This is a genomic window from Idiomarina loihiensis, assembly GCF_024584785.1.
Classification (GTDB): Bacteria; Pseudomonadota; Gammaproteobacteria; order Enterobacterales; family Alteromonadaceae; genus Pseudidiomarina; species Pseudidiomarina fusca.
Genome location: NZ_CP074112.1, coordinates 2,130,474 through 2,900,277 on the forward strand (window position 1 = coordinate 2,130,474; position 769,804 = coordinate 2,900,277).

General features: G+C 47.7%; 720 protein-coding genes, 5 tRNA genes, 3 rRNA genes, 14 pseudogenes, 1 CRISPR repeat array and 2 riboswitches (1 of these 745 running past the window's edge). Of the genes and pseudogenes, 390 read left to right on the plus strand and 352 right to left on the minus strand.

Annotated elements, in window-relative coordinates; translation table 11 throughout:
* The 6 genes in view from KGF88_RS10160 to ubiA are tightly spaced (at most 12 nt apart) and all read left to right on the plus strand, a layout consistent with a single transcriptional unit that may run on beyond the window.
* A protein-coding gene (locus tag KGF88_RS10160) for a glycine C-acetyltransferase (protein ID WP_110076644.1) crosses the window boundary here: on the plus strand, window positions 1-479 show its final stretch. Its footprint begins 715 nt before the window's first position; 479 of the gene's 1,194 nt are visible here — the last part of the coding sequence; the start codon falls outside the window, past its left edge; its stop codon occupies window positions 477-479.
* Window positions 480-491: 12 nt separating this feature from the next.
* Entirely contained in the window at window positions 492-1,517 is a 1,026-nt protein-coding gene (gene tdh / locus KGF88_RS10165; protein WP_153827027.1) for an L-threonine 3-dehydrogenase, read from the plus strand.
* A gap of 7 nt (window positions 1,518-1,524) precedes the next feature.
* Window positions 1,525-1,848, plus strand: coding sequence for a thiosulfate sulfurtransferase GlpE (glpE, locus tag KGF88_RS10170; RefSeq protein ID WP_110076646.1), 324 nt, complete (start codon window positions 1,525-1,527; stop codon window positions 1,846-1,848).
* On the plus strand, window positions 1,849-2,688 hold the full coding sequence (locus KGF88_RS10175; RefSeq protein WP_153827028.1) for a rhomboid family intramembrane serine protease: 840 nt from the start codon (window positions 1,849-1,851) through the stop codon (window positions 2,686-2,688).
* 9 nt (window positions 2,689-2,697) lie between these two features.
* Window positions 2,698-3,318, plus strand: a complete 621-nt coding sequence (locus tag KGF88_RS10180) for a chorismate--pyruvate lyase family protein (protein WP_110076648.1) — start codon at window positions 2,698-2,700, stop codon at window positions 3,316-3,318.
* Between the two features lies 1 nt (window position 3,319).
* On the plus strand, window positions 3,320-4,183 hold the full coding sequence (gene ubiA / locus KGF88_RS10185) for a 4-hydroxybenzoate octaprenyltransferase (RefSeq protein ID WP_375152913.1): 864 nt from the start codon (window positions 3,320-3,322) through the stop codon (window positions 4,181-4,183).
* 59 nt (window positions 4,184-4,242) lie between these two features.
* On the opposite strand, the gene plsB is transcribed toward ubiA, so the two are convergent.
* Complete coding sequence (gene plsB, locus KGF88_RS10190) at window positions 4,243-6,705, minus strand: glycerol-3-phosphate 1-O-acyltransferase PlsB (RefSeq protein WP_153827029.1); 2,463 nt, start codon at window positions 6,703-6,705, stop codon at window positions 4,243-4,245.
* 145 nt (window positions 6,706-6,850) lie between these two features.
* Between plsB and lexA the strand changes: the two genes are divergently transcribed.
* The 6 genes from lexA to KGF88_RS10220 all read left to right on the plus strand — a co-directional run bounded on the left by lexA (window position 6,851) and on the right by KGF88_RS10220 (window position 12,403).
* A complete protein-coding gene (lexA, locus tag KGF88_RS10195) occupies window positions 6,851-7,468 on the plus strand; it encodes a transcriptional repressor LexA (RefSeq protein WP_153827030.1) in 618 nt (205 codons plus the stop codon).
* A complete protein-coding gene (locus tag KGF88_RS10200; RefSeq protein WP_153827031.1) occupies window positions 7,465-7,893 on the plus strand; it encodes a hypothetical protein in 429 nt (142 codons plus the stop codon). The genes lexA and KGF88_RS10200 overlap by 4 nt, the downstream gene beginning before the upstream one ends.
* Before the next feature lie 311 nt (window positions 7,894-8,204).
* On the plus strand, window positions 8,205-9,314 hold the full coding sequence (gene coxB / locus KGF88_RS10205) for a cytochrome c oxidase subunit II (protein WP_257119985.1): 1,110 nt from the start codon (window positions 8,205-8,207) through the stop codon (window positions 9,312-9,314).
* 12 nt (window positions 9,315-9,326) lie between these two features.
* On the plus strand, window positions 9,327-10,913 hold the full coding sequence (gene ctaD, locus KGF88_RS10210; RefSeq protein ID WP_153827032.1) for a cytochrome c oxidase subunit I: 1,587 nt from the start codon (window positions 9,327-9,329) through the stop codon (window positions 10,911-10,913).
* Between the two features lie 2 nt (window positions 10,914-10,915).
* Window positions 10,916-11,512, plus strand: a complete 597-nt coding sequence (locus KGF88_RS10215) for a cytochrome c oxidase assembly protein (RefSeq protein ID WP_110076654.1) — start codon at window positions 10,916-10,918, stop codon at window positions 11,510-11,512.
* A 9-nt stretch (window positions 11,513-11,521) separates the two neighbouring features.
* Window positions 11,522-12,403, plus strand: coding sequence for a cytochrome c oxidase subunit 3 (locus tag KGF88_RS10220; RefSeq protein WP_153827033.1), 882 nt, complete (start codon window positions 11,522-11,524; stop codon window positions 12,401-12,403).
* A gap of 27 nt (window positions 12,404-12,430) precedes the next feature.
* On the opposite strand, the gene KGF88_RS10225 is transcribed toward KGF88_RS10220, so the two are convergent.
* Complete coding sequence (locus KGF88_RS10225; RefSeq protein ID WP_110076656.1) at window positions 12,431-12,646, minus strand: DUF2909 domain-containing protein; 216 nt, start codon at window positions 12,644-12,646, stop codon at window positions 12,431-12,433.
* A 26-nt stretch (window positions 12,647-12,672) separates the two neighbouring features.
* On the opposite strand from KGF88_RS10225, the gene KGF88_RS10230 reads away from it, so the two are divergent.
* The 5 genes from KGF88_RS10230 to KGF88_RS10250 are packed head-to-tail and all read left to right on the plus strand — an operon-like array spanning window position 12,673 to window position 16,553.
* The gene (locus tag KGF88_RS10230; RefSeq protein WP_153827034.1) at window positions 12,673-13,422 is read left to right on the plus strand and encodes an SURF1 family protein; all 750 of its coding nucleotides are present in this window, start codon (window positions 12,673-12,675) and stop codon (window positions 13,420-13,422) included.
* Window positions 13,419-13,961 (plus strand): hypothetical protein, encoded by a 543-nt coding sequence (locus KGF88_RS10235; RefSeq protein ID WP_153827035.1) that lies wholly within the window; start codon window positions 13,419-13,421, stop codon window positions 13,959-13,961. Before KGF88_RS10230 ends, KGF88_RS10235 begins: the two co-directional genes overlap by 4 nt.
* Window positions 13,962-13,965: 4 nt before the next feature.
* Window positions 13,966-14,940 carry a COX15/CtaA family protein gene (locus KGF88_RS10240; RefSeq protein ID WP_153827036.1) on the plus strand — a complete coding sequence of 325 codons (975 nt, stop codon included), beginning with the start codon at window positions 13,966-13,968 and terminating at the stop codon, window positions 14,938-14,940.
* 29 nt (window positions 14,941-14,969) lie between these two features.
* Window positions 14,970-15,911: a heme o synthase gene (gene cyoE / locus KGF88_RS10245; RefSeq protein WP_110076660.1), complete on the plus strand. Its 942-nt coding sequence runs from the start codon at window positions 14,970-14,972 to the stop codon at window positions 15,909-15,911.
* A 24-nt stretch (window positions 15,912-15,935) separates the two neighbouring features.
* The gene (locus KGF88_RS10250; RefSeq protein ID WP_153827037.1) at window positions 15,936-16,553 is read left to right on the plus strand and encodes an SCO family protein; all 618 of its coding nucleotides are present in this window, start codon (window positions 15,936-15,938) and stop codon (window positions 16,551-16,553) included.
* 22 nt (window positions 16,554-16,575) lie between these two features.
* Here KGF88_RS10250 and KGF88_RS10255 read toward each other — a convergent pair whose 3' ends face one another.
* Window positions 16,576-17,643, minus strand: a complete 1,068-nt coding sequence (locus KGF88_RS10255) for a polysaccharide deacetylase family protein (protein WP_162014604.1) — start codon at window positions 17,641-17,643, stop codon at window positions 16,576-16,578.
* Between KGF88_RS10255 and KGF88_RS10260 the strand changes: the two genes are divergently transcribed.
* Window positions 17,627-18,985 (plus strand): MATE family efflux transporter, encoded by a 1,359-nt coding sequence (locus KGF88_RS10260; RefSeq protein ID WP_153827039.1) that lies wholly within the window; start codon window positions 17,627-17,629, stop codon window positions 18,983-18,985. The genes KGF88_RS10255 and KGF88_RS10260 overlap by 17 nt on opposite strands.
* 376 nt (window positions 18,986-19,361) lie before the next feature.
* Here the strand turns inward: KGF88_RS10260 and KGF88_RS10270 are convergent, their stop codons facing one another.
* Window positions 19,362-20,552: an RNA-guided endonuclease InsQ/TnpB family protein gene (locus tag KGF88_RS10270; protein WP_257119925.1), complete on the minus strand. Its 1,191-nt coding sequence runs from the start codon at window positions 20,550-20,552 to the stop codon at window positions 19,362-19,364.
* A 43-nt stretch (window positions 20,553-20,595) separates the two neighbouring features.
* On the opposite strand from KGF88_RS10270, the gene tnpA reads away from it, so the two are divergent.
* On the plus strand, window positions 20,596-21,024 hold the full coding sequence (gene tnpA, locus KGF88_RS10275; RefSeq protein WP_257119926.1) for an IS200/IS605 family transposase: 429 nt from the start codon (window positions 20,596-20,598) through the stop codon (window positions 21,022-21,024).
* A 153-nt stretch (window positions 21,025-21,177) separates the two neighbouring features.
* Here the strand turns inward: tnpA and nfuA are convergent, their stop codons facing one another.
* The gene (nfuA, locus tag KGF88_RS10280) at window positions 21,178-21,756 is read right to left on the minus strand and encodes a Fe-S biogenesis protein NfuA (protein WP_110076761.1); all 579 of its coding nucleotides are present in this window, start codon (window positions 21,754-21,756) and stop codon (window positions 21,178-21,180) included.
* 198 nt (window positions 21,757-21,954) lie between these two features.
* Here nfuA and KGF88_RS10285 point away from each other — a divergent pair, with 198 nt between their 5' ends.
* Window positions 21,955-24,579: a M14 family zinc carboxypeptidase gene (locus KGF88_RS10285; protein ID WP_153827070.1), complete on the plus strand. Its 2,625-nt coding sequence runs from the start codon at window positions 21,955-21,957 to the stop codon at window positions 24,577-24,579.
* Window positions 24,580-24,595: 16 nt separating this feature from the next.
* Here KGF88_RS10285 and KGF88_RS10290 read toward each other — a convergent pair whose 3' ends face one another.
* Window positions 24,596-25,096 carry a ComF family protein gene (locus KGF88_RS10290; protein WP_162014608.1) on the minus strand — a complete coding sequence of 167 codons (501 nt, stop codon included), beginning with the start codon at window positions 25,094-25,096 and terminating at the stop codon, window positions 24,596-24,598.
* A gap of 203 nt (window positions 25,097-25,299) precedes the next feature.
* Here KGF88_RS10290 and bioH point away from each other — a divergent pair, with 203 nt between their 5' ends.
* On the plus strand, window positions 25,300-26,097 hold the full coding sequence (gene bioH / locus KGF88_RS10295) for a pimeloyl-ACP methyl ester esterase BioH (protein ID WP_153827069.1): 798 nt from the start codon (window positions 25,300-25,302) through the stop codon (window positions 26,095-26,097).
* Here the strand turns inward: bioH and mutM are convergent.
* Complete coding sequence (mutM, locus tag KGF88_RS10300) at window positions 26,094-26,909, minus strand: bifunctional DNA-formamidopyrimidine glycosylase/DNA-(apurinic or apyrimidinic site) lyase (protein ID WP_153827068.1); 816 nt, start codon at window positions 26,907-26,909, stop codon at window positions 26,094-26,096. The two genes, bioH and mutM, sit on opposite strands and share 4 nt — an antisense overlap.
* Window positions 26,910-27,020: 111 nt before the next feature.
* On the opposite strand from mutM, the gene KGF88_RS10305 reads away from it, so the two are divergent.
* The gene (locus tag KGF88_RS10305) at window positions 27,021-27,674 is read left to right on the plus strand and encodes a 2OG-Fe(II) oxygenase (RefSeq protein ID WP_153827067.1); all 654 of its coding nucleotides are present in this window, start codon (window positions 27,021-27,023) and stop codon (window positions 27,672-27,674) included.
* 76 nt (window positions 27,675-27,750) lie between these two features.
* On the opposite strand, the gene rpmG is transcribed toward KGF88_RS10305, so the two are convergent.
* The 3 genes from rpmG to radC form a co-directional block, all read right to left on the minus strand.
* Window positions 27,751-27,906, minus strand: coding sequence for a 50S ribosomal protein L33 (rpmG, locus tag KGF88_RS10310; RefSeq protein ID WP_092857736.1), 156 nt, complete (start codon window positions 27,904-27,906; stop codon window positions 27,751-27,753).
* A gap of 11 nt (window positions 27,907-27,917) precedes the next feature.
* Window positions 27,918-28,154, minus strand: coding sequence for a 50S ribosomal protein L28 (gene rpmB, locus KGF88_RS10315; RefSeq protein WP_110076755.1), 237 nt, complete (start codon window positions 28,152-28,154; stop codon window positions 27,918-27,920).
* Between the two features lie 156 nt (window positions 28,155-28,310).
* Window positions 28,311-28,988 (minus strand): RadC family protein, encoded by a 678-nt coding sequence (gene radC / locus KGF88_RS10320; protein ID WP_110076754.1) that lies wholly within the window; start codon window positions 28,986-28,988, stop codon window positions 28,311-28,313.
* 258 nt (window positions 28,989-29,246) lie between these two features.
* On the opposite strand from radC, the gene coaBC reads away from it, so the two are divergent.
* The 3 genes from coaBC to slmA are packed head-to-tail and all read left to right on the plus strand — an operon-like array spanning window position 29,247 to window position 31,653.
* Window positions 29,247-30,539, plus strand: coding sequence for a bifunctional phosphopantothenoylcysteine decarboxylase/phosphopantothenate--cysteine ligase CoaBC (gene coaBC / locus KGF88_RS10325; protein WP_153827066.1), 1,293 nt, complete (start codon window positions 29,247-29,249; stop codon window positions 30,537-30,539).
* 21 nt (window positions 30,540-30,560) lie between these two features.
* The gene (gene dut / locus KGF88_RS10330) at window positions 30,561-31,016 is read left to right on the plus strand and encodes a dUTP diphosphatase (RefSeq protein ID WP_153827065.1); all 456 of its coding nucleotides are present in this window, start codon (window positions 30,561-30,563) and stop codon (window positions 31,014-31,016) included.
* 52 nt (window positions 31,017-31,068) lie between these two features.
* Window positions 31,069-31,653, plus strand: a complete 585-nt coding sequence (gene slmA / locus KGF88_RS10335; protein WP_162014607.1) for a nucleoid occlusion factor SlmA — start codon at window positions 31,069-31,071, stop codon at window positions 31,651-31,653.
* Window positions 31,654-31,721: 68 nt separating this feature from the next.
* On the opposite strand, the gene gpsA is transcribed toward slmA, so the two are convergent.
* The 3 genes from gpsA to KGF88_RS10350 are packed head-to-tail and all read right to left on the minus strand — an operon-like array spanning window position 31,722 to window position 33,730.
* On the minus strand, window positions 31,722-32,756 hold the full coding sequence (gene gpsA, locus KGF88_RS10340) for an NAD(P)H-dependent glycerol-3-phosphate dehydrogenase (protein WP_153827064.1): 1,035 nt from the start codon (window positions 32,754-32,756) through the stop codon (window positions 31,722-31,724).
* A gap of 17 nt (window positions 32,757-32,773) precedes the next feature.
* On the minus strand, window positions 32,774-33,271 hold the full coding sequence (gene secB / locus KGF88_RS10345; RefSeq protein WP_110076749.1) for a protein-export chaperone SecB: 498 nt from the start codon (window positions 33,269-33,271) through the stop codon (window positions 32,774-32,776).
* A gap of 30 nt (window positions 33,272-33,301) precedes the next feature.
* Window positions 33,302-33,730 (minus strand): rhodanese-like domain-containing protein, encoded by a 429-nt coding sequence (locus KGF88_RS10350; RefSeq protein WP_110076748.1) that lies wholly within the window; start codon window positions 33,728-33,730, stop codon window positions 33,302-33,304.
* 168 nt (window positions 33,731-33,898) lie between these two features.
* Between KGF88_RS10350 and gpmI the strand changes: the two genes are divergently transcribed.
* From gpmI to KGF88_RS10365, 3 genes are read left to right on the plus strand one after another with little or no spacing between them, the layout of a single operon-like run.
* Window positions 33,899-35,440 carry a 2,3-bisphosphoglycerate-independent phosphoglycerate mutase gene (gene gpmI / locus KGF88_RS10355; RefSeq protein ID WP_153827063.1) on the plus strand — a complete coding sequence of 514 codons (1,542 nt, stop codon included), beginning with the start codon at window positions 33,899-33,901 and terminating at the stop codon, window positions 35,438-35,440.
* Entirely contained in the window at window positions 35,440-36,585 is a 1,146-nt protein-coding gene (locus KGF88_RS10360; RefSeq protein ID WP_153827062.1) for a murein hydrolase activator EnvC family protein, read from the plus strand. Before gpmI ends, KGF88_RS10360 begins: the two co-directional genes overlap by 1 nt.
* Window positions 36,586-37,356, plus strand: coding sequence for a divergent polysaccharide deacetylase family protein (locus KGF88_RS10365; RefSeq protein ID WP_153827061.1), 771 nt, complete (start codon window positions 36,586-36,588; stop codon window positions 37,354-37,356). It abuts the gene before it with no gap.
* Here the strand turns inward: KGF88_RS10365 and rpoH are convergent.
* The 4 genes from rpoH to ftsY all read right to left on the minus strand — a co-directional run bounded on the left by rpoH (window position 37,353) and on the right by ftsY (window position 41,353).
* Complete coding sequence (rpoH, locus tag KGF88_RS10370) at window positions 37,353-38,219, minus strand: RNA polymerase sigma factor RpoH (protein ID WP_110076744.1); 867 nt, start codon at window positions 38,217-38,219, stop codon at window positions 37,353-37,355. The two genes, KGF88_RS10365 and rpoH, sit on opposite strands and share 4 nt — an antisense overlap.
* A 156-nt stretch (window positions 38,220-38,375) precedes the next feature.
* Window positions 38,376-39,356 (minus strand): permease-like cell division protein FtsX, encoded by a 981-nt coding sequence (gene ftsX / locus KGF88_RS10375; RefSeq protein ID WP_153827060.1) that lies wholly within the window; start codon window positions 39,354-39,356, stop codon window positions 38,376-38,378.
* 3 nt (window positions 39,357-39,359) lie between these two features.
* A complete protein-coding gene (gene ftsE / locus KGF88_RS10380; protein WP_153827059.1) occupies window positions 39,360-40,031 on the minus strand; it encodes a cell division ATP-binding protein FtsE in 672 nt (223 codons plus the stop codon).
* Window positions 40,028-41,353: a signal recognition particle-docking protein FtsY gene (gene ftsY / locus KGF88_RS10385; protein ID WP_153827058.1), complete on the minus strand. Its 1,326-nt coding sequence runs from the start codon at window positions 41,351-41,353 to the stop codon at window positions 40,028-40,030. Before ftsY ends, ftsE begins: the two co-directional genes overlap by 4 nt.
* 86 nt (window positions 41,354-41,439) lie before the next feature.
* On the opposite strand from ftsY, the gene rsmD reads away from it, so the two are divergent.
* Together rsmD and KGF88_RS10395 are read left to right on the plus strand one after the other, a co-directional pair.
* Window positions 41,440-42,090 (plus strand): 16S rRNA (guanine(966)-N(2))-methyltransferase RsmD, encoded by a 651-nt coding sequence (rsmD, locus tag KGF88_RS10390; protein WP_153827057.1) that lies wholly within the window; start codon window positions 41,440-41,442, stop codon window positions 42,088-42,090.
* Window positions 42,091-42,111: 21 nt separating this feature from the next.
* Window positions 42,112-42,390, plus strand: coding sequence for a DUF1145 domain-containing protein (locus KGF88_RS10395; protein WP_153827056.1), 279 nt, complete (start codon window positions 42,112-42,114; stop codon window positions 42,388-42,390).
* 5 nt (window positions 42,391-42,395) lie between these two features.
* Here KGF88_RS10395 and KGF88_RS10400 read toward each other — a convergent pair whose 3' ends face one another.
* Window positions 42,396-43,010 (minus strand): YjaG family protein, encoded by a 615-nt coding sequence (locus tag KGF88_RS10400; RefSeq protein ID WP_153827055.1) that lies wholly within the window; start codon window positions 43,008-43,010, stop codon window positions 42,396-42,398.
* 35 nt (window positions 43,011-43,045) lie between these two features.
* Here KGF88_RS10400 and KGF88_RS10405 point away from each other — a divergent pair, with 35 nt between their 5' ends.
* Window positions 43,046-44,032: a threonine ammonia-lyase gene (locus tag KGF88_RS10405; RefSeq protein ID WP_153827054.1), complete on the plus strand. Its 987-nt coding sequence runs from the start codon at window positions 43,046-43,048 to the stop codon at window positions 44,030-44,032.
* Here KGF88_RS10405 and KGF88_RS10410 read toward each other — a convergent pair.
* The 4 genes from KGF88_RS10410 to KGF88_RS10425 form a co-directional block, all read right to left on the minus strand.
* Window positions 43,969-44,388 carry a VOC family protein gene (locus KGF88_RS10410; protein ID WP_153827053.1) on the minus strand — a complete coding sequence of 140 codons (420 nt, stop codon included), beginning with the start codon at window positions 44,386-44,388 and terminating at the stop codon, window positions 43,969-43,971. The genes KGF88_RS10405 and KGF88_RS10410 overlap by 64 nt on opposite strands.
* 36 nt (window positions 44,389-44,424) lie before the next feature.
* A complete protein-coding gene (locus KGF88_RS10415; protein WP_110076735.1) occupies window positions 44,425-44,634 on the minus strand; it encodes a hypothetical protein in 210 nt (69 codons plus the stop codon).
* Between the two features lie 89 nt (window positions 44,635-44,723).
* Window positions 44,724-45,887, minus strand: a complete 1,164-nt coding sequence (locus tag KGF88_RS10420) for a cystathionine gamma-synthase (RefSeq protein WP_110076734.1) — start codon at window positions 45,885-45,887, stop codon at window positions 44,724-44,726.
* A gap of 2 nt (window positions 45,888-45,889) precedes the next feature.
* Window positions 45,890-46,861, minus strand: a complete 972-nt coding sequence (locus tag KGF88_RS10425; RefSeq protein WP_110076733.1) for a PLP-dependent cysteine synthase family protein — start codon at window positions 46,859-46,861, stop codon at window positions 45,890-45,892.
* Window positions 46,862-46,987: 126 nt separating this feature from the next.
* On the opposite strand from KGF88_RS10425, the gene KGF88_RS10430 reads away from it, so the two are divergent.
* On the plus strand, window positions 46,988-47,653 hold the full coding sequence (locus tag KGF88_RS10430; protein WP_110076732.1) for a hypothetical protein: 666 nt from the start codon (window positions 46,988-46,990) through the stop codon (window positions 47,651-47,653).
* A 4-nt stretch (window positions 47,654-47,657) separates the two neighbouring features.
* Complete coding sequence (ltaE, locus tag KGF88_RS10435) at window positions 47,658-48,680, plus strand: low-specificity L-threonine aldolase (RefSeq protein ID WP_153827052.1); 1,023 nt, start codon at window positions 47,658-47,660, stop codon at window positions 48,678-48,680.
* Here ltaE and KGF88_RS10440 read toward each other — a convergent pair.
* The 3 genes from KGF88_RS10440 to KGF88_RS10450 form a co-directional block, all read right to left on the minus strand.
* Complete coding sequence (locus KGF88_RS10440; RefSeq protein WP_162014609.1) at window positions 48,666-50,192, minus strand: YifB family Mg chelatase-like AAA ATPase; 1,527 nt, start codon at window positions 50,190-50,192, stop codon at window positions 48,666-48,668. The genes ltaE and KGF88_RS10440 overlap by 15 nt on opposite strands.
* 119 nt (window positions 50,193-50,311) lie before the next feature.
* Complete coding sequence (locus tag KGF88_RS10445) at window positions 50,312-51,052, minus strand: ferredoxin--NADP reductase (RefSeq protein ID WP_153827050.1); 741 nt, start codon at window positions 51,050-51,052, stop codon at window positions 50,312-50,314.
* Between the two features lie 6 nt (window positions 51,053-51,058).
* Window positions 51,059-51,298 (minus strand): accessory factor UbiK family protein, encoded by a 240-nt coding sequence (locus KGF88_RS10450; RefSeq protein ID WP_110076729.1) that lies wholly within the window; start codon window positions 51,296-51,298, stop codon window positions 51,059-51,061.
* Between the two features lie 134 nt (window positions 51,299-51,432).
* Between KGF88_RS10450 and rep the strand changes: the two genes are divergently transcribed.
* Window positions 51,433-53,445 carry a DNA helicase Rep gene (rep, locus tag KGF88_RS10455; RefSeq protein WP_194928201.1) on the plus strand — a complete coding sequence of 671 codons (2,013 nt, stop codon included), beginning with the start codon at window positions 51,433-51,435 and terminating at the stop codon, window positions 53,443-53,445.
* Here the strand turns inward: rep and KGF88_RS10460 are convergent.
* Together KGF88_RS10460 and KGF88_RS10465 are read right to left on the minus strand one after the other, a co-directional pair.
* The gene (locus KGF88_RS10460; RefSeq protein WP_228759553.1) at window positions 53,442-56,072 is read right to left on the minus strand and encodes a sensor domain-containing phosphodiesterase; all 2,631 of its coding nucleotides are present in this window, start codon (window positions 56,070-56,072) and stop codon (window positions 53,442-53,444) included. The genes rep and KGF88_RS10460 overlap by 4 nt on opposite strands.
* 185 nt (window positions 56,073-56,257) lie before the next feature.
* Window positions 56,258-56,635, minus strand: coding sequence for a c-type cytochrome (locus KGF88_RS10465; RefSeq protein WP_228759556.1), 378 nt, complete (start codon window positions 56,633-56,635; stop codon window positions 56,258-56,260).
* A 140-nt stretch (window positions 56,636-56,775) separates the two neighbouring features.
* Here KGF88_RS10465 and dinB point away from each other — a divergent pair, with 140 nt between their 5' ends.
* On the plus strand, window positions 56,776-57,858 hold the full coding sequence (gene dinB / locus KGF88_RS10470; protein WP_153827049.1) for a DNA polymerase IV: 1,083 nt from the start codon (window positions 56,776-56,778) through the stop codon (window positions 57,856-57,858).
* A 10-nt stretch (window positions 57,859-57,868) separates the two neighbouring features.
* Here dinB and KGF88_RS10475 read toward each other — a convergent pair whose 3' ends face one another.
* Window positions 57,869-58,738: a prephenate dehydratase gene (locus tag KGF88_RS10475; protein WP_153827048.1), complete on the minus strand. Its 870-nt coding sequence runs from the start codon at window positions 58,736-58,738 to the stop codon at window positions 57,869-57,871.
* A gap of 155 nt (window positions 58,739-58,893) precedes the next feature.
* Here KGF88_RS10475 and KGF88_RS10480 point away from each other — a divergent pair, with 155 nt between their 5' ends.
* Both KGF88_RS10480 and alr read left to right on the plus strand, forming a co-directional pair.
* On the plus strand, window positions 58,894-60,267 hold the full coding sequence (locus tag KGF88_RS10480; RefSeq protein ID WP_153827047.1) for a Na+/H+ antiporter NhaC family protein: 1,374 nt from the start codon (window positions 58,894-58,896) through the stop codon (window positions 60,265-60,267).
* Window positions 60,268-60,318: 51 nt separating this feature from the next.
* Window positions 60,319-61,422, plus strand: coding sequence for an alanine racemase (gene alr / locus KGF88_RS10485; protein WP_153827046.1), 1,104 nt, complete (start codon window positions 60,319-60,321; stop codon window positions 61,420-61,422).
* On the opposite strand, the gene KGF88_RS10490 is transcribed toward alr, so the two are convergent.
* On the minus strand, window positions 61,423-63,495 hold the full coding sequence (locus KGF88_RS10490) for a S9 family peptidase (protein WP_110076723.1): 2,073 nt from the start codon (window positions 63,493-63,495) through the stop codon (window positions 61,423-61,425).
* Window positions 63,496-63,721: 226 nt separating this feature from the next.
* Between KGF88_RS10490 and KGF88_RS10495 the strand changes: the two genes are divergently transcribed.
* Window positions 63,722-65,116 (plus strand): cytochrome ubiquinol oxidase subunit I, encoded by a 1,395-nt coding sequence (locus KGF88_RS10495; protein ID WP_153827045.1) that lies wholly within the window; start codon window positions 63,722-63,724, stop codon window positions 65,114-65,116.
* Window positions 65,117-65,119: 3 nt separating this feature from the next.
* Window positions 65,120-66,121, plus strand: coding sequence for a cytochrome d ubiquinol oxidase subunit II (gene cydB / locus KGF88_RS10500; RefSeq protein WP_153827044.1), 1,002 nt, complete (start codon window positions 65,120-65,122; stop codon window positions 66,119-66,121).
* 102 nt (window positions 66,122-66,223) lie between these two features.
* On the opposite strand, the gene KGF88_RS10505 is transcribed toward cydB, so the two are convergent.
* Both KGF88_RS10505 and KGF88_RS10510 read right to left on the minus strand, forming a co-directional pair.
* A complete protein-coding gene (locus tag KGF88_RS10505) occupies window positions 66,224-66,727 on the minus strand; it encodes a TIGR00645 family protein (RefSeq protein WP_153827043.1) in 504 nt (167 codons plus the stop codon).
* A 108-nt stretch (window positions 66,728-66,835) separates the two neighbouring features.
* A complete protein-coding gene (locus KGF88_RS10510) occupies window positions 66,836-67,267 on the minus strand; it encodes a YqaA family protein (protein ID WP_110076762.1) in 432 nt (143 codons plus the stop codon).
* Window positions 67,268-67,411: 144 nt separating this feature from the next.
* Here KGF88_RS10510 and KGF88_RS10515 point away from each other — a divergent pair.
* A tRNA-Arg gene (locus tag KGF88_RS10515) sits at window positions 67,412-67,488 on the plus strand.
* 177 nt (window positions 67,489-67,665) lie between these two features.
* On the plus strand, window positions 67,666-70,557 hold the full coding sequence (locus KGF88_RS10520) for a UvrD-helicase domain-containing protein (RefSeq protein ID WP_257119927.1): 2,892 nt from the start codon (window positions 67,666-67,668) through the stop codon (window positions 70,555-70,557).
* 70 nt (window positions 70,558-70,627) lie between these two features.
* On the opposite strand, the gene KGF88_RS10525 is transcribed toward KGF88_RS10520, so the two are convergent.
* The 4 genes and pseudogenes from KGF88_RS10525 to KGF88_RS10540 all read right to left on the minus strand — a co-directional run.
* Window positions 70,628-70,996, minus strand: a complete 369-nt coding sequence (locus KGF88_RS10525) for a hypothetical protein (protein WP_153827042.1) — start codon at window positions 70,994-70,996, stop codon at window positions 70,628-70,630.
* Between the two features lie 97 nt (window positions 70,997-71,093).
* Window positions 71,094-71,381, minus strand: a pseudogene (locus KGF88_RS10530) (transposase); the annotation flags it as partial.
* A gap of 28 nt (window positions 71,382-71,409) precedes the next feature.
* Window positions 71,410-72,560, minus strand: a pseudogene (locus KGF88_RS10535) (IS3 family transposase).
* Window positions 72,561-72,621: 61 nt separating this feature from the next.
* A pseudogene (locus KGF88_RS10540) lies at window positions 72,622-72,948 on the minus strand (transposase); the annotation flags it as partial.
* A gap of 179 nt (window positions 72,949-73,127) precedes the next feature.
* Here KGF88_RS10540 and KGF88_RS10545 point away from each other — a divergent pair.
* From KGF88_RS10545 to bcsG, 3 genes are read left to right on the plus strand one after another with little or no spacing between them, the layout of a single operon-like run.
* Window positions 73,128-74,675 carry a BcsE family c-di-GMP-binding protein gene (locus KGF88_RS10545; protein ID WP_153827246.1) on the plus strand — a complete coding sequence of 516 codons (1,548 nt, stop codon included), beginning with the start codon at window positions 73,128-73,130 and terminating at the stop codon, window positions 74,673-74,675.
* A 1-nt stretch (window position 74,676) separates the two neighbouring features.
* On the plus strand, window positions 74,677-74,826 hold the full coding sequence (locus KGF88_RS10550; protein WP_153827245.1) for a hypothetical protein: 150 nt from the start codon (window positions 74,677-74,679) through the stop codon (window positions 74,824-74,826).
* Window positions 74,827-74,848: 22 nt separating this feature from the next.
* Window positions 74,849-76,456: a cellulose biosynthesis protein BcsG gene (bcsG, locus tag KGF88_RS10555; RefSeq protein ID WP_153827244.1), complete on the plus strand. Its 1,608-nt coding sequence runs from the start codon at window positions 74,849-74,851 to the stop codon at window positions 76,454-76,456.
* Window positions 76,457-76,549: 93 nt separating this feature from the next.
* On the opposite strand, the gene KGF88_RS10560 is transcribed toward bcsG, so the two are convergent.
* The 10 genes and pseudogenes from KGF88_RS10560 to KGF88_RS10605 form a co-directional block, all read right to left on the minus strand.
* Window positions 76,550-76,735 (minus strand): hypothetical protein, encoded by a 186-nt coding sequence (locus KGF88_RS10560; RefSeq protein ID WP_153827243.1) that lies wholly within the window; start codon window positions 76,733-76,735, stop codon window positions 76,550-76,552.
* A gap of 330 nt (window positions 76,736-77,065) precedes the next feature.
* The gene (locus tag KGF88_RS10565; protein WP_162014624.1) at window positions 77,066-79,453 is read right to left on the minus strand and encodes a cellulose synthase subunit BcsC-related outer membrane protein; all 2,388 of its coding nucleotides are present in this window, start codon (window positions 79,451-79,453) and stop codon (window positions 77,066-77,068) included.
* Window positions 79,440-80,630, minus strand: coding sequence for a cellulose synthase complex periplasmic endoglucanase BcsZ (gene bcsZ / locus KGF88_RS10570; protein WP_153827241.1), 1,191 nt, complete (start codon window positions 80,628-80,630; stop codon window positions 79,440-79,442). The genes KGF88_RS10565 and bcsZ overlap by 14 nt, the downstream gene beginning before the upstream one ends.
* Window positions 80,631-80,642: 12 nt before the next feature.
* Window positions 80,643-82,874 (minus strand): cellulose biosynthesis cyclic di-GMP-binding regulatory protein BcsB, encoded by a 2,232-nt coding sequence (gene bcsB, locus KGF88_RS10575; protein WP_153827240.1) that lies wholly within the window; start codon window positions 82,872-82,874, stop codon window positions 80,643-80,645.
* Complete coding sequence (bcsA, locus tag KGF88_RS10580) at window positions 82,871-85,432, minus strand: UDP-forming cellulose synthase catalytic subunit (protein ID WP_153827239.1); 2,562 nt, start codon at window positions 85,430-85,432, stop codon at window positions 82,871-82,873. The genes bcsB and bcsA overlap by 4 nt, the downstream gene beginning before the upstream one ends.
* Window positions 85,432-86,145 (minus strand): cellulose synthase operon protein YhjQ/BcsQ, encoded by a 714-nt coding sequence (locus KGF88_RS10585; protein WP_162014623.1) that lies wholly within the window; start codon window positions 86,143-86,145, stop codon window positions 85,432-85,434. The genes bcsA and KGF88_RS10585 overlap by 1 nt, the downstream gene beginning before the upstream one ends.
* 448 nt (window positions 86,146-86,593) lie before the next feature.
* A complete protein-coding gene (locus KGF88_RS10590; protein ID WP_153827237.1) occupies window positions 86,594-87,205 on the minus strand; it encodes a putative adenosine monophosphate-protein transferase Fic in 612 nt (203 codons plus the stop codon).
* Window positions 87,195-87,347: a hypothetical protein gene (locus KGF88_RS10595; RefSeq protein ID WP_162014622.1), complete on the minus strand. Its 153-nt coding sequence runs from the start codon at window positions 87,345-87,347 to the stop codon at window positions 87,195-87,197. Before KGF88_RS10595 ends, KGF88_RS10590 begins: the two co-directional genes overlap by 11 nt.
* A gap of 529 nt (window positions 87,348-87,876) precedes the next feature.
* Window positions 87,877-88,763, minus strand: a pseudogene (locus KGF88_RS10600) (HindVP family restriction endonuclease).
* An 80-nt stretch (window positions 88,764-88,843) separates the two neighbouring features.
* Window positions 88,844-89,029, minus strand: a complete 186-nt coding sequence (locus KGF88_RS10605) for a hypothetical protein (RefSeq protein ID WP_110076837.1) — start codon at window positions 89,027-89,029, stop codon at window positions 88,844-88,846.
* 211 nt (window positions 89,030-89,240) lie between these two features.
* On the opposite strand from KGF88_RS10605, the gene KGF88_RS10610 reads away from it, so the two are divergent.
* The 5 genes and pseudogenes from KGF88_RS10610 to KGF88_RS10630 all read left to right on the plus strand — a co-directional run bounded on the left by KGF88_RS10610 (window position 89,241) and on the right by KGF88_RS10630 (window position 96,133).
* On the plus strand, window positions 89,241-90,491 hold the full coding sequence (locus tag KGF88_RS10610; RefSeq protein WP_153827234.1) for a TolC family protein: 1,251 nt from the start codon (window positions 89,241-89,243) through the stop codon (window positions 90,489-90,491).
* Window positions 90,492-90,494: 3 nt separating this feature from the next.
* A complete protein-coding gene (locus KGF88_RS10615) occupies window positions 90,495-91,640 on the plus strand; it encodes an efflux RND transporter periplasmic adaptor subunit (protein WP_153827233.1) in 1,146 nt (381 codons plus the stop codon).
* An 11-nt stretch (window positions 91,641-91,651) separates the two neighbouring features.
* Window positions 91,652-94,849, plus strand: a complete 3,198-nt coding sequence (locus KGF88_RS10620; protein ID WP_153827232.1) for an efflux RND transporter permease subunit — start codon at window positions 91,652-91,654, stop codon at window positions 94,847-94,849.
* 62 nt (window positions 94,850-94,911) lie between these two features.
* Entirely contained in the window at window positions 94,912-95,799 is an 888-nt protein-coding gene (locus tag KGF88_RS10625; protein WP_153827231.1) for a cation diffusion facilitator family transporter, read from the plus strand.
* Between the two features lie 2 nt (window positions 95,800-95,801).
* Window positions 95,802-96,133: pseudogene (locus KGF88_RS10630) on the plus strand (YnfA family protein).
* Between the two features lie 51 nt (window positions 96,134-96,184).
* Here KGF88_RS10630 and merR read toward each other — a convergent pair.
* Entirely contained in the window at window positions 96,185-96,628 is a 444-nt protein-coding gene (gene merR, locus KGF88_RS10635; protein ID WP_153827230.1) for an Hg(II)-responsive transcriptional regulator, read from the minus strand.
* Window positions 96,629-96,745: 117 nt separating this feature from the next.
* On the opposite strand from merR, the gene KGF88_RS10640 reads away from it, so the two are divergent.
* A protein-coding gene (locus tag KGF88_RS10640) for an IS3 family transposase (RefSeq protein WP_257119928.1) occupies window positions 96,746-97,896 on the plus strand; the annotation gives its coding sequence in 2 pieces (ribosomal slippage) (window positions 96,746-96,989 and window positions 96,989-97,896; 1,152 coding nt in all).
* Between the two features lie 442 nt (window positions 97,897-98,338).
* Here KGF88_RS10640 and KGF88_RS10645 read toward each other — a convergent pair.
* From KGF88_RS10645 to KGF88_RS10660, 4 genes are all read right to left on the minus strand, one after another.
* The gene (locus KGF88_RS10645; protein WP_153827328.1) at window positions 98,339-99,727 is read right to left on the minus strand and encodes an RHS repeat domain-containing protein; all 1,389 of its coding nucleotides are present in this window, start codon (window positions 99,725-99,727) and stop codon (window positions 98,339-98,341) included.
* Between the two features lie 51 nt (window positions 99,728-99,778).
* Window positions 99,779-100,096 carry a hypothetical protein gene (locus KGF88_RS10650; protein ID WP_153827329.1) on the minus strand — a complete coding sequence of 106 codons (318 nt, stop codon included), beginning with the start codon at window positions 100,094-100,096 and terminating at the stop codon, window positions 99,779-99,781.
* Window positions 100,065-100,214: a hypothetical protein gene (locus KGF88_RS10655; protein ID WP_162014643.1), complete on the minus strand. Its 150-nt coding sequence runs from the start codon at window positions 100,212-100,214 to the stop codon at window positions 100,065-100,067. The genes KGF88_RS10650 and KGF88_RS10655 overlap by 32 nt, the downstream gene beginning before the upstream one ends.
* A gap of 1,081 nt (window positions 100,215-101,295) precedes the next feature.
* On the minus strand, window positions 101,296-101,469 hold the full coding sequence (locus KGF88_RS10660; RefSeq protein ID WP_153827330.1) for a hypothetical protein: 174 nt from the start codon (window positions 101,467-101,469) through the stop codon (window positions 101,296-101,298).
* On the opposite strand from KGF88_RS10660, the gene KGF88_RS10665 reads away from it, so the two are divergent.
* Genes KGF88_RS10665 through KGF88_RS10675 form a run of 3 tightly spaced genes read left to right on the plus strand, consistent with a single transcriptional unit; the run spans window position 101,468 to window position 107,088 of the window.
* Window positions 101,468-102,715, plus strand: coding sequence for a TolC family protein (locus tag KGF88_RS10665; RefSeq protein WP_153827331.1), 1,248 nt, complete (start codon window positions 101,468-101,470; stop codon window positions 102,713-102,715). The genes KGF88_RS10660 and KGF88_RS10665 overlap by 2 nt on opposite strands.
* Window positions 102,712-103,938 (plus strand): efflux RND transporter periplasmic adaptor subunit, encoded by a 1,227-nt coding sequence (locus KGF88_RS10670; protein ID WP_153827332.1) that lies wholly within the window; start codon window positions 102,712-102,714, stop codon window positions 103,936-103,938. Before KGF88_RS10665 ends, KGF88_RS10670 begins: the two co-directional genes overlap by 4 nt.
* Before the next feature lie 12 nt (window positions 103,939-103,950).
* Window positions 103,951-107,088 (plus strand): efflux RND transporter permease subunit, encoded by a 3,138-nt coding sequence (locus tag KGF88_RS10675; RefSeq protein WP_153827333.1) that lies wholly within the window; start codon window positions 103,951-103,953, stop codon window positions 107,086-107,088.
* A 93-nt stretch (window positions 107,089-107,181) separates the two neighbouring features.
* On the opposite strand, the gene KGF88_RS10680 is transcribed toward KGF88_RS10675, so the two are convergent.
* On the minus strand, window positions 107,182-108,120 hold the full coding sequence (locus KGF88_RS10680) for a bile acid:sodium symporter family protein (protein ID WP_110076961.1): 939 nt from the start codon (window positions 108,118-108,120) through the stop codon (window positions 107,182-107,184).
* Between the two features lie 742 nt (window positions 108,121-108,862).
* Here KGF88_RS10680 and KGF88_RS10685 point away from each other — a divergent pair.
* The gene (locus tag KGF88_RS10685; RefSeq protein WP_257119929.1) at window positions 108,863-110,068 is read left to right on the plus strand and encodes an IS256 family transposase; all 1,206 of its coding nucleotides are present in this window, start codon (window positions 108,863-108,865) and stop codon (window positions 110,066-110,068) included.
* A 296-nt stretch (window positions 110,069-110,364) separates the two neighbouring features.
* Here the strand turns inward: KGF88_RS10685 and KGF88_RS10690 are convergent, their stop codons facing one another.
* Window positions 110,365-110,670, minus strand: a complete 306-nt coding sequence (locus tag KGF88_RS10690) for a hypothetical protein (protein ID WP_153827390.1) — start codon at window positions 110,668-110,670, stop codon at window positions 110,365-110,367.
* A gap of 153 nt (window positions 110,671-110,823) precedes the next feature.
* Between KGF88_RS10690 and KGF88_RS10695 the strand changes: the two genes are divergently transcribed.
* The 4 genes from KGF88_RS10695 (at window position 110,824) to KGF88_RS10710 (ending at window position 113,331) form a co-directional block, all read left to right on the plus strand.
* Window positions 110,824-111,348: a hypothetical protein gene (locus KGF88_RS10695; RefSeq protein WP_153827391.1), complete on the plus strand. Its 525-nt coding sequence runs from the start codon at window positions 110,824-110,826 to the stop codon at window positions 111,346-111,348.
* Window positions 111,341-111,700: a hypothetical protein gene (locus KGF88_RS10700; RefSeq protein WP_153827392.1), complete on the plus strand. Its 360-nt coding sequence runs from the start codon at window positions 111,341-111,343 to the stop codon at window positions 111,698-111,700. Before KGF88_RS10695 ends, KGF88_RS10700 begins: the two co-directional genes overlap by 8 nt.
* A gap of 1 nt (window position 111,701) precedes the next feature.
* On the plus strand, window positions 111,702-112,379 hold the full coding sequence (locus KGF88_RS10705; protein ID WP_153827393.1) for a hypothetical protein: 678 nt from the start codon (window positions 111,702-111,704) through the stop codon (window positions 112,377-112,379).
* Between the two features lie 67 nt (window positions 112,380-112,446).
* Entirely contained in the window at window positions 112,447-113,331 is an 885-nt protein-coding gene (locus KGF88_RS10710; RefSeq protein WP_153827394.1) for a viperin family antiviral radical SAM protein, read from the plus strand.
* A 308-nt stretch (window positions 113,332-113,639) separates the two neighbouring features.
* Here KGF88_RS10710 and KGF88_RS10715 read toward each other — a convergent pair whose 3' ends face one another.
* The 3 genes and pseudogenes from KGF88_RS10715 to KGF88_RS10725 all read right to left on the minus strand — a co-directional run bounded on the left by KGF88_RS10715 (window position 113,640) and on the right by KGF88_RS10725 (window position 116,229).
* The gene (locus KGF88_RS10715) at window positions 113,640-114,317 is read right to left on the minus strand and encodes a hypothetical protein (RefSeq protein WP_153827395.1); all 678 of its coding nucleotides are present in this window, start codon (window positions 114,315-114,317) and stop codon (window positions 113,640-113,642) included.
* 51 nt (window positions 114,318-114,368) lie between these two features.
* The gene (locus tag KGF88_RS10720) at window positions 114,369-114,761 is read right to left on the minus strand and encodes a hypothetical protein (protein WP_153827396.1); all 393 of its coding nucleotides are present in this window, start codon (window positions 114,759-114,761) and stop codon (window positions 114,369-114,371) included.
* Window positions 114,762-114,817: 56 nt separating this feature from the next.
* Window positions 114,818-114,935: riboswitch (SAM-I-IV-variant riboswitch) on the minus strand.
* A 144-nt stretch (window positions 114,936-115,079) separates the two neighbouring features.
* Window positions 115,080-116,229 (minus strand): annotated as a pseudogene (locus KGF88_RS10725) (IS3 family transposase).
* 407 nt (window positions 116,230-116,636) lie between these two features.
* Between KGF88_RS10725 and KGF88_RS13940 the strand changes: the two are divergent.
* Window positions 116,637-116,909 carry a TonB C-terminal domain-containing protein gene (locus KGF88_RS13940; protein WP_162014657.1) on the plus strand — a complete coding sequence of 91 codons (273 nt, stop codon included), beginning with the start codon at window positions 116,637-116,639 and terminating at the stop codon, window positions 116,907-116,909.
* A gap of 17 nt (window positions 116,910-116,926) precedes the next feature.
* Here the strand turns inward: KGF88_RS13940 and KGF88_RS10730 are convergent, their stop codons facing one another.
* The 3 genes and pseudogenes from KGF88_RS10730 to KGF88_RS10740 form a co-directional block, all read right to left on the minus strand.
* A complete protein-coding gene (locus KGF88_RS10730) occupies window positions 116,927-117,208 on the minus strand; it encodes a hypothetical protein (RefSeq protein ID WP_092836208.1) in 282 nt (93 codons plus the stop codon).
* Window positions 117,209-117,359: 151 nt separating this feature from the next.
* Window positions 117,360-118,091, minus strand: coding sequence for a hypothetical protein (locus KGF88_RS10735; protein ID WP_153827408.1), 732 nt, complete (start codon window positions 118,089-118,091; stop codon window positions 117,360-117,362).
* Between the two features lie 13 nt (window positions 118,092-118,104).
* A pseudogene (locus KGF88_RS10740) lies at window positions 118,105-118,839 on the minus strand (replicative DNA helicase); the annotation flags it as partial.
* Window positions 118,840-118,899: 60 nt separating this feature from the next.
* On the opposite strand from KGF88_RS10740, the gene KGF88_RS10745 reads away from it, so the two are divergent.
* On the plus strand, window positions 118,900-120,105 hold the full coding sequence (locus tag KGF88_RS10745) for an IS256 family transposase (RefSeq protein WP_257119929.1): 1,206 nt from the start codon (window positions 118,900-118,902) through the stop codon (window positions 120,103-120,105).
* 30 nt (window positions 120,106-120,135) lie between these two features.
* Here KGF88_RS10745 and KGF88_RS10750 read toward each other — a convergent pair whose 3' ends face one another.
* Window positions 120,136-120,726, minus strand: coding sequence for a DnaB-like helicase N-terminal domain-containing protein (locus tag KGF88_RS10750; RefSeq protein ID WP_153827417.1), 591 nt, complete (start codon window positions 120,724-120,726; stop codon window positions 120,136-120,138).
* 264 nt (window positions 120,727-120,990) lie between these two features.
* Complete coding sequence (locus KGF88_RS10755) at window positions 120,991-121,209, minus strand: hypothetical protein (protein WP_153827418.1); 219 nt, start codon at window positions 121,207-121,209, stop codon at window positions 120,991-120,993.
* A gap of 622 nt (window positions 121,210-121,831) precedes the next feature.
* Between KGF88_RS10755 and KGF88_RS10760 the strand changes: the two genes are divergently transcribed.
* Window positions 121,832-124,723, plus strand: a complete 2,892-nt coding sequence (locus KGF88_RS10760) for a UvrD-helicase domain-containing protein (RefSeq protein WP_257119930.1) — start codon at window positions 121,832-121,834, stop codon at window positions 124,721-124,723.
* A gap of 260 nt (window positions 124,724-124,983) precedes the next feature.
* Here the strand turns inward: KGF88_RS10760 and KGF88_RS10765 are convergent, their stop codons facing one another.
* The 4 genes from KGF88_RS10765 to KGF88_RS10780 all read right to left on the minus strand — a co-directional run bounded on the left by KGF88_RS10765 (window position 124,984) and on the right by KGF88_RS10780 (window position 127,141).
* Window positions 124,984-125,259 carry a hypothetical protein gene (locus tag KGF88_RS10765; RefSeq protein WP_153827373.1) on the minus strand — a complete coding sequence of 92 codons (276 nt, stop codon included), beginning with the start codon at window positions 125,257-125,259 and terminating at the stop codon, window positions 124,984-124,986.
* Window positions 125,252-125,425 carry a hypothetical protein gene (locus KGF88_RS10770; RefSeq protein WP_153827374.1) on the minus strand — a complete coding sequence of 58 codons (174 nt, stop codon included), beginning with the start codon at window positions 125,423-125,425 and terminating at the stop codon, window positions 125,252-125,254. Before KGF88_RS10770 ends, KGF88_RS10765 begins: the two co-directional genes overlap by 8 nt.
* Before the next feature lie 192 nt (window positions 125,426-125,617).
* Window positions 125,618-126,607 (minus strand): RHS repeat-associated core domain-containing protein, encoded by a 990-nt coding sequence (locus KGF88_RS10775; RefSeq protein WP_153827375.1) that lies wholly within the window; start codon window positions 126,605-126,607, stop codon window positions 125,618-125,620.
* 15 nt (window positions 126,608-126,622) lie between these two features.
* Window positions 126,623-127,141 carry a hypothetical protein gene (locus KGF88_RS10780; protein ID WP_153827376.1) on the minus strand — a complete coding sequence of 173 codons (519 nt, stop codon included), beginning with the start codon at window positions 127,139-127,141 and terminating at the stop codon, window positions 126,623-126,625.
* Window positions 127,142-127,265: 124 nt separating this feature from the next.
* Between KGF88_RS10780 and KGF88_RS10785 the strand changes: the two genes are divergently transcribed.
* Entirely contained in the window at window positions 127,266-127,886 is a 621-nt protein-coding gene (locus KGF88_RS10785) for a DUF6088 family protein (protein ID WP_153827377.1), read from the plus strand.
* Entirely contained in the window at window positions 127,886-128,944 is a 1,059-nt protein-coding gene (locus tag KGF88_RS10790; protein ID WP_153827378.1) for a nucleotidyl transferase AbiEii/AbiGii toxin family protein, read from the plus strand. Before KGF88_RS10785 ends, KGF88_RS10790 begins: the two co-directional genes overlap by 1 nt.
* 441 nt (window positions 128,945-129,385) lie before the next feature.
* On the opposite strand, the gene KGF88_RS10795 is transcribed toward KGF88_RS10790, so the two are convergent.
* The 4 genes from KGF88_RS10795 to KGF88_RS10805 form a co-directional block, all read right to left on the minus strand.
* Window positions 129,386-130,690, minus strand: coding sequence for a type II toxin-antitoxin system HipA family toxin (locus tag KGF88_RS10795; RefSeq protein WP_257119931.1), 1,305 nt, complete (start codon window positions 130,688-130,690; stop codon window positions 129,386-129,388).
* On the minus strand, window positions 130,690-130,932 hold the full coding sequence (locus tag KGF88_RS13945; protein WP_153827263.1) for a helix-turn-helix domain-containing protein: 243 nt from the start codon (window positions 130,930-130,932) through the stop codon (window positions 130,690-130,692). Before KGF88_RS13945 ends, KGF88_RS10795 begins: the two co-directional genes overlap by 1 nt.
* A 169-nt stretch (window positions 130,933-131,101) precedes the next feature.
* Complete coding sequence (locus KGF88_RS10800) at window positions 131,102-131,362, minus strand: hypothetical protein (RefSeq protein ID WP_153827264.1); 261 nt, start codon at window positions 131,360-131,362, stop codon at window positions 131,102-131,104.
* A gap of 186 nt (window positions 131,363-131,548) precedes the next feature.
* Window positions 131,549-132,319, minus strand: a complete 771-nt coding sequence (locus tag KGF88_RS10805) for a type IV toxin-antitoxin system AbiEi family antitoxin (RefSeq protein WP_153827265.1) — start codon at window positions 132,317-132,319, stop codon at window positions 131,549-131,551.
* A 592-nt stretch (window positions 132,320-132,911) separates the two neighbouring features.
* Between KGF88_RS10805 and KGF88_RS10810 the strand changes: the two genes are divergently transcribed.
* From KGF88_RS10810 to KGF88_RS10830, 5 genes are all read left to right on the plus strand, one after another.
* Window positions 132,912-133,532, plus strand: coding sequence for a DUF6088 family protein (locus tag KGF88_RS10810; RefSeq protein WP_153827266.1), 621 nt, complete (start codon window positions 132,912-132,914; stop codon window positions 133,530-133,532).
* Entirely contained in the window at window positions 133,532-134,590 is a 1,059-nt protein-coding gene (locus KGF88_RS10815; RefSeq protein WP_153827267.1) for a nucleotidyl transferase AbiEii/AbiGii toxin family protein, read from the plus strand. Before KGF88_RS10810 ends, KGF88_RS10815 begins: the two co-directional genes overlap by 1 nt.
* A 58-nt stretch (window positions 134,591-134,648) precedes the next feature.
* Window positions 134,649-135,920 carry a hypothetical protein gene (locus tag KGF88_RS10820; RefSeq protein WP_153827268.1) on the plus strand — a complete coding sequence of 424 codons (1,272 nt, stop codon included), beginning with the start codon at window positions 134,649-134,651 and terminating at the stop codon, window positions 135,918-135,920.
* Between the two features lie 320 nt (window positions 135,921-136,240).
* Complete coding sequence (locus tag KGF88_RS10825) at window positions 136,241-136,684, plus strand: hypothetical protein (protein ID WP_128353157.1); 444 nt, start codon at window positions 136,241-136,243, stop codon at window positions 136,682-136,684.
* Window positions 136,685-136,997: 313 nt separating this feature from the next.
* On the plus strand, window positions 136,998-138,167 hold the full coding sequence (locus KGF88_RS10830) for a serine hydrolase domain-containing protein (RefSeq protein WP_153827269.1): 1,170 nt from the start codon (window positions 136,998-137,000) through the stop codon (window positions 138,165-138,167).
* Between the two features lie 227 nt (window positions 138,168-138,394).
* On the opposite strand, the gene KGF88_RS10835 is transcribed toward KGF88_RS10830, so the two are convergent.
* Both KGF88_RS10835 and KGF88_RS10840 read right to left on the minus strand, forming a co-directional pair.
* Window positions 138,395-139,330, minus strand: coding sequence for an alpha/beta hydrolase family protein (locus KGF88_RS10835; protein WP_228759582.1), 936 nt, complete (start codon window positions 139,328-139,330; stop codon window positions 138,395-138,397).
* Between the two features lie 547 nt (window positions 139,331-139,877).
* Window positions 139,878-140,036, minus strand: coding sequence for a hypothetical protein (locus KGF88_RS10840; protein WP_153827270.1), 159 nt, complete (start codon window positions 140,034-140,036; stop codon window positions 139,878-139,880).
* A gap of 208 nt (window positions 140,037-140,244) precedes the next feature.
* Between KGF88_RS10840 and KGF88_RS10845 the strand changes: the two genes are divergently transcribed.
* Window positions 140,245-140,904 carry an epoxyqueuosine reductase QueH gene (locus KGF88_RS10845; protein ID WP_153827271.1) on the plus strand — a complete coding sequence of 220 codons (660 nt, stop codon included), beginning with the start codon at window positions 140,245-140,247 and terminating at the stop codon, window positions 140,902-140,904.
* Here KGF88_RS10845 and KGF88_RS10850 read toward each other — a convergent pair.
* Window positions 140,880-141,074, minus strand: a complete 195-nt coding sequence (locus KGF88_RS10850) for a hypothetical protein (RefSeq protein ID WP_202912528.1) — start codon at window positions 141,072-141,074, stop codon at window positions 140,880-140,882. The genes KGF88_RS10845 and KGF88_RS10850 overlap by 25 nt on opposite strands.
* 59 nt (window positions 141,075-141,133) lie before the next feature.
* On the opposite strand from KGF88_RS10850, the gene ggt reads away from it, so the two are divergent.
* The 3 genes from ggt (at window position 141,134) to KGF88_RS10865 (ending at window position 145,044) form a co-directional block, all read left to right on the plus strand.
* Complete coding sequence (gene ggt, locus KGF88_RS10855) at window positions 141,134-142,837, plus strand: gamma-glutamyltransferase (protein ID WP_153827272.1); 1,704 nt, start codon at window positions 141,134-141,136, stop codon at window positions 142,835-142,837.
* Window positions 142,838-143,004: 167 nt separating this feature from the next.
* Entirely contained in the window at window positions 143,005-143,430 is a 426-nt protein-coding gene (locus KGF88_RS10860; protein ID WP_153827273.1) for a 6-phosphogluconolactonase, read from the plus strand.
* 93 nt (window positions 143,431-143,523) lie between these two features.
* The gene (locus KGF88_RS10865; RefSeq protein WP_153827274.1) at window positions 143,524-145,044 is read left to right on the plus strand and encodes a catalase; all 1,521 of its coding nucleotides are present in this window, start codon (window positions 143,524-143,526) and stop codon (window positions 145,042-145,044) included.
* Window positions 145,045-145,098: 54 nt separating this feature from the next.
* Here KGF88_RS10865 and KGF88_RS10870 read toward each other — a convergent pair whose 3' ends face one another.
* The 5 genes from KGF88_RS10870 to KGF88_RS13950 all read right to left on the minus strand — a co-directional run bounded on the left by KGF88_RS10870 (window position 145,099) and on the right by KGF88_RS13950 (window position 148,710).
* A complete protein-coding gene (locus tag KGF88_RS10870) occupies window positions 145,099-145,701 on the minus strand; it encodes a nitroreductase family protein (RefSeq protein WP_153827275.1) in 603 nt (200 codons plus the stop codon).
* A gap of 431 nt (window positions 145,702-146,132) precedes the next feature.
* Window positions 146,133-146,537 (minus strand): Fic family protein, encoded by a 405-nt coding sequence (locus tag KGF88_RS10875; protein WP_228759583.1) that lies wholly within the window; start codon window positions 146,535-146,537, stop codon window positions 146,133-146,135.
* Between the two features lie 46 nt (window positions 146,538-146,583).
* Window positions 146,584-146,736, minus strand: a complete 153-nt coding sequence (locus tag KGF88_RS10880) for a hypothetical protein (RefSeq protein ID WP_162014633.1) — start codon at window positions 146,734-146,736, stop codon at window positions 146,584-146,586.
* Between the two features lie 427 nt (window positions 146,737-147,163).
* A complete protein-coding gene (locus KGF88_RS10885) occupies window positions 147,164-148,468 on the minus strand; it encodes a type II toxin-antitoxin system HipA family toxin (RefSeq protein WP_257119932.1) in 1,305 nt (434 codons plus the stop codon).
* Window positions 148,468-148,710 carry a helix-turn-helix domain-containing protein gene (locus KGF88_RS13950; protein ID WP_153827263.1) on the minus strand — a complete coding sequence of 81 codons (243 nt, stop codon included), beginning with the start codon at window positions 148,708-148,710 and terminating at the stop codon, window positions 148,468-148,470. The genes KGF88_RS10885 and KGF88_RS13950 overlap by 1 nt, the downstream gene beginning before the upstream one ends.
* 481 nt (window positions 148,711-149,191) lie before the next feature.
* Between KGF88_RS13950 and KGF88_RS10890 the strand changes: the two genes are divergently transcribed.
* The 3 genes from KGF88_RS10890 to KGF88_RS10900 all read left to right on the plus strand — a co-directional run bounded on the left by KGF88_RS10890 (window position 149,192) and on the right by KGF88_RS10900 (window position 151,814).
* Window positions 149,192-149,875, plus strand: coding sequence for a hypothetical protein (locus KGF88_RS10890; RefSeq protein WP_153827289.1), 684 nt, complete (start codon window positions 149,192-149,194; stop codon window positions 149,873-149,875).
* A gap of 347 nt (window positions 149,876-150,222) precedes the next feature.
* A complete protein-coding gene (locus KGF88_RS10895; RefSeq protein WP_162014518.1) occupies window positions 150,223-150,738 on the plus strand; it encodes a hypothetical protein in 516 nt (171 codons plus the stop codon).
* A gap of 311 nt (window positions 150,739-151,049) precedes the next feature.
* Window positions 151,050-151,814: an HNH endonuclease family protein gene (locus KGF88_RS10900; RefSeq protein WP_153827287.1), complete on the plus strand. Its 765-nt coding sequence runs from the start codon at window positions 151,050-151,052 to the stop codon at window positions 151,812-151,814.
* Between the two features lie 237 nt (window positions 151,815-152,051).
* Here the strand turns inward: KGF88_RS10900 and KGF88_RS10905 are convergent, their stop codons facing one another.
* Both KGF88_RS10905 and KGF88_RS10910 read right to left on the minus strand, forming a co-directional pair.
* The gene (locus tag KGF88_RS10905; protein WP_110076876.1) at window positions 152,052-152,648 is read right to left on the minus strand and encodes a response regulator transcription factor; all 597 of its coding nucleotides are present in this window, start codon (window positions 152,646-152,648) and stop codon (window positions 152,052-152,054) included.
* Entirely contained in the window at window positions 152,645-153,760 is a 1,116-nt protein-coding gene (locus tag KGF88_RS10910; RefSeq protein WP_228759584.1) for a sensor histidine kinase, read from the minus strand. Before KGF88_RS10910 ends, KGF88_RS10905 begins: the two co-directional genes overlap by 4 nt.
* A gap of 152 nt (window positions 153,761-153,912) precedes the next feature.
* Here KGF88_RS10910 and KGF88_RS10915 point away from each other — a divergent pair, with 152 nt between their 5' ends.
* The 3 genes from KGF88_RS10915 to KGF88_RS10925 are packed head-to-tail and all read left to right on the plus strand — an operon-like array spanning window position 153,913 to window position 156,648.
* Complete coding sequence (locus KGF88_RS10915) at window positions 153,913-154,638, plus strand: ABC transporter ATP-binding protein (protein WP_153827286.1); 726 nt, start codon at window positions 153,913-153,915, stop codon at window positions 154,636-154,638.
* Window positions 154,631-155,368 carry an ABC transporter permease gene (locus tag KGF88_RS10920; protein WP_153827285.1) on the plus strand — a complete coding sequence of 246 codons (738 nt, stop codon included), beginning with the start codon at window positions 154,631-154,633 and terminating at the stop codon, window positions 155,366-155,368. Before KGF88_RS10915 ends, KGF88_RS10920 begins: the two co-directional genes overlap by 8 nt.
* A 20-nt stretch (window positions 155,369-155,388) precedes the next feature.
* Entirely contained in the window at window positions 155,389-156,648 is a 1,260-nt protein-coding gene (locus KGF88_RS10925; RefSeq protein WP_153827284.1) for an amidohydrolase family protein, read from the plus strand.
* A gap of 26 nt (window positions 156,649-156,674) precedes the next feature.
* A CRISPR array of direct repeats spans window positions 156,675-157,802; the repeat unit is 28 nt; unit sequence GAAACACCCCCACGAGCGTGGGGAAGAC.
* A gap of 47 nt (window positions 157,803-157,849) precedes the next feature.
* Here the strand turns inward: KGF88_RS10925 and cas2e are convergent.
* From cas2e to KGF88_RS10975, 10 genes are all read right to left on the minus strand, one after another.
* Complete coding sequence (gene cas2e / locus KGF88_RS10930) at window positions 157,850-158,089, minus strand: type I-E CRISPR-associated endoribonuclease Cas2e (protein ID WP_153827283.1); 240 nt, start codon at window positions 158,087-158,089, stop codon at window positions 157,850-157,852.
* 25 nt (window positions 158,090-158,114) lie between these two features.
* Window positions 158,115-158,990, minus strand: a complete 876-nt coding sequence (gene cas1e, locus KGF88_RS10935; RefSeq protein WP_153827282.1) for a type I-E CRISPR-associated endonuclease Cas1e — start codon at window positions 158,988-158,990, stop codon at window positions 158,115-158,117.
* Window positions 158,991-158,992: 2 nt separating this feature from the next.
* Window positions 158,993-159,703 (minus strand): type I-E CRISPR-associated protein Cas5/CasD, encoded by a 711-nt coding sequence (gene cas5e / locus KGF88_RS10940; RefSeq protein WP_153827281.1) that lies wholly within the window; start codon window positions 159,701-159,703, stop codon window positions 158,993-158,995.
* Between the two features lie 8 nt (window positions 159,704-159,711).
* Window positions 159,712-160,740, minus strand: coding sequence for a type I-E CRISPR-associated protein Cas7/Cse4/CasC (gene cas7e, locus KGF88_RS10945; RefSeq protein WP_153827280.1), 1,029 nt, complete (start codon window positions 160,738-160,740; stop codon window positions 159,712-159,714).
* 33 nt (window positions 160,741-160,773) lie between these two features.
* A complete protein-coding gene (gene cas6e / locus KGF88_RS10950) occupies window positions 160,774-161,418 on the minus strand; it encodes a type I-E CRISPR-associated protein Cas6/Cse3/CasE (RefSeq protein ID WP_153827279.1) in 645 nt (214 codons plus the stop codon).
* Entirely contained in the window at window positions 161,415-161,969 is a 555-nt protein-coding gene (casB, locus tag KGF88_RS10955) for a type I-E CRISPR-associated protein Cse2/CasB (RefSeq protein WP_153827278.1), read from the minus strand. The genes cas6e and casB overlap by 4 nt, the downstream gene beginning before the upstream one ends.
* A 4-nt stretch (window positions 161,970-161,973) precedes the next feature.
* Window positions 161,974-163,470, minus strand: a complete 1,497-nt coding sequence (gene casA, locus KGF88_RS10960) for a type I-E CRISPR-associated protein Cse1/CasA (protein ID WP_153827277.1) — start codon at window positions 163,468-163,470, stop codon at window positions 161,974-161,976.
* 2 nt (window positions 163,471-163,472) lie between these two features.
* Window positions 163,473-166,040: a CRISPR-associated helicase Cas3' gene (gene cas3, locus KGF88_RS10965; protein ID WP_202912500.1), complete on the minus strand. Its 2,568-nt coding sequence runs from the start codon at window positions 166,038-166,040 to the stop codon at window positions 163,473-163,475.
* Between the two features lie 509 nt (window positions 166,041-166,549).
* On the minus strand, window positions 166,550-167,347 hold the full coding sequence (locus KGF88_RS10970; RefSeq protein ID WP_228759508.1) for an SDR family NAD(P)-dependent oxidoreductase: 798 nt from the start codon (window positions 167,345-167,347) through the stop codon (window positions 166,550-166,552).
* 41 nt (window positions 167,348-167,388) lie between these two features.
* The gene (locus tag KGF88_RS10975) at window positions 167,389-168,216 is read right to left on the minus strand and encodes a DODA-type extradiol aromatic ring-opening family dioxygenase (RefSeq protein WP_257119933.1); all 828 of its coding nucleotides are present in this window, start codon (window positions 168,214-168,216) and stop codon (window positions 167,389-167,391) included.
* A gap of 133 nt (window positions 168,217-168,349) precedes the next feature.
* On the opposite strand from KGF88_RS10975, the gene KGF88_RS10980 reads away from it, so the two are divergent.
* Complete coding sequence (locus tag KGF88_RS10980; protein WP_238387065.1) at window positions 168,350-169,240, plus strand: LysR family transcriptional regulator; 891 nt, start codon at window positions 168,350-168,352, stop codon at window positions 169,238-169,240.
* Between the two features lie 254 nt (window positions 169,241-169,494).
* Complete coding sequence (locus tag KGF88_RS10985; protein WP_228759507.1) at window positions 169,495-170,889, plus strand: amidohydrolase family protein; 1,395 nt, start codon at window positions 169,495-169,497, stop codon at window positions 170,887-170,889.
* A gap of 62 nt (window positions 170,890-170,951) precedes the next feature.
* Here KGF88_RS10985 and KGF88_RS10990 read toward each other — a convergent pair whose 3' ends face one another.
* Window positions 170,952-172,040 carry an NADH:flavin oxidoreductase/NADH oxidase gene (locus KGF88_RS10990; RefSeq protein WP_153826596.1) on the minus strand — a complete coding sequence of 363 codons (1,089 nt, stop codon included), beginning with the start codon at window positions 172,038-172,040 and terminating at the stop codon, window positions 170,952-170,954.
* 215 nt (window positions 172,041-172,255) lie between these two features.
* Here KGF88_RS10990 and KGF88_RS10995 point away from each other — a divergent pair, with 215 nt between their 5' ends.
* Window positions 172,256-172,993 carry an endonuclease/exonuclease/phosphatase family protein gene (locus tag KGF88_RS10995; RefSeq protein WP_228759506.1) on the plus strand — a complete coding sequence of 246 codons (738 nt, stop codon included), beginning with the start codon at window positions 172,256-172,258 and terminating at the stop codon, window positions 172,991-172,993.
* Between the two features lie 25 nt (window positions 172,994-173,018).
* Window positions 173,019-174,425: an amidase gene (locus tag KGF88_RS11000; protein WP_153826594.1), complete on the plus strand. Its 1,407-nt coding sequence runs from the start codon at window positions 173,019-173,021 to the stop codon at window positions 174,423-174,425.
* Between the two features lie 26 nt (window positions 174,426-174,451).
* Here KGF88_RS11000 and KGF88_RS11005 read toward each other — a convergent pair whose 3' ends face one another.
* Window positions 174,452-175,138 carry a hypothetical protein gene (locus KGF88_RS11005; protein WP_153826593.1) on the minus strand — a complete coding sequence of 229 codons (687 nt, stop codon included), beginning with the start codon at window positions 175,136-175,138 and terminating at the stop codon, window positions 174,452-174,454.
* A 180-nt stretch (window positions 175,139-175,318) separates the two neighbouring features.
* Here KGF88_RS11005 and KGF88_RS11010 point away from each other — a divergent pair, with 180 nt between their 5' ends.
* Window positions 175,319-176,368 carry a lipoyl protein ligase domain-containing protein gene (locus KGF88_RS11010; protein WP_153826592.1) on the plus strand — a complete coding sequence of 350 codons (1,050 nt, stop codon included), beginning with the start codon at window positions 175,319-175,321 and terminating at the stop codon, window positions 176,366-176,368.
* Here KGF88_RS11010 and KGF88_RS11015 read toward each other — a convergent pair.
* Together KGF88_RS11015 and KGF88_RS11020 are read right to left on the minus strand one after the other, a co-directional pair.
* Window positions 176,365-178,686, minus strand: coding sequence for a DUF2309 domain-containing protein (locus KGF88_RS11015; RefSeq protein ID WP_153826591.1), 2,322 nt, complete (start codon window positions 178,684-178,686; stop codon window positions 176,365-176,367). The genes KGF88_RS11010 and KGF88_RS11015 overlap by 4 nt on opposite strands.
* Before the next feature lies 1 nt (window position 178,687).
* Entirely contained in the window at window positions 178,688-180,112 is a 1,425-nt protein-coding gene (locus KGF88_RS11020; RefSeq protein WP_153826590.1) for an NADH-quinone oxidoreductase subunit L, read from the minus strand.
* A 167-nt stretch (window positions 180,113-180,279) separates the two neighbouring features.
* Here KGF88_RS11020 and KGF88_RS11025 point away from each other — a divergent pair, with 167 nt between their 5' ends.
* Window positions 180,280-181,170 carry a LysR family transcriptional regulator gene (locus tag KGF88_RS11025; RefSeq protein ID WP_110076890.1) on the plus strand — a complete coding sequence of 297 codons (891 nt, stop codon included), beginning with the start codon at window positions 180,280-180,282 and terminating at the stop codon, window positions 181,168-181,170.
* 142 nt (window positions 181,171-181,312) lie between these two features.
* Here KGF88_RS11025 and KGF88_RS11030 read toward each other — a convergent pair whose 3' ends face one another.
* The 7 genes from KGF88_RS11030 to KGF88_RS11060 form a co-directional block, all read right to left on the minus strand.
* Window positions 181,313-182,290, minus strand: coding sequence for a sensor domain-containing diguanylate cyclase (locus tag KGF88_RS11030; RefSeq protein WP_162014516.1), 978 nt, complete (start codon window positions 182,288-182,290; stop codon window positions 181,313-181,315).
* Between the two features lie 8 nt (window positions 182,291-182,298).
* Entirely contained in the window at window positions 182,299-183,123 is an 825-nt protein-coding gene (locus KGF88_RS11035) for an alpha/beta fold hydrolase (RefSeq protein WP_162014515.1), read from the minus strand.
* A 101-nt stretch (window positions 183,124-183,224) separates the two neighbouring features.
* Window positions 183,225-184,550: an NAD(P)/FAD-dependent oxidoreductase gene (locus KGF88_RS11040; protein ID WP_274380140.1), complete on the minus strand. Its 1,326-nt coding sequence runs from the start codon at window positions 184,548-184,550 to the stop codon at window positions 183,225-183,227.
* 50 nt (window positions 184,551-184,600) lie between these two features.
* The gene (locus KGF88_RS11045; protein WP_110075644.1) at window positions 184,601-185,212 is read right to left on the minus strand and encodes an SAM-dependent methyltransferase; all 612 of its coding nucleotides are present in this window, start codon (window positions 185,210-185,212) and stop codon (window positions 184,601-184,603) included.
* Window positions 185,209-185,901, minus strand: coding sequence for a cupin domain-containing protein (locus KGF88_RS11050; protein ID WP_153826587.1), 693 nt, complete (start codon window positions 185,899-185,901; stop codon window positions 185,209-185,211). Before KGF88_RS11050 ends, KGF88_RS11045 begins: the two co-directional genes overlap by 4 nt.
* A 72-nt stretch (window positions 185,902-185,973) precedes the next feature.
* Window positions 185,974-187,149, minus strand: a complete 1,176-nt coding sequence (locus KGF88_RS11055; protein WP_153826586.1) for an ABC transporter permease — start codon at window positions 187,147-187,149, stop codon at window positions 185,974-185,976.
* Window positions 187,146-188,060 carry an ABC transporter ATP-binding protein gene (locus KGF88_RS11060; protein ID WP_110075647.1) on the minus strand — a complete coding sequence of 305 codons (915 nt, stop codon included), beginning with the start codon at window positions 188,058-188,060 and terminating at the stop codon, window positions 187,146-187,148. The genes KGF88_RS11055 and KGF88_RS11060 overlap by 4 nt, the downstream gene beginning before the upstream one ends.
* Window positions 188,061-188,375: 315 nt before the next feature.
* Here KGF88_RS11060 and KGF88_RS11065 point away from each other — a divergent pair, with 315 nt between their 5' ends.
* The 3 genes from KGF88_RS11065 to KGF88_RS11075 all read left to right on the plus strand — a co-directional run bounded on the left by KGF88_RS11065 (window position 188,376) and on the right by KGF88_RS11075 (window position 192,502).
* A complete protein-coding gene (locus tag KGF88_RS11065; RefSeq protein ID WP_110075648.1) occupies window positions 188,376-190,364 on the plus strand; it encodes an oleate hydratase in 1,989 nt (662 codons plus the stop codon).
* Window positions 190,365-190,603: 239 nt separating this feature from the next.
* The gene (locus KGF88_RS11070; RefSeq protein WP_114981777.1) at window positions 190,604-191,809 is read left to right on the plus strand and encodes an IS256 family transposase; all 1,206 of its coding nucleotides are present in this window, start codon (window positions 190,604-190,606) and stop codon (window positions 191,807-191,809) included.
* A 48-nt stretch (window positions 191,810-191,857) separates the two neighbouring features.
* Window positions 191,858-192,502 carry a glutathione peroxidase gene (locus KGF88_RS11075; protein WP_153826585.1) on the plus strand — a complete coding sequence of 215 codons (645 nt, stop codon included), beginning with the start codon at window positions 191,858-191,860 and terminating at the stop codon, window positions 192,500-192,502.
* Window positions 192,503-192,581: 79 nt separating this feature from the next.
* On the opposite strand, the gene KGF88_RS11080 is transcribed toward KGF88_RS11075, so the two are convergent.
* A complete protein-coding gene (locus tag KGF88_RS11080; protein ID WP_153826584.1) occupies window positions 192,582-194,120 on the minus strand; it encodes a leucyl aminopeptidase family protein in 1,539 nt (512 codons plus the stop codon).
* 158 nt (window positions 194,121-194,278) lie between these two features.
* On the opposite strand from KGF88_RS11080, the gene KGF88_RS11085 reads away from it, so the two are divergent.
* Both KGF88_RS11085 and KGF88_RS11090 read left to right on the plus strand, forming a co-directional pair.
* The gene (locus KGF88_RS11085) at window positions 194,279-195,439 is read left to right on the plus strand and encodes an alanine racemase (RefSeq protein WP_110075652.1); all 1,161 of its coding nucleotides are present in this window, start codon (window positions 194,279-194,281) and stop codon (window positions 195,437-195,439) included.
* An 85-nt stretch (window positions 195,440-195,524) separates the two neighbouring features.
* Window positions 195,525-197,135: a serine hydrolase gene (locus tag KGF88_RS11090; RefSeq protein WP_228759505.1), complete on the plus strand. Its 1,611-nt coding sequence runs from the start codon at window positions 195,525-195,527 to the stop codon at window positions 197,133-197,135.
* Between the two features lie 8 nt (window positions 197,136-197,143).
* On the opposite strand, the gene KGF88_RS11095 is transcribed toward KGF88_RS11090, so the two are convergent.
* Window positions 197,144-198,448: a sensor domain-containing diguanylate cyclase gene (locus KGF88_RS11095; protein ID WP_162014514.1), complete on the minus strand. Its 1,305-nt coding sequence runs from the start codon at window positions 198,446-198,448 to the stop codon at window positions 197,144-197,146.
* 206 nt (window positions 198,449-198,654) lie between these two features.
* Between KGF88_RS11095 and KGF88_RS11100 the strand changes: the two genes are divergently transcribed.
* Window positions 198,655-199,665, plus strand: a complete 1,011-nt coding sequence (locus KGF88_RS11100; RefSeq protein ID WP_153826582.1) for a cytochrome-c peroxidase — start codon at window positions 198,655-198,657, stop codon at window positions 199,663-199,665.
* 65 nt (window positions 199,666-199,730) lie between these two features.
* On the opposite strand, the gene KGF88_RS11105 is transcribed toward KGF88_RS11100, so the two are convergent.
* Window positions 199,731-202,160 (minus strand): S9 family peptidase, encoded by a 2,430-nt coding sequence (locus KGF88_RS11105; RefSeq protein WP_153826581.1) that lies wholly within the window; start codon window positions 202,158-202,160, stop codon window positions 199,731-199,733.
* A 234-nt stretch (window positions 202,161-202,394) separates the two neighbouring features.
* Here KGF88_RS11105 and KGF88_RS11110 point away from each other — a divergent pair, with 234 nt between their 5' ends.
* Window positions 202,395-202,826, plus strand: a complete 432-nt coding sequence (locus KGF88_RS11110; RefSeq protein WP_162034528.1) for an META domain-containing protein — start codon at window positions 202,395-202,397, stop codon at window positions 202,824-202,826.
* Between the two features lie 25 nt (window positions 202,827-202,851).
* On the opposite strand, the gene KGF88_RS11115 is transcribed toward KGF88_RS11110, so the two are convergent.
* Entirely contained in the window at window positions 202,852-203,484 is a 633-nt protein-coding gene (locus KGF88_RS11115; RefSeq protein WP_110075656.1) for a peroxiredoxin, read from the minus strand.
* A 377-nt stretch (window positions 203,485-203,861) separates the two neighbouring features.
* Here KGF88_RS11115 and KGF88_RS11120 point away from each other — a divergent pair, with 377 nt between their 5' ends.
* The 4 genes from KGF88_RS11120 to KGF88_RS11135 are packed head-to-tail and all read left to right on the plus strand — an operon-like array spanning window position 203,862 to window position 206,218.
* Window positions 203,862-204,833 (plus strand): CsgG/HfaB family protein, encoded by a 972-nt coding sequence (locus tag KGF88_RS11120; RefSeq protein WP_110075657.1) that lies wholly within the window; start codon window positions 203,862-203,864, stop codon window positions 204,831-204,833.
* Window positions 204,833-205,156, plus strand: a complete 324-nt coding sequence (locus tag KGF88_RS11125) for a hypothetical protein (RefSeq protein ID WP_153826579.1) — start codon at window positions 204,833-204,835, stop codon at window positions 205,154-205,156. The genes KGF88_RS11120 and KGF88_RS11125 overlap by 1 nt, the downstream gene beginning before the upstream one ends.
* Before the next feature lie 22 nt (window positions 205,157-205,178).
* Complete coding sequence (locus KGF88_RS11130) at window positions 205,179-205,532, plus strand: DUF4810 domain-containing protein (RefSeq protein WP_153826578.1); 354 nt, start codon at window positions 205,179-205,181, stop codon at window positions 205,530-205,532.
* A gap of 2 nt (window positions 205,533-205,534) precedes the next feature.
* Entirely contained in the window at window positions 205,535-206,218 is a 684-nt protein-coding gene (locus KGF88_RS11135) for a DUF799 domain-containing protein (protein WP_153826577.1), read from the plus strand.
* Here KGF88_RS11135 and KGF88_RS11140 read toward each other — a convergent pair.
* The 9 genes from KGF88_RS11140 to KGF88_RS11180 form a co-directional block, all read right to left on the minus strand.
* Window positions 206,208-206,882 (minus strand): 4'-phosphopantetheinyl transferase family protein, encoded by a 675-nt coding sequence (locus KGF88_RS11140; protein ID WP_153826576.1) that lies wholly within the window; start codon window positions 206,880-206,882, stop codon window positions 206,208-206,210. The two genes, KGF88_RS11135 and KGF88_RS11140, sit on opposite strands and share 11 nt — an antisense overlap.
* On the minus strand, window positions 206,848-208,443 hold the full coding sequence (locus KGF88_RS11145; RefSeq protein ID WP_110075662.1) for an ABC-F family ATPase: 1,596 nt from the start codon (window positions 208,441-208,443) through the stop codon (window positions 206,848-206,850). Before KGF88_RS11145 ends, KGF88_RS11140 begins: the two co-directional genes overlap by 35 nt.
* A 149-nt stretch (window positions 208,444-208,592) precedes the next feature.
* Window positions 208,593-209,522: a YeiH family protein gene (locus KGF88_RS11150; RefSeq protein WP_153826575.1), complete on the minus strand. Its 930-nt coding sequence runs from the start codon at window positions 209,520-209,522 to the stop codon at window positions 208,593-208,595.
* The gene (locus tag KGF88_RS11155) at window positions 209,522-209,752 is read right to left on the minus strand and encodes a DUF2798 domain-containing protein (RefSeq protein WP_153826574.1); all 231 of its coding nucleotides are present in this window, start codon (window positions 209,750-209,752) and stop codon (window positions 209,522-209,524) included. The genes KGF88_RS11150 and KGF88_RS11155 overlap by 1 nt, the downstream gene beginning before the upstream one ends.
* A 40-nt stretch (window positions 209,753-209,792) precedes the next feature.
* Entirely contained in the window at window positions 209,793-210,662 is an 870-nt protein-coding gene (locus tag KGF88_RS11160) for an MBL fold metallo-hydrolase (protein ID WP_110075665.1), read from the minus strand.
* Between the two features lie 156 nt (window positions 210,663-210,818).
* Entirely contained in the window at window positions 210,819-211,529 is a 711-nt protein-coding gene (locus KGF88_RS11165; RefSeq protein WP_110075666.1) for an OmpW/AlkL family protein, read from the minus strand.
* A 66-nt stretch (window positions 211,530-211,595) separates the two neighbouring features.
* Complete coding sequence (locus KGF88_RS11170; protein WP_110075667.1) at window positions 211,596-212,180, minus strand: Tll0287-like domain-containing protein; 585 nt, start codon at window positions 212,178-212,180, stop codon at window positions 211,596-211,598.
* Between the two features lie 4 nt (window positions 212,181-212,184).
* Window positions 212,185-212,724, minus strand: a complete 540-nt coding sequence (locus tag KGF88_RS11175) for a response regulator transcription factor (RefSeq protein ID WP_257119934.1) — start codon at window positions 212,722-212,724, stop codon at window positions 212,185-212,187.
* Complete coding sequence (locus KGF88_RS11180) at window positions 212,717-213,793, minus strand: HAMP domain-containing histidine kinase (protein ID WP_110075668.1); 1,077 nt, start codon at window positions 213,791-213,793, stop codon at window positions 212,717-212,719. Before KGF88_RS11180 ends, KGF88_RS11175 begins: the two co-directional genes overlap by 8 nt.
* Before the next feature lie 149 nt (window positions 213,794-213,942).
* On the opposite strand from KGF88_RS11180, the gene KGF88_RS11185 reads away from it, so the two are divergent.
* Window positions 213,943-215,976, plus strand: a complete 2,034-nt coding sequence (locus KGF88_RS11185) for a TonB-dependent copper receptor (RefSeq protein WP_153826573.1) — start codon at window positions 213,943-213,945, stop codon at window positions 215,974-215,976.
* A gap of 48 nt (window positions 215,977-216,024) precedes the next feature.
* Window positions 216,025-216,744 (plus strand): YebC/PmpR family DNA-binding transcriptional regulator, encoded by a 720-nt coding sequence (locus KGF88_RS11190; RefSeq protein ID WP_153826572.1) that lies wholly within the window; start codon window positions 216,025-216,027, stop codon window positions 216,742-216,744.
* 98 nt (window positions 216,745-216,842) lie between these two features.
* Here the strand turns inward: KGF88_RS11190 and KGF88_RS11195 are convergent, their stop codons facing one another.
* Window positions 216,843-218,936, minus strand: coding sequence for a S9 family peptidase (locus tag KGF88_RS11195; protein WP_153826611.1), 2,094 nt, complete (start codon window positions 218,934-218,936; stop codon window positions 216,843-216,845).
* Window positions 218,937-219,252: 316 nt separating this feature from the next.
* Here KGF88_RS11195 and KGF88_RS11200 point away from each other — a divergent pair, with 316 nt between their 5' ends.
* Window positions 219,253-221,301 (plus strand): GGDEF domain-containing protein, encoded by a 2,049-nt coding sequence (locus tag KGF88_RS11200; RefSeq protein ID WP_153826571.1) that lies wholly within the window; start codon window positions 219,253-219,255, stop codon window positions 221,299-221,301.
* Window positions 221,302-221,389: 88 nt separating this feature from the next.
* On the opposite strand, the gene KGF88_RS11205 is transcribed toward KGF88_RS11200, so the two are convergent.
* Window positions 221,390-223,537: a prolyl oligopeptidase family serine peptidase gene (locus KGF88_RS11205; protein ID WP_153826570.1), complete on the minus strand. Its 2,148-nt coding sequence runs from the start codon at window positions 223,535-223,537 to the stop codon at window positions 221,390-221,392.
* 29 nt (window positions 223,538-223,566) lie between these two features.
* Entirely contained in the window at window positions 223,567-224,136 is a 570-nt protein-coding gene (locus KGF88_RS11210; RefSeq protein ID WP_110075673.1) for a glutathione S-transferase family protein, read from the minus strand.
* A 54-nt stretch (window positions 224,137-224,190) separates the two neighbouring features.
* Between KGF88_RS11210 and KGF88_RS11215 the strand changes: the two genes are divergently transcribed.
* Both KGF88_RS11215 and KGF88_RS11220 read left to right on the plus strand, forming a co-directional pair.
* Window positions 224,191-224,802 carry a DUF502 domain-containing protein gene (locus tag KGF88_RS11215; RefSeq protein WP_110075790.1) on the plus strand — a complete coding sequence of 204 codons (612 nt, stop codon included), beginning with the start codon at window positions 224,191-224,193 and terminating at the stop codon, window positions 224,800-224,802.
* Window positions 224,803-224,807: 5 nt separating this feature from the next.
* On the plus strand, window positions 224,808-225,467 hold the full coding sequence (locus KGF88_RS11220; RefSeq protein WP_153826569.1) for an alpha/beta hydrolase: 660 nt from the start codon (window positions 224,808-224,810) through the stop codon (window positions 225,465-225,467).
* On the opposite strand, the gene KGF88_RS11225 is transcribed toward KGF88_RS11220, so the two are convergent.
* The 4 genes from KGF88_RS11225 to KGF88_RS11240 are packed head-to-tail and all read right to left on the minus strand — an operon-like array spanning window position 225,464 to window position 228,417.
* On the minus strand, window positions 225,464-226,552 hold the full coding sequence (locus tag KGF88_RS11225; RefSeq protein WP_110075675.1) for a 5-(carboxyamino)imidazole ribonucleotide synthase: 1,089 nt from the start codon (window positions 226,550-226,552) through the stop codon (window positions 225,464-225,466). The two genes, KGF88_RS11220 and KGF88_RS11225, sit on opposite strands and share 4 nt — an antisense overlap.
* Window positions 226,549-227,040: a 5-(carboxyamino)imidazole ribonucleotide mutase gene (gene purE / locus KGF88_RS11230; protein ID WP_110075676.1), complete on the minus strand. Its 492-nt coding sequence runs from the start codon at window positions 227,038-227,040 to the stop codon at window positions 226,549-226,551. Before purE ends, KGF88_RS11225 begins: the two co-directional genes overlap by 4 nt.
* A gap of 59 nt (window positions 227,041-227,099) precedes the next feature.
* Complete coding sequence (locus KGF88_RS11235) at window positions 227,100-228,122, minus strand: sensor domain-containing diguanylate cyclase (RefSeq protein ID WP_153826568.1); 1,023 nt, start codon at window positions 228,120-228,122, stop codon at window positions 227,100-227,102.
* A complete protein-coding gene (locus KGF88_RS11240) occupies window positions 228,109-228,417 on the minus strand; it encodes a hypothetical protein (RefSeq protein ID WP_153826567.1) in 309 nt (102 codons plus the stop codon). Before KGF88_RS11240 ends, KGF88_RS11235 begins: the two co-directional genes overlap by 14 nt.
* A gap of 136 nt (window positions 228,418-228,553) precedes the next feature.
* On the opposite strand from KGF88_RS11240, the gene KGF88_RS11245 reads away from it, so the two are divergent.
* A complete protein-coding gene (locus KGF88_RS11245) occupies window positions 228,554-229,102 on the plus strand; it encodes a hydrolase (protein WP_153826566.1) in 549 nt (182 codons plus the stop codon).
* A 213-nt stretch (window positions 229,103-229,315) separates the two neighbouring features.
* Window positions 229,316-229,522 carry a cold-shock protein gene (locus KGF88_RS11250; protein ID WP_034733468.1) on the plus strand — a complete coding sequence of 69 codons (207 nt, stop codon included), beginning with the start codon at window positions 229,316-229,318 and terminating at the stop codon, window positions 229,520-229,522.
* 121 nt (window positions 229,523-229,643) lie between these two features.
* Here KGF88_RS11250 and cysE read toward each other — a convergent pair whose 3' ends face one another.
* On the minus strand, window positions 229,644-230,438 hold the full coding sequence (gene cysE / locus KGF88_RS11255) for a serine O-acetyltransferase (protein WP_153826565.1): 795 nt from the start codon (window positions 230,436-230,438) through the stop codon (window positions 229,644-229,646).
* Between the two features lie 206 nt (window positions 230,439-230,644).
* On the opposite strand from cysE, the gene KGF88_RS11260 reads away from it, so the two are divergent.
* Window positions 230,645-231,919, plus strand: a complete 1,275-nt coding sequence (locus KGF88_RS11260) for a metal-dependent hydrolase family protein (protein ID WP_153826564.1) — start codon at window positions 230,645-230,647, stop codon at window positions 231,917-231,919.
* A gap of 30 nt (window positions 231,920-231,949) precedes the next feature.
* Here the strand turns inward: KGF88_RS11260 and KGF88_RS11265 are convergent, their stop codons facing one another.
* The 3 genes from KGF88_RS11265 to KGF88_RS11275 form a co-directional block, all read right to left on the minus strand.
* The gene (locus KGF88_RS11265; protein WP_238387590.1) at window positions 231,950-232,432 is read right to left on the minus strand and encodes a DUF2489 domain-containing protein; all 483 of its coding nucleotides are present in this window, start codon (window positions 232,430-232,432) and stop codon (window positions 231,950-231,952) included.
* Window positions 232,419-232,877 (minus strand): Der GTPase-activating protein YihI, encoded by a 459-nt coding sequence (gene yihI / locus KGF88_RS11270; protein ID WP_153826563.1) that lies wholly within the window; start codon window positions 232,875-232,877, stop codon window positions 232,419-232,421. Before yihI ends, KGF88_RS11265 begins: the two co-directional genes overlap by 14 nt.
* A 582-nt stretch (window positions 232,878-233,459) precedes the next feature.
* Window positions 233,460-234,086, minus strand: coding sequence for a c-type cytochrome (locus tag KGF88_RS11275; RefSeq protein WP_153826562.1), 627 nt, complete (start codon window positions 234,084-234,086; stop codon window positions 233,460-233,462).
* A 112-nt stretch (window positions 234,087-234,198) separates the two neighbouring features.
* Here KGF88_RS11275 and yihA point away from each other — a divergent pair, with 112 nt between their 5' ends.
* Window positions 234,199-234,870: a ribosome biogenesis GTP-binding protein YihA/YsxC gene (gene yihA, locus KGF88_RS11280; protein WP_110075684.1), complete on the plus strand. Its 672-nt coding sequence runs from the start codon at window positions 234,199-234,201 to the stop codon at window positions 234,868-234,870.
* Window positions 234,863-235,771: a DMT family transporter gene (locus KGF88_RS11285; protein WP_153826561.1), complete on the plus strand. Its 909-nt coding sequence runs from the start codon at window positions 234,863-234,865 to the stop codon at window positions 235,769-235,771. The genes yihA and KGF88_RS11285 overlap by 8 nt, the downstream gene beginning before the upstream one ends.
* A 226-nt stretch (window positions 235,772-235,997) precedes the next feature.
* Here KGF88_RS11285 and polA read toward each other — a convergent pair whose 3' ends face one another.
* Complete coding sequence (gene polA / locus KGF88_RS11290) at window positions 235,998-238,778, minus strand: DNA polymerase I (protein WP_153826560.1); 2,781 nt, start codon at window positions 238,776-238,778, stop codon at window positions 235,998-236,000.
* Window positions 238,779-239,382: 604 nt separating this feature from the next.
* Here polA and KGF88_RS11295 point away from each other — a divergent pair.
* Window positions 239,383-239,661 (plus strand): hypothetical protein, encoded by a 279-nt coding sequence (locus KGF88_RS11295; protein WP_153826559.1) that lies wholly within the window; start codon window positions 239,383-239,385, stop codon window positions 239,659-239,661.
* 5 nt (window positions 239,662-239,666) lie between these two features.
* Here KGF88_RS11295 and aroE read toward each other — a convergent pair whose 3' ends face one another.
* Complete coding sequence (aroE, locus tag KGF88_RS11300; RefSeq protein ID WP_153826558.1) at window positions 239,667-240,512, minus strand: shikimate dehydrogenase; 846 nt, start codon at window positions 240,510-240,512, stop codon at window positions 239,667-239,669.
* Between aroE and KGF88_RS11305 the strand changes: the two genes are divergently transcribed.
* Window positions 240,511-240,927, plus strand: a complete 417-nt coding sequence (locus KGF88_RS11305; RefSeq protein WP_153826557.1) for a group II truncated hemoglobin — start codon at window positions 240,511-240,513, stop codon at window positions 240,925-240,927. The genes aroE and KGF88_RS11305 overlap by 2 nt on opposite strands.
* Here the strand turns inward: KGF88_RS11305 and hemF are convergent.
* Genes hemF through KGF88_RS11335 form a run of 6 tightly spaced genes read right to left on the minus strand, consistent with a single transcriptional unit; the run spans window position 240,924 to window position 245,555 of the window.
* Entirely contained in the window at window positions 240,924-241,841 is a 918-nt protein-coding gene (gene hemF, locus KGF88_RS11310; protein ID WP_153826556.1) for an oxygen-dependent coproporphyrinogen oxidase, read from the minus strand. The genes KGF88_RS11305 and hemF overlap by 4 nt on opposite strands.
* 2 nt (window positions 241,842-241,843) lie before the next feature.
* Window positions 241,844-242,407 carry an L-threonylcarbamoyladenylate synthase gene (locus KGF88_RS11315; protein ID WP_110075691.1) on the minus strand — a complete coding sequence of 188 codons (564 nt, stop codon included), beginning with the start codon at window positions 242,405-242,407 and terminating at the stop codon, window positions 241,844-241,846.
* Window positions 242,408-242,437: 30 nt separating this feature from the next.
* The gene (locus KGF88_RS11320; protein WP_110075692.1) at window positions 242,438-242,833 is read right to left on the minus strand and encodes a DNA topoisomerase family protein; all 396 of its coding nucleotides are present in this window, start codon (window positions 242,831-242,833) and stop codon (window positions 242,438-242,440) included.
* Complete coding sequence (locus KGF88_RS11325) at window positions 242,834-243,307, minus strand: DUF494 family protein (protein WP_110075693.1); 474 nt, start codon at window positions 243,305-243,307, stop codon at window positions 242,834-242,836.
* A gap of 2 nt (window positions 243,308-243,309) precedes the next feature.
* Window positions 243,310-244,362, minus strand: coding sequence for a DNA-processing protein DprA (gene dprA / locus KGF88_RS11330; protein WP_153826555.1), 1,053 nt, complete (start codon window positions 244,360-244,362; stop codon window positions 243,310-243,312).
* A gap of 50 nt (window positions 244,363-244,412) precedes the next feature.
* Entirely contained in the window at window positions 244,413-245,555 is a 1,143-nt protein-coding gene (locus KGF88_RS11335; protein WP_162014513.1) for a LysM peptidoglycan-binding domain-containing protein, read from the minus strand.
* 81 nt (window positions 245,556-245,636) lie between these two features.
* Between KGF88_RS11335 and def the strand changes: the two genes are divergently transcribed.
* From def to trkA, 4 genes are read left to right on the plus strand one after another with little or no spacing between them, the layout of a single operon-like run.
* Entirely contained in the window at window positions 245,637-246,143 is a 507-nt protein-coding gene (def, locus tag KGF88_RS11340; RefSeq protein ID WP_110075696.1) for a peptide deformylase, read from the plus strand.
* Window positions 246,133-247,116, plus strand: a complete 984-nt coding sequence (gene fmt / locus KGF88_RS11345; protein WP_162014512.1) for a methionyl-tRNA formyltransferase — start codon at window positions 246,133-246,135, stop codon at window positions 247,114-247,116. The genes def and fmt overlap by 11 nt, the downstream gene beginning before the upstream one ends.
* Window positions 247,109-248,410 carry a 16S rRNA (cytosine(967)-C(5))-methyltransferase RsmB gene (rsmB, locus tag KGF88_RS11350; RefSeq protein ID WP_153826553.1) on the plus strand — a complete coding sequence of 434 codons (1,302 nt, stop codon included), beginning with the start codon at window positions 247,109-247,111 and terminating at the stop codon, window positions 248,408-248,410. The genes fmt and rsmB overlap by 8 nt, the downstream gene beginning before the upstream one ends.
* Complete coding sequence (gene trkA / locus KGF88_RS11355; protein ID WP_110075699.1) at window positions 248,407-249,783, plus strand: Trk system potassium transporter TrkA; 1,377 nt, start codon at window positions 248,407-248,409, stop codon at window positions 249,781-249,783. Before rsmB ends, trkA begins: the two co-directional genes overlap by 4 nt.
* Before the next feature lie 21 nt (window positions 249,784-249,804).
* Here trkA and KGF88_RS11360 read toward each other — a convergent pair whose 3' ends face one another.
* The 3 genes from KGF88_RS11360 to KGF88_RS11370 are packed head-to-tail and all read right to left on the minus strand — an operon-like array spanning window position 249,805 to window position 253,940.
* On the minus strand, window positions 249,805-251,256 hold the full coding sequence (locus KGF88_RS11360; RefSeq protein WP_162014511.1) for a TrkH family potassium uptake protein: 1,452 nt from the start codon (window positions 251,254-251,256) through the stop codon (window positions 249,805-249,807).
* Window positions 251,256-251,879: a YigZ family protein gene (locus KGF88_RS11365; RefSeq protein WP_153826552.1), complete on the minus strand. Its 624-nt coding sequence runs from the start codon at window positions 251,877-251,879 to the stop codon at window positions 251,256-251,258. The genes KGF88_RS11360 and KGF88_RS11365 overlap by 1 nt, the downstream gene beginning before the upstream one ends.
* A 30-nt stretch (window positions 251,880-251,909) precedes the next feature.
* A complete protein-coding gene (locus KGF88_RS11370; protein ID WP_153826551.1) occupies window positions 251,910-253,940 on the minus strand; it encodes a transglycosylase SLT domain-containing protein in 2,031 nt (676 codons plus the stop codon).
* A 126-nt stretch (window positions 253,941-254,066) separates the two neighbouring features.
* Between KGF88_RS11370 and fadB the strand changes: the two genes are divergently transcribed.
* Window positions 254,067-256,208: a fatty acid oxidation complex subunit alpha FadB gene (fadB, locus tag KGF88_RS11375; RefSeq protein WP_153826550.1), complete on the plus strand. Its 2,142-nt coding sequence runs from the start codon at window positions 254,067-254,069 to the stop codon at window positions 256,206-256,208.
* Between the two features lie 30 nt (window positions 256,209-256,238).
* Window positions 256,239-257,405 (plus strand): acetyl-CoA C-acyltransferase FadA, encoded by a 1,167-nt coding sequence (gene fadA, locus KGF88_RS11380; protein ID WP_110075704.1) that lies wholly within the window; start codon window positions 256,239-256,241, stop codon window positions 257,403-257,405.
* 51 nt (window positions 257,406-257,456) lie between these two features.
* On the opposite strand, the gene tusA is transcribed toward fadA, so the two are convergent.
* Genes tusA through KGF88_RS11395 form a run of 3 tightly spaced genes read right to left on the minus strand, consistent with a single transcriptional unit; the run spans window position 257,457 to window position 258,788 of the window.
* Entirely contained in the window at window positions 257,457-257,696 is a 240-nt protein-coding gene (tusA, locus tag KGF88_RS11385) for a sulfurtransferase TusA (RefSeq protein ID WP_153826549.1), read from the minus strand.
* A gap of 5 nt (window positions 257,697-257,701) precedes the next feature.
* Complete coding sequence (locus tag KGF88_RS11390; protein WP_110075706.1) at window positions 257,702-258,181, minus strand: GNAT family N-acetyltransferase; 480 nt, start codon at window positions 258,179-258,181, stop codon at window positions 257,702-257,704.
* Between the two features lie 7 nt (window positions 258,182-258,188).
* Window positions 258,189-258,788, minus strand: coding sequence for a DNA-3-methyladenine glycosylase I (locus KGF88_RS11395; RefSeq protein WP_153826548.1), 600 nt, complete (start codon window positions 258,786-258,788; stop codon window positions 258,189-258,191).
* Between the two features lie 93 nt (window positions 258,789-258,881).
* Between KGF88_RS11395 and glyQ the strand changes: the two genes are divergently transcribed.
* Both glyQ and glyS read left to right on the plus strand, forming a co-directional pair.
* On the plus strand, window positions 258,882-259,790 hold the full coding sequence (gene glyQ, locus KGF88_RS11400) for a glycine--tRNA ligase subunit alpha (protein WP_110075708.1): 909 nt from the start codon (window positions 258,882-258,884) through the stop codon (window positions 259,788-259,790).
* A 3-nt stretch (window positions 259,791-259,793) separates the two neighbouring features.
* Window positions 259,794-261,860 carry a glycine--tRNA ligase subunit beta gene (glyS, locus tag KGF88_RS11405; RefSeq protein WP_162014510.1) on the plus strand — a complete coding sequence of 689 codons (2,067 nt, stop codon included), beginning with the start codon at window positions 259,794-259,796 and terminating at the stop codon, window positions 261,858-261,860.
* 118 nt (window positions 261,861-261,978) lie between these two features.
* Here glyS and gyrB read toward each other — a convergent pair whose 3' ends face one another.
* The 4 genes from gyrB to dnaA are packed head-to-tail and all read right to left on the minus strand — an operon-like array spanning window position 261,979 to window position 268,050.
* Entirely contained in the window at window positions 261,979-264,399 is a 2,421-nt protein-coding gene (gene gyrB, locus KGF88_RS11410; RefSeq protein ID WP_153826547.1) for a DNA topoisomerase (ATP-hydrolyzing) subunit B, read from the minus strand.
* Between the two features lie 11 nt (window positions 264,400-264,410).
* A complete protein-coding gene (gene recF, locus KGF88_RS11415; RefSeq protein ID WP_153826546.1) occupies window positions 264,411-265,493 on the minus strand; it encodes a DNA replication/repair protein RecF in 1,083 nt (360 codons plus the stop codon).
* Between the two features lie 19 nt (window positions 265,494-265,512).
* Window positions 265,513-266,613, minus strand: a complete 1,101-nt coding sequence (gene dnaN / locus KGF88_RS11420) for a DNA polymerase III subunit beta (RefSeq protein WP_153826545.1) — start codon at window positions 266,611-266,613, stop codon at window positions 265,513-265,515.
* A gap of 45 nt (window positions 266,614-266,658) precedes the next feature.
* On the minus strand, window positions 266,659-268,050 hold the full coding sequence (dnaA, locus tag KGF88_RS11425; RefSeq protein ID WP_257119935.1) for a chromosomal replication initiator protein DnaA: 1,392 nt from the start codon (window positions 268,048-268,050) through the stop codon (window positions 266,659-266,661).
* 300 nt (window positions 268,051-268,350) lie between these two features.
* On the opposite strand from dnaA, the gene rpmH reads away from it, so the two are divergent.
* The 5 genes from rpmH to mnmE are packed head-to-tail and all read left to right on the plus strand — an operon-like array spanning window position 268,351 to window position 272,149.
* A complete protein-coding gene (rpmH, locus tag KGF88_RS11430) occupies window positions 268,351-268,485 on the plus strand; it encodes a 50S ribosomal protein L34 (protein ID WP_110075714.1) in 135 nt (44 codons plus the stop codon).
* On the plus strand, window positions 268,486-268,878 hold the full coding sequence (rnpA, locus tag KGF88_RS11435) for a ribonuclease P protein component (RefSeq protein WP_110075715.1): 393 nt from the start codon (window positions 268,486-268,488) through the stop codon (window positions 268,876-268,878).
* The gene (yidD, locus tag KGF88_RS11440; RefSeq protein WP_110075716.1) at window positions 268,815-269,099 is read left to right on the plus strand and encodes a membrane protein insertion efficiency factor YidD; all 285 of its coding nucleotides are present in this window, start codon (window positions 268,815-268,817) and stop codon (window positions 269,097-269,099) included. Before rnpA ends, yidD begins: the two co-directional genes overlap by 64 nt.
* Before the next feature lie 2 nt (window positions 269,100-269,101).
* Complete coding sequence (gene yidC / locus KGF88_RS11445; RefSeq protein ID WP_153826543.1) at window positions 269,102-270,772, plus strand: membrane protein insertase YidC; 1,671 nt, start codon at window positions 269,102-269,104, stop codon at window positions 270,770-270,772.
* Window positions 270,773-270,775: 3 nt separating this feature from the next.
* Window positions 270,776-272,149, plus strand: coding sequence for a tRNA uridine-5-carboxymethylaminomethyl(34) synthesis GTPase MnmE (gene mnmE, locus KGF88_RS11450; protein WP_153826542.1), 1,374 nt, complete (start codon window positions 270,776-270,778; stop codon window positions 272,147-272,149).
* Window positions 272,150-272,171: 22 nt separating this feature from the next.
* On the opposite strand, the gene KGF88_RS11455 is transcribed toward mnmE, so the two are convergent.
* Window positions 272,172-272,891: a flagellin gene (locus KGF88_RS11455; protein ID WP_153826541.1), complete on the minus strand. Its 720-nt coding sequence runs from the start codon at window positions 272,889-272,891 to the stop codon at window positions 272,172-272,174.
* A gap of 5 nt (window positions 272,892-272,896) precedes the next feature.
* Complete coding sequence (locus KGF88_RS11460; RefSeq protein WP_162014509.1) at window positions 272,897-274,639, minus strand: hypothetical protein; 1,743 nt, start codon at window positions 274,637-274,639, stop codon at window positions 272,897-272,899.
* Between the two features lie 233 nt (window positions 274,640-274,872).
* On the opposite strand from KGF88_RS11460, the gene KGF88_RS11465 reads away from it, so the two are divergent.
* The gene (locus tag KGF88_RS11465; RefSeq protein ID WP_153826539.1) at window positions 274,873-276,021 is read left to right on the plus strand and encodes a dicarboxylate/amino acid:cation symporter; all 1,149 of its coding nucleotides are present in this window, start codon (window positions 274,873-274,875) and stop codon (window positions 276,019-276,021) included.
* Between the two features lie 85 nt (window positions 276,022-276,106).
* Here KGF88_RS11465 and KGF88_RS11470 read toward each other — a convergent pair whose 3' ends face one another.
* From KGF88_RS11470 to KGF88_RS11550, 17 genes are all read right to left on the minus strand, one after another.
* Complete coding sequence (locus KGF88_RS11470; protein ID WP_110075721.1) at window positions 276,107-276,733, minus strand: OmpA family protein; 627 nt, start codon at window positions 276,731-276,733, stop codon at window positions 276,107-276,109.
* A 123-nt stretch (window positions 276,734-276,856) separates the two neighbouring features.
* Window positions 276,857-277,354 carry a DUF4199 domain-containing protein gene (locus tag KGF88_RS11475; RefSeq protein ID WP_153826538.1) on the minus strand — a complete coding sequence of 166 codons (498 nt, stop codon included), beginning with the start codon at window positions 277,352-277,354 and terminating at the stop codon, window positions 276,857-276,859.
* Between the two features lie 63 nt (window positions 277,355-277,417).
* Window positions 277,418-278,122, minus strand: a complete 705-nt coding sequence (locus tag KGF88_RS11480) for an RNA polymerase sigma factor FliA (protein WP_153826537.1) — start codon at window positions 278,120-278,122, stop codon at window positions 277,418-277,420.
* A gap of 29 nt (window positions 278,123-278,151) precedes the next feature.
* Window positions 278,152-278,652 (minus strand): hypothetical protein, encoded by a 501-nt coding sequence (locus KGF88_RS11485; RefSeq protein WP_153826536.1) that lies wholly within the window; start codon window positions 278,650-278,652, stop codon window positions 278,152-278,154.
* Between the two features lie 9 nt (window positions 278,653-278,661).
* Entirely contained in the window at window positions 278,662-280,806 is a 2,145-nt protein-coding gene (gene flhF / locus KGF88_RS11490) for a flagellar biosynthesis protein FlhF (protein ID WP_153826535.1), read from the minus strand.
* A complete protein-coding gene (flhA, locus tag KGF88_RS11495) occupies window positions 280,803-282,884 on the minus strand; it encodes a flagellar biosynthesis protein FlhA (RefSeq protein ID WP_153826534.1) in 2,082 nt (693 codons plus the stop codon). Before flhA ends, flhF begins: the two co-directional genes overlap by 4 nt.
* Window positions 282,881-284,023, minus strand: a complete 1,143-nt coding sequence (flhB, locus tag KGF88_RS11500) for a flagellar biosynthesis protein FlhB (protein ID WP_153826533.1) — start codon at window positions 284,021-284,023, stop codon at window positions 282,881-282,883. The genes flhA and flhB overlap by 4 nt, the downstream gene beginning before the upstream one ends.
* Before the next feature lie 100 nt (window positions 284,024-284,123).
* Entirely contained in the window at window positions 284,124-285,071 is a 948-nt protein-coding gene (motB, locus tag KGF88_RS11505; RefSeq protein WP_153826532.1) for a flagellar motor protein MotB, read from the minus strand.
* Window positions 285,071-285,937 carry a flagellar motor stator protein MotA gene (gene motA / locus KGF88_RS11510; RefSeq protein ID WP_162014508.1) on the minus strand — a complete coding sequence of 289 codons (867 nt, stop codon included), beginning with the start codon at window positions 285,935-285,937 and terminating at the stop codon, window positions 285,071-285,073. The genes motB and motA overlap by 1 nt, the downstream gene beginning before the upstream one ends.
* A gap of 56 nt (window positions 285,938-285,993) precedes the next feature.
* Complete coding sequence (gene flhC / locus KGF88_RS11515; protein ID WP_162014507.1) at window positions 285,994-286,539, minus strand: flagellar transcriptional regulator FlhC; 546 nt, start codon at window positions 286,537-286,539, stop codon at window positions 285,994-285,996.
* 9 nt (window positions 286,540-286,548) lie between these two features.
* Complete coding sequence (locus KGF88_RS11520; protein WP_153826531.1) at window positions 286,549-286,848, minus strand: flagellar transcriptional regulator FlhD; 300 nt, start codon at window positions 286,846-286,848, stop codon at window positions 286,549-286,551.
* Window positions 286,849-286,974: 126 nt separating this feature from the next.
* Window positions 286,975-287,268 (minus strand): EscU/YscU/HrcU family type III secretion system export apparatus switch protein, encoded by a 294-nt coding sequence (locus tag KGF88_RS11525; RefSeq protein WP_153826530.1) that lies wholly within the window; start codon window positions 287,266-287,268, stop codon window positions 286,975-286,977.
* Window positions 287,258-288,064, minus strand: coding sequence for a flagellar hook-length control protein FliK (locus KGF88_RS11530; protein ID WP_153826529.1), 807 nt, complete (start codon window positions 288,062-288,064; stop codon window positions 287,258-287,260). The genes KGF88_RS11525 and KGF88_RS11530 overlap by 11 nt, the downstream gene beginning before the upstream one ends.
* On the minus strand, window positions 288,061-288,363 hold the full coding sequence (locus KGF88_RS11535; RefSeq protein ID WP_162014506.1) for a flagellar protein FliT: 303 nt from the start codon (window positions 288,361-288,363) through the stop codon (window positions 288,061-288,063). Before KGF88_RS11535 ends, KGF88_RS11530 begins: the two co-directional genes overlap by 4 nt.
* A gap of 62 nt (window positions 288,364-288,425) precedes the next feature.
* Window positions 288,426-288,824, minus strand: a complete 399-nt coding sequence (gene fliS / locus KGF88_RS11540; RefSeq protein WP_194928196.1) for a flagellar export chaperone FliS — start codon at window positions 288,822-288,824, stop codon at window positions 288,426-288,428.
* 15 nt (window positions 288,825-288,839) lie between these two features.
* Entirely contained in the window at window positions 288,840-290,213 is a 1,374-nt protein-coding gene (gene fliD / locus KGF88_RS11545) for a flagellar filament capping protein FliD (protein WP_153826528.1), read from the minus strand.
* A gap of 116 nt (window positions 290,214-290,329) precedes the next feature.
* Window positions 290,330-292,036, minus strand: coding sequence for an HD domain-containing phosphohydrolase (locus tag KGF88_RS11550; RefSeq protein WP_153826527.1), 1,707 nt, complete (start codon window positions 292,034-292,036; stop codon window positions 290,330-290,332).
* Between the two features lie 206 nt (window positions 292,037-292,242).
* Here KGF88_RS11550 and KGF88_RS11555 point away from each other — a divergent pair, with 206 nt between their 5' ends.
* From KGF88_RS11555 to KGF88_RS11570, 4 genes are all read left to right on the plus strand, one after another.
* Window positions 292,243-293,355: a FliC/FljB family flagellin gene (locus tag KGF88_RS11555; protein WP_153826526.1), complete on the plus strand. Its 1,113-nt coding sequence runs from the start codon at window positions 292,243-292,245 to the stop codon at window positions 293,353-293,355.
* A 160-nt stretch (window positions 293,356-293,515) separates the two neighbouring features.
* Window positions 293,516-294,598, plus strand: a complete 1,083-nt coding sequence (locus KGF88_RS11560; RefSeq protein ID WP_153826525.1) for a FliC/FljB family flagellin — start codon at window positions 293,516-293,518, stop codon at window positions 294,596-294,598.
* 87 nt (window positions 294,599-294,685) lie between these two features.
* Window positions 294,686-295,036 carry a hypothetical protein gene (locus KGF88_RS11565; protein WP_153826524.1) on the plus strand — a complete coding sequence of 117 codons (351 nt, stop codon included), beginning with the start codon at window positions 294,686-294,688 and terminating at the stop codon, window positions 295,034-295,036.
* Window positions 295,037-295,113: 77 nt separating this feature from the next.
* Entirely contained in the window at window positions 295,114-295,461 is a 348-nt protein-coding gene (locus KGF88_RS11570; protein WP_110075740.1) for a flagellar protein FlaG, read from the plus strand.
* A gap of 31 nt (window positions 295,462-295,492) precedes the next feature.
* Here the strand turns inward: KGF88_RS11570 and fliE are convergent, their stop codons facing one another.
* Complete coding sequence (fliE, locus tag KGF88_RS11575) at window positions 295,493-295,840, minus strand: flagellar hook-basal body complex protein FliE (RefSeq protein ID WP_110075741.1); 348 nt, start codon at window positions 295,838-295,840, stop codon at window positions 295,493-295,495.
* Window positions 295,841-296,046: 206 nt separating this feature from the next.
* Here fliE and fliF point away from each other — a divergent pair, with 206 nt between their 5' ends.
* From fliF to fliR, 13 genes are read left to right on the plus strand one after another with little or no spacing between them, the layout of a single operon-like run.
* Window positions 296,047-297,801, plus strand: coding sequence for a flagellar basal-body MS-ring/collar protein FliF (gene fliF, locus KGF88_RS11580; protein ID WP_153826523.1), 1,755 nt, complete (start codon window positions 296,047-296,049; stop codon window positions 297,799-297,801).
* Window positions 297,788-298,834: a flagellar motor switch protein FliG gene (gene fliG, locus KGF88_RS11585; protein WP_153826522.1), complete on the plus strand. Its 1,047-nt coding sequence runs from the start codon at window positions 297,788-297,790 to the stop codon at window positions 298,832-298,834. The genes fliF and fliG overlap by 14 nt, the downstream gene beginning before the upstream one ends.
* Window positions 298,821-299,561 carry a flagellar assembly protein FliH gene (gene fliH / locus KGF88_RS11590; protein ID WP_153826521.1) on the plus strand — a complete coding sequence of 247 codons (741 nt, stop codon included), beginning with the start codon at window positions 298,821-298,823 and terminating at the stop codon, window positions 299,559-299,561. Before fliG ends, fliH begins: the two co-directional genes overlap by 14 nt.
* The gene (fliI, locus tag KGF88_RS11595) at window positions 299,554-300,912 is read left to right on the plus strand and encodes a flagellar protein export ATPase FliI (protein ID WP_153826520.1); all 1,359 of its coding nucleotides are present in this window, start codon (window positions 299,554-299,556) and stop codon (window positions 300,910-300,912) included. Before fliH ends, fliI begins: the two co-directional genes overlap by 8 nt.
* On the plus strand, window positions 300,912-301,361 hold the full coding sequence (gene fliJ, locus KGF88_RS11600; protein ID WP_153826519.1) for a flagellar export protein FliJ: 450 nt from the start codon (window positions 300,912-300,914) through the stop codon (window positions 301,359-301,361). Before fliI ends, fliJ begins: the two co-directional genes overlap by 1 nt.
* Before the next feature lie 10 nt (window positions 301,362-301,371).
* Window positions 301,372-302,664, plus strand: a complete 1,293-nt coding sequence (locus KGF88_RS11605; protein ID WP_153826518.1) for a flagellar hook-length control protein FliK — start codon at window positions 301,372-301,374, stop codon at window positions 302,662-302,664.
* Between the two features lie 36 nt (window positions 302,665-302,700).
* Window positions 302,701-303,192: a flagellar basal body-associated FliL family protein gene (locus KGF88_RS11610; protein ID WP_162014505.1), complete on the plus strand. Its 492-nt coding sequence runs from the start codon at window positions 302,701-302,703 to the stop codon at window positions 303,190-303,192.
* A 9-nt stretch (window positions 303,193-303,201) separates the two neighbouring features.
* Window positions 303,202-304,317: a flagellar motor switch protein FliM gene (gene fliM / locus KGF88_RS11615; protein WP_153826516.1), complete on the plus strand. Its 1,116-nt coding sequence runs from the start codon at window positions 303,202-303,204 to the stop codon at window positions 304,315-304,317.
* The gene (fliN, locus tag KGF88_RS11620; protein ID WP_110075750.1) at window positions 304,307-304,708 is read left to right on the plus strand and encodes a flagellar motor switch protein FliN; all 402 of its coding nucleotides are present in this window, start codon (window positions 304,307-304,309) and stop codon (window positions 304,706-304,708) included. The genes fliM and fliN overlap by 11 nt, the downstream gene beginning before the upstream one ends.
* A gap of 4 nt (window positions 304,709-304,712) precedes the next feature.
* Window positions 304,713-305,081, plus strand: a complete 369-nt coding sequence (gene fliO, locus KGF88_RS11625) for a flagellar biosynthetic protein FliO (protein ID WP_153826515.1) — start codon at window positions 304,713-304,715, stop codon at window positions 305,079-305,081.
* Window positions 305,081-305,824: a flagellar type III secretion system pore protein FliP gene (gene fliP / locus KGF88_RS11630; protein WP_110075752.1), complete on the plus strand. Its 744-nt coding sequence runs from the start codon at window positions 305,081-305,083 to the stop codon at window positions 305,822-305,824. Before fliO ends, fliP begins: the two co-directional genes overlap by 1 nt.
* Window positions 305,825-305,833: 9 nt before the next feature.
* A complete protein-coding gene (gene fliQ / locus KGF88_RS11635; protein WP_110075753.1) occupies window positions 305,834-306,103 on the plus strand; it encodes a flagellar biosynthesis protein FliQ in 270 nt (89 codons plus the stop codon).
* 8 nt (window positions 306,104-306,111) lie between these two features.
* Window positions 306,112-306,897 carry a flagellar biosynthetic protein FliR gene (gene fliR / locus KGF88_RS11640; protein ID WP_153826514.1) on the plus strand — a complete coding sequence of 262 codons (786 nt, stop codon included), beginning with the start codon at window positions 306,112-306,114 and terminating at the stop codon, window positions 306,895-306,897.
* A 41-nt stretch (window positions 306,898-306,938) separates the two neighbouring features.
* On the opposite strand, the gene flgL is transcribed toward fliR, so the two are convergent.
* The 11 genes from flgL to flgB are packed head-to-tail and all read right to left on the minus strand — an operon-like array spanning window position 306,939 to window position 316,206.
* Window positions 306,939-308,135, minus strand: a complete 1,197-nt coding sequence (gene flgL / locus KGF88_RS11645) for a flagellar hook-associated protein FlgL (protein WP_153826513.1) — start codon at window positions 308,133-308,135, stop codon at window positions 306,939-306,941.
* 17 nt (window positions 308,136-308,152) lie between these two features.
* Window positions 308,153-309,760: a flagellar hook-associated protein FlgK gene (flgK, locus tag KGF88_RS11650; protein WP_153826512.1), complete on the minus strand. Its 1,608-nt coding sequence runs from the start codon at window positions 309,758-309,760 to the stop codon at window positions 308,153-308,155.
* A gap of 57 nt (window positions 309,761-309,817) precedes the next feature.
* Window positions 309,818-310,138 carry a rod-binding protein gene (locus KGF88_RS11655; protein WP_110075757.1) on the minus strand — a complete coding sequence of 107 codons (321 nt, stop codon included), beginning with the start codon at window positions 310,136-310,138 and terminating at the stop codon, window positions 309,818-309,820.
* Complete coding sequence (locus tag KGF88_RS11660; protein WP_324186768.1) at window positions 310,138-311,241, minus strand: flagellar basal body P-ring protein FlgI; 1,104 nt, start codon at window positions 311,239-311,241, stop codon at window positions 310,138-310,140. Before KGF88_RS11660 ends, KGF88_RS11655 begins: the two co-directional genes overlap by 1 nt.
* 26 nt (window positions 311,242-311,267) lie before the next feature.
* Window positions 311,268-311,951, minus strand: coding sequence for a flagellar basal body L-ring protein FlgH (locus KGF88_RS11665; protein ID WP_153826604.1), 684 nt, complete (start codon window positions 311,949-311,951; stop codon window positions 311,268-311,270).
* A 12-nt stretch (window positions 311,952-311,963) separates the two neighbouring features.
* The gene (gene flgG, locus KGF88_RS11670) at window positions 311,964-312,746 is read right to left on the minus strand and encodes a flagellar basal-body rod protein FlgG (protein ID WP_110075759.1); all 783 of its coding nucleotides are present in this window, start codon (window positions 312,744-312,746) and stop codon (window positions 311,964-311,966) included.
* A gap of 14 nt (window positions 312,747-312,760) precedes the next feature.
* Window positions 312,761-313,504, minus strand: a complete 744-nt coding sequence (locus KGF88_RS11675) for a flagellar basal body rod protein FlgF (RefSeq protein WP_153826511.1) — start codon at window positions 313,502-313,504, stop codon at window positions 312,761-312,763.
* Window positions 313,505-313,510: 6 nt separating this feature from the next.
* Window positions 313,511-314,695 (minus strand): flagellar hook protein FlgE, encoded by a 1,185-nt coding sequence (gene flgE, locus KGF88_RS11680; protein WP_153826510.1) that lies wholly within the window; start codon window positions 314,693-314,695, stop codon window positions 313,511-313,513.
* 11 nt (window positions 314,696-314,706) lie between these two features.
* Complete coding sequence (locus tag KGF88_RS11685; RefSeq protein WP_153826509.1) at window positions 314,707-315,381, minus strand: flagellar hook assembly protein FlgD; 675 nt, start codon at window positions 315,379-315,381, stop codon at window positions 314,707-314,709.
* On the minus strand, window positions 315,381-315,785 hold the full coding sequence (flgC, locus tag KGF88_RS11690; protein ID WP_110075763.1) for a flagellar basal body rod protein FlgC: 405 nt from the start codon (window positions 315,783-315,785) through the stop codon (window positions 315,381-315,383). The genes KGF88_RS11685 and flgC overlap by 1 nt, the downstream gene beginning before the upstream one ends.
* Before the next feature lie 13 nt (window positions 315,786-315,798).
* Window positions 315,799-316,206: a flagellar basal body rod protein FlgB gene (gene flgB, locus KGF88_RS11695; RefSeq protein ID WP_153826508.1), complete on the minus strand. Its 408-nt coding sequence runs from the start codon at window positions 316,204-316,206 to the stop codon at window positions 315,799-315,801.
* Window positions 316,207-316,359: 153 nt separating this feature from the next.
* Here flgB and flgA point away from each other — a divergent pair, with 153 nt between their 5' ends.
* The 3 genes from flgA to flgN all read left to right on the plus strand — a co-directional run bounded on the left by flgA (window position 316,360) and on the right by flgN (window position 317,920).
* The gene (gene flgA, locus KGF88_RS11700; RefSeq protein ID WP_228759510.1) at window positions 316,360-317,121 is read left to right on the plus strand and encodes a flagellar basal body P-ring formation chaperone FlgA; all 762 of its coding nucleotides are present in this window, start codon (window positions 316,360-316,362) and stop codon (window positions 317,119-317,121) included.
* 66 nt (window positions 317,122-317,187) lie between these two features.
* Window positions 317,188-317,457 (plus strand): flagellar biosynthesis anti-sigma factor FlgM, encoded by a 270-nt coding sequence (flgM, locus tag KGF88_RS11705; RefSeq protein WP_162014504.1) that lies wholly within the window; start codon window positions 317,188-317,190, stop codon window positions 317,455-317,457.
* A 7-nt stretch (window positions 317,458-317,464) separates the two neighbouring features.
* Entirely contained in the window at window positions 317,465-317,920 is a 456-nt protein-coding gene (gene flgN / locus KGF88_RS11710; protein WP_110075767.1) for a flagellar protein FlgN, read from the plus strand.
* Here flgN and KGF88_RS11715 read toward each other — a convergent pair.
* Genes KGF88_RS11715 through KGF88_RS11735 form a run of 5 tightly spaced genes read right to left on the minus strand, consistent with a single transcriptional unit; the run spans window position 317,917 to window position 323,336 of the window.
* On the minus strand, window positions 317,917-318,744 hold the full coding sequence (locus tag KGF88_RS11715) for a S1/P1 nuclease (RefSeq protein WP_162014503.1): 828 nt from the start codon (window positions 318,742-318,744) through the stop codon (window positions 317,917-317,919). The two genes, flgN and KGF88_RS11715, sit on opposite strands and share 4 nt — an antisense overlap.
* A 19-nt stretch (window positions 318,745-318,763) precedes the next feature.
* Entirely contained in the window at window positions 318,764-319,882 is a 1,119-nt protein-coding gene (locus tag KGF88_RS11720; protein ID WP_153826505.1) for a PQQ-dependent sugar dehydrogenase, read from the minus strand.
* A complete protein-coding gene (locus KGF88_RS11725; protein ID WP_162014502.1) occupies window positions 319,879-320,337 on the minus strand; it encodes a hypothetical protein in 459 nt (152 codons plus the stop codon). Before KGF88_RS11725 ends, KGF88_RS11720 begins: the two co-directional genes overlap by 4 nt.
* A 21-nt stretch (window positions 320,338-320,358) precedes the next feature.
* The gene (locus KGF88_RS11730; RefSeq protein WP_194928195.1) at window positions 320,359-320,886 is read right to left on the minus strand and encodes a DUF6702 family protein; all 528 of its coding nucleotides are present in this window, start codon (window positions 320,884-320,886) and stop codon (window positions 320,359-320,361) included.
* On the minus strand, window positions 320,886-323,336 hold the full coding sequence (locus tag KGF88_RS11735) for a M1 family metallopeptidase (RefSeq protein WP_153826504.1): 2,451 nt from the start codon (window positions 323,334-323,336) through the stop codon (window positions 320,886-320,888). Before KGF88_RS11735 ends, KGF88_RS11730 begins: the two co-directional genes overlap by 1 nt.
* Before the next feature lie 230 nt (window positions 323,337-323,566).
* On the opposite strand from KGF88_RS11735, the gene KGF88_RS11740 reads away from it, so the two are divergent.
* From KGF88_RS11740 to glmS, 17 genes are all read left to right on the plus strand, one after another.
* Window positions 323,567-324,970: a sensor domain-containing diguanylate cyclase gene (locus KGF88_RS11740; RefSeq protein ID WP_162014501.1), complete on the plus strand. Its 1,404-nt coding sequence runs from the start codon at window positions 323,567-323,569 to the stop codon at window positions 324,968-324,970.
* Between the two features lie 52 nt (window positions 324,971-325,022).
* Window positions 325,023-325,478 carry a flavodoxin domain-containing protein gene (locus tag KGF88_RS11745; protein ID WP_153826502.1) on the plus strand — a complete coding sequence of 152 codons (456 nt, stop codon included), beginning with the start codon at window positions 325,023-325,025 and terminating at the stop codon, window positions 325,476-325,478.
* A gap of 447 nt (window positions 325,479-325,925) precedes the next feature.
* Complete coding sequence (mnmG, locus tag KGF88_RS11750) at window positions 325,926-327,836, plus strand: tRNA uridine-5-carboxymethylaminomethyl(34) synthesis enzyme MnmG (protein WP_153826501.1); 1,911 nt, start codon at window positions 325,926-325,928, stop codon at window positions 327,834-327,836.
* A gap of 8 nt (window positions 327,837-327,844) precedes the next feature.
* Complete coding sequence (gene rsmG / locus KGF88_RS11755; RefSeq protein ID WP_153826500.1) at window positions 327,845-328,465, plus strand: 16S rRNA (guanine(527)-N(7))-methyltransferase RsmG; 621 nt, start codon at window positions 327,845-327,847, stop codon at window positions 328,463-328,465.
* A gap of 5 nt (window positions 328,466-328,470) precedes the next feature.
* Window positions 328,471-329,268, plus strand: coding sequence for a ParA family protein (locus KGF88_RS11760; protein WP_110075776.1), 798 nt, complete (start codon window positions 328,471-328,473; stop codon window positions 329,266-329,268).
* 20 nt (window positions 329,269-329,288) lie between these two features.
* Window positions 329,289-330,194: a ParB/RepB/Spo0J family partition protein gene (locus KGF88_RS11765; RefSeq protein ID WP_153826499.1), complete on the plus strand. Its 906-nt coding sequence runs from the start codon at window positions 329,289-329,291 to the stop codon at window positions 330,192-330,194.
* A gap of 73 nt (window positions 330,195-330,267) precedes the next feature.
* Complete coding sequence (locus tag KGF88_RS11770; RefSeq protein WP_153826498.1) at window positions 330,268-330,663, plus strand: ATP synthase subunit I; 396 nt, start codon at window positions 330,268-330,270, stop codon at window positions 330,661-330,663.
* Window positions 330,664-330,680: 17 nt separating this feature from the next.
* Window positions 330,681-331,538 (plus strand): F0F1 ATP synthase subunit A, encoded by an 858-nt coding sequence (gene atpB / locus KGF88_RS11775; protein WP_153826497.1) that lies wholly within the window; start codon window positions 330,681-330,683, stop codon window positions 331,536-331,538.
* A 55-nt stretch (window positions 331,539-331,593) separates the two neighbouring features.
* Complete coding sequence (atpE, locus tag KGF88_RS11780; RefSeq protein ID WP_034733567.1) at window positions 331,594-331,827, plus strand: F0F1 ATP synthase subunit C; 234 nt, start codon at window positions 331,594-331,596, stop codon at window positions 331,825-331,827.
* A 45-nt stretch (window positions 331,828-331,872) separates the two neighbouring features.
* Window positions 331,873-332,343: a F0F1 ATP synthase subunit B gene (gene atpF / locus KGF88_RS11785; RefSeq protein WP_110075779.1), complete on the plus strand. Its 471-nt coding sequence runs from the start codon at window positions 331,873-331,875 to the stop codon at window positions 332,341-332,343.
* 18 nt (window positions 332,344-332,361) lie between these two features.
* Window positions 332,362-332,895, plus strand: a complete 534-nt coding sequence (gene atpH, locus KGF88_RS11790; RefSeq protein WP_110075780.1) for a F0F1 ATP synthase subunit delta — start codon at window positions 332,362-332,364, stop codon at window positions 332,893-332,895.
* A gap of 14 nt (window positions 332,896-332,909) precedes the next feature.
* Complete coding sequence (gene atpA, locus KGF88_RS11795) at window positions 332,910-334,451, plus strand: F0F1 ATP synthase subunit alpha (protein ID WP_110075781.1); 1,542 nt, start codon at window positions 332,910-332,912, stop codon at window positions 334,449-334,451.
* Between the two features lie 57 nt (window positions 334,452-334,508).
* Entirely contained in the window at window positions 334,509-335,375 is an 867-nt protein-coding gene (gene atpG, locus KGF88_RS11800) for a F0F1 ATP synthase subunit gamma (RefSeq protein ID WP_153826496.1), read from the plus strand.
* 39 nt (window positions 335,376-335,414) lie between these two features.
* A complete protein-coding gene (gene atpD, locus KGF88_RS11805) occupies window positions 335,415-336,800 on the plus strand; it encodes a F0F1 ATP synthase subunit beta (RefSeq protein ID WP_110075783.1) in 1,386 nt (461 codons plus the stop codon).
* A gap of 17 nt (window positions 336,801-336,817) precedes the next feature.
* Complete coding sequence (locus tag KGF88_RS11810) at window positions 336,818-337,234, plus strand: F0F1 ATP synthase subunit epsilon (RefSeq protein WP_110075784.1); 417 nt, start codon at window positions 336,818-336,820, stop codon at window positions 337,232-337,234.
* A gap of 133 nt (window positions 337,235-337,367) precedes the next feature.
* Window positions 337,368-338,732, plus strand: coding sequence for a bifunctional UDP-N-acetylglucosamine diphosphorylase/glucosamine-1-phosphate N-acetyltransferase GlmU (gene glmU, locus KGF88_RS11815; protein ID WP_110075785.1), 1,365 nt, complete (start codon window positions 337,368-337,370; stop codon window positions 338,730-338,732).
* A 5-nt stretch (window positions 338,733-338,737) separates the two neighbouring features.
* On the plus strand, window positions 338,738-340,570 hold the full coding sequence (gene glmS / locus KGF88_RS11820; RefSeq protein ID WP_153826495.1) for a glutamine--fructose-6-phosphate transaminase (isomerizing): 1,833 nt from the start codon (window positions 338,738-338,740) through the stop codon (window positions 340,568-340,570).
* A 10-nt stretch (window positions 340,571-340,580) separates the two neighbouring features.
* Here glmS and KGF88_RS11825 read toward each other — a convergent pair whose 3' ends face one another.
* Window positions 340,581-341,285, minus strand: a complete 705-nt coding sequence (locus tag KGF88_RS11825) for a tyrosine-type recombinase/integrase (RefSeq protein WP_153826599.1) — start codon at window positions 341,283-341,285, stop codon at window positions 340,581-340,583.
* A gap of 310 nt (window positions 341,286-341,595) precedes the next feature.
* On the opposite strand from KGF88_RS11825, the gene KGF88_RS11830 reads away from it, so the two are divergent.
* From KGF88_RS11830 to KGF88_RS11940, 23 genes are all read left to right on the plus strand, one after another.
* Window positions 341,596-341,967, plus strand: coding sequence for a hypothetical protein (locus tag KGF88_RS11830; protein WP_153827397.1), 372 nt, complete (start codon window positions 341,596-341,598; stop codon window positions 341,965-341,967).
* 109 nt (window positions 341,968-342,076) lie between these two features.
* Window positions 342,077-342,499, plus strand: a complete 423-nt coding sequence (locus KGF88_RS11835) for a hypothetical protein (protein WP_153827398.1) — start codon at window positions 342,077-342,079, stop codon at window positions 342,497-342,499.
* A gap of 113 nt (window positions 342,500-342,612) precedes the next feature.
* Window positions 342,613-342,843: a hypothetical protein gene (locus KGF88_RS11840; protein WP_153827399.1), complete on the plus strand. Its 231-nt coding sequence runs from the start codon at window positions 342,613-342,615 to the stop codon at window positions 342,841-342,843.
* A 731-nt stretch (window positions 342,844-343,574) separates the two neighbouring features.
* On the plus strand, window positions 343,575-343,955 hold the full coding sequence (locus tag KGF88_RS11845; RefSeq protein ID WP_153827400.1) for a hypothetical protein: 381 nt from the start codon (window positions 343,575-343,577) through the stop codon (window positions 343,953-343,955).
* An 82-nt stretch (window positions 343,956-344,037) separates the two neighbouring features.
* Window positions 344,038-344,370, plus strand: a complete 333-nt coding sequence (locus KGF88_RS11850; RefSeq protein ID WP_110077040.1) for a hypothetical protein — start codon at window positions 344,038-344,040, stop codon at window positions 344,368-344,370.
* Window positions 344,371-344,454: 84 nt separating this feature from the next.
* Complete coding sequence (locus KGF88_RS11855) at window positions 344,455-344,769, plus strand: hypothetical protein (protein WP_153827401.1); 315 nt, start codon at window positions 344,455-344,457, stop codon at window positions 344,767-344,769.
* Window positions 344,770-344,882: 113 nt separating this feature from the next.
* Window positions 344,883-345,317: a hypothetical protein gene (locus KGF88_RS11860; protein ID WP_110077047.1), complete on the plus strand. Its 435-nt coding sequence runs from the start codon at window positions 344,883-344,885 to the stop codon at window positions 345,315-345,317.
* An 84-nt stretch (window positions 345,318-345,401) separates the two neighbouring features.
* Window positions 345,402-345,878: a hypothetical protein gene (locus tag KGF88_RS11865; protein WP_092842131.1), complete on the plus strand. Its 477-nt coding sequence runs from the start codon at window positions 345,402-345,404 to the stop codon at window positions 345,876-345,878.
* A gap of 66 nt (window positions 345,879-345,944) precedes the next feature.
* The gene (locus KGF88_RS11870) at window positions 345,945-346,319 is read left to right on the plus strand and encodes a metal-binding protein (protein WP_219968266.1); all 375 of its coding nucleotides are present in this window, start codon (window positions 345,945-345,947) and stop codon (window positions 346,317-346,319) included.
* Window positions 346,320-346,420: 101 nt separating this feature from the next.
* Entirely contained in the window at window positions 346,421-346,687 is a 267-nt protein-coding gene (locus KGF88_RS11875; protein WP_153827422.1) for a hypothetical protein, read from the plus strand.
* 92 nt (window positions 346,688-346,779) lie between these two features.
* Window positions 346,780-347,193: a hypothetical protein gene (locus KGF88_RS11880; protein ID WP_153827421.1), complete on the plus strand. Its 414-nt coding sequence runs from the start codon at window positions 346,780-346,782 to the stop codon at window positions 347,191-347,193.
* A gap of 113 nt (window positions 347,194-347,306) precedes the next feature.
* Entirely contained in the window at window positions 347,307-347,615 is a 309-nt protein-coding gene (locus KGF88_RS11885; RefSeq protein ID WP_153827420.1) for a hypothetical protein, read from the plus strand.
* A gap of 91 nt (window positions 347,616-347,706) precedes the next feature.
* Window positions 347,707-348,201 carry a rod shape-determining protein gene (locus KGF88_RS11890; protein ID WP_228759599.1) on the plus strand — a complete coding sequence of 165 codons (495 nt, stop codon included), beginning with the start codon at window positions 347,707-347,709 and terminating at the stop codon, window positions 348,199-348,201.
* 111 nt (window positions 348,202-348,312) lie between these two features.
* On the plus strand, window positions 348,313-348,783 hold the full coding sequence (locus KGF88_RS11895; protein ID WP_238387597.1) for a hypothetical protein: 471 nt from the start codon (window positions 348,313-348,315) through the stop codon (window positions 348,781-348,783).
* A gap of 24 nt (window positions 348,784-348,807) precedes the next feature.
* Window positions 348,808-349,044 carry a hypothetical protein gene (locus tag KGF88_RS11900; RefSeq protein WP_153827412.1) on the plus strand — a complete coding sequence of 79 codons (237 nt, stop codon included), beginning with the start codon at window positions 348,808-348,810 and terminating at the stop codon, window positions 349,042-349,044.
* 115 nt (window positions 349,045-349,159) lie between these two features.
* Window positions 349,160-349,906 carry a CPBP family intramembrane glutamic endopeptidase gene (locus KGF88_RS11905; protein WP_153827413.1) on the plus strand — a complete coding sequence of 249 codons (747 nt, stop codon included), beginning with the start codon at window positions 349,160-349,162 and terminating at the stop codon, window positions 349,904-349,906.
* A 370-nt stretch (window positions 349,907-350,276) separates the two neighbouring features.
* Window positions 350,277-350,945: a hypothetical protein gene (locus KGF88_RS11910; protein WP_257119936.1), complete on the plus strand. Its 669-nt coding sequence runs from the start codon at window positions 350,277-350,279 to the stop codon at window positions 350,943-350,945.
* A gap of 146 nt (window positions 350,946-351,091) precedes the next feature.
* Window positions 351,092-351,364: a CopG family ribbon-helix-helix protein gene (locus KGF88_RS11915; protein WP_054640921.1), complete on the plus strand. Its 273-nt coding sequence runs from the start codon at window positions 351,092-351,094 to the stop codon at window positions 351,362-351,364.
* A complete protein-coding gene (locus KGF88_RS11920) occupies window positions 351,361-351,651 on the plus strand; it encodes a type II toxin-antitoxin system RelE/ParE family toxin (protein WP_162014619.1) in 291 nt (96 codons plus the stop codon). Before KGF88_RS11915 ends, KGF88_RS11920 begins: the two co-directional genes overlap by 4 nt.
* 27 nt (window positions 351,652-351,678) lie before the next feature.
* Complete coding sequence (locus tag KGF88_RS11925; protein WP_110076827.1) at window positions 351,679-351,930, plus strand: hypothetical protein; 252 nt, start codon at window positions 351,679-351,681, stop codon at window positions 351,928-351,930.
* Window positions 351,931-352,004: 74 nt separating this feature from the next.
* A complete protein-coding gene (locus tag KGF88_RS11930; RefSeq protein ID WP_153827165.1) occupies window positions 352,005-353,270 on the plus strand; it encodes an APC family permease in 1,266 nt (421 codons plus the stop codon).
* The gene (locus KGF88_RS11935; RefSeq protein ID WP_153827166.1) at window positions 353,267-354,202 is read left to right on the plus strand and encodes a cation diffusion facilitator family transporter; all 936 of its coding nucleotides are present in this window, start codon (window positions 353,267-353,269) and stop codon (window positions 354,200-354,202) included. Before KGF88_RS11930 ends, KGF88_RS11935 begins: the two co-directional genes overlap by 4 nt.
* 24 nt (window positions 354,203-354,226) lie before the next feature.
* Window positions 354,227-354,985, plus strand: coding sequence for an SDR family NAD(P)-dependent oxidoreductase (locus KGF88_RS11940; protein ID WP_110076824.1), 759 nt, complete (start codon window positions 354,227-354,229; stop codon window positions 354,983-354,985).
* Window positions 354,986-355,070: 85 nt separating this feature from the next.
* On the opposite strand, the gene KGF88_RS11945 is transcribed toward KGF88_RS11940, so the two are convergent.
* Together KGF88_RS11945 and KGF88_RS11950 are read right to left on the minus strand one after the other, a co-directional pair.
* Complete coding sequence (locus tag KGF88_RS11945; RefSeq protein WP_153827167.1) at window positions 355,071-356,426, minus strand: permease prefix domain 1-containing protein; 1,356 nt, start codon at window positions 356,424-356,426, stop codon at window positions 355,071-355,073.
* Window positions 356,407-356,754 carry a PadR family transcriptional regulator gene (locus KGF88_RS11950; RefSeq protein WP_153827168.1) on the minus strand — a complete coding sequence of 116 codons (348 nt, stop codon included), beginning with the start codon at window positions 356,752-356,754 and terminating at the stop codon, window positions 356,407-356,409. Before KGF88_RS11950 ends, KGF88_RS11945 begins: the two co-directional genes overlap by 20 nt.
* A 150-nt stretch (window positions 356,755-356,904) precedes the next feature.
* Between KGF88_RS11950 and KGF88_RS11955 the strand changes: the two genes are divergently transcribed.
* Window positions 356,905-357,150, plus strand: coding sequence for a GlsB/YeaQ/YmgE family stress response membrane protein (locus tag KGF88_RS11955; RefSeq protein ID WP_153827169.1), 246 nt, complete (start codon window positions 356,905-356,907; stop codon window positions 357,148-357,150).
* Between the two features lie 71 nt (window positions 357,151-357,221).
* Here KGF88_RS11955 and yghU read toward each other — a convergent pair whose 3' ends face one another.
* Both yghU and KGF88_RS11965 read right to left on the minus strand, forming a co-directional pair.
* The gene (yghU, locus tag KGF88_RS11960) at window positions 357,222-358,085 is read right to left on the minus strand and encodes a glutathione-dependent disulfide-bond oxidoreductase (protein WP_110076820.1); all 864 of its coding nucleotides are present in this window, start codon (window positions 358,083-358,085) and stop codon (window positions 357,222-357,224) included.
* A 58-nt stretch (window positions 358,086-358,143) separates the two neighbouring features.
* A complete protein-coding gene (locus KGF88_RS11965; protein WP_110076819.1) occupies window positions 358,144-358,554 on the minus strand; it encodes a BON domain-containing protein in 411 nt (136 codons plus the stop codon).
* Window positions 358,555-358,722: 168 nt separating this feature from the next.
* Here KGF88_RS11965 and KGF88_RS11970 point away from each other — a divergent pair, with 168 nt between their 5' ends.
* The 7 genes from KGF88_RS11970 (at window position 358,723) to KGF88_RS12000 (ending at window position 366,744) form a co-directional block, all read left to right on the plus strand.
* A complete protein-coding gene (locus tag KGF88_RS11970; protein ID WP_162014620.1) occupies window positions 358,723-359,181 on the plus strand; it encodes a YccF domain-containing protein in 459 nt (152 codons plus the stop codon).
* A 40-nt stretch (window positions 359,182-359,221) separates the two neighbouring features.
* Window positions 359,222-360,259, plus strand: a complete 1,038-nt coding sequence (locus KGF88_RS11975) for a saccharopine dehydrogenase family protein (RefSeq protein ID WP_153827170.1) — start codon at window positions 359,222-359,224, stop codon at window positions 360,257-360,259.
* A 53-nt stretch (window positions 360,260-360,312) separates the two neighbouring features.
* A complete protein-coding gene (locus KGF88_RS11980; RefSeq protein WP_162014621.1) occupies window positions 360,313-361,251 on the plus strand; it encodes a phospholipase A in 939 nt (312 codons plus the stop codon).
* Window positions 361,252-361,262: 11 nt separating this feature from the next.
* The gene (locus tag KGF88_RS11985) at window positions 361,263-362,342 is read left to right on the plus strand and encodes an HlyD family secretion protein (protein WP_153827172.1); all 1,080 of its coding nucleotides are present in this window, start codon (window positions 361,263-361,265) and stop codon (window positions 362,340-362,342) included.
* A complete protein-coding gene (gene rbbA / locus KGF88_RS11990) occupies window positions 362,342-365,092 on the plus strand; it encodes a ribosome-associated ATPase/putative transporter RbbA (RefSeq protein WP_153827173.1) in 2,751 nt (916 codons plus the stop codon). Before KGF88_RS11985 ends, rbbA begins: the two co-directional genes overlap by 1 nt.
* A 1-nt stretch (window position 365,093) precedes the next feature.
* Window positions 365,094-366,206 carry an ABC transporter permease gene (locus tag KGF88_RS11995; RefSeq protein WP_153827174.1) on the plus strand — a complete coding sequence of 371 codons (1,113 nt, stop codon included), beginning with the start codon at window positions 365,094-365,096 and terminating at the stop codon, window positions 366,204-366,206.
* A 61-nt stretch (window positions 366,207-366,267) separates the two neighbouring features.
* Window positions 366,268-366,744, plus strand: coding sequence for a hotdog fold domain-containing protein (locus tag KGF88_RS12000; RefSeq protein ID WP_153827175.1), 477 nt, complete (start codon window positions 366,268-366,270; stop codon window positions 366,742-366,744).
* Here the strand turns inward: KGF88_RS12000 and KGF88_RS12005 are convergent, their stop codons facing one another.
* The 3 genes from KGF88_RS12005 to KGF88_RS12015 form a co-directional block, all read right to left on the minus strand.
* Window positions 366,745-367,326 (minus strand): gamma-glutamylcyclotransferase, encoded by a 582-nt coding sequence (locus KGF88_RS12005; protein WP_153827176.1) that lies wholly within the window; start codon window positions 367,324-367,326, stop codon window positions 366,745-366,747.
* A 202-nt stretch (window positions 367,327-367,528) separates the two neighbouring features.
* Window positions 367,529-369,034, minus strand: a complete 1,506-nt coding sequence (locus KGF88_RS12010; RefSeq protein ID WP_153827177.1) for a PH domain-containing protein — start codon at window positions 369,032-369,034, stop codon at window positions 367,529-367,531.
* Entirely contained in the window at window positions 369,027-369,533 is a 507-nt protein-coding gene (locus tag KGF88_RS12015; protein ID WP_153827178.1) for a PH domain-containing protein, read from the minus strand. Before KGF88_RS12015 ends, KGF88_RS12010 begins: the two co-directional genes overlap by 8 nt.
* 77 nt (window positions 369,534-369,610) lie before the next feature.
* Between KGF88_RS12015 and KGF88_RS12020 the strand changes: the two genes are divergently transcribed.
* Window positions 369,611-370,291, plus strand: a complete 681-nt coding sequence (locus KGF88_RS12020) for a type 1 glutamine amidotransferase domain-containing protein (protein ID WP_082388970.1) — start codon at window positions 369,611-369,613, stop codon at window positions 370,289-370,291.
* A gap of 91 nt (window positions 370,292-370,382) precedes the next feature.
* On the opposite strand, the gene KGF88_RS12025 is transcribed toward KGF88_RS12020, so the two are convergent.
* Both KGF88_RS12025 and KGF88_RS12030 read right to left on the minus strand, forming a co-directional pair.
* Complete coding sequence (locus KGF88_RS12025; RefSeq protein ID WP_153827179.1) at window positions 370,383-372,371, minus strand: TonB-dependent receptor family protein; 1,989 nt, start codon at window positions 372,369-372,371, stop codon at window positions 370,383-370,385.
* Between the two features lie 3 nt (window positions 372,372-372,374).
* Complete coding sequence (locus KGF88_RS12030) at window positions 372,375-373,511, minus strand: PQQ-dependent sugar dehydrogenase (protein ID WP_153827180.1); 1,137 nt, start codon at window positions 373,509-373,511, stop codon at window positions 372,375-372,377.
* A gap of 266 nt (window positions 373,512-373,777) precedes the next feature.
* On the opposite strand from KGF88_RS12030, the gene KGF88_RS12035 reads away from it, so the two are divergent.
* Window positions 373,778-374,203 carry a hypothetical protein gene (locus KGF88_RS12035; RefSeq protein WP_194928204.1) on the plus strand — a complete coding sequence of 142 codons (426 nt, stop codon included), beginning with the start codon at window positions 373,778-373,780 and terminating at the stop codon, window positions 374,201-374,203.
* A 28-nt stretch (window positions 374,204-374,231) separates the two neighbouring features.
* On the opposite strand, the gene KGF88_RS12040 is transcribed toward KGF88_RS12035, so the two are convergent.
* On the minus strand, window positions 374,232-375,146 hold the full coding sequence (locus KGF88_RS12040; protein WP_153827181.1) for a hydrogen peroxide-inducible genes activator: 915 nt from the start codon (window positions 375,144-375,146) through the stop codon (window positions 374,232-374,234).
* Between the two features lie 186 nt (window positions 375,147-375,332).
* On the opposite strand from KGF88_RS12040, the gene KGF88_RS12045 reads away from it, so the two are divergent.
* From KGF88_RS12045 to KGF88_RS12065, 5 genes are all read left to right on the plus strand, one after another.
* Window positions 375,333-375,884, plus strand: a complete 552-nt coding sequence (locus KGF88_RS12045; RefSeq protein WP_153827182.1) for a peroxiredoxin — start codon at window positions 375,333-375,335, stop codon at window positions 375,882-375,884.
* Between the two features lie 79 nt (window positions 375,885-375,963).
* Window positions 375,964-376,491: a carboxymuconolactone decarboxylase family protein gene (locus tag KGF88_RS12050; protein ID WP_153827183.1), complete on the plus strand. Its 528-nt coding sequence runs from the start codon at window positions 375,964-375,966 to the stop codon at window positions 376,489-376,491.
* A gap of 316 nt (window positions 376,492-376,807) precedes the next feature.
* Entirely contained in the window at window positions 376,808-378,241 is a 1,434-nt protein-coding gene (ccoG, locus tag KGF88_RS12055; protein ID WP_110076803.1) for a cytochrome c oxidase accessory protein CcoG, read from the plus strand.
* Window positions 378,201-379,241, plus strand: coding sequence for a serine/threonine protein kinase (locus tag KGF88_RS12060; RefSeq protein WP_228759574.1), 1,041 nt, complete (start codon window positions 378,201-378,203; stop codon window positions 379,239-379,241). The genes ccoG and KGF88_RS12060 overlap by 41 nt, the downstream gene beginning before the upstream one ends.
* Before the next feature lie 33 nt (window positions 379,242-379,274).
* Window positions 379,275-379,883, plus strand: coding sequence for a thiol:disulfide interchange protein DsbA/DsbL (locus tag KGF88_RS12065; RefSeq protein WP_110076801.1), 609 nt, complete (start codon window positions 379,275-379,277; stop codon window positions 379,881-379,883).
* A 5-nt stretch (window positions 379,884-379,888) separates the two neighbouring features.
* On the opposite strand, the gene KGF88_RS12070 is transcribed toward KGF88_RS12065, so the two are convergent.
* Window positions 379,889-380,800, minus strand: coding sequence for an acyltransferase (locus KGF88_RS12070; RefSeq protein WP_153827184.1), 912 nt, complete (start codon window positions 380,798-380,800; stop codon window positions 379,889-379,891).
* Between the two features lie 117 nt (window positions 380,801-380,917).
* Between KGF88_RS12070 and KGF88_RS12075 the strand changes: the two genes are divergently transcribed.
* From KGF88_RS12075 to KGF88_RS12085, 3 genes are read left to right on the plus strand one after another with little or no spacing between them, the layout of a single operon-like run.
* Window positions 380,918-381,646, plus strand: coding sequence for a hypothetical protein (locus KGF88_RS12075; protein WP_153827185.1), 729 nt, complete (start codon window positions 380,918-380,920; stop codon window positions 381,644-381,646).
* A 7-nt stretch (window positions 381,647-381,653) separates the two neighbouring features.
* Window positions 381,654-383,090 carry a Y-family DNA polymerase gene (locus KGF88_RS12080; RefSeq protein WP_153827186.1) on the plus strand — a complete coding sequence of 479 codons (1,437 nt, stop codon included), beginning with the start codon at window positions 381,654-381,656 and terminating at the stop codon, window positions 383,088-383,090.
* Entirely contained in the window at window positions 383,074-386,181 is a 3,108-nt protein-coding gene (locus KGF88_RS12085; protein ID WP_153827187.1) for an error-prone DNA polymerase, read from the plus strand. Before KGF88_RS12080 ends, KGF88_RS12085 begins: the two co-directional genes overlap by 17 nt.
* Here KGF88_RS12085 and KGF88_RS12090 read toward each other — a convergent pair.
* On the minus strand, window positions 386,178-386,729 hold the full coding sequence (locus KGF88_RS12090; protein WP_110076796.1) for a gamma carbonic anhydrase family protein: 552 nt from the start codon (window positions 386,727-386,729) through the stop codon (window positions 386,178-386,180). The two genes, KGF88_RS12085 and KGF88_RS12090, sit on opposite strands and share 4 nt — an antisense overlap.
* A gap of 74 nt (window positions 386,730-386,803) precedes the next feature.
* Between KGF88_RS12090 and KGF88_RS12095 the strand changes: the two genes are divergently transcribed.
* The 8 genes from KGF88_RS12095 to KGF88_RS12130 all read left to right on the plus strand — a co-directional run bounded on the left by KGF88_RS12095 (window position 386,804) and on the right by KGF88_RS12130 (window position 393,918).
* The gene (locus KGF88_RS12095) at window positions 386,804-387,178 is read left to right on the plus strand and encodes a hypothetical protein (RefSeq protein ID WP_153827188.1); all 375 of its coding nucleotides are present in this window, start codon (window positions 386,804-386,806) and stop codon (window positions 387,176-387,178) included.
* Window positions 387,179-387,256: 78 nt separating this feature from the next.
* Window positions 387,257-388,802, plus strand: a 16S ribosomal RNA gene (locus KGF88_RS12100).
* Window positions 388,803-388,872: 70 nt separating this feature from the next.
* Window positions 388,873-388,949, plus strand: a tRNA-Ile gene (locus KGF88_RS12105).
* A 180-nt stretch (window positions 388,950-389,129) separates the two neighbouring features.
* Window positions 389,130-389,205 (plus strand) — tRNA-Ala (locus tag KGF88_RS12110).
* Window positions 389,206-389,474: 269 nt separating this feature from the next.
* Window positions 389,475-392,355: ribosomal RNA gene (locus tag KGF88_RS12115) — 23S ribosomal RNA — on the plus strand.
* Window positions 392,356-392,474: 119 nt separating this feature from the next.
* Window positions 392,475-392,589: ribosomal RNA gene (gene rrf / locus KGF88_RS12120) — 5S ribosomal RNA — on the plus strand.
* The 16S, 23S and 5S rRNA genes sit together here with 2 tRNA genes alongside, the layout of an rRNA operon.
* Before the next feature lie 188 nt (window positions 392,590-392,777).
* The gene (locus tag KGF88_RS12125; RefSeq protein WP_153826313.1) at window positions 392,778-393,323 is read left to right on the plus strand and encodes a cytochrome b; all 546 of its coding nucleotides are present in this window, start codon (window positions 392,778-392,780) and stop codon (window positions 393,321-393,323) included.
* 19 nt (window positions 393,324-393,342) lie between these two features.
* Entirely contained in the window at window positions 393,343-393,918 is a 576-nt protein-coding gene (locus tag KGF88_RS12130) for a YceI family protein (protein WP_110076484.1), read from the plus strand.
* 58 nt (window positions 393,919-393,976) lie between these two features.
* Here the strand turns inward: KGF88_RS12130 and KGF88_RS12135 are convergent, their stop codons facing one another.
* The 5 genes from KGF88_RS12135 to cyaY are packed head-to-tail and all read right to left on the minus strand — an operon-like array spanning window position 393,977 to window position 398,352.
* Window positions 393,977-395,134 (minus strand): heme biosynthesis HemY N-terminal domain-containing protein, encoded by a 1,158-nt coding sequence (locus KGF88_RS12135; RefSeq protein ID WP_153826312.1) that lies wholly within the window; start codon window positions 395,132-395,134, stop codon window positions 393,977-393,979.
* On the minus strand, window positions 395,131-396,282 hold the full coding sequence (locus KGF88_RS12140) for a uroporphyrinogen-III C-methyltransferase (RefSeq protein WP_153826311.1): 1,152 nt from the start codon (window positions 396,280-396,282) through the stop codon (window positions 395,131-395,133). The genes KGF88_RS12135 and KGF88_RS12140 overlap by 4 nt, the downstream gene beginning before the upstream one ends.
* Window positions 396,279-397,070 carry a uroporphyrinogen-III synthase gene (locus KGF88_RS12145; protein WP_153826310.1) on the minus strand — a complete coding sequence of 264 codons (792 nt, stop codon included), beginning with the start codon at window positions 397,068-397,070 and terminating at the stop codon, window positions 396,279-396,281. The genes KGF88_RS12140 and KGF88_RS12145 overlap by 4 nt, the downstream gene beginning before the upstream one ends.
* Window positions 397,067-398,008, minus strand: coding sequence for a hydroxymethylbilane synthase (hemC, locus tag KGF88_RS12150; RefSeq protein ID WP_153826309.1), 942 nt, complete (start codon window positions 398,006-398,008; stop codon window positions 397,067-397,069). The genes KGF88_RS12145 and hemC overlap by 4 nt, the downstream gene beginning before the upstream one ends.
* 20 nt (window positions 398,009-398,028) lie before the next feature.
* A complete protein-coding gene (cyaY, locus tag KGF88_RS12155) occupies window positions 398,029-398,352 on the minus strand; it encodes an iron donor protein CyaY (protein WP_110076479.1) in 324 nt (107 codons plus the stop codon).
* A 108-nt stretch (window positions 398,353-398,460) separates the two neighbouring features.
* On the opposite strand from cyaY, the gene lptM reads away from it, so the two are divergent.
* From lptM to uvrD, 7 genes are all read left to right on the plus strand, one after another.
* Window positions 398,461-398,595 (plus strand): LPS translocon maturation chaperone LptM, encoded by a 135-nt coding sequence (gene lptM / locus KGF88_RS13955; protein ID WP_418055313.1) that lies wholly within the window; start codon window positions 398,461-398,463, stop codon window positions 398,593-398,595.
* Window positions 398,592-399,842 carry a diaminopimelate decarboxylase gene (lysA, locus tag KGF88_RS12160; RefSeq protein ID WP_153826308.1) on the plus strand — a complete coding sequence of 417 codons (1,251 nt, stop codon included), beginning with the start codon at window positions 398,592-398,594 and terminating at the stop codon, window positions 399,840-399,842. Before lptM ends, lysA begins: the two co-directional genes overlap by 4 nt.
* Complete coding sequence (gene dapF / locus KGF88_RS12165; protein WP_110076477.1) at window positions 399,839-400,660, plus strand: diaminopimelate epimerase; 822 nt, start codon at window positions 399,839-399,841, stop codon at window positions 400,658-400,660. The genes lysA and dapF overlap by 4 nt, the downstream gene beginning before the upstream one ends.
* Window positions 400,657-401,361 (plus strand): DUF484 family protein, encoded by a 705-nt coding sequence (locus KGF88_RS12170; RefSeq protein WP_110076476.1) that lies wholly within the window; start codon window positions 400,657-400,659, stop codon window positions 401,359-401,361. Before dapF ends, KGF88_RS12170 begins: the two co-directional genes overlap by 4 nt.
* Window positions 401,361-402,260 carry a tyrosine recombinase XerC gene (locus KGF88_RS12175; RefSeq protein WP_110076475.1) on the plus strand — a complete coding sequence of 300 codons (900 nt, stop codon included), beginning with the start codon at window positions 401,361-401,363 and terminating at the stop codon, window positions 402,258-402,260. Before KGF88_RS12170 ends, KGF88_RS12175 begins: the two co-directional genes overlap by 1 nt.
* A gap of 22 nt (window positions 402,261-402,282) precedes the next feature.
* Complete coding sequence (locus KGF88_RS12180; protein WP_153826307.1) at window positions 402,283-402,999, plus strand: HAD-IA family hydrolase; 717 nt, start codon at window positions 402,283-402,285, stop codon at window positions 402,997-402,999.
* A gap of 104 nt (window positions 403,000-403,103) precedes the next feature.
* Window positions 403,104-405,302: a DNA helicase II gene (uvrD, locus tag KGF88_RS12185; RefSeq protein WP_153826306.1), complete on the plus strand. Its 2,199-nt coding sequence runs from the start codon at window positions 403,104-403,106 to the stop codon at window positions 405,300-405,302.
* Here the strand turns inward: uvrD and rarD are convergent.
* Entirely contained in the window at window positions 405,278-406,177 is a 900-nt protein-coding gene (rarD, locus tag KGF88_RS12190; RefSeq protein ID WP_153826305.1) for an EamA family transporter RarD, read from the minus strand. The two genes, uvrD and rarD, sit on opposite strands and share 25 nt — an antisense overlap.
* A 141-nt stretch (window positions 406,178-406,318) precedes the next feature.
* On the opposite strand from rarD, the gene recQ reads away from it, so the two are divergent.
* Entirely contained in the window at window positions 406,319-408,136 is a 1,818-nt protein-coding gene (gene recQ, locus KGF88_RS12195) for a DNA helicase RecQ (RefSeq protein ID WP_228759483.1), read from the plus strand.
* On the opposite strand, the gene KGF88_RS12200 is transcribed toward recQ, so the two are convergent.
* Window positions 408,137-408,763 (minus strand): LysE family translocator, encoded by a 627-nt coding sequence (locus KGF88_RS12200; RefSeq protein ID WP_153826304.1) that lies wholly within the window; start codon window positions 408,761-408,763, stop codon window positions 408,137-408,139.
* A 184-nt stretch (window positions 408,764-408,947) separates the two neighbouring features.
* Here KGF88_RS12200 and KGF88_RS12205 point away from each other — a divergent pair, with 184 nt between their 5' ends.
* Together KGF88_RS12205 and KGF88_RS12210 are read left to right on the plus strand one after the other, a co-directional pair.
* Window positions 408,948-409,931 (plus strand): hypothetical protein, encoded by a 984-nt coding sequence (locus KGF88_RS12205; protein ID WP_153826303.1) that lies wholly within the window; start codon window positions 408,948-408,950, stop codon window positions 409,929-409,931.
* A 45-nt stretch (window positions 409,932-409,976) separates the two neighbouring features.
* Window positions 409,977-410,792: a mechanosensitive ion channel family protein gene (locus KGF88_RS12210; protein WP_153826302.1), complete on the plus strand. Its 816-nt coding sequence runs from the start codon at window positions 409,977-409,979 to the stop codon at window positions 410,790-410,792.
* Here the strand turns inward: KGF88_RS12210 and KGF88_RS12215 are convergent.
* From KGF88_RS12215 to KGF88_RS12225, 3 genes are read right to left on the minus strand one after another with little or no spacing between them, the layout of a single operon-like run.
* Window positions 410,752-411,789 (minus strand): malonyl CoA-ACP transacylase, encoded by a 1,038-nt coding sequence (locus KGF88_RS12215; RefSeq protein ID WP_153826301.1) that lies wholly within the window; start codon window positions 411,787-411,789, stop codon window positions 410,752-410,754. The two genes, KGF88_RS12210 and KGF88_RS12215, sit on opposite strands and share 41 nt — an antisense overlap.
* Window positions 411,782-414,004, minus strand: a complete 2,223-nt coding sequence (locus KGF88_RS12220) for a thiamine pyrophosphate-dependent enzyme (protein WP_228759482.1) — start codon at window positions 414,002-414,004, stop codon at window positions 411,782-411,784. Before KGF88_RS12220 ends, KGF88_RS12215 begins: the two co-directional genes overlap by 8 nt.
* A 43-nt stretch (window positions 414,005-414,047) precedes the next feature.
* Window positions 414,048-415,223: an acyl-CoA dehydrogenase gene (locus tag KGF88_RS12225; protein WP_153826300.1), complete on the minus strand. Its 1,176-nt coding sequence runs from the start codon at window positions 415,221-415,223 to the stop codon at window positions 414,048-414,050.
* Window positions 415,224-415,413: 190 nt separating this feature from the next.
* Between KGF88_RS12225 and KGF88_RS12230 the strand changes: the two genes are divergently transcribed.
* A complete protein-coding gene (locus KGF88_RS12230; protein ID WP_110076465.1) occupies window positions 415,414-416,262 on the plus strand; it encodes a LysR family transcriptional regulator in 849 nt (282 codons plus the stop codon).
* Window positions 416,263-416,323: 61 nt separating this feature from the next.
* Here KGF88_RS12230 and KGF88_RS12235 read toward each other — a convergent pair whose 3' ends face one another.
* The 3 genes from KGF88_RS12235 to narL form a co-directional block, all read right to left on the minus strand.
* Window positions 416,324-416,518 (minus strand): YfhL family 4Fe-4S dicluster ferredoxin, encoded by a 195-nt coding sequence (locus KGF88_RS12235; protein ID WP_153826299.1) that lies wholly within the window; start codon window positions 416,516-416,518, stop codon window positions 416,324-416,326.
* The gene (yegQ, locus tag KGF88_RS12240) at window positions 416,502-417,845 is read right to left on the minus strand and encodes a tRNA 5-hydroxyuridine modification protein YegQ (protein WP_153826321.1); all 1,344 of its coding nucleotides are present in this window, start codon (window positions 417,843-417,845) and stop codon (window positions 416,502-416,504) included. Before yegQ ends, KGF88_RS12235 begins: the two co-directional genes overlap by 17 nt.
* 161 nt (window positions 417,846-418,006) lie before the next feature.
* A complete protein-coding gene (gene narL / locus KGF88_RS12245; RefSeq protein ID WP_153826298.1) occupies window positions 418,007-418,651 on the minus strand; it encodes a two-component system response regulator NarL in 645 nt (214 codons plus the stop codon).
* Window positions 418,652-418,864: 213 nt separating this feature from the next.
* On the opposite strand from narL, the gene KGF88_RS12250 reads away from it, so the two are divergent.
* Window positions 418,865-420,223 carry an MFS transporter gene (locus KGF88_RS12250; protein WP_153826297.1) on the plus strand — a complete coding sequence of 453 codons (1,359 nt, stop codon included), beginning with the start codon at window positions 418,865-418,867 and terminating at the stop codon, window positions 420,221-420,223.
* On the opposite strand, the gene KGF88_RS12255 is transcribed toward KGF88_RS12250, so the two are convergent.
* Both KGF88_RS12255 and KGF88_RS12260 read right to left on the minus strand, forming a co-directional pair.
* Complete coding sequence (locus KGF88_RS12255; RefSeq protein ID WP_153826320.1) at window positions 420,220-422,019, minus strand: ATP-binding protein; 1,800 nt, start codon at window positions 422,017-422,019, stop codon at window positions 420,220-420,222. The two genes, KGF88_RS12250 and KGF88_RS12255, sit on opposite strands and share 4 nt — an antisense overlap.
* Window positions 422,020-422,165: 146 nt before the next feature.
* Window positions 422,166-424,430, minus strand: coding sequence for a nitric-oxide reductase large subunit (locus KGF88_RS12260; RefSeq protein WP_153826296.1), 2,265 nt, complete (start codon window positions 424,428-424,430; stop codon window positions 422,166-422,168).
* A 361-nt stretch (window positions 424,431-424,791) separates the two neighbouring features.
* On the opposite strand from KGF88_RS12260, the gene nrdG reads away from it, so the two are divergent.
* Window positions 424,792-425,244 (plus strand): anaerobic ribonucleoside-triphosphate reductase activating protein, encoded by a 453-nt coding sequence (gene nrdG, locus KGF88_RS12265; RefSeq protein ID WP_153826295.1) that lies wholly within the window; start codon window positions 424,792-424,794, stop codon window positions 425,242-425,244.
* 16 nt (window positions 425,245-425,260) lie between these two features.
* Complete coding sequence (gene nrdD, locus KGF88_RS12270) at window positions 425,261-427,078, plus strand: anaerobic ribonucleoside-triphosphate reductase (protein WP_153826294.1); 1,818 nt, start codon at window positions 425,261-425,263, stop codon at window positions 427,076-427,078.
* 77 nt (window positions 427,079-427,155) lie between these two features.
* On the opposite strand, the gene hemN is transcribed toward nrdD, so the two are convergent.
* Both hemN and ubiT read right to left on the minus strand, forming a co-directional pair.
* Window positions 427,156-428,535 carry an oxygen-independent coproporphyrinogen III oxidase gene (gene hemN, locus KGF88_RS12275; RefSeq protein WP_153826293.1) on the minus strand — a complete coding sequence of 460 codons (1,380 nt, stop codon included), beginning with the start codon at window positions 428,533-428,535 and terminating at the stop codon, window positions 427,156-427,158.
* Window positions 428,536-428,593: 58 nt separating this feature from the next.
* A complete protein-coding gene (ubiT, locus tag KGF88_RS12280) occupies window positions 428,594-429,124 on the minus strand; it encodes a ubiquinone anaerobic biosynthesis accessory factor UbiT (RefSeq protein ID WP_153826292.1) in 531 nt (176 codons plus the stop codon).
* Window positions 429,125-429,211: 87 nt separating this feature from the next.
* On the opposite strand from ubiT, the gene ubiU reads away from it, so the two are divergent.
* Genes ubiU through KGF88_RS12295 form a run of 3 tightly spaced genes read left to right on the plus strand, consistent with a single transcriptional unit; the run spans window position 429,212 to window position 432,324 of the window.
* Window positions 429,212-430,207: a ubiquinone anaerobic biosynthesis protein UbiU gene (ubiU, locus tag KGF88_RS12285; protein ID WP_110076454.1), complete on the plus strand. Its 996-nt coding sequence runs from the start codon at window positions 429,212-429,214 to the stop codon at window positions 430,205-430,207.
* A 2-nt stretch (window positions 430,208-430,209) separates the two neighbouring features.
* On the plus strand, window positions 430,210-431,085 hold the full coding sequence (locus tag KGF88_RS12290; RefSeq protein ID WP_153826291.1) for a U32 family peptidase: 876 nt from the start codon (window positions 430,210-430,212) through the stop codon (window positions 431,083-431,085).
* Between the two features lie 33 nt (window positions 431,086-431,118).
* Entirely contained in the window at window positions 431,119-432,324 is a 1,206-nt protein-coding gene (locus tag KGF88_RS12295) for an NnrS family protein (protein ID WP_153826290.1), read from the plus strand.
* On the opposite strand, the gene KGF88_RS12300 is transcribed toward KGF88_RS12295, so the two are convergent.
* Both KGF88_RS12300 and norR read right to left on the minus strand, forming a co-directional pair.
* A complete protein-coding gene (locus tag KGF88_RS12300; RefSeq protein WP_110076452.1) occupies window positions 432,321-432,716 on the minus strand; it encodes a YbaN family protein in 396 nt (131 codons plus the stop codon). The two genes, KGF88_RS12295 and KGF88_RS12300, sit on opposite strands and share 4 nt — an antisense overlap.
* Window positions 432,717-432,750: 34 nt before the next feature.
* A complete protein-coding gene (gene norR, locus KGF88_RS12305; protein WP_153826289.1) occupies window positions 432,751-434,301 on the minus strand; it encodes a nitric oxide reductase transcriptional regulator NorR in 1,551 nt (516 codons plus the stop codon).
* A gap of 173 nt (window positions 434,302-434,474) precedes the next feature.
* On the opposite strand from norR, the gene KGF88_RS12310 reads away from it, so the two are divergent.
* Window positions 434,475-435,017 carry a hemerythrin domain-containing protein gene (locus KGF88_RS12310; protein ID WP_110076450.1) on the plus strand — a complete coding sequence of 181 codons (543 nt, stop codon included), beginning with the start codon at window positions 434,475-434,477 and terminating at the stop codon, window positions 435,015-435,017.
* A gap of 12 nt (window positions 435,018-435,029) precedes the next feature.
* On the opposite strand, the gene fnr is transcribed toward KGF88_RS12310, so the two are convergent.
* Window positions 435,030-435,734: a fumarate/nitrate reduction transcriptional regulator Fnr gene (fnr, locus tag KGF88_RS12315; protein ID WP_153826288.1), complete on the minus strand. Its 705-nt coding sequence runs from the start codon at window positions 435,732-435,734 to the stop codon at window positions 435,030-435,032.
* A gap of 181 nt (window positions 435,735-435,915) precedes the next feature.
* Between fnr and KGF88_RS12320 the strand changes: the two genes are divergently transcribed.
* The 5 genes from KGF88_RS12320 (at window position 435,916) to KGF88_RS12340 (ending at window position 440,418) form a co-directional block, all read left to right on the plus strand.
* Window positions 435,916-436,485 (plus strand): TMEM165/GDT1 family protein, encoded by a 570-nt coding sequence (locus KGF88_RS12320; protein ID WP_162014560.1) that lies wholly within the window; start codon window positions 435,916-435,918, stop codon window positions 436,483-436,485.
* A gap of 91 nt (window positions 436,486-436,576) precedes the next feature.
* Entirely contained in the window at window positions 436,577-436,960 is a 384-nt protein-coding gene (locus KGF88_RS12325) for a hypothetical protein (RefSeq protein WP_153826287.1), read from the plus strand.
* 108 nt (window positions 436,961-437,068) lie between these two features.
* Window positions 437,069-439,144: a protein-disulfide reductase DsbD family protein gene (locus KGF88_RS12330; protein WP_153826286.1), complete on the plus strand. Its 2,076-nt coding sequence runs from the start codon at window positions 437,069-437,071 to the stop codon at window positions 439,142-439,144.
* Window positions 439,144-439,668 carry a protein disulfide oxidoreductase gene (locus KGF88_RS12335; RefSeq protein WP_153826285.1) on the plus strand — a complete coding sequence of 175 codons (525 nt, stop codon included), beginning with the start codon at window positions 439,144-439,146 and terminating at the stop codon, window positions 439,666-439,668. Before KGF88_RS12330 ends, KGF88_RS12335 begins: the two co-directional genes overlap by 1 nt.
* Window positions 439,669-439,680: 12 nt before the next feature.
* Entirely contained in the window at window positions 439,681-440,418 is a 738-nt protein-coding gene (locus tag KGF88_RS12340) for a thioredoxin domain-containing protein (RefSeq protein WP_110076444.1), read from the plus strand.
* A 110-nt stretch (window positions 440,419-440,528) separates the two neighbouring features.
* Here the strand turns inward: KGF88_RS12340 and KGF88_RS12345 are convergent, their stop codons facing one another.
* Entirely contained in the window at window positions 440,529-441,095 is a 567-nt protein-coding gene (locus tag KGF88_RS12345; RefSeq protein ID WP_153826284.1) for a hypothetical protein, read from the minus strand.
* A 566-nt stretch (window positions 441,096-441,661) separates the two neighbouring features.
* Between KGF88_RS12345 and KGF88_RS12350 the strand changes: the two are divergent.
* Window positions 441,662-442,681: pseudogene (locus KGF88_RS12350) on the plus strand (peroxidase family protein); the annotation flags it as partial.
* A 53-nt stretch (window positions 442,682-442,734) separates the two neighbouring features.
* Here KGF88_RS12350 and KGF88_RS12355 read toward each other — a convergent pair.
* Window positions 442,735-443,391, minus strand: a complete 657-nt coding sequence (locus tag KGF88_RS12355; RefSeq protein ID WP_092593868.1) for a hypothetical protein — start codon at window positions 443,389-443,391, stop codon at window positions 442,735-442,737.
* Between the two features lie 63 nt (window positions 443,392-443,454).
* A complete protein-coding gene (locus KGF88_RS12360; protein WP_092593869.1) occupies window positions 443,455-443,952 on the minus strand; it encodes an RNA polymerase sigma factor in 498 nt (165 codons plus the stop codon).
* Between the two features lie 216 nt (window positions 443,953-444,168).
* Between KGF88_RS12360 and KGF88_RS12365 the strand changes: the two genes are divergently transcribed.
* A protein-coding gene (locus tag KGF88_RS12365) for an IS3 family transposase (protein ID WP_153826282.1) occupies window positions 444,169-445,324 on the plus strand; the annotation gives its coding sequence in 2 pieces (ribosomal slippage) (window positions 444,169-444,422 and window positions 444,421-445,324; 1,158 coding nt in all).
* A gap of 7 nt (window positions 445,325-445,331) precedes the next feature.
* Here KGF88_RS12365 and KGF88_RS12370 read toward each other — a convergent pair.
* The 13 genes from KGF88_RS12370 to pilM form a co-directional block, all read right to left on the minus strand.
* Window positions 445,332-445,979: a TnsA endonuclease N-terminal domain-containing protein gene (locus KGF88_RS12370; RefSeq protein WP_202912509.1), complete on the minus strand. Its 648-nt coding sequence runs from the start codon at window positions 445,977-445,979 to the stop codon at window positions 445,332-445,334.
* 1,283 nt (window positions 445,980-447,262) lie between these two features.
* Window positions 447,263-448,471: an NAD(P)/FAD-dependent oxidoreductase gene (locus KGF88_RS12375; protein ID WP_153826281.1), complete on the minus strand. Its 1,209-nt coding sequence runs from the start codon at window positions 448,469-448,471 to the stop codon at window positions 447,263-447,265.
* Between the two features lie 9 nt (window positions 448,472-448,480).
* Window positions 448,481-448,966, minus strand: a complete 486-nt coding sequence (locus tag KGF88_RS12380; RefSeq protein ID WP_153826280.1) for a peroxiredoxin — start codon at window positions 448,964-448,966, stop codon at window positions 448,481-448,483.
* Window positions 448,950-449,723, minus strand: coding sequence for a class I SAM-dependent methyltransferase (locus KGF88_RS12385; RefSeq protein WP_153826279.1), 774 nt, complete (start codon window positions 449,721-449,723; stop codon window positions 448,950-448,952). Before KGF88_RS12385 ends, KGF88_RS12380 begins: the two co-directional genes overlap by 17 nt.
* The gene (locus KGF88_RS12390) at window positions 449,720-450,172 is read right to left on the minus strand and encodes a GNAT family N-acetyltransferase (protein WP_153826278.1); all 453 of its coding nucleotides are present in this window, start codon (window positions 450,170-450,172) and stop codon (window positions 449,720-449,722) included. The genes KGF88_RS12385 and KGF88_RS12390 overlap by 4 nt, the downstream gene beginning before the upstream one ends.
* A gap of 2 nt (window positions 450,173-450,174) precedes the next feature.
* Window positions 450,175-451,038 carry a Dam family site-specific DNA-(adenine-N6)-methyltransferase gene (locus KGF88_RS12395; RefSeq protein ID WP_153826277.1) on the minus strand — a complete coding sequence of 288 codons (864 nt, stop codon included), beginning with the start codon at window positions 451,036-451,038 and terminating at the stop codon, window positions 450,175-450,177.
* Window positions 451,031-452,140: a 3-dehydroquinate synthase gene (aroB, locus tag KGF88_RS12400; protein WP_162014561.1), complete on the minus strand. Its 1,110-nt coding sequence runs from the start codon at window positions 452,138-452,140 to the stop codon at window positions 451,031-451,033. The genes KGF88_RS12395 and aroB overlap by 8 nt, the downstream gene beginning before the upstream one ends.
* A 26-nt stretch (window positions 452,141-452,166) precedes the next feature.
* A complete protein-coding gene (aroK, locus tag KGF88_RS12405) occupies window positions 452,167-452,685 on the minus strand; it encodes a shikimate kinase AroK (RefSeq protein WP_110076438.1) in 519 nt (172 codons plus the stop codon).
* 123 nt (window positions 452,686-452,808) lie between these two features.
* The gene (gene pilQ / locus KGF88_RS12410) at window positions 452,809-454,902 is read right to left on the minus strand and encodes a type IV pilus secretin PilQ (protein WP_228759481.1); all 2,094 of its coding nucleotides are present in this window, start codon (window positions 454,900-454,902) and stop codon (window positions 452,809-452,811) included.
* 6 nt (window positions 454,903-454,908) lie between these two features.
* Window positions 454,909-455,460: a pilus assembly protein PilP gene (locus KGF88_RS12415; RefSeq protein WP_153826275.1), complete on the minus strand. Its 552-nt coding sequence runs from the start codon at window positions 455,458-455,460 to the stop codon at window positions 454,909-454,911.
* The gene (locus KGF88_RS12420) at window positions 455,457-456,053 is read right to left on the minus strand and encodes a type 4a pilus biogenesis protein PilO (RefSeq protein ID WP_110076436.1); all 597 of its coding nucleotides are present in this window, start codon (window positions 456,051-456,053) and stop codon (window positions 455,457-455,459) included. Before KGF88_RS12420 ends, KGF88_RS12415 begins: the two co-directional genes overlap by 4 nt.
* Window positions 456,050-456,649 (minus strand): PilN domain-containing protein, encoded by a 600-nt coding sequence (locus KGF88_RS12425; protein ID WP_153826274.1) that lies wholly within the window; start codon window positions 456,647-456,649, stop codon window positions 456,050-456,052. The genes KGF88_RS12420 and KGF88_RS12425 overlap by 4 nt, the downstream gene beginning before the upstream one ends.
* Window positions 456,637-457,704 (minus strand): type IV pilus biogenesis protein PilM, encoded by a 1,068-nt coding sequence (gene pilM / locus KGF88_RS12430; RefSeq protein ID WP_153826273.1) that lies wholly within the window; start codon window positions 457,702-457,704, stop codon window positions 456,637-456,639. Before pilM ends, KGF88_RS12425 begins: the two co-directional genes overlap by 13 nt.
* 214 nt (window positions 457,705-457,918) lie before the next feature.
* Here pilM and KGF88_RS12435 point away from each other — a divergent pair, with 214 nt between their 5' ends.
* Window positions 457,919-460,378 (plus strand): penicillin-binding protein 1A, encoded by a 2,460-nt coding sequence (locus KGF88_RS12435; protein ID WP_228759480.1) that lies wholly within the window; start codon window positions 457,919-457,921, stop codon window positions 460,376-460,378.
* A gap of 80 nt (window positions 460,379-460,458) precedes the next feature.
* Here KGF88_RS12435 and metL read toward each other — a convergent pair whose 3' ends face one another.
* Complete coding sequence (gene metL, locus KGF88_RS12440) at window positions 460,459-462,903, minus strand: bifunctional aspartate kinase/homoserine dehydrogenase II (protein ID WP_153826272.1); 2,445 nt, start codon at window positions 462,901-462,903, stop codon at window positions 460,459-460,461.
* A 322-nt stretch (window positions 462,904-463,225) separates the two neighbouring features.
* Between metL and metJ the strand changes: the two genes are divergently transcribed.
* Entirely contained in the window at window positions 463,226-463,558 is a 333-nt protein-coding gene (gene metJ / locus KGF88_RS12445) for a met regulon transcriptional regulator MetJ (protein ID WP_153826271.1), read from the plus strand.
* A 93-nt stretch (window positions 463,559-463,651) separates the two neighbouring features.
* On the opposite strand, the gene argH is transcribed toward metJ, so the two are convergent.
* From argH to rpmE, 7 genes are all read right to left on the minus strand, one after another.
* Window positions 463,652-465,496 carry an argininosuccinate lyase gene (gene argH, locus KGF88_RS12450; protein ID WP_153826270.1) on the minus strand — a complete coding sequence of 615 codons (1,845 nt, stop codon included), beginning with the start codon at window positions 465,494-465,496 and terminating at the stop codon, window positions 463,652-463,654.
* Window positions 465,493-466,731 (minus strand): argininosuccinate synthase, encoded by a 1,239-nt coding sequence (locus tag KGF88_RS12455; protein ID WP_153826269.1) that lies wholly within the window; start codon window positions 466,729-466,731, stop codon window positions 465,493-465,495. The genes argH and KGF88_RS12455 overlap by 4 nt, the downstream gene beginning before the upstream one ends.
* A gap of 2 nt (window positions 466,732-466,733) precedes the next feature.
* A complete protein-coding gene (argF, locus tag KGF88_RS12460) occupies window positions 466,734-467,642 on the minus strand; it encodes an ornithine carbamoyltransferase (RefSeq protein ID WP_110076429.1) in 909 nt (302 codons plus the stop codon).
* Between the two features lie 38 nt (window positions 467,643-467,680).
* Entirely contained in the window at window positions 467,681-468,448 is a 768-nt protein-coding gene (argB, locus tag KGF88_RS12465) for an acetylglutamate kinase (protein WP_153826268.1), read from the minus strand.
* Window positions 468,445-469,464, minus strand: coding sequence for an N-acetyl-gamma-glutamyl-phosphate reductase (gene argC / locus KGF88_RS12470; RefSeq protein ID WP_153826267.1), 1,020 nt, complete (start codon window positions 469,462-469,464; stop codon window positions 468,445-468,447). Before argC ends, argB begins: the two co-directional genes overlap by 4 nt.
* A gap of 87 nt (window positions 469,465-469,551) precedes the next feature.
* On the minus strand, window positions 469,552-470,796 hold the full coding sequence (locus KGF88_RS12475) for a malic enzyme-like NAD(P)-binding protein (protein WP_110076426.1): 1,245 nt from the start codon (window positions 470,794-470,796) through the stop codon (window positions 469,552-469,554).
* Window positions 470,797-471,165: 369 nt separating this feature from the next.
* Window positions 471,166-471,381 carry a 50S ribosomal protein L31 gene (gene rpmE, locus KGF88_RS12480; RefSeq protein WP_110076968.1) on the minus strand — a complete coding sequence of 72 codons (216 nt, stop codon included), beginning with the start codon at window positions 471,379-471,381 and terminating at the stop codon, window positions 471,166-471,168.
* Window positions 471,382-471,574: 193 nt separating this feature from the next.
* Here rpmE and priA point away from each other — a divergent pair, with 193 nt between their 5' ends.
* The 7 genes from priA to KGF88_RS12515 all read left to right on the plus strand — a co-directional run bounded on the left by priA (window position 471,575) and on the right by KGF88_RS12515 (window position 479,766).
* A complete protein-coding gene (gene priA, locus KGF88_RS12485) occupies window positions 471,575-473,746 on the plus strand; it encodes a primosomal protein N' (RefSeq protein WP_153826266.1) in 2,172 nt (723 codons plus the stop codon).
* Between the two features lie 81 nt (window positions 473,747-473,827).
* A complete protein-coding gene (gene argS / locus KGF88_RS12490; RefSeq protein WP_153826265.1) occupies window positions 473,828-475,570 on the plus strand; it encodes an arginine--tRNA ligase in 1,743 nt (580 codons plus the stop codon).
* A 2-nt stretch (window positions 475,571-475,572) separates the two neighbouring features.
* Window positions 475,573-476,136, plus strand: a complete 564-nt coding sequence (locus tag KGF88_RS12495; RefSeq protein ID WP_153826264.1) for an SPOR domain-containing protein — start codon at window positions 475,573-475,575, stop codon at window positions 476,134-476,136.
* Window positions 476,137-476,200: 64 nt separating this feature from the next.
* Window positions 476,201-476,737 carry an ATP-dependent protease subunit HslV gene (gene hslV, locus KGF88_RS12500; RefSeq protein WP_110076971.1) on the plus strand — a complete coding sequence of 179 codons (537 nt, stop codon included), beginning with the start codon at window positions 476,201-476,203 and terminating at the stop codon, window positions 476,735-476,737.
* Window positions 476,730-478,067, plus strand: a complete 1,338-nt coding sequence (hslU, locus tag KGF88_RS12505) for an HslU--HslV peptidase ATPase subunit (protein WP_110076972.1) — start codon at window positions 476,730-476,732, stop codon at window positions 478,065-478,067. Before hslV ends, hslU begins: the two co-directional genes overlap by 8 nt.
* 133 nt (window positions 478,068-478,200) lie before the next feature.
* The gene (gene rraA, locus KGF88_RS12510; protein WP_110076973.1) at window positions 478,201-478,686 is read left to right on the plus strand and encodes a ribonuclease E activity regulator RraA; all 486 of its coding nucleotides are present in this window, start codon (window positions 478,201-478,203) and stop codon (window positions 478,684-478,686) included.
* 3 nt (window positions 478,687-478,689) lie between these two features.
* Window positions 478,690-479,766: a formimidoylglutamase gene (locus KGF88_RS12515; RefSeq protein WP_153826263.1), complete on the plus strand. Its 1,077-nt coding sequence runs from the start codon at window positions 478,690-478,692 to the stop codon at window positions 479,764-479,766.
* On the opposite strand, the gene hutI is transcribed toward KGF88_RS12515, so the two are convergent.
* Window positions 479,705-480,910, minus strand: a complete 1,206-nt coding sequence (gene hutI / locus KGF88_RS12520) for an imidazolonepropionase (RefSeq protein ID WP_153826317.1) — start codon at window positions 480,908-480,910, stop codon at window positions 479,705-479,707. The two genes, KGF88_RS12515 and hutI, sit on opposite strands and share 62 nt — an antisense overlap.
* A gap of 97 nt (window positions 480,911-481,007) precedes the next feature.
* On the opposite strand from hutI, the gene hutC reads away from it, so the two are divergent.
* From hutC to hutH, 3 genes are read left to right on the plus strand one after another with little or no spacing between them, the layout of a single operon-like run.
* Entirely contained in the window at window positions 481,008-481,709 is a 702-nt protein-coding gene (hutC, locus tag KGF88_RS12525; protein ID WP_153826262.1) for a histidine utilization repressor, read from the plus strand.
* A 17-nt stretch (window positions 481,710-481,726) separates the two neighbouring features.
* Window positions 481,727-483,406, plus strand: coding sequence for a urocanate hydratase (gene hutU, locus KGF88_RS12530; protein ID WP_153826261.1), 1,680 nt, complete (start codon window positions 481,727-481,729; stop codon window positions 483,404-483,406).
* A gap of 14 nt (window positions 483,407-483,420) precedes the next feature.
* Window positions 483,421-484,959, plus strand: a complete 1,539-nt coding sequence (gene hutH, locus KGF88_RS12535) for a histidine ammonia-lyase (RefSeq protein ID WP_153826316.1) — start codon at window positions 483,421-483,423, stop codon at window positions 484,957-484,959.
* Here the strand turns inward: hutH and KGF88_RS12540 are convergent.
* Genes KGF88_RS12540 through KGF88_RS12555 form a run of 4 tightly spaced genes read right to left on the minus strand, consistent with a single transcriptional unit; the run spans window position 484,956 to window position 487,502 of the window.
* Window positions 484,956-485,204 carry a TraR/DksA family transcriptional regulator gene (locus KGF88_RS12540; RefSeq protein WP_110076977.1) on the minus strand — a complete coding sequence of 83 codons (249 nt, stop codon included), beginning with the start codon at window positions 485,202-485,204 and terminating at the stop codon, window positions 484,956-484,958. The genes hutH and KGF88_RS12540 overlap by 4 nt on opposite strands.
* A gap of 13 nt (window positions 485,205-485,217) precedes the next feature.
* Window positions 485,218-486,120 (minus strand): bifunctional GNAT family N-acetyltransferase/hotdog fold thioesterase, encoded by a 903-nt coding sequence (locus KGF88_RS12545; protein ID WP_153826260.1) that lies wholly within the window; start codon window positions 486,118-486,120, stop codon window positions 485,218-485,220.
* An 18-nt stretch (window positions 486,121-486,138) separates the two neighbouring features.
* The gene (gene dtd / locus KGF88_RS12550; protein WP_153826259.1) at window positions 486,139-486,591 is read right to left on the minus strand and encodes a D-aminoacyl-tRNA deacylase; all 453 of its coding nucleotides are present in this window, start codon (window positions 486,589-486,591) and stop codon (window positions 486,139-486,141) included.
* Complete coding sequence (locus tag KGF88_RS12555; protein ID WP_110076980.1) at window positions 486,588-487,502, minus strand: virulence factor BrkB family protein; 915 nt, start codon at window positions 487,500-487,502, stop codon at window positions 486,588-486,590. The genes dtd and KGF88_RS12555 overlap by 4 nt, the downstream gene beginning before the upstream one ends.
* 95 nt (window positions 487,503-487,597) lie before the next feature.
* Between KGF88_RS12555 and KGF88_RS12560 the strand changes: the two genes are divergently transcribed.
* The 3 genes from KGF88_RS12560 (at window position 487,598) to KGF88_RS12570 (ending at window position 489,576) form a co-directional block, all read left to right on the plus strand.
* A complete protein-coding gene (locus KGF88_RS12560; RefSeq protein ID WP_110076981.1) occupies window positions 487,598-488,314 on the plus strand; it encodes an SDR family NAD(P)-dependent oxidoreductase in 717 nt (238 codons plus the stop codon).
* Window positions 488,315-488,410: 96 nt separating this feature from the next.
* On the plus strand, window positions 488,411-489,067 hold the full coding sequence (locus KGF88_RS12565; RefSeq protein ID WP_110076982.1) for a DUF2959 domain-containing protein: 657 nt from the start codon (window positions 488,411-488,413) through the stop codon (window positions 489,065-489,067).
* The gene (locus tag KGF88_RS12570; protein WP_153826258.1) at window positions 489,064-489,576 is read left to right on the plus strand and encodes an NADPH-dependent FMN reductase; all 513 of its coding nucleotides are present in this window, start codon (window positions 489,064-489,066) and stop codon (window positions 489,574-489,576) included. Before KGF88_RS12565 ends, KGF88_RS12570 begins: the two co-directional genes overlap by 4 nt.
* A 12-nt stretch (window positions 489,577-489,588) precedes the next feature.
* Here the strand turns inward: KGF88_RS12570 and KGF88_RS12575 are convergent, their stop codons facing one another.
* Window positions 489,589-490,203, minus strand: a complete 615-nt coding sequence (locus KGF88_RS12575) for a TetR family transcriptional regulator (RefSeq protein ID WP_162014559.1) — start codon at window positions 490,201-490,203, stop codon at window positions 489,589-489,591.
* Window positions 490,204-490,432: 229 nt separating this feature from the next.
* Here KGF88_RS12575 and KGF88_RS12580 point away from each other — a divergent pair, with 229 nt between their 5' ends.
* The 3 genes from KGF88_RS12580 (at window position 490,433) to KGF88_RS12590 (ending at window position 492,029) form a co-directional block, all read left to right on the plus strand.
* Window positions 490,433-490,714, plus strand: a complete 282-nt coding sequence (locus KGF88_RS12580; RefSeq protein WP_153826257.1) for a DUF3081 domain-containing protein — start codon at window positions 490,433-490,435, stop codon at window positions 490,712-490,714.
* A gap of 16 nt (window positions 490,715-490,730) precedes the next feature.
* Complete coding sequence (trhA, locus tag KGF88_RS12585; RefSeq protein WP_110076986.1) at window positions 490,731-491,393, plus strand: PAQR family membrane homeostasis protein TrhA; 663 nt, start codon at window positions 490,731-490,733, stop codon at window positions 491,391-491,393.
* A 231-nt stretch (window positions 491,394-491,624) separates the two neighbouring features.
* Complete coding sequence (locus KGF88_RS12590; protein ID WP_153826256.1) at window positions 491,625-492,029, plus strand: GreA/GreB family elongation factor; 405 nt, start codon at window positions 491,625-491,627, stop codon at window positions 492,027-492,029.
* Window positions 492,030-492,185: 156 nt separating this feature from the next.
* On the opposite strand, the gene typA is transcribed toward KGF88_RS12590, so the two are convergent.
* The 3 genes from typA to KGF88_RS12605 all read right to left on the minus strand — a co-directional run bounded on the left by typA (window position 492,186) and on the right by KGF88_RS12605 (window position 497,642).
* A complete protein-coding gene (gene typA / locus KGF88_RS12595) occupies window positions 492,186-494,015 on the minus strand; it encodes a translational GTPase TypA (RefSeq protein ID WP_153826255.1) in 1,830 nt (609 codons plus the stop codon).
* 143 nt (window positions 494,016-494,158) lie between these two features.
* Window positions 494,159-495,184, minus strand: coding sequence for a CNNM domain-containing protein (locus tag KGF88_RS12600; protein WP_110077093.1), 1,026 nt, complete (start codon window positions 495,182-495,184; stop codon window positions 494,159-494,161).
* Between the two features lie 100 nt (window positions 495,185-495,284).
* The gene (locus KGF88_RS12605) at window positions 495,285-497,642 is read right to left on the minus strand and encodes a TonB-dependent receptor domain-containing protein (RefSeq protein WP_228759479.1); all 2,358 of its coding nucleotides are present in this window, start codon (window positions 497,640-497,642) and stop codon (window positions 495,285-495,287) included.
* Window positions 497,643-497,797: 155 nt separating this feature from the next.
* On the opposite strand from KGF88_RS12605, the gene KGF88_RS12610 reads away from it, so the two are divergent.
* From KGF88_RS12610 to KGF88_RS12660, 11 genes are all read left to right on the plus strand, one after another.
* Window positions 497,798-498,976 carry a PepSY-associated TM helix domain-containing protein gene (locus KGF88_RS12610; protein WP_153826254.1) on the plus strand — a complete coding sequence of 393 codons (1,179 nt, stop codon included), beginning with the start codon at window positions 497,798-497,800 and terminating at the stop codon, window positions 498,974-498,976.
* 63 nt (window positions 498,977-499,039) lie between these two features.
* Window positions 499,040-499,846 (plus strand): DUF4198 domain-containing protein, encoded by an 807-nt coding sequence (locus KGF88_RS12615; RefSeq protein ID WP_153826253.1) that lies wholly within the window; start codon window positions 499,040-499,042, stop codon window positions 499,844-499,846.
* Between the two features lie 82 nt (window positions 499,847-499,928).
* Entirely contained in the window at window positions 499,929-500,894 is a 966-nt protein-coding gene (locus KGF88_RS12620) for an efflux RND transporter periplasmic adaptor subunit (protein ID WP_162014558.1), read from the plus strand.
* Window positions 500,887-504,009 carry an efflux RND transporter permease subunit gene (locus KGF88_RS12625; RefSeq protein WP_153826251.1) on the plus strand — a complete coding sequence of 1,041 codons (3,123 nt, stop codon included), beginning with the start codon at window positions 500,887-500,889 and terminating at the stop codon, window positions 504,007-504,009. Before KGF88_RS12620 ends, KGF88_RS12625 begins: the two co-directional genes overlap by 8 nt.
* A gap of 307 nt (window positions 504,010-504,316) precedes the next feature.
* The gene (gene glnA / locus KGF88_RS12630) at window positions 504,317-505,729 is read left to right on the plus strand and encodes a glutamate--ammonia ligase (RefSeq protein WP_194928191.1); all 1,413 of its coding nucleotides are present in this window, start codon (window positions 504,317-504,319) and stop codon (window positions 505,727-505,729) included.
* A 30-nt stretch (window positions 505,730-505,759) separates the two neighbouring features.
* On the plus strand, window positions 505,760-506,344 hold the full coding sequence (locus KGF88_RS12635) for a DUF4124 domain-containing protein (RefSeq protein ID WP_153826250.1): 585 nt from the start codon (window positions 505,760-505,762) through the stop codon (window positions 506,342-506,344).
* Entirely contained in the window at window positions 506,331-507,416 is a 1,086-nt protein-coding gene (gene glnL, locus KGF88_RS12640; protein WP_153826249.1) for a nitrogen regulation protein NR(II), read from the plus strand. The genes KGF88_RS12635 and glnL overlap by 14 nt, the downstream gene beginning before the upstream one ends.
* Window positions 507,413-508,855 carry a nitrogen regulation protein NR(I) gene (ntrC, locus tag KGF88_RS12645; protein WP_153826248.1) on the plus strand — a complete coding sequence of 481 codons (1,443 nt, stop codon included), beginning with the start codon at window positions 507,413-507,415 and terminating at the stop codon, window positions 508,853-508,855. Before glnL ends, ntrC begins: the two co-directional genes overlap by 4 nt.
* Window positions 508,856-508,940: 85 nt before the next feature.
* Window positions 508,941-509,618, plus strand: a complete 678-nt coding sequence (locus KGF88_RS12650; protein WP_110075621.1) for a response regulator transcription factor — start codon at window positions 508,941-508,943, stop codon at window positions 509,616-509,618.
* A 12-nt stretch (window positions 509,619-509,630) separates the two neighbouring features.
* Window positions 509,631-511,013, plus strand: a complete 1,383-nt coding sequence (locus KGF88_RS12655) for a sensor histidine kinase (protein ID WP_110075620.1) — start codon at window positions 509,631-509,633, stop codon at window positions 511,011-511,013.
* 36 nt (window positions 511,014-511,049) lie between these two features.
* Complete coding sequence (locus tag KGF88_RS12660) at window positions 511,050-512,045, plus strand: alpha/beta fold hydrolase (RefSeq protein ID WP_153826247.1); 996 nt, start codon at window positions 511,050-511,052, stop codon at window positions 512,043-512,045.
* Here KGF88_RS12660 and KGF88_RS12665 read toward each other — a convergent pair.
* From KGF88_RS12665 to KGF88_RS12675, 3 genes are read right to left on the minus strand one after another with little or no spacing between them, the layout of a single operon-like run.
* Complete coding sequence (locus tag KGF88_RS12665) at window positions 512,042-512,935, minus strand: cation diffusion facilitator family transporter (RefSeq protein ID WP_153826246.1); 894 nt, start codon at window positions 512,933-512,935, stop codon at window positions 512,042-512,044. The genes KGF88_RS12660 and KGF88_RS12665 overlap by 4 nt on opposite strands.
* An 8-nt stretch (window positions 512,936-512,943) precedes the next feature.
* Window positions 512,944-513,408, minus strand: a complete 465-nt coding sequence (locus KGF88_RS12670) for a tRNA (cytidine(34)-2'-O)-methyltransferase (protein ID WP_153826245.1) — start codon at window positions 513,406-513,408, stop codon at window positions 512,944-512,946.
* A gap of 38 nt (window positions 513,409-513,446) precedes the next feature.
* Window positions 513,447-514,943, minus strand: a complete 1,497-nt coding sequence (locus tag KGF88_RS12675) for a hypothetical protein (RefSeq protein ID WP_153826244.1) — start codon at window positions 514,941-514,943, stop codon at window positions 513,447-513,449.
* 137 nt (window positions 514,944-515,080) lie between these two features.
* Between KGF88_RS12675 and KGF88_RS12680 the strand changes: the two genes are divergently transcribed.
* On the plus strand, window positions 515,081-516,772 hold the full coding sequence (locus KGF88_RS12680) for a cyanophycinase (RefSeq protein WP_153826243.1): 1,692 nt from the start codon (window positions 515,081-515,083) through the stop codon (window positions 516,770-516,772).
* Window positions 516,773-516,869: 97 nt separating this feature from the next.
* Here KGF88_RS12680 and pyrE read toward each other — a convergent pair whose 3' ends face one another.
* A complete protein-coding gene (pyrE, locus tag KGF88_RS12685) occupies window positions 516,870-517,514 on the minus strand; it encodes an orotate phosphoribosyltransferase (RefSeq protein WP_110075614.1) in 645 nt (214 codons plus the stop codon).
* Window positions 517,515-517,578: 64 nt separating this feature from the next.
* Entirely contained in the window at window positions 517,579-518,292 is a 714-nt protein-coding gene (rph, locus tag KGF88_RS12690; RefSeq protein ID WP_153826242.1) for a ribonuclease PH, read from the minus strand.
* A gap of 117 nt (window positions 518,293-518,409) precedes the next feature.
* On the opposite strand from rph, the gene KGF88_RS12695 reads away from it, so the two are divergent.
* Window positions 518,410-519,273 (plus strand): YicC/YloC family endoribonuclease, encoded by an 864-nt coding sequence (locus KGF88_RS12695; RefSeq protein ID WP_153826241.1) that lies wholly within the window; start codon window positions 518,410-518,412, stop codon window positions 519,271-519,273.
* Window positions 519,274-519,433: 160 nt separating this feature from the next.
* On the opposite strand, the gene KGF88_RS12700 is transcribed toward KGF88_RS12695, so the two are convergent.
* The gene (locus tag KGF88_RS12700; protein ID WP_153826240.1) at window positions 519,434-519,961 is read right to left on the minus strand and encodes a DUF4411 family protein; all 528 of its coding nucleotides are present in this window, start codon (window positions 519,959-519,961) and stop codon (window positions 519,434-519,436) included.
* Window positions 519,958-521,112 carry an XRE family transcriptional regulator gene (locus KGF88_RS12705; RefSeq protein ID WP_153826239.1) on the minus strand — a complete coding sequence of 385 codons (1,155 nt, stop codon included), beginning with the start codon at window positions 521,110-521,112 and terminating at the stop codon, window positions 519,958-519,960. Before KGF88_RS12705 ends, KGF88_RS12700 begins: the two co-directional genes overlap by 4 nt.
* A 358-nt stretch (window positions 521,113-521,470) precedes the next feature.
* Here KGF88_RS12705 and drt2 point away from each other — a divergent pair, with 358 nt between their 5' ends.
* The gene (gene drt2, locus KGF88_RS12710) at window positions 521,471-522,736 is read left to right on the plus strand and encodes an antiviral reverse transcriptase Drt2 (RefSeq protein WP_153826238.1); all 1,266 of its coding nucleotides are present in this window, start codon (window positions 521,471-521,473) and stop codon (window positions 522,734-522,736) included.
* A 58-nt stretch (window positions 522,737-522,794) separates the two neighbouring features.
* Here drt2 and KGF88_RS12715 read toward each other — a convergent pair whose 3' ends face one another.
* Complete coding sequence (locus tag KGF88_RS12715; RefSeq protein ID WP_153826237.1) at window positions 522,795-523,469, minus strand: DNA-methyltransferase; 675 nt, start codon at window positions 523,467-523,469, stop codon at window positions 522,795-522,797.
* A gap of 456 nt (window positions 523,470-523,925) precedes the next feature.
* Between KGF88_RS12715 and KGF88_RS12720 the strand changes: the two genes are divergently transcribed.
* The 7 genes from KGF88_RS12720 to KGF88_RS12750 all read left to right on the plus strand — a co-directional run bounded on the left by KGF88_RS12720 (window position 523,926) and on the right by KGF88_RS12750 (window position 530,564).
* Window positions 523,926-524,060: a hypothetical protein gene (locus tag KGF88_RS12720; protein ID WP_257119937.1), complete on the plus strand. Its 135-nt coding sequence runs from the start codon at window positions 523,926-523,928 to the stop codon at window positions 524,058-524,060.
* A 126-nt stretch (window positions 524,061-524,186) separates the two neighbouring features.
* The gene (locus KGF88_RS12725) at window positions 524,187-524,387 is read left to right on the plus strand and encodes a helix-turn-helix transcriptional regulator (RefSeq protein WP_153826236.1); all 201 of its coding nucleotides are present in this window, start codon (window positions 524,187-524,189) and stop codon (window positions 524,385-524,387) included.
* Between the two features lie 151 nt (window positions 524,388-524,538).
* Complete coding sequence (locus KGF88_RS12730) at window positions 524,539-526,500, plus strand: ATP-dependent nuclease (RefSeq protein ID WP_153826235.1); 1,962 nt, start codon at window positions 524,539-524,541, stop codon at window positions 526,498-526,500.
* On the plus strand, window positions 526,497-528,356 hold the full coding sequence (locus tag KGF88_RS12735; RefSeq protein ID WP_153826234.1) for a UvrD-helicase domain-containing protein: 1,860 nt from the start codon (window positions 526,497-526,499) through the stop codon (window positions 528,354-528,356). Before KGF88_RS12730 ends, KGF88_RS12735 begins: the two co-directional genes overlap by 4 nt.
* Window positions 528,357-528,744: 388 nt before the next feature.
* On the plus strand, window positions 528,745-528,930 hold the full coding sequence (locus KGF88_RS12740) for a hypothetical protein (protein ID WP_153826233.1): 186 nt from the start codon (window positions 528,745-528,747) through the stop codon (window positions 528,928-528,930).
* A complete protein-coding gene (locus KGF88_RS12745; RefSeq protein ID WP_228759478.1) occupies window positions 528,878-529,795 on the plus strand; it encodes a DNA methyltransferase in 918 nt (305 codons plus the stop codon). The genes KGF88_RS12740 and KGF88_RS12745 overlap by 53 nt, the downstream gene beginning before the upstream one ends.
* 4 nt (window positions 529,796-529,799) lie before the next feature.
* The gene (locus KGF88_RS12750; protein WP_153826231.1) at window positions 529,800-530,564 is read left to right on the plus strand and encodes a DNA-methyltransferase; all 765 of its coding nucleotides are present in this window, start codon (window positions 529,800-529,802) and stop codon (window positions 530,562-530,564) included.
* A 4-nt stretch (window positions 530,565-530,568) separates the two neighbouring features.
* Here KGF88_RS12750 and KGF88_RS12755 read toward each other — a convergent pair whose 3' ends face one another.
* Complete coding sequence (locus KGF88_RS12755) at window positions 530,569-531,576, minus strand: 4Fe-4S binding protein (RefSeq protein WP_153826230.1); 1,008 nt, start codon at window positions 531,574-531,576, stop codon at window positions 530,569-530,571.
* Window positions 531,569-532,453: a hypothetical protein gene (locus KGF88_RS12760; protein ID WP_153826229.1), complete on the minus strand. Its 885-nt coding sequence runs from the start codon at window positions 532,451-532,453 to the stop codon at window positions 531,569-531,571. Before KGF88_RS12760 ends, KGF88_RS12755 begins: the two co-directional genes overlap by 8 nt.
* Before the next feature lie 162 nt (window positions 532,454-532,615).
* On the opposite strand from KGF88_RS12760, the gene KGF88_RS12765 reads away from it, so the two are divergent.
* Window positions 532,616-533,691, plus strand: a protein-coding gene (locus KGF88_RS12765) for an IS3 family transposase (RefSeq protein ID WP_425365160.1) whose coding sequence is annotated in 2 segments (ribosomal slippage) — window positions 532,616-532,865 and window positions 532,865-533,691 — 1,077 coding nt in all. Because the reading frame shifts where the segments join, the coding sequence is not laid out codon by codon here.
* Between the two features lie 5 nt (window positions 533,692-533,696).
* Here KGF88_RS12765 and KGF88_RS12770 read toward each other — a convergent pair.
* Window positions 533,697-534,434, minus strand: a complete 738-nt coding sequence (locus KGF88_RS12770; protein ID WP_153827315.1) for a hypothetical protein — start codon at window positions 534,432-534,434, stop codon at window positions 533,697-533,699.
* Window positions 534,435-534,813: 379 nt separating this feature from the next.
* Here KGF88_RS12770 and KGF88_RS12775 point away from each other — a divergent pair, with 379 nt between their 5' ends.
* Window positions 534,814-535,212: a hypothetical protein gene (locus tag KGF88_RS12775; protein ID WP_153827316.1), complete on the plus strand. Its 399-nt coding sequence runs from the start codon at window positions 534,814-534,816 to the stop codon at window positions 535,210-535,212.
* Window positions 535,213-535,451: 239 nt separating this feature from the next.
* Window positions 535,452-537,008 (plus strand): Fic family protein, encoded by a 1,557-nt coding sequence (locus KGF88_RS12780; RefSeq protein ID WP_162014641.1) that lies wholly within the window; start codon window positions 535,452-535,454, stop codon window positions 537,006-537,008.
* 60 nt (window positions 537,009-537,068) lie between these two features.
* On the opposite strand, the gene KGF88_RS12785 is transcribed toward KGF88_RS12780, so the two are convergent.
* The 5 genes from KGF88_RS12785 to KGF88_RS12805 form a co-directional block, all read right to left on the minus strand.
* On the minus strand, window positions 537,069-537,197 hold the full coding sequence (locus KGF88_RS12785) for a hypothetical protein (RefSeq protein WP_257119939.1): 129 nt from the start codon (window positions 537,195-537,197) through the stop codon (window positions 537,069-537,071).
* On the minus strand, window positions 537,181-537,453 hold the full coding sequence (locus tag KGF88_RS12790; protein ID WP_153827319.1) for a helix-turn-helix domain-containing protein: 273 nt from the start codon (window positions 537,451-537,453) through the stop codon (window positions 537,181-537,183). Before KGF88_RS12790 ends, KGF88_RS12785 begins: the two co-directional genes overlap by 17 nt.
* A gap of 201 nt (window positions 537,454-537,654) precedes the next feature.
* Entirely contained in the window at window positions 537,655-539,004 is a 1,350-nt protein-coding gene (locus KGF88_RS12795) for a type II toxin-antitoxin system HipA family toxin (protein WP_153827320.1), read from the minus strand.
* Window positions 538,994-539,284, minus strand: a complete 291-nt coding sequence (locus KGF88_RS12800; protein ID WP_075274496.1) for a helix-turn-helix domain-containing protein — start codon at window positions 539,282-539,284, stop codon at window positions 538,994-538,996. Before KGF88_RS12800 ends, KGF88_RS12795 begins: the two co-directional genes overlap by 11 nt.
* Before the next feature lie 206 nt (window positions 539,285-539,490).
* The gene (locus KGF88_RS12805; protein ID WP_153827321.1) at window positions 539,491-540,384 is read right to left on the minus strand and encodes a putative RNA methyltransferase; all 894 of its coding nucleotides are present in this window, start codon (window positions 540,382-540,384) and stop codon (window positions 539,491-539,493) included.
* A 157-nt stretch (window positions 540,385-540,541) separates the two neighbouring features.
* Here KGF88_RS12805 and KGF88_RS12810 point away from each other — a divergent pair, with 157 nt between their 5' ends.
* The gene (locus KGF88_RS12810) at window positions 540,542-541,282 is read left to right on the plus strand and encodes a GOLPH3/VPS74 family protein (protein ID WP_153827322.1); all 741 of its coding nucleotides are present in this window, start codon (window positions 540,542-540,544) and stop codon (window positions 541,280-541,282) included.
* Window positions 541,283-541,354: 72 nt separating this feature from the next.
* Entirely contained in the window at window positions 541,355-541,837 is a 483-nt protein-coding gene (locus KGF88_RS12815; protein WP_153827323.1) for a GGDEF domain-containing protein, read from the plus strand.
* Here KGF88_RS12815 and KGF88_RS12820 read toward each other — a convergent pair.
* Together KGF88_RS12820 and KGF88_RS12825 are read right to left on the minus strand one after the other, a co-directional pair.
* Window positions 541,824-543,077: a type II toxin-antitoxin system HipA family toxin gene (locus tag KGF88_RS12820; protein WP_153827324.1), complete on the minus strand. Its 1,254-nt coding sequence runs from the start codon at window positions 543,075-543,077 to the stop codon at window positions 541,824-541,826. The two genes, KGF88_RS12815 and KGF88_RS12820, sit on opposite strands and share 14 nt — an antisense overlap.
* Entirely contained in the window at window positions 543,074-543,379 is a 306-nt protein-coding gene (locus KGF88_RS12825) for a transcriptional regulator (protein WP_110075600.1), read from the minus strand. Before KGF88_RS12825 ends, KGF88_RS12820 begins: the two co-directional genes overlap by 4 nt.
* A 155-nt stretch (window positions 543,380-543,534) precedes the next feature.
* On the opposite strand from KGF88_RS12825, the gene KGF88_RS12830 reads away from it, so the two are divergent.
* Window positions 543,535-544,116: an SOS response-associated peptidase gene (locus KGF88_RS12830; RefSeq protein ID WP_153827325.1), complete on the plus strand. Its 582-nt coding sequence runs from the start codon at window positions 543,535-543,537 to the stop codon at window positions 544,114-544,116.
* Here the strand turns inward: KGF88_RS12830 and KGF88_RS12835 are convergent.
* Together KGF88_RS12835 and KGF88_RS12840 are read right to left on the minus strand one after the other, a co-directional pair.
* Entirely contained in the window at window positions 544,113-544,388 is a 276-nt protein-coding gene (locus KGF88_RS12835) for a helix-turn-helix domain-containing protein (protein WP_110075591.1), read from the minus strand. The two genes, KGF88_RS12830 and KGF88_RS12835, sit on opposite strands and share 4 nt — an antisense overlap.
* Window positions 544,385-544,708, minus strand: coding sequence for a type II toxin-antitoxin system RelE/ParE family toxin (locus KGF88_RS12840; protein WP_153827326.1), 324 nt, complete (start codon window positions 544,706-544,708; stop codon window positions 544,385-544,387). Before KGF88_RS12840 ends, KGF88_RS12835 begins: the two co-directional genes overlap by 4 nt.
* 261 nt (window positions 544,709-544,969) lie before the next feature.
* On the opposite strand from KGF88_RS12840, the gene KGF88_RS12845 reads away from it, so the two are divergent.
* Window positions 544,970-546,112 carry an RNA-guided endonuclease TnpB family protein gene (locus KGF88_RS12845; RefSeq protein ID WP_110077114.1) on the plus strand — a complete coding sequence of 381 codons (1,143 nt, stop codon included), beginning with the start codon at window positions 544,970-544,972 and terminating at the stop codon, window positions 546,110-546,112.
* A gap of 64 nt (window positions 546,113-546,176) precedes the next feature.
* Here KGF88_RS12845 and KGF88_RS12850 read toward each other — a convergent pair whose 3' ends face one another.
* On the minus strand, window positions 546,177-546,953 hold the full coding sequence (locus KGF88_RS12850) for an SDR family oxidoreductase (RefSeq protein ID WP_153827300.1): 777 nt from the start codon (window positions 546,951-546,953) through the stop codon (window positions 546,177-546,179).
* A 113-nt stretch (window positions 546,954-547,066) separates the two neighbouring features.
* On the opposite strand from KGF88_RS12850, the gene abiEi reads away from it, so the two are divergent.
* The 7 genes from abiEi (at window position 547,067) to KGF88_RS12885 (ending at window position 558,920) form a co-directional block, all read left to right on the plus strand.
* Window positions 547,067-547,615: a type IV toxin-antitoxin system AbiEi family antitoxin gene (abiEi, locus tag KGF88_RS12855; RefSeq protein ID WP_153827299.1), complete on the plus strand. Its 549-nt coding sequence runs from the start codon at window positions 547,067-547,069 to the stop codon at window positions 547,613-547,615.
* 41 nt (window positions 547,616-547,656) lie between these two features.
* The gene (locus KGF88_RS12860) at window positions 547,657-549,450 is read left to right on the plus strand and encodes a HEAT repeat domain-containing protein (protein ID WP_153827298.1); all 1,794 of its coding nucleotides are present in this window, start codon (window positions 547,657-547,659) and stop codon (window positions 549,448-549,450) included.
* A gap of 302 nt (window positions 549,451-549,752) precedes the next feature.
* Window positions 549,753-551,336 (plus strand): DNA cytosine methyltransferase, encoded by a 1,584-nt coding sequence (locus KGF88_RS12865; RefSeq protein ID WP_153827297.1) that lies wholly within the window; start codon window positions 549,753-549,755, stop codon window positions 551,334-551,336.
* Window positions 551,337-551,483: 147 nt separating this feature from the next.
* The gene (locus tag KGF88_RS12870) at window positions 551,484-552,989 is read left to right on the plus strand and encodes an ATP-binding protein (RefSeq protein WP_162014638.1); all 1,506 of its coding nucleotides are present in this window, start codon (window positions 551,484-551,486) and stop codon (window positions 552,987-552,989) included.
* Complete coding sequence (locus KGF88_RS12875) at window positions 552,982-556,107, plus strand: Z1 domain-containing protein (protein ID WP_153827295.1); 3,126 nt, start codon at window positions 552,982-552,984, stop codon at window positions 556,105-556,107. The genes KGF88_RS12870 and KGF88_RS12875 overlap by 8 nt, the downstream gene beginning before the upstream one ends.
* Window positions 556,107-557,066 carry a PD-(D/E)XK motif protein gene (locus tag KGF88_RS12880; protein ID WP_162014637.1) on the plus strand — a complete coding sequence of 320 codons (960 nt, stop codon included), beginning with the start codon at window positions 556,107-556,109 and terminating at the stop codon, window positions 557,064-557,066. The genes KGF88_RS12875 and KGF88_RS12880 overlap by 1 nt, the downstream gene beginning before the upstream one ends.
* Complete coding sequence (locus KGF88_RS12885) at window positions 557,067-558,920, plus strand: AIPR family protein (protein ID WP_153827293.1); 1,854 nt, start codon at window positions 557,067-557,069, stop codon at window positions 558,918-558,920.
* A gap of 100 nt (window positions 558,921-559,020) precedes the next feature.
* Here KGF88_RS12885 and KGF88_RS12890 read toward each other — a convergent pair whose 3' ends face one another.
* The 5 genes from KGF88_RS12890 to KGF88_RS12910 form a co-directional block, all read right to left on the minus strand.
* Window positions 559,021-559,494: an HNH endonuclease domain-containing protein gene (locus KGF88_RS12890; RefSeq protein WP_153827292.1), complete on the minus strand. Its 474-nt coding sequence runs from the start codon at window positions 559,492-559,494 to the stop codon at window positions 559,021-559,023.
* A 44-nt stretch (window positions 559,495-559,538) separates the two neighbouring features.
* On the minus strand, window positions 559,539-560,282 hold the full coding sequence (gene istB / locus KGF88_RS12895) for an IS21-like element helper ATPase IstB (protein ID WP_110077105.1): 744 nt from the start codon (window positions 560,280-560,282) through the stop codon (window positions 559,539-559,541).
* A complete protein-coding gene (istA, locus tag KGF88_RS12900; RefSeq protein WP_257119941.1) occupies window positions 560,279-561,778 on the minus strand; it encodes an IS21 family transposase in 1,500 nt (499 codons plus the stop codon). The genes istB and istA overlap by 4 nt, the downstream gene beginning before the upstream one ends.
* 127 nt (window positions 561,779-561,905) lie before the next feature.
* Entirely contained in the window at window positions 561,906-563,129 is a 1,224-nt protein-coding gene (locus KGF88_RS12905) for a class I SAM-dependent methyltransferase (protein ID WP_153827346.1), read from the minus strand.
* Between the two features lie 54 nt (window positions 563,130-563,183).
* Window positions 563,184-563,603 (minus strand): secondary thiamine-phosphate synthase enzyme YjbQ, encoded by a 420-nt coding sequence (locus tag KGF88_RS12910; protein ID WP_153827347.1) that lies wholly within the window; start codon window positions 563,601-563,603, stop codon window positions 563,184-563,186.
* 260 nt (window positions 563,604-563,863) lie between these two features.
* On the opposite strand from KGF88_RS12910, the gene KGF88_RS12915 reads away from it, so the two are divergent.
* The 3 genes from KGF88_RS12915 (at window position 563,864) to KGF88_RS12925 (ending at window position 566,932) form a co-directional block, all read left to right on the plus strand.
* Window positions 563,864-564,316, plus strand: coding sequence for a helix-turn-helix domain-containing protein (locus KGF88_RS12915; protein ID WP_153827348.1), 453 nt, complete (start codon window positions 563,864-563,866; stop codon window positions 564,314-564,316).
* On the plus strand, window positions 564,316-564,888 hold the full coding sequence (locus KGF88_RS12920; RefSeq protein WP_153827349.1) for a PIN domain-containing protein: 573 nt from the start codon (window positions 564,316-564,318) through the stop codon (window positions 564,886-564,888). Before KGF88_RS12915 ends, KGF88_RS12920 begins: the two co-directional genes overlap by 1 nt.
* Before the next feature lie 190 nt (window positions 564,889-565,078).
* The gene (locus tag KGF88_RS12925) at window positions 565,079-566,932 is read left to right on the plus strand and encodes a DUF885 domain-containing protein (RefSeq protein WP_153827350.1); all 1,854 of its coding nucleotides are present in this window, start codon (window positions 565,079-565,081) and stop codon (window positions 566,930-566,932) included.
* Window positions 566,933-566,941: 9 nt separating this feature from the next.
* On the opposite strand, the gene KGF88_RS12930 is transcribed toward KGF88_RS12925, so the two are convergent.
* Together KGF88_RS12930 and KGF88_RS12935 are read right to left on the minus strand one after the other, a co-directional pair.
* A complete protein-coding gene (locus KGF88_RS12930; RefSeq protein ID WP_153827351.1) occupies window positions 566,942-568,276 on the minus strand; it encodes a HipA domain-containing protein in 1,335 nt (444 codons plus the stop codon).
* On the minus strand, window positions 568,263-568,490 hold the full coding sequence (locus tag KGF88_RS12935) for a helix-turn-helix domain-containing protein (RefSeq protein ID WP_162014647.1): 228 nt from the start codon (window positions 568,488-568,490) through the stop codon (window positions 568,263-568,265). Before KGF88_RS12935 ends, KGF88_RS12930 begins: the two co-directional genes overlap by 14 nt.
* 292 nt (window positions 568,491-568,782) lie before the next feature.
* Between KGF88_RS12935 and KGF88_RS12940 the strand changes: the two genes are divergently transcribed.
* The 4 genes and pseudogenes from KGF88_RS12940 to KGF88_RS12955 form a co-directional block, all read left to right on the plus strand.
* A complete protein-coding gene (locus KGF88_RS12940) occupies window positions 568,783-569,073 on the plus strand; it encodes a helix-turn-helix domain-containing protein (RefSeq protein WP_153827353.1) in 291 nt (96 codons plus the stop codon).
* On the plus strand, window positions 569,063-570,283 hold the full coding sequence (locus KGF88_RS12945; protein WP_153827354.1) for a type II toxin-antitoxin system HipA family toxin: 1,221 nt from the start codon (window positions 569,063-569,065) through the stop codon (window positions 570,281-570,283). Before KGF88_RS12940 ends, KGF88_RS12945 begins: the two co-directional genes overlap by 11 nt.
* A gap of 24 nt (window positions 570,284-570,307) precedes the next feature.
* On the plus strand, window positions 570,308-570,754 hold the full coding sequence (locus KGF88_RS12950; protein ID WP_153827355.1) for a YaiI/YqxD family protein: 447 nt from the start codon (window positions 570,308-570,310) through the stop codon (window positions 570,752-570,754).
* A gap of 1 nt (window position 570,755) precedes the next feature.
* Window positions 570,756-571,403 (plus strand): annotated as a pseudogene (locus KGF88_RS12955) (AAA family ATPase); the annotation flags it as partial.
* On the opposite strand, the pseudogene KGF88_RS12960 reads toward KGF88_RS12955, so the two are convergent.
* The 9 genes and pseudogenes from KGF88_RS12960 to KGF88_RS13000 all read right to left on the minus strand — a co-directional run.
* Window positions 571,404-572,062: pseudogene (locus KGF88_RS12960) on the minus strand (ISL3 family transposase); the annotation flags it as partial.
* 11 nt (window positions 572,063-572,073) lie between these two features.
* Window positions 572,074-572,175, minus strand: a pseudogene (locus KGF88_RS12965) (cation transporter); the annotation flags it as partial.
* Entirely contained in the window at window positions 572,153-572,518 is a 366-nt protein-coding gene (locus KGF88_RS12970; RefSeq protein ID WP_228759594.1) for a hypothetical protein, read from the minus strand. The pseudogene KGF88_RS12965 and the gene KGF88_RS12970, both read right to left, overlap by 23 nt.
* A gap of 125 nt (window positions 572,519-572,643) precedes the next feature.
* Window positions 572,644-575,754 carry an efflux RND transporter permease subunit gene (locus KGF88_RS12975; RefSeq protein WP_153827371.1) on the minus strand — a complete coding sequence of 1,037 codons (3,111 nt, stop codon included), beginning with the start codon at window positions 575,752-575,754 and terminating at the stop codon, window positions 572,644-572,646.
* Between the two features lie 60 nt (window positions 575,755-575,814).
* Entirely contained in the window at window positions 575,815-576,750 is a 936-nt protein-coding gene (locus KGF88_RS12980; protein WP_153827370.1) for an efflux RND transporter periplasmic adaptor subunit, read from the minus strand.
* 14 nt (window positions 576,751-576,764) lie between these two features.
* A complete protein-coding gene (locus KGF88_RS12985) occupies window positions 576,765-578,084 on the minus strand; it encodes a TolC family protein (RefSeq protein WP_153827369.1) in 1,320 nt (439 codons plus the stop codon).
* A gap of 454 nt (window positions 578,085-578,538) precedes the next feature.
* Window positions 578,539-579,156, minus strand: a complete 618-nt coding sequence (locus tag KGF88_RS12990) for a cation transporter (protein ID WP_015065928.1) — start codon at window positions 579,154-579,156, stop codon at window positions 578,539-578,541.
* Between the two features lie 67 nt (window positions 579,157-579,223).
* Window positions 579,224-579,385: pseudogene (locus KGF88_RS12995) on the minus strand (signal peptidase II); the annotation flags it as partial.
* A gap of 3 nt (window positions 579,386-579,388) precedes the next feature.
* Window positions 579,389-580,285 (minus strand): cation transporter, encoded by an 897-nt coding sequence (locus KGF88_RS13000; RefSeq protein ID WP_257119942.1) that lies wholly within the window; start codon window positions 580,283-580,285, stop codon window positions 579,389-579,391.
* Window positions 580,286-580,380: 95 nt separating this feature from the next.
* Here KGF88_RS13000 and cadR point away from each other — a divergent pair, with 95 nt between their 5' ends.
* Window positions 580,381-580,788 carry a Cd(II)/Pb(II)-responsive transcriptional regulator gene (cadR, locus tag KGF88_RS13005; protein ID WP_004364961.1) on the plus strand — a complete coding sequence of 136 codons (408 nt, stop codon included), beginning with the start codon at window positions 580,381-580,383 and terminating at the stop codon, window positions 580,786-580,788.
* A 134-nt stretch (window positions 580,789-580,922) separates the two neighbouring features.
* On the opposite strand, the gene KGF88_RS13010 is transcribed toward cadR, so the two are convergent.
* The 3 genes from KGF88_RS13010 to KGF88_RS13020 are packed head-to-tail and all read right to left on the minus strand — an operon-like array spanning window position 580,923 to window position 582,206.
* On the minus strand, window positions 580,923-581,381 hold the full coding sequence (locus KGF88_RS13010) for a VOC family protein (RefSeq protein WP_228759547.1): 459 nt from the start codon (window positions 581,379-581,381) through the stop codon (window positions 580,923-580,925).
* An 11-nt stretch (window positions 581,382-581,392) separates the two neighbouring features.
* The gene (locus KGF88_RS13015; RefSeq protein ID WP_153826949.1) at window positions 581,393-581,599 is read right to left on the minus strand and encodes a helix-turn-helix domain-containing protein; all 207 of its coding nucleotides are present in this window, start codon (window positions 581,597-581,599) and stop codon (window positions 581,393-581,395) included.
* Window position 581,600: 1 nt separating this feature from the next.
* A complete protein-coding gene (locus tag KGF88_RS13020) occupies window positions 581,601-582,206 on the minus strand; it encodes a hypothetical protein (protein WP_153826948.1) in 606 nt (201 codons plus the stop codon).
* A gap of 196 nt (window positions 582,207-582,402) precedes the next feature.
* Between KGF88_RS13020 and KGF88_RS13025 the strand changes: the two genes are divergently transcribed.
* Window positions 582,403-582,945: a DUF805 domain-containing protein gene (locus KGF88_RS13025; protein WP_202912512.1), complete on the plus strand. Its 543-nt coding sequence runs from the start codon at window positions 582,403-582,405 to the stop codon at window positions 582,943-582,945.
* 3 nt (window positions 582,946-582,948) lie between these two features.
* Here KGF88_RS13025 and KGF88_RS13030 read toward each other — a convergent pair whose 3' ends face one another.
* From KGF88_RS13030 to KGF88_RS13040, 3 genes are all read right to left on the minus strand, one after another.
* Window positions 582,949-583,227, minus strand: a complete 279-nt coding sequence (locus tag KGF88_RS13030) for a peptidylprolyl isomerase (protein WP_153826947.1) — start codon at window positions 583,225-583,227, stop codon at window positions 582,949-582,951.
* Window positions 583,228-583,238: 11 nt separating this feature from the next.
* Window positions 583,239-584,660 (minus strand): M28 family peptidase, encoded by a 1,422-nt coding sequence (locus KGF88_RS13035; protein WP_228759546.1) that lies wholly within the window; start codon window positions 584,658-584,660, stop codon window positions 583,239-583,241.
* A gap of 174 nt (window positions 584,661-584,834) precedes the next feature.
* Window positions 584,835-586,355 (minus strand): phospholipase D family protein, encoded by a 1,521-nt coding sequence (locus KGF88_RS13040; protein ID WP_162014566.1) that lies wholly within the window; start codon window positions 586,353-586,355, stop codon window positions 584,835-584,837.
* A 158-nt stretch (window positions 586,356-586,513) separates the two neighbouring features.
* On the opposite strand from KGF88_RS13040, the gene KGF88_RS13045 reads away from it, so the two are divergent.
* On the plus strand, window positions 586,514-588,040 hold the full coding sequence (locus tag KGF88_RS13045) for an acetyl-CoA hydrolase/transferase family protein (RefSeq protein ID WP_110075578.1): 1,527 nt from the start codon (window positions 586,514-586,516) through the stop codon (window positions 588,038-588,040).
* A 20-nt stretch (window positions 588,041-588,060) separates the two neighbouring features.
* Here the strand turns inward: KGF88_RS13045 and KGF88_RS13050 are convergent, their stop codons facing one another.
* Together KGF88_RS13050 and KGF88_RS13055 are read right to left on the minus strand one after the other, a co-directional pair.
* Window positions 588,061-589,266, minus strand: a complete 1,206-nt coding sequence (locus KGF88_RS13050; protein ID WP_153826946.1) for a M56 family metallopeptidase — start codon at window positions 589,264-589,266, stop codon at window positions 588,061-588,063.
* Entirely contained in the window at window positions 589,260-589,652 is a 393-nt protein-coding gene (locus KGF88_RS13055) for a BlaI/MecI/CopY family transcriptional regulator (protein WP_153826945.1), read from the minus strand. The genes KGF88_RS13050 and KGF88_RS13055 overlap by 7 nt, the downstream gene beginning before the upstream one ends.
* Window positions 589,653-589,868: 216 nt before the next feature.
* Between KGF88_RS13055 and KGF88_RS13060 the strand changes: the two genes are divergently transcribed.
* The 3 genes from KGF88_RS13060 to KGF88_RS13070 are packed head-to-tail and all read left to right on the plus strand — an operon-like array spanning window position 589,869 to window position 592,518.
* Window positions 589,869-590,645: a hypothetical protein gene (locus KGF88_RS13060; protein WP_153826944.1), complete on the plus strand. Its 777-nt coding sequence runs from the start codon at window positions 589,869-589,871 to the stop codon at window positions 590,643-590,645.
* Between the two features lie 27 nt (window positions 590,646-590,672).
* Window positions 590,673-591,773 carry a sensor histidine kinase gene (locus tag KGF88_RS13065; RefSeq protein ID WP_153826943.1) on the plus strand — a complete coding sequence of 367 codons (1,101 nt, stop codon included), beginning with the start codon at window positions 590,673-590,675 and terminating at the stop codon, window positions 591,771-591,773.
* Between the two features lies 1 nt (window position 591,774).
* Window positions 591,775-592,518 carry a LytR/AlgR family response regulator transcription factor gene (locus tag KGF88_RS13070; RefSeq protein ID WP_153826942.1) on the plus strand — a complete coding sequence of 248 codons (744 nt, stop codon included), beginning with the start codon at window positions 591,775-591,777 and terminating at the stop codon, window positions 592,516-592,518.
* An 8-nt stretch (window positions 592,519-592,526) separates the two neighbouring features.
* Here KGF88_RS13070 and KGF88_RS13075 read toward each other — a convergent pair whose 3' ends face one another.
* A complete protein-coding gene (locus KGF88_RS13075; protein ID WP_153826941.1) occupies window positions 592,527-594,143 on the minus strand; it encodes a diguanylate cyclase domain-containing protein in 1,617 nt (538 codons plus the stop codon).
* Window positions 594,140-594,937: a GNAT family N-acetyltransferase gene (locus tag KGF88_RS13080; RefSeq protein WP_202912513.1), complete on the minus strand. Its 798-nt coding sequence runs from the start codon at window positions 594,935-594,937 to the stop codon at window positions 594,140-594,142. The genes KGF88_RS13075 and KGF88_RS13080 overlap by 4 nt, the downstream gene beginning before the upstream one ends.
* Before the next feature lie 236 nt (window positions 594,938-595,173).
* Here KGF88_RS13080 and KGF88_RS13085 point away from each other — a divergent pair, with 236 nt between their 5' ends.
* The 4 genes from KGF88_RS13085 (at window position 595,174) to KGF88_RS13100 (ending at window position 601,353) form a co-directional block, all read left to right on the plus strand.
* Window positions 595,174-596,469 carry an ectonucleotide pyrophosphatase/phosphodiesterase gene (locus tag KGF88_RS13085; RefSeq protein ID WP_228759545.1) on the plus strand — a complete coding sequence of 432 codons (1,296 nt, stop codon included), beginning with the start codon at window positions 595,174-595,176 and terminating at the stop codon, window positions 596,467-596,469.
* Between the two features lie 63 nt (window positions 596,470-596,532).
* Window positions 596,533-597,681, plus strand: coding sequence for a GGDEF domain-containing protein (locus tag KGF88_RS13090; RefSeq protein ID WP_153826940.1), 1,149 nt, complete (start codon window positions 596,533-596,535; stop codon window positions 597,679-597,681).
* An 83-nt stretch (window positions 597,682-597,764) separates the two neighbouring features.
* The gene (ppk1, locus tag KGF88_RS13095) at window positions 597,765-599,837 is read left to right on the plus strand and encodes a polyphosphate kinase 1 (RefSeq protein WP_110075571.1); all 2,073 of its coding nucleotides are present in this window, start codon (window positions 597,765-597,767) and stop codon (window positions 599,835-599,837) included.
* Window positions 599,830-601,353: an exopolyphosphatase gene (locus tag KGF88_RS13100; protein WP_153826939.1), complete on the plus strand. Its 1,524-nt coding sequence runs from the start codon at window positions 599,830-599,832 to the stop codon at window positions 601,351-601,353. The genes ppk1 and KGF88_RS13100 overlap by 8 nt, the downstream gene beginning before the upstream one ends.
* 5 nt (window positions 601,354-601,358) lie before the next feature.
* On the opposite strand, the gene upp is transcribed toward KGF88_RS13100, so the two are convergent.
* A complete protein-coding gene (gene upp, locus KGF88_RS13105) occupies window positions 601,359-601,988 on the minus strand; it encodes a uracil phosphoribosyltransferase (RefSeq protein ID WP_110075569.1) in 630 nt (209 codons plus the stop codon).
* Window positions 601,989-602,102: 114 nt separating this feature from the next.
* Here upp and KGF88_RS13110 point away from each other — a divergent pair, with 114 nt between their 5' ends.
* The 3 genes from KGF88_RS13110 to katG all read left to right on the plus strand — a co-directional run bounded on the left by KGF88_RS13110 (window position 602,103) and on the right by katG (window position 606,840).
* Complete coding sequence (locus KGF88_RS13110; protein ID WP_153826938.1) at window positions 602,103-602,561, plus strand: c-type cytochrome; 459 nt, start codon at window positions 602,103-602,105, stop codon at window positions 602,559-602,561.
* A gap of 114 nt (window positions 602,562-602,675) precedes the next feature.
* A complete protein-coding gene (locus KGF88_RS13115) occupies window positions 602,676-604,451 on the plus strand; it encodes a sensor domain-containing diguanylate cyclase (protein ID WP_162034532.1) in 1,776 nt (591 codons plus the stop codon).
* 163 nt (window positions 604,452-604,614) lie between these two features.
* On the plus strand, window positions 604,615-606,840 hold the full coding sequence (gene katG / locus KGF88_RS13120; RefSeq protein WP_153826936.1) for a catalase/peroxidase HPI: 2,226 nt from the start codon (window positions 604,615-604,617) through the stop codon (window positions 606,838-606,840).
* A gap of 112 nt (window positions 606,841-606,952) precedes the next feature.
* Here the strand turns inward: katG and KGF88_RS13125 are convergent, their stop codons facing one another.
* Together KGF88_RS13125 and KGF88_RS13130 are read right to left on the minus strand one after the other, a co-directional pair.
* Window positions 606,953-607,960 (minus strand): c-type cytochrome, encoded by a 1,008-nt coding sequence (locus KGF88_RS13125; RefSeq protein WP_153826935.1) that lies wholly within the window; start codon window positions 607,958-607,960, stop codon window positions 606,953-606,955.
* A gap of 14 nt (window positions 607,961-607,974) precedes the next feature.
* Window positions 607,975-608,628, minus strand: a complete 654-nt coding sequence (locus tag KGF88_RS13130) for a c-type cytochrome (RefSeq protein WP_110075564.1) — start codon at window positions 608,626-608,628, stop codon at window positions 607,975-607,977.
* A gap of 176 nt (window positions 608,629-608,804) precedes the next feature.
* On the opposite strand from KGF88_RS13130, the gene KGF88_RS13135 reads away from it, so the two are divergent.
* A complete protein-coding gene (locus KGF88_RS13135; protein ID WP_153826934.1) occupies window positions 608,805-609,833 on the plus strand; it encodes a hypothetical protein in 1,029 nt (342 codons plus the stop codon).
* Between the two features lie 7 nt (window positions 609,834-609,840).
* Here KGF88_RS13135 and KGF88_RS13140 read toward each other — a convergent pair whose 3' ends face one another.
* The 3 genes from KGF88_RS13140 to KGF88_RS13150 are packed head-to-tail and all read right to left on the minus strand — an operon-like array spanning window position 609,841 to window position 611,061.
* The gene (locus KGF88_RS13140; RefSeq protein ID WP_153826933.1) at window positions 609,841-610,425 is read right to left on the minus strand and encodes a hypothetical protein; all 585 of its coding nucleotides are present in this window, start codon (window positions 610,423-610,425) and stop codon (window positions 609,841-609,843) included.
* A 40-nt stretch (window positions 610,426-610,465) separates the two neighbouring features.
* Window positions 610,466-610,789 (minus strand): GGDEF domain-containing protein, encoded by a 324-nt coding sequence (locus KGF88_RS13145; RefSeq protein ID WP_153826932.1) that lies wholly within the window; start codon window positions 610,787-610,789, stop codon window positions 610,466-610,468.
* A 5-nt stretch (window positions 610,790-610,794) separates the two neighbouring features.
* Window positions 610,795-611,061 (minus strand): protoglobin domain-containing protein, encoded by a 267-nt coding sequence (locus tag KGF88_RS13150; protein ID WP_153826931.1) that lies wholly within the window; start codon window positions 611,059-611,061, stop codon window positions 610,795-610,797.
* Window positions 611,062-611,209: 148 nt separating this feature from the next.
* On the opposite strand from KGF88_RS13150, the gene KGF88_RS13155 reads away from it, so the two are divergent.
* From KGF88_RS13155 to KGF88_RS13165, 3 genes are read left to right on the plus strand one after another with little or no spacing between them, the layout of a single operon-like run.
* Window positions 611,210-611,827: a glutathione S-transferase family protein gene (locus KGF88_RS13155; protein WP_153826930.1), complete on the plus strand. Its 618-nt coding sequence runs from the start codon at window positions 611,210-611,212 to the stop codon at window positions 611,825-611,827.
* A gap of 3 nt (window positions 611,828-611,830) precedes the next feature.
* Window positions 611,831-613,339, plus strand: coding sequence for a flavin-containing monooxygenase (locus KGF88_RS13160; RefSeq protein ID WP_153826929.1), 1,509 nt, complete (start codon window positions 611,831-611,833; stop codon window positions 613,337-613,339).
* On the plus strand, window positions 613,336-614,280 hold the full coding sequence (locus tag KGF88_RS13165) for an alpha/beta fold hydrolase (RefSeq protein WP_153826928.1): 945 nt from the start codon (window positions 613,336-613,338) through the stop codon (window positions 614,278-614,280). The genes KGF88_RS13160 and KGF88_RS13165 overlap by 4 nt, the downstream gene beginning before the upstream one ends.
* A gap of 1 nt (window position 614,281) precedes the next feature.
* On the opposite strand, the gene KGF88_RS13170 is transcribed toward KGF88_RS13165, so the two are convergent.
* The 3 genes from KGF88_RS13170 to KGF88_RS13180 are packed head-to-tail and all read right to left on the minus strand — an operon-like array spanning window position 614,282 to window position 615,731.
* Complete coding sequence (locus KGF88_RS13170) at window positions 614,282-614,635, minus strand: DUF6694 family lipoprotein (protein ID WP_110075557.1); 354 nt, start codon at window positions 614,633-614,635, stop codon at window positions 614,282-614,284.
* Window positions 614,636-614,664: 29 nt separating this feature from the next.
* On the minus strand, window positions 614,665-615,255 hold the full coding sequence (locus tag KGF88_RS13175) for a TIGR00730 family Rossman fold protein (RefSeq protein WP_153826927.1): 591 nt from the start codon (window positions 615,253-615,255) through the stop codon (window positions 614,665-614,667).
* Window positions 615,252-615,731 carry an EVE domain-containing protein gene (locus KGF88_RS13180; RefSeq protein WP_162014567.1) on the minus strand — a complete coding sequence of 160 codons (480 nt, stop codon included), beginning with the start codon at window positions 615,729-615,731 and terminating at the stop codon, window positions 615,252-615,254. The genes KGF88_RS13175 and KGF88_RS13180 overlap by 4 nt, the downstream gene beginning before the upstream one ends.
* A gap of 129 nt (window positions 615,732-615,860) precedes the next feature.
* Here KGF88_RS13180 and KGF88_RS13185 point away from each other — a divergent pair, with 129 nt between their 5' ends.
* Both KGF88_RS13185 and KGF88_RS13190 read left to right on the plus strand, forming a co-directional pair.
* Window positions 615,861-616,499: a biliverdin-producing heme oxygenase gene (locus tag KGF88_RS13185; RefSeq protein WP_162014568.1), complete on the plus strand. Its 639-nt coding sequence runs from the start codon at window positions 615,861-615,863 to the stop codon at window positions 616,497-616,499.
* 32 nt (window positions 616,500-616,531) lie between these two features.
* Entirely contained in the window at window positions 616,532-619,189 is a 2,658-nt protein-coding gene (locus tag KGF88_RS13190; RefSeq protein ID WP_153826925.1) for an EAL domain-containing protein, read from the plus strand.
* Here the strand turns inward: KGF88_RS13190 and KGF88_RS13195 are convergent.
* The 4 genes from KGF88_RS13195 to KGF88_RS13210 are packed head-to-tail and all read right to left on the minus strand — an operon-like array spanning window position 619,175 to window position 621,770.
* Window positions 619,175-620,464 (minus strand): anti-phage deoxyguanosine triphosphatase, encoded by a 1,290-nt coding sequence (locus KGF88_RS13195; protein ID WP_153826924.1) that lies wholly within the window; start codon window positions 620,462-620,464, stop codon window positions 619,175-619,177. The genes KGF88_RS13190 and KGF88_RS13195 overlap by 15 nt on opposite strands.
* The gene (locus KGF88_RS13200) at window positions 620,461-621,165 is read right to left on the minus strand and encodes a class I SAM-dependent methyltransferase (protein WP_238387081.1); all 705 of its coding nucleotides are present in this window, start codon (window positions 621,163-621,165) and stop codon (window positions 620,461-620,463) included. Before KGF88_RS13200 ends, KGF88_RS13195 begins: the two co-directional genes overlap by 4 nt.
* Before the next feature lie 7 nt (window positions 621,166-621,172).
* Window positions 621,173-621,292, minus strand: a complete 120-nt coding sequence (locus tag KGF88_RS13205) for a diguanylate cyclase domain-containing protein (RefSeq protein ID WP_162014569.1) — start codon at window positions 621,290-621,292, stop codon at window positions 621,173-621,175.
* Window positions 621,285-621,770, minus strand: a complete 486-nt coding sequence (locus KGF88_RS13210) for a YajQ family cyclic di-GMP-binding protein (RefSeq protein WP_153826923.1) — start codon at window positions 621,768-621,770, stop codon at window positions 621,285-621,287. Before KGF88_RS13210 ends, KGF88_RS13205 begins: the two co-directional genes overlap by 8 nt.
* A gap of 171 nt (window positions 621,771-621,941) precedes the next feature.
* On the opposite strand from KGF88_RS13210, the gene KGF88_RS13215 reads away from it, so the two are divergent.
* From KGF88_RS13215 to KGF88_RS13240, 6 genes are all read left to right on the plus strand, one after another.
* Window positions 621,942-626,528, plus strand: a complete 4,587-nt coding sequence (locus KGF88_RS13215) for an EAL domain-containing protein (RefSeq protein ID WP_153826922.1) — start codon at window positions 621,942-621,944, stop codon at window positions 626,526-626,528.
* Entirely contained in the window at window positions 626,529-627,974 is a 1,446-nt protein-coding gene (locus tag KGF88_RS13220; protein WP_153826921.1) for a GAF domain-containing protein, read from the plus strand.
* 98 nt (window positions 627,975-628,072) lie between these two features.
* A complete protein-coding gene (locus KGF88_RS13225) occupies window positions 628,073-629,002 on the plus strand; it encodes an alpha/beta fold hydrolase (protein WP_153826920.1) in 930 nt (309 codons plus the stop codon).
* On the plus strand, window positions 628,996-630,063 hold the full coding sequence (locus KGF88_RS13230; protein WP_153826919.1) for a hypothetical protein: 1,068 nt from the start codon (window positions 628,996-628,998) through the stop codon (window positions 630,061-630,063). Before KGF88_RS13225 ends, KGF88_RS13230 begins: the two co-directional genes overlap by 7 nt.
* A gap of 83 nt (window positions 630,064-630,146) precedes the next feature.
* Entirely contained in the window at window positions 630,147-631,430 is a 1,284-nt protein-coding gene (locus KGF88_RS13235) for an O-acetylhomoserine aminocarboxypropyltransferase/cysteine synthase family protein (RefSeq protein ID WP_153826918.1), read from the plus strand.
* A 75-nt stretch (window positions 631,431-631,505) separates the two neighbouring features.
* Window positions 631,506-632,483 carry an alpha/beta fold hydrolase gene (locus tag KGF88_RS13240; RefSeq protein ID WP_153826917.1) on the plus strand — a complete coding sequence of 326 codons (978 nt, stop codon included), beginning with the start codon at window positions 631,506-631,508 and terminating at the stop codon, window positions 632,481-632,483.
* A gap of 8 nt (window positions 632,484-632,491) precedes the next feature.
* On the opposite strand, the gene KGF88_RS13245 is transcribed toward KGF88_RS13240, so the two are convergent.
* From KGF88_RS13245 to KGF88_RS13255, 3 genes are all read right to left on the minus strand, one after another.
* Entirely contained in the window at window positions 632,492-633,856 is a 1,365-nt protein-coding gene (locus KGF88_RS13245) for a DASH family cryptochrome (protein ID WP_153826916.1), read from the minus strand.
* A gap of 39 nt (window positions 633,857-633,895) precedes the next feature.
* Window positions 633,896-635,002, minus strand: coding sequence for an NADH:flavin oxidoreductase (locus KGF88_RS13250; RefSeq protein ID WP_153826915.1), 1,107 nt, complete (start codon window positions 635,000-635,002; stop codon window positions 633,896-633,898).
* A 74-nt stretch (window positions 635,003-635,076) separates the two neighbouring features.
* A complete protein-coding gene (locus KGF88_RS13255; protein WP_153826914.1) occupies window positions 635,077-635,904 on the minus strand; it encodes a MipA/OmpV family protein in 828 nt (275 codons plus the stop codon).
* A gap of 187 nt (window positions 635,905-636,091) precedes the next feature.
* Here KGF88_RS13255 and KGF88_RS13260 point away from each other — a divergent pair, with 187 nt between their 5' ends.
* Complete coding sequence (locus KGF88_RS13260; protein ID WP_153826913.1) at window positions 636,092-637,330, plus strand: NRAMP family divalent metal transporter; 1,239 nt, start codon at window positions 636,092-636,094, stop codon at window positions 637,328-637,330.
* Window positions 637,331-637,459: 129 nt separating this feature from the next.
* Complete coding sequence (locus KGF88_RS13265) at window positions 637,460-640,630, plus strand: amidohydrolase family protein (protein WP_153826912.1); 3,171 nt, start codon at window positions 637,460-637,462, stop codon at window positions 640,628-640,630.
* A 68-nt stretch (window positions 640,631-640,698) separates the two neighbouring features.
* On the opposite strand, the gene KGF88_RS13270 is transcribed toward KGF88_RS13265, so the two are convergent.
* Window positions 640,699-642,351, minus strand: coding sequence for a M48 family metallopeptidase (locus KGF88_RS13270; RefSeq protein WP_153826911.1), 1,653 nt, complete (start codon window positions 642,349-642,351; stop codon window positions 640,699-640,701).
* Window positions 642,352-642,382: 31 nt separating this feature from the next.
* Window positions 642,383-642,973 carry a LemA family protein gene (locus KGF88_RS13275; protein ID WP_110075536.1) on the minus strand — a complete coding sequence of 197 codons (591 nt, stop codon included), beginning with the start codon at window positions 642,971-642,973 and terminating at the stop codon, window positions 642,383-642,385.
* A 130-nt stretch (window positions 642,974-643,103) separates the two neighbouring features.
* Between KGF88_RS13275 and gmk the strand changes: the two genes are divergently transcribed.
* From gmk to KGF88_RS13295, 4 genes are read left to right on the plus strand one after another with little or no spacing between them, the layout of a single operon-like run.
* The gene (gmk, locus tag KGF88_RS13280; protein WP_110075535.1) at window positions 643,104-643,748 is read left to right on the plus strand and encodes a guanylate kinase; all 645 of its coding nucleotides are present in this window, start codon (window positions 643,104-643,106) and stop codon (window positions 643,746-643,748) included.
* A gap of 44 nt (window positions 643,749-643,792) precedes the next feature.
* Window positions 643,793-644,068, plus strand: coding sequence for a DNA-directed RNA polymerase subunit omega (gene rpoZ / locus KGF88_RS13285; protein ID WP_110075534.1), 276 nt, complete (start codon window positions 643,793-643,795; stop codon window positions 644,066-644,068).
* Window positions 644,069-644,073: 5 nt separating this feature from the next.
* Window positions 644,074-646,188 (plus strand): bifunctional GTP diphosphokinase/guanosine-3',5'-bis pyrophosphate 3'-pyrophosphohydrolase, encoded by a 2,115-nt coding sequence (gene spoT / locus KGF88_RS13290; RefSeq protein WP_162014570.1) that lies wholly within the window; start codon window positions 644,074-644,076, stop codon window positions 646,186-646,188.
* A gap of 56 nt (window positions 646,189-646,244) precedes the next feature.
* On the plus strand, window positions 646,245-646,637 hold the full coding sequence (locus KGF88_RS13295) for a RidA family protein (protein WP_153826910.1): 393 nt from the start codon (window positions 646,245-646,247) through the stop codon (window positions 646,635-646,637).
* Here the strand turns inward: KGF88_RS13295 and KGF88_RS13300 are convergent.
* Window positions 646,634-647,962: a Na+/H+ antiporter NhaC family protein gene (locus tag KGF88_RS13300; protein ID WP_153826909.1), complete on the minus strand. Its 1,329-nt coding sequence runs from the start codon at window positions 647,960-647,962 to the stop codon at window positions 646,634-646,636. The two genes, KGF88_RS13295 and KGF88_RS13300, sit on opposite strands and share 4 nt — an antisense overlap.
* A gap of 130 nt (window positions 647,963-648,092) precedes the next feature.
* Between KGF88_RS13300 and KGF88_RS13305 the strand changes: the two genes are divergently transcribed.
* Both KGF88_RS13305 and KGF88_RS13310 read left to right on the plus strand, forming a co-directional pair.
* The gene (locus KGF88_RS13305) at window positions 648,093-649,616 is read left to right on the plus strand and encodes a bifunctional GNAT family N-acetyltransferase/carbon-nitrogen hydrolase family protein (RefSeq protein WP_110075530.1); all 1,524 of its coding nucleotides are present in this window, start codon (window positions 648,093-648,095) and stop codon (window positions 649,614-649,616) included.
* 38 nt (window positions 649,617-649,654) lie between these two features.
* Entirely contained in the window at window positions 649,655-651,307 is a 1,653-nt protein-coding gene (locus KGF88_RS13310; RefSeq protein ID WP_162014571.1) for a fatty acid--CoA ligase, read from the plus strand.
* 85 nt (window positions 651,308-651,392) lie between these two features.
* Here the strand turns inward: KGF88_RS13310 and KGF88_RS13315 are convergent, their stop codons facing one another.
* Window positions 651,393-652,685 (minus strand): amidohydrolase, encoded by a 1,293-nt coding sequence (locus KGF88_RS13315; RefSeq protein WP_202912515.1) that lies wholly within the window; start codon window positions 652,683-652,685, stop codon window positions 651,393-651,395.
* Between the two features lie 28 nt (window positions 652,686-652,713).
* Entirely contained in the window at window positions 652,714-653,370 is a 657-nt protein-coding gene (locus KGF88_RS13320; RefSeq protein ID WP_153826906.1) for a TIGR01621 family pseudouridine synthase, read from the minus strand.
* A gap of 110 nt (window positions 653,371-653,480) precedes the next feature.
* Here KGF88_RS13320 and trmH point away from each other — a divergent pair, with 110 nt between their 5' ends.
* The 12 genes from trmH to hemB are packed head-to-tail and all read left to right on the plus strand — an operon-like array spanning window position 653,481 to window position 664,840.
* Window positions 653,481-654,167: a tRNA (guanosine(18)-2'-O)-methyltransferase TrmH gene (trmH, locus tag KGF88_RS13325; RefSeq protein ID WP_153826905.1), complete on the plus strand. Its 687-nt coding sequence runs from the start codon at window positions 653,481-653,483 to the stop codon at window positions 654,165-654,167.
* Entirely contained in the window at window positions 654,164-656,245 is a 2,082-nt protein-coding gene (recG, locus tag KGF88_RS13330; protein ID WP_153826904.1) for an ATP-dependent DNA helicase RecG, read from the plus strand. The genes trmH and recG overlap by 4 nt, the downstream gene beginning before the upstream one ends.
* Window positions 656,246-656,288: 43 nt before the next feature.
* The gene (gene ubiE / locus KGF88_RS13335; protein WP_153826903.1) at window positions 656,289-657,044 is read left to right on the plus strand and encodes a bifunctional demethylmenaquinone methyltransferase/2-methoxy-6-polyprenyl-1,4-benzoquinol methylase UbiE; all 756 of its coding nucleotides are present in this window, start codon (window positions 656,289-656,291) and stop codon (window positions 657,042-657,044) included.
* Window positions 657,044-657,640, plus strand: coding sequence for a ubiquinone biosynthesis accessory factor UbiJ (locus tag KGF88_RS13340; RefSeq protein WP_153826902.1), 597 nt, complete (start codon window positions 657,044-657,046; stop codon window positions 657,638-657,640). Before ubiE ends, KGF88_RS13340 begins: the two co-directional genes overlap by 1 nt.
* A 47-nt stretch (window positions 657,641-657,687) precedes the next feature.
* Window positions 657,688-659,295 (plus strand): ubiquinone biosynthesis regulatory protein kinase UbiB, encoded by a 1,608-nt coding sequence (ubiB, locus tag KGF88_RS13345; RefSeq protein ID WP_153826951.1) that lies wholly within the window; start codon window positions 657,688-657,690, stop codon window positions 659,293-659,295.
* Window positions 659,296-659,312: 17 nt separating this feature from the next.
* Window positions 659,313-659,537, plus strand: a complete 225-nt coding sequence (tatA, locus tag KGF88_RS13350) for a Sec-independent protein translocase subunit TatA (RefSeq protein ID WP_110075522.1) — start codon at window positions 659,313-659,315, stop codon at window positions 659,535-659,537.
* 3 nt (window positions 659,538-659,540) lie between these two features.
* The gene (gene tatB / locus KGF88_RS13355; protein WP_110075521.1) at window positions 659,541-659,888 is read left to right on the plus strand and encodes a Sec-independent protein translocase protein TatB; all 348 of its coding nucleotides are present in this window, start codon (window positions 659,541-659,543) and stop codon (window positions 659,886-659,888) included.
* On the plus strand, window positions 659,881-660,645 hold the full coding sequence (tatC, locus tag KGF88_RS13360) for a twin-arginine translocase subunit TatC (RefSeq protein ID WP_153826901.1): 765 nt from the start codon (window positions 659,881-659,883) through the stop codon (window positions 660,643-660,645). Before tatB ends, tatC begins: the two co-directional genes overlap by 8 nt.
* Before the next feature lie 2 nt (window positions 660,646-660,647).
* Window positions 660,648-661,199, plus strand: coding sequence for a hypothetical protein (locus tag KGF88_RS13365; RefSeq protein ID WP_153826900.1), 552 nt, complete (start codon window positions 660,648-660,650; stop codon window positions 661,197-661,199).
* Between the two features lie 8 nt (window positions 661,200-661,207).
* A complete protein-coding gene (locus KGF88_RS13370; RefSeq protein ID WP_153826899.1) occupies window positions 661,208-661,996 on the plus strand; it encodes a TatD family hydrolase in 789 nt (262 codons plus the stop codon).
* A 7-nt stretch (window positions 661,997-662,003) separates the two neighbouring features.
* The gene (locus tag KGF88_RS13375) at window positions 662,004-663,809 is read left to right on the plus strand and encodes a sensor domain-containing diguanylate cyclase (protein WP_153826898.1); all 1,806 of its coding nucleotides are present in this window, start codon (window positions 662,004-662,006) and stop codon (window positions 663,807-663,809) included.
* Window positions 663,810-663,835: 26 nt separating this feature from the next.
* On the plus strand, window positions 663,836-664,840 hold the full coding sequence (gene hemB / locus KGF88_RS13380) for a porphobilinogen synthase (protein WP_153826897.1): 1,005 nt from the start codon (window positions 663,836-663,838) through the stop codon (window positions 664,838-664,840).
* Between the two features lies 1 nt (window position 664,841).
* Here hemB and KGF88_RS13385 read toward each other — a convergent pair whose 3' ends face one another.
* Window positions 664,842-665,774, minus strand: a complete 933-nt coding sequence (locus KGF88_RS13385; protein WP_153826896.1) for a Ppx/GppA family phosphatase — start codon at window positions 665,772-665,774, stop codon at window positions 664,842-664,844.
* 6 nt (window positions 665,775-665,780) lie between these two features.
* On the minus strand, window positions 665,781-667,052 hold the full coding sequence (rhlB, locus tag KGF88_RS13390; RefSeq protein WP_153826895.1) for an ATP-dependent RNA helicase RhlB: 1,272 nt from the start codon (window positions 667,050-667,052) through the stop codon (window positions 665,781-665,783).
* Between the two features lie 88 nt (window positions 667,053-667,140).
* On the opposite strand from rhlB, the gene trxA reads away from it, so the two are divergent.
* Both trxA and rho read left to right on the plus strand, forming a co-directional pair.
* Complete coding sequence (gene trxA / locus KGF88_RS13395; protein WP_110075513.1) at window positions 667,141-667,467, plus strand: thioredoxin TrxA; 327 nt, start codon at window positions 667,141-667,143, stop codon at window positions 667,465-667,467.
* A gap of 228 nt (window positions 667,468-667,695) precedes the next feature.
* The gene (gene rho, locus KGF88_RS13400; protein WP_110075512.1) at window positions 667,696-668,961 is read left to right on the plus strand and encodes a transcription termination factor Rho; all 1,266 of its coding nucleotides are present in this window, start codon (window positions 667,696-667,698) and stop codon (window positions 668,959-668,961) included.
* 50 nt (window positions 668,962-669,011) lie between these two features.
* On the opposite strand, the gene KGF88_RS13405 is transcribed toward rho, so the two are convergent.
* Entirely contained in the window at window positions 669,012-669,992 is a 981-nt protein-coding gene (locus tag KGF88_RS13405) for an endonuclease/exonuclease/phosphatase family protein (RefSeq protein ID WP_110075511.1), read from the minus strand.
* 121 nt (window positions 669,993-670,113) lie between these two features.
* On the opposite strand from KGF88_RS13405, the gene ubiD reads away from it, so the two are divergent.
* The 6 genes from ubiD (at window position 670,114) to KGF88_RS13435 (ending at window position 677,417) form a co-directional block, all read left to right on the plus strand.
* Window positions 670,114-671,592, plus strand: a complete 1,479-nt coding sequence (gene ubiD, locus KGF88_RS13410) for a 4-hydroxy-3-polyprenylbenzoate decarboxylase (protein WP_110075631.1) — start codon at window positions 670,114-670,116, stop codon at window positions 671,590-671,592.
* Between the two features lie 31 nt (window positions 671,593-671,623).
* Window positions 671,624-672,328 carry an NAD(P)H-flavin reductase gene (gene fre, locus KGF88_RS13415; protein ID WP_110075510.1) on the plus strand — a complete coding sequence of 235 codons (705 nt, stop codon included), beginning with the start codon at window positions 671,624-671,626 and terminating at the stop codon, window positions 672,326-672,328.
* Window positions 672,329-672,349: 21 nt separating this feature from the next.
* A riboswitch (TPP riboswitch) is annotated at window positions 672,350-672,460 on the plus strand.
* A gap of 55 nt (window positions 672,461-672,515) precedes the next feature.
* The gene (locus tag KGF88_RS13420; protein ID WP_110075509.1) at window positions 672,516-674,666 is read left to right on the plus strand and encodes a TonB-dependent receptor; all 2,151 of its coding nucleotides are present in this window, start codon (window positions 672,516-672,518) and stop codon (window positions 674,664-674,666) included.
* A 9-nt stretch (window positions 674,667-674,675) separates the two neighbouring features.
* A complete protein-coding gene (gene pnuC / locus KGF88_RS13425) occupies window positions 674,676-675,242 on the plus strand; it encodes a nicotinamide riboside transporter PnuC (protein ID WP_110075508.1) in 567 nt (188 codons plus the stop codon).
* Window positions 675,224-676,003, plus strand: coding sequence for a phosphotransferase (locus KGF88_RS13430; protein ID WP_162014573.1), 780 nt, complete (start codon window positions 675,224-675,226; stop codon window positions 676,001-676,003). Before pnuC ends, KGF88_RS13430 begins: the two co-directional genes overlap by 19 nt.
* A 58-nt stretch (window positions 676,004-676,061) precedes the next feature.
* Window positions 676,062-677,417: an MFS transporter gene (locus KGF88_RS13435; RefSeq protein ID WP_153826892.1), complete on the plus strand. Its 1,356-nt coding sequence runs from the start codon at window positions 676,062-676,064 to the stop codon at window positions 677,415-677,417.
* A 96-nt stretch (window positions 677,418-677,513) separates the two neighbouring features.
* On the opposite strand, the gene KGF88_RS13440 is transcribed toward KGF88_RS13435, so the two are convergent.
* From KGF88_RS13440 to KGF88_RS13455, 4 genes are all read right to left on the minus strand, one after another.
* A complete protein-coding gene (locus tag KGF88_RS13440) occupies window positions 677,514-677,711 on the minus strand; it encodes a DUF3185 family protein (RefSeq protein ID WP_110075505.1) in 198 nt (65 codons plus the stop codon).
* 158 nt (window positions 677,712-677,869) lie between these two features.
* Window positions 677,870-678,343, minus strand: coding sequence for a Dps family protein (locus KGF88_RS13445; protein ID WP_153826891.1), 474 nt, complete (start codon window positions 678,341-678,343; stop codon window positions 677,870-677,872).
* Between the two features lie 89 nt (window positions 678,344-678,432).
* On the minus strand, window positions 678,433-679,362 hold the full coding sequence (locus KGF88_RS13450; protein ID WP_153826890.1) for a rhodanese-related sulfurtransferase: 930 nt from the start codon (window positions 679,360-679,362) through the stop codon (window positions 678,433-678,435).
* A gap of 72 nt (window positions 679,363-679,434) precedes the next feature.
* Window positions 679,435-679,944, minus strand: a complete 510-nt coding sequence (locus tag KGF88_RS13455; protein WP_153826889.1) for a tyrosine-protein phosphatase — start codon at window positions 679,942-679,944, stop codon at window positions 679,435-679,437.
* Window positions 679,945-680,118: 174 nt separating this feature from the next.
* Here KGF88_RS13455 and recC point away from each other — a divergent pair, with 174 nt between their 5' ends.
* The 5 genes from recC to KGF88_RS13480 all read left to right on the plus strand — a co-directional run bounded on the left by recC (window position 680,119) and on the right by KGF88_RS13480 (window position 692,258).
* On the plus strand, window positions 680,119-683,550 hold the full coding sequence (recC, locus tag KGF88_RS13460; RefSeq protein ID WP_153826888.1) for an exodeoxyribonuclease V subunit gamma: 3,432 nt from the start codon (window positions 680,119-680,121) through the stop codon (window positions 683,548-683,550).
* A complete protein-coding gene (gene recB, locus KGF88_RS13465) occupies window positions 683,547-687,242 on the plus strand; it encodes an exodeoxyribonuclease V subunit beta (RefSeq protein WP_162014574.1) in 3,696 nt (1,231 codons plus the stop codon). The genes recC and recB overlap by 4 nt, the downstream gene beginning before the upstream one ends.
* Window positions 687,232-689,217: an exodeoxyribonuclease V subunit alpha gene (recD, locus tag KGF88_RS13470; RefSeq protein WP_153826886.1), complete on the plus strand. Its 1,986-nt coding sequence runs from the start codon at window positions 687,232-687,234 to the stop codon at window positions 689,215-689,217. Before recB ends, recD begins: the two co-directional genes overlap by 11 nt.
* Window positions 689,218-689,219: 2 nt before the next feature.
* Complete coding sequence (arfB, locus tag KGF88_RS13475) at window positions 689,220-689,639, plus strand: alternative ribosome rescue aminoacyl-tRNA hydrolase ArfB (protein ID WP_110075498.1); 420 nt, start codon at window positions 689,220-689,222, stop codon at window positions 689,637-689,639.
* 129 nt (window positions 689,640-689,768) lie between these two features.
* Window positions 689,769-692,258 (plus strand): penicillin acylase family protein, encoded by a 2,490-nt coding sequence (locus KGF88_RS13480; protein WP_153826885.1) that lies wholly within the window; start codon window positions 689,769-689,771, stop codon window positions 692,256-692,258.
* 14 nt (window positions 692,259-692,272) lie between these two features.
* On the opposite strand, the gene KGF88_RS13485 is transcribed toward KGF88_RS13480, so the two are convergent.
* Window positions 692,273-693,163: a MaoC/PaaZ C-terminal domain-containing protein gene (locus tag KGF88_RS13485; protein ID WP_153826884.1), complete on the minus strand. Its 891-nt coding sequence runs from the start codon at window positions 693,161-693,163 to the stop codon at window positions 692,273-692,275.
* A 282-nt stretch (window positions 693,164-693,445) separates the two neighbouring features.
* Between KGF88_RS13485 and KGF88_RS13490 the strand changes: the two genes are divergently transcribed.
* A complete protein-coding gene (locus tag KGF88_RS13490; protein ID WP_228759543.1) occupies window positions 693,446-694,543 on the plus strand; it encodes an NAD(P)/FAD-dependent oxidoreductase in 1,098 nt (365 codons plus the stop codon).
* Window positions 694,544-694,554: 11 nt separating this feature from the next.
* Here the strand turns inward: KGF88_RS13490 and KGF88_RS13495 are convergent, their stop codons facing one another.
* The gene (locus KGF88_RS13495) at window positions 694,555-694,839 is read right to left on the minus strand and encodes a hypothetical protein (RefSeq protein ID WP_110075495.1); all 285 of its coding nucleotides are present in this window, start codon (window positions 694,837-694,839) and stop codon (window positions 694,555-694,557) included.
* A gap of 215 nt (window positions 694,840-695,054) precedes the next feature.
* Between KGF88_RS13495 and KGF88_RS13500 the strand changes: the two genes are divergently transcribed.
* Window positions 695,055-695,573, plus strand: a complete 519-nt coding sequence (locus KGF88_RS13500; protein ID WP_162014575.1) for a WYL domain-containing protein — start codon at window positions 695,055-695,057, stop codon at window positions 695,571-695,573.
* A 6-nt stretch (window positions 695,574-695,579) separates the two neighbouring features.
* On the opposite strand, the gene KGF88_RS13505 is transcribed toward KGF88_RS13500, so the two are convergent.
* The 3 genes from KGF88_RS13505 to KGF88_RS13515 form a co-directional block, all read right to left on the minus strand.
* Window positions 695,580-696,068 (minus strand): methylated-DNA--[protein]-cysteine S-methyltransferase, encoded by a 489-nt coding sequence (locus KGF88_RS13505; RefSeq protein WP_153826882.1) that lies wholly within the window; start codon window positions 696,066-696,068, stop codon window positions 695,580-695,582.
* 18 nt (window positions 696,069-696,086) lie between these two features.
* Window positions 696,087-697,097 (minus strand): hypothetical protein, encoded by a 1,011-nt coding sequence (locus tag KGF88_RS13510; RefSeq protein ID WP_153826881.1) that lies wholly within the window; start codon window positions 697,095-697,097, stop codon window positions 696,087-696,089.
* A gap of 67 nt (window positions 697,098-697,164) precedes the next feature.
* The gene (locus KGF88_RS13515; RefSeq protein ID WP_153826880.1) at window positions 697,165-698,844 is read right to left on the minus strand and encodes an NAD-dependent malic enzyme; all 1,680 of its coding nucleotides are present in this window, start codon (window positions 698,842-698,844) and stop codon (window positions 697,165-697,167) included.
* Between the two features lie 70 nt (window positions 698,845-698,914).
* Between KGF88_RS13515 and KGF88_RS13520 the strand changes: the two genes are divergently transcribed.
* Window positions 698,915-699,358, plus strand: coding sequence for an OsmC family protein (locus KGF88_RS13520; RefSeq protein WP_153826879.1), 444 nt, complete (start codon window positions 698,915-698,917; stop codon window positions 699,356-699,358).
* Between the two features lie 19 nt (window positions 699,359-699,377).
* Here KGF88_RS13520 and KGF88_RS13525 read toward each other — a convergent pair whose 3' ends face one another.
* Together KGF88_RS13525 and KGF88_RS13530 are read right to left on the minus strand one after the other, a co-directional pair.
* The gene (locus KGF88_RS13525; protein WP_162014576.1) at window positions 699,378-700,073 is read right to left on the minus strand and encodes a 2OG-Fe(II) oxygenase; all 696 of its coding nucleotides are present in this window, start codon (window positions 700,071-700,073) and stop codon (window positions 699,378-699,380) included.
* A 109-nt stretch (window positions 700,074-700,182) separates the two neighbouring features.
* The gene (locus tag KGF88_RS13530) at window positions 700,183-700,650 is read right to left on the minus strand and encodes a DUF488 domain-containing protein (RefSeq protein ID WP_153826877.1); all 468 of its coding nucleotides are present in this window, start codon (window positions 700,648-700,650) and stop codon (window positions 700,183-700,185) included.
* Between the two features lie 74 nt (window positions 700,651-700,724).
* Here KGF88_RS13530 and KGF88_RS13535 point away from each other — a divergent pair, with 74 nt between their 5' ends.
* A complete protein-coding gene (locus KGF88_RS13535; RefSeq protein WP_153826876.1) occupies window positions 700,725-703,256 on the plus strand; it encodes an ExeM/NucH family extracellular endonuclease in 2,532 nt (843 codons plus the stop codon).
* A gap of 88 nt (window positions 703,257-703,344) precedes the next feature.
* On the opposite strand, the gene rnk is transcribed toward KGF88_RS13535, so the two are convergent.
* Window positions 703,345-703,737 (minus strand): nucleoside diphosphate kinase regulator, encoded by a 393-nt coding sequence (rnk, locus tag KGF88_RS13540; RefSeq protein ID WP_110075486.1) that lies wholly within the window; start codon window positions 703,735-703,737, stop codon window positions 703,345-703,347.
* Between the two features lie 499 nt (window positions 703,738-704,236).
* On the opposite strand from rnk, the gene KGF88_RS13545 reads away from it, so the two are divergent.
* Both KGF88_RS13545 and KGF88_RS13550 read left to right on the plus strand, forming a co-directional pair.
* Window positions 704,237-706,393 carry a S46 family peptidase gene (locus KGF88_RS13545; protein WP_153826875.1) on the plus strand — a complete coding sequence of 719 codons (2,157 nt, stop codon included), beginning with the start codon at window positions 704,237-704,239 and terminating at the stop codon, window positions 706,391-706,393.
* A gap of 137 nt (window positions 706,394-706,530) precedes the next feature.
* A pseudogene (locus KGF88_RS13550) lies at window positions 706,531-707,854 on the plus strand (IS4 family transposase).
* Between the two features lie 46 nt (window positions 707,855-707,900).
* On the opposite strand, the gene KGF88_RS13555 reads toward KGF88_RS13550, so the two are convergent.
* Entirely contained in the window at window positions 707,901-709,496 is a 1,596-nt protein-coding gene (locus tag KGF88_RS13555) for a serine hydrolase domain-containing protein (protein ID WP_153827076.1), read from the minus strand.
* Between the two features lie 110 nt (window positions 709,497-709,606).
* Between KGF88_RS13555 and KGF88_RS13560 the strand changes: the two genes are divergently transcribed.
* Window positions 709,607-710,278, plus strand: a complete 672-nt coding sequence (locus KGF88_RS13560; protein WP_153827077.1) for a DNA-3-methyladenine glycosylase I — start codon at window positions 709,607-709,609, stop codon at window positions 710,276-710,278.
* 51 nt (window positions 710,279-710,329) lie between these two features.
* Here KGF88_RS13560 and gorA read toward each other — a convergent pair whose 3' ends face one another.
* Complete coding sequence (gorA, locus tag KGF88_RS13565) at window positions 710,330-711,685, minus strand: glutathione-disulfide reductase (RefSeq protein ID WP_110075482.1); 1,356 nt, start codon at window positions 711,683-711,685, stop codon at window positions 710,330-710,332.
* Window positions 711,686-711,816: 131 nt separating this feature from the next.
* On the opposite strand from gorA, the gene KGF88_RS13570 reads away from it, so the two are divergent.
* On the plus strand, window positions 711,817-712,560 hold the full coding sequence (locus KGF88_RS13570) for a M48 family metallopeptidase (RefSeq protein ID WP_153827078.1): 744 nt from the start codon (window positions 711,817-711,819) through the stop codon (window positions 712,558-712,560).
* A 7-nt stretch (window positions 712,561-712,567) separates the two neighbouring features.
* Here KGF88_RS13570 and KGF88_RS13575 read toward each other — a convergent pair whose 3' ends face one another.
* Window positions 712,568-714,868, minus strand: a complete 2,301-nt coding sequence (locus tag KGF88_RS13575; protein WP_153827079.1) for a S9 family peptidase — start codon at window positions 714,866-714,868, stop codon at window positions 712,568-712,570.
* A gap of 114 nt (window positions 714,869-714,982) precedes the next feature.
* Between KGF88_RS13575 and prlC the strand changes: the two genes are divergently transcribed.
* Window positions 714,983-717,061 carry an oligopeptidase A gene (gene prlC / locus KGF88_RS13580; RefSeq protein WP_153827080.1) on the plus strand — a complete coding sequence of 693 codons (2,079 nt, stop codon included), beginning with the start codon at window positions 714,983-714,985 and terminating at the stop codon, window positions 717,059-717,061.
* 58 nt (window positions 717,062-717,119) lie between these two features.
* Here prlC and KGF88_RS13585 read toward each other — a convergent pair whose 3' ends face one another.
* Both KGF88_RS13585 and KGF88_RS13590 read right to left on the minus strand, forming a co-directional pair.
* The gene (locus KGF88_RS13585; RefSeq protein WP_153827081.1) at window positions 717,120-717,338 is read right to left on the minus strand and encodes a DUF2970 domain-containing protein; all 219 of its coding nucleotides are present in this window, start codon (window positions 717,336-717,338) and stop codon (window positions 717,120-717,122) included.
* A gap of 19 nt (window positions 717,339-717,357) precedes the next feature.
* Entirely contained in the window at window positions 717,358-717,657 is a 300-nt protein-coding gene (locus KGF88_RS13590) for a hypothetical protein (protein ID WP_153827082.1), read from the minus strand.
* Between the two features lie 202 nt (window positions 717,658-717,859).
* On the opposite strand from KGF88_RS13590, the gene rpe reads away from it, so the two are divergent.
* The 8 genes from rpe to KGF88_RS13630 all read left to right on the plus strand — a co-directional run bounded on the left by rpe (window position 717,860) and on the right by KGF88_RS13630 (window position 725,415).
* Complete coding sequence (rpe, locus tag KGF88_RS13595) at window positions 717,860-718,528, plus strand: ribulose-phosphate 3-epimerase (protein ID WP_153827083.1); 669 nt, start codon at window positions 717,860-717,862, stop codon at window positions 718,526-718,528.
* 27 nt (window positions 718,529-718,555) lie between these two features.
* A complete protein-coding gene (gene trpS / locus KGF88_RS13600) occupies window positions 718,556-719,560 on the plus strand; it encodes a tryptophan--tRNA ligase (protein ID WP_110075475.1) in 1,005 nt (334 codons plus the stop codon).
* Between the two features lie 29 nt (window positions 719,561-719,589).
* On the plus strand, window positions 719,590-720,201 hold the full coding sequence (locus tag KGF88_RS13605; RefSeq protein ID WP_110075474.1) for an anthranilate synthase component II: 612 nt from the start codon (window positions 719,590-719,592) through the stop codon (window positions 720,199-720,201).
* A gap of 181 nt (window positions 720,202-720,382) precedes the next feature.
* Window positions 720,383-721,597: an aspartate aminotransferase family protein gene (locus tag KGF88_RS13610; RefSeq protein WP_153827085.1), complete on the plus strand. Its 1,215-nt coding sequence runs from the start codon at window positions 720,383-720,385 to the stop codon at window positions 721,595-721,597.
* 18 nt (window positions 721,598-721,615) lie between these two features.
* On the plus strand, window positions 721,616-722,641 hold the full coding sequence (gene astA, locus KGF88_RS13615) for an arginine N-succinyltransferase (protein ID WP_153827086.1): 1,026 nt from the start codon (window positions 721,616-721,618) through the stop codon (window positions 722,639-722,641).
* Window positions 722,641-724,110 carry a succinylglutamate-semialdehyde dehydrogenase gene (astD, locus tag KGF88_RS13620; protein ID WP_153827087.1) on the plus strand — a complete coding sequence of 490 codons (1,470 nt, stop codon included), beginning with the start codon at window positions 722,641-722,643 and terminating at the stop codon, window positions 724,108-724,110. The genes astA and astD overlap by 1 nt, the downstream gene beginning before the upstream one ends.
* A gap of 48 nt (window positions 724,111-724,158) precedes the next feature.
* Window positions 724,159-724,560 (plus strand): OsmC family protein, encoded by a 402-nt coding sequence (locus KGF88_RS13625; protein ID WP_153827104.1) that lies wholly within the window; start codon window positions 724,159-724,161, stop codon window positions 724,558-724,560.
* Between the two features lie 3 nt (window positions 724,561-724,563).
* Entirely contained in the window at window positions 724,564-725,415 is an 852-nt protein-coding gene (locus KGF88_RS13630; protein ID WP_153827088.1) for a 23S rRNA (adenine(2030)-N(6))-methyltransferase RlmJ, read from the plus strand.
* Here the strand turns inward: KGF88_RS13630 and KGF88_RS13635 are convergent.
* The gene (locus tag KGF88_RS13635; RefSeq protein WP_153827089.1) at window positions 725,408-726,298 is read right to left on the minus strand and encodes a phosphoribulokinase; all 891 of its coding nucleotides are present in this window, start codon (window positions 726,296-726,298) and stop codon (window positions 725,408-725,410) included. The genes KGF88_RS13630 and KGF88_RS13635 overlap by 8 nt on opposite strands.
* Before the next feature lie 86 nt (window positions 726,299-726,384).
* Window positions 726,385-726,618 carry a SlyX family protein gene (locus tag KGF88_RS13640; RefSeq protein ID WP_153827090.1) on the minus strand — a complete coding sequence of 78 codons (234 nt, stop codon included), beginning with the start codon at window positions 726,616-726,618 and terminating at the stop codon, window positions 726,385-726,387.
* An 86-nt stretch (window positions 726,619-726,704) separates the two neighbouring features.
* Here KGF88_RS13640 and KGF88_RS13645 point away from each other — a divergent pair, with 86 nt between their 5' ends.
* A complete protein-coding gene (locus KGF88_RS13645; RefSeq protein WP_153827091.1) occupies window positions 726,705-727,499 on the plus strand; it encodes an FKBP-type peptidyl-prolyl cis-trans isomerase in 795 nt (264 codons plus the stop codon).
* A 26-nt stretch (window positions 727,500-727,525) separates the two neighbouring features.
* Here the strand turns inward: KGF88_RS13645 and rsd are convergent, their stop codons facing one another.
* On the minus strand, window positions 727,526-727,996 hold the full coding sequence (gene rsd, locus KGF88_RS13650) for a sigma D regulator (RefSeq protein ID WP_153827092.1): 471 nt from the start codon (window positions 727,994-727,996) through the stop codon (window positions 727,526-727,528).
* Window positions 727,997-728,084: 88 nt separating this feature from the next.
* Here rsd and nudC point away from each other — a divergent pair, with 88 nt between their 5' ends.
* From nudC to KGF88_RS13670, 4 genes are all read left to right on the plus strand, one after another.
* Window positions 728,085-728,903, plus strand: coding sequence for an NAD(+) diphosphatase (gene nudC, locus KGF88_RS13655; protein WP_153827093.1), 819 nt, complete (start codon window positions 728,085-728,087; stop codon window positions 728,901-728,903).
* 61 nt (window positions 728,904-728,964) lie between these two features.
* Entirely contained in the window at window positions 728,965-730,029 is a 1,065-nt protein-coding gene (hemE, locus tag KGF88_RS13660) for a uroporphyrinogen decarboxylase (protein WP_153827094.1), read from the plus strand.
* A gap of 108 nt (window positions 730,030-730,137) precedes the next feature.
* Window positions 730,138-731,193, plus strand: a complete 1,056-nt coding sequence (locus tag KGF88_RS13665) for an efflux RND transporter periplasmic adaptor subunit (protein WP_110075464.1) — start codon at window positions 730,138-730,140, stop codon at window positions 731,191-731,193.
* 3 nt (window positions 731,194-731,196) lie between these two features.
* Window positions 731,197-734,298: an efflux RND transporter permease subunit gene (locus tag KGF88_RS13670; protein WP_153827095.1), complete on the plus strand. Its 3,102-nt coding sequence runs from the start codon at window positions 731,197-731,199 to the stop codon at window positions 734,296-734,298.
* Window positions 734,299-734,326: 28 nt separating this feature from the next.
* On the opposite strand, the gene KGF88_RS13675 is transcribed toward KGF88_RS13670, so the two are convergent.
* The 3 genes from KGF88_RS13675 to rsgA are packed head-to-tail and all read right to left on the minus strand — an operon-like array spanning window position 734,327 to window position 737,033.
* Window positions 734,327-735,055: a glycerophosphodiester phosphodiesterase gene (locus KGF88_RS13675; RefSeq protein ID WP_153827096.1), complete on the minus strand. Its 729-nt coding sequence runs from the start codon at window positions 735,053-735,055 to the stop codon at window positions 734,327-734,329.
* 41 nt (window positions 735,056-735,096) lie between these two features.
* Complete coding sequence (asd, locus tag KGF88_RS13680; protein WP_416380906.1) at window positions 735,097-735,966, minus strand: archaetidylserine decarboxylase; 870 nt, start codon at window positions 735,964-735,966, stop codon at window positions 735,097-735,099.
* Entirely contained in the window at window positions 735,963-737,033 is a 1,071-nt protein-coding gene (rsgA, locus tag KGF88_RS13685) for a small ribosomal subunit biogenesis GTPase RsgA (protein ID WP_153827097.1), read from the minus strand. Before rsgA ends, asd begins: the two co-directional genes overlap by 4 nt.
* A 94-nt stretch (window positions 737,034-737,127) precedes the next feature.
* On the opposite strand from rsgA, the gene orn reads away from it, so the two are divergent.
* The 6 genes from orn to arsJ all read left to right on the plus strand — a co-directional run bounded on the left by orn (window position 737,128) and on the right by arsJ (window position 741,089).
* Window positions 737,128-737,676: an oligoribonuclease gene (gene orn / locus KGF88_RS13690; RefSeq protein WP_110075459.1), complete on the plus strand. Its 549-nt coding sequence runs from the start codon at window positions 737,128-737,130 to the stop codon at window positions 737,674-737,676.
* A 131-nt stretch (window positions 737,677-737,807) separates the two neighbouring features.
* A tRNA-Gly gene (locus tag KGF88_RS13695) sits at window positions 737,808-737,883 on the plus strand.
* Between the two features lie 12 nt (window positions 737,884-737,895).
* Window positions 737,896-737,971: transfer RNA gene (locus tag KGF88_RS13700), tRNA-Gly, on the plus strand.
* Window positions 737,972-738,132: 161 nt separating this feature from the next.
* Window positions 738,133-738,885 (plus strand): metalloregulator ArsR/SmtB family transcription factor, encoded by a 753-nt coding sequence (locus KGF88_RS13705; protein ID WP_153827098.1) that lies wholly within the window; start codon window positions 738,133-738,135, stop codon window positions 738,883-738,885.
* Window positions 738,882-739,877 (plus strand): ArsJ-associated glyceraldehyde-3-phosphate dehydrogenase, encoded by a 996-nt coding sequence (locus KGF88_RS13710; protein WP_110075457.1) that lies wholly within the window; start codon window positions 738,882-738,884, stop codon window positions 739,875-739,877. Before KGF88_RS13705 ends, KGF88_RS13710 begins: the two co-directional genes overlap by 4 nt.
* Complete coding sequence (gene arsJ, locus KGF88_RS13715; RefSeq protein WP_153827099.1) at window positions 739,878-741,089, plus strand: organoarsenical effux MFS transporter ArsJ; 1,212 nt, start codon at window positions 739,878-739,880, stop codon at window positions 741,087-741,089.
* On the opposite strand, the gene KGF88_RS13720 is transcribed toward arsJ, so the two are convergent.
* Together KGF88_RS13720 and KGF88_RS13725 are read right to left on the minus strand one after the other, a co-directional pair.
* On the minus strand, window positions 741,072-741,551 hold the full coding sequence (locus KGF88_RS13720) for a hypothetical protein (RefSeq protein WP_153827100.1): 480 nt from the start codon (window positions 741,549-741,551) through the stop codon (window positions 741,072-741,074). The genes arsJ and KGF88_RS13720 overlap by 18 nt on opposite strands.
* Window positions 741,551-741,922, minus strand: a complete 372-nt coding sequence (locus tag KGF88_RS13725; protein ID WP_153827101.1) for a DUF423 domain-containing protein — start codon at window positions 741,920-741,922, stop codon at window positions 741,551-741,553. Before KGF88_RS13725 ends, KGF88_RS13720 begins: the two co-directional genes overlap by 1 nt.
* A gap of 46 nt (window positions 741,923-741,968) precedes the next feature.
* On the opposite strand from KGF88_RS13725, the gene KGF88_RS13730 reads away from it, so the two are divergent.
* The 5 genes and pseudogenes from KGF88_RS13730 to KGF88_RS13750 all read left to right on the plus strand — a co-directional run bounded on the left by KGF88_RS13730 (window position 741,969) and on the right by KGF88_RS13750 (window position 749,685).
* Complete coding sequence (locus KGF88_RS13730; RefSeq protein WP_153827102.1) at window positions 741,969-743,252, plus strand: acetyl-CoA hydrolase/transferase family protein; 1,284 nt, start codon at window positions 741,969-741,971, stop codon at window positions 743,250-743,252.
* A gap of 221 nt (window positions 743,253-743,473) precedes the next feature.
* A complete protein-coding gene (locus tag KGF88_RS13735) occupies window positions 743,474-745,570 on the plus strand; it encodes a cytochrome D1 domain-containing protein (RefSeq protein WP_110075452.1) in 2,097 nt (698 codons plus the stop codon).
* A 2-nt stretch (window positions 745,571-745,572) separates the two neighbouring features.
* Window positions 745,573-747,747 (plus strand): TonB-dependent receptor domain-containing protein, encoded by a 2,175-nt coding sequence (locus tag KGF88_RS13740; protein ID WP_153827103.1) that lies wholly within the window; start codon window positions 745,573-745,575, stop codon window positions 747,745-747,747.
* A 127-nt stretch (window positions 747,748-747,874) separates the two neighbouring features.
* Complete coding sequence (gene maoP, locus KGF88_RS13745; protein ID WP_110075450.1) at window positions 747,875-748,240, plus strand: DUF413 domain-containing protein; 366 nt, start codon at window positions 747,875-747,877, stop codon at window positions 748,238-748,240.
* Between the two features lie 120 nt (window positions 748,241-748,360).
* Window positions 748,361-749,685 (plus strand): annotated as a pseudogene (locus KGF88_RS13750) (IS4 family transposase).
* Between the two features lie 43 nt (window positions 749,686-749,728).
* Here KGF88_RS13750 and purD read toward each other — a convergent pair.
* The 11 genes from purD to cutA form a co-directional block, all read right to left on the minus strand.
* The gene (purD, locus tag KGF88_RS13755) at window positions 749,729-751,018 is read right to left on the minus strand and encodes a phosphoribosylamine--glycine ligase (protein WP_153827248.1); all 1,290 of its coding nucleotides are present in this window, start codon (window positions 751,016-751,018) and stop codon (window positions 749,729-749,731) included.
* Between the two features lie 11 nt (window positions 751,019-751,029).
* Window positions 751,030-751,878: a class I SAM-dependent methyltransferase gene (locus KGF88_RS13760; protein ID WP_153827249.1), complete on the minus strand. Its 849-nt coding sequence runs from the start codon at window positions 751,876-751,878 to the stop codon at window positions 751,030-751,032.
* 88 nt (window positions 751,879-751,966) lie between these two features.
* Complete coding sequence (gene purH / locus KGF88_RS13765; RefSeq protein ID WP_153827250.1) at window positions 751,967-753,535, minus strand: bifunctional phosphoribosylaminoimidazolecarboxamide formyltransferase/IMP cyclohydrolase; 1,569 nt, start codon at window positions 753,533-753,535, stop codon at window positions 751,967-751,969.
* A gap of 160 nt (window positions 753,536-753,695) precedes the next feature.
* Window positions 753,696-753,989, minus strand: a complete 294-nt coding sequence (gene fis, locus KGF88_RS13770; protein WP_110077004.1) for a DNA-binding transcriptional regulator Fis — start codon at window positions 753,987-753,989, stop codon at window positions 753,696-753,698.
* A 17-nt stretch (window positions 753,990-754,006) separates the two neighbouring features.
* On the minus strand, window positions 754,007-754,972 hold the full coding sequence (gene dusB / locus KGF88_RS13775) for a tRNA dihydrouridine synthase DusB (RefSeq protein ID WP_110077003.1): 966 nt from the start codon (window positions 754,970-754,972) through the stop codon (window positions 754,007-754,009).
* 124 nt (window positions 754,973-755,096) lie between these two features.
* Window positions 755,097-755,978, minus strand: a complete 882-nt coding sequence (gene prmA / locus KGF88_RS13780) for a 50S ribosomal protein L11 methyltransferase (RefSeq protein ID WP_153827251.1) — start codon at window positions 755,976-755,978, stop codon at window positions 755,097-755,099.
* A gap of 5 nt (window positions 755,979-755,983) precedes the next feature.
* The gene (accC, locus tag KGF88_RS13785; protein WP_153827252.1) at window positions 755,984-757,333 is read right to left on the minus strand and encodes an acetyl-CoA carboxylase biotin carboxylase subunit; all 1,350 of its coding nucleotides are present in this window, start codon (window positions 757,331-757,333) and stop codon (window positions 755,984-755,986) included.
* Between the two features lie 23 nt (window positions 757,334-757,356).
* The gene (gene accB, locus KGF88_RS13790; RefSeq protein ID WP_153827253.1) at window positions 757,357-757,812 is read right to left on the minus strand and encodes an acetyl-CoA carboxylase biotin carboxyl carrier protein; all 456 of its coding nucleotides are present in this window, start codon (window positions 757,810-757,812) and stop codon (window positions 757,357-757,359) included.
* 24 nt (window positions 757,813-757,836) lie between these two features.
* Entirely contained in the window at window positions 757,837-758,304 is a 468-nt protein-coding gene (aroQ, locus tag KGF88_RS13795; RefSeq protein WP_153827254.1) for a type II 3-dehydroquinate dehydratase, read from the minus strand.
* 156 nt (window positions 758,305-758,460) lie between these two features.
* Window positions 758,461-760,257, minus strand: coding sequence for a protein-disulfide reductase DsbD (locus KGF88_RS13800; protein WP_153827255.1), 1,797 nt, complete (start codon window positions 760,255-760,257; stop codon window positions 758,461-758,463).
* Entirely contained in the window at window positions 760,254-760,583 is a 330-nt protein-coding gene (cutA, locus tag KGF88_RS13805) for a divalent-cation tolerance protein CutA (protein WP_153827256.1), read from the minus strand. The genes KGF88_RS13800 and cutA overlap by 4 nt, the downstream gene beginning before the upstream one ends.
* 195 nt (window positions 760,584-760,778) lie before the next feature.
* Between cutA and KGF88_RS13810 the strand changes: the two genes are divergently transcribed.
* From KGF88_RS13810 to KGF88_RS13820, 3 genes are all read left to right on the plus strand, one after another.
* Window positions 760,779-761,072, plus strand: coding sequence for a co-chaperone GroES (locus tag KGF88_RS13810; protein WP_110076996.1), 294 nt, complete (start codon window positions 760,779-760,781; stop codon window positions 761,070-761,072).
* Window positions 761,073-761,084: 12 nt separating this feature from the next.
* Complete coding sequence (groL, locus tag KGF88_RS13815) at window positions 761,085-762,719, plus strand: chaperonin GroEL (protein ID WP_110076995.1); 1,635 nt, start codon at window positions 761,085-761,087, stop codon at window positions 762,717-762,719.
* Window positions 762,720-762,872: 153 nt separating this feature from the next.
* Complete coding sequence (locus KGF88_RS13820; RefSeq protein ID WP_162014628.1) at window positions 762,873-763,382, plus strand: DUF3016 domain-containing protein; 510 nt, start codon at window positions 762,873-762,875, stop codon at window positions 763,380-763,382.
* Between the two features lie 32 nt (window positions 763,383-763,414).
* Here the strand turns inward: KGF88_RS13820 and epmB are convergent, their stop codons facing one another.
* The gene (gene epmB, locus KGF88_RS13825; RefSeq protein WP_257119945.1) at window positions 763,415-764,413 is read right to left on the minus strand and encodes an EF-P beta-lysylation protein EpmB; all 999 of its coding nucleotides are present in this window, start codon (window positions 764,411-764,413) and stop codon (window positions 763,415-763,417) included.
* Window positions 764,414-764,523: 110 nt separating this feature from the next.
* Here epmB and efp point away from each other — a divergent pair, with 110 nt between their 5' ends.
* The 3 genes from efp (at window position 764,524) to KGF88_RS13840 (ending at window position 766,527) form a co-directional block, all read left to right on the plus strand.
* Window positions 764,524-765,093: an elongation factor P gene (gene efp / locus KGF88_RS13830; protein WP_110076993.1), complete on the plus strand. Its 570-nt coding sequence runs from the start codon at window positions 764,524-764,526 to the stop codon at window positions 765,091-765,093.
* An 18-nt stretch (window positions 765,094-765,111) separates the two neighbouring features.
* A complete protein-coding gene (epmA, locus tag KGF88_RS13835; RefSeq protein WP_162014629.1) occupies window positions 765,112-766,083 on the plus strand; it encodes an EF-P lysine aminoacylase EpmA in 972 nt (323 codons plus the stop codon).
* 63 nt (window positions 766,084-766,146) lie between these two features.
* Window positions 766,147-766,527 carry a MerC domain-containing protein gene (locus tag KGF88_RS13840; RefSeq protein WP_110076991.1) on the plus strand — a complete coding sequence of 127 codons (381 nt, stop codon included), beginning with the start codon at window positions 766,147-766,149 and terminating at the stop codon, window positions 766,525-766,527.
* Window position 766,528: 1 nt separating this feature from the next.
* Here KGF88_RS13840 and trmA read toward each other — a convergent pair whose 3' ends face one another.
* A complete protein-coding gene (gene trmA, locus KGF88_RS13845; protein WP_153827258.1) occupies window positions 766,529-767,632 on the minus strand; it encodes a tRNA (uridine(54)-C5)-methyltransferase TrmA in 1,104 nt (367 codons plus the stop codon).
* A gap of 199 nt (window positions 767,633-767,831) precedes the next feature.
* Here trmA and KGF88_RS13850 point away from each other — a divergent pair, with 199 nt between their 5' ends.
* Window positions 767,832-769,535, plus strand: coding sequence for a S8 family serine peptidase (locus tag KGF88_RS13850; protein ID WP_228759581.1), 1,704 nt, complete (start codon window positions 767,832-767,834; stop codon window positions 769,533-769,535).
* Window positions 769,536-769,804: the final 269 nt, after the last annotated feature.

Genomic DNA, 769,804 nt, shown 5'->3' on the forward strand with positions numbered 1-769,804 from the left:
CCGGCACCCTCGGTAAAGCATTGGGTGGCGCTTCAGGTGGTTACACCTCAGGTAAAAAGCCAGTGATTGATTGGTTGCGTCAGCGCTCGCGTCCTTATCTGTTCTCCAACTCAGTGGCACCTGCGATTGTGCAAGCCTCTATCCGCGTACTTGAGATGCTTGAGCAAGGCCATGAGCGACGCCAGAAACTTTGGGATAATGCTAACTACTTCCGTGAGCAAATGACTGCCGCTGGCTTTACTTTAAGCGGTGCAGATCATGCCATTATTCCAGTGATGATTGGTGATGCGCGCCTGGCCTCAGAAATGGCTGACCGGATGCTTAAAGAAGGTATCTATGTGGTCGGTTTCTCATTCCCTGTGGTGCCGCGTGGTAAAGCTCGTATTCGTACGCAAATGAATGCTGCCCATAGTCGTGAGCAGCTTGACCGTGCTATTGATGCCTTTACCCGTATTGGTAAAGACCTCGGAATTATTTAAGGAGTGTTGCCCATGAAAGCGCTCGCTAAATTACATGCAGAACCCGGCATTTGGATGACCGAGGTTGAACAACCTGAATACGGTTACAACGATCTCCTTATTCGGATCAAGAAAACCGCTATTTGCGGTACTGACGTACACATTTACAAATGGGACGAGTGGTCACAAAAAACCATTCCAGTACCTATGGTGGTTGGCCATGAATACGTTGGTGTCGTTGAAGCCATGGGTGATGGCGTGCGTGGTTTTACCAAAGGTGACCGCGTATCGGGCGAAGGCCATATCACCTGTGGCTACTGCCGTAACTGCCGTGCCGGGCGTCGGCATTTATGCCGCAATACCGTAGGCGTTGGCGTTAACCGTTCGGGTGCTTTTGCTGAATACTTGGTGATTCCAGCCGAGAATGCCTTTAAATTACCCGACGATATCAGCGATGATTTAGCGGCTATCTTCGACCCTTTTGGTAATGCTGTCCACACCGCACTTGCTTTTGATTTAGTCGGCGAAGACGTGCTTATTACTGGAGCAGGCCCCATTGGTATTATGGCCGCGGCCGTTGCCCGCCATGTTGGGGCTCGCCACGTGGTGATCACCGATGTCAACCAGTACCGGTTAGATCTAGCGAAGCAAATGGGCGCAACTCGTGCCGTTGACGTCAGCAAAGAAAATTTGCGCGATGTGATGCAAGAACTAGGCATGAAAGAAGGCTTTGACGTAGGTCTTGAAATGTCAGGGGTGCCTTCGGCATTTTCACAAATGCTAGAAACCATGAACCATGGTGGCAAAATCGCCATGCTCGGGATCCCACCACAAAGCGTTGCTATCGATTGGAACCAAGTCATTTTCAAAGGCTTAGTTATTAAAGGCATTTACGGCCGCGAAATGTTTGAAACCTGGTACAAAATGGCCAGCTTACTGCAATCAGGGCTAGATTTATCACCTATTCTAACCCATAGTTTGCCGGTTGCTGACTTCCAGCAAGGTTTTGATATCATGACTTCAGGTCAATCCGGTAAAGTCATTTTAGATTGGAGTTAAGCTTACTATGGCAGAATTTACGCGTATCAACTGTGCTACCGCGCACCAACTATGGCAGCAGGGCAACACGGCATTCGCCGATATTCGCGATGCGCGTTCATTCGCCATGGGCCATATCCCAGGGGCTGTGCATTTAACCGATGCCAGCCTCAATGAGTTTTTGCAGCAGTTAGATGACGAGCAACAGGTGGTCGTGGTTTGTTACCATGGTAACAGTAGTCAAGGTGCCGCCCAGTATTTGGCTGGCCAAGGCATTGAGCTCGTCAGTAGCCTTGATGGTGGCATGACGGCGTGGGGCCAACAATATCCTGAGGCTATGGAGCGCGGTTAAATGCAAAAGCTGATGAGTACTGAAGATGCTGAGTTAATGGCCAAAACCTACCGGTTCTTAAGCCAGCGCGGCGTTCCAGTCACCGTCAGCGAACATGGTAGCCAGTTAGAGTTATGGCTTACCGTGGCGAGTTACAGTGCGCATGCGAAGGCGCTGTTGCAAGAGCTCAAGCACCATCCCGAGTTACTCGATCAAGCCGAACCGGCGCACACGCCTGCGTCCGCAAGCAGTCATGCCACCCCTAGTTTGCTCAAGCAACTGTTGCAACAAAGTGGTTGGTTTACTGCGGGGTATGCACTGTTAGTAGTGCTGGTCTTTGCAGGGCTACAACTCGATGCGCTGCAAGAGCCGATATTATACGCCTTGCTCTATAATCCCGATTCGTTTGAGCAACTACCATGGGCTCAACCTTGGCGCTTGTTAACCCCGGCTTTGTTGCACTTTAGTGCCATGCATATTTTGTTTAATGTGTTTTGGTGGTGGTATTTAGGCGGCCGTTTTGAGCGCTATTATGGCTCAAAATGGCTGATTTTAACCTACGTTTGCGTAGCGCTGGTCTCTAACACTGCACAGTTTATGGTAAGTGGCCCGTATTTTGGCGGTTTATCGGGTGTGGTTTATGGTCTTTTTGGCCTAGCCGTGGTGGTTGCATGGAATCGTCCTCGCCACCCGCTCTTTCTACCCCGTGGATTAATCATCTTTATGTTGGCTTGGCTGCTGTTAGGCTACACCGACTTACTTTGGGTGAATGTTGCTAACACCGCCCACACCGCAGGTTTAGTCAGTGGCTTAGTGGTTGGTGCACTGATCCAGTGGCTAAGCCGTTTCAGCACCAAATAAGGTTTTAATATGGGGTTTTTACTTCCCAATGGGGTTAACTTTCCGGTGATTGGGGTGGCGCAACAAGCGAACTGGTGCAAGGCCGAGGCCCAACACCTAAGCCAGCATGCTGAGCTCGATAGTTGGTTACAAGACCCGCAATCCCTTACCGCCAAACTCAAACAGCATAGCAGTGATTTTCAGGTTATCGTTATCGGCCAGCAACCAGGTATCATTCGTGCCGATGAAGCCACTTGGCTGGGCACCCATCTAACCGGCGAACATGCGATTATCCGTGAGGTGCTGTTGTGCTGCGATGGCCAGCCTTGGGTGTTTGCGCGTAGTGTTTTTCCTGCCAGCGCCATGGATACCAAGCAGTTACAACTAGGCCAGCTTGGCGATAAACCCTTAGGGGCGCATCTGTTTGCCCAACCGGATCTGCAGCGCAGCGCGATTGAGGTCTGCTGCTTTGCCGATAACTCGGTAGTCAGTGACCTCAATCAACAACTCGGTTTTGCTCGCCAACAGTTATGGGGACGCCGCAGTTGCTTTACTGCAGCACAACAACAAGTGCTGGTAGCAGAAGTGTTTATTGGCGCTTCCATACCAGCTCAGTTGGCGTTATCTGCTAGTTCATCAAGGGGAAGTTAACATGACCAACATGCGTTCGTTGGCGCGGGCAAGCTGGCAGCTGATGCGTGCTGACCGCCCCATTGGCACCCTATTGTTAGGTTGGCCTACGTTAATCGCTTTGTTCATTGCTGGTAACGGAAACCCTCCGTTAAAAGTGGTGGTGTTATTTATGCTGGGTGTGTTTGTGATGCGTTCGGCTGGCTGTGTCATTAATGATTACGCTGATCGCCACATAGATGCTCATGTCACTCGTACTAAACAACGACCGCTAGCAACGGGGGCTATCAAGCCTTGGCAGGCGCTCGTTTTGTTTGTTGGCTTGTTACTCATTGCCCTACTGATAGTTTTGCAATTTAATTTAGCGACTATTTTACTAAGTATCGCTGCTGTTGCCGTAGCTACTCTCTATCCCTTCTGTAAACGTTTTACCCAGCTGCCCCAAGTAGTGCTGGGCATTGCCTTCAGTTTTGGCGTGCTGATGCCCTTTACCGCGTTGGAGCAAGGCTTACCCTTGGTGGCTTGGCTGCTGTTTTTCGCCAATATCGCTTGGACGGTTGCCTACGATACCGAGTACGCCATGGCGGACAGACCTGATGATTTAAAGATTGGGGTGAAATCTACAGCTATTTTGTTTGCTGGCTTTGATAAGCTGGCGATTTTTAGCCTGCAAGTGATTACCCTGCTGCTACTACTGTGGCTAGGCATTGAACTAGCTTATGGATTAGCCTATTGGCTGGGGTTAAGTATCGTGGCAATACTGTTTTTATGGCAGCAAAAGATGATTTGGTGGCGCGAGCCTGATGCCTGTTTTAAGGCCTTTTTACACAACAATCATGTAGGCTGGATCCTTACGCTGGCGGTCGCGCTCGAGTACTGGTTTTAAGTTTTTAGGTTCAAGCTAAGCTAGCGCAAGCCCGGTCTGCACCGAGCTTGCGCATTTTTTTACTCGCTGGTGGAGGTATCCGCCTGCATCAACAGTTGTTGCACCGATTGCCTAATGGTTTGCAGCACAGTAGGTTCTAACAACACATCGATTGCATCACTGAACAAGCCTACCCGCGCATCAGCCAACAACATGCCGTCGGTATTAACGCTGATGTAACCCTCACGCTTAATGGTCGCAACCAAGGTTGTCAGTACTTTTCGATCAAAGAACTCTGGCGCATTAACCCCATGAATGGCACTCAAACGTTCCGCCAGCGTCACTGCATGCTGCTCTAAATCGCTACGACTTATTGGCTGCGCTTGCTGTAATAGCTCCAACACAATAGCATAGCGCTGCAAGGTTTCACTGGCGCTGCGGGCCAAGAGTACCAATTGGAAATAACGCTGCGAATCACGTGCAGGTACGCCATAAACACAGTCTTGCTCGTTGGTTAACAAACCAATCTGTACGTAATGTTCTAATAATGCGGCTACCCAAAGCTCGATATCTTGTTCTGGATGACTCAAAAAGAGTTCATCGCGCAATAGGGGCTGCAGTTGTTTTATTAAGGCCTGCAAGCCCGCGATACCAAACTTTTTATGCCCCATCGCATAGGCGGCCACGATTGCAGGCACGATCACCATGTGGATGATATTATTACGGTAATAGGTCATGGCGATGGCCGTGGTACCGTCTAGCCGAATCAATTCCCCCATGGTATCGGCTTCTACCACAAACTTATCGTGTCGTTTCGCAAGTTCCCACAATTCAGCACCCGTTTGGTCTGGAATATAGGCATCCTTACTGTAAGGCACATGGCGCAAAATATCTGTGTATAAGTCCAGTTGGCCAATCAGTTCTTCACGAGTTAACGCATGGTGCTCAGAGCTGAGAATGGCTAGCGCCGACAAGTTAATGCTATTCAACGCCGCCGCATTATTGATTCGACACATGATTTCATCAGCCAACACATTTACGGTTGGGGTTAACCATTGGGGCCGCGATGGCTCCTCGGCACCCAACGTAATAGATTCACGCCAGTTCGGCTGCAATTTATCTAAGGTATCACCAAGGTTAATAGGGTCGCCAAAGGAGACATAGCCTTGGCCAAAATTACGTAAATGACGCAAACTACTCAGCACCTGCCATACGGATTCTTTCTCTTTGGACTTACCTTTAAGCTCTTTTAAGTAAGTACCCACTTCCATGACATGCTCGTATCCTAAGTACACAGGCACCAAGGATATCGGGCGCTGTTGCCCACGTAACATGCCTTGAATGGTCATCGCAACCATACCTGTTTTAGGGTGTAACAAACGTCCGGTTCTGCTGCGTCCACCCTCGGTAAAATATTCTACTGGGTAACCCTTTTGGAACAGGCGGTTTAAGTATTCACGAAACACCGTCGAGTAGAGTTTGTTGCCTTTGAAGCTACGGCGGATAAAAAAAGCACCGCCCCGACGGAAAATAGGACCCGCCGGGAAAAAGTCTAAGTTCACCCCCGCAGCAATGTGCGGCGGTACTAAACCTTCTTTATAAATAACATAACTTAACAGCAGATAATCCATGTGCGAGCGGTGACACGGCACATAGATCACCTCATGCCCGGCTTGCGCTAGCTCGCGAATACGCTCGCCGCCATCCACATGGATCCCGTTATAAATACGACTCCAACACCAGGTCATAAAGCGGTCTAAAAGACGCACTAAGGTATCGTTATAGTTAGCAGCTATTTCATGCAAGTATTTTTCAGCAGTCTTACGCGCTTGTGCTTCGGTTTGCTTTTTGCTCTTCGCCTCATCAGCGATGGCTTGGCGTAACGCTGGCGTATCCAGGAGGTCTTGAATCACCACCGCCCGTTCCGTCATCTTCGGCCCTGCAACTGCGTGGCGCATCCGGACAAAATGCACTCGTGCCACCCGCGCCAGCTTATGCGCTAGATGCTTGGTACTACCGCGCTGTTCGGCCATCTCTTGCAATTGCACCGGCCGACTGCCACGCACCAGAATATGCCGACCCGAGAACAGCACCAGCCAAAATTTACGCCAATGTCCTGGGTTATCCACATCTGCAATCATGGTGCGCCCCTGCCGTCGCTCCTGACCGGCTTGGCGCCCCCAAAATAAGCCCACTGGCACCAAGGAAACCGCCAAGCTTCGATCCTGTTGATGGGCATTAAGCAACTGTTCGAAATCTTTAATCGCCTGTTGGGCACTATGCTGGTCGGTCTGATCTAAATACATGACCCGCGCATACTCGTTACCGTTTAACAATAACGGCTGGGTAGGGTCAGGTAAGCCCGCTGCACGCAACGCTCGTTGGGCCACCAATAAGTCGGCATTGGACACACTGCGCATCACATACACCACGTGGTCGCTGCCCTTTAGCCCTTGTACCGACTCATCAACAATAATCTCAAAGCGTGTTAACCAACGCACTGGCCAGTGCAACAGGCTGCGCCAAAAGCCTTTTAGACTCATGAACCTTCCTCGACAAAATGAAACCCTTAAAGAATATCATTGTTGTTTGAATTTGTCTGATAGAAAAAAATTGCACAAAAAAGTTGCGATTCCAAAACACCTGTATATACTCACAGTATTACTGTATAGATAAACAGGTAAACATATGCGTCCATTAACCCCTCGTCAGCAGCAAATTCTGACTTTAATCAAAGACAATATCGATGCCACTGGTATGCCACCCACCCGTGCTGAGATAGCTGAGCGTTTAGGTTTTCGTTCCGCTAATTCAGCCGAGGAGCATTTAAAAGCACTAGCCAAAAAAGGCGTGATTAAGATGATGCCTGGCATGTCTCGAGGTATCCAGTTAATGGAGGCAGAAGACGAAGCTCCAAGCGGTTTACCACTGATTGGTCAAGTAGCCGCAGGTGAACCTATTTTGGCGCAGGAGCACGTTGAGAGTCACGTTCAGGTTGACCAAAACCTGTTTCACCCGGCGGCTGATTTCCTGTTACGCGTTAACGGTATGAGCATGAAAGATATCGGTATTCTCGATGGCGACTTACTAGCTGTTCACAAAACTCAAGAAGCTCGTAATGGCCAAATAGTGGTTGCTCGCGTTGAAGATGAGGTGACGGTAAAACGCTTTGAACGACGCGGCAATGTTATTTTCCTACATCCCGAAAACGATGAGTTCGCCCCGATTAAAGTCGATTTAACCTCACAGTTTTTCACGATTGAAGGGTTAGCTGTAGGCGTGATTCGCAATGGAGCATGGTTATGAGAAACAAATTTTATCACCACGATATGTTATCAGCAGTCCACGAAGTAACACCTGATACTTGGGCTAGTGAGCTTGAAACAACTGCAACAAGTTCATCCTTAGAGGCCTTGTTGCCGCGTTTACATGCCCTCTCATTGCGTTCTCACCAATGGGTGACCGTTATCGGTGCGACAAAAGATGTCGTAGAAAAATTGGTTGCAGCCGGGATCAGTCGTACCCGCATTCGATGGGTCTGCGGACGCAATCAAGACGAGCGCGAATGGGCAACTGAACAAGCCCTACTCGCAGGCACTAGCAGCATTGTTTTAAGCTGGTTAGGTGAATTAGCACCGCGTACTCAGCAACGTTTAAAAATGGCAAGTAAAGTTAGCCATACCCACAGTTTCATCTTTGATGAACAACCTTCACGTACCCCACTCCACTAAATCTGCCGTGAAGGATTTGATAGGGCTGCCGTGATGGCAGCCCTTTTTTTATCCTTAAATGAAAAAAATCTTAACTTTTGCGGTGGCAATTTGTGCAGAAGGTGGTATTTTGATCAGGCATTAACTGCTAACACAATAAATAAAAACAAATATTGATACACAACAACAAAGGGTTAGTGGGGAAAGCGATTTTCGAAGGAAATGCTGTTCCTTTTTCTACTCACCTCTTTGTTCTTCAGGCAAGCACTTCGGTGTAATCGCGGTTACCGCGTCGGAAGAATGAGAGGAGCTGTCGCGTGAGAACGAGACTCATCACTAGCTTACTTGCGAGCATTCCATTTGCTGCAAGCGCACAATCGTCGCAATTAAACTTAACTCAAGGCGTTACTGAGATAAGTAATCGCGTCTATGACTTACACATGACCATTTTTTATATCTGTTGTGTGATAGGTCTCTTAGTTTTTGGGGCCATGTTTTGGTCCATGATAGCCCACCGCAAAAAGCAGGGGGTTAAACCAGCCACTTTCCATGAAAACGTGAAAGTTGAGATTGCTTGGACGGTCATCCCCTTCTTAATTTTGATAGGTATGGCTATTCCAGCAACGTCAACACTCATTGCTATGGAAGACACCAGTGAATCTGACGTCACCGTGTTAGTTACTGGTTCGCAATGGAAGTGGCACTACAAATATTTTGACCACGACGTTGAGTTCTTCAGCCTCCTAGCTACTCAACAAGAGCAAATCAATAACCGCCTTGATAAAGGCGAGAATTACTTGCTTGAAGTTGACCGGCCATTAGTTATTCCTACAGGTAAAAAAGTCCGCTTTCTCATCACCTCAGATGACGTTATCCATTCTTGGTGGGTACCTGACTTTGCGGTGAAAAAGGACGCGAACCCCGGCTTTATTAATGAAGCTTGGACCAAAGTAGATGAACCCGGTATTTACCGTGGCCAATGTGCTGAGCTTTGCGGCAAAGACCATGGCTTCATGCCGGTGGTTGTTATTGCTAAGGAACCGGCCGAATACGATGCTTGGATTACCGAGCAGGAGCAAATCGCTAAGCAAGCCAAAGCTGAGGAACAACGCTTATTGGCCATGTCGATGACCGAAGCCGAGCTTATGCAACTTGGCGAAAGCGTGTACTTAGGTAACTGCGCTGCTTGTCACCAACCTAATGGCCAAGGTATTCCTGGGGTGTTCCCAAGCTTAGTCGGCACCGATATGGTACTCAACGATTTACCCGCACACATTGATATTGTGGTGAATGGTAAGAACGGCACCGCCATGCAAGCCTTTGGTAACCAGCTAAGCCTTCGTGAGTTGGCTGCGGTCATCACCTACGAGCGTAATGCTTGGGGCAACAGCACTGGCGATTTAGTACAAGCCGCCGATGTTAACGAATATAAGAATAATTAAGGAGACCCGGCTATGAGCACAGTTGTTGGCGAGATGGATCACCAAGATCATCACCACCACGCGCCGTCGGGAATTACCCGTTGGCTATTTACCACCAATCATAAAGACATAGGCTCTATGTATTTATGGTTCAGTTTTATTATGTTTTTAGTAGGCGGCTCGATGGCGATGGTTATTCGCGCCGAGTTATTCCAACCTGGATTGCAGTTAGTCGATCCGCACTTCTTTAATCAGATGACCACAGTACACGGCTTGACCATGGTATTTGGCGCGGTTATGCCGGCCTTTACCGGATTAGCAAACTGGATGATTCCGATGATGATTGGTGCGCCAGATATGGCGTTACCACGAATGAATAACTGGAGTTTCTGGATCCTACCCTTTGCGTTCGCTATTTTGCTAGCCTCGTTATTTATGGAAGGCGGCGGCCCTGCCTTTGGTTGGACCTTCTATGCTCCCCTTTCCACCACTTACAGTAGCGATTCAACGGCTTTGTTTGTGTTCTCTGTGCACATCATGGGTATTTCATCCATCATGGGCGCCATCAACGTGATAGTAACCATCATGAACATGCGTGCACCCGGGATGAATTACATGAAGATGCCGCTGTTTGTCTGGACTTGGCTCATCACTGCTTTCCTGTTGATAGCTGTGATGCCCGTGCTCGCAGGAGCGGTGACCATGGTGTTGACGGATAAATACTTTGGTACCAGCTTCTTTGACGCTGCCGGGGGCGGCGACCCGGTCATGTTCCAGCACATTTTCTGGTTCTTCGGGCATCCAGAAGTTTACATCATGATTTTACCGTCATTCGGTATTATTTCGGCGATTATCCCAGCATTTTCACGTAAGCCGCTGTTTGGTTACTCGTCCATGGTGTACGCCACCGGAGCTATCGCCATACTCAGTTTCTTGGTCTGGGCGCATCATATGTTCACCACCGGTATGCCGGTAGCAGCCGAAATGTTCTTTATGTATGCAACCATGCTGATCTCGGTGCCTACTGGGGTGAAAGTATTTAACTGGGTTGCCACCATGTGGCGCGGTTCGATCACTTTTGAAACCCCGATGTTATTTGCTTTAGCCTTTGTGATTCTGTTCACCATTGGCGGCTTCTCGGGCTTAATGCTGGCTATTACCCCGGTCGACTTTCAATACCACGACACTTATTTTGTAGTGGCTCACTTCCATTATGTTTTAGTGAGTGGTGCGATTTTCTCCATCATGGCAGCGGCTTACTATTGGCTACCTAAATGGACTGGCCACATGTACGACGAGAAGCTCGGGCGCTTGCATTTCTGGTGCTCGTTGATCTCAGTTAACGTGCTGTTCTTCCCCATGCACTTTGCTGGCTTGGCTGGTATGCCGCGGCGTATCCCTGACTACTCACTACAATTTGCTGATATTAACCAAATTGTCAGTATCGGTGGCTTTGCGTTTGGCCTCTCCCAGTTGATTTTCTTATGGGTGGTGATTAAGTGTGTTAAAGGTGGCGAGAAGGCCCCTGCCAAACCTTGGGAAGGAGCCGAAGGGTTGGAATGGACAGTGCCTTCACCAGCGCCTTATCACACCTTTGAGACCCCACCTGAGGTGAAGTAATCATGCAAAAACCCGAACCAACAGTCACCAAAGTACCCCGTGCAGACAATGCACGGGTAGTACGCAAACTGCTGTTTATTGTCGTAGGTATGTTTGGGTTTGGTTTTGCATTAGTGCCCCTGTACGACGTTTTTTGTGACATTACCGGTTTTAACGGTCGCACCAAGAACGAACAAGCAATGGCGAATACCCGCAGTGTGGACACCTCACGAACCGTGAATGTGCAATTTCTAACGCGGGTAAACAAAGGGATGCCATGGGGCTTTGAAGCCGAAGTGAAATCGGTACGGGTGCACCCTGGCGAAACCAAAGTGGTGAACTTTTTAGCGCATAACCTCACTGGTAATAATATGGTGGCGCAGGCGATTCCGTCAGTAGCCCCTGGTGAGGCCGGTTTGTACTTAAATAAAACCGAATGTTTTTGCTTTAACCAGCAGCCATTAGCTGCTGGTGCAGAAACCGTTATGCCGATGCAGTTTTACCTAGACCCTGATATTCCAGATCATATTCACACCTTAACTTTGTCATACACCATGTACGATATGACAGCCCATGCAACGCCTGATGTGCTGGCGAGCATTGAGCAACCAGCAGACTGAGGAAGAGTTATGGCAACACAACACGAAAAATATTATGTCCCAGCTTCCAGCCCTTGGCCTATCGTTGGCGCAATTGGGCTAGGATTAATAGCCTTTGGCGCTGGCCATACCGTCATCGATATGAAAAACGAAACGGTTGATGGCTGGGGTAGAAATGTACTTTGGGGCGGCATCGCCGTCATGCTAATCATGTTATTTGGTTGGTTCCGCGACCAAATTAACGAATCTATGGGCGGTTTATACAGTCCACAGCTGGGCCACTCCTACCGTCAAGGCATGAGCTGGTTTATCTTTTCTGAGATTATGTTCTTTGCGGCTTTCTTTGGTGCTCTTTTCTACGCGCGCGTCATTGCCGTGGAGTGGTTAGGCGGCGCCAGCAACAATGCCATGACCAACGAAGTGCTATGGCCTGGCTTTGAGGCTATGTGGCCGCTCACGGAAACTCCGGGGGGCACCACCACACAAGCTATGGGCTGGATGGGTTTACCTTTGTACAACACCATTATTTTGGTGATTTCTAGCTTTACCTGTCATTTTGCCCATGTTGGCTTAGAAAAGAATAACCGCAAGCAACTCACGTTGTTCTTGGGGATTACCATCGTCTTGGGCTGTATCTTCTTGTATTTACAAGGTGCCGAATATGTTCACGCCTACCGAGATCTTGGATTAACTTTATCCTCTGGAGTTTACGGAAATACCTTCTATATGCTGACGGGCTTCCACGGCATGCACGTTACTCTGGGTACCATCATGTTAATCGTGATGTTTTTCCGAGTTCTGAAAGGTCACTTTACCCCAGATAACCATTTTGCATTCCAAGCGACCAGTTGGTACTGGCACTTTGTGGATGTGGTCTGGGTGTGCTTGTTTATCTTTGTTTATGTCATTTAAAGCAAGTTACCGTACTGGGCCATGTGCCTAGTACGGTCTTGGGTTTGGTGCTAATACACCAGACCCCAGTAATACCACAATAATCACTAGGGCAATCGCCGAGAATAACACGCGACGCCCCAAATAGTGCGTCATTGGTGGTTTGGTAGGGTCGTTTCTGAGCATGGCTAACAAAGCCCGCATGAGGTTTACGACCATAAATAACATGAGTAGTACCAGAATGATTTTTGCAGCTATAACCATTATTTTTGCTCCAGTGGCGCACGCTTATGCGTAAGTCGATGTGGCTTGGCATGGGCTTAACTGTGCTAGCAATTGCACTTTTGGTCAAGCTAGGATTTTGGCAGCTGCAACGTGCCGCAGAAAAACAACAGCTGTTTGACCAATTTCAACAAGGTGAAGCTCAACAGCAAACTCCAGTGCCACTGCAATCTATCGCGCAACTTCAAGATTTCGCACAGTATCAACCCGTTACTATTAGTGGCCGCTTTTTGCCCGCGCCCATTTTGCTGTTGGATAATCAGGTATGGCAAGGTCAGGTGGGCTACCAAGTGATTGGCTTATTTGAACCTACTACCGCAGCTCGTTTGATCGGCGTTAGTGTAGGCTGGGTAGCGGCGGGCAGTGATCGCAGTCAACTACCAACATTGAGCTTACCAACCCAACCCATGAATATCAGCGGACTGGTTTATACGCCCAGCCTTGGCGGATTTCGTTTATCTGAGCAGGTGGTTACTGAGGCAGCAACAAACGCCGCTCAAACCGAGCTGATCCGTATTCAACGCTTCGACCCAACCGCACTGACAAACCTGCTCAGTCTCCCCTTAGCCGATCGGCAGCTATTATTAGCAGAAAGCGAAGCCTGGGGCTGGCCACGTGCTTGGCAACCTCAAGTAATGTCGCCCGCCAAACATCAAGCTTATGCATTGCAGTGGTTTTCACTAGCATTAGCTTGCTTGATTGTGTTTACTATAGCTGCACGTTCCAATAAAAAGAAAAATAATAAGGAATGCCCATGAGTACTGTTAAAAAATCCAGAGCCACCTTAATAGGCGTTGCACTTGCCTTTCTTATTCCGGTGATTGGCGCCAAATTGGTACTAGACCAAAACTGGTATCAAGGGGCGGTTACCAATAAAGGCACCATGCTAGTGCCGCCCATCGAACTGAACCAACTGAACCAGCGCTTGCCAGCAGGATGGCGGGTAGCCCTACGCACCGAGCAAGATTGCGGTGCCGGTTGCCAACAGGGTTTGTATGCCATTAATCAGCTCGATATCGCCTTGGGCAAAGAGACTGAACGAGTTACCCCAATCATGATCAGCGCCCAAGCGCCGAGCATCGATTTACAACAAACACCATTAGTGCAGGCTGTGGTCGACAGTCAGTTAGCGGCAGCTGTTGCCAGCATCCCAGATCAGCACTTGTTTATCATCGATCCCTTGGGAAATATCGTCCTTTATTACCCAACGCATGCCGATGAATCAGCCATGCGCACCGAGGCTAAGAACATCCTGGCCGATTTGCGTACCTTGTTAAAACTTTCAAAGATAGGGTGATAGCATGCGGGCCTTAGTTAAATTTAGCTTATTGCTGACCTTAGTGGTGATTGTACTAGGTGCCTACACGCGTCTTACTGATGCGGGTTTGGGCTGCCCTGATTGGCCTGGCTGTTACGGTGAATTAACGGTCCCCAAAAGTGCAGAGCAGGCTGCCATAGCCTTTCCTGATGCACCGTTAGAAACTCAAAAAGCTTGGAACGAAATGATTCACCGGTATGCCGCTGGCAGCTTGGGTTTATTTATTCTAGCAATAGCCATCAGTGCCTTGGTTCGCGTTCGTAAACATCCAGAACAACCGGTTAAACTGCCGTTGCTACTGCTCGCCCTGGTCATATTTCAGGCAGCACTGGGGATGTGGACAGTTACCATGAATTTGCAGCCGTTGATTGTTATGGGGCATTTATTAGGCGGCTTTAGCACCCTTAGCTTGCTCTATTTGTTGCACCTAAGGTTACAACGTATCCATATGCCTATGGGCGATGCTGGCATGCGCAAACTCGCCGGATTAGCCGCGTTAGCCTTGCTTGTGGTCATCGCCCAAATCGCACTTGGTGGCTGGGTTGCCGCTAACTATGCGGCACTCGCTTGTACCGACCTGCCGTTCTGCGAAGGCAACTGGACCGAGCGCTTAGACGTAGCCGGAGCTTTTAGTATTCCAGAAGCGCAAACCTATCAATATGGCGCTCATGACTATGCTGAACGCATGACCATGCATGTAGCTCACCGGCTTGGTGCCTATGTGACAACGGTAGTAGTGGCACTGCTGTTGTGGCTTGGTTTTGCTAAAGCCCAATCCAAAGTGATGCGACGTGCGCTAACCTGGGTGGCCGTTGCCTTAGTGGTGCAATTAGCACTAGGCTTTAGTAATGTTATTTTTATGCTACCGTTAAAGGTAGCCGTAGCGCATAACTTAGTAGGAGCCTTGTTGCTTCTTAGCTTAGTTGGGCTAAATTATAAAATTGCTCGCAACGCATAAAACAACAATAAGCGAGTAAGGAGAACCAGATGGCAGAACATGCAAGTATCAAAGGCGCCAGCCAAGACTTGGCAGCAACCTATAAAAAATCTAGCTCATGGCGTGATTACCTTACGTTAACCAAACCCAACGTAGTGCTCTTGCTGCTACTCACGGCCTTGGTAGGCATGGCCTTAGCCACACCAACTTGGGTTGCTTGGCAGGTGCTGGTGCCGGCACTGGTCGGTATTGGCTTAATGTCGGCTTCAGCGGCAGCGGTAAATCATTTGGTGGACCGTCACATCGATGCTCGGATGGCGCGTACGTTACGACGGCCACTACCCTCTGGCGCCCTATCCCCCAAACGCGTGCTAACCTTTGCTGCGGTGATTGGGGTGTTAGGATTTGTGGTGTTAGCCGTTTGGGTCAACATGCTCACCGCATGGCTGACGCTAGCTAGCTTAGTTGGTTACGCTTTTATCTATACCATGTATTTAAAACGGGCTACGCCACAAAACATCGTCATCGGCGGCCTTGCCGGAGCAGCGCCTCCGCTATTGGGCTGGACCGCAGTCACCAATGAGATCCATCCCTTTGCCATTTTGTTGGTGATGATTGTCTTTACCTGGACCCCACCGCATTTTTGGGCGTTAGCCGTGCATCGAGCCAAGGATTACGCCAAAGCTGAAATTCCGATGCTGCCTGTGACCCATGGTATTGAATTCACCAAAACCTGCATCCTGCTGTACACCATTTTATTAGGTGTGGTCTGCTTGTTACCCTATTTAGTAGGAATGTCTGGGGTGATTTACCTGATTGGCTCCACAGTCTTGAGTCTTTGGTTTTTGGTGTATGCGTGGAAACTCAAATTTGCTCCGCAACAGCATACTGCCTTTAGCATGTTTAAGTTTTCTATTTGGCATTTAATGATTTTGTTTGTGCTGTTGTTGGTAGACCACTACTTGGTATTACCTCCTATGAGTTCGTTTTAATTTTCAGCGATAGGACAAGATAAAATGCAAAGATTAGTGGCAACGGCAGTGGCTTTAGTAGCCTTGGTCGCGGGGTTGGTGATTTACAATAGTTTGCCACAAGCGCAACCCCAAGCCTTAGTGTACGAACCAGCACGACAACTACAGCCATTTACGCTACAGGGCAGCGATGGTAGTCAAGTAACGAACGAGCGTCTGCAAGGACAGTGGACGCTGTTGTTTACGGGCTACACTTTTTGTCCAGATATTTGCCCCACCACCATGGCTGACTTGCGCCAGATCATGCCTAGCCTGCAACAGCATACGGATACCCCGGTAAAGGTTTGGATGATTTCAGTGGACCCACAGCGCGACGATGTCGAACGCATTGCGGCTTATACGGAGTTTTTTGGCCCGGAGTTTTTTGGGGTTCGCGCTGAACATCCGCAACTGTATCCGTTTGTGAACAACCTTGGTTTGATGTATTCCATCCCCGATGAGGGTGCCATGGATTATCTGGTGAATCACAGTGCGGCTATTATTCTGGTGAATCCAGCCGGTCATTTACAGGCGATATTTAAAGCGGAGCACACCATGGGCGAGATACCCACGGTGAATATGCAGCAATTAGCCGCAGACTTTGCCATCATTGCTGATAATTAATACCTTTTGATGCTGGTTTTGCTTAATCAGGCCAGCGTCCATTTTTATCGGCCCGAGCAAAGGGCTGCGAATACCAGTAAAACCGCTGCGGCTGACTCTTACTAGCAACAGTACAATTCACCCGTGATCGTCCTATTGGTAACGGTTGGCTGAGTTCCACGGTAAAGGTGTTTCCCTGCCAACTAGGCCGCAAAGTCGAGCTACCCGCAAAACAATTCATTTGGGCCGGATTAAAATCATCGGTATGGTCTAAGGTCACACTAAAGCTTGGCGTGCTTTGGTCATGCTTTAATACCATAGAAGCCGGGGTGATCTGAGTTACCGGTAAGGCTAAACTATTGATTTTAGTTGCTAGAGTGCGCAAGTCCGCATACTGAGCAGAGGCAGGAAAACGTGGAATCGCAGCACTGTTGCTGAACCTGTTCCAAGCGCCTGAATGTTGGGCAAAGGCTACAAAGCCAGCTTCTTCGACAATAGCTTCAACGGCGGGGTCGTATTCACCATAAGGATAAGCAAGCAATTTGGGCTGTGCACCTAAGGCTTCATCGATCTCTTGCTGAGCGTCTAAGATATCTGCTCGAATACGCTGCTGCCATTGGCTTTCAGATTCATCGGTACGGCGCCAGGTAAGATGATCATGTGAGTTGGTGTGGTTTGCAATGGTAGCGCCGTATTGCTGTAGCTCCCGTAATTGTTGCCAATTCATGTATAAATTAGGAGCCTCGCGCATTAAGCGCGGGTTCACAAAAACAGTAAAAGGTACTTGGTATTTTTTAAACACCGGCAAGCCATTTTGGTAAACGTTCTTCCAGCCATCATCGATGGTCAACACTGCGAGTTTAGCCGTAGCAGGGGTTGGTTGCTGCAACAGCTGCAACGCATCAGTAATCGAGACGATGTCAAAATCATGCTCTTGTAACCACTCAATATGCTGAGCTAGTTCGTCCGCTGTTACTGAGGTTACCCGCGGTGTATCATCACCAATATGATGATACTGTAGCACCGCAATACTGGCGGACGATTTAGCCAGCACCGGCTCGCTGCAACCTAATAAGCCTAACCAACATAAACAGATGATTAACACACGCATAGATAAACTCCTCGGCATTGCATGGTTGAACAAGTATCGAGCTGATCATCGAGCGATTTTTGCGATTGCTCTACCCATGATCCTTTCAAATATTGCTGCGCCACTTTTAGGTTTAGTAGATACGGCCATTATCGGGCACTTAGACCACAATATCTACCTTGGTGCCGTTGCGTTGGGTGCGATGGTGGTCAGCTTTACTTACTTACTCGCTATTTTTTTGCGTATGAGCACCACCGCTGAAGCAGCTCACGCCTTTGGTGCTGGTGACGAACAAGCGATTCGCCAACTCCTTATTCATGCATTACTTATTTGTATAGGGCTGGGGGTTGTCTTACTTAGCGCTGCGCCTTGGTTGGTCAAGCTAGCTTGGTGGTTGATTCAGCCCAGTGCCGACTTAGCCGAGTTAGCTGGGCAGTATATTCAAATTCGGCTGCTAGCCGCACCTGCTGCACTGATTAATCTCGCAGTACTCGGGATACTGCTCGGGCAACAGCGCAGCAAACAAGCGATGAGTCTGATTATTTTAATGAACCTAGTTAACCTTGCGGCTGATGTGGTGCTGGTTATTGGTTTGCAGCTTAATGTCATCGGCGCTGCTTGGGCCAGTGTGATAGCAGAAAGCACGGTAGCTATGGTCGGTCTGGTGTGGCTACGCCAGTGGCTAATATTACCCAGCAAATGGCGGATCGAGCCCGCCAAGTTAAAGCAATTTGTGCACATGAATGGCGACATTTTTGTGCGCAGCTTACTGCTGCAGTTGTGTATGGCTACCATGACCGGCTATGCGGCTAAATTTGGCACTGTGGTGGTGGCCGCTAATGCCGTATTAATGCAGTTTTTAATGCTCATCTCGCTAGGCTTAGATGGTATTGCTTATGCCGTTGAAGCCCTAGTGGGAGCCGCCCGCGGCCGCAAGGATAGGCAGCAAATAAGGCATTGGATGAAACTCACCTTAACTTGGTCGGCACTGTTTGCCCTGGTTTATTGTTTGGCTTTTGCCCTGACCGGTAACTGGATTATCACCCAAATCACCCACCTACCCGATGTGATAACTACCGCACAAACCTATTTACCTTGGTTAATTGCGTTACCGCTACTGGCGCATTGGAGTTATTACTACGACGGGGTCTTTGTTGGGTTAGGGCTAACCCGTGGCATGCGCAACAGTATGGCTATCAGTGCGTTAGGGGTGTTTTTACCAGCGGTGCTAGTAAGCCAATGGCTCTTAGCAAAAAGTAACGCCAACCACGGACTGTGGTTGGCGTTATCCTTATTTCTATTAGCTCGTGGAATAACTCAAGCGTACTTATTGCACCGCTATAAAATCATCCATCAAGATTAACTGTGGTAACAAACCACCACCATCAGCATCTACTGCTACTGCGGTGTATACGCCACCACCTACTAAGCTCAGTGATACCGGACCAATAGCTGCGTCTTTGGTACCTGTTGGGTTAAGGTGACCACATAATCGCCCGGAGTTAAGGCTACATAGCCGGTTGATGCCAGGCTGGCAGAATCAAAAGGTACCGCAGTAAAGACTGGGTCTGCAGCGCTAATATCATCGCTTGCAGTAACGTAGATATCTACCGGACCAGCACTTGGTGAAGCATGTACGATTTGTACTTGAGCTGCAGTCGCAATGCTGCGTGCTAAATCGTCAAGTGACTGCTCCCCGCCCTAAGCGCTAAAGCGCCACGGGCGAGGCTTCCAACTTCTCAGGCAGCAACTGGTACGTGACCAGATTGACGCTTGCCTCCATTGGCAGAAACCGACAGTCCTGCGGCCTTTAATTTTAAAATACCTTGCGCCTTGATATTTAAGGCTGCATTGATGTCCCGATCACGCTGTGTTGAGCAGGATGGACACTGCCAGTCACGCACGTTCAGTGACAAGTATTCCAGCTTGTGTCCACAGCAAGAGCAGGTTTTTGAGCTGGCAAACCATTGATCAATTTTAACCAGATGCTTGCCTTGCTCTTTGGCCTTGTATTCCAGCTTTTGGAGCAAGCCTGACCAACTCGCATCGGCAATGTGCTTGGACAATTTCCTGTTCTTCAGCATGTTTTTGACTTTCAGTGTCTCGACAATTACCGCTTGGTTTTCGTCAATAACGTGTCGAGACAGCTTGTGCTGAAAATCAGCACGAGCATTCGCCAGGCGCTGATGCGCCTTAGCGAGTTTAAGTCGGGCTTTTGCACGACCTTTGCTGCCTTTTTTGCAGCGTAATAAGGCTTTTTGTTTACGGCGCAGATTGGCACTGGCTTTCTTCAAAAAGCGTGGATTCGGTTTTTTCGTGCCGTTTGAATCTATGGCAATATGTGTTAAACCCATATCCAATCCGAGAACTTGAACAGCATTCAGGCTTTGAATGGGCGCAGGAGCTTCTTGCCCATCTTCATGCAGTAGCGAGGCATAGTATTTACCTGTCACGGTGCGGGACAGGGTGATGCTTTTCAGTTTTCCTTCAACCTTGCGATGAATACGCGCTTTAATGGGCTGCTTTAACTTCGGCACTTTAATCCAGTCATCACCACAATCAACGCTCATGCAATGATAGCTGGACTGCCTGCCGTGCTTGCGCTTGAACTTGGGATAACGAGAAGGCAGTTTGGGATCAAAGAAATGTTGAAAGGCTTTATCCAGATTGATACATGCCTGCTGGAGTGCAATCGAATCAAAATCTTTGAGCCAGTGATACTTGCGAGATTTCTTCGCAACAGCCAACAGCGGCTTGAGGTCTTTTTTGGCCTTCAATTTCAGACCGTGACGCTTGTACTGGCTGCTAATGATGTGCAAAGCCTTGTTATACGCAAAGCGCACAGCACCGAACTGGCGGTTTAAAAATTCCGCCTGCTCAGGTGTGGGATAAATGCGTACTTTCGTGGCCTTTAACATTTCAGCGCTCATTGATATAATTCATTCATTATAAGCTATTAAGGTCATATTTCAAGTGAGTGTGCATCATAAAGAATTGCTATCAGATTACCTTAGAAAACGTCACAGCGTCACCAAGCTGGTTGTTCATCTGGTCTTTACCACCAAGTACCGACGAAAACTGTTCGATGGCTTTATGATTGAGCAGCTGCGTGAAGCATTTGAGTCTGCTTGCGAGAAACTGGAATGTAACCTGCTGGAAATGGACGGTGAAGAAGATCATGTTCATCTGTTGATGGCCTACCCACCGAAACTGGCGATCAGCGTTATGGTGAACAACCTGAAATCGGTTTCATCTCGCCGGATACGTAGACTCAATACCCACGTACCCCGGCAAAGCAAGAGCGCAGCGCTCTGGTCGCGCTCCTATTTTGCCTGTAGCGCAGGTGGTGCAACGATTGAAACGCTGAAAGAATATGTACAAAGTCAGGCCACACCTGACTAGAAACGCTTCGCGTTTCCCGCTTATATCCCCGCCCGATTGGGCGAGGGTTTACGCGGGTTTTGCTAATTACGCAGGAAATTTCAGGATAGGATCACATTTCTTTCATCTAATTGTTCAAAAAGAACGCAAAGATAAGGTAAAGACCCGTTTTTCTTAGTAGTACGAGTGTTCACCCGCTTGGTGCTCGGTCGCATCTTTCACGCCGGTAAGTTCACCAGGAAAACGTTGCAGCAGTTCTTTTTCAATGCCTTCTTTTAAAGTGACATCAACCATACTGCAGCCATTGCAACCGCCGCCAAACTGCAACACGGCAATGCCGTCGTCGGTTATTTGGCTGACTGCCACTTTACCGCCATGGTTAGCCAACTGTGGGTTAACTTCAGATTGAATCACATACTCAACGCGCTCAATCAGAGGCGCATCGTCAGAAACTTTCTTGGCTTTCGCATTCGGTGCTTTTAGGGTCAGTTGCGAGCCTAAATCTTGCTCTTCAAAATCAATCACGGCATCGGTTAAGAAAGGCGCACTACCTGAGTCAACCACCGCATCAAAACCGCTAAATGGTAATACTTCGTCGTCAGCTTCTACCGAGTCTGGTGGGCAATAAGATACGCCACATTCTGCTGAAGGCGTGCCCGGGTTAACAACAAATACGCGGATATTGGTGTTATCCGGTTGCTCAGCAAGCAGTTTACGAAAATGAGCTTGTGCGCTTTCGGTAATACGAATCATGGGCAAATCACCTCAATACTTTTGAATTACTCGTCGTTGGTAGGTAGCTATAAGCTAGTCGCTACCAAGCTATACTTGACTAAATTAGTAGGGTATATCTTATCGCAATTTTTGGGCATTGCATAGTAACCACTGTGGGCATTCGGTTAAGAGTTTGCTAGTTTACAAGACTACTTTTGGTTTCAGCAGGAAAATTTCATGCAACGTTTGCTTACTCTATGTGTGCTTTGCTTTATTGCAGTAGCTAGTTTTGCTAGCAATGCTACCAGCTTAGATGATTATCTTCCCGACGATGTAACTTACAACCCTGATATTCCAACGCCACAGCAGGTACTCGGCTACGAAGTGGGCGAATGGCACGTAAGGCCTGAACAGTTGGTTCGTTACATGGAAATTCTTGCGGAAAAGTCCGATCGGTTCAGCCTTGAAGTCACAGGGTATACCCATGAGCGACGCCCACTTTTATTATTAACTGTGACCGCCCCAGAAAACCACAGCAATATTGAGCAGTTACGTGATCAACACCTCGCCTTGGCTGATCCTAAACGCAAAGGTAACCCGGATACTGCACCGTTAGTCCTCTACATGGGCTACAGCATTCATGGTGATGAACCTAGCGGCAGTAACTCAGCCTTGCTGTATGCCTATTATTTGGCCGCAGCTGAAGGCGAGAAAATCGAGCGCGTGTTAAAAGATACCATTATCTTGCTTGACCCTGCCTACAACCCTGATGGCTTAGCTCGTTTTGCACAGTGGGCTAATCAGCATAAAAGCATCAACTTAGTCAGCGATACTCAACATCGTGAGCACGTGCAGCCTACGCCTCGTGGCCGAGTTAACCACTATTGGTTTGACTTAAACCGCGATTGGTTGTTGTTACAGCATCCTGAGTCACGCGCTCGTATTGCCAATTTCCAAAAATGGAAGCCTAACGTCCTTACCGATTTTCATGAGATGGGCACAGATAGCACCTTTTTCTTCCAGCCGGGTATTCCATCACGAAAAAACCCGAATACGCCAGACGAAAACGTACGTCTAACCCAAACTCTGGCGGAGGGTCATGCGGCGGCACTGGATGAACAAGGCCGGTTATATTTTACTGAAGAAGCCTTTGATGATTTCTATGTTGGGAAAGGTTCAACTTATCCTGATGTGCAAGGTGCTATCGGTATCCTTTTTGAGCAGGCTTCTAGCCGTGGTCATGCCCAAGACTCTATTAATGGCTTATTAGAGTTTCCTTTTACCATTCAAAACCAATTTACCACGTCGTTAACCAGCATGTATGGCGCTCACGCCAATAAGAAGTGGTTCTTGGATTATCAACAACGTTTTTACGATGACTCGATGGCGGCAGCTAAAAAAGCTGACTTTAACGGCTATGTGGTAGGTGATGAAACCGACCCCGCGCGGCTACACGAGATGCTTAACATTTTGCGTCAGCACGGCGTTCAGAGTTATGTATTAACCGATGATCTAAAACTAAACGGGGTCACTTACCAAGCAGATCATGCTGCTTACATCCCGCTAGAACAACCTCAGTATTTATTGATTCGTGCGATGTTCATGAATCAGAAGAGCTTTAAAGACAATACTTTCTATGATGTTTCGGCATGGACCCTACCCCATGCGTTTAACCTGAACTGGGCAACCTACGATGGTCGCCGCATCAAAATTGCCGACCAAGCGTGGCAACCCACCACCACCCCTAACCATGACTTGGCTGCTGATGCCTACGCTTATGCGTTTGAATGGCACCATTATTTTGCCCCGAAAACTCTGAACCGGTTATTGCAAGCGGGCATTCATGTGCGTCAAGCAAACCAAGCTTTTACTGCATCGACTAGCGCGGGCGATTATAACTTCACGGCTGGTACCGTGGTGGTGACTAAAGCCTATCAGCAACAAGATTGGGCTGAAGTACAACAGCAGCTTGCCGCCATTACCGCAGAAACCGGCGTAACAGTGCATGCCATCAGCTCGGGTTTAACCCGGCGCGGTATTGACCTTGGTAGCCGTAATTTGGCACCGGTGAAACCTATCCAAGTGATGATGCTAGTAGGTAACGATGCCAACATGTACGAAGGCGGCGAAGCTTGGTATTACCTCGATCGCCATGTTGGTGTACCACTTTCGATGGTTGATACGGACCGTTTTGGTGGCGTTGATTTAAGCCGCTATACGCACATTTTAATGGTCGACGGTCGTTATTCTAACCTGTCTAAGCGAGACGCAGAGCGACTGCAGCAATGGGTGCGCGACGGCGGTGTGGTAATTGGCCAACAAAACGGTGCACGTTGGTTAAGTCAGCATGATATTTTGGCGGCCGAATTTGTGAATTCAGATGAGTTTTCGAAGAAGTTTCCAACCGCGGGACTCACTTTTGCCGACCAAGATCATTTTTACGGTCAGCGCCGCGTAGCCGGAGCTATCTTTGAACTTGAATTAGATGCTACCCATCCGCTTACGTTTGGCTATCCTCGCGCTACCTTGCCGGTCTTTAAAGACAGCTTAAATGCGATGGTGGTGCCTGAGCAGCCGTTTGTTACCGTGGCAACATACCGTGCTAACGATCCACTGTTAGCCGGTTTTGCCGCCTCTCAGAACCGTGAAGTATTGGCAGGTAAAGCAGCAATCATCGCCCATCGTCACGGTCGTGGCCGCGTTATTGCCTTTACCGATGACATTAACTTCCGTGCCTTCTTCTGGGGCACCGCTAAGTTACTCAGTAATGCTATCTTCTTAGCAGATCAGGTCACTCCTAGCCTGAGCGACGAAGAAAATGCTGCCGAGGCTGCCGCTGAAGCGGCTGAAAGTGCTCACTAAGCACCTCTCTTAGCAGTTATTCATTGAGCGGTGGATGAGGTTCAGCAAAAGCGAACGTCCATGCATCCACCGCTTTGGCGCCGCGCTGCTCAATTGCAGCTGCGGCCGCCGATATTGATGCGCCCGTAGTCAGCACATCATCCACCACCGCGACCGTGAGCCCGGTCATATTACCAGTGCAATACAGACTGCGCTGCATACTATCCCAACGTTGTGAGGCACTGCTATGATGTTGTTGGGTACCGGTATCGTAGAGTCGTCGTAAACCACCACTAATGATCGGCAACTGCAACTGTTCAGCGACCGCCCGCGCCAGCAATCCGGCTTGATTATAACCACGCTTAACCCAACGCGAATAACTCATCGGCATCGCCATAATCGCATCTGGCCGGGGCTTATCCTGATAGCAATGCAGTACCTGGGCCACCATCAAGGGTGCTAGCACCTGAGCTAACTCGGGACAACTGTGGAATTTAAAACGATGCACGAGTGAGCGCGTATCTGCTTGCCAGCTCATCGCCGCATACCAGTATCGCCCTTGCGCTCGTTCGGGTTGCTGACAACGCCATTTTAGGCAGCTCGGCGGTAATCGCGGTAGGTCATACAAACACACCAAACAGAGTCCGCCACCTGTTCGACCAGTTAAAGATTGATTACAGAGCCAGCAATAACCTAACATAGAGGTCCTTTTTCAAGTGGTTTAAGGTAGCAAGGACACTCATGGTAGACTCAGTTTGGCACGCCGTCAGGGGCACAGGGACGGATATTGTGGTACTCCATGGCTGGGGTTTGAATGCGAACATATGGACGCCAATTGTCGCTGATTTAGCCAAATTAGGCCGTGTCCATCGCCTAGACCTACCCGGCTATGGCGAGTCACCTTGGCCTGCGGACCGCGAACTGACGTTTGCTAATCTGTGTGAACTCACCTTAGCAGCCTTGCCTTCACGCTGTCATTTAATCGGCTGGTCTCTTGGCGGCTTAGTAGCAACCCAGATCGCATTGCAAGCTCCAGAACGCCTGCATAGCCTAACCACCGTAGCTTCATCGCCTTATTTTCCTGCAACACCTGAATGGCCAGGTATCGAACCGCATATCTTGCATACCTTTGCGAAACAACTGAGCAAAGATTTCAAACGTACGGTGGAACGCTTCCTGGCGCTCCAGTCGTTAGGCGCGCCGCACGCCAAAGAAGATATTAAACAGATTAAAGCATGGCTATTTGCCAAACCGATGGCGACCCCTGCGGTGCTCGATGCCGGTTTAGATATGCTGGCCAGTGTGGATTTGCGCCCGCAGTTGGCACAACTGGCGGTACCTTTATTGCGGGTGTATGGCAAACTAGATGCGTTAGTGCCGGCCGCAGTAGCTGACCACGTGAGCCAGCTCCTGCCAAGCACTGCGAGCGCACAGCATCAGTATCTGGCGCCACGCTGTAGTCATGCGCCTTTCATCAGCGACCCGAACGGCTTTATGGCCGCCCTACAACCCTTTTTGCAGCAATACGCGCCCAGTTAACGCTGACATTGTGGGCAATACACGGTACTACGCTGGCCTAAGCGGATTTCTTTCAAGGTGCTCTTGCACTGCATGCAAGCTTTACCGCCGCGCCCGTACACCATCAGTTCTTGCTTGAAGTAACCAGGCTGACCATCGGCTTGAGTGAAATCTTGCAAGGTAGTGCCGCCTTGTTCAATGGCTCTAGCAAGGGTTTCTTTAATAATGGGCACCAGTCGCTGATAACGTGCTTTACTGACTTTACCAGCGGCACGTTTAGGATGAATTCCCGCTTTAAACAAAGACTCATTGGCGTAGATGTTCCCTACCCCAACCACCACATGATTATCCATAATGAAAGTTTTAATGGCTTGCTGACGACCACGCGAGGCGTTGAACAGATAATCTAGCGTAAAGGCATCGGTTAAGGGTTCTGGCCCCAGCTCGCGCAGTAAGGGGTGGTCGGCACTAGGATGAGTTGCGCTATACAACCAACAACCGAAGCGCCGGGGGTCGTTAAAACGTAAGCAAAGGCCGGATCCTAGCACCAGATCAATATGGTCATGCTTAACAACCAGACTATCTGCGGGTACCACCCGCAAAGCTCCGGACATCCCCAAGTGCACAATCAGGTAGCCCTTCGTGGTGCTAATAATCAGGTATTTGGCGCGCCGCTCAACACCTTCGATGGTAGCCCCAGCAACTGTCTCTAAAGAAGCTGGAACCGGCCAGCGTAAGCGTCGATCACGGACAATCACCTGGGTAATCTGTTGGCCTGTAAGATGGGGGCTGATACCTAGACGACTAACTTCAACTTCGGGTAATTCTGGCATGACTAGACCTCATCAAAAAATACCGCGCAGCTTGTGTTTATAGCTACGCTATTTTATATTCCCGCTCTTGTTCTACACCACATATTTGCAGTATGTTGAGGCATGCACCACATGACCGCCGAAATTAGTTTAAGCGAACAACAATTTCGTACTCAAGCTATTGATTATGATCAGCTTGCTGCGCACGGGTATGTTATTGTACCGCAGTATCTAGCTGCGCCTTACTGCCTGCAATTGTACCAGTATGCCCAACAATTGAGTAGCAACTGCTGGCAACAGGCCGGCATCGGTCGAGCTGATCAGTACACCACCAATACGGCCGTGCGCCAGGATAAGATCCGCTGGTTACAACGGGAATTTGAGCTTGAACAAGCTTATTTAACCATGATGGATAACTTACGCTTAGAGGTAAATCGCGAACTCTTTATGGGTTTATTTGATTACGAGTGCCATCTTGCTCACTATCCGCCTGGCGCTTTTTATCGCAAACACCTAGATGCTTTTAAAGGTCGCAGCAATCGCATCTTAACCAGCGTGTTCTACTTAAATCCAGATTGGCAAGACGCCGATGGTGGGCAACTCATTATTTATGGTAAACGTGGTGAGGTGCTCGAGACGGTGCTCCCCGAAGCGGGCAAATTGGTGCTGTTTTTAAGCGATGTGTTTGTGCATGAAGTGCTTGCCGGGCAACGCGACCGTTATAGCATTACCGGCTGGTATCGGCATAATAATAGTATCAATGGTGTTATTGATCCTACCCGCTAACCCAGTGCTTGAGCTCACTAAATAGCGCCCATAAAAAAACCCAGCTAGGCTGGGTTTTTTTATGCTCAGAAGAAGCTTACTTAATTTTAGCTTCTTTGAAAACCACGTGCTTACGAACCACTGGATCGTATTTTTTGATTTCCATTTTTTCTGGCATGTTGCGCTTGTTCTTGTCGGTAGTGTAGAAATAACCAGTACCGGCAGAAGAAACTAAACGAATCTTATCACGCATGGTTTATCTCCTTACACAGCTTCGCCACGAGCGCGCAAATCTGCGAGCACCGCGTCGATACCATTTTTATCAACAATACGCATACCTTTGGTAGAGATACGCAATTTAACCCAACGCTTTTCTGATTCTACCCAGAAGCGGTGTGATTGCAGGTTCGGCAGGAAACGACGCTTGGTCGCATTGCGCGCGTGAGAACGGTTATTACCGGTAACCGGACGCTTTCCTGTAACTTGACATACTCGTGACATTCTATTTACTCCAAAATTGCTTCAAGCTCGCCTGTCGCCCATCGCGGCCTTGCCTTGAATCCGAGGGCGCATTTTATACAGCAAATTGGCCCGGCAATCAAGTGATCGCAGATATTTTTTGATCTTTCTGATCCTATAAACGGCGGCGCTACTTTACTACAACAACCCTCGTTCAGCAAATGAAACTGGTGATCCAGCACCAATTATAAAGTGATCGAGTAGCGCGACGTCGATCATCGCTAGGGCTCGCTTCAAGCGCTCAGTGACGCGCTGGTCGGCTTGGCTAGGTTCAGCCACCCCTGACGGATGATTGTGCGCTAGTATAACCGCTGCCGCATTACATTGCAGTACTAACTTAACCACCTCACGCGGATAAACTGGAGCCGCATTGATGGTACCCTGAAATAATTCCACGTATTTTAACAGCCGGTGCTGACTATCAAGTAGCAGCACCACAAACACTTCGCGTTCTTGATGACGCAACTGTGCGGTAAGATAGTCACGCACCATGGAGGGTTGGGTAAAGCCATCGTCACGCCGTAATTGCCACGCTAAATAGCGCCGTGAAATTTCCATCACCACTTGCAATTGCATTACCCGGGCCGGGCCAATCCCTGTCTGCTGCAGGAGGCTCTCGGCGGGCGCCGCGAGTAAACCGCCAATACCCTCGTAATGGCTCAACAGGTCGCGTGAGTAGGTCACTACATCTTTACCCTTCACTCCGGTGCCGAGCAAGATGGCCAATAATTCAGCATCGGTTAAGGTGGCGACTCCTAGTTCAGCCATTTTTTCGCGCGGGCGCTCAGCGACTGGCCAATCTTTTACGGTGGGCATGGTTACTTTCCTTGTTTACTCAGATGTGTCAGAGCGCCTAATGTAGCTAATTTTGACCGACGATCGGCCGCCATTGGTTACCAACCCAAAGCCAGAAGGTCTGATATTCATGCGCCAAGGCGCTAGACTAAGGGCTTGCGAAGCTGGCGTGCGTACTTACCTAAGCTAGATTGCGTGATTGAAAAGTACCACGTCAGATATCGCCTAAAGCTATCCCAATGTGCTAAGGTAAAGACCTTGTAAAGGTAAGGACTTACTATGACTTATAGCCCCGAGCAACCGCTAGCCAACCGCAACATACTGGTGGGTGTAAGCGGTGGTATTGCCGCTTATAAAATTCCCGAATTGGTGCGTCGTCTGCGTGATTACGGCGCCTCTGTGCGCGTGGTGATGACCCAAGGTGCCCAAGCCTTTATCACGCCACTAACGCTCCAAGCGGTATCGGGACATCCGGTGCATCATGACTTGCTTGACCCTGCGGCCGAAGCTGCCATGGGCCATATAGAATTGGCTAAATGGGCTGATTTAGTGCTGCTAGCGCCTGCGAGTGCAAATATGCTGGCAAGACTTGCTAACGGCAGCGCTGATGACTTACTTAGCACCCTGTGCTTAGCTACTGCCGCTCCTATCTGGGTGGCACCTGCCATGAACCAGCAGATGTGGGCAGCACCAGCAGTACAAGCCAACTTGCAACGGATTCAGCAGTACGGCATGCAGCTGATAGAACCTAATAGCGGTGCTCAAGCTTGCGGTGATATTGGTAGTGGGCGTATGCCAGAACCGCTAGAGCTGCGAGAGCTGGTAGTACGGGCGTTAGCAGCGGATAAACAATCTGTGGCTGCTCTTCTGGCGAATCAACACTTGGTGATTACCGCAGGTCCCACCCGCGAGGCCATCGACCCGGTACGCTATTTGTCTAACCATAGCTCGGGTAAAATGGGGTTCGCTTTAGCTACAGCGGCGCAACAACTAGGCGCTACTGTGACTTTAATTGCCGGCCCTTGTCAGCTCCCCACTCCAGCAGGCGTGACGCGCATCGATGTGACTAGTGCTGAGGACATGTTAGCGGCAGTGTTAGCAGCGGTTCCCTCAGCCGACATTTTTATTGGGTGTGCAGCAGTCGCTGATTATCGTCCGGCCACCGTCGCTAGCCATAAAATGAAAAAGACCGCGGAGCAAGATGAGTTAGCTCTAACCCTAATTAAAAACCCTGATATTTTAGCTACGGTAAGTAACTTAACCAAACCACCTTTTACTATTGGCTTCGCCGCTGAAACCAATGACGTTGCCCGGTATGCCCAAAGTAAATTGGTACGAAAGAAACTCGCGATGATCGCCGCTAACGATGTTAGTAGCAGCGCTATCGGCTTTAACAGCGACGTCAATGCCATGACACTCTACTGGCACGACCAACAAGGGCAACTCAAGCACTTAGATCTGCCGGTGGCAGATAAACTGAGTATTGCTACCCAGTTGTTACAGCATGCCGTTAAACTAAAAAATAGCCATGACTTTTCTTATCAAAGTGGCGCAGATTCAGCAACCTCTTAAGTTTAGAACCAGGAACCCAGCATGACTGCTATCGACCTTAAAATTCTTGACCCTAAAATTGGCCAAAGCATCCCCTTGCCAACTTACGCAACCCCAGGTTCAGCCGGCCTAGATTTGCGTGCTTGTCTTGACCAACCACTTACGGTGGAGCCAGGCGAGACCCATCTGGTAGGAACGGGGCTAGCGATTCATATCGCCGACCCTAACCTTGCCGCTACCCTGCTGCCACGTTCTGGATTGGGACATAAACATGGCTTGGTGCTAGGTAATTTAGTGGGTTTAATCGATTCAGATTATCAAGGTGAACTGAAAGTGTCGGTTTGGAACCGCAGCACTAATGCTTATACCATTGAGCCTGGCGAGCGCATTGCGCAGATGGTTATCGTGCCGGTGGTGCAAGTACAATTTAATCTCGTTGAAGATTTTTCTGAGTCCGACAGAGGCGCCGGTGGCTTCGGTCATTCGGGTACCCGCTAAGCCGTGCTAAATAGGCTCTGCTACTAAGAATCATAACCAAGGAAGCAACCACGTGACCGCAAAACAGAATCGTAAACAGGATATTTTAGCCGCTCTCGCCGCCATGTTAGAAACCAGCCCGGGCCAACGCATCACCACAGCCCGTTTGGCTGCTGAAGTGGGTGTCTCTGAGGCCGCTTTATACCGTCATTTCGCCTCGAAAGCGAAAATGTTTGAAGGTTTGATTGATTTTACTGAAGATGCCATTTTGTCGCGCATCAACCAGATCTTAGAAAATGAAAAAGACACGTTAGCGCGCTGTGAAATGATGGTGCGGCTAGTGCTTACTTTTGTTGAGCGTAACCCTGGCATCACGCGGGTGATTACCGGAGATGCCCTACTCGGTGAGCACGAACGTTTACGAGATCGAGTGACTGGCATTTTTGATAAGCTAGAAGCTAACTTCAAACAGGTCTTACGGGAGCGTCGATTACGTGAGAAAGTGGTCGCTGGGCTAGATGAAGGGATGCTCGCCAATCTACTTATGGCTTATACCGATGGTAAAATCGCGCAGTTTGTGCGGTCAGGGTTTACCCATAAACCAACCACTCATTTTGAGCAGCAGTGGCAAACCATTGCGGAACAATTGCTACGCTAGTCAGGCAACTAGCACCAGAAGCATGAGCAGCTTAGACTGGTCTGCTTCTGGTCATATCAATGCATCGCTTAATTGTTCTCACTGGCTGTATCAGTCGCCACCGATTCAGACGTCCGAGCGCGGCTTAGCAAGTTGATTGCAGCTTGCTGTGGCGTGGTATCTCCGTACAGAACATCATACAACTGCTCACAAATCGGCATTTCTACACCATGGCGTCGTGCTAGGGTCACCACTTCGCGCGTGTTGCGATAGCCTTCCACCGCTTGGCCGATTTCAGCCATAGCTTGGTCAACGGATTTACCTTGGCCTAAGGCCAAACCAAAACGCCGATTACGTGATTGGTTGTCGGTACAAGTTAGAATTAAGTCGCCTAATCCTGCCATGCCAGTAAAGGTTTCTGGTTTAGCACCAAGCTTTAATCCTAATCGGGTGAGCTCAGCCAAGCCGCGTGTAATGAGGGCAGTGCGAGCATTAGCGCCAAAACCCACACCATCCGCCATCCCCGCACCAATAGCGATCACATTTTTAACGGCGCCACCTAACTGCACGCCAATAAAGTCGTCGTTGGTATAAACGCGAAAACTGCGATCGCAGTGCAGCAGTTCAGACAGATCTTCAACAAATTGCGGATCCGTAGAAGACATCGAGATAGCGGTAGGTAAACCTTTAGCCATTTCCATCGCAAAGGTTGGGCCAGAAAGCACCGCTAAGGCGTGCTCGTCACCCAAAATATCTTCTGCAACTTCAAATAATAACCGGCCTGTTTCGGGCTCTAAACCTTTGGTCGCCCAAGCCACTCGGGCATCAGGCAATAATTGCGGTGCAATATCTTGTAGTACTTGCTTAAAGCCACTACTTGGCACTACCACCACAATATTATGGCATGCAGCTACTGCTTCAGCTAAGTCTGCAGTAACTTGGAGATTATCAGGTAAGGTAATGCCTGGCAGATAGCGTTTGTTCTCGCGCTCAGCAGCCATTGCTGCAACTTGCTCGGCATCGCGACCCCATAAACAGGTCGCCGTACCCTTACGGGCAAAACAAAGTGCTAGGGCGGTTCCATAAGAACCGGCTCCTAGCACTGTTACTTGTGCATTACGCATTCGTTTTGCAATCTAACTTATTGCTGAGTAGCTTCGGCAGCTTCTTGCTGCTGACGCTGGATATGCTGAGCAAATACCGCGTCGAAGTTAACTGGCGCTAAGTTCAATTGTGGGAAGGTTGCGCGGCTAACTAAGCTAGACAAGGTCTCGCGTGCGTATGGGAACAAGATATTCGGGCAGAACGCGCCTAATAAGTGTGCACGTTGACCATCTTCGAGTGAATCAGCGATGGTGAAAATACCTGCTTGGTGAACTTCAGCCAAGAACGCTACTTCGCCATTTACTTTGTTGGTTGCAGTAATTTTCAACACAACTTCGTAGGTGTTGTCTTCTAACTTAGTGTTATTCACATTTAAGTCTAAGCTCAACTCTGGCTTCCACTCTTGACGGAAAACTGCCGGCGAGTTTGGCGCTTCAAACGAAACATCTTTGACATAGACGCGTTGAATTTGGAATGCTTGTTGTTGTGGTGCGTCGTCCTGTGCGGCGCCATTTACTTGCTGTTCATCAGCCATTGTTCTACTTCCTATTGCTTGATCAAACGATTATTTTTTTACCAGTGGGAAACTGGCGCCCTGCCAGGCAGAAATTCCACCTTGGAGTATTGCAACCTGTTCAAACCCAGCTTTAGCTAACGTAGCTGCAGCCCCTTTTGCGGTCATTCCCGTTGCGCATACCACCACGATGGGGGCAGATTTGAATTTCTCAAGTGGTGCCAGTTCATTTTTCCGGATTTTATCGGCAGTTAAATGCAGAGAATCCTGAATGTGCCCTTTACGGTACTCATCCACCGAGCGAATATCAACATACACCCCATCATTTCTATTAATTAATAAGGTTGCTTGCTGCGGGGTCAAACTTTTTATTTTGGAAGTTGCGGCTTGAACATAAGTAACCACAATGGCAATTAAAAGAATAACCCAAAGCAGACTCATAAATAGGTGGTCTGCAGCGAAGGCAAGGATTTGCTCCATGGTGAACGTAACTCCAGTTGAAAAACAAGCCACAGAGTATACCTACTGATTTGCCCGTTGCCAGTAAAATTTGGTGTTAATGAATGTCTAGAAAGGGTGCGGAGCAAGCTAAAATCGCATAAAATAGATTCAATTTGATGAATTTACTAAAAAACCACCGAGGATGTTATGGGTAAAGCGCATACACCATTGGCGTTAATTATTTTAGACGGTTGGGGCCATCGTGAGGCAGTTGCCGATAATGCGATAGCGGCAGCACATACTCCGACTATGGATGCCCTGTGGCAACAATGCCCACATACATTGATTGACGGCTCAGGGATGGCAGTAGGCCTACCCGACGGGCAAATGGGTAACTCTGAGGTGGGCCATGTGAACCTTGGTGCAGGCCGTGTGGTGTATCAAGACTTTACCCGCATCAGCAAAGCTATCAGCGATGGCGATTTCTTTGCTAATCCTGCTTTAACTGAGGCGGTAGACAAGGCGGTGCGGGCCGACCAAGCGGTTCACATCATGGGGCTGTTATCACCAGGTGGCGTGCATAGTCACGAATACCATCTGTTAGCCATGGTTGAACTAGCCGCCCAGCGCGGGGCACAAAAAATTTATGTGCATGGATTTCTAGACGGTCGTGACACCCCACCACGTTCTGCCAAAGCTTCTCTGGAGCGCTTTGATGCCTTGTTTAGTCAGCTTGGCGTGGGGCGATTTGCAAGTCTTTGCGGACGCTACTTTGCGATGGACCGAGATAAGCGCTGGGACCGAGTCGCGCAAGCTTGGGATTTAATCGTCCATGGCAAGGCTTCTTATCAAGCAGATAGTGCCTTAGTAGCACTTGCTGATGCCTACGAACGTGACGAAAATGACGAGTTTGTCCAAGCCACCCGGATTGGCGATAAAGCGCCGATGCAAGAGGGTGATGCAGTGATCTTCATGAACTTCCGCGCCGACCGCGCGCGTCAACTGAGCCACGCCTTTTTAGATCAAGACTTTACTGGATTTGACCGTGGTCAGCGGCCCCAGTTAGGAGCCTTTGTTATGCTTACAGAATATGCAGCAGAGCTGAATGGCCCCGTTGCCTATCCGCCTGAGTCTCTGCATAACGTTTTAGGCGAATGGCTCGCCAAGCATGACTACACCCAGTTGCGTATTTCTGAAACCGAAAAGTATGCGCATGTCACCTTTTTCTTCAGTGGCGGACGGGAACAAGAGTTTGCTGGGGAACAGCGAGTGTTGATCCCATCTCCCAATGTAGCAACCTACGATTTGCAGCCAGAGATGAATTCCGAGCTACTCACTGATGAGTTGGTTGCCGCTATTCGCGCCGGCCAACATGACGTGATTATCTGTAACTACCCGAACGGGGACATGGTCGGTCATACGGGCAATTTTGCCGCAGCGGTACAGGCTTGTGAAGCTGTCGATCGTTGTATTGCGCGGGTGGTTGAAGCGCTACGCGAGGTTGGCGGTGAGTGTCTAATTACCGCAGATCACGGCAATGCTGAGCAAATGCAAGACCACCATACCGGCCAATCACACACTGCCCACACCAGTGAGCTGGTGCCGTTTATTTATGTGGGTCGTGATGCCACAGCTCGTGCCGGTGGCACCTTGTCTGATGTAGCTCCTACGATGCTGCATTTATTAGGGCTACCAACTCCGCCAGAAATGACGGGCAAACCCATTGTTACCTTAACTCAAAGCAGCTAATGGTAGCTACTTGGGGTCGCTGGCTGGCGCTGACATTCTGGCTCTTAAGTAGTGCTGCGACCGCAGCGCAGACGGACAGCCAAGCAGAGCAAGCTGCAACTGAAGCCCAGTTGCAGCAAATTGCGACTGAGCTTAAGCGCCGGCAGCAAGCCTTAGACCAACGCTCTGAACAACTCAGCTTAACTGAGCGCGAACTACAACAGTTAGAACGGCAAATAGCCAGTATTGCTAACGAACTTAACCATACCGCCACCGAGCTAGCGGCGACTGTCGCTCGTATCAAGGATTTACAGCAACAGCAGCAGCAACTAGAACAGCAACAGCAACAACAGCTGGCGCTTTTGGCTGAACAAATTGATACCGCCTATCGGTTAGGCAAACACGATTATTTAAAGCTGTTATTGCAACAACAAGAGCCCAGCAAAATTGAGCGGGTGCTGGGCTACTATCGCTACTTTAATGAAGCTCGGATGCAGCAATTAGAGCAGCTGCAAGCTACCTATGCGCAACTAGAACAAGTACGGGCCGACGTTGATGAGCAACAAGCTAAGCAGCAACAGCAATTGGCTGAGCAGCGCCAGCAACAAGGCGTGTTGCAGCAACAACAGCAGCAACAACAACAACTTATCGCACGCTTAAATCGCGAGCAACAAGCGGATCAGCAAGCCATTAGCCAACTCCGCCAGAACCAAGAAGCCTTAGAGCAGGTGTTGGCGGCAATCATCGCAGCAATGCGCAATGAGCCGCAATTAAATGGATTGGCCGAGCTCAAGCGACAGTTACAGTGGCCTGCCGAAGGCAAAGTGCAACGAGTGTTTGGTACGGCGCGAAGTGGCGGCTTACAGTGGAAAGGCGTGATCATTGATGCAGCCGATGGCACCCCTGTTACGGCTATCGCTGATGGCCGCGTCTTATTTGCCAATTGGCTGCGAGGCTACGGCCTATTACTGGTACTCGACCATGGCGATGGTTATATGAGCCTGTATGGCCACAACCAAACCATTTTACCCGCCGAGGGTGACATAGTGCGCCGTAATGAAACCATCGCCTTAGTGGGACAAAGCGGTGGCCGCGAGAGCCCAGCCTTGTATTTTGAAATCCGAGTTAAAGGCGACGCTGTTAACCCTACCCAGTGGTGTCGCTAAATGTCGCGCCCGTTGCTAGGGGGTGCTTGCCTGTTAATCTTGAGCTTGATCGCAAGCATCGCCTTAGCCCAGTATCCTCAGCCGCTAACCCAGCCATTCAGCGAAGCGCCAACGCCAGTCAAGATTGCTCTCGTGATTGACGATGTGGGCCACCACCTTCGCCATCAAGAGTTTCTCGACTTAGCTATACCTATTACCTTAGCTATCTTACCAGGCTCGCCGCATGCCACTAAACTAGCGACCACTGCGCATCAGGCTGGTCATCAGGTGATGCTGCACCTACCGATGCAAGCTCAAGGACAGCAGACCGCCACAGAAGCTGGCATGCTAAGCGCGAGCGACTCGTTAGCACATATTGAACTCTTGCTTGATTATGCATTGCAGCAGGTGCCCCATGCACAAGGGGTAAACAATCATCAAGGCAGCTATTTAACCGAACAAAAGCAAAGTATGGCGTGGTTGATGCAAGCCTTAAAGCAGCGTCAGCTGTATTTTTTAGATAGCCGCACTAGCGCAGCTACCGTGGCGGAACAACAGGCCCTTGCTCATGGAGTACCCACCATAAGGCGGCATGTATTCCTTGATAATCAATTGCAGCAGGTGGCGTTAGAACAAGCTTGGCAGGGGCTCCTAGAGCTGGCCCAACAGCAGTCGCAGGCGGTGGTGATTGCGCACCCTCACCCAGAAACATTGGCCTTTCTAAAAGCAAAGATTCCGCTGTTACCAACGGAATCTTTTCAGTTTGTGTACGTTTCTGAGCTCTTAAATTAAGCCATCGCTAAACGCAATTTCTTCATTGCATTCACTTCTAACTGGCGTACTCGCTCGGCTGACACTTGATATTTTTCTGCCAGCTCTTGTAGGGTCGTTTTATTCTCTTCATCTAACCAACGCGCCCTAACAATATCTTGGCTACGCTCATCCAGAGTATTAATTGCCGATAATAAACGCTGCTGAGTATGAGACTCCCACTGCTCTTGCTCAACTTCTTCAGCGAGGTCTGAGCGCTTATCTTCTAGATATTGAGCCGGTGAGTAATTGCTACCTTCGCGCGCATCATCATCGTCTGAGCTCAACTCAAAGGCTTGGTCATGGGCACTCATTCGAGCTTCCATTTCCAATACTTCAGAAGTACTAACACCTAAAGTTTCAGCTACCGTATTTACTTCATCTTGAGTAAACCAACCCAAACGCTTTTTCATTTTGCGCAGGTTGAAGAACAATTTACGTTGTGCTTTGGTGGTAGCGATTTTGACCAAACGCCAGTTCTTCAGCACGTACTCATGGATTTCAGCTTTAATCCAATGCACCGCGAAAGATACCAAGCGTACCCCCACGGTCGGGTCAAACCGGCGTACAGCTTTCATCAAGCCAATGTTGCCTTCTTGAATTAAATCGGCCTGAGGCAAGCCATAACCTGAGTAGCTGCGGGCCACATGTACGACAAAGCGCAGGTGCGACATGATGAGCTGACGTGCAGCCTCTAAATCGTCCTGTTCTTGTAGGCGCTCCGCCAACTCGCGTTCTTCTTCTGCTGACAGCATAGGAATGCGATTCACTGACGAAATATACGCCTCTAAGCTACCGCTCGATTGCGGTACCGTTAATGCCATACTCGTAATTTCAGTGCTCATGCAACAACATCCTCTTTAAATTTGGGTGCCTGTACTAAGTTCTGCAGGCACCTACTCAGACTCTTTTTAAGCCTGAAAGTTCCCTCATTCTAGCAAAAACGACGCTGCTGACAATGGTTGTGAGATCTTTAACTCAGGTTTAACTTAAGGGCTAAGCTAGGTCATTTCAATGGTTCGTACATGTTTTCTTACAGCAAGGTACGATCCAAGCAGCCCCAACCCAATTGCCACTAACCATAACACCATCATTTCACTAAAGTTTAAGCCTTCAATACGAAATTGGCTTTGATACAGTTCACTGACGTGAGCAACGGTACCGCTGATCCACCAAATGATCAACGCCGTTGCTACCCAAGCAATCACGCCACCCACCAGGCCATACCAAATGCCCGTATACAAAAAAGGCCGTTGAATATAGGCATCGGTAGCACCCACCAATTTCATCACCATGATTTCATCGCGTTTGCTATTGATATTCAAACGGATGGTATTGCCTACGATTAACACCACCGCCACACATAACAACAAAGCTAACGCTGATAAGCCATGGCGTATCACCGCTAAAATAGCCTCCAGCCTCGTCAGCCAATCTAAATCTAAGCGCGCTTCAGCTACTTCACGCTCTTGTTGTAACTGGCTAAGCAATTGCCGCGCTGCAGCCGCACTGCGCTGAGCCGCTACCGGGGTAACGATAAGCACATCCGGCAAAGGGTTCTGTTGCAATGCTGCCAGCGCATCACCAAAGCCCGACTGTTCTTTAAACTCGCTCAAAGCTTGTTGTTTATCAATCCAACGTACAGATTCTATGGCACTAGACAAGCTCAAACGCTTATGCACAGTGTCTACTTCTTGCTGGGTTAAGTCTTTGCGCAAAAACAGCGTGATTTCTGCGGCATTTTGCCAATCAGCACCCAAGCTTTCCGTATTTTTAACCACCACGTATAGCGTTGCTGGTAGCGTTAAACTTAACCCTAGCACCGCCATCGTCATCATGCTAGCCAACGGATAACGTAATAACTCGCCAAGACTCGCCAAGGCTTGTTGCACATTGTGCACCCAAAACATGACAAAACGTTGAAGCTTTGAAATATTGACTTGGCTTGCCCCTTGTTGGCGTGATCGGAATAATAAACTCATGGCTTAATTCTCCTGCAAGCCATCGTTGATCATACGCCCATCACGCAAGGTTAGGGTGCGGTAGCGTAACCGCGCAATCAGGCCTAAATCGTGCGTTGCAATTAATACGGAGACCCCCACCCGATTAAATTCTTCAAATAACCGAATAATATCCATAGATAGCTTAGGATCTAAGTTGCCGGTAGGCTCGTCCGCCAACAATAACGGCGGCTTATTGACCACGGCACGAGCTATCCCAACGCGCTGCTGCTCACCGCCCGATAGCATATAAGGATAGTGCCGAACTTTGTCCAACAGACCTACTTTCTCCAGTGCTGCGTGCACCCGTTTTTTCGCTTCGGCCATACTGTAGCCTTCAATGAGTAAGGGCAGTGCGACATTGTCTAACACGGTTTTATCCATCAGCAGGCGGTGGTCTTGAAAAATCATTCCAATATCACGCCGCACATAAGGTACTTGCCGTGCCGAGATCCGTTTTAAATCGTGGCCATTAATGAGCACACGGCCAGCACTTGGACGCTCAAGGATACTTATTAATTTGAGCAAGGTACTTTTACCTGCCCCCGAATGACCCGTTAGAAACGCCATTTCACCTGGCTCCAGATGAAAGCTCACGTTGTTTAATGCCTGAAAGCCACCAGGGTAAGTTTTGCTTACTTGCTCAAATTTAATCATGCGTTATCACTGTGGGTTAACTCGCGCTGAAACAGCGCTGCAACAAACTCGTCCGCGACAAACGGGCGTAAATCGTCAATACCTTCGCCTACCCCAATATAACGAATAGGAATGTTAAATTGGTCGGCGATAGCAAAAATAACCCCACCTTTGGCGGTGCCATCAAGCTTAGTTAAAGTGATTCCAGAAACCCCCACAGCTTCAGTGAAAAGCTTGGCTTGGCTGATGGCATTTTGCCCTGTGCCAGCATCTAGCGTCAGCATCACTTCATGCGGTGCGGTTTCGTCTAGCTTGCGCATCACCCGTACCACTTTCTTCAGTTCTTCCATCAAATGGGCTTTATTTTGCAAACGCCCGGCCGTGTCGGCAATCAAGACATCAACCCCGCGCGCTTTGGCCGCTTCTACCGCATCAAAAATCACGCTAGCACTATCAGCGCCCGTATGCTGCGCAATAACAGGGATATCGTTACGCTCACCCCACACTTGCAATTGCTCGACCGCTGCAGCCCTAAAGGTATCGCCAGCAGCTAGCATCACCGATTTGCCTTGGCGTTTAAATTGCTGGGCTAACTTACCAATAGTGGTGGTTTTACCTACTCCGTTCACACCTACCATCAAGATCACAAAAGGGCCATCTTGATTCACTTGTAACTGTTGTTCAACGGGCTTGAGGATCTCGGTTAAATCCTGTTGCAACAGGTCATACAAGGCATTGGCATCTTTCAACTGATGGCGGTTCGCATGCTGCGTTAAACGGTCGACAATACGCTGCGTGGTGGGAACCCCAATATCAGCCGTAAGCAACTGCGTTTCTAATTCCTCAAACAGCTCATCATCTATTTTTTTGTCTTTGAACAAGCCCCACAAGCCATCGCCAATAGCACTTGATGTTTTTTTGAGGCCTTGGGTCAGGCGAGCCCATAAACCTTGTTTGGCCGGTTTAGCTGCCTTCTTAGCGGCTACCTCTGCAGTGACTTGGGCGCACACTTCGGCCGCATCAGGTGCTGCTACCGCCGCCACTGTTGCCGGCTCGGCTGGTTCGGCTGGCTCAACTGACTCAACTGGCTCAACTGGCTCAACTGGTTCAACTGGTTCAACTGGTTCGGCGCTTTCGGCTGGTTCTGTACTTTCGGTTGGTTCTGTGCTTTCGGCTAGTTCGCCAGCCTCCGCTATCGTGGCTTGGTCACTCACTGAATCACTGTTCGAATCTATGCTTGGATCAGTGGCAGAATCAGTGGTTGCTGGAGTTGAGGTTACCTCGGATGCCTCTTTGGGCTTGTCTTTTTTACGAAAAAACGAAAATAACGATCCTTTGGCCATGCTTGCTTTACCTTTGGAAGTTCTGTGCTGCTCGGTTACAATGCCCAACAGTTTACCATGTCAAACCCTAGAAGGCGTACTTTAGCATGCCAAACCGCTCAAACAAGCAGAAAAAAACCAGCCACAAAGGTGCTGGCGAACTCCGCCTTATTGGTGGTTTTTTGCGTGGCCGCAAATTAAGCATCGCTGATTTACCAGGGCTACGACCAACCACCGATAGAATTCGCGAAACCCTATTCAACTGGCTGCAGTTTGAGCTGGCCCAACAACGCGTGCTCGACGCCTTTGCTGGCAGCGGAGCGCTAGGTTTCGAGGCGCTCTCACGGGGGGCTGCGAGCGTGATCCTGTTAGAGCGCAATAAGCAAGCCGCGACCTTATTGCAACAACATGCAAAGGTACTCAACCAAGCCATGCAGGCCAGAGACCTAGCAGAGCCTTGTCAGGCCGAGGCACTAGCAACGGATGCTTTAACCTATTTAGCGCAACCAGCGCCGCAGCAGTTTGATGTGGTCTTTATCGACCCGCCGTTTCAACAAGGCCTTGCTGATAAATGCATTGCGGCACTTGAGCAGCAGCAATGGCTAGCACCAGACAGTTGGGTGTATGTGGAAACAGAGGCGAATTGGATTGCGCAAGTGCCAGCTCATTGGCATTTGTATCGAGAGAAGCGAGCTGGCCAAGTCGCCTTTCGCTTATATCAAGTAACTAGCACCAACGTGACTCCGATACCAGAGTAACAGTTAATTAGGATAACAATAATGAGTATGGCAGTTTGGGCGGGACGTTTATTATTTGCTTTGGTATGGGCCGCGATGCTAGCCAATTTGGTCTGGCCGTTTCCTGGTAAAGGCTTTGCGCTTTTTCTCATCTTAATGATGGTACTGATTGCGGTGCATTTGTTGCAATTACTGATGTTTGTCACCGTCTACAAAGAGCATATTTTGTGGCGACGAGGTGACTATTGGCAAATAGTCATTTTTGGCATTATTGGTTGGCTTGCCATTGTCCAATCACAACCGCAACGCCAACCAAAGTAGAGTCGTTAATCAGCTAAGCTAACCCCAATATTGGAGACGCCTTCGTCTGCTACCATTTGGCGCACCTGTTGCACCAGTGCCTGACTTGGTTGAGGCTGGCTGGCGGCAAGGGTCTCCAAAAAGTTTAACATGGCTTGTTGCACTTCAACTTCGTACACCGCCAACTCATGCTCGCGCAATAGTTTGCGGCGCTGCTCGGCAGACATCTCAGCACCTTCGGTTAGCTCAAGGAATTTCGCTACGCCAGCTTGAGATACTTTTGCGACGCTAACGAAATCAGCGCTGTTGTTATCCATCAGTCCTTGCAATAAAGTACTGATTGCGGTGCAAGCATCCATCGCCGGATAAACACCAAGCATATCGTGGCCATGTTCGCTAGGCGTCTCGTCATCGACTTTCTCTTGCCAGCGAGCAAAGTTCACTTTAACTTTCTTAGGTTGCCAGACCCATTCCCAACAGGCATTAAGTGCACCTTGCAAGGGTTTTGGATCACCAAAGCCGGTGACCTGATGAAAGAGTTCATAGTTAGGTAGCATGCGCTGACTCAAATAGAGCGCCAGCAGCGTTTGATAAGGCATAGGTAGCGCACGAATGCGCTCAAAAGTATTGAGTACCGCCATAATGTCCTCATATTTATTTAGTCACAGGAGTATACATGCATTTATCACTAAACACCGAATACTCTGAGGTTGTTGCAGCAGCAAAACGACTGGCGGGGCGCACTCGGCGTACCAATGTCATCGTCAATCAGCAGCTTAATGACGCCTTAGGTGCTACCTTGATGCTCAAATGTGAACATACTCAGCACACGGGGGCGTTTAAATTTCGAGGCGCTTGTAATGCCCTTTTGCAGCTTACCCCAGCGCAACGTCAAGCGGGGGTGTATACGGTTTCGTCAGGTAATCATGGTGCGGCTTTAGCTGCTGCTGGGCAACAGCTGGGGATTGCGGTAACCGTAGGAGTCGCTACCAATGCCTCACCGATAAAACGCGCGAACATGCAGCGCTATGGCGCCGAATTGATCGATATAGAGCCTGGCATGGCTGCCCGTGAAGCTTTTGTCGCAGCTCGCGAACCTAGTGGTGGCATCTTTGTGCCACCCTACGACCATCCTCACATTCTGCAAGGCCAAGGCACGGCGGCGCTAGAATTATTACAAGAGTATCCAGAGTTAGAGGTGTTACTCGCCCCGCTTGGTGGCGGCGGTCTGTTAAGCGGGACTGCGATCGTGGGTAAGCAGCACCAAGTAGCCAACGTGTATGGGATTGAACCTGAATTAGCTGCCGATGGCTATGCCAGTTTTAAAACCGGTGTGTTGCAACCAGCAATGCCACCGTTGAGCATTTGTGATGGCTTGCTCACCCGCGTCGGAGAGCATACCTTTGCCCGTATTAAAGCGTGGGTAGATAAGATTTTACTGGTGAATGATGACCAAGTGCTGCAAGCCCAAGCACTGGTATGGGAGCACACCCAACAATGGATAGAGCCGTCGTCAGCAACAGTTATCGCAGCCATAACGCGCTACCCTGAACTATTTCAGGGTAAACGTGTTGGAGTGATTATTAGTGGTGGTAATTGTCAGCGAGCAAATAACAGATCTAAGTCTTGGAAGGCCTTAAACTCAAGTGCATTGCCACAGTAATCGTAAAAGAACATGGTGGCTTGTTCGCCCGGCTGGCCGGCGAAGCGAATATGTGGTTCTATCACAAACTTGATGCCTGCCGCGGTCACTTGCTCAGCTAATTGCTGCCATTGCGGCATAGTTAGCACCACGCCAAAGTGAGGTACCGGAACCTCATGCCCATCAACCGGATTATGGTGAGCCACGCCGGCACGCTCGGGTGCTAAATGAGTCACTAATTGGTGCCCAAAGAAATCCCAGTCAACCCATTGTGCTGCGCTGCGACCTTCAGCTAAGCCCAATACGTTACCGTAAAAGGCTCGCGCTTGCTCAATAGAGCTTACTGGAATAGCCAAATGAAAAGGTTGTAACTGCATTGACCCTACTGCCTCGTGGCTCGTTAATCGTCTTAATTAATGTTTAATCGGCATGGCTGCGGCTGGCTTGTGCCAGAGTCGGTAGCCGACTGCCAACATAAGCACCAACCAATTCACTGGCGGTACTAACCCTAAAGTTAGTACCGCTAAGGTATTCCACAACGGCTGGCGATAGTGCTGCCCTACCAATCCATAAAACAACAACGCCGCAAGTAAACCCTGCAATAAAAACAGGCTAATAGGCATAGATGTTCCTTAATGTCTCGTTATTATTGTGGAAATAAGCCTACCTTATCTTCATTGAATTGTAAAAGATGTTTAAATTTTCTGACATATTAAGCGCTTAGAGCACGATCTAAATCTGCAATAAGATCTTCAACGTCTTCAATCCCCACTGAAATCCTTACAAAGTTGTCAAGAATGCCCAACTTGGCACGATTTTCGGCAGGAATAGATGCATGGGTCATGATCGCCGGATGCTCAATCAAGCTCTCCACTCCGCCCAAGCTTTCCGCTAGAGCGAAAATTTCTACAGCTTCTAAAAAGCGGCGTGCTTTATCGAGGTCGCCTTTCAATAAAATAGAAATCATGCCGCCAAAGCCGGTCATTTGTTGCTTAGCGAGCTGGTGTTGCGGGTGACTTGGTAAGCCCGGGTAAATGACTTTTTCTACTTGCGGATGCTGATCTAACCATTGTGCAATCTTCAGTGCAGCAGCATTATGGTGCTGCATACGCAACGCCAGAGTTTTCACCCCGCGCAATGCTAGATAACTGTCGAATGGCCCGGCAATAGCACCTACAGCATTTTGTAAAAAGGTCATTTGCTCAGCTATCTCGGCGTTATCGCCAACCACCGCAATACCACCAACCATATCTGAGTGACCATTCAAATATTTAGTAGCCGAGTGCATCACCACGTCTGCGCCGAGCTCTAACGGACGTTGATTAAAAGGTGTCGCAAAGGTGTTGTCCACCACAACCCAAATATTATGCTGCTTTGCTAGCTTGCACACGGCGGCAATATCAACCAACTTCAACATCGGATTACTTGGCGTTTCAATCCAAATCATCTTGGTACTGCCAGTAATAGCGGCAGCGACTGCTGCTAGATCGGTTAAATCGACGTACGAGAAGTTCAGCCCTGCTGAACGTCCACGAACCTTATCAAATAGACGGAAGGTACCGCCGTACAAGTCGTCCATCGCGATCACATGGTCCCCGCTGTTCAGCAGTTCCATGATGGTTGAGGTTGCGGCCATCCCTGAAGCGAACGCATAACCATGCTGGCCGCCCTCAAGATTCGCTACCGCGCGCTCCCAAGCAAAACGTGTTGGGTTGTGCGAGCGTGAATACTCAAACCCTTTGTGTACACCGGGGCTCTCTTGAATATACGTAGAGCTGGTAAAAATAGGCGGCATGACCGCGCCAGTCGCCGGTTCAGGTGCTTGTCCGCCATGAATAGCACGAGTTGCAAATTTTAGTGTCTTTTGGTCAGCCATTATTACTTCTCCAGCAGGCCTTTCTCGGCCATCCAATCGTCATTGTAGAGTTTTGATAAATAGCGATTACCAGTGTCACAAGCCAAGGTAACCACACGTTTAGGACTGGTTTGCTCACGGCAATAGCGGAGCGCGGCAGCAATCAAAGTACCGCTTGATGACCCTACCATCACGCCTTCTTTCACCAACAGCTCACGGGCCGTATGAAAGGCTTCTTTGTCACTGATAGCATAAGCTTTGTTAGCTAAGTTGATCTGACAAATATCTGGCACGAAATCTTCTCCTATGCCCTCTACTAACCAACTACCTGCAGTTACTTCTTCATTGCGATTAATCAAAGGTTCTAAAATAGAGCCCTCTGGGTCAGCGAGAACCAAATCAACCTGTGGGTTTTGTTCGCGTAAATAGCTACCAATACCGGATAGCGTTCCGCCTGAACCTACGCCGCACACAAAGGCATCCAGCTGGCCTTGCATCTGTTGCCAAATTTCAGGTCCGGTCGTGCGATAATGAGCTGCCACGTTGGCTGGGTTAGTAAATTGATTCACATAGAACCAACCATGTTCAGCAGCCAAGCGCTCAGCCATATCTTGGTAGTATTCAGGGTGGCCTTTACCCACGTCTGAACGAGTACGAATCACTTCAGCACCCATGGCTTTTAAGTTATTCACTTTTTCTGCCGACATTTTGTCTGGCATCACAATTTTTAGCGGGTAGCCTTTACTGGCAGCAACCAAGGCTAAGCCTAAACCGGTATTGCCTGCGGTAGCTTCAATAATCGTCATTCCAGGGCGTAATTTGCCCTGTTGTTCAGCGGCTTCAATCATGCTTACCGCAATACGGTCTTTAATCGAGCCACCTGGATTCAGCAGTTCTAATTTCAAATACAACTCACAGGGGCCGGTATCAATATTACTAACTTTGACCATCGGCGTGTTGCCAATCATTTCTAAAACGTTCTGATAAACATGCATATGAATGAATTCCGCTACTAGGTTCGCTTAAAATATAATGGCATTATCGCACGGTGCAGTGTTCCATAGCAAAAGCCGGTGTGGCAGAGTAATAGCACCTGAGCTACATAACAATAAAGGATAATCATGGCTAATCAACCGCAACCTCAGTATCAGCAAGTTAGGCGTACATTGTTAACCCGAGCGAAACCAGCTTGGTACCTTAGCACCATTGCTGCCAGTGGCTTGCTGTTAAGTGCCTGCGGCCAACCAACAGCCTCGGTCGAAAGCCCTCAACAACAGTTCATGGCGGCTTTTAAACCTTATTGCGGACAAGCCTTCAGCGCCACTATCGTGGCCGATAATCAGCCGAGCCCAGCCTGGGATCATCCGTTAGTGGTGCATATTCGCGATTGTGAAGCTAATACCATTCGGATGCCGTTGCATGTTGGTGACGATCGTTCACGTACATGGGTACTAACCAGACAACAAACTCAACAACAAGAAGTTATTGATTTTCAACATTATCATTTGCATGAAGATGGTAGCGCCGATGCCGTCTCACCATACGGTGGCCAAACTGTACAAGCTGGCAGCGCTAGTAAGCAGGCATTTCCTGTCGATGAGGCCAGTAAAGCTTTGTTTGTCGCGAATGGATTGGATGTGTCTACCACCAATACTTGGACGTTTGAGTTTGTTGACGCCAATACCCTAAGCTATCAATTGAGCCGGCCGGGTCGTTTATTTGAAGTTCACATTGATCTCAGTCAACCCATACCAGTACCGCCACCAGCTTGGGGTTATCAGGAGTAGAGCCATGCTAGATTTACGGAGCGATACGGTCACCAAACCAACAGCGGCCATGCGTGCCGCAATGGCAGCAGCGCCCGTTGGCGATGATGTTTTTGGGGATGATCCTACCATCAATGCATTGCAACAACGCATTGCCAAATTGGCTGGTAAAGAAGCCGCGCTCATTGCTAGTAGTGGTACCCAAACCAATTTATTAGCTCTCCTCAGTCACTGTCAACGTGGCGATGAGTACTTAGTTGGTCAGGAATATCACACCTATCGCTATGAAGCTGGTGGCGCCGCAGTGCTAGGTGGCATCGTACCGCAGCCGTTTGAATTGGAAGCGGATGGTACGCTTAACTTAACTCAAGTCGAAAAACGAATTAAGCCCGATGACCCGCATTTTCCAATCACTCGCTTACTATCTTTGGAGAATACTCATACGGGTAAAGTGATTAGCCAAGACTTTATGCTCAAGGCACGTAAACTTTGCAATAAACATGGCCTTAAGCTGCATTTAGATGGCGCCCGCATTTTTAACGCCTGTGTAGCTAATAAACAATCACTGGCCACCCTTGTTGAACCCTTCGATAGTGTCTCTATCTGTTTTTCTAAAGGGCTAGGCACGCCCATTGGCTCCGTCTTGGTAGGTTCGCACAAACTCATCGAACGTGCCCGGCGCTGGCGCAAAATGCTCGGTGGCGGCATGCGCCAAGCTGGGATCGTAGCGGCCGCAATGGATTATGCCCTTGACCATCATCTTGAGCGGCTTGCCGACGATCATCGACATGCACAGCAACTACACGACGGATTAATGCAGTTAAGCCAGAACGGCGCTGCTATTACCGTAGAGCCAGCGCAAACTAACATGGTTTACCTCAACTACAACAGCACCGACGACGCGCAGAAAGTGAGTACACACTTACGTGAGCAGGGCATTATTGTTGGAGCAGGCCAACGGCTGCGACTAGTCACTCATTTAGATATCAGCAGCCAGGATATTGAACGCGTGATCATTGCTTTTGATCAGGCCTTAAAGTTGTTGTAATTGTTGAAGTAACCGGTCTAAAGCCCGATAACTTAAACTTTCGGCAAGATGGCTACGCTGAATCTCCGAAGCTTGTGCAGCGTCGGCAATGGTTCGCGCTAACCGCAAGGTGCGGTGATAGGCCCGATGGGATAGCTGCAAGCGCTCGATGGCTTGCACCAAAAACTGATGATCCGCATCACTCAAGCAGCAATGCTCTGCCAGTTGACTCGGTTTAAGCTCAACATTTAAACAGCCTTGTCGCGCCAGTTGTACCTCGCGTGCGCTGGCCACTTGCTGGCGCCAAAGCGCAGTTAGCGGTGGCTGAGCAACCTCACGCTGGGCGAGCACCTCCGGCTGTCGCGGCACATCCACTTGCATATCGATGCGATCAAGCAAGGGGCCAGAAAGCTTGCCAAGATAGCGCATGATTTGCTCTGGGCTCGAGCGCGCACTTGCCAAGGTGCCATCAAATTGTCCGCACGGTGATGGATTAAGAGCACAAACCAGTTGAAACTTTGCTGGAAACTGCGCTTGGTAACCCGCCCGGCTTATGGTGACGTGACCTGACTCCAAGGGTTCGCGCAGTGAATCTAACACATGACGCTGAAATTCTGGCAACTCATCTAAAAACAAAATTGAGCGATGAGCTAGAGAAATTTCACCTGGCCGTGGTGGCGAACCTCCGCCCACCAGTGCTGCTGCTGAACAGGAATGGTGCGGCGCTCGAACACAGCGTTGCTGCCAATGTTGGGGCTGCTCCGTTGCGTTTGAAATACTCCGTACTGCGGCTACTTCTAAGCCTTCTTGTTCAGCCAAATGAGGCAAGAGCCCCAGCAGGCGTTGGGCGAGCATGGTTTTGCCAGTGCCCGGGGGGCCTACAAAAAGTAAGTGATGACCTCCCATGGCCGCCAACAATAGCGCCCGCTTCGCTTGCTCTTGTCCAATGACATCGGCAACATCGCCAAAGGGTTCCAAATCGACATGGGGCTCTTGATACTTGATATAAGGAAGCCCATGCGGGCCCTGCAAATGGCTCACCACATCGCGCAGGCTGATGGCCGCAACACACTGTTGTTGCTTTAAGATGCTGGCTTCGGGGGCATTATCAAGGGGAATAACAGCTTCTCGGCCCTCATCTCGACAGGCCAATACCGCCGGCAAAATACCTAATACCGAACGTAAATCACCGTTAAGCGTTAACTCACCAAAAAATTCACGGCTTTCAACTTTTGCCGACGACAACTGCTTATCGGCCACTAATATGCCGATAGCTATAGCAAGATCATAGCGCGCACCGTGCTTAGGTAAATCTGCTGGAGCCAAATTGATGGTGATTTTTTTTGCTTTGGGGAATAAATACCCGCTGGCCATAATCGCTGATCTAACCCGATCCTTGGCTTCGCGCACACCAGCCTGAGGTAAACCGACCATGTTGAAACCTGGCAGACCGGCCGCTAGGCAAACTTCTACCGTAACTAAAGGGGCGTCCATACCATACAAGGCGCGCGTATAGACTTGCGCTAAACTGATTGAGCTCATAACCACTCCGTGGTGAAAAGACCTCAGTTTAGCGCGGTAAGAAGCACTTGTTGCTATCGCAATAGCGGATTGCGGCTGCGGATTTTACGCAACCTTGCTCGGCAAATGACTTACCAGTAATGCTCCATGGTGACATTACCAGGCTTGCGCCGGAGGTTTTTCGGTAACCCGAGATCTGCGAGCACTTGTTTGGCATCACGAATCATGTCCGGATTACCACAAAGCATAACTTGTGCACTGGTATCTAACTGGTCTGCTAGCGCAGCTTGCAAAGCTCCTGATTCAATCAAAGCCGGCACCCGACCCGACAAAGCCCCGGTAACCTGCTCACGACTCACTATCGGCTGATAGCTGAATTGTTGTGGATACTGCTGTAACCACTGTTGCGCTAGGTTCTGATAGGCTAAATCGCTGGCATAACGCACCGCATGAACTAGATGAATCCGTTTGAACCGTTGCCAAGGCTCTGCCGTACCTAGCATCGAAAAATACGGCCCCACCCCGGTACCGGTCGCAATGAGCCACAAGCTCTCACCATCCGGCACTTCGTTCAGGGTAAAAAAGCCACTTGGTGGCTGTGATACTTCAATTCTTTGCCCTGCCTGTAAGCCATGTAATAACGGCGATAACAAGCCATCTTGAATACGGTTGACCAAAAACTCTAATTCATCTGCGGTGGGCGCGTTAACCAATGAATACGCGCGTTGTACCCGTTGCCCGTCTACTTCTATACCCAGACGCACAAATTGCCCCGCAATAAAATCAAACTTAGGAGTACGCACCTTTAAGGTGAATAAATCTTGATTCCAGGCGTAGTTTTCAACTACTTCGCCCGTTAGCCATTGTGCCATGATGATTTACTCTGGTTTTTGCATTGCTGCTAAATCACGCTCTAACTGCTCTACCCGCTGCCGTAGACGCAATAATAACTGCTGCTGCACATCTAATTCTTCACGCGTAACCACATCTAATTTGCCTAACTGCTGCTGCAAAATAGTTTTTACGCGCTGCTCAAAACTACCCGCTAAATCTTTGATCCCTGCAGGAATGCTGTCATTAATCTGGCGGGCTATGTCTTCTATTTTTTTCGCATCCATAACAACCCCTTATCTTTATCTGGTGGTGGCTGACATCATTAACGTTTAGCTTAGCAAGAAGTTGCGGTAAAATCTGCTTTTCATACGCTTTACCCAGCTTTTGTCACCTCCAACAAGAAGGTTGTTTATTCGTCATGCTGTTGAACCCTCGTCAACAAGAGGCCGTGCGGGCCATTACTGGACCGGTACTGGTTTTAGCTGGCGCAGGTAGTGGCAAAACACGAGTCATTACAGAAAAAATTGCCCATTTAATTACTCGATGTGGTTACCCTGCGAAACATATTGCGGCGGTGACCTTTACCAATAAAGCAGCCAAAGAAATGAAAGAGCGGGTTGGGCAAACTCTCGGTCGTGAGTATACCCGTGGATTAACGGTTTCTACTTTTCACACCTTGGGCTTAACGATTATCAAAAAAGAAGTTACTCAGCTCAACATGAAAGCGGGCTTCTCTTTATTTGATGATCAAGACAGCTTGGCACTCTTAAATGCCTTAACTGAACCTGAATTAGATGGAGACAAAGAGCTCCTGAAACGCTTACAACACAAGATTGGGCAATGGAAAAATGCCATGCTCCTGCCCGATCAGGCACTAGCCCAAGCGCAAACCGATGATGATAAGTTATTTGCTGAGTTTTATCGGCGCTATCAACAAAATATGAGAGCCTGCAACGCACTCGACTTTGACGATCTGATTTTACTGCCAACGCTCTTGCTGCGCACTAACGAGGCGGTTCGTCAGCGCTGGCAGCAGAAGTTTCAGTACCTTTTGGTTGATGAGTATCAAGATACCAATACCAGTCAGTACGAGCTCGTTCGGTTACTGGTGGGGGATCAAGCAAACTTTACGGTAGTAGGTGACGACGATCAGTCGATTTATTCTTGGCGTGGGGCCCAGCCCCAAAACTTGGCTTTGTTACAGCGTGATTTTCCGCAGTTGCAGGTGATTAAACTCGAGCAGAATTATCGTTCCCATGGGCGGATTCTAAAAGCGGCGAATATTCTTATCGAGAATAACCCCCACGTTTTTGAAAAGAAGCTCTTCTCAGAAATGGAATACGGAGTGCCACTGCGGGTTATCTATGGGCGCAATGAAGAACATGAAGCTGAACGAGTGATCGCAGAAATTGTGCGTCGACGCTTTCTAGAGCGTACTCCTTATTCGCAATTCGCCTTGCTTTATCGGGGCAATCATCAAGCACGGATTTTCGAGAAAGCTTTGATTGCCAACCGAATTCCCTATCGTATGACTGGCGGCCAAAGCTTTTTTGCGCGGGCCGAAATCAAAGACATGATGGCCTATCTAAGGCTATTAGTTAATCCAACCGATGATACCGCCTTTATTCGCATCATTAACTGCCCCAAACGTGGCATCGGTCCGAATACCGTGGAGCGGATCGGCGAGTTAGCGCACGAGCTGCATACAGGGCTCCTTGAGGCAGCAAACCATCAAGCACTCAAAACTCGTTTGGGCGCACGCGAGTTTCAGTCGGTGCAATATTTTTGTCAGCTGATACAACGCTGTGCTCGACGTTGCGACCATCAACCAGAGGCTGCATCGGCCTTGTTTGATTTGCTTAAAACGATAGGCTACGAAGAGTGGCTTTACGAAACCAGCCCGAGTGTCAGTGCCGCTGAAATGCGCTGGAAAAACATCAATGAGTTGATGCGGTGGGTGTCAGATATGCTAAAGGGTGATGCTGAACACGAGCCACTTAGCCTTGCCGATACGGTAGCTAAATTGTGTTTACGAGACATGATGTCACGCCAAGAAGAAGCCGAACAAGGCGATCAAGTACAGTTGATGACTTTGCATGCATCCAAAGGCTTGGAGTTCCCGCATGTATTTATGGTAGGCATGGAAGAAGGTTTACTCCCACATCAATCCAGTATTGATGAAAACATGGTGGAAGAAGAACGCCGGCTTGCCTACGTAGGCATTACTCGAGCACAGCAGTCTCTTACCTTTACCATGGCGAAAGAACGTCGACAATATGGTGATACCCTACGCCCTGAGCCTAGTAGATTTTTATTTGAACTCCCCCAAGATGATTTAGAGTGGGAAGAGCAAACCATAGCCACAGAAGCTCAGCAAGAGCAAACACGGTTATCAGGGATCGCACTACTGCGTAAAGCTATGGAAGATTAAGCTCGCGTTGCCGACTTCCTGGTCGGCTGGGCATTGAATGGTGACTTTACTTGCTGGGGCTCTCCAAACAATTGGCCTTGCCCGATATTCACGCCATTATGGATAAGCGCCTGTAATTGATCGTGATTATCAACGCCCGCTGCGGCAATTTCGATGGCTAGATCGCGGCATAGATGCACCACATTTCGTACCATCACTTGTGCTCTTTGGCTGGTCGCAATGTCCGCCACAAAGCGCGGGTCTAACTTCACATGGGTAAAGGGATAATTCAAAATAAATTGCAGTGCTCCTGCACTACGGCCAAACTCGTTCAGCGCCAAACCTACCCCGAGCTCAGCTAACTGACGCAAACAGCTCAGCTGGCGTTTGGAGTTATCATTAAGCTCAGTCTCACTAAACTCTAGGATCAACGACTCTGGCGCAACTCCAGAGTTAGTGATGATATCAATTAATACCTTCACATCTGCCAGTTTATAAAGATGCTTACTAGACAGGCCCACATAGATAGGTAACGGCTGATCTTCAGCCTGTAAAATAGCGCAACAGCGTTTCAGCATCCAATGATCAAGCGCCAACGTCATCCCGGTTTTGTCAGCTACTGCATTAAAGCGATCTGCCGGAAGCAAGCTATCATCGCGTTGCCACCTTAGTTGCAATTCACGGGCAACTTCTGTGTTATCGCGCAGATCGGCTAAGGTAAACTGTTGTAATACAAAATCTTGGTCAAATTGAGCATGCCGCAATTCGGTTTCGCGATGCAACGAGGCCACCAAATCCTGGTGAATACTTTCATCAAAGACCACATAGCGACCGCGGCCCATACTTTTTGCTTGATACATGGCAGCATCAGCATCGCGCAGTAAACGCTCTGCCGAATCATTGCGCGATTTACACTCGGCGATACCCACGCTGGCACCCGAATAATGTTCGCTCTCACCAAAGACAAACGGCAATCGCATTTTTTCAATAATGCGCGATGCAACATCTCTAGCATCGTCAATATGGCGAATCATATCTAGTAAAATAACAAACTCATCGCCACCTAATCGTGCCACTGTGTCATTATCGCGAATGCACTCACCAATCCGACGACTCGCTTCAAGCAAGAACTCATCACCCGCCGAATGGCCTAGCGTGTCATTAATATTTTTGAAGCGGTCTAAATCAACAAACAGCACCGCAAAATTATGGTGCGGGAAGCGCTTTTTATGCTTCAGCGTTTGCTGTAACCGCTCAGTAAACATGGAGCGATTCGGTAAGCCCGTTAACGCATCATGGTGCGCGTCATAGAATAGTTTTTCTTCTACTTTTTTACGGCGCTCAATTTCGCTAACCAGCTCTTCTGTACGCTCCGCTACCTTACGCTCAAGATAGGCATTAACGCGTTTAACTTCATCGGCATTCCGACGGCGCTCGATGGCTACCGCAACATGTTGTGATACGAAGTTAAGAAGCTCTAAATCGTCCTGCTTATAGGTGATGTCATTCACGTAGGTTTGCACGGATAACACCCCAATCACTTCGTCTTCAACCACCAAAGGCGAGCCCAACCACTGCGTTGGATGAGTACCGTAATAGCTTACCGCATCTTCCACTTCACCTGCCTGCACCAGCTGTTGATACTTGGCTCGGTCAATGAATACCGGTTGCGCATGACGGATAACATACTCGGTCATGCCTTTAGCTAACTTACGTTCGCGTTGTAAATTGCCATCATAGGCATCAACACTGTAGGGAAACTCCAGCACACCTCGGTCTTGATTAATCAGAGCAACAAAGAAGTTATCGTTATTGATGAGCATCCCTATCTGTCGATAAAGCTGTTCATAGAAGGTTTGCATGGACTCAGAGGTGTTGGTAATTTCCGAAATCGCAAACAACACGGAGGTTAATTTTTCAGCTCGCTCGCGGACACTAATTTCATTAATCAGATCATCATTAATCTGCCGTAATTTTGCGGTTTGACGAGCAATTTCTGCCTGCATGTATTCACGCTGACGAACTCTATCTAAAGCATTTACAATGTGTTGCGAAACGAATAACAATAACTCTTGGTCTTGCTCTGTGTAGCGAATCTGCTCAGAGTAACTCTGCACCACCATGGCACCAACCACTTGACCATTTGAGCGCAAAGGCACCCCTAACCAGTCTACTGGAGGTGACCCTAAGTCGCGAATTTCACCTCGCTCTTTTAACCGTCCAAAGACCTCAATATCATACAAAAATGGCTTACCCGTACGCATCACATAACCGGTTAAGCCTTGCCCTAGCACCTCAGCCGGAATCACTTGCTCAAGGGCCGGAAAATCATCATATTCATCCACAAAATAGACAAACTGAACCGTGTCTTTAGCTTGGTCATACAAACAAATGTAAAAGTTTCGAGCATCCATCAGCTCGCCAATAATGGCGTGCACCGATGCATAGAAATCTTGCATGTTTTGTACAGAAGAGGCTAATTCAGAGATTTTAAACAGTGCTTTTTGCACCACTTCAGATTGGCGATATTTAAGTGCTAGTTTTTGCAGACGTGCAACAGCCTTACGCAGGCGCGTAATTTCTTTGCTTTCGGTGTTCTGCACTGCTGAAGTTTGAGCTTCAGGCTGCATCCCTGTTGACGTAGGCATAAGCTAGCTGTTTCGTTTTGTTTAATTGTTGTTTTTGTTTTATTTATTGTTTTAAAACTAACCAACCTCAAAGTATATATTTACATTGCTAAATTACAAAGAGATTTATAAAAAAAAGCTCAAATTATAGACACAAAAAAAACCGCCGAAGCGGTTTTTTCTATTCATGTTATGAATGCTAACTATTAAATTTCAGCAATCATAAAATCGATAGCAGCTTGGATTTCTTCATCGCTACAGTCGTTACAGGTACCTTTAGGTGGCATCGCATTGATACCTTCAATAGCATGCTTCAGCACTGTATCCATGCCTTGAGCTAAGCGTGGCTCCCAATCGGCTGCATTGTTTAATTTAGGAGCACCTAACACCCCAGAGGTATGACAAGCAACACAGAACTTGCTGTAAACTGCTTCACCAGAACGCGCGCCACCAGAACTTGCAGCTGCGGCTGGAGCAGCTCCAGCTACCCGTACTTGCGCTACCGGTGCAATGCGCTCTTTAATATCTGCGGTACTTTGTTGTGGTACTACAGCAGCACTTGCACCACCTACGACAAATGCCATTGCGGCAACCATTAAACGGCTAGATTTAAAAATAGATAATACGTTCACAGTAAACTCCTGATTGAGCTAATGAGCTTGCACGCTCGGTTTGTTGTTGCGATTATAGCCAGATTCCACTCAAGGTTAAATACTTCCGTGCAATGTCAACCAATCCTAGCTTAGATACGCGTAAAATTGCCCTTTTGGATCTGGATGCTTTCTTTGCCAGTGCTGAACTCTTGCGCCAACCACAACTGCGCGATAAGCCTTTTGCGGTGGGTGGTGGCGGTGATCGCGGAGTGGTTGCTACTGCTAATTATTTAGCGCGGCAATATGGCGTGCGCAGTGCAATGGCCGGCAGCCAGGCTCGACGATTATGCCCACAACTTATCTTCGTCCGCCCCGATCATGCATACTATCGCGCTATGTCCAATCAAGTTTTCGAGGTGCTACAACAGTATACCGAGACGATTGAACCTGCTTCTATCGACGAATTCTATTTAGATCTTACCCACAACAAGCACTATCAAGGGAGTGCCAGCTTAACGGTTAGTGCTATTCGAGAGCAACTACGAGCGCTAGGTTTAACCGCATCGGCGGGCATTTCTAATCAAAAGATGGTAGCTAAAATAGCTAGCGAAGAAAACAAGCCTGATGGTCAGTATTTAGTAACCCCAGAGCAAGTGAGCGCTTATCTTGCGCAATTAGATCTAAAGCGAATCCCCGGAATTGGACCGAAAAGTTTACAAAAATTGCATTACGCTGGCTTATTTTTAGGTAAAGATGTCCAACAAGCTGAGTTAACCAGTTTACAACGCATTTTAGGCGAAAAGGCAGGCTGGTTAGTTTATCAACGTTGTTTAGGTAACGACCCAAGAGCTGTGATTACCGAGCGTGTGCGCAAAAGTGTTGGAGTGGAAGAAACCCTAAGCCAAGATGCCACGAGCCTACGCCAACTCGAACAGTTCCTTGAACAAGTGCTACTGCCGCAATTGCAGAAGCGGATGAAAGTAAGTAACTGGCAGCAAGCCTTCATTAAAAGCCAGACGATTAAGTTAAAGTTTTCAGATTTTCAACAAACAACCGTATCCCGAACGGCTAACTTAGCGTCACCCAGCTTATTTTATCAACTGCTACGAGATGCCTGGGATAGGCGCCAGCAACGGCAAGTCCGGCTCATTGGCATCAGCGTGGCGCTACCCGACCCTGATGATGCCCTGCAATTGGAATTGGAGCTGGAGTAAGCGACTGCGACTAGGAGCTAAACTCATAGCTGCCTAACTGAATCACCTGGTTACGCAACTCAATCGCACTTAACGCAGCCTGTACGCGTGGATGCTGCAAGTGCCCTTCAAACTCGATAAAAAAGTGGTAGTGCCCGAAGCGCTGCCCGGTTGGTCGCGACACCAACGCCAATAGGTTAATTTGATGAACCGCAAAAGCTTGTAAATGCTCGAGTAAGAGCCCCGGATGGTCTGCGTCATCGACAATAACTATCGAAGATTTATAGCGGATCGAATGATCCGGTGCGGCTAAAGGCTGTGGCTGCTGTACCGCCACAAATCGAGTGACATTGTGGGCGTAATCTGTCACATCATGTTCCACCCAAGCCCAGTCCGCTGCGCTAGTATTAGGCTCGACCGCTGCCAACAGGTGCTCTGGAATGATTGCTGCCGCCGCCTGGGTTGTTGCTTGCAACTGCGCCAACGCTGCGGTATTGCTGGCGGTAGAAATCACCTCAATATCATGTTGCGATAACCAATCGCTGCATTGTCCTTGGGCAACAAACTGCGCGAAAATAACGTTCGGCTGTGGGTGATTTGCAACTACCGAAAAGCGCACCGGAATAGCCACCTCAGCAATAATTTGCAAAGGCTGCTTTAGAAAGCTATCAACGACTGGTGAAACAATCCCCTCAACGATATTTTCTAACGGCACTACCGCAATCCCCGCCTGCTCAGGGATGGCCTGCAGCGTTCGGGAAAGAGAGCTGTAGAAACTTATCGTAGGCGGCGCCTTGGTAAATTGCGGTAGGCGCAATACCTCACGCGCAGCTAACTCTGAGAACGTACCTGAAGGACCCAAAGTTGCGAGAAAAGTGGCTGAACTGCTAGTGGCTGGCACGAGATGCTTTACATCCTTTAACGATATCTTTGTATGAGTTGCAGTGAGATTAACTTACACGCTTTTATTCACAGATAAAAGTTACAGATTGTATTGAATTAGCATCTAGGTATTGGCAGTATGGCTGCTGACTTTATCGCTCAAGGCAGATGCGTATGGATTGGCTCACATTGCTACCCCCCTTGGTAGCCATTATCGTGGTTTTTTGGCGCAAAGAAGTGATTGTTGCGCTACTCCTTGGCATTTTTACCTCAGAATTATTATTACTTTTACACCATCAACAGCCACTTTGGAGCGCTGGTGCTGCCATGCTAGAGCGTATCATTGCCGTCTTTAGTTCGGCCGGTAACACTCGTATTCTCATTTTTAGTTTGCTGGTAGGTGCGCTGCTTGCCTATGTGCGTGAGTCTGGTGGCGTGACTGCCATGGTCAATAGTTTACTCAAACGTGGTTTTGGCAAAACGAAGCGCAGTGCCAGCTTAATGACCGTTTTTACCGGAGTTTTTATATTTATTGAATCCAACCTTAGTGTGCTCACTGCGGGTATATTATCTCGCGGCTTATTTGAGAAGCTAGGCATGAGTAGAGCGCGATTGGCCTATTTGATTGATAGTACCAGCGCTCCCATCTGTATTTTGATTCTGCTTAATGGCTGGGGTGCCTACGTGCTCGGTATGTTAGAACAACAGCAACTGCCGGGGTCTTCGGTTGCCACCCTCTGGGCGACCATTCCATTCAACTTTTACGCACTCATTACCTTAGCTCTGGTGTTTTATACTGCCATTAGTGGCAAAGTACATGGCGCATTAGCTAAACATGAACAACAACCCCAGCCACCGCAAGATATCCAGCCGCAGGCCCCAAGCAACAGCAAGGCGCGTTACATGCTGGTACCTTTAACCGTCATGGTCGTGGGAATGATCGCATTTATGGTGATTACGGGCGACGGTAATCTAACCGCTGGTGATGGCTCAAAATCAGTGCTTTATGCTACAGCGTTAGCCTGTTTGGTCGCCTACTTGATGCTCTTGGTCAGCCGTCGTAACAGCCATCAGCAATTAGTGACGATTGGCTTTAAAGGCATGAGCGAATTATTACCGCTGGTAACTATCGTTTTGTTATCATTAGCGCTTGGTGCTAGCGTCCGTGAACTTGGCACAGGAACTTTTTTGGCCGGGTTAGTCGGTGACTATCTACCGTTGGTACTGATAGCCCCGATGCTATTTATTGCTGGTGCCCTGATTAGCTTTACCACCGGCACCTCGTGGGGCACTTTTGCTATTCTAATCCCGATTGCGGCACCCTTAATAATAGCACTAGATTTGCCAGCTCCCCTACTTTTGGCCGCGGTGCTTGGCGGAGGGGTTTTCGGTGACCATTGCTCACCCATTTCAGATACCACAGCTGTATCTGCGCTGGCGTCAGGCAGCGATTTGCTTGACCATGTTCGCACCCAGTTACCTTATGCACTGGTTGCTGGTGGGCTTACGGTAATTTTATATACAGTGGCAAGCTGGCTGATGCTTTAAGCTCGCCAGCTGATTTGTTTTTGCTACCAACTATTTGGATAATCATCAAACATGACACACGGTTTGCACTTTCGCTCTACTCGCGCCGAAATATCACGCCAAGCGCTTACCCACAATGTGCAACTCATCAAAGAAAAGTTGGGCAATAATTACCTTATCGGCGTAGTTAAGGCTGACGCTTATGGACACGGGATGATCAGCACGGCACAGGCTATAGCAGCTAACGTTGATGCTTACGCAGTGGCTTACATTGACGAAGCTCTAGCCTTACGCGAAGCTGGCTTAACCCAGCCCATTGTATTACTCGAAGGCTGTTTCAGCGCTGCCGAGCTTCCTATCTGTGCACATTACAATTTACTCCCGGTGATTCATCAGCAACACCAACTCGATGCCGTGCTCACTACACGCTTGGCTCGTCCTGTTGGGGTCTGGCTAAAGGCTGATACAGGATTACACCGATTAGGCTGGCGTCCAGAGCAATTACCCGCCGTTTATCAACAACTCGATCAGTCTACGCAAGTTGCTTCTATCACGCTGATGTCGCACCTAGCGATTGGAGATACACGCCATCAATTCACCCAACAACAGCTAGAGGCCTTTACTGATCTTTGTGCCCAAACCAAGCCCTCAGCTCAGATGAGTGTCATCAATAGTCCAGCATTATTAAGTGCCACTAAGGATATCAGCAATGGTTATGCTCATTGGGTTCGCAGCGGTATTGCCATGTACGGTGTCGCTCCTATTTTAGAAGGAGTTGAACTCCCTCCATTGCAACCGGTGATGCGCCTTCTCGCTCCGATCATCGCCTTACGTGATATTCCTCAGGGCGATACGGTCGGTTACGGTGGTACTTGGCGAGCAACGCGTCCGAGTAAAATTGCAACCGTTGCCATCGGCTATGCTGATGGTTACCCACGCAGTGCAGCCAACGGCACTCCAGTTTGGCTTCACGGTAAACAGGTGCCCTTAGCCGGTACTGTATCTATGGATATGATTACGCTTGATGTAACCGACCTAGAGCAGGTCGCCATTGGCGATGAGGTTGAGCTGTGGGGGCCTAATCTAAGTGTGAATATCGTTGCGGAACACGCCAACACCATCAGTTACGATTTGTTTACTGGGGTTAGTCAACGTGTTCCTAGACTCGAAGTTTAATTACTCGGCTGGCGTGGGCTTCTGATACAACTTAAACCACGCTAGCGTATGTTCAATTTTTGCGATCATATTCGATGGTCTTGCGCTGACCGAATGAGAGGCGTCTGGCACCCTCACCATCACCGTATCTACCTTGCGCAATTGCAATGCTTGATAATATTGCTCTATTTCAGACATCGGCACTCGACGGTCGTTTTCACCGCTAAAGAGCAATACTGGGGTTGTTACATTTTCAACCAACGAAAGTGGTGAGCGCTGCCAGTAGTGATCCACATCTTGCCATGGCAATGCCGGAAATTGATTCGCAATCTGACCCAAGTAGCTATCTGCCGTAAGCGTTTTGCTGATCCAGTTAATGACCGGGTTGGTTGCAGCGGCAGCGTTAAAACGATCGGTTAACCCCACCGCATAGGTGGTTGCGATACCACCAGCAGAGCCACCAGCAATGAATAAATTATTACCGTCAACAAAGCCTTTTGCTAACAGCGCATCGATACCCGACATGTGGTCTGCAAAGTCACGTTCTGACGCATAGTAACCGTCAAGCTTTAACGCATGTTCAGCACCGTAACTGGTGCTACCCCGATAGTTGTTGTAGAAGACTACGTAGCCAGCCGCAGCATAGCGCTGATGTTCAGCTGCAAACATGGGGCTGTAGGCTAAATGCGGGCCACCATGAATTTCTAGCAATAGTGGGTACTTTTTATTGGGGTCAAAATTGGGTGGAGTGATATACCAACCATGAATCTCCGTGTCGTCAAAACTCGATTTGTAAGTGATCTCGTGCACTTCTCCAAGTGTTTTATGCGCAAGTAAATCTTCATTGAGCTTGGTTAATTGGCGCGCCTTCGTGCTAGTTACCGAGTCTAACAAAGCAACATCTGCTGGTCGGTATGAACTAGCTCGCGTATAGACGACCTGCCCCGTATTAGTAGCAATAGAATAACTACCGCTGGTGTAAGGTCGCGAAATATATTCACCGCCAACATCACTGACCCCCTCGGTTAACCGCCCATTTAATCTTACTTGCCCCAACTTAACGAGGCCGCGGTCGGTAAATTGAATGGCCAACGCACTATTATTAATCCATTGTGGGTTTTCTACCGAGCGGTCCCAGTCCGCTAACAACGCCTGCTGCTGATTCTTACCTAAATCTAAAACTTGGAGTCGATTATGATGATAAGCAATGGGTTCGTTTCCTCGATGCAAGAACGCCAACAGCTTGCCATTCGGTGACAAGGTTGGAGCAAACTCACGTCCAGGCAACGTAGTTAACTGGCTCAGCTCCTTATCTTTCACTCTTACTTGCCATAAATCAGCTTCTGCCACTTGATATTCCCAATCGGTAGAACGGTTCGCTGAAAAAATAAGGTGGCTATTATCTGCACTCCAAACTAGGGGGCCCGAATGGCTGTAAGGACCTTCCGTTAGCTGGCGTGCATGCCCTCCTTCAGCTGGAACAACAAAAACTTGACTGTATTGATTGGCCAAAATGCCGGCACCATCGCGCTGATAATAAGTTCTCTCCACGATGGTAGGCGCTTTTGCCCAGTTTGCAGAAGCGGGCTGTTGCGGGCGGTAAACCGAGCGAGCAAACTCCGATTTAGGCGCATCAACGTTCATCATAAAAGCTAGCCAGCGTCCATCATGAGACCAGCTCAACTGACTTGGACTCTGGTCTACCGCAGTCACAACTGACATAGTTTTCTGCGCTACATAATAGACATGAATCTGATTACGGCCTTCATGACTGGTGGTAAAAGCCAAGCGTTTACCATCCGGCGACCAGGTAGGATTCGCATAACCATGAGCCATGGTTAGCAATGGAGTATGCTCGCCACTTTGGGTATTGATCAACCACAAGTGGCGCTTGCTATTATCCTTAATCATGTCAAAGCTGTTACGGCTATAGATTACCCACTTCCCGTCAGGAGAAATTTGGGGACCTGCTGCATGCTCAAGTGCAAAGATATCTTCTGGCATGAAGGTTTCAACTGCTGGCTCTGCACTTACAACTGCGACATTTAGTAGCACCGCCAGCGGTCCGCTCCAGCGTAATAAGCTCTTAATCATGACATTCTCCAAACTAAACGTTTTGTTTTTATTAGTAATTAATGTACCCCTTTCTTTATCAAGAACCTAGTCTTTGGCCTACTTTTTGTATGGCTGGCATTAGAAATAGTCCTAGTAAATCCAGGTTTTTTATTTCGCATATGCCTAAATTAATACTATACTCATCTTGTTGTAACACCATGTGAGTAGCGTTTGACTCAACAGAAAACATAACGAGGTCAAGAACATGCTAGAAAGTTGGTTCTCGCAAGCTGATGCAGTCTTATTAGCTCGCTTTCAGTTTGCCTTTACAGTGGCATTCCACATCATATTCCCCGCCTTTACGATTGGTCTTGCAAGTTTTCTTGCCGTGCTAGAAGGGCTTTACCTTAAAACTCGCAATCCGGTCTACCAGAAGCTCTTTCGATATTGGGTGAAGATCTTTGCCGTAGCCTTCGGTATGGGCGTGGTTTCTGGCATTGTGATGAGCTATCAATTTGGTACCAACTGGGCCGTATTCTCAGATAAAGCAGGACCAGTTATTGGCCCACTCATGGGCTACGAGGTACTCACCGCTTTCTTCCTTGAAGCTGGGTTTTTAGGGGTGATGCTATTTGGCATGAACAAAGTAGGAGAGCGGCTGCACTTTTTTGCCACCTTGATGGTAGCCGTTGGAACTGCCATTAGCGCATTCTGGATTTTGTCAGTAAACAGCTGGATGCAAACACCTGCTGGATTTGCTATGAATGAACAAGGCCAATTTATTGTTACAAGTTGGTTTGAAGCTATTTTTAATCCTTCATTTCCATACCGTTTAGCGCACATGTTACTTGCCGCCTATTTAACCACAGCCTTTGTGGTAGGCGCAGTTGGTGCTTGGCACTTACTCAAAGATAGTACCTCGGCCAGCGCTAGAAAAATGTTCTCGATGGCTATGTGGATGGCATTAATTGTGGCACCACTACAAGTGTTTGTTGGCGACTTGCACGGCCTTAATACGCAAGAGCACCAACCGGCCAAAGTAGCCGCTATGGAAGGCCACTTTGAAACCCAAAGTAACGCCCCTCTGTACCTGTTTGGACTTCCTAATCAGACCACAGCTGAAGTGGATTACGCGGTAAAAATACCGGGCCTAGCTAGCCTCATATTACAGCACGATATTAATGCTGAAGTTACCGGTTTGGACCAATTCCCTCGAGACGAGTGGCCACCAGTAGCAATCGTGTTTTGGGCCTTTAGAATCATGGTCGGCATCGGTGTGTTAATGATGCTTATCGGTCTCTGGTCTGGGTTCCAGCGTCTACGTGGCGGCCTTTACCAGAGCAAAATGCTGCATCGTAGTGCTGTCTTGATGGGGCCACTAGGGTTTGTAGCTGTTATTGCCGGCTGGGTTGTCACCGAAGTAGGCCGACAACCTTGGGTCATTCAAGGCCTCTTAAGAACATCTGAGGCTGTCTCTCCTGTCGATGCGGTTGGAGTCGGCGCTAGCTTGCTAGCTTTTATTATCGTGTACTTTTTAGTCTTCGGTGCTGGTACCGTTTATATCTTAAGAAAGATGGCCGGCGATCCCGAGCATACCCACATACCTGATTATGCTCGTATCCCAATGGCTGCAGAACGTCTCTACCACGAGGAGAAATAAGCAATGGATTACGCATTAATTTGGGCTGCACTTATCTCGATCGCGGTATTCGCATATGTAGCTCTTGATGGTTTTGATTTGGGTATTGGGCTCTTGTTTCCATGGTTTACAAACGAGCAACATCGTGACCGTATGGTCAATACTGTTGCGCCGGTATGGGATGGCAATGAAACTTGGCTGGTCCTTGGTGGTGGTGGCCTACTCGCGGTTTTCCCGCTGGCTTATTCGGTGCTGTTACCAGCTCTTTACATGCCCGTTATTGCCATGCTCCTAGGCTTGATTTTTCGTGGCGTTGCCTTTGAGTTTAGATTTAAGAGCCGCAATAACAAACATTGGTGGGACCGCTCTTTTATGCTTGGGTCCGCAGTTGCTGCGTTTAGCCAAGGAGTGATGTTAGGCGCCATGCTACAAGGTATTGATGTCACCGATCGAGCCTACTCAGGCGGATGGTTTGACTGGCTAAGCCCATTTACTATTTTTGCAGGCATTGCGGTATGTATTGGCTATATGCTGCTTGGCGCCACTTGGTTAATTATGAAAACCGATGGCCAATTACAAGGCCGAAGTTTTTCATTAGCTCGTAACTTATCGTTACTCATGATTCTTGCAATAGCAGCCGCAAGTATTTATCTGGTATCAACTTATGGGCAAGTCGCTGATAGATGGTTAACGTGGCCGACCTCCGCTGGTTTGTGGTTGTTACCTTTTGCCTTAGCTATAGTCGGCGGCGGACTCCTAACAGCACTTAACAAGAAACGTGAGGGAGCTCCATACCTCTGGGCTTTAGGAGTATTTTTAATTGCTTTTATTGGTTTTGCGGTGAGCATCTTCCCTTATCTTATCCCCTTTGAAATCACCTTATGGGAAGCCGCAGGACCAGATAATAGCCTATCGTTCCTGCTCGTAGGCGCAGTCATTCTAATTCCTATTATTTTTGCCTACACTGGTTATACCTATTGGGTATTCAGAGGAAAAACCAGTGAGGATTCTGGATATCATGAATAAACCACCAACTAAGTTACGACAGTGGCTCTGGTTTATTGGTCTTTGGGCTGCCGGGGTGATCACTATCACCCTGGTAGGCCTTCTGATTAGAGCGGCAATTCTTTAATCGGAGTTTTTCTCTTTTCGAGTTAATCTATCTAAATAACCCATGGCAAAAGCAGAGCCAACAAAAGTTAAGTGCATCAACACGTACCACTTGATGGTTGGCTCATCCATGTTTTGCGCGTTCATAAACACTTTCAATAAATGAATAGAGGAAATAGCAACAATAGATGCAGCTACTTTATTCTTTAAACCACCTGAATCAATTTTTCCTAACCAAGCTAACTTCTCAGTGTCGTTATTAATATTGAGTGTCGAAACGAAGTTTTCGTAACCACTCAACATCACCATCACTAACAATCCTCCAACCAATGCAATATCGATTAAGGTTAGCGTTAACAAAATAAGGTCAACTTCTTTGATCGTTAGAATGTCTGGAAAAACATGTATAAGCTCCTGAAAGAACTTAATCCCCAGCAGCAACACCGCCAAGCTCAAACCAAGATAAATAGGTGCCAGCAACCAACGTAAGCTATACATTAAATTTTCTAAAAAACGTTCCATGAATATCTCAGAAAGTAAGGGTTCAACAAGAGGAACATCATACCAAGGTTAGCATTCACCGCTAAATTTTTTTTAATCTACCGATGACCTCGACCATCAAGACTGCCGTTAGACCAGCTGAAGCCAAGTATAATTCAAGCCAATAATCAAAACGTAACGCGCTCCTTTACCCAGACTTACAAGCAATAAAAACCAACCGAAACGTAGCCTAAGCATTCCCGCAAACATAGTTAATGGATCGCCCAAAATAGGTAGCCAAGACAATAATAAACTCCACTTACCATAGCGATTAAACCAAGCCTGACCCTGTGCTAGACGAATTTTACTCACCGGAAACCAGCGCTGGTTTTGCCAATGAAGAAAATACCTGCCTAAGCTGTAATTCACACAAGACCCAAGTACATTCCCTAAAGTAGCGACTGCCCACAGTGTTCCGATCGAGTCTGTCTGATTGAGCAAAAGCATCAGAAGCACTTCTGACGAACCAGGCAATAAGGTAGCTGATAGAAATGCTGAGATAAAAAGACTCAAGAACACAATCCACAACCCTCCTTGTACAAAATTCAAACAGGCGAACACGAAAATCTATCATTGCAACTAGTTTACCTGTTACGTTACTGGACATGGGAGTAATAATTCCCTAAAATCCACGCTCGCTGTTTTACCAACAGTACATTCCAATACGCACCCGTAGCTCAGCTGGATAGAGCGCTGCCCTCCGGAGGCAGAGGTCACAGGTTCGACTCCTGTCGGGTGCGCCATTTCTTATAAGGTCTTTACTGATAGTAAACACTAACAAATGTTTCTATGGGACCAAATTGGGACCAATTTATTAGCCCTGATGCGAACCAGGAGCCGCCCCTCCTCTCCCCAACGTGCAAAATTAGCGGTATAGTTACCCACAACGGATGTAAGACATCGCCTACAGCGGGACAATCGTGGCAAGCAACAACGTGGAACAGATAAAGACAATAGAACTGCATCCCAACTGGGTTGGCAAGTTGTTCGGCGACTATACGCAGCTGACCATAGACGCAGACAGCTTTTACATTGAAGAGCGTAATTGCAAGCAAACGTTACTTGGCACCTTCGATGAGCTGGCTACACTACCGACCACCGAAAAAGGACTATTCTGGTCAAGCCTAACCATTACCTTGGTGCCGAATAAACGCTACATTTTTAGCTTTATCACCAACGCAGCACTGACAAACGCGCTGCCAAAAATTCAGCAGCTGTGTTTACCGGCTCTGCAGCAGCGCATATACACAACCTACCAGCAGTTTCAGCAAAACGCGATAAAGCAGTATTTAAGAGACTCCACTATTCCAGCGCTCGAAACTCAACTAAACCATTTGCTGCCACTGGCGAAGGTAACTCAGTTCGAAGCAACAACGCGCCAGCAACTGCAGTTCATGCTTGGCCAAACACCAATTAGTGAACACGCAGATAACTTACGCGAAACGTACGAGAAACGCACATTAGCAACATACCAAAGTTTTTACGACAAGGCCGAAGCCAACCCGCTAACGCACAGTCAACGCTTGGCGGTTATTCGCAACAATGATTTCAACCTCGTACTCGCCGCCGCCGGTACAGGGAAAACCTCTGTGATGGTGGCAAAAGCACTTGATCTCATCGTTAACCACGGCGTGAAACCCCATGAAATTTTGGTGTTAGCTTATAACCGTGCCGCCGCGAACGAGCTGCAAGAGCGCTTCAACAAACGTGCCAAAGCTATAGGCACCGAAACAGAAAACGAAAGCAACACCCCAAGCATCGCCACCTTCCACGCCCTCGGCCGAGCCATACTTAAGCAAGCCAACCACACAGTGCACTTATCCAAATTTACCGATGACCCGAAAAAGCTCAATCAGTGGGTCACGCAATGGCTAATTAACCAACTGAGGGAACTCCTCACCGTACTCGAAAAGCTATTCTCGTTAGTGTTCAAACCGGTAAACCCGTTTGATTTCGAAACCCAAGAAGACTACGAAAATTACGTACGCGACAACGAATACCGCACGCTCAACGGCGAATTAGTAAAAGGCTACCAAGAGCTGATCATAGCCAACTGGCTATGCCGAAATGGCATCGAATACCAGTACGAATCGCCATACAAAAGCAAGCGCCGCATAGCCGAAGGTGTTGATTACAAACCAGATTTTTACTTAACCGAGGCTGATATCTATCTTGAGCATTTTGGCGTCGACAGGCACGGCAAAACCCGGCCCGATATCGACCGCCAAAAATACAATCAAGAAATGGAGTTGAAGCGCAACTTGCACCGCGAATGCGGCACCAAGCTAATAGAGACGTATCATTACGACTGGGTGGAGGGGAAACTTGAGCAGCGGCTCGAGCAGCTGATGCGCGAAAACAACGTAAAACTTCAACCACTAACCGACGATGAGCTGCTCGAAAAACTCAACAACAGCGATCTTATTTCGACCTTAGCCGAGGTGTTATACAAATCGCTGCAGGCCATTCGCACCGAGCAACTCGACGACGAAGGCATCAGTGCGCGTCTAGCCCAGCTCGATAACCAACACGCCAATTGGTGCGCAGCTTTTCTCACGCGCTTGCACGAGTCATACCAACAAGCGCTGCGCGAAGAAAATGCTATCGACTTCGACGACATGATTTTGCAAGCGCAAGCCGTCGTCCAGCAAAACCAATTCAAGCCCAAATGGCGACACATTTTGGTCGACGAATTTCAGGACATTTCCGCCGCTCGACTAGGCCTCGTCAAAACACTCATCAAACACGGGCCGAACCCAACCATGACGGCGGTTGGCGACGACTGGCAGTCTATTTACCGGTTCTCGGGCGGCAAGCTCGAAATCACCACCCGCTTTGGCGAGTACCTAGGCACGCATAGCCTAACCAAACTCGACAAAACCTTTCGCTACAACAACAGCATAGCCGACACCGCTGGCAACTTTGTGATGGAAAACCCTGAGCAATACAAAAAGCAGGTCGAAACCCATACCAAAGTGAGCAGCCCGCAAGTTTACTTGCTAGATTCCCTCATCGCTGACAAGCCCGATCCGGCCGGCAAAGTGGCCAAAATCATAGCTGCCATTCGCGAGCACGCGCCCGACGACAGCATTGCCATCATTTGTCGCTACAATTATTTACTCAACGACGTACGCGAGAACCTAAAGCACGACGCAGAGCTGCAAGACGGCCAGCTGAAGAACATCAACTACTGGACCTTTCACAAATCCAAAGGCCTCGAAGCCGACCACTGTATTTTAGTGGGATTTTTTCAGGGCAAAGTCGGATTTCCGAACGAAAACAAAGGCCACTACATTGTCGAAGCCCTATTGCCGACGCTCGATTCATTTAAACACTCCGAAGAGCGTCGACTATTTTACGTCGGCCTAACGCGCGCCCGTAAAAAGAGCTACCTCGTCGCCGACCCGCATGGTATGTCAGCGTTCATTAAAGAAATACTGACACCCAAATACGATATCGCAATTTCTTCAGAGCGTTTTCGGGAGAAGTTTCAGGAAATATTCAAGTGTCCGAAATGCACCAACGGCTATCTGAAACGCCACCAAGGCCAATATGGCGCATTCTACCGCTGCACCACCGGCAACGGCTGCTCGGTACGCCCGCGAGTTTGCAGCGCGTGCGGCTCACCCACCATCGACCACTGGTTCCATAGCATCTGTAACAACCCCGACTGCCGCGGCGAAACGCCAATTTGCGATAAGTGCGGCCGCCCCATGAAACAGCGCGAAGGCCGCTACGGAAAATTCTGGGGCTGCACCGGCTACGGCATTAAAGACGACCAATGCCGACACACCCGCAAATGGCTGCCTTGAAGATAGGGGTGCAGACCCTGGTCTGGACCAGGGTCTGGAGCGAAGATGATAAACCTTAAACGTTTGTACACTAATCGCATGATTGAGTTTGAAGACCTTGCTCGCGATTAAGTTTTTGTGTTGCCTCGCAAGCCGACCTTGATTGCTTACCTGCACACTCGCTATTGAATCTATCGACCATTGTTTCGTATTTCATTACATTTGTATTGTAAGCGCTTACTTCGCTTTCGCTATAGCTATTAACTATAGTGACGTCTAGTTTTTGGGCTAACCAGTTAGCTTCATTAAATAACTTTACGCACTCTTCCATTTTTTTATCAGATATAACCGAAACAGAGCCTATAGTGCGCTGGCTAGGTGGCATTTTATATTCCTGTTGAGTAACGCCACTGACTGAGGAGAGGAGAAGGCTAAATAAAAGAGTAGTTGTAAGAGTCATCCTGCCCACCTTAAATAAATATTTGCCAGTTAGAAATATAGTAAAGACTTGAATCGTGAGAGTGTAAAAGATTTTGTGTAAATGGCTGGTTTCACTGTTAAATCCGATCCTGATATATAATCTCGAACTGTGCCATCGCTGGCTTCCAGTTGCGTATGGGCATAGTCAACTTTTTTGAAGCCTGATGCAAGGCCAAGTACAGCACCTTCATGACGGCTTCGTCGTTAGGGAACGACCGGCGAGTTTTGGTGATTTTGCGCAGTGACGCATTCAGCGACTCAATGGCATTGGTGGTATAAATGGCCTTGCGTATCTCAACTGGGGAGTCGAAGAACACACTTAAGCGCTCCCAGTTTGCCCGCCATGAGCGACTGATGGTGGGATGATCCGTACCACTAAAAGTGGACACTTTGCTAAGCACTATTTTTTAATTCAAAGTTCTCTGGGCTGAGATAGCCAATAGCACTATGCCTTCTTGTCTTGTTGTAATCAACTTCGATGTACTCAAAGACTGCTCGGCGCATATTTTCTCGATCCATGATGGGCTCGTCCTGCAAGGCTTCGACCTTTAATGAGTGAAAGAAGCTTTCGGCACAGGCATTATCCCAACAATTTCCTTTTCGGCTCATACTCTGAGTAAGTCTATGTTTTTTAATTAAATCTCGATAATCGTTTGAACAATATTGACTACCTCGGTCGCTGTGAACAATGATCCCTTCGGGAAAGCCTCTGCGAAATAAAGCCATTTTCAGAGCATCACACACCAACGTTGCGGTCATTCGGTTACTCATCGACCAGCCAACAACCGAGCGTGAATATAAATCGATGATTACCGCTAGGTACAGCCAGCCCTCACTAGTGAATAAATACGTGATATCGCCAACCCACTTTTGATTCGGAGCTCTTGCCGTAAAATCTTGCTCCAGCAAGTTTGGCGCCACAGGCTGATTGTGCTTACTGTCCGTGGTGACCTTAAATTTACGTGCAGCCTTAGGTACAAGGCCCTGGCGTATCATACTATTGCGAATAGTTTTGATGTCGGGTGTTATGTCGAGCTCTGCCAAATCCACTTGGATACGCCGAGCGCCGCTGCGCTCTTTCGAGTCAATAAATGCCTGCTTAATCGCCTCGTCTCGCTAAATTTGACGCTGCTCTCGAGGACTGACTGTCTGACCATGTTTCCGCCAGGCATAATACCCACTACGCGATACGTTGAGCACGTTCACCATCCGCTTTAAGGTGAATTGATGCTGGTGCTCAAGAATAAACTCAAATCTGGCTATTTTTGGTTCTTCGCGAAGTAGGTAGCCGCCTTTTTTAATATGGCTAGGTCCTCTGCCTGTTCAGCTAATTGACGTTTTAATCGAGCAATTTCAGCGGCTTGCTCTGCTTCTCTGGCGCTCGTGCTAGATTTTTTTTGCGCCGCAGTCCGCCAACTGTACAGCTGGGATTCGTAGACTTTCAGTTCTCTAGCCGCCGCTGCAACGCCTATTCTTTCAGCTAATTTCAGGGCTTCTGCTTTAAATTCTTGTGTGTGGACTTTGCGTGTTTTATTTGCTTTCATGATTCACCTCGTTAAGTGATTTTACTCACTTAGCTCGGTATCCAAAAGTACTGGTACGGATCATTTCTGCTAATGCCAGCTTCAGCGCTTTCTCAGAGCGTAACCCTCGCTCTAAACTACTTGGATAAAAATCCGTGTCGCGGGTTTGCGGTATACTTAAATCGAGCATCCCGAATCGGCTCTGTAGCGACTTTTTCTTATAACCGTTGGTGTAACCTTGGCGCTCTTCTGAACGCTCCCAGGGGCCTGCTCCAAGGTGCCGCTCTCGCTCTAACCGCATGGCTTCATTGAGTAAAATACTGATCGCTTCGGCTGTACCGTCCAAGCCTTGTTCAATCAATAATTCCAAAACATCGCCAATCGATCTATCCTGTATATCGCAGGTCATTGTGGTTCCTCTTTCAATTTACTTTGGTCGGTAAATCAAAAGGATAAACTTTGACCTGCACCTTTTCCAGCTCAGGCGAAATTACAGAAAGAATGATGCACTAACAATTTTTATTAGTTGTTTTTATTTATTTTCGTTTGCTATCATACTAAAAATTATAGATAAAAGACAAACTCGTAATGCTCACGCTGACGAAGCTGGTAAACCATAATGACGACTTCTTACCACCTTTAAACTCAGGTCAGGTACATGCCTTTAGTGCGACAACACACGAGCCTCTCGTTAACATCGTCGCAGTATTGCAACAACAAGCTTCCGTCATCTATCTGTGCGCTGCGGAGGTTAGTGAGCGCGAGCGCCTTTTTGCTCCTTCCGAACCTGTTGCGCAAGCCGAAGTTAAGCTCCGAAAGCGGTTTAACAGCGCTGACTTTTATAGCGGTCTCGATGCGCTGACTGCAGGGCACAAAGTTGTTGTAATGCATTTAAGTACTGAGCCTAGTACCCTCAATGACTTCTTACTAAACGGCGCACAGCTTGTAACCCTAGAGGAATGGGCAGCGAGCGAAGCTAAAATTATTTGTTTGTGCTTTTCCGGTGACTTAACTTCAACATCACTGGAGCAGCAATTAACGCAGCTAGAAAGCCGTTTTCAAAGTTTTAGTAGCTTTTCCCTTGCCCCAAATGGGTTTTGGCTCGAGGTAAACTATTGGTTTCATCGCGGCAAAGTCCGCCAAGACAAATTTCGTATTGTTGCAGGTAGTGAGCACGAATGGACGCTGGACTCAACCAACCCAATGGATGAAGACCACGCTAAGTTGCGATTGGAACAGGCTCCTATTTTTTATCTAAGCAGTGCAGTTACCGGACAAGAGATTGCCCCCGTGGAATGGCAACAACTCCGCTCCGAGCAAGCTGTTTCAACTGCACTCGAGCGTAACAGTGACGACGCAATATTATTGTCCTATTATCGGGGGCAGGATATCGTCACGTTAATGAAAACAATCTTTCAGTTGCGCAGCTATTTTGGCCGCTACCTGCGGATTTATGTGCGCGAATTAGATCAGTCCATCCGTCACACGGATGAACAGCTATTGTTGCAGGCGGGAGCCACTCTAATACTGCCAATCAATTTACGCTTTAGCCAAGTCGTGTCATTGATAGAAAGCTCTGTTGGCTGGCGTTTCTCGCGCTCTTTACCACATAGTTTTGCCGCTTTGCAGGAACAGTTTGTACCCAAAGTTCTGCAGGGCTACACCCCACTCTCCTCATTTGTCCAGCATGTGCGCAGATTAGCTCGTTTAGCCAGTGAACAAAACATTGACTATAGCTTGGTCTTAGGTAAACCGGCACGAGGGTTAAAAGTAGTCGATGTTGTGCAACGCTTTCATCATCGCCGCGGAGGCGACCTGATAAGTAGTGGTGAACGTCTCGTTCCCATTTTTTTATTTGGTTGTCGAGCACAAGACGTCACACACACTTTGGAGTTTTTATTTGGCGCGCCACTCGCTAATGTTTTCGTAAATGATCAACGCATACATACGTTACAGAGTCTCGAGAGTAAGCTTGATGACCTTGAAGCGAGTCACAACAACCTCGATCTAACGGATGCCTTAGTTCAGGCAGAACATACCGAGGAGCGTGCTGACGAAGACTTGTACCGTCGCGTGTTCCCACGGGGGTTCTCGCCACTACATAAGGTAACACCACCTTCAGAGTCGGAGTCGTAACATGCCAGAGTCTCAAGTGATTCAAATTGTGCTCGCGACTTTTGCACTTGGCTTTATTGCCGGCTTGTTGAGCCTCAAGCTCATTAGAATATTCTTAAAACGGGTGCGGCGCCTAACCGCACGATATCGTTATTTTCGCAAACTCAACTAAACCTGATTAATAGAGGATATCAATGGCCGAGCCGAGCCTTTATTGGCGTCATCGAGAAGAATTACTAAACCGTCCCCTTTTTATGTGGCCGGGTCTTAGCGCTTGGGCGTTTTACTTTATCGCCAAGGTAATTCTCTCGTTTCTTGGTTACCTAAATATAGGCATTTGGGACAACCTAGCGATGATGATGCTGTTGGTTTTACCCATGCGAACAACAGCGCTTAAGTGGTTACGCCAGCTCGTAGCCATTCCCGTAGCTATTGGCCTGCTCTATCACGAAAGTTCGTTGCCACCTTTTAGTAGCGTGATTGATCAATGGTCCTCAATTTCGGGTTTCAGCCTTGCCTATATATGGGAATTAGTGACGCGCTCGATAAAGCTTGAGTTCATTATTATTCTTTTGATCGCATGGATCGGCTTTATTTACTTGCAAAACATTATTCGTATGACGGTCGTTGCCTTCGTTGCTGTACTTGCTGCTGCTGGCATGCAACAGCCCAGCGAAAGTGAATTACCAACGCTGCAACCGGCACTAGATATGACTGCAGTAAATACGCCTGACGCTATACAGTTTAACTCTCCAGGTGAAAAGTTAACGGCGTTTTACGAAGAGCAACAAGATTTAATGCTAACGCCAAATCGCCAAACAGCGGCTGATTTTGATATTTTACTCATCAATATCTGCTCCATGGCTTGGCAAGATCTTCAAAGTGCTAATTTACAGTCACATCCGTTAATTTCTAATGCTCATATACTGTTGCGCAATTACAACAGTGCTAGCTCTTATTCGGGCCCGTCTGCCTTACGCTTATTGCGCGCAAGCTGTGGCCATCGCCCGCATCAACAACTGTTTACAAACAGCCCTCAATGTCTTGTTAGTCAGCAACTTGCGAAGCTAGGCTTCACACCCGAAGTCCTCCTCAACCACACCGGTGAGTACGATGACTTTAAAGGTTTGCTACAGCAATTTGGCGGAATGCCTGAGCCCACGTTAAACGCAAGCGCCCCGGTAAGCATGACGGGCTTTGATGGGAGCCTAATTAAATCGGACGGCACCATCCTTAATAATTGGTTATCAGCGAGTTCTGACACCACTACACGCTTCACGTTTTATAACACCTTAACGTTACATGACGGCAACCGTGTTCCCGGATTTAACGGCAACAGTCTCGAAAGTTACGCATTACGCACAGCCAATTTACTCGATGAGATTTATCAATTACAAGAAGCTATTAAAGCCTCGGGGCGTCGTGTATTGCTCATTGTAGCTCCCGAACACGGTGCCAATTTGCAGGGAGATGCGTTACAACTTCCCGGCTTACGTGAAATACCAACCCCGCCTGTGACCCACGTTCCGGTCATGATATCCCTATTTGGCGAAGGGTTTGAAGCTCCCCAAGAACAACTGGTTGTCGAGCGAAAAACTGGCCCGACAGCTATCACCAGTGCGATATTTTCGGTTCATGAACAGCAACCGTTTTCCAATGCTTCGTTCTCGCTAAACAAGGTCGCAGAGCAATTGCCATCTACAGAGTGGGTTGCCGAGAACAAAGATATTAAAGTCATTGATTATAAAGATAGATTTTGGCTCAAAGTCAAAGAGCGTAATTGGTTGCCCTACAAGGAATAGAGGCTTCCGTTAACGACGAAAAAACCCCGAGGGCAAGCGCGGCCACACGGGGTTACGGGAGATTGTCGAGCGACGGAGTGTTAAGCTTCAGACTTAACCGTCAGTGGTTGAGACGTTGATTTGCATACCACTGGCTTGTGACATCAATGCGCTATTCACATTCGCAGTGATAGCTGAGTCACTGATGTGGTCACCAGTTTGCTCCATACCCTGCTGCTGCGTGGTTTCCGGATCTTGCAAAGTGGTCGCAAAATCGGCTGCTTGCTTCCCTGTAGTCATAGCACTAACCTCCATGTTGATGCTCCAAGTCTAGCCCATAGCTACGCAGCCTGCGCTGCTGCTAGAATGACGCATTGTCGCTTTTCTACCTCATGAAACATACCTGCATCCTATCCACCGCAATCAAACGCACGTGCATTTAATTTGACGCAAACCTGAATTAACTTAGCAATTGCGTACTCTCTCGTACGCAGACGTTACCGATTAGCCAGATGATGAAAAGATGTCGGTCACCTGAAGCAAACGTGGTGCAACATTTTCAAATCGTGTCAAAAATAATGCGGAAAATGTCCATTGCCATGCTTTTTTGCTCCTAAAACCAATTCTATTTTAGTCCCACCATGGCTGGCTCACATAGCGTTGAGGCGGGTATGGTGGTCGATTAGGTGCGCGACGTGAACCTCCAAAGTCGTAGCGCAAGTACAGCGTAAAGTTGTTCGGATCGTAGAACTCGGAACGCTCCAGCAACGCAGCTACACCGATATACCAATGGTTCGTAACTTGGTATTCAAGCGTTGCACTCAGACTTCTGCCAAAGCCACCGCCTTCACCTCCTTCAAACACAGGCGTGATGCCTGTCTGCTCGGTCAGCGCAAGAGCTTCCTCTTGAAGCTCAGGATGTGCCGGGAAAAAGTCTGCGGCGTGTAAGCGCGACTCGGATTGCCCGAACGATGCGCGCACGTGGTAAGAAAAACGACCAAGACGACCATAGATACTCAGCGGTATACTTAGCGAGAAATAGTTTTTGGGGCTGTAATAGCCGCCTTGCCCATAGGTGGTCTGACTTTGATCGTTATCAAATCCCCAAGTCAGTGCGGTAAGGCCACTGTCAAAGGCTAATGCTTCAGTGTCATAAAAGGTCTTATAAACACCCGTATAAGCATACCAGCGCTGGTTCGATTTCACATTAGAGCCAGCATAGCGACTCACGCCCAAATTAGACCACCAGCCCCACCCGGTGCCTTGATCCCAATTAAAGCTGCCCCCCAATGTGGTTTCGACCACGGGTCCCCACTCCCGTGCTGAGAATGGATCTTCGGCTCCAGCAAAGTTGATGAAAGCAGAGGTCAGCACACGACGCTCAACTTCGGCGCCCCAACCAAACTCACCGATATCACCGTCGTAGCCGAGAGAGCCAACCCATTTTGACTCACTGAACCCGATCGGGGATCTGCCAAGGTCGGCGTGCCAGTTTTGCCATTCGACACCTATGCCAACAGCTACACCACTGTCTTTGGCCTCAGGCCACAGCCCCGTTGGGCAGCTATCGTCACACAAAAGTCCGGTTCCAAAGCGCGGTCGCCAGTAGCTGTCGCTCAAATCCGCCGCTCCGGCGTTGACCTTAGTCGGCTCGATTTGTACAAACCAACGGTTTTCTTGCTCACTGCCAAAGCTTGAGCTGTAGCGTAGCATCCACGTCTTCGCTTCCAGTGAGCTGATGCCTGGCGTGCTATCACGATCAGCTAGGTTATACCCGAGCCAGAGGTAACGTTCCGCATTGCTATTCTGGCGTTGCGGCTGTTCGCTCGATTCCTCAGCCGCAGCCAATACCGCCTCCGCCGCAGCAACTACTTCCGCTTCAGCTTGCGCTGCCCTTGCGGTTAAACGCTCGAACAAAGCCACTACACCGTCGCCTTTGTCTTCGGCAAGCACCTGGCGAGCAAGCACTAATGCTTCATCCTCACGGTCAAGTTTTTCCAAAATCAAAGCATAGGCAAAGCGCGCATCGGTGGACTTATTTTCTGCAATCAATTGCTGCATTTCTAGTTCAGCTTTGCCAGGCTGTCCCGCTTCTATAGCAGCCACCGCACTATCAAATGCGGCCCATGGATCAGGTAGTACCGGAGCTTCGGGTTCGGGCGTTACCTGCGGTTGTGCATCGCCGGTCACTTGCTGCTCTGGCACCACTTCATTCTGGCGTGCCAGGAGAAGTTTTCGATACCGTGCAATCTCACTATGTTTAGGGTAATAGCCGGCAAGATGATTAACTTCTCTTAGCGTTGCGGCATCAGGTGTTAAACTAGGAAACGCGCGCAGCCAGAGACTTAAAGCTTGTTCACCATAGAACGGGTTTAGACTCAAATCGGTCAATCGGGCTAAAACCTCAGGCTCGACCGCATCAATCGCCACTTGATGGCCGATAATCGCCAGTTCAAGCTCTGCTGCTTCAGGGTACCACGATCGCAGTTGGCGCAGGCCGCCGATGGCTTGCTCGCGACTCTGGGCATTGCCAATGACATCCCAGTATAAAATCGCCGTACTGAGGGTTATCGGGGGCTCGGGATAAAGAGCACGTAATAGCCGCTGCGCTTCGTCGTAGCGACCAGCAAAATAGTACAACTCCACTTGCGCTAGTGTTTGCTGTTGCTCAGCCGACAACTGCATTCTTTCTGCGACTCGGCGCGTCGCAATATGATTAGGTGCTTGCCGCTGTAACCTTTGCCATAAGCTCTGCACGTCCCCAATACGCTCCTCTGCAAGTGCACCATAAATAGCCAACTCTAGTAAGTGGGGATGCTCGGGGGCAACACGCATCAGTTGCGCCATGACCTCTTCAAGTTGCACGTTTTGCTTGCGATGATTCCAAAGTTGTAGTCGCTCTTCGACAAGGCTGCGTGAACGCTCAAATAGGCGTTGATCCACCAGCTCAACTTGGCTAACAGGCTGCGTGTTCTGCCAAACCATCAGCGCGAGGGTAATCGATTTACTCAATAACATGCACACACTCCGGATTGCTCCAATCCGTTTGTAGGTTGCCGAAAGCATCAAAGTTCAAGCAACCTTGGTCCGCGCCTACGCCGTAGAGCAGGAGCATGGTGTCATAATAATTGTCGGCATAGGCTGCTGGATTCATCGCTACGATACGTTGCCGCTCAGCAGTTGCTAGCTGCGGCGCAAGTTGGCCGAGTAGCGGTAAAACTGCTGCCGAAAACCCTATTGGCCCCTGCTCCGAATAACTTCCGGTCAGCCAATCAGTATGCAGCGCCATACTTCCCAAATCTTCAATTGCAGTCGGCACGCCATAAAACGACGAGAGCTGAGCCTTAACGTTAGCGTCATGTTTAGCCGCCAATGCCCACCAGTAATACGCGCGAATAGCGTCGTAATCAGCCTCAGCTTGCTGCGTATCCGCAAGCTCACCACTGTTTTTGAGAACAATCCAGTCACTGGCAAACCCATGCTGGTGATAATTTAATAACGCGATTGCGCCGTCATACACCTGTTGCCACTCGGCATGTCCTAACTCTGTGGCAAAGTTCTTCAATAGCGGCAACGCGTAATAACTTAGGTTTAGCTTTAGGGTCTCTGCTGCGCCATCTACAAAACCATAGTAACCAGGCAGCAGCCAGCGGTGGGAGCCAACGATTTGAACTTCACGTTCTAAGATGAGCCAGGCTAAACGCTCGCCTAAGGCTTGATAACGAGGCGCTTGCCATAGTTTGCCGGCCTGCAGAAGTGCGTAAGCAAGAATAACATCGGCGTCACTTGCCGAATTATCATCGAGAACTCGCCACTGTCCGTCATCAGCTTCTCCCCACAGCCATGCGGGTAGATGGGTGGTTAAATCCCCCTGAGCCAAATTATTCTCGGTCCATTCAAGTAGCTTTGCAAACAGCGCTTCATCATTTGCCACAAGCGCAAATAACATCGCGTAGCTTTGCCCTTCAGAGGTACTGATGCGGCGCGAATCACTGTAATCAATAACTCGCCCTTGATTATCGACAAACTTTTCGACCAGCCGCTGATAATGGCTCTGAAATACCAATGCATCAGCTTTTGATGGCATCGCCACCTTTTGTGGTACCTGTTGTGCTGGGCTGTTATCCTCAGCCTTACCACAACCGACAAGTAACCAAGCCCAAGCTATTGCTAGCGAATATTGCACTATTTTCATTGCAGCCGACTCCTATTGACGAACTCTGACCTTGGCGACAAACAATCGGTAGAGTGCAATAACAAGAACTAGCAATGCCAATAAGGCCAACACAGTTACCAACACAGGGTATTTAGCTAAGTGGTACATCAAACGATTCCACCAACTTAGATTACCAACATAGTAGTCGCTCTGAGGCTCAAATGAACTAACCCGCGCAGGTGTCAGCACGGCCAAGAAGCCTGTCATTTGATTCGACAGTATGTCACTTGTTAACGCTTCTCGATAACGACTCAGATAGCTATCGGTCGTCGAAGTCACGGCAACAACCGAGCGCTGCTCTGCAAATGGCGATTGGAAACCCACGACCGCTGCGCTTGGACCACTGTTTCTAAGCGCTAATTGAGGGCTATATAACAACTGCTCACGACCCGTCAAACGTTGTCTTTCAACCTGACGATCAAGTTGTGCTGTGCCATAAGTTTGTAGAAAGCTTTGCAAACTATCGCTGCCGAGTAACAATATATCCTTCTCGGTGGTATCAGGTAAATCATCAGCGCTGATAAGCTGCAATTGGGTCGCTGGATACCCAGTGGCACCACTCAATTTTGCCAGCGTCATAAGTAGGGTTACATACAATTCGCTACTAAGGCGCTCCGGTACAACCACCAGCGACTGTGATAAGTCATCCCATCGGGTAAATGGATAGCCCGTCTTCATAAACAACTGCACATCAGGTAGCGCGACGTAATTATCGTAACCACGCAAATCAATAGTCGAATTACCATCGATAACCCCTTGCGAGTTCAATAACGGCGGCGTACTACAAACGTCACTCACATTGCCAAAATCGAACCGGAATTCCATGCTGTTGACAGCGCCTAAGCGAAACGAAGGCAAGGTCACATTATCTTCCTCAGGGAGGAGCGAACCCGATAAAATCGGAATGCGCAAACGCTCTTCGGTATTTTCGCTGCCGCTATCGTTCAAGTCGAAAGCTTTAACAAACTCGTTGTTTATGCTCACTAACATGCGACTTTCATCTTCCGTTAACGGTGGCGTGTAACGAAAGCGCAAATCCAATGGAATGCCATTACGTTGCCAAATAAACAAGTCCGGTGGTAGACGCAGTTCTACGTTCACTGGTGCCGTGTTACGCGCAGAGCGCTGCAGCTCGCTTGGGTGATCAACAAGCTCACTTATCTGCACGGGTCTTTGCGTTGACACCCAACGGGGTGCTTGATAAGCCTCGCGCGGCTCGATAGGCTGTGGATTTACGACCACCCTATCGCCACTCATGGTCTGATTGCTCAACACAAAAGTACTCACCGTGGCACGTAGTTGTTGTTCATCGGGAGCTGCGATCAGAAGCAACTTATAAGCCGGATAAGCGGGATTAGGAATCACCCTGATCGTGGGTGCATCCACTTTTTCTAAATTATGGAATGGGCGCGGTCGCTGCGCATTCGTTAACGTCATAATGGCATGATCTCGCGGCCACTGCTGACGCCATTCATGATCTTGCAGAAGACTACCAATCGCTGGCTCAACGTCGAAGTGCTCGACAGTTACAGCACGCCAATCGGCCGCCTGACCAAAATAACTTGCGAGCACCGCATGCGCTTCGGCTGTCGCTAAGTTTGGCACCCCGAAACTGACAAAGTTTAGGTTCACTGCGCTAAAGTCATTGCGGTCAAACCAAGGCTCTGGGAAATAGGACAACTCGTTTGCCACGCGAAGCTGCTGGTAATCGAGCGTTAGCGTACTGTCGTCTAAAAATTCAATCCACGCTGCGGGCGATGCCAAAGTACATTGCCCATTAAAAACCTCGCTGATTAACTCTAGGCGTAATTGGTTGTAGCTAGTGAATAACCGCGGGTCGATGTTAAAGCTGCGTTGCTGAACCGTATTCGCCATACTTTTTTGCAGTGGCACAGTGCCAATAACTTCTTGATTCATGCTGACGCGGAGTTGACTTACGGTATCGACCATCGCCGGCGAGATCATGAAAGCCAGATCCAGCTCAGCTCCCTCAACCACACGATCATAGCGACCGCCGAAGCCAATAGTCATCTCTGGACGCAAACCATCAATGCGCAGTTGCTGTGCGTTCGCTGCCGCGTTAAGTGAATAATCCTCTTGCCAGCGTGGCAGTAGTTGCCACTCTTCAAGCTCATCAACAGATGTTGCTTGTTGAGCTTGTACGGGACTGCCCCCGACAATCAATGTCAGCAGTAACAATGGCAAAGTCCAAGACATATTCATCCTTCGTTCCTCGTTATGGGTGAGCGCGGCAATAGACTTCGAAAAATACGCCACCCTTTACCTAATAAATTCGCTACTGACCTCATCCGCGGGGCCATATGTAAAAACAGATGTTGATACCCTTTAATACCGATACCAACAACTTCTCGTAAACTTTGAATCGGTCTGTCGACACTATCTTCCGGGCGCCAACCTAACCACGCATCGGCTCGAGCAAAGGTTGCCCGTAAAAACGCTCGCTCTTGCTCATAGGAGTCAAACAGCACTCTGGTCCCCACACTTTGTCCGCGCCGCGATTTGATATGAAGCTTTACAGCGGTTTGTTGAGAACCGTCGTGCAGGATAAGGTGAACGATTTCGCCTTCGCGTAGCAACAGTCCCTTGGGCAACTCTAACCCCACCCCGGCATGAGAGAAGTCGGTCATGGTAACTTGATACATGCGCTCTTCATTATCAACGATGGTGACCGCTTGTTTTACGTTAATACGGTGCGCCTGTCTTACTTGCTTGGCCTCTTCAGCCACAGCCACAGCGCCGCCCAATAAAATGAGGTTGTAAATCACCCAAAAGAGATTCAAAACAACCGTCAAATACTCATCTTTCGGTCCGTCGTAAAGGCGCCAAACGCCAAAACCAAAACAAAGGAAGCTGAGACTGATTAAAGTGATATAGGGCCAAGATATTCGCCAATCAAAAAAAGAGCGTTCGGTAACACCGCCTTTTTGCGTAACATTAAACTTGCCATGCTTGGGCGAAATTAAGGCGACGGTTGTGGGGCGTAATATGTACCAAGCTAAAACGGTTTCATACATTTCAGCCCAAAAGGAGTGACGAAACTTTCCATGTGACCGAGAATTAGCTAAATTCGCGTGAACGAGGTGCGGGATCGCATAAATCGCAATCATAATCGCCGGCGCAAATACGATGTAACTATGCAAAAGTAGAAATGCTAAGGGCGCGAGTAAGAATATGACACGTGGAATACCATTTAAAAAATACAACATAGCATTGGCATAACACAGTCGCTGGCCCCAGTTGAGCCCTTTGCCTGTCAGCGGATTATCCAGTCTAAATATCTGTGCCATACCACGCGCCCAACGTATACGCTGACCGATATGCGCCGATAGACTCTCAGTCGCCAACCCTGCCGCCAATGGTATATTCAAGTACGCTGAGTTGTAGCCAAGGCGATGTAACTTTAATGCCGTGTGCGCATCTTCAGTCACAGTCTCGACAGCAATACCACCAACCTCTTCCAGTGGTCCACGTTTAATGACCGCACATGAACCGCAAAAGAACGAAGCATTCCACATGTCATTGCCATCTTGAATAAGCCCGTAAAACAATTCTCCTTCGTTTGGATTCTTGCGGAAGACACGTAAGTTTTTCTCAAACGGATCGGCTGAATAAAAGTGATGCGGCGTTTGCACTAACGCCAGCTTTTCGTCGCGTAAAAACCAACCCATTGTTAGTTGCAAAAAGCCACGCGTCGGAATGTGATCACAGTCAAATATCGCTATGTAATCACCTTTAGAAAAACGCAACGCGTGATTTAAGTTACCCGCTTTTGCGTGACTGTTGTCAGGCCGAGTTAAGTAGGTTACGTCAATGTCATGGCAGAAATCTCGAATTTCATCACGCTTACCATCATCCAGCACATAGACCTTTAACTTCTCTTGCGGCCAATCAATAACTTGCGCCGCCAAAATTGTATGGCGAACGACTGATAATGGCTCATTGTAAGTTGGTATAAACACATCAACGCTCGGCCAACGGCTTAGGTCACTCGGTAACGGTGCAACTTTTCGCTGCAACGGCCACGCTGACTGAATATACCCCAATGTCAGAATGGTCCAGGCGTATACCTCTGCGCTCAGCAAGATAAGTCCGAATATCATGTCGGCGGTGACATCCCAGTTGATGGTTTGCGTGACGCGCCAAAACAAGTAACGTGTACTTACTAATATCGACAAAGTCACCATCAACAATAACGGTATGCGGCCACGAATATTACGTACCCACAACGCGACCGCCCAGAAACATAAAAGCAAGATCCCTTGCGAAGTGGCCTCCATCGGCAGACCGATAATAATTAATGCCGTTACACTTGCAATAATGGTCAACAAAATTCGAAATGGCAGATTCCAACGGGTGGTTTCACTTTGCGCTCGTTGCTGAAAAAATCGTTCAAACCAAAGGGTGGCCCAACGTAAGGGATGTCGCAGGGTTGAGCGTAAGCCTTGTTGGGTTAATTCTACCGGTGTTGCGACAGACCAACCTTGTTGCTGACGTTGTTGCCGCTCTTGCCGTGTTTTTCCAACCACAAGCCACATTGCTTGTAGAACAACTCGGACTACGTCTAAGGGGCCAAGTTGATCCCAACGCACATGCGGAAACCAAAAACGCAAACTACGACGCTCGTTTGTTGCCGAGGCAGATGTCGTTGTAGCACTTACTTGCAGGAACACGACCTCTAAATAAAGGATCACTAGATTCATGCCAGCACGCAGACTGGACTGTCTGCGCCTGAGCTCGCGCCACTGCTGACGAATTAACATTACAATTCTGACTCCGCTGCTTCTTGCAGCCAATGTGCGAGCTCAGCAATATCGGTATTACCTTGTGCTCCCAAGGTATATTCATAAAGAAGCTGTTGCGTTGCTAACGCTTCTGGAATGTGTTGGTCACGATTAATGTAAAGCGGCAACAGCCAATCCGGATCGAGTTCGGCCCGACAGAGATCAAAGATGTCGCGCGGCAATTCAAGGTGAGGGGCTACTTTATTCATAATCGCACGATAGCGAAGCTGTATTGGCCGAGATTCAAACCTTTGCCAACGTTTCAAATTCATATAGCAGCGCGGCTCTGGCTCCAAAACCAGAAGACATGAAGTTTCCTTGGGCAAGTCGATGCTTGGCGCAAAACTGAAGCCTGTGGGTAAGTTAATTAACAGCCAATCAACCTTATACTCTTGCAATTCCTGCAACTGTTGCAAAAGCCGATCAAAACGCTTCTGCTGCTGTTCAGCAGGTTGTTGGTCTTTGTCGACGCCAAAGGGCGCAACGATAACGCCTGACGCAGCTAAAAATGTTTGCTGCAAGTCCATGTCGTCACCGAGCGGCTGCCCGAAGTGTGCGGCAAGATGATTTTGCGCACAACAATCAACAACAGCGACGTGCGCGTCGCCGCTTCGCAGGGCTGCCGCAAGGTTCGCAACTAAAGTCGTTGCACCAGCGCCGCCAACTAGACTCTCCAAGGCAAGTAGCTTCATCCTATTCCTCGCTGACACTGCTGTTAACAGACTCGCCGGTACTGAACAGACGCCACTTTTTGCGAATTGCTTCGACACGTTGCGTCGCAACAGTCTCAACAAATGGTTGCTCATACGAAGGGACAAAGCGGTGCAGATTGCGGATGTCCAGAGCAGTCGTTCTTGCACCTTGTTTAGTTGAACTCAAAACAGCCCTCACTGAAAGTCTAACTTATTGATTACATTTATATATGACCAATATAGCTAGTGTTAATTTTTAGATAAAGCAACAATTTGTCTGTAATTTCCAGTTTACCCTCTGATTTCACCTATTCAGCTCCATCCATGGTCAGGTACTTTTTACCAGAGCTCCATTCGTCCGATATCTCCATAATCACCGCTGTGACTAATCTGAGGCAAGAGGCCTTGTAATCCCCCCAAAAATAGGAGTAGTTATGCGTAGAAAGTGCTAGTACTGATTGAACTCTGCTCTTGTCTTCATGGCGCTCGAAAAAATATCGACAAGTGGCTGAAGATCGAGATTCACACCAGAAACATTGGCATAGACCCACTCTTCCTGCGATATTTCAGGCCACAATACATCATAACCAAGTGCAAATAGCATTTCTTCAAAAAAGAATCGTTGCGCACGCCCATTACCTTCCCGAAATGGATGTAATAAATTAATCTCGCAGTATAAATCAGCCACATCACGCACGAAAACTTCAGGTGTTTTTGCATATTTTAGCAAAGGAATTTGGCGAAATAATCTATCAGCCTCAGTTTTTATTCTTGACGCCGTGCAGAATCGAGTTGCGCCTTTTGAAATATCAATTGTTCGTAACTCGCCAGCCCAATCGTATACATCCTGAAATAAATGCAGATGTAAACGCTGCAGATGCTCGAGTGTGAACTCTTGAATGTCTAATGTCGTGGATGTGTAGGATTTATAACGTAGGGTAGTAAATTCTATTTCGGCAGCGGCTAGAGTTTCCTCATCGCGGATATTGAGCTTGTTAACCAAAACATCGGCGTCCGGATAACAATACGGGTCTTTACCAACGCCGTACTTATCTCGCATATTTACGTTTTAAAGATGCGATAGACTGCTTTTCAGAAGACTCTTTCATTTTAAGGCCTTCATACCCAAGACTGGTTTTGAAGTTCTCAATATTTGGAACAAAGCGCTCTTGTTTATCTGGGCTGTTTTTTGTGCGTTTCATTATCATGTACCCTTATGATGAGTCGCATAAATTATAACCTATGCCACTCGTCTAAGCCATGTCCAATACGGTGGAATTTTTTCCACCTAAAAACTCAGGTTTTTTCGAAGGTTCAGAATTTTTTGTCGCGAGGCAAAGGTCAAAATTTGAAATTTTGGAGTCGGTTTTCTGTGACCAAATTTGTCATTAAACGGTGTCAAAAGTGTCGATTTCGACGCTAAACAAAAAGTCAAAACACCGTTTAATCCCTTGCTACGCCTAGCTTTAACGATTTACCACCGAACCCGTGACTGCCCTCCGGAGGCAGAGGTCACAGGTTCGACTCCTGTCGGGTGCGCCATAATTCTATAGCCTGACATTGATAGCAAGTACTAACTTTGAGGCTTTTGTGCCGATTCTGTGCCAAAATTGTGACTTGTTAAGGTTTTGCCTCCAAGTTTCATGACCTTCGCACAACATTCTTGCTCTTAATCGATTTAGGAAGCAAATTCTGTCGTTTTCTCTTAAGCATAAACAACAATATTCAATTTTAAGCATCGTCTTTAAATAATTCCTGTGCTGTATAATACAAGCTTTGATCAAAACGACGTTCTGGACTTAACTCTTTGTGCCCGCCATTCATAATCACATTTGTGATGCTAGATAATTTCATAATTGGATTATAACGTCGAGGATGATTCATAAATCTACGAGTCATTTTACCATTCAGAGCAAATTCTTTGTCAGTCTGCAGGTTGAAAGCCATTTGAGTATAAATATTATGAATATTTACCTTATCTGTTTGTGTTAGTTCGTAAAGAATCCTTGCAAGCCTTAGCGTTGATCTATAAAGCCTTGTAACTTTCCCCACATCTCGCTCTCTTGATGCGCAATCAATAAAGGTACGGCAAATAGCAAAGTCGCTCCAAACAAAAATATCATATGCATTACCCTTATCAATAATCGGTGACTTACCCAATGTCTTCCATATTGGATGTAATAAAAAAGGTTTTTGGTAGTCTTTAAACTCTGTAAATATTTTATTTAAACACCCAATGATTTCCTCCCTTTTACTCAACATTTCAACAGTATTATCCCAATGTTGAATTGTCGAACAGGTAGGCTCTAAGATTTCCTTTAGTCTCGCTCTAAATGGTTTTATCGAATCAAAAATACCTAGCGCGGCGTAAGAAGTACTTGCAGGTCTAATCACCAACTCGGTACCCCAGTCAGACTCTCTGTCGTTTGCAGTGGTATCGTCCGGAATAACTGTAAGCTTAACTTCCAAGGCTCGAATTTTGACTCGAATAAAAAACTCAATTCATTATTTGCCACATCGGTACCAAATATAAAATCAAAACCTTCTTCTCGCGCTTCTACCTGAAGCTCTTGATTCGTGCATAGGTATACAGCAGAAGTATTTGTGTGAATCGCCACTAGTTGAAAACTATTTTTAATTAATGTACCCTTAAGCTGCTTATTTAGAACTGTAGGTAATGATGCTTAGACTCGGATTTTTAATACTGGTGCTTGTTGCTGTTCTGACTCAAATCAGTCAGGCGGTTGCTGATGTGCATCAATCTCACCAGTCCTCTTCTGAGCAACACCTCAATTTTGAGCATGACGAATCCCACATCGATAAGCGCAATCTCCCTAAAAGTGGAGAAATCAGCTTTGACTACCATCACTGCTGTCACTGCCATGGCTCATTTCATTTATATGCCATGGAGACTGAAAAAACTCTCGCGTTACCACGAATGGGCACAATACGTCCTGGGTATACTGAGTTTTACACTAACCCTCTATCATCTCCGCTGTTCCGGCCTCCCATCTCCTCATAACTGCCTAATAAGCTGCTATAGCAGCGCAAAAAAATCATTATTTTACGCAGTAATATGACTGAGGAGTCTATCTATGGGTCCGTTTTCGACACATAGCAAACGCTTGTTTATTGCCGTAAGTCTGGCAATAAGTTCAAGCTACGCCAATGCACAGCAGTTGCCCGAGCAATGGCAAAAAACTGTGCAGCAACACCCCAGTGTTGAAGCCGCTCAACAGCAGGCTGAAGCGCTGATCCAACAGGGCAAACAATTAAATCAGCCTTTGTACAACCCTAGCTTATCGTCACGCTTAGAGCGTGAGGGTGGCATCAATAATTACGCTGTTGGTCTAAGCCAAACGCTGGACTGGAGCACTCGCAATGAAGCAAGAGCCAGTCAGAGTGACGCCATGACGGCTATGGCAGTGAGTATTTATCGCCAGTCGGCGACATCGCATGCTAAAACTCTGTTGAATGCCTATGTGCAATGGCTGGATGCAAAACAGCGTTACGCACTGGCGGAGCAGCAAGAGAAAATCGTTAAACAGGCGATAAACTTGGTTGCCGAACGACGTAAAGCCGGTGACTTAGGTGCCGTCGACGAACAACTGACGGTACTCGCACTAAGTCGGCAACTGCAACAAACGGCAGCGGCTTATCAACAGCTGCAATCCGCTGAAGCAGAGTTAAACGCTCTGCTAACCACGATTGACGTCGCTCAACTCTCCGTGAATGAGGAGCTATTTAACGTTGAACCTGCGTTAACGGCTCGCTGGCAACAACATCCGGCGTTAAAAGCTGCTTACCTGCAATGGCAATTAAAGCGCGCCGATGTCGACTGGAAACGCTCGTTAACCACCGCCAACCCAACCATAGGCGTCGAAGCGGGCGAGAACGATAACGAAACAGTGGTTGGCTTATCATTCAGCATTCCACTACAGATTCGCAATAACTACAGCGATGCAGTACGCGCAGCCAATAGCGAAGCTGTTGCTGAAGAAAAACGTTTGATTGCACTAAGGCAACAATGGCAAGCAGCACTGAAATCATCTCTTAACAATTATCGCTTTGTGAAAAAACAGTGGCAAAGCTGGCAAAAAGACTTTCAATCTCGGCAGGATGAGTCGATGCAGGTGATTGAACAGTCCTGGCTCGCCGGTGACCTATCCACCACAGACTACCTCACCGCTGTGCAACAGCAGCTCGATAGCCAATTTGCAGGGATAGCGCTGCAAACACAATATCGGTTGGCCGCCATTGAATGGTTGTACCGTTCGGGCGAACTCAGTAAAGCGCTGACGTTATCGCCGTTAAGCCAGCAAACAAACGCAGAGATTGGAGAGTAAACGATGTCAGTAAAACCTTTATACGCAGCAATAGCACTTGCGCTGAGCTTTTCGGTTATGGCGCAGGATGAACACGGACACGACGAAAAAGAAGATACCCACAAGGAAGAAGGCAAACACGAGCAAGGTGAACATAAGGAAAGCTCAGGCGTGGAGCTATCCAGCAAGCAGCTATCCATGGCAGATATCACCACGCGAACCTTGCAAACTCAAGTCATTGAATATCCGGTTTATGCCCCGGGCGAGGTGGTTGCTAACGACTTTAACAGCTATATCGTGAGTCCGCGCATCGATTCGACCGTACTCAAACGTTTTGTCAGTATTGGCGATCACGTCGAAAAAGGTGAGCCACTGGCAACCCTCTTCAGCGCCACTATGGCAGAGGCGCAAAGTCAGTATTTGGTCGCACTTAACGAATGGCAACGCGTGCAGTCACTAGGTGAGTCAACGGTAGGTGAAAAACGCTTTGTCGAAGCGAGAAATGCCTTTAGCTCAGCGCAAGCGCAACTCAACGCATTTGGTATGTCAGCCAGTGACATTAAGCGTTTAAGTAAAGCTGACTACCCTATCGGCGAATACCAACTGACCTCAGAACTTGACGGGATTGTGGTTAGCGATAACTTCAAGCAGGGCCAGCAAGTTAATGCCGGTAATCACCTGGTTGAAGTGCTGCAAGAAGAAACCTTGTGGGTTAATGCTCGTCTACCAGGCTCAGCTGACCTTAATGTGCAGTTTGGTGATCCTGTTACAGTGAGTGTCGACAATCAGCGCTTTACGGCAAAAGTCATTCAAGAAGGCCACACAATAGACCATAAAACCCGCACCCGAACGGTACGACTTGCGGTCAATAACGAAAAGGACCAATTACACCCCGGTTTATTTGCGGATGTTTATTTCTCAGTCAAGTCGGATGGCCCGGTGCTTGCAGTTAAGGACTCAGCCTTGATGCGGGCGCCTGATGGTGACTGGCAGATATTCATTGAGCACGAACCCGGAAAATTTGAACCGAAGAAAGTCGAATTGGTTGCTGAAAAAGGTCCGTGGAAAGTCATTAGAGGCGTTAAGGAAGGCACAGAATATGTAGACAACGGCGCGTTTTTCGTTCGCTCTCAAATCGCTAAAGGCGGTTTTGACCCACATAACCACTAACAGGAGGTTTTATGTTTCAGCGCATTATTCAGTTTGCTGTCGCTAATCGCCTGTTATTGGTATTGGCTTTATTCAGCATCAGCATTGCGTCATTTTTTGTTATTCCCAAACTTAATCTGGATGCCTTCCCCGATGTTACCAACGTTCAGGTAACGGTAAATACGGAGGCCCCCGGGTTAGCAGCGACCGAAGTCGAGCAGTTGATTACCTATCCGATAGAGTCGGTGATGTATGCCCTGCCCGACGTCAAAGAAGTTCGGTCAATCTCAAAAACAGGTTTATCGGGCATTACGGTAGTATTTGACGAGAGTGTCGATATCTACTTTGCCCGGCAACTGGTGTTTGAACGACTGCAGGCGGCAAAGGAATTAATACCCGAAGGCGTAGGTACACCCGAAATGGGTCCTAACTCTTCCGGCCTCGGCCAGGTTTATCAGTATCTGCTACTTGCCGAACCGGGCTCCGGTGTCAGCAGTATGGAGCTACGCAGTCTAAACGACTATGTGGTTAAACTGCTATTGATGCCCGTTGAGGGAATTACCGAAGTCTTGTCCTTTGGCGGCGAAGTTAAACAGTATCAGGTTAATCTTAACCCCGCTAAGCTGTTGTCTTACGACCTTACCCAGCAAGACGTCATGAGCGCGGTCAACAAGAATAACGGTAACGTTGGTGGTTGGTATATGCCCCGCGGTCAGGAGCAGTTGGTTATTCGCGGCACCGGCTGGCTGGATAGCGGTAAAAAAGGCCTGCAACAAATACGACAAATACCGCTCAAAACAGTTGACGGCGTTTCCGTAACACTGGGCCAGGTTGCCGAAGTCGAAATCGGCAGTGAAATTCGCCAGGGGGCGGTCTCAATGTCGCGTAAAGTCGACAGCGAGGTCAACCAGCTGGGCGAAGTGGTGTCGGGTATTGTGCTCAAACGCATGGGCTCGAATACCAAAGCCACCATCGACGGTATTAAAAAGCGCATTCCGCTTATTCAGCAAGCATTACCCGAGGGTGTCACCTTTGAGCCGTATTATGATCAGGCCGACTTAATACAAAAAGCCGTATCTACGGTCGCGTATTCACTGCTCATTGCCTTTGTGTTTATTATCGCAGTATTAGCACTGTTTTTGCTCAACATACGCGCTACTTTTTTAGTGTTACTGTCCATTCCCGTTTCTATCGCCATTGCCCTAATGGTAATGTCCGCGATGGGCATGTCGGCTAACCTGATGTCGCTGGGCGGGATAGCTGTTGCCATTGGTATGCTGGTCGACGGCTCCGTGGTGATGGTTGAAAACATCTTTAAGCACTTAAGTCGTCCGGATAGTGAACATCATGGCGACGCCGAGCAACGCACAGAGCACCGCGACCCGGATCCTCAGGCAGCCAAACTCGACAGTCATGGTATCAAGCTGCGAGTTAAGGAAGCGGCTAACGAAGTGGCTCGACCGGTATTCTTTGCCGCCATGATCATCTTGGTGGTCTTTATGCCACTGTTTAGTTTTCAGGGTGTTGAAGCTAAATTATTTGAACCCATGGCTATCAGCATTATGTTGGCCATTATCTCCGCGGTTTTTGTGGCCATTATGGTTGTCCCGGCATTAGCCAGTTACTTTTTCAGTCGGGGTATTAAGCCTCGTGAAAATAAACTGCTTAAACCACTAGATAATGGTTATAAAAGACTATTGTCGGTCGCTTTACGCAGTAAAAAGGCCGTTATTACCCTGGCCGGTTTGCTGTTTGTCGGCGCTTTGGTGTTAGTGCCTCGTCTCGGCACGGAGTTCGCTCCCGAACTGGAAGAAGGCACGATTAATATTCGCGTGACATTAGCCCCCTCCTCTAACCTTGAAACGGCCTTAGAGGTGGCTCCGAAGCTTGAAAAAATCCTGATGTCGTTCCCGGAAACCACCTACGCACTCAGCCGCATTGGACGAGCCGAAGTGGGCGGTGATCCAGAGCCTATCAGCAACATCGAGATATATGTGGGCCTTAAGCCGCAATCCGAATGGACAACGGCATCCGATCGCTACGCCTTACAAGAAAAAATGGAGGCAAAACTCGATGCTCACCCAGGCTTGTTGTTTAATTTTTCACAACCTATCGCAACACGGGTTGATGAACTGCTCTCAGGTGTAAAATCGCAGCTAGCCATCAAACTATTTGGACCCGAGCTTGACGTGTTGGCCCGTAAAGGCCAGGAAATAGAAAGTGCCGTCAAGCAAGTTGACGGGGCGGTTGCAGTAGCGATGGAGCAAATAAAAGGTGAATCACAACTCGTGGTTTCGCCGAAACGCCAACAACTCTCACGCTACGGCTTAAATGTCTCCGATGTACTGAGCGTTGTCGACAATGGCTTGGGTGGCGCTTCGGCAGGCCAGATCATTCGCGGTAATGAGCGCTATGATATTTACGTGCGGTTGGCCAAGCAATTCCGCGATACGCCGGAGTCTATTCGCTCGTTACGCTTGTTAACTCCCTCAGGGGCCTGGGTAACCTTAGGCGAAGTCGCCAGCGTTGCAATTGAATCAGGACCACCGCAAATCCGTCGTGATGATGTACAGCGTCGCGTTGTGATTCAATCGAACGTTCAGGGTCGTGACATGGGTAGCGTGGTTGCCGATATTCGGAAGGCGATTGACGAGAAGGTGGATTTACCAACCGGTTACTCAGTCGACATTGGTGGCCAGTTCGAAAGTCAACAAAGAGCACAGAAGCGCTTGTCCATTGTCGTTCCCATATCGTTGGCACTCATCGCCCTGCTGCTTTATTTTGCTTTCGGCACCATGGGTCAAGCCATGCTGATTTTGGTGAATGTACCGTTAGCAGTCATCGGTGGTATTGTGGCACTCTATGTGTCAGGACAGTACTTATCGGTGCCCAGCGCGGTTGGTTTTATCACGCTTTTTGGTGTGGCGGTACTAAACGGTGTGGTTCTGGTCGAAAGTATAAACCAGAGAATAACCGATGGGCATGCGGTTAATGATGCCGTGTTTGATGGCGCATGGTCGCGACTCCGTCCGGTATTGATGACAGCTATAACCTCAGCGTTAGGGCTCATCCCGATGCTGTTTGCAACCGGTGCAGGGGCTGAAATCCAACGCCCACTGGCTACCGTCATTGTCGGTGGTTTGGTATCAGCCACTCTGCTGACACTGGTTATCTTACCCGTGCTCTATCCTTGGTTTTCGAAACAAAAGGTTAATGATTTGAGTCGTTAGGGTTCAATAGCACTTAAAGGGGCGGTTATTGCCGCCCCTTCTACTACAAAAAGGAACGTATTATGGGGCATCACCATAACCATGATCACTCAAAGGACATGCCGTCCAAACGCCTGGGGTGGGCATTTGTTCTTAACTTTGTTTTCACAATTATCGAGTTTATTGGTGGCTTTCTTACCAACAGTACCGCCATTTTAGCCGATGCCGTTCATGATCTTGGCGATAGCTTGTCGTTAGGTCTCGCTTGGATACTAAATAAACTTGGCAAAAAACAGGCTAACCAACACTTTACCTACGGTTATAAAAGACTGAATCTTGCCGGTGCATTTATTAATGCCGTTGTGTTAATCGCAGGCTCTGCCTGGGTACTTGTGGAAGCAATTCCCAGACTCTGGAACCCTCAGATGCCCGTCGCTGATGGCATGATTGCTTTAGCCGTCGTTGGCATTACAGTTAATGGATTTGCTGCTTACAAATTGTCAGAGGGCAAAACGTTAAACGAACGCGTTATTAACTGGCACTTGCTGGAGGATGTTTTCGGCTGGGTTGCTGTACTTATCGTTGGTATTGTTTTGCTGTTCGTAGACTGGCCGATTCTCGACCCTATATTGTCGATTGGCTTTACTCTATTTATTTTAGTGAATGTACTACGCAACCTGTGGGCAACACTGAAACTCTTCATACAGGCCACGCCAGACAAAAAAACCTACAAACAAGTCGCGGACGCTTTACTGGAGCTACCTCATGTCGCTGACCTACACCATCTGCATTTTTGGTCACTAGATGGCGAGGAGCATGTATTAACCGTTCATTTGGTGTTATCTAAAAACCTTGATATTGAGGCCCGTAGCGATTTAAAACAGCGCATCGATGACGTCCTTGCGCCCTATGCTTTAAGCCATACAACGGTAGAACTAGAAGATCCTGATGAAGCCTGTAGGGACAACTGATAATGAGTGCATTATTTTTAATGAAAACACTGGGCTTATTTATTGCCACCGCAATTGCTGAAATTATCGGATGCTATTTACCCTACCTATGGCTCAAAGAGGGCCATTCGGTTTGGTTGCTCATTCCGGCGGCAGTGAGCTTAGCCTTATTTGCTTACTTATTAACACTTCATCCAGCGGAAAGCGGGTGGGTCTACGCAGCTTATGGTGGTATTTACGTGTTAACTGCCATAAGCTGCGAATTATCGATAAATCGCCTTTATCCAGCTTCGACTTGATTGGGGCGGCGTTTGTGCTAACCGGTATGGGGATTCTTGTGTATGGCTGGCGTTAGCTATAAAGCAATTCAGTTAAAGAACTACGCTCAAAAGTTTTACTACACAGACTAACGCACCTTATGTTTGTCCGTGGTAGCGTCCTCAACCCCGTCATTAAGCGACGCCATCAGTGGACAATAGACATCTCCGTGTCCGGAGCTGCATTTTTGCACCAGCTCATTCAACGCTCGTTCAACTTGCTGTAAGCGCGATATCTTTCGACGAACACTGGTGAGCTTTTGCTCTCCAAGCTCCCGTGCTTCATCGCAATGAGCGCCATCTTGCAGAGTTAATAGCTCACCAATTTCATCCAGACTAAATCCGAGCCATTGAGACGCGCGAATAAAATGAAGCCGAGCAAGCGCTTGTTCGTCGTAATGTCGGATCCCCCCATACGGCTTCTCCGGCTCGCTCATTAGCCCTCGGCGCTGATAATAGCGCACCGTTTCCACGCCCACGCCGGCTGTTTTGGCCAGCGTGCCAATTGTCATTACGTTGCGTTTTTTTAACATAGCTATTGCTTCCGTAGTGAGGTACGGGTCTAAGATTAACACATTAAAGCAAAATGATCCGTACCAGTACTTTTGGACACCGAGCTAAGTGAGTAAAATCACTTAACGAGGTGAATCATGAAAGCAAATAAAACACGCAAAGTCCACACACAAGAATTTAAAGCAGAAGCCCTGAAATTAGCTGAAAGAATAGGCGTTGCAGCGGCGGCTAGAGAACTGAAAGTCTACGAATCCCAGCTGTACAGTTGGCGGACTGCGGCGCAAAAAAAATCTAGCACGAGCGCCAGAGAAGCAGAGCAAGCCGCTGAAATTACTCGATTAAAACGTCAATTAGCTGAACAGGCAGAGGAACTAGCCATATTAAAAAAGGCGGCTACCTACTTCGCGAAGAACCAAAAATAGCCAGATTTGAGTTTATTCTTGAGCACCAGCATCAATTCAGCTTAAAGCGGATGGTGAACGTGCTCAACGTATCGCGTAGTGGGTATTATGCCTGGCGGAAACATGGTCAGACAGTCAATCCTCGAGAGCAGCGTCAAATTGAGCGAGACGAGGCGATTAAGCAGGCATTTATTGACTCGAAAGAGCGCAGCGGCGCTCGGCGTATCCAAGTGGATTTGGCAGAGCTCGACATGACACCCGACATCAAAACTATTCGCAATAGTATGATACGCCAGGACCTTGTACCTAAGGCTGCACGTAAATTTAAGGTCACCACGGACAGTAAGCACAATCAGCCTGTGGCGCCAAACTTGCTGGAGCAAGATTTTACAGCAAGTACTCCGAATCAAAAGTGGGTTGGCGATATCACGTATTTATTCACTGGTGAGGGCTGGCTGTACCTAGCGGTAATCATCGATTTATATTCACGCTCGGTTGTTGGCTGGTCGATGAGTAACCGAATGACCGCAACGTTGGTGTGTGATGGTCTGAAAATGGCTTTATCTCGCAGAGGCTTTCCCGAAGGGATCATTGTTCACAGCGACCGAGGTAGTCAATATTGTTCAAACGATTATCGAGATTTAATTAAAAAACATAGACTTACTCAGAGTATGAGCCGAAAAGGAAATTGTTGGGATAATGCCTGTGCCGAAAGCTTCTTTCACTCATTAAAGGTCGAAGCCTTGCAGGACGAGCCCATCATGGATCGAGAAAATATGCGCCGAGCAGTCTTTGAGTACATCGAAGTTGATTACAACAAGACAAGAAGGCATAGTGCTATTGGCTATCTCAGCCCAGAGAACTTTGAATTAAAAAATAGTGCTTAGCAAAGTGTCCACTTTTAGTGGTACGGATCACTTTTTGAGGGGGCACTAATGTTGATGCTATTTAGTAAGGAAGTAAATAGCAAGCTGAAGTAAATTAATCACTCTTGGATATGAGCTCGATGATCCAAGGTAGTAGCCATTCGATATCATCACTACGGTCAACTTTTGGCCACGGCGCGAGCAGGTTCATCAAGTAGTCAACTGGCTGTAGATTATAGCCATGAGCGCTCCAAACAAGTTACAAAACACTGCCAGTCAAAGTCTAGTTTTGCAGCACAGTGTTAGGTGTAACGCTCTTGGTAGTAACAAGCGCTTGCTTTGACTTCGCCTCGCTGGTTCAAAATTACAGTAATAATAGTTCTAATGGGCGAGGCGGATTGTTTTCCGCCTCGCTTCTAATTGCTAGCTCATAAAGATAAATTTACTCTTCCGGTCTGGTAACCTAAAATCCTCGAGGGTTACCGGCATGCGCAGGTGCCGTAATCATATGATTGACGAAGTCCCTGACGCTAAGCTCAGTACCACACCTACAAGGGCTTTCCCCTTGCGCAAGCATTATAGGCCCAGTAACAATCATTTCGCCAGCCCCGGTTGGGTTATCAGATGTACATATTTTATCGTAAAAGCCTCTCTCGCTGTTCGCTGTTGGACAAACACAAGGAGCTGGGGCTTTCTTCATCGTAGCGAATGCATAAAGCGCCTCCCCCATTGCCATAATTTGGTCATGTCGATAACCGAGATCACGAAGTTCGCGGTATTGCTGATTATTTGGATTTATCGTTCTAACTACTCTTTGACGGGTTCCATCAGGATCAATCTGTATAATCGGATCGCTTTCAACATAAACATACGTATTCATCCCGCCGCTCAACCCAATCGGATCTGACTGAATATAGCGCCCCGTGCTTGGGTCGTAATCACGATGCCAGTTCTGCCATGTGCCGCTCTCGCTGTCCCAGTACTGACCTGGGAAGCCGATATTCAGTGCACCAATGCTAGAGCTCACAATACTGCGGTCAAAGCTTTGCAAATCGGCCTCCCAAACTACCGCTTTCGTGTCATCGGTCACTTTGTGCGGGCGACCTAAGTGGTCGTTGTGCACAAAGTACAATTCATCATTATAAACAAGCGCAACCAACTCGCCTTCAAGCCAAATATAGCTTTTCACATGTGGCCCGTTCTTGGTTTCGCTCAGTAGTTCGCCGCTCTGGCCATACAAAAAGTGCCAGTCGGTCGTGGTTGAGCTCTTCGCGACCCGTTGCCCGTTAGTGTCATACCAGTTTTCGTAGTAAAACCCTGATGAGCGTGTCAGCCGGCGTACGCGATTATCACCGCCATAGGTCCAAGTGTGGGTCTCTTTTTGCAGCTGATTACCTGCATTGTCATAACTCCATATCGATGCATAGCTACCACTGGCTCCGACACGGTGCCCGGTCAGTTGGTTGCTGTCGGCATCGACTCTATAGTACTCATTGTTAAATCGTGTGCGATTGCCGTTGGCATCGTAATTGTAGACTTCTAGCGAGTTGCCATTGCGCTTACGCTGCGTCAAGCGCGAACGATTATCGTAGGTAAAACTCTCGAGCTCTGAGCCTAACACATCTTCAATGCTGACGATGTTGCCAGCGCTGTTATACGCCAACTTAGCTTGTGAGATGTAAGGCGCTTGAAAGTAAAAGTTCTGATATTCAGTGGTCAATGGCGCCCAACCGCCGCCCACGTAGGATGACTTCAACTCATAACCGCTCGTATACTGCCGAAACGCGCTCAGGTCATTACCATAGGTGCCGTAACGCAACGGTCCAAAGGCTTCATGATTGAGCATCGTCATTACCGGCTCTCGGACGCCGTTTATCGTCACATAAACCGCTGACGGGCGCCCTTATTTCACAACCATACCGTCATATTCGTAGTCCACCAAGATACCCGATGGATAGCTGATTTCAATCACACGTCCTTCATCATCGTACACCCATTGTGTGGTATAGCTAGCACCTAAAATGCTTCGCGTCATGCTCGCCAGTTGACCTGCTGCGGTATAGTCATAGTCTGTGGAGCCCGCGCGGTCGGTGGTACGACACAGCTTACCCACGCCATAGCTACAGTTATCGTAGCTGAATGTTTCGTTGACATCGCCAGAGCTGCGTTGCGTCACACGCCCGATACCATCATAACTGAGTGTGGTACTCGTCCCGTTCATCCTGGTTTTCTGAAGATGGCGTATCACCAGCGCCTCCCCCCGAACCACCGCCACCACCACCGAGCTGATAATCCTGGTCGCCGCCTATACCCGGCCATCCGCCATCTAGATTTGCCATGTCATAACATGCTTGTCATGCAACAAGAACAGTTTCGTACCTTGGCGTGCCATTTGGGAGTGTTCCGTTCGGCCTCGATACCTCTGTATATGTGGTCCAACAGATTTCCTGAGAAGCCTGCGCATGTAATGTGAAAGGAGTGATGAAAATACTGAAAGCTATTAGGCTTCGAATCGCTAGTTTCATGAGGCAACGTCCATGCAAGTTAACATAAAGTAACTCGACCGTATCACAATTGAAACAACATACCAACATTTTGGTATTCGATTATTCTCGGTGTTGCATGAACGTCAGTGTGCATGCTGATAAACATGGAATTTTTTCCACCTCAAAACTCAGGTTTTAGGTCGATGATTGAGATTTTTTGTCGCAAGGCAGAGGTCAAAAATCGTCGGTTTTGGGGATGGTGCTCTGTGACCAATTTTGTTGTTAAATGGTCTCAAAAGGACGAGTATTTTTTAGAAAGGGAAGGCAGCAACACCGTTTAAGCCCATACCACGCCTAGCTTTAACGATTTACCACCGAACCCGTGACCGCCCTCCGGAGGCAGAGGTCACAGGTTCGACTCCTGTCGGGTGCGCCATATCTGCAGGAGCTTCACGGTTTGTGAACACTAACACAAAAATTTTTGTGCCAAATCTGTGCCAAATTTATTCCTGCTTATAATATTGTCGCCCTTCAGCGCCGCTGATGCAGGCGATTTCCAGCCACTTTTTACTTTTGTTGAGACCAGTATTTAAGTGTAATAAGTCCAACACACCTTTCTAAGACGGTTGAATTCGATAAAAGAGAAAAAGCCGGTGATTGAGCCCATGAGATACATGTGGTAGCCTCTTTCTTATTTTGAAATGGTTTTTTCATCTGCAGGTTGTTCGTTTGCCAAAAATTATTTGGTCGTTGATCGTAGTCATTTTACTTCACAGTTTTTTTACCTGTGCGGTTGCCGCTGGGCATGTGGAGGATAGTAATCACACTTTCGATTATGCCTATCAACATCATACGCACAATGATCACGAGACGAAGTCACCCGACAACCTCGATCCAAACCACGAACATCAATTTCACGCACACATAAGCTGTATCACTGGTTATTCAATCTGTGCTGCGGCAACACCATGTCCGAATCTTGCAATCCCACATCGATTACTTCCTTTCGATAGTAACGACCATCAACCACCAACCCCACCACCAAATGCCTAAACTTCACGTCTAAAATTTGTGCATTAGCACGCCATTTTACTGTGGAGATAATCATGAAATTACTTTATTTCGTGATTGCTGTACTTGTGGGGTTACTTGCAACCTCATATTCAGCAATCGCAAATGAGTTATCATTGCGAGAGGCATTTGAGAACGTCTTGCGAGATAACCCAATCTTAAAGAAGTACCCGTATCAGCAACGTATGGCTGAAGCTGAAAAACTGCAGGCATCGCTGCGTCCAAATCCAGTTATCGGGTTCGAACTGGAGGATTTTGCTGGTAATGGTGAAAGCCAAGGATTCGACAGCGCTCAAGCAACATTGTCGTTCAGTCAGCTTATTGAGCTTGGTGGAAAACGCGAGCAACGAGTTGAGTATGCGAACGCGCGACAACGTCAGCGGGCCGCTGAGTTTAATTACGAAAAGATCGAAATCCTAGCGGAGACGGCTTATCGTTTTTACGAAGTTGTTCGGTTGCAGCAGTTGGCCGAGTGGAATAGCCATCAGCAGCAACGGCTCGATAGTGCAATGCAAATAGTCAAGGAGCGGGTCCGGTCCGGAGCTGTGCCACCATCGGAAGCAACTAAAGTTTCATTGCAACAACGCCAAGTAAGCATCCAATCCGAAGAGATTATTGGAAAGCTTGACCAAGCACGAGCGAACTTAAGTGCAATGTGGGCAGCACAGCCGAACTTTACAGGTGTAGTCGGTAACTTTGATCAATCTTTTGATATTCCTTCACAAACTGAAGTTGAACAAGCGGTCAATCAAGCGCCAGAGTTTCTTCGTTTACTGGATTCAGAACGGTTACTCGCGGCAAAAGTTGATGCTGTGAAGGCAGATGCTTCTGCCGATCTCAATGTTGGAGTGGGTGTTCGTTACAACAATCAGCTAAATGACACTGGTCTTGTTCTCCAGGCGTCGATGCCTCTTCAACTTTCGAACCCAAATCAGGGAACTCTTGAGGCTACTAAAGCTGAGCGTACGTTAGTTTTTGAACAGCAGCGTTTAATTCGAGACCAGTTGCGCGTTCGTGCTCGATCGCTGTTGGGTCGCATACAAACAAATTATCGCTACTTAAAGAGCATTCAAGCAGATTTATTGCCCCTCGCTGAGCAACTAGTCGATGAAACCACCGATGGCTATCGCCGAGGTATACATAGTCTTTTAGTTGTTCTTGATGCGCAAGATGAACTAGCACAGCTTGAGTATCAAACCCTTGAGCGCCGAAGCGCTATCCATCAAGACATTCTTGAGCTTGAGCGAATGACGGGTCAATCATTTTTGGAATCTAAATTATGAATTTTATAAAAGCAATTTTTACATTGATCGTTCTATGCGTAGCGCTAAGCCTATCAGCATTGAGTAATGCTTCAACTGAGCATGGCCATACGGAGACAGAGACCAAGGGGCCAAATGGTGGAATCCTATTAAGCGACGGTGATTTATCAGTCGAGATAACGATTTACGAAACAGGAATTCCCCCGGAAATGAGAGTCTACACCTACCTAAACGGAGAAATCGCAGCACCAAAGGATGTGGAGCTCTCGGTGACTTTGCATCGGCTTGGCGACGTCAATGACAACTTGAGCTTCACGCCAGAGAATAATTATCTGGTCAGTAATGAGGTGGTCACTGAGCCACATTCTTACGAGGTCTCGGTTGCTGTTAGTACGAAAGACCATCGTGCTACATGGCATTATGAAAGCTTTGAGGGAAGAACAACCTTGTCTGACCGCATCATTCGAAAGGCAGATATTTTGGTTGAGCGTGCGAGCCCGCAGACACTTGAGCTCAAAGAGCGCTTGTTTGGGGTTATTGCTCCAGTAACAGAAAAAATCATCTCAATTACTCCGACTTATAAAGGGAAGGTAACTGATGTTGAGGTTTCCATTGGCGACCAAGTTTCAGCTGGCCAGACGCTTGCGAAAATTATCAACGCTGCAAGTGGTGTCAGTTACGATGTTGTTAGCCCTATTAAGGGAGAGATTACCGAAAAGTTTGTATCTGTCGGTGAAGTGGTTAACGAGCAAACACTTTTCGAGATTGGTGACTTATCCTCGGTTTGGGTTGAGCTCTCAGCGTTCCCTGAAAACATCGAGAAACTTCAAGTCGGACAAACAGCGGAGGTTTACGACTTGCATCAACACGAGCGCGTTCGTGGAGAAGTGATCTACATTGCGCCGGTGATGACCGGTGGACACATAGCTCGAGCGCGAGTGCTTATTGATAACTCTGCAGGTCATTGGCGGCCGGGAATGCACGTAAAATCTGACGTGAAAACGCGTGAACGCGCTGTGCCTCTGGCTGTGCAAGTTGATGCAATTCAGTCTTTTCGGGACATGCCTGTGGTGTTTGCGCAGTACGGAAACACTTTTGAAGTTCGCATGATAGAACTTGGCGAGAGTGATGGAGAATATACCGAAGTTACTGGCGGTCTAGCTCCGGATACTCCTTATGTGATCGGAAACAGCTACATACTCAAAGCCGATGTTCTCAAAGACGGCGCGAGCCATGACCACTAGGAGGGCGAACTTATGATTGATTTACTGATTCGTTTCGCCGTTCAACGTCGATGGTTGATCATGGCGGCAACTATATTGATAGCAGGTGTTGGCGTTTTTAGTGCGCTTAAACTGCCAATTGATGCGGTACCGGATATTACCAATGTGCAGGTGCAAATCAACACAGAAGCCTCCGGCTATTCTCCGCTAGAAACAGAGCAGCGTATTACTTATCTGGTTGAAAACGCGATGGCGGGTATACCAGACCTCAACTACACCCGCTCAATATCTCGATACGGCTTATCGCAAGTTACCGTTGTGTTTGAGGAAGGAACCGATATCTATTGGGCCCGCCAGCAAATCAACGAACGCTTGCAGATGGTCAGAGGTGAACTGCCTGTAGGCGTTGAGCCAGCGCTCGGGCCAATAGCAAGCGGTTTAGGTGAGATCTTTACATACATCGTCAGCGCCGATGCTGATGCGCGAGATGAGAATGGTCAACCCTACACAGCAGAATCGCTTCGTACCTTGCAAGACTGGGTAATCCGTCCTCAATTGGTCAAAGTTCCGGGTGTGACCGAAATCAATACTGTTGGTGGCTATGAGCGCGAGTACCAAGTCTCTCCGCACCCCGGAAAGTTGCTCGCTTATAAAATCTCGGTAGACGATGTTTTTCGAGCATTGCAGCTCAACAATACCAACGCTGGTGCGGGCTATATTGAGCGTAACGGCGAACAATGGCTAGTTCGCTCTCCCGGTCAACTACAATCCTTAGTGGATATTCGTAATGTGGTTGTTACCAAACGTGATGACGCACCAGTGAGGGTGAAAGATGTTGCGGATGTGTCGTTTGGTGAAGAGCTACGAACAGGAGCTGCTACGGCTGACGGTGAGGAGGTGGTGCTTGGGACCGCAATGATGTTGATTGGCGAGAACAGTCGTATTGTGTCTGAAGCGGTTGCTAAGCGTCTGGAGGAGGTGCAGCTCAGCTTACCCGATGGTGTAACGGTCGAGTCCGTTTATAATCGTACAACTCTGGTTGAGAAAACCATTGCGACCGTCGAAAAGAACCTGTTCGAAGGAGCAGTTCTTGTTATTGTGGTGCTGTTTCTTTTGCTTGGAAATGTCAAAGCTGCACTCATTACGGCACTGGTTATTCCATTGAGCATGTTATTCGCTATCACGGGTATGGCGGCTAATCGTGTGTCCGGTAACTTAATGAGTCTAGGTGCAATAGATTTCGGCATTATCGTCGATGGCGCCGTCATTGTTGTCGAAAATGCCTTACGTCGGCTCGGATCAGCACAACAAAGGCTAGGGCGTTTATTGACGACCAAAGAGCGCTTACAGGAAGTGTTTGAGAGCACACGTGAAGTGTTTAATCCTGCGGTATTTGGTGTGTTGATCATTATGTTGGTTTACTTACCAATATTTGCACTTAGTGGCGTTGAGGGAAAAATGTTTCATCCTATGGCATTCACCGTTGTGTTTGCATTGCTGGGTGCGCTTATTTTTTCTATGACGTTTGTACCAGCCGCGCTTGCGATTTTCGTGAAAGGCAAAGTTTCACATGGTGAAAATCGTCTTATGCGCGGGGCTAGACGACTTTATGAGCCGCTTTTGAATACGTCTCTGAAACGACCCATTGTGATTGTCTTGGTCGGTTTGAGTCTGTTTATGGGATCAATCTATCAAGCCTCGAAAATGGGAACAGAATTCCTGCCACAATTGGATGAAGGCGACTTAGCGCTGCACGCATTGCGTATTCCCGGTACGGGCCTCCAACAATCGGTCGATATGCAATTGCAACTTGAGGAAGTGATTGCTGAATTCGACGAAGTAAAACGGGTATTTTCAAAAATCGGAACCCCCGATGTTGCGACTGATCCCATGCCCCCGAGTGTTGCAGATACGTTTGTTATTCTGAAGCCAAAGAGTGAATGGGCGGATGCAGAAAAAACAAAAGATGAGTTTGTTGCTGAGTTGAGGGAAGCTGTCGAGCAAATACCCGGTAACAAATATGAGTTCACGCAACCCATCGAGATGCGGTTTAATGAGCTGATCGCGGGTGTTCGTGCAGATGTCGCTGTGCGTATCTACGGTGACGACCTCGACCAGTTGAAAGCGCTCGGTGATGAGGCTGTAGAGATCATTGCTGGCGTTGACGGTGCGGCAGATGTTCGAGCAGAACAAATGACCGGCTTACCAACATTGTCAGTGACACCGCAACGTGATCATCTCGCGCTACTTGGATTATCCGTTCAGGACGTTCAACGTGCAGTTCAAAGCGCTGTCGGCGGTTTAGTTGCCGGAACAATTTATGAAGGAGATAAACGGTTTCGGTTGATGGTTCGTCTGGATGAATCTTGGCGCACAGATATCGAAGCGTTAAGGCAGCTGCCTGTTACCGTGCCCCAAGCGAGCAACCCGGAGCTTCAGTACGTCCCATTGGGGGAAATCGCAGACGTTGAACTGACGGTTGGGCCCAATCAGATCAACCGGGAAAGTGGTAAACGCAATGTCATTGTAAGCGCCAATGTTGTCGATCGTGATTTGGGGTCATTTGTTGAGGACATTCGGCAACAGTTACAAAGCGATATATCACTACCAACTGGATATTGGATCGATTATGGCGGCACGTTTGAGCAACTTCAATCAGCGTCTCAGCGTTTAGCAATCGTGGTACCGTTGACGTTATTACTTATCTTTGGACTGTTGTACAGCGCATTCAACTCACTGACAAATGCCTTAATTATATTCACCGGTGTGCCGCTCGCGCTCACAGGCGGTATTTTGGCTCTCTCATTACGCGGTATGCCTCTGTCAATCTCTGCGGCTGTTGGATTTATTGCGTTGTCTGGAGTTGCCGTGTTAAACGGTGTGGTGATGTTATCGTTCATTCAACAGTTACGAGATGAGGGCAAAGCTATCATTGAGGCTGTGTACGAGGGTGCTCGTCAACGATTGAGGCCTGTGCTTATGACGGCACTAGTGGCGAGCTTTGGGTTCATCCCAATGGCGTTTAACACAGGCACGGGCGCTGAGGTTCAACGGCCTTTAGCAACGGTTGTCATTGGCGGAATTGTTTCGTCGACATTGTTGACGCTGGTTGTTCTGCCGGCGCTTTACCTGCTGATAAGCAGACTCAGAATAAGATCGTCTCATTCGTAATCTTGCTGTTTTGGAAGTTGGGTCGAAAGATCCAACTTCCATTCAAATACCCCCGAGCCATCATTACTAATGGCGAAGATACACCTATCGTTTTCAATCGTTTATTTTGGTCATGTCGCGAGCGAGAAGTTTAGCGACAATAGGTGAAGTAATCATTTGAATGACGGCAAAAAATGCAGCGGGAATTGCAATTTCAGGGGGAAGCCCAGATGCAGCAACAAAAGCAGCGGCAATGCTAAACTCCTTTTTACTGACTGTAAAAAGATAAGTGATCATTTCTTGTCGGTCATTGGTAAACAACCGGGACGTCATACCAACCAAATAGCCCATTAGATTAAGGCATAATGCTGCTCCGCCGATCACAAACGCATACCAGCCGTAACCAATGATAGTTTCAGCATTCGGCCCTACAACAGCGAGCAGTATCAAAAGATAGATCACCGAGCCGACACCTGCATAAGTTGAGTCATGTCGTGCAAAGAAGCTCGAAAAACGCGTGCGTAAACTAACACCGACGACCGTTGGAACAAGAACGACCAACATCAACTCAAGAATAATCGTGGCTAAGGGAACGGTTAGCTGAATGCCTGTTAACCATAAAAATAAGAAGGGAACGATGAATGGCGACAGCGCAGTATTGACTGCGTTAAAGACGGCCGCTAAAGCAACATTGCCTCGAGCCATCAGCACTAATAATGGCGAAGAGACATCTGTTGGCAGCGTGCCGAGTAGGGCTTGGCCTGCCGATAACGAGCCGCTGCCGAAGAAAAGTCTTCCGGTCAGCCATCCTGCAATCGACATGGGTCCATAAACGAGACCCAACGCCCACAATTGCCGTGATGGTTTACGTAGCACCATTCGTACATCGTGCGCATCAAAGGTTAAACTGATGACCAGCATTAACAAAGCCAGTAGTAGTCCGATAGAGCTTTCAAAGAAGCGTCCCGTTTCGGGCAGAAGTAATCCTAGCGCTGCGACACTGATGACAAACCAGACAAGGTTGGATTCAATAAAAGAGAAAAAGCGAGAGATATGTAAATCCTTTTTACTTGGCGGACAATTATGCTTTGTTTAGCGCGCTTATTCTGTTGCCAGAATTATACGTCAATTTGATTTGGCTGCCATGCTTACCACATAAATATAAGACACAAACTCCTGCGCGAACGGCCGCATTTGTCTGGCTAATTATCCTTTTTTCCATACCCTCTTGTGCCAAGTTTTGCAGGGTTTGGAGATAAAACGCTAAAACTTCTGGCTAAATGGCCTCGTTAAAATGCTCCTGAGCCCCCTACAGGACGGGGCCTGCACGGTTAGCACCTCCTCTCACCATTTAATGTCAGCCAGTCGCTATTTACTCCGGAGGCAGAGGTCACAGGTTCGACTCCTGTCGGGTGCGCCATTTTTAATGGATTGCAGCGCACCTTCGTGTCCTTATAGTGCCGATAACTCAAAAAGTCCCACAGTTAGTCCCACACTTTTGTCATTTTCGCTGATTTGTCTTGGTGCTGTCGTTTTGTCTTTTTATGGTGCCCTGGGACATGGATTTGTCGTTTGGGACAGGACAACGATGGCTTTAGTAAAACCACAATATTTATAGGATTCGTAGTTTTATCCTGAGCCCAACTGCTTAATACTCTAATAATTCAACCTAAGATGTTAGGTAAAAAGCAGATATAAGAACAGTAGAAAGATACCACCCACTATCATCTTGAACGAGAGTGTAAAAATATCTGTGTAAATGGCATTCTTAACAATATCGAAGAAGGATATCAGAATGCCAATATCAGACAAACTCATCGACCAGCTGCTGGACGGCTGTGATTCCCCAGAAGACATCTTAGGCGAAGCCGGCCTACTCAAACAGCTTACCAAGAAGGTGGCAGAGCGGGTGCTAGAGGCTGAAATGGAAGCTCATTTAGGCTACGCACCAAATGTCTCAGCCGGCAACAACAGCGGCAACTCTCGTAATGGTAAAACCAAGAAAACTGTTCGTAGCATCAATGGCGATGTCGAACTAGATATTCCTCGTGACCGTAACGGTAGTTTTGAGCCCAAGTTAGTTCGCAAAGGCGAACGCCAGCTGAATGGATTTGATGAGCGCATCATAGCATTGTATGCGCGTGGCATGACTACTCGTGACATTCAAGCATACCTTGAAGAAGCCTATGGTGTTGAAGTCTCGCCGACGTTCATTTCTCAGGTGACCAACGCCGTCATGGACGAGGTCAAGGCCTGGCAGCATCGTCCGTTGGCAAAGCTGTACCCAGTTGTTTACCTTGATTGTCTAGTCGTTCGCAGCCGTGATTCTGGTGTTGTACAGAATAAGTCAGTGTACCTAGCGCTTGGCATCAACACTGACGGTGAAAAAGAGCTGCTCGGGCTGTGGATGGCTCAAACTGAAGGCGCTAAATTCTGGCTATCGGTAATGAACGAGCTGAAAAACCGTGGTGTAGACGATATCTTCATTGCCTGCTGCGATGGCCTTAAAGGCTTCCCTGAAGCCATTGAGGCGGTTTACCCGAAGACTCAAGTGCAACTGTGCATTGTGCACCAAATTCGCCACTCTCTGCGGTACGTAAACTGGAAACAGCGCAAGACTATTGCCGCTGATTTAAAACTCATTTATGGCGCGGCTACTCGCGCTGAAGCCGAGCAGGCACTAGAAAATTTCGCCTCGACATGGGACTCTGAGCATCCCACCATCAGTCGCTCATGGCGGGCAAACTGGGAGCGCTTAAGTGTGTTCTTCGACTACCCAGTTGAGATACGCAAGGCCATTTATACCACCAATGCCATTGAGTCGCTGAATGCGTCACTGCGCAAAATCACCAAAACTCGCCGGTCGTTCCCTAACGACGAAGCCGTCATGAAGGTGCTGTACTTGGCCTTGCATCAGGCTTCAAAAAAGTGGACTATGCCCATACGCAACTGGAAGCCAGCGATGGCACAGTTCGAGATTATATATCAGGATCGGATTTAACAGTGAAACCAGCCATTTACACAAAATCTTTTACAGTCTCTCTTGAACACCGCGGGTGATACGTATTGTGTCGCCCATGCCTCAGCTTTGGCGAAAAACATATCAGCACCTTTCTCGCCCACCGTCACCCACATACAAGCTTGACAGTGCCCTTTATAGTAAAGCTTCTCAGCTGGCTTGTTACAGCTTTTGCATTTTTTTACTGCCATGTACATTTTCCTTTTTATTACATGCAAAATTCATTCATCAAAACGCTATGAACTTGATTTTATTATCTTGATGTTAGCTTGTTTGAATCATGCAATTTCATCATCGGAATATTTTCCTTCTTTTATGAACGAGAAACACTCTCTTATCGTTAGTGCGCACGGCACTACGTGTTCTGGGTGAGTTTTCACGCCCTCCTTAACAGCTTCAGAATGAGCGCAATGAACGTAGCGTTGCTCTGGGTGTAACACATAATTGAAAATACGAGAATAAACACACTCAATGTTCGATTCCACTTGATCTCGAAAAAGCGACACTAAAGCTTGGCATGCTCTTAAATGCACTTCCTCTGGGGTAAGCTTCGCCGTATTCATAATTCCCTGCTGCTTATCCATTGTTCTCTTGCCTAAAATCCATGGTCAAATAGCAACATTACCATTGCAGTCGCGGGCTCAACTCAATATAGTCGGCATTTACTTAATAACTTACACATCGAAAATAGAAAAAGCGAGCCGGCGCTCATAAGGAATTTAGCAAAGGGATTTCACTTGAATAAAACTAATTACACCATGACTTGGGACGAGCTTCTCAGCACTGGCTTACACTGGCTCTTTAAAGCGTCATTTTTCATTATCTCTTCTGCCCTTTTCGCCATCGCACTTTGGGGGCTTCCGGCTACGGTTTTTCCTAACGACGCAGGTTGGCATGACCTGAGCAACATGGAGATTTTGTTCCTAACAGGGTTTACGCTTCTTTCAGCACGCTACATCGTAAAAGTGAGAAAACACTCTGCTAAAGTTGGCAACGCCATTTACCGATACTTCACTGCAATTGGCATTCATACGTTTGTATTCATTAGCTCTGAACTCCTCTTTGGCTCACTGAGCTCTTACAACAATCAACTATTGATGAACAATAAGCAGGATTACTGGAACTTAGCTTACAATGCATCTCTGTTGCTCTTAATATTTGCCATCGCACCAAAGGGTAAGCTCAAGTTTTCACAAGCTGTTTCAGCTACTTCGCCTCCAGAAAAAGTCACACTCAGGGAAGAAAAGCAGGATCATGTTTAAAAACCTAATACCCACACTAATTGTACTCATTAGCCTCATGCCGATAGCGGCCGATGCAAAAGGTAGTTTTGAGAACCCAGATGCTGAATTTTTAATCGGTGCCTGCCAGGCAGTCACTGAAATTTATAACGCACATAATGAGAAGCGATTCCTTGCAAGCCAAACCACGTCTCTTGCTGATGCAATGCGCGCCGGTTATTGCTTAGGTGTGATGAAACAGTATCAGTGCCGGCGGCTGGGGAAATATTCTCTTTTCGAATCGGCGCGAAGAATTGCCATTTTAGACGACGAAAGTTCGGATAATAGACACACCTCGATTGATAGAATCCTGCAGCAAGGTGTTTGCCGATAGCATGCGTTATAAAATTCCAGAGCTTTTACGGAAAGTATTTAATATCTCATCAGCTGAAGACAGCAAGATACTCAAAGACAAAGCAATGTCTTTTGTTCGTAACGGTCTCGTTCAAGCCGAAGCTGAGCAAGGTATACACAGGAAGCAGTGGTTCATTACTAGTACATCTGGTGAAGTTACGCTTTACAATGCTCTTTTGCTGAATGCATTCTTTCCCGATCCTAAGCGTGTGAAGTCTATCTTCGATGATGTAAAAGTGAGGGAAGAAAGCGCGGAAATAGTTCGTAGCTTAATTTTGGATAAGCAGGCTCTTGTTGGCGTGGCGCTTTTGAGTTCTAAGTCTCAGCTTTTAATAGGCTGCTTAAATGATATCGAAACGTTCGACTTAAGACATAAAACGCTTCCCAACCCCTTTCAAACTCTTCCGCAGCTTGCGCTTGGTAGTAATATAGGTTTGTTACAAGCCTTACTGGCGCAGACCGCATCTTTGGATGTTCATGATTCGTTACTGTCTGCTTATCTTCGTCAGGACTGGGTTGAAGCAATGAGTCATTGCGCACGGATTAAAGAGCTTCATGCCCAGAGTGAGACCTACCGTGAGCTCATTGAGTCAGTGGAACGCGGCTATCAAGAAGCTTACGAGTTTGACCAGCTGATAAGTCTTTTCAAAAATCAATAAAAAGTCTTTTTAGTGCACTGCACTAATAAATCATCTCTCCCGCGACTTAAATTAACGGAGAGAAATAATGACTATTCGCACTCAAGAACTTGTTATCAATTTTCATATGACCGAGGCATGCAATTTTCGGTGTGCATACTGCTACGCTAAATGGAATGACGAGCCTAGTAGTAAAGAGCTTTATGGCCATTCAGGACAGGTAGACGCGTTACTCAATTCACTTGCCGACTACTTTTTCAATTCTAACCCTATTCGAGAGCAACTCGGCTATCAGCGCGTTCGTATTAATTTCGCCGGTGGCGAACCAATGATGCTGGGTAAATACTTTACTAGGGCATTAGTAAAAGCAAAGGCGCTCGGATTTCAAACATCGGTCATCACCAACGGGCACTTTCTCAATGATAAGATGATGCGCGAGGTCGCACCAAGCCTTGATATACTGGGCATCAGTTTCGATACAGCCGATGAATTGATTGCGCAATCTATTGGGCGCACCGATCGCCATAAGCGTTGGTTAAGCCCGAGGCAGCTGCTTGAACTATGCCATTCATACCGGCACCTCAATCCACTAGGTAAGCTAAAGCTAAACACCGTCGTCAACCCGTTCAATTTTCGCGAAGACCTGTCAGCACTAATCAACCAAATTCAGCCTGATAAATGGAAGCTACTTCGTGTATTACCGGTTCACGACACGTCTCAAGTCGTTACTGATACACAATACCAAGCCTACGTAGATCGCCACCTGCGAAGCTATCCAAGGCTGATCATTGAGGATAATGATGATATGTGGCAGTCCTATTTAATGATAAACCCACAAGGCCAGTTTTATCAAAATGTAAACCCGACCAGTGGGCACCTACAGAGCAAACCGATTTTACAAGTGGGTGTTCAAGAGGCGCTAAGTGAGATTCCTTTCGATGTGCGCGCATTCGCAAGTCGTTATAGCGCGTAAGGAGTCGTCATGAAGAATCACAGATACTCAAATAATGATCAGATCACCAAGCTGGTTAAGTTGCTGATAAGGCAAGGGTACGTCTATCAACGAGGAAAAAAGCATGGAAAGATCGTGTCGCCCAACGGGAAAAGACGTATATCGATACCGAGCACCCCTAGTGATTGGCGAGCACCAAGACAGTTTAAAGCAGAAGTACTAAGGAACTTTAAATATCGCCGATAAATCGCAGTTTATATTGCGTTGCGGACAGCAACTTAAATGATAAGAGGTGGGAAGGTTCCCACCTCGCTATTCAGCTCTGCGGATTAACTTGGCGGTGACTGAATTCGCCCCATCAACCGTACCTTCCAATCATCAAGCACGCAATAGGCTTCACCGAATATCGTCTCATACACCGTTTTAGCCAGCAGCGGCGCACCTCTCTCGATAAGCTCACCAACGCGCTCTGCTGGGCGACCGATATATTCATACTTCGTCATGTGATTTGCTGCGCTTTCGGCCGCTTTCCATATACCTAGAAATACTGTTGATACGAAACTGGCGTAGGGAGCTGGGAGCGTAATCCACATTCGGGAGCCATTATCGCGATAAGCTAGCTCCCCTTCTTCGATATGCACCTTTGCTCCGGTCCATAGTTGCTTACCAAGCGCTTTGGGTGGCTCATCCATTATCAGGTATCGGTTACATTGCTTCGCGTAACTGATGATAGTTTGTTGAACTGAATCCAATGCATCGAGTTCCGCTAGCAGCTCTTGTCGAGGTGCTAATAAATCACTCGGGATATCGAGCGATTGATTCTGCAACAACTTATGACGGATGCGTATTGCTAGTGATTCAGCAGCTTGCTGATTGTTGAACCCTAAATATTGCAGCATATCGTTGAGACGCACTAGGTTTCCCGTTAGCGCTATATCCTTATGATCTACATTAAGATTAGCTGTACTTGCGACTTGCTCACTGATATGAGCCCATATACTTTTCATAGCAGCACTTCCTTCTCATAGTTCTGTTGATATAGGTTTTTCAGTCGGACTTTATTTGTCTTTGATCTGCAGTACCGCATTAGTACCCGACACGCGGGCATAACCGGCTGCTGAATTCGGTCGCTCTCCTTCTGCTGAGGAAATATAGCGACCTTCAGTGTCATAGATAGCCACTGGCTGTTTATCGATAATGAGAAGGTAATGCTTTATTGGCCCCAAAATGCCGTGAATTCCATTTCTATCATTGATAATGGCGTTAGCGATGTAGGGCTCTCCGTTACCGGCTGTTAACGGCTGATAATACTCAGTCATGTCGAGCACATGTAAACGGTAGGCACCGACCATGCCAGCAAAGGTGATCTGCCGAGGTCGACTATTGATAAAAACGCGCTCTAAATATGCCTTCGGGGCATTCTCAGGGGTATAGTTGTGAGGATGGCTCATATTCTCGTCTCCGTTATTTGCGATTGATGATGGTGCAAATAAGGAGAGCAACACACTATGCGTCTGATGGTTCCTGATCTCGTTTCGTCAGGCACATCCCAAGTCGTTACTTGGTGGCCACCTTACCCAGACTGGCAGGTTGGCGAGAGCGTTGCTCTTCTCTTAATGCAAATCACACTATATCAAATGGCCGCCTAGAAGTCTATTTTTAACCCTTTAAACTCCTAGGCGACATCAATTCTTCTTGCCTAATCCAAAAACGGTTACTTAAGCAACCGTTTCAAAACCTGATCCGTACCACTAAAAGTGGACACTTTGCTAAGCACTATTTTTTAATTCAAAGTTCTCTGGCTGAGATAGCCAATAGCACTATGCCTTCTTGTCTTGTTGTAATCAACTTCGATGTACTCAAAGACTGCTCGGCGCATATTTTCTCGATCCATGATGGGCTCGTCCTGCAAGGCTTCGACCTTTAATGAGTGAAAGAAGCTTTCGGCACAGGCATTATCCCAACAATTTCCTTTTCGGCTCATACTCTGAGTAAGTCTATGTTTTTTTAATTAAATCTCGATAATCGTTTGAACAATATTGACTACCTCGGTCGCTGTGAACAATGATCCCTTCGGGAAAACCTCTGCGAAATAAAGCCATTTTCAGAGCATCACACACCAACGTTGCGGTCATTCGGTTACTCATCGACCAGCCAACAACCGAGCGTGAATATAGATCGATGATTACCGCTAGGTACAGCCAGCCCTCACTAGTGAATAAATACGTGATATCGCCAACCCACTTTTGATTCGGAGCACTTGCCGTAAAATCTTGCTCCAGCAAGTTTGGCGCCACAGGCTGATTGTGCTTACTGTCCGTGGTGACCTTAAATTTACGTGCAGCCTTAGGTACAAGGCCCTGGCGTATCATACTATTGCGAATAGTTTTGATGTCGGGTGTCATGTCGAGCTCTGCCAAATCCACTTGGATACGCCGAGCGCCGCTGCGCTCTTTCGAGTCAATAAATGCCTGCTTAATCGCCTCGTCTCGCTCAATTTGACGCTGCTCTCGAGGATTGACTGTCTGACCATGTTTCCGCCAGGCATAATACCCACTACGCGATACGTTGAGCACGTTCACCATCCGCTTTAAGCTGAATTGATGCTGGTGCTCAAGAATAAACTCAAATCTGGCTATTTTTGGTTCTTCGCGAAGTAGGTAGCCGCCTTTTTTAATATGGCCAGGTCCTCTGCCTGTTCAGCTAATTGACGTTTTAATCGAGCCATTTCAGCGGCTTGCTCTGCTTCTCTGGCGCTCGTGTTAGATTTTTTTACGCCGCAGTCCGCCAACTGTACAGCTGGGATTCGTAGACTTTTAGTTCTCTAGCCGCCGCTGCAACGCCTATTCTTTCAGCTAATTTCAGGGCTTCTGCTTTAAATTCTTGTGTGTGGACTTTGCGTGTTTTATTTGCTTTCATGATTCACCTCGTTAAGTGATTTTACTCACTTAGCTCGGTGTCCAAAAGTACTGGTACGGATCACATTGTCTTATATGGAATCTACTGCCTATCGCCCTACCACATAGGTCGCGGTAGTAACGCAGCACGGTGGATTTACACAGCTTTGTCGGCGTTCGGCTTAGTGTTGTTTCTGGGGTTGGGTTTCGCAAATATGCCGCCGCCAGATGTGATTGCCTCGATTATCTGCACCCCGCTTACAATATTCGCAATTGTGCGGTTGTTTCAGGAGAGATCTAAGGATTGGTTTGAAGAGCAGGGATCGAATTGATATGCGGAGTCTACTCATAGGGCTATCAGCCATAACCTTGTTATTCTCAGCAGTCGCTACAAGCGCGGAGACTCGACGTACTAATCATTACTCTCCAATGAGCGAATATACAGCCAGTATATTTAAGGCCGTAAAGCAATACCTACCTTCGGAATCCGAAGCGAGGCAGGGTGTGAGCTGCAAAGTATCATTTCGACAAAACCGCTCAGGCTATATTCAAGAGATTAAAGTTATTGAATGTAGCGACGGAACTACCAGTAACTTACTTATTCAAGCGCTAGCCAAGGCATCACCGATGCCACAGCCAACAAGGCCTGGAGATTTCCAAGAAGAGGTTACGATTGTTTACTCACCTCAGCAGCTCCCCTAAATTAATTTTGAAGCAACTTAAATGCACTTGAATTCAATTTCAGTTGACCCCAGCCGTGCAGGAGCCGCGGCCACTACAGTTTCTTCTACAATTTCAAGCTTCAAGCCCTTGGATTCACAAAACGCGTTAGCTTCTTTATACACTTCAGCTTTATTCTCTAGGCTAATCCCGAGCCCCGGAGAGCCGTCCTTCTTACCGATGTAATAGAGGTTCTCGCCGAGTGATATAACCCCTGTGCTGGCACATGCAGAGGCTATTAATGAAATGGTTAATACTATGGTCAGGTGCAAGAATTTCATATTTTACGTTCCTTTGCGATTACTCTATCCACTATGCGGCCTTTTGTAACTACCCCGTAAAATAATACAGCCCACTCGTAGAGTGTCTTGTGATCTTGACAGAGTCGGGAAAAATCAGGCCTTACCGGTTTTTTATCGAGTAGTTACATTTTTATCTTCCAACCCGCAATAATTCGCGGATACGCTCGCCGAAAGCTTGGATCGTTATATTTCTCTTTAACCCTCTAGGACTGGTCATAAATGGAATAACAACTACAAGTGTGTCGTCGTCATTCCGCAACCATCGTAAAGCCTGGCCGTCGATTAACTCTAGCTTAAACTCACTATTAACTTCAGCGTACGCTCGTTTAAAATCGTCGGCGAAAGTGACTCCAGCACAAATAATTAGCTGCGGCTTAGCTTTTGCTGCGTAAGACCTCAGTTTGGGAAATCTATGAATGCGGCACCAATCCATATAGCCTTGCTTCGTCTCAATGCCAGTTACCTGCGCTATCGAATCTAGCCAGTGATGATGGTTAACATTACGAAATCCGACAGGATATAAATTAGTTTTGAAATATCCTTGGCTACCTACACAGAAAGGCCTTTTGGTTTCAGCGAAAACTTTGTAATCCGCAACGATTCCTCCCTGCACCGCACTTAATAGTTTCATCTTCTGCTGGTTATACTTGAATTTTAGATTGTGAGCCCAGTCGTTATAGCCATCCGGCGGTGAGGATACATTTTTATTGAATTCCTCGAGCAGTGAAGAGGCGCTATGCCCACCTCCCCACTCTATACCTGATACCCAAATAGCTTGACTAGACGGAGCTCCAATATCGCCGCCGTCCATTCCAGAAAAGCCCAATGCCCACTTTTCGAAATCTTGATTTATGTTACTCATTCTTCCTTCTTCCTTATTCCTTGTTGTCAAAACGAGAAATACTGCCATTGAATATCAGTTCTATGGTTGCCAACGGACCGTTACGTTGTTTACCGATAATCAATTCCGATACATTCGGATTAGTAGTCTCTTCATAGTAATACCCATCTCTATAAACAAATGCAATGATATCCGCATCTTGTTCAATTGAACCCGATTCGCGCAAATCTGAGTTGATAGGCCGTTTGTCTTGGCGCAGCTCTAACGTTCGATTTAATTGTGACAATGCAACAACTGGAACATCTCACTCTTTAGCTAGCGCTTTTAAAGAACGAGAAATTTCAGCAATTTCTTGAGTGCGATTATCACTTTTTGACGGTACTCTCATTAATTGAAGGTAATCAATCATGATGTGTGATAGACCACCATGCTTTTTAGATACTCGACGAGCTCGAGAGCGAATCTCCGTTGGGGTTAAATCGCTACTATCATCAATATAAAGTTGCGCCCGTTGGTGAATTATTGTTGCACTGCTTTCGACTCTTTCTCGCTCAGTGAGAGTGAGTTGTCCATTTTGGATTTTCACAAGCTCAACACGAGAAATAGAAGCAAGCATTCTCATTATGAGTTTTTCGGAAGGCATTTCCAGACTAAACACTAAGGCGGGACGTCTATTATTTAAAGCAATGAACTCAACCATATTCATGGCTAAAGTTGTTTTCCCCATAGATGGACGCGCAGCCAAAATAATTAACTGCCCACCCCGCAGGAGAGTGTAAAAATATCTGTGTAAATGGCATTCTTAACAATATCGAAGAAGGATATCAGAATGCCAATATCAGACAAACTCATCGACCAGCTGCTGGACGGCTGTGATTCCCCAGAAGACATCTTAGGCGAAGCCGGCCTACTCAAACAGCTTACCAAGAAGGTGGCAGAGCGGGTGCTAGAGGCTGAAATGGAAGCTCATTTAGGCTACGCACCAAATGTCTCAGCCGGCAACAACAGCGGCAACTCTCGTAATGGTAAAACCAAGAAAACTGTTCGTAGCATCAATGGCGATGTCGAACTAGATATTCCTCGTGACCGTAACGGTAGTTTTGAGCCCAAGTTAGTTCGCAAAGGCGAACGCCAGCTGAATGGATTTGATGAGCGCATCATAGCATTGTATGCGCGTGGCATGACTACTCGTGACATTCAAGCATACCTTGAAGAAGCCTATGGTGTTGAAGTCTCGCCGACGTTCATTTCTCAGGTGACCAACGCCGTCATGGACGAGGTCAAGGCCTGGCAGCATCGTCCGTTGGCAAAGCTGTACCCAGTTGTTTACCTTGATTGTCTAGTCGTTCGCAGCCGTGATTCTGGTGTTGTACAGAATAAGTCAGTGTACCTAGCGCTTGGCATCAACACTGACGGTGAAAAAGAGCTGCTCGGGCTGTGGATGGCTCAAACTGAAGGCGCTAAATTCTGGCTATCGGTAATGAACGAGCTGAAAAACCGTGGTGTAGACGATATCTTCATTGCCTGCTGCGATGGCCTTAAAGGCTTCCCTGAAGCCATTGAGGCGGTTTACCCGAAGACTCAAGTGCAACTGTGCATTGTGCACCAAATTCGCCACTCTCTGCGGTACGTAAACTGGAAACAGCGCAAGACTATTGCCGCTGATTTAAAACTCATTTATGGCGCGGCTACTCGCGCTGAAGCCGAGCAGGCACTAGAAAATTTCGCCTCGACATGGGACTCTGAGCATCCCACCATCAGTCGCTCATGGCGGGCAAACTGGGAGCGCTTAAGTGTGTTCTTCGACTACCCAGTTGAGATACGCAAGGCCATTTATACCACCAATGCCATTGAGTCGCTGAATGCGTCACTGCGCAAAATCACCAAAACTCGCCGGTCGTTCCCTAACGACGAAGCCGTCATGAAGGTGCTGTACTTGGCCTTGCATCAGGCTTCAAAAAAGTGGACTATGCCCATACGCAACTGGAAGCCAGCGATGGCACAGTTCGAGATTATATATCAGGATCGGATTTAACAGTGAAACCAGCCATTTACACAAAATCTTTTACAGTCTCCCCCGCAGCCCTGAAGTTACTGTGTCAAAATCTTTATACCCAGTACGTAAACCAACAACACCATCGCTATTAGGGATCGAACTAACCTCTTCAATACGAGCAATTGTTTGTTTAAGTATTTGATGCGTATCTTGAAGACGGTCGGTCGTCTCTTGATGTTTCAACCGAGATAGTTGCACTTCACTTTCATCAAGTAACGTTTCAATATTTCCAGTTGAATCACGAGCCGCTTTCTCAATTGAACTCGCTACCGCAATCAATCGACGCCGAATTGCGCAGTCAAGAACGCGTTGAATATGATTATCAATAGATGATGAACTGGCAGCTAACTTTATTAGCTCATCTAAATAAGCAATCGCAACTTGTGTCTTTGTCCGTTCTAACGATTCTGAAAGTGTAACTATGTCTATAGTTTTTGATTGTGCGAAAAGTTCAGACATACCCTTAGCAATTTTTCTATGCTCTGCTGAGTAAAAATCATTATGCGAGAGCTTTTCCGCTACTTTCTCCATCGCCTCCGGTTGCCGTAACACCGTACTCAAAACCATTTGTTCAGCGTAATTATCTTGTGGCGTTTTCATATCATCTTTCCCCGATTTGTTGGTGAAAGACAACAGGCTTTTGGACGCCACAACGTTCGCTAAAAATGAAAAAAATCAAAACCACCTAGAAACAAGTGCAAATCACATATTAAACAGTCACTTAAAAATCTTTGTGGCTTTTGAGATTCCCTAAAACACGGCCAACTGAATACTAAATCGTCGCGGCTTCAATCATGGCCAGTGATTACTTAATAAGTAGTTAAGGCTACTTTTTAAAAAAAGCTCAACCAATTGGTTGTAACCTCAGGCAAAGATTACATACAGCACTAGCAGGAAAATACTACCAAACACTACTCTAAACACAGTCGGAGACACGTATTTTTTCGCCCATTCTTCAAGCTTGTCAAAGGTATAATCCGCTATACCCTGGCCAAAGGATGTCGCTCCGCAGGCTTTACAATTTCCATATTTATCGAGCTGTTGTTTTTTCTTTTTACAGTTTCTGCATGTCCCCACTGTCATTCGCCATCTCCTTTGGGCTGGTTCAAGAAATCAAATTGTCTATAAATCGATCTGAGCTTAATACTAAGTTATAATTTTGTGAACTCCCAACCAACTATAATCATTAAAAACTACTTTTCCCCCTCAGGTAAAGCTTACAATCCCTCTCAGAAACTTTCAGAATCGCTCAAAAATGGTGGAATTTTTTCCACCTAAAAACTCAGGTTTTTTCGAAGGTTCAGAATTTTTTGTCGCGAGGCAAAGGTCAAAATTTGAAATTTCGAAGTCGGTATTCTGTGACCAATTTTGTCATTAAACGGTCTCAAAAGTGTCGATTTTGACGCTAAACAAAAAGTCAGAACACCGTTTAATCCCTTGCCAGACCTAGCTTTAACGATTTACCACCGAACCCGTGACCGCCCTCCGGAGGCAGAGGTCACAGGTTCGACTCCTGTCGGGTGCGCCATTTCTTATAAGGTCTTTACTGATAGTAAACACTAACAAATGTTTCTATGGGACCAAATTGGGACCAATTTATTAGCCCTGATGCGAACCAGGAGCCGCCCCTCCTCTCCCCAACGTGCAAAATTAGCTGTATAGTTACCCACAACGGATGTAAGACATCGCCTACAGCGGGACAATCGTGGCAAGCAACAACGTGGAACAGAGAAAGACAATAGAACTGCATCCCAACTGGGTTGGCAAGTTGTTCGGCGACTATACGCAGCTGACCATAGACGCAGACAGCTTTTACATTGAAGAGCGTAATTGCAAGCAAACGTTACTTGGCACCTTCGATGAGCTGGCTACACTACCGACCACCGAAAAAGGACTATTCTGGTCAAGCCTAACCATTACCTTGGTGCCGAATAAACGCTACATTTTTAGCTTTATCACCAACGCAGCACTGACAAACGCGCTGCCAAAAATTCAGAAGCTGTGTTTACCGGCTCTGCAGCAGCGCATATACACAACCTACCAGCAGTTTCAGCAAAACGCGATAAAGCAGTATTTAAGAGACTCCACTATTCCAGCGCTCGAAACTCAACTAAACCATTTGCTGCCACTGGCGAAGGTAACTCAGTTCGAAGCAACAACGCGCCAGCAACTGCAGTTCATGCTTGGCCAAACACCAATTAGTGAACACGCAGATAACTTACGCGAAACGTACGAGAAACGCACATTAGCAACATACCAAAGTTTTTACGACAAGGCCGAAGCCAACCCGCTAACGCACAGTCAACGCTTGGCGGTTATTCGCAACAATGATTTCAACCTCGTACTCGCCGCCGCCGGTACAGGGAAAACCTCTGTGATGGTGGCAAAAGCACTTGATCTCATCGTTAACCACGGCGTGAAACCCCATGAAATTTTGGTGTTAGCTTATAACCGTGCCGCCGCGAACGAGCTGCAAGAGCGCTTCAACAAACGTGCCAAAGCTATAGGCACCGAAACAGAAAACGAAAGCAACACCCCAAGCATCGCCACCTTCCACGCCCTCGGCCGAGCCATACTTAAGCAAGCCAACCACACAGTGCACTTATCCAAATTTACCGATGACCCGAAAAAGCTCAATCAGTGGGTCACGCAATGGCTAATTAACCAACTGAGGGAACTCCTCACCGTACTCGAAAAGCTATTCTCTTTAGTGTTCAAACCGGTAAACCCGTTTGATTTCGAAGCCCAAGAAGACTACGAAAATTACGTACGCGACAACGAATACCGCACGCTCAACGGCGAACTAGTAAAAGGCTACCAAGAGCTGATCATAGCCAACTGGCTATGCCGAAATGGCATCGAATACCAGTACGAAGCGCCATACAAAAGCAAGCGACGCATAGCCGAAGGTGTTGATTACAAACCAGATTTTTACTTAACCGAGGCTGATATCTATCTTGAGCATTTTGGCGTCGACAGGCACGGCAAAACCCGGCCCGATATCGACCGCCAAAAATACAATCAAGAAATGGAGTTGAAGCGCAACTTGCACCGCGAATGCGGCACCAAGCTAATAGAGACGCATCATTACGACTGGGTGGAGGGGAAGCTAGAGCAGCGGCTCGAACAGCTGATGCGCGAAAACAACGTGAAACTTCAACCACTAACGAACGATGAGCTGCTCGAAAAACTTAATAATAGCGATCTTATTTCGACCTTAGCCGAAGTGCTATACAAATCGCTGCAGGCCATTCGCACCGAGCAACTCAACAGCGACGGCATCAGCGCACGCCTAGCCCAGCTCGATAACCAACACGCCAATTGGTGCGCAGCTTTTCTCACGCGCTTACACCAGTCATATCAAGAGGCCTTGCGCGAAGAAAATGCCATCGATTTCGACGACATGATTTTGCAAGCGCAAGCGGTTATTCAGCAACAGCGTTTTAAGCCCAAATGGCGACACATTCTGGTCGACGAGTTTCAGGATATTTCTGCCGCTCGACTAGGCCTCGTCAAAACACTCATCAAACACGGGCCGAACCCAACCATGACGGCGGTTGGCGACGACTGGCAGTCTATTTACCGGTTCTCGGGCGGCAAGCTCGAAATCACCACCCGCTTTGGCGAGTACCTAGGCACGCATAGCCTAACAAAACTCGACAAAACCTTTCGCTACAACAACAGCATAGCCGACACCGCTGGCAACTTTGTGATGGAAAACCCTGAGCAATACAAAAAGCAGGTCGAAACCCATACCAAAGTGAGCAACCCACAAGTTTACTTGCTAGACACCCTCATCGCTGGCAAGCCCGATCCGGCCGGCAAAGTCGCCAAAATTATTCAAGCCATTCGCGAACACGCCCCCGAAGACAGCATTGCCATCATTTGTCGCTACAATTATTTACTCAACGACGTACGCGAGAACCTAAAACACGACGCAGAGCTGCAAGACGGCCAGCTGAAGAACATCAACTACTGGACCTTTCACAAATCCAAAGGCCTCGAAGCCGACCACTGTATTTTGGTGGGATTTTTTCAGGGCAAAGTCGGATTTCCGAACGAAAACAAAGGCCATTACATTGTCGAAACCTTACTGCCGACCCTCGATTCATTTAAACACTCCGAAGAGCGCCGACTATTTTACGTCGGCCTAACGCGCGCTCGTAAAAAGAGCTATCTCGTCGCCGACCCGCATGGCATGTCAGCGTTCATTAAAGAAATACTGACACCCAAATACGATATCGCAATTTCTTCAGAGCGTTTTCGGGAGAAGTTTCAGGAAATATTCAAGTGTCCGAAATGCACCAACGGCTATCTGAAACGCCACCAAGGCCAATATGGCGCATTCTACCGCTGCACCACCGGCAACGGCTGCTCGGTACGCCCGCGAGTTTGCAGCGCGTGCGGCTCACCCACCATCGACCACTGGTTCCATAGCATCTGCAACAACCCCGACTGCCGCGGCGAAACGCCAATTTGCGATAAGTGCGGCCGCCCCATGAAACAGCGCGAAGGCCGCTACGGAAAATTTTGGGGTTGCACCGGCTACGGTATCAAAGACGACCAATGCCGACACACCCGCAAATGGCTGCCTTGAAGATAGGGGTGCAGCCCCTGGTCTGGACCAGGGGCTGGAGCGAAGATGATAAACCTTAAACGTTTGTGCACTAATCGCATGATTGAGTTTGAAGTGCCCGCCCTGCTGGTAAGCACTGATCACCTCTGCCGGAATCCAGTGACCAGACTGCTGGCGATTTCTTTCAAAACAGCTCAGCTCAAACATTCAGCATTAGCAACAAAATCCCCATCAGCAACATCTGAGTTTTGTGGTGCGAGGCAGGGCTTTGGATTCAAAAGCTATTTACTTTTATCATCTGATTTCTTCGGAACAACACCACCAATAGCCAAATATAAAAAAGCCAAACTAAACCCAACTGTCTTAGCCAAATTTATATAAAAAGATCTTGGGGATTCAACCAAGGTGTATTGAATTCCTCGCCTAATGATATATTCGTTGGAGTAGTCTATATAAGCTTCTTTAGCAAAATATACGGCCAACAGTCCCATTACTATTTTAATAGGCCAAGCCATGTATTTATTTAGCTCAATTTTTACTAATTTAATTTCATTCATTGATATCTTCTTTAATTACTTCAGAAATTTCATGCTGGCCAGCCTCACTAACTGCTTTAATTGCTCCTTGGATTTGTTTCGACTCTCCAGCCAATCCACTGGCTATTTTTGCAATCGTACCTACTGACTTTGCTCCAGTAACCGTGGCTACAGATTCAACTAACAAATCTTTACCTGGAGTGTCTGATAGAGCAGCTTCTACAAACCCGCTAACACCGCCAACAATCGCTAGTGGTACGGCAATTTGAGGTTGCCCTAGAAGCCCTGCACCAACAGCCCCTAAAGTTGTTGCATTAGAGAGGTCACCGGCCCCCGTCCTAACTGCACCTTTTGCAGCTTGTAATCCATCTGCGATATCTTATGGTGCTTGAGTATTGGCATTGTCTACATTCGTGTAACCAAACATTTGTGCAATCATGTTACCAGTAGGCTCTTTACCATCCGGATCAACATACTTATACGGATTATTATTGGCATAAACATAGCGGTTAAACATCATCGGGTTGCTGGCGGTAAAGCCTACCGGATCATTGCTGTAAAACCGCCCAATAATTGGGTCATAGTATCGTGCCTGCATATAAGTTAACTGTAAGTCGTTATCTTCGACATGGCCTGTATAACCTGGCTCATCCGACAGAGTGCGCGGATCCGCATATTTTGCTACGAGCTGGCTGCCTAAGTAGTAATAGTCGGTATAACCATTACTTTCATAGGTACTCATCAATACTCCAGCGCTGTTATACAGACTATAGGTTTTTGCGCCGTTTTTGTTCTTGACGATTCTGCGGCCATGGCCGTCATATACATAGCTGTTTGTGCCGGAGCTGGCTAATCGGTTTGCTCGGTTAAAAGTGAAAGTACGTAACCCGTTACTCGCAACATTGAAGCGGCTGTCATAACTAAAGCTTTGATTTAGGCTTCCGCTGATACTCGCCAAACGATTATTGGTATCATAATTGTAAATAATATCCTGTGTACCGAGCGTCTTGCGGGTGATATTGCCTACCGTATCGTAATTAAAGCTACCGCTTCCCCAAAACCCGTTCGCAGTTTTAAGACGCCCTAAGCCATCGTATGTCATATTGGTGACGCTGTTCGCCGGCGTCACAGAGTCCAATATCGCAGTGAGGTTACTGTTATCATCGTAGCTGTATTGCTGGGACAACATATCGCTGGTTTTTCTGACACGTCTTAGCTCTGGTCGCTGTTGCGCATCCAAGGTTTGATTAAACGTCAGCGTATTGCCATAGTTAAAACTTTTCAGTTGGCCATTTGGGTAGTACTCAGCGTTAGTCGCATAGCTGCCACTACTAAGCGCTCGACCTAACGCATTAACAGTAAAAGTCACACTCCTGCCAGATGGCTAACTCAAGGACGTCAACTGTCCCAACGCATTATATCCAGGGTCCAATACAAAGGTCAGGTTATCGACAGTCAGTAATTCTTTTTCTATCAGACCAAGCGAATTGTATTGATACTCCCACGCGGTACTTCCTGACGTTAGATTACTCAGGTTACCCTGTGCATCAAAGGTATAAAGGCTATTGCCGCTGCTATCCGGATAGGTGATTTGTCTGATATTGCCAATGCTGTCATAGCTAAACTGGGTCTTTTCACTCGCTAGCACACTGGTGGTGGCACAGGCGTTTATAGCACCTGATGCGCCCTTAGCCTCCCAAATCACATCACCAACGCTGTTGTAATCATATGCCGTTGAGCCGACATCAGGGCGATAGAGACGACAAAGCCGTTGATTGGCATTGTAGTAACGATTCTCTGTAATACCACCTTGAACAACACTTGCAATCCGGTCAAACAGATTGTAGTTAATCGTCGTAGTAACACTTTCAGTGTTGACTTTTTTAGAGGTATTTACAACCACCGCCTCATCCTTACCAAAAACTGGTTACCTTAATCAAGTAATCCTGACATCAGTGGCCGTGTACAACATGTATTTAAAGGTGTATAATTAATCAACATATAAATTCATAGTCAGGATTTTTCCAATGTCAATCACCGCACAAGTTGAGTCTCGGATTGCTCGCATGAGAAAAGGTGTTCCTTTTTCCATAGAGGGATTTTATGAGCTAGGTACGGAAAGTGCCGTTCAGAAAGCTTTTAGCCGATTGGCGAAGTCAGGCGAGATTGTGCGTGTGTCAAAAGGCTTTTACGTTCGTCCTAAGTCAATCGAAAGCTTACCGGGGGCGAAGGTAATGCCCAGCCCAGAAGAAGTCGCAAAAGCTTGGGCGAGAAATTACGGGTACAAACTTGTTTCGAATGGCTTTGAAGCGGCGTATCGCATTGGGCTGCAAACTCAGGCTCCTGCCCGAACCATTTATTGGACGAACGGCCCATCGCGTGAATTTAAGGTAGGAAATTCAATCGTTGAAGTGAAGCACGTCGCATCGAATAAGCTTAAGTGGCTGAACCAGCCTGAAGGCATGATTCTTCGGGGTCTTTCGGTGATGGAGCCAGAACATTTCAAGCCAGAGCAGTTACGCAAGGTATTTAAGCGATTATCGTTGACAGGAAGTGAGAAGGAGCGTGTTCTCAGCAACCTCAAGCATTCTACGCTGAATTCGCAATGGCGCCAAAAGCTAGCGCAAGTTGAGAGTGCGACAGTGTGATGGACATATTTGATTACTATAGAACTGAAGCGAAACGAGCGGAACTAAAATTAATCCTCGACTATGCTGCACAGAACTCCGCAAGAGGTTTGGCCGCTAATTTTTTGGAGAAAGATATTTGGGTAACCGAAATTTTGCGGTTGCTATACGAAGAGGATTTATTAGATAGCCATGATGTGGCGTTCAAAGGTGGAACAGCCCTGAGTAAGTGCTATAGCACCATTGAGCGATTCTCTGAGGATATTGATTTATCGATTCATTGGGCTGATTTAGCAGAATCAGGTGATGAAGCTGCGGTGTGGGAGCTGACAACACGGAATCCCAGTCAGCAACGTAAATTTAGACGAGAGCAGAGAGAGCGTTTAGAAGGTTGGACCAACGAATTTGTTCAAAGGTTGAATGGCAGACTTTCAGATTATGGCATTGAGGGGCTGAACGCTGAAATTGAAGAAGGCTCTGGTGGTGAGAAAATCGACGTTCACTTCCCACATGTGGCATTCCAGGATGATTCTTATCAGTTAGAGCATGTACTGCTCGAATTTGGAGGTCGTAACCGGGGTCGGCCGACGGTTTCTAAACCGGTAACGACTTACCTGTCAGAAATAGATGCGGTTGCAGAGTCCCATACGTTACCGAAAGCCGCGGTGGAAGCTTACCACCCGGATTACATTATTTGGGAAAAGCTGACCGCACTCCATCAATTCTGCACGCAAGAGAACTCGCCTGATACGGTGCGGTTATCCAGACATTGGTATGATGTAGACTGTATTCTGCAAAATCTCTATGAAGGTTCGTACCAAAACATGGAAGCACTACAGGACGTGGTAGCGATGAAGTCGGCAAGGTGGGCTACTCGAGGCGTTTCCTTTGAAGTCATTCTTTCCGGTGAGTTGGTGTTAATTCCAACGGGGCGGCTGCTCGAAGATATCAAAAAAGATTACGACCAGTCTGTAAGCGGTGGAATGTTCTTCAGTACCCCTGATAGCTTTGCTGACATTATTGAGCGTTTAGCCGAACATCAAGACCTAATTAATCGCTTTTTGAACGAACGGCGTTAATTTCGATATTTGGAATAAAGCGATCTCGTTTGTTGGCATTATTAAATTATAGGCTAATCTACACACCTAAAGTCCGGTTAAAAGGTGGAATTTTTTCCACCTAAAAACTCAGGATTTTTCGGATGTTCAGAATTTTTTGTCGCGAGGCAAAGGTCAAAAATTGAAATTTCCACGTCGGTATTCTGTGACCAGTTTTGTCATTAAACGGTCTCAAAAGTGTCTATTTCGACGCCAAACAAAAAGCCACAACACCGTTTAAACCCTTGCCACGCCTAGCTTTAACGATTTACCACCGAACCCGTGACCGCCCTCCGGAGGCAGAGGTCACAGGTTCGACTCCTGTCGGGTGCGCCATTGTAACTACCCCGTAAAATAATACAGCTCACTCGTAGAGTGCTGTTTAACCTAAAGGTTTGAATCGCGACTAGTTTTCTAGACAGTTCATACCGTAAAACGCTCAAGCGCCTTCAATGTACCTTTGCGAATAGCTTCGGCGCTCTGCTCTGCGCGGATACTTATCGAGGCAGCTTCCTCTGATGCAATATCGAGACACGCTTCTAACTTGGCTGTGATGTTCTCAATTGTCGAATCCATGCGGTCTGGATCATAGCCAACACTCTTTGCGTGCGTTCTCCAGTGCCGAGGAAAAATCGTATGCCAATGATAATGCCGATTCTTACCATTCACGGCCATCGCCATTTTTATTTTTTTCGGATGTAAGTTGCCTACTTGCGCGAATCCATACGCTGATAATACGTCATACAAGGGGGTCAGCCGATATCCTTTGGGGGTCAGTGCCAGACTAAAGTTCTTTGCATGCCCGTCTATAGCAGCGAAAAGCCAATACAGTAGCTGCGCTGACATAAATGTATCCTGATCACGAACCGAAGCCGTAGATGTGGATAAAATATTCATGATCTCTTTAGCGCTTGGGCCACCATGCTCCTCATATTTTGAACCGCCTGCCACAGCAAGCGCTTGGCCGAAATCTTCTTGTGGTAGGCGATAAATCTTGTTCCCGATGACCTTTCTATCAAAGCGTTCAATAATCAAAACATCTTCACCATTGAAGCTGTCTATTTTTGTATGGGCTACCGGCAATCCAAGTGCCTGAACAACACGCATACAAAACCTTTCGTTTTCAACGCTACTCGATAAATCAGGTTCACCTGGGCGAGTTATGATTCGCGGTTTCAATATGTGCGTTGTTGGTGTTTGGCCTACAGGGATACCCCACTGTCCTTGCCAAAAAGTCAGCGCCGTTTTCTCTTGAGCGCCGGCAAGTGAAAAACGAAATGCATTCTCATGCTGCATACCGAGGGTTTTGCCGGTTCGAGAATCTGCTATGAGTTGGCCGATTTGTTCTTCATTCAACGGGATTATTTCAACGTCAGGAACCGGCTCGGGCTCCGGACTGGCAGCGAAGGTTAATGCGCCAATACAATCTTTGCCGACCGTTTGGAGCAAATCAAAAGGTTTTGTACTTTTAGCCCCAAGCCTATCCACAATCGTTTTACGAACATCCGGACTGTCGGGCAACAAATTATCAAAGTAAGCGTTTAGAGCTTCGCCGGAATATTCCTGCTCAGTTAATGGTATGGATATGGAGATTGCCCGTGCAAACTTGCATTGTAGCCAACTATCTGAATATCGAAAACTCAAGTTATTCAGCCGCGATGTCAACGTGCCAACGAACTGATCATTCATGTGGCAATAGAGTGTATTCTCATGTTTGCGTCGACCCATTACCAAATAACCTCGTTGTTATTTGAGGTGCTTTGTTCCACAGCGTCTGCGTTTAGCTGAATTCTGAGCGCTGCAAAAATTCGCAGCAAAGTTGATGTGTGCATTTCTCCGGTACGTTCAATCGAAGACACGCTTCGCTGCGAAAGATCGGTTAACCTTGCGAGTTCCTTTTGTGTGTAGCCCTGCTTCTTTCGGTGCGACTTAATAAGTGTCGCTAAGTCGGCTGGGCGCTGAATGATCATGAGTAAACCTCATCGATGTAGTCGGGTTCATAAATAGGCACAGATGAAGTGTAGTACATAAACCTATAAACATGAAGTAAACATCATAAATTTAACCTTATGATGTTTACTTCATTAATTAGTCCTCTGTAGTCGCCCCGAAAAATCGGAGCCGTCATAAATAGAATTCTCAACTCGCCAACAAAGCCGATAGCTTTTCCAGCTGCAGCTTATAAAACTTTGGGCTCTCTTTTTTAAATTTTGCTAAATTCATCAACTTCCACTTTACCGATGGAAATTGATGATAATCATAAACAGACCAGTTCGGCTCTAATTGATTAAAACTAAGCCGAAATTGCTTGTCCGCCTCGCTCAAACTCCGACGTATCGTATCTATCAACTTGAACCCTGTTGCTTCAAAATCAGCATAACTAAATACAACATTGCTCATGCCTTCAAACTGGTTTTTAAAAGCTGCCCTTTAGTCACGTAAGTTGGGGGCAAGCATTTCATGTGTTGGTCGATTGCTACTAATCAGCGCGAATAACAAGCCCCGTTTGATTTCATCGGTAAACCTCTTTCGCGATTTCCGGCAACACATCGAGTAGCAATTTCACCTGTTTTCTGTAAGCTTCATTCATTCCATTGACTCCAGTTCCTTTGGTACAGTGATTTGGTATTTCGGGATGTAAACACCGCTCGCTACTATCGCACGCTTACCCGAGCCTAGGTTTACACTGCTTAAATCAAGATATTGCATCCAGTCGTGATTTGCTTTCTCGGCCAGATAAAGAAATAAGCGTTTCACTTTTATTGAGTTACAGGCTTCTAATAACTTTTGTACAGATGCGGGCCGCAAGTTATTGAGGCCCTCCATAAGCTCATAAGCTTCCAGTAACGATTGTGATTTGGGTGCAAGATACAGACACTCCATGATGGCTCGCGCTGGCTCTGATACTTTAACCGTGAACTGTTTATGCGGTATTTTGGTTAAACCGATTTCCGCCGGCAGAAAGTTGGATAACGTGTACTTGACGTTCACGCTCCAGTCTTGTTTTTTAAACCACAAAGGCACATGCTCGCCGTGAACGCCAAATAGCTGCACGTGCTTTGGGGCAAGCTCTAAATAATGCGCTTTCCCTTGCAACCCTAGGGCAGTCCTCCCGCCAGGATGTAACGATAAGCCGAGCTGAGTTTGCATGGCGTACACCCCACCGAGATAATCCACGTGGTCGCCATAGCGTATTAATGCTCCCGCCCCGATGCTCTCAAACCACTGGCTTTTTTTATAGCGTTGCTGCAAGTCGAGGCTGTAGCCATTTTCAACAAGCCAAGATGAACAGAGCACGACGCCCAATGGTTGGGAGCTCAGCAGCCGGTTTAATTTTGATGATATATCCGAACTCATGGTACCAACCTGTTAATAATTTCAAACTACAGGTTAGTTTATATTTTCAATTATGTCAGTACTAATGGTGCTAATTTTTATAAAATTCCAAACCCAAAAGTCTATCGAGGATTTAGATAAATTATCATTCCACTAAAGAAGACTGGTGCTCCACATCTGAATAATCAGAGATACGCCCCCCCCCCACGAGCGTGGGGAAGACTCGTGACTTGCTTCTTCAGAGCGGCTCGCTTCGGAAACACCCCCACGAGCGTGGGTGTAGTCACCCCGAAAAATCGACGCAATTATAAGTGGGAAGTTGAATAATAGCGAAAAGATGCAGGATATGACCCAAATATTTTTACTTCATCCAACGGCCTTTCATGTCGATAAAACACGAAATAATCGACAAACAATCCTGTTGCGTCGATAGACTCGACATAGGTAAAAGTACGCATCTCGAGTCTTTAGAAGTATTTACAGCCACCGTCTTACCCTTACCCAAATAATTGGTTAGGTGGATCAAACAATCCTGACATCAATGACCATGTACATTGGGCAATTAAAGGTGTATATTTAATCAACACAGCATTTCATAGTCAGGATTATCTCAATGTCTATCACCGCACAAATTGAGTCTCGGATTGCTCGCATGAGAAAAGGGGTTCCTTTTTCCATAGAGGGATTTTATGAGCTAGGTACGGAAAGTGCCGTTCAGAAAGCTTTTAGCCGACTGGCGAAGTCAGGCGAGATTGTGCGTGTGTCAAAAGGCTTTTACGTTCGTCCTAAATCGATTGAGAGCTTACCGGGCGTGAAAATAATGCCCAGCCCGGAAGAGGTAGCAAAAGCCTGGGCGCGAAGTCATGGATATAAGCTTGTTTCGCATGGCTTTGAAGCGGCTTACCGACTGGGGCTGCAAACTCAATCTCCGGCTCGAACCATGTATTGGACGAATGGCCCTTCGCGTGAATTCAAAGTCGGAAACTCAGTGGTTCAGGTGAAACACGTCGCGTCCAGCAAGCTTAAGTGGCTGAACCAACCTGAAGGACTGATTCTTCGAAGCCTTTCGGTGATGGAGCCAGAGCATTTTAAGCCAGAGCAATTCCGTAAGGTATTTAATCGGCTGTCGTTGACGGAAAGTGAGAAGAAGCGAGTTCTTAAGAATCTCAAGCATTCCACATTGAGCTCTCAGTGGCGCCATAAACTCATGCAAGTTGAGAGTGCGACAGTGTGATGGGCATATTTGACTATTATAAGACCGACGCTAAACGAGCCGAGTTAAAATCAATCCTCGACTATGCTGCCCAGAACTCCGCCAGAGGTTTGGGTGCTAATTTCTTAGAGAAAGACATTTGGGTAACCGAAATTTTGCGGTTGCTTTACGAAGAAGATTTATTAGATGGCCATGACGTGGCGTTCAAAGGTGGAACGGCTCTTAGTAAGTGTTATAGCACCATCGAGCGATTCTCTGAGGATATTGATTTATCGATTCATTGGGCTGACTTAGCAGAATCAGATGATGAAGCGGCTGCGTGGGCGCAAACAACCAAAAGCCGTAATCAACGAGATAAGTTTAGGCGTGCTCAGGGTAAGCGATTAGAAGCCTGGGCTAACGATTTCGTTCAGAGATTGAATAAGCGGCTCTCAGGTTATGGCATTGAGGGCCTGAGCGCCGAAATAGAAGATGGCTCTGGTGGTGAGAAAATCGACATTCACTTCCCACATGTGGCATTTCAGGATGGCTCGTACCAACTGGAGCATGTACTGCTCGAATTTGGCGGCCGAAACCGGGGCCGGCCGACGGTTTCTAAACCGGTAACGACTTACCTGTCAGAAATAGATGAGGTTTCAAAGGCACACACCTTACCGAAAGCCGCAGTGGAGGCTTACCACCCGGATTACATTATTTGGGAAAAGCTGACCGCACTTCATCAATTCTGCACACAAGAGAACGCGCCTGATACGGTGCGGTTGTCCAGGCATTGGTACGACGTAGACTGCATTTTGAGAAACCTCGAGGAAGGCACATACCAAAGCGCCGAAGCACTGGAGAACGTTGTCGCGATGAAGTCCGCCAGGTGGGCGACTCGAGGTGTTTCTTTTGAAGACATTCTTTCCGGTGAATTGGTGTTAATCCCGCCCGACGGCTTGCTTAAAGAAATCAAAAGAGATTACGACCAGTCCGTAAGCGGTGGAATGTTCTTCAGTGCCCCTGATAGCTTTGCTGACATTATTGAGCGGCTGGCCGAACAGCAAGGGCAAATTAATGGCTTTCTGAAAGGGCTTAGGTAGCGCATGAGTGAGGTGGGTTCACAAGACATATGGATGCTAATCCAAGTAGAGGGTGATAATGAAACTCCGTAAGGATCTAGGGTTCTATGTTCCAGCCTTTTTTATGATACAGGTTGATGTCGATAAGCCGATTGATGAGATTATAGGCACTGAAAATGAGAGAGTTTTGGCTCATGAGCTGATTCATTTTTTACAGGATGTAAGCACTACATACGGACTGATCAATATTTCAAAATGTGTCGATGTGATCAAGTCCCAAAACCATGCACTAAGACAAAGTAGCCAGCCTGCTCGATTGCCACTAGTTAGTAGCGAACTCAGTGATACGGTAATGGCTAATAACGATCTATTTTCGTTATATGTCGGAGATGATGCAGAAAAGCTCAAAGAATTTCCTGAGAGTTGTACCGTTGTAGATGTAATTGAGGAAGAGATGGATGTAGAGCTCGTGCCTTACCCAGTAAAATATATCTATATAAAATATAAGAGCCCGGCTATAAGTACAACTGAGGACTTCCATTTTGGAGCAATGGCTATTTATGAAAGCATGGCAAACTTAATTGAAAGTCAAATATACGGCGATGAGAAAAGGAGAAGAAATTTCCCATATGATGCTGCATTGATGATAGCCGAGTACTTATGCCCCAGTATTTCTCACAATAAGCTTGCGGTTTCTGAGTTGTGCGAAGCTTCATTGATGTATTACAACCCTGCTGAGATATTTGTCAGTTGTTTGAAAAAAATTCATGACCTTGGATTAGTGTTTGAAAGTCCCAATGAATACTACCTATATATGGTGAACAATTTTACCTTGGAAGAAGAGCCGGTTCATCTCGAACACATAAAAGCATCTGAATTAGCAGAGTCCCAGTTAGATGACCTATTCACTGTTTCACCCTTGAAGGAAGAGAAATGGGCTAGCGGTATGGTCGCGAGGGCGAGAGAAATAAGAAATAGTAATATATCAATATCTGCCAAACTGTGGGGTTCAGATAAAAATAAGTCTAGGCAGTCGTTAATGGGCTTCATTAAAAGCATTGGAATGCCAATAGTTTTTAATCGAAACTTTGAATCTTGGTTAAGGGACTCAGAGGAATCGCTTTATACTCCTCTGATGTATGCTGCTATTTTCTCATTCCAAGAAATAGTTCAGGGTAAACAACAGGGTTGTATATTAAGTTCCCATTGTGCGAACGAAAACTCCGGTTGTACACCAGATCACAACTGTGAATCTGCACCTTGGCTACGGTTAGCCCAAGGTAAATCTTGCTATTTTTCGAATATATGGAAAATGTGGGGGCTTGAGAATGTACAGATTTTCCGCTCGTAAAACCTTTATAGCATGTTGTGAGATTTGTTTTTAGTTTTGCCCAAAACCATGCACAAAAGCAAGCGTTGCTACAACTGGTTGGTATTGCCTGTTAGCTGCGATCATTCTGTTCGTGATGCTAAAAATTCACATGATCGGTCAAGCTTTTTTGCTTCATGTAAAAACTGATATTGCTGACAAGAATAACTCGCTACTCAATGGGCTCGGTTGGTGTTGGGGGATCGGAGGCTTCACTACATTTGTGTGGGGGTTGGTTCAATTGATTCGGGCTGCTTCCATTGTTATCAACAACTAATGGTGTTAGGTCTCTACTTTAGGTAATGAGCAACTATCAAGAGTTATATAGAATAGCCCAGGATTTGGCCGCCAGCACGGATGGCTTTCTGGATATAAAGGGTCCTGGTGCGGGCAATCATGCTACGAATAAATTTATTTCTGCACTCGGCAAGTCAGCCAATGAACAATTCAAAGAAGATTTTAGTGAAAAGAATATATGTGGCTCGAATTCACTCGCTGTGGATTTTTACTTTCCTAAAGATGGAGTCATTGTAGAGGTCGCGCTAGGACTTAGAAACCCAAACACCGAATATGAAAAAGATATTTTGAAAGCAATAATGGCTAAAGAGCTTGGGAACGAGGTGCGTAAATTAGTATTTATAACCAAGCCTGGCGGTATCAAGAAGTGTAATCAGCCAGGAAGAAAAGCAGTTAAGGACTGGCTCCTTAGTAGCAATCAGATTGAAATAGAAGTATTGGAGCTGTGATACCTAACATCTAATTCACTTCGCATCTTCGGTGTCAGATGCGCTAAACCACAGCAGTTATTTATCACGTTAATGCGCGTTTCCAGCTCGTTAGGCTAAGTTCTCCTAGCCCACCTTCGGTTTAATGATTTCATAATATACGCCACTTATCGGCGTATATTTCCTGAATTCGGGAACAGCAAATAAAATGGTGTGATAACAAGATCCTTGAAAATTTCAGATCGAATAGGTAAGTTTATTATTCGTCAGGTGCTGGCTATTCATCAGGCCTTGAATTATTTGGTTTTTAATCCACAGCGAGTAAGTGAAAGTTTTGAAAAAATATCGTGTAGGGTTTCAGCGGCAAATAAAGCTAATGGTTGCCATTACATTGAGTATGACTTTTTCAGTAACCTTTGCACAGACAACAGATACTAAAATAGCAAAAGAACTGCAAGCTATCGTGTCTGAAGAACATGCAGACAGTGGCTTAGTCTCTCTGGGAGCGGCAATTTCCAAAAATCGAGTACATCTGGCGACGGCGGTATACGGTGAAAGAGAAACCAAAAGCGGTGTACCTGTATCAATCGATGACAAATGGCATATTGGCTCCGTCACTAAATCAATGACTGCCACCATGATAGCCCGACTGGTGGAAAGAGGCGTGTTGCAATGGGATACCACAGTTGGTGACATCCTCACTGACAGCAGGGTAAGACCTCAATGGCGAGACGCCACTTTGTCGCAGCTGCTCACTCACACTGGTGGAGCTGAAACTGATTTTCCCTGGCGGATCCAGTCGCTGTACCCAAAAGAAGGGACAGAGCGCGACGCGCTACGCAAAGAAGAAGTCCTGAAAATACTAGAGAAAAAGCCCGATTATAAGCCGGGCACTGATTTCGAATATTCCAATGTTGGCTATACAATTGCTGCTGTATTGGCCACCACCAAAACCGGGAAAACCTGGGAAGATCTCATTCGTGAAGAGGTGTTTCAACCGCTGGAGTTGTCGAGCGGTGGATTCGGTCCACCTGTCGATGTAAACGAAACGATGGAACAACCACGAGGTCATAAAATCACCTGGTTTAGCGGCCCGAAAGCGGTAACCACCGACACTGATAACTCTCCTATCATGGGACCTGCTGGTATGATTCACATGTCGCTCAAAGACTTATCTGCCTATGCGAATGAACATCTTTTGGGCAGTCAGGGTAAAAGCGAGCTGTTGAGTGCCCAAACCTATCAACGACTCCACGAACCCGGTATGGAAGACTATGCCTATGGTTGGATTTTGGCGTTGGATGATTCCTGGGCGAATGAGCACAAAGTGTTATATCACAACGGCTCTAACCGCTTTTGGTTTGCACTGTTAGTGATTATTCCGGAGTTGCAAATCTCTATAGCCGTCACAACCAATTACGGCGATTTAAAGCCCGCCAGAAAAAGTGCCTGGAATATCGTTAAACATATGACCGTTTTTTTAATGGAAAACCCCGATATCTAATCATCGATCTCCTCTCTTTTTACACGGGACGTATCAGCGCCCAGCTGTCGGCCCGCTGTAGCAAAAGGCTTCCGTCCTTTTCCCATTCAACCCTTTAGTCTTTGCCATTAAGTCCTTCTGGCACTAGATTCATAGCTAGTGTCTTTGACGGAAATGAGTTTGATGGAATTACTTTGAGAAACCATTAGCATGAGTTTGTGCATGTTAGTGGTGGGTTATGGTTTGAATTATTTTGCTTTCAAGAAAGGTATTGCCGACGACGATGATTTGGTCTTGACTGCAGCGGCGGCGTATTCAATTTGTTCTCGTAACCGGGATGCTCCGCTTGAGTCTCGAAAACCATGATCAAGCCCCGGCATCATTTTCAACGTGACGTTTTTTGCTCCACCGGCAATAATTTTTTTAACCTCTTGCCGGGTTCGCTCGGGGTCCACACTTTCATCATCTGCCGATTGCATCACGAGCACAGGCGCGTCAATTTCTCTCAGTGGTTGCAACAAGTCTCGTGCCAAAGCATCTTTCCAGAACGCATAACCGTGACCACTAACTTCAATCGGAAACGGCTCATTACTCTCCTTAACTTGCTTTACGAATTGCCGGAAGCCGTTCAGAACTTCATCAAGCTGCTCCGTGGGAACGGTCTGTTGGATGCTAAATTCCACGTCATGTTGAAAGCTGGATGAGCCTGAATTTAACGCGAGCACTGCATGCAAGTTCGGGGTTTGTGCAGCGACACCTATGGCAATGGAGCCACCTTCGCTGCCTCCTGCCAGGGTAATCTCACGATAGGAAGGTCTCAAAGCCTCAATTAGTTGAACACCATCTTTAATTCGTTGAGCCATCGTATCGTGTTTAAGGTAGTCGGCGGGGCAGTCATCCCGTTCGCCGGAAGCGTAAGCTAAGCTGTCGTCGATACCGTATTTCTCTATGGTTAGTAGCGCCGAATCTGTATCGAATGCTTCCCATATCGTATTGACCGATTTCATATGGCGGACACTGTTACAGTCAGAACCTTGGAATATAACCAACAAGTTTTCGGCTTCAGCATTATCCAAATAATAACGGATTTCAGTTCCATCCTCGCGGTAGTACCGCTCATTAGCGGCGGCTGCAGGAGCGTTTAAAAACGTTAAAACGACGAGCAGTAAATAGGCTTTCATCATGTCATAACTTGTATCTTTTGAATTCAGTTAGTGGCGAGCGGACAATAAAAGTTCCCACACGAGTGCCTAGAGGGGGCCATGCGGTCTAAATGTAAGTTAGTTTTAATTGCCTTCGATAATTATTATATCACATCGAACCAGGTACTTTCTGTAGGGTTAAAGGAGGCTTAAATCAGTATCTGGGCCGGTAAAGTTGGGTGTTTTTCTAGCTAAATGTCCATTTTGGCATAGTAAAATGTGGCAAGTTTTGCAGCGTTTTGATTTGTTACGTGGGGTAATAGGCTTGCTATCTGGCTAAATGGCCTCGTTAAAATCGCTCTGCAGGCCACGTCATACCTAATAGCACCGGTTTTTGGAGTTTACCCCGGTTTAATCCTGTTTCGTGGGGGTACCCTCCGGAGGCAGAGGTCACAGGTTCGACTCCTGTCGGGTGCGCCATTTTTAATGGCCTGTAGCGCACCCTCGTCTTACTTGAGAACCATGCCGCCTTCTATGCTGAATTAGCGCGCTTTAGCAGTTTATGCGACGAAATTCTAAGTCTAGTTCACTACCCACCGTTGAATAACCACGAAGATGAGGAGATTTCACCATCGCGACCTGCTGTTCTTGCGTTAGCGGCAGCGCGAAAAATTGCTTGGCCACCTTGATGCCATTGTGCCAGCTTTAATACTGGTAACGGCAAGCTGGTATTGCTGAATGGGGTCATAACTCGCCTCGATAAATAAACTATTGATGGGCTTATTTTAAAGGAAGCAGCACTGGCTCGAAGGAGTATATTACGATTTTATATAACCATTAGTTATAAGGAGTGGCTGACGCAAATACTACCGATGATATTTCGAGTTAGCAGATGACTTGCTATAATTGCGGGTTACCGTGGTGGTGAAGCGTAACGAAAGAGTTTAGGTAGCCGTATGTCAAAGTTAGAAAGTATTGTATTAGAAGCGCCCACAGAATCAAACAAGGTTTTGTTGCACTCTTGCTGTGCGCCTTGTGCCGGTGATGTGATGCAGCGCATGGTGGATGCTGGAATCGATATTACGGTGTTTTTCTATAACCCAAACATTCACCCTGAGAAAGAATACTTAATTCGCAAAGAAGAGAATATTCGGTTTGCCGAAAAACTCAGGATCCCCTTTATTGATGCCGACTATGACACCAAAAACTGGTTCGAGCGAGTAAAAGGTTTAGAGTGGGAGCCGGAGCGTGGCGAACGTTGCACGGTGTGCTTCGATATGCGTTTTGAGCGTACGGCATTGTATGCTCACGAGCATGGCTTTGACGCTATTACCAGCTGTTTAGGTATTTCCCGTTGGAAAAATATGGAGCAGATTAATGAGTGCGGAGTTCGAGCAGTATCGCGTTATCCCGACGTGACCTACTGGACTTTCAATTGGCGTAAGCAGGGCGGTTCTCAACGTATGGTCGAATTGGCCAAGCGCGAACGTTTTTACCAACAAGAGTATTGCGGCTGCATCTACTCACTGCGTGATACCAATCGCTGGCGCGTAAAAAATAACCGTCCACGTATCGAAATTGGTGTTCAATTTTACGGCATGGACGGTACCGAATAAAATAATGGGCTTAGTGCATTTAAAGATTGATTGACAACAGGTGGTACCCCGGGCGTTTCAACGGCATAATGACTACCACCAGTAATTTGCTTAACTTCAGCGACCACATCAGCGACCACATCCACATCTTTTCCGTTGAGAGCATGGGTTGCCCCAAGCTCTTTGGTCATAGGTTACTAAAGCCCACGCCATTACCGCTCATTTTTACATTCATTGCTAGGAGACTCTTATGTGGTATCGGACTATCGCAAGTGTTATCGCTTTTGTCAGTGTCGCTGGTTGTACAACAGCAGACGCCCCAACGGCGCCCGCTAACACAGCTGCAGTAGCTGTGCAGCACGTTGGTGCAGTAGCTTCACCAGATACTTATGGTGCTATGGTCGCTGAGCAAATCCTTGCTCGCGGCGGTAATGCGGTGGATGCAGCTATCGCTACTGCATTTACCCTAGCCGTTACTTACCCTGAAGCCGGTAACATTGGCGGTGGTGGGTTCATGACAATTTGGTATGACAGCCAGCCGTATTATCTCGATTATCGTGAAACTGCACCCTTGGCTGCGCACCGCGACATGTACCTGGATGAAGCTGGTGAGGTAATTCCAGATATGAGCCTTGTTGGGGTAAAAGCCAGCGGCGTCCCTGGTACCGTTATGGGCATGTGGGAAGCTCATCAAAAATTCAGTCAATTGCCATGGCACGAGTTGCTCCAGCCGGCCATTTATTATGCTGAAAATGGCTTCGAGGTTTCCGATAAACAAGCAATTTATCGTTCGAATTTGTTTGAAAAACTTGCCGCAACAACAAATTTTATGGATTACTTTGGCACCATGCAGGCGGGCACTGTGTTAGTGCAAGAAGAACTTGCAGCCACGTTAAAGCGCATTGCTGAGCATGGACCTGCAGATTTTTATAGCGGCCAAACTGCTGAATTGTTGGTGGCTCAAATGGAGCGAGATGGTGGCTTAATCACCCAAGAAGACTTAACCAGTTATCGCGCGAAATGGCGCACGCCGTTGGTCATTGATTGGCACGATTATCAGCTCGTCACTGCACCCTTACCAAGTTCTGGCGGGATTGCATTAGCGCAACTACTTGGCTTGAAAGAGCGGTTAGCTGAGCATTTTGAGGGGGTGGAACATAATAGCCCGCAATACGTACACCTCATTGCTGAAATTGAAAAGCGGGTGTTTGCCGACCGCGCAGATTATCTCGGAGACCCCGAATTTGTTGATGTACCTCAAGCCCAGCTATTGGCCGATAGTTATTTAGACCGTCGCGCAGCAGAAATTAATCCGCATGCCATTTCGGTAACCGAGAACGTTAAACCCGGGTTAGAAAGCTATAACACCACGCATTTTTCAATTCTTGATCAATACGGTAATGCCGTGTCCAATACCTATACCCTTAATCTAAGCTATGGCAATGGCGTGGTGGTAGAAGGTGCGGGCTTCTTATTGAACAATGAAATGGACGATTTTTCGGCCAAACCAGGTATGCCCAATGCCTTTGGCGTAGTGGGCAGTGATGCTAATGCCATTGAGCCTGGCAAGCGGATGCTGTCGTCCATGTCGCCGTCTATTTTAGTTAAGGACGATAACGTTGCGATGGTCATTGGTACCCCGGGCGGTTCAACAATTTTCACATCGATTTTCCAAGTCATTAATAACGTTTATGACTTTGGTATGTCGCTGCAAGAGGCGGTATCGGCACCACGCTTCCATCACCAATTACTGCCTCAAGATCAGATCACCATGGAGCCTTATGGACAGCTCAGTGAAGCAACCCAAGCACAGTTACAGGAATGGGGCTATCACTTAGTAACTCAAGGGTGGAATTTGGGAGATATTCAGGCCATTCAAGTGGTGGATGGCGAAGTACAAGCTGTGGCCGACCCCCGCGGACGTGGTGTCGCGAAGGTCTTCCACAAGCCATAGTAAAACATTACTTGAACGGGTCCGGACGTGGTGTGTCTGGGCCTGCTTGCCATCTATGCCCAATTGAGGTTTTTAAGTTATCGGTACCGCCGAAAATACCTTCATCATGCTAAAATCACTTAACATAACCCTATTTTGTGAGTATACGTGATGCACATATCATATCCTTGATAATTATTAACAAACCAATTGCCACCCCTGCCACCTCGCTCGGGGGAGTAGATACCCAGTTACTTGGGATTGGCAGCAACGGACATATCGGATTCAATGAACCTGGAACCCCCTTTGATAGTGTGACTCACGTGGTCGAGCTTGCGCCTAAGACGCGACGCGATAACGCGCGTTTTTTTGACCATGTCGACGATGTGCCTACCCATGCCATTACTATGGGGATTGCTGAAATTCTTGCGGCTAAGGAAATTTTCATAGTGGCGACTGGGCGCCATAAAGCCGAAATCATGGCACGCCTATATAGCAGTGCTATTGATGAGCAGTTGCCAGCTTCGGCACTGAAGCAGCACGCTCATTTGCGTATTTTGGTCGATGCCGAGGCAGCAGAACTTTTACCGACGCACATCAAGCAAGTCTTGTAATTGAGGCGGAATTCCTACTAATTATCACAATAATGTGCTAATTCTTAACGATGCAGTTGTTGCATTGTAACCTCAACATGAAGGAGTCATGGAATGAGTGATAAAAAGTGTCCATTTGATCCTACGCCGTTAACTACCAATGCGGGTGCTCCGGTTCCGGATAACCAAAATAGCTTAACGGCTGGGCAGCGTGGTCCGTTATTAACGCAGGATCTATGGTTGAATGAAAAGTTGGCCAACTTCGTTCGCGAAGTTATTCCAGAGCGTCGGATGCACGCTAAAGGCTCGGGTGCATTTGGCACTTTTACGGTCACCAATGACATCACCAAGTACACTTGCGCAAAAATTTTTAGTGAAGTGGGCAATAAAACGGAGATGTTTGTTCGCTTTAGTACTGTCGCAGGAGAACGCGGGGCAGCAGATGCCGAGCGTGATATTCGTGGCTTCGCGATGAAGTTTTACACCGAAGAAGGGAACTGGGATTTGGTCGGGAACAACACCCCAGTGTTCTTTTTGCGCGACCCGTTAAAGTTTCCTGATTTAAACAAAGCAGTGAAGCGTGACCCACGTACTAACTTGCGTTCCGCAACCAATAACTGGGATTTCTGGACCTTGCTACCTGAGTCTTTCCACCAGGTAACTATTGTTATGAGTGACCGCGGTATTCCAGCTTCCTACCGTCACATGCATGGCTTTGGTTCGCACACCTACAGCTTCTGGAACGAGCAGGGCGAACGCTACTGGGTGAAATTCCACCTGCGTACGCAGCAAGGTATTAAAAACCTGACCGACGCAGATGCAGCAGCGGTAGTTGCGCAAGACCGTGAAAGTCATCAGCGTGATTTGTACGAAGCCATTGAGCGGGATGACTTCCCGAAATGGAAGATGTACGTACAAGTTATGCCTGAGCAAGATGCGGAAAAAGTGCCTTATCATCCGTTTGACCTTACCAAAGTGTGGCCCAAAGGGGATTATCCACTGATTGAAGTCGGTGAGTTCGAGCTTAATCGTAACCCTGAGAACTACTTCGCTGATGTGGAGCAGGCAGCGTTCGCACCGAGTAACGTAGTACGTGGTATTGGTGTGTCACCGGATAAAATGCTGCAAGCGCGTCTGGTCAACTATGCTGACGCACAACGTTATCGGGTTGGGGTTAACCATTATCAAATCCCGGTTAACCAAGCGCAGTGCCCAGTTCATAGTAACGCGCGTGATGGCCAAGGGCGAGTGGATCAAAACTATGGTGGGCGTCCGCATTATGAGCCGAACAGCTTTGCGCAATGGCAGGAACAACCGAAGTACCATGAGCCACCATTACGGATTAACGGCGATGGAGCACGGTATAACTTCCGTAAAGACGACGATGACTACTTCAGTCAACCACGCGCCTTGTTTAATTTAATGAGCGATGCACAAAAACAAGCGCTCTTTCAGAACACTGCGGCAGCAATGGGTGATGCGGAGAATTTCATCAAGTATCGTCATATTCGCTTGTGTCATCATTGTCACCCTGACTATGCCGAAGGGGTTGCCAATGCATTAGGATTAACGGTTGCCGATGCGCTACAAGCACGCGACACTGATCCGGCCAAGCATTTGGAAAGCTGCTTCTAAGAAAAACCCCCCTGTAGCTATGGGCTACTGGGGGTTGTGCGCTGTGATAAATGCTTAAGAAAAAATCAGGAAACGTTCATCATCGTTCATGAATTCTTTGGTGCCAAACTCGCCTTCATTTGAACCGAAAGGCATTTGTGCGCGTAAGACCCATGACGCTGGGATACTCCATTCTTTTGCGGCTGCTTCATCGACGACTGGGTTGTAGTGTTGCAAGCTCGCACCAACATTTGCTTCTGCTAATGCAGTCCACACCGCGAACTGTGCGATAGCAGTTGAATGTTCAGACCAAACTGGAAAGTTATCTGCGTAAAGTGGGAATTGCTCTTGTAAGCCTTTGACCACGTTTTGGTCTTCGTAGAACAGCACCGTACCCACACCCGCTGCAAATGATTTCAATTTATTTTCGGTCGCACTAAATGCCTCAGCTGGCACCAATGGGCGCAACGCTTCTTTGGTCAATTCCCAAAACTTGTCACTTTGCTCACCGAACAGAATCACCGCACGTGAGCTTTGTGAGTTGAATGAAGAAGGCGCTTGACGAACCGCTTCTTTAATCAATTGTGTTAATTGCTCTTGGCTAAGTTCAACGTTCTTGCCTAAAACATATTGGCTTCTACGCTTCGTAAATAACTTAATGGCTGAATTATCAATCATGTAAAACCCCTTTTCGTAATACATCGCCTGCGTGGCTGATGCTTCTTTAGTATTGCTTAGGATCTTAAAGCAATTACGAAAATGGTACTAGATAGTAAATTATCAACCCAACGTTCCATTTTTGGGATGCCTGAAAAGTACCGCTAATACCGTGACAAATTCTGTGTCTTTTTTGTTTACTGAGTGTTTATGCGTATTATAGTATCATATGTTTATATTATTGTTATCTTTGAGAGGAGTTACTTATTCTATAGCATGATTTTAGTTATGGTTGGATAGGCCGTTAATGCACAACTCTTCTGAGTTAACCAAATTGCTAATAGCATTAGATTAAAATATACCCATCGGGCTCGTTATTATCGCGCAAGATTTAACCATTGCACACGTCAATGACATTAAATGTGCGAAACCTGACTTTGTTGTGTAAGCTGTCACTCATAAAGTCTATTTGTAATCCCCCCAAAATAGGAGTAGTTATGCGTAGAAAGTGCTAGTACTGATTGAACTCTGCTCTTGTCTTCATGGCGCACGAAAACTTCAGGTGTTTTTGCATGTTTTAGCAAAGGAATTTGGCGAAATAATCTATCAGCCTCAGCTTTTATTCTTGACGCCGTGCAGAATCGAGTTGCGCCTTTTGAAATATCAATTGTTCGTAACTCGCCAGCCCAATCGTATACATCCTGAAATAAATGCAGATGTAAACGCTGCAGATGCTCGAGTGTGAACTCTTGAATGTCTAATATCGTGGATGTGTAGGATTTATAACGTAGGGTAGTAAATTCTATTTCGGCAGCGGCTAGAGTTTCCTCATCGCGAATATTGAGCTTGTTAACCAAAACATCCGCGTCTGGGTAACAATACGGATCTTGCCCAACGCCTTACTTATCTCGCATACTTACGTTTTAAAGATGCGATAGACTGCTTTTCAGAAGACTCTTTCATTTTAAGGCCTTCATACCCAAGACTGGTTTTGAAGTTCTCCATATTTGGAACAAAGCGCTCTTGTTTATCTGGGCTGTTTTTTGTGCGTTTCATTATCATGTACCCTTATGATGAGTCGCATAAATTATAACCTATGCCACTCGTCTAAGCCATGTCCAATACGGTGGAATTTTTTCCACCTAAAAACTCAGGTTTTTTCGAAGGTTCAGAATTTTTTGTCGCGAGGCAAAGGTCAAAAATTGAAATTTCCACGTCGGTATTCTGTGACCAAATTTGTCATTAATTGGTCTTTAAAGTATCGATTTCGACGCCAAACAGAAAGTCAAAACACCGCTTAAGCCCTTACCACGTCTAGCTTTAACGATTTACGACAGTATCGGTGACTGCCCTCCGGAGGCAGAGGTCGCAGGTTCGACTCCTGCCGGGTGCGCCATTGTAACTACCCCGTAAAATAATACAGCTCACTCGTAGAGTGCTGTTTAACCTAAAGGTTTGAATCGCGACTAGTTTTCTAGACAGTTCATACCGTAAAACGCTCAAGCGCCTTCAATGTACCTTTGCGAATAGCTTCCGCGCTTTGCTCTGCGCGGATACTTATCGAGGCAGCTTCCTCAGATGCAATATCGAGACACGCTTCTAACTTGGCTGTGATGTTCTCAATTGTCGAATCCATGCGGTCTGGATCATAGCCAACACTCTTTGCGTGAGTTCTCCAGTGCCGAGGAAAAATCGTATGCCAATGATAATGCCGATTCTTACCATTCACGGCCATCGCCATTTTTATTTTTTTCGGATGTAAGTTGCCTACTTGCGCGAATCCATACGCTGATAATACGTCATACAAGGGGGTCAGCCGATATCCTTTGGGGGTCAGTGCCAGACTAAAGTTCTTTGCATGCCCGTCTATAGCAGCGAAAAGCCAATACAGTAGCTGCGCTGACATAAATGTATCCTGATCACGAACCGAAGCCGTAGATGTAGATAAAATATTCATGATCTCTTTAGCGCTTGGGCCACCATGCTCCTCATATTTTGAACCGCCTGCCACAGCAAGCGCTTGGCAGAAATCTTCTTGTGGTAGGCGATAAATCTTGTTCCCGATGACCTTTCTATCAAAGCGTTCAATAATCAAAACATCTTCACCATTGAAGCTGTCAATTTTTGTATGGGCTACCGGCAATCCAAGTGCCTGAACAACACGCATACAAAACCATTCGTTTTCAACGCTGCTCGATAAATCAGGTTCACCTGGGCGAGTTATGATTCGCGGTTTCAATATGTGCGTTGTTGGTGTTTGGCCTACAGGGATACCCCACTGTCCTTGCCAAAAAGTCAGCGCCGTTTTCTCTTGAGCGCCGGCAAGTGAAAAACGAAATGCATTCTCATGCTGCATACCGAGGGTTTTGCCGGTTCGAGAATCTGCTATGAGTTGGCCGATTTGTTCTTCATTCAACGGGATTATTTCAACGTCAGGAACCGGCTCGGGCTCCGGACTGGCAGCAAAGGTTAATGCGCCAATACAGTCTTTGCCAACCGTTTGGAGCAAATCAAAAGGTTTTGTACTTTTAGCCCCAAGCCTATCCACAATCGTTTTACGAACATCCGGACTGTCGGGCAACAAATTATCAAAGTAAGCGTTTAGAGCTTCGCCGGAATATTCCTGCTCAGTTAATGGTATGGATATGGAGATTGCCCGTGCAAACTTGCATTGTAGCCAACTATCTGAATATCGAAAACTCAAGTTATTCAGCCGCGATGTCAACGTGCCAACGAACTGATCATTCATGTGGCAATAGAGTGTATTCTCATGTTTGCGTCGGCCCATTACCAAATAACCTCGTTGTTATTTGAGGTGCTTTGTTCCACAGCGTCTGCGTTTAGCTGAATTCTGAGCGCTGCAAAAATTCGCAGCAAAGTTGATGTGTGCATTTCTCCGGTACGTTCAATCGAAGACACGCTTCGCTGCGAAAGATCGGTTAACCTTGCGAGTTCCTTTTGTGTGTAGCCCTGCTTCTTTCGGTGCGACTTAATAAGTGTCGCCAAGTCGGCTGGGCGCTGAATGATCATGAGTAAACCTCATCGATGTAGTCGGGTTCATAAATAGGCACAGAAGAAGTGTAGTACATAAACCTATAAAAATGAAGTAAACATCATAAATTTAACCTTATGATGTTTACTTCATTAATTAGTCCTCCTGTTCCTTCCGGCCTAAAACCAAGTCAAAAAGGTGGAATTTTTTCCACCCCAAAACTCAGGATTCTTCGGGGAGTTAAAATTTTTTGTCGCGAGGCAGAGGTCACAGGTTCGACTCCTGTCGGGGGCGCCATCAAAGAATTTCAGAGCCGTCTGTCCGATAATACCGTTAATTAGCCGCCACCACTGAGGTACTTAAGATTAGAACTTGTTATTTTAAGGAGCTAGTTAGCGACAGAGAGCAGCTATAGGTTCCCTTAGCGTTAACAAAACCCGATAATTTGCCACTGTAAACACTTGGGCCCAACATAATTCCCAAGCTCTTGAGCCTCAGCTGCAGCAAATAGAAGCACATTTGCCAAATGAACTTGGCCCTGCGCAGCGCCTAATGGAATGTACTGAAAAAGCCGTGGCCCTCGAGCCAACTAATATGAAGTACCAACTAGCCGCGCTGAACTACTACTTGAATGCACCTTCTATTGTAGGCGGCGGCGAGACCAAGGCTCGGGCCAAGGCCGCTGATATAGCAACGCTCGACAACCTTCAAGGTACACTTGCGCAATTACGTGTAGTGAACGTTTTCGACGCTAACAATTATACCGCTGCATTAACCCAGGCCATGACAAAACACCCGAATGAACCCCGACTCAAACTTCGTTTGGGGCTACAAAAGCAAGCAGAGGGAGATTATGCAGGCGCTCACACCTTATTCAAACAAGCCGCTATGTTACAGGCAACCAGCGCACTCTCGGAGCATCCAGAAATTCGTGCAGCACAACTAAACGCTCGCTATCAAGTGGCTAGAAATGCAGTGTTTAGCGGCATTGATGTGCAGGATGGAATTCAAAGTATGGAAGCATACATTCTTGCATTCGACAACGACTTAGAACTTCCAGAGCTTGCTTGGGCGCATGCTCGCATGGCTCAGCTCATGAAATTGGACAACAACGAAGCGGGTGTTGAAACACATCGCCAACTTGCACAGCAGCTTGGTCAGGAGAACGACAAAGCACTGTATGAATTGCTCGACCGCCTTTAAATGCGCATTCAGAATTGCCGCAGGGCCAAGGAAAAGAGAGTATTTCAATTTGCGCTGTGATTCAGGGTCATTAAAAAATAGGTACTAGATGCTTGATTTGTATTGCATTGGTATTCGGTGGTGTAGGTATCTCCGTCTCGCTCATGAACCACCGAAATAGCATCATTGACTGACGTTCAAGCAATTGCCACTGATAAAGGTTGCAAGAATATGAGCCAACCAATTGATTTAATGCATTTAATCTTCGAGTTGTCATTTGATGCAATTTGTAATTTGCATGAATTACGACTAGATTTTTATTGTGGAGTTATACTTTCACCATAAAAATTAAAAGGAATTTCAGTAAAGTGATTCAATATATTCATGAATTTGCATTATCAACTAAAAACCATCGAGTGCGTTTGAACCCGTCAGATGTGTTCAAATTAGGTACTTATGTATCATTCTTTGTGGTTTCATCTATAGTCTTTTCCGGTTCTACTTATGCCAAAGCAGTTTGCAGTACTCAAGTGATAGAGGAAGAAGGCTCCCCGACTCTCAGTCCTGGGCTGATTGATGCAATGTATGAAGCAATTAGCACTAACACGTTCGATCTTGACGAACCTTATACTGTAATAAGTAAGAAACATTTCTGTACGGGTTTAGGTAAGTCTAATATAGGATCCGAAAGTGCTTTTGACACGTTTAACAATGTTCCAAATCCTGACCCAACACCGAAAGAAGGTGATAGGCAAACAGTCACACAGACTAGAGCCGATGGAACTAGGACGTGGAGTTATACTTATATAAATGGAGTTTGGGTATTGACTGGATACAAATACACTCCTACGCCTGATGCTGATAGTCTGCCAGACGAGCCATAGTGCATAGCTTTGACCGATATGCTTACTGCAACAATAATCCTTATAAGTACAAATATCGGGAAAAGCCTGAGTTTTGAGGTGGAAGATTTTCCACATGAAAATTGCCCGAGGTTGTCTCCTCTAAAATGCCAATTTCAACGAGCTGTTTGTTGAGCGTTTAGGGCAACGTCCTCTTCTTTAGAATCTCTCCAGTACTGCTTGCATACACGTTTCTTAGCGTATGCAAGACTTCAAGTGGCTACTCAACGTTACACTCAATGTAAGAAATGGCTTACACTGCGGGTATTTAATGCCGCACGTGAGAATACGACATGCACTACAGCGCTTTGCAATCGACTTACACTGGACCTGTACTCAAATCGGCCATCATCTCTTTCATTTCATGTTGCTTAATAATCTTCTCAGGTGAATTGCTTGCCGAACCAGTCAAAATGAGCACCAGCAAAATTTGTCATGACAGCTCGAGTGAATATTATTCACGAACGAAAAACTTCACCGCTTTCGAAACAATCGAAGCTTGCTTAACCGCTGGTGGAAAGCTCCCCAAAGGAAGTCACAACCACAACAAGAATGGAGTTACTAAACCTGCAAATTCTATAACATCACAAAGTTACTCAAGGAGCGCTTTCGCGCACTGGACAGATGACGATGGTGATTGCTTAAACACTCGTCACGAGCTTTTACAAGACTTATCAACTGGACCAGTGACAATGTCAGAAAATGGATGTCGGGTGCTTCGTGGACGTTGGAACGACCCATACTCGGGGAACGTACTTTTTGACTCATCGAAGATGGATATTGACCACCTTGTGCCACTGGCGTGGGCTTGGGAACATGGTGCGGATAAGTGGACAGATGCAGAACGAAAAAACTTCGCGAACGACCCCGTCAATCTCTTTGCAGTTACAGCTAGTCTTAATCGGAGTAAAGGCGCAAAAGGCCCTCGCGATTGGTTGCCTCCAAATAAAGAGTTTCGTTGTCAGTACGTTACTCGATATCTGCGTGTAATGCTCAAGTATGATTTTAATGAATCAGCTCGCGACAACATTCGTGAGCTTCGGAAGCGCGTCTGCTAGATGCGTATCTAGCGCTCGAGTCAACCTGCAGCCGTGTATGCGGCACGAAGCCAAGCCTTAACCTCGTCGTCTACTTGGGCAGCATCGGTGAGCTTCACGATGTAATGACACATTTTCCCACTACCCTGTGGCTCCAAACGCGGCGTATTATAGCCATGAAACAGGCTAGCAAATGCTCGTACCAGAAATTTGCCGCACTAACTAAGCGTTGGTCGTTTTGTTTCATGGTTGTTATCGTCATAACCAGCCCTGTTGATGAGCGAAGCGTGCGGCCTCGACGCGATTATTTGCGTGTAATTTACTTATCGCCTCGGAGAGATAGTTGCGGGCAGTTCCCTCTGCAATAAACAATGCTTCTGCAATAGCTTGTGTGCTCATTCCCTGTCCTGCAAGGCGCAGTGCCTTGCGTTCTTTCTCCGTTAGTGGGTCCTGTTGGCCGAGTGCTTGCAGCAGTAATTCATTGCTTATTACTCGCGCTCCCGCACAGACCTTGTGAAGTGAATCAATGAGTGTAGCAATCGGAGCATCTTTGAGTAAGAAGCCGCTCACTCCAGCATCAACGGCACGTTTGATATAACCCGCGCGATTAAACGTCGTAATAATGACGGTTTTGAGTGCTGGCTGATGCTGCTGTACCCACTGCAGAAGCTCAAGCCCAGAAAGATGAGGCATTTCGATGTCGGTCAAGAGTATGTCGTAGTGCTCCTGTTGCAGTTGTTGCTGCGCTGCTGCACCGTCGACCGCCTCATCAACCTCGTAGTCTGCCTCTAAACGAAGCAAGCTAGCTAACGCGGTGCGCACCATCGTTTGGTCTTCGGCAAGCAAAATTTTCATGTCGTTGCTCCGGTTACTTTGAGTATTTCATGCTTCGGCAACTGCAGGGCGACGGCACAGCCCCGTGCGGTGAAAACTTCGACGGAGCCGCCCAGCTCTTGTATTCGTTGTTGTACTCCCAACAGACCGTTACCTCTTTGAACTTCTGCATGATTACCGTCGTCGCTTACTTGCACCCGATAGACGTCGGCACTTTCGTCAAAATGAATAGTGCAGAGCTGGCCTGAGCTATGACGAATCACATTTGTAACTAATTCGGTTATGGCGAGCACTAGGGCTGTTTCACGCGCTGCATCAAACAGCGGTGGCTTACCTAAGATATCGGTGCGAAAACCGGCATCCTGTAAGCGCTGTTCTAGCCGCTTCAGTTCAAGCGCTAGTCCACGATGTTTATAACCTGACACGCTTTGCCGCACTTGCGACAAGCTAATACGAGCTATTTCGCTGAGCTCCTGTAGCTGTTGCGCAGCGGCATCGTATTGCTGTTTACCAAGTTGCGCTTTGGCTAAATCAGATTTCAATACAATACTCGAAAGTGTATGCCCCAAGATATCGTGTAAGTCGCGGGCGATGCGCTCGCGCTCAACACTCGTTGCGAGGCGTTCGATTTCTTCGGCACTGCGGCGTTCTGCGGCGGCGTGGCGTTGCCGCAAGCGTTCAACTCGGCCAAAGATCGCAACGGTTACCACAATAACGGTACCGTAATGGAAAAACAGATCCCAATGCGTACCCACACCCCACTGAAATACTGCGAGGGTAGCGATGACACCAAGCACGGCGGTTAAGGCATAGGGCCAACGATAGGCAAAGCCCACAAAAAAGCCGACGTAGCTGAATAAGGCAACGGAGCCGGGGTTCCAAGGCGTTACCACACAGGCAATAGCGAACATACCCAGAATCGGCCAAAGCATGCGTTGGTAAGGCAAATAGAAGCAATAAAAGTACAGAGCGACAAATACCAACATGGCGAGCGAAAGCAACACGATTTCGCTGACCGTATAGGGGAATAGCACCATCGGTAGGATGTAAAAACCTAAGTTAAATAGATAGACCCAAGCATGTTTCGCTTCTTCGTTAGAGGCCTTTTGTTTGGTTTTTTCGTTGATCATCATCTGCTTCTTTGGCTCGAAGTTACCTCATTATGGCCATTGCTAGCCCATTCGGCTAGTGACATTTGTCACCTTCAATTGCTGACAAAAACGACTGTCGCGCGAACTCCTGTCTCCCTAAACTTGGCTCTAACATTATTTACTGGAGATCGCCCATGGCAGTCGCACACTTATCTATTCACGGCTTAAGCAAAAGCTATGGCCAGCATCGCGCGCTTTGCGATGTAAACCTCACCGCCTATAGCGGCGAGGTTCTTGCAATACTTGGCAAAAATGGTGCAGGTAAAACGTCACTCATCAATAGCGTGCTTGGCATCCACTCCTATCAAGCAGAGCAACTTGAATTATTTGGTCAACCCATATTGAACCAACATCGTTCGTTAGCAGTACGACAGCGCTTAGGCGTTATGATGCAACTCGGTACACTGGCAGCCAATCTAACTGTCTACGAGCAGTTGGACCTGTTTTGTAGCTATTACCAAAACGGTTTTCAGGTTGGTGAGCTCATAAACAAATTGAATCTTAGCAGTATCGCCAAGCAACGCTTTGGCAAACTTTCTGGCGGCCAGCGCCAGCAAGTCCTTTTCGCCCTCGCCGTGGCTGGTAAGCCCCACTTACTGTTTCTGGATGAACCGACGGTGGGCATGGATGTCGAGGCGCGTCATGCGCTCTGGCAGCATATTCAAGACTACCGCTCTGCGGGCACGGCTATTGTACTGACCACCCACTACATCGAGGAAGCCGAGCGCTTGGCCGACCGTGTTGCGATGTTGCGAGAGGGAAGAGTCATCGCTGCAGGCACTTTGTCCGAGGTGATCGCTGATCATGGTTCACTCGAGCAAGCCTACCTAGTCAACATGCAGGAGCAGCGCTATGTTTAATGCGAATTTATACGTTAAAGAAGCTGGCTATGATTTACTAAGTCTATGGCGTACACCCGCGTTCTTTTTGCCGGCTATTTTATTTCCAGTCACTTTTTATATCTTTTTTGGTATCGTTTTTAATTTTAGCTCAGGCAGTAGCAAGTACATGCTCGTTTCTTATGCCTGTTTCGGTATGATGGGGCCGGCTATGTTCAACTATGCGACCGCAGTCGCCAGTGACCGCGCCCATGGCTGGCTTACGTTGAAGCGCGTTGCGCCTATGCCCTTTAACGCTTACGTAGCAGCTAAGTATGTCAGTAGCTTGGTCTTCGCCTTGTGCATTGCCTTAATCCTATTTGTCACCGGTGGCTTATTCGCGGGAGTTGAACTCTATACCTGGCAATGGTTAGCGCTGTTGCTGGTATTGCTAATCGGTACCCTTCCCTTTGCCCTTATCGGCTTATTGCTGGGCCTATGCTTGTCCGACAAAAGCGCTCCCGCTGTGGTCAACTTGGTTTATTTACCTATGGCCTTCTTATCCGGCTTGTGGGTGCCCATTCAATTCTTACCGGAAGCCGTGCAATACATCGCCTATGGCCTGCCCGCTTACCACTATGCGCAGTTGGCACATGCTGTGATTGGCACGAGTCAGGGCCATAGCATTTGGCTGCACTTGGCTGCACTTGTCGGCTTTTCCCTGTTACTTGTTCTGCTTGTACGCTGGCGTTATCAGCGCCTTTCGCACTAATTTGAATGAGCCTGTTACCTATGAAAAAGATACTTCTATTACTTGCCGCTGTTGTTGCTGTACTGGCTATCGTATTGAATTTACCAACTCCGAAAACTGCTGACGTGGCGAACGACAACAGCTTCGTGATCGGTCCGGTGAAGATTTTTGACGGCGAAAAATGGCGCGCTGAAAAATTCGTGGTTGTGCATGAAGGCTGGATCACTGAGCTCTCGATGCAACGACCTGACCTTGACTTACCCTACCGTGAAACCCAAGGCCAAGTGCTGATGCCCGGCTTAATCGACGCACATGTGCACGTCTGGGGCGATGCCCTGAAGCAAAGTCTGAACTTTGGCGTGACCACCGTGATCGATATGTTCGGTGACCCTAGCTTTTTGCAGCAGCATAAAGCGGCACGAGCGGAAACCCGACAAGCTAAACATGCTGATATCTTTGGTGCTGGCTACTTAGTCACTGCACCTAACGGCCATGGCACGCAATACGGTATTCCCGTACCGACTTTAAGTGAACCTTCCGCAGCCCCCAAAGCTGTTGCAAAACGTCTCGACAGTGGCTCTGATTTTATCAAAATCGTCTACACCCATGCTGGTGCCGCTTATCAACATGCGCCGTCAATTTCGTATACGGAACTGGAAGCCACCATTAAGGCAGCCCATCAAGCGCAGCATCTAGCGGTAGTGCATGTTGCCGATCACGCTTCAGCGATGGACGCAGTCAAAGCGGGTGCAGACGGCCTGGTGCATGGTTTCTTTGACCGCCCCGCGAACGATGAGCTGGTGCAACTGATGCGCAGCAACGGGACTTTTATCATCCCAACCATGGCGCTGTATGAGGGTATGCTGCGAGGTGAGTTAAACGAAACGCTGTTAACCGCAGAAAACCTCAAGCTTCCAGCGAGCGCACAGACCAGCCTCAATCAGTCATTTGGCAATACTGCTTTTCCTGCACACTTTTATGAAAATCTACTACTCACCACCGAGCGTCTCTATCAAGCAGGAGTGCCGATTTTAGCTGGCAGCGACGCACCGAATCCAGGTACCGCTCACGGTTGGTCATTGCTCGCTGAACTGGAAATGTTGCAGCGTGTTGGCTTACCACTCGAATCAGTGATGCACGCAGCAACCGCCGCGCCAGCAAAGGCCTTTGCGCTGCCTCATCAAGGGCGCATTGCCGTGGGTATGAAAGCTGACCTACTCCTAGTTGATACCAGTGCTACAACGAACTTGCCGGCACTATTCCATCCACTAGCGATTTGGAAGAATGGCTTTGCACTCTGAAACAACAGTGGCCAAGATTAGTTGGCTACTCCCCCCCACGAGCGTGGGGAAGACATTCCATTTCACGGACTTTTAGGCGCTCATTCGGAAACACCCCCACGAGCGTGGGGAAGACAAAACGCCAGTATTCGACATTGACGGGGTTCTGGAAACACCCCCACGAGCGTGGGGAAGACGATGTGAAGCGTGGTATGACTGCGATCCACAAGGAAACACCCCCACGAGCGTGGGGAAGACGGCGACAGGTTCTAAGTTCTCAACTCCCGCAAAGAAACACCCCCACGAGCGTGGGGAAGACTTAAGGTGTCTTTTTTAAAACCTGATAAACCTGGAAACACCCCCACGAGCGTGGGGAAGACATCAAGATCAGGGGTTAATCGTATGGTTCTAGTGAAACACCCCCACGAGCGTGGGGAAGACGAGCCGATGAGCCAAGACCGCTTAGAGAAGTTAGAAACACCCCCACGAGCGTGGGGAAGACGTGTACGTCGTACAGAGTAACCACAATAGCGCGGAAACACCCCCACGAGCGTGGGGAAGACCACAGGATAAAACCCTACCTTTACTCGCTTGCAGAAACACCCCCACGAGCGTGGGGAAGACGATGTATAATGCGCCCATCTTCTTTTACTCGAAGAAACACCCCCACGAGCGTGGGGAAGACCCAGGCAGCAGCTGCCGCGCCTGCCCAATCGATAGAAACACCCCCACGAGCGTGGGGAAGACCGAGTTACCAGATTATCGCATCGCTAAGCGACGGAAACACCCCCACGAGCGTGGGGAAGACAACACTGATTTTGTCGTGAAAGGTGGTGCGTTGGAAACACCCCCACGAGCGTGGGGAAGACCTGCCTTTCGTCATGACTGACGGGCTTTACGGAGAAACACCCCCACGAGCGTGGGGAAGACTGACGCGCGGTAAGCAGCCACGTCGTGTTAAGAGAAACACCCCCACGAGCGTGGGGAAGACACGATGAGTTTTGCAACACCATACGGTACTTTAGAAACACCCCCACGAGCGTGGGGAAGACTCAGTTATTATATACAGAGGTGTTTCATGAATAGAAACACCCCCACGAGCGTGGGGAAGACCATGGCTGCTGCGGAAGCTGTAACGAGTGATGCGGAAACACCCCCACGAGCGTGGGGAAGACACCAACATATTGTGAAAGAACCAATCCCAAAACACAACACTTTGCCTTTATGGTTGTTTTAGGGTTTCAATAACTAGTTGTAATCCGCTGATCTCAATCAATGACTTACGAGTTGGCCCAATAGTATAAACTTCATAACCAGGGGGGCCTGGTAGCGAGCGAAATATGACTACACCAGCCTCTGGCGGACAATGCTTGTAAAGATAATCGACGACTGTTTTGGCTACCGAGTCTTTGATACCTGACACGAATACATTTGCTCGTGGTTCGACAAACCAAAGTTTCATTCGGCCTCTTACCGCTGGGGGTAAATCATTTGCGAAAACCACGAGCACGGCTCACTCCTAGCATATCTGGAACATCTACAGCTAACTTGGCAAGTAAATCCATTTCAATCACACGATTTCTAAAGCTTTCCGATACTTTATGCTTGTTATAGCGCCCGGCCATTTCTCGGGTTAGGCTAAAGGCCAAATCAATACACAAGTGCTCTTTATACAAGTCGGCAAGGTCATAGATAAAAGGTAAAGGGCTGCCTGAATGAATAAAGCCAATGTGAGGCGAATAACCCATACTGTGCACTGCTGAGCATAAAATGCCGTATAAAGCAGCATTGGCAGAAGTTAAAACTTGATTGGTAACATCACTCGTTTCAAATTTCCCCGGCACAAATTTCCGCCCTTTCCACCCCACTTGATATTCCTCAGCTTTGGATTGATATAGGGCTCTGACTCTATGCCCTTCCATCCCCATCATTTCTTTCAAGTTTTTACCATCAAGATCTGCCGTGGGAAAGCGACGAGCAAACATTCGCCTGGCTACTTCTAATGATTTTTGTGGATGACTAGCTATTTCTATTTGTTGTTTGAGATTTCGAGTATCTGCGGTTGGCAAAAACCCTGCCGCGTAGAACAATAAGCTATCTTCACCAACCCAACAAACGGAACAATTTGCTGCTGTGGCAGTTTTTACAGCATCATGCGTAATGCTAGTGCCAGGCCCCAGCAGCAATGTATTGAGCGTTGCAACAGGTAACGGTACAACATTATTCTCCGCATCAATCCATTTAATGCTGCTGTCGTCAATTTCTAGCCTCCCCCTCTCCAAATATAAAAACGGATATTTATCCTTCACTTGAGGTAAGGAGTCTCTAGTAACTTTTACGAACAAACGCTGACCGGTCGCCATACTCAATCGACCGGTAACACAGTGACACGCCGGTCTCTGTAAAGCTTCTGTTGCCCAAACTGAAGTGGGACGTCGTTAAGAGTAAACACGTTTCCCTCGTGTTCACCTTGTAACACCTTAAAGCTAGGTAGTCGTCCCTTCATTTCTGCCAATTGCGTTGCTTGTTCCATCGCCTGAGCTGAATCAGCATGAATACCTTGCGCAATAAATTCTGTAGGCACGCAATTTTTGCGCCCTAAATACAGATCCCATACTGGATTCTGCAAAGCGGACTCTAACTCCTTCAGTTTTGCTGTTGGCCCCTGCAATGCAACGGCAAAAGCCATATCTTGCAAATAATAACGATAGGTCATTTTAGTACCACCACCTACCGCTTTCTTGCCTTCACTTGTTTTTGGAATCAGGAGGTTCTGCCATGGATCTTTGTCGTCATAGCCACTGCCAACCATCTGAAAATCTCTCAGTAATGGTTGGCGAACCATGGGCTGACCACGGCGATCAGAGAGCACAAATGCTTGCACCTGCATATCGCAGTCAGCCCATTCTTTTAACCATTCCGTTTGCTTTCCCCCTGCTCCCAACGCACAGCAAAGCAAACCAAACACGCCCGATTTAGTCGGGAAGTCAAGGCTATCTCGTCGTCCAAACTTCGAGTCATGTCCCCATGACTGTAGCGGTGCTTCCAGCCATAACAACAAATAAGGATTATTCATACATCACCTCAGCTAACGTGGCTTTGTAATGATTCCACTAGCGCATCTATACTGAAGTTCTCGTCTTCTCCCCAGTCATAAGAAGCCTGTTTACCAAAAAGTGAGCCGGAAAGTTTCTCTTTCTTATCGAGATAGCCTTTCAGTTCATTGACACTTGCTTTTAAAAAACCGCCATCGCTCGCTTTAACAGCTGTTTCAAAAGGCACTTGCAAGCGTTGACCTTTTCGCACCATGACCCGAGCAAATTCCCAAGGACTAGCACCCGATTGTGTTGTTTGTCGCGCATTTGGCACCGCAATGAATAAAGCCTTCGTGAACGCTTCGATGGCATTTTTCAAATCATCGGGTCCCATGGTTTGGGCAAGCTGCCCGAGATCAAGGCTAATGTAGCGATAGTAAGTTGCAGAATTAAACTCTAAGCTACCCATGTGCGCTGAACCTGGCTCATCCTGCAGATCATCTAACGCAGTAAAAAACTCAACTTCATTGCTTACCTTATGAGTCGAAATAGCGTGCGAAAACGAGGCTGCTGCTTCCACATTCATATCTGCTGCTTTGGCAACCATGCGCCCAAAAAGCGCGATATCCAATGCGTCTACAGCAGGATTCAAAGTCTGCTTAGCTAATTTGGCTAACTCCTTGTCTTTAAGTTTACTCTCATCAAACTCTTTTTCTTTTGCATAATTAGCAAACGCTGTAGCTTCGGTTTCACTAATGAATAAGAGTGTGTCATCAACAAGTTGCGCTGCAATTTTCGCCCCGCATGCCTCTGCTTGCTGCTCCGATGCGCCAGCAGTACGACATGCTTCTACAAACATTTGCTCAGCTTTTTTCGTGCGAACCCCGAGTTTCACCCCAAATTCTTGCATCGCTAAGCGTACTTGGCGCTTCCAACATTGCGAACTAACCCGCGCTCGTGGTACGCCGCCAACAATGGCTGACTTAGGGGCTCCAACGTCATCTCGGTTCAAGCATGTAACAGGAAAAGATTGTAAAATGTGATACTCAATACGGGTATTTGTATATGGATTAATCATATTAATCTTCCTTAATGTTTAATTAAAATCAAATCAATCAAATGGGTTCTCTAAAACGGGAACGACTTGCAGCAAACCACAACCGAAAGCTCGCGCACGTCCAATGCCTTGTTGAAAACTCTTAGTAAATGCAGCTCTATCTGTGACAGTTAAAAGTCCCTGAATATGAGCCTGCCCAATAGTTACTTGGCGTTGATGTTTATCTTTAAATTGAAGTACCTCAACCTTATCAACCTGCAGCGCCTGTATTGCGACGTCGAAGCCCCAACTACCTTGAGCTCGTTCGGCAAACCATTTCGCGATATCATCTCTACCTTTCACAGCCAATAATTTCCGGCTCTCATTATCACGGCGCGTTGGATTAACAATGACTTTAAAGCGATAGTTTTTATGGAGTAAATAATCCTCGGATATGGATCTGCTTTGAACTTCTCCATATTTACCTTCAACCTTTTCCATCGGTTCACGATTTGCAAGCATCAAGATTTTTCGGCCGTGAATATCGCCGCCATTATCCGCATAAAGAATTCCGCTTGAGTTACTTTTGTGCTTTTGTTCTTCGTTACGCACATCCTCAAAAAGGCTGTACACTACGCGGTGAAGCGAGTAGGGATCGGTAATACGCAGTGCCTTCATTGCGCGGCGATCGAGATGTAGAACGCTGGCTATCATCGTCATACGGAGGCCTCTTCTTTCTGCATGTCAACGGCTTGACCATAGAACTCTTGTGCCCATTGGGTTTTAACGCGTTGCCCTGACTCAAATCCGAAGAAACGTAACTGCTTCAAAAGCCGAACATAATCTAGTGGTTGGCCAATTTTGCTATCAATAAGGGTGAAAAGTGGGCGCAAAATACGACAAACTTCGGTCAAGTCACTACACGCTAATAAGCGACGTAGTCTTGCTTTTGCTTGGTTACTTTCCCTACCATCTTCATAACAAGAAGCTAGTGCTCTTCCTAACGTTAGATTGCCGTTTCGCTCGCTCTTAGATTTCGCAATAGCTGCAGCTATTGCTACGAATGGTTTGCGTTCATAATCTTTCTCTAAGTCAACGCCAAACCAGCCCAGTAACTCCCAAGACTGATATTCTGTTGCCGGGTTATCTGCTCTGCGAAGCCTTGCTGCTTGACCTTTATCATAGAGGCAACGTTCAATCACTGTTTCGACAAATCGCTGTTCTCGACTTTTCTCTTTATCCGACTGCACAGGCAATTGATTACTTTCCATATTTCTAGCCCTCTTGATTCAAATATTTGCTTGTGTTTGGGCGACATTTAGCCCAAGCGTCCATTTGTCTCGCTGTTTCTCGCGGACAGAACTTGTCATAAGCTTGGTGAACATAGCCCGCAAATCTATGGCGAAGCTTGATACGCTCGGCGGCTGCTTCTTCGGTTTGATCACATTGATTCACCAAGCTCTGAAAATCTCGCTCACAGAGCTGCCAAAACAGCTGCGTTGCTTGTGGCGCTATCTTGCCTCCGTCAACAGTTTGTTCTTTAAAAAAGCCTTGTACTCGTCCATATAAATTCTTGGCCAAAGCGTCTAACGCATCCATCTCATGTTTAAGTTGCCGAAACCAACCTTGACCAATAGCCTCGCCATGCAACCAAACTTGGGACTCAACAAAATCGTCGCTCCCAGACGCATATTGTTCACCAGCATTACTACTGACCCGCAAACCTCCGGACCAAATTGCAAAACTTTGAACAACATCCCGGGCTCTGTTTAACCCACTGCGTATTTGCCAGCTTTGAAAGCCCGCACTGTCTCCTTGGTCAAAAAAGCTCAATAAAGCGGAAAGTTCACGCCATGGTCGTTTTTCTGGATCGACCCAAAGTGCCTTCGGTTCTTTTCCGGAGTTATTTATTGCCATACTGGGGTCAACGACCCCCTCCTTGTATCCTGCATGGGCAATTCCCTCGGAATAATGCAAGCCTTCATCTGTGAGGTAGCAGAATCGACTTAGTGGAATTAAACGTCCCATTAAGGAAGCTTTCAGTTCTTGTGCTTTCTCACAATTCTCACCGCTAGGCATTTCCTCCCACGGAGCTATTCCAACCCCTTCTGGATATATATTCATTTTCTCAAGCTGGCTCGATGTTAATAGATTTAGCCACAATGTATTCTGAAGGTCGCTCGCATACAGAAAACTATGTAGGAGGCCCATATGTGCAACGGAAGGCCCGGGTTTGCCCGTTGCTGGTTTACCCTTATCGTTTGTTTTCCCACTATAGGCTGGTGTCAAAACGACACTGTTATCTGTCTTCTTGCCGGAAAGGGCAAAACCCATCAGGGTCAAAAGTAGAAGCGCTTTGTCTCCATCGTCGAGATCTCGTTGTCGCTGGACTTCACTCAATACTGTTGTATTTCCGGTTGAAACTTCAGGCAAAACCGCGCCAAAAGGCTGAATTTTGGCCGCCCTAATTGCTGGCATTTGCAAAAAGGGAGCATCGCCGTACAAGTAAAATCGGCCATGCCACTTTTCTAAATACGCGACACAATGCTCTGCCAAGCCCTTTGCACCAATAGCTTTCCACTCAACTTCATCTTTGGGCGTGGCTGCAGCCTGAGCAACAGCAAGAAGCAGCTTTAGCAAAGCGATCTTCTGCACTGGATTTCCGCCTAACGAGCGATAATCAGAGTTAGTAAAAATTTGCCTAAGGCTGACTCGGCCATAATCGGCAACCGGTATCCAAGGCTCATCAACTAAATTAAAACGGTTTTCCATCGCTATAGTTCCTGGTTTTTGATAACTCGGTAGCCGAGATCATCTCGGTATTCCAGTCGGTAATTATCGTGTACTTGAGTATTTTCAATGCCTCGCAACCAATCACTGTCATCGACAATAGCGACGTTTAAAATACTCTCATCTTTATCGTTCCAGTCGGGATTCCCCAAATAGAAACAGTGCTGCAGCCCGAAACGCTTTAGAACATCGGCAGGTACTGATTTAGGTTTATCGCTCGGAGGAACATGAACAATGTGCTGCATAATAATAGCTGTACGTTTGCGCCATTCGGCTTTTTCTAGTTTGTGCCTATGCAGCGGCAGCTCTAATTGACTACCGTCTAAAAATGTTAGTAGTGCCCGCTCAGCGTCTCTAGAGATACCTTTGAGAATTAACACTTCGAAGCTGTCTATTTCGCTGTATCGGGTCTGAGCTTGACTCTCTGGCAACGTGTTACCATCTTCTGCCAAACCAATTCTCGCAAGTTGCTGTAAATCCCTTCTTCCTTTTCTGTACCGATTACCATGCTCCAGCTCATAGAGCCATCGCTCCATACTTCCCTGTTCTACCCTGTCTGAATATGTTTCTTCTATTAAATGACGAATATCAATGGGTAAATTAATTTTTCTACGGTCGGTCCAAACTTCTAAGCTCCGACATAAAACATACGGGTTATAGACATAAGCACTTGAGCCGAAATGTTTCTCTGGATTTTCAAACGCTTCCGCTAGTTTTGGCGCCAAAAACCAAGCTTCTGGCTTTGCATGATTAGAGCGAGGTGTTTGAGAGTGGCGCCATAATCGACCCAAGCGCTGCAACAACATGTCCGTCGGTGCAAATCGGGAAACCATAAAGTCGGCATCAATATCGAGTGACTGCTCTAGAACTTGTGTGCCGACGAGAATACGCCCCTTTTTACTTCGTTGGCTCCATCCTGATTTCCCATATAAATTAACCCACTGCTCCTCAATTCTCTGCCGGTCATTCACTGTAAAGCGCGAATGCAGCAATCCAGTGGAAATTCCAAGTTCTGCGGCACGAGCTGCTAAATCAAGATACCGTTGCTGAGCTTCTCTTACAGTATTTTCTATCCACAGTACCTGCTGACCTTGTTCAGCGCGCAGAAGCGCTTCTTCAAGCGTAGCGTTTTCGTCTGCGGTTAAGTTGATTTGATATGCTTTGTGGTTATTTGATGGAACACTCACTTCCCTTAGCGCCTCATCATCCCTGTTTTTACTCGAAGTGATTAGTGGATATTCCAACGAGGAACAAGGACGCTTAAGAAGCTTTTGGCGTCTCTCTTTGTTCAGTGTTGCGCTTAGGATAATAACTGTGCATTCAAGCTTACGAAGCAATTCGATAAGGGAATCCATTAGCGTGCTCGTGTAAGCATCGTACGTATGAACTTCATCGAGAATGACTACTTTACCAGCCAATCCGAACGCTCGTACAAAACCATGTTTGACATTCATTGCTGCCATTAATGCTTGGTCAATAGTTCCAACTGCGAAAGGCGCAAGTAGACCTCGCTTGCTTTTGTTGAACCAAGCTCCTCCGGGCCGGCCTTCTTCACCTATGTCTTTTTCGAACAGCCAGGCATTTGCATGCAACAGTAACGAACGATGACTGCAATCGTCTGCTAAGACCTCCTCTAAAAAGCTCTCAAAGCGTTCGTAAATTTTATTTGAAGTCAACTGAGTGGGTAGTGCGAAATAAATACCTGAACACTTCCCCTTCTGCAGTATTTGATAAGCTGCAAATAAAGCTGCTTCAGTTTTACCTAACCCCATTGGAGCTTCTAGAACATAAACGCCTGGGGCCGTTACCTCTTTTATTAAAATTGACTGGGCGTCATGCGGAGAAAATCCAAAAACCTCTTCAAAACTTAATCCTGCGCGGTAAGTAACGGGCACAAAGCCAGCGTCATCTACCGCCATCTCAATTTTATCTTTCCACGAAGCTCTAGGGTCTTCAAAATGAAAACCAGATCCAATCCAGTCTGATACTGACGTTAACCCGGCAAGCAAACGAGCTTGCGCGATGGTCACTTCTTCTGGCCATGACTCACCAAGTGCTTCTTTCAATGAAACAACTAACTTATCTCTCTCAGCTTGCCAAACCTCACCACCGAAAACTTCGTCCGTTGCTCGAAGCCCAGAAATGGACGGTGAAAATCCGTGATGTTGACCAAGAATCTCCGGTATGTGACATGGTGCATTCAAATATTTAGCCGCTAACTGACTAACGCCGGCATGACCATTCCACGTTCTCTCCAACTGAAAATTCACGTTCGGTAATAATTCACCGCCAGCAGCGACCATAATTTTATTGTAAAAAGTAGGGCTTACCTTACCAATATCATGTGTGGCTGCGGTAAACGCAGAGCCTACAGGAAAAAGGTGGGCAACTGGAGAACGACGAATTAACTCCTTCGCTACCTCCCCAACAATCCGGCAATGGTTTTCTACACTTCTACCAACACCCTTCTGACCATTGTTATCAAAGGTTTTAGCGGGTATTTTTTGATATGGGATTGAAGCTATTTCCTTATTTTTACGAGGCCGAAACACTATAATTTCCCTATTTCATGTTGATATTTCAAATTCCAGCAAACAAATACAACATGACTCAAATTTCCATCGCTCAAGCCAACGAAAACAAGTCAAATGTTAACACTTTTTTATCATTAGTATGTTTAGCACGCATAGATGATTAATGTAAAGCATCCAGCCGACAGTTAGTGTCGCGGCTTGAAAATTAATTGGAAAAGGCTATTTGAACTCTAGGGTGTCCCCTCCTTCACGTAACCGGCAGCGAGTTACTCGTGAGGGAGGGCTTCGAATTCAAAAAAATAAGATTTACTACGTTTTATCACTACGAAACAATGAGGCTGATACCGCAAAACCTATAGTATCATCAGTGACAACTTGACCCAGAGTGTTCCCCACCCCCAAACTTAGCTAGTCCCTTTTGCGTATAACTCAGCGCTTTTCTCTGCGCTTTAATAAGTACCGCCAAGTCGGCTGCGCGCTGAGTGAGCATGAGTAAACCTCATAAATATATTCTCACGAACGGAGCTTCAGGTAATGCTTTCCACAATGCCACCTTCAACACGCAAGGCGGAACCTGTGGTGGCACTGGCCTGGGGAGAGGCGGCATAGACACAGATGCTAGCAACTTCTTCCGGTTCGGCAAAACGCCTTAGCAGCGTGGACGGCCGGTTTTCATCCAAAAACAAGGCCTCCATTGCTTCCGGGGATACTCCCCGCTCAGCCGCTAGGTCAGCCATCATGGCCTTGGCTCCTTCAGTACGAGTCGGACCAGGCAGGATGCTATTCACGGTCACACCGGTACCAGCAAGAACCTTCGCTAATCCTCGGGAGAGGCCCTGGAGCGCCGCCTTGCTCACCCCATAGTGCACCATCTCGGATGGAATATTTATCGCCGATTCACTCGAAATGAACTGGATGCGGCCCCAGCCGCGAGTCTTCATGCCGCTGGCATAATGCCGAGCGAGTCGTACACCGCTCATCACGTTTACCTGGAAAATTTCTTCCCAAGCGGCATCGTCGATATCGAAGAATGGAACGCCGCCATAAATACCTAGATTATTGACTAAAATATCTACTTCTGGCACCTGTGCAATGATGGTCTGACAACCTTCTGCGGTGCTTGGGTCGGCGATAATACCCTTGGCATCATCACGGCCGCTGGTGCTAGCTATCTGAGTCAAGGCTTTATCCACTTTGGCTCGGTCGCGGCCCACGATGGTCACTAAGGCTCCCGCCTGAGCCATCCCTTGAGCAATAGCCAAGCCAATACCAGCGGTAGATCCGGTGATCAACGCATGTTTGCCTGTTAATTCAATCTTCATCATTCTGTTCCTCTAGCCATTGATTGTTGAGAAGCCCACGCCACTCAACCAAATTGAAACGCCGATAATTGAGTTTCCATCACTCGTTCTGAATAAATTTTCTTGCCGGGCTCGTCGTCCGCTGCACCCGCTGCAAGCAGCAATGGGATTAGGTGTTCCTCGTTTCCGCGCGGATGACAATCGAGAGCGTAAGGTGCCTGAAACCATTGCTTCAATCGTTGATAACGAACTTTGGAGTCACCTTCTACAGTGTCCGTCAGCCAATCATCGAACACCTCGGAAAGCGGCGTAAACCGCCTGTCGCCGTAACCACGCATATTGTGAAAGCTCATGCCACTACCGAGAATCAGCACACCTTCATCACGTAATGGCGCCAAAGCTTTGCCTGCCAGCAGGTGTGCCTCGGGATCTAAGTCTTGCCGTAAAGAAAGCTGAACCACAGGAATGTCTGCCTCGGGGAACATCACTTTGAGTGGAATAAACATACCGTGGTCAAACCCACGCACGGAATCCTCGAGGGTGTACTGTTGTGCCCCACTCAGTAGACGACTCACGCGATGCGCCAACTCAGGTGCTCCCGGAGCTGGATAGGTCAATTCATAGGTGTGGTCCGGAAAACCGAAATAGTCATAAATCAGATGAGGCTGGCTGCCGGCGGTCACACGAAACTCTGGAGTACGCCAGTGAGCGGATATCATCAGGATGGCCGTCGGCTTTTCTGGCAAACATCCACTGATATTTCGGAGGAATTCGGCCATACCGTCCCACGTATTGCGGGGATTCCAGTCCATAAAAAAGCAGGGACCGGCGCCATGGGGAATAAAAAAAACTGGTTGTTTTCTAGGCACTTTTGACTGCATAGACATCGACATACCTCCAAAGGCTTGAATAGTTCAGATATCACAATGAACAGGTTATACTGATACCGAGAAAAGGAGAATAGACTTAAACAAGGAGCTATTTTAACTATAAGTAGGAAATAAAATGCTGGACCGATACACAAGCATGCAGGTGTTCATTCAGGCAGTTTCCAAAGGTAGTCTGTCTGCTGCAGGCCGAGAACTCAACATGTCGCCAGCAATGGCCACAAAACATGTGGATTCTTTGGAAACTAGACTCGGCACCAAATTGCTTCATCGCACGACTCGACAGTTGTCACTAACAGATGCCGGACGGCAATACCTACAGGCCTGTCAGCGCATTCTTCAAGATATTGAAGAAGCCGAGTCCGAGGTATCTTCGCAGCAGCACCAAGCCATGGGTCGATTACGTTTAAATGCACCGCTATCCTTTGGCACACGCTTCATAGCACCATTAATACCCGAATTTACCCAGCGTTATCCTCTGGTAGAGGTGGATCTTGGCCTGAGCGACACCCAACAGGATCTGCTGAAAGAGAACTGGGATCTGATTATTCGCATCGGACATCTCGCTGACAGCAATCTCAAAGCTCGCCGTCTCGGTAATTGCCCGATGCGACTTTGTGCCTCTCCTGAGTATTTGAAAAAACACGGAAAGCCTAACCGTGTAGCTGAGCTCTCAAGCCATAATTGCCTGAGCTACAACCTCTCCTCAGCACAAAGCGGCGGCACCTGGGCATTCGGCCAAGATGGCCAAATTCAAGTGCCCGTAACAGGCAACCTCATGTGTAACAATGGCGACGCACTTCTTGCTGCCGCCGTTAAGGGCCAAGGAATCATATATCAACCCAATTTTATCGTGTCGGAGGCATTGGCCAGTGGTGCTCTGGTTGCTTTAGAATTGAATCACCCCCCATTGGATCTCGGCGGCTTGCATGTATTGTTCGCGCCAGATCGTCGATTACCACTCAAAGTAAGAGCGATGATCGACTATTTGGTTGAGGTTTTTGCAACCTCGCCATGTAGATCGTCGTAAGTTTTAACCTTACTTACCAAGGCTCGTAAATGCTCGTACCAGAAATTTACAGACTGCTGTAAAGCGTTGCGTCCCAAAGTTATTTCGCAAATGCATCGGCGTTCGGCATCACACTTAATTTTTCTTCAAGATGTACTGCGCGTTGGTAGTTTTGTTTCATGGTTGTTATAGTCATAACCAGCCCTTTTGATGTGCGAGGCGTGCGGCCTCGACGCGATTAATCATACCCTGCGCTAGGCAACTGAGAGTACATCATGAACACAATGGTTCGCTTCATCACACTTGTTACCCTACTAACCTTTATCGCAGCGTGCGAGCCGGCTCAACCGCCCGCACCAGAAACGTCACATCAATCACCGAAGAACTTTGCGTTTACAAATGTTGCTGTGGTGAACATTGCGCGTAACTTGGGTGAGATTGCCGAAGCTCAAACAGTTTTGGTGGTAGGCGATCGCATTACCACGGTTGGAGCAACCTCTGCCGTTACAGTTCCCAGCGGCTTTGTAGAAATTGACGGTACCAACCAGTTTTTGATGGCTGGCTTAACCGAGATGCACGGCCATGTGCCGCCGGCATCAAGCTTTGGCCAACTGCCAGAGCGCTATCTAGATGATGTACTATTTATGTATGTTGCCAACGGTATTACCACGGTGCGGGGCATGCTCGGCTACCCCCATCAGTTACAATTGAAACAGGACATTACAGAAGGTAAGCGGACAGGTCCAACACTTTATCTGGCCGGGCCAAGCTTTAACGGCAACAGCATTGAATCACCAGAAAAGGCCACTCAACGCGTTATTGAACAACGTGATCAAGGCTGGGATTTACTTAAAGTCCATCCAGGGCTGACGCTTAGCGAATATCAAGCAATGGCAAAAACTGCGCGTGACGCAAACATCGACTTTGCTGGTCATGTACCGAAAGACGTGGGTCTTGAAGTGGCATTAACAGAAGGCCAACGTACCATTGACCACTTAGACGGCTACTTGGAAGCCATCGACGCTTTAAATCGGCCTGCTAGTAAATACGAACTGGATTACCTCGTTGACTTAACCCTGCGTCACGGTGCCGCGGTGGTGCCAACCCAGGCATTGTGGGCTACGATTATTGGTGCCAGTGACATAGAGCAGCTGCGCCAGTACAAAGAAATTGACTATGTACCTGAAGCAGTGCGAGCCGGCTGGTTTAATTACTTAGAAGAGCCAAGTTTAGGGTACTTCAACGCCGAAGCGGCCGCCATTCAACAAGACAATCGCCAGCGGCTAATTAGAGCCCTATTTGACGGTGGCGTACCCATTATTTTTGGCACCGATGCGCCCCAATTATTCAGTGTTCCGGGCTTCTCAGCCTTACGTGAAATTGCAGTATTACACGACGCCGGAATTCCGCTGGCTGGAATTTTACACAGCGCAACCGTCGCAGCTGGGGAGTATTTTGCCGATAAAGATTTATTCGGTCGCGTTGCAGAAGGTCACCGTGCTGATTTGGTGTTGTTACAGCAAAATCCGCTGGAAGACCCTGCAGCGCTCGCCGGACGCTCTGGTGTCATGGTGGCCGGCCAGTGGCTTGATAGAGCAACCATCGATAATCAGTTAGAAGCCATTCGAGCTGCAGGCATGCGCAAATCAGCAAACTTCAAGCCCGAGTAGACCCCATAAAACGTACCCGGGAGTACGTTTTACTGGGTTTAAGTTGGCTAAGGTTGCCAGCATCAGTAGCGTTCTAGCCAATGTGCATAAGGGGCTGGCAACACCCATGATGGTTTCTCCACACGCAGTGTTTTAGCTGCTTCATATGGCCAATGCGGATTAGCTAAATGGGCACGTCCTATCATCACTAAGTCTAACTGACCTTGGGCAACTGTATGCTCGGCCAGTTGCGGAGCATCAATTCCCCAGGCCGAGGCAACTGGGATGGCTGCCGCATGCCGAATACGTTCTGCGATAGGAGCCATGAAGCCGGGTCCCCAAGGAATAGATGCGGTTGGGGTAGAAAAGCTGATACTAACGTTCAAGAAATCCAAGCCTTCGGCTTTCAATAGGTTGGTCAGTGCGATAGCTTCTTCAAGTTGCTGTTCATCGTTGCCGTCAAATTCAATCACGCCTAAACGTGCGGTGAGCGGTAAATTATCTGGCCAAACTTGCTTCACAGCTCGCACAGTTTCTACCAAAAAGCGTGCACGGTTTTCGAACGAACCGCCATAGTTGTCGTCACGCTGATTGGCGTGAGGCGACAAAAAGCTTTGTCCTAGATAGCCATGGGCAAAGTGTAGTTCTAACCACTGAAAACCAATATCACGGGCTCTTTCGGCTGCAGCGACAAAGTCGTGTTGTACCCGTTGGATGTCTTCGAGGGTCATTGCCTTAGGCATCCGAGGTAGGTTAGCACCAAATGGAATAGCAGAAGGCGACAGGGTTTGCCAGCCTTTGGCATCTGCTTCGGCGATATGATCGTCACCATCCCAAGGACGATTTGCACTGGCCTTACGCCCAGCATGCCCAAGTTGAATACCTGGTACTGCGCCAGCGGCTTGAATAGCTTCGACAATAGGTACAAACGCTTGTGCCTGCTCATCATTCCAAAGCCCGGTACAATTTGGCGTGATCCGACCTTCTGGTGAGACAGCGGTTGCTTCTACGATGATTAGACCTGCACCACCACGGGCCAAGCTGGCGTAATGGTTAAGATGCCAATCATTGGGTACACCTTGTTCTGCCATGTATTGGCACATTGGTGGAACTGCAATACGATTACGTAGTGTTACGTCTTTTAATTGAAAAGGCTGAAAAAGTGCAGACATGTAAAGTGTTCCTTATTGGTTTATTAATGCCATGGGTTGCATTATTTTACCCTTCTTTGCCAGCGCCGTTGTTGAATAAAAGCTATCGTGGCAATCGGTTTTTACAGCTTAGTTAGTATCCAACTAAGATAGAAACAAGCCGAACCAAAATGACTAGAAGAAGGTCTACTAGAAGGTGGTACGATGTGCCAAGACAGAACCTTCGGAGATCCCGTTTGCTTAAACCTAAAGTTTTGGTTCCTGAGCAGTTCCTTCACGAACAACCTATTCGTCATGGCGAAGAGTTTGGCGTGTTGTGTTGGAATACGCAGAAACTCACAGATACACCCGAGTTTCAGCGCACTCTTACGCGCCTTTTAGCGCAGTTTCCTTGCCTATTTTTACTACTACAAGAAGCCAAGCTTAGCTCTAAAACCAATTGGCTCTTACCGCATTGGTCTTACGCTGTCGCACCAAATATGCAAATGCGGCGTTCTACTTATGGTGTGCTCACAGCCAGTCAGTATGCGTTTACCGAAGCACAAGCTCGATTAAGTAGAAAGCGCGAGGGCATGTTCGCTACCCACAAAAGCTACATGCTTTCTTATCACACACTAGCAGAAGGCGGTGCGCTGTTAGTGGTAAATATCCATGCGATTAACTTTGTGCGCACACAGCAATTTTCACAAGAAATTGAGCTGATTAAGAACGAGATTTTAGATCACAAAGGGCCGCTTATTGTTGCTGGCGATTTTAATGTTTGGAGCCGCCAACGCCGCCTTCGTTTATTGCGCTTCTGTCGAAGTATCGGCCTCAAGCACGCCATTATGGCCGATCCTCATCATATTAAAACCTATCGACAACACCCGTTGGATTTTATTTTCTACCGTAATTTGTCATTGCAGCAGGCAGCGGCACTTGATACCAGTACAGTATCTGACCATAATCCGCTCTATGCTCGTTTTAAACTATAGCGGCAACTCACAGTAAAAGGCATCGATGAACTATTTATCAGCAACGACCATAGCGAATGCGATTCAAGCGGGCGACTTAACGTCTACCGCGATTACTGAGCACTATTTAACTCGTATTGCGCAACATAATCCAAAGCTGAATGCCTTCATAGATACCTATCGCAACCAAGCGTTGGCGCAAGCGAAACAGCGCGATGACAACGCCAACCGTCTAGGTCCGCTGCATGGCGTTCCCATTTCTATTAAAGAGTGCTTTTTGTATAAGGGCACTGCAACGACGCTCAATTATCCGCCGTTGAAGAATTACCAAGGTTCGCAGACGTCCCCCTTGGTTCAACGCTTGCTTGATGCCGGAGCCGTCATCCTCGGCAAAACCAATGTGCCGCAATTACTTGCTGATAGCCAAACCTTTGGGCCGCTATACCCGACCGCGAATAATCCCTTTGACATCACCCGAACTCCGGGTGGTAGTACGGGTGGTGGTGCCGCAGCGTTAGCAGCTGATCTATGTGCTCTTGAACTGGGCAGTGACATCGGCGGCTCCATTCGCAATCCTTCGGCCTACTGTGGCTTATTCGGATTAAAGCCTACCGAGAACGGTCACAGTCATGATGGCCATGTCCCCCCTTTACCCGAACATAAGCTTGGGTTTAGTGTGATGAATTGTACGGGGCCACTCGCCCGCGCCCCTGAAGACTTAGAGCTGGCGTTTAGAGTACTGTACCCACAACAGCAGCTCCAACTTGAAAGTAAGCCCTTGAGCGGATACACCTTTGGTTACTTTGACACCTTGCATGGCTTAACCGCAGGCCAGTCGGTGCAGTTGGGTTTAGACCAATTAAAACAGTTAATCACCACTCAAGGAGCCACGCTTAAACCCGTTACCATAGATAACCAATTGGCTGCACAAGCGATGGAGTTGTGGGCAGAGTTATTCGGCTTTTCTATTGCCCAAAATTTACCCTGGCTGATTCGTAAAATTTTCTACATGAAGTTTCGTCCTACCCTCAAAGATAGCTCATTGACGCTCATTCCCGCGCTAAAACGTGGTTTAAGCCTAGACTTCAAACATTTGAGCAGAGCGCTGTATCGACGCCGTGAGGTGATTGCAGAACTCAACCGAAGTTTTGCGGCTTGTGATGCGGTTCTCAGCCCCACCGCCTTAGGCCCAGCATTTCAGCATAATCATCAGCATCAACGCATAGCTTTAGATGGAGAGCAAATACCTTACATGGATTATTGTTTCCCTTTTGTAGCCTTATATAACTTAAGCGGTCAGCCGGTACTTACCGTCCCCAGCGGATGTGACGAGCTAGGGTTACCAATTGGTATTTCTATCAGCGCCCCTCATCATCATGAAGGGCGCTTACTACATATCGGTCACCTACTGGCTCAAAACGGAGTGAGATTTAGTCCTCCTGAACTTGTTTAGAGCCAGAAAGGTAGGAGCTAAAGGGATTACATTCCTGGTAATTGCATCGGCTTTGCTGGCAGCTCAAAGTAACTTGCGGGCGGCGTGGTGGCAGAGCTCTTGGTAATTACAAACTCACTGCCTTGCCGCAACACACCATAACCTTGGTCTAGAATCTGCTTTTCCATTTTAGTCACGCTGGGCGGTAATTGACGACCGCTAGCCGTAATCATCAATTTAGTCATGGCATTCATCGCTCGAGCTAGCGCAACGATATGATCTTCTTGGCTAAGAACCATGGTGCTGGTTTGCTTTTGTCCCTGTCCATCAACATAAGTCATGGTGAAAACCTCACCACTAATGCCTGCCACCATCTCAGATTTGCCCGTATTACTTAATTCGAGCACATCCTGAATTTCTTCATCCCAAACGCTTTCCTGATCAAGCATCTTATTCATTGAGGCTATTGCTGCGGTTAAGTCAAAAACCATCGTCTGACCACCTTGCTGCATTACGGTGTACATTTTGTTATCACGCATGATCATGTAGCCGTCATCGGAGTCAGAAGTGATTCGTAACTTATCTGTGCCTGAATATTCTATCTTTATCCGCTCACCATCGTCTATCATGACTGCACTACCACCTTGTGCAGCCACGGCATAGACCGGGGCCAAGAAAACGGTAAATAGCCCAAGCGTTAATAGAGCGGTGAAAAATCTGTATGGTTGCATCATGCTTCTCCCTAATGTGTTGCTATCCTCTTTCATCTTAAATTTTAGACCTTATTGAGGGTTCTGCCAGTAATAACCACATGCGATTCAATAAGGCGGGTTAGAGCAAAGATTCGAGCCGCTAAAAATGCTAAGCTCAGGGCAACTTACACATCGTTGGATACGAATAGCAGAGGTGGCATCATGCACGGAGAATTTAAAGTTCCTGGCGGTAAGCTAGTAGTGGCAGATATTGAAACTAATCAAGAGGTTATTACCTCAGCTAGTATTTCTGGCGATTTCTTTTTGGAGCCTGATACGGCACTAGAGCATATTAACCAAGCGTTGGTGGGCCTATCCATTGATGCTAGCCATGCCATTATTAGTAAGGCCATTACCGCTGCCCTAGCGGACGATGTGGTGATGTTTGGCTTCTCTGCTGAGGCAGTAGCTACGGCGGTACGTCGCGCTTTAGGCAAAGCCAGCAGCTGGTTTGACCATGACTTTGCTGTGATTCCACCTGTCACCTTACCAGCGATACAACATGCGGCGCTAGATGAAGTGCTTGCGACCTCTGTTGCACAAGGTACGCGCGGACCAACCCTCAGGTTTTGGGATTGGGATGATTCAGTTGTGGTTATTGGCTGTTTTCAATCGGTTAGAAATGAAGTAGACATGGACGCAGCCAAGGCTGCTAATATCAATGTTGTTAGGCGCATTACTGGTGGCGGCGCCATGTTTATGGAGCCAGGTAACTGTATTACTTATTCGTTAACCGTGCCTAGTTCTTTGGTAGATGGCATGAGTATTGAAAGATCCTATCAATTTCTTGATACTTGGGTGTTAGCTGCACTAGCTGAAGTGGGAATTAAGGCGCACTACGTGCCATTAAACGATATAGCCTCAACCCAAGGTAAAATTGGGGGTGCTGCACAAAAACGTTTTTCTAATGGGGTGATTGTGCATCACGCCACTCTCGCCTATGACATTGACGCCGATAAGATGCTCAAAGTACTCCGTACTGGGCGCGAAAAGCTCTCTGACAAGGGCACCAAAAGTGCTAACAAGCGGGTCGACCCCATGCGCAGTCAAACCGGTTTACCGCGAGCCCAGATTATCGACGCCTTTATGGAGCAGTTTACCCAGCTTTATCAAACCCATACTGACAATTACAGCGCGGCAGAGTTAGCGACATCAGCACAGCTTGTTGCTAATAAATTTCGCTCTGACCAATGGCTCTATAAGGTGATTTAGGTTTTAGGTACCGCTACCCACCCGGTAGCGGTGCGTTGTTGCAACGTTGCTGTTGATGGTTGCCACTGCCATAGCCACAGCCATTCGTTGTCAACCAGTTGTTTGACGACCGGTTGCGCAGCTATCACCTGATCAATTGCGACCGTATCTGCTGCAATCACAACGGTAAGTCGCAACGGCTCATGGTACCAATCTTGTCCGTCATGTACAGATTGGCGTGCTAAGCCAATACGCAGATCTCCCCCATTCCCCTCAAAGACACCCAACCCATCAGCTACAACATTGTGCAGTAGCTTATTACCACTGCCAAACTGCTGCGGTGCCACCGTTGACGCGTAATATTGCATATTGATCCAATGAGCCACCACCATAGGTGCCGTTAACAACTGGGTTAATAGGCTTTGGTCTTGATCGTGCTCGGCGACATACTCGTGTAAAAAAACACGACCATCAAAGTTCAAGCTGCGAGTAACACTGCGCGGTGCAAAAATAATGGCCGCATTACGCGCGAGGCCCCATTCTGGACGAACTTCTGCCCAGCTTCCTGCCCGTTGTTGTAACAATTGCTGGGAGGAGATTGTGGCAGCCTGCTGCCCCAATAATCGCTGGGCTTGTTCTTGTTGCGCTTGGGTATTTGCAGCTGCTATCCAGGTAGCCACATCTTGAGGGACATCTGCACTTAAAAGCTGTAGCTGCTGTAATGTGGTGTTATGAAGCGCTGCAATAAAGCGTGTCTGAGAGGGAATGCTGATCTGATGGTGTTCATTTAATAGCTGCCGTACTGAAGGCTCATTAAGGATTTGCGCCAGCACTTGCGCATTAACTGCGCCAGACTGACCGCCACAAGCGCCGCACTCCAAACTAGCAGCATGTGGATTATTATGAGTTGATGCTGTGTGGCCTATCAGCAACACTGACTCGGCAAAAGCTTCGGTGAGGCTCATACCCGTTAGCACTTGCGCAGCAACTTGAGCTAACTCACGGTTACTGACCGGTTGTTGATGACGAGTGATCAGCCACGGCCCAGTATTCACCAAACTTGCCGCGATACGCTGTTGGGGCTGGTAGGTTAAGGTTTTCTTAAGTAATTTAGCAATCTTTGCTAAGCCACTCATTTCAACCCAACCATAAGCCCCTGCAGGGCTCTCGTGAGCACGGTGCCAACTGGCGGAACGCCAGATTTTACTCACCTGCTCACTCGTTTCATGATGACCGGATAACTGCACCTGCCACTGAGGTGCCAGTAAAGCCGGCAGTTGGGGCTTGCTCAATTCTGCGCTTACTTGATATTCAACCGGTAACCCAAAAAAGCCGGCAAAACCTATGGTCTGAATCCCCTCATGCTGCGCCTCTAGCGCTCTGCGCATAGGTTCAGAGCGAACGTCTATACAGCATACAGCTTGCAGCTTTGGCGGTTTACCCAGCTTGTTCTCGGATTGCTTTGTCGATGACGTCATCAATTGGGTAGTTAACTGCTGCTGATAGTGCTGCTCGCGTTTTGATTGCTGTTGCCACAGCGGTTGTAACTGTATAGCGACCTGTTGCTTACGCTCTAAATAATGACTCCAGGTTAGCTTGAATTGTTGCTGTAGTGCCTCATCGGAGCTTTGCCAGCAAACGAGGTCCCAGCCCAAGCGAATCGCTAGTAGCTGATTAAGCTCGTCATTAAAATCCGGCTGCTGGGTTAACTCTCGTTGCCAACGCCTTTGAGCAAAAATACTCGCCCAACCATACAGATCATGCAGCAGTACCTGCAGATAGATTGGCCATTGTGCTGCTGTTAGTGGAAGCTGATGTAAGGCTATTTGGTAAAGTTCGAAAATATCCTCTGGCAAGTTCTCTAGGTGCTGCTGTATGTTTTTATGATTCAACAACAATGCGATGCCGCGGTCTTGCCGCACCACCTTCAGCCATTGTTTAAACATACGTTGATTGATGTCATGGTGCTGTCCCACTTGCGCAGGATAATTGACCCATAACGCACAGAATTGGCTCATTTGTTGCTGAATTTCAGTTAACCACGGCAAGGTACGGAGCTTACGTTGAGCCTGTGTCGCATCGTAAGATGCCGCCACGCTGCCATGAAACCGCCCTTCAGCCAACAACCCTTCAGCTCCTTTTACAAGCGGTATGTTAAACCATGCTAGTTGCTCTGCCGCAACTTCGTGAATTGATTCGGTACGCTGTTGCCACCAAGGATTAACAGCAATACTACGGTCTAGCGGCCATGTCGGAGCAACCGTAGCTGTTGCTTGTTGTATCCAATTTGCCAAGCGGATCACGTCTTGTTCCTGTTCAGAAAGGGTGTTTGTTAACATACTAACGGGGAGCTCCGGTGGTTGCAGAAGATGCACGTAAAGGCCAAAGCGTTAGGGTGAGGCGAGTAGCCCATTCGTCGAGGTACAAGCCTGCATTTAACATGATAAAAAGTTTACTGCTATGAGCTGCTTGGGGTCGGTATAACAACCATAGGTAAACTCCCGTAATAGCGATTAAGACACTAGATACCCACAAATCAAGCCCAACGATAAGCGGAGCCTCAACAAACTCTAGATGCAGCTTTAATAACCACAGTGCCGCGCCATAGCAACTCAGCCAAATCATGGCGATAGCCATTGCTGGAATAAAGTCAGCCCACGCAAAGCGTTCAAAATAGCTCGCTAGCCATAAGCTCAGCGCTAAACTCACCGCCAACCAAGGCGCGACATACGTAAGCAAATCCAACTCAATAACTGTGATCAGTACTAAGCTGCAAACACTAACTAAGGTAACAAGAACCGCGCTAAACGGCGGTAACGCTAGCCCTACAAAGCGCTGCCGCTCGCGCAACTCCACTGCACTACCTGAACTTAAAAAGGCATAGGCCTTATAGCAAGAATGTGCCAGTAAATGCAGGGCGGCCAAGGTGTAGTAACCTAAACTTATTTCAACCAACATCAGCGCCATTTGCGCCACAGTAGACCAAGCCAAGCGAACTTTGATGCTAATCCGGGTCATGGTGACTACCGCTGCGACTAACATGCTCAATCCAGCAACTAGGGCCAATAGCCAGCGCGCTAGAGGAGCATCGCTAAGTACTGGCGCAAATTGTAGCAACAAAAATCCGCCTAGATTAATAATGCCGGCATGCAGTATGGCTGAGACTGCGGTTGGTGCTTCAACCACCTGTAATAGCCAACCATGTACAGGAAGTTGCGCGCATTTAAGTAAGGCAACCAGTACCAGCAGTACCGCAGCTACCTGTTGATTCACCAAGGATCCGTGCTCGGTTAATTGACTGATATGGGTGGTACCCGTGTGATACCACAGCCAAATGAGCGCAGCCCCCAGCAATAACTCTGCGATACGCGCAAAGATAAATTTTTTATGGGCTGCTAGTTGTGCTCGAGGTCGCTGAGGATAAAATAATAGGAGCTGGTGCAAACTTAAGCTCACGGTCACCCAAGCCAACCAAAATAGCAGATAATGATCCGCTAACGCCGTGGTCAGAATGGATACCAACACCAACACCAACCAGCGATGAAACCGGTGTTCTTCTTGCTCACCACGCACTTGAACCGCGGCGAAACGCAACACAACCCAACCGATAAAGCAGATCATTGCGGCAAATCCAGTGCTCAGGGTTGTTAACGCAAAACCAAAGGCTTTAACCTCTGTCCAACCCGTGTTACCTATGAGCAAACTGGTGATCAGAAAGCAACCACATAGCAGAGCAATCGTAGCGGTACTAATGCGCCAGCGCATATGGCCTCCAAAAGTTATCCATTGATGTTGAGATTAGTGCAAGTGGCGGCATTGTGCGTGATTCAAATACATTATAAAAATACATATATTTTATTTATTCGTTCGCTAAAATAGAACGATAGGTTTATCGTGACTCTTTCTTTAAGACAAACTCAGGAATAACTCCCATGGCACGACTTAACTACCATCACCTTTACTATTTTTGGCGGGTAGCTAAGCAGGGCAACCTCACCGCAACCGCTTCACAACTGGCACTATCTCAATCGGCTTTATCTGCTCAAATTAGCCAGTTAGAACATACCATTGGCCAACCTCTGTTCAATCGTGTCGGTCGTTCTCTGGTGCTTACCGAATTAGGCCGTACGGTGCTGAATTATGCTGAGGATATTTATCAGCGCGGCGAAGAGTTGCAACAATTACTCAGCCAAGGAACACCTACCGTGCCTAGTTTAAAGATTGGGGTGCTATCCAGTATGTCACGCAACTTTGTCGATGCTTTTATCAAGCCTTTAACCCAAGGCTTAGATGTTCACTTTCAGCTCATTGCGCGACCGCAGTCCGAGCTAGAACAGTTATTGGCACACCATCAACTTGACGTGATTCTTACTAACCGAGAGCTTGCTAGTGGTGATGATGTGGGGTGGCAATCTCAGCTGTTAGCGCGCCAAGCCTTGAGTGTTATTGCCCCTAGTCGCCTTGCCCATTTGCCAGCGGAAGTAGACGCTAGTTATCAACAACAGCGATGGGTGGTACCAGGTGCAGCATCGCCCCTGCGTGCTGCATTTGAGTTTTTCTGCACCCAGCATCAATTGCGCCCCGAAATTATCGCAGAAGCTGACGACATGGCCATGTTGCGGTTGCTCGCTCGCGACAGTGGCGCCCTCGCTGTCATGCCTGCAGTAGTTGTGCGCGATGAGTTGCAAAGCGGACTCTTAGTCAAACGCTTTGACCTGCCCAATGCTTTTGAAAACTTTTATGCGGTGACGCTAACTCGTAAATACCAACACCCGAGGCTAGCCGAACTGCTGCAAGCATCGTACTTTGGCACATTGCGCTGATAGCTAGTGCCCAAAGCACTAAGGTAAGTGGAATGTAGAATAGACCCGCACCCGCTGGTCCTTTTCAAGATCAGCAAGCTGTTGAATTAACTCTCCGTTTCGCACATGCACCTCTAAGGCGTTGTTATCAATACTCTAGTTCTTAATTCTCAGCAGAAACTTCAACGCGGTTACGGCCCTTATGCTTCGCCTCATAAAGAGCTCGATCAGCACGTTGCAAGACCGCTACTAAATCATCCTCTACAAGCATACTGGTCACCCCAATACTCATGGTGACCTGACCATGAGCCCAACCAGTCTGTTCAACCAGTTCGCGAATGCGCTGTGCGGCTTGTTCAGCTTCAGCCAAACTTGCCCCGCTTACAATCAATGCAAACTCTTCACCACCAATGCGGGCAACCGTATCGATAGCACGCGTCTGCTCGGCTAAGACTTGTCCCATCCGCCGTAACACAACATCGCCCTCAGCATGCCCAAAATTATCGTTTATCGATTTAAAATGATCGATATCCATCACCAGCAACGCAGCACTGGCATAGCCACGTTTTACCTTTTCCAACTCAAGCTCTAATTGCTGCTCAAAGGTGCGTCGATTTGCCAGTTGGGTTAATGAGTCTGTGGTTGCTAAACGTTCTAACTGTTTATTTAGTTCAGTTAATTGCTGATGTTTGTGTTCTAGTTCAGCCCGCGCACGCTCTAATTCTGCCACCACCAGTTGCTTCTCTCGTAGCGCACGCTCAGCTTCCTTTTTTGCTGCTACTAGCTGGTCTTCAAAGATAAAGCGCCGGTGAATCGGCAGTAACACCATAACAAAGCCATTGTTCGCTGCGGGTAATTTGACGGCGTTCACTAATACTGGCAATTCATTATTTTGTTTATCTTTTAAACGAAGGTACATCTCTTCAACGGTACCTTGATGCTGCATCAGCTGAAAAACATGCGTCAAAAAAAACAGTTTCCCAGCACCCGAGAACAGCTTATCAATCGACTGCCCCATTAGCTCATTTACTTGGTAGGCAAGTAACTCTAATAAAGGCTGGTTGATATCTACTATTTGGCGCTCGGCGTTGATTGCCAATAATCCTACTGGCACCTGTTGTGGATTAAAAAAATCAGACACAGTACTTGTCATCTCAAGAGGCACTCAATGATCTTATCGCGCACTAATTGCGGTGAACTAACATGGGGATAGTGGCCACTGCAGCCGATTTTTGCAGTATCGCAATGGGGAATTCTAGCTGCCATATAATCAATCACAGCAGTAGGTACAATCACATCAACGTCGCAATATAAGATACTCACGGGCACGGTAATTTGTGGTAGTAGTGAACGGTTGTCACTCAAAAAAACCAATTCAGCAAAGCGTCTTGAGATTGCTGGATCGGCGTTAGCAAAACTCTGTCGCAATTGCTCACTCAATTCTGGTCGGTGACTATTTTTCATCACAATCGGCGCCAAATAGCCAGCCCATTCAAAATGATTACGCTCCATTAAACTCAATAGCTCGTTAATCTCATCTAACTTGAAGCCGCCCTGATAATTATCAGTATCCAAATAGCGCGGAGAAGGCCCAATCGCAATAATCTGGCGAAATAAGTCAGGTCGCTTGATGGATGCGAGCATGCCTATCATGCCACCAACGGAATGCCCGACATAATGAATAGGGCCGCACTCAAGCGCTTCAATGACTGCAATAAGATCGTTGACATAGCCGGTGAAACTTGAATAGGTTTCAGCATCATAATAACTAAAGTCAGAACGACCGCAGCCGCAAAAATCAAAGGTAACGGGGGCTATTGATGAAGGTAATTCGGCCAACAGCGGGGTCCAAATAAGCTGATCGCAACCAAAGCCATGCCCGAAGAGCACCCTGGTGGGTACCGAGTCATTAGGGTTTACCTGCTGGACATGTTGGGTAACGCAGTAACGTGACAGTATCTGATTAGCGGGCATTGGCAATCTCTTGTCGATAACTTTATGTTTAAACATAGAGTTTTATGAGCGAGATTGCCAGTTTAACCTGTACTAGCTGAGTAGCAAGCACTCAACCCTGATTAATGTAGCTTCAAGCGCGGCCGCAACCGTCGGCTTAAGCCCTTGATCAGCATAAATAAGAAGGTTTTAAAATAGCCATGTACCGCCACTTGATGCATACGATACAAACTCTTGTACATAATACGCGCCAACCAGCCCTCAACTTTCATGGCACCCTTGGTTAAGTTCCCCATCAGACTACCAACTGCGGTGTAGCTTGATAACGACACCAATGAACCATGATCTTTGTAAACAAAAGTACGCAAGGGTTTATGCTTTTGCTTTGCAACAATATTGGTATAGGCGGTGGCCGCCATCTGATGCGCAGACTGAGCTCGTGGTGGAACCCTAGACCCATCAGCTTGGGTAAATGCTGCACAATCACCTATCACAAACACATCGTCATTGGTGCTGGCTTGCAAGGTCGGCTTAACCACGATCTGATTGGCTCGATTGGTTTCAAAACCTGGTAATTTAGCTAGAAAATCGGGGGCCTTTACACCAGCAGCCCATACTTTAATACTAGCTTCGATGAGTTCGCCTGAGTTAGTTATCAAGCCTTGTTCTGTTACTTCAACCACTTGCGTATTATCACAAATACGCACGCCTAATTTTTCTAGCTCTTGTTGCGCAGCTGCAGCAATACGCTCCGGTAGCGCGGGTAAAATACGTGGCCCGGCTTCAACCAAGGTGATTTGCAGTTTATTTAACTCAAAGTCAGCAAACCCATACGACCTAATCAGTTCTGCTGATTTAAATAGCTCAGCAGAAAGCTCGACTCCGGTCGCTCCACCGCCCACGATGGCTACTTTTAAAGGACGTGGATAGCGCTCAGCTTGCAGCGATAAGAATTTATTCATGAGGCGATGGTGAAAACGCACCGCTTGTTTGACACTATCTAGGAAGTAACAATGCTGACCGGCACCTTTAGTACCGAAATCATTGGTGACGGAGCCAATGGCTAATACCAGTGTGCTATATGGCAGCTCACGGGCAGCAACGATTTGCTGTCCTTGATCATCAGTAATAGCAGCGAGTTTAATTAAACGTGCGGTTGTATCGATATCATTCAATTCACCTGGTAAGAAGTTAAAACCAGCGTGAGCAGCCTGAACCCGATAATCGACACCATCAATGTCTGCATCAAGGGCGCCCGCTGCTACTTCATGAAGTAGCGGTTTCCAGACATGGGTTAGATTGCGGTCGATTAAAGTGACCGAAATCTTTTTATTATTACGGTACTTCTTGCCAAGTTTGGTGGCTAACTCGAGGCCGCCGGCACCACCACCGACGATAATAATATGCTGGGTATCCATGAGAGCTAATAAGGCTAGGAACAAGTGCATAAATTATACGCCTGTTACTAGCCCAATATAAGCGCTTTTATTGCCTTATGTTAAGCAGGTTTAAAAGCAATAAACTGACACACCGCACCAGCACCTGTGTGGCCAGTTCCTTCATGTAGCGAACGTACTAGCTCCTGGCTATGGGTAACCTCAAAGCTTTGAAAAGCTTCATAAAACTCTGCTGCTGTTAGCATAAGGTCTGCACTTGGTGGGCCGCCTGTACCCCGCCCTAGCTGAGCAGGAGTGTAACATTCGGCCAGAAACCAACCGCCGGGCTTGAGAGTTTTTGCTATCTGCTCGTACAAGAAAGGACGATGGGCACGGGGTAAATGACAAAAAATCATGACGACACCATCATATGCCTGTTCTGGAAGCTCTGTTTTACTCAAGTCAGCCCACTCAGTGGTAATGGTAACCTGCTCAGCTTGCGCCAAGCGCTGCGCTTTCTGCAAACCAACTTGTGAAATATCTAAAGCCGTTGCATGAGCACCTAACTTAGCTAAATAGACACTGTTACGCCCCTCACCATCGGCTAAGCAAAGGATGTTAGCTGGCTGTTTTCCATGCTCCAATAGGCTTGCGGCATGGTCTCGTAAAAAGTCATTCGGTTCGGTACCGTAGTGATAATCTTCTTTACTGTAACGTTCATCCCACTGATTCATTCTAACAACCTCATTGCTGTAACTTTTGCTGACTCATCAGCTAAGGGTAAATGGCCCGTTTTAACTAAGATGATGGTTTCTTGCTCAACAAAAGGCGTGTGTTGGCTCATGTGCGGGCTACGCAGCCAGCAGCCCGCTGGATAGCGACCATGTTCATCCATAAACTCTCCGGTTAATACGAAAATTTCTTCACCACCAAAGTGACGATGAGGTTTAAACACCTCTCCCGCTGGCCATTTGACTAAAGCTGTGTGCTGCGTGGCAAAACTATGTAGTGGCATCACCTTTAAGCCGCCTTGCCCTGGCAACCATTGCCCAGTTTGGGTTTGAATTCGCACGGAGGCGAGATCGGCAGGATCAAATTGATGGAGTTTTACCAATAAAGTACAGCCCTGCTCGCTGTAGGGTGCATGAGCGGACCCTGGCGGATTACGAATGTAGGTACCAGCTGGGTAATCTCCGTTTTCATCTGAGAAGACACCCTCAAGCACCAGAATTTCTTCACCTAATGGGTGTTGATGAGTATTGAAACGCGCCCCAGCAGCATATCTTACAATGCTGCTGGCTCGCCCTCGTTCAGCTTCTTCGCGTTCTAGTAATTTCCGTTCCACCCCTGCGGCTGGACTTGGTTGCCAAGCCTGTGCATGGGTATCAATCACCACGCGTTGCGAAAAATCCATGTGTAACATAACCAATAACTACCTTATACCGGTTGCGATGTTTGCGGTAGCTTCAATATACCCTGCAACGGCGGTTTAAGATCAGCGGCCGATAAGCGCTCGACCCATGGATCGCCACGATGGTTCTTTGCCGTACATGGTAATGCCTAACGTAAATAATCTTACTGCTGCTGAACGAATAATATAGGTGGTTAAGAACAACACCACTAAACTACCGCTCCATTCCCACCAAGCAACACCGCCATCAGCGACACGAATAGGCATCACCGCAAAGCTCGTTAACGGAAACCAACTTAAGATTTGTGCCAATAACCCTTGCGGGGTATCCATCACACCAAAGCCCGCACCAACGAACAACGCAGGAATCAGCATCATGGCGCTACGCCCTGAATGATTAGGATCATCAATAGTAGCGGCAAAACCTGCCATCATCGCATTAATCATAGCTAAGCCTAGCAGAGCAAATAACGTCGTAGCGACAAACAACTGCCAGCTCACTTCTGGATACGTCATCGCATCGCCAGCCACCACACTCATCACTAACACCACCAACACAATCAAGATTAAAATTGTGGCCATGCTTTTCAAACAGTGCAGCGTAATACCAAGAATCTTGCCATCCATCCATTGGCTCGGGGTAATTAAGGTGAGCAACTGTTCAGTAACACGCTGTTGTTTTTCTTGCGTAATGGCCGTCATCATCAGACCAAAACTACCAAATACAGCAACCATGATGCTTACCAGAATTAGCGTGGGTAAGGCTTTATTGGCAGAGCTTCGCGCCCGATCTTGGTTTTGCACTGCCACCACAAAACTTGGCGGTTGATTTAAAAAGGCGATCTGCTCCTCATTCAAAGCGAGGTCATTGAGCTTCTGCTGTTGCAAATAACTACTTATGGCCTGACTCATACGGTCTTGCCAACCAGCGTTACTTAATACTGCCAACTCAGCGAGGTAACCTTGCTCGGCATCAGCGGTTATTGTCAGTACCCCAGCATAAGTTGTTCCCAGCTCTGTCATAGCTTTACTGGTGTTCGAGGCCGGCACCCAAGTAATGTTCTCTAGTTCTGGCATGGTCAGAGGCGCCACGACTGCAACTTGATGGGTCTCTTCTAAGGCAACTTTAAGTTGTCCCCAACCTATTGAAATAGCGAACAGCACTCCCATCAATACTAATGAAAAAACCTCTTGCTTCCATTTAAAGAAGCGCCGAAATTCAAATCCGCCAATGCGTAAGATATGTTGCCATCGATTCATGCTTGCACCGCCTGAAGATAAAGTTCGTGAAGGTTTTGTTGCTGCGGACTAAATTGTTTTACTGGCGCCAGCTGTTGCAGTTGCTGTAGTAAGTCTGCAGCAACCAGCTGCTCGGTACAAACCAAGCGATAGCTGTATTCATCCACTTGAGTTACTTGGGTCACACCTACCAAAGCTTGTAATTGAGGGATAGTGACCGGCTGGGTAAATGCGACCTCTAGACTATGTTGCTGCTGTAATTGCTTACGCACTTCTGCCAAGCTGCCTTGAGCGATCACTCGGCCTTTGTTCATCAGGACTAATTTATCGGCCATGCGCTCTACCAAAGCCATTTGGTGTGCGCTAAGAATCACAGTACAGCCCTGCCGTTTGAGTTCGTCTAATACGGTTAACACAAATTCTTGGTTAACCGGATCCAAACCCGAAAAGGGCTCATCCAGTACAACCAATTTGGGGTGATGCAACAAGGTAGCGATTAATTGTACCTTCTGCTGATTTCCCTTCGATAACTGACGCATGGGCTCTTTGGCCCGCTCAGTTAAACTGAATCTTGCTAACCAGTGATCAATGTTTGCTGCCGCGGTAGCTTTAGGAAGCCCGCGTAAGCTTGCTATATACCGCAAGTTATCAAGCAAGGTGCGATCTTGATACAGCCCTCGATCCTCTGGTAAATAGCCAAAATCGCTGGTTTGTAATTGAGCTGCTTGCCCGCGATTAGCATCGCTGAAGTAGTGAATGCTACCACTATCTGGCCGGGTTAATCCCACCATCATTCGTACTAAAGATGATTTGCCGGCCCCGTTGGGCCCAAGTAACGCGAGAATTTCGCCTCCAACTGCGGTTAAGCTGACTGCATCAACCGCTCGCACGGTTGCATAGTCTTTAACCACTTGTTCCACTTTAATTTGCATGTAACAGGTCCTTGCTTTGGTGAGCAACTTATTTTTATAAGAATGATGGGTTGTCATCAGTAAAGTACAATTATTCCATATTGCTGCAATGCTGCTATCAATAAAGCTGATTAAACTGTGTGCAAATGTTTCTAAAGTCATTAAAACTCAACGTGGTAAAAAGAAGAGTGGTAATGACTATAACTGCTAGCAAAATTATTCGCATTAATTTACTAAGATGGCGATTCAACTATACTAAAAGTGCCGTTCGCAATACCACTAAGGGTGTCAGCGAGAACAGCAAGTATTTCTATTCAGTAAAGGAAGGAATCCGTAATGGCTAAAAAGACAATTGCGAAATTTGATATCTCGGCAACCGCACCAGAGGGTTTTGAACATGAGCCTGACGCAACAGGCGGTTTTTGGTGCCATAAACCGCTTAACACTTTGCCACCGGGGGATTTTATATCGCCCTATTCGCGTCATAAAACCTTACCAACTCCAGGAGTCGAAAAGCGTAAAGCGTGGATAATTGGTGGTGGTGTCGGGGGGCTTGCCGCGGCATTTTATTTAATTCGCGATGGTCATATGCCCGCCGAAAATATCACTATTTTAGAAGAAATGAGTGTAGAAGGCGGCTCTATGGATGGTGCGGGTAACCCTGAAGACGGTTACATCATTCGCGGTGGTCGTGAAATGAACTGGAACTACGACACCCTCTGGGATCTATTCCAGGACATTCCCTCCCTTGAACTTCCCGAAGAGTATTCTGTTCTCGATGAATACCGAATGATAAACGACAACGACCCAAATTACTCTAAGGCCCGTTTAATTAACAAGTCCGGCGAGATCCTTGACTCAGAAGACATGGGGCTGAGTAAATCTCAGCAATGGGAACTTATCCGCTTAATGCTGAAACGCAAGGAAGAGTTAGACGACACAAGCATTGAGGAATATTTCAGTGAAGGCTTTTTACAAAGCAACTTCTGGTTTTTATTCCGTACTATGTTTGCTTTTAAAAACTGCCACAGCCTGTTGGAAACCAAGCTCTATTTGCATCGTTTTCTGGACTCAATTGACGGCTTTGGTGACATGTCTGTTCTGCTTTTCCCTAAATACAATCAGTACGACACCTTTATAAAGCCACTGACCAATTTTCTGCGTGAAAAAGGAGTGAAATTTACCTTTGAAGCCAGAGTAGATGACCTTGATATGAGCTTTACCGGAGACAACAAGACGGTAACCGGAATTCAGGCCGTTGTTAAAGGTGAAGAGCAATATATTGAAGTTGGCAAGAATGATTTAGTGTTCGCCCTCACCGGATCAATGACTGAACAGACGGCTTATGCCGGTATGGATGATGCCCCGGAGATTAACTGTGAAAGGCATGACCCGGGTAGCGAAAGTGGCTGGAACTTATGGAAGAACCTCGCCAAGAAATCTCCTGTTTTCGGTAAGCCAGAAAAATTTTATGGTGACGTAGACAAGTCTATATGGGAGTCGGCCACCCTTACCTGCAAGCCCTCCCCCCTTGTCGATAAACTGAAAACCTTATCAGTAAACGACCCATACTCCGGTCGAACCGTAACCGGCGGCATAGTGACTTTTACTGACTCCAACTGGCTGTTAAGTGTTACCTGTAATCGCCAACCTCACTTCCCCGACCAACCAGACGATACCTTAGTTTTGTGGGTTTATGGTCTATTGATGGATAAGCAAGGCAACCGTATTAACAAAACTATGCCGGAATGTACCGGCAAAGAAATTCTGACCGAGCTTTGCCATCATCTGGGTATTGAAGACCAGTTAGATGAGGTTATAGCCAACACCAAAATACGCATTGCGCTTATGCCTTACATTACCGCCCAGTTTATGCCCAGAGCAGCAGGCGACAGACCCAGAGTAGTGCCTGACGGCTGCACCAATTTAGGCCTAGTGGGGCAATTTGTAGAAACTCGCAATGACATAATATTCACCATGGAAGCCTCCATTCGCACCGCCCGTATTGGTGTGTATAAGCTGCTGAATATTCCCAAACAGGTGCCGGATATAAGCCCCACCCAATACGATATTCGCAACATTATAAAAGGTGCCAGAGCGCTCAATAGCAATAAGCCTTTTATTGGCGAGCGTATGTTGCATCGCTTACTCGACAAAACCTACTTTGCCCACATACTGCCGCCGCTGCCCGAACCGGAGGAGAAAAAGCAAACGCACTTTGAAGAAGAGCTAAGGGAACTGCTGGGTAAAGGCGGTGACTTAATACATAAATTTTCAAGCTGGGTTAACTCGCTGAGGGAGAATTTTTCGAGCAAAGATAAATAGCGGGTTAGGTTTTGTTTTTTGCACAAAAAAGCCGCTCGAATGAGCGGCTTCTTATATGGAATTGGTGGAGCTGTTTATAAAAGCCTTTTGTAAACAACCGATCGATCAGGAATACAAAAGGTTTAAGGAATGCGAGCGATAACTTTTATTTCAAAGTCAAAACCGGCTAACCAAGTCTCACGCAGTAGTGTTCAGAACACTGTGTCATTTCGTTAAACTAAACAAAAAAGAGATGACATATGACCAAAACCAATTTCGACATGGATGCCGCTTTAAAGCAGTTGCGTGAAGGCAAAGACCTCACCGGCAAAGACGGCATCCTGACACCGCTTATCAAACAACTCACCGAAGCCGCGATGCAGGCTGAGCTTGAAGAGCATCTCAGTGATAAAGAGCAATCTAACCGCAAGAACGGTTCGACGTCAAAAACAGTCAAGAGTCCTGCCGGCAGCTTTGAATTAGATACGCCCCGCGACAGAGCCGGCTCGTTTGAGCCGCAACTGGTTAAAAAACATCAGACGCATTTAACCGATGAGCTGGAGCGTAAAATTATTGCATTGTTTTCGCTTGGAACCAGCTATCAAGACATTCGCATGCACATTGAAGATCTGTACGGCATTCATGTCTCAAACGGCACCATTAATACCGTCACGGATAAGCTTCTGCCGGAGCTTCAGGCATGGCGTGAACGGCCTTTAGAAGCGGTTTACCCCATTGTATGGCTCGATGCCATTCACTATAAAATCAAAGAGAATGGGCGTTTTATCAGCAAAGCTGTTTATACCATTCTTGGCCTCAATATTGACGGTAAAAAAGAGCTTCTGGGGCTTTATTTATCCGAGTCAGAAGGCGCTCATCACTGGCTAAGTGTGTTGACCGATCTACATAATCGAGGCGTTCAGGATATTCTGATTGCCTGCGTAGACGGCTTAAAAGGCTTTCCCGAAGCCATAGAAAGCATCTACCCGAAAACCGAGGTGCAACACTGCATCATCCATCAAATTCGCAACTCGATGAAGTACGTTGCCAGCAAAAATCAGAAAGCCTTCATGGCCGATTTGAAATGCGTGTATAAAGCCGCGACACTATCCGCTGCCGAGAGCGCGTTGGATGATTTAGAAGCCAAATGGGGGGATAAGTATCCCATCGTTATTCAATCCTGGCGCAATAAATGGGCGACACTCTCAGCGTATTTTAAATACCCCGACTATGTTCGGACCGTTATCTACACAACCAATGCCGTTGAGGCGGTACACCGCCAGTTCAGAAAACTGACCAAAACCAAAGGCGGTTTTAGCAATGAGAGCAGCTTGCTTAAGCTACTGTACGCGGGTATGTTAAAAGCAACTGAGCGCTGGTCACATCCGGTGCAGAACTGGAACCTGACATTGTCTCAGCTAACCATCCACTTTGAAGGTCGACTGGATGGCCACATAGATTTATGAAAATTTGGCTGACACAGAATATTGAACACTCTCTTGGAGTTACAGGTTATGGCAATTCGTCTAAAAACAGCAGTAAAAGGGGTATCTCTTGCCATTGCAGGAGCTGTCGTGGGTGCCGTGGTGTTATTTGCGCTACCGGGCGAGCCAGCCAAACACATCATTCCTAGTGCTCAAGCAAGTGACCAGTTTAGTACAGGGAGTGACGGCTGCTTAGCTGTGTTTAACCATGAGCTGCGTGGTTTACATAGCAAGAACTCTCACGACTTGTGTGAGTTAACGAAAGATAAAGTGGTGATGGTGGTTAACACCGCCAGCAAGTGCGGTTACACCGGCCAGTTTGAAGGTCTTGAAGCCCTATATCAGCGCTACAAAGACGAGGATTTTGTGATCCTTGGCTTTCCGTCAGATAGCTTTATGCAAGAACATAATGACGAGGCTGAAACTGCCGATGTCTGTTTTGTGAATTTTGGCGTTACTTTCCCTATGATGGCTACAACCCCGGTACGCGGTAGTGATGCTAACCCGGTGTTTCAAGCCTTAAGTGCTGCCGCACAGCAAAGCCCACAATGGAATTTTCATAAGTACATCGTGGCCGCTGATGGCAGCCAAGTATCAAGTTTTGTGAGCAAGGTAACACCTACCGATACGAGTATCACAGACGTGATTGATAGCTATCTAGATGCGCAAAAATAGCTTACGCAACATACCTAACAGCGTCTTGGTTTAACAGGACGATAAAAAAAGCCACTACTTTTCAGTAGTGGCTTTCAGATTATTCAGCTATATCGGCGTAGATTTTTACCCACTCAGTCAGTAGGCGCACACCGTAACCATTCCCGCCAGCAGGGTGGATGCCATTCGCACTCGTGCTATACGCATTTCCTGCCATATCAATGTGAATAAATGGGGTATCTTTAGCAAAGTGTTGTAAAAATACTGCACCCGCCTGAGCACCCGGTGAACCGACGTTGGCAATATCAGCTAGGTTACTTTTAATGATCCCTGGATATGGCCCTAGGGGTAATTGCCAGACCAATTCTGCGGTTGCTTCACCGGCTTGTTGCATACTACGCAAAACATCGTCTTGCTCCGTAAATACAGCTGAATAAGCTGTGCCTAAAGCGCCCACTTTCGAGCCGGTTAAAGTAGCAATATCCGCAATGACGCGAGGTTTGAACTTATCACGCGCATACCAGATACCATCAGCCAAAATAAGTCGACCTTCGGCATCGGTGTTAGCAACTTCAATCCGAGTACCATCACCTGCGGTAACCACATCACCCGGTAACAGCGCTGATCCTGAGATTAAGTTATGCGATAACGGCACCACTGCTACAACGTTTACTGGAGCTTTCTGGCCCGCTAACGCCATCACCGCACCAATCACTGCGCCGCCGCCCGCTTTATCGGTTTGCATCCGTAAAATAGATGCTGATGACGTTTTTAAGTTATAGCCACCCGTATCAAACGTATTCCCTTTACCCACCAAGGCAATAGGTGCATCTTTGCTGCCCTGCCATTGTAGAGCCAGCAGATAAGCCTTATGCTCACTCCCTTTGCTTACGCCGTAAAGAGCTCCCATGCCGGCTCGTTCAACTTGACGAGGATTAAGCACCGTCACCTTAATTCCTAACGGCTTAACCGCTTTTTCCACCATCTCAGCGATGGCCTGTGGATAACCATCTCCGCCAGGCAAGTTGATGATGTCACGAGCCATGAATACGCCGCCAGCGATAGCCGCATAGTCAGCGTAATGGTCTGCTACGGACGGGACTTGGTTTACCGCCCATTGCACGTGTCTAACTTCGGTTTTTGCAGGATCGCTTTTATAGCGATCAAAACGGTAATCTCGCAGATCCATGCCATGTGCGATAGCGGCAACTAAGTTGGCATTGTTGAGCAACCGAGCATCCACGCTCACGGCATGCTTTGCATCAGCGGTTTCAGGTAAATAGCTCCATAAGGCGGCTCCAAGCTTCTCGGCGGCAACGCGGTTAAAGCTCTCGCTATCACCCACTCCAGCAACTAGTAAACGCTCGCTGGCTAAACCAACCGGTGCAAGTATCTCAACGATTTGCTGTGGGGCTCCGGTAAAATCTTTAGCTGCTAATGCAGCACTAACCATGGCTTGCGTATCCGCACTCCAGCCTGTCACCTGTGCCGTTTGATTGGCGCCAACCAGTAACACTGACACTTTGGCATCAGCCTTGGTTTGCGCAGTAAACTGATGTTTGATGGCAGCAGGACTGGCCTGAGCTACCACGCTTATAACCATTGCACTCATCAGCGCAAGACTTTTTAACCACTTCATGATACATCCTCTTAAGGTAGACATGATTGTCATTCTACTCAGTGCAGCTAATTACTTAACTCGGTTCGGGTAAATCGTCTAATTCATGCGACAAGACTGGGTTTATTAGTTGCAGCAGAATGGTTAGTCTGACCAATCGAATCCAAAGGAGAAAATTCATGACTGCCAGTGACGCTTGGTTAACCCAACTTACCACGCCATTGTTGCTTATAGATGAGCGCAAGTTAAACCGTAATGTGCGGCGCTTGCAGCAGCGTATGGCAGCGTTAGGTTGCGCATTGCGGCCACATTTAAAGACACTAAGGTCGTTGCCCGCAGCTGAGCGAGTGATCGCTAACCCACAGGCTCCTATCACGGTATCGACTTTAGCTGAAGCAGAAGCCTTTGTTCATGCCGGATATACAGATGTCCTCTATGCGGTTGGTATTACTCCGCTCAAATTAACCCGAATTGCCAATTTAATTCAGCAGGGTGCTAAGGTACATATTCTGTTAGATACCCTAGCACAAGCAACTGCGGTGTATCACTACTCACAGCAGCATCAAGTTGATTTTTCAGTCTTTATTGAAATTGACTGCGATGACCACCGCGGTGGTTTGAGCCCTGAAGATCCGGCGCTCATCGCCTTGGCGAACTACCTAGTTGCCTATCCGGTTAATCGACATGGCCCAGCAATCACGGGGCTTATGACCCACGCAGGCGGCTCCTACGACACTGATTCGGTTAGCGCCATTAAACAGGTTGCTGAAGCTGAATGCCAAGCAGTACGCACAGCTGCTACTAAACTTGCCGCAGTTGGTATCGAACCACTCATGTTGAGTGTAGGCTCTACTCCTACCGCACATTTCGTTGACGACCTCACTGGTATCACTGAGGTTCGCGCAGGGGTATACACCACCTTTGACTTAGTGATGCAGCAACTTGGAGTATGTGCGCTAGACGACATAGCGATGAGCGTTGTTACTGCAGTGATTGGTTACAATCCTGAAAAAAACTGGCTTTTAATCGATGCGGGATGGATGGCTCTCTCGCGCGATCTAGGCGCAACTCGTAACGCACAAGAGCCATCTTATGGACTAGTTTGTGATATTGCAGGCCAGCCCTTAGCTGCGGATCAACCCATTGTGGTTAATGGAGTTAACCAAGAGCATGGGGTGATTGCACTGCCGGCGGCTATCCGTTGTGAGCAATTTGACATAGGTCAGTTGCTGCGTATTTTGCCTAACCATGCCTGTGCCACAGCTGCCATGCATACCCACTATCATGTCATCACTGAAACACAAGCGCATGAGGTTTGGCCACGCATTCTTGGATGGTAATGGCTGGGGTTGGTCAGAGCTGGGGTTGTTAAAAACAGCTTTGGCTGATAATAAACTTTTTTGATAATGAGATAGGATGATTTTAATGAAGCAAATGTCTGTTGTTAAACTATCCCAACAACTGAAGCCAACGGTTTTAGCGTTGGCACTCCTTATGATGCCGAGCCTGAGCAGTTATGCCCAAGCTACCGATACACTTGTGAACACCGCTGTTGAGGCAGAAAAGCCAGCTTTAGCCGAACATATTAGAGCATCCGCTGCCGCTAGCTTACCTGCGTTTAACGTACCTGGTATGGCGGTAGTCGCGGTGCATCAAGGCAAAGTAGTGCTAGCTGAGGGTTTTGGCATTCGCGACCTAGAATCTCAGCTGCCTGTTACCAAAGAGACCTTGTTTGGGGTTGCCTCACACACTAAAGCCTTTACCGCTGCCGCTATGGCAACCCTAGTTGATCAAGGCAAAGTGAGTTGGGATGATCCTGTAGTAAAACATCTTCCCGAATTTAAGTTGGCTGATGCTCAGTTAAGTGCGCAGCTAACGCTACGTGATTTGCTGAGCCATCGCACCGGCTTAGGTTTAGGTGCTGGAGATTTGATGATTTGGCCAAATACCGATAAAACCACGGCCGATCTACTGGCGGGATTGGCTCATGTCCCTATCGCCCACGGCTTGCGTGAACGCTTTGACTACAACAACCTGATGTTTATTGTTGCCGGCGAAGTTATAGCTCGTGTTAGCGGAATGAGTTACGCCGACTACCTTGCAGAAACATTCTTCAACCCGCTAAACATGAATAACACTCACGTTGGGTTTTCAACGATTCCAGCCACTAACAAAAACTTTGCGGTGGGCACGATTGAAGCACAAGGGCAGCTCCATCGCTTTGCGCTAGATTATTTAGAAGACTTTGGCGCAGCCGGTGCGATTGCCAGCAATGCTGAGGACTTTGCGCAGTGGCTGCTAACCCTTCTCAATCATGGTGTTAGCCCCACCGGCGAACAGCTGATAAGCGAGCGCAGCTTTCAAGCCATGTGGCAAGTAACCACACCTCTTGGGGTACCACCAGCAGCTGCTGCTCAGGGCACCCACTTTCGTGGCTACGGACTCGGTTGGTTTGTCAAAAATTACCACGGAGTGAAGCATGTATCTCACAGTGGCGGTATTTTGGGCATGCTCTCACTAACCACTCTTATTCCTGAACATGATTTTGCTATCACTGTTATCAGTAATCAGCAAGCTTTCGGCGCTTTAACAGCCGTCACTGAAGAAGCACTGGAGCTCATTCTCGATTTACCTGATAAAGACTGGCTGGCTAGTGAACAAGCTAAATACGACGATATGATCCAAGCTAAAGCCGAATTTACCTTGCCGGCACCGAGTAGGACACGTGCGGCCTTAGACCTAGCCTCGTATAGCGGCACTTATCGGGATGCTTGGTACGGTGACGTCAACATTAGTGTTAACGACGATCAATTAGCCATTAGTTTTGCGCACACCCCCATGTTGCAGGGCCAGTTAGAACATTATAGCGGTGATACTTTTGTGATTCGTTGGCATGAACCCTTGCTAGAAGCCGATGCCTTTATTGATTTTAGTGTAAACCGGGAGCAACAGGTTACTGGCGCGAGTTTAGAAGCGGTTGCTGATTTTACTGATTTCAGCTTTGATTTTCATAACCTAAGGTTAATAAAGCAATAGTAATGGCGTTAGTCTAATAGGTCGCAGACCATTTGGTCGCGACCTTGCCGTTTAGCACGGTACATCAGTTGATCAACTGCCTGCAAGATTTCGTCTCTAGTGACATCTTTCGCGGCAATCTGCACCACTCCAAAACTGGCGGTAACTGCGACAGGTTCAATTTGTTGCGGCGGACACAACTGCAGACGATGCACACAGTCCTGTAGCTGCTTAGCTACTGTAGTAGCTGCTGCTAAATCGGTTTCTGGAAGCAGGATAGCGAACTCTTCACCACCCAAGCGTGCCAGCGTATCTACATCACGCAAACGCTGCTGCATAGCCGCCGCACACCCCACAAGGACATCATCACCGAAGCTATGCCCATAGGTATCGTTAAGTTGCTTGAAATAATCTAAATCATACATAACAACACTAAAGACACGGCCGTGACGCTGGTAGCGGGTTAACTCTTGCTGTAGCGTCTCCATAAAGTAACGATGATTGTAGACTCCTGTTAACGCATCTGTGCGCGCAAGCTGGAGCAATTCTTGTTGCATTTCTTTGGCTTCGGTAATGTCTCTAACAGTACCTATTATTTGCTCAGAGCCATCAGGTTGTCGTTTTATTTCACCACGTTCATGTACCCAAATAATGCGTCCATTGGGGCAACAAACCCGATGCTCAACATCATACTCACCCGTTTCTTCTGCATGTTTTAGGGCTTGTTGCTCAAGATCACGATCAGCCTCGTGGATCATCGCCATGAAGCTTGAAATAGTAGGTTGGAAACTCTGTTGGTCGAGACCGAACATCTCATAAATATTGGCGGACCATTCCAAGCGATTCTGTTGTGGATAAGATACCCAATGACCGATCCGTGCAATCCGCTGCGCCTCGCTCAATAAACGTCGGCTCTGCGCTGCCTCTTGCGCTTGCAATTGCTGCTGATGAACATTGGTGATAGCACCAGCTAAGGCGACGACCAAACCTGCGCGCTCAATTTTCTTAGTGCTATCTTCCACCCACACATACTCATCGGCATGGCTGCGCAGCCGATAACGACGCGTCAATTGATGCTGATTGGTGTCCGCAGCAAAGTCTTTAAATAGGGCGTAGTTGAATTGACGGTCTTCTGGATGCTGCATGGTCATCCAATCAGCCATACTATTTATCCCAGAAAACTCGATATGTAAGGCTTCTGCGACATTTGGTGACAGATATTGCAACGCGAATGGCGGCTCAGCATCAAGCCGATAAATAACAGCAGGGCTAGACGCTAACGTTTCATTTAATAACGCAGTAAGCTCTGGATTAAATAAAAAGCGACTGGGCATAAGCACCTTCCTGGCAGCTGTCATTATCGATTAACTAACATCGCTATTTTACTTGTTTTACCGCCTATGTCACAAAAACATCCATCAAATCCTTATAAACTTTAGTGGTATTGTGGCTAGCCAAAATGTTATTTTAGATTATACTAAAATATATGGTAAGCAAACGTGATCGTCAAACACTAACATAACAGCATATGAGGTTGATTATGAATAAGTTTTTAGCCATTAGCAGCACCGCATTAGCGCTGATGACTGCGCTCTTCCAAGCGACACCAACCTTTGCCGATGCTCGCAATGAGCCGGTCAAAGTGATCGAGCCTTTTGTCTCTGAAAATCCAGCCAAAGTTGAGCTGGGTAAACAGTTGTTTTTTGACCCTCGTTTGTCTATGTCAGGCATCATATCTTGTAATACCTGCCACAATTTATCTTATAGCGGTACGGATAACCTAAAAACATCCATTGGCCATAAATGGCAGGCTGGTCCAGTTAACTCACCGACGGTATTTAACTCTAGCCTGCAAATTGCTCAGTTCTGGGATGGCCGTGCGCTTGACTTAAAAGAGCAAGCAGCAGGCCCCATTGCCGCCAATGTTGAGATGGCCATGCCTCACACGCTAGCAGTGAATGTCATCGCATCCATTCCCGGCTACCGTGAACAGATCAAACGAGTTTACCAAAGTGAACAGGTCACACTAGACCAGATTACTGACGCTATTGCAGAGTTCGAGAAAACACTAGTAACCCCAAATGCGCCGTTTGATAAATGGCTACGAGGTGAAGATGATGCTATTACTGAGCAGCAACTTGCCGGCTATCAATTGTTCAAACAAGCGGGTTGCGTAGCTTGCCATTACGGTGAGGCTTTAGGTGGTAAATCTTTTATGAAAATGGGTTTAGTAGCTCCCTACCAATCAGATTCACCATCGCAAGGACGGTTTGATGTGACCGGCAAAGAAATGGACCGATTTATGTTTAAAGTCCCCACTTTACGCAATGTGGCCTTAACTTATCCCTATTTTCATGACGGTGCAGCTGAAACCCTCGAAGAAGCCACTCAAATTATGGGACAGCTACAACTTAATCGTAACTTCACTGAAGCCGAGTTAGCTAGTTTAGTTGCTTTTATGGAATCGCTGACTGGTGAGCGTCCAGCTATGGAGCTTCCGTTATTACCTGCATCTGGACCTGATACACCACGCCCAAGACCCTTTGAATAACAGCTAGTTATCAGGTGTACCTAATAAAAAAGCCCAGCATGGTTGCTGGGCTTTTGGTTTGCGTTCTACTCACCCTTAAGGTGTTCATCTAACCAACGAGTTTGCTCCCATAGCATGTGTAATACTGACTCGCGAGCTCGGTAACCATGTGATTCATGAGGTAACATCACCAATCGTGCGGTGCCACCAAGCCCCTTGATGGCTTGATACAGACGCTCCGACTGCATCGGGAAGGTACCTGAGTTGTTGTCGTTGATACCATGAATCATTAACAAAGGTTCGTTAATTTTATCGGCATGGAAGAACGGTGACATGCGAATGTATAAGTCAGCATCATCCCACACGGTGCGCTCTTCGCGCTGAAAGCCAAAGGGTGTCAGGCTACGGTTATAAGCGCCGCTGCGAGCAATACCTGTCTTAAACAGATCACTATGCGCAAGCATGTTAGCAGTCATAAAGGCACCGTAAGAGTGGCCACCTAATGCGACTCGCTCTGGGTCAGTCACACCTAGTTTGGCACCAGCATCAATCGCGGCTTTACCGTTCATTACCAACTGCTCAATAAAGGTATCATTTGGTTGGGCATCGCCCTCACCCACAATAGGCATAGTCGCAGCATCTAGTACGGCATAACCTTGGGTTGCCAAGTACTGAGGAGACCAATAGCTAATGCGAACAAACTCATAAGGTGATCCTGAAATTTGTGCTGCTGCTGCTGAGCTCTTGTATTCACGCGGGTAGGCCCAAACAATGGTTGGTAGCGGGCCATCACGATCTTTATCGTAGCCAGCCGGTAAATACAATTCAGCCGACATCGGTAAACCATCGTCACGCGTATAGGTAATTTGCTCGCGGGTAATGCCTAAAGTATGCGGCATCGGATGCGGTGTTTCAGTTAACGCCGTGAGCTTATTATCATCAATATCTCGAATAAAGAAATCGGCAGGATCGTTCACCCCTTCTCGCTGTGTTAAGAAGGTCATGGCTTCGGCATCGATCAGTTCTCGAGGGGCTTCATAATAAGGCGCCTCACTGCGCCATAAGCGCTCACTGGTTTTATCCATCAGATTATAACTGTCTATGAAAGGCCGATCGCCTTCATCCGATGCTCCACTACCACGCAATAATAAATTGCCGTCCTTCAGGTACAGTAGGGTTCGTCCCTCGTCTGTTTGCACTGTGAACGGAGCGCCTGGATCGTTATAGCGGTCTTCCCATGAACGCTCCCATACCAGCTCGGTGCCGCGCTTACCTGACGCATCCACTAACCAAAGTTTCTCGTCACGGTCTGCCCACCAGCGCTCCCAAATGAGAAGATGCTCGTTATCTGCAGCAAGCAAGCCACTGAAACGCTTACTCAAATCGGCTAATTTTTGCGGCTGGCCCTTAAATGGAGCAGCTAACTGGAACACTTGGTCGCGCACTTCAGTAGCAACTGCCGGGTCACCTTGGTCTGCGGCTTCAGCCCAAACCAAGGTGGCATCCGCATCATTACGCCAACTAATCGAGCGACGTCCCCGCACTACGGCATCGAACGCAATCGGTAAGTTATCAGCTAACCCCTGCTCAACCACTTGATAAACTAACTTACCCGTAGGTGACCAGACTTCCGTAGTTTCAGGAAAACGATAATGAGGGACTGCGTAAGAATAAGGACGCTTAAGCTGGCTTACCAAAAGATAGTCATCACTTGGAGCCACACTCAGGCCATTGTAAACCGCAGGTTCACCGATGACACGCTCTTTACCTTTCACATTAAACAGCTTGATTTGGCTCGTAAAATAATAGTCAAACAAGTCTTCATCATGTTTGTTTTGCAACAAATCTTGGTAGGTGCGCCCAGGTGCTGTACGGCCTTTGCTTTCAGTGATCACCGGCCCGGTAGGGACAACTTTTGCAGCAGGTTTGGTTAACCCGTCAACCACCGTATAAGTGTACACACCGGAGCTATCGTGCAACCACGCCAAGCGCGCGCCCCAAACCGCATTGAGTGCGGTTTTTGACCAGCGTTTTGCTTTGGCCTTGGCAACATCCACCAACCATAACTCCACGTGCTTTTCTGTCTGCTGTGCCAAGGCTATGTAGCGGCCATTAGGCGCCCAGCTTACCGCTAACGCCTTCAGATCAGCAGGCAGCCCTTGAATGGATTGATTGTTACCGGTAGCTACATCAACCAGCTTTAACTCACTGATATATCGCGCTTGGCTGACCGTATAGTTGGCCGGGTTAATACGACGACCAGCCAACTTCAATTGGTCTGCAGCCATATCATAAATATCAGGTAAGGCAGGATAACCGGTCACCAACAGTAAGGAGCCATCTGGGCTTAAGCTAGCCCCAGGTGATGGCGCTGCATCAACAATATCGATGATGTCTTGGGCTGGTTGTTGGTAGTTAATTTTAACCGGATTAGCTGCTGCCATCGGAGCGGAAAGTGCGAGTACGCCTGCGGCTAAAACGCTTGCACAAGCCGATAAGGGAAAACCTTTGATCATAGCCTTTACCTTGTTGATAGTTAGAGTAGATAGCTTCTAAGCTAACACAGCCGCTAAATTTCTCCAGCCAATCATCCCGTGGCAAGCGATATACATGCCTAAAAAAGAGATGAATGCAGAATCCTTTACGTAAAGCTTGCCAAAATGACTTATTTTGCTACATAAAAAGAGGAGGTGTTTGGCTATACTGATCTTCTTGTTGTGCTCATTCTTTTGTTACCTATGAGGTCCGCTATGCAGTCCGTCAAATCCGTTGTTAGCCGTCTAGGCTTAATTATAAGCGCCACGTTATTCATCAGTGCCTGCGCAGAGCCAAGCAGCGCCAACCTGCAGCAAGCATGGCAGCTACAAGGGAGCGCGTTAGAACAGCCACCTACCATTGAGTTTAATCAGAAAACAGAAGTGTTTGGATCGACTGGCTGCAATCGTTTCCACGGTACCTATACTGTTGGAAAAAACGGCAGCGAACTTAGTTTTAGTCCGATAGCAGTTACCAAAATGATGTGCGCTCCAGATCAAATGGAAGCGGAACAAGCATTCTTGGAGGCTTTAAACCAAGTACAAAGTTTCAAAATTGAGGCTGATACGCTGCATTTCTTGGGGCGCAATACAACGGCTTCGCCATTGATGAGTTTTACTGTAGTCACAAAAAAGCAGCTCGATTGAGCTGCTTTTTCACTTAAATAAGCGCTTACTTGTTAACGCTGGTAAAGCGTAAGTAAGGCTTCACTGTTTTAAACCCTTGTGGGAACTTCTTCTCGGCATCTTCCATCGATACACTGGGTGGAATGATAACATCACCGCCTACTTGCCAATCAGCTGGGCAAGCCACGCCAAATTGATCACCTGTTTGCAAGGCATCAATCACACGAAGAATTTCGGTGAAGTTACGGCCAACGCCCATTGGGTAAGTCATGGTTAAGCGAATTTTATGGTTCGGGTCAATGATAAACACTGAACGTACCGCTGCGGTTTCGCTCTCACCTGGGTGAATCATGTCGTACAACTCAGCGATTTTCTTATCTTTATCTGCAACGATAGGAAATTCCAAGGTGGTATTCTGAGTTTCGTTAACGTCTTTAATCCAGCCTAAATGCTCTTCTACGGTATCAGTCGATAAACCTAAAGGTTTGACGTTACGCTGAGCAAACTCGCCAGCTAACTGTGCCGTACGACCCATTTCAGTAGTACAAACTGGAGTGTAATCAGCTGGATGGCTGAAGAAAAACACCCAAGAACCTTGCGACCAATCGTGGAAGTTAATCTTGCCTTGAGTGGTTTCAATTTCAAAATTTGGGGCGATATCGCCAATACGTAATCCCATCATATTCTCCTAGTTTACTTTGCTTGTTTAGGTTGTGGCAGCCAACTGCTTGAGATGTCGACCAGAATGACAAGCATCTATGCAATCGGCTGTATTTCGTAACTTTCTAAAATATAGTCAATCCATTCGAAAATGGCCAGTTTTGTAAATCGATTAGTGCCATCTATTTTATCGAATTAGTAAGCTTATGCTTAGACAGCTTTGCGCTAACATATGTTCCATTAACTCAAAGCCTTTGTATTAACACTGAATGATTCAGCGTTAGCATGACCAAATGATGACACTTGTTTACAATTTTGTTGTTTAATCCATGCGTTATTGTTAGCCCGTGTGATATTCTACGGAGGTTTGTAGAACAATAATCAACAAGGTCCTCCATGAACAAAGCACATCTTTTAGTACCAGCTATGGCGGCTTTAGCCCTAGCTGGCTGCGCTAGTCAAGCGCCGCAACCCACACCAACCAAACCGCCAGTCAATCAGCAACAACAGCTGGCGGCACAGGCGCAGCAACAGGCTGAACAGCCCATTGAGTTGGGCCTTAAGCGGAAGCTGGCTGTAGGTAGATTAACCAATGAAACTAACTACGGACGCAGCCTTCTGCGCGAAGCCAGTAGTGGTCAGCATGACCAAAAAATATCCGATATGTTTACTCAGGCCATCGCCAATACCAATCGATTTTTAGTGTTTGAACGCCCCGATCTCAATGCGGTAACAGCAGAACAGCAACTTACTGGGCAAGCCAATAACTTAGTGGGCGTAGATACCTTAGTTATCGGCTCACTCACCGAATTTGGTCGCTCAACTACCGGTGAACGCGGCTTTTTATCGAGTAGTTCGAAGCAGGAGGCGACTGCTACCGTAGACTTACGTTTGGTCGACACCAATACGGGCCAAGTGATTGCCTCGGTATCAGGAAGCGGAAACTCAGCCTTAGAGCAATCTCGCACCATGGGTTTTGGCTCGGTTGCTGGCTACGATGGCAGCTTAAATGACCGAGCTATTGGTGCTGCCGTTAATGCTGCGGTAGAGAAAATGCTGGAATTGATTCTAGCCAAACCATGGTCTGCTGATGTATTGGCGAGCGAAGACCAACTGGTGTTTATTAGCGGCGGCGAAAAACAAGGGGTTAAGCCGGGTATGGTGTTTGATGTGCTAACCAAAGGTAAGGTAGTGCGCTCACCCACTACCGGTGGCAATATCACCTTGCCAGGTAAAAAAGTGGCTGAACTTACCATTCAAAGTTTGTTTGGCAATACAGATTTAGATCAAGGCGCAGCAGGTACTATTACCTCTGGCAGCATTACGGATCTGGAACTTTCAACCCTCGAAGTAAGAGAGCAACAATAATGAAGAATCTCAGCTTAGCCCTAACCGCAACCCTGTTGGCGTTAACCTTAGCTGTTGGTTGTGCCAAACAACCGACTCGTACCACCACCATTGCCGATACGGCTCCGCAGGTAAGCTTTAAAGTTGCAGATGCTGCGGGCTTAGAATTGGTTGTTGACGGCGTCAGCTATGGTGACCTTGCCCAATACACCTATCCAGAGCGGGCAGTTCAATTGGTGCCTGGGCAGCATTTGATTATTGTGCGCCAAGGGGAGCAAGTGATCTACCAAGAATCACGTTACTTTAGCGAAGCAACACAAAGCACCATAACCATCAACGAATAGTACCTAACGAGAACTGGCATCCATGAAATTAAAACTGCTTTGGGTTGTTTTAGGCAGCCTGCTGACATCCGCCTGTGTCACCAATAATAATCTTTACCAATGGGGCAATTACGAAGAAGCGCTTTTTGTTTATTATCATGAACCTGAAGTTAAAGAAGAGATTCTGATTGATTACTTAGAATTTATTGAAACTGCCCAGCAAAAGCCTAAGCCCGTTGCTCCGGGTCTGTTTGCTGAAGCTGGTACCTTTTTACTGGAGCAAGGTAAACGAGCTGAGGCGATTAAGTTTTATCAACTAGAACATGACACGTGGCCTGAGAGTCAGCTGTTTATGGCCGCCCTGATTCGTAACCTGCAAACTCAACAAGGACAATAATCATGACATTACTCCAACGTGTTAGCATGCTTGTTACTGTTCTTGTGTTGGGGGCTTGTGCGAGTGCTCCAGATACCACGCATCTCGAGCCATTGCATCAGGCTAAACTGCAATCGATTTTAGTGGTGCCAGTAAATAACAACACCATTGATGTGCAGGCACCAACCTCGGCGTTAGCAACCTTACCCTTTATGCTCGCCGAGAAAGGCTATTACACTTATCCGGTCAATACCGTAAAAATGTTACTTGAAGCGGAAGGCTATTACGAAGCGGCTGAAGTACATGCTGCGCCAGCTGATAATCTAGCCGGATTGTTTGGCGCTGATGCGATTTTGTATGTCACCATTCACGAATGGACAGCCCAATACATGGTGCTTGCGACACATACAAAAATCGACTTTGAGTATCGTTTGGTCAATGCTCAAGGGCAGTTATTATGGCAAGCACGCAAAGAGTTGGTTTATGCACCGCAGCAACAAAATAGCTCCGGTAATCCCTTGGCGGATTTAGTGGCGATGGCTATCACTGCGGCTATCGAACGAGCTGCTCCTAATTACCTGCCATTAACCCGAACTGCCAACGGCCAAGTCTTTTATGGCGTAGAAACGGGATTACCACCTGGGCCTTACCATCCCAAATATGCTGAGTATTACCAAAAATTAGAGCAACCCAAGGCTACTCAGTAAGCTGGTTGAAATCTACCAGTCGCAGTTTTTCAGCGGGTAAGTCAGGATGATAAATAGCCAACTGAAAAACTGCTACCTGGTGCCAAGTAGCAGCTGCTTGATAAACGTCAAAAGGCTGCTGCAAGGTGCGCATGAGTAACCCTTGCTGATATTTAGTCACGGCTTCAGCTAAGGTCCAACGCCGACTAAATTCAGAGGTACTGACGGTAGCTGATAACCCGGCCAAAAAGCCATCCGCAAAACGTTTCAATAATAACGGTAGCTGTTTAGGCGCTCGGCTGCGTTCAATATCCACCCCCATGGCATGGCTAGCACTGACGCCAACCAAGGCCGCACCCTCAGTGTGACTAATGGAGCAGTGCCAACGCTGGCCTTGCACCATGAGTTCCGGCGCGCCATTACTAGCACGTACAATCACAATATCCTGATTAGACACTTGAGGCTTGAGCTGTGTTACCGCAGCACGAATTAATGCCCGGCCTGCCAGAAATTGCTGCTGACGTTGTGGTGCGGCGTATTGAGCGGCTTGCTGCAGTTCATGAACAGATAGCCCATGTAGCTGTTGGTCAGCGCACAGCACGGCAGCTAGGTCCGTGCTGTACACTGCTAATAGTTGTGGTAGCTGAGGCTTAGCCCTGCTGCATTTGTTGGCGGAGGTAATCATCGTAAGTACCAGAGAAATCACGCATGCCTTGGTCGGTTAATTCAATAATGCGAGATGCTAACGATGACACGAATTCGCGGTCATGGCTAACAAAAATCAACGTACCATCGTAATGTTCTAAGGCCAAGTTTAATGCCTCGATAGACTCCATATCTAAGTGGTTGGTAGGTTCATCCATGATCAAAATATTAGGCCGCTGCATCATCAATTTACCGAAGATCATACGCCCCTTTTCACCACCCGATAAAATGGTCACCGGCTTTTTAATATCATCCTGAGAGAACAGCATCCGCCCCAACACACTGCGTACAGCTTGCTCATCATGGTGCGGCTGCATCCATTGGCTCATCCATTCAAACACGGTAACTTTATCTTTAAACCAATCGGCATGGTCTTGGGCATAGTAACCAATATTGACATTTTCAGACCATTTGATGATGCCGCTATCGGGCGTATGTTGCCCCACTAAGCACTTCAATAACGTCGTTTTACCGATACCGTTTGCACCCAGAATTGCGACCTTCTCACCCACTTCGATCATGGCGGTGAGATTTTTAAGCACCTGCAACTCGTCAAAGGACTTACTTAAGCCTTCTATTTCAAGGGCTAATCGGTACAGCTTCTTCTCTTGCTCGAACCTAATATACGGACTGATTCGGCTTGAAGCTTTCACTTCTGCTAACTGAATCTTCTCAATTTGTTTAGCTCGAGAGGTTGCTTGTTTTGCCTTAGAAGCATTTGCTGAAAAACGACTCACAAACTGTTGTAGTTCTGCGATCTTCTCTTTCTTTTTAGCATTTTCGTTCAGCAGCTGCTCACGCGCTTGGGTGGCCGCAAACATATACTGGTCGTAATTACCTGGATACACACGCAATTCGCCGTAATCAATGTCCGCCATATGAGTACAAACACTATTCAAAAAATGACGGTCGTGCGAGATGATGATCATGGTAGCTTGGCGGTCATTCAGTACCGTTTCTAGCCAGCGAATGGTGTTAATGTCTAAGTTGTTGGTCGGTTCGTCTAACAACATAATATCAGGGTCAGAAAACAGCACCTGCGCCAATAACACCCGCAGCTTTAGGCCCGGAGCTATGTCACTCATTAAGCCATAATGCGCTTCAAGTGGTATCCCTACTCCTAGCAACAACTCACCTGCTCTTGATTCAGCGGTATAGCCATCAAGCTCGGCGAACTCGGTTTCTAAGTCGGCTACCCGCATGCCATCATCTTCGCTCATTTCCGGTAAGCTATAAATACGGTCGCGTTCAGCCTTGATTTGCCAAAGCTCGGCATGACCCATTATCACCGTATCAATAACCGTGTATTGCTCGTAGGCAAACTGATCTTGGCGTAACTTACCTACGCGTAAGTTCGGTTCTATGGACACGTTGCCCGCAGACGGCTCTTGCTCACCACTAAGAATGCGCATAAAGGTAGATTTACCGCAGCCGTTAGCGCCAATCAAGCCGTAGCGATTACCTTCACCGAACTTAACAGAAATGTTTTCAAAAAGAGGTTTTGCACCAAATTGCATGGTGATGTTTGCAGCAGAGATCACGATAGTACACCCGAACAAAAATTAGGCGCGTAATCTACGTGGTTTCGCGCCAAATTACAAAGGAAGTTTCATTAAAACGCGATAATCATAGGCCAACATCGCGTTAACCCCATGGAGAATTAACTTAAGGTAAATGAAGTTGGCTTCTATTAACTCGCTAGTAACAACCAGGCTAAAGAACCAGCGCCAATCAACAACCACAGCAACACGGCTAATAACAGGGCTGCTCCGCCAGCGGCTTTGAGCTTAGCCCAACTCATGCTAGCTCCAATCAAGAACAAACAAACCACGAGAAGTTGTTTACCGCCATGAAAGAGGAGGTCATAAGCAGGAGTAAATTGCGGCCAAACATAATGCACTAACATGGCCAGCACATAGCCTACAATAAACCATAGCAAACTTACCTTAACCCGCCCGGCGTTCGGCTGCATCCGCTGATACCACCATGCTGATAACAGCGCTAGCGGCACAATCCACAGAGCTCGTGCTAACTTAAGGGTGGTGGCGACCTGCAGAGCCTCATTGCCATAGGCCTGCGCAGCCCCTACTACCGACGAAGTATCATGAATAGCAATGGCAGCCCAAACGCCAAAGGTATGCTGGTCTAAATTAAGGGCATGGCCGATAAGCGGAAACACCACCAAGGCCACCGCATTCAGCGTAAAAACTGTGGCCATAGCTAACGCCAGTTGGTCGGCTTTAGCATGAATGGCAGGCCCAATAGCGGCAATTGCACTACCGCCACAAATAGCTGTACCAGAGCCAATTAAATAACTGGTGGTGGGGTGAACTCGAAAGGCCCTACCAAGCAACCAAGCTGCGACTAACGTCAATACAATTGAGGCAACAATCAGCCCCAAATAGCTCCCCGTTAAGCTAACGGCCGCTTGTAACTGCACGCCAAACCCCATAGCGACAATGGCTATCCCGAGTAATTGCTTAACCCAGCTGGTTATTGCTACAGGGCCTGGGTGTAATCCCAGTGCAGTTGCAACAAACCCCATAACTAGCGCAACGGGTGCACTCATCCATGGGGTTAAACAGCTCAATAACAGTAACCAAAAAATGGCAACTTGCATTATTCAACGATCAACTTGGTCAAGCGTTTTACAATCGGCAATAAAATTAATAATATCGGAAACGCCACCAACCAAGAAATAAGCCAAGCCTGTGACCATAACTGCATAAAATTATCAGGCATCCCTACCGCTCGAATAGTGCTTACCAAGGACACAATAAAGGTCATTAAAATGGACAATATCAGCGGCATGACTTTGGTTTCATACTTAGCTGGTAACTTCTTGGCCATGAATGTTCTCCGTTAATAAACTAGGATGCCCCTACTCTTGTTACAACTGGTCAATGGGTAGTTTTAAGTACACTTTGCCATTGTCATCAGCTGGGGGCATTTTACCGGCGCGAATATTCACCTGAATAGAAGGTAAAATCAACCGTGGCATCTCTAACGTTGCATCGCGTTCTTCACGCATTTTCACAAACTCTGCTTCGCTCACGCCATCATGCACGTGTTTACTATGTTTGCGCTGATCAGCCACTGTGGTGCGATACTCGTGGCCACGCCCTGCTGGTGGGTAATCATGACAAATATAAATATCCGTCGTTTCTGGCAACGCTAGTAGCTTTTTGATGGAGCGATACAAAGTCGTGGCGCTACCACCTGGGAAATCACAACGAGCTGTACCCACATCTGGCATAAACAGGGTATCGCCAACAAAGGCCATTTGCTCATCGACAATGTATGCTAGGTCTGCTGGAGTGTGTCCTGGAGTGTGCATAACCCGCAGTTGCATGCTACCTACTTGAAACTGCTCGCCATCGGTAAATAAATGATCAAACTGGGCACCGTTGGGTAAAAACTCTTTTTCAAGATTAAAGATCTCTTTAAAAATCGTTTGCACTTGTTTGATATGCTCACCGATACCTATCTTGCCACCTACGTTTTGCTTGATAAACGGGGCTGCTGACAAATGGTCGGCGTGCGCATGGGTTTCTAAGATCCACTCTACCGACAAGGCGTTTTGCTTAATGTAATCAACCATGCGCTGCGCGCCATTGGTTTTAGTGCGGCCAGATTTATAATCAAAATCAAGTACAGGGTCGATAACCGCTGCAGCTTTTTCATCGGTGCGGTGGATAACGTAGCTAAAAGTTTCGCTATCGTCGTCTAAAAAAGGTTCAACATGAATTCTAGTGCTCATCGTAGGGCTCCTGTCGTATTCAGCTAAAATGGCCTTGTTAACTATAATACGAACTCATTCGTATTTCGGTTTATTCTAAAATACATGATTTTTCACCAACTGCAACCATAAAAAAAGGCGACCGAAGCCGCCTTTGTATCGATAAGTTTCCATCGCTTAGAAACGATAGCGAATACCAGCCATCGCTACATACGGGTCGATATCTACGTTAACACGCTGCGCGGTTGCGTTGTTAATACGAACATCGGCATCGGTGTCAATATCCATTTTACTGACCATGAAGTGTAAGCCCCAATTGTCACTAATTGCAACGTTAACACCCGCTTGCAAGGCATAGCCCCAGCTGTCTTTAAGAGCTAGAGTAACGCTATCTGACGCGGTGACTGCACCTAGACCAGTTAACGCACCTACCAACTCAGATGATGCTTGCTCATCAAAGAAAGTAGTGTAGTTCACGCCAAAACCAACGAACGGGTCAATCGCATCATTTGCAAGATCAAAATGATATTGAGCTAACAATGTAGGTGGCAAGTGCTTTACTTTACCTACTTTTAAACCAGCTAAAGCTCCGGTTGCATACACATCATGGCTAAATGGTGTTGCCGCAACTAATTCTAAGGTCCAGTTGGTGTTTAACTTATAGTCAAAAGTTAAACCTAGCTGAGTATTGGTATTGACGTTTACCCCGGTCGTGCCTGCGGGCAAGCCTGCTAAGCTTTCGACAACATTTAATGAGCTGCTGCTATCGTCAGGCATAACACTGATCGCACCAACATTAACGCTGAAATTGTCAGCGTTGAATTCTGCCATTGCTGGAGTTGCTAAAAGGCCTAAAACGACACTGGCTGCGATTGCTGATTTTTTCATACTGCACTCCTTGGTTGATATACCCTAAATTTTATAAGGTTATTGGTGCGCAGATGTTGATCAGGATCAATTTTTTGCGTCAAGCCACTGTACTAAAAAGGCGCCGCGCAAATCACCTACGGCAAAGCCGGTAGCTTGATCTGCGGGATACTTCGCTTGTACTGCTTGCGCAATTTCTGGCTTAATTGAGCCCCCATGACAAGCAGCACATTGCGGTTGCATTACAATCGCTTTCATATAGTACTGGTTGCCGTCACTTGATGAAAACATCAGTTCTGGTGCTGTTTCGCCTTGGTTCATCCGCGCTTGAAAGTACTCTAGCACAGCGCGCTGTTCGGCGGTGGGGGCATTGTTGGTATTGCGTACCCTCAAAGCGGTACGCGAAACTACCGCCTTTGTATCGCCTTGATTCGCAGCATTAACGGCTGCAGCGATGGCTGGTGCTTGTTCATTGCATACTTGGATACCATGCACCGGGCCTTGTTCTTGCATGGCCTTCATGAGCGTAGCACTTAGTTGGCTTCCGAGTGCCTTACTCATGGCACGCGATTGCTCTAAGCGCTGTTGCTCATCTGCGCTACTGGTTTGCGCAAAACTCGTTAACGACAAGGCTGCTAACACACTAGCAGCGATTATTTTAATGGCTTTCATACTGTTACTCCTTAAGGGGTGAATACTTACCTAATTTGCGTTGTAGCGTACGCCGGTGCATCCCTAAAGCTCTGGCCGTTGCGGAAATATTACCGTCGTATTCTTGCAGGGTGCGTTGAATGTGCTCCCACTCTAACTGGGCGGGGCTGAGGTGATGTTCAGCCAGCTCTGGCAGTTCATCCACATGCGAGCTCTCTGCATGTTCTAAACTTTGCAACAACGTCTGGGTTTGAATCGGTTTTGCTAAATAGTCTGTAGCGCCAGCTTTGATAGCAGCAACCGAGGTTGCAATACTGGCATAGCCTGTCAACACTACTAGGTGCTTAGGTTTAAATCGTTGCTGCAATGGTTTTATCAGTTCTAGGCCATTGGCATGGCCAAATTTTAGGTCCAATAGGATGTTGGCAATTGGCGACACTGTGATCTGCTTCAATTCATCTTCGCTGGCCGCCGTCATCACCTCGTAGCCATAGCGCTGCATACGCGCAGCCAGGGTTTGTAATAACGTAATATCATCATCAATAATCAAGAGTCGTTCAGTCACTGTAAGGCTCCGTCGGTAAACGTATTTCAGCCACCACTTGAATCAGGTTCTCTGCACTACTAATGAGTTCGCGGCGCCAGCTGACTCGGCCTTGAAACCTTTCAATGGTGGAATAACTAAGCAAGGTGCCTGCGCCTGCACCGCGGCTGCTGGGTAACAGCTGCTGGCCTAACTGAGGGGCCGGTGGTAATTCATCAGCGCTGCCGGTGTTGCTGATAGTTAATACCCAATCGTTACCATCTAAGGCTGCTAGCACCTCAATCGCTAGCGGATGCGCTAACGGCTCGGGCTCGAGTTGCTGTTGCGTTGCTTGCGCGGCATCGGCTGCGTTGTGCAATAAACTCAATAAGGCGGGTAATAAGGTTCGATCAGCACGCACAGCAACGGGCTGTTGTACTTGATCGTGCCAATTAGCGTGAATATCAGGTCGTGCGATAAGCAAAGCATCTTGGAGTTGCTGCAGTAACTGATGCACCTCAAACGGCATCAGCCGATGGGTACGAACATCTTCAGCAACTTGGCGCCAATCTAACAGTAAATTATGAATACGTTTGACTTGTTGTTCCGCTAATTGCAAATCTGCATCGTTGGGATATTGCTGGCGAGCGTCTTCTAATAAGAACTGGATGGTTTGAATAGGGCTGGCTACCTCATGACTAAACTGAGCTGCGGCCGTACCTATCGATACCAACTGTTCATCACGATGTTGGCGTTGTTGCAATGAGCGAATCGCTTGTTGTTGGCGCACAATACGCACTCGCAGCCAATGTAACGTCACTCCCAGCAGCAGCGCAGCAAAAACTTGGCCATAAACCATTGCCCGATAATGGGTATCCATCTGATGATGAGTGGGTAGCTCGGCTTGCAGCTGCCACAGCTGCCCTGCGATGCCTAATCCCATCACCAGCCAGGCCAGCCGGAACGGCAGTAGTAGCATAGCTGCGGCCATTGGCACCAAGGCTAGCACCGCATAGGGGTTAGCCGCAGCACCATGCTGCCAAATCACTACACTTGCCGTTAATGTAATAAGGAGTAGCAATAAGGCTACGATGCTATCTCGTTTCGTCACTATCACCCACCTCTTTTTAGATACCTCTTAAGTATGCATGCAAATGGCAATAAATCCAGCTGCGACACTTTGCCACATCGGTATAATTTTCAATAGGTTGATAATAGCGCACACTATGACACAGACCATTGTTGGGTGAGGTATTTACCATGTTCGCAAAATCAGCTCTCGCATTATTTATGGCCACTTTAGCAACTGCAGCTATAGCCAATGAGCCAACTCAGGACGAAACCGACAAAGACCTAGAGCGTATTATTATTACTGGGGTAAAGCCGCTCAACAGTATTGAATTAGCAAAAGATACTAAAGCGCCACAGCAACCGATACCGGCACATGATGGTGCTGATTATTTGAAGTCGATTCCGGGCTTTTCAATTATTCGTAAAGGTGGCACCAGTGGTGACCCCGTGTTCCGCGGTGCGGCTGGCTCCAGACTAACCATCGCTGGTGATGACCAAATGATCTTGGGTGGTTGTAGTGGTCGGATGGACCCTCCTACTGCCTACATTAACCCACAGAATTTTGACCGCATTCGAATCATCAAAGGCCCTCAGAGCCTGCTGTATGGACCCGCCTCTGCCACCGTGTTGTTCGAACGCGAAAATTATCAGTTTGATGCAACCCAAAGCCCCGGCCAAGTAAGCTTGATTGGCGCCGCTTACGGTCGCCGTGAATTTAATGCCGACTACGGTATCGGCAACGAGCTCGGCTTTATGCGTTTAAGCGCCACCCACAGTGAGGCTGATGCTTATGAGGATGGTAATGGGGTGGCTGTGAATAGTGCCTACGAGCGCTGGGGTACCGATTTACAGTTGGGCTGGACCCCGTCTGCCGATACGCTACTGATGGTAACCTTGGGCAATAGTGGTGCAGAAGCTGCCTATGCTGACCGGGCGATGGATGGTTCAGTTTTTGACCGCGACAGTGCCAGCTTGCGTTGGCGCCAAGCGTATCTCACCGATTGGTTAGCTGAGTTTGATGCACAAGTCTATTACGGCTATGTCGACCACGTGATGGATAACTACAGTTTACGAGACTTTCGGCCAACTGCCATGATGCCGAACCCAGCGGCGCGTAACCCCGACCGATACACTCGCGGTGGCCGTTTAGTTGCCACCATCGATAGCGAGTTTTGGTCTGCGTTAAAGGTCGGGTTAGACCATCAATATCATGAGCACCGCGAGCGCGTTAGCATGAACCAACCGCTGATGCCCTATGAAGAAAAACCAAGAATTGCAGATGCCATTTTTGAGCAAACAGGGTTTTTTGCGGAAGCTAGCTATGCCCTGACAGACCGCACCTTGCTGTTATCGGGAGTACGCTTTGATCAATGGCAAGCCCTTGACCAACGTCAGCAACTAGGCACTATGATGAGCCCAGTTGTGAACCCTACTGCCAATGCCGAGCGCGATGCTGATTTAGTGAGTGCGTTTATGCGTGCAGAAACTAAAGTTGGCGACCATCAATGGTTTGTCGGAGTTGGCAGAGCCGAACGTTTCCCTGATTTCTGGGAGATCATTGGCAACAAAACCCGTAGTGAAGCTTCTTTGTCCTCGTTTTTCTTAGACACTGAAGTTAACCATCAATTGGATGTTGGCTACCATCTGCGTCAGCACAACCTTGAATTCATGGCCTCGTTGTTCTATAGCCGTGTTGATAACTACATTCTGATTGAAAATGGCCAACACATGGCAGCTGATTTAGCCCGCTCCATCAAAGCAGAGAGTTTTGGTGGTGAGCTGCTAGCCAACTATCGTTGGTCTGATAACCTATTACTTGATGCTTCGGTGGCCTACACTCATGGTAGTAACTTAACCGACCATCTTGCGTTAGCCCAACAGCCACCGTTAGAGCTTAAGTTTGGAGCCGAATATCAGTTGCAAGATTGGACCTTTGCCGGCTTATGGCGGGTGGTTGATAATCAACATCGCGTCGCCATTGGGCAAGGTAATATTGTTGGCAACGACTTCAAAGCAACTGCCGGTTTTGGCACCTTAGCCATCAACGCCCATTGGTCGGTAAATAAGCAATTGAAGCTAAGTTTTGGCATTGATAACCTGTTGGATAAAGCTTATGCGGAACATCTAAGCAGTGCTGGAGCCATGGTTGCAGGCTTTGAGCAGATAACTCAAGTTAACGAACCCGGACGAATCTGGTGGTTTAAACTGGATTATCACCTGTAACTCAGTTTAAAATTGCGCCTTTCTAAAAAAACAATAGCGAGAGCAATTATGGGTCGTGCCTATCAAAACCGCAAAGAGTCGATGGCCAAGACTGCTGCGGCAAAAAGCAAAGTTTACAGTAAATATGGCCGCCAAATTTACGTTGTAGCAAAGCAAGGTGGGATTGATCCAAGCGGTAACTTGCAGTTGCGCAGCTTAATTGACAGCGCCAAGAAAGACCAAGTGCCAGCCCACGTTATTGAAAAGGCCATTGATAAAGCAAAAGGTGGTGCGGGCGAAGACTATGCGCCAGCCATTTATGAAGGTTTTGGCCCTGGCAACTGCATGGTGATGGTGGAGTGTTTAACGGATAACCCTAACCGTACCATCGGTGAAGTGCGTAACTGCTTTACCAAAACTAAATGTAAGTTAGGGGCTCCGGGCAGTGTGGCGCACATGTTTGACCATTGCGCTATTTTACGCTTTGCTGGCGAAGATGAAGATGCCGTACTTGAAGCCTTAATGATGGCTGATGTCGATGTGACTGATGTTGAGGCTGAAGGCGGTTTTATCACCGTATTTGCGCCTCATACAGAGTCGTACAAAGCTAAGCAAGCCTTATTGGATGCGTTTCCTGATCTGGACTTTGAAGTTGACGAAATTCAGTATCTGCCGCAAGTAAGCACTACGCTTAGCAGTGACGACGATATTGCGTTGATGGAAAAGTTTTTAGACATGCTGAATGACTGTGATGATGTGCAGAACATTTATCACAACGCAGAGTTTTAAGATAACTGCTAACCCCCTTAGCATAGAAAATAAAAAAGCCAGTAAGTTAGTACTTACTGGCTTTTTCTTATTGAAGTTATCGCAGGTTTAAATCGAGTCTACTTGGCTTCAAGCAAATTCAAGATAAAAGCATACTCTTCCGCAATTTCTTTCATTCGCGCAAACCGACCTGAACTACCGCCATGTCCAGCAGTCATGTTGGTTTTGAACATCAGCGGGTTAGCATCGGTTTTGTGTTCCCGTAATTTAGCGACCCATTTAGCTGGCTCAAAATATTGCACCTGCGAGTCGTGTAAACCGGTTGTAACCAAGATCGCTGGGTAGTCCTGGGCACTCACTTGATCGTATGGAGAATACGACAACATATAATCGTAGTAAGCTTTTTGCTTAGGATTACCCCACTCATCAAACTCGTTGGTGGTTAACGGAATGGTTTCATCCAGCATGGTGGTGACCACGTCCACAAAAGGTACGTGTGCCATCAGCCCGCGGTAATGTTGTGGAGCCATGTTGGCTACAGCACCCATCAACAAGCCACCAGCGCTACCGCCCATCGCAAACACTTTATCTGGATGCGCATAGCCCGCCGCCACGAGGTGCTCGGTAACATCAATAAAGTCAGTAAATGTATTGATCTTATTAAGAAGTTTACCGTCTTCATACCACTGCCGCCCCATTTCTTGGCCACCACGAATATGGGCTATTGCATAAACAAAACCGCGATCTACTAAGCTAAACACCGTCGAGCGAAAATACGGATCTGAGCTAGAACCATAAGAGCCGTAGGCATACTGATAGAGCGGCGCGGTACCATCTTTGCTAAAGCCTTTTTTGTACAACAAGGTGACTGGCACCATGGTGCCATCATCAGCTTTAGCCCAAGTGCGCTCAGTGCTATACAAACTCGCGTTGTAGTTAGGTACTTCCGTTTGCTTGAGCTGTTGTTGTTCACCACTACTCATATCATATGCGTAAATAGTCGCTGGCGTGGTCAACGAGCTGTAGGTGTAACGCAGGGTATCGGTAGCTTGCTCGACATTACGCTCAAACGACATCACGTAGGCTTGCTCATCAGCTGCTACTACTTGCGCGGCGGCTGGGTCTTGCCAAGGCACAATGCGAATTCGACGCAAACCGTTACTGCGCTCGTTAAGCGCCAGATAATCGGTAAACACCTCATAATCTTGGATAAAGACGTCATCACTTGGCGCAATCAATGGTTGCCAGTTAGCTTTATCACCAATGTCAGCATGACTCACTTGCATCATTTGGTAATTCGGAGCATCCATATCGGTGCGAATGATCCAGCGCCCATCAATATGGTCAGCACTGTATTTCAGATGGCGCTCACGTGGTGCAAACAAAGTAAATTCAGCATTAGGTGTGTCCGCATCTAAGATATGCAACTCACTCGATACCGTCTGGGACAGGCTGATGGTAATGTACTCACCATCTTTGGTATTACTAACGTACATGTAGAAGGTGTTATCGGTTTCTTCATAAACCAATTCTGCTTGTGCCGCAGGTTGACCTAATTTGTGCTTCAATACCCGAGTTGATAGTAACGTCTGCGGATCGTTTTCAATCACAAACAAGGTTTCGTTGTCTTTAGCCCAAGCTATAGCGGAAGATAAGCCTTGTAGCCGGTCAGGGAGGTCTTCACCGGTGGTTAAATCACGAATACGTAGCTCGTATTGACGACGACCGGTTGGATCCACCATGTAGGCTAACAATTGCTGATTTGGGCTCACCTGCATATTGCTTACTTGCATGAACGCTTGCCCTTGGGCTAACTCGTTCACATCCAGCATCACTTCAGGCTCAGCATCAGCAACACGCAAATCGCGACGCTGGTAAATAGGATACTCTTTACCTGCTTCGTATACCGTTGAATATTCATAGTCGCCTTTCACATAAGGCAATGAGCTATCGTCTTGTTTGATACGACCGATGATTTCTTGTTCAACCGTGGCGGTTAAATCAGCATAGCTACTGCGATAAGCATCGTAATAAGCATTTTCTGCCTCTAAATGAGCGATCATAGCCGGCGCCTTGCGCTCATCATCACGCAACCAATAATATGGATCATTACGGTCGCCATGAGGTGATTTAACCAAGTACGGGATCTTCTCAGCGACAGGCGGTGTCGCTTTTAATTCTGTCGCCGCATCATTGCTGCAACCAAAAATCATCAGTGTTGATAACGCTAAGCCACTGATTATAAATTTATTTCTTAAAGCCATGTGTGATTCCTTCAAGGTAAACACGAAACTGTAAAGATATATTTTCACTGCAGCACTATAACTTGAATTGGCTGACAGGCAAATTTTCATTGTTTCGATATGTAACCATTTGTATCTTTGTGGTATAACAAACGGCTTGATTACAAACAATTAACACTACAGCATATAAGCGGTCATAGCGGTTATTCAACGCATTTGTCTGTCACTGGCCCAACCAGTGCGATAAGGTGCTCTTAATAACCCAAGAAGAACAGCGGGAGAATTCATGGTTCGGTACATTCATGCGGCTACTTTGAGCATGCTTTTATTGGTGGCATTGACCTTTGCCAATATGAGTTATGCAGACATGCTTCCGCCGACGGATGCTGCAATAGAAGAAGAGCTCGAAGGTCTCTTAAATGAGTCTGATTATGAGGCCTCGCTGGTTCGTTTACTTGAGCTGCATGAGAGCACCAGCGAGCAAACGCCGGTCATGACTCGCATTCGACTGCTTGGTTACATCGCCTCTAATCATCATTACAATAAACGGCCCGAGCAGGCGCAAGACTATTTACAACAAATGAAAGCACTTGCGCAGCGCAGCGGCCTACCCGATGCCTTAGCTGAAACTGGTGGCACCGAAATCTATATTTTACTGTTAGATAATAAAGTTTCTGAGGCGTTAGCGATTCTTAATGACGCGTTAGTGCCAGTTGAACAAGCAACCATGCCTCGAGTTAAGTATTTTGTGCATAATCTTGCTGCTTATGTGTATTCAGCTCGTAGCCAATTCGCAGCAGCGCTCGAGCATCTTATCTATGCCCTAGATGCCATTAGCGGCACCAATACTGAGCGCACTATATTGCGCCAAGCTAGTCTCAAGTTGCGCATCGCCAACATTTATAATCAGCAGAAGAGCTATGACCTTGCGCTAGAGCAATTGGATGACCTTGAGGTTCGTACGGCAGAGCTTCCTAATGCAAAAGCCTATTTGGTAGAAGTCACCTTCCAGCGTGGCGTCATCGAAACAGCCCGCGAAAATTATGATGCAGCCTTAGCTCATTACGCCCAAGTAAAAAAACTTATAGCTGACGACACCGATTATCAGAGCACTTATTTAACGGTGCTTAATAATATTGGTGATATCGATATGAAGGTGCGTGACTTTGCCGGAGCGCGCCAAGCTTTCGACGAAGCCTATGCTATCGCTAACTTAAATAACGATGAGTTTAACGAAACCATCATTCGTTTTAACTTAGGTTTTATTGAAGTTTACGAAGGCGACTATGCTAACGGTCTGAGTAAGATGCTTGAGATTGTCCAACTAGCACGAGCTGAATGGGCGCCCGTAGACACTGAAGTCTTACTTGGTGAGTATGCTGAAGCCCTTGGAATTGCCGGCAACTATCAAGAAAAGGCTGCTATCCTGCTCGAGCAACGAGAGCTACGCGACCAAATTTATAAAGCGGAGCAACAGAAAAGCGTTGCCGAGTTACAGAATTTGTACGATAGCAAAGATAAAGCTCAGCAAATTTTGCTACTAGAGCAAAAAAACGAGTTGAACCAGCAGCTCATTCAGAACCAAGAGCAAAAACGTACGATTCTTCTACTTCTCGTAGTGGTGGCACTGTTTGGCGCAGTCTTAGTCTTTATGTTGTACCGCTCAGCGCGTCGCTCTAACCAAGAACTTAAAGTGGCGAACGTAAAACTAGCTGAACAATCTATTCGTGATCCTCTTACCGGGCTGTTAAACCGCCGAGCCTTACAAAATAAGTTAAACGACCAGCATGATGCGCACGGTGATGCGATGATTTTGCTCGATATCGATCACTTTAAACGCATCAACGACAATCTTGGCCATGCCGTGGGTGACGATGTGTTACTTGAGGTTTCAAAGCGCTTATTAGAGGTTTCGCGAGATTCCGATCTGGTGGTACGTTGGGGTGGTGAAGAGTTCTTAATTTATCTTAGCAGCACCGAGCAGAAGCGCTTACCAGCCCTCACCGCAAGATTACTGGCAGCCATTAGCGAAAAGCCGATCCAGTCTGGTGATAAAGAGCTGCATGTTACCGCGACAGCTGGCTTTATCTGTTATCCATTTGCGGATTTAAACGAGAAACAAATGGACTGGGAAGACACCTTACAACTTGCCGATATGGTGCTCTACGCCGGTAAAGTGCACGGCCGGAATCAAGCTTGGGGTGTGATGGCGTTAAATGTACCTTTTGCTGAGGCACAGCCGCTCTTAGAAACCGACCTGCCAGCGGCAATCGACCAAGGCATGTTGAGTGTTGAAGTGGTACATGGCCCTAAAGTTCCTAGCTATAAAGCCTAGTATTGATTAGCACCCAAACCAGTTATTACACGTACTAAAAAGCCCTTGCTGGATAAACCAACAAGGGCTTTTTTCATGCACTTATGGATTACTCTTTAATCCCCATGTTCCACAGGGTAAAGCCGTAAATATCAGCATATTGCTCAATGGTTTTTGATACCGGAGTACCAGCACCATGACCGGCATTGGTCTCAATCCGAATGAGCTGAGGATTGCTACCACCGGCTTTAGCTTGAAGCTCTGCGGCAAACTTAAAGGAGTGCGCAGGTACGACGCGGTCATCGTGGTCGCCCGTAGTGACCAAGGTGGCTGGATATTCCACACCAGACTTGACGTTATGCACTGGCGAATAGCCATAAAGATACTCAAACATCTCTTTGCTGTCTTCTGCAGTGCCGTAGTCATAAGCCCAACCAGCGCCAGCGGTAAAGGTATGATAGCGCAGCATATCTAGTACCCCAACGGCTGGTAAAGCAACTTGCATAAGTTCTGGGCGCTGAGTCATCACCGCACCTACTAACAAGCCACCATTAGAGCCACCACGAATCGCCAAGCGCTCACTTGAGGTAAAGTCTTCAGCAATTAAATACTCGGCCGCAGCAATAAAGTCATCAAACACATTCTGCTTTTGTAACTGGGTACCGGCATCATGCCATGCTTTACCGTACTCACCGCCACCACGTAAGTTAGCTACGGCATACACACCACCAAGCTCTAACCACATGGCATTCGCCATACTAAATGAAGGCGTGAGACTGACGTTGAAGCCACCGTAACCATAGAGAATGGTCGGGTTGCTGCCATCGAGCTCTAAGCCCTTTTTATGAGTGATGATCATAGGTACCTTGGTACCATCTTTTGAGGTGTAAAAAACCTGTTTTGATTCATAATCATCGCTATTAAACGCGGTTTGTGGCTGTTCATACACCTCAGATTCACCTGCATCCGGCTCGTAAGCATAGATGGTGCTTGGTGTGCTGTAGTTGGTGAATGAATAGTACAACGTTTCTTCATCACGCTTACCAGAGAAGCCACCGACACTCCCTACCCCTGGTAACGCAACTTCACGTACTTTATTACCGTCGTAATCGTATTGCTGTACTTGGGCAATCGCGTCCACCATGTATTCAGCAAAGATGTAACCAGCACCCGTTGAGGCACTTAACACATAATCAGTTTCGGCAATAAAATCTTGCCAGTTAGCTGGTTGCGGCGCACTGGCGTCAACCGTCACGATTTTTTGATTGGGCGCATTGCGATTAGTAACCAGATACAGCTTGCTACCTACGTTATCTAATAAACCAGTATCGCTATCCGTGTCACCCACGATCGTCACTAACTCGCTCTCTGGTTTGGTTAAATCTTTAATAAACAACTTGTTACCAGATGTAGATACCGATGCACTAATCAGCAAATAGTTGTCATCTTCCGTGACATAGCCACCCACATAACGGTGTTTTTCAGCTTCAGTACCGCCAAAAATCACGGCATCGTCAGCTTGTGCAGTACCTAGTTTATGATAATACAGTTTATGCTGGTCGGTTTTCGCTGATAATTCAGACCCTTCCGGCTTATCGTAACTCGAGTAATAGAAGCCTTCGTTGCCATACCAAGAAATACCGCTGAACTTCACGTCGACCAGCACAGGTTCAAGCTGTTCTTTGGTTTCGACATCAATCACAATGATTTTACGCCAGTCACTGCCGCCCTCAGAGATCGCATAAGCAGCAATCGAACCATCTTTTGAGAAGCTCAAGCTAGCCAAGCTGGTGGTGCCATCTTCACTGAAGGTATTGGGATCAAGAAAGACTTCCGTGTTCCCTTCTGCATCGGTACGGTAAACCACGTATTGGTTTTGTAATCCATCGTTTTTGTAGAAATAGGTGTAGTTACCCTCTTTAAAAGGTGAGCCTACTTTTTCATAGTTCCACAGCTCAGTTAAGCGGTCTTTGATCTTCGCTCGTAATGGGATTTCATTTAGGTAAGCGAACGTTACTTCGTTTTGAGCTTTCACCCAAGCTTCAGTTTCTGCGCTACGATCGTCTTCTAACCAACGGTATGGGTCAGCTACGCTCGTACCAAAATAGGTATCAGTGACGTTGCCTCGAACCGTAGTTGGATAAGTGATAGACGACGGTACGGATGTCTGCATGGAAGCCTCCGTTGAGGTCTCTTCTGGTTGCGGCGAGCAAGCACTTAAGAGTGCCAAGCTAGCCACCGCGGCGATATATTTCATAGATCAATAACTCCCTTCGATTGTTATTATTAGCTCAGCGCTGGGTGTGTGTTAGCAAACCAAGGCTGACCATTTAGTGCCAATAGAAATTGTTGTAAATTCGGATAATGCAAAATATCTATTTGCTGCCGAAATTGGGCCCAGCTCAAATAGCAAGCCAACCGTAACAACCCATCTGATAATTGCTCTGGCTGTTCTGGTAGGCTCCACGTGCGTTGATTCAACAACGCTAAAATGGCCTCAATACGCTGCTGCTGACGCTGCAAGTAGGCACTATGCTCAGCTGTTAAGCCATCTCGTTCAAGCAAAAAGAGATTAATGGTAGTGTCTAATGCGGTGTTCACCATGCAAAACAGGTCATAGTCCGCTGCATCTTGGCAAAAAGCTTGTCCAGCCTGCTCACGTAGGTAACGAACAATAGAGGCAGAGTCGTAAAAGGTCTGCTCATTATGTTGTAAAAAGGGCACCCGATACGTAGGTGAATGCTGACCACTTGCTTGTTGATCGGTCATAATAAATTGGTACGGTTGCTGCTGTAATGCCAACACAATGCGGCAATGCCGTACATAGGGTGAGGTATAACTGCCAAATAACTTCATAATCGCCCTCAAAAGACGTTAAGCTATAGAAACATGTCGCTAGAGATTATCACAATGAAAACCGCCATACAGTATTTACTCAAAGGCTTGGCTATTTTGTTGCCGCTGGTGGTAACAATCGCTTTAGCTCATTGGTTATTGGTGACCATCGAAACCTGGTTAAGCCCGATCTGGAAAGCCTTGCTTGGGGATAAGTATTATTTGCCCGGGCTGGCTTTTGTCAGCTTTTTGGTGTTGGCCGCAGCGGTCGGCTTTAGCTCGCAATGGACAGCACTGAATAAGCTCTGGCAGTTGCCAGGAAATATTATGGAGCGGATGCCATTACTTCGCAGTATTTATGGCACCATCAATGATGTTTTTGATCTGATGTCGGGCAAAAGTTTCTCCGACGAGTCGGTGGTGCTGGTGCATTTGCCGGGCGGCGATATTCGTTTGATTGGCATCGTCACCAAAAAGAGTGGAATTAAAGGCGACCGCCTGTCAGAGACTTTAGATGATGACCACATTGCAGTGTTTCTCCCCATGAGCTACAACGTGGGCGGGTACATGATCATGGTACCGCGTAGCGCCGTGACCCCCTTGGACATGTCGGCAGCTGACGCCATGCAATTAACTATCAGCGGCGGTTTAGGTAAAAACCGCAGCAACAACAAATCTGGAGAATAACTCATATGTCGTATTTAGCTTGCGAGCAAATTGAACCTCAGCAGCCCGCAACTCATGCCATCATTTGGTTACATGGCCTTGGTGCCGACGGTCATGATTTTGTGCCCTTGGTGCCTCACCTGCAGTTACCTGCGGGGGTGCATGCGCGCTTTATCTTCCCCCATGCTCCGCACCTGCCAGTAACCATTAATGGCGGCATGCGTATGCCCGCTTGGTACGATATTCTGAGTATGAGTATTGAGCGTGAGGTCGATGAACAGCAATTGCGTGAATCCGCAGCGCAGGTACAGGCACTGATTGAACGTGAGCTAGAACGCGGAATTAAACCTGATCACATTGTTCTTGCAGGCTTCTCTCAAGGCGGTGCGGTAGTTTACGAAGCAGCTCTCAGTTATCCCAAGCGCCTCGCCGGGTTGCTGGTGCTATCAAGTTACTTAGCGACACATCAAAGCATTCAACCACACAGCGCTAATGCTGATCTGCCCATTTTAGTGCAACATGGCAGCCAAGATCCGGTCGTCGCTGAAGCTCTTGGTAGACATGCCCAGCAATGGCTGGCTGAGCATAACTATCAAGTGCAATATCAGACGTTTCAGATGCAACACCAGGTGTGTCCAGAACAGATAGCCGCCATTAGCAAATGGCTGCAGCAGGTCTTGGCTTAATCAGCCAAGACCTGCAACTTATGCGCCCATTGGCTCACCCATTGCTGGGCCGTATCACGATTGGCTGTACGAATATTGACATGACCAACCTTACGGCCCGGGCGAGCTTCTTTGTTGTACCAATGACAATCGGTATCGGCATGGTGCCACAATCCAGCTGGAATTTGTTCGGCACCAATCACGTTTAACATCAGCGTGGGCGTTAATCTTAATAACGGCAATGGCATGCCAGTTAGCGCCCGAATATGCAGGTCAAATTGGCTACTATTGGCGCCGGTCATGGTCCAATGACCCGAATTGTGTACGCGCGGGGCAATCTCGTTTACCAACAACTTAGTTTGTTGCTGTTCTTCCACCACAAAAAATTCAATCGCAAGCACACCGACATAATTTAACGCATCTGTAAGACGTTTAAAGCATGCCTCAGCTTGCTGCTGCAATGCATCTGACACAGGGTCTATCGCACCTAAGCTATAACTTAAAATACCGCGCTCATGAACATTGGTAATCAGTGGATAGCAACAAATACTACCATCCTTACTGCGCGCTCCTACCAGCGATACTTCGCGCTCAAACGCTATCATTTGTTCAGCGATACCGGGCGCTTGGCCGGCAGCAGCAGCTACTTCTGCTACCTCATCAGCCACCCCAAAACGCCACTGCCCTTTACCGTCATAGCCGCCACGAGCTGCTTTAAGAACCAACGGCTGTTCCGCCTGCTGGAGGATCTTGGTTAGCTCATCGGCGTTGTGGTAAGTTTGCCACGGAGAGGTTGGCACTTGGCAATCATCAAATAATTTCTTCTCGGCGCGGCGATCGGTAAGGCTCTTAATGCGCGCGGGGTCCATCAAAAATTTATCATGCGCTGCAGCGATGATATCCGCCGGAATATCCTCGTGTTCCCAGCTAACCACGTCCGCCCAAGCAATAGCTTCGGCTAAGCTCATGCTCAAGTCTAGTTGTGCACTCAAAGGTTTAACGGTGTTACTACGGGTACTAAAAAGTAGACACTCATGGCCATGGCTAATCCCGCTTGCGCCAAGCATCTGACCTAGCTGGCCGTCACCGATAAACAGAATTTTCATGCATCTAACTCCAGCTTAGACCCTTGTAATACTTGCTCACGCTGGTGGGCTCTAAAAGCCTGAACCTTAGCGCGTACGGTGGGATCAAACGAACCGATAACCTGAGCCGCCAACAAACCAGCGTTTGCGGCACCGGCGTCACCAATCGCAAGAGTACCTACGGCTACACCTTTTGGCATTTGCACAATAGATAGCAAGCTGTCTAAACCCTTAAGTTGTTTGCTCGGAACTGGCACACCAAAGACCGGAATAGCAGTGAATGCGGCTAACATTCCTGGCAGATGCGCAGCGCCGCCGGCGCCAGCAATCACCACGGGCACCCCATCTTGTTCAGCTTGCTGCATCGTGGTTTGCAGTAAATCGGGAGTACGGTGGGCAGAGACCACTTGCGCTTGCCAAGCAACGCCTAAGTCTTCCAACATTTTTGCTGCGTTCTTCATTACGGGCCAATCTGATTTCGACCCCATTAAGATTAATACCGGTGCCATGCTAGCTGCTCCTGTTTTAAAGGAGCGAATTGTAGCCATGCTGTGCGCTCGGTGCAAATTTATTGCGCAATTCTAAGCCGATCTCGACCTTGGCTCTTCGCTGTATCCATAGCATCGTCGGCCTTTTCTAACAGTTGCTCCCAGCTTTCGCCGGGACGCCATTGAGTGACCCCAGCGCTGGCCGTTACCCGTGCCATCATGCTTTTGATAGCAAAAGGTTCATGGCGTAAATTATCCAGTACACAGCCACTGTACTGCGCGGCCTCCCGTAAACTGGCATTAGGAAAAATCACAATAAACTCTGCGCCATTGCCGCGAATAAAAATATCATCTGGACGACAGCAGGCGCGAATACGGCGAGCCGTATCTTGCAATACCGCATCGCCAAACATATAGCCGAATTTATCGTTGACCGCTTTAAAGGCATCTAAGTCTATTAACATCAAACACAAAGAGTGCTGACGCTGCTCAGCTTGTTGTAGGTGGTGTTGCAGTAATTCATCTAAATATTCGCGTTTGTAAAAACCAGTGAGAGGGTCTGAGGTGGTCGCCTTAATCAGATTACGCTGCATGTTCAGCATCATCACTAAAAAGGTTGCGCCAACCGCAATTAGAACCAACATGGAGAGACCGATGCGCCACGCGTAGTCGAACGGTAAAAACTGATACATTGCCGCGGCAAAAAGCGCGTACACCAGCATAATGACCAGAATGAAGATGGTTTTATCGAACATAAAAAAGACCATCGCCAATACCGGGTACATCCAGTACACCGCCATCATGCCGGCACTTTTCATGCTAAAACTAACCAATGCGCCTAGCGCACAAACAAACACGAAGTTAATCCACTGTGGGGCCAAGTGCTGTTGATATCTCCACCAGGTCACCACAAAGGCACCGCCCACCAAAAGTAATACCAATGCTTGCCACCAAGCCTTGTCCATGGCTGCTAAGACCGCTAGCATGAGCAATATTGCTCCTACGCCAAAGTAGATGGTGCGCATCGCAACTAAGCGAAAACGCTGCCAGACGTTCGTTGGCATGATTGCAGCGGTAGGCATAAAGGAGCTAAATTCGGTCATGGGTTGGCATTCCTGTCGGCACTTGACTCACTTGATTACGACCCTGTTTCTTGGCTTCAAGTAAAGCAGTATCTGCTTGATTAATCCATTGGCTCCAAGTCATTTCTGCTGCCAATTCTGCCACCGCCGCGGCAATAGCTCCGGCCACTAGAATCATCAAAGTTTGCCACCAGTGCCCCATCCAGCCTTGCACTGCAGCCAACAACAGGGTGGTGCCCGCAATAAACCAGACGATATTGCCGGTTACCTTGTTTCTAAACTCTTGCAGCACCGCATCAGCGGAAATCGGTTGCATCTGGACCGCATCCTTGTGATGTTCTTGTTTAAATTAAACTAACAACTTACTATGGTTTCTATCAAACTATAACTAACCTCTATTAAACGCAATAGCTTTTGGCTGACTTGTATTACCTCTAGAAAAGGAAGATGACATGTTACTTCGTGCTGAAGATACAGTTGTACTTATCATTGATGTACAGCAGAAACTCGCTCCGGTGATTCACCAAAGCGATAAAGTAGTGGCAAGAGTGCGCTGGTTAGGTGAAATTGCTAACGAGCTCAATGTTCCGATTCTGGTCACTGAGCAATATCCTAAAGGGTTAGGCATCAGTGTTGACGAGTTGGCTGGGGTGATTGAAAACGCCCAGGTTATCGAGAAAATGCATTTTAGTGCCATGCAAGAACCTAATTTTACCTCTGCTTTAGCCGACATGGATCGCAATCAAGTGGTGTTGATGGGGATGGAAACCCATGTCTGTATTCTACAAACCGCCATCGACCTCATTAGTACCGGCAAGCAAGTGTATGTGGTGGAAGATGCCGTGAGTTCTCGCCGCGATAGCGACAAACAAGCCGCTCTGCATCGTTTACGCCAAGCCGGTGCCATCATCATCACGTCGGAGATGGCTGCTTACGAATGGCTACACCGTTCCGGCACAGATACTTTCCGCCATATTACTAAAAACTGGATTAGGGGCTAAGTTGGCGGTTAAGCAATCAACAAGCGTTAATAAATCTTTAATTGACTCTTTAGGTGATCAGCGTATACTGGCGGTCGCTAGAAAAAATTCGGCTGTCTAATTGTGGCCTGTTACGAAGTCTATTGCTGTACCTCGTTTTGTAAGTCCCAAGTAATACACGTATTTTTATTAGCATTACCCTAGATTTTCACATGCAATACGAGGAATCACGGCATGTCTACAGTAACTGGTAAAGTAAAATTCTTTAACGAAGCTAAAGGTTTCGGTTTCATCGAGCAAGAGCAAGGCGCAGACGTATTCGTACATTTCAGCGCTATTCAGTCTGACGGTTTCAAAACCTTAGCTGAAGGTCAAACTGTTCAGTTCACTATCGCTCAAGGTCCTAAAGGCCCACAAGCTGAAAACGTAGTACCTATGTAAGACGTTGCCTTAGCAACGCATTTAGCGAAACGCATTCTAAAAAGCCGCTCAATGAGCGGCTTTTTTTCGTCTAAAGACCCATATTCAAAGGCGCCGATCCAAAGGTGCCGATCCAGAGATGTTAGTGCTGTTCGCGCTTGCGCTGCTCTGCAGCTGCTTTTTCAGCATCAATAAAATCTTCATCGTCCAGTTGCACTTGGGGTATTTCTTCGCAGACATTACCACCTAGCTTGTTTACTGCGCAGCATAAGTCACTAACCTTCTGGTCCAGTACATGCACATGGTCGAGCATGCGACCAATGGCGGTTGCTACTGGGTCCGGATTATCCGCTGAGATGGCGTAGGCATCAAAGCCGTATTGCTTAGCCATTTGTTCGCGCCGCTTGGTGACTTCAGCATTGACTGGTGAGCCTGCTACTCGCGCCGGAATGCCGACGACGGTATTTTCAGCTGGTACATCTTTTACGACCACCGCATTTGAGCCAATCCGCGCATTTTTACCAATGGTGATAGGCCCTAAGACTTTGGCCCCTGCCCCAATCACCACCCCATCGGCTAGCGTTGGATGGCGTTTGCCTTGGTTCCAACTGGTACCGCCCAAGGTAACCCCATGATAAATGGTCACATCGTCACCAATCTCAGCGGTTTCACCAATCACCACACCCATACCGTGATCAATAAAGAAACGGCGCCCAATGCGTGCACCTGGGTGGATTTCAACGCCGGTAAGCCAGCGCGCTAAGGTAGAAATAAAACGCGCTAACCAATAGCAACGCCATCCCCACAATTTGTGCGCCATACGGTGCCACCAAATAGCGTGTAAGCCTGGATAGGTCGTCAGAACTTCAAAACTGTTGCGTGCCGCAGGGTCGCGAGCGAAAACACTGCGAATATCTTCTCGAATACGCTTAAACATAGGGTTGTGGCCAGTAAGAATTAAACGACGGCTAGTATAACAAAAGTTGCTCTTTAGCGTTACCTTAAGCAAGTGCTTTTGTGGGACTGTTGTCTAACATTTGACCTAACCCCCAAGACAGCGCTATGGTGAAAGTCAGCCGCCGCTCAGGCAGCACTGGCGCACCTATTGCTCCAGCAGAACAACAATAACAGCGAGACTACAGCATGCGTACATTACTATCAGCTTCAATCCTTTTAGCTCTATCAGGCAGCGCCTACGCGGACACCCTGGTCTATGCGGGGACCTTAATAGACGGCACCCAAAATAAACCACAGCAACAAATGACTATTGTTATTGATGAGGGCCGTATCATTGGCATCGAACAAGGCTACAAACCCGCTACCGCTGGCGATCTCGTCATCGACCGTAAAGACAGTACTGTTATGCCGGGATTTATTGATATGCACACTCACCTTACCTCGCAGTTGGGTCCTGGCAGTTACATGAATAAGTTCACCAAAAGCGCGGCGGATGTCACACTAGATGCAGTGAGCTATGCCGAGAAGACGCTGTTAGCAGGTTTCACCACAGTGCGCGAGCTAGGTGACTCCTACAATGCCAGTATCGCCTTAAGAGATGCTATTCAGGCTGGTAAGGTGCGAGGTCCTCGTATCTATTCAGCGGGTAAATCCATTGCGACCACAGGCGGCCATGCAGACCCCACCAATGGTGCCAAAGAAGGCTTATATGAACAACCAACCCCAGCGGATGGTGTCGTTGATGGCCCCTATGACGCACGGAAAGCGGTCAGAGCTCGCTATCAAGATGGTGCGGATCTGATCAAACTAACCGTAACCGGTGGTGTCTTGAGTGTTGCAAAAAGTGGCCACAATCCACAGTTCATGATGGATGAACTGCGCGAAATTGTAACAACTGCCAAAGACTACGGCATGAAAGTCACCGTCCACGCCCATGGTAAAGAAGGCATGTTACGCGCCATTGAGGCCGGGGTAGACTCTATTGAGCATGGCACCTACATGGATAAAGAAGTGATGCGTGCGATGAAGAAGAATAACGTCTATTATGTGCCAACCATCACCGCCGGACGTTCGGTAGCAGACCGCGCCAAGATAGACGGTTATTTTCCCGAGTTAGTGCGACCTAAAGCTGCCGAGATTGGCCCTAAGATTCAAAACACCTTTGCTGAAGCCTATAAATACGGTGTCAAAATAGCTTTTGGTACCGATGCGGGGGTTTATGACCACGGCGAGAACTATCGTGAGTTTCAGTACATGGTTGAGGCTGGCATGCCACCTCTTGAGGCCATTCGCGCTGCTACGGCTGAAGCTGCTACCCTACTCGGAGTAAGTGACATTGGCACCCTTAAAGCGGGCAATAAGGCCGATGTGGTTGCTGTCCCAGGTAATCCACTTGAAGATATCAGCTTGATGAGTGAGATCAATTTGGTTATCAAAGACGGGCAGGTCTATAAGCAATAACGTGTTTGGCAAACTGCAGGACTTTGCTAGTTAAGCAAAGTCCTTCAGTAACTGGCGTACATCATTCAAAATCTGCTGCTCTAGCTCCACTTCATAGCCTTCACGCTCGCGATCCATTTTACGGATCTCTCGCTTTGGATACTGTTTGCGGGCGTCATGAGTAGGCATGTGCTTAATCCGTTCATACATATCATGCAACGCTGGATAACGCTCAGCATACTTTGCCGTATTGGATTCGACCCGCAAATCAAGCAGCACCACTAATCGTAGTGCCCCCTCAGAATGCGGACATTGCCCCTGCTCCATGGCCTTGGCGATGGTCACAATGCTTTCTAGCAGGCGCTCATTACGTCCCGCTAGGGCTTCATCGCGACGCTGATCCAACTGACGCCGCTGAAGCTTGACTTGCGCAATCAAACGTCCAGCATAAAAAGCTAAGCCGGCAATGATCAGAACCCCAGCAACAAGTATTAGCCAACCCCACCAGGGCATGTTTGCATCAATCATCATCATCCTCATCGTCGTTTAGATCTAAGCCCAATAGCTCTGCTAGTTGCTCAAAGCGCGTGGTACGTTCATCTACATAACGAGATTCAGCTACAGATAGTTCATCGCCTTCATCTAAACGGTCCAATAGATCCTGCAACCGCTCATCATTTTCTATGGCTGCGAGTTCCGCCATAGCTGCTTTACGGTCAAAACTTGGTACTACGGGTGCCACTGCATCTGCGGCCATAAGGGTGATGGGTTTTTTACTACCTAACCGTGGATCATGGACATTAGCCTGAGCCGTTGCCTGAGCTTTACTGGCTGGTGCAACGTTGAATCTACTCCCAGGTTTACGACCTTTGCCAGCGTGCGCGCCTGAGGCATCGGGTTTGCTCTTTTCCCACTCGGGAATAACGCGTTTTGAAGGGGCTAATGGCCCTGTTTTGCGGGTTTTTTTACGGCGTGTCATATAGTGCCATTCCAACTGTGGAAGTGAATAAACTGGCTACTAGTTTACCTTATCTTGGCGACAATAAAAAAGGCGATGTTGCCATCGCCTGATTTATTCTCATCTTTCCACACAGCGCACGTGCGATTTTCGAGAACGGTTGTCACTATCTTCCTTGTTTTTAATTATAACGTCCCTGAGCTTTTTATTATTATTGTTATTATGTTAAGCGCATTAACCGAGCTCTGTTATTTTTATTGTGCTTGGTTAAAAGGCGGCCTCCTGGCCGTGTTGTTATTCCCTGGATTATTATTCTTTTCTACTTGAACCTTTTTGGGTCATTCTTGCCTTAATTAATAACCCGCTTGATTCTCGCTACGCCACTAATCACGTGGGCTTGCTTGATTTCAATGGCATTCAGACTACTGATTCACAAAATTTAATCAATGACTTTTATGTTATAAGAAAGGCATTTCATATAACCATAATTGACAAATCGTTATTTTACGCGGGTTTAACAGTCATTTGGATGCAACAAAAAAATAAAAAGGGCAGCTATCAAGCTGCCCTTTTTGCTCATATTTTGTGCGTTACCCGCTAGGCTTAGTACAAGCCTTGGATGTATTGAGACAAAATTTCAATATCTTTATCGGTCAGTTTACTGGCAACGTCACGCATCATATTGTTCATATCGTTGGCACGTTCACCGCTGCGGAACAATTCTAACTGTTGTTTCATATAAGCCGCATGCTGACCAGAAATATCTGGGAAATTAGCTAAACCCATGCCGTCGCCACGCGGACCATGACAAGCTGCACAAGCTGCAATACCACGAGTTTCATCACCAGCGATAAATAGCTTTTTACCGGCAGCAATGACATCTTCAGGTGCTTCGCCACCGCTCATGTCTTTACCAGCATAGAAAGCCGCCAAGTCAGCCATGTCTTGCTCACTTAACATCATTACTTGGCCCTGCATGATTGCGTTAGCACGGCCTTGCGAGCCGCCGGTTTCAGCAGCTAGCTTATAATCTTTTAATTGTTTAAACAGGTACCCTTCATGCTGACCCGCAATTTTCGGGTACATATCCGATGGAGCATTACCATCAGGTCCGTGACATGCGGCACATACGGCGGCTTTTTGTTGACCTGCTTCGGCATTACCAGTAGCCGCCATGGCAAACCCGGTCAAACCAACGTAGAGGCCTACGAACAATGCAATTTTTTTCATGATCGATATCTCTGCTCTGGATGTTGTAACAGACGCTATTTTACACAAAAGTTGTAAGGATTAAACGCCTAATCATGCTAGTATACGCTTTCTATTGAGGTCTGGCACGTCTATGAGCACCATATTAAACTTTCAACCAACAAAATTTATCACCAGCGCAGCCGATATTCGACAATTACCTGATGACTCAGGGGTCGAGATTGCTTTTGCTGGGCGTTCTAATGCCGGTAAATCTAGCGCATTAAACACTATCACACGGCAGAAGGCGCTGGCTCGCACCAGTAAGACTCCTGGCCGCACCCAACTAATCAACGTATTTGAGGTACTTCCGGGTAAGCGTCTTATTGACCTACCTGGTTATGGATACGCAAAAGTACCGATTGCGATCAAAGAAAAATGGCAACAAGCGCTAAGCGAGTATTTACAAAAGCGTCGCTCGCTCAAAGGCCTCGTATTATTGATGGATATCCGTCACCCCTACCGTGATGTCGATCAAGAATTATTGCATTGGGCCACCGAGAGCGAAATCCCGGTGCTGGTGCTGCTTACCAAAGCGGACAAGCTTAAACCAGGAGCCCGTAAGTCAACCTTATTACAGGCACGCGAGGCCGCTATGGTGTTTGGTGGTGACATCACCATTGAAATGTTCTCATCGCTGAATCGCTTAGGCCTGCCAGCAGTTGAGGCAAAACTGAGTGACTGGTTAAATCAGCCCGTCGTTGACGAAGCTGTAGAGCTTGATGACAGCTTGGACACGGAGTCAGTATCACCGGATCATGAATAGCACACAGTCTCCTGAGGTACCGCCATTAAAGGCTTGGTTGCTGCTGTTACTTTTGGCCCTGATTTGGGGCAGCTCGTTTTTGTTGATCAAAAAAGGGTTGCTCACTTTTAGTCCAGATCAGTTGGCTGCGTTGCGAATTGCCTCAGCTGGCTTGGTACTGCTTCCGCTCATAGTGAAGCGAGTGCATAATGTGCAGCGTCATCATTGGCCCAAGCTCATAAGTGTTGGCTTGGTTGGTAGTTTTATTCCAGCCTTTCTATTCGCCTTCGCTCAAACTCAGTTACCCAGCGGCGTTACCGGCGTCCTCAATACCTTTACTCCGCTTGCGACCCTTGTGATAGGGGTCTTTATTTTCAAGCAAGTAGCAAAGCCGCAACAATGGTTAGGTATTGCTATAGGTTTAGTAGGTACGACGCTACTCGTAACTGCAGGAGAAGCCGGAGCGTTTGCGTTTAATCAGTATGGATTACTGATTCTTGCTGCCACCGTGTGTTACGGCCTCAATTTAAACCTCATCAAACACCATATTCCTGATCTTAGTGCGCTAACCATTACTGGCGTGTCGTTATTTCTAGTAGCGCCACCAGCCTTGTTGTATCTGCTGTTTGCCACGCCATTCATCGCCCAAGTGAGCGATTTTGAGAGCGTTCAGCTATCCTTGGCGGCGGTATTAGTGCTGGGTATTGTAGGTACGGCAGCAGCTCTGGTTATCTTTAACACAGTCGTGAAATTAACCGACACCACCTTTACTAGTTCAGTCACCTACCTGATTCCGATTGTTGCCCTCATTTTAGGCGTACTTGATGGTGAGCCGTTCTTAATGGCCCATGGGTTTGGTATGGCTGCTATTTTATTCGGTGTTTGGATTGCCAATCGCCGGTCGCGTAAAAAGCCGCTTTAACCTCGCTTAGAAAAGAAAAAGCCCGGCACAAGGCCGGGCAAAAGTCATACTACAATCCAGGGAGAGAACATCTCTGAAAGGTTAATCAAACGACACTTAAAAACTCGTTTAATGCGCCTTTCACTAATTCAGACTGGCTAAATTTTGATAAGTTCCAAAAACCTGAATTTTTTTTGCATAATTTGCCAATAAGTTCATAACCATTTGTTTTTAAATACTTTAAAAATTAATGCGCTTCATCCCAGTTGTCGCCTACCCCAGCTTCGGCAATCAATGGCACTTGTAGTTCCGCGGCTTGCTCCATCACTGCTACCAGCTTAGCTTGATAGTCTGCGACCTTGTCGGTTTTTACTTCAAAGACCAATTCATCATGTACTTGCATGATCATTCGAACATCGTCAGTCGTCGCTTCTGTCTCGATAAAATCAGCCACCGCTATCATCGCACGCTTAATAATATCCGCAGCAGAGCCCTGCATTGGGGCGTTGATCGCGGCTCGCTCAGCGGCCTTTCTACGCATCGCATTTTGAGCTTTGATTTCTGGCAAGTGCAGTCTACGTCCGTAGATAGTTTTCACGTAACCATCTCGTTTGGCTTGTTCGCGGGTTTCTTCCATGTACCGCAGCACTCCAGGAAAACGGTCAAAATACTTATCCATGTACAGCTGAGCTTCATGACGCGGAATATCCAGTTGACGGGCTAAACCAAACGCCGACATGCCGTAGATCAAGCCAAAGTTAACTGCTTTGGCGCGACGCCGCTGTTCGCTAGTGACAGCATCTAAGGCGACACCGAAAACTTCTGCGGCTGTGGCTTTATGAATATCCCGACCTTTAGAAAACGCCTCAACCAAAGCTGGGTCTTGCGATAAATGAGCCATAATACGCAGCTCAATTTGACTGTAGTCGATAGCCATAATGGAGTAACCCGCAGGCGCGGTAAAAGCTTTACGAACTCTCCGCCCGGCTTCATTTCGAATAGGAATATTCTGCAAATTAGGGTCACTTGAACTCAAACGACCGGTGGCAGTTACCGCCTGATGGTAAGAAGTATGAATACGTCCGGTACGGGGATTCACCATCTTAGGTAGCTTGTCCGTGTAGGTTGATTTCAGCTTACTTAGGCCACGGTGGCGTAGAATGATATCTGGTAGCGGATAATCTAAGGCTAGTTCTTGCAGCACGTCTTCAGCGGTCGAGGGGGCACCCTTGGGCGTCTTTTTCTGCACTGGAATTTGCAGTTTCTCAAACAAGATCGTCTGGAGTTGCTTGGTCGAGCTTAAGTTAAATGTCTCGCCTGCAATCTCGTAAGCTTGAGCTTCTAGCTGCTGTAATTCTTTCGCTATCTCATGACTTTGTAGCGCTAACTGCTGAGCATCGATTTGCACGCCTTGTTGCTCAATAGCCACAAGGATTGGCACGAGTGGCAGTTCGATGGTTTCTAACACCGACTTAAGCTCGGTCACATCAGCAACTTGGGGCCACAACTGTTGATGCAAGCGCAAGGTGACATCGGCATCTTCAGCGGCATAAGGTGCGGCTTGTTCTAAAGCAATTTGATTAAAAGTGAGCTGTTTGGCACCTTTGCCAGCAATCTCTTCAAACGAGATAGACTTATGACCAAGAAACTGCAAGCTTAGGCTGTCCATATCATGGCGCGATGCCACACTGTTCAAGACGTAACTATTGAGCATGGTATCGTTCTTGATACCCGCTAATTTAATCCCGTAGCGGCGTAGAATATGGCTGTCATATTTCAGGTTTTGGCCAATCTTTTGGGGCTTTGTGTCTTCTAACAAAGGTTTAAACAAAGCTAAGACTTCGGCCCGATCAAGCTGATCTGGGGCCCCAGGGTAATCATGAGCAAGCGGAATATAGCAAACCTCCGTTGCCGAAGTCGCAAAAGACATGCCCACCAGTTCGGCTTCCATATAATTCAGACTGGTCGTTTCAGTATCAACCGCAAAATAGTCGGCCTGCTGTAATTTCTCCAACCACTGCTGCAACTGGGGCATGCTAGTGATGAGCTGATATTGGTCCGGTTGGAATGGCGCTCCTGCTGTTGGTGCAGCAGCGGCCGCAGCCGGAGTTGCAGCCAATCCGAGCGCTTGGTCCGTGCTAGCACCTTCAGCTAGGACCTCAGCTAACCAGCGTTTAAATTCATACCTTTGATACAAGCTTACCAACTGCTCCTGATCGGCCGGCTTGATCGCTAGTTGATCTGGAGTAAAATCTAGGGCTACATCAAGCTTAATGGTAGCTAATTCGCGCGAGAGCTTAAGAATATCGCAATGCTCACGCAGCTTGTCGGGCATGGTCTTTGCCCCACGAAAACTTAGTTGTGCTAGCGCATCAGGGTCGGCCAGCATCGCATCGATCGAACCCATGCCAGTTAACATGGCTAAGGCGGTTTTTTCACCTACTTTAGGTAGCCCCGGAATATTATCTGAGCTATCACCCATCAAGGCCAAATAATCGATGATTTGTTCAGGTTCAACCCCGTATTTAGCAACGACACCGGCTTGGTCTAATAAGGTATCCGTCATGGTATTAATCAACATGACATGGTCATTCACCAATTGCGCCATGTCTTTGTCACCGGTACTGATCAAGGTAAAACGCCCCTCCTCGCCGGCTTGACGAGCAAGGGTACCAATCACGTCATCAGCTTCTACACTATCAATGCATAACAAGGGTAATCCCAATGCCCGTACTATGTCGTGTAACGGCTGAATCTGCTGACGTAGGTCATCAGGCATAGGTGGCCGATTAGCCTTGTACTCAGCATACATATCATTTCGGAATGTGGGGCCTTTGGCGTCAAAAACAACGGCCATATGCGATGGCTGATATTTCTTCAATAAACTGCGAAGCATATTAACGACACCATAAATGGCTCCAGTTGGCTCCCCTGCTGCGGTGGTAATATGCGGTGGCGCATAATATGCGCGAAATAAATAAGATGAGCCATCAACTAATATGAATGGATTCTTTGGAACTTCAGCCATGATGTGTCTCTACTTGAGCTTCGTTGCTTTAGGGTGCATAGGTGTTATGCCAGTCGTGTTGCTAGGATGCCACAGGCGCCGTTAAGACGCCAGAATGATACCTTAGCTCAACTTGAATACAAATGTGGACAACCTGTGCATAAGTCTGTGTGCAACGACCTATCGCACCAGCTAAAGGTAATCAACCTCTGGTGTGTATTTTTGAATCAAGGGCTTTTAAAACAAGGGGTTACGAACTAGAAATCCCCATAACTGCGTTTTATTTTTATTTTTCTTTCAGTTGTGGAAACTGATTTAAAGCTACAGCCAAATGGGCGCTAAGCTTATGCGGTTTTTTGCTAACCGGTCTGAAAGACTACCATAAAGAAAATGGAATACCAGCCTAATTTTTGATCTTTTTAGATCATTTTTTAACCTTGCTGATTTCCTTATAAATTTAAAAGGAATCAACATTTGCTTAGTTTTCGTATATACTCACTGTCATAGTTCGGCGATATCTGATCTATACTATTGTTTTAAGATGACAGTGGCCAAAGCTGATCAACCTATCATCCATAGGTTATACTTGCGCCAAACTTGGGTAACTAGCTACGCACGTGGTGTTATGGAAACTGAATCAATGAAACTCAGCACAGAAGAACTTCGGCAACTTGAAGATTTTGAGCGCCGACGTATTGCATTGAATCAGTCAGAGTGGTGGGAACGCCTCTCGATGGACCAGAAATTTGGTGTCTACCAGTTACAGAAGTTTGGCTATGACCTCGCCTTTATTCGCAACACCGAGGCAGGTCCGCTTGCTGTGGTTAGGCGCGGCAGTGAGTTTGCGACCGTAAACCATGAAGGTGATGTCGATTTAAGCCCCAATATTGTGTTGCGTGACTAATCCTATCATTGTTGCAATTGTTGCTGTAAGCGCTGATGTACCAGCCTAGTATCAAGTTCTATCCCCTGATGCCATAACTGAAACGCCAGGCCCGCCTGCTCAATCAACATCCCTAGCCCATCAAAGGTGCGTGGTGCTCCTGCTTTCTGTGCTTGCCGGCGAAAAGGCGTGAGCAGACTAGGATTTGAGCTATAACTCATATCATAACAAGCCGTTGCCTGGGCAAATATCGCGGGCGCTAAGGCCAGTTGATCACCATGAATACCAGCACTCGTCGCATTGATTAACAGATAGGGTTGCTGTAAGGGTTCTAGCTGGTTCTCCAGTTCAGCTAAGCTAGCAACACTAAGGCGCGCATGCTCAAGGCCTTCCACGCATTGCTGAGCCTTACTAAGTGTTCGATTAGCTAACACTAAGTTAGCCGCGCCAGCATCTAGCAAAGGCTGTAAGCAGCCACGGCTTGCTCCCCCCGCACCGATCAGCACGATAGTTAACTGGGTCAGATCAAACCCTAAGCGCTGTAAGTCACGCACCAATCCGTAGCCATCCGTGTTATCTCCCAATAATTGGCCGTGTCCGAGTGCAACTATGGTATTCACCGAGCCAGCACTGGCCGCTCGAGCTGTAACATGGGTCACCAACTGATAGGCTTGTTGTTTGAACGGTGACGTTACATTGGCTCCTGCGCCGCCACTGCGAAAAAATGCCGCAACAGCTCGTGAGAACTGTGCCGGAGATGTTAAACTGCGCGAATAGTTGAGGCTTACTTGCGCTTGTTCAGCAAATAATTGATGGATTTGTGGCGATAGGCTTTGTGCAATTGGATTTCCAAATACGGTAAAAAGCGCCATGTTTAATTTTCTCCGTTCGCAAAAGAAAGCAGCCCCAGATAGTAGTTTCTATCATCAGCTTGGCGGTGAACACGCCGTACGAGCTATGGCTGAGCGTTTTTACGATATCATGGAAACAGACCCACGCGCAGCTGAACTGTTGGCCATGCATCCACAACCCCTCACCCAAATTCGGCAGAAATTTTTCGAGTTTCTTAGTGGTTGGCTGGGTGGCCCGGCACTCTTCGAAGAAAAATATGGGCATCCTCGGCTACGGGCACGGCACCTGCCTTTTCGCATAGACGAAGCCATGCGCGATCAATGGTTGATGTGTATGTATCAAGTTTTAGATGAGCAAGTGCAAGATGATTTACTGAAGATGCAGCTAAAAAGTCGTTACACGGCACTGGCTCATCACATGATAAATACCGATTAAAGTTCGGCGAGCCAATCGCGCGGCCTAAGGTAATCCTCATAGAGCCGAGCTTCAGGTGAGCCTGGTTCTGGTTGATAACCATACTCCCAACGCACTAACGGTGGCATCGACATTAAGATAGATTCGGTTCTGCCGCCGGTTTGCAAGCCAAACAAAGTACCTCTATCCCAGACTAAATTGAACTCAACATAGCGGCCACGACGGTAGAGCTGAAATTGCCGCTCGCGCTCGCCATAAGGCATGTCTTTACGGCGGGAGATAATCGGCAAATAGGCCGCTAAATAGGCATCGCCAACGGCTCGCATGATGGCAAAGCTCTCATCAAATCCTCGCTCGTTCAAATCATCAAAAAACAAACCACCAACGCCGCGTGTTTCGCCACGGTGCTTCAAATAAAAATACTCATCACACCATTGTTTATAGGCTGGGTATAAATCATTACCAAAGGGCTGCAAGGCCTCATATGCAACTTGATGCCAATGCTTAATATCTTCATCGTTGGCGTAAAACGGAGTTAGGTCAAACCCGCCTCCAAACCACCATACCGGTTCTGCATCCGCTTTTTCGGCAATAAAAAAGCGCACGTTAGCATGGCTGGTAGGTACGTAGGGATTACGCGGGTGCATCACTAAACTCACCCCACAGGCATTAAAGTTACGACCGGCTAATTCAGGTCGATGCGCCGTAGCAGATGCTGGCATTTGTTCGCCATACACATGCGAAAAACCCACCCCGCCTTGTTCTAATACGGCACCATCACGTAACACCCGCGAGCGCCCACCACCGCCACCAGGGCGTTGCCAAGCATCCTCGGTGAATTGCCCGCTTCCATCTGCCTGTTCCAATGCTTCGGTGATCTGGTCTTGAAGATTGGTTAAATAGGCTTTTACTTGCTCTAACATCGAATCTGGCATGATTAATCTCGTATTACCTGCTGGGTTAAAGGGTCGATGATACGTGACGGCTTACTTGCTCCGCCCACATCCGCAGGCATCACCCACGCCACTCCCTCACCAAACTCTGCTGTTACTTGCGCAGCTGTGGTTAAGGCTGGCTGCCCGGAGCGATTGGCGCTGGTCGAAACGATTGCTGAGCCGAGTGCCTTACATAACTGCCGCGCTGGTTCATGTGCGGTTACACGTACCGCAATTTGATTATGGTCGCCACGCAGCCATTCTGGGACATTAGCGGCTGCCGGCAATAATAGAGTGACGGCACCTGGCCAGTTTGAGAACACCGCAAACCGCTTATCCTGTGGAATCGCAAGATCATCAACATAGGGCACCAACTGACTGTAATCGGCAGCCAAAAGAATCAAGCCTTTACTTTCAGGGCGCTGTTTTAAGGCAAGTACAGCGCGCACTGCACTTTCATTACGAGGATCACAACCTAACCCAAATACGGCTTCAGTAGGATAAGCCAACACCTGCCCAGCTTGAAACGCTTGCTTGGCTGCTAGCCATTGTTCACTGTCTAACATGTTCTTTCTCGCTAACGCTAAAACTGCGGATTATTTTACTGGAGATTTGTAGTCGCAGGTATCTTTTGCGCAAATTAGGCGCTCACCCGCACTGGTTTTTTTGCGTAATAACAACCCGTAACCACAACTCGGGCAAATTTCTGCCACCGGCGGTAACTTCACGGAATAACGACATGAGGGGTATTGATCGCAAGCATAAAAGGAATGACCGAAGCGGCTAGTTTTTTGTACCATCTTACCTTGCTGGCATTCAGGACAGCGGGCATCGGTACCGGGATCGAAATCTGCGGCAGTCATGTAATCACAAGCGGGATAACCACTACAACCAACAAAAAGGCCGTAGCGGCCTTTTTTGAGTTGTAAATCTCGCTGACACTTGGGGCAAGGAACTCCGAGTGCTTGGGGCTCTAGAAAGTTGTCACTCATTTAATGCAATAAACCATCTGGCTCTTCAAACAACAAACCTTCCATTTGATTATAGGCATCTTCATGGCCGGGCACGTTGAACAACACCATCAACACCACCCACTTTAAATCATCTAGAGTGAACTCTTTTGCATCGAGCTCCATCACTCTATCGATGACCATTTCTCGGGTAGCAAAATCCAACACCCCAAGATTTTCTAGGTACATGATAAAGCCGCGGCTGGCGCAATCAATTCGAGCTACTTCTTCTGCTGTGTAAGCCCGCGTCGATTTGCTTTGACTACGATTCAGACCCGCCTTCAGATCGCTTTCTTGCAGATCAGCTAAGCGCTCTAACCATGCTAAAGCTTTCTGAATTTCTTGCCGATGAAATCCCGCCCGAGTTAACTCATCGGTTAACTCATCATGATTCACGACTACTTCCATATCAGAATGAATGTAGTTTTCGAATAAATACATGAGGATATCAAACATGGTTAGCGCCTCCCCACTTTTATGTAGCCGCCGGCAACAGAAGTCACTCTCCCTTCTAATTCAAGCAATACCAGTTGCTCTGATACAATCGCAACTGGAAGTTTGCTGCGCGCTACTATGGTATCTATTGAAGTGACCTCATTGCCCACATTAGCCAACAATTGCGTGTTTGCCAAGCTCGGTTGCGAATTAATTTCGTCCTCTGCTGAAGTAGATGGGGGCAAACTTGGTAAATTCAATTCTTGCCGCACATCATTAATCGACATCGCTAACCCTGCACCTTGTTGCAATAACATCAGACAGCCCCCCATTCCTTGGTCCCAAATGCTTCCGGGCACGGCAAAGAGGCTACGATTTTGCTCAAGGGCTTGTTTTGCTGTATTCAGCGAACCGCTCCGTGGTTTGGCTTCTACCACCAACACCAACTGAGCTAAGGCGACGATAATACGGTTGCGACGGATAAAATGATCGCGCTTACTTGGTACTCCGGGCGCGAACTCTGAAACGAGTAAGCCCGCTTGCGCGATCTGTTGTTGTAGTTGCCGATTTCGGGCTGGGTAGTAAACGTCTGGCCCACCCGCTAGTACCGCAATGGTGCGGCCAGTCGCCAACGCACCACGATGGGCGGCGGCATCTATCCCCATGGCGAGCCCACTAATAATCACTACCTGACTACTCGCTAAACCACGGGCAAAATAATCCGCTGTATGTTGCCCGGTAGGGCTAGCATTGCGGCTACCGACAATAGCAACAGCGCAGCACTGCAACAGCGCCACATCTCCATGACAAAACAACACTAATGGGGGCTGACTTACATAGCGTAGAGCTTCAGGATAGGAGGCGTCAAAATAACTCACAACCTGGGTTTGCGGTAATTCAAGCCAACGCTCTAACCTGGCCACGTGCGCCGCTTCAATGACCACGTCAGCTGCGTGCGGTGACCTCTGCGCCAGCTCGATGGCGTTAGTAAATGAGCTGGCTTTGCGACATTCTCGTCGGAGCTTACCGTTGCCAAAAGCGAGTAATAAAATACCGCGATGATCCTGTGCCATCATTGCTTTGCATCCTTGCAATTGAAATTGTAAAAAAGCGAGCTAAGCCCAGCTTAGCGCTGCATTGCAGCCACCTGCATGGGTAAAAAGGTAGCCCCAACCCGCAACCATTCTGGTGCCCTCAACACAATGGCAAAGCTGCTATGCTCCTGCACTTGCAAGACCATCAGCTCAGCGGTTTGTTGCAGCGGCAATTCAGCGGTGGTTCGCCACAGCGATGAAATAGCGTGGCTGGGTTTATAAGGGTTCACTAAACTGATAGATTCGCCATCGACAAACACCCGAGTACCCGCGCGTACGGCACGATACATTTGTCCGGTAGTAACACCTTCTGCTCGGCCTTGGTCTAACACCACCAAATCAAACTTACCTTGCTCACGGCGCTCATTTAAAGACCCGATAATATGCCCCATAGGGACGGCTCCATTACTAGGAACTATCAGCTCGGGTAGCTCGGTAGGCGTTAGCGGCAGGAGCACATCGCCGCGGCGAATTTCGCGTTGTAACTTACTAACCTCCCCTTGCCAGTAGCCATCTTGCGCATGGGTAATTTGGACGTTGGCTACTAAGCGTAACAGTTGCCCCTGGGCTAACTCTGCGACCGGGGTGAAGATAGCATATTCTTGCTGCTCAAGTTGTCCAGCAGCAGCATCGATAAAGACTGGCGCTAAGCCGTTCACTCGGGGGGCACCGCGATTGTCGCCGACAATCACCGGTAGCTGAGCCAAGTGTTCAGCACTTACCAAGCGATGTTCCGTAAGTAATGGTTCTAACATATCGCGCGCAAAGGTTGGAATCGGCTGTCGTTTTGCTTGTACTGTACCCTCAGGTAAGAGGGTCCGCTGCGGTTTGCGAGTAAGCTGAGGTCGCCCATCTACCCATACCAAATACAATTTGTCGCCTGGGTAAATGAGATGTGGATTGGCGATGTCAGTATTTATCCGCCATAACTCGGGCCATAGCCATGGATCATCAAGAAAGAGTGCTGAGATATCCCATAAGGTATCGCCTTTTTTCACCACGTATTCGGTTGGTGCGCCTTGCTTAATTTGCACCAGCGTCCCCCGACTTTCAGCCCCCACAGCGGGCTGTGGTAGCGGTTGTGAATCAACCAGCGGTGCAGAAGCTAACGCAGAATGGCAACTAAGGCTGAAAAAGCCGATAGCCGCAATCGTACAATAATGCTTCTTAGTCATGGGGAGCTCCATTGTAAAACCGTGTGTTTAACCTCAAATTACGTTAAAATTAGCCAATATGAAACAAGCGAATGACAGGTTATGACTAAATTAACAATTTTAAAATATCCCGACGAGCGTTTACGCACTGTCGCACAGCCTATTGCGCAGGTAGATGATGCCCTGCGTGCTGACATCGACAACATGTTTGAAACCATGTACGAATCTGAAGGCGTTGGCCTAGCTGCTACTCAGGTGAATATTCACCGCCGTTTGTTTGTGGCCGACTGCAGCCCAGATCAGAACGAACCCCTCGTCTTCATTAACCCTGAGATTACAGCACAAGAAGGCCATTTTACCAATCAAGAAGGCTGTTTATCCTTTCCTGGAGTCTACGCCAATGTTGAGCGTGCCGGCAAAGTAACAGTGCAAGCGTTGGATAAAAACGGTGAATCTTTCAGTCTTACCGCTGAAGGCTTGCTAGCCATTTGCATTCAGCACGAGATTGACCATCTTGATGGTAAATTGTTTGTCGATTATCTATCGCCGTTAAAACGTGATCGCATTCGCAAAAAATTAGAGAAAGAAGCTCGTTTATATGGCCAATAAGCTGCGCGTAGTTTTTGCTGGTACGCCAGATTTTGCAGCGCAACATCTGGCGGCATTACTTAAGGATGACACCATCGAGGTGGTGGCTGTCTACACTCAGCCAGATCGCCCGGCTGGGCGTGGTAAGAAATTACATGCCAGCGCCGTCAAAGAGTTAGCGCTAGCGCATCAACTGACGATTGAGCAGCCGCAATCTTTTAAATCAGAATCAGCAAAACAAACCTTAGCAGATTATCAGGCCGATGTGATGGTGGTGGTTGCCTATGGCATCATCTTGCCCCAAGCTGTGCTTGATTTACCACGCTATGGCTGCATCAATGTGCACGGTTCCTTGTTGCCTCGTTGGCGTGGTGCAGCACCTATTCAGCGGGCCCTATGGGCTGGCGATAGCGAAACTGGCGTTGCTATCATGTTGATGGAGGCGGGTCTTGATACCGGCCCGGTATTACTCGAACGACGGTTACCGATCCGTCCAAGCGATACTTCCGCGTCCTTGTATGCCAAGCTGGCCGAGTTAGGGCCGCCGGCGTTGTTAGATACCCTACACCAACTCACTGACCTGCTGCCACAAGCCCAGGTTCAAGATGCGCAATTAGCCACTTACGCCACCAAGTTAAGTAAAGAAGAAGCTCAGTTGGACTGGCAGCAACCCGCCGCAGTACTAGAGCGTTGGGTGCGCGCCTTTAATCCGTGGCCCATCTGTTGGCTGCTTGCCAGTAACAACGAAGTGGTAAAAGTTTACCATGCCACCGTGGTACCCTTTGAGCAATCAGAATCTATTGCACCTGGCACCGTGATCAGCGCAGATAAACAGGGTATCGTGATTAGCACGAGTCAACAGGCCTTGTGCCTCCAAACGTTGCAGCCATCCGGCAAAAAACCTATGCCTGCAGCAGATTTCCTTAACGGTCGCAGTGATTGGTTTCAACTAGGGAGTCGATTAGCAGCTCCGCATAAGGTATCCCATGACTGAGCTTCGTCCTGGTGCAGCAAGCCGCGCCGCGGCAGCCCAAGCTGTGTTTCAAGTGCTTGAGCACCAACGCTCGTTAAGCACTGCGTTGCCGGTGGCAGCGAGTAAACTTTCTGCGCGCGATCGTGGCATGGCTCAAGCTCTCGCATACGGTGTTTTGCGGCATCTACCGCAGCTTAACTTTATGCTAAGTAAGCTGCTTACCAAGCCTCTCAAAGGTGAATTACTAATCTTAAACTCACTATTGTTAGTGGGCGCTTACCAACTTGTCTACATGGGCGCAGCCTCGCATGCCGCGGTATCCGCCACCGTTGATGCAGCCATTACTTTAGGTCGTAATCGGCAAAAAGGCTTAGTAAACGGTGTCTTGCGTAACCTGCAACGGCAACAGTCTGAGTTACTAGAACAAATTGCCGCCCGCGCCGAGTTAGCCCATGGCCATCCTCGCTGGCTGGCTGAACTTATTCAACATGCTTACCCACAACACGCAGAAGCTATTTTAGCGGCGAATAATCAGCAAGCGCCCATGTGGCTTCGTGTCAACCAACAGCATCACACACGCGAGCAGTATCTGGCATTATTAGCTGACGCTGGCTTAGCGGCAGCCTCTGATAGCCCACTAGCTTCGGCAATTCGCCTAGAGCAGCCGGTAGATGTGCAGCAGCTACCAGGCTTTGCACAAGGCTGGGTTTCGGTACAAGATGTTGCTGCGCAGCATGCAGCTAGCCTGTTACAACCTCAACCCCATGAACGCATTCTAGATTGCTGTGCAGCTCCTGGTGGTAAAACTGCTCACCTATTAGAGACAGCTCCTACGGCCGCGGTCTTGGCATTAGATGCCGATGCCCAACGCTTGCAACGGGTGCATGACAATTTGGCGCGTTTACAATTAACAGCCGTTGTGAAACAAGGTGATGCTACTAGTGCCGACTGGTGGGATGGTCAACTGTTTGACCGGATTTTACTTGATGCCCCCTGCTCTGCCACGGGCGTGATTCGTCGTCATCCTGATATCAAATGGCTACGCCGCGCGAATGACATTAGCGCCCTAGCTGAATTACAGGCAAGGATTCTTGATAACCTCTGGCCAATGTTAAAGCCAGGCGGTACCCTAGTTTATGCAACCTGCTCAGTGTTACCTGCAGAAAACAAACAACAAATAGCAGCATTTTTGACGCGCCATGCGGATGCCAAACAAATAGCTATAGGGCCTGGTACCGAGCTTGATTGGCAGTGGCTTCCGGGTGAGCAACATGGCGATGGTTTCTATTATGCAAAACTGGAAAAACGCACATGAAAATAATCATCCTCGGTGGCGGTCAAGTAGGCGGTACACTAGCAGAAAACCTAGTGGGCGAAGACAATGATATTACCGTGGTTGACTCAGATATTGGGCGTTTAAATTATTTATCAGAATTGCATGATATTCGCACCATAGAGGGCTATGCTTCGCATCCTCGGACGCTACGCCAAGCCGGCTGCGAAGATGCTGACATGCTGATTGCGGTAACGCCAAGCGATGAAACCAACATGCTGGCATGTCAGATTGCCTACACCCTTTACAAGACTCCCAAACGCATCGCGCGCATTCGCTCAGAAGAATACAGCGATTACAAAGATAAGCTTTTTCATAAAGACGACATCCCTGTTGATCACCTCATTTCACCCGAACAAGAAGTGACCGACTACATCAAGCTGCTGGTGGATTACCCTGGCGCTTTGCAGGTGATGGAGTTTGCTGGCGGGCGCGCCAGCCTCGTCGCAGTACGAGCCTATTACGGTGGCAAGTTAGTTGGCCATGCTATTTCTACTTTGAAAGACCATATGCCTAATGTCGAAACCCGAGTCGCGGCAATTTTCCGGCAAGGGCAAGCCATCAAGCCGATGGGAACAACCATCATTGAAGCCGGCGACGAAGTTTTCTTTATTGCCGATACCAGGTATGTCCGCATGGTTATGGAAGAAATGCAGAAGCTTGAGCATCAGTATCGCCGCGTCATGATTGCCGGAGGCGGTAACATAGGTGCGGGATTGGCGCGCCGTCTGGAAGAGAATCACCATGTAAAACTCATTGAACGCAACCGAGATCGTGCCCTCATGCTCAATGAAAGCCTGCAAAACACCACCATTCTTGAAGGTGATGCATCAGATCAACGGCTACTGATTGAAGAGCATATTGAAGATATGGACGTGTTTATTGCGGTTACCAATGATGACGAAGCTAATATCATGTCCGCCATGCTTGCAAAGAAAATGGGCGCGAAAAAAACCATGGTGTTAATTCAGCGCCAGGCCTACGTCGATCTGGTGCAAGATAACGTCATAGACATTGCGATATCTCCGCAACGAGCGACTATTTCGGCACTACTATCACTGATTCGTAAAGGTGATATTGTTAATGCCTATTCACTGCGTAAAGGTGCAGCTGAGGCTATTGAGGCGATCGCTCATGGCGACGAAAACACCTCTAAAGTTATCGGTAAAACCATCAGCGAAATTAAGCTGCCTCCGGGCACCACCATAGGTGCTGTCGTGCGCGGCAATGAAGTGCTTATTGCTCACGACGACACTGTCTTACAAGCCGATGACCACGTTATTTTGTTCTTGGTAGATAAAAAGTACATTCGCGAAGTGGAACGCTTATTCCAACCTAGTGCGTTATTCTTTTAGGGCCTAGTTCAGGCCCTATTGCTAGCTGCGCCAGAATGTTGGGGTGAGTAACACTAAGATGGTAAAAACCTCTAAGCGCCCAAATAACATGGCAATCACCAATAGCCACTTGGCCGCGTCCGGGATGTCAGCGTAATTAGCTGCCACCTCACCTAAACCTGGCCCTAAGTTATTCAAACAGGCTGCGGTAGCCGAAAAGGCTGTCACATCATCTAAACCCGTTGCCAGCAAGCCGAGCATGATGACCACAAAAACCAAGGCGTAGGCGGCAAAGAAACCCCACACTGCCTCAACCACTCGTTGCGGCATAATGCGCTTACCTAGTTTAACGGAATAGACCCCAGCTGGATGTACTAAGCGGTTGAGTTCACGCACCCCTTGCCGAAACAGCAACATCACCCGCACCACTTTTAAACCACCCGCTGTTGAGCTGGCGCAGCCACCGATAAAGCTGGCAAAGATAAGCAAAATAGGTAAAAACAACGGCCAAGATGAAAAGTCTGTGGTCGCAAAGCCGGCTGTGGTGCTAATTGAAACTGCCTGGAACATCGCTTGATTAAAGGCCTCTTCGGTCGACGAAAACAGGTCGTGTACCAGCACCGTAAGAAAGACCAGAATAATTAACGCAACCTGAATCAACACGAACGCCCGTGCTTCAGGGTCACGGAAATACCCAGTAATTGAACGCCCTGTTATGGCCGCATAATGCACCGCAAAATTTATCGATGAAATGATCAAAAACACCACACAAATGGTGTTAATGGTGGCACTGTCAAAGTAGCCCATGCTGGCATCGTAGGTACTGAAGCCACCTACCGCAATGGTTGAAAACGCATGGCCAATAGCATCAAACCAGCCCATACCCGCAAGCTTATAGGCAATAGCACAAGCGGCGGTTAAAGCCACATAGATGTACCAAAGATGTTTCGCAGTATCGGCAATTCTAGGGGTCATTTTGGCATCTTTAAGGGGCCCCGGAATTTCCGCTCGATACAGCTGCATACCCCCGATACCAAGCATCGGTAAAATTGCCACCGCCAAAACGATAATCCCCATCCCGCCTAACCACTGCAACTGCTGACGGTAAAACAAAATACTGTGGGGCAAGTGTTCAATGCCGGTCAAAATGGTAGCGCCCGTGGTCGTTAAACCAGAGAAAGACTCGAAGGCAGCATCGGTAATACTCAATGGAACTTCGGCGGTGAACCACAAGGGCAAAATACCCACGGCCCCTAACACCGTCCAAAACAGGACGGTTAGCAGAAACCCGTCTCGAACTTTAAGATCAGAACGCTCGTGACGGTTCGGATACCAGACGCAAAAGCCAACCACTAAGCTCACCACAAAAGCCAGTAAAAAGGCTACTCCACCACCATCTTGATAGATTAACGCAACTACGCCTGGGGGCACCAAGGTAATGCTGAACAAACAAATAAGTAGCCCTAAAATTCTGAGAATGCCGCGAAAGCGCACTAGCCTGCCTCTTTTAGAATAATTAACTCAAGTTGACCTTGAGTTGAGTTTTTTAATTGGGTTGCAAGCTCTGTTGCTGATGCGGCAACCACTGCTAGCCTTAATCGTACCGTATCCGTGAATTCTTGTTCGATAATATCTGCCTGATAACGCTGCAATAAATGCTGTACAACACTTTGATGCTGGTAATCGTAGTTTAAACGGGCTGATTTGCGTAGTATTTTTTCTGCTGTTGGTAAAACTTTCATGAGCTCGGCGATAGCTTGGCTGTATGCGCGTTGCAAGCCTCCGGTTCCGAGTTTCACCCCACCGAAATATCTCACCACCACCACAGAAATTTCTCCTACCCCACTAGTTTGCAATACTTGAAACATAGGTTTACCGGCGGTACCACTGGGTTCACCGTCATCACTCATCGCATAAGCTTGACTGTTATTGGGCGCACCCCATAAAGCCGCCGTACAGTAATGACTTGCTTGCGGCCACTGTTGTTTACACCAAGCCAGATGCGCAGCCACCTCAGCGGCACTACTAGCGAGCTGTGCATGAGCAATAAACCGACTGTTTTTAATGACCAGCTCATGGGTCATGGGCTGCGCCGGAATTAAATAGTTTGCACTCATGATTTATTTGAACACACCTTGTAGTTCAGATTAATCGCCACTGTTAGCGGAGGTTGTCGGCAACTTACCAATGCGCATAGGTACGACCTGCTGAAATAGTTCTGGTTGCTGTTCACCTTGACGCAAAGCTCGATAAATCTGCTGGTAAGCCAGTACATTCTTCACGTAGTTTCGTGTTTCTGCATATGGAATCGTCTCAATCCAGCGATCTGCAGCTAGCGGTTGCGCCGGAATCCAATCATAAACCCGATAGATGCCCGCATTATAGGCTGCCGTTGCCAATAACCAATTACCTTCTAGCCGTTGTTGTAAATGAGATAAATAGCGAGTACCTAATCGAATATTGGTTTCAACATGAAATAAATCGCGATGGTTTAATGGCTTATCCTCCATTAAACGAGCGGTACTGGGTAATAGTTGCATCAATCCATAAGCACCTGCGTGCGAACGCGCATCATGACGAAACGCGCTTTCACGCCGTGACACCGCCAACGCCCAGTTCACATCAATCTGCGCAGCGTGAGCAAACTTTTGATGTTGCTCTAAATAGGCCTCGGGAAAACGCTGTGCCACGGCATCAAATTCTCCCGCTTGGCCGAGCGTATATATCGCTTGATCATGCCATCCCCACTCACTTGCCAAAGCTGCTAGTTGCAACTGTTGCGCAGGGGTCACCATATTCACCATATAAAACCATTCGCGCCGTGCATCTAGATGCCGATCTAAAGCTCGTAATTCGTAGGCCCGCTGCACCCCATCAAGCTGCCATAGTGCTTGGCGCTGCTGTTCTGATAATTGCAACGGCTGACGCTGCAGGTTAAGTGGCACATCTAGTTTGGCGGCAGCGAGAAACCCGTAATAACTGCGTGATTGCGCCAACTCACGCCACAATGGTGCCGAGACCCCGGGCTGTCCTAAACTTTCTAGCGAGCGCGCAAACCAATATTGCCACTGATCGGACTCTCGTTCGGTATCGGGCAAGCGCGGCATAAATTCAATGATTTGCTGCCAAGCACCTCGCCGTACCCAATCGGCCAACTGCCATTGCCGCGTGGTGTCATTATGCTCGTTAGGTGCTAGTCGCGCTAGCCAAGTTTCCGCTTGCGGATGGTTTTTCACACTCAGTGCGGTGGCAAACGTCTGATTTAGGCTAAGCTGCTGCTCGGCGGTCCAGACAATGTGAGATGGTAGCTTGGCTAAAGTAGCCAAGGCTAAATCGGGATCGCGCCAGATAAGGCGACGTAATCCATAACTTAAGATTTGCGCTTCGTGTTCAGGATAGGCTTGAGTCAGTGCGCTGAAACGCGTGACATATGATGGGTTAACCCGTACCCGCCGATAATGCTCAGCCAAGTACTGCATAGGTTCAGGCAACAATCGGCCGAGATAAGGTAACAACGTGTGTTGTCCTCCCTCAGCAGCTAGTACCACCCGCTCCCAGATTAATTCTGGGGTGCGTAACCCGGCCTCGGCCCAAGCCGCTAAAATGGTGTCGCAAGCTTTGGGTAACGATGAGCCATTGCGCCACACGGTATCGACTTGACGTAGCACCTGCAACCGATTCACATCCGCTTGGTCAGCTGTGTGCTGCTCTGTAGGCAATAGTGCCAGCTGAGCTTCAATCAAGAAACATTGATGAGTTTGCGAGCCTGGCGCTTTAAAATCACGAACAAAGCGCTGATAGTCACCCTGTCGCATCAAGTAATCTAACCAAGGCTGTCGTGCTTGCCAATCCAACGGACTCTGTTGATACCGGTCAAAGAAACTCAGTACGTAGTCCTCATTGGCGATATAGCCAATTTGCCCAATTCGATCAAGCTCGAGATAGGGTAACAAAGGATACCCTTCTAGTTGCTGTACCAACTGTTGATATTCTTTGATGCGCCGACGCTTGACTGCAACTTCAGCTTGCTTGAACAGTTCGCGCTGCTGCTCACGCACACTTTCGTCAACCACACTGGCACTGGGCGGCGCCGCCAAGGCTATTGGAGCTATCAGCAAGGCGCCAGCCAGCACACCAGCTTTGATAGAGTTCTTTGATGTTATCTGAGCTTTCCACATACTTTCAAACGCTCGTTTAAAAAATGATTGAAAATTTAACCTATTCGGGCCAAACTCTAGAGCGACTATAAGAACCACTTTAACCCAAAGCTATCTGAGAATCAGTAACCGCTGAAGGAGAATTTTATGATTTATCAGGGTGACAATATTCGGGTTGAGTTTGTTGAAGACGGAATTGCAGAGTTACAATTTGCTGCAGCCGGCTCAGTTAACAAGTTCGACCAGAAGACCTTGGAAGAATTCAGTCAAGCACTTACGCAACTAGCCAGTACTGATGGATTGCGTGGCGTGATTGTAACTAGCAGTAAATCTACTTTTATCGTTGGCGCCGATATTACTGAGTTTTTAACGCTCTTCGCTGATGTAGAACAAACCAAAGTGTGGGTAGCGAAAGCTTCTCGTGTGTTTGATCAGCTTGAAGACCTGCCGGTACCAACCGTTGCCGCAGTAACAGGCTTTGCCTTAGGCGGCGGCTGCGAGGCAGCCCTAGCCTGTGATTATCGTGTGGTAGATACCACAGCTACTATCGGTTTACCTGAAGTAAAACTGGGCCTCATCCCAGGGTTTGGTGGCACCATGCGTTTGCCACGGATTATTGGTCCGGACAATGCCCTCGAGCTGATCACCACCGGTAAGAACAATCGTCCTGAAGATGCCTTGAAAATTGGCTTGGTAGATTCAGTTGTTGCCCCAGAGAAATTACGTGAAGCTGCCCTAACCATGGCGAAAGCTGCTGCAGCGGGTGAATTGAACTGGCAACAAAAACGTCAGCCAAAACTCGAAGCCCTCAAGGCTAACGATGTTGAATTAACTATGACTTTGGTGACCGCCAAAGGTATGGTCGCAGCCCAGGCCGGCAAACACTATCCAGCGCCTCATGCTGCGATTCGCGCGATTGAAGAAGGCGCTCGTCATACCCGTGAAGAAGCCTTAAATGCTGAAAACCGAGCCTTTGTTAGCTTAACTCAAACCGACGCTTGTAAAGCACAAGTAGGTATTTTCCTAGCCGACCAATTGGTCAAGGGTAAAGCCAAGAAAGCTGCGAAGCAGGCAACTAAAGAAATCAAACGAGCAGCGGTATTAGGTGCTGGAATTATGGGCGGTGGTATTGCCTATCAATCTGCCTATAAAGGCGTTCCGGTAGTGATGAAAGACATCCGCCAAGATGCGCTTGATTTAGGTATGCGCGAAGCCAGTAAAATCCTCGGCAAGTTAGTTGAGCGCGGCCGTTTAGACCATAAAAAAATGGCAGCGGTGCTCTCCTCTATCACCCCAAGCTTGCTTGATGAAAGTGTGAAGGGCGTCGACATCGTCGTTGAAGCCGTGGTTGAGAACCCAGATGTGAAAGGTAAGGTTCTTGCCCAAATGGAGTCTGTGGTAGATGCCGATACCATTTTAGTATCGAACACCTCGACCATTTCTATCGACCGTTTGGCTAAAAATCTGAAAGACCCATCGCGCTTCTGCGGCATGCACTTCTTTAACCCAGTGCACAAAATGCCGTTAGTTGAAGTGATTCGTGGCGAGCACACCTCTGATGAAACCGTAGCTGCAGTTGTTGCCTATGCCGCGCGCATGGGTAAAACCGCCATCGTGGTCAATGATTGCCCTGGCTTCTTAGTGAATCGAGTACTGTTCCCATACTTAGCAGGCTTTGCCGGCATGGTCGATGAAGGCGTTGATTTCGCTGGTATCGACAAAGTTATGGAGCGCCAATTCGGCTGGCCGATGGGCCCTGCCTACTTAAGTGATGTCGTAGGTATTGATACCGCTGATCATTGTACGCTCGTGATGGCGGATGGCTTCCCTAGCCGCATGCCACGCGATGCCAGCAGCGCCATTGCAAAACTAGCTGCGGCTGAGCGATTTGGTCAGAAGAATGGTAAAGGCTTCTATAACTATGGCGTCGACAAAAAAGGTCGCCCGAGTAAAGAACAAGCCCCTGAGGTTTACGAACTGCTGAATATTGGTGACAAGCAACTGAGCGCCGACGACATCATTGGTCGTTGTATGGTACCTATGGTGAACGAATGCGTACGCTGCCTTGAAGAAGGCATTGTAGCTTCGGCCGCAGAGTGCGACATGGCATTGCTCTATGGCCTAGGCTTCCCTCCTTTCCGTGGCGGCCCGTTCCGTTATTTAGAAACGGTAGGTTTAGAGAACTTCATTGCCTTAGCTGATAAATATGCTCACTTAGGTGAAATGTATCAAGTAACCGATGGCCTGCGCGAAATGGCCAAGTCAGGTAAATCTTATCTGGCCGGTTAATCATTAGCGCAGAGCTAACGGAGGAATTGTATGAAAGACGTAGTGATTGTCGATTGTATTCGCACCCCAATGGGTCGATCCAAAGGCGGAGTGTTTCGCAACGTACGCGCAGAAGATTTGTCTGCGCATCTGATGAAAGGTTTGTTAGAACGTAACCCACAAGTGGATGTTAATGAATTAGAAGACATCTATTGGGGCTGCGTACAGCAAACCTTAGAGCAAGGGTTTAACATCGCCCGAAATGCCGCCCTGATTGCCGGCATTCCGCACCATGTGTCTGCGGTTACGGTAAACCGGCTCTGTGGCTCTTCAATGCAGGCCATCCATGACGCGGCACGAGCTATTATGCATGGTGATGGTGAGATCTTTATCGCCGGTGGTGTTGAACATATGGGCCACGTTCCTATGACCCACGGCATTGATTTTCATCCAGGCATGAATAAATCTGTGGCTCGGGCTTCTGGTAGCATGGGAATGACTGCAGAGTTGTTAGCGCGTAAGTTTGAAATCGACCGCGCCGCACAAGACGCTTTTGGCGCTCGCTCTCATGCCCGCGCTCATGCTGCGACGATTGAAGGCCGCTTCGCTAACGAAATCCTGCCGATTGAAGGGCATGATGCCGAAGGCATTCTGCGTTTGATTAAAGATGACGAAGTGATTCGTCCAGAAACCACTGTAGAAGGCCTTGCTGCGTTACGTCCAGTGTTCGACCCAGCTAACGGCACGGTAACAGCAGGTACGTCATCAGCACTATCTGATGGTGCTGCTGCCTGTTTAATCATGTCAGCCGATAAAGCGAAAGCCCTCGGCCTGACCCCGCGCGTGCGCATTCGTGCGATGGCGGTTGCAGGTTGCGATCCTTCGATTATGGGTTATGGTCCAGTTCCAGCCACGCAAAAAGCTCTGAAACGAGCTGGTTTAAGCGTTCAGGATATTGACTTGTGGGAGCTGAATGAAGCTTTCGCAGCGCAATCACTGCCCGTACTGAAAGGTCTAGGTTTGTTAGACGTGATGGATGAAAAAGTGAACCTGAATGGCGGCGCTATTGCGCTAGGCCATCCATTAGGCTGCTCTGGGGCACGTATTTCTACTACCCTAATCAACCTGATGGAAAGTAAAGATGCGACTCTTGGCGTGGCAACCATGTGTATTGGTTTAGGCCAAGGCATTGCCACTGTATACGAGCGTCTTAACTAACCTAGGTTAAGATCGAAAAGCCGCTGCAAGGCCATCTTGCAGCGGCTTTTTTTATGCTTTTTTAATCAGGTAACGGTACGGTAAGGTATCGGTTTGGGCAGCCACCAACTCATGGTCCATAAAGCGACAAAAATTGGGTATGTCGCGGGTAGTTGCTGGATCGTCGGCGATAATCTCGAGGACATCGCCAACGTTGAGTTTACGGATTTGCAACCGCACCATCATCACCGGCTCAGGACAACGTAAACCTAGAGCATCGAGCGTCGCGGTCGGCGTTATTGCATCACTCATGATGGCTACAGATACTTTTGCCAGAACTCGGCTTTGCCCATGGCGTCATCAAGCTGATAGGGCTTAAAGCCAAACTTCTCATAGGCGATTTTAGCGGGTTCATTACCCTGCAGCACTTCTAAGGTGAGCTTGCAGCAACCACGAAACTGCGCCAACGTTTCGACTTCTTGTAATAAGCGTTTGGCAATGCCCTGACCACGACAAGCTTTAATCACAGCAATGTCATGAATGTTCATCACCGGCTTGGCGGCAAAGGTTGAAAACCCTTCAACACAGTTAGCTAATCCAACTGGCTCATCATCCTGAAATGCCAACAGCGAGAACACATGGTCGCGCTTAGCCATCTCGTCGATTAAGGTTGCTTTCGTTTCTTCTGGTAGCGCCTCGCCACCCCCCATAGGATCTTGCGCATAATCATCTAGCATATCTAACACCGCCTGGCGGTGTTTCGGGTTGCTGTAATCAGCGAGCACGATTTCTAACATGGTTCACTCATTTGGTTAAGGTAAATTCTCGCATTAGCTGACACGTGGGCTGATAACAATGACAATCAACGAGATGGTCATTCACCATACCAACGGCTTGCATAAAAGCGTAACAAATTGTGGTGCCAACAAAGCTAAAACCTGCTTTTTTAAGCGCCTTGGCCATAGTATCAGAAATTTCATCGCGGGTAGGAATATCTCCCCCGGTTCTAGCGAAGATCCGTGGCTGTCCGTCGCTAAATTGCCACAAAAATTCATTGAATGCTTGGCCACTATCACGTAATTGAATATACGCTCGAGCATTTTTGAAGATAGCCTCTATCTTTAAACGATTGCGGATAATTCCTGCATTGTGCATGAGCTCCTGTTGATAACTTGCTGGCATGCTAACAATTTCATCTGGGTCAAAGTTGGCGAAGGCTTGCCGGTAATGAGCTTGCTTGCGCAGCACCGTAAGCCAACTTAAGCCTGCTTGCTGACCATCTAGACAGAGCTTTTCAAACAGCTCTTGGCTATCGCCAACGGGGCGGCCCCAGACATTATCATGGTAGGCAACGTAATCAGCTGCAGTACCGCACCAACTACAACGTTGAATTGTTTCAGTCATTTCGCATGGTATCCTGTATGCAGTCCTGTAACCAAAGCACAACACAGGGTATAATTTACGCTAATTCGTCACAAAAAACAGTACGAGAATCGCATGGCTAGCTACGATGTAAAAACCTTTCAAGGGCTTATTCTTGCCCTTCAAGATTACTGGGCCCAACAGGGCTGCGCGGTGGTTCAACCGTTAGATATGGAAGTAGGTGCGGGTACCTTTCATCCGATGACCTTTTTACGCTCGGTCGGCCCCGAGCCGGCTAGCTTTGCCTACGTGCAACCTTGTCGGCGCCCTACCGATGGACGTTACGGTGAAAACCCTAACCGTTTGCAACACTATTATCAATTTCAAGTGTTGATGAAGCCCTCACCAAGTAATCTACAAGAACTGTACTTGGGTTCGCTACAGATGCTTGGTTTTGATCCGCTAGTGCACGATATCCGCTTTGTTGAAGACAACTGGGAATCACCCACACTCGGTGCGTGGGGGCTTGGCTGGGAAGTTTGGCTTAATGGTATGGAAGTGACTCAATTTACCTACTTCCAGCAAGTTGGTGGACTAGAGTGTAAGCCAGTTGCTGGTGAAATCACCTACGGGCTTGAGCGCTTAGCTATGTACATCCAAGGGGTGGATAGCATCTACGATTTGGTTTGGACCGATGGCCCACGCGGTAAAATTTTCTATCGTGATGTGTTTCATCAAAACGAAGTTGAGCAGTCAACTTATAACTTTGAGCATGCTGATGTTAACGTGCTATTCGCACGGTTTGAGGCCTGTGAAAAAGAATGCCAGCACTTGTTAGAACACAATTTGCCCTTACCAGCCTATGAACAAGTGATGCGTGCCTCGCATGCGTTTAACCTACTCGACGCCCGCCACGCGATTTCGGTAACCGAACGCCAGCGTTATATTCTGCGGGTAAGGACAATGGCCAAAGGCTGTGCTGAAGCCTATTATGCAGCGCGCGAAGCGCTTGGGTTTCCACTAGCAAACCAACCAGGAGCATAAGCTGTGCAACGGGATATTTTATTAGTAGAAATTGGTACTGAAGAGTTGCCACCAAAGGCGCTTAAGGGTTTAAGCGACGCCTTTACCGATGCTCTTGCTGGGTTACTTAGCGAACATGACTTTAGCTTTTCTACAGTCACCGGCTTCGCTTCAGCTCGTCGGTTAGCTGTACAGGTTCATGAATTAACCGCCACTCAAGCAGATAAAGTAGTCGAAAAGCGTGGCCCTGCGATAAATGTCGCCTTTGATGAACAAGGCCAGCCTACTAAGGCCGCCGAAGGCTGGGCGCGAGGCAATGGTATAAGCGTCGCAGAAGCTGAACGTTTAGTGACTGATAAAGGTGAATGGTTACTCTATAAGGCAGCGGTAAAAGGCCAACCACTGGCTGATGTATTGCCAGAATTGGTACGCCAAGCCTTGAAGAAGCTTCCTATCCCTAAGCCGATGCGCTGGGGCGCCGGCAGCGCTCAATTTATTCGCCCGGTACATACAGTTACCATGCTCTATGGGAATGAATTGATAGCTGGTGACGTATTAGGTGTAGCAAGCAGTAATCACTTATTGGGCCATCGTTTTCATTGCCCACAAGGTACGAGCCTAAGCTACGCTGGTGACTACGAACAAGCCCTTGAACAAGCCTGGGTTATTGCTGATTTTGCTAAACGTCGGCAACGTATCGTAGAAGCTATTGCTACGCTAGCTGCAGAGCTTGGTGGCGAAGTTATCCAAGATGACGACCTAATCGATGAAGTGACAGCTTTGGTTGAGTGGCCAGTAGCGCTCTCTGCACAGTTCGACGAAAAATTCCTAGCGGTACCGAAAGAGCCATTGATTGTGACCATGAAGGACGATCAGCGCTACTTCCCGTTACACGATAAAGAGGGGCATTTATTGCCTGCCTTTATCTTTATCACCAATATCGAAAGCAAAGACCCGCAGCAGATTATTTTAGGTAACGAGAAGGTGGTGCGTCCACGCTTAGCCGATGCTCAGTTCTTTTTTGAGACTGACAAAAAAGTGAGTCTGCACAGCCGCGTCTACGGCCTTGCCAATATTCTGTTCCAAAAAGAACTTGGTTCAGTGAAAGATAAATCAGAGCGGATTGCAACAGTAGCTGAGCAGATCGCAAAGCTGTTAGGAGCCGACGCGGCTGTAGCCGCACGTGCCGGCTTGCTGTGTAAGGCAGACCTTGGCACTCAGATGGTGCTAGAATTCCCTGAAACCCAAGGGGTGATGGGAATGCATTATGCCCGTCACGACAACGAAGCTGAGGGTGTTCCAGAAGCGATTTTTGAGCATTATCTGCCCCGCTTTGCCGGCGATATGCTACCTGCTTCAACTGCAGGCGCCGCTGTTGCGCTTGCCGATAAGCTAGATACGTTAGTAGGTATTTTTGGTATTGGCCAGATCCCGAAAGGCGACCGTGACCCCTTCGCCTTGCGTCGTAGTGCTATCGGCCTGCTGCGTATTTTGGTTGAGAAGAAACTAATGCTAGATTTGGTCACCCTGATCGATATCGCAGCTGATAGCTTTGCTGGTTTACTATCTAATACCGACGTGAAGAACGATGTGCTTGAGTTTTTGATGGGCCGCTTCCGCGCCTTCTATCAAGATCAAGGGATAGCGGTGGACGTCATTCAGGCCGTGTTAGCTCGCCGCCCTACCTTGCCGCTAGACTTTGATCAGCGTGTTCATGCAGTCAGTGCCTTCCGCTCGCTTCCAGCAGCTGATGCGCTAGCCGCAGCGAATAAACGCGTCAGCAACATTCTAGCTAAAGTAGAAGGTGATATCCCTGATCAGGTTGATGAGCAGCTCCTAACAGAAGCAGCTGAGCAGCAATTGGCGCAAGCGATGAAAGCGGCAGCACAGGCTGCCACAGTGGCATTGAGTAACAACGACTACAGCTTAGCATTGAATGAACTCGCTGCTTTGCAGCAACCGGTAGATAACTTCTTTGAAGAAGTTATGGTAAACGCCGAAGATGCAAACATTCGGGCTAATCGACAAGCCTTGTTGAATCAGCTACGCGAACTGTTTCTTCAAATTGCGGATATCTCCGTTTTAAACTAAACTAGGCGCATAAAGAATTAAGTTACTTGATAACTGGCTTGATTCTTTTGTTTCCAAAATAAAAAGGGAGCGTTGTATAACGCTCCCTTTTTTCATGCCTATTTGACTCAGTTAAAGACTACACGTCTAAGTTTGCTACCTGCAGTGCATTGGTTTCAATAAATGCACGACGTGGCTCAACATCATCACCCATGAGTGTGGTAAATAACTGATCGGCCGCAATAGCATCCTCGATAGTTACCCGCAACATGCGTCGCGTTTCTGGGTCCATGGTAGTTTCCCACAATTGCTCCGGGTTCATCTCACCAAGACCTTTGTAACGCTGGATGTAGATACCGCGCTTAGACTCCGCAATTAACCACTCAACCGCATCAACAAAGTTATCTACTGGCTTTTCTTTTTCACCGCGACGAACAAAACCACCCGGCTCTACTAATCCATTGATCTTCTCACCAATGGAAACAAGTTGGTCGTAATCGCGTGACATCAAGAACTCGTAAGTTAATGGGTATTCAGTATCAATACCGTGCATGCGTACGATAACAACTGGCAAGAAAACGCCCCGCTCTTCATCTTGCTTAACGCTAACTTTATAGGTAGCAGAGTTGATTTCTCGTGTTGTTAAGTCAGCTTCGAGTGTTGCCGCCCAGCTTTGCATATCTTCTTGATTTTTCAGCAATTGCTCCGTTAATCGTGGAGCATAAAGTAAACGCTGCAAGAAGGTTTCTGGCAACCGACGAGATAACCGTAACTTAATGCTGTTTTGTACCAACTGATAGTCATTCACCAGCGTCTCTAGATGTGCACCACTAATGCCAGGTGCGTCTTTAGTGACATGCAGTGAGGCGCCATCAAGTGCAAGACTGGTAAGATACTGAATCAGACCTGGATCATCTTTAATGTACGTCTCTTGCTTACCCTTTTTCACTTTATAAAGTGGTGGTTGGGCGATGTACATGTAACCACGCTCGATAAGCTCGGGCATTTGACGGTAGAAGAACGTTAGCAATAACGTCCGAATGTGAGAACCGTCAACGTCAGCATCCGTCATGATGATGATACGGTGATAACGGGTCTTATCTGGATTGTATTCGTCACGTCCAATACCACAACCAAGCGCGGTAATTAAGGTAGCTACTTCTTGTGAGGATAGCATCTTATCAAAACGTGCTTTTTCAACGTTTAGGATTTTACCCTTCAAAGGAAGAATGGCTTGGTTCTTACGGTTACGGCCCTGCTTAGCTGAGCCACCCGCAGAGTCACCCTCCACAATATAAAGTTCAGAAAGTGCTGGGTCTTTCTCTTGGCAGTCTGCTAGCTTACCTGGTAAACCTGCCAGATCTAATGCACCTTTACGGCGAGTCATTTCACGTGCTTTACGCGCTGCTTCACGAGCTCGTGCCGCATCAATGATTTTACCTACGATGATTTTGGCGTCGTTTGGCTGCTCCAACAGATAATCTGCAAGGCGCTCATTCATCGCCTGTTCAACTGCCGTTTTCACCTCAGATGAAACTAATTTGTCTTTGGTCTGTGACGAGAACTTAGGATCTGGAACCTTAACGGACACCACAGCTGTTAAGCCTTCACGAGCGTCGTCACCGGTAGCGTTGGTTTTGAACTTCTTGTGCAGTCCTTCTTTTTCCATGTAGCTATTTAAGGTTCGCGTTAATGCAGCACGGAAACCAGCTAAGTGGGTACCACCATCACGTTGTGGAATGTTGTTGGTATAGCAGTAGATGTTCTCCTGGAAGGAATCATTCCATTGCATCGATACTTCTACAGTAATACCGTCTTCACGCTCTTGGGTGAAGTTAAATACGTTCTGATGAATTGGAGTTTTGCTTTTATTCAAATAAGCAACAAATGCAGCAATACCGCCTTCGTATTTAAAATGGTCACGGCGTTCATTCCGCTCATCTTGCAGAATAATAGATACGCCCGAGTTTAAGAAAGATAGCTCACGTAAGCGCTTAGCTAATATATCGTAATGGAATTCGATATCCGTAAAGATTGTCGAGCTTGGCCAAAAGCGAATCTCAGTACCCGTCTTATCAGTATCACCTACTTCTTTCATAGGCTCTACTGGCTCACCTAGTTTATAGGTTTGCTCATAAACATGGCCTTGGCGCTTGATGGTCAAACGTAACGTATCTGACAGTGCGTTTACTACAGATACACCAACACCATGCAAGCCACCCGACACTTTATATGAGTTATCATCGAATTTACCACCGGCGTGTAAGACGGTCATGATAACTTGTGCGGCAGAGACACCCTCTTCCGGGTGAATATCGACTGGAATACCCCGACCATCATCTCTTACAGAGACCGAACCATCAGAGTGAATCGTCACAAGAATATCTTTGCAGTATCCCGCTAAGGCTTCATCAATGGAGTTGTCGACGACTTCAAATACCATATGATGTAAGCCGGTGCCGTCATCAGTGTCACCAATGTACATGCCCGGGCGTTTGCGAACTGCATCTAGTCCTTTTAGGACTTTAATACTGGACGAATCGTAATTGTTTTCTGCCATAACTAGCTTCTCTATTGTTCCTTAACGGTTCCATGTTCCACGTGGAACATTTTAGTATCAGGACTTTTTAATAGGTCGTGAATATCACGTCCATCAATCGCAGATACAAAAACCTGTGAGTTGGATGCAACCAGTGCACCGCAAAATTTTGCTTGGCTCTCAGTATCTAACTCAGCGGTAATATCATCCACTAAATAGATACATTGAATACCGGTTCGTTGATGAAGATAGTCTCCTTGTACTAACTTCAAGGCTGCTACTAACAGCTTCAACTGGCCACGCGATAGAATGTTTTTTACATCCTCGCCGTTAGCCGTCATACGCATCTCGGCTTTATGTGGCCCTACTGTTGAGTGACCATATCGAATATCTTGCTCTTGATGCTTTACCAATGCGTCAGCGAGACTTAGTTCTTTATCCCAACCAGACCTCAAAGAAAAATTGAAATCATAACTGGGCAAAAACTCTTTTAGTCTTTCAGACAACACTGGGATAAACGCTTCTAAATAAGCATGGCGAAAACTATGCACCTGCTCGCCATAGTGAGCAAACTGCTTATCCCAGTATTCTCTTTCCCTTTCAAACCGCTTCATTTTAAGCAAACTATTACGTTGCTTAAGGACCTTGCTGAAGTTTATCCAGTCTGGGTAAAACGAATGTTCCACGTGGAACACTCCCCAATCGATAAACTGACGTCGTAACTTAGGCCCACCTAAAATCAGTTCAACACTCTCTGGTGTCATTAACTGCACAGGCACCATTCGCGCTAGTGCAGAAAATTTCTTTTCGCGCTGCTGGTCGATTTTCAGTTGAACATCGCCTTGCATGGTGCGCTGAAAACCCACTTGATGCAATGTGCCTGTCTGTTCGACCACCTTAGCAAACACCACGAACTGGTCTTGCTCATTTCGAATTAACTGCTTGTAGGTACCGTGTCGAAAGGAGCGCCCAAAACCTAAGCAATAAATCGATTCTAACAAGCTTGTCTTACCGCTACCGTTTTGACCGGAAATGATATTAATGGTCTTTCCTGGCTTTATCTTCGCGCTTTCAAAATTTCTAAACTGCGATATAGCTAACGTATCTAAATACATAACAAGCTTGCTATGCGCCTTAGAGGCGCATAGGCATAACTACATACAACGACGAATCATCATCGTTGTCTTCAACCAAACCACTGGCATCAGGACCTGAAAGCGTTAACTTAACCTGGTTACCCTGGATGGTGTTCAATACGTCAATTAAATAACTGACATTGAAACCGATCTCCAGACTAGCACCTTGGTAATCGACTTCGATCACTTCCTCAGCCGTTTCTTGTTCAGGGTTGTTCGCAGTTAAGCACATCTCGCCGACACTCAAATTAACCCGAACACCTCGATACTTTTCATTAGACAAGATCGACGCTCGTGAACAGGCTTGCTTAAGTGTATCGCGGTCGGCGACCACAACTTTATCACCGCCACTTGGTAGCACGCGACGATAATCTGGGAAACGCCCATCAACGAGTTTACTGGTAAAACCAATGCCGTTCGTTTCAACACGAATATGATTGTTGCCAATCAAGACTTTCACTTCAGTATCAACGTCATCTAGTAGACGCAATAACTCTGTGACACCCTTTCGCGGCACTATAACTTGGCGCGCTGCCAAATTAGGTTGACCAATGGAGCAACTGCTCATCGCTAGGCGGTGACCGTCTGTTGCAACAGTACGCAACGTATTTGCATCCGTCTCAAACAGCATACCGTTCAAATAATACCGAACATCTTGGTTAGCCATCGAGAAGCTCGTGCGTTCCATCAAGTCTTTCAAGGTAGACTGACTCGTCACTAACTGAATATCGCTATCCCAGTCATCGATGTTAGGGAAGTCTTCAGCCGGCAAGGTTGCTAAGGTAAACTTACTACGACCCGAGCGAATCATCGCTTTATCAGCTGATGCGCTAAACTGAACGAGCGCACCTTCTGGTAGACTTCGGACAATATCGACCAGCTTCTTGGCTGGCACTGTCACTTGCCCCGCTTCACCATCATCAATGGCACAAGACGACACCAGCTCTACTTCAAGATCCGTACCGGTCAAACGAATGCCATCAGGCTGAACTTGAATCAGCACATTAGACAAAATTGGAATTGTATGACGGCGTTCTACCGCGCCACTTACAACCTGAAGTGGCTTGAGAAAAGCATCGCGATTGATGGAAAATTTCATCCCCACATTCCCCTGTTGTGTTTATCCCAAACGCTGCGGTACCAATTATGCCGACAACGTACGGATTAAGTTTCTGTAGTCTTCTTTTATATCATTCTGCGTGTCTTTTAGTGATTTAATTTTTCGACACGCGTGTAAAACTGTTGTGTGATCTCGCCCACCAAAGGCATCGCCAATTTCTGGCAAACTATGGTTGGTTAATTCTTTCGCCAGCGCCATGGCCATCTGCCGTGGCCGCGTTACTGAACGGCTACGTCGCTTCGAGAGCAAATCCGCAATTTTGACGTGATAATACTCTGCCACAGTTTTCTGGATATTATCTATGGTTACCAACTTTTCTTGCGCCGCAATCAAGTCGCGTAAGGCCTCACGAACAAAATCTATGGTTATCTGACGGCCCGTTAAATTCACGTTAGCCGCTAACCGGTTGAGTGCTCCTTCTAATTCCCGCACGTTTGAACGTAAACGTTTAGCGATAAAAAATGCAACTTCATGAGGTAAGGTAATGCCTCGTTCTTGTGCTTTACGGATAAGAATCGCCACCCGCGTTTCTAATTCCGGCGGCTCAATCGCTATCGTTAGGCCCCACCCAAAACGTGAGCGCAATCGGTCTTCTACCCCTTCAATTTCTTTCGGGTAAAGATCGCTGGTCATGATGATTTGCTGATTACCTTCAAGTAACGCATTGAAAGTATGAAAGAATTCCTCTTGAGACCCTTTCTTGTTGGCAAAGAAGTGAATGTCATCAATCATCAATGCATCAACGGAGCGATAATAACGTTTAAATTCATCGATGGTGCTGTTTCGAATCGCATTAACCATATCCTGCACAAATCGCTCAGCCCGCATATAAAACACCTTAGCGTCTTTCTTATGCGCCATGATGCCGTTACCCACCGCATGCAATAAGTGAGTTTTACCTAAACCCGTACCGCCATAAATAAATAGCGGGTTGTAAACACCACCGGGATTTTCGGCAACTTGTTGTGCTGCAGCTAGAGCTAATTGGTTTGATTTACCTTCAACGAAATTATCAAAGGTATACTCCGGCACAATATTGCACTCAAATGCAGGCGCTGGCGTACTTTCAGTGGTCCATGGTGTATGCCGCATCGCAGGCTTGCGAGCTGGAGCAGCTTGCGGGGTGGGTGCTACCGGGGCTGCTGACGGAGCCGCCGCTTGCTGAATACTGCCTACCGTAAAAGCAACGTGTGGTGCCTTGCCCTCTTGCTCTGCTGCTAACTCGCCTAGGTAATCATTGATGAGGTTTAGATACTTATCTTTAACCCAATCCACCACATACATATTAGGTGCATACAAGGTTAAGGTGTCATCTGCTATTTCTGCCTGAAGGGGACGGATCCAGGTATTGAAGTGCTGCGCTGTTAATTCGCTTTGTAATCGTTCCGCACATTGTTGCCAAAGCGATTTATTCACACCTGACTCCATTATTTTGCTTTTATAGTTATGGTCTAGATTTGACTGCCCACGGATCATCTCGATCCTCTGTATTTATTGGTTGTTCAGTCACCGAATAATGAATTTGATTGTACTGAAAAGCCCCGCAGATCGCTAGCGTTTGCGGTAAAATAACTAGGCACTTGTCGCATCTTTATCCACAATCAGAATCATTCTCAACTCAGGTTTGTGGATAGCTTTTTACGTTGACTTTGATCCTTTTAACCGTTAGAATTCGCGCTCTAAATTTTTAGGTAACTCGAATACGGAATTAACGTCATGAAAAGAACATTTCAACCAAGCGTATTGAAGCGCAAGCGCACTCACGGTTTCCGTGCTCGTATGGCAACGAAAAATGGCCGCCAAGTTTTGGCTCGCCGTCGTGCCAAAGGCCGTAAAGTTCTGACTGCTTAATTGAAGCAGAACTATCATTACGGGCGGGAGTTACGACTACTAACTCCCGCGCACTTCCAAACTGTATTTAACTCCCCTCCGGTGAAAGCCGTTACGGCTGAGCTTACCGTGCTCGCTGTTCCCAATTATTCTGATCATCCACGCCTTGGCGTTACTATCTCCAAGAAAAAAGCAAAGCGTGCAGTTGATCGAAATCGCATTAAACGCAAGATTCGCGAGAATTTTCGGCTAAAACAGCATAAAATACCGGCATTCGATATTATCGTTATAGCGAAAAACGGTGTCGTAGACCTTTCAAGCGAAGACCTACAACAACGTCTGGATTATTTATGGCGAACTTTAAGCAAGCGTTGCGAGCAATACCTATCGGCTTTATCAGACTCTACCAGCTGATAATTAGTCCGTTAATCGGCCCCAGATGTCGATTTACCCCAACCTGTTCACAGTACGCCATAGAAGCTATCCAAAACCATGGTATGATGCGTGGCTTCTGGCTTGCCAGTAAACGCATTATAAAATGCCATCCGGGCCATCCCGGTGGATTCGACCCGGTGCCAGGAACTGAACCTGTACCGGACCAAGAACATCAAAGTAAAACAGAGACGAAGCACTAATTATGAATTCGCCACGTTCTATCTTGTTTATTGCTTTTTTGGTTGTGAGTTTTTTTCTCTACCAAAATTGGCTGATTGATACCGCTCCCGGCACTGAGAAAATTGCCGGTACTGAACAAACTCAATCACTAGATTCTGGAATTCCAGAAGCCCGTACTGACACAGGCGTAACTAGCAGCAGTGTACCTAATGCGACTAACGCAGATATGCCAGCTACTGCAAACGCACAACGCAGCCAGTGGGTGACCGTAACAACAGATGTTCTTGATATTCGCATCGATACCCTAGGTGGTGATGTGGTCAACGCACAACTCTTGAAGTTTGCTCGTACCCAAGACTCTACCGAACGTTTTGAGTTGCTCCACGCAGAAGCCAATAACCTCTATATTGCTCAATCTGGTTTAGTGGGTACTGATGGCACCGACTCCGCCGCTGGCCGCCCGACGTTCCACGTGGAACAGACCTCTTTTGAAATGCAAGGCGATGAGTTACGGGTTCCTCTTCATTTAACCCTAGAAGATGGCTCAAGCTTAACTAAAACCTTCGTCTTTACCGCTGGTTCGTATGCCGTTGACGTGATTTACAGCATCCGTAACGCTGGCACCGAGCACAAGCAAATGCAGTATTATGCTCAGCTCAAGCAGGTGATCACTGAAGGTTCTGGCAATATGATGATGCCAACCTATCGCGGTGGTGCTTACTCTTGGGATGAAGATCGCTACGAAAAATATGCCTTTGATGATATGCGTGACCAACGCTTGAATCGCTCAACCGAAAAAGGTTGGATTGCGATGTTAGAGCATTATTTTGTGTCTGCTTGGATTCCTCGTGCTGAAGGCACCAAAACATTGTTTTCTCGAGTTATTGGTGGTGACCAGGCCATCATGGGCATGATGTACCCAACCACGGTGGTTGCTCCAGGTGCCACTGCCGAAATCAAATCAACTTTGTTTATGGGTCCTAAAGACCAAGACGCTATGGAGTTGGTTGCAGAAGACCTTAACCTCACCGTAGATTATGGCTTCTTATGGTGGCTAGCTCAGCCCATCTTTAAGTTACTGCAGTTCTTGCAAAGCTTCTTGATTAACTGGGGCTTGTCTATCATCGCCGTCACCGTGGTGATTAAGCTGGTGCTCTATCCGCTAACCAAAGCACAATACGTGTCTATGGCTAAAATGCGCATGATTCAGCCCAAAATGCAGGCATTACGTGAGCGCTACGGCGACGACCGTCAAAAAATGTCGCAAGCCATGATGAAGATGTACAAAGAAGAGAAAGTAAATCCTCTCGGTGGTTGTTTGCCGATGTTACTGCAACTCCCAATCTTCTTAGCCTTGTATTGGGTTCTGTTGGAAAGCGTTGAATTACGCCATGCACCGTTGTTCCTGTGGATTTCAGATCTTTCTGCAAAAGACCCGTTCTTTATTCTACCGATTTTGATGGGTGCATCTATGTTCTTTATGCAGCGGTTACAACCAACCCCTGCTACGGATCCGATGCAGCAAAAACTACTGCAGTTTATGCCATTGATTTTCACTGTCTTCTTCCTGTGGTTCCCATCAGGCTTAGTTCTGTACTGGTTAAGCAGCAACTTGATCACTATTGGTCAGATGCAGTGGATTTACCGCGGCCTTGAGAAGAAAGGCATGATGGAACGTAAGAAGAAGAAATAATTCATGAGCTTTCATTTGGCTAACGACACCATTGTTGCTCAGGCCACGCCCCCAGGGCGTGGCGGTGTTGGTATCGTTCGCGTGAGCGGACCCGCTGCACGTGTGGTGGCTGAACGTCTCCTGGGTCACTGCCCGGTAGCACGTAAAGCTGAATACCTGCCATTTAAAGATTTATCCGGCAATCTCCTTGATGAGGGGATTGCCCTATTCTTTCAAGGTCCTCATTCTTTTACCGGCGAAGATGTGCTGGAGTTGCAAGGCCATGGCGGTCCGATCCTGATCGACATGATCATTAAGGCCATTCTAGACTTTCCAGATGTTCGCCCCGCTCGCCCCGGCGAATTCAGCGAGCGCGCGTTCCTAAACGATAAGTTAGATTTAACTCAAGCCGAAGCTATTGCTGATTTGATTGATACCACCTCAGAACAAGCTGCCAAAGCGGCTTTACAGAGCTTACAGGGCGGTTTCTCGCATGAAATTGATCAGCTCGTTGACCAAGTTATTCACTTGCGTATGTACGTCGAAGCTGCCATTGATTTTCCTGAAGAAGAAATTGATTTTTTAAGCGACGGCAAAGTTTCTGGCGATTTAGAAGCCATCATTGACCGGCTCCAACAAGTGATGGTGCAAGCCAAGCAAGGCTCTTTGTTACGCGAAGGCATGAAGGTGGTGATTGCAGGTCGCCCCAACGCCGGCAAATCGTCGCTCTTGAATGCTTTGGCGGGGCGTGAATCTGCCATAGTGACAGCCATCGCTGGCACCACCCGCGACGTTTTACGCGAACATATTCAAATTGACGGCATGCCACTTCATATCATCGACACCGCTGGCTTACGCGAAAGCCCTGATGAAGTTGAGCAAATTGGCATTGCCCGAGCCTGGGACGAAATACGCGGCGCTGACCGCGTCCTGTTTATGGTTGATGCTACCGAAACAAACGCTGTACATCCTGCTGACATTTGGCCGGAGTTTTTCGCTCAATTACCTGACGACTTACCTTACACAGTAATTCGCAACAAAGTAGACCTCAACCAAGAACCGGTAGCTTTAGAGGATATTGGTGGTATTCCAGTGCTCCATCTTTCGGCTAAAACTGGGCATGGCGTTGAATTGCTGCGTCAGCACCTTAAACACTGTGTGGGCTATCAAGCTACCAGTGAAGGTAGTTTTATGGCTCGAAGACGCCATTTAGACGCCTTAGAACGCGCCCGTGACCACCTGCTGATAGGGCAAGAACAGTTAGAACTAAATTTAGCGGGCGAGTTGCTCGCTGAAGAGTTACGTCTAACCCAGCAGCATCTGAATGAAATCACTGGCGAATTCACCTCTGATGACCTACTAGGCAAAATTTTTAGTAGTTTCTGTATCGGGAAATAAAACGACCATCTACCGCCAGTACTTAGCTATTCAACAAGGCCAAAACCGTTTCAGGAACAGCGTTGGCTTGGGCTAATACGCTTTGTGCGGCTTGGTTGATTATCTGTGCTTTGGCTAATCGAGAAGTTTCCAACGCATAATTTGCATCCATAATCCTACTTTTGGCAGCACTTAGATTGGTTACCATCCCTGCATTATGATCAATAGCTGCACTCAACCGGTTTTCCATCGCCCCCAAGTAACTGCGTTTGGCATCAACCATACCAATAGCTCTATCCAAAGCTGCTAATGGGTTGGGTGGCTGACGCAAACGGAAGTCTTCACCCATTTCGCGAATATTCAATTGAGTATGCGCCACCCCATCATCGACAAAGCCATCGGCATCGGTGATGGCTGTAACACTATAATTAACACCCGCTGAGACATTACTTGGATAGTAAAAAACCACCTCACTGCCACCATTTTTAGTCCGTATTACAACCTCTCCGGTACTATCTAAGTCGACCAAAGTCGCTGTTTTATAGCCGCTAAAGTCAGTACTTGAACTCGGTAGTTGAAAAAAGTAATTACCATCGTCACTTTGCCGCAACACATCCGTATAGGTTTGTCCTTCAAGATCGGTATAATTCACGCTTACATTGCGGGTATCGATAAGGATTTCAGAATAACCAGATACACGGTCCTGCTGCTGAGCTGTTGTACCTAAAACCAGAGGAGTAGTTTGGGTTGCATCCGCTCGCACTGCGCTCAGTTGCTGTTGCCCATCAAACTCGAGGTCAACATTCGCGTTAAAGTAGGCCTGCTACCATCGGCTTGCTCGCCACGAATCACCCATTGCCCCAACCCATCATTTCGTTGCACGAGAGTGAGGTTTGATAATCCGGAAAAGTCTGCACCACTAAATTCTACGTTCGCAAATGCAGTAAAATCCGTAGCGGGTGTCGCCCAGCTTGAAACGCTCGCTGCGCTGGCCAAATCAACACCAGTAAAGCTTTGGCTAGCCGCCGTCAACGCTAAGTCGTACTCTTCACTTATATTACTCAACGCGTAATAGCTATTATCTGCTGCTTGCAGATACAAATCGCCGCTAGCTGTGTCTTCTACAAGAACAGCCCCAGGATAATTGATGATCACTTCATCAACCGCGGTTAAGGCGTAGTCATTACCAGCAAAATTAAAGCTATCACTCACTGCAACAAAGGTCTCCGACCCAGTCAGGGTGGTGGCGCTTGCTACTGCATCCAGGCGCAAACGATCGGTTTGTTCAATAGCGGCTACGCGTTGATAACGCATGTCACTCCCGCTACCACTTTGAATATAGAACTCGCTGGTGCTATCTGCTTGCACTAATGCCGCAGAGGGTAACGAGTTACCACTATCGCTCACAAAACTAACGTTTGCGGCTGCAGCTAGGTTGTAATCGATACCAGCAATAGTAAAGTCATTTTCAACCGCCGTGTAGCTCCCCATTTCCGGATTCGATGGAGCATAACTGCTTTGTGCCGGATACACTTTATAGGTGTAGGGATTACCATCGATGTCATACCCCGTCGCCCAGTCTTCTTCGTATTGCAGCAAGGTATTGGCCTCACGGTAACTCAAACTATCATCGGCGTTGCGAGACTCAATGTAAAAGGTGCCATCCGCTTCTAGCAGACGCTCATTAGGGTTAAGCGCTGGCAAATCGTTACTTCCTGCATTCAGCGAAGGGTTAAATAAGTCATAAGCTGGCGTGATGGTCACCGAGCTAGTATCCGTGGCGGTAGTATGGGTCGCCGCAACATTTAACCGGACAACCCCCTCAGCACCGTCACTAGCGTAATAGCCCACACTTGGATTGTAGAACAGCGGCAGATTCACCCCATCTGCGCTCAGCGTTGTAGCTGCATCATACAAGCCAATGTGCTGAGCTACACCGGTTAACTGATTGCGCTCAGTAATGGTTGTTGGTGGACCAGCGATGTTAAATCCGGCCAAGCCTAGCGCATCAGTAGAGAACCCTGGGCCGGTCAGATCAAGCTGCAGCGTTTGTTGGTCGTTAGCCCCCACTTGCATGCTGATTCTGTTTGCACCGCCGTTAAGGAGCTTTAATCCGTTGAAGTTGGTCTTTTCGGCGAGGCGGTCGATTTCTTTTAAATGCTGATTAATTTCTGCCTGAACCGTATCTTTGTCTTGTTTATTTAAGTTATCACTTAAACCTTGCACACTGAGCTCACGAACTCGTTGCAGGCGCTCATTGATACTATCAAGCACACCATGGGCTGTTTGACTCAACGAAATGGCATCTTGAGCATTACGAGACGCTTGCTGTAAACCGCGCGTTTGACTACTAAAGCGATTAGCTATCGCAGCACCGGCAGCATCATCTTTGGTATGGTTAATTCTTAGCCCCGACGACAGTCGTTCAAGAGCGACTGCCACCGTTGATTTCGCTTGCCATAAATGGACTTGACCTTTCTGCGAAAGAATATTGGTATTAATTATCGACATACCTGTCCTTGCCATATTCCATAGGTAAAAGTAGGAACTCAATGATGCTATACAGAAGTTATCGGATAGCCGGCGACATTCTTTAATCTCTATGCGCCAGTTCATGACGCGACATCAATCGCAAGGCCCTAGCTGCTGAACTAAAACTTTTCCCCCTTAGTGACTTTATTTGCGATAATGCAACGGCATAAATAAGTCATCACGACACATTTTTATAATAACGAGAGAACATCATGGGTCTTATAATCAAACTCATCCTAGGGATTGTTGCAGGTACACTTATTGGCCTCTACACCCCCGATTGGATGACACAGCTGCTACTAACCTTCAAAGCAATTTTTGGTCAGCTGTTATTTTTTACCATTCCGCTGCTCATCCTGTTTTTTATCACAAGCGGTATCGCTGGATTACCAAAAAATTCTGGAAAACTACTCGGACGCACCCTTGGTATCGCCTATTTATCCACAATCATCGCCGGTATTGTCGCCTATTTTGTGGCCAGTATTGTGGTGCCTTTCTTAACGACTGCCGCTAAGAGTGCTAAACAAACAGACGCTAACGCGCTGGAACCATTTCTTACCTTAGATATGCCCCCCGTATTTGGGGTTATGACAGCATTGGTCCTGGCTTTTATATTTGGGTTAGGGATTGCAAGCACCAAGGCTGAAAACTTAAAGCAAATAAGTGACCAGGGTCGTGACATCATCGAGTTACTATTAGGCAAGGTGATCATTCCTTTATTGCCGATCTATATTGCTGGCGTATTCGCAGAAATGGCCGCTGCCGGCACTGTTTTCGCCACTCTCAAAACCTTTGGTATCATCTTGCTGCTAGCAGTTGCACTGCACTGGGTTTATATCACCGCGATTTATACCCTTGCCGCGCTGAAATCAGGGCGTAATCCTTTTGCGCTTATCAAAAACATGTTGCCAGCCTACTTTACTGCGCTTGGTACCATGTCTAGCGCTGCGACTATTCCGGTCACCTTGCAGAGCGTGAAAAACAATAAGGTTAATGATGACGTGGCCAACTTCGCCGTGCCTTTGTGCGCGACGGTGCATTTGGCAGGTTCAACAATCACCATTGTTAGCTGTACTCTTGCGGTAATGTATTTACATAGCGCACTCGCTATTCCGTCATTTCTTACCATACTGCCATTCATTTTGATGCTAGGCGTGGTGATGTTGGCTGCGCCAGGAGTACCAGGAGGTGCCGTGATGTCGGCGGTTGGTTTGCTGGGATCTATGCTGGGTTTTGGCGAGACCGCCATTGCACTTATGATTGCCCTTTATATGGCCCAAGATAGCTTCGGCACTGCCTGTAATGTTACTGGCGATGGTGCGATTGCGCTGCTAGTCGATTCGTCACGGCAGCAAGCATAATTAATTGGTTTTATAAATAAAAACCCGCCTTTATAAGGCGGGTTTTTTGATGGTTAATAACTAGCGTTGCCAATGCGCTTAAGCGCTAAGCTTGATTTGGCACTATTCGTAACTCGACGCGACGGTTTAACTGCCGCCCAGACTGAGTATTGTTATCTGCAACTGGCATGGTTTCACCATACCCAACTGTCGTAACTCGGCGACTATCCACTGCTTGGCCTACTAAATGATTACGTACAGCATTTGCACGGTTCACACTGAGGGTTTGATTATATTCGGCAGCCCCGGTGCTATCCGTGTGACCTTCCACAATCATGGTGGTTTTGTTGTATTTATTCAACACCTTAGCAACATCATTAAGAACCGGATAAAAACCTTCGCTGACCACCGTGCTATCGGTAGCAAAGGTTATGGCGCTAGGTAATTGTAGGCGAATATTGTCACCATCACGGATAACTTCAACACCGCTACCTGCTAGCTCTTGGCGAAACTCCTCTTCTTGCTGGTCCATATAGTTACCTATCGCGCCACCGGCGATAGCGCCTACGACAGCACCCCATGCATACCGACTTTTATCATGGTCGCCCGTGCCTTTACCTAATACGGCACCTGCTACAGCGCCGATTGCTGCGCCTTTTTGCGCGTTGGTCATATTGGCACAACCGGTAGCCACTAGGGACGACATGGCTACCACTAACATAAGCTTTTTCATACAAGGTTCCTTTTAATGCTGATTCAAAACCAAACATAGCTTACTAGCTTTCTTTACAATGAAAGTAGCACATGCATCCTGACAATAAAGCTTTCTTTGCGTGTTCTTTACCCTCAACCAAGCTTACTTAGTAGCTGGGGATTGCGGCGTTCTACGAACAAAAAATGCCACCACCAACGAGGTGAGAACCCCCATCACAAAGGCCCCAAGCACGGCTTGCAACATGTAGCTTTGCAATGAGAAATATTGGGCCGCAGCCGTGGCCTCCATGAGTCCGTTCTGCACCGCATAGTCTGCCATATTAGTGAAGAAATGCGGACTAATCAGGGTATGGATAACCCATTGCGATAGTGGCGTTAATAAGGCGACAAAAACACTGATTAATAGGCCGCATTTAAATGCTTGCCCCCAACTAATCAAGCCTCCAAAAACACGATCTCGCTTATCCCGTAGCGCCAGCACATAGATGGTTATTGCTACAATCGCGAACACATTAGTATAAATCGCATGTTCTTCTATACGTGTGCTATGCAATCCGAACAATCGCTCGATCAGCATCCACACCCACATCGCTAGAGTAAAGATAACGGCCCAGCGCAATTCTAGTTTGATAGCATTCATAGGGTTGTCCTTGTTTTATTATAGTTCTTATTGCGATAACAACTTCAAGAGGTATAGCAGAAACTAGTTATATTGCCCAATTCGCGCGCGAATACGTTTAATCGCTTGGCTATGCAATTGACTCACTCGAGATTCGGTGACATCAAGCACCGCACCAATTTCTTTAAGATTTAGTTCTTCTTGGTAGTAAAGCGTCATCACCAACTGCTCACGCTCGGGTAAGGCTTCTATAGCCTGCAGCAAGAGTCCTTTGAGTTCGGCATCACCAAAGAGATTCTCGGGCTGGCTGGCTGGATTTTCCGCAGACTCGGTGTGAGAGCTATCCTCCAACATATCGTCGTAAGACATGATAAGCCCGTTATTGGTATCCAATAACAGCTGTTGATAATCGCTCAAAGACATATCTAAGGCTGCTGCAATTTCGCGCTCTTCGGGGCTGCGACCCAACTGCTGTTCTAGCTTGCGTATCGTCTGTTCAAGTTCGCGTCCGCTGCGGCGCACACTGCGCGGCAACCAATCGCGACTCCGCAGCTCATCAATCATGGCGCCACGAATACGTTGATGGGCATAGGTTGAAAACGCCACACCTGCCTCAGCATCAAAACGCTCGACACAACTTAACAGGCCTTCAACGCCAGCTTGGATAAGATCGTCCACATCGATACTCGCCGGCAACCGCACCTTCAAGCTAAAGGCTTGTTTGCGCACCAGCGGATAGTATTGCTCTATCAAGCTCTGTTTGTTGATTTTTCCTGCAGCCGTATACATGCGTTAGGGTCCTGTTTTATTGCACCAAATTAAGACGACAAGACTAATAATTCAATATTAAAGTAGCGTTTGGCGACATCTTGTAAGTTAGCCAGTAAACCTCGCCGCGCCAAGCTTGCTTGGTGTAATGCAAGAATTTGCTTCGGTGCACCCGCCTGGTGCATGGCTTTCAAGGCTCGATATGCCCGTGCGAAACTATCCAAATCATCATTGACCCAGAGCGCCCAGCGTTGGTAAGTACCCACCAACCTAGTCATCTCAGGATAATCTGATGCAACTGGTATCACCCGCCATTGGCTTGCATCACCCACCCATTTTTTACCAGCCGCAGCCCAGCGTTGAAATACCTCTAATGCCGCTAAGGCATGTTGCTCATGCAAACTAGGCAAGCCGAGCACCACCACTTGCTGCCCGTTGAATTGTGACTCATTCGATGGACTCACCTGTTCACTCACCGCTTGCTGCTGGTCTTGCGATTGGTCTTGCCGCTGCGCAGCCCACTGGCGCAAACTTGCTGCTTGATCACTCATACTACTGCGTTATGCTCCTGCTTGTCGCCCTGCTGCCACCAACGCTTGGTGAGCCTGTAGAACTCGCAACATACCAGGCACTAATTTATCCCCCTGCACGCGTCCTCGCTTACCGGTTAAGCTAAGTAACTCACCGCGTAAATGGGCCGCTTCAGGGTGCTGACTGTACTCTAACTGCAAAGCGGCGGCGGCCAGAGTTCCAGCCAACAGTAACTGCAATGGTTGCCCGGCCTCACGCATGGTAGTCTTCAACTCGTGCCATGCCAACCTGGTCAAACGGCTGTACTCTTCGCTTTGCAGCATTGCTTTAACCCGAACTACGAGTTGCTCCGCACTACATCTGCTATCAAGCATCCAATAACGACGCTGCACGGGGTTTTTACCACTGCCGCCATGTAATTCACCATAAACTACCTGATAAGGAGCATCTGCTTGATGACTGTCTGCGGCAGCAATGCGCAACTCTAACCGGCGCATTTCGCCACGATACAGGAGGTTCTGTTTGGTTAGCGGAATAGCATGCTTCTTAACCAAATCAACGGCTGCAAGCTCAGCCCCTTGAAAGCTTAATTTGTGGTTTAGATTTAAACTCACCAACCAACCGGTTCCATGTTCGATAAATATCTCTAACAGGGTGGTCGCGGGTAAATAATCAAATAACTGCACCGGTGCCAACTGATAGTCCGGTTGCAACTCATCAGCTTGCTGCAATACCGCCGGTAATTGTGGCGCACCGTCGGCGTTTAGGGCCAAATGGGGCGTGCGATGCTGCCAACCTTGCAAGGGTTGTGGTGCCGCCCAACGCAACAGCGGAGGAGCCGCTGCAGCAGTGCTAGCGTTTTCCGTAAAGGCCATAGCTTGTAGAGGACTGGGCCATTGCTGGGTGCGCCAAGCTTGCTCAAATTCGGTAAACCCTGCCAGTTGTGCTCGTAGCGCTTGAATACTCGACTGAATCACCGAGCCTTGACTGATCACTTGGTTAGCCGCCAAACCGGTAGCCAAAGGTTGCTCCCACTCGGCTTGGGCCAGCACTGATTCATTCACCTCGTTCGCTAAACTCTGACTGATCAGCGCGGCAATATCTGGTGCCTGAATATCTTCTGGCACGCGTTGCCCGACCGAACACGATTGAATGGTCAGCTTATGCCGAATAACCGTATCTAACACGCCACCAAGTAGCGCTGACTCGTCTAGTTTGGTAAGCACACAGTCTCTTACTGGTAATCCACTTTCGGTACCTAAACGCTGATAAATAGAAGCTACTTCGGCTAGGGTTTCAGGTTGCGACGCGGCATTTAACAGCAATACCACGCGCGTAGAATCTTTGTAATCATCAGCACCTAGAGCCGCGATTTTCTGGGCTAAACGCTGGTCTCTTTGACTCATGCCGACCGTATCCACTAACACCAAACGCTTGCCCTGCATTTTTTCCTGCAAGCTGTTCATGGTGTCGCCTTCGGCCAAGGCATGCATCTCTACATTAAGGAGCTCAGCATAAATAGCCAGTTGTTGTTGAGCCCCAATCCGATAACTATCCGTTGTTACTAACAACAGGCTATCGTGGCCATGGCGCATCACGTAGTGAGCTGCCAACTTAGCTGTGGTGGTGGTTTTTCCCACCCCGGTCGGGCCTACTAACGCAAGCACCCCTTGGTGCTCAAGTAAGTCCCAAGTTCCAGCATGATGGCTTATGCGTGCACCTAATTGCTGCTCAAGCCATTCTTGTGCTGCGGTTAACTGCTTGGCGGAATGATTTAAATGCACCGGTAGCAATGCTACTAATTGGCGGGCTAGCTCATCGCTATAGCCGCCCGCTCGCATCTTGCGATACAGCTTACGTTTATTGTCGTCGGGTACTTTTAGCCCTTGCTGTTGGTGCAACATCGCCCGCATGTCCTGCACGTCGCTTAACAGCTGCTGTGCCACTTGTGAAAAGTCGCTACCGGCAATAACACCCGAGGTGGCCTGATGCCCGTTCGTTGACGGAGCTGTAGTGTCACTTAACTGCAACAGTTCTGCTTCAGCAATGGCAAAAATCTCTGCCCCTTGTGCCGTTTTGCGGGATAACACAATCACCGCATCATCGCCCAACGCATCACGTACTTGTCGCATTGCATCTTTATGGCTGGCCGCTAAAAAGCGCCGAATACTCATGCCCTTTCTCCGATTACGGTCACTACTTGTATACTACGATCGTCTGGAATTTCAGCCTGCGATAATACTACCAAATCACGTAGCTGACGGCGCAAAAAGTGAGACAACAGTGGCCGTAAATTAGGTGCTACCACTAATACCGGTGGTAGACCCATAGCCTCAGCTTTGTGCATGGCCTGCTCGGTTTGTTGTTGTAACGTCATCGCTAAGCTAGGTTCAATTGAGCTATTTTGCTGCAAAGCTTGGCTTAACATGGTTTCTAGCTGCATGTCTAAGCCCATTACTTGCAGATTACGCTCACCGCCAAACCATTTTTGCGTGATATTTCGCCCTAAAGCTATACGCACTCGGGCCGTTAATTCATGCACATCAGACTGTTGTCCTTCAAACTCTGCCAGTGTATCAAAGATCGAGCGTAAATCGCGGATAGATACGTCTTCTTCTAGCAAGTATTGCAGCACCCGCTGTAGGGTCGTTACGGTCACGCACTTAGGAATAACGTCGTCAACTAACGCCTTATTCTCTTCGCCCAGTTTATCTACCAACTGCTGCACCTCTTGGCGACCGAGTAAATCTGCCGAATAGCGCTGTAACAGATGGTTTAAATGAGTTGCCACTACGGTACTTGCATCAACCACCGTGTAGCCAAAGATTTGTGCATGCTCACGTTGATCCGCTTGAATCCAATGGGCCGGCAAACCAAACGCAGGGTCAGTGGTTTCTATCCCTTCTATCGCGCCAGTTACTTGGCCCGGATTAATCGCCAGCCAACGATCCGGGTAAATCTCCGCACGACCAATCTCACCGCCTTTCAGGGTAATGGTATAGGTGTTTGGTTTGAGCTCTAAATTATCGCGAATATGAACCACAGGTGGTAGAAAGCCCACTTCTTGGGCAAACTTCTTACGCACACTTTTTATTCGTCCTAGCAGTTCACCTTGCTGATTATCATCCACCAGTGCTATCAATCGATGGCCAACTTCCATGCCCAAAGTATCCACTAACTGCACATCTTGCCAACTAGCTTCAGGGCTACTGAAGGTGGGTGCAGGAGCTGCTTCGGTGGCGCTGGCTGCGGCTTGCTGTTGCTGCTGCTTTTGCTGTAAATACCAAGCAAATCCGCCCAACATGGCGGTGAACAACAAGAAGATAAAGTTTGGCATGCCTGGCACTAAACCAAGCAAACCAATCACCCCGGCCGCCAAATACAACACCTTAGGGCTGACAAAGAGTTGCTTTATAAGCTGCTGGCCAACATCTTGCTCGGTGTTGACCCTAGATACAGTTACCCCGGCTGCGGTTGAGATAATCAGCGCAGGAATCTGTGCCACCAAGCCGTCTCCGATGGTCAGCAACACATAAGTATGGGCTGCGTCACCGGCACTCATATTGTGCTGCATAACCCCAATTAATAAGCCGCCGATAATGTTCACTACCATGATCACAATACCGGCTACAGCATCACCACGAACAAACTTACTGGCACCGTCCATCGACCCGTAAAACTCGGCCTCTTGAGCAACTTCTTGGCGGCGTCGACGAGCTTCTTCTTCACCAATCAGGCCGGCGTTAAGATCGGCGTCAATCGCCATTTGCTTGCCGGGCATAGCGTCTAACGTGAACCTAGCTCCAACTTCAGCAATACGTCCGGCACCCTTGGTAATCACCATAAAGTTAATAATGACCAAAATGGCAAAGACCACTAGGCCAACCGCAAAATTACCGCCTACCAAGAATTCACCAAAGGCTTCAATCACCTTGCCTGCCGCGTCACCTCCGTTATGCCCCTCCATCAACACCACTCGGGTTGAGGCCACGTTCAAGCTCAGACGCAATAGCGTGGTAAACAGCAATACAGCAGGAAATGCAGCAAATTCAAGAGGCTTTTCGGTGAACATACTCACCAATAACACCATCAAGCTGAGCGCAATGTTAAAGGTAAACAAAAAGTCCAAGGCAAAGGGCGGCAATGGCAATACCATCATCGCCAAAATCATCAAAATTAGAACCGGGCCTACCAGCACTTGCAGCCGTGCAGTGGTCAAGCTACCCGCGAGGGCTTGATAGCTTAATTTCATGATGCGGGTACCTCATAATCTGCAGGAACAACAATGTTTTCAGGCGTTGGCGGCACAGCGACGGTGCCTTGCTCTGCGCGTTTTAACTGGAACGCCCAAGCTAAAACCTCGGCCACAGCGGTATAGAGAGCGGCAGGGATCTCATGCCCTAAATCAACGTGAGTATACAATGCTCGCGCCAAGGGTGCAGCCTCTAAGCGGGGGATCTGGTGTTCATCACCTAACTCTCGAATACGCTGAGCCACCAAATCTGTCCCTTTCGCAATCACTCTGGGGGCACCCATGGCACCATCTTGATACGACAAAGCCACGGCATAGTGAGTTGGGTTAGTAATAATCACGTCGGCTTTTGGCACCTCACTCATCATTCGGCGCCGGGCCATAGCTTGTTGCTGCTGTCTAATCTTACCTTTAACGTGCGGGTCACCCTCTGTTTCCTTGTTTTCTCGTTTTACTTCTTCTTTGCTCATCCGCAATTTTTTTGTATGGGTGAATAATTGATAGGGCACGTCAAACAGCACCACCACTATTAGAGTTAGAATCATCAAGAGGCAGGCGAGCGCAGCAAGTTTCATGGCCTCAAACAAAGCACTCTTAACGTTTAGTGACATCAGCGCCAAAAAAGTATCGCGGTGTTGCCATAAAAACAGCATCAATACGCCGCCCACCAAGATCGACTTCGCCAAAGCTTTACCTAATTCTGCCAACGCCTGGCTCGAGAACGTGCGCTTAAGTCCTTTTAGTGGGTTAAGCTTTTCAAATTTCGGCTGCAAAGATTTAGCCGACACCACCCAACCACCTAATAGCGCCGGAGCAATCAAGGCCAACAGCAGCATCACGGCAAACAAAGGCAACAGCGCCAGCAGTGCTGATTGGCCCAACTCTAGAACATTTTGCAGCATAGGCCCGGCTTCAGACACTTGTAGGCGTTCAAACAGAAAAGCTTGCTCCATCACCCTACCCAAGTTTTGATAAAGGGTTTCGCTTACGGCCCAAAGTACGCCAACGCCGCCAAACAGTATGACAAATGTCGTTAAATCACGCGATCGTGCAACCTGACCTTCTTCCCGCGATTTTTCAATTCGCCTGGCCGTGGGGTCTTCTGTTTTTTCCTGATCGCTGGTTTGTTCTTCTGCCATCGCTGCTGCTACGCAATAAAAACTTAGAGTTAGGGATATTGCGCTCTAGTATGCCGCAGTTGAGGCGGTTTGAAGGACTGAATAACGGGGTTAGAACCCTTTATTTCGAGGACTGTTTGGTGCTTGGTGGATCGCTAACACGAGGGTCGACCACTGACGGGTCTATAGCTTCAGGGTCAGCAATGGGAGCTGGTTCAGCTTGCTGATCTTGAGGGAAAAATCCTTGGCGCTTAATAAAAGCTGCCGATTCTGGCGTATGCACCACTATAGTAATGCGTCTATTACGCGGATCAGCCGGGTCGGTACCGTCTAAGGGAATCCGGTCCGCCGCTCCCATCACCAGTAACAACTGGTCCGAGTTAAACCCGCCTTGCAGCAAAGCTTTGCGCGACTCGTTGGCGCGATCGGCTGACAATTCCCAATTACTGTAACCTCGCTCACCACCGGCATAAGGTAAGCTATCGGTATGGCCAGCAATGGTTATTTCATTGGGTAACTCATTTAATAAGGGGGCTAACGTCTCTAATAGGCGCTGCATGTAGGGTGCTATCGTGTCACTACCGATCTCAAACATGGGTTTGGTCTCGGTGTCTAACATCATGATGCGTAAGCCTTCGCGAGTCACGTCAAAACGTAACTGTGCTTTGAGTGCACGCAGAACGGGGTCGCGATCTATCTCAGCCTCTACCCGTTGCCGTAAGTTATTGAATTGTCGGCGCGTAAAGGCTGGCCGCGTCTCACGACGCAGATCGATACGAGCCTGCTCGCCAGCGCTATGAGAGGGGTCATCACCACCTCCTTTGATAGCACTGGTACTGGCCGACGCTCGGTCACCACCAGCCATAGCTACTAACAAGGGTGTGCGAAAATACTCAGAAATACTTTGCTTCTGCTTTTCCGACGACATCGACAAAATCCACATCACCAAAAACAACGCCATCAACGCCGTCATAAAGTCCGCCAGCGCAATCTTCCAACTGCCGCCGTGGTGTTTCTTTATGATTTTCTTGCGCCGAATAATAATCGGTCGTTGTTGCTGGTCATTCATCACGAAGCGTCCGATTTTGCTCCACGTACATAGTCTTCAAGCTCGTTGAAGCTAGGACGCTCTTCCGAGAACAACGCCTTACGGCCAAATTCAACCGCCAATTGCGGTGCATAGCCATGCATACTGGCAAGGAGAGTCACTCGAATCACCTGGAGGGTTTTCGACATTTCTTGCACTTGCCGTTCAACGCGACTGGCAAGCGGATTGATAAAGCCGTAACCCAATAAAATACCGAGGAAAGTTCCGACCAATGCATGAGCAATCATGTTACCCATAACATCCGGCGGTACATCGGCAGTACTTAATGCCCGCACTACCCCGAGCACAGCTGCAACGATACCAAAAGCCGGCATGGCGTCACCTACTTTGCTCAAGGCATCCGCTGGGATTTCTCCTTCGGCTTCAAAGGTTTCTATCTCGTGCAGCATCAACTCATCTAGTTCTTGTGGGTTCATGTTGCCACTAATCATGAGGCGTAGATAATCTGAGATGAAGTTCAGCATCATCTCATCTTCTAGCACATCAGGATGTTCGCTGAAAATGGCACTTTCGGTAGGATTTTCAATATCGCGCTCTACCGCCAACATCCCGTCTCGGCGCATTTTATTGAGTAATTTATAAATCACTGCCAGTAATTCAAGGTAGGTTTCGTTGGTGTATTTGGTCGAGGGCTTAACTCGCTTAGCCATCTTTAAGGTAGCTTTTATAGCCTTGCCATTATTTGCCGCAATAAAGGCTCCAAGCCCAGCACCACCAATGATGACAAACTCCAACGGCTGGAACAAAGGCCCTAACGAACCACCAGCCAAGGCATAACCACCAAATACCGAAGCAATAACAATGATAAACCCTAGAGGAACGAGCACGGCCTAATCCTTCTCTTTTTTACTATAAGAATTTTATCGGCCACAACAGGCGAAACTTAAGCAGGTTTTGTTGCTTTTGGAGATTTATTTTTCAACGGTTTACCGGCTCGGGAGGGGGGTGCGCAAACACCACATACGTAGTCTTTATCTGGGGTATGAGCATGATTAACGAATTTTAGCCCACAACAGTTGCAGCTAGACAACTGAAACATGTCGCTTTCAAAAAACCGAATGAGTGTCCAAGCGCGGGTGAGCGCCAACACATCTTCTTCATTGCATAACCGAATATGTTCTTGATAGAGCTTGTAGGCCTTGATAAAAGCTTGCATCCGCTCTAATTTTTGTTGCTCGCGCAAACGCAGGTAAATGTTGTAGAAAAAAGATGCATGTACGTTCGGTTGCCACGTCATAAACCAGTCCGTAGAAAAGGGCAACATACCTTTTGCTGGTGATTTACCTGCGACTTCTTTATACAAGCGAACCAAGCGACCACGGTTAAGACTAACTTCTGATTCAAGCACTTGCAATCTGGCACCCAGCTCTATCAACTCGATGGCGAGTTGCACTTGGTTCAGTTCATCAAGTAACTTGGTAGAGCTCACAAGCTATCCTTATACCGATGCCATCAACATCGCTAAATGAGTTTGTTGCATGCCGGTGTCGCGTTTATTACCAAGCACCGCTTGTAACTGTTCTACTGGACCCAAACTTGGTTTAAGTAGACTGTGTGGCTGGCGTGCAAGCAAGGTGAGTTCTTTGGCCGACAAGCCTTCAATAAGATCAGCAAGATCCTCGTCAATTTTAAGACGAAACATAGCAGTATCGCGATCTTCTGCAATTAACTTTTGCACCAGCATCAAGTAACTTAAATTAAGTTCTTGTAGCTCAGCGATAATTCTATTTTCAGACATGTACTACAGTCCCAGATCCATTAATCCATACAATTAATGGGATCTTTAACAAATATTAACAGTGCAAGTCAAGATTTCGGCATAATTAAAACGGTTAAGCACTCATAGCCACATGTTGCCACGTTGTTATTTTGGTTCGTTTTTTGAGCTGTTTTGAGCATCAATCTCTAAACCTTTCGCCCATATTAACAACTCAGCCACAATGACCCACATCGTTTGGGGTACATAGGTATCGAGTTCCAGTTGCGACAACAAATCCACCAACTCCGGCGAATCATGCACAAACACCCCATGCTCATTTGCCAGTGCGATCATCTCTTCCGCCACTAGCCCCTGCCCCTTAGCAATCACCTTGGGCGCAGGTTCAAATTCTTGATATCTTAGCGCTACTGCTTTCTTGTTTGGTTTATCATGATTCATTGGCTAGCACCCCTACAGCAATGGGATCGACCTGCAATCCTGTCATTTGCCTTAAGCGTTGGGCTAACATATCTACCTGAGACCGTACCAGCTGCACTTGAGAATCTGTGCATTGTACCTGCATCGTGAGATGTTGATCACCTAGCCTAAGTTTGGCTCGCAATACTCCAAGCACTGGTAAACTCAATTTTATCTCACTAGTCCAAGCTGCGGCTTCGGGCTCATCTCCCTGTTGTCGCCGTTGCTCATCACGCCAACGTTGCACTAGAGGATTAACCTCGGGTTGCACCAACCATTGCAGCGTGGCTTGAGGCCATAACTCGGTTTCAATACGCAACATGCCGCTATTAAGTAGGTCGATTTGCTGCCCTAAAATAGATTGAATAGTACTGGGAGTGCGATTTTGCGGCTGTTGTTGCAGCAAGTTTATTGGCGCTTTTTGTGCAGCCCAGCGGGCTAATAACGTCTCGTAGAATACGCCAGAATCTTTCACTAATGTCTGTAATTTGCTAACTAATGCAGCGACATTCAAGTTAGTCGCTTGAGCTGGGAATAATTGCCCCGCAGTTTGGATAAAGGCTGATTGCGAACCACGTGGTGGGAGTTGCTGCTGCCAGCTGTCTATTAGCTGTAATAAGCGCGCTACTTGCTGACCCGCTTGGCTAAATTCAGTGGTGGTTGCGGCGGCTTGAATGGGGGCAACTGGTAAAGGATGTCTGGGCAGAGCTGCCACCGGGCTGCGCTGCTTGGCAACCTGGTGGACTAACGTATCGAGAAGAGGTGTGATGCTGCTCAATTGCGATAACTATGCTCTAGTTTTTGTTTTTTATTCATACTGCGCAAGGTTTGCTCAAGCATGGTTCGCCGTGCAACCAAGCGTTCGCGAATCTCGCGGTCTTGATCCATGATAGTGCTTAGCAACTGCAATTTATCGAGCTTTTGCTGGTCACTCAACTCAACTTCTGCTTCAGCAACGCTCAACCGTTCCACTTCTTCAACGTATTGTAGCTCAGCTTTAATTAAGCTATCCCAGTCTTCGTTACGCACACTAGCTAACATCTGGTTTGAGTGCTCGAGTAAAGTGTAATACGACATAATAACCTCCGTCGCAGAGAGAGCATAGGTGCGGGCAACTCGCTCAGATGCTGACACTGCGATCATGCTCCTTCAACCTGTGGCTGAATTTCTTTCCAAGCAGCACCAATTTGCTCCAACAACGCTGCAGCTTCGTCTAGTTTCGCTACATCATTGTGCAAATTAGCTTTCAGTAGCAACTCAGCCACGTAGGTATAAAGGGCCTCTAAGCGTTCAGCTAAGTCACCACCTTGTTCTTTATCTACGGCAGCCAACAAACCTTGGTTCACAATATCCAACGCCTTGCTAATTGACTGAGCTTTAGCAGCTATGTTCTTTTGCGCAATGTGTGCTTTCGCGCCTTTAATGGCTTGAATAGCCCCATCAAATAATAAACTAATCAGTTTGTGCGGGCTCGCTGAAAGAACATGGCTTTCAATTCCTACTCGACCGTAAGCGGCCGCTCCACGCATACCGTACATAGGTAGTTACTCCTGCTACTTCTTATTGCCTAGCTGCGCATTTAAAGCATCAAACTGCTGCATTAAATACGAACTAGTAGAATTCATATTAGCGATCATGCTGTCTAGCTGACCAAACTGCACTCGATACCGCTCTATTGTTCGAGCGATGCTGACTTCTTCTCGTGCATAACGTTCTTCAAGACGTTCTATCGCACTCTTCATACCTTCGGTACCCAGCGCTATCGGACCATTTTCGTCCAATAACTGAGTGACCGTATTACCAGCTTTAGCGACGAAGCCATTCGCCTCGTCAGTACCAACGTTTTCGGTACCCGTGAAGAAGTTACTTAATTGCGTTAGTTGTGTACTGGTTAGCTCTTTCAGCTTATCTGTGTCTAGTTCTAACGAACCATTGAGCTGTCTGCTGATACCGATCTCGCTTAAGGTATTAAGCCCCTCGCCATCTACAGCTTCAGAAAAAATGCTACGCAAGCGCGTTTCTACGGTGCGCAAACCACTATCACCCAACAACCGGCCAGCGGTCTGAGTTTCAGCGTTGTATTTGCTTAAGTCTTTGATGGTGCTTTGTAAGCTGTTATAACTTTTCACAAAGTTCTCAACAGCACCCGTGATAGCCGCTTCATCTCGGGTGACATTAACCGTGGCAGTCTGCCCTTCTTGTTCAAGAGTAAGGGTTATGCCCTGCAACGCATCGGTCACTTGGTTTGATTGGCTACTAATGCCAATCCCGTTCACGATTAAACTGGCATTGGTACCGGCTTGAATCGAGCCAGCATCAACTGCTAGCTCATCACCAAAGCCATTAAAGGTTAGTGAACTTACGGCAGCATCTACGCCGGTTTTACTCGAGGTCAAAGCTAGACGGAAGGGTGCGTTAGGGTCGCCGTCATTAATGATCGAGGCGGTGACATCACCTTGCTGAGCATTAATAGCATCCCGAATACCTTCTAACGAACTCGCACCGGCTTCGATATCTATACTATGACTGGTGCCATCACCGAGATTAAAGCTAAAAGTTCCAGCCCCTAAATCACGACTTTTATCGTCTACTCCAAGGGTTGCACTGCTGTACGCCCGCGCTAGGGTATTCACTTGAACGTTATACGAACCTGGTACCGCACTTGCGCTAGCTGCTGCCTGCAAACCTTCGCCAGTTACTGAGCTACTAACGGCTTGAAAGGTCTCTGGTTTACCAAGGTTGGTTAAGGCATTTTGAAACGCCGATAACGAACCTTCTAGACGACCATAGGCAGAAATGCGCGCCTGATAGCTAGCGCGTTGTTGCACTAACGGCTCTAAGCGCTGACGTTCAGCTGATTCTAGCTGCGTCAGTAAGCCATTTAGATCTAACCCGGAACCAATTCCGAGTGCTGCAATAGATGCCATATCAATACGTCCTATTTAACTGCTAATCAGTTTGCCTGATGCGAATCAATTCAAAACCGATAATAGCCGCTGTTATGCGCTGTATTTCATGTTTATCGGCTGTTATTTAAACAACTTTAGGTCTCTGGAACTAAAACATCTCTAATTCGTCCGAGCTCGGCCAATGCAGCGCCAGCAATCACAGTTCCCAGCTTTTCATCCGGAGCATACTTATGCGGGGACACTCGTACTTTCGCTACTCGTTTTTGCCTATCTAGCCCAACCACCCAGGCAAAGACGCCTTTCTCAAAACGTAATAAAGAACCTATGGGTAGCACGCCAAAGTGCGTAACATATTTTTTTAACCAACTTTCATCGAACTGATCTACCAAGGGTTGCATAAGCTTAGCCGCAACCGCTGCCGGTTTAGCCGGTCGGTCTGGACGCGAGCGCTGTAATGCATCCATACTGTCTACGACCGCCGCGATACGCGCTAATTGTCCCAACTGGTCGGCCTTTAACCCCAACGGATAACCCGAACCATCAAGGCGTTCATTGATTTGCGCAATCACGTTATCGCGAACCACCGGCGCTAACCACTTTACGCCACCCATTTTATCCAATAGCGCATCCACGTGGGTGTGCATTTCTTCGTACATTTCTGTACTTAAAGTCGTTGCTCGCCAAATATCTTGTGGCAATAAGCCTTTCCCAAGATCATGTACCATGGCTGAAGCCGCCACCGCTTTGCGCAATTCACGCGGTACTTTCTGACTGCCTAACATATCAGCCATTCGCAACGCCACAGCTAAACCGTGTCGCACCCACCGCGATTCGCGATGAATACAGTGCACTGAAAATAGCGCTTCTTCGCGGTCATCATCTAACATATCCAGTAATCGATCGGCATGCAGCGACAATTGTTGTGAGCTCACCGCTTCACCTTGGCGCATCACCACCATCTGACTATCTAAATAACCAGCGATACGAGCCAGGCGCCGCGCCATAGGAGTCGCATATTGATGCTTATGCCGGCGCCCTAAGCGGTCATCATCTTCATCGCGAATTCGAAACAGCTCTGATTCGTTGCGACTATCCCCATTACTGGCACTACGGCTAGCTTCGCGTTCAATCTCCCGCACATAGTTCCAGACCTCGCGCTCTTGCGCCTTACTGGGGTTTTCAAACTCAAAACCCACCGCCATAACCTGACGGTCGTTGTCGTTCTTAATATGGCGAACCCTAGCAGTCACCTCAAACGAGGTGCCGTTAGGAAAATGCAGTGCAATTTCCGTAGCAATATCCGGCAATACCCGCGATACACCATCTTGCATAAAAAATTCAGCCAAACATCCTGTCGCGGATAAATCACGTAAATCACCTTGCAGCTCTACTAACTCTTCTTTGTCGTTATCGGCACTGCGCACCAGCACCCCAACGTGCATCCCTAACCTTAAACTGGCGCGAAAGCTCGCACGACGTTGTTGTACATGAATTTCTTTGGGCCAATCTACATAAGCTAACAAGCGCCCTTCTACTGAAGAAAAATCACGAACCGCCAAGGGGTTTGAGCGAACTAGGCCGCCTGGTGTATAGCCTGAAAGGATAAACTTACCCCCACGACGTAAACTAGGTGCAACATCACGAATGGCGGTAAGATCAAATAACAAATAATCTTCTTCTAGCTGCTCAACTATCACCAACGGATGACTTTTCTCACCCGGTCCCAGTAGGGTTAGGTTTGCTACCCCCGGTTGGCTCAAAGCATCGTAATAGGTGGCGAGCTCTACCACACTATTAACGGGAGTAAACTCGTTGTCGGCTGTTACCGGCGCTTCGTTCACGCAAAATTCCTTGTGTCACTAAATTTAACTTCGCTGATGTTGATATCGGCATAAGAGCTTAGATCTTTAGCGTACTCTGGGGCTTCGCTTAGCCTATCCACAAATAATCAAAGGAAAATTTCTAAAGTTATTTTTTTTGCTTCCGATAACAAGAATAACGGCAGGCCGATTGGGTTGCCTAATTTGGAAACAGAAGGAATATACCTATGTCAGTTATCAATACAAACATCACCTCGATGATTGGCCAACAGAACCTGTCTAAATCACAGTCTGCTTTGGCTACCTCTATGGAGCGTTTGTCTTCAGGCCTGCGTATCAACAGCGCTAAAGATGACGCCGCCGGTCAAGCCATTGCAAACCGTATGACCGCACAAATCACTGGTTTGTCTCAAGCACAGCGTAACGCGAACGACGGTATCTCTGTCGCGCAAACCGCTGAAGGTGCTTTGAACCAAGTGAACGACAACTTACAGCGTATTCGTGAATTGAGCGTTCAGGCGCAAAACGATACCAACTCGCAAGACGACTTAGATTCAATCCAAGCTGAAATTAACCAACGCTTGAGCGAAATCGACCGTATCTCTTCTGAAACTAGTTTCAACGGCGTGAAAGTATTGGCTTCTGACCAAGCTCTTTCTATCCAAGTTGGCGCTAACGACGGTGAAAAAATCGACGTTAACTTGCAGGAAATTACTGCAGCAACATTGAACATGGATACTTTCAATGTGAACGGCGTTGATGCCGCTGATTTAACTACTTACGCTAATGGCGACGTAGTTGATGGAACCGGTGATTCAATCTTGCTTGCCAACGTTACTCTGACTGATGGCGGCGCAGGCACTGCGTTTACAGCTGCCACCTTGGAGCAAGATTCCCAAGGCCAGTGGTATGTTGCTGGTCAAGATGCCGACGGCAACGATGCTTACATTGCTGTTGATGAAGCGACTGCTTTCGCAATTACTGATGGCGCCGGCGGTGGTGCAAACGATGGTCTAATGACTGTCAACTTCAACTCTGACACTGCAACCATCCTTGCAGAGCGCTCAGCTGCTCCATTAGCGTCTATCGACTCAGCTTTAAGCGACGTTGACACCTTACGTTCTGACCTCGGTGCTATCCAAAACCGTTTCGAGTCTGCAATCACTAACTTGCAAACCAACGAAACGAACTTGGCAGCAGCGCGTTCACGTATCGAAGACGCTGACTACGCAGTAGAAGTTGCGAACATGACTCGTTCACAAATTCTTCAGCAGGCTGGCACTTCGGTTCTTGCGCAAGCAAACCAGGTTCCACAAGGCGTATTGTCACTGTTGGGTTAATACCGACAGGGCTAATCCCCTTAGTAATGATGAAAGGCACCTTCCGGTGCCTTTTTTATTTTTAGAAATTTTTCTAAAGCTTTTCTAATAGCGACCGATAACTAGATACAACGGCAGGCCAACGTAGGCAGCCTATTTTGGAAACAGAAGGAATAAGACTATGTCAGTTATCAATACAAACATCACTTCGATGATTGGTCAGCAAAACCTTCAGAAGTCGCAATCAGCATTAGCAACTTCTATGGAGCGTTTGTCTTCAGGCCTGCGTATCAACAGCGCTAAAGACGACGCAGCCGGCCAAGCCATTGCAAACCGTATGACCGCTCAAATTACCGGTCTTTCACAAGCACAGCGTAACGCTAACGACGGTATCTCTGTCGCGCAAACAGCTGAAGGTGCTTTGAACCAGGTCAACGACAACTTACAGCGTATTCGTGAATTGAGCGTTCAAGCGCAAAACGATACCAACTCGCAAGATGACTTGAACTCAATCCAAGCTGAAATCACTCAGCGTTTGAGCGAAATCGACCGTATCTCTAAAGAAACTAGCTTCAACGGCGTGAAAGTATTGGCGTCTGACCAAGAGCTTTCAATTCAAGTTGGTGCCAACGACGGCGAGAAAATCGACGTTAACTTGCAAGAAATCACTGCTGCAACTCTAAGCATGGATACCTTCAATGTGAATGGCGTTGATGCTGGTTCATTAAGTGCTGCTGTGGACACAACCGCATTCGGCGCAGCTGCAGCGGGAACAATCTCATATGAGGATGCAGATGGAAACGCAGTTACTCCGACGGGCGCTACTGTAAAAGAAATTCAAGATGCAGACGGCAACGGCACTGGCTCCTTTGTTGTAGAATTTACTAATGCCGATGCAGAGACTGCTTATTACACAGTTACGGCATCTGAATTAGCGACTAACGATGCTACATTAACACTTGATACTGCAAACGAATACGGTGCATTATCGACTTCTCCATTAGCGTCTATCGACTCTGCATTGAGTGAAGTTGACACTTTGCGTTCTGACCTCGGTGCTATCCAAAACCGTTTCGAGTCTGCAATCACTAACTTGCAAACCAACGAAACCAACTTGGCTGCTGCACGTTCACGTATCGAAGATGCTGACTACGCTGTAGAAGTTGCGAACATGACTCGTTCACAAATCTTGCAACAGGCTGGTACCTCAGTATTGGCGCAAGCAAACCAAGTACCTCAATCAGTGTTATCACTGTTGGGCTAATCGCTCTGAGTTGTTTGAAAAAGGCGCCGATTGGCGCCTTTTTTATTAGTAGAGGCAGTATATGATGCTCACTTTTAAGGCGAATTTATGGCGTGGTCGGCGACAACCATTACTTCAGTCAACCTAATCAATGACGTGATTCCGAAGCTGAAGACGGTGGAGTTTATTTTACAAGGTAAGCTGCAACAGGCTATTGATCATGGTCCTAGCGCTGAGAACCGGACTAAATATCAGTTACTGCAACAAGAATTTGAGTTAGAGCTATTGATGATTCAAATGAATTTAGAGCATTTACTTCATCGCTATACTCAAGATTTACAGCCTACGGCTGGTCGGCTTGATAACAAAGTTTTAGATCTAGACGATAACGAGCGTGTGGCAATCACTGCGGTCTATCAATTGTATGAACGTGTTTGTGCGATCACGACCAAACTTTAGTTGCTTCGTTAAATTGTTTAAAGTTTCAGCAATGATTGCCGATATATCGTTATAACCTCATTGTTTGGAGAACTGTTATGGCGTCGCCTATTAATGAAGCCGGTTTAAATTGGCCGGTAACATCGGCAGCTGCCGAGCAACAACGGCTTGATCGGGTACTACAGCAATTGCCTGCGGTACGCCAAAGTGAAGCTCAAAAGGAACTGAAAAAAGACGAATTGGTGAAACCTATTCAACAAATCAACGAAGTGATGAACAATTACGGCATTCATTTTGAAATGAATGATGATGCTGGTCGAGTGGTGGTTAAAGTGATTAGCCGCGATTCCGGTGAGGTGATTCGGCAAATCCCATCAGAAGAAGTGATTCGCATTGCCCAGCATCTGCATGAAATGTCTGGCTTGCTGGTCCGCGAGCAAGCCTAGCAGGTCACCATGACGACGCCATGCAGGTGTTCTACACCTGCATGTTCATGATTTCTTTGTAAGCGCTTACTAATTTGTTTCGTACTTGTACACCCATCTCAAAAGCCAGCCCGGCTTTTTGTTTATCCACCATCACTTGGTTTAGAGACACGTTCGGGTCACCTAACTGAAAGGCTTTGGTGTTGGCTGCGGCAGTTTGTTGCAGACTATTAATTCGTTCCAGGGATTGTTTTAATTCAGTGGCAAAACCACCCTGTGGTACTGCGCTGTTTGCAGCGCCTATTGCGTTGGCTGCCATCGAGCTCGCTGAAGGAGCTGCTGTTTCGGCTTTAAGCGCTTGCATTTGTTGCAATGCGGTTTGAATTGCGGGTACGCTCATCATTGTCCTTGGTGCTAGTTAGGCCATTTTTATGCATGCCACTATACCCAGTTGAATCGCTAGTGAAGCAAACAATAAGCCTTAAAAAAGTGCCTTTATTGCCCCTTTGAGTTGCCACTACCTGCGCATAATGTGCACTAGATAAATCCGTCTACCCTAGACGACATTTCCGTCATTTGATTAACCGAATTGAGACCCAAGGCCCCATGGAAGCATCTGCAACAGTGACCCAAGCCGGTACCGCTAGTAATAGCCCAGACTGGCTGGCCAAGTTAAAACAAACCGGTATGGTGCCATTATTGATTGGCGGAGCTGCATTCATCGGCTTGGTTTTTGCCCTAGTGATGTGGGCTAGTGCGCCTGAATATCGCGTGCTTTATAGCAATTTAAGCGAAGCTGATGGTGGCCGTATTGTGACTCAACTGGACACCATGCAAGTGCCCTATCAGCTAAACGGCAATGGGACTATTTTGGTGCCTAGTAACGATGTGCATAAGCTGCGTTTACAAATGGCTGAGCAAGGTTTACCGCAAGGGGGCAATGCTGGTTTCTCACTCATGGACAACCAAGCCTTTGGGATCAGTCAGTTTGCCGAGCAAGTTAATTTTCAGCGTGCCTTAGAAGGCGAACTAGCCAGCTCCATGGAATCTCTCGGCCCTGTACTCAAAGCACGAGTGCATTTAGCCATGGCTAAAGCCTCCGTGTTTGTCCGTGAACGTGAGCCAGCCAAAGCCTCGGTTATTCTTACCTTGCATCCTGGCCGCAAGCTTGGCGATGGACAGGTACAAGCGATTATCCACATGGTTTCAAGCAGTGTTCCCGAGTTAGCACCGGAACAGGTTACTGTGGTGGACCAATACGGCTCCTTATTGTCGAACAGCAATCAAGAAGACGCTCAAATCGGTTCTAAATTAGAGTACATCCATCAGTTAGAGCGCTCCTATCAAGAACGTATCGAAAATATTTTGAGCCCGATCCTTGGCCGCGATAATATCCAAGCCCAAGTTGTTGCTGAAGTCGATTTTGCCAAGCGTGAAGCGACCGCCGAGCGTTATAGCCCCAATCAAACGCCCGAAACTGCGGCTATCCGTAGTATTCAACGCAATCTCAGTATGCAGGGCAATGGCCAGGGCGCTAGCGGCGTTCCCGGAGCATTGAGCAATACGCCTCCTGGTGTAGCTGCATCACCGATCGAGTCGATCACCAATGCCGATGAAGCCACGGCTGCCGACAACACCAATCCACAACAAATTCAGCAAGATCAAGTGGTTAATTACGAAGTTGACCGTACCGTTGAACACGTTGACCACCAGCGCGGCCAACTGCAACGACTAAGCGTGGCCGTGGTTATCAATCATCGCAGTGTGTTAGACGAAGAAGGCGTGCCGCAATTAGTTCCACGCAGTGAAGAAGAGCTTGATTACATTAATCGGCTGGTACGCCAGGCTATGGGCTTTTCAGAAGTCCGTGGCGATCAGCTCGAAGTGGTGAATAGCGTGTTTGTACGACAACGCACCACCGACGAACAGCTGCCTTGGTACGAGCAACCGTCAATGGTTGATTTTATCAAGCAGCTAGCTCGGTACGTTGTTGCTGGTATCGGCGTGTTATTACTGTATTTGCTGATTCTACGGCCGTTGTTAAAACGCTATACACCAGCTCCTACAGTAACTGAGCCCGTTGAAACTCGTGACCGTCTACGCGCAGTGGTCGGCGACGATGATGATGCCGTTGCTGCAAATGGCAGCAGTCGCAGTCGTCGAGCGGGCGGCGGTTACGCTGATGACGATGAGCTTGAAGTGGATGACAATACCCCTAGCGATCCTTTCCATTGGCCGAAACAGCAACGTAATGCTAGCTATATTCAAGCCTTAGCGAAGGCGAAAGAAGCAGCACAAAGTAACCCACGCCAAGTAGCTCGTATTTTACAAAATTGGATGAACGAAGATGACCACGTCTAACCCAACGAGCACGACGCCGGCTAACAATGGCGTCAAAGCAGGCAAAGAAACCACCGGGCTACGGCGGGCTGCTTTGCTGCTATTGATGATTGAAGAAGAATCTGCTGCAGAAGTCTTTAAACATTTCGCGCCTAACCAAATACAAAAAATCAGTAAGGAAATGACGCGCCTTGATGACGTATCCCATACCGAAATCAAAGCCGCGTTGGAGCTTTTCCATCAGCATCTAGCTGACACCCCATCGCTAGATAAATACGACGATTACGTACGCTCTGTATTAACTAAGGCGCTTGGTACCGACCGTGCCAACTCACTGATTGAAGACGTGCTTGAGCACAAAGTAGGTGGCATTGGTATTGACGCATTAAACATGATGGACGTACCAGAAGTTGCTGAAATGATTAAAGATGAGCATCCGCAAATCATTGCCACCATCTTAATCCACCTGGATCGTGCCCAAGCGGCAAAAGTACTAGAATTATTTGATGAGCGCCTACGCAACGACGTGGTGCTGCGAGTTGCCACCTTTACCGGGGTGCAGCCAGCGGCTTTACAAGAGCTGACCGAGGTGCTTGGCGGTATGTTAGATGGCCAATCGCTCAAGCGCAGCAAAATGGGCGGAGTGCGAACGGCTGCAGAGATACTCAACTTACTTTCTGCAGGCCAAGAAGATACTGCATTGGAAAATATTCGCGCCTACAACGACGAGTTGGCACAAAAGATTGTCGACGAAATGTTCTTGTTCGAAAACTTATTGGACTTGGACGACCGCAGTATCCAAGTACTCTTGCGTCAGGTAGAAACCTCATCGTTGGTGATTGCTCTCAAGGGCGCACCCGACGAATTGGTGGAGAAATTCCTACGCAATATGTCCCAGCGTGCGGCACAGCTTATTCGTGAAGAAATGGAGACTCGTGGACCGATCCGAGTATCGCAAGTGGAAGGCGAACAAAAAGCTATTCTGCAGGTGGTTCGTCGCTTGGCCGATGCTGGTGAAATTGTCTTGAGTAGCGGTGACGATGCCTACGTTTAAGCCTTTTTTTACTGAACCAAGCTCTACCAATAGCAACTCTGAGCAAGAGTGGCAAAGCTGGAACATGCGTTCGTTAAATCAGCCGGCGCCGTCCAAACCACCAACACCCGCCGACAATGCTCAGGTTAAAACGGCCGAGTTTGCCCAGCAAAGCGAACTTAAGAAGTTACAAGAGCAAGCGCGTACCGAGGCCGCTGAACAAGGCCATGTCGAGGGGCATAAGGCAGGTTACGACGCAGGTTACGACGCAGGTTACGCTGAGGGCCTAGCGGCGGGTAAAGCGGCCGCAGAAGAAGCCGCAAAAGCCGAACTAGCACAAGCTTTAGCGCCATTAGCAGACTTATTAAAAAGTGCCGACAGCGCTATCAATAGCATGAGCGAGCAGTTAGCTGATAGCTTACTGCAATTGGCCATGACGGTAGGAAAACAACTTGCCGGTGAAGCCTTGGCGGCGAATCCTGAGCAAATCATTGCGCTTATCCGCGATATCATTCATGAAGACCCGCTGCTGGGTGAGCGTCCCACGCTAGTTCTGCATCCACAAGATCTGGCGCTCGTGGAACAGCATATGCAAGATGAGCTCGCCAGTTTACGCTGGAAATTAAGAACCGATGAGCGATTAGAGCGCGGCGGCTGTAAGTTACTCACCTCTCAAGGTGAATTAGACGCAACCATCGAAACCCGCTGGCAACGTATGCTACAGCAAGTACGAGGGCGGCATGCCTAATTCGGCCCGCCTATTGCCCCTCTGGCAACAAACGCTTACCAGCGTGCAGCAGCAGCTTAACGAACAGCCGCGATGGTTTATGTGCGGCCGCTTGGTGCGGGCCACCGGCATGGTACTTGAGGCTGTGGGCTTACGAGTGCCGGTTGGCAGCCATTGCTGTATTGAAGCCAATGCCAACAGCATTACTGCTGAAGTGGTTGGTTTTGCAGGTGATATTACTTATTTAATGCCACTCAACAACGTGCAAGGATTAGTGCCAGGCGCACGCGTGGTGCCTTTTACCGACAACGACCAAAGCGGTCAGCGCTTTCCTCTGGGCCCTGCGTTATTAGGACGGGTGTTAGATGGTTTAGGGCGGCCTTTAGATAATCGGCCATTGCCTAAACACACAGAATTTGGCGGCCTTACTAGTGCTCCTATCAACCCCATGCAACGTGCCCCTATCGATACTCCTATCGATGTTGGTATTCGTGCTATCAATGGCTTACTGACCGTTGGTCGCGGCCAACGCATGGGCCTATTTGCCGGCTCTGGTGTGGGTAAATCTGTTTTGCTTGGCATGATGGCGCGCTTTACCAAAGCCGACGTGATTGTGGTGGGTTTAATTGGTGAGCGTGGTCGTGAGGTCCAAGAGTTTATTGATCATATTCTTGGGCCACAAGGGATGGCCAGGTCCGTGGTGGTAGCTGCACCCGCAGATTCATCGCCGTTACAACGCCTTCAAGGCGCTACCTATGCTACCCGCTTAGCCGAAGACTTTCGCGATCGCGGCCAACATGTGTTGTTGATTATGGATTCTCTTACTCGATATGCCATGGCGCAACGTGAAATCGCCTTAGCTATTGGCGAGCCCCCAGCTACTAAAGGGTATCCACCAAGTGTCTTCGCTAAATTACCTAGCTTAGTTGAACGCGCCGGTAATGGTACCCGTGGTGGCGGCTCTATCACTGCATTTTATACGGTGTTAACTGAAGGCGATGACCAACAAGATCCGATCGCTGATAGCACCCGCGCCATTCTCGATGGCCACATTGTTTTATCACGTGAATTAGCTGAGAGTGGACACTACCCGGCCATTGATATTGAGGCCTCTATCAGTCGCGTTATGCCTAGCATTACCGCGCCTAATCAGTTGCAAAGTGCGCAACGCTTGAAAAAACTATTCTCGGTCTATCAACGCAATCGCGATCTTATTAGTGTGGGTGCTTACAGCCCGGGCCACGACCCCCTCTTAGATCAGGCGGTGCAAAAACAACCGCAAATCGAGCGCTTCTTACAACAGCAAATGCACGAACAAGCACCTTTTGAGGCCGCTTTTAAAGGCTTAACCTCGCTAGTAGGAGGGGCATAATGAATTCTACCGCATTGTCTTTGTTAACCGAGCGTGCTGAACAAGCTCGGACCGAGGCAGCTGTGTTGCTCGCCTCTGAGCGGCAGAACAAAGTAAAGATTTCGCAGCAGTTACAGGTGTTGCAGCAATATCGCAATGAATATGCGGCACAGTTGCAACAGCAATTGCAGGCGGGCTTGCCAAGCGTGATGGTAACCACTTACCGGCGTTTTTTAAGTAGTTTAGATCAAGCCATCACGCAGGCTCAGCAAGCGTTGGTACAACAGCAACAAAAAGTAGCTCACAGTACCAAGCATTGGCAGCAGCAACAGCAGCAGTTGCAGTCTTATCAAACCCTAGCACAACGGCAGCAGGATAAGGCGCAGCAACAACAAAATAAACGCGAGCAAAAGCTGGCTGACGAACTATCCATCGCGATGTACGTACGTCAGCAACAGGCGCTTAAATAAGGGAACGGCCATGGTACAAATATCTTCGGTTATCGCAGCAGTGCCTGTTAGCCCTCGTACTACCGGCACTAAAGATGCCAGTGGTACTGAGCTAGGCAGCACTGGCGCCGACAGTGGTTTTGCTGGGCTTTTCGCTGCTTTACAGTTGCCGGCCCAAACTGCCACCAGCAAGAACCCAGATCTAACGCAACAGGTGGCCCGCTCTGGCAGCCAATTACCGCAATTTTCAGCGCCGGCCTTTCTGGCAAACCTTGGTGTTGCAGCTGACCTGGCAACGGGGAATCCATCAGGTGCACCTGCTGCGACTCTGTTCGCGCAGACCCTGGCTGCGAACGAAGGCGGGACCGCTGCGCTAGCACTCGCCTCTGCGGCTGCTCACACTAACTCATTATCGCCAGCGGTTCTGGTTGGTACCCAACAGGCTACGAATATCGCAGCAAGCCATGTTGCAAATCATGTCGCAAGCAAGACTGCCAAACCTAATCAGGTGTCGGGAGCTTTAACAGCTGCTAGCGCGACTGCGAGTGATTTAGCAGGGGCTAAGCCAACACTATCAGCACCCCTCTCCGCAACCCATGCGGCAGCCACAACCGAAGCGCCCCATTCTAGCGTTGCTAACTCTGTGGCAGCAGCGTTAGCTAGCCAAAGCAATCAAGCACTAGCACCTGCGGATAACGCCTCACCACAACTGGCTACGGGCACACTTGCCAGCACTGCGGCTCCTGCGGCAGCAGGCTCGACCCTGACAGCACCTGCTATTCAAGTGATGTTAACCGATGCGAGTAACTTATCGAGCGCAAGCACCAGCAGTGCCCAGCTAACTGCATCGGTAGGTTCTCAAGCTTGGGCTAACCAGTTAAGCCAATCAATGGTGCAGATGGTGATGCACAACGGCCAACAGATGACGCTAAAGCTTCATCCCGCAGAGCTTGGTCCGCTACAGATGCAACTGCAATTGGATGAACGCAATCAAGCACAGCTGGCCATCCTCACTCACAGCGGTGCTGTGCGTGCAGCGTTAGAGCAAGCCTTGCCACAGCTACGAGATACTTTGGCAAATCAGGGAATTCAGTTACAGGGCTCGCAAGTAAGCGAGCAATCTAACCACGCTAGTACCGCACAGCAATTTGCTGGTTCCGGCCAGTCTGCAGCTGGCTTTGCGCAACAAGATCGTGACCAGGGGCGAAATAACTCGCAAATTAACCCTGCAGAAATCGCCACTGCGGCCGAAAATACTGACAGAGAAGCAAATTCTCGGCATACTGCTGCGTCTGCTTCAGGCGCAGTTGATACTTACGCCTAAGCAAGCAGCTAATGGATGATAGAAAAGGTAGATAACATGGCGCGAAAAAATGACGCTCAGTCGGCTACGGCGGGACAGAGCTCTCCAATCATGATGGTCTTGCAAGTGCTCCTCATTGGGGTAATGGCGCTTAATACGTATTTGCTTTGGGATACTCGAAACATCGCCGCAACGGCTTCTGTCGCCGGAGGGCATGTAGAACCAGAAGCAATCGAGCCAGTATTTTTAAATATTGCGCCGTTTACGGTGAACTTAGCCAGCGATCAGTATGGTCCGCGCTTGCTCTATGCCGGATTAACGCTAGAGTTACCTAGTGAGAAAATGAAAGAATTGCTCACTAAAAACATGCCGCAAGTACGCAACCGCTTACTGGTCTTATTATCAGGTCAGCAAGCAGAACAGATTGCTAAATCTGAAGGCAAAAAAACCCTGGCTAGCAACATAGCCAAGGCTTTGAGCGAGCCTTACTCGGGCGATGAAGAAATTCTCATCAACGATGTTTTGTTCACAGAATTTATTGTTCAATAAGAAGAAGTTATGAGTAGCGGACACCACCTGTCACAAGAAGAGCTTGATGCTCTTATCAGTGCTATAGAACCAGAAGCGGAAGTTGCCGACGAGATCGGCTCTACCGCTACTGACCATGTGTCCGCAAGTACCGCTAAAAGTGCGCAGCCGCAGCGCAAGAAGGTCAAGCAGCAGCCTTTCGACCCGGGGTCACAGGCTCGTATTGTGCGCGAGCGCTTGCATACCTTAGAAGTTATCAATGAGCGTTTTGCCCGGCAATTTCGCATGAACTTGTTTAACTTGTTGCGCCGTAACGCAGATATCACGGTGGATTCTGTGCGCTATCAGCGCTTCAGTGATTTTGCTGATGCGACCCCGTCACCGGCTAACCTCAATATCATCTCGATGAAACCGCTGCGCGGCAGTGCCTTGGTGGTGTTTCCCCATGCCTTGGTAAGTATTATTGTCGAAAACTTGTTTGGTGGTGATGGTCGGTTTATGACGCGCAACGAAGCGCGAGAATTTACCGCCACCGAACAGCGAATCATCAATCGAGTCTTGAATTTAGCTATCGACGCCTATCAAGAATCGTGGCGTGCTGTGCATCCGTTAGAAATCAGCTTCATTCGCTCAGAAGTACAACCTAAGTTCGCCGCCATCACCAGTTCACCCAGCGAAATTGTGGTGACCACGACGTTCCGTTTAGAAGTCGGGCATTTAGAAAGCACCTTTAAAATCTGTATGCCGTATGCCATGGTCGAGCCACTGCGCGACAAGCTAAGTAACCTTCGCGCGGACATTGGTGGTAATTCAAACGACAAAGCTTGGCGCCAACGCATCACTCATGAACTACAATCGTCTAGTGTTGAAGTCATCGCCGACTTTGTCGAAATTCCCTTGCGCTTACCCCAAGTAATGTCATTGAAGCCAGGCGATATTTTACCCATTGAGCTACCGGCCACTGTGATGGCTACGGTTAACTCATTGCCTATCATGGAATGTGAATTTGGTACCATTGATGAACATAGAGCGCTGAAAGTGAAGCAAATGCTAGATAATCACCGCTTCCCTCAATCTATTCTGCGAGATAGCCGCAAAGGTGTATTCACACCACTGCGCGCCAAGGAGTCATCTGATGACGAATAAAGACGATTCGTTTAACAACGAACAAGACCCATGGGCTGATGCCCTAGACGAAGAGCAAGCCAGTGCGGCGAGTGATAATGCCGGCGTATTTAAACCACTGGATAGTAGTGCAGCTGCCAGTTCAGCCATGAACGAGCTCGACATCATTATGGATATTCCAGTCAAGCTAAGCGTAGAGCTTGGGCGCACCCGGATCACCATCAAACAGTTGCTAGAATTAGCCCAAGGCTCAGTGGTAGAGCTAGATGGTCTTGCTGGCGAACCGATGGATATTCTGATCAACGGCTACTTAATCGCACAAGGCGAAGTGGTCGTGTTAGACGATAAATACGGTATCCGAATTACCGAAATCGTCACGCCGTCTGAGCGCGTGCAAAAATTGAATCGTTAAGCGTATGCAAAGTACCGACGCACCCGAATTAGCCACCGGTATGGCCCTCTTAGGCCAGGTAACCCTGATTTTGTTATTTATTATTGCGGTGATCTTGGTGTGTGCTTGGGTGTTTCGTAAGCTGTCAGGTAAAAGTGTTGGCCAACCAGGCTTAATGCAGGTGGTTGGTAGTTTGGCTATCGGTCAACGCGAACGTGTTGTCATTGTCGCTGTAAAAGACACTTGGTTGGTGCTTGGTGTTACCAACAACGGCATCAATAAATTACACGAAATGCCAGCGCAGGCTCTTCCTGCAACTCAACTAAGCAGCTTTGCCGCTCGTTTTCAGGCTGCCAATTCTCGCGTTGCTAACCCCACCAAGGATAACGACTGATGCGTTGGTGGGTGTTCTTAGTTGTTGCATTAGGTAGCCTGTTACTGCCGCTCGACGCCATTGCGCAGAGCATCCCAGGGGTAACTACTAGCCCAACTGAAGATGGCGGCCAACAATGGTCGCTGTCGCTGCAAACCTTACTGTTTTTAACTAGCCTTACTTTTTTACCCGCCGTACTCTTAATGATGACCTGTTTTGTGCGGCTTATTATCGTATTTGGCTTGCTGCGTACGGCGATGGGTACGCAATCAGCACCGCCTAACCAAGTGCTGCTGGGGTTAGCATTGTTTTTAACCTTTTTTATTATGCAGCCGGTGTTCAGCCAAATTTACGAACTTGCATGGCTCCCCTTTAGCCAAGATGCTATCGGATTTGAGCAATTTATCGAGTTAGCTGGCGGCCCATTACGTGAGTTTATGCTCGCACAAACGCGCGAGCCGGATTTAGCGTTATTTGCGAACTTGGCGAATGTCGGGCCCTTAGAAAGTCCTCAAGACGTGCCTTTTCACGTACTGGTGCCGAGCTTTATTACCAGCGAACTAAAAACTGCTTTTCAAATTGGTTTTACTATTTTCATTCCCTTTTTAATCATCGATTTAGTGGTTGCCAGTGTACTGATGGCCCTAGGTATGATGATGGTCCCGCCGGCGACCATTTCGTTGCCGTTTAAGCTAATGCTGTTTGTGTTGGTTGACGGCTGGCAACTACTGATTGGCAGTTTAGCCAACAGTTTTTACCTGTAGGAGCCGGCGATGACCCCAGAAACAGTCATGACCATTGCCTACCAAGCGATGCTGGTGTGTCTCTATCTAGCGGGCCCGCTGCTGCTTACAGCGTTGCTTTTAGGTTTGTTGATCAGCTTGTTTCAAGCGGCCACCCAAATCAACGAAATGACCCTATCTTTTATCCCCAAAATACTTGGTGTATTAGCTGTTTTGATTATGATCGGGCCCTACTTATTGCAGTTGATTATTGATTTTACCACGCGCCTCTTCACTAATATTCCTATCATGATTCAATAGGGTCGGTCATGATTACCGTCTCTTTTGCGCAGTTACAAGAATGGATTAGCCTGTTTTTATGGCCATTTTGCCGTTTTACTGGGTTTTTATTGATAGCCCCTATCTTCAGTCATTCAAGCCTGCCCAACCGAGTTAAACTTGGTTTAGCGCTGATTTTCACAGTGATTATTAGCCCAGTACTACCACCGCTACCAGCCGTGCCGCTGTTCTCGTGGGCCAGCTTTGGTATCATCATCGAACAGCTGATTATTGGCGTCGCCATAGGTTTAGTGATGCAAGTTGTATTTGCCGTGGTGCAGGCCGCAGGTGAATACATTGGCTTACAAATGGGGTTAGCGTTCGCGACCTTTTTCTCGCCCGATAGCGGCGCCAATACCATGATCTTATCGCGCGTCTTCTATACCTTTGCCATCTTGATGTTCCTAGCCCTAGACGGCCACTTATTGATGCTAGAAGTTCTCGCTCGCTCTTTTACTTTGTTACCAGTCGGAACCTTGGGCATGAACGCTGATGCCTTTTTGCTGATTGCCCAGTTTGGCATGGTCATCTTTAGTTCTGGTATTTTACTGGCTTTACCGGTGTTCGGCGCACTGCTTATTGTTAACCTTACCTTAGGTATATTGAATCGTTCTGCGCCACAGCTTACCGTATTTTCGGTGGGCTTTCCGATGTCGTTGACCTTGGGTTTGGTGTTATTAACGGTATTGATGACTGAGCTTGGCGGGTATTTACGGCGGCTATTTGAGCAGGGGTTTGCCATGCTAGAGCAGGTACTCACCAGCATGGCGTTATAAGCTATTGAGTTTGGCTTGGAGTTTGCTCCTTGTTTAACAACTTACAGGAAGTTAAACAGGCTCATTCCTTTCATATCAACAAAGGCTTTTTGCGCGGCCTGTAAACCCACCATCCGCACGCTGTACTGACTAGCCGCCTCGACATAATCTAAATCAACCAGTTGCGATAATGCTTGTTCGTAAGCCAGTTCCCGATTACCAGCAATAGCATCTAACGCATCCAATTCATTTAAGCTCGCACCCACCTCTGCACGGGTAGTAAGCACGTTGTCTAGGCCATTATCAAACTCGCGCATCACGGTACGCAGGGTATTAGCTCGGATAGCTTTACTGGAGGCATCCGTAGCGGGAGCATCTAACACGGCCATGGCTTTCTCGAAGGTGCGGAAAATATTGGTATTATTTTCAGCTCCTCGAGCCACACGCAAGCTATCGCCCGCAGCTGGTTGGCCTTTTAACTCAATCGCCACGCCGGCTAAAGAAACCGTCATAGGATCGGTGTAATCTTCCCAAGCACCGCCATTAACACGGTATTGCATGGCGCCGCCATTGTCGGCAAATTCAATGTCAAAAGCGTCCCCAAAACCCGCCGCATCAACGTCGGTAATGGCGATATTGCCAAATTCTAATGTCCCTTGGTTTGTAAGCGGGGCATCAGCAAGGTAGTTAGCACTGCTATGCACACGATCAAAAATATCAGCCCCGATGTGACCCACATCAACCAGTCTATCGCCATCTATTTTTTGTTGTCTAACTTGGTCGTTACCTACGTATTGCACGGCTCCATCAGCGCCAGCAGCAAAAGCTGGGCTATCGTCTTGGTACCCGGCGAACAAGTAGCGGCCATTGCCATCACGGGTATTAGCCAACCCTAACAAGGACTGATAAGCCCCCTCTAATTCGCTCGCAATAGAAGCCCTGTCGGCATCCGACATGGTATCGCTAGAGGCTTGAATCAGCAGCTCTTTAGCGCGGCTATACACATCACTGACGCTGTTCAAAACGCTCTCTTCTTGCGATAGCGCGTTGCGCACGCCAATTCGAGCTTGGTCATACTGACCACTTACCGCTTTAGATTGCTGAATATTAATGGCTTGGGTCATGGCTTGCGGGTCATCAGAAATATTGACTATTCGCTTACCACTGGCAATTTGCTGCGAGATCTTCAGAAACTCAGTTTGCTGCCGATTCATCGAGGTATTGCTCTGGTTGTACATGGTCATGGTACTAATACGCATCTACTTGCTCCCAACCCTTAACGTAACGACAAAATGGTATCGAGAATGGTTGAACCGGTCTCGATGACTTTTGCGTTAGCCTGATAATATTGTTGATAACGAATCAAATTAGCGGCTTCTTCATCTAGGTTGACCCCAGACTCAGATTGCTGCAGCGCATAAAGTTGCTCGGTTAGGCCTTGCTGGGCCGCCATGTTAGCTTGTACCACATTGATCTGGTTACCCAAGGTGCTCACCATGCTGCCGTAGGCTTGATTAAAGGTGCCTTTACCTTCCACCAACAGCTGATTCTGTAGCTCTTGTAAGGCTAAGCTATTGCTATTATCGCCACTGGCATTCGACTGGGCTGCTGCAAACTGTGAGCCATCTTCAAGCTCCAGCTCGAAATTCTTCGCTTGGTTTACCAGCGGCCGTACTTTAAAGCGATCACCTTCGGCTACTGCGCCCCCAGCAAAACTCACCTCCACGCCCGCAAAAGATAACGTATTAGTAGCAGCATCAAAGGTTGCTGGCACGGTTTTACCGTTATCTAGACGAGTAACTTGATAACCATCTGGTCCTAATTGCACAGCAAAATCTGTGGCTAACAGTGCCGTTGCATCGGTAATTGTTGTGGTGGCGGTAGCATCGCCAGTGTTAGCGCTATGACTGTAGGTAAGCGGGCTGCCCATACTAAACATCGCTTGGCCCGGGTCCTGATTTAAATCCACCCCTTGTTGATGCTGCTCGTTCATTGCTGAGGCAAACACCGCAACCATCTGGCCTAGCTGATTACGAAGGGTATCGAGGCTTTCTGAGCGAAATTCCAGTAACCCACCCAGCGAGCCGCGGCTAAATACGTTTTCTCGTAACTGAATAGGCTGCCCTGTAGCATTGGTATAAACAATCGCTAACCGGGTAGGATCTGCTTGGTCCGTTTGCGCCTCAAGCTCATAGGTTTTATCGCCGGCTACTAACGGTAGGCCATTACTCATTGAGACACTGTAAGAGCCTGAAGACTGCTCATACACGCGCACGTCCATTTTTTGGCTAAGCTCATGCACCAACTGATCGCGTTGGTTTAAGAGACTATTGGGAGCCTCGGTACCACCGCTGCGAGCCAACAAAATTTCTTTATTGAGGCTAGCAATTTGAGTATTGAGTGAATTGATGCTGTTCACCTCGTAGGTGATCTCATTGCCAATGTTGCGCTCAATGTCGTTTAAATAATTATCAAAGGAGCGGAATTGTGCGGTTAAGGTGCCGGCGGTACCCATAACACCCGCACGAGCGGCTGGATCTGCTGGGTTACTATTCACCTGGCCAATAGCTTTAAAGAACTCTTGCATGGCCGGAGCCAAGCCTGCGCGTTCGTCCGATAGCAAATTATCAATCTGCTTAACTTGAGTGTGATAGGCTTCAAAGGATGCTAATGAGCCACTTGCGGCATTGAGTCGAGTTGCCACAAACTGGTTAAACTGGCGTTCAACCCCATTCACTAAAACTCCAGCTGCGCGGTTTTCGCTTAACTGGACTAACTCACGATTGTAACCGGGCGTACCCACATTACTGATGTTACCGCTGGTGGCAAACAATCCACTTTGAGCAGCTCGAAGACCGCTTAAGCCAATGGCAAAAATACTCATAATTGCTCCCTTTACTGATGCCTATTGTATCGGCAGCAGCGGCATAAACTTAAGTGCTTAGCGTGGCTTTTGCTGAAGTTGCTGTAATAACTGCTCAGCTAAACCAATCCCTTTACCTGCGGCCATCTCGCTCGCTAGTTGCTGATCAAACATATCGGTATAAGTACGCATGGCGTTACTATTAAACAGCTCTGACTCGCCGCCCGCTTGCCGCATCGATTTCATCATCTGTTGAATAAATAAGGCTTCAAACTGCTGCGCAGCCTCGGTAGCCGCTTGCTCTGGGCGATGCCTACTGGCCGTTTTTAATGAGTCTAACGATTGCACATCCATGGCCACGCCACGGGTTAACTGGCTTATTGCGTTACTATCAGCCATTAAATAATCTCCAATTCAGCCCGTAATGCACCAGAGCTTTTGAGCGCTTGCAGAATCGCCATTAAATCACTAGGAGTTGCGCCCAAGCTATTTAACGCCTGCACTACTTGCATAAGATTTGTGCCTTCAACCACTTGCAGTGCACCACCTTCTTGGCTAATCGCTATATCTGCACCTTCGGTAACCACGGTATCACCACCACTAAGCGCTGGCGGTTGGCTCACCTGACTACGCTGGGCAATGGTCACGGTTAAATTGCCATGGGCTACCGCTGCTTGACGAAGTGTTACCGGGCCACTCAAGACCACCGAGCCTGTACGTGAATTAAACACCACTTTGGCATCACTTGGGCCAGCATAGACATCAATGTTTTCAATGCGCGCCATAAAGCGCACGCGGTCGGTTGTATCAGCAGGGCTCTCTAAGCGAATGGTGCCCCCATCAATGGCCTGTGCTACTGGGTAACCAAAGTCACTATTGATGGTATCTACCATGTTCAACGCGGTGGTAAAGTCTGCCTGCTTTAAATTAAGCTGTAGACTGCGCGGGGTACGATCCAAATCCAGTGCGACGCTACGCTCTACGGTAGCACCGGCGCTAATACGACCACCGGCTTGTTGATTGATTTGCGCTGACGAGCCTTGTGCTTCAGCACTGGCGCCATTGATTAGCAGATTGCCTTGGGCTAACGCATAAACTTGCCCGTCTGCACCCTTCAAGGGGGTCATCAACAAGGTGCCACCGCGCAAACTACGGGCATTACCAATGGAGCTCACCACCACATCAAGTTGTTGCCCGGGGCGTGCAAAAGCTGGCAAGGTCGCGGTCACCATTACTGCTGCAACGTTGCGTAGTTGCATATTGGTGCCCGGTGGAATAGTAACGCCTAACTGAGCTAGCATGTTCGTCATACTCTGGCCAGTAAACGGCGCTTGCATGGTTTGGTCACCTGAACCATCAAGCCCTACAACGAGACCATATCCCACCAAACTGTTGGTGCGAACGCCGGCAAAATCAGCAAGATCTTTAATGCGCTCGGCGTGCACGGTTGGCATCAAGAGTGCCAGTGCTACTAAAGCTACCCAAAACTGTCGCATCTTCATTCTTCTATCCTGCTTATATGCTGCTGTTAAAACGGCGCAATATAATTAAAAAAGCGTTGTAGCCAGCCCATTTGCTGCGCTTCGGTGATATAACCATCACCTAAATATTCCAATCGCGCTTCTGCGACAGCCGTAGAAGTAACGCTGTTTTGTCCACTAATACTGCGTGGATTCACAATCCCAGAAAAACGGATGTACTCGGTGCCTTGGTTAATTGCGAGCTGCTTTTCGCCACGCACTCGTAAATTACCATTGGTTAATACTTGCGTAACTTGTACGGTAATAATGCCAGAAAATTGATTACTGGCACTGGAGCCGCCAGACCCAGCAAAATCATTGGCACTACCAACGGTGAAACCATATTCAGCTAACTGTTCTAAAGCTTCCGGTAAACCTTCTAAATCCAACCCCATATTGCTGCTTCGAGAAGCCTGCGAGGATGAGTTTTTAGTAGCACTCACTTGTTCTTCTAGCACTATGGTAATCACATCACCAACTCGGCGGGGACGCTGATCTTCAAACAGAGGAACATAGCCCTGTTGCGCTTGAAAGATCGAGCCATTCGCTTCTGCTTGGGCATACTCGGGAATATGAATAGGCTGATAAGGCTCAACAACTTTGGGTTCAGGTGGCGATGAACTGCAAGCCGCCAGGCCTAAAAATCCCACAGTTGCCATAGCTCTGATTGCCAGCTTACCAGCGCGCATCATGGTGCTCATTCCTTACAGTTGACCTAAACGCGCCAGCATTTCGTCGCTCGTAGAAATGGCGCGACTATTAATTTCATAGGCTCGCTGGGTTTGAATCATATTGACCATTTCTTCTACGACGTTAACGTTAGATGCTTCAACAAAGCCTTGATACAAGGTACCAGCCCCATTAAAACCTGGTAGTGCTTCGTTTGGAGCGCCAGACGCTTGAGTTTCCACGTAAAGGTTACCACCACGAGCCTCTAACCCGGCGTCGTTCATAAACATGGCCAGAGAAATTTGACCTACCTGCACGCTTTGGGTGTTACCCGGCTGAGTGACCGTAACAATACCGTCTTGACCAATAGTGACGCTCAAGGCGTTCGCTGGTAGAAAAATTGCTGGCTCTAATGGAAATCCATTGGCCGTAACCATTTGCCCATCTTGGTTGATCTGAAAGCTACCGTCTCGGGTGTAGGCAATACTGCCATCGGGCATCAACACTTGAAAATAGCCTTTGCCACTGATGGCCAGGTCGCGCGAGTTCTCGGTGTTGTTTAGGCTACCTTGGGTGTGTAGGCGCTCGGTGGCAACGGTTCGCACCCCGGTACCCACCTGCAACCCCGACGGTAATTCGTCTTGAGCGTTGTTCATCGCACCTGGTTGGCGCATATTTTGATAAAGCAAATCTTCAAAGACTGCCCGCGAGCGTTTAAAACCAGCAGTATTCACGTTAGCTAGGTTGTTGGTGATAACGTCTAACTGTTGTTGCTGGGCGGTTAAACCGGTTTTTGCCGTCCATAATGATTTAATCATTGCGATTCTCCTAACTAACCTTTCACCGACAACAAGCTGTTTGCCTGCTGAGCTGTTTCGTCTGCAGTCTTTATCACGCTCATATTAAGCTCGTAGCGACGTTGGGTATCAATCATGGCCACCATGGCTTCGATGGTATTGACGTTGCTACCCTCTAGCGCGCCGCTGACAACTTGGGCGGTTTCATCACGTTCTAAAGCGCCGCCATTGGGGCTTCTAAACCAACCATCAGCGCTACGTTCTAGCTGTTGCGGTTGATCCACCCGCACTAACTTTAAACGATCTAGCGGCACCAACTCATTGGCATCACCCCCTAGGCCAATCCCACTCAAAGTACCGTCATTGCCAATACTTAGCTGGGTGCCCAAAGGCACTAGAATAGGACCACCATCACCTAATACCGGCATGCCGTTCACCAGCAACTGGCCGTCAGCATCTACCTGCAAGTCACCTCGTTTGGTATAAGCTTCGCCTGTTGGGGTTTGTACCGCTAGCCAGTTGGCTTGATCTAAAGCTACGTCTAAGTCACGTTCGGTGGTTTGAATGGCACCAGCACGGGTATCAAACAAGCCCGTCGTAGTGACCGCAGCGACGCGAGTATCCAACGGACCCGGGCCTTGCACAGGCACGGCCCTAGCCGCAGCCAGCTGCGCACGAAAACCGGTGGTCGAAGCATTACTTAAATTATGCGTTACTACCGATTGCTCTTCGAGCGTCTGCCGGGCGCCGTTCATGGCGGTATATAAAATGGCGTCCATGGTTTATTACTTCAGCTGCATGGTGGTTTGTAGTGCTTCGTCTTGCGACTTAATGCTCTGAGCGTTGGCTTGATAGTTACGCTGAGCAATAATCATAGCAACGAGCTCTTGGGTTAAGTCTACGTTAGAGGCTTCTACGGCACCGGCCATAATGCCACCAAACTGGCCTTCTCCTGGAACTGACACAATCGGCACGCCTGATTTTTGCGTTTCAATCCACGCGTTATTACCAATAGATTGAAGGCCTTCTAAACTTTGGAAGTTAGCTAAGGCAATGGTACCCAAAACTACTTGTTGTTCGTTCGAGTAGGTACCAACAACGTCACCATTTTCGCTTACTGCTACTTGCATCAAGGTCCCTGACTGGTAGCCATCTTGCTCAATCGCGGTAAGCTCAAATTGGTTTGCAAACTGGGTGGTACCAGTCACATCCAACGCAATCGACATATCAGCCGCACCCTCACCTGGGGTAAAAGTAAAGGCATCCATATCGGTTTGAGTAACCAACAGGCCATTGGCATCAAAATCTAGTACACCAGTTTCTGGCGCTAATTCACCATCGCGTGACATCCGTACTTGCCATTGGTTATCGGCCACCTTGGTAAAGTACATCATGCTCTGATGCGGGTTACCTAACGAATCGTAAAGGGTTACCGAGTTTGCATAGCTGTAAGTATCAGGGTTGTTCATATCAAAAGGCGTGGTAGCCGGATCGATAATGGTCGTTGAGGTATCCAAGTTAAACGTGGCTTCAATACCGGTCGAAGCATTCGCTGCTAGACCAGACGCTGGCACCTGCAATACTTGCGGTTGACCACCAAAGCCTATGCCATCTGGATACCCCGTTAAGCGTGCGCCCTGCGCATTCACAATGTAGCCGTTTTTATCGATAGAAAGCTGACCATTGCGCGAATATTGAATCTGACCTTGCTGCTCGAAGCGGAAAAAGCCTTTCCCAGTGATAGCTAAGTCCATAGTACGGTTGGTAGTTTCAATGTTACCGTCGCTAAAATCCTGAAACACACCGGCAATACGAGTACCTAAACCAACTTCTGCGTTGGCATAAATATCGGCAAATTGAGCTCGAGAGCTTTTAAAACCAACGATTTGTGAGTTAGCAATGTTGTTACTAATCACATCAAGGTTAGTAGCAGCAGCGCGTAAACCAGATAAAGCTTGAGAAAAACCCATGATAGAGCTCCTTAAATAATTTGCCGAACGTCTTCAAGACGCACCGGTTCTAAAATTCCGCCTAAATCTAACCGTGGCCCATCTTGACCCATGGTTACAGCAATCACTTGAGCATAATTAAAGCGTTGAGAGGTTACTGCTTGATCACCATTGGTGGCTTCAACAGTAAAATTATAAGATCCGGCGGGCGCCTGATTGCCATCATCCATCACCCCATCCCATGAGAATGATTGTGGCCCACTGCCTACAGCGCCCACGTCCATTCGCTTCACTAACATACCGCTAGCATTATAAATATTTACCGTGACACTCTCAGCCGGTGCGCTTAGCTCAAGACCAAAAGGAGTCACATCACCCACTTCGCCACCCACCAACAAACGGTCGCCAGGCACCAGCACAGCACGACCAATCAGGGCCGACGCTTGCATGTTTTTTGCGGCTTCCATTTGCCCGTTGATGTTTTGCATGGTGTCATTTAAGGACTCGATACCACTGACGGTGTTGATCTGCGCCAATTGCGAGGTCATTTCATTGTTTTCCATCGGGTTCAATGGATCTTGGTTACGCAGCTGTGTAACCAACAAAGTCATGAAGTTATCGCGCATCTCTTGGCTATTCGAAGCCACCTGTGCGTTCTGGGTAGTTTGATTAACCTGGTTTAATACTGCGTTATTGATGGTGTTCATTAGCCTTTACCAATCGTTAGGGTACGCATTAACAAATCTTTACTGGTGTTCATTACTTCAACGTTGGCTTGATAAGAACGCGACGCTGAAATCATATTCACCATTTCTGCAACAGGATCGACATTGGGCATGGTGACATACCCTTGCTCATCCGCTAACGGGTGCCCTGGTTGATACTCTCGTCGAGCTGGCGCGGTAGATTCAACCACTTGTTGCACCTTTACGCCGCCCACCCCGTTGGCTTGCAACTGCTGTTCAAAAATAACTTGTTTCGCCCGATAGGGTTCACCATCAGGACCAGCCACACTGTTAGCATTAGCCATATTACTAGCGGCGACATTCATGCGCTGGGATTGCGCCGAGAGAGCCGAACCAGAAATATCCAGAATTGAAAAATTAGCCATCCGTTAAGCTCCGTTATTGTTCCGGTTGCATGGCTTTACGCAAGCCTGTGATACGATCATCTAAAAATTGGATATCTGCTTGATAACGTAACGAGTTATCTAAAAACTGAGCGCGCTCCATTTCCATATCCACAGTATTGCCATCAAGGCGCGATTGCGCAGGAACGCGATACTGCATAGCTACTGGAGCTTGATGAGCATTGCTTAAGCTCAAATGGCCGCTATGGGTTTTTGCTAGCGGCACTGGGCCCGTTTGACTAGCTGTGGCCCGTTTTAGGGCCGTAGCAAAGTTAAAGTCTTGCGCTTTATAATTGGGAGTGTCAGCATTAGCGATATTACTGGCTAAGGTTTCTTGGCGCTGCTGCCGTAAGGCCAACGCTTGTTGCTGAAACTGTAATGCACTCGTTAACTTGTCGATCATCAAAGAGACCCTCCTTTACACCAAGCAGATTACTGCGCTTTAGGGCAAGCCAAAGCGATGAATAAGCGCTTTTTTTAACGCCAATTCTAACCATCTCAAAGCATGCTTATGGCTATAATCTAGGCAGCTGTTATCCATCATCACCTTGTGAGTATGCTTATTTTATTGCGTGCGATAGTTTTTCTTGGGGCCACTCTCTGGCTTGCTTACGTACCCTCGAGTCAGGCCACCAGTCTGACCGAGTCTTTGTTGCCGCCAATCATTCAACAAGCTATTGCGACCTTGGTTCGTGAAGAACTGCCGCTGGGTAGCTCCGAGCACCACATCAGCATCCTTAGTTCAAACGCTAGTTTAGCCAGCCTCAGTGCTTGCGATAGCAGCTATCATGACCAGCCTCTGGCGCAATTTACTCGTGTGCCAGAGCGATTGACGGGTCGGGTGATGGTAAAAATCATGTGCAGTAATTCAAGCGCTGAAAGTGCGCCCACTGCCATCCAGCAATTTGTGCAACTTCAGGTTGAGGTTATCGGTAGCTATTGGGTGACAAAAGCAGAGCTTGCCACAGGAAGTCCCTTACAATCAGAGCATATTGACGTAGTCACTGGGCCGCTGCAGCGCTTACCGCGCCATGCGGTATTAGGCCAATTACAAGATCATCCCCAACTGCTAGGGCAAACACTGCGGCGCAGCTTAAGTAAAGGGTCTATTATTCAAGAAAATTTACTGCAAGCCACTCAAGTAATTCGCTTTGGTGACGACATTATCATCACCGCAGAAGGTCCCGGCTTTGTAATTACTCGTAGCGGTAAAGCCATGGATACTGCCGCAGTAGGTGACAGAATTAGAGTAAAATTAGATAATCAACGCATCATACAAGTGTTAGTAACAGGTAAAGGTACGGCAAAAGCACTATAATAGGTTAAAGAATTACCAGCAGATGCCGATAAACCATGTAGTGCATGATAAAACGAGGGAATAGCCGTGAAAGTTAACGGATTTCAATCACTGAACAACTTAACTCAAACTGAGTCTAGTCGTTCACAAGCAACCACAAAGAAAGCTGATACCGCAGCGCCTGCGGCTCATGCTGATGTGGTGACCCATTTAAGTTCGGCAGCGCAAGATGCCAGCCAAGACATTGATATGGCCCGCGTTGAAGAGCTTCGTCAAGCCATTCGCGATGGTAGCCTCTCGATGAATGCTGACAAGATCGCTGAAGGCTTACTAAAAAGCCTGACAGACGAGGTTTAATTAAGGTATGAGTTTGCGCCAACACTTAACGCAACAACAGCAGCGCCTGCAAGATCTTCTCTCGTTATTGGAGCAGGAGCAGCGTGAGTTAAGTTCTGGCACTATCAACGGTGAACAGTTGCAAGTATTGGCACAACAGAAACAAGAACTGCAACAGCAGCTTGAACAAGCAGAAACTCAGCGCCGTAAAGCTCAACAAAAACTGGGCTACAGTAATGATGCTGCTGGCGCTAAAGCAGCGGCAGCAGCGGCTGGTTGTGCTGAGGTTTGGCAACAACTGCTAGCTACAACCCAGCGGGTTGCCCAATTAAACCAACTCAACGGTGAATTAATTCAGCACCGCTTGCATCACAATCAGCACATGCTGAATATTTTGCAAGATGCCGCCGGCACCAGCGGTTCACTTTATGGTGCAGACGGCAATCAATTCAAAACCCCATCTAGAATTAACTCTAAAGCTTAAAACGAATCGCTATAAAGTTCGTCCAATACGGCCGCTAAACGCTGTGCTCCTTGTTGCATGCGTTGTTCTAGCACGGGTCCCCATTGGTCGGTATAACTCTGGCCTAGTTTCTGTTCAGCACGATAGTTTGAATAGATACGACGAGTAATTGCTGCCGACTCATTCGCCCACGCCAACGTTTGCTCAGCATCGATAGCCGCTGGTTTTAAAGGGCTTAAGCCGCGCAGCAGCTCACTTGCTTTAGCTTTACTATCACTACCACCGCGTTGCATCAACATTTGGGTATCCCACAACCGATGTAAATTGGTTGCTTCATCAAAGTAGGACAAGCGTGCTCTGTTACCCCCGAGATCATCGGCAAAACTCACGTGCATAGGCTGATGTAAATCACCAATAAAGTGCGCTAAAAAAGCCAAGGCAATCCAATCTGTGCGATCGTGTTTAAGCACATCATAATGATGTTGAATCGCTGATAAAATACATCCGTTAGCAGCGCAGTCTGCAGCCGTTACCTTGGCACTTCCACGAGCAAAATTCACATAATGATGCGGCTTAGCCCAGTCCCAGCGTTTGTCACTTTTTATGTTGTCGGCCCAATTACACATACTGGCGAAGTCTTCGTAATCAGGATGCTGATCCGCAAAGGACTGCAACACTTGTTGTGTTTTCGGCGAGCTCAAATCAAATGCTAGTTGGCAAAAAGCATCATGCCCAATACCTCCGTAACTGTGCGCTGGGCTGCTTACTAAACTGACGAAACCTAGGCTTAATGACAGAATTAATGCCGCACTGAGGTGTTTTAACTGGTAATAAACAGACTGCATATATAACCTCATCTTTCTGTTATTGCTGAATATCTAAATCTAACGACCACAATTCACCTTCGGTACTGTCCGTTAGCACCAGCACACGACCATCTTTGGCAACCATTACCGCGCGTAAGCGCTGTTGTTGTGCTACTAGATATTCAGCTACGAGATGCCATTTGCCATCCACTAAACGCAAACGCTGTAACCTCTTCCCAGCTAAATGGCTTACAAGTAAATCACCCTGATACAGGGCTAAACCAGCCGGAGCTAACGATGGTGTCCATTGATAAAGCGGTGCCTTTACCCCAGGTAAATCATTATAAGGGCTCACTAAAGCACCGGTATAGTCTTTACCAAAAGTGGTCATAGGCCAACCATAGTTGCCACCCTTTACAATATCATTAATTTCATCACCACCTTTAGGGCCATGTTCGTGCTGCCACACTTTATTGCGCTCGGCATCAAACACTAAACCTTGCACGTTTCTATGACCATAACTATAAACTTCGGGAGCTTGTGTGTGGGTAAAGGGATTATCCTCCGGCACTTTGCCGTCACGCCGAATTCGCACAATCTTACCCAAGTGGTTTTGTAAATTTTGCGCTTGTTCTCGATACACAAAGCCATCCCCCAAAGCCACCAACAAGCTACCATCACCAAGCCAAGTCATGCGGGCCCCAAAATGGGCGGCACCTTCTTTTTTTGGTAGCGCAGTAAAAATATTCTGTAATGCTGATAATGCATAACCAGCGGCATTCGGTGGTGATAATTTGGCTTTAACTACGCAGGTATTATTCGCTTGCTCAGTACCACAAGAATAACTCAGCACCAGCTCTCGCGATTGCTCAAAATCAGGGGTAAGCAGCACTTCAAACAGACCAGCTTGAGCGGTGGCGTACAAATCAGGCAAGTCTAAGGGAATGTGCATGCGCTGCCCTTGGGGATTTAAATACACTAAGTTACCCGGGCGCTCAGTTACTAACCATCCACCTTCCGGTAACTCTGCCATCGACCAAGGATAGTGTAACCCTTTTGCTAGCACCTTAGGTGTGACCTGCACTTGTGGTGCTTGTGGTTCTTGCTGTGACGCCGCCGCTGCCGCCGACAGAACCATACTTAGGCTTACTAATAAAGCTTGTAGCAATCTACTCATGGCAATTCCTCCAATAATTCTTGCGGCCGAGGATGCCATAACCTATCAAAAATCCAGCCACCAAAGGCACCACAGCTACTCATTAAGATAAATCCTAGCAAGGTTCTATTAGCTGCGATTAAGGTGGGCATAGGGGCTAAACTATCGATGAGGGTAAAAGCGACAGCTAAGCCAACGCCTCCGGCTAGAATAAACCACCAACGTTCAGCCACTTTTAGTTTAACGCTAAGCCAATATGCCACCATAAAAGCAATGGCAAAGGTAGGAATAAAGATTAACGCAATGATAGGACCAAAATGCAGTAAATCATGGCTAATTGCATGCATCCGCACAGTCAAATCAATAGGTACGGATAACGCCACTAACGCTGCTAAATTAAATTGAGTTTGAATGACAGTGGCAACTATAGCCGCCCCGATAACTGCCAATGCAAAAGCTATCATGATGCGTGCCATAGCTGCCTCCAAGCAGGTTAACTAGTTTAATTGAACAGCTTGCCAATCACTTTCGGCAGTAAAAATGACACTTTTTACTGCCCCTAAACCTTCCACATTGACAAGATTCTGTTGGTCTGGCCATAAATCATGCAAGGCTTTATGTTTAATCTGTAATTGCGTTAAATCAGCTGGGATCGGAGTTTCTTGGTACACCCAAAAATTAACGCCTTGAACTTCGTGTCCCACCCGCACTAAGGGTAACTGCTGTTGATGATGATCCGCTAATGCAAAGGCTTGCATCACATAATCTGCGAATTGCTGACGAGTTGTCTCTCGCTGATGAATGTCCGCTTTACGATCAAACAAATCACGTACGGCATGTTCGGCATCATGCAAAATAAACCGATGCATAATTTCAATATTGCCAGTGCGTTCGTTAAACAGCACTGTAGTACTGGCTATTTTTAGTTGGTGAGCACTAACTTTAGTGCTCACCGCCATAATAGCTAAACTTAGAATAAAAACGCTAGTTACCGCTAGCAACCAACGTAAGATCACGAATGGCATTAATCCTGCTCTTCTTCATTAGCTTCTTTGGTTTTTAGTTTGGTTTTAGCATCTTGCATGATATCGCGAGAAATATGATCCTGACCACGAGTTGCTTTAAACGCTTCAATACGTGAAGGAATAATCTTACGCGGATAATAGTTGTTCTCGATATCTACGTCTGCTGTTTCCCAATTTGGGTCGACCGCAAATTCTAAAACTTCTTTATCAGTAACTATCAGTTTGCTTACTGATTTAGCATTTCGCCGCCAAATTTCAGCAGGGATGTACATGCTGTCTTGGCTACCGTCAGTGTACGTCCACTGCAGTAAAATAGGCATCACCAAACCACCTAGATTATTGAAATCTAGTACATAATAGTTCTTATCTTCAGCAATGGCACGGTCAAAGGTCTTACGCTCCCAAGGCTCAAGTTTTTCTAAGAAACTCTGATAGGCATTACGTTGTTTATTGGTGACGGTGAAGCGATCATTCTCATCATGAAAATCACGCACATCTGGATTCAGTTCTACCCATGTTTTGCGACCTTCAGCCTGATTACGTTGCACAAACAGCGAGGTTGGCTTATCGGTCTCTTCTTGACGACGACGCTCCCAATCAATATCTGGGTCTTGGGTATCAAGACGTAACTTGTAAACCCGATCTAGCGCAATATCAACATGGTCGGTTGAGTAGAACCAACCGCGCCAGAACCAATCAAGATCAACCCCTGAGGCTTCTTCCATGGTACGGAAAAAATCTGCTGGCGTAGGTCGTTTGAAAGCCCAACGCTGTGCATATTCTTTAAAGGCAAAATCAAACAACTCACGCCCTAAGATCACTTCTCTTAGAATATTCAATGCTGCGGCTGGCTTGGTGTAAGCATTAGGCCCTAAATTAAGAACACTATCAGACTGGGTCATGATTGGAACTTGATTGGTTGATTTCATGTAATCAACGATTGAACGCGGTTCAACGCCCCATGGAATGGTCGGGTCCCACTCACGTCCGGCAACCCCATCCAAAAAGCTGTTTAAACCTTCATCCATCCAGGTCCATTGACGTTCATCCGAATTCACAATCATTGGAAAGTAAATATGACCAATTTCATGAATGACCACGCCAATCAAGAATCGTTTTTCTGACAAAGAATAAGTACGGCTTCCATCATCCTGTAAAATAGTACGCGGACCATTAAAGGTGATCATCGGATATTCCATACCACCGACGGGGCCATTCACTGACTGTGCGGTTGGATACGGGTAATCAAAAGAAAAGCGAGAGTAGACTTCCATGGTATGAATAACCGACTCGGTCGAATATTTTTCCCACAACTCGCCGCCCTCTTTTGGATAAAAGGACATCGCCATAACTTCTGGTTGAACGTTACCGCCTTGCTGATAGCCTTTGGCGTCCCAAATAAACTTACGCGATGATGCCCAAGCAAAGTCGCGCACGTTTTCTGCTTCAAAACGCCAAACTTTCCGCTTGTCCGTTCCTTCTTTCTCGTTTTCCAAGGCTTCTTCTGGGGTTACTACAAAGACCGGACGTTTTGCTTTGCGCGATTGCTCTAAACGCTCGCGTTGGGTTTTGGTGAGCACCTCACGATCATTTTTCAACACCCCTGTAGCCGACACGATATGGTCTGCTGGGACATCTATAGTTACTTCAAAATCACCAAATTCTTGGGTGAATTCACCTCGTCCTAAAAATTCTTTATTGGTCCATGCTTCATAGTCAGTAAAAGCAGCTACGCGCGGATACCACTGCGCAAGTAAGAAAATATCGTTGCCACCTTCGCGCGCATCATCAGGAAAATGCTCATAGCCCGAGCGTCCGCCTACGGTGTCGCTATCGATGATGTTGAAACCAAAATCTATGGCCAACGACGTTTTATCGCCGGCTTTAAGTGGCTGCGGTAAATCTATCCGCATATTGGTACCAACCACCACAAAATCCAGTGCTTTGCCACGACCATCCGCAACTTTGTTAATGGCAAAACCTAACTCGTTGTCGGTCATAAACTGTTGCCGACGTAGTTGGTTCAAGCTGATTCGAGCAGGGCGATCCACGCCACCCAAACTAGGATCCGGCTTACTATTAAAGGTAGCTGTTAACTCCGCCATCGAATCATTTTTAAAGATATTCTGATCCAGCTGAATCCAAATGTATTTGAGGGTGTAGGGAGAATTATTAAAATAAGTGATGGTTTCAGCAGCATCTATGCGACGCTTTTCTTCATCTAAGCGCACTTTAATTGAATAATTGGCCTGTTGTTGCCAATACTGCTCACCCGGTTCACCGGCTGCACTGCGATAAACGTTTGGTGTTGGTAACACTTCATCGAGTTGGCGAAACTTATCTTCAAATGTGCCTTTGGTTTGTTGAATTGCCGAACTGTAAGCAGCAGTACTAAATAATTGCGTCGCCGCTAAAGCCAGCGCAGAACACCAATACAGAGTAGATTTCATTATTATTATCTCGTTAGCTGGGTCGTCGTATAAAAGAAGAAATAAGTACGTACGAATGTATCAACAAATGGCACCCTGCACCATTAACTTGAGCGTAAAAAATCGCCGTTCATCGAAGCTATTTAGTAATCCCGCTAAAATTCCACTCAATAATGCTTGCAACCTCAAGCCAGCTAGGTTTAATTAGTTATAAATAATAATAAAAACACTCAGCAGATTAGGGCGTCAGTTTGAATCTAAAACAGCAAGTAGTCGTCTTCGCATCTTGGGTAGCACTGTTCTACGGTGCCGCCATCATGTCCTATACACAATATATTAGTCTCTATTATCTGCCTGCTGGGGTTTCCACAGCCGCGTTTTTTGTGTTTGGTAAACGTATTTTCCCTGCCGTTTTTTGCGCTATTTTCTTCGTATCTCTAGATCTAAATGGGCTCTTGCAGGGGCGTTTTGACCCTCATCAGTTAGCTACAGCTACCTTGTTCGCCATGGTGCACACGGGCGCCTATGCTTTCGCTGGTTTAAGTGCGCAGTTCATTAGTAAACACGTGTTCACAAATAGTTTGCCAGCTAAAAATAGCATGATTCTAATATGCTACACGCTCGCCGCTTCAATAGCTGCTACCGGAGCCTTATTGATTTGGGAATTGGTCACCTTACGATCAGACGTGCCCTTTATTGAAGCTTGGCTACCGTTTTGGATTGGAGATGCCGTTGGAGTTGTAGTTATCACCCCGTTATTTGCTGTGTTATTTAGACGCCTTTTACCCAAACAACGAATAGCATGGCTGGATGTTTATTTTGAACATGATCACCTATTGAACAATCAATGGGGGCCGTTCGTTTTTAAATTGGCCGCATTGTTGATAACAGTGATAACAGTTTTATTGCTAGATAACGCGATTGCTCATCCATCTATTGGTATGCTTATTTTCTTTGTGGCTATTCCACAATTTTGGATAGCATTTACGGAACAAACCATTCGAACAATTTTTAGTCTGATTTTGCTCACCGTGGTTATTTCTTCTGGATACAACTTTTTGGCTCTCGACAATAATGCCATCATTTACCAAATAGCTATCTACTTTGTGGCTGTAACCTGTTATTTAGGCACCGCAGTGCCTGCTCTACACCAACGTAACCAGGATTTAGAGCAGGATGGTATTTACAACAAACAAACCGGTCTCTACTCCGCTAACTATTTTGAGCAAGCGGCTAACTTACTAATTGCTAACCGTAAACCAACACAAGAATTGAGTATCGCTGTGATTGATATTGATCAACTGCAGCAAATTAATACTGAATGCGGCTTTTCTACGGGCGATACCGTCATCAGCCAAGTAGCTACAGCGTTGCAACAACACTTACCTCATCACTGCTTAGTTGCCCATTCACATGGGGACATTTATTGGGTCTTGTTGCCCTCGACATCGGTTAGTAATGCAGTTGAAATTTTAGACAAAATTCGACGGAACATGCCCTTTGTAAAAGATGAACATGTCACCTTACGAATTAAGCTAAATATTGGGGTAACTAGCCTTCACTTGAGTGAGACGACCAGCGCCGCATTAAACCGTGCATTCATTGCGTTAGAGCAAGCAAAAGCCAGCGGACGTGATAAAGTATGCGTTAATTAATGCAATAATTAATGTAGCAACACATCTAGCACGCACAGAAGGGCCTTTTAGCATGTCATTCCCTACCGTTCATATTCTCGTAGCCACAACCTCTGGTAATACTGAATACCTTGCTGACGAAGTCGCAGCCCTATTGGAACAACAAGGGCTGACTAGCGTGATGCATTATGAACCAAGCTACTCTGAATTAATCGCTGAAGTGACCGAGCAAAGCATCTGGTTATGTTGCGTGGCAAGCCATGGTGCCGGTGAATATGGTGACAGCATGCTTGATTTTTCCGAGCAACTAAGCCAGCAAAAACCCAACTTAAGCCCTCTCAAATATGCCGTTATTGCTGTGGGTGACAGTTGTTACGATACCTATTGCCAGGCAGGTAAAGATTGCGATGCTATGCTGCAACTTTTAGGCGCAAAAAAGCTTTTAGATCGCTTAGAAATAGATATGTCATGCGATGATCCGATTGAAAAATCATCAACATGGCTACCTTATTTTATCCAAGCCCTGTGATCAAACCATGTATAACCTAGCTTGAACCCTGTACATACGCACTGTATTAACCTGTGAATAAGATCGCTTGTGGATAACTAGCCCGGTTATACACACCTTGATCACCTAAAGGATCATGATCTAATCACACCCTAACCGATCGTTGTGATCCTTACCAAACCTAGCTTAGCTTCAGTTATCCACAAACATTGCTGAACTAGTAGTAATAGTAATAAAAAAGATCAAAACAAAAGATCTAAAGATATTCTTAGATCCTTAACGCGATCGAGACTAAAATATAGACGTTCCGATCAAGCCAAATAACAGGTACAATACTCGGCTACATTTTTGTGAACTAAGCTTTTAAAGCCAAGACGCGATAACATCTGATGATCCTCACAAGGATCATGGGTTTGCCCAACTTTTTTGGTGTTACACGACATCTGTTTATCTAGGATTTATCAATCTATGCCAACACAGCCAACAAGCAATTCTTACCATCAACATTATGACGTGATTGTCATAGGTGGCGGCCATGCAGGTACTGAAGCAGCCTTAGCGGCTGCACGAATGGGCTGCAATACTTTATTGCTTACCCATAACATCGAAACCTTAGGGCAAATGTCATGTAATCCTGCGATTGGCGGTATTGGTAAAGGTCACTTAGTTAAAGAGATTGATGCCCTAGGCGGTGCCATGGCTATGGCAGCTGATAAAGCTGGTATTCAATTCCGTACCTTAAACTCATCGAAAGGGCCAGCAGTTCGCGCCACTAGAGCTCAGGCAGACCGACAGCTATACCGAGCTGCTATCCGAACGATTCTAGAAAACCAACCTAATTTAAATTTATTCCAACAAGGTTGTGATGATCTGATCGTTGAAAACGATCGGGTTGTTGGTGTTGTAACCCAGATGGGCTTAAAGTTTTCGGCAACCACAGTTGTACTTACGGTAGGTACTTTTTTAGGTGGCCAAATCCATATAGGTTTACAAAATTATCAAGGTGGACGAGCTGGCGATCCTCCAGCAAATGCATTGGCAAAACGCTTACGTGAGCTGCCATTGCGAGTAGATCGCTTAAAAACCGGAACACCTCCAAGAATTGATGCAAAGAGTATCGATTTTTCAGTGATGCAAGAACAACCGGGTGATACCCCAACTCCTGTTTTTTCATTTATGGGATCACAAGCAGATCACCCACAACAAATTTCTTGCTACATTACCCACACCAATGAACAAACTCATGAGATTATCCATGGTGGCTTAGATCGTTCCCCCATGTACTCTGGTATCATTGAAGGCGTTGGTCCGCGTTATTGTCCGTCTATCGAAGACAAAGTTATGCGCTTTAGTGATAAAAACTCACACCAGATCTTTGTTGAGCCAGAGGGTTTAACCACCCATGAAGTGTACCCCAATGGTATTTCAACTAGTTTACCTTTTGATGTGCAAGTAGCCTTAGTACGCTCCATCAAAGGTTTTGAAAATGCTCACATTACTCGTCCAGGCTATGCCATAGAGTATGATTATTTTGATCCTCGCGATTTAAAACAAACCTTAGAAACCAAACATCTACAAGGCTTATTTTTTGCCGGACAAATTAATGGAACGACCGGATATGAAGAAGCTGGTGCACAAGGCTTAGTAGCAGGCTTAAATGCTGCATTACAAGTGCAAGGAAAAGACGGTTGGGCTCCTCGCCGTGATCAAGCTTACATGGGAGTATTGATTGATGATCTCAGTACGCTCGGCACCAAAGAACCCTATCGGATGTTTACGTCACGCGCCGAATATAGATTGTTATTGCGCGAAGACAACGCAGATATGCGCTTAACTGAAAAAGGCCGCGAGCTAGGTTTAGTTGACGATGCAAGATGGGCTGCGTTTAACGACAAAATGGAAGCCATTGCACAAGAGCAACAACGTCTACGTAGTACTTGGATCCATAAAGATCATCCAGCAGTTGCTGCGGTTAATGAATTAGTTAAAACGCCGATAACTCGAGAAGTGAATGGCGAAGAATTATTACGTCGCCCTGAAATTAGTTATCAAGATCTCGTCAAAATTAATGCTTTAGGACCAGGTTTAGCCGACGAAAAAGCTGCTGAACAAGTAGAAATTCAAACGAAATATGCTGGTTACATAGCGCGTCAGCAAGACGAGATTAGCAAACAGCAACGTCATGAAAATACTCAGTTACCGGCTCATTTTGATTATGCCAGTATCAAGGGTTTATCCAATGAAGTGATTGCTAAGCTGAATCAACATCAACCAGAAACCGTTGGTAAAGCTGCTCGAATATCTGGCATTACTCCAGCAGCAATCTCAATGTTGTTGGTGCATTTGAAGAAACTTGGCCTATTGCGAAAGAGTGCTTAATAAAATCCATGTTAAATAGACTACAATCATTATTGGCTCAGGCCGAGCTTGATCTTTCTCTAGATAAACAAGTTCAACTTATTCAATTGGTTGAACAATTAAATAAATGGAATAAAGCCTACAATTTAACGTCGGTTCGTGATCCCATCCAAATGGTGAGTCGCCACATTGTGGATAGCCTTGTGGTGTTACCACATCTTCAAGGGCAACGCTTTATTGATGTCGGAACTGGGCCTGGATTGCCTGGCTTACCTTTAGCCATTGCTTGTCCAGAACGTGATTTTGTTCTGTTAGATAGCTTAGGCAAAAGGATTCGTTTTATCCGCCAAGTTAGCCATCAGTTAGGCCTTAAGAATGTAACAGCTGTGCAAAGTAGAGTTGAAGATTATCAACCTGAACTAAAATTTGATGGCGTGATAAGTAGAGCCTTTGCCTCGCTTAATGATATGCTGAATTGGTGTGAGCATTTACCTAAGCCTGATGGCCGGTATTTTGCTCTAAAAGGGCAATACCCAACTGCTGAATTGGCTGACTTGCCAGCGCAGTTTGAGGTTGAACAAGTGATTCGATTACAGGTTCCAGAGGCCGATGGCGAACGCCATGTGGTGATTATAAAAACGAGAGGATAACCCCTGTGGGCAGAATTATTGCGATTGCTAATCAAAAAGGCGGCGTTGGTAAAACCACCACTGCTGTTAATTTGGCAGCATCGATGGCAGCAACCCGCCGTAAAGTATTGCTGATAGATCTTGATCCTCAGGGCAATGCAACCATGGGTAGTGGTATCGACAAATACGATGTTGAAAACACCGCCTATGAACTATTGGTTGAGCAGAAACCAGCCGAACAAGTGATTATTAAAGAAACTAACGGTAAATATCACCTCATTGCGGCTAACTCTGATACCACGGCTGCTGATATTAAATTAATGGAAGAATTTGCGCGCGAGCAGCGCTTGGCTAATGCCTTAAAACCAGTGGTTGATAATTACGATTTTATCTTCATCGATTGTCCACCATCGCTCAGTATGTTGACCGTAAACGCCATGGCCGCCGCTGATTCAGTGTTAGTGCCGATGCAATGCGAATATTTTGCTCTTGAAGGCTTAACGGCGTTAATGGATACCATTGAACGATTAGCTGAAGCTGTTAATCCAAGGTTGATTATTGAAGGTATTTTGCGAACCATGTACGACCCTCGTAATCGTTTAGCTAATGATGTGTCAGAGCAACTGAAAAATCATTTTGGTGACAAGGTTTATCGAACCGTTATTCCACGAAATGTTCGCTTAGCTGAAGCTCCTAGTTTTGGCTCACCAGCCATGTATTACGATAAATCATCAGCCGGAGCTAAAGCCTATTTAGCCCTGGCCGGAGAGTTAATTCGTCGCGCCGAACAACAAAAAAAAGCCGAAGCAGCGGCTGAAGCTTAAGCTAAAGGAAACGACGCTTTATGTCTGCCAAAAAAAGAGGATTGGGGCGCGGTTTAGATGCCCTACTTACAACCAGTAAAACGGCTCGTGAAAAAGAACATCAGGTTCCTGATGAGATAGTTCAAGACTATCGCCAAGGCGAACTGCAAAAGTTACCGATAGAATGGTTACAGCCGGGCAAATATCAACCACGCAAAGATATGACTCCTGAGGCCCTTGAAGATCTCGCTGCTTCAATTAAAGCCCAGGGTGTAATTCAGCCCATTGTTGTGCGCGAAATAGCGCCAGAAAAATATGAAATTATCGCAGGTGAGCGACGTTGGCGTGCAAGCCAGCTGGCACGCCTAGACGAAGTACCTTGTTTGATTAAAAACGTCCCTGATGAAGCGGCTGTAGCTATTGCGTTAATTGAGAATATTCAACGTGAAGACCTCAATGCCATGGAAGAAGCGACCGCCTTACAACGCCTACTAACGGAATTTCAATTAACTCATCAAGAAGTTGCCGATGCGGTAGGTAAATCCCGAGCAACTGTAACTAACTTGCTGCGTTTGAATAATTTACAATCCGAAACTAAAACGCTACTAGAGCGCGGTGACATTGAATTAGGTCATGCCAAGCTGTTACTTGCTTTAGAGGGTGATGCGCAAACAGACATTGCTCGGTTAATTGCAGCAAAAGGCATGACGGTGCGTGAAGCTGAAAAACTGGTTCGCCAAGCTCTAGAACCAGCCAAGCCAAGCCCAGCAAAACCGCAGCCTGATGCTGATATTCAACGTCTAGAGAAGCGCTTAAGTGAACGCTTAGGCGCCGCTGTCGCAATCAGTCACGGCCGTAAAGGCAAGGGTAAAGTTGTAATTAATTACAGCAGTTTAGATGAATTAGATGGCATTCTTATGCAATTTCAATTGAATGAGGATGGCTAACCATCCCATTTCATTTGCATTTGAACGTTAAATCTTTATACTATCGCGGGCTTTCAACCGAGGGTTTTAGCCCGTGAATAGAACGTTAACAGGCCAAGGGAAACAACTCGCAGCGAGGTTAATTCGCGCCCAAGCTGGAGCTATATTTTTGCTCGCTTGTGTCTTTTCTTTGGTGCAGCCGCATTTTGGCTATATGTATTTTTGGGGTGTTGTGGGTGGCGGTATCGCCGTCATTATTCCTACGGCACTGTTTGCATGGCGAGCCTTTGCTGAAGGTGGAGCGCGAGCTGCGCAAACTGTAGTGAGTAATTTTTTTGCCGGCGAAGCATTAAAAATTTTCTTCGCAGTAGCCTTATTGGTTGTATTGCTGGTATTTACTTCGCTCCCGCTTAGTGCGGTTGTTAGCGGCTATATTACCGCCTTAGCAGTGCAATGGCTGGCACCAATTTTGTTTTTAAAATCAACTTAAAATTGTGGGAAACTAAGATGGCTGCAGAAGAGTTAACGCTCCAAAGTCATATTCAGCACCACTTAACTAACGCCAAAATGTGCTCTACCGAAAATGGTATAGCCTTTAATAAAGCGTGTAGTGAAGCTGGCTTCTGGACATGGCATATTGACACCTTAGCTTGGTCTATCGGACTAGGTATCTTGTTCTTAATGATCTTCCGTAGTGCTGCAAAGAAAGCAGATACTGGCGTGCCCGGCAAGCTGCAGTGCTTTATTGAGATGATTGTTGAATTCGTTGGTAACAACGTACGCGACACTTTCCACGGTAAAAGTAAACTTATCGCTCCTCTAGCGTTAACCATTTTCGTGTGGGTTTTCCTCATGAACTTAATGGACTTAATTCCGGTTGACTTTTTGCCTGCTTTTGCTGGTTTTGTGGGCGAGCAAGCCTTCGGTGTGGATTCGCACGATGTGTACATGAAAATCGTACCAACCACCGATATCAACATGACCGCAGCATTAGCCATTGGTGTGTTCTTACTCATGATTGGCTACGGTATTCGTATGAAAGGTATCGTTGGCTTCATCAAAGAACTTACCTTACACCCGTTTAGCTCAAGTAATATGGTCGTTCAGGTGCTACTGATTCCGTTTAACCTATTGCTTGAAACGATTGCTTTGGTGGCCAAGCCGTTCTCGTTGGCACTGCGTTTGTTCGGTAACTTATATGCCGGCGAGCTAATCTTTATCCTGATTGGAGCGATTGGTCTGGCGCAATTACCATTGCACTTTGTGTGGGCGGTATTCCACATTCTTGTAATTGTGTTGCAGGCCTTCGTATTTATGATGCTGACTATTGTTTACTTAAGCATGGCCAGCTCAGAGAGCCACTAAGATTTTGTATTAACTTTTATTTTTTAACTTAACCTTTGAAATATCGGAGAAAACAATGGAACTAATGTTAGGTCTTAAATATATCGCTGTAGCTTTACTGATCGGTTTCGGTGCAATCGGTACCGCAGTAGGTTTCGGTAACATGGGTGGTAAATTCTTGGAAGCGTGTGCACGTCAACCAGAACTAGCTCCTTCTCTGCAAGTTAAAATGTTCATCTTAGCAGGTTTGATCGATGCGGTAGCCATGATTGGCGTAGGTATCGCAATGGTACTGTTGTTCGTACTGTAAGGTCTATTGATACCAATTCGAACAACTGAACTAAGGGGGTAGGTCGTGAGCTTAAACATGACCCTTATCGGCGAACTGATTGCCTTTATCGTCTTCGTACTATTCTGTATGAAGTTCGTATGGCCACCGCTGAATAATGCGATTGAAGCCCGTCAGAAGAAAATAGCCGATGGTCTGGCTGCCGGTGAACGTGCAGAAAAAGACCTGGAATTAGCGCAAGCTAAAATTGCTGACGAGTTAAAAGAAGCGAAAGCACAGGCGGCTGAAATCATTGCCCAAGCGAAGAAACGCGCTGAGCAATCGGTTGAAGAAGGCAAACAACGCGGCGAAGCCGAGCGCGAAACTATTATCGCTGCTGGTCACGCTGAAGTTGAAGCTGAACGCAATCGCTTACGCGAAGAACTGCGCAAGCAAGTAGCTGTATTAGCTGTTGCTGGTGCTAGCAAAATCATCGAGCGTGAAATTGATAAAGACGCTCACAGTGACATTGTTGAAAAACTGGTCGCTGAACTCTAACCAAAGGGGTTTGTGCAAATGTCAGAATTGACTACGGTTGCTCGCCCCTATGCAAAAGCAGCTTTTGATTTTGCAGTAGAGAACGGCGCGATTGAAAATTGGCACAGTATGATTGCTTTTGCTGCTGCGGTAGCAAAAGACTCGGCTATGGCCACATTTTTGAGTAGCGCCGAAACGCTAGATAAGAAAACTGAAGTATTCATTAATGTATGTGGCGAACAATTGGATGAAAAAGGCCAGAATTTTGTTCGTTTAATGGCTGAAAATAGCCGTTTGAATGCTTTACCTGCTGTACTTGCCCTATTTGGTGAGTTACGCGCTGAACATGAGAAAGAAGTCACGGTAGATGTTACCTCCGCCGTAGCACTCTCACAGCAGCAACAGGACAATCTAGCGAAAACGTTAGAGCAACGTTTTTCACGCAAAGTTAAGCTGAATTGCACTGTCGATGAGGCTATTGTCAGTGGCTTATACATTAAAGCTGGTGACACAGTAATCGACGGCACGGTGCGCGGCAAGTTAGAACGACTTGCACACGCACTGCAATCCTAATTGGGGACTTGAGCATGCAACTGAATTCAAATGAAATCGCAGAGCTGATCAAAAAACGAATTGAACAGTTCGAAGTGGTCAGTGAAGCTCGTAACGAAGGTACCATCGTTTCTGTAACCGACGGTATCATCCGCATTCACGGCCTTGCAGACTGTATGCAAGGTGAGATGATTGAGCTTCCTGGCAATCGTTACGCTATCGCTTTGAACCTTGAGCGCGACTCTGTCGGTGCCGTGGTTATGGGTCCTTATGCGGACCTTCAAGAAGGCGTGAAAGTTAAATCAACAGGCCGTATCTTAGAAGTTCCTGTTGGTCGTGCATTACTTGGCCGTGTAGTGAACACCCTAGGTGCTCCTATTGACGGTAAAGGCCCGATCGACGCGGATGGCTTTGAGCCGGTAGAAAAAATTGCTCCTGGTGTAATCGAGCGTCAATCGGTAGATCAACCTGTACAAACAGGTTATAAGTCAATCGATGCTATGATTCCAGTAGGCCGTGGTCAGCGTGAGTTGATCATCGGTGACCGTCAGACAGGTAAAACTGCATTAGCTATCGACGCTATCATTAACCAGAAAAACTCTGGTATTAAGTGTGTGTACGTAGCTATCGGTCAGAAAGCTTCTACTATTGCTTCAGTAGTGCGTAAATTAGAAGAGCACGGTGCCTTAGAAAACACCATCGTGGTAGCTGCATCTGCTTCTGAATCAGCAGCATTGCAATACCTAGCAGCCTACTCAGGTTGTACTATGGGTGAATACTTCCGTGATCGTGGTGAAGACGCGTTAATCGTTTATGATGATTTGTCTAAGCAAGCTGTTGCTTATCGTCAAATCTCATTGTTGTTACGTCGTCCGCCAGGTCGTGAAGCTTACCCAGGTGACGTGTTCTATCTTCACTCACGTTTGCTTGAGCGTGCAGCGCGTGTTAACGCTGACTACGTTGAAAAGTACACCAATGGTGAAGTGAAAGGTCAAACCGGTTCATTAACGGCGCTGCCTATTATCGAAACCCAAGCGGGTGACGTATCAGCGTTCGTACCAACTAACGTGATTTCAATTACCGATGGTCAGATCTTCTTAGAAACTGACTTGTTTAACGCGGGTATTCGTCCTGCAGTTAACGCTGGTATCTCGGTATCTCGTGTAGGTGGTGCAGCGCAAACCAAGATCATTAAGAAACTTGGTGGTGGTATCCGTTTAGCGTTAGCGCAGTATCGTGAATTAGCAGCGTTTGCTCAGTTCGCTTCAGACTTAGACGAAGCAACTCGCGCGCAGTTAGAACACGGTCAGCGTGTTACTGAACTGATGAAACAGAACCAATATGAGCCAATGAGCGTGGCTGACATGGCAGTGTCTATCTTCTCTGCAGAAAAGGGTTACCTTAAAGATGTAGAGCAAGACAAAATCCTCGACTTCGAAAGTGCGCTGATTGCGTACATGCGTAGCGAGCACGCTGAGCTGATGGCGGATATTGACAAAACTGGCAACTATAACGACGACATCGAAGCTAAGCTGCACGAAGGTTTAAAAACCTTCAAGAAAACGCAGTCTTGGTAAGCGGAACGTGGCTACAATTTTTGTAGCCACAAGTCGTTGAGTTAACAGGAGAATATCATGGCCGGCGGTAAAGAGATAAAAACCAAGATCGGGAGTATTAACAATACTCAGAAGATCACCAGTGCAATGGAGATGGTTGCTGCGTCCAAAATGAAAAAGGCGCAGGAACGTATGGCTTCAAGCCGTCCGTATGCGGACAGCATTCGCAAGGTGATCGGCCATGTTGCCCATGCAAACCTAGAATACAAGCATCCGTATCTAGAAGATCGTGATGTGAAACGGGTTGGCTACATCGTCATTTCTACCGACCGTGGCTTGTGCGGTGGTTTAAACACAAACGAATTTAAAGCGGTTGTGAAACATGCCCAAGCGCAAAAAGAAAGCGGCGTAGAAGTAGACTTTGCAGCCATTGGCAACAAGGCTACGGGTTTCTTTAAACGCTTTGGAGGCCGTTTACTGGCACAAACATCGGGCCTAGGCGATAAGCCAAGCGTGAATGATGTGTTAGGGACTGTACAAGTGATGCTAGATGCCTTTGATGAAGGCAAATTAGATCGCTTGTTCGTGGTGTACAACAAGTTTGTTAACACCATGAAGCAAGAGCCAACGATAGCGCAATTGCTACCGTTGCCAAAAGCTGAGTCTCGTGATGAGGTTCAATCAGGTAGCTGGGACTATCTGTATGAACCTGATCCACAACCCATTTTAGAGTTGCTGATTCGTCGCTACGTAGAAGCAACCGTGTATCAAGGTGTGGTGGATAACATTGCCAGTGAACAGGCAGCGCGGATGGTGGCTATGAAAGCCGCTACCGACAACGCCGAAGACCTCATCGATCAGCTGCAATTGGTGTATAACAAAGCACGCCAAGCAGCGATTACGCAGGAAATTTCGGAAATTGTATCGGGCGCCGAAGCGGTTTAAGGCGAAGCTTGCAAGAATTTTAGAGTTAGAGGAAATGTCATGAGTCAAGGTAAGGTCGTGCAAATTATTGGCGCGGTTGTGGATATCGAATTTCCACAAACAGACGTGCCAAAGGTATACGACGCGCTGAAGGTGACCGACGGTGACCTCAAGGGTTTGACCTTGGAAGTTCAGCAGCAGTTAGGCGGTGGTATCGTGCGTACAATCGCACTTGGTACTACTGACGGTCTGCGTCGTGGAATTACCGTAGAAAATAGCGGCGAGCCAATCATGGTACCAGTGGGTAAACAAACCCTAGGTCGTATCATGAACGTATTGGGTGAGCCAATTGATGAAGCGGGTGAAATCGGTGAAGAAGAGCGTATGTCTATTCACCGTGCTGCACCTTCGTACGAAGAACAGTCAAGTGCTACTGAACTGTTAGAGACCGGCATCAAGGTTATCGACTTGATTTGTCCGTTCGCTAAGGGTGGTAAAGTTGGTCTGTTCGGTGGTGCGGGTGTAGGTAAAACCGTAAACATGATGGAACTTATCCGTAACATCGCTATCGAGCACAGTGGTTACTCAGTATTCGCTGGTGTAGGTGAGCGTACTCGTGAAGGTAACGACTTCTATCATGAGATGAAAGACTCAAACGTACTCGACAAAGTTGCACTGGTTTATGGCCAGATGAACGAGCCTCCAGGTAACCGTTTACGCGTAGCGTTAACAGGTTTGACCATGGCAGAGAAGTTCCGTGACGAAGGTCGTGACGTTCTGTTTTTCGTAGATAACATCTACCGTTATACCCTTGCTGGTACCGAAGTATCTGCATTGTTAGGTCGGATGCCATCTGCGGTAGGTTATCAGCCAACTCTTGCCGAAGAGATGGGTGTACTACAAGAACGTATTACTTCAACCAAAACTGGTTCAATCACGTCGATTCAGGCCGTTTACGTACCTGCGGATGACTTAACTGACCCATCACCAGCCACTACCTTTGCTCACTTAGATGCAACCGTAGTATTGTCTCGTGATATCGCGTCACTGGGTATTTACCCAGCGGTTGATCCATTGGATTCAACGTCACGTCAGTTGGACCCATTGGTTATCGGTAAAGAGCATTATGAGACTGCGCGTGGCGTTCAGTCAGTATTGCAGCGTTACAAAGAGCTGAAAGATATCATCGCAATCTTAGGTATGGACGAATTGTCTGAAGAAGACAAGATGACCGTATCTCGGGCGCGTAAAATTCAGCGCTTCTTATCGCAGCCATTCTTCGTAGCAGAAGTATTTACTGGCTCACCAGGTAAGTATGTGTCTTTGAAAGACACCATCGCTGGCTTTAAAGGCATCTTAAACGGTGATTACGACGACCTACCAGAACAAGCGTTCTACATGGTTGGTAGCATCGAAGAAGCAGTCGAAAAAGCCAAAAAAATGTAATAAACCGGGAGGTTTAAATGGCAGCTAAAACTGTACAGCTTGACGTGGTCAGCGCCGAAGAACGTTTGTTCTCTGGCGCCGTAGAGACCTTGCAAGTGACCGGTAGCGAAGGTGAGCTAGGTATTTATCCTGGTCACGCCCCTTTATTAACGACGATTAAACCAGGTATGGTTCGCGTAGTTAAAGAAGGTGGCGAAGAAGAAATCATCTACGTAGCCGGTGGTGTGCTAGAAGTGCAGCCTCACAACGTCTCGGTACTTGCTGACTCGGCAGTTCGTGGTGAAGAGCTTGATGAACAGCAAGCCCTTGATGCGAAGAAACGTGCTGAAGAAGCAATTGCAGATTCTGCCTCTGATTTAAGTTATGCAGAAGCAGCAGCTGAATTAGCTCGAGCGTTGGCACAACTGCAGATTATTCGCAAAATTCGCAAGTAATCAGCGCGCCTGCAATCTAAAGAAAATGAAAAGACCCGTAAATTTCGGTTTGCGGGTCTTTTTTTCGTCTGTTAATTTGTTGTAAACAGCTTTAAAATAGCTGCAGGCTTATAAAATAGAAACGGAAGGATTCATGTCTCTGAATGTGGTAGTTCTAGCAGCAGGTAAAGGCACCCGGATGCGCTCAGCGTTACCGAAGGTGTTACATCCCATCGCCCATAAACCCATGGTTCAGCATGTGATTGATACTGCGCATACCTTAGCGCCTACACATGTGCAGGTTATCTATGGCCATGGTGGCGATGTACTTAAGGAAAGGCTAGCCGGACAATCGTTAAATTTTGTTGAACAAGCGCAACAGCTAGGTACTGGTCATGCCGTGCAGCAGGTCGTGCCTTATGTGGCTGACGACGAAACTGTACTTATTTTGTATGGTGATGTACCGCTAACGCGCACAGAAACTCTGCAAGGCTTGTTGGATGCTGCGGCAACGACGGAGTTAGCGCTGCTCACCGTGACCCTACCCGACCCCACCGGCTATGGACGTATCATGCGTGATGCCAGTGGCGCGGTAGTAGGTATTGTTGAGCAAAAAGATGCCAGCCCAGAGCAGCTGGCTATTACTGAAGTAAACACCGGTATGATGGCGGTAAAAGGAGCAGCGTTAAAACGCTGGCTCGGCAATTTATCCAATGATAACGCCCAAGGTGAATACTATTTGACGGATATTGTCGCCATGGCCGCCGCAGAAGGCGTAGTGATTACCACGGCACAACCGCAAGCCATTAGCGAAGTGGAAGGTGCCAATAATCGGGTGCAGTTAGCCGGGCTAGAGCGTGCCTATCAAGCTCGCCAGGCTGAGCAACTGATGCTTAACGGTGCCACCTTAATGGATCCGGCCCGGGTTGATGTTCGCGGCGAGGTTATCATCGCGAATGATGTGGTGGTTGATGTTAACGTTATTTTTGAAGGCCGGGTTGAACTTGGCGAAGGCGTGGTTATCGAAAGCAACTGTGTGCTGCGTGATTGTAAGATAGGCGCAGGTTCTCGGGTAAAAGCGAACAGCCTGATTGAAGAAGCCGTACTTGCAGAAAATTGTGCTGTAGGCCCTTTTGCCCGTTTACGACCAGGTGCTGAGTTGGCTGAGGGCGCACAGGTAGGTAACTTTGTTGAGATTAAAAAGACTCGCATGGGGCAAGGCTCTAAAGCGAGCCATCTTACCTATTTAGGTGATGCAGAAATTGGCGCTGGAGTGAATATTGGCGCAGGCACTATTACTTGTAATTATGACGGTGTAAACAAACATCTGACAGAAATAGACGATGGTGCGTTTATTGGTTCAAATAGTTCGTTAGTGGCTCCGGTACGAATTGGTAAGCATGCTACCGTAGGTGCAGGCTCTACCGTAACGAAAAATATCGATGATCATGAGCTAGGTGTGGCCCGTGGTCAGCAACGGAACATCAGTGGCTGGCAACGCCCTGTAAAAAAAGGATAAGGACAATGTGCGGAATTGTTGGTGCAACCTCAGAGCGCCGTATTAGTGAAATCTTGATTGAAGGCCTAAAGCGGCTTGAATACCGTGGTTACGATTCGGCTGGTTTAGCCGTATTGAGCGAAGACGGACGCCTACAAAGTGTGCGTCGGACTGGTAAAGTCCAGGCACTCAAAGATGCGGTTGGCGAGCAACCGTTAGCCGGTACTGCTGGTATCGCTCACACGCGTTGGGCTACTCATGGTGGTGTCACAGAGGCAAACGCACATCCTCATATTTCTGAAGACTGTATTGCCGTAGTGCACAACGGTATTATCGAGAATCACGATAAATTGCGTGAGCAGTTAAAAGGATTGGGCTACACCTTTGCGTCTGATACTGACACCGAGGTGATTTGTCATTTGGTTCATCACGAGCGTAAAACTCATGCGGACTTATTCACTGCTGTACAAGCCGCAATCAAACAGCTTGAAGGGGCTTACGGCACTGTCATCATGGACTGTCGCGATCCTGGCAGACTTATTGTCGCGCGCTCAGGTAGCCCCTTGGTGATTGGGCTTGGTATTGGCGAAAACTTTGTCGCATCAGACCAATTGGCTTTGTTACCAGTAACCCGCAAGTTCATGTACCTTGAAGAAGGCGACATGGCAGATATTACGCGTACCGAGGTGAAGGTTTATGGCGCTGACGGTAACCGCGTTGAGCGTGATATTCACGAGTCTGACGGCAACTACGATGCTGGTGGAAAAGGCGATTATCGCCACTTTATGCTCAAAGAAATTCATGAACAGCCAAGTTCGGTGCGTAATGCTTTAGAGGGCAGAATTGTTGATGGCAAGATTGCTGAAGATGTTTTTGGTCATGGTTCATTAGAACTTTTAAAAGATATTCAGCATGTACAAATTGTGGCCTGTGGTACATCTTATCATGCAGGAATGGTAGCTCGCTATTGGCTAGAATCGATGGCTGGAGTTTCTTGTAACGTTGAAATCGCCTCAGAATTCCGTTACCGCACCTCTCATGTTCATCCAAATAGCTTATTAGTCACTATTTCACAGTCAGGTGAAACGGCTGACACCTTAGCGGCGCTACGTTTAAGTAAGGAGCTTGGTTACAAGGGCAGCTTAACTATATGTAACGTTTCTACCTCGTCAATGGTGCGTGAATCAGATTTAGCCTACATGACTCGTGCGGGTACGGAAATTGGCGTGGCATCAACGAAAGCTTTCACCACGCAGTTAGTTGGCTTGCTGATGTTAACTTTGGCTATTGGTCAGTACCGCGGCATGAACGAAGAGCAGCAAGCGGCCGTAATTAAGTCATTGAAAACATTACCGTCGAAGCTTGAAGAAGCCTTGCTGTTAAGTGATGCCATTGAAGCCTTAGCGCCAGAGTTCGCCGATAAATTCCATAGCTTGTTCTTAGGCCGTGGCACCCAATACCCCATTGCCATGGAAGGTGCGTTGAAGTTGAAAGAGATTTCATACATTCACGCTGAAGCCTACGCCGCTGGCGAACTGAAACACGGGCCTTTAGCACTGATTGACGCCGACATGCCGGTTATTGTGGTCGCGCCAAACGATGAGCTGTTAGAGAAGCTGAAATCAAACGTGGAAGAAGTACGCGCCCGTGGCGGAATCATGTATGTGTTTGCTGACAAAGACGCACACTTTAAAGGTGACGACAGCATGCGCGTGATCAACGTGACGCACTGTGATGAGCTGATTGCGCCAATTGTGTACACAGTACCGTTGCAACTACTCTCCTACTTCGTTGCCATTATTAAAGGCACCGACGTAGACCAGCCGCGCAACTTGGCTAAATCGGTAACGGTGGAGTAATTCCACCGTTTTACTGGTTGCTGATAAGCCTATCAAGTGGGCTAGCTGTGCCCGCATAATGTTGACCAATGACGTGTGTATAAATTTGAGTTGTACTCACGTCGTTGTGCCCTAGTAGGTCTTGCACTGTTCTAATGTCGCATCCCGCTTGTAATAAGTGGGTGGCAAACGAATGTCGAAACGTATGACAATTCACCTTTTTAAATATTTTCGCTGCCTTCACAGCAGGTTGTAGCGCCTTGCGAACCACGCTGTCATGCAAATGATGACGGCAAAGAACCCCAGAATATGGGTGCTTACATAGGCTCGTTGCCGGAAAGACAAACATCCATCCCGGTTGTTTATAAGCATTTGGATATTTTCTATCGAGCGCATTAACCATCGATGGGCCAAGTCCATTCTTGTTATCCTCGATCTGAACAGTTAAAGCCGTTTGAATGGCTTGTTGTAATGGTTCAATGAGTCTTTGGCTGAGAAGGGTTTGCCGATCTTTCCTGCCTTTACCGTCACGAATCGTAAGTGCAGCATGGCGCTCATTCGCCAACCAACTTAAAAAGGCCTTCACCTCTTCCGCTCCCATATCAATAGGATGTCGTTTTTTATGAAAATAGATAAACTGCCGTATCCAACCTAAATAAGATTTCTCAGTTTTTAAGCTATAGCCACGTAATCGCATATCAGCGCGAAGTTTTTCAATAAAAGGGCTCGCCATCATTAACATCCATGATTTTTGATAATCGTGAGTTAAGCATAATCGATCAATCGGCACGCTTCACGGTTCAAAGTCGCACACTTAAAGCTTGCATGTAGGATAAATATGTCCTATTTTCAATTACATAATTTAAACAAAAATAGTGTTACCAGGCGTAGTCGAACAGCAAAGTGTGCGTGCTTACTTTGCTGACAGTAAAAGGCGACTTTTTAGATGGTTTTTGTATTGTTTTTGATGAGTTACCAATTTAAACGAACGATTACGACATGTGCCAGCACACTACACAAATGTTATAAGCCATAGGAAACCACATTTGGCGATTCTATTTTTTACCGTATTTATTGCTACGTTTTGCTGGCTAGAGCTTCTTTATTTAGCTCTAAATCGCTTTGGAAAGGTAGCTACCGTAGGAGTCTCGGTACTGGGTGTTACTGCGGGTTTTTTGTACTCATATTATGGTGTAACAGATTACACAAGAGACACTAAAGCCGTCCCATTAGTGGTGTTCAGTATACTGGCCTATCTAATACCAGCAATCGTGTTGTATTTTATCGCTTTGTTTACAAAACATTTTAGTGTAAGTAGTAGGCATGCATGGGCAGCAGTTATTGGTTTTATTAACTGTTTTGTTTGGCCTTTCTTTGCCCTTGCACTTGGCTGTTACTCAGAGTTGGATTGCATTTAATGGCTTATAACAAATTGCTTAATTTCGTTCCGGCCACAAAAAGCGTGGCCTCCACTGGACTGCCTACGCTGCGCTGCGGCAGCCAATTAGCAAAGCGTTAGGCATTTCCATGAACGAAAAGATTAGTTTAGATAGCAAATACCTTGTTGAAATTCGTCTTGGGGAAAACCATGAGAAGGTTCATGCTGCTTGGCAAGACGATACTAATGAAGGTTTTCTGATTTGTTATGACATTAATTTATTATTTGATGATCAAACTATATTCTTGGTCAAACCATGTGAAATTGGGATTGCTGGTCGGTATCCCGGGATGGCGTTGTCATTGGAAAAAATTGAGTCAGTAAATTGTCAGTCGCCGTTCAATGCTTCGTGCCTTCCGATGAAAGTTGATGAAGTAATTCAAACAGATTACTTGGGTGAGGGCGCTGTAAATGAAATTATCCTTGTTCTAGTGAATAAATGCAGAATTATAATCAGGCATGTCTTTCCCCCCATGACAATGGGTGTAAAACTGGAGCAAAAAAATGCCTAACAAACCGCTTAAATTCGTTCCGGCCACAAAAAGCGTGGCCTCCACTGGACTGCCTACGCTGCGCTGCGGCAGCCAATTAGCAAGGCGTTATGTGGGGGCGCTGAGTAACGAGCATGGATAAATATTCCAAGATCGAAAAGTATGTTGTAGCGAGTGATGTTTGCAGCCGGGATGGAATCGGAATAGAGGTTTATTCTGGCAACAATATGCTTCTGGAAGTCTTTCGAGATGACACTAAAAAGACTAGAGAGGTGACTCTTTACAAAAAGGAGCTTGATCTTGAGCTCGTAGAGCAAGCAGTTGCACTATTCAAAAAGGAAATCCCGTGGGAATTTCAAGAATAACATCAGCTTACAAGTCGCCACATAACAAGGCCCAGCAGTTCGCAGCCTGCGGCTGCCGGACTCGCTACGCTCGCCGCTGTGGGCGGCGTTAGGCGGCAAGGACCGTTCAATGATTGTCCGCGAAATATTAGACTTCTTGTATACCTACGTACTCACTGCATGGTACTTCTACGCTGCACTGGTCGTTATAGTTCTAGCCATTGCTGTTCTGACGAGGCGTACTAAGCCGTCAATTGCGTCAAGCATTCCCGTTCTCGGAGATCATGTTAGTACTGTTCCATTCTTTATTGCAGATATCTGGCAAGGCCTCGCAAAAGGCCATGGCTTAGTGGCCCTGCATCAAGAAGCTATCAGACTTGAGGTCCAAATCGTTGACTCATTAACCGGACTAATAAAATTTAGGCATCAGATTGTGGAAGTTCCAATCAGAGATGTCGCATCGATTGCCATTAGATCCTACTTGTTTGGAACCTACACACTGCTTTGGTTGCAGGGAACGAGGATGGATACTTTCCAAAGCTTTCCAAGGTTGCGTGGCGGGCGATGCAGACTGCGAATCGCGCGTCGCGACCGACAGAACTGCGCAGCCTTCGTAGAGCACTTCGCAACCGTCAAGGCGTCTGGGCAAGTGGTGGCTGCCGCCTAACAATTCGTTCAAGCCGAACTTGTTTGGCTCTGCTACACAAGTCGGCTTAACTCGAGCGTTAGCACCACAACCCAAAGGAGAGAGAATGGACACTTTTAAAGCATCAGTACAATACAATGACATGAAAGGTAGCGCAGCGGCCGACCGCGCGGATAAAGAGAATGCAGCAAAGTGGCTAAAAGACAATGACTTGATCAGCGACGAAGAGTTCGTTGTGGGCGTCAAGATGTGGGCTGGAGAGAATCATGGCATCCATGATGATCCAGTTTACGTCACGTTTTTCGTGACCGACCTGCAAGGTCACCCTGATCTTCCTTCTTTGCTTGCTGCTAGCGGTGATGTGATAGAAGCAAGGCGTGTACGCGTGGATATGAACCTCGTTGACTTCTTCGGTCTGTTCAAGCGACTGGAAGTTACTTTATCGAATGGCGGCATGCTAGAAGGAAAGTCCTACCCGTATGAATAGGCAGTGTGCTAACAAACGCGTTAAATGCGACACTCGTACCTCGCGCGCTTTACGCGGGCGTTATGCATTCGAAGGGTATTTGATGAAATTTCTGTTATTGATTGCTTTACTCTTATCAAGCGTGGTGGCTAGGGCTGAAAATTTGTGTCCCGTTAACGAGGATGTTGCGCCAGATATGCGTATAGCTGAGTCTGATCTTACGAAGGAACGTGCGGAGAAGGCTGTCGAAAAAGTGCAGGGCATAGTTTCAGGGGCGGACTCAAAATATGAATGGATTACCGTTCCAAATTCATTAAAGATAATTGAAGGGTATATATTGAAGCGCGACGCTCTTAATGCAGAAGGGGTAATGGCTCAATATCACAAATCTCAGTTTTGTGAGTTTATGAAAACTCAGGCGTGGTGGTACGACTAAATGCATAACCAAGCCATAAAATACGCTCCCTGCGGTCGCCGGACGCTCGTTCCTCGCGCCGTTTATTGCGGGCGTTAGGTTCACATGAAACAGATAGCTCTAATTTTTGTACTAGCTTTTATTAGCAATCCTGTCAGCGCAAGCGAGCCAGACGAACTTTTTGGCTCGCTTACTGGCTTGTATTGGTGCATAAACAAAGAATTACCAACAGAGTTTGAGCAAATTAATAAAGGTCTGGGCTTTCAACTTCCACCAAATGCAAACCAAGCTAGTTATGAAAAGTGGCTGCTTAAGGTTAAATTGGTAACTGAAAACGATGGGGTTGTTGTGGTTCACCAGTCAGACAGCAAAATAGAATATTCAAAAGTAAAGTGCGAGTCGGTGGGCCTCAGCGACTGAACCTAACAAACCAAGTAAGCGGGACAATAACACGTGGGCTCCCGTCACTTCGTTCCGTATTTTAGCCCACGTGTTATTGCCCCTTCTTGGGGCGTTAGGAGCAAGGAGCAGCATTGAAACCTGAGATTTCTTTAGAAAAAGTATGGTTTGATGATGATCTGATCGAATTGAAAATTTCTGTCTGTAATGGTAAATCGATATTTACTAATAAAGTTTATGTTGGCAGTCATCAAATTTTAGAGTTGGTAAACGCACTTAATGTCTTTAAAAACCATTATTACGGTGGTTTAAAAGACATATTGCTGGGTCAGTTTGGTCGTGAATACGCCAACGGTGCTTTTTCTGCGAGGCTTCACTTTCCTAAGCCGGGGGCTTTGTACATAGCAACTCATCAGCAATCTGAATACTTTGAGTTCAAGGGACAGGAAGAGGCAAGCGAGGCGAAAATGTACTTAAAAACCGAGCCAGCCCTTTTAGATAACTTTATTCAGGAGCTAAAGGGGTTAAGCAATGGCATTAGTGATGTTGCAACGCTCGTTTGCACCTAACAATCCGCGTCATTCGGGGCCTGCGGCCCCTGCGACGCTCACACGTTCGCGCGCATGCGCGGGGCGTTATAAGGCATCAATCGAGTGAGAGCATACGAACTAGAAAAAGAAATTTGGTCAGAGGTAGACTTCAACTTGATGGGTTGGCATGACGCATCTATATGGTCAATGGTCTCCGATGCAAAACAATACGAATATTTATTAGACCTAGATTACATATTCAAATGGGTTCACCCGGAGGAGAATGAGACATACTTTAAATTTTGGGTCGCTCCGGTGACAATGGTTTTTGAAAATGCTTTTGATGTAAAAATTGACATTGAGTCACAGCAAGGCTTAATTGAAGTGGCGGATTTATACATGGAAAACCCCGAGCTAACACCCAATGGGAAATTCACGTCTCATACCTATCGCTTTGAGTGCCAAGAGGGTGAAATATCTCTTAAAGCAACTGGTTTTAAAATGTATGTGCGGCAAAAACCAAAACTTATTCAAGGTCAAAGCTTTGAATTACAAGAGCGTGGCGGTGTTAATTTCGGACGAGCGTGGAATGCCTTATAACAAGTCAATCAACTACGCGCCTTCGGCGCCGGATGCGCTAAAGCGCACCGGTTATTGAAGCGTTAAATGCCAAGGGAAGCTATGTGCAATTGCAAAGAACAACCCGCTTTAATTGATATCAGCAACAATCACTCTGATTTCAAATCAAAGCTAAACCAACTGGATGTTGGTAATTGGGTTTTGTTAATGCAATGTCCCGATTGCAAGCAACTCTACAAAGTCGATGAGTGGGATAAATATCAAACCTGCTATGCAGTAAAAATACCCTCATCCGAAAACTGGGAAGCATTTGATAGTGAGTCACTCATAAAAGATAAAATTGTTCAAAATCACGGCGGTCTTACCAACGAATCATGCATGTGGTCAGGCTGTGACATCAAGCAAGTAAAAGGTAGTGCTTACTGTGTTAACCATCTCTATTCTGGTGGAGCTCGTGCGTAAGCATTTAACAGGGCAAGGCAAAATCGCCCTGCGGGCTGGACGCGCTAACGCGCGCCTTTGCTTGCGGCGTTAGTTGCTAAGTGTATTCTGAGAGCTCCGTAGTGAAAAAAAGATTAGGCCTTGTTTTAATTGAAGTGCCGCTGATTGCCTCGATTATCATCAGGTTATTCGCTGGCGTTGTGGCTTATTACTACATTGGGAATGTCATTGAGGCAATTCAAAGTGAAGAGGTGGTTAGACGGGGCAATATTTACACTATGTTTGACAACCCGTCTTCGTACTTTATTCGGTTGTCACTTTATTCTCTGTGTGCTTTTGCTGGTTTCTGGTATGCAACTCTTGGTACAAAAGTAAAAAATGGCAACTAACAAGCGCCATCAAAAACGCGCCCGTTGGGCGCTCGACTCGCAACAAGTTGCTCGCGTTTGTGGCGGGCGTTATACGTTTTCGGAGTACTGAGTTGAAGCAACTTTCAATTAAGCCAAATTACTTGGTTAAAACCGATAATATTGGATTTCTATTTCCGGTTGTCTGGTCTTCAATCGCTCTAATTTGGGGCGTACTGTTCCACGAAGTGTCAGGTGCAATTTTCATATCAATAATGTCATTATTCTTTGTATGGTTAACTTACAAGCTGACTTCGTTCGTTTTAAGCTTTCAGCAGCATAGTGGTATCGTATCGAATGGGCATTATGATCAGGCTATTAAGTTTTTATGGTTTGTATCAGCGTTCGGTTTTCTTGTGTCTATAGCAAATGCCGTACTTTTTCAGCCAGAAAAACATATGTATTACCAAGCCGTATTTTCAATAGTCAGTTTTGGGTTTGCACTAGCCTCGGCGCGAAAATGGGGCTGTCACTATGTGGCTAAATGATATTTTAGCTAAAGCACGTATAACAAGGCGCAGCACTCGCGGCCTGCGGCCGCTGGGATGCCAACCGCTGCGCGGTCGTCACCCGTGTGCTTTGCGTTAGGCAGGTCAGTGCTATGGCATGGTTAGGAAGAAATGCAGTTTTTCTGATTAGCGGTTTCATCTTACTGCCAGCTGCTACATATGCACTATTAATGTGGTTAGCTTTTGGTTATGGTTTTGCTCGTGAACAATCCATATATGCAGTTTTAGTAGCACCGTTAATTTTGTCTTATTTTGCCGTATATATTTTATCTATTCGGTTTGCACTTAAACGGCTGAAGTTGTGCGGTAGTTACGGGTACTGGGATGTGTTGCCTGTTGTCTATTTTACAGCCCTATTTTTGTTTTTTTTCAGCGGTGGCTTGGGTTTTGATATCGCCTAACAATCGCCATCAAAAACGCGCCCTTTGGGCGCTCGACTCGCAACAAGTTGCTCGCGTTTGTTGCGGGCGTTAAGTGGCTTGGAGGCCGCATTTGATATTCGAATTCATTAGAAGCCTGTTTTCCTTCGACCTGCTGGTTGAGTTGAGTGAAAATAAAATCACAATGCAAAAATTTTCAACCGGGCAATTTATTGAAATTGAACCTTGGATATCGCTAGAAGGCGGGAAGGGAAAAGAAAAGATTAAGGCTATTGGTCGAGAAGCTAAATCGTTATCGGGGCCAACTATTCAGACAACGAACCCTTTTTCACACACTAGAAGTTTTATCGGAAATTTCACGCTGGCTGAAAAGATATTGCAGCATGGTATTTTTACTTTGAATAGCTCAAAGTTAAGAGCCGCGCCGAGAGTAATCATGCATCAACTAGAAAAAACTGATGGTGGGCTAAGCGATATAGAGGAGCGAGTCTTACGTGAACTTGCAAGTGGTATGGGAGCAAGGGAAGTTTTGATCCATACTGGCAGTAAAATCAATGTACGCGCACAGAGCTATGATGATATTAAAGCTAAAATCAAAGCCACTTAACAAGTTGCTTAATTTCGTTCCGGCCACAAAAAGCGTGGCCTCCACTGGACTGCCTACGCTGCGCTGCGGTAGCCAATTAGCAAGGCGTTAGGCGAACAAGGAGTGTTTTTTTTGATTCTTAGGTTTTTAATGATTCTCGCTGCGGCATTTTTCATGTCAGCGTGTACCACAGGAAAGCTCTATTACACCGAGCAATCTGGTAATCGTATTTTGGGTTGCGATGTGGAATTCGTTGGCCTTCCCAGCGTAGACAAATTTGCTGTCGAATATGCGTTAAGTCTTTGCGCTAAAAGTGTCGTCCATAAAGGTCATCAACTGGATGGCAATCAGCAATATCTCGTAAACCTAGACACATCAATTCCTGAGGCGCCATGTGGTCATGCTTGGAACCACGATCTAGCAAAAGCTAAATTTACAGAAGGCTTACTATCAAAGAAGCAATATGGTTATATTGTTGCTCACATAGATCTGGGGCTTGCGGTTGTAAATGAGTGTTCACCTAACAATGCGCAACACTCGCTCCCGTTGGTCGCTGGGACGCCAACCCGCTGCGCAGCTCGTCGCCCGTGTGCTTTGCGTTAGGTGTTTCTCAGGTTTGGAGTTCAAATGGGATTTAAGTTTTGGTTCGTTAGAGCATTAAAAGTATTTCTTGGAGTAGCAGCCTTACTTTTTATAGTTGAGTTGCTTAAACAGCACTCAGTTCAAGAAGCATTAATTTTTGCTTGTACTTGGTCATTGATTACAACAGCAGCGTTTATATGTTCAAGACTATATCAATCACGTAAAGGTGTAGAGTGTGCTTTGTGCAATGATATTCCAGACAAAAGTGATAAAAACACCTAACAAGAATTTAAAGCGGGACTGCTAACAGTTTGCTCGGTTTCGCTACGCTACACATTTTAGCAAACAATTAACAGCCCCTTAAATGGGCGTTAGAAATCATTATAGGTAGGTGTCAATGTTAGAGTTTTTTTTATCTGTTTCTGTCCATCTGGGATTTATTTCTCTTCTCCTTTTAATTCTAGCGAAAATGAAAAGAGTAACCATAAAACCAAAGTGGGCAGCCCTCTCTTTGGCGCTATTTTTGACTTATTTTGTTGTCCTTTTAACGGGTGGTGAAATAATTCCGGTCAATAAAATTATTCCTGATTTAAATTGGAATTGGGGTGGGAAAATCGCTGGAATTTTTCTATCGTTAGTAGTTTTATTTTTATTGATACGCTTTAATCGTGATTTTAAAGCTGCTGATGTAGGGTTTACTCTAAAGCAAAAAACAGGTTCATGTAAGCCTGCTTTTATTGCTACTATTTTATTTATATTATTACACCTAATACTTTCTGCTTTTTTAGGTGATGGTCCAGACTATGATGTTGAAGAATTATTATATCAAGCATTAATGCCTGGGCTAGACGAAGAACTTATGTTTAGAGGTCTTCTTTTATATACCTTCTCGTTCGCAATTATTTCTACTCGTTTTAATATACTTGGTGCACAAATCAATGTGGCAGGTTTGTTATTAGTTTTATTATTTGGCTTAGTCCACGGGATAATGTATAGCAGTGGTGAGTGGTATTTTTCTTTATTTACTGTGCTGCTTACAGGCTCTTATGGTTTTATTTTATTGTGGTTAAGAGAAAGAACAGGGAGTTTGATTTTTCCCATAATAGCCCATAATTTAGTTAATTTTTCAGGTCAGTTTGTTTGATTTCTAAAAATTAATATGCGGTTCTTTGGGTCCGCATCATTTAACTGTTAGGTGCTTATGCAAATGCTCTACAAAGTAAGGCTTATGTTTGAGTGGGGTGGTGGCTGCATATGGTGTGGCAATGATGCTGCACTCGAAAGATTTGATTTGGACCTATCGAAGAAAATTTATCGCTATCAGCGGGAACGCTTCAAGAACTCAACAAATTATCTACTTGGCACGACAAAGCGCTTAATTGGGATTATCCGCCTGACCCAAGTCCTTGGAGTCAGGCGGAATTTAAAGAGTTTGAGGCGGTCGCACTGTCCATGCACGCAAAATTGCAAGCAGAGCTTGGGCCGGGTTTCGAGGTAATTTATGAGTCAGTTCCGTGAATCAGCACCTAACAATCGCAGGCACAGCGACGATTTTTTCGTTGCGGCTTCGCCTTCACTACAAAACCGCGCGTGCTGCGGGCGTTATGCAAAAAGGACTCGATGTGGTTAAGAAGGTAGTTTTGATTTTTGTCGTTGTTCTAATACCTGCACTGGCTTGGTCGTATGCAAAGCCGATTAGGTTGCTTTTACCTAATTTAAATGGGATGCAATGTAACGGCGCAATTTGCGTCGAGGACCCCAAGAAAATAGATAAAGCAGCTGACCTGTATGAGTCCGCCGTAGCAAATCTAGCTGCTGTACGCATTTCTCTCAGCGCGAGCCCCAACTTCATTTACTGCTCTACTGCAGAGTGCTATGAGTCATTCGGAGGAGGCAGTGAGCGGGCCATTTCATATCCTTTTCTTGGTACGGTAATAGCTCCCGAGTCTTGGCAAAGTTACATCACTCAGCATGAATTGATTCATTGGTTTCAGTTTTCCGAAATTGGGGCAGTTTCGACCATGATGAAACCGAACTGGTTTAGAGAAGGCATGGCGTATGTGTACAGTGGCGCGCCGGAATCAGATATTCCTGAGCATTACCTACCCATGATGGCAAAATACAGAGACTGGCACTCAGGTAAATCTTGGTCTGAAGTAATTCATCAAGCAGGAGATCTCTGACATGTATAACCAAGCCATTAAGTTCACACACTTCGTGCGCCTGACCTCGTTTCACTCGGCCGCTTATGGCGGTCGTAAAATTTTTTGCCTAACCTCGCAGACTATGCTGTAATACGTTGTAGTCACTAGGTATGAGGGGCATAGTCATGAGCGTCACCACAGTTCGCCTTCAAGCAGAAGTTGAACAGCATCTGGAAGCAATCGCCAGCAGGCTACACCGTAGCAAAGGCTGGGTAATTAACCAGGCATTGTCGGAATACATAGAAAAGCAGCAGCTTGAGCAAGAGCGGTGGAAACAAACGTTAGAGGCAATGGAGTCTGCTGCCCAAGGCAAGGTTGTTGATGCCAGCGAGGTCCACAGTTGGCTTAATAGCTGGGGAACCGAAAACGAGCAAGATGCGCCGAGATCAGGTAAGTGAAGCTGGTTTACACGGACGAAGCCATTGATGATTTGAAACGCCTCAGGGAGTTCATTGCGGTGCACAGCCCGTCGTCGGCAGTCAGGATTGCCGCCGAACTGGTTGGCAAAGTCGAATTACTTCCAGACTTCCCCAAAATGGGCGCACCAGTTGAAATGGCACCGGTGCCTGACTCTGTTCGAGATATGGTTTTCGGAAAATACGTCGTTCGATATTCAGTTCATGCCAGTGCCATCATTATTCTCCGAGTGTGGCATGGTCTTAAGGGTGAACACAAAAACATATAAGTTAATCATTTAATCATTGGAGTAGTGATGCTTAAAAAATTACTGCAGCATGTGGGTGCGTTTGTAATAGTTATGCTAGCTTTTGCAATGCTCAGTTTACCGGCAATTGGCTTTACGTATTTACTGGCCTGGCTGCTAAGTTTCCTGTTTGATATCAATTTCGACAGTGCGATCACTCACGGTGTGCTCTTGGTACTAGCGGCTATTTGGACATTAGCTACCATCAATAGCAAAGAGGGCAGCGAAGAACTCTCCAACATGTTAACGTTGAAGCGTTAACAGATCAGCTGTCATAAAAACGTCATGTCGCACTGTTAGGTTGGCTGATTATCACAAATGAGATAAGTGAAACGATGACACAACAGTTAGTACGTGAAACGACGTTAGGCGGGGCCATTATTCTCGGGCTTGGCTCAATTTTGGGTACTGGAGCGTATGTGAGTGTCGGCTTGAGCGCTGAATTAGCTGGGCCAAATCTAGTTATTGCCATTATTCTGGCTGCATTTACGGCGTTATTTAATGGCCTAAGCTCGGCTCAATTAGCCGCGGTACATCCAGTAAGTGGTGGCACCTATGAGTATGGCTATAAGTTTCTTAACCCCACCGCAGGCTTAACCGCGGGCACCTTATTTGTGCTCGCAAAAAGCGCATCAGCCGCTACCGCAGCACTTGCTGTTGCATGGTATTTGCATGGCTATCTCAATACACTTGTAAACACCCCAGCTTGGACAATTCATGGGATTGCAGCGGGATTATTGTTGCTTTTTACTAGCTTTGTACTCAGTGGGGTACGCCGTACCAATGGGCTCAATGCTATTCTCGTAACCCTTAGCCTGATTGGTTTAGTGGTGTTTATTGTTGCTGCATACAGTGAACCTAGCCCACCATTGATTTTTACCGAAGCATCGTTACAGCAATACGATAATGGTGTGTTTTTTGCTGCTGCGCTGATGTTTGTAGCTTTTACCGGGTATGGCCGTATTGCTACTATGGGCGAAGAAGTGATGAACCCACGCCAGACTATTCCCAAAGCCATTGTGCTCACGTTGGCTATCATTAGTCTGTTGTACATAGCCGTCGGCCTAGCTATTTTGCATGTTAGCGGTGCCGAGAGTTTTGCTCAGAGTAACTTTAATATAGCCCAATTAGTGGAGCATTCGACCTGGCATGGAGTGATCGTGCTAGGCGGTATTGTAGCCATGTGTGGCGTTATTCTAAATCTAGTACTTGGCGTATCGCGGGTCGTCTTGGCTATGGGCCGCCGTGGCGATTTACCTCGCAGCCTTGCTCGTCTCGATAGCCAACAAAAATCAGCACCAGCTGCAACCTGGTTAACCTTTGCCGTGATGGCTTTGATTGCTCTCGTCGGCGGTATTGAAGCTGCATGGACATTGAGTGCTTTTACGGTCTTGGTCTATTATGGGTTAACTAATCTAGCTGCGCTTAAGATTCCGCAAGCACAGCGTTTTGTGCCTAAATGGGTGTCTTTTTTGGGCTTAATCGCTTGTCTTGGTTTGGCTGTTTTTATTCCCTGGCCTACCATTGTTCTAGGCACTTTTTTAGTGTTATGTGTTATCGTTTTAAAACGAATAACATCCATAACTAACGGTAGTCCATGAGCCATCACCATCATGATCACAGTAAAGATCTTTCTTCCGAACGGCTAGGCTGGGCCTTCGTTCTCAATTTCTGTTTTACTATCATCGAGTTTATTGGTGGGATATTAACCAATAGTACTGCGATTTTAGCTGATGCGGTACATGATTTAGGTGATAGCTTAGCCTTAGCGTTAGCTTGGGTACTCAATAAATTGGGGCGCAAGCAGGCTAATCCGCAATACACCTATGGCTACCGTCGGCTCAGCTTGGCGGGTGCTTTCATCAATGCGCTGGTGCTGATTGCTGGGTCTGTGTGGGTGCTCACCGAAGCTATTCCACGTCTGTGGGATCCGCAAATGCCTGTTACCGAGGGCATGATTGGCTTAGCGATTTTAGGCATAGCGGTGAATGGCTTTGCCGCTTATAAGTTATCAGCGGGCAAAACCTTAAATGAACGCGTGATTAATTGGCACCTACTAGAAGATGTTTTGGGTTGGGTTGCGGTACTGATTGTTGCCGTCGTATTGATGTTTGTTGAATGGCCTATTCTCGATCCATTGTTATCAGTAGCTTTTACGATTTTTATTTTAGTTAATGTAGTTCGTAACCTATTTCAGACGGCACGGCTGTTTTTTCAGGCCGCGCCAGACCAAAATACGATAAGCTCTGTTGAGCAACAACTGCGCCAGCTGGAGCAAGTAGAGGATGTGCATCATTTACATTTTTGGTCGTTAGATGGTGAGCATCATGTTTTAACTGCACATGTGGTCGTAGCTGTCGACTTAGATATAGCGCAGCGGCGCTTATTCAAACGACAAATTGATGCTGTACTGATGCCATTTGCATTGAGTCATACAACCATTGAATTAGAGTTTCCTGGTGAATTATGCCGTGACAACGAGTACCACGAGCATGAACACGAACACGAGCATCATCACCACCATTCACATTAAACCCAGTAGGTTTAGGAGGTAGGTATGTCGACGTCATTTCAAGGTAAAGTTGCTTTGGTTACCGGTGCCGGTTCAGGCTTAGGTGAAGCTATTGCTAAAGCCTTAGCGAGTAAAGGCGCGAAGGTGGTACTAACAGATATCAACCTAGCAGCAGCAGAACGAGTTACTAAGGCTATTCAGCAAGCCGGTGGTGATGCTACTGCTTTTCAGCAAGACACAGCAAAAGCCGAAGCTGCAGAGCAAGCGGTTAAGTTTGCCGAAGCCACTTACGGCGCATTACATTATGCCGTTAACAATGCGGGTATTGGTGGTGCTCAAGCGCCAGCGGGTGAGACCGATTTGGCTGAATGGCAGCGGGTGATTGATATCAATTTAAACGGTGTGCTGTATGGCATGAGATATCAAATACCTGCCATGCTTAAGGCTGGGGCTGAACACTGCGCTATTGTTAATATGGCATCTATCCATGGCATGGTGGCAGCACTTGGAAATGGTGCTTATACCGCCGCTAAACATGGGGTGGTGGGACTCACGAAAAACGCCGCAGCTGAATACGGCCCACAAGGCTTACGCATTAATTGTGTGGGCCCTGCCTACATAGACACACCATTATTAGAGAGTTTACCGCAAGAGTTACGCGATCAATTGGTGAGCCGGCACCCGCTAGGGCGTTTAGGCCGAGCCGATGAAGTTGCTCCGTTGGTATGCTTTTTATTGTCGTCTGAGGCATCTTTCATGACCGGTGGTTATTACTTGGTTGATGGTGGCTACACCAGTATTTAATGCTGTTAGCAACGGTCAGTCGTTACCGGTTAGAGTAACGACTGGCTATGCTAAGCGGGTCAACAAGACCCATGTTGTTGAGAAATTAAGCAAATCTAAATGCCAGCGGTAATAAAAAGACGACGACCGCCGCCCAAGCTACATAAAAGGGTATCAGTTTAATTTGCCACTGCTCCAACTGAACAAATCCTACTCGTGCTCGAATAAACAAGAAGTAATACCAGGCATAGCCGGCTAAACTAGTTAGCAACAATAAGTTTGCCCCTAAAACGGCGATTCTATTGGGAGTCAGACCGAGCTCTAAAATGCGGCCACCTATTGCCAAGAGGGCCAGAAGGTCAACACACAATGCTGTCGCAACTAGCAGCAATTGCAAATAATCAAAGAGACTAGGGCCTTGTGCAGGCGCTTTTGAACTGACACTGTAGAGCACTAATCCAAGTACCAGAATCAGCATCATATTTAACCCTAACAGTACATCTCGTTCTAAATTGAAGCCTTTGCCGGTGACGAGCATCACCATTAAAAAGACACTTAACAGCAGCGTAAACAAAGGAGTAAAGATCCGAGCAAGCACCGGTGCCATCGTCTCTATCGCCCCTTGTTTTGCGCCTACTAGATAGCCTACGATGACCACCGCGCCCATAGCTCCACAAGGAATGATCCATTGACTGGCGAACCATTCCACATCAATGTCAATAAACGAGAAGATACCTATGGTAAATGCTGTTAAAACGGCTCCGCCTAACGCAACAAGCACAAAATAAATAAAGTATTCGCCCGAGAAGCGGATAAAATCCATCTGCTTGGCATCCGAACGCCACCAGTTTCCGCTGTAGGTGACACCTACCATAAACCACAACAACAGTGGCAAATGCAGCATGGCCAAGACAGCCGTATCACCACCAGGTTGCCACGGCATAGCATTCATATAGATAGCCGCAAACAGGGTACAACTACCGACAAACAGCCAGCCCCGTTGCCCCAGCTGCCGTTCAATAACCCAATAGGCTGCTAACATGGGCAAGCAAAACAATGAAATATTATAGGCAAAAAACCATTCATGAGATGCCATGGATACCCCAAATAAAAGGGGAGCTTTAATGGCTATGGCTGCTACCAGCGCTAACAGCAATACCGTCAGTAGAGAAGCCGAACTAGTCGCAGGGCTAAAGACAAGATTTCGCCATAATCGGCCCGCATGGACCTCCGCAAATTCATGCGAAATAGCTGCGATTTGACCGAGCCGTTTGGTGGCGACTAAAAAGGCTTCGTCGGCTGCTAAACCGGCACCGATGAGTGCGTCGATTTCATCGCGTAAATGGCTTTCTAATTCATCCGCATCTTCTTCTTGAATGGCCGATTGGCGTAATAAATAGCGTCGCCATTCAGCAATATTTTGGGTCAGAACAAGATGGTCATCAGGCGGGTTGGAAGTCATAAGGATTATTCCATAATGTGTTAAGGGCGTTGTTGATCAGCTGCCATTGTTGGCGCTGTTCAAGAATGGCTTGTTTGCCAAGGTCAGTAATGGCGTAGTATTTACGTTTTCTGCCGCTGTCAGCTAAGCGCCACCGGGCTACCAGGTAACCTTGTTTTTCTAACCGATGTAATAAGGGGTACATCATGCCGTCAGTCCAAGTGAGAATGCCGCCAGATAGCTCTTCAACGCGCTTAACGATTTCATAGCCGTAAGTTTCACCTTCAGCAATCACGCCTAACACAATAGGAGTGGATGATGCCGCCATCAGATCTTTGGATAAGTTCATAAGCAACCTAATGAGTAAAAGTAAATGTTTATACCTAGAACCTCTAGGTATAAATTCTATACCTAGATCTGTTATGTATGCAAGAACTATCATTTACTGCTAGGTTTATGTATTAGTACTTATTGATAAATCAGAAGAAAGGAGCGTGCTATGGGCTTTTTATGGTTTTTATTGGTAGGCATTATTGCCGGTTGGCTAGCAGGTACCTTAATCAAAGGAGGCGGTTTTGGGTTGTTAGGCAATATGGTGATAGGTATTATTGGTGCCATGATTGGCGGCTTTTTGTTCAACGCACTTGGTGTTGCTAGTGGCGGTGGCATCATTTGGAGTATTGTGGTGGCAACAGTCGGGGCGGTGGTGTTGCTGATTATTGTGCGTGCCCTTAAAAAGGCTTAGTTAGGTTAAGCGGGTCACCCTAGCTAGGCTTCTTTTCGAGCTGTGCTAGGGCGACGTTTTGCTGCAACTCGTTAGGTTGTTAGCTTATCTTGCGTGCGCAGCTCAAAATCGCTGGCATCGTGGCGTTCATGCAACTGCTTATGCAATTCTCCCCACGTTTTGTTGACGATACGACCGCGCTGCACTGCTGGGCGTTGTGCGATTTGTTCAGCCCAGCGTAAAACATGTTGATAGGTATGAGCTTCTATAAACTCTGCAGCATCATAAACTTGGTTGGTGACTAAGGCACCATACCAAGGCCAAATAGCCATATCGGCGATACTATATTCAGCGCCCGCCACATAGGGATGCAAGGCCAATTGCTTATCTAAAACATCAAGCTGCCGCTTTACTTCCATCGTGTAGCGATTGATCGGGTATTCAAATTTTTCTGGTGCGTAGGCATAAAAATGCCCAAAACCGCCACCTAGAATAGGTGCGCTAGCCATTTGCCAAAACAACCAGTTAAGCGTTTCCGTTCGTGCAGCGGGTTGTTTAGGTAAGAAAGCATCAAACTTTTCAGCAAGATACAATAAAATCGAACCACTCTCGAAAACTCGTGTGGGTGGTGTGGTCGAGGTATCTAAAAGTGCTGGGATTTTTGAGTTTGGATTCACCTCGACAAAGCCACTGCTGAACTGTTCACCTTCAAGAATTTGAATCAAATGAGCATCGTATTCGGCGGCTTGAATGCCCTGCTCAATTAATTCTTCCAGCATAATAGTGACTTTCACGCCGTTGGGTGTAGCTAGCGAGTAAAGCTGTAGGGGATGCTTACCACGAGGCAGCTCAGCTTGGTGAGTGGCGCCGGCCTGAGGGCGATTAATACTAGCAAACTTGCCACCGCTTGCTTGATCCCATTGCCACACTTTAGGTGGTGTATAAGATTGGGTCATACCATACTCCTTGTTATGCAGAGAATGGTTAGTTTAACGCAAAGCGGTGGCGTTTGGACTACTCTACCTCAATATCATTTTCTACCGATTTCACACCTTCAATGCCCTCAGCCAATTGTTCGGCTAAATCGGCTTCGGCATCGGTTTTTACCACACCACTTAGGACCACGTGGCCGTTAATGGTTTCTACATTGATTTGACCAGCGTTTAATTGGTCCGCTTCAAATAAGGCAGTTTTAACCCGAGCGGTAATTGCACTGTCACTTAAAAAGTCGCCGGCGCGCTCTGAGGCATCTTTAGCGTAGTCGGCAGCATCATTGACTGCTTGCTTAGTAGCCTCGGTCGCTTGCTCTAAACTCGATCGTGCTTTATCGCGAGTTTCTTCTTGCTGCTGCTCAGAACAAGCAGCTAAACCACCTGTAGTTAACATAGCTACAATCACAAGAGTTGCTGTTGTTGGTGCTTTCATGATCAACCTCCATTAAGGTGATGAGTTAATGCAAATAAACGAAAAAATAGCATATACTGGTACTAAGCTTAGTAGAGCTTGATGGTATTTCTAGGTGGTTTACAAAGCTTTTGCGCTTTACATTAAGAAAAGATGGTTAAAGTTTGTTAAGAATGGGAGCTATGCAGGGTGCGCACTATTGGTAATGTTTTGTGGTTTTTGTTGGGCGGGATCCTCATGGGATTAGGCTGGCTATTAGCCGGTGTTATCGCATTTATTACGATTGTTGGGATTCCGTGGGCGCGTTCTTGCTTTGTGATTGGAGTGTTTGCTTTCTTCCCCTTTGGTAAAGAAGCTATCAGCCGTAACGAACTGACTTTGAGAGAAGATTTAGGAACAGGGCCATTAGGATGCCTAGGTAATATTGTTTGGTTTGTACTGTTTGGTTGGTGGCTGGCGCTGGGGCATTTAATATCGGCCGCGGCTCTTATTTTAACTATTATTGGTATCCCTTTTGCGATTCAACATATTAAGTTGGCGGCCCTAGCGTTATCCCCAGTAGGAAAAACCGTGGTCACCATTGAAGAAGCCAGTGCCGCTCGGCAGTTTAATGCCAGTGAAAAAATCTCGAAAATGGGCAATAAATAACAGCTTAATTAACTATGCTCGCTAATAATAAGAAGGATTTATGATGCAGTGGATGATTTATGGAGCTAACGGCTACACCGGTACTCTCATTGCGGAGCAGGCCGTCGCGCGAGGCTTGCAGCCTATCTTAGCAGGTCGTAATCAGGCAGCGATAGAAGCCTTAGGTGAGCGCTTAGAATTACCGGTTCGAGTGGTAGATTTAGCTGACCAAGCGGCGTTGCACCAGGCCTTGGCCGAAGTTGATTTAGTCCTGCATTGTGCGGGGCCGTTTGAGCTCACCGCCGAACCTATGATTGAAGCCTGCCTAGCAACTCGTACTCATTATTTGGATATTACGGGTGAGTTGGCTGTGTTTGAATATGCCCATCAACAACATCAACGGGCGCAAGCTGCAGGGATTGTACTCTGCCCAGGCGTTGGCTTTGATGTGATTCCGACCGATTGTCTAGCGGCACGGTTGCAGCAGCAATTACCTGATGCCACTCATTTAACTTTGGGGTTTGATTCGGCTTCACGGATGAGTCGTGGTACCGCAAAGACAAGCGTCCGGCGTTTAGGTGAAGGTGGTGCGATTCGCCAGCAAGGCGAGATAAAGACGGTTCCGTTGGCTTATAAAACACGGGACATAGATTTTGGTGGTGGTTCTAAATTAGCCATGACGATTCCTTGGGGCGATGTAGCGACCGCTTTTTACAGCACCGGTATTGGTAACGTTGAGGTATTCATACCCGCGTCACCTAACCTAGTTAAAAGATTAAAACGATTGAATCGATGGCGTTGGCTATTGCGATTAAATTGGGTTAAAAACTGGTTAGCGAAGAAAATAGATACACAACCCGCAGGCCCAGATCAGCAGCAATTAGAGCAAGCGCACACCTATGTTTGGGGTGAAGCGACGAATCGTGCAGGCGATCGGGTAGAATTGAAATTAACCGTAATGAATGGCTATAAGCTGACCAGCTTAGGTGCGCTGGATGTAGCGCAACAGGTTTTAATGCAAGCGCCAGAAGGTGGTTATTATACCCCTTCTAAGTTGCTTGGACCCGAGCTGGTTGACCGCTATTTAGTGACATCATGACGATTGAATCATAACGGAGATAAAGCATGTGTTGGTCACCATTGACACCCCTAATGAAAGTTACTATAACGGCGGTCATCGCAGGATTATTTACGTCTGCAACGCTAGCACAGGATGTTGATAACAGCTCAGAGCAACAACAAGGCAAAGATCCTGCGTTTGCGGTGACGGATGTTATTGGCACTTATTGGGAGCTTAGCGAAGAGCAAAAGCGAGGGATTTTTCAGCTACGTACTTACGAGCCAAATTTTATTCTGCCCGTGATCCATAGTTCGGATATCAATGAGCAACCTGTGTCTCCTACTCGAGGTCCCGCTAGTACCTTAGATAGCTACAAGCCGAATGAAGCTAAGATCCAGATCTCATTGCGTACGAAGCTACTTGAAGACGTGATTTTACCGGGCGCTGATTTGTGGGTGTCTTACACACAGACCTCGCTATGGCAGGTGTGGGATGGTGATAATTCATCTCCCTTCCGCAGCACGGATTACAACCCTGATGTGTTTGCTGTTGTGCCTATTCCAGAAAACCTTGATGTGTTGCCGGGTAAGGCGCGCATCCGCTTTGCTAAAGTAGGTTTTGCACACGAATCTAATGGACAAACGAAACCGGATTCGCGCAGTTGGAATTACTTTCACTTTGGTGGAATGATTGAGTACGGTGATTTATCGTGGGAAACCACCTGGAAGCAACGAGTGAATGAAACCGGTGATGACGATGATAATCCAGACCTTATCCGCTACCGTGGAAACTTTGAGAACCGCTTGTTATGGCGGGACTCGTTAAACACCTACAGCGTTACTCGCGTTACTCGAGAGTTATCTTGGGATAAAGGGTCGTGGCAAGTTGACTTTACCCACCCGCTTAACTCAAGTAAGCCCGACGGGTTACGTTTTTACATTCAATTCTTCTCCGGTTACGGTGAAACCTTATTGGATTACAACCACCGCCAAAACCGCATTGGAATAGGGTTTTTGTTGTTAAACATTTAAAAGGATGAGACATGAAGAACTCGACTAAATGGCTGTTGCGCTTGGTAATAATCGCCGCTATTGGCTGGTTCGGTTTTACCTACGTACAGTCGTTGGTATCGGCGCCACCTGAACATATCTCGAGTGGTAATGGACGCATCGAGGCCGTTGAAATTAATGTAGCAGCAAAAACGCCAGGCCGAATTACGGCTATTAAGGTACAAGAGGGCCAAATGGTGGCGGCTGGAGACGAGCTGGCGTTGATGGATACCGCCTCGCTTCAGGCGCAGTTGCACCAAGCCCAAGCGCAACTGCGACAAAGCCAGAGCCAAGTCGTTGCCGCTCAAAGTGAGGTTACTTTACGCGAGTCGGAGCAAGTTGCCGCGCAAGCGGTATTGGCTCAGCGGGTGGCGGAATTGGAGTTGGCGCAAGCGCGTTATCAACGAACCCAGCAGTTGGCCCAACAAGGCTCCATGTCGGCGCAAGATTTAGATAATGCTAAGGCGGCCTTGGTTGGGGCTGAAGCCGCTATTGCTGCTACCAAGGCGCAAGTTGCTGCCGCTGCGTCAGCCATCACGGCTGCGCAAACTCATGTCGCTGGTGCCGAAGCTGCAGTTCAAGCAATGCAAGCGACGGTCGAGCGTATCCAAGTTGAGTTAGATGATAGCTTGTTACTAGCACCACGAGCAGGGCGAGTGCAATTTATTGTCGCCCGCGAAGGCGAAGTTGTGGGCGCTGGAGGTCGAGTGCTTAATTTGCTGGATTTAAAAGAGGTCTATATGACTTTCTTTTTACCCACTGCCGTGGTCGGTAAGCTGGCGATTGGGAGTGAAGCTCGTATTCTGCTCGATGCTGCCCCCAATTATGTGATTCCCGCTACTATTTCATTTATTTCAGACGAAGCACAATTCACCCCGAAAACGGTAGAAACTGCATTGGAGCGCGAAAAACTGATGTTTCGGGTACGGGCTCAGGTGTCGCCTGCACTGCTTGAGCGCTACATCGACCAAGTAAAAACCGGTCTACCAGGGGTGGCCTATGTTCGCACCGATAGCTCTCAGCCGTGGCCCGCGCGATTACAGTTAGCGGCACCGCAAGCAAAGGGTGAGTAATGATGAACACAACGGCAGTGATTCAAGCCGCTGCGGTTTGTCACTGTTATGGTGCTACGCAGATACTTACGGATATTGAGCTCGCCATTCCTGCGGGGGTGACGGTAGGCTTGATTGGCCCTGATGGGGTGGGTAAATCAACCTTGCTGTCTTTAATTGCTGGCGCGAGAAAGTTACAGCAAGGTCAGCTTACGGTGTTGCAAGAAGATGTTCGGTCGAGCCGTGCGCGGACGCGTTTGTATCATCGGATTGCGTATATGCCGCAAGGTTTAGGTAAAAATCTTTACCCAACTTTGTCTGTCTATGAGAATGTAGAATTCTTTGCTGATTTATTTGGCTTAAGCAAACATATCCGTAAACCACGTATCATGCAGCTGTTGCAAGCGACTGGGTTGGCCGTTTTCGCCGATCGTCCAGCGGCAAAATTATCCGGCGGCATGAAACAAAAGCTAGGACTTTGTTGCGCGCTGATTCATGATCCTGATTGCCTCATTTTAGACGAACCCACCACCGGAATTGATCCCTTGTCGCGGCGACAATTCTGGCAACTTATCGCGCGCATTAAAGCACAACAGCCGGCGATGACAGTGGTTGTTGCTACTGCTTACATGGAGGAAGCCGCGGTCTTTGATTGGCTGATTGCTATGCATGATGGCCGTATTTTAACCCAATGTAGTCCCGCTGAATTATTGCAACAAACCCAATCAGAACACTTAGAGCAAGCCTTTGTAAGGTTGCTGCCGGATCACGCCGATTATCAACCATTCGTGTTGACGCCACGAGAGCATGACAGCGCTGCTACCGTGGCTATTGAAGCGCGTCATTTGACCATGAAATTTGGTGATTTCACGGCGGTAAAAGACGTTAATCTAACCGTCTATAAGGGTGAGATCTTCGGCTTTTTAGGTTCGAACGGTTGTGGCAAAACCACCACCATGAAGATGCTTACCGGCTTACTACAAGCCAGTGCAGGAGAGGCCTTCTTATTTGGTGCCCCAGCTGAAAAAAGCTCGGTGGCTATGCGAAAGCGTGTGGGCTATATGACCCAACAGTTTTCGTTGTTTGGTGAGCTGACAGTAACACAAAACTTAGCCTTACATGGACGCCTATTCGGGTTGCATGGTGCTGAATTAAAGGCGCGTATTAACACCATGGCGGAACAGTTTGCGTTAGGTGAAGTACTTGATGAGTTGCCTGATAGCTTGCCATTGGGTGAGCGCCAGCGCTTAAGTTTAGCCGTGGCTATGATTCATCAGCCCGAGCTCTTGATCTTAGATGAGCCGACCTCGGGCGTAGATCCCATTGCGCGCGATATTTTCTGGCGCATCATGATGCAATTAGCCCGCGAGCAGCAAGTGACTATTTTTATTTCCACCCATTTTATGAATGAGGCCGAGCGCTGCGACCGAATTTCTTTGATGCATGCAGGTGAAGTCTTAGTGAGCGATACTCCGGCAGCAATTACCGCCAGTAAACAGGCTGATTCGTTAGATGATGCCTTTGTGGCTTACTTGCAAGATGCCATCGCCGCGCAGCAGCGTACTACCGGTGCTACGCAACCGTCGCAAGCTGCAGAATTAGAGGTATCAACTAGACCAACTAGTAACACGGCAAAACAGCCATTAATATTTAGTTGGCAGCGTCTCTGGAGCTATTTGAGGCGCGAGAGTATCGAGTTGATTCGAGACCCCATCCGGTTAGTTATGGCCACGTTAGGCAGCGTCATTCTCATGGCGGTATTGGGTTATGGCCTTAACATGGATATCGAAGATTTATCTTTTGCGGTGTTAGATCAAGACCAAACTAGTTTGAGCCGTGACTATGTAGCTAGTTTAAGTGGTAGTAGGTATTTCGATGAGCGTCCTCCTCTGAGCAGTTACACAGAGTTAGATGCCCGTATGCGTAGTGGTGAGTTAAGTTTGGCGCTAGAAATACCAGCTGGATTTGCGCGTGATTTGCATCGTGGGCAAGGGGTTGAAATAGGTGCTTGGATAGACGGCTCACTGCCAATGCGCGGTGAAAATGTGCAAGGCTACGTGCAGGGTATTCATGCGCATTGGTTACAAGAGCAGGCACGTTTGCAGGGTTTAGATGGGTTGCAAGGCTTAGCTCAGATTGAGTCTCGATTTCGTTATAACCCTGATGTGAAAAGTCTACCAGCCATGATGCCAGCGGTGATTCCACTGCTGTTACTGATGTTTCCGGCTATTTTGACGTCGCTGGCGGTGGTGCGAGAAAAAGAGTTGGGCTCGATGCTAAATTTTTATGTGACGCCAACCACCAAGCTCGAATTTTTGTTAGGTAAGCAACTGCCCTATGTCGCTATTGGCATGCTTAATTTCGTTATTTTGATGGTGCTGGCTGTTTATTTGTTTGATGTGCCTATTACCGGGAGTTTGACCGCTCTGACGCTGGCTTCGTTACTGTATGTGATTATTGCCACCACGTTTGGCTTGATCATGTCGGCTTTTGTAAAAAGTCAGATAGCTGCGCTATTTGGCACCACCTTAGCCACGATTTTACCGGCTGCACAATTTTCTGGTTTGATTACCCCAGTGCCCTCACTGGAGGGCGGCGCGCGCTGGTTAGGCGAGGTGTTTCCAACCACCTATCATATTATTGTCACCCGCGGGGTCTTCTCAAAAGGATTAAGTTTAGCGGACGCCGGCTCGGCACTGTGGCCATTAGCCGTTAGTATTCCGATTTTATTGGGCATCGGTGTGTGGTTATTGAATAAGCAGGAGCGCTAACATGCAAATGAAGAATATCCTGCATTTGGGATTGAAAGAATTACGCGCCATAGCCAGAGATCCCATTTTATTGCTGATTATTGTCATGGCCTTTACCTTATCGGTTTATACCGCAGCTTCAGCTATGCCAGAAACACTACACAATACGCCGATTGGTGTGATAGATGATGATCGATCACAGCTTTCTAGCCGCATTGTCCAGGTGTTTGATGAACCCTATTTCATGCCACCAGAGGCGGTTGATAGTCACCAAGCCGATCGGCTCATGGACGAAGGACGTTTTACCTTCATCGTGCACATACCTAGTGGCTTTCAGCGTGATGTCTTAGCGGGTAACCAACCGGCTCTTCAAGTCTTAGTAGATGCCACTCGAATGAGCCAAGCTTTTACCGGTAACGGCTACATTCAGGCCATGATTCAACAAGAACTGCAAGACTTTGCACAAACGGATACTCAAGTTCCAGTGCAGTTAAGCATGCGTTCGCGATTTAACCCGGAACTCAATCGCAGTTGGTTTTCTGCCATCAATGAGGTGATATCTCAGATCACCATGTTGTCGATTATTCTGACCGGAGCTGCGCTCTTACGTGAACGCGAACATGGAACCGTTGAGCATTTGCTAGTGATGCCGATTACTCCGTTCGAGATCATGGCTGCCAAAGTTTGGTCAATGGCATTGATTGTGTTGGTGGCGGCTAGTTTATCGCTACTCGTGGTGGTTGAAGGAGCGTTACAGATACCACTAGCGGGTTCAGTCAGCTGGTTTATTATCGCTATGGCTTTTCATTTGTTTGCTACAACCTCACTAGGTATCTTCCTGGCCTCGTTTGCGCGTACTATGCCGCAGTTTGGGTTGTTGCTGATTCTAGTTATTTTACCGATGCAGATCCTTTCTGGTGGCATGACCCCGCGCGAGAGTATGCCGCAAGTGATTAGCTGGATCATGAGTGCGGCGCCAACCACCCATTTTATTGAATTAGGCCAAGCTATTTTATTTCGTGGGGCTGGGTTTGCTCATATTTGGCCGCAATTAGTGGCCCTCATTGTGATAGGATTAGCCTTCTTTATGATCGCTCTAGCCCGCTTTAGAAAGGCGCTGGCAAGTATGGCGTAATGACAACAGTTAGCTCGTCGTACCCTGATAAGAATAAATGTAACAAGAACGGAACCTGCGCATGTCTGATAACTATTTACTGAAACTATACCATCAGTGTCTAAAGTACCCTTTTGGTCGCACGATTTTCTCGCGGATGTTTGCGCGCAAAGCACCTTACTTTGCCACCATAAAACCAACCATCACCGAGCTCAAACCTAATTATTGTGAGTTAAGGTTCAAAAAACGTAAGGCAGTGCAAAACCACATTGGTACTGTGCATGCAATTGCTTTGTGTAATGGTCTAGAAATGGCAATGGGGGCACTAGCTGAAGCCTCTATACCCAAACACCTAAGGTGGATTCCTAAAGGCATGACGGTGCAATATACCGCCAAAGCCGATAGTGATATCCGCATTATTGCCGAATGCTCTGCTGCTAGTTGGCAAGCGGGCGATAGTGCTATTTGTGTACGCGGGTTGCGAGCTGATGGTCAGGTAGTGATAGAAGGTACCATCACCATTTATATTTCTGAAAAACCACCACAGAAGTCATCATAACTAAGTAGAATGACGCTGTCGCAGTGCGAGTAATTCGCGCTCAATCGCAAACACATGAGAGTCATGGTCATCAAGATCTCGCAAGGCTTGTGCCAATAACAGTAAATATTCGTCATTGGGGCCACTAGGCCCTGCTGACTGTGCAATATGCCGAGCTATTTCCTGCTCACTAGCGGGGCCTAAATAAGCGTCATTATCAGGCCCTGCAACATAGACTAATCCGTTTACCGTGCCGCTACCGTCTAACCATTCAAATTCAGTGAAGAAGCGTAAGTAGCCATTTTTTTCACGATGGTCTAAATGCTCAAAAACTGCTGGCGTAACTTGGTACGCCATACCACTACAATGGGCATTGTCGGCTTGAATTAGCGTAGCAACTCGGCCTGGAGCTGTTGGAGTGCCTCGATGGTCGTGAGAGCCTTGCCAAAACCGCCGCTGCCAGCCATGGATGCGCGCTGGGCGTCGTTGCAAATAGCTAAAGTCAGCTTTATAAATAAGTGAGCCATAGCCGAACAGCCAAACTGAATCGAGATGATCGAGCGGTTGCTGGGCCTGATTTATTGCAACAGTGTTATGTGACATGGGCGAATCGTTTACCAAGTGATGAGCGTTAACTAACTCGTTTATAATTTTTCCAGCATTGCGGCGGCGCCTGTGGTGCGTATTTTCGCAGCTTAGGCTGTCGCAAATTCCAAGGTTACCTCTTTGGTTACCCTGAGCCGCTTGCCAGTTGGCAACAAAAACTGCAGCAAAGTACCACCCTATAGTTGCGTAGAACGGCGGCTTACATCCAACGCTGCTGATTTTGTCCTACTTGCTGTATCCATTGCTGTTGTAGCTGTAATGCCGACGCCAGCGACTGATACTTGATAACTTCAGCACCCGCAGCAGTGTGCACAATGATGTGCGCAAACCCAAGCATTCTTAACCAAGGCGACTGGTACACATCCAGTTGCTGAATTTTATAATAGGGATACCAGTTTTCGGTCCGTCCCAGCACGCCGTGCTTGACGGCTAACCAAGTGCTGTCATAACTGAAGCCATAATTACGCCAGCGAAATACCACATAGGTTTGCATTAATCCCCATAGTAAGACGGCAATTAAGAAGCTGCTTGTGAGGCTCAGTTCGATCGCAAAATATCCGATCAAACAGGTTATAGGGGCTAACCAAGCAACCCAAAAGGTAGGGCTTAATAACGCTAAAGCACTGATGGATTGCCAATGAACTTGATTGGCATTGGTGAGGTTTAGCTGCTGCCTAAGTTCATGTAAGAGTTCGGGGTTAACGACCGGCAGAATAAAGGCACTCGACCCAGCGGTATGCTGTGCCATGGCCGGTTGTAACTGACTTACCCGTACGCGAAAGCGTTTGAGTAGGCGCGCGCGTATATTTTGCTTGATCTGCACTCGTTGTAGTTTGGGATACCTGAAACTCACAGTACGGATACTAAAAAGGCCACTACGAGCCTGATAACGGTCTCCATTAATGCTGACAGCTAGATCATAATAAGTGATAACGGTTACCGCTATGGCAAGCACAAACAATAGGCTTAACACCGCAAGCACTAACCCGACATTTAACCACAGGCTACTTTCAATAAATCCGATATTTGCTTCTAGCCAGGGCACCATTTGCTCTTGTAGCCAATCGGTTTGCGACAGTGGATAACTTAACAGCGCCAGTAGCACAAAGATTTTATTGTCGATGACGCCGGCTTTAATGATTTCAGCTAAATTGAACTGAGTTTGCCATTGAGGTTCTTCTGCCGTTGCAGCTTGTGTCGCCTCGGTGGTGGCGCCAGGCTCGGATTCTACAGCGGGCGCGGTAGCCAGCATGAGCTGCCGCAACTGCTGTGCTTGCTGCATGGGTAAACCAGGGATCTCTACTTCTTTGCCCGCAGAGCCGGCGCTATCGACTTTTAAAATGGTGAGGTTAAAGGGGCGAAAGTACCAAGTTTGTTCGAGTTCGGCTTGTTGAATGCGCTCATATTTCAAGGTTAGGCTTTTTTTACCAAGGACGCCGGTTCGTAAATGCACCGCATCATTGCTTAGCGCAAATAAAAAGAAACGATGATTGAGCAAGGCGCTGATAAAAATATAAACCAAATAACTACCACCGAGTGCGTAAGGCACCCAAGCACTGTCGGTGACAAAGATAACTGCTAGCGCAGGCAGAAAATTCGTAAAGTTCTTGATGAACAACTTAATTTCTTTGGCGATAAAAAAGCCAAGGGTTAACCATGGTGTGCGCTGCCACTTAAGTTGTGGCTGGGTTGACTGCTCAGACATGCTCTTCAGTTTCCGTGGCTACTGGGCTAGATTCGGTTGCAATGGCATCAACCAAAGCGGCTTTCATAGCTTCTGCTGTGGCTAGTTTGAGCCCGGGAATACTCAGATCGGCACCACCGCTACCGGCCGTATATAAGGTTAAATGTGCTAAGCCCAACGTGCGCTCAATCAGTCCTTGTCGCACTTCAACATGCTGTATGCGATTAAGCGGCACCGCCCGAGTTAAACGCCACAAGGCGCCGCGGCGTAGATACATGGATGCATCTGTACGCGCGTAAGCGGTAAACTGAAAGCGTCGAGAGCTCCAAAAAAGCCCCAAAAAAAGTGTGATGACAGCCCAAGGAATCGCCAGCCATAGCGCATTGGGCAGCCATGAGGTATTAGGGACCCATAGATAAAAAACTGCGCCAACAATGGCGAGTAAGCCCATATCTAGTATGACAGCTATTTGTAAACTGGTTTTATAGGCCGGCTCAACCGGCTGCCAAGTAATACTCATCTAATCCATTCCTTACTTGAAAAAGTAATAGGTAACACCCATACCTATATTACATTCAATGAAAACCGGAGTTCGGCATGAAAATTCTAATGGTACTAACGTCACACGAACAACTAGGTGACAGTGGCCACAAAACTGGCTTTTGGGCAGAAGAGTTTGCCGCCCCCTACTATGCTTTTAAAGACGCTGGCGCTGAGGTTGTGCTAGCTAGCCCCAACGGAGGCCAACCTCCGATCGATCCTAATAGTCAGCAAGCTGCAGCTCAAACCAATGAGACTGTACGCTTGTTTGAAGATGAAGCAGCTCTGGAGCAACTCGCTAATACGCTTCAACTTAGTCAAGTAACAGCCGATGGTTTTGATGCTATCTTTTACCCCGGTGGCCATGGTCCGTTATGGGATTTAAGCGAAGATCCGCTATCCATTGGCCTGATTCAACAATTCTGGGAGCAGGATAAGCCAGTAGCAGCGGTATGTCATGCCCCTGCTGTTCTTGTTCATGCCAAAACTCCAGCCGGAAAGCCGCTCGTAGCCGGCCGCAAGGTGAGTGCTTTTACTAACAGCGAAGAAGCTGCAGTGGGCTTAACCGACGTTGTTCCCTTCTTATTAGAAGACAAGCTACAAGAGCTGGGCGCGCACTATCAAAAAGTAGACGACTGGAAGCCACTGGCAGTGGTTGATGGTAACCTTATTACCGGGCAAAACCCTGCTAGCTCAGCGGCAGTTGCACGAGCTCTATTGCAGCAGCTAAAGCACTAAAACCTGTCTTGCTAAGTGGTGCAAGAGTGACAGATTGAGTAGAAATTAAAACTGCAAATTTGTAACAAAAAAAGCCAACCGCAAGGTTGGCTTACCAACGGTGAGTCAGATTGATGCCTAACTGTAGCTCGCGCTCGGTACCTGGTTCAAAGGCTCGACCATTACCTTGATTAACTACGACCGAGCCCACATAAGTGCGGTTAGTGAGGTTATGCACTTTAAGCCAAGGCTCAAGTTGCCACTGCTGCCATGCCCACTGAGCCTGCCAACCTAAGTGCCAAAGGGTATGACTTGGGGCAATCACATCGTTGGTATCGGTTGCGGCAATATCGCCACGGTATTCGGTGACTAGGCTTATTTGCTGGTACGGATTGAGCTGCCAGTTCCATTGACTAAACAATTGTCGTTCGGCGACTCCGGGTAGGCGCGCACCATTGGCATAATTTGCACTTAGCCAAGTTAATGCAGAGCGCCAAGATAAAGCGTCGGTTAGCGCCCAATAACTTTCTAACTCGACCCCTTCACGCTCGGTTAAACCGGCGTTGGTATAAGTGGTGCGCCCATCGATACTTTGGTCAACTACGATTTCATCAGTGGTATCAATCACAAACCCGGTTAGCTGCAAACGTAAGCTTTGGCTTTGCCACTTCAAGCCAAGTTCCCATTGCTGATTAAAAGCTGGGCCTAACTGAGTATTTAAACCGGTTTCATTATTGCTGTAAGCTAACTCAGTTAGCGTAGCCGTCTCAAACCCACGACCACGGGCAATAAACACATCTAACTGGTCGCTCAGTTGATAGCTGGCGCCTAAGTTCCAACTCCATGCATGTTGCTGTTGCTCGCCACTATCATCGGGATTGCCAGCCACGATAAAGTAATCATTCACACGAAAGCTCATGTCACTGTAGCGTAAGCCAGCTTGCAGGGTGAGCTCAGGTTGAGGTTGCCAGCGAGTTAAGCTGTAGAGGCCTTGCTGAGTCACTTCACCCAGTTCATTGCGGCGTAATTCTCCGCGCTCGCCAAAGTTGTTCTCATAGCCAAAACGACGATCGTTTTGCTCTGCTACATGCAAACCCAACGTTGTGGTAACCGGTTGCGCCAGCTGCCATTGATAATCATAGCTAGCATCTAAGCCGGTAAAATCCCGACGCAAATCGATGACAGCACCCGATCCGCGTATATCATCGCCAGGAAATGGCAAATATTGCTCAATACTCCGCCAGCCCCGCCAGGTACTTACATTCCAGCCAGCTTGGCTACGCAGAGTTACCGATAGCTGTTGATGATGAATCCGTTTGCGCGTATTAAAACGCTCGGCACCGGCAAAGGTTTGTTGAGGATCTTGCTGCCACGCGCTTGGGGTAAGTGAGCCAGGGTCTTGTAGTAGCGGCGCATTATTGTCATCCGCACGAACAATCAATTCGATACTGTCGGTGAGGTTGTGATACCAACGTAAAGCATACTGGTCGCGCTCTGCTTTATTGTGCGCGCGAGGGCCATCGGTGCGAAATCTAGCACCCACGAGTTTTAATGCGTTAGTGTCGTTAACCCATTCACCGGTAACTACTTGGCGTTGCGTATTATTTGCTGCGCCAGAGGCGGCAAGACTGACAGATGAAGACTCTGGACGCGTACTAAACCACTGGATGATACCACCGGCACTATTACCATAAATAGTGGCAAGGGGGCCCCGCAAAACCTGCACATTAGCAGGCTCATCGAGCAGAATGCTGGAGGTTTGTGCTTGGCCATCGGGCATACTTAGCGGAATCCCGTCAAGCTGCAGCACCACCCCACGCACTCCAAAAGCTGAGCGCGCACCAAAACCGCGTAAGGTAATCCGCGAATCTTGAGCGTAGTTGCCACGTGAATCAGCTTGGACTCCGGCTAGGCCTTGTAATAGCTCCGCCGCATCCACTCGCAAGCCAGATAGTTGCTGTGTAACCTCTAGATTAGAGGTGGCAGCGGCTGTCTGTTGCGCACTTTGCGGAGCGGCTGGATTAACGACAATAACTTCATCTACAGTAACGCTAGCCGAAGCTAGCGTTATCAAAGGTAGTAAGTAACCACTTACAAACATGAATTACTTCGCTGGTTTGATTTGGATTAACTGACCATTACGATCATCGGTAAGCAAATAAATATAGCCATCCGGACCTTGTTCAATGTCTCGTATACGCTGCTCAATGGCATCTTCAAATAAGGTTTCTTCGTGCATGACACGATTGCCGTGCAGGTCAAGTCGAGCCACTTGTGAGCCTTTCAATGCAGCCACGAGCAGATCGTTCTTCCATGCTGGGAATTGGTCGCCGGTATAAAAAATCATATTAGACACGGCAATGGACGGCACCCAGTAATAGTGTGGCTGCTCAGTACCAGCTACATGGGTCTTATCGCTGATGATGCTACCATCGTAATCAACACCATAGGTGGCCTCTGGCCAGCCATAGTTTTTGCCCGGCTGGGGGATGTTGATTTCGTCACCACCTTTGGGGCCATGTTCCGCCGTCCACAATTCACCTGTTTCGGGATGAAAGGCGGCACCTTGAACATTGCGGTGACCATAAGACCAAATTTCAGGCAGAGCATGGGCTTGGTCAACGAAAGGGTTATCGCTAGGGACTGAGCCATCGGGCTTGATGCGAACCACTTTACCATGATGATTATCCAAGGTTTGTGCATCGGCCATAGCGGAATAGCGGTCGCCCAGAGTGATAAATAAATGTCCATCAGGAGCAAAGACTAAGCGCGAGCCAAAATGCGCACCGCTTTTGTATTTTGGCGCACCTCTAAAAATAACTTCAACTTGGGTTAAACCATTATCACCAAGCTTGCCGCGGGCTACCGCCGTGCTATTACCCTCGCCCCCATCGGGGTCGGCTTCAGAGTAACTTAGATACACCCAGTTGTTGCTGTTAAAGTTGGGATCGATCGCAACATCGAGCAGGCCACCTTGGCTACGAGCAACAACTTCAGGAACCCCAGCTAAAGGCTTACTGACGATCCCATCGAGGTTTACTCGTCGCAGTTGGCCGCCCTTTTCGGTAACTAGCAAGTCACCACTTGGTAAAAAAGCCATACCCCAAGGGTTTGCTAAGGAGTTAGTGAGACTGGTTATTTCTACTTGATGGCGTTCGGTAGCAACGGATTCTGCATGGCTAGCGGTACTGGTTACGACTAGTGCGCCAGCGATGGTTACGGCGAGCAATGTGCGAAACATAGGGTGCTCCTTGTTGAATAATAAATTTTTGGTCTCAATGTAAATATCGTTTAAAGCCAAATTTGGATTGCTTTGAGTTAGCTATACTTTGTAAAGAGTACGGTAAAGAACATTAACTACAAAATTAACTACAAAAGAATAGCGTCGTCATTTATCCAGTTACTAGTTGCTACATAGCTTAGATAACACATTTGTTGGCGACCAGCTAAACTAATACAGGTTTGTCAGAGTATCGGATATTGGATAAAAGCACCAAGGAGAAAATAATGAATCTATTAAAAAGCAAAACGGTTAAAGCCGCGGCTCTAATTGCTGCAACCTTACACTTAAGTGCCTGTGGAACCATTCTTTATCCGGAACGCAAAGGCCAAGTTAGCGGTCAAATTGACGCTGGCGTGGCGGCGTTAAATGGTATCGGGCTATTGTTTTTCTTAGTCCCGGGCGTAATAGCTTTTGCCGTGGATTTCTCGAACGGTACTATTTATTTGCCAAATTCAGCTGCTGCTAGCGGTGAGGATGATGTGCGTATTGTTCATGCGGGAAAAGATTTAACTGCCGATCAGTTACAACAGTTAATTTCAGCAGAAGTAGGGCAACCTGTTGATTTATCGCAAGCGCAAATTCGGTCTGAGAAAGCCGCTACGCAAGCTGCTATCCATATGCGTCTAAATGAACTAACGGTAGCTCCGTAACTTAGCTACCGTTAGCCAGCCAGGGCCGTTAGTTAAGTAGCGGCTCTGGTAATAAGCTCGCAATACACTCGGCTAAGCGCCGAAACGTCTGCCGCCGGTTTGTGGTAGGTCGATAAATGAGGCCTATATCACGAGAAGCTTGCTGTCCGACTGGGGTAAGCGCTACTAAGTCCGTACCATTCAAAATCCCTCTATCGATAGCCATTTGCGGTATGAAAGTGGCGCCTAAACCAGCGTCGGCCATTTGCACCAAACTGTGCAAGCTGGTCGCGGTAAACGGATTAATTTTGCTTGAATCGGCTAACTCACACGCTGCCACCGCATGACCGGTTAAACAATGCTCTTTTTCTAACAAGAATATGGAGTTGTCAGGTAAACGATTATATTGCACCGGCTCTTGTAAATTTTCAGCCAGCGATTTGTGCATGACTAATTTAAATGGGTCACGACCAAGCAAATAACTTTGATTACCCTGAACATCAAATGGCAAAGCTAGCACCAACACGTCTAATTCACCATTGCGCAGCAAGTTGAGTAAGCTGCTCGTGGTATCTTCACGAATGTTCAACTGTAAATTAGGGTATTCACGCTGCAGCTTCTTGGTTAAATCACCCAGCAAGAAGGGGGCAATGGTTGGAATACAGCCCAATCTTAGTGGGCCTTCCATGGTTTTGCCTTGGCTTTGCGCAAAATATAACAACTCTTCGGTTGAGGTGAGGATGTTTCGAGCTTGTTTAACGACCTCTTCCCCCATTCCGGTAAACAGAAATGATTTGTGGTCGCGCTCTATGAGTTGGCAGCCTAGTTGTTCTTCTAAATTCTGAATACCACTACTTAAAGTGGACTGGCTGACATTGCAGGCTTGTGCGGCGCGATTAAAGTTCTGATGTTCATGTAGCGCTAACAGGTAACTTAGATTTTTTAAGCTGGGCAACTTACTCATATCACTCTTACCTTTTCTGACTAGAAAGTATTGCGGAATAGTTCAATTAGTATTTTCGATTATGATAATCCGTTTTATTCGTTTTAACAAATTTAGTTAACCGCCTATTATAGTCTCCGAGCTGAGGCAAGCAGCCTCGTGAAAAGTTAATAACTTTATTTAACTCAGTCTGACAAGGAGACATGTATGTTAACAGTAGGCGATAAATTACCAGAATTTGAAGTGGTTGGTGTTAAACCTGGTTTCAACATGCCAGAAGAAAATGGCGTTAGCGCATTCGAAACCATTAATAACAGCAGCTTTGAAGGTAAATGGAAAATCATTTTCTTCTATCCAAAAGATTTCACGTTTGTGTGCCCAACTGAAATCGTTGAGTTCGCAAAATTAAACGAAGAGTTTGCTGACCGTGATGCAGTGGTTCTTGGTGGTAGCACTGACAACGAATTCGTGAAATTAGCATGGCGTCGTGAACACCCAGATCTTAAGAGCTTGAACCAGTGGTCATTTGCAGACAACGGCGTTAAGTCTTTAGTAGATGGTTTAGGCGTTCGTGACCAAGTAGAAAACGTAGCTTTACGTGCAACTTTCGTAGTTGACCCACACGGTGTCATTCAGCACGTATCAGTGAACAACTTGAACGTTGGTCGTAACCCAACAGAAGTACTACGTATTTTAGACGGTTTGCAAACCGACGAATTGTGTCCATGTAACCGTGCTGTTGGCGGTGACACCCTGTAAGACAACGTTACTTTCCCCACATTGAGTGACGTTCTAGGTGCCGCTTTAAGCGGCACCGTTTTTAAGCGGAGGAATTTTTATGAGCATTGCAGATTACAAACAAGGCTTGGGCGAGCACGGTAAAGATACCAAACTGAACTTGTCGAATATTTTCGGCAATGTGGATACTTCGGGTATGACCGCGACCCAGTTTTACGGAACTGCTTTATCTTTAGTTTATGCTATCGGTGATGAAGAGCTTATCGCTGCGGTTAAAACTGAAGCAGAAGGCAAAGTTGAAGATAACGTGGATGGCGCAGCGAAACTTGCGGCAACCCTGATGGCGATGAATAACATCTATTATCGCTTTTTACATTTATGCAGCGATAAGCAATTCGCCAAAATGCCGGCTGGCTTGCGCATGAATGGTATGGCTAACCCTGGCGTCGATAAAGCTGATTTTGAGTTGTACTCATTAGCTGTATCAGCCTTAAACGGTTGTGGTATGTGTATTGACTCGCACGTTGGCGTATTGTTAAAGCACAATATTTCAGCGCAAGCGATTCAGAACTCGATCAAAATGGCGGCGGTTCTGAACGCGGCAGCAACGGCTAAACGCATTGCCTAAGTTTGTTCGTCTGATGTCATATTCTCGTCACATGCACTCTTTATAGTGCCTGCAACTTCCCTGAGATCTGGTTGTTCTCTTTATACCCGGCCCCCAAGCCGGGTTTTTTTTGTCCGTAATTCAAGGATTATTGGTGGTTTATTGCGCTGGCCGCTAGACTGTATTTGGCATTATTGATTCAGATCAAAGAATAATAGAACTAATCATTCGGGTTATTTTTTATCTAGCTAAAGTATGGGCTGAAGCCGTGCAAAATGAGTCAATAGGCGTATAATCGCTGAGGAATTAGGCCACTAGCTGAGGGCGTCGTACGGTTATGGAACAAAAAGTTAAAGTGTTGGCTGCAAATCAAGTGAAAATTGAGCGGCCCGATCCAAATAAGCGCAGTAATGATTATTCTCCGCGTAATCGTATTTATGTGCGTGACGTGAAAGGCACCCTGGAATGGTTTCGCCGTGGCTTTGGTTTTATCTTATTAGCTATGTTTGCCCTAATTCCTTGGCTGCAATGGAACGGTGAGCAAGCCGTCTTACTTGATATCGCTGAACAGCGCTTTCGTATTTTTGGCTTAACCTTGTGGCCGCAAGATTTAACCATTTTGGCTTGGATAGCGATTGTTTCAGCTTTCGCACTCTTCTTTGTGACAACGCTTTATGGTCGGGTGTGGTGTGGCTTTATGTGCCCACAAACCACCTGGACTTTTATCTTTATGTGGTTTGAAAAGAAATTTGAGGGCTCACGCAATCAGCGGATGAGTTTAGATAAGCGGCCTTGGGATTTTGACAAGCTATGGCGCAAAACAGCAAAGCACGTATCTTGGGTGATAGTCGCCTTGCTGACGGCGATGATTTTTGTCGGATACTTTACCGATATTCGCTCGTTATTTACTAGTTTTTGGACTTTTGACGCGGGTTTTTGGGCCACCTTCAGCGTGATCTTTTTCGCTTTTTGTACCTACGGTAACGCAGGTTGGATGCGCGAAATCATGTGCACGCACATGTGTCCATATGCACGTTTTCAGTCAGCCATGTTTGATAAAGATACGGTTACTGTGTCTTACGATACCAATCGCGGCGAACCACGTGGTGGCCGGTCACGTAAAAAAGACCCTAAAGAGCTGGGGTTAGGCGACTGTATTGATTGCTATATGTGCGTTCAGGTTTGTCCAACCGGAATTGATATTCGTAATGGCTTACAGTACGAATGCATAAACTGCGGTGCCTGTGTCGATGCCTGTAACGATGTCATGGATAAAATGAATTATCCGCGCGGCTTGATTAGGTTTACTACCGAGCGCAATCTGCAAGGCGGTAGAACTCACAAACTACGTTTCAAAAGCGTCGGTTACTTTTTAGTGATGCTGGTGATGTCTGGCTTGTTGGTCTGGGATATTGCGACCCGAGTACCGCTAGAAGTTAACGTGATTCGCGATCGTAATCAGCTCTACACCTATAACATGGATGGTTGGGTACAAAACGTATTTACGCTGAAAGTTCTGAACAAATCCCAGTTAGCTGATGACTTTGTGATTACCGTAGAGGGTTACGATAATGCCAAACTCATGGGACAAACGGAGCTATCTATTGGTGGCGGTGATGTAGCTACGGTGCCGTTAACCTTAGCCATAGATCCTGCTGACTTACCTCCTCGCGGTAATGCGCCACAAGCTAGAGTTGAAATAAACTTTGTGGTGCAGAACAAACAAGGAGATGTGGTACAACGCCACGTTGCAACCTTCTTATATGATTGATGATGGTCAGCAAGACTTTAGCTTTACAGGGCTTAACCCAGATGTAATTGCAAACGGATTAGCGCAAGTTGGCGTTAATCCGCAATCTGGTTTATTGGCACTTAATAGTTATGAAAATCGAGTCTATCAATACCTTGCTGATGACAATCAGCGTTATGTAGCCAAGTTTTATCGTCCAGCCCGTTGGAGCGATGCACAAATTTTAGAAGAGCATGCATTTTGTGCTGAACTAGCCGCAGCTGAAGTGCCAGCAGTGGCGCCGCTGGTTCTCGCAGGGCAAACCTTGCATACCTATCAAGGTTATCGATTTGCAGTGTTTCCGAGTGTCGGTGGGCGAGCTGTAGAGCCAGGAGATCTTGGCCAGCTAGAGCGTATCGGTCGACAAATAGGACGCCTGCATGCGGTGGCGCAGCAAGGTCAGTTCCAGCATCGGCCTACTCTTAGTTTTCAAGAGTTTGTCACCGACTCTATGACCACACTGCAAGCCACAGAATTACTCCCACGTAATTTACAACCCGCATTTTGGGCTATTATCGAACCCCTCGTGGACTATTTGCGTACAGTTAAATGGGATTCTTTTACCACCCAACGATTGCATGGTGATTGCCATTTAGGCAATATGTTGCTGCGTGACGAGCAGTTAACCTTTGTTGATTTTGATGATGCGCGCTCCGGTGTGGCCGTGCAAGATTTGTGGATGATGTTAGCGGGCGACGACCGCTACGAGCGTACCTTGCAACTGCAAGCCTTAGTGGATGGTTACGAAGAGTTCTGTGAGTTTGACAAAAATCAAACGCAATTGATTGAACCCTTACGCAGTTTTCGCATCATACATTACATGGCGTGGTTAGCTCGACGCTGGAATGACGAAGCATTTCGACGAGCGTTTCCGTGGTTTGCTGAACAGCGATATTGGGAGCAGCAAATTCTGACCTTAAAAGAACAATTTGCTGCAGTGCAAGAAGAGCCGATTGATTTAGAACCAAACTTTAATCGATAATTTAATCTTTAGAACAAGTTAGGATGTTTACCCATGAAGAAGTTAATGTTTGCCGTATTGGCATTGTTCATGTTACCAGCTGCTGCACAGCAGTTTGAACAAGATGTACATTATGAAGTGATTGCTGAACAGGCAACAGATACCCCACAGGTTCATGAGTTCTTCTCTTTCTACTGTGTGCATTGTTATCGTTTTGAAGGTGTGGCAGAGGCTTTAGCCGAAGCTTACCCAGAGCAATTTAAAAAATCTCATGTATCTTTTATTAATTATCAAGGCATGGGCTTAGATATGTCGCGTGCCTACATTGTTGCGCGTCAGTTCAATAAAGAGAAAGAAATTAGCAAAGCGATTTTCTCGCGTAACTTTGCCCAGCGTAAAATGATTGGTTCAAAAGAAGATTTGCATGCCATATTTGAAGCCAATGGTATTTCTGCAAGCGATTTAGATAAAGCGATGAACAGTTTCTCTGTACGTGGTATGGCGAATAAAATGGACCGCGATGCGCAAAACCTTCAGGTAAACGCTACCCCAACGTTTATCGTGAATGGTAAGTATCGTTTAAAAACTGAAGGTTTCAGAGACAGCAACGACTTTGTTGGTGATTTTGTTAAAGCCGTTGGTTACTTATTAGAGCAGCGTTAAATCAATCACTTTGACGGCTTCGCCAGGCGCTGGCGAATGCCGTCAATAATTTTATCTTTGTGTTGCCAGCGCTGATTTAACCATTCTTGAAAATGCGTTTTATACGCCTCGTCTTGAAAATAATCCCCAATTAAATCATCAGTTACCGGTAATGTCTCAACGTGTACATAAACATCACGTAATTGCCCGGTAAGCAGCTCCCATACTGCCGGGCGCTTGTCGTTTGGATAAACGATGGTGATATCTAAAATCGCATCAAACTGCTGCCCCATAATTTGTAGTGTAAAGGCAGTACCACCAGCTTTGGGTGGTAATAAGTGCTGATAAGGGCTGTGCTTGCGTGCATGCTTATCGGCAGTGAAACGAGTGCCTTCACAAAAGTTAATCACGGTAGTAGGAATATGCCGAAATTTTTCACACTTACGCTGTGTGGTTTCAATGTCCTTGCCTTTTAATTTAGGATTTTTAGCAACTTGCTCGCGAGAGTAGCGTTTCATAAAAGGCATATCTAGCGTCCAGCAGCCTAATCCGACGACGGGTACCCAAAAGAGTTGCTGTTTTAGAAAAAACCGTGGCATGGGCATATTGCGACAGGCTAAATGCATCAACACCAGAATATCAACCCAGCTACGATGATTGGCGATAATCATGTACCACCTATCACGGTGTAGTAGGCTATCGCCTTCGATATGCCAACGCATAGGTTGGGTGAGCCGAAACAGTGCGGACATGGCATAACCCCAGACCCTAAATAATGCATTAGCTGCTACTGAGATACTGCGCTGAACTACGGGAATAGGTAGCAATAACTTGGGTAAGCCAATAATGATAATAGCTAGACCAATTAAGGCTGTTGTAATAAGTGCGAAGGTGAAGTTAAGAACGAGCCGAAAAGGCAGCAGCAAAACAGTCAGCATAAGGTATCCCAATTATTATTTTTAATGCGTCTATGATACGCAAAAGTAAAGCGCTTGCCAGAAGAACAAATATAGCCTAAATTATACTGTATATATGTACAGTATTCGAGGTGATTTATGGCAACATCTGCAGCTGTTGAAGAATTGCTTCGCAGAGGCTTGCTTTGGCAAGGCCAGGCAATGCCCGAGCAGCAACAACAACAAGTCGTTGCGAGTGGCTGGCGCGAGCTAAATCAGTATTTAGCAGGAGGCTGGCCGGTCGGGAGTGTGAACGAATTGCAGCTCAGTCAGAGGTTTTCCGGCGAGCTAGCCTTGCTCTTACCGTTGATCAAGCAACAGGAGAGCACGACGGTGTGGCTTAATCCGCCAGCATTACCTTATGCGGCAGGATTAGACTATCAGCAGTTAGATTTACGTAACCAGTTGGTGATTCAAGAAGCTGATGCAAAATTAGCGGTTTGGGCGTTAGAGCAAGCGATTAAGCATCCAGCGGTGGGGCTTGTTTTGGCTTGGTGTGATGAATTAACGGCGGTACAAGTAAGGCGGCTACAAGCCGCAGCTGAAGCGGCACAAAACCTAGTGTTTATTCTTACCACCAGCAGCACTACAGAAGCACGTTCTTATGTTACTAGGGTGCAGTTACATGGGGTTAAGGTTAAATCGGTGGCAGCGCCAACCCACCTTCACGCCAGTAACGAGCGTTCTACCTCAGTAAGTTATGTCCCCATATTGCAGTTTGCTTTACGCAAGCGCCGCTCCGGTTGGCCGCTAGCCGATTTAGAATGTGCTATCCCCGATTATCTACCTAGGTGGCGTCAACGCTCAGGCCGAAGACTAACAGCTTAGGTGATGTATGAATAAGTGGGTGTATGTGCACTTTCCGCACCTATTATTAGATTATCAATTAGCGCTGCAACCACCTGAGTTGACAGACGCACCACAGATTTTGGTGACTAGTCAGCAGGGGCAACGGCTTGTTCATCAAGCCACAGCGGCGGCTTTACAGCAAGGCGTTCGGTTACAGATGGCTGAAGTGCTAGCCAGCACTTTAGTCACCCATTTACAGATACGGGATTATCACCAACAACAAGAACAACGCGTGTTACAGCAATTAGCGCAATTAGTTTATCAAGACGTTGCTCAGTTGGTGTTAGTACCACCCCAAGGGTTGTTGTGTGAGGTAGCTAGTTTGGTACGCCTGCATGGGGGGTATCCAAACCTGATTAGCTATTTACAGCAGCGGCTACAACAATGGCCACTACGCTATCAGTTAAGTTGTGGCTATAGTCCGTTAAGTGCTCGTCTATTAGCGCAGGCGCAGCAAGGAGTGATAAATGAAAACCCTGCGGTTATTCAGCAGGCTTTAGCGGAGTTACCTATTACTGCCTGTGGCTTCACACCAAGTCAGCAGCAGCGCTTGCAAGAAGTAGGCATGCAAAGGCTTGGCCAGCTCATGCAGGTACCTAGAGCTGAGTTAGGTCGCCGGTTCGGCAAGGCGCTCGTGTTATATATGGCGGAGTTACAAGGTGAATTGCCATCACCACAACACTACTATCAGCCACCGCTATCGTTTCAGCAGTACCTAGATTTACTAACAGAAATTCCTAGTTGGCCGCAGTTGTTATTCCCATTAAAACGGCTGTTGCAACAAGCGGAAGCTTTTTTACAGGGGCATCAACAAAGTACTCGGATGCTGCTAATCAAGGCCCATCATCGTCATGGCCAACCAACTCAGGTCCGAGTGGCGTTTGCGCATCCGGTCTGGCAACAACAAGATCTACTTCAGCTAAGCCAGCTTCATTTAGAACGCCAGCAATTGGTTCAGCCGGTATTGGGGCTAACAGTCGTGATCCAGCAAACCGAGCCCAGAGTTGCTAGTAACCAAGCACTCTTAACCGAAACTAAGCAATCCGAAACAAACATAGATAGCCTGGTGAGTTTATTGCAGGCTCGTTTAGGTACCGACAAAGTGCATCGGATAACCTTGCATCAGCACTGGCTACCAGAGCAACGAGGGCAATTACAAGCTTGGCAACGAGCGCAAGCAGTGCAAGCCGCTGGTCAGCACAGTTCGTTGCGAGTTAAGCGACCGTTGTGGTTACTGCCTGAGCCACAGCCGATTCAAGTACAAGATTGGGATCTGCATTGGGGACCGGAGCATTTAGCTACGGGCTGGTGGCTATCCGAGCCGGTACAGCGTGATTACTTTATTGGGGTGGACAAAAACCAGCGCCAAGCATGGTTGTTCAAAGATCAGCAAGGGTGGTATTTACATGGTTGGTTCAGTTAAGCCTGTCGCGCTGCATTGTTTAAGTAATTACAGCTTCTTACGTGGAGCCTCGCATCCGCATGAATTAATTGAGCAGGCTTACCAATTGGGTTATCAAGCCATCGCCATCACGGACGAATGTTCATTAGCGGGAATTGTGCGCGCTTATGTGGCGGCTCGTGAGTACCCTATTCAGTTATTGGTAGGAAGTGAGTTTCGGCTTGATGACGTGGGTACTTTGATTGTTTTGGTACGAAATAAGCAGGGTTACGCGCAGTTGTGTGAGCTCATCACGCTAGCCCGTAGTCGTTGTAAAAAAGGTTCTTATTTATTGCAGTTAGATGACTTTAAACAGCGTCTGAGTGACTGCGAGATACTGTGGCGGCCGCTTACATCATTAGGGCTGACCCCTGCACTTCTAGCGCTAGCCCAGCGTTTACGTGGTTTGTTTGGCCAGCGGCTGTGGTTAGCCTACGGGCGCCATTACCAAGCGGATGATGCAGAACAATATAGTTTGTATCAGTCGTTGCAACAAAACACCGGGATCAAGGTCGCAGCCGCATGTCAGGTTACTTATCATCAGGCAAGCCGCCAACCCTTGGCCGATGTTTTAGTCGCGATACATGAACAGCAGCCGTTAGATTGTTGTTTAGCACAAATAAAATCGAATCAAGATTATGGACTACGAACCGCCGCAGAGTTGCAGCAATGCTATCCAGCCGAATGGTTAGCAACAGCAGCAGAGGTGGCAAAACAATGTCACTTTTGTTTAAGTGAATTGCAGTACCAATATCCGGCTGAACTGGTGCCCGCAGGAATGAACGCGACAGAGTACTTGCGTCAGTTAACCTATGCTGGGGCAGCACAGCGTTTTCCTCAAGGATTAAAAGCAGACGTTAAGGCAAAATTAGAGAAAGAATTGCAGCTTATTGCTCAGCTTAAGTATGAGTATTTCTTTTTAACCATTCACGACATTGTGCAATTTGCTCAGCAGCAAGACATTTTGTATCAAGGCCGTGGCTCTGCGGCAAACTCTGTTGTTTGTTATTGCCTGCAGATCACTGCGGTAAACCCGGATCAAATAGATGTACTCTTTGAGCGCTTTATTTCGGCAGAACGAGACGAGCCACCAGATATTGATGTTGATTTTGAACACCAGCGCCGTGAAGAAGTCATTCAATACATTTATCGTAAGTATGGTCGGCATCGGGCCGCGTTAGCTGCAACCGTGATTCGCTATCGTTTGCGCAGTGCCCTGCGTGACGTCGGTAAAGCGTTAGGCTATCCGGAGCAAGAATTACGCCACTATCTACAACAAATAGATAAGCGTGATACAGAATGTGATTGGCAGCAACAATTATCGGCCAAGGTACCTGGGCTCTTAGAAACCCAACGAGGCCGTTGGCTATTAACCTTGACGGAAGCCATTAAAGGTTTTCCAAGGCACTTATCGCAGCATGTCGGTGGTTTTGTTATTGCTGCGACTAACCTCAATCAATTGGTCCCCGTCGAAAATGCGAGCATGCCAGAGCGTACGGTTATTCAATGGGATAAAGACGATATCGAAGCGCTACGGCTCATAAAAGTAGATATCTTGGCATTAGGTATGCTCAGTGCTCTACAAAAAATGTTTAAGTTGGTACGCGAGCATTATCATCAAGATTACCATCTTGCGAATATTCCCCCTGCCGACCAGCAGGTATTCAAAATGTTGCAACAGGCCGATTCTGTAGGAGTGTTTCAAATAGAATCACGCGCACAAATGAATATGTTGCCGCGTTTAAAGCCCCATTGTTTTTATGATTTAGTGGTGCAGATTGCGATTGTACGGCCCGGGCCTATTCAGGGTGATATGGTCCATCCTTATTTACGCCGTCGAGCCGGGCAAGAGGCAGTAACTTATCCCAGCGCTGCAGTTAAGCAGGTTTTAGCTCGTACGCTAGGGGTGCCTATTTTTCAGGAGCAGGTGATTAAACTCGCCATGGTTGCCGCTGGCTTTAGTGGCGGTGAGGCCGATCAGCTACGTCGCGCTATGGCGAACTGGAAAAGTAACGGCGAATTGCAGCAGTTCGAACATAAGCTTATTCGTGGCATGCTGGCGCGCGGTTATAGTGACGAGTTTGCGCAACGTATTTTTGCCCAGATTTGTGGGTTTGGTGAATATGGCTTTCCAGAATCTCACTCAGCCAGTTTTGCTAACCTAGCTTATGCGTCGGCTTGGTTAAAGTATCATTATCCCCTAACCTTTTATTGTGCGCTTTTAAATAGTCTGCCTATGGGGTTCTATTCGGCCGATCAACTAATTCAAGATGCTCGTCGCCATCAGTTGGTAGTACTGCCTGCTAATATTCAACAGAGCCACTGGCATCACCAGCTCGTTCCTTTACAGCAAGGTTATGGCTTACAACTGGGATTACGATTAGTGAAAGGGTTAGCTGCTGACGAAATCAAGCAACTGATTGAGCAGCGTCCGCGCAGTGGTTTTCGTAACTTACAACAGTTGCGAGACCTAGGCTTATCTGCGACCACTTTACAACGTCTCGCTGCTGCAGATGTGCTGGGCAGCCTAGCCGGTAATCGTTACCAGAGCCAATGGCAGAGTTTGGCCCACCAAGCCGAGCAACTGCCCTTGTTTGCGCACCAGCAGACTGCCGAAGCAACACCTGATTATTTACCCAAACCAAGCGAATTTGCCGATATTGCGGGTGATTACCAAACAACAGGGGTGTCTTTACGGCGTCATCCACTAGCTCTACTTCGTGAGCAAGGTTGGCTGCGCCATAGTAAGTCGGCGCAATCGTTGCAGCTTTGTCGCCATAAGCAACTGGTTACGGTCACGGGGTTAGTGACTTGTCGACAGCGTCCAGGTAGTGCCGGTGGGGTTACTTTTATTACGTTGGAAGATGAAACCGGTATGGCGAACGTGGTTATCTGGGCGCGAGTTGCGAAAGCCTATCGCAAAGCATTTCTTACCAGTCAGCTATTAACAGTAAAAGGCATCTTAGAGCGAGAAGGAGAAGTCATACATATCATAGCGGGTGAACTTATTGATAGCTCTGAGCAATTAGCCCGTCTTGGAATGCAGGCTAATCGCTCACGAGACTTCCATTAACTTATTTGTTGCACATGAAGCAGATAATCTTCTTTTAATTGCACATAGTTATTTGCAGACTGCGGTAAAAAGTTTCGTTCTGCCTGAGATAGAGGACGGGCCTCTTTTACCGGGCTGCCTACATATAAGTAGCCACTCTTGAGCGTTTTACCTGGTGGAACCAAGCTGCCGGCCCCAATAATCACGTCATCTTCTACTACCGCACCATCCATGATCACCGCCGACATCCCAATTAAGACGCGATTACCTATGCTACAGCCATGCAACATCACATGATGTCCTACTGTAACGTCATCTCCGATTAATAACGGATGCCCATCCGGGTTGCCTTCACTAATTCTACTAACATGAAGCACCGAGTTATCCTGAACATTGGTACGCGCACCAATTCGGACGAAGTTCACATCACCACGAATAGCAACTAAGGGCCATACACTACTATGTTCACCTAGCTGTACGTCGCCCACAATAACGGCGCTTTGATCGACATAAACATGTTCACCTAATTGTGGCTCAATACCACGATAACTACGAATATCTCCGCTCATGAGTCTCTACTCCCTAATTTGTTATATTTTTGATCTTGCTAAAGTCGTACCTAAAAAGATAGCAGAAAGCGTCAATGCTGGCGAATCGAACAGTTTTTGCTGATTTAAAACGCGCTTCGCTTACAAAACCAGCAGTCAGTAAAAAAACACTTAAAAAGTTGAAAAAGGCGCTTGACCTTGCCAGTAAAATCTCTAAAATGCGCCCCACGCTTGAGGCAGACAACGAAGTCGCCAAAAGCACAAGTTTTGAGTCAGAAAAAAGTTTGCCGAAAGGCTTGACTCAAAACTCCAAGGCTGTAGAATACGCCGCCTTGCTTGCTGAAACGCAAGCCGCTTCGAAAGCGAAGCGAACGCTCTTTAACAATATACCAAGCCAAGCAAACTGTGTGGGCACTTACCGGATTCAGGCAGAGAAGCATCTTCGGATGCAACAAAGGTCATTAACTTGACCACCTGACTGATTGGAAAAGTGCTTAACAAATTAGATTTTATTAAGTCATTGATTCAATGGGTCGATTAAACACTTTAAATTGAAGAGTTTGATCATGGCTCAGATTGAACGCTGGCGGCAGGCCTAACACATGCAAGTCGAGCGGCAGCGGGGAGTAGCTTGCTACTTTGCCGGCGAGCGGCGGACGGGTGAGTAATGCTTGGGAACTTGCCTTTAGGAGGGGGATAACCACGGGAAACTGTGGCTAATACCGCATAATGTCTACGGACCAAAGCAGGGGATCTTCGGACCTTGCACCTAGAGATAGGCCCAAGTGAGATTAGCTAGTTGGTGGGGTAAAGGCCCACCAAGGCGACGATCTCTAGCTGTTCTGAGAGGATGATCAGCCACACTGGGACTGAGACACGGCCCAGACTCCTACGGGAGGCAGCAGTGGGGAATATTGCACAATGGGGGGAAACCCTGATGCAGCCATGCCGCGTGTGTGAAGAAGGCCTTCGGGTTGTAAAGCACTTTCAGTGGTGAGGAAGGCTTGTAGATTAATACTCTACAAGATTGACGTTAGCCACAGAAGAAGCACCGGCTAACTCCGTGCCAGCAGCCGCGGTAATACGGAGGGTGCAAGCGTTAATCGGAATTACTGGGCGTAAAGCGTACGTAGGCGGCTTGTTAAGCAAGATGTGAAATCCCCGGGCTCAACCTGGGAATGGCATTTTGAACTGGCAGGCTCGAGTTCTGAAGAGGGTGGTAGAATTTCCAGTGTAGCGGTGAAATGCGTAGATATTGGAAGGAATACCGGTGGCGAAGGCGGCCACCTTGGTCAGAAACTGACGCTGAGGTACGAAAGCGTGGGGAGCAAACAGGATTAGATACCCTGGTAGTCCACGCCGTAAACGATGTCAACTAGTTGTTCGTGTCATAAACGATGTGAGTAACGCAGCTAACGCACTAAGTTGACCGCCTGGGGAGTACGGCCGCAAGGTTAAAACTCAAATGAATTGACGGGGGCCCGCACAAGCGGTGGAGCATGTGGTTTAATTCGATGCAACGCGAAGAACCTTACCATCCCTTGACATCCAGTGAATCATCTAGAGATAGAAGAGTGCCTTCGGGAACACTGAGACAGGTGCTGCATGGCTGTCGTCAGCTCGTGTTGTGAGATGTTGGGTTAAGTCCCGCAACGAGCGCAACCCTTATCCTCAGTTGCCAGCACGTCATGGTGGGAACTCTGTGGAGACTGCCGGTGATAAACCGGAGGAAGGTGGGGACGACGTCAAGTCATCATGGCCCTTACGGGATGGGCTACACACGTGCTACAATGGCGCGTACAATGGGAAGCAAGCTAGCGATAGTAAGCGGATCTCAAAAAGCGCGTCGTAGTCCGGATCGGAGTCTGCAACTCGACTCCGTGAAGTCGGAATCGCTAGTAATCGTGGATCAGAATGCCACGGTGAATACGTTCCCGGGCCTTGTACACACCGCCCGTCACACCATGGGAGTGGGCTGCACCAGAAGTAGATAGCTTAACCTTCGGGAGGGCGTTTACCACGGTGTGGTTCATGACTGGGGTGAAGTCGTAACAAGGTAGCCGTAGGGGAACCTGCGGCTGGATCACCTCCTTATGAAAAAGCCTTGAAGAAGTTAAGTGCTCACACAGATTGCCTGGTTTGGTAGATGTAACGGATAGAAACTGGGTCTGTAGCTCAGCTGGTTAGAGCGCACCCCTGATAAGGGTGAGGTCGGTAGTTCAAGTCTACTCAGACCCACCACTTCTGCGGTTATGCTGCGTTGGAAAGCCACTCACATACTGATGTATGCTTCGTGCCTTCCCGCCTTGCCTAACCTTGAAGTTAGCCTTATCGGTTTGTTGGTTTGGTTATTGTGTTTGGTTTGTTGTTTTTACGAATAACGACGAACGAATAACGAACAACGACAGGCCTACGGCCTGTGGGGCCATAGCTCAGCTGGGAGAGCGCCTGCCTTGCACGCAGGAGGTCAGCGGTTCGATCCCGCTTGGCTCCACCATTTCTTAGTCATCGAACAGCGAAGCGTACGAACAGCGCAGCGCACGACTAACGAATCACGTTTCTATCCAAAGTTAGCGATAAACATTCTCACGAGAATCTTTATCAGTAACTTCATGTTACACCGCTCTTTAACAATATGAACAAGCTGATTGTAATAAAGTAATGAAATGCCACTCTACTTGAATCCAAAAATGGTAGAGGCGTATCGAACTTGTGTACAGCAAAGAAACAGCCCATAGAGCTCGAATAAACATTTTCGGGTTGTATGGTTAAGTGACTAAGCGTAGACGGTGGATGCCTAGGCAGTTGGAGGCGATGAAGGACGTACTAACTTGCGATAAGCCATGATGAGGCAGTAAGAGCCGCTTGAGTCATGGATTTCCGAATGGGGAAACCCAGTGTGCATGCACACTATCTTGCACTGAATCCATAGGTGTAAGAAGCGAACCCGGAGAACTGAAACATCTAAGTACCCGGAGGAAAAGAAATCAACCGAGATTTCCCTAGTAGCGGCGAGCGAACGGGAATTAGCCCTTAAGCAATCATGGTTCTAGTGGAATGAGTTGGAAAGCTCAACGATACAGGGTGATAGTCCCGTACACGAAGGAAACATGAAGGTGAAAACGAGTAGGTCGGGACACGTGTTATCTTGACTGAATATGGGGGGACCATCCTCCAAGGCTAAATACTCCCAACTGACCGATAGTGAACCAGTACCGTGAGGGAAAGGCGAAAAGAACCCCGGCGAGGGGAGTGAAATAGAACCTGAAACCGTCTACGTACAAGCAGTAGGAGCACCTTCGTGGTGTGACTGCGTACCTTTTGTATAATGGGTCAGCGACTTATATTTTGTAGCAAGGTTAACCGAATAGGGGAGCCGTAGGGAAACCGAGTCTTAACTGGGCGCTTAGTTGCAAGGTATAGACCCGAAACCGGGCGATCTAGCCATGGGCAGGTTGAAGATTGAGTAACATCAATTGGAGGACCGAACTCACTAATGTTGAAAAATTAGGAGATGACCTGTGGCTCGGAGTGAAAGGCTAATCAAGCCCGGAGATAGCTGGTTCTCCCCGAAAGCTATTTAGGTAGCGCCTCGGACGAATACCACTGGGGGTAGAGCACTGTTTGGGCTAGGGGGTCATCCCGACTTACCAACCCCATGCAAACTCCGAATACCAGTGAGTACTATCCGGGAGACACACGGCGGGTGCTAACGTCCGTCGTGAAGAGGGAAACAACCCAGACCGCCAGCTAAGGTCCCCAAGTCATGGCTAAGTGGGAAACGATGTGGGAAGGCTTAGACAGCTAGGAGGTTGGCTTAGAAGCAGCCATCCTTTAAAGAAAGCGTAATAGCTCACTAGTCGAGTCGGCCTGCGCGGAAGATGTAACGGGGCTAAGCCATGCACCGAAGCTGCGGCAGCAAACTTGTTTGCTGGGTAGGGGAGCGTTCTGTAAGCCGTTGAAGGTGTGTTGAGAAGCATGCTGGAGGTATCAGAAGTGCGAATGCTGACATGAGTAACGATAATGGGGGTGAAAAACCCCCACGCCGGAAGACCAAGGTTTCCTATCCCATGTTAATCAGGGTAGGGTAAGTCGGCCCCTAAGGCGAGGCCGAAAGGCGTAGTCGATGGGAAACGGGTTAATATTCCCGTACCGACATGAACTGCGATGGGGGGACGGAGAAGGCTAGGCAAGCCGGGTGTTGGTTATCCCGGTGAAAGTATGTAGGTTGGTGGTTTAGGAAAATCCGGACCGCTAAGACTGAGATACGAGACGAGCATCTACGGATGCGAAGTTGTTGATGCCATGCTTCCAGGAAAAGCCTCTAAGCTTCAGGTTCATGTTGACCGTACCCCAAACCGACACAGGTGGTCAGGTAGAGAATACTAAGGCGCTTGAGAGAACTCGGGTGAAGGAACTAGGCAAAATAGTACCGTAACTTCGGGAGAAGGTACGCCAGAGCTGGTGAAGTCCACACGGACGGAGCCGGAGCTGGCCGCAGTGACCAGGTGGCTGGGACTGTTTATTAAAAACACAGCACTCTGCAAAATCGAAAGATGACGTATAGGGTGTGACACCTGCCCGGTGCCGGAAGGTTAATTGATGGGGTTAGCGTAAGCGAAGCTCTTGATCGAAGCCCCGTAAACGGCGGCCGTAACTATAACGGTCCTAAGGTAGCGAAATTCCTTGTCGGGTAAGTTCCGACCTGCACGAATGGTGTAACCATGGCCACGCTGTCTCCACCCGAGACTCAGTGAAATTGAAATCGCCGTGAAGATGCGGTGTACCCGCGGCTAGACGGAAAGACCCCGTGAACCTTTACTACAGCTTGGCACTGAACATTGAACCTCCATGTGTAGGATAGGTGGGAGGCTATGAAGCGTTGGCGCTAGTTGACGTGGAGCCATCCTTGAAATACCACCCTTGTATGTTTGATGTTCTAACTTAGCCCCATTATCTGGGGTGAGGACAGTGCCTGGTGGGTAGTTTGACTGGGGCGGTCTCCTCCCAAAGAGTAACGGAGGAGCACGAAGGTTGGCTAAGTACGGTCGGACATCGTACGGTTAGTGTAATGGCACAAGCCAGCTTAACTGCGAGACAGACACGTCGAGCAGGTGCGAAAGCAGGTCATAGTGATCCGGTGGTTCTGAATGGAAGGGCCATCGCTCAACGGATAAAAGGTACTCCGGGGATAACAGGCTGATACCGCCCAAGAGTTCATATCGACGGCGGTGTTTGGCACCTCGATGTCGGCTCATCACATCCTGGGGCTGTAGTCGGTCCCAAGGGTATGGCTGTTCGCCATTTAAAGTGGTACGCGAGCTGGGTTTAGAACGTCGTGAGACAGTTCGGTCCCTATCTGCCGTGGGCGTTTGAGAGTTGAGAGGGGTTGCTCCTAGTACGAGAGGACCGGAGTGAACGAACCGCTGGTGTTCGGGTTGTCATGCCAATGGCACTGCCCGGTAGCTACGTTCGGAATCGATAACCGCTGAAAGCATCTAAGCGGGAAGCGAGCCTCAAGATAAGCTCTCACTGACATGTAATTGTCCTAAAGGGTCGTTGGAGACTACAACGTTGATAGGCGGGGTGTGGAAGCGTAGTAATGCGTTGAGCTAACCCGTACTAATTGCCCGTGAGGCTTAACCATACAACACCGAAGGTGTTTAGGGCTGTAGCCAAGACATAAGTTCGAGCTTCTACTAGGCTCAACTAGAGTGGTGCATTACTGGCACGACAATCAGCGAATTCATATTGTACAAGTTTACGCCTGGCGGCAATAGCGAAGTGGAACCACCTGATCCATTCCGAACTCAGAAGTGAAACGCTTCCGCGCCGATGGTAGTGTAGGGTCTCCCTATGCGAGAGTAGGTCACCGCCAGGCACCAAATACGAACAACCCCTAGCAGCTATGCTAGGGGTTTTTTCGTTGCGCGCTCGAAAAGATCGCGAACGGCTGCCGGCTCCCCATCACGCAAACCTTTCTAAAAAATAGAATCAAACAGTCTATAATTGCCGATATTTATTTCAATAAATGAGACTAAAATAACAGATGTAACTTGGAGACTGACTATGCTCAAGAACTCAAAACGTAGCTACGGCTGGGTGGCAATTATCATGCATTGGTTAACAGCTATGATGGTTTTTGCCTTATTCGGCTTAGGCTATTGGATGTTAACACTGGGCTACTACGATGCCTGGTATCGATTAGGCCCATGGTGGCATAAATCATTTGGCATGACGTTGTTATTGCTCACCATCGTTAGGCTGATCTGGAAACTTACGCAACCAAGACCCACAGCTATTGGCAAGACGTTTGAGCAAGTAGGTGCCAAGTTAGGGCACGCACTGATTTATGCATTGTTGTTTATCACCATGATCAGTGGTTACCTCATTTCAACGGCGGATGGGCGTGGAATCTCGGTGTTTGATTGGTTTGAAGTACCAGCCTTGATCACCTCCATTCCGCAGCAAGAAGACATCGCTGGACAGGTGCACTGGTATGCCGCACTGAGTCTTGTGATTATAGCGATTGGACATGGTCTAGCAGGCTTAAGGCATCACTTTATTCACAAAGATGAAACCCTAAAGCGCATGCTGCGACCATTAAAAGATTAATTAATAACGGAGATTTATCATGAAAAAACTTTTGTTAGCCACGATTATGTCAGCTACTTTTTTAGCAGCAGCTCCGGTGCAAGCCGAAGACTATGTGATTGATACGGACGGTGCTCATGCATTCGTACAATTTAAGGTTAGCCACTTAGGCTACAGCTGGTTGCTCGGTCGGTTCAACGATTTTGAAGGAACCTTCAGTTACGACGAGGCCAACCCTAGTGCAGCCAAAGTTAATGTAACTATTGACGTGGCAAGCTTAGACAGTAATCACGCCGAGCGTGACAAGCATTTACGCAGCGCTGACTTCTTTAACGTTGGTAAATACCCGCAAGCTAAGTTTGAGTCAACGAGCTACACTGCTAATGGCGACGGTACCGGTGTTTTGAAGGGTAACTTTACTTTGCACGGTACCACTAAACCCATTTCAATTGATGTGACAGAAATTGGCGCTGGGCAAGACCCTTGGGGTGGATTCCGTCGCGGGTTTGAAGGGGCGGTGACAATTACTCCAGCGGATTTTGGTATGGACTATGATTTGGGTCCAGCATCTGAAACCGTAGAAATCTATTTGTCGATTGAAGGTATTCGTAAGTAATAGCAATGATAAAAAAGGGCAGTAATAACTGCCCTTTCATTCAATTATGGTGCGTTTATCACGAGTACTGTAGCCCTTCGCGATAGGCACGTAAAGCAGCGTTGGTATCGCCTAAGGCATCATAGGTTTGAGCCAGATCGAACCATACTCGCTGCGATGGTGCTAATTCAGTAGCTTTACGCAATGCCCGTTGTGCTAACGAGTAGTCTTTGCTGAGGTAGGCCATCTGACCTAAAGCTTGCAACAGCAGCGCGTCATTGGGATGTTGTTTTAATTGCTGTTGTAACCATTCCCGTAATTCTGTGCCGGCAACCAATAACTGACGCTGCAGTAAGTCCGCTAATTCTAACTGTCCACGTTTTAACCCACGAGCAGCTATTTTATCGGCAGCAGTGCTTTGTTCGAGCTTAATCAGTGTCTGTAAGTAAGCCGTCCTGATCGCTGTGGTGGCACGTTGTTCTTTGCTTAAGCTTTGCCAATATTGGCGTAATGAAGGTAAGCTTAACTTCGCTGCGGCTAGCATCAAGGCTAAGTATGTTTGCTCAGTAAGCTCCGCTAATTCGGTAGCGCTGAACAAATTTAATTGTGCTGCAGTTGGCAATAAATCAGAAATTTCACGGTACTTATGTAAGTTGCGGTAACTCAAAATCGCTAACTTAACGAGCTGCGGGTGATGAGGATACTGCTTCAATAAACCGGCTAGCTCGGTTATTCGACTACTTGCATTAGCAGGATCTGCCCGTAAAGAAAATAACATCTCCGCTAAGCGAAAATCATCGGTACGGCCAGTCTTATTGAGCCAGTCTTGGGCTTGTTTTAAATCACCTAATTGGGCTGCGATGTATGCTGCTAATAAGGCATCTTGCTGATCTTTGCCAAGCTGATAACAACGATTGATGTTGCGTGAAGCTAGCACATAGTCGCCTTGTAGCAGTGCTTCAAGGGCGTCAGTATAGGCGTCACCAGCTTTGGCTTCACGGCGTCTACCAAACCAACTCATACCCCAGCTGGTACCGCGAATGACCCGGCGAATGCCAGCTAAAAGTAGCCGTAGCACTAAAATCAATAAGGTTAGGATAATAACGGCCGCAACGATACTGGTCTCGATGGTCCATTGACCCAAGCTGATCAGAATGTAACCGGTGTTGCCTGACCACAGAGGGCCTATCAATAACCCTGCAATCAATAAAATAATCAGCGTTAGCGCAAACCTCATAACTCCTCCTCAGCGGTTTGCCCTACGGCATATTGCTCAGCTAATCGGGAAAGGAGAGCAACAGCAGGTAACTGAGCTGGTAGCTCAGGCTGCAATTTGGCTTCTTGTAAGGTCATCAATTGCTCGAGGATAGGCTCAATGTCGGCATTATCGCTGATCTCGGTGATAGTTGTGAGTTGCTCGATTGCAGTGGCTAGGGCCTGCTCAAAAACCTGCTGCGAGCCGCTCAGAGCAGCCTGCTGGGCTAGTTGCAGCTGCAGTAACACGCGCTCTTTGCTGGCGGTAAAATAGGTATCGGCAATTAAAGGCTGCACCGGGGTATCACGACGTTGCACCCGAATTAACTTATCCATAAGTGCCGTGAAACTTTGTTTAAAGCGTTGCCAGCCACTGGCAGTGGCATCGTTCCCAGAATTGCTAACACCAGCTGTAGGCTGCTGATACCAGTGACTATGCTGTAGTTGATTGCGTAAACTTCCTAGCGTGAGCGTGATGCTTTCGCTTTGTTGCGCTGGCAGTGAGCTTAAGCGCAAAATATCATCTGCTAAGGCTTGACGAACCGCTTGATGAGCGGGATTACTCAATGCTCGCAGGTGCGAATCGGCGAGCTTTAATAACTCAACTGCAGCAGCAATATCTTGTTCTATCCACAACTTACTTGCGGCGCGTTCCGCTAGCGCCCGTGCTTCAAAAATTCGCCAGCTTGATTGCTGAGTGATATCCAGTTGCGCTAGTTCGGCTTGCACAGAACGAACGGCCATTTGGTTACTTTCTAAGAGGTCGGCTTGTTCGTTAAGAACTCGTTGTAGCCCGCGATTGGATTGTTGGATCTGCTCGTCAACAGTGGCTTTAAAGGTATCATTTTGGGATTTTAGATCTTGCTGTAACTGGCTAAACTGTTGCTCTAGTGTGGAATATTGGCGAGTTAACTCATGCAATTGCTGTGCTTGTTTAAGCACGACCACCTGATAACCATACCAGAGTGCAGCTCCTGCGGCTGCAAGCACCAGCACTGCGACCAACCAGCCCATACCACCGCGCCGCGGCTTACTCGTAGGTGTGGTGGTCTCGGTAGGGTTATCGATATCGGTAGGACTATCAATTTCAGCTACCGCATCGGTATCCTTGGTTGATTTGGTTGGCGTCATAGAATGGTATCCTGTTGGTTCTTAATGGCTTTTACCCAAGCCTGAGTGAGAGCAAAGGGAGTAGCGCTATCAGCAACTACACATGCTCGTTGGTAGGTAGTAGGTAGCATGCGTGCTAACCGCTCACTAGCGACAACCCAATAACATTGGGCTAACCAAGTTGATGCAGAGCTGGGCATCGCAGTAAGAAAATAATCGAGCTGCTCGGCACTGGTGACCATAATGCCCTGTACCTGAGTTTGCCACTGGGTAATAAGCTGCGGTTTAATAGCTACGGGAGTGCGTTGATAAACTTCCAAATAGTGTACGTCGGCACCTCGTGCGCGTAAGGTCTCCGCAAAGACCTCGCGGCCACCATGTCCGCGTACTAGCAACCAGCGTTGGCCAGCCACCTGCTGTAGCTCCGGCAACTCTAGTAAAGCATCACTATTGTGTTGCCGCCATGGACAAGTAACAGGTCGGCCAACGGTTGCTGCAATAGCTGCGGCACTAGTAGGGCCAACGGCAAACCAGCGAGCCATCGGCACCGGGACATCGGCAGCCCATGCTTGTTTTTGTTCTGCAAAATAGCGGGCAGCATTTACGCTAACCATCAACCCGGCATCCCAAGGTTCAGCCAATAGTTGCACGTAACTGCTGTTGGGGTCGTCATAGCTACTAATTTTCACCATGCTAAAGCATTCTGTCTGCAAGTCGCCTAGCTCGAGCTGTTTAGCTTGTTGCTGTAAGCGCATTTGCACAGGTTTAGACTGCTCGTCAGGGCGTAAAATAAGTAGCTTATGATTCATGAATGTAGCTCGTTCTCAGCGTAGACATCTTTCAGGATGACATCAGCACCGCGGGATAACAAATATTCCGCTAATTCAATGCCTAATTGCTCGGCATCATCACGCAGACCGCGAATGTCGCCTTCAATGATCTCGCTACCATCAGGACGCCCCACCAAACCACGTAAATGCAGTTCGTCGCCATGCAACTCAGCATAGGCACCGATAGGTACTTGGCAACCACCTTGTAGGCGTCGATTCATCGCCCGTTCAGCTAATACGCAACTACGTGTGTCAGGGCAGGTTAAGGGCGCTAAGAGTTCTTTGGTACGAGCATCATCACTACGGCATTCAATGCCTAACACGCCTTGGCCATTAGCGGGTAAACAGGTTTCTGCCGGAATTCGCTGGCTAATACGATGTTGTAGCTCCAGCCGGATAAGCCCTGATGCGGCTAAAATAATGGCATCAAATTGGCCTTCATCAAGTTTGTTCAAGCGGGTCTGCACATTGCCACGTAAGTCTTTGACAACCAAGTGAGGAAACTGTGCCAATACTTGGCATTTGCGGCGCAAGCTGCAGGTGCCGACCACGGCTCCTTCAGGAAGCTGATCAAGGCTTGCATAGGTATTTGAGACAAAGGCATCTCGCGGATCTTCGCGCTCACAAATACCAAAGAGCTCAAGCCCTGGTGGAAACTCCACCGGTAAATCCTTCATAGAATGCACAGCTAAATCGGCATGGCCCTCTAACATTGCCACTTCAAGTTCTTTGACGAAGAGGCCTTTACCACCAATTTTGGCCAGCGGTGTATCTAAAATCACATCACCGCGGGTGCTCATAGGTAATAACTCAACCGTGAGCCCTTCGTGCAGGGCCTCTAAACGTGCTTTAATGTGTTCTGCTTGCCACATCGCCAGCATGCTTTTACGTGTAGCAATACGTAGTGTCTCACTCATCCTTTATCCCCACATCCTGATTAGCTTAATGGAGCTAGTGTCACGTCAGTTTCAGCTTGCTTGCTGGCTGCTTCACTCAATAATTGCCACAATTCAGCACCCGTCCGGTTATCAATCCAGACACCATCACGATACTCAAAATGATGACCATTAAATTTGGTTGCAACCCACAACTGCTGTAGGGGTGGCTGCTTATTAATCACCATTTTCGTGTTATTAGGAAACGTCAGCTCCAGAATATCTCCGCCCGATTCAGTATCTATGTCTACGTGGCAGGCTTCAACAGCCTCTTCAATAGCTAAAATAGTAGCTTCTGCTAATTCATGATAGTCGTGCTCTTGCATGTCCACTCCTAATAATGACATTTGTGCGTCTCAATGCGATGATAGACACCATACGATTTATGACCCAAATAAAGTAGGTACAGTTTACCGATGTTTAATCTGAAAGTAATGCGTCTGATCATTGTAGCAGGATCGCTGACGTTGGTCGCCTGCGGACAAAAAGGTCCGCTTGAACTACCGCCACCGGCTGAGCCTAATCAAACACCAGTAACCACAGCTTTGCTACAGGATAAAAGCCAATGAGTTTTGATTACCTGCAGCAGCAATTACATGCGGAACAGTGTCCGCTCAATGAGCTGGCTGAACGTTTTGGTACGCCATTGTTTGTTTATTCCAAAGCTCAGTTGCTGGCTAATTGGCAGCAATTCGCTAAGGTCTGGCCGGCACCTCACCGACTCTGTTATGCGGTTAAGGCTAACAGCAACTTGGCTATTCTTAATCAACTGGCCAAACTGGGCGCAGGTTTTGACATAGTCTCAGGTGGTGAGCTCGCGCGCGTATTGGCTGCAGGTGGACGCGCTGATAGCGTCGTTTTTTCTGGCGTCGCAAAAACGCGGGCAGAAATGCGCTATGCTCTAGAGCAAGGCATCTACTGTTTTAACGTGGAATCGGCGGCAGAATTAGAACGTTTGAATGATGTCGCCGCGGCGCTGGATAAGGTGGCTCCGGTCAGTCTGAGGATTAATCCGGACGTGGATGCGCAAACTCATCCTTATATATCAACGGGGCTAAAAACCAATAAGTTTGGTATTGCCATGACGGATGCGGTCGCCTTGGCACGGCATGCGGCAAGCTTAAAGAATCTTGATTTAAAAGGCTTGGATTGTCATATCGGCTCGCAAATTTTAAAAGCCAGTCCATTTCTTGATGCCGCTGACATCATGCTCGATTTAATTCGCCAGTTACGTAGCGAAGGCATTCATATTCGGCACTTAGATATGGGCGGCGGTATGGGCATATCCTACAACCATGAACAGCCGATGGATGTAAGTGATTACTTACTTAAGTTGCAGCAAAAAGCTCAAGATGTGACCGATTTGACACTGATGTTAGAGCCAGGTCGAGCGATTGTTGGTAACGCTGGCGTTATGCTAACTCGGGTTGAATTTAATAAACCAGGTTTGGATAAGAATTTCTTATTGGTTGATGCAGGGATGAATGATTTACTCCGCCCCGCGCTGTATCAGGCCTATCATGACATCATCCCGGTTCGCCAAAGTGATGCTGAACCCAGTATCGTGGATGTGGTTGGGCCGGTTTGTGAGACCGGTGATTTTCTTGGCCACGCTCGTCATATTGCCGCAGTTGAGGGGGATGTCTTAGCTGTCTTAAATGCTGGTGCTTATGGCTTTACTATGAGCTCCAATTACAACTCTCGTCCGCGTGCAGCTGAAGTGCTGGTGGATGGTGATCGTGCCCATTTAATTCGTGCGCGCGAGCCTTTAGAGCAGCTATGGCAGGGCGAACAGCTGGTGGAGGAGTCACGATGAATTTCTCCAAAATGCATGGTTTGGGTAATGATTTTATGGTGATTGATAATGTCACCCAGAATATTTATATCAACCCAGAAAATATCAGACATTGGGCCGATAGACACCGCGGTGTGGGTTTTGACCAAATGCTCTTAGTTGAGCCACCGTACGATCCGGATTTAGATTTTCATTACCGAATTTTTAATGCCGATGGAACTGAAGTATCCCAATGCGGTAATGGCGCTCGTTGTTTTGCGCTGTTTGTAAAAATGAAAGGATTGAGCCACAAAAACCATCTGAAAGTAAGCACCAAAGCCGGCCGCATGGTCTTGCATCATGAGCGTGATGGGCGTATCACCGTAGAGATGGGCTTACCACAATTTGCGCCAGCTGAGGTTCCCTTTAAAGCGAATAAAGAAGAGCTAACCTACATTTTACGCGAGCAAGACCAAACGATTTTGTGTGGGGTGATGGGCATAGGTAACCCGCACGCAGTTATTGAGGTGGATAACGTACAAACCGCCCCGGTAGCAACGCTTGGTCAGGCGCTGGCAACCCATGAGCGCTTTCCAGAAGGTGTGAATGTGGGCTTTATGCAGATAATCGCTCGTGATCGTGTGCGTTTGCGCGTGTTTGAGCGCGGCGTTGGCGAAACTCAAGCTTGTGGCAGTGGTGCTTGTGCCGCCGCCGTGATTGGTATGCGTCAAGGCAAATTAGATGAACAGGTTACAGTTGAGTTACCAGGTGGTAGCCTCTCAATTCGCTGGCAGTCAGGTCAAACCGTACGCATGACGGGCCCCGCGGAACATATTTATGATGGATATTTAAAGCTATGACAGGTGAGTTAATCAAGGATCCGAAAACATTAGTGGATGATACGCTGATCGCTGAATATTTGGCTGAAAATCCAGATTTTTTTGAGCGTCATCCGCAGTTGCTGCAGCACATGCGGCTACGCCATGAGCAACAAGGTACCGTAAGCCTGGTTGAGCGTCAGCAACAAGTATTGCGGCAGCGAGTTGGTCAGCTGGAAGATGATATTACCGAATTGATGATCACGGCTAAACGCAATGAGCAACTCTTTAATATCTACAGCGAGCTGTATATTGCTTTACTCGATTGTCACAGCTTGGCCGATATCATGAATTGTCTACAGGCTACCTTTGCCGAGCAGCTCAACATGCCGGCAGTGAGCTTGAAATTCTTCGCCAGCCCACTGCCCCTACCAGAGCAATTCACTTTTATTGCTGACACTCACAAACAGTTACTAAGTAAGCGTTTTAATGACACTAACTTGTACTTAGGTCGCCTCACTGAAAGTGAGCAACGGTTGCTGTTTCCTGAGCAAGCCATTGCTTCAGTGGCGCTACTGCTCTTGGGTGAACAAGGCGAATTAGGCATGCTGGCTATAGGCAATCAAGATGCCAGCCATTTTCAGCCAACCATGGATGCGGTGTTGATTAATCAATTACGCCATTTATTGAGTAAATTGCTGCCGCCTTTACTACAGCACCAAACGCAACCGGGCCAGGAATAATGCAACTCAGTGCGCTCAAACATCGGTTTATTCATCACTTAGCCGGCGAGCGCGGATTAGCTCAACATACGCTCAATAGTTACGACCGCATTTTGGTGGAAGACCTCAATAGTTTGGCTGAGCAACGGATTGAGCAAGCACAACAACTGCAATTACCAGTATTAGAGCGGTTATTCATTAGCTGGCGTCGCCGAGGGCTTGGTGATGCATCGCTAGCTTTACGGTTAGCCGCGTGGCGTACTTTTTGTGATTATTTGCTTCGCGAAGGTGAACTACAGGATAACCCGGCCAAACAACTGAAAGCTCCTCGTGCGGCCAAGCGACTGCCAAAGAACCTTGATATCGACAGCATTAGTCAGTTATTGCAACTACCACAAAATGAGCCTTTGGCGCTGCGTGATGCTGCCATTATGGAACTGCTGTACTCCAGTGGCATTCGTTTAGCTGAGTTGGTGGCACTAGATGTTGATGCCATTAATCCGCGCCATCGTGAGCTGCGGGTCTTTGGTAAAGGGAGTAAAACTCGGATTGTGCCTTACGGACGCTGCGCCGCAGCTGCACTTGAGCGCTGGTTGCCGGTACGGACACAGTGGCTGCAAGGCAACTTAACTGAGCTTGCTCTGTTTGTTACCCAGCGGCAAACACGAATGAGCCCGCGGACAGTGCAGCAGCGCTTGAACTATTGGGGCGAACAGCAAGGACTAAAAGGCTCATTGCATCCGCATAAGCTGCGTCATTCGTTTGCGTCGCATATGTTAGAATCAAGTGGTGACTTACGTGCTGTGCAAGAATTACTAGGGCACGCAAACTTAAGTACAACTCAGGTTTATACCCATTTGGATTTTCAGCATTTAGCCAAGGTCTATGACGGAGCCCACCCGCGCGCCCGCAAAAAGTAGTCCTTCAAGTAAGGAATAAATAATGCAGTTTTATCGACGACTGTTACCTGTTGCAGCAGTTAGTTTTGATCTGGATGATACCCTCTATAACAACGTGCCAGTGATGCAACGCGCCGAGCAAGCCGTTCGAGATTATGTGGTACGTGAATTCCCTCAAACAGCTACCTGGCAGCCGCACGACTGGGCTCAATTACGCCAACAAATCATGCAACGCGATGTTCGTTTAGCCAGCGATATGACCCAACTTAGACTAACTGCTCTAGCCGCGGGGCTGGCGCACTTTGGCGTGCCAAGTGCAGAAGCAGAAGCGGGTGCTACTGCAGCGATGGCCGAGTTTATGCGGTATCGTAATTTGGTTGAAATTGATCCCCAAGTACATCAGTTACTGGCACAATTGAGTGCCAAGTTACCCGTAATTGCGATAAGCAATGGTAACGTGAATGTGACAGAGATCGGCCTAGCTCCTTATTTTCAATTGATACTACAACCCAATGCAGAGCTACGCGGAAAACCATTTACCGATATGTTTGAGGCCGCCGCTAGACGGTTTCCAGAACGACATCCGCAGCAGTGGTTGCACGTTGGTGATAGCCCCTACGCCGATGTTTTAGGGGCGCACCGAGCGGGTTGGCAAAGTGCCTGGTTTACCGGTGGGCTTGGTCAAGCTGAGCATTTGCGAGTGCTGCCAACGCTTGCTTATCAGCGCCTTGAAGACCTAGCGCAGCATTTATTAAAGTAAGTTGCTTCGCTAAATAACTGGTTGCATATACAGTATTAGAAAACTAAACTGCCGCAAGCGCCAGTAATTTTCATTTTAATAGATACCTAAGCTCGGATAACTTTATGACTCAGCACCCTTTACTCGCCCAACTTAATGACAAGCAACAACAAGCAGTAGCTGCGCATGAGCGGCACATGCTAGTTCTTGCTGGCGCGGGGAGCGGTAAAACCCGGGTGCTGGTACACCGAATCGCTTGGTTGCTGCAAGAGCAGCGGGTATCGCCCCATAGCATCATGGCCGTTACTTTCACCAATAAAGCAGCCGCAGAAATGCGTGGACGGATTGAGCAGATTTTAGGTAATTCTGTACGCACTATGTGGATCGGAACCTTCCACGGGCTAGCTCATCGTCTTTTACGCGCTCACTTTATGGACGCTAAGCTGCCGCAAAATTTCCAGATCCTTGATAGCGATGACCAGCAACGATTGCTTAAACGTATCATTAAAAATAAAAACTTAGATGAAAAACGTTGGCCAGCTAAACAAGCCCAGTGGTTTATTAATGCCAAGAAGGACGAAGGATTACGTCCGCATCATTTGGATGGCTTTGATTTTAATGAGCGCACCTTTAAAGAGATCTATGAAGAATATCAAATAGCTTGTGACCGTGCGGGGCTGGTGGATTTTGCCGAGCTATTACTGCGAGCACATGAACTGCTGCGCGACAACGCCATTGTTCGGGAGCACTATCAGCGCCGCTTTCGACATATTTTAGTGGACGAGTTTCAAGACACTAACTCGATTCAATACGCATGGATAAAGTTACTCTCAGGGGTTAGTAACAGCGCTGAAGCTACCAATTATGTCACCATTGTCGGCGATGATGATCAGTCTATTTATGGCTGGCGGGGTGCCAAAGTAGAAAATATTCAGCAGTTTTTGCGGGACTATCCAAATGTACTAACCATCCGCTTAGAACAAAACTACCGTTCGTCCAATAATATTCTCCAGGCTGCCAACCAAGTGATTGCCAACAATAACGATCGCTTAGGTAAAGAATTATGGACCGAAGACGGAAGTGGTGATGCGATTGATCTTTATGCCGCTTTTAATGAGATGGACGAAGCACGCTATGTTGCCGGACAAATCGAGCAGTGGCATGAACAAGGCCATGCCCTGCAAGATGTCGCGATTTTGTATCGTAGTAATGCGCAATCACGGGTAATTGAAGAAGCTTTATTGCATGCGCGTATTCCCTACCGAATTTATGGCGGCTTGCGATTCTTTGATAGACAAGAAGTCAAAGATGCGCTGGCTTATTTGCGGCTGTTAGCCAGTCGCAACGATGATGCGGCACTAGAGCGCGTGATCAACACTCCCACGCGAGGTATCGGCGATAGAACCCTGGCCATTATTCGTGATGGGGCCCGAGCTCGTGGAACCACCATGTGGGATGCGGCCAAGCAATTGGTGCAGGAGAAGATTCTCAGTGGTCGCGCCGGTAATGCCGTACAAGCGTTTTTAGATTTAATCGACCGATTGGAAGACGATGTCAGTGACTTTCCGTTAGGACGACAGGTCGATACTATTATCAAAAGCTCCGGTTTGATGGCGATGTATCAAGCTGAGAAAGGTGAAAAAGCTGAAACGCGGGTCGAAAACTTAAAAGAGTTAGTGAATGCCTGCGATAATTTCCATGCTTTTGATGAGCAAAACAACGATGAAAATATGACGCCGCTGAATAGCTTTTTGGCTCATGCAGCCCTTGAATCAGGTGATGAGCAAGCGGAAGAACATCAAGATGCAGTGCAATTAATGACCCTGCATAGCGCTAAGGGCTTAGAGTTTCCGTTGGTGTTTATGGTGGGTGTAGAAGAAGGCCTATTTCCATCGCAGCAGTCTTTGGATGAAAGCGGACGATTAGCTGAAGAGCGTCGGCTTATGTACGTTGGCATGACCCGCGCGATGCAAAAATTAGTGATTAGCTATGCTGAACAGCGACGTATTTATGGGCAAGAGTTCTTTCATAAAGTAAGCCGTTTTGTGGGTGAGATGCCTCCCGAAACCCTCCACCATGTTCGCTTACAAAGCCGAACTCAGCATCACAGCCCTGCACTTGGCCGCTTTCATAGTGGCGCCAGCCATGAGACCTTTGAGCAAACGGGCTATGAGCTAGGGCAGCGCGTACGACATCCTAAATTTGGTGAGGGTACCGTGCTTAATTACGAAGGCGTAGGAGCCCAAAGCCGCATTCAAATTAACTTTGATGGCGTAGGCTCCAAGTGGTTAATGACTGCCTATGCTCGTTTAGAGCGGTGTTGATGTACCAGTGAGTCAAAACTATACAGCGCCAGTGCAGCCCAAATAATGCCAAAGGTGACCAGTTTATCTGACGCTAACGGCTCGTGATAAACCCAGACAGCGAGAATAAACATCAGGCTTGGCCCTATGTATTGAAAAAAGCCTAAAGTGGAATAGCGGATCCGCTGTGCTGCTGCCGTAAAACAGAGCAGCGGCGCGGTAGTTACCACTCCTGCCGCTACCAGCAGACTGTTGATTTGCCAGCTATTGTCGAGCATGTTCACGTTATCTGATTGAGCGAAAAAGAGCATATAAACCAGTACGATAGGTAACAAGATCACAGTCTCTAGCCACAGCCCAGTAATAGAATCTATCGGAAGGCGCTTACGAATAGCACCGTAAATAGCAAAACTACTCGCTAAGATAAGAGCTACCCAAGGTACCGAACCAAACGATACCACTTGAATAAACACCCCAGTAAAAGCTAACCCTATCGCTACCAGCTGTAAACGCCGCATCCGTTCGGCAAAAAACGCCATGCCGATAGCCACATTAAGCAATGGGTTAATGTAATAACCTAAGCTGGCATCTAAAATGTGGTCGTTGTTGATCGCCCAGATAAAAAGAAACCAATTACCGCCCAGTAAAAAGGTCGCAACAGTAAGACGCAACATGTGCTTGCGATTCTGTAACACGGGTTTGAGCCGGCCACCACGACGCAAGAGCAGAATAAGCGCTAACACCAGAACAAATGACCAAATAATACGATGGCTAACAATTTCTATCGCCGGCACACTCTCGAGGGCTTTGAAGTAAACCGGTGCAATGCCCCACATGGTATAAGCAGCAATAGCAAATAGTACGCCCAGGCGGCTACGTTGGGTGGTCTCAGTCATTATGGTCGGATCTCACATTCGTGCGATTTTTAATCAGATGGTGGCGGAATATCACGGAAAAAGGCCTGTGCCGGTAGTGTTCAGCGACAGGGATGCATACAATAGAGCTATCGTTCATTGCCGTCAATTGGGGCCTTTATTTTGTCATCTTCTACGCTGTCACAACTTCTTGCCGAAGTGTTTGGTTACACCAAATTTCGCGAGGGCCAAGCGCAAGTGATGCAGGCGGTGCAAGAGGGTCATGATGCTTTAGTGCTGATGCCCACTGGGGGCGGTAAATCGCTGTGTTATCAATTGCCAGCGCTGGCTGCGGAAGGGTTGACGGTTGTTATTTCGCCGTTAATTTCACTGATGCAAGACCAAGTTGAGGCCCTTCACGCAATGGGTGTGGCGGCAGCCGCGTTGAATAACAGCCTCACCCCTGAGCAAAATGCAGAGATTTATCAACAGCTACAGCAGCAACGGATCAAGCTTTTATATGTAAGCCCTGAGCGCGTGATGCAGCCCTTTTTTATTAAACGGTTGCAAGAATGGCAGGTCGCCTTTGTAGCCATCGACGAGGCTCATTGTATCTCCCAGTGGGGTCATGATTTCCGTCCTGAGTATGGTCAGTTGGGGCAATTAAGAGAAGCTCTACCACAAGTGCCATTTATGGCACTTACAGCCACCGCCGATGCCGCCACCGAGGCAGACATCATTTCGCGCCTTCGGTTAAACCAGCCGGAAGTGTACAAAGGCTCGTTTGACCGCCCTAACATTCGCTACTTAGTGGAAGAAAAATTCAAGCCGTTCAAGCAGGTACGCGACTATATTGCACAGCAAAAAGGCGCTTCAGGCATTGTTTACTGTGGCAGCCGCAAAAAAGTAGAAGAGCTAGCTGAGATGTTGCAGCGAGACGGTTTGCGTGCAGCAGGCTATCACGCTCGCATGGACCATGATGAACGCGAACGGGTGCTACGTGGGTTTGTGCGTGACGACATTGATGTGGTTGTGGCAACCGTAGCTTTCGGTATGGGTATCAATAAACCCAACGTGCGGTTTGTCGTGCACTTTGACATACCGCGCAGTGTCGAGGGTTATTATCAAGAAACCGGACGAGCCGGACGTGATGGCTTACCCGCTGAAGCGATGCTGTTGTATGCACCAAGTGATGCGGGCTGGATTCGCTCAGTGATTAACGATCATCCGGATGAAGATCGTAAGCGGGTAGAGACTCATAAATTCCTCGCCATGCAAGCCATGGCCGAAGCACAAACTTGTCGGCGCTTGGTGCTGCTAAATTACTTTAACGAATACCGTGATAAGCCCTGCAATAACTGTGATATTTGTTTAGATCCACCACGTCAATACGATGGGACAGTGGACGCACAAAAGGTACTTTCGTGTGTTTATCGAGTGCAGCAAAGCTTTGGTTCTACTCATGTCATCGACGTACTGCGCGGAAGCAAGTCACAGCGGTTGATGGATCTTGGGCATGATAAGCTCTCTACCTACGGCATAGGTGCCGAGCATAGCCAAGAATACTGGCAAGCTATTATTCGACAACTCGTGCATCGAGGTTTATTAGTCCAGAACGTGCAACAGTATGGCGTGCTACAACTCACTGAAGCTGCACGTCCCGTTTTACGTGGTGAAATTGCCCTACAATTAGCTGAACCAAGAATCAACTTGGCCACGAGTAAGCCACGAGTGGCTGATAGAGGCGATTATGACAAAGTCTTGTTCCGACGCTTACGCGCACTTCGTAAAACGATTGCTGATACCGAAGGGTTGGCACCTTATATGGTCTTTAATGATAATAGCTTGGTCGAAATGGCGATAGAATACCCCACGACGGCTGGCGCTATGCTCAACATAAGTGGGGTGGGTCATAAGAAGCTAGAGCGCTATGGCGATGAGTTTATTGCTGCCATTACCGCCTATCTAGATGCTGATGATGAACCTATCAGTCGCTTTTAGTTAGGCGGCTGGCGCCATATAAAAATGCCACAACTCTAATATCACAGGCACCACAGAAAGCACTAAGATAAGCGCCATAGTGATATTGAACAGACGTTGCATCAGCGGGTTGGTCAGCACTTTACGTAAGAGCGAACCAAAGACCAGCCAAATACCCACGCAGGGAAACGCCATCAATAAAAACGCCAAAGTAATAGCTAATACTTCCATGAACGGAGAGCCTTGTACCGTAGTAAAGGCTGCAACGGCACCGGTGGCCATCACCCAAGCTTTCGCATTAACCCATTGAAACAACACAGCCTGCCAAAAACTGAAAGGTTTTTTCTCACCACGTTTGATAGCTTGTGGCTCGGCACTAGCAATATGCCAAGCTAACCAAATGAGATAAAGCACGCCTAGCACTTTAATCAATTGGTGCAGATTAGGGAACTTATCAAAAATCACCCCAAAGCCAAGCCCAACTAAGAGCACCATCAATGGGAAGCCAAAACAAATGCCAAGAAAGTGCGGCATACTGGCTTTAATGCCATAGTTCATGCCCGAAGACATGATCATCACATTATTTGGGCCGGGAGTGATGGTTGTAGAAAAGGCAAAAAATAAGACGGCGATGAAAATTTCAAACATAGTCCGAGTGCAATCTAGTCATGGATGATGCTGTCATTTAATAGTAGTTTGCCAATAAAGCCAAGATCCCAAGCACTAATTTAGACTATTCTTGCTGCACGAGCGTCATCCTCTCACGTGAGCTTGACGACAACCGCATGCGAGGTACTATAAAGTTGAGCCCTCATGATGAACAAGGACCCAAATGAGCCAGGACAATCATTGGCAGATTATTAAGCTTGCTGAATTTGAGCGACCAAGTGCTCCAGCAAGCACACGGATTGAGCAACTGGTGCAGCACTTGCGCAATCTTTTTCCTAGCTCAGAGCAAGGTACAGAAGAATCTGAGGCAAAAGACTTTCCTGGCTACCGTGATTTTGACTTAGCTCCGGCCGCTGATGCGCTAGATGAGGCGTGGCAAGAATGGTTGGCTAGTGACGGCACTGGGGTGAAGTTTTTGGTGAGCCCACCTTTTAGTGGCACCGCGGCAATTAGTCGAGCGTGGGCAGAACGTCACCAGTTACCTGTTTTACAAGCGCCGGAGGCTGAACTCTTTGCCGGTGTTGATATCGAGGCCTGGTGGCAACCGCAAGCAGCACCCGTGTGGGTGATTGATCATTTGGCTGATTATTGGCAGCGACAAACCAATGGCTTAGCTTTTATTCGTGCCCTGCTACCTAAGTTAATGCGCGGCGAGTTAGGTAAGGGAATCGTCGTGTGTGATAGCTGGAGCTTTGCCTTTCTACAGCGTGCTTGGCCAGTACATTTGCCACAGGTGTATTGTTTTTCAGCCGCAACAGAAGCGTTGCTGCAGCAAGTAGGTATTCAGGCACCGAGTAAACAACTGCGCGCATTGGCAGCACGAGCCATGGGAAACGTTGGGTTAGCACTAGCCTTATGGGCCGTGACACAAGATGATGCTAAAGATTTACCAGCGATGCCAGCTGATTGCGGTGATGCCAGTGCTTTTGTTCTATATGCACTGCTTCTTCACAACGGTCTGAGTGGTGCAGCCTTACAAAGCGTCCTTCCTACGTTGGCGGCAGACCAGCTGGATGTTCAACTACTGCAATTACAGCAAGCTGATCTGGTCGAGTGCAATCAAGGTAAGTGGGAAGTTACTGTTTATGGTTATTTAGCCGCGCGTGACTTTCTTAACAGTCGTGGTTATTTCATGGATGCGTTTTAAATGCAAACGAGCATCCGCAATGGGTCAAACAGGATAATCTAATTCATGGAAACCGATAAAATACTGGGGCTCTTTAAAACAGTAACGAGTGCCGCTGTGATAGAGATTGCGATAGTGATCACTGTCGCAGTAGCTATTATTTGGCTGAGCCAGCGCCTCTTACCTTGGTTAGCAGACCATTTACATGGTAAGCAGCGGCTGTTTGTTTTAGCTATGATCCCAACCCTTCGGGTGGTGGTTTTCATCTTAGCGGCCTTGTGGATAGTGCCGATGGTAATTGAAACCACCGTACAAAACATGGTGGCGATATTAGGCGCAGCTGGGCTCGCCATAGGGTTTGCACTTAAAGATTACGTGAGTAGCTTAATTGCCGGTATTGTCGCAGTTTATGAATTACCTTATCGTCCGGGCGACTGGATTGAGGTTGACGGCACTTACGGTGAAGTAAAACACATTGGTATGCGTGCGGTAGAGATGGTGACGCCAGATGATACCGTGGTGTTTGTGCCTCATTTAAAATTATGGAATAGCCTAATCCATAACGCTAACAATGGCGGGCCCAGCCTGATGGTGGTCACCGATTTTTATTTAGCCGCTAATCATGATGCGCATCAGGTTAAACAGCTGCTTGAAGATGTCGCTCTGACCAGTCCTTATGTGCAACTGAAGCAACCGATTGTGGTGATCATTCTTGAGAAGCCGTGGGGCACGCACTACCGTTTAAAAGCTTATCCGATAGATCCGCGGCAGCAATTTCAGTTCATGACAGATTTAACGGCGCGAGGCAAAGCTTGCCTACGCGCGTTAAATATTGAGTTTGCTAACCTGTCACCAGAGCACGCTGTTCAGGTAACCCCATAGATAACAAGTAGGGCAATGGCACCTGTTGGCGTGCGCTAAACTCGGCTTTGCTGTCTAGACCTTGCCAGTTAATTTCGATGAGTGCTTGCGCCACAGCACCACCAAGCCCTGCGCCTGGGCCTAACAGGATAAAGTGGTCAGGGGCAAATTCTTTCGCGGCCGTTTGTATCGCTTTGCTAAAATCGTAGGTTTCGGTGACTTGGTGCCCCAGTGTGTATTGCTGTAATGCCGCTTGATGAGTTACATGGGCAGGCCAGATCTGGCCGCGACCATCAATCAAGGGCGTTTGTGGAGCATGAAAAGCCGCTGCTGGCCATTCAGCTAAAGCTTGTTGCGATGCCTGTTGCATAAAATGGGTATGAAATGCGGCGTGGCCTGGTAAGAGCATAGGAAAGCGCTCATCTAATCGAGGTAAAGCCGCCATAGCAGCACTGCAAGCAGCCTCGGAACCAGCTAACACGGCATAGCCGCCGTACTTTATCGACATTTTTAAATCACCGGCAAAACGCTCTAACTGCTGCGCTACTGCTGCTTGCTTGGCGGCACAAGGTCGCCACGGCTCATCGACGACAGGATAAATAAATTGCGCCCCAGCACCGCCAGCAGTTAACTGCGCCATGCGAGTTACTAAGCGTGTGCTGGTATTTATGTTCCAGCTTTCGGCGCAGGCCATGGCGGTGTACCAGCCCATTGAATTACCGGTGATAGCCACAACGTCAAACTGCTCGGTGTTAAGTGCTTGATAGTCTAAATAGCCACCGGCATAAATCAGTGCCGCCGCATGCTCCGGGCGCTGATGAAGCGAGCTTTTAAACAACGGCGCTTGGTCTAATTCGCTGACAGTTGCTAGATTGAGGTCGGTGCGGGTGTGATCGATTTGCGCCAAGGTAGGTTGCAGAGCTGCAGGTAAGGCGCTGCTAATAGAGCCAAGCTCTGGCTTGTTGTAGGTACCGCGGCCAGGGCAAACAACCACTGCCGTTTTGCGAGAGTTAGTCATGATGTTGCTCCAGCAAAGCTAAGGCTTGAGTCACGATATCGGTGCACGAAGGTAAGACGGTATAGGCTGCTGCACCTAATGGGATAAAGCTGTCAGCAGCGTTAAGGCGCTGGATATGAAAGTATCCTGGCTGATGTTCGTGCAGGGCTGTGAATAACTCTTCGCTTAATGACCCGCGACTACGACATTCATCCACAATCAGCACCTTTTTGCAGCCCGCTAGTGCAGCTATGATTTTATCTACGTGCAGAGGCACCAAGCACCTTAGATCAAGAACCCGAACCGAGTGCCCTGCTGCGGCTAGCTTGGCTTCAGCTTGACGGCTTAGATAGTAGCCGTTGCCGTAAGAAATAATAGCCAACTCGAGACCGTCTCCAAACACGGCTGGCTCGCCTAACTCTGGCACAGGTTGCTGCAGGTCTGGATAATCACTTAGCCAGCCGTTATCACCCACTTGATGTAGATCGCGAGTCATATACAGAGCAATAGGTTCGAGCATGATCACCACTCGCTGTTCACGAGCTGCAAGTTGCACCGCTTGTCGCATCAATAATGCGCCATCACGACCATGACTCGGGCACAGCAAGATGATCCCTGGTATATCCCGAAACACCGCGAACGAATTGTCATTATGAAAATGACCACCAAAACCGCGTTGATAAGCTAAGCCAGCAATTCGGATCACCATGGGGTTGGTATACTGACCACTGGAGAAGAAAGATAAGGTTGCGGCCTCGCCTCTAATTTGATCTTCAGCATTATGCACATAAGCCAAAAATTGAATTTCTGGCATCGCAATAAAGCCTTGTTGCGCCATACCTATGGCCAACCCGAGAATACTTTGTTCATCAAGCACGGTGTTAAGGACGCGATTGGGGCCAAAAGCTTCCATCAAATGCTGAGTGACGTGGTAAACACCGCCTTTTTTAGCGATATCTTCACCGCACATCACGATATTAGAGTATTGCGCCATTAAATCATGTAACGCCCAATTGATGTGCTTAGCTAAATGCTGGGGCTTGCCGACATTGTGCTTGTCCCACTGAAATAGCGCTTGGCGTTGTTCGGCTGGCGCTGGTTTTGGCAGCGCTTGCGACCGTGCTGGAGGCACGATGCTGGCCATCACTTCAGCGGCAGAATTGAGTTTAGGCCGTTGGCTTGCTTGCACCGCAATACGTGCAATACGTTGTTGCTGCGTTTGAATAAATGCACCGAGTTGATGCGGATCGAGTAATCCTCGACTAAGTATCGCGGCACAGCTATGCAGTAACGGGTCTCGTTCATTGTCTAGCGCAATTTCTTGCTTACTGCGATAAGCAACTTCGGCATCTGCGCCCGCATGCCCAAACAAGCGTACCGTGCGTAAATGCAAGATGGCAGGTTTGCGCTTATTGCGTACGTAATCGGCCGCGGCCTGAGCCACCAAATAGGTTTCGGCAAGGTTGCTGCCATCAGCACTGAAATACTTAAGGGCTGGGCGCTGACTTAACTGTTGCTGAATCCATCCTCTGGGAGTGTGGGTGGAAATCCCCAAGCCATTGTCCTCACAGACCAGTAGCAGAGGCATCGGAATTTGTTGATAAGCGGCCCAACTGGCTGAATTGATCGCACCTAAAGCGGTGGAATGATTTGCTGAGGCATCCCCAAAACTGCAAACCGCGATAGCATCATGAGGCCAAGTGCCTTGGTGCGCTAACCGTTTACTCAAGCCTAATGCAAAAGCGGTACCCATCGCCTTTGGCACATGCGATGCGATGGTACTTGTTTGCGGTGGTACGTTGAGATGCAAACTGCCAAGCACTTTATGACGACCGCCAGCAATAGGTTCATCAGCGGCTGCGGCAAAGCTGAGTAGCATGTCGTACAACGGAGTGGAGCCCGGTGCTTGCTTGGCGCGCTGAATAAAAAACGCACCGCTACGATAATGTAAAAAGGCCGGGTCGGTAACCCGCAAAGCTTTCGCAACGGCAGCATTGCCTTCGTGGCCGGCGCTACCAATGGTATAGAAGCTCTGGCCGGCAGCTTGCATTAAGCGAGACTGTAAATCTAATAAACGACTACTAAGCTGCGAATCAAATAAATCATACAGCTCGGCGTCACTCAACACACCACCAGCGGCGTGCGCCTGTGGCAGTTGGCCCTGCTCAATGCGCTGCAACAGTTCCGAGAGCCAGGGGTGCATAGCAGCCCGTGGCATGGTCTCTGAGGTCGACATGCAATTCTCCTACGCGTTACTATGGCTAGCTTGAATGAGTTGGTTAAGCGAACGCTTGTAACCCAGTTTGGGCGCGGCCAAGAATTAACGCATGCACATCGTGCGTACCTTCGTAGGTATTAACAGCTTCTAAGTTCATCACGTGACGAATCACATGGTATTCATCAGCAATACCATTGCCGCCATGCATATCACGAGCAACCCGGGCAATATCTAATGCCTTGCCACAAGAGTTACGCTTGATGAGCGAGATAGTTTCTGGCGGAAGCTGATCTAAATCCATCAAACGGCCAGCTTGCAGGCAGGACAACAGACCAATGCTAATCTCAGTTTGCATATCGGCCAGTTTTTTCTGAATCAGTTGGGTAGCTGCAAGTGGACGATTAAACTGATGCCGGTCTAGGGTGTATTGGCGCGCTGCGTGCCAACAGAATTCAGCGGCACCTAAACTCCCCCATGCAATCCCATAGCGAGCTTTGTTGAGACACCCGAAAGGCCCTTTGAGGCCGCTTACATTTGGTAGTAAGGCATCTTCGCCAACCTCCACATCATCCATCACAATTTCACCAGTGATGGAGGCGCGCAGTGAGAATTTACCTTCTATTTTGGGTGCAGAAAGGCCTTTCATACCTTTTTCTAAAACAAAGCCGCGAATCTCACCATCTAACTTGGCCCACACCACAAACACATCTGCGATAGGGGAGTTCGTGATCCACATCTTGCTGCCTTTAAGCACATAACCGCCATCAATTTTCTTGGCAGTAGTGCGCATGCTAGCAGGATCTGAACCCGCGTCTGGCTCAGTTAAACCAAAACAACCGACCCACTCTCCACTGGCGAGCTTGGGTAAGTACTTCATTCGTTGTTGTTCGGTACCGTAAGCATAAATCGGGTGCATGACCAAACTTGATTGTACGCTCATCGCGCTACGATAGCCGCTATCGACGCGTTCTACTTCGCGGGCAATAAGACCATAACAAACGTAGTTAACTTCAGCGCAACCGTACTTTTCTGGCAAAGTAGCACCGAGCAAACCTAACTCGCCTAGTTCGTTCATAATCTCGCGGTCAAACCGTTCTTCGCGATTAGCTGTCAGTACCCGCGGCATAAGGCGCTCTTGACAATATTGGTGAGCAGTATCGCGAATCATGCGTTCTTCTTCAGTCAGCATGCTAGAAAATTGAAACGGGTCTTGCCAGTCAAAAGGAAAACGTGCCATGGAGAATCCTCTGTATTAATGCAAATTGGATAATAGCTATTAGATATTGGATATTAGAGCTGTGCTATCAATCAATAGCTCATGTTTAATAGCTAATATCGCTCTTGTTCTTATTTCATAGGCTTCACTTTACTCCGGTTTGCTGTAAAGTTAAATCATATAAAATCTACATCAGGTATAGTTAATAACTATGGATTTGCGCCAACTCAATTATTTTGTGGCTGTCTATGAAAATGGCAGTATTAGCGCCGCTGCGCGGGTTTGTAATGTGGCTCAGCCGAGTCTCTCAAAAGCCTTACAACAACTAGAGGATGAACTAGGCGTTGCGTTATTTGCGCGGCAATCACGAGGTGTCACCCCCACTGAGGATGGTGAGCGTTTATATGGTCATGCCGGGCGTATGCTTAGTCAGATGCAATCTTTGCGTGCGTCTTTTCGGCAAAGCGTGAAGCGCGTTCAGTTTCGTTTAGGCTTAATTCGCGCGCTTGGGGTAGAACGAATGAGCCAGCTATTAAGAGAGTTCAGTGCCGGGGTTGAGGGTTTAGAGTTGCATCTTGTTGAACCAGAAGACGAAGGGGATGCTCGTATTATCACACCCAAAATGCTGAAAGCGGGCGAGCAATTTCTACCCATTTGGACTGATAACTTTTTGGTGGCGTTACCTGCCGGACACCCGCTGGGGTTAAAAAGCTCCTTAGATTTGGCTGATTTTGATCAACTGGCACTCATTAAGCGCACCCCATGCGATGCGTGGTCACAGTTGTATCCAGAGTTGATAAGAAATGGCATCCAACCGGATATTCGAGCAGACATTCACACCATTGAATATGCATTAGGATTGGTTTCTGCAGGTGTTGGAGTAGCACTAGTGCCAGATTTTGAGGCGTTACGTGAACGTCAGGATGTGATTTTACGACCGCTGCAAGGTTTAACATTACAGCGCACTATTGGTTTAGCTTATCCACGCTCTAAATCAGGACAACCGGCTTTAGAATGGCTGCGCACTTTATGCCAGCAACGCAGTCACGACCTACAATAAGCACCAACCAAGATAAAATGGCAACCGAGAGGTTGCCATTTTGACCGGTGCTAGAGCCAGGCTAATTAGGCACCAGCACCATGCATTCTATGGGGCAGACTGGAATGCAGGCTGGCTCATCATAAAAGCCTTCGCATTCAGTACATTTTTCAACATCAACCACATAATGTTCTGGGCCCATAGCGATGGCTTCGTTAGGGCACTCGGGTACACACATGTCACAGTTAATGCAGTCACTTTCAATGAGCACCGGCATCTTTAACCTCCACATTGAGATCAACAACAGGAATCGTCTGCTGGGGTTTAACCGCAGCAACTTTGATAAGCATCGCAAATGGAGCATCTGCTTCGCTTAACGCACATGGCAAATCAATCGTAACTTGACGACCGGCACCCGCGGCGCGAACCAAATCAATGCCCTGATTATCTTGCATGCTGGACAAGGTAAATTGGATATTGCCAGAAGGCTTCATCAAGATGATAGTGTCGCCCAACGCAAATGCATTTTTCACCTCGACATAAGCTTGGGTGCCACTACTACGGATAATCTCACCCACTAATAGCTGCTCACCTAAGCTATGACTGGTGTCGTAATTTTGGGTATCACTGGGTACATGGCGGCGTAAAAAGCCTTCGGTAAAGCCGCGGTTGGCCATGCCATCTAGCTCGTTAAGTAACGCCCGGTTAAAAGGCTTACCAGCAACAGCATCATCGATAGCTTGGCGATAAATTTGTGCAGTACGAGCTACATAATAAGGCGACTTGGTACGGCCTTCGATTTTCAACGAATGCACTCCCATGTGGGTGAGTGCCTCGACATGCTCGATACCCCGTAAATCTTTTGAATTCATAATGTAGGTGCCGTGAATATCCTCATCCATCAGCATGTATTCGCCCGGGCGCTGGGGCTCAGTTAATAATACCGGCTTATCAATCGGATTAAACTGACCAACGGCATCTTCTTCAGCATCATGCACTTGGTAGGGCCAGCGACACGAGTTGGTGCAAGCACCTTGATTAGGGTCTCGTTTATTGAAATAGCCCGACAGCAAGCAACGGCCGGAATAGGCCATACACAATGCGCCGTGCACAAAAACTTCAATTTCCATCTCGGGGCAGCGCTGCCTAATTTCGGCAATTTCGCGTACTTCGAGTTCACGAGACAGAATGACCCGTTCAATGCCTTGTTGTTGCCAGAATTTAACCGCCGCCCAGTTGACGGTATTGGCTTGTACACTTAGGTGTAATGCTTGGTGCGGGTAATGCTCTCTTAGCAGCATCACGATGCCAGGGTCTGAAACGATCAAAGCATCCGGCTGTAACGCCACCACTGGCGCCATGTCTTCTACAAATCGGGTAAGCTTAGCGTTATGAGGAGCAATGTTGACTACCACATAGAACTTCTTGTTTAGGGCGTGTGCTTCAGCAATACCGAGCGCAAGGTTAGCGAGATCGAACTCGTTATTACGCACGCGTAGACTGTATCTTGGTTGGCCGGCATAAACGGCATCGGCACCATAGGCAAAGGCGAGACGCATGGCTTTTAGGCTGCCAGCGGGCGAAAGAAGTTCAGGGCTTGTCATGATGGTCATTGCTCTTACTACAAGGTACATGGCATCTAAGCGAGAGCTTAGATGGGTTATTAAGAGGCTACGGTGCGCAGCCGCTCATGTTACAAATAAAACCCCAGACAAAACTTGATCGGCATCAATCTTTGCTGGAGTTTGCTCAGGTTCTAACTAGCTTAAGCGTCGTGGTTTACCATCCACACTGCCGCTTCTACCCGCGACCGTAAACCTAGCTTTTTCAGCAAGTGCTTCACGTGTACTTTAACGGTACCGTCAGAAATATCTAACTCACGAGCAATCACCTTGTTGCTCATGCCTTTAGCGATGAGTTTTAAAATTTCTTGTTCGCGATTGGTGAGGCTATCGTACTTGCTCGCAGAAGGTGCTGAGGGACGTCGCAAGGCGGTTGCTAAAACTTCGGTAATAGACTCACTAAGCACCATTTTGCCTTCAATAGCGCGTTGAATTTGTTCTAATAATAACTCCGGGTCCATATCTTTTAATAGGTAGCCATCGGCCCCGTTAGTTATCGCCGTAACGACATCTTCATCGGCATCAGACACGGTGAGCATGACGATCCGCGAGGTCACCCCGTTGTCGCGCATCCGCTTAAGGGTTTCTAATCCATCCATACCTTGCATGTTCAAATCAAGGATAATCAAATCCGGATCAATTTCTTCGGCTAACTCTAGTGCTTCTGCACCGCTGCTACATTCAGCTACAACCTCTAAGCCGTCTTCAAGCGAAATCAGTTGTTTGAGCCCTTTACGCAAAAGTGGGTGATCGTCCACAAGCATAATGCTAGCTGGAGTATCAGACATGAGTTGCTCCTTTAATGTCTTATGATGATAAGCGTCAATATTTTATAGGGGGTATTTTTGCACAATGTAGCCCCGTTAGCCAAAGCTTAGCACCTTATTAACCCTTTGGGGGTAGTTTTAACTGCCTCTTTTGCATTGCTATTTATCCCCCTCGCTAAATTGTTTATTTGGCGGTGCTCACGCATAGTTACTAGCATAGCTGAGGAGTAACATGTGAACACCATTCGACTTTCGCCAACCATCGACAAACTCACCGCAATCAATCTGATTGTGGGGATGACCTTGTGGCTAAGTTGGAGTGTCTTGGTGGTGCAGCTCCATGCAGTAACGGTTCATTTGAGCTATGCACAGCTATACAGTTTGCTGGCAGCAGCCGGGAGCGGTGCTTGTGTGTTTCAGTTTGTTTTTTTATGGCTGGGTGAGCGCAGTATGCATAAGCGCTTTATTCAAGTAGGTTCAGTACTGTTATTGATACCGGCAATTGGACTTACGTGGCAGCTAAGTGTGGAGGAGATTGCGATTGAGCAACTGTATGTGTTGGCCTTTCTTTCTGGCTTAGGTGGCGCCCAATTTATTGCCTTACAACCTGCTGCAGGTGCACGGATTGAGAAGAGCTCACTTGGCTGGGTGCTAGCGGTTAACGCAGGGATCGGTGGGGTCGGGATTGTGTTGGCACAAACCCTACTACCGTTGCTTAGCGGTATCAACTGGCTAGGTGATTGGGCGGCTTCTCCTTGGTTAACTCATCAAACAAGTGGTGATATTGTCGGGGTGTTACCGCCGAGTACGCCCCTATGGCTTGCCAACACGGGCTGGTTATTGGTGGTGGCAGTGATTGCAACAAGCCTGTATTCGTTAGGGCAGCGCTGTGCTCGAGGAGCTCAGGCTATGCCTAGCCCCTCAGGGCATCCCCCCAGCGCTGAGCCTGTTGTTACCAACACCCAACCGCCGATGCTAGGGCGCATTCTAAAGAACCGCCACACTTGGTTGATGACTTTATTCTACGTGATGGCCTTTGGTTCCTTTATTGGCTTTGCGATGACACTACCCTTAAGCCTTGAAACCTTTAGTGCTAACTACACACCAAGTGCCCTAACGTATGCTTGGATTGGGCCACTCTTAGGAGTGCTGGCCCGACCTTTTGGTGGCTGGCTGGCTGACCAGTACGGTGGCGCCAAAGTCTTGGTGGTGTGTGCTTTAGTGATGGCTATGGCTTGCTTGAGTGCCGCTTACATGACCGCAGCAGCCCTGCAAAGTAGGGTTCCTGAAGAGTGGTTCTTACCCTACCTGCTGGTCTTTTTGGTGATTTTTATTGCGGCCGGAACAGCTAGTAGTGCGGTCTTTAAAACTGCCAGTGTGGTGCTGCCATTAGAGCAGTTACCATTAGCATTGCGTTGGCTTACAGCCGTGGCAACTGCTGGCGCTATCTACATACCAGCCCTGTGGTATATCAATGTGAGCCAAGCCCATGGCGCCAATACGCTGGTGGCCTTTGCACTTTTTTACGTGCTGTGTGCGGCACTAGTTAGCTGGGTGTATCTGCGCCGGCGTAGCGAGTTTTATAACCCTTAAACAGTCGCTTCACGCTCTAACAGGTACTGCGGCACAAAACTAAAATAGACTCCTGTGCCACCTTCAGAACGGCGTTTTATTTCAATGGTGCCACCTAGATGACGGCTACGCTCTTGCATGATAGCAAGCCCGTAATGATTCATTTTTTCGGCCTGATCGGGAATACCTACACCATTATCTTCAATGCTTAATTCAATTCGCTGATCGTGCTGGCTTAGCTGTACCACCACATCTGTGCCTTGGCTGTGGTGAATGGCGTTCTGACAGGCTTCACGAATAATTTGCAGCAAATGAATTTCTTCATGCGGTACCAAGGGCGTATTCTCTAACTGATAGTTCAGCCTGAAGGACAGATCAGACTGCTCACTAAATTGATTGATAGTTGTTTGCAGGGCGTGCAACAGCCCCGCACCATCTACTTTGAGGCGGAAAGTGGTAAGCAATTCGCGTAACTGCCGATAAGCGGCATTAAGCCCTTGTTTAAGCTCTTCTGCAACATCATCAATCACTTCTTTATTATCTTTCTCAATGGCTTTGTTGAGTCGTGTTACCTGAATTTTCAAATAAGATAAAGCTTGCGCAAGAGAGTCGTGCAGCTCACGCGCAATCACTGTACGCTCTTGAATAAGAGCTAGGCGCCGTACTTGCTCTTCTTCTTGTTTCAGGCTTAGGGCAATGGCCAGTTGGTCGGCAACTGACTGTAGCAACTGTTGTTGCCAATCGTTGAGTTGCTCGCTAAGGCTACAACGAGCTACCAAGACCCCGTAATTTTGTTGTTCGCGCTCAATACTAAAGCGATAAATGCGCTGGTTGTTCTGGATACTCACTCCGGCCCCAGCATTCACACACTGGCTACAATCAACCCCTTCGCAAGGATCTTCTGGGGCGCCAATAGGCTGCACCTGTAAATAGGGTTTATTGCCTGCCTCGGTAATTAAGCAAAGCTCGAGGTCTTCAACCTCAGAGGCGCGCTTTAACCCTTCAACAATGGTGGTAAAGTCGTGATAACCAGGTGAATGCTCGATGATCATTCGCGCGGTGTCGTACAAAAACTGCAAGCGCACATTGCTTTGAGAAATGGCTCGGGTTTGTTCATCGACGCGTTTTTCAAGATTGCCATACATGTAACCCACAGCTTCGTTCATTTTATTCAAGGTGCCCGAGAGCACACCTAGCTCATCACGCATGGGATGATTCACACGGGCGGTAAAGTCGCCCTGACCAATTCTTTTGGCGGCGAGAGTTAAAACCTCTAATGGGTACTTAACGCGGGTGCGTAACCAATAGAAAATAACCAGCGCTAAACCAATGCTAGAAAACAACGAGAGCACCTGAATTAATCGAATGGAACGTATGCGCTGCTCGGCATCTTGTTGAATGGCGGTAACAAAGCGATTAATTTGGTCTATTTGCGGCAAAATCTGTTGTTGTAAATTAGCACTGGTGACCACGCCATCGGCTATTTGCTGCTGGAATTGCTGCCAACTGGTTCGAGTTTGCGTATATAAGGTTGCTAAATCAGACTCACTATGGCTAAAACGGTTAAAGACTTGATGATGCCAACTTTGTTCAAATTCGGCTTGCATGGCTGCTGCTGCAGCACTATCAGCATCATGTAATTGATGCCAGCTGTATTGATACGCTTGGTAGCGCAGTGAGCCTGCAATATTTATGGCTAAGGCATCTTGATCTGCTTTTTCTGAGAGCCAATACGAAGCCAACAGCGTGACTACGGTAAGCGCCACCATAAAACTCAAAGCAAAACCAATGCGTGTCACAATAGATGAATTAGGCATAGACAATTAGGAGTCAAACTCTTGGGTTGATTTAAACAGATGCGTTAGTGTACCTCGGATAGCAACTGAACAACAATCAACCGTAAAAAAAGCGGCAGCACCTAAGTGCCACCGCCTTTAACTTCACCTTTAATTTCAGGCTGTGATTAAGCTATATGCTGTTGTTCACGTGAGCTTTTATCAAACCACAAGCCATACACCACTTGCCAGCTGATAGCAAAAGCACCGACGATAAAGACCACGTCGCCAACAGTGCGCACCCAACGTAGACCCTCTAGCAACGGTTGTTGCATAAAGGCTTCGCTACGTGCATACCATAAACCTTCAGACGCTGATGCATAGAACTGGATGAAGCCAACTGGCAGCAAGCTAGTAAATAGCATCATGCCAAGGCCAATGTTCATCCACCAGAATGCAGTGGTCATCAGTTTATCGTTAAATTGCAGGTTTGGACGAATGTAGCGCAAGATGAGTAAGACAAAACCTAGCGCTAAGAAGCCATACACCCCAAACAAGGCCGCGTGAGCGTGAGTTGGTGTGGTGTTCAAACCTTGAATATAGTACAGCGAGATAGGTGGGTTAATCATGAAACCTAACACGCCAGCACCTAACATGTTCCAGAAGGCTACCGCAACAAAGCACATGAGTGGCCATTTAATGCGTTGCATCCACTCAGCTTTGCGTTGCAAGCTCCAGTTTTCCCAAGCTTCGTAGCCCAAGACAATCAAGGGAACGACTTCTAGCGCAGAGAAAGTTGCACCAACGGCCATCACGGGAGTGGTGGTACCGGCAAAGTACAAGTGGTGGAAAGTACCAGGTACGCCGCCAAGCATAAACAACGATGCTGACGCTAAGGTGGCCGTAGTAGCCATTTTTCTAGAAACCAAGCCCATGCTATGGAAAATAAAGGCTAGGGCAGCGGTGGCAAATACTTCAAAGAAGCCTTCTACCCACAAGTGCACGATCCACCAGCGCCAGTATTCCATCACTGATAAGTGAGTACGTTCGCCATAGAAGAAGCCAGCACCGTAGAACAGGCCAATAGCAACAACAGATGCGGTGAGTAGTGCTAATAAGTTCTTGTCACCTGGTTGACGTAGAGCGTGGAAGACACCGCGCATCATCAACACTAACCAGAACACGATACCTAAGAACTTACCAATCTGCCATGCACGACCGAGGTCGACGTATTCATAACCTTGGTGACCCCACCAGAAGCTTAAGTGCTCAGGCATAATTTGAGCAATAGAGAGGAAGTTACCAATAAAGGTACCAGCAACCACTACAACTAACGCCCAAAATAGTAGGTCGACTCCTAGTTTTTGATACTTAGGATCTTTACCACCATTAATGATAGGTGCTAAGAATAAGCCAGCAGCTAAGAAGCCAGTAGCAATCCAGAACATGGCCGCTTGTAAGTGCCAAGTACGCACTAGCGAGTAGGGCAACCACTCAGACACGTTAATACCATAGAATTCTTGACCTTCTACAGTGTAGTGAGCAGTAAAGCCACCTAACAATACTTGTAAAGCAAACAACGCCACGACGATAAAGCAATATTTACCTAGTGCTTTTTGTGATGGTGTAAGTTTGAAGGTAGTGATTGGATCTTGCTTAGGAATCTCAATTTCTTCTTCATCGTGGTCGCGCAAGAAAGCCCAACCCCAAATCAAAGCACCGATACCAGCAATCAGTAAAATCACACTAATAATAGACCAAATGATATTCTCAGCACTTGGCTTATTATCAATAAGCGGCTCATGCGGCCAGTTATTGGTGTAGGTGACATTGCTATCAGGGCGTTCAGTAGCGGCTGACCAAGCAGTCCAGAAAAAGAACTCAGTCATACGCTCGCGTCGCTCAAGGCTCGGCAAGGTGTTCTCTTTCATTGCATAGCTTTCGCGTGTGCTTTGTAGCTCAGGAGCATCGCTGAATAAGCGAATATAATAATCCGCTACGTCATTGATGGCTGCTACTCGAGTCTCACTTAGTAGCACCGTATCAGTTGCAGCATCGTAGGTGTTGGTACGATATTCCTGTTTTAACGCAAATTGCAGAGCATTTTGCTCAGCTGGGCTCAAGCTATCGTAGCTCATGCCGTAATCACGTTGCGCTACAATTTCTAACCAAGCTACGAGCTCACGGTGTAACCAGTCTGCAGTCCAATCGGGTGCTTGATAAGCACCATGGCCCCAGATCGAGCCTAATTGCATACCACCGATGGATTGCCAAGCGGTTTGACCATCGAGAATACTCTCTTCAGTCATTAACACTTGTCCCGATTCCGTCACGTACTGCGCTGGAATAGGCGGTGCTTCGCGGTATACCTCTTTACCAAAATAACCCAAGATACCAAAGGTAATCGCTAGGATGCCGATGAGTATCCACCAAAGTTTCTTATAACCGGCCATATGGCACCTCCGGTTGTTGTTGTTGATTCATGCGAGAGTCTCCCTTTATTGCATTTCGCACGCATTCATAGATGAGTACCCTTTCCTTACAGCAAGTCTCGTGCCAACTTTTATCCATCTGATTTTATTGGTTTTTATTTGTTTTTGGGGTAGATATAACCGCACTTTTTGAGGGTGCTAGTAACCCGTAGGGTTATTTTTACCCACCAGCATGTTTTGGCTAGCTTGGCCAAGCGGCGTTCAGAGTTTTTCAGGCTGCTTATTTATTGATCCGGATCAACACAATATCTAGGTGATCGTCTAGGCTTTAACACAATATATAGATGCAAATAAGCAATCAAGCACAATATGTGGGGTTTTAATGCGCTACTGTTCAGAGCAAATAGCCTTTCAGGAGGTGCCCGGCGAAGTCTCGTTGGCTTATACCATCACCGGCTGCCCTGTGGGTTGTAAAGGCTGTCATAGCGTTGATAGCTGGCCCGCTCATAGCGGAGTGGAATTAACCCCAGAGTATTTTACGAAGCGGCTGCAGCAATATCGGGGCCTCATCACCTGCGTGTTGTTTTTAGGGGGTGAATGGTACCCAGAGCAATTACTGCACTTACTTAAATTAGCTCGTGAGCAGGGGCTAGAAACCTGTCTGTATACCGGTTATGAGCAGGTGCTGCCTGCACTCCGCGAACAGCTCACCTATTTAAAAACGGGCCCTTGGATAGCTGAGCTTGGTGGCCTAGATAGTCCAAACACAAATCAGAAGTTTATTGATTTACGCAATCAACAACTACTAAACGTGCGCTTTTTAAGCACTGATTAAAACAAGGAGCATACCTATGTTGCGCTTATACCCCGATCAAGTAGACGCCAAAGTTGACTTTATTCAGCAATATCTCCATGCCGAAAATGCCGCTGATGGCTCAAAAATGGATGCTAATGCGAACGTGACGCAAAAGAATATTGCGACGCTAGAGTCAGAAATCATGAAGGACTTTTTTGTTCAAGTGAACCGCAAGCAAGTCAGCAATAAAATTGCAGAGTTGTTTGGGCAGCCGTTGGCGCAGGAGTATATTCGTCAAATAGAAGACCATGAGATTTATGTGCATGATGAAACTAGTTTAAAGCCTTACTGTGTGTCGGTTACCATGTATCCGTTTTTACGTGATGGGCTCACTAAGTTGGGCGGCGAATCAAGAGCACCAAAACACCTAGAAAGCTTTTGTGGCACTTTCGTGAACTTCGTCTTTGCGGTGAGCTCACAGTTTGCCGGGGCCGTCGCCACCGTCGAATTTTTAGCTTACTTTGATTATTTTGCTCGTAAAGATTACGGTGATAACTACCTAGAAACACATCGCCATCAGATTGAAAACCACTTACAGCACGTCGTGTATGCCCTTAATCAGCCCGCGGCAGCGCGCGGTTATCAAAGTGTCTTCTGGAATATCTCAGTCTATGACCAGCATTATTTTGAAAGTATGTTTGGTGACTTTGTCTTTCCCGCCGATTTCAGCAAATCATCATGGCAATCGGTGAGCCAGCTTCAGGACTTTTTCTTACATTGGTTTAATGAAGAACGGAAGAAAACCATACTCACTTTCCCGGTCGTTACCGTGGCTATGCTGACCGAAAATGGTCAGTGCAAAGATCAGCAATTTGCTCAGCATATTGCCCATGAATTATCTGCCGGTAACTCATTCTTCGTGTATCTGTCACCCAATGCCGATTCGTTAGCTTCTTGCTGTCGTTTACGCTCTGAAATTAGTGATAATACCTTTTCTTACACCCTCGGTGCTGGTGGCGTCGCGACCGGATCCATTAATGTGATCACCATTAATATGAATCGGTTAGTGCAAGATGGACGCGACTTGGGTGAGGAAATTGAGAAAATTCAAAAATACCAAGTGGCCTATCGGCGGCTCATGGAAGATTACCAAGCAGCCGGTTTACTCACGGTTTACGATGCAGGCTTTATTACCCTGGATAAACAGTTTTTAACTATTGGTATCAATGGCATGGTAGAGGCGGCAGAGTCGCAGGGTTTAACGGCCAGCAATAATCCTGAGTACATTGAATTTGTGCAGCGCCACTTAAAGGTTATTTACGATGCTAATAAAAAAGCCAAACAAGAATATGGCTATATGTTTAATACCGAGTTTGTGCCGGCAGAAAACCTTGGTGTCAAAAATGCGAAGTGGGACCGCGCCGATGGCTATGTTGTGCCGCGTGATTGCTACAACTCCTACTTTTACGTGGTAGAGGATGAACAAACCAATGCAATTGACAAGTTCACCTTACATGGTCATGAATTAATAGAGTTTTTAGATGGTGGCTCGGCTCTACATCTTAACCTAGATGAAAAACTTAACGAGGATGGCTATTTATCACTGTTAAATATTGCTGCTAAAACTGGCTGCAATTATTTCTGTATCAATGTGAAGATTACCATTTGTAATGACTGTGAACATATCGATAAGCGCACCCTGCATAACTGCTCAAGTTGCGGCTCTGACGATATTGATTATGGTACGCGGGTGATTGGCTATTTAAAACGAGTGTCGGCATTTAGTGCTGGGCGTCGGCAAGAACATGCCGCCCGCCATTATCATCGCCAGCCGCAGCGGGCGGTAGAGGCGGCAACATCCCAAGCTGGCTAGCTTGGGATGGTCAGGCCAGCACAAATGATGCTGCCATAGCTAGACTATGGCAGCACCTATCGAGAGCCTCTTCTTAGTTAAACGACTTTAGAGTAGCGTGGAGCCGTAGCTGCATCGTCTAAGTAGGCGTCAAAGCAGGCACAAATACTCCGTACCCATAAGCGACCCAATTCAGTAACACGTAATTGCGAGTCATCAATGGTCACCAGCCCATCCTCAATAAAGGGGGCTAATTTCTGTTTAGCATTGGCAAAGTAAGTCCAAAAATCAGTCAACTGCCAAACCTGTGCAAACGCAGCAATATCCAATTCAAAGTGGCAGATAACTTGCGAAATAAGTGCGGCGCGCAAGCGGTCATCTGCGTTCAGTTCAAATCCTTTAATAACCGGTAGGCGTTGTGCCTTCAGGTGCTTGTAATAGTCAGGTAGTTCTTTGCTGTTTTGCCAAAGCACCCCATCAATTTGGCTAATGGAAGAAGCTCCAATCCCCAACAAAGCATCCTGGCCGCTGGTGGTGTAGCCCTGGAAGTTACGCTGTAAGCGCCCTTGTTGCTGAGCAATAGCAAGTTCATCAGTTGTTTTAGCAAAGTGGTCCATACCAATAAACTGATAACCGGCAGCGTTAAAACGAGTAATCCCAAGCTGCAATAGTTCTAACTTAATCGATGGCTTAGGTAAGCTCTCAGTTGGGATTTTTGCTTGACCAGCAAAACGTGCCGGCAAATGAGCGTAGCTAAATAACGATACCCGGTCGGGAGCCAAGGCAATCACTTGATCAATTGAGGCTTTAAAGGTTTCTGGACGCTGGTAAGGTAAACCGTAGATTAGGTCTAGGTTGATCGACTTAAAGCCCAATTCTTTGGACAGCTCTACTTGATGTCGGATGAGATCGGTATCTTGGACACGGTTAATCGCAATCTGTACTTTTTCGTCAAAGTCTTGCACCCCATAGCTTACACGATTAAAACCGAGCGCTCGTAAATGCCGTAATTTTTCATCACTACAGCTGCGCGGATCGATTTCGATACTCCACTCAGCATCGTCAGTGAAACTGAAGTGTTGATGTAGCAAATCATCTAAGCGTGACAATTGTTGCTCGGTTAAAAAGGTTGGGGTACCACCGCCCATATGCACAGACTCAAACTTACGAGCCCCTAACAACTTGGCGTACAGCGCCATTTCTTCGGCTAAGTAATCAAGATAGATATCGGCTTTGTGCTGATGCCGAGTAATCACCTTATTGCAGCCGCAGTAGTAACAAAGCTTGTGACAGAAAGGTAAATGAATATAGAGGCTTAACTTTTCTGGCGCATCAGCCAGGGTGCGCTCTAAAGTACCGATCGGAAACTTATCATGCAGCGCCAAGGCGGTCGGATACGAGGTATAACGCGGACCGTTAATGTTGTATTTATCAATGAGCTCTTGGCTCCAGGTGATATTTGCTACTGATGCGTTCATGCGTTACCCCTTGGTGACACCTTGGTTAAATTCTGTCGCTCATAATACTTGATGCAGATCAGAATTTTGATACGCCTGAAGGGGTATAAGCTTGCTGCTGCAAAATACGCTCGGCTAAGGCCTGATTAAACCTAAAAATAGGCTTGGGCAGGCGTTGATTCAACTCAATGGTGTCCAATAAGTTCTTCACTTCAAGCCCTAATTCAGTATCGCCTGTGATCAATAACTTGCGTCGGAAGAACAAGGTATCCGGGTCTACTTTGCCACTTAGCATCAGCAATAAATACTCACTATTGCCGCGCATGGTAACGTCTGCTTGCGGGCCGTCAAAAGTTACTTGTAGGCGTGGTCGTAGGCCTTGGTTGGCGAGGGATACGCTGAACTTTAAGGCTAAGTCTGGCACCTCAATAAGAACCCATCGCTGGCGCAAGAAAGCAAATTTATCGGCCACCAGTTCATCGTTGAGAACATGGTTAAGAGCTTGCGCGAATAGGCGTTGAGTTACCCCACGCGGGGCTACTTGCAATAAGGATTTAGAAAGGTGTGGGCCCCACTGATAGGCCAGATCTACTACTTTAGGGATAACCATTTATTACCTCGATTAATCAGCCCAGAAAAATTTAACCCGATTATAATACTCATTACCAATGCATGTTTATGGACGGGATCAATAATTATGGAATTACTCTGCCCCGCCGGCAGTATGCCAGCCTTGAAAGCAGCCATTGAAAATGGTGCAGATGCGGTATATGTAGGTTTAAAAGATGAAACTAACGCACGTCATTTTGCTGGTTTAAATCTTGACCAAGCAGGTTTAACTGAAGCCGTTCGGTTTGCGCATAGCCATGGCAAGAAGTTGCATGTTGCCATTAATACCTTTGCGCATGCAGATAGCTGGGAAAACTGGCGGAAAGCGGTTGATATGGCGGTTAAGTGCGGCGCTGATGTGCTCATTTTGGCGGATATTGCGGTGCTAGCTTACGCAGCGGAGCGCTATCCCCAGGTTGAATTACACCTTTCGGTACAAGCCTCAGCCACCAATGCGGCCGCAATAGAGTTTTATCAACAGTTTCATGTGAAGCGCGTGGTGCTGCCGCGCGTGCTCTCGATGAACCAAGTACGTACCCTAGCGCGCACCACCGATGTTGACCTCGAAGTTTTTGCCTTTGGTAGCCTGTGCATTATGGCCGAAGGGCGCTGTTATTTAAGCTCGTACATGACAGGCGAATCACCGAACACCGCAGGAGCTTGTTCACCGGCAAAATACGTACGCTGGGATGAACACGAAGATGGCTCGTTAGAGTCACGGCTGAACAATATTCTGATTGATACCTTTGCCCCCAATGAAACTGCAGGTTATCCAACGTTATGTAAAGGACGTTTCACCGTCGGTGAAGACACCTATCACGCCTTAGAAGAACCAACCAGCTTGAATACGTTAAGCTTGTTACCGGAGCTGCATAAAGAGGGCATTGTGAGTTTAAAAATCGAAGGTCGGCAACGCAGCCCGGCTTATGTCGCCCAATTAACGCGGGTGTGGCGTCAGGCTATAGACAAAGTGCTAGCAGATCCTGCTAATTTTGCCGTGCAGCCCGACTGGAATACGACTCTCGCAGGTTTATCTGAAGGCAGCCAAACCACTTTGGGTGCCTACCACCGGAAATGGAAGTAATCATGAAATTTTCTCTAGGAGCAATTCAATACTATTGGCCGCAGCAAGTGGTAAAAAACTTCTATCGGCAAGCCGCAGAATCTGCCGTTGATATTGTTTATTTAGGCGAGACGGTCTGTAGTAAAAGGCGTGAACTGAAGTTTGCTGATTGGCTGCAAGTCGCTCATGAATTACGCGAGGCGGGCAAACAGGTGGTGCTGTCTACCATGACCCTGTTAGAAGCACCATCCGAGCTACGAGAGCTACGCAAGTATTGTGATAATGGTGAGTTTTTAGTGGAAGCCAACGACGTGGGCGCCATTCGACTACTGCAAGATAACCAACTACCCTTTGTCGCAGGAGCCGCTATCAACTGTTACAACCAACACACGCTGCGGCAATTAATGACGATGGGGATGAGCCGTTGGGTGATGCCGGTTGAATTATCTCGTGACTGGTTGCAGAAATTACTGCAACAGCCGATGGTAAAAGATGTGCGCGATTGCTTAGAAGTTGAAGTGTTTAGCTTTGGGCACATGCCTTTGGCCTGGTCGGGTCGCTGTTTTACGGCGCGCTCAGAAAACCGTGCCAAAGACCAATGCGAACTCTGTTGCATTAAATACCCAGAGGGGCGTCGTGTGGATAGCCAAGAAGGTCAGCAAGTATTTGTTCTAAATGGTATCCAAACGCAATCAGGAACTCGTTATAACCTAGTAAATCAGTTACCTAGCATGCAAGGCTTAGTTGACATAGTGCGTTTAAGTCCGCAGTTAGAAGACACCTTTACTTGGTTGGAAAAATTTCGGCAGAACCAGCATGGCGAACAGCGCCAAGCCCTCGAACCGAACGATAGTAACGGCTATTGGATGGCATTAGCTGGGTTAGTGCAAACAGCATAATTAGGGTTGCTAGCAACCATATAGGAAGACAGCATGATTCAAATTACTGACTTACAAATTGAGCAAAAAATGTGGCCGTTATTGCGGCAAGCTTTTCGGCCGATGTTTTTATTGGGGGCGAGCTTTAGTGCCTTGGCCATCACCTTGTGGCTGCTGGTATTAGCTCAGGTCATCGAGCTGCCCGTGTATGGGCAAACCTTATTCTGGCACAGTCATGAAATGATCTTTGGTTTTGTGGCGGCCATCATCGTGGGCTTTTTGCTGACCGCCGTACAGAATTGGACTGGCTTACGCGCTACCCACGGACGGGCCCTTGGCATCCTCACTGCGGTATGGGTGTTGGGTCGGTTAGGGCTTTTAGTTGGGGCTTGGCTACCTTGGTGGCTGGTAGCTGCGGTTGATCTATTATTTTTACCGTTAGCGGCAATTTTATTGGCTGTGCCCTTAATTGCGGTGAAGCAGCAGCGAAACCTATTCTTCGTGCCCGTGCTTTTCTTGTTAACCTTGTGCAATGCGCTCATGCACTTCGGGCTGCAGACCGGACAATACGAAATTCAACAATTAGGTAGCCAAAATGCGGTGTGGTTGGTCACTTTACTGATGGCCATCGTAGGTGGTCGGGTACTCCCTATGTTCACCGCCAACGGAACTATGACACCAAAAGCCGAACCCATCGTCTGGTTAGACCGCATCGGGTTAGGTAGTTTGTGGTTGATTTTTGTGCTGAATATTACCAATTTCAGCGCCATGGTACCGGCCTTGGTGATGGCTCTACTCTTCGCGACAAGTGCTTTAGCTTTAGCTATTCGCTGCGCCCGCTGGCGTATCTGGATCACCTGGAAAGTACCGTTACTGTGGTCGCTACATGTAGCTTACTGGTTTATTCCAATTGGCTTAGCGCTATATGCGCTGCGCTATGCGGGCTTTCCTATCACCAACAGCTTGGCGTTACATGCATTAACTGCTGGCGCTATGGGTAATATGATTTTAGCGATGATTGCACGGGTCTCTCTGGGCCATAGTGGTCGTGCCCTACAACCCAAACCCATCATTAGCGCAGCCTTTATGTTAGTGATAGTAGCTGCGGTGGTTCGCGTATTTGTGCAAGGCTTATGGCCAGAGTTATCCGTGTATTGGTATGCCCTAAGTGCGTTTGCTTGGGTGTTGGCCTATGGCATTTATGTACTGGTGTACTTTCCTATTCTTACCACGCCACGTCCAGATGGACGTCCAGGTTAAGAATCGGAGCCTGAATCAGGTGGCTGTTGCTCTGGGCGCAGCCACATCCATACTGCAACGGTGGCCATAATGCCAATAACTAAGCCTTTTAACCATAAAGGTGCTGGGCTAAATGCCAACATGATTGCGCTCCCGGACATCATCACCGATGCAATCACTTTGGGCCTACGCTTAATGACACCGTAGCGGCGCCAGGCAATGATTTGCGGGCCATAGGTTGGATGCGCCAATAGCTTGGCTTCTAATACCGGCCAGCCCTTGCCGCCGGCCCATGCGGCCACCAGCAGAAAAGGTACCGTTGGCATGATGGGCAACAATAAACCAATGATACCCAGCGCTAGCGTAATAATAGCTAGCGTCCGCCACAATAAAATCCGCAGCACAACCGTCATAGAGCTCCTTGCATGGCTTGGTAGTGGGCAGCTGCTATTTTAAGCCCAGCCGCTGCGCCAATTTGTGTAAGTTGCTTGCATCTATCTCTAGTATACGGGCCGCTTGGGTCCATTTGTAGTCCGCTTGCTCTAAAGCCTGCTCAATAAGCTGACGCTGCACCGCATTGAGGGTATCTTTCAAGTTCATGGTGGGAAACGCCTTGCGCTGGTTGCTCTGCAATATATCCGTGACTTGCACGCTGGCGGTGGCTGCACCAGGTAAATCCAGCAAACCAATATCGATACTAACAATATCTTCTCGTGCCGCACCTATGCTAAGCGCCTTAATCGCCGCCCGGCTGATGGTATGCTCAAGTTCGCGCACGTTGCCAGGCCAATCATAAGCCAATAAGGCATGCTCTGCCGCTTGGGTGAGGCGTAACGCTCGTACCCCAAGGCGAGCTCGGTTAAGCTCTAAGAAGTGACCGGCTAACACAGGAATATCATCGCTACGCTCACGCAGCGGTGGAATAGGTAACGGGTACACGGATAAGCGATGGTAGAGATCAGCACGAAAATCACCAGATTTTATTTGCTGCTTCAAGTCGCGATTAGTTGCCGCCACAACTCGGACATTGACGGTATGGCTACGATCGCTTCCTAAGCGTTGAATCTCGCCATTCTGCAATACTCGTAGTAACTTGGCCTGAATTGCTGGTGGCAGCTCACCTACTTCATCTAAGAAGATGGTGCCGCCATCAGCGCTATCAAACCGACCGGCCCGCTCGCTGGTTGCCCCAGAGAAGGCCCCTTTGGTATGGCCGAAGAGCTCACTCTCGGCCAGAGCCTCAGGTAACGCTGCACAATTCACATACACTAAGGGCTGCTGCGCTCGTTGTGACTGGCGATGTAACTGTCGTGCAAATAACTCTTTACCCACGCCGGTTTCACCCAGCAGTAATACCGGAAGATCTGAGCCGGCCACAACACTCAATTCTTGCATCACATTGAGCAATGGAGCACTACGCCCGATGATTTCGTAACTAGCGGAAGCCTCGCCACTAAGCGAGTATTCTTGATCGCGCCGTTGATTACGTAGGGCTCTGACGCTTTGCTCAATTTGCCCCATGCGAATCGCCGCTTCAACCAGCAAGCTTGCTCGTTGCAGTGCATGCATGGCAGCCGTATCAAAGGTTCCTGGGGTGAGGGCATCTAGGGTCAGAACCCCCCAGCATTTGCCTTCAACATGTAATGAGATCCCCATACAATCGTGTACTGCCAAATGGCCATCGGGGCTATCTTCTATAAGCCCGTCATAGGGGTCTGCGAGGTGGCTATCTGGCTCAAATCGAACCGCTTCGCGACTCGCCATAATGGTGGCTAGGCGCGGATGCTGATGCACAATAAAACGGCGCCCTAAGGCCTCCCGTGCTAAACCGATACTAGCAATGGGCTTAAGCATTTGCTGCTCTAATTTAAGCAGCACCACGGCACCACAATGAAAGTGTTGGCGTAGTGTTTTGACGACTTTCTCTAGCCGTACTACGGCAGGCTGTTCGGTCACTAAATCGGCGATCAGAGTTTCAAGTAAGGTGACATCTTGCATGGTAGATTTAACCCTTAAAGTCCTTTTTGACCCAAATAAATATGGGTTTAATTTACCATTGCAGGGAAAAACTCGATATAAATCAAAGTAGGTAGTTTTGGCATCTATTTTGCAATATCAACAGGTATTGCTGGTCCATTTTGGCCGCTTTTATCTCAAAATTAGGAGTTATTATGTCAACACCATCTACCATTCATGCAGAAGCTTTAGCCGTGTTTCAAGCCATGCCTAGCAAGCATTTAATTGATTATATTGTTGAGAATTTTCACGATAAGCATCGCGCACAGCTGCCGGAGTTAATTAACTTAGCGCGCAAAATAGAAGACGTACATAATGATCATGAAGCCTGTCCAGCAGGCTTGGCAGAATTGCTGCAAAGCATGTACCAAGAGCTAGAAAGCCACATGATGAAAGAAGAGCAAATTTTGTTTCCGATGTTAGCTGGTGGGATCTATCCAAGCGGACCTATCGCGGTGATGGAAGAAGAGCACGACCAGCACGAGCAAATGTTAGCCGAATTATTAGAGTTGACCCATCAAAACCAAGCTCCACGCGGCGCATGTGGAAGCTGGATCATGCTTTATGAGGGGTTAAATGAGTTAGTGAAAGACTTGCAGCTGCACATCGATATTGAAAATAGCATTCTTTTTAAGCAAGCAGATAAACCAGCCAGCAGTGGCCATGGTAATGGTCACTGCTGTGGTGGTTGCCAATAAGTGCTGCGTCAGTTAGTGAGCTAGCTCGCGCAAGCGGGCTGGCTCGATGATGTTAACTAGCTTGTTCTGCACATCAATCACACCTTCGCCTTGCAGTGCCGATAAAATACGGCTAATGGTTTCTACCGAGAGGCCTAAGTAGTTACCGATATCAGCGCGAGTCATGGTTAAGCGAAACGAAGTGCTAGATAATCCGCGCGCTTTAAAGCGATCGGACAAGGTGACTAAGAAGTGCGCTAAACGTTGATGGGCTGAGCGGTTGTTCAACGTGCCGAGTAGTTGTTTGCTGGAGAATATCTCGCTACTCATTAAACGCATCATTTGTTTGCGCAGGGATGGCATCTCAATCACTAGCTCATCCAGTGACACAATAGGCACTTCGCACAACATGGTGGTTTCTAGCGCTTGTGAGTAACTGCGGTGTTGACCTTCAGCTAAAGCATCAAAACCGACGAGGTCGCCAGGCAAATGGAAATCAATGATTTGCTCTACGCCATTATCGTCGATGGTGTAAGACTTTAGTGAACCGCTACGCACGGCATATAAATATTTGAGCGGCGCACCGGCATTAACTAACACGTCACGTTTATGCAGAGGCTTATGACGCTGAATAATAGTGTCTAGCCGATTCATACCCTCTTGATCTAATTGGTACGGTAAACATAGCGCTGCCATGCTGCAATTTTGACAATGTATGTGAGAAGTCAGATTAGCCATAATGATTTCCTGATTTAGATCAACATCCCTAACGAATAACTGCAGTATACGCCCAACGCCTGAAAAGTAACCTTGTGCCGATGGAGTACCTCCAATATGCCTAAGAGGGGGTAGTTGGTAGGGTTTGTGGGGTTTGCCCGATACTGTTAAAATGCGCGTCCAAACCAGCAGGAGCACCTAAGTGGATGCATTTATAACTTCAACCGTGACCGTCGCTTTAGCCGAAATAGGTGATAAAACGCAATTACTAAGCCTGTTCTTGGCGGCGCGTTACCGCCACAAAACAGCGATTATCATGGGGATATTAGTGGCGACTCTGCTCAATCATTTAGCGTCCGCTTGGCTGGGTTCATGGTTAGTGGATGTCATCCCAGCAACACTCGCCACCTATGTGGTCGCAGGTTCTTTTATAGCCGTTGGCCTGTGGGTACTGATACCCGATAAAGCAGATGATGACGAACACGAAAACGTGCGTAAATACGGCGCTTTTATCGCCACCACAGTGCTGTTTTTTATTGCTGAAATAGGTGACAAGACCCAAGTAGCTACGGTTATCCTGGGAGCTCAATACACCAGTGTATTGTGGGTTACATTAGGAACAACCTTAGGGATGATGCTTGCCAATGTTCCGATCGTGCTACTCGGACAACGGTTGATGCAAAAACTACCTCTGAATGCAGCTCGTTATATTGCGGCGACCTTGTTCGTGGTGCTAGGTATTGCTACTGCGCTAAGTCAACTCTTGGCTTAAACGTTCTAAGCCACTTTGGCGCTGGCTAAAACTTGGCCGCGCGTTGAAAACTTGCTAGTATCGGCAACAGCTAAATTAAAGAGATAACCTGATGCTTAACTGGACTGAACAACAACGCGCACGTGGCTGCCTATGGGCCGTCATGCTGGTGTTGTGTCTGTGTTTGGCGAAACAAAGTAGTTGGATTCAAGGCTGTCCATTACAACAGCAGGCGCTACCGCAGGCTAGCCTGGTGGCAACTAGCGCCACCAGCGACGCCGCTAGTGCCCTAGCTAGCGAGAGTGATTGTAGTGCCAGTGAGCAACTATTGCAGCAGGCATTACAGCAATTATTTGACCAACTGAGTGTCGGCCTATTATTAGTCGTTGCTCTGCTTTTCTCCAGCCGGCTAGGCACCACCGCGGTAACTTTGACAGTGCCACCGCCGCGGTGGCGATATCGGCCACATCTGCACTTTTGTGTGTTTCGAGAATAACCTCACTGAGTTGTCTGTAGCTGCTTGATGCAGCAAGCGAGGGGTACGACTGTTCTGTTCGAATCGGTTCAAGTAGGTACTCAGTCATAGGTTAGTTGAGATGTATAGATGAAACACATAATCCCCTTTATTTTATTGTTCATGTTGATGAGTTCTGCATGGGCACAGGATTCTACTGACTGGATAACCAGCTCAGAGCATCCGCACGTTCAAATCAAGTTAGATTTAGTGACCGCGCAAGCCGATCAGCAACAGTTGCAAGCCTTGCTAAAGGTTCGCTTAGAGAGCCCTTGGAAGACCTATTGGCGGGCGCCCGGAGAGGGCGGCATTCCCCCTACCGCAGAGTGGCAAACCAAGAGTAATATCAGTAGGGTGCAGTGGCAGTGGCCTGCTCCACAACGTTATCAAGTGCAAGGGATTGAAACGGTAGGCTATCAGGGCACGGTTGCCTTTCCGCTAACGTTGACGATAGAAAACTGGCAGCAGCCAGCGCGACTACAAGGTGTGGTGACCATGTCTAGCTGCACTAACATCTGCGTGTTAACGGATTTCCCCGTTGATATCAGCTTCAATCCGGCCCAACTGGCCGCATCTGAGCAGCGGGTGTTTGAATTGCAGAAGGCACTAAGCCAAGTGCCTCGGCTAGACCATCCCGCGGTGGTCTTGGAGCGGGCAGAATGGTCAGCCAGTCAACAGCAGTTGCAACTTGAGCTTACCCACCCACAGGGCTGGCAACAGCCGGATGTCTTGGTTGATAGCTTGGCCACGGAATTGGCAGATATGACGGTGGCACCACCACGCTTGGATATCGATGGTCAGCGGTTACTGGCTACCTTCAACATTAGCCATTGGTTAGGTGCTGCCGAGGTGGCTAGTTATCCCATTCAAATTACTGTGTTAGATGAGGCGCTAGCGGCTGAACTATCCACAACGGCGCAGGCCGTGGCGCAAGTCACTCATGCACCAGCGGTATCTAGTAGTCTTGGTTTGATGTTTGCTTTTGCGCTGCTTGGCGGGCTTATTTTAAATATCATGCCATGTGTCCTACCTGTGCTGGGGATGAAGTTGCAAAGCGTGTTGTTGATACCGCGAGAGAGAGGGCTTATTCGGCGTCAGTTCTTAGCATCGGCATTAGGTATTGTGCTGTCTTTTTGGTTGTTGGCACTGTTTATCTGGGGCCTAAAAACGAGTGGTAGCGCGCTAGGCTGGGGTATTCAATTCCAAAGCCCGTGGTTCATTGGCTTTATGGTGCTAGTCACTGGTTTATTTACGTTCAACTTGGCTGGCCTATTTGAATTTCGATTACCTAGTAGCTGGCAAACTTGGGCTGCCCAACGTGGTGATAATTCGTACCTAGGGCATGTTGTCCAAGGCATGTTCGCGACCTTATTAGCAACGCCTTGTTCGGCCCCCTTTTTAGGAACCGCAGTAAGTTTTGCCATGGCCGCCTCTAATCTACAACTCTGGTTTATTTTCACTGGTTTAGGACTTGGCATGGCATCGCCTTGGTTATTGGTTGCAGCGCTACCATCTTTGGCTAAGTTGCTACCTAAACCGGGCCGTTGGATGCAGATCACAAAAGTGATTTTTAGTCTGATGTTGGCGGCCACCACCCTGTGGCTATTCACTTTACTCAATAATCATTTAACTGCTGCGATGGTCTGGCTCTTAGCGTTAAGTTGGTTAGTAGTAGCCGCGCTACTGGTGATTAGAACTTACGGCAAACAAGGACTGTTGATTGCCGTGGCCAGTAGCTTGTTAGTGGTAGCTGCGGTAGCCGTCACCGCTAGTCTTACCAGCGCTAAATGGGCTAGTGGCCCGCGCCCCGATCACGTTTGGGTAGGCTTAAATGAAGCGGAGATCAGCCGGGCCGTGGCCCAAGGTCAAGTGGTGTTTGTCGATATTACCGCTGATTGGTGTATTACCTGCAAGGCCAACAAAATAGGGGTGCTATTACAGCAGCCCGTATATCAATTGTTGCAAGACCCACAGGTGGTGACCATGCAAGGTGACTGGAGCCAAGCCAATGACCAAGTCACTCAGTATTTACGCAAATATCAGCGTTATGGGGTGCCCTTTAATCGGGTTTATGGTCCAAATGCCCCTGCGGGCATCGATCTACCTGTGATTCTAACGGCCGAGGCTGTTAGTGCCGCAATCGACCAAGCCGCGGGGAGAGAATAATGTCGCAGCCAAAGCAATCCAGCAAATGGCTCAAGCTGCTCAAAAATATTGCCGCCATGGTGGTGATGTTTATGCTGATTAGTACGGCTGTAGATGCGTGGCGAGGCCGTAATCTCGATCCGCAAGCGGTGCCGCTGATGACCTATACCGATCTACAAGGAACGACAGAAGATTGGTTGGAACGCAGTTACAGTGAACCTGTCATTGTGTATTTTTGGGCCACTTGGTGTCCGGTGTGTACGTACGTAACGCCAACGGTGAATTGGATGGCAGCCGATTATCCGGTGGTCACGGTAGCGTTACGTTCGGGGTCTGATGCCAAGGTTGCGCATTATTTGGAGCAACAAAATTACCAACTCATTACGGTGAACGATCCACTGGGACAAGTGGGGCAGCAGTGGCAAATAACGGCTACCCCTACTGTCGCCATCGTTCATGAAGGCGAAATTGTTTCTTATACCACTGGTATCACCACGCCAACTGGCTTATGGTGGCGGCGCTGGTGGGCAAGTTTTTCTGGTTAATTGGAGAGTAGTATGACGTTCAAATCTTTGTTTTTCGGCACCCTGATGGCCCTCGGCTTAGCTACCTTGGGCGCTACTGCACAAGCACAGCAGGCCAATCAACAAGCACAACAACTTGAACAGTTAGTCGGTTTGTTAAAGCAGCATCCCGAAGTGATTGGTGACGTGCTAAATAGTGTTGAGCGTTACATTGAGGGCAAAGAAGCCAGCCGTAATGCTCAAGCTAAATATGAAAGCTGGTTATACGACAACGACAAGGTGCAACCTTGGTATGGCGCAGCCGATCCCAAACTGACCGTGCTGGTTTATACCGATTACGATTGCCCTTATTGCAAACGCATCGAGCCTCATTTACAGCGGTTAGTGGAAGAGTTTGATGGGGTTAAGGTGATTAATATTGTGGTGCCGTTACGCCAGCAACAAACAGAGGGTAGTAACGTTAACCCCTCTGAGTTCGCCATGAATGTGTGGCAGCATCAACCTGAGCAATACCCTGAAGTAGCCAAGCTGCTTTACGCTAAAAACGGCTTACACACAGCTCAATCGATAGAGCATGTGGCCCGCTTAACAGGAACACGCGGACAACTCAATAATCCCCAAGTTGCTCGTCGTAACTTGATGGAAAACTACAAAGCTTTTAGCGATTTTGGCTATCGCGGCACCCCAACCATTGTGGTGGGCAGCGCAGTGATTCCTGGCTTTGTGGAATACGACCAATTACAAGCCTTAGTGCAAGAGATGCTGGATTAAAACGCTCGTGATTTTAGATGTGAACTAACAATAAAGTTTGTACACTAATTGCGGGGCTAATTTTACGAAAATCTACAATCACATTGAAATTTATGGTGTTTTCGTGATTGTCAGGTCACGCTATCAATAAAGTCTTTATGACATTTTTTTCGAAAATCAGCGGTATTGAACTCGGTTGGGCAAAACAAATCAAAGTATGTGACAAAGTATTTTTTGTCTTTTCGTAAATCTCCAGTCCAGTTTATTTCCGTGGTAGTTCTCTTTAACACATAGGAAAACAGTCGATCATTTAGGAGCTTGACCAAATTCTCGCACACAGAGCCTATTTCCTGGATTGCTGCAAAATTAACATCGATAGGCTTCTCTAGAAAAGTGTTGTGCTCATCTAAGCCAAGCTCTATAGCATTCTTAGACCCTAGCAGACCGGCTCTATGTACAACACAATGCCGTAAATGACCAACAATATTGTAATCAGCGAGTGCTTCATTAATCTCAGAGTCTTTTTGGAGAGCGATTTGAATTCCTAAAAATTCCTTAAACGCATCTTTAATGTTTTTCGGGTTGTGAAAAGAAACGCTTTCTAGAAGCGCTTCAGGAAGGAGTTCTTGTGAATGGAAAACTGCGGCGCCATATGAAAGCGGGCGTCCGTAACTGCTGCGTCTAGATAGATTGTCCACTAGAAGCAATCTACGAATTATTGCTCGGCAATAACTTTCAACTGATGATACGAACCCTAAAATAACCAAGCTGGTTAATTGTCTCCATTCATCCGACTCGTCTTGAGCGAGATGCCGATACTCGGAATTGCCGTCGTCCCTCAAGCCACACCCCAAAAGGCGAACATTATTTCGAAAGCTTAGGTTAAACCTACTTATTGGTGGGACGTCAGACTCTTGATATGCAGATGTGAGATTGCAAAATAAATGATAATAAAGCGAAATAGATGATAATGGAGATACCCCATTAGATTACTTAAACTAACTATCTAACTTCTGTACTAAATAAATTGAACTAGCTCGGTCGCCGCATCACGCTGCTGGTTCAGAGGGCGTTCTTCGGTTATATATCCTCGCGAATGCTCCAAGATGAGATTGATGGGTCATTTAATGGAAGTTTTGTGGATGCCTTTGCTCTATTCTTTGGGGGAGGGTCAGGGATAACTTAGGCGTCAAATATACGACTGTGACAAAACAACCAGTTTCTTTCAGTTCTCTGCTCTCTAGGCCTTTAAAAATAAGGCTTGATTAGAGCGTCGTTCTATAACAACCCGGAATACTTCGCCGACGTGTTCGCTCGTGCCTGGTTTAAACTAACGCACCGCGATTTAGGTCCGAAAAGCCGTTATTTGGGCCCGGACGTGCCGAGCGAAGATTTACTCTGGCAGGATCCTATTCCAACGGTTGATTACACGCTGTCTGACGGTGAAATCAGTGAATTGAAAGCCAAGATTCTGGCAACCAATTTAACGGTAGCGGAACTGATTGCAACGGCATGGGACAGCGCACGTACTTTCCGTGGTTCAGATAATCGCGGTGGTGCCAACGGTGGACGAATTCGTTTAGCCCCACAGAAAGACTGGGAAGGCAACGAGCCAGCCCGCTTACAGAAAGTACTTAACGTACTGGAAGGTATTCAAAGCGGTTTAGCGAAAAAAATAAGCTTAGCGGACTTAATTGTCCTTGGTGGCACCGCTGCGGTTGAAAAAGCCGCGAAAGACGGTGGCGTGCAAATTACTCTGCCCTTCACTCCGGGTCGGGGTGATGCAACTGCCGAGCAAACCGACATCGAGGGCTTTGAACCACTAGAGCCTGTGCATGATGCGTTCCGTAACTACTTAAAGCATGACTTTAAGTCGAAGCCGGAAGAGTTGATGCTGGATAAAGCACAGTTGATGGGCTTAACAGCAGCAGAAATGACCGTGCTCTTAGGTGGTATGCGGACTCTGGGTGTGAACTATGGTGGCAGCAAACATGGGGTCTTCACCGACCGTGTGGGCACGCTGTCGAATGACTTCTTCGTGCACTTAGTCGACATGGGCTACCAGTGGAAACCAACCGGCAAGAACTCGTATGAAATTGTCGAGCGTAACACCGGTAACGTCCGCTTCACCGCAACCCGCGTTGACTTGGTCTTTGGTTCAAACTCTATCTTGCGCGCCTACGCTGAAGTGTATGCTCAGGATGATAGCAAAGAGAAGTTTGTGAAAGACTTTGCCAAGGTCTGGGCGAAGATGATGAACGCTGACCGGTTTGATATTAAGTAACCACGGTTTGGTTCATCGAAGCCGCCGGAGCATTGTTTGCTCCAGCGGCTTTTTTAATCCTCTTCAAAGCGTTGCAACTCGCTTAGTTGCAACTGTGCTTTGCGCAAACTGGAACCGGTGACGGAATCTTCCATATAGCGAGCTAGTTTTGGCCGTTTGCTGCTGCGTGACCAGCGGTGAAACAACGCCGTGCTAAGCAACCCGATGGCGCCCACTGCTATACCTGACCAGACTGTCCAGGGCGTATGGGCATACAAATCAACGCCCGTGAGACCTATCAGCACCATCAGCACGGGTACCCACATAAACCACCAGGGCAGACCGGCGATCATGCCGCTTATCACGTAGTAACGACGCACCTGCGCCAATTGCTTTTGAATGGCGAGTACGGGAGCCGCGTAATCGACTGACCGGAGTTTGCCCAACACCACCCCGGCGGTAATGATCACGATGACACCATAAGCATGCACCACAATGCCGGCAATCATAGTCGCAACAGGCTTTGCCGAGGTGTTCCACAACAGAACGGCCAGCAGAATAAAAACTATCCCAAATAGCATCTGCAGGCATTGGCCCATAATCAAAGGCCACAAACTGCTGCGTACCTTGTCGAGCCGTTGGTCGCGCAATAACTGCCAGGTTAAGCGATTTTCTCGCTCGAAGCGCTTATCGATAGCTTGCCAGGCCGCTTTTAGTTCATGAGTTTCCATGGTGATGTCCTTTGCTTAATTTGTTACTTACTTTGTTACTTCATTTGCCGCTTAAGTGCATGTTCACAGCTCATCGTGTAAGCGCTGTTTCAGCCGACCAATCTTGGTCGAAACATTGCTTTCCGTAATACCCAGAATGTCAGCAATTTCCCGCTGCGAATGCTCTTCCAGATAGAGCAACAGTAAGGCTTTGTCCAAAGCTGTCTGGCGCTCAATAAAGTTATGTAATAGCAGGCGGTGATGGGTCATCTCAGATGTTTGCTCAGCCGTTTGCGGATCTGCAACCAGGTGATGCTCTTCGCTCATTGACACCAGGTTCCGTCGATGCGGCGACTGGTTGCGCAAATAGCTAATGGCGACATTTAATGCAATGCGATACATCCAGGTCGAAAAAGTGCGAGTCGGGTCAAAGTCAGGCCATGCGCGCCATAACTGAGTCGCCATTTCCTGCAGCAGATCAGCTCGGTCATCCGGCTGCCAGCAGTATGTATTGGCGACTTTGAACAAAATACCGCGATGTGACTCGAGTAATTGCTCAAACGCTTCCGTGTTTTGGATCATTGGCTCTGCTCTGTCATTCATCGTTGATCGGCTCTGGTTCGTGTTACTTGCGACAGTGATTCGCTGATTTAATACTTATCTCACACTGTGAGTAAAATTTTTATTCAAACGAGTTATGAATGTCACAAAAGCTTAAATGAACTGTCAACGGCAGTGAATCGCCACTGATTTGCTAGACACCTCGTAGCCATAGATAATGGCATACAAGAGGTGCTTATGACCAACAAACGATACCCCGACGAATTTAAAATCGAAGCAGTCCGCCAGATCACCGACCGAGGTCACTCGGTAGCTGATGTTTCCAAGCGGCTCGATGTTTCAACTCACAGCCTTTATGCCTGGGTTAAGAAATTTGGCCCGGATGCCGAGGCAAACAAGAGCCGTAATGAGGAACAGGCCGAGCTGAAGCGACTACGCAAAGAGCTCCAACGCGTCACAGAAGAGCGTGACATTTTAAAAAAAGCCGCGCGTACTTCGCGAAGCAGTCCGACTAAGGTACGCCTTTATCAAAGAGCACAAGGACTGCTGGCCAGTACGAAAGCTGTGCCGACTTCTGGAAGTGAACCCTAGTGGGTTTTATGCGTGGCTCAAAAATCCCCGCTCAAAGCGCCAGAAGCGTGATACGCGTCAGGCTGGCCTGATCAAGCAATTCTGGCTCGAATCAGGTGGTGTATATGGCTATCGAAAAATATACAGCGATATGCGTGAGTACGGCGAAAACATTGGCGTCAATCGCGTTCATCGACTGATGAAGCTTAGCAAAATTAAGGCTCAGGTCGGTTACAATAAACCACGTCATCGCGGCGGTAGTGTTCATGTCGTCTCGCCGAACAGACTTAATCGTCAGTTCAGCACGGATAAACCAGACCAAGCTTGGGTGACTGATGTCACGTATATCAAAACTCACGAAGGCTGGCTTTATCTCGCGGTAGTAGTCGACCTATTCTCACGTCGCGTGGTTGGCTGGTCGATGCAACAGCGAATGACCAAAGAGTTGGTGCTTGATGCGCTACTCATGGCGGTATGGCGGAGAAATCCCCAACAAACCGTTACCGTTCACTCGGATCAAGGAAGTCAGTGCACGAGTCACGACTGGAGTACATTCCTTAAAAGCCATAATTTAGAAGGAAGCATGAGCCGTCGCGGAAACTGTCACGACAATGCGGTTGCTGAAAGCTTTTTCCAACTTCTAAAGCGTGAGCGTATTAAACGAAGGGTGTATTCAAATCGAGATGATGCACGTCGCGATATTTTTGATTACATCGAAATGTTTTACAACGTGAAACGCCGACATGGTTTTAACGATCAGCTTTCACCAGTAGAGTATGAAAAACGATTTAAAAACGAGGCTACTGAGTGTCTAGTGAACTAGTGGCGATTCAAAGCTCACTTATGAGAAATGTCCCAGTCTTAATTTCTGATAATGTCAACTCTGCGATACCAATATCAACTCTATTGTTTCGCCGCAAAGGTGCCGTAATCCATTGAATGTTTTGCGATATGATTTGGTTTTCCGCTGTCTTCGTGAAAATATGAAAGGGAACGCCAAGCAATTGCCACCAAGTGCGTTCGATTTCTAATTTTTCAGCACTTCTTAAGTTACTTAATTGATTCGATGGTTTGGCGCTAACAGCTTCATACCATACTTTTTCGCCGTCAGAGCAAGTAAGGAGAAAGTCAGTAGTCATTACTGAGAGCGACTTCGTCCTAGGTATAACCGGATGTTTAAGTCCAAGGGTCTTCGATATACGAACACTTAAGTCTATTGGTAGGAGAGGGAATTGTTCCCGAATATCGATAACTTGATCACAAAATTCAGCAATGTAGAAAAAGCAACTTTCGTGCTCCGAGAGCATATGATGGTCGCGTTTAGATTTAAGCCCCAAAATTTTTGCACTATTACCTACCGATGGCACATCCTGAACTCGCACCCAAGGCTTATAATCATGCTCGCGACCTAGGCCATACTTGTTTTTTAAAGCACGCCTGAAGTCATCAAGAGTTTCTAATTTTCGCTGTCGGCTCATCTTCGTATCTCCGTTCCTCATTATCAGTATAGTTGCTCGCTGCACTTTTTGAGCTGCAATACAATTGCATGTCCTCCGCTAAATCTCTCATGTGATGATAAGCGCCAGTTCCGAGGGTAGCTGACCTGTCGCACTTTAGTTGACTTTTAGCTTCCGAGATTATCTTTTTGTTAGCATCCTCTATATCGACTAAGAGATTGATTAGTATGAAGTCACACCCGGTAAAATCGGATTTAAACTTTGAATGCTCACTGGATTCCTTCAAGACTGAGCCTACTCGGTAGGAAGCAGGGCAACGTATAGCGCATTTGTCACAGTTTAAGGATTTGCTTTTATAGCAATCAGATTTTGAGGAGCTCTCATTCCCACTCGTACTAAGCTTCTTGAGCGGTTCTAACTCTGCAAAGAGGTGGGTTTTTAGTCTGTCAAACTGCTCATGCTCGAGACTCATAATTAGCCGATTCCACCTAGGTAGAACTTCATATTCATAGTTGAGTCGACGCAATAGTTTAATGGAGCATCTCGCTAGCTTTTTGTAATCAATGACTTCGGTGTAACCAGATGGAAAAACTTGCAGATCCCACAATAGCTTCTCAGCTATAAGGCTAGCACACGGGGCAAACAAATAATTGGACGGGAATTTATGTTCAAAAACCTTATTATTATCAGAATGAACGATGAACTCTTCACCAACTGGCCGAGCAGCAAGTAAATCTTTCAAAGCTCGAAAGGTTTTATTTCTAGCCTTAGGAAGGAATACCTTGAGTGTGCATTTATGGGTGACGCACTCAGTCAGAAACGGCCAGCTTTCTTCAAAGTATCCAAACCCGAAATTAACCAATTGTTCTTCCAAGCATTTTTTACAGAATTTGATCGGTATGTAAGTGGTTCGTAGATATGCTTTTCGAATTAATTTAAGTGATCTGTAAATTTCGTCCACTTTTTCTAGGTTAATAGAAAAGCGATTGGTACGAAGCGATTCCTTGATCATCCGGAATAAGCGGGTCGGTGGGACTCGATTCATATGTTCAGCCGATAAATGAGGAACTGTTATGACTGGATTCCAAGAATTTCTTTTCGAGCTAACTACATTTTCAGTATCATCAATACCGTAAAGAATCTGCAACCTTAGAAAGTAGCCGTGTAGAGATTCACGAGGTGCTGGATAAAAAGGAGAGTGAAAGAGAGCACTATCACTGGATAATGAATGATAATACAAAATAGTGTACACACTTTATTGTTATTTTGTATGTTAGTGTACAAACTTGATTGTCAGTTTACATTTAGAGGTGCTGAGAGCAGGCGTAGGCACTGCTCCACGCCCACTGAAAATTATAGCCACCAAGCCAGCCAGTAACATCCATCACTTCACCAATAAAATACAACTGAGGCTGGATGGTACTTTGCATCGTCTTAGAGCTGATTTCTTTAGTATCAACACCGCCGAGGGTCACTTCGGCGGTGCGGTAGCCTTCGGTGCCGTTGGGCTTAAGACGCCAAGCTTGAATGTCCTCGGCGACTTTTTGTAGCAGCTGATTATTGCAATCAGCGATGTTCTTGTCAGGCCACCCTTGGCTCTGAGCTAGCACTTGTACCAAGCGTTTGGGCAGCCATTCTTGCAAAGCGCTGCGTAGTCCCAACTTTGGGCGTTGTTGACGCAGTTGCTGTAACTGCTGCAACAACTCAAATCTAGGCAGTAGATTAATATCGATAACTTCACCAGCTTGCCAGTAGCTGGATAGCTGCAGCATTGCCGGACCAGATAAACCACGATGGGTAAACAGCATAGCTTCAGTGAAGCTGGCGCTCGTTCTAGCATCGGCTGCCGTACTAGCAATCACATCAACCGCTAACCCAGAAAGCTCCGCATACTGTTGTTTATCGGTGTCATGCAGAGTAAAAGGTACTAAGCCAGCGCGTACGGGCAATATGGTATGCCCGAATTGCTCGGCTAGTTGGTAACCGAAAGGCGTTGCACCAAGTTTTGGCATAGATAAGCCGCCGCAGGCAACAACCAGAGCAGTACTAGTTAACTGGCCTTGTGAGGTGGTTAACTCATACTTCTGCTGGTGGTATTCAACTGCAGTTATGTCGGTGCGTAATTGTACTTTGGCGCCATACTGCTTACATTCTTTGAGCAGCATAGAGACAATGTCTTTGGCGCTTACATCACAGAACAACTGGCCTAAGGTTTTTTCATGATAAGCGATACCATGGCGCTCAACCAGAGCAATAAAGTCCCATGGGGTGTATTGCTTTAATGCAGATTTACAAAAATGAGGGTTATCCGAGAGGTAGTTTTCAGCACTCGCAAACATGTTGGTGAAGTTGCAACGTCCACCACCAGAAATGAGAATCTTTTTACCAGCTTGTTTAGCATGGTCCAGCACTATCACGCTTTTGCCTCGGGCTGCTGCGTGTGCAGCACAGTGTAAACCGGCGGCACCCGCCCCAATGATAATCACGTCATAATGCTGAACTGCTTCACTCATGGACTAGGGTTACTCGCCTGTTAAAGCTGCTAGCACGTGCTCAGCACTGCTTACACCAAAGGTTTTTTCATCTTCCACAAAGAGGTGGGTGACAACACCATCTTCAATCACCATAGCGTAGCGTTCCGCGCGCAAGCCGCCAAACGAGCCTGTTGCTTTAGTCAGCCCTAGTTGTTGATGGTAAGAACCATCACCATCAGCTAACAATTGCACTTTGTCATTCACATTGAGGGCCTTACCCCAAGCGCGCATCACAAAAGCATCGTTTACGGCCACGCAGGTAATAGTCTGCACCCCTGCTTGTTGCAGTGCAGCAGCATGCTCAACAAAACCTGGCAGGTGTTTCTCTGAACAGGTAGGAGTAAAGGCGCCAGGTACTGCAAAGAGGATATGACGGCCTTGGGCAAACATTTCTGCTGGATTAAACTGCTGAAGGCCAACATCACCTAAAGCGGTTAAGGTACCAGCGGGAATACGGTCATTGACTTGAATCATGAGATTGCTCCGTTAAGTAAATATCGAATCGATGTTTTTTGCTTATTACTTGGCTCTGAGGTGGTTGTTGATCCAGAAAATCAGCGTGCTGTGGACGCTTAACGACCACCCGATACTGCGCCTTGGCGCGCGCATCTGCTAGCAGCTGGTCGGCATCATGGTCGGCCCCAACTAACTGCTGAAACATTTGCATGTCCTTTTTTACGGCTGCGCGTTGTTTTCGATCGCTTTTCGGGTACATGGGGTCTAAATAAACCACCTCGATAGACCCTTGATAACTGTCGTCATACCATTGTAACCGTGCGGCCAAGTTAGCATCGCTGTGCTGCAGCCGCTGTAATCCGTCCAACAGTAAGGCTGCTACCACTGGGTTGCGTTCGCGCAGTAAGACAGTAGCCCCCAGCTGAGCAAGCACCAAGGCATCGCGACCTAAGCCAGCAGTACCATCTAGGATAGTTGCTGATTTATATTTAGCCAGGCCACAGGCGCGGCCGATCGCTTCATCTTTAAGGCTCGCCTTGGCCGCCCGAAAGGCTGCTTTACCCTGACTAAAATCAACCACCAGCGGCAACATCTTAGGCGCAGCAAGCCAGCGAAGTTGTAGCTGGGTAGGGGTAAGTTCAAGCACAAATTCATACTGGTCTAAATTAGCGTTCGTAGCGCTAAGCACTTGCAGTTGGCAGCGTTGGGCTAACCTTTGTGCATAGTCATGATCTGCCCCAGTCAGCACCAGAATGGGTACCTCGGCAGCATTCATACGGCGCGCTCCATATCCACATGAGGGATGTCATCCTCAAGATATTCGGCACTGGTCTCAATAAAGCCTAAGCTTTGATAAAAGTCGCGTAGATATACTTGCGCACCGATTTGAATAGGCTGAGTCTTAGCATGTTGTTGGCAAATCGTGATTGCACGCTGCATCAACTCACGACCCAACCCACGGCCACGAGCATGGTTAGTTGTTAATAGTCGTCCAATGCGTGATGGCGTGTGCGCATCACCAATAAAAATACGAGCGTAGGCGCACAGCTCAGCTTGCGCCGAGGACGCATCCCATGCGACCAAATGCAGAGCCTGCGGGTCTTTCCCATCAGCGTCTAAGTAGGGACAGGTTTGTTCAACCACAAACACCTCTTGGCGCACTTTCAAGATGGTATACAGCTCACTGGTGCTGAGCTGAGGAAAGGATTTTAGCTGCCAGTTCATCGTTATCTGCTTCTCACTCGCCGAGTTAAAGGAATGACATTGGCGCGCTCAGGTTGAGTGTAGAGCGCCAGAATCTCTGCAACCTTGCCACGACTATCGCCTTTGGGGCTAATAAAGCGTGCTACTTGTAAGCTTTGAATATCCGCATCTTGGTACAGCAATCGTGTTAGTTCCGTATCGTGATTACTGATCAGCACCGGGATGCCGCGTTTATGTGCGGTATGAGCAGCCCGACGAGCTAACTCATGCTGGTGCTCGAGGTTAAAGCCACCGCTAGCATAACTGGTGAAGTTAGCGGTAGTGCTGAGCGGTGCATAAGGAGGATCGCAATACACCACATCGCCTTTACGGGCACGACGAAACACCTGCTCAAAACTCATACAGGTAAAGACGGCTTGCTGGGCTTTTTCTGCAAAAAATTCTAATTCTGCTTGTGGGAAATAAGGCCGGCTGTAACGTCCAAACGGCACATTGAAGTGCCCTGATAAGTTGTAACGGCACAAACCATTGTAGCCATGGCGATTCAGATACAAGAATAACAGCGCACGCTGATATAAGTCGCTACATTGATTGAATTGCTCTCGTAGTGAGTAATAGGCATCAGCGGTATTATTTCTCAGAGTAAACAAGCGCGCAGCATCATCAATAAAACGTCGCGGCCGGCGTTTGACGATCTTAAACAGGTTGATTAAATCTGGGTTAACATCGTTAAGAATATATCTGTCGTAATTAGTGTTCAGGAACACCGAACCGGCGCCGACGAAAGGCTCAATTAACTTGTTGCCCTCAGGCAGGAGCGCTGTAATAGGTTCAATAAGACCATATTTGCCCCCAGCCCATTTCAAAAACGCACGTTTCTTAAGCATCAGCCGATCCTAACATCAGTTTGCTGAAGGGCTGTGAACTGCTACAAGCGTTGATTGCTGTCGCAATCACTTGCCAATCACTTAAGCCAATTATTTGAGCTTGGCCAATGGCGGTAGGGAGAATAAATCGAATCACTCCTGCTTTTACTTTTTTATCGCGTTGCATGTAATCTTGCCATTGCTGCAACGTTAGTTGAGGAGCTTCAACCGGTAACCCCAGTTGCTGCAAGAGTTGCCGAATTCGATGCAGATCTGTGCTGGCTAGTTGGCCGGTTTGTTCCATCAAGGTGGCCGCAATCACCATTCCTGCGGCGACCGCCTCACCGTGGCGCCAATGTTGATAATCGGCTGCTTCGATGGCGTGCCCAAACGTATGCCCTAAATTGAGTAAGGCGCGCTGATGCTGTTCAGTTTCATCCGCTGCGACAATGGCGGCTTTAATACTGCAACTTACCTTGATTGCTTGAGTTATTGCGCTGGTATCCCGTGCGCATAGAGCGCCGGCTTGCTGCTCCAGCCACGTGAAAAAATCAGCATCGGCGATAATGCCGTACTTAACTACTTCAGCAAGGCCACAAGTGTAATCACGAGCACTGAGTGTCTGCAGGCAGTCGGTATCGATTAACACCCCATGGGGCTGGTGAAAGGCGCCAATGAGGTTTTTACCAAGCTGATGATTAATAGCCGTTTTACCTCCTACCGACGAATCCACTTGCGCCAGCAGGGTGGTTGGAATTTGATAGAAGGTCACGCCCCGCTGATAGGTTGCTGCAACAAAGCCGGCCAAATCGCCAACCACACCGCCACCTAAGGCAATAATGGCACAGTCACGCGCAAAATTATGGCTAATTAGGGTATCCATGATGGCTTGATAGTTAGGTAAGCTTTTTTCGGCTTCGCCATCACCAATTTCATGCACCACCACCTGATGTGCCGCCAGCGACTGTTTTACTTGGGCTAAATAGAGCGGTGCTACCAGGGTGTTGGTAATGATTAAAATCTGCTGAGGAAGATTTGGAAACAGCGGACTGCGTTGCAACAGGCCGGGTCCAATCTCGATCGGATAACTACGCTCACCCAGACCAACGGTGATTTGTTGTATGGGTGTCTGCATGAGCGTCTCCGAATTTATACGTTGATGTGTTCGATAATTTGGTCAATCACTGTCTTTGCATTTTGTTCGTCTGTACGAACAATAACATCAGCAATCTCTTCGTATAAAGGATTACGGATTTCAGCCAAGTTTTCTAGTACTTCGCGAGGATTTTCTGCATCCGCAATCAGAGGGCGTCGTTTATCACGTTGGGTTCTTGCTAACTGCTTATCGATGGTGGTTTGTAAATAGACCACCACGCCTCGCGCAGAAAGGCGATTACGGCTCTCTTTGCTTAGAATCGATCCGCCACCAGTAGCTAACACAATGCCAGTGTTTTCGGTGAGCTCTTCAATGACTTTTTCTTCACGCGCACGAAATCCGTCTTCGCCTTCTAATTCAAACACCCACGCAATATCAGCACCGGTACGGCGCTCAATTTCAGTATCAGAATCGAAAAATTCAAGATGGAGTTGGCGTGCTAATTGTCGCCCGATGGTACTTTTACCAGCCCCCATAGGGCCCACTAAGAAAATATTACGTTTTTCAGCCATTAGATGCTTTACTTCACTTGTTTAACTAGCTGTGACTCACGGAATCCGGAGTGTCTCAAGACCTTCCTTTACCCAACCAAAAAGATGCGCGATTATCGCAAGTCACAGCCATTTAAGCAAGGTTTACGGATTATTGGTCACAATTCGTGGCGTGACAAAAATTAATAATTCACGCTTTTCGTTCACTTGGTTTTCCGTTCTAAACAATACCCCAACGTAAGGGATGTCACCAAGCAAGGGTACTTTGGAAATATCATTAAGAATTTGCTGTTGGTAAATACCACCAAGCACAATGGTTTCGCCATTCTCTACTAGAACTTGAGTGCCAATTTCTTGGGTATCGATTGAAACCGCAGGCCCAGTAGGGGTGGTTACGGTTTCGCCACGGGTATTTTGGGTGATCACCAAATCAAGAATCACGCGATTATCAGGGGTGATTTGTGGGGTTACTCGCAGCCCCAGCACGGCCTTCTTAAATTGCACCGACGTTGCCCCAGAAGAGGCACTTTCTACGTATGGAATTTCAGTACCTTGCTCAATGTAAGCGGCTTTTTGGTTTGCGGTAGTAATGCGAGGACTCGCAATAATCTCACCTTTGTTCTCTCGTTCTAACGCAGAAAGCTCCAGATCAAGTAACCGGCCGTCGGCTAATTTAGCGACTTGAAAACCTATGGTTGCAGCGGGGCTACTTACCGGCAGGTTGACATTAAAATCACCAGTAATAGAGGTGCCTGAGCCCCAGGGTAGTGGCAAACTAGTATCCACACTAGGCTCAGTAATACCCCAGCGGATCCCCAGTTCATCGCTAATGTTGTCGCGTACAGTCACCATGCGGCTTTCGATAATCACTTGTTTTACTGGAATGTCTAAGACCTCAACCATGGCTTTAACGCTGTCGATCTGCTGCTGGGTATCGCGCACCAAGAGCGTGTTGGTACGCTCATCGACTGTCACCGCTCCTCGCGAGGACAGTAAATCAGAACTATCGGTGCGCAAAATAGCCGCGATCTCTGCAGCTTTAGCGTAATTAACCTGAATATAGGAGCTGGTTAATGGCGCTAGTTCGGCCATCCGTTGATTGGCTTCTAACTGCTGCTCTTCTCGCTGCGCTAACTCAACGGCTGGTGCCACAATCAGAATATTGCCATCAATGCGTTTATCTAAGCCTTTAACGCGCAGAATCGTTTCTAACGCTCGCTCCCAAGGAACATTGTCTAAACGCAGGGTGATATTACCGGTGACAGACTCGCTCGCCACCAAGTTGAGCTGGTTTTCTTCTGCCAAAATTTGTAAGAGCTGGCGTACCGGCACGTCTTGAAAGTTTAACGAAATGGGTTTTTGATTTTTATCTAGCGCTGCTTGCTTAGGCTCGGTGCGCTCGGCAAAGGTGAGGCGCAGATAACCATCCAACTGCTCCAGTTGATGTCTAAAATCGCTCTTGCCGGCAATTTTTAAGCGCGCATGACGGCCTTCTTGAAAGGTTTCAACGTAGCCTATGGGGGTATCAAACTTACTAACATCAAGCACGTATAATAGGTCGTCAGGTAACTTAGTATTAAACAGGGTAAGCTCAAGCTGCTGCTTGCTAGCATCGAGCTCGTGTTCAATTTCAGCGCCCTTAAAAGCGATGCTGAGCTGGCCAGTAGCACCACTTAAACCAAAGTAATTGATGGAGGTGACTGTGCTATTGCTAGCGTTTTGCGTAGCGATATAGGCGGCACTGGCGGTACGTAACTCAGGGTCGCGAGCTGGCGGCTGTGGTGACGGAGCTGGCTCTGCTGGGGCTGAGCGTGGGGCCGGCTGAGCAGGAGTCGTTGCAGCGACAGCATCAGGGGCTTTCTTACTCGCCACAAAGACTAAGACCATCACTTCGCCCATGCGACTCATCAGGTGTTCCAGCGGCTTGGTGGTGCTAACCCGCAACAACACATCGTCGCGTTGCTGCTCTACTTCAACCTGATCTAATAGTGGGTGCTCACCTACGTTCAACAGCCCAGCAAGAGCGGCTGCTGAGGTGCCACGCAATAAGAATTCATGCACTAACGGATTGCTATGACGTCGCACCACAGGGGCATCTACGCGTTCGCTAAAATGCGCCTCCAAGTTGAACCGCTCCGGGCCTAAGCCGATTTTTTCAACGCGGATCAGGTCGTTAGCATAAAGAGTGGCGGGTAGTAATAGCGCCAAATAACAGACCGTGCGAATTAAGTGCTTCATGTTTTTTTAATTCCTTTGCGAATTCAGCAAGGTTAACGAAACATCGCGTCGCTGCCAACAGCCGTCGCCGGTAGCTATCCACTCGCGAATTGCAATTGCTTGAGGTGAGATGGTTAATACCTCACCCATATTTAAACCAAGGTACTGGCCTTGGGTTACTCGATACAGCCGGCCTTCGTTTGAAACCACCAGCGCCGTAAGCCCACTAGCGCCGGTACGTAAGGTGCCGGTAAAGGTTAATTGGTCTAGCGCAACCGCCTCCAGCGCACCCTTTGCCCGATTTAGATTAGGTTGTGGGCAACTGCCGGCGCCGCTTTGAATTGCCTGCGCTTGCACCGGCGTCGGTTGAAAAGGATTGCGGGCGGATTGGCCCAAATAGCCCATGCGCGCTAACTCTGGTAGCTCTGGGGCAGGACTAATGCCGGGCTGGGCACGCTGTTGCACGCCCTGCTTGAATTGCTCTAAATCACTCAAACTCACTGGGGCACACCCAATCAGCAGGGCACAAGCGACACTAACAAAACTGAGGCCTAGACCACGAGGTAGCAGACTTATCATGGTTCTGCCCTCAGGGTTTGCTGCTGATAGGTCTCAGCGGTCACAATTAAGCGAATGGAACTGCTGCCGTCTTGCAGTTGCATGGTGAAATTCTTAACACTAATGATGCGGTCTAGGCTGGCAATTTGCCCAACAAACTCACCAATCTGATGATACTCACCTTTGAGCTCAAACCGCATCGGCAGGGCAGTATAAAACTCGCGTGGTTGGGGCGGTAGCCACTCAATACGATCAAATTTAAGCCCACTGCGAGTGCCAATCAAGGTGATATCGTCCAATAACTTAGGTGTTTCATCGTTGTTGGGCAGCATTTGCAGCAGTACTTCTAAGTTTTCATTCAACGTATCTAATTGCTTACGATACAGCGGCAAATTAATGGCTTCGTTGAATTTGCTCTCGAAGTCTTGGCGCAATTGTGCCTCTTTGGTTTGCTCGCGCTGATAGGCTTTTAACTCGTCAGCTAATACAAAGTGATAGCTAAGACCTAGTACGATAACCGCTAGTAGCACCAGAACCGCCACTCGAAAGGGTCGCGGCCAAAATGGTAATTCATTGATATCAAGTTCACGAAGGCTATCTAAGTTAACACTCATGGCTTGCCTCCGGTATCACCGGTAGCCAAGGCTGTGGGCACAATATTAATGGTTAAGCTAAAAGCATCGTAGCCCAAGCCATCAGCATCAGGAATGCTGCGGTCGTTAGCGCTGGCGGCCACCACGTTACGTAGCTCGGGTTGAGCAAACGTAGGAGAATCTTTCAGCGCTCGTAAAAACTCAGCAACCCGGTTATTCGAGCTACTACGGCCGTTAATGGTTAGGGTTAACTCGCGTTTTTCTACCGAGTGCAAATACACCCCATCAGGAGTGCGCTGAGTTAATTCATTAAATAAGGTAATCGCTGTGTTACGGTCTTCGTGTAAGGCTTGAATTAGTTTCATTCTATTCAAGACTTCATCTTTTTTCTTATTAATATTACGGATTTCAGCGATTTGACTATCCAGCACCAAAATTTCTGATTGCAGAAATTGATTCCGACGCTGTTGATAGTTCTTGTAATCATTAATTAAAAAGTAGGCCACCGCAAAAATGAGAGCAGCGCTACCTAAGGCTAAAGCAGCGTGTATCCCAAATCGAGTTTTGGCTCGTTGCTTGACCGTTTCGCGCCACGGTAGCAGGTTTATATGTGCCATGGTGCGTAACTCCGTAAGGCTAGCCCCAAGGCTTCAACAAAGCGAGGGCCGTGTGCATGCAAATGGCTCAACTTATCGGGCAAGGGGAAATGCTCAAAAGGATTAAGTACATGCACAGGAAAGGAAACCTGCGCTGCAATCATATCTTGTAGAACTGGAATCATAGCCCCGGTATTAATCAAAAATAGCGCCGCAAAGCCGCGTTCAACCGCGTTACTTTGGTACATTTGGATGCCTCGAGATACTTGGCTGCCTAAATCATTGAGCATGTCATCCAAGATATAATCGGGGTATTGCTCATGTTCACCGCTACGTAATTTGGCCAAAACTTCGCCATGTTTGTTGTAATCGCCTTCGGTAAGGGCATTGAGTAAGGGCTGTAAACCACCGGCTTGAAAGCGGTTGCTAACTACTTCGCCATCAACCACTACGACCAATTGCATTGCCGAGACGGCAATGTCGACCACCACGTATGGTAAATTACTGGCAGCCACGTCTGGATAAAGATGGGGTAACACATGATTACAGGTGCGTGCTACCGCATGGTTATCCACATCCATGACCGCTACTTTATAGCCGCCAGCTTCGATGGCTTGGCTGCGAGTACTCACACTTGAGGCTCGAGCCGCCATCAACATGACGCGTTGCTGCCCAGGTAGCGAAGGATGTTCTCCTAGACTTTCGTAATCGTAAACATGGTCTATGGCCGTATCAACGGATAATAGGTCAGGGTCTGATTCGATTTTTTCGCCAATAGCTTCGTCATCCAGCTCAATATCCATCGCTATAATACGCTGCATGGCTTGATTACCGGATATCGCAGCCACCGCAACACGCGCATGGCCCATGCGTTTGCGTAGCTGGGCAATCATTTTGCCGAGCTTGTCTATATCGACAATCTCATCACCATCCATGATCTGTTTGGCCAGCGTCACCTCGGCCACATGCTCAATGCTGTAGCTGTTATCGGTAGGCATGATCTCGACACCACGAACGGCCTCTGCTGAGATATCAATACCTAGCCCCGGTTTCTTACCAAAGCCAAATAAACCCATGGAACTCCCCTAACTGGAATAGGAATAGTATAGCGCACGTGTTATTAAAATTGTTCTATGCGAATGATCATATTAAGCGCAAATGTAATGATCATGCAAAGCACTTTGCAAATTCTAAATAATCGTTCTGTTTATTCTGGTATCTTTCTATAATATGTAGAACTTATACGCAACCCGCGAATCAACAGATGACACGGATACAAGGGGCGACTTTTTGAAGATTTTGAAGTGGTTTTTATGGATAACGATCACTACGGTGGTGCTAGGTGCGCTCACCGTAGCCGGCTTATATTTATTTTTAAAGGATGATTTACCAAGCGTTGCTGAGCTTAAGCAGGTGCAATTACAAACTCCCATGCAGGTCTATTCTGCCGATGGTGAGCTGATTGCGCAGTTTGGCGAGATACGCCGTATTCCTTTGCAATTAGACGAAATTCCGAAACCATTAATACAAGCTTTTCTGGCAACTGAAGATCAGCGCTTTTATGAGCATTTTGGCATCGACCCCATAGGTGTGGCTCGGGCCTTCTTTTTATTGGTCACCACAGGTGAAATTCAGGGCGGTGGCTCGACCATCACCCAACAATTAGCGCGTAACTTTTATCTCAGCTTTGAACAAACCTGGTCGCGTAAAGTAAAAGAAGCTTTTATTTCGTTACGGATGGAAAAAGAGCTCAGCAAAGATGAAATTCTTGAGCTTTATTTGAATAAAATCACCTTTGGCCATCGTGCTCACGGCGTGGGTGCGGCAGCCCAAGTGTATTATGGTAAAGATGTCAAAGACCTGACTTTGGCGCAGATGGCTATGATAGCTGGTCTCCCGAAAGCGCCTTCGACCATGAACCCTATCAGTAACCCTGAGCGCGCTGAACAGCGACGGGCGGTGGTATTAGGCCGGATGCTGGCAGAAGGCTTCATTACCGATAGTCAGTATCGGCAAGCCTTAGCTGAGCCCATTGCGACTAAGCTGCATGGTGCTGAAGTAACCATGGATGCGCCTTATTTAGCTGAAATGGTGCGTGCTGAAATGGTTAATCGTTACGGCGAAGAGATGGCTTATACCAGCGGCTTTAAGGTTTATATTACCGCCAATGCCAAGCAGCAGCGTGCGGCTCAGCAGGCTGTTCGACTGAACTTGCACGGCTATGATGAGCGCCATGGTTATCGTGGGCCAGAGCAAGTGCTGTGGCCAGCCGACGCCGAGCCCTGGACCGCAGAAGCTATTAATAAGCATCTACAAACCCAAGAAAATATTGGCTTAACAGAACCCGCAGTAGTGATCGAAGTGGCTGAGCAACAAGCCACGGTGCAATTAAGTCATGGTCGCCTTGGTCGTCTAGCATGGTCCGCCCTAGCATGGGCAAGACCCTACCTGCATGCCGATCGGCAAGGGCCTGCACCGCAACAAGCGGCGGATGTGCTTAAAGTCGGCGAGCAAGTACGAGTAAGACAAACAGAACAAGGCTGGCGCTTAGCGCAAATTCCTGAGCCGAGCGCTGCTATTATTGCGCTGCGCCCCCAAGACGGCGGCATTGCTGCTGCCGTTGGTGGTTATAGTTTTAGCGTGAGTCAATATAACCGAGCAATTCAAGCCAAGCGTCAGGCCGGCTCTAACATCAAGCCCTTTATTTATTCTGCGGCATTAGAAAATGGCTTTACCTTAGCTACGCTCGTGAATGATGCCCCGATTAACCAATGGAATCCAGGCAGTGGTATTGCTTGGCGACCACGTAATTCACCGGATGTGTATGAAGGTCCGATTCGAGTTCGGCAAGGTTTAGCTAAATCGAAGAACGTCGTTTCGGTACGTTTATTGCGTGCGCTAGGAGTAGACACCACGGTTGAATATCTAACTCGATTTGGTTTTGCCATCGATGAACTACCGCGTAACGAATCATTATCGTTGGGTTCAGCTTCGATGACGCCGTTAGAAGTTGCACGCGGTTATGCGGTATTTGCGAACGGGGGCTATCTGGTGAATCCTTATTTTATTGAGCGGATTGAAAATAGCCAAGGCGAGATCCTTTATTCGGCCCGCCCAGCAGTAGCCTGTGTGCTTTGTGAAAGCGGTGAGCGTGAGGTGTTACCTGCCCCGCAGGTGATTACCGAGCAAAATGCCTTCTTGATTACGCAAGGGCTGCAATCAGCAGTGTGGGGTGGCGGTAGCTGGCAGCATCGTACTGGCTGGAACGGCACCGCTTGGCGAGTACAGCAATCTAAGCCCCTGATTAACAGAGCTGGCCGTAACGTCGTGGGTAAAACAGGTACCACCAACGATGTGAAAGACACTTGGTTCTCAGGCTACGTCAGTGGTTTGGTAACAGCTGCATGGGTAGGCTTTGATAATCTAGAGCGGGCTTTGGGCAGCACCACCATGAATGAGAATCTAAGTAGTGCGGAGCAGCCCATTAGCGGCACAGAGGCTGGGGCAAAGACGGCCCTGCCGATGTGGATAGACTTTATGGAAGTGGCGGTGCAAGATGTTCCGGTGGAGCCTTTTATTGTGCCACCAGGTTTAGTCTCGGCGCGTATCGATTTGGCGACAGGTAAACTCAGCCGTGCCAATGATTACACCTCCAGATTTGAATATTTCTTGCCGGGCACAGCGCCCACTGAGTATGCCAAGGGCGAGACTAATCGTGACATCTTTGCTGAAGATGACTCGATTTTCTAGTGAGCCTCAGCTCACGTCATAAGACCAAAAAAAGCTGGTAGGGCATAGGCACTACCAGCTTTTTTGTGGCCATTGCTAGCTTATCGCTGGCTAATCAAGCGACTTAACAGTTGATTCAAATCAGATTGCACACCACCGGCGGTTACTTCTTTACCGGCGCCTGGGCCACTAATAACTAGCGGCATCTCGTGGTACCAATCGGTATAAATCACAAAAATATTTTCGCCCGGAATGAGGTTGGCCAGCATATCGCCTTCCGGAATATACTCAATGCCTACACGAGCCCGCACGCTGTCGTCATCTTGTACTGCAAAGCTAGCCAACAAGCGCGGTACCTTGCCGGTTTTTTGTGCATCAAGATAAAGGTCATGCATGCCAGCATCAAGTTCAGGTAAGCGCTGCATAAACTCATCTAAGGAAATATCAGCCAAGCTTTCTGGTAACAGACTGTCGACATCAATGTCTTGCCAGTCTAGGCGCAAGCCGATTTCACGAGCCAAAATCAACATCTTACGAATGATATCTTGGCAGGATAAATCTTCGCGTGGATCGGGTTCGCTCAAGCCTCGAACTTTGGCTTCGCGCACCAAATCGCTGAAATTTACTTCAGCGTTAAAGTTCTCAAACAACCAACTCATGGTACCTGAGAAGATACCCGAAATACTTCGAATGGTATCACCCGAGTTACGCAAATCATTCAGCGCGTAATTTAATGGTAAGCCAGCACCGACGGTGGTGTTGTAGTACCATTCACGTTCGTACTCGCGCTGAATGGTGCGAATTTCGTTGTATTGCGATTCGCCTGACGCACCCGCGCGCTTATTGGCACTGATAATGTGCAAACCGTTAGCAAAAAAGCTCGGATACAGTTGTGCTACCGCAATAGCATCGGTTAAATCCAGCATCACCAATTCATCATAAGGCGCATTTGGTAATTCGGGTATCAACTGACTCATCTCGTACGGACGCGCAAATTGATCAAATTGCTGCTCCCAATCATTGAGATCCAGACCGTTGTAATCTAACCACATTTGTTTGGAGTTCAGGATCCCGATGATGCGGACGTCCATTTGCTCGTTGATACGTTCACGCAAGCGTCGATAAAGCGCTAACCAAGCGCTACCAATGTTGCCACGGCCTACCACCAACACGCCAAGACTGCGGCGATAGTTAAATAATTGGCTGTGAATACGATTGAGTAAGCGGTTATCCAGCTTTTGCTCCAAAATAGCAATCACTGCATTGTTATCTGGCGAAAACGCCAAACGCCGCAGGTTCTGTGCGCTTAACTCGGTTTTAAAGGTGCTGTACTGGGCCGTCTCTTGAATCCGATTACCTACCAAGGCAATCATCGAGTAGCCTTCCATCTGCACCACATGATCCGCTTTATCTACCTCAAGTAACCACTGCTGTAAAAAGTCGAGATGGTTTTGGTGATAGGCATAGTAGGCATGATGTTGTGCTACTTCGTTCCAGCTAATAAGCGGAGTCAGTTCTAAATTTTCAAATTTATCAATCAGCTGGGCATCGCTTAAATCAACTCTAAACAACACCACGTCGGCTAGCGACGTTAACACCTTGCCTTTAGCTTCGGTATCTTCGTATAAGCCGATACGAGTTTGCTGATTCTCTACCTTCAAACTAGAGCGTACCGCAATCACCATGCGTTCGCGGTTAACCGGCTGGAAGGTACGCGGGTGTAACACCGGGCTACCTAACCGTGCCAGTTCTTCAGCTTCTTGCCAATCTAGAATAGGTAGGCTCACCACCCGCTCTACTTTACGCGGATCCGCTGAGTACACCCCAGCCACATCCTTCCAGATAGTGACCTGCTTAGAATCTATTAAGCTACCAACGAGGGTGGCAGAATAGTCACTGCCGTTACGACCTAAAATTAAGGAACGCCCACTAGGGTCGGCACAAATAAAGCCGGTCACAATAAATCTTGTACCCGGGTGAGGTGCAATGCGGTTGAGCAAGCCAGCACGAGATACGGGCACCTGAATCAGTGGCTCGGGCGCATCTTCAGCTACCAAGAACGTACGGGCATCAATGTAATCGGCGGTGACCCCTTGCTGTTGCAATAGGGCTGCTAATAAACGGGCACTCCATAACTCGCCGTAGGACAGCAATTCAGGCTTATGGGTAATTACTTCTTGGTCGTTTAACCACCCGTACCAGCGCTTAAAATCTTGTTGCGATAGGTCTAGTACGCGTTGTTGGTGGTCACCGTTAAGCAACTCGTTGATCAGCCCTTGCTGATATTTTTCGAGTTGTTTCAGCAGCACTTCGGCAACGCCACGGTCATCCGCTTTGGCATCAATAATGGCAAGAATACGGTTGGTGGTATCGCCCGCAGCAGACACTACGACCAAATCGCTAGCACCGGCGTATTCGCTAACAATGCGAGCGACGCGACGATAACAGTAGGCATCGGCCAAACTGCTGCCACCAAATTTGTGAACCTGAACTTGCTCGGCCACGGTTTGAATTTGCTCGGGGGTAACTTTAACCTCAACCGTCATGATGCGTGTGCGTTCTCCTGTGTGCAGCGGTCTGCTGATAATGAATGAACAATAATTATAGGGGGTAGCCCCCATTCAATAAAGCGCGCGATGCATAAAGTTGGTGACCTTAGCATGTGCTTACGTGAGTTTTACTGTGCAAGATTAAAACGAACAGATAAAGAAGTATAGACCGCTATACGTATAAAGTTGACTGATTTAATATCCACAGTACAATTCACCACAAGCTTTAAGGTTTTTAACTTTTTATTTTGCTGAGTTTGCTGACTGTCATTAGCAGTTGCAGTCAGCCCAGCCAATGAACAGGGTGTATAGGTGCGGTATGGAATGGGATGGTGAGTATATTTACCCGTATGTGGAACACGGTAGAAAGAGCGAGCACGTAAAAAAAATTACGGTGTCTATTCCTACCAAGGTACTCAAGGTGCTAACCGATGAGCGAACTCGTCGTCAGGTCAAGAACTTACGTCATGCCACCAACAGTGAGCTACTGTGCGAAGCTTTTTTGCATGCTTTCACTGGGCAACCGCTGCCTACCGATGATGATTTACGCAAAGATAATCCACATAAAATTCCTGCCGAAGTGCGGGCTGAATTAGAACGGCGTAACCTACCTATTCCGGAAGTAGAAGATCTGTACGACGACGAAGATTAACGAGGGTTAATTTGTAGCACAGCGACCAAGCAATAACCCGTGGCAGCAGCACTACTTCTACTACGGGTCACTTGCAGGGGCGGTTAAGTCTGGTTATTTCAATAAATACTCAAGCGCGGTCTCGTCACAGTTCTCTTTACGAGGACAGATGTCGCAGTCCTTCACCACTTTTTCTGGTAACGCATCTTTCACCGTCAGCTTAAAGTTCAACTTGCCAAAGAACTCAGGTACACGGGTTAGCACTATGGTCCGTTTAATCCCAAGCTCACGTGCCTTCCAGAGTAACCAAGCGACCAATTCTGCTCCCAGCCCCTTACCTTGCGCTTGTGGAAATAATCCTAAGCTACGAATTTCGGCCAAGCCAGTGGTGTAGACGTAAAGTGCTGCGCAGCCTACCACTTCATCATTCATTTCTGCTACGGCAAAGCTCTGAATCGCTTGCAATACATCCGCTTTGTCACGAGGTAAGTTTTCACCTTGCTCAGCCCAGTAGGCGATCAATTCACAAATCTTGTCGGCGTCTGCTAAACGAGCTTGGCGCACATGTTTACTTGCCGCTTCGGCCGCATGTAACCAGTCTTCGGCGTGCTTGATAGCTAGTTTAACGGCGCTTGGGCCGGTGCCACCCAGAGCCTGCCGCTTATGCAAACCGTATTGGCTATCAAGAACCTGATAGACATCGGCTTGCAACTGCGGACACACTTGTTGCATGGCGGCTAAATCGAGCTGCTCGAGTGCTACGCCAGCTTGCTGAGCCAAGAGCACTAAGCTACCGGTAAGGTGATGAGCATCCCGAAACGGAATCCCTTGCGCCACCATGTAATCAGCCAATTCAGTCGCATTGCTGTAGCCCAACAAAGCTTGCTGGGCGGCATGGTCTTGATTCACCGATAACTCAGGTAAGGCGAACGCGAGCATGGCCAGACAATGCTGATAGGTCTGTAGGGCATCAAACAGGCCTTCTTTATCTTCTTGCATGTCTTTGTTGTAGGCTAATGGCAAGCCTTTTAAGGTGATGAACAACGCTTGTAAATGGCCCAGAACTCGCCCTGTTTTGCCCCTTAACAACTCAAACAAATCTGGGTTCTTCTTCTGTGGCATTAACGATGAGCCGCTGCTGATACGGTCGCTCATGGCAAAGCAGCCACTTTCGCCAGAACAATAGAAGATGACATCTTCGGCCAGACGCGATAAATGCATCATCCCGGTGCTAGCGATATGCAGCAAATCTAGGGCGAAATCTCGGTCCGACACACCATCTAAGCTATTTTCGCATGCTTGACGAAAGCCTAGCTCGTGCGCCAATGCCTGCCTATCAATGGCGGCAGTTGTCCCTGCTAAGGCACCACTGCCGAGCGGACAGACATCCATCCGCTTGGCGGCATCGCGTAGCCGGCTAACATCGCGTTGTAGCATCTGTACGTAGGCCATCGCCCAGTGCCCAGCTACTACCGGCTGGGCTCGTTGCAAGTGGGTGTAGCCCGGTAATAAGCTGGTTTGATAGCGTTTAGCAAATTCGAGCAAAGCCTGCACAGCGGCTAAGTTTTCGCGAATGAGTTGCTGGGTAAACTGTTTACACAACAAGCGTAAATCAGTCGCCACTAAATCATTTCTGCTACGGCCGGTGTGAAGCTTCTTCGCGGTATCGCCAATCCGCTTGATCAGCTCGCCTTCCACCCAGCTATGAATGTCTTCAGCCTGGCTTTGCAAGGGCAACTGAGGATCAACCGTTACCGCCTGCGCTAATTCCGCCAAGGCTTGGTCCAGCTGTTGTTGTTCGGCAGAGCTAATCAGCTCTGCACTCAATAAGGCCTCAGCCCACGCCCGAGAAGCCTGGATATCAAATGGTGCCAGTACATAATCAAACCGCAGCGAGTCATTAAACTGCTTGAATTCATCGGCACTGGCTTGGCTAAAACGCCCGCCCCATAAACTCATGGTTGCTCCTTGTCGGCAGCTTCAGCTGCGGCAGTTTGATGTAAACAACGAATACGACTAGCTAAGCTGTACAAACGAATAAAGCCTTCGGCATGTTTTTGGTTGTAAACAGTATCCTCGTCAAACGTAGCAAAAGCATTGGAGTACAAGCTGTTGGGTGAACGTTTTTGCGTGACGCTCACGGTACCCTTGTAGAGTTTGACCACCACATCACCGGTTAAAGGCTTCGCAATTTGTTCTGCCGCAGCTAACATCACATCTTTGAGTGGAGTAAACCAGCGGCCATCGTACATAAGTTGCGCAAACTCGTTGCCCAAACGAATCCGATAATCTTGCGTGGTACGATCTAGAACTAAGCTTTCAAGGCCTTGCAGGGCTGCATATAAAACCGTGCCAGCAGGAGTTTCATAACAGCCGCGTGACTTCATCCCAACCAACCGGTTTTCTACCATGTCTAAGCGGCCAATACCGTGGGCTCCAGCAATTTTATTGAGTTGCTCAATTGCCGCTACTGCCGCAATCGGTTGCTCATTAATCGCAGTGAGGCTGCCAGCAGTAAAGCTTAACTGTAAATATTCTGGTTGCTCCGGCGCTTGCTCTGGGGCGACAGTCCAAGTCCATACTTGCGCTGATGGCTCGTTCCACGGGTCTTCTAATTCACCGCCTTCGGTAGAGATGTGCCATAAGTTAGCATCACGACTGTAAATTTTAGTCGCTGAAGCCGCACACGGAATATTGCGCTCAGCAAGATAGGCTAAGAGATCTGGCCGCGACCGCATGCTCCACTCGCGCCAAGGCGCAATCACGGTAAGATCAGGAGCAAGAGCGGCAAAAGCGGATTCAAAGCGTACTTGGTCATTACCTTTGCCGGTACAGCCATGAGCCAGTGCGTCGGCACCTACTTGGCGCGCTACCGCGACTTGTGCAGCAGCAATAATCGGCCGAGCGAGCGCAGTGCCTAATAAGTATTGGCCTTCGTATAAGGCTCCCGTTTTCAGCGTCGGGTAAATAACCTCTTGAGCAAACTGCTCTTTTAAATCAACAATGTGACAGCTGCTGGCGCCAGAAGCGATAGCTTTTGCTTCAACGCCTTCTAGCTCATCTTCACCTTGGCCCACATCGGCCACAAACGCTACCACTTCACAGTCGTAGTTCTCTTTTAACCAAGGCACAATGGCAGAAGTATCAAGACCACCAGAGTAGGCCAAAACAACTTTTTTAACAGATGCAGTCATGATTAAGCTCCAGCAAATAATTCAACAAGAATGGCGTTTTGTGCAAACAAACGATTTTCCGCTTGGTGTAGCACCAAGCTCTGTGGCCCATCGATAACCTCAGCCGTAACCTCACGACCGCGATAGGCAGGCAAGCAATGCATAAAGAAGCGCGCTCCTAGTTGTTTCATCAGCGCGCTATTAACTTGGTAGCTAGCAAAGTCATGCATCACCTCGTTACTATCGCGCTGCTGCCCCATCGAGAACCAAGTATCGGTATAAATAGCATCGGTTTGTTGCAGCTCCGTGATCTGGGTATGCAAGCTGATCTGGCTGCCCGTGGTTTGTGCCTGCTGTTGCGCTAAGGCCACCAAGGCTGGGTTTGGTTGATAATCAGCGGGGGTTACAATTTGCAAGTTCATCCCGGTAGCGGCAGCGCCAGCCATCAATGCTTGGCAGACGTTATTGCCATCGCCAATGTAGGTTAGAGTAAGGTCTGCTAGCTCGCCAGCATGCTCCTTTAAGGTAAGCAGATCCGCTAATGCCTGACAGGGATGGCACTCATCACTAAGAGCATTCACCACGGGTTTATCAGATGCGGCGGCAAGTTCGACCAAGGTCGCCTGAGCGTAAACCCGTGCTACGATAGCATCGTGCCAAAGAGCCAAATTAGCGCCAACATCACTGGCCGGCTCGCGTACTCCCATCAATTGCGCAGCATCAAGGTAGATGCTGTGGCCACCTAACCGATGAATACCTGCGGCAAAGCTGGCGCGGGTGCGTAATGACGGCTTTTCAAACAACAACGCAATACTTTTGCCTTGTAGGGTTTGCTGCCAAGCGCTCGGACGCTGTTTGATGGTCTGCGCCAATTCCAATAAATGAGTGACCTGTGCGCTGCTTAAATCGCGCATAGCTAATAAATCATGCATAGTAAATTCCAGTAAGTAATCAGATGGATAGCGTCGGCTTAATATCTAACGCGGGTTCCGGCGGCTTCACCCTTAGCCAAACGGGTGAGCGCGTTGGCATCTTGCCAGCCGGCCACCGCGATGCTTCGTCGCGAGGCGTGTGCAGCTTGCAATGCTGCTTGTAGTTTCACCACCATCCCGTCTTTGATGACACCACTGGCAATCAGGTCAGGAGCTTGGTCGGCGTGAATGGTATCGATGAGTTGACCGTGCTGATCAAGAATGCCAGGCACGTCGGTCAGTAAAATAAGATCCGCATGTAGCACTTGGGCAATCGCTGCAGCAGCAAGGTCGGCATTCACGTTTAGCCGCTCGCCCGCTGCACTCACCCCAATGGAGCTCACAATGGGTAAATAATTTTGTTCAATCAGACTTTCTAGCAGTTGCGCTGAGCCCGGGCTAGGAATTCCAACCGCGCCCCGGCTGGTGTCTTGGCTGCACTGTACGGTGCCGCCAGCGGCTAGGGTTAAACCTACCGCAAGCAATTGATGTTGCTGCGCTACTGCGCACAATTGGGTATTGATATCACCGGCTAAGACTCCCGCCACAATCGGCATGTGGGCGACAGGCGTGATCCGTTGCCCATCTACTTTGTGGCTGCTCTGGCCAAGCTGTTGTAATAAGCTTTGTACTTGGTCGCCGCCGCCGTGAACCAGCACCAACGGCCGCAGTGCCGCAAGCCGTGTAACTGTGCTGAACAATTGCTGCAAGCAGTCGTTATCAGTGACCACGCGGCCGCCTAATTTGATCACGAGTGGCACGCTCATATCACAGCTCCAGCATGCAGTAAGCCACACTCAGTGGGTAAGCCAATGTATTGATTAGCTAATTGTACAGCTTGTGCAGCGGCTCCTTTTTGTAAGTTATCCAGAGCAACGGACACCACCAGTTGGCTACCTATCACAGTAACGTGCACATCCACATAAGGCGTGCCGACTACTTGAGCCAGCTTGGGTGGGGTTTGGCAAATTCGTACTAGAGGCTGGTCGGCATAGGCCTGATGGAAGGCTTGCTGCACTTGATGTGCGCTTACGCCGGCGGCTAACTGGGCGTACACAGTCGCTAGAATACCCCGTTTGAACGAGCCTAAATGCGGCACGAATAGAAGCTCGCAGCCCAACGTTTGGGCCATTTCAGCTTGGTGGCGGTGAGTACCAATAGCATAGGCTTGCAAGCTAACTTCACAGAAGCTGGTATGAGCTTGAGCTGCGCGTCCTGCACCTGAAACGCCACTAACAGCATTTACAATAGGAGCACTATCTGGCTTGAGCATGGCCCGCACTGGCATCAGTGCAGTTGCTGCCGCGGTAGGATAGCAGCCAGGCACGGCGATAAGCGGCTCGTCACCTTGTAAGTCAACCCATTCGGCTAAGCCATAAGGAACTGGCTGCGCTAAGTGCGGCTGTTTAAAGCCATAGGCCGCTTGATGCTGCTTAGCATCTTGTAACCGAAAAGCGCCAGATAAATCAAACACAGTCATGCCTGCCCTGATTAACAACGGCGCAAGTTCGGCACTGGCTTGATGAGGGAGCGCTAAAAAAGCAACCCGAACTTGCTGGGCGACAGCGCCTAACAAGTTGGGATGCCAAGGTTGCAGAATCAGGTCACAGCGTCCGGCTAGTTGCGGATACAAAGCAGCGATAGGTTCTGCGGGACGTGCGCTAGAGGTAAACCCGTAGGCAACGTTAAATTGCGGGTGATTATGCAGCAGCCATACCAGTTCAACACCGCTATAGCCGCTGGCCCCAAATACAGCACAAGGAATTAATTTACTCTGGTTCATCCACAATCATACGTTACGCAGTTAACAATGGCGTAAGTATAGTGAATAAAAATTCATTAAACAAGCATAAATATATTGCTTGTTGAATTATTCCTGCATGTAATTTTTCGGTAGTTTAATCCGTGCAGCGCCTGACGCTATGGCGGCTTCTGCAACGGCTTTAGAAACCCGTGTGCGTAACCGCGGGTCGAGCGGTTTGGGGATGATGTAATCTGGCCCAAACTCAAGTTTATCAACCCCTGCAGCTTCAAGAACCGCAGTTGGCACAGGCTCTTTGGCTAATTGGCGAATGGCTTCGACAGCGGCTAGCTTCATCTCGTCATTGATAGCTCGCGCACGCACATCTAAAGCGCCCCTAAAAATGAACGGAAAACAGAGTACGTTATTCACTTGGTTTGGATAATCTGAACGCCCAGTTGCCATGATCAGATCATCACGCACAGCAACAGCTAACTCAGGTTTGATTTCAGGATCTGGATTAGAACAAGCAAAGACAATAGGCTTAGCGGCCATCAATTTTAACGCATCGGGCGGTAACAGATTCGGACCCGATACCCCAACAAAGACGTCGGCCTCGGTAATCACTTCAGCTAACGTACGTTTATCGGTGTTGTTGGCGAACAGGGCTTTGTACTCGTTTAAATCTTCACGGCGCGTATGAATCACGCCTTTTGAATCGAGCATATAGATATGCTCACGTTGCGCGCCGCATTTGATCAGCAACTCCATACAGGCAATAGCAGCGGCGCCAGCACCTAGACACACGATTTGTGCTTTACGTAATTCTTTGCCCTGAATTTCTAACGCATTGAGCAAACCTGCTGCGGTTACGATAGCGGTGCCATGCTGATCATCATGGAAAATTGGCACATCACAACGTTCAATTAAGGCTTGTTCGATTTCAAAGCATTCTGGAGCCTTGATATCTTCGAGGTTTACCCCACCAAAACTGTCAGCAATATTGGCAACGGTATTGATAAAGTCTTGGGTGGTACGGTGGGTGACTTCAATATCAATCGAGTCTAACCCAGCAAAACGCTTGAATAATAGAGCCTTACCTTCCATTACGGGCTTAGATGCCATCGGCCCCAAGTTACCTAATCCGAGAATAGCGGTACCATTTGAGATAACAGCGACCATGTTGCCTTTAGCTGTGTATTTGTAAACATCATCAGGGTTTTCAGCGATAGCACGCACAGGTTCTGCAACGCCGGGACTATAGGCTAGCGCTAAATCTTTACTGGTTGCGGCTGGTTTTGTGAGTTCAATACTGATTTTACCTGGCGTTGGATACGCATGATAATCCAAAGCCTGTTTACGAAAGTCGGTCATGGTTGTTATGCACCTTGGGCTATCGCCAATTTAACAGGGATTATAAAGAATATAACGATGATGAATAATTGACGGGTTAGATGCAATGATTTTTTCAACATGTCATACCTCATAACAAGTTCAGTTAGGCGGTTGAGCGGGCGATATTGAATAACCAAGAGCAGCGATGGCTGGGTCGATATAAGGTGAGATTAAACTATTCGTGACGAGGCAAACAGCGGGATGATACAACAGGTAGAAAATGCAGGTGCTTAAATTAGCACCATATCAATATCCTTATAAAACAATGGCTAAAGCCTGTGTTTCAAACAAAAAAGGCGCCTTTCGGCGCCTTTTCTGCAAATCTCGCTAGAAGAGCTTGAAAACAGCTTACTTCTTGCCGCCCAACACGCTGAAACGCTTGTTGAACTTCTCAATACGACCACCGGTATCCATGATACGTTGCTTACCAGTGTAGAACGGGTGACACTCTGAACATACGTCTAAGTGCAACTCGCCGCCTTTGGTTGAGTTGGTGGTGAACGAGTGGCCACATGCACAAGTTACTTTCATTGCGCTGTAATTAGGGTGAATACCTTCTTTCATGGGGGTTACCTCAGTTAGGCTGCATCGCCACCCGATCTGCTGCCGAGCACCATGCAAATTCATCAATACACAATACGATGGATTATTATCCAATCGCTCAAAATTAGGGCGCGAATTGTAACGGATGTTTGGCGCTTAGTAAAGTAGCCGATAAAGCTTTAACCCGAGGCCTGCGCTCAGGTAAACTGGAACTATGACTCAGGTAATTCAAGTTGCGCTGCCGGTACCCTTGCTGCGCCTATTCGACTATGACTGTAGCACCTTGCCAGCGCGAGGGGCGCGGGTACGGGTGCCGTTTGGTAAGCGCGTGATGGTCGGAATTTGTATTGGTGCCGCAGAGCAGCCGCAGCCCTACCAGCGCAAAGCCGTGCTCGAGGTGCTTGACGAGCAATCCTTGTGGCCTGAGCACCTGTGGCAGATGCTGACCTTTGCCGCTGATTACTATCAGCATCCACTCGGCGATGTATTGCAACATGCCTTGCCTGCTTTACTGCGCCAAGGTGAAGGTGCCTCTTATCAAGCAACCACCCTCTACCAAGTGACTAACGCTGGAGCCGCACAAGAGTTAGCACCATTGCAGCGCGCTCCACAGCAGCAACGATTGTTGGCTACCCTGCAGCAGCGTGCATTGTTAGCACGGGATATTCGCATCGAAGAGTTTTCAGCGAGTGCCCTCAAAGCCCTACAAAGCAAAGGTTGGGTTGAGGCTGTAACCCATGTGCCTGCAGCCGATACCCAGTGGGGCTTTAAGATCGCTGCCGAGCCATTACAGTTAAACCCAGAGCAAGCCCTTGCGGTGGCGGCTATTGCTGCAGCAACGCAGCCACGCCCCTATCTGCTTGAAGGTATTACCGGCAGTGGTAAAACCGAAGTGTACCTGCAAGCGATGGCGCAAGTGTTGCGAGAGGGTAAACAAGTGCTGATGCTGGTGCCTGAGATTGGCCTAACACCACAAACCTTACGGCGTTTTCAACAACGTTTTGACGTCCCTGTGGTGATGTTGCATTCAGCGCTGACTGACCGTGAGCGTTTGGATGCTTGGTTAGATGCGCGCGCGGGTAGTGCTGCCATCATCATTGGTACCCGGTCAGCTATTTTCACGCCCTGCGCCAACCTAGGTATGATCCTCGTGGATGAAGAGCATGATAACTCGCTAAAGCAGCAAGATGGCTTTCGTTATCATGCCCGCGACCTTGCCGTGGTGCGCGCTCAATTAGAGCAGGTGCCGGTGATTCTAGGTTCAGCGACTCCCTCGTTCGAAACTCTCAATAATGCCTTACAGGGGCGTTACGGCTATTTACAACTAACCGAGCGAGCTGGCTTGGCTAAACCGGCCAAGCACGTCGTCATCGACATGAAGAATCAGCCACTTAAAGCTGGTTTATCCAAGCCTTTGATTAGCCTTATTGAGCAACAACTAGCTGCAGGACAACAGGTCTTAATGTTTTTGAATCGGCGCGGTTATGCACCGGCACTGCTTTGTCATGAATGCGGTTGGCTGGCGCAATGTCGCCGCTGTGACGCCTATTACACTGTCCATCAAGGGGATAAGCAGCTGCACTGCCATCATTGCGGGGCCACGCAACGCTTACCGCAGCAATGCCATGACTGTGGTTCAACACAATTAGTGGGCCGCGGCGTTGGCACCGAACAATTGGAACAAACGCTCACTGAGTTGTTCCCAGCGTATCCAGTACTGCGCATTGATCGTGACAGTACTCGCCATAAGGGCAGTTTAGCAAAGTACTTAGAGGATGCGCGCGCTAATAAGTATCAGATTTTAGTGGGCACCCAAATGCTAGCCAAAGGACATCATTTTCCTGAAGTAACCTTGGTTGCTTTGCTAGATGTTGATGCCGCTTTATACAGTGCCGATTATCGTGCAGCCGAACGCCTAGGCCAACTCTATACCCAGGTAGCAGGTCGGGCCGGGCGGGCTAGTAAACAAGGCTTAGTGGTGCTGCAAACCCATCATCCGGAGCACGAGCTCGTGCAAGACTTGGTCAATAATGGCTACGGGCATTTTGCGCGGACGGCGCTGCATGAGCGTCAGCTTACCCAGTTGCCGCCATTTTCCTATCAAGCATTGTTTCGGGCAGAAGCTCAGCATGCGACTGCAGCCGTCGCGGCACTGGAATTTATTGCCAGCTACTTTAACGAGATTGCTGACATCAGTGTGTTAGGGCCATTACCAGCGTTACTGGAACGCCGAGCAGGTCGCCACCGGTTTCAATTATTGCTGCAATTTCAACAGCGTGGGCTTCGTGCGCAAGTGCTGCGTCATGTTTTGCCTCAATTAGAGCAGCGCGCCGAACTGCGCAAAGTGCGCTGGTCGTTAGATGTCGACCCACAAGACTTCACCTAGCGGTTTTTTTTCTGCCCCCAACAGCGTAAAATGCGGCAAGATATTTTTTGCTTTTCACTCTTTGTTTTTAAGGCCATATCAATGAAAGAACAGTTGGAACAAATTCTTGCCACCGCGATTGCTGATTTACAGCAACAGGGCGTGCTACCAGCCGATGTGCAACCACGCATTCTGCTCGACCGCCCCCGCGATAAAAGCCATGGCGATTTTGCCACCAACTTAGCTCTGACCTTGGCCAAGCCGGCGGGAATGAACCCGCGCGCCCTAGCCGAGGCGTTGATAGCAGCCTTACCTAAGGTTGATTGGTTAGCTCAAGCGGATATCGCAGGGCCAGGATTTATCAATTTCACCCTGAGCCAACAGCAGCTGATTGATCAATTGGAGCACGCTTTAGCCAGCGCAACTACGGGGATTCAAGCGGCCCCGGCGGCAAAAACCATCGTGATTGATTACTCATCGCCTAACCTCGCCAAAGAAATGCACGTTGGCCATTTGCGTTCAGCGATTATCGGTGACGCTGTGGCGCGGGTACAAGAATTGCTGGGCCACAAGGTGGTACGACAGAATCATGTGGGCGACTGGGGTACCCAGTTCGGGATGCTATTAGCGCACATGGAAGAACTAGGTGATGCTGAGTTAGACATGCAGCTTAGTAATCTAGAGACCTTTTATAAGGCGGCCAAGAAACGTTTTGATGACAGCCCTGAATTTGCTAACCGCGCGCGCGAGCTGGTGGTTGCGCTGCAATCGGGTGAGGCGCGCTGCCGTCAGTTATGGCAACAGTTTATCGATGTGTCGTTAAGCCACTGCCAAGAAGTTTACGACCGTTTAGGCGTGGCCCTTACACGAGCTGATGTGATGGCGGAGAGTGCTTACAATGATGATCTGCCGCAAGTCATTGAAGATTTAAAAGCACAAGGTCTGTTAGTAGAAGACCAAGGTGCACAATGTGTCTTCCTAGACGAATTTAAGAACAAAGATGGTGAAGCGCTACCGGTTATCGTACAAAAATCGGGTGGCGGCTACTTGTATGCAACCACCGATTTGGCAGCAGTACGCTACCGCCAGAATGTGTTGCATGGCGACCATTTGATGTACTTTGTTGACCAACGCCAAGGCTTACACTTTCAGCAGATCTTTACCCTAGCGAAAAAAGCCGGCTTTGCCCGGGCTGATTTGCAAATGGACCACTACGGATTTGGTACCGTGATGGGTAAAGATGGGCGCCCGTATAAGAGTCGTGACGGTGGTGTCACCAAGTTAGCAGATTTGCTTGATGAGGCAGAAAAACGCGCGCTAGAACTGGTGCAGCAGAAAAATTCAGATTTAACTGCCGCCGAGCAAGAGCACGTAGCTAAAGTGGTCGGTATCAGCTCAGTGAAATACGCGGACTTATCAAAGAATCGCACCAGCGATTACATTTTTGATTGGGACACCATGCTTAGCTTTGAAGGCAATACTGCGCCTTATCTGCTGTATGCTTACACGCGGGTGGTCAGTATTTTTAACAAGGCCCAGATCAATCCGGCAGAAGTGAGTGGCGAGTTTGTCTTAAATGATGAGCGTGAACTGGAGTTAGCCAACTTATTAGTTCGTTTTAACGAAGTGGTGCAGCAAGTTGCAGATAAAGCCATGCCACACTTCTTATGTGGCTATCTGTTTGAGTTGGCGGGTAAATTCTCAAGTTTCTATGAAGCCTGTCCGATTTTACAGCAAGACGACCAAGCGCTGCGTCAAAGTCGCTTGAAGTTAGCCGCTTTAACTGCCAAAACGTTACGCCAAGGGTTGCAGTTATTGGGTATTCATACACTTGAGAAGATGTAAGCATGGATTACGCCAATCGTAAGCGTCCACCCAAACGGCCACCGGTAAAGAAAAAGCCAGCCGCCAAAAAGGCCTCAGCTCAACGCGCTGTGCCTTGGCGCATAGTGGTGTTAGCTCTGGTACTGGTTGGCTTGTTCGTGTGGGGTTTGGTTACTATCGCTGGTAAACGCCATCAGCAACCAGCGGTCAGTCAGTCACAGCCCGAGCCTGTGCCAGCGACGGTGCCACAATCCATCAATGAACTGCCAGAGTTACCGCAAGAGCGCTGGGAGTATATTGACGAGCTAGAAAACCAAGAAGTGATTGTGGATGTGCCAGAACGTGAGGTGGGCCCACCGAAAGTGATGCAATGCGGTTCGTTTCGGCAATTGGCCGATGCAGAGCGCTTGCGTGCGCAAATTGCGATGGCCGGCTTAGAGTCGCAAGTCCGTACTACCGAAGGTCAAACTGGCACCTGGCATCGAGTGATTCTAGGGCCTTACGCAACAAAACGCGAAGCCGAAGCCGAGCGCCACAAGCTAGAACGTGCCCGCATTCACAATTGCATGATTTGGAATTGGGAATAACCTACCTATTGAATTTCACAAATTCGTCCTCATAACTGGTTCATAGCAACCAAGAGGACGAATTGTGACTACTATCGTATCTGTCCGCCGCGGTGACAAAGTTGTCATCGGTGGCGATGGCCAAGTTTCACTTGGCAACACCGTAATGAAAGGCAATGCACGCAAAGTAAGACGGCTATACAACGGTCAAGTATTGGCTGGGTTTGCTGGCGGTACTGCGGATGCTTTCACCCTATTTGAACGGTTTGAAAAGAAACTTGAGGTGCATCAGGGCAACCTCATGCGCGCTGCTGTTGAGCTTGCCAAAGATTGGCGTACCGACCGTGCTCTACGCCGACTCGAGGCGCTGTTGGCCGTGGCTGACAAGCATACGTCACTGATCATCACTGGTAATGGTGATGTAGTGCAACCCGAGCATGATCTCATTGCGATTGGTTCAGGCGGGCCGTTTGCCCAGTCAGCAGCCACAGCACTACTTGAAAACACCGATTTAAGCGCGCGGGAGATTGTTGAGAAAGCGCTCACTATCGCAGGTGATATCTGTGTCTTTACTAATAGTTTCCAAACCATCGAAGAGCAGGAGTCGGTAGCCAATGTCTGATATGACCCCACGTGAAATTGTTGACGAACTTAACCGTCATATTATTGGCCAAGACAATGCCAAAAAAGCAGTCGCAGTAGCGCTACGTAACAGATGGCGACGGATGCAGTTAAGTGATGAATTGCGTCCTGAAGTGACCCCAAAGAATATTTTGATGATAGGGCCAACCGGGGTGGGCAAAACTGAAATCGCACGGCGGTTAGCTAAGTTAGCCAATGCTCCTTTTATCAAAGTAGAAGCCACTAAATTCACTGAAGTTGGCTATGTTGGTAAAGAAGTGGAGTCTATCATTCGCGATCTTACTGATACAGCAGTGAAGCAAACGCGTGAACAGATGATGCAAAAAGTACGTTTCCGAGCTGAAGAAGCCGCTGAAGAACGTATTCTCGACGCGCTATTGCCACCCGCTAAAAAGACCGGTTGGGCTGACGAAGCCGAGCCAGAGCGTGATAGCAGTAATACTCGCCAAGTATTCCGCAAAAAACTGCGCGAAGGTCAGCTTGATGATAAAGAAATTGAGATTGAGTTAAGCGCGCCGCAAATGGGCGTAGAAATTATGGCGCCACCAGGAATGGAAGAAATGACCTCGCAATTGCAGAGCATGTTCCAAAACCTAGGTAGCGGCAAAGCAAAACCGAAGAAGCTGAAGATCAAAGACGCCTTCAAGCACCTGATTGAAGAAGAAGCGGCGAAAATGCTAAACCCTGAAGAAATCAAGGAGCAGGCGCTGCAGTCGGTTGAGCAAAATGGCATTGTGTTCTTAGACGAAGTGGACAAGATCTGTAAGCGCGGTGATGTCTCGGGCCCAGATGTAAGTCGCGAAGGCGTACAACGCGATTTGCTTCCACTCGTAGAAGGCACCACAGTATCAACCAAGCACGGCATGGTAAAAACCGACCATATCTTGTTCATTGCTTCAGGTGCCTTTCAGATGTCTAAGCCATCAGATCTGATTCCTGAGCTGCAAGGTCGGTTACCTATTCGAGTTGAGCTTAATGCGCTAACCAGCGGTGACTTTGTGCGCATTCTGACCGAGCCGAATGCCTCTTTAACTACCCAGTACAAGGCTTTGATGGCAACCGAAGGGGTAGATATTGAATTTACCGCAGATGGGATTGCGCGGATTGCTGAAACAGCGTTTCATGTGAACGAAACCACGGAAAATATTGGGGCGCGTCGTTTGCACACAGTGCTGGAGCGTTTGATGGAAGAAATATCTTTTAAAGCCAGTGACTTACATGGGCAGAGAATTGAAATTGATGCTGCCTATGTCGAGCAACATGTGGGCCAATTAGCACAAGACGAAGACTTAAGTCGCTTTATTCTGTAAGCGCTTGAGCTAACGCAGTAAAGCCTTGCTTTTGCCTAGGCCGTTTACCCGCTATACTGTGCAAAGTTAACGCATCGGTGCCTACCTGCAAGCCCGCAGGTAGGTTGCCAGCACAGAGAGTAGGGGAATGGCCATGGAATACAATACTTCAGAACTTTGCGATTTATATCCGGACATGATTGATGTGGTCGAGCCCATGTTTATTCATTATGGCGGGCGCATCAGTTTTGGTGGTCAGTTAGTCACCATCAAGTGCTTTGAAGATAAAGGCGTGATTGAAGAAGTCGTACAGCAGCAAGGCACTGGCAAAGTACTTTTAATTGATGGCGGCGGTTCTAATCGACGTGCATTGATTGATATTGCTATCGCTGAATTAGCCTTTGATAACGACTGGGAAGGTATTGTTTGCTATGGCGCAGTGCGCGATGTTGAAGCTCTAGACGAGCTTGATATGGGCATTATGGCAGTCGCTTCTATTCCGGTTGGAGCCATCAGTGAAGGCGTTGGTGAAGTGGACGCAGCAGTGAACTTTGGTGGGGTAACCTTCTTACCTGAAGACCATCTTTATGCTGATAGTACCGGCGTGATTATTTCTCCAGAACCTCTCGATATCGAATAACCTATGTTGTTTGAAGCCCTACCCACCGCTACTTGGTTTACCCCTCGTAGCGGTGAAACTCGCTTGGGCCAAGCGCTCACTTGGTTACCACCTGTTGCTGATATCCCTGCTTATAACAAGGCCCTCGCCCATGCTTGGCAGCAAGGCCAAAGAATCGCGATTATTGGCGTGCCTGAAGGTATTGGCCCGCGTGCCAACTTAGGCCGAGGGGGTGCTGAACATGGCTTTCATGCCGCCTTAAAAAGCTGGCTCAATTTACAAGCTAACGCCCACCTAGTAACGGATCAGATACTGATGCTAGGCGCTTTAGCTTGTGATGATTTACAGCAACAAGCGAACCAGCTTGAGGTAACGGAGCCGTCACAATTGGCCCAATTAAGGCAGCTGTGTGCCGAGCTTGATAGTCGCCTAAGCGCTGTGTTGACGCCGCTCTTTAGCCAAGGTTTTCGGGTGATTTTAATCGGTGGCGGACACAATAATGCCTATCCGTTATTACAATCATTAGCCACTGCCAAAGCTAGCCCTGTTGCCGCCATCAATTTAGATCCCCATGCTGATTTTCGTGCTTTAGAAGGGCGCCATAGCGGTAATGGTTTTTCTTATGCACATGCGGCTGGGGTGTTACAACACTACCATGTGATGGGGCTACACCTAGCTAAGAACAATGCCGCCAGCCTGCAAGCATTAACTGCTGCTGGGTTTAGCTACAGCAGTATTCAAGCCATTTACCAACAGGGCTGGCAACCTTTGTGGTCAGCGCAACTAGCGCAGCAAGCGCAGGGGCAACTGCCGTTAGGCATAGAAGTGGATATTGATGCGATTCAAGGTGCGCCTGCAAGTGCGATTAATTATTTAGGCGTGAGTGCGGCGCAGGCCTGTCAGTTTGTCGCACAATTGGCGCAGTTACCCCATGCCGCATACCTGCATTTAGCGGAAGCCGCACCCAGCTTACACCCCGCCGGACAGGCTGTGGGAGACATGGTGTGCGGGCAACTACTCAGCGAATTAATGCTGGCTTTTATCGGCGTTGACCTTGATGCCAGCAACCACGCAACTGCTGCAGGCCAAACTGATAGCTAAGTGTGGCTGGGTCGGCACAGTCCCACCAGCATAGATCAGCCCGCATTCCAACTTTTAATTGACCGCGGTCGTGAAGCCCCAGTGCTTGTGCGGCCGCCACCGTTACTCCACGTAAACACTCTTCTGGGGTTAGCCGAAACAATGTCGCGCCCATCTGCAACATCAATAACAAACTAAAAATAGGCGAAGTGCCTGGGTTGGCATCCGTTGCTAAGGCAATAGGTACCTGGTACTCACGCAACAATGCTAATGGCGGTAATTGTTGTTCCCGCAAAAAGTAATAAGCTCCGGGTAACAACACCGCAACGGTATTACTCGCCGCCATGGCCGCGACGCCAGCCTCGTCGAGATATTCGAGGTGGTCACAAGATAACGCCTGATAACGCGCGGCTAATTGGCTCCCTGCTTGGTTACTGAGTTGCTCTGCATGTAATTTAACCGGCAGATTTAGCGCTTTGGCTGCAGCAAACACGCGCTCAGTTTGAACCGTGGTAAAGCCCACCTTCTCACAAAAAGCATCCACTGCGTCGGCTAATCCCTCGGCTGCTATTTGCGGTAGAATCTGCTCTACAATGAGGTCGATGTATGCATCAGGCTGCTGTTGATATTCAGGTGGTAAGGCATGGGCCGCGAGCAAAGTGGTCACCACCGACACTGGATTGTTATCGGCTAAGGCTCTAGCGGCTAATAGCTGTTTCCGCTCATGCTCATAGCTGAGGCCATAGCCAGACTTGATCTCGATGGTAGTAACGCCTTCACGCATCAACGCCTCTAAGCGTGGTTGGCTCAGCGCGATTATTTGCTCAAGGCTTGCCGCTCGAGTGGCGGCAACGGTAGCTGCAATACCGCCGCCTTGAGCAGCGATATCAGCGTAGCTAGCGCCATGCAAACGCTGGGCAAACTCATTAGCGCGCGAGCCTGCCCAAACTAAATGAGTATGGCAGTCAATCAGGCCGGGGGTAACCAAGCCGCCGCCACCGTCAAGCAATTCTACTTGGCTTAGGTCAGGGCCTCCTTCGGCATGACTGAGATGCTCACCAGCATACTGAATTCCGCTAGCGTTAAACACAATCAGGCCTTGTTCAATAAGACCGTAGCCATCGCCTTGCATGGTGGCTAAACGGACATTGTGGATGGCTTGCAGGGTGGAAGCTGACATGAATTTTCCCTTTGCTACTTGTATATACAATTAAGCTTGCCTACACTCTAGCACAATTTAATAAATCTTAAAGTGTAGAGGCATGGCAAAGTTCTCGGTTATTAAACAACATCTGTATCAAAAAATAGCCTCTGGAGAGTGGCCTGAAAATCATCCGGTAAGCTCAGAAAATGCCTTAGCACAGCAATTTAACGTGAGTCGCATGACCGCGCGGCGTGCCCTGCAAGAACTGGCGGATGAGGGCTTGGTGTTGCGCAACAAAGGCTCTGGTACCTATGTGGCGCCGCTAAAGTCGCAAACATCCTTTATGGCTATACGCAATATTGCCGATGAAATTGCCAATCGCGGCCACCAGCATCAAGCTATTGTGCACACACTTAAAGCTCAACCGGCTAGCCCGCAAGTCGCGGAGTTTCTGCAAGTACCGGTAGCCAGCAAAGTCTTTTTCTCGGTCATCACTCATCTAGAAGACGGGGTGCCGGTGCAGGTAGAAGAGCGTTACGTGAACCCTTCCATGGCCACGCACTACCTCAAACAAGATTTTACCAAGCTCACCCCGCATGAATATTTGAGTGCGGAATCACCGCTAACCGAAGCTAGCCACCAAATTGAAGCGGTTAGCCCTAGTGCACAATTGTGTGAATGGTTGCGCTTAAGCAAGCCAGAGCCGTGCCTACGGATTATTCGCCGTACCTGGAGTCATGCCGGTATTGTTACTTATGCCGTGCTAACCCATCCAGGTTCGCGTTTTGTGCTAGGCGGCCATTTAACCTTTAAATCTTAGTAAGCAAAGGAGCTACGATGAGTTTCACCCGATTAGATAGCAGTCGCCAGATTCGTGCAGACCGCGGTAGTCAGCTCACTACAGCAAACTGGCAGATTGAAGCTGCCAAACGGATGCTGATGAATAATCTCGACCCAGAAGTGGCAGAACATCCGCAAGCGCTCGTGGTGTATGGCGGTATTGGCCGCGCCGCGCGCAGCTGGGAAGCCTACGATAAAATCGTTGAAGTATTAGAACGCTTGCAGCCCCATCAAACTTTATTGGTTCAATCGGGTAAGCCAGTGGGAGTATTCACGACTCATGAAGATGCGCCGCGAGTCCTGATTGCCAACTCAAATTTAGTACCTCAGTGGGCCACTTGGGAGCACTTTAACGAATTAGATCAGCAAGGCTTGATGATGTACGGTCAAATGACCGCAGGGTCTTGGATCTACATCGGCTCGCAAGGCATTGTTCAAGGTACTTACGAAACCTTTGTGGCCGTTGCGCGCCAGCATTTTGGCGGCGAAACTCGTGGCCGTTGGATCCTTACCGGCGGGCTTGGCGGTATGGGTGGAGCGCAGCCGCTGGCGGCAACCATGGCGGGCTACAGTATGCTGGCTGTTGAAGTGGACGAAACTCGAATTGATTTTCGCTTGCGCACGCGCTACCTGGACTACAAAGCCGAAAGCCTAGATCAAGCACTACAACTGCTAGAGCAAGCACGAGCCAAGGGCGAAGCTATTTCGGTTGGCCTGCTTGGCAATGCCGCCGATGTTTATGCGGAGCTGGTAGCCCGTGGGGTTACTCCCGATGTGGTGACAGACCAAACTTCAGCACACGATCCTTTGCATGGCTATGTCCCACAAGGTTGGAGTTTAGCTGACTATCAGCTACAACAGCAGCAAGCCCCAGCCGCCACCGTAGCTGCCGCGAAACAGTCGATGGCGGTACAAGTACAAGCCATGTTAACGCTGCAACAGCGAGGCGCGGCAACCCTTGATTATGGCAATAATATTCGGCAGATGGCAAAGGATGTGGGGGTAGCCAATGCCTTTGATTTTCCTGGCTTTGTGCCAGCTTATATTCGTCCTTTGTTTTGCCAAGGGATAGGCCCATTCCGTTGGGTCGCGTTATCTGGTGACCCTGAAGATATCTATAAAACGGACGCCAAGGTGAAAGAGCTGATCCCAGACGATAAGCACTTACATAATTGGTTAGATATGGCGCGTGAACGTATTGCCTTCCAAGGCTTGCCGGCTCGTATTTGCTGGATTGGCCTAAAAGACCGTGCGCGCATTGCAAAAGCTTTCAATCAGATGGTAAGAACCGGCGAGTTGAAAGCGCCGATTGTGATTGGCCGTGACCATCTAGATTCTGGCTCTGTGGCCAGCCCTAACCGCGAAACCGAAAGCATGTTAGACGGCTCCGATGCAGTGTCAGATTGGCCGTTGTTAAACGCCTTGTTAAATACCGCAGGTGGCGCAACTTGGGTTAGCCTACATCATGGCGGCGGGGTTGGTATGGGTTACTCCCAACATGCCGGCGTGGTGATTGTTGCTGATGGTAGTGATGCTGCTGAGCAACGCTTAGGCCGAGTGCTATGGAACGATCCTGGCACTGGCGTGATGCGTCATGCCGATGCTGGCTACGAAATTGCACAAGAGTGCGCCCGTGAGCAAGGCTTAGATTTACCTATGGTGGAGCAATCCAAATGACAGCAATGACGAAGATGCCAAGTTTTGAATTACAGCCAGGTGCACTGGGTTTAGAGCAACTGCGCGACTGGTGGCAGCAGCCACAGCAATTGAGTTTGACGAGCGCAGCTTATGAAGCAATTGCTAAGTCACAACAAACCGTAGCTGCGGTGCTGGCCGCCGGCAAAGTGGTCTATGGCATTAATACCGGCTTTGGCTTGCTGGCAAACACTCGTATCCCACCCGAAAAATTAGAAGATCTGCAGCGCCGTATTGTGTTATCCCATGCTGCAGGTACTCAAGAGCTGATGAGTGATACCGTTGTCCGCTTGATGTTGTTACTCAAAATCAACTCGCTCAGCCGTGGCTATTCTGGCGTCCGCCAAGAGGTTATTGATGCGTTGGTTGATTTACTTAATCATCAAGTGTACCCCTGCGTACCCAGCAAAGGCTCAGTAGGTGCGTCGGGTGATTTAGCCCCGCTGGCGCATCTGGTGTTGCCACTACTAGGTGAAGGCCAAGTTCGCATCAATGGCGAGATCTACGATGCGGTTACCGGTTTAGCTAAAGTAGGGTTGCAGCCGCTCGGCCGCTTAGCACCCAAAGAGGGCTTAGCGCTACTTAATGGTACCCAAGCGTCCACGGCTTTGGCGTTGCATGGTTTATTCCAAATCGAGCGGGTATTTGATGCAGCCTTGGTCACTGGAGCTATGTCAGTAGAGGCTGCCATGGGCTCGCGTTCACCCTTTGATGCACGAATTCATGCGGTGCGTGGTCAACCCGGCCAAATCGCTGTCGCAGCGAGCTTCCGGCAGCTCTTGGGTGATACGTCAGAGATTGGTAGTAACCATGCGGATTGCGAAAAAGTTCAAGATCCTTATTCGTTGCGATGCCAACCACAGGTGATGGGTGCGGTCTTTGATCAGCTGCAACATGCCAGCGCTATTTTGGTGCGCGAAGCTAATGGTGTAACCGATAACCCGCTGGTATTTTTTGATAATGGCGACATTATTTCAGGAGGCAACTTCCATGCCGAACCAGTGGCAATGGCAGCTGATATCTTAGCGATTGCGGCCAGTGAGATTGGTGCCTTATCGGAACGCCGTAGTGCACTTTTAATCGACCACCATCTAAGTAACTTGCCACCTTTCTTAGTGAATGACGGTGGGGTTAACTCGGGCTTTATGCTGGCGCAGGTGACTGCAGCTGCTCTTGCTTCAGAGAATAAAACCCTAGCGCATCCGGCATCGGTTGATAGCCTGCCGACCTCGGCAAACCAAGAAGATCATGTGTCTATGGCTACCTTTGCCGCACGAAGATTGTCAGATATTGCAGCTAACGTGCGTGATATTGTGGCTATTGAGCTATTAGAAGCGGCTCAAGGGTTAGATTTTAGACGCCCGTTAAAAGCTGCTAATGCAGTAGAACAGGCGCATGCCATGGTAAGGTCAAAGGTAGGTTTTTATGATCAAGATCGTTACTTTTCGCCTGATATCGCTGCTATTTCACAGCTTATCAAGCAAGGTGAGTTATCTTCATTAATAACCACCGGGGCATTACTTGAGGACGCTTAAGCGTCCTCTTCTTCATCTTTAAGCGCTTGGCAGTCAACACACAGAGCAACGTCTGGTTTGGCTGCTAGCCGCGCTGCTGAAATTTCGTCACCGCACTCAATACAATAGCCATATTCGCCACTACGCATACGTTGCAGTGCAGCTTGTGCGCTTTCAGCGTTACGGCTGTTGGGTTGCTCGTTGACCACGGTTTCTAACTTACTACGGATGCGTAACAACTGCTGGGCGGTTAATGATTCACTCATGTTTACGTCCTTTTTATTTTTTCTTCGCTAAAACAACAAACTGGCCAGTAAATTCTGCGACCGGTTTATCGCCATCGTAAATTTGCGACTTAAGCGTTACGCGTGCGTTTTGCCCCTGGCTAAGGCTGCTTAAATCCCCGGTAAAACTTGATAAGCGAGCCAGCGCTCTAGGTTCTTTACTCACCGGTTTGTGATAGCTGATCTGCCCATCGGCTAACACAATGGCTCCGGCTAACTCTCTTTCGCGCAATTGTAAATGCAGTAAGCCCCAGCATGTCAAGGTTGCGAGTGAATAAATACTGCCGGCAAACATAGTGCCATGCACATTAATATTGCGCGACAAGATGGCAGCCGTCTCAAATTCGCGCCCCGTATACTGAGTAATACGTATGCCCATGGTATCCGTGATAGGAATTTCTTGATGCCAGGTTTGTTGTAGATCTTGGCACCAACTAGGACGATAAATAATGCGGTTAAACTCGGTAAAGGTTTTGCGCAACTGGTGCTCGGCTTGCGGGTTTTTCACGGTATCGCCTTCTTCTACCACCTCGTAGCCGCATTTAATGTAAAAACCGAGGGTATTATCACGTGAGTTAATCACAACATGCTTGGCACCTTCAGCACGAGCTACCTTTTCTAGTTCATGCACGATAGCTACGCCATGGCCTTCGCCCCGGTGCTCAGGAGCCGAGGCCATAAACCTGATTTGTCCCTCGTCAGGGCTATTAAAATGTAAACGGCCAATAGCAATGGCTTCGCCGGCACTGTTCACCACCGTACGATGTTGACCTACACCATCATATTCATCTTGTTCAGAGCCGCGTGGACGTTGAAAAGGCTCGCGCAATACCCGCCAGCGCAGATAATAATAACTTTCCCATTGTTCTGGCGTAGACGGCGTAATTACTCGATACATAAATGTTTTTATCCTTTACTAAGTCTTTGCTGCGGGTACCTGCAGTAAGAAAGTCACGGGGCCATCGTTCACCAGGCTAACTTGCATGTCGGCACCAAACTGACCGGTTTGGCAGAAGATACCAAGCTTAGTTAACTCTGCAACAAAGGCCTCATAAAGAGGCTCTGCTTGAGCCGGAGCTGCCGCAGTAGAGAAACTTGGCCGTCGGCCAGAATCAGTATCGGCTGCCAAGGTAAACTGCGACACCACTAACGCTTGGCCACGGGCATCGATTAAACCCACATTCATTTTGTCATCGGCATCGGCAAAGACGCGATAGTGAGCCACTTTGTTCGCTAACTTGTGCGCATCAGCTAGGGTATCGCTGGTGGCTACCCCGAGCAAGATCAGTAAGCCCTGTTCTATCGCACCAACCTTAACATCAGCCACACTCACGCTAGCTTGGCGCACTCGTTGAATTAAAGCTTTCATTCAGACCCCTGATCTCCAGTGTTAGAGGTTGCTGCTGCAGCGGGATCGGCCTCAGGAGGTGCCGCTGGGGTAGTGAACTCTTCAATACTTGCGGTTAATTCGGCACCCAGCAACACAATATTCCATGACACGAAAATCCACAGTAACAAAATTGGGATAGCAGCCAAAGCCCCATAAATGGCTTCGTAACTAGGGAACGCAGTGATATAGGCCGCAAAGCCTCTTTTGCTGACTTCGAATAAGATGGCAGCTAGCAGCGCCCCCCAAAAGGCATGTCGCACGCGTACGATACGGTTTGGCATCATCACGTACAGCAGTAAAAAAGCAACCAGCGAGGTGACAATCGGCACTGCGCTGAGGAGCGTGGTACGAATTCCTGATACGTAATCTTCAGCAAATGCTGTCAAAGATATCAGATAAGAGCTCACGGCCATCCCCGAACCCATCAGAATAGGGCCCAAGGTTAAAATCATCCAGTACACAGCTAACGCAACCACAATGCGTCGGCGTTGATGATTACGCCAAATACGGTTCATGGTGGCATCAATAGTGCTGATAAGATTTACCGCCACCACAATCACAAAAACCACCCCAATGGTGGTCATCTTAGAAACATTACCAACAAAGGTATTTAAGTACTCGCTAATGACTTCGCTAGAAGTGGGCAGCAAATTGGCGAATAAAAAGGCTTCTAGCTGTTCACGTAACTCTTCAAACATAGGAAAAGCCGAGAAAATCGAAAACATCACCACCATCATCGGCACCAACGCCAACATGCTAACAAAGGTTAAGTGGCCGGCAATAATGGTGACGCGGTCGTCTAAACAGCGCTTACCAAAATACAACAAAAACCGCCCCGCGTAGCGCAGCCGTTCTAACCCTTGTTGTTGCCAAGATGACAGCTCGGTCATGGTGATTCCTTGAGTTAATCTGACTATTTAGTAGGGCGTTATAATCCCAAACCCTAGTGCTTGCGTAAAGACTATATCAAGATAGAGGAGCAAGTATGCGGATAATTATAGGTGCAAATGGTGGTTTAGGTCGTGCGTTGGTGGATTATTACAGCCAAGCTGAACCTGTGATTGCTGTTTCTCGAACAGCGCCGCCGGTATCCTTGGCCGCTGAGGTGACTTGGGTACAAGTCGCAGGTTACCAGCCAGAGCATTTAGCGCCGCTGTTTGAAGTCTTAACGGAGCAGTTGGCCGCCGGTCAGGTCGTGAGTGGGGTGCTTAGCGCTATTGGGTTATTACACACCGATAGTTATCAGCCAGAAAAGCGTTTAGCGGATCTTAATCTGGCGCAGTTACAACATCAATATCAGGTGAATGCCATATTGCCGCTATTGCTGTTACAGCAATTAGTGCCTTACTTACCTCGGCAGCAACCATGCAGCTTTGTGCAATTGAGCGCCAAGGTTGGCAGTATCACTGATAACCATTTGGGAGGCTGGTACAGTTATCGAGCCAGTAAAGCGGCCCTAAACATGTTGCTTAAAACCGCCGCGATAGAGTTACGACGTACACATAAACAGCTCACCATCGCAGCGATTCATCCGGGTACCACGGATACCGAACTTTCTAAACCCTTCCAAGCCCGACTCACGCCAGATAAGCTCTACTCTGCGCAACTATCGGCACAACGTATTGCAGCTGTCATCGCACAACTCGATCCGCAGCACAGCGGTGCGCTTTGGCATTGGGACGGTACCTTACTACCTTTTTAGATGGTGGCTATGATAGTTTGTTGGTTAGTTTCTTTATTAAACAACAGCCTTGCAGGTATACTGTGGTGATTACACCACAGCAAATAAGGAGATGTTATGCGAGTTCTGCTGCAGATTGCCAGTGTTGCCTTAGGCGCAGTACTGTTAACGGGCTGCCAAAGTGCTTACTACGGCGCCATGGAAAAAGTCGGCATTCATAAGCGCGATATTCTCGTGGATAGAGTGGACGATGCTCGTGAAGCGCAAGGCGATGCCCAGCAAGAATTTAAATCAGCGTTAGAACAACTTGATGCGTTGTTGAACATTGACGGTGGTGAGCTAGAGCAGCGCTACAATGCGTTAAATGATGATTATGAAGCCAGTAAAGCGGCGGCCGAGCGGGTTAACGATCGCATTGAAGCCATTCATGATGTCGCCGAAGCACTGTTTGACGAATGGCAAGATGAACTTGCGATGTACTCTAATGACGCCATGCGTCGCCAAAGCGAGCGCTCACTTCGTGATACCGAACGGCGGTACAAAAGTCTGTTAGCAAGTATGGAGCGGGCCGCGGCAACCATGGACCCCGTGTTAGCTAAACTGCAGGACAACGTTCTATTTTTAAAGCATAACCTCAATGCGTCGGCGGTAGATGCCATTCGCGGCGAGTATCGTAGTTTAGAAACGGATATAGCTGTGTTGATCAAAGAAATGGAAGCGGCAATAGCGGAATCTGACGCCTTTATTAAAGCCATGCAAGAGGGACAATCATGAGTTTACTTATCATTGCCGGCAGCAGCCGCGTAGATTCTATTAATGCCGTGCTGCAGCAACGAATTGCGGCAGTCGCAACGGCTGCGGGCGAGGCCTGCCACCTGTATGCTGCCGCCGATTTAGATGCACCTTTGTATCAAGGCGACTACGAGCAAGAAAATGGAGTACCGTCAAATATTCAGAAGCTAGCGACAGCTATCAACGACGTCACCAAAGTGATTATTGTATCGCCTGAATACAATAGTTCGATTCCGCCTTTATTAAAAAATGCGATTGATTGGTCGACCCGGCTACCACAGAATCCGTGGCAGGGTAAAACCGTGTTACTAGCTGGCGCTGCGCCAGGTCGCTTAGGCTGTATGCGGGTATTGACCCATTTAAATACAGTGATGAGTGCTGTACAAAGTTGGGTTGCACCCATGTTTCTTAGCTGCGCTAATGCCAGCGCAGAAAGCCTAGCTGAGTTTGACCAAGCAGCTATTGAGAGCTTTATTGCGCAAGGTGGCTAATTTTAAGCCGAGTTAAGCCTGCAAGCCCTTGAAGTAACATTCAATGGCTTGTTTGGCGGTACTGTTTAAATCAAACAAGCTTTTATCGAGTAGCCAGTTGTACATCAGCCCATCAACCAAGCTGAATAATCCCAACACAATCGCTTGAGAATTAAGATCGGCACCAATAAGGCCTTTCTTTTTTGCTTCATCAAGCAAAATACAAGACTCTTCAATGCAAGCGTTACGACCGCCTAGATGGCGTAAATGAATCGGTAAGGCATCGTCCACGTATTCGCATTTGTGCAGCAAGATATTGATTAGCGCCTGCATGTGCGGATCGTGCTCAACCTGATGAATAATATGAAGGCAGCGCGCTTTTAGAATAGCTAGTGGATTATCCTGATGAGCTTGGACAATTTCTTCTAGCATTTCATCGACAGGTAATTTAACCCGATCCATCAATGCATTGATAAGATCCAGTTTGTTTTGAAAGTGATGATAAATAGCGCCGCGTGTTACCCCAGCGGCTTCGGCAACTTGCATCATCGAGGTATTAGCTACCCCGTTACTACTAAATACTCGCTCAGCGGCATCTAATAACTCAGTGCGGGTTGTTAATGCATCAGCTTTTGTACGGCGTACCACAATTCACCTCAATTGAATAAACCATGGACGATTATAAACTATTTTATACAAACATGCATGTATGTATGTATAAATGCAAAACTTGCAAGATAAGATCTTAATCCCCATAGCTTAACTATAGAGTTAAAGTATAGAGTTAAAGTATAGAGTCAAAGACAAAAAATAGTCATTGTTGAACCGCAAGTGCTATGCTCAAACGTAGCCTAATAAGTTTTAACAGGGGGTTGCCATGAAGAATGAGATTGATCAACGCTTAGTATTAGATGCTTACGAGACAATTCATCAATACGGTAAAGCCGAACAAGGTAAGCATACCTTAGAGGGTATTTCGGCCTATACCGACCACGATGGCTATACCGTCTTTTTAGAGGGACATGGCGTACGTATGACGCTTGAGTTCCACAATAAATATCATTTGGATTATGAAAATGAACGCCAGTATGAAATGTTCATGCGGGCACTAGAAAATATTAGCCAAGGCCATTACGAGCCCAAACGCACCGAAACTTAACCCAGAGTAGGATGGCATGACCAAGATAAAGCACAAAGCCTATAGTGTGGCTGAAGAAGTCGCCCATGCGTTAACCCATGGTGCTGGCGCCATAGCAGCCATTGTCGGATTAGTGCTGATGCTGGCTTGGGCCAGTACTTATGGTGACACTTTTCATGTGGTCAGTGCGGCTATTTATGGCGGAAGTTTGATTTTATTGTATTCGGCCTCGACGCTTTATCATGCATTTCCGTGGCCGCGAATTAAGGCCTTCTTCCAGCATCTTGATCATGCCGCCATTTATGTGCTGATCGCCGGCACCTACACCCCGTTCGCCTTGGTGAACTTACGTGGCGCGTGGGGTTGGACGCTGCTAGCGGTGGTGTGGAGCATTGCTATCTTCGGCGTGGTTATTGAGCTTGCGCTTAAAGAACGCAAAAAATGGCTTTCGCTAAGCCTCTACTTAGGGCTAGGTTGGATGGCCATTTTGGTGATAAAACCCATGCTAGATAACGTAGCCGCCGGAGGTTTATGGTTATTATTAGGCGGTGGCCTAGCCTATACCTTTGGCGTGATTTTTTATGTCTGGAAGTCACTGCCATTTCATCACGCCATATGGCATCTCTTTGTTTTAGCCGGCAGTGTGCTGCACTTCTTATCCGTCTTTTATTATGTTTTGCCGCAACCGAATATGATTTAAGTTATGGTGGCTTGCCTTTCCTAAATGAAAGGGCTATGGTTGCGCCTAAGCAAAGAGGGTAACCAGTTTTATTATGTTTAAGTACGATTATTCAATTCTAAGTACCGCACTCACCTTTCCAAATTAAGCCGATTGCAGTTTAAGCAATCGGCGTATCTTGTTTTATCCAAAGCAACTAGCCATGTAGCTAATTAATGATTTTTCGTGTTTTAGTTCGGTAGGAGTAAAGCCGTGCTTGCGCGTATTTGGGGTTATTGTAACTCCGCCGCTTGTTTACATCAGTCATGGTTTCAATGTCAGCAATTTAGGGTACTACAAGACCCTTTATTACTTGCCGATCTCTATCAACGCTTAGAACTCAGCGACCGTCCTGCATCAAAAATGAATGCACGGGTGGTGATAGGTTCGCGGGTAACCGTGCGTCAATTAAATGCCAATGATAAACAAGTTTTTCATCTGACAATTGTCGAGCCAAGTAGCGCTAACTTACAGCGACATAAGATCTCTTATCTTTCGCCGATGGGGTTAGCGCTACTTTCTTTGCCGTTAGGCGCTACTTTTTATTTGTCTGATAGGGCCAGTGAAAGTCACTGGTGTGTTGTTGCCATCAACTCAGCAGGAGATCATCATGAGTAAAGAAAAGCAGAAGAAAAAGCCGCAAAAAACGTTGAAAGAAAAACGTAGAGAAAAGAAGAACAAAGCGGACTAACCGGTACCATTAGGATAACCGAAAAAAAAGCCAGTCAGAACCTTCTGACTGGCTTTTTTAATCAAGCTGTTGTGACTAATCAATTAGCTACGGCTAGCTCGTTTACGCTCGTTCTCAGTAAGCAAGCGCTTACGAACACGAATTGATTTTGGTGTGATTTCTACCAATTCATCGTCATCAATAAACTCAAGAGCTTGCTCTAATGACATCCGAATAGGTGGCGTTAGTAACAAGGCATCATCAGTACCAGCTGCACGGATGTTGGTTAATTGCTTACCTTTCAGACAGTTTACGGTTAGGTCGTTAGACCGGCTATGAATACCAATCACCATACCTTCGTAAACTTCTTCCGCGTGGCCAAGCATTAACCGGCCGCGTTCTTGTAGGTTAAACAAGGCGTAGGCTAGGGCTTTACCTTGGGCGTTAGAAATCAAGACGCCGTTGATGCGCTGGCCAATGTTGCCGCCTTTAAACGGACCATAGTGATCAAAGCTATGGTAAAGCAAACCGGTGCCTGAGGTTAAGGTCATAAACTCAGTCTGGAAGCCAATCAAACCACGGCTAGGTACAACGAAGTCGATACGAATACGGCCTTTACCATCTGGGGTCATGTTGGTCATTTCAGCTTTACGCAAGCCAAGTTTTTCCATCACTGAACCCTGGTGTTGCTCTTCAATATCCACGGTCAGGTTTTCAAACGGTTCTTCTTTCACGCCGTCTACTTCGCGCATGATAACTTCAGGGCGAGATACCGCCAGCTCGAAGCCTTCGCGACGCATATTTTCAATAAGTACGCCTAAGTGCAACTCACCACGGCCAGACACCCGGAAGCGGTCTGGGTTGTCAGTTTCTTCTACGCGTAAGGCAACGTTGTGCTTAAGCTCTTGTTGCAGGCGCTCAAGAATTTGACGAGAAGTAACATACTTACCTTCTTTACCAGCAAACGGAGAGGTGTTTACTTGGAACGTCATGGTTACTGTTGGCTCATCTACAGTTAATGCAGGCAGAGCTTCTACTGAGCCAGCCGCACATACGGTGTCAGAGATTTTTAATTCGCCTAAGCCAGTAATAGCAACGATGTCGCCGGCACTCGCTTTATCGGTTTCGATACGGTCTAAGCCCAAATAACCAAAGACTTGGCCAACTTTACCGTTACGAGTAGAACCATCAGCGCCAACCACAGTTACCTGCTGGCCAACTTTCAATGAACCACGTTTAATCCGGCCAATACCGATAATGCCCACGTAGCTTGAGTAATCAAGCTGTGAAATTTGCATTTGCAATGGACCATCACGATCCGCATCGGGCGGAGATACTTTGTCTAGAATGGTTTCAAACAACGCGGTCATGTTGTCAGTCACCACGTTATAATCGTGGGTTGCCCAACCGTTTAATGCAGAAGCATAAACGACTGGAAAATCTAGTTGCTCATCGGTAGCACCTAGGTTGTCAAACAGATCAAAAATTTGGTCGATAACCCAATCAGGACGAGCGCCCGGACGGTCGATTTTGTTTACAACAACAATCGGCTTCAAGCCATGCGCAAAAGCTTTTTGCGTAACGAAGCGGGTTTGTGGCATAGGTCCGTCAACGGCATCAACCACCAACAACACTGAATCGGCCATCGACAATACCCGCTCAACTTCACCACCAAAATCGGCGTGTCCAGGGGTATCAAGAATGTTGATACGGTAGTCTTGATAATTTACCGCTGTATTTTTCGCCAAAATGGTAATGCCACGTTCTTTCTCAAGATCGTTGGAGTCCATCACCCGTTCTTCAGCGCCACCGCGGCTTTCTAAAGTGCCGGAGCTTTGAAGAAGTTTGTCAACAAGGGTGGTTTTGCCGTGGTCAACGTGCGCAATAATTGCAATATTGCGCAGCTTGGAAAGTTCAGTTGCTTGAATTGTCATTGATAAAGCCTGTAAAAACGCGAGGATAGGACCCCAAAATGGCCACGCCGCGAGAATGTCACGAGTGGTTAAAATAGCGGCGTATTATACGCATACAGCTAACACTACGCTAGTTTTTTTACAGGCTTGTGGCAGCTAAAGACTTAATTTACGCTGTTATTGTCGTGTTTGAGGCGCTTACCCCAGCGTTGCTGGGCATAGCGACGAAGGCTCGGAACCGTATCAGTTTCGTCCATAATAGGCTGGCCGAGGATGGTTTCAATGATATCTTCTAGTGTCACTAAGCCCATCCAAGTGCCATGCTCATCGTACACCAATGCCATATGTTGACGCTGCTGAATGAGTCTTGCCATCAGTTTTTCAACGTTCACCATCTCGCTAACAATTTCGGCTTCGCGGGCTAATTCAGCAATGTTTTGCGAGGTGTCTGACTCCAGTGCTTCATTGCGTAAGATAATGCCATGAGGTACTTCGTCTGCATCAATAATCGGAAAGCGCGAATAGGGCATAGATTTTACCCGATACAAAAAGTCACTGACGGTTTCGTCTGGGCGCACGGATTCGCACACCGTACGTGGTGTCATCACATCCCGCACACGAATGGTGTGCAGGTCCAGAATATTACTGATCACTCGACGCTCATCGGTATCGATGATTTTTTGCTCTTCACCCAAGGTCGCCAGCGCCTTAATTTCTGAGCGCACATCAACATCTTCTTCTCCACCAATACGTTTGGTGACTTGATCGGATAGCCAAATGAAAGGCTTCAAGATGAGGATCATCAGATTCAGGATGCCAGGCAATAAAGGAGCTAGCTGACGCCAGAATTTGGCACCGATAGTTTTAGGGAGGATTTCTGAGAGCACCAAAATTAAGACGGTCATGACTGCTGAGGCAATCGCTAAATAACCATCGCCAAACACCACACCAACTTGTGCACCTACGCCCGCTGCACCTGCAGTATGGGCTACGGTATTGAGGGTAAGAATAGCCGCAAGGGGGCGGTCAATATTATCTTTGAGCGCTTGTAGTTTGCCATGCAATACCGGTTGTTCTGCCTTAAGTTGCGCCACGTAACTTGGCGTGATAGAGAGCAAGGCAGCTTCAAGAATGGAGCATAAAAAAGAAATACCAACGGCAATAAAAGCAAACAGAATCAGCAGGAACATGGGTTTCACATAAGTTAAATAAGACAAGCGATTGTGGCACAACTGTAAGCACAAAAAAAGGGGCCGCAGCCCCTCTTCGCAAGTACTTAAACGCTGGTTATTAGAAGCTGTAGCTGGCTGAGAACCAGAAGCTGCGGGCGCGTTCAGCCGTGTTGTAATCGGGCGAACATAAGTACTCAACTTCATTGTCGGCTAGCAAACAGCTGCGGCTAGACAAGTCGGTATCAAGCAAGTTGTTGATTCTGGCCCGTAAAGTCCATGATTCAGAGAGCTCGTAGTTAGCCCCTAAATGCAACAGTTCGTAAGCTTTGTAATATTCCTCAACGGTTTCAGGGCCGGCCGGGCCGGTCACGTTGGCGGTACCACGGAAGCGTTCACCACGTACTTCGGCACGTAAATCAAAGCTCAGTGCATCGGTTAGGGCGTAACTTAGCGTAGCATTGGCCATGTGCTCAGGCGTATTGACCAAGGGTAAACCTTTGTCAGCGCCGCTGCGCACTTCACTGTGAGTGTAGGTGTAGTTACCGCGTACGCTTAAAGCATCGGTAATATCGTATTCAGCATACACCTCAGCACCTTTGGTGACCGCTTTGTCAACGTTGGCATATTGAGTAAAGTAGTCGTAGCCAAGGTCCGCCCAACCCTCACCAATGTCTACACAATACTGACCTGGCTGTGCGATCTCACAGTTAGGGGCACTGTCTTGACGAATGATTTTGTCGTCAAACTCGTTGTAGAACACGGTGAGGTTGGCGGTAAAGTCGTATGCGTTATCAAAATACACGGCCGCTTCGTAGTTCACGCTCGTTTCTGGTTGCAGGTTAGGGCTACCCACCAAAGGAATGGTACCTTGGCGACCAAAGCCAGTGATGCCAGGGAAGAGATCATTGGGTTTAGGTGCTTTATAGCCGGTGCTGATCCCGCCTTTAACGGTCCAGTCTGGGTTAATGCTGTAGTTTAAGTAAACGCGCGGACTCCACTGTCCAGAGAAGATATTGTGATGATCGTAACGAGCGCCGGTCGTTAAGGTCAGCGAGTTGGTTGCATCAAAACTGTTCTCTGCAAAAATAGCCCATTGGCGATGGTCTTGAGTGGTTCCTGCGCGATAATCACTACCGTAAAAACCAAACACCCCGTCTTCCATGGAGACATCAAGGTATTGCACCCCAGTCACCAGCTTATTGCGGGCGAAGCTCATCTCAAAAGTCGAATCAAAAATCCAGTTGGTCAGTTTTAGTGGTCGATTAGGGCGAGGTAAGTATTCGCTCTCAATCACCGCGCGAATATCATCAGTCAGTACCGGTCGGCTCACGCCTTGGTCTGCGACTGCTTGGTCCCACAGCTGTTGAAACGCAGCACGTTCTGCCAAAGACAGCGGTAAGCTACGGCCTAAGTTCTCGCTGATACTATGGGTGATGCTATTGCGCCATACGCCAGCATCAAAGGTACCAATATGAGAGAGCACAGCTTGCTCACGTTGCACCCGCTGGTAAGGCGCATAACCAACCCGGGGCTCAACTAAACCGTTGCCGCCAGCTCGCCACATGTTCTCGGCAGAATCAAGCGTACCCACTTGGCTTTGAGTGTTATCGTAGCGCTGTTTAGCTAAATCGTAACTAAGCGCAAAGCGCTGCTTTTCAGTCAGGTTATAGTCTAAAGTAGCACCGTAGTTCCAAGACTTACCGCCGACAATCTTGCGGTCGCCAAAGCTGCCTGAATCGGTCCAAGTGCTGCCATCGGGCAACGGCAGTTCAGTCACGTAGCCCGGTTCACTAGGCTCGCGCCAATAACCACTGCCGCGTAAGGCAAGGCTCAAGGCCTCGTTAATAGGACCGGTAAGGTAAAAATCAACTTTTTGGTCATTGCCGTATTGGTCATCTTCTTGCAAGGTACCAGCTACCGACACATCACCGTGCCAGGCATCCAGGGTGCGGCGAGTAATAATATTCACTACCCCACCAATGGCATCGGTACCATACAAAGTAGACATAGGCCCGCGTACCACTTCAATGCGTTCAATAGCTGCCAACGGCGGCATGTACATATACTGACTGTTACCGAAGTTGTTAGGCCCAATATCACCGGTATCATTTTGGCGACGGCCATCAATCAACACTAAGGTGTATTCAGCGGGTAAGCCGCGCATGGTGATACTTAAGTTACCGTTCTTATCCTGTCCAGAACCTACATCAATACCTTCTATATCACGCAAGGCATCGGCTAAGCCCGAATAGGGTTTGGTTGCCAAATCTTCGCGAGTTACCACGGTTACACTCGCTGGTGCATCAATAACCTTGGTTTCGTAGCCCGCAGCAGTAACCACGATCCGCTCTACGCGGTCTTTTGCATCAGCGTCTGGAACCGGTTCGCCAGCAGCCATAGCTGGCGCTTGGATAGTGGTGAATACCAGTGATGCAATCATTAAAGCAAGCGGTGTAGGACGAGTCCGAAGTGACATAAAACAACCTTTTAATGAAAATTAATGAATCCGATGTTGCAAATGATAATAACTCTCATTTATCATGTAAACAGTTAAATGATAATAATTCTCAAAAACATTGACCAAGTCGGTTTTTGCTTTGAGAGCTCAACTAGGTAGAACGGATTCGAAGAATGTGCCCAATCACTTCATCAACAAGTCAATCGCCTAAATCCAAGCGCCGTCATGCTGCACAGGATAAACCCACGCGCCGCAAATCAGGCTGGCGCGATCTGAAAGCTTGGCATTGGGTTAGTTCAGCCGCCTGCTTAGTTGCGACACTTTTGTTCGCGCTTACGGGCATCACCTTAAACCATGCGCATCAGCTAGAAGCCTCGCCCTCTACAACAGTGATAGAGCAGCAGCTGCCCACGGCTGTGGTACAGGCAATGCAAGCCCGCCAGCAGCAATTACTCGAAGGGTCTTACAGCGCGGAAGGGCCTCTACCAGCGGTGTTCAGAGGTTGGTACTTAAGTTCGCAGCAGCAATCCTTGCCTGCTGAAAAAGCCGCCCAGTGGGACGAGTTTGAGGCCTATTTTGGCTTACCTCGGGCCGGTGGTGATCTCTGGTTTCGAGTCGATTTAGAGACCGGCATGTTTTACCAAGAAAGCATTGATCGAGGCTGGATTGCCTATTTCAACGATTTACACAAGGGCCGCAATACCGGCTGGGGATGGATAACTATGTTAGATATTTTAGCGGTCGTGATGCTGGTGTTTTCAGTAAGCGGTTTATTGTTATTAAAGCGCTATGCCAAAGGTCGTAAATCTACTTGGTGGTGGGTAGCTCTGGGCGTGGTTGTTCCTTGGTTAGCCTTGTTGGTACCAGCCCATGCAGCAGAAGCCGCTTCGCCCAAGCAGATGCTATTGCACGTAGAGATCCCGCAGCTAGATGTGGCTGAATATCATCGACCTTATGTTGCTATCTGGTTAGCCGATGCGAAACATCAACGGGTGGCTGACCTCGCTGTTTGGTATGACGGCAAACTAGCAAACAAAGAGGGCGAAAAATGGCTCAAGGATATGCGTCAATGGTGGCGCCGCAGTGGCCGCATGGCCACCATGCCGATTGATGGAGTTACTGGAGCAACCCGCCGCCCGGGCAGCCATAACCTTAATTTAAGCCAATTTTTACCGCAGTTAGCCGAGTTACCGCCAGGTGAGTATCGGTTGAATATTGAAGCCGCGCGTGAGGTTGGTGGTCGTGAACATCTACAACTGCCTATCACCCTGCCATTGCAGGCACCGGTGAGCGCTCAAGTGCAAGGTCAACACGAGCTCGGCCTGATTAAGTTAAGCGTAACAGCACAATAATCACGCGAATCTGAATGTGAACACTTACTATCTTTGATTGAAATAGAACGAAAGGAAACTAGCATGCGTTATATTATTTTATTCGGGGCCCTCGCCCTAAGTTTTTCGGCCGAGGCGCATCGCGCTTGGATCAAACCTGATGCCACGGTGATTTCTAAAGAAAATGCTTGGGTTACCTTTGAGGCGGCAGTTTCTAACGAAATATTTGCTCGTGACCATGTGGCGTTCCGCCTGAATGGGGTTGTGGCATTAGCACCCAACGGTCAGCCGCTAGAGTTACAGAATGCCCATACGGGTAAATTGCGCTCCGTTTTTGATTTGCAGCTTACCGAAAATGGCACCTATAAAGTTGTTACCGCATCGCAAAACCTGCAAGCCCGCTGGGTAGATGCCAACGGTGAACGTCAATTCTGGCCAGGTCGTGGGGTTACGCCTAAGCCGGGTGATTTTGAGCGTGAAGTGCCAAAACAAGCGCAAGATTTAACCATTACTGAATACTCGCGTCGGATTGAAACTTTTGTGACCAACGGAGCCCCGAGCGATACGGTGTTGGCGCCAACTAACCAGGGCTTTGAAGTGGTTCCAGTAACTCATCCAAACGATTTGTACGCTGGCGAAACCGCAGACTTTAAAGTGCTGTTTGATGGCAAGCCTGTAGCTGGTGCTGAAGTTACTGTTATTCGTGAAGGCATGCGCTACCGTGCGCAGCAAGAAGAGCAAACAGTGACCAGTAATGGTGCCGGCGAATTCTCAGTAACTTGGACCGAGGCCGGCCAGTATTTTATGGAAGCTGAGTATCAAGACGACCAAGGTAAGGCCCCAGCAACTCAACGTAGAGGCAGTTACGGCGCGGTTTTCGAGGTTCTTTAGAAAAAAGCGAAATAAATCATCCCAAGTTGCTAGAATATGCTCTATAATTTTTTCTATAGAGATTTCTAGCAAGGGGATGAAGATGATTTTAAATCGTAGTTTAGTCGGCCTGATGTTCAGCGCCGCACTCGTTTTAGTCACCAGCAGTGGCATGGCTCACGCCACCGATTACACCGTAAAGCAAGCATCTATTGCTGAATACATTCATTTGCAAGGGGTGGTTGAGTCAACCAACAGCGCGACCGTATCAGCGCAAGTTTCTGGCCGTATTGAAGCCGTTAACGTGGATGTTGGTGACCAGGTTGAAGCGGGTGCCACCATAGTCACCATCACCTCCGTTGATCAATATCAAGCTGTGGCTCAGGCCCAAGCCCAAGTAGCGGCAGCACGAGCAACCCTAGTGGCTGAGCAGCAGGAATTTGATCGAGTCACTAAATTAGTGGCGCAAAAGTTAGTGCCCGATGCCGAACTCGATCGGGCTAAAGCGCGCTTAGACAACGCTAATGCCCAGTTAAAAGCGGCGCAAGCAGCAGCCAAGCGCGCCCAAGAGCAACTGTCTTATACCGCAGTCAAAGCTCCTTACAGCGGTGTCGTGAGTGAGCGTTTAGTAGAGCCAGGTGAGTTAGTGCAGCCAGGCACCCCGTTGATGTCGGGCTTTGATCCGGCCGAATTACGAGTGCATGTTGATATTCCTGCGCTGTTTGCAACGGCGGTTGAGCAATTCAAATGGGCTGAAGTAGCCGGCTTAAAACCCGTAGCACAGCGTCTATTTCCCACGATTCATAGTGCCTCCAGTACCGTGCGATTACGGTTAAATTTGCCTGCAGACGGTAATCTATTGCCCGGTCAGTGGTTACCGGTGGTCGTGCAAGTGGGTGAGCACGAGGGCCTTCTAGTACCACAGCAAGCGGTGTTGCAACGTGGTGAACTGACCATGGTGCGAATGCAAGATAATAGCTGGCGTGCGGTTCGCTTAGGCCTCACTCAAAATGGTCAAGTAGAAGTGGTCAGCGGGCTAAAAGCTGGCGAGGTTATTCGTTATGAGTAATAAACCACTAGGGATTGCAGGTAAGTTTGCAGCCTGGGGTGAGCGCTCCCAACTAACCCCGCTGTTGGCGCTGTTTGGCTTAATTCTGGGGATTATGGCGGCGATGATCACGCCGCGCGAAGAAGAGCCCCAAATTGATGTGACCATGGCTGATATCATGATCGCCTTTCCTGGTGCCGATGTGAGTCAAGTTGAACAGCAACTGACCACACCGTTAGAGCGTCATTTTGCCCGCATGCAGGGTATTGAACATATTTTCTCGGTGTCACAGCCTGGCCAAGCCTTAGTGACGGTGCAGTTTGAAGTTGGCATCGCGCGCGACACGGCATTGGTGCAATTGTTTGATACGTTAGCCGGTTGGCAGCAACAGCATCCGCAGTTTACGCAACCGCTTGTGAAAGCTCGAGGCATTGATGATGTACCAATTTTAGGGCTAACCCTAACCGGCGCAGACTTAGAGCTGAAGGATGTAGCTGATAGTTTGATTGAGCCGCTGCAAAACGTCGCCGGGGTGCGAGACATCAGTATTATTGGTGCCGAGCCCGAGCAAATAAATGTCACCTTAGATAACACCGCCCTCACTCGTGTTGGTTTGGATTTTAATGCGGTTAGCCAAGCGCTAGCTAGCCAAAACCAAAGTGGGCAAGCGGGGTATCGATTACAGGGCAATCAGTACATCCCAGTGCAAGTAGGTGGGTTTATTGAAAGTGCTGAGGCGCTGAGCAATCTGATTGTAGCCAATGTTGATGGTAAGCCAGTGCGCTTGCATCAAGTGGCGGAAATATCAACCCAAGCAGAAGTACCGTCACAGTACGTGTGGTCGCGGCAAAAGGGGGGTGAGCTTGCACCAGCAATAACCTTAGCCATTACCAAAAAGGCAGGCGAAAACGCCGTGGTGGTAGCCGAGCAAGTACTCGCTCGTTTAGCTACCATGCAGCAGCAATTGTTGCCTGAACAATTGCAGGTAGAAGTCACTCGCAATTACGGCCAAACTGCAGACGATAAAGCTTCTAAACTTATCCAGAAACTGATCTTTGCGACCATCTCGGTGGTGGCTTTAGTGCTGCTCACACTTGGTAAACGTGAGGCCGTGGTGGTGGGCAGTGCGGTGGTCTTAACCCTAGCCATGACCTTATTTGCATCGTGGGCGTGGGGCTTCACCTTAAACCGCGTGTCGCTGTTTGCCCTGATCTTCTCGATTGGTATTTTGGTGGATGACGCCATCGTGGTGGTAGAAAATATTCACCGCCATCTAGGGCTAGGTAAGTCACTTAAAACATCCATTCCTGCTGCTGTGGACGAAGTAGGTGGGCCAACGATATTGGCAACCTTCACGGTGATTGCCGCGCTCTTACCTATGGCCTTTGTTAGTGGCTTAATGGGCCCATACATGAGCCCCATTCCTATCAATGCATCTTTGGGAATGTTGCTGTCGCTACTGATTGCGTTAACCGTTACCCCTTGGCTGGCGCGCCACTTACTCAAAGATGAGCATCATCAAGAGCAGCAAAGTGATAAATTGCATCGTTTCTTTCATAAGCTGATGCTACCGCTGCTAACTCATCGCAAACGTCGCTACCTGATGGGCTTTGGCCTCATTGGCCTGATTGTGGCGATGCTCGGTCTTGCGGTGGTGCAAGCAGTGGTAATGAAAATGCTCCCGTTTGACAACAAAAGTGAAATTAAGCTGGTGTTGGATATGCCCGAAGGCAGCACCTTAGAGCAGACCAACGCGGTGCTGGTGGAACTAGCGCAGACGCTTGATAGCGTGGACGAAGTAGCCGCGACGCAGATTTATGCGGGTACCGCATCACCGATAGGCTTTAATGGTTTAGTGCGGCAGTACTATTTGCGCCAAGGCGCTAACATGGGCGATGTGCAAGTCACTCTGAAAGAGCTTGGTGAGCGAGAGCGGGCAAGCCATGAGTTGGCCTTAGCGATTCGCCCGTTACTGACCCCTATTGCCGAAGCTGTTGGCGCGTCATTGAAAATCGTTGAAGTGCCGCCGGGGCCACCGGTGATGGCACCCATTGTTGCAGAAATTTACGGCCCAAGTGCACAGGCTCGGGCTGATGCCGCTCAGTTAACCTTGGCACAACTGCAGCAAACCGAAGGTGTGGTGGATATTGATAGCACCTTGGTGAGCGATAGTTTAGAAGAAGTTTGGCAGGTTAACCGCGAGCGTGCGGCGCAATTAGGAGTGACGGCTGAACAAGTGGTACGGGTATTGCAAACGGCCTTGGCAGGGATGGATGTCACTTATTTAGCCATTCCCCATCAAACCCAACCGGTAGCAGTAAAAGTACGGTTACCAAACACTTGGCAAGGTCAGTTAAGCCAGCTGCAAAATGTCACTGTGCTATCACAAACCAGTGGCCAGGCGATTCCGGTGGCGGAGCTTATCGACCGAGTTCAGCGCCCTTATGCCCAGCCGATTTACCACAAAGACCTACGTCCGGTGGTTTATGTGACGGCAGATATGGCGGGTGATTTGGATAGTCCTTTATACGGTTTGTTTGCCGCAGCTGGTGACATTGAGTTGCCACAAACCTACATCAGCCAACCTGATGTGTGGAATACGGCTGCACTAAAATGGGATGGAGAGTGGCAAATCACCTACGAGACCTTCCGTGATATGGGAGCTGCCTATGCCGTCGGTTTGTTGTTGATTTACTTGCTGGTTGTGGGGCACTTTGGCAGCTACGCGGTACCGCTGGTAATCATGGCTCCGATCCCGCTCACCCTGATAGGGATTATGCCAGGGCATGCGTTACTGGGAGCACAGTTTACCGCAACCTCGATGATCGGGATGATTGCGTTGGCTGGCATCATTGTGCGCAACTCCATTCTCTTGGTGGATTTTGTCCGCGAAGAAGTGGCGGCTGGCAAGGATTTGAACGAGGCAGTGATAGAAGCTGCAGCGGTGCGAGCTAAGCCGATTGTATTAACGGCACTAGCGGCCATGTTGGGGGCGTTCTTCATTCTGGATGACCCGATTTTCAGTGGTTTAGCAGTGAGTTTGATCTTCGGTATCGCAGTATCAACAGCATTAACCTTGGTGGTTATTCCGCTGCTGTACGCGTCGTTATTGCGACGCAAGGCTAAGCATCTTTAATTGTTCAACCTTGTTCGTTACTGATTGATTGCGATAGGGCTCCGTGGGTGGGGCCCTTTTTTTGTGCATTTTACCGGTTGCACTATCGCGATGCACTATCACAATGCACGCAAATGCACTATCATGGTGCAAGCGGTGAGTAAAAGCACCTCCTAATATCGTTAGCATAATTATTAGTTATTGATTTAATTGGTATTTAAATAGTTGGCACGGGGTTTGCTTTAGTTTTGTGCAAACGCAGTGCAGAAAGTTTCAGTGCACGCTATACTCATTGTTCATTTTGACGATTGCGATCGCGGAGGATCACATGTCTACACCACAAGACGTTATGGCTTTTATTGAAGAAAACGAAGTTAAATTTGTAGATTTGCGCTTTACCGATACCAAAGGTAAAGAGCAGCACGTGACCATTCCAGTGTCGCAAATTAACGAAGAGTTCTTTGAAGAAGGCAAAATGTTTGACGGCTCGTCGATTGGCGGCTGGAAAGGTATTAACGAATCAGACATGGTACTGATGCCAGATTGCAGTACCGTAGTATTAGACCCGTTTACTGACGAAGTCACCATGAACGTGGTTTGTGATATCCTCGAGCCAGACACCATGCAAGGTTACGATCGTGACCCACGCTCTATCGCTCGTCGCGCTGAAGAATACTTACAAAGCATGAACATCGGTGACACCGCGTTCTTTGGTCCAGAGCCAGAGTTCTTCTTGTTCAACGATGTACGTTTTCATACTGACATGAGCGGCAGCTTCTACAAAATTGAAGCCGACGAAGCAAAATGGAACTCAGGTAAAGAATTCAAAGACGGCAACTTAGCGCACCGTCCTGGCGTAAAAGGCGGTTACTTCCCTGTGCCTCCGGTAGACTCAGCGCACGACATCCGCAGCACCATGAGTACGGTGATGGAAGACATGGGCTTAGTGGTTGAAGCGCATCACCACGAGGTTGCTACTGCTGGCCAGAACGAAGTTGCCACCCGTTTTAACACATTGGTTAAAAAAGCTGACGAGATTCAAACCTACAAGTATGTGGTCCACAACGTGGCCCATTCTTACGGTATGACCGCAACCTTTATGCCGAAGCCGATTGTTGGCGATAACGGTTCAGGTATGCACGTTCACATGTCGATTAGCAAAGATGGTAAAAACCTGTTTGCTGGCGACCAGTACGGCGGTTTGAGCGAAATGGCGTTGTATTACATCGGCGGTATCATCAAGCACGCACGTGCCTTGAACGCTTTCTGTAACCCAACCACCAACTCATACAAGCGGTTAGTCCCTGGTTACGAAGCACCGGTCATGTTGGCCTACTCAGCACGTAACCGTTCTGCCTCTATTCGTATCCCAGTGGTTGCTAGTGCAAAAGCACGTCGTATCGAAGTTCGCTTCCCAGACCCAGCCGCTAACCCATACTTATGTTTTGCGGCACTCTTAATGGCTGGTTTAGACGGTATTAAAAACAAGATTCATCCTGGCGATGCTATGGATAAAGACTTGTACGACTTACCACCAGAAGAAGCGAAAGAAATTCCAACCGTGTGTCATTCATTAGAAATGGCCCTAGAAGCGTTGGATAAAGATCGCGAGTTCTTAACCGCTGGTGGCGTGATGACGGACGACATGATTGATGCATACATTAAGCTGAAGCACAAAGAAGTGATGACGCTGAAAATGACCACTCACCCAATCGAGTTCGACCTTTACTACAGCGTCTAATTCAGCTGAGGTTTGAACCTAGGAGGACCGATGCTTATTAGCCGCCTCATGGTTGTGATAATGCTGGCCGTTGCAGTTTCAACTGCAGCGGCACAGCAAGTTTACAAACGGCAAAATGCTGATGGCTCGGTCACATATTCGGATCAACCCTTACCCCAAGCTGAAGTGATTAACTTACAGCCGGTGCCAGTCACCGAATTCACCACGCACTCCCCGGTTACTACCCAAACTCAAACTGCCATGTCAACGGTTACTGATGCCGCAGCGCCCACGGCCCAGATCATTGCGCCCGCGCAACAAGCCGCGGTGCGTGCCAACGATGGTTCAGTTGCGGTGCGGTGGCAAACCACACCCAACCCACTACCCGATGGCTATCAGTTACAATTGCGAGTTGATCAGCGCATTGCTTGGCAGGGTTCCAGCCAAACCGAACTGACCCTAACCGATATCGACCGCGGCGAGCGGCGCTTGCAACTGCGGGTGCTTGATGCCGAAGGTAACGAAGTATCGCGCTCAGATACTATTGTGGTGTATGTGCTGCGGGCTAATATCAACAGCCCAGCCTTGGCGACCGGAGCAACTAGCGGTGATGGTGGTGGCAATGACGGCAACTAACGCTGATTGCACCACTGTGGTGCAACCTAGTTTAGATCAGCTCTTAACCGCGGTGGTGCAACTCGATACCGATTATTGTATTGCCTACATGAACACCGCGGCCGAGGCGCTTCTTGATGGCAGTCGTAATCGGCTGCAACAGCAGGATTTTTTTAGTCTGTTTAGCTACAGCAGCATCGACCCCAACACCCTCAAGCAAGCGCTCAATGACGACCAATCGGTATCCGACAGCGACGTGACCTTAGTTTTTCATGACGGCCAACGCATCACGGTCGAGCTAGTTGCGCAGCCACTGAAACTAGAGCAGCAGCGCATTGGCGTATTGCTTGAGCTGCGGCAAATGGACCAAATTAGGCGCATTAATCAAGAAACCGTACAACAGCAGCAACTACTGGCAGCGCAAAGCATGGTGCGCGGCATGGCCCATGAAATCAAAAACCCGTTAGGTGGCTTACGTGGCGCTGCGCAGTTGCTGGCAAGCGAACTTGATGATGCCGAATTACAAGAGTATACCGATTTAATCATTAACCAAGCCGATCGTCTCAGCACCTTGGTTAATCGCATGTTAGGGTCAAATCAGTTGCCCCAACCAGAGCCCAGCAACATCCATGCGGTGCTCGAGCGGGTGCTGCAAGTGGCCCGTTTAGCTGGTGCCGAACAGATTCGTTGGCAACGAGATTACGACCCAAGTTTGCCTGAGTTAACCATGGCCGCAGACCAGATTGAACAAGCGTTACTCAATATTGTCATGAACGCATGTGAAGCGCTGGCGCCAGAAGCTGGTGGCGAGATTGTGCTACGAACCCGCATCACCCACCAACAAACCTTGTATGGTAAGCGCTACCGGCAATGTGCGGTGATCGTGATTCAAGATAACGGCCCGGGTATTGCCGAAGCACTCCGCGATACCCTGTTTTATCCTATGGTAAGTGGGCGAGCCGGCGGTACTGGCTTGGGCTTAGCGATAGCGCAGAATATCGTGCACCAACATAGTGGCAAGATTGAGTTGCAATCGCGCCCAGGGCACACCGAATTTACCCTTTATCTACCCTATGTAGAAACCTTAACATGAACAACCTAAGCAGCAACGAAGCAAACCGCAGCAGCAATGCGGACATTTGGATTCTGGATGATGACAGCTCCATTCGCTGGGTATTAGAGCGGGCGCTCGCCCGGGCGGGTTTAAGCTGTCGCAGTTTTGCCGATGCCAGCAGTGTGTATCAGGCCTTGGCACAGCAAGCGCCCAGCAGCCAGCCGCGGGTGCTGTTAAGTGACATTCGGATGCCCGGTGATGATGGCTTAGCGGTACTAGAGCATATGCGTCATCATTATCCGGAGCTAGCCGTAATCGTGATGACTGCCCATTCTGATTTACAATCAGCGGTGAGTGCGTTTCAGGGTGGTGCCTTTGAATACCTTGCCAAACCCTTTGATTTAAACGACGTGGTGCAAACGGTGAGTCGCGCCTTACAAAGAGAGCGCAGCCAAGCTCCCACTCCAGCTACCGCGGTTGAACCTAGCAGCGGGCTGCGTGGTTTGATTGGCTCAGCACCAGCGATGCAAGATGTGTTTCGGGCCATTGGGCGGCTCTCTCATTCTAGCGTGACGGTACTGATCAATGGTGCATCGGGCACTGGTAAAGAACTGGTCGCCCGAGCGCTACATGACAATAGCCCGCGCGCGCACAAACCCTTTATTGCGCTCAACATGGCGGCGATTCCTGCTGACTTGATAGAAGCTGAACTGTTTGGGCACGAAAAAGGTGCTTTTACCGGGGCCAGCAATGCCCGCCAAGGCCGTTTTGCGCAAGCGCATGGCGGCACACTCTTTTTAGATGAAATTGGTGATATGCCGTTAGCGGTGCAGACGCGCTTGTTACGTGTGCTCGCCGAAGGCCAGTTTTATCCCATCGGTAGCTATGAACCTGTTACTGTTGATGTGCGTATCATCGCAGCCACCCATCAGAATCTCGAACAACGAGTCAAAGACGGGTTGTTTCGGGAAGATTTGCTGCATCGGCTCAACGTGATCCGACTAACTTTGCCTACTTTAGCTGAACGGCGTAGCGACATTCCGCAATTGGTGGAACATTTTCTGCAGCAAGCAGCGCAAGAACTCGGTGGTCAACCCAAGCGTATCAGTGCGGCTGCCATGGCAGTGTTACAGCAAGCGCCTTGGCCCGGCAACGTACGCCAACTCGAGAACAGCTGCCGCTGGCTAACCGTAATGGCCCCCGCCGCCGTGGTCGAAGTAAGCGATCTGCCCCCTGAGTTGCAAGCCGAAAGACATTCGGCCCCAGCTACGGAGCTGGGTCTGCAAGTGGTTCTTCAGACGGAGTTGAAGCGGCGCATCGCGGCCGGCGAGCAAGATATTTTGGCACCTTTGTGCAAAGAAGTGGAACAACTGGCGTTGGAGCTTGCCTTAGAACATACTCAAGGACACAAGCAAAACGCCGCGAAAATCCTGGGTTGGGGGCGCAATACCTTAGCGCGCAAACTTAACGAAGCGTAAAGTTAAGGTAAACCCTGTGTAAAGCAACGAGCTTTCTTTACATAATTAAGAAAACTATACTTCTAGAAAACTCAGGAACAACACCATGACCAAGTTATTGTTAGTAGATGATGATGCCGAATTAAGCAGTATGCTGGAGCAGATTCTGACCAAAGAAGGCTATCAATTAACCTTAGCCGCCGATGGTGAGACGGGTTTAGAGCGTGCCCTTAGCGGCTCTTATCATCTCATTCTGTTAGATGTGATGCTGCCTGGTATTAACGGTTTTCAGTTATTACAGCGCTTACGCCAGCAGCAACGCAGCACCCCAGTGTTGATGCTAACCGCGCGTGGTGATGATGATGACCGCGTACAAGGCCTTGAGCTAGGTGCTGACGACTACCTGCCTAAACCTTTTAACCCGCGCGAGTTAGTTGCAAGAGTGAAAGCCTTGTTGCGACGCACTCCAAATACGACAGTGGTGCCTGAGCCTATTCATTATGCGGGCTTTTGGGTTGACCCTCAGCAAAACGAAGTGCGCTGCGATGAAGCTAAGCTAGAACTGACCCCCACTGAGTTTGATATTTTACGAACCTTAGTGCAGGGACAAGGCCAAGTTGTGAGCAAAGATCAGTTATCAGTAGCTGCGTTGGGACGTCAACTTGCGCCATTTGATCGCAGCCTTGATGTGCATATCAGCAACATCCGTAAAAAAATTGAGCTTAACCCCGAGCGCATTCAAACCGTGCGTGGCCGCGGTTACCGCCTACTGCAACTGGCCTAAGCTAGGGACAGCATGGCTATTCGCTGGTATCAATCGCTTACCTTAAGACTATTGCTGTTGTTCTGGCTACTGCTCTTTGCGGTAGCCACCAGCGGTTATCTATTAGCGCTATGGTATGCCAAACCAGCCCAGCCAGAACCCTTACAAGACAGTATTAAAACTGCCTTGGCGCCGCTGTTATCCGATCAAGTAACCTTCAGCTCACTATCGCCAGGGCGTTTAGTAGCAGCCCAGTACCGAGTGGCAGCGGCTGTCACTTCCGAGGCCGGGCCCAACCGCCTGCAGCTAGAGCCTAATTTAGCCAGTACCCATTACGAAGTGCTGCTAAGCCAGTTAGCCGCCGACCAGCCCGAACAATTACGGCTCGCCAATGGCTTATTGATCGGCCCTTTTAGTTTAGGCGAACAAAAGATTCTGTTGATTCGACCGCTGAGTGCAACCGAGCAAGCAGAGCAACAAGCCGACGCCCAGCAATCAGAGCAAGCACAAACTCTAACCTTGGTGTTTGGCAGTTTGCTCATCGCCGTCTTGCTTGGCTTTTGGTTGGTGCAGCCGCTGAAGCGGCTCACCTTTGCTACCAAGGAAATTGCCGAAGGTGCAGAGCGACTGCATCTAAAAAAGCTCCCTAAACGTTCCGATGAGTTGGGCGAACTAGCTCGCTCATTAGAGTCTGCCGCACACGATCTTACCGTGTCACGAAACGCCCAACGGCGTTTATTGAGTGATGTCTCGCACGAACTGCGCTCACCACTGGCGCGAATGCAAGTAGCCTTGATGCTGAGCCAAGACGATGATAACCCTGATAGCAACCCGCACTTAAGCCAGATGGCTCGAGATGTGGATCGCTTAGGCACCATCATTGAGCGAATTTTATCTTTATCGCGCCTAGAAAACGGCTTAGTACCGCTACAGCGTGAACAACTTGATGTCGGCGAACTCATGCGCGTACTCGCGGCTGATTTGGCTTACGTAGATGCCAGCTACGGCGAGCGGGTGACGGTACTAGATGGTGATTGGCCGATTACTGCTAGCGATGACGAACTGTTGCGCCTAGTGATAGAAAACTTAGTGCGTAATGCGCTGCAATATACCGACCATGGTATTGAGATCAGTTGCGAGCTTGGCGATAGCGAGTGCTTTATCTTGGTGCGTGACCACGGTGATGGCGTGCCAGAAGAGCAACTAGCGCAGCTGTTCGAACCTTTCTATCGTGGTGACCCATCGCGCCATCATAAAGCTGGCGTTGGGCTAGGCATGGCGTTAAGCTTAAGGGCAGCAAATGTGTTAGGCGGCTCGGTGAGCGCGCGCAATCATCCTGACGGTGGCTTAGAAGTGACAGTAACACTACCCTTAGTGAGCGAGGATGAAACCGCAGCACAAGCACCATCTGCCTAAGTTGAGGCCCAATAGTTAACCAGCGGTAACCATGCAATGACGCAGCAATCTGTGCCAGCCGATAATGATCCTCAATGGCTGCGCTTTTATCTACAAACCATCACTCCCTTTTGGCAGCAGCAAGTACAAACCCTGCAGTTAGTGCGCCCTGATAAGGTTAACTTAACCTGGTATTTGCATCAGCCGGAGCAAGCCAAAGCCTTGGTGCTGATTAGCCCAGGGCGAGTAGAAGCGGGCTTAAAATATCAAGAATTAGTCTGGTGGCTAGCCCAACAAGACTACGCCGTGGCCGTGTTAGATCACCGTGGCCAAGGTTTCTCAGATAGGTTAAGTAATAATCCTCACCATGGCCATATCGACCAATTTGAAGATTTTGTCACCGACCTTGAAGCCGTTGCTGCTGCCGCCACCGAACTGTGTCCGCAGTTGCCACAATACCTGCTGGCTCACTCCATGGGCGGCGCTATTGCCAGTTTGATGCTAGCTCGTGGCAACCATAAGATTGAGAAAGCCGTGTTTTCAGCGCCTATGTTGGGGCTAGATACCGGCCGTACGCCCAAGTGGCTGGCGCAAACCATTGCAGTATCAGGCGCTTTGTTGAATCGATGGGTACAGCCGCGCAAGCCTTGGTACTTTATTGGGATGGAAGATTACCGCACGGTGCCCTTTGACGAAAACGAACTCACGCATAGCGAAGCTCGTTATCAGATGTTCCGTGACTTGTACGATCAGCATCCGCAAGTACAACTAGGCGGGCCTACATTTAATTGGGTAGCACAGGCCTTTGCGGCTGTGCGCGCAGCTCAGCAACAAGCAGCGCAAATCAGTATTCCGATCTTAATGTTGCAAGCTGGGGCTGACACCATTGTCGATAACCAAGGCCAACGACAGTTTGTGCAGCAACTACCGCATGCGGCTAGCCGCATCGAAGTGATAAAGGGAGCTCGGCATGAATTATTCATCGAAGCAGACCCGTATCGGCAACAAGCGCTAACGCACATTCAAGCTTGGTTTAACCAAGCGCATCCCTAAAAAGGCGTGTCGTCGTTATCTGGTACCACCGATTGTGGATCCATGTGCACAATCACATCGGTAGGCGGAAACAGCGCCGCTACTTGGCGTTCAACCGTATCAGCAATGTGATGAGCTTGACGAATCGACAAATGATCATCTAATTCTATATGGCATTGTACAAAACGAACTTGGCCGGCTTCGCGAGTGCGTAAATCGTGCACGCCCAACACCCCCGGTACCGCTTTAATGGTGGCTAAAATCTGCTGCTTCTCAGCTTCTGGTAGTTCTCTATCCATCAAGCTTTGAAACGCATCCCAGCCGATGCGCACCGCGCCATAGGCCAAGAAAATAGCAATCCCGATAGCAAACACACTATCCGCCCAGCCCATGCCATAGGCATTGAACAGGAGCGCAACAATAACTGCGGTATTTAAGGCTAAATCAGAGGTAAAGTGCAACGAATCAGCAGCAATGGCTTTAGATTGTGTTTTTGCCACCACAATGCGCTGCAAGATCACCAAGGCCAAGGTGGCGACAATAGCAAATAGCGACACATAGATACCAATCTGGTGTTGTTGCACCGGTGAGCCTTGCACCCATTGCTGAATACTATGCACAAACAACAACAGCGCGGAGCCCGTGATGAGCGCCGACTGCACTAACGCGGCTAGCGATTCAGCTTTACCATGGCCAAAGCGGTGCTCGTTATCGGCTGGCTGAATAGCATAACGAACGGCGAAAAAGGTGAACAGGCTGGCTAAGCTATCTAGCATGGAATCCGTCAGCGAGGCCAACATACTCGATGAGTCTGTCATCAGCCAAGCACCGGCTTTAACCACAATCAACAACAGTGCCACCGACACCGATGCCCGCGTTGCTAGTTTTACCCAAAAGCCATAATCACGCATTGCGTTACCTATTGTCCTTGTGCGAAACCCTGCTGACGCCAAGCTTCGTAGCTCACCAGCGCCGCCGTGTTAGATAAATTGAGTGAGCGGTTGTTGGGCATCATGGGAACTCGCAAACGTTGGGCTGGTGCAATTTGCTCCATCACCTCAGGCGCTAAGCCACTGGTCTCGGAACCAAACAGCAGCACATCGTCGGGCTGATAAGCTACCTCGGTATAACCTACAGTACCTTTGGTGGTAATCGCATAAAGGGTACGCTCACCCATAGCCTGCTTAAACGCTGCAAAATCAGGATAGCGCTCAACCCGGCTTAAATCGTGATAATCCAACCCTGCTCGGCGTAGTTTCTTCTCTTCAAAGTCAAAACCCAGCGGCTCAATTAAGTGCAACATACAGCCATTGTTCGCACATAAACGGATAATATTACCGGTGTTGGCTGCCATCACCGGGTTAAACAAAGCAATATGAAACATGCAAATGAACTCTCTTTACTCATTAGCAGCGGATGCTACTAACGATCTTTGTTAGTATCTAACTGGGCGTGCTCAAGTTCCGGCTCAGAGTAAAATTGACGAATCTCGCCCGAGCTCACCAATTTTCTAAATTCGGTATCAAACCAATCCCGCAGCAAGCGCCCGCGAGGGGTGTTGTGAAATAACACATGAATAGGGTCAGCCTCACGAAGTTTCAACTCATGGTAAGGCGTAGTTATCCAATCGGGCTGGTTGGCCCTGAAGGTGACCACTGCACCAACGCGTCCTTTGTCTAACATCACAAAGCAATCCAGCGAGTTGCTGCCATGATAAAAGGATGTACCGGTCGGAAAATAATGCTCGTAATGGTACCCGGCAACAAAACATACGGGCCGCTTCAACGCCCCCTGCATGGCCGCGGTGATGCTGTGTTGATTGAGGGCAAACACATATAAATCCATGTCGTAATCAACATGCAAGCGAGAACTGACAGCATCCACACGAACCTGCTCGATATTGCTACCAATGAGCATATCGAAGCGCTGATCTTGCAGCCCCAATACCGCGCGCTGAAAGCTGCTGGTATGTAAATCAAGTTCGTCTGCGACGGGTTCAAAAACGTGCCGAATGACATCCCAATAACGGCCTGACCCATCCACCGAGGTGCGCGTTCGCCATAACCCGGCAGCGGCTGACACTAACTGAAAATGGGGCGGCTGGTTAAACTCTTGTAGCGGCTCGATAATCACTTGATGGTCATTAAAAATTTGCGTGATACGACCGTTATCGTGCATCTCGTCAAGGGTGCTATCGAGCTTGGCCAGCAAGGCTTCATGCTGCTTGTGTAGGTAGTGATAACCAACGATGTATTTGAGTGGCACAATCACCAAATGTTTTTGCTGATAGTAACCCAATTGACGCGCTTCAAAATCGTTGATGAGCAGCGCCCGAACGCGATTATTACTAAACATCAAGTGCAACTGGTGCAGGTCTTGAGCCTGTACTGTCGGGCCCTTAAAGGACTCCTGTTTGAGTAGTTGCACCGGCCCTTGTTGACCATTGATGTAGGCTAGGTTTTCGACATCTTGCAAATTACACACGCCGCAATAACGACGATCGGCAACCAGCACTAATTGAAAACCAAACAACGGAAAGCTGCTGCGGCGTAAATTCGGATAGTTTTCGTCTAAATCAGGCAAGCGCCCTAGCTCGCCGGCAATTCGGCCGTTGTTGGCTTCAACTAAACTGCGCGTACGCGGCATCTCGACGTACTCAACTTGTACGTTATGCTGGGCATAAGCTTCTTGCATAATCTCTTGCAGCGCATGGCTTAGGGGGCCAGGCTCGGGCGCACGAAATACCAAGGTCTGAGAAGGCGTTGAGGCGGCTACATTTGCTGTCGCCTGGGCCGCTTGGGCCGCGGGTAGGGCTAATGTCAACAGCAAGCTAACTAGGAGCGCAGCAACCAGCAGGCAGCTAGCGCGCTGCCAAGCAGAGCCAACAGTGTGTGTGGTTGTGATTGTGGCAAACCCCATCAGCAACACCTATCCAGCCATGAAAAATTAAACCTTCCGCAGTATATCAGGTCAAAATGCCAATAACAGCTAAACTTAATTGACTGTAAGCGCCTAACTCGTTAGCTTGGGCGCCATTCAATGGTGGGAGTAGACGTATGAAACCAAATGTGTGGTCGTGGCTAGCAGCCATCGGCATCAGTGTGAGTGCCGGCTTGCCAGGCAGCAGCTTAGCGCAACAAACAGGCCCCGAATACCAGCTCTTTTTAGCGGGCGACGAACTTGCGCTCTGTAGCAGCATGGCTTGGCAGCATTGCGATGATACCAACTGGATTGATAACAGCAGCATGCGTACGGATCGCTACCTCAACCTCACGGATAAGTACGTGAAACCGCTGTTGGCCGACGAACGCTGGCCGCAACATCGACGCGAAACCCGTGATGATGTAGCTGATGCCATTGTCATTATTCGCAACCGACTCAACGAAGACATCGTGCCAGAGCGGGTCTTTTTAGAAGAGTTTACGCGGCGCGCCACCCGTTATTTGTACGACAATTTGTCCGAGCGCGAATGGAACCTAGTGGTTGATCACTTAGAGATGCCGGTACCGCAAGGTAAAACTGATACCGCACGCTTGGATGAGCTGGTATTGCCTGCCAAACGCGACATTCTTGAGGCGTTTATTCGCCAAGCAAGCCTGGTGAAACAAGCACAATCCAAAGACGACAAAGTACCTACCATAGTGATTGCCGCGGTTGGGGCGCGAGACCCCTTTACCGCCGTCGAACCTTTCTTGAGTGGATTTGCCCAAGCCGGCGCTAACGTACAGTGGCTTCCCCTAGATGCAGCAGTGAATACCGCGCAGCGCACCAAACAATGTAACGAGCTAGAAGCCCTGCGCGAAACCGAACTCGGTACTTGGCATCGGGCTCGCGTGCATGCTGATAAACATCGTCAGCAGCTAGAGTTTTGTAACAGCCCCTTAGCTGGCATCAAAATGATTGACCAAGCCGACGGCTTATTTATTGTGGGTAACGACCCGAGCCTAGTGCGGGCCGCATTATTAAACCCGCTTAGTCAGCCAACCGACATCATGACGTCCATTTATCTAAAAATGAAAGCGAACCGATTAGTAGTGGGCGCAACCAGCGATGCCATGAACGCACTCACGGCGCGCGCCATGGTGGCCAGCGGCACCAGTGCTGAAGCCTTGCGAAGTGGAGCCATTGCTGGCGAAGCTCCTCCTTTTGCCTGCAACAAAGACGACAGCTGTCCACGCAACATGAATCAATATAGCGTCAGCTATCACCCTTTAGGCGGAGTAGGTTTGTTCGAGTTTGCTAGCTTAGACGGACAATTCTCCGATTTAGGCCGGCATGGGCGCTTACTAAGCGTTGCGGCCACCACCGCCACGCCGCTTGCCGTGGGCATCGATGCGCGCACAGCATTAGCCGTGAACGTTCATAGCGGCGCCTTTACCGTGCTTGGTGAGCGCGGCGTATTCTTTGCTCCAGCCCCGCAACAAGTGGAGCATTCAGTCGTATCGGCGTTTCACTACCTGACCGCAGGTGCCAGCGGACAGTTTGTTGACCACGATATTAGCAACGTGACCTTTGCCAAACGCGATAATGTGGTGCAAGAAGACCCCACCACACGTTTCTTGAACAAACGCGGTGCGGTAGACTCCTTACGATTGATTTGCCAACAACGCGACCAGTTTAATCTGATCGAAAACGAATTTCGCTTGATGGTGATTGCCGATGATGCCACACAGCGACAGAAATCTGGCGGCGAATGCCAAGTGATGAATGCCCGCATGGGTATATCGTGGCAGCCAGAGAAGTTTTAACCAACACAGGGTTGCAGAGAAATGAAAAAAGCTGGTGGACTTATTCAAGCCACCAGCTTTTTTATTGCTAGATTAGAACTACTTTCAGGTGGACTGGTTAAGCCACACCATACTGCGCACGATAAGCTTTTACTGCAGGCAAAAACGCAGCTAAATCGGGGTTGTCTTGAACGTAAGCAATGACATCGTTTAACTTCACAATGCTAATCACCTGCGCTTGATAATCGCGCTCAACTTCTTGAATGGCGCTCAGCTCACCTTGGCCTTTTTCTTGCCTGTCTAAGGCAATCAACACCCCAGCCAGCTCTGCGCCATTGGCTTCAACAATCGCCATAGATTCACGAATAGCGGTGCCAGCGGTAATCACATCGTCGACTAACATCACTCGCCCAGTAAGAGCGGAACCCACTAAGTTACCGCCTTCGCCGTGATCTTTTTTCTCTTTGCGGTTAAAGCAGTAAGGCACGTCTTTTTGATAGGTGTCATACAAGGCAATAGCTGCTGCAGTCGCAATAGGAATGCCTTTGTAAGCAGGGCCAAACAGCAGATCATAATCGACCCCACTGTCTTGCAATGCCGCCGCATAAAAACGCCCTAAGCGTGCCAAATCAGAGCCTTTATTAAACAGTCCAGCATTAAAGAAATACGGACTAGTACGCCCCGACTTCAGCGTAAACTCACCAAACTTTAAAACACCACGTGCAATGGCAAATTCAATAAAATCTTTTTGATACTGTTTCATATGAGAGCCGTTATTCGTTATTCGTTGTTCGTTGTTCGTGCGCGCTTCGCACTGTTCGTGTTGTTTACGCCAATGCTTGTTTTTGTAAATCCATCAGTTCGCGGATGGCGTGTTTGGCGAGGTCTAGCATAGCGTTCATCTCTTCGCTCGAGAACGGTTCGCCCTCAGCGGTGCCCTGAATTTCAATAAATTTACCAGCTTCAGTCATCACCACGTTCATGTCGGTTTCAGCTTTTGAGTCCTCTGGATAGTCTAAATCAGCTACCGGATTACCTTCGTACATCCCCACAGAAACCGCAGCAACCAAACCCTTCAGCGGATTAGTCTTAACCAAACCATCTTTACGCATCCAGTTCAAAGCATCTACCAACGCCACGCAAGCACCGGTAATCGACGCTGTACGCGTACCACCATCAGCCTGCAGCACATCACAGTCGATGGTAATGGTGTTCTCACCCAACGCCGTCATATCCACACAAGCCCGCAACGAGCGGCCAATCAAACGCTGAATCTCTACCGTGCGACCACCTTGCTTGCCACGCGCCGCCTCACGGTCCATGCGCGTGTGCGTTGACCGCGGCAACATACCGTATTCAGCCGTGACCCAACCTTGCCCCTTACCCTTTAAAAAGCGCGGTACATTGCGGTCCACACTAGCGGTGCACAACACCTTAGTGTCACCAAACTCAATCAGCACCGAACCTTCGGCATGGCGAGTAAAATTCCGGGTAATAGTTACCGGGCGAATCTGTTGGGCTGTACGACCACTTGGACGCATGTTGAATTCCTCTGCTGCGCAAAAATAATGGCGGCGATTATATCAGATATGGATGTGAAATTCCGTTGCTTTGCGAGAGGTGCTAAACTATCCGTATTACAAACCTAAGGAATACCAATGATTCAATCAATGACCGGCTATGCGCGCCATGAACTCAAAGCAGAGTGGGGCACCGCCACCTGGGAAATGCGCTCAGTAAACCAACGCTTTTTAGAAACTTATTTTCGGTTACCAGAGCAAATTCGTTCATTAGAAAACAGCCTGCGCGATCGCTTACGCAAGCAGCTACAGCGCGGCAAAGTAGAGTGTAATTTGCGCCTACACATTGAGCAAAAAGCCGAAGGCGGGTTAAGCCTCAACGAAGAACTAGCACGTAGCGTTATTTCTTCTGCAAATTGGGTCGCCAACCAAAGCTCAAGCGCGCAACTTAACCCGCTAGACGTACTACGTTGGCCGGGCGTAGTCGCTCAGCAAGAAGAAGATATGGATGCCATTCAAGCTGACGTACTAGGTGCGTTTGATGCCTGTTTGAGCGAATTCATTGATAACCGTGGCAGCGAAGGCAAAGCCCTCGAGCGCATGATTGAAGAGCGCCTTGAAGGGATATCTACCCAAGTTACATTTGTGCGCGGCCGTATGCCAGAAGTACTGCAGTGGCAACGAGACAAGCTGCTAGCGCGCTTTGAAGAGGCCCGCGTAGAACTCGACCCAACCCGCCTTGAAGCCGAAATGGTGATGCTAGCGCAAAAAGTGGACGTCGCCGAAGAGCTAGACCGCCTAAATGCCCACGTTGTTGAAACCCGCAAAATTCTGCGCAAAGGTGGCGCTTGCGGCCGCCGCTTAGATTTCATGATGCAAGAGTTCAATCGCGAAGCGAACACTCTGGGCTCCAAGTCAATTAACGCTGACATTACGGCAGCTGCGGTAGAGTTGAAGGTGTTGATTGAGCAGATGCGCGAGCAGATCCAAAACATCGAGTAACCCGTGAACGTAGCCGTCGTTCCACGACAAGTGGCGCTGCGCGATGCTATACCCACCACACCCTCAATATCCACCATTGAGGGTGTACCCCATACCCTTCCAAAATTTTTGTGTTCAGATACAGCAGAAAAGTTACATAAATACGAGCTGGGTTAGTGTTTTAGTAGTGAGCTTGTTTATCAGCCTCAGTTCCTAAAACTAATTGAGCGAAAGTCAGCTCAAGTAAGTCGAAAATATCTGTACACTCAACGTCAAATACGCGCGAAATGTTGGGGATTTTTACCTTGGTGCTGTTATTTGGAACCATAACTTCGTGCGTAACGATGACCGCTCCAATAGTTCTAGCTACAGCAATAAGCCAAGGATCCGCACCAGAGAGAAAACGAGCTATCTCTCCTTGTGAATAAATAGAATGCTGCACAACATGGTTTGCAATTTCAGCATAGGCTTGCTGAATTTGAATATCTTTAGACCCGTGAAAAAAATGCTTATTAGTTATCGACCAGTTATGTAAGTCATCTGGGGTTGGTGTTGTTTTAGTTAATTCCGAATATACATGGTCGATACTGCGAATATCAGCCTGTTCATGCTTCTGAACAAGCCAGGTCCAGAATCCAGGGACTACGTTCATCCTGTAGTGGAAATTCTTTGCTTGTATAAATGAATTAGCATCCAGCAAATAAATCAAAAACTAAGTTCCTTCTTTGCAAAATCCTTTAACTTGCTTGGATGAACACCAATAAGGTGATGTGCATCTCTCAACAGCATACGACCGCTCAAGGCCTCGCTTGCAACTGCGGTCGCAAGCTTCTTACTATAGCGCATATTGATTAACCGGTTGAAAGGCGGTCCACCTTCTTTATCTTTTCGCTTTTCTTTTTCGTTTTTAAATGCGTCAAGAATTTTGCCGTAGTGACCCCAGTACTGTTGTTCGCTGATGAGCCTGTTTTCTAGAGCTCGACGGGCAATAACCCACTGGCTGACGTGAAAATGGGACTCTAGCTGTGGAAGATTTACGCGCCAATCTTCTAGTTCAACATCCCATAAACTTAAGAATTCGTCGGATGGTACGAGAAATTCAGCCGCCACGCGATTACAAAACTTCTCAAATCTATTTTCGTTTCGATGACTTAGGTCGGATACACCAGACTCATTAATAAGAAGGTGTACGAATTCATGCAGTAATGTAAAAATTTGTGCCTGAGGCGTATCCGTTGCATTTATGAAAATTACCGGAGCGTGATCATCAGCTATGGCAAAGCCTCTAAATTCATCACGATCTAAACTTCGGTGGGTATTGTTTCCTACAACACTGTTGCGCATAACTAAGGCGCCAAGTACCTCGATGTTAGTTATTAACTCGTTGAAGTAATCGTGAAACTGTCTGGGGCGTTGTGCAATAGAACTACCAAGCAAGTTTTTAATTGTAGCGGTGGCTAACTCAAAGTCGTCGACGGATACACATCCTATCCAGTTTAGTCTTGGTAGGTCTTGCTCACGATAGAAATCCTTATACCAAGCAAGGCGTTCAAAGGTACTTCGTATTGTATCTTTCAAATCCAAACTAAATTTACCAATCGGATGATTACCGATTGTCCGAAGATCGGGAATGGGTAACTCCTCCCGCGGAGGCTCATGTAAAAACAAATACCCAAACGGAACGTAGGTTTTGTCGGCAAACTTTTGAGCTTGCCGGAAAGTCGGCTTGGAGTCGCCCGTCTCCCAAGCTTCAACTTGTTCTTGTTTGATCTTTAATTTTTCTGCCAATTTAGACACAGTAAACCCTGCCCGTTTACGAGCCCACGCTAGGATGCTTGGATTTACTAGTGTTTCAACCATTTTTATACCTTGGGTACTTTATTTTTTAGTAGTTACGCGCAAATTGCATTAATCGCATTGCGGCGATATTATCACAATGCTTCGTCTGTAGAGTCGAAGGTGTATCACAAGCTGTCAAGTAGCAATTGGAACCAGCAACCATAACTGGTGACCACATGCCTTGAGCAGCCGCACATAACGATTAGCTGAAACATGCCGATAGTTCCCTGTGACGCAATGATATTATACATCATATGTGACATATGAGTGGCCCGGCGCACAAGCGCTATGTATACGTAACAACTACGTTTGTTAAGCCCAAGACGGTAGCGGATGGCCACAGTCTTAGCCGTTTTGGGTTTTGCAAAGGGATTTTTGCATGGCAACGGATGATTCGACCTGGTTTAAAAGACGAGGTTACCTCCACTTTGATGCGCCGCTCGGCGTCGCTAAAGCAACTAAGTTAGTTAGAAATACTAAGGCAGTCTCAAAGCACGCTTTTTACCCGCTGCTTCGTTACGAAGTCATCTCGAAAAAACTCAAACGTAATGCAGATGGTAAGTTAAAACCGGAACCAAAAGTTCGGCCTATTTCTTATGCTGCGCATGCGGATTCTCAGATATATTCTTTTTATGCTAATCAACTAGCTGAAGCCTATGAGAGAAAGTTAGCTAGCTTGGGGATATCAGAATGTGTTTTGGCATTCAGAAAACTCCGTAAATCCAATATCGAATTTGCGCGTGACGCATTCAGTGAAATAAGTAGTATGGGCCGTTGCTCGGCGGTAGCAATTGATATTTCCAAATTCTTTGACACCATAAACCATCAACACCTGAAAAGATCGTGGTGCGATGTAATTGGTAGAGGTAAGCTTCCCAACGACCATTACGCAGTGTTTAAATCGCTCACGAAATTTTCATTTTGTAACCGAGACGCGGTTTATAAAACCTTTCAAATATCATCAAATAATCCGTGGAATGGACGACAAAGGATCTGTGAGCCCGCTGAATTTAGAAAGCGAGTGCGTGATTCTGGTTTAATTACGACGAATAAAGACATTTTTGGAATACCTCAAGGCACGCCACTAAGCGCGTTATTGTCGAACATTTACATGATAGATTTTGACCGGCAAATGAAAGCCTTAGCTAAAGAGTGCGGGGGCAGCTATCGTAGGTACTGTGACGATATGCTTTTTATCGTTAAGCGTGGATGCGAAGCGCGTGTGGAGTCACAAGCTGATTCTGAGCTTACTAAGTTAGGGGTGGTCATAAACCCCAAGAAAACCGAAATAAGACACTTTTGGCGATATGGCGGGGTTCAAACGGCCAATGCACCTCTTCAATATTTAGGGTTTACATTTGATGGGCAGAGAATTTTGTTGCGCTCAGCAGCATTGGCGAAGTTTTCGGGCCGAATGAATAAAGCGATTCGACTAGTATCAAGAGCACTCGAAAATCAATTAGACGAAGGCGAGGATGTTCGTCTTCGGAAAAAGAAGCTTTATGAGCGTTACAGTCATCTCGGTCATCGTAATTTCATTCGCTACGGGCTACGAGCTGCCGATAAGATGCATTCGAAAGCCATAAAACGTCAGCTCAAGCCACTTTGGGGGAAGCTAAATAAGAAGCTTGATAATCTCAGCTGATTTTTGACTGTCAAACGTTTTTAAGTTTCTATAGTAAGTGTGAATCGCTATTTCGAAATTATTTTATTGTTATGGCGTTACTCATTTGACGTTTTTCTAGATACTCATGTGCGTCATTCGCAATATCATTTCCTAAAGCTGCACGGCCCAGATTTGTGGCTGCGATTATAGAAGAGCCTGAACCGAAGAACGGGTCGCATACTACTTCACCAAGTTGGGTACTTTGAGTAATCAGCTTTTCAATTAAATTTACCGGTTTCTCTGTTGGGTAGCCTCGCCAGACACGCTTCTCTTCGAGGACATCAGGCATGCCTAAATCATTAAGCTTTCGCTTTCCCTTTTCGAAGAAAAGGATGAATTCATATCGGGCGCGATAATGGTAGCCCATCCCAATTGCCTGCTTATCCCACACCAAGGGCTTCCAAAATCTAAAGCCTGCGGCTTCAGCTATTGGCTTGATGACGAACATCGTTTCTTGGTCGCAAAATAAATAAAAATGACGGTTATTTTTAAGGACTCGATATATTTCACTGACTAGTTCAGGAAAACGTTCGTTTGGGAAAATACGAAACCAATTATTGCTTGAGCTTTTACTATGGCTTAAGCGAGTAGTTGTGCCTACAGCTCTATGTTTTTCTAGAGATTCATAAGGAGGATCTGTGATGACAAGATCAATTGATTCAGAGGGCAGTTTTCGGAGCCAATCGACGGCATCTTGTCTAAATAGATTCATCTAATTCCTTAAATTTGATCGCATGTTTTCGCTTGACTTAGATCTGCTACTTTATCACTCCTGCAGCATGTACAATAGCTCTGGGCACCTTCTGGATGTGAGGGTGATGAACGTTGGGCGGTAGTACCAAACTTGTCAGGGTATCGATAGAATACATGCATTTGGCCGTTTGCTCGAGAACAGTTAGGACAAGATTTCCATGTATCGTTTTGCTTGTACTGGCTCAGTTTTAGAAGTTTATCGCAGTGTTTACATTTCATAGTGATTTCCTTATTCGTTTTACATGGCCACCACAATATATTTATAAAATGACACCTGATCAAATTATAAGCAGGCAGGTGCAGAATGCTGTTGTTCAAGCTAAATCCTCTTGCGATAACCCGCTAGGTTGAGAGCAAACGAGAGAAAAAGACGTTTGACGTAGAAAACTATCTTTGCGATTTAAACACACCCGCCATGATGACACGCATTCGTGATGACGTGATAGCAATCAGCAAGAACTACCTGATCAACCCATTACACGGCTTTGAACGGCCCAAGCCGCCCGGATCAACTTTAGAAGAGTTAGTAGAGCAAGACCGTCAGGCGTAATTCCGAGAATGGGCGCACCAGCAATACAGTCGTGAGGTTAACTACGGACGCAAGTAAACAGTGACGGACACATAATTAATTACAGGCCTGCGCCATCGTATGACGAACTAAAACAGGAGAAACGTCATGCTATTAATTAGATTGCCACAAGTAAAGGACATGACAGGCCTTGGCCGCTCATCGGTTTATAAGTTGATGTCGGAAGGTAGGTTCCCCAAAGCGGTTACGCTGATTGGGCGAGCAAGCGCCTGGGTGGAGAGTGAAGTGGTTGAGTGGATTGAAGCGCGGGTTGCTGAACGGGATTCAGGGTTACCCTCGGACAACTAAGTTGAAATATCCCCAGACTCTGCTTATTGTGATACTAACCTAAGCCTTTGATGTCCGTATCGAGTTGCCATTGCTCAAAATGGTATTACTACGAGGTAGGCTGGACTTTTAATCGACACTTATCGGTAACACTCTCAAAAGGCTTCTAGGGATGAAAATTGAGAAGGTAAGACTGCAGAACTTTCGGTGTTTTGGACATCAGGTTGTTGAGCTTAATTTTGAAAAAGTACTGACTACGCTTGTTGGCGGCAACGGTTCCGGAAAAACGGCACTGTTACAAGCAGTATCACGGTTGTTTGGTACATCGCCAGCGCAGCGAGCAATACAGCGTCGAGACTTTCATATACCTGCTGACCGACAGGAACTTCTGTCTGGTGACAGCCTGTATATTGAAGCGATACTTACGTTTCCTGAACTTGCAGAACAAACCGGTTCTCCTCTTGATGCGGTCCCAGAATTCTTCAATCAGATGGCCGCATCAGCGCAGGGCGAGCCGCTCAAAGCTCGAATAAGACTACAAGCAATTTGGACCGATGATGGCACTCCAGAGGGAGCAATTGAAGAGGACCTTCGCTGGATACGAGCCTTGGATGATAATTTTGAGTGGGATGATTGTTCTAGAGTCCAAGCAGTAGAGCGCTCGTCTATTCAGCTCATCTATTTACCAGCCAATCGCGATGCGACAACACAGGTGACCGCTCTTCTGAAAGGACGTTTATGGCAGGCTGCAAAATGGTCGACGGCATTTAGAGGCGCAAGTTCTGAAAATGCTAGTCAGATCCAAACCGATTTCGAGCAAGAAGTTCCGTTAATAGTTCTGTTAAGGCGTTTATCACAACGATGGCAACAGGTGCACGAAGCCGATACCGATAGCCAACCTCGTTTAAGGTTGATTGAAAATCGTTTTGAAGAGCTTGTTCGAAAAGCCGAATTTACCTTTGCGCCTGATCAAGAAGGTCAGGAGCGAAGGTTATCCGAACTGAGTGACGGTCAACGTTCTCTTTTCCATATCGCTCTTACCGCAGCGACGCTTGAAACCGAGCGGGAAGCTTTCACTTTGCCCGCTGAGGACAGTTCATTTGAGCATGATAAGTTACATCGTGTTCATCTAACGATTTTAGCTATTGAGGAACCTGAAAACAGCCTTTCACCGTTCTTTTTGTCCCGTATTATCGCCCAAGCTAGAGAAATCGGCGGCTTGCCATCTGCACAACTGCTTATATCCAGTCATTCTCCGGCAATTATGAGTCGCATAGAGCCAGAAGAAGTCAGGTACATTCGTATGGATCTTGGAACAAAAAGCTCATCGATACGACAATTGACCTTACCAGGATTCGCAGATGAGGCTGGTGTTTACGTTAGACTAGCGGTTAAGGCTTACCCCGAACTCTATTTTGCGCGATTTGTAATCTTGGGGGAGGGTGATTCGGAGCGCGTCGTTATTCCCAGAATAGCAGAAGAGATGGGCGTGCCGCTTGATCCATCATTCGTTCCTGTTGTGCCACTCGGAGGGCGGTTCGTAGCACATTTCTGGCGGCTGCTTAATGACCTTGAGATTCCACATGCTACATTGCTAGATCTTGATTTGGGGCGTAGGCATGGTGGTGCCAAAGTAATGAGCGATTGCATTCAAAATCTGGCTAATGTGGGCAATGATTTTGGAAATCGCAATTTAATTAATGTTGCTACGGTCACTGACCAGCAAATTTACAATGAAGGAATACAGGGGGATTGGTGCAGAGCGTTTGGAGATGAAGGCATTTTCTTTTCATATCCTCTCGATCTCGACTTTTCCATGTTACGTGCATTCCCAACTGCCTATCAGGTTACCAACCCAGGGGGGCACGGACCTCAGAGTAGTGCCTCGGCTATTCAGAACAAAAAGGTTAGCACACTAAAGTCAGGTGGTAATCTTGCCTTGTATAGCGAGGAATATGATGATGCATTTAAATGGTACCCTTATCTCTTTCTGAGCCGTAGTAAGCCTGAAACTCATTTGGCGGCATTTTCCCGTATTCCAACTGGTACTTTGGCTACCTCCGCCCCCACTGAGCTCAGAGCTCTTATTCAATATGTTAAGGATAAGCTCCGTCTGCCAGGAGTAGATCAATGACTCGCGTAAGCACGGAGGATTGGGTCCCCCAGGGCGTTGGGGGTCTGGAAAACCGAGCATGGGAAGCTTTACGACAGAATGACATCAGCGTCCTCGTTACCGCTGGCGCTGGTGCTGGGAAAACCGAGTTTTTAGCACAAAAGGCGACTTATCTTCTTCAAACAGGAATTTGTCCGGCCCCCAAACGTATTCTAGCAATTAGCTTTAAAAAGGATTCAGCACGGAACCTTACAGAGCGGGTTGCTAAACGTTGCCCTAAAGGCCAGGTACGGCGTTTTGATTCAATGACTTTTGATGCTTTTACCAAAGGACTTCTGGATCGGTTCCGTCCTGCGCTACCGGAGCCGTTCAATGCACCAGGCTCCTATCAGATCGTTACTCCGTTTCGTAGAAATTATGAGGATTTTATCGAGCGTCATAGCTATCACAGAGTGAGCGCTCAGCAACTAGAAAGCGCAATACCTCTGGCAGACCTACCAATTGATATCTCAAGTGGTTCGGAAATAAATCGTGCATTAACAGATTACTGGCAAGAACAACTTTTCGGGGAAGGTGAGATATCGCTGTCCTTCCCGATGATCAACAGGCTCGTAAAGCTGCTGTTGCAAGAAAACGCATATATCCGCCGAGCCTTACATGCAACCTATCCCATAGTCTTTCTTGATGAATACCAAGATACAACTTATGCTCAGTACGACATGCTGCTAACGGCATTTGATGGTAGCGATTCTGTTTTCACAGCCGTTGGCGATGATAAGCAGCGTATTATGGGGTGGGCAGGAGCCATGAACGATGCTTTCGATCAGTTTGAAAACGATTTTGACGCTAGGCGTATTACCTTACTTTCTAACTGGCGGTCACACGAGGACTTAGTCCGTATTCAGCATGAGATAGCCCGACGGATAGATGGCAATGTGGAAGAGGTGCAGGCACAAGGGACCCGCGAGATCGAAGGAGATATTTCTGCAATCTGGCAATTTCGGAGCAAAGATGACGAGAAAAATTATCTCGCTGAATGGGTAAGCCGTGAGGTGCAGTTAGGGCGTGTCGAACCGCATGATGTTGCGATTCTTGTCAGAATGCGAGCAGATCAGGTGGAAGGTGAGATAACCCCTGATTTTGCAGCCCGAGGCCTTCGGATCAGAAACGCCGCGCGGTCAGTCGGTGAAATTCAAATTCAGGATCTTTTAGGAGAAGAGCTGACAGCTATATTCATTCCTTTGCTTCGCTTGGGAGCAACGGGCCGAAGCCCAGATAATTGGGAGGTTGCTCAGCAGAACTATATATTTCTGGAGGCGACGGACCCTGATAATGATATCACTCAGCAGCGATTACTGGTTAAGCTTGAAGGGTTCGTTCGTCGCTTAAGAGTAGAGCTAGAACGTCGCCAACCTGAACCTAATTCGGCTGAAGCGATTGCAGGAATGCTGCTTGCCTTTATCGGTTCTGCCACGCTAAGGCAATCCTTTCCAGCATATCAGCGAGAAAGAGATTTTGAGAGAGTTTGGAGTGGTTTTGTGGCACTTTTGAAAGAATGTGCAGAACACAGTGGTAGCTGGTCGGAAGTTTTGGATGAGTTTGAAGGTATTGGTCAAGTTGCTCTGATGACCGTTCATAAAAGCAAAGGTCTTGAGTTCCATACCATGATATTTTACGGCCTTGACAGTCAGACTTGGTGGAGTCTCACGCCGCAACGAGGTGAAGAACTAAACACCTTTTTCGTCGCCTTTACTAGAGCAAAGCAACGTGCATTTTTCTCCCAGTGCGTGGAGCGAGGGCGCTCTATCGGCTGGATACAGCAATTACTAGCTCTTGCAAGGGTGGAAACGATAGATGGCACGACTATACTTAACTAGTTGTTGTAACGCTGGAAACCGCTCATTTTTGACCATTTTAGTATTTCAAACTAGGGTAAGTACATAACCTGAACGGCGCATCTTTTAAAATAAATAAAGTCAAGCAACTGCTCAAACTGCTCTCTTTTCTTTCGCCGCGCTTTAATTGGGTAAATACATGAAAAGTGAAAAGATGCTTTGAATGAGTTAGCCAAGCATCTAAAAACGTCACAGCACAAAAATCAAACTGGATTTGATGTGCTTTCACGTTAAAGTCCCTAGTGCTCATATACTCACCGACTAAATTAACCACCCTGGTAGCACAATTTAGGCCATCTAATTTAATTCAAGGGTAGATTATTTTTTATTAATTATGTAACGTATGTAACATAAGTGATGGAGCTAGCTAATGAGTATTGGTAAAAGCGGTAGAATAGTTTTAGAGATAGACCCGGAGTTAAAAAGAGAGTTATACGGGAAAATCACAGCCGAAGGAGTGAGCCTCAAGGAGTGGTTTATTGCTTCCGCAAAGGAGTATTTAAATGGCAAACAGCCTGAAAAAACTATTTGCACGGGAAGAGAGTCTGATGACTAAAGAAGTAAAAGTAGTGAAAGAAGAGACCAAAAAGGGCAAATATGACCCTCGAAATAAGCTAAACGATTTAACTTCTAGTGAATGGATTCCAGAAACAATCTCAGTTTGGAATCAGAAGGGTTTGGGTAAAAATCACCCAGATGTAAAAATTGAAAAACAGCATCCGGCCCCATTTTCGTTTACAGATGTTGCTCGGCTCATTAAATTCTTCTCGAAAAAGGGGCAAACTGTGCTCGATCCTTTTTTGGGAATAGGCTCTACCTTAAAGGCTTGCGCTTTGGAAGGGCGTCATGGAGTTGGTTTTGAACTTAGTGAGAAGTATGCTGAGTTGTCCAGAGAACGACTAAAAATAGAAGTTTCTAGCGAAAGTGATAATTACCCGGAGCAATTGGTAATGCAAGGAGATGCTAGGGTGCTCGCCGATGAACTTGAAGAGAACTCTATCGATTTTCTAGTCACTAGCCCTCCATATTGGAACATACTACACAAGGTTGACCATAAAGCAAAACAAGAGCGCCAAAGTAAAGAGCTTGATACAAAATATAGTGATAACTTAAAAGACCTTGGAAATATTGACGATTACGACGAATTCTTAAATGAGTTAACGGGTATATTTGAAAAATGTCGGCGGGCTTTAAAGCCTGGCAAATATATGGCGATTATAGTGAGTGATTTCAGGGACAAGTCCAAGTATGTAATGTTTCATTCAGACTTGGCTTCAAAGTTGGAGACTATCGGGCTTGAGATGCGAGGGTTAAAGGTTCTTTATCAACGCCACAAACGGATATTCCCATATGGCTATCCCTATGCGTATGTTCCAAACATTCATAACCAATTTATCTTGATTTTACAGAATAAGAAGTGATGCCATGAATAAAATTTTTAATGAAGATTGTATCGAGGGCATGACTAAGCTGGACGACTGTTCTGTTGACTTAATCATCGCAGACCCACCTTACAATTTGAACAAGAATTTTGGTCAGTGGGATGAGGCTAAGAATAAAGATAACTGGCTTCCATGGTCAAAACTGTGGCTAGACCAATGCAAAAGAGTACTAAAACCTGATGGTAATATTTTTGTTTATGGGATACACCATCATCTCTGCTGGCTGCAATGCTACATGTATGAACTTGAGTTAAAATATCGGCGGCAAATCATTTGGTATTATGAAAATGGGTTTTCTGGTTACAAGAACACTCTACAGGCACATTACGAACCGCTACTTTGGTTTTCAAAGTCTGATGAGTATACCTACAACCAAATTCGCGAACCCTACAAAAGCGCTGATAGGCTTAGGCATAAGGTGACTAAAAACGGTAAGGTTTGGACACCACACCCTGATGGACGATTGGCGGGTGACGTATGGCAATTTCCTACTTTGGCGGGGCGCAGATTTAAAGATGAAAAGGTTGCTCACCCAACTCAAAAACCGCTTTCGATTTCTCGAAGAATAGTGGAGCACTTTTCTGATGAAGGCGACACCGTATTGGTTCCTTTCGTGGGAAGCGGCTCGGAGTGTGTAGCGGCAAAGGAGCTCGGTAGAGAGTATATCGGCTTCGAGTTAAACCCGGATTACATAAAAATTGCAAAAACGCGGTTGGATAACGCTCAAAGCCAAAGAGAACTTGTATAAACTCTCACTTTTCAGGTTCGAGGAGATCACAGGGAGAAGGCAGGTTAATTGCTCGACCTAACATATTCTCGACGGCTCCCCTAGCTGACATATTGTTGTGGTCCAAGAAGAAATCTTCTAGGGGAATTTTTCTTTCGTTCCAGACTGCAACGAGAACAGCGGCTAACGGGACAACCGCAATCCTTAGGCCAGTGACCTCGTAAATGTCATGCAATAACTCCCAGAATTCAGTTCTTCTATTGGGCATAGAGGGAACGACAATCATTCCGATGACATTGTGTTTACTGATATCGTATCGCGAACAGAATACAGCAACATCATCGAGAATATCTCTCGGAGCATCTAGGTTTGTAGCCTTTTCTATTTCACATAAGACGTACTTCTTCTTATATATCCCTATCGCATCCATCCTCAGGTTCACATCCCCTTGCCTGCTTAACACATTCTCAATTCCACTGATTTGCATAGCTTTGGATACAAGGTTATTCAGTGTTCTGTAAGGAGATTCAGATCGCTCTATCCGCGAAAAAATAGTTTGAAAGAGCTCCTTGTTCTCGTTGATGTATTGGTTGTTTTCATTATGGGAAGCCTGGTCTGCTAGGCTATATTTGGTATCTGATGTTTCAATTGAATTATCATTGTAGGTAATTGAGATACCAGTCTCGTTCAAGCTAATCGCCTGCACAGGACAACGTGCAATACACATTCCGCACGATATACACGAATCTTTATCGATTTCGAGATGTCCATGCTCATTCGGGGCAATGGCATCGGTTGGACAAAGTTTAATCTTTTGAGAGCTGATTAAATCATCGAAAATTCCAGTAGGTACTGGGATTTTCATACAGTATGTTTCTTCACAATTGACACAAGAAATTGGAAGTTCCTCTTGTGTATTGAATGTTAAGACCCTTATTCCGTGAGATAAGGTTGTGACAGACGAAACATCTTCTTGAATTTTGAACCTATAAAGCTTCAAGTTAACTGAACGTTGATAAAAAAGTCTAGTCATTGATTATTCCCGTTTTCCTTGATAGTTCGTCGAAGCCAAGCTTATGATTATTTCTTAAACACTTAATGGCAATTTTCAAAAGGTAGTCGATACCAATTACCGCAACATCAATTTCAAAAACTTTCTTGAAGTCAGCTATCAACTGAGTTACTTCCGCGCGGTTAGCTGGAAGATTAAATCCGACAGCTAAAGAAGAGGAATGTCTCTTATTTTTTATGGACTTTCGTGATTGAAGTATTATCTTATTCTCTACGGCTTGCCTTATTGCTTTCACCGATATGTTCAGTTCTTCAGTTGGAGACTTGATCTCTATAGGAAGAGAATCGTCATGTGCCTTAATTACAGCATCCCACCTTCTTGAATTGACGCCGTGAGGTGATATCTCACAATTTAAGCCGAGTACCGAAAATATATCGCCGATAAGGGGGTAAAACTTGTCTTTACTGTAAATAGAGTACTTAGATTTCAACTTGGATATTATTTCCGATTCGCTATAGGCTTCTAAAAGAGGCTCAATATCTTTGACAAACTTGTTTTCTACATACTTCTCACTTACCGTATATTCAGCTTCATTTAAAGCTAAGTAAGCAGCGTCGTAGCTTTTTTTTTCGTAAGTAATCGACGGGGAATAAATGGATTCCCTCTTTGATACGGGTGGTTGCGTTTGAAAAATCTCTCTCAATTCATCCGGTGCTAAAGCCTGATATGGAGAGAATAGAATATTTTTCCCGACCACTTCCTTGGTTATTTGCTCCCATTTAGACTTCTCTTGCTGAATGTCTGTGATGTCGAAACCAGCGATTTCTAATAGCTCGTAAAATGCAGATTTAGCGATTGGATGTTTGCTATCGCTAGGTAAAATTTTATAGTCTGCCAACCGAAAGTCTGTTTTTGAGTTCAAGGCCTCTATGATTTCTTTTCCGGTTTCCGTTATTCGGTAAGTGTGTGTAGGTTTTTGGTAAAACTTTTGTAACTACCCCGTAAAATAATACAGCTCGCTCGTAGAATTTCTTTTAAACTAAAGCAAAGGAGTTTTACGATGAGCAAACGCATGACTGAAAGCCAAATTGTGGCGATTTTAAAAGAAGCCGAAGCCGGGATGCCGGTGAAAGATATTTGCCGTAAGTACGGCATCGGTAATTCAACGTTTTACAAATGGCGCGAAAAATACGGTGGTATGGAAGCGTCTGATGTGCGCCGCTTAAAAGAACTGGAAGAAGAAAACCGCCGGCTTAAGCAGATGTATGCTGAGCTGAGCCTCAAGTCACAAATGCAAGAAGACATAATAAAAAAGCTCTAGCACCTGTGGCAGAACGGAAAATCTGGGCACGCGAGTTGCAGGTGCAGTATAACGCGAGCGTTGTAAAGTGCTGTGATGTAGTTGGCATTAGCCGTACCGCTTACTATTACGAGCCAAAATTGAACGATGATGACGAAATCATTGATGCCTTGAATGCTTTAATCGACAAGCACCATCGGTGGGGGTTCCCGAAGTGCTTTAAACGCCTTCGAAAGCTAGGCCATCGATGGAACCACAAGCGTGTTTATCGCGTTTATACTGAGCTAAAACTGAACCTGCGACGCAAAGGCAAAAAGCGATTACCCAACCGCAACCCAGAGCCATTGGCTGCACCGAATGCATTGGGTAAGTCCTGGTCAATGGACTTTATGAGTGACAGCTTGCACAACAAAGTCAGGTTTCGCACATTTAATGTCATTGATGACTTTAATCGCGAAGTTTTAGGTATCGATATTGCGACCAGCATGCCGTCGTTGCGCGTCATACGCTATCTTGACCAACTTGCTGAGTGGCATGGTTACCCTGAGAAAATTCGGGTTGATAATGGCAGCGAATTCACCTCGGAAGTGTTTGTAAATTGGGCAAAAGCACATGACATTATGATTGATTACATTAAACCTGGTTGCCCATACCAGAACGCCTACATTGAACGATTTAACCGAACTTATCGCGATGATGTACTCGATTGCTACATCTTCAACAACCTGAACGAAGTGAAGCAAATAACCGAAGATTGGATTGAGCTATACAACAACGAACGACCGCACGATTCACTCAATGACATGACGCCATTTGAGTACCGAAATGCGGCATAAATACTCTACGAGATGACTGTGTTAGAAATGGGGTATTTACACTTTTTATCTCTGCATGGTTGCGCCCAGTTAAGCCATTTTAATGCCCCTAAGGGAAATCGTGTATAGTTTTCAGCCGTAGCTTTCTTAATTCCTCTACTCTTTAATGCTTCACTAAGCGCTTTTTTGAAATCGTTTGGTTTTTGTCTAAATCCTCGAATTAGCTCGACTTTGTTCTTCCATTCAATTTTGTCACGGTCGTGCAACATGGATAGAGGGCCCAAAATCATTTCATCTCGAGAGAGGACACCATCTAACTCATTCATGAATTTGATTATTGATGCAAAAGGCCTAATTGAGTAGTCACCGGAAACTTCAATTAATTCATTGGGGAACTCTATTCCTAAGAAGCACATTTCGACAAGTGGCTTTTCGTCAACCGCGGAAGCAACATGATCGCCCAGCTGTGTAAACGTAAAGTTCAGAGCACTACCATGGCTTTGCATCCATCCTAAAAAGCGATATATCTCAGCAAACATCTTGCACTGGTTGTAAGACTTGTCTCTTGATAAATCTTTATTTGAGCCTTTTAAAAGGGCCCGAATACCAGTTGCACCTGATGAGCTTATCAAGCCATTTGAGACCAGTATTTCCTGCATATCGAATAGGCCAAATGCCTCATCGCGATCAATATTCTCGTATAACACATTAAAGCAATTTATTATGGTATCGACGGCTGACGATGGATTTGGAAACCTATGCATAGCTAATCCTTTGGTTGGTCTTGTTGTTCCTACAAATATATTGGCATAGTTGATTTGGCCACCAGCTTAGTACGATCATAATAGCAGCATAGCAAAATTAAGTAACAAGAGTTTATTGTTGAATTATTTGATATTCTAAATTTCATCGTCATCGACGAAGTGGTGGTTAAAGTGGTGGGTAATTAGTTTTTTTAAGAGAGTTTTATTTTTAAGCACATGAAAGGTAAAATAAATTTAATTTAGATCTATAATAAGATCCAAAACATCGAGTAACCTGGCGTTTATTCCGCAAGGTAAGCCGGGTGGCGCATTGCAGATGCAGCTTGCTTGCAAACGCAGTTTTGGACGCAAGTAGTCAGTGACAATATTGTGAGTACTTATGGACGAATTTCTGATTGGCTCCTTTAAACATGCTTGGCCATATTATCTGTTAGCGTTTGCGGTGGCCGAATTACTTCTTTTCTTAAAGCAAAGGAAAGGGTTATTTTCAGAGATTATTGTGGCTTTTGTTATCTGTATTGCGCTGACCATTCTGGCGCAATATCAAAGTCACAGTTCTTGGGCGGCCGAAAGTAGACCTGTATTGCTCGCCTTGGCTAATTTCTTGAGCATACTTATGCCACTAATTATCTTTGTTGCGGCAAACCAATTTTTGGTCAAAATTCGGCACGCTGTTCAGCAACATGCCACGCTTTTAGTTGTGACCTTCATAACAATGTTTGTTTGGCCCTTAGGAGCTTTGTACGTTACGTGCGCCACTGGGTTAGATTGTTTATGAAAAGCACTCATAGCAAGGCGACCAAGCGGACGTGTGAACTCGTAATTAAACTAGGATGTGTTGATTCGTAAGTTAAATAATAAATCTGTAAGCGCAGTATCTTAACTGTAAGTCTGATCGTTTATTTGTAATTAAAAAATCTAAAATGTAATAACTTTTCTGGTAAACTAGCTGTCATATACGTATACATAAACGTTGACTAAAGATAAGACCTTTTTGGCAAGAAATAAAGGACTGCTATGAAACCAGTTGGATATGCTTACCTCAACCTGCATTACGATTTACGTCTACCGAAGCTCGGGGTGGAGGTTTATCAGGATCCAAATGTGGAAAAGGAACAGTTGATCCAATATGGTGGTAGCAAGCGCAAGGTCATTCCTGGCCACCTGAAGTACGATGATAACCCTTACTCGCAGATGCATGCGGCAATAAAAAACCAAGGCATCAGACTGCATTTCTTTGCAGCAATTTATAAAAAAATTAATGTGACTGAATTTACTGCGTTTATTTTAGATAAACCGACAAGTCAATATAACCGAGTGCTCTGGTTTCTTTACGAATGGCTAACTGGGCAAAAGCTTGATATCCCGGACTTAAAGTCGTCGAATTATATAAAGTTATTTGAGGACGAGTTCTACTACACCCTGAGAAATGGGCAGAAAGATAAAAGAACACGGGTTATTAATAACGCGCTAGGTACACCTGACTTTTGTCCGACGATCCGAAAAACAACTGAGATAAGTCAGCTTGGTGAGGCTGACGTTTATAAAACTGCATTTGCGAGAATGCAGCGCATCGGAGAGCAGCTATCAGTTGACGTGATTGGGCGATCAGTGAATTACCTTTATACAAAAGAAACAAAATCATCGACGGAGATAGAAAGAGAAAAGCCAAATCGACAGCGCATGCAAAGATTCCTGAATGCGATAAAAAATGTTGGCTTGTATGAGTTGAACAAGCATTCGCTCATCAAGGTTCAGAACCAAATTGTGGATGAGAAATTTAAAGCGGTCGATTACCGTGAATCGGAAATTTATGTCGGTACAACGATTCAAAGATTTGGGAATCGAGATGAAGATGTTCATTACGTTGGTGCTAAACAAGAGCACGTAGCAAGTATGATGAATGGTCTAATCAAGCTACATGAAAACTTGATGATCGATGGCTCAGTTCCCCCATTATTCCACGCAACGTTGATCTCATTCGGTGAAGTTTATATTCACCCATTTGACGATGGAAATGGTCGCATTCATCGCTATCTGATTCATGACGTCATGAAGCATCGAGAACCAGAGCATAAGTTTATTATTCCGATATCTGCTGCGATCTTAAAAAACCAACAAAAATACGATCAGGTTCTTGAAACCATTTCGGTACCAATAATGGCGATGTTGGATTACGAATTCGACAATTCCAATAGAATCGTAATCAATAATGATATTGATTACATGTATCGCTTTCCGGACTACACCGAGCATGTAAAGTTTGTATATGAGATGATGGATACAGCCATCTCCGATGATCTACTAAAAGAAGTATGCTTACTTACCGTGTTCGACTGTTTGAAAAAATTTATCAACGAAAATGCGGACTTGCCGAACAATAAAATCGATATGGTTTTGTCGATTATTATTCAAAACGGTGGTGAAGTTTCGAAGCGCAAACGTGAGCAATTAGAAGCTCTATTAGAAGGCCAGATTCTCAATGAACTAGAGGGGCTGGCGACCCGCCTAATCGAAGAAATTAAGGATAAATTTGAAATTGATGTTGTTGCGGTGATGAACGAAGAGATTTAAGTGCAAATAAACAGCACAGCAAGTCTTTGAACCGCCTCAATGAATTATACGCGTCGGTTCTCATGTTAGCGTAGCGGTTTGCTTGGCAGTATCTAACACCAATTTTTCTGGCAGCATGGCTTTAGCCGCTAAGTGTGACAGCTCATCGAGCGTAAAATCACTGAATTTCTTGCTACGACTCACCTTCATCGCTGATCCCTTGGCTGCTTCGAATGATTGACTTGATGGCAGGAATGGACTTTTTAGGCGCAACCAGTAGCTCTAGGTCGAGAACACGGGCAAGTGCAATCAAACTGGACATTCTTAAATCAACGCCGCCAGACTCGATTTTCGAAATATGACTTTGCGGCACCCCCGAACGCGCGCTTAACTCTCTTTGGCTAAACCCCTTGCGTACCCGAGCTTCTCGAAGACTTTCTAGTATCTGCTCTGTTACATAGCTCATTTCGATATGCCTTAATGCATCAATTAGGAATAATTATATACAAAAACACATCACCGTAATCCCACAAACACAAGATTGAATAGCTCGCTTACAAAATACCACACCCAGCTTTAAGCTAAATCAACCTATTTACTGTTTGGCTTCTCGATTGAAATCCAACGCTGGTAGGCCTTGCCATCGCTTGAAAAGCTTGTTTTACTTTCATTGAAAAAGCGCTGCATTTTCCTGTTTGCGCTGATCCAATGTCTTAGCAATCGCAGACATTGTTGTTTTACTGATCCCTTGCTGCTGTGCCAGATACGTAAATTGGCTGATGGCTTCTGCGACTTCTTCAATGACTTGCCTTGCATCATTCCAATTCGCAAAGCCAGCACTGGTAGCAAGTTTTTGCATCACCTTAAGCGGTGGCGCTTTGCCATAACCTCCGAACGCAGTGGCGTGTTCGTTGAATGGATGTGGGCTGTAGGTAACATCGTAAAAAGGTGCAGGATTCCATTGACCGTCATCCGCTTGCAAAAACGCCCAGTTTTTACTGTGGTCGTCTTGGTTAGACGACAGCAGGTTAAAAACGGCACGGCGAAATTGCAGTTGTCCAGCAGCGGGGGATTTACACAACTGACGGCTGGCTTTGATCAAGTCAATATAATCTAAACTTGGTGTTCGAAAGTCTGCATCCAGCAGCCCGCAAGCGCTGTGCATATGTAGGCGACCTGAACTGCGATTACCGCTTAAACTGGCCTGTTCAGTGACATAATCAAAACGCTTAAGCGCCAACCAAGCAGACGCACCGCTTGTAGGTGGTGCTTCAATGAGTTGCCATTGCGGCGGTTGACACTTAGCAACTTCTGCCATTTGTAAATAAACCGCCTCACACAAACCTTCTTCATGGCCAAGTGCGAGATTTTTAGAGGTAAACTTAATCAGCCAAGCCTCATCTCCAGGCTGAGCGAAGGTTCGACAATGCTGAGTTTCCCCAGCAGGCATATAAATTTGTGCCTTAGGTCTTGCCCCACCCGAACTACCTCCGGCGACTAATGCGGCCAATACCTGTTGCGTATGCCCATCTAACTCATCGTGATTGTCGTCTATATAATCTGACATTGAAGCATCGAACAGCGTTTGCGCTGCTAAGCCTAACGTCGCTAAATCAATATCCGCGTGCGTGGTGGCCGAAAACTCAGACACCGGAGAAAAAGACAATGCTCCCATGCCTTTATCACCGGCAAAGGCTAACCTATCCATCGCCGTTAATTGATTAGGCAGGATGCCCTTTTGCCGGAAAATACGATCTTGTAACAGCATGCCCCAGCCATCGGGTAAACAATCTCCAAATACGCCATGTACACCTTGGTGCGGCGCTTTAGGAGCGACTTGAACTTGCGCGTTCGCATGCAAGGTAAAAGGTGATAAGTTGCCAAACTGCTGCAAATAGCTGTCTGCATACTGGAAAAAAACGCCTTGCCGATTCTGCGCCAAGACCCCTACTGCAACCTGCTCACCTGAACTTAAGGTGCGAGTCACGGCGAGTTTTTGAATGGGTTTAAAACTCATCTTTTAGCACCTCATCAATACTAGAGGGCATAGTGACCCGTTCTTTGCTAGGTTGTGTGAGTTGATAGAGCCTCTCTAGCGAGTCGAGGGTCTGCCATAGCAACAGCAATTGGCGAAATGAAATTTGCCCGGTCAGCTCAAATTTCTTAATGGTGGCCGCAGGTACACAGCTTCGCTCAGCAAGCGCCGCTCGTGACAGCTTTGCCTGCTTTCGTAACTCACGTAAATAAGCCGCATAGGCTTGGCTTACATCGGTATCATCAAGTAAGGTAAATTTCATCCGCAACGCCCATTGGATACAGTCACATCCATTATAGCTTAATAAAACCGGAAGTGGATATTATTGTATCCATAAAATAGGTATAACGACGCCCGAAACGACTTCAATGCACATAAGGCACACGCAAAATTTGCCGTAGTTAACGTGGGGGGGGCGCCTCCGAGGAGTCTAAATCCATTTCAGTTAATCTTTGGCTGTTACCAACGCTAATCGGCTGATACAAAAGTGCGGATCCAGACATCAACCGTCACGTTTATGTGTGCGAGCGCAGCGGCGCGGGCGCGGCCTTCGCTGCTGGCGCGATACAGATGCGGTGTCATGGTGAGCAGCTGCTGAATGTGTTCCGGCTGGGTAAGGCTAATTGTAAACGTCAGGCGCTGTTGGTCAGTCAATTGCCAGGTATCGGCAGGCACAGGCAGTTGTTCGGGTTTGCTATGTACCTGTGGATAAATGATCTGTTTGAGTTCTAGCAAATGATGATTCGCGGGGTCGACCATGATTAAGCGGCCGTTTGGTTTCAGCACTCGGCGAAACTCGTGCGCCACCGGAAAGCCAAACACGCAGAGTAGGGTGTCGAGGCTGGCGGTTGGCAATGGAATATGATTGTTTGAAGCCACTAGCCACGTAACGCGAGGCGCTTGCTTGGCTGCTGCTTGAACCGCCCATTTGGAGATATCTAAAGCCGCGCATATGAGCTGTTGCTGGCGCTGTTCGGCTTGGGCCAACAACTCACGTAAGTAATACCCTTCACCGCAGCCGGCATCTAGTAGCGTCTGTGGCTCACCCCCCTGATCTAGCGCCACTTCGGCGAGCTTTGCCGCCAATGGCTGATAGTAGCCAGCGCGCAGAAACTCAGCCCGAGCCTGTACCATGGCTTTGCTGTCGCCAGGGTCTTTCGAGCGCTTATTCTGCACCGGCAACAAATTCACATAGCCCTGCTTAGCCACATCAAAAGTATGACCGCGGGCGCATCGCCAAGAAGGACTTGCGGACCCAGCTCCGGAGCTGGGTCCGCAAGTTCCTCCAAGCAGCAGTGGCTGCTGGCACAGGGGGCAGCTTAGGGTTTGCAATGGGCTACATGAATGTGAGGTTGAGGACATAAGACGGTCGGGGCTCGTTAGCGGTAACTCAATAAGGGCTATTAGAACCAATCCGGCTTGCAGAAACAAGTCGATACACTCTTATCCTACGGCTAAGTTGAGCAATCTGCCGTTAACCACTATGCTGAATTCACAAAACAATAAAAACGAGATGACCATGCAGACTCACAATCAAACTCATAATTCTAATCAGTTACAAGTCAAACTCTATGAAGCATTAGTGCTGTTAGCACTTCACGATGAGAAGGGCACTACCGAGGGCTGGTACATTGAGTACACCGTTGCTGCGGCAGTATTGGCTGAGCTGTTAATGATGAATCGCGTGAAAGTAAATGCTGATAACAAGAATAAGCTTGAGGTGATTGATGCCGCTCCCACGGGTGATTTAGTGATGGATGAAGTGCTGCATAAAATCGCTACCAAGAAACGTCCTGATACCATGCAGAACTGGGTGATGGCCATTGGCCATATTCCCAAATTGAAGCATAAAGTAGCCGAGCAATTGGTGGTTGATGGCATCATCAAAAGCGAAGAAAAGAAGGTATTGTGGGTGTTTACCCAGAAAGTTTACCCAGAAGTGAACCCCGAGCCAGAACGTCATTTACGCCATGAGATGCGCCGTTTGATTCTCGATAAACCACTAGAAATTGATGCGAAAGTAGCGATTTTAGTGGCTCTTGCTAAAAGTGCGTACTTACTTAAAGAAGTCTTCAGTAAGGATGAACTCAAAACCCATAAAGAGCGCATCGATAAAATTGCAAAGGGCGAAGAGCTAGGTCAGATCACCAGCGAGGTGGTGGATGCAGTGCAAGCAGCCGTGATGGTGGCGGTGATGTTGCCAGCCATGATGGCCGCAACAACCGCGGCCACAAGTTCATCCAGTTCCAGCGGGTGTTAACCCGTCGGGGCGGAGCATGGTAGTTTAGATAAGAACCGATATAAAAGTGCTGACCGTTATTGGGCGGTCATAATGCCGGTGTTCGCCGCGGATGGTTCAGTAAAATACATCATGAATCAACCGTCGGATATTACGCAGTTGGTGCAGCTTCGAGATAGAAACTTTTCCTCGTTACTAGGTGTAGATGTGATCGGTAAACCCCTTATCGATGCCATTCCGAAAGTAGAAGAGCAGGGAATCGTGGCACTGCTTGACGGAGATGAGTTTTTACTGATTCTTGAGAATGCCGACCGTGAGCAGGCCCAAGTGATAGCTCAGCGCGTCAGCCACGCTATTGCTGATATTGCGTTTTATTGGGATGGTAACCGTTACAGCATTACCGCAAGTATCGGTATTTCTCGCTTTGGTACCAGTGTAGGTAAACGCTTTAACGATGGCCTTAGCCGCTTAGTAGATACCGATGGCACGGTCGTTCCGCCGGGTGCATTCATTATGGGCAGGGCTATGGCATTCATCGGCCCGCGCCGCTTTAAACCTAACATTAACCAACATTGAACGCCGGTTGTTTCAACAGCTGTTCTGCACGGCTAATACCTAAGCGCTTGGCCACCTGTTGCCACGCGCCAACAGCGGTTAGAACGTCATCGTAAATGGCTTGAGCTTGGGTACGCTCAAGTCGGAAAAAATCAATCACTTCAAATGCCAAGTTGTAATCGAGTGCATTTGAGGTGTCAGTAATGTTTAAATGTAACCCAGTTTTGCCAACTATCGGGTTCAAATCGTATGCTGGTGATAATTTCCAGCCTTTTTCGGTTAACAAAAAGCCGTGATTCCGTAAATGATCATCGGTGTTTGAAATGGCGATATTAAATACAATTCGACGCCATAGTTGTGCAAGGTCAGCTTCAGTTTGTGAGCCGTTGTTAGTTAAGAACTCAGCTAATTCTAAATAGCTCGCCCCTTCAGATTGCTCACCATCGTAATATTGCAATTGCGTCATGGCAGACGTGAAATGAAGCCTATCTGCGCCCACGCGATCAAAGCGTTTGGTTAAAAACGTATGATGATGCGATGAGTATTTCTCAATTTTGCACGGGAACATGTCTACGCCGGCGCTCAGGGCTAACTCGTAACAAAGCAGCTCCCAGGCAGCTACATCATGGTCGTCATTTGAGTTGGGAAATTTGGCAATCCATAAATGATTATGTTCGTCACGAACACAGGCTTTAGGCCGTGCGCCGCCTAACGATGACCCCGGGGCTATAAGCATTTTCAGCCATCGGTAATAGTCATCGCTATCAATATTTTCGTCATGCTCAAGCTGCAAAGCTGCGTATTCAAGCTCACGCAGCGAGGTTACTGGTGGCGCAGCGAAATCTGCGTGGTCATCTAAAAATGCATCAGATTCTGATGTTTTAAATCGTAAACCACCCATACGGTATGAGTCGTGAACACCTAGTAAATAATCGATCTCAGTCATTCGGTCGGTAGCACGCAGGCCTTTTCTAAACTCAATAGCTGCGCGACGCTGCATCAAAATACGGCCCCACCTGTCGGGTGACGAGTCAAAAAACGCACGAAAATTATGGTTTGCGTCGTCATTAAAAAACTCGCCGCTATGCAAGCTCAACTGCGGATCAATTTGCAAACAGTACGGTGACGTTAGAAACGCGCGATCATAAGCAAAACTAAATATACCGCCCCGGCTGGTGTCAGAAAATCGTAGCTCGCCAACGCGAAGTGGCGATTGAATGGGTAACCACGAGGCATACACGTCCACATTGCGACGGCTCATTGTGAACCCTCAAGTAACTTAATGTTTTGTAACTTAATGCCTACTTCATCGTGCGCGGCCAATTTGGCGAAGTTGTCTTCCATGCCAAGTACGGCCATAACTTTTAGGTATGAGCCTATAGCCACACCGGGGTCTCCGGCAAAAATTTTATTCACAGTTTTATAATCAAACCCGGTTCTGTCGCATATAAGTTTTTTGGTAAATCCGCGGCGTTTCGTCGCCAACAATAAATCCTCGCCGAATATTGCTAATATTCGTCGTTGTTTGGGAAATAAAACTTTGTGTAAGTCGCGCTTTGCCATAAATACCTAGGACTATTATCCTGTTTTCTGTGTATTAAGTGGAATATAGTCCTATAATTGTAGCTATTCAAGTCGAAATCTCGTAATTTATTTGGATATTATTCCTAATGTTAGGTTGAAAATTGGAATATAGTCCTATTTTAGGTGGGTAAACCATGTGTGGAAGACTTAATGTAGTCAGTGATCCGTTATGCCAGCTAGTAACCGAGCAGCTGGGCTTTAAGTTTGACACGCCAACCAATCATGATCTGCGGCCAACGCAAATGGTGGCTGCAATTACCACGCCCATCAACCACAATGGCTTGCAGCAACTGAATACCCAGTGGGGAATACAGCCGCAGTGGGCGAAACGCATTATTATTAACGCCCAAGCCGAAAGCGTGGCAATCAAGCCGACGTTTAAGCGCTCATTCAAAGAGTTTCGGTGTGTGGTACCGTGCAGCGGTTGGTATGAGTGGCAGCAAGAAGAGGGGCAACCCCGAAAAACCAAATACCTATTTGCTGAAGCCCATAACCAGCCACTTTACATGGCTGGCATTTACTTTCCGCACCTAGAGCATCAAGCACAGCTCGTTACCCTAACCACCGCTCCCACCGAGCAATGCGCACAATACCATCACCGCATGCCGCTGCTTATTCGCCCCAGCGAAGTAGAATTTTGGCTAAATAGCGAGGCCGAAGCGCTGGCACCGCTGTTGCAGGCGCCGGCGGATATTGAGTTGGTTATTTCTACTTAGCTTTTGTGTGCCATCAACGAAAGCTCAAAGCCGCAAGCTTGTGCATATTTCACTAACGTGGCCCAACTCGGGTTGGTATTACCCCGCTCAAGCCTGCTGATATTGCTTTTACTTGTGTGCATTCTCTTGGCTAATTGCTCCTGGGTAAGGCCTGCCTGCGCACGCATGTTTAACAGCTGATGTATAAGATTGAACTCATCTTCAAGATTGTCGTACTCGGCTTTTACTTCTGGGTTTTTAAGAGCCTGTTTTTTTAGCTGTTCTAAGTTCATGATGTTTTTACCTCCGCTAGCCTTTTACGAGCAATCTCAATTTCATTTTGCGGTATTTTCTGTGTTTTCTTTACAAATACGCTAAGTACGCAGATCCGTTCTCCATCTAAGTAGCAGAACAGCCCTCGAGCAATACCCTCTTGAGCCTTAGCTCGTAATTCGAATAGTCCATTGCCTATGGATTTTGTATGCGGCGGGCCTAAGTTAGGACCGTGCGTTTCCATAAGCTCTAAAAGCCGAATCATTCTCGCCTGAATTTTAGGCGGAAGACTTAATAAACCTTCTTCCACACCGCTATAAAACGTGATCGTCCATGACATATAAACAACCTCCTTGTTATCATTTATGATAACCTCGATAGTTAAAATTGTCTAATTTATAAGCTTGTAGGACATGTCATTTGATGTGGGTGGGAAATAGCAATAAATGAATATAAGGATTGATAACTTAGCAATTTCGCCGTAAACCCTCGCCCAATCGGGCGGGGATATAAGGCGATTGAGGCGAAGCCTCAACTTCTTCCTTGACAAGCAAAGCCATATCAGGAGAATACTGGTTATTTATACAGTGGTATAATTTAAATGTTAAGGGCGACAAAAGTACGCATTTACCCAACCCAAGACCAGGCTGAGTTTTTAATAGCTCAGTTTGGCGCTGTGCGTTTCGCGTACAACAAGGCTCTGCATTTAAAGTCTCATATGTATCGCAAGCACAGGGTTACGCTGAACCCCAAAAAAGACATAAAACCGCTGCTTGCAGTTGCTAAGAAATCACGAAAATACCACTGGTTGAAACAATATGATTCAATCGCCTTACAGCAGGCGGTTATCAATCTGCATCAAGCCTTTGACAACTTCTTCAACCCGAAGTTAAAAGCCAAATTTCCGCAATTTAAACGCAAGCACGGCAAACAGTCGAGCTATCACTGTGTGGGTGTAAAAGTGCTGGATGGGGCTGTTAAGTTGCCCAAGATGCAGCCTGTAAAGGCAAATATCCATCGTGAAATTTCGGGAGCAGTTAAAAGCATTACAGTGAGCCTGAGTAAAACTGGCAAATTCTACGCCTCTATCCTTGTGGATGATGGAGTTAAAGCGCCTGCATTACTTCACACTATAAGCAAGGTTACAGGTGTTGATTTGGGGCTGTCTCACTTCACCATCGAATCAAACGGCAGAAAGACTGCCAACCCTCGATTTGTAAAACGCGCTGAGAAAAATCTCAGACGTAAGCAGCGTCAGTTGTCTCGTAAGGCTAAAGGGAGCGCCAACCGAGCAAAGGCTCGTTTGTTGGTTGCTAAATGCCACGAAAAAGCAGCAAACGCTCGTGCCGACTTTCAACACAAACTCTCTCGAACTCTCGTTGACGAAAACCAAGCGGTGATAGTTGAGACATTGAAATCGGCCAATATGATGAAAAACCGTAAACTGGCAAAACACATAGCCGATGCCTCATGGTATAGCTTTGTCAACAAACTGGAGTACAAACTGAAAGAGCAAGGCAAATACCTAGTCAAGCTCGACCAGTGGTACGCCAGCTCTAAGACTTGCCATTGTTGCGGTCATAAAATGGAAGTAATGCCCTTATCGGTTCGCTCATGGGATTGTCCCTCATGCGGAACGATGGGTATAGATCGCGACTTAAATGCCGCCTTCAATATCCGTGATAAAGGCATTCTGGAATTAAAGGCGGCTGGACGGTCGTCTCTGCTTATGGAAGCTGCGTAAGCCTCGATACTATCGAGCAACGGCTAATGAAGTAAGAAGCATCGCCCGATAGGGCGGTGAGAAGTCACCCCGCAATCCACTTGTTACTTAGCCGCAACAGCCAAGTGGGGGTTAGCTTGCTTGCAAACATCATGAGTTTGGTTTGTAGACCTACCGGCCAATGCACGCGGTTACCTCGATAATGCGCCATGCGCCATACGGTCAGTGCAATATCGGCCGGTGTTAGGCGTACGCCCAAGCGCCGAATACTCTTTGCATTCATATCGGTGACCATGTTGGTTTGCACGAACAGGGGCATCACATCCATCACTTGAATACCGGCATGTTCCCACTCTATGCTTAGCGCTTCGGTCAGCCCGCGTACGGCAAACTTGCTGGTTGAATAAACCGCCAACGAAGGCTGGCCATAAATGGCACTGGCCGAACTCATGTTGATCACCCGCGAGCCTTTAGCCAAATACGGCCGCGCCAAATAGCAGCCGGCTACCACACCCTGTACATTTATCTGAATAAGCCGTTGCTGAGCCTCTAAACTCTGCTCCGCTAGCGGGCCAGAAACCAGAATGCCAGCATTGTTAAAAAGCACCGTCAGGTTGCCGCCAGTATGCTCGGTAAATTCAGCCAAAGCCGCTCGCCAGCTATCGTTATTCGTCACATCTAACTGGCCCGTTATCAATAACTTGCTACACCCCATCGCCGTGGCGGCGTTAGCTAAGCTCTCTAATCCTTGCGCATCGATATCAAAAGCGCCCACCTGCCAGCCACCAATTAAAAACCGCAGCGCCGTGGCTTTGCCAATACCGGCCGCCGCGCCGGTGATGAAAATAGAAGGTTGGTGCATCGTTAATATTCCAGTCGAATAGGTAAGCCTTAATGTAACACTATATTGCCACAACAACACATCAGGTCTACACTAATGATAATAAAAGTTACTATTAGTGTGAACGAATTGAGATGAAGCAACTCGACGCCATTCGAAAATTATCTGATTTCGACAAACAAGGTCGTTACGTTTACGCACTGTCGGATCTCAGAAAAATTTTTCATGAAGACACTGAAGCAAATTTGCGAGCTGGTATTAAACGGCTAATTAAAGACGGCATTTTGGTGCGGGCGAGTAATGGTGTTTTTGTCTACATGCCTGCGCGTTCAAAGGGCAGCAGCACGCTAGAACTGGTGGCGCGTACTATTCGACGCGGTGAATACAACTATGTCAGCCTTGAGTCCGCGTTGTCAGAATACGGGGCTATTTCACAAATTCCAATTGATCGGTTAACGGTAATGACCACTGGCCGTTCAGGTGAATTTAAAACGCCCTTTGGCACTATCGAATTTACCCATACCAAGCGCAACGTTATTGATATTTTGGATAATTCCGTGGAAGTTGGTCGTCCGCTTCGGCTCGCCACGCAGGCTGCCGCCTATCGTGACTTAAAACAAGTTGGCCGCAATCTGCATTTAGTTGATACCGAAGTTAAAGTGGCATGGCATATAAGTGAATGAATAAGTTAATGACTAAATGAGTTAGTTAACCAAGGGAACCTATGAAACGAGCACTGTTTGTCATTCTATTAGGCCTAGCCGCGCCAATGTCGCACGCGCTCGACCAAGTCAGCCCTTGCACCACCGTTGAGGCCTGCATTGCGCTGATACCTGAAAAAGACGTACCGAGTTACAGCAACGGCGAAGCCGATGAAGCCGTCAAAGCCCAGTTGCGTGCCTTTGGCCGCGACGCCCTAGAGCCCTTAGCCAAGCTTTCTGCGCACCCCAACAGCAACAAACGCCAGCTAGCCGACACCCTTATTGCAGACATAAAAGACATACGCCAAAGCGACTTTGAGCTGGTGCGCCAGGTTATTCAGAACAACGTAAAATTAGATGGCAGTGGCGGCTGGGCATACCGGTTGCTAGGCCGTATGGGCGGTGATCAAGCCGCTGAATTTTTGGTGAGTGAGCTTGTACGCGAAGGAAAAGGCGGCAACCAAATTGTGTTTGCGCTAGCCAAGATTGGCGCGCCGGCCATACCGCATTTGCTTAACGCTATGGCCTGTAAAAATAACTGTACCCCAGAAAGTTACGCGGGCTTTCAAGAAGTGTTTGATGACCTGCATCAGCTTGAAATATCGGATCAGCCAAGTGCGCTTGCGCTTCTTGCGTTGGCAAAAAACAACGACATTGACCCAGACATGCGTAAGCTAGCATTGGGGTGGGTAGGCTACATAACCGCCGAAAGCGCGCCCCTTGAAGCCGAGTTAATACGCATGGTAAAAGCCAACCCCGAGCTGAGTGAGCACGTACTCACCTCGCTAAAAGTACTGAAAAGCCCCTATGCGGCGGACTTGTTAGTGGCCAAACTAGCCCAAGGCGAGGGCCTGTACCGCGAGTGGATACTGCGTGACATTGGCCACCTTGGCCATACCGCCAAGCACGTGGGCGCCGAGGTTGAGCACTACCTAAATGCAGAAGACTGGAACACCCGTGCCGCCGCAGCCCGAGCACTCGGCTTTATTGGTTATGAAAAGGCCGCGCCACGGCTACAAACGATGCTGCTCAACGAGCAAGACTGGCTGCAAGTGCACGCCGCCTTGCAAGCCTTGCATTGGTTGCAGTACAGGCCAGCACTAGACGACATTGAACATGTTGCAACCAGCCACTGGTATGCTTTGGTACGTGACTTTGCCGCAGTGACCGCACAACGACTGCGCGCAGATCAATCGCCATTAGAAAAAGACGCTCAGCATTATTATTCACACCGCGCCCGCAATTGTAGTGCCGATCAATTTGCCATCATGGCAGAACCCGAGCAGATAAAAATTTATGACCGTGAATTTAACGGCCTAAACCAATTTAGTTACAAACACCCTTGGTGCGCTGACAAAGAGGCCGCCGAAGCCGATGAATACCTGACAGAGTTTTGCGCTTCGCCCGAAAGCATGGTGCAGCCAAATGTTGCTGCCAAAGTTGGCGACAGCTGGTTAACCGGCACCAACAACGGCGAGTGGGGCGGCGAAATGATGGCGTTTTACAAAGACGGCGCGCACGAACTTATACTTCACGAAAACATTGAAGACATATACAGCTACGGCTCTACCGCCTATGCCACCACGGGGCTGGCGCATTTAGGCATGAACAACGGTATTCTGTACCGCGCCACCGAAATAGCCAAAGGCTTCGCCGTAGAGCCCATTTACCGCCTGCCCGGCGCGCCCATGACCTCATGGAAGATAAACCCCCAGGAAATATTGATTAACACCTATTCTGGCCCCGTTATTTTTAACCCGGCCACTGGGCTGCGCACGCCGGATGGGTGTGAGGTTCGAACTAATGTGGAAAGTTAATACGATTTAATGGAGGCGCAAATGGCGCTACTGGCGCTGCGGCCTTGCCGACGGCTCCGCCGTTTCGGTGAACATTTACGAAAAAGCACCGGGTAAATCGGCACTTTCGATTGAGCACTCGAAGCTTGAAAGCGACGCGCAAGTTGAGCATTGGCGGGTGTGGTGGAAAGGGGTGGGGGGTGAAGGAGCTTTGATAGAACAAGTAATTTACAACGCGATAAATTAAAGCCTATGAGCACAGCGAATAATTAATTAAGATAGGCAGAACATAGTCTCACTAAATTTATAAATAAGAGCCAAAAATGGAATTTCCAGTCATAGATCTGTTTGCAGGGCCGGGCGGCCTTGGCGAGGGATTTAGCTCTCTAAATAATGGGCAATTAAAATTTAAAATAATAGCCTCGGCGGAAAAGGACCAGTATGCCCACGAAACCTTAAAATTAAGAGCCTATTTTAGGCGTCTTAAAAGCGACTTTCCTCAGTACCTATCTGATTATTACGATTTTGTTAACGGGAATTCAGATTTACCATGGACTGAACGTACTCGCGACATCTGGCAGGATGCCGTGTCTGAAGCGCTATTAGTAGAGTTGGGGACCGAAGAGGGAAATGCGAGATTAAACGCTGTAATTGAGGACCGTCTAAAGGATTTTCCTAAGGATATGCCGGCAGTACTAATTGGTGGGCCGCCTTGCCAAGCGTACTCATTAGCTGGGCGAGCGAAAAATATGAATGATGCTCGCTACGATCCATTGAAGGATACGCGAAACTTTCTTTATCGTGAGTATTTAAAGGTACTTCAATCCCATAGCCCAGCTGTCTTTGTTATGGAGAATGTAAAAGGCATCTTGTCGTCAAAAATAAATAATCAATTTATTTTTCACCAGATACTGCAAGACCTTTCTGAGCCAACTAAAGCTCTATTTAATAAAAAAGATGGCCACCGGTACGTAATTTGCTCATTAGTAACCGATGTGCACTTTAAAGCTGGAGATGATCCCAGTTCAATTGATTCAAGATCTTTTATTATTAAGTCAGAAGATTATGGAATTCCTCAGTGCCGCCATCGAGTGATTTTATTGGGTATACGAGAAGACTATTATCGAGATGATATTCCCTTACTTGAGAAAACAGAAATTCGGACAGTCGGATCGGTCATTAATGAGCTACCTCGTCTTCGGAGTAAGTTTTCAAAAATCGACGATAGCGCAGAAGTTTGGTCGAGGTTAATTTCTGAGAGCATTCGAGCAATCGCAGAACGGCTACGCAGTAAAAAGCGAAAAGCAGATTCCGAGTTAATCAAAAATCTTACTAAAGTTTCTAAAAGCCTTCCAAAGGAAGTATTAAAGACTGGAGGCCTTAGGGTTCCTGAGGTGGAGCATAATTTTGCAGTATCCAAAATAGAATTATTGGAAGGCTGGTATAAAGACAATAATTTAAAAGTTGTACTTAATCATGAATCTCGAGGACATATCCTCAAAGATATTGTGCGCTACACCTATGCTGCGTGCTTTGCGATGACTAACGAGCGCTCTCCTCGAGGACATGGAGATTATGACCACGTAGGTTTAGCTCCAAGTCATAAAAATTGGCAATCGGGTAAATTTGTCGATCGTTTTAAAGTACAAGAAAGTGAAAAGCCAGCATCCACAATAACCAGCCATATCTCGAAAGACGGCCACTATTTTATTCATTACGATCCGACACAAGCTCGAAGCTTGACGGTACGCGAAGCTGCAAGAATACAAACATTTCCAGACAATTATTTTTTCCAAGGACCAAGAACCCAGCAATATCATCAAGTTGGAAATGCGGTGCCGCCACTCTTAGCTAATAAAATCGCTATCGTTGTAGAGCATATTTTGCTTAATGCTCACATGGCATAGATATTTAGAGAAATTTTTGAAATTAGTGATTGTTTGATCATTTACTATATATTTTACAAAGCGCTGTCTTTTGTTGTACAACATAGCAGACGATGTTATAAAAATATTTCTTTTGCTTAGCGAGGGAGTGTTGAATTGAGACGTTTCTTGACTGTTGACGCAACACCAAAACCAGATTTTTTAATTAAGTCCTTAGCTGAGCAGGGATATAGTCTCAAAGCAGCTATAGCTGATTTAATTGATAATTCAATTGCAGCAAAGTCGTCGGCAATAGAGGTTTTGGTTGATACGGAGTCCGAACCATTTTGCTTATTTATTGCTGATAACGGTAGTGGAATGTCGCGAGGTCAGCTAGAAGCAAATATGCAGTTTCCTAGCTCCAATCCAGAAATATCACGTTACGAATCTGATTTAGGCCGATTTGGCTTAGGACTGAAAACTGCTTCTTTCTCTCAGACTAGGAAGTTCACCGTCATGTCTCGTACAGACACTGATGACGAATTTTACGGGCTAACTTGGGATGTGGAATACCTCAAAAAGACAGGGAAATGGGAAATAATTGTAAATTCAAAGGAGGATGTTGAAAGTCTCAAAAGCAAATATGATGAACTATCCAAAGCGTTTAATAAGAGGATGAAAGATTTTATACCGAGAACGATTGTAATATGGTCAGGGCTTTATAAATTCGAAGACTACCTATCGACATCCAATAGAAAATCAGCCTTGCAAAGAGAGATAGTTGAACAAGCAAGTGAACATCTAAGTATTATTTTCCATCGATTTTTAGAGCGGGACAACGACCCGCTAATGATTCGCATAAATAATATGCTGATTGAGCCTTTTAACCCTTTTCCTGAAGATAATAAAAGCTTGAGAAAGCTTGAATTTAAGAAAAAGTCATTTGGTGGTGACTCAATAAAAATGGAAGGTTTTATTCTGCCTGCCTCCAGTATAAAAGAGGCTCGCACAACTAGAACTAAGTGGACAACCGAAAACAAAAGCTTATCAGATATGGAGGGCATCTATATCTATCGTTCTGATCGACTAATCACCTATGGAGGCTGGAATGGATTGATTCGTAAAGCCCCCAGGTTGCAGTTGGCACGTTTGCGTGTTGACATAGGAAATCAAGCCGACCACCTGCTACATCTTAATGTCGCAAAATCTAAAGTTATAATTCCACACGAACTTTCTCAAGCCTTCAAAAAGTATATATCAGAACTTACTGAAGAGGCTGAAAAAGAATTCTTTAATCGAGGGATAAGTCGATTTGTCACCAGTGATTCAAATAAAGAAGAGACAATTTTAAGAAAAGTCGCATCTAACAAAGGGCCTCTATTAGAGATTAATAGAAAATTTCCCATTTTGAGTAGTCTTTTGTCATCGCTTGATGTAAATCAGCAAAGCCAGATGAGTTTGATAATTAGAATGGTAAATACACAAATAAATAAAATTAGAGCGACTCATCAAGATGTAGATTTTTTCGAATTAAAGGAAGTTGACGGCAAGGGTTTGCTGGAGATATTTGAGTCGTTGAGAAAACAGGGGTTCACCAATGATTTTATTCGGAGAAACTTGATTCAAGAACTTGGAATAAATTCAGAAAGCATCCCGCCAGAAATTGCCAACGAGTTGGAGATAAATAATGGATAGCTACAGGCTTAGATATCAAGATGCTATTAAGGATAAGCTAAAGATTTATCTCGAGAAGGGTAGTTTTGAATCATTAGTAGAAATAAATTCTTCGGTTTACCAAGAAATAAGAGATAGTATAAAAGCAGGTGCTGAATTTCTTGGGTGGCCGGAATTAGATGAGGCAACATTTAAATCATTTTACGAGGTAGTTCGAAAGGAAGTTCAAGCGAATCATGTTACTACAATATTGCCACTGCACATACTGTCAAAGACAAAAAAAACTTGGCTTAATGAAAAGGTTTTTGGCGATATTAAATGGAATTATACGGATCGGTATCTTGAATATCTAAGAAGTAATGGTCGAGCAGATTCAGTCGTTAATGAGATAGAAAATTCGAGCTTGAAAATATTAGGCCGATTAGGAAATCCAAGTTCAAGTAAGCCATTCTTTATAAAAGGGTTGGTTGATGGTGATGTTCAGTCCGGAAAAACAGGGAATTTTAATGCCGTTATTAATCGAAGTTTAGATGCGGGATATAAGCTAGTTATTGTTTTATCCGGTATTATGGATGATCTGCGAGATCAGACACAAGGGCGAATTGATTTGGATGTTGTGGGGGATGGTATTGGTGTAGGAGAAAGATCTAGGTTCGGTCACCAAGGTAATAGTAACGTAGCTCAGGTAGTTTCAATTACATCAACAGATTCCGATTTCTCTCGACCGTTGGCTGACGCAAACTTTTCGTTAAACCACACTAATATCATGGTGTGTAAGAAAAATGTAAGTATTTTGAGAAATATTCTTTTGTGGTTATATGATAATTTGATTCCCAACGAGTCTCATCACAAAATACCATTATTGATAATTGATGACGAAGCAGATAATGCATCTCTTAATAATGAAGGCCATAAAGGTGAGAAATACGCGTCGACAATAAATGGTTATATTCGCGCTATATTAGGTCTTTTTCATAAGAAATCTTACCTCGGATATACGGCTACACCTTTTGCCAATGTCATACAGGACAGAAATGGGCCAAGCGCCGAGAAATGGGACGTTTTAGATAAAGCTAAAGGTCGTAATCTGCAATTTGACCTTGTAAATAATCTTTTTCCAGATGACTTTATCATTCTATTGGATGCTTCCAGTAATTATATTGGGCCGCATTCGATTTTTGACTCATTCCAAAATAATGAAAAGCTGCCTGTGGTGTTCGAGGTCAATGATTATATTCCTAATTTTCCAACTCGTGTTTACAATAATGAAGGTAATGTAATTGGCGTAGAACGATTTGACACAAAATCTGATTGGGATGAAAGAGTTGGATCGCATAAGGCTTATCTTGATTTCGCGAACTACTCTGAATATCGAAGCTCAACAAGGGCTGCGAAAGCTATCGATGATTTCCCAAAAGAGCTCCCACAAAGCATTATCGATGCAATGTTGTGCTTTATTATTGGTATAGCAGTACGGGAAACCAGACGTATCGACATGGTCCAAAGCAATTTGTACCAACCACATAATACTATGCTTATCCACGTCTCACGCTATACATCATGGCAAAACCGAACAGCACATTTAATAAAGAGCCATTATAAAAAAATCATTGAAGGTTTAAAGTTAGACAAACCTAATGCGCCGAATTCAATATATAAGAAGTTCGAAAAGGTTTGGGTAGATTATTGTGATTACATCATAGGATCCATAGACCATTATTTACCTACAGATTATCAAGATAAGTTTATGCGCCCCGTATCTTTTGAGACGATAGTCCCCTTGCTCGAAAACGCCGCATCAAACATCGAAATATTGGCGCTAAATAGCTCGACGGGAGAAAAGATCAAGTACGAGAAATCATCCCCTAGAAAAATAATCGCTATTGGTGGTAACAGGCTATCACGGGGTTTTACTCTTGAGGGGCTGACTATTAGCTATTTTGTAAGGACAACGAACTATTCCGATTCATTGTTACAAATGGGTCGATGGTTCGGGTATCGTCCAGGATATCTAGATTGCTGTAAACTTTTTACGTCAAATGATCTAATTAGGAATTACAATTCTACAACTTGGTGTATTGATGAGCTTAAAGATGAGTTTAGAAGTATGGAGCAGAAAGGCGCTAACCCTCGACAGTTTGAGATAAGAGTCCGAACGCATCCAGGCGTTTTGAAAATAACTCGCCCGTCTATTCTAAAAAATTCAACGACCGTTAAGTGGTCATTTCAAGACTCTCTGGTAATGACGACTGAATTCAACGTGAATAAGAAAAAAATAAATTCAGTGTGGGAGCATTTTAGAGATGGAATAGCGCCTTTGTTTCAGGAAAGCTACATAAATGGATCTATGCTAGTCGCGGAAGCGAATACTCACCAATTGTTAGATATTCTAAATGGTAGTACCAACTTTGAAGCGTCAAGGTTAGAGCTCATAAAGCAATATATTGAAAAGGCAAACAAAAAGAACTTATTAACTAACTGGACGTTAGCGGTAAAGCTTACAGGATCGGCGACCGAAGATGCTGGCTTGGGCAAAATTAAACCGGAGCAGAGTAATTTACCTGAAGAAGTCACGCTTGCGGTTAGAAGAGGACCAAAACAAGCCCGAGGAAATCATTTTTATCGTGATTTTCTAGAACTAGAAATATTTCGAGCCGGCGGGGCCTCAAGAAATATTATGAGCAGTGGCTCAGATATGAGAGCCGCTTTGGACAATGATGTTGCGTTGAGAGCTGAGGAAAAGTTTCGTGTAAGAAAAGGTGATGAACTGCGTCTTAAAAATCCTGAACTCAGTGATAACGAAATTGTTGAATTGGTAAAGAAGACCACCATACCTGAAAGAGTCTACCGTGAGTGTTTGCCGGCGTCGCAAGGAGTATTGGTAATATACTTATTTGATCCAATGTACACGTTCAATCAGACGCGAGGTGATGAAAATGAAGAAATTGCAGAGTTACTTTCGAAAAGACAACAAAATTTAAATCAACCGCTTGTAGGCATGGCTATAGGATTTCCGCCGATAGAACGACAGTTAGATCCCTGCGGGACATACGTAAAGGGTGATTATGAATTAGAAACTGCCGATGAGGATATCGATGATGCGGCTGGTGAGTTTGTACCATTCGATTCGGAGTCATAATGAATTTAAAAGCAAAATGGACGACTCTTATTGAGCAAGCAAAATCTTCGGGCTTAAATACATTACGTTTTGAATCTGACGGTCCTTTGGAGTTGTTCTTAGGGATTGATAGCGATAAAAATCGTTTGGTTATGATTCAGGTTCCAGCAGAGTACGACCCAAAAATTAAATTATTGAAAAATGAAAACATCGAATTAATCTTTATTAAAGATTCTAGTTGCTTGATAATTAGGGTTTTTGATAGTGACTATAACGCGATATTTGATGACTTAATTTCATCATTGCTAAACTCTATCGATGAATCTGATAATGCAGTAAATGCAGCAGATAAGTTTCTTTTGACTTATTTTAAGTGGAATTCATTTTTCTCAAAATATCCCAAGAAAATATTGGGCTTCCAGAAGATTCTAGGTCTTTGGGGGGAGTTAGTATATTTGTATCGATTGTTAGATGAGTCCACTAATCAAAACGGAATTAACTCAGTTTTATCCGGATGGGTTGGGCCGATGGGTGCCGCGCACGATTTCGAATTCGACAAACACGCTTATGAAGTAAAAGCCAAATTAAAAAATTCAAATCTCATAAGGATCTCGAGTGAATTTCAATTAGAATCTGTGGATAATAAAGACATAAAACTAGTTGTTATTTCCGGTGAGCGTAGTGATGACGGTGATACAATAGAAGATATGGTGACGAAGTGTCAGGAACTAATTACTTTAAAGGGCGGGGACTTCAGCCTCTTTCTTAGTAGCATTCTAGAGGCTGGTTTAAATTTGGTTACGATTGAATCGTGTGTTGATGTGAAAATTCGCTTAGTATCGATAGATATTTATGATTGTTCGGCATCGGAATTCCCCAAATTCACTCCTACAAATCTACCTATTGGGATTTCAAGTGTAAGATATAATTTAGACTGCGGTGAAATAGAAATATATAAGATTTTCTCGGAGACCTTCTAAATGGATCTTAATTCAACATTTTCTACAAAGCAGGATTTAATTGACGCAAGTTTGGATAGTGATGGATTTGTCCAGCAGAGTTTACTTCTTGACGAAATTTTGCCGTTATTATTAGAGACGAAGGTTGTAGATTCTGAAGATATAAATCATACATATTATTTGTCTTCGGATAATAAAGCCAAAATTAATGGATATACAGTAAATGGGACGGGTGAAAGACTACAGATTTTTATTGTAGACGATGACTGGCTTTTGGTCGATGCTCAAGAGTCAACAGTATCGCAACGATCTGCTTATGAAGAACAATTTAAACGCGCGGAACGGTTTATTAGTAATGCTTTGCAGGGAAGTTTATCGGACGTTCAAGAGTCTGACCCAGTGAAACCTTTAGTAAGTAGACTTTCAAGTGTTGATGGCATTGAGAGCTTTGATGTTATCGAGTTCTTTTTAGTAACACTTACATCAACAGTCTCTTTCAAGGGGAAGTCAGTTGAGCTTCGCTCAATTCACTTTCAGGACGAGGTAAAAAATTATAGTTACACAAACCAGCAAGGACTTAAGTCTCGGAAGGAAATTCTTTTTATTCGCCGAGTTATAGATCTTAATTACTTAGCAAATGTGATCGCTTCTCAAGGGCGTGCGGAACCATTGGTCGTTAGATTCAAAGACGTCATAGGAAACAATATTAAGGTCATTAAAGCCGCTGAGGGAGGAGATTTTGAGTCCTACTTATGTGTATTGGATGCTAATATTCTAGTTGATTTATATAAACGATACTCAAGCCAGTTGTTGGAAAAGAACGTGCGTTCATTTCTACAATTTAAGGGCGTAAATAAGGGAATAAGGCAAACTATAAGAGACGAACCTGAGAAATTCATCGCATATAATAATGGTCTTACAATAACCGCGACATCAGCTAGTTGTGTATACCATAAGAAAGAACTATATCTTGAAAGTTTGGTGGACTTTCAAATCGTAAATGGGGGGCAGACTACAGCTTCAATATACTTTTCAAATAAAGAAGGTATTGATGTTAGCAAAGTAAAAGTTATGGCGAAGATCAATGTCGCTAAGAGCACTAGGTCTGATGATCTCGAAGATCTTATTTCCAAGATAAGCGAATATTCTAACTCGCAATCGAAAGTATCTAAAGTAGACCTTAGATCTCGAAATAAAAAGCTGATAAAGCTTAAGTCACTGAGTGATACGGTCATGACCCCCTCGGGGAAACGATGGTTTTTTGAGAGAGCAAAAGGGGATTTCAATACGCAGGTTCGTAAGGCTCCCAACTCGAATAGGTTAAAATCCGAATTCCCTCCGGAACGGCGTTTCACCAAAGAACTCATGGCCAAATATTATTGTGCATGGGGTGATGCACCTTATATGGTGAAGAAGGGAGGAGAAAAGGTCTTTAGGACCTTTATAGAGAATTTAGATCCCGAGGTGGGTCCTGATGTAGAAGTAGATCGATCTTTCTACGAGGAGCTCGTAGCTAGAATTATAATTTTTCGTACAATGGAAAAAATTTATGGGCAGGGGAAAGGTGCGATAGGCCAGCTTCGTTCAGCTGCGGTACCATATGCGATGTCAGCTATTTTTAATTGGAATATCAGTAATAATAACCGCTTTTCATTGCAAAGAATTTGGAGAGAAGAGCAAATCGGTGAACAACAGAAGGAGTATTTTAAGAGTTTGCTCCAGCTGATAAATGATTTGATAAAAAGGTATTCACTTAGTGATGACTTTGGTGAGTATTCCAAGAAGCAGGAGTTGTGGGAATCTATAAAATCTTCGCAAGAACTAAAGGATTTTATGAGTAATGCTTATACTTCAAAAATGTTAGACTTTTCATAGTTGATTTCACGGAAAAGAATGACGCTCTTAGGAATCGCCGAATCTTACTTAAAATTAATTAAGTATCTACCGGACAATTGGCGCTGATTTGAAGCGTTCACTACCAATCCCGCAACTGCTGTATCTGCTTAATCCGGTCACGCTGCACGGTCAGCGCTTCAAATACATCGTTGTAGTTAGTGTTGTTGGGCGTTAAATCGGGCAACGCAAAATTTGCCTGAGTAAAGAACTCACGCTGGTTGCTGTCCCATGCTTGCTGCCACCATTCCAAAATATAAGCGCGTGACTGCGTCAACCTCTGTCGTGTAGGTAACTTGTCCGACTTATTTTCGTTGATTTTTTTCTGGGTCGGTAACAAGTTCCACAAGTCGTTATTGGGCCAGCGAGCAAACGGAAAAGCATGATCAACCGCGTAAGCGTTCTTATTTAACGAACGGCCGCTCCAGCAGCAATCGACATCAGCCAATGCATCAACACGTTCACGAACCCTGCGGGTTGATCGCTCTGGGTTCTCCCATTGCAGTGCATTAAAATAGTCTAATTTAGTGTATGCGCTAGGGTTGTCAATGGCCATTAAAATTGATCCACTTTTGGCCAATAAAATTGACCCACCTGCGATCAGGTTTTGCTAACTTTCTCCTTCAGTCGATAGCTTTCTCCTCCGAGCATAAATATGTGTGAGTGATGGATGATGCGGTCGATGATCGGTACCGCAACATTGTCATCATGGAAGAACTCACCCCAACTGGTAAAATCTTTGTTCGTTGTTAAGATGATAGACCGATATTCGTACAAGCTATTGATTAGCTGGAATAAGTTGTAACGCGACTGACGCGACATGGGTAAGTAGCCCAACTCATCAATGATGATGAGATCGTATTTACTTAGCTGTGTGAGCCGCTTTTTGAGCTCTCCCTTCATTTCGGCAAGCTCAAGTTCCTCTACCAGCGTCAATGCGTTTCTGAACAAAACTTTATATCCAGCTTGGATTGCTTCATGACCGATCCCAATGGCCAAGTGGGTCTTGCCCACGCCCGGCGGGCCAATAAAGATCACATTTTGGCGCTCATCAATAAAGCTAAAGTCGAGTAACCCATTGATTTGGCGCTTGGTTACCGTGGTTTGGTGACGGTAGTCGAACAAGTCGAGACGTTTTTCATTTGGGAACTGTGCCTGTTTGTAGTGGCGTTTTATTCGGTTCACGTTGCGTTGGGTGATTTCATGTGACACTAACGATTCAGCGAAGCTTAAGTAGGATTCTTCATTGGCTTCAGCCGTGGCCACCAGAGTGGCCAACTGGCTCGCTGCTGCACCTAACCGTAAGCTACGAAGCTGCTTAGCGATATTGTCTAACTGGTTCATGATAGGCTCCGTTGCGCGTTAACGTGGCTAATACGGCGGTACATGCTTAAATCGATAGTCACGGGGCTATCCTCCTCGTCATCGGCCATGCGTCCGCGCTGCTCGGCACTGAACCATGCATCGATATGCTCACGCATCTTGCTCGCCGTTAACTCTTCTCGCTCAAGCAAGTGGGCTGTAAGTGCCGTGGGTAACTCACCGTAGTGCTTTAATACATCCAGAGCACCGCGCAGTTGGTCTTTATAGAACCGAGGCATGGTTGCTTTGAGCTGTGCCGCAATAGCGCGACCAACATCGATACCTAGACGCTCGTTGAGGTACGCTTCAAGCGCTTCTACCGCCTGCGTTTTGTCGCGGTAATGGTCGCGGTTTTTGATAATAAGGCCTTTATCAAGACTGACCGTATGTTGGCCAATAAGCTCACCGGTGGCAGGGTCGAGTAAGAGTAATTGACCATTGGCTTCACTGACACCAACTCGGCTTTGTTGCCATTCCATAGGCACCGAGTACTTGTTCGAGGCCCAAGAGATCAGCCCCGTTTTATCAACCTTGCGCGTTTGCATGGGCGTGTTGTCTAAGCTGGCCATAGCTACATGATAGTGGTTCATGTGTGACCGCTCTGAGCGGTCATAATGGCGCTGCGGCTGCTCTTTGGTGGTGCCGTGTACTCGAATGTTGGCTACTTCATTTAGCCAATCAAGCGTGTAAGCGCGGAGCTCTGTTTCACTGCGGAATGACTCACCATACAGACAGTCCTGTTTGACGTACTTAACTGCTGCTTCAACCTTGCCTTTGCTCTCCGGATCAAAACCCTCGCAAGCATGAATATGGAATGATGCCGCCGTGGCGTACTGCGCAAAGCGTTGATTGAGTTTGAGCTCGCGATATTCTTCGCTCAAGACCACCAACTTAGTTTGGTCATAAACACATTCTTCGGTCACGCCGCCGAAGTAGCGAAACGCTTCGTCGTGCATCTCAATAAAGCGCTGTGTATTCAGCGGTTGCAGCGAAAGGCCTACGTACATGAGGCGGCTGTATGAGAGCACAAACGCAACAAAGTAAACGGTGTGTGGCTTACCATTGATGAGCACACCACGAAGCTCACCAGGGTCAACCTGACACTGCACACCGGGAACAGTTTCGATGATGGGTTCATAATAACGATACTGCCCGACAGCAACCTCAGCTTTTAAGTTTTGCACGTAACGGCGCATGCTGCGTTCGGATATGGGCAGCTTGCCCACCTTGCGACATAATCGGCGCATGAGCTTCACTGCGGACAACTTGGGGTAGTCTTTAAGCTGGTTGATCAGATAATCGCGATAGCCATCAAGCCACTTTTCACGCGAGGTATCTTCCATCATCACGCAGATACCTTGCGCGTCCATTGCTAAGTATTTTTTCACTGTGTTGCGCGAGATGTTCAACTCTCGGCTAATGGCACGGATCGAGAGTCCTTGTCCGTTGTCGTACATCGATTTTATTTTGTGTATCACTGTCCACTCCTTCAATGTGCCGCCCCCGCTTTATTAGTTGAACGGGAAACGGTACAGAAAAATGTGGCCGAAGCCACGAAAAGTGGATCAAAATTAATGGCCGAAAGTGGGTCAGTTTAGTTGGCCATTAACAAGGGTGCTCGCGGTTATAACCTTCCATCAAACTAACCCATTCATTAACTAATGCTGGCTCTATCCAGACGCTGTAGTTCGTTAGCACATCCCAAATGGAGCGCGGCACATAAAAAGTCCCGAGTGACTTTAAGAATTCAAAATCGAGTATCAAACTATGTTTCGGCGCCTGACTTCGGTTCAGTTCAACCTGAAATATCTCGTCTTTGGTGCCGGGTAATGTGATGTATTTAGCCGGCATGTTTTTAATTGTCGATGCGATATCTTTTAAAGTGCGATAGACGCTTGTTGCTTCGTCACTATCAAAAATGCAACGGCCGATATAAAAGTCATTGGGGCTGTAGTTTGTGAGTGTTTCCCAACCGTTGGCTTTAACGAACCCCAACTTTCCGCTGCCACCTTGGTGCATAGAAAATGTGTCGACTAATGGTTTGTATAGCTTTAACCAATACAGGGATACTAATCCCATAGGCAAAGCAATGTGGCTTTGTGTGCGCTCGAGTACTGCTCCAGGATGGCCTTCGGCAATCCTTAATAGGGTGCGTAAGAGAGCGACTTTGTAGGTGGACGACTTACTATCATTAATGACGATGTTTCTGATTAACGGGAAGGCCCCCGTTCCATCATCCGGCAACGTCAACAGCACGGTTTCCCAGGCGACATCCTGCCGACCAAGCTGGTCATCACGGGCATTCAGAAGTCGAAAACTTAAGCCTTGCTGTTGTGCATATTGTTTCAGTTCATCAGCTGATACCGGGTGCATGGTACGGGTATCGGGGCTAGCTCCATGCCGCAACGAAATCACCATGTTGCCATTGGGCTTGAGTAGCGAGCTTAGTTTACGAAAGGCGCGCTGGCGCGAAGACGGAGCGATATGCATCCATACCGCGCTCAGTAAAATGAGGTCGAATTTCGTTGCGTGGCGTTGCACATGCTTCAGTTCAGGCAAACTATCGTTGATCCAGTGTACCGAAGGATTGGGATGATACTGCTGGGCGCGTTCGCGAATGCCATCTGCTGGCTCGACTGCATAAACAGTGAGGCCACGATCAGCGAGATAACGCGCATCACGGCCTGAACCGGCACCAACATCTAGCACTAAGCCATCAGTTGGAATGAGATCAAGCCAGTCGCGGTGTACTTGCTCAAAATCAAGGCTGTCATATTGGTCGGCAAGCTGTTCAGCGTTGCGGGTGTAATAGTGAATTGTATCGTCCATAAGTACGCAATAACTTACCCTGTTGTGCGAATAGAACCACTATAAACCTAGTTGCTAAAAACTCAAACTAACCACCAATCGCCGCGCCCCACCATGGTCACGGTGTTCGCAAAGGTACACCCCTTGCCAAACGCCCATGTTCAGCCGCCCGTTAGTTACAGGAATAGTCACCGAGCTACCTAGCAAGCTGGCCTTCAAGTGAGCGGGCATGTCGTCAGGGCCTTCGAAAGTGTGCCGGTAGTAGGGTGCGTTTTCGGGCACCATTTCGTTGAAGTGGCTTTCAAAGTCTTGGCGCACCGAGGGGTCGGCGTTTTCGTTAATGGTGAGCGAGGCCGAGGTGTGCTGAATAAACACGTGCAAAATGCCGGCATCCACGGTGCCTAACTCAAATAACGCACGCTCAATGTCGTCGGTTATTAAATGAAATCCGCGTGGCTTTGGCGCAATGGTTATGGTGGTTTGTTTTACCGGCATAGCAACCTAAGCCACAGAAAAAACGGCACCCACGAAAACCAATGCAGCTTGAACAGCTGCTCAACCTGTTCACCCGAAGATAATGACTCGTCTATGTACGCCATACTATTCCCTTTGGTTAATGTTGTACGTTGCTGTCAGCTTACTGCTTTTGCTGAATAGATGGAATATACCGTACATTTCGAATATTTCGAAAAACTTGACATGTTTCGAATATTGCGAATAATGGAGTTGTAATTAGACGTTATGGAGCTTCACTTATGAATACTTATGAACAACTACCGACTGCGCAGGAATCTGCACTAGCGAAATTGTGTAGCCAAGAACTTGCTGCGGTGATCGAAACGAAGTTAGATGTTCAGTCTTTGTCATTAAGCTCTCCAGATGGCCAGCTAAAGCAAGTTGAGATCCCGGTGAGTGCGCTTCGCTTAATGGTGAATTTACTGACTGAGCTAGGCGAAGGCAATACCGTGAAATTAGTGCCCATACATGCTGAACTGACAACACAAGAGGCTGCAGATTTACTGAATGTGTCTCGTCCAACAGTAATTAAGTTATTGGATGATGGAACTGTACCATTTCATCGAGTTGGTAACCGAAGAAAAGTGCGCTTTAACGACATAAGACAGTATCAAAACCAACTAGAACAGAAGCGACTGAAAGCTCTCAATGAATTGTCGAAGATGGATCAAGAGTTAGGGTTAGGCTACTGATGAGCTCAAGCTATACGGTTATCTTTGATGCTTGCGTATTGTATCCGGCACCGCTGAGAAGTCTGCTGATGTATTTGGCGCTCAGCGGTGAGTTCAGGGCTCGTTGGACGAATGATATTCATGACGAATGGATTAGAAATGTATTAGCGAATCGACCAGACTTAACGCGCGAGCAATTGGAGAATGTGCGAAATTTAATGGACAAGCACGTACCTGGGGCAATTGTGCAAAATTATCATCCGCTTATCTCGTCAATATCTTTACCCGATGAAGATGATCGTCATGTGGTTGCTGCAGCAATACAAACCCGAGCGGAGGCAATTGTGACGTTTAATTTAAAAGACTTCCCCGATAATCAACTTAGTCAATATAATCTTAAGGCTATTCATCCGGATGATTTTATAACAGATTTGATGGAGCTAAACATCGTAGCTGTTATTCAAGCTGTTAGACATCATCGTGCAAGTTTGAAAAATCCGCCGTTTACCGCCACTCAGTATCTTGATTGTTTGTTGAAGCAGAAATTACCAGAAGCCGTTTCACGGCTAAGTGAATTTAAAGCGCTATTTTGAATAAACTAAAATAGTAAACACTTACCAACATGTAACTTTTCTGCTGCAACTGAACACAAAAATTTTTCACACCCCCCACACACATAAATCCCCAGAAAAGCGCCATCCACACCAACCGCGCAGCAGCAAATGGATCTAAAAGCCTATACAGTGCTAATCTAAAGCCCACATAACAATAAGGAGAACACCCATGGCGAACACCAAAACTCATGTAGCTCTAGCTATTGCGCTGGCGCTTGGCACCGCAGCTTGCTCAGAAGCTCCGGCACCTAGCGAGCAGTCACAGCAAGCCGCTACCCAGCAAGTGACTGCAGCTGAGCGTCAAGCGGAGTCAGAAAAGGCCAACCAGCTGTTTGAAGATATCTTTAAGCAGGCGGTTATGCGTAGCCCTATGTATCAGTCGTACTTGGGGATAAAAGATGACCAAGACCAGTGGGACGATATCTCTGATGCTAAGGCCGACGAAGAGCTGGCGATTGCAAAAGAGAACTTAGCTAAGGTTGAGGCTCTAGATGAGGCCAAGCTAGACGAGCAGACCTATTTAAGCTGGCAGCTGATGAAGCAAGATCTTGAGGAGCAAATCGCAGATTACCAATGGCGTCATTACAATTACCCGGTAAACCAAATGTTTGGTCTGCATTCTAGTGTGGTGTCTTTGCTAATTAACCAGCATCGTATTAGTGAAGTAGAAGATGCTGAAGACTATATTGCTCGTTTGAATGGCTTGCCTGAACTCTTCGTGCAGTTGCAAGAGAACTTAAAGTTGCGTGCTGAAAAAGGCATTATGGCGCCGAAATTCGTGTATCCGTACGTGATTAGCGACAGCCAAAACATCATTCAAGGTGCGCCTTTTGATGACGGCGAGCCAAGTGTGTTGTTAGAAGACTTCACCAATAAGATAAGTGATTTGGACATTGATCAAGCCCAGTACGATGCCTTGGTTGGTGCGGCTGAGCAGGCGCTGACACAAGCAGTGAAACCCGCTTATGAAGGCTTGATTAGCGCGGTAGAAGAACTTGCGCAGCAGGCTGACACCAAAGACGGCGCGTGGAAGTTCCCAGACGGCGAAGCTTTTTACAATAACGCCCTGAAACGTACCACAACCACGGATTTAACCGCCGACGAGATTCACGAGATTGGGTTAAGCGAAGTGAAGCGTATTCATGATGAAATGCGTGTGATCATGCAGCAAGTTGGCTTTGAGGGCACCTTGCAAGAGTTCTTTGTGCATATGCGCAACAACCAAGATTTTATTTATCCTGATACTGCCGAAGGCCGTCAACGCTATTTAGCGGAAGCTACTGCGCTTATCGACACCATGCGTGAGTTTTTAGACGAGCTGTTTATCACCAAGCCTAAAGCTGACATGATTGTTAAAGCGGTAGAACCGTTCCGTGAAAAGTCAGCCGGTAAAGCGTTTTATCAGCAGCCTTCTATGGACGGCACCCGCCCGGGTGTGTATTACGCCAACTTGTACGATATGGCCTCGATGCCAACCTACCAAATGGAAGCGCTGGCGTACCATGAAGGTATTCCTGGCCACCACATGCAAATTGCGATTCAGCAAGAACTTGAAGGTATTCCGTCGTTCCGTAAATTCGGTCGCTACACGGCTTACAGCGAAGGCTGGGGCTTGTATACCGAGATGCTGCCAAAAGAATACGGTTTTTATAAAGACCCGTACTCAGACTTTGGTCGTTTAGCTATGGAGCTATGGCGCGCGGTACGTTTGGTGGTTGATACTGGTATTCATGCGAAGCAATGGACTCGCGAAGAGGGTATCGATTTTTACGTAAGCAACACACCAAACGCTGAAGCCGATGCACGTAAAATGGTTGAGCGCCACATTGTGATGCCTGGCCAAGCCACGGCGTACAAAATTGGTATGCTGAAAATTGTTGAGTTACGTGAAAAAGCGCGCACCGCCCTTGGCGACAAGTTTGATATTCGTGAATTCCACGATGTTGTACTTGCCAACGGCCCGGTCCCGCTGAACGTGCTGGAGCAGTTTGTTGACGTCTATATTGCCGACAAACAGGGCTAGCAAACAGGCTTAAAAAGCACTCCGCCGTACTTCCGTGAGCAAGCTATATTGTTCGCGGAAGTAACGGCAACGCAGCTGAACAAGTTGCGCCAAGGCGCGTAGCTGCTCATATTGCGCTACGGTGATCTTGGTATCGGTTAGGTCTAGTTGCATGGCTTCGCGCTCAACGTTATCGACTATTTGTTCAAGTCGACGCTGTAGCAAATCAAATTTAATGCCTGCTTCATCAGCAAAGCTCAGCAAGTCAAACGCGGTAACCTGGTCAATATCGAAATTATCTCCAATGGCCATGGCTAGGTGTGTATCGAGTTGTTGCTGCTGCTTACTTTGCGACATAGCTTCATAAACCACGGAAACCAGATCATAAAACGGGCTAAGCGTAAGCGCGCCACTGCGGCTAACAAAGAAACTAACGTTTTTGCCGTGCGCATCGCTGTTACCAATAACTAAGTTAAATAGTACCCAGTCAAGCAATTGCTCTGCCGTATGCGCGGGTACACTGGTTTGCTTAGCAAGCTGAAATAATTTGGTTAGGCTAACGCCGTCACGAATGTGTTTAACATCACGACCGCTACCAAAGTTTTGTTCATACTTGAATTCTGGCGGTAGATTCAACGCTTGGCAGGCATCAATAATATGGCGTTTGTCTACTTGCCCCTTGCTACGGCGGCGGTCAAAACGTTGCACCTCAAGCGCATGATAAGAACCCAGTTTAAGTAGCTTTACTGGCGCAACCGTTAGGCCAACTTGGTACGCTAAACGCATGCAGAAAAACTCATTGAGCACCAAGGTTGGGTGCTTGGCCGACGCAAACTTCAGAATATGTGTGCTGGCATAGTGGCCACTTGCCAGAAAAAGCTCGTGAGTGTCATTCACGTACACGTTGAGTTTACGCTGTACGCCCGCAACCGATAATCGGTATTTTCCGTCCCATAACGTCATGTCAGCGTTATGGGCTAGTCGCTCAGTGAGTTCGCATTCTGTGACTTTACGTAGCGGGTTCGTGCCGGACTCAGGTGGTTGCTCACCAAATGTTAAAACACCCACGGTGTCGTGGCCAATGGCGGATAATATGCCGTAAACGTTGCGTCGAGATAAATGTTGAGAGGCTATCAGGCTTTCAAAGGCCGGGCCTTCAGGGAATAAGTTTCGCAAAAAGTTAATGACGTTGGCAGTAGCAATTTGCTCGCCGTTTAAGGGTAGGTGCGGCGATACTGCGAAACCTTGCTGCTGCCACGATGGGGTGTATACCCAACTGCATTGTTGAGGGCCATGAAATTTTAGCTCGGCCACGTGATGGGTTTTGGCGTACACGTTTATGGTTGGCGTATTAGAACCAGTCATTGCTCACCTCGGCTACCTCGGTCGTGTCGCTGACGGTGAGTTGAATACCAAGTGCATCAAGCACCTTTAATAAGGTTTCAACGCGCACGCTTTCTAAGCCTTTTTCAACATTGTTATACGCTTGTTTTGACAACTGACATAAGCTGGCCGCATCTTCTAAGGTTATGCCAAGCATGGTGCGTTTATGGCGCACCAATGCTCCAATTGTGGCCATGTTGTTAGCCCGAGAAAGGTCTGGTTTTGGTGTGATAGTAATACTGCGGGCCATATAATCCTTCCATACTAGGATAATAATCGGTTTGAGACTTAGGTAAATCATAAGTCCTATATAAATAGGAATATAGTATGAACTATCGATAAATCAAGTTTATTCCTATTAACTTAGGATATTATTGGGGTATGGTGTTTTAATGTGTAAAATATGACGATTTAATTGCTAATTCGCCATATTTTGCTATTCTTGATGCATGTTTCTTACATAGGGGTTGCCTGCTAAGGCTAAACACATGCAATCAGTTGACGACTTTCATGCCACACTTGGCGAATTAATTAAACGCCAGCGGGCACTCACCATGCCGCAGCGCGACTTTGCATTGCGTGTTGGTTGCAGCCAGCGCACGCTGACACGCATTGAGCAAGGCCAGCCGGTTAACTCCGAAACGTTGTTTAACGCGCTAGCGGTGTTAGGGCTATTGGATGACTTTATTGCGCTAGCAGACAACAAGCTTCGTGCTGCCAAGCATTTACCCGAGCGCAAGCGCCAGACAGACAGCGAGGCATTCGATAATGACTTCTAGCGCTTATGTGTTTATTGAAGGCCTGGCCGAGCAGCCGGTCATTTGTGGGCGTTTTGAGCTGGACAGCCAAGCCAAACACGGCCGTTTTGTATATGGGCGTTCTTATTTAGAACGTGCAGACGCCTTCGCATTAGACCCCGTACACCTGCCGCTAACCGACACCATTCAGCATTGTCACGTCAATAATGGCCTGTTTGGTGTGCTTGCCGATGCTGGCGCTGATGCCTGGGGGCGCAAGCTCATTCTGCAGCTACACCAAACCAAGCCGCAAAACGAACTTGAGTTTCTTATTGCTGGCGCTGCTATGGGCGTTGGTGCGTTAACCTTTAGTTTGTCGCGCGAGAAAACGAAAGCGAAGCATTCGCGCAATGCCATCAATGATCTCGAGCTATTACTACAAGGCAAAAACTCGATATTAGCCGCCGAAACTGTTTCTGACGAAGTAAAGCAAGCTTTTGTATACGGCTCATCAATGGGCGGCGCGCGACCAAAAACACTGCTAACCCACAATGGGCAGGAATACTTGGTTAAATTCAACAAGCCCGACGACTTATATAATGTAGCCCGTGTTGAACATGCAACCATGCGCATGCTTGCCGAGTTAGACGGCGTGCGTGTAGCCGAAACTGAGGTATTACAAGGCATTGGTGCTAGCGAAGATGTCTTGTTAGTTAAGCGCTTCGACCGTGCCGAGCAACGTGTTAGCCACCATTTTATAAGCGCAAATAGCTTGCTGCTGGAAGGCGCGGTGAGTGAGCGTAGCTTAGCGGCAGGCTATAGTTACGGGCAGCTGGCTGAATTGCTTCGCTTGCATAGCGCGGTGGCCACTGATGCCCACGAGCTGTTTATGCGAATGGCGTTCAACGTGTTTATTGGTAATACCGACGATCATGCGCGCAATCATGCTTGGTTGCGGCCTATTGCCGCTGGGCGGCACGAGCCGGCATGGCAATTAGCGCCGGCGTACGACGTACTGCCCATTAGCGCTTCTAAGCTGCATGGGCTTGGTATAGGTGGCTTGGGGCGGCATGGGTCGATAGAAAATTTGCTTTCGCAAGCTAGTCGGTTTGGTTTGCAAGAGTTCAAGGCCAAAGCTATTGTCAACCAAGTGCGTGAGCTAGTTACGCAGTGGCCGCAGTATATGGCGCGCTTTGGTGTGGGAGATGGCGACATAGAGCGCTTGCGTAAGATTATTCCAACTGTGGCTTAATGGCTCAGGATTAAGAGGTTGTACATGAAAATATGGGTGGACGCCGATGCGTGTCCGACGGTTATTAAAGACATTTTGTACCGAGCGGCCGAGCGCAAGCAGATTGAGCTGATACTCGTAGCAAACCAAATGCTACGTGTGCCGCCGTCAAAATGGATAAAAACCAAGCAGGTTGAGTCTGGTTTTGATGTGGCTGATGACTTTATTGCGCAAAGCTGTGAGGCCGGCGACATTGTTATTACCGCCGATATTCCACTAGCGGCAGACGTGATCAAAAAAGGCGGCCAGGCGCTTAGCCCACGTGGCGAGTTGTTTACCACCGCCAACATTGGCAGTCGGTTGAACATGCGTGACTTTATGGACACCATGCGCAGTAGCGGCGAACACACCGGCGGGCCACCGCCCCTGCATCAGCGTGATCGTATGGCCTTTGCCAACGAGCTGGACAAGCTGCTAGCGCGCGTTCGCTAATGTCTATTTGCTGCAGCAACTTTTTGGTCAAACCTTTGCAAATGTGCTGCGCATCGACTTTCTTGAGTCGCCAGCTATGGCTGAGGCGTTTGCAGGTTCATTAACACCCACTGACGTTTTGACGAACATCGAATTATTAGCGGGCAAGCCATTCAACCCAAAAACCGATTTACTTATTTTAGATGAAATTGGCGAATGCCAACGGGCGGTGACGTCGCTTAAGTATTTTGCCGAACAAGCACCGCATATGTACGTGGTGTCTAGTGGCTCGAACATTGGTTTACTGAATAGTTTTCCGGTTGGGAAAGTTGAGCATTACTATCTGCGGCCGTTATCATTTCGAGAGTTTCTTGCTGCCGGCAATGAGCCCGCCTTGGTCAAAGCTTATGACGCACAGATGAACAATCCAGCTGCGCATACACAGCTGTTTGATAAACTAACCGACTATTACTTTACCGGCGGCATGCCCGAGGCTGTTAGTACTTGGTATGCCAATTCCCAGCGTAGTATTTTAGAACGTATTGAAGCTGTAACTAAGGTGCAACGCGACCTTATTTCTGGTTATCAGCGTGATTTTGGCAAATACTCAGGTAAAACGGATGCGAGCTTAATTGAAGCTGTGTTTAATGCGGTACCGGCGCAGCTATCCTCAGATGGTTGATAGATCGACTCCGTAGTTGAGTTCCTCTGCGAAGTCCGGCAGTCCGTAACCGATGGTTTTCTTGTAGAAAGGAGAGACCTTCGCAGTCGGTGCCTTCTTCTTGTGCTTCGTGGTGTAGAGCATTCGTGCCCGCATCACCTCGAAGGAGTAACCGCGCCCTTCACGGTTATTGTCCTTGGCCCTTCGGGATGGTGGCTATCCACTCGTCCAGGGCGGCTTCTGCCTGGAGCCGTGTGGTGGCGCACCACATGGAACTTATCGACCACGATACGGGCCTGAGGCAGCACAGCCTTGACCGCTGCCCGGTAGGGGTTCCACATGTCCATGCTGACGATCTCGACCTTCTGCCGGTCTTTCAGCTTCATCAGGTAGTTGGTCACCACGTCCTGGCGGCGGGTGGCCAGCAGGTCGAGCAGGGTTCGCTCCTCAATGTTGGTCAGAATGCAGCGGTAGCGCTTGTTCAGGTATAGCTCGTCAATGCCCAGGATGCGGGGCGTCTCGAAGCGGTGCCAGCGCCCCAGGAACTCGGCGCGGGCGTTGAAGATGTCGCGCACCGTCTTCTCGTCCAGGCCGGTCTGTGCCGCCACAAAGGTGTAGGGGTGGTTGAAGGATTCCTTCTCCACGTACTCATGCAGCCGCAGTGTCAGTCAGATCCATCCGGCTCGGCATAAACACTGACCCATCTCCCTGGCGCCTCGGAGGAGGCCTGTATATCGGTATCCGCTGCGGACGTTGCATCACCGCCACAGGATTTGCTCATGATACGACTCCACTTGAACAATGTTGTGGTACGGTAATCCCCCCATTTGAATTTGAGACAACAAAGTTACAGCAATTCCGCAGGCGCCAATCAAAGAGCCGAGAAGCTGAAATGGAATTGAAGGAACAAATAGTAGGGGCGCACGTCCTAAGTAACCAAAAAGAACTAGACCAAATGCAAAGCAAAACGTAACCACGAATATAGCCCCTGGTACAATTTCTATTAATGGTGCGTTTATAGATGCTGCTCTTATACCAAAATCACCATTTCTCTTATATTGAACAAAGCTTCTACCGAGGACGGCTAGCGCCAAAAAACTACTAATTAAAATAAGCGAAACCATATCTATCCTTATCGTACATGACGTTAAGAATATGATTGTAAAGTCTATACTTAATAAAGAGTCAATAGGTACCTAAAAATCGTTCAGGTAAAACTTGGGCATTTACGAATAAATGCCCAAGAACACTACTGATCCCCTTTACTATGCACGAGTCGATAGAGTACAGGCAGCACTACCAGTGTTAGCAAGGTTGACGATATTATCCCGCCGATGACCACCGTGGCCAAAGGCCGTTGCACCTCTGCACCTATGCCCGTATTGAGCGCCATGGGCACAAATCCAAGGCTTGCCACTAGTGCTGTCATTAATACCGGACGCAAACGAATAAGTGCCCCTTCAACAATGCTATTCACTAATTCTCCGGTTTCTAGCAAACGTTGCTTGATGAAGGACAGCATTACCAATCCGTTTAATACGGCAATCCCAGACAACGCGATAAATCCTACCGACGCGGATATGGATAAAGGCATATCCCTTAACCAAAGAGACATTACACCGCCTGTTAATGCCAAAGGGATACCTGTGAAGATAATCAACGCATCGCGTATAGAACCAAACGCAATTACCAGCATTGTCAAAATCACAAACAACGTAACCGGTACCACAATCGTCAATCGTTGACTCGCACTTTCGAGCTGCTCAAAGGTTCCACCATAGTCGAGCCAATAACCAGCAGGTAAATCTACTTCATCATTAATTCTCGCCTGAGCTTCTTCAACAAAAGTGCCAATATCTCTGTCACGCACATTTGCTGTGACAACAATACTACGTTTGCCATTCTCCCGGCTTATTTGGCTAGGTACTTCTTTAAATGCAAGTGTGGCTAATTCGCTTATTGGTACATGCTCACCAGAGGGCGTGACTATGGGAACGCTCTCAAGCTGAGTGAGTTCATTTCGAATGTCGTCGGCATATCGCACGACAATTTCAAAGCGTCTGTCGCCTTCAAAAATCATTCCAGCGGTTTTTCCACCTGTCGCAGCATTGAGCCATAACTGCAAGTCGGCTATATCCAAACCAAAGCGTGCCAATTGATTAGGCTTTGGTGTGACGGTGAAGATTGGAATGCCTTCTACCTGCTCAAGCCTCGCGTCATCAGCCCCTTCAATCGTTGAAATAACGGACAAAATGTCAGAAGCAGATGCAAAGAGGGTATCTAAGTCATCCCCAAATAGTTTTATGCCCAAATCTGCCCTTACCCCACTGATCAATTCATTAAACCGCATTTGAATAGGTTGGGTAAATTCATAATTATTGCCGGGCAAGGTAAACAAGTCCTCTTCAAACGTTTCGACTAGCTCGGCTTTAGTCATTGATGGATCGGGCCATTGTTCCCTAGGCTTCAAAATAACAAACGTATCAGTAATGTTGGGCGGCATAGGATCGGTAGCGACCTCACCCGTACCCGTGCGACCGAATACCGTCTGAACTTGCTCATACTGCATAAGTTTCGCTTCAAGAGTTTTTTGCATTTCAACTGCTTGTTCTACCCCAGTCCCAGGGATGCGTATCGCTTGTACTAAGATATCACCTTCATTGAGCTGGGGAATAAACTCGGAGCCTAATTTACTGCCCATCCATAAACTGCCGACAACCAAAGCACTCGCTGCTACTACCACTAGCCATCTAAAACGCAGCGCTCCGGTTAAAATAGGACGATAGACTGCCTTTGCACCTTTAATAATTGGGCTTTCTTTTTCGCTAATTTTACCTCTCATGAAAATTGCTATCGCCGCAGGCACTACGGTAAAACAAAATACCATTGCGGCAAGCAAAGCCATTATCACGGTCGCTGCCATGGGGTGGAACATTTTACCTTCGACGCCAGTGAGCGTGAACAAGGGGATATAAACAATGGTAATGATCAATACACCAAACAAACTGGGACGTATGACTTCATTAGTGGCTTCATATACAACATTCAGCCTTTCTTTGAGCGGTAGAGTAGCGCCGTTTTGTTTCTGGGATTCGGATAATCGTCTGATACAGTTTTCAACAATGATAACTGCGCCATCGACAATCAAGCCAAAATCCAGTGCGCCTAAACTCATCAAGTTAGCAGACACATCTGTTTTGACCATGCCCGATATCGTGGCAAGCATTGCCAAGGGTATTACAGCGGCGGTAATAAGTGCAGCTCGCACATTCCCAAGCAAAACGAATAGCACAACGATGACAAGTAAAGCGCCCTCGACGAGGTTTTTCTGCACTGTGTCGATGGTTTTGTCAACGAGGCTTGTCCTATCGTAAACCGCTTCAAGGATAACGCCCTCGGGTAAGCTTGTTTTAATGGTTTCGAGCTTACTGTCCACAGCTTTGGCGACCGTACGAGAGTTTTCTCCCACTAACATCATTGTCGTGCCAATCACTGTTTCTTGGCCATTTAACGTGCCGGCTCCAGAGCGCAGCTCTTTACCGAGGTTGATTTGGGCGATGTCTTGAATTTTTACCGGTACGCCATCAATGATCTTAACAACCACTTGGCCGATATCGTCGATGCCCCTCAGTTGGGCTTCCGATCTGATCAGTACTTGTTGCCCATTTTGTTCTACAAAACCAGCGCCTTGATTCGCATTGTTGCGTTCTAGCGCACTGAGAAGGTCACCTGTACTTATCCCAAAGTTTATCATTGCGACTGGATTAGGATTCACATGATATTGCTTTTCAAATCCGCCTATCGCATAAACCTCGGTCACCCCCTCAACAAGCGACAATTGGGGCTTAATTACCCAATCATGGATCTCCCTTAATGCCATAGCATCATAGGGTTGACCGTTGTCCTGTCGCGCCTGAGGCTCAGCACTTAACGAGTACATGTAAATTTCACCCAAGCCTGTGGAGATAGGGCCCATTTCAGGGGTTAACCCTGTTGGCAATTGCGCCGCGATGGCGGTGAGACGCTCGTTGACGAGATTTCGTGCGAAATATAAATCAGTGCCCTCTTTAAACACGACTGTGACTTGCGACAAACCATAGCGTGATATCGAGCGGGTATACGATAAATTAGGCAAACCGGCCAGCGAGGTTTCAACTATAAAAGTTATGCGTTGTTCAGTCTCCAAAGGCGAGTAACCTGGGGTTGCGGTATTTATCTGCACTTGCACGTTGGTGATATCAGGCACAGCATCAATCGGCAATTGTTTGTAACTGTACATACCAAAAAAGGCGACAAACAAGGCGAACAACATCATGACACCACGGCGCTCAATGGATAGACGGAGTATTGGTGCAATCATGCTCTCACCTCACCGTTTTTATGGACTTGGCTTTGCTTTTGACAATAAATGCGCAGGTAATTAGTCATCATCGCCCGCCTCCATTTTTAATAAATCAGCTTTTAGTAGATAGCTATTTTCTACAACGACTTGCTGGCCTATTTGAACGCCCTTCACAATCTCTACTAAACGGTTGTCCGTGTTCCCAAGCTTTACTTGGCGGGGGTAAAATCGCTCCCCTTCTTTGACAAAAACAATGGTTTGCCCATCTAACTCTTGTATTGAACTTTTGGGGAGAGCCAGATTGACTTCTTGGAACCCAATCTGAATATAACCCTCTACCATAGCGCCTAAAGGCCAATAACCACTGCCATTATCAACGTTCACAAACGCGATAGAATAAGGTTTGTCATCAGGTGAGGACGTAATGTGGCTTATACTTGATTGTTGCTGCAATTCCTCAAGCCTTAAAGTGACTTCCATATCAGCGGCAATACGAGTACGTTGTTTGGGGAAAATAGCCAATTGAGCAATTGCGCGAGAGTAATTAGCAACAGAAAGCAGTACTTGACCGTTGGTGAGCTCACCATCATTGGCGTGTCTAGCTATGATTTTTCCAGACATCGGTGAGGTGATTGAGTATTGATTTAAACTCTCGTTTGACTCAATGATTGCCAGTGTGTCACCTTTTTCTACTTTATCTCCAATATTCACCATGATACGTTTTACAACACCGTCGAAGCGGGCACGAATATGACTCAGTGACGCAGGATCATGAACTATCCGCCCAAAGGTTCTGGTTGTGAGCGATAATGTTCCTGATGCGGCCGATGCAGTCACGATATCGTGTTCAAGCATCCGTTCTTGAGATAACACTACGTACTCGGGTCTTTCTTCGGCTTCCTCATCGTCATCATCAGCCAGGGCGACAGAAGCAAACAGTAAAGTAACTAGCATGACTAACATGCCAAGCAAGTCACGTGCGCTAGTAACTAATGTAGATTGTGATTTATTCATTATTTTTTCTCTATTCATTGTGATGATTGAGCAGACGTCGAGGGAGAGTCAGAAAACACGGGAATTCCCGTAAGTGCCTCTAGATCTGCGCTTCGAAGGTGAACTAAGCCTGCGGCTTTTATCATAGTTCGTTGCATATCTATGAGTTGCTGTTGCGTTGTCACCCACTCTATGTAGTTGTAGCGACCACTTTCATAGCCATCCCGCGCCAATTTCAATGCAGATTCCAATGTTGGGACGACATTGTCTTGAAGGGTCGTAACAGTGAGCAAGGCTTGGTCTTTTGCGCTAATGACTTGATTTAATTGGCGAGTGAGTTCACGAATTTTCGCTTGTTTTTGATAGTCTATACTGTCAAGCAATGCGCGCTGTTGTTCGTATTCACCTAGATTCCGCGGCGTGGTATTTAACGGCACCGAAATACTGGCGACTAACGCTGTGTCATCAATTCCCTGCATTCTTCGGATACCGGCTTCCCACGCAATGTCGAACTGCTGACTGGCCTGAACCACTCTCAATCTGGCCTCTTGTACCCGATAGTTATCAGCATAAAGCAGAACGTGTGGATTGCTTTGAAGCTGTGAAAGCATATGTTCAAGTGATAGTGAATTTGGAAACGATAACAGTGTCCCTTCAACTTCCGCAAACGCAGCGTTAGTGTCACCCCACATGATGGCCAGGTCGCGTTTATACTCATTGAGTTTTTGTTCACTTATCAATAACGACAAACGCGCCTGCGACAACGCTGACTCTGCACGTTTTTTCTCAAGTGGTGAAGAAGCCCCCGCTTCAACCCGTGTAGAGACTGTCTGAAGCATTGTGCGAGCCAGCATTTCAGCTCGTTGCTCAGTCTTGTGCAACGCTTGTTGGACAATGACATTGATATATCGTCGAGTTGTTTCACCCAAGATGTCCAGCGTACGAATGCGCCGTTGTGTAAGCAGTTGTGCTTTTTTTGAACTCACCACATTCATTCGGCCGCTGACTTTATCTCCAAGCTCGATGACCGACGATAAGGTCAGTGTCAATTCGGCATCTTTGATACCAGACACTTCGCCTGTTCCCAACACATTTTCAACTTCAACCCCAACAGACATTTCAGGTCGTAAGCTGGCCATTTTTGATTCACCATCCAAAGCCGAAGATTTAAATTCGAACACAACTAAATCTGGGTTGTTTGATAATGTGCGTTTGAGCGCATTTTCAAGCGTGATTGAAGAATTTTGCGCATTGGCAGATTGAACAGATATGCTCATGGTTACCAGTGCAGCAGATATCAATTTCAGATACGCTGAGCTAGCTTTTTTTATGCCCAATGGGCGTGAAGAACTCATAAAAGAACCTTTTGTTCATAAGATAACGACATACATGGAAAGCACCCATGCAAACATATAGGAGGGAATGGATTAATGTTGAGGTGGGCGCAAAAGGCCTTCGACTAGGCCGTCAGTGACGTTGCGGGAATAACTGTATTGATTGGTATATAACGGTTTAGATACGTCATTTATTGGGTGTTGTGCCAGAAACTTAATCTGTCCACATTGACACAGCACACAATGGAAACACTTAGGCTCTTCACTCGACGTATTATCACCAGCATTTACATTTTTTTCGGGAACATCATAAGTGCCTATCGACTTTGATTGTTCAGGGACTGACGATACCTCCGCAGGGTAGTCATCGCATTGAGCGGCGAACGAAAAGCCCGATTGACACATGAGCAAAGTAATAAGTAGCCATGCCAACCTACGCAGTTTTGATGTGCAATTAAAAATTGGCATTTTCTTATCAACTTTGCGCATTAAGTGCTCGCTGTCTTTCATTTCCAGCATCTTCGAGGATCATTTTTGCCCCGCGCAACACAACGCACGAAACTATCACACCGATAACCAGATCAGGCCATCGAGAATCGAGCCAAAACACCAAAACGCCAGCAAAGATAACACCTAAGTTGGCAATCACATCGTTGGCTGAAAATATCCAGCTTGCCCGCATATGCACTTCTTCATTTCTTTGTTTGCGTATGATCACAAGACAAATGACATTAGCAACCAGTGCAACTGCCCCCATAGCCATCATTAGTCCCGATACAGGTTCGCTACCGTAAATTGACCGTCTTACAATATCAATGATAATCAACACACCCAGTGCCATCTGAAAAAAGCCGCTAATTCTAGCCGCATTGGCTTTGTGCAATAGCGATTTACCAATAGCATAAAGGGCAACACCATAGACAACTGCGTCGGCGAGCATATCAAGTGAATCGGCTATTAATGCGGTTGAATCAGCAAGCAACCCGATCCCCATTTCTATAACAAACATTGTCGCGTTTATTCCCAAAAGCCAATACAAAACCTGTCGTTGAGACTGGTCTTTTATTTCAACTTCGCACCCACATCCGCTCATTACCAACACCTGTAGATTTTCGTTTAGTGTAACGCTATCAGGCGTCTACTGTATCGGGGGCTTGCCAGTTCCATAGGTGCACCCAGTTAAAGAACGGGGTCACCGAAACATACTCGCCATAGGCCATTGATTGCTGCACCAGCCACTTTACAACCTGATCAGACGCTGCCAGCAGGCCCGATATGGACAATAGGGCATACGGCGAGAGCTTTTTGCCAATAATGAGCATTATTTAACCCTTCAACGCCAAAATGCGTCTGGCACCGTTAATTACAATGCCCCCCGCGATGGTGCCGATAATCAGATCCGGATAATTGGAACCGGTCCACGCGACCAGGGCGCCGGCGGTGATGACCCCCAGGTTGATCACCACGTCGTTGGCCGAGAATATCCAGCTTGCCTTCATGTGCGCCCCGCCTTCCCGATGTTTGGATATGAGCAGCAGACAACTGGTATTGGCAATCAATGCGACGAATGCGATAGCCATCATCACCAGCGATTCAGGCTCACTACCGAATACAAAGCGTCTCACCACCTCTACGAGCACGCCCACAGCCAAGATCAGTTGCAGTACACCAGCAAGATGCGCGGCACGTACCTGCATTTTCACGCTATGTCCAACCGCATAAAGGGCAAGCCCGTACACCGCCGCATCGGCAAAATTGTCCAGGGATTCTCCAATCAGGCCGGTGGACTGGGCGATCAGACCGGCAGTCATTTCCACCACGAACAGAAGTGCATTGATGCCGAGCAACCAGCGCAGGGTCCCGGATTCTTGCTTAGCAGAAGCTGCCGAAAACTCGGCGGCCTTGATGGTCTCCGGATTTGCAGCGACGGTTTCCTGAAGCGAGGCGCCTAGCCCCAAGGTCTTCAGTTTCGAGGTGACGGGCTCGACCTCGCCGTCATGCACGACCTTCAGCCGGCGGTTCGACAAGTCGAAGGACAGCGCCCGAATCTCCTCAAAGCCGTTCAGGGCTAGGCGAATCATTCGTTCTTCTGATGGACAGTCCATCTTCGGCACGGCATAAACACTGACCCATCTCCCTGGCGCCTCGGAGGAGGCCTGTATATCGGTATCCGCTGCGGACGTTGCATCAGCGCCACAGGCGCCACCACAGGATTTGCTCATGATACGACTCCACTTGAACAATGTTGTGGTACCATTTTAAACTATAAAGCTACTATAAGGTCAATAGAGTGAAGAATCCGTTGGGGAGGAGGCTGATGCGCATTGGTCAGTTGGCGCAGTTGGTAGGGGTCGAAACACAGACGATCCGCTTCTATGAACAGCAGGGCTTGTTGCCGCCGCCTGATCGGCAGGACAACGGTTACCGTGTCTATACCGAGAAGCATGGTGAGGGGCTGGCCTTCATCCGTCGCTGCAGAATCCTGGGCCTGTCACTGGCTGAGATTCACGAACTACAGAGCTATCAGGACGACCCTCATCAGCCTTGTACCGCCGTCAACGCCTTGCTCGATGATCACATCTCTCATGTGCGGTCGCAGATAACCGCTCTGCAAGCGCTTGAGAAACAACTCGTTTCACTGAGAGCGAGTTGCAACGATGACCGGGAAGTTGAGGCGTGTGGGGTTCTTGCTGGAATTAGCGAAGGAAACATGCACCAGCAGTAGGTGAAGCATCAACCAGATAATCCGATGAGATGCCGGTCTGTCTCACTCTCATGCAAAGGTAAGATCAACCATTTAATCCGCTTACCCCCGCTTTTTAGGTGAAGAATAGGGCGACGAATAGGGCGACGAATAGTTTATTGGTTTGTGGCCTGCTCGGGCGTCATTTCCTGCCATAACTGAATGGGGTTGCCTTCAGGGTCCGCTAAGCGAGCAAATCTGCCGTTGGGGTAAGTTTCCGGGTCAACTTTAACGTCAATGCCGGCAGCTTGCAGTTGATCAACCATGGCGTCTAAGTCGCGCACTCGAAAGTTAAACATAAATTGCTGATCGTCGGCACCAAAATATTTGGTTTTGCTATTAAACACACCAAACACTGTGTTGCCACCAGCCTGCACCCATGGCTGTTCTTCGTAGGTTTTAGGCGTTTGTTTTACGCCTAAGTGGTCTTCATACCACTTGGCCAATTCGGCAGGGTTTTCCGCTTTGAAAAATACTCCACCAAAGCCTAATACGGCTTCGCGCTCAGCTGCGGCTGCGGTGGTTAACATGCCCGCAGCTAGCGCTGCAGTGATGGCTTTATTGAGTTTGCTCATGGTTCGTCCTTTTATTGCTCAAGATACACCAGAATATCACCAGGCTGGCAGTTAAGCTCACGACAAATAGCTTCTAATGTGGTGAATCGAATAGCTTTTACCTTGCCTGTTTTCAGCAGCGACAAATTAGTCATGGACACACCAACGCGCTCAGATAGTTCGGTAAGCGACATTTTGTTTTTGGCTAATTCAACATCTAAGTTAATTTGAATGGCCATATTAAACTACTTCGACAGCGTGTTCGTCGGTTAAAAAATGATAAGCCAATAGTAACATCAGCGCCGGAAACAAAACGATGTTAACCACGGCAAGTACAAGCGTTAATTGCAGTACTGCGGCAATAAGCATGCCAACCGCAAATAGTTTGAGCGTGGTGGGTAGCGCAATAAAACGCGCAAGCATAGCTGAGCACATGCCAATAAGTGCAAAACAATAGAGAAATAAAAACACAATGCCAGCAACTAAGGTTACGTCAATGATGGTTTCCGTTATGCTGGGAAATAAGCCCAAACCAAGCAAAATATCAACGGCAACTGTGCTATGAAATAGGGCAACAAAAAACGCCATGGCCAACAGCATATTGGCAATCAACCCGCCGCCAATTTGGTCACGAAAGTACTTACTAAGGCTGAAATACACGTAAATTTCGAGTGCGCCGATGGCCACAAATAAAATATCCCAACCACTCAGTTCAAGAAAATCAGCGCGGAAGGCCATTTCAGCGTTATCGATAATAAATCCGAAAGTGGCTATCCAATAAATTGGAAACAATACCGCGAGGGTTATAGCGGCAATGCCGGCGAGTTTGTATTTGGTGTTATCCATGGTTTATCTCCAAATTGATGTGTTTATAAAATAGACGCGAAATAAACGTTTTGCAATAAATATTTTATGATAAACATAAATTAAATGACTTTTGATTTATACAAAACCAGCCGCCACCTTGTGTGCCGTAAAGATGCCGTAGTTAATTTCATTGAATGTGGTAACTTGTGGCTAACTATTTTGTGGAATACGCATCATGAACATTAATTCAAACCGATTAAAGCAATTACGTGCCGAGCGTAATTGGTCGCAAGAACAACTCAGCGAAATGTGCGGTGTTAACCTGCGTACTATTCAGCGCATAGAAACACGCGGTACTGCTTCGTTAGAAACCGCTAAAGCCTTGGCCGCAGTGTTTGAAGTGTCGGTTGATGAGTTGGCCGGTAGCGATAGTGCCCCTGTAAAAAATGCTGTGCTGCAAAGCGTTTGGGAGAGTTTGCAGAATTTTGATGACTTTAGTGGCCGCGCAACACGTTATGAGTTTTGGTGGTTCTTTGTGCTTTTTGTGTTGGTGCTGGGTTTAGTGGAGTTCATTCATCCGGTTTTAATGAGCATGGTGGCTATTGTATTGTTGTTGCCGTTTTTAGCCGTATCTACGCGCCGTCTGCGCGATGCAGGGCAGAGCCCTTGGTGGCAACTGATGATGTTGGTGCCTTTTGGGATACTAATCGTCATGTATTACTGGGCCATGCCGCGACCAGAACAGCCGCCAGCTACCGAACGGCCCTCTGGTCAGTAGTTTTTAACTTCTCGACAGCGTTTTTATCAAGTGCCAACCAAATTTGGTTCTAATCGGGCCATGCACTTCTAGGGTGGGCTTGCCGAACACCACTTTATCGAATTCTGGCACCATTTGGCCGCGCCCAAACTCACCTAAGTCACCGCCTTTTTTGCTGGAGGGGCAAAGTGAGTGCTTACGTGCAAGGTCAGCGAATTTCTTGCCGCTGGCCAATTGCTGCTTTAGTTTTTCCGCTTCTTCACGGGTTTTTACTAAAATATGCAGAGCATGTGCGCGTGCCATAGCTTGGTTCCTTAGTTATCGCGACCTACACGGAAGGCGCCCGCCGGGCCAGGATAGACGACTGGGCTTTCATAGCCATCTGCGCTGATACTAGCAACACCAAAAAAGTAATTATCAATCACCACGTTGTCTAAGGTGAATTGAGTAACATCGCCTACATAGCGACTAAATTGCCACTGTGGCTGATCGGTATAGCGCCAGTAAATTTTGTAGCCGGCAGCGCCTGGTACCTTGTCCCAACTGAGGCTGGTGCTTGGTTGCACAGCACCGGCAATAGCAACATTAGCTGGCGGTGCTGGGGCCCATGCCATGCTTGCTAATGATACCGCATTTAGCGCGGTCAGTTTAGCGGCGTAGTCAAAATCGACTCCGTCTAGGGTATCGCCAAATTTTATGCCATTTTCAGTGCGGAGGTCTTGATGCTGACGATTGTAGTTTTCGTTGGTTTCCATAATGCGCACACCCGGAAAACCTAAATCGTTAAACGGGCGATGATGGCCGCCGCGGCCAAAGCGGTCTAATCGATACACTACCATGGTGTCTAAGTTTGGAATGTAGCGATCAGCGATTTGGTCGATGTAGCGCGCCACGTTGCGGGTAGGTGAATCAACCTCGCCACCGGTAAAGCGGCGACGGTTAGCCTCGTTGGGCTGTTCATCCATGCGCGTACCTTCAGCAAATATACGGGCGGTGGTGTTATCTATCACACCGTTAATGCCCTCGATGTTGCCAATCATGTCGTTGTTTAATACGGCTTCGATAAACCAGCCATCGGCGAGGGCTTGCTCAGCCATAATCCGGCCACCAAATAAGCCTTGTTCTTCGCCAGCTAAAGCAGCGTAAACGATACTGCCGTTAAATTGGTACTTGCTCAGTACTCGGGCTGCTTCGAGGGTACCAGCTACGCCTGAGGCGTTATCGTTGGCACCTGGGGCATCTGAGGTGTAGTCCATCACATCGCTGACGCGTGAGTCGATATCGCCCGACATGATCACGTACCGGTTAGGATCGCTGGTACCACGTTGCACAGCGATGACGCTGACTACTTCAACAGGGTCCGGAATACGCGGTTCACCGCTGATCACACGGCTTTGAAAGTAGACCTCAAGACAACCGCCACAGTCTGCGGAGATGCGTTCAAACTCGGCTTTTATCCAACGTCGGGCAGCGCCAATACCACGGGTGTCTGATGCAGTTTCAGAAAGGGTGTGGCGGGTGCCAAAGCTGACTAGTTTGGTGATATCACGTTCAATATTGTCAGCGTTTATGTGGGCGGCAATATCATGTAACTTTTGCTGTTCGGCAGCTTCGGGCTGCTGTTGCTCTGGCGCTGCAATCGCGCCGACACTGAACGCCAAGCTGCCACTGCTTAGGGCAAGAGCTAAAGCTGGTAGCCATTTGCGCTTGGTTGGGGTACGCATAGATGTGTTCATAAGAGTCCCTGGCTGTTGTATTAGTTTATCTTACCGTGCTTCTAATGTGCCTAGTTGTCTAACTCTTGCGCTAGCAAAATACGCTCAATAACGGGTTAGATGCGACAATATACGATAAATAGTATAGGAGCGTTCACTCTGTTTGGATAGGCTCGATTCTTTAGTTGTTCGCCCCTATAGCAGCCAATCAATCGGCAACAAGCCAAAAAAGCCGGCGGCAAAGCGCTGAAACCAACTGGTTTGGGGTTCTTGATCATGTCTGATGTTGCCTTCAGGACGTCGTTCTAACCAGTACATGTGGCCATCTTCGTCTAGCAGCACTTGATAACTACTGTAGGGTACGTTATTGGTAAATATTTCAGCGAGTTGTGTCGCTAGATGCTGGTTATCAATAATAAATCCAAGCTCAGTATTCAACCTAGCCGAACGCGGATCAAAATTAAATGACCCAACAAAAATACGGTACTGATCTACGGCAAACGTTTTGGCATGCAAACTGGAAGCTGAACTAGAAAATGCGCCGGTTATAGTGGGATCAGAGCTGCCATTACTGGGGCGCATTTCAAACAGTTGAATACCAGCTTCTAATAAAGCGCGTCGCCGTTTGGCGTAACCTGAATGAACAATCGCCACATCGGTGGTGGCAAAGGCATTGGTGAGTACTTTTACTTCTACACCCTGTGCGGCGATGGTGGCAAGTGCATCTACGCCAGTTGCAGTAGGCACAAAATAGGGTGATACCAAGAGGAGTTGCTGTTCAGGCGAACCTATGGCGCGGGTGAGGGCGTCGGTTATAAGTTCTTCAGGCGATGCCGTACCTAGCCCTTTGTTGGGGCTATCACTAATCATGGCGACGTTAGCCCATTGCCAGCGCTTGGCTTGAATAAGCTTGTCTAGGCTAACCTGCTGCGGTGTCACTAAGTCTGCCAAGTCGTTATTAGGAAGGCCTTGTCGCGGGTTATTGGCCGATGGGTGGAGGAGTTCGTAGGGGTAAGCTGAATCGCTATTCCAATACTCATCAAAATCGTCTGAAACAGCGTTAACAACTGGACCCATGGCGAGTACATCAAGGTCGGCAAAGTAAAAACCGTCCGTGCGGTCAAAATAGTCATTGCCGATGTTGCGGCCACCGACAATGGTGGCCAAGTTATCAACAGTAAATGATTTATTGTGCATGCGCCGATTGGCTCGCGAAAAATCAAACATAAAGCCAAGAGCACGTGAAAAACGCGGAATAAACGGGTTGAATAAGCGCACCTGAATATTAGGGTGTTGATTGAGGTAGGCAAACCAGGCATCTGCGTCACGCGAATGTAAATCGTCCATCAGCAAGCGCACCCGTACCCCACGCTCAGCTGCAGCATAGATGGCCTCGAGTAATTGTTGGCCTGAGCTATCGTTGCGCCAAATATAGTATTGCAGATCAAGACTCACGTCTGCTTGCGCAGTTAGCAGTAAGCGGGTTGCGAGTGCTTGTTCTGCATCGGCTAACATCACCACGGCACTTTGTTGCGAAGAGTTTGTGGCTAAGTGCTCCTCTAGTACAGGAAGAATGCGTTGCCCCAAACGACTATGCTGAGTTTGTGCCAAGTTGAAAGCGTAGCTGGCTTCGCGCTGAGTTAGATCAGGTAAACCTGTGCATGCTGCACAGCAGAACAATAATAGTGATAACAAAAATACTCGAAACATGGTCATGGTGATTGCCTTAGTTACCACGGTGCGCGGTGTTAGACTTTAGTCTTAGGCCAACCTAAACCCCTACAATAAGGCGTAGAATAGCGCGCTTTGAATACCTGCATAGCCATTAATTAGCAAAGAATGCAGTCTTGTGAGTTAACAATACAGGTACAACTATGTCTACAGAATCTAGAATTTTATGTCCAGCGTTACAACAACGGGTGACTACTGCTGAAGCCGCTGCGGCCATGATCCCTGCAGGAGCCAACGTTGGGATGAGTGGCTTTACTGGCGCTGGCTATCCCAAAGCCGTACCAGGTGCCCTCGCTGAGCGAATTAAAGCGCATAATGCAGCTGGTGGTAAGCCCTTTCGCATTAATGTGTTAACCGGAGCTTCAACGGCGCCTGAATTAGATGGCAAGCTGGCAGAAGTAGATGGTATCGAAATGCGTTTGCCGTTTCAAAGCGATCCTATTTGTCGCGAACGCATCAATAATGGCACCATGAATTATGCTGACTATCACCTTTCTGAAGTAGCTCAATACGCTTGGTCAGGTTTTTTTGGCAAGATGGATATCGCCATTATTGAAGTGGTAGGTATTCGCGAAGATGGCTCTCTGATCCCCTCGTCGTCGCTGGGCAACAACAAAACCTGGATTGAGCAAGCTGATAAAATCATTCTTGAGGTTAACCATAAGCAAAACGCACGCATGGAAGGCATGCATGATGTTTATTATGGTGCGGCGTTACCGCCTAACCGTAAGCCGATTATGTTGACTGAACCGGGCCAGCGCATTGGCGAGCTTTATTTACGCTGTCCGATTGAGAAGGTGGTGGCGGTTGTTGAGACGAATGCTGCCGATCGTAACACGCCATTTAAAAAGCCAGATGACGCGTCGCGTAAGATTGCCGAACATATTCTCGAGTTTTTTGACCGTGAAATTAAACTGGGTCGTTTGCCAAAAGGCCTGTTGCCGTTGCAATCAGGCGTGGGCAACATCCCAAATGCGGTCTTGGAGGCGCTTGATAGTGGTCCTTATAAAAATCTAACGGCATACACCGAAGTCATTCAAGACGGCATGTTAAAAATGTTGAAGTCGGGCACCTTAGCCATGGCATCGGCTACGGCTTTTTCATTAAGCCCTGAAGGCATTGAAGAGTTTGATAAAGATATCGAATTTTATCGCCAAAAAATTCTGCTGCGCTCACAAGATATTAGTAACCATCCTGAAGTGGCACGGCGCTTAGGGGTTATTGCTACCAACGGTATGATCGAAGCGGATATCTATGGCAACGTGAACTCAACCCACGTAATGGGCACGCGCATGATGAACGGTATTGGTGGCTCAGGGGACTTTGCCCGAAATGGCTATTTGTCGATCTTTATGTCGCCATCTACCGCGAAAGACGGCAAAATTTCGTCAATTGTGCCAATGGTGTCGCATGTCGATCATACGGAGCACGATGTTAAAATTATCGTCACTGAGCAAGGCTTGGCTGACTTACGTGGGTTAGCTCCGCGTCAACGGGCCTTGGCTATCATCAATAACTGTGCCCACCCTGATTTTAAAGAGCAGTTATTAGATTACTTTGAGCGGGCTTGTGCGAGTGGCCGTGGCATGCACACACCGCACTTGCTGAATGAGGCGTTAAGCTGGCACGAGCGCTTCGAGCAAATAGGTACCATGAAGCCTAACGCCTAGGCTAGCTGAATGACATGCGCTTAGGGTAAGCGCATGTCAATTCGTAGTTGCAGAGGTTGGTCGGTTTTGCCAGGAACATACCGCCAGCGCTGTAATGCGGCGATAACATTATCATCAAACACGCCCTCTGGTTGTGACTTCAGCACTTTAATATCCACCGGCTTGCCGTCGTTTCCAATCCGAAATTCTACCTCAACATAGCCTTCAATCCCCTCGGCTGCTGCCGCTTCGGGGTAGCGAGGATTAATACGGACAATCGGTGTGATGGTTTCTGCAGCCGCAGCTTGGGTTGGTGTGGAAATAGCTGGCGTATGCCAGAGCATACTTGCACTAACCATTCCCACGGCAGCAAGCACTAGGGGGAACTTTCGTAAGGGGTGGTGCTGCTGTAGTGTTTGAATGCGTTCTTTCATGAGATTAAATCTCCCTTGTTGATAACCGTAATGAGTACTGCAAGGGTTCACGACAGGGCCACCCCAAGCTCGGTTAGTACTGGTTTTGAGTAAAGCATGGGCATAGCCAACCCCATGCTGCGGTGAGGTGCGATGCTGACTAAGCACATCAGCATCACAGGCTAATTCTTGATCGGCACGAAAGCGCTGATAACCAAGCCAAGCCAATGGATTAAACCACTGCACGCTGAGCAACAACCAAGCGATCAGATTGGCTTGCGTGTCATGACGCCGCCAATGAGTCAGCTCATGCCTAAGTATTAATCGTTGCTCGAGAGTGCTGTAGCGTTTATTAAAATCCGTGGGTAATAGCAAGGTTGGACGCCACCAACCAAATACGCCGGGGCTTGTTCCGGGCGCAGTAGTGGCCACAGTAAGGCCCAATCGGTTCTGCTTGGGTAGCTGCTGTAAGCGCCATTGCCCCAAGCCAATAAGGCTCAGCATAAGAGCTACGCCTAGCAGCCAAACGCCACTAATTAATGGCATCCAAGCATCCTTCTTACTAACTAGCTCAGTAGGGGTAGCCCAAAGGGCGGTATAGCTTTGTAGGGCCTGTGCAGCGGTACTCAAACCAAGCTTTTGTAAAACCCAGTAGAGGCTTTCGCCAAGCCAAGGGCCAGCAACAATAGCTAGGTAACTGATAGGCACCAAAGCCCAAAGTAGATACAAGGAACGTGGCCCCAAGTGACGCAACAGATGCTGATGGCCCGTGGTGAAAATAACGCCCAGTGCTGAGGTGCAAAGGGTTATAAGCAGAACACTGGAGGTTAGCATGACGAGTCCTCTTGTTGCTCCCACTCAGCAATAATGGCCTTTAGTTGGGCGACATCCTGATCGCTAAGCTGACCCTGTTGCGCAAAACCGGCAACTAACCCAGCGACACTACCGGCAAACAAATTATTAATGAGCTTTGAACCGGCTCGCTGTTGATAATCTTGCTGCGCAAGGATGGGGCTGTAGCGATAGGCGCGGCCGTCTTTTTCAAAGCTCAATGCGCCTTTTTTTACTAGGCGGTTAAGTAACGTTTTTATGGTTTTCTCATGCCAATCTTCTTGTTGTTGCACCTGCAGCACTATATCAGCAGATAGTAACGGGGCTTGTTGCCACAATACATTCAAAATAACGAGCTCGGCATTAGAGATTTCTACGGGTTCAGTCATCACTGTTATCCTCAATTACAAATGTAATCTTTGATTTAAGATTACACCTGTAATCAAAAAGATCAAGGGATTATTTTCATTCTTTAACTGGGGGATTAGGTTGGATTCCTTAGTTCGTCAGCATTATTCCTTAGCTGGTGAGATGTTGCTGGCGGGTTGAAGGTAGGGGCGTTAATACTTGCCCTCAACAGCACAACAACTCACAAGGAATCAATCATGAACACACAAACTCAAGTCAAAATTTTTGGTCTCGTTAGCTTGGTTAGTTTGGCTTTGTCGGCAACTTTAGGTGCACAGCAGTTGCTTCAGCAACCAGCAGAACCTGCGACAACGGCGCATTTTAAAACCCTTTCGGTAGAGCGTTTGAATGTAGTAGAAGCGGACGGAACCGTTAAGCTTTTGCTGACCAATACTGAGCGCTTTCCGGTAACCGAAGAAGTGAACGGACGTATTCTTAACGAAGATCGTAAAAAACGAGCAGGTATGTTGTTCTTTAACGAAGAAGGCATGGAGGCTGGTGGCTTTATTTTTGATGGCAGCCGTAACGAGCAGGGTCATAGTGCGGGCATGTCGTTAACTTTTGATAAGTACGATGGCGACCAAGTGATGCAATTATTAACGGTAGATGAGCAGCGTGGTGAGCGCCGTATCGTGCGCTCAGGATTAGCTTTTAACGACCGTCCCGAGTTAGAGACACAACAACAGGTGCGTGACATTCAGCGTGAACTGGCGCAAATAGAAGACCGTCAATTACGCCGACAAAAATACATGGAATATCAACAGCAAGGTTATTTAGGCGGCGCTACACGAGTACTGCTAGGAAAAACGAGCCAAGCAAATAACGGTTTATTCTTATTTGCCAGCGATGGGTCACCGCGCGCTATGTTTTATGTAGACGAGCAGGACGAAGTGCAGTTACAGTTCTTTAATGCCGCAGGTGAAATTACTCATTCGTGGACGGCTGGCGCTGCCACCGAGCAGGCACCGCAATAGGCTTTCTGACAGATAAGGGCCGACCCTATGCTAAGACGTTGGTGTCAATTTTTACAAATAGACCGCACCTTTTTGGTGCTGGTCTTTTTGTTGTGTTATTTGCTGGTGATTTATAACCGTGTAAGCAGCGGGATGCTGTCTTGGTATACTTTTACCCCAGAAGGCCCGGTAGCTGAATTCATTGCTGCGCTGATTATTTTTAGTTTGGTGCGGATGAGTCTGCAGCGTTTCAGTTTGGCCCCGGATGGTGTTACTCACCAGCTACAGCCGGTGGCACCGCCATCGGTCGCAACCTATGCGATGGCTGCGGCAAGCACAGTGGTGCTTTATTTGTTGTTTTATAACGGATTGGGGCTAGCCATAGCCGCTCTATTTGGCAATATTGATCGTAACTTCTCGCAACTGCAAGTGCTGCAAGGTAACCTGCAAGCCTTCATCAATGTGATACTTTTTGGTGGCTTGTACTTGGCCTATACCCACAGCCGTAGCCTGAATCAATATCGAACGGCATTACGCGAGGCGCAACAGCAGCACGAGCAACAGCTGGCTCAGGCCCATATTCGGCAGCTTAAAGCGCAGCTTAATCCACATTTTGTGTTCAATTCATTGAATACCTTAGATGAGTTGATGGTGCTTGATGTTGAACGTGCCAGCGGCTTTTTACATGATTTTGCTGATATCTATCGCCAAGCTTTACAGCATACCGGTGATGCCTTGGTACCCTTAGCCCAAGAGATTGAGTTTGGTCGGAAATATTTTGCGCTTATGCAAGCAAGATTAGGCCCTCATTATCAGTTGGAGTGGCATGTTGATGACGAGCAAGTTGAGGGATTATGTTTACCCCCTTTTAGCTTACAAATCTTGCTAGAAAATGCTTTAGTTCACAACCAAGCCAATGTGGATAACCCTTTAGTTATTCATGTGTATTTGCAGAATAACGAACTCATTGTGGATAACATGATTCAAGCTCATTGCACACCTAAGCAACAGCATAATGGTACCGCATTGGCAAACCTCTCTCAGCAGTGTCTCCATATGTGCGGCTACCCAGTGCAGGTTGTGGCGGGGCCCGAACGCTTCAGTGTGAGGGTGCCTCTAGTTAGCCAGTCTCAACCACAGGTTAGCTAGCATGATTAACGCCGTGATTATTGAAGATGAACCATTAGCTCGCAGCAAACTAAAACGTTTGTTAAACCAATTAGATGCGTCTATTCGGGTGGTGCGTGAGCTTGATAGTGTGGCTCAGGTTCGCCAGTGGCTCACCGAACAAGCGTCACAAGATAAGGTGCAGGTGATTTTTTCGGATATTCAGTTAAACGATGGCAATGTGTTTGAGGTGTATCAGCAGCAGCCGCAGCCTTGTCCGATTATTTTCATAACTGCCTACGACGATTTTTTGCTGCAAGCGTTTGAAAGTCAGGGTATAGCCTACCTGCTTAAACCGTACAACAGTCAGAAACTAGAGCAAGCCTGGGCAAAATTTTGTGCTCTTAGCGTGCCTAAACCTAAAGCTGTGAATGCCACCGCTGGCGCTTTATATAAGCAGCATCGGCTTGCGATCAAGCATCATCAACAGGTGTATTTTCTTGATATAGGGGAGATTACTCACGTTCAAGCTGATGGCGGCTTAGTGATGGCTTTTGACCGTGAAGCGAAACGTCATTTTTTATCGTTCAGCTCACTGCAAGCGGCTGAACAAGCTTTGGCTGATTATCCATTTTTTCGGATTAATCGTAGCGAGTTAGTGCAACGTGAGCACGTACAAAGCCTACAAAGGTATTGTAAAAACACGCTAACTATCACGCTAACTTGTGGCGCTCAGCTAAAAACCAGCCAGAGTCGCACCGCCGCCTTTAAAGAATGGCTTCGTTAAGTGGCAGACTAAGTCGAAATCTCATGAACAAAGATCGTATTTTTGCCCGCTCGTTTGGCTTGATACATAGCATTATCCGCTTCTGCTAAGATGATTTTAGCTGAGTTGATACCACTTTCGCCCGACGGTAGAAAAATAATACCGATGCTGGCGGAAACTTGTAGTTGTTGTTCTTTATACGGGATTGGCTCATTGACGAGGGCCAGCAAACGTTGTGCTAACTGCAGACATTCTTCCTGATTACTTAAAGCGCTTATTAGAAGAACAAACTCATCTCCGCCAATTCGAGCTACCGTGTCATGGCTGCGTAAGGCTTTGGTTAATTTGTGCGATATTTCGGTAAGTAGGTAGTCACCAGCGGCATGGCCAAAATTATCATTAATAGCTTTAAATCCATCGAGATCTAAGTATAAACAGGCTGCTAACGTGTCACTCTGACGTTGTCGCTTGATCAGGAAGTTTAGTGCGTCCAACAGTGCTGCTCGATTAGCTAAACCAGTGAGTGAATCTTGATATGCTGCCCGTTTTAGCTTGTCTTTGTGTTGTTGTGAACGCAGCGCTTTACTGATTGCGATATACAAAAGTAATTCGATGATAAAAAAGCCTACGATACCAAAGCTTATATTAAGCCAATGAGAACGCTGCAAGGCAGCCACCTGGCCATCAATGTTTTTCCACAGTAAGATTGCTCCTACAGGCTCTAAACCAGGTTGTTGTTCACCTAAGTAATCGCGCAACGGAAAAGAAGTTACAGCAAAGTGATTTCCGTTTAGTTGAATGGCCTCTACTGCAATTTCTGGCAACGGTTGGGCGAAAGTAATCGCAGCTAGAATTTCTTTTACTTCAGAGCGGCTACTGGCCTCGATAAAGCAAGCACAACTTCGGTTGGCTTCAGAAAAGTGACTCGCAATAGCCTCAGGCCACATGTTTTGCTCTACATGAGCAGGTGTCAACAAAGCTGCGGCACCAATATCTAAGCTGTTATCAAGCATGTCTAAAATGATATCAAACGAGGTGCCTACTTCCAGCGCGCCAACATAGGTGGTATTGGCGTTGTCATCGTCTTTTAAGAAAACTGGAACAACCCCTCGAATACCCGAATACACACGGCCAGTTTCAAAACCAGAGCGAGAGTTCTTAAATTGGTGGGTGTCGACTACGGTGTGACGTACGGCTGTCAAATCATCGCCAAACTTTTCCCGCTTGTGTACGCGTAAGAAGCTAATGTCGCCTGGCTCTATATGATAATGCAGTTGTCGAGCTGAAAATTCCTTTTGTACCTCGCTCCAAGCCGATGCAACTTCTTGGTAAAGCTGTTGACGATACTGATTAATTTGAGCATCAGTTACCGGCTCACCACGACGTTGTGCAGCGATGGCTTGTTGGCCCTGATAAAAAAGCTGGGTTGTGGTGGGCTCGTTTGCTATGAAAGTTGCGATCGCCAACATGGTTTGTTCTTGCTGCTCGATGGCTAGTTCATAGCTCGATTTCATATGCTCTGCATCAGTCACCAGTGCGCTTTCAAAACTGGCATGCTCTAAGCGTACATTCATCAGCACATAAACAATATCAAGCAGCAGTATCACTGCACTCAGTAACACAAAGAGTTTGTTTTTTTGCTTCATGCAGTTTCCAAAAGCGGCATCGCCATCAAGATATCGCGCTGAGGATCGTTGCCTAGTTGAAATAGGTGTTCGCCCACTTCAGTGAAGCCTAGTTTGCGGTAAAAAGCGATGGCACGTGGGTTATGCTCCCACACGCCTAGCCACACCACGTCGTGCCCGCGTTGGTTTAGTTTGGCTAAAGCTGTTTGCATTAAATCTTGTGCTACGCCTTTGCCATGCCAAGGTTTATCTACGTACAAGCGTTGAATTTCAGCTGCTGACTTAGCTGTTACACAGGCAGGGGTTTGGCCCCAGCGCAATTGCGCAAAGCCGACTATTTGAGCGTCAATAATAGCGAGCAAGGTTAATCGGTTGGGATCATTGATTTCATCACGCTGAATAGCTTCGCTGTATTGGCTGGCGCAATGCTGATCCATATCAGCAGCGCTATTATCGGCGGCGAAAGTATCGCGAAAAGTTCGCTCGGCCAGTTCGGCTAAGCGTTTGGCATCGTACTCAGTGGCGGTACGCAGGTGAGCACGTGATTTGCTGCCAAGAGCTTGACCATCAGCGGAGCGAGTAAAACGCTTATCTGAACCTTCTTCGTGTTCCATAAGTACCAACGTTAAGTAAATTTTTGTGGGTAACGATAACACCACGCCAAAAGCACTAAGTGCGGCGCCCAAAATAAAGCCTTGATGGCCAATACTATCGCTAGCGAAGGTTGCTGCCAACACTAAATGCCCACAAATCAGCAGGCAGATCCCTAAAATCATGGCGCTTTTTAATAACTTTACCTGGGTGCTGTTTTGCATGGGTACGAGCTTATTGTTGCTGCGAGATAGGTAGATAATAAACATAAATAATTAGGGGTAAAAGGCAAATTCGGCTTATCCCTGATTTTATTAGGGGTAATTGTCTGAAATGACCTTATGGGCAACTTGTTTGAGCTCTGCCGTTCATTTTATGCGCCTAATTAGCATTTAACTGTCATAAAGCTGTGCTATTTTCGCCTGTGGATAAGATTCATTTGATGTTTGAGGAAAAGCTCTTGAAAAAATTTATGCGACCATTGCTGTCATTGCAAACTAGCGTGCTGATGCTGCTGGTTACTCTCGCCGGCTGCGCTCAAAGTGGCACCACAGGGGCGCGCGGGCCAACGGCAGCGGATGACTCGCTATCCGAACAAACCGTGGTGCTGATCTCGATTGATGGCTTTCGGCATGATTACATTGAGCTGCATGGTGCCAACAATATCGCTAAGATAGCTGAGCAAGGTGTGCGTAGCGATGGTCTAATACCTGTTTATCCTTCTAAAACCTTTCCAAATCATTTATCGATTGTGACCGGCCAATATCCCTCTAAGCACGGCATTGTGGATAATAATTTTTACGATACCGAGCGCAAGCAGCGCTACAAAATGGGTGATGGCGCCAAGGATAGTAGTTGGTTAACCACCTTGCCAATTTGGAACCTAGCAGAGTTTCAGGGAGTAAAGGCAGCGTCTTATTTTTGGCCGGAGTCTGAAGCCAGAATCAATGGTCGCACCCCCAGTTACTATGTTAACTACAGTACACCTGCGCCCAATCAGCAGCGGATTGACCAAATCATTGCTTGGTTAAAGCTGCCTGCTGAGGCGCGTCCGCGGTTTGTTACTGGGTACTTTTCTATTGTCGACACCATGGGGCACCAGTTTGGGCCTGAATCCATTCAAGTGAAGAAATCCGTGCAATACATCGACAAGCTGATTGGTGAGTTATGGCTGCGTTTGCAAACTGAAGTTGAGGTACCGGTCAATCTAATTCTGGTGTCCGACCATGGGATGTCTGATATTAAAGCCGAGCGCATGATAGACGTCGGCCAATTACCTGTGGATAGTGACTTGTTTGAAACGCAAAATGCGCAAACTCGGTTTATGATTTATGCCAACGATGACACTACAGCGGCCCAAGTAGATGAATTGAAAGCGCAGCTTGAACAGTTGACCCACTTGGGTTTTTGGATTGAATCTGAGGCAACGTTAGCCGAGCTGGGGGTAACCGCAGGGCCGCGCAAGCCAAGTATTGTGTTAGCGACGCAAGCGCCGGTAACTTTTACCTCGCGGCCGCCCGAGCGACGTGCTGATGGCGGCACTCATGGGTTTCATTCTAACCGCGAAATGGATGGCTTATTTGTTGCCGCGGGGCCGGCACTCGCTAGTGGGGTTACCTTGCCGCGCTTCAGTAATATTCATGTTTATCCATTTATGGCGCAACTCCTTGGGTTAGAGCTGATGTCACCTATTGATGGTAAGGCTGACGTGTTAGCGCCGATTGTAACTCTAACGCAAAAAAATCAATCGCAATGATTGCGCAATCAGGGCACATGCAGTAAAGATATGAGTTAAGAAGAATAACAATAAGACTTGGCGATGAATTTTTGGCGTAAGTATCATAGTGACATCGATAGTAATGACCCGCGTTACAATCAGCTGACGCTGATCTATGCCATTGCATTGTTGATGGTGTTTTATTTTGGCGCGATTGGCTTACTCAACATCACCTTGTTTGATGCTGCCTATGTTGCTGTTTATGATTTTATTGGGTTCGTCATTGCCACTAGCATTTTCCTCTACGTGTATCGAGGCGGCAACCTTGCTGTAGCAGGTTGGGCCTTGGTACTCACGCTAATCACCATCCTGCTGGCGTTTATTGATTTATCTGAAGCAGAAAACTATTCCTTGGTTTGGGTGACTATTTTACCCCCCATCAGCTTTTTCTTATTGGGCTCGCGAGCTGCAACTATCCTTACTGGGCTGGTGTTCATTTATTGTGGTTGGTATCTGTACCAATTACTGCAAATTGGAGTGCCAGGATATTTAAGTTTAGGTGCTTTATTTAACTTTGCTGAGGTTGGGCTGGCGCATATTTTACTGTTTCGTTTTTACGAGCGTTCTCGTCAACGCACTTACGACAAATTACGCAAACTATCGATTACAGACCGGCTAACAGGCGTTTATAACCGTCTGCATTTAGATAATAACCTTAAGCAGATGGTGGCGCTGGCGCATCGCACTCAACAGCCTGTGTCAGTATTGCTGTTGGATGTTGATCACTTTAAAAACATTAATGATAGCCACGGGCACTTAATGGGCGATGCGGTGTTAGTGCACTTGGCTAGCTTGTTGAAAAATCTGTCGCGCAACACGGATTTGCTGGGGCGCTGGGGTGGTGAAGAGTTTCTACTGCTGTGTCCGAATACCGAGGCAAGCGCCGCGCTTCATTTGGCCCAGCGCATTATTAAGGCGTTGCAGAAAGAACATACTTACAGGGGCGCTAACCAACAGCAGGTAACCGTTGCGGTTACCGCCAGTATCGGGGTGGCGACCTATCATCCACAACAACCTTTTGTAGTACCAGCAGCTATTTCAGAACAAGCGGCGACATCCTCAATTCCTACAGATAATTACACCGTGGTTACGCCAGAGGTGGCTGTGGCTATCAGTGAAAAGCTGTTATACATCGCTGACAAGCATCTTTATCAAGCCAAAGAAGCTGGCAGAAATAGAGCCATTGGCTAAGCTTTCATAACTGTCATAAAACTGTCATTAAGGCGCTAGGCTTATCGAGTACAGTAAACGTCTGCCGTAGTCAGGGAGTGGTTATGAAGTTTTTTGCGCAAGAGTTGAGTTGGTTAGCCTTTAATGAACGGGTACTGCAAGAGGCTGCAGACCAAAGCGTCCCAGTGGTAGAGCGGATGCGTTTTTTAGGAATATTCTCAAACAACATGGACGAATTCTTTCGGGTGCGCGTTGCTGATGTGCGCCGGCGAATTTTCTTGGCTCAGAATACCGCTGAACACAGTGAGTCCGAGCAATTAATGGCGGAGATTCAGCAGCAGGTGTTAGCCCTGCAGGATAAGTTTGAGGTGATCTACAAAGATGTGCTGAAAGCGCTGCTGCGCAAAAACATTCGGGTTATCGATGAACAGCAAACCACCACCGAAGAGCGCACCTGGCTGACCACCTTCTTTCGAGAAAAAATTAAGCGCTACATAGTGCCGCTGCTGATTAGTCCAGCTACTGATTTAGTGAAAGCAATCAACGAAGAAGCCACCTATTTATGTGTTGAGGTAGTGCAAGGCGATATTATCCGTTACGCTGCACTCGAAGTGCCCACCGATGAATTCCCACGCTTTATAAAACTGCCGTTTAAACATGCCAAGCGACAAAAACGAGTGATTCTACTCGATAACGTGATTTGCCTCTGCATGCATGAGCTGTTTCAAGGCATAGTGCCGTTTGATTCGCTCCGCGCTTTTTCGTTTAAGTTAACCCGTGATGCCGAGTACCGGTTACCTCACGACATTGAACAAAGTGTGCTGGAGCAAATGGAAGAAGGCATTCGGCAGCGGTTTGAAGCCGAGCCAGTGCGGTTGGTCTATGACGCTGCTATGCCTCGTAATATGTTGTTCTTTTTACACGATAAACTGGAGCTAACGAGTCATGACTCATTAGTGCCGGGTGGCCGTTATCGTAACACTCGCGATTTTGTCAGTTTTCCTAATGTGGGGCATAAGTCGCTCGTGAACCCCGCTTGGCAACCGTTAGAACATCCGCTGTTTACCAAGCATAACAGTGTGTTTGATGCGATGGCCGAGCAAGATATCCTGCTGTATTACCCTTACCATAAGTTCGCTCATTTGACAGAATTGGTTCGCCAAGCAGCTTACGATCCATTGGTACAAAGCATCCAGATTTGTATTTATCGCGTGGCTAAGTTATCGCGTATCGTGCATTCGTTGGTAGAGGCGGTTAATAACGGCAAGAAAGTGACCGTGATGGTAGAGCTGCAAGCCCGCTTTGATGAAGAAGCCAATATTGAATGGGCCAAACTCATGACCCAAGAGGGCATTCGGGTTATTTTCGGTATCCAAGGTTTAAAAGTGCACTCTAAGCTGCTGCTAATAAAACGCCGAACCGAGCCCGGTAGCGATAGCACGCAACTTTTTGCTCATATTGGTACCGGCAACTTTAATGAAAAAACTGCGCAGAGCTATACCGACTTTAGCTTATTCACCGCAGATAAAGGCATTTGCTCTGATATCGAGCAGGTTTTTCAGTACTTAGAAGCCCCTTATAAACGTTTTGATTTTGACCATATTTTGGTATCGCCAGTTAATCTTAGAGAGACTTTAGAAGAGCTGATTGACACCGAAATTGCTCATGCTCAGCAAGGACAGCGTGCAGAAATTATGGTGAAGGTGAATAACTTGGTCGACCCCGGCATCATTAAAAGACTGGTTGCAGCCGCGCAAGCAGGGGTGCGAGTGCGTGCGATTGTGCGCGGTATGTGTGGCTTAAAAGTCCCAGCGGATTTAAGTAAGCGATTAGAAATTATCAGTATTGTGGATCGTTTTTTAGAACATCCAAGGGTTTACTGGTTTTATCATGGTGGCAAAGAGCAGGTGTTTATCTCCTCAGCAGATTTAATGACGCGCAATTTAGATCGCCGCGTAGAAGTTGCTTGTCCCATTTACAACAGCCAATTACAGTTGCAAATCAAGCACATTTTAGAGCTGCAGTGGCAAGATAACACCAAAGCCCGCATCATTGACGCTGAGCAGAAGAACCAGTATCGCAAGCGCGGTAATCGCAAAAAGATCCGCTCACAATTAGCTGTGTACGATTATCTGAAAGCAGAAATGAAACGTATGCTGGAGGCACCTCATGACTGATGTTCACAGTCCTCAAACCCAGCTAGCGGATGGATTAAATTATTTTGCCGCGCTAGATTTAGGCTCGAATAGCTTTCATCTGGTGACCACTCGGGTTATCGATCAGCATGTGCAGCCGCTGCTTAAGTTCAAGCAAAAGGTTCGTTTAGCAAGTGGCCTGAGCAAAACCAATAAGCTCAGTGAAGAGGCAATACAGCGAGGTTTGGCAGCGTTACAGTTATGTGCCCAGCGCTTACAAGGTTTTGCTACCGAGCAAGTGTATGTGGTGGCAACTCACACGTTGCGTGAAGCCAAGAATGCCGATGTCTTTCTGGCGCGGGCGGCAGAAATTTTCCCATTCCCTATTCATATTATTTCGGGCCATGAAGAAGCTCGGCTGATTTATCGTGGGGTAGCGCAAACCAGCTCTTACCAAGGGCGCCGGCTGGTGATTGATATCGGTGGCGGCAGTACTGAAATCATTGCTGGAGAAGAGTTTGAGCCGAAAATACTAGCCTCTCGGTCAATGGGGTGCGTGAGCTTTACCGAGCGTTTCTTTAAAGATGGCAAGCTCAGCGAAAAGCGATTTAAAAAGGCTTTGATTGCGGCGCGTAGCGAGCTTGAGCCGGTGGCGGCGGGCTTACGCAAGTTCAATGCGGTTGAAGTGATCGGCACCTCTGGCACCATCAAGGCTATTGCGCAATGGGTGCAGCTACGCGATCAAAGCGCTCCGGATGTGATTACCCGTACCGCCCTGCAGCGCTGTGTGGAGCAGTTATTAACCCATACCAATATCAGTAGTTTTAACGAAGCGGCAATCGATGCAGATCGGCATGGGGTGATAGCAGCGGGGTTAGCGGTGCTGGTAGCCGTGATGGATGAGTTGGAGCTAACAAGCTTAACCTGCCACGATGCAGCCTTACGCGAGGGAGTGTTATACGAGCTGGCGGAACGGGTGATTGGTCATCGTGATGTGCGGCAGCGCACCATTGATGGTATGGCAGCGCGCTACCAAGTGGACGAATTACAGGCCCAGCGAGTAGCTGAAACCGCGGTTTATTTATTGCGCCAAGTGGCGAAGCCATGGCAGTTGCAACAACCAGCTTGGCGACAACGGTTGCAATGGGCGGCGCGCGTGCATGAAGTGGGCTTACAAATTAATGCTAGCAGTTTACAAAGCCACTCAGGCTACATCATTGAGCATGCGGATATGCCGGGTTTTAGCAAAGAAGAACAAGCCTTTTTGGCTGCCTTGGTACGAAACTACCGGAAGAAGCTGCAATTAGAGCGTTTACCGCAACTGTATCTTTTTGAGCAGCGTGATTTGTGGCGCATGATCGTGCTACTGCGACTAGCTGTGTTGTTTAATACGGACCGCCAGTCGTCGTTATTGTTGAAGAAAATTCAGGTGCGCCAAGATACTTTGTTGCTTACTCTAACCAAAGAGGGTAGTGCTAATCCGATGCTGCTTAACGACTTGGCGTTAGAGGCTAAGCAGCAGGCAAAATTAGGGATTAATCTGCGCGTGCACGGCTAGCTGACTTAGCGGGTGCCAAATATCTTATCGCCAGCATCGCCTAAGCCAGGAATGATGTAGCCATGTTCGTTCAAATGAGAATCGAGTGCAGCCGTATAAATGTGCACATCTGGGTGCGCTGCTAGCACTTTCTCCACGCCTTCTGGGGCGGCGACTAGCACCAGCACTCGAATACTTTCGCAACCATGTTGTTTCAGCATGTTCAAGGTGGCAATCATACTGCCGCCGGTGGCCAGCATGGGGTCGATAACAAGAGCAATACGCTGATCAATGTCACCCACAAACTTTTCGAAATAGGGCACTGGCTCGAGGGTTTCTTCGTTACGATATAGTCCAACCACGCTTACTTTAGCGCTTGGAACCAGTCCTAACACTCCATCAAGCATACCGATACCAGCACGTAGAATAGGCACCACGGTCACTTTTTTGCCTTTAATTTGTTGCACCTCAATGGTGTCGCCGCTCCAACTTGTAATGGCGTGAGGTTCTAATTCAAAATCACTGGTAGCTTCGTAGGTGAGCAAATTACCTAACTCGTTGGAAAGTTCACGGAAGCTTTTGGTAGAAATACCAGCTTCACGCATAAGGCCCAGTTTGTGCTGTACTAACGGATGATTGATCACATGTAATGGCATAATGCGTTCTCTTGCGGCGATGAATTGTTTTCATTATAGGCGTATAAGTGTAATAATTTTTTGCTTGGAAGCCTATAAAAAGTAATTTTTCTGGAAAGTTAAAGGAGTGGTACGATGGCAGGCTATTGGCAACGCGTTGCTGCTGTGGCTATGATTTTGGGGTGGAGCATGGTGAGCGCAGGGTGTGCTCAAACCGAAACCGTAGCAGCACCGGTTGCGGAATCAGCGTTACCTGCTAAGTTTCTAACAGACCCAGAATTATTCGCGCCAGGGGCGAAGGTTTTTAAGTACCGCTGTGCGGCTTGCCACTCCATGGATGCTACTAAAAGTCAGTTTTTTGGTCCTCATTTAGATGGCTTAATTCAGCGTAAAATAGCCAGCACGCCGGGCTATACCTTTACGGAAGAGGTGCAGCAATTGTCGACAGTTTGGACAACGCCGGTACTGCTGGAATGGTTAGCACGACCACAACAGATGGTGGCTAATATGTGTATGCCTTTTACGGGCTTACCGAAACAAGCGGACCGCGAAGCTTTATTGGCGTATATTTATCAAGCATCTGAGGCTAAATAAGTTCATTTGAGCAGCTGGTCTTGCCGGTTGTCGTAAACAATAATAAAAAGATGGTAAAGGATGACAACAATAGCGCATTGCCGGAGCACCTCTCGGTGTGGTCGGTTTCAAACCATGGTCTGTGCCGCGGCCGTTTTTTTAGGTAAATTAATCGGTTGGTTGGCACTGGCCGTGTTGCCCATGTTACTGTTTGCCGCCACGGCCACGGCCACCGCTGCTGGGCAGGTTCAACCTGAGCCCACCATAGAAGCAGCAAGTCCGCCGTTAGTTAAGTTACCCGAGACTATCAAGCAGCCGTTGGCACTGGATCGTTTCACCATCAGTTATTGGGTGGATAGCAGCGGTCAAGCCAGTTTTGCTGAGGCCCGTGAGCAAAGCTACAACAACTCACCCAATCGCGTTAGTCTTGGTACGAGTGCTAAATCAACCTGGGTAAGGTTTCAGGTGGTTAACCCTGCAAGTGCCGAGCGCGACGTGTTTTTGCAATTTCCTCATGCTTATCACAATAAATCTTTAGGCTTTTATGAGACCGATGGCAAACGTTTATTGCGCAAGGCCGTGATTGATTTAAATGCGCCTGAGGATAATCCCTATCTCTATAAAGGGGCGGGGGTTTTCTCTTTTCAGCTAGCCCCAGGCGAGCAGAAAACCCTGTATGTGCATAGCGTGTCTTATTCTCACCAATGGTTTGAGTTGCAGTTACTGGATGCGTTTCATAGTAAACAAGCGTTGGTTAGCAGTTATACCGATAGCGCGCTGATTGTGGGTATTCTGATTGCACTGGTGATCTACAACTTGTTGTTGTATTTCTTTGCCAGCAAACGAGAAAACATTTTTTACTCGTTGTATTTGGTGTCAGCAGCGATTTGGATTGCGTTGTCGTACGGGCTCTTGTCTGGGGTGTTTGAAGTGTACGGCGACACGGCGTTGCAATTCCATACCAGCCTGATGGCGTTTCCGATTTTTCTGATATTGTTTATGACAGAAATTTTTAAAACGAAACTCCATCACCCCACTGAGCATAAGTTCTTGCAAGCCATGCTGGCGCTGTTAGTGGTGGCATTTGTTTGGTCGCTGTTCGATATTCAGGCGGCATTGCAGCCGGCCAGTAGTTTAGCGGCACTGATGATGGTGGTGACCCTGTCGGTGGGTATTTCGTTGTGGTTAAAAGGCGAAGTGCTGGCGCGATATTTTCTTATTGGACACGGCTTTTTTGTGTTCTTTAACGCTTTGGCGGTGCTCTACTACAAAGGCATGCTCGGCTTTCATTATGTAACCAGCCACGGTGTTGGTATTGGCATTATGCTTGAGGCGCTGATGTTGGCCTTTATCATTGCTTATCGGATGAAGCTGTTAGAAGACATGAAGGCGGTGCAAGAAGAGCTGAAATTACAAGCAGCCACGGATCCGTTAACGCGTTTGTACAATCGGCGCTTCTTTTATGCAGAGGCTGACTACCTATTGCAACGGGCACAAAGCGAGCATTATCCGGTGTCTATTTTGACGTTAGATATTGACCGTTTTAAGCAAGTTAACGATACCTTTGGGCATGCGATTGGCGACCGGATTTTGCAAGAGCTGGCGGATATTTTAAAAGGCAGCGTGCGCGAGTCCGATATAGTGGCACGGTTTGGCGGTGAAGAATTCGTCATCTTGTTGAATAAATGTGATTTTAGGGCAGCGTCTAAGCTGGCTGAACAAATCCGTGTTGCAGTCACCAAGCATGCCATTGAGTTAAGTGCCAGTGAGACCATGAGCTTTACGATAAGCATCGGATTAACTGAGGTTTTATTAGGCAAAGAGCAAATTGATGATGCTATTCATCGGGCTGATTTAGCGCTTTATAGCGCTAAAAAAGCAGGCCGCAATCGAGTAGAGGCGCGGGTTTGAGCCTACCCATAAGGCAAAATCGATTAATCTAATCTGTTTTTACCATATCTCACTTTCTGAAATTGTAACTATAGTTATATCCATTCTGTGCGACCTAGTTAGCAGTTGTTGGCTAGGCCGCGCACAGTTGTGTACTTAACCTACAACGAAAGGGTGTAACATCATGATGAAAAAAGTCCTTCCAGTTGTTTCTGCGCTAGCAGTTGCCGTGTCCATGGGCATGGCTTCTTATTCTGCAGCAGCGCAAGAAGCACAAGATAAAATGTTCTGGTGGCCAGACCAACTCGACCTTACGCCATTACGTGACCACGACGTGTCTTCTAACCCTATGGGTGAAGACTTTGACTATATTGAAGAGTTCAAAAAAGTAGATATCGCAGCAGTTAAAAAAGATATCGAAGAGCTAATGACGTCGTCACAAGATTGGTGGCCAGCTGACTACGGTCATTACGGTCCTTTCTTTATTCGGATGGCATGGCACGGTGCTGGTACCTACCGGGTGAACGATGGCCGTGGTGGTGCAGGTGGCGGTCAACAGCGTTTTGAACCTCTCAACAGCTGGCCAGACAACGTGAGCTTAGATAAAGCTCGCCGTTTGCTGTGGCCAATCAAGCAAAAGTACGGCTCAAGCATCTCTTGGGCAGACCTCATGGTTTTAACCGGTAACGTTGCGTTAGAGTCGATGGGCTTTAAAACCTATGGCTTTGCTGGTGGCCGTGAAGATGAGTGGGAGCCAGATAACGTCTACTGGGGCCCAGAAAAACAATGGTTAGAAGATAAACGTTACAGCGGCGACCGTGAACTAGAGCGGCCGTTAGCAGCGGTACAAATGGGCTTGATTTATGTGAACCCAGAAGGTCCAAATGGTAATCCTGATCCTTTATTGGCGGCAAAAGATATTCGCGAAACTTTTGCGCGGATGGCCATGAACGATGAAGAAACCGTGGCTTTGATTGCTGGTGGCCACACCTTTGGTAAAGCCCACGGTGCGCACAAGCCAGATGAGTGTTTAGGGGCAGAACCTGCCGCCGCGCCAGTAGAAGAACAAGGCTTAGGTTGGAAGAACAAATGTGGTAAAGGCCACTCTGAAGACACCATCACTTCTGGTTTAGAAGGTGCTTGGTCGGTTAATCCGATTGCATGGACCACCCAGTACTTGGATAACCTGTTTGGTTTTGAGTGGGAACAAACGCGTAGCCCAGCTGGCGCTATTCAGTGGATTCCTAAAGATGGCCAAGCGGCAAACTTGGTGCCAGATGCGCACATTCCTGGTAAGCGTCACGCACCTATTATGTTCACCACCGATTTGTCGTTAAAAGTGGATCCAGAGTATCGCAAAATTGCGAAACGCTTCCATGAAGATCCGGAAGAGTTTGAGTTAGCCTTTGCTAAAGCTTGGTTTAAATTAACGCATCGCGACATGGGTCCTCGTGCACGTTACATCGTGGATACGTCACCAGATACTCCATTACTGTGGCAAGATCCGGTACCAGCAGTAGATCACGAGTTAATCAACGAGCGAGACATTGCTAACTTAAAAGGCAAAATCTTAGATTCAGGGTTAACTGTATCTGAGTTGGTGCGTACTGCTTGGGCTTCTGCTTCTAGCTTCCGTGGCACTGACATGCGTGGTGGTGCTAATGGTGCTCGCTTGCGCTTAGCGCCACAGGCTAACTGGGAAGTAAACAACCCACAAGAGCTGAAAAAAGTGCTAGCTACTTTAGAAAAGGTACAGCGTGACTTTAACAAGTCGTTACCCAAAGGTAAGCGCGTATCTATGGCTGATACCATTGTTTTAGGTGGTGCAGCAGCTATCGAAAAAGCAGCACAAGAAGCAGGTTTTGAGGTTACTTTACCTTTTGTGCCTGGCCGTACTGACGCAACTGCAGAAATGACTGAGGTTGCTTCGTTTGAGTTCTTGAAGCCAACAGCTGATGGCTTCCGTAACTACTACGACAAAGCTAGCCGGATGTCGCCTGCTGAGATGTTAGTGGACCGTGCTGATTTATTGACCTTAACGGTACCTGAGTTAACGGTATTAGTAGGTGGTATGCGTGCACTTGATGCTAATTATCAAGGGCTTGATCATGGTGTGTTTACCGACCGTCCTGGCCAGTTAACTAACGACTTCTTCGTTAACTTACTTGATATGGGTACCGAATGGGCACCAGCTAAGCAAGAAGGCGTTTACGAAGGTCGTGACCGTAAGTCTGGCGAAGTGAAGTGGACTGCAACACCTGTTGACTTAATCTTTGGCTCTAACTCTGAGTTACGAGCGATTGCTGAAGTGTATGCCTTTAATGGCTCTGAGCAGAAGTTTGTTGAAGACTTCGTAGCTGCTTGGACTAAAGTGATGCAGTTGGATCGTTTTGATTTGCACCAGCAATAAGCAAGTAATCTGCGTGATTGCTTAATAAAAAAGGGGGCTTGTTTAAGAGCCCCCTTTGTTTTTGTGTACGTTGTTTTTGTGTACGCTGCTAGCAGCAAGTTAGCGCTAGCCGTTACTCGTCACCAAAAGTACGTGGTTTTAACACCTCAGGTTTGAGAAACGGCTTCTCACCGGTGTTGTCATGTTGCCCAAGTACTTTGCCGTTTAACTCAGTGCCGTACAGAGTTGCTTTGTGAAAGTTAAGATACTTTTGTCGAGTTTCTTTGGCATCACCGGTATAGCGAGGGTCCTGAGGACGTTCTTGCCCATTAATAAAGTAGGCGACATCCCAGGCTTCTTTGTCGCTTAATCGCCCTGGTTGGCCTAATGGCATATTATTTTGAATAAAAGATGCTGCGGTAAAAATACGCGTCATGCCCGCACCCCAGTTGTAGGAACCATCGCCCCATAACGGTGGGAATACCACCTCGCCATCTACCTTTTTGCCTTCGCCATTAGGACCGTGGCAGACCGCACAGTTATTAGCATAAACAGCTGCACCTTGGCCAAAGCTGACATCTTTTGGTATGTCTTTGCCGAGTGAGCTAAAACCACGGCCGCCGATGTTGCGGTCATATACTTTGGCGCCTTTCGCCATGTACTGATGATAAGCCGCTAACGCCAGCATGGTGTCGCTACCGTACTCGGGTGCGGTACCATTCATCGAAAATGAAAAACAGCCAGCAATCCGTTCTTCTAACGAGTTAACGTGGCCATTTTTGCCTCTGAAATCCGGCAATGTGGTGGCCGCAGGCCATACTGGACCAGACCAGGCCATGCGGCCCTCACCCATGTGGCACGATTTACAGTTCATGTCATTAAACACGTACTTGCCGCGCAATTGTTGTGTGTTCATGAAGAGATCGCGGCCTTTAAGCACCACTTTCTTGAGTTCTGGGTGCAGCTCGCTGTCATTCTCAATATCGGCCAAGGTTGGTGCTTGGTGATCGTATTGCCCTGGCTTCATGCTGGGTAGTTTAACTTGGCTCATATCGTTATTTTGCATCGCGATGGCAGCCACCGAGAGGCTTGCAGTAAATAGCGCCGCAAGGCTTAAAGTAATAGCATTGAGTAATTTCATGGTGCTGGCTCTCCTTACTGCTGTGGCGCGGCTGGTTGGCTCGCCAAATAAGCAGCAACGGCATCAATTTGTTCCGGGCTTAGCCGTTTAGCGATGGCCTCCATTAATTGCACCGGATCTGATTGACGTTGCCCTTGTTGCCAAGCTTGTAGTTGTTGCTTCAAGTAACTGGCGTGCTGCCCTGCAATGCCAGGAAAGTTACCATCTACGCCCTGATTGTTGGGGCCATGGCAGCTGGCGCAAGGAGGTAAATAATTATCCCAATCACCTTGTAGCGCGAGTTTTTTACCCAATTCTAATTGGGCTTGAGAAGCCGTTGCAGCAGCAGGTGCTGCTACCGGTAACGTAGCAAAGTAGGCCGCTAAATCTGCCAGTTGTTGCTGATTAAAGTTATCAATGTTCATGGTCATAGCAGGGTTAACGCGTTTACCTTGTTGGAATGCTACCATTTGGCGCAGGGCATAATCGGCATCTAAGCCAGCAATGCGTGGAAAGGTGCCAGCGGCCATCCCTTCGCCATTGGCACCATGACAAGCTGCACAGGGTGCTCCACTACCATCTCCCTGAGTGGCCAAAGCTTGACCATTGGCGGCATCGCCCTTCGCATAGGCTGGCGCCTGCATTAAGCCTGCACACACCCAAGCGGCAAATAATACTTTGATCTTCATCAGTACATCCTTTGTTGGTTGAGCTATTAACCTTCGAACTTTAGCTCATTCTAATATAAAATACCTACTAAATGTAAGGTTTTGTGGTTGATCGTTTGTTGATACAGGTCATTGCTTGGCCCGGTATCAGTTATTACGACTAACGTGGTCAAAAACCCCCGTAGGAAGGAGACGTCATGATGACATTGGGTGAAATGAATCAATTGGGTAGGGCCGTTGCTGTTGCTGCAGCACTTTTGCTGGCTCCAGCAGCGATGGCGGCTGAAACGTCGCCGACCAAAATTTCGGGGCAGGTGTTTGCTAACTTCAGCAATCTGCAGATAGATGATCAACGCAACGATAATGAAGGTTGGCAACCGGATCTGAAGCGCTTTTATATCGACGTAGAACACTCGTTCAATGCGGATTGGATGCTAAAGGTGACAACTGATGTGCAGTGGCAACGCCAGCAAGACCCTACCGATGTTTGGTTTCGTCACGCCTATGTGCAGCGCAATTGGGACAACGGCTATTACTTAAAGCTTGGTGTCGCTGAATTGCCTTGGATAGATTACGTGGCTCGTAGGGTCGGTTATCGCTACATAGACCCAAGTATTAACCCCAAAAATCAGTTTGCTGGGCCAACCGACTTAGGCGTCCATGTTGGCCAAAAAGGTGATCACTTTTCTTATGGTGTGGCCATGGTGACTGGGGCTGGTTTTAAGAAGCCTAAAGTAGCCGACCAAGTGGATATCGAGGCGGCGGCTATTTGGCATGTTACGCCAACCTTTGATTTAGCCATGGGCTGGTACGAAGGGGCGCGGGCGTTAGACAAAGGCAGTAATATTGATAAGTTGCATAACGCACAACGCTGGAATATGGCTTTAAGCTACATGAAAAAAGGCATGCGGGCAGGTGTTGAGTACGTCTATAACGATAACTGGAAGCAAGTCACATCCGCTACCGAAGATGCCAGTGATGGCTGGAGTGCATGGGCAAGTTATTCTTTTAGTGCCAAACACTCAGCGTTTGTGCGCTACGATATCACTCATCCCAGTCGCCGGCTGAAACCGGAATTGGAGCAAGACTATTTGCAACTAGGGGTAGATTGGAAAGTGATGCCGTCACTAACCCTAGCCCTTGTTGCCAAGCAAAGTGATATTGCTGATGTGATTATCGACCGTACTCAGAACGAAGTCGGGGTGTGGGCGATGTGGAACTGGTAACTAGCACCTAGCCAATTTGCTGTATCGTGCCGGCTTCTACACGATACAGCCCTGAGCTGGTATCCACGTAGATCTTTTGTTGATGAAACAAACTTAAAAACACATGAAACTCATTTGGATAAGCAGAAGCTGAATGGCTAGCAAATAATGAGCCAGTCTGGGTGAGTGGCACATCTAAACAACCCCGCGATGACAAGCTGGAATCGTATTCACCATTGGCTTTTTGAATCAATTTAAGGTGTCGTCCAAACACCACTGTGTCGGCATCGTCACTGAACTTGATGGCATACCAATAGGTGCTGCCATTGGTATCATCGGCTACCCCTAACTCAGTGTAATTGCCGGCACAGTAGAGCGGCCGCAACTCAGCAAAAACCTCGCGCTGTTGACTACTGAACTCTAATTTGTGTGCGCCGCTGGTGTGAGCTTGATAGAGCAAATGGCCTAATCGCTCAACTTCGCGTAGCAGTTCGCGCTTAGTGTCAGCGCTTGGTGCAACCTCAGCTTGATGGGTGCTTTGACAGCCCGCTACCATCAACCAGCTAACTAGGCACAGGCTTAGTAATAATGGCTTACGTAAAGCTAGGTTCATAGAATTACCTCATCAAGCGTTATCGGTTTTCAGCGGTGCTTTATTGTGCTAACTCTAGACGGTTTCGACCCTGTTGTTTGGCACGATACAAAGCTTGGTCAGCTGCTTTAAGTAGCAATTGATAATCGGGATGGCCAGCAAAAGCTGCTAATCCCATACTTACGGTTACCTTAAGCTGCTGCTCGTTGGGTAATAAGAATACTTCTTTTTCTATGACTTTGCGGACCTTTTCGGCCACATTTTGCGCACTATTTACATCCGCATCGACAATCACCAGCAAAAACTCTTCACCACCCATCCTAAACACAAAGTCACCACTGCGACTGTTGTTCATCAAAAGAGTGCTTACTTGTTGCAGTACCATATCACCTACTTCGTGGCCATAATTGTCGTTTGGCTGCCAAATAAGTTATGTAACCAGCTCTGTAAGGAACTATGTAGTTTGTTTTTGACCTGCTGATGCGATAGAAATACTGCCGCCTCGGTATCCGTAAGCAGGCCACTATAGAAAGCGTCGGCGAGGGCTTGGCGGTGCGTTTCAACTAGCTCTAAGGTAGTTTGTAACAGCGAACTTGGGGCATGTTCAATTTGCTCATGCCATTCTTGAATAACTTGCTGATTGATAACTCTATGCACGGCTCTATTCCAACATCGATAGAATGAAAATGGCGTTTAAAAAGAAGGTTATAGTACCAAAGTTAAGCTAATTAGTCTGGTACAAAACCACAAACAATGTAATGCTATGTAGCAGCTTAAAAAAGCCACAAATAAGAGGAACTAACAGATGAAATTATATGAAACAGCAACGGCTCCAAATCCGCGTCGCGTACGCATGTTTATGGCCGAAAAAGGTCTTTTAGAGCAGGTTGAATGCATTGAAATTGATTTAGCTAAAGGCGAGAACCTGACTCCTGAATTTGTGGCTCGTAACCCGATGAAAAAAGTACCTGTGTTAGAACTTGATGATGGTACTTGTTTGGCTGAAACCATGGCGATTTGTCGTTATGTTGAAGAAGCCCACCCTGAAACACTACCGCTGTTAGGAACTAGCCCAAAACAAAAAGCATTGATTGAGCAATGGCTACGCTGGATTGATTTCTATTTTATGATGCCAGTGGGCATGTGCTTTCAACATACTTCCGGTTACTTCAAAGATCGGATGACGTGTTTCCCGGAATATGGCCAAGATTGCCATGGTAAAGCGCAAGAATTTATGGCGTTTTTGGATCAGCATTTAGCCACACATGATTATTTGGTAGGAGATGAGTTTAGCGCTGCTGATATCAATGCTTTTGCGACCTTAGCGTTCGCTCGTGTGGTTAAACTACGCGCAGATAGTAGTCTGCCGAATCTCAGTGCTTGGTACGAGCGGATAGCAGCTCGCCCCTCAGCAAAAGTCTAACCGATGACGGCAGGTAGCTCAGTCGCTAAGCCCATTAGCGTTGCCATCATCGGGACTGGTTTTGGCGGCCAAAGTGCCGCCATTCAGTTGCTCAAACGTGGTCAGCAAGATTTTGTGATGCTGGAACGGCGTTCATTCATGGGCGGCACTTGGTGCCAGAATAGTTATCCAGGCGCGCAAGTAGATGTGCAGTCGCCACTCTATTCGTTGGCGAGTGAGCCTTGTGTGTGGTCGCAAATGTTTGCGAAACAGCCCGAGCTGGCTGCCTACACCGAGCAAGTGATTGAGAAGTACCAACTGCGAGATAAAACTCAATTAGAAAGCCAAGTAACTGAGTTGCGCTGGCTAGCAGAACAGCAATGCTGGCAGCTGACCATAGCGAATAAGCCGGCGGTGTATGCGCGCTCAGTGATTTGCGCGCAAGGGCCACTAAGTAATGCGGTTATTCCTGACTTTAAAGGGCGTGAGCGCTTTCAAGGGGTGAGTTTTCATACCAACCAGTGGCGTCATGACGTGCCTTATCAAGGAAAGCGTGTCGCCGTGATTGGCTCGGGTGCTAGCGCGGCCCAAGTTATTCCTAGTATTGCCAATGAGGTTGCGCAGTTGCATGTGTTTCAGCGTTCACCACACTGGGTGATGCCCCGCCCAGATCGAGTTTTTGGACCCGTAGCACGGCGTCTACTCGCCACTAAGTTGGGTTATCAAACTCTGCGCAAAGCTATTTATTGGGGGCTTGAGTGGCGGGTTTTAGCGTTTAAGTATTCCCATTCACTGATTAAGTTCTTTGCCCAGCGTAAAGCACTTAAACATCTACGTTCACAAGTACAAGATGCCGAACTGCGGGCAAAATTGACGCCAGATTACACCATCGGTTGTAAACGTATTATTGTGTCAAATACGCTGTACCCGGCGTTACAACTGCCGCAGGTGAGTTTGCATGACAAGCACGATGCGATAGCCGAAATCAACGAGCGCGGTATCGTTACCCAGCAGGGGCAGCAGATTGACCTAGACCTGATTGTCTATTCAACCGGCTTTGATGCCACCGATGGGGCGATTGGTTTTGAGGTTATTGGGCGTGATGGCAAATCGTTGCAGCAGGCTTGGCAACCTTTTCCGCATGCCTATTTAGGTACCTGTTTGCCGCAATTCCCCAATTTGTACTTGGTGACCGGGCCCAATACAGGTATTGGTCATACGTCCGCGATTTTTGTGATTGAGTCACAGCTAAAGTACATCATGAGCTGTTTAGATCACCTGCGCCAACAACAGGCCACGGCCATTGAAGTAAAAGCAGATGCTGAGCAACATTATACCAGTATGATTCATCGCGAAATGAAGAAAACTGTGTGGCACAGCGGTGGCTGTAACAGTTGGTACAAGAGCAAAAGTGGGCATGTGATCGCCATGTTCCCTGGCTTTAGTTTTACCTTCAGGTGGATGGCCAGCCATTTTAAACCGCAACATCATCAGTTGCTTTATTCGGCCACAACATCGGAGCTATCCTCATGAAAAAAATCATTCCTGCGCTGATTCTCTTGTTGGGCGTGACTTGGCTTGCCACCCAAAGTCCAAGCGTTGGTTTGTGGGTGTATGACCAAACGGCCAAATTAGAAGCTCAGTGGTATGGCTTTAGCAAACGCACGGTGAAGCTAGATGAATTAGAGTTAGTGCTGTATGAGCGTCAAGCCGAGGTAGCTGCTGGCGAGCAAGCGCCGACGCTGGTGTTGTTGCATGGCTACACGGCCTCAAAAGAACTATGGCTGCGGTTTGCTAATCATCTAGACGCAGGCTATCGGGTACTGATACCTGATCTGGCCGGCCATGGTGAAACCGGATACCAACCCGAATGGTCTTATCGCGCCACGGCCCAGGCCGATCGTATCGCAGCACTATTGCAAGCGTTGCAGATAGACCAAGCAATTGTTGCCGGAAACTCGATGGGGGGCATGATTGCCGCTCATTTTGCGTTGCAATACCCAGCTCAAACTCAGGCTTTAATTGTGCTGGACCCTGCCGGTATCACGCCACCGCAACTTAGTGAAACCGAGGCTTTGTTTGCGGCCGGGCAATCGCCTTTTGAGATCGCTAATATTGACCAATTTATGCGGTTTTATCACCTGACTATGGCACAACCGCCGTTTGCACCCGAATTTGTACTGCGAGGTGTGGCAGAGCGTTATATTGAGCGCCGAGGTGCCTACGCACATATTGCGCAGGACTTCAGATTGCATGATAGTTTAGATGAGCGGTTGCCGCAGATTTCGGCACCCACTTTGATTATTTGGGGCGAACGCGATCGTATTCTGAGCGCGAGTGCTGCGCCTTTGTGGCAGCAGGGAATTGCCGCGAGTGAGTTATTGCTATTACCAGAAATTGGGCACATGCCGATGGTTGAACAACCGGCGATAACCGCCGCGCAAGTTGAAGCATTTTTAGCGCGGCGGCTCTAGTTTAATGACTTAATTGTTCGCGATATTTTTTCGCCATATCGCTTACTTGCTTCGCAGTTTTGCCGTCTAGCTCAGCCAGCACTTCTGCTTGCACTTCGTCTGGCGAGGCGTTGCCGCTACTCGACATTTTCACTAACTGAGCACTAACCACAATATTGCTCAGGTCCGCTTGAAACTGGCGTTTTTCTGCCGCTGTCATAGGTGCCGTTACTTCTTTTAATGAAGCTTCATAGGCTTGCTCAGACGATGTATCTAGGCGAGCAGCTGACGAGCCACCTAAGGATAAGCCGTCGCCGCAACCGATCAAACTAAGTGCAAGTAGGCCAGCAGTGAGTAATTTTACTAGGTTTGTCATAGGACTTCCTTGTTGTCTATTTAGATAAGTTAAAGTTCTGATTTAGTAAGCCATTTAGTTACTGTAGGCGCCTCATAGGCATGCATTTGGGCAATCAGATCCGGTGCATTGCTATCATTTAACAGCAATTGCCGATGCACATCTTTAACAAAGCCTTGCGATACAGTGTTATCTAAAAAGGTTAGTAGGGCGGTGAAATAACCGTCCACATTCAAAAGAGCGCACGGTTTTTGGTGAAAGCCAAGTTGTGCCCAAGTGACGACCTCAAAAATTTCTTCAAGTGTGCCCATGCCGCCTGGCATCGCAATAAAGCCATCAGCAAGTTCGGCCATCATAGCTTTGCGATCGTGCATGGATGTCACCACATGCAGTTGGGTTAGACCATGGTGAGCAACCTCTTTGTCGACCAGCGCTTGTGGCATAATGCCTATCACTTCACCGCCTTGCGCCAATACGCGGTCGGCAAGTTGTCCCATTTGCCCTACTTTGGCGCCGCCGTAGACCAATCGAATACCTTGCTCAACTAAGGTATCAGCAAGTTCGATGGTAGCGTCAGTGTACACTGGCGAAAAGCCAGGATTAGAACCACAATAAACGCAAATGGTTGAAAGCTTAGTCATACGTCATCTTCCTTGTGGCGATTAGCGCGTTGATTGAGCGCTTCGCGTTGTTCAGAGCTAATAGGAACCACACTAAGGCGATTACCCTTGGCCACTAACGGGTGATCAGTAAAGGCCGGCATGGTTTTAATGGCGGCTAAGGGAATCACCTCAGTAAACCGTCTTATGTACTGTAAATCAACTGCCACCCAGCGTGGCTTATCAGGCTGACTTTTGCTATCAAAATACGTTGAAGCAGAATCAAATTGCGTTGGATCTGGGTAGGCGGCACGCACCACACGTACCAGACCAGCAACACCAATCTTGGCACAGCTGGAGTGGTAGATAAATACTTCATCACCTATGTGCATGTCTTGCATAAAGTTGCGGGCTTGATAATTACGCACACCATCCCAGCGGATCACCGCTGCTGGCGTTTTGGCAAAATCATCAATGCTGCATTCGTCTGGTTCGGTTTTCATTAACCAATACTGCACGGGATAATCCTTGTTTGAACTTACTAGGTATCTTTATCGGTCACTCACTATAGCTAATAATTTATTGGCAGAATAGCCTGTTTCTGTCATGCTACTTTCATAAACAGGATGAATTTTGTACGCCAAACAATGACATCTTTACTTGAGCAACTACGCGCAGCCACTGCTGCACTTCATAGCCACTTAGACCGACACACCATGATGTCGGAGTTGATGAGTGCGGATTTAACCGAAGCGCGCTATCGGCAGATACTGCAGCACATGTACCCTGCTCATCAGCAGTTAGAAGCGGCGGTGCAGCAGGGCGTGCAGGAGTTGCGATTGGGCTATCCCTTGCAAGCCCGATTGGCTTGGCTTGATGATGATTTAATAAAACTGCAATGTGACATTCCTACAATGGCGGCCGTGAAGAATATGACGAACCAGGCTGAGCTCGCGCATTCAGAGACTATGGCACCCGTAGCCATCGGCTCGCTGCCAGCATTGGTTGGTTGGCTGTATGTTCTAGAAGGATCTCGTCTAGGGGCGGCAGTGATTGCCAAGCGTCTGCAACGCCAATTACCTAACTCACCTTGTAGTTTTTTTTCGCGTTCGATTGCGCCGCAGGCGTGGTCGCAATTTTTGCTGTTTGCACAACAGGTTGCTGCTGCTGATTCCGATGATGTGATTGATGCAGCGCAACAAGCATTTACCAGCTATATTGAGCAGCTAAAGGCGCCATTAGGCGCACCCTTAACATCAGCCAAGAGCGCCGAGTATGCAAACTAGCTTGAACCTTACTAAATAAGCCATTGACTGTAATGATAGCCATTGAAAACAACCTATTATTGTTCATTTTTATCTTACTCATAGTCACTATGGCTACGGGTGCTGGCGCCTTGTGGTTTTGGTTGCGAGCACGTTATCAACAACGGTTGTTGAAGCAGTGGGTACAGGCCAACTACGATACTTTGAGCAGTATTGCTACGGACCAACCGCTGGAGCAAAAACTATCGCGAATTTGTGCTCTGCTAGAATCACAAATTCCGTTTAGTTTCGCTTCGGTGATGGTAGCAAATGAGCAGCGCACCAGTTTAAGTGCGGTGGCGACTGCGCGGCTGCCTAAATCTTTGTTTGATGGCTTGCAAATGTTACCTATTGCTAACGGTGTGGGCGCCTGTGGCACGGCCGCCGCGCAAGGGCGTCCGGTGGTGGTTGCCAAGATGCATGAAGACACTCGATTTGAAGCCTTTATGCCATTAATAAAGCAGTTTAAGCTGAGCTCAGCTTGGTCCTTTCCAGTGTATACCGCGCAGCAGCAGCTCTTAGGTACTCTTGCGGTCTACTCCGAGCGCGAGCGGTTACCTAATCAGCAACAACGCGCCATCATTGAACGTAGCTGTGAGCTATTAGCCCTTGTGATGCAACAGCATCATGAACGCTTGGCGCGCGAACGCAGCGAGCAGCGGGCGAATTCATTGTTTGCCTACAACCCAGAGGCAGTGTTTACGTTAGATTTAGAGGGGCGTTTTACTAGTTTAAACGCCGCTGGTGAAGCCTTGGTGCAAGCTTCTGAGCGCGAAATATTGGGCCAGCGCTACGATGTGGTGGTACTTGAAGAAGACAAACAACGTACTCAGGAACATTTTCTCGCAGCTGTGGCGGGGCAGCCGCAGCGCTATGAGATCCGCATTTTAAATAGTGCGGGCCAGCTACGTACCCTCAATATTACCAACATGCCGATGAAGGTGAATCATCAGGTTGTGGGCGTGCATGGGATTGCAAAAGATGTAACCCAGCAACGCGACGATGAAGAGCGCTTGGTGTTGTTCCGCCGTTGCTTAGAATCAAGCACTGATGGCATTGTGATCAGTGATGCACGTAAACCGGGTTATCCCTTAATCTATGTCAATCCAGCGTTTACTCAAATTACCGGTTATTCAGAAGCAGAAATGCTAGGGGATAATTGCGATAAACTGCGCGGTCCGGATACGGATCTTGCTGCTATAGCCGAGATAGATGCTGCTATAGCTCAGCAAATTGAAGCTCGAACGGTGATTAAAAATTATCGTAAAGACGGCAGTATGTTTTGGAATGAATTACTGTTATCACCGGTACGCGATGACCAAGGTGAACTAACCCACTGGGTTGGAGTGCAAACAGATATTACCGAGCGGGTAGAGCGGGAACGTAGCCTCGCTTTTCATGCCAGCCATGATCCTTTAACAGGATTACCCAACCGCAGCATGTTAGAACAGCGTTTACAGCAAGCGCTAGCCGACGACTCCGCAGCTCTAGAATCAGTCTTTGTTTTATTTATTGATTTGGATGGCTTTAAGCCTATCAATGACAGCTTGGGTCATGAGTTTGGTGATGAAATTTTAGTGCAGACAGGGCAGCGTCTGCGTGCCGTATTACCAGCAGAAGACTTGCTGGCGCGCTTTGGTGGTGATGAATTTGTTGCTGTGGTTCAGAGCCAAACCTCAATTGCCGCAGTAACCCAGCTGGCGCAACGATTGCTCGATCAGTTCCTCCATCCCTTTGTGTTTGAACAAGCAGAAGTATCGTTATCGGCGGCGATTGGGATTGCTACTAACGACAGCAGTGTGCGTTATCCCAATCAGCTGATTCAACACGCCGATGTTGCTATGTATGAAGTTAAGCGTCGCGGTAGTAACGGTTTGCAGTGGTTCTCGCCAGTGTTTGATGAAGGTGCACAATTACAAATTCAGCGCCGTTCGCAGTTACAAGAAGCCATTGCGCAGCAACAATTTGAGTTGTTCTACCAGCCGATTGTAAGTGCGCAGGGGGCGATCCATGGGGTGGAAGCCTTGATTCGCTGGAAGCACCCAGAACAGGGATTTATCTCGCCAGCAGAGTTTATTCCATTAGCGGAAAAGACCGGCCAAATCATCGCAATTAGTGAGTGGGTACTTAATCAGGCTTGTATGGATAGCCAAACCTTACGTGAGGCTGGAGTGCCCCATGTGGCGGTGAACTTCTCGCCGATGCAGTTTTATCGTGATGATTTTGTTGAGTCGGTAGAGCGAATCATTAAGCCGTATAACTTACGTCCCGGGCAACTGGTGGCAGAAATTACAGAAAATGTCTTAATGCGCGATAGCAGTCATATCTTTGAGATTTTGCAGCAACTACGCGAGTTGGGGCTGGACATAGCGTTAGATGATTTTGGTACCGGCTATGCAAGCTTGAGCTATTTAACTCGGATACCAGCGCAACGTTTAAAAATAGACCGCAGCTTTATTGACAATATTCATCAGAATACAGCCAATGCGGCTATCACCCGAGGCATCTTAACCATGGCCGCGGAGCTTGGCATAGCGACCGTAGCCGAGGGCGTAGAAACCGAGGCGGAGCAAGCTTATTTACAGCGCTACGCCTGTGATTACATGCAAGGTTACTTATTCTGCAAACCACTGCCGCTGCCAGAATTACTGGCTTGGCTAAACCATAAATAAATTGCGGTACATACGTTCTGCATAATCGTCGGTCATCCCGGCTACGTAGTCGCACAAAATACGATCGGCAGCAGTTGGGCCCCCTTGGCTGCCAGCTTGTAACCAGCGGGTGCGGGTATTGCGTGGCAACAGGCGCTCTGGCTCAGTGTGCAAAGCAGTAAATAAATCTAGCAGCATGTTCTGACTACGATAGCGTAATTGCTGAATCGCTGGGTCGTTAATTACATGCTCAAACACCACACTTTTCAAACTATTGAGTAACAGGCGTTCAGCCTCCGGTAAGGTTGCATTATAAGCAATCAAAGGTTGCTCAGCTGCTTCTAGCACCTGCTCTAAGCGAATTGCGGTAACAAAAATATTCACCATAGCGCCAATGGCATTTTTACGCAGATGATGTTCGTTGGCAAAAAGCTGTTGGCCAAGTTGCTGCATAAGTGCTGCCAACTCGTTCGGTAGCTGCACCAAGATTTGGTCAAGATGGCCATGCCATTGGCTTTCATTTAAGGTGCCTGTTACCACCGCATCTTCTAAATCATGCACGCCATAGGCGATATCATCGGCCAGCTCCATCAGGCTCGCATCCAAAGACTTGTGCAGTGAGCGTTGCCATGGCGATTGAGGTAACTGTTGCACTTGTTGGAACAGTTCACGGTCTTGGTTGCTGAGTGGGTCTAACACCCAGTCGAGCAGGTCGGCATCACATGCAAACAATGCTTTTGCTGGCTTAAACTGGCTCAGGCTGATTGGCTGCGAGGTTGCCGGCGGCGCCGACAAAGGCGGCATCAAAACCGGATATTTTAACAGCCCCAGCAGGGTACGGCGGGTTAAATCCATCCCATGCTGCGGGTGGTAAGCTTCGAGTTTGCCCACGATTCGAAACGTTTGGCCATTGCCCTCAAACCCACCTGCCCCCAACATTTTATAATTGAGCGCCGTTTCACCACCATGACCAAACGGGGGGTGGCCGATATCATGGGCTAAACAAAGGGTTTCCATTAAGTTGAGATCAGGCAGCATAGCGGCTAATTCTGGCGCGCTGACCTGTTGCAACTGATTGATCAGTGAGGCGCCGATTTGTGCGGCTTCAAGGGAGTGGGTTAGGCGCGTTCGATAAAAGTCGTTTTCACCCACGTTCATGATTTGGGTTTTCGACTGTAACCGACGAAACGCAGCTGAATGGAGTACGCGGGCGCGATCACGCTGCCAAGCGGTGCGTAAATCACCGGGACGTGGCTGCGGGCCACCGGAACGTCGTTGTTGCCAAATTGCTGTCATGGGTGCTTATCCGTTAAGGGTTTACGCAATAGTACAACATCGCGCGGATGAAGGTGAAGCTGCAAGCCATGCTGGTGTGCCCAGCAACGAAAAGTCTGCTCGTGAAAAAAGCTGATATGGGTAGGGTCATGGCGATACCGCCAGCCAGCAAAGCGTTCTAGTGCGGTCCAGCGTTGGGTCATGATGGCCAACCAGCCACCGGGTTTAAGACAGTCCAACAATTGCTGCATTACAAGGCCCGGTTGGGTGAGGTGTTCGACCACCTCGGTGCAGGTGATAAAATCGTATTGGTGCTGTAACAGTTCCGGCTGATAGGCATAGTAGAGATCGTAGTTGGCACAGTGATGACCGTGATCGTTAAGCATCGATGCTAATGTAGGGCCAGGGCCACAACCAAAATCTAATCCTTGTGCTGGCTTTTGATGAGTTTGCTGCAGTTGGGCTACCAGCGGCTGCACTAAGCGGTCTAAAAAGGTGCGATAGCCGACATCTGCGGGACTATTTTGATGCAAGTCGTATTCGGCTTTTTCTTGCTCGGCAGTGAGTTGATCGGCTGCTGCGACATGGATTAATTGGCATTGTTGGCAATGCCAATAGCGCCGCCCCGTGAGTGCGCCTTTTGCCTGTTGGTAACATAGCTTAGTGGCAACTGCAGCACATAATGGACAAGCCGGCCCGGCTTGCATGGCTGGCATCATCATTTGGCCATCAGGGCAACGGGCATACATGTACGCAATTACGTCCCGCTGCTTTGGCGTTATACATAGCTTGGTCGGCTTGGCGCATGAGGTCTTGCCAGTCGCGCGGCAGTGCTGACTTATCAGTCACGGAAGTTTTCATATTGCAAGGGTTGCTCTATGTCTGATTGACGTAGCAAGGCAATGGCTTCTTGTAAGTCATCGCGTTTTTTACCAGTAACTCGCACTTTGTCCCCCTGAATAGAACTTTGTACTTTGATTTTGCTGGCTTTAATTAATTGCGTGATTTTTTTAGCTAAAGGCTGATCAATGCCTTGTTTAAAGTTGATGGTTAAGCTAAAAGTTTTACCACTGTGAGTAGGTTCATCAGGTATGTCACAGCCTGCTAAACTAATGTTACGTTTAGCGCAATGATTATTAAAAATGTCCTGAATTTGGCGTACCTGAAAATCGGACTCTGAAGTTAAGGTAACGTTTAACTCTTGCTGCTCGATGGTGGCTAGAACCCCACGAAAATCAAAGCGTGTAGTGAGTTCACGGGTGGCATTATCCACGGCGTTCTTCAGTTCAACTTTGTCTATTTCAGACACAACATCAAAACTTGGCATGACAAAAATCTCATCGGTTAGTAAGTTGGTGCAGGTTAGGTTCGTATTTAAGTGTGCGAACTTGGACTGCAGTAATGATAGAATATTTGTTAAATATGCGCAGCATTATTTGTCAAAATACCAAGTTCCGCATATAACTGTTAACAACGGCTAGTAAAATTAAGGAGACGTATGGCAGCACATGGAAAGCCCATGATTGTGATAGGTATTGGCGCCTCGGCCGGTGGATTAGAAGCCGTGAGTGCGCTCATTCATGATTTGGACGCTAAACTGCCTGCGTGTTATGTGGTGTTGCAGCACTTATCGCCAACCCACAAAAGCATGATGCCCGAAATTTTGGCACGTGGAACCAATCTTTCTGTGATGTCCTTGCAGCGCTCAACCAAGCCCCGTAGTGGCACCATCTATGTGGTGCCACCTAATAGTAATGCTATCTACCAAGACGGTCGCATCGAGCTGACGCCGGTTAAACCTGAAATCTCTCCCAAACCCTCGGTGAATATGTTTTTTAAAACCCTTGCTGAAGAAATGGGAGACCGTGCCATTGGGGTGGTGCTGTCGGGGACAGGTAGCGATGGTACCTTAGGCCTTCGAGCGATTCAGGCTGAAGGCGGGGTGACCATTGTGCAAGACCCTGCTACGGCCAAATATGCGGGTATGCCACAGTCGGCGATTGACGCGGGCTGTGCTGATTTTGTCTTAACGCCAGCAGCGATAGCCGCACAAATGCCAGAGTTTATTCGCATGCATTTGAGCGATGACAATAGTATTTCGGAGCAGGTTCTAGAGCGGGTTGTCGAGCTTTTAAAAGAACGCAAACAACTCGACTTTAGTGGTTATAAGACGGGTACTATGGCGCGCCGCATTCAACGTCGAATTGTAGCGACGGGTGCGGGGCGGGTTAAAGATTACTTACACTTACTGCAAGAGCATGCCACCGAATTAGATGAATTAGCGCGGGATATTCTGATTTCGGTGACCTCATTTTTTCGCGATAAAGAGGCTTTTGAAAGCTTCAATGGCTTGTTAAAACAGCATTTGCAGCAGCATCAACAACAAGAATTGCGGATTTGGATAGCTGGCTGTGCCACAGGTGAAGAGGCATATAGTGTGGCTATGCTAGCCGCCGAGGCGCTGCAGCATCTTGACCAGCCACCCGGGGTGGTCATTTTTGCCACGGATCTCGATGAAGAAGCCCTGCGTATTGCCCGCCGTGGCGTGTATCCAACTGGAGCTCTAGCCGATATTCCACCACGTTTGCTGGAGCGTTACTTCAAGCCCTACAACGATCAGTTTGAGGTCAGTAAAAAGCTGCGTGATATGGTGGTGTTCGCTAAACACAATTTAGTATCGGATCCGCCTTTTATGCGGGTCGATTTTATTACCTGTCGCAATGTGCTGATCTATTTCTCGCCACAACTACAACGCAAGGTATTACAACGCTTTCATTTTGCTTTAGCTAACGACGGTGTGTTGTTTTTGGGGCGTTCTGAAAGTATCAGTCACGCTGAAGAATTCTTCAGTGTCAGCCATCGCCGCGATCGGCTCTACAGCAAATCGCCCGAGGTGACGGTTACGCCCGAGCTCACCCAAGCTCCTACCAGCGCCAAACCAAACTCCAGTAATCTGATGAAGGTTGATGCTGAGCAGTTGTTACACCATCTGCATCATTGGTTGCGCAATGTCCCCGCCGCCGCAGTGGTGTGCCAAGCCGATGGCATGGTGCTGCGGGCATTGGGGCGGGTCGACCGATTTTTTAAGCAGGGGCCTGCGGCTGAGCGCTTAACCGATTTGCCACTAGCCGCAGTAGAATTGCAGCAGCCGTTATCAGATGTGGGCTTGAACGCGATTGCTAAGGCGTTGCAGGGGCTGGCGCTGAAAGACATTATTCATCCCCGCTTTAGAACTGAACTTGGTAATTTGCTTAGTAACTACGATTGGACTGCCGAGCGTATGTTGGGGCAGACTCACCATGTGGCGGGAGAGCACTGGCAATTGATGGTGATGCCGCTAGCGCACGCTCAAACCAAGTTATTTATGGTCACTGTGTTGCCAGCCTTTATGCCCAATGCGCGTGAGCAAGCCCAAGAGTTAACCCGTAACTCAGCCGCAACCCAGCAGCTGTTGCAAGACGAATTGTTTGCGACCCGTGAGCATCTTCAAGCCATGGTAGAAGAGCTGGCTTCTTCTAATGAAGAAATGCAAAGCTTAAACGAAGAAATGCAAGCTTCTAACGAAGAGATGCAGGCCACCAACGAAGAGCTCGAGGCCGCCAACGAAGAGTTGCAAGCTACCAATGAAGAGCTGATTAGTCTTAACCAAGAACTGAACGTAAAAACAGCTGAGCTGATTGCTCTAAACGATGAATATGCTCATGTTTATGATGCTTTGGAATTTCCACTGTTGGTGTTTGATACCGATGGCAAACTACTGCGTTATAACGCTGCAGCACAGCGCCGACTAGCTTTGCGTGGAAATATGATAGGCCGTGATTTTGCTAAGCTAAAGCTGCCTCATTTTATTCAGAACGACGCCATTAAGTTGTTTGAGCAAGCCTACTCTGAGGGTGATACGGCCCAGCATGTGGTGCGAGGCCAGCAAGAGGTGGTACAAGTGACAGTCACGCCAGGGCTTAATCGACGTGGTGACGTGTATGCGGTGCTAGTGACCTTGATTGATGTCACCGAAATCACTCGCACTCAGGAGCAGTTACAGGCATCGCAACATCAGTTAGCGCAGATCATGGAAAATACCACCATGATATTGGCGTTGAAATCCCTTAACGGCGAGTACTCACTGATTAACCCAAGCTTTGAAAGCATGTTTAACCTAACCGCAGACGACGTATTAGGACGAACAGACTTTGATTTGTTTCCTCACGATTTTGCCGCCTCTATGCTTGAGTGTGATTTGCGTACGGTGCGCTCGTTGAAGTCGGTTACTCATGAACATCACTTAAACAATCAGCAAGGTCAGCAGGTGTATCGCACCGTGCATCAAGCGTTGTTGAACGAGCAGGGCAAAGCCTATGCCATTTTAATCGAGGCTGAGGATATTACGCTGCGCAAGAAAGCGGAGCAGCAATTACAAATCGCCGCACGAGTTTACGAACAAGCGGGCGAAGCGATTGTAGTGATGGATCAACAGGGGCTGATTCAGACCGTTAACTCTGCGTTTGAGCATTTAACTCAATTAGTTGAAGCTGATGCGCTAGAGAGTTGTTTTTGGAACTTGGTGTATTGCGAACGTGATGCCGAAAAGGCAGTACAAAGGATAACCACGGAACTCAGCCAAACCGGCTTTTGGCAAGGTGAAGTCTCATTAATGCAGCAGGGTGATGAGGCAGCTAGCAGTGTTGCGGTGTGGTTAACCATCAATAGAATCCAGTCACCAGAATTAGACAGATCTGCTTACGTTGCAGTGTTTGCTGATATTTCTAACTTAAAAGAGTCGCAGCGCAAAGCTGAGTATTTAGCCACCCACGATAGTCTGACCGCCTTACCTAATCGAACCTTGTTACAAGACCGCTTGGGTCATGCTATTGATGTGGCCAAGCGAGATAAATCAGCAGTGGCGTTATTGTTCATCGATCTGGATAACTTCAAGAACCTCAACGATACGCTCGGCCATGATGCCGGTGATGAGTTATTAATTCAGGCTGCAGAGCGCTTAAAGGCAGTTGTGCGAGAAGTGGATACAGTCGCTCGTTTAGGCGGTGACGAATTTACCATTGTGCTAGGTGATGCCACTTTGGGTGCGGCCGAACGCGTAGCGCGGCAAGCCTTGGAGGTATTAAGCCAGCCGTTTGTGATTCAACGGCATCGCCATTACATGAGCGGCAGTATTGGCATCGCTCTCTATCCGGATGATGGCGTGGATACCACCACCTTGATCAAGGCAGCCGATACTGCGATGTACCGTGCCAAGGATAACGGTCGAAATCGCTACGAATTGTATAAAGAAGAGTTGCAATCCCAGCTGTTACGCCACGCCGATGTTGAGAACAAATTACGCGAAGCCTTACGTCGTGGTGATTTGTATCTGGCCTATCAGCCTAAATTTAAAGTGGCTGAGCCTAATCTTATTGTCGGCGCTGAAGCTTTATTGCGCTGGCATCATGACGAGTTAGGACAAGTTAGCCCAGCTGATTTTATTGCCGTAGCGGAACAAAGTAATTTAATTGTCGATGTGGATTTTTATGTAGCCAGCGAGCTGATTCGACAACTAGCCAAATGGCAGCAGCAAGGTATTGATTATCCGGCGATGGCCTTAAATGTGTCGCCCAAGAGCTTTCAGCATGAGGGTTATGTTGACCTGATTTTACGTTTGTTGGAGCAATATAAAGTGCACTCGCTGATGATTCAGATTGAGTTAACCGAGCGTACTTTGGTATCGCAACGGAATTCTGAGTTAGGCAATATTGAACGCTTACGCAATGCGGGTATTCAGCTCAGTATTGATGATTTTGGCACGGGTTATTCGTCGATGAGTTATTTGAAGCGGCTGCCCCTCGCCGAGTTGAAAATCGATAAGAGCTTTGTGGATGGGTTAGCGCAAGAAGCCAACGATGAAGCTATTGCTAAGGCTATTTTAGCGATGGCCCAGGCCTTAGATATTCGTACCGTAGCTGAAGGTGTTGAAACTAAAGAGCAATTAGATTGGTTAGCGACTTATGGTTGTGACTATGCTCAAGGCTATTTATTGGCAAAGCCAATGAGTGCGGATGACTTTGTGAAGCTATTGAAAGGAAGCAAATAAGTGGTAACTAGCGGTGGATTTATTCAAGCCTGTGAGCAAGAACAACTGCACTTGAGTGGCGCCATTCAAAGTTATGGTGCCTTGCTGATTGCGAACAAAAAGACTATTCAGATCACTCATTTATCAACCAATATTAGCGATTTTATTAGTGGTTTTGATGAGCATTCGGTGGGCCATTTGGTACCAGAAATTTTAGAAGGGCTGATCCAAAATTTTAACGGCACAACGCAGTTTTATGAGAATGAGCTACAGGGGATTAACAGCCGTTTAGACGTTATTTTGAATGCAGTTGATGAGCAACATATGGCCATCGAATTGGTCCCTAGTTTGCCGCACGTGCGCTTGCAGTCAGCAATCAAAGTGTTGCCACCTAGTATAGATAGTGATGCTGTGCTCAATTCAGTTCGCCAGCAGTTGGTTGATTATATCGCCGAACTGACTGGTTTTGAGCGGGTGATGTATTACGAGTTTCTACCTTCGGGCGATGGTGAAGTCATTGCCGAGTGTTGCCAACGTGAGGGCATGGGGAGTTACCTCGGCTTAAGGTTTCCGGCCAGTGATATCCCGCAGATTGCTCGGAATTTGTATTTGAAAACACCGTGGCGGGCAATTTACGACGCCAGTGCGCCAACCGCTGCCGTGATGGGGCATTTCACCCCAGACCTTACTCACAGCCATTTGCGCAGTGTCTCGCCGATTCATATTCAATACATGCGCAATATGGGCGTCATGAGCTCCGTGAGCTGGTCCATTATTGGGCGTAACGAGCTATCTGCATTACTTTCTATTCATGATGCTGAAGCTAAGGCAATACCTTTACCTGTGATGCAACATTTATGGGAAGTGATCGCCCAATTTAATCTTATGTTGCGCGAGTTTGCTGCGCGTAAACGCGTGAATCTACATGCCCGCATGCAAGAGCAGTTGAATAAACTCCAAGTGCGAATCAATAGTGCGGAGAGCTTCAGCGATGTTTGGCCGCAGCTAAGTGCGTGGTTAATGAATGAGTTTAAGCTACAAGGGGTGCTGTTGGTGCATGCTAACGAGCAATTCACAGCAGGTACTCTTAAACTAGAACCTCATGCTTTCAAACAGGTGCAAGCGAAGCTTTTAAACAGTAAAGAAATGCTGTGGCAAACGGATAACTTGCTCGGTGCGTTGCCAGCTATTGAATTAAGCGAAGTGGCTGGCGTTGCCGCGCTTAATGCGTTACCACAGAGCCAGCAGGGGTTTCAATTATACCTGTTGCGGGGTTGTGAAACCTATCAGATTTCGTGGGGTGGGCGGCCTGATAAGCCGCACGAGCAACAAGGTGAGCTGGCTATTTCACCTCGCCGATCCTTTGAGAAGTGGATAGAAACAGGGTTATCTTTCAGTATGCCTTGGAGTGAGGATACTCGACTAAAGCTGATGAAAGTGCGGTTACTGCTACAATTACTCAAATAATTTATGGATGTCTAAACGTCTATATTGATAAAGGTCCAAAACCGCGTTAAAGTAGCCCGCAATGGGTGTTTACCTGATCGCAGTTGAAGGACCTTTGTATGTTATCCACACCATGGCCTGTCGCCATAACTCACCAGTGTCAGTTACCAAACGGGGTACTCTACGTTAACGAATACGGTGCTAGCACGGCGCCTGCGCTGCTTATTTTGGGCGGGATTTCCGCTACCCGTGATGCTATTACCGCAGCGGGTGATGGTTGGTGGCAAGGGTTAGCTGCAGCCATTGAGAGCCATCGCTGGCGTGTTTTTACCTTGGATTATGGTGGTGGCAATGGTGACTCTAGCATAGCCGAGGCACCGACCTCGATTGCGGCGCAAGCAGAACTTTGTGCCAGTGCTTTGCAACAACTTGGAGTCACTGAACTAGCGGCAATTGTGGGTGGCTCTTACGGCGGTCTAGTTGGGCTGGAAATTCATCGCCAAGCTCTATTGCCGGTACCACACTTGGCCATCATAGGTGCGGCTCATCGCCCTACCGCACAGGCCGTGATGTTAAGACATATTCAGCGTGAATTGGTCCGCCTAGGAAATGTCGCTGGCGTGCCAGCACGCGGAGCACAGCTCGCTCGAGCCTTAGCGATGCTCAGCTATCGTAGTGCTGATGCCATGGACCAGTTTTACCCGGATCCGCAAGCAGCGGTGGCTTATATCGAAAGCCGTGGACTGCGTACGGTAACCCGCTCGTTGCCTCGTACGCAGCAATTGTTTGAAGTTTTTGGGCCGGCGTTAGATAACTATCGAATTGATCCTGCCAGTATCACTGCAGCTACTTTATTGCTGGGTTTTGACAGTGATCAGCTGGTACCACCGGCGGTATTGCATGAATTTGCTGAGCAATTGCCCGACTGTCAGGGATGTTGGATCACGCCTTCAAGTTATGGCCACGATGGCTTTATCAAAGATACCGAGCGCTACGCTGAGTTACTGCGGCAGTTTTTACAGCAAGCCCTAGCGGAGGCATCATGCTAGCCATTATTGTTGTTGGCTGTGGCAATATTGGTCAAACTTGGCTGCAGCAGTTTGCTCCACATCTGCCAGCAGTTGCCTACGTGAGCGCAGTGGCGAATACCCAAGGCTTGCGTTTATCGCAGCCGTTAGCGCTAGTTGCTCACAGCGATATTTCTCAGGGGCAGTATCAGCACCCTTATCAGGGTCATCCAGCGGACCAAGTGCGGGCGCATATCTTGCAGTTGCAGCAGCAAGAGCAGCAGGTTGTAGTGTTAGATCTAACCGCAAGTAAAGCTATCAGTAGGGCCTATCCTGCTTGGATTGCGGCTGGTGCTCATCTTATTAGCGCCAACAAATACGCCGGCTCAAGTCACCCTGATTATTATCGAGAAGTGATCAAGCAGCTTCAGCGCTATCAGCGCCATTGGCTTTACAACACTACAGTGGGCGCCGGTTTACCCATTCAAAAAGCAATTAATGAACGCTTGGCTTGCCATGATGAGCTAAAAGCGATGGAAGGTAATTTTTCAGGTTCGCTAAGTTGGGTGTTTCAGCAGTACCGGCCTGGCGATAAGCTCAGCGATTGGCTTCAGCAAGCCGCCACGCAAGGCCTCACCGAACCTGACCCGCGCTTAGATCTGTCGGGGATGGATGTGGCGCGCAAACTACTCATCTTAGCGCGTGAAGCCGGCTGGCAACTGAAATTAGCGGATATCGAGGTGCATAATCTGGTACCACCGCCGCTGCGACAACTGTCATTAAAGGAATTTTGGCAGCAGCGCCATATACTCGATGATACCTTCGAACGCTGGCGGCTTGAGCATTACCCAGAGGCCACACAATTCTGCTACTTAGGTAGCGTGGCTTTGAACGAGCAAGGGCAGGTACAAGCAGCGGCTTCGTTGCAGCCTATTGCGGCTACGTCAAGCTATGCGCAGTTACCCCCAGGCAATGCAAACTTTATGATTCGGAGTCGTCAGTATTGGCATAATCCGTTAATTATTCAGGGCCCCGGAGCCGGTGCCGAAGTAACCGCCGCTGGCGTGCATAGCGATATTTTAGAATTGCTAAAGCGCTTATAAAAAAGACTTGCGTGTTGGTAAAATCCAATTATTATGGACGTCTAAACATCTAGAAATTTAAATGTCTATAATTGAGGTTTGCCATGACGACGACTCAGCATCCAGCTACCCTTGCTTTGCATCACGGCTTTTCTGCCGACCCAACCACCAAAGCGGTGGCCGTGCCCCTGTATCAAACCGCCGCTTTTGCTTTTGATGATGCACAGCACGGTGCCGATTTATTTGATTTAGCCGTACCCGGCAATATTTATACGCGCATTATGAATCCGACGACGGATGTGTTGGAGCAGCGCTTGGCTGCACTTGAAGACGGTGTCGCTAGCTTAGCGGTGGCTTCAGGGATGGCGGCTATTCACTATGCCTTAATTACGTTAGCTAAGCAGGGGGATAATATTGTGACCACCCCGCAAGTGTATGGTGGAACCTATACCTTGTTTGCGCATCAATTGCCGGCGTTGGGTATTGAAGTGCGCTTTGCAGCAAGTGATCAAGCTGCTGACGTCGCGGCGTTAGTGGATGCTAATACTAAGGCCATTTACTGTGAAAGTATTGGTAACCCTGCCGGCAATATCGCAGATATTCCAGCGTTAGCGGCGGTGGCTAATGAGCATGGCATTCCGTTGGTGGTTGATAATACGGTGGCCACACCAATCCTGTGTAAACCTATTGAGTTAGGTGCGCATATTGTGGTGCACTCACTCACCAAATACATCGGCGGTCATGGCACTACTATTGCTGGCGCTATTGTTGATGGAGGCACCTTTGATTGGTTGGCGGCAGCGCCAAAGTTTCCGCAGTTCAGTCAGCCAGAACCTGCTTATCATGGGGTGGTGTACACCGAGGCGTTTGGTCCGGCTGCATTTATCGCACGGGTACGGACCGTAGCTCTGCGTAACACAGGTGCAGCTTTGTCACCCTTTAATGCGTTTTTGATTCTACAAGGATTAGAAACGTTAGAGCTGCGCATGCAGCGTCATTGTGACAATGCGGCAAAAGTGGTGGCGTTTTTACAACAACATCCACAGGTGGCTTGGGTCAATTATGCCGGCAGCTCAGAGCATCCGCATTACCCACTAGCGCAACGCCTCATTCAAGGTGGCTTACCAGCAAGTCTGCTAACGTTTGGCGTGGCCGGCGGGTATGCCGCAGGAGTACGTTTTTACGATAGCCTGAAATTGTTCAAGCGCTTGGTCAACATCGGTGATACTAAGTCACTTGCTTGTCATCCCGCATCAACGACCCATCGCCAGTTAAGCGTTGAAGAGCAAGCCAAGGTTGGGGTTAAGCCCGAAGCGATTCGTCTGTGTGTAGGGATTGAGCATATCGATGACATTTTGGCGGATTTAGAGCAGGCTCTGGCGCAATAGCGTTGCCGTTAACTTTATTAGTGGTATTATCCAGAGCCTTACTTATTGAATAATCGATTGAATCAGGGGCTCTGGATGTTGCGTAAATTCACCGTGGCGAGTGCTGTATTTATCTTAATGGGAACCTTGTTATCGGGGTGTTCTAGCTACGTAGAATATCAATTACTGCAACGCGCAGAGCCTATTGGTATGCCCACTACTATGCCTGAAGTGATTGCCGAAGCGGGCATGGAATCGCGGCAGTTCTGCATGCCACACTTAGGCGGCTGCACGGGCTATCTGTATGCACCACCTAAGACTGAGACCAACAAAAGCTCTTGGGACTTTACCATGGCTTTTACCGATCGAACCGTGAACTATCAGCTAGAGCTAGACCGTGAGCAAATACCAGAAGCTCGTCGCGGTACTATGATCTTGCTGCATGGTTTTGGTGGCAGCAAAGAAACCATGTACCTATTGGCAGACTACTATCGTTTTCTCGGCTTTCACGTAGTGATACCTGATCTGCAAGGGCATGGTGCCTCATCGCATGACGAGCCAGGGTTTGGCGTGCTAGACGCCGACATCATTGATACCCTGATTAACTCGCTGCCAGCACGAGAACGCCCACACCCGCTCTATTTGACTGGTTTTTCTATGGGGGCAGTGGCTGCCGCACATGTGGCAAGCCGCCGTGATGATATTAGCGGTATGCTGTTGTTTGCACCTATGCGTGATTTTGCTGAAGCTGCCTGGCAAGTAAGCCAGAAAACCCATGCACGCAGCAGTAAAATAGTCACTGAAGAAGCCATCAAAGAAGGCGTTCACAGTGCGCTAGCGCATAAACAGTTGCAGCCTGAACAGTTAGATCTGCTACAGCTGTTGCCAGCGATAAAGGTACCTACCTTGATTCTGGCCAGTGAGCACGACAAGGTTGCGCCTTATTCTTATTTTGCGCCTTTGCAGTCAGATTCGATTCAGGTGACCGAAGTAGCTGAGCGCAATCATTTTGTGATGATGATGATGGACCAACCCTTACACCAGCAACTGTACCCTTGGTTGCAGCAGCATTAAGCAAGTAACTAGGACAGCGGCCAATCGGCCGCATCGACATGATCTAGCTGGTGGTCAAACTGGTCGCCTTGCCAACGTTTGATGAACTCTTGCTGCGGGTCGTACTGGGCGGTTTGCTTGGCTAAATCGAACCAGCGATGGCCACGAGGGTCCGCGCCAACTCCGGCTAGATATTGCCAATTACCCCAATTGGCAGCCACCTCATAATCCACCAGTTGTTGTTCAAAATAAGCAGCCCCGTAGCGCCAGTCCAATCCGAGCTCGTGTACGAGACAACTAGCCACCAACTGGCGTCCGCGATTGGACATGTAACCGGTTGCATTAAGCTGCTTCATGCAAGCGTTCACAATCGGAAAAGGGGTGTTGCCCTGGCACCATTTTTGAAATCTACCGGCGTAAAAACTGGTGCGCGATGGCCGTTGGCTGATCCCGGCAAAAGCAAACAAGCGCTGCTGATAATGGCGTGCATACCAGTAAAAATACTCGCGCCACAGCAGCTCAAATAAGATCCAATAAGTATTATCGTTGGCACCTTGCTGAGCTTCATGAAGCCGCAACTGGGCTAATATTTGACGTGGTGAGAGCGAGCCGTTGGCTAACCAAGGTGAAAATTTGGTGGAATGGCTAAACTCATCTAAGCTATTGCGAGTTTGCTTGTAAGTTTGCGCATGAGCAGCGGCAAAGTAAGCTTGAAGATGTGTCAGGCCAGCTTCGCAACCGCCTTCAAATAAAGCCGTATCCGCCGGCGTGGTTGGCAGCTGCAAGTCCGTATAGGGCGCTAAACTAGCAGCTAGTTTAGCCAGCTGTGCTGGTGGCGGTGGTAAGCTTGCTGGCGCCGCCAAGGGCGTAGCAATAGCATCAATGAGGCGGTTACCAGCCGCGCCTTGTTCAAGTGCCTTTCTAAATTTAGAAAAACTGCTAGGAAAGGGCTGCAGCAAAGACGCTAGCTGAGCTTGTTCAAACAGCGAGTGAGTATGCTCTTGTACATAATCCAAAAACGGATAGCGCTGGCGCACAATATCCCAATATTGCTGCTCGTAATAGCCCGCCTGCTCACTACGGTACAGCACATCAACCCCACATTGACTAATCAGGCGGGCGATGGTTTCTAGCGGTGGACGATAACTTACCAACAGTTGCTGGCCCAGAGGTGCTAACTGTTGGTGTAGCTGTCGTAAACTCTGCTGTAAAAACTGCCAACGATGCTGGCCCATACTGCGTAAGCCATAACGATTTGGACTAAACCACTTAGGGTTAACGCAGTAGACGCATATCAGCTGGTCTGTTTCAGTTGCAGCTAGGCGCAGCAACGAATGATCTTGCACTCGTAAATCGTGCTCAAACCACATTAATCCCACTCGATGCTTTGCCATGCTTTACTTCACTCTTTAGACGAAGGTTTATGCTGGGTATTAGTCTAAAGTTTGCAGCGCTGCTTTATTAAATGCTGCCACTTCGTCAGCTCTGCCGGTGCGCATTTTGACCAACCACTGAGAGTCTTGCAGTAAAGCCCGGCCGACCGCAATCAGATCAAATTCTTGGTTGCCCATGCGTCTTACCAGCTCGTCAATACCAGACTTTTCTACCGCCGGCTTATCAGAGGCAAAGGTGCCGCTGATGAAATCTTCAGTGAGGCCGACGCTACCCACCGAAATGGTAGGCTTACCGCTCAGTTTTTGCGTCCAGCCAGCCAGGTTTAGATCGGATCCAGCGAATTCCGGCTCCCAAAAACGGCGGGTTGATGCGTGAAAAATATCCACGCCAGCTGCTACTAAAAGATCCAATAATTGTTTTAATTGCTCTGGCGACTCCGCTAATTTTGCCTCATAGGCTTGTTGCTTCCATTGCGAGAACCGAAACACAATAGCAAAATCTTCGCCAACGGCAGCCCGTACCGCTTGTACGACTTCGACGGCGAAGCGAGCGCGATTCGCTAGCGAACCACCGTATTCGTCATCACGAATGTTGGTGCCTTCCCATAAAAATTGGTCAATCAAATAGCCATGCGCACCATGAATTTCAACCCCGTCAAAACCCACTGCTTTGGCATTGCGAGCGGCTTCAGCAAAGGCTTCGATGGCAGCTTTAATATCGCTTTTAGTCATAGCTACGCCGCTAGGTTTGCTTGGCGCAAATAACCCAGAAGGGCTGTAAGCCGGAGCCGCACCTTCGTGCTCAGGTTTACGAACCGCACCCACATGCCATAATTGCGGAATGATTTGGCCACCAGCCGCATGCACCGCATCTACCACTTGTTTCCAGCCTGCTAGCGCGGCATCGCCGAACAACTGCGGCACATTAGGGAAGCCACTGGCACCAGCATGATTGATTTCGACACCTTCGGTGATGATCAAGCCAATTTCGCCTGCTGCGCGACGCTGATAATAGTCTGCGATGGCTTGGTTGGGGATATTGTTCGGTGCGAAACTACGGGTCATGGGAGCCATTGCAACGCGGTTACGTAAGGTTAAGCTTTTACAACTGAAGGGTTGCAATAACGGGGATAAATCTAAAGACATGGTAACTCCTGTTAAGACAGACAACGCAGCACATCACAGTGCTGCGTCTAAATGAGCAAATACTTGTGTGAGAACTAGAAAATGTAGATAAAACCTACGCCTAGCTCAGCTTCGTAGTCGTTGCGAGTGATTGGGCTGTCTTTGATGTCACCAACATAGTGTTCGTACAGCCCCTCAACAAAGACTAACCAGTTTTCGTTGATATAAGTACGATAATTGTAGTGTAAGCCGATTGAGCGCATACCGCTACTGTAGGATGCTTGAGCTAACCCAGAAGCAGCCGCTTGTGCGGCGTTGATACCAAAATCTTGGTTGGCGCGATCGCTATCTTGGTACACGGCTACTAGCGACAACTCATTTCCGGTACCGTCTCGCTGATCACCAAAGCGAGTACCTACGCCAAAAATACCTAGGTTACCATCTTCGCTGGCAATCACACGGCCGTCTAACCAGTAACGCCAATCGGCATCAAAGGCGCGGCGTGCTTGTAGCACAAATTCAGCGCCTTCATCAGAATCGCCTAGGCCATTGAGGTAGCCTTTGTCAGAATCAGCTTCTTCACGACCTTCATCAAAACCAATGGTTGCTTCAAATAGCCAAGTGTCAGCACGTAAGCCGCGCCAACCGATGGCTTCACCCGCAAAGTAGAAAATATCATTTCCACGGCGCCATTGCACGGCCCCTGCTGGGTCCACTTCTAAACCAAATTCATCTGAGCCCTCGTATGCTGACTCGTATTCAACTCCAGCACCTAAGCCAATGGCCCAGCCATCTTGACCTTTGGTGAAATCATCTAAGGATGGCAAAGGTACTAATGCTGCTTGGCTATCTTGTGCCAGTGCAGTCGAATTGACACCTGCTAACAACGCTAAGGGCAATAAGATTGCTGAAAGCTTTTTCATGGAGCCTCTCCTAAACAGGTTTAATTGCCCATAAGTACGTATAGCTGTTGGTAGCAGATCTGTCATGCCAATAAAAAGTGAGTTAGGAGATGGCTGCAACGAAGCAAACTTGAGGCTCGGCCAATTGGTGGTAATATCCTTATCAGTCATTCTCCCTAGTCATTAGCATAATAATAAGATACCTATCATGACGCAGATCACACAATCATCACGGTTACGGGCGCTAGGCCCAGGAGTTATCTTGGCCGCCGCCGCAGTTGGGGCTTCGCATTTAGTTGCTTCAACCCAGGCGGGGGCTTTGTTTGGTTGGCAGCTGTGGTGGGTGATTTTGCTGGTTAATGTACTTAAATATCCGTTTTTCCGTTTTGCTGTGTCTTATACCTTGCAACACAACGAAAGCCTGATCAGCGGCTATTATCGGCAAGGGCCATGGTATTTATGGGCCTTTACGCTGCTTAATGTTATCGCGGCGGTGGTGAATACCGCTGGGGTGTTGTTACTTACTGCGACCTTGTTGCAGTTATTTATTCCAAGTTTATCGGTGCCGGTTTTGTGTTGGTTGATTCTAGTCAACAGTTGGCTGATTTTATTGGGTAGCCAGTACCGAGCGCTGGATCGCATCGCCAAATGGATCATGGCGATTTTGAGTCTTGCTACGCTGGTTGCGGTCATGATTGCCTTGGTGAATGCCACTCCGCCCCCTGCGGACTTTGTGGCGCCATCACCCTGGAGCCTGGCGGCGATCGCTTTTTTAGTAGCCATGATGGGTTGGATGCCGGTCCCTATTGAGCTGTCGGCGATTAATTCATTATGGCTGCGCAGCAAACAAAAACTGACTCAGGTAACCCTCAAGCACGGCTTATTTGATTTTAACCTGGGCTATTGGGTGACGGCTTTGCTGGCGCTTTTGTTCCTAGCGTTGGGAGCCTTAGTGCAATATGGCACTGCTCAACCTATTGCCATGGCCGGCAGCCAATTCGCTGCTCAGTTTGTTAGCTTGTACGGGGCAACGATTGGCAAGTGGTCGGAATACTTGGTAGGAGCTATTGCCTTCCTGTGTATGTTTGGTACCACCCTAGCGGTTCTCGATGGCTATGCCCGTACCCTGCGTGAGAGTTTTCGTATCATGGTGCCAGCCTCGCCGAGCAACAAAGAGACCACCGTTGGCGAATCACTCACCGTTTGGATTGTAGGCCAATCCATAGCTGGGATGTTGGTGATTCTTTACTTTAAAAGTGCGCTCGGCCCGATGCTAACCTTTGCCATGACGTTGGCATTTCTAACCACGCCATTTTTTGCTTGGCTCAACTTTAAGTTAGCGCAACGCAAACCTTTATCCTTGGCAATGCGACTTTATGCTTGGCTGGGGTTATTGTATTTGATTGGTTTTGCGCTGGCCTATGTGTATTACTTGGTCGCCCTGTAAAGCTCATGGTGGTCTTGAAAAACAGTCCGTTGAGCTCAGTTCGCTTGAGTTGTGTGGCCTGAACGAATAACTATAACCTGAGCTGCTTGTCATCAAGCGGCATTGGACGAACAACAAAGGTGCTTATCTATGAAAACATTATCAACGCTGGCCCTTGCCGTTAGCGTGGCTTTATCTTTCTCTGCGCAGGCGCAAACTGAGCAGGGCTGGGATGTAAGCAATCCGCAAGGTGAATTTAAAGACATCCAGATCAAGACCACCGAAGGTACTTGGATGAACGTTGATATGAGCCCTGATGGCAAGTATATCCTGTTCGATATGCTTGGTGATATTTACCGAATTCCAGCAACTGGCGGTGATGCAGAGCTATTAATAGGCGGTATTGCTTGGCATATGCAGCCGGTGTATTCGCCAGATGGCAACTACATTGCTTTTACGTCTGATGCCGATGGTGGTGACAACATTTGGGTGATGAATGCTGATGGTAGCAATCCTCGACAAGTCACCGATGAAACCTTTCGCTTGCTCAACAGCCCGGCCTGGAGCCCTGATGGGGAGTTTATTGTGGCGCGTAAGCACTTTACCGCAAGCCGCTCGCTCGGTGCCGGCGAAGTTTGGATGTACCACCGCTCTGGTGGTTCGGGCGTGATGCTAACTGAGCGCCCGAACGATCAAAAAGATCTCGGTGAACCAGCATTTTCGCCGGATGGCCGATATATTTATTTCTCCCAAGATGATACGCCCGGTAAAACTTTCCACTACAGCAAAGACTCGTTGGAAGGCATTTATAAAATTAAACGTTATGACCGTGAAACGGGCGCTATTGAAGTGATTCTGGGCGGTGCTGGTGGGGCTATTCGACCTACGCCATCGCCAGATGGTAACTACTTGGCTTACATTAAGCGCGAAGACTTTAATAGCGTGTTGTATTTGTATGACTTACGCTCAGGCGAACAGACTCGTTTGTACAGTCAGTTGGATCGGGACATGCAAGAAACTTGGGCCATTCATGGGGTTTATCCCACCATGGATTGGAGCCCAGACGGTAACAAAATAGTCTTCTGGGCGGACGGCAAAATCATGCAGCTTGATGTTGCCAGCCGTAGCACTCGAGTTGTTCCTTTTAGTGTTGAAACCACCAAGAAAGTCCAGAATGCCCTGCGCTTTGAACAAAACATCGACCAGGATCAGTTCCGGGTAAAAATGCTACGGATGGTGCAAGTGGCCCCTAATGCCAAGCAGGTTGTGTACGAAGCTTTAGGTAAACTCTATGTGCGCAACCTACCCAATGGCGAGCCGAAGCGACTCACGGATCGCGAGGGTGCGTGGGAGCTGTATCCAAGCTACTCGCGTGACGGTAGTAAACTGGTTTATGCCACTTGGGATGACCAGCAACAGGGGCAGTTGATTGTCCGTGACTTACGCTCAGGCAAGGAAGCTGTGTTACCTACGGGTACCGGTAAATTTGTCGAACCCGTGTTTAGCCCAGATGGGCAAGCTGTGGTGTATCGCAAGTTACGCGGTGGCTATATCACACCAGACACCTATGGCTTAAATCCTGGGGTGTATCATGTATCTTTGAACGACGCTCAAGCGCAGCCGCAGTTGGTGAGTAAAAATGGCAGTTCACCGCAATTTGGCGCTCGTAGCGATCGCTTGTATCTAATGGCTTATAGTGGCAGCCCAGCGCTTATCAGTGTGGACTTAACCACCAAAGAGCAACGCACGCTCTACACCGCCGAGCATGCTACTGAATTTAGAGTGTCACCTGATGGTCAGCATTTAGCCTTTGCTGAACGCTTTAAGGTTTTTGTGACGCCGTTTGTGGAGCGTGGCGCGGCGATTAAAATTGGCCCCAACGATAAACAGTTCCCGGTCGAGCAGTTATCGGTACGAGCGGGCGAGAATATTTCTTGGGCTGGTGATGGTGGGGCGCTTTACTGGTCGTTAGGGCCAGAGCTTTACCATGCCTCGGTTGCTGGCTTGTTTGGCATCGATGATGTCAGCGGGTTCGAGCAAGTCGCTAACGGTTTAGACATTAGCTTTGTTGCCGATGCTGCCATTCATGACGACACCGTCGCTTTTGTCGGTGGGCAAGTGATCACCATGGCCGGTGATAAAGTGATTGAGAATGGCACCGTTGTTGTCACTGGCAATAAAATTGTCGCGGTGGGGCCTAGTGCTGATGTGCAAGTGCCAGCGGGTGCCACTATCATAGATACAAAGGGCAAAACGGTCATGCCTGGGCTATTTGATGGACACGCACACGGGCCGCAAGGCGACAACGAGATCATTCCCGAACAAAACTGGAAAACTTATGCCACGTTGGCATTTGGGGTGACTTCAATTCATGACCCTTCTAATGATACCAGTGAGATTTTTGCGGCGAGCGAGTTACAGAAAGCGGGCTTGATTGCGGCGCCACGAACCTTCTCAACCGGGACGATTTTGTACGGAGCCAATGGCCCTGGGTACACGGCTCACGTGGACAACTTGGATGATGCTAAGTTTCATCTTGAGCGCTTGAAAAAAGTCGGGGCGTTTTCAGTAAAAAGCTACAACCAGCCCCGTCGAAATCAGCGTCAACAGATTATTCAAGCAGGCCGCGAACTAGAGATGATGGTGGTGCCAGAAGGTGGCTCCTTATTGCAGCATAACCTGAGCATGATTGCCGATGGGCATACCACCGTTGAGCATTCTATTCCGATTGCTAAAGTCTATGATGATATCAAACAGTTCTGGAGCCAAACCGAAGTGAACTATACGCCTACCTTAGGGGTGGCGTACGGTGGTATTTGGGGTGAGAACTATTGGTATGCAGAAACCGACGTTTGGCGTCATCCCAAGTTGGCTAAGTTTGTGCCGCAGCCGGCTCTGGTCAGCTCGGTGCGACGCGAAAAAGCCCCGCATAATCACTACAATCACTTTAATAACGCTGATGTAGCTAAGCAGCTACAAGATTTGGGCGTGGATGTGGTTGCTGGCGCCCATGGTCAGCGCGAAGGTCTAGCGCAACATTGGGAAATTTGGATGATGGCACAAGGCGGTATGACGCCTTTGCAGGCGTTAGCTACCGCCACCATTAATCCGGCCAAAGAGTTTGGCATGGCCAACTACCTAGGTTCGCTAGAGCAGGGCAAATTGGCGGACATCATCGTCATTGATGGCGACCCGTTACAGGATATTAGGGTGACGGATCGCGTGACTCATACCATGGTGAATGGCCGCTTGTACGATGCCGAAACCATGCATCAGTTGGTTCCTAAAGCAGCGCCGCGGAAGGCCTTCTTCTGGGAATAACCGGTAATCGAAAATAAGCAAAAAACCCCGCTTTACCTGACCGGTGTAGCGGGGTTTTTTTATAGCTATCATTCTGGCTCGAGATCAGGCTCGAGATCAGGCAAGGGAGCGCCGATACATGCGCATAGAGTGGCGATGAGTTTGTGCTCTACTGCGGAGACTTTGGCATCAGCATGAATGGTTTCGTACCAACGTTGTACTAAGGTTTGCTTAGCCTGCGGTGACCAACTCTTGCAGGTATTAAGAGCCCGTTCAAGTTGCGTAAAATCGATGGCTTGCTGCTGCTCTGCTGCGGTTAAGGCAGCTACCGTAATATCAAAAGCTTGGTCATTCGCAAGGGTATGCTTGAATTTGCTAGCAGGTAATAAGTGCCGCGCAAGTAACTGATACAGACACCAATGAAATAAATCACCGCCGTTGGCAACGCGCTGGGCCAAGTGCTCTAAATCTTTCACAATATCCAGTTGGCTACTGGTTGAGGCGAGCTGCAGCGCCGGAATCGCAAGTTCAACCAAGGCTAATTGCTGCGCAGCGCTAAGCTCAGCTAGTGGGCTGACTGTGCCAATCACGTTAGCCTCTAGCAACCCCCGAATAAGTTGCGGCGCTTGCTGTGGGCTGCGGGCTTGCTCCAATAACAACGCCGGTAGGGCTAGCTTGGCTAACTGCTCCAGCGCATTAGGGCGCTGTTGCTGCTGTCGTGCCTGTTGGGTTTGGCTAAAGTGTTGTTGTGGGCTCGGATACTTACCGTTCCAGTGGGGAGTAAGGCGTTTGATGCGTTGCGCTAGCGGTGGATGCGTTGCCATCAAAGTAAACCAAGAGCTGAGTGCTTGGCCGAAAAATAAGTGAGAGGCCTCGTCGGCGTTGCTATGGTGCACGCGACTGCCATGCTGGCGCGCGCCAATTTGCTGTAGGGCGCCGGCAAGCGCTTCGGGATTGCGGGTAAATTGCACCGCTGCAGCATCGGCTAAATATTCACGCTGGCGACTCACGGCAGCTTTAATCAACTGCCCGAAGAATACCCCAATGCTGCCTACTACCAGCAGCGCCACGCCCACTAAAGGTAGTGCATTTTTATTGTTGCGCCGCGAACTAAAGCGCGACGAACGCAGCAGCATGTAACCCAAATGGGTTAACGAAAGAATACCGGCTAGGGCGGCAATTAAGCGAATATTGAGCCGCATATCACCATTAAGGATATGGCTGAACTCGTGGGCGACCACTGCTTGCAACTGTTCGCGTGAAAAGGTTTCAACGGCACCACGAGTAAGGCCGATGGCAGCATCTTTGGTTTCGTAGCCAGCGGCAAAGGCATTAATACCGGCTTCGTTGGGGAGTAGATAGACTGCTGGTACCGGTAAGTTGGCGGCGATAGCCATTTCTTCAACCACATTAAGAACACGTCGTTCTAGTGGGTCGCTGCTATCAGGTGCGAGTTGGATGCCACCTAAGCTTTCAGCCACCACATGCCCGCCAGGACGAAGCTGCAGCCATTTCACTAGGCAGACCAACAAAATACCTCCAGCAACAACGGCCATAGTAATTATCAGCGGTTGCCAAAAAATCTGGGTGGGGGCGGTGTCACTGACGATCACAGCGCCAGAAAAAACCGCAACGGCGGCTGTTACTATGCCAATGATTGAGATAAAGGCGAGAAAAAATAACAGCACCAGCAGGCTGGTATTGCGCTTGGCCTGCTGTTGCTGAGCAAAGAAATTCACCATGGTAGCTTACCTAATTTATCCGCAACTAACATTAAAAGGACACTTTAGGTGCAGCTTGAATCTCGTTACTATCGGCAAATTCAAGTAAGCTGGCATCGTCACGATGACCAAAAAAGCCGGCAAAGACCACCGGTGGAAAGGATTGTTTGTAGGTGTTGTAGGACATCACGGCATCGTTGAATGCCTGCCGTGCAAAGGCAACCCGATTTTCGGTGCTGGTGAGTTCTTCAGACACTTGCATCATGTTTTGGTTAGCTTTTAAATCAGGGTAAGCCTCCATCACCACATTTAACCGGCCCAAAGCACTCCCTAGGGCGCCTTCGGCTCCACCTAATTGTTGCATGGCTTGATTGTTGGTGAGGTCTTGTTTGGCTTGTGGTAATGCAGCTAAAGCCTGGTTTCTTGCCTGAATCACGGCTTCGAGTGTATCGGCTTCGTGCTTCATGTAGGCCTTAGCTGTTTCCACTAAGTTGGGGATGAGATCGTAACGGCGTTTAAGCTGCACTTCGATCTGCGCAAAGGCATTTTTAAATTGATTACGCAAGCGCACCAAGTTGTTATAGATGCTAACCGCCCAAACGAGTAACAACACTGCAATGATAATAATAATCCAGCCAGTCATGGGTCATCTCCTGCGCCACCTAAGGTGGCAATCATAGTTTTTAGAATGAGGTACAGCATCAGGTATCGCACGTTTTAATGCAACATGCTATGCTTTGCCGTTATTCGCAAGCCATTCAATGTAAGCATTCATGACAACAAATAGCATAGCTACCGGCAATTTATTTATCTTAGCTGCTCCTAGTGGAGCCGGGAAATCTAGTTTAATTCGTGCGCTACTAGAGCGCCATAGCCACGATAGTATGCAGGTTTCTGTGTCTTGCACAACGCGAGCTCCACGCCCGGGTGAAGTAGACGGTGAACACTATCATTTTCTTTCTGAGGCTGAGTTTAAAGAAAAAATTGCTAACGATGAATTTTATGAATGGGCCCATGTGTTTGGTAATTATTACGGCACTTCACGCGTTTACATTGAACAGACGTTAGCGGAAGGCATTGATGTCTTTCTTGATATCGATTGGCAAGGAGCACGGCAAGTGCGAGAGGCGCATCCCCATGCGCAATCTATTTTTATCATCCCGCCTAGCTTAGAGATCTTAGAGCAACGCTTGCGTGGCCGCGGTCAAGATAGCGATGAAGTTATTCGTGGGCGGATGGCAAAAGCGCAAGCAGAGCTATCTCATTACCATGAATTTGACTACCTACTGGTGAATGATAAATTTGCGCAAACGTTGGCTCAATTAGAGCATATTGTGTTTGCGCAGCGCCTTAAGGTAGGATTACAGCAAGTGCGGCATGCCGCAAAACTTAAAGATCTCTTGGCGAATGGCGGGTAAATCCGTATAATTCCTGACCCGTTTTGCACATAGTTGGAGTAATCATGGCTCGCGTAACCGTAGAAGAAGCAGTTGACCGCATTGGCAACCGATTTGATTTAGTGCTAGTAGCAGCACGTCGTGCTCGTCAATTGGCGACTCAAGGTAAAGATTCATTGGTACCTTGGAAGAACAACGAAAAGGCAACCGTGATCGCGTTGCGTGAAATTGAGTCTGGTAAAATTGATGCAGGTCGCCTAGATGCTGCCGAGCGCACTGAAGCCGCGCAAATGGAAGCTGATGAATTGGCAGCCGTTGACGCAGTTCGTGGGCTTGAGTAAATCGGGTGTATTTGTTTGAAGGCCTCAGGCAACAACTGACTGAGTACTTACCACCAGAGCAGGTGGAGCGCACTGCTGCGGCTTATCGATTAGCCGCAGAAGCGCACAAGCCACAAAAACGTAGTAGTGGCGAACCTTACATTACCCATCCAGTAGCTGTGGCTAGCTTATTAGCCGACATGCGCTTGGATCACGAAACCATCATGGCAGCGCTGTTGCATGATGTGATTGAAGACACGCCTTTTACCCAAGAAGATTTGGCTGAACAGTTTGGTAGCACCGTTGCCGAGCTGGTTGAAGGCGTGTCTAAACTAGATAAATTGCAGTTTAATTCAAAAGAAGAGCTGCAAACGGAAAACTATCGCAAGATGATTATGGCGATGGTGCATGATATTCGAGTGATTCTGATTAAATTAGCAGACCGCACTCATAACATGCGTACTATCGGTCATTTACGTCCTGATAAACGGCGTCGTATTGCCCGTGAAACCCTCGAAATTTATGCGCCCTTGGCGCATCGCTTAGGTATTCATGACATCAAAAATGAATTAGAGCTGCTTGGTTTTCATGCGCTGTATCCGTGGCGAGCGCGCTTGCTTGAGTCTCAGGTGAAAATGGCTCGCGGTAATCGCCGCGAGCTGGTGGAACGGGTTCAGCAAGAAATCGAAAAACGCTTACACGATGTGGGTATCAAAGCGCGAGTATTGGGCCGCGAAAAGCATTTGTACAGTATCTACCAAAAGATGCTGCACAAAGAATTGCGCTTTGAACAGGTCATGGACATTTATGCATTTCGCGTGATTGTCGATGAGGTTGATACCTGCTATCGCGTGTTAGGTGCCCTGCACAATCTCTACAAGCCCATTGAAACCCGCTTTAAAGATTACATTGCAATCCCGAAATCAAACGGCTATCAATCCTTGCACACCTCGCTGAAGGGGCCTTATGGCATTCCGGTCGAAGTCCAAATTCGTACCGAAGAAATGAACTTGATGGCAGACCGCGGTGTGGCGGCGCATTGGTTATATAAAACCGAAGATAGTAGTGGCACCACGGCACAGGTTCGAGCACGGCGCTGGATGCAGAGCTTACTTGAGTTGCAGCAAAGTACTGGGAATGCGTTTGAGTTTATCGAAAACGTTAAATCTGAGCTGTTTCCAGAAGAAATTTATGTGTTTACTCCCGAGGGGCGCATCATTGAGTTGCCACAAGGGGCAACGCCGGTAGACTTTGCTTACGCAGTGCACACGGATATAGGTAACACTTGTATTGGTGCCAAAGTGAATCACAAAGTGCACTCGCTTTCTAAGCCGTTAGAAACAGGGCAAACCGTCGAAATCAAAACAGCACCAGGCTCACGCCCTAATATTGCTTGGTTGAACTTTGTGGTCACTGGCAAGGCGCGGGCCAAAATCCGTCAGTATTTGAAGGGGCAAGAGTTCCGTGAAGCGGAAAATCTTGGCGAACGTCTGTTACGTGCCGCCTTAGGCCCAGTCAACTTTGATGAAATAAGTGACGCTGAATTTACCCGTGTGCTACACGAAGTGAAGTTAGAGTCTAAAGAGCAACTGCTGCGCGAAATCGGTTTAGGCAATATGATGTCGATTGCGATTGCCAAGCGTCTATTGGGTGAATTAGCACAGCTCAAAGATGATGGTAGTGCCAGCCCAGTACGCAGTACGCTAGCTATTCGCGGTGCTGAAGGCTTGTTGATGAGCTTTGCGAAGTGTTGTCGGCCGATACCGGGTGATGAGATTATTGCCCACGTCAGCCCAGGTAAAGGCTTGGTAGTACATCGGCGGGAATGTAAAAACGTGCGCGGCTTTGAAGATGAGCCTGGGCGCTACTTCCCCGTGCAGTGGGAGGCCAACCCGGACGGTGAATTTATTACTGAAGTGCGGGTAGAAGTGATTAATCATCAAGGGGTTTTAGCTAAACTGACGACAGCTATTGCTGCTGCTGGTTGTAATATTCATGGCCTGAAAACCGAAGAGCTCGATGCCAATATTTACTATATTGATGTCGCTCTTACCGTACGAGATCGAACTCAACTAGCCAACGTGTTGCGGCATATCCGAAAGATGCCCGATGTGCAACGCGTGTGGCGACTGCGCAAATAACCCCCTTAGTTATCTGTCCTTACCCCAATTAACAGAACTTACTTTTAGGAACAACTATGTCGAAAGTTATTATCAGTACCGATAATGCTCCAGCCGCAATTGGTACCTACTCACAAGCAGTAAAAATTGGCACCACTGTGTATTTGTCGGGCCAGATCCCACTAGTGCCGAGCAGCATGACGGTGATTAGCGAAGATTTTCGTGAGCAAGCGGTGCAAGTGTTCAAAAACCTTGCTGCAGTTTGTGAAGCTGCCGGTGGTGAACTGCAGGATATGGTGAAAGTACAAATTTATTTAACCGATTTAAGTCATTTTGCTGTGGTGAATGAAGTGATGGCTGAGTTCTTCCAAGCGCCGTACCCCGCTCGCGCAGCGATTGGAGTACGGGCATTGCCCAAAAATGTACAGATTGAAATTGATGGTGTGATGGAACTGCCTAGTACTAACTAGGCAGTTGCTGTGCTACTGGCGCGGCTCTCTAAGGGTTTGCGCCAGATAATCATCGCCAAGGATACCCCTCCTAAAATAAAGCAGTAGCCGGTATGCAAGCTCACTTCTAACGGCGACAAACCAAAACTAGCCCCCATCAATAAGGCTTGTGCGCCGTAGGGCAAAGCACCTTGTACTACACAGGCAAAAATATCCAGTAAGCTCGCGCTTTGTCGTGGTGCTAGATCGCCTTCTTCAGCCAGACGTTTACTCACTTCGCCACTTAATAAAATGGTGACTGTATTATTAGCCACGGCAAAGTTTGTTAGCGCGGTTAAGCCTGCCACACCAAAAGCCGCACGTTGTTGTTTGTGCTTGAACAAACGTTTGGTAACTGTGCCTACGGCATCCGCAAGAAATTGTAGGCCACCTTGCTGGCGGATCAGCGCACTCAAGCCGCCAATAAGAAGTGACAGCAAGAAGATTTCTTGCATGCTGGTAAAGCCTTGGTAGATGTCCTTGCTAAAGGCAACCCATTGATAGTCAACCGTGGCCATGCCGAACGCAGCAGCTAAAATGATACCCAGGGTCAGCACAGCAAACACATTTAAGCCGAGCACGGCAAGCACAATAATAAAAAAGTACGGCAAGGCCAGCCAGAGATTAGCCTCTGGTATTTTCGGAGGGACTGCACCGGTATCGTAGGTGAAAAGCCAAATCAGCGTAATGGCAGCAGCTGGCAAAGCAATTTTTAGATTAGCTTTGAACTTGTCGCTCATGGCGCAGCCTTGGGTACGTGTAGCTGCGATAGTCGTGTCTGAAATAAATGACAAGTTATCCCCGAACATGGATCCGCTTACCAAGACTCCAGCTAATAACGCTAAGTCGATATCAGCAGCCTGACCGAGGCCCAGAGCCACTGGAGCTAGCGCAGCTAGGGTGCCCATCGAGGTACCCATAGCGGTAGACACCACAGCGGCAATAATAAATAGGCCTAGCAGCAAAAACTGTGGTGGAATCACGTTTAAACCCAAGGCCACCATGGCATCGACGCCACCGGTCGCCGCTGCTACCGTAGAAAATGCTCCGGCTAATAAATAAATCATGCACATGGTGACGATATTGCGCTCGCCGACACCCGCCACGAAAGTATTGATACGTTCTTCAAAGGCTTGCTTGCTGAGTAGTACTGCTAAAATAATAGCGGGCAGAATAGCAACGGGACTATTAAGCTGATAAAAGGCATAGTCGACCCCAGTCACTTGAAAGTAGACACCTACACCTAAAAACAGCGAAAGAAAGAGCAGTAAGGGTAAAAGTGCTTTGGCACTAGCGGGTTGATTCATCGTTTTTCCTGCGCAGTGTTATTGTTGTTTTAGACGTCCAGAAGTTTATATGTCTTATGTTGACGTTGCAAGCTTTGCCTATTCGTCATACCTTTAATTGATGTTGTACACAGAACCACAAAGGAAGTCTATGAGCCCTGATGATCTACATTTACAGTTACGTAATCTAAAAGATGAGGATTACCCTCAGTTAAAACCGTTAATGGACAAGGTGTATCCAGACATTGGCGGGGCTTGGGGTGAGGCTACCATTCGGAAATTAATCAAAGAATTTCCTGAAGGTCAGATCTGTTTAGAAGATGGCGGCCAACTGGTGGGCGTAGCGTTAACGGTACGGGTTAAATACGCTCGTTTTAGTAACCCCCATACCTACGATGATTTAATGGATGCGCGTGAGAATATTCTCAATGATCGTAAAGGTGATGCGCTGTATGGCCTGGATGTACTGATTCATCCTGATTATCGTGGCTATCGTTTAGGTCGGCGTTTGTACGATGCGCGTAAAGAACTTTGCCGCCAGCTTAATCTGAAGGCCATTTTAGCGGGTGGTCGCATTGTTAACTTTCACAAATATGCTGATGAGCTGAGCCCTGGGCAATATATTGAAGGGGTGCATCGGCGCGAAATTTATGACCCGATTTTAACCTTTCAGTTAGCTAACGATTTCACCGTAAAACGTTTGTTAGGTAAGTACCTCCCCGAGGATAAGCGTTCGGCTGGTTTTGCCACGCTCCTTGAATGGAATAACTTTTTGTACGAGCCATCGGACAATATTCTAGGTAGCCGCATCCGCAATGTCCGCGTTGGGGCGGTGCAGTGGCAAATGCGCTCAGTGGAGTCGGTGGAAGAAATGCTGCGCCAAGTTGAATACTTTGTCGATGCTATGTCGAGCTATCAAAGTGATTTTGCGGTGTTCCCAGAATTTTTTAATGCACCGCTGATGGGGCTGACAGATCAGAGCCAGCAGAAAGATGCGATCCGGTTTTTAGCTAGCTTTACCGAACGCTTTAAACGTGAAATGTCACAGATGGCGGTCAGTTACAACGTCAATATCATTACTGGCTCGATGCCACTCGATGAAGATGACGTGATTTATAACGTGTCTTATTTATGTCGCCGTGACGGTACCGTTGAAGAGCAACGAAAAATACATGTCACTCCGCACGAAAAGCGTGACTGGGTCATTGAAGGCGGCGATGTGGTTAAAGTGTTTGATACTGATGCCGGTCGTGTGGGTATTTTAATATGTTATGACGTGGAGTTTCCTGAACTAGGTCGACTGATGGCGGCCGAAGGTTTAGAAGTGTTGTTTGTGCCGTTTTGGACAGATACCCGCAATGCCTATCTGCGTGTGCGTCACTGCGCCCAAGCCCGCGCGGTTGAAAACGAGTGTTATGTGGTGACCTGTGGCAGCGTGGGTAACTTACCGCAAGTAGAAAGTCTGGATGTGCAGTACGCCCAGTCTGCGGTGTTTTCGCCGTCAGACTTTGCTTTTCCGTACGATGCTATTTTAGCGGAAACCACGCCAAACACTGAGCAATTGATTTTTTCGGATCTAAACTTAGACGAATTACGTTATTTACATCATGAAGGCTCGGTCACGAACCTGAAAGATCGTCGTACCGATATCTACGAAGTTACCCGTAAGTGGTAACTCTATAAAAATAAAAGACAGAACAACAAGGACAACCTATGCCAGTAAAACTACTAAAGCCGGCTGATGAAGCCTATCAGTATCCGTTACTGATAAAGCAGTTATTACTCTCAAGCGAGCGCTACGGTGCTAATAACGAGATCGTTGGCGGTAATAATGGCAAGCGTTACAGTTATGCTGAGTTTAATCAGCGCGTGCAACGCCTCGCTAATATGCTGACCGAGCAAGGAGTGAAGCAAGGTGATGTGGTGGCGGTGTTGGATTGGGATACACCGCGCTATCTTGAGTGCTTTTTCGCTATTCCCATGCTTGGCGCTGTGTTGCATACGGTGAACGTGCGCTTAGCCCCCGAGCAAATTGTCTACACCATGAATCATGCCGAGGATAAAGTGGTGTTGGCGCACGATGACTTCTTGCCGTTGTTAGCGAAAGTAAAACATGAGCTGGTAACCGTCGAAAAATACATCCAGCTAAGTGATAGCGATACTCCAGCGGAGCCTGCGCTGGCCACCGTGGGTGATTACGAGAGCTTATTGGCAGCGGCGTTGCCGGAATATGATTTCCCTGATTTTGACGAAAACGCTATTGCCACAACCTTTTACACCACCGGCACCACCGGCAACCCGAAAGGGGTGTACTTTTCTCATCGGCAATTGGTGCTGCACACGCTCACGTTAGCAGCCACTACAAGCATGAATGACAATATGCAGTTGATGCAGGCTGGTAGTGTGTATATGCCAATCACTCCAATGTTTCACGTGCATGCTTGGGGCGTACCTTATGTCGCCACCATGATGGGGCTCAAGCAAGTGTATCCTGGTCGTTACGAACCAGCGACTTTGTTGCAGTTGTTTGTACGAGAAAAGGTGACCTTCTCGCACTGTGTGCCGACCATTTTACAGATGGTATTGAGTAGTGAAAAAGCTCAAGCGATTGATTTTAGCGGCTGGCAGGTGTTAATTGGAGGCAGTGCGCTAACGGCAGGCCTAGCTGATGCCGCCCTCGCACGCGGTGTTCAGGTCTATACCGGCTACGGTATGTCCGAAACCTGTCCACTGTTGAGTACCACCTGGTTGCCGCTTGAGGCCTCGGAGTTTGATCAGCAGCGCCAAGTACAAGAGCGGATCAAAACCGGGCGCCCAGTGCCACTGGTGAATATGCGCATTATTGATAATAACGGTCGTTTTTTACCTCATGATGGTGAAGCTATGGGTGAGGTTGTGGTGCGCACACCATGGCTCACTCAGGGGTACCTGAACGAGCCAGAAAAAAGTGCTGAGCTGTGGGCTAATGGCTGGATGCATACAGGCGATGTCGGCACCATTGATAGTAACTACACCCTGCAAATTCGTGACCGTATAAAAGATGTGATTAAAACGGGCGGTGAATGGATTTCCTCTTTAGATCTGGAAAACCTCATCAGTCAGCATCCTGACATTGAACTGACAGCTGTGGTTGGACTCCCTGATGCAGAGTGGGGTGAGCGCCCTCATGCTATGCTTACAGTGAAAGCTGATGCTGCCGTTGATCGCGAGCAAGTTGCTGATCATTTACAGCAGTTTATTGAGGCCGGCTTGATTGAAAAATGGGCGATTCCTGATTCGGTCACCGTGGTTGCGGAGATTCCTCGCACCAGCGTTGGTAAAATCGATAAAAAACTGATTCGCAAGCAGCTGCAAGCAGCAAATTAGCAGGCTTTTTTTAATTGTAGCTACCCACAAAAAAGGCCCGTAACGGGCCTTTTTTATCAGGGCGGCTATGCTAGCACCGAGGTCGTTAAGGTAGCTTGGCGTAATCAATAGCCCAGTTGACATACAGTTCCGTACCGGTTTTAAGCGCTCGCTCATCAGCATAAAAGAAGGGTGAATGGTTGCTTGGCGCCGTAGCAGGATCTTGATCTTCTGGAGTTATCCCCAAAAATACAAATAATCCTGGCACCTCTAGTGCATAAAATGAGAAATCTTCTGCACCAGTTACTAATGCATTCACGTTTACCTTATCGGCTCCTGCTACTTTGTGCATGGTAGGCAGCATGGCACGGGTTAATTCTGGATTGTTAATGGTAACTGGGTAGCCCTCATCAATATGCACATGCGCCTCAGCGCCACTGGCTTGTGCGGTATGCTCAGCAGTCGTTTTTAAGTTAGCAAAAATTTGCGCACGGTTATCCATATCAAAGTTACGGATGGTCCCTTCGAGATAGACCTCATCAGGGATGATATTGTTGCGAACACCGCCCTCAACAATACCAAAGCTCACTACCGCTGGCGCCTTGGTAATATCGACCTGACGGCTAACAATGGCTTGGGTGTTATTAATAATCTGGCCCGCCGCCACAATAGGGTCCACGCCTCCCCATGGCCGTGAACCATGAGTTTGTTGGCCTTTGACGGTTATTTCAAAGCGGTCTGACGAGGCCATCAGTGGGCCTTCGCGATAGCCAATGTGACCAGTGTGTCCCGCTGACCACACATGAATACCAAACACGGCTTCAGGTTGATACTGTTTGAATAACCCTTCTTTAAGCATCAACTCAGCACCACCTTCTTCACCTGCAGGAGCACCTTCTTCGGCCGGTTGAAAAATAAACACCACATTGCCAGCTAATTGCTCGCGCAGTTCGGTGAGTTGTTGGGCTGCACCCATCAACATAGCCACATGCAAATCATGACCGCAGGCATGCATAACACCTACTTCTTTACCGCGATACTCGGCTATTGCAGTAGATTTAAAGGCAACGTCGGTTTGCTCGACCACCGGTAGGGCATCCATGTCGGCCCGCAAGGCGATGGTGGGGCCTGGCTTGGCGCCTTTGAGCAGGGCCACGACGCCGGTATGTGCTACCCCTGTCTGCACTTCTAAACCAAGGCTCTGCAAGTGCTCCGTAATGACTTTTGCGGTACGAAATTCACGATTACTTAATTCAGGGTGTTGATGCAAATCACGTCGCCATTCGATCACTTGCTGCTCTAAGGATGACGAAATTTGCACCGGTTCAGCGGCCTGCGTTGGGCTGATAACCCAGCAGCTCGTGGCTAAGGTGGTGGCAATGACAGCTTTATTTAACATGGACATACGCATAGGGAGTTCCTTGCAATTAGGTAGCAGAGATAAGCAAGCCTAGATCAGGTTGGGGGGGTAAGTCTAGAAAGTGTTCATATTCTGGCCATGGTGCGGTGATGCTGAACTGCTGTTGTTGATAGCAGAACTGCAATTGCCAAGCATGCAAATGCAGGTGCTGCGCCGCTTCACCGCCGTAACGCTGGTCGCCACAAATCGGCGTCCCCAAACTCTTCAGTGCGACTCTAAGTTGATGGGTTTTGCCGGTGCTTGGCTTGAGCACATAATAGCGGTAGCCAGGTTTTAGTGCGTGACTAATAAAACGGGTGCGGGCTGGATTATTTTGTGTACGCAACAGGCGCCAGTTGCCACGTCGTACTTTATCCATGTCGCCACAGATCAGTCCTTGTTTTTTACTGGGCTTACCAGCCGCTACCGCAAGGTAATATTTGTGTATTTGGCGCTCGGCAAAGAGGCCACTCAAGGTGGCTGCCGCAGCCTGATTACGAGCCACCAGCAGCGCCCCAGAAGTTGGGGTATCTAAGCGATGCACTGGCCACAATTGTTGCTGCAACTGTTGCCCGAGTTGATGTAGCACGCTTGCTTGTTGTGCGTTGGCATGCATGGGCGCACCGGCGGGCTTATTCAGCACGTAGAAATCGGGGTGGCTAAAAACTAGGGTTAACTCATGCATGCCGTTATACTTGCCTGGTGCGGACTGCCACTGCGGCCCTTTATACTTGGTGTTAAATTCATTATTGTAGCTAATTATTTGAAAACGGAAGTCAGATCTTGGAATTTACCATGACTAGCGAGCGTTTGGCTCGGATAAATCAATTACTTGATCAGCGCCAAGCTGATTTAACGCTCTGCTTAGAGAGTGTGCATAAAAATCACAATCTGTCAGCACTGATTCGTTCCGCTGATGCGGTAGGGATACATGAGGTTCATGCCATTTGGTACGGCCCGCGTTTGCGGGTACGGGCGGGGGCTGCGGTAGGCACCAATAAATGGGTTAAGGTGCACAACCATGACGGTTTGCCAAGTGCCATTGAGCAGTTAAAAGCAGAGAAAAAACAAATCATAGTGACTAACTTGTCGCCCCAAGCGGTGGATTTCAGAGCCATTGATTACACCAAGCCAACGGCCATTATTTTGGGGCAAGAGCGTCGCGGAGTTACGCCAGAAGCGATTGCCGCGGCTGACCATCAAGTGATTGTGCCCATGGTAGGGATGGCGGAGTCACTGAATGTCTCCGTGGCAGCGGCTGTGATTTTATACGAAGCACAACGCCAACGTGCGGCAGTTGGGCGCTATCAACAACCTTCACTGCCACAAGCAGAGCGGCAGCGGGTGCTGTTTGAGGGGGGCCACCCTATTTTCGCGCGGCTTTGTCGACTCAATGATATTCCTTATCCGGCAGTGGGCGAGCAAGGTGAAATTCTTGCTGATGAGCAGTGGTGGCAACGGATTCGGAGCGCTAAAAGATGAGTTTAAGCAGCTTGCACCTCATCCCGCTGAGCAATCTGAAGGGGGTTGGGCCGAAACTACAAACTAAATTAGAAAAACTAGGCCTGATGAATGTGCAAGATGTGCTCCTGCATTTACCCTTGCGCTATGAAGACAGATCACGGATTTATCCGATTGCTGCGCTGCAGCAGGGCACCACCGCCACTATGGTAGCGGAAGTGATAAAAGCTGAGATTACCTACGGCCGCAAGCGCATGCTCAAGGTGCGAGTAAAAGATACGAGCGGCGTGTTAACCGCAGTGTTTTTTCAGTTTAGTGCAGCCCAGCTGAAACAGTTTGAACAAGGCACTAGGTTACAGCTTTTTGGTGAAGTAAAACGAGGCCTGCAGGGCCCCGATATGATTCATCCGGAATATAAAATAATAGAAGGGCAAGTGCCCATTCTAGCCGAGCAGTCTTTAACCCCCGTGTACCCAGCGACAGAAGGGGTTCAACAAGCCACTTTACGAAAGTTATCTGAGCAAGCGCTTACTTACCTAAATGAGCAAGCACTGCCTGAATTGCTGCCAGAATCTCTGCAGCCAGGTGGGATTTCGTTGGCAGCCGCCCTACGGGTTTTACACCGGCCGCCCTTGGACGTTAGTTTAAGCCAGTTAGCAGAGGGTACACATCCTGCTCAGGTGAGACTGGCAGCGGAAGAGTTATTGGCACACCAGCTCAGTTTATTGAAACTAAGGGCGCTAAAGCAGGCTCATCAAGCTCGAGCACTAGCCGTGAATCCTGTCTTGCAGCAGCAATTTTTGCAGCAATTACCCTTTGCACCGACCGCAGCTCAGCAGCGCGTGGTTGGCGAAATACAAGCGGATTTGGCGTTGTCACAACCGATGATGCGCTTAGTACAAGGAGACGTGGGTTCAGGCAAGACCTTGGTCGCTGCTTTAAGCGCACTGACGGCTATAGGGCAAGGCTTTCAGGTAGCCCTGATGGCCCCAACGGAGATTCTGGCTGAGCAACACGCGCTTACTTTTCGACAGTGGTTTGAGCCCCTCGGTATTGCTGTGGGCTGGTTAGCAGGCAAACAGAAGGCTAAAGAGCGGCAACAAAACCTAGCCGCGATAGCTGCCGGTGAGGTGCAACTGGTGGTGGGCACCCATGCGTTATTTCAGAGCGAAGTGACCTACGCCAATTTGGTATTGGTTATTATTGACGAACAGCATAGGTTTGGCGTGCACCAGCGCCTAGAACTGCGGCAAAAGGGGATTGATCAGGGATTTCAGCCGCATCAGCTCATCATGACCGCAACCCCTATTCCGCGAACTTTGGCGATGACCGCCTACGCTGATTTAGCAACTTCCATCATTGATGAGCTGCCGCCAGGACGGACTCCAGTAACCACGGTTGCGATTCCTGATACCCGTCGTGAGCAAGTGATCCAGCGAGTCGAACATGTCTGTACTGAACAAGGGCGACAAGCATACTGGGTGTGCACCTTAATTGAAGAGTCCGAGGCGCTGCAATGCCAAGCCGCTGAGGATACCGCCACGCAACTGGCAGCAGCGTTGCCACAATTGCGCATTGGCTTAGTGCATGGGCGCTTAAAAAGTGCCGAAAAAGAAGCGGTGATGAGTGCTTTTAAGGCCCACGAACTCGATTTACTGGTGGCAACGACAGTGATTGAGGTTGGGGTGGATGTGCCCAATGCTAGTTTAATGATTATTGAAAATCCAGAGCGCTTGGGGCTGGCTCAGTTACATCAGTTACGGGGCCGAGTAGGCCGGGGGGCAGCGGCAAGTCACTGTGTGCTGTTGTACCATGCGCCGCTATCGAAAACTGCTACGCAGCGGCTAGGGGTGTTGCGCGACAGTACCGATGGTTTTGTCATAGCCCAGCGTGATTTGGAGTTACGTGGGCCAGGTGAATTGCTTGGGCAGCGACAAACCGGCTTAACCGAAATGAAAGTAGCCGACCTCATGAAACATAGTTATTTACTTGATCAAGTTCAGCACTTGGCAAGCCAAATCTGGCACCATTACCCGCACACTGCTGATGCACTGATACAGCGGTGGTTACCACGACGGGATCACTACGCCCAAGCATGATTTCGTAGTACACTAGGGCGCAGCGACAGAAAAAGGTTTAAAGATGAAAGATAACCAGCAAGACACCATAGATTTTGGCTATAAACAAGTTGCCAAAACAGAAAAGCAAAACTTAGTGGCCAATGTGTTTAACTCAGTGGCGCAAAAATACGATGTGATGAACGATTTAATGTCGTTCGGTATCCACCGCTTATGGAAGCGCTACACCATTGATTGCAGCGGTATTCGGACGGGCATGAAAGTATTAGATATTGCTGGTGGTACCGGCGATTTAACCGCTGCCTTCGCGCGTCGAGTAGGCCCTACAGGCGAAGTGGTGTTGGCAGATATCAACGATGCCATGTTAGAAGTAGGGCGCGACAAGCTGCGTAACCGCGGCATTGTTGGCAACGTCAGTTATGTTCAAGCCAATGCTGAAGAGCTGCCTTTTGCTGATGATAGTTTTGACATCATTACGATTGCTTTTGGTTTACGTAATGTCACCGATAAGCAGAAGGCTTTAGAGTCGATGTTTAGAGTGTTAAAGCCGGGCGGTCGCTTACTGGTATTAGAATTCTCGAAACCGGTACAACCTTTGTTAAATCAAGCCTACGATTTTTACTCCTTCAATGTGTTGCCGAAGATGGGCCAGTTGGTGGCCGGTGATGCTGAAAGCTATCAGTACTTGGCTGAATCGATCCGGATGCATCCAGACCAAGAAACGCTCAAAGGCATGATGGAAACCGCAGGCTACGATCAGGTCACGTTTGATAATTTAACCGGCGGCATTGTAGCGCTGCATCGTGGGTTTAAATTCTAATGCTGTGGACTGTATTGCCGACCAGTGCCGCAGAGGCCTTGGCAAATCATTTACTTGGCTTGGACGGTGCTAGCTCAGCGCGGTTGCAGAAGGTGGCGGGGAAACGTTTGCGAGTGACCCTCACTGAACTCGGTAAACCCCTTACGTTGCAGGCTAGTGAGCAAGGTGTATTGTTGAGCTGGGTCGATGCTGATAGCGTTGATTGCCATATTATCACGCGCTTGGCGGTTCTCCCTGAGTTGCAAGATAGTGCCAATATCACCCGCTTAATTAAAGCCGATGCCTTAGATATTGAGGGTGATCCTATGCTGGCGCAACAATTCAGTCAGCTGTTTGTAGCCTTAGATATTGATTGGGAAGAGCAAATGAGCCAGCGTATAGGTGATGTCCCAGCGCATGTTGTTGGCCAGGCTTTTAAGCGCAGCCAACAATGGCTACAGCAACGGTTAGCAGAGCAGCAACAGTGGCTAGCGGATGTCCTTATTGAAGAAAAACATATTTTAGTTGGCTCCCAGCAAATGGCGGAGTTTAAACAGCAGGTGCAGCAATTACGTGCGCAAGTAGATAAGCTAGAGCGCGCGTTAAAAACAAGGTAGGGATTGTGAGTACTCGACTAAAACGCCTGTATAAAATCACCCAAACCATGCTCAGCTATGGTTTAGACGAAATCATTCCCGCCCATTGGCTGCCTTGGTCGGTGCGTTTGGGGCGGCATTTGTTGTTTTGGATTCCGAACAAGCACAAACAGCAACCTGCTGGAGTGCGCCTTCGATTAGCGCTAGAGTCGCTAGGGCCGGTGTGGGTCAAGTTTGGACAAATGCTGTCCACCCGTCGCGATTTGTTGCCGCCTGATATCGCCAATGAATTGGCCGTGTTGCAAGATAAAGTTAAAGCTTTTGATGGCCAACAGGCGCAACGGCTGATTGAAAAAGCACTTGAGCTAGAAAATATTCATGACGCTTTTGACGATTTTATGGTGCAGCCGTTAGCATCGGCATCCATTGCACAAGTTCATACCGCCACCCTAAAACATGGTGATGATGCGGGTACTGAGGTTGTCATCAAGGTGATTCGACCTGATATCCGACCGACCATTGATGCGGATTTACGGTTAATGGAAACCTTGGCTTCCGTATTAGCGCGACATCTGCCAGACGGGCGGCGTTTGAAGCCGCGCGAAGTGGTAAAAGAGTACCGTAAAACCTTAATCGATGAGTTGGATTTATTGCGTGAAGCAGCCAACGCAATTCAGCTGAAACGTAATTTTGCGGACTCGAAATTATTGTATATTCCGACTGTGTTCAGTGATTACAGTCGCCCTAATGTGATGGTCATGGAGCGCATAGACGGCATCCCGGTGAGTGATGTTGATACCCTGATGGCCATGGGCGTGGATATGAAGAAGCTCGCTGAACGTGGTGTTGAGGTGTTCTTTACGCAAGTGTTCCGCGACAGTTTCTTTCATGCCGATATGCATCCTGGCAATATTTTTGTGTCACGTCAACACCCCGACGACCCTCAGTACCTAGGGATTGATTTTGGTATTGTCGGCACGCTCAATCGTGAAGATAAGCGTTATTTGGCCGAGAACTTTTTGGCGTTTTTCAATCGTGATTATCGCAAGGTGGCTGAGCTGCATATCGACTCGGGTTGGGTGCCAAAGCACGTAAATGTGGAAGAGTTTGAAAGTGCCATTCGAACCGTGTGCGAACCCATTTTCAATAAGCCCCTAGCTGAGATTTCGTTTGGTAACGTCTTGGTTAATTTGTTCAATACCGCCCGCCGCTTTGAAATGGAAGTACAACCGCAGTTGGTGTTACTGCAAAAGACTTTGCTTTATGTGGAAGGTTTAGGGCGTACTTTGTATCCACAACTCGATTTATGGAAAACAGCAAAACCGTTCCTAGAACGTTGGATGCACGAGCAGTTGGGTTGGCGAGCAGTGATACGCTCGGTAAAAGAAAATGCGCCTTTTTGGGCAGAAAAGCTGCCAGAAATGCCGACCTTGCTTTATGATTACTTAAATACACAACGGCATCAGGCGGATTATCAACAACGCATGATGTTGCAATTGGCAGAGCAACAACGCCAACATGCACAGCAAGTATGGTGGGGAATGATTACCGCGGCCATGCTGGTCAGTACCACCTTATTGGTGGTGGCTAAGGTCGCTTGGTTTTATCCTGCCGCTACTGGCGCTGCAGCACTCGTTAGTGCGTGGCTAAGTTGGCGACGCAAACGTTCATCGTAAGAGGCAAAGGCAAAGATATGGGAATTGGAATTTGGCAAGCGCTGATTGTGTTATTGATTATTGTGCTGTTATTTGGCACCAAGCGTCTGCGCAACATTGGTAGTGATTTAGGCTCAGCCATTAAAGGTTTCAAAAAGTCAGTGAATGACGATAGCGAGACTAAACCGCAAGAAAAAACCAATGATCAGGTTGAACATCAGCAGCAATCTGAAGCTACGCGTACCGACCACAAAGACCAGTAGACCATGTTTGATATTGGCTTTTGGGAGCTGGTGGTAATCGCTGTGCTGGGGCTGATTGTGTTGGGTCCTGAGCGCCTGCCAGGAGCTTTGCGCTCAATGCAGCGAGGGGTGAGTAAAGTCAAAGAGTTTACCAGTAACATGCAACAAGAGCTGAATCATGAGCTGCGGATTAAAGAGTTGCATGAGCATTTGAAGCAAGCTGAAGAACTCGGCATGGACAAATTACCGCCCGACGTGCAGCGGTCTATTGTTGAATTACAGGCAGCCGCGCAACAAGTGCAGCGCCCTTATGCCACCCCTGCTAATACGGGCAACAGCACCGATAAACCTAAGGATTCGTCAGATGGCTAGTCAGATGCCCTTTTTGGAGCACTTACTAGAATTACGAACGCGGGTGCTACGAAGTCTGCTGGCGGTAGGTGTTATTTTTGCCCTGTTGGCGGCCTTTGCCAACGATCTATACCACTGGCTAGCGCTGCCTATGCTGGAGAGTTTGCCGCAGGGCACCAGTATGATAGCCACCGATGTGGCCACACCATTTTTCACCCCCTTCAAGTTGGTTTTAGTAGTAGCTATTGCATTGGCTATTCCATTTTTGCTGTGGCAGCTGTGGGGATTCATCGCTCCGGGTTTGTATAAACGCGAAAGGCGCTTAGTGGTGCCGCTGCTGTTAAGTAGTACGTTATTATTTTATGCTGGGGTGGCGTTTGCTTACTGGGTGGTGTTGCCGTTAGCCTTAAACTTTTTAGCTGGGGCCGCTCCAGAAGGGGTGACAGTAGCAACTGATATAGCTCGCTATTTAGACTTTGTGCTGGCCATTTTTATGGCGTTTGGGATTGCCTTTGAAACCCCAGTCGCTATTATTTTATTGGTTTGGAGTGGCGTAACAAGCGTCGCTGCATTGCGTGCTAAGCGAGCTTATGTCATTGTAATTGCTTTTATTGTGGGCATGATTCTGACACCACCGGATGTCATCTCACAAACGTTGCTTGCTATTCCAATGTGGTTATTGTTTGAACTTGGGCTAGTTATTGCAGGTCTATATCAAAAAGCGGGAGTTAAGCCAGCTGCTGACTCCGCCGATGCAACTAATACGAATGGGAAGTAGCTATGCGAAAGCTGATGTATGGGTTTGGAACAAGTGCGTTGATGTTGACGACAGTACTGACGGCCGCTTGGTCGGCGCCAGCAACGGCACAAACAGCAGTGGATGCTGAGTTGTTACGTTGTGCTGATATCAAGAATGCGTTACAGCGCTTGGTTTGTTTTGATGAACTCGCAGCACAAGTTACCGTAGCGCAACGCGGTAGTGATGAGACTGCGGTAGCAGCTAGTGCGCCGGGTGCAAGTGGTATGAATCGCTCGGCCCGCGCGGCAGAGCGAAGCCAAGCTGATGTGAAGCAAAAATTTGGTAAGGAACATCGTACCGCAACCGAAGATGCCCCTGATCGACAGTACATTACGATTACCAAACTGGAACAAAATGCGCGCGGTTATTGGGTGGTTGAAACTGAAGATGGGCAAATCTGGGAGCAATCTGAGTCCGGAACATTTTTGTTTAAGGATGACGCACGCTACTACATTGAGCGTGGCGCCTTTACCAGTTTCTTCTTAAGTTACGAAGGCACCCCGCGACGGATTAAAGTGCGGCGCATCGATTAACTCTAAGCATGAGCGCATTACGCTGGTTTGATGTTGGGGTGAATTTAACCAATCCTAAGCTACTGGTGCAAGCCGAACAGGTCATTGCACGTGGCTTAGCCGCTGGCGTTGAGCGTCAACTGGTGATTGGTACTAATGTGTTTGAAAGCGAGCAGGCACTGGCTTTGTGTGAACGTTTTCCGCAGCAGTTGGTGGCCTGTGTTGGTATTCATCCACACGATGCGGCGGCTAGCCAGCCCACCGATTTAGCCCGACTACGAGAACTAGCTCAACATCCAGCGGTGGTAGCGATTGGTGAGTGCGGGTTAGATTTTAACCGCAATTACTCGCCCGCACCTATTCAGCAGCAGGTTTTTACCGCTCAGTTGGAACTAGCTGCTGAATTGAAGTTGCCTGTTTATTTACATGAACGTGATGCACAAGCACAGCAATTAGCACTATTAAAGCCCTTCTTAAAAAGTATTCCACGGATGCTAGCGCATTGTTTTACTGGCGGCGAAAAAGAGCTTGCTAATTACCTCGATCTTGGTTGTTATATAGGCATCACGGGCTGGCTATGTGATGAACGTCGAGGAACAGAGTTACAACAGGCGGTGCCATGGATACCAGCGAACAGATTGCTGTTAGAAACCGATGCACCGTTTTTACTTCCGCGAACGATTCGACCAAGACCCAAATACAATGAACCTAGTTTACTCCCCGCTATAGGTGAGTATCTGGCGCAGCTAAGACAACAGGAAGTCACCACAATTGCTGCTCAGTGCTGGCAGAACAGCCTAGAATTTATACAACAATAGGGATGCTATGAACGTTTCTTGGGGCCGATGGGTAACCCTGGTGCTGCTGCTTATTATTGGTGTAGCCGTAACTGCGGTCAAAGCGCAGTCGACACCACCGAAGCCGCTACAGGTTGTTAAACCAAGCATCTATTATCAAGCTGAAACCAATACAACCACGCTCCTAGGCTTGCTGCAACAGCCAGCCGCAGCATGGCAGCAGATGCCAGCAGGTGAGGCGGTGTCTTTTGGATACACGCCACAGGCGTATTGGTTTAAAGTATCGGTAGGTGCTAATGACGCCGACCGCATGCTTTATTTAGGCTATCCCTTACTCGACTCGATCGACGTTTATTTTGTGCAAACAGGGCAAGTGCTGAGTCAGGTCAGCATGGGCGATCAATATCCCTTTGCGCAGCGACCCATTCACAATAAAAACTTTGTCGTTCCGCTGCCTACCCATGCAGCCCACGATATTTACCTCAGAGTCCAAACTGAAAGCTCGCTAAGGTTTCCGCTAGAGATCTGGTCACCGTTGCAATTCATGGAGTTTCATCAGTATCAGGTGGCCGCTACTGGGCTGTATTTCGGCCTGATCTTGTGCATGGTGTTTTATAACCTCTTCACCTATTTGGTCACTCGAGACCGTAGTTTCTTAAATTACTCAGCTTACACTCTCTCCGTCGGGCTGCTAATGGCCGGTTTAGATGGGGTGGGTTATCAGTACCTGTGGCCATGGTCGGTATGGATTCAAGATCGAATTGTTACCATGATAGGTAGCATCATGATTTTGTTTGCAACGCTGGTGACCATGGGCGTGTTACAAACCAAGCAGCACAGTGCCAGATTACATAGGGTGTTGCGCTTCTTTATGGCGCTGTATGGCGTTATTTTTCTGCTCAGCTTGATTTTGCCCTACGCGGTTTTGATACCTTTTGTACTTGGTTTTGCGGTTATATGCTGTGGCTTTTTACTGAGTTGCGGCATCATTTTATGGCGCCGCGGCCTGATTTACGCGCGTATTTATACCTTCGCATTAGGCGGCTTGCTGGCCGCTATCAGTGTTAATTCCTTGGGCTACTTGGGGCTGTTTGAATCGGTTTTTGTGCAACGTTACGCCATCATGGCAGCGTCAGCATTTGAGGTGTTGCTGCTGTCTTGGGTTCTGGCATTGCGCTTTAACGAAAGTAGGCAAGAGCAGTTGGTGTTGAAAGAGCAATTAAATCATCAACTCGAAGATATGGTGACGAAACGAACTCAAGAGCTGAAGCAGGTGATGCTACGGCTACAAAAAGCCAATCAAGAACTCGAGCAAAAGAGCAACGAAGATGGTCTGACTGGCTTGTACAATAGGCGGTTTCTGAACCAAGAATTTAAGCGCGAGTTTCGTCGGTCCATGCGCAGTGGCCGCGAACTAACGCTGATTATGCTTGATATCGATCATTTTAAACCTTTGAACGATAGCCACGGACATTTGGTGGGCGACCAAATATTAATTGAACTGGCGCAGGTGCTGCGGCAATTGCTACGTCGCGCTAGTGATACTGTTTATCGTTATGGCGGTGAAGAATTTGTGGTGCTGCTGCCAGATACGGATGAAATTGGCGCTCGTGATATTGCCATGAAGATTGCCGAGAAGGTACGTCAGCATGCCTTTGATACGGATCAAGGGGAGATGCGCATCACCGTCAGTATGGGGGTTGCAGTAGCTCGTCCTGGGGTCTATGATCAGCCCACCCAATTACTAGCAGCCGCCGATGAAGCGCTGTACCGCGCTAAAGCTGCTGGTCGTGATCAAATTCGGGTGGTTGCTAAGCGTCTAGCGAGCGACTAACCGTCCGCCATCTCAGAGGATAATCTATGCAGCATGTCAGCCATTTTCCGTTTCGTCGTATGCGCCGTTTACGCCGTCATGAATTTAGTCGTCGTATGGTGGCAGAAAATCAGCTAACAGCTGCCGATTTTATTTATCCGGTGTTTGTCTTACCGGGTACCGAACAACGTGAAACGGTGGCGTCCATGCCGGGCGTTGAGCGCTTATCCATAGATTTGTTAGTGCAGGAATGTAAAGAAATTGCAGCGTTAGGTATTCCTGCCGTAGCTTTGTTTCCTGTGACTCCAGCCGAGCATAAATCATTGACTGCTGAGGCCGCTTGGGACCCGAACGGCATCGCCCAGCAAGCGGTTCGCGCTATCAAGGCAGCGGTACCTGAGTTAGGCGTTATTACCGATGTAGCGTTAGATCCCTTTACCACCCACGGCCAAGACGGCATTATTGACGAAGCCGGTTATGTGCAAAACGATATCACCACGGAGGCCTTAGTTCGCCAAGCACTATCTCATGCCGAGGCTGGTGCTGATGTGGTGGCACCGTCAGATATGATGGATGGCCGGATTGGAGCTATTCGTGAAGCCCTCGAGCAGCATGGCTACATCAACGTCCAAATCATGGCGTATTCTGCTAAATATGCGTCTGCATTCTACGGTCCGTTTCGGGATGCGGTCGGCTCTGCCGGTAATTTAAAAGGCGGTAATAAAAAGACCTACCAAATGGACCCGGCCAACAGCGATGAAGCCTTGCATGAAGTTGCACTTGATCTTGAAGAAGGTGCGGATATGGTGATGGTTAAGCCGGGCATGCCCTACCTGGATATCGTACGACGCGTTAAGGATACCTTTAAAGTGCCTACTTTTGCTTACCAGGTGAGTGGTGAGTACGCTATGATGCAGGCGGCTATCGCCAACGGTTGGTTGAGTGAAGATGTGATTTTAGAGTCGTTGTTAGGCTTTAAGCGCGCTGGTGCCGATGGCATCTTAACTTACTTTGCCAAGGTAGCTGCGCAAAAGTTGCAGCAAGCAAGCTAACTTAATTGTTGCTGGGTGCTGTTACTGCCGCTAGTTGTTGTAGTAACAGCCCCTCACGCAATGCTCCCGCCGCCAGATGCACCCGGTGAATGCCTAGCTCTTCGAGCAAGGCAATCAAGATACAGAGCCCACCTACAAAGACAGCCGTGCGGTCGCGCCGTAACGGAAGCTCGTGTAACCGTTGTACATGTCCTACAGCAATAACTTCAGCTAACACCTGCTGTAACCAAGTCGCATCTATCACTGGAGTGAGTTGTCGGCTCTGCCTTAAGTCTAACAGCGCGCGGAAGGTGCCTGAGGCGCCGCTTACGTGCTCCCATCCCAATTCTTTGAACCTACCTACATGGTCGGCCAAAAGTGCTCGTGCTGAGGCGATAGCGTCGTTACAGGCAGTTGCTGAAATAGTTTGGTTATGAAAAAAGCGCTGTTGCCAAACCACGCAGCCTAAATCAAAACTTTCTAAGTGCAGAGGTTCAGTACCATGACCGACGATAACCTCTGTGCTGGCACCGCCGATATCCAGCACCAGTAGGGGCTTGCTCGAGCCGGCATAGGCACTCGTCGCCCCTTGGTAAATGAGTTTGGCTTCAGTGTGACCAGAAATGACTTCAATGGGACAGCCTAAAGCTTCCTCAAATTGGGCGATCATTTGCTGTTGGTTACTGGCTTTGCGCAAGGTTGCGGTAGCCACACAACGAATGTGACCCAACGGAATGTCGGCCAGCATGTTACGAAACATGGATAAGCACTGTAAGGCGCGACCAATGGCCGCATCATTGACCCATAGCTGCTGATCTAAGCCAGCAGCTAAACGGACTTTGTGGCGGTAGCGGGAGATGATCCGGTATCCGCCAGCGCGCTTGGTTGCAGCAATAATAAGATGAAAACTATTCGAACCAAGATCAATTGCTGCAAAGCGCGCTTCCTGCGTCATAAGTGATTACCGCGGACTTTGTTTGCGGTTATTCTGTGGTCGCCGTTGTTGGCTGCCACCCCGACGACCACCACGCGGTCGACGTTGACTGGTACGAGGGCTACGAAGATCCGTAAGTAGAGCCTCGGGAGCATACTTAGTCACTGGAATTGCATGGCCAATGTATTCTTCAATGGCTGGCAAATTATAGACGTATTCTTCGCAGGCTAAGTTAACCGCTTTACCACTAGCTCCAGCGCGTCCGGTTCGACCAATCCGATGCACATAATCTTCAAAGTCATCCGGGAGGTCGTAATTATAGACATGACTCACTTCAGGAATGTGCAAGCCACGCGCGGCAACATCCGTAGCTACTAAGAAATCAAGCTCACCCGAGGTAAATTGCTCGAGAATCTTCAAGCGCTTACGTTGTGGTACATCACCCGTCAGCAAACCCACGCGGTGACCATCAGCCTCCAACCATTGAAATACTTTTTCGCAGGTATGTTTGGTATTCGCAAAGATAATGGCTTTTTCGGGCCAATCTTCTTCAATCAGCGTAAGTAGTAGCTTTATTTTGTCTTGCTTAGACGGGTAGAAAAGCTCCTCGGTAATACGCGTACCGGTTTTTTGTAAAGGTTCTACTTCAACTTTAGTAGGTGAGTTCATATGCTCGTAAGCCAGTTCCTGAACCCGCTGCGATAGCGTGGCAGAAAACAACAAACTCTGACGCTGCTTAGGTGGTGGCATCTTCTGGAACATGTAGCGAATGTCTTTGATAAAGCCTAAATCGAACATGCGATCGGCTTCATCTAACACCACCACTTCAATTTTATCCAGTTGGTAGATGCCTTGTTTACAGTAATCTATTAATCTACCCGTGGTACCGATCAGAATATCAACGCCTTGTTCTAACTGCTGCCGTTGAGATTCATAACCCTCGCCCCCATAAATAATGCCAAGACGCATATCGCAATGTTTGGCAAGCAATTCAGCATCGTTAGCGATCTGAATGGCAAGCTCACGCGTAGGCGCCATAATGATGGCACGCGGATAACGTTGGTCACCAGTACGCGGTTTGTTTAACAGCGTGGTGAAAGTAGCGACTAAAAAGGCTAAAGTTTTACCTGTACCGGTTTGCGCCTGTCCTGCAACGTCTTTTCCGATTAGGGCAATCGGTAAGCTTAATGCTTGAATAGGTGTACAATGTTCAAACCCAGCGCTTTGTAGCGCGGCTAATACCTGCGGGTGCAGGTCGAGATCGGCGAAGCGTGTCTCTGTCAAATGTGTTTTACTCATGGCGTAAGCATATCAGTTTGCGCTAACATTCAAAAACAGAAATAATAGTGTTTTATTATTTCACGCGTATTCAGCAGCGGAGATTATCATGAGTGATAAAATTGTTCAGCTAAGTGATGAAAGTTTTGAGAGCGATGTTCTTAATTCAGACAAACCAGTTTTAGTAGATTTTTGGGCAGAGTGGTGTGGCCCATGCAAAATGATTGCACCTATTCTAGATGAGATTGCCAACGACTTTGGCGATCGCATCACTGTGGGTAAATTAAACGTTGACCACAACAATCAAACTCCGCCTAAGTACGGTATTCGTGGCATCCCAACCCTGTTGCTGTTCAAAAATGGTGAAGTGGCTGGCACTAAAGTGGGTGCCTTATCAAAAGCTCAGTTAGCTGAGTTTATTGAGCAAAATCTGTAATTGTTTGGCCCATTAAGGTTGTCTTAGATTGATCCAAGGCAACCTTGAGTGGGTCATTTCGCTATTTTTTTATTAAAATCGACGAAAAACTGGACGTTTTTCGATTTAGGTGTTACTTTTCTTCGCATAACTTTTCTCAGGGTGCCAGCCTTCAGGTATCCGAAGCAGTCGAAATCCCTAAATTAAACAACTCAATTTTTTATTGGCCACAAAAGTCATTACCCCCCTATGAACTTAACTGAATTAAAGAACAAACCAATCAGCGAGCTGGTGCAGCTCTCAGAAACTATGGGCCTAGAATCAATGGCTCGGATGCGCAAGCAAGATATTATTTTTGCTATTCTTAAAGCTCATGCCAAAAGCGGTGAAGATATTTACGGCGATGGCGTGCTTGAGATTTTGCAAGATGGCTTCGGCTTTTTGCGCTCGGCCGATTCTTCTTATCTAGCTGGCCCTGATGATATCTATGTGTCGCCCAGCCAGATCCGTCGTTTTAACTTACGCACGGGTGATACGGTGTCGGGTAAGATTCGCCCGCCCAAAGAAGGCGAACGTTATTTTGCTCTCCTCAAAATCCGTGAAGTAAACTTCGACAAACCTGAAAACTCCCGCAATAAAGTCCTTTTTGAAAACCTTACTCCGATTCATGCTGACGAACGTCTGCGGATGGAACGTGGAAATGGTTCAACGGAAGACATTACTGCACGGGTATTAGATTTAGCATCGCCTATAGGTAAAGGTCAGCGTGGCTTGATTGTTGCGCCACCGAAAGCTGGTAAAACCTTACTATTACAGAACATTGCGCAGTCAATAGCGGCCAATCATCCCGATTGTGTACTCATGGTATTGCTAATTGATGAGCGTCCAGAAGAAGTCACCGAGATGCATCGCTTGGTAAAAGGTGAAGTGGTTGCATCAACTTTTGATGAACCAGCTAGCCGCCACGTGCAAGTCGCTGAAATGGTGATTGAGAAAGCTAAGCGATTGGTAGAGCATAAAAAGGATGTGGTTATCCTGCTCGACTCCATTACTCGTTTGGCGCGTGCCTACAATACCGTGATTCCTAGCTCTGGTAAGGTGCTCACCGGTGGTGTGGACGCGAACGCGTTACATAAACCCAAGCGCTTTTTTGGTGCAGCCCGTAACATTGAAGAAGGTGGCAGCTTAACCATTATTGCTACCGCGTTGATAGATACCGGCTCGAAGATGGATGAAGTGATTTACGAAGAGTTTAAAGGTACCGGTAACATGGAACTTCATTTAAACCGAAAAATTGCTGAAAAACGAGTCTTCCCAGCGATCGATTTTAATCGTTCAGGTACCCGTCGCGAAGAGTTACTGACCAATCAAGAAGAGCTACAGAAGATGTGGATTCTACGCAAAATTGTACACCCAATGGGTGAAACAGAAGCGATGGAGTTCTTGATTGATAAGTTGCAAATGACCAAAACTAACGATGAATTCTTTGAAGCGATGAAACGCCAAAAGAGCTAAGTCGCTCGTCTTAGTTATTAGCAAAAAGCCAGCTTACCTTGCTGGCTTTTTTATTTTTTCAGAGCCAGCTCCGTAAGCAACGCAAAATGATCGGAACCAAACGCTGGTAAGCGCTTAATCTTCACCAGCATAAAGTGGGGACTATGAAAAATGTGGTCGAGCGGCCAGCGTAGCAACGGGATTTTGGCATGAAAGGTGTTATAAATACCGCGTCCCATCCGAGGGTCTAATAATTTGCTGATACGCATAAAAGTGCGGGTTGAGCGTGACCAAGCAACGTCATTGAGATCACCCGTAACTATCACCGGGCCGGTTTCATTTAAGGCGATGCGGGCCACCGCTTGCAATTCTTTGTCACGTTCGCGCGATTTTTCGTTTTCAGTAGGACTAGGAGGTGCGGGGTGTACACAGTGCATGCGTACCTGTGAATTGGGTAACTGCAAGGTAAAATGCATCGAGGGCACTTGTGGCTCTACCATAAAGCGCGTTTCAGCATCCACTAACGGCCATTTAGAATACACCAGCATGCCGTATAAATTATCTAACGGGCAGCGCTGCACGTAAGGCAAATGATCTTGTATTTCATCAAGTTGTTGCATCCACCAAGCATCCGTTTCTACCGCTACAACAATATCGGGACGGTGTTGATGAATTAATTTCAGGAGTTTAATGGCATTGCGATTGGGCTCGAGTACATTGACCGTGAGAATCCGTAAATGATCACTGATGCTCGGCTCATGCTTGCGTCGATATCTGGCAACGGTGCGTTCAGCAAAAGGAGTGTAGGGAAAAATCCACCACAAATGCCAAGCCCCACAAGCTAGTTGTAGCGCTACTAGCACCCAGGTACTGGGTTGGTGGGCAGGCAGAAAAGTTGCACTAGCGATTAATAAGAAGAGTGCGATGGCGGTTTCTTGTAAACGCGGAAAATCCCAGATTCTGACCCACCATACTTTACTACTAGAAAATGGCGCTAAGGTTGTTATCACGAGCACTAGCGTTAGTGCAGAAATGATCCAAAATGCGAGCATTTGATTATCCTTGGTAGAATTCCTTGGTAGAAAAACAGCTATCGCTGAAAACTATATCAAAAACATTTATACTGCGCGCCTAATTGCTTTTACAGCACCCATGCAAATAGTGAGTGTCACCGTGAAATATCAAGATTTACGTGGTTTTATAGCATTATTGGAACAACGAGGCGAACTGAAGCGTATTCAGCAGCCGATTGATCCCTACCTAGAAATGACAGAAATAGCTGACAGAACGCTCAAGGCGGGCGGTCCAGCATTGTTGTTTGAGAACGTGAAAGGCCACGATATTCCGGTGTTAGCTAATCTGTTTGGTACACCTGAACGGGTCGCACTAGGAATGGGGCAAGACTCAGTAGCAGCGTTACGGGATGTAGGCAAGTTATTGGCTTTTTTGAAAGAGCCAGAGCCGCCTAAGGGCTTTCGAGATGCGTTAAATCTGTTGCCGTTGTATAAGAAAGTGCTAAGCATGTCTCCTAAACAACTGAAAAAGGCACCGTGCCAAGAGTTGGTCTTAACGGGTGAGCAAGTGGATTTAACCAAGTTGCCGATACAGCATTGCTGGCCAGGCGACGTAGCTCCGCTCGTAACTTGGGGCTTGACGGTAACCAAAGGTCCTCACAAAGAACGACAAAACCTAGGTATTTATCGACAGCAGGTGCTGGGTAAAAACAAACTCATTATGCGCTGGTTGTCGCATCGCGGTGGTGCATTGGATTTTCAAGAGTTCAAACGTCGTCATCCGGGCGAAAACTTTCCAGTAGCTGTGGCGTTAGGAGCCGACCCTGCGACCATCCTTGGCGCCGTTACGCCGGTACCAGATACGCTCTCAGAGTACGCTTTTGCTGGCCTGTTGCGTGATGGCAAGACCGAAGTAACTCAGTGCGTTAGTAACACTCTGCAAGTACCAGCTCATGCCGAAATTATTCTAGAGGGCTATATTGCGCCTGACGAAATGGCTCCAGAAGGACCTTATGGCGATCACACCGGTTATTATAACGAGGTGGATGATTTCCCTGTCTTTACCGTGACGCATATCACCATGCGTAAGCAACCCATTTATCATAGTACTTATACCGGACGACCGCCTGATGAGCCGGCGGTGCTGGGGGTGGCGCTTAACGAAGTGTTTGTGCCGTTACTGCAGAAACAGTTTCCAGAAATTGTTGATTTTTATCTGCCACCAGAAGGCTGCTCGTACCGAGTGGCGGTGGTGACCATGAAGAAGCAATACGCCGGACACGCCAAACGAGTGATGATGGGGGTATGGAGTTTCTTACGCCAATTTATGTACACCAAGTTTGTCATTGTTTGTGATGACGACATCAATGCCCGTGATTGGAAAGATGTTATCTGGGCAATGACAACTCGGATGGATCCCGCACGCGATACGGTGTTGATAGAAAACACCCCGATTGATTATCTGGATTTTGCCTCACCAGTATCAGGGCTTGGCTCAAAAATGGGGATGGACGCAACTAATAAATGGCCAGGTGAAACCCAACGAGAATGGGGTACGCCAATTGTGATGGATGAGCAAGTCCGCGCCCGGGTAGACCAATTGTGGGATGAGCTGGATATCTTTAATACTCAGCCGTAAACACCTACAACATAGATATAGGAAAAATGTGATGCAAACCATGTTGTGCCAAGTAACGGCCATCGAAGCTTTGACTGCCGCTGTGTATCGCGTGCAACTGCAACCGCCGCAAGCGATGAAATTTAAAGCGGGGCAATATTTGCAAGTAGTGATGGGGGAGCGGGATAAACGGCCGTTCTCGATCGCCTCGTGCCCCTCAGATGGCAGTCTGTTAGAGTTACATATTGGTGCTACGCCAGAGAATAAGTACGCCTATGAGGTGCTTGAAAGCATGCGCAACAACGGCTGTATCGAGATTGAAGGACCGCTCGGCGACGCTTGGTACCGTGATGATACGCAAAGTACTCGACCGCTTATTTTGATTGCTGGAGGCACCGGGTTTTCTTACGCATGGTCTATTGCACAGGCACATTTACAGCGCAAATCAACTCGTCCAGTCACTTTGTATTGGGGCGTGCGTAGCAGCGCTGATCTTTATTTGCATGATCAATTGCAAGCGTTAGCCGAAGCCTATCCTCATTTTTATTACCGCCCTGTGGTGCAATACCCAGAGCCCACTTGGACGGGACTTACTGGCTTGGTTCACCAAGCCGTGCTAACCGACCAAAGTGATCTTGGCGAAGCCGATGTTTATGCTGCTGGGCGCTTTGAAATGGTAAGGATTATTCGCGACGAATTTCATGCCAATGGCTTACCACTGGTCCAACTTTACGGCGATGCTCTGGCCTTTATCTAAGCGTCTCTGTTATACTTTGTCCGCATTACCAAGGGGTGCCGGTCGTTCACGACGACTGGCTGAGATGCAACTTGCGAACCCTTTGCACCTGATCCGGTTAATACTGGCGTAGGGATGGTAGCTAACAACCTCCATTATAGACCTGCCAAGCCGGATTGTTTCTTATGTGTTTTAAGGAAATAATCCAATGTTTAACTCTGTTGTACCTGTTGTTTCGAGCCTGTTAGTAGGCTTTACCCTAGTCACTAGTCTTGCCCATGCCGCCACTGAGGCCACGCAGCCAACCTCCGCTGATGACGCTGCTATCGAGTTAGAGCGTATTCGCGTGCAAGGTCAATTTCGGCAGCTAACGGTCAATGAAACCCCTACCAGTGTCGCCACTATTAGCGCAAGCATGGTGGCTGAGCGCGGCGCTATGCATCTTGATGAAGTACTGCAAGGCGTTGCTAACGTTAATTTTGCAGGGGGGAGCTCGCGCGCACGATTTATTCAAATTCGTGGTATTGGTGAGCGTAGTCAGTTTGTTGACCCTATTAATCCTTCCGTTGGTTTACTTATTGATGGTATTAATTACAGTGGGTTAGGCCAAGCCGCACAATTGTTTGATATTAGCCAAGTTGAGATCTATCGTGGTCCCCAAAGTGGCCGCTTTGGTGCTGATGGCATGGCTGGCATGTTGGTGCTAGAAAGCACTCGAGCTAAAGCAGAACATGGTGGCGAGTGGTTACTCGGCATTGCAAACTACGGTGGTCGCCGCGCTGGCCTAGCGCTGGGTGGGGCGGTTGGTGCTTTGGGCGACGCGCGTTTAAGTATTTATCAACAGCGGGATGATGGTTTTACCGAAAACCTCTATTTGCAACGAGACGATACCCAACAGCGTTCCGAACGTGCAGTACGTTTGAATGTTTTTACCGAGTTAGGCAGTGATTGGAGTTTACGTTCTACCCTGCATAGCTATCGGCAAGATAATGGCTACGATGCCTTTAGCCTGGATAATACCCGGCAAAGTTATGCCGACCAACCTGGAGAAGATGATTTAACCCAGCAAGCAGTGCGCTTTGCCGCAACCTTTTCGGGTTGGCAATACAGCGAGTTGTTGCTGGCTTACAGTTATCTTAATGCTGATAGTAAGTACAGTTATGACGAAGATTGGAGCTATCCAGGGATTGCGCCGGGATGGGAATATGCCTCGGTAGATAGCTATCAACGGCAGCGCCAAGACCATAGTGTAGAAGTACGTTGGTTAAGTACACAGCCTCAAGTATGGCTGGGCTTACCAACAGATTGGGTGTTAGGGCTGTATGCCTATCAGCGTGATGAGGACATGCAACGAGATTTTATGAACTGGGATATTGACCAGCAAGATCGCTTTGTTAGTTCTTATCAAAGCCGGCACCTCGCCCTTTATGGTGAGCTGGTTCAGCAGTTAAGCGATCGCTGGCAACTCACTACCGGGCTGCGTTTAGAGCGTTATCGTAATCCTTATCAGGATAGTAATCAGGTGGCAGCTAAGCCGAGTGATTCTATGTGGGGCGGACGGCTGAGTTTAAGTTATCAAACCCCAGCGGGTGGCATGTGGTACAGCACCCTAGCGCGTGGCTATAAAACGGGTGGGGTGAATGGTGAGGCGCTGGGTAAGGTGAGTGGTCAGTTAGATACCGAGTTGGGCCAGTTCCTGCAGCAGCGGGCTACCTTTGCACCTGAGTTGCTCACCAGTTACGAGCTTGGTTACAAATATATCAACGATAGCGATACCCTGTTGTTTAATGCAGCTTTGTTTTACCAAGACCGTAATGACGTACAGCTTAAGAGTTGGATTAATCGACAACAGCAGTTTGTTGGTTACATTGAAAACGCTGCCAGTGGCAATAGCTATGGTGCGGAATTAGAGCTACGGTATCGCTTTACGGAGCAGTTACAGAGCTTTGCTGCATTGGGCTGGTTAGAAAGTGACATGCAAGGCTTTGTGACCGAAGATGGGGTTGACATGAGTGGTCGTGAATTGGCCTATGCACCAAATCATCAGGCCAATGTCGGCATCACTTGGCAGCCATTAGAGCAACTGTCGGTGACGCTGCAAACAGACTACAAAGATAGCTTCTATTATTCAGATTCGCATAATAGTCGTAGTGCTGCTGTACAACTTTGGCACGCCAGTGTGGATTGGCAGTTAGCAGACTGGCATTTGAGCCTGTGGGCGCGTAATCTCAGTGACCAAGACTATGGTATACGCGGCTTCTATTTTGGCAATGATCCAAGAATTGAATATGCGCCACAAACCTATGAGCAGTGGGGTGAGCCACGACGTGTGGGCTTCACCGCAAGCTATAGTTTTTAGGAGCAAGGGATGGAAATCCTGGCGATTATTCTAGCACTTCTGTATTTACTGTTGGCGGCTCGGCAGTCGGTATGGTGTTGGTTAGCTGGCGCCTTAAGTTGCGCCATCTATGCCTGGCTGATGTTTCATGTGCAGCTGTATTTAGAAAGTGCCTTACAAGCCATCTATGTGCTATTGGCAGGTTATGGTTGGTGGCAGTGGCGCTATGGCACGGCAAGTGATAGTGCTGCTACTCAAGTAGGGTATAGTTGGCGTTGGCATGTCATTGTTGGCGTGCTGCTGGCGCTGGTTGCGGCACTCTTGGCTTGGTTGATGCAAACCTACACACAAGCTGACCAAGTATGGCTAGACAGCTATACTACTGTCTATAGTTTGTTTGCCACTTGGCTTCTTACGCGCAAATTATTTTCAAATTGGGTGTATTGGCTGGTGATTGATAGCGCCTATATTTATTTATATGCCATTAAGGGATTTGAGCAAACCGCTGGGCTTTATGTGGTGTATTTAGTTTTGGTAGTTTATGCAATGTGGCAATGGCGGCAAGGACAACAACAAGCATGCAACAGCAGTGGTTAACTAACCTCCCTATTCATGGTGTTTTAGATACGCAACCCCTTCTCAAAGGGGTTGCTAACGACGTGTATAAAATTATCACGACCGAGCAGAGTTATGTGTTAAAGCATTTCCGCTACGATCATCCTTACGGTCTTAATCGCGACCAAGAAGTAGCGTTACAACAACAACTCGCCGAGCAACAACTCGCCCCCGCCGTTCTCTATTACGATACCATTCAGGGATTGCTACTACAGCCGTTTATTAGCGGCGATGATTTAGCTCACAGCACCTTGGCTATGAGCACCAAAATCCAGCGCTTAGCCGAGGTGAGTGCCAGAATTCATCGGGTGCAAGTTGATGTGCCGGTGTGGTCGTTGCGGTCGCGGTTACAAATCTATTGTGATGCCTTAGCTCGTTATGATGAAGAGCGCGCGCGCCAGTTTCGTAAACGTATTGGGCAGCAACGCAAGTTAATTGACTGCTTTGGTATGAACCCGGTTTTTTGTCACAACGACTTAGCTTTTCATCATGTTTTTACCCGTCCGCAGTTACAGGTGATCGATTGGGAATATGCGGGTATGGGTGAACGCTATTTTGATTTGGCGAATAGCATGTTGGCCAACGATTTTGATAACACTCAGCAACGAGCTTTTATTCATAGCTACGAAGGTGTTGCTGGTATTCATATTCACTCGCAACAATTAGCCGATTGGCTGCAGTTGGCTGAAACTGTCAGCCAATTATGGTATGAATTACATCATAACTTACAAGGCCATACTTAATTGGCCGCGCCGGTGTTAGGCCGCTAGGGCCGCTAACATCGTCAACCAAGGAGCCATTATGAGTAGTACCGAGCAGCAGTCGTTAACAAACAAACTCTATGGCTACCTAGCAGAAGATGAAGATGCGCGCGTGTGCAAAGATATCCCCGACGCCGCCTGTAATGACCAACCACAAGCCTTTTTAGCTCATTTATGGGCACTTACCCTAACTAAGTTGGGTGATTCTTTAGTAAGTGCTCGGCTGGTGCTGCCGTGGATGTTAACCGCCTTAGGTGCGCCTAGCTTTTTCATCAGTGCGCTGGTGCCGCTACGTGAGTCGTTGGCTCTTTTACCGCAATTAATTATTGCCCAGCAACTGCGGCAGACCCCTGTTAGAAAATGGTTTTGGGTAGCGGGTAGCCTTGGTCAAGCCGCGGCTTTGGTGGGTATGTTGGTGGCTGTCCTTACTACTCGGGGCGAGCTGCTTGGCTGGATCGTCATTATGTTACTTACGCTCTTTAGCATTGCCCGGGGCGTCTGTTCCGTTGCTATCAAAGATGTGCAAGGTAAAACCATTTCTAAAACCAAACGCGGTCGCCTAACAGGTTTGGCGGCTTCAATCGCTGGGCTGCTATCGCTGTTAACTGCGTTAGTGATTATTGGGGTGCCCCAGGTAGGTAGCGACAATCAAGCTAGTGAGTGGTTGTTTGCAGCGTTACTGGGTGCGGCTGCGCTCCTATGGCTGTGCGCTGCGCTGATTTATGCTGCGGTACCAGAGGTACCAGGTGCCACCGAAGGGGGCGGTAATGCTTTAGTTGAGGCACTGAAATCGTTACGTTTATTGTGGCAAGACCGTCAGTTTGGTCAGTTTGTAATAACCCGCGCGCTGCTGGTGGCTTCGGCCTTTGCCATCCCATATTTGGTGGTGATGATCCAAATGGCTGGCACCGAGCAAGGGGGTGATGGTTTGCAACTCACGAGTTTGGGCGGTTTGATGTTGGCGAGCGGGCTTGCTGGTTTACTTGCAGGTCGGTTTTGGGGGCGCTGGTCCGATCGCGCTAGCCAGCAGGTGATGTCAGTGGCCGCCTTATTAGCCACAGCGGTTATGGCAATAGCTTTGGCGGTCATGACTTTGGCTCCGGCTTGGTTAGCCCAGCCATGGGTAGGCGGTGGACTGATCTTTGCTGCAGCCGTAGCTCATCATGGGGCTCGCGTGGGCCGTAAAACTTATTTGGTGGATATGGCAACGCAGGATAATCGTGCCCAGTTTACTGCGGTGTCGAACACAGTTATTGGTGTGGTTTTATTGTTAGGCATGCTGTTAGGTGTAGTAGATAGCCTGTTAGGTATTGAAGCAGTGATGCTCACATTGATTGGTTTAGGCCTATTAGCGGCCGTGCGGGCTTGGCGGTTACCTAATGTGCAACAAGATTAATGACTAGCTGCCCTTCGCCGTTTTGGCTGTGGGCCAAAAGTGGCGGTGAGCCGAGCTGGTTGCTCGCCAGCAAGTACTCACCGCAGCTGTGTTCAGTTATTTGCCACGAATGATGCCGTAGAGGCCTACAATAACTGCAATAGCGCCGCCAATCAGATACCACATCGCGTTATCTGTGGTTTCTCCGGTTGCCATTTGGCTGAGCTCCGATGCCGCCGAGTTATAGGCTTCCCAGCCGAAATACAACAAAATAATACCAACCACTAGTAAGACAATGCCGATAAGCTTGTTCATAGTTTATTCCTTATGGTCTGTTTAATTATTGCTCTTGTTATTATCGTACAGCAGTTGTAAGCATAGCAGGTTTTTTTATAAAAAAAGCCCGACGCCAATAATTGGTGTCGGGCTTTTCTTTATTTTTCATTTAACTAGCTGCTAGTAAACAAATACTGTTAGCTCAAGTATGAGGTGAGCATCCAAGCAGTTTTCTCCTGCTCTTTGATGTAGTCACTCATCAATGAGGATGTACCTTCATCACCGGCTTCGCTAGCAAGCTCAAGGATTTCGCGTTGCAAGCGGATAGTGACTTTGTAGCTATCAAGAATTTCACGAACACAAGCCTTGCCATCATGAATATCTTTAGATTCTTGAATTTCGCTTGCTTCAATGTAAGTAGAATATGCGTGCAGCGGACGCTGGCCTAAGGTTAGAACACGCTCTGCAATTTCATCTACTTTCAGCAACAACTCGTTGTAGGTTTCTTCAAACTTAGCATGCAGTTCAAAGAACTCTTTACCTTTAATGTTCCAATGGAAGCCGCGCACATTCATGTAGAAAATCTGATAGTTGGCCAGTAGTTGATTTAACCGTTCAGCAAGCTGTTCAGAATGTTTTTGGTCTAAGCCAATCACGTTCAGCTGTTTCATCTATGACTCCTTGTTACGCTAAGAAAAAACTTTCTCTATCACTCTATCTATGACCGAGTATAGACCTTTTCAAGGGTAATAGAAACGGCTTAATTCTGCTGTAACTGCTCTAACTTGCCATCACGAATGTGCTGTTCACCTCGTTGTTTTGCCAGCTGAATTTGCTTTTCGCGTTCAGCAAATCGTTGCTTTTGCTCAGTACTGGTTTTGTCATGACAATGAGGACAGCTAACGCCTTTAACGTAATGCTCTGACTGCATTTCTTCAGCAGTAATCGGCATGCGGCAAGCGTAGCACTGATCATAGTTGCCTTGCTTCAAGCCATGGCTTACGGTCACGCGCTGATCAAACACAAAACAATCACCATGCCAGCTGGTTTCTTCTTCGGGTACTTCTTCTAAATACTTAAGAATGCCGCCCTTAAGATGGTATACCTCGTTAAAGCCAAGTGATTTTAAATAGGCTGTAGATTTTTCACAGCGAATGCCACCAGTGCAAAACATGGCAACCTTTTTATGTTGGCTTGGGTCGAGGTGCTCTTTCACATACTCAGGAAATTCACGGAAGCTCTCGGTTTTAGGGTTGATCGCACCCTCAAAAGTTCCGACGGCGTATTCGTAGTCGTTACGAGTATCAATGAGCAGTACTTCAGGGTCGCGGATGAGAGCGTTCCAATCTTTCGGATCTACGTAGGTGCCCACCACATTCTTCGGATCCACCCAGTCGATGCCCATGGTGACTATCTCTTTTTTAAGCTTCACTTTGGTACGGTAGAAAGCTTGGGTATCGCTGGGCGATTCTTTGTGTTCAAGATCGGCAAATACAGCTTGCTGGCGTAAAAAATCAAGGACCTTATCGATACCTGTGCGGGTACCGCAAATAGTACCGTTAATACCTTCGCGGGCTAACAGCAAAGTACCTTTAACGTCGTTGCTGATCATGGCTTGATAGAGGGGCTCGCGAAATTCAGCAAAATCGTTAAATTCCACAAACTTATAAAGTGCGGCGCAAATATACATAAGATTTCCTTTTATTGGCGATTCGGAACGTAAATCCGAGGTCAAAAAATGCGCGCATAGTCTAGCATAAAGTTAATCTTGAAGCAGCTGTTTCACACTATCCTCTAAATCACCCAAACCATGCTCATAGCCAATGCGTAAAGCCTGCTCAGCGCTAGCTTGTTGCAGCCAATAAGCGCGTAATGCCATCATCGCACCAACCCGATTGCCACTGGAACAATGCAGTAGGGTGGGTTGTGGCGTAGCTAAAAGCTGATCAAAGGCTTGTACCTTGGTTAGGGTTAAATCAGCAGCACCACGAATGGGTAAATGCTGATAATTTAATTGCAGTGCGGCGGCCCATTCGGGTTCAGGGTGATCAGCAACTTCGGCATCAGAGCGTAAATTAATGACTTGGCGCACACCTAGCTGCTGTAATGCAGCCAACTGTTGTTTGGTCGGCTGGCCACTGACATAGCGGTCGGGGCTTGGTTGCAACACATCAGCTAGCGGAGTTGGCGCTGGCGTCGCTGGCGTTGGTGCGCATGCACTGAGGACACTGGTGAAGATGACTGCTGCGGCAAGTAGGGTGATGATTTTCATGTTAGCTCCAAGTCACTACGATTCAAGATCACTTTAAACCAGGCTCGCTTAACTTACTATCGCTACCTTATTTGGGGTGATACTAAGTAGGCGACGCATAATGTCGTTTAATCATGCTAGTTTACAGTAGTGGGTTTAGGTACGATGACGGTTAGAATAATTTAAGGATATCAAATGAGTGAAATAACGCCAGGTATGATTGTTGTACACAGCCATAGGTTAGAGGAACTAACCGATCTAGTGGTTGGTGTGACTCAGCGCTATCCTTTGCAGCCCCTAGAAACCGAGACTGTTTTAGTGCAATCGAATGGTATTGCACAATGGTTGAAGTTGCATGTAGCACAGACCACGGGCATCGCTAGTATGTTAGAGGTGACGTTACCCGCGCGGTTTCAGTGGCGAGCTTATCGGGCCGTGCTTGGCGATCAACTACCCACCTCGTCCCCCTTTGATAAAAACCGTCTAACCTGGCGGATATTTCGGATCTTGCCACAGCATTTGGCCGAGCCGGAATTTGCGGTGCTGCAACGCTATATGAAAGATGATAGTGACCAGCGTAAGTTGTTACAGCTAAGCCAGCGCTTGGCGGATTTGTATGATCAATATCAAATGTATCGGGCTGACTGGTTAGATAATTGGGCCGATGGCAGCAGTACCGACGTGCAGGTGGATGCTGACGATCGTTGGCAGCCGCTATTATGGCGCTATTTGCTGGCCGATGTTGGAGACCAACGTTGGAATAACCGGGCTACTTTGCATCGCGAATTCATCCAAGCGGCACAACAGCTCACTGCCGCCAGTAGGCCCAAGAACTTACCGCGGCGAGTGATTATCTTTGGTATCTCAAGTCTGCCCGAGCAGTTACTCGAATTATTTAATGCGCTGAGCTCGTGTGTGCAGGTGATTTTGTGCGTGCACAACCCTTGTGCTGAGCATTGGAGCCATATTGTTGATAATAAGAGAATTTTGGAGCAAGAGGGATTGCATGCTGAAGCCAATCCACTGCTAGCAGCATGGGGCAAGCAAGGCCGCGATTACATTCGCTTGCTAGAGCTTGCCGATGAGTCTGCAGCAGTACGCGAACAGCTTAATTATCTAAAATCTGATATTTTTCCGCACAGCTTGCCGCCACAACCTAGTGTTTTAAACATGCTGCAAGACGATATTCTGCACTTGCGCAGCGTGGCTGAGTCACAGCAGCAGTGGCCGCAATTACAACAGCCGCAGGCCATGCAGTTTCATTGTGCGCACAGCCCACAACGTGAAGTAGAAGTGCTTCATGATCAGTTGTTGGCTTGGTTTGCCGAAGACGAAACCTTGCAGCCGCGCGATGTGATGGTGATGGTGCCAGATATTAACTTGTATGCACCGCATATCGATGCGGTATTTGGGCGTATCGAGCGCAGCGATCCTCGTTTCTTACCTTACACTATTGCCGACCAAGGTCAGCGTCATCGGCATCCCATCCTGATTGCGCTAGATTATGTGTTGGCGATTCGGCAACAACGAGCCACCGCCAGTGACATCATTGACTTACTGCAAGTACCAGCGGTGGCCGCCAAACTGGGCTTGGCTGAGCAACACTTACCCCTGCTGCAGCGCTGGATAGAGCAAGCCGGTATCCGGTGGGGGTTGGCGGCTGAGCATCGGACTGCGCTAGGATTGCCCAGTAGCGATAGTAACAGTTGGATGTTTGGCTTGCGGCGGATGCTGCTGGGTTACGCAACCGGAGCAACCCCACTGCTAAATAGTGAGTGGCTAGAGACCGAACCCTATGCCGATGTGGCTGGTCTTGAAGCCGAAGCGGCTGGTGCTTTATTACTGTTTATTGATCGCCTCTTGGCGCATTTTAATGCCGCTGAACAACCGCGTACCCCACTGGATTGGACCGAGTATTTAGCTGGGCTGCTTACCAGCTTATTTGTAGCTAGCAGTGATGCCGATGAAATTCTCTTGCAGCGGTTACGACAGCAATTAGAGCAATGGTTGCAAGCTTGCGACGAAGCCGGTTTTATGCAAACTATACCGCTTACAGTGGTCACTGAAAGTTGGTTGAGTGAGGTTGATCAACCGCAGTTAAATCAACGCTTTTTAGCCGGCAGTGTGAATGTGGCAACACTGATGCCGATGCGTGCCATCCCGTTTAAAGTCGTTTGTTTGTTGGGGATGAATGATGGTGATTATCCGCGCTCGCAAAAGCCCGTTGATTTTGATTTGATGGCGAGAGATTTTCGTCCTGGTGATCGCTCTCGTCGAGAGGATGATCGCTACTTATTTTTAGAAGCTCTGCTATCTGCGCGTGAGCGTTTTTATGTCAGCTGGCACGGGCGTAGTATTCGCGATAACTCTGAAAAGCCACCCTCGGTGTTAGTGAGCCAGCTATTAGAACACTTGCAGCGTCTATGGGGGCCCTATGCGTGGGTACAAGAACATAAACTACAGCCGTTTAGTCGCGCTTATTTTAAAGCCAACCAACCGCAGTACCAACAGTGGTTTACCTTTGCTGAAGAGTGGCAGGTCGTTCATAGCGAGCCAACCGATACGCTCAATCAACCGATAGTGACCTTGCCGCCTTTTGTCCAAGAGGGTGAGCTTACCGTAAGCCAATTGACGGACTTTTTTAAAGAGCCGGCCAAGTTATTGATGAACTTGCGCTTTGGGGTGTATCTACGTGAACAACAGTTAACGGCAAAGGATGACGAATGTTTTGTGCTGGATGGCTTAAGCCGCTGGCAATTAACGCAAGAGGCGCTGACAGCGGTGCACGAACCGCTGTTGCAGTCAGCTGATGCAGGGCATTGTCACATGTACTTGCAACTAGCACTGGCACGTTTACAGCGCCAAGGTAACTTGCCGCAAGGGGCTGCTGGTGAGCTCATGAAGCAGGATATCGCGGCCCAAGTACAAGCCATCATCGCCCAAGCGCAGCCACTGTTAACCGAGTATAAGCAGCCGGTGCCGGTGCAAACAATCAGGGTACAGAGTACCGAATTAACGCCACCCTTGACGGTTAGTGAAACCTTTCAGGGACTGCGGCAAAATCATGTGGGTGAGCGCTTACATTTGATCTTGAGCCCATCAAAACTGGTGCACTCAATAGGTAAAGAATTACAACCACGCTTAAAGCATGCCGTGCGTTGTTACCTTGAGCATCTCTTGCTGAATACTGCGGCGCCCACGCAAACCTTCATGTTAGGGCCGATTGGTGGTTTAAGTTTAGCGCCGCTACCTACGGCTAATGCACAGGTACAACTGCAGAATATTTTGGCGGCGGTGGCAGAAGGCTTAACCCGGCCATTACCGCTGGAGCTTGAAACTGCTGCTGCCGGGTTAGTTGCTCACCATAAGACCTTAGCTAACATGCTCAACGCAGAACAACTCGAGCTGGAGCATGATGATGCCGAGGAGGCTTACCAAGATGGCAATAGAACAGTGGCGGCGTTGGTCACCAGTAAAAGGTACGTGGCACGGTTTTATCCAACTTATGCTGAGTTAGTGGCAGATCAACAGATGCTGGCGTGGGTCAAGCGGTTGTATTTACCTTGGTTTGCCACGTTAACCGTAATTGGCCATGGTAATGAAGGTGACACAGGAGAAAGTGAATGAGCATGGAACAAGCTACCGCATCGCCCGCAATTATTAGTTTAGATCCTGTAACTATGCCACTGGTGGGCAGTCGTCTGATTGAGGCCAGTGCCGGTACCGGTAAAACTTACACCATCGCAGCTCTTTATGTGCGTCTCGTGCTCGAGCGTCGGTTGCTACCCAAGCAGATTCTTGTGGTGACTTTTACCGAAGCGGCCACCGAAGAATTACGTGATCGTATTCGTGCCACCTTAAGTGAGGCGGCCGAATATTTTCGCGATAGCCAGGCCGGCACCGACAAAGACTATCTAGTGACCTTACGTGAGCAGCAAACGGATTTGCCAGCGGCTGCACAATTGTTAGCGCAGGCGGCTCTAAATATGGACGAAGCCGCAGTACATACGATTCATGGCTGGTGTAATCGGATGTTGCGAGAGCATGCATTCGCGAGTGGCAGTTTATTCACTCAGCAGCTGAATACCGACAATCAGGAGCTTTGGCTACAAACAGCGCAGGACTATTGGCGCAGTTTTATTGCTCCATTAGCGGCCAACGAAGTGGCGCTTTATCAAGCTTTTATTGAAGCTTTTGCGACCCCCGCAGAGCTTTTAAAACGTGCGTTAAAGTTAGTGGCTCATACGGAGCTGTTACCTCAGGTTGTACCGCATCAATTATTGCAGCAACAAGCCGAGCAAATTGAGCAACTAAAACACACTTTTTTAGAGCTGCCTTGGGCTAAATGGAGTGATGACATTGTCGCAATCATTGGGCAATTGCGCACTGAGGGTAAACTCAAGAATGCGAACAAAATTCAAGCCGCGTCGGTAGCTAAATGGCATCAACAGTTATTAGCTTGGGCGCAGCAACTGGCGGCTGGGCAATTGGTGTTGCAACCTAGCCTAAAGCCAGAGTCCGGATTTGTGCGGTTAACACCCGATGGCATGGACGAGGTGGTTCCTAGTGGCGTTCCAGAACATCCATTCTGGCAGAAATTTGCTGATTTGCAGCAAGCGGTAGCCAAATTGCCCGAACTCAAGACCCCCTTGCTACAACATGCGGCTCATTGGTTGCAGCAACGTTTTGCCGAGCTACAGCGTCAGCGTGCGGAAATGGGCTTCGATGACATGCTCACGCGTCTGCGTCGAGCTCTACACAGCGAGCAGGGACCGCTCTTGGCAAGCACCATCAAGCAGCAGTTTCCCGTTGCTATGATTGACGAGTTTCAAGATACCGACCCGGTACAGTACGATATTTTTGATCGGGTTTACGATATTGCTCATACCGCCGACCCGTGCGGGGTGTTTTTGATCGGCGACCCTAAACAGGCGATTTATTCGTTTCGTAATGCTGATATTTATACGTACTTAAAGGCGCGGCGGGCTACCACTGGGCGTCATTACACCTTAGCTAAGAATTTTCGTTCTACCCATGCCATGGTTGCCGCCACCAATGGGTTATTTAAGCAGGCGGAGTCCTCGCCGCTGGGTGCGTTCATGTTTGCCGACCCCAGCAGTGCCGACAACCCCGTACCTTTTATCGAAGTGGCGGCAAATGGTCTATCGCGCACTTTTGTGGCAGCACAACAGCCACTGGCAGCGTTACAGATTGCCATGTATGACCCAGCTGACAAGACCTCGGATGGCGAATGTAAAACAGCCTTGGCGCAACACTTTGCGGCTACTATTGTGCAGCTATTGAATGACCCAGACAGCGGTTTTAAGGCTGCGGATGGCGCCGTGCAACGGGTGCAACCAGGTGATATTGCAGTGCTTGTTAATAGCGCCAATGAAGCTCGGCTCATGCGTGATGCCTTGCGCCAGCGCCAAGTGCAAAGTGTCTATCTGTCGGATCGCGACTCTGTGTTTGCCGGCGTGGTGGCTACTGATTTACTCACCTTATTACAAGGCTGTGCACAACCTCGTGATCCTGGCCTAGTGCGGGCAGCATTAAGCACCCAATTATTGGGTCTAAGTTTAGCTGAGCTAGATGACTATTTTAGTGATGAATTGCGCTGGGACCAATTAGCCGATCAGATGCTCGAATATCATCAACGTTGGCAGCGACAAGGGGTGTTGCCGATGCTGCAGCGGTTGCTGCATGATTTTAAAGTGCCGGCTAGGCTGCTGCAGCAGGTACAGGGTGAGCGTCAGTTAACCGATGTATTGCATTTAGCCGAATTGTTGCAGCAGCATGCTGCGGTGACTGAAGGCATGACCGGAGTGCTACGCTATTTAGCCGAACATATTCAATTGGCGCAACAAAGTGACAGCCGCACCGATAGCTCAGAACAACAAGTACGACTTGAAAGTGACAGCCAACTGGTGCAGGTGATCACTATCCATAAATCTAAGGGATTACAGTATCCGTTAGTCTTCTTGCCCTTTATCAGCAACGTCTGGCCGAAGCAGTTTCGGGTGCAGTATCCGGCTAGTTATCACGACGCTAATGGTGAGTTATGTTTTGCTTACGATAAGCAGGATGAAAAGGGAATTGAAGCGGCCGAGCGAGAGCGTTTAGCCGAGGATATTCGCAAACTTTATGTGGCAGCCACGCGGGCGCAATACGCCACATTTGTGGGGATTGCACCCTTTAAAGAATTTAAGAATAGTGCCCTACATTATATTCTGGGTGGTTTTAACGGCCCCATCAAAAAACTGAGTGGGCTGCTGTTGCCCGGCACTGCTGCGGTACAACAAATTACCGCTAGCAGCTCCCTTGAGACTTATCAGCCGCCATTGCAACAACTACCGCAGCTAGCGCATTGTCGGATGCCAGCTGGATATCAACTGCAAAGTTGGTGGGTGGCCAGTTACAGTGCCTTGAAATATGGCGAAATGAGTTTGGTTGAAGATGATTCCGATGGTTTGAATGTGCTCGAGGGCCGATACGACGATGCCCCTGAAACTAGCCCAGTGGGGCTCACCAGCGAGTTATTCGAGCAAGCGCCAGTGCTAGGAACCATTCATGGTTTTCCGAAAGGCGCTGGCCCGGGTACCTTTTTACACCATTTACTAGAAACAGCTGCCGATGAGGGTTTTGCCACTGTGGCGGCATCTACTGAGTTGGGTGACCAGCTGGCAGAACAAGCAAGCTTAGTTGAAACGTGGGCGGAGGAAGCCGACATGCTGGGCCACTGGCTGGTTCACTATCTGAAGACACCGTTTAAGGTAGGCGAGCATCAGCTTCGCTTAGCTGATTTAACAAACTATCAGGCTGAGCCTGAGTTTTGGTTTGAGGCTCGCAGTGTGTCGGCACAGAGTATTGACCATTTGGTGCGTAAGTACGTGCTAGTAGGGCATCAACGCCCGCTGTTATTACCGGCAAAATTGAACGGCATGTTAAAAGGCTTTATTGACTTAGTATTTGAATTTGATGGTAAATATTATGTCGCTGATTATAAGTCAAATTACCTTGGGGCGAATGCGGAAGCTTATACCCAAACGGCTATGCGGGATAAAATTTTAGCCAGCAGATACGATTTGCAGTACGTGATTTATACCTTGGCCCTGCATAAACTGTTACAAGCACGATTAGGTGATGCCTATGACTACGATACTCATGTGGGTGGTGCTGTTTATCTGTTTATGCGGGGGTATGAAACCGATCATGGCGGGGCGTTTTACGACCGTCCACCGCGCGCCTTAATTCTTGAGTTAGAAGCCTTATTTATGGGCACCACAATGAGCACAGCGGAGGTGACCCATGGCAAATAGCCCGATGAAGTTATCTGTGGTTGAGATTCTTGAGCCAATGCATGAACAGGGTTGGATTCGCTCAATCGACTTAGCGCTGGCCAAGTACTTAGAGCAGCTGGCCGGCCCTGACGAAGAAATTTTGGTGTTATTCGGCGCATTAGTAAGTCATCAACTGGGGCGAGGTCATCCTTGTTTAGATTTGCATGGCTTACTCTATGACCCTGAAACTACCTTAGCGTTGCCACCTGAACACGCCAGTGCGCTGGCTAGAGAGGACTGCATGCGGCCAGCAATGCTGGTGTGTTTGTACTTTCGAGATTACGGCAGCATTCCGATGCGTAGTAAATTGCTGCAGGTGTTACCAGAAGACCCCGCCGCACCGATCGGGAGTTCGAATAGCCCGTTAGTGTTAGCGCCGAACGGAAGGCTCTATTTACGTCGCTATTGGAATTATGAGCTAAGCATCAAAAATGATTTGCGACAACGTATGCGGCAGCAGCCGTCGGTGGATAGCGCTGCCCTCAAGCAGGTGCTGGATGAGTTATTTGGGCCGCTCACTGCAGCGGACGAGTATAGTTGGCAGCGTTTGGCTTGTGCGTTAGCCATGCGTAGCTGTTTTACGATTGTTACCGGCGGGCCCGGTACCGGTAAAACCTATACGGTAGTACGTCTACTTGCTACCTTACAGCGTTTGCGGGAGCAGCAACAACCGCTGCGCGTGCGTCTCGCAGCGCCTACCGGCAAAGCAGCCGCAAGAATGAGCGAAGCTATTAGCACCGAGTTAAGTAATCTTAATTGCAGTGATGGCTTGAAGGCAGAGATCACTACCGAGGCCGTTACCTTGCATCGTTTGTTAGGCTCGCTCCCGCAGCAGCGTGGCTTCAAACATAATCACAGCCACCCGTTAGCTGCTGATGTGTTGATCATTGATGAAGCCTCAATGGTTGATATTGAAATGATGGCTGCGGTGGTTGATGCCTTACCCGCACATGCCAGGTTGATTTTGCTGGGCGATAAAGACCAACTGGCTAGTGTTGAAGCTGGCGCTGTGTTGGGACAGCTTTGTCGAGAGGCTGAGCATGGGCATTATAGCGACGCTACCGCCAATTGGCTGAATGAAACCTCAGAGCAACCTTTGCCGATGGATAAAATGGATCCGCAAGGAGAGCAATGGCCTTACTTACAACATACGGCAATGTTTCATGTGAGCCGTCGTTTTGACCCCAACAAAGGCATTGGCAAATTAGCCAACGAGGTCAATCAGCAACAGGTGGGCTGGTTAAATGATTGGATGTACGGCCAAGAGCAAGCAACTGCCCAACAGCAGCAGTTAGATAACATTGACCTGTTGGTGGTTGAGACAGCACGCGCTCCTGCGTTTAAAGAGCTGGTACTCGAAGGCTTGAGCGGCTTGTCAGAGCTGTTACAGCAGCGCCCCGCACCTAGCGCCACCGATGTCGAATTTGATGACTGGGCGCGAATCGTTCTAACCCAGTTAGGGCAATTTCAATTGTTAGCAGCTACGCGGGTTGGCGAGTGGGGCCTGCAGGGCTTGAACGAGCAAGTGATTCGCTGGTTGCACGGTGATTTAGAGCATGTGGATGGTTGGTTTTACGGCCGCCCAGTGATGATAACGCAAAACGATTACAGCATGAATCTGCGTAACGGTGATATGGGTATCGTGTTGCAGCGGCGACCCGATGAGCCGCTGCGAGTGGTATTTTGGGGCGCCGACCAAGGAATACGTTGGATTGTGCCTAGTCGTTTGAGTTTTGTTGAAACCGCCTACGCCATGACGATTCATAAGTCGCAAGGCTCGGAGTTTGCGCATACCGTGGTGGTGCTGCCAGACCGAGATATGCCGGTGTTAAGTAAAGAACTCCTTTATACTGGAATCACACGCGGCAAAACTCGAGTGAGTTTGGTTTGCGCTAATCCTTGGGTCATCATACAGGCGGTAAAACGCAAAATTTCCCGCAGTGGAGGGCTATAGCTATGGCCGCGATTATGATTTCTCAACGTGTATCGATCCCGGAACAAGAGCTTGAATGGCAGTTTGTACGCTCAAGTGGAGCAGGCGGGCAACATGTCAATAAAGTTTCCACGGCAGCCCAACTGATTTTTGATATTCAGGCCTCGTCGTTACCTGATTTTTATAAACAGCGGCTATTGGCGAAAAGCGACCACCGTATTACTCAAAGTGGCAAAATCATCATCAAGTGCCAAGCGTCACGCAGTCAGCAAGCGAATCGTGAAGAGGCCTTGCAGCAATTTATTGACCTGGTTGCGAGCGTCAATGTGATCCGCAAAAAGCGGATTGCCACTAAGCCAACCAAGGCCAGTCAACAGCGCCGTGTAGCCAAAAAGAAGCAGCGCGGTGATATTAAAAGTTTACGCAGAAAGCCGGCGGACTAAACACTATGTGACCTTTTTGTGATTGCGTGATGGTTAGGTTTCGGGTAATACTGAAGTACAATAATTAAACAAGCGTTTGATTAATAATCAACGCGCCATAACAACAACCACAGAACAAAAGGTACACCTATGTACACTCCTAAATTCAAACGGTCGCTGCTGGCGACCCTAGTCCTCAGTAGCTCTTTAGCTCTTGCGGCATGCGGTGATAGCGAACCGGATACGCAGCCTGAACCAGAAACACCACCCCCAGCACCCAGCGGCTTAGTGGCATTCGCGCCGAATGGCCAGCTCGATGCTAAAATTCAATGGACTGATTACGGCGTACCTTATGTAAGCGCTGACAATATGGAAAGCTTAGGCTATGGCGTAGGTTATGCTTTCGCTCAAGATAATATCTGTATATTAGCCGACCAAGTGGTGAAATTTAATTCTCAACGTGGCTATTACCACGGCCCTGATGCGGTGCCAGGTTCAGGTGATTCAGAAAATATTCTGACAGATTTTGGCTTTTTAACGTTGGGGATTCGCGAAAATGCAGAAGTAGGCTTTGAGCAAATTAGCGAAGAAACCCAAGCACTGATCACCGGTTATGCCGCCGGCTACAACCGCTATTTAGCTGATACTGGGGTAGCTAATATCGACCCCGCGTGCGCAAATGCGCCATGGGTGCAGCCGATCACGCCGATTGATTTAATGACCTATGCGCAGGGTGTGGCTTTATTACCGGGCGCCGCTAATTTCACCGGGCCGTTATTTTTAGCCGTACCTAGTAATCAAAGTATTGTCACTGATGCTGCCACAGGCCAGCCGGTGCCATTGAAGTTTGAGCCGCAGTCGGTAGGCATTCCGGATACTAACCCGACTGAAGCGGGCTCCAACGGTTGGGCTATCGGTAAAGATCTTAGTGCCTCGGGCCAAGGGATGCTGATTGCTAATCCACATTTTCCACACTCAGGGAACCAACGTTTTTGGCAGTTTGGTATTGAGGTTCCGGGCCACTTAAAAGTGGTTGGTGGTTCGCTCTCGGGGATGCCAGGTATTATCAACATCGGCTTTAACGAGGATGTAGCTTGGACCCATACGTTTTCTACAGCATCACGCTTTACCATCCATCGCTTAACCCTGGATACCAATGACAGCACAGGCACTACCTATCTGTTAGACGGTGAACCGGTGAAAATGACCACCAAAACTCACCAAATTCGCGTTGCTAATGGCCCTGATAGCTACATGACGCTTAGAAAAACCAGTTATTACAGCGAATTTGGCCCCCTAATTATTGTTCCTAATGCCTTGCCATGGGGGAATGATGCGACCGGTCAAGTAGCAGCCTATGCCTTGCATGATGCAAACCTTCCTAACTATGAACTGTTTGACCATTGGTTTGGGATGAACCGAGCTAGCAGTATTGCTGAATATAAACAAACCTTTGCTGACTTTACCGGAACGATATTTAACAATGCGATGGCGACGGATAAAGACGGTAATGTGTTTTTCAGCGACGGCTCTTCGGTACCTAATATTGCACCAGAAGCTCTAGCTGTTTGGTCACAGCATCCGTTGTATCAGGCTTTAACCCAGCAATCGGGCTTATTTATCTTCCCCGGTGATGATAGTGCCTTTATGCCACAGGGTACCGTGCCTTTTGCGCAAGCACCGCAATTGGAGCGTACCGATTTTGTCCAAAACTCAAACGATAGTTTTTGGTTAACCAATCCAGAGGCACCGATTTCTGGGGTATCGCCATTGTGGGGTCCGGTCGGTAATCAGCAGTCGTTACGCTCGCGCTTAGGGCAAAAAATGCTAGCTGAGGGTGGTTCGGCAAATGGATTGTTTACCCGTGCGGACCTAGTGGATCGCTTGATTGGTAACCGCAACTATTTAGGTGAAGCCATTTTGACCGATCTACTGGCTTTATGTGACGCACAAACAACGGATGTGATAGCTCCGGCTTGTGGTGCTTTAGCGCAGTGGGACGGCTTAATGAATGTGGACAGCGTGGGTGCCATGGTGTTCCGTGAATTTGCTTTTGAGTTTAATCGTAACCCGCAATGGCAGGTTCCTTATAACCCAGAGCTACCGCTTACGACGCCTCATACCTTAGCTGCTAACGAGGTTGTGGTGCAGCAATTAGCCGCTGCACAGCAACGTATTATTGGCGCTGGATTAGACATTAATGCGCCCTTGGGCAGTGTGCAGTTTGTTGAGAAAAGTCTAGCTGATGGCAGCGCTTCTGGCCTGAAGCTGCCATGGGGCGGAGCTCACAATATTGAAGGTGGCTTTAACGTATTCCGCAGCAATATGGGTAACGATGGTACGGTATTGCCGCGTCATCGCTATCCGTTATTGCCAGGATCTGACTTGAGTGCTGCCGCTGGCGGTTACCATATTACTTATGGTTCAAGCTGGATGTTCGCTTTAGAGTTTACTGATGATGGCCCGATTGCAGAGGGTTTGTTATCTTACTCGCAAAGTTCAAACAGTGAATCAGACCACTTTATTGATCAGACCTTGCTTTACTCGAGCGAGCCACAACTACGTCCGCTGTATTTCCATCAAGCGGATATCGACGCCCATACTGAGGTTGAATTACAGCTTACTGGCAGCAGCCAGTAAGCCGTTAGCCAGGGTTAGTCGGCAAGAAACTGAAAGCCACCTTCAAGTCGTTGAAGGTGGTCTTCAGCTCCACAAATCTGATAACGACCACTCTGCTGTTGCTCATCTAACTGTTGCCACAAACGAATACGAGCTGGCAGGGGGATCGGACGCTTGAACGACACATCAATGGCACGCACGGCTTTACCAGCGGCACGTTCAATTTCTGCTTGAGCTCGAGCTGCCATATACATCCCATGAATAATAGGTTGTTCAAAGCCAAACCAGCGCGAGACTAACGGATGTAGATGAATCGGGTTAAAGTCACCTGATAAGCGCGCGTATTGGCGCCCACTCGCTTCATTTAATTGCCATTCCGACAAAGCTTGCCAGGGTTCACTGGGCCCTTCGGCAACTTTCTTGTCGCGAGACGGAGCTTTTGCTGATGATTTCGGCATCACTTGATATTCGCTGGTACAGGTGACGACCAATTGTTCGTCTTGCCAGAACTCAACGGTAAATAGCGGGCGCAAACGGCGCGGCGACACTTTGGGTCCACGCGCAGGAATAGCAATGCTTGCTTTGATAATAAAGTCGGTATTTGTTGCCACCGCTTGATGTTGTTCTAGAGCGTTACTCACGTGCACTAGCCCAGGTGCTGGCCAAGGGAACTGTTCACCAAGCATTTGCGCTAAGTGTACGCGCTGTGCCAAACAGTACATTAAGGTTAACGGCACCTCATTACTGAATCCGGCAAAGGCTTCGTGATAGCGCTGTAAGCGCTCATTAGTAAAACCTGGAGCTTGAAACACATCACTTATTTGAAAAGCATCTGCGGCTACATCGTCTTTTCGCGCCACGGTAAATAGTGAACGAAAAAACATGCCTGGCAAATTTGGCAGTGTGGTTGGGTGTTCCATATGCATAACGCCAAGTCCTTAAACAAAGTCAGGGTGTATTTATACCATAAATTTGCTGGAATCAGGTTATACCTCTAGTAAATTCAAGCCGAAATCTAAAAATACTTATCAGAATGGAGTGTAAAAGTTTGACTAATGACCTATCTTGAATCATATTTTAGTTAATTGCGAAATACAAAAGCAAGAAAGCAGCAGGAGATTCGAGATGGCTAATGTGATCGTGATAGGTGCTGGTTTAGGTGGGGTGTCCGTTGCTTTTGAGTTACGCGAACGCGCGATGACGTGGTGATGCCAATTGCTAAGTACCTGACCAAGCGGGGGGTGGCCTTTTCTCCTGCTGGCGTAGCTGCTATCGATGCTGCGAATAATCAGTTAACTTTGGGTGATGGTAGCCATCGAGCTTTTGATTATTTAGTGATTTGTAGTGGTCCGCGGCTGGCATTTGAAGCTGTGGAAGGCAGTGGTCCAGAGGGCTTTAGTCAGTCTATTTGTACGGTGGATCATGCAGTGAAAGCGCATGAAGATGTTAAGCGTCTTTATTCAAATCCAGGCCCAGTGGTGATCGGAGCTCTGCCTGGAGCCAGTTGTTTCGGCCCTGCGTACGAGTATGTGTTGTCGTTGGAATACGAATTGCGTAAACGCAAAATCCGTGATCAAGTGCCAATTACCTTTGTGACGCCAGAGCCTTACATTGGGCATATGGGCTTAGGCGGTGTCGGTGACTCAAAAGGACTGATGGAGCATAAGTTCCGCGAGCATGGCATTCGCTGGATTTGCAACGCCAAGATCACCAAGCTCACTGACGGTGTAGTACATTTTGATGAACTCGATACCAAAGCTGAGGTAGTAGCAAGCCAGCAGCTTGAGTTTGCTCATTCGATGTTTTTACCCTCATTCAGAGGTTCAGAGGCCATTGCGGCAGTGCCAGACCTATGCAACCCCAAAGGCTTTGTGATCACTGACAAATATCAACGTTCTCCTACGTATAACAATATTTTTGCAGCCGGTGTCTGTGTTGCCTTGGCCCCTATTGAAACCACACCAGTGCCGGTTGGGGCACCTAAAACTGGCCTCATGATTGAATCAATGACGACCGCTATTGTGCATAATATTTGTGCGCTAGTAGAGGGTAAGCAGGTGGACTCAATTCCTACGCTGAGTGCTTTGTGCTTGGCAGATATGGGGAATACCGGTGCGGCATTTTTGGCAGTACCGCAAAATCCACCACGTAATCGTAATTGGACGGGCTCAGGTAAATGGGTTCATTTAGCCAAAATAGCCTTTGAGAAATACTTTATGTTTAAAGTTAAACGAGGTACTAGTGAGCCGGTATATGAGCGAATTGCACTTAAGTTTATGGGTGTAGAGCGGTTAAAAGATAAATAAACAATGGCCGCTTAATAGCGGCCATTATCGTCTTTTTTCTTACCGTTATCGTCTTTCTTTTTCTCTTTATCTTTGAGCAGCGCTTCACGCTCGGTGGTGCGTTGCTCTTTTAGAGCTTCTTTTTCGGCTTTCATTTTTTCACGTAGGGCTTCGCGTTTGGCTTTAAGTTCTTCGCGTGCCTGTTCTGCCGTTTGTTTGCTTTGTTCCTTGGCTTGTTCGCTACTTTGTCCATGAGCTGGTTGAGCCAACAGAGCTAAGCTAGCCGCAGCTAAGATCATCATCAGAATATGTCGCATAAGTATTCTCCGCTAAGTTGAGGTCAATGCCATAACAACCAGAAAGGCATTCTAGCACATAAGTTAAGCGGATTAAGCTTGACTATACAATGTAGCATAGTTACTTTTTGCTTTATCTTTACAGGATGGATTGCATGCGTCATGGTGTGACGCATATTGGCGGTAAGCTACAAAAGTAAAAGAAACAATAAGTAGTTGAGACAAGGAGTATGTCTGTGCAGAGAGTGATGCGATATTTGATGTTGTTGCGGCATATTCCGCGGCAGCCTCAAAAGATAGATGTGAGTTCGCTATGTGATAAGCTCGTCACGCATGGGATTGATGTCAGCGTTCGTACCGTGCAACGCAATTTAGTTGAGTTGTCAGAAGTTTTCCCGCTAGTTGCAGATGAACGCTCACGACCGTATGGATGGAGTATTGTGCAAGATGCGCCTTTATTGCCGCTGTTGTCTATTCCGTCTGATGGTAAAAGCAATTTTGCGGTGCAGACCGTCAAACTAAAATGTCAGCCATGTTTACGACATTTTCTGAAATCGCAGCCGTTGTTGCCGAATCAGAAAATCGAAGAAAATGGTGAGTCAATTTTGTTAACGGCGCAGTTGCCTCTTTCAAAAGAGTTAATCAGTTGGGTCTTAAGTTGTGGTCCCTATGCAGAGGTACTGGAGCCTAAACAACTGCGTGTTGAGATAGCCAAGCAGCTGCGAAAAATGGTTGAGATCTATCCGCACTCCTAGCGCGCATTACCAACTTCCTTCCAAACGTAATAAAGCTTCTTTTTTATCTAGGCCGCCAGCGTAACCCGTAAGGGTTCCGTTGGCACCGATCACCCGATGACATGGAATTACTATCGCAATGGGGTTACGGCTATTCGCCATGCCGACAGCTCGTACCGCTTTGGGCTTGGCGATACTGTTTGCGATGGTTTGATAGCTGACGGTAGTGCCAGAGGGAATGGTACACAGAGCTTGCCACACTTGTTGCTGAAACGCAGTGCCAGCCGCAGCTAACGGTAGGTCAAACTGGGTTAATTGTCCGGCAAAATAGGCCTCTAGTTGCTTTGCCGCTTGTTCGGTGAGGGCACTGGGTGCGGCTAAAGCATCGGGTTCAGCAACAAAATCAATAGCGGTTATGGCTTCACCAACACCCTTGATGTTGCGCTCATTCAAGTCTCTACGGCTGGTAATGATAAGCGGCCCCAATGGACTCACGATGGCTTGCTGAAAAATCATTAAAAACCTCGTCGTGTTTTAGTTGCCAAATAACATCTCGATTTCAAAGCCAACTAGCCAGCGTGGCTGTCGTGTTTCGGTAACAACTTCGCGCGGCCAATGGACACCTACCCAAGTTTGAAAATACAGCCAATCGCGTGAGTAGCGACTGCGGTGGATGGCGCGTAGCCCGACATCTTGCAGAGGAACTTGATGTCCGGTTTCGCCATACCACCAAATTTCAGCACCGATGGCGCGCTCGTGATGGTACATGTAATAGATTTTTTCTGACGCATGCCAACGTACCCCTTCAGTGCGTTCGGCAAAGGTGCCGCGTACCCATACCTTGTTGAACCATCGGTCTGTAAGCGCGGTATCAACAGTGACGGTTTGTGCCACGCCAAAACCATCACTATCGCGCCAAAAAGCAACGGATTGCAGTCGGTATTCGGTATTTTCATCGGCAATGGTTTCGTAACGATAGCGTGCTCTTACGTAGGGGTCTAGATTAATTCCGCCGCGGATACCAGCGCCAAAAGATAAGCTGTGATGGTCTTCAACATAGGGATCAAAGCCAAGCCCAAGCATCCATTCTTCGTCGGCTTGGTCACGCCGAATCACCGAGGGGCGTGTTTGTTGGGTATCGTTAATAAAATCATCGAAGTCACCACGTCCGATAATGGCAGAAAAACGACGTTTGGCATGAGGGAAAACCACTTTAGCGCGAAAACTAGAATCAATCGAAAAGCCATCGTATTCATCCCACTCTGGGGTTAGCGTCAGGCTACCACTGGCGGTGTTGTAATCTGCTGGGTTGATTTCATCGGTAAAAAACGAGTCTAGCCAACGCGCAGAGGCGTTGACTGAGTAGGTCAAACCTTCGCGAAATTTATCAACCAAGGCTGGGTCGTCGGCTTGCTCGGTCTGCTCGGCTTGTTCTGTTTGCTCCAACTGTTTGGCTTGCTCTGCTGCTTGCGCAGCTGTGCTTGAGCACCCCAGCCCAACACCGCACAGCAAACTAAAAAAAAGGCATCGCCCCAGCCGTCGCATGTATCTTCTCCAGCTAATAGATGCCTTTGAAGATACAAGGATTATGGTAACGATGCCAGCGTCTTCATTAAATGCTTACACGTTTGTATTGACGGTATTGCGGGGTCCAGAAATTGGCATCAATCTTCTGCTGCAATTGCTCGTCGCTGATCTCTAAGGCTAAGCCTTGTGCTTGGGCCACTTTAGCAACCGCAAAGGCTATTGCCTTGCTCAATTCGGCAATGGCAGTTAAGCCTGGTAACAGGCAATCGCTCTCGCCAGTAACCCTCGGTGAATGAGCTGCCAGCGTAGTACTAGCGGCCATCAGCATCTCATCACTAATGATGCGAGCTTTCACTGCCAACACACCGAGACCAATCCCCGGGAAAATATAGCTGTTATTACACTGGGCTATAGGGTACTGCTGGCCTTTATAAGTGACTGGGTCGAACGGGCTACCGGTGGCAATAATAGCTTGTCCGTCAGTCCATTCAATGACATGGGCTGGATGCGCCTCGATCTGTCGGGATGGATTAGACAGCGGAAAAATAATTGGCTGCTCAGTGTATTGCTGCATGGCACGAATCACCTGCTCAGTAAACAGCCCAGGTTGGCCCGATACGCCAATCAAAATGCCAGGCTGGGCACAATGCATCACATCTAACAAGGAGGCGTAATCCCCGCTATGTTGCCAGTTTTGTAACTGGTTAAGCGGCTGCGCTAGGGCTTGCTGAAAATCGCGTGAATCTGCCATACCCTCGGTTAATAGGCCAAACCGGTCGACCATAAAAATTTGCTGGCGCGCTTGGGCATCAGTAAGGCCTTCGGCAACCATTTGCTGAATGATTTGCTCAGCGATACCACACCCGGCAGAACCCGCACCTACAAAGGTCACTTTTTGATCACGTAGGCGCACGTTTTTAGCTTTACAGGCCGCCAACAAAGTACCAACAGTGACCGCCGCCGTACCCTGAATATCGTCGTTAAAGCAGCAGACTTCGTTGCGGTACTTACGCAAAATAGGCATAGCATTGGGTTGGGCAAAATCTTCAAACTGGATCATGGCTTCAGGCCAACGTCGCTTCAGGGCATGCATGAAGCGTTCAATGAAAGCGTCGTAGTCAGCTTGGTCAATACGCTTATGTCGAGCGCCCATGTACATAGGATCGTTTAGGAGCTTTTCGTTATTGGTACCCACATCTAAACAAACCGGCAAGGTATAGGCCGGGCTGATACCACCACAGGCGGTGTACAAACTTAACTTACCAATGGGAATACCCATGCCGCCAATGCCTTGGTCACCTAAGCCGAGAATCCGCTCGCCATCGGTAACGACAATCACCTTAACTTTACGTTTGGTGGCATTGCGTAAAATGTCGTCCATTTGATCTTGTTCTTCGTAAGAGATAAATAATCCGCGCGAAGAACGATAAATATCAGAGAATTGTTCACACGCATCACCTACAGTAGGGGTGTAGATAATCGGCATCATCTCTTCGAGATTATCGGTGAGCAAGCGGTAGAAAAGAGTTTCGTTGTTATCTTGAATGGCTCGCAAATAAATATGTTTGTTGATGGCGGTATCAAAACTTGAATACTGCAGGTAACAACGCTTTACTTGTTCTTCAATCGTTTCGTATCGTGGCGGCAGTAGCCCGGTTAGATTAAAGGCGGCACGCTCGTCGCGTGTAAAAGCACTCCCCTTGTTGAGCAATGGGGTTTCTAACAGGTTGGGGCCTGCATAGGGAATATACAACGGATTCTTCATGAATCATTCTCCTTGCACGAAGGGGTATTAGTTACGACGCACTATTATTGCAGAAAAATAGGAGTACGGCATGGCAAATCCAGCAATTGATATAAAACTTCAGTTAATCGAGAACTACAAGTTTGAAATTGACTTCGGTGAGTTTGGGCAGATGGTCACGGATGAGCATGAGCCCGTTGGGCATGGTGAGGGCCCAGGTCCAAGTCAGTTGTTAGCCACTGCTGTGGCGAACTGTCTAGCGGCGAGTTTAATGTTTGCTATTCGCAAGTTTAAAGGTGACCCAGGCCAAGTTTGGGCGCGTGTAAGTGGCGATCCAGAACGAGTTGATGGTCGTTGGCGCATCACTAACTTAGCGGTAGAGCTACATTTGGGGCAACCAGCTGCCAGTATCGACAAACTGGAGCGGGTGCTGGAACAGTTTGAAGATTTCTGTGTGGTTACTCAGAGCGTACGCAGTGGTATTGATGTTGCAGTCACTGTGTTAGACAGCGATGGTCAAGTGCTTAACACTTAATCACGCCTGTGGGCAACCGTTAAGGAAAAATACGGTTGCCCTGATTCAATAAAATCCAACTGGTGAGAATGTATTTATCATTAGAAACAGGCACAGTGCCGCGGTGTGTATGTGTAAAGTATCCGGGGGCTATCACCATCCGCCCTTGTTTGGGTTGGATAGAGCGTTGCTGGTAATAAAAATCGGTGCTTCCGCCTTGTTCTACATCATTCAAATAAAACATGAATAACAAGCTGCGATGCAGCGCTTCGGTACTGTTCTTTTCTGGAAAAACCTCACAATGCCAGTAATTATAATTGCCGCGCCCTTGCGCGTACTTTTGCGCTTGAATTGGGCCTAGTCGATACAGCAACTGCATAAAGGCCAACTCTTGTCCGGCCGCAACTTCATTAAAATTTTCGTGGGTTAGATGAACCGGTTCACCGGTGCTAGTGTGGCGAACTTGGAGACCTACCGGCGCAATCAACGCAAAGTGATATTTTTTGAAATACTCAAGCGCATAACGAGTCGTGACATCACAGATGGTGGCCAGTGGTGCGGCGTACTCTTGATGCTGGTTAAGATAGAGGTCTTCACTGATTTTCTTGTTGGTATCCACCCCACCGCCAGTGCGACCGGTCGTGAGGTGCGGGCTCTGCTCAAAAGTGTCAATAAAGTTTTGGCAAAACTCAGCAGATAGCGCGTTATCATACACTTCAATAAAATCAGTCGTCACAGCATGCTCCAGCAGTAATAGTGTGGATGCCTACCTATATGGGTAGTCCATAAATGGCTCATAGCCAGCTTTTTGAATGGCTTGAGCTTAGCAGGATGCGCTGCGGCTGTTAATCCCAATGATCAAATTGCTTACCGTAGCAAACGGGGGAGCTTGGTTCATCGCTAGCTGCTACATCTTCGGCATGTAAACGCTGAATTAGCTCATGTTGCAACACCGGCAGGTGGGATTGATGCAGGTCTTTAACAGCACTGAGCAAAGTAATAGGCCCTTGCCGAATCATGCGCATGAGTTCCAATAAGGGTTGATCTAACTCTGCTAACTCGGCTTGATAAGCGGGTACGAATTCAGCATAACTCAATTCACCGCGATGATATTGCTGTCGTAGCTTGGTTGAGGGGCAAACTGCCTGACACCAAAGATCAATCTGAGCTTTAGTTTTGCTAAGGCCCCGTGGCCAAAGTCGATCAGCTAACACTCGTTTACCATCGTCGCTCTGAGCCGCGTCATACACTCTTTTTAACTTTATAGCGTCATTAATCTGCAATCTTGTCACCCGTTTGTCACAAAAAGTCATTAAAATGTTAATCGTTCTGGGTTATAGTACAAGACCCTACACTCTAGGCTTACACAACAACAAGAGATTAGACTATGAAACGTCACAATATTGCTCTTGCACTTACGGCGCTTTTGGCCAGTAGCGCAGCTAGTGCAGACATTATCATTTCTGAATATATCGAAGGTTCTTCGAACAATAAAGCGATTGAACTCTTTAATACCACCGATGCCGCAGTTGACTTAAGTCAGTACACTTTGCAACGTTTTTCTAATGGCGGCCTCGAACCGGCAAACATTGCGTTAAGCGGTAGCCTTGCAGCTAAATCAACTTATGTACTAGTGCATTCATCAGCCAACGCTACCTTGAAAGGTTATGCTGATATCGAAACTTCTGCCATTAGCCACAACGGTGATGATGGTTGGGCGTTGGTTAAAGGCGACGTGATTGTTGATAGCTTCGGCAAATTAGGTGAAGACCCAGGCACAGCGTGGGAAAGCGGTGACGTAACCACAATTGATATGACTCTGCGTCGTAAAGATTCAGTAATGACTGGCGATAGCAACTTTGAAGATGCCTTTGACCCAGCGCTAGAGTGGGATGCTTTTGCTAAAGATACTTTTGACGGTTTAGGTTCGCACGCTGGTTATGCTGGTAGCGATCCAGAGCCAGAGCCGGAGCCAGAACCAGAACCAACTGAGTTTGGTGTGTGTGGCGATAGCGCTCATCGCATTTCAGCGATTCAAGGCAATGCCCTATCTGAAGCTACTGGCGCCTCTCCGTTAGTGGGCCAAATCGTTATCGTTGAAGCTGTTGTGACGGGTGTGTATAAGTCAGGTGAGCGGCCATTGAATGGTTTCTTCCTGCAAGAAGAAGATGCTCATCAAGATGATGATCCGAACAGCTCAGAAGGTATCTTCGTTTATTCACCAACAGAAGCTTACACTCCAGTTGCTGGGCAGTTGGTGCGGGTACAAGGTGAAGTAGCTGAATACTTTAATGGCACTCAATTATCAAACATCAGCAACATGGTTGTTTGTGCTGAAGGCCAAGATGTGACTCCTGCGGCGTTAGAACTGCCACTGACTTCACGCGACGAGTTTGAGCGTTTTGAAGGTATGTTGGTACAAGTGCAACACCCAGTAGTAGTGACTGGTACCGACCAATTAGGCCAGTACGGTGAATTTAAAGTGGCCGATGAGCGCCTTATGACACCTACTGAAATTGCCGCACCTGGTGAACCAGCTAAAGCGGTCGCTGCTGCCAAAGCTGCGCGTGTGTTCCGCATTGATGACGCTCGCAGCGTAACTAATGCTACCGACGTGCCTTTCCCTCCAGGCGGTTTAAGTGCCGATAACACCTTGCGTTTAGGTACAGAAATCACCAATCCACAAGGTATCATGCACTACTCGTTTGACGAGTATCGTTTGTTACCAACTCAAGATTTACAATTTGTTGATGTCAACCCACGTACTACTGCTCCGGCAGCAGCAGAAATGGGTGACGTGCGCGTGGCTGTCTTCAACCTGTTGAACTTGTTTAACGGTGACGGCCAAGGCGGTGGCTTCCCGACCGAGCGTGGCGCGAACAATATTCTTGAATACGATCGTCAATTACCTAAAGCAGTTGCTGCCATCCTGGGCTTACAAGCCGATGTGGTTGGTTTAATTGAGTTAGAAAATGACGGTAATGGTGAAAACAGCATGTTGGTGCAGTTAGTTGCAGCACTTAACGACGCTGGTGACTCTGAGTGGGCCTTCGTTAACGTTGGCGGCTCAGGTATTATCGGTGGCGATGCTATTACTAACGCTATTATTTACCGTACAGACCGTGTTGCTGAAACCGGTACTGGCGTATTCACGACTCAGGTGCCGTTTGATTACGGTAGCCGTCCTCCAGTAGCACAAACCTTTAAAGACCTAGTGAACGAAGACGAATTTACCTTCGTAGTAGCGCACTTACGCTCTAAAGGCAGCTGTAGCAGCAGCGCTGCTGATGGTGACAAAGACACTGGCGATGGCCAAGGTTGCTGGAATGCGACTCGCGTAGCGGCAGTAGAGAAGTTACAAGAGTGGTTAGCAGGTCACCCAACCGGACGTACTGACGAAGACGTTATCGTGATGGGCGACATGAATGCTTACACCATGGAAGACCCAATCACGGCAATGGTTGAAGGTGGCTTTACTAACCTGAAGGCAGCCTTTGCAGAAGAAGGTCAAGCTACTCATACTTACTGGTATCGTGATGAGTCAGGTAGTCTAGACCACGCGTTCGGTTCAGAAGCTATGACTGCGAAAGTTGTTGCAGCGCAAGCTTGGCACATCAATGCTGACGAACCTAAGGTATTCGACTACAACCTTGAGTACAAAGATATCCCATTAGATACTCAGTACTATAACGAAGACCCGTATCGTAGCTCTGACCACGATCCAGTTATCGTTGCCTTTACCACGGTTGAGTCTAACCCAGATGACGATGGCGGTACTGACCCAGACGTAGAAGATCCAGGTGCGGAAACGCCAGAAGAAGAGCATGTTAACATCGACCATGCTACTACTAGCAGCTCGTTCCCACTATGGTTCGGTTTAGTTGCGCTGTTGATGGCAGGTTTCCGTCGCCGCGCCTAAGCGCTCCCACGGATTCAGTTAACGACAACTTGAAAAGGCGCCTGAGGATAACTCAGGCGCCTTTTATATTTGGGTTAACAGTAGCTTGTTAAGCAGCAACAGGGGCAGGGCTGACCGCAATGATCTCCACATGACGTACGCTCCCATTGAGCGGCCAATCAATACTTTGGCCCACGCGCAAACCTATCAGTGCACTGCCAACGGGTGCGAAAATCGAAATTCCATCCTCATGATTGGCTAGCTGCTCTGGATAACACAGCGTTTTGGAAAACTCTTTGTTCAACTCTGCAATTCTAAAAGTAACGCGCGAACCCATGGCGATGACATCGCTAGGCAAATCTTGATGCTTCACCACTTTAGCGCGAGCTAATTCGTCTTCTAGCGCTAACACTTGCTCGTTGGCGTGTGGCATTTTTTCAATATACCGTTCAATGGTGGCGACATCGGCCGCACTTAAAATAATGTCTGGTTTGTTTTGCATGATCTACTCCAACTGACAGCTTAAAAAATCTTGTTAGAAGCTAACAAGTTAAGATGTAACAGTGTCTATGTTTGTATTAATCAACTACGAAAGGGTTAAATAACTAAGCTATGAAACTATCTTGCGAATGTATTACGAAAAGGACAGTCGAGTTCGTGCCGGGCGCTGCTTGCGTCCGGCCAACTTAGGAAAGGTGAGCGTGGTGCTCATTATGCGAAAGTTTGATTTGAACATGTCCTAAGTATTGATTAAATACAGGCAATCGTCAATCACCTTGAGATAAACCTATGACTGAGTCGATATTAAGGCAGCTGCGACAATCTTGGTTACATTTCAGAATTGACTTTAACGCGCTAGCAGCGAATGATTAGGAAACCTATAGCTGATAATTTAGCTCTATTTAAGAAGACTTAACTAACTGCATATTTAATCGGTAGGCCAAGCTGGCTTAGTTATTAAGTATCAACTTCAACAGACCAAGAGAAATGGCAGCAATATCATGAAAAAAACACTTATTGCGTTAGCATTGTTAAGTGCCCCGGCGCTAGCTGACGAAGGCATGTGGATGCCGCAACAACTACCTGACATCGCTAAGCAGTTAAAAGCAGCTGGCTTAAAGCTAAACCCGAAAGAGCTCACTCAGCTGACTGAGTTCCCGATGGGAGCTATCGTAAGTTTGGGCGGTTGTTCAGCATCTTTTGTGAGCCCGCAAGGGTTAGTGGCGACTAACCACCACTGTGTTTATAACAGCATTGCTTACAACTCAACTCCAGAAAACGATCTGCTGGCTAATGGTTTCTTAGCTAAAGCTCTTAGCGACGAAGTAGCGGCAGCTCCTGGTAGCCGTATTTATGTGACCAAAGCCGTTGACAATGTCACCGATAAAATCATTGATAAAGCTACGGCTAAGCTTACTGGTCAAGCTCGTATTAATGCCATTGAGGCCAACCAAAAAGCTTTAGTAGCAGCCTGTGAAGCTGACGAAGGACACCGCTGTACGGTCGCTTCTTACTATGGTGGTTTAGAGTTTTATCTCATTAAGCAATTAGAAATTAAAGATGTACGCTTAGTTCATGCTCCAGCCGAAGGGGTGGGCAAATTTGGTGGCGATACTGACAACTGGATGTGGCCGCGTCACACCGGTGATTACAGCTTCTATCGTGCTTATGTAAGCCCTGAAGGTAAATCAGCTGAATATTCAGAAGATAACGTGCCTTATCAGCCAGAATTTCATATCAAGTTAGCTAAAAAGCCACTGCAAGAAGGCGACTTCGTGATGGCATTAGGCTATCCAGGCCGCACTAACCGTCATCGTCTGCCATCTGAAGTGCTAGATACCTTTGAATGGAGCTACCCGAATACGGTTAGTCGCTTTAAAGAAACGTTAGACATCATTGCTGAGCAAACTGCGGACAACAAAGATGCTGAACTGAAATACGCAAGCCGTGTGGCGGGTTTGAATAACTACATGAAGAACCGTCAAGGCATGCTCGATAGCTATGCAGAAAGCGATTTATTAGAGCGCAAGCAAGCTGAGCATACAGCGTTAAAAGAGTGGGTTAATAGCAATAAGAAGAATCGTGCTGCTTATGCCGCTGATTTAGAGGCCATTGAAGCTCTTTTGAAAAAGGCCCAGGACGAAGGTCGCAAGAGTTATACGTTAGATGTGGCTACACCACGTTTATTGGGTATGGCCAAAGCTCTGTATCGTTTGAGTAACGAGCAAACCAAGCCTAATGCGGAACGTAAAGCCGGATTCCAAGAGCGTGATTTACCACGCTACCGTGCCTTCGTTGCAGGCTTAGATCGTAGTTTTGATGTGAGCGTTGAAAAAGCCTTAGATAAGCACTTTTTAGCGCGTTACGTTGCGCTACCTAAGACCGAGCGCGATGCTCAGTTTGATGCCGCTATGGGCATTACTGATAATATGAGCACCAACGATTTGCATGCCTTAATCGACAGCTGGTATGCCAGTACCTTATTTACTGATGGTAAGGCTCGGGCAGCCTTGTTAGAGCAAAGTCCTGAGCAGTTTGCGCAGAGCTCTGATCCTTTCATTAAAGCGGCTGTAGCTATGTGGGATTATGACCGTGAGCAAGAAGCAGAAGCCGAAGAGCACGCAGGTAAGGTTCAGCAAGCTTACGCAAACTACATGAAAGCAAAAATCGCCTTTATGAAGGCGCAAGGTAAAGCTGTTTATCCAGATGCGAACAGCACCTTGCGGGTCACCTACGGTAATGTGACAGGACGTGCCCATGGAACTCATGATGGTACTGCGTGGACTGCCTTCACTACCTTACGTGGGATTACCGATAAAGCTACCGGTGAGGGCGAGTTTAATGCGCCACAAGCGCAATTAGACAAGATCAAGGCAAAAGACTACGGTGATTACTATGTTAAGAGCTTAGACTCGGTACCGGTGAATTACCTAGCAACCCTTGATATTACTGGCGGTAACTCAGGCTCTGCGGTATTAAACGATAAAGCAGAATTAGTTGGTCTCGCCTTTGATGGAACGCTTGATTCGATTATTTCTGATTGGGATTTCAATCTAGATAATACTCGCTCTATTCAAGTAGATTCTCGCTTTATGCTTTGGCAAATGGAAAAAGTAGACGGCGCAGATGAACTATTGCGTGAGCTTGGGGTTAAATAAATACCTTGTTATAGCTAATAAAAACGGGCCTTTCTGGCCTAATGCCGATCAGTTAAGAAATATTTTAGCGATCGGTTGACCGATCCTCCCAATGGATCAGAATCCGTAGTTAGTTAATTCTAGCTACGGATTTTTTTATGCAACTCACCACAGCACTCGCAATAGCCAATGGATATGCTCCAAACTCTGAAGAACTGGGTAAATTATCCGACATTCTTGATCCTGATTTAATTGATGAGGCGTTTGATAAGGCCGGTGTCGGCACGGTCAGGAAAAGACGTTTACCCTTGGATATGGTGTTGTGGAGTATTATAGGCATGGCCTTATATCGCAACACCAGCGTGTGGGACATCGTTGGACAAATGAATATTATGCTGCCTGGTCGACGGGCACTTGTAGCTCCAAGCGCTATTCCTCAAGCACGACAACGCCTTGGTGAACATGCCGTACAATCGGTATTTGAACATACGCAAGCGATTTGGAATGAACAAGCCGAGCATCCAACATGGCATGGCTTACGATTGCTTGGCGTCGATGGTGTTGTTTGGCGAACCCTGACTCCAATGAGAATCAGCAAGCGTTCAAAAGAGTTCAAATCAATTTGGTGAGCAATATCCTCAAGTGCGCATGGTCTGCCAAATGGAATTAACGAGCCATCTTCTAACGGGAAGCCAATTTGATTGTGCTTCAACAAATGAGATGGTGCTTGCAGAAGGACTTATCGAATCGACAGCTAACCATTCATTGACCCTATTCGACCGAGGTTTTTACTCGTTAGGACTCCTTCACAAGTGGCAAAATACCGGTGTTGAACGTCACTGGCTTATTCCAATGAGAAAAGGAACTCAATATAAAGTGCTCAGGAAAATAGGCCGTCACCAAAAGCTCATTGAGCTGACAACCACGCCACAATCACGCAAAAAATATCCGAATTTACCTGAGACCATGCAAGCTCGAATGTTAACACGGACTATTGATGGTAAAGAGCGCACCATATTAACGTCGATGGTCGATCCATTGCGTTATCCAAGCGAAGATATTGTTGAGCTTTATGAGCAACGTTGGGAAATCGAACTCGGCTATCGAGAAATGAAACAAGTTTTACTTCAAAATCACTACACGCTACGGAGCAAGCGACCAGAAATGATACGTCAAGAGCTATGGGGAATACTCTTAGCGTACAATATTATTCGCTATCAGATGGTGAAAATGGCGAGCAAAATTAAAGGGATATATCCAAATCAACTGAGTTTTACCTCGTGTGCTACAGCTATTATTAACTGGCTATACACGGCTTCACTTAATTCAGCGGGGAATATCCCGAAAACTCTCGAACATCTTCAAGAAATTGCAGAGCATTACGTTTTGCCAATAAGGCGAACCGAGCGGGTTTACCCACGAGAAGTTCGTTCAAAACCTCAGAAATATGCGAGAAAAAAATGCCAGTCAGCTCTTAACTGACTGGCATTAGGCCTTTCTGGCCCGTTTTTTTATCCCCCATAAGGGCTTAATGAGTTAACAGTTGTAGTGCTTGTTCGTTCACGGAGGTGGCTTGGTTATTCAGTACCACCACGCCTTTAGAACCATCTAGATAAAAGCCCACAAAACTACTAAAGCCACCGGTTTGGCCATTGTGCCAAGCATAAGGGCGCTGCTCGTCGTCGTAACTTATCATCCACCCTAGTGCTTGCGCACAACAGCTACTTTGCTGCAGGCGTGGTTGTAGTAAGTTCGTTACGATAGGGTCTTGGTTGGCAGATTTAGCCATTAAAAATTGCACATAACGGCTCATGTCTTCGACCGTCGCCAGTACTGCTCCGGCCCCAGCTAAGCTCTGGAAAGTCCAGTGCGGTACTACCTGGCCCAAGCTATTATGGCCCTGCGCTAGGTTTAACGCGGGTGGGCTATCGGCTAAGGCTAGTTGAGCGTGAGTCATGCCGGCTGGGGTAAATAAAACCTGCTTCAGCAATACCGCTAAGCTGGTTTGTTGCCGTTTCGCAATGGCTTCAGCCAGCACGCCATAAGCGAAGTTCGAATAGAGATGGCTGCCATCCGTGAGTTCTACCTCAGCTAAAGCTTCGGTTAATTCAGTCAGACCGTAGTGGGCATATGGATTGGTTGCCGCAGCACCATCAAAAAGATTCGCTGGCAGCCTTGGCAAGCCGCTGGTGTGGGTTGCCAGTTGTTCTAGCGTGATAGTACTGGGGGATTGGCTGAAAATACTCTGTAATTTGGTCTTAGCTTGTACGCTATCGCTAGCAATGGCATCAGCCAATAAGTAGCTCACCATGGTTTTGCTCACCGAGCCTATTTCGTACAAGGTGGTCGCGTTGTGATTGCCGTAGAAAGTAGGTTTGAAGCCACTAGCGGTGACGATAGCAGCAGCTCCGCCTTGCTCTCCAAAACTTGGTTGCTGATAATCTTGATTGTTGGCAGCCACATTTTTTAGGAGGGTAAGCGGTAAGGTCGCACCCTGTTTAAATTCGCCTTGGTAACCACCACGAATGGCGCTACCGCGATAACTAGCTTGCAGCATTGGCGAGTTGAATTGCAGCGCCTCATCACTGATCTGTAAGTTGCTGACGGGGATACCATAGCTTTGTTGGCGCGGACTATCTAAGGTAGCGAGATAACCTTCAGCGAGCACTGCAACATGAAGCACCAACGGCAGTTGCGTCTCCTCATCAATCGCGAGATTGCCCCGATAGGCACCTTCAAAGTTCAAGCGATTGATAGCATCACCGGTTAGCTTATAAAAGGTGATGTCGTAATTTCGGCCTTGTTTAAATTGCCCTCTAAGGTTGCCATCCACAAGGTTGCCATCCACAAGGTTGCCGGTAAAACTCAGGCTGGCACGGTCATCAGCAAAACTGACACTGGTAGCGGATAGGTTGATGCGAGTAGGCTTGATATCAAATGCGCCTTGGTTCGGACTATCGTAATGCAGTTGGTTGTCTCGAATGGTTAAGCCGAGGGTGATAGCAACGCCTGGTTGCACTTCTAATTTGGCGCGCCAGAGGCCATCAAGGTTGTTTGCTTGGGCGGGAATACTTGCAGCAACCAACAGCGCCACAGCAAAGAAAACTTGCAGCAGTTTACGCATAACACATACTCTTTAGTTATTGTTAGAAAGTGAGTGTGATAGTTTACCCTAATGCAGATGGCAAAAGAGCCAACCTAACAGATAGATTAGCTAACTTTGTAGAAAAACCAATGAACTTTACTTACTTTTACGAGCAGGCCGTAAAGCGGCACGGTAAGCCACTAGTGCAGCAGCGATTGCCAAAGGTAGCAACTGCTGAGCAATTAGTTGCTAGGTCTGATAATGATTATCTTGCAGAAATCACGCGTTGTGTGTTTCGAGCGGGCTTTGCATGGCAGGTTATTGAGCGAAAATGGGCGGGCTTCGAGGAGGCTTTTGCCGGCTTTTTGCCGCTTTATTGGCAGCAGGTGCCGCCAGAGCGCCTCGATGCACTTGCACAAGATGAGCGCATCGTGCGCAACCCACAGAAAATTGCCACGGTACCGGTAAATGCGCGGATGTTAGTCGACATAGCGGAGCAGCATGGCAGCTTTGGTCAGTTTCTAGCAAACTGGCCGAGCGCCGAACAGCATCTGTTACTCGCCTATTTAAAGCAGCATGGTGCACGCTTAGGTGGCACTGCAGCCCAGCATGTGCTCAGACGAGTAGGTTGGGATGGGTATATTCTTACTCCAGATAACCTGACCGCGTTGAAGAATCATCGGTTACTGGATGCATCGCCTTACAGTAAACGTGGCGCGGCCCAAATACAGCATTGGTTTAATCAATGGCATGAGGCTACTGGATTACCTTATAGTCATCTATCGCGAATTCTGTCGATGAGTATTGATGTGCGGGGCTGACCGTTGAATTGAGGCCAGGGGAGTATCCACTGGCCTCGCGGTTGTTCTGTATTAACCTCTCAGGGTGACAAACTCTTCAGCACTGGTTGGGTGCAGAGCGACGGTAGCATCAAAATCAGCTTTGGTTGCGCCCATTTTCATCGCCACGGCAAAGCCCTGTAAGATCTCGTCCATGCCTTCGCCAATGCCATGAATACCGATGACGCGCTGCTCTTTACCTACACAGATGAGCTTAAAAGTACTGAGTGCCCGATGTGGGGTAATGGCGTTATACATAGCGGCAAATTGTGAACGATAGACAGTAATATCATCGCCATGTACCTCCCGCGCTTCGGCTTCGGTAAGCCCAACCGTGCCAATTGGAGGGTGACTAAAGACGATGGTTGGTATTTGACTGTAATCCATGTGGGCGTCAGGTAAATCAGGATTAAACAGTCGCTCCGCTAGCAGCCGCCCGGCTTTAATGGCGACAGGGGTGAGTTGTGCTTCGCCAGTAATATCACCTACGGCGTAGATACCAGCAACATTGGTATTTTGATATTTATCGGTACGAATAAAACCCTGCTCATCGGCGTTAACGCCAGCGGCAGCTAAGTTAATCTTATCGGTTGCCGGAACACGTCCGATGGCCCAGATTAAACAATCGACATCAGCTAACTGACGGCCATCTTCGCAATGCACCGTGAGTAAACCATCGGCTTGTTTTTCAACTTTAGCGACAATACAACCCGTGTGTAATTGCAGTTGATCTTGTTGCATGCGCTCTAACAAGGCATCGGTAATATCTTTATCAAAGTAGCGTAAAGGGCGATCGCCACGCACTAACAAATGAGCGTCACTTCCAAGGGCGTGTAAGACTCCGGCAATTTCAACGGCAATATAGCCAGCACCAACGACCACGGCTTTTTTAGGGCGTTCTGTTAAGGCAAAAAAGCCGTCTGAATCTATCCCATGTTCAGCGCCTTCAATGGCTGGAATAAGCGGTCTTCCACCAACGGCGATGGTGATATGGTCTGCAGTAATACGCTCACCATTTACCTCAACGGTGTTGGCATCGACAAAAGTAGCAAAGCCTTCAATGAAGTCGACCCCATTGCTCGCAAAACCACGTTGGTAGCCGCCATGAATACGCTCGATGTAGGCTTCGCGATTAGTCACTAGGGTTTGCCAGTCAAAACCTTGCTGCTTCACATCAAAGCCATAGGCTGAGCTATATTTGAGGGCTTCGGCGATATGGGCGCCATACCACATGACTTTTTTAGGTACACAGCCTACGTTAACACAAGTGCCACCTACGGCTTTTGCTTCGATAACAGCGGCTTTAGCACCGCGAATAGCGGCACGGTTGGCTGAAGCTATGCCGCCACTGCCGGCGCCGATGGCAAGGTAATCGTAATGTCGAGTCATGCGGGTACTCCTAATTCATGCAAGATTGCTGCTTTAATGATACAAATGAATGCTATGATCGCTGAAATCGTGGCAAGGTGCAATGCAAGGCGTACAGCAATTCACTCCTTAACAAGGAATTACGTAATCTCGTGTCAGTTCAGTCGTTACCAGCAACACAAAAACTGCCCAGCTACCAATTAGTGCGTAGCAAAAAGCGCCGTTCTATCGCAATCAAAGTGGTACATGGGCAGGTACAGGTGCGGGCGCCGCAGCGGGTCAGCGACGCTGAAATAAACCGCTTGGTGCAGGCGAAAGCAACCTGGATTGCTGAGCACGTTGAGCGCCAGCAACAGCAACTGCAAGGGCTAGCGCCACGCCTGTGGCAATCGGGTGAGCGCCTGCGCTGGTTGGGGCAACCGCTGCAGCTCAAAGTAAGCCAAGCTGGGCGTAAAACCTGTGAGCGCTATGGGCGCGAATTATTTGTGACGGTAACTGCGCGCAGTAATTCGCAGCAGGAGCCCCGACGTACTGTTATCGCATGGTATCAACGACAGGCACTGCAATGGTTAGACGATTTTTTTGCACACTGGCCGGCTGAGCATGGCCTGCAGCCACAAAGTTGGTCGGTTGGTGATTTTACCAGTAAATGGGGTCATTGTACGCGGCAGCATCAGCTGCGCTTTAGTTGGCGGTTGTGGATGGCACCTGCATGGATCGTGACCAATGTGGTGATTCATGAACTGTGCCATCTGCAAGAATTTAATCACAGCAAGGCATTCTGGCAGTTGGTGGCAAAACATTCAGCAAGCTACCAAGAAGCCGAACAGTGGTTGCGCACTTACGGTAGTACGCTTATGCACAACCACTATTTAGACTACACCGATGCTGATTAGCACCAAGCTAGCGAGCTCCAGCGGGCAGGTGCTCTTGTAAAAACTCAGCCATCATGGTGCGTAAATGCAAGGTGGTACCAGCACCTTCGTAGATACCATGCGAGCGATTTGGATAAGCAAAATAATCAAATTGTTTACCATGCTTAATCAGCTCATTAACGAGACGTTCGCTGCCTTGAAAATGCACGTTGTCATCGCCGGTACCATGTACTAATAAGAGTTTCCCTTGTAAATTAGCTGCATGAGTGAGGGCTGACGTTTCACGATAGCTGGCCGCAGCCTCGGGTAGGAGACCAGAGTAACGTTCCTGATAAATAGTGTCATACAAAGTTAAATCAGGCACTGGCGCTAACGCCATCCCCAGGTGGTAGGATTCTGGGTAGCGGAATAACGCATTCAAGGTTTGCGACCCACCACCACTGTGACCCCAGATAGCAACGCGGTCAGCATCAATAAAAGACCAACGTTCGAGCATCGCTTGTAAGGCATCGTGCTGATCGCGTACCGTGACTACTCCTAGTTGTTGATAAATCGAACGCCGCCACTCATAGCCTCGCGGTGAACGAGTTCCACGGTTATCAATAGAAGCAACTAAGTAACCTTGCTGGGCTAAATAGTTGTGGAATAAAAAGCGTTCGCCACCCCAACTATTGCTTACGGTTTGGCCCCACGGCTCACCATAGACATAGAACAAAATTGGATATTTTTTGCTTGGATCAAAATCTGCCGGCTTGATTAAGAAGCCATCGAGCAGCAAGCCATCTTGGGCGGCAACTTGAAAGAATTCAAAATCGCCGCGTTGCAGTTGGTCGAAGTTTTGCTGAGCGCTCTGATTGTCTTTGATAATACGCAGCGATTGGTGTTCAGGCAGCTTGATCATATCCACGACCGGCATGGTGTCGATATCTGAAAAAGTGTGCACCGCGTAGTTCGCATCCGCCGAAAGTTGATAGCTGTGAGTGCCAGGCTGAGCAGGTGTAAGGCGTTCAAGTTTACCGCTGCCGTCTAAGCTGGCGCGGAACAAATAGCGTTCTAATGGGGTGTCAGGAGACGCAATAAAGTAGACCCAGCCACTAGCGGGATTAATTTGCAGCACTTCAATAACATCCCACTGCCCGCGAGTGATGGTACGAAGTCTACCCGTGTCACGTTGTACGACGTAAAGGTGACGGAAACCACTACGCTCACTTAGCCACGTAAATGCAGAGCCTTCATCAATAAATTGCACATCGTCTACATACTCAGCCCAGCTTTCTGTAGTTTCATCCAGCAGCTTCTGGACGGCACCGCTGTTAGCATTGGCGAGAAAAACAGTATTAACTGCTTGTGACCGAGTTAACTGTTGAATTAATAACGAATCACTATTGCCAGCCCACTGCATGCGGACTAAATAATGTTGACGTGGATCACCTGGTACATTCATCCAAGTGGTGTTACCGCCGCTAGCAGGCATCACCCCAATACGCATGGAGGCATTGGTTTCACCCACCTTAGGGTAGGGGAATTGCTTCAGTGTGGGATACAAGCTATCAGTATTGTTGATCATGGTAAATAAGGGAGTACCGGCGGTATCTAACTGCCAGTAGGCGATGGATTGACCATCCGGGCTCCAACGAAAACCATCACGTAAAAAGAATTCTTCTTCATTGACCCAATCAAAGGTACCGTTAACGATAGTATCATTGCCGTCTTTGGTTAAAGCCGTAATCCGCTTGCTAGCAAGATCTTCGACGTAAATATTATTCTTCATCACGTAGGCCACCCGCTTAGCTTGCGGGTCAAACTTAGCAAATTGCAGTGTTGATGGTTCAGCGTTACCTCCAAGCTGCTGTAACTGCTTGGTCTTTAAATCAAACACCCAATAATCGCCCAACGTATGAGTGCGCCATGAGCGTTTGGTGTTGGTGAAGATGAGCAGCTTTTGGCCATCTTCAGACCAGCTGTAATCAGCAATGCTAAGAGGTTCTGCGTCGGTACTAGGGCGCAAATCTGCAGCTGCAACAAGCAGGGTGCGTTGTTGGGTTTCAGGATGGTATCGAACTAAATCTTGCCCCCCATCGGTGGCATTTTCAAGCACCGTGTAACCACTGCCGTCGGCTAACCAACGAGTAGGGCCGACGCCACGAGCTGCATAGTCAGAACTGTTATATAGCCGCTCAAACTGAATTTGCGCGCCAGCTTGGGTAGCAACAACCGGGGCTGGTTGAGTGCTATCGCTTGGTAAGGAGCTACAGCCGGCAGCAATAAATATACTAGTTAATGCGATGACGCCGTGGCGTATCCAAGCACGAGAACTGCTATGTGTCATACGGACTTCCTGTTATTGTTAGGCCTTGTTAAATGCGCCAATCATCCCTACATAAGGATGATGAAACATCAACGACGCGAATTATTTATACAGCATTATTCAAGAGGATGCGCTATGAGTCAAAACCCTTTGCTCAGTGATTACCATTTACCGCCTTTTAGCAGCATTAAAGCGGAGCACATTGTACCGGCTATCACTCAGCGTATTGCAGACTGCAAGGCAACTATTGAGGCTGTATTAGGGCAACCTGAACGCACTTGGGAGGCTTTAGTAGCGCCACTTGAAGAAGTGGATGACAAGCTTGAGCGTAGTTGGGCACCGGTTTCTCATTTGAATGCCGTGGTAAGCTCAGCCGAGTTGCGCAGTGCCCATGATCAATGTTTACCGCTGCTCTCTGAATATGGCACCTATGTCGGCCAACACGAAGGCCTGTATCAAGCCTTTAAAACCCTAGCAGATAGCGCTAGTTTTACTGAGCTTAGCCAAGCCCAACGTAAAGTTATTACCGATACCTTACGTGATTTTGAGTTGTCGGGGGTGGCGTTAACGGGAGTAGCGAAACAACGCTATGCTGACATTCAAGCAAGGCTGTCAGAGTTATCCTCACAGTTTAGCAATAACTTACTAGATGCGACCGATAATTGGCACTTTTTAGTGACGCCAGAACAGCAACAGCAAGCCGATTGGTTAGCCGGGCTACCTGAAAGTGCGGTCGCTGCTGCTGCGGCGGCTGCGGCCGAGCACAATCAACAAGGCTGGCGCTTTGGTCTTGATATCCCCAGCTACCTGCCAGTGATGACGTATGCTGATTATGAACCGCTTCGACAAACCATGTACGAAGCCTTCACTACGCGGGCGTCGGAGCAAGGGCCACAAGCTGGTCAGTATGATAACTCCGAACTGATGGATGAAATTTTGGCATTGCGGCATGAGTTGGCACAATTGCTTGGTTTTGCGAATTATGCTGAATTATCTCTTGCCACCAAAATGGCGGATAGCCCTGCTCAAGTTGAAGGCTTTTTGCAAGACCTCGCAGAGAAGTCGCTGCCTCAAGCGAAACAAGAATATCAGCAGCTGGTCGAGTTTGCTGCGCAGCAAGGTAAAACTGACCTTGCTGCTTGGGATGTTCCTTATTACAGCGAGAAGCTGAAACAGCAAGAATATGCTATCTCGGACGAAGAGCTACGGCCGTATTTTCCTGAGCAACAGGTTATCAATGGCTTATTCCGCGTGGTTGAAACTCTGTTTGGGTTAAAGATTGAGGCCAGCCAAGCTTTTGAAGGTTGGCATGAGCATGTACGCTATTACCAAATCAGTGACAATAATGGCGATCTGCGTGGTAGTTTCTTCCTTGATCTTTATGCGCGAAGCGGCAAACGCGGTGGCGCTTGGATGGCTGACTGTGCGGTACGCAGGATAACCACCCAGCAATCATTGCAACTACCGGTAGCCTTTTTAACCTGTAATTTTAATAAGCCCGTAGGTGACAAACCGGCCCTGTTTACCCATGACGAAGTGCTCACTCTGTTTCATGAATTCGGCCATGGTTTACACCATATGCTAACCAAAATAGACGTTGCTGGGGTATCAGGAATCAATGGTGTCGCTTGGGATGCGGTAGAGTTACCGTCGCAATTTTTAGAAAATTGGTGTTGGGAGCCGGATGCCTTAGCGATGATCTCTGGTCATTACGAAACCGGTGAACCGCTACCAACTCAGTTACTTGACAACATGCTAGCTGCACGGAACTTTCAATCGGCCATGCAAATGGTACGACAACTGGAGTTTAGTCTGTTTGATTTGCGTATTCATCGCGATTTCGACCCGCAACAAAAACAACAAATTCAAACGATTTTAGATCAAGTGCGCGAGCAAGTGGCAGTGCGTAAGCCGCCGGCAAGTAATCGTTTTCAGCATAGCTTTGGACATATTTTTGCTGGCGGTTATGCAGCTGGTTATTACAGCTACAAATGGGCTGAGGTCCTTTCGGCGGATGCTTTTGCGCGTTTTGAAGAAGACGGCATCTTTAATCGGCGCACGGGCCAAGACTTTTTGCGCAGCATCCTAGAACGGGGTGGCTCGCAGGATGCTATGGAGCTGTTCAAAGCATTTCGTGGGCGAGAACCACAAGTGGATGCATTATTGCGTCACAGCGGCATTACCTCGTTTGAGCAGTTGGTAGCCGCCGAGTAGGGTAAAGCACAAAAAAAGCCAGCTAAAAAGCTGGCTTTTTTGCTAATAGCAGTTGCTATCAACTCGCTAGAATCGTGTTAACAAGCAGCACTAAGCCTAATACGAACAACACCGCAAAGACCACGCCAATGCCAATAAACAACAAGGGGTTGCCTTTGTTGAAATCGCGCTTGCGATTGGCTTCGGTTTGCACCCCAAACATGGCTGCTAGGACACTGACAATGACGGCCAATAAACCAGGTTTTTCAACATGAGTATTATCGACGCTAGGCAGCATAAGCAGGTCTACTTTTAGGCTATTGAAGTGGATTTTCGTAGTGGCGCTTAGACTTGTCTTTACTGTTGAAAAGTAGCTCGAACAAATCTAAAAAGTGAAACTGCGTCGAGCGGCTTTGCCCAGTAAACCACGCATGCCAAGAAACTTGCTTGGCTGGCGCAACACAAGCTTCTAGTGAACTGTGCTGTTCACTGACATCTAATAACTGCTCGCACTGTTGGGTGTAATTGCTAGCTGTCGTTTGCCATGCTGGTGCTAGAAAAGCGCCAGACAAAATCGTGCCAGTAATAACTGCAATTATTATTAATCGCAACTTCATAACTGACCTCCATTTAAATAAGGGTTGATTCGGCTTTAGCTAAATTTATCGATGAGGTGAATCACGTAAATTTGGTTAACAATTAGACTACTAAAATAGCAGGAATAAGGTTCATTCGCCACTCTTAAAAACGCATTTTTTTGACTGCTAAGCGCACTTAGCTCTGTTACACTTAGTGGATATTTCGCTAGCAGAGGTTTTTATGGCTGACTATCTTATTGCTCCGTCTATTCTCTCAGCTGATTTTGCGCGGCTGGGTGAAGAGGTTGACGCAGTGTTGCAGGCGGGCGCTGATGTCGTTCATTTTGATGTGATGGACAACCATTTTGTGCCGAACTTAACCATCGGCCCAATGGTATGTAAAGCGCTACGAGACTACGGTATTAAAGCTCCTATTGATGTCCATTTAATGGTACAACCGGTAGACCGAATGATTGATGATTTTGCGGCCGCTGGCGCTTCCATCATCACCTTTCATCCTGAAGCCTCAACCCATATCGATCGCTCTTTGCAGCAGATAAAAGCGGCTGGCTGCCAGGCCGGCTTGGTATTTAATCCGGCCACGCCCCTGCACTATCTAGATTATGTGATGGATAAACTCGACGTTATTTTGTTAATGTCGGTGAACCCAGGATTTGGTGGGCAGTCGTTTATTCCGTCGACGCTAGCGAAACTAAAACAAGTTAGGCAGCGTATTGATGCCAGTGGACGCGACATTCGGCTAGAAATTGATGGCGGTGTCAAAGTCGATAATATTGCCGAAATTGCGGCGGCAGGCGCTGATATGTTTGTGGCGGGTTCGGCGATTTTCAATCAGCCTGATTATGCAGCTGTGATAGCAGCGATGCGCAATGAGTTAGCTAAAGTTTAATGAATTATTTAATGGAATCTTTTCAGCATGAGTAAACCTATCGTATTAAGTGGCTGTCAGCCGTCAGGACAATTATCTATTGGTAACTACATTGGTGCGTTACGCCAGTGGGTAAAAATGCAGGATACTCATGATTGTCGGTTTATGTTGGTGGATTTACATGCCATCACGGTACGCCAAGACCCAGCTCAGCTACGTTCAGCCACACTGGATGGGCTAGCACTTTATATGGCGTGTGGGTTAGATCCTCAAAAAAGTGTGATTTTTGTCCAGTCCCATGTACCAGAGCATGCGCAGCTAGCTTGGGTGCTCAATTGTTACACCCAAATGGGTGAATTGAATCGGATGACCCAGTTTAAAGATAAATCAGATCGTCACGCCAATAATATTAATGCAGGTCTATACACTTACCCAGCATTGATGGCAGCAGATATTTTGTTATATCAAGCGAACGAAGTGCCGGTGGGTAATGATCAGAAGCAGCATTTAGAACTGGCTCGCGATGTGGCTACCCGATTTAATAATCTGTATGGCGATGTTTTTACCATTCCTGATCCTTTCATTCCAGAAGTGGGTGCACGGGTTATGAGCTTGCAAGATCCGAATAAAAAGATGTCAAAGTCAGACGACAACGAGAATAATTTTATTGGCTTGTTAGAAGACCCGAAAAAAATCGAGAAGAAATTAAAACGAGCTGTAACTGATTCAGATGAGCAGGCACGGATTTATTTTAATCCAGAAGAGAAGCCGGGCGTTTCAAACTTACTGTCGATCATGTCGGCTGCTACGGGGCAACCTATCGCTGAGTTAGTACCTAGTTTTGAAGGTAAAATGTACGGACATCTGAAAAAAGAAACCGCAGAAGCTGTGGTTGCCATGTTGGAGCCTATTCAGCAGCGTTATCATGAGTACCGTAATAACCTTGATTATTTGAATCAGGTGATGGCAGCGGGAGCTACTGCCGCGAGTGAACATGCGGCAGCAACTCTGCGTAAAGTCTATGATGTGATTGGTTTTGTGCCACGCCCTTAAGTTCGAGACAAAAGTAGTGAGACGCGCTGGTGTTATTACTGATCGATAATTATGACTCCTTTACTCACAATGTCGCGCGCTACTTTTGGGAGCTAGGTGCGAACCTAAAAGTAGTGCGTAACGATCAGATAACCCTTGCTGAAATCGCTGCGCTACCACTGACTGGTTTGGTGATTTCTCCAGGCCCTTGCACGCCAGATGATGCTGGGATTAGTCTTGCCGCTATTAGAGAATTTGCAGGACATGTTCCGATTCTAGGCGTGTGTTTAGGGCATCAAGCCATCGCGCAGGTGTTTGGCGGGAAAGTCGTGCGTGCCGGCACCGTCATGCACGGTAAAACTTCGTTGTTGCAGCATCAACAGCAAGGGCTGTTTGCCGGTTTGCCTACTCCATTCAAGGTGGCTCGTTATCATTCCTTGCTGGTACAGCCAGACAGCCTGCCGCCAGAATTAGTGGTTGATGCTTGGGTTGAGACTGCTGCTGGCGAGATCGAAATCATGGCACTGCGACATCAGCAGCTTCCGGTCTGGGGCGTGCAATATCATCCTGAGGCGATAGAAACTGAATTCGGGCATGAGCTATTTGCCGCCTTTTTACGCCATTGTCAGGCTCCCGATGAAACCCAGTTAGCAACGCCTTAAGAACAACTTAATATGCAGCAAAAGGGCTAGCTGATGCATAATTATGCAGCGGCTCTGCAAGCTTAGCTAACCACCTCTCTAGCCCGCATTTTTTCTACGCTGTAAGCACGACAACGGTGCTTTTTTCTGCGATAATAGCTGCACTTAAAAGTGCTTTAATCGATAACAAAACGAGGCAGCTATGACTAATAAATTATCCGTAACTCGCGCCACCTTTGATGACGTGATGGTACCCAACTACAACCCAGCGCAGATGATTCCAGTGAAAGGCGAAGGGTCACGCGTGTGGGACCAAGCCGGTACTGAATATGTCGATTTTGCCGGTGGTATTGCGGTGAATTGTTTAGGCCATTGCCACCCAGCGATGGTGCAAGCGTTAACTGAGCAGGGCAACAAACTGTGGCATTTAAGTAACGTTTTCACTAACGAGCCAGCGCTGCGCTTAGCGCAAAAGTTAACTGACGCTACCTTTGCCGACCGGGTTTATTTCGCAAACTCAGGCGCAGAAGCGAACGAAGCCGCATTAAAATTGGCGCGACGTTCGGCGTTAGATAAATTCGGACCAGAAAAAGACCAAATTATTGCCTTTAACAAAGGTTTTCACGGCCGTACGTTCTTTACTGTAACAGTAGGTGGTCAAGCTGCTTATTCGGACGGTTTTGGGCCAAAACCTGGTGCCATCGAGCACGTTGATTACAACAACTTGGCTGCACTAGAAGCGTTAATGTCTGATAAGACTTGTGCGATCATGATGGAACCTTTGCAGGGTGAAGGTGGTGTTATTAGCCCTGATGCAGAGTTTGTCAAAGGCGTGCGTGAGTTGTGTGATAAATACAATGCGTTGTTGATTTTTGATGAAGTGCAAACAGGTTTTGGGCGTACCGGTAGTTTGTATGCTTATCAACAGCTTGGCGTAACCCCAGATATTTTAGCCTCGGCTAAGTCGCTAGGTGGTGGCTTCCCGATCGGTGCTATGTTGACGACAGCAGAGATTGCCGCTCACTTAAAACCTGGTACTCACGGCAGCACTTACGGTGGTAACCCGTTGGCTTGTGCTGTTGCTGAAGCGGTATTCGATGTAGTGAACACCGATGACGTGTTAGCTGGTGTGAAACAACGCGAACAGTTGTTCAAAACCACCCTACAGCAAATCAACGAAAAATACGGTGTGTTCCAAGATATCCGTGGCCAAGGTTTGTTGTTAGGTGCGGAGCTAACTGAAAAATTCGATGGTAAAGCTCGCGACTTTTTAAATGCAGCAGCCGCTGAAGGTGTGATGGTACTAGTGGCCGGGCCAAGTGTGATTCGTTTTACGCCGTCGTTGATTATTCCAGAGCAAGATATTCTGGAAGGGTTAGCGCGCTTTGAACGAGCTGTTGCCAAGCTAGCTGGCTAATCCTCACGGAGACACTTTATGTTAGTGGTTCGTCCGATAGCGCCGCAGGATTATGCGGCGCTTTATACCTGTGCAGTTGAGTCTGGACATGGTTTTACCTCGTTGCCAGTTGATGAAACCTTACTCCAACGTCGTATTGCCAGAGCTCAAGAAGCCTTTGCCCGTGCTCATGTGAGTGAGCCTGGTGAAGAAGGCTACTTGTTTGTTATGGAAGATACCAAGTCAGGAGAGATTGTTGGCGTCAGTGGTATTGAAGCCGCAGTTGGCTTAACCGATTCTTTCTATCATTATCGGCTAGGTAAAGTCGTTCACCACAGTAAAGAGCTGGATATTTATAACGCGCAAGAAACCTTAACCTTGTGTAATGACTACACAGGTGTGAGCGAGCTATGTACTCTCTTTTTGCGCGAGCCGTTTCGCAAGAATATGAACGGTCGGGTGCTATCGCGCTTTCGGATGCTGTTTATGGCTGAATTTAGACAGCGCTTTAGTCCATTGGCTATTGCTGAGATGCGTGGTGTATCAGATGAAAATGGCGAATCTCCTTTCTGGGGATGGTTGCAGCAGCATTTCTTTCGGATGGATTTTACCCAAGCTGACTACCTTACCGGAATTGGCGAGAAAGCCTTTGTCGCACAATTGATGCCGCAGCATCCGGTGTATGTAAGTTTGCTACCACCGGAAGCACAGGCCGTTATCGGTCAAGTGCATGAGAATACGCGACCAGCCTTAAAAATGTTACAAGCTGAAGGATTTCGTTGTCGTGGCTATGTCGATATTTTTGATGCCGGACCTACCGTAGAAGCTGAAGTAGCAAATATTAAGAGTGTACGTGAGAGTAAGCGCTTACCAGTTAAAATCGGGCCGGTAACAGAATCAGCCCGTTACATTGTATGTAATACCCGCGTTGCGGATTTCCGCGCGATTCAAGCTCGCATTCAAGTACATGATGATCATGTGGTGATGGAAGCACGCCATAGCACCGCGTTGCGCGTTGAAGATGGTGACCAGGTGCGGATTGTCAGTCTGACAGGAGAACAGTAATGACCGATAAGAACTTATTTATTAATGGCGAATGGGTGAGTGGCGAAGGCGATTTATTTAAATCAATCAACCCAGCGCGAGATGAGATTATTTGGGAAGGCAAGGCCGCCTCAGCCGAACAGGTTGATACAGCAGTGCTGGCCGCGCGCGCTGCTTTTGTGGCTTGGGCTGATCGTAGCTTTGAAGAGCGCCTAGCTATTTGTAAGCGTTTTGCTGAATTACTAGAAGAAAACAAACAAAAATTCGCCCATATTATTGCTGAAGAAACAGGTAAGCCGGTATGGGAAACCTTAACCGAAGTCGCCGCAATGATTGGTAAAGTTGCGATTTCTGAGCGGGCTTATCAAGAGCGTACTGGTACCGTTGAAAACCCCATGGCAGGTGGTAAGGCTTTTGTGCGTCACAAGCCTCATGGCGTGGTTGCAGTTTATGGTCCGTATAACTTTCCTGGGCATTTGCCTAATGGCCACATTGTACCCTCGTTACTAGCCGGTAACACGGTAGTCTTTAAGCCCAGTGAAATGACTCCCAAAGTGGCCGAGTTTACGGTAAAACTGTGGCAGGAAGCGGGCATCCCTAAAGGTGTGATCAACTTAGTGCAGGGTTTGGTTGAAACGGGTAAATCATTGTCTGCACATATGCAGATTGATGGCCTATTCTTTACCGGGTCGTCAGGCACTGGTCATGTATTACACAAGCAATTTGCAGGGCGTCCAGATAAGATTTTAGCGCTAGAAATGGGTGGCAATAACCCACTACTAGTGAAAGACGTAACTGATATTGATGCTGCCGTGCACGATATTGTGCAATCAGCTTTCGTTACCTCTGGCCAACGTTGTACTTGTGCCCGTCGCTTGTTTATCGAAAAAAGCGCTAATGGCGACGCCATTTTGAAACGTCTGATTGAAGTTGCCGAACAGATTGAAGTAGGCGACTACGAAGCCGACCCACAACCTTTTATGGGTGCGATGATTTCTGCTAAAGCAGCCAGCGATATGGTGAAAGCGCAAAATGATTTGATTGATGCGGGCGCTAAAGTATTGTTAAAAATGCTCCAAAAAGATCATCATTTGGGCTTTGTCACGCCAGGTATTTTGGATGTGACTCAGGTGAAAGAAATGCCTGACATCGAGCATTTTGGGCCGTTACTAAAAGTGTATCGCTATACCGACCTTGATGCTGCCATTGCTGAAGCGAACAACACTCGCTATGGTTTGTCGGCTGGTATTTTGTGTGATAGCGAAGAAACCTATCGCTACTTCTTTAGACGGATTCGCGCCGGTATTGTGAATTGGAACAAGCCTATCACCGGAGCCAGCAGTGCGGCACCGTTTGGTGGTATTGGTGCAAGTGGTAACCATCGTGCCAGCGCTTATTATGCAGCTGATTACTGTGCTTACCCCGTGGCGTCAGTGGAAGCCGAGCAGGTGGTAATGCCGGAGAAATTAGCGCCGGGCTTAAATTTTTAATTGCGATAAATGATCTCTCACAAGTAGGAGCAACCTATGGCAGCAGCAATGCAAGCAGTAGTGAACTGGCGTGACGGTTTAGTGTTTGAGGCTAAATCAGGATCAGGCCACAGCCTGTTAATGGATGGCAATAAAGCTGAAGCTGCCAGCCCCATGGAATTAGTGTTAATGGCTGCTGGAGGTTGCTCTTCGGTTGATGTGGTATCGATTCTTGAAAAGGCTCGTCAGCAAGTCTCTGCAGTACGCTGCGAAGTGCAAGGCGAGCGGGCCGATGCAACGCCAGCCGTGTTTACTAAAGTGCATTTGCACTTTGTGGTAACCGGCACAGATATTGCGGATAAACATGTTGAGCGTGCGGTTGCTTTGTCGGCAGACAAGTACTGCTCGGTAGCGAAAATGCTAGAGGCCTCAGTGACCATTACCCACAGTTTTGCAATTGAGAATTCATAACTGATGAACTACCGTCATAGCTATCATGCTGGAAATTTTGCTGATGTGGTCAAGCACAGCCTACAATGGTTAGTATTAGACTACTTAGGTCAAAAAGATAAGCCGTACTGGGTGTTGGATACTCACGCTGGTATTGGTATGTATGACTTACAGGGCGAGCAAGCACAGAAAACTGGCGAAGCCACCGATGGCATAGCGCGGTTACTAGGCCGTGATGATATCCCTGCGGTATTACAATCCTATGTTGCTCAGGTGCAGCAACTTAACCCTACCGGTGAGTTGCGTTGGTATCCTGGTTCGCCATGGTTTTCAGCAGAGCAATTGCGCGCGCAAGACCAACTGGTGCTGTGTGAGTTGCATCCTCAAGATAGCTTGGCATTAGCTGCTAACGTTAAACAGGAATTTGCTACTGCCGGTAGTATCAAAGTCTTAACTGAAACCAATGGTTATGCCGCGTTGAAAGGATTGCTACCGCCACCCATTAAGCGCGGGTTAGTGTTGATCGACCCACCGTTTGAGCAGCGCGATGAATTACAAACCTTAGTTGCCGCTTTGGATGCCGCCACCAAGCGCTGGGCTACTGGCGTTTACGCTGTGTGGTACCCGATCAAAGACCCGCTTAGTATTGGCGACTTTCATCAGCAGGTAGCACAACTCAAGCATGTGCAAAAAGCTTATGCCGTTGATATCTTAATTCGGGATGCGCAAGACCCGCAGACCTTAAATGGTTGCGGCATGCTATTTATTAATCCGCCGTTTGGGCTGCTACAACAGGTGGATGAGGTGATGAACTACTTAACCCCGTTACTTGCTCAGGGGCGAGGCGCGCAGTGGCAGGGGGTATGGCTTACTTAAGCCATTCCACGGTGCCGCCGTTGGCCTTTTTCTCAAGAATTTCTTCAATCAATGGCGTTAGGATTAACTCCATTGCAAACACCATTTTGCCACCAGGCACCACCAAGGTATTCACCCGCGACATAAAGGCGCCATCGATCATCTGTAAGTAATAAGGGAAATCGACGTGCTTCATCCCGCGAAAACGAATAACCACAAAACTCTCGTCTAAACTCGGAATATCTTTAGCGCTAAAGGGGTTGGAGGTATCTACCGTTGGTACCCGTTGAAAGTTGATATGTGTACGCGAAAATTGCGGCACTATGTGGTGAATATAATCATCCATACTGCGAATAATGCTTTGCGTAACAACTTCTCTGGAATGGCCACGCTCGGAGGTATCGCGAAGCAGCTTTTGAATCCACTCCAAGTTGACGATAGGAACCATGCCAATTAACAAGTCGACATGTTGTGCAACATCATAATCTGCACCTGCAACACCACCATGCAGGCCTTCGTAGAACAATAAATCGGTGTGCTGGGGTAAGGGCTCCCAAGGGGTGAAGGTACCAGGTGTTTGGTTATAAGGCACAGCATCATCGAAACTATGCAAATAGCGTCTTACTTCGCCATTTCCGGTTTGGCCATACTCTCTAAAGAGCGCCTCTAACCGGGCAAAATCATTGGCTTCTGGGCCAAAATAGCTGATATGACGGCCTTGTTCTTGGGCTTTGCGTATGGCTAATTCCATTTCTGGACGTGAATACCGATGAAAGCTATCACCTTCCACGCACGCCGCATGAATGCGTAAGTTACGAAAAATATGTCGTAACGCTTGGCTGGTGGTGGTGGTGCCGGCGCCTGATGAACCGGTGACGGCAATGATAGGATGCTTGACCGACATGAGTCCTCCGCAAAGTTGAATGATTGTTATACGGACTCATTGCCGCGGGGTCAAGTTTTGTGCTGTACCTTCAAAAAATGTAGCAATTAGTAGTGTGGGGGGATCTCATCCTCGGGTTTTAAGCCATCGCTATCGCCGCGCTCTTGCAGTTGTTGGAACTTTTCCGACATAACTTGCATCTTACGCTGCAAGTTATGTAGCTGATCGGCTTGTTGAGTTACGAGTTGGTTTAATGTTTCAATAGTATCGTCTTGAAACGCTAATTGACTCTCTAAGTTCGCAATTCGATTAATCACATCATGATCGTGTTGAGCTGCCATAGGCAAACGCCCCTATTTATGTGTAGTATAGTTAGCGCGACGAATTACAACGTACTCTGACAGAGAATTCAATCCTGGAGAATAGAATGATGCAATTTAAAAAGCCTTTAGCGCTGGCCTTGGTAGCGCTTGCTGTATCTGGCTGTATGCAACAACAAGAAGAAGCGAAACCAACGGGCCCAGTGAGCTACCAAGTAAGCGAAACTGCCCCGGTAGATGAGCGCGAGAAAATGGCTTATGCCTTAGGTTCTTCGGTAGGTACTTTTGTTGGCAAAACATTAGACCGTCAAGAAGAGGCAGACTTTTTACTTGACCGTGATCTGGTTATCACGGGTTTTGTTGATGCAGTAAAAGCTGAGGCTAAACTTAGCCAAGCAGAAGCTGAAGAATTATTGATGACCATGCAAGAAGTTGTGACTGAGCAGCGTCAGCAAGTTCTAGGTGGTAAGGCCCAAGCTGAAGGCGAAGCCTATCTAGCTGAAAATGCGCAACGCGAAGGCGTAACTGTCACTGAATCAGGCCTGCAATACGAAGTGATTAGCGAAGGTGCTGAAGGTGGCGCGCAGCCAACTGAAACTGATATCGTAGAAGTACATTACGAAGGAACCTTAATCAACGGCGAAGTGTTTGACAGCTCAGTTGAGCGTGGTGAACCAGCTGTATTCCCACTTAACCGTGTTATCGCAGGCTGGACTGAAGGCGTGCAGTTGATGAGCGTGGGTGATAAGTTCCGCTTTGTGATTCCAGCGGCGCTAGCTTATGGTGAGCGTGAAGTGGGTAATGGTTTGATTCCGGCTAACTCAACCTTGATTTTTGAAGTTGAGTTGCTAGACGTGAAACAAGCTCAAACTGCAGAAGACAACGCAGTAGACGCTGGTTAAGCCCAAGCGTCTACAGCAAGGAGCCATTAGAGCAGTTGATGCTGCTCTAGTGTGCTCAGTAATCTATCTTCAAATTCCATCCGTAGTTCTAATGCTTCGCCTAAGTGCGATAGATGCTGGCCGAACTGTTGTAACCCATTGTCTTCATTGATTTCGCCGTAAGCGTCATTGAAGTCTAGCGCAATTTCGGTGGTGTCGCTAATTAACGGAAAAACTTCGTTAGCTAATTCACGGGTACTTTGTGGTGCTTGTTGACTGTTGCGGATGATCTGGTCATACACTTCAAAGTGACCGGCCGATACGTAATCCATCAATAGCTCGCAAAAATGACGGATATCCTGAGCTGCCGGGAGTGCTTGTGAATCGCGTTCATAGGGCGCTAGGCCAGCTAATTTAAAATAATCCACTAATACTGCCTGTCGTTCTTGTAGCCAGGTATCTATAGCCTGATGAGCGCCACTCCAGCGTTGTTTGGCGTGTTCGTTGCGTTTTAACATGCAGTTCTCCGTTTGAATCATAGTCATCAATCTACTGATGATGCTAAGCTATCGTCAACTATTTTTGTTTGAAAAGGATAACATAAGCATGTCAAAGCCGTACCAAAAGCCTGCTGCTGACGAGCCAGCTTGGTGGTTTATTGTATCCGCGGGCGAACTACTGCTCAGTCCTACCGATAATCGACCTCCCCATGGGCAGTTAGATCAGTTGCCTTTGCCAGACTTGAATGACTATAAAGTGGTGTTCATTGGCGAGTTGCGTGAGCGCAATTGCTATTTAGTGATGGCTGATTTTGGCGACGCAGAATTTGCTGCGTTGGGCGATTTTCATAGCCTGCGTGAGGTGTTGGTGCAGCAAGATGATGATATGTTTGCCATGGCCGCGCGGGCTAAGCAAATAGCAGATTATCTGCAAACCCACCGTTTTTGTGGTCGCTGTGGAGCACGGATGCAAGCAGTTGACTGGGAATTAGCCATGCATTGCCATAGCTGCCAGCATCGTTGTTACCCGCGTATTTCACCTTGCATTATTGTAGCCATTAGAAAAGGCCGTAAGGTGCTGTTAGCGCGCGGTAAGCGCCATCCCGAAGGACTGTTTTCAGTCTTGGCTGGGTTTGTTGAGGCGGGCGAAACCTTAGAACAAACGCTAGCCCGAGAAGTTATGGAAGAAGCCGGTATTGAAATCAAAAATCATCGCTACGTGGCGAGTCAGTCCTGGCCTTTCCCGCATTCGTTGATGATAGGCTACACCGCTGAGTGGCGTAGTGGTGAACTCAGGCTTGACCCGTTTGAACTCGAGCAAGGCGATTGGTTTGATATCGACCAGCTGCCGCGAATCCCGTTACCGGGTACCATCGCCTATAAGCTAATAATGCAATTAAAAGCTGAAATTGATCAGGAAAAATAAGCCATTCGCTGGTAAAATAGCCGGCTAATATCAAGCCGGTTTAATTGGAATAGAGATTCTCATGACTGAATTAAAAAATGACTTGTACTTACGTGCTTTGTTGCGTCAACCCACCGAGCGCACGCCGATCTGGATGATGCGTCAAGCTGGTCGCTATTTACCAGAATACCGCGAGGTACGTAAGCAAGCCGGTGATTTTATGGCTTTGTGTAAAAACCCAGAGCTAGCTTGTGAGGTGACTCTGCAACCATTACGTCGGTTTGGTCTTGATGCTGCGATTTTGTTCTCAGATATTCTTACTATCCCAGATGCGATGGGCTTAGGTTTGTATTTTGAAACCGGCGAAGGTCCTAAATTTGAGCGGCCATTACGTGATTTAGCGGCTATCGAAAAACTAGCGGTGCCAGATCCTGAGTTAGAGTTAGGTTATGTGATGGATGCAGTGCGTACCATTCGCCGTGAGCTAAAAGGTCAGGTGCCATTGATTGGTTTTTCGGGTAGTCCATGGACCTTAGCGACCTACATGGTTGAAGGTGGCAGCACCAAAAACTTCAGTGTCGTGAAAAAAATGATGTTCGCTGAACCTCAAGCGATGCACTTGTTGTTAGATAAGCTGGCGCAGTCAGTGACTAGCTATTTGAATGCGCAAATCGCAGCCGGTGCGCAAGCGGTAATGATCTTTGATACTTGGGGTGGCGTACTAAGCCCACGTGACTACCGTGAGTTTTCGTTGCGCTACATGCAGCAAATCGTCAGTGGATTGACGCGCCACGCCGACGGTCGCCAAGTGCCAGTAACCTTGTTTACCAAAAATGGCGGCGCCTGGTTGGCCGATATGGCAGCAACGGGGTGTGATGCTTTAGGGGTGGATTGGACCACTGATTTAGCTACTGCACGCAGTTTAGTTGGCGACAAAGTTGCACTACAAGGCAACATGGACCCAAGTATTTTGTACGCCTCGCCAGAGCGAATTCGCGCAGAAGTTGCAACCATCTTGGCAAGTTATGGTCAAGGTACAGGGCATGTGTTTAACCTCGGTCATGGAATTCACCCTGAAGTGAATCCAGAACATGCTGGCGCCTTTATTGATGCCGTACATGAGCTGAGCCCGGCTTACCATCGTTAAGAGTTTGCGGTAAAGCCCGCTTATTCGGCGGTAAGCGGGCGCTCCTTACCACAGTACTGCGTTACAATAAGGGTATCTTATTTTTGTAAACGTAGTACTAGAGGGTTTATGGCCGCACGGAACGTCTTTAATCCAGTCAGCATTGTTGTCCTTATTCTGGCTGCAGCAGTAGCATACTTTTATTGGTTTGCTGAAGTTGCGCCCAAAGAAGAACGTCCACAAAACCCCGTCCCGGTTGAAGTGCAATCTGCACAAATCAGCGAATTCAGAGATGTGATTGAAGCGCTAGGTACGGCGCAAGCAAATGAATCCATCGTGGTGACTGCCCAAGCCCAAGAAATAGTGATGGCGGTGCACTTTGATGATGGTGATTTTGTTGAGGCCGGGCAGTTGCTCGTGGAGCTAGACTCACGTGAAGAAACCGCACGGGTACAAGAGCTTAAATTCCGTTTAGCCGAGGCCAACCGTCAGTATCAGCGTTTAGTAGACTTACGTCGGCAAAATGCTGCATCGCAGCAACAAGTAGAAACTCAAGATGTGTTAGTGAAAGAGATCATCGCTTCGTTAGAAGTGGCGGAAACGCAACTCGCACAAAAACGCATTGTTGCTCCTTTCAGCGGCCAACTGGGTATTCGCTATGTCAGTGTAGGCTCGTTAGTCGCCCCTGGCGACCAAATTACTACGCTTGATGACACCTCACCGATTAAATTAGATTTTAATGTTCCGGAACTTTATTTTGCTAGCTTGAAAGTTGGCCAAGAAGTTGCGGCACGCAGTGGTGCCTACCCCGGCGAAGAGTTTCGTGGCGTGATCCGCAGCATCGACTCGCGCGTTGACCCACTAACTCGTTCCATTTTAGTTCGAGCTAACATTCCCAACGAAGACAATAAATTACGTCCCGGCATGTTATTGCGGGTGAACCTATTGCGTAGTGTGGACGAAACCATGATCTTGCCAGAAAAGGCGATTGTTCCAGTCCAAGATCAGACCTACGTGTATGTGGTCACCAGCGACAATATGGCCAAGCAAGTGCCAGTTACTGTTGGCCGTCGTAAACCCGGTATTGTTGAAATATTGGATGGGATTAAACCTGGTGACAAGGTAGTTACTGAAGGCATGGTGCGTTTGCGCGACGGTGTTGCAGTCAAGATTCGGGAGGACTAAGCCATGATTTTGTCAGACCTCTCGGTTAAACGACCGGTTTTTGCAGCGGTAGTTAATATTCTACTGATCGTGTTTGGTATTGTCGCTTTTACCATGCTGCCATTGCGTGAGTACCCAGATATTGACCCCCCGGTAGTATCGATAGACACCAATTACACTGGGGCCTCCGCTGATATCGTAGAAACTCAAATCACTCAGGTCATTGAAGACCGGATTAGCGGTATCGAAGGGATCAAAAGCATCAACTCAAGCAGCCGAAATGGCCGCTCTCGCATCAGCATCGAGTTTGAATTAACCCGTGATATTGATGCCGCCGCGAATGATGTGCGAGATCGCGTATCGCGCGTTTTAGATAACTTGCCAGAGCAAGTTGACCCGCCTGAAGTTTCCAAAGCTAACTCAGATGAAAGTACCATCGTTTGGTACAACCTGCGTAGTGAAAGCATGTCGGTACTAGAGCTTACTGATTATGCTGATCGCTACATTGCCGATCGCCTCTCCGTTGTAGACGGCGTAGCACGGGTGCAACTTGGGGGCGAGCGACGTTACGCCATGCGTATTTGGTTAGACCGCGACGCCATGGCGGCCCGTAACATTACCGTCACCGATGTTGAAAATCGCTTACGTTCTGAGAACATTGAGTTGCCAGCTGGTGAAGTGGAGTCGATTGACCGCGAGTTCACGGTGCGGGTGGCACGAACTTACCTTACCCCAGAGCACTTTGAACGGCTCACCATCAAGCGTGGCGACAATGGGCAATTGGTTCGTTTAGCTGAAGTTGCGCGGATCGAAATGGGGGCCGAGAACGATAAAACTGACTTCCGCGGTAACGGCATCAACATGGTGGGTATCGGGATTGTGAAACAATCCAAAGCCAACACCTTAGATGTGGTTGAAAATGTGAAGCGGGAGATTGCTATTATCGAGCAAACTCTACCAGAAACTATGTTTATCGTGCCTAGCTACGACTCATCTATCTTCATCAAAGGCTCGATTGACGAGGTGTATAACACCTTGGGCATCGCGATGGCGTTGGTCGTGGTGGTGATTTATTTGTTCTTGGGTAATATCCGCGCCACCTTAATTCCGGCCTTAACTGTTCCGGTAGCTATTATTGCCTCTTATATTGCGCTCTTTGCGATGGGCTTTTCGATCAACTTACTGACGTTACTAGCATTGGTACTGGCTATCGGCTTAGTCGTCGACGACTCTATTGTGGTGTTAGAAAATATTTATCGTCGGATTGAATCTGGCGAGCCACCTTTATTAGCGGCCTATCGCGGTGCTCGTGAAGTAGGTTTCGCGGTCATTGCAACCACCTTAGTGCTGATCTCAGTGTTTGTTCCATTAGCCTTTTTAGATGGCAACATAGGCCAATTGTTTACTGAGTTTGCCTTAGCTATTGCTGCGGCGGTGGCATTCTCAAGTATCGCGGCATTAACCTTGTCGCCCATGCTCAGCTCTAAAATTCTGCGCAAAAAAGAGCGCTCGAGTAAGTTCGGGCAGATCATGGACCGCGGTTTTGAGAAGCTAGAAAACGGGTATGTCAAACTACTTAAGCGAGTGTTGGCTTATCCGTGGATGTCTGCAGCGTTAGTGGTACTGTCCGGTGTGCTAGCCTTTGGCATGATGAAGTTCATCGAGCAAGAATTTGTACCACCAGAAGACCGAGGCACTTTCTACGTGATGGTGCGCAGTGCTGAAGGTGCTTCATTTGAGTCAAATTCCGCCCATATGCGTGAAATTGAAAGTATTTTATTACCTTATTTAGACCAAGGTAAAATTGATCGGTTAATTATTCGGTCACCGGGTTGGGGCGATTCAGCAGGTATTGCGATTGTTGGAGCTGTACCTTTTGAAGAGCGCGAATGGTCAAGCTTTGAGCTGATGGATGAGGTATCCAAGCAACTTAACGACGTGACTGGGGTGCGAGCCTTTGCCTTCATGCGCAGCGGTATTAGTGGGGGGAACGGGCGTCCGGTGCAGTTTGTCTTGCAAGGTAATACTTACGAGCAATTGGCTGCTTATGCCCAGGTGGTGATAGAAAAAGCTAGCCAGAATCCTAACTTGCTAGATTTAGATACCGATTACAAAGCGACCTTGCCGCAATTACTGATTCGGATTGACCAAGAGCGGGCTTCCGACCTTGGTGTATCGGTGGGAGATATCGGTCGTACCTTAGAAACCATGTTGGGGCAACGGCGTGCAACCACCTATTTGGATCGCGGTGAAGAATACGATGTGATTTTAGAAGGTGAGCGTTCTGACTATCGTAGCCCTACTGCCATCGATAATATCTACGTGCGTTCAACTTCTACTAATCAGCTGATCCCGTTATCGAACTTGGTGACGGTAGATGAACAGGCTACGTCTGGCTCACTCAACCGCTATAACCGTATGCGTAGTATTACCATTGAAGCCAACTTGGCCGAAGGTTACTCGCTGGGTGAAGCCCTAGGCTATCTAGAAAACATCGTAAAAGCTGAACTGCCTGATGATGTCTCGATTGATTATAAAGGCGAGTCGCTGTTGTACAAAGAAAGCGGTAGCTCGGTTATTTTCGTGTTTGTACTAGCCTTGCTGATTGCGTACTTGGTGTTAGCAGCACAATTTGAAAGCTTTGTGCATCCGTTGGTGATCATGTTGATGGTGCCAGTGGCAGTGTTAGGTGCCGTTATCGGCATGTACGCAGCAGATATGACCATCAATATTTACAGCCAAATCGGCATTGTCATGCTGATTGGTTTAGCGGCTAAGAACGGTATCTTGATTGTGGAGTTCGCCAACCAGTTGCGAGATGCCGGTATGCGTTTTGATGATGCGTTAATTCGCGCCTCACAGCAGCGCTTACGGCCAATCGTGATGACGGCCTTCACCACCTTGATGAGTTCGGTTCCATTGATACTGGGATCGGGCCCTGGCGCTGAAAGTCGGATGGTGATCGGGGGCGTTATTTTTAGTGGGGTAGCCTTATCAGCTTTCTTAACGATCTTTGTTATTCCTGGGCTGTACTCACTCCTTGCACGTAACACGACTTCGCCAGAGCAGCTTGCGAATGAGTTAGCTGAGCTGGAGCAACAACATCCGGATACCCGAGCCCACTAATGCTATTGATGACGCAACTGGATGCCCATTAATCCAGTTGCGTCGCTTCTCTTGCGGTTACCGGTAAGCCGCGCAATACATTAGCCGCCAATTGCGGGTTGTTCGTGAAAATCCCATCCACACCCATCGCTTGTAGTTCCCGCATGTCCTCTGGCTCGTCTACCGTATAGACCAAGACTTTGAGTTGCCGCCGATGGGCGTCAGCAATAAAGGCAGGGGTAACAAAATCGACATCAATATGTACTGACCAAGCATTGAGTTCACTCGCAAAAGCTGCGTAATGAAGCCCACATGAGGACGTGAGTGCACCAATTCTGAATTGCGGGTGGTCGCGTTTAAACTGCTGCAACCAATGGTGATTAAAGCTTGAAATAATGAGTTGTGAGAACTTGAAGTGATGTTGCTTGATGGCATGCAATAAATGCTTGCTCAAGCCACGCTGGATATCCGCACCTTTGAGCTCAATATTGACGGCACAACGACCATTAATGAAGGCTAGTGCTTCAGCCAGGGTGGGCACCGGTTGCTGCCCAAATACTTGCAGTTGGCGTACCTGGGCTAGGCTTAGATCACTTAAGCGCCCCGGCTGGGCTGCTAAGCGTGCTAGGTAACGGTCATGGAACACAATCCATTCATCAGCCAAGGGATAGACATCTAGCTCAATGCCATCGGCCTGCGCATCGATGGCTGCCGCAAAAGCGGCCAGAGTGTTTTCTGGGGCCGCGAAGCTAGCTCCTCGATGCGCAAAAATAAGCATGCTAACTCATCCTTACTTGGCGATAGGTTATGGGTAAATGGCTAGTCGTCCAAGGTGCCTAAGAGCTCACCCATGCGGGTGACAGAACCAGGCTCTAGCTCATCAGCAAAATCAATCATGTCGTCTGGAAAGGTCAGGATAACCGTAGAGCCAAGTTTGAAGTGACCCATCTCTTCACCTTTTTTCAGCACGATGGCTTGCTCACCTGAGCTCGGATAGTTCCAGCTGTGGACGCTAGGTCCGCGTGGAGGGGTTACGGTACCCGACCATACGGTGCCAATGCTGGCGACAATGGTGGCACCGACCAAGACCATCGCAAAGGGACCGTGCTCGCTATCAAAAATACAGACCACGCGTTCGTTGCGCGCAAAGAGATTGGGTACATTGGCAGCGGTGAAAGGATTTACTGAGTACAAATCACCCGGCACATAAATCATTTTGCGCAACACGCCATCACAAGGCATGTGAATACGGTGATAATCTTTCGGCGCTAAATAAATGGTCGCAAAATCACCACTTTTAAATGGATGGGAGTCTCGTGGATCACCACCAAGCAGTTCAGTTAAGCTGTAATCGTGCCCTTTAGCTTGAAAAATCCGGCCATCTTCGATATCGCCTAACTGACTAATAGCACCGTCGACCGGATGAGCAAACTCATGCTCTGCAGCTGCTTTTAAGGGGCGCAATTCAGGTTTGAGCTGGCGCGTGAAAAACTCATTAAAGGTTTTGTAGGCGCGCGGATCTTCGTGCAGCGCCTCGCTCATATTGATCTTGTACTGGCGGATAAACCAACGAATAAATAGCTGGGTAAACCAACCGGCCTTGGCTGCCGCAAAACGGCCCACTAAGCGAGATAGCGCATGCTTGGGGGTCCAATGTTGAGCTTGAATTTTTACCGAATCCCAGTTCACGATTTTTTTCCTCGAGGTGTTACGCGCGATGGCTTTTTCAGCGTCATCGACTCAATGATACGGTGAAAATTGTACATGCGCAGCGCATATAAATCACCTGTTTCTACGGCCTGTTGTAACGCACACTCAGGATCATCTAAGTGTTTGCAGTCACGAAATTTACAACGCCCTAAATAGGGTCGAAAATCTTTAAAGCACCAAGCCACGCGTTCGGGCTCTAAGTGCCAAAGGGCAAACTCCCGAATACCAGGCGAATCGATTAACACACCGCCATTGGGCAGCGGGTAACGCGTAGCAACCGTTGTGGTATGTTGACCTAAGCCAGAGTTATCTGAAACGGCGCCTACTTCTGCGTCTATTTCGGGCAGTAATGCGTTAACAAGTGAGGACTTACCAACCCCAGATTGACCGACTACGATAGAGACATGGTCATCTAACACCTGTTGCAAACTGATCAGGCTAGCGGCTTGTTTGGCGCTTACTTGTAGTACCTGATAGCCAATCGCCTGATACATGGCCAGTGCAGATTGAATCTCAGCAGCTGCGTCGGCTTCAATGTCAGCTAATAAGTCAGCTTTATTGAGAATGATCACTGGGATGACTTCAATGTCCTCACAAGCGACTAAGTAGCGATCAATGATTTGCGTTGAAAAAGCCGGCAATACGCTAGACACAATCAAAATCTGATCGACATTTGCGGCTACGGGCTTCAAGCCATCATAGTAATCAGGACGGCTTAGTAAGGAGCTGCGTGGCTGTACCGCCTCGATCACACCGACTACATCGTTGGTGCTCTGTTGCAAACGTCGCCATACCACCACATCACCACACACTAAGGAGTCTACCGAGCGGCGAATATGGCAACGTAGATCGGGCTCGGTGGGGGTGCAGATAATGGCCTGCTGGCCAAAGCGGCTAACCACAGTTCCTGCTTCAGGCGCTCCTAAACTAGAGGCATCTGTCTCTAATTCAGGCGTGGCTGGGGCTTCAGCTTGTTGCAGACGCTTTTGTTGATTGGCCTGCATCCGTCGTAGTTGACCTTTATTGAGCTTGCGTTGTTTCGCCATGTAAAATTAATTCCGCTAAACACTAGCCATAATCATACATTATTACGCACAATAGTGCTTTAAACTTCATCAGCATAGCCGTTAAGGAACTACTATGAGCGCAGCCGCACGGTTGATTTGGATTGACCTCGAGATGACAGGGCTTGAGCCTGACCATGACCATATCATTGAAATCGCCACCATCATCACCGATTACCAGTTGAACGTACTGGCTGAAGGGCCCGTCTTAGCGGTGTATCAGCCGCCAGCTCATTTGGCCAAGATGGATGATTGGAATGTGCGCACGCACACGGGTTCTGGTTTAGTGCAGCGAGTGCAAGAAAGCACCTTAGATGATGCTGCTGCCGAGCAGGCGACTATTGAGTTTCTACAACAGTGGGTTACCCCTGGAACATCGCCCATGTGTGGTAATAGTATCGGTCAAGATCGCCGTTTTTTAGCGCGTCATATGCCTAAACTTGAGCAATTTTTTCATTATCGCAATTTAGATGTTAGTACGGTAAAGCAACTGGCGAAATACTGGGCGCCAGACGTGGCCGCTGGCTTAACGAAACAGGGCGCCCATACCGCTCTAGCCGATATTCGTGAATCGATAGAAGAGCTTAAATATTATCGTGAGCATTTTTTCAAATTACCCGAATAGCTCTGAATTGCGACTGGATTGTTGGTAATTAGTACAACAATCGACGGAAATCCGCACAAAGCGTCATAAACATGCAAAAAAGGGGTTGACGAAAAAAGGCGAATCCGTAGAATACGCCCTCGTTGACGATTGCGAGAATAGCTCAGCTGGTAGAGCACAACCTTGCCAAGGTTGGGGTCGCGAGTTCGAATCTCGTTTCTCGCTCCAACGTCGACATCTGCGAGAATAGCTCAGCTGGTAGAGCACAACCTTGCCAAGGTTGGGGTCGCGAGTTCGAATCTCGTTTCTCGCTCCAAATTCCGAAAACCCGAAAGCTTCAGGCTCTCGGGTTTTTTTGTGCCTGTTATTTAGCCTTTTTAATTTATAAACGCATATATATGGAAATCCATATACATCTTGCATTACATAAGGATTGCCATATATGATGAGCCTCATGAAGTTAACCATGAGGTAGCAATGAAGGTCTTATTCCTATGTACTGCTAATTCTGCACGGTCATTGCTCGCGGAAGCCATTATGCGGCAATTTGCTGATCCTGAAGATGTGATTGCCAGCGCTGGCACGGCGCCTGCTCAGATCAATCCAGCCGTGATCTCAACCTTGTCCGCCATGAATATCGATACCAGCGGTTTACGTGCAAAACATCTGGATGAATTTGCAGATAGTCGTTTTGATTATGTGATTAGTTTATGTGATAGGGCACGACATGAGTGTCAAAGCGACTATTCAGGTAGTCAGTTCATTGCTTGGGATTTTCCTGATCCTGCCAGCAGTAACGATAGCCAAGCTTTTCAACGCACCGCGCAAGAGCTCAGTGAGCGGATTCGGATGTTCTTGTTGATTCAACGCAAGCGAGCGGGACAAGCGCATTTATTTAATCGCCCCGAAGAACTTTTTAAGGTACTGGCGGATCCGTTACGACTCACCATGATTTGCATACTCGTCAGTGGCACGGAGCGCTGTGTGTGCGACTTGGTAGAATTGACCGGAATGTCGCAGCCTAAGGTCTCTCGCCATTTAGCGCAATTACGAGATTACGGTTTGTTGTTAGACCGTAAAGATCAGCGCTGGGTTTATTATCGCTTGAATCCGGCGCTGCCCGACTGGATGAAAAAAGTAATCGCTGCTACTGCAGATTACAATCCACAGCTAGCAGTAGCCCAACATAGTGCGTGCGTTACTAACGCTACGCCAAAGGAGGAAGTATGACAGTAAAAGTAGGTATTAACGGATTAGGACGAATTGGTCGCTTGGCCTTACGAATTGCCTGGCAAAATCCAGCCTTAGAAATTGTTCAAGTCAACGACCCTGGCGCTGCAGCAGAGACCTTTGCGCATTTGCTCAATTTTGATTCCGTACACGGCCGCTGGGAGCATGAAGCAAGTGCGGTGGATGGAAACTTACAGATTGGCGGCAACATCATCAAGTTTTCACAATACAAAACTATCGCAGAAAACGATTGGTCAGGTTGCGATATCGTGCTTGAAGCGTCCGGCAAAATGAAGACGGTAGCTGTGCTCAACGAATACCTGCAGCAAGGCGTGAAGCGGGTGGTGGTGTCTGCACCAGTCAAAGAACCAGGTGCGTTAAATCTAGTGATGGGAGTTAATGACCATCTTTATGATGCTGCGAAACACCGGATTATTACCGCTGCATCCTGCACCACCAATTGTTTAGCGCCAGTGGTGAAAGTTCTGCAAGATAACATAGGTATCAAGCACGGCTCGATCACCACGATTCATGATTTGACCAACACCCAGAGTATTCTAGATGCACCACATAAGGATTTACGTCGTGCACGTGCTTGTGGCATGAGCTTGATTCCAACTTCGACCGGTTCGGCCACCGCGATAGTGGAAATTTTCCCCGAGCTGAAAGGTAAGCTTGATGGCCATGCGGTGCGAGTGCCATTGGCGAATGCCTCGCTAACCGACTGTGTGTTTGAAGTGAATAGAGCAACCACAGTAGCAGAGGTGAATGGTTGGCTAAAAGAGGCTGCTGAGCATCAATTGCAGGGGATTTTAGGCTACGAAGAACGGCCTTTAGTGTCCATTGATTACAAAACCGATCCACGCTCGAGCATTATTGATGCCCTATCAACCCAGGTTATTAATGGTACCCAAGTAAAAATTTACGCATGGTATGACAACGAATGGGGCTATGCCAACCGTACCGTTGAATTAATTGAGAAGGTGGCGTAAATGCTGCAGCAGTTATCACCAGCTGTGCGTCAATACTTACTAGTCACGGGTAATTATTGGGCCTTTACTCTCACCGACGGTGCCTTGCGCATGCTGGTGGTGCTGCACTTTCATCAGTTGGGCTACAGTGCTTTAGCGGTAGCTATGCTGTTTGTTTTTTATGAGTTGTTTGGGGTGATTACCAATTTAGTTGGTGGTTGGTTGGGAGCCCGTTGGGGCTTGAATCGCACCATGAATATTGGTTTAGCTATTCAGCTGATAGCTTTAGCGATGCTGTTAGTGCCAAGCCACTGGCTCACAGTGCTCTGGGTCATGTTGGCGCAAGCCTTATCGGGCATCGCCAAAGATCTTAATAAAATGAGTGCTAAAAGTACCATCAAATTGCTGGTGCCAGACACCCAACAAGGCCAGTTGTATAAGTGGGTGGCGATATTAACAGGTTCTAAAAACGCCTTAAAAGGAGTCGGCTTTTTTGCCGGTGGGCTATTGCTCACTTTACTTGGCTTTCAAGGTGCCGTATTGGTGATGTTGAGCATGCTAAGTGCGGTATGGTTAGCCAGTTTGTGGTTGTTGCGTAGCGATACCGGCAAAGCCACCTTTAAACCTAAATTCCGTGATTTACTCTCCAAGAGTAGACCCATCAATATTTTGGCTTTGGCAAGAATGTTGCTGTTTGGTGCTCGTGATGTTTGGTTTGTTGTGGCGTTGCCAGTCTATCTAGCTAGTCATTTGCAATGGCAGCATTGGCAGGTAGGGAGTTTTCTCGCAGTTTGGGTTATAGGATATGGTCTAGTGCAAGCTAGCGCACCTCAGTTAACTGCAAAGTCAGCAGCTACGCCAACGCGACAAGCAATAGGTTGGGGCGCTGCATTAACGGTCAGTCCGCTGCTATTGGCTTTGGCTTTGTGGCTGCAACTGCCGTTAGCGACCAGTATGATGCTGGGGTTAGGTCTCTTTGGTATCTTGTTTGCGGTGAACTCATCCATACACAGCTACCTTATCGTAGCCTTTGCTCGTAGCGATGGTGTTTCTTTGGATGTAGGTTTCTATTACATGGCCAATGCCATGGGGCGGTTATTAGGCACGCTACTGTCAGGTTGGGTTTACCAACAATGGGGATTTATCGCCTGTCTCATTATTTCCACGGTATTGTTGTTTGGCTCGACGCTAGTAGTCGCCAAATTACCTGCCTTATCAGGGCCGCAACAATAGTACCAACAACGGTTGTCGCCATGGTCGTAGCTCAACTTGGCGGGTGTCGAGTGCGACTGCGGTGACTAGAAACTCGGAGCCATGTCGTACAAACTCGCTGGTAAGTAAGTAGGCATCGGTACCACTGACCTGTTCGAGTTGTTTAACATGATGGGCGTGGGTTGGGTTTTGCAGCCAAGCTTTGAGTTGAGCGGGAGTGGGTAAATACCCCTGCAGTTCAGCGCCAGGCAATTGACGAAAATCAAAAGCCGAGAGTAATTGAGGATCACCTTCGCAGTTATGACCTCGCACCTGTTGCCCATAGTAACATACTGGGATAGGGCCTGTAGATGCTGAGCTAGAGGGCGGTGAACTAGCCAGCTCGTTAGCCAGTACCTGCGGACTAAAACAAACCAGTAGCAGCCCAGCGCAGGCGCTAATAAAGTTGTTACTGGGCTGTTTAGCAGTTGCTGCTGAGGCCATTAAATTTCCTTCAGCATGGCCCAAAATAGCCAGATCCAGCCAACGATAAAACATAAGCCACCCACGGGAGTTATCGGTCCAAAAAATTTATGACCTGTCAGTGCTAGCAAATATAAGCTACCCGAAAATAAAATAATTCCTGCTAATAACAGCCAACCGCCGGTGCGTAAACCACCTGAATTCGGATACGGAATCATCAACACAGCCACCATGAGTAATCCCAATGCGTGGTAGATTTGATATTGGACGCCAGTATTAAACACCGCTAGCATGTCTGCAGTTAACCATGTTTTTAGGCTATGTGCCCCAAATGCTCCAAGAATTACCCCAATAGCCATATTGATTGCACCGAGCATAACGAATAACTTCATAGCTATGAACCTTATCTTATTTTGATACTGCCCCAAAGGAGCCACCATGTTGGTACAGAATGCCGCAGAAGCACTTGCTATTCTAGAGGATAACGATGTTATTTGGTGTCAATCTATGGCAGCAACCCCTTACAAATTGCTGCAAGGCCTAGCAGAGGTCGCGCTACATCGACAAAACTTAACGTTACTGCAATTGCATACAGAACATAGTGAGATTCTTTCCGATCCTGCTTTAGTTGGCCATTTGCGCCAACGAGCCTTCTTTGTCGGTAAGTCTACTCGCGCTGCCGTGCAGCAAGGATTAGCCGACTATGTGCCGATGTTTTTATCTGAAATTCCTAAGTTATTTCGCTCGGGTGAGCAGCCCCTTGATGCCGTCTTGATCCAGGTATCTCCACCTGATGCACATGGTTATTGTAGTTTGGGGATTTCAGTTGAAGCTACCCGCGCCGCGTTGCAGGTGGCGCGTAAAGTCATTGCTTGGGTGAACCCGCACATGCCACGTACCCACGGTGATTCTTTTATTTCGATTAATCAGATTGACCGTTATTTTGAATCTGCAGCGCCGATGCCAATCCATCAACAACCGGCTCAGAATGCGGTGACGCAAAAAATCGGCGAGCGTGTAGCTGGGCTGATTAATGATGGCGATTGCCTGCAGATGGGGATCGGTGCTATTCCCGATGCAACCTTATCTTGCTTGGGCAATCACAAAGACTTAGGCATTCATACCGAGATGTTTTCTGATGGGGTATTGCCCTTGGTGGCAAGCGGCGTGATCAATAACTCCCGTAAGCGCAAGCATCGTGGTCGTATCGTTACCACGTTCGCCATGGGGAGTCAGAAGCTGTACGATTTTGTGCATGATAATCCACAAGTTGCCTTTTTAGACGTTGAATATACCAACGATACCTCGGTGATTCGCCAGAATAAGCAAGTGATGGCGATTAATAGTGCCTTACAAATCGATCTCAGCGGCCAAGTGTGTGCTGACTCTATGGGAACTAGTATTTACTCAGGTGTGGGCGGGCAAATGGACTTTGTGCGAGGTGCTAGCCTGTCGGAAGGTGGTCGTTCAGTGATTGCTCTTCCCGCGACCGCCTGCGGTGGCAAAGTATCAAGGATCAGTTCGTTGTTGAGTCCGGGCGCTGGCGTTGTTACGACGCGCGCTCACGTACATTATGTCGTGACTGAATTTGGTGTGGCTAACTTACGTGCTAAGAGTTTATCTGAGCGTGCTAGTCAATTGATTAACATCGCGGCCCCTGAATTCCGTGAACAATTAGCTAAGGCTGCATGGGATGATTGGGGTTTAAAGGTATCGATTTAATTTTTTGCGCAATGATAACGTTAGCTGCTGAGTTGATTATTCTCCGTGAAGTCGGCCGCCATCGAAGCTATAAGCGGAGTGCCTACTACTCTATTGTAGGTACTCCCATTAGCGCAATAACCTTACTCTCTTCAGTGACATGGATCAAATATTAACCATCGTCTATGCTTAATATTAGACACGGTAGTCTCATGATTCATCTGTCCAAAGGAGGACCTTCGATGAAAGCTTTAACTAACCACTCTGTAAAACCAAAGTTGTTCCCGAAAGTATCTTTAATGGCTGCGACCATAGGCTTGATGTTTTTTGCATCTAGCAGTCCAGTGCTGGCTGATGATGATGGTAAAAAAGCCTATGAAACCAATTGCCAGGCTTGTCACCAAGCAACAGGTAAAGGTCTAGCTGGTGCTTTTCCTCCGTTAGCCGGTAATCCACATGTTACTGGTGATAAATTACACGTTGTGCGCACCGTATTGAAAGGTATGACAGGCCCGCTTGAAGTCAATGGCCAGAAGTACAATGCGGTGATGCCCCCCATGCAGCATATCAGTGACGAAGAAATTGCTGATATTGCTAACTATGTGCTCAATAGCTGGGGTAACAAAGGTGCCAAGGTTACTGAGCAAGAAGTAGAAAATGTGCGGGTAGAGTTAGGCCTTAAAGATCGTGCCGAAGGTCAACCTCACTCAGGTTCTACTGCTGCTGAAGTGGGCTATAAAGGTGCTCCATCACCGATTGCTGGTGGCAAGATGATGAAAACTGCTGGCGCCCCAGATATTAGTGAAGAAGAGTTTGCGCAAGCCCAAGAAATTTACTTCCAACGCTGCGCTGGTTGTCATGGGGTGTTACGAAAAGGCGCAACTGGCCTACCTTTAACTACTGATATCACGCAGAAAAAAGGCACGGATTACCTTAAAGCTCTGATTAACTTCGGGTCACCAGGTGGTATGCCAAACTGGGGTACCTCAGGTGAATTAACTGAGCAGCAAATTGACATGATGGCGCGCTTCTTACAGCACGAGCCACCTACTCCTCCTGAGTGGGGCATGAAAGAGATGAAAGATAGTTGGGTGGTGCACGTGAAGCCAGAAGATCGCCCAGCCAAGCCTCAGCATGATTATGACGTAGATAACATGTTTGCGGTTACGCTGCGTGATGCCGGCGAAGTAGCCATTATTGATGGTGCTAGCAAAAAAGTACTCAACTACGTGAAAACTGGGTATGCGGTGCACATCTCTCGTGCTTCTAGCTCAGGTCGTTATTTCACCACCATAGGTCGTGACGGTAAGATTGATTTGATCGATTTATACATGTTCCCGCCACAAGTAGTCGCAGAAATTAAGATTGGTCTTGAAGCTCGCTCAGTAGAGAACTCTCGTTATAAAGGTTACGAGGATAAGATCGCGATAGCTGGTGCTTATTGGCCGCCACACTATGTACTTATGGATGGTCAGTCGTTAGAGCCGAAGAAAATTGTATCGACTCGCGGTATGACTGTGGATACTCAAGAGTATCACCCAGAGCCTCGAGTAGCTGCAATTGTTGGTTCGCATAAACACCCTGAGTTTATCGTTAACGTGAAAGAAACCGGTCAAATTAAACTGGTGGACTATTCAGATATCGATAACTTAAGCGTGACTACTATTGATGCGGCGCCGTTCTTACATGACGGCGGTTGGGATCGGTCTGGTCGTTACTTTATGACTGCTGCCAACGAGAACGACACCATTGCAGTAGTGGATGCGTTAGAGCGTGAATTAGAAGCTCTAATTCCGGTAAAACGGATTCCGCACCCAGGTCGTGGCGCTAATTTTGTTGACCCTAAATACGGTCCGGTTTGGGCAACTAGTGCATTAGGTAATGCAGATATCACGCTGATTGGTACTGACCCTGAGCAGCATAAAGACAACGCCTTTAAAGTTGTCCGCGTGTTAGAAGGTCAAGGTGGTGGTTCGTTGTTCATCAAAACCCACCCGAAATCAAAAAACCTTTGGGTAGATACTCCATTTAACCCTGATGCAAAAATTGCTCAGTCGGTAGCTGTCTTCAATATTGACAACCTAGACGCTGGTTTTGATACCTTACCGATTGGTGAGTGGGCTGATTTAGGTCCGGGTCCAAAACGGATCGTGCAACCTGAATACAACATGGCCGGTGATGAAGTTTGGTTCTCGGTATGGAGTGGTCAGGAAGAAGAGTCGGCGATTGTGATTGTGGACGACAAAACTCGTAAGCTGAAGCATGTCATTAAGGGTGAGAAAATGGTCACTCCAACTGGCAAGTTTAACAACTACAATACTCGCAACGAGGTCTATTAATAGTGAAAAAAACAGCGCTCTATTGCGCAATGGCTGGGCTCACTGTAGTAGCCCAGCCAGCGCAAGCTCTTCAACAGGATGTGACTAGTAGTAACGCTGATATAGAAGTGATCACCGTGGTTGCCCATCGGCAGCCACGGCAAATTTCTGAAGTGGCTGGCACAGTTTCAGTTCTTAGCGAAGAACAAATGCAGCGCGACTTGGTGCTTAATGCAACCGACTTAGTGCGCTATCAAGTAGGAGTAGAAATAGATGACGGTGGTAGTAGGTTTGGTGATAGCGGTTTTCGTATCCGTGGTATTGGTGGTAACCGCACCGCAATCGTCATAGACCAAGTGCCAGTAGCCGACCAGTTTTCGGTTGGAGCATTTTCTGATACCGGTCGTGGCTTAATGGAACTAGGGCTGGCAAGCCGTGTTGAAATCCTACGCGGACCGGCGTCCACCTTGTATGGCTCTAAAGCTTTGGGCGGGGTGGTTGCGATTAGCTTACTTGAGGCCGATGACGTGCTATACGGCAGCAACTACGGTACTCGGTTGCAGTTAGGCTATAACAGCGATAGTCATCGTGCCAAAGTGATGGCTGCGCAGGCCTATGCAAATCAGTCCGGCTCCTTGCTGCTAGCCGCAGCATTACAGTATGGGCAAGAATTACGAAGCGAGGGGGTCGCTGCTAGTGACCGTGACTTGCAACATCATCGCCAACAAGGATTATTAGCTCGATTAGCAACGGATGCGAGCTGGGGCCGCTGGCAATTTACCTTGGACGCTTTGCAAGAGAGTCGAGATACGAATATCCGCTCTGGTTTAGGTGAAGGTCGCCAAGCATCGACCACTTATTTGGCTGGTGATGATGCTCGGCAGCAGTGGCGTGCTCTGATCGATTTAGAGATGGAACCGCAAGCATGGGCCGATACCGGCCAGTGGCGGCTATATTATCAATACAGCGATACCGAACAAGACTCCCATGAAGAGCGTATGCTGTTACCCGAGCCGTTGCTTATTCAGCGCGATTTTGAATTTACCCAGCGTACCGCTGGCATCGGTGCTGACTTAGCTAAACAGTTCGACAGTGTCGGCTTTACCCATAGACTTGGCTACGGCTTTGAATGGATTAGTTCAAGCTTAGTTGATGAACGTGACGCTTTACAAACCAATTTAACCACTCAAGTTAGCACCAATGTTTTATTAGGTGAGACTTTCCCGCTGCGTGATTTTCCGCGTAGCAGAGTGACAGAGTTTGGGATGTATGTGCATGACGAAATCGAACTCTGGGAGCAGGGACCGGTTATTAGCCCTGGGGTAAGATACGAGAACTACCGTTTACGGGCTCGCCATGATGCCCTGTTTGAATTGCGCTATCCACAATCTACGGTTACCGATTTAACCGAATCTGCGTGGCTACCTAAGTTTGGTGTAGTGTGGCCGGTAAGCGAGCAGGTTGAATGGTTTGGGCAATACGCACGTGGCTATCGGGCGCCGCCTTTTAGTGATGTTAACGTGGGCTTGTATTATCCACAGTTTCGAGTCTTGGCAATTGCCAATCCTGATTTGAAAGCCGAACGTGGTTATACCTTTGAAACAGGTTTACGCGCGCGTTTAACCGGTCACTCAATAACTGCGGCCGTGTTCCACAATCGTTATAGCGATTTTATTGAGAGTCGCGCCAGTTTGGGCTTTGATCCGGTTCGGCAATTATTGATATTTCAATCGATTAACCGCGATAAAGTGGTGATTGAAGGGGCTGAATTTGAGTGGCAAGCAGACTGGAATCGGCAGTGGAGTAGTCAGCTGGCATTAGCATACAGTCGTGGTGAAGATCGTGAAACAGGCCTCGCCATAGCTGATGTTGCGCCACCTCAAGCTATCCTAGAAGTGAGTTATAGTAATGCCGACTGGGAATCGCGCTTGGTCCTCACGGCAGTGCGTGGGCAACGTGAATTACAAGATGCCGATGGCAGCTTATTGTTCTCAGCGCCTGGTTACGCCACTGTGGATTGGGTGAATCGCTGGTTTGTAGCTGATGACTTAAGCATCGGTGCAGGCTTGTTCAATTTAACCGATAGACGCTATTGGAAAAATTCCCGAGTTAGTGGGTATCCGATAGCAGATCCTAGTCTGGAAGTCTTAGCAGAAGCGGGATTGCATGCTGGAATAACGGTTAATTATCAATTCTGATTAGCGCTGCCGCAAAATTAATTTGAATAAATCTGTTGACAACAGCTCATTTCGCCTCTATATCGTCACTGACGAATAGAGGCGTCGCAGTTTTTCTGGAGTTGTTGGTCTGGAGGATAGGCACATCATGGCAACATTAAACCGTGAACAGATTATTAAGAAGCCGTTTAACGACTTCAAAAACTACCCTTATGGGTTTGCCCGCTCAGGTGATTTTTCTATCCGTGAAAGCGATTTATTAGCTAAACACGGCAGTATGATTGCTGCATTAATGAGTGGCGAAATTGAACCGCAAACGGCTGAAGAGCAATCCTTGTTGGCAGTTGCGCGTGGTGAAAAGGCCGCCGATACTGCGGTAGAAAAGGCTTGGTCTAAGTATCAAGCTCGCATTAACCGACCTAAAGTTGGCAGTATGTATGGTCGTAGCCGATACACCGATGACGCATTTGAGGTGAGCGGTGGCGATGATGATGATTTAGTGGTTGAAGATTAATCAAAAAAAGCTGGCGAAAGCCTAATGCCGATCAGTTAAGAAATATTTTAGCGATCGGTTGACCGATCCTCCCAATGGATCAGAATCCGTAGTTAGTTAATTCTAGCTACGGATTTTTTTATGCAACTCACCACAGCACTCGCAATAGCCAATGGATATGCTCCAAACTCTGAAGAACTGGGTAAATTATCCGACATTCTTGATCCTGATTTAATTGATGAGGCGTTTGATAAGGCCGGTGTCGGCACGGTCAGGAAAAGACGTTTACCCTTGGATATGGTGTTGTGGAGTATTATAGGCATGGCCTTATATCGCAACACCAGCGTGTGGGACATCGTTGGACAAATGAATATTATGCTGCCTGGTCGACGGGCACTTGTAGCTCCAAGCGCTATTCCTCAAGCACGACAACGCCTTGGTGAACATGCCGTACAATCGGTATTTGAACATACGCAAGCGATTTGGAATGAACAAGCCGAGCATCCAACATGGCATGGCTTACGATTGCTTGGCGTCGATGGTGTTGTTTGACGAACCCCTGACTCCAATGAGAATCAGCAAGCGTTCAAAAAGAGTTCAAATCAATTTGGTGAGCAATATCCTCAAGTGCGCATGGTCTGCCAAATGGAATTAACGAGCCATCTTCTAACGGGAAGCCAATTTGATTGTGCTTCAACAAATGAGATGGTGCTTGCAGAAGGACTTATCGAATCGACAGCTAACCATTCATTGACCCTATTCGACCGAGGTTTTACTCGTTAGGACTCCTTCACAAGTGGCAAAATACCGGTGTTGAACGTCACTGGCTTATTCCAATGAGAAAAGGAACTCAATATAAAGTGCTCAGGAAAATAGGCCGTCACCAAAAGCTCATTGAGCTGACAACCACGCCACAATCACGCAAAAAATATCCGAATTTACCTGAGACCATGCAAGCTCGAATGTTAACACGGACTATTGATGGTAAAGAGCGCACCATATTAACGTCGATGGTCGATCCATTGCGTTATCCAAGCGAAGATATTGTTGAGCTTTATGAGCAACGTTGGGAAATCGAACTCGGCTATCGAGAAATGAAACAAGTTTTACTTCAAAATCACTACACGCTACGGAGCAAGCGACCAGAAATGATACGTCAAGAGCTATGGGGAATACTCTTAGCGTACAATATTATTCGCTATCAGATGGTGAAAATGGCGAGCAAAATTAAAGGGATATATCCAAATCAACTGAGTTTTACCTCGTGTGCTACAGCTATTATTAACTGGCTATACACGGCTTCACTTAATTCAGCGGGGAATATCCCGAAAACTCTCGAACATCTTCAAGAAATTGCAGAGCATTACGTTTTGCCAATAAGGCGAACCGAGCGGGTTTACCCACGAGAAGTTCGTTCAAAACCTCAGAAATATGCGAGAAAAAAATGCCAGTCAGCTCTTAACTGACTGGCATTAGGCGAAAGCCAGCTTTTTTATGGGTTAAAGCTAATTAGGCTTGTTCACGAGCAATGGCACGATAGCCAATGTCAGTGCGATAGAATGCCTGGTTCCAACGGATCTTACTAACGCCAGCATAAGCTTGCTGTTGAGCAGCGCTTACGCTATCGCCAATAGCAGTCACACACAGAACGCGGCCGCCGGCCGTCACTACTTGCCCTTCAGTATTGAGAGCCGTGCCAGCATGAAAGACCTTCACGCCAGTGGCTTCAGCTTCAGCAATGCCTGAAATCGCATCACCTTTGGCATAGCCATCTGGATAACCGCCAGCCGCCATCACCACGCCCACAGTCGCACGCGGATCAAACTGAATCTCACGACCAGCTAATTGGCCGGCGCAGGCAGCTAAGCACAGTTCAACTAAATCAGACTGTAAGCGCATCATGATGGGTTGAGTTTCAGGATCACCAAAGCGGCAATTGTACTCAAGTACTTTGGCGCTGCCGTCTGCTGCAATCATCAAACCAGCATAGAGAAAGCCAGTGTAAGGATGGCCTTCAGCTGCCATACCCTCTATGGTTGGCTGAATCACATGCTGCATCACCCATTCGTGCACACTAGGGGTAACCACAGGGGCTGGGGAGTAAGCCCCCATACCGCCCGTATTAGGGCCTTGGTCGCCGTTGTCACGTGCTTTATGATCTTGGCTCGAGGCAAACGGCAGCGCCGTAGTGCCATCCACCATGACAATAAAGCTTGCCTCTTCACCAACTAAGAACTCTTCAATCACTACTCGGCTACCCGCATCACCAAAGCGGTTACCTGCCAGCATGTCAGCAATAGCAGCATCAGCTTCAGCAAGAGTTTGCGCAATGATCACGCCTTTGCCAGCAGCTAAACCGTCAGCTTTGATGACGATTGGAGTGCCTTGCGCACGCACATAGGCTTGTGCGGCTGCAACGTCCGTAAAGGTGCCATAGGCAGCGGTTGGTATTTGGTGACGTGCTAAAAAGTCTTTGCTGAAAGCTTTTGAGCCCTCAAGTTGAGCTGCGGCCTGAGTTGGCCCAAAAATAGTTAGGCCCGCTGCGGTAAAACTGTCAACGACGCCCGCAACCAGCGGCGCTTCTGGGCCTACAATCGTTAGGGCAACCTGCTGCTGTTGCGCAAAGGCTAGTAAGGCAGCGATATCATCAGCAGCAATGGCCACGTTTTCGATACCAGTTTCAATAGCAGTTCCGGCATTACCAGGAGCGACAAACACTTGCTCCACACCCTGACACTGTGCGGCTTTCCAAGCTAATGCATGTTCGCGGCCACCGCCGCCAATTACCAATACTTTCATGAAGGTACTCGTTAATTATGAGGTTTAACAAATTTTAACGTAAAGCGGTCACTCTCACCAATCTCAATATACTTGTCGCGATCTTGATCGCCGGCAGCTAAGGTTGGTGGCAAGGTCCATACGCCGCGTGGATGCTCAGTGGTGTCGTTTGGATTCGCATTGATCTCACTGCGCGCAACCAGTTCAAATCCAGCCGCCTCAGCGAGTGCGATGGTATAGCTTTCTTTGATATAGCCGCTTGATTCCATATCACTATCCGGACGAGTTTCCGGTAACCGGTGATCAACAATCCCTAACATGCCACCGGGTTTGAGAGCTTGATAAAAGGTCGCAAAGGCACCTTTCATACCGGCTTCACCACTGGCCATGTACCAATTATGCAGGTTACGGAAGGTGAGCACTCTATCAGCACTTGCTGGTGGTGCAATAGTACTATTCTCTAAGGGCGAAAATTCAGTGATGATGACGTTACCGAACAGAGCATCGTTAGCAACTCGTTCGGCATAGTTAGCGCGCGCACGAATAGCGAAACCACGCTCGTCAGAAGTGGCAAAGCCAGCCGCATAGAGTTGCCCATGCTGATGCAGATAAGGGGCTAGGATTTCGCTATACCAACCACCACCTGGCCAAATCTCGACCACTGTGTGGTGCGGCGCCACTTCAAAAAACTCGAGTGTTGCTTGGGGATTTCGGTACTGATCTCGTTGCATGTTGCTTGGCGTGCGCGCCGGGCTATTCATGGCTTCGGCCAATGCGGTGCTGTGAGCAGGGGCAGCTGCTTCATTCGAGCAGGCGCCCAGTAACGGAGTAAACAGTAGCGCTACGGCTACACCGGTTAATAGTTGGCGTTTAGTGGGCATCGCTAGTTTCCTTTTGCATCATTAAGTTATATGAGCTTAGCGCTAATCGTTCAGTTAGCAACTAAGCTCGCTCTCAATAACCTACGAATTAGTGACGGAAATGGCGCATTCCAGTAAAGACCATGGCGATCCCATGCTCGTTGGCAGCTGCGATAATTTCTTCGTCACGAATCGATCCACCGGGTTGAATAATGGCAGTAATACCAGCGGCAGCAGCAGCGTCAATTCCGTCTCGGAAGGGGAAGAAGGCATCGGATGCCATCACCGAGCCTGCTACCTCAAGGTTCTCATCAGCAGCTTTGATACCAGCAATCTTAGCGCTGTATACCCGGCTCATTTGGCCGGCGCCAACGCCAATCGTCATACCGTCTTTGGCATACACAATCGCATTAGATTTCACAAATTTGGCTACTTTCCAGCAGAATAACAAGTCTTCCAATTGCGCGGCAGTTGGCTGCTTGTCGGTAACAACTTTGAGATCGGCTAAGGTGATTTCACCTAAATCGTTGTCTTGCACCAACAAGCCACCATTAACGCGTTTGTAGTCGAAGCTTGGTACTCGTTGTGCTGCCCATTCGCCACACTCGAGTACGCGCACATTAGTTTTGCTAGCGAGTGCATCTTTAGCCGCTTGGCTAATCACTGGGGCAATAATGACCTCAACAAACTGACGCGCCACGATTGCAGCAGCGGTCTCACCGTCAAGCTCACGGTTAAAAGCAATAATGCCACCAAAGGCTGAGGTTGGGTCGGTTTTAAAGGCGCGTTCATAAGCATCCAACGGATTGTTGCCGATTGCCACGCCACATGGGTTGGCATGTTTCACAATCACACAAGCTGGTGCAGTAAAAGATTTCACACACTCAAGGGCGGCATCAGTGTCGGCAATGTTATTAAAGGATAATTCTTTACCCTGCAGCTGAATCGCAGTGGCGACTGATGCTTCTGCTGGTTTGTGCTCAACATAAAAAGCGGCTTGCTGATGGCTGTTTTCGCCATAGCGTAAATCTTGTTTCTTCTGTAACTGGGTATTAAAGGTACGTGGGAATTTACTGCTTTGCTGGGGCAACCGTGCGCCAAAATATTGAGCAATCATGCCATCATATTGAGCTGTGTGTTCAAAAGCTTTAATCGCTAAGTTAAAACGAGAATCGAAGCTTAGGCTGTTTTGATTAGCATCCATCTCGGCAATAACTGCGGCGTAATCATCAGCATTCACAATAATAGTCACGTCTTGATGATTTTTGGCGGCTGCACGGACCATCGTTGGGCCACCAATATCAATATTCTCTACCGCATCAGCATGGCTACAATCTGGTTTCGCGACAGTTTCTGCAAACGGGTATAAATTTACTACCACCATATCTATGGCAGCAATACCTTGCTCTTGCATCACTGCTTGGTCTCGATCACGACGAGCTAAAATGCCGCCATGAATTTTAGGATGCAAGGTCTTTACGCGACCGTCCATAATCTCCGGCTGGCCAGTATGTTCTGACACATCTGTTACGGCAATTTGGTGCTGGCGCAGTAAGGCTGCCGTACCACCTGTTGAGAGCAGCTCGACGCCACGTTGCACCAAAGCCTGAGCAAATTCGACAATGCCAGTTTTGTCAGAAACACTGAGTAAAGCGCGTTGAATAGGGCGGTGTTGCATGAAATGTTACCTTTCTTTAATAGTGAGTATTAAGTATTCAGTAGATACCAGTAAACTAAGATAGTTAATTTAAGTACGTGTTAGCAAATAACCTAGGCGTTAAAAACTGAGGATTAGAAAGAAAAAAAGAGCACACCAGGCGCTCTTTTTTTGGGGGCACTTAGTTCATGCCGTATTTTTTCAGCTTCTTACGCAAGGTACCACGGTTAATGCCAAGCATTGTCGCGGCGCGGGTTTGATTACCACGCGTGTAAGTCATGACCTCTTCTAACAACGGTGCTTCAACTTCAGCCAAAACCAACTCATACAATTCTTCAGGATCATGTCCTTCTAATTGCTTTAAGAATGAGTTCATGGCTTGCTTTACTGAATCACGTAGTGGCTTCGGCTGGGCATTGTTACCAATGGTGGTAAATGGAGAAACCGGGTCACGATGTGCGTTTTGATCAAACATAGGTGCGCTCTATCTCTTTAGTTTACTGTTACAAAAAAATTCGCCAAGGCGTCGAGTTGCTCGGCTGCATCCTCAATCACCAAAAACTGCTGGCGAAAATCCGCATTGGGTTGTTGTTGTTGCAAGTACCAACCCACATGTTTTCTGGCAATCCTTACACCGCTAAAGTCACCATAGTGTGCGTGCAAGCGTTTCACATGCTGCTGCACAACTCGGCTAACTTCGTGCGCCGTTGGTGGTGCTAAGTGTTCGCCCGTTGCTAAAAAATGGGCGATCTCACGAAACAACCAAGGATTACCTTGGGCGCCGCGACCAATCATGATGGCGTCGGCACCGGTATACGCTAAAACCTCGCGTGCTTTTTCTGGCGTCGTAATGTCGCCATTAGCAACTACGGGTATCGACACCGCCGCCTTGATTGCTTTGATGGTGTCGTACTCGGCGTGGCCTTTGTACATACAAGCTCGAGTACGTCCGTGTACGGCTAACGATTGTATTCCCGCTTGCTCCGCAATTTGGGCAATGGTTACTCCGTTACGATGCTCAGGCGTCCAGCCTGTGCGAATTTTTAGCGTGACTGGCACATCCACAGCAGCTACCACAGCAGTTAGAATAGCTTCTACAAGCTTTGGATACTGCAGCAGGGCCGAGCCGGCTAATTTCTTATTCACCTTTTTTGCTGGGCAGCCCATATTGATATCAATGATTTGCGCTCCGTGCTCAACATTGTGAACAGCAGCCGCAGCCATCAATTCAGGTTCTGACCCTGCAATTTGCACAGCTTTCACCCCCGGCTCATCAGCATGGCCCATTCGGTCTTGCGACTTTTTAGTGGCCCACACTTGCGGGTTGCTCGAGAGCATTTCGGACACTGCCAACCCGGCTCCCAATTCTAAGCAGAGCTGTCGAAATGGAAGGTCTGTCACACCGGCCATGGGTGCGAGAATTACCGGATTTTCTATTGGATATGGTCCGATCCGCATCGGTTAAAAACTGTGCAACTCAAGGGTCGGAAATTTTAGGGAATTTAGCGCAGAAAGAAAAGGCTGTAATTTGTACAAAAACAGCCTTTTTTGCATTTTTTCCACTTGACAAAGTTACTCAAGACTAGTGTTTGCGTTTTGCGTGTAACATCACCCAACCTTCGCTGATACGAACCGGGCTAAAGTCGAATTCTTTGTTATAAGCGGCTTGTACTGCCGGAACTTGACGCTCCAGAATACCAGACATGATGAGTTCACCGCCTGGAGCAACAAAAGCACTAATGACCGGAGCTAATTCTTGTAAGGGGCCGGCCAAAATATTGGCCATGACCAACTCGGCTTGTAACTCCGGTTGCTGACTTGGTAAATACACGGCTAAGCGTTCAGCAACACCATTGCGCTCAGCATTGGCGGTACTGGCAATCAGAGCTTGTTGATCGATATCGGTACCAATAGCTTGCTTGGCACCCAGCAACAATGCTGCAATCGCCAAAATACCTGAGCCACAGCCAAAATCAACCACGGTCTTACCGGTCACCTCAGCGCTATCCAACCATTCCAAACAAAGTGCCGTAGTAGGGTGAGTTCCTGTACCAAAGGCCATCCCCGGGTCGAGCATGATATTGACCGCATCGGGCTCGGGGATATCACGCCAGCTAGGGCAAACCCACAGCCGTTGACCAAAACGAATGGGATGAAAGTTATCCATCCACTCACGCTCCCAATCTTTGTCTTCAAGAGCATCGGTTTTGTATTGTAGCTCGTCTTTGAAGTAACTCGATTTGCGCAGGTTAGCGAGGATTGGCTTAAGGTCGGTTTCAGCTGGAAACAAACCAGTCACTAGAGTTTCCTGCCAATAGATGAGTTCGCCCAGCGGAGGCTCAAAAATCGGGTTGTCTTGGGCATCGCGATAGGTGACGGCCATAGCGCCATTGCCCTGCAGCATGTCGCCCACAAGGGGCGCATGCTTTTCAGGAGCCGATACGGTAAGTTGAATCCAAGGCATAGGCGTTAGTGACCACCCATGCCGAGCTTTTTCTCTAGATAGTGGATGTTCGTGCCACCGTGCTGGAAGTTTTCATCGGCCATGATGTCTTTCTGCAATGGCACATTGGTTTTAATACCTTCAATGATTAACTCACTCAGCGCATTGCGCATACGCGCTATTGCTACATCACGATTTTCACCATAGGTAATTAACTTGCCAATCATCGAATCGTAATTAGGTGGTACTCGATAATCTGCATACACATGCGAATCCCAACGCACTCCTAAACCACCTGGTGGGTGGAAGCGGGTGATGGTACCCGGCGATGGAATAAAAGTTGCTGGATCTTCTGCGTTAATCCGACATTCAACAGCATGTCCGCGAATCACTACGTCTTCTTGTGAAATCGATAATTGACGACCCGCGGCAATGCGTAGCTGCTCTTTAATGAGATCGATCCCGGTAACCATTTCGGTAACTGGATGCTCAACCTGAATACGGGTATTCATTTCAATGAAATAGAATTCGCCGTTTTCGTAAAGGAACTCAAACGTACCGGCACCACGATAGCCAATCTCGATACAGGCTTTGGCACAGCGATCACCAATAAACTTACGCATTTCTGCGGTAATGCCTGGTGCTGGCGCTTCTTCAACGACCTTTTGGTGGCGGCGTTGCATCGAACAATCACGCTCACCTAAGTAAACGGCGTTACCTTGACCATCAGCCAACACTTGAATCTCAATATGGCGAGGATTCTCTAGAAACTTCTCCATGTACACCATGGAGTTACCGAAGGCTGCTCCGGCTTCTGCTTTGGTGGTGCTAATAGCGCGAATCAGTTCGTCTTCTTTACGCACGACCCGCATGCCACGACCACCGCCGCCCCCAGCAGCTTTTACTATCACTGGATAGCCAATACGCTTAGCGGTTTTTAAGTTGGTGGCTTCATCGTCACCTAACGGACCGCCAGAGCCAGGCACACAAGGCACGCCTGCTTTCTTCATCGCCTCAATAGCAGAAACTTTATCGCCCATCAGGCGAATAACATCAGCGGTTGGGCCGACAAAAATGAAACCAGAGTTTTCTACTTGTTCGGCAAAGTCGGCATTCTCAGCAAGAAAGCCATAACCCGGGTGGATAGCTGCTGCGTCAGTAATTTCCGCCGCACTAATAATGCGTGGAATATTCAAATAACTATTAGTAGCAGGTGCATCGCCAATACAGATAGACTCATCGGCTAGCAGCACATGCTTCAAATTGCGGTCAACGGTAGAGTGTACCGCTACGGTTTTAATTCCGAGCTCTTTACAGGCGCGCAAAATACGCAGCGCAATCTCGCCTCGGTTAGCTATAACAACCTTATCTAACATGATTTTGGTCCTGGCAGATGCCGTTACTCAATAACAAATAATGGCTGATCAAACTCAACCGGCTCACCGTTTTCTACGAGAATTTGTTTCACCACTCCACCTTTGTCGGCTTCGATCTGGTTCATCATTTTCATCGCCTCAACAATGCATAAGGTTTCGCCAGCTTTAACCTGTTGGCCAACGCTGACAAAGTCAGCGGCACCCGGTGCTGGAGCTGCGTAGAAAGTACCTACCATAGGTGATTTAACAACATGGCCTGAAATTTCTGGCGCTGCTGCTTCTGCTGCAGGTGCTGCCGCCACCGGAGCTGGTGCCGGAGCAGGATAATGATGCATCGGTGCCGCTTGATAATGGACCGGAGCGCTGTGGCTGCCACCACGATGAATACGAACGGATTCTTCACCTTCGGTAATTTCTAATTCAGCGATACCAGATTCTTCTACCAGTTCGATTAATTTCTTAATTTTACGAATATCCATGAGTATTAATTACCTAATTAAATGTTATGAGTTGTGCTGTAAGTGCTGCTGGGCTGCTTGCAACGCGAGGCCATAGCCTTGCGCGCCAAGTCCACAGATAACCCCTACGGCTAGGTCTGATAAATAAGAATGCTTACGAAAGGCTTCGCGTGCATGAATATTGGAAAGATGTACTTCGATAAAAGGAATAGCTACCCCGGCCAAGGCATCACGCAAGGCAATGCTAGTATGAGTAAAGGCGCCTGGGTTGATTAGAATAAAATCGACATGGGTGGTTCTAGCTTCATGAATCCACTCAAGCAGTTGATGCTCAGCATTAGACTGTCTGCAGTCTAAAACAAGGTTTAACTGCTCAGCTTGTTGCCGCAGTTGATGCTCAATATCATTGAGGGTTTGTGAACCATAAATATCGGGCTCACGAGTGCCTAACAAATTAAGGTTGGGGCCATTGAGAAGCAATAGTCTTGATGTTCTGGCATTTTTTGTCGTCATAATGCTGCGATCTGCTGCGAAACGTCATGTCTCTAGGAATTTAGAGAATTAGAGGCCAAATTTGGCCTCTAGTTCCATGCTTATCTTGGCATTATAGAGAAAAAATGAGATTACGCAGCAAAATACTGGTCTTATCACCGCAGTTCGCTGCAATCTTTAATTTTCTGTTGTACTTTTCACATGCTCTGTAAATTCATCCGCCGGTAAAAACCCGGTGACTCTGGCACCTTGAACTTCCTCGCCGGCATAGAAAAATAAAATGGTAGGCAAACCTAATACCTGGTAGTGCTGCAATATTGCATTGTTCTCAGCCGTGTTGGCGGTAACGTCAGCTTGTAGCAAGCGCACATCGCTCAAGGCTTGCTGAACCTGCTCGTTAGCAAAGGTGTAGCGCTCAAACTCTTTACAAGCAACGCACCAGTCGGCGTACAAATCTAACATCACCCACTGTTGATTAGCTGCGGCTGCTGCTAACTCGGCCTCAATTGCGGCAACAGACGTCACTTGTTTGAAAGGCAAATGAGCGCTGCTAGGCTGTGGCCACCAGGCATAGAGTAAGCCACTAGCAAGAATCAGCCAAACACTGCTGAACACCATTGCTGGTTTGCGCGTCATTTCAGCCCAGCCGCTAACAATAAGGTAAATCGCACTAGCACAGATAAATAGCACCCATAGCCAATCTGCTACGTGGAAGGGCAAAAGGCGCTCTACTAACACCAGCGCAACCGCGAGCAAGATAACGCCGAACAGCCGTTTTACTGTGTTCATCCAAGCGCCGGCTTTAGGCAATAGTTTGCCACCCGTTACTCCAAACACTAATAAGGGGAGGCCCATGCCGATACTCAATGCATATAGAATGGCCCCGCCATTTACGATATCGCCCGACTGCGCAATGAATAGCAGCACGCCAGAAAGCGGAGCGGTAGTGCATGGTGAGGCTATTAATCCTGATAGGGCGCCCATGATAAAGACACTGGAATGTGCTCCACCACGTTGACCTTGGCTAATACTATTGAGGTAATTTTGCCACTTACTCGGTAAGGTGATGGTATACACACCCATCATACTCAGGGCCAGCAACACAAACACTAGGGCTAGCACCACTAACAAAACTGGGTGCTGCAACATGGCTTGATAGCGCAATCCAGCTAGGGCTACCACAATACCTAGTGCTGAATAGGTCACGGCCATCCCTTGTACATAAGCGAACGACAAGGTAAATGCACGCAGCGTCGTTAAGGGTTTACGCGCAGCTGTTGTCGAGCCAGTAGCCGATGCAGCAGGCCCAGAAGAGCCCATGATGATGGCAGAAATAATCGGGTACATAGGCAACACGCAAGGCGTAAAAGCTAAGCCAATCCCGAGGACTAAAAATAACCCCAGCGACAACCACAGGGGCTGCTCATGAATTGCATCAAAAATGCTAGCAGATTCTGATTGTTGACTATTCGCAGTGATCTGCTCAAAAGACACTGCCGTGCCTGTGGCTTGTACGGCATTCAGCGCAATGGTTTTATCCGTGGGCGGGTAACATAAACCGGCATCGGCGCAGCCCTGATAAGAAATCACGAAAGTTTGCTGAGGCGCCGCCTGCTGCAACTCATAAGTGATTTCAACGTAATCGCGATACACCACCGTTTCGCCGAAAAACTCATCAACGTGGGGCTCACCTTTTGGTAATTGTGGTTGCGCTTGCAAAGCCACATCACTTTTCACCACAAATCGGTGCTGGTAGAGATAATAAGATGGCGCAATGGTCCATTGTAAGGTCAGCTGATCGCCGTCTTGCTTAAAATTGAACGCAAAAGCTTCGTCAACAGGTAAGAATTCGGGTTGTTGAAAAGGGTCACTACTTTGGAGCTGAAACTGTTGTGCCTGAGCCCCAGCAGTGAGCATCCATACCAGCGCTAATAAAGTAGAGAGAATAACGAGAGGGTACTGCTTAACTGTCATGATTGGGTGACCTGTGTTATCCAATTTAAATAATCGGGTGAGCCTTCCGTAATAGGCACAACAATAAGTTCCGCCACATCGTAGGGGTGTGCTTGTTGCACCAGCGCAAAGAGTGCCTCAAGACAGCCTACGGTTGTCTTGATCTGCAACAAGACTTCTTCATCGGCATGGATATGATCATCCCACCAATACATGGATGTTGTTGGCGATGAAATATTAACGCAGGCAGCTAAGCGCGCTCGTAAAACTTTTTCAGCAATGGCTTTGGCTGATTGCTTGCTAGGACAACTGCATACCACAATACGATAGGTTGACGATGTTGGCATTAGTTTTATCTCTTCTCATTGAGTACGCTAAAAGACTATCTTACGACCAGTATACGAAAACAAAAAAAATTTATCATTGCACCTTGAGTTCTTATTTTTACCCCCCATAACTGGTGCACATTCACTTTTTAACTGCTTTGGTTCATCCCCAAAGCTTTTATCAACCCACAAACTTAGGTTTAGGAGTTATCCAAGATGAAACTTCGTCCTTTACATGATCGAGTGATCATTAAGCGTTCAGAAGCAGAAACTAAATCTGCTGGTGGTATTGTATTGACCGGTTCAGCCGCAGAAAAATCAACCCAAGGTGAGGTTGTAGCTGTAGGTAACGGTCGTATCCTTGAAAATGGCGAGGTAAAAGCGCTAGACGTAAAAGTTGGCGATACCGTGCTATTTAACGAAGGATATGGTGTTAAGACGCAAAAGATCGAGGGTGAAGAGTACTTGATCATGAGCGAATCAGACATTCTAGCGATCGTAGAAGGCTAAGGAGAAATAAACATGGCAGCTAAAGAAGTCATTTTTGGAAACAGTGCACGTCAACGCATGCTTAAAGGCGTGAACGTTCTTGCTGACGCAGTTAAAGTAACTTTGGGCCCTAAGGGGCGTAACGTCGTCCTAGAAAAATCATTTGGCGCACCTTTGATCACCAAAGATGGTGTTTCAGTAGCCAAAGAAATCGAACTAGAAGATAAGTTCGAAAACATGGGCGCACAGATGGTGAAAGAAGTCGCCTCTAAAGCTAATGACGAAGCAGGTGACGGTACTACCACCGCTACTGTGTTGGCACAATCAATTGTCAACGAAGGCTTAAAAGCGGTTGCTGCGGGCATGAATCCAATGGATTTGAAACGCGGTATTGATAAAGCCGTCATTAGTGCTGTTGAAGAGCTGAAGAAAATTTCACAACCTTGTGACAATACCAAAGCTATCGCTCAGGTAGGTACTATCTCTGCTAACTCAGATAGCACCATCGGTGAAATCATCGCTAAAGCGATGGAAAAGGTAGGCAAAGAAGGTGTTATCACGGTTGAAGAAGGTCAAGCATTGCAAGATGAACTTGACGTTGTTGAAGGTATGCAGTTTGACCGTGGTTACTTATCGCCATACTTCATCAATAACCAAGAAAACGGCACTGTCGAATTAGAAAGTCCGTTTATTTTATTGGTTGATAAAAAAGTATCTAACATTCGTGAATTGTTACCAGTTCTTGAAGGCGTAGCTAAATCAGGTAAGCCATTGTTGATTATTGCCGAAGATGTTGAAGGCGAAGCCTTAGCTACTTTGGTTGTGAACAACATGCGTGGCATCGTGAAAGTAGCGGCAGTAAAAGCACCAGGCTTCGGCGATCGCCGTAAAGCTATGTTGCAAGACATCGCTGTATTGACTGGCGGTACTGTGATTTCAGAAGAAATTGGTATGGAACTAGAGAAAGCTCAACTTGAAGATCTAGGTACTGCCAAACGTGTAGTGATCAACAAAGACAACACCACGATTGTTGATGGTAATGGCGACCAAGCAGCCATTGAAGGCCGTGTTACTCAGATTCGTCAACAAGTAGAGGAAACTACTTCTGATTACGACCGCGAAAAACTGCAAGAGCGTTTAGCTAAACTTGCTGGCGGTGTTGCAGTTATTAAAGTAGGTGCTGCGACTGAAGTAGAAATGAAAGAGAAGAAAGCACGTGTTGAAGATGCTCTGCATGCAACTCGCGCAGCGGTAGAAGAAGGCGTTGTGCCTGGTGGTGGTGTAGCATTAGTGCGAGCTGCTAGCAAACTTGCTGACTTACGTGGTGATAATGAAGACCAAAACGTAGGTATCAAGTTAGCACTTCGTGCGATGGAATCACCACTGCGTCAAATCGCTACTAACGCTGGCGCTGAAGGTTCTGTAGTAGCCAATAACGTGAAAAACGGCGAAGGTAACTACGGTTACAACGCAGGTCAAGACGTGTATGGCGACATGCTAGAAATGGGTATTTTGGATCCAACCAAAGTAACTCGTTCAGCGTTACAGTTTGCTTCATCTATCGCGGCCCTGATGATTACTACCGAAGCTATGGTAGCGGAAGTGCCAAAAGATGAGCCAGCTGCTCCAGATATGGGCGGCATGGGTGGAATGGGCGGCATGATGTAATTTCGATTACGTCATAAAACCATTCAAAACAGGGAGGTGTTTCGGCATCTCCCTTTTTTTATTTTGTATGTCACACTTTTAATCCGAGTAGCGTCTAAACTAATAGAAGCGCATATAATGCGATATCGAGCGTCTCATAGGAGGACTCAAAAGATGAAAAAAACTCTATTAGTAACTGGTTTGATTTTAGCTGGGTTATGTCATCAAACCGCGATCGCAGCGGAAGCGAACGTTAGTTGGGGTGACCCCAAAAAATTCTTTGATATTGAAGCTGTTGGCGATAAACAAGACCGCTTTGAACAGCGTGTTATGGACGAACTTACTGCTTATATTGGTGAATTAGCTGAGAAGCTGCCAGCCGATCATCAGTTCACCATAACTATTAATGATCTCGATTTAACTGGGCGTGTTGAGCCGGTCTTTGTTGATACTGGAATGCGCTATCAGCGTGTGGTCGACGAGATTAGTTATCCAATGATTAAGTTTACCTACAGTTATACCGATGCTAACGGACAAGTTATCCAAGAAGGTGAGGAACGGATAAAAGATTTAGGTAGCATTATTACTCGACGTGAAATCATGCGTAGTAGCCGTGATAATGTTTACTTTGAGAAACAACTGCTTCGTGATTGGTTCAAAGATAACTTTAAAGAGTATTTTTAACTAGCTCTTTCAATACTGCAAACGCCACTCCTTCAGAGTGGCGTTTTACTTGCTTCGCCGGCAATTTCTCGAACTAACTTTGGCACTAAAAAGCCCGGTAGTTCAGCTAATAATTGTTGATACAGCTTAAGGGCTGCTTCATCGGTAACGGCAAAATGACTGGCACCAGCCACTTTATCTAATTGATGTAGATAATAAGGCATGATGTTGGCGGCAAAGAGTTTTTCGCTTAGTTCACTTAGGCAGGTAACTGAGTCATTAATCCCCTTTAACAGCACGCTTTGATTTAGCAGTGTAACACCGGCTTGATGCCAAACTTGTGCGGCCGCAGCTAATTCGTCTGCTACTTCTCGTGGGTGATTGATATGCAACACCAGAATAGCTTGCAGGTGACTTCGGGCTAAGCGCTCGGCAAGCTTGCTGGTTAATCGCGTCGGCAATACTACGGGTAGCCGTGAGTGGATTCGTATGCGGCGTAATTGCGGTAGTTGCTCTAAGGTTGTTAGTATCTCATCAAGCTTTTCATCGGTAGCCAAAAGGGGATCGCCGCCACTTAAAATCACTTCATTAATATTGGTATCCGACGCTATGGTGGCAACTAAGCTGGCCAGTTCAGACCTACCAAAGCTATGCTGTTGATAAGGAAAATGACGACGAAAACAATAGCGGCAGTTAATCGCACAGCCACCTTTTAAGATAACTAACACGCGCGACTTATATTTATGTAGAATCCCCGGCTGTGTATTAGACTGCTCAGCTAAAGGGTCTTTGGTAAATTCTGGATGTTCAGTAAATTCGTTGTGGTGCGGCATCACCTGCAAGAGCAAAGGGTCATTGCAATCACCTGGCTGCATCAACTTCACAAAATGAGGCGTCACCCGCAGTGGAAACAGACGCCTTGCTTCGCGATGTTGAGCAACCCAGCTAGCCGGTAGTTGCAGTAACTCACCAAGCTGTTCGGGTGAGGTTATTGCTTGCGCTAACTGCTGTTGCCACAGAGGACGAATGGATACTGCTTGAGAATCGGACACAAAAAACCTACTTATTATTTCCACGAACGAATTATTTTACCTGAAAAATACTGCGTTATGGTTTATTATTGCGCGCGAAATCGCTTAATTTAAAAGCATACGAGGAAGCTATGGCGAATTACAGCACAAACGAATTTAAAGCTGGCTTAAAAATCATGCAAGATGGTGAGCCCTGTTCAATTGTAGAAAACGAAATGGTTAAGCCTGGTAAAGGGCAAGCCTTTAACCGTGTTCGTATTCGTAAATTAATCAGCGGCAAAGTTGTTGAGAAGACCTTCAAATCAGGTGACTCAGTAGAAGGTGCGGATGTTGTTGATGTTGATTTAGCCTATCTCTATAACGATGGCGAGTTCTGGCATTTTATGAACAACGAAACCTTTGAGCAATTGGCTGCCGATGCAAAAGCTGTGGGCGACATGACCAAATGGTTAGTTGAGCAAGATGTATGTACGTTAACACTTTGGAACGGTAACCCGATCGCGGTAACACCACCTAACTTTGTTGAGTTAGAGATCGTTGAAACCGATCCTGGTTTGAAAGGTGATACTGCTGGTACCGGTGGTAAGCCAGCTACGTTGTCTACAGGCGCGGTGGTTCGGGTTCCATTATTCGTACAGATTGGCGAAATCATTAAAGTAGATACTCGCTCTGGCGAATACGTATCACGCGTACAAAAGTAAATCAGTTAGGGCATAGCAGTGCAGCTATCAGATAATTGGCGGCCATCCGCGTCGTTAGAATTATTGCAACAACGGGCAGCATTGCTACGCCAACTTCGAGAGTTTTTCTGGCAACGTCAGGTGCTAGAAGTGGATACGCCATTGCTGTCACGCTATGGCGTAACCGATGTTCATCTGAGTAATCTGCAAACCGAAATTGCGGTGTTACCAAACCAACCTTTTTATCTACAGACATCACCCGAGTACGCCATGAAGCGCCTGCTGGCTGCTTATGGTTGTAGCATCTATCAACTTGGAAAAGTCTTTCGGGATGATGAAGTAGGGCCACGGCATAACCCTGAATTCACGATGTTAGAATGGTATCGTGTTGGCTTTACGATGGCAGAGCTTATTGCGGAAGTCGTCGAACTCCTATTATTAGTGTTGGGTGAGCGTATGGTTGTCCAACAAACCTATCAAGAGCTCTTTCAGCGTTATCTCGCAGTTGATCCTCTTGCGGCTTCAGTCTCGCAACTGCAACGGGCTTTAAGTGATTACACCGAAGTTGCAGATTTAGCCGAGCGCGAGGACGATCGAGACACTTTATTGCAATTGGCCATGGCTTGCGTGATTGAGCCTCGCTTAAATATTGACGCAATAACCATTGTCACTCATTTTCCGAGTAGCCAAGCAGCCTTGGCAGAAATTGCCGCTGATGATAGTCGTGTGGCCTTGCGATTTGAGGTGTATGCAGGCGGAATAGAGCTTGCCAATGGCTATCAAGAGCTGACGCAAGCAACCGAACAAACCCAACGTTTTGCGATAGATAATCAACTACGTTTGCAGTTGGGGCGTCCTCAAGCTGCAGCCGACACGCGATTACTACAAGCACTTGCTGCAGGGTTTCCGAACTGTGCCGGAGTCGCTTTAGGCTTTGACCGACTACTCATGATCCAAAGCAAAAAGGCGAACATTCAATCTGTGCTACCTTTTGATCTGTCTTGCGCCTGATTAAGTAATGTTATAATATAACACGACTGTCTTGGCACACCTTAAGTAAAAGCACGGATTATCATGACGCAACGTTCGCTCGACAAAACTGGTATTTGGGTAACCACCTTATGTGCGTTACATTGCCTCGCTTTGCCTGTGATTTTACCGTTGTTATCGGTGATTGGTTTATCTTTTATTGGCGAAGAGTTTTTAGAGCGTACCATCCTTTCGTTGAGTATTGTGATTGGTCTTATCGCCTTAGGCTTCGGCGTGCGGAAACATGCGCAATGGTACCCGTTATTATTATTAATTTGCGGTGGCGCTGTTTACTGGAATAAAGATAGCTTTGGTGAGTTTGCTGAACCTTTAGTTATTCTCATTGGTGCCGGTCTGATCATTGCTGCGCACTGGGTTAACTTAAGATTAGTACGCAGCTGTCCGATCAAGCCTCAAGTGCAATAGGCTATTGCACTTTACGAGTTAGGATAACCCCGGCTTCCATGTGATGAGTATATGGAAACTGATCAAATAACGCCGTTTGGGTAACTTCGTGAGTGTTGGCTAATTGGCCAATGTTTTCAGCTAAGGTTTCCGGGTTACAGGAAATATAAACAATCATCTCGTACTGACGTACAAGCTCAATCGTATCCATATCTAATCCAGCTCTTGGCGGATCCACTAAAACCGTTTGGCAATTAAAACTCAAAACATCGGCCTCAGTCGCGCGGCGAGATTGTTTACTGCCAGCCAGAACGGCACTGAAATCTTCAGCAGACATCCTAACTAAAGTGACATTCTTTATCTTATTTAATTCGCAGTTATAAATGGCAGAAGCGACAGAAGTTTTACTTATTTCTGTAGCCAACACCCGGTCAAAGTTTTGTGCTAACGGCAAACTGAAATTCCCATTACCACAATACAGTTCGAGTAAGTCGCCAGGACGGTCTTGTGTGGCTGCTAGGGCCCATTCAATCATATGCTTATTTACTGCAGCATTAGGTTGCGTAAAGCTATTTTCAACTTGTTGAAAAGAGTAATCACGCCCGGCAATCGTTAAAGTCTCAGTCACCCAATCTTGCTCAAGACAGATTTTTTGCTTTTTTGCTCGGCCGATAATATGAATCTCACCATATTGGCTTAAGTGCTGCTTTAATTGCTGTGCGAATAACTGCCACTCTTCATCTAATTGGCGATGATAGATTAATGAAATCAGTGCTTGGTCTGTGGTTGTGGTAAGAAACTCTACCTGAAAAAGCTTATTGCGCAGTACCGGTTGGTATTTAACGTAGTCAATAATGGCCGGCATCAAGTGATTAATAAGCTCACTCCCTACTGGAAATTGATCGGTGCGTATCTTAGCGCGCGTTTCTGCGTCAAACATGATGTAGAACAGGTCATCGCCGTCATGCCAAACTCTAAATTCGGCGCGCATCCGATAATGTGAGGCCGGCGAGGAAAATACTGTTGGCGATGCCGCAGTATAAGGAGCCAGCAGCTGTTGCAAGCGCGTTACTTTAGTCTCAAGTTGACTGGCATAGTGGGCCGGATTAACTGCACCTGTAGTCATGGTTGCTCCTATCGCTAAAAAAGACTGGGCATTGTAACCTTCGACTTAAAAATGTCTACTAGCATGACCGAGCAATTCAAAATGTAAAAATCTACCTATGACATTGCACCTATCGGAAATATAGACAATGATGACAGGGTTAGATATTTTTATCTAAGAAACTCCCATAAATAGAATAATATATAAAAAGGTTTCAGCTATGTCTAAAGTGTCCAAGTTAGGAATGTTTGCCATAACCACGGCGGCCTTGTGTGTTGCATCGGCCGTTCATGCGGAGCAGCCCGATTCGGCTGGCCACAACAAAGAGCGAGTGTTAGTCGAATTCAAACCAGGTACACAAAGACTCATAGCTGACTACGTGATGGCAAATGATGCCAGCAAACCTGAGCCAACGCCTCCGCCTACGGATACTAAAAAAAAAGAAAAACCAAGAGAGCCCTGGCCTCCTAAGTTTATCGTTCTTGATCTTCCTGAACGTAACATGATGGCGTTGGAAGTTTCTGCTAATGCAATTCAGGGGCTACGTAATAATCCGAATGTGATTTCAGTAGAGCCGGATGAGAAGCGCTATCTCTACAGTACTCAATACGAACCTGGTAAGCCTTACGGCATCAGTCAGGTACAAGCAGACTTATTGAGTGATGGTGCCGCAGGTAGTCGAACTCTTTGCATTATCGATTCAGGGTATGATTTAGGCCATCCGGATCTGCCTCAGACGAATGTTTCTGGTAGTTTTGATGCTGGTACCGGCAATTGGTATACCGATGAGAACGGTCATGGTACCCACGTTGCCGGAACTATTGCGGCGTTAACCAATGGTGAAGGCGTTGTTGGAGTGTTGCCAAATGGGCAAATCAATCTTCACATCGTGAAGGTCTTTGCTGAATCGGGTTGGGCCTATTCTTCTTCATTGATTGCCGCGACCGATGAATGTGTAACAGCTGGCGCCCAAGTAATCAATATGAGTCTAGGTGGTTCTCGTGCGAGCAAAGCTGAAGAACGAGCTTTTACCAATCTTGCCAATGCCGGCGTGCTAAGTGTCGCTGCCGCAGGTAATGACGGCAATACACGACATTCTTATCCTGCTTCTTATGCATCGGTCGTATCAGTCGCTGCAGTTGATGCTAACGAACAAATAGCCAGCTTTTCTCAACAGACAGATCAAGTTGAGTTGGCTGCACCTGGGGTCAGTGTTTTATCTTCTGTACCTCGGGGTACCGGTGAAAAAGTAGAATTAACCGTAGCGAACACCCAATACACAGCCACTTCGATCGATGGCGCGCTGCCAATTATTGCCACGGGCGCTTTAGCTGCTTGCGGCATTGCTGATGCAGCATGTACAAATGTAGCTAATCAAGTCTGCTTGATTGAACGTGGCGTGGTATCTTTCGCTGAAAAGGTACAAGCCTGTGAAGCCGGTGGTGGTGTGGGTGCTGTTATATATAACAATGAACCGGGTGAGTTACTGGCAACCCTAGGTGATTATGCTGCCAGTATTCCAGCAGTCGGTATTAGCGCTGCCGATGGTGCGACTTTGTTAACCCAACTCGGTAGTAGCACCTCAGTAGGTTCAGCTACCAGCGATTGGGCTTTCTTTGATGGCACGTCAATGGCATCACCGCATGTTGCTGGTGTTGCAGCACTTGTTTGGTCTTATCATACAACCTGTAGCAACCAAGATATTCGCACCGCACTAACCAACACAGCTAAAGACTTAGGTACTAGCGGTAAAGACAATGCCTATGGTTACGGCTTAGTACAGGCAAAAGCCGCGGTTGATTACTTAGATAGTTATGGTTGTAGTGGAAATGGCGGTGATAATACCGGTGGCGGTGATACTGGGGGAGAAGATGGTAGTAATCCTGGTAGCGGTAAAGGAAATGGTAAAGGCGGTAAAAAATAGCCTTTTCACTGGATTAGTAACAAAAAGCTCACCTTTGTGAGCTTTTTTTATGCGGGGTGAACACAAAATCAGCAGTCAGTAAAAAAACACTTAAAAAGTTGAAAAAGGCGCTTGACCTTGCCAGTAAAATCTCTAAAATGCGCCCCACGCTTGAGGCAGACAACGAAGTCGCCAAAAGCACAAGTTTTGAGTCAGAAAAAGTTTGCCGAAAGGCTTGACACAAAACTCCAAGGCTGTAGAATACGCCGCCTTGCTTGCTGAAACGCAAG

Coding starts and splice junctions, on each gene's coding strand:
- tdh (WP_153827027.1), top strand. CDS start 492: ATGAAAGCGCTCGCTAAATTACATGCAGAACCCGGCATTTGGATGACC.
- glpE (WP_110076646.1), top strand. CDS start 1,525: ATGGCAGAATTTACGCGTATCAACTGTGCTACCGCGCACCAACTATGG.
- KGF88_RS10175 (WP_153827028.1), top strand. CDS start 1,849: ATGCAAAAGCTGATGAGTACTGAAGATGCTGAGTTAATGGCCAAAACC.
- KGF88_RS10180 (WP_110076648.1), top strand. CDS start 2,698: ATGGGGTTTTTACTTCCCAATGGGGTTAACTTTCCGGTGATTGGGGTG.
- ubiA (WP_375152913.1), top strand. CDS start 3,320: ATGACCAACATGCGTTCGTTGGCGCGGGCAAGCTGGCAGCTGATGCGT.
- plsB (WP_153827029.1), bottom strand. CDS start 6,705: ATGAGTCTAAAAGGCTTTTGGCGCAGCCTGTTGCACTGGCCAGTGCGT.
- lexA (WP_153827030.1), top strand. CDS start 6,851: ATGCGTCCATTAACCCCTCGTCAGCAGCAAATTCTGACTTTAATCAAA.
- KGF88_RS10200 (WP_153827031.1), top strand. CDS start 7,465: ATGAGAAACAAATTTTATCACCACGATATGTTATCAGCAGTCCACGAA.
- ctaD (WP_153827032.1), top strand. CDS start 9,327: ATGAGCACAGTTGTTGGCGAGATGGATCACCAAGATCATCACCACCAC.
- KGF88_RS10215 (WP_110076654.1), top strand. CDS start 10,916: ATGCAAAAACCCGAACCAACAGTCACCAAAGTACCCCGTGCAGACAAT.
- KGF88_RS10220 (WP_153827033.1), top strand. CDS start 11,522: ATGGCAACACAACACGAAAAATATTATGTCCCAGCTTCCAGCCCTTGG.
- KGF88_RS10225 (WP_110076656.1), bottom strand. CDS start 12,646: ATGGTTATAGCTGCAAAAATCATTCTGGTACTACTCATGTTATTTATG.
- KGF88_RS10230 (WP_153827034.1), top strand. CDS start 12,673: ATGCGTAAGTCGATGTGGCTTGGCATGGGCTTAACTGTGCTAGCAATT.
- KGF88_RS10235 (WP_153827035.1), top strand. CDS start 13,419: ATGAGTACTGTTAAAAAATCCAGAGCCACCTTAATAGGCGTTGCACTT.
- KGF88_RS10240 (WP_153827036.1), top strand. CDS start 13,966: ATGCGGGCCTTAGTTAAATTTAGCTTATTGCTGACCTTAGTGGTGATT.
- cyoE (WP_110076660.1), top strand. CDS start 14,970: ATGGCAGAACATGCAAGTATCAAAGGCGCCAGCCAAGACTTGGCAGCA.
- KGF88_RS10250 (WP_153827037.1), top strand. CDS start 15,936: ATGCAAAGATTAGTGGCAACGGCAGTGGCTTTAGTAGCCTTGGTCGCG.
- KGF88_RS10260 (WP_153827039.1), top strand. CDS start 17,627: ATGATTAACACACGCATAGATAAACTCCTCGGCATTGCATGGTTGAAC.
- KGF88_RS10255 (WP_162014604.1), bottom strand. CDS start 17,643: ATGCGTGTGTTAATCATCTGTTTATGTTGGTTAGGCTTATTAGGTTGC.
- KGF88_RS10270 (WP_257119925.1), bottom strand. CDS start 20,552: ATGAGCGCTGAAATGTTAAAGGCCACGAAAGTACGCATTTATCCCACA.
- nfuA (WP_110076761.1), bottom strand. CDS start 21,756: ATGATTCGTATTACCGAAAGCGCACAAGCTCATTTTCGTAAACTGCTT.
- KGF88_RS10285 (WP_153827070.1), top strand. CDS start 21,955: ATGCAACGTTTGCTTACTCTATGTGTGCTTTGCTTTATTGCAGTAGCT.
- KGF88_RS10290 (WP_162014608.1), bottom strand. CDS start 25,096: ATGAGCTGGCAAGCAGATACGCGCTCACTCGTGCATCGTTTTAAATTC.
- bioH (WP_153827069.1), top strand. CDS start 25,300: ATGGTAGACTCAGTTTGGCACGCCGTCAGGGGCACAGGGACGGATATT.
- mutM (WP_153827068.1), bottom strand. CDS start 26,909: ATGCCAGAATTACCCGAAGTTGAAGTTAGTCGTCTAGGTATCAGCCCC.
- KGF88_RS10305 (WP_153827067.1), top strand. CDS start 27,021: ATGACCGCCGAAATTAGTTTAAGCGAACAACAATTTCGTACTCAAGCT.
- rpmG (WP_092857736.1), bottom strand. CDS start 27,906: ATGCGTGATAAGATTCGTTTAGTTTCTTCTGCCGGTACTGGTTATTTC.
- rpmB (WP_110076755.1), bottom strand. CDS start 28,154: ATGTCACGAGTATGTCAAGTTACAGGAAAGCGTCCGGTTACCGGTAAT.
- radC (WP_110076754.1), bottom strand. CDS start 28,988: ATGCCCACCGTAAAAGATTGGCCAGTCGCTGAGCGCCCGCGCGAAAAA.
- coaBC (WP_153827066.1), top strand. CDS start 29,247: ATGACTTATAGCCCCGAGCAACCGCTAGCCAACCGCAACATACTGGTG.
- dut (WP_153827065.1), top strand. CDS start 30,561: ATGACTGCTATCGACCTTAAAATTCTTGACCCTAAAATTGGCCAAAGC.
- gpsA (WP_153827064.1), bottom strand. CDS start 32,756: ATGCGTAATGCACAAGTAACAGTGCTAGGAGCCGGTTCTTATGGAACC.
- secB (WP_110076749.1), bottom strand. CDS start 33,271: ATGGCTGATGAACAGCAAGTAAATGGCGCCGCACAGGACGACGCACCA.
- KGF88_RS10350 (WP_110076748.1), bottom strand. CDS start 33,730: ATGGAGCAAATCCTTGCCTTCGCTGCAGACCACCTATTTATGAGTCTG.
- gpmI (WP_153827063.1), top strand. CDS start 33,899: ATGGGTAAAGCGCATACACCATTGGCGTTAATTATTTTAGACGGTTGG.
- KGF88_RS10360 (WP_153827062.1), top strand. CDS start 35,440: ATGGTAGCTACTTGGGGTCGCTGGCTGGCGCTGACATTCTGGCTCTTA.
- KGF88_RS10365 (WP_153827061.1), top strand. CDS start 36,586: ATGTCGCGCCCGTTGCTAGGGGGTGCTTGCCTGTTAATCTTGAGCTTG.
- rpoH (WP_110076744.1), bottom strand. CDS start 38,219: ATGAGCACTGAAATTACGAGTATGGCATTAACGGTACCGCAATCGAGC.
- ftsX (WP_153827060.1), bottom strand. CDS start 39,356: ATGAGTTTATTATTCCGATCACGCCAACAAGGGGCAAGCCAAGTCAAT.
- ftsE (WP_153827059.1), bottom strand. CDS start 40,031: ATGATTAAATTTGAGCAAGTAAGCAAAACTTACCCTGGTGGCTTTCAG.
- ftsY (WP_153827058.1), bottom strand. CDS start 41,353: ATGGCCAAAGGATCGTTATTTTCGTTTTTTCGTAAAAAAGACAAGCCC.
- rsmD (WP_153827057.1), top strand. CDS start 41,440: ATGCCAAACCGCTCAAACAAGCAGAAAAAAACCAGCCACAAAGGTGCT.
- KGF88_RS10395 (WP_153827056.1), top strand. CDS start 42,112: ATGAGTATGGCAGTTTGGGCGGGACGTTTATTATTTGCTTTGGTATGG.
- KGF88_RS10400 (WP_153827055.1), bottom strand. CDS start 43,010: ATGGCGGTACTCAATACTTTTGAGCGCATTCGTGCGCTACCTATGCCT.
- KGF88_RS10405 (WP_153827054.1), top strand. CDS start 43,046: ATGCATTTATCACTAAACACCGAATACTCTGAGGTTGTTGCAGCAGCA.
- KGF88_RS10410 (WP_153827053.1), bottom strand. CDS start 44,388: ATGCAGTTACAACCTTTTCATTTGGCTATTCCAGTAAGCTCTATTGAG.
- KGF88_RS10415 (WP_110076735.1), bottom strand. CDS start 44,634: ATGCCTATTAGCCTGTTTTTATTGCAGGGTTTACTTGCGGCGTTGTTG.
- KGF88_RS10420 (WP_110076734.1), bottom strand. CDS start 45,887: ATGGCTGACCAAAAGACACTAAAATTTGCAACTCGTGCTATTCATGGC.
- KGF88_RS10425 (WP_110076733.1), bottom strand. CDS start 46,861: ATGCATGTTTATCAGAACGTTTTAGAAATGATTGGCAACACGCCGATG.
- KGF88_RS10430 (WP_110076732.1), top strand. CDS start 46,988: ATGGCTAATCAACCGCAACCTCAGTATCAGCAAGTTAGGCGTACATTG.
- ltaE (WP_153827052.1), top strand. CDS start 47,658: ATGCTAGATTTACGGAGCGATACGGTCACCAAACCAACAGCGGCCATG.
- KGF88_RS10445 (WP_153827050.1), bottom strand. CDS start 51,052: ATGGCACAATGGCTAACGGGCGAAGTAGTTGAAAACTACGCCTGGAAT.
- KGF88_RS10450 (WP_110076729.1), bottom strand. CDS start 51,298: ATGGATGCGAAAAAAATAGAAGACATAGCCCGCCAGATTAATGACAGC.
- rep (WP_194928201.1), top strand. CDS start 51,433: ATGCTGTTGAACCCTCGTCAACAAGAGGCCGTGCGGGCCATTACTGGA.
- KGF88_RS10460 (WP_228759553.1), bottom strand. CDS start 56,072: ATGCCTACGTCAACAGGGATGCAGCCTGAAGCTCAAACTTCAGCAGTG.
- KGF88_RS10465 (WP_228759556.1), bottom strand. CDS start 56,635: ATGGCATTTGTCGTAGGTGGTGCAAGTGCTGCTGTAGTACCACAACAA.
- dinB (WP_153827049.1), top strand. CDS start 56,776: ATGTCAACCAATCCTAGCTTAGATACGCGTAAAATTGCCCTTTTGGAT.
- KGF88_RS10480 (WP_153827047.1), top strand. CDS start 58,894: ATGGATTGGCTCACATTGCTACCCCCCTTGGTAGCCATTATCGTGGTT.
- alr (WP_153827046.1), top strand. CDS start 60,319: ATGACACACGGTTTGCACTTTCGCTCTACTCGCGCCGAAATATCACGC.
- KGF88_RS10490 (WP_110076723.1), bottom strand. CDS start 63,495: ATGATTAAGAGCTTATTACGCTGGAGCGGACCGCTGGCGGTGCTACTA.
- KGF88_RS10495 (WP_153827045.1), top strand. CDS start 63,722: ATGCTAGAAAGTTGGTTCTCGCAAGCTGATGCAGTCTTATTAGCTCGC.
- cydB (WP_153827044.1), top strand. CDS start 65,120: ATGGATTACGCATTAATTTGGGCTGCACTTATCTCGATCGCGGTATTC.
- KGF88_RS10505 (WP_153827043.1), bottom strand. CDS start 66,727: ATGGAACGTTTTTTAGAAAATTTAATGTATAGCTTACGTTGGTTGCTG.
- KGF88_RS10525 (WP_153827042.1), bottom strand. CDS start 70,996: ATGACTCTTACAACTACTCTTTTATTTAGCCTTCTCCTCTCCTCAGTC.
- KGF88_RS10545 (WP_153827246.1), top strand. CDS start 73,128: ATGCTCACGCTGACGAAGCTGGTAAACCATAATGACGACTTCTTACCA.
- KGF88_RS10550 (WP_153827245.1), top strand. CDS start 74,677: ATGCCAGAGTCTCAAGTGATTCAAATTGTGCTCGCGACTTTTGCACTT.
- bcsG (WP_153827244.1), top strand. CDS start 74,849: ATGGCCGAGCCGAGCCTTTATTGGCGTCATCGAGAAGAATTACTAAAC.
- KGF88_RS10560 (WP_153827243.1), bottom strand. CDS start 76,735: ATGACTACAGGGAAGCAAGCAGCCGATTTTGCGACCACTTTGCAAGAT.
- KGF88_RS10565 (WP_162014624.1), bottom strand. CDS start 79,453: ATGTTATTGAGTAAATCGATTACCCTCGCGCTGATGGTTTGGCAGAAC.
- bcsZ (WP_153827241.1), bottom strand. CDS start 80,630: ATGAAAATAGTGCAATATTCGCTAGCAATAGCTTGGGCTTGGTTACTT.
- bcsB (WP_153827240.1), bottom strand. CDS start 82,874: ATGAATATGTCTTGGACTTTGCCATTGTTACTGCTGACATTGATTGTC.
- bcsA (WP_153827239.1), bottom strand. CDS start 85,432: ATGTTAATTCGTCAGCAGTGGCGCGAGCTCAGGCGCAGACAGTCCAGT.
- KGF88_RS10585 (WP_162014623.1), bottom strand. CDS start 86,145: ATGAAGCTACTTGCCTTGGAGAGTCTAGTTGGCGGCGCTGGTGCAACG.
- KGF88_RS10590 (WP_153827237.1), bottom strand. CDS start 87,205: ATGCGAGATAAGTACGGCGTTGGTAAAGACCCGTATTGTTATCCGGAC.
- KGF88_RS10595 (WP_162014622.1), bottom strand. CDS start 87,347: ATGAAACGCACAAAAAACAGCCCAGATAAACAAGAGCGCTTTGTTCCA.
- KGF88_RS10605 (WP_110076837.1), bottom strand. CDS start 89,029: ATGGCAGTGACAGCAGTGATGGTAGTCAAAGCTGATTTCTCCACTTTT.
- KGF88_RS10610 (WP_153827234.1), top strand. CDS start 89,241: ATGGGTCCGTTTTCGACACATAGCAAACGCTTGTTTATTGCCGTAAGT.
- KGF88_RS10615 (WP_153827233.1), top strand. CDS start 90,495: ATGTCAGTAAAACCTTTATACGCAGCAATAGCACTTGCGCTGAGCTTT.
- KGF88_RS10620 (WP_153827232.1), top strand. CDS start 91,652: ATGTTTCAGCGCATTATTCAGTTTGCTGTCGCTAATCGCCTGTTATTG.
- KGF88_RS10625 (WP_153827231.1), top strand. CDS start 94,912: ATGGGGCATCACCATAACCATGATCACTCAAAGGACATGCCGTCCAAA.
- merR (WP_153827230.1), bottom strand. CDS start 96,628: ATGTTAAAAAAACGCAACGTAATGACAATTGGCACGCTGGCCAAAACA.
- KGF88_RS10645 (WP_153827328.1), bottom strand. CDS start 99,727: ATGACGATGCTCAATCATGAAGCCTTTGGACCGTTGCGTTACGGCACC.
- KGF88_RS10650 (WP_153827329.1), bottom strand. CDS start 100,096: ATGAACGGGACGAGTACCACACTCAGTTATGATGGTATCGGGCGTGTG.
- KGF88_RS10655 (WP_162014643.1), bottom strand. CDS start 100,214: ATGGCAAATCTAGATGGCGGATGGCCGGGTATAGGCGGCGACCAGGAT.
- KGF88_RS10665 (WP_153827331.1), top strand. CDS start 101,468: ATGAAATTACTTTATTTCGTGATTGCTGTACTTGTGGGGTTACTTGCA.
- KGF88_RS10660 (WP_153827330.1), bottom strand. CDS start 101,469: ATGATTATCTCCACAGTAAAATGGCGTGCTAATGCACAAATTTTAGAC.
- KGF88_RS10670 (WP_153827332.1), top strand. CDS start 102,712: ATGAATTTTATAAAAGCAATTTTTACATTGATCGTTCTATGCGTAGCG.
- KGF88_RS10675 (WP_153827333.1), top strand. CDS start 103,951: ATGATTGATTTACTGATTCGTTTCGCCGTTCAACGTCGATGGTTGATC.
- KGF88_RS10685 (WP_257119929.1), top strand. CDS start 108,863: ATGCCAATATCAGACAAACTCATCGACCAGCTGCTGGACGGCTGTGAT.
- KGF88_RS10690 (WP_153827390.1), bottom strand. CDS start 110,670: ATGGATAAGCAGCAGGGAATTATGAATACGGCGAAGCTTACCCCAGAG.
- KGF88_RS10700 (WP_153827392.1), top strand. CDS start 111,341: ATGTTTAAAAACCTAATACCCACACTAATTGTACTCATTAGCCTCATG.
- KGF88_RS10705 (WP_153827393.1), top strand. CDS start 111,702: ATGCGTTATAAAATTCCAGAGCTTTTACGGAAAGTATTTAATATCTCA.
- KGF88_RS10710 (WP_153827394.1), top strand. CDS start 112,447: ATGACTATTCGCACTCAAGAACTTGTTATCAATTTTCATATGACCGAG.
- KGF88_RS10715 (WP_153827395.1), bottom strand. CDS start 114,317: ATGAAAAGTATATGGGCTCATATCAGTGAGCAAGTCGCAAGTACAGCT.
- KGF88_RS10720 (WP_153827396.1), bottom strand. CDS start 114,761: ATGAGCCATCCTCACAACTATACCCCTGAGAATGCCCCGAAGGCATAT.
- KGF88_RS13940 (WP_162014657.1), top strand. CDS start 116,637: ATGAGCGAATATACAGCCAGTATATTTAAGGCCGTAAAGCAATACCTA.
- KGF88_RS10730 (WP_092836208.1), bottom strand. CDS start 117,208: ATGAAATTCTTGCACCTGACCATAGTATTAACCATTTCATTAATAGCC.
- KGF88_RS10735 (WP_153827408.1), bottom strand. CDS start 118,091: ATGAGTAACATAAATCAAGATTTCGAAAAGTGGGCATTGGGCTTTTCT.
- KGF88_RS10745 (WP_257119929.1), top strand. CDS start 118,900: ATGCCAATATCAGACAAACTCATCGACCAGCTGCTGGACGGCTGTGAT.
- KGF88_RS10750 (WP_153827417.1), bottom strand. CDS start 120,726: ATGAAAACGCCACAAGATAATTACGCTGAACAAATGGTTTTGAGTACG.
- KGF88_RS10755 (WP_153827418.1), bottom strand. CDS start 121,209: ATGACAGTGGGGACATGCAGAAACTGTAAAAAGAAAAAACAACAGCTC.
- KGF88_RS10765 (WP_153827373.1), bottom strand. CDS start 125,259: ATGAATGAAATTAAATTAGTAAAAATTGAGCTAAATAAATACATGGCT.
- KGF88_RS10785 (WP_153827377.1), top strand. CDS start 127,266: ATGTCAATCACCGCACAAGTTGAGTCTCGGATTGCTCGCATGAGAAAA.
- KGF88_RS10790 (WP_153827378.1), top strand. CDS start 127,886: ATGGACATATTTGATTACTATAGAACTGAAGCGAAACGAGCGGAACTA.
- KGF88_RS10795 (WP_257119931.1), bottom strand. CDS start 130,690: ATGGGTCGACGCAAACATGAGAATACACTCTATTGCCACATGAATGAT.
- KGF88_RS13945 (WP_153827263.1), bottom strand. CDS start 130,932: ATGATCATTCAGCGCCCAGCCGACTTAGCGACACTTATTAAGTCGCAC.
- KGF88_RS10800 (WP_153827264.1), bottom strand. CDS start 131,362: ATGAGCAATGTTGTATTTAGTTATGCTGATTTTGAAGCAACAGGGTTC.
- KGF88_RS10805 (WP_153827265.1), bottom strand. CDS start 132,319: ATGAGTTCGGATATATCATCAAAATTAAACCGGCTGCTGAGCTCCCAA.
- KGF88_RS10810 (WP_153827266.1), top strand. CDS start 132,912: ATGTCTATCACCGCACAAATTGAGTCTCGGATTGCTCGCATGAGAAAA.
- KGF88_RS10815 (WP_153827267.1), top strand. CDS start 133,532: ATGGGCATATTTGACTATTATAAGACCGACGCTAAACGAGCCGAGTTA.
- KGF88_RS10820 (WP_153827268.1), top strand. CDS start 134,649: ATGAAACTCCGTAAGGATCTAGGGTTCTATGTTCCAGCCTTTTTTATG.
- KGF88_RS10825 (WP_128353157.1), top strand. CDS start 136,241: ATGAGCAACTATCAAGAGTTATATAGAATAGCCCAGGATTTGGCCGCC.
- KGF88_RS10835 (WP_228759582.1), bottom strand. CDS start 139,330: ATGATGAAAGCCTATTTACTGCTCGTCGTTTTAACGTTTTTAAACGCT.
- KGF88_RS10840 (WP_153827270.1), bottom strand. CDS start 140,036: ATGACCCCATTCAGCAATACCAGCTTGCCGTTACCAGTATTAAAGCTG.
- KGF88_RS10845 (WP_153827271.1), top strand. CDS start 140,245: ATGTCAAAGTTAGAAAGTATTGTATTAGAAGCGCCCACAGAATCAAAC.
- KGF88_RS10850 (WP_202912528.1), bottom strand. CDS start 141,074: ATGACCAAAGAGCTTGGGGCAACCCATGCTCTCAACGGAAAAGATGTG.
- ggt (WP_153827272.1), top strand. CDS start 141,134: ATGTGGTATCGGACTATCGCAAGTGTTATCGCTTTTGTCAGTGTCGCT.
- KGF88_RS10865 (WP_153827274.1), top strand. CDS start 143,524: ATGAGTGATAAAAAGTGTCCATTTGATCCTACGCCGTTAACTACCAAT.
- KGF88_RS10870 (WP_153827275.1), bottom strand. CDS start 145,701: ATGATTGATAATTCAGCCATTAAGTTATTTACGAAGCGTAGAAGCCAA.
- KGF88_RS10880 (WP_162014633.1), bottom strand. CDS start 146,736: ATGAAACGCACAAAAAACAGCCCAGATAAACAAGAGCGCTTTGTTCCA.
- KGF88_RS10885 (WP_257119932.1), bottom strand. CDS start 148,468: ATGGGCCGACGCAAACATGAGAATACACTCTATTGCCACATGAATGAT.
- KGF88_RS13950 (WP_153827263.1), bottom strand. CDS start 148,710: ATGATCATTCAGCGCCCAGCCGACTTGGCGACACTTATTAAGTCGCAC.
- KGF88_RS10900 (WP_153827287.1), top strand. CDS start 151,050: ATGCACTACAGCGCTTTGCAATCGACTTACACTGGACCTGTACTCAAA.
- KGF88_RS10905 (WP_110076876.1), bottom strand. CDS start 152,648: ATGAAAATTTTGCTTGCCGAAGACCAAACGATGGTGCGCACCGCGTTA.
- KGF88_RS10910 (WP_228759584.1), bottom strand. CDS start 153,760: ATGATGATCAACGAAAAAACCAAACAAAAGGCCTCTAACGAAGAAGCG.
- KGF88_RS10915 (WP_153827286.1), top strand. CDS start 153,913: ATGGCAGTCGCACACTTATCTATTCACGGCTTAAGCAAAAGCTATGGC.
- KGF88_RS10920 (WP_153827285.1), top strand. CDS start 154,631: ATGTTTAATGCGAATTTATACGTTAAAGAAGCTGGCTATGATTTACTA.
- KGF88_RS10925 (WP_153827284.1), top strand. CDS start 155,389: ATGAAAAAGATACTTCTATTACTTGCCGCTGTTGTTGCTGTACTGGCT.
- cas2e (WP_153827283.1), bottom strand. CDS start 158,089: ATGAAACTTTGGTTTGTCGAACCACGAGCAAATGTATTCGTGTCAGGT.
- cas1e (WP_153827282.1), bottom strand. CDS start 158,990: ATGGCGACCGGTCAGCGTTTGTTCGTAAAAGTTACTAGAGACTCCTTA.
- cas5e (WP_153827281.1), bottom strand. CDS start 159,703: ATGAATAATCCTTATTTGTTGTTATGGCTGGAAGCACCGCTACAGTCA.
- cas7e (WP_153827280.1), bottom strand. CDS start 160,740: ATGATTAATCCATATACAAATACCCGTATTGAGTATCACATTTTACAA.
- cas6e (WP_153827279.1), bottom strand. CDS start 161,418: ATGACGATGATAGCCAGCGTTCTACATCTCGATCGCCGCGCAATGAAG.
- casB (WP_153827278.1), bottom strand. CDS start 161,969: ATGGAAAGTAATCAATTGCCTGTGCAGTCGGATAAAGAGAAAAGTCGA.
- casA (WP_153827277.1), bottom strand. CDS start 163,470: ATGGAAAACCGTTTTAATTTAGTTGATGAGCCTTGGATACCGGTTGCC.
- KGF88_RS10970 (WP_228759508.1), bottom strand. CDS start 167,347: ATGATGAAGATTGAATTAACAGGCAAACATGCGTTGATCACCGGATCT.
- KGF88_RS10975 (WP_257119933.1), bottom strand. CDS start 168,216: ATGTCGATGTCTATGCAGTCAAAAGTGCCTAGAAAACAACCAGTTTTT.
- KGF88_RS10980 (WP_238387065.1), top strand. CDS start 168,350: ATGCAGGTGTTCATTCAGGCAGTTTCCAAAGGTAGTCTGTCTGCTGCA.
- KGF88_RS10985 (WP_228759507.1), top strand. CDS start 169,495: ATGAACACAATGGTTCGCTTCATCACACTTGTTACCCTACTAACCTTT.
- KGF88_RS10990 (WP_153826596.1), bottom strand. CDS start 172,040: ATGTCTGCACTTTTTCAGCCTTTTCAATTAAAAGACGTAACACTACGT.
- KGF88_RS11000 (WP_153826594.1), top strand. CDS start 173,019: ATGAACTATTTATCAGCAACGACCATAGCGAATGCGATTCAAGCGGGC.
- KGF88_RS11005 (WP_153826593.1), bottom strand. CDS start 175,138: ATGATGCAACCATACAGATTTTTCACCGCTCTATTAACGCTTGGGCTA.
- KGF88_RS11010 (WP_153826592.1), top strand. CDS start 175,319: ATGCACGGAGAATTTAAAGTTCCTGGCGGTAAGCTAGTAGTGGCAGAT.
- KGF88_RS11015 (WP_153826591.1), bottom strand. CDS start 178,686: ATGTTAACAAACACCCTTTCTGAACAGGAACAAGACGTGATCCGCTTG.
- KGF88_RS11020 (WP_153826590.1), bottom strand. CDS start 180,112: ATGCGCTGGCGCATTAGTACCGCTACGATTGCTCTGCTATGTGGTTGC.
- KGF88_RS11025 (WP_110076890.1), top strand. CDS start 180,280: ATGGCACGACTTAACTACCATCACCTTTACTATTTTTGGCGGGTAGCT.
- KGF88_RS11035 (WP_162014515.1), bottom strand. CDS start 183,123: ATGCCCGCTAATCAGATACTGTCACGTTACTGCGTTACCCAACATGTC.
- KGF88_RS11040 (WP_274380140.1), bottom strand. CDS start 184,550: ATGCACTTGTTCCTAGCCTTATTAGCTCTCATGGATACCCAGCATATT.
- KGF88_RS11045 (WP_110075644.1), bottom strand. CDS start 185,212: ATGAATCAGTGGGATGAACGTTACAGTAAAGAAGATTATCACTACGGT.
- KGF88_RS11050 (WP_153826587.1), bottom strand. CDS start 185,901: ATGTTACACATGGATTTTTCGCAACGCGTGGTGATTGATACCCATGCA.
- KGF88_RS11055 (WP_153826586.1), bottom strand. CDS start 187,149: ATGAATCGATGGCAACATATCTTACGCATTGGCGGATTTGAATTTCGG.
- KGF88_RS11060 (WP_110075647.1), bottom strand. CDS start 188,060: ATGCAAATTAAAGTGGAACAAGTGGTTAAAGACTATGCAACCGTGCGA.
- KGF88_RS11065 (WP_110075648.1), top strand. CDS start 188,376: ATGGCTAAAAAGACAATTGCGAAATTTGATATCTCGGCAACCGCACCA.
- KGF88_RS11070 (WP_114981777.1), top strand. CDS start 190,604: ATGACCAAAACCAATTTCGACATGGATGCCGCTTTAAAGCAGTTGCGT.
- KGF88_RS11075 (WP_153826585.1), top strand. CDS start 191,858: ATGGCAATTCGTCTAAAAACAGCAGTAAAAGGGGTATCTCTTGCCATT.
- KGF88_RS11080 (WP_153826584.1), bottom strand. CDS start 194,120: ATGAAGTGGTTAAAAAGTCTTGCGCTGATGAGTGCAATGGTTATAAGC.
- KGF88_RS11085 (WP_110075652.1), top strand. CDS start 194,279: ATGACTGCCAGTGACGCTTGGTTAACCCAACTTACCACGCCATTGTTG.
- KGF88_RS11090 (WP_228759505.1), top strand. CDS start 195,525: ATGAAGCAAATGTCTGTTGTTAAACTATCCCAACAACTGAAGCCAACG.
- KGF88_RS11095 (WP_162014514.1), bottom strand. CDS start 198,448: ATGCCCAGTCGCTTTTTATTTAATCCAGAGCTTACTGCGTTATTAAAT.
- KGF88_RS11100 (WP_153826582.1), top strand. CDS start 198,655: ATGAATAAGTTTTTAGCCATTAGCAGCACCGCATTAGCGCTGATGACT.
- KGF88_RS11105 (WP_153826581.1), bottom strand. CDS start 202,160: ATGATCAAAGGTTTTCCCTTATCGGCTTGTGCAAGCGTTTTAGCCGCA.
- KGF88_RS11110 (WP_162034528.1), top strand. CDS start 202,395: ATGCAGTCCGTCAAATCCGTTGTTAGCCGTCTAGGCTTAATTATAAGC.
- KGF88_RS11115 (WP_110075656.1), bottom strand. CDS start 203,484: ATGGGATTACGTATTGGCGATATCGCCCCAAATTTTGAAATTGAAACC.
- KGF88_RS11120 (WP_110075657.1), top strand. CDS start 203,862: ATGAACAAAGCACATCTTTTAGTACCAGCTATGGCGGCTTTAGCCCTA.
- KGF88_RS11125 (WP_153826579.1), top strand. CDS start 204,833: ATGAAGAATCTCAGCTTAGCCCTAACCGCAACCCTGTTGGCGTTAACC.
- KGF88_RS11130 (WP_153826578.1), top strand. CDS start 205,179: ATGAAATTAAAACTGCTTTGGGTTGTTTTAGGCAGCCTGCTGACATCC.
- KGF88_RS11135 (WP_153826577.1), top strand. CDS start 205,535: ATGACATTACTCCAACGTGTTAGCATGCTTGTTACTGTTCTTGTGTTG.
- KGF88_RS11140 (WP_153826576.1), bottom strand. CDS start 206,882: ATGATTACCTCCGCCAACAAATGCAGCAGGGCTAAGCCTCAGCTACCA.
- KGF88_RS11150 (WP_153826575.1), bottom strand. CDS start 209,522: ATGCAAGTTGCCATTTTTTGGTTACTGTTATTGAGCTGTTTAACCCCA.
- KGF88_RS11155 (WP_153826574.1), bottom strand. CDS start 209,752: ATGGCCAAGAAGTTACCAGCTAAGTATGAAACCAAAGTCATGCCGCTG.
- KGF88_RS11160 (WP_110075665.1), bottom strand. CDS start 210,662: ATGAGCACTAGAATTCATGTTGAACCTTTTTTAGACGACGATAGCGAA.
- KGF88_RS11165 (WP_110075666.1), bottom strand. CDS start 211,529: ATGAAAAAATCAGCAATCGCAGCCAGTGTCGTTTTAGGCCTTTTAGCA.
- KGF88_RS11170 (WP_110075667.1), bottom strand. CDS start 212,180: ATGAAAGCCATTAAAATAATCGCTGCTAGTGTGTTAGCAGCCTTGTCG.
- KGF88_RS11185 (WP_153826573.1), top strand. CDS start 213,943: ATGTTCGCAAAATCAGCTCTCGCATTATTTATGGCCACTTTAGCAACT.
- KGF88_RS11190 (WP_153826572.1), top strand. CDS start 216,025: ATGGGTCGTGCCTATCAAAACCGCAAAGAGTCGATGGCCAAGACTGCT.
- KGF88_RS11195 (WP_153826611.1), bottom strand. CDS start 218,936: ATGATTTTTGGTTGCAGCAATGATGCGGCGACAGAATTAAAAGCGACA.
- KGF88_RS11200 (WP_153826571.1), top strand. CDS start 219,253: ATGGTTCGGTACATTCATGCGGCTACTTTGAGCATGCTTTTATTGGTG.
- KGF88_RS11205 (WP_153826570.1), bottom strand. CDS start 223,537: ATGAAATATATCGCCGCGGTGGCTAGCTTGGCACTCTTAAGTGCTTGC.
- KGF88_RS11210 (WP_110075673.1), bottom strand. CDS start 224,136: ATGAAGTTATTTGGCAGTTATACCTCACCCTATGTACGGCATTGCCGC.
- KGF88_RS11215 (WP_110075790.1), top strand. CDS start 224,191: ATGAAAACCGCCATACAGTATTTACTCAAAGGCTTGGCTATTTTGTTG.
- KGF88_RS11220 (WP_153826569.1), top strand. CDS start 224,808: ATGTCGTATTTAGCTTGCGAGCAAATTGAACCTCAGCAGCCCGCAACT.
- KGF88_RS11225 (WP_110075675.1), bottom strand. CDS start 226,552: ATGAAAATTCTGTTTATCGGTGACGGCCAGCTAGGTCAGATGCTTGGC.
- purE (WP_110075676.1), bottom strand. CDS start 227,040: ATGGCACCGGTATTAATCTTAATGGGGTCGAAATCAGATTGGCCCGTA.
- KGF88_RS11235 (WP_153826568.1), bottom strand. CDS start 228,122: ATGACCGAATTTAGCTCCTTTATGCCTACCGCTGCAATCATGCCAACG.
- KGF88_RS11240 (WP_153826567.1), bottom strand. CDS start 228,417: ATGCAACCGATTTCCGCTGATGCGGTGCTGCAAGAGTTTAGAAACAAG.
- KGF88_RS11245 (WP_153826566.1), top strand. CDS start 228,554: ATGTTACTTCGTGCTGAAGATACAGTTGTACTTATCATTGATGTACAG.
- KGF88_RS11250 (WP_034733468.1), top strand. CDS start 229,316: ATGTCTACAGTAACTGGTAAAGTAAAATTCTTTAACGAAGCTAAAGGT.
- cysE (WP_153826565.1), bottom strand. CDS start 230,438: ATGTTTAAGCGTATTCGAGAAGATATTCGCAGTGTTTTCGCTCGCGAC.
- KGF88_RS11260 (WP_153826564.1), top strand. CDS start 230,645: ATGCGTACATTACTATCAGCTTCAATCCTTTTAGCTCTATCAGGCAGC.
- KGF88_RS11265 (WP_238387590.1), bottom strand. CDS start 232,432: ATGATGATGATTGATGCAAACATGCCCTGGTGGGGTTGGCTAATACTT.
- yihI (WP_153826563.1), bottom strand. CDS start 232,877: ATGACACGCCGTAAAAAAACCCGCAAAACAGGGCCATTAGCCCCTTCA.
- KGF88_RS11275 (WP_153826562.1), bottom strand. CDS start 234,086: ATGAAAAAAATTGCATTGTTCGTAGGCCTCTACGTTGGTTTGACCGGG.
- yihA (WP_110075684.1), top strand. CDS start 234,199: ATGAGCACCATATTAAACTTTCAACCAACAAAATTTATCACCAGCGCA.
- KGF88_RS11285 (WP_153826561.1), top strand. CDS start 234,863: ATGAATAGCACACAGTCTCCTGAGGTACCGCCATTAAAGGCTTGGTTG.
- polA (WP_153826560.1), bottom strand. CDS start 238,778: ATGGCTGAAGTTCCAAAGAATCCATTCATATTAGTTGATGGCTCATCT.
- KGF88_RS11295 (WP_153826559.1), top strand. CDS start 239,383: ATGGAAACTGAATCAATGAAACTCAGCACAGAAGAACTTCGGCAACTT.
- KGF88_RS11305 (WP_153826557.1), top strand. CDS start 240,511: ATGTTTAATTTTCTCCGTTCGCAAAAGAAAGCAGCCCCAGATAGTAGT.
- aroE (WP_153826558.1), bottom strand. CDS start 240,512: ATGGCGCTTTTTACCGTATTTGGAAATCCAATTGCACAAAGCCTATCG.
- hemF (WP_153826556.1), bottom strand. CDS start 241,841: ATGCCAGATTCGATGTTAGAGCAAGTAAAAGCCTATTTAACCAATCTT.
- KGF88_RS11315 (WP_110075691.1), bottom strand. CDS start 242,407: ATGTTAGACAGTGAACAATGGCTAGCAGCCAAGCAAGCGTTTCAAGCT.
- KGF88_RS11320 (WP_110075692.1), bottom strand. CDS start 242,833: ATGAGTGACAACTTTCTAGAGCCCCAAGCACTCGGAGTTCCTTGCCCC.
- KGF88_RS11325 (WP_110075693.1), bottom strand. CDS start 243,307: ATGTTTGATATCCTCATGTATTTATTCGAAAACTACATTCATTCTGAT.
- dprA (WP_153826555.1), bottom strand. CDS start 244,362: ATGATGGCACAGGATCATCGCGGTATTTTATTACTCGCTTTTGGCAAC.
- KGF88_RS11335 (WP_162014513.1), bottom strand. CDS start 245,555: ATGACTAAGAAGCATTATTGTACGATTGCGGCTATCGGCTTTTTCAGC.
- def (WP_110075696.1), top strand. CDS start 245,637: ATGACTAAATTAACAATTTTAAAATATCCCGACGAGCGTTTACGCACT.
- fmt (WP_162014512.1), top strand. CDS start 246,133: ATGGCCAATAAGCTGCGCGTAGTTTTTGCTGGTACGCCAGATTTTGCA.
- rsmB (WP_153826553.1), top strand. CDS start 247,109: ATGACTGAGCTTCGTCCTGGTGCAGCAAGCCGCGCCGCGGCAGCCCAA.
- trkA (WP_110075699.1), top strand. CDS start 248,407: ATGAAAATAATCATCCTCGGTGGCGGTCAAGTAGGCGGTACACTAGCA.
- KGF88_RS11365 (WP_153826552.1), bottom strand. CDS start 251,879: ATGAGTGCAAACTATTTAATTCCGGCGCAGCCCATGACCCATGAGCTG.
- KGF88_RS11370 (WP_153826551.1), bottom strand. CDS start 253,940: ATGTGGAAAGCTCAGATAACATCAAAGAACTCTATCAAAGCTGGTGTG.
- fadB (WP_153826550.1), top strand. CDS start 254,067: ATGATTTATCAGGGTGACAATATTCGGGTTGAGTTTGTTGAAGACGGA.
- fadA (WP_110075704.1), top strand. CDS start 256,239: ATGAAAGACGTAGTGATTGTCGATTGTATTCGCACCCCAATGGGTCGA.
- tusA (WP_153826549.1), bottom strand. CDS start 257,696: ATGAGTGATGCAATAACGCCGACCGCGACGCTCGATGCTCTAGGTTTA.
- KGF88_RS11390 (WP_110075706.1), bottom strand. CDS start 258,181: ATGTTAGAAATCGTGCTCGCTGATTACAGCAACCCGAAACACCGCCAG.
- KGF88_RS11395 (WP_153826548.1), bottom strand. CDS start 258,788: ATGACTGAAACAATTCAACGTTGTAGTTGGTGCGGTACTGCAGCTGAT.
- glyQ (WP_110075708.1), top strand. CDS start 258,882: ATGGCTAGCTACGATGTAAAAACCTTTCAAGGGCTTATTCTTGCCCTT.
- gyrB (WP_153826547.1), bottom strand. CDS start 264,399: ATGGCAGAAAACAATTACGATTCGTCCAGTATTAAAGTCCTAAAAGGA.
- recF (WP_153826546.1), bottom strand. CDS start 265,493: ATGTATTTAGATACGTTAGCTATATCGCAGTTTAGAAATTTTGAAAGC.
- dnaN (WP_153826545.1), bottom strand. CDS start 266,613: ATGAAATTTTCCATCAATCGCGATGCTTTTCTCAAGCCACTTCAGGTT.
- rpmH (WP_110075714.1), top strand. CDS start 268,351: ATGAAAAGAACATTTCAACCAAGCGTATTGAAGCGCAAGCGCACTCAC.
- yidD (WP_110075716.1), top strand. CDS start 268,815: ATGGCGAACTTTAAGCAAGCGTTGCGAGCAATACCTATCGGCTTTATC.
- yidC (WP_153826543.1), top strand. CDS start 269,102: ATGAATTCGCCACGTTCTATCTTGTTTATTGCTTTTTTGGTTGTGAGT.
- mnmE (WP_153826542.1), top strand. CDS start 270,776: ATGAGCTTTCATTTGGCTAACGACACCATTGTTGCTCAGGCCACGCCC.
- KGF88_RS11460 (WP_162014509.1), bottom strand. CDS start 274,639: ATGTCGATAATTAATACCAATATTCTTTCGCAGAAAGGTCAAGTCCAT.
- KGF88_RS11465 (WP_153826539.1), top strand. CDS start 274,873: ATGGGTCTTATAATCAAACTCATCCTAGGGATTGTTGCAGGTACACTT.
- KGF88_RS11470 (WP_110075721.1), bottom strand. CDS start 276,733: ATGAAAAAGCTTATGTTAGTGGTAGCCATGTCGTCCCTAGTGGCTACC.
- KGF88_RS11475 (WP_153826538.1), bottom strand. CDS start 277,354: ATGAATGCTATCAAACTAGAATTGCGCTGGGCCGTTATCTTTACTCTA.
- KGF88_RS11480 (WP_153826537.1), bottom strand. CDS start 278,122: ATGTATACGGCTGCAGGAAAAATCAACAAACAGAGCTTGATAGAGCAA.
- KGF88_RS11485 (WP_153826536.1), bottom strand. CDS start 278,652: ATGAGTGATCAAGCAGCAAGTTTGCGCCAGTGGGCTGCGCAGCGGCAA.
- flhF (WP_153826535.1), bottom strand. CDS start 280,806: ATGAGTATTCGGCGCTTTTTAGCGGCCAGCCATAAAGATGCAATGCGA.
- flhA (WP_153826534.1), bottom strand. CDS start 282,884: ATGAAATTAAGCTATCAAGCCCTCGCGGGTAGCTTGACCACTGCACGG.
- flhB (WP_153826533.1), bottom strand. CDS start 284,023: ATGGCAGAAGAACAAACCAGCGATCAGGAAAAAACAGAAGACCCCACG.
- motB (WP_153826532.1), bottom strand. CDS start 285,071: ATGAATGACCAGCAACAACGACCGATTATTATTCGGCGCAAGAAAATC.
- KGF88_RS11520 (WP_153826531.1), bottom strand. CDS start 286,848: ATGTCTGAAAATAGAATTATCGCTGAGCTACAAGAACTTAATTTAAGT.
- KGF88_RS11525 (WP_153826530.1), bottom strand. CDS start 287,268: ATGAATCATGATAAACCAAACAAGAAAGCAGTAGCGCTAAGATATCAA.
- KGF88_RS11535 (WP_162014506.1), bottom strand. CDS start 288,363: ATGTCGTATTACACTTTACTCGAGCACTCAAACCAGATGTTAGCTAGT.
- fliS (WP_194928196.1), bottom strand. CDS start 288,824: ATGTACGGTATGCGTGGAGCGGCCGCTTACGGTCGAGTAGGAATTGAA.
- fliD (WP_153826528.1), bottom strand. CDS start 290,213: ATGGCATCTATTGCAGCACTCGGAATTGGTTCCGGGTTAGATCTAAAT.
- KGF88_RS11555 (WP_153826526.1), top strand. CDS start 292,243: ATGTCAGTTATCAATACAAACATCACCTCGATGATTGGCCAACAGAAC.
- KGF88_RS11560 (WP_153826525.1), top strand. CDS start 293,516: ATGTCAGTTATCAATACAAACATCACTTCGATGATTGGTCAGCAAAAC.
- KGF88_RS11565 (WP_153826524.1), top strand. CDS start 294,686: ATGGCGTGGTCGGCGACAACCATTACTTCAGTCAACCTAATCAATGAC.
- KGF88_RS11570 (WP_110075740.1), top strand. CDS start 295,114: ATGGCGTCGCCTATTAATGAAGCCGGTTTAAATTGGCCGGTAACATCG.
- fliE (WP_110075741.1), bottom strand. CDS start 295,840: ATGAGCGTACCCGCAATTCAAACCGCATTGCAACAAATGCAAGCGCTT.
- fliF (WP_153826523.1), top strand. CDS start 296,047: ATGGAAGCATCTGCAACAGTGACCCAAGCCGGTACCGCTAGTAATAGC.
- fliG (WP_153826522.1), top strand. CDS start 297,788: ATGACCACGTCTAACCCAACGAGCACGACGCCGGCTAACAATGGCGTC.
- fliH (WP_153826521.1), top strand. CDS start 298,821: ATGCCTACGTTTAAGCCTTTTTTTACTGAACCAAGCTCTACCAATAGC.
- fliI (WP_153826520.1), top strand. CDS start 299,554: ATGCCTAATTCGGCCCGCCTATTGCCCCTCTGGCAACAAACGCTTACC.
- fliJ (WP_153826519.1), top strand. CDS start 300,912: ATGAATTCTACCGCATTGTCTTTGTTAACCGAGCGTGCTGAACAAGCT.
- KGF88_RS11605 (WP_153826518.1), top strand. CDS start 301,372: ATGGTACAAATATCTTCGGTTATCGCAGCAGTGCCTGTTAGCCCTCGT.
- KGF88_RS11610 (WP_162014505.1), top strand. CDS start 302,701: ATGGCGCGAAAAAATGACGCTCAGTCGGCTACGGCGGGACAGAGCTCT.
- fliM (WP_153826516.1), top strand. CDS start 303,202: ATGAGTAGCGGACACCACCTGTCACAAGAAGAGCTTGATGCTCTTATC.
- fliN (WP_110075750.1), top strand. CDS start 304,307: ATGACGAATAAAGACGATTCGTTTAACAACGAACAAGACCCATGGGCT.
- fliO (WP_153826515.1), top strand. CDS start 304,713: ATGCAAAGTACCGACGCACCCGAATTAGCCACCGGTATGGCCCTCTTA.
- fliP (WP_110075752.1), top strand. CDS start 305,081: ATGCGTTGGTGGGTGTTCTTAGTTGTTGCATTAGGTAGCCTGTTACTG.
- fliQ (WP_110075753.1), top strand. CDS start 305,834: ATGACCCCAGAAACAGTCATGACCATTGCCTACCAAGCGATGCTGGTG.
- fliR (WP_153826514.1), top strand. CDS start 306,112: ATGATTACCGTCTCTTTTGCGCAGTTACAAGAATGGATTAGCCTGTTT.
- flgL (WP_153826513.1), bottom strand. CDS start 308,135: ATGCGTATTAGTACCATGACCATGTACAACCAGAGCAATACCTCGATG.
- flgK (WP_153826512.1), bottom strand. CDS start 309,760: ATGAGTATTTTTGCCATTGGCTTAAGCGGTCTTCGAGCTGCTCAAAGT.
- KGF88_RS11655 (WP_110075757.1), bottom strand. CDS start 310,138: ATGGCTGATAGTAACGCAATAAGCCAGTTAACCCGTGGCGTGGCCATG.
- KGF88_RS11660 (WP_324186768.1), bottom strand. CDS start 311,241: ATGAAGATGCGACAGTTTTGGGTAGCTTTAGTAGCACTGGCACTCTTG.
- KGF88_RS11665 (WP_153826604.1), bottom strand. CDS start 311,951: ATGATGCGCGCTGGTAAGCTGGCAATCAGAGCTATGGCAACTGTGGGA.
- flgG (WP_110075759.1), bottom strand. CDS start 312,746: ATGATTAAATCATTATGGACGGCAAAAACCGGTTTAACCGCCCAGCAA.
- KGF88_RS11675 (WP_153826511.1), bottom strand. CDS start 313,504: ATGGACGCCATTTTATATACCGCCATGAACGGCGCCCGGCAGACGCTC.
- flgE (WP_153826510.1), bottom strand. CDS start 314,695: ATGGGTTTTTCTCAAGCTTTATCTGGTTTACGCGCTGCTGCTACTAAC.
- KGF88_RS11685 (WP_153826509.1), bottom strand. CDS start 315,381: ATGAACACCATCAATAACGCAGTATTAAACCAGGTTAATCAAACTACC.
- flgC (WP_110075763.1), bottom strand. CDS start 315,785: ATGGCTAATTTTTCAATTCTGGATATTTCTGGTTCGGCTCTCTCGGCG.
- flgB (WP_153826508.1), bottom strand. CDS start 316,206: ATGATCGACAAGTTAACGAGTGCATTACAGTTTCAGCAACAAGCGTTG.
- flgA (WP_228759510.1), top strand. CDS start 316,360: ATGCTTATTTTATTGCGTGCGATAGTTTTTCTTGGGGCCACTCTCTGG.
- flgN (WP_110075767.1), top strand. CDS start 317,465: ATGAGTTTGCGCCAACACTTAACGCAACAACAGCAGCGCCTGCAAGAT.
- KGF88_RS11715 (WP_162014503.1), bottom strand. CDS start 318,744: ATGCAGTCTGTTTATTACCAGTTAAAACACCTCAGTGCGGCATTAATT.
- KGF88_RS11720 (WP_153826505.1), bottom strand. CDS start 319,882: ATGAGTAGATTGCTACAAGCTTTATTAGTAAGCCTAAGTATGGTTCTG.
- KGF88_RS11725 (WP_162014502.1), bottom strand. CDS start 320,337: ATGGCACGCATCATGATAGCTTTTGCATTGGCAGTTATCGGGGCGGCT.
- KGF88_RS11730 (WP_194928195.1), bottom strand. CDS start 320,886: ATGCCATTCGTGATCTTACGTTGGTTGCTAGCGGTAACTAGCGTTTTT.
- KGF88_RS11735 (WP_153826504.1), bottom strand. CDS start 323,336: ATGAAATCTACTCTGTATTGGTGTTCTGCGCTGGCTTTAGCGGCGACG.
- KGF88_RS11745 (WP_153826502.1), top strand. CDS start 325,023: ATGTCATTCCCTACCGTTCATATTCTCGTAGCCACAACCTCTGGTAAT.
- mnmG (WP_153826501.1), top strand. CDS start 325,926: ATGCCAACACAGCCAACAAGCAATTCTTACCATCAACATTATGACGTG.
- rsmG (WP_153826500.1), top strand. CDS start 327,845: ATGTTAAATAGACTACAATCATTATTGGCTCAGGCCGAGCTTGATCTT.
- KGF88_RS11765 (WP_153826499.1), top strand. CDS start 329,289: ATGTCTGCCAAAAAAAGAGGATTGGGGCGCGGTTTAGATGCCCTACTT.
- atpB (WP_153826497.1), top strand. CDS start 330,681: ATGGCTGCAGAAGAGTTAACGCTCCAAAGTCATATTCAGCACCACTTA.
- atpE (WP_034733567.1), top strand. CDS start 331,594: ATGGAACTAATGTTAGGTCTTAAATATATCGCTGTAGCTTTACTGATC.
- atpH (WP_110075780.1), top strand. CDS start 332,362: ATGTCAGAATTGACTACGGTTGCTCGCCCCTATGCAAAAGCAGCTTTT.
- atpA (WP_110075781.1), top strand. CDS start 332,910: ATGCAACTGAATTCAAATGAAATCGCAGAGCTGATCAAAAAACGAATT.
- atpG (WP_153826496.1), top strand. CDS start 334,509: ATGGCCGGCGGTAAAGAGATAAAAACCAAGATCGGGAGTATTAACAAT.
- atpD (WP_110075783.1), top strand. CDS start 335,415: ATGAGTCAAGGTAAGGTCGTGCAAATTATTGGCGCGGTTGTGGATATC.
- KGF88_RS11810 (WP_110075784.1), top strand. CDS start 336,818: ATGGCAGCTAAAACTGTACAGCTTGACGTGGTCAGCGCCGAAGAACGT.
- glmU (WP_110075785.1), top strand. CDS start 337,368: ATGTCTCTGAATGTGGTAGTTCTAGCAGCAGGTAAAGGCACCCGGATG.
- glmS (WP_153826495.1), top strand. CDS start 338,738: ATGTGCGGAATTGTTGGTGCAACCTCAGAGCGCCGTATTAGTGAAATC.
- KGF88_RS11825 (WP_153826599.1), bottom strand. CDS start 341,285: ATGATGGCGAGCCCTTTTATTGAAAAACTTCGCGCTGATATGCGATTA.
- KGF88_RS11835 (WP_153827398.1), top strand. CDS start 342,077: ATGAACGAAAAGATTAGTTTAGATAGCAAATACCTTGTTGAAATTCGT.
- KGF88_RS11840 (WP_153827399.1), top strand. CDS start 342,613: ATGGATAAATATTCCAAGATCGAAAAGTATGTTGTAGCGAGTGATGTT.
- KGF88_RS11845 (WP_153827400.1), top strand. CDS start 343,575: ATGGACACTTTTAAAGCATCAGTACAATACAATGACATGAAAGGTAGC.
- KGF88_RS11850 (WP_110077040.1), top strand. CDS start 344,038: ATGAAATTTCTGTTATTGATTGCTTTACTCTTATCAAGCGTGGTGGCT.
- KGF88_RS11855 (WP_153827401.1), top strand. CDS start 344,455: ATGAAACAGATAGCTCTAATTTTTGTACTAGCTTTTATTAGCAATCCT.
- KGF88_RS11870 (WP_219968266.1), top strand. CDS start 345,945: ATGCCAAGGGAAGCTATGTGCAATTGCAAAGAACAACCCGCTTTAATT.
- KGF88_RS11885 (WP_153827420.1), top strand. CDS start 347,307: ATGGCATGGTTAGGAAGAAATGCAGTTTTTCTGATTAGCGGTTTCATC.
- KGF88_RS11900 (WP_153827412.1), top strand. CDS start 348,808: ATGGGATTTAAGTTTTGGTTCGTTAGAGCATTAAAAGTATTTCTTGGA.
- KGF88_RS11905 (WP_153827413.1), top strand. CDS start 349,160: ATGTTAGAGTTTTTTTTATCTGTTTCTGTCCATCTGGGATTTATTTCT.
- KGF88_RS11915 (WP_054640921.1), top strand. CDS start 351,092: ATGAGCGTCACCACAGTTCGCCTTCAAGCAGAAGTTGAACAGCATCTG.
- KGF88_RS11925 (WP_110076827.1), top strand. CDS start 351,679: ATGCTTAAAAAATTACTGCAGCATGTGGGTGCGTTTGTAATAGTTATG.
- KGF88_RS11930 (WP_153827165.1), top strand. CDS start 352,005: ATGACACAACAGTTAGTACGTGAAACGACGTTAGGCGGGGCCATTATT.
- KGF88_RS11935 (WP_153827166.1), top strand. CDS start 353,267: ATGAGCCATCACCATCATGATCACAGTAAAGATCTTTCTTCCGAACGG.
- KGF88_RS11940 (WP_110076824.1), top strand. CDS start 354,227: ATGTCGACGTCATTTCAAGGTAAAGTTGCTTTGGTTACCGGTGCCGGT.
- KGF88_RS11945 (WP_153827167.1), bottom strand. CDS start 356,426: ATGACTTCCAACCCGCCTGATGACCATCTTGTTCTGACCCAAAATATT.
- KGF88_RS11950 (WP_153827168.1), bottom strand. CDS start 356,754: ATGAACTTATCCAAAGATCTGATGGCGGCATCATCCACTCCTATTGTG.
- KGF88_RS11955 (WP_153827169.1), top strand. CDS start 356,905: ATGGGCTTTTTATGGTTTTTATTGGTAGGCATTATTGCCGGTTGGCTA.
- yghU (WP_110076820.1), bottom strand. CDS start 358,085: ATGACCCAATCTTATACACCACCTAAAGTGTGGCAATGGGATCAAGCA.
- KGF88_RS11965 (WP_110076819.1), bottom strand. CDS start 358,554: ATGAAAGCACCAACAACAGCAACTCTTGTGATTGTAGCTATGTTAACT.
- KGF88_RS11975 (WP_153827170.1), top strand. CDS start 359,222: ATGATGCAGTGGATGATTTATGGAGCTAACGGCTACACCGGTACTCTC.
- KGF88_RS11980 (WP_162014621.1), top strand. CDS start 360,313: ATGAAAGTTACTATAACGGCGGTCATCGCAGGATTATTTACGTCTGCA.
- KGF88_RS11985 (WP_153827172.1), top strand. CDS start 361,263: ATGAAGAACTCGACTAAATGGCTGTTGCGCTTGGTAATAATCGCCGCT.
- rbbA (WP_153827173.1), top strand. CDS start 362,342: ATGATGAACACAACGGCAGTGATTCAAGCCGCTGCGGTTTGTCACTGT.
- KGF88_RS11995 (WP_153827174.1), top strand. CDS start 365,094: ATGCAAATGAAGAATATCCTGCATTTGGGATTGAAAGAATTACGCGCC.
- KGF88_RS12000 (WP_153827175.1), top strand. CDS start 366,268: ATGTCTGATAACTATTTACTGAAACTATACCATCAGTGTCTAAAGTAC.
- KGF88_RS12005 (WP_153827176.1), bottom strand. CDS start 367,326: ATGTCACATAACACTGTTGCAATAAATCAGGCCCAGCAACCGCTCGAT.
- KGF88_RS12010 (WP_153827177.1), bottom strand. CDS start 369,034: ATGTCTGAGCAGTCAACCCAGCCACAACTTAAGTGGCAGCGCACACCA.
- KGF88_RS12015 (WP_153827178.1), bottom strand. CDS start 369,533: ATGAGTATTACTTGGCAGCCGGTTGAGCCGGCCTATAAAACCAGTTTA.
- KGF88_RS12020 (WP_082388970.1), top strand. CDS start 369,611: ATGAAAATTCTAATGGTACTAACGTCACACGAACAACTAGGTGACAGT.
- KGF88_RS12025 (WP_153827179.1), bottom strand. CDS start 372,371: ATGTTTGTAAGTGGTTACTTACTACCTTTGATAACGCTAGCTTCGGCT.
- KGF88_RS12030 (WP_153827180.1), bottom strand. CDS start 373,511: ATGTTTCGCACATTGCTCGCCGTAACCATCGCTGGCGCACTAGTCGTA.
- KGF88_RS12035 (WP_194928204.1), top strand. CDS start 373,778: ATGAATCTATTAAAAAGCAAAACGGTTAAAGCCGCGGCTCTAATTGCT.
- KGF88_RS12040 (WP_153827181.1), bottom strand. CDS start 375,146: ATGAGTAAGTTGCCCAGCTTAAAAAATCTAAGTTACCTGTTAGCGCTA.
- KGF88_RS12045 (WP_153827182.1), top strand. CDS start 375,333: ATGTTAACAGTAGGCGATAAATTACCAGAATTTGAAGTGGTTGGTGTT.
- KGF88_RS12050 (WP_153827183.1), top strand. CDS start 375,964: ATGAGCATTGCAGATTACAAACAAGGCTTGGGCGAGCACGGTAAAGAT.
- ccoG (WP_110076803.1), top strand. CDS start 376,808: ATGGAACAAAAAGTTAAAGTGTTGGCTGCAAATCAAGTGAAAATTGAG.
- KGF88_RS12060 (WP_228759574.1), top strand. CDS start 378,201: ATGTGGTACAACGCCACGTTGCAACCTTCTTATATGATTGATGATGGT.
- KGF88_RS12065 (WP_110076801.1), top strand. CDS start 379,275: ATGAAGAAGTTAATGTTTGCCGTATTGGCATTGTTCATGTTACCAGCT.
- KGF88_RS12070 (WP_153827184.1), bottom strand. CDS start 380,800: ATGCTGACTGTTTTGCTGCTGCCTTTTCGGCTCGTTCTTAACTTCACC.
- KGF88_RS12075 (WP_153827185.1), top strand. CDS start 380,918: ATGGCAACATCTGCAGCTGTTGAAGAATTGCTTCGCAGAGGCTTGCTT.
- KGF88_RS12080 (WP_153827186.1), top strand. CDS start 381,654: ATGAATAAGTGGGTGTATGTGCACTTTCCGCACCTATTATTAGATTAT.
- KGF88_RS12085 (WP_153827187.1), top strand. CDS start 383,074: ATGGTTGGTTCAGTTAAGCCTGTCGCGCTGCATTGTTTAAGTAATTAC.
- KGF88_RS12090 (WP_110076796.1), bottom strand. CDS start 386,729: ATGAGCGGAGATATTCGTAGTTATCGTGGTATTGAGCCACAATTAGGT.
- KGF88_RS12095 (WP_153827188.1), top strand. CDS start 386,804: ATGCTGGCGAATCGAACAGTTTTTGCTGATTTAAAACGCGCTTCGCTT.
- KGF88_RS12125 (WP_153826313.1), top strand. CDS start 392,778: ATGCTCAAGAACTCAAAACGTAGCTACGGCTGGGTGGCAATTATCATG.
- KGF88_RS12130 (WP_110076484.1), top strand. CDS start 393,343: ATGAAAAAACTTTTGTTAGCCACGATTATGTCAGCTACTTTTTTAGCA.
- KGF88_RS12135 (WP_153826312.1), bottom strand. CDS start 395,134: ATGAGGTTTGCGCTAACGCTGATTATTTTATTGATTGCAGGGTTATTG.
- KGF88_RS12140 (WP_153826311.1), bottom strand. CDS start 396,282: ATGACGCCAACCAAATCAACCAAGGATACCGATGCGGTAGCTGAAATT.
- KGF88_RS12145 (WP_153826310.1), bottom strand. CDS start 397,070: ATGAATCATAAGCTACTTATTTTACGCCCTGACGAGCAGTCTAAACCT.
- hemC (WP_153826309.1), bottom strand. CDS start 398,008: ATGAGTGAGACACTACGTATTGCTACACGTAAAAGCATGCTGGCGATG.
- cyaY (WP_110076479.1), bottom strand. CDS start 398,352: ATGCAAGAGCACGACTATCATGAATTAGCAGAAGCTACTATTTTAGCT.
- lptM (WP_418055313.1), top strand. CDS start 398,461: ATGCGTCTGATCATTGTAGCAGGATCGCTGACGTTGGTCGCCTGCGGA.
- lysA (WP_153826308.1), top strand. CDS start 398,592: ATGAGTTTTGATTACCTGCAGCAGCAATTACATGCGGAACAGTGTCCG.
- dapF (WP_110076477.1), top strand. CDS start 399,839: ATGAATTTCTCCAAAATGCATGGTTTGGGTAATGATTTTATGGTGATT.
- KGF88_RS12170 (WP_110076476.1), top strand. CDS start 400,657: ATGACAGGTGAGTTAATCAAGGATCCGAAAACATTAGTGGATGATACG.
- KGF88_RS12175 (WP_110076475.1), top strand. CDS start 401,361: ATGCAACTCAGTGCGCTCAAACATCGGTTTATTCATCACTTAGCCGGC.
- KGF88_RS12180 (WP_153826307.1), top strand. CDS start 402,283: ATGCAGTTTTATCGACGACTGTTACCTGTTGCAGCAGTTAGTTTTGAT.
- uvrD (WP_153826306.1), top strand. CDS start 403,104: ATGACTCAGCACCCTTTACTCGCCCAACTTAATGACAAGCAACAACAA.
- rarD (WP_153826305.1), bottom strand. CDS start 406,177: ATGACTGAGACCACCCAACGTAGCCGCCTGGGCGTACTATTTGCTATT.
- KGF88_RS12200 (WP_153826304.1), bottom strand. CDS start 408,763: ATGTTTGAAATTTTCATCGCCGTCTTATTTTTTGCCTTTTCTACAACC.
- KGF88_RS12205 (WP_153826303.1), top strand. CDS start 408,948: ATGAGCCAGGACAATCATTGGCAGATTATTAAGCTTGCTGAATTTGAG.
- KGF88_RS12210 (WP_153826302.1), top strand. CDS start 409,977: ATGGAAACCGATAAAATACTGGGGCTCTTTAAAACAGTAACGAGTGCC.
- KGF88_RS12215 (WP_153826301.1), bottom strand. CDS start 411,789: ATGACTAACTCTCGCAAAACGGCAGTGGTTGTTTGCCCTGGCCGCGGT.
- KGF88_RS12220 (WP_228759482.1), bottom strand. CDS start 414,004: ATGTCGACCTCAGAGACCATGCCACGGGCTGCTATGCACCCCTGGCTC.
- KGF88_RS12225 (WP_153826300.1), bottom strand. CDS start 415,223: ATGGCACGTTTTCCTTTTGACTGGCAAGACCCGTTTCAATTTTCTAGC.
- KGF88_RS12230 (WP_110076465.1), top strand. CDS start 415,414: ATGGATTTGCGCCAACTCAATTATTTTGTGGCTGTCTATGAAAATGGC.
- KGF88_RS12235 (WP_153826299.1), bottom strand. CDS start 416,518: ATGCCGGTGCTCATTGAAAGTGACTGCATTAACTGTGACATGTGTGTA.
- yegQ (WP_153826321.1), bottom strand. CDS start 417,845: ATGACAAGCCCTGAACTTCTTTCGCCCGCTGGCAGCCTAAAAGCCATG.
- narL (WP_153826298.1), bottom strand. CDS start 418,651: ATGTCTGATACTCCAGCTAGCATTATGCTTGTGGACGATCACCCACTT.
- KGF88_RS12255 (WP_153826320.1), bottom strand. CDS start 422,019: ATGCCTAATTCATCTATTGTGACACGCATTGGTTTTGCTTTGAGTTTT.
- KGF88_RS12260 (WP_153826296.1), bottom strand. CDS start 424,430: ATGGCCGGTTATAAGAAACTTTGGTGGATACTCATCGGCATCCTAGCG.
- nrdG (WP_153826295.1), top strand. CDS start 424,792: ATGCGCTACTGTTCAGAGCAAATAGCCTTTCAGGAGGTGCCCGGCGAA.
- nrdD (WP_153826294.1), top strand. CDS start 425,261: ATGTTGCGCTTATACCCCGATCAAGTAGACGCCAAAGTTGACTTTATT.
- hemN (WP_153826293.1), bottom strand. CDS start 428,535: ATGAACGCATCAGTAGCAAATATCACCTGGAGCCAAGAGCTCATTGAT.
- ubiT (WP_153826292.1), bottom strand. CDS start 429,124: ATGGTTATCCCTAAAGTAGTAGATCTGGCCTATCAGTGGGGCCCACAC.
- ubiU (WP_110076454.1), top strand. CDS start 429,212: ATGGAATTACTCTGCCCCGCCGGCAGTATGCCAGCCTTGAAAGCAGCC.
- KGF88_RS12290 (WP_153826291.1), top strand. CDS start 430,210: ATGAAATTTTCTCTAGGAGCAATTCAATACTATTGGCCGCAGCAAGTG.
- KGF88_RS12295 (WP_153826290.1), top strand. CDS start 431,119: ATGATTCAAATTACTGACTTACAAATTGAGCAAAAAATGTGGCCGTTA.
- KGF88_RS12300 (WP_110076452.1), bottom strand. CDS start 432,716: ATGACGGTTGTGCTGCGGATTTTATTGTGGCGGACGCTAGCTATTATT.
- norR (WP_153826289.1), bottom strand. CDS start 434,301: ATGCAAGATGTCACCTTACTTGAAACTCTGATCGCCGATTTAGTGACC.
- KGF88_RS12310 (WP_110076450.1), top strand. CDS start 434,475: ATGTCAACACCATCTACCATTCATGCAGAAGCTTTAGCCGTGTTTCAA.
- fnr (WP_153826288.1), bottom strand. CDS start 435,734: ATGGCTAATCTGACTTCTCACATACATTGTCAAAATTGCAGCATGGCA.
- KGF88_RS12325 (WP_153826287.1), top strand. CDS start 436,577: ATGCTTAACTGGACTGAACAACAACGCGCACGTGGCTGCCTATGGGCC.
- KGF88_RS12330 (WP_153826286.1), top strand. CDS start 437,069: ATGAAACACATAATCCCCTTTATTTTATTGTTCATGTTGATGAGTTCT.
- KGF88_RS12335 (WP_153826285.1), top strand. CDS start 439,144: ATGTCGCAGCCAAAGCAATCCAGCAAATGGCTCAAGCTGCTCAAAAAT.
- KGF88_RS12340 (WP_110076444.1), top strand. CDS start 439,681: ATGACGTTCAAATCTTTGTTTTTCGGCACCCTGATGGCCCTCGGCTTA.
- KGF88_RS12355 (WP_092593868.1), bottom strand. CDS start 443,391: ATGGAAACTCATGAACTAAAAGCGGCCTGGCAAGCTATCGATAAGCGC.
- KGF88_RS12360 (WP_092593869.1), bottom strand. CDS start 443,952: ATGATCCAAAACACGGAAGCGTTTGAGCAATTACTCGAGTCACATCGC.
- KGF88_RS12370 (WP_202912509.1), bottom strand. CDS start 445,979: ATGAGCCGACAGCGAAAATTAGAAACTCTTGATGACTTCAGGCGTGCT.
- KGF88_RS12375 (WP_153826281.1), bottom strand. CDS start 448,471: ATGAGTGAAGCAGTTCAGCATTATGACGTGATTATCATTGGGGCGGGT.
- KGF88_RS12380 (WP_153826280.1), bottom strand. CDS start 448,966: ATGATTCAAGTCAATGACCGTATTCCCGCTGGTACCTTAACCGCTTTA.
- KGF88_RS12385 (WP_153826279.1), bottom strand. CDS start 449,723: ATGAATGCTGCCGAGGTACCCATTCTGGTGCTGACTGGGGCAGATCAT.
- KGF88_RS12390 (WP_153826278.1), bottom strand. CDS start 450,172: ATGAACTGGCAGCTAAAATCCTTTCCTCAGCTCAGCACCAGTGAGCTG.
- KGF88_RS12395 (WP_153826277.1), bottom strand. CDS start 451,038: ATGCTTAAGAAACGTGCGTTTTTGAAATGGGCTGGGGGCAAATATGGT.
- aroK (WP_110076438.1), bottom strand. CDS start 452,685: ATGGCTGAAAAACGTAATATTTTCTTAGTGGGCCCTATGGGGGCTGGT.
- pilQ (WP_228759481.1), bottom strand. CDS start 454,902: ATGAAGCACTTAATTCGCACGGTCTGTTATTTGGCGCTATTACTACCC.
- KGF88_RS12415 (WP_153826275.1), bottom strand. CDS start 455,460: ATGATAAGTCTGCTACCTCGTGGTCTAGGCCTCAGTTTTGTTAGTGTC.
- KGF88_RS12420 (WP_110076436.1), bottom strand. CDS start 456,053: ATGAGTGTTAACTTAGATAGCCTTCGTGAACTTGATATCAATGAATTA.
- KGF88_RS12425 (WP_153826274.1), bottom strand. CDS start 456,649: ATGGCACATATAAACCTGCTACCGTGGCGCGAAACGGTCAAGCAACGA.
- pilM (WP_153826273.1), bottom strand. CDS start 457,704: ATGGGTTTATTTGGCTTTGGTAAGAAACCGGGGCTAGGTATTGATATC.
- metL (WP_153826272.1), bottom strand. CDS start 462,903: ATGACGGTTGAGGTTAAAGTTACCCCCGAGCAAATTCAAACCGTGGCC.
- metJ (WP_153826271.1), top strand. CDS start 463,226: ATGGAATGGGATGGTGAGTATATTTACCCGTATGTGGAACACGGTAGA.
- argH (WP_153826270.1), bottom strand. CDS start 465,496: ATGAGTTTATGGGGCGGGCGTTTTAGCCAAGCCAGTGCCGATGAATTC.
- KGF88_RS12455 (WP_153826269.1), bottom strand. CDS start 466,731: ATGACTGCATCTGTTAAAAAAGTTGTTTTGGCCTACTCTGGTGGTCTT.
- argF (WP_110076429.1), bottom strand. CDS start 467,642: ATGCATGATTTATTAGCTATGCGCGATTTAAGCAGCGCACAGGTCACT.
- argB (WP_153826268.1), bottom strand. CDS start 468,448: ATGAGCGTGCCACTCGTGATCAAATTAGGCGGCCGCGTGGTCACTGAT.
- argC (WP_153826267.1), bottom strand. CDS start 469,464: ATGAACCAGAGTAAATTAATTCCTTGTGCTGTATTTGGGGCCAGCGGC.
- KGF88_RS12475 (WP_110076426.1), bottom strand. CDS start 470,796: ATGACCGACTTTCGTAAACAGGCTTTGGATTATCATGCGTATCCAACG.
- rpmE (WP_110076968.1), bottom strand. CDS start 471,381: ATGAAAGAAGGTATTCACCCTAATTACAGCGCAATGAAAGTAACTTGT.
- priA (WP_153826266.1), top strand. CDS start 471,575: ATGACTCAGGTAATTCAAGTTGCGCTGCCGGTACCCTTGCTGCGCCTA.
- argS (WP_153826265.1), top strand. CDS start 473,828: ATGAAAGAACAGTTGGAACAAATTCTTGCCACCGCGATTGCTGATTTA.
- KGF88_RS12495 (WP_153826264.1), top strand. CDS start 475,573: ATGGATTACGCCAATCGTAAGCGTCCACCCAAACGGCCACCGGTAAAG.
- hslU (WP_110076972.1), top strand. CDS start 476,730: ATGTCTGATATGACCCCACGTGAAATTGTTGACGAACTTAACCGTCAT.
- rraA (WP_110076973.1), top strand. CDS start 478,201: ATGGAATACAATACTTCAGAACTTTGCGATTTATATCCGGACATGATT.
- KGF88_RS12515 (WP_153826263.1), top strand. CDS start 478,690: ATGTTGTTTGAAGCCCTACCCACCGCTACTTGGTTTACCCCTCGTAGC.
- hutC (WP_153826262.1), top strand. CDS start 481,008: ATGGCAAAGTTCTCGGTTATTAAACAACATCTGTATCAAAAAATAGCC.
- hutU (WP_153826261.1), top strand. CDS start 481,727: ATGAGTTTCACCCGATTAGATAGCAGTCGCCAGATTCGTGCAGACCGC.
- hutH (WP_153826316.1), top strand. CDS start 483,421: ATGCCAAGTTTTGAATTACAGCCAGGTGCACTGGGTTTAGAGCAACTG.
- KGF88_RS12540 (WP_110076977.1), bottom strand. CDS start 485,204: ATGAGTGAATCATTAACCGCCCAGCAGTTGTTACGCATCCGTAGTAAG.
- KGF88_RS12545 (WP_153826260.1), bottom strand. CDS start 486,120: ATGTATCGAGTAATTACGCCGTCTACGCCAGAACAATGGGAAAGTTAT.
- dtd (WP_153826259.1), bottom strand. CDS start 486,591: ATGAAAGCTTTAATTCAACGAGTGCGCCAAGCTAGCGTGAGTGTGGCT.
- KGF88_RS12555 (WP_110076980.1), bottom strand. CDS start 487,502: ATGACCGAGCTGTCATCTTGGCAACAACAAGGGTTAGAACGGCTGCGC.
- KGF88_RS12560 (WP_110076981.1), top strand. CDS start 487,598: ATGCGGATAATTATAGGTGCAAATGGTGGTTTAGGTCGTGCGTTGGTG.
- KGF88_RS12565 (WP_110076982.1), top strand. CDS start 488,411: ATGCGAGTTCTGCTGCAGATTGCCAGTGTTGCCTTAGGCGCAGTACTG.
- KGF88_RS12570 (WP_153826258.1), top strand. CDS start 489,064: ATGAGTTTACTTATCATTGCCGGCAGCAGCCGCGTAGATTCTATTAAT.
- KGF88_RS12580 (WP_153826257.1), top strand. CDS start 490,433: ATGAAGAATGAGATTGATCAACGCTTAGTATTAGATGCTTACGAGACA.
- trhA (WP_110076986.1), top strand. CDS start 490,731: ATGACCAAGATAAAGCACAAAGCCTATAGTGTGGCTGAAGAAGTCGCC.
- typA (WP_153826255.1), bottom strand. CDS start 494,015: ATGACAATTCAAGCAACTGAACTTTCCAAGCTGCGCAATATTGCAATT.
- KGF88_RS12600 (WP_110077093.1), bottom strand. CDS start 495,184: ATGTTCCTGCTGATTCTGTTTGCTTTTATTGCCGTTGGTATTTCTTTT.
- KGF88_RS12605 (WP_228759479.1), bottom strand. CDS start 497,642: ATGTCACTTCGGACTCGTCCTACACCGCTTGCTTTAATGATTGCATCA.
- KGF88_RS12610 (WP_153826254.1), top strand. CDS start 497,798: ATGTGCCCAATCACTTCATCAACAAGTCAATCGCCTAAATCCAAGCGC.
- KGF88_RS12615 (WP_153826253.1), top strand. CDS start 499,040: ATGCGTTATATTATTTTATTCGGGGCCCTCGCCCTAAGTTTTTCGGCC.
- KGF88_RS12620 (WP_162014558.1), top strand. CDS start 499,929: ATGATTTTAAATCGTAGTTTAGTCGGCCTGATGTTCAGCGCCGCACTC.
- KGF88_RS12625 (WP_153826251.1), top strand. CDS start 500,887: ATGAGTAATAAACCACTAGGGATTGCAGGTAAGTTTGCAGCCTGGGGT.
- glnA (WP_194928191.1), top strand. CDS start 504,317: ATGTCTACACCACAAGACGTTATGGCTTTTATTGAAGAAAACGAAGTT.
- KGF88_RS12635 (WP_153826250.1), top strand. CDS start 505,760: ATGCTTATTAGCCGCCTCATGGTTGTGATAATGCTGGCCGTTGCAGTT.
- glnL (WP_153826249.1), top strand. CDS start 506,331: ATGACGGCAACTAACGCTGATTGCACCACTGTGGTGCAACCTAGTTTA.
- ntrC (WP_153826248.1), top strand. CDS start 507,413: ATGAACAACCTAAGCAGCAACGAAGCAAACCGCAGCAGCAATGCGGAC.
- KGF88_RS12650 (WP_110075621.1), top strand. CDS start 508,941: ATGACCAAGTTATTGTTAGTAGATGATGATGCCGAATTAAGCAGTATG.
- KGF88_RS12655 (WP_110075620.1), top strand. CDS start 509,631: ATGGCTATTCGCTGGTATCAATCGCTTACCTTAAGACTATTGCTGTTG.
- KGF88_RS12660 (WP_153826247.1), top strand. CDS start 511,050: ATGACGCAGCAATCTGTGCCAGCCGATAATGATCCTCAATGGCTGCGC.
- KGF88_RS12665 (WP_153826246.1), bottom strand. CDS start 512,935: ATGCGTGATTATGGCTTTTGGGTAAAACTAGCAACGCGGGCATCGGTG.
- KGF88_RS12670 (WP_153826245.1), bottom strand. CDS start 513,408: ATGTTTCATATTGCTTTGTTTAACCCGGTGATGGCAGCCAACACCGGT.
- KGF88_RS12675 (WP_153826244.1), bottom strand. CDS start 514,943: ATGGGGTTTGCCACAATCACAACCACACACACTGTTGGCTCTGCTTGG.
- KGF88_RS12680 (WP_153826243.1), top strand. CDS start 515,081: ATGAAACCAAATGTGTGGTCGTGGCTAGCAGCCATCGGCATCAGTGTG.
- pyrE (WP_110075614.1), bottom strand. CDS start 517,514: ATGAAACAGTATCAAAAAGATTTTATTGAATTTGCCATTGCACGTGGT.
- rph (WP_153826242.1), bottom strand. CDS start 518,292: ATGCGTCCAAGTGGTCGTACAGCCCAACAGATTCGCCCGGTAACTATT.
- KGF88_RS12695 (WP_153826241.1), top strand. CDS start 518,410: ATGATTCAATCAATGACCGGCTATGCGCGCCATGAACTCAAAGCAGAG.
- KGF88_RS12705 (WP_153826239.1), bottom strand. CDS start 521,112: ATGGTTGAAACACTAGTAAATCCAAGCATCCTAGCGTGGGCTCGTAAA.
- drt2 (WP_153826238.1), top strand. CDS start 521,471: ATGGCAACGGATGATTCGACCTGGTTTAAAAGACGAGGTTACCTCCAC.
- KGF88_RS12715 (WP_153826237.1), bottom strand. CDS start 523,469: ATGAATCTATTTAGACAAGATGCCGTCGATTGGCTCCGAAAACTGCCC.
- KGF88_RS12720 (WP_257119937.1), top strand. CDS start 523,926: ATGATGACACGCATTCGTGATGACGTGATAGCAATCAGCAAGAACTAC.
- KGF88_RS12725 (WP_153826236.1), top strand. CDS start 524,187: ATGCTATTAATTAGATTGCCACAAGTAAAGGACATGACAGGCCTTGGC.
- KGF88_RS12730 (WP_153826235.1), top strand. CDS start 524,539: ATGAAAATTGAGAAGGTAAGACTGCAGAACTTTCGGTGTTTTGGACAT.
- KGF88_RS12735 (WP_153826234.1), top strand. CDS start 526,497: ATGACTCGCGTAAGCACGGAGGATTGGGTCCCCCAGGGCGTTGGGGGT.
- KGF88_RS12740 (WP_153826233.1), top strand. CDS start 528,745: ATGAGTATTGGTAAAAGCGGTAGAATAGTTTTAGAGATAGACCCGGAG.
- KGF88_RS12745 (WP_228759478.1), top strand. CDS start 528,878: ATGGCAAACAGCCTGAAAAAACTATTTGCACGGGAAGAGAGTCTGATG.
- KGF88_RS12750 (WP_153826231.1), top strand. CDS start 529,800: ATGAATAAAATTTTTAATGAAGATTGTATCGAGGGCATGACTAAGCTG.
- KGF88_RS12755 (WP_153826230.1), bottom strand. CDS start 531,576: ATGACTAGACTTTTTTATCAACGTTCAGTTAACTTGAAGCTTTATAGG.
- KGF88_RS12770 (WP_153827315.1), bottom strand. CDS start 534,434: ATGCATAGGTTTCCAAATCCATCGTCAGCCGTCGATACCATAATAAAT.
- KGF88_RS12775 (WP_153827316.1), top strand. CDS start 534,814: ATGGACGAATTTCTGATTGGCTCCTTTAAACATGCTTGGCCATATTAT.
- KGF88_RS12780 (WP_162014641.1), top strand. CDS start 535,452: ATGAAACCAGTTGGATATGCTTACCTCAACCTGCATTACGATTTACGT.
- KGF88_RS12785 (WP_257119939.1), bottom strand. CDS start 537,197: ATGAAGGTGAGTCGTAGCAAGAAATTCAGTGATTTTACGCTCGATGAG.
- KGF88_RS12790 (WP_153827319.1), bottom strand. CDS start 537,453: ATGAGCTATGTAACAGAGCAGATACTAGAAAGTCTTCGAGAAGCTCGG.
- KGF88_RS12795 (WP_153827320.1), bottom strand. CDS start 539,004: ATGAGTTTTAAACCCATTCAAAAACTCGCCGTGACTCGCACCTTAAGT.
- KGF88_RS12800 (WP_075274496.1), bottom strand. CDS start 539,284: ATGAAATTTACCTTACTTGATGATACCGATGTAAGCCAAGCCTATGCG.
- KGF88_RS12805 (WP_153827321.1), bottom strand. CDS start 540,384: ATGTCCTCAACCTCACATTCATGTAGCCCATTGCAAACCCTAAGCTGC.
- KGF88_RS12810 (WP_153827322.1), top strand. CDS start 540,542: ATGCAGACTCACAATCAAACTCATAATTCTAATCAGTTACAAGTCAAA.
- KGF88_RS12815 (WP_153827323.1), top strand. CDS start 541,355: ATGCCGGTGTTCGCCGCGGATGGTTCAGTAAAATACATCATGAATCAA.
- KGF88_RS12820 (WP_153827324.1), bottom strand. CDS start 543,077: ATGAGCCGTCGCAATGTGGACGTGTATGCCTCGTGGTTACCCATTCAA.
- KGF88_RS12825 (WP_110075600.1), bottom strand. CDS start 543,379: ATGGCAAAGCGCGACTTACACAAAGTTTTATTTCCCAAACAACGACGA.
- KGF88_RS12830 (WP_153827325.1), top strand. CDS start 543,535: ATGTGTGGAAGACTTAATGTAGTCAGTGATCCGTTATGCCAGCTAGTA.
- KGF88_RS12835 (WP_110075591.1), bottom strand. CDS start 544,388: ATGAACTTAGAACAGCTAAAAAAACAGGCTCTTAAAAACCCAGAAGTA.
- KGF88_RS12840 (WP_153827326.1), bottom strand. CDS start 544,708: ATGTCATGGACGATCACGTTTTATAGCGGTGTGGAAGAAGGTTTATTA.
- KGF88_RS12845 (WP_110077114.1), top strand. CDS start 544,970: ATGTTAAGGGCGACAAAAGTACGCATTTACCCAACCCAAGACCAGGCT.
- KGF88_RS12850 (WP_153827300.1), bottom strand. CDS start 546,953: ATGCACCAACCTTCTATTTTCATCACCGGCGCGGCGGCCGGTATTGGC.
- abiEi (WP_153827299.1), top strand. CDS start 547,067: ATGAAGCAACTCGACGCCATTCGAAAATTATCTGATTTCGACAAACAA.
- KGF88_RS12860 (WP_153827298.1), top strand. CDS start 547,657: ATGAAACGAGCACTGTTTGTCATTCTATTAGGCCTAGCCGCGCCAATG.
- KGF88_RS12865 (WP_153827297.1), top strand. CDS start 549,753: ATGGAATTTCCAGTCATAGATCTGTTTGCAGGGCCGGGCGGCCTTGGC.
- KGF88_RS12875 (WP_153827295.1), top strand. CDS start 552,982: ATGGATAGCTACAGGCTTAGATATCAAGATGCTATTAAGGATAAGCTA.
- KGF88_RS12880 (WP_162014637.1), top strand. CDS start 556,107: ATGAATTTAAAAGCAAAATGGACGACTCTTATTGAGCAAGCAAAATCT.
- KGF88_RS12885 (WP_153827293.1), top strand. CDS start 557,067: ATGGATCTTAATTCAACATTTTCTACAAAGCAGGATTTAATTGACGCA.
- KGF88_RS12890 (WP_153827292.1), bottom strand. CDS start 559,494: ATGGCCATTGACAACCCTAGCGCATACACTAAATTAGACTATTTTAAT.
- istB (WP_110077105.1), bottom strand. CDS start 560,282: ATGAACCAGTTAGACAATATCGCTAAGCAGCTTCGTAGCTTACGGTTA.
- KGF88_RS12905 (WP_153827346.1), bottom strand. CDS start 563,129: ATGGACGATACAATTCACTATTACACCCGCAACGCTGAACAGCTTGCC.
- KGF88_RS12910 (WP_153827347.1), bottom strand. CDS start 563,603: ATGCCGGTAAAACAAACCACCATAACCATTGCGCCAAAGCCACGCGGA.
- KGF88_RS12915 (WP_153827348.1), top strand. CDS start 563,864: ATGAATACTTATGAACAACTACCGACTGCGCAGGAATCTGCACTAGCG.
- KGF88_RS12920 (WP_153827349.1), top strand. CDS start 564,316: ATGAGCTCAAGCTATACGGTTATCTTTGATGCTTGCGTATTGTATCCG.
- KGF88_RS12925 (WP_153827350.1), top strand. CDS start 565,079: ATGGCGAACACCAAAACTCATGTAGCTCTAGCTATTGCGCTGGCGCTT.
- KGF88_RS12930 (WP_153827351.1), bottom strand. CDS start 568,276: ATGACTGGTTCTAATACGCCAACCATAAACGTGTACGCCAAAACCCAT.
- KGF88_RS12935 (WP_162014647.1), bottom strand. CDS start 568,490: ATGGCCACAATTGGAGCATTGGTGCGCCATAAACGCACCATGCTTGGC.
- KGF88_RS12940 (WP_153827353.1), top strand. CDS start 568,783: ATGCAATCAGTTGACGACTTTCATGCCACACTTGGCGAATTAATTAAA.
- KGF88_RS12945 (WP_153827354.1), top strand. CDS start 569,063: ATGACTTCTAGCGCTTATGTGTTTATTGAAGGCCTGGCCGAGCAGCCG.
- KGF88_RS12950 (WP_153827355.1), top strand. CDS start 570,308: ATGAAAATATGGGTGGACGCCGATGCGTGTCCGACGGTTATTAAAGAC.
- KGF88_RS12970 (WP_228759594.1), bottom strand. CDS start 572,518: ATGGTTTCGCTTATTTTAATTAGTAGTTTTTTGGCGCTAGCCGTCCTC.
- KGF88_RS12975 (WP_153827371.1), bottom strand. CDS start 575,754: ATGATTGCACCAATACTCCGTCTATCCATTGAGCGCCGTGGTGTCATG.
- KGF88_RS12980 (WP_153827370.1), bottom strand. CDS start 576,750: ATGAATAAATCACAATCTACATTAGTTACTAGCGCACGTGACTTGCTT.
- KGF88_RS12985 (WP_153827369.1), bottom strand. CDS start 578,084: ATGAGTTCTTCACGCCCATTGGGCATAAAAAAAGCTAGCTCAGCGTAT.
- KGF88_RS12990 (WP_015065928.1), bottom strand. CDS start 579,156: ATGAGCGGATGTGGGTGCGAAGTTGAAATAAAAGACCAGTCTCAACGA.
- KGF88_RS13000 (WP_257119942.1), bottom strand. CDS start 580,285: ATGAGCAAATCCTGTGGTGGCGCCTGTGGCGCTGATGCAACGTCCGCA.
- cadR (WP_004364961.1), top strand. CDS start 580,381: ATGCGCATTGGTCAGTTGGCGCAGTTGGTAGGGGTCGAAACACAGACG.
- KGF88_RS13010 (WP_228759547.1), bottom strand. CDS start 581,381: ATGAGCAAACTCAATAAAGCCATCACTGCAGCGCTAGCTGCGGGCATG.
- KGF88_RS13015 (WP_153826949.1), bottom strand. CDS start 581,599: ATGGCCATTCAAATTAACTTAGATGTTGAATTAGCCAAAAACAAAATG.
- KGF88_RS13020 (WP_153826948.1), bottom strand. CDS start 582,206: ATGGATAACACCAAATACAAACTCGCCGGCATTGCCGCTATAACCCTC.
- KGF88_RS13025 (WP_202912512.1), top strand. CDS start 582,403: ATGAACATTAATTCAAACCGATTAAAGCAATTACGTGCCGAGCGTAAT.
- KGF88_RS13030 (WP_153826947.1), bottom strand. CDS start 583,227: ATGGCACGCGCACATGCTCTGCATATTTTAGTAAAAACCCGTGAAGAA.
- KGF88_RS13035 (WP_228759546.1), bottom strand. CDS start 584,660: ATGAACACATCTATGCGTACCCCAACCAAGCGCAAATGGCTACCAGCT.
- KGF88_RS13040 (WP_162014566.1), bottom strand. CDS start 586,355: ATGACCATGTTTCGAGTATTTTTGTTATCACTATTATTGTTCTGCTGT.
- KGF88_RS13045 (WP_110075578.1), top strand. CDS start 586,514: ATGTCTACAGAATCTAGAATTTTATGTCCAGCGTTACAACAACGGGTG.
- KGF88_RS13050 (WP_153826946.1), bottom strand. CDS start 589,266: ATGCTAACCTCCAGTGTTCTGCTTATAACCCTTTGCACCTCAGCACTG.
- KGF88_RS13055 (WP_153826945.1), bottom strand. CDS start 589,652: ATGACTGAACCCGTAGAAATCTCTAATGCCGAGCTCGTTATTTTGAAT.
- KGF88_RS13060 (WP_153826944.1), top strand. CDS start 589,869: ATGAACACACAAACTCAAGTCAAAATTTTTGGTCTCGTTAGCTTGGTT.
- KGF88_RS13065 (WP_153826943.1), top strand. CDS start 590,673: ATGCTAAGACGTTGGTGTCAATTTTTACAAATAGACCGCACCTTTTTG.
- KGF88_RS13070 (WP_153826942.1), top strand. CDS start 591,775: ATGATTAACGCCGTGATTATTGAAGATGAACCATTAGCTCGCAGCAAA.
- KGF88_RS13075 (WP_153826941.1), bottom strand. CDS start 594,143: ATGAAGCAAAAAAACAAACTCTTTGTGTTACTGAGTGCAGTGATACTG.
- KGF88_RS13080 (WP_202912513.1), bottom strand. CDS start 594,937: ATGCAAAACAGCACCCAGGTAAAGTTATTAAAAAGCGCCATGATTTTA.
- KGF88_RS13090 (WP_153826940.1), top strand. CDS start 596,533: ATGAATTTTTGGCGTAAGTATCATAGTGACATCGATAGTAATGACCCG.
- ppk1 (WP_110075571.1), top strand. CDS start 597,765: ATGAAGTTTTTTGCGCAAGAGTTGAGTTGGTTAGCCTTTAATGAACGG.
- KGF88_RS13100 (WP_153826939.1), top strand. CDS start 599,830: ATGACTGATGTTCACAGTCCTCAAACCCAGCTAGCGGATGGATTAAAT.
- upp (WP_110075569.1), bottom strand. CDS start 601,988: ATGCCATTACATGTGATCAATCATCCGTTAGTACAGCACAAACTGGGC.
- KGF88_RS13110 (WP_153826938.1), top strand. CDS start 602,103: ATGGCAGGCTATTGGCAACGCGTTGCTGCTGTGGCTATGATTTTGGGG.
- KGF88_RS13115 (WP_162034532.1), top strand. CDS start 602,676: ATGGTCTGTGCCGCGGCCGTTTTTTTAGGTAAATTAATCGGTTGGTTG.
- katG (WP_153826936.1), top strand. CDS start 604,615: ATGATGAAAAAAGTCCTTCCAGTTGTTTCTGCGCTAGCAGTTGCCGTG.
- KGF88_RS13125 (WP_153826935.1), bottom strand. CDS start 607,960: ATGAAATTACTCAATGCTATTACTTTAAGCCTTGCGGCGCTATTTACT.
- KGF88_RS13130 (WP_110075564.1), bottom strand. CDS start 608,628: ATGAAGATCAAAGTATTATTTGCCGCTTGGGTGTGTGCAGGCTTAATG.
- KGF88_RS13135 (WP_153826934.1), top strand. CDS start 608,805: ATGATGACATTGGGTGAAATGAATCAATTGGGTAGGGCCGTTGCTGTT.
- KGF88_RS13140 (WP_153826933.1), bottom strand. CDS start 610,425: ATGAACCTAGCTTTACGTAAGCCATTATTACTAAGCCTGTGCCTAGTT.
- KGF88_RS13145 (WP_153826932.1), bottom strand. CDS start 610,789: ATGGTACTGCAACAAGTAAGCACTCTTTTGATGAACAACAGTCGCAGT.
- KGF88_RS13155 (WP_153826930.1), top strand. CDS start 611,210: ATGAAATTATATGAAACAGCAACGGCTCCAAATCCGCGTCGCGTACGC.
- KGF88_RS13160 (WP_153826929.1), top strand. CDS start 611,831: ATGACGGCAGGTAGCTCAGTCGCTAAGCCCATTAGCGTTGCCATCATC.
- KGF88_RS13165 (WP_153826928.1), top strand. CDS start 613,336: ATGAAAAAAATCATTCCTGCGCTGATTCTCTTGTTGGGCGTGACTTGG.
- KGF88_RS13170 (WP_110075557.1), bottom strand. CDS start 614,635: ATGACAAACCTAGTAAAATTACTCACTGCTGGCCTACTTGCACTTAGT.
- KGF88_RS13175 (WP_153826927.1), bottom strand. CDS start 615,255: ATGACTAAGCTTTCAACCATTTGCGTTTATTGTGGTTCTAATCCTGGC.
- KGF88_RS13185 (WP_162014568.1), top strand. CDS start 615,861: ATGACATCTTTACTTGAGCAACTACGCGCAGCCACTGCTGCACTTCAT.
- KGF88_RS13190 (WP_153826925.1), top strand. CDS start 616,532: ATGATAGCCATTGAAAACAACCTATTATTGTTCATTTTTATCTTACTC.
- KGF88_RS13195 (WP_153826924.1), bottom strand. CDS start 620,464: ATGACAGCAATTTGGCAACAACGACGTTCCGGTGGCCCGCAGCCACGT.
- KGF88_RS13200 (WP_238387081.1), bottom strand. CDS start 621,165: ATGATGATGCCAGCCATGCAAGCCGGGCCGGCTTGTCCATTATGTGCT.
- KGF88_RS13210 (WP_153826923.1), bottom strand. CDS start 621,770: ATGCCAAGTTTTGATGTTGTGTCTGAAATAGACAAAGTTGAACTGAAG.
- KGF88_RS13215 (WP_153826922.1), top strand. CDS start 621,942: ATGGCAGCACATGGAAAGCCCATGATTGTGATAGGTATTGGCGCCTCG.
- KGF88_RS13225 (WP_153826920.1), top strand. CDS start 628,073: ATGTTATCCACACCATGGCCTGTCGCCATAACTCACCAGTGTCAGTTA.
- KGF88_RS13230 (WP_153826919.1), top strand. CDS start 628,996: ATGCTAGCCATTATTGTTGTTGGCTGTGGCAATATTGGTCAAACTTGG.
- KGF88_RS13235 (WP_153826918.1), top strand. CDS start 630,147: ATGACGACGACTCAGCATCCAGCTACCCTTGCTTTGCATCACGGCTTT.
- KGF88_RS13240 (WP_153826917.1), top strand. CDS start 631,506: ATGTTGCGTAAATTCACCGTGGCGAGTGCTGTATTTATCTTAATGGGA.
- KGF88_RS13245 (WP_153826916.1), bottom strand. CDS start 633,856: ATGGCAAAGCATCGAGTGGGATTAATGTGGTTTGAGCACGATTTACGA.
- KGF88_RS13250 (WP_153826915.1), bottom strand. CDS start 635,002: ATGTCTTTAGATTTATCCCCGTTATTGCAACCCTTCAGTTGTAAAAGC.
- KGF88_RS13255 (WP_153826914.1), bottom strand. CDS start 635,904: ATGAAAAAGCTTTCAGCAATCTTATTGCCCTTAGCGTTGTTAGCAGGT.
- KGF88_RS13260 (WP_153826913.1), top strand. CDS start 636,092: ATGACGCAGATCACACAATCATCACGGTTACGGGCGCTAGGCCCAGGA.
- KGF88_RS13265 (WP_153826912.1), top strand. CDS start 637,460: ATGAAAACATTATCAACGCTGGCCCTTGCCGTTAGCGTGGCTTTATCT.
- KGF88_RS13270 (WP_153826911.1), bottom strand. CDS start 642,351: ATGGTGAATTTCTTTGCTCAGCAACAGCAGGCCAAGCGCAATACCAGC.
- KGF88_RS13275 (WP_110075536.1), bottom strand. CDS start 642,973: ATGACTGGCTGGATTATTATTATCATTGCAGTGTTGTTACTCGTTTGG.
- gmk (WP_110075535.1), top strand. CDS start 643,104: ATGACAACAAATAGCATAGCTACCGGCAATTTATTTATCTTAGCTGCT.
- rpoZ (WP_110075534.1), top strand. CDS start 643,793: ATGGCTCGCGTAACCGTAGAAGAAGCAGTTGACCGCATTGGCAACCGA.
- KGF88_RS13295 (WP_153826910.1), top strand. CDS start 646,245: ATGTCGAAAGTTATTATCAGTACCGATAATGCTCCAGCCGCAATTGGT.
- KGF88_RS13300 (WP_153826909.1), bottom strand. CDS start 647,962: ATGAATCAACCCGCTAGTGCCAAAGCACTTTTACCCTTACTGCTCTTT.
- KGF88_RS13305 (WP_110075530.1), top strand. CDS start 648,093: ATGAGCCCTGATGATCTACATTTACAGTTACGTAATCTAAAAGATGAG.
- KGF88_RS13310 (WP_162014571.1), top strand. CDS start 649,655: ATGCCAGTAAAACTACTAAAGCCGGCTGATGAAGCCTATCAGTATCCG.
- KGF88_RS13315 (WP_202912515.1), bottom strand. CDS start 652,685: ATGTTAAATAAAGCTGTCATTGCCACCACCTTAGCCACGAGCTGCTGG.
- KGF88_RS13320 (WP_153826906.1), bottom strand. CDS start 653,370: ATGCATGAGTTAACCCTAGTTTTTAGCCACCCCGATTTCTACGTGCTG.
- trmH (WP_153826905.1), top strand. CDS start 653,481: ATGACTAGCGAGCGTTTGGCTCGGATAAATCAATTACTTGATCAGCGC.
- recG (WP_153826904.1), top strand. CDS start 654,164: ATGAGTTTAAGCAGCTTGCACCTCATCCCGCTGAGCAATCTGAAGGGG.
- ubiE (WP_153826903.1), top strand. CDS start 656,289: ATGAAAGATAACCAGCAAGACACCATAGATTTTGGCTATAAACAAGTT.
- KGF88_RS13340 (WP_153826902.1), top strand. CDS start 657,044: ATGCTGTGGACTGTATTGCCGACCAGTGCCGCAGAGGCCTTGGCAAAT.
- ubiB (WP_153826951.1), top strand. CDS start 657,688: ATGCTCAGCTATGGTTTAGACGAAATCATTCCCGCCCATTGGCTGCCT.
- tatA (WP_110075522.1), top strand. CDS start 659,313: ATGGGAATTGGAATTTGGCAAGCGCTGATTGTGTTATTGATTATTGTG.
- tatB (WP_110075521.1), top strand. CDS start 659,541: ATGTTTGATATTGGCTTTTGGGAGCTGGTGGTAATCGCTGTGCTGGGG.
- tatC (WP_153826901.1), top strand. CDS start 659,881: ATGGCTAGTCAGATGCCCTTTTTGGAGCACTTACTAGAATTACGAACG.
- KGF88_RS13365 (WP_153826900.1), top strand. CDS start 660,648: ATGCGAAAGCTGATGTATGGGTTTGGAACAAGTGCGTTGATGTTGACG.
- KGF88_RS13370 (WP_153826899.1), top strand. CDS start 661,208: ATGAGCGCATTACGCTGGTTTGATGTTGGGGTGAATTTAACCAATCCT.
- KGF88_RS13375 (WP_153826898.1), top strand. CDS start 662,004: ATGAACGTTTCTTGGGGCCGATGGGTAACCCTGGTGCTGCTGCTTATT.
- hemB (WP_153826897.1), top strand. CDS start 663,836: ATGCAGCATGTCAGCCATTTTCCGTTTCGTCGTATGCGCCGTTTACGC.
- KGF88_RS13385 (WP_153826896.1), bottom strand. CDS start 665,774: ATGACGCAGGAAGCGCGCTTTGCAGCAATTGATCTTGGTTCGAATAGT.
- rhlB (WP_153826895.1), bottom strand. CDS start 667,052: ATGAGTAAAACACATTTGACAGAGACACGCTTCGCCGATCTCGACCTG.
- trxA (WP_110075513.1), top strand. CDS start 667,141: ATGAGTGATAAAATTGTTCAGCTAAGTGATGAAAGTTTTGAGAGCGAT.
- rho (WP_110075512.1), top strand. CDS start 667,696: ATGAACTTAACTGAATTAAAGAACAAACCAATCAGCGAGCTGGTGCAG.
- KGF88_RS13405 (WP_110075511.1), bottom strand. CDS start 669,992: ATGCTCGCATTTTGGATCATTTCTGCACTAACGCTAGTGCTCGTGATA.
- fre (WP_110075510.1), top strand. CDS start 671,624: ATGCAAACCATGTTGTGCCAAGTAACGGCCATCGAAGCTTTGACTGCC.
- KGF88_RS13420 (WP_110075509.1), top strand. CDS start 672,516: ATGTTTAACTCTGTTGTACCTGTTGTTTCGAGCCTGTTAGTAGGCTTT.
- pnuC (WP_110075508.1), top strand. CDS start 674,676: ATGGAAATCCTGGCGATTATTCTAGCACTTCTGTATTTACTGTTGGCG.
- KGF88_RS13430 (WP_162014573.1), top strand. CDS start 675,224: ATGCAACAGCAGTGGTTAACTAACCTCCCTATTCATGGTGTTTTAGAT.
- KGF88_RS13435 (WP_153826892.1), top strand. CDS start 676,062: ATGAGTAGTACCGAGCAGCAGTCGTTAACAAACAAACTCTATGGCTAC.
- KGF88_RS13440 (WP_110075505.1), bottom strand. CDS start 677,711: ATGAACAAGCTTATCGGCATTGTCTTACTAGTGGTTGGTATTATTTTG.
- KGF88_RS13445 (WP_153826891.1), bottom strand. CDS start 678,343: ATGAAACAGCTGAACGTGATTGGCTTAGACCAAAAACATTCTGAACAG.
- KGF88_RS13450 (WP_153826890.1), bottom strand. CDS start 679,362: ATGTATATTTGCGCCGCACTTTATAAGTTTGTGGAATTTAACGATTTT.
- KGF88_RS13455 (WP_153826889.1), bottom strand. CDS start 679,944: ATGAAAATCATCACCCTACTTGCCGCAGCAGTCATCTTCACCAGTGTC.
- recC (WP_153826888.1), top strand. CDS start 680,119: ATGAGTGAAATAACGCCAGGTATGATTGTTGTACACAGCCATAGGTTA.
- recB (WP_162014574.1), top strand. CDS start 683,547: ATGAGCATGGAACAAGCTACCGCATCGCCCGCAATTATTAGTTTAGAT.
- recD (WP_153826886.1), top strand. CDS start 687,232: ATGGCAAATAGCCCGATGAAGTTATCTGTGGTTGAGATTCTTGAGCCA.
- arfB (WP_110075498.1), top strand. CDS start 689,220: ATGGCCGCGATTATGATTTCTCAACGTGTATCGATCCCGGAACAAGAG.
- KGF88_RS13480 (WP_153826885.1), top strand. CDS start 689,769: ATGTACACTCCTAAATTCAAACGGTCGCTGCTGGCGACCCTAGTCCTC.
- KGF88_RS13485 (WP_153826884.1), bottom strand. CDS start 693,163: ATGCATATGGAACACCCAACCACACTGCCAAATTTGCCAGGCATGTTT.
- KGF88_RS13490 (WP_228759543.1), top strand. CDS start 693,446: ATGCCAATTGCTAAGTACCTGACCAAGCGGGGGGTGGCCTTTTCTCCT.
- KGF88_RS13495 (WP_110075495.1), bottom strand. CDS start 694,839: ATGCGACATATTCTGATGATGATCTTAGCTGCGGCTAGCTTAGCTCTG.
- KGF88_RS13505 (WP_153826882.1), bottom strand. CDS start 696,068: ATGATTTTTCAGCAAGCCATCGTGAGTCCATTGGGGCCGCTTATCATT.
- KGF88_RS13510 (WP_153826881.1), bottom strand. CDS start 697,097: ATGCGACGGCTGGGGCGATGCCTTTTTTTTAGTTTGCTGTGCGGTGTT.
- KGF88_RS13515 (WP_153826880.1), bottom strand. CDS start 698,844: ATGAAGAATCCGTTGTATATTCCCTATGCAGGCCCCAACCTGTTAGAA.
- KGF88_RS13520 (WP_153826879.1), top strand. CDS start 698,915: ATGGCAAATCCAGCAATTGATATAAAACTTCAGTTAATCGAGAACTAC.
- KGF88_RS13530 (WP_153826877.1), bottom strand. CDS start 700,650: ATGACTTTTTGTGACAAACGGGTGACAAGATTGCAGATTAATGACGCT.
- KGF88_RS13535 (WP_153826876.1), top strand. CDS start 700,725: ATGAAACGTCACAATATTGCTCTTGCACTTACGGCGCTTTTGGCCAGT.
- rnk (WP_110075486.1), bottom strand. CDS start 703,737: ATGCAAAACAAACCAGACATTATTTTAAGTGCGGCCGATGTCGCCACC.
- KGF88_RS13545 (WP_153826875.1), top strand. CDS start 704,237: ATGAAAAAAACACTTATTGCGTTAGCATTGTTAAGTGCCCCGGCGCTA.
- KGF88_RS13555 (WP_153827076.1), bottom strand. CDS start 709,496: ATGCGTAAACTGCTGCAAGTTTTCTTTGCTGTGGCGCTGTTGGTTGCT.
- KGF88_RS13560 (WP_153827077.1), top strand. CDS start 709,607: ATGAACTTTACTTACTTTTACGAGCAGGCCGTAAAGCGGCACGGTAAG.
- gorA (WP_110075482.1), bottom strand. CDS start 711,685: ATGACTCGACATTACGATTACCTTGCCATCGGCGCCGGCAGTGGCGGC.
- KGF88_RS13575 (WP_153827079.1), bottom strand. CDS start 714,868: ATGACACATAGCAGTTCTCGTGCTTGGATACGCCACGGCGTCATCGCA.
- prlC (WP_153827080.1), top strand. CDS start 714,983: ATGAGTCAAAACCCTTTGCTCAGTGATTACCATTTACCGCCTTTTAGC.
- KGF88_RS13585 (WP_153827081.1), bottom strand. CDS start 717,338: ATGCTGCCTAGCGTCGATAATACTCATGTTGAAAAACCTGGTTTATTG.
- KGF88_RS13590 (WP_153827082.1), bottom strand. CDS start 717,657: ATGAAGTTGCGATTAATAATAATTGCAGTTATTACTGGCACGATTTTG.
- rpe (WP_153827083.1), top strand. CDS start 717,860: ATGGCTGACTATCTTATTGCTCCGTCTATTCTCTCAGCTGATTTTGCG.
- trpS (WP_110075475.1), top strand. CDS start 718,556: ATGAGTAAACCTATCGTATTAAGTGGCTGTCAGCCGTCAGGACAATTA.
- KGF88_RS13610 (WP_153827085.1), top strand. CDS start 720,383: ATGACTAATAAATTATCCGTAACTCGCGCCACCTTTGATGACGTGATG.
- astA (WP_153827086.1), top strand. CDS start 721,616: ATGTTAGTGGTTCGTCCGATAGCGCCGCAGGATTATGCGGCGCTTTAT.
- astD (WP_153827087.1), top strand. CDS start 722,641: ATGACCGATAAGAACTTATTTATTAATGGCGAATGGGTGAGTGGCGAA.
- KGF88_RS13625 (WP_153827104.1), top strand. CDS start 724,159: ATGCAAGCAGTAGTGAACTGGCGTGACGGTTTAGTGTTTGAGGCTAAA.
- KGF88_RS13630 (WP_153827088.1), top strand. CDS start 724,564: ATGAACTACCGTCATAGCTATCATGCTGGAAATTTTGCTGATGTGGTC.
- KGF88_RS13635 (WP_153827089.1), bottom strand. CDS start 726,298: ATGTCGGTCAAGCATCCTATCATTGCCGTCACCGGTTCATCAGGCGCC.
- KGF88_RS13640 (WP_153827090.1), bottom strand. CDS start 726,618: ATGGCAGCTCAACACGATCATGATGTGATTAATCGAATTGCGAACTTA.
- KGF88_RS13645 (WP_153827091.1), top strand. CDS start 726,705: ATGATGCAATTTAAAAAGCCTTTAGCGCTGGCCTTGGTAGCGCTTGCT.
- rsd (WP_153827092.1), bottom strand. CDS start 727,996: ATGTTAAAACGCAACGAACACGCCAAACAACGCTGGAGTGGCGCTCAT.
- nudC (WP_153827093.1), top strand. CDS start 728,085: ATGTCAAAGCCGTACCAAAAGCCTGCTGCTGACGAGCCAGCTTGGTGG.
- hemE (WP_153827094.1), top strand. CDS start 728,965: ATGACTGAATTAAAAAATGACTTGTACTTACGTGCTTTGTTGCGTCAA.
- KGF88_RS13665 (WP_110075464.1), top strand. CDS start 730,138: ATGGCCGCACGGAACGTCTTTAATCCAGTCAGCATTGTTGTCCTTATT.
- KGF88_RS13670 (WP_153827095.1), top strand. CDS start 731,197: ATGATTTTGTCAGACCTCTCGGTTAAACGACCGGTTTTTGCAGCGGTA.
- KGF88_RS13675 (WP_153827096.1), bottom strand. CDS start 735,055: ATGCTTATTTTTGCGCATCGAGGAGCTAGCTTCGCGGCCCCAGAAAAC.
- rsgA (WP_153827097.1), bottom strand. CDS start 737,033: ATGGCGAAACAACGCAAGCTCAATAAAGGTCAACTACGACGGATGCAG.
- orn (WP_110075459.1), top strand. CDS start 737,128: ATGAGCGCAGCCGCACGGTTGATTTGGATTGACCTCGAGATGACAGGG.
- KGF88_RS13705 (WP_153827098.1), top strand. CDS start 738,133: ATGAAGGTCTTATTCCTATGTACTGCTAATTCTGCACGGTCATTGCTC.
- KGF88_RS13710 (WP_110075457.1), top strand. CDS start 738,882: ATGACAGTAAAAGTAGGTATTAACGGATTAGGACGAATTGGTCGCTTG.
- arsJ (WP_153827099.1), top strand. CDS start 739,878: ATGCTGCAGCAGTTATCACCAGCTGTGCGTCAATACTTACTAGTCACG.
- KGF88_RS13720 (WP_153827100.1), bottom strand. CDS start 741,551: ATGGCCTCAGCAGCAACTGCTAAACAGCCCAGTAACAACTTTATTAGC.
- KGF88_RS13725 (WP_153827101.1), bottom strand. CDS start 741,922: ATGAAGTTATTCGTTATGCTCGGTGCAATCAATATGGCTATTGGGGTA.
- KGF88_RS13730 (WP_153827102.1), top strand. CDS start 741,969: ATGTTGGTACAGAATGCCGCAGAAGCACTTGCTATTCTAGAGGATAAC.
- KGF88_RS13735 (WP_110075452.1), top strand. CDS start 743,474: ATGAAAGCTTTAACTAACCACTCTGTAAAACCAAAGTTGTTCCCGAAA.
- maoP (WP_110075450.1), top strand. CDS start 747,875: ATGGCAACATTAAACCGTGAACAGATTATTAAGAAGCCGTTTAACGAC.
- purD (WP_153827248.1), bottom strand. CDS start 751,018: ATGAAAGTATTGGTAATTGGCGGCGGTGGCCGCGAACATGCATTAGCT.
- KGF88_RS13760 (WP_153827249.1), bottom strand. CDS start 751,878: ATGCCCACTAAACGCCAACTATTAACCGGTGTAGCCGTAGCGCTACTG.
- purH (WP_153827250.1), bottom strand. CDS start 753,535: ATGCAACACCGCCCTATTCAACGCGCTTTACTCAGTGTTTCTGACAAA.
- fis (WP_110077004.1), bottom strand. CDS start 753,989: ATGTTTGATCAAAACGCACATCGTGACCCGGTTTCTCCATTTACCACC.
- dusB (WP_110077003.1), bottom strand. CDS start 754,972: ATGCGGATCGGACCATATCCAATAGAAAATCCGGTAATTCTCGCACCC.
- prmA (WP_153827251.1), bottom strand. CDS start 755,978: ATGCCTTGGATTCAACTTACCGTATCGGCTCCTGAAAAGCATGCGCCC.
- accC (WP_153827252.1), bottom strand. CDS start 757,333: ATGTTAGATAAGGTTGTTATAGCTAACCGAGGCGAGATTGCGCTGCGT.
- accB (WP_153827253.1), bottom strand. CDS start 757,812: ATGGATATTCGTAAAATTAAGAAATTAATCGAACTGGTAGAAGAATCT.
- aroQ (WP_153827254.1), bottom strand. CDS start 758,304: ATGACGACAAAAAATGCCAGAACATCAAGACTATTGCTTCTCAATGGC.
- KGF88_RS13800 (WP_153827255.1), bottom strand. CDS start 760,257: ATGACAGTTAAGCAGTACCCTCTCGTTATTCTCTCTACTTTATTAGCG.
- cutA (WP_153827256.1), bottom strand. CDS start 760,583: ATGCCAACATCGTCAACCTATCGTATTGTGGTATGCAGTTGTCCTAGC.
- KGF88_RS13810 (WP_110076996.1), top strand. CDS start 760,779: ATGAAACTTCGTCCTTTACATGATCGAGTGATCATTAAGCGTTCAGAA.
- groL (WP_110076995.1), top strand. CDS start 761,085: ATGGCAGCTAAAGAAGTCATTTTTGGAAACAGTGCACGTCAACGCATG.
- KGF88_RS13820 (WP_162014628.1), top strand. CDS start 762,873: ATGAAAAAAACTCTATTAGTAACTGGTTTGATTTTAGCTGGGTTATGT.
- efp (WP_110076993.1), top strand. CDS start 764,524: ATGGCGAATTACAGCACAAACGAATTTAAAGCTGGCTTAAAAATCATG.
- KGF88_RS13840 (WP_110076991.1), top strand. CDS start 766,147: ATGACGCAACGTTCGCTCGACAAAACTGGTATTTGGGTAACCACCTTA.
- trmA (WP_153827258.1), bottom strand. CDS start 767,632: ATGACTACAGGTGCAGTTAATCCGGCCCACTATGCCAGTCAACTTGAG.
- KGF88_RS13850 (WP_228759581.1), top strand. CDS start 767,832: ATGTCTAAAGTGTCCAAGTTAGGAATGTTTGCCATAACCACGGCGGCC.